The sequence below is a fragment of the Streptomyces sp. TS71-3 genome (genome assembly GCF_018327685.1).
In the GTDB taxonomy this organism is placed as follows: domain Bacteria; phylum Actinomycetota; class Actinomycetes; order Streptomycetales; family Streptomycetaceae; genus Streptomyces.
Genome location: NZ_BNEL01000001.1, coordinates 916611 through 1839356, shown reverse-complemented (window position 1 = coordinate 1839356; position 922746 = coordinate 916611). Strand labels below are relative to the sequence as shown.

At 71.7% G+C, this 922746-nt stretch carries 727 protein-coding genes, 2 tRNA genes, 23 pseudogenes and 4 CRISPR repeat arrays (1 of these 756 cut by a window edge); of the genes and pseudogenes, 345 read left to right on the top strand and 407 right to left on the bottom strand.

Going from position 1 to position 922746, the window contains the following annotated elements; translation table 11 throughout:
- Nucleotides 1–28: 28 nt before the first annotated feature.
- Complete coding sequence (locus Sm713_RS07605; protein ID WP_308293151.1) at nucleotides 29–1954, bottom strand: NAD(P)-binding protein; 1926 nt, start codon at nucleotides 1952–1954, stop codon at nucleotides 29–31.
- 334 nt (nucleotides 1955–2288) lie between these two features.
- Between Sm713_RS07605 and Sm713_RS07600 the strand changes: the two genes are divergently transcribed.
- The 3 genes from Sm713_RS07600 to Sm713_RS07590 all read left to right on the top strand — a co-directional run bounded on the left by Sm713_RS07600 (nucleotide 2289) and on the right by Sm713_RS07590 (nucleotide 5149).
- Nucleotides 2289–3788: an NAD(P)/FAD-dependent oxidoreductase gene (locus tag Sm713_RS07600; protein ID WP_212908881.1), complete on the top strand. Its 1500-nt coding sequence runs from the start codon at nucleotides 2289–2291 to the stop codon at nucleotides 3786–3788.
- Between the two features lie 210 nt (nucleotides 3789–3998).
- Nucleotides 3999–4883: a hypothetical protein gene (locus Sm713_RS07595; RefSeq protein ID WP_212908880.1), complete on the top strand. Its 885-nt coding sequence runs from the start codon at nucleotides 3999–4001 to the stop codon at nucleotides 4881–4883.
- Nucleotides 4880–5149: a hypothetical protein gene (locus Sm713_RS07590; RefSeq protein ID WP_212908879.1), complete on the top strand. Its 270-nt coding sequence runs from the start codon at nucleotides 4880–4882 to the stop codon at nucleotides 5147–5149. Before Sm713_RS07595 ends, Sm713_RS07590 begins: the two co-directional genes overlap by 4 nt.
- A 64-nt stretch (nucleotides 5150–5213) precedes the next feature.
- On the opposite strand, the gene Sm713_RS07585 is transcribed toward Sm713_RS07590, so the two are convergent.
- The 3 genes from Sm713_RS07585 to Sm713_RS07575 all read right to left on the bottom strand — a co-directional run bounded on the left by Sm713_RS07585 (nucleotide 5214) and on the right by Sm713_RS07575 (nucleotide 8171).
- Nucleotides 5214–6131 (bottom strand): metal ABC transporter permease, encoded by a 918-nt coding sequence (locus tag Sm713_RS07585; protein ID WP_212911855.1) that lies wholly within the window; start codon nucleotides 6129–6131, stop codon nucleotides 5214–5216.
- A gap of 43 nt (nucleotides 6132–6174) precedes the next feature.
- Entirely contained in the window at nucleotides 6175–6978 is an 804-nt protein-coding gene (locus tag Sm713_RS07580) for a metal ABC transporter ATP-binding protein (RefSeq protein ID WP_249416534.1), read from the bottom strand.
- 272 nt (nucleotides 6979–7250) lie between these two features.
- Nucleotides 7251–8171 carry a metal ABC transporter solute-binding protein, Zn/Mn family gene (locus tag Sm713_RS07575; protein WP_212908878.1) on the bottom strand — a complete coding sequence of 307 codons (921 nt, stop codon included), beginning with the start codon at nucleotides 8169–8171 and terminating at the stop codon, nucleotides 7251–7253.
- 490 nt (nucleotides 8172–8661) lie between these two features.
- Between Sm713_RS07575 and Sm713_RS07570 the strand changes: the two genes are divergently transcribed.
- The 4 genes from Sm713_RS07570 to Sm713_RS07555 all read left to right on the top strand — a co-directional run bounded on the left by Sm713_RS07570 (nucleotide 8662) and on the right by Sm713_RS07555 (nucleotide 13744).
- Nucleotides 8662–10200, top strand: a complete 1539-nt coding sequence (locus Sm713_RS07570; protein WP_212908877.1) for an alanine racemase — start codon at nucleotides 8662–8664, stop codon at nucleotides 10198–10200.
- A gap of 10 nt (nucleotides 10201–10210) precedes the next feature.
- A complete protein-coding gene (locus tag Sm713_RS07565; protein WP_212908876.1) occupies nucleotides 10211–11530 on the top strand; it encodes a pyridoxal-phosphate dependent enzyme in 1320 nt (439 codons plus the stop codon).
- 5 nt (nucleotides 11531–11535) lie between these two features.
- On the top strand, nucleotides 11536–12762 hold the full coding sequence (locus Sm713_RS07560) for an aminotransferase class V-fold PLP-dependent enzyme (protein ID WP_374196034.1): 1227 nt from the start codon (nucleotides 11536–11538) through the stop codon (nucleotides 12760–12762).
- Nucleotides 12763–12985: 223 nt separating this feature from the next.
- The gene (locus Sm713_RS07555; RefSeq protein ID WP_212908874.1) at nucleotides 12986–13744 is read left to right on the top strand and encodes a trans-aconitate 2-methyltransferase; all 759 of its coding nucleotides are present in this window, start codon (nucleotides 12986–12988) and stop codon (nucleotides 13742–13744) included.
- A gap of 100 nt (nucleotides 13745–13844) precedes the next feature.
- Here Sm713_RS07555 and Sm713_RS07550 read toward each other — a convergent pair whose 3' ends face one another.
- The 11 genes from Sm713_RS07550 to Sm713_RS07500 form a co-directional block, all read right to left on the bottom strand.
- Nucleotides 13845–14423, bottom strand: coding sequence for a 4Fe-4S single cluster domain-containing protein (locus Sm713_RS07550; protein WP_212908873.1), 579 nt, complete (start codon nucleotides 14421–14423; stop codon nucleotides 13845–13847).
- A 154-nt stretch (nucleotides 14424–14577) separates the two neighbouring features.
- A complete protein-coding gene (locus tag Sm713_RS07545; RefSeq protein ID WP_212908872.1) occupies nucleotides 14578–15006 on the bottom strand; it encodes a nitroreductase/quinone reductase family protein in 429 nt (142 codons plus the stop codon).
- 43 nt (nucleotides 15007–15049) lie between these two features.
- Complete coding sequence (locus Sm713_RS07540) at nucleotides 15050–15244, bottom strand: hypothetical protein (RefSeq protein WP_212908871.1); 195 nt, start codon at nucleotides 15242–15244, stop codon at nucleotides 15050–15052.
- Complete coding sequence (locus Sm713_RS07535) at nucleotides 15231–15611, bottom strand: DUF742 domain-containing protein (protein ID WP_249416154.1); 381 nt, start codon at nucleotides 15609–15611, stop codon at nucleotides 15231–15233. Before Sm713_RS07535 ends, Sm713_RS07540 begins: the two co-directional genes overlap by 14 nt.
- The gene (locus Sm713_RS07530) at nucleotides 15608–16042 is read right to left on the bottom strand and encodes a roadblock/LC7 domain-containing protein (protein ID WP_212908870.1); all 435 of its coding nucleotides are present in this window, start codon (nucleotides 16040–16042) and stop codon (nucleotides 15608–15610) included. The genes Sm713_RS07535 and Sm713_RS07530 overlap by 4 nt, the downstream gene beginning before the upstream one ends.
- Entirely contained in the window at nucleotides 16039–18993 is a 2955-nt protein-coding gene (locus tag Sm713_RS07525) for a nitrate- and nitrite sensing domain-containing protein (protein ID WP_212908869.1), read from the bottom strand. Before Sm713_RS07525 ends, Sm713_RS07530 begins: the two co-directional genes overlap by 4 nt.
- A 434-nt stretch (nucleotides 18994–19427) precedes the next feature.
- The gene (locus Sm713_RS07520; RefSeq protein WP_212908868.1) at nucleotides 19428–20528 is read right to left on the bottom strand and encodes a Gfo/Idh/MocA family protein; all 1101 of its coding nucleotides are present in this window, start codon (nucleotides 20526–20528) and stop codon (nucleotides 19428–19430) included.
- Between the two features lie 383 nt (nucleotides 20529–20911).
- Entirely contained in the window at nucleotides 20912–21676 is a 765-nt protein-coding gene (locus Sm713_RS07515) for a cupin domain-containing protein (RefSeq protein WP_212908867.1), read from the bottom strand.
- A 237-nt stretch (nucleotides 21677–21913) separates the two neighbouring features.
- Nucleotides 21914–23419 (bottom strand): MFS transporter, encoded by a 1506-nt coding sequence (locus tag Sm713_RS07510; protein ID WP_212908866.1) that lies wholly within the window; start codon nucleotides 23417–23419, stop codon nucleotides 21914–21916.
- Between the two features lie 318 nt (nucleotides 23420–23737).
- Nucleotides 23738–24211 carry a hypothetical protein gene (locus Sm713_RS07505; protein WP_212908865.1) on the bottom strand — a complete coding sequence of 158 codons (474 nt, stop codon included), beginning with the start codon at nucleotides 24209–24211 and terminating at the stop codon, nucleotides 23738–23740.
- 2 nt (nucleotides 24212–24213) lie between these two features.
- Nucleotides 24214–25533: an AAA family ATPase gene (locus Sm713_RS07500; RefSeq protein ID WP_212908864.1), complete on the bottom strand. Its 1320-nt coding sequence runs from the start codon at nucleotides 25531–25533 to the stop codon at nucleotides 24214–24216.
- Nucleotides 25534–25711: 178 nt separating this feature from the next.
- Between Sm713_RS07500 and Sm713_RS07495 the strand changes: the two genes are divergently transcribed.
- From Sm713_RS07495 to Sm713_RS07480, 4 genes are all read left to right on the top strand, one after another.
- Nucleotides 25712–25906 (top strand): hypothetical protein, encoded by a 195-nt coding sequence (locus Sm713_RS07495; RefSeq protein ID WP_212912238.1) that lies wholly within the window; start codon nucleotides 25712–25714, stop codon nucleotides 25904–25906.
- A gap of 397 nt (nucleotides 25907–26303) precedes the next feature.
- Nucleotides 26304–26786 (top strand): phospholipase, encoded by a 483-nt coding sequence (locus Sm713_RS07490; RefSeq protein WP_212908863.1) that lies wholly within the window; start codon nucleotides 26304–26306, stop codon nucleotides 26784–26786.
- Nucleotides 26787–26979: 193 nt separating this feature from the next.
- Nucleotides 26980–27597, top strand: coding sequence for an RNA polymerase sigma factor (locus Sm713_RS07485; protein ID WP_249416153.1), 618 nt, complete (start codon nucleotides 26980–26982; stop codon nucleotides 27595–27597).
- Nucleotides 27594–28463, top strand: a complete 870-nt coding sequence (locus Sm713_RS07480; protein WP_212908862.1) for a hypothetical protein — start codon at nucleotides 27594–27596, stop codon at nucleotides 28461–28463. The genes Sm713_RS07485 and Sm713_RS07480 overlap by 4 nt, the downstream gene beginning before the upstream one ends.
- A gap of 187 nt (nucleotides 28464–28650) precedes the next feature.
- Here Sm713_RS07480 and Sm713_RS07475 read toward each other — a convergent pair whose 3' ends face one another.
- Complete coding sequence (locus Sm713_RS07475; RefSeq protein WP_212908861.1) at nucleotides 28651–29640, bottom strand: Ku protein; 990 nt, start codon at nucleotides 29638–29640, stop codon at nucleotides 28651–28653.
- Nucleotides 29641–29818: 178 nt separating this feature from the next.
- Between Sm713_RS07475 and ligD the strand changes: the two genes are divergently transcribed.
- Nucleotides 29819–30700 carry a non-homologous end-joining DNA ligase gene (gene ligD, locus Sm713_RS07470; RefSeq protein ID WP_212908860.1) on the top strand — a complete coding sequence of 294 codons (882 nt, stop codon included), beginning with the start codon at nucleotides 29819–29821 and terminating at the stop codon, nucleotides 30698–30700.
- 28 nt (nucleotides 30701–30728) lie between these two features.
- Here ligD and Sm713_RS07465 read toward each other — a convergent pair whose 3' ends face one another.
- Complete coding sequence (locus Sm713_RS07465) at nucleotides 30729–31532, bottom strand: nuclease-related domain-containing protein (protein ID WP_212908859.1); 804 nt, start codon at nucleotides 31530–31532, stop codon at nucleotides 30729–30731.
- A 554-nt stretch (nucleotides 31533–32086) separates the two neighbouring features.
- Here Sm713_RS07465 and Sm713_RS07460 point away from each other — a divergent pair.
- The 7 genes from Sm713_RS07460 to Sm713_RS07430 all read left to right on the top strand — a co-directional run bounded on the left by Sm713_RS07460 (nucleotide 32087) and on the right by Sm713_RS07430 (nucleotide 39108).
- Nucleotides 32087–32443, top strand: coding sequence for an SH3 domain-containing protein (locus Sm713_RS07460; protein WP_212908858.1), 357 nt, complete (start codon nucleotides 32087–32089; stop codon nucleotides 32441–32443).
- 135 nt (nucleotides 32444–32578) lie between these two features.
- Nucleotides 32579–34042 carry an FtsW/RodA/SpoVE family cell cycle protein gene (locus tag Sm713_RS07455; protein ID WP_212908857.1) on the top strand — a complete coding sequence of 488 codons (1464 nt, stop codon included), beginning with the start codon at nucleotides 32579–32581 and terminating at the stop codon, nucleotides 34040–34042.
- On the top strand, nucleotides 34039–35553 hold the full coding sequence (locus Sm713_RS07450; protein WP_212908856.1) for a penicillin-binding transpeptidase domain-containing protein: 1515 nt from the start codon (nucleotides 34039–34041) through the stop codon (nucleotides 35551–35553). Before Sm713_RS07455 ends, Sm713_RS07450 begins: the two co-directional genes overlap by 4 nt.
- A gap of 44 nt (nucleotides 35554–35597) precedes the next feature.
- Nucleotides 35598–35990: a DUF3291 domain-containing protein gene (locus Sm713_RS41165; RefSeq protein WP_212908855.1), complete on the top strand. Its 393-nt coding sequence runs from the start codon at nucleotides 35598–35600 to the stop codon at nucleotides 35988–35990.
- A 94-nt stretch (nucleotides 35991–36084) separates the two neighbouring features.
- Complete coding sequence (locus Sm713_RS07440) at nucleotides 36085–37014, top strand: diiron oxygenase (protein WP_212908854.1); 930 nt, start codon at nucleotides 36085–36087, stop codon at nucleotides 37012–37014.
- Nucleotides 37015–37077: 63 nt separating this feature from the next.
- Complete coding sequence (locus Sm713_RS07435) at nucleotides 37078–37347, top strand: hypothetical protein (RefSeq protein WP_212908853.1); 270 nt, start codon at nucleotides 37078–37080, stop codon at nucleotides 37345–37347.
- A 621-nt stretch (nucleotides 37348–37968) separates the two neighbouring features.
- Nucleotides 37969–39108 (top strand): NlpC/P60 family protein, encoded by a 1140-nt coding sequence (locus Sm713_RS07430; RefSeq protein ID WP_212908852.1) that lies wholly within the window; start codon nucleotides 37969–37971, stop codon nucleotides 39106–39108.
- Nucleotides 39109–39140: 32 nt separating this feature from the next.
- Here Sm713_RS07430 and Sm713_RS07425 read toward each other — a convergent pair whose 3' ends face one another.
- From Sm713_RS07425 to Sm713_RS07405, 5 genes are all read right to left on the bottom strand, one after another.
- Nucleotides 39141–40379: a styrene monooxygenase/indole monooxygenase family protein gene (locus tag Sm713_RS07425; protein WP_212908851.1), complete on the bottom strand. Its 1239-nt coding sequence runs from the start codon at nucleotides 40377–40379 to the stop codon at nucleotides 39141–39143.
- 217 nt (nucleotides 40380–40596) lie between these two features.
- Nucleotides 40597–41295 (bottom strand): ATP/GTP-binding protein, encoded by a 699-nt coding sequence (locus tag Sm713_RS07420; protein WP_374195969.1) that lies wholly within the window; start codon nucleotides 41293–41295, stop codon nucleotides 40597–40599.
- Nucleotides 41276–41671 carry a DUF742 domain-containing protein gene (locus tag Sm713_RS07415; protein ID WP_249416152.1) on the bottom strand — a complete coding sequence of 132 codons (396 nt, stop codon included), beginning with the start codon at nucleotides 41669–41671 and terminating at the stop codon, nucleotides 41276–41278. The genes Sm713_RS07420 and Sm713_RS07415 overlap by 20 nt, the downstream gene beginning before the upstream one ends.
- Nucleotides 41668–42255, bottom strand: coding sequence for a roadblock/LC7 domain-containing protein (locus Sm713_RS07410; RefSeq protein ID WP_212908850.1), 588 nt, complete (start codon nucleotides 42253–42255; stop codon nucleotides 41668–41670). Before Sm713_RS07410 ends, Sm713_RS07415 begins: the two co-directional genes overlap by 4 nt.
- On the bottom strand, nucleotides 42252–45872 hold the full coding sequence (locus Sm713_RS07405; RefSeq protein WP_249416532.1) for a nitrate- and nitrite sensing domain-containing protein: 3621 nt from the start codon (nucleotides 45870–45872) through the stop codon (nucleotides 42252–42254). Before Sm713_RS07405 ends, Sm713_RS07410 begins: the two co-directional genes overlap by 4 nt.
- A gap of 374 nt (nucleotides 45873–46246) precedes the next feature.
- On the opposite strand from Sm713_RS07405, the gene Sm713_RS07400 reads away from it, so the two are divergent.
- A complete protein-coding gene (locus Sm713_RS07400; RefSeq protein ID WP_212908849.1) occupies nucleotides 46247–47032 on the top strand; it encodes a protein phosphatase 2C domain-containing protein in 786 nt (261 codons plus the stop codon).
- A gap of 331 nt (nucleotides 47033–47363) precedes the next feature.
- On the opposite strand, the gene Sm713_RS07395 is transcribed toward Sm713_RS07400, so the two are convergent.
- Complete coding sequence (locus Sm713_RS07395) at nucleotides 47364–47798, bottom strand: MarR family winged helix-turn-helix transcriptional regulator (RefSeq protein WP_212911848.1); 435 nt, start codon at nucleotides 47796–47798, stop codon at nucleotides 47364–47366.
- 653 nt (nucleotides 47799–48451) lie between these two features.
- On the opposite strand from Sm713_RS07395, the gene Sm713_RS07390 reads away from it, so the two are divergent.
- Nucleotides 48452–49288 (top strand): lysozyme, encoded by an 837-nt coding sequence (locus Sm713_RS07390; protein ID WP_212908848.1) that lies wholly within the window; start codon nucleotides 48452–48454, stop codon nucleotides 49286–49288.
- A 118-nt stretch (nucleotides 49289–49406) separates the two neighbouring features.
- On the opposite strand, the gene lon is transcribed toward Sm713_RS07390, so the two are convergent.
- The gene (lon, locus tag Sm713_RS07385) at nucleotides 49407–51833 is read right to left on the bottom strand and encodes an endopeptidase La (protein ID WP_212908847.1); all 2427 of its coding nucleotides are present in this window, start codon (nucleotides 51831–51833) and stop codon (nucleotides 49407–49409) included.
- Nucleotides 51834–52332: 499 nt separating this feature from the next.
- Between lon and Sm713_RS07380 the strand changes: the two genes are divergently transcribed.
- The 5 genes from Sm713_RS07380 to Sm713_RS07360 all read left to right on the top strand — a co-directional run bounded on the left by Sm713_RS07380 (nucleotide 52333) and on the right by Sm713_RS07360 (nucleotide 60390).
- A complete protein-coding gene (locus Sm713_RS07380; RefSeq protein WP_212908846.1) occupies nucleotides 52333–53124 on the top strand; it encodes a GNAT family N-acetyltransferase in 792 nt (263 codons plus the stop codon).
- Between the two features lie 148 nt (nucleotides 53125–53272).
- Entirely contained in the window at nucleotides 53273–54070 is a 798-nt protein-coding gene (locus Sm713_RS07375; RefSeq protein ID WP_249416151.1) for a spermidine synthase, read from the top strand.
- 114 nt (nucleotides 54071–54184) lie between these two features.
- Complete coding sequence (locus Sm713_RS07370; RefSeq protein ID WP_212908845.1) at nucleotides 54185–54922, top strand: response regulator transcription factor; 738 nt, start codon at nucleotides 54185–54187, stop codon at nucleotides 54920–54922.
- Nucleotides 54923–55253: 331 nt separating this feature from the next.
- Entirely contained in the window at nucleotides 55254–56321 is a 1068-nt protein-coding gene (locus Sm713_RS07365; protein ID WP_212911846.1) for a HAMP domain-containing sensor histidine kinase, read from the top strand.
- Nucleotides 56322–56568: 247 nt separating this feature from the next.
- Nucleotides 56569–60390: a multifunctional oxoglutarate decarboxylase/oxoglutarate dehydrogenase thiamine pyrophosphate-binding subunit/dihydrolipoyllysine-residue succinyltransferase subunit gene (locus Sm713_RS07360; protein WP_212908844.1), complete on the top strand. Its 3822-nt coding sequence runs from the start codon at nucleotides 56569–56571 to the stop codon at nucleotides 60388–60390.
- A gap of 506 nt (nucleotides 60391–60896) precedes the next feature.
- Here Sm713_RS07360 and Sm713_RS07355 read toward each other — a convergent pair.
- From Sm713_RS07355 to Sm713_RS07340, 4 genes are all read right to left on the bottom strand, one after another.
- Nucleotides 60897–64520 (bottom strand): tetratricopeptide repeat protein, encoded by a 3624-nt coding sequence (locus Sm713_RS07355; RefSeq protein WP_212908843.1) that lies wholly within the window; start codon nucleotides 64518–64520, stop codon nucleotides 60897–60899.
- Between the two features lie 4 nt (nucleotides 64521–64524).
- Complete coding sequence (locus Sm713_RS07350; RefSeq protein WP_212908842.1) at nucleotides 64525–65583, bottom strand: MoxR family ATPase; 1059 nt, start codon at nucleotides 65581–65583, stop codon at nucleotides 64525–64527.
- A gap of 223 nt (nucleotides 65584–65806) precedes the next feature.
- Complete coding sequence (locus Sm713_RS07345) at nucleotides 65807–67798, bottom strand: trypsin-like peptidase domain-containing protein (protein WP_212908841.1); 1992 nt, start codon at nucleotides 67796–67798, stop codon at nucleotides 65807–65809.
- Nucleotides 67791–68264, bottom strand: a complete 474-nt coding sequence (locus tag Sm713_RS07340) for a CU044_2847 family protein (RefSeq protein ID WP_212908840.1) — start codon at nucleotides 68262–68264, stop codon at nucleotides 67791–67793. Before Sm713_RS07340 ends, Sm713_RS07345 begins: the two co-directional genes overlap by 8 nt.
- Before the next feature lie 193 nt (nucleotides 68265–68457).
- Between Sm713_RS07340 and Sm713_RS07335 the strand changes: the two genes are divergently transcribed.
- The gene (locus tag Sm713_RS07335) at nucleotides 68458–68646 is read left to right on the top strand and encodes a DUF6104 family protein (RefSeq protein WP_212908839.1); all 189 of its coding nucleotides are present in this window, start codon (nucleotides 68458–68460) and stop codon (nucleotides 68644–68646) included.
- 442 nt (nucleotides 68647–69088) lie between these two features.
- On the opposite strand, the gene Sm713_RS07330 is transcribed toward Sm713_RS07335, so the two are convergent.
- The gene (locus Sm713_RS07330; protein WP_212908838.1) at nucleotides 69089–70312 is read right to left on the bottom strand and encodes a serine hydrolase; all 1224 of its coding nucleotides are present in this window, start codon (nucleotides 70310–70312) and stop codon (nucleotides 69089–69091) included.
- 389 nt (nucleotides 70313–70701) lie between these two features.
- Here Sm713_RS07330 and Sm713_RS07325 point away from each other — a divergent pair, with 389 nt between their 5' ends.
- Both Sm713_RS07325 and Sm713_RS07320 read left to right on the top strand, forming a co-directional pair.
- Nucleotides 70702–71865 carry a DUF4097 family beta strand repeat-containing protein gene (locus Sm713_RS07325; protein WP_212908837.1) on the top strand — a complete coding sequence of 388 codons (1164 nt, stop codon included), beginning with the start codon at nucleotides 70702–70704 and terminating at the stop codon, nucleotides 71863–71865.
- Between the two features lies 1 nt (nucleotide 71866).
- Nucleotides 71867–72997, top strand: coding sequence for a helix-turn-helix transcriptional regulator (locus Sm713_RS07320; protein ID WP_212908836.1), 1131 nt, complete (start codon nucleotides 71867–71869; stop codon nucleotides 72995–72997).
- Nucleotides 72998–73012: 15 nt separating this feature from the next.
- Here the strand turns inward: Sm713_RS07320 and Sm713_RS07315 are convergent, their stop codons facing one another.
- Both Sm713_RS07315 and Sm713_RS07310 read right to left on the bottom strand, forming a co-directional pair.
- Nucleotides 73013–73582: a Clp protease N-terminal domain-containing protein gene (locus Sm713_RS07315; RefSeq protein WP_212908835.1), complete on the bottom strand. Its 570-nt coding sequence runs from the start codon at nucleotides 73580–73582 to the stop codon at nucleotides 73013–73015.
- The gene (locus Sm713_RS07310; protein WP_212908834.1) at nucleotides 73582–73791 is read right to left on the bottom strand and encodes a helix-turn-helix domain-containing protein; all 210 of its coding nucleotides are present in this window, start codon (nucleotides 73789–73791) and stop codon (nucleotides 73582–73584) included. Before Sm713_RS07310 ends, Sm713_RS07315 begins: the two co-directional genes overlap by 1 nt.
- Before the next feature lie 338 nt (nucleotides 73792–74129).
- On the opposite strand from Sm713_RS07310, the gene Sm713_RS07305 reads away from it, so the two are divergent.
- Nucleotides 74130–76085, top strand: coding sequence for a LamG-like jellyroll fold domain-containing protein (locus Sm713_RS07305; RefSeq protein WP_212908833.1), 1956 nt, complete (start codon nucleotides 74130–74132; stop codon nucleotides 76083–76085).
- Nucleotides 76086–76252: 167 nt separating this feature from the next.
- On the opposite strand, the gene Sm713_RS07300 is transcribed toward Sm713_RS07305, so the two are convergent.
- Nucleotides 76253–77215, bottom strand: coding sequence for a zinc-binding dehydrogenase (locus Sm713_RS07300; RefSeq protein ID WP_212908832.1), 963 nt, complete (start codon nucleotides 77213–77215; stop codon nucleotides 76253–76255).
- A gap of 290 nt (nucleotides 77216–77505) precedes the next feature.
- Nucleotides 77506–78735, bottom strand: a complete 1230-nt coding sequence (locus Sm713_RS07295) for an NADP-dependent malic enzyme (RefSeq protein ID WP_212908831.1) — start codon at nucleotides 78733–78735, stop codon at nucleotides 77506–77508.
- Nucleotides 78736–79245: 510 nt separating this feature from the next.
- Between Sm713_RS07295 and Sm713_RS07290 the strand changes: the two genes are divergently transcribed.
- The 3 genes from Sm713_RS07290 to Sm713_RS07280 all read left to right on the top strand — a co-directional run bounded on the left by Sm713_RS07290 (nucleotide 79246) and on the right by Sm713_RS07280 (nucleotide 82201).
- Entirely contained in the window at nucleotides 79246–80253 is a 1008-nt protein-coding gene (locus Sm713_RS07290) for an ABC transporter substrate-binding protein (protein ID WP_212908830.1), read from the top strand.
- Nucleotides 80254–80459: 206 nt separating this feature from the next.
- Nucleotides 80460–81404: an amino acid ABC transporter permease gene (locus Sm713_RS07285; RefSeq protein WP_212911845.1), complete on the top strand. Its 945-nt coding sequence runs from the start codon at nucleotides 80460–80462 to the stop codon at nucleotides 81402–81404.
- A 44-nt stretch (nucleotides 81405–81448) separates the two neighbouring features.
- Nucleotides 81449–82201: an amino acid ABC transporter ATP-binding protein gene (locus Sm713_RS07280; protein WP_212911844.1), complete on the top strand. Its 753-nt coding sequence runs from the start codon at nucleotides 81449–81451 to the stop codon at nucleotides 82199–82201.
- 177 nt (nucleotides 82202–82378) lie between these two features.
- Here Sm713_RS07280 and Sm713_RS07275 read toward each other — a convergent pair whose 3' ends face one another.
- Nucleotides 82379–83140 (bottom strand): class I SAM-dependent methyltransferase, encoded by a 762-nt coding sequence (locus Sm713_RS07275; protein ID WP_212908829.1) that lies wholly within the window; start codon nucleotides 83138–83140, stop codon nucleotides 82379–82381.
- Nucleotides 83141–83235: 95 nt separating this feature from the next.
- On the opposite strand from Sm713_RS07275, the gene Sm713_RS07270 reads away from it, so the two are divergent.
- Nucleotides 83236–83874, top strand: coding sequence for an ABATE domain-containing protein (locus tag Sm713_RS07270; protein ID WP_212908828.1), 639 nt, complete (start codon nucleotides 83236–83238; stop codon nucleotides 83872–83874).
- Here Sm713_RS07270 and sodX read toward each other — a convergent pair.
- Nucleotides 83769–84209 (bottom strand): nickel-type superoxide dismutase maturation protease, encoded by a 441-nt coding sequence (gene sodX, locus Sm713_RS07265; protein ID WP_212908827.1) that lies wholly within the window; start codon nucleotides 84207–84209, stop codon nucleotides 83769–83771. The two genes, Sm713_RS07270 and sodX, sit on opposite strands and share 106 nt — an antisense overlap.
- A gap of 154 nt (nucleotides 84210–84363) precedes the next feature.
- On the opposite strand from sodX, the gene sodN reads away from it, so the two are divergent.
- Nucleotides 84364–84759 carry a superoxide dismutase, Ni gene (sodN, locus tag Sm713_RS07260; protein ID WP_212908826.1) on the top strand — a complete coding sequence of 132 codons (396 nt, stop codon included), beginning with the start codon at nucleotides 84364–84366 and terminating at the stop codon, nucleotides 84757–84759.
- Between the two features lie 107 nt (nucleotides 84760–84866).
- On the opposite strand, the gene Sm713_RS07255 is transcribed toward sodN, so the two are convergent.
- The 4 genes from Sm713_RS07255 to Sm713_RS07240 form a co-directional block, all read right to left on the bottom strand.
- Nucleotides 84867–85202, bottom strand: coding sequence for a DUF952 domain-containing protein (locus tag Sm713_RS07255; RefSeq protein ID WP_212908825.1), 336 nt, complete (start codon nucleotides 85200–85202; stop codon nucleotides 84867–84869).
- A gap of 216 nt (nucleotides 85203–85418) precedes the next feature.
- The gene (locus Sm713_RS07250) at nucleotides 85419–86747 is read right to left on the bottom strand and encodes a polyprenyl synthetase family protein (protein WP_374195968.1); all 1329 of its coding nucleotides are present in this window, start codon (nucleotides 86745–86747) and stop codon (nucleotides 85419–85421) included.
- Nucleotides 86744–88150, bottom strand: coding sequence for a family 2B encapsulin nanocompartment shell protein (locus tag Sm713_RS07245; RefSeq protein ID WP_212908824.1), 1407 nt, complete (start codon nucleotides 88148–88150; stop codon nucleotides 86744–86746). The genes Sm713_RS07250 and Sm713_RS07245 overlap by 4 nt, the downstream gene beginning before the upstream one ends.
- Before the next feature lie 130 nt (nucleotides 88151–88280).
- The gene (locus tag Sm713_RS07240) at nucleotides 88281–89090 is read right to left on the bottom strand and encodes a transposase family protein (protein ID WP_212907842.1); all 810 of its coding nucleotides are present in this window, start codon (nucleotides 89088–89090) and stop codon (nucleotides 88281–88283) included.
- A gap of 526 nt (nucleotides 89091–89616) precedes the next feature.
- Here Sm713_RS07240 and Sm713_RS40185 point away from each other — a divergent pair.
- The gene (locus Sm713_RS40185; protein WP_249416150.1) at nucleotides 89617–89850 is read left to right on the top strand and encodes a hypothetical protein; all 234 of its coding nucleotides are present in this window, start codon (nucleotides 89617–89619) and stop codon (nucleotides 89848–89850) included.
- Entirely contained in the window at nucleotides 89847–90764 is a 918-nt protein-coding gene (locus Sm713_RS07235) for a 1-aminocyclopropane-1-carboxylate deaminase/D-cysteine desulfhydrase (RefSeq protein ID WP_249416149.1), read from the top strand. The genes Sm713_RS40185 and Sm713_RS07235 overlap by 4 nt, the downstream gene beginning before the upstream one ends.
- A 484-nt stretch (nucleotides 90765–91248) precedes the next feature.
- Here Sm713_RS07235 and Sm713_RS07230 read toward each other — a convergent pair whose 3' ends face one another.
- Complete coding sequence (locus Sm713_RS07230) at nucleotides 91249–92844, bottom strand: Na+/H+ antiporter (RefSeq protein ID WP_212908822.1); 1596 nt, start codon at nucleotides 92842–92844, stop codon at nucleotides 91249–91251.
- 181 nt (nucleotides 92845–93025) lie between these two features.
- Here Sm713_RS07230 and Sm713_RS07225 point away from each other — a divergent pair, with 181 nt between their 5' ends.
- From Sm713_RS07225 to Sm713_RS07215, 3 genes are all read left to right on the top strand, one after another.
- Nucleotides 93026–93286, top strand: a complete 261-nt coding sequence (locus tag Sm713_RS07225) for a UBP-type zinc finger domain-containing protein (RefSeq protein ID WP_212908821.1) — start codon at nucleotides 93026–93028, stop codon at nucleotides 93284–93286.
- Between the two features lie 262 nt (nucleotides 93287–93548).
- Entirely contained in the window at nucleotides 93549–93962 is a 414-nt protein-coding gene (locus tag Sm713_RS07220) for an anti-sigma regulatory factor (RefSeq protein ID WP_212908820.1), read from the top strand.
- A 179-nt stretch (nucleotides 93963–94141) separates the two neighbouring features.
- Complete coding sequence (locus tag Sm713_RS07215; protein ID WP_374196033.1) at nucleotides 94142–95293, top strand: SigB/SigF/SigG family RNA polymerase sigma factor; 1152 nt, start codon at nucleotides 94142–94144, stop codon at nucleotides 95291–95293.
- Between the two features lie 497 nt (nucleotides 95294–95790).
- On the opposite strand, the gene Sm713_RS07210 is transcribed toward Sm713_RS07215, so the two are convergent.
- Nucleotides 95791–96246 carry a hypothetical protein gene (locus Sm713_RS07210; protein WP_212908818.1) on the bottom strand — a complete coding sequence of 152 codons (456 nt, stop codon included), beginning with the start codon at nucleotides 96244–96246 and terminating at the stop codon, nucleotides 95791–95793.
- Between the two features lie 125 nt (nucleotides 96247–96371).
- Between Sm713_RS07210 and Sm713_RS07205 the strand changes: the two genes are divergently transcribed.
- Complete coding sequence (locus Sm713_RS07205) at nucleotides 96372–97340, top strand: diacylglycerol kinase family protein (protein WP_212908817.1); 969 nt, start codon at nucleotides 96372–96374, stop codon at nucleotides 97338–97340.
- Nucleotides 97341–97660: 320 nt separating this feature from the next.
- Nucleotides 97661–97918, top strand: a complete 258-nt coding sequence (locus Sm713_RS07200) for a WhiB family transcriptional regulator (RefSeq protein WP_040248489.1) — start codon at nucleotides 97661–97663, stop codon at nucleotides 97916–97918.
- 239 nt (nucleotides 97919–98157) lie between these two features.
- Here the strand turns inward: Sm713_RS07200 and Sm713_RS07195 are convergent, their stop codons facing one another.
- A complete protein-coding gene (locus Sm713_RS07195) occupies nucleotides 98158–99642 on the bottom strand; it encodes a sensor histidine kinase (RefSeq protein ID WP_212908816.1) in 1485 nt (494 codons plus the stop codon).
- Between the two features lie 743 nt (nucleotides 99643–100385).
- On the bottom strand, nucleotides 100386–101456 hold the full coding sequence (locus Sm713_RS07190; protein WP_212908815.1) for an SIS domain-containing protein: 1071 nt from the start codon (nucleotides 101454–101456) through the stop codon (nucleotides 100386–100388).
- Nucleotides 101457–101961: 505 nt separating this feature from the next.
- Between Sm713_RS07190 and nagB the strand changes: the two genes are divergently transcribed.
- The gene (gene nagB, locus Sm713_RS07185) at nucleotides 101962–102747 is read left to right on the top strand and encodes a glucosamine-6-phosphate deaminase (protein WP_212908814.1); all 786 of its coding nucleotides are present in this window, start codon (nucleotides 101962–101964) and stop codon (nucleotides 102745–102747) included.
- Between the two features lie 65 nt (nucleotides 102748–102812).
- Here the strand turns inward: nagB and Sm713_RS07180 are convergent, their stop codons facing one another.
- A complete protein-coding gene (locus tag Sm713_RS07180; RefSeq protein WP_212908813.1) occupies nucleotides 102813–104378 on the bottom strand; it encodes an FAD-dependent monooxygenase in 1566 nt (521 codons plus the stop codon).
- A 122-nt stretch (nucleotides 104379–104500) separates the two neighbouring features.
- Here Sm713_RS07180 and Sm713_RS07175 point away from each other — a divergent pair, with 122 nt between their 5' ends.
- A complete protein-coding gene (locus tag Sm713_RS07175; protein WP_212908812.1) occupies nucleotides 104501–105148 on the top strand; it encodes a TetR/AcrR family transcriptional regulator in 648 nt (215 codons plus the stop codon).
- Nucleotides 105149–105561: 413 nt separating this feature from the next.
- Here Sm713_RS07175 and Sm713_RS07170 read toward each other — a convergent pair whose 3' ends face one another.
- The 4 genes from Sm713_RS07170 to Sm713_RS07155 all read right to left on the bottom strand — a co-directional run bounded on the left by Sm713_RS07170 (nucleotide 105562) and on the right by Sm713_RS07155 (nucleotide 110664).
- Nucleotides 105562–107067 carry a glycoside hydrolase family 3 protein gene (locus Sm713_RS07170; protein ID WP_212908811.1) on the bottom strand — a complete coding sequence of 502 codons (1506 nt, stop codon included), beginning with the start codon at nucleotides 107065–107067 and terminating at the stop codon, nucleotides 105562–105564.
- A 154-nt stretch (nucleotides 107068–107221) separates the two neighbouring features.
- Complete coding sequence (locus tag Sm713_RS07165) at nucleotides 107222–108109, bottom strand: carbohydrate ABC transporter permease (RefSeq protein ID WP_212908810.1); 888 nt, start codon at nucleotides 108107–108109, stop codon at nucleotides 107222–107224.
- Nucleotides 108106–109137 carry a carbohydrate ABC transporter permease gene (locus Sm713_RS07160; protein WP_212908809.1) on the bottom strand — a complete coding sequence of 344 codons (1032 nt, stop codon included), beginning with the start codon at nucleotides 109135–109137 and terminating at the stop codon, nucleotides 108106–108108. The genes Sm713_RS07165 and Sm713_RS07160 overlap by 4 nt, the downstream gene beginning before the upstream one ends.
- Before the next feature lie 252 nt (nucleotides 109138–109389).
- Complete coding sequence (locus Sm713_RS07155) at nucleotides 109390–110664, bottom strand: extracellular solute-binding protein (RefSeq protein ID WP_212908808.1); 1275 nt, start codon at nucleotides 110662–110664, stop codon at nucleotides 109390–109392.
- 420 nt (nucleotides 110665–111084) lie between these two features.
- Between Sm713_RS07155 and Sm713_RS07150 the strand changes: the two genes are divergently transcribed.
- From Sm713_RS07150 to mctP, 3 genes are all read left to right on the top strand, one after another.
- Nucleotides 111085–111849 carry a GntR family transcriptional regulator gene (locus tag Sm713_RS07150; protein ID WP_212908807.1) on the top strand — a complete coding sequence of 255 codons (765 nt, stop codon included), beginning with the start codon at nucleotides 111085–111087 and terminating at the stop codon, nucleotides 111847–111849.
- 187 nt (nucleotides 111850–112036) lie between these two features.
- Nucleotides 112037–112351 carry a DUF3311 domain-containing protein gene (locus Sm713_RS07145; protein ID WP_212908806.1) on the top strand — a complete coding sequence of 105 codons (315 nt, stop codon included), beginning with the start codon at nucleotides 112037–112039 and terminating at the stop codon, nucleotides 112349–112351.
- Nucleotides 112348–113979, top strand: a complete 1632-nt coding sequence (gene mctP, locus Sm713_RS07140) for a monocarboxylate uptake permease MctP (protein ID WP_212908805.1) — start codon at nucleotides 112348–112350, stop codon at nucleotides 113977–113979. Before Sm713_RS07145 ends, mctP begins: the two co-directional genes overlap by 4 nt.
- A 414-nt stretch (nucleotides 113980–114393) precedes the next feature.
- On the opposite strand, the gene Sm713_RS07135 is transcribed toward mctP, so the two are convergent.
- The 8 genes from Sm713_RS07135 to Sm713_RS07100 all read right to left on the bottom strand — a co-directional run bounded on the left by Sm713_RS07135 (nucleotide 114394) and on the right by Sm713_RS07100 (nucleotide 122575).
- Complete coding sequence (locus Sm713_RS07135) at nucleotides 114394–115833, bottom strand: cytochrome P450 (RefSeq protein ID WP_212908804.1); 1440 nt, start codon at nucleotides 115831–115833, stop codon at nucleotides 114394–114396.
- A complete protein-coding gene (locus Sm713_RS07130; protein WP_212908803.1) occupies nucleotides 115830–116933 on the bottom strand; it encodes a multidrug MFS transporter in 1104 nt (367 codons plus the stop codon). Before Sm713_RS07130 ends, Sm713_RS07135 begins: the two co-directional genes overlap by 4 nt.
- 473 nt (nucleotides 116934–117406) lie before the next feature.
- Entirely contained in the window at nucleotides 117407–118069 is a 663-nt protein-coding gene (def, locus tag Sm713_RS07125) for a peptide deformylase (RefSeq protein ID WP_212908802.1), read from the bottom strand.
- 165 nt (nucleotides 118070–118234) lie between these two features.
- Nucleotides 118235–119215: a hypothetical protein gene (locus tag Sm713_RS07120; protein WP_212908801.1), complete on the bottom strand. Its 981-nt coding sequence runs from the start codon at nucleotides 119213–119215 to the stop codon at nucleotides 118235–118237.
- 546 nt (nucleotides 119216–119761) lie between these two features.
- Nucleotides 119762–120064, bottom strand: a complete 303-nt coding sequence (gene rsrA, locus Sm713_RS07115; RefSeq protein ID WP_212908800.1) for a mycothiol system anti-sigma-R factor — start codon at nucleotides 120062–120064, stop codon at nucleotides 119762–119764.
- Nucleotides 120061–120726 carry a sigma-70 family RNA polymerase sigma factor gene (locus Sm713_RS07110; protein ID WP_212908799.1) on the bottom strand — a complete coding sequence of 222 codons (666 nt, stop codon included), beginning with the start codon at nucleotides 120724–120726 and terminating at the stop codon, nucleotides 120061–120063. Before Sm713_RS07110 ends, rsrA begins: the two co-directional genes overlap by 4 nt.
- A 310-nt stretch (nucleotides 120727–121036) precedes the next feature.
- Entirely contained in the window at nucleotides 121037–121672 is a 636-nt protein-coding gene (locus Sm713_RS07105; protein ID WP_212908798.1) for an alpha/beta family hydrolase, read from the bottom strand.
- A gap of 135 nt (nucleotides 121673–121807) precedes the next feature.
- Entirely contained in the window at nucleotides 121808–122575 is a 768-nt protein-coding gene (locus Sm713_RS07100; protein ID WP_212908797.1) for a M50 family metallopeptidase, read from the bottom strand.
- Between the two features lie 66 nt (nucleotides 122576–122641).
- On the opposite strand from Sm713_RS07100, the gene Sm713_RS07095 reads away from it, so the two are divergent.
- From Sm713_RS07095 to Sm713_RS07080, 4 genes are all read left to right on the top strand, one after another.
- Nucleotides 122642–123457 (top strand): SOS response-associated peptidase, encoded by an 816-nt coding sequence (locus Sm713_RS07095; protein WP_212908796.1) that lies wholly within the window; start codon nucleotides 122642–122644, stop codon nucleotides 123455–123457.
- Nucleotides 123458–123686: 229 nt separating this feature from the next.
- Nucleotides 123687–125075, top strand: a complete 1389-nt coding sequence (gene aroA / locus Sm713_RS07090) for a 3-phosphoshikimate 1-carboxyvinyltransferase (RefSeq protein WP_212908795.1) — start codon at nucleotides 123687–123689, stop codon at nucleotides 125073–125075.
- Between the two features lie 15 nt (nucleotides 125076–125090).
- Entirely contained in the window at nucleotides 125091–126119 is a 1029-nt protein-coding gene (rsgA, locus tag Sm713_RS07085; RefSeq protein WP_212908794.1) for a ribosome small subunit-dependent GTPase A, read from the top strand.
- Between the two features lie 914 nt (nucleotides 126120–127033).
- Nucleotides 127034–127357: a multidrug efflux SMR transporter gene (locus Sm713_RS07080; RefSeq protein ID WP_212908793.1), complete on the top strand. Its 324-nt coding sequence runs from the start codon at nucleotides 127034–127036 to the stop codon at nucleotides 127355–127357.
- An 83-nt stretch (nucleotides 127358–127440) separates the two neighbouring features.
- Here Sm713_RS07080 and Sm713_RS07075 read toward each other — a convergent pair whose 3' ends face one another.
- Complete coding sequence (locus Sm713_RS07075) at nucleotides 127441–128067, bottom strand: TetR/AcrR family transcriptional regulator (RefSeq protein ID WP_212908792.1); 627 nt, start codon at nucleotides 128065–128067, stop codon at nucleotides 127441–127443.
- A 170-nt stretch (nucleotides 128068–128237) separates the two neighbouring features.
- Between Sm713_RS07075 and hisN the strand changes: the two genes are divergently transcribed.
- A complete protein-coding gene (gene hisN / locus Sm713_RS07070; protein ID WP_212908791.1) occupies nucleotides 128238–129038 on the top strand; it encodes a histidinol-phosphatase in 801 nt (266 codons plus the stop codon).
- A gap of 154 nt (nucleotides 129039–129192) precedes the next feature.
- Entirely contained in the window at nucleotides 129193–129594 is a 402-nt protein-coding gene (locus tag Sm713_RS07065) for a cyclic nucleotide-binding/CBS domain-containing protein (RefSeq protein WP_212908790.1), read from the top strand.
- Nucleotides 129595–129750: 156 nt separating this feature from the next.
- On the opposite strand, the gene Sm713_RS07060 is transcribed toward Sm713_RS07065, so the two are convergent.
- Entirely contained in the window at nucleotides 129751–131277 is a 1527-nt protein-coding gene (locus Sm713_RS07060) for a catalase (protein ID WP_249416148.1), read from the bottom strand.
- Nucleotides 131278–131350: 73 nt separating this feature from the next.
- On the opposite strand from Sm713_RS07060, the gene Sm713_RS07055 reads away from it, so the two are divergent.
- Nucleotides 131351–131761, top strand: coding sequence for a Fur family transcriptional regulator (locus tag Sm713_RS07055; protein WP_212908788.1), 411 nt, complete (start codon nucleotides 131351–131353; stop codon nucleotides 131759–131761).
- 152 nt (nucleotides 131762–131913) lie between these two features.
- On the opposite strand, the gene Sm713_RS07050 is transcribed toward Sm713_RS07055, so the two are convergent.
- The 4 genes from Sm713_RS07050 to Sm713_RS07035 form a co-directional block, all read right to left on the bottom strand.
- Nucleotides 131914–131990 (bottom strand) — tRNA-Met (locus tag Sm713_RS07050).
- Nucleotides 131991–132254: 264 nt separating this feature from the next.
- On the bottom strand, nucleotides 132255–134207 hold the full coding sequence (locus Sm713_RS07045; protein ID WP_212908787.1) for a tetratricopeptide repeat protein: 1953 nt from the start codon (nucleotides 134205–134207) through the stop codon (nucleotides 132255–132257).
- Nucleotides 134208–134793: 586 nt separating this feature from the next.
- Nucleotides 134794–134867: transfer RNA gene (locus tag Sm713_RS07040), tRNA-Met, on the bottom strand.
- 46 nt (nucleotides 134868–134913) lie between these two features.
- Nucleotides 134914–137820, bottom strand: coding sequence for a UPF0182 family protein (locus Sm713_RS07035; RefSeq protein ID WP_212911842.1), 2907 nt, complete (start codon nucleotides 137818–137820; stop codon nucleotides 134914–134916).
- Between the two features lie 278 nt (nucleotides 137821–138098).
- Here Sm713_RS07035 and Sm713_RS07030 point away from each other — a divergent pair, with 278 nt between their 5' ends.
- Nucleotides 138099–138656, top strand: coding sequence for a PPA1309 family protein (locus Sm713_RS07030; protein WP_249416147.1), 558 nt, complete (start codon nucleotides 138099–138101; stop codon nucleotides 138654–138656).
- A 97-nt stretch (nucleotides 138657–138753) separates the two neighbouring features.
- Here Sm713_RS07030 and Sm713_RS07025 read toward each other — a convergent pair whose 3' ends face one another.
- The 4 genes from Sm713_RS07025 to Sm713_RS07010 all read right to left on the bottom strand — a co-directional run bounded on the left by Sm713_RS07025 (nucleotide 138754) and on the right by Sm713_RS07010 (nucleotide 142206).
- Nucleotides 138754–139842, bottom strand: a complete 1089-nt coding sequence (locus Sm713_RS07025) for a PDZ domain-containing protein (RefSeq protein WP_212908786.1) — start codon at nucleotides 139840–139842, stop codon at nucleotides 138754–138756.
- A gap of 250 nt (nucleotides 139843–140092) precedes the next feature.
- The gene (locus Sm713_RS07020; protein ID WP_249416146.1) at nucleotides 140093–140335 is read right to left on the bottom strand and encodes a hypothetical protein; all 243 of its coding nucleotides are present in this window, start codon (nucleotides 140333–140335) and stop codon (nucleotides 140093–140095) included.
- 95 nt (nucleotides 140336–140430) lie between these two features.
- Nucleotides 140431–140865 carry a molybdenum cofactor biosynthesis protein MoaE gene (locus Sm713_RS07015; protein ID WP_212908785.1) on the bottom strand — a complete coding sequence of 145 codons (435 nt, stop codon included), beginning with the start codon at nucleotides 140863–140865 and terminating at the stop codon, nucleotides 140431–140433.
- Between the two features lie 231 nt (nucleotides 140866–141096).
- Entirely contained in the window at nucleotides 141097–142206 is a 1110-nt protein-coding gene (locus Sm713_RS07010) for an SDR family oxidoreductase (protein ID WP_212908784.1), read from the bottom strand.
- A 191-nt stretch (nucleotides 142207–142397) separates the two neighbouring features.
- Here Sm713_RS07010 and Sm713_RS07005 point away from each other — a divergent pair, with 191 nt between their 5' ends.
- Together Sm713_RS07005 and Sm713_RS07000 are read left to right on the top strand one after the other, a co-directional pair.
- Nucleotides 142398–143981: a zinc-dependent metalloprotease gene (locus Sm713_RS07005; RefSeq protein WP_212908783.1), complete on the top strand. Its 1584-nt coding sequence runs from the start codon at nucleotides 142398–142400 to the stop codon at nucleotides 143979–143981.
- Nucleotides 143978–144496, top strand: coding sequence for an NUDIX hydrolase (locus tag Sm713_RS07000; protein WP_212908782.1), 519 nt, complete (start codon nucleotides 143978–143980; stop codon nucleotides 144494–144496). The genes Sm713_RS07005 and Sm713_RS07000 overlap by 4 nt, the downstream gene beginning before the upstream one ends.
- A gap of 96 nt (nucleotides 144497–144592) precedes the next feature.
- Here Sm713_RS07000 and Sm713_RS06995 read toward each other — a convergent pair whose 3' ends face one another.
- From Sm713_RS06995 to Sm713_RS06980, 4 genes are all read right to left on the bottom strand, one after another.
- The gene (locus Sm713_RS06995; protein ID WP_212908781.1) at nucleotides 144593–145372 is read right to left on the bottom strand and encodes an AIM24 family protein; all 780 of its coding nucleotides are present in this window, start codon (nucleotides 145370–145372) and stop codon (nucleotides 144593–144595) included.
- A gap of 16 nt (nucleotides 145373–145388) precedes the next feature.
- Nucleotides 145389–146078, bottom strand: coding sequence for an AIM24 family protein (locus tag Sm713_RS06990; protein ID WP_212908780.1), 690 nt, complete (start codon nucleotides 146076–146078; stop codon nucleotides 145389–145391).
- Nucleotides 146075–148489, bottom strand: a complete 2415-nt coding sequence (locus Sm713_RS06985) for a TerD family protein (RefSeq protein WP_212908779.1) — start codon at nucleotides 148487–148489, stop codon at nucleotides 146075–146077. Before Sm713_RS06985 ends, Sm713_RS06990 begins: the two co-directional genes overlap by 4 nt.
- Before the next feature lie 125 nt (nucleotides 148490–148614).
- Nucleotides 148615–149205 carry a M48 family metallopeptidase gene (locus tag Sm713_RS06980; protein ID WP_212908778.1) on the bottom strand — a complete coding sequence of 197 codons (591 nt, stop codon included), beginning with the start codon at nucleotides 149203–149205 and terminating at the stop codon, nucleotides 148615–148617.
- Between the two features lie 289 nt (nucleotides 149206–149494).
- Between Sm713_RS06980 and Sm713_RS06975 the strand changes: the two genes are divergently transcribed.
- The 3 genes from Sm713_RS06975 (at nucleotide 149495) to Sm713_RS06965 (ending at nucleotide 153943) form a co-directional block, all read left to right on the top strand.
- The gene (locus Sm713_RS06975) at nucleotides 149495–150682 is read left to right on the top strand and encodes a TOMM precursor leader peptide-binding protein (protein WP_212908777.1); all 1188 of its coding nucleotides are present in this window, start codon (nucleotides 149495–149497) and stop codon (nucleotides 150680–150682) included.
- 77 nt (nucleotides 150683–150759) lie between these two features.
- Nucleotides 150760–152205 carry an AarF/ABC1/UbiB kinase family protein gene (locus Sm713_RS06970; protein WP_212908776.1) on the top strand — a complete coding sequence of 482 codons (1446 nt, stop codon included), beginning with the start codon at nucleotides 150760–150762 and terminating at the stop codon, nucleotides 152203–152205.
- A 652-nt stretch (nucleotides 152206–152857) separates the two neighbouring features.
- On the top strand, nucleotides 152858–153943 hold the full coding sequence (locus Sm713_RS06965) for an IS110 family transposase (RefSeq protein WP_212908775.1): 1086 nt from the start codon (nucleotides 152858–152860) through the stop codon (nucleotides 153941–153943).
- A 139-nt stretch (nucleotides 153944–154082) separates the two neighbouring features.
- Here the strand turns inward: Sm713_RS06965 and Sm713_RS06960 are convergent, their stop codons facing one another.
- The 4 genes from Sm713_RS06960 to Sm713_RS06945 all read right to left on the bottom strand — a co-directional run bounded on the left by Sm713_RS06960 (nucleotide 154083) and on the right by Sm713_RS06945 (nucleotide 157625).
- Nucleotides 154083–154406, bottom strand: a complete 324-nt coding sequence (locus tag Sm713_RS06960) for a hypothetical protein (RefSeq protein WP_212908774.1) — start codon at nucleotides 154404–154406, stop codon at nucleotides 154083–154085.
- Nucleotides 154403–154771, bottom strand: a complete 369-nt coding sequence (locus tag Sm713_RS06955) for a WhiB family transcriptional regulator (RefSeq protein ID WP_212908773.1) — start codon at nucleotides 154769–154771, stop codon at nucleotides 154403–154405. Before Sm713_RS06955 ends, Sm713_RS06960 begins: the two co-directional genes overlap by 4 nt.
- A 162-nt stretch (nucleotides 154772–154933) precedes the next feature.
- Nucleotides 154934–155242, bottom strand: coding sequence for a hypothetical protein (locus Sm713_RS06950; protein ID WP_374196032.1), 309 nt, complete (start codon nucleotides 155240–155242; stop codon nucleotides 154934–154936).
- A gap of 172 nt (nucleotides 155243–155414) precedes the next feature.
- Entirely contained in the window at nucleotides 155415–157625 is a 2211-nt protein-coding gene (locus Sm713_RS06945; RefSeq protein ID WP_374195967.1) for an ATP-dependent DNA helicase UvrD2, read from the bottom strand.
- A 474-nt stretch (nucleotides 157626–158099) separates the two neighbouring features.
- Here Sm713_RS06945 and Sm713_RS06940 point away from each other — a divergent pair, with 474 nt between their 5' ends.
- On the top strand, nucleotides 158100–159320 hold the full coding sequence (locus tag Sm713_RS06940; protein WP_212908770.1) for a hypothetical protein: 1221 nt from the start codon (nucleotides 158100–158102) through the stop codon (nucleotides 159318–159320).
- A gap of 151 nt (nucleotides 159321–159471) precedes the next feature.
- Nucleotides 159472–159714 carry a mycoredoxin gene (locus Sm713_RS06935; protein ID WP_212908769.1) on the top strand — a complete coding sequence of 81 codons (243 nt, stop codon included), beginning with the start codon at nucleotides 159472–159474 and terminating at the stop codon, nucleotides 159712–159714.
- 137 nt (nucleotides 159715–159851) lie between these two features.
- Here the strand turns inward: Sm713_RS06935 and nudC are convergent, their stop codons facing one another.
- The 4 genes from nudC to Sm713_RS06915 all read right to left on the bottom strand — a co-directional run bounded on the left by nudC (nucleotide 159852) and on the right by Sm713_RS06915 (nucleotide 169044).
- On the bottom strand, nucleotides 159852–160814 hold the full coding sequence (nudC, locus tag Sm713_RS06930; protein WP_212908768.1) for an NAD(+) diphosphatase: 963 nt from the start codon (nucleotides 160812–160814) through the stop codon (nucleotides 159852–159854).
- A 537-nt stretch (nucleotides 160815–161351) separates the two neighbouring features.
- Nucleotides 161352–164903 carry an ATP-dependent DNA helicase gene (locus Sm713_RS06925; protein WP_212908767.1) on the bottom strand — a complete coding sequence of 1184 codons (3552 nt, stop codon included), beginning with the start codon at nucleotides 164901–164903 and terminating at the stop codon, nucleotides 161352–161354.
- Between the two features lie 109 nt (nucleotides 164904–165012).
- Nucleotides 165013–168480 carry an ATP-dependent DNA helicase gene (locus tag Sm713_RS06920; protein ID WP_212908766.1) on the bottom strand — a complete coding sequence of 1156 codons (3468 nt, stop codon included), beginning with the start codon at nucleotides 168478–168480 and terminating at the stop codon, nucleotides 165013–165015.
- A gap of 177 nt (nucleotides 168481–168657) precedes the next feature.
- Nucleotides 168658–169044, bottom strand: coding sequence for an MGMT family protein (locus Sm713_RS06915; protein WP_212908765.1), 387 nt, complete (start codon nucleotides 169042–169044; stop codon nucleotides 168658–168660).
- Nucleotides 169045–169604: 560 nt separating this feature from the next.
- Between Sm713_RS06915 and Sm713_RS06910 the strand changes: the two genes are divergently transcribed.
- The 4 genes from Sm713_RS06910 to Sm713_RS06895 all read left to right on the top strand — a co-directional run bounded on the left by Sm713_RS06910 (nucleotide 169605) and on the right by Sm713_RS06895 (nucleotide 177281).
- A complete protein-coding gene (locus tag Sm713_RS06910) occupies nucleotides 169605–172409 on the top strand; it encodes a lysylphosphatidylglycerol synthase transmembrane domain-containing protein (protein WP_212911839.1) in 2805 nt (934 codons plus the stop codon).
- A gap of 165 nt (nucleotides 172410–172574) precedes the next feature.
- On the top strand, nucleotides 172575–174161 hold the full coding sequence (locus tag Sm713_RS06905; protein WP_212908764.1) for an alpha/beta hydrolase: 1587 nt from the start codon (nucleotides 172575–172577) through the stop codon (nucleotides 174159–174161).
- Nucleotides 174162–174349: 188 nt separating this feature from the next.
- Nucleotides 174350–175927 (top strand): alpha/beta hydrolase, encoded by a 1578-nt coding sequence (locus Sm713_RS06900; RefSeq protein ID WP_212911838.1) that lies wholly within the window; start codon nucleotides 174350–174352, stop codon nucleotides 175925–175927.
- Nucleotides 175928–176219: 292 nt separating this feature from the next.
- Nucleotides 176220–177281 (top strand): IS30 family transposase, encoded by a 1062-nt coding sequence (locus tag Sm713_RS06895; RefSeq protein ID WP_374195966.1) that lies wholly within the window; start codon nucleotides 176220–176222, stop codon nucleotides 177279–177281.
- Between the two features lie 126 nt (nucleotides 177282–177407).
- On the opposite strand, the gene moeZ is transcribed toward Sm713_RS06895, so the two are convergent.
- The 7 genes from moeZ to Sm713_RS06860 all read right to left on the bottom strand — a co-directional run bounded on the left by moeZ (nucleotide 177408) and on the right by Sm713_RS06860 (nucleotide 187094).
- Nucleotides 177408–178586: an adenylyltransferase/sulfurtransferase MoeZ gene (gene moeZ / locus Sm713_RS06890; protein WP_212908763.1), complete on the bottom strand. Its 1179-nt coding sequence runs from the start codon at nucleotides 178584–178586 to the stop codon at nucleotides 177408–177410.
- Between the two features lie 161 nt (nucleotides 178587–178747).
- Nucleotides 178748–179494, bottom strand: a complete 747-nt coding sequence (locus tag Sm713_RS06885) for a spherulation-specific family 4 protein (protein ID WP_212908762.1) — start codon at nucleotides 179492–179494, stop codon at nucleotides 178748–178750.
- Complete coding sequence (locus Sm713_RS06880; RefSeq protein ID WP_212908761.1) at nucleotides 179482–180459, bottom strand: NAD(P)-dependent oxidoreductase; 978 nt, start codon at nucleotides 180457–180459, stop codon at nucleotides 179482–179484. Before Sm713_RS06880 ends, Sm713_RS06885 begins: the two co-directional genes overlap by 13 nt.
- Before the next feature lie 101 nt (nucleotides 180460–180560).
- Nucleotides 180561–181865 (bottom strand): hypothetical protein, encoded by a 1305-nt coding sequence (locus Sm713_RS06875; RefSeq protein ID WP_249416143.1) that lies wholly within the window; start codon nucleotides 181863–181865, stop codon nucleotides 180561–180563.
- 145 nt (nucleotides 181866–182010) lie between these two features.
- Nucleotides 182011–184218 carry a DUF3492 domain-containing protein gene (locus Sm713_RS06870; RefSeq protein WP_249416142.1) on the bottom strand — a complete coding sequence of 736 codons (2208 nt, stop codon included), beginning with the start codon at nucleotides 184216–184218 and terminating at the stop codon, nucleotides 182011–182013.
- Nucleotides 184219–184533: 315 nt separating this feature from the next.
- Nucleotides 184534–186108 carry a DUF3152 domain-containing protein gene (locus Sm713_RS06865; RefSeq protein ID WP_249416141.1) on the bottom strand — a complete coding sequence of 525 codons (1575 nt, stop codon included), beginning with the start codon at nucleotides 186106–186108 and terminating at the stop codon, nucleotides 184534–184536.
- A gap of 8 nt (nucleotides 186109–186116) precedes the next feature.
- Nucleotides 186117–187094: an alpha/beta fold hydrolase gene (locus Sm713_RS06860; protein ID WP_212908760.1), complete on the bottom strand. Its 978-nt coding sequence runs from the start codon at nucleotides 187092–187094 to the stop codon at nucleotides 186117–186119.
- Between the two features lie 328 nt (nucleotides 187095–187422).
- Between Sm713_RS06860 and Sm713_RS06855 the strand changes: the two genes are divergently transcribed.
- From Sm713_RS06855 to Sm713_RS06840, 4 genes are all read left to right on the top strand, one after another.
- Entirely contained in the window at nucleotides 187423–187683 is a 261-nt protein-coding gene (locus tag Sm713_RS06855) for a hypothetical protein (protein ID WP_212908759.1), read from the top strand.
- Between the two features lie 356 nt (nucleotides 187684–188039).
- Nucleotides 188040–188678: a TetR/AcrR family transcriptional regulator gene (locus tag Sm713_RS06850; RefSeq protein WP_212908758.1), complete on the top strand. Its 639-nt coding sequence runs from the start codon at nucleotides 188040–188042 to the stop codon at nucleotides 188676–188678.
- A 233-nt stretch (nucleotides 188679–188911) separates the two neighbouring features.
- Entirely contained in the window at nucleotides 188912–189139 is a 228-nt protein-coding gene (locus tag Sm713_RS06845) for a DUF3107 domain-containing protein (RefSeq protein WP_212908757.1), read from the top strand.
- A 342-nt stretch (nucleotides 189140–189481) separates the two neighbouring features.
- Nucleotides 189482–189745, top strand: coding sequence for a hypothetical protein (locus tag Sm713_RS06840; protein WP_212908756.1), 264 nt, complete (start codon nucleotides 189482–189484; stop codon nucleotides 189743–189745).
- 199 nt (nucleotides 189746–189944) lie between these two features.
- Here Sm713_RS06840 and Sm713_RS06835 read toward each other — a convergent pair whose 3' ends face one another.
- Nucleotides 189945–190718 carry a ferritin-like fold-containing protein gene (locus Sm713_RS06835; RefSeq protein ID WP_212908755.1) on the bottom strand — a complete coding sequence of 258 codons (774 nt, stop codon included), beginning with the start codon at nucleotides 190716–190718 and terminating at the stop codon, nucleotides 189945–189947.
- A 491-nt stretch (nucleotides 190719–191209) separates the two neighbouring features.
- Between Sm713_RS06835 and Sm713_RS06830 the strand changes: the two genes are divergently transcribed.
- Nucleotides 191210–192820: a DEAD/DEAH box helicase gene (locus Sm713_RS06830; RefSeq protein ID WP_249416140.1), complete on the top strand. Its 1611-nt coding sequence runs from the start codon at nucleotides 191210–191212 to the stop codon at nucleotides 192818–192820.
- 330 nt (nucleotides 192821–193150) lie between these two features.
- Nucleotides 193151–194008 carry an alpha/beta fold hydrolase gene (locus Sm713_RS06825; RefSeq protein ID WP_212908754.1) on the top strand — a complete coding sequence of 286 codons (858 nt, stop codon included), beginning with the start codon at nucleotides 193151–193153 and terminating at the stop codon, nucleotides 194006–194008.
- A gap of 56 nt (nucleotides 194009–194064) precedes the next feature.
- Here Sm713_RS06825 and Sm713_RS06820 read toward each other — a convergent pair whose 3' ends face one another.
- Nucleotides 194065–195000 (bottom strand): NYN domain-containing protein, encoded by a 936-nt coding sequence (locus Sm713_RS06820; protein WP_212911834.1) that lies wholly within the window; start codon nucleotides 194998–195000, stop codon nucleotides 194065–194067.
- A gap of 320 nt (nucleotides 195001–195320) precedes the next feature.
- Between Sm713_RS06820 and Sm713_RS06815 the strand changes: the two genes are divergently transcribed.
- Complete coding sequence (locus tag Sm713_RS06815) at nucleotides 195321–195479, top strand: hypothetical protein (protein WP_212908753.1); 159 nt, start codon at nucleotides 195321–195323, stop codon at nucleotides 195477–195479.
- 180 nt (nucleotides 195480–195659) lie between these two features.
- Here the strand turns inward: Sm713_RS06815 and Sm713_RS06810 are convergent, their stop codons facing one another.
- From Sm713_RS06810 to Sm713_RS06800, 3 genes are all read right to left on the bottom strand, one after another.
- Nucleotides 195660–196520: a PHP domain-containing protein gene (locus Sm713_RS06810; protein WP_212908752.1), complete on the bottom strand. Its 861-nt coding sequence runs from the start codon at nucleotides 196518–196520 to the stop codon at nucleotides 195660–195662.
- A 299-nt stretch (nucleotides 196521–196819) separates the two neighbouring features.
- Entirely contained in the window at nucleotides 196820–197470 is a 651-nt protein-coding gene (locus Sm713_RS06805) for a DUF6758 family protein (protein ID WP_212908751.1), read from the bottom strand.
- A 218-nt stretch (nucleotides 197471–197688) separates the two neighbouring features.
- Entirely contained in the window at nucleotides 197689–198366 is a 678-nt protein-coding gene (locus Sm713_RS06800) for a suppressor of fused domain protein (protein WP_212908750.1), read from the bottom strand.
- A 634-nt stretch (nucleotides 198367–199000) separates the two neighbouring features.
- On the opposite strand from Sm713_RS06800, the gene Sm713_RS06795 reads away from it, so the two are divergent.
- Both Sm713_RS06795 and Sm713_RS06790 read left to right on the top strand, forming a co-directional pair.
- Complete coding sequence (locus Sm713_RS06795) at nucleotides 199001–200122, top strand: magnesium and cobalt transport protein CorA (protein WP_212908749.1); 1122 nt, start codon at nucleotides 199001–199003, stop codon at nucleotides 200120–200122.
- Between the two features lie 185 nt (nucleotides 200123–200307).
- Nucleotides 200308–200823 (top strand): hypothetical protein, encoded by a 516-nt coding sequence (locus tag Sm713_RS06790; RefSeq protein ID WP_212908748.1) that lies wholly within the window; start codon nucleotides 200308–200310, stop codon nucleotides 200821–200823.
- 102 nt (nucleotides 200824–200925) lie between these two features.
- Here the strand turns inward: Sm713_RS06790 and Sm713_RS06785 are convergent, their stop codons facing one another.
- The gene (locus Sm713_RS06785) at nucleotides 200926–201675 is read right to left on the bottom strand and encodes a hypothetical protein (protein WP_374195965.1); all 750 of its coding nucleotides are present in this window, start codon (nucleotides 201673–201675) and stop codon (nucleotides 200926–200928) included.
- Nucleotides 201676–202158: 483 nt separating this feature from the next.
- Between Sm713_RS06785 and Sm713_RS06780 the strand changes: the two genes are divergently transcribed.
- From Sm713_RS06780 to Sm713_RS06770, 3 genes are all read left to right on the top strand, one after another.
- Nucleotides 202159–203493: a magnesium transporter MgtE N-terminal domain-containing protein gene (locus Sm713_RS06780; protein ID WP_212908746.1), complete on the top strand. Its 1335-nt coding sequence runs from the start codon at nucleotides 202159–202161 to the stop codon at nucleotides 203491–203493.
- A complete protein-coding gene (locus tag Sm713_RS06775; protein WP_212908745.1) occupies nucleotides 203477–204127 on the top strand; it encodes a DUF1003 domain-containing protein in 651 nt (216 codons plus the stop codon). Before Sm713_RS06780 ends, Sm713_RS06775 begins: the two co-directional genes overlap by 17 nt.
- 240 nt (nucleotides 204128–204367) lie before the next feature.
- A complete protein-coding gene (locus Sm713_RS06770) occupies nucleotides 204368–205501 on the top strand; it encodes an Mrp/NBP35 family ATP-binding protein (RefSeq protein ID WP_212908744.1) in 1134 nt (377 codons plus the stop codon).
- A 41-nt stretch (nucleotides 205502–205542) separates the two neighbouring features.
- Here Sm713_RS06770 and Sm713_RS06765 read toward each other — a convergent pair whose 3' ends face one another.
- From Sm713_RS06765 to sigE, 5 genes are all read right to left on the bottom strand, one after another.
- On the bottom strand, nucleotides 205543–206208 hold the full coding sequence (locus tag Sm713_RS06765; RefSeq protein ID WP_212908743.1) for a hypothetical protein: 666 nt from the start codon (nucleotides 206206–206208) through the stop codon (nucleotides 205543–205545).
- A 388-nt stretch (nucleotides 206209–206596) separates the two neighbouring features.
- Nucleotides 206597–207055 (bottom strand): sec-independent translocase, encoded by a 459-nt coding sequence (locus Sm713_RS06760; protein ID WP_212908742.1) that lies wholly within the window; start codon nucleotides 207053–207055, stop codon nucleotides 206597–206599.
- Between the two features lie 171 nt (nucleotides 207056–207226).
- On the bottom strand, nucleotides 207227–209095 hold the full coding sequence (locus Sm713_RS06755) for a S1C family serine protease (protein WP_374195964.1): 1869 nt from the start codon (nucleotides 209093–209095) through the stop codon (nucleotides 207227–207229).
- A 782-nt stretch (nucleotides 209096–209877) separates the two neighbouring features.
- Entirely contained in the window at nucleotides 209878–210804 is a 927-nt protein-coding gene (locus Sm713_RS06750; protein ID WP_212908740.1) for an anti-sigma factor, read from the bottom strand.
- A complete protein-coding gene (gene sigE, locus Sm713_RS06745) occupies nucleotides 210801–211583 on the bottom strand; it encodes an RNA polymerase sigma factor SigE (protein ID WP_212908739.1) in 783 nt (260 codons plus the stop codon). Before sigE ends, Sm713_RS06750 begins: the two co-directional genes overlap by 4 nt.
- Before the next feature lie 170 nt (nucleotides 211584–211753).
- On the opposite strand from sigE, the gene Sm713_RS06740 reads away from it, so the two are divergent.
- The gene (locus tag Sm713_RS06740) at nucleotides 211754–212470 is read left to right on the top strand and encodes an O-methyltransferase (RefSeq protein WP_212908738.1); all 717 of its coding nucleotides are present in this window, start codon (nucleotides 211754–211756) and stop codon (nucleotides 212468–212470) included.
- A 364-nt stretch (nucleotides 212471–212834) separates the two neighbouring features.
- Here the strand turns inward: Sm713_RS06740 and Sm713_RS06735 are convergent, their stop codons facing one another.
- The gene (locus Sm713_RS06735; RefSeq protein ID WP_003966491.1) at nucleotides 212835–213002 is read right to left on the bottom strand and encodes a DUF3117 domain-containing protein; all 168 of its coding nucleotides are present in this window, start codon (nucleotides 213000–213002) and stop codon (nucleotides 212835–212837) included.
- 361 nt (nucleotides 213003–213363) lie between these two features.
- Here Sm713_RS06735 and Sm713_RS06730 point away from each other — a divergent pair, with 361 nt between their 5' ends.
- The gene (locus tag Sm713_RS06730) at nucleotides 213364–214188 is read left to right on the top strand and encodes an enoyl-CoA hydratase-related protein (protein WP_212908737.1); all 825 of its coding nucleotides are present in this window, start codon (nucleotides 213364–213366) and stop codon (nucleotides 214186–214188) included.
- A 272-nt stretch (nucleotides 214189–214460) separates the two neighbouring features.
- Here Sm713_RS06730 and Sm713_RS06725 read toward each other — a convergent pair whose 3' ends face one another.
- A complete protein-coding gene (locus tag Sm713_RS06725) occupies nucleotides 214461–215114 on the bottom strand; it encodes a DNA-3-methyladenine glycosylase I (RefSeq protein WP_212908736.1) in 654 nt (217 codons plus the stop codon).
- Nucleotides 215111–215485, bottom strand: a complete 375-nt coding sequence (locus Sm713_RS06720) for a DivIVA domain-containing protein (RefSeq protein WP_212908735.1) — start codon at nucleotides 215483–215485, stop codon at nucleotides 215111–215113. The genes Sm713_RS06725 and Sm713_RS06720 overlap by 4 nt, the downstream gene beginning before the upstream one ends.
- Before the next feature lie 276 nt (nucleotides 215486–215761).
- On the opposite strand from Sm713_RS06720, the gene folP reads away from it, so the two are divergent.
- Nucleotides 215762–216634: a dihydropteroate synthase gene (gene folP / locus Sm713_RS06715; RefSeq protein ID WP_212908734.1), complete on the top strand. Its 873-nt coding sequence runs from the start codon at nucleotides 215762–215764 to the stop codon at nucleotides 216632–216634.
- Nucleotides 216635–216754: 120 nt separating this feature from the next.
- Here folP and Sm713_RS06710 read toward each other — a convergent pair whose 3' ends face one another.
- Nucleotides 216755–217504, bottom strand: coding sequence for a TIGR00730 family Rossman fold protein (locus tag Sm713_RS06710; protein WP_212908733.1), 750 nt, complete (start codon nucleotides 217502–217504; stop codon nucleotides 216755–216757).
- Between the two features lie 213 nt (nucleotides 217505–217717).
- Nucleotides 217718–218797: a succinyl-diaminopimelate desuccinylase gene (gene dapE / locus Sm713_RS06705; RefSeq protein WP_212908732.1), complete on the bottom strand. Its 1080-nt coding sequence runs from the start codon at nucleotides 218795–218797 to the stop codon at nucleotides 217718–217720.
- A gap of 100 nt (nucleotides 218798–218897) precedes the next feature.
- Here dapE and Sm713_RS06700 point away from each other — a divergent pair, with 100 nt between their 5' ends.
- A complete protein-coding gene (locus Sm713_RS06700; protein ID WP_249416528.1) occupies nucleotides 218898–219851 on the top strand; it encodes a heavy metal transporter in 954 nt (317 codons plus the stop codon).
- 351 nt (nucleotides 219852–220202) lie between these two features.
- Nucleotides 220203–220550 (top strand): ATP-binding protein, encoded by a 348-nt coding sequence (locus Sm713_RS06695; protein WP_212908731.1) that lies wholly within the window; start codon nucleotides 220203–220205, stop codon nucleotides 220548–220550.
- A gap of 162 nt (nucleotides 220551–220712) precedes the next feature.
- Here the strand turns inward: Sm713_RS06695 and dapC are convergent, their stop codons facing one another.
- On the bottom strand, nucleotides 220713–221831 hold the full coding sequence (dapC, locus tag Sm713_RS06690; protein ID WP_283249766.1) for a succinyldiaminopimelate transaminase: 1119 nt from the start codon (nucleotides 221829–221831) through the stop codon (nucleotides 220713–220715).
- A 158-nt stretch (nucleotides 221832–221989) separates the two neighbouring features.
- The gene (fdxA, locus tag Sm713_RS06685) at nucleotides 221990–222310 is read right to left on the bottom strand and encodes a ferredoxin (RefSeq protein ID WP_212908730.1); all 321 of its coding nucleotides are present in this window, start codon (nucleotides 222308–222310) and stop codon (nucleotides 221990–221992) included.
- A gap of 176 nt (nucleotides 222311–222486) precedes the next feature.
- Here fdxA and Sm713_RS06680 point away from each other — a divergent pair, with 176 nt between their 5' ends.
- Together Sm713_RS06680 and Sm713_RS06675 are read left to right on the top strand one after the other, a co-directional pair.
- Nucleotides 222487–223710 (top strand): GNAT family N-acetyltransferase, encoded by a 1224-nt coding sequence (locus tag Sm713_RS06680; RefSeq protein WP_374195963.1) that lies wholly within the window; start codon nucleotides 222487–222489, stop codon nucleotides 223708–223710.
- 5 nt (nucleotides 223711–223715) lie between these two features.
- Nucleotides 223716–224654, top strand: coding sequence for a transglutaminase-like domain-containing protein (locus Sm713_RS06675; protein ID WP_212908729.1), 939 nt, complete (start codon nucleotides 223716–223718; stop codon nucleotides 224652–224654).
- A gap of 190 nt (nucleotides 224655–224844) precedes the next feature.
- On the opposite strand, the gene Sm713_RS06670 is transcribed toward Sm713_RS06675, so the two are convergent.
- The 9 genes from Sm713_RS06670 to Sm713_RS06630 form a co-directional block, all read right to left on the bottom strand.
- A complete protein-coding gene (locus Sm713_RS06670) occupies nucleotides 224845–225459 on the bottom strand; it encodes a response regulator transcription factor (protein WP_212908728.1) in 615 nt (204 codons plus the stop codon).
- On the bottom strand, nucleotides 225456–226631 hold the full coding sequence (locus tag Sm713_RS06665) for a sensor histidine kinase (RefSeq protein WP_212911830.1): 1176 nt from the start codon (nucleotides 226629–226631) through the stop codon (nucleotides 225456–225458). The genes Sm713_RS06670 and Sm713_RS06665 overlap by 4 nt, the downstream gene beginning before the upstream one ends.
- Nucleotides 226632–227005: 374 nt before the next feature.
- Nucleotides 227006–227746: an ABC transporter permease gene (locus tag Sm713_RS06660; protein ID WP_212908727.1), complete on the bottom strand. Its 741-nt coding sequence runs from the start codon at nucleotides 227744–227746 to the stop codon at nucleotides 227006–227008.
- Nucleotides 227743–228678, bottom strand: a complete 936-nt coding sequence (locus Sm713_RS06655) for an ABC transporter ATP-binding protein (protein ID WP_374195962.1) — start codon at nucleotides 228676–228678, stop codon at nucleotides 227743–227745. The genes Sm713_RS06660 and Sm713_RS06655 overlap by 4 nt, the downstream gene beginning before the upstream one ends.
- A gap of 139 nt (nucleotides 228679–228817) precedes the next feature.
- Entirely contained in the window at nucleotides 228818–229708 is an 891-nt protein-coding gene (locus Sm713_RS06650) for an ABC transporter substrate-binding protein (RefSeq protein ID WP_212908726.1), read from the bottom strand.
- 184 nt (nucleotides 229709–229892) lie between these two features.
- Complete coding sequence (locus Sm713_RS06645) at nucleotides 229893–232583, bottom strand: hypothetical protein (protein WP_212908725.1); 2691 nt, start codon at nucleotides 232581–232583, stop codon at nucleotides 229893–229895.
- Nucleotides 232584–232788: 205 nt separating this feature from the next.
- Entirely contained in the window at nucleotides 232789–233256 is a 468-nt protein-coding gene (locus Sm713_RS06640) for a DUF6113 family protein (RefSeq protein ID WP_249416138.1), read from the bottom strand.
- 120 nt (nucleotides 233257–233376) lie between these two features.
- The gene (mshB, locus tag Sm713_RS06635; RefSeq protein WP_212908724.1) at nucleotides 233377–234261 is read right to left on the bottom strand and encodes an N-acetyl-1-D-myo-inositol-2-amino-2-deoxy-alpha-D-glucopyranoside deacetylase; all 885 of its coding nucleotides are present in this window, start codon (nucleotides 234259–234261) and stop codon (nucleotides 233377–233379) included.
- Between the two features lie 150 nt (nucleotides 234262–234411).
- Nucleotides 234412–234606, bottom strand: coding sequence for a hypothetical protein (locus Sm713_RS06630; protein ID WP_212908723.1), 195 nt, complete (start codon nucleotides 234604–234606; stop codon nucleotides 234412–234414).
- Nucleotides 234607–235301: 695 nt separating this feature from the next.
- Between Sm713_RS06630 and Sm713_RS40180 the strand changes: the two genes are divergently transcribed.
- The 10 genes and pseudogenes from Sm713_RS40180 to Sm713_RS06575 all read left to right on the top strand — a co-directional run bounded on the left by Sm713_RS40180 (nucleotide 235302) and on the right by Sm713_RS06575 (nucleotide 250156).
- Nucleotides 235302–237674, top strand: coding sequence for a S9 family peptidase (locus Sm713_RS40180; protein WP_249416137.1), 2373 nt, complete (start codon nucleotides 235302–235304; stop codon nucleotides 237672–237674).
- A gap of 857 nt (nucleotides 237675–238531) precedes the next feature.
- Nucleotides 238532–239560, top strand: coding sequence for an ABC transporter permease (locus Sm713_RS06615; protein ID WP_212908722.1), 1029 nt, complete (start codon nucleotides 238532–238534; stop codon nucleotides 239558–239560).
- A 74-nt stretch (nucleotides 239561–239634) separates the two neighbouring features.
- Nucleotides 239635–241419, top strand: a complete 1785-nt coding sequence (locus Sm713_RS06610; protein ID WP_212908721.1) for an ABC transporter substrate-binding protein — start codon at nucleotides 239635–239637, stop codon at nucleotides 241417–241419.
- Between the two features lie 78 nt (nucleotides 241420–241497).
- The gene (locus Sm713_RS06605; RefSeq protein ID WP_212908720.1) at nucleotides 241498–242478 is read left to right on the top strand and encodes an ABC transporter permease; all 981 of its coding nucleotides are present in this window, start codon (nucleotides 241498–241500) and stop codon (nucleotides 242476–242478) included.
- A gap of 12 nt (nucleotides 242479–242490) precedes the next feature.
- Nucleotides 242491–243519 carry an ABC transporter ATP-binding protein gene (locus Sm713_RS06600; protein WP_212908719.1) on the top strand — a complete coding sequence of 343 codons (1029 nt, stop codon included), beginning with the start codon at nucleotides 242491–242493 and terminating at the stop codon, nucleotides 243517–243519.
- Nucleotides 243520–243545: 26 nt separating this feature from the next.
- Nucleotides 243546–244622, top strand: a complete 1077-nt coding sequence (locus Sm713_RS06595) for an ABC transporter ATP-binding protein (protein ID WP_212908718.1) — start codon at nucleotides 243546–243548, stop codon at nucleotides 244620–244622.
- 357 nt (nucleotides 244623–244979) lie between these two features.
- The gene (locus Sm713_RS06590) at nucleotides 244980–245750 is read left to right on the top strand and encodes a polysaccharide lyase family 7 protein (protein WP_212908717.1); all 771 of its coding nucleotides are present in this window, start codon (nucleotides 244980–244982) and stop codon (nucleotides 245748–245750) included.
- A 469-nt stretch (nucleotides 245751–246219) separates the two neighbouring features.
- Nucleotides 246220–246755 (top strand): annotated as a pseudogene (locus Sm713_RS06585) (GNAT family N-acetyltransferase).
- Between the two features lie 114 nt (nucleotides 246756–246869).
- The gene (locus tag Sm713_RS06580) at nucleotides 246870–248291 is read left to right on the top strand and encodes a DUF234 domain-containing protein (RefSeq protein ID WP_212908716.1); all 1422 of its coding nucleotides are present in this window, start codon (nucleotides 246870–246872) and stop codon (nucleotides 248289–248291) included.
- A 164-nt stretch (nucleotides 248292–248455) separates the two neighbouring features.
- On the top strand, nucleotides 248456–250156 hold the full coding sequence (locus Sm713_RS06575; RefSeq protein ID WP_212908715.1) for an amidohydrolase: 1701 nt from the start codon (nucleotides 248456–248458) through the stop codon (nucleotides 250154–250156).
- 518 nt (nucleotides 250157–250674) lie between these two features.
- Here Sm713_RS06575 and typA read toward each other — a convergent pair.
- Nucleotides 250675–252591 (bottom strand): translational GTPase TypA, encoded by a 1917-nt coding sequence (gene typA, locus Sm713_RS06570; RefSeq protein ID WP_212908714.1) that lies wholly within the window; start codon nucleotides 252589–252591, stop codon nucleotides 250675–250677.
- A 365-nt stretch (nucleotides 252592–252956) separates the two neighbouring features.
- Between typA and Sm713_RS06565 the strand changes: the two genes are divergently transcribed.
- From Sm713_RS06565 to Sm713_RS41615, 5 genes and pseudogenes are all read left to right on the top strand, one after another.
- On the top strand, nucleotides 252957–253442 hold the full coding sequence (locus Sm713_RS06565; RefSeq protein ID WP_212911828.1) for a GntR family transcriptional regulator: 486 nt from the start codon (nucleotides 252957–252959) through the stop codon (nucleotides 253440–253442).
- Nucleotides 253439–253948, top strand: a pseudogene (locus tag Sm713_RS41620) (ATP-binding cassette domain-containing protein); the annotation flags it as partial. The gene Sm713_RS06565 and the pseudogene Sm713_RS41620, both read left to right, overlap by 4 nt.
- Nucleotides 253949–254343: 395 nt before the next feature.
- A complete protein-coding gene (locus Sm713_RS06555; RefSeq protein ID WP_212908712.1) occupies nucleotides 254344–255300 on the top strand; it encodes a transporter in 957 nt (318 codons plus the stop codon).
- A 108-nt stretch (nucleotides 255301–255408) separates the two neighbouring features.
- Entirely contained in the window at nucleotides 255409–256212 is an 804-nt protein-coding gene (locus Sm713_RS06550; RefSeq protein ID WP_212908711.1) for a class I SAM-dependent methyltransferase, read from the top strand.
- A 319-nt stretch (nucleotides 256213–256531) separates the two neighbouring features.
- Nucleotides 256532–256945: pseudogene (locus Sm713_RS41615) on the top strand (glycosyltransferase family 39 protein); the annotation flags it as partial.
- A gap of 967 nt (nucleotides 256946–257912) precedes the next feature.
- Here Sm713_RS41615 and Sm713_RS06540 read toward each other — a convergent pair.
- On the bottom strand, nucleotides 257913–260060 hold the full coding sequence (locus Sm713_RS06540; protein WP_212908710.1) for an ABC transporter family substrate-binding protein: 2148 nt from the start codon (nucleotides 260058–260060) through the stop codon (nucleotides 257913–257915).
- A 694-nt stretch (nucleotides 260061–260754) separates the two neighbouring features.
- Between Sm713_RS06540 and Sm713_RS06535 the strand changes: the two genes are divergently transcribed.
- From Sm713_RS06535 to Sm713_RS06520, 4 genes are all read left to right on the top strand, one after another.
- Entirely contained in the window at nucleotides 260755–261069 is a 315-nt protein-coding gene (locus tag Sm713_RS06535) for a hypothetical protein (RefSeq protein ID WP_212908709.1), read from the top strand.
- Nucleotides 261070–261084: 15 nt separating this feature from the next.
- Nucleotides 261085–261909: a hypothetical protein gene (locus Sm713_RS06530; protein WP_212908708.1), complete on the top strand. Its 825-nt coding sequence runs from the start codon at nucleotides 261085–261087 to the stop codon at nucleotides 261907–261909.
- Between the two features lie 71 nt (nucleotides 261910–261980).
- The gene (locus Sm713_RS06525; RefSeq protein WP_212908707.1) at nucleotides 261981–263945 is read left to right on the top strand and encodes a fumarate reductase/succinate dehydrogenase flavoprotein subunit; all 1965 of its coding nucleotides are present in this window, start codon (nucleotides 261981–261983) and stop codon (nucleotides 263943–263945) included.
- Complete coding sequence (locus Sm713_RS06520) at nucleotides 263942–264811, top strand: succinate dehydrogenase/fumarate reductase iron-sulfur subunit (protein ID WP_283249765.1); 870 nt, start codon at nucleotides 263942–263944, stop codon at nucleotides 264809–264811. The genes Sm713_RS06525 and Sm713_RS06520 overlap by 4 nt, the downstream gene beginning before the upstream one ends.
- A gap of 85 nt (nucleotides 264812–264896) precedes the next feature.
- Here the strand turns inward: Sm713_RS06520 and Sm713_RS06515 are convergent, their stop codons facing one another.
- The 7 genes from Sm713_RS06515 to Sm713_RS06485 all read right to left on the bottom strand — a co-directional run bounded on the left by Sm713_RS06515 (nucleotide 264897) and on the right by Sm713_RS06485 (nucleotide 273766).
- Nucleotides 264897–265556 (bottom strand): hemerythrin domain-containing protein, encoded by a 660-nt coding sequence (locus Sm713_RS06515; RefSeq protein ID WP_212908706.1) that lies wholly within the window; start codon nucleotides 265554–265556, stop codon nucleotides 264897–264899.
- 219 nt (nucleotides 265557–265775) lie between these two features.
- Entirely contained in the window at nucleotides 265776–266885 is a 1110-nt protein-coding gene (locus Sm713_RS06510; protein WP_249416136.1) for a hypothetical protein, read from the bottom strand.
- Nucleotides 266886–267170: 285 nt separating this feature from the next.
- Entirely contained in the window at nucleotides 267171–270104 is a 2934-nt protein-coding gene (locus tag Sm713_RS06505) for a SpoIIE family protein phosphatase (protein ID WP_374195961.1), read from the bottom strand.
- Nucleotides 270105–270779: 675 nt separating this feature from the next.
- The gene (locus tag Sm713_RS06500; protein ID WP_212908705.1) at nucleotides 270780–271190 is read right to left on the bottom strand and encodes a (deoxy)nucleoside triphosphate pyrophosphohydrolase; all 411 of its coding nucleotides are present in this window, start codon (nucleotides 271188–271190) and stop codon (nucleotides 270780–270782) included.
- Nucleotides 271191–271245: 55 nt separating this feature from the next.
- Nucleotides 271246–271428, bottom strand: coding sequence for an SPOR domain-containing protein (locus Sm713_RS06495; RefSeq protein ID WP_212908704.1), 183 nt, complete (start codon nucleotides 271426–271428; stop codon nucleotides 271246–271248).
- 486 nt (nucleotides 271429–271914) lie between these two features.
- Nucleotides 271915–272805 carry an RNA polymerase sigma factor SigF gene (locus tag Sm713_RS06490; RefSeq protein WP_212908703.1) on the bottom strand — a complete coding sequence of 297 codons (891 nt, stop codon included), beginning with the start codon at nucleotides 272803–272805 and terminating at the stop codon, nucleotides 271915–271917.
- 208 nt (nucleotides 272806–273013) lie between these two features.
- On the bottom strand, nucleotides 273014–273766 hold the full coding sequence (locus Sm713_RS06485) for a GntR family transcriptional regulator (RefSeq protein WP_212908702.1): 753 nt from the start codon (nucleotides 273764–273766) through the stop codon (nucleotides 273014–273016).
- Nucleotides 273767–274016: 250 nt separating this feature from the next.
- Here Sm713_RS06485 and Sm713_RS06480 point away from each other — a divergent pair, with 250 nt between their 5' ends.
- Nucleotides 274017–275147 (top strand): threonine synthase, encoded by a 1131-nt coding sequence (locus Sm713_RS06480; protein ID WP_212908701.1) that lies wholly within the window; start codon nucleotides 274017–274019, stop codon nucleotides 275145–275147.
- 140 nt (nucleotides 275148–275287) lie between these two features.
- Here Sm713_RS06480 and Sm713_RS06475 read toward each other — a convergent pair whose 3' ends face one another.
- Nucleotides 275288–276115, bottom strand: a complete 828-nt coding sequence (locus Sm713_RS06475) for an oxidoreductase (RefSeq protein ID WP_212908700.1) — start codon at nucleotides 276113–276115, stop codon at nucleotides 275288–275290.
- 138 nt (nucleotides 276116–276253) lie between these two features.
- On the opposite strand from Sm713_RS06475, the gene Sm713_RS06470 reads away from it, so the two are divergent.
- The 3 genes from Sm713_RS06470 to Sm713_RS06460 all read left to right on the top strand — a co-directional run bounded on the left by Sm713_RS06470 (nucleotide 276254) and on the right by Sm713_RS06460 (nucleotide 279778).
- A complete protein-coding gene (locus tag Sm713_RS06470; protein ID WP_212908699.1) occupies nucleotides 276254–277171 on the top strand; it encodes a LysR family transcriptional regulator in 918 nt (305 codons plus the stop codon).
- A gap of 466 nt (nucleotides 277172–277637) precedes the next feature.
- Nucleotides 277638–278324 carry a response regulator transcription factor gene (locus tag Sm713_RS06465; protein WP_283249764.1) on the top strand — a complete coding sequence of 229 codons (687 nt, stop codon included), beginning with the start codon at nucleotides 277638–277640 and terminating at the stop codon, nucleotides 278322–278324.
- 86 nt (nucleotides 278325–278410) lie between these two features.
- On the top strand, nucleotides 278411–279778 hold the full coding sequence (locus tag Sm713_RS06460) for a HAMP domain-containing sensor histidine kinase (protein ID WP_212908698.1): 1368 nt from the start codon (nucleotides 278411–278413) through the stop codon (nucleotides 279776–279778).
- A gap of 228 nt (nucleotides 279779–280006) precedes the next feature.
- Here Sm713_RS06460 and Sm713_RS06455 read toward each other — a convergent pair whose 3' ends face one another.
- From Sm713_RS06455 to Sm713_RS06445, 3 genes are all read right to left on the bottom strand, one after another.
- On the bottom strand, nucleotides 280007–281014 hold the full coding sequence (locus tag Sm713_RS06455; RefSeq protein WP_212908697.1) for a chitinase: 1008 nt from the start codon (nucleotides 281012–281014) through the stop codon (nucleotides 280007–280009).
- Nucleotides 281015–281407: 393 nt separating this feature from the next.
- Nucleotides 281408–282364, bottom strand: coding sequence for a PHB depolymerase family esterase (locus tag Sm713_RS06450; protein WP_249416134.1), 957 nt, complete (start codon nucleotides 282362–282364; stop codon nucleotides 281408–281410).
- A gap of 932 nt (nucleotides 282365–283296) precedes the next feature.
- On the bottom strand, nucleotides 283297–285231 hold the full coding sequence (locus Sm713_RS06445; protein WP_212908696.1) for an alpha-L-fucosidase: 1935 nt from the start codon (nucleotides 285229–285231) through the stop codon (nucleotides 283297–283299).
- A gap of 141 nt (nucleotides 285232–285372) precedes the next feature.
- On the opposite strand from Sm713_RS06445, the gene Sm713_RS06440 reads away from it, so the two are divergent.
- From Sm713_RS06440 to Sm713_RS06425, 4 genes are all read left to right on the top strand, one after another.
- Nucleotides 285373–286488 (top strand): MurR/RpiR family transcriptional regulator, encoded by a 1116-nt coding sequence (locus tag Sm713_RS06440; protein WP_212908695.1) that lies wholly within the window; start codon nucleotides 285373–285375, stop codon nucleotides 286486–286488.
- A gap of 1 nt (nucleotide 286489) precedes the next feature.
- Complete coding sequence (locus tag Sm713_RS06435; RefSeq protein ID WP_212908694.1) at nucleotides 286490–287251, top strand: sugar isomerase domain-containing protein; 762 nt, start codon at nucleotides 286490–286492, stop codon at nucleotides 287249–287251.
- Between the two features lie 91 nt (nucleotides 287252–287342).
- Nucleotides 287343–289322 (top strand): family 20 glycosylhydrolase, encoded by a 1980-nt coding sequence (locus tag Sm713_RS06430; protein WP_212908693.1) that lies wholly within the window; start codon nucleotides 287343–287345, stop codon nucleotides 289320–289322.
- A 355-nt stretch (nucleotides 289323–289677) separates the two neighbouring features.
- Nucleotides 289678–290880, top strand: coding sequence for an IS110 family transposase (locus Sm713_RS06425; protein ID WP_212911822.1), 1203 nt, complete (start codon nucleotides 289678–289680; stop codon nucleotides 290878–290880).
- Nucleotides 290881–291000: 120 nt separating this feature from the next.
- On the opposite strand, the gene Sm713_RS06420 is transcribed toward Sm713_RS06425, so the two are convergent.
- The 4 genes and pseudogenes from Sm713_RS06420 to Sm713_RS06405 form a co-directional block, all read right to left on the bottom strand.
- Nucleotides 291001–291894: a geranyl diphosphate 2-C-methyltransferase gene (locus Sm713_RS06420; RefSeq protein ID WP_212908692.1), complete on the bottom strand. Its 894-nt coding sequence runs from the start codon at nucleotides 291892–291894 to the stop codon at nucleotides 291001–291003.
- A 17-nt stretch (nucleotides 291895–291911) separates the two neighbouring features.
- Nucleotides 291912–293003 (bottom strand): annotated as a pseudogene (locus Sm713_RS06415) (family 2 encapsulin nanocompartment cargo protein terpene cyclase); the annotation flags it as partial.
- Nucleotides 293004–293729: 726 nt separating this feature from the next.
- On the bottom strand, nucleotides 293730–295142 hold the full coding sequence (locus Sm713_RS06410) for a family 2B encapsulin nanocompartment shell protein (protein WP_212908690.1): 1413 nt from the start codon (nucleotides 295140–295142) through the stop codon (nucleotides 293730–293732).
- A 250-nt stretch (nucleotides 295143–295392) separates the two neighbouring features.
- Nucleotides 295393–296469, bottom strand: a complete 1077-nt coding sequence (locus tag Sm713_RS06405; protein WP_212908689.1) for an N-acetylglucosamine kinase — start codon at nucleotides 296467–296469, stop codon at nucleotides 295393–295395.
- Nucleotides 296470–296711: 242 nt separating this feature from the next.
- Here Sm713_RS06405 and Sm713_RS06400 point away from each other — a divergent pair, with 242 nt between their 5' ends.
- Together Sm713_RS06400 and Sm713_RS06395 are read left to right on the top strand one after the other, a co-directional pair.
- Entirely contained in the window at nucleotides 296712–297134 is a 423-nt protein-coding gene (locus Sm713_RS06400; protein WP_212908688.1) for a PPOX class F420-dependent oxidoreductase, read from the top strand.
- 212 nt (nucleotides 297135–297346) lie between these two features.
- Nucleotides 297347–298639: an aromatic ring-hydroxylating dioxygenase subunit alpha gene (locus tag Sm713_RS06395; protein WP_212908687.1), complete on the top strand. Its 1293-nt coding sequence runs from the start codon at nucleotides 297347–297349 to the stop codon at nucleotides 298637–298639.
- 93 nt (nucleotides 298640–298732) lie between these two features.
- On the opposite strand, the gene Sm713_RS06390 is transcribed toward Sm713_RS06395, so the two are convergent.
- From Sm713_RS06390 to Sm713_RS06375, 4 genes are all read right to left on the bottom strand, one after another.
- Entirely contained in the window at nucleotides 298733–299551 is an 819-nt protein-coding gene (locus tag Sm713_RS06390; RefSeq protein ID WP_212908686.1) for a class II aldolase/adducin family protein, read from the bottom strand.
- 214 nt (nucleotides 299552–299765) lie between these two features.
- The gene (locus Sm713_RS06385; RefSeq protein ID WP_212908685.1) at nucleotides 299766–301070 is read right to left on the bottom strand and encodes an MFS transporter; all 1305 of its coding nucleotides are present in this window, start codon (nucleotides 301068–301070) and stop codon (nucleotides 299766–299768) included.
- A gap of 160 nt (nucleotides 301071–301230) precedes the next feature.
- Nucleotides 301231–302199, bottom strand: a complete 969-nt coding sequence (locus Sm713_RS06380) for an NAD(P)-dependent oxidoreductase (RefSeq protein ID WP_212908684.1) — start codon at nucleotides 302197–302199, stop codon at nucleotides 301231–301233.
- A gap of 673 nt (nucleotides 302200–302872) precedes the next feature.
- Nucleotides 302873–303553 carry a FadR/GntR family transcriptional regulator gene (locus Sm713_RS06375; protein ID WP_212908683.1) on the bottom strand — a complete coding sequence of 227 codons (681 nt, stop codon included), beginning with the start codon at nucleotides 303551–303553 and terminating at the stop codon, nucleotides 302873–302875.
- A gap of 403 nt (nucleotides 303554–303956) precedes the next feature.
- Here Sm713_RS06375 and Sm713_RS06370 point away from each other — a divergent pair, with 403 nt between their 5' ends.
- The 6 genes from Sm713_RS06370 to Sm713_RS41610 all read left to right on the top strand — a co-directional run bounded on the left by Sm713_RS06370 (nucleotide 303957) and on the right by Sm713_RS41610 (nucleotide 309432).
- Nucleotides 303957–304157, top strand: a complete 201-nt coding sequence (locus tag Sm713_RS06370; protein WP_212908682.1) for a ferredoxin — start codon at nucleotides 303957–303959, stop codon at nucleotides 304155–304157.
- Nucleotides 304147–305508 carry an NAD(P)/FAD-dependent oxidoreductase gene (locus tag Sm713_RS06365; RefSeq protein WP_212908681.1) on the top strand — a complete coding sequence of 454 codons (1362 nt, stop codon included), beginning with the start codon at nucleotides 304147–304149 and terminating at the stop codon, nucleotides 305506–305508. The genes Sm713_RS06370 and Sm713_RS06365 overlap by 11 nt, the downstream gene beginning before the upstream one ends.
- Complete coding sequence (locus tag Sm713_RS06360) at nucleotides 305505–307106, top strand: aromatic ring-hydroxylating dioxygenase subunit alpha (RefSeq protein WP_212908680.1); 1602 nt, start codon at nucleotides 305505–305507, stop codon at nucleotides 307104–307106. Before Sm713_RS06365 ends, Sm713_RS06360 begins: the two co-directional genes overlap by 4 nt.
- 182 nt (nucleotides 307107–307288) lie before the next feature.
- Complete coding sequence (locus Sm713_RS06355) at nucleotides 307289–307819, top strand: 3-phenylpropionate/cinnamic acid dioxygenase subunit beta (RefSeq protein ID WP_212908679.1); 531 nt, start codon at nucleotides 307289–307291, stop codon at nucleotides 307817–307819.
- A gap of 486 nt (nucleotides 307820–308305) precedes the next feature.
- Nucleotides 308306–309112, top strand: coding sequence for an IclR family transcriptional regulator (locus tag Sm713_RS06350; protein ID WP_212908678.1), 807 nt, complete (start codon nucleotides 308306–308308; stop codon nucleotides 309110–309112).
- Nucleotides 309109–309432, top strand: a complete 324-nt coding sequence (locus Sm713_RS41610; protein ID WP_374196031.1) for a hypothetical protein — start codon at nucleotides 309109–309111, stop codon at nucleotides 309430–309432. The genes Sm713_RS06350 and Sm713_RS41610 overlap by 4 nt, the downstream gene beginning before the upstream one ends.
- Nucleotides 309433–309480: 48 nt before the next feature.
- Here the strand turns inward: Sm713_RS41610 and Sm713_RS06345 are convergent, their stop codons facing one another.
- Both Sm713_RS06345 and Sm713_RS06340 read right to left on the bottom strand, forming a co-directional pair.
- The gene (locus Sm713_RS06345) at nucleotides 309481–310314 is read right to left on the bottom strand and encodes an IclR family transcriptional regulator C-terminal domain-containing protein (protein WP_249416133.1); all 834 of its coding nucleotides are present in this window, start codon (nucleotides 310312–310314) and stop codon (nucleotides 309481–309483) included.
- 76 nt (nucleotides 310315–310390) lie between these two features.
- Nucleotides 310391–311227, bottom strand: coding sequence for a citryl-CoA lyase (locus Sm713_RS06340; protein WP_212908677.1), 837 nt, complete (start codon nucleotides 311225–311227; stop codon nucleotides 310391–310393).
- A gap of 537 nt (nucleotides 311228–311764) precedes the next feature.
- Between Sm713_RS06340 and Sm713_RS06335 the strand changes: the two genes are divergently transcribed.
- From Sm713_RS06335 to Sm713_RS06320, 4 genes are all read left to right on the top strand, one after another.
- Complete coding sequence (locus tag Sm713_RS06335; RefSeq protein WP_212908676.1) at nucleotides 311765–312625, top strand: extradiol ring-cleavage dioxygenase; 861 nt, start codon at nucleotides 311765–311767, stop codon at nucleotides 312623–312625.
- A gap of 22 nt (nucleotides 312626–312647) precedes the next feature.
- Nucleotides 312648–313007: a hypothetical protein gene (locus Sm713_RS06330; protein WP_212908675.1), complete on the top strand. Its 360-nt coding sequence runs from the start codon at nucleotides 312648–312650 to the stop codon at nucleotides 313005–313007.
- 158 nt (nucleotides 313008–313165) lie between these two features.
- Nucleotides 313166–314353 (top strand): CaiB/BaiF CoA-transferase family protein, encoded by a 1188-nt coding sequence (locus tag Sm713_RS06325; protein ID WP_212908674.1) that lies wholly within the window; start codon nucleotides 313166–313168, stop codon nucleotides 314351–314353.
- Nucleotides 314354–314546: 193 nt separating this feature from the next.
- Nucleotides 314547–316034: an amidohydrolase family protein gene (locus Sm713_RS06320; protein ID WP_212908673.1), complete on the top strand. Its 1488-nt coding sequence runs from the start codon at nucleotides 314547–314549 to the stop codon at nucleotides 316032–316034.
- Nucleotides 316035–316290: 256 nt separating this feature from the next.
- Here the strand turns inward: Sm713_RS06320 and Sm713_RS06315 are convergent, their stop codons facing one another.
- On the bottom strand, nucleotides 316291–316857 hold the full coding sequence (locus Sm713_RS06315) for a GNAT family N-acetyltransferase (RefSeq protein ID WP_212908672.1): 567 nt from the start codon (nucleotides 316855–316857) through the stop codon (nucleotides 316291–316293).
- A 207-nt stretch (nucleotides 316858–317064) separates the two neighbouring features.
- Between Sm713_RS06315 and Sm713_RS06310 the strand changes: the two genes are divergently transcribed.
- Nucleotides 317065–318462 (top strand): FAD-binding oxidoreductase, encoded by a 1398-nt coding sequence (locus Sm713_RS06310; RefSeq protein WP_212908671.1) that lies wholly within the window; start codon nucleotides 317065–317067, stop codon nucleotides 318460–318462.
- Between the two features lie 149 nt (nucleotides 318463–318611).
- On the opposite strand, the pseudogene Sm713_RS06305 reads toward Sm713_RS06310, so the two are convergent.
- Nucleotides 318612–318953: pseudogene (locus tag Sm713_RS06305) on the bottom strand (MerR family transcriptional regulator); the annotation flags it as partial.
- A 22-nt stretch (nucleotides 318954–318975) separates the two neighbouring features.
- Complete coding sequence (locus Sm713_RS06300) at nucleotides 318976–319914, bottom strand: aldo/keto reductase (protein ID WP_212908669.1); 939 nt, start codon at nucleotides 319912–319914, stop codon at nucleotides 318976–318978.
- 346 nt (nucleotides 319915–320260) lie between these two features.
- On the opposite strand from Sm713_RS06300, the gene Sm713_RS06295 reads away from it, so the two are divergent.
- The 3 genes from Sm713_RS06295 to Sm713_RS06285 all read left to right on the top strand — a co-directional run bounded on the left by Sm713_RS06295 (nucleotide 320261) and on the right by Sm713_RS06285 (nucleotide 324791).
- Complete coding sequence (locus Sm713_RS06295; RefSeq protein ID WP_212908668.1) at nucleotides 320261–321748, top strand: alkaline phosphatase family protein; 1488 nt, start codon at nucleotides 320261–320263, stop codon at nucleotides 321746–321748.
- A 134-nt stretch (nucleotides 321749–321882) separates the two neighbouring features.
- Entirely contained in the window at nucleotides 321883–323610 is a 1728-nt protein-coding gene (polX, locus tag Sm713_RS06290) for a DNA polymerase/3'-5' exonuclease PolX (RefSeq protein WP_212908667.1), read from the top strand.
- Between the two features lie 293 nt (nucleotides 323611–323903).
- The gene (locus tag Sm713_RS06285) at nucleotides 323904–324791 is read left to right on the top strand and encodes a phosphotransferase enzyme family protein (RefSeq protein ID WP_212908666.1); all 888 of its coding nucleotides are present in this window, start codon (nucleotides 323904–323906) and stop codon (nucleotides 324789–324791) included.
- Between the two features lie 431 nt (nucleotides 324792–325222).
- Here Sm713_RS06285 and Sm713_RS06280 read toward each other — a convergent pair whose 3' ends face one another.
- The 3 genes from Sm713_RS06280 to Sm713_RS06270 all read right to left on the bottom strand — a co-directional run bounded on the left by Sm713_RS06280 (nucleotide 325223) and on the right by Sm713_RS06270 (nucleotide 327304).
- Nucleotides 325223–325582, bottom strand: coding sequence for an ASCH domain-containing protein (locus Sm713_RS06280; RefSeq protein WP_212908665.1), 360 nt, complete (start codon nucleotides 325580–325582; stop codon nucleotides 325223–325225).
- Nucleotides 325546–326694 (bottom strand): hypothetical protein, encoded by a 1149-nt coding sequence (locus tag Sm713_RS06275; protein WP_212908664.1) that lies wholly within the window; start codon nucleotides 326692–326694, stop codon nucleotides 325546–325548. Before Sm713_RS06275 ends, Sm713_RS06280 begins: the two co-directional genes overlap by 37 nt.
- A 205-nt stretch (nucleotides 326695–326899) precedes the next feature.
- Entirely contained in the window at nucleotides 326900–327304 is a 405-nt protein-coding gene (locus Sm713_RS06270) for an ATP-binding protein (RefSeq protein WP_212908663.1), read from the bottom strand.
- 339 nt (nucleotides 327305–327643) lie between these two features.
- On the opposite strand from Sm713_RS06270, the gene Sm713_RS06265 reads away from it, so the two are divergent.
- Nucleotides 327644–328996, top strand: a complete 1353-nt coding sequence (locus Sm713_RS06265) for a transcriptional regulator (protein ID WP_212908662.1) — start codon at nucleotides 327644–327646, stop codon at nucleotides 328994–328996.
- A gap of 68 nt (nucleotides 328997–329064) precedes the next feature.
- Here Sm713_RS06265 and Sm713_RS06260 read toward each other — a convergent pair whose 3' ends face one another.
- Nucleotides 329065–330186: a CapA family protein gene (locus Sm713_RS06260; RefSeq protein ID WP_212908661.1), complete on the bottom strand. Its 1122-nt coding sequence runs from the start codon at nucleotides 330184–330186 to the stop codon at nucleotides 329065–329067.
- A gap of 63 nt (nucleotides 330187–330249) precedes the next feature.
- A pseudogene (locus Sm713_RS06255) lies at nucleotides 330250–330870 on the bottom strand (phosphoribosyltransferase); the annotation flags it as partial.
- A gap of 378 nt (nucleotides 330871–331248) precedes the next feature.
- Between Sm713_RS06255 and Sm713_RS06250 the strand changes: the two are divergent.
- The 5 genes from Sm713_RS06250 (at nucleotide 331249) to Sm713_RS06230 (ending at nucleotide 336754) form a co-directional block, all read left to right on the top strand.
- A complete protein-coding gene (locus Sm713_RS06250) occupies nucleotides 331249–331941 on the top strand; it encodes a hypothetical protein (RefSeq protein WP_212908659.1) in 693 nt (230 codons plus the stop codon).
- A 283-nt stretch (nucleotides 331942–332224) separates the two neighbouring features.
- Nucleotides 332225–332914, top strand: coding sequence for a FadR/GntR family transcriptional regulator (locus Sm713_RS06245; protein WP_212908658.1), 690 nt, complete (start codon nucleotides 332225–332227; stop codon nucleotides 332912–332914).
- Nucleotides 332911–333708 carry a creatininase family protein gene (locus Sm713_RS06240; protein ID WP_212908657.1) on the top strand — a complete coding sequence of 266 codons (798 nt, stop codon included), beginning with the start codon at nucleotides 332911–332913 and terminating at the stop codon, nucleotides 333706–333708. The genes Sm713_RS06245 and Sm713_RS06240 overlap by 4 nt, the downstream gene beginning before the upstream one ends.
- Nucleotides 333709–334020: 312 nt before the next feature.
- Nucleotides 334021–335004, top strand: a complete 984-nt coding sequence (locus Sm713_RS06235; RefSeq protein ID WP_212908656.1) for a PHB depolymerase family esterase — start codon at nucleotides 334021–334023, stop codon at nucleotides 335002–335004.
- Nucleotides 335005–335227: 223 nt separating this feature from the next.
- Nucleotides 335228–336754 (top strand): AbgT family transporter, encoded by a 1527-nt coding sequence (locus Sm713_RS06230; protein ID WP_249416132.1) that lies wholly within the window; start codon nucleotides 335228–335230, stop codon nucleotides 336752–336754.
- A gap of 69 nt (nucleotides 336755–336823) precedes the next feature.
- On the opposite strand, the gene Sm713_RS06225 is transcribed toward Sm713_RS06230, so the two are convergent.
- The 8 genes from Sm713_RS06225 to Sm713_RS06190 all read right to left on the bottom strand — a co-directional run bounded on the left by Sm713_RS06225 (nucleotide 336824) and on the right by Sm713_RS06190 (nucleotide 346718).
- The gene (locus tag Sm713_RS06225; RefSeq protein WP_212911821.1) at nucleotides 336824–337621 is read right to left on the bottom strand and encodes a hypothetical protein; all 798 of its coding nucleotides are present in this window, start codon (nucleotides 337619–337621) and stop codon (nucleotides 336824–336826) included.
- A gap of 374 nt (nucleotides 337622–337995) precedes the next feature.
- A complete protein-coding gene (locus Sm713_RS06220) occupies nucleotides 337996–338847 on the bottom strand; it encodes an aldo/keto reductase (protein ID WP_212908654.1) in 852 nt (283 codons plus the stop codon).
- A gap of 277 nt (nucleotides 338848–339124) precedes the next feature.
- Nucleotides 339125–340099, bottom strand: a complete 975-nt coding sequence (locus tag Sm713_RS06215; protein ID WP_212908653.1) for a slipin family protein — start codon at nucleotides 340097–340099, stop codon at nucleotides 339125–339127.
- Between the two features lie 507 nt (nucleotides 340100–340606).
- The gene (locus Sm713_RS06210; RefSeq protein WP_212908652.1) at nucleotides 340607–341875 is read right to left on the bottom strand and encodes an amidohydrolase; all 1269 of its coding nucleotides are present in this window, start codon (nucleotides 341873–341875) and stop codon (nucleotides 340607–340609) included.
- A gap of 34 nt (nucleotides 341876–341909) precedes the next feature.
- A complete protein-coding gene (locus Sm713_RS06205) occupies nucleotides 341910–343694 on the bottom strand; it encodes an AbgT family transporter (RefSeq protein WP_212908651.1) in 1785 nt (594 codons plus the stop codon).
- Nucleotides 343691–344941, bottom strand: a complete 1251-nt coding sequence (locus Sm713_RS06200) for a threonine synthase (RefSeq protein ID WP_212908650.1) — start codon at nucleotides 344939–344941, stop codon at nucleotides 343691–343693. The genes Sm713_RS06205 and Sm713_RS06200 overlap by 4 nt, the downstream gene beginning before the upstream one ends.
- A 214-nt stretch (nucleotides 344942–345155) precedes the next feature.
- Nucleotides 345156–345872, bottom strand: coding sequence for a DUF4232 domain-containing protein (locus Sm713_RS06195; protein ID WP_212908649.1), 717 nt, complete (start codon nucleotides 345870–345872; stop codon nucleotides 345156–345158).
- A 267-nt stretch (nucleotides 345873–346139) separates the two neighbouring features.
- Nucleotides 346140–346718 carry a cysteine hydrolase family protein gene (locus tag Sm713_RS06190; protein ID WP_212908648.1) on the bottom strand — a complete coding sequence of 193 codons (579 nt, stop codon included), beginning with the start codon at nucleotides 346716–346718 and terminating at the stop codon, nucleotides 346140–346142.
- 235 nt (nucleotides 346719–346953) lie between these two features.
- Here Sm713_RS06190 and Sm713_RS06185 point away from each other — a divergent pair, with 235 nt between their 5' ends.
- From Sm713_RS06185 to Sm713_RS06175, 3 genes are read left to right on the top strand one after another with little or no spacing between them, the layout of a single operon-like run.
- On the top strand, nucleotides 346954–347898 hold the full coding sequence (locus Sm713_RS06185) for a hypothetical protein (protein WP_212908647.1): 945 nt from the start codon (nucleotides 346954–346956) through the stop codon (nucleotides 347896–347898).
- Nucleotides 347898–350078 (top strand): bifunctional serine/threonine-protein kinase/ABC transporter substrate-binding protein, encoded by a 2181-nt coding sequence (locus Sm713_RS06180; RefSeq protein ID WP_212908646.1) that lies wholly within the window; start codon nucleotides 347898–347900, stop codon nucleotides 350076–350078. Before Sm713_RS06185 ends, Sm713_RS06180 begins: the two co-directional genes overlap by 1 nt.
- A gap of 12 nt (nucleotides 350079–350090) precedes the next feature.
- Nucleotides 350091–352724, top strand: coding sequence for a bifunctional serine/threonine-protein kinase/ABC transporter substrate-binding protein (locus Sm713_RS06175; RefSeq protein WP_212908645.1), 2634 nt, complete (start codon nucleotides 350091–350093; stop codon nucleotides 352722–352724).
- Nucleotides 352725–353113: 389 nt separating this feature from the next.
- Here the strand turns inward: Sm713_RS06175 and Sm713_RS06170 are convergent, their stop codons facing one another.
- The 3 genes from Sm713_RS06170 to amcB are packed head-to-tail and all read right to left on the bottom strand — an operon-like array spanning nucleotide 353114 to nucleotide 354991.
- Nucleotides 353114–353455 carry a tail fiber domain-containing protein gene (locus Sm713_RS06170; RefSeq protein WP_249416131.1) on the bottom strand — a complete coding sequence of 114 codons (342 nt, stop codon included), beginning with the start codon at nucleotides 353453–353455 and terminating at the stop codon, nucleotides 353114–353116.
- Nucleotides 353452–353805: a hypothetical protein gene (locus Sm713_RS06165; protein WP_212908643.1), complete on the bottom strand. Its 354-nt coding sequence runs from the start codon at nucleotides 353803–353805 to the stop codon at nucleotides 353452–353454. Before Sm713_RS06165 ends, Sm713_RS06170 begins: the two co-directional genes overlap by 4 nt.
- Nucleotides 353780–354991, bottom strand: coding sequence for a cyclophane-forming radical SAM peptide maturase AmcB (amcB, locus tag Sm713_RS06160; RefSeq protein WP_212908642.1), 1212 nt, complete (start codon nucleotides 354989–354991; stop codon nucleotides 353780–353782). The genes Sm713_RS06165 and amcB overlap by 26 nt, the downstream gene beginning before the upstream one ends.
- A gap of 533 nt (nucleotides 354992–355524) precedes the next feature.
- Here amcB and Sm713_RS06155 point away from each other — a divergent pair.
- The 6 genes from Sm713_RS06155 to Sm713_RS06130 all read left to right on the top strand — a co-directional run bounded on the left by Sm713_RS06155 (nucleotide 355525) and on the right by Sm713_RS06130 (nucleotide 362732).
- Nucleotides 355525–356358 (top strand): class I SAM-dependent methyltransferase, encoded by an 834-nt coding sequence (locus Sm713_RS06155; RefSeq protein ID WP_212908641.1) that lies wholly within the window; start codon nucleotides 355525–355527, stop codon nucleotides 356356–356358.
- The gene (locus Sm713_RS06150) at nucleotides 356355–357536 is read left to right on the top strand and encodes a cytochrome P450 (RefSeq protein ID WP_212908640.1); all 1182 of its coding nucleotides are present in this window, start codon (nucleotides 356355–356357) and stop codon (nucleotides 357534–357536) included. Before Sm713_RS06155 ends, Sm713_RS06150 begins: the two co-directional genes overlap by 4 nt.
- 34 nt (nucleotides 357537–357570) lie before the next feature.
- The gene (locus tag Sm713_RS06145) at nucleotides 357571–358524 is read left to right on the top strand and encodes an aromatic prenyltransferase (protein WP_212908639.1); all 954 of its coding nucleotides are present in this window, start codon (nucleotides 357571–357573) and stop codon (nucleotides 358522–358524) included.
- A 262-nt stretch (nucleotides 358525–358786) separates the two neighbouring features.
- On the top strand, nucleotides 358787–360343 hold the full coding sequence (locus Sm713_RS06140; protein ID WP_308293150.1) for an aromatic amino acid ammonia-lyase: 1557 nt from the start codon (nucleotides 358787–358789) through the stop codon (nucleotides 360341–360343).
- Entirely contained in the window at nucleotides 360340–362130 is a 1791-nt protein-coding gene (locus Sm713_RS06135) for a class I adenylate-forming enzyme family protein (RefSeq protein WP_212908638.1), read from the top strand. Before Sm713_RS06140 ends, Sm713_RS06135 begins: the two co-directional genes overlap by 4 nt.
- Nucleotides 362131–362189: 59 nt before the next feature.
- Nucleotides 362190–362732 carry an EF-hand domain-containing protein gene (locus tag Sm713_RS06130; RefSeq protein WP_212908637.1) on the top strand — a complete coding sequence of 181 codons (543 nt, stop codon included), beginning with the start codon at nucleotides 362190–362192 and terminating at the stop codon, nucleotides 362730–362732.
- Between the two features lie 179 nt (nucleotides 362733–362911).
- Here the strand turns inward: Sm713_RS06130 and Sm713_RS06125 are convergent, their stop codons facing one another.
- Nucleotides 362912–364426, bottom strand: a complete 1515-nt coding sequence (locus tag Sm713_RS06125) for an NAD(P)/FAD-dependent oxidoreductase (protein WP_212908636.1) — start codon at nucleotides 364424–364426, stop codon at nucleotides 362912–362914.
- 283 nt (nucleotides 364427–364709) lie between these two features.
- Between Sm713_RS06125 and Sm713_RS06120 the strand changes: the two genes are divergently transcribed.
- Nucleotides 364710–365081: a hypothetical protein gene (locus Sm713_RS06120; RefSeq protein ID WP_212908635.1), complete on the top strand. Its 372-nt coding sequence runs from the start codon at nucleotides 364710–364712 to the stop codon at nucleotides 365079–365081.
- Between the two features lie 140 nt (nucleotides 365082–365221).
- On the opposite strand, the gene Sm713_RS06115 is transcribed toward Sm713_RS06120, so the two are convergent.
- The 4 genes from Sm713_RS06115 to Sm713_RS06100 all read right to left on the bottom strand — a co-directional run bounded on the left by Sm713_RS06115 (nucleotide 365222) and on the right by Sm713_RS06100 (nucleotide 370246).
- Complete coding sequence (locus Sm713_RS06115; protein ID WP_212908634.1) at nucleotides 365222–366292, bottom strand: hypothetical protein; 1071 nt, start codon at nucleotides 366290–366292, stop codon at nucleotides 365222–365224.
- 211 nt (nucleotides 366293–366503) lie between these two features.
- Nucleotides 366504–367442, bottom strand: coding sequence for an SDR family oxidoreductase (locus tag Sm713_RS06110; protein ID WP_212908633.1), 939 nt, complete (start codon nucleotides 367440–367442; stop codon nucleotides 366504–366506).
- A gap of 162 nt (nucleotides 367443–367604) precedes the next feature.
- Nucleotides 367605–368615, bottom strand: coding sequence for an alcohol dehydrogenase catalytic domain-containing protein (locus Sm713_RS06105; RefSeq protein WP_212908632.1), 1011 nt, complete (start codon nucleotides 368613–368615; stop codon nucleotides 367605–367607).
- Nucleotides 368616–368944: 329 nt separating this feature from the next.
- Nucleotides 368945–370246: an aromatic acid exporter family protein gene (locus tag Sm713_RS06100; protein WP_212908631.1), complete on the bottom strand. Its 1302-nt coding sequence runs from the start codon at nucleotides 370244–370246 to the stop codon at nucleotides 368945–368947.
- 274 nt (nucleotides 370247–370520) lie between these two features.
- On the opposite strand from Sm713_RS06100, the gene Sm713_RS06095 reads away from it, so the two are divergent.
- Entirely contained in the window at nucleotides 370521–371216 is a 696-nt protein-coding gene (locus tag Sm713_RS06095; protein ID WP_212908630.1) for a hypothetical protein, read from the top strand.
- Nucleotides 371217–371451: 235 nt separating this feature from the next.
- The gene (locus tag Sm713_RS06090) at nucleotides 371452–373017 is read left to right on the top strand and encodes an FMN-binding glutamate synthase family protein (RefSeq protein ID WP_212908629.1); all 1566 of its coding nucleotides are present in this window, start codon (nucleotides 371452–371454) and stop codon (nucleotides 373015–373017) included.
- A 6-nt stretch (nucleotides 373018–373023) separates the two neighbouring features.
- Here the strand turns inward: Sm713_RS06090 and Sm713_RS06085 are convergent, their stop codons facing one another.
- Entirely contained in the window at nucleotides 373024–373191 is a 168-nt protein-coding gene (locus tag Sm713_RS06085) for a hydrophobic protein (protein ID WP_212908628.1), read from the bottom strand.
- Between the two features lie 331 nt (nucleotides 373192–373522).
- Entirely contained in the window at nucleotides 373523–374767 is a 1245-nt protein-coding gene (locus Sm713_RS06080; protein WP_212908627.1) for a cytochrome P450, read from the bottom strand.
- 313 nt (nucleotides 374768–375080) lie between these two features.
- On the opposite strand from Sm713_RS06080, the gene Sm713_RS06075 reads away from it, so the two are divergent.
- Nucleotides 375081–375305, top strand: a complete 225-nt coding sequence (locus Sm713_RS06075; RefSeq protein ID WP_212908626.1) for an EF-hand domain-containing protein — start codon at nucleotides 375081–375083, stop codon at nucleotides 375303–375305.
- Between the two features lie 357 nt (nucleotides 375306–375662).
- Entirely contained in the window at nucleotides 375663–376778 is a 1116-nt protein-coding gene (locus tag Sm713_RS06070; RefSeq protein ID WP_212908625.1) for a hypothetical protein, read from the top strand.
- A gap of 135 nt (nucleotides 376779–376913) precedes the next feature.
- On the opposite strand, the gene Sm713_RS06065 is transcribed toward Sm713_RS06070, so the two are convergent.
- From Sm713_RS06065 to Sm713_RS06055, 3 genes are all read right to left on the bottom strand, one after another.
- Nucleotides 376914–377651, bottom strand: a complete 738-nt coding sequence (locus tag Sm713_RS06065; RefSeq protein WP_249416130.1) for an SDR family NAD(P)-dependent oxidoreductase — start codon at nucleotides 377649–377651, stop codon at nucleotides 376914–376916.
- Nucleotides 377652–377659: 8 nt separating this feature from the next.
- Entirely contained in the window at nucleotides 377660–378859 is a 1200-nt protein-coding gene (locus Sm713_RS06060; protein ID WP_212908624.1) for a cysteine desulfurase-like protein, read from the bottom strand.
- A 136-nt stretch (nucleotides 378860–378995) separates the two neighbouring features.
- Nucleotides 378996–379637: a TetR/AcrR family transcriptional regulator gene (locus tag Sm713_RS06055; protein WP_212908623.1), complete on the bottom strand. Its 642-nt coding sequence runs from the start codon at nucleotides 379635–379637 to the stop codon at nucleotides 378996–378998.
- Between the two features lie 75 nt (nucleotides 379638–379712).
- On the opposite strand from Sm713_RS06055, the gene Sm713_RS06050 reads away from it, so the two are divergent.
- From Sm713_RS06050 to Sm713_RS06040, 3 genes are all read left to right on the top strand, one after another.
- Nucleotides 379713–380366, top strand: a complete 654-nt coding sequence (locus Sm713_RS06050) for a DUF998 domain-containing protein (RefSeq protein WP_212908622.1) — start codon at nucleotides 379713–379715, stop codon at nucleotides 380364–380366.
- Nucleotides 380363–380806, top strand: a complete 444-nt coding sequence (locus Sm713_RS06045) for a YdeI/OmpD-associated family protein (protein ID WP_212908621.1) — start codon at nucleotides 380363–380365, stop codon at nucleotides 380804–380806. Before Sm713_RS06050 ends, Sm713_RS06045 begins: the two co-directional genes overlap by 4 nt.
- 99 nt (nucleotides 380807–380905) lie before the next feature.
- Entirely contained in the window at nucleotides 380906–381643 is a 738-nt protein-coding gene (locus Sm713_RS06040; RefSeq protein ID WP_212908620.1) for a B3/4 domain-containing protein, read from the top strand.
- A 69-nt stretch (nucleotides 381644–381712) separates the two neighbouring features.
- Here the strand turns inward: Sm713_RS06040 and Sm713_RS06035 are convergent, their stop codons facing one another.
- Together Sm713_RS06035 and Sm713_RS06030 are read right to left on the bottom strand one after the other, a co-directional pair.
- A complete protein-coding gene (locus Sm713_RS06035) occupies nucleotides 381713–382423 on the bottom strand; it encodes a GntR family transcriptional regulator (RefSeq protein ID WP_249416129.1) in 711 nt (236 codons plus the stop codon).
- Between the two features lie 27 nt (nucleotides 382424–382450).
- Entirely contained in the window at nucleotides 382451–383188 is a 738-nt protein-coding gene (locus Sm713_RS06030; protein WP_212908619.1) for an aspartate/glutamate racemase family protein, read from the bottom strand.
- A gap of 425 nt (nucleotides 383189–383613) precedes the next feature.
- On the opposite strand from Sm713_RS06030, the gene Sm713_RS06025 reads away from it, so the two are divergent.
- Together Sm713_RS06025 and Sm713_RS06020 are read left to right on the top strand one after the other, a co-directional pair.
- Nucleotides 383614–384627, top strand: a complete 1014-nt coding sequence (locus Sm713_RS06025) for a D-2-hydroxyacid dehydrogenase (RefSeq protein ID WP_212908618.1) — start codon at nucleotides 383614–383616, stop codon at nucleotides 384625–384627.
- A complete protein-coding gene (locus Sm713_RS06020; protein ID WP_212908617.1) occupies nucleotides 384624–386129 on the top strand; it encodes an amidase in 1506 nt (501 codons plus the stop codon). The genes Sm713_RS06025 and Sm713_RS06020 overlap by 4 nt, the downstream gene beginning before the upstream one ends.
- Nucleotides 386130–386459: 330 nt before the next feature.
- On the opposite strand, the gene Sm713_RS06015 is transcribed toward Sm713_RS06020, so the two are convergent.
- On the bottom strand, nucleotides 386460–387932 hold the full coding sequence (locus Sm713_RS06015) for an NAD-dependent succinate-semialdehyde dehydrogenase (RefSeq protein ID WP_374195960.1): 1473 nt from the start codon (nucleotides 387930–387932) through the stop codon (nucleotides 386460–386462).
- A gap of 283 nt (nucleotides 387933–388215) precedes the next feature.
- Between Sm713_RS06015 and Sm713_RS06010 the strand changes: the two genes are divergently transcribed.
- On the top strand, nucleotides 388216–389484 hold the full coding sequence (locus Sm713_RS06010) for an aspartate aminotransferase family protein (RefSeq protein WP_212908615.1): 1269 nt from the start codon (nucleotides 388216–388218) through the stop codon (nucleotides 389482–389484).
- Nucleotides 389485–389757: 273 nt separating this feature from the next.
- On the opposite strand, the gene Sm713_RS06005 is transcribed toward Sm713_RS06010, so the two are convergent.
- Entirely contained in the window at nucleotides 389758–390663 is a 906-nt protein-coding gene (locus Sm713_RS06005; RefSeq protein ID WP_212908614.1) for a LysR family transcriptional regulator, read from the bottom strand.
- A 726-nt stretch (nucleotides 390664–391389) separates the two neighbouring features.
- Between Sm713_RS06005 and Sm713_RS06000 the strand changes: the two genes are divergently transcribed.
- From Sm713_RS06000 to Sm713_RS05985, 4 genes are all read left to right on the top strand, one after another.
- Nucleotides 391390–392241 carry an aspartate/glutamate racemase family protein gene (locus Sm713_RS06000; protein WP_212908613.1) on the top strand — a complete coding sequence of 284 codons (852 nt, stop codon included), beginning with the start codon at nucleotides 391390–391392 and terminating at the stop codon, nucleotides 392239–392241.
- Between the two features lie 503 nt (nucleotides 392242–392744).
- Entirely contained in the window at nucleotides 392745–392951 is a 207-nt protein-coding gene (locus Sm713_RS05995; RefSeq protein WP_212908612.1) for a type A2 lantipeptide, read from the top strand.
- Nucleotides 392952–393151: 200 nt separating this feature from the next.
- Nucleotides 393152–394063, top strand: a complete 912-nt coding sequence (locus Sm713_RS05990) for a hypothetical protein (RefSeq protein WP_212908611.1) — start codon at nucleotides 393152–393154, stop codon at nucleotides 394061–394063.
- Between the two features lie 146 nt (nucleotides 394064–394209).
- A complete protein-coding gene (locus Sm713_RS05985) occupies nucleotides 394210–394914 on the top strand; it encodes a hypothetical protein (RefSeq protein ID WP_212908610.1) in 705 nt (234 codons plus the stop codon).
- A 105-nt stretch (nucleotides 394915–395019) separates the two neighbouring features.
- Here Sm713_RS05985 and fabD read toward each other — a convergent pair whose 3' ends face one another.
- The 20 genes from fabD to Sm713_RS05865 form a co-directional block, all read right to left on the bottom strand.
- Entirely contained in the window at nucleotides 395020–396543 is a 1524-nt protein-coding gene (gene fabD / locus Sm713_RS05980; RefSeq protein WP_249416128.1) for an ACP S-malonyltransferase, read from the bottom strand.
- Nucleotides 396543–397649, bottom strand: coding sequence for a ketoacyl-ACP synthase III family protein (locus Sm713_RS05975; RefSeq protein WP_249416127.1), 1107 nt, complete (start codon nucleotides 397647–397649; stop codon nucleotides 396543–396545). Before Sm713_RS05975 ends, fabD begins: the two co-directional genes overlap by 1 nt.
- 114 nt (nucleotides 397650–397763) lie before the next feature.
- Nucleotides 397764–407720, bottom strand: a complete 9957-nt coding sequence (locus tag Sm713_RS40165) for a type I polyketide synthase (protein WP_249416126.1) — start codon at nucleotides 407718–407720, stop codon at nucleotides 397764–397766.
- Nucleotides 407721–407770: 50 nt separating this feature from the next.
- On the bottom strand, nucleotides 407771–412723 hold the full coding sequence (locus Sm713_RS05950) for a beta-ketoacyl synthase N-terminal-like domain-containing protein (protein ID WP_212908609.1): 4953 nt from the start codon (nucleotides 412721–412723) through the stop codon (nucleotides 407771–407773).
- 35 nt (nucleotides 412724–412758) lie between these two features.
- Nucleotides 412759–424608 carry a non-ribosomal peptide synthetase gene (locus Sm713_RS40160; protein WP_249416125.1) on the bottom strand — a complete coding sequence of 3950 codons (11850 nt, stop codon included), beginning with the start codon at nucleotides 424606–424608 and terminating at the stop codon, nucleotides 412759–412761.
- A 459-nt stretch (nucleotides 424609–425067) separates the two neighbouring features.
- Nucleotides 425068–425466 (bottom strand): hypothetical protein, encoded by a 399-nt coding sequence (locus Sm713_RS05935; RefSeq protein WP_212908608.1) that lies wholly within the window; start codon nucleotides 425464–425466, stop codon nucleotides 425068–425070.
- 139 nt (nucleotides 425467–425605) lie between these two features.
- Nucleotides 425606–427276, bottom strand: coding sequence for an APC family permease (locus Sm713_RS05930; RefSeq protein WP_249416124.1), 1671 nt, complete (start codon nucleotides 427274–427276; stop codon nucleotides 425606–425608).
- Nucleotides 427277–427511: 235 nt separating this feature from the next.
- Nucleotides 427512–428735, bottom strand: a complete 1224-nt coding sequence (locus Sm713_RS05925) for an alpha-D-ribose 1-methylphosphonate 5-triphosphate diphosphatase (RefSeq protein ID WP_212908607.1) — start codon at nucleotides 428733–428735, stop codon at nucleotides 427512–427514.
- Nucleotides 428732–429556, bottom strand: coding sequence for an ATP-binding cassette domain-containing protein (locus Sm713_RS05920; protein ID WP_212908606.1), 825 nt, complete (start codon nucleotides 429554–429556; stop codon nucleotides 428732–428734). The genes Sm713_RS05925 and Sm713_RS05920 overlap by 4 nt, the downstream gene beginning before the upstream one ends.
- A gap of 31 nt (nucleotides 429557–429587) precedes the next feature.
- Complete coding sequence (locus Sm713_RS05915; protein ID WP_212908605.1) at nucleotides 429588–430478, bottom strand: ATP-binding cassette domain-containing protein; 891 nt, start codon at nucleotides 430476–430478, stop codon at nucleotides 429588–429590.
- On the bottom strand, nucleotides 430475–431416 hold the full coding sequence (locus Sm713_RS05910; protein ID WP_212908604.1) for an alpha-D-ribose 1-methylphosphonate 5-phosphate C-P-lyase PhnJ: 942 nt from the start codon (nucleotides 431414–431416) through the stop codon (nucleotides 430475–430477). Before Sm713_RS05910 ends, Sm713_RS05915 begins: the two co-directional genes overlap by 4 nt.
- Nucleotides 431413–432744, bottom strand: a complete 1332-nt coding sequence (locus tag Sm713_RS05905) for a carbon-phosphorus lyase complex subunit PhnI (protein ID WP_212908603.1) — start codon at nucleotides 432742–432744, stop codon at nucleotides 431413–431415. The genes Sm713_RS05910 and Sm713_RS05905 overlap by 4 nt, the downstream gene beginning before the upstream one ends.
- Nucleotides 432741–433826: a carbon-phosphorus lyase complex subunit PhnI gene (locus Sm713_RS05900; RefSeq protein ID WP_212908602.1), complete on the bottom strand. Its 1086-nt coding sequence runs from the start codon at nucleotides 433824–433826 to the stop codon at nucleotides 432741–432743. The genes Sm713_RS05905 and Sm713_RS05900 overlap by 4 nt, the downstream gene beginning before the upstream one ends.
- Nucleotides 433827–433828: 2 nt before the next feature.
- Nucleotides 433829–434641, bottom strand: coding sequence for a phosphonate C-P lyase system protein PhnH (phnH, locus tag Sm713_RS05895; protein ID WP_212908601.1), 813 nt, complete (start codon nucleotides 434639–434641; stop codon nucleotides 433829–433831).
- On the bottom strand, nucleotides 434638–435075 hold the full coding sequence (gene phnG, locus Sm713_RS05890; RefSeq protein WP_212908600.1) for a phosphonate C-P lyase system protein PhnG: 438 nt from the start codon (nucleotides 435073–435075) through the stop codon (nucleotides 434638–434640). Before phnG ends, phnH begins: the two co-directional genes overlap by 4 nt.
- Before the next feature lie 57 nt (nucleotides 435076–435132).
- Complete coding sequence (locus Sm713_RS05885; protein WP_212908599.1) at nucleotides 435133–435849, bottom strand: GntR family transcriptional regulator; 717 nt, start codon at nucleotides 435847–435849, stop codon at nucleotides 435133–435135.
- 196 nt (nucleotides 435850–436045) lie between these two features.
- Nucleotides 436046–437887 carry a phosphonate ABC transporter, permease protein PhnE gene (phnE, locus tag Sm713_RS05880; protein ID WP_249416123.1) on the bottom strand — a complete coding sequence of 614 codons (1842 nt, stop codon included), beginning with the start codon at nucleotides 437885–437887 and terminating at the stop codon, nucleotides 436046–436048.
- A complete protein-coding gene (locus Sm713_RS05875) occupies nucleotides 437884–438861 on the bottom strand; it encodes a phosphonate ABC transporter ATP-binding protein (RefSeq protein WP_249416122.1) in 978 nt (325 codons plus the stop codon). Before Sm713_RS05875 ends, phnE begins: the two co-directional genes overlap by 4 nt.
- Nucleotides 438843–439811, bottom strand: coding sequence for a phosphate/phosphite/phosphonate ABC transporter substrate-binding protein (locus tag Sm713_RS05870; protein WP_212908598.1), 969 nt, complete (start codon nucleotides 439809–439811; stop codon nucleotides 438843–438845). The genes Sm713_RS05875 and Sm713_RS05870 overlap by 19 nt, the downstream gene beginning before the upstream one ends.
- A gap of 328 nt (nucleotides 439812–440139) precedes the next feature.
- Nucleotides 440140–440667 (bottom strand): flavoprotein, encoded by a 528-nt coding sequence (locus Sm713_RS05865; RefSeq protein WP_212908597.1) that lies wholly within the window; start codon nucleotides 440665–440667, stop codon nucleotides 440140–440142.
- A 225-nt stretch (nucleotides 440668–440892) separates the two neighbouring features.
- On the opposite strand from Sm713_RS05865, the gene Sm713_RS05860 reads away from it, so the two are divergent.
- From Sm713_RS05860 to Sm713_RS05840, 5 genes are all read left to right on the top strand, one after another.
- Complete coding sequence (locus tag Sm713_RS05860) at nucleotides 440893–442143, top strand: helix-turn-helix transcriptional regulator (protein WP_283249761.1); 1251 nt, start codon at nucleotides 440893–440895, stop codon at nucleotides 442141–442143.
- 115 nt (nucleotides 442144–442258) lie between these two features.
- Entirely contained in the window at nucleotides 442259–442645 is a 387-nt protein-coding gene (locus tag Sm713_RS05855) for a DUF6415 family natural product biosynthesis protein (RefSeq protein WP_212908596.1), read from the top strand.
- Nucleotides 442642–442866, top strand: a complete 225-nt coding sequence (locus Sm713_RS05850) for a hypothetical protein (protein ID WP_249416121.1) — start codon at nucleotides 442642–442644, stop codon at nucleotides 442864–442866. The genes Sm713_RS05855 and Sm713_RS05850 overlap by 4 nt, the downstream gene beginning before the upstream one ends.
- Nucleotides 442867–443003: 137 nt before the next feature.
- Entirely contained in the window at nucleotides 443004–443282 is a 279-nt protein-coding gene (locus tag Sm713_RS05845) for a hypothetical protein (RefSeq protein WP_212908595.1), read from the top strand.
- A 252-nt stretch (nucleotides 443283–443534) separates the two neighbouring features.
- Nucleotides 443535–444053, top strand: coding sequence for a GNAT family N-acetyltransferase (locus Sm713_RS05840; RefSeq protein ID WP_212908594.1), 519 nt, complete (start codon nucleotides 443535–443537; stop codon nucleotides 444051–444053).
- Between the two features lie 65 nt (nucleotides 444054–444118).
- Here the strand turns inward: Sm713_RS05840 and Sm713_RS05835 are convergent, their stop codons facing one another.
- Nucleotides 444119–444838 (bottom strand): hypothetical protein, encoded by a 720-nt coding sequence (locus Sm713_RS05835; protein WP_212908593.1) that lies wholly within the window; start codon nucleotides 444836–444838, stop codon nucleotides 444119–444121.
- A gap of 445 nt (nucleotides 444839–445283) precedes the next feature.
- Here Sm713_RS05835 and Sm713_RS05830 point away from each other — a divergent pair, with 445 nt between their 5' ends.
- The 3 genes from Sm713_RS05830 (at nucleotide 445284) to Sm713_RS05820 (ending at nucleotide 448273) form a co-directional block, all read left to right on the top strand.
- The gene (locus Sm713_RS05830) at nucleotides 445284–445910 is read left to right on the top strand and encodes a TetR/AcrR family transcriptional regulator (protein ID WP_212908592.1); all 627 of its coding nucleotides are present in this window, start codon (nucleotides 445284–445286) and stop codon (nucleotides 445908–445910) included.
- Nucleotides 445911–446202: 292 nt separating this feature from the next.
- The gene (locus Sm713_RS05825) at nucleotides 446203–446874 is read left to right on the top strand and encodes a VOC family protein (RefSeq protein ID WP_212908591.1); all 672 of its coding nucleotides are present in this window, start codon (nucleotides 446203–446205) and stop codon (nucleotides 446872–446874) included.
- A gap of 292 nt (nucleotides 446875–447166) precedes the next feature.
- Nucleotides 447167–448273, top strand: a complete 1107-nt coding sequence (locus Sm713_RS05820; protein ID WP_212908590.1) for a GDSL-type esterase/lipase family protein — start codon at nucleotides 447167–447169, stop codon at nucleotides 448271–448273.
- 120 nt (nucleotides 448274–448393) lie between these two features.
- On the opposite strand, the gene Sm713_RS05815 is transcribed toward Sm713_RS05820, so the two are convergent.
- The 7 genes from Sm713_RS05815 to Sm713_RS05785 all read right to left on the bottom strand — a co-directional run bounded on the left by Sm713_RS05815 (nucleotide 448394) and on the right by Sm713_RS05785 (nucleotide 457964).
- Nucleotides 448394–449437, bottom strand: coding sequence for a LuxR C-terminal-related transcriptional regulator (locus Sm713_RS05815; protein WP_212908589.1), 1044 nt, complete (start codon nucleotides 449435–449437; stop codon nucleotides 448394–448396).
- Nucleotides 449438–449613: 176 nt separating this feature from the next.
- Nucleotides 449614–451587: an acetoacetate--CoA ligase gene (locus tag Sm713_RS05810; RefSeq protein ID WP_249416120.1), complete on the bottom strand. Its 1974-nt coding sequence runs from the start codon at nucleotides 451585–451587 to the stop codon at nucleotides 449614–449616.
- Complete coding sequence (locus Sm713_RS05805) at nucleotides 451584–453194, bottom strand: bifunctional 3-(3-hydroxy-phenyl)propionate/3-hydroxycinnamic acid hydroxylase (protein ID WP_212908588.1); 1611 nt, start codon at nucleotides 453192–453194, stop codon at nucleotides 451584–451586. Before Sm713_RS05805 ends, Sm713_RS05810 begins: the two co-directional genes overlap by 4 nt.
- Nucleotides 453195–453201: 7 nt before the next feature.
- Nucleotides 453202–454152: a fumarylacetoacetate hydrolase family protein gene (locus tag Sm713_RS05800; protein ID WP_212908587.1), complete on the bottom strand. Its 951-nt coding sequence runs from the start codon at nucleotides 454150–454152 to the stop codon at nucleotides 453202–453204.
- 28 nt (nucleotides 454153–454180) lie between these two features.
- Nucleotides 454181–455326, bottom strand: coding sequence for a VOC family protein (locus Sm713_RS05795; protein WP_212908586.1), 1146 nt, complete (start codon nucleotides 455324–455326; stop codon nucleotides 454181–454183).
- Nucleotides 455327–455434: 108 nt separating this feature from the next.
- A complete protein-coding gene (locus Sm713_RS05790) occupies nucleotides 455435–457036 on the bottom strand; it encodes an MFS transporter (protein ID WP_212908585.1) in 1602 nt (533 codons plus the stop codon).
- A 295-nt stretch (nucleotides 457037–457331) separates the two neighbouring features.
- Entirely contained in the window at nucleotides 457332–457964 is a 633-nt protein-coding gene (locus tag Sm713_RS05785) for a TetR/AcrR family transcriptional regulator (RefSeq protein WP_212908584.1), read from the bottom strand.
- A 192-nt stretch (nucleotides 457965–458156) separates the two neighbouring features.
- On the opposite strand from Sm713_RS05785, the gene Sm713_RS05780 reads away from it, so the two are divergent.
- Together Sm713_RS05780 and Sm713_RS05775 are read left to right on the top strand one after the other, a co-directional pair.
- Nucleotides 458157–458669, top strand: a complete 513-nt coding sequence (locus Sm713_RS05780; protein ID WP_212908583.1) for a cupin domain-containing protein — start codon at nucleotides 458157–458159, stop codon at nucleotides 458667–458669.
- Nucleotides 458670–458779: 110 nt separating this feature from the next.
- Complete coding sequence (locus Sm713_RS05775) at nucleotides 458780–459838, top strand: hypothetical protein (protein ID WP_212908582.1); 1059 nt, start codon at nucleotides 458780–458782, stop codon at nucleotides 459836–459838.
- A 116-nt stretch (nucleotides 459839–459954) separates the two neighbouring features.
- Here Sm713_RS05775 and Sm713_RS05770 read toward each other — a convergent pair whose 3' ends face one another.
- The 6 genes from Sm713_RS05770 to Sm713_RS05745 all read right to left on the bottom strand — a co-directional run bounded on the left by Sm713_RS05770 (nucleotide 459955) and on the right by Sm713_RS05745 (nucleotide 468839).
- Nucleotides 459955–460827, bottom strand: coding sequence for an alpha/beta fold hydrolase (locus Sm713_RS05770; protein ID WP_212908581.1), 873 nt, complete (start codon nucleotides 460825–460827; stop codon nucleotides 459955–459957).
- Between the two features lie 461 nt (nucleotides 460828–461288).
- The gene (locus tag Sm713_RS05765; protein WP_212908580.1) at nucleotides 461289–464021 is read right to left on the bottom strand and encodes a glycoside hydrolase family 38 C-terminal domain-containing protein; all 2733 of its coding nucleotides are present in this window, start codon (nucleotides 464019–464021) and stop codon (nucleotides 461289–461291) included.
- A 114-nt stretch (nucleotides 464022–464135) separates the two neighbouring features.
- Nucleotides 464136–464933: a carbohydrate ABC transporter permease gene (locus Sm713_RS05760; RefSeq protein WP_212911808.1), complete on the bottom strand. Its 798-nt coding sequence runs from the start codon at nucleotides 464931–464933 to the stop codon at nucleotides 464136–464138.
- 128 nt (nucleotides 464934–465061) lie between these two features.
- A complete protein-coding gene (locus tag Sm713_RS05755; RefSeq protein WP_212908579.1) occupies nucleotides 465062–466012 on the bottom strand; it encodes a carbohydrate ABC transporter permease in 951 nt (316 codons plus the stop codon).
- 7 nt (nucleotides 466013–466019) lie between these two features.
- Nucleotides 466020–467354, bottom strand: a complete 1335-nt coding sequence (locus Sm713_RS05750; RefSeq protein ID WP_212908578.1) for an ABC transporter substrate-binding protein — start codon at nucleotides 467352–467354, stop codon at nucleotides 466020–466022.
- A 243-nt stretch (nucleotides 467355–467597) separates the two neighbouring features.
- Complete coding sequence (locus tag Sm713_RS05745; protein WP_212908577.1) at nucleotides 467598–468839, bottom strand: ROK family transcriptional regulator; 1242 nt, start codon at nucleotides 468837–468839, stop codon at nucleotides 467598–467600.
- A gap of 369 nt (nucleotides 468840–469208) precedes the next feature.
- Between Sm713_RS05745 and Sm713_RS05740 the strand changes: the two genes are divergently transcribed.
- Nucleotides 469209–471476, top strand: coding sequence for an alpha-galactosidase (locus Sm713_RS05740; protein ID WP_249416119.1), 2268 nt, complete (start codon nucleotides 469209–469211; stop codon nucleotides 471474–471476).
- 156 nt (nucleotides 471477–471632) lie between these two features.
- On the opposite strand, the gene ltaE is transcribed toward Sm713_RS05740, so the two are convergent.
- On the bottom strand, nucleotides 471633–472679 hold the full coding sequence (gene ltaE / locus Sm713_RS05735) for a low-specificity L-threonine aldolase (RefSeq protein ID WP_212908575.1): 1047 nt from the start codon (nucleotides 472677–472679) through the stop codon (nucleotides 471633–471635).
- 210 nt (nucleotides 472680–472889) lie between these two features.
- Between ltaE and Sm713_RS05730 the strand changes: the two are divergent.
- Nucleotides 472890–473081, top strand: a pseudogene (locus Sm713_RS05730) (class I SAM-dependent methyltransferase); the annotation flags it as partial.
- Here the strand turns inward: Sm713_RS05730 and Sm713_RS05725 are convergent.
- Nucleotides 473040–474239, bottom strand: coding sequence for an RNA-guided endonuclease TnpB family protein (locus Sm713_RS05725; protein WP_212908574.1), 1200 nt, complete (start codon nucleotides 474237–474239; stop codon nucleotides 473040–473042). The pseudogene Sm713_RS05730 and the gene Sm713_RS05725 sit on opposite strands and share 42 nt — an antisense overlap.
- Before the next feature lie 50 nt (nucleotides 474240–474289).
- Between Sm713_RS05725 and tnpA the strand changes: the two are divergent.
- From tnpA to Sm713_RS05705, 4 genes and pseudogenes are all read left to right on the top strand, one after another.
- Nucleotides 474290–474718 (top strand): annotated as a pseudogene (gene tnpA, locus Sm713_RS05720) (IS200/IS605 family transposase).
- Between the two features lie 105 nt (nucleotides 474719–474823).
- Nucleotides 474824–475297 carry an SAM-dependent methyltransferase gene (locus tag Sm713_RS05715; RefSeq protein WP_212908573.1) on the top strand — a complete coding sequence of 158 codons (474 nt, stop codon included), beginning with the start codon at nucleotides 474824–474826 and terminating at the stop codon, nucleotides 475295–475297.
- Between the two features lie 158 nt (nucleotides 475298–475455).
- Nucleotides 475456–476259 (top strand): RNA polymerase subunit sigma, encoded by an 804-nt coding sequence (locus Sm713_RS05710; RefSeq protein WP_212908572.1) that lies wholly within the window; start codon nucleotides 475456–475458, stop codon nucleotides 476257–476259.
- Nucleotides 476260–476297: 38 nt separating this feature from the next.
- Nucleotides 476298–477233 (top strand): RNA polymerase sigma-70 factor, encoded by a 936-nt coding sequence (locus tag Sm713_RS05705; protein ID WP_212908571.1) that lies wholly within the window; start codon nucleotides 476298–476300, stop codon nucleotides 477231–477233.
- Between the two features lie 108 nt (nucleotides 477234–477341).
- Here Sm713_RS05705 and Sm713_RS05700 read toward each other — a convergent pair whose 3' ends face one another.
- A complete protein-coding gene (locus tag Sm713_RS05700) occupies nucleotides 477342–478589 on the bottom strand; it encodes a cytochrome P450 (protein ID WP_212908570.1) in 1248 nt (415 codons plus the stop codon).
- A gap of 587 nt (nucleotides 478590–479176) precedes the next feature.
- On the opposite strand from Sm713_RS05700, the gene Sm713_RS05695 reads away from it, so the two are divergent.
- From Sm713_RS05695 to Sm713_RS40155, 4 genes and pseudogenes are all read left to right on the top strand, one after another.
- On the top strand, nucleotides 479177–480382 hold the full coding sequence (locus Sm713_RS05695; protein ID WP_212908569.1) for an NAD(P)/FAD-dependent oxidoreductase: 1206 nt from the start codon (nucleotides 479177–479179) through the stop codon (nucleotides 480380–480382).
- A gap of 619 nt (nucleotides 480383–481001) precedes the next feature.
- On the top strand, nucleotides 481002–481577 hold the full coding sequence (locus tag Sm713_RS05690; protein WP_212908568.1) for a hypothetical protein: 576 nt from the start codon (nucleotides 481002–481004) through the stop codon (nucleotides 481575–481577).
- A gap of 27 nt (nucleotides 481578–481604) precedes the next feature.
- Nucleotides 481605–481928: a hypothetical protein gene (locus Sm713_RS05685; protein ID WP_212908567.1), complete on the top strand. Its 324-nt coding sequence runs from the start codon at nucleotides 481605–481607 to the stop codon at nucleotides 481926–481928.
- Nucleotides 481928–482653 (top strand): annotated as a pseudogene (locus Sm713_RS40155) (serine/threonine-protein kinase); the annotation flags it as partial. The gene Sm713_RS05685 and the pseudogene Sm713_RS40155, both read left to right, overlap by 1 nt.
- 86 nt (nucleotides 482654–482739) lie before the next feature.
- Here Sm713_RS40155 and Sm713_RS40150 read toward each other — a convergent pair.
- Nucleotides 482740–483135 (bottom strand): hypothetical protein, encoded by a 396-nt coding sequence (locus Sm713_RS40150; RefSeq protein ID WP_249416117.1) that lies wholly within the window; start codon nucleotides 483133–483135, stop codon nucleotides 482740–482742.
- On the opposite strand from Sm713_RS40150, the pseudogene Sm713_RS40145 reads away from it, so the two are divergent.
- From Sm713_RS40145 to Sm713_RS05670, 3 genes and pseudogenes are all read left to right on the top strand, one after another.
- Nucleotides 483023–483919 (top strand): annotated as a pseudogene (locus tag Sm713_RS40145) (ABC transporter substrate-binding protein); the annotation flags it as partial. The gene Sm713_RS40150 and the pseudogene Sm713_RS40145 overlap by 113 nt on opposite strands.
- Before the next feature lie 232 nt (nucleotides 483920–484151).
- A pseudogene (locus tag Sm713_RS41605) lies at nucleotides 484152–484838 on the top strand (ABC transporter substrate-binding protein); the annotation flags it as partial.
- 172 nt (nucleotides 484839–485010) lie between these two features.
- Nucleotides 485011–485211, top strand: a complete 201-nt coding sequence (locus tag Sm713_RS05670; protein ID WP_212908566.1) for a hypothetical protein — start codon at nucleotides 485011–485013, stop codon at nucleotides 485209–485211.
- Nucleotides 485212–485257: 46 nt separating this feature from the next.
- Here Sm713_RS05670 and Sm713_RS05665 read toward each other — a convergent pair whose 3' ends face one another.
- The 3 genes from Sm713_RS05665 to Sm713_RS05655 all read right to left on the bottom strand — a co-directional run bounded on the left by Sm713_RS05665 (nucleotide 485258) and on the right by Sm713_RS05655 (nucleotide 488057).
- Nucleotides 485258–486073 (bottom strand): alpha/beta fold hydrolase, encoded by an 816-nt coding sequence (locus tag Sm713_RS05665; protein WP_212908565.1) that lies wholly within the window; start codon nucleotides 486071–486073, stop codon nucleotides 485258–485260.
- A 140-nt stretch (nucleotides 486074–486213) separates the two neighbouring features.
- Nucleotides 486214–486864 (bottom strand): response regulator transcription factor, encoded by a 651-nt coding sequence (locus Sm713_RS05660; RefSeq protein ID WP_212908564.1) that lies wholly within the window; start codon nucleotides 486862–486864, stop codon nucleotides 486214–486216.
- A gap of 2 nt (nucleotides 486865–486866) precedes the next feature.
- Nucleotides 486867–488057 (bottom strand): histidine kinase, encoded by a 1191-nt coding sequence (locus tag Sm713_RS05655; protein ID WP_212908563.1) that lies wholly within the window; start codon nucleotides 488055–488057, stop codon nucleotides 486867–486869.
- 178 nt (nucleotides 488058–488235) lie between these two features.
- Here Sm713_RS05655 and Sm713_RS05650 point away from each other — a divergent pair, with 178 nt between their 5' ends.
- The 4 genes from Sm713_RS05650 to Sm713_RS05635 are packed head-to-tail and all read left to right on the top strand — an operon-like array spanning nucleotide 488236 to nucleotide 491750.
- Complete coding sequence (locus Sm713_RS05650; RefSeq protein WP_212908562.1) at nucleotides 488236–488751, top strand: YceI family protein; 516 nt, start codon at nucleotides 488236–488238, stop codon at nucleotides 488749–488751.
- Nucleotides 488752–488789: 38 nt separating this feature from the next.
- Nucleotides 488790–489731 (top strand): ABC transporter ATP-binding protein, encoded by a 942-nt coding sequence (locus Sm713_RS05645; RefSeq protein ID WP_212908561.1) that lies wholly within the window; start codon nucleotides 488790–488792, stop codon nucleotides 489729–489731.
- Nucleotides 489728–490534: an ABC transporter permease gene (locus tag Sm713_RS05640; RefSeq protein ID WP_249416116.1), complete on the top strand. Its 807-nt coding sequence runs from the start codon at nucleotides 489728–489730 to the stop codon at nucleotides 490532–490534. Before Sm713_RS05645 ends, Sm713_RS05640 begins: the two co-directional genes overlap by 4 nt.
- Nucleotides 490535–490565: 31 nt before the next feature.
- Nucleotides 490566–491750, top strand: coding sequence for a 4-hydroxybenzoate 3-monooxygenase (locus Sm713_RS05635; protein WP_212908560.1), 1185 nt, complete (start codon nucleotides 490566–490568; stop codon nucleotides 491748–491750).
- Between the two features lie 65 nt (nucleotides 491751–491815).
- On the opposite strand, the gene Sm713_RS05630 is transcribed toward Sm713_RS05635, so the two are convergent.
- Nucleotides 491816–492619 (bottom strand): VOC family protein, encoded by an 804-nt coding sequence (locus tag Sm713_RS05630; RefSeq protein ID WP_212908559.1) that lies wholly within the window; start codon nucleotides 492617–492619, stop codon nucleotides 491816–491818.
- Nucleotides 492620–492993: 374 nt separating this feature from the next.
- Between Sm713_RS05630 and Sm713_RS05625 the strand changes: the two genes are divergently transcribed.
- On the top strand, nucleotides 492994–493872 hold the full coding sequence (locus Sm713_RS05625) for a PspA/IM30 family protein (RefSeq protein ID WP_212908558.1): 879 nt from the start codon (nucleotides 492994–492996) through the stop codon (nucleotides 493870–493872).
- Nucleotides 493873–493889: 17 nt separating this feature from the next.
- Here the strand turns inward: Sm713_RS05625 and Sm713_RS05620 are convergent, their stop codons facing one another.
- Nucleotides 493890–494513, bottom strand: a complete 624-nt coding sequence (locus Sm713_RS05620; RefSeq protein ID WP_212908557.1) for an NADPH-dependent F420 reductase — start codon at nucleotides 494511–494513, stop codon at nucleotides 493890–493892.
- Between the two features lie 71 nt (nucleotides 494514–494584).
- Nucleotides 494585–495319 (bottom strand): SDR family NAD(P)-dependent oxidoreductase, encoded by a 735-nt coding sequence (locus Sm713_RS05615; RefSeq protein ID WP_212908556.1) that lies wholly within the window; start codon nucleotides 495317–495319, stop codon nucleotides 494585–494587.
- 140 nt (nucleotides 495320–495459) lie between these two features.
- On the opposite strand from Sm713_RS05615, the gene Sm713_RS05610 reads away from it, so the two are divergent.
- Both Sm713_RS05610 and Sm713_RS05605 read left to right on the top strand, forming a co-directional pair.
- Entirely contained in the window at nucleotides 495460–496059 is a 600-nt protein-coding gene (locus Sm713_RS05610) for a TetR/AcrR family transcriptional regulator (RefSeq protein ID WP_212908555.1), read from the top strand.
- Nucleotides 496060–496238: 179 nt separating this feature from the next.
- Nucleotides 496239–497465, top strand: coding sequence for a cytochrome P450 (locus Sm713_RS05605; RefSeq protein ID WP_212908554.1), 1227 nt, complete (start codon nucleotides 496239–496241; stop codon nucleotides 497463–497465).
- A 48-nt stretch (nucleotides 497466–497513) separates the two neighbouring features.
- Here the strand turns inward: Sm713_RS05605 and Sm713_RS05600 are convergent, their stop codons facing one another.
- The 9 genes from Sm713_RS05600 to Sm713_RS05560 all read right to left on the bottom strand — a co-directional run bounded on the left by Sm713_RS05600 (nucleotide 497514) and on the right by Sm713_RS05560 (nucleotide 507809).
- Complete coding sequence (locus tag Sm713_RS05600) at nucleotides 497514–498776, bottom strand: cytochrome P450 (protein WP_212908553.1); 1263 nt, start codon at nucleotides 498774–498776, stop codon at nucleotides 497514–497516.
- Nucleotides 498773–499390 (bottom strand): ATP/GTP-binding protein, encoded by a 618-nt coding sequence (locus Sm713_RS05595; RefSeq protein ID WP_212908552.1) that lies wholly within the window; start codon nucleotides 499388–499390, stop codon nucleotides 498773–498775. The genes Sm713_RS05600 and Sm713_RS05595 overlap by 4 nt, the downstream gene beginning before the upstream one ends.
- On the bottom strand, nucleotides 499371–499727 hold the full coding sequence (locus Sm713_RS05590) for a DUF742 domain-containing protein (RefSeq protein WP_212908551.1): 357 nt from the start codon (nucleotides 499725–499727) through the stop codon (nucleotides 499371–499373). The genes Sm713_RS05595 and Sm713_RS05590 overlap by 20 nt, the downstream gene beginning before the upstream one ends.
- Nucleotides 499724–500143 (bottom strand): roadblock/LC7 domain-containing protein, encoded by a 420-nt coding sequence (locus tag Sm713_RS05585; RefSeq protein ID WP_212908550.1) that lies wholly within the window; start codon nucleotides 500141–500143, stop codon nucleotides 499724–499726. Before Sm713_RS05585 ends, Sm713_RS05590 begins: the two co-directional genes overlap by 4 nt.
- A 199-nt stretch (nucleotides 500144–500342) precedes the next feature.
- Nucleotides 500343–502250, bottom strand: a complete 1908-nt coding sequence (locus Sm713_RS05580) for an ATP-binding protein (RefSeq protein ID WP_212908549.1) — start codon at nucleotides 502248–502250, stop codon at nucleotides 500343–500345.
- A 323-nt stretch (nucleotides 502251–502573) separates the two neighbouring features.
- Nucleotides 502574–503485, bottom strand: a complete 912-nt coding sequence (locus Sm713_RS05575) for an AraC family transcriptional regulator (protein ID WP_249416115.1) — start codon at nucleotides 503483–503485, stop codon at nucleotides 502574–502576.
- A gap of 9 nt (nucleotides 503486–503494) precedes the next feature.
- Entirely contained in the window at nucleotides 503495–504304 is an 810-nt protein-coding gene (locus Sm713_RS05570; protein ID WP_249416114.1) for an alpha/beta fold hydrolase, read from the bottom strand.
- 207 nt (nucleotides 504305–504511) lie between these two features.
- Entirely contained in the window at nucleotides 504512–506218 is a 1707-nt protein-coding gene (locus tag Sm713_RS05565; protein ID WP_212908548.1) for an MFS transporter, read from the bottom strand.
- 679 nt (nucleotides 506219–506897) lie between these two features.
- Nucleotides 506898–507809: a squalene/phytoene synthase family protein gene (locus Sm713_RS05560; RefSeq protein WP_212908547.1), complete on the bottom strand. Its 912-nt coding sequence runs from the start codon at nucleotides 507807–507809 to the stop codon at nucleotides 506898–506900.
- A gap of 272 nt (nucleotides 507810–508081) precedes the next feature.
- Between Sm713_RS05560 and Sm713_RS05555 the strand changes: the two genes are divergently transcribed.
- Nucleotides 508082–509134 carry a hypothetical protein gene (locus Sm713_RS05555; protein ID WP_212908546.1) on the top strand — a complete coding sequence of 351 codons (1053 nt, stop codon included), beginning with the start codon at nucleotides 508082–508084 and terminating at the stop codon, nucleotides 509132–509134.
- Nucleotides 509135–509246: 112 nt separating this feature from the next.
- Here Sm713_RS05555 and Sm713_RS05550 read toward each other — a convergent pair.
- Both Sm713_RS05550 and Sm713_RS05545 read right to left on the bottom strand, forming a co-directional pair.
- Nucleotides 509247–509453 (bottom strand): annotated as a pseudogene (locus tag Sm713_RS05550) (MMPL family transporter); the annotation flags it as partial.
- On the bottom strand, nucleotides 509440–510597 hold the full coding sequence (locus tag Sm713_RS05545; RefSeq protein WP_374196030.1) for a multicopper oxidase family protein: 1158 nt from the start codon (nucleotides 510595–510597) through the stop codon (nucleotides 509440–509442). The pseudogene Sm713_RS05550 and the gene Sm713_RS05545, both read right to left, overlap by 14 nt.
- Before the next feature lie 1351 nt (nucleotides 510598–511948).
- Between Sm713_RS05545 and Sm713_RS05540 the strand changes: the two genes are divergently transcribed.
- Nucleotides 511949–514372, top strand: coding sequence for a SpoIIE family protein phosphatase (locus tag Sm713_RS05540; RefSeq protein ID WP_212908544.1), 2424 nt, complete (start codon nucleotides 511949–511951; stop codon nucleotides 514370–514372).
- Between the two features lie 62 nt (nucleotides 514373–514434).
- On the opposite strand, the gene Sm713_RS05535 is transcribed toward Sm713_RS05540, so the two are convergent.
- Nucleotides 514435–515247, bottom strand: a complete 813-nt coding sequence (locus tag Sm713_RS05535) for a MerR family transcriptional regulator (RefSeq protein ID WP_212908543.1) — start codon at nucleotides 515245–515247, stop codon at nucleotides 514435–514437.
- Between the two features lie 127 nt (nucleotides 515248–515374).
- Here Sm713_RS05535 and Sm713_RS05530 point away from each other — a divergent pair, with 127 nt between their 5' ends.
- Nucleotides 515375–516160, top strand: a complete 786-nt coding sequence (locus Sm713_RS05530; RefSeq protein WP_212908542.1) for an SDR family oxidoreductase — start codon at nucleotides 515375–515377, stop codon at nucleotides 516158–516160.
- Between the two features lie 65 nt (nucleotides 516161–516225).
- Nucleotides 516226–516588 (top strand): nuclear transport factor 2 family protein, encoded by a 363-nt coding sequence (locus tag Sm713_RS05525; RefSeq protein WP_212908541.1) that lies wholly within the window; start codon nucleotides 516226–516228, stop codon nucleotides 516586–516588.
- Between the two features lie 158 nt (nucleotides 516589–516746).
- Here the strand turns inward: Sm713_RS05525 and Sm713_RS05520 are convergent, their stop codons facing one another.
- Nucleotides 516747–517517 (bottom strand): FadR/GntR family transcriptional regulator, encoded by a 771-nt coding sequence (locus tag Sm713_RS05520; RefSeq protein ID WP_212908540.1) that lies wholly within the window; start codon nucleotides 517515–517517, stop codon nucleotides 516747–516749.
- 174 nt (nucleotides 517518–517691) lie between these two features.
- On the opposite strand from Sm713_RS05520, the gene Sm713_RS05515 reads away from it, so the two are divergent.
- From Sm713_RS05515 to Sm713_RS05505, 3 genes and pseudogenes are all read left to right on the top strand, one after another.
- Complete coding sequence (locus tag Sm713_RS05515; protein ID WP_212908539.1) at nucleotides 517692–518609, top strand: carbon-nitrogen hydrolase family protein; 918 nt, start codon at nucleotides 517692–517694, stop codon at nucleotides 518607–518609.
- 117 nt (nucleotides 518610–518726) lie between these two features.
- Nucleotides 518727–520085, top strand: a complete 1359-nt coding sequence (locus tag Sm713_RS05510) for an APC family permease (protein WP_212908538.1) — start codon at nucleotides 518727–518729, stop codon at nucleotides 520083–520085.
- Nucleotides 520086–521569: 1484 nt separating this feature from the next.
- Nucleotides 521570–521809 (top strand): annotated as a pseudogene (locus Sm713_RS05505) (IS5/IS1182 family transposase); the annotation flags it as partial.
- A 146-nt stretch (nucleotides 521810–521955) separates the two neighbouring features.
- On the opposite strand, the gene Sm713_RS05500 reads toward Sm713_RS05505, so the two are convergent.
- Nucleotides 521956–522897, bottom strand: a complete 942-nt coding sequence (locus tag Sm713_RS05500) for an NADP-dependent oxidoreductase (protein ID WP_212908537.1) — start codon at nucleotides 522895–522897, stop codon at nucleotides 521956–521958.
- Between the two features lie 274 nt (nucleotides 522898–523171).
- Complete coding sequence (locus Sm713_RS05495) at nucleotides 523172–523810, bottom strand: HD domain-containing protein (RefSeq protein ID WP_212908536.1); 639 nt, start codon at nucleotides 523808–523810, stop codon at nucleotides 523172–523174.
- Nucleotides 523811–523944: 134 nt separating this feature from the next.
- Here Sm713_RS05495 and Sm713_RS05490 point away from each other — a divergent pair, with 134 nt between their 5' ends.
- The 7 genes from Sm713_RS05490 to Sm713_RS05460 all read left to right on the top strand — a co-directional run bounded on the left by Sm713_RS05490 (nucleotide 523945) and on the right by Sm713_RS05460 (nucleotide 530012).
- Complete coding sequence (locus Sm713_RS05490) at nucleotides 523945–524904, top strand: GlxA family transcriptional regulator (protein WP_212908535.1); 960 nt, start codon at nucleotides 523945–523947, stop codon at nucleotides 524902–524904.
- 245 nt (nucleotides 524905–525149) lie between these two features.
- Complete coding sequence (locus Sm713_RS05485) at nucleotides 525150–526088, top strand: MBL fold metallo-hydrolase (protein WP_212908534.1); 939 nt, start codon at nucleotides 525150–525152, stop codon at nucleotides 526086–526088.
- Nucleotides 526085–526249 (top strand): hypothetical protein, encoded by a 165-nt coding sequence (locus tag Sm713_RS05480; RefSeq protein ID WP_212908533.1) that lies wholly within the window; start codon nucleotides 526085–526087, stop codon nucleotides 526247–526249. The genes Sm713_RS05485 and Sm713_RS05480 overlap by 4 nt, the downstream gene beginning before the upstream one ends.
- A 62-nt stretch (nucleotides 526250–526311) precedes the next feature.
- Nucleotides 526312–527148: an SDR family oxidoreductase gene (locus Sm713_RS05475; RefSeq protein ID WP_212908532.1), complete on the top strand. Its 837-nt coding sequence runs from the start codon at nucleotides 526312–526314 to the stop codon at nucleotides 527146–527148.
- Between the two features lie 76 nt (nucleotides 527149–527224).
- Nucleotides 527225–528247 carry a galactitol-1-phosphate 5-dehydrogenase gene (locus tag Sm713_RS05470; RefSeq protein WP_212908531.1) on the top strand — a complete coding sequence of 341 codons (1023 nt, stop codon included), beginning with the start codon at nucleotides 527225–527227 and terminating at the stop codon, nucleotides 528245–528247.
- Nucleotides 528248–528278: 31 nt separating this feature from the next.
- Nucleotides 528279–529076, top strand: coding sequence for an NAD(P)-dependent oxidoreductase (locus tag Sm713_RS05465; protein WP_212908530.1), 798 nt, complete (start codon nucleotides 528279–528281; stop codon nucleotides 529074–529076).
- An 18-nt stretch (nucleotides 529077–529094) separates the two neighbouring features.
- Nucleotides 529095–530012, top strand: coding sequence for a MurR/RpiR family transcriptional regulator (locus Sm713_RS05460; RefSeq protein ID WP_212908529.1), 918 nt, complete (start codon nucleotides 529095–529097; stop codon nucleotides 530010–530012).
- A gap of 503 nt (nucleotides 530013–530515) precedes the next feature.
- On the opposite strand, the gene Sm713_RS05455 is transcribed toward Sm713_RS05460, so the two are convergent.
- The 3 genes from Sm713_RS05455 to Sm713_RS05445 form a co-directional block, all read right to left on the bottom strand.
- Nucleotides 530516–532198, bottom strand: coding sequence for an AMP-binding protein (locus Sm713_RS05455; protein WP_212908528.1), 1683 nt, complete (start codon nucleotides 532196–532198; stop codon nucleotides 530516–530518).
- Between the two features lie 243 nt (nucleotides 532199–532441).
- Nucleotides 532442–534037: a cation acetate symporter gene (locus Sm713_RS05450; protein WP_212908527.1), complete on the bottom strand. Its 1596-nt coding sequence runs from the start codon at nucleotides 534035–534037 to the stop codon at nucleotides 532442–532444.
- Nucleotides 534034–534480: a DUF485 domain-containing protein gene (locus Sm713_RS05445; protein ID WP_249416113.1), complete on the bottom strand. Its 447-nt coding sequence runs from the start codon at nucleotides 534478–534480 to the stop codon at nucleotides 534034–534036. Before Sm713_RS05445 ends, Sm713_RS05450 begins: the two co-directional genes overlap by 4 nt.
- Before the next feature lie 799 nt (nucleotides 534481–535279).
- Between Sm713_RS05445 and Sm713_RS05440 the strand changes: the two genes are divergently transcribed.
- The 5 genes from Sm713_RS05440 (at nucleotide 535280) to Sm713_RS05420 (ending at nucleotide 539806) form a co-directional block, all read left to right on the top strand.
- Entirely contained in the window at nucleotides 535280–537709 is a 2430-nt protein-coding gene (locus tag Sm713_RS05440; protein ID WP_212908526.1) for a nitrate- and nitrite sensing domain-containing protein, read from the top strand.
- Nucleotides 537706–538137: a roadblock/LC7 domain-containing protein gene (locus Sm713_RS05435; protein WP_212908525.1), complete on the top strand. Its 432-nt coding sequence runs from the start codon at nucleotides 537706–537708 to the stop codon at nucleotides 538135–538137. The genes Sm713_RS05440 and Sm713_RS05435 overlap by 4 nt, the downstream gene beginning before the upstream one ends.
- A gap of 19 nt (nucleotides 538138–538156) precedes the next feature.
- A complete protein-coding gene (locus Sm713_RS05430; RefSeq protein ID WP_212908524.1) occupies nucleotides 538157–538753 on the top strand; it encodes a DUF742 domain-containing protein in 597 nt (198 codons plus the stop codon).
- Between the two features lie 189 nt (nucleotides 538754–538942).
- Nucleotides 538943–539170: a hypothetical protein gene (locus Sm713_RS05425; protein WP_212908523.1), complete on the top strand. Its 228-nt coding sequence runs from the start codon at nucleotides 538943–538945 to the stop codon at nucleotides 539168–539170.
- A gap of 222 nt (nucleotides 539171–539392) precedes the next feature.
- Complete coding sequence (locus Sm713_RS05420) at nucleotides 539393–539806, top strand: hypothetical protein (RefSeq protein WP_212908522.1); 414 nt, start codon at nucleotides 539393–539395, stop codon at nucleotides 539804–539806.
- Here the strand turns inward: Sm713_RS05420 and Sm713_RS05415 are convergent.
- The 6 genes from Sm713_RS05415 to Sm713_RS05390 all read right to left on the bottom strand — a co-directional run bounded on the left by Sm713_RS05415 (nucleotide 539803) and on the right by Sm713_RS05390 (nucleotide 544950).
- Complete coding sequence (locus Sm713_RS05415; RefSeq protein WP_212908521.1) at nucleotides 539803–540198, bottom strand: Ada metal-binding domain-containing protein; 396 nt, start codon at nucleotides 540196–540198, stop codon at nucleotides 539803–539805. The genes Sm713_RS05420 and Sm713_RS05415 overlap by 4 nt on opposite strands.
- A complete protein-coding gene (locus Sm713_RS05410; protein WP_212908520.1) occupies nucleotides 540195–540926 on the bottom strand; it encodes a 2OG-Fe(II) oxygenase in 732 nt (243 codons plus the stop codon). Before Sm713_RS05410 ends, Sm713_RS05415 begins: the two co-directional genes overlap by 4 nt.
- A gap of 100 nt (nucleotides 540927–541026) precedes the next feature.
- Nucleotides 541027–541530: a methylated-DNA--[protein]-cysteine S-methyltransferase gene (locus Sm713_RS05405; protein WP_212908519.1), complete on the bottom strand. Its 504-nt coding sequence runs from the start codon at nucleotides 541528–541530 to the stop codon at nucleotides 541027–541029.
- A 344-nt stretch (nucleotides 541531–541874) separates the two neighbouring features.
- On the bottom strand, nucleotides 541875–542045 hold the full coding sequence (locus Sm713_RS05400; RefSeq protein ID WP_212908518.1) for a hypothetical protein: 171 nt from the start codon (nucleotides 542043–542045) through the stop codon (nucleotides 541875–541877).
- A complete protein-coding gene (locus Sm713_RS05395) occupies nucleotides 542042–543979 on the bottom strand; it encodes an amidase (protein ID WP_212908517.1) in 1938 nt (645 codons plus the stop codon). Before Sm713_RS05395 ends, Sm713_RS05400 begins: the two co-directional genes overlap by 4 nt.
- Before the next feature lie 326 nt (nucleotides 543980–544305).
- Nucleotides 544306–544950: a TetR/AcrR family transcriptional regulator gene (locus Sm713_RS05390; RefSeq protein ID WP_212908516.1), complete on the bottom strand. Its 645-nt coding sequence runs from the start codon at nucleotides 544948–544950 to the stop codon at nucleotides 544306–544308.
- A 101-nt stretch (nucleotides 544951–545051) separates the two neighbouring features.
- Here Sm713_RS05390 and Sm713_RS05385 point away from each other — a divergent pair, with 101 nt between their 5' ends.
- The 3 genes from Sm713_RS05385 to Sm713_RS05375 all read left to right on the top strand — a co-directional run bounded on the left by Sm713_RS05385 (nucleotide 545052) and on the right by Sm713_RS05375 (nucleotide 549254).
- Nucleotides 545052–546044, top strand: a complete 993-nt coding sequence (locus Sm713_RS05385) for a 4,5-dihydroxyphthalate decarboxylase (protein ID WP_249416112.1) — start codon at nucleotides 545052–545054, stop codon at nucleotides 546042–546044.
- A gap of 256 nt (nucleotides 546045–546300) precedes the next feature.
- Nucleotides 546301–547530: a nitroreductase family protein gene (locus tag Sm713_RS05380; RefSeq protein WP_212908515.1), complete on the top strand. Its 1230-nt coding sequence runs from the start codon at nucleotides 546301–546303 to the stop codon at nucleotides 547528–547530.
- Between the two features lie 722 nt (nucleotides 547531–548252).
- Entirely contained in the window at nucleotides 548253–549254 is a 1002-nt protein-coding gene (locus tag Sm713_RS05375) for a bacteriocin fulvocin C-related protein (protein WP_212908514.1), read from the top strand.
- A 282-nt stretch (nucleotides 549255–549536) separates the two neighbouring features.
- Here the strand turns inward: Sm713_RS05375 and Sm713_RS05370 are convergent, their stop codons facing one another.
- The 6 genes from Sm713_RS05370 to Sm713_RS05345 form a co-directional block, all read right to left on the bottom strand.
- Complete coding sequence (locus Sm713_RS05370; protein WP_249416111.1) at nucleotides 549537–550232, bottom strand: formyltransferase family protein; 696 nt, start codon at nucleotides 550230–550232, stop codon at nucleotides 549537–549539.
- A gap of 153 nt (nucleotides 550233–550385) precedes the next feature.
- On the bottom strand, nucleotides 550386–550583 hold the full coding sequence (locus Sm713_RS05365; protein WP_212908513.1) for an MbtH family NRPS accessory protein: 198 nt from the start codon (nucleotides 550581–550583) through the stop codon (nucleotides 550386–550388).
- Nucleotides 550580–551830, bottom strand: a complete 1251-nt coding sequence (locus tag Sm713_RS05360; RefSeq protein ID WP_212908512.1) for a cytochrome P450 — start codon at nucleotides 551828–551830, stop codon at nucleotides 550580–550582. Before Sm713_RS05360 ends, Sm713_RS05365 begins: the two co-directional genes overlap by 4 nt.
- Nucleotides 551827–553611 carry a type I polyketide synthase gene (locus tag Sm713_RS05355; protein WP_212908511.1) on the bottom strand — a complete coding sequence of 595 codons (1785 nt, stop codon included), beginning with the start codon at nucleotides 553609–553611 and terminating at the stop codon, nucleotides 551827–551829. Before Sm713_RS05355 ends, Sm713_RS05360 begins: the two co-directional genes overlap by 4 nt.
- 84 nt (nucleotides 553612–553695) lie before the next feature.
- Nucleotides 553696–555513, bottom strand: a complete 1818-nt coding sequence (locus Sm713_RS05350; protein WP_212908510.1) for an amino acid adenylation domain-containing protein — start codon at nucleotides 555511–555513, stop codon at nucleotides 553696–553698.
- Entirely contained in the window at nucleotides 555510–561656 is a 6147-nt protein-coding gene (locus tag Sm713_RS05345; protein ID WP_212908509.1) for a type I polyketide synthase, read from the bottom strand. Before Sm713_RS05345 ends, Sm713_RS05350 begins: the two co-directional genes overlap by 4 nt.
- Nucleotides 561657–563383: 1727 nt before the next feature.
- On the opposite strand from Sm713_RS05345, the gene Sm713_RS05340 reads away from it, so the two are divergent.
- Nucleotides 563384–564745 carry an MFS transporter gene (locus Sm713_RS05340; protein ID WP_212908508.1) on the top strand — a complete coding sequence of 454 codons (1362 nt, stop codon included), beginning with the start codon at nucleotides 563384–563386 and terminating at the stop codon, nucleotides 564743–564745.
- A 196-nt stretch (nucleotides 564746–564941) separates the two neighbouring features.
- Here Sm713_RS05340 and Sm713_RS05335 read toward each other — a convergent pair whose 3' ends face one another.
- A complete protein-coding gene (locus Sm713_RS05335; RefSeq protein WP_374195959.1) occupies nucleotides 564942–565775 on the bottom strand; it encodes a D-alanyl-D-alanine carboxypeptidase family protein in 834 nt (277 codons plus the stop codon).
- Between the two features lie 539 nt (nucleotides 565776–566314).
- Here Sm713_RS05335 and Sm713_RS05330 point away from each other — a divergent pair.
- Nucleotides 566315–567424, top strand: coding sequence for a cytochrome P450 (locus Sm713_RS05330; RefSeq protein ID WP_249416110.1), 1110 nt, complete (start codon nucleotides 566315–566317; stop codon nucleotides 567422–567424).
- A 112-nt stretch (nucleotides 567425–567536) separates the two neighbouring features.
- On the opposite strand, the pseudogene Sm713_RS40140 reads toward Sm713_RS05330, so the two are convergent.
- Together Sm713_RS40140 and Sm713_RS05325 are read right to left on the bottom strand one after the other, a co-directional pair.
- Nucleotides 567537–567865 (bottom strand): annotated as a pseudogene (locus Sm713_RS40140) (hypothetical protein); the annotation flags it as partial.
- Nucleotides 567866–568645: 780 nt separating this feature from the next.
- Complete coding sequence (locus Sm713_RS05325) at nucleotides 568646–569869, bottom strand: ROK family transcriptional regulator (RefSeq protein ID WP_212908506.1); 1224 nt, start codon at nucleotides 569867–569869, stop codon at nucleotides 568646–568648.
- A 104-nt stretch (nucleotides 569870–569973) separates the two neighbouring features.
- Here Sm713_RS05325 and Sm713_RS05320 point away from each other — a divergent pair, with 104 nt between their 5' ends.
- From Sm713_RS05320 to Sm713_RS05310, 3 genes are all read left to right on the top strand, one after another.
- On the top strand, nucleotides 569974–571143 hold the full coding sequence (locus tag Sm713_RS05320; RefSeq protein ID WP_212908505.1) for a Gfo/Idh/MocA family protein: 1170 nt from the start codon (nucleotides 569974–569976) through the stop codon (nucleotides 571141–571143).
- Nucleotides 571140–572060: a sugar phosphate isomerase/epimerase gene (locus tag Sm713_RS05315; protein ID WP_212908504.1), complete on the top strand. Its 921-nt coding sequence runs from the start codon at nucleotides 571140–571142 to the stop codon at nucleotides 572058–572060. The genes Sm713_RS05320 and Sm713_RS05315 overlap by 4 nt, the downstream gene beginning before the upstream one ends.
- A 609-nt stretch (nucleotides 572061–572669) precedes the next feature.
- Nucleotides 572670–574157, top strand: coding sequence for an MFS transporter (locus Sm713_RS05310; RefSeq protein ID WP_212908503.1), 1488 nt, complete (start codon nucleotides 572670–572672; stop codon nucleotides 574155–574157).
- On the opposite strand, the gene Sm713_RS05305 is transcribed toward Sm713_RS05310, so the two are convergent.
- A complete protein-coding gene (locus tag Sm713_RS05305; RefSeq protein WP_249416109.1) occupies nucleotides 574148–575629 on the bottom strand; it encodes a cell wall metabolism sensor histidine kinase WalK in 1482 nt (493 codons plus the stop codon). The genes Sm713_RS05310 and Sm713_RS05305 overlap by 10 nt on opposite strands.
- Nucleotides 575607–576290, bottom strand: coding sequence for a response regulator transcription factor (locus Sm713_RS05300; protein ID WP_212908502.1), 684 nt, complete (start codon nucleotides 576288–576290; stop codon nucleotides 575607–575609). The genes Sm713_RS05305 and Sm713_RS05300 overlap by 23 nt, the downstream gene beginning before the upstream one ends.
- Before the next feature lie 251 nt (nucleotides 576291–576541).
- Between Sm713_RS05300 and Sm713_RS05295 the strand changes: the two genes are divergently transcribed.
- Nucleotides 576542–577870: a DUF2079 domain-containing protein gene (locus Sm713_RS05295; RefSeq protein ID WP_249416108.1), complete on the top strand. Its 1329-nt coding sequence runs from the start codon at nucleotides 576542–576544 to the stop codon at nucleotides 577868–577870.
- A 272-nt stretch (nucleotides 577871–578142) separates the two neighbouring features.
- On the opposite strand, the gene Sm713_RS05290 is transcribed toward Sm713_RS05295, so the two are convergent.
- Together Sm713_RS05290 and Sm713_RS41600 are read right to left on the bottom strand one after the other, a co-directional pair.
- Nucleotides 578143–578649, bottom strand: coding sequence for an ATP-binding protein (locus tag Sm713_RS05290; protein ID WP_212908500.1), 507 nt, complete (start codon nucleotides 578647–578649; stop codon nucleotides 578143–578145).
- 385 nt (nucleotides 578650–579034) lie between these two features.
- A pseudogene (locus tag Sm713_RS41600) lies at nucleotides 579035–579283 on the bottom strand (AAA family ATPase); the annotation flags it as partial.
- Between Sm713_RS41600 and Sm713_RS40135 the strand changes: the two are divergent.
- On the top strand, nucleotides 579176–579448 hold the full coding sequence (locus tag Sm713_RS40135; protein ID WP_249416107.1) for a hypothetical protein: 273 nt from the start codon (nucleotides 579176–579178) through the stop codon (nucleotides 579446–579448). The pseudogene Sm713_RS41600 and the gene Sm713_RS40135 overlap by 108 nt on opposite strands.
- An 860-nt stretch (nucleotides 579449–580308) precedes the next feature.
- Here the strand turns inward: Sm713_RS40135 and Sm713_RS05280 are convergent.
- From Sm713_RS05280 to Sm713_RS05195, 19 genes and pseudogenes are all read right to left on the bottom strand, one after another.
- A complete protein-coding gene (locus Sm713_RS05280; RefSeq protein WP_212908499.1) occupies nucleotides 580309–581043 on the bottom strand; it encodes a hypothetical protein in 735 nt (244 codons plus the stop codon).
- The gene (locus Sm713_RS05275; RefSeq protein WP_249416106.1) at nucleotides 581040–586838 is read right to left on the bottom strand and encodes an RHS repeat-associated core domain-containing protein; all 5799 of its coding nucleotides are present in this window, start codon (nucleotides 586836–586838) and stop codon (nucleotides 581040–581042) included. Before Sm713_RS05275 ends, Sm713_RS05280 begins: the two co-directional genes overlap by 4 nt.
- 977 nt (nucleotides 586839–587815) lie before the next feature.
- On the bottom strand, nucleotides 587816–589525 hold the full coding sequence (locus Sm713_RS05270; protein ID WP_249416105.1) for a LamG domain-containing protein: 1710 nt from the start codon (nucleotides 589523–589525) through the stop codon (nucleotides 587816–587818).
- A gap of 40 nt (nucleotides 589526–589565) precedes the next feature.
- Nucleotides 589566–590375: a transposase family protein gene (locus Sm713_RS05265; RefSeq protein ID WP_212907842.1), complete on the bottom strand. Its 810-nt coding sequence runs from the start codon at nucleotides 590373–590375 to the stop codon at nucleotides 589566–589568.
- Nucleotides 590376–590508: 133 nt separating this feature from the next.
- Nucleotides 590509–592302 carry a hypothetical protein gene (locus tag Sm713_RS05260; protein WP_249416104.1) on the bottom strand — a complete coding sequence of 598 codons (1794 nt, stop codon included), beginning with the start codon at nucleotides 592300–592302 and terminating at the stop codon, nucleotides 590509–590511.
- Nucleotides 592303–593333: 1031 nt separating this feature from the next.
- Nucleotides 593334–594245, bottom strand: a complete 912-nt coding sequence (locus tag Sm713_RS05255) for a Dyp-type peroxidase (protein ID WP_212908497.1) — start codon at nucleotides 594243–594245, stop codon at nucleotides 593334–593336.
- Nucleotides 594246–594457: 212 nt separating this feature from the next.
- Nucleotides 594458–594790 carry a hypothetical protein gene (locus tag Sm713_RS05250; protein ID WP_212908496.1) on the bottom strand — a complete coding sequence of 111 codons (333 nt, stop codon included), beginning with the start codon at nucleotides 594788–594790 and terminating at the stop codon, nucleotides 594458–594460.
- Nucleotides 594791–594826: 36 nt separating this feature from the next.
- Complete coding sequence (locus Sm713_RS05245; RefSeq protein ID WP_212908495.1) at nucleotides 594827–602224, bottom strand: RHS repeat-associated core domain-containing protein; 7398 nt, start codon at nucleotides 602222–602224, stop codon at nucleotides 594827–594829.
- Between the two features lie 1003 nt (nucleotides 602225–603227).
- Nucleotides 603228–604538: direct repeats of the CRISPR family, unit length 29 nt; unit sequence GGGACCATCCCCGCGCGTGCGGGGAGCAG.
- 431 nt (nucleotides 604539–604969) lie between these two features.
- Nucleotides 604970–605869: an S-4TM family putative pore-forming effector gene (locus tag Sm713_RS05240; protein WP_212908494.1), complete on the bottom strand. Its 900-nt coding sequence runs from the start codon at nucleotides 605867–605869 to the stop codon at nucleotides 604970–604972.
- Complete coding sequence (locus tag Sm713_RS05235; RefSeq protein ID WP_212908493.1) at nucleotides 605866–608352, bottom strand: TIGR03986 family CRISPR-associated RAMP protein; 2487 nt, start codon at nucleotides 608350–608352, stop codon at nucleotides 605866–605868. Before Sm713_RS05235 ends, Sm713_RS05240 begins: the two co-directional genes overlap by 4 nt.
- Before the next feature lie 41 nt (nucleotides 608353–608393).
- On the bottom strand, nucleotides 608394–608990 hold the full coding sequence (gene csx19 / locus Sm713_RS05230) for a CRISPR-associated protein Csx19 (protein WP_212908492.1): 597 nt from the start codon (nucleotides 608988–608990) through the stop codon (nucleotides 608394–608396).
- Nucleotides 608987–610630, bottom strand: a complete 1644-nt coding sequence (locus Sm713_RS05225; protein ID WP_212908491.1) for an RAMP superfamily CRISPR-associated protein — start codon at nucleotides 610628–610630, stop codon at nucleotides 608987–608989. The genes csx19 and Sm713_RS05225 overlap by 4 nt, the downstream gene beginning before the upstream one ends.
- A 1-nt stretch (nucleotide 610631) precedes the next feature.
- On the bottom strand, nucleotides 610632–612989 hold the full coding sequence (locus Sm713_RS05220) for an RAMP superfamily CRISPR-associated protein (RefSeq protein ID WP_212908490.1): 2358 nt from the start codon (nucleotides 612987–612989) through the stop codon (nucleotides 610632–610634).
- Between the two features lie 14 nt (nucleotides 612990–613003).
- The gene (locus tag Sm713_RS05215; RefSeq protein ID WP_212908489.1) at nucleotides 613004–614686 is read right to left on the bottom strand and encodes a hypothetical protein; all 1683 of its coding nucleotides are present in this window, start codon (nucleotides 614684–614686) and stop codon (nucleotides 613004–613006) included.
- A 615-nt stretch (nucleotides 614687–615301) separates the two neighbouring features.
- A CRISPR array of direct repeats spans nucleotides 615302–616733; the repeat unit is 29 nt; unit sequence GGGACCATCCCCGCGCGTGCGGGGAGCAG.
- A gap of 231 nt (nucleotides 616734–616964) precedes the next feature.
- Nucleotides 616965–618146 (bottom strand): site-specific integrase, encoded by a 1182-nt coding sequence (locus Sm713_RS05210; protein ID WP_212908488.1) that lies wholly within the window; start codon nucleotides 618144–618146, stop codon nucleotides 616965–616967.
- A gap of 36 nt (nucleotides 618147–618182) precedes the next feature.
- On the bottom strand, nucleotides 618183–618365 hold the full coding sequence (locus tag Sm713_RS05205) for a helix-turn-helix domain-containing protein (RefSeq protein ID WP_212908487.1): 183 nt from the start codon (nucleotides 618363–618365) through the stop codon (nucleotides 618183–618185).
- A 408-nt stretch (nucleotides 618366–618773) separates the two neighbouring features.
- Entirely contained in the window at nucleotides 618774–619202 is a 429-nt protein-coding gene (locus tag Sm713_RS41410) for a hypothetical protein (protein WP_308293188.1), read from the bottom strand.
- Nucleotides 619203–619386: 184 nt separating this feature from the next.
- Nucleotides 619387–619731, bottom strand: a pseudogene (locus Sm713_RS41405) (TRM11 family methyltransferase); the annotation flags it as partial.
- Nucleotides 619732–619772: 41 nt separating this feature from the next.
- On the bottom strand, nucleotides 619773–620444 hold the full coding sequence (locus Sm713_RS05195) for a hypothetical protein (RefSeq protein ID WP_212908486.1): 672 nt from the start codon (nucleotides 620442–620444) through the stop codon (nucleotides 619773–619775).
- A gap of 471 nt (nucleotides 620445–620915) precedes the next feature.
- Here Sm713_RS05195 and Sm713_RS05190 point away from each other — a divergent pair, with 471 nt between their 5' ends.
- From Sm713_RS05190 to Sm713_RS05130, 13 genes are all read left to right on the top strand, one after another.
- Nucleotides 620916–621707 carry a hypothetical protein gene (locus tag Sm713_RS05190; protein ID WP_212908485.1) on the top strand — a complete coding sequence of 264 codons (792 nt, stop codon included), beginning with the start codon at nucleotides 620916–620918 and terminating at the stop codon, nucleotides 621705–621707.
- Between the two features lie 334 nt (nucleotides 621708–622041).
- Nucleotides 622042–622425 (top strand): pilin, encoded by a 384-nt coding sequence (locus Sm713_RS05185; protein WP_212908484.1) that lies wholly within the window; start codon nucleotides 622042–622044, stop codon nucleotides 622423–622425.
- A gap of 425 nt (nucleotides 622426–622850) precedes the next feature.
- Nucleotides 622851–624383, top strand: a complete 1533-nt coding sequence (locus Sm713_RS05180; RefSeq protein ID WP_249416520.1) for a hypothetical protein — start codon at nucleotides 622851–622853, stop codon at nucleotides 624381–624383.
- On the top strand, nucleotides 624380–625324 hold the full coding sequence (locus Sm713_RS05175; protein ID WP_212908483.1) for a PrgI family protein: 945 nt from the start codon (nucleotides 624380–624382) through the stop codon (nucleotides 625322–625324). Before Sm713_RS05180 ends, Sm713_RS05175 begins: the two co-directional genes overlap by 4 nt.
- Before the next feature lie 6 nt (nucleotides 625325–625330).
- A complete protein-coding gene (locus Sm713_RS05170) occupies nucleotides 625331–627211 on the top strand; it encodes a VirB4 family type IV secretion system protein (protein WP_212908482.1) in 1881 nt (626 codons plus the stop codon).
- Complete coding sequence (locus tag Sm713_RS05165; RefSeq protein ID WP_212908481.1) at nucleotides 627208–629619, top strand: type IV secretory system conjugative DNA transfer family protein; 2412 nt, start codon at nucleotides 627208–627210, stop codon at nucleotides 629617–629619. The genes Sm713_RS05170 and Sm713_RS05165 overlap by 4 nt, the downstream gene beginning before the upstream one ends.
- A 46-nt stretch (nucleotides 629620–629665) precedes the next feature.
- Nucleotides 629666–630655, top strand: a complete 990-nt coding sequence (locus tag Sm713_RS05160; RefSeq protein WP_212908480.1) for a replication-relaxation family protein — start codon at nucleotides 629666–629668, stop codon at nucleotides 630653–630655.
- Between the two features lie 5 nt (nucleotides 630656–630660).
- Nucleotides 630661–631584: a bifunctional lytic transglycosylase/C40 family peptidase gene (locus Sm713_RS05155; RefSeq protein WP_283249760.1), complete on the top strand. Its 924-nt coding sequence runs from the start codon at nucleotides 630661–630663 to the stop codon at nucleotides 631582–631584.
- Nucleotides 631581–632396 carry an extensin gene (locus tag Sm713_RS05150; protein ID WP_249416103.1) on the top strand — a complete coding sequence of 272 codons (816 nt, stop codon included), beginning with the start codon at nucleotides 631581–631583 and terminating at the stop codon, nucleotides 632394–632396. The genes Sm713_RS05155 and Sm713_RS05150 overlap by 4 nt, the downstream gene beginning before the upstream one ends.
- Nucleotides 632397–632798: 402 nt before the next feature.
- Nucleotides 632799–633584, top strand: a complete 786-nt coding sequence (locus Sm713_RS05145) for a hypothetical protein (RefSeq protein ID WP_212908479.1) — start codon at nucleotides 632799–632801, stop codon at nucleotides 633582–633584.
- A 335-nt stretch (nucleotides 633585–633919) separates the two neighbouring features.
- A complete protein-coding gene (locus Sm713_RS05140; protein WP_249416102.1) occupies nucleotides 633920–635563 on the top strand; it encodes a restriction endonuclease fold toxin-2 domain-containing protein in 1644 nt (547 codons plus the stop codon).
- Between the two features lie 14 nt (nucleotides 635564–635577).
- Nucleotides 635578–636030, top strand: coding sequence for a hypothetical protein (locus Sm713_RS05135; protein ID WP_212908478.1), 453 nt, complete (start codon nucleotides 635578–635580; stop codon nucleotides 636028–636030).
- 24 nt (nucleotides 636031–636054) lie between these two features.
- Complete coding sequence (locus Sm713_RS05130) at nucleotides 636055–636714, top strand: HAD family phosphatase (protein ID WP_212908477.1); 660 nt, start codon at nucleotides 636055–636057, stop codon at nucleotides 636712–636714.
- Between the two features lie 160 nt (nucleotides 636715–636874).
- Here Sm713_RS05130 and Sm713_RS05125 read toward each other — a convergent pair whose 3' ends face one another.
- The 3 genes from Sm713_RS05125 to Sm713_RS05115 form a co-directional block, all read right to left on the bottom strand.
- Nucleotides 636875–637441 (bottom strand): hypothetical protein, encoded by a 567-nt coding sequence (locus Sm713_RS05125; RefSeq protein ID WP_212908476.1) that lies wholly within the window; start codon nucleotides 637439–637441, stop codon nucleotides 636875–636877.
- 352 nt (nucleotides 637442–637793) lie between these two features.
- Nucleotides 637794–638522: a DUF317 domain-containing protein gene (locus Sm713_RS05120; protein WP_212908475.1), complete on the bottom strand. Its 729-nt coding sequence runs from the start codon at nucleotides 638520–638522 to the stop codon at nucleotides 637794–637796.
- Between the two features lie 217 nt (nucleotides 638523–638739).
- Nucleotides 638740–638949 (bottom strand): hypothetical protein, encoded by a 210-nt coding sequence (locus Sm713_RS05115; RefSeq protein WP_212908474.1) that lies wholly within the window; start codon nucleotides 638947–638949, stop codon nucleotides 638740–638742.
- A gap of 158 nt (nucleotides 638950–639107) precedes the next feature.
- Between Sm713_RS05115 and Sm713_RS05110 the strand changes: the two genes are divergently transcribed.
- On the top strand, nucleotides 639108–639272 hold the full coding sequence (locus Sm713_RS05110; protein WP_212908473.1) for a hypothetical protein: 165 nt from the start codon (nucleotides 639108–639110) through the stop codon (nucleotides 639270–639272).
- A 270-nt stretch (nucleotides 639273–639542) separates the two neighbouring features.
- Here Sm713_RS05110 and Sm713_RS05105 read toward each other — a convergent pair whose 3' ends face one another.
- The 20 genes from Sm713_RS05105 to Sm713_RS05010 all read right to left on the bottom strand — a co-directional run bounded on the left by Sm713_RS05105 (nucleotide 639543) and on the right by Sm713_RS05010 (nucleotide 657852).
- Nucleotides 639543–640253: a DUF317 domain-containing protein gene (locus Sm713_RS05105; RefSeq protein ID WP_212908472.1), complete on the bottom strand. Its 711-nt coding sequence runs from the start codon at nucleotides 640251–640253 to the stop codon at nucleotides 639543–639545.
- Nucleotides 640254–640330: 77 nt separating this feature from the next.
- A complete protein-coding gene (locus Sm713_RS05100) occupies nucleotides 640331–642157 on the bottom strand; it encodes a VWA domain-containing protein (RefSeq protein WP_212908471.1) in 1827 nt (608 codons plus the stop codon).
- 82 nt (nucleotides 642158–642239) lie between these two features.
- Nucleotides 642240–643286 carry an AAA family ATPase gene (locus Sm713_RS05095; protein WP_249416101.1) on the bottom strand — a complete coding sequence of 349 codons (1047 nt, stop codon included), beginning with the start codon at nucleotides 643284–643286 and terminating at the stop codon, nucleotides 642240–642242.
- Between the two features lie 244 nt (nucleotides 643287–643530).
- Entirely contained in the window at nucleotides 643531–643914 is a 384-nt protein-coding gene (locus tag Sm713_RS05090) for a hypothetical protein (protein ID WP_212908470.1), read from the bottom strand.
- Between the two features lie 27 nt (nucleotides 643915–643941).
- Nucleotides 643942–644202 (bottom strand): hypothetical protein, encoded by a 261-nt coding sequence (locus Sm713_RS05085; protein ID WP_212908469.1) that lies wholly within the window; start codon nucleotides 644200–644202, stop codon nucleotides 643942–643944.
- A gap of 203 nt (nucleotides 644203–644405) precedes the next feature.
- Complete coding sequence (locus tag Sm713_RS05080; RefSeq protein ID WP_212908468.1) at nucleotides 644406–644705, bottom strand: hypothetical protein; 300 nt, start codon at nucleotides 644703–644705, stop codon at nucleotides 644406–644408.
- A gap of 998 nt (nucleotides 644706–645703) precedes the next feature.
- Nucleotides 645704–648514, bottom strand: coding sequence for a BTAD domain-containing putative transcriptional regulator (locus Sm713_RS05075; RefSeq protein ID WP_249416100.1), 2811 nt, complete (start codon nucleotides 648512–648514; stop codon nucleotides 645704–645706).
- Nucleotides 648511–648960 (bottom strand): pilus assembly protein TadG-related protein, encoded by a 450-nt coding sequence (locus Sm713_RS05070; protein WP_212908467.1) that lies wholly within the window; start codon nucleotides 648958–648960, stop codon nucleotides 648511–648513. Before Sm713_RS05070 ends, Sm713_RS05075 begins: the two co-directional genes overlap by 4 nt.
- Complete coding sequence (locus Sm713_RS05065) at nucleotides 648957–649400, bottom strand: TadE/TadG family type IV pilus assembly protein (RefSeq protein ID WP_212908466.1); 444 nt, start codon at nucleotides 649398–649400, stop codon at nucleotides 648957–648959. The genes Sm713_RS05070 and Sm713_RS05065 overlap by 4 nt, the downstream gene beginning before the upstream one ends.
- On the bottom strand, nucleotides 649397–649810 hold the full coding sequence (locus tag Sm713_RS05060) for a TadE family protein (RefSeq protein ID WP_212908465.1): 414 nt from the start codon (nucleotides 649808–649810) through the stop codon (nucleotides 649397–649399). The genes Sm713_RS05065 and Sm713_RS05060 overlap by 4 nt, the downstream gene beginning before the upstream one ends.
- A 3-nt stretch (nucleotides 649811–649813) precedes the next feature.
- Nucleotides 649814–650005: a hypothetical protein gene (locus Sm713_RS05055; protein WP_212908464.1), complete on the bottom strand. Its 192-nt coding sequence runs from the start codon at nucleotides 650003–650005 to the stop codon at nucleotides 649814–649816.
- A gap of 46 nt (nucleotides 650006–650051) precedes the next feature.
- The gene (locus Sm713_RS05050; RefSeq protein WP_212908463.1) at nucleotides 650052–650954 is read right to left on the bottom strand and encodes a type II secretion system F family protein; all 903 of its coding nucleotides are present in this window, start codon (nucleotides 650952–650954) and stop codon (nucleotides 650052–650054) included.
- Complete coding sequence (locus Sm713_RS05045) at nucleotides 650951–651865, bottom strand: type II secretion system F family protein (RefSeq protein WP_212908462.1); 915 nt, start codon at nucleotides 651863–651865, stop codon at nucleotides 650951–650953. Before Sm713_RS05045 ends, Sm713_RS05050 begins: the two co-directional genes overlap by 4 nt.
- Nucleotides 651862–653211 carry a CpaF family protein gene (locus tag Sm713_RS05040; RefSeq protein ID WP_212908461.1) on the bottom strand — a complete coding sequence of 450 codons (1350 nt, stop codon included), beginning with the start codon at nucleotides 653209–653211 and terminating at the stop codon, nucleotides 651862–651864. Before Sm713_RS05040 ends, Sm713_RS05045 begins: the two co-directional genes overlap by 4 nt.
- Nucleotides 653212–654073: 862 nt before the next feature.
- Nucleotides 654074–654634, bottom strand: a complete 561-nt coding sequence (locus Sm713_RS05035) for an SAF domain-containing protein (protein ID WP_249416099.1) — start codon at nucleotides 654632–654634, stop codon at nucleotides 654074–654076.
- A 215-nt stretch (nucleotides 654635–654849) separates the two neighbouring features.
- Nucleotides 654850–655254: a hypothetical protein gene (locus tag Sm713_RS05030; RefSeq protein WP_249416098.1), complete on the bottom strand. Its 405-nt coding sequence runs from the start codon at nucleotides 655252–655254 to the stop codon at nucleotides 654850–654852.
- 425 nt (nucleotides 655255–655679) lie between these two features.
- On the bottom strand, nucleotides 655680–656225 hold the full coding sequence (locus tag Sm713_RS05025) for a hypothetical protein (RefSeq protein ID WP_249416097.1): 546 nt from the start codon (nucleotides 656223–656225) through the stop codon (nucleotides 655680–655682).
- On the bottom strand, nucleotides 656222–656437 hold the full coding sequence (locus tag Sm713_RS05020) for a hypothetical protein (RefSeq protein ID WP_212908459.1): 216 nt from the start codon (nucleotides 656435–656437) through the stop codon (nucleotides 656222–656224). The genes Sm713_RS05025 and Sm713_RS05020 overlap by 4 nt, the downstream gene beginning before the upstream one ends.
- A 10-nt stretch (nucleotides 656438–656447) precedes the next feature.
- The gene (locus Sm713_RS05015) at nucleotides 656448–656945 is read right to left on the bottom strand and encodes an ATP-binding protein (RefSeq protein WP_249416096.1); all 498 of its coding nucleotides are present in this window, start codon (nucleotides 656943–656945) and stop codon (nucleotides 656448–656450) included.
- A 337-nt stretch (nucleotides 656946–657282) separates the two neighbouring features.
- Nucleotides 657283–657852, bottom strand: a complete 570-nt coding sequence (locus Sm713_RS05010; RefSeq protein WP_283249797.1) for a DUF317 domain-containing protein — start codon at nucleotides 657850–657852, stop codon at nucleotides 657283–657285.
- Between the two features lie 632 nt (nucleotides 657853–658484).
- Here Sm713_RS05010 and Sm713_RS05005 point away from each other — a divergent pair.
- From Sm713_RS05005 to Sm713_RS04990, 4 genes are all read left to right on the top strand, one after another.
- Nucleotides 658485–658925 (top strand): hypothetical protein, encoded by a 441-nt coding sequence (locus tag Sm713_RS05005; RefSeq protein ID WP_212908457.1) that lies wholly within the window; start codon nucleotides 658485–658487, stop codon nucleotides 658923–658925.
- A 184-nt stretch (nucleotides 658926–659109) separates the two neighbouring features.
- Nucleotides 659110–659631, top strand: a complete 522-nt coding sequence (locus tag Sm713_RS05000; protein WP_212908456.1) for a regulator component — start codon at nucleotides 659110–659112, stop codon at nucleotides 659629–659631.
- A complete protein-coding gene (locus Sm713_RS04995) occupies nucleotides 659618–660772 on the top strand; it encodes an MAB_1171c family putative transporter (protein WP_212908455.1) in 1155 nt (384 codons plus the stop codon). Before Sm713_RS05000 ends, Sm713_RS04995 begins: the two co-directional genes overlap by 14 nt.
- 55 nt (nucleotides 660773–660827) lie before the next feature.
- Nucleotides 660828–661571 (top strand): SDR family oxidoreductase, encoded by a 744-nt coding sequence (locus Sm713_RS04990; protein ID WP_212908454.1) that lies wholly within the window; start codon nucleotides 660828–660830, stop codon nucleotides 661569–661571.
- A gap of 101 nt (nucleotides 661572–661672) precedes the next feature.
- Here Sm713_RS04990 and Sm713_RS04985 read toward each other — a convergent pair whose 3' ends face one another.
- The 10 genes from Sm713_RS04985 to Sm713_RS04940 all read right to left on the bottom strand — a co-directional run bounded on the left by Sm713_RS04985 (nucleotide 661673) and on the right by Sm713_RS04940 (nucleotide 671973).
- Nucleotides 661673–662047, bottom strand: coding sequence for a hypothetical protein (locus Sm713_RS04985; protein WP_212908453.1), 375 nt, complete (start codon nucleotides 662045–662047; stop codon nucleotides 661673–661675).
- A 163-nt stretch (nucleotides 662048–662210) separates the two neighbouring features.
- Complete coding sequence (locus Sm713_RS04980) at nucleotides 662211–663209, bottom strand: NAD(P)-dependent oxidoreductase (RefSeq protein WP_212908452.1); 999 nt, start codon at nucleotides 663207–663209, stop codon at nucleotides 662211–662213.
- Between the two features lie 103 nt (nucleotides 663210–663312).
- On the bottom strand, nucleotides 663313–664098 hold the full coding sequence (locus tag Sm713_RS04975; RefSeq protein ID WP_212908451.1) for a phosphotransferase: 786 nt from the start codon (nucleotides 664096–664098) through the stop codon (nucleotides 663313–663315).
- Entirely contained in the window at nucleotides 664095–664937 is an 843-nt protein-coding gene (locus Sm713_RS04970) for a class I SAM-dependent methyltransferase (protein ID WP_249416094.1), read from the bottom strand. The genes Sm713_RS04975 and Sm713_RS04970 overlap by 4 nt, the downstream gene beginning before the upstream one ends.
- A 31-nt stretch (nucleotides 664938–664968) precedes the next feature.
- A complete protein-coding gene (locus Sm713_RS04965; RefSeq protein WP_212908449.1) occupies nucleotides 664969–665487 on the bottom strand; it encodes a topology modulation protein in 519 nt (172 codons plus the stop codon).
- Nucleotides 665488–665586: 99 nt separating this feature from the next.
- Nucleotides 665587–666654: a hypothetical protein gene (locus tag Sm713_RS04960; RefSeq protein WP_249416093.1), complete on the bottom strand. Its 1068-nt coding sequence runs from the start codon at nucleotides 666652–666654 to the stop codon at nucleotides 665587–665589.
- The gene (locus tag Sm713_RS04955; protein ID WP_212908448.1) at nucleotides 666639–668357 is read right to left on the bottom strand and encodes a carbamoyltransferase C-terminal domain-containing protein; all 1719 of its coding nucleotides are present in this window, start codon (nucleotides 668355–668357) and stop codon (nucleotides 666639–666641) included. Before Sm713_RS04955 ends, Sm713_RS04960 begins: the two co-directional genes overlap by 16 nt.
- A gap of 8 nt (nucleotides 668358–668365) precedes the next feature.
- Nucleotides 668366–669316, bottom strand: coding sequence for a thymidylate synthase (locus Sm713_RS04950; RefSeq protein ID WP_212908447.1), 951 nt, complete (start codon nucleotides 669314–669316; stop codon nucleotides 668366–668368).
- On the bottom strand, nucleotides 669313–671157 hold the full coding sequence (locus Sm713_RS04945; RefSeq protein WP_212908446.1) for a hypothetical protein: 1845 nt from the start codon (nucleotides 671155–671157) through the stop codon (nucleotides 669313–669315). Before Sm713_RS04945 ends, Sm713_RS04950 begins: the two co-directional genes overlap by 4 nt.
- A 312-nt stretch (nucleotides 671158–671469) precedes the next feature.
- Complete coding sequence (locus Sm713_RS04940; protein ID WP_212908445.1) at nucleotides 671470–671973, bottom strand: ATP-binding protein; 504 nt, start codon at nucleotides 671971–671973, stop codon at nucleotides 671470–671472.
- A gap of 252 nt (nucleotides 671974–672225) precedes the next feature.
- Between Sm713_RS04940 and Sm713_RS04935 the strand changes: the two genes are divergently transcribed.
- The 6 genes from Sm713_RS04935 (at nucleotide 672226) to Sm713_RS04910 (ending at nucleotide 678044) form a co-directional block, all read left to right on the top strand.
- A complete protein-coding gene (locus Sm713_RS04935) occupies nucleotides 672226–673125 on the top strand; it encodes a helix-turn-helix transcriptional regulator (RefSeq protein ID WP_212908444.1) in 900 nt (299 codons plus the stop codon).
- 10 nt (nucleotides 673126–673135) lie between these two features.
- On the top strand, nucleotides 673136–673345 hold the full coding sequence (locus Sm713_RS04930; RefSeq protein ID WP_212908443.1) for a DUF397 domain-containing protein: 210 nt from the start codon (nucleotides 673136–673138) through the stop codon (nucleotides 673343–673345).
- A gap of 229 nt (nucleotides 673346–673574) precedes the next feature.
- A complete protein-coding gene (locus Sm713_RS41155; RefSeq protein ID WP_212908442.1) occupies nucleotides 673575–674972 on the top strand; it encodes a helix-turn-helix transcriptional regulator in 1398 nt (465 codons plus the stop codon).
- Entirely contained in the window at nucleotides 674969–675859 is an 891-nt protein-coding gene (locus tag Sm713_RS04920; RefSeq protein ID WP_212908441.1) for a phosphotransferase family protein, read from the top strand. The genes Sm713_RS41155 and Sm713_RS04920 overlap by 4 nt, the downstream gene beginning before the upstream one ends.
- 163 nt (nucleotides 675860–676022) lie before the next feature.
- Nucleotides 676023–677561, top strand: coding sequence for a restriction endonuclease fold toxin-2 domain-containing protein (locus Sm713_RS04915; RefSeq protein WP_249416091.1), 1539 nt, complete (start codon nucleotides 676023–676025; stop codon nucleotides 677559–677561).
- Nucleotides 677562–677591: 30 nt separating this feature from the next.
- Complete coding sequence (locus Sm713_RS04910) at nucleotides 677592–678044, top strand: hypothetical protein (RefSeq protein ID WP_212908440.1); 453 nt, start codon at nucleotides 677592–677594, stop codon at nucleotides 678042–678044.
- Between the two features lie 51 nt (nucleotides 678045–678095).
- Here Sm713_RS04910 and Sm713_RS04905 read toward each other — a convergent pair whose 3' ends face one another.
- Genes Sm713_RS04905 through Sm713_RS04890 form a run of 4 tightly spaced genes read right to left on the bottom strand, consistent with a single transcriptional unit; the run spans nucleotide 678096 to nucleotide 683099 of the window.
- Nucleotides 678096–679412, bottom strand: a complete 1317-nt coding sequence (locus tag Sm713_RS04905; protein WP_212908439.1) for a hypothetical protein — start codon at nucleotides 679410–679412, stop codon at nucleotides 678096–678098.
- On the bottom strand, nucleotides 679409–679675 hold the full coding sequence (locus Sm713_RS04900) for a hypothetical protein (protein ID WP_212908438.1): 267 nt from the start codon (nucleotides 679673–679675) through the stop codon (nucleotides 679409–679411). Before Sm713_RS04900 ends, Sm713_RS04905 begins: the two co-directional genes overlap by 4 nt.
- Complete coding sequence (locus tag Sm713_RS04895; protein WP_249416518.1) at nucleotides 679672–682317, bottom strand: SUMF1/EgtB/PvdO family nonheme iron enzyme; 2646 nt, start codon at nucleotides 682315–682317, stop codon at nucleotides 679672–679674. The genes Sm713_RS04900 and Sm713_RS04895 overlap by 4 nt, the downstream gene beginning before the upstream one ends.
- Before the next feature lie 5 nt (nucleotides 682318–682322).
- The gene (locus Sm713_RS04890; RefSeq protein WP_212908436.1) at nucleotides 682323–683099 is read right to left on the bottom strand and encodes a class I SAM-dependent methyltransferase; all 777 of its coding nucleotides are present in this window, start codon (nucleotides 683097–683099) and stop codon (nucleotides 682323–682325) included.
- Nucleotides 683100–683287: 188 nt separating this feature from the next.
- A CRISPR array of direct repeats spans nucleotides 683288–685084; the repeat unit is 29 nt; unit sequence GGGACCATCCCCGCGGGTGCGGGGAGCAG.
- A 370-nt stretch (nucleotides 685085–685454) separates the two neighbouring features.
- Between Sm713_RS04890 and cas3 the strand changes: the two genes are divergently transcribed.
- Genes cas3 through cas2e form a run of 8 tightly spaced genes read left to right on the top strand, consistent with a single transcriptional unit; the run spans nucleotide 685455 to nucleotide 694800 of the window.
- Nucleotides 685455–688289: a CRISPR-associated helicase Cas3' gene (cas3, locus tag Sm713_RS04885; protein WP_249416517.1), complete on the top strand. Its 2835-nt coding sequence runs from the start codon at nucleotides 685455–685457 to the stop codon at nucleotides 688287–688289.
- Nucleotides 688282–690054: a type I-E CRISPR-associated protein Cse1/CasA gene (casA, locus tag Sm713_RS04880; RefSeq protein ID WP_212908434.1), complete on the top strand. Its 1773-nt coding sequence runs from the start codon at nucleotides 688282–688284 to the stop codon at nucleotides 690052–690054. Before cas3 ends, casA begins: the two co-directional genes overlap by 8 nt.
- A gap of 8 nt (nucleotides 690055–690062) precedes the next feature.
- On the top strand, nucleotides 690063–690743 hold the full coding sequence (casB, locus tag Sm713_RS04875; RefSeq protein ID WP_212908433.1) for a type I-E CRISPR-associated protein Cse2/CasB: 681 nt from the start codon (nucleotides 690063–690065) through the stop codon (nucleotides 690741–690743).
- The gene (gene cas7e, locus Sm713_RS04870; RefSeq protein ID WP_212908432.1) at nucleotides 690740–691933 is read left to right on the top strand and encodes a type I-E CRISPR-associated protein Cas7/Cse4/CasC; all 1194 of its coding nucleotides are present in this window, start codon (nucleotides 690740–690742) and stop codon (nucleotides 691931–691933) included. The genes casB and cas7e overlap by 4 nt, the downstream gene beginning before the upstream one ends.
- The gene (cas5e, locus tag Sm713_RS04865; RefSeq protein WP_212908431.1) at nucleotides 691930–692673 is read left to right on the top strand and encodes a type I-E CRISPR-associated protein Cas5/CasD; all 744 of its coding nucleotides are present in this window, start codon (nucleotides 691930–691932) and stop codon (nucleotides 692671–692673) included. Before cas7e ends, cas5e begins: the two co-directional genes overlap by 4 nt.
- The gene (cas6e, locus tag Sm713_RS04860) at nucleotides 692673–693464 is read left to right on the top strand and encodes a type I-E CRISPR-associated protein Cas6/Cse3/CasE (RefSeq protein ID WP_212908430.1); all 792 of its coding nucleotides are present in this window, start codon (nucleotides 692673–692675) and stop codon (nucleotides 693462–693464) included. The genes cas5e and cas6e overlap by 1 nt, the downstream gene beginning before the upstream one ends.
- Nucleotides 693461–694435, top strand: a complete 975-nt coding sequence (gene cas1e, locus Sm713_RS04855; protein WP_212908429.1) for a type I-E CRISPR-associated endonuclease Cas1e — start codon at nucleotides 693461–693463, stop codon at nucleotides 694433–694435. Before cas6e ends, cas1e begins: the two co-directional genes overlap by 4 nt.
- Complete coding sequence (gene cas2e, locus Sm713_RS04850; protein WP_212908428.1) at nucleotides 694432–694800, top strand: type I-E CRISPR-associated endoribonuclease Cas2e; 369 nt, start codon at nucleotides 694432–694434, stop codon at nucleotides 694798–694800. The genes cas1e and cas2e overlap by 4 nt, the downstream gene beginning before the upstream one ends.
- Nucleotides 694801–694891: 91 nt before the next feature.
- Nucleotides 694892–697113: a CRISPR direct-repeat array (repeat unit 25 nt; unit sequence CTGCTCCCCGCACCCGCGGGGATGG).
- 424 nt (nucleotides 697114–697537) lie between these two features.
- Here cas2e and ychF read toward each other — a convergent pair.
- Nucleotides 697538–698626 (bottom strand): redox-regulated ATPase YchF, encoded by a 1089-nt coding sequence (gene ychF / locus Sm713_RS04845; RefSeq protein ID WP_212908427.1) that lies wholly within the window; start codon nucleotides 698624–698626, stop codon nucleotides 697538–697540.
- 401 nt (nucleotides 698627–699027) lie between these two features.
- Here ychF and Sm713_RS41400 point away from each other — a divergent pair, with 401 nt between their 5' ends.
- Nucleotides 699028–699879 carry a DUF6542 domain-containing protein gene (locus Sm713_RS41400; RefSeq protein ID WP_308293149.1) on the top strand — a complete coding sequence of 284 codons (852 nt, stop codon included), beginning with the start codon at nucleotides 699028–699030 and terminating at the stop codon, nucleotides 699877–699879.
- A 251-nt stretch (nucleotides 699880–700130) separates the two neighbouring features.
- Here Sm713_RS41400 and ppgK read toward each other — a convergent pair whose 3' ends face one another.
- Complete coding sequence (gene ppgK / locus Sm713_RS04835) at nucleotides 700131–700877, bottom strand: polyphosphate--glucose phosphotransferase (RefSeq protein WP_212908426.1); 747 nt, start codon at nucleotides 700875–700877, stop codon at nucleotides 700131–700133.
- A gap of 396 nt (nucleotides 700878–701273) precedes the next feature.
- Nucleotides 701274–702323, bottom strand: coding sequence for a 4-hydroxy-3-methylbut-2-enyl diphosphate reductase (locus Sm713_RS04830; protein ID WP_212908425.1), 1050 nt, complete (start codon nucleotides 702321–702323; stop codon nucleotides 701274–701276).
- Between the two features lie 531 nt (nucleotides 702324–702854).
- Between Sm713_RS04830 and xseA the strand changes: the two genes are divergently transcribed.
- The 3 genes from xseA (at nucleotide 702855) to Sm713_RS04815 (ending at nucleotide 706053) form a co-directional block, all read left to right on the top strand.
- Complete coding sequence (xseA, locus tag Sm713_RS04825) at nucleotides 702855–704159, top strand: exodeoxyribonuclease VII large subunit (protein WP_212908424.1); 1305 nt, start codon at nucleotides 702855–702857, stop codon at nucleotides 704157–704159.
- Nucleotides 704160–704169: 10 nt separating this feature from the next.
- Nucleotides 704170–704487: an exodeoxyribonuclease VII small subunit gene (locus Sm713_RS04820; RefSeq protein ID WP_212908423.1), complete on the top strand. Its 318-nt coding sequence runs from the start codon at nucleotides 704170–704172 to the stop codon at nucleotides 704485–704487.
- A 363-nt stretch (nucleotides 704488–704850) separates the two neighbouring features.
- Nucleotides 704851–706053, top strand: coding sequence for an IS110 family transposase (locus Sm713_RS04815; RefSeq protein ID WP_212911734.1), 1203 nt, complete (start codon nucleotides 704851–704853; stop codon nucleotides 706051–706053).
- Nucleotides 706054–706207: 154 nt separating this feature from the next.
- Here the strand turns inward: Sm713_RS04815 and Sm713_RS04810 are convergent, their stop codons facing one another.
- On the bottom strand, nucleotides 706208–706726 hold the full coding sequence (locus tag Sm713_RS04810) for a DUF4245 domain-containing protein (protein ID WP_212908422.1): 519 nt from the start codon (nucleotides 706724–706726) through the stop codon (nucleotides 706208–706210).
- A gap of 272 nt (nucleotides 706727–706998) precedes the next feature.
- Here Sm713_RS04810 and glpX point away from each other — a divergent pair, with 272 nt between their 5' ends.
- Nucleotides 706999–708030 carry a class II fructose-bisphosphatase gene (glpX, locus tag Sm713_RS04805; protein ID WP_212908421.1) on the top strand — a complete coding sequence of 344 codons (1032 nt, stop codon included), beginning with the start codon at nucleotides 706999–707001 and terminating at the stop codon, nucleotides 708028–708030.
- A 185-nt stretch (nucleotides 708031–708215) separates the two neighbouring features.
- Here glpX and Sm713_RS04800 read toward each other — a convergent pair whose 3' ends face one another.
- Nucleotides 708216–708590 (bottom strand): WhiB family transcriptional regulator, encoded by a 375-nt coding sequence (locus Sm713_RS04800; protein WP_212908420.1) that lies wholly within the window; start codon nucleotides 708588–708590, stop codon nucleotides 708216–708218.
- A 439-nt stretch (nucleotides 708591–709029) separates the two neighbouring features.
- Entirely contained in the window at nucleotides 709030–709734 is a 705-nt protein-coding gene (locus Sm713_RS04795) for a DUF1707 domain-containing protein (RefSeq protein ID WP_212908419.1), read from the bottom strand.
- A gap of 204 nt (nucleotides 709735–709938) precedes the next feature.
- Here Sm713_RS04795 and Sm713_RS04790 point away from each other — a divergent pair, with 204 nt between their 5' ends.
- From Sm713_RS04790 to Sm713_RS04770, 5 genes are all read left to right on the top strand, one after another.
- Complete coding sequence (locus Sm713_RS04790; RefSeq protein WP_212908418.1) at nucleotides 709939–711639, top strand: fumarate hydratase; 1701 nt, start codon at nucleotides 709939–709941, stop codon at nucleotides 711637–711639.
- 344 nt (nucleotides 711640–711983) lie between these two features.
- Nucleotides 711984–713405, top strand: coding sequence for an aspartate ammonia-lyase (locus Sm713_RS04785; protein WP_212908417.1), 1422 nt, complete (start codon nucleotides 711984–711986; stop codon nucleotides 713403–713405).
- Between the two features lie 218 nt (nucleotides 713406–713623).
- Nucleotides 713624–714442 carry a DUF402 domain-containing protein gene (locus Sm713_RS04780; protein WP_212908416.1) on the top strand — a complete coding sequence of 273 codons (819 nt, stop codon included), beginning with the start codon at nucleotides 713624–713626 and terminating at the stop codon, nucleotides 714440–714442.
- A gap of 116 nt (nucleotides 714443–714558) precedes the next feature.
- Entirely contained in the window at nucleotides 714559–715251 is a 693-nt protein-coding gene (locus Sm713_RS04775) for an SAM-dependent methyltransferase (protein WP_212908415.1), read from the top strand.
- A 65-nt stretch (nucleotides 715252–715316) separates the two neighbouring features.
- The gene (locus tag Sm713_RS04770) at nucleotides 715317–717563 is read left to right on the top strand and encodes a SpoIIE family protein phosphatase (protein ID WP_212908414.1); all 2247 of its coding nucleotides are present in this window, start codon (nucleotides 715317–715319) and stop codon (nucleotides 717561–717563) included.
- Nucleotides 717564–717967: 404 nt separating this feature from the next.
- Here the strand turns inward: Sm713_RS04770 and Sm713_RS04765 are convergent, their stop codons facing one another.
- The gene (locus Sm713_RS04765) at nucleotides 717968–718549 is read right to left on the bottom strand and encodes a TetR/AcrR family transcriptional regulator (RefSeq protein ID WP_212908413.1); all 582 of its coding nucleotides are present in this window, start codon (nucleotides 718547–718549) and stop codon (nucleotides 717968–717970) included.
- Nucleotides 718550–718682: 133 nt separating this feature from the next.
- Here Sm713_RS04765 and Sm713_RS04760 point away from each other — a divergent pair, with 133 nt between their 5' ends.
- A complete protein-coding gene (locus Sm713_RS04760; protein WP_212908412.1) occupies nucleotides 718683–719654 on the top strand; it encodes a chlorophyllase in 972 nt (323 codons plus the stop codon).
- 73 nt (nucleotides 719655–719727) lie between these two features.
- On the opposite strand, the gene Sm713_RS04755 is transcribed toward Sm713_RS04760, so the two are convergent.
- Complete coding sequence (locus tag Sm713_RS04755; protein ID WP_212908411.1) at nucleotides 719728–721983, bottom strand: transglycosylase domain-containing protein; 2256 nt, start codon at nucleotides 721981–721983, stop codon at nucleotides 719728–719730.
- 479 nt (nucleotides 721984–722462) lie between these two features.
- On the opposite strand from Sm713_RS04755, the gene Sm713_RS04750 reads away from it, so the two are divergent.
- The 5 genes from Sm713_RS04750 to Sm713_RS04730 all read left to right on the top strand — a co-directional run bounded on the left by Sm713_RS04750 (nucleotide 722463) and on the right by Sm713_RS04730 (nucleotide 727592).
- Nucleotides 722463–723356, top strand: coding sequence for an SPFH domain-containing protein (locus tag Sm713_RS04750; protein ID WP_212911788.1), 894 nt, complete (start codon nucleotides 722463–722465; stop codon nucleotides 723354–723356).
- Nucleotides 723357–723514: 158 nt separating this feature from the next.
- Entirely contained in the window at nucleotides 723515–723814 is a 300-nt protein-coding gene (locus Sm713_RS40125; RefSeq protein WP_249416516.1) for a hypothetical protein, read from the top strand.
- Between the two features lie 159 nt (nucleotides 723815–723973).
- The gene (locus Sm713_RS04740) at nucleotides 723974–724498 is read left to right on the top strand and encodes a PadR family transcriptional regulator (protein ID WP_212908409.1); all 525 of its coding nucleotides are present in this window, start codon (nucleotides 723974–723976) and stop codon (nucleotides 724496–724498) included.
- Nucleotides 724495–725184 carry an ABC transporter ATP-binding protein gene (locus tag Sm713_RS04735; protein WP_212908408.1) on the top strand — a complete coding sequence of 230 codons (690 nt, stop codon included), beginning with the start codon at nucleotides 724495–724497 and terminating at the stop codon, nucleotides 725182–725184. Before Sm713_RS04740 ends, Sm713_RS04735 begins: the two co-directional genes overlap by 4 nt.
- 110 nt (nucleotides 725185–725294) lie before the next feature.
- The gene (locus Sm713_RS04730; RefSeq protein ID WP_212911787.1) at nucleotides 725295–727592 is read left to right on the top strand and encodes an ABC transporter permease; all 2298 of its coding nucleotides are present in this window, start codon (nucleotides 725295–725297) and stop codon (nucleotides 727590–727592) included.
- A 203-nt stretch (nucleotides 727593–727795) separates the two neighbouring features.
- On the opposite strand, the gene Sm713_RS04725 is transcribed toward Sm713_RS04730, so the two are convergent.
- From Sm713_RS04725 to Sm713_RS04710, 4 genes are all read right to left on the bottom strand, one after another.
- Nucleotides 727796–729301 carry an AI-2E family transporter gene (locus tag Sm713_RS04725; protein WP_249416090.1) on the bottom strand — a complete coding sequence of 502 codons (1506 nt, stop codon included), beginning with the start codon at nucleotides 729299–729301 and terminating at the stop codon, nucleotides 727796–727798.
- Between the two features lie 197 nt (nucleotides 729302–729498).
- Nucleotides 729499–730188, bottom strand: coding sequence for a lytic transglycosylase domain-containing protein (locus Sm713_RS04720; RefSeq protein WP_212908407.1), 690 nt, complete (start codon nucleotides 730186–730188; stop codon nucleotides 729499–729501).
- 560 nt (nucleotides 730189–730748) lie between these two features.
- Nucleotides 730749–732071, bottom strand: a complete 1323-nt coding sequence (locus tag Sm713_RS04715; protein ID WP_212908406.1) for a PhoH family protein — start codon at nucleotides 732069–732071, stop codon at nucleotides 730749–730751.
- Nucleotides 732072–732490: 419 nt separating this feature from the next.
- Nucleotides 732491–733252 carry an isoprenyl transferase gene (locus Sm713_RS04710; RefSeq protein WP_212908405.1) on the bottom strand — a complete coding sequence of 254 codons (762 nt, stop codon included), beginning with the start codon at nucleotides 733250–733252 and terminating at the stop codon, nucleotides 732491–732493.
- Between the two features lie 306 nt (nucleotides 733253–733558).
- Here Sm713_RS04710 and mgrA point away from each other — a divergent pair, with 306 nt between their 5' ends.
- Complete coding sequence (mgrA, locus tag Sm713_RS04705) at nucleotides 733559–734596, top strand: L-glyceraldehyde 3-phosphate reductase (RefSeq protein WP_212908404.1); 1038 nt, start codon at nucleotides 733559–733561, stop codon at nucleotides 734594–734596.
- Between the two features lie 573 nt (nucleotides 734597–735169).
- Here mgrA and Sm713_RS04700 read toward each other — a convergent pair.
- On the bottom strand, nucleotides 735170–736267 hold the full coding sequence (locus Sm713_RS04700) for a prepilin peptidase (protein ID WP_249416089.1): 1098 nt from the start codon (nucleotides 736265–736267) through the stop codon (nucleotides 735170–735172).
- 185 nt (nucleotides 736268–736452) lie between these two features.
- Between Sm713_RS04700 and Sm713_RS04695 the strand changes: the two genes are divergently transcribed.
- Complete coding sequence (locus Sm713_RS04695; RefSeq protein WP_212908403.1) at nucleotides 736453–736902, top strand: DUF192 domain-containing protein; 450 nt, start codon at nucleotides 736453–736455, stop codon at nucleotides 736900–736902.
- A 141-nt stretch (nucleotides 736903–737043) separates the two neighbouring features.
- On the opposite strand, the gene Sm713_RS04690 is transcribed toward Sm713_RS04695, so the two are convergent.
- The 3 genes from Sm713_RS04690 to Sm713_RS04680 all read right to left on the bottom strand — a co-directional run bounded on the left by Sm713_RS04690 (nucleotide 737044) and on the right by Sm713_RS04680 (nucleotide 739578).
- On the bottom strand, nucleotides 737044–737430 hold the full coding sequence (locus tag Sm713_RS04690) for a hypothetical protein (protein WP_212908402.1): 387 nt from the start codon (nucleotides 737428–737430) through the stop codon (nucleotides 737044–737046).
- Nucleotides 737431–737572: 142 nt separating this feature from the next.
- Nucleotides 737573–739114, bottom strand: coding sequence for an MFS transporter (locus tag Sm713_RS04685; RefSeq protein ID WP_212908401.1), 1542 nt, complete (start codon nucleotides 739112–739114; stop codon nucleotides 737573–737575).
- Nucleotides 739006–739578, bottom strand: a complete 573-nt coding sequence (locus Sm713_RS04680) for an ATP-binding protein (protein ID WP_249416088.1) — start codon at nucleotides 739576–739578, stop codon at nucleotides 739006–739008. Before Sm713_RS04680 ends, Sm713_RS04685 begins: the two co-directional genes overlap by 109 nt.
- Nucleotides 739579–739849: 271 nt before the next feature.
- Between Sm713_RS04680 and Sm713_RS04675 the strand changes: the two genes are divergently transcribed.
- Nucleotides 739850–740701, top strand: a complete 852-nt coding sequence (locus Sm713_RS04675; protein ID WP_212908400.1) for a helix-turn-helix transcriptional regulator — start codon at nucleotides 739850–739852, stop codon at nucleotides 740699–740701.
- 12 nt (nucleotides 740702–740713) lie between these two features.
- The gene (locus tag Sm713_RS04670) at nucleotides 740714–740908 is read left to right on the top strand and encodes a hypothetical protein (protein WP_212908399.1); all 195 of its coding nucleotides are present in this window, start codon (nucleotides 740714–740716) and stop codon (nucleotides 740906–740908) included.
- A 73-nt stretch (nucleotides 740909–740981) separates the two neighbouring features.
- On the opposite strand, the gene Sm713_RS04665 is transcribed toward Sm713_RS04670, so the two are convergent.
- The 14 genes and pseudogenes from Sm713_RS04665 to Sm713_RS04600 form a co-directional block, all read right to left on the bottom strand.
- Nucleotides 740982–741623, bottom strand: a complete 642-nt coding sequence (locus Sm713_RS04665; RefSeq protein WP_212908398.1) for an OmpA family protein — start codon at nucleotides 741621–741623, stop codon at nucleotides 740982–740984.
- Nucleotides 741623–742210 carry a hypothetical protein gene (locus Sm713_RS04660; protein WP_212908397.1) on the bottom strand — a complete coding sequence of 196 codons (588 nt, stop codon included), beginning with the start codon at nucleotides 742208–742210 and terminating at the stop codon, nucleotides 741623–741625. The genes Sm713_RS04665 and Sm713_RS04660 overlap by 1 nt, the downstream gene beginning before the upstream one ends.
- A gap of 30 nt (nucleotides 742211–742240) precedes the next feature.
- Nucleotides 742241–742909, bottom strand: coding sequence for a pilus assembly protein TadG-related protein (locus Sm713_RS04655; protein ID WP_212911784.1), 669 nt, complete (start codon nucleotides 742907–742909; stop codon nucleotides 742241–742243).
- A complete protein-coding gene (locus Sm713_RS04650) occupies nucleotides 742909–743148 on the bottom strand; it encodes a hypothetical protein (protein ID WP_212908396.1) in 240 nt (79 codons plus the stop codon). Before Sm713_RS04650 ends, Sm713_RS04655 begins: the two co-directional genes overlap by 1 nt.
- Before the next feature lie 260 nt (nucleotides 743149–743408).
- Nucleotides 743409–744488, bottom strand: a complete 1080-nt coding sequence (locus Sm713_RS04645; protein WP_212911783.1) for a response regulator transcription factor — start codon at nucleotides 744486–744488, stop codon at nucleotides 743409–743411.
- A gap of 769 nt (nucleotides 744489–745257) precedes the next feature.
- Nucleotides 745258–746499, bottom strand: a pseudogene (locus Sm713_RS04640) (sensor histidine kinase); the annotation flags it as partial.
- A 534-nt stretch (nucleotides 746500–747033) separates the two neighbouring features.
- The gene (locus Sm713_RS04635) at nucleotides 747034–747924 is read right to left on the bottom strand and encodes a DUF5936 domain-containing protein (RefSeq protein ID WP_212908395.1); all 891 of its coding nucleotides are present in this window, start codon (nucleotides 747922–747924) and stop codon (nucleotides 747034–747036) included.
- A 257-nt stretch (nucleotides 747925–748181) separates the two neighbouring features.
- Nucleotides 748182–749120 (bottom strand): type II secretion system F family protein, encoded by a 939-nt coding sequence (locus Sm713_RS04630; protein WP_212908394.1) that lies wholly within the window; start codon nucleotides 749118–749120, stop codon nucleotides 748182–748184.
- 118 nt (nucleotides 749121–749238) lie between these two features.
- Complete coding sequence (locus Sm713_RS04625) at nucleotides 749239–750579, bottom strand: CpaF family protein (protein ID WP_212908393.1); 1341 nt, start codon at nucleotides 750577–750579, stop codon at nucleotides 749239–749241.
- 53 nt (nucleotides 750580–750632) lie between these two features.
- A complete protein-coding gene (locus tag Sm713_RS04620) occupies nucleotides 750633–751058 on the bottom strand; it encodes a TadE/TadG family type IV pilus assembly protein (protein ID WP_212908392.1) in 426 nt (141 codons plus the stop codon).
- 2 nt (nucleotides 751059–751060) lie between these two features.
- A complete protein-coding gene (locus Sm713_RS04615; protein WP_249416086.1) occupies nucleotides 751061–751546 on the bottom strand; it encodes a TadE/TadG family type IV pilus assembly protein in 486 nt (161 codons plus the stop codon).
- A 15-nt stretch (nucleotides 751547–751561) separates the two neighbouring features.
- Complete coding sequence (locus Sm713_RS04610) at nucleotides 751562–752857, bottom strand: AAA family ATPase (protein WP_212908391.1); 1296 nt, start codon at nucleotides 752855–752857, stop codon at nucleotides 751562–751564.
- A gap of 7 nt (nucleotides 752858–752864) precedes the next feature.
- Nucleotides 752865–753572, bottom strand: coding sequence for a Flp pilus assembly protein CpaB (gene cpaB / locus Sm713_RS04605; RefSeq protein WP_212908390.1), 708 nt, complete (start codon nucleotides 753570–753572; stop codon nucleotides 752865–752867).
- A 195-nt stretch (nucleotides 753573–753767) separates the two neighbouring features.
- The gene (locus Sm713_RS04600) at nucleotides 753768–754628 is read right to left on the bottom strand and encodes a hypothetical protein (protein ID WP_212908389.1); all 861 of its coding nucleotides are present in this window, start codon (nucleotides 754626–754628) and stop codon (nucleotides 753768–753770) included.
- Between the two features lie 414 nt (nucleotides 754629–755042).
- Between Sm713_RS04600 and Sm713_RS04595 the strand changes: the two genes are divergently transcribed.
- The 5 genes from Sm713_RS04595 to Sm713_RS04575 all read left to right on the top strand — a co-directional run bounded on the left by Sm713_RS04595 (nucleotide 755043) and on the right by Sm713_RS04575 (nucleotide 759495).
- Nucleotides 755043–756623: a Flp family type IVb pilin gene (locus Sm713_RS04595; RefSeq protein ID WP_212908388.1), complete on the top strand. Its 1581-nt coding sequence runs from the start codon at nucleotides 755043–755045 to the stop codon at nucleotides 756621–756623.
- Between the two features lie 16 nt (nucleotides 756624–756639).
- The gene (locus Sm713_RS04590) at nucleotides 756640–757278 is read left to right on the top strand and encodes a hypothetical protein (RefSeq protein WP_212908387.1); all 639 of its coding nucleotides are present in this window, start codon (nucleotides 756640–756642) and stop codon (nucleotides 757276–757278) included.
- 2 nt (nucleotides 757279–757280) lie between these two features.
- Nucleotides 757281–757712 (top strand): DUF3592 domain-containing protein, encoded by a 432-nt coding sequence (locus Sm713_RS04585; protein WP_212908386.1) that lies wholly within the window; start codon nucleotides 757281–757283, stop codon nucleotides 757710–757712.
- On the top strand, nucleotides 757712–758230 hold the full coding sequence (locus tag Sm713_RS04580; RefSeq protein ID WP_249416085.1) for a hypothetical protein: 519 nt from the start codon (nucleotides 757712–757714) through the stop codon (nucleotides 758228–758230). Before Sm713_RS04585 ends, Sm713_RS04580 begins: the two co-directional genes overlap by 1 nt.
- Nucleotides 758231–758424: 194 nt before the next feature.
- Complete coding sequence (locus Sm713_RS04575; protein ID WP_374195958.1) at nucleotides 758425–759495, top strand: chitinase; 1071 nt, start codon at nucleotides 758425–758427, stop codon at nucleotides 759493–759495.
- 110 nt (nucleotides 759496–759605) lie between these two features.
- Here the strand turns inward: Sm713_RS04575 and Sm713_RS04570 are convergent, their stop codons facing one another.
- The 6 genes from Sm713_RS04570 to Sm713_RS04545 all read right to left on the bottom strand — a co-directional run bounded on the left by Sm713_RS04570 (nucleotide 759606) and on the right by Sm713_RS04545 (nucleotide 766974).
- Nucleotides 759606–760955, bottom strand: a complete 1350-nt coding sequence (locus Sm713_RS04570) for an Nramp family divalent metal transporter (RefSeq protein WP_212908385.1) — start codon at nucleotides 760953–760955, stop codon at nucleotides 759606–759608.
- A 578-nt stretch (nucleotides 760956–761533) separates the two neighbouring features.
- Nucleotides 761534–762421, bottom strand: a complete 888-nt coding sequence (locus Sm713_RS04565; protein ID WP_212908384.1) for a hypothetical protein — start codon at nucleotides 762419–762421, stop codon at nucleotides 761534–761536.
- A 115-nt stretch (nucleotides 762422–762536) separates the two neighbouring features.
- Nucleotides 762537–764057: a GntP family permease gene (locus tag Sm713_RS04560; RefSeq protein ID WP_212908383.1), complete on the bottom strand. Its 1521-nt coding sequence runs from the start codon at nucleotides 764055–764057 to the stop codon at nucleotides 762537–762539.
- A gap of 180 nt (nucleotides 764058–764237) precedes the next feature.
- Nucleotides 764238–764648: a RidA family protein gene (locus Sm713_RS04555; RefSeq protein ID WP_212908382.1), complete on the bottom strand. Its 411-nt coding sequence runs from the start codon at nucleotides 764646–764648 to the stop codon at nucleotides 764238–764240.
- Nucleotides 764645–765538: an IclR family transcriptional regulator gene (locus Sm713_RS04550; RefSeq protein WP_249416084.1), complete on the bottom strand. Its 894-nt coding sequence runs from the start codon at nucleotides 765536–765538 to the stop codon at nucleotides 764645–764647. Before Sm713_RS04550 ends, Sm713_RS04555 begins: the two co-directional genes overlap by 4 nt.
- Nucleotides 765535–766974 carry a sugar kinase gene (locus Sm713_RS04545; RefSeq protein ID WP_212911779.1) on the bottom strand — a complete coding sequence of 480 codons (1440 nt, stop codon included), beginning with the start codon at nucleotides 766972–766974 and terminating at the stop codon, nucleotides 765535–765537. The genes Sm713_RS04550 and Sm713_RS04545 overlap by 4 nt, the downstream gene beginning before the upstream one ends.
- A 311-nt stretch (nucleotides 766975–767285) precedes the next feature.
- Here Sm713_RS04545 and Sm713_RS04540 point away from each other — a divergent pair, with 311 nt between their 5' ends.
- The 3 genes from Sm713_RS04540 (at nucleotide 767286) to Sm713_RS04530 (ending at nucleotide 771205) form a co-directional block, all read left to right on the top strand.
- On the top strand, nucleotides 767286–768713 hold the full coding sequence (locus tag Sm713_RS04540) for an amino acid deaminase (protein ID WP_212908381.1): 1428 nt from the start codon (nucleotides 767286–767288) through the stop codon (nucleotides 768711–768713).
- Between the two features lie 82 nt (nucleotides 768714–768795).
- On the top strand, nucleotides 768796–770532 hold the full coding sequence (locus Sm713_RS04535; RefSeq protein ID WP_308293177.1) for a D-aminoacylase: 1737 nt from the start codon (nucleotides 768796–768798) through the stop codon (nucleotides 770530–770532).
- 88 nt (nucleotides 770533–770620) lie between these two features.
- On the top strand, nucleotides 770621–771205 hold the full coding sequence (locus Sm713_RS04530) for a hypothetical protein (protein ID WP_212908379.1): 585 nt from the start codon (nucleotides 770621–770623) through the stop codon (nucleotides 771203–771205).
- A gap of 321 nt (nucleotides 771206–771526) precedes the next feature.
- Here Sm713_RS04530 and Sm713_RS04525 read toward each other — a convergent pair whose 3' ends face one another.
- From Sm713_RS04525 to Sm713_RS04515, 3 genes are all read right to left on the bottom strand, one after another.
- Entirely contained in the window at nucleotides 771527–772756 is a 1230-nt protein-coding gene (locus Sm713_RS04525; protein ID WP_212912237.1) for a HAMP domain-containing sensor histidine kinase, read from the bottom strand.
- Entirely contained in the window at nucleotides 772753–773409 is a 657-nt protein-coding gene (locus tag Sm713_RS04520) for a response regulator transcription factor (RefSeq protein ID WP_212908378.1), read from the bottom strand. The genes Sm713_RS04525 and Sm713_RS04520 overlap by 4 nt, the downstream gene beginning before the upstream one ends.
- Nucleotides 773410–773673: 264 nt before the next feature.
- Nucleotides 773674–774414 carry an alpha-ketoglutarate-dependent dioxygenase AlkB gene (locus tag Sm713_RS04515; RefSeq protein WP_212908377.1) on the bottom strand — a complete coding sequence of 247 codons (741 nt, stop codon included), beginning with the start codon at nucleotides 774412–774414 and terminating at the stop codon, nucleotides 773674–773676.
- Nucleotides 774415–774565: 151 nt separating this feature from the next.
- Between Sm713_RS04515 and Sm713_RS04510 the strand changes: the two genes are divergently transcribed.
- Nucleotides 774566–775777, top strand: coding sequence for a pyridoxal phosphate-dependent aminotransferase (locus Sm713_RS04510; RefSeq protein WP_212908376.1), 1212 nt, complete (start codon nucleotides 774566–774568; stop codon nucleotides 775775–775777).
- 77 nt (nucleotides 775778–775854) lie between these two features.
- On the opposite strand, the gene Sm713_RS04505 is transcribed toward Sm713_RS04510, so the two are convergent.
- Together Sm713_RS04505 and Sm713_RS04500 are read right to left on the bottom strand one after the other, a co-directional pair.
- The gene (locus Sm713_RS04505; protein WP_212908375.1) at nucleotides 775855–776289 is read right to left on the bottom strand and encodes a hypothetical protein; all 435 of its coding nucleotides are present in this window, start codon (nucleotides 776287–776289) and stop codon (nucleotides 775855–775857) included.
- Between the two features lie 162 nt (nucleotides 776290–776451).
- Nucleotides 776452–778272 (bottom strand): phosphoenolpyruvate carboxykinase (GTP), encoded by a 1821-nt coding sequence (locus Sm713_RS04500; protein ID WP_249416514.1) that lies wholly within the window; start codon nucleotides 778270–778272, stop codon nucleotides 776452–776454.
- Between the two features lie 373 nt (nucleotides 778273–778645).
- Between Sm713_RS04500 and Sm713_RS04495 the strand changes: the two genes are divergently transcribed.
- From Sm713_RS04495 to Sm713_RS04485, 3 genes are all read left to right on the top strand, one after another.
- On the top strand, nucleotides 778646–779413 hold the full coding sequence (locus Sm713_RS04495) for a hemolysin III family protein (protein WP_212908373.1): 768 nt from the start codon (nucleotides 778646–778648) through the stop codon (nucleotides 779411–779413).
- 183 nt (nucleotides 779414–779596) lie between these two features.
- Complete coding sequence (locus Sm713_RS04490) at nucleotides 779597–781225, top strand: MFS transporter (protein ID WP_249416083.1); 1629 nt, start codon at nucleotides 779597–779599, stop codon at nucleotides 781223–781225.
- A gap of 4 nt (nucleotides 781226–781229) precedes the next feature.
- A complete protein-coding gene (locus tag Sm713_RS04485) occupies nucleotides 781230–781931 on the top strand; it encodes a TetR/AcrR family transcriptional regulator (RefSeq protein ID WP_212908372.1) in 702 nt (233 codons plus the stop codon).
- Nucleotides 781932–781964: 33 nt separating this feature from the next.
- Here the strand turns inward: Sm713_RS04485 and Sm713_RS04480 are convergent, their stop codons facing one another.
- The gene (locus Sm713_RS04480; RefSeq protein ID WP_212908371.1) at nucleotides 781965–782777 is read right to left on the bottom strand and encodes a LysE family translocator; all 813 of its coding nucleotides are present in this window, start codon (nucleotides 782775–782777) and stop codon (nucleotides 781965–781967) included.
- 131 nt (nucleotides 782778–782908) lie between these two features.
- Between Sm713_RS04480 and Sm713_RS04475 the strand changes: the two genes are divergently transcribed.
- A complete protein-coding gene (locus Sm713_RS04475; RefSeq protein WP_212908370.1) occupies nucleotides 782909–783637 on the top strand; it encodes a Mut7-C ubiquitin/RNAse domain-containing protein in 729 nt (242 codons plus the stop codon).
- A 99-nt stretch (nucleotides 783638–783736) separates the two neighbouring features.
- Here Sm713_RS04475 and Sm713_RS04470 read toward each other — a convergent pair whose 3' ends face one another.
- Nucleotides 783737–785803, bottom strand: a complete 2067-nt coding sequence (locus Sm713_RS04470; protein ID WP_212908369.1) for a thioredoxin domain-containing protein — start codon at nucleotides 785801–785803, stop codon at nucleotides 783737–783739.
- A gap of 753 nt (nucleotides 785804–786556) precedes the next feature.
- Here Sm713_RS04470 and Sm713_RS04465 point away from each other — a divergent pair.
- Entirely contained in the window at nucleotides 786557–789778 is a 3222-nt protein-coding gene (locus Sm713_RS04465; protein WP_212908368.1) for a tetratricopeptide repeat protein, read from the top strand.
- Nucleotides 789779–790211: 433 nt separating this feature from the next.
- On the opposite strand, the gene Sm713_RS04460 is transcribed toward Sm713_RS04465, so the two are convergent.
- Together Sm713_RS04460 and mca are read right to left on the bottom strand one after the other, a co-directional pair.
- Entirely contained in the window at nucleotides 790212–790439 is a 228-nt protein-coding gene (locus Sm713_RS04460; RefSeq protein WP_212908367.1) for a hypothetical protein, read from the bottom strand.
- Nucleotides 790432–791313 carry a mycothiol conjugate amidase Mca gene (mca, locus tag Sm713_RS04455; RefSeq protein ID WP_212908366.1) on the bottom strand — a complete coding sequence of 294 codons (882 nt, stop codon included), beginning with the start codon at nucleotides 791311–791313 and terminating at the stop codon, nucleotides 790432–790434. Before mca ends, Sm713_RS04460 begins: the two co-directional genes overlap by 8 nt.
- Nucleotides 791314–791521: 208 nt before the next feature.
- Between mca and Sm713_RS04450 the strand changes: the two genes are divergently transcribed.
- Nucleotides 791522–791974: a DUF4307 domain-containing protein gene (locus Sm713_RS04450; protein ID WP_212908365.1), complete on the top strand. Its 453-nt coding sequence runs from the start codon at nucleotides 791522–791524 to the stop codon at nucleotides 791972–791974.
- A 355-nt stretch (nucleotides 791975–792329) separates the two neighbouring features.
- Nucleotides 792330–792827 (top strand): transcription elongation factor GreA, encoded by a 498-nt coding sequence (gene greA / locus Sm713_RS04445; protein WP_212908364.1) that lies wholly within the window; start codon nucleotides 792330–792332, stop codon nucleotides 792825–792827.
- Between the two features lie 72 nt (nucleotides 792828–792899).
- Here the strand turns inward: greA and Sm713_RS04440 are convergent.
- The 6 genes and pseudogenes from Sm713_RS04440 to ilvA all read right to left on the bottom strand — a co-directional run.
- Nucleotides 792900–793630 (bottom strand): annotated as a pseudogene (locus Sm713_RS04440) (ABC transporter permease); the annotation flags it as partial.
- A gap of 188 nt (nucleotides 793631–793818) precedes the next feature.
- Nucleotides 793819–795144: pseudogene (locus Sm713_RS41595) on the bottom strand (transposase); the annotation flags it as partial.
- Nucleotides 795145–795280: 136 nt separating this feature from the next.
- A pseudogene (locus tag Sm713_RS40115) lies at nucleotides 795281–795415 on the bottom strand (aminoglycoside phosphotransferase family protein); the annotation flags it as partial.
- Nucleotides 795416–795586: 171 nt separating this feature from the next.
- Nucleotides 795587–796444: an ABC transporter permease gene (locus tag Sm713_RS04430; protein WP_212908363.1), complete on the bottom strand. Its 858-nt coding sequence runs from the start codon at nucleotides 796442–796444 to the stop codon at nucleotides 795587–795589.
- Nucleotides 796441–797490, bottom strand: a complete 1050-nt coding sequence (locus Sm713_RS04425) for an ATP-binding cassette domain-containing protein (RefSeq protein ID WP_212908362.1) — start codon at nucleotides 797488–797490, stop codon at nucleotides 796441–796443. The genes Sm713_RS04430 and Sm713_RS04425 overlap by 4 nt, the downstream gene beginning before the upstream one ends.
- Nucleotides 797491–797700: 210 nt before the next feature.
- A complete protein-coding gene (gene ilvA, locus Sm713_RS04420; protein WP_212908361.1) occupies nucleotides 797701–798930 on the bottom strand; it encodes a threonine ammonia-lyase in 1230 nt (409 codons plus the stop codon).
- Nucleotides 798931–799113: 183 nt separating this feature from the next.
- Here ilvA and Sm713_RS04415 point away from each other — a divergent pair, with 183 nt between their 5' ends.
- The 3 genes from Sm713_RS04415 (at nucleotide 799114) to Sm713_RS04405 (ending at nucleotide 800923) form a co-directional block, all read left to right on the top strand.
- Nucleotides 799114–799641 (top strand): MarR family winged helix-turn-helix transcriptional regulator, encoded by a 528-nt coding sequence (locus Sm713_RS04415; protein WP_249416081.1) that lies wholly within the window; start codon nucleotides 799114–799116, stop codon nucleotides 799639–799641.
- Between the two features lie 363 nt (nucleotides 799642–800004).
- On the top strand, nucleotides 800005–800583 hold the full coding sequence (locus Sm713_RS04410; RefSeq protein ID WP_249416080.1) for a sigma factor-like helix-turn-helix DNA-binding protein: 579 nt from the start codon (nucleotides 800005–800007) through the stop codon (nucleotides 800581–800583).
- Nucleotides 800584–800671: 88 nt separating this feature from the next.
- Entirely contained in the window at nucleotides 800672–800923 is a 252-nt protein-coding gene (locus Sm713_RS04405; protein WP_212908359.1) for a hypothetical protein, read from the top strand.
- A gap of 266 nt (nucleotides 800924–801189) precedes the next feature.
- Here Sm713_RS04405 and Sm713_RS04400 read toward each other — a convergent pair whose 3' ends face one another.
- Complete coding sequence (locus Sm713_RS04400; RefSeq protein WP_212908358.1) at nucleotides 801190–802383, bottom strand: cystathionine gamma-synthase; 1194 nt, start codon at nucleotides 802381–802383, stop codon at nucleotides 801190–801192.
- A 127-nt stretch (nucleotides 802384–802510) separates the two neighbouring features.
- Here Sm713_RS04400 and Sm713_RS04395 point away from each other — a divergent pair, with 127 nt between their 5' ends.
- The 5 genes from Sm713_RS04395 (at nucleotide 802511) to tcmP (ending at nucleotide 807441) form a co-directional block, all read left to right on the top strand.
- Nucleotides 802511–803632, top strand: a complete 1122-nt coding sequence (locus tag Sm713_RS04395) for a hypothetical protein (protein WP_212908357.1) — start codon at nucleotides 802511–802513, stop codon at nucleotides 803630–803632.
- Nucleotides 803633–803767: 135 nt separating this feature from the next.
- Nucleotides 803768–804478, top strand: coding sequence for a peptide-methionine (S)-S-oxide reductase MsrA (gene msrA, locus Sm713_RS04390; protein ID WP_212908356.1), 711 nt, complete (start codon nucleotides 803768–803770; stop codon nucleotides 804476–804478).
- Between the two features lie 125 nt (nucleotides 804479–804603).
- Nucleotides 804604–805026, top strand: a complete 423-nt coding sequence (locus tag Sm713_RS04385) for a hypothetical protein (protein WP_212908355.1) — start codon at nucleotides 804604–804606, stop codon at nucleotides 805024–805026.
- Nucleotides 805027–805248: 222 nt separating this feature from the next.
- Nucleotides 805249–806106 carry a DUF5131 family protein gene (locus Sm713_RS04380; protein ID WP_374195957.1) on the top strand — a complete coding sequence of 286 codons (858 nt, stop codon included), beginning with the start codon at nucleotides 805249–805251 and terminating at the stop codon, nucleotides 806104–806106.
- A gap of 117 nt (nucleotides 806107–806223) precedes the next feature.
- A complete protein-coding gene (gene tcmP / locus Sm713_RS04375) occupies nucleotides 806224–807441 on the top strand; it encodes a three-Cys-motif partner protein TcmP (protein ID WP_212908353.1) in 1218 nt (405 codons plus the stop codon).
- Nucleotides 807442–807567: 126 nt separating this feature from the next.
- Here tcmP and Sm713_RS04370 read toward each other — a convergent pair whose 3' ends face one another.
- Nucleotides 807568–809475, bottom strand: coding sequence for a hypothetical protein (locus tag Sm713_RS04370; RefSeq protein WP_212908352.1), 1908 nt, complete (start codon nucleotides 809473–809475; stop codon nucleotides 807568–807570).
- A gap of 188 nt (nucleotides 809476–809663) precedes the next feature.
- Here Sm713_RS04370 and Sm713_RS04365 point away from each other — a divergent pair, with 188 nt between their 5' ends.
- Nucleotides 809664–810581 carry an aminoglycoside phosphotransferase family protein gene (locus tag Sm713_RS04365; protein ID WP_212908351.1) on the top strand — a complete coding sequence of 306 codons (918 nt, stop codon included), beginning with the start codon at nucleotides 809664–809666 and terminating at the stop codon, nucleotides 810579–810581.
- Nucleotides 810582–810594: 13 nt separating this feature from the next.
- Here the strand turns inward: Sm713_RS04365 and Sm713_RS04360 are convergent, their stop codons facing one another.
- Complete coding sequence (locus Sm713_RS04360; protein ID WP_249416079.1) at nucleotides 810595–811923, bottom strand: sporulation protein; 1329 nt, start codon at nucleotides 811921–811923, stop codon at nucleotides 810595–810597.
- Nucleotides 811924–812165: 242 nt separating this feature from the next.
- Between Sm713_RS04360 and Sm713_RS04355 the strand changes: the two genes are divergently transcribed.
- Together Sm713_RS04355 and Sm713_RS04350 are read left to right on the top strand one after the other, a co-directional pair.
- Nucleotides 812166–812708 carry an anti-sigma regulatory factor gene (locus tag Sm713_RS04355; protein WP_249416078.1) on the top strand — a complete coding sequence of 181 codons (543 nt, stop codon included), beginning with the start codon at nucleotides 812166–812168 and terminating at the stop codon, nucleotides 812706–812708.
- A gap of 331 nt (nucleotides 812709–813039) precedes the next feature.
- Entirely contained in the window at nucleotides 813040–813336 is a 297-nt protein-coding gene (locus tag Sm713_RS04350; RefSeq protein ID WP_212911776.1) for a hypothetical protein, read from the top strand.
- A gap of 419 nt (nucleotides 813337–813755) precedes the next feature.
- On the opposite strand, the gene Sm713_RS04345 is transcribed toward Sm713_RS04350, so the two are convergent.
- A complete protein-coding gene (locus Sm713_RS04345; protein WP_212908348.1) occupies nucleotides 813756–814535 on the bottom strand; it encodes a GntR family transcriptional regulator in 780 nt (259 codons plus the stop codon).
- A gap of 183 nt (nucleotides 814536–814718) precedes the next feature.
- Here Sm713_RS04345 and Sm713_RS04340 point away from each other — a divergent pair, with 183 nt between their 5' ends.
- The 4 genes from Sm713_RS04340 to Sm713_RS04325 all read left to right on the top strand — a co-directional run bounded on the left by Sm713_RS04340 (nucleotide 814719) and on the right by Sm713_RS04325 (nucleotide 818222).
- Nucleotides 814719–815063, top strand: coding sequence for a hypothetical protein (locus Sm713_RS04340; RefSeq protein ID WP_212908347.1), 345 nt, complete (start codon nucleotides 814719–814721; stop codon nucleotides 815061–815063).
- A complete protein-coding gene (locus tag Sm713_RS04335) occupies nucleotides 815063–816364 on the top strand; it encodes an FtsK/SpoIIIE domain-containing protein (protein WP_212908346.1) in 1302 nt (433 codons plus the stop codon). Before Sm713_RS04340 ends, Sm713_RS04335 begins: the two co-directional genes overlap by 1 nt.
- The gene (locus Sm713_RS04330) at nucleotides 816361–816558 is read left to right on the top strand and encodes a hypothetical protein (protein WP_189931341.1); all 198 of its coding nucleotides are present in this window, start codon (nucleotides 816361–816363) and stop codon (nucleotides 816556–816558) included. The genes Sm713_RS04335 and Sm713_RS04330 overlap by 4 nt, the downstream gene beginning before the upstream one ends.
- 296 nt (nucleotides 816559–816854) lie before the next feature.
- Nucleotides 816855–818222 carry a replication initiator gene (locus Sm713_RS04325; RefSeq protein ID WP_212911775.1) on the top strand — a complete coding sequence of 456 codons (1368 nt, stop codon included), beginning with the start codon at nucleotides 816855–816857 and terminating at the stop codon, nucleotides 818220–818222.
- Between the two features lie 131 nt (nucleotides 818223–818353).
- Here the strand turns inward: Sm713_RS04325 and Sm713_RS04320 are convergent, their stop codons facing one another.
- A complete protein-coding gene (locus Sm713_RS04320) occupies nucleotides 818354–819814 on the bottom strand; it encodes a recombinase family protein (protein ID WP_212908345.1) in 1461 nt (486 codons plus the stop codon).
- 327 nt (nucleotides 819815–820141) lie between these two features.
- Between Sm713_RS04320 and Sm713_RS04315 the strand changes: the two genes are divergently transcribed.
- From Sm713_RS04315 to Sm713_RS04300, 5 genes and pseudogenes are all read left to right on the top strand, one after another.
- The gene (locus tag Sm713_RS04315) at nucleotides 820142–820777 is read left to right on the top strand and encodes a Type 1 glutamine amidotransferase-like domain-containing protein (RefSeq protein ID WP_212908344.1); all 636 of its coding nucleotides are present in this window, start codon (nucleotides 820142–820144) and stop codon (nucleotides 820775–820777) included.
- Between the two features lie 68 nt (nucleotides 820778–820845).
- Nucleotides 820846–820938, top strand: a pseudogene (locus tag Sm713_RS41590) (peptide-methionine (S)-S-oxide reductase); the annotation flags it as partial.
- Nucleotides 820939–821189: 251 nt separating this feature from the next.
- A complete protein-coding gene (locus Sm713_RS04310) occupies nucleotides 821190–822122 on the top strand; it encodes a bacteriocin fulvocin C-related protein (protein ID WP_212908343.1) in 933 nt (310 codons plus the stop codon).
- A gap of 203 nt (nucleotides 822123–822325) precedes the next feature.
- Entirely contained in the window at nucleotides 822326–822832 is a 507-nt protein-coding gene (locus Sm713_RS04305; protein WP_212908342.1) for a GNAT family N-acetyltransferase, read from the top strand.
- 671 nt (nucleotides 822833–823503) lie between these two features.
- A complete protein-coding gene (locus tag Sm713_RS04300) occupies nucleotides 823504–825882 on the top strand; it encodes an ABC transporter permease (protein ID WP_212908341.1) in 2379 nt (792 codons plus the stop codon).
- 207 nt (nucleotides 825883–826089) lie between these two features.
- Here Sm713_RS04300 and Sm713_RS04295 read toward each other — a convergent pair whose 3' ends face one another.
- The 3 genes from Sm713_RS04295 to Sm713_RS04285 form a co-directional block, all read right to left on the bottom strand.
- Nucleotides 826090–826305 carry a tautomerase family protein gene (locus Sm713_RS04295; RefSeq protein ID WP_212908340.1) on the bottom strand — a complete coding sequence of 72 codons (216 nt, stop codon included), beginning with the start codon at nucleotides 826303–826305 and terminating at the stop codon, nucleotides 826090–826092.
- Nucleotides 826306–826475: 170 nt separating this feature from the next.
- Nucleotides 826476–827456: an alpha/beta fold hydrolase gene (locus tag Sm713_RS04290; RefSeq protein WP_212908339.1), complete on the bottom strand. Its 981-nt coding sequence runs from the start codon at nucleotides 827454–827456 to the stop codon at nucleotides 826476–826478.
- Nucleotides 827457–827811: 355 nt separating this feature from the next.
- Nucleotides 827812–828459, bottom strand: a complete 648-nt coding sequence (locus Sm713_RS04285; RefSeq protein WP_212908338.1) for a TetR/AcrR family transcriptional regulator — start codon at nucleotides 828457–828459, stop codon at nucleotides 827812–827814.
- 301 nt (nucleotides 828460–828760) lie between these two features.
- Here Sm713_RS04285 and Sm713_RS04280 point away from each other — a divergent pair, with 301 nt between their 5' ends.
- A complete protein-coding gene (locus Sm713_RS04280) occupies nucleotides 828761–829513 on the top strand; it encodes an oxidoreductase (protein WP_212908337.1) in 753 nt (250 codons plus the stop codon).
- A 287-nt stretch (nucleotides 829514–829800) separates the two neighbouring features.
- Here Sm713_RS04280 and Sm713_RS04275 read toward each other — a convergent pair whose 3' ends face one another.
- On the bottom strand, nucleotides 829801–830478 hold the full coding sequence (locus tag Sm713_RS04275) for a lytic polysaccharide monooxygenase (RefSeq protein WP_249416077.1): 678 nt from the start codon (nucleotides 830476–830478) through the stop codon (nucleotides 829801–829803).
- A gap of 167 nt (nucleotides 830479–830645) precedes the next feature.
- Between Sm713_RS04275 and Sm713_RS41150 the strand changes: the two genes are divergently transcribed.
- Nucleotides 830646–830777, top strand: a complete 132-nt coding sequence (locus Sm713_RS41150) for a hypothetical protein (RefSeq protein ID WP_283249758.1) — start codon at nucleotides 830646–830648, stop codon at nucleotides 830775–830777.
- A gap of 21 nt (nucleotides 830778–830798) precedes the next feature.
- Here the strand turns inward: Sm713_RS41150 and Sm713_RS04270 are convergent, their stop codons facing one another.
- Nucleotides 830799–831419 carry a DUF2165 domain-containing protein gene (locus Sm713_RS04270; protein WP_212908336.1) on the bottom strand — a complete coding sequence of 207 codons (621 nt, stop codon included), beginning with the start codon at nucleotides 831417–831419 and terminating at the stop codon, nucleotides 830799–830801.
- A gap of 205 nt (nucleotides 831420–831624) precedes the next feature.
- On the bottom strand, nucleotides 831625–833052 hold the full coding sequence (locus Sm713_RS04265) for a cytochrome P450 (RefSeq protein ID WP_212908335.1): 1428 nt from the start codon (nucleotides 833050–833052) through the stop codon (nucleotides 831625–831627).
- 903 nt (nucleotides 833053–833955) lie between these two features.
- Between Sm713_RS04265 and Sm713_RS04260 the strand changes: the two genes are divergently transcribed.
- Together Sm713_RS04260 and Sm713_RS04255 are read left to right on the top strand one after the other, a co-directional pair.
- A complete protein-coding gene (locus tag Sm713_RS04260) occupies nucleotides 833956–835185 on the top strand; it encodes a serine hydrolase (protein ID WP_249416076.1) in 1230 nt (409 codons plus the stop codon).
- A 325-nt stretch (nucleotides 835186–835510) separates the two neighbouring features.
- Nucleotides 835511–835873, top strand: coding sequence for a DUF6247 family protein (locus tag Sm713_RS04255; RefSeq protein WP_212908334.1), 363 nt, complete (start codon nucleotides 835511–835513; stop codon nucleotides 835871–835873).
- 136 nt (nucleotides 835874–836009) lie between these two features.
- Here the strand turns inward: Sm713_RS04255 and Sm713_RS04250 are convergent, their stop codons facing one another.
- Together Sm713_RS04250 and Sm713_RS04245 are read right to left on the bottom strand one after the other, a co-directional pair.
- A complete protein-coding gene (locus tag Sm713_RS04250; protein WP_212908333.1) occupies nucleotides 836010–836549 on the bottom strand; it encodes an SRPBCC family protein in 540 nt (179 codons plus the stop codon).
- A 122-nt stretch (nucleotides 836550–836671) separates the two neighbouring features.
- A pseudogene (locus Sm713_RS04245) lies at nucleotides 836672–836977 on the bottom strand (ArsR/SmtB family transcription factor); the annotation flags it as partial.
- Between the two features lie 244 nt (nucleotides 836978–837221).
- Between Sm713_RS04245 and Sm713_RS04240 the strand changes: the two are divergent.
- Complete coding sequence (locus tag Sm713_RS04240) at nucleotides 837222–837908, top strand: ClpP family protease (RefSeq protein WP_212908331.1); 687 nt, start codon at nucleotides 837222–837224, stop codon at nucleotides 837906–837908.
- Nucleotide 837909: 1 nt separating this feature from the next.
- Nucleotides 837910–838515, top strand: a complete 606-nt coding sequence (locus Sm713_RS04235; protein WP_212908330.1) for a ClpP family protease — start codon at nucleotides 837910–837912, stop codon at nucleotides 838513–838515.
- 272 nt (nucleotides 838516–838787) lie between these two features.
- On the opposite strand, the gene Sm713_RS04230 is transcribed toward Sm713_RS04235, so the two are convergent.
- Both Sm713_RS04230 and Sm713_RS04225 read right to left on the bottom strand, forming a co-directional pair.
- On the bottom strand, nucleotides 838788–839372 hold the full coding sequence (locus Sm713_RS04230; RefSeq protein ID WP_249416075.1) for a helix-turn-helix domain-containing protein: 585 nt from the start codon (nucleotides 839370–839372) through the stop codon (nucleotides 838788–838790).
- A gap of 135 nt (nucleotides 839373–839507) precedes the next feature.
- Nucleotides 839508–839849: a DUF1330 domain-containing protein gene (locus Sm713_RS04225; protein ID WP_212908329.1), complete on the bottom strand. Its 342-nt coding sequence runs from the start codon at nucleotides 839847–839849 to the stop codon at nucleotides 839508–839510.
- A gap of 374 nt (nucleotides 839850–840223) precedes the next feature.
- On the opposite strand from Sm713_RS04225, the gene Sm713_RS04220 reads away from it, so the two are divergent.
- Both Sm713_RS04220 and Sm713_RS04215 read left to right on the top strand, forming a co-directional pair.
- Nucleotides 840224–841054 (top strand): TetR/AcrR family transcriptional regulator, encoded by an 831-nt coding sequence (locus tag Sm713_RS04220; RefSeq protein ID WP_308293147.1) that lies wholly within the window; start codon nucleotides 840224–840226, stop codon nucleotides 841052–841054.
- On the top strand, nucleotides 841051–841425 hold the full coding sequence (locus Sm713_RS04215) for a VOC family protein (protein ID WP_212908328.1): 375 nt from the start codon (nucleotides 841051–841053) through the stop codon (nucleotides 841423–841425). The genes Sm713_RS04220 and Sm713_RS04215 overlap by 4 nt, the downstream gene beginning before the upstream one ends.
- A 177-nt stretch (nucleotides 841426–841602) precedes the next feature.
- On the opposite strand, the gene Sm713_RS04210 is transcribed toward Sm713_RS04215, so the two are convergent.
- Complete coding sequence (locus Sm713_RS04210; protein WP_212908327.1) at nucleotides 841603–842874, bottom strand: Ig-like domain-containing protein; 1272 nt, start codon at nucleotides 842872–842874, stop codon at nucleotides 841603–841605.
- Nucleotides 842875–843170: 296 nt separating this feature from the next.
- A complete protein-coding gene (locus Sm713_RS04205) occupies nucleotides 843171–843554 on the bottom strand; it encodes a hypothetical protein (protein ID WP_212908326.1) in 384 nt (127 codons plus the stop codon).
- A 110-nt stretch (nucleotides 843555–843664) separates the two neighbouring features.
- On the opposite strand from Sm713_RS04205, the gene Sm713_RS04200 reads away from it, so the two are divergent.
- On the top strand, nucleotides 843665–844036 hold the full coding sequence (locus Sm713_RS04200) for a hypothetical protein (RefSeq protein ID WP_212908325.1): 372 nt from the start codon (nucleotides 843665–843667) through the stop codon (nucleotides 844034–844036).
- Nucleotides 844037–844220: 184 nt separating this feature from the next.
- On the opposite strand, the gene hutH is transcribed toward Sm713_RS04200, so the two are convergent.
- Nucleotides 844221–845759: a histidine ammonia-lyase gene (gene hutH / locus Sm713_RS04195; protein ID WP_212911771.1), complete on the bottom strand. Its 1539-nt coding sequence runs from the start codon at nucleotides 845757–845759 to the stop codon at nucleotides 844221–844223.
- A 213-nt stretch (nucleotides 845760–845972) separates the two neighbouring features.
- Nucleotides 845973–846629 carry a TetR/AcrR family transcriptional regulator gene (locus Sm713_RS04190; protein WP_212908324.1) on the bottom strand — a complete coding sequence of 219 codons (657 nt, stop codon included), beginning with the start codon at nucleotides 846627–846629 and terminating at the stop codon, nucleotides 845973–845975.
- Between the two features lie 150 nt (nucleotides 846630–846779).
- Here Sm713_RS04190 and Sm713_RS04185 point away from each other — a divergent pair, with 150 nt between their 5' ends.
- Nucleotides 846780–847112 (top strand): EthD domain-containing protein, encoded by a 333-nt coding sequence (locus tag Sm713_RS04185; protein WP_212908323.1) that lies wholly within the window; start codon nucleotides 846780–846782, stop codon nucleotides 847110–847112.
- Nucleotides 847113–847142: 30 nt separating this feature from the next.
- Here Sm713_RS04185 and Sm713_RS04180 read toward each other — a convergent pair whose 3' ends face one another.
- The 4 genes from Sm713_RS04180 to Sm713_RS04165 form a co-directional block, all read right to left on the bottom strand.
- Nucleotides 847143–848438, bottom strand: coding sequence for a diguanylate cyclase domain-containing protein (locus Sm713_RS04180; protein ID WP_212908322.1), 1296 nt, complete (start codon nucleotides 848436–848438; stop codon nucleotides 847143–847145).
- A gap of 103 nt (nucleotides 848439–848541) precedes the next feature.
- Nucleotides 848542–849339: an enoyl-CoA hydratase/isomerase family protein gene (locus tag Sm713_RS04175; RefSeq protein ID WP_212908321.1), complete on the bottom strand. Its 798-nt coding sequence runs from the start codon at nucleotides 849337–849339 to the stop codon at nucleotides 848542–848544.
- Nucleotides 849340–849909: 570 nt separating this feature from the next.
- Nucleotides 849910–851007 carry an adenylate/guanylate cyclase domain-containing protein gene (locus Sm713_RS04170; protein ID WP_249416512.1) on the bottom strand — a complete coding sequence of 366 codons (1098 nt, stop codon included), beginning with the start codon at nucleotides 851005–851007 and terminating at the stop codon, nucleotides 849910–849912.
- A gap of 722 nt (nucleotides 851008–851729) precedes the next feature.
- Complete coding sequence (locus tag Sm713_RS04165; RefSeq protein WP_212908320.1) at nucleotides 851730–852674, bottom strand: biotin--[acetyl-CoA-carboxylase] ligase; 945 nt, start codon at nucleotides 852672–852674, stop codon at nucleotides 851730–851732.
- Nucleotides 852675–853002: 328 nt separating this feature from the next.
- On the opposite strand from Sm713_RS04165, the gene Sm713_RS04160 reads away from it, so the two are divergent.
- Nucleotides 853003–854664, top strand: a complete 1662-nt coding sequence (locus Sm713_RS04160; RefSeq protein ID WP_249416074.1) for an acyl-CoA carboxylase subunit beta — start codon at nucleotides 853003–853005, stop codon at nucleotides 854662–854664.
- A 97-nt stretch (nucleotides 854665–854761) separates the two neighbouring features.
- Nucleotides 854762–855001 (top strand): acyl-CoA carboxylase epsilon subunit, encoded by a 240-nt coding sequence (locus tag Sm713_RS04155; RefSeq protein ID WP_212908319.1) that lies wholly within the window; start codon nucleotides 854762–854764, stop codon nucleotides 854999–855001.
- A 137-nt stretch (nucleotides 855002–855138) separates the two neighbouring features.
- Here the strand turns inward: Sm713_RS04155 and mmpB are convergent, their stop codons facing one another.
- Nucleotides 855139–855261 carry a morphogenic membrane protein MmpB gene (gene mmpB, locus Sm713_RS41145; protein ID WP_283249757.1) on the bottom strand — a complete coding sequence of 41 codons (123 nt, stop codon included), beginning with the start codon at nucleotides 855259–855261 and terminating at the stop codon, nucleotides 855139–855141.
- Nucleotides 855262–855803: 542 nt separating this feature from the next.
- Between mmpB and Sm713_RS04150 the strand changes: the two genes are divergently transcribed.
- Nucleotides 855804–856415, top strand: coding sequence for a nucleoside triphosphate pyrophosphatase (locus Sm713_RS04150; protein ID WP_212908318.1), 612 nt, complete (start codon nucleotides 855804–855806; stop codon nucleotides 856413–856415).
- Here the strand turns inward: Sm713_RS04150 and Sm713_RS04145 are convergent.
- The gene (locus tag Sm713_RS04145) at nucleotides 856396–856881 is read right to left on the bottom strand and encodes a hypothetical protein (RefSeq protein ID WP_249416073.1); all 486 of its coding nucleotides are present in this window, start codon (nucleotides 856879–856881) and stop codon (nucleotides 856396–856398) included. The genes Sm713_RS04150 and Sm713_RS04145 overlap by 20 nt on opposite strands.
- Nucleotides 856882–857576: 695 nt before the next feature.
- Here Sm713_RS04145 and Sm713_RS04140 point away from each other — a divergent pair.
- Both Sm713_RS04140 and Sm713_RS04135 read left to right on the top strand, forming a co-directional pair.
- Nucleotides 857577–859358 (top strand): biotin carboxylase N-terminal domain-containing protein, encoded by a 1782-nt coding sequence (locus tag Sm713_RS04140; RefSeq protein ID WP_212908317.1) that lies wholly within the window; start codon nucleotides 857577–857579, stop codon nucleotides 859356–859358.
- A 441-nt stretch (nucleotides 859359–859799) separates the two neighbouring features.
- Entirely contained in the window at nucleotides 859800–860321 is a 522-nt protein-coding gene (locus tag Sm713_RS04135) for a TetR/AcrR family transcriptional regulator (protein WP_249416511.1), read from the top strand.
- Nucleotides 860322–860920: 599 nt separating this feature from the next.
- On the opposite strand, the gene Sm713_RS04130 is transcribed toward Sm713_RS04135, so the two are convergent.
- Together Sm713_RS04130 and Sm713_RS04125 are read right to left on the bottom strand one after the other, a co-directional pair.
- On the bottom strand, nucleotides 860921–861892 hold the full coding sequence (locus Sm713_RS04130; RefSeq protein ID WP_212908316.1) for a DeoR/GlpR family DNA-binding transcription regulator: 972 nt from the start codon (nucleotides 861890–861892) through the stop codon (nucleotides 860921–860923).
- Between the two features lie 245 nt (nucleotides 861893–862137).
- A complete protein-coding gene (locus tag Sm713_RS04125; protein WP_212908315.1) occupies nucleotides 862138–863586 on the bottom strand; it encodes an NAD(P)H-quinone dehydrogenase in 1449 nt (482 codons plus the stop codon).
- 433 nt (nucleotides 863587–864019) lie between these two features.
- On the opposite strand from Sm713_RS04125, the gene Sm713_RS04120 reads away from it, so the two are divergent.
- The 3 genes from Sm713_RS04120 (at nucleotide 864020) to Sm713_RS04110 (ending at nucleotide 867767) form a co-directional block, all read left to right on the top strand.
- Nucleotides 864020–864457 (top strand): gamma-glutamylcyclotransferase, encoded by a 438-nt coding sequence (locus Sm713_RS04120; RefSeq protein ID WP_212908314.1) that lies wholly within the window; start codon nucleotides 864020–864022, stop codon nucleotides 864455–864457.
- Nucleotides 864458–864850: 393 nt separating this feature from the next.
- Nucleotides 864851–865675: a purine-nucleoside phosphorylase gene (locus tag Sm713_RS04115; RefSeq protein WP_212908313.1), complete on the top strand. Its 825-nt coding sequence runs from the start codon at nucleotides 864851–864853 to the stop codon at nucleotides 865673–865675.
- A gap of 358 nt (nucleotides 865676–866033) precedes the next feature.
- Nucleotides 866034–867767 (top strand): phospho-sugar mutase, encoded by a 1734-nt coding sequence (locus tag Sm713_RS04110; RefSeq protein ID WP_212908312.1) that lies wholly within the window; start codon nucleotides 866034–866036, stop codon nucleotides 867765–867767.
- A 152-nt stretch (nucleotides 867768–867919) separates the two neighbouring features.
- On the opposite strand, the gene Sm713_RS04105 is transcribed toward Sm713_RS04110, so the two are convergent.
- A complete protein-coding gene (locus Sm713_RS04105) occupies nucleotides 867920–868066 on the bottom strand; it encodes a hypothetical protein (RefSeq protein ID WP_212908311.1) in 147 nt (48 codons plus the stop codon).
- 74 nt (nucleotides 868067–868140) lie between these two features.
- Nucleotides 868141–868668 carry a GNAT family N-acetyltransferase gene (locus Sm713_RS04100; protein ID WP_212908310.1) on the bottom strand — a complete coding sequence of 176 codons (528 nt, stop codon included), beginning with the start codon at nucleotides 868666–868668 and terminating at the stop codon, nucleotides 868141–868143.
- 156 nt (nucleotides 868669–868824) lie between these two features.
- Between Sm713_RS04100 and Sm713_RS04095 the strand changes: the two genes are divergently transcribed.
- Nucleotides 868825–869346 (top strand): hypothetical protein, encoded by a 522-nt coding sequence (locus tag Sm713_RS04095; RefSeq protein WP_212908309.1) that lies wholly within the window; start codon nucleotides 868825–868827, stop codon nucleotides 869344–869346.
- A 102-nt stretch (nucleotides 869347–869448) separates the two neighbouring features.
- On the opposite strand, the gene Sm713_RS04090 is transcribed toward Sm713_RS04095, so the two are convergent.
- Together Sm713_RS04090 and Sm713_RS40110 are read right to left on the bottom strand one after the other, a co-directional pair.
- Nucleotides 869449–870195, bottom strand: coding sequence for a hypothetical protein (locus Sm713_RS04090; RefSeq protein ID WP_212908308.1), 747 nt, complete (start codon nucleotides 870193–870195; stop codon nucleotides 869449–869451).
- Between the two features lie 236 nt (nucleotides 870196–870431).
- On the bottom strand, nucleotides 870432–871343 hold the full coding sequence (locus Sm713_RS40110; RefSeq protein WP_308293146.1) for a PH domain-containing protein: 912 nt from the start codon (nucleotides 871341–871343) through the stop codon (nucleotides 870432–870434).
- Nucleotides 871344–871789: 446 nt separating this feature from the next.
- Between Sm713_RS40110 and deoC the strand changes: the two genes are divergently transcribed.
- The 4 genes from deoC to Sm713_RS04065 all read left to right on the top strand — a co-directional run bounded on the left by deoC (nucleotide 871790) and on the right by Sm713_RS04065 (nucleotide 876216).
- Entirely contained in the window at nucleotides 871790–872788 is a 999-nt protein-coding gene (deoC, locus tag Sm713_RS04080; RefSeq protein ID WP_212908306.1) for a deoxyribose-phosphate aldolase, read from the top strand.
- 254 nt (nucleotides 872789–873042) lie between these two features.
- Nucleotides 873043–874470 carry an aldehyde dehydrogenase family protein gene (locus Sm713_RS04075; protein WP_212911767.1) on the top strand — a complete coding sequence of 476 codons (1428 nt, stop codon included), beginning with the start codon at nucleotides 873043–873045 and terminating at the stop codon, nucleotides 874468–874470.
- Entirely contained in the window at nucleotides 874463–875434 is a 972-nt protein-coding gene (locus tag Sm713_RS04070) for an aldehyde dehydrogenase family protein (RefSeq protein WP_212908305.1), read from the top strand. Before Sm713_RS04075 ends, Sm713_RS04070 begins: the two co-directional genes overlap by 8 nt.
- 149 nt (nucleotides 875435–875583) lie before the next feature.
- Nucleotides 875584–876216: a uridine kinase gene (locus Sm713_RS04065; protein ID WP_212908304.1), complete on the top strand. Its 633-nt coding sequence runs from the start codon at nucleotides 875584–875586 to the stop codon at nucleotides 876214–876216.
- A 155-nt stretch (nucleotides 876217–876371) separates the two neighbouring features.
- On the opposite strand, the gene Sm713_RS04060 is transcribed toward Sm713_RS04065, so the two are convergent.
- Nucleotides 876372–877163: a SigE family RNA polymerase sigma factor gene (locus Sm713_RS04060; protein ID WP_212908303.1), complete on the bottom strand. Its 792-nt coding sequence runs from the start codon at nucleotides 877161–877163 to the stop codon at nucleotides 876372–876374.
- Nucleotides 877164–877551: 388 nt separating this feature from the next.
- On the opposite strand from Sm713_RS04060, the gene afsQ1 reads away from it, so the two are divergent.
- The 5 genes from afsQ1 (at nucleotide 877552) to Sm713_RS04035 (ending at nucleotide 881936) form a co-directional block, all read left to right on the top strand.
- Complete coding sequence (gene afsQ1, locus Sm713_RS04055) at nucleotides 877552–878229, top strand: two-component system response regulator AfsQ1 (RefSeq protein ID WP_212908302.1); 678 nt, start codon at nucleotides 877552–877554, stop codon at nucleotides 878227–878229.
- The gene (locus tag Sm713_RS04050) at nucleotides 878226–880064 is read left to right on the top strand and encodes a sensor histidine kinase (protein WP_374195956.1); all 1839 of its coding nucleotides are present in this window, start codon (nucleotides 878226–878228) and stop codon (nucleotides 880062–880064) included. Before afsQ1 ends, Sm713_RS04050 begins: the two co-directional genes overlap by 4 nt.
- On the top strand, nucleotides 880061–880708 hold the full coding sequence (locus Sm713_RS04045) for a hypothetical protein (RefSeq protein WP_249416071.1): 648 nt from the start codon (nucleotides 880061–880063) through the stop codon (nucleotides 880706–880708). The genes Sm713_RS04050 and Sm713_RS04045 overlap by 4 nt, the downstream gene beginning before the upstream one ends.
- A gap of 238 nt (nucleotides 880709–880946) precedes the next feature.
- A complete protein-coding gene (locus Sm713_RS04040; RefSeq protein ID WP_212908301.1) occupies nucleotides 880947–881612 on the top strand; it encodes a VanZ family protein in 666 nt (221 codons plus the stop codon).
- 99 nt (nucleotides 881613–881711) lie between these two features.
- Entirely contained in the window at nucleotides 881712–881936 is a 225-nt protein-coding gene (locus Sm713_RS04035; RefSeq protein ID WP_212908300.1) for a PspC domain-containing protein, read from the top strand.
- 88 nt (nucleotides 881937–882024) lie between these two features.
- Here the strand turns inward: Sm713_RS04035 and Sm713_RS40105 are convergent, their stop codons facing one another.
- Together Sm713_RS40105 and Sm713_RS04025 are read right to left on the bottom strand one after the other, a co-directional pair.
- A complete protein-coding gene (locus Sm713_RS40105) occupies nucleotides 882025–882399 on the bottom strand; it encodes an ATP-binding protein (RefSeq protein WP_249416070.1) in 375 nt (124 codons plus the stop codon).
- Nucleotides 882400–882543: 144 nt separating this feature from the next.
- Nucleotides 882544–883707 carry an adenosine deaminase gene (locus Sm713_RS04025; protein ID WP_212908299.1) on the bottom strand — a complete coding sequence of 388 codons (1164 nt, stop codon included), beginning with the start codon at nucleotides 883705–883707 and terminating at the stop codon, nucleotides 882544–882546.
- Between the two features lie 112 nt (nucleotides 883708–883819).
- On the opposite strand from Sm713_RS04025, the gene Sm713_RS04020 reads away from it, so the two are divergent.
- Complete coding sequence (locus tag Sm713_RS04020; RefSeq protein WP_212908298.1) at nucleotides 883820–884587, top strand: prolyl oligopeptidase family serine peptidase; 768 nt, start codon at nucleotides 883820–883822, stop codon at nucleotides 884585–884587.
- A gap of 42 nt (nucleotides 884588–884629) precedes the next feature.
- Here the strand turns inward: Sm713_RS04020 and Sm713_RS04015 are convergent, their stop codons facing one another.
- Nucleotides 884630–885583: a LysR family transcriptional regulator gene (locus Sm713_RS04015; protein WP_212908297.1), complete on the bottom strand. Its 954-nt coding sequence runs from the start codon at nucleotides 885581–885583 to the stop codon at nucleotides 884630–884632.
- Nucleotides 885584–885645: 62 nt separating this feature from the next.
- Here Sm713_RS04015 and Sm713_RS04010 point away from each other — a divergent pair, with 62 nt between their 5' ends.
- Both Sm713_RS04010 and Sm713_RS04005 read left to right on the top strand, forming a co-directional pair.
- Entirely contained in the window at nucleotides 885646–887172 is a 1527-nt protein-coding gene (locus Sm713_RS04010) for an MFS transporter (RefSeq protein ID WP_212908296.1), read from the top strand.
- A 176-nt stretch (nucleotides 887173–887348) separates the two neighbouring features.
- On the top strand, nucleotides 887349–888356 hold the full coding sequence (locus tag Sm713_RS04005) for a sigma-70 family RNA polymerase sigma factor (RefSeq protein WP_212908295.1): 1008 nt from the start codon (nucleotides 887349–887351) through the stop codon (nucleotides 888354–888356).
- Here Sm713_RS04005 and Sm713_RS04000 read toward each other — a convergent pair.
- On the bottom strand, nucleotides 888252–888638 hold the full coding sequence (locus Sm713_RS04000; RefSeq protein ID WP_212908294.1) for an STAS domain-containing protein: 387 nt from the start codon (nucleotides 888636–888638) through the stop codon (nucleotides 888252–888254). The genes Sm713_RS04005 and Sm713_RS04000 overlap by 105 nt on opposite strands.
- A gap of 143 nt (nucleotides 888639–888781) precedes the next feature.
- Here Sm713_RS04000 and Sm713_RS03995 point away from each other — a divergent pair, with 143 nt between their 5' ends.
- On the top strand, nucleotides 888782–889057 hold the full coding sequence (locus Sm713_RS03995; protein WP_212908293.1) for a hypothetical protein: 276 nt from the start codon (nucleotides 888782–888784) through the stop codon (nucleotides 889055–889057).
- 18 nt (nucleotides 889058–889075) lie between these two features.
- On the opposite strand, the gene Sm713_RS03990 is transcribed toward Sm713_RS03995, so the two are convergent.
- Both Sm713_RS03990 and ltrA read right to left on the bottom strand, forming a co-directional pair.
- On the bottom strand, nucleotides 889076–889672 hold the full coding sequence (locus Sm713_RS03990) for a Uma2 family endonuclease (RefSeq protein WP_212911764.1): 597 nt from the start codon (nucleotides 889670–889672) through the stop codon (nucleotides 889076–889078).
- Between the two features lie 91 nt (nucleotides 889673–889763).
- Nucleotides 889764–891472: pseudogene (gene ltrA, locus Sm713_RS41585) on the bottom strand (group II intron reverse transcriptase/maturase).
- Nucleotides 891473–891604: 132 nt separating this feature from the next.
- Here ltrA and Sm713_RS03975 point away from each other — a divergent pair.
- Nucleotides 891605–892414 carry a transposase family protein gene (locus tag Sm713_RS03975; RefSeq protein ID WP_212907842.1) on the top strand — a complete coding sequence of 270 codons (810 nt, stop codon included), beginning with the start codon at nucleotides 891605–891607 and terminating at the stop codon, nucleotides 892412–892414.
- A gap of 873 nt (nucleotides 892415–893287) precedes the next feature.
- Here the strand turns inward: Sm713_RS03975 and Sm713_RS03970 are convergent.
- The 7 genes from Sm713_RS03970 to Sm713_RS03945 form a co-directional block, all read right to left on the bottom strand.
- Nucleotides 893288–894646 (bottom strand): thymidine phosphorylase, encoded by a 1359-nt coding sequence (locus Sm713_RS03970; protein WP_212908292.1) that lies wholly within the window; start codon nucleotides 894644–894646, stop codon nucleotides 893288–893290.
- A gap of 369 nt (nucleotides 894647–895015) precedes the next feature.
- Nucleotides 895016–895444: a cytidine deaminase gene (locus Sm713_RS40100; protein WP_283249794.1), complete on the bottom strand. Its 429-nt coding sequence runs from the start codon at nucleotides 895442–895444 to the stop codon at nucleotides 895016–895018.
- A gap of 56 nt (nucleotides 895445–895500) precedes the next feature.
- On the bottom strand, nucleotides 895501–896793 hold the full coding sequence (locus tag Sm713_RS40095) for an ABC transporter permease (protein WP_249416069.1): 1293 nt from the start codon (nucleotides 896791–896793) through the stop codon (nucleotides 895501–895503).
- A complete protein-coding gene (locus Sm713_RS03960) occupies nucleotides 896790–897944 on the bottom strand; it encodes an ABC transporter permease (RefSeq protein ID WP_212908290.1) in 1155 nt (384 codons plus the stop codon). Before Sm713_RS03960 ends, Sm713_RS40095 begins: the two co-directional genes overlap by 4 nt.
- A complete protein-coding gene (locus Sm713_RS03955) occupies nucleotides 897941–899632 on the bottom strand; it encodes an ABC transporter ATP-binding protein (protein WP_212908289.1) in 1692 nt (563 codons plus the stop codon). Before Sm713_RS03955 ends, Sm713_RS03960 begins: the two co-directional genes overlap by 4 nt.
- Nucleotides 899633–900064: 432 nt before the next feature.
- Nucleotides 900065–901123 (bottom strand): BMP family protein, encoded by a 1059-nt coding sequence (locus Sm713_RS03950; RefSeq protein ID WP_212908288.1) that lies wholly within the window; start codon nucleotides 901121–901123, stop codon nucleotides 900065–900067.
- 376 nt (nucleotides 901124–901499) lie between these two features.
- Nucleotides 901500–902771, bottom strand: a complete 1272-nt coding sequence (locus Sm713_RS03945; RefSeq protein WP_212908287.1) for an amidohydrolase — start codon at nucleotides 902769–902771, stop codon at nucleotides 901500–901502.
- A gap of 1098 nt (nucleotides 902772–903869) precedes the next feature.
- Between Sm713_RS03945 and Sm713_RS03940 the strand changes: the two genes are divergently transcribed.
- Nucleotides 903870–905726, top strand: a complete 1857-nt coding sequence (locus Sm713_RS03940) for a hypothetical protein (protein ID WP_249416068.1) — start codon at nucleotides 903870–903872, stop codon at nucleotides 905724–905726.
- Between the two features lie 167 nt (nucleotides 905727–905893).
- Here the strand turns inward: Sm713_RS03940 and Sm713_RS03935 are convergent, their stop codons facing one another.
- From Sm713_RS03935 to Sm713_RS03920, 4 genes are all read right to left on the bottom strand, one after another.
- Entirely contained in the window at nucleotides 905894–907270 is a 1377-nt protein-coding gene (locus Sm713_RS03935) for a hypothetical protein (RefSeq protein ID WP_249416067.1), read from the bottom strand.
- A 25-nt stretch (nucleotides 907271–907295) separates the two neighbouring features.
- Nucleotides 907296–908225 carry an N-acetylneuraminate synthase family protein gene (locus tag Sm713_RS03930; protein WP_212908286.1) on the bottom strand — a complete coding sequence of 310 codons (930 nt, stop codon included), beginning with the start codon at nucleotides 908223–908225 and terminating at the stop codon, nucleotides 907296–907298.
- Between the two features lie 14 nt (nucleotides 908226–908239).
- Nucleotides 908240–909634 (bottom strand): N-acylneuraminate cytidylyltransferase, encoded by a 1395-nt coding sequence (locus tag Sm713_RS03925; RefSeq protein WP_212908285.1) that lies wholly within the window; start codon nucleotides 909632–909634, stop codon nucleotides 908240–908242.
- Nucleotides 909635–909957: 323 nt separating this feature from the next.
- Nucleotides 909958–911349, bottom strand: coding sequence for a DUF6716 putative glycosyltransferase (locus Sm713_RS03920; RefSeq protein ID WP_212908284.1), 1392 nt, complete (start codon nucleotides 911347–911349; stop codon nucleotides 909958–909960).
- Between the two features lie 199 nt (nucleotides 911350–911548).
- Here Sm713_RS03920 and Sm713_RS03915 point away from each other — a divergent pair, with 199 nt between their 5' ends.
- The 4 genes from Sm713_RS03915 (at nucleotide 911549) to Sm713_RS03900 (ending at nucleotide 917001) form a co-directional block, all read left to right on the top strand.
- Complete coding sequence (locus Sm713_RS03915) at nucleotides 911549–912529, top strand: glycosyltransferase family 2 protein (RefSeq protein WP_212908283.1); 981 nt, start codon at nucleotides 911549–911551, stop codon at nucleotides 912527–912529.
- Nucleotides 912526–913911, top strand: coding sequence for an alpha-2,8-polysialyltransferase family protein (locus Sm713_RS03910; RefSeq protein WP_249416066.1), 1386 nt, complete (start codon nucleotides 912526–912528; stop codon nucleotides 913909–913911). The genes Sm713_RS03915 and Sm713_RS03910 overlap by 4 nt, the downstream gene beginning before the upstream one ends.
- Nucleotides 913912–914516: 605 nt before the next feature.
- Nucleotides 914517–915608, top strand: a complete 1092-nt coding sequence (locus tag Sm713_RS03905) for an acyltransferase (protein WP_249416507.1) — start codon at nucleotides 914517–914519, stop codon at nucleotides 915606–915608.
- Between the two features lie 445 nt (nucleotides 915609–916053).
- A complete protein-coding gene (locus tag Sm713_RS03900; protein ID WP_212908281.1) occupies nucleotides 916054–917001 on the top strand; it encodes a class I SAM-dependent methyltransferase in 948 nt (315 codons plus the stop codon).
- 144 nt (nucleotides 917002–917145) lie between these two features.
- Here the strand turns inward: Sm713_RS03900 and Sm713_RS03895 are convergent, their stop codons facing one another.
- Nucleotides 917146–917856, bottom strand: coding sequence for a TetR/AcrR family transcriptional regulator C-terminal domain-containing protein (locus tag Sm713_RS03895; RefSeq protein ID WP_249416065.1), 711 nt, complete (start codon nucleotides 917854–917856; stop codon nucleotides 917146–917148).
- A 79-nt stretch (nucleotides 917857–917935) separates the two neighbouring features.
- On the opposite strand from Sm713_RS03895, the gene Sm713_RS03890 reads away from it, so the two are divergent.
- Nucleotides 917936–919459, top strand: a complete 1524-nt coding sequence (locus tag Sm713_RS03890; RefSeq protein WP_212908279.1) for an FAD-dependent monooxygenase — start codon at nucleotides 917936–917938, stop codon at nucleotides 919457–919459.
- A gap of 357 nt (nucleotides 919460–919816) precedes the next feature.
- On the opposite strand, the gene Sm713_RS03885 is transcribed toward Sm713_RS03890, so the two are convergent.
- A complete protein-coding gene (locus Sm713_RS03885; protein ID WP_212908278.1) occupies nucleotides 919817–921400 on the bottom strand; it encodes a methylmalonyl-CoA mutase in 1584 nt (527 codons plus the stop codon).
- Nucleotides 921401–921874: 474 nt separating this feature from the next.
- Here Sm713_RS03885 and Sm713_RS03880 point away from each other — a divergent pair, with 474 nt between their 5' ends.
- A protein-coding gene (locus tag Sm713_RS03880) for a L,D-transpeptidase family protein (protein ID WP_249416064.1) crosses the window boundary here: on the top strand, nucleotides 921875–922746 show its 5' portion. The gene runs 13 nt beyond the window's last position; only the first 872 of its 885 coding nucleotides appear in the window; its start codon is at nucleotides 921875–921877; its stop codon lies beyond the right edge, outside the window.

Sequence of the window (922746 nt, the reverse complement as noted above, 5' to 3'; positions counted from 1 at the left end):
GTCCCGCCGCCGCAGCGGCTCCCGGGCGCTATCCCGCGGTGTGCACCTCGGGGCCCGGCACCGCGTGCATCAGGTTTCCCAGCCCGCGGCGGGTGGCGGCGACGACCACGCGATCGCCGGGTTTCAGCACCCGGTCGGGGTCGGGGCGCCAGGAGAGGGTGCCCGAGCCGCCGGAGAGGATCGCCATCAGGTCGGATCGCCGCTCGCGCATCCGGGCCGTGTCGAGTGCCAGCACCCGCCAGGCGCCCGGCACGCACGCCTTGGCGATGCGCCGGCCCTCCAGCAGCGGATTGCCGGCGACCTCCACCGAGGAGAAGATCAGCACGCGCCTGCCGACCGGGATGGCGCCCAGCACCTCACGCCCCATCATCGCGCCGCCGAAGGCGGGCGCGGCCAGCGCGGAGACGGACCTGCTCCGGGTCCGCGCGGTGGGGTAGGCGTCGCGCAGGGTGCCGTAGACGGTCGCCGCGAAGTCGTCGTCGAACAGCCGCATCACCACGCGGACGTCGGGCCTGATGTGCCGGGCGTTCAGCACGGCCTCCAGGTTCGTCGCGTCGTCGCTGGTGAGCGCCATCAGGGCACGGGCACGCTCGATGCGGGAGCTCTCCATGACGCCCGGCTCCGAGACGTCGCCGACCACCGTCGGCACGCGGTGCGCGCGGGCCAGCGGGACGCCCCGGGCCCGCGGGTCGCGTTCGACGCACACGACGGGGATCTCCAGCTCCAGCAGCCGGGCCAGCACCCGCGTGCCGACCTTGCCCAGGCCTATCAGCACGACGTGGCCGGACATGTTCCTGGGCGGCCCGGTGAGGCCCGAACTCGCCCTGATCTTCCCGTACGCCTCCAGCACCGCGGCGAGCAGCAGGGGCAGGAACATCATTCCCGCGAGGCCGCAGAGCAGTTGGAGGATCTGCTCGACGGCGGGCTGCCCCACGGCCGGGTCGTTGATGGCGAAGACGTCCAGCAGCGTCGTGTAGACGGCGTGCAGGGGGCTGCCCTGCCGGCTCACGTACCAGTTCACGGCGGCGAGCACCACCACGACCGTTCCCACGGACGCGAAGGCGACGCCCAGGCGGCGGGAGAGGAACAGCCTCAGCGGCAGGCGCGGCAGCCGTGTCACCGCGGTGAGGGGCCCCGGGCTGGGGGTCACGGCCTCCAGGACGACCGCGCCGCGCTCCGGCGCGGCAGCCGCCACGGTGTCCTCGTCGGGCAGGATCTGCGGGCCGTCGATCATCTCGCCCATGGCCCGCTCGTCGGACTCGCCGGCCGAGTCGGGCAGCAGCGCGAGGGTGGCGAGCGGATCGCGCCGCCCGGCGGTCGCGAGGGTGCGCTCCTTCGCCCGCAGCAGCATCCCGTCGGCGTGGATGATCTTCTCGTCGCCGACGACCGCCGCGGCGACGAGCGAGGGCGCCGCGGTCTCCGCGTCGGACAGCACGGTGGTGGACACGTCGACCGCCGACGAGGCCAGGGTCGGGTTGCGCGTCTTCACCGCGCGGTCGAGCAGGCCCTCGACATGGTGGCCCAGCGCGCGGTTGAACAGCCGGATGACCAGCCGCACCTCGGGGTTGATCCGGCGGGCACGGAGGGCGACGTGGATGTTGGCCTGGTCGTCCCCGGAGGTGAGCGCGAGCGCGGTCGCCGTCTCGATGCCCGCCTCCCGCAGCGCCCTCTCGTCGGGCTCCAGGGCCTCCACCGCTCTCACCGACACGCGGGGATCCCGCACCAGTTGAGCGATCCGCGGCCCGTGGCCGCTCGTGAGGGACGGCAGGACGACGGTCACGTCCTGCCCGTACACGGCGGCCAGCTCGCGGATGAGCCGCTGGGCGAGCGCGTTGTCGCCCCAGACCACCATGTGTCCTCTGGCTTCGCCGCCGTCGCGTTCGCCGAAGGTTCGGCCCACCGCGGTGGCGAACGAGAGCGTGTCGTCGTCCGCGGGGGCCTGGGGCGTGCTCATATGCGTCCTCGTCGTCGTGCGGCCGGTCCGGTCCCCGCCCCGGGAATCCGTCACGGTGATCTTCGCTGTGATCCTCTGGATCATGTGCGTCGGGAGCGGGCCAAGTCTTACCGGATTCCGTCCATGTCTTACCGCAACCTGATCGACCATCTGCTAGCGGGGGGTGGACGGCCGCTCCCGCGGCGGGGTGGCAGCCCCCTGGCACGGGAGCGCTGCGCGGCGCACCGCCCGGGCCGGGTAGCGTCAGCAGGCGGCCCGGGAAGCCCGGGCCGCCCCGGCCGGCCCGGAATCCCGAGGCGACCCGAGCAACGCGAACACAGCAAGGAGCAGGGACATGGCAGCGTCAGTCGATCCGGAACGTACCGAGTGGGATGTCATCGTGCTGGGTGGCGGGGCTGCCGGCGAGAACGCGGCGCAGTACGCCTCGCAGTACTCAGGTCTCGACGCGGTCCTGGTGGAGGGCGAGTTGCTCGGCGGCGAGTGCTCGTACTGGGCCTGCATGCCCAGCAAGGGCCTGCTGCGCCCCGGCGAGGTCCTCGACACCGCCCGCCACATGCCGGGAGTGGCCTCCGTCGTCGGGAACGCGCGGCTCGACGTGCCCGCCGTCCTCGCCCGCAGGGACGCCATCGTGAACGGCCTGTCGGACGACTCGCAGGTGAAGTGGGCGGTGGGCGCGGGCATCGACGTGATACGCGGGCACGGGCGGCTGGCCGGGGACCGGACGGTGGTGGTCAGCACGGCGGCCGGGGGCACCCGGACGCTGACGGCGCGGCACGCGGTCGTCGTGGCGACGGGCTCGGTGGCGTCGGTGCCGCCGGTTCCGGGTCTGCGCGAGGCGCTGCCGTGGACGTCGCGCGACGTGACCAACCTGCACGAGGTGCCGCGGCGCGTGGTCGTCCTGGGCGGTGGCGTGGTGGGCTGCGAGGCGGCGACGTGGCTGAGCGCGCTCGGCGTCGAGGAGCTGACCCTCGTCCACCGGGGAGCGGCGCTGCTCGCGCGCCAGGAGCCCTTCGCGGGGGAGTTCGTCGCCGAGGGGCTGCGGTCCGCGGGCGTCCGGCTGCTGCTGGAGCGCGGCGTGAGCGAGGTGCGGCGCGAGGGTGCCCGCGCGACCGGTACGGGACTGCCGCACGGCGGGGAGGTCACCGTGGTGCTCGACGACGGCACCACGCTCGTCGCCGACGAGATCGTCGTCGCCACGGGCCGCACCCCGGCCACCGGCGACCTGGGCCTTTCCTCCGTGGGCCTGCCGGATGGCGGTTACCTGGACGTGGACGACCAGCAGACGGTGCGCGGGGTGGACGGCGCGTGGCTGTACGCCGTCGGCGACGCCTGCGGGCGCTCCCTCCTGACCCACATGGGCAAGTACCAGGCGCGGGCGGCCGGTGAGGTGATCGCGGCACGGGCCGCGGGAGAGAAGCCGGACGGCGACGAGCTGAGCCGCCTCGGCACCGCGGCCGGCCACCGGGCGGTCCCCCAGGTCACCTTCACCGCACCCGAGGTCGGCTCCGTCGGCCCGACGGAGGAGGAGGCCCGCCGCGCGGGCATCGACGTCGAGACGGTCGAGTACGACCTGGCGGCCCTCGCCGGCACGTACCTGCTCCGCGAGGACTACGCGGGCCGCGCCAAGCTGGTCGTCGACCGCGCCACGGACACCCTGGTCGGGGCGACGTTCGTGGGCACGGGCGTCTCGGACCTCGTCCACGCGGCGACCACCGCCGTCGTCGGCCGCATGACGGTGGCCGCACTCTGGCACGCGGTGCCCAGCTATCCGACGGTCAGCGAGATCTGGCTGCGACTGCTGGAGACGCTGGAGGGCCAGCGGCGCAAGGGCTGAGCGCTACGCCACGGCGCCCCGTTCCCGGTAACGCCGGGGGCGGGGCGCCTTGTTGTCGGCGGTCAGCCCGCGAGCAGGCCCCGGACAGCCCGGACAAAGGTCCGACAGCCCCCGTACAGAACGGACTTGACGAACCGTTTCGGTAATCACACACATACACAGCGTGACAGGAATACATATACGGAAATCACCGCACAACAGAGGAACACCATGGTCAGCCCGCCTCACGAGGCGATGCACCGCATCTTCCAGCACGACCCGGGGCTCTTCAGCCGCGTGTCCCGTCTGCTCGGGATCGCCGTCCCCAGTCCCGCCAAGGTGACCGTGATGCCCACGGACCTCACCGAGACCAGCCCCGTCGAACGCAGAGTGGACACCCTCTTACGCCTGGAGAGCGCCGAGCTTGACGCCTTCCTGCCGGCCATCGAGGCCCAGGGCAAGCAGGATCCAGCGAAGCCCGCGAGCTGGGCGTACTACGTCTCGTACGTGTGGACGAAGTACCGGCTGCCGACCGCTCTGCTGGTTGTCTGCCAGGACCATGCCACGGCTCGGTGGGCCGAGCAGTCAGTGTCCAGCGGGCCTCGCGCCCTACCCACTCTGACCTTGCGCCCCGTTGTGATCGGCCCGCACAACGTGCCGATGATCACCGACCCGGTCGAGGCCCGAGCCGACCTGGTGCTGGCCACTCTGTCGGCCATCACCCACGCGGCGAACCCGGACATCGGTGCCATACTGAAAGCGTTGTCCAGCGCGCTGCAGGACGTTCCCGAAAACCTGGCAGACCCTGTCGTCGAACTCACCGCTCAAGGGCTGGGCAACCGCCCGGCCAAGGACCTCTGGAGGAATCTGGTGGCCGTGGACCTCTCGTTCTACAAGTCGTGGCTCTCGGAGGAGATCCGGGAGGAGGGACGCGAGAAAGGACGTGCGGAAGGCCTTGCAGGCGCCGTCCTCCGCATCCTGGAGCAGCGAGGCCTGCACGTGTCCGACGAGGCCCGAACACGGATCATGAGCTCCGACGACCCCGAGCTCCTCGACCACTGGCTCACCCGCGCCGTCACCACGCCCTCAGTCGAAGAGATCTTCGAATCCCAGTGACGCAGACGCAAGAGAACTGCAGAGCCGTGGACCTCTCCTTCTACAAGTCGTGGCTCTCGGAGGAGATCCGCGACGAAGGACGCGAGAAAGGACGCGCGGAAGGACGCGCACAGGACATCCTGCTCGTCCTGGAGCAACGGGGCCTGAACGTGTCCGACGAGATCCGCACACGGATCACCGACTGCCGCGACCCCGAGCTCCTCGACCACTGGCTCACCCGCGCCATCATCGCGCCCTCGGCCGAGAAGATCTTCGAGGAGGAGTGACGCACCGGGGCCCTGGTCCGGTCCGCGGTGGACCGGCCAGGGCCCGGGGGACATGCCGTACGGGTCAGGCCGTCCCGGCCCCCGCCACCCCCGCCGCCACCGGCTCTCCGCGGCCCTCGGCCGCCCTCGCTCCCCACCTGCGGACCCGCCTGCTCCCCGCCACCCGGCAGCCCAGGTAGATCAGGAACGAGATGGTCGTGACGTAGGGGCTGATGGGGATGCTGCTGCCGAGGGCGAGGAGGATGCCGCCCTCCATCGACGCCACCGCGAACACCACGCTGAGCAGCGGCAGCAGCACCGGTGAGGCGGTCACCCGGGCCGCCGCCGCGGCCGGGGTGACGACGAGGGTGAGGACCAGCAGGGCGCCGACGACCTGTACGGACAGGGCGACCGAGAGGCCCAGCACCAGCATGAAGGCCAGGGACAGGCCCCGCACCGGAAGGCCCCGGGCCTCGGCGACGTCGGGGTCGGCGCTGATGAAGGACAGCGGCCGCCAGATGACCGCGAGCGCGACGAGCACCAGGGCCGAGGTGCCGAGCAGCCAGGCCATCTGCGGGGTGTCGACGGCGACGATCTGGCCCGTGAGCAGCCCGAACTTGTTCGCGGCCCGGCCCTTGTAGAGGGCGAGGAAGAGGACCCCGAGGCCCAGGCCGAACGGCATGAGGATGCCGATGGCCGAGTTGCGGTCCCGGGCGCGCGTGCCGAGCACGCCGATCGTGCAGGCCGCGATCAGCGAGCCGACGATGGAGCCGGCCACGACGTTCACGCCCAGCAGCAGTGCCGCCGACGCGCCCGCGAAGGACAGCTCGCTGATGCCGTGCACCGCGAACGGCAGGTCCCGCATGATGACGAACACCCCGGTCAGGCCGCCGATCAGGCCGAGCGCGGCGCCCGCGATGAGCGAGTTGCGGACCAGGGCGAGGAGCGCGGAGTAGTCCGTGAAGTCGAAGATCTGGTGCCAGACGCCGTCGGCGATCATCATGGGCGCGGTCATGGCCGTGCTTCCTCCTGGCGCTGCGTGCCGGTCATGCCGCTGCTCCCTCGTGGCCGTCCGGGTGGTGCGGGGGCGCGGCCACCTCGTCGGGGGCTCCGACCACCGCGATGTGGTCCCGCACCCGGATGACGTCCACCTGGGTCCCGTAGAGCTGCGAGAGGGACTCCGAGGTGAGCACCTCGTCCGTGGTGCCGAGCCGGTGGCCGCCGCGGGCCAGGTAGAGCACCCGGTCGGCCATCCCCAGCACGGGGTTGATCTCGTGCGTCACGAACACCACGGCGGTGCCGTGCGAGCGGCGCCGGGCGTCCACCAGCTCCGTCACGGCCCGCTGGTGGCGCAGGTCGAGGGAGAGCAGCGGCTCGTCGCAGAGCAGGATCTCGGGGTCGCACGCCAGCGCCTGGCCGATCCGCACGCGCTGCCGCTCGCCGCCGGAGAGCAGGGAGAGGGGGACGTCCGCGTAGCCGGCGGCGCCGACCGAGCGGAGGATCTCGTCGACCCGTTCCCGGACGGGGCCACTGCGCAGCCGGGGCCCGAAGCGGTGCCCGTCGATGCCGAACCGCACCAGGTCCCGGGCGCGCAGCGCGCCCTGGGGCGGCAGCGTCGCCTGCTGGGGCACGTAGCCGATGTGCCGGCTGCCGTGCCGGGGCGATCGGCCGAGCACGGTCACGGTTCCCGCGGACAGCTGCCGCTGGCCCAGCAGGGCCCGGACGAAGCTGGTCTTCCCGGAGCCGTTCGGGCCGAGCACGGCCAGGAACTCGCCGGGGCGCACGTCGAGGTCGAGCCCCTGCCACAGGACGCGGTCGCCGTACGACAGGGCCGCGCCGCGCAGGCTGATGAGTGCGGGGCCGGAGGGGCCGGAGGAGCCGGAGGAGACTGGGGCGGGGGCGGCGCGACCGGCTGCCCTGGTGCCCTCGGCGGCTCCCTCCGCCTCGTCCGGAATCCCCGTCCCTTCCGGAACCCCTGTCCCGTGCGGAGTACCTGTCCCGTGCGGAGCCCCCGCCCCGTCCGGAGCCCCGATCCCGTCCGGAGTCTCCACCCCGACGGAAGCGGTCGCCTTCTCGGCCGCCGCGAGCCTGTTGCGGTGCAGGAGAGACATCGCCGGCCGCCTCATTTCGCCAGCGCGCGGGCGAGCGCGTCGACGTTGCCGTTCATCCAGCCGAGGTAGTCCTTGCCGGCCGGCAGGGTCTCCGTGACGGGGACGACGGGGATGCCCGCGCTCCTGGCCGCGTCCTCGACCTTCTTGGTCTGGGGGCCCGAGGTCTGCTCGTTGTAGACCAGTGCCTGGACCTTCTTGCCGCTGAACAGGCCGAGCGTGGTCCGGAGGGTCTTCGGCGAGACGTCGTCGCCCTCCTCGATCGCCTCGCTGTAGTCGGCCGGCGTCCGGTTCACCAGGCCGCTCGCGCCGGTCATGTACAGCGGCACCGGCTCGGTGATGGCGATGCCCTGGCCGGCGTGGGCCGCCTTGATCGCGGCCTCCTTCGCCTCCAGCGGTGCGAGCTTGGCCTTGAAGGCGGTGGCGTTCTTCGTGAACGTGGCGGCGTCGTCCGGGTCGGCCTTGCCGAGGGCCGCGGCGATCCGGTCGGCGATCTTCGCGACGGAGGGGAAGTCGTACCAGATGTGCTCGTTGAGCTCCCCGCCCTTGGGCGCGGTGCGGCCGGAGACCCTGACGGCGTTGATCACCTGCGCCGAGCCCCCGCTCTTCAGCATGCGGTCGACGAAGTCGTCGTAGCCGCCGCCGTTCTCGATGACGACCTTCGCTCTGGACAGCGCCAACTGGGTGTGCGTGTCGGCCTCGTAGGAGTGCGGGTCCTGGTCGGGGTCGTGGATGACCGAGGTCACCGCGATCTTCTTGCCGCCTATCTTCTCGGCTATGTCCCCGTACACGTTCGTGCTGGCCACCACGGGCACGGCGGACGACGAGCCGCTCGCGACGGAACCGGAGGAACTGCCGCAGCCGGTCACGAAGGCCAGGCAGGCCAGGCTGACGCCGGCGGCCGGTGCGAGACGGCGGGGCGAGGACGCAGACATGGAAACCCTCCACAAACTGATTGGAACTGAGCGATCGGTTAGGAAATCTGATCATCCGAGTCCGCCCGCGCGCCCACGCTAGACGGAAATGAATGTCAGGAGCACGTTTGGATCATGATGATATGAAAATCGTTGCCAAGAATTGACCGAAGGGCGCACCCCGCCGGCCGGAGTCCACCCGACCACCTCCCTCGGGTGCGCCGAGGGCGGGCGCCGGCCCGAGACGCCTCCCCCTTCGGTACGGCCACGGCTGCGAGCCCTTCCATGAGCAGGCATGACGAAGCTACATGAAAATGGATTCCATTTCCATTCGAGTCGCCGCCTGCCGCCGCCGCGCCCGTGAGCGGCCCGCGCGCACCTCGCCACACCGCTGTACCCCCGGGGCGTAAACGGATGGCAGGAGGGAAGGGCTTATACGGCGAACAGAGGGGAAGTGACCGGCTGTGCCCGGGATGCCGGTTGCGGTGCCCTGGGCGGGGAGGGACCTGGCGTGGGCGGGCAGCCCTTGTATCTGGAACCGCGGCTCGGACCCCGGTTGCGCTCGTTGCTCACGGCCGCCGACGTGCTGCATGGACTCACCGGTGCGCTGGGCTCCCCGTTGAACGTGGTCGTCCCCGACCAGATCGCCGAGAACCTCGGTGAGTTCCGCGCGGTGTACGCGGCGCACCACCTCGCGGGGCAGGTCTTCCTCGCCCACAAGGCCAACCGTTCCCACGCGCTCCTGCGCCGTCTCGCCGGCACGGACGCCGGCGTGGACGTCGCCTCGCTCGGCGAGTTGCAGCACGCGCTGGGCGCCGGGTTCACGCCTGACCGGATCGTGGCGACGGGGCCGAAGAACCCCGAGTTCCTCTGGCTCGCCGCCCGCACCGGCGTCACCGTCGGCGTGGACTCGCGCGCCGAGCTGGACCAGCTGGCCGCCCTGGTGCGCCCCCACGCGCTGCCCCCGGCCACCGTCCTGCTGCGGTTGTCCGGATTCGAGGCGTCCGGGGTGCGGGTGCTGAGCCGGCCCAGCCGCTTCGGCACGCCCGTGCGGGAGCTGGCCGCGCTGCTCGACGCGGTGGAAGGGCACGCCGGTGCCGTCGAGCTGGCGGGCGTGGCCTACCACCTCGACACCACCAGCGTCGCCGAGAAGGCCACGGCCCTGGAAGGCTGCCTGGCGGCCCTGGAGGAGTGCCGGCGGCGCGGGCTGCGGCCCCGGGCCGTGGACATCGGCGGCGGGTACGGCGTCGACTACCTCGCCGACGGCGGCCAGTGGGACCGGTACACCAGCGAGCTGACCGCCGCCGCCCTGGGCACCCGCCCACCGCTGGCCTGGGGCGGGCACGGCTACGGGCTGCGCAACGACTCGGGCACGCTCCGCGGCGCCCTCGGCCTCTACCCCGGGCACCGGCCGGTCGCCGGCGCCCGCTACCTCGGCGAACTCCTCGCCCGGCCCGCCGCGACGGCGGGCGGCAGGTCGCTGGCCACGCTGCTCCTGGAGCATCTGTACGACCTGTACACGGAGCCGGGCCGGGCCCTGCTGGACCAGTGCGGGCTGACCCTGGCGAAGGTGCTGGAGGTGCGCGAGCCGGGCGGCGAGGCGCCCCTCATGGTCCGGCTGGCGCTGACGGCCGGTGACATGGCCCTGGAGCAGCACGGGGTGCTCATGGATCCGGTGCTGGTGCCCGGGGACGGCGGGGATGCGGCCCTCGGCGGCGCCGCCCCGCGCACGACGGACGCCGCGGGCACGACCGGCGCCGCCAGCGCGCCCCCGGCCACCGGCGACCCCGTAGCCGTCCACCTCTTCGGCAGCCTCTGCCTGGAATCGGACATGGTCACCCGCCGGACCGTCTTCCTGCCGCGCCGCCCGGCGCCGGGCGACCTGCTGGCGTTCGCCAACACCGCCGGGTACGCCATGGACTTCCACGCCACCGGCGCCCAGCTCCAGCCCCTGGCCAGGACCGCGGCCGTCTGGCAGGAGGCGGGCGGGTGGCGCTGGTGCCTGGACGATCAGTACTGGCCGACCACGCCCTCGAAGGGACTGAAGTGAAGGGACTCCAGTGAGGTACGACAGCATCACCGAGGCCATCGGCAACACCCCGCTCGTGCGGATCGATCCGGCCGTGCACGGCCTCGCGCACATCGACCTGTACGCCAAGCTGGAGATGATGAACCCGTTCGGCTCGGTGAAGGACCGGGCCGCGTGGAACATGGCAGGACCGCACCTGGCCGCCGCCGCCCGGGACGGCAGCCAGGTGGTCGAGCTGTCCAGCGGCAACACCGCCAAGGCCCTCGCGGTCATCGCGGGCATGCACGGCCTGGGCTTCAAGAGCGTCACCAACCGGATGCGCGTCCCGGAGATCAAGGACCTCCTGCTGCTGCTCGGCGCGGAGATCGAGGAGCTGCCCGGCCAGAGCGAGTGCCTCGACCCGACCGCGACGGACGACCCGCTCACCCTCTTCCACCGGAAGCTCTCGGAGCCCGGCAGCGCCTACCTCCACACCGACCAGTACTTCAACCAGCGGAACGTGGAGGCCCATCGCACCGGCACCGGGCCGGAGATCGTCAAGGACCTCGGCGGCCGGGCGCCGGACTGGTTCGTCGCGTGCGTGGGCACCGCGGGGTCCTCCACCGGCGTCGCCCAGGCGCTGCGCGGCCACGATCCTCAGGTGCGGGTCGTCGGCCTGGTCGCGGAGAAGTCGGACTTCATCCCCGGCATCCGCAGCATCGACGAGGCGCACGAGGTCGGCCTGTTCGACCCGGGCACCTACGACACGGTCGAGGCCGTTGCGGCGGACGACGCCATCGAGGGGATGCTGACGCTGAACCGCCGCTGCGGCATCCTCGCGGGGCCCACCTCGGGGGCCGCCTACTTCGGCGCGGTCCGCCGGCTGCGGGAGGCCGACGCCGCTCTGACGGAGCGCCAGTCCGCCGTGTTCATCGTCTGCGACCGCGTGGAGAGCTACCTCAGCTACGTCCGCCGGCGCCGCCCCGACCTGTTCGGCGCCCCCCAGCGGTCCGCCGGGCCCGCCGACCTGTCCGAGGCGGAGATACGAAAGGCCCCGGCGGTCGGCGTCGCGGACGCGCAGGCGTGGCTCGCGACCGGGCGGCCGCTGGTGGTGGACCTGCGCAGCCCGTACGCGTTCGCCGCGCTGCACATCGACGGCTCGGTCAACATCGTCGACGAGGTCTTCGGCGAACTGCTCCGCGGCGGCCTGCCGTTCAGCCGCAGCAGACCGGTGCTGCTCGCGTGTCCGGTCGGGGAGAAGTCCGCCCGCTACGCCGCGCTGCTCGGCCGCATGGGGCATCCGGACGTACGGAGCCTCGCGGGCGGGATCATCGCGTGGCGCGACGCCGGCGCACCCCTGGTGCGGGACTGATCCGGGTGGCCGCACCGGCGACCCTCGGCCCCGGCCCGGCGGACCCCGAGGGCCCGCGGGACCTCCGCGACTGGCAGCGGCAGTTGCGCGCGCAGTTCCCGATCATCACCGGGCATCCCGAGCTGGCCTACCTGGACAGCGCTGCCACCGCGCAGAAGCCCGCCGCGGTGCTCGACGCCGTGCAGACGTACCTGACCAGCTCCAACGCGAACGCCGGGCGCGGCACCTACCCCTGGGCCAACCGCACCACGGCCCTCGTCGAGGAGACCCGCGACCGGCTCAAGCGCTTCCTTTCCGACCCGGCGCCGGAGTCCTCGGCCGTGCACTTCACCAGCGGCACGACGGAGGGCCTGGCCACCGTCGCCCGCGACTGGCTGCCCGCGTTCCTCTCGGACGGCGACGAGATCGTCGTGCCGGTCGCCGACCACCGGGCGAACATCGTGCCCTGGCTGGACACCCAGCGGCTGCTGGCCGCCCGCGGGGTGCACGTGGGCGTCGTGGAGATGCCCTACCAGCGCGGCTCCTGGGACTACGACCACACCGCGCTGGCCCGACTGGCGGGGCCCCGGACCCGGTTCGTGGCCGCGACGCATGTCCACCACGTCTACGGCGGGAACATGAACGTGCACCGCATCCGCGAGGCGGTCGGCCCGGACGCGGTGATCTGCCTGGACGCCGCCCAGAGCGTCGGTCACCTGCCGTTGTCCGTGGCCGGACTCGACGTCGACTTCGTCGCCTTCTCCGGGCACAAGGCGCTGGCGCTGCCCGGTTCCGGCGCGGTGTGGGCACGCCAGGCGCGCGGTCCCGCGTTCGCGCCGGGCGGCTGGAGCGGCACGCCGAACACCGCGGGCATCGTCTCGCTGGCCGCCGCGCTGGACTGGCTGGACGCCGCCGGGTGCGACCGCATCGAGCGCTGGACCCTCGCCCTGGCCGCCCGGCTCACCGACGGCCTGCGGCACCTGGACGCCTACGAGGTGCTGGGCTGCCCGCTCAGCCTGGCCGCGGACTCGGCCGTGCAGCAGCGGCAGGGCATCGTCACCTTCCGGCACCGTGACATCGACTCCGGCGACCTCGGCTTCATCCTGTTCAGCCACGGGTTCATGGTCCGCTCCGACAACCACTGCCAGGGTGCCGGGGGCGAGCGGTCCGGGTCGGTGCGGGTGAGCCTGCACGTCTACAACTCGGCTTCGGAGATCGACCGGCTGCTGGCGGTGCTGGGCGAGTTGGGGTGAGGTCCCTTTCCGATCGGGGCGAACAGGACGAGCGGCCCGGACGGGCACGCGGGGTGAGCACCCCGAAGGGTGGAATCCGGCGCCGGAATGCAATTGGAAACTGTTTCCATCTGTAGGGTTCGCGGAGGAGTCCGAAGAAGCGGAGCCCGAGCAGGCGAAGAAGTACAGCAAGAAGAAGTACTGCAAGAAGAAGTGCAGCAAGACGGCAAGGTGGCAGGACCGGATGGGGCTGAGCCTGGCGGCGGCCGAGCGGTGGGTGGAGCGCTGGGAGCGGCAGCAACGGCGTTACGCGGTCGGCCGCGAGGAGCGCTTCGGCGTGATCGCCGACGTCGTGGAACACGCCACCGCAGGCCGCGCGGACCGGCCGCTGATCGTCGATCTGGGCTGCGGCCCGGGCTCGCTCTCGGCCCGGCTGGCACGGCGGCTGGCCGACGCCGACATCGTGGCGGCGGACCGCGACCCGCTGCTGCTGGAACTGGTCCGCACCCACCACCCGGACGACGCCCGCTACATCGACGCGGCCATCGGCGCCCCCGGCTGGACCGAGGCCCTCGGCCTGGAACGCCCGCTGGACGCGGCCGTCTCCACCACGGCCCTGCACTACCTCGGCCCGGACGCGCTGCGCCACGCCTACCGGCAACTCGCCGCCCTGCTGCGGCCGGGCGGCGTCCTCGTCAACGGCGATCACCTCCCGCAGGGCGGCCCCCAACTCGCCGCGGTCACCGGGTGGGTCGGCCGCCGGGCGGCCGAGCGGCAGGGGGCGTTCGGCGACGAGGACTGGGAGGCGTGGTGGACGGCCGTCGCCGCCGACCCCGAGCTGGCCGACCTGCTGGCCGAACGCGAGCGCCGCGAGACCGAGCCCTGCCCCGCCGCCGGCCTGCCCGCCACCGCCCACCTGCGCCTGCTCCGGGGGGCCGGCTTCACCCGGGCCGGGACGGTGTGGCAGTGGGGGGACAGCCACGTGGTCGTGGCCGTCCGGTAGACCGCGGCGCACCGCCCCCCGCAACCCGCCCCCGGCGCCCTCGTCGCGGGCGCGCCCACCCGGCGCGCCGTCCCGGGCGCCGTGCACGGGACATGGGACCTCAGGCCCCAGGCGTGAGCGGGTCGATGCCGGTGAAGGTGACGTGGCCGTCGGGGTGGATGACCACCTCCGCGTCCGGGACGGCGTCGAGGTCGGCGGGCGAGTAGCGGTCGGTCAGGAAGTGCACGGTCTTGTTGGCGGAGCCGCGCAGGCCCCGGGCCAGGTGCCGTTCACGCTCGTAGCGGCCGGCGAGCAGCACGTCCACGCACGCGTACAGCGCCCGGGCCTCGGCCATCCGGTCCACCTCGGTGCGGCGGTAGCCGGTGAACAGCAGGGTGGAGAGGGTGGTCTCGGCGCGGAGGCGCTCCAGGAGGCGGAGTACGGGAGCGCGCTGCTGGAGCGGTTCGCCGCCGCTGATCGTCACGCCCTCGATGCGGTCGCCGAGGCCGCGGATGCGCTCGAAGAGGGCGTCGGCGCTGACGTCCTCCACCGCATCGCGCGGGTGCGTCCCGGAGTTGAAGCAGCCGGGGCAGCCGAGGGTGCAGCCCTGTACCCACACCACCGCCCGGGTGCCGGGGCCGTTGGCCGCGCTGTACGGCTCGAAACCGTGGAGGCGCAGGCGCCCCTCCTGCCGTGTCATCCGTCCGCCCCCGTCGCTCCGCTCGAAGGATCGCCGTCGGCCGGGGAATCCCTCCGGTCGCGGCTGGAGGATCCCCCTGGTCGCGGCCCAAGGATCCCTCCGGTCCTGGCCCGAGGCCCCCGGTCGTGGCCGTGAATCTCCCCCGGAGCCGTCCTCAGTCGCCCGACGCGCTCTCCGCGTGGCCCGTGTCGCCGTCCAGATCGACCCGGATCGTCAGCAGGTTCGTGCCGAAGGCGCGCACCGCGGCGCTGTTCATACGGGGCAGGGTCCGCAGGCGGGAGACGGCATCGTCGTCGGGGAGGAGGTGGGCCGTGCCGGTGTGCCAGCGGCCGCGCAGGCGGACGCGGACGTGCGGGTCGGCCTGGATGTTGCGCACGTAGTGGGACTTCTCGCCGTACTCCGAGACCAGCCAGAACGCATCGCCGGTGCGGCGGCCGCCGATGGGGGTACGGCGCGGCAGGCCGGAGGTGCGGCCGGTGGTCTCCAGGAGGATCTGGGTCGGCATCCTTCTCGACATGGGGTTGGCGACGTGGCGCTGGAACGTCGTCACGGCCCGGTGCTTGAACTCGTCGAACTGCGACATGCGTGGTGCTCCCCTGGGTCGGTGGCCGGGTGTCCCCCAGCGATTATCGGCCGCCCGCGGGCGGCGCGACACCTCCGGCACGCGAGGCCGCGGCCGGCCCCACCCCGGCACGGTCCGCGGTGCCGTCCGTCCGGTCCGTCCCGTCCGTCCAGTCCATTCCGCCCATCCCGCCCATCGCGTCCATGCCGTCCATGCCGTCCCTGCCGTCCCTGCCGTCCGCGGCGTCAGAGCCGTTCAAGGCCCTCCCGCACCGCCTCCAGCAGGCCGAGGTCGAACACGCCCGTCCTGCCGACCGGGGCCCGCGCCACCACCAGGCCGAGCTGGAGCAGGTCGCCGATGAGGATCTTGGTGACGGAGACCGGCAGGCCCAGGTCCGCGCTGACCTCCGCCAGCACCGCCGGTGTACGGCACTGCCTGACGATGCTGCGGTGCTCCGGCTCCAGGCCCGGACCGGGCTCCGGCTCGCCCTCAGGGGCGACAGTGGTGACGACCGTGATCAGTTCGAGGTCGGAGCGCCCCGGGGCGGTGCGGCCCCGGGTGATCGTGAACGGCCGGACGAGGGAGTCGTCGTCGTCCGGTTCCAGGCCGTCCGTCCAGTGGCTCACACACGCCCACCGCCGTCGCTGCCGCCGCCGTCCGTCCGGTGCTCCGTGCCGAGCTTCCTGCCGACCTGCTGGATCAGGGTGTGCATGGCCACGGACATCAGTTCGGCGTCGACGTCCTGCGAGGCCACCACGGCGAGGTGGGTGCCGCGGCCCGCGGTGGTGATGAACACCCACAGGTCCGTCAGCTCGACGATGACCTGCCGCACGGCGCCGCCGTCGAACAGCTCGTCGATGCCCTTGGCCAGGCTCTGCTGCCCGGTGGCGATGGCCGCGAGCCGTTCGGCCTCGTCGCGCTCCAGGGTGTCCGACCGGCTGACCACGAGGCCGTCGTCGGAGAGGACGACGGCGTGCCGGGCGCCCGCGACCTGGTTCACCAGGCCGTCCAGCAGCCAGTCGAGGTCCTGGTCGGTGGTGGTGGTTCGCTGTGTCATGGCGCATCTTCCGTGAAGGTCGGACGGGAATCGGGTGCGGGGGCGCCGGCGGCGGGCGGATCCTGCCGCGCCTGCCGGCCGCTGCTCGGGGGCGGTACGGCGGCGTCCTGCGGGGGACGGTCCTGCCGCGGGGGCCCGCCTTCCCGCGGGATCCGGCCCCGGGAGAGCCGGGACTGCCTCTGGAAGGCACCGATGGCGGCACCGGACCGCTCGGGGTGCGGGTTCACGCGGGGCTCGCGGCCGGCCTGGCCACCGGGCTGCCGGATGCCGCGGCCGGGCTCCTTGAGTTCGGGCGCGATGCTGGCCTGCCGCACCCGTTGGGGAAGCGAGGCCAGGGAGTCCGGGTCGGGTGTCGCCGCCGGGTCGGGGGCGGGAGTCGCCAGCGAGTCGGAGGGGTGTGTCGTGGCTGGGCCGGAGGCGGGAGACGCCGCCGGGTCCGCGGCCGCTCCCCCGGCCGCGGGAGCCGCATCTGAACCGGTATCAGGGGCGGGGCTGGCCCACGACGGAGCGGCCCGACCGGGGGCGCCGCCCCGGTCCTCCGGCGAGTCGCCGCCCGCCGAGCCGGGGATGCCACGCCCGGGCGCCGCCTCCCTGGCGGCCCTGCGCGAGGGCAGACCGGCCCGGCCGCCCGCCGGCGGGCGGGGTGACCCGCCCTGCTCCGGCACCTGGGGCGCCCTCCGGGCCTCGCCCCCTGGGGACACGGGTAACGCGCCCGGTGCGGCGGACGGCGGCACGGACGGCGAACCGGGTGCCGGGGCCGGGCCGGGGGCCGGCGTAGGAGCCGGAGCCGAGGTCGAGGGCGACACGGGCGCCGGCATCAACTCGGCCCGGGGGCGCCCCGCTGACCGGTGCCGTGCCGAGGTGGTGAGCGCACCCGAAACGGGATCCGGAACCGGCCCCCGACCGGACCCCGGTGCCGGGGCAGGAGCGGGGCCCCGGGGCGGCCCCTGGGGGGAGGCCGGTGCGGGCTCGTCGGCCCGGCGGACGGCGCGGTGGCGGCCCGTGCCGTCGGGGGTGTTGGCCGCCCGCAGGCGGGCGCGCGAGCCGAGCGGCGTCTCGACGTCCGCGGCACCCGGTGCGGGCGGCTGGGCGACCAGGTCGGCGGGGACCATCACGATGACGCGCGTGCCGCCGTACACGGACGGCCGGAACTCCACCTGGAGTCCCAGGTCCGCGGCGAGCCGTGCCACCACGTAGAGGCCGAGCCGCGCGTCCTCCGCGCGCGCGACCACGTCCAGCTCGGGAGGGCTCGCCATCAGCATGTTGACGGCGTCGTAGCCCTCGGTGTCCAGGCCGATGCCGCGGTCCTCGATCTCGACGGCGAGGCCCCGGCCGACCAGGCCCGCGCGTGCCTCCACGGGGCTCGGAGGCTTGGAGAAGGCCGCGGCGTTCTCCATCAGCTCGGCCAGGATGTGCACGAGGGGGCCGACGGTGCGGCCGGCGACCCAGGCGTCCTGGCCGACGTCGATCTGGATCCTGCGGTAGTCCTGCACCTCGCCGAGCGCGGCGCGCAGCACGTCGACGATCCGCACGGGCTTGCGCCAGCGGCGCTGCGGCTGCCCGCCGCCGAGGACCACCAGGTTCTCCTCGTAGCGGCGCAGGCGGGAGGTGAGGTGGTCGAGGTCGAAGAGGCCCTCCAGGATCTCCGGGTCCTCCTGGCCGCGTTCCATCTCGTCGAGCTTCTTGAGCTGGAGGCCGATCAGGAGCTGGGTGCGGCGGGCGATGCGCTGGAGCATCTGCTGGAAGCCGCGGTGCTGCTCCGTCTCGCGCACGGCGGTCTCGACCGCGGCGCGCCGGGCGAGGTTGAGCGCCCTGCCGAGCCGGCCCAGCTCGTCGCGCCGGTAGGGGATCTCGCGGACCTCGGCGTCCACGTCCACCCCCTCGCCGGCCCGGAGCCGCTCCATCACCTCGGGCAGTTCCGTCTCCAGCCGGGCCGCCTCGTCGCGCAGGGCGAGGATGCGGCGCCGCAGGGAGCCGGTGAGCAGCACGCTGAGGACGATCACCACGAGGACCGTGCCGAGGCAGAGCGCGCCGTAGGTGCGCATGCGGGACTTCAGCTCGTCCACGGCGGTGCCGGCGATGTCGTCGGCGACGGCGGCGCGCTGGCCGATGACGGCGACCAGCTGCGGCTTGACCGTCCGCATCGCCTGGCGCCACTGGCCGCTGGTGCGCGGCAGCATCCTGGTGTCCGTGGGGTGGTGGTCGACGAGGTCGGCCTCCACCACGGACTTGGTCTCCCACGCGTCGTTGCCGGTGAGGTTCTGGAGGCCGTCCCGCTCGGCCTCGGTGACGCGGGGGGTGATCTCGCTGTCCAGGAGGAAGGTCTGGGTGCCGATCCACTGGCTGAAGCTGGAGCGGTCCTCCTGGCGGAGGGTGTCCGTGGCCCAGCTGTAGCTGAGTACCGCGTCCTCGCGGGAGAGCATCTCGTCGGCCCACATCAGGTCGGTGAGCGGCTTGAACGCGGTGACCAGCTCGCCGTTGTCGGCGTTGCCGAGCGCCTCGAAGAAGCCGAGGCCGGACTCGATGATGCCGGTGAACGACTGGAAGGCGATCTCGTCGGTGATGGTGCCCTGGTCGACGGATCTGCGGATGTCGGCGAGCTCTTCGAACGCCTCGCGGTCCTTGCCGAGCGCGTCGCGCAGCTGGGTCCGCAGCAGGGACGACGGCTTGCCGGCGGTGGCGTCGAGGAAGGCCCGGACGCCGTCGTCGGTGCGTCTGCGCTGGGCCAGCATGGCGTCCTTGGAGGCGCTGCCGTCGGCGATCACCAGGCCGGTGAGCCGGCGTTCCTCCTGGAGCTGGACCGTGACGTCGCGGGCGAGTGCCGCGCTGCGGTCGGTGAGGGTCTCCTGCGCCGCGAGCCGCTGCCAGTCGAGGCCGAGCTGCGCGGTGCTCAGGCCCCACATCGCGAGCAGCGCGAGGCTCGGCACGAGCGCCAGGAACACGAGAACCATTCGGAGCGAACCGAGGCGGGGCACCTGGCCGTCCCGTAACCGCCCCGACTCGCTTTTCAGCGATGTCATTTTCCCCCGCAACGGCGCCCGGTCGAAGGCGCCGCAGTCTGAATGAGTGGCGCGATGCCAGTGCGGCCCCCGGGGAGAAGGAACACGCGAACCGAAACCCCTGGGGCGTTCCCCACAACCGCCACGCCCGTCGCCGCATGCCCCACCCGGCGCGGGCGGGGCAAGACGGCGCACCGATGTTATGACGGGGCGTCAGCGCCTGTACATGGTGTCTCCGATTGCTCCGGCCGGTGTTTCGCCATCCGCCTCCGCCCGTTCACGCGAAACGGTCCCGTGTCTGAATTGCCGGGCCACAAAGGGTGTTTCACCCGTTCTCCGGTGCCGAGAGACAGAAAGCGCTTGCCACCAGCGGCCTCGGGCGGTGGTCACCAGACGGGCCCGTCCCCCTGCATCAGCGCGTAGTGGGGAGAGCCGGGACCGAGGTCGGCGGGCGCGATCGGGGTGCGGCCGAACGCGGACGCGTAGACGCCGGCGACGAGCTGGAGGGTGCGTCGGGCGTCGGTGGTGGTCACGGGCGGGGCCTCGCCCTCGTGCAGCGCCGCGGCGATGGCCCGGAACTGCGCCAGGTGCTCGCTGCGGACGTCCGCGGGACCGGCCGTCCAGGCGGCCTTGACCTGCTCCTCGTACCCGGGCGCGGCGGTGACGGTCCAGTCGGTGTCGGTGTAGCCGTACAGGTGGCGCACCTCGACGGTGGCGTACTCGAAGTCGAAGCGGAGGTAGCTCTCCTCGCGCGGCGAGACGACGCTGTTGACGACGGAGGCGACCGCCCCGTTCTCGAAGGCGACATGGGCGAGCGAGACGTCCTCGGTGTCCGTCACGCGGGCCTGCCGGCGCGCCACCGCGCTGACGGACGTCCAGGGGCCGAGCACCGAGAGCACGGTGTCCATCTGGTGGATGCCGTGCCCCATGGTGGGGCCGCCGCCCTCGGTGTCCCAGCGGCCCCGCCACTCGACGTCGAAGTACGCCTGGTCGCGGTACCAGGTGGTGTCGCACAGGGCGAGCAGCGGCCGTCCCGCGGCGCCCGACTCCAGCAGGCCGCGCAGCCGCTGCACGCCGGAGCCGAACCGGTGCTGGGAGACGGTGGCCACGTACCGGCCCGTGGCGCCCTCCGCCTCGGCCAGGCGGTCGAACTCGGCCAGGGTCAGCGTCGCGGGCTTCTCCAGGACCACGTGCCCGCCCGCCTCCAGCACGGCGAGCGCCACGGACGTGTGGGCGCCGGGCGGGGTGCAGATGTGCACCAGGTCGACGTGCTCCGCGGCGAGCAGCGCGTGCGTGTCGGCATACCCGGCGATGGAGAACTCCGAGGTGAACCCGGCGAGCCGGTCCGGGTCGGTGTCGGCGGCCGCGACCAGCTCGACCCCGCCCGTCTCCTCGGTGAGCCGCTGCAACGACTCGGCGTGCTGGCGCGCGATGTTCCCGGTTCCGACGATGGCGGTGCGCAGCGGCTTGGCTGATGTGAGGGACAACGCTCACTCCCGGTTCCATGGAAAACGCTTTCCATGGCAGCGTAGGGTCGGCGCCGAGGGCGGGCAAGACCCGCGGGGCGCGGCATACGCGGGCGGGCACCCCGGTGCCGAGACAGGGGCGCGGGGAACTGCGCGACCGGCCACGACGGACCCGTCAGATCGCCACCGCCCGACGGGGGCGGCTTCTGCCGCGGCGCAGCCCTACCGGGGCGCAACCCCGCCCTCAAGGGGCGCGGGGAACTGCGCGAACAACCACGACGAACCCGTCAGATCGCCACCGCCCCAAAGAGGCTGGTTCTGTCGCATCCGGACCACCGGCCCGCGGTGAGTGGCTCGCTCCCCACGGCCTTGAAAGCGTGGGAGGCACCCCCATCCACGCACCCCTAAGCGGACCGGGGCGAAGCCCCGCCTTCCCCGCGCCCGTCCAGGGCACGCTCCCTCGGATACACGGCCAGAAACCCACACATCCCGAGCGTGTCCTGCTCGGGCGCCCCGATCCGGGCCACCCGGGCCCGCCCGAGGTGACTGACATCGCCGCGGCGCAGCGCAGCGATCTGCTCGCCGGTAGCCTCCGCCGCCGCCAGCGCCTTGGCACGCCAGGACGCCTCCCAGGTGTCGAGGCGCCCGGCGACCAGCGCGGCGGCGGTCCGGTAGAACTCCTGGAGCAGCTCGCCGGAGCCGTGCTCCACGTCCGCCACCAGCCGTTCGAAGCCCTGGACGGCGAGGTCGCGGCGGGCGCGGGCGCGGTCCTGCCGCTCGGCGGGCAGGCCGTCGCCGAGCGAGGCCGCCGCGGCGTAGGCCTCCGGGTCCGCCAGATGCTCCGGCGGGAACGTCATCACGGCGTCGCCGGCCTCGGGCAGGCCGTCGTTCTCCATGATGACCTGGACGTTGAGGTCCTCGACGTTGACCGCGCGGTGGATGGTGCCGGGGGTGAACCACACGGCGTCGCCCGCGGCCAGCGGCACCCGGCTCAGGCCGTCCGCGGTGAGGGTGTGCAGCTCGCCCCGGCCGCCGAGCACCGCGTAGCACTCGGTGCAGGTCAGGTGCATATGGGGGGATCCGCCGTGCAGGTGGTCCCGGGTCTGCCAGGGATAGACGCGCAGCCGGGACATCCCCACGCCTGCGGGCAGCAGTGGTGTGTCTGACATGAACTCTGCTCTGCCTCCTCGGACCGGCGGCCCCGCCTGGAACGTGCGGGCGCGAACACGACAGGAGACGTACCCAGGGAGCGGCCCGCCATAGCCGTGGCACAGCGGCGCCACAACCGCCGGAGCCACAGCCGGCGCCATCGCGAGCGCCACAGCCGGCGCCACAGCAGCCGCCAAGCCGCTCCGATCCCGGCCACACGAAGACGGCACACCGGCCACGGGGCGCGGCAGCGCCCTTTAACGGCGGTCGTCCAGGCTGGACCTGCCGCCGCCGACGGGGAGTTCGCGCCGCCGCTCCCGCCGGTGCGCCGTGGTGTCGGCGAGGCCGATGAGCAGGGCCGCGACGACGAACACCACGGACATCAGCAGGCCCCGGTCGTAGGCGGCGGCCCAGCCCGCCCTGCGCAGTTCGCCGAAGAAGGCGGCACCCACGGCGGCGATGCCGATGGCCGAGCCGACCCGCTGCCCGGTCTGGAGCGTGCCGCCGGCGCTTCCGGCGTCGGCCACCGGGACCTGGGAGAGCGTCAGGGTCTGGTTCGGCGCGATGACCAGGCCGCTGCCGAGCCCGGCGACCAGCAGGGGCGGCGCCATCGCCAGGCCGGCCCCGCCGTCCGGCACCATGTGCACGGCGAGCGCGGTGCCGCCGAGGCCCACCGCGACGACCGTGAGGCCGACGACCACCAGCGACCGCCCGAACCGCGCCACCAGCCGTCCGCCGATGCTCGCCGCGACACCGGAGCCCAGCGCGAAGGGCGTGATGGAGAGGCCGGCCGCGAGGGCCGAGTAGTGCAGGCCGCTCTGGAGGAAGAGCGTGGTGATGAAGAAGATGGAGGTGAATCCCGCGAAGTAGAGAAGGATCAGCACCGAGCCGGCCGAGAAGCTGCGGACCCGGAACAGCGACAGGTGCAGCACCGGGTCCCCGCCCCGGTTGCTCCAGCGGTGCTCCCACCCGGCGAACGCCGCGATCAGCGCCGCGGCGGCCACCACCAGCAGCCACTTGGCGTCGCTGTGCCACTGCTGGTTCTGCACGAAGGGCAGCAGCAACAGGACCACCCCGAGGCCGAGCAGCAGGACGCCCACGGGGTCGAGCCGCCGCACCGTGAGCCGGCCCGCCGTCGGGGTGTCCGGGATGAGCCGGCGGGCGAGCACCAGGCAGACGGCGCCCAGCGGCAGGTTCACGTAGAAGACCCACCGCCACCCCTCGTGCGCCCCCGCGGCGTGGATGATCAGGCCGCCGAGGACGGGGCCCACGGCGGTCGAGATGCCGACCACCGTGCCGAACATCCCGAAGGCGCGGCCCCGCTCGGCCCCCGAGAACATCTGCTGGATCAGCGCCGAGATCTGCGGCGAGATCAGCCCGCCGGCGAGGCCCTGCGCCACCCGCGCCACCACCAGCCACGAACTGGACTGTGCCGCGCCGCACGCCGCGGAGGCGAGGGTGAAGCAGACCAGGCCGGTCATCAGGACCGCACGCCGGCCGCGCGCGTCCCCCATCCGCCCCGACGGGATCAGCAGCAGGCCGAAGGCCAGGGCGTAACCCGACACCACCCACTGCAGCTCCGCCACTCCGGCATGCAGACCCTCGCGGATCGACGGCAGGGCGACGTTGACGATGGAGATGTCCAGCAGCGTCATGAAGCCGGCGACGAGGCAGACGGCGAGCGCCTTCCAGCGGCGCGGGTCCGGCTCGGTGCCGGCCGCGGCGGTCCCGGGTCGTGACGGGTTCTCGGACGACGGTGCCACCCTGCCTCCTCGTACTCGGGGCCGCGCCGGGGCGGCGGGTACCCGGCGGCCACGGGCGCATGCGTCAAGGCCATGCTCGCCCAATCCCACGGGGGCCACGCGCAACGGCACACCATCGGCGCCCCGCGCCTTGGCGCTCACCCGACCGGCCTCCGCGCCGTCACCCCCGAACCTGCAGCCAACTCGGCCGGGCGCGGGGCGGGTTGCGGGGCGGCGCCGGGGCTGATTCGCGTGGCCCCGGTGACGCCCCTCCCCGGGCACCGGCGCCGACGGGCAGTACGGAACGCCTCCAGCTCCTGTGAGGAACCGCCAGAGTCCTCAGGCATATGCCGCCAACAGCTCGTCGAGTGTCCATATGGTCGCCGTCAGGCCGGAGGTCCGGGCAAGATAGCGATCCCGTTCGATGAGGATGTTCAAATCGCCACAACCAAGCCAGTTGCAGGCATGTTCCACCAGGCTGCTGCCCGTGTTCCCACCCTCGATCAGGGCGCTGAGGTGGGCTGCGTCCCATTCCACCTCGTTCAGCGCCCAGGGGGCTTTGCCCTCCACCACGGTGCGCAACACGGCCGCGAACCTCTCCGCGCAGGTACGCCTGCTGTGGCCATCCTCCAACTGAGCGATGTGATTCCCGGTCTCGATCACCGCTGTGACCGGAAGGAGCAGGTCGCAATCCCGCGCCTCGCGTTTACTCCGCAATTCACCGATCACCTTTTCACGGTCCTGGCATTTACCAGGGACCGCCAATAAATTGCACAGAATGGACGTGTCGACGAATTCGACCCTGCGAGCCATGTTCAGCCGATCCCCAGCATCCTGTCGAATTCTGAGTAGTCTCGGTCGCGCCGTCCCCGTTCCTGGAGCCGACCTTGCGTGACGACGTCGCCCAGTGAGCCGGCCGCCATGGCCGCCGGATATCCGTCCAGCTCCGTCAGCCTCGTCAGCCGACTCAAGCCCGTGGCCCGATCGCGCCAGCAGACCACGACCCCGTCGTGGTCCTTGCTGTCCAGCGCGGACAGCAAGGCCGGACTATGCGTGGTGATCAGCACCTGGGTCCAGTTCTCCGCGCTTGCCTGCCGGACGAGCCTGAGCACTTCGGACGCCTGCGAGGGGTGCAGCCCGTTCTCGAGTTCCTCGATCACCAAAGTGAGTGGCCGATCGGCGGGTCCTGCCCCCGGTGCTCCCTGGGGCCCCAGATCGAGGCCGCCGCCGCCGGTGAGCAGAGAAGCGGTCACTGCCAGGAAGCGCAGCATGCCGTCGCTCATTTCCCGGGCCGGAGTGAGCCCGAGGGGCCCCTCGTCCAGCGCGAGCATCACATCGCCCAGTTCGGACCTGGTTACGGAGAGCGTGTCGATGTCGTGATCGGCGAGGCCTCGGAGCAGCGCCACCAGCCGCCCGAACAGGGCGGGGTGGGAACGCTGGATACCGCCGACGGCTGCGGAGAGGTTCTCGGCCGTTCGCCGCAGGCTGGTATCCCGCGCGGGCACATACTGCCGCATCAGGTGAGGTACGGGGTCGAGATGGAACGACCCAGCCAGGGCGGACAGCACGGTCTGGGCACTGCGGACCGTGTCCGCCTCTCCCTCGGTCTCCCCTACGATGCGCAGCGGCAGCTGCGAGGTGAGCAGCCGGCTGCTGCGGAACGGGCCGCTCGGGTTGGGACCCCGCTTGCCGTTGTGCCACGAGGCCTGGAGGTCGCCAAGGTGCGGACTGGGCTCCCCGCTGACAAGCAGGTCACGAGGTCCTCGTGCAGTCGGCCCCCACAGGTGCTCCTCGACAATCTGGACCTCGGGCTCCACCTGTACGGTCACGTCGAGGTGGACAGGCCCGGCCGGCGATGCCACGGTGCAGCCGAGCGAGAACCCGTCCGAGCCGTGCGGAACACATCCGGCCAGGCCGCCACGCACCGGTCCCGCGGGACCACTGCGGCTCTCCAGCGCCTCGGTGACGTCCTCGCCCCGCGCCAGCCTTGACAGGACTTCGAGACCATCAAGCGCATTCGACTTGCCGCTGCTGTTACGGCCGATGAGCACGCTCAGCGGAGCCAGCGGCAGAGCCTCGCCACGGAAGCTCTTGAAGGCCGTTAGGCGGACCTCTTGGATTGCTTGGACAGTCACACCAGCCAAGTTACCGCAGGTGGAAATCCGGCATCCCGATATTGCGAGCACCGGCTCGCAGCTTGCCGCACACCTCGTAAATTCCCGGCTCACGCACACTCCTCCGATACGATCTTGACTCCACGACGCGCACTCGCCGGGCGAGGCGCCCGTGCGCCTGGAGGCCCCAGCGGCCGGCGTGCATCTGTTCGGGGAACCCGGGCTGCACGGACTCCAGCAGTTGCTGCCGACGCTGACCCGCGGCGAGGGAGTCCTGGAGTACGCGTTCGACCACTACCGGCCGGTCCGCGACGAGGCACCGACCCGCTCGCGCACGGACCACAACCCGCTCAACCGCAAGGAGTACCTGCTGCACGTCGTGCGCAGGGTCTGAGCCGGGGCAGGAGGGGTGGCCCCAGGGGCCCGCGGGCCGCCGGGGCCACCCGGGCACGGAGTCACCCCGGGCCGCCGGGGTCACCTGCACCACCTGCACCACTGCGGCCGCCAGGTTCCTCCCCCCGGCGGAGGCGAGTACCGGTAAGGCGGGAGCCCGGGACGCTACGCGCGTAAATTCCTCGGCCGCGACGCGAGTTACGCGCGTCACATCGGGGTAAGTCCAGGTCGCTCCAACGGATTTGGCCACTCGATCGGTCGTCACCTGTGCGCCGGTGACGCGTCGCTGTTCGTCCATGCCCCGTACCGGCCGGCGACAGCGTGGCGCCGAACGCTATGACCGCCCGTGCGGACCCCCGCCGGGCAACCAGCGTCCCCCCACAAAGGAGTCAGCCACCATGCGTCGCAGATTCGCTCTCCCGCTGGCCACCACCGTGGTCGCCCTGACCGCCGCCCTGCTGCCCGCCGCCACCGCCTCCGCCGCCGCCCCCGCCGACAAGCTCCAGGTGCTCAGCAGCTGGACGCAGACGAGCGCGGCCAGCTACAACTCCTTCATCGCCGCCCGGAACAACCAGGGCGCCTGGACCGCGTACGGCTTCGACTGGTCCACCGACTACTGCAGCGACTCCCCCGACAACCCCTTCGGCTTCCCGTTCAAGGACGCCTGCTCGCGGCACGACTTCGGGTACCGCAACTACAAGGCCGCCGGCGCCTTCCCGGCCAACAAGGACCGGATCGACAGCGCCCTCTACGAGGACCTCAAGCGCGTCTGCGCCACGTACAGCGGCGCCACCAAGACCTCCTGCGACGGGACGGCCTGGGTCTACTACCAGGCAGTGCACAACTTCGGCTCCGTGGCGCCCCAGAAGGCCGCCGCCTGACCTGCCGGTTCACGGCCCGGGCCGGCCGGCCTCGGGGAGCAGCGGCTCTCCGGGACGGCCGGCCCCGGCGCAGAGTTGTCCAATACGGCGACAAGGGCCCCGGGTTCATGTGATATTTGGCACCTCCCACGCTGAGCGGTGTGCGGTCCCGCGCGATGGTGAACCGTGCCGTACCCGTGAGAAAAGGGGCCTTGTGAACCAGCCTGGCCACGTCCGCCGCGAACGACCACAGGACCGGGCACTGGAAGACGCCCTCGCCCGCGCTCAGGAAGGGGACGAGGCGGCGTTCGCGACGGTCTACCGCATGGTGCACCCCGGGGTGCTCGGCTACGTGCGCGGCCTGGTCGGCGACGACGCCGAGGACGTGGCGGCGGAGGCATGGTTGGAGATCACCCGCGATCTGTGGCGGTTCCGCGGGGACGCGGGCGGCTTCCGCGGCTGGACGGCGACCATCGCCCGGCACCGCGCGCTGGACCACCTGCGCCGCCAGAGAGTCCGTCCGCGCTCGTCGTTCCTCGACCCCGCCGTCCTCGAACTGCCCGGCGGGCAGAACACCCAGGAGCAGGCGATCGAGTCCATCACCACCAGGCAGGCGCTGAACCTGATCGCGGGGCTGCCGCAGGACCAGGCGGAGGCGGTACTGCTGCGCGTGGTGGTCGGGCTGACCGGGCCCGCGGCGGCTCGGGTACTGGGCAAACGGCCCGGCGCCGTCCGCTCGGCCGCCCACCGGGGCCTCAAGCGCCTGGCCCGGCAACTGACGGGTACTGGAGTGCCGGAAAGCGGACCCCATACGCTGGGGAAGCCGATATGAACGCTTTCAGGCCCCCCTCGTCCGGCGACCCCCGTGAACAGCGGATCATCGAAGCGCTGCTCGCGGCGGTGCAGCGCCCCCAAGAGATCGACCCGGAGGCCGAGCAGCGCGCGGTCGCCGCCTTCCGCCTCGCCAAGCTCGACGCCGGGAAGCCGGACCGCTCCCGGCACCTGGACGACTGGCGCCCGGCACGTCTGTTGGGGTTCGGCGGCGCGTGGCGTGCCGCGCTCGCGGCGTTAGTCGCCACCTGCGCGCTGGGCGGCGCGGCCTACGCCACGTTCTTCGCGCTGCCGGCGCGCCACGTGGACGGGCCGGGGCCGGCCTCGCGCCCCTCGTCCTCCACGTCGGCGGGCCTCAGCCATCCGTCGGCCAGCCCCGACGAGCAGGACCCCGACGGCCCGGACGGGACACCCGGAGGCCCGCCGTCCGCCCAGGTCCCCGCCCACGAGCGGGCCCGCTGCCGCGCCTACCTGAAGGACCCCGCCAGGGCCGCGGCCAAGCACCCGGACGACTACCGGGAGCTCGTCAGGGCCGCGGGCGGCGAACGGAACCTCCGCGCCTACTGCACGGCGGCGGCGGGCGGTTCGGCGAAGGACGGGAAGGCGGGCAAGGAGAAGCCCGAGAAGAACGGCAAGAACAAGAAGGAGAAGGGCGACAAGGGCAAGAGGAGGAAGGACGGAAAGGGCAGGAACGCCAAGCCCGAGAAGCCCGGCACCCCCTCCCCCACCGGCACGTCGGACCCCGAGCCCATCCCCGAGACCCCCGCGCCGTCCAAGACCCCGAAAACCCCCCACAAACCAGAGAAACCCCACGGCCCGGACAAGCCCCACACCGCCCCCGGCCGCAACAAGGACCAGACCGCGTAAGGGACACGAGGACGGAGCCGATCCCACACCACCGCCCCGTCAGGGGCGCGGGGAACGGCGCAATCACCCCCACCAACCGATGCAACCCCTGAGACCGCAAGGGGCACCCCCCGACAGCCCGCCGCAGGCGAACCGTGGCCGCGCCACGCCCACACGCACACCCGCATCCGCACCCGGTACCGCCCGCTCAGGCGGACTTCCGCCCCCGGGGCGGGGCCTTCTTGGCCGGAGCCGCCTTCTTGCCCCCGGCCTTCTTCGCCGAAGCCTTCTTGGCGGGAGCCCTCTTGGCAGGAGCCTCCTTGGCGGAAGCCGCCTTGGCCGGAGCCTTCTTCCCCCCGGCCTTCGCGGCCCCGGACTTCGCCGCCCCGGACCTCGTCGCACCCCCCTTCGCAGTACCGGCCTTACCCGCCGCCTCGGCGGCCCGCACCGAACTCTCCAGCGCGGCCATCAGATCGATGACCTTGCCCCCGCCGGGCTCCCCCTTGGGCCGTTCCAGCTGTCGCCCCTCCGCCTTGGAGACGATCAGCTCCTCCAGGGCCTGGCGGTAGTCGTCGTGCAGCGAGTCGAGTTCGACCTCGCCGAGCGTGTCCATGAGGGTGTCCGCGAGGTCGAGCTCCGCGTCCCGGACCCTCACGTCCGTCTCGGGCGCGGCCAGCTCCGGCGCCCTGATCTCGTCCGGCCACAGCAGGCCGTGCATGGCGATGACGTCCTCGACGACCCGCAGCATGCCGAGCCGCTCCCGCCCGCGCAGCGAGAACTTGGCGATCGCCACCCGGCCGCTGCGCTTCAGCGCCTCCCTGAGCAGCGTGTACGGCTTGGCCGCCTGCGCCCCGTTGGCCTGGAGGTAGTAGGCGGTGCCGAGCTGGAGCGGGTCGATGCGCTCGCCCGGCACGAAGGCGACGATGTCGATCGTCTTCGCGGTCGGCACGGGCAGCGCCGCCAGCTCGTCGTCGGTGATCGGGATGATCGTGCCGTCCGGGGCCTGGTACCCGCGGCTGATCTCGTCCTGCGGCACCTCCTGGCCCTCCAGGTCGCACACCTTGCGGTAGCGGACCCGGCCGCCGTCCTCCGTGTGGATCTGCCGGAAGGACACCGAGTGGCTCTCGGTGGCGTTCACCAGCTTGATGGGGATGCTGACCAGCCCGAAGGAGATGGCGCCGTTCCAGATGGATCGCATGCCGCACCTTTGCTGTGGTTCCGGGAGGCGGGGTGGGAGGCGGGGTGGACCCGGGCGGCGGCGAGCGCCCGTGGCGCCCGGAGCCGGACAGGGCCCGTGGCGCCCAGAGCCACCGAACCCTTACGGGCGTATTATTGGCTTTCATGGTATTTCAGGTGCTCCCGGGGGCGCTCGTCGTATGACGCCGATCACCGAGGTGGAGGGGCGGCGCATCGCGCTGTCCAACCTGGAGAAGGTGCTCTATCCCCGCGGCGGTTTCACCAAGGCCGAGATGCTGCACTACTACGCCACGGTCTCCGGCCCGCTGCTGGCGCAGCTCAGGGACCGCCCGGTGTCGTTCCTGCGCTTCCCCGACGGCCCCGAGGGCCAGCGCTTCTTCAGCAAGAACCTGCCGCCGGGCACGCCCGAGTGGGTGAGCACCGCCGAGGTCCCCCATGCGGAGGGCCCCACCCGCCAGGTGCTCGTGCAGGATCTGGCGACGCTGATGTGGGCGGCGAACCTCGTCACGGAGTTCCACACGCCCCAGTGGCGCGCGGACGCGCCCGGCGTCGCCGACCGGCTCGTCTTCGACCTGGACCCGGGCGCGCCCGCCACCGTTGTCGACTGCTGCGAGATGGCCCTGTGGCTGCGCGAGCGGATGGGCGAGGACGGCCTTGAGGCGTTCGCGAAGACCTCGGGGTCGAAGGGCCTGCACCTGCTCGTGCCGCTGGAGCCCGCCCCCTCCAAGCAGGTCACGGCCTACGCGCGGGGCCTCGCGGTGCAGGCGGGGCGTGCGCTCGCCGGGCGCGCCACCCATCTGATGAAGCGCAGCCTGCGGCCGGGGAAGGTCTTCGTCGACTTCAGCCAGAACGCGGCGGCCAAGACCACCGCGACCCCCTACACGCTGCGCGCCGTCGCCGAGCCCGCCGTGTCCGCGCCGGTGACCTGGGACGAGGTGGCGGCCTGCCGGGACCCGTCCGAACTGGTGGTGACGGCCCAGGAGGTGCCGGCCCGGTTGGAGGCGCACGGGGACCTGCTGGCCCCGCTGATGGATCCACAGCGAGCCCGTCCGCTGCCCTGAGCGGTCCGGCGACCGCGGCCGGCCGGCGTCAGAGCCCCAGCCACGTGTGCCGGTCGCGCGCCGTCGCGTAGAGGGACTCCACGTCCGCCGGTTTCAGCACGACCCCGTGCCCGCCGAGCGCCGGCAGCTCGCTGTCCCGTACCACCCGGACGTCGTCCGCGGCCCCCGTGATCTGCACGGTCTGCGGATCGAACAGGACGAGGACGGGCCGCACCTCGACCTGGAGGACGTGGGCGGCTCGGTCGGCGCACCCGCGGATCCGGTCCAGCAGGGGCACGGGCCTGCCCCGTCCGGTGTCCACCGTGGACGCGGCGACGCGCACCCGGCGCCGGTGCGCGGGCAGGGTGTGCAGGGCGAAGAGTCCGGCGGGACCAATCAGCAGGTGGTGGATGCGGTCGCCGCCGGGCAGCGGGATGGAGTGCAGGGCATGGTGCCCGGCGCCCTCCATCCGCTCCAGCGCCTCGCCCACCGCCTCCTCCGCGGCCAGCGCCCGGCGCCGCGGGTCGGGGCGCAGCCGCCTGGCCGGTGCCGGCTCGCGGTCGAGGGCGACGCGCAGCGTCTCCCCCGGGCGGTTGGGGGCGAGGTCGTCGTCGGGGTGCAGGGCGAGCCGGGCCAGCTCCGAGGCGGTGGGCGCCGGCGGCGGGCCGACCGTCACATCGCCGCTCAGGAAAGGGCGCAGGGCTTGCAGCACCTCCTCGGTGAGGCCCTGGCGCACGATGCTGACCCGGGCCGCCTCGCGGTCGTACCAGGCGACGTGCGCACCGTCGGGCCGGCACACGTACACCCACTCCCGGCCGCCCCGGCGGGTCGGCACGACCCGCAGTCCGCTCATGCCCCACCACCCGGGGCCGCCGCATCCGGGACCACCGCGCCCGGGGCCGCCCTGCGCCACCGCCAAGACCGCACTGCTCGCCTCCTTGGAAGACCGCCGCCACAGCACCGTAACCCGCGGGCGCCCGCCTCTCAGCCGCACCACCCGTCCAGACGGACCCCGGATGACCATGGGACCAGCCATGGCACCCGGCGGACAACAGCACGCGGACACGGGACCCCGCCCGGCGCGGAGTTCGGACGTCCCGCCGGGGCCCAGGGCAGCACCGTCGCCGTCCCGCCGGAGCCCTGGGCAGCACCATCGCCGTCCCGCCAGGGCCCAGGGCAGCACCATCACCGTCCCCCCGAGGCCCAGGGCAACACCGTCTACGCCCCTCCGCGGGCGGCGGCAGTGAGCCGTGGGGCTCTCGGCCGCGCACCGTGCACCACCCGGCCCGCACCCCGATGGCTCAGCGCGACCTGCGGCCCCGCGGGACGCGAACCTACGGTGAGGAGAGGCAGTTGAGCCTTCCCTCCGCCCCACCCCACCCCGCCCCGTTCCTCCGAGGAGGTTCCATGTTCCTGCGGTTCCCCGCCCTCCGGCTCGCCACGGCCCTGGCCGGCGGCGCCCTCGCCGCCCTCACGGCCACCGGCCCCGCCACCGCGACGACCGGCAGCTCCGAAACCACCGGCCAGCAGACCTACTGGGGCCGGGTCACGGCCCGCACCGGACTGCTGCTGCGCGACGCCCCCAACCGCAGCGGCGCGGTCGTGCGCACGGAGCCCTACAACGCGGTCGTCCCCATCTACTGCAAGACGCGGGGCGAGAACGTCGACGGGAACGACCTCTGGTACGTCCTGACCGACGGCACCTGGGCCTGGGGCTCCGCGCGGTACATCGCCAACATCGGTGCCCCGCCGCGCTGGTGCTGAGGCCCTCTCCGGCAGCGCCCCGCGAGCGTGCCGCCCGACCCGCACGCGCGGCGCGCCGGACCGCCCACCTCCACACCCTTAGCGGATAACCGATCAAAACGGGAAATAAACGGCAGAGCTTGCTAGGTTCCCCGCATGACGGGAACGACCCGACCAGCGCACTCGCCCGAACCGGCGGCGCCCCGCGGCCCGGCCGGACCCGCGGAGAGCGCCGCTGCCCCCGCGGAGACGGCGGTCCTCCCCACCGGAGCGGCCACGGCCCCCTTCCCCGGCCCCTCCCGCGGCACCGAGCTGGCCCTCGTCCTGCTCGCCCTGCTCCTGTGCGGCTGCGGCTACTGCGCCGTGGAGCTGGCCACCAGCGGTGCGGTGCCCGACGGGATCGCCTGGTACGGCGGGGGCATGGCGGCACTCGCGCTGCTGGCGCACCTCGCCGTCCGGCTGCGCGCCCCGGGCGCCGACCCGCTCCTGCTGCCGACCGCGGTGCTGCTCAACGGCATCGGCCTCGTCCTGATCCACCGGCTGGACCTGGCGACCCCTGGCCGTCCGGCGGCGCCCGCCCAGCTCGTGTGGTCGGCGCTCGGTGTCGCGCTGTTCATCGCCGTCGTGGCCGGGCTGCGCGACCACCGGACGCTGCGGCGGTACACCTACCTGTCCGCGGTGACCGCGCTGCTGCTGATGACCGTCCCGGTGTTCTTCCCCGCCGTCAACGGCGCCCGGATCTGGGTGCGGCTCGGCGGGCTCTCGCTCCAGCCGGCGGAGTTCGCCAAGGTCCTGCTCGCCGTCTTCTTCGCCGGGCACCTCGCCGCGCACGGCACGGCGCTCGCGCACTCCGGCCGGCGGATCTGGCGCTGCCGGCTGCCGACCGGGCGCGCCCTCGGGCCGGTGCTGGCGGCCTGGCTGCTGAGCGTGGCGGTCCTGGTGTTCGAACGGGACCTCGGCACCTCGCTGCTGTTCTTCCTGCTCTTCGTGATCCTGCTGTACGTGGCCACCGGCCGCACCGGGTGGATCGCGGTCGGGCTGCTCCTCGCGGCACTCGGGGCGTGGGCGGTGGGCCGCCTCGAACCGCACGTGCACGCGCGCATCGAGGTGTGGCTGCACCCGTTCGCCACGGTCGACGCGGGACGGGGGCCCGGCCAGCTCGCGCAGTCGCTGTTCGCCTTCGACGCGGGCGGCTTGACGGGCACCGGCCTCGGACTCGGCCACTCGGCGCTCGTCGGCTTCGCCGCGAAGTCCGACTTCATCCTGGCCACCGCGGGCGAGGAACTGGGCCTCGTGGGCCTCACCGCGCTCTTCCTGCTCTACGGGCTGCTGGTGGAGCGCGGTTTCCGCACGGCGCTCGCGCTGCGCGACCGGTTCGGGCGGCTGCTGTCGGTCGGCCTCGCCTCGATCGTGGCGCTCCAGGTCTTCGTGATCGCGGGCGGGGTCACCGGGCTGATCCCGCTGACCGGCATGGCGATGCCGTTCCTCGCCCAGGGCGGCTCGTCGGTCGTCACCAACTGGGTGATCGTGGCGCTGCTGGTGCGCGCGGGCGACGCGGCGCGCCGCCAGGCCGGCGGCGCGGGGCGGTGGCGCCGGGTGGAGGCGGTGGGGGCGCCATGACCCCGCACATCCGGCGGTCCGCGGCGCTGTGCGCGGTGCTCCTGATCGCCCTGCTGGTGAACGCGGCCCGGGTCCAGCTCGTCGGCGCGGGGGCCGACGAGCACCGGGCGGCCGACCGCCGCCCCGCCATCGCCCGGTACGCGCAGCCGCGCGGCGCCATCATCGTCGACGGCCGCCCGGTGACCGGTTCGCGGGACACCCACCAGCAGCTCCGCCACGAACGCACCTACCTGGACGGGCCGTTGTACGCGCCGGTGACCGGCTTCGCGTCGCAGCTGTACGGCACCAGCCTGCTGGAGGGCGCCGAGGACGCCGTGCTGTCCGGGACCGAACCGCGGCTCGCGCCGCTGCCCCTGTGGCACGAACTGACCCTCTCGCGCAGCCCCGGCGGCCGGGTCGTCACCACGCTGGACCCGGCGGCGCAGCGGGCGGCGTTCCGGCAACTCGCGGGGCGCAGGGGCGCGGTGGCCGCCGTGGACCCGAGGAGCGGCGCGATCCTGGCCCTGGTGTCGTCACCGTCGTACGACCCGGGAGAGCTGTCCGGCAACGGCCCTGGCGCCGAGCGCGCCTGGCGGCGGCTGAGCCACGACCCGGACCAGCCGATGCTGAGCCGCGCGACCGGCCGTACGTACCCGCCGGGTTCGACGTTCAAGGTGGTGACGGCGGCCGCGGCGCTCGACGCGGGCACGGTCCTCGACGTCGACGCCGCCACCCGCTCCCCCGACCCGTACCGCCTGCCGGGCACGGCGAGCACGCTCACGAACGAGGTGCCCGGGTGCGCGAACGCCTCGCTGCGGTACGCGTTCACCTGGTCCTGCAACACCGTCTTCGCCCGGCTCGGCACCCGGGTGGGGACGTCCGGGATGGCCGCGGCCGCCCGCCGCTTCGGCTTCGGCGTGCCGGGGCCCCGGATCCCGTTCGGGACCGCCGCGAGCGCGTTCGGCAGACCGGGGGACGGCGCGCAGCTCGCGCTCTCGTCGATCGGGCAGCTCGACACCCGGGCGACCCCGCTGGAGATGGCGATGGTCGCCGCGGCGGTCGCCGACGACGGCGTGCTCCGCGCGCCGTACCTGGTGGACCGCGCGACCACCGCGGGCGGCGGCCTGCTCCGGCTGGGCTGGGGCAGCCGGCCGCCGCAGCGCGCGATGAGGCCGCTGACCGCGCTCAGGCTGCGCGAGCTCATGACCGGCGTGGTGACGAACGGCACCGGCACCCGCGCCGCGATCCCCGGCGCGACGGTCGGCGGCAAGACCGGCACCGCCGAGCACGGCTCCGGCCCGCCGTACGCCTGGTTCGTCGCGTGGGCGCAGCCGGCGGGGGCGGTGCGTCCGACGGTGGCGGTGGCGGTGCTCCTAGAAGGGGGAGCAGGAGGGGCAGGGCGAGCAGGAGGGGCGGCAGGCAGCCACCGGGTTCGCGACACGACCTCCGCGGCCGGCGCCGAGGTCAGCGGGGGCGAGCTGGCCGCGCCGATCGCGAAGCGGGTGATGGAGGCGGTGCTGCCCGCGAGGTGAGACGGCCCTCGGCGGCGCGCACCGACCGATGTGTCGTCCGGTTCATGTCTTCATTCGACTCGAACGCCACCGAACCCACGCCCACAGCTGGGGAGTTCGAGCTCGCACAGGTCAACATCGCCCGGCTCCGCGCCCCGCTGGACTCCCCCGTGCCGGAGGACTTCGCGGCCGCGGTGGGCCCCGTGAACGAGGTCGCCGACGGCTCGGACGGCTTCGTCCGGCGGTTGCGGAGCGACTCGGGCGACGCGACCGACGTGCCCGTCTTCGACGACTCCTGGCTGATCCACGCCTTCACGCTCCGATCAGCCTTCCCGCCCTCGGCGGCGCCCGGCACGTCCGCTCCGGCGCCGTCCGCGCCCGCTCCTGCCGTGTCCGCGCCGTCCGCGGCGGAACCGTCCGCTCCGGCCGCGTCCGCGGACCTTGGCCAAGGGGATTGACGGCTTCCGCGAGGAGCGATGTCATGGGGTGTGACCGACGGTAACACCCCTCTTCGGGTGGCGCCGGCAGTCGGACCAGGAAGTGGGGAAGGCAATGACGGTCGTGACCGACGGTGCGGTGCTGCGCGACGCGCTCGGGCTGCTCAAGGACCGGGAGGAGGTGGCCGAACGGTTGCTGGAGGCCTCCGTGAAGCACTCCTTCGACCCGGACACCGAACTCGACTGGGACGCCCCGCCGGCCCCGGACAAGTGGTTCTGGCCGCCGGAGCTGGTCTCGCTCTACGACACCCCGCTGTGGCGCCGGATGCCCGAGGAACAGCGGATGGACCTCGCCCGGCACGAGGCCGCCTCGCTCGCCTCGCTCGGCATCTGGTTCGAGATCATCCTGATGCAGCTCCTGGTGCGCCACATCTACGACATGCCCGTGACCAGCGCCCATGTGCAGTACGCCCTCACGGAGATCGGCGACGAGACCCGGCACTCGAAGATGTTCGCCCGGCTGATACGGACGAGCGGCACGCCCACGTACGCGGTCACCCGGCTGCACCACAACATGGCCCGGGTGATGAAGACGATCTCGACGACCCCGGGTTCCTTCGCCAGCACCCTGCTGGGCGAGGAGATCCTTGACTGGATGCAGCGCCTGACATTCCCCGACGAGCGGGTGCAGCCGCTGGTGCGGGGCGTGACGCGGATCCACGTGGTCGAGGAGGCACGGCACGTGCGGTACGCGCGCGAGGAGCTGCGCCGCCAGATGGTGACCGCGCCCGCGTGGCAGCGGCGGCTGGTCGGGGTCACCTCCGGCCAGTCCGCGCAGGTCTTCGCGCTGTCCTTCGTCAACCCGAAGGTCTACACGGACGTCGGCCTCGACCGCGCGGAGGCCGTGGCACAGGTGCGGGCCAGCGGACACCGCCGGGAGGTCATGCAGACGGGCGCCAAGCGGCTGACGGACTTCCTCGACGACGTGGGCGTGCTGCGCGGTGCCGGGCGGCGGATGTGGCGGTCGTCGGGGCTGCTCGCCTGAGCCGCGCCCGAACGCGTCGGGGCCCCCGGGGTGGCGCGCCCGGTCCCGGGTGACACTGGAGCCGTGAGGAGCGAAGACACCCCCTTCGTGGGCGGGCCCCTGGACGGCCGGGTGCTGCCCGTGCTGCTCGGGCCGACCGGGCATCCGCCGAAGACGTACCGCGTCCCCGTTCCGGACGAGGCGGGCGGCCCGCCGACCGTGCTCGTGTACCGGCGCGTGAGTGCGGGGAGCCGCGGGCGGCTCGGGGTTCGCGTGAGGTGGCGGTACGAGTTCGACGAGGAGGGGCCCCGCGGGGGCGGGGGCCTCAAATGGCCGTGGTCGAGGCCCACCTGACGTCCCCTCTCCTGACGGAGCGCCATGCCACTTGCTCTGTCGCGGCCGACCACCCGCCGGAGCGGGTTGCTCGCCCAGTTCCCCGCGCCCCCGACGAGGCGCCATTGCCACTTGCTGTCTCGCGGCCGACCACCCGCCGGGGCGGTTGCTCGCCCAGTTCCCCGCGCCCCTGACGGAGCGCCATACCACCTGCTCTCTCGTAGCCGACCTCCCTCCGGCACGGGGTACTCGCGCAGTTCCCCGCACCCCCGACGGAGCGCCATACCACTGCTCTCTCGTAGCCGACCACCCTCCGGCACGGGGCGTCGCGCAGTTCCCCGCGCCCCCGACGAGGCGCCATTGCCACTTGCTGTCTCGCGGCCGACCACCCGCCGGAGCGGGTTGCTCGCCCAGTTCCCCGCGCCCCTGACGGAGCGCCAAGACCCTCCGTCTCGTGCCGACCAACCCCGCGCCTGGTCCTGACGGGGTACCAGGCCCCCGTCTCGCACCGTCGCAGCCCCCTGTACGAGTGGAATCCTTGGGCCGAATCGACCAGCACAGGTGAGCGTCCTGCCCGTGGCTCGGGACATGTACGTGCGGTGCGGGCGGAATCGCCGTCCGCCGCAGCGGAGGTGACCCAAGATGACGGGCAGGCTGGTGCGGGGGTTCTGTACGGCCGCGGTCGCGGCCGGCACACTCGTCGCGACCGGGACCGCGGACGCGCTGCCCGCGCGGCCGCCCATGTCGCCCGGCCCCGCTGCCGGCGGCCAGGAGGCCGCCGCCGTCGAGCGCCGCCCGGGCGGCGCGCCGGACGCCCCGGGGCCGGGCGAGCAGTCCGTGGACGTACTGCTGACCGACCTTCAGCGGCTCTACCGGCAGGCCGAGCAGACCACCGGCTCCTACCGCGCCGCCCAGCGCAGCCTGGACCGGCAGCGGGCCACGGTCAGAGGGCTCGACAGGCGGCTGGCGCACGCCCAGCACGCCCTGCACCGCAGCAGGGTCGCCCTGGGCCGCCTGGCCAGGCTCCAGTACCAGGGCAGCTCCGACATCTCCCCTTACGTTCGCCTGCTGCTCGCACCGGACCCCCAGCACGCCCTGGACCAGGGCCACATGCTCCAGCGGATGTCCGCCGCCCGCGCCTCCGCGCTGCACCGGATCACCGGCGACGAGCGGCGCAGCCGGGCGCTCGCGCTCACCGCGCGCCGCGCCCTCGACCAGCAGGAGCGGCTCGCCAGGCAGCAGCGCAGGGAGCACGACACCGTGCAGGGCCGGCTCCGCGAGGTGGAACGCCGGCTCGCCGCACTGGGTGCCGGCCGGCACGGCGCCGGCCGCCGCACCGACCGGCCGGGCCGCAGGAACGACGTGGACTCGCTGCTCTCCTCGGTGCTGCACGGCAGCCGGCTGCCGTCGCGCGGCGGCAGCGCGGCCGTCCGCTACGCCATGAAGCAGGTCGGCAAGCCCTACGTGTGGGGGGCGACGGGCCCGAGCGGGTTCGACTGCTCGGGGCTCACCTCCGCGGCGTGGGCGCACGCGGGCCGCCGCATCCCGCGCACCAGCCAGGGGCAGTGGCGCGGGCTCCACCGGGTGCCGATGGACCGGCTGCGCCCCGGAGACCTGGTGGTGTACTACCCGAGCGCGTCACACGTCGGCCTCTACCTCGGCGACGACATGGTGGTGCAGGCACCACGGCCCGGCGACCACGTCAAGGTCTCACCGGTCGACGTCGACCCGGTGCTCGGAGCCGTGCGCCCGGACCCGGAGGAGCCCCCGCTGGGCGGCTGAGCACGCCGTCCGGGGTGACCCTCCGGGCGCCATCAGCCAGCAGCCTCCGCCAGGTACGCCTCCGCCTTCTCCGGCTCGTAGAAGAACTGCTCGAAGTCGGCCGGGTCGTTGAAGCCGTTGGCGATGCGGTCCGCGACCGCGGGGATCTGGCCGGCCGCCCCTATCAGGTTGAGGACGTGCTCCGGCGGCGGCGCCAGCATCGCGTTGGTCCACTTGGTGACGTGCCGCGCGGTGTCCCAGTAGCGGTCGAAGGTCGCCTGCATCCACGCCTCGTCGAACGCGCCCTCGCCCCGGGCCAGGATCGCGTCCAGGTAGGCCGCCGCGCACTTGGCCGCGGAGTTGGAGCCCTGGCCGGTGATCGGGTCGTTGGCCACCACGACGTCGGCCGCGCCGAGCACCGCGCCCCCGCCGGGCAGGTGCCCGACGGCGTGGCGGACCGTGGGCGCGTACCGGCCCGCGAGGGTGCCTCCCGCGTCCGTGAGCTCCACCTTGGTGGCCCGCGCGTACTCCCAGGGCACGTACCTCTCCATCAGCTCAAGGGTGAGCGAGAGGTGCTCCGAGGGGTCCCTGACGTCCCGGAAGACGTCCAGCGGGCCGCCGGGGATGCCCTCCCAGAAGAGGATGTCGGCGCGCCCGGAGGTGGTCAGCGTCGGCATGACGAACAGCTCGCCCACGCCCGGCACCAGGTTGCAGCGCACCGCCTCCGTCTCCGGGTGCTCCGGGCGGGGCCCTAGACCGTGCACGTAGGCGACCGCGAGGGCGCGCTGCGGCTCTCTGTACGGGGACCGCGCCGCGTCCCGGGCGAACATGGAGACCAGCTCGCCCTTGCCCGCGGAGACCAGCACCAGGTCGTACGCGCGGGTGAAGTAGTCCAGGTCGGAGACGGAGGCGCCGTGGATGACGAGCTGACCGCCGCGCTCGGCGAAGGTCTCCATCCAGCCGGCCATCTTCACCCGCTGGTCCACGGACTGCGCGTAGCCGTCGAGGCGGCCCAGCCAGTCGATGACGCGCGTCGGCCCGTCCGGCGGGCCCGCGACCGAGACGCCGAGGCCCTCCATCCGCGGCGCCTGGTCCTCCCAGAAGCCGAGCCCGAGGTCCCGCTCGTGCTGGAGCGCCGTGTGGAACATGCACTGGGTGGACATCACCCGCCCGACGCGGACCTCGTCCGCGGTGCGGTTGGACATCACGGTGACCTCGTAGCCGTGCGCCTGGAGTCCCAGGGCGAGTTGGAGCCCGGACTGCCCGGCTCCCACGACGAGTACCTTCCGCATACGGCTCTTCTCCTGACGGCAGTTCGGGGGACGGATGCTGGAGGACGGTGCGGATGTTGAAGGGTTCGGGGGGTTTGGAGGGTGCGGACGGTGGGGGCGTGCGACGGCGGAGGGGTGAAGGTGTCAGGCGGGTACGGGTGTTGGGGACCCGCGGGTGTCATGGGACGGGTGGGGCGCCGACCCGCGGGGTCACCGTACGGCCGGGCTCCACAAGGCCCTAGGCGGGGGTGACGTCCAAGGCGTGGCCGACGAGGGCCAGCAGGGTGTCGACCACGGGGATCCGCAGCCGGGCGTCCATGACGAGCACGGGGATGTCGGCGGGCACCGTCAGGGCCTCGCGGACGTCCTCGGGGGCGAACTTCTCCGTACCGTCGAAGTGGTTCACGGCGACCACGTACGGCAGGCCGCAGCCGTCGAAGTAGTCGAGCACGGGGAAGCAGTCGGGCAGCCTGCGCGTGTCCGCCAGGACAACGGCGCCGATCGCGCCCCTGATCAGGTCGTCCCACATGAACCAGAAGCGCTGCTGGCCCGGCGTGCCGAAGAGGTACAGCACCAGGTCGTCGTCGAGCGTGATGCGGCCGAAGTCCATGGCGACCGTCGTGGTGGACTTGCCCGGCGTGGCGGAGAGGTCGTCGGTCTCCTCGCTGGCCTCGGTCATCAGCGCCTCGGTGAGCAGCGGCTCGATCTCCGAGACCGTGTTGACCAGCGTCGTCTTGCCGACGCCGAAGCCGCCGGCCACCACGATCTTGGTGGCGATCGGCGCCCGGCTGCGGTCCATCTGCCAGGGTTGCAGCGCCTCTTCCCGCCCGGCGCCGCCGGCGCCCGCGCCGGGCGCCGCGCCCCCGAAGAAGCCGCCGGTGCCCGGGGCGCCGTCGCCGCCGGGCCGTTCAGTGTCGTCAGAGACGGCGGAGTCCACTCAGCACCCTTTCCAGCAGTGCCCGGTCCGGCTGTCCGGGGCCGTGACCGGTTCCGTACACGCGGATCTTTCCCTGGTCCGCGAGGTCGCTCAGCAGCACGCGGACCACGCCGAGCGGCATCCTCAGCAGCGCGGCGATCTCGGCCACCGTCCGCATGCGGCGGCACAGTTCGACGATGGCCCGCATCTCGGGCATGACCCGGGCCGCGGCACGGTTCGTCAGTTCGAGGCGCTCCTCCGGGGCCTCGATGGCGGCCACGAACGTCTCGACGAGCAGCACGTGCCCGAAGCGGGTGCGGCCGCCGGTGAGGGAGTACGGGCGCACGCGCGCGGGCTTGGCCTCGGCGTCGCGCCGGGGCAGCTTCGGGTGGTTCACTGGCCGCCTCCCGTCGTCCTGCCCGCGGGCGCCGCGCCGCCCCGGCCCTCGCGCACGGCGAGCCGCGGCCGGTCGCCGCCGCCCGCCGCCTGGGCCCGCTCCTCCATGGACTGCCGCAGCTCGCTGCGGAGTTCGGGGGTGAGGACGTGCCCGGCGCGGCCGACGAAGAACGCCATGTGGTAGGCGACGATGCTCATGTCGGTGTCCGGGGTGGCGTGCACCCCGAGCAGCGAGCCGTCGCTGATCGACATCACGCAGAGGCTGCCCTCGTGCATGGTGACCACGGTCTGCTTCACCTTGCCGCCGTCCATGAGGCGGGAGGCACCCACGGTGAGACTGCCGAGGCCGGAGACGATGGCGGCCAGGTCGGCCGAGGATCCCTTGGGTCCGTCGCCGGCGCCGCCGTCGCCGTCACCCGTGTCGGGCTCGGCCTCTCCCGCCGGATCGGAGGAGAGGAGCAGCAGGCCGTCGGAGGAGACCACGGCCACGGAGAGCAGTCCGGGCACCTCCTCCACGAGATTGGCCAGCAGCCACTGCAGATTGCGTGCCTCGGTACTCAGTCCATAGGTGCTGGGCGCAGTCAACTGCTTGCCTCCTCGACCGTGTCCCCCTTGACTTCCGCGGGTGGTTGGGCCGCGCGTGCCGATGTGTGGTGCTGGTGCTGTCCGGTGCCGCGGGCGGTGCCGCGCTGCTGTCCTTGCTGGCCGTGCTGTCCCTGCTGGTCGTGCTGTCCTTGCCGGTCGTGCTGTCCGTCATGGCCGGCGGCGAGTTCCGCCTCGGCGTCCCGCAGGCCGTTTCTGGCGCCCTGCTGGAAGGCGCCCAGTCTGCGGCGCAGTTCCCCGGCGTCGACCGCGCCGGTACGCGGGGCGGGCACCCCGCGCGCCGAGGAGACCCTGGGGGTCCGCTTCGGCAGGCCCTTGTCCGTCACCCGCTCCCAGGCGCCGGAGTCCCGCGTGGGGCCGCCGGGCAGGGTCGCCGGACGGTCCTGCCCCGCGTCACGGGTGCGTTCGTGCGTGTCGGGCCCGATGGCGTACGGGTTCGGGGCGGGCTCCTGGGCCGGGGCCGGCCTGCTCGCCGGGGTGGGCGGCCCTGCCGGGAAGTGGACGCCGGCCGGGGCGTGGGCCTCGGCCGGTGCGGGTGCCTGCGCGTGGCCGCCGGAATCGGGAGCGGCGCGCAGGGCCGCCTCGGCGGCGGCGATCAGCGGGTCCGCGCCGGGGTCGCCCCCGCTGCCCCTGCCGGGCAGCACGTTGGAGTTGACCTCGGCCGACGCGCCGGGCAGCCGGACAGCGGGACCGCCGCCCAGCAGGCGGACCTCCCGCGGGGGCCCGGCCACGCTCGTGCCGGCCTCCGCGAGCATCTGTGCGGGCAGCACGACGACGGCCGCGATGCCGCCGCGCTTCTGGTCCCGCAGCCGTACCCGCACGCCGTGCCGGGCCGCGAGCCGGGCCACCACGTAGAGGCCGAGTCCCGACCCGGACGCCTCGTCCGCGGCGGTTCCGTCCGCGGCGGTGCCGTTCGCGGAAAGGCCGTGCGCAGAAGTGCCGTTCACGGACGGGCCGTTCGCGGAGGGTCCGTTCGCGGAGGGTCCGTTCGTGCCGGCGGAAGCGGGGGCGCCGAACGCGTCGGGGCCGGCCCCGTCGTCCGCCTCCGGCCGGGCCAGCCGGGCGTTGGTCTCGTCGAGCCGCTCGGGTGACATGCCGATGCCCTCGTCGACGACGGAGAGCATCATGTCCCCGCTCTCCAGCAGCCACCCCGAGAGCTCGACGGGGGCGTCCGGAGGGGAGCACGCCGTGGCGTTCTCCATCAGCTCGGCGAGCAGATGGCTGAGGTCGTCCGCGGCGAACCCGACGACGTGCGCGTGCGCCGGGAGCGAGGCGATGCGTATGCGCTCGTAGCGCTCGGTCTCGCTGACCGCGGCGCGTACGACGTCGACCAGCGGCACGGGCTCGTGGTGCTGGTGGCCGTGGTCGGCACCGGCGAGTACCAGGAGGTTCTCGCTGTGCCGCCGCATCAGGGTGGCGAAGTGGTCGAGCCGGAAGAGCGTGGCGAGCCGGTCGGGGTCGTCCTCCTGCTCCTCCAGCTTCTCGATGACGGCGAGTTGCCGCTCGACGAGGCCGAGGGTGCGCAGGGCGAGGTGGACGAAGGTGCTCTGGCCGGCACCCGGGGCCCGGCGGGCCTGGTCGAGACCGGCAGCGGCGGCGTCCAGGGCGCTGCGTACGGCGGCGCGGCCCGCGGCGGTGCCGTCCGCCCGGATGCCGTCCGCCCGGATGCCGCCTGCCCGGATGCCGTCTGCCGTGGGGTCCCCGGAACCGGATATGAGCCGCGCCTCGGGCGCCGTACCCGCGGCGGCCGGCGCGCCGTTCGCGCCGGCGCCGCCGCGCACCCGCCGGTGCAGGTCGAGGGCGTGCGCGTGCAGGGCGTTGACGGACCGTACGACCTGCGCGAACTCGTCGTTGCGGCCGGTGAAGCGGATCGGCTCCTCGGCCTCCGGAGCCGTGGCGAGCCGGGCCGAGCCGATGCGCAGCACGGCGAGCGGCCGGGTCAGGCCCCTGGCCATGGCCATGGTGACGCCGACGGCGGCCAGCAGGCAGGCACCTGCCAGCGCCGCCCGGATCTCCAGCGCGGTGACGTCGTCGTCGCGGAGCGCGGCGAGTTCCTTGGCGCGGGTCGTGTTCAGCGACGCCTCGGCGCCGCGCATCATGTCGATGCGCGAGGTGAGGGCGTTCCCCAGCTTCCCGGAGTCGGTGTCGAGGTCGTCCGCGGACAGCGTGGGCTGGTCGGTGAGCCGGGCGAGGTCGCTCTCCGCGGTGCTCACGTCGGGGCCCGAGACGGTGGAGTCGTACGCGGTCCGGTAGGCGGCGGGCGCGCCGTCGCGGAAGTCGGCGAACGCGGACTGCTCCCGCAGCCGTGCCTGCTGTGCGGCGGCGCTGAGCTCGGCGCGGTGCGCGGACGCGGAGGACGACTCGTCGGGCACCGTCTGGGGCAGCCCGGTGATCGGGTCGATGACGGTGGTGGTCCCGCCGGGCACGGCGAGCGCGGCGAGCAGCAGGCCGCGGGTGGCCTCGGCCTGCTCGACCGCGCGGTCCAGGTCGGCGAGGGCGTGCGCGCCGGTGCCGGCACGGGGCGGGGTGCGGTCCGCCAGGTCCTCGGCGAGCCGGTGCAGGCTCAGGATGACGGCGGCGTACGCCTCGTGGGTGTGCAGGGCGCTGCTCTTGCCGGTGAGCGCCGCCTTGCGGGCGTCCGCGATCCGGCCGAGGTCGTGGCGGAGGCCGGCCGTCGCGTCGGTGCGGAGTTCGGCGATACCGCGGTCGACGGCTGCGCGGTCCTCGGCGGAGGGCGCCCCGTCCTCGGGCCGGCCTGCGGCGACGTAGGCGGTGGCCTCGTCGCGCTCGTCGGCGAGGGAGTGGGCCAGGCTGAGCGCCTGCCGGGTCCGCTCCGCGTCGCTCACGAGGGCCTGCGAGTCGCTCACGTTCGCGCAGGCGGCCACGAGCGCGGGGGCGCTCGCCGCGGCGGTCGTGGCGGCCACCACGGCGACGGCGACGATGAGCCGGCTGCGCACCCGGCTGCGGCGGCCCTTGCCGGCAGGGGGGGTCGGCTTGCCGGCGGCGGTGCCGGTGGCCGGCGGGGTCGGCGCGCCGGGAGCGGGTTCGGCGGTGGCGGGGGGCGCGGTGGCGGAAGTCGTGTCCGGCTCGACGGTCGCGGGGGCCGGGGCCGCGCCGGCGGGGGACGCCGTGCCGGGGGCGGAGACCGGGGACGCCGTGCCGGGGGCGGAAGGCGGGACCGTGGCGGTGGCCTGCGCGGCGCCCTGGGCACGTACCGCCTGGCGCGCGCCGCGCACGGCGGGGTTCGGCGTGCGGTTCGGTGAGCCGTGGGCCTGCTCGGCCAGGCTCGTACCTCCGGCGACCGCCGCACCCGTGGCTTCCGCGGACGGACCGGTGGTGGCATCGGCATGGGTGGTGGCGTCCGCATGGGTGGTGCCATCCGCATAGGGGACGTACCCGCCCTGCGGCCGCGGGATCATCCCGGCGGGAGCACCCGCACCGCCCGCGTGGTCCACGGCACCCGTGCCCTCCACGACACCCGTGCCGCCCCTGACGTCCCCGCCCCCGCCGGCTGTTCCGGAGGGGCCGCTCGGTGCCAGGCCGCGCGTGGTCTCCTCCGAGACCGTCTGCTGCCTGCCCTCGCGCCGCGGCCGATTCATCTGCACCGGTGCTCGCAATCTTGATCCGTCTGCCCATGGACCCGGGTGACGATCCGTCAACACGAGCGTCTCCGGGTTCGGCTCCCGACCATCCCAGTGCCCGTGAGACGCGGACGCACATCGCCCTACCCGCCACTCAAAGGAGTGAACATCGGTGCAGGGCCAGCGGCAAGTTCCAAAGTCATTGAACAGGGGGCGTGTTCAGTGTGTCGGTTGGACGTGGGCCACACGCTTTGGCAAGATGCCCCGCCACGCCTCGCCGACCTTGATCAATCCACCCCAAACCCGGCGGCTGACCTGCAGGTACAGACCACGTTACGGCGTCCCGCGGCGCCCGCGCGGCCCATTGCGGGCACCTCGTGCAGACTGGCCGAATGCGCATCGAACTCGCCACCGTCCCGGGCGACCCCGCACGACCCAACGAGGACTATGCATCGGTTGCACTTCCGGCCTCCGGAAGGGGCGGAGTGCTGGTGCTGCTGGACGGTGTCACCCCGCCGCAGGGCGACGACGGTTGTCTGCATTCCGTCCATTGGTTCACCGCCAGGCTCGGCGGAGCGCTGGGTGAACTGTCCGTTTCACACCGTGACATGGCCCTGCGCGAGGTGCTCTCCGCGGCAATCCTGCGCACCGCGGATGCCCACCGCACCACCTGTGACCTTTCTCACCCGCGCACCCCTCAGGCAACCGTCGTCCTGGCCCGCTGGGACGACGACCAGGTCGAGCATCTCGTGCTGTCCGACTCGGTGTTGCTGGTCGTGGAGGCGGACGGCGGGGTGGTCCCGGTGCTGGACGACCGCCTGCACCGCCTCCCGCGCCGCGCGCTCGCCACGGAGACCGTCACCGATGCCACGTTGCGCAACAAGGAGGGCGGCTTCTTCACCGCGGCCGCCGACCCGGAGGTCGCCTCACGCGCGGTGGCCGGCGTCCGGCCGCGCTCGGAGGTCCAGGCGGTGGCCGCACTCACGGACGGCGCGACCCGCTGGGTGGAGAAGTTCCACGAGGGCGACTGGGCGGACTCCCTGGCCCTGCTCCGCAAGGAGGGCCCGCAGGCCCTGGTCGACCGGGTACGCGCCCTGGAACGAGCCGACACCGACCGCGTCTTCCTGCGCCGCAGCAAGACCCACGACGACGCGTCGGTGATCTACGCGGAGCTGTAAGGGGTCCGCCCCGGCCCCTTTCCGGTGCGGCCGCGCCCCGAAAGGGGCGCGAGGAACTGCGCGAGCAACCACGGCGAACCCGCAGCAGACCACGAGTCGAACCCACGCAACCCCGGCCCCGCCCACCACCCGGCAGGGCTGCACCCCGCAAGGGGCGCGGGGATGGGGGTACCTCCCACGCCTTCAAGGCAGTGGGGGAGCGAGCAACCACAACACACCCGCAGCCCGCCCACCGCCCAAGGCGGCACCCTCAACCGGCCCGGCCCACCGCCGGGTGAAACCCCACCGCCCGGCGAACCGCGACCCCGCAAACCCCGCACCCCGGGGCGCGCTACTCCTCGGCCCCGGCCGCCTCGTTGAGCTGGTGCAACAACCTCGCCAGCTCAGCCACCTCGCTGCGGTTCCAGTCCGCGAGCCGGTCCACGTAGAGCGCTCGGCGGGCATTGCGGACGGTGCGCAGGCGGTCACGGCCCCGTTCGGTGAGGTGGATCTGCCACGCGCGCCCGTCGTCCGGATCGGGCTCGCGGGCGACGAAGCCGAGCGCCTCCAGGGCGCGGAGCTGGCGGCTCATGGTGGCCTTGCCGACGCCGATGTAGCCGGCGAGGTCCGTGGCCCGCTGCCCGCCCTCCTCAAGGCAGACCAGCAGCCCGTACGCAGCGGGCTCCAGGTCCGGGTGGACGGCACGGGCCATCTCGCCCGAGGAGGCGCGGGCCCGGCGCAGGAATACCGTCAGCTCCCTTTCGAGAGCGAGGAATTCCGCGTCCATCTCGCCTTCCGACACCCCGGCCTCGGCGGCACGCCGCTCGTCGTTCCGGTTCCTGTGCACGTCAGCACCCATGCCCTGCATTCCGCGTTTCTCGCTGTTCACGGCGTTCTCGGTGATCTCGGCGTTCTCGGTGATCTCGGTGATCTCGGTGATCTCGGCGTTCTCAGTGATCTCGGTGATCTCGGTGGTTCTCGGGGCTCCCGGCGCCTCGGCCTCGCCTGCTGCTCAGCTCCCCGGCTTCTCGGCTTCTCGCTGTTCCCAACGCTCTCGGCGCTCTCGGTGATCTCAGTATCTTTCGGCGTTCTCAGTGTCTTTAACGGTTATCGGCGTTCCAGCCGTTCAAAGTTCCCACGAGGCACGATCTTCGCCGCAGCTCGGCCAGTATCGCCCAGGCGTGGGCCGACGATGGTCTCCCACCCCCCTTCCCCCCTGGGGTCTACGTGCATAGAGTCACTAACGTGGCATGTAACCGACAAGCCAGGTAACCGACAAGCGTCGGCGCGGCCCGTCCACCGTTGCCCTCCCTCCGCGGATCCCCCCACCCCCGATCCCGCCCCCTGACGGTCACCGGAAGAAGCCCTCAGACTCCCCCACCCCGGGTTCTCGTCGACCCTTCCCGGCCAGCGGGTTCCCCAGGCACTCGGAGGCACGTGATGTCCGTGCGCAGTTCAAGAACGCCCCGCCGCTCGCCCCTCGCCGTGTCCGGCACCCTCCTCGCCGCGCTCACCCTGCTGCTCGCCCTGCCCACGACGGCCCAGGCCGCGCCCCGCACCGCCGAGGCCCCCGAGCGCGGCACCGCCTACCTCGGCATGGGCGTCGTCGCCCACGACGGCCGGCAGCCGTCGTCGCCGCTGCCGCGTGCCGGGCAGACCGAGGGCGTGGACGTCAGCGGTCACCAGAACAGCGTCAACTGGGGGACCCTCTGGAACAGCGGTGTGAAGTGGGCCTACGTGAAGGCCACCGAGAGCACCAGCTACCAGAACGAGGACTTCGCGCAGCAGTACAACGGCTCGTACAACATCGGCATGATCCGCGGCGCGTACCACTTCGCCACGCCCGACACCTCCAGCGGCGCCTCGCAGGCGAAGTACTTCGCCGCGCACGGAGGCGGCTGGTCGAAGGACGGCAGGACGCTGCCGGGCATGCTGGACATCGAGTGGAACCCCTACGGGGCCTCCTGCTACGGCCTGAGCGACGCCGGGATGGTCAGCTGGATCCGCGACTTCGTCAACACCTACCGCTCGCTCACCGGCCGGTACGCCGTGATCTACACCGCGACGAGCTGGTGGAGCGACTGCACCGGCAACTCCAAGGCGTTCGGCTCCAGCGACCCGTTGGCGATCGCCCGCTACGCGAGCAGCGTGGGCACGCTCCCCGCGGGCTGGGGCACCTACACCGTCTGGCAGTACACGTCGACGGGGCCCACGGTCGGCGACCACGACCACTTCAACGGCACGCTGGACCGCGTCAAGGCGCTCGCCAACGGCTGAGCGGCCATCACGCTCCGGAGCGGCCCGGTGGCCGGCTCCCAAGGGGAACCGGCCACCGGGTGTGCCACGGGCACCACCCGTGCCGTAGGGCCGTCGGGCCGTCAGGCGGCCGAGGCCGTCACGCGGCCAGTGGCAGCTGCTCCGCCGCGTCGCTCATCGCGGGCGACAGCGCGAGCTCCAGCACCTGGCGGACGTCCGTGACGGTGTGCACGTCGAGCTTCTCCAGCACCTCGGCGGGGACGTCGTCCAGGTCGGGCTCGTTCCGCTTCGGGATCACGACCGTCGTGATGCCCGCCCGGTGCGCCGCGAGCAGCTTCTGCTTCACGCCGCCGATGGGCAGCACCCGTCCGGTCAGCGACACCTCACCGGTCATCGCCACATCCGTACGGACCAGGCGGCCGCTGAGCAGCGACGCGAGGGCGGTCGTCATGGTGACGCCCGCGCTCGGGCCGTCCTTCGGCACCGCGCCGGCGGGGAAGTGGATGTGCACACCCCGCTCCTTCAGGTCGGCCACGGGCAACTCCAGCTCCGCGCCGCGCGAGCGCAGGAACGAGAGCGCGATCTGCGCGGACTCCTTCATGACGTCGCCGAGCTGTCCGGTCAGGGTCAGCCCCGCCGCGCCCGTCTCCGGGTCGGCGAGCGACGCCTCCACGTAGAGCACGTCGCCACCCGCGCCGGTGACGGCGAGGCCGGTGGCCACGCCCGGCACCGCGGTGCGGCGCTCGGCCGGGTCCTGGGCGGACTCGGGCACGTGGTGCGGGCGGCCGATCAGGTCGCGCAGGTCGGCGTCCGTCACGGTCAGCGGCAGCTTCTGCTCGTCGAGCTCGTGCCGGGCCGCGACCTTGCGCAGCAGCCGGCCGATGCCGCGCTCCAGGTTCCGCACGCCGGCCTCACGGGTGTACTCGCCGGCGAGCTTGCGCAGCGCGCTCTCCTCCAGCACCACCTCGTCCGTCTTCAGGCCGGCCCGCTCCAGCTGGCGCGGGAGCAGGTGGTCACGGGCGATGACGACCTTCTCGTCCTCCGTGTAGCCGTCGAGCGTCACCAGCTCCATGCGGTCGAGCAGTGCCTCGGGGATGGCCTCCAGGACGTTCGCCGTGGCGAGGAACACCACGTCGCTGAGGTCCAGCTCGACCTCCAGGTAGTGGTCCCGGAACGTGTGGTTCTGCGCCGGGTCCAGGACCTCCAGGAGGGCGGCCGCGGGGTCGCCCCGGAAGTCGGATCCGACCTTGTCGACCTCGTCCAGCAGGACCACCGGGTTCATCGACCCGGCCTCCTTGATGGCGCGGACGATACGGCCCGGCAGCGCGCCCACGTAGGTGCGCCGGTGGCCGCGGATCTCCGCCTCGTCCCGGACTCCGCCGAGCGCGACGCGGACGAACTTGCGGCCCATGGCGTGCGCCACGGACTCGCCCAGCGAGGTCTTGCCGACGCCGGGCGGGCCGACCAGCGCGAGCACGGCACCTCCGCGGCGCCCGCCGACCACGCCGAGGCCCCGGTCGGAACGCCGCTTGCGGACCGCCAGGTACTCGGTGATGCGCTCCTTCACGTCCTGAAGGCCGGCGTGCTCGGCGTCGAGCACCTCCTGGGCGCCCCTGATGTCGTAGGCGTCCTCGGTGCGCTCGTTCCACGGCAGTTCAAGGACGGTGTCGAGCCAGGTGCGGATCCAGGAGCCCTCCGGGCTCTGGTCGCTGGACCGCTCCAGCTTCTCGACCTCCTTGAGCGCGGCCTCGCGGACCTTCTCCGGGAGGTCGGCAGCCTCGACGCGCGTGCGGTAGTCGTCGGACTCGTCCTCGCTGCCGTCGCCGTTCAGCTCGCGCAGTTCCTTGCGGACGGCTTCGAGCTGGCGGCGCAGCAGGAACTCCCGCTGCTGCTTGTCGACGCCTTCCTGGACGTCCTTGGCGATCGACTCGGCGACGTCCTGCTCGGCGAGGTGCTCGCGGAGCTGCTCCGTGGCGAGCTTCAGCCGGGCGACCGGGTCGCCGGTCTCCAGGAGCTCCACCTTCTGCTGCGTGGACAGGAACGGCGAGTAACCGGAGTTGTCGGCGAGCTGGGACACATCCTCTATCTGCTGGACGCGGTCCACGATCTGCCACGCACCGCGCTTGCGCAGCCACGCGGTGGCGAGGGCCTTGTACTCCTTCATCAGTTCGGTGACGCCGCCGGGCAACGGATCCGGAGCGGCGTCGTCGACCCGCGTGCCCTCCACCCAGAGGGCGGCGCCGGGGCCTGTCGTGCCCGCACCGATCTTCACGCGCGCCCGGCCGCGGATCAGCGCCCCGGGGTCGCCGTCGGCCAGCCGGCCGACCTGCTCGACGGTGCCGAGCACACCCGTCCCCGCGTACTCGCCGTCCACTCTGGGCACCAGCAGTACCTTGGGCTTGCCCGGCTCGGACCGGGCGGCGGCTTGAGCGGCTTCCACCGCGGCGCGCACTTCGTTGTCGTTGAGGTCCAGCGGGACCACCATCCCGGGCAGCACGACCTCGTCGTCGAGCGGCAGCACGGGTAGGGCCAGCAGTGTGGCAGCGCCGGCGGACTCAGCAGCCATGATCTCCCCTTCGGCAGTCAAGTTGAGCTATGTGGGCTCAATGCATGTGAGCCCGGAGATGTTCCCGGCGCCGGGGGCGTTCGCTGTGGGCGATCACGCGTGTCCGGCGTGTGGGCATTTCGCCTGGCGGCGGGCCGGGCCGTCTTCGGGGGCCTGCGGGTCCGCTTCGGCTGGGCGCACCCGCCCAACGGCGCCCCGCGGGGGCGCGGGGACCCGCGCGAGCAACCACCACCCACCACTGGTCCGGCTGCGACAGAACCAGCCCCTTCGGGCGGTGGCGACCTGACGGTGTCGTCGTGGCGGTCGCGCAGTTCTCCGCGTCCCTTGAGCAGCACGGGGCGCAGCCCCACGGACAAGGGGCGCGGGGAACTGCGCGAACGACCACCCAGCCGGCGGTGGGCCGGACGCGACCCGGACAGCCCCCTCAGGACGGCCACGAGCCGGCGCGCGGCTCCAAATGCAGTTGCGTCCCGGCCCTCCGTGGACTTCCGTACCGCCTGTGACCGATACCGATGTGCTTCTTGCCGCCTACGACGAGCAGATGCGCGGCGCGGGGCCGAACCTCCCCGCGGGCGTGCACACCGAGAGCGACGGGCCGCTCACCCGCGTCGTCGGGCAGTACCGCGGCCTCGTGACAGGTCCCGCCGACCTGGGCGTCGAGGGCGTCGACCTGGACCGCCTGATCGCCCGGCAGCGGGACCGCTTCGCCGCGCGGGGCGAGGCGGTCGAGTGGAAGACCCGCGGCCACGACCGGCCCGCCGACCTCACCGACCGGCTGCGTGCGGCGGGGTTCGCGCCCGAGGACCGCGAGACGGTGCTCGTCGGGAGCACGGAGGAGATGGCCGCCGAGCCGGTGCCACCGGACGGCGTCACCCTGCGGGAGGTCGCGTCCGACGCCGACCTGCGCCGCATCGCGGCCATGGAGAGCGCCGTCTGGGACCAGGACATGGCCTGGCTCGGGGAGGACCTGATCGGGCGGGTCGCCGCGGCGCCGGACGGTATCGCCGTCCTGGTGGCCGAGGCCGGCGGCGAAGTGGTCTCGGCAGCCTGGCTGGTGTTCCGGCCGGGCACCGAGTTCGCCTGCCTGTGGGGTGGTTCGACGCTCGCCGAGTGGCGGGGCCGCGGCATCTACCGCGCCCTGGTGGCCGCGCGTGCACGGCTCGCGGCGGAGCGCGGCGTGCGCTACCTCCAGGTGGACGCCTCCGACGACAGCGCGCCCATTCTGCGGCGGTTGGGCTTCCATGCCGTGACGACGACCACACCCTGGGTGTGGTCGCCTCCCGCCACCTGACCGACCGCCGCAACCGACCGCCCGCCGTCACCGGCACGGTGTGGCACGCGCGCGATCGGCGTTACGGGAGGCCGTGTTGCGAGGGGTCGCCGCCCTGAGAAGCCGCGCATGCGGCAGGCCGGTCCTGCGGCAATGGCAGGATGGATCCATGCACGCCCCGTACGACATCGGCGACAGGCCCTCGCAGGGACAACGGTTCGACGGTGACGGCAGCCCCGTGGTGCTGGACCGGCGCGACGGGCCGTACGGCGAGGTGGTGTTGCGGCGGCAGGGCGAGCTGTTGCAGATCATCGCCAACGGCTGCTTCCTGATGGACACCTCGGACGGCCGCTCGGAGCGGCTGCTCGTCGACGCGGCCATGGACGCACTCGACGGACGCCGCGCACCCGCCGTACTCATCGGCGGGCTCGGCGTCGGCTTCTCGCTCGCACACGCCGCGGCCGATCCGCGCTGGGGCCGCATCACGGTGGTGGAGCGCGAGGAGGCCGTCATCAACTGGCACGGCCTGGGCGTCGCGACCGCCGAGGCGACCGCGACGGGCGAACCCGCCCGGCCCGTCGGGGCCACCGCGCAGACCGCGGGCGCCCCGCTCGCCGCGCTCACGTCCGCTGCCCTGGCCGACCCCCGCGCCGAGGTGCTGCACGCCGATCTCCTCGCACACGTACGGGAGTCGGACGCCCGCTACGACGCGCTGTGCCTGGACATCGACAACGGCCCGGGCTGGACCGTCACTGAGGACAATGACAGCCTCTACACACCCGCCGGCCTTGCCGCATGCCAGGCCCGGCTGACGCGCGGCGGCGTGCTTGCTGTATGGTCCGCGCAACCGTCGCCCGAATTCGAAGCGGCCCTGCGAAATGCCGGTTTCCAGCGGGTGCACACCAGAGAGATCCCCGTTGTCCGGGGCGTTCCCGACGTCGTGCACCTCGCAGTCGGGCGTGGATAGCCGCAGCTCGGTTCATTCCGTACGCTGCGTACCGACGCGCAGATCATTCAAGCGTCAACCGCACAGGTGGAATCACCCCCACGATTCCGAGAAGCAATAGTCAGGGGCGGGGCGATGGAGCAGACACACACCTCCCACAACGGCAGCACGGCGGCCACGGGCGCACAGCGCCGGGTCCTTGTCGTTGAGGACGACCCGACGATCGTCGAGGCCATCTCCGCCCGGCTGCGCGCCGAGGGTTTCCTGGTGCAGACGGCGGCCGACGGACCGGCGGGCGTCGACACCGCGGAGGCCTGGCAGCCCGACCTGCTGATCCTGGACATCATGCTCCCCGGGTTCGACGGCCTGGAGGTGTGCCGCCGGGTGCAGGCCCAGCGGCCGGTGCCGGTACTGATGCTCACCGCCCGCGACGACGAGACGGACATGCTCGTCGGGCTCGGCGTCGGCGCCGACGACTACATGACGAAGCCGTTCTCGATGCGCGAGCTGGCCGCCCGCGTGCACGTGCTGCTCCGGCGCGTCGAGCGCGCCGCGCTGGCCGCCACCACGCCCCGCAGCGGCATCCTCCGGCTCGGCGAGCTGGAGATCGACCACGCCCAGCGGCGGGTGCGGGTGCGCAGCGAGGACGTCCACCTCACGCCGACGGAGTTCGACCTCCTGGTGTGCCTGGCCAACACCCCGCGCGCGGTGCTCTCCCGCGAGCAGCTCCTCGCCGAGGTGTGGGACTGGGCGGACGCCTCCGGCACCCGTACGGTCGACAGCCACATCAAGGCACTGCGCCGGAAGATCGGTGCCGAGCGGATCCGCACCGTGCACGGCGTGGGCTACGCCCTGGAGACACCCACCCCATGAGAGGTCCCGGCGGTACGGCGTGATGAGCGGGCTCAGCAGGACGAGCGGCCAGGACGACGCCCCCGGCACCGATCGGAGCAGCCTGGGGAGCAGGGCACGCGCGCGTATGCGGACGCTCAGCCGGGCACGCGCGCACCTGCGGACCCGCCGGCAGGAGCGCGCGGCCGCCGGCACCACCCGCGCCGGGCGGAGCGAGCCGCCGCCCGCCGCGCTCGAGCGGCGGGCCGCCCAGTGGGCGCGCGAGGCCGACAAGGCCCGGGCACGGGCGATGCGCGCCGCCGGCCTCGACATGGCCCGCGAGACCCGCAGGGTGCTCCGCTGGATCTCCGCGATGCGCCCGTTCTCCGTGAAGACCAAGCTCGGCATGCTGGTGGTCGTCTCGGTGTTCATCACCACCGGCCTGCTGATGATCGCCGTGCGCACCCAGACGGAGCTGCGCTTCATCACGGTCTTCTCGGTGATAGCCACCTTGCTGATCACCCAGTTCGTGGCGCACTCGCTGACCGCGCCGCTCGACGAGATGAACACCGTCGCACGCGCGATCTCGCACGGCGACTACACCCGCAGGGTGCGCGGCGACGGCCGGCGCGACGAGCTGGGCGACCTGGCGTTCACGATCAACCGGATGGCCGACGACCTGGAGGCGCAGGACCAGCAGCGCAAGGAGCTGGTGGCGAACGTCTCCCACGAGCTGCGCACCCCGATCGCCGCGCTCAGGGCCGTCCTGGAGAACGTCGTGGACGGCGTCTCCGAGGCCGACCCGGAGACCATGCGCACCGCACTGAAGCAGACCGAGCGCCTGGGCCGCCTGGTCGAGACGCTGCTCGACCTGTCCCGTCTCGACAACGGGGTCGTACCCCTCAAGGCGCGCCGCTTCGAGGTGTGGCCCTACCTGTCCGGGGTGCTGAAGGAGGCGAACATGATCGCTACCTCCCGCGCCGGGATCGCCTCCGGATCCGGCAGCCACACCCGTACGGACGTCCATCTGCACCTGGACGTCTCCCCGCCCGAGCTGACCGCGCACGCGGACCCCGAGCGGATCCACCAGGTGGTGGCCAACCTGATCGACAACGCCGTCAAGCACAGCCCGCCGCACGGCCGGGTGACCGTCAGGGCGCGGCGCGGCGAGGGACCCCAGTCGCTGACCCTTGAGGTGCTGGACGAGGGGCCGGGCATTCCGCGCTCCGAGTGGCACCGGGTCTTCGAGCGTTTCAACCGCGGCAGCCACGGCGGCCCCGGCTCCTCGCACGGCCCGGGCAGCGACGGCGGAACGGGCCTCGGGCTCGCCATCGCGCGCTGGGCGGTGGGCCTGCACGGCGGCCAGATCGGGGTGGCCGAATCATCCCGCGGCTGCCGCATCCGAGTCACCCTTCCGGGTGAGTCGCCTACGCAAAGTTGACGTAAGGGCCGGGCAAAATCGGCGTAAGGTACGAGTAGGTGCACGCCCGGCGGAGAGCGGGGCACGAGCCGGGTGTCGCGGCGGAGCGGAACCTCCGGTTTTTCCCGCCGGCATCGGCGCCGAAACACCCGCCTCGATGTGACTTACACGACGATGACCGGCCCGGACTGCGTGCGGCCCTCCGACAGGCGTAGCCTTTATTCCCGCTGTCCATCACCTTGTGAAGCGGAAGAGGGCGGTTGCCGCCGTGTCGCCACAGTCCAGTAATTCGAGTCCCAGCCTTCGGCCGGGCGGTGCCACCAGGACCGACCAAGAGGGGCAGGGCAAGGACCCTGCGGCCGCCTTCGGTCCCAATGAGTGGCTGGTCGACGAGATCTACCAGCAGTACCTCCAGGATCCGAACTCGGTCGACCGCGCCTGGTGGGACTTCTTCGCCGACTACAAGCCGGGTGGTGCGGCAGCCACCTCGCCGGACGGCACCACGGCAGCGCCCGCCGCCGCCCCGGCCCCGGCAGCCCCGAGCAGCCCCACGACGGCGGCGGCCAAGACCTCCGCCGCCCCCGCGGCACCCGCCGCGGCCCCCGCGCCCAAGAAGACCCCCACCGAGCCCAAGGCTCCGTCCGCCCCCGCCGCGCGGCCCGCCGCCAAGGCCCCGGCCACGGCCCCCGCGCCCGCCGCGGACGTCTCCGCCGCCCCCGAGGGCGGTCCCGAGTTCGTGACGCTCCGCGGCCCGGCCGCCGCCGTCGCGAAGAACATGAGCGCCTCCCTGGAGCTGCCGACGGCCACCTCGGTCCGCGCGGTCCCGGTGAAGCTGCTCTTCGACAACCGCATCGTCATCAACAACCACCTCAAGCGCGCCCGCGGCGGGAAGATCTCCTTCACGCACCTGATCGGGTACGCGATGGTGCAGGCCATCAAGGCCATGCCGTCGATGAACCACTCCTTCGCCCAGAAGGACGGCAAGCCGACGCTGGTCAAGCCGGAGCACACCAACCTCGGCCTGGCCATCGACCTCACCAAGCCGAACGGCGACCGCCAGCTCGTCGTCGCCGGCATCAAGCGGGCCGAGACGCTGAACTTCTTCGAGTTCTGGCAGGCCTACGAGGACATCGTCCGCCGCGCCCGGGACAACAAGCTGACGATGGAGGACTTCTCCGGCGTCACCGTCTCGCTGACCAACCCCGGCGGCATCGGCACCGTCCACTCGGTGCCGCGGCTGATGCCCGGACAGTCCGTGATCCTCGGCGTCGGCGCGATGGAGTACCCGGCCGAGTTCCAGGGCACCTCCCAGGACACCCTGAACCGCCTGGGCATCTCCAAGGTCATGACGCTGACGTCGACCTACGACCACCGCGTCATCCAGGGCGCCGCCTCCGGCGAGTTCCTGCGCATCATCTCCAACCTGCTGCTGGGGCAGGAGGGCTTCTACGACGAGATCTTCGAGGCCCTGCGGATCCCCTACGAGCCGGTGCGCTGGCTCAAGGACATCGACGCCTCCCACGACGACGACGTCACCAAGGCCGCCCGCGTCTTCGAGCTGATCCACTCCTACCGGGTGCGCGGCCACGTCATGGCCGACACCGACCCGCTGGAGTACCGCCAGCGCAAGCACCCCGACCTGGACATCACCGAGCACGGGCTCACGCTGTGGGACCTGGAGCGGGAGTTCGCGGTCGGCGGCTTCGCCGGCAAGTCGATGATGAAGCTGCGCGACATCCTCGGCGTGCTGCGCGACTCGTACTGCCGCACCACCGGCATCGAGTTCATGCACATCCAGGACCCCAAGCAGCGCAAGTGGATCCAGGACCGCGTGGAGCGGCCGCACAGCAAGCCCGAGCGCGAGGAACAGCTGCGCATCCTGCGCCGGCTGAACGCGGCGGAAGCGTTCGAAACGTTCCTCCAGACCAAGTACGTCGGCCAGAAGCGCTTCTCCCTGGAGGGCGGGGAGTCCGTCATCCCGCTGCTGGACGCGGTCCTCGACTCGGCGGCCGAGTCCCGGCTCGACGAGGTCGTCATCGGCATGGCCCACCGCGGCCGGCTCAACGTCCTGGCGAACATCGTCGGCAAGTCGTACGCGCAGATCTTCCGGGAGTTCGAGGGCAACCTCGACCCGAAGTCGATGCACGGCTCCGGTGACGTGAAGTACCACCTGGGCGCCGGTGGCACCTTCACCGGCCTGGACGGCGAGCAGATCTCGGTCTCGCTGGCCGCCAACCCGTCCCACCTGGAGACGGTCGACCCGATCATCGAGGGCATCACCCGCGCCAAGCAGGACATCATCAACAAGGGCGGCACGGACTTCACCGTGCTCCCCGTCGCCCTGCACGGCGACGCGGCCTTCGCGGGCCAGGGCGTGGTGGCCGAGACCCTCAACATGTCCCAGCTGAGGGGCTACCGCACCGGCGGCACGGTGCACATCGTGATCAACAACCAGGTGGGCTTCACCGCCGCCCCGGAGTCGGCACGCTCGTCGATGTACGCCACCGACGTCGCGCGGATGATCGAGGCACCGATCTTCCACGTGAACGGCGACGACCCGGAGGCCGTGGTCCGCGTGGCGCGGCTCGCCTTCGAGTTCCGCCAGGCGTTCAACAAGGACGTCGTCATCGACCTCATCTGCTACCGCCGCCGCGGCCACAACGAGTCCGACAACCCGGGCTTCACCCAGCCGCTGATGTACGACCTGATCGACAAGAAGCGCTCGGTGCGCAAGCTCTACACCGAGTCGCTGATCGGCCGGGGCGACATCACCCTGGAGGAGGCCGAGCAGGCGCTCCAGGACTACCAGGGCCAGCTGGAGAAGGTCTTCACCGAGGTCCGCGAGGCCACCCAGCAGCCGTCCGGCGCGCAGGTGCCGGACGCGCAGCCGGAGTTCCCGGTGGGCGTGCAGACGGCGATCTCCCAGGAGGTCGTCAAGCGCATCGCCGAGTCCCAGGTGAACATCCCCGACCGCGTCACCGTCCACCCCCGCCTGCTGCCGCAGCTCCAGCGCCGCGCGGCCATGGTCGAGGAGGACGCCATCGACTGGGGCATGGGCGAGACCCTGGCCATCGGCTCGCTGCTGCTTGAGGGCACGCCGGTCCGGCTCTCCGGCCAGGACTCGCGGCGCGGCACCTTCGGCCAGCGGCACGCCGTCCTGGTGGACCGCGAGACCGGCCAGGACTACACCCCGCTGCTGTACCTCGCCGAGGACCAGGCCCGCTACAACGTCTACGACTCGCTGCTCTCCGAGTACGCGGCCATGGGCTTCGAGTACGGCTACTCGCTGGCCCGCCCGAACGCCCTCGTGATGTGGGAGGCGCAGTTCGGCGACTTCGCCAACGGCGCGCAGACGGTCATCGACGAGTACATCACCGCCGCTGAGCAGAAGTGGGGCCAGACCTCCGGCGTCACGCTGCTGCTGCCGCACGGCTACGAGGGCCAGGGCCCGGACCACTCCTCGGCCCGCCCGGAGCGGTTCCTCCAGCTCTGCGCGCAGAACAACATGACCGTCGCGATGCCGACGCTGCCGTCGAACTACTTCCACCTGCTGCGGTGGCAGGTGCACAACCCGCACCACAAGCCGCTGGTGGTCTTCACCCCGAAGTCGATGCTCCGCCTCAAGACGGCGGCCTCGAAGACGGACGAGTTCCTCACGGGTGGCTTCCGGCCGGTCATCGGCGATGACACGGTCGAGGCGAGCGCGGTCCGCAAGGTCGTCTTCTGCGCGGGCAAGGTCTACTACGACCTGGCCGCCGAGCGGCAGAAGCGCGGCGTGACGGACGTGGCGATCGTCCGCCTGGAGCGGCTGTACCCGCTGCCGGGTGCCGAGCTCCAGGCCGAGATCTCCAAGTACCCGAACGCGGAGAAGTACCTCTGGGCGCAGGAGGAGCCGGCGAACCAGGGCGCATGGCCGTTCATCGCCCTCAACCTGATCGACCACCTGGACCTGGCGGTCGGCGCGGACGTCCCGCACGGCGAGCGCCTGCTCCGGGTCTCCCGCCCGCACAGCTCGTCCCCCGCGGTGGGTTCGGCGAAGCGGCACCAGGCCGAGCAGGAGCAGCTGGCTCGGGAGGTCTTCGAGGCGTAGCCCTTGGGCGGGCGGCTGTGCCGGTTCGCCTATTCCGTTGATTGCTTGGGCCCGGCCCTGGGGTGTTTTCCGGGGGCCGGGCCCTCGTCGTTCGCCGTGGGTTTGTGATGGGGCTGCGCAAGCAGGCTGCCACCTCGGGACGGTGACGACCTGACGGTTTCGTGGTGGCTGGTCGCGCAGTTCCCCGCGCCCCTGAGTAGGCCGGGGCGCAGCCCCACATACAGGAGCGCCCCGAAGGGGCGCGGGGAACTGCGCGAGCAACCAGCCACCCGCCGCAGGTCCGGCGACGACAGAACCAGCCCCCTCGGGACGGAGACGACCTGACGGTTTCGTGGTGGCTGGTCGCGCAGTTCCCCGCGCCCCTGAGTAGGCCGGGGCGCAGCCCCACATACAGGAGCGCCCCGAAGGGGCGCGGGGAACTGCGCGAGCAACCAGCCACCCGCCGCAGGTCCGGCGACGACAGAACCAGCCCCCTCGGGACGGAGACGACCCGGCGGTCTCGCCCGTCAGAGCTCCAACCGAGCCACGGCATCGCGGAGTTCCGCCGTAAGGCGGACGTCGCGGACATCGCCGGTGTCAGCCACGGTCAGCGCCTCCCGGTACTGCCGCAGCGCCAGGTCAGGCGCGCCCTGCCGTTCCAGGAGCATCCCCCTGAGCTGCTGAGCGCGAGCGACCCACGTCCCGTTCCCGGCCTCCCTCGCGATCTCCACCGCGTGCCGCACATGGTCGTCGGCGCGTTGCAGCAGCCCGATGTTGCCCAGCCGGTCGGCGAGTTCCATGACGACGGCGCCCCGTTGCAGCCAGCAGTCGTGGGCGAGTTCCGGGCTGTCCTTGGCGCCGCGCGCGGCCTCGCCCAGTATCCAGTCGGCCTCGAAGAGGTCGGCGATCACCTCCTGCGACCGGAACCGCAGGTAGTGCGCGATCCCCAGGGTCCGCCTGCGGTCGGGCAGCTCGGGATTGTCGTCGGACGTCCAGTCGACGGCGGCGCGCAGCAGGCGGACGGCCTGGTCGATGTCGTCCGCGGAGTCCCGCAGCTCGCCGCGGCGCACCAGGGTGGCGCCGTACTCGCCGAGGACGCCGGGCCGCCTCGGGTCGTCCGTGGCGAGCAGCGCGACGGCCTCCTGCCAGGACGCCACCGAGTGGTCCAGGTCGGCGCCGCGCCCGGTGGTGTCGTAGCGGTCGCGGTGCAGCCGGGCCGCCATGACGTGGCAGTCGAAGCGGAGGTCCTCGTCGTCGCCGGCCGCGGCCAGCGCCTGCGCCACGGCGTCCATGATCCGCGGTGGCTCCCCGTCCCGCTCGGCGGCGCCCTCGCCGGTGGTGCGGAACGTCTCGATCGCCGAGGCCATGTCCAGCCAGGCACGGCAGCGTTCGGGCGCCGGCAGCGCGTCGGGCGTGCTCAGCGCCGCCATCAGGTGCTCGCCTGCGCCGCGTCCCGCGTCGGCGGCGGCCGCCTCGTCGGGGCCGGCCTCCCGCTCGACGGGGCCGCGCCCCAGGTACTGGGTGGCCAGCTCCAGCAGGATGCGGCCGCGGACCAGGTGGCCGCGTTCCGGGTCGGGGTACTCCAGCCGCACCACGGAGGCCTCGGCGGCACGCTGCAAGTGCGTGAGGTACCAGTCCTCTGGGCCCGCGGCGCGCAGCGGTCCGTCGGGGCGGGCGAGCGGGGCCCCGGCGGTCGCCAGGGCGCTGCGCACGGTGGGCAGGGTGTCGGCGGCCGTCCGGCGCCGGTCGGCGTCCTCGCCGGCCAGCACGGCGGACAGGGCTCGGCGCGGTCCGGAGGAGAGCGGCGGCAGGTTCAGGGACGGGGCGCTCCCCGGCGCGCTCGGGCCGCCGCTCTGCGCCGGCATCGCGATGCCCTGCCCCTCGGTCTCGGCCATGCCCTGGGCGGGCGGGGACGGCGTCCCCTGGCGCGGTGCACCCGCGCGCGTGCCGGGCGACGTGTACGACCCCGTGCCGGTGGCGGACGGCGGGTCGTCGCCGAACACCACGCGGGTGAGCTCCTCGTCCGCCATGCGCAGCAGCTCGCAGAACGCCCAGGCGGTGGCCGGCTCCCCCGCCGCGGCGTGCTCCCGCGCCCAGCGGCGCACGCCGTCCGGCAGGTCGTCGACGCCGAGCCACGAGCTGTGCAGCTCCCCCGCGAGCAGCCAGTGGATGGTGCCCCTCAGCAGGCCCCCGCGCAGCGAGGTGACGTGCTCGGCCGCCAGCACGTCGAGCGCCTCGCGGAGGTCGTCGCCGACCCGGCGGACCCGCCAGCGGGCCAGGAGGGCGTTCGCCAGTTCCTCGGCGGCCGCGCCGCGTTCGGCGGCCGGCCCGGCCACGGCTGCCGCCTGCTTGAAGAGGGCCACCGCCTCGTCCAGCTCGCGGACCAGGCCCTCGGCCTCGTAGTGGCGCAGTGCGGCACGGCCGCGGGCCAGCAGCTCGTCGGCGCCGAGCCGGGGGTCGGGCGGCCGGGGCAGCGGCCAGGGGGTGCGCCGGCCCAGGTCGCGCAGGAGGTCGGAGGAGACCTCGGCGAAGGCGCGCAGCCCCGCGTGCTCCTCGTCGGGCGCCGGCTGCTCGGTGGGGTCGGGGTGTACCGCCTGCGGGTCGACGGCGCCGCGCAGGAAGGCGGCCGCCAGCGCGGGGAAGTTCCGCGCGGTGCGCCCGAAGCTCCGCTCGATGTACTCCGAGCAGTGCTTGAGCAGCAGCTTCGCCTCGTCCGCCGTGAGCCTCTTGCGCAGCTCGGCGGCGACGCCGGGCAGGAAGTCGTAGCGCACGGCACGCGGGTCGGCCGCGTCCTCGCGGCGCTTGAGCAGCCCGCCGAGCAGCACCTCGGACAGCACGTCGGGCCCGGTGCCGGCGAGCATGGCGCGCTGCACGAGCTGCATCACCGGCAGGAACAGCGGCACCGCGGACAGGTAGCAGGCGAGGCGGCGGGCGTCCGGCGAGGCGTGCCGCACGAAGGCCCGCACGCGGTCCTCGCCGGACAGCTCCTCCTCGGCCCGCACGGGCGAGGTGGCCGGGGGGTGCGCCGCGTGCACCCACCCGGCCGCGGCCATCAGGCTCTGCCCCGTGGCGCCCGCCACGAGCCGCGCCCATCCCTCGACGGAGGACCGGCGCAGCGCGAGCACCGGCACCGGCAGCGCGCCCGGCTCCAGGCGCCCGCGCTCGGGCGTGAACACCAGGCGCCCGGCGGGCCCTTCGCGACGGTGGAGCTGGCCCCGCCGGGCCGGCAGGTGGGTGCGCAGCCACATGCGCTGCGGCAGGGGCTGGACGACGGCGACGGGCGCGGTGGTGGCCCACCGGTACAGCAGGCGGTGGATCTGGCCGCTGCGCCACATGGGCCCCGCGCAGTCGCTGAGGACGAGCGTGAGCCGGCGCCCGGTGGGGTCGCTGAGCTGCTCGGGGGCGTGCAGCGGGCCGGTGCGCTCGGGGGTCGGCGCGTAGCCCGGCAGGCCCTCGTCGGTGGCGTGCAGGTACTGGACCTGCACCTCGCGGAACGCGCCGGCCCGCTCGCAGACCTGACGCAGCTCGTCGAGCGCCTGCTGCCACACCACGGTGGACGTGGAGGCGTCCATGACCAGCAGCAGCCGGGCCTCGCGGCGCCGTTCGGGGCGCAGCACGGGCTGGACGAGACCGGACTCGGCGGCCCGGTCGGCGGTGCGGTCCTCGTCGAGGGTGGTGCTGGAGACGGGGCGCACGGGAGCGCGGTAGCGCTGGAGGATGCGCAGGCCGTGCTGGAGCGCGAGCGGCTCCGGCAGGGCGGGCGCGGCGGGAACCTGCACCTGCCGCAGCTCGGTCGCGGCCTCGGGGCCCGGACCGCGGACGAAGAGCTCGGTCCGCTCGGCGAGCGTGTGCTCCTCCTGGGAGGCGGCCGGGGGCATCTGCGGGGGGCGGTACCCGCGGCCGTTGCTGTCGGTGGGCTTCACCGGCGGGGTGCGGTCGTCGGTCCCCTGGTCGGCGGGCCCGTCCTGGCCCGGGTCCGGCAGCCAGCGGGCGAGCCAGAGCGCGTCCGCCATCTCCTCGACGCTCGGCGGGATCTCCGCCTCGCGCATCCGCGCGATCAGCGCCGCGAGCGCCTGGCCCGCGGCGTCGCCGCGCGCTCCGTCCGGACTCCCGGGCACGGCCGGACGGGGGGTGGGCTCGACGCTGCTCATGGGGTCACCTGGGCCTGGGCCCGGGGTCCAGGGGCTGCATCAGCAGCTGGGCGATACCGGCGCGCTGTGCCGTGACGTCGCGCGAGGCGTCCCGCGCGGCGTGCTGGGCGAGGAAGATCGCGTTCAGCAACTGGTCGGTGGGGCGCAGCGCGCCGTCGGACTCAGCCTGCCTGAACTGGTCGACGATGTCGTGGTTGTCGTCGTACGAGCCCGTGCCGAAGTGCGCCTGCACGAGTGCGGCGAGCCGCTGGTCGCGGGGCGCTTCCAGGGTCAGCGGGATGCAGCGGCGCATCAGCGGCGCCGGGAACTCCCGCTCGCGGTTGCTGGTCATCACCACGAACGGGAACGCGCGGCAGCGCACCTGGCCGTTGGTGACGGGCACCCGCAGGCCGTCGTCCGTGAGGATCTCGACCGTCTCCATGCCGGGCCGGTCGGCGATCCGCTCCAGCTCGGGGATGCCGAACCTGCCCTCCTCCAGGACGTTCAGGAGGTCGTTGGGCAGGTCTATGTCGCTCTTGTCGAGCTCGTCGATGAGCAGCACGCGGGGCCGCTCGGCGGCCACCAGGGCGGTGCCGAGCGGGCCGAGCTTCAGGTAGCGGCCGATGTCGGACGAGCGGCTCGCCCCGTGCGGTCCCTCGCTCTCCCACGCGACGTGGGCGCGGTCCAGCTGCGCGTCTTGGAGCCGTCCTATGGCGTCGTACGTGTAGAGGCCGTCCTTGAGCTCGCTGCGGCTGACGATCGGCCATTCCAGGACGCGGCCGAGGCCGAGTTCGTACGCGATGGAGTGCGCGAGCGTCGACTTCCCGGCGCCGGGCGGTCCGGTGACGAGCAGGGGGCGCCGCAAGTAGAGGGCGGCGTTGATCAGTTCGAGGGTGTCGTCGTCCTGAACGGGCAGGGGGACGCTGCGCGCGCCGAGCCTGCGTGCCGTCGACGAGTCGAGCGGCGGCACCGAGTAGGGCACGACAGGGGCGTCGAACCGCCGCCAGGGCGGGGCCTCGGGCAGCTCCCTGATCTTGTCCGGATCCGGCCCCCCGGTGCCCCGGTAGATGAACCAGTCGGTCATGGGATGCTCCTCGTCAACGGTCGGTTGCAGACGACGTCCTGGCCGACCGGGGCGACGGGCGCCCGCAACGGGCCCCTGAAAACGTACCCGGGCCAGGTGTTCCATACGGGCGTTCTCGGCCAATCCACCGCAGGGCAGGCGTCCCGTCCGCGGCGGTCGCCGAGCGGCCCGCGGTGCGCGGCACGGCGGGCGGGGCCGAGGGTCCCCGAGGTCAGGACACCGTTCACAGCGGCGCGTCCAGGGGTGTGGTGTCCTCGGCGGGCAGCGGGCGCCTGGGGTCGTCGTAGAGCAGTGCCAGGGGCTCGGCCCAGCGGCGGTCGACGTGCCTCTCGCTGATCTCCTGCCTCAGCTGGCGCAGCCGGTCCGGCAGTTCGGTGACGGACTCCAGGGGCTCGAAGAGCCACTTGGTCTTGGCGTGCAGGTCCTCGCAGGAGTCCGAGCAGCCCCCCGAGCCGTGGCCGTCGACGCGCCACAGGGCCACGCCGTGGCCGCTCTCCAGGGCGAGCCTGAGGGCCGTGCGCCCGAGGCCCTGCCCCACCGAGCGGCAGATGACGGGGACGGCGTTGTTCGAGGCGTCACGGAACTGGCCCGCACTGGGGCTCACACCGGGCTCCGGAACGCGCCACCCGGTCAGCTGCCGCTGCTCGCCGATGGCGCCCCAGCGGGAGAGCCACTTTTTGTCCGGTTCTCCCCGGCGCTCAAGGGCGCGCAGCACGACGCGGCGTTGCGCGCCCAGGTGGTACGTGTCGTCCAGGGCCGCGATGTCGTTGAGGCGCCAGCGGTGCACGGCGATGTCGAAGTACTCGGCGGGCAGCGCGATTTCGAGGGGAACCGGCCGGCCCGCGCGGTCCCGGCGCTGGAAGACGTCCATCAGCGGCCGGCGCAGGGCCTGCACCAGGTCGCCGGGCCGGTGGCCGTGCGTGGAGCGGTCCTCGGCCTGCAACTCCGGCTCGCCCTCGCCGTCGTCGACCCACACCTGCCAGAAGAAGTGCGCCGGTTCGGAGCCGATCACCGGGTCGAGCAGGACCGCCACGGTGGGGCCCTCGCCCGGGCCCGGGTACGGGATGACGATCCGGCCGGAGTCCTCCTTGCCCGGTTCCAGGGACGCGGGCAGCCGGGCGTCGGTCACGAAGGCGGCCATGTGCGGCCAGGTGTGCCGGTGCAGGCGCTCCTGGACCCAGTCGGTGAGGGAGTCCACGTCACCGCCGCGGCGGTGCACGTAGAGCGAGACGAGCTGGAGGTAGCGCAGCATGATCATGGAGTCCATCGGCCGGCCGCCCTCGTAGAGGAGGCCGTGGCCGTCCCGCCAGGTGTGCAGCTCGGGCCCCTCCTGTGGCCAGCGGTTCCCGCTGATGGCCTGGCGGGCGAGGATCGCCACGGTGGGCCCGTCGGGCGGCGCGGGGAGCGCGGCGAGCCGGCGCAGCGCGGCCCGGCGGTCGTGCGGCGTCCACTCCTCGCCGCCGGTGGGGCGGTTCCCCGTCACGACGGCCTGCTGGGCGTCGACCCAGGTGGAGCCGGCGGACCCGGACGTGCGGCCGTGCCAGGCGTCGTGCGCCCGCATCACCTCGCCGTAGAGCGGGCCGAAGCGGCGCAGCGCGGCGATCGAGACGGCGAGGCCGCCGTCGCGCTGCCTGCGGCGCGACTTGATCAGGGCGACCACGGCGCCGGTGTCCGGGTCGAGCAGCGGCCCGCCGGAGACACCGGCCGGGAAGTCGACGTCGGGTTTGAAACGCAGTCCGTACGACCCGTCGCGGACGTTGATCTCGGCGTCGCCGCTCCAGGACACCGCCTCCGGGTGGCCGCCCTCACCGGGCCGGTAGCCGTAGGCCACCACGCCGCCGACGTGCTGCACGGCGCGGTCGACCAGCCAGACGCACTCGTGCTCGGCGTCGTCGTCGAGCAGCCGCACCAGGGCGAGGTCCTCGCCGGGCGGCACCTCGGTGGCCCCCGGGTCGGTGATCAGCCACTGGGCGAGCCGGGCCCGGACCGGGATCGCGTCGTTGGCCTGCGTCTCGCCGCATACCGCGAACGTGAGGTTCCGGTCGCCTGCCAGATGGGGGCGGAGCACATGGGCGGCGGTCACCACCCAGCCGGGCGCCACGAAGAAGCCGCTTCCCCACATGGGAACGGCGGGATCCCCTGCGTCCGAGGCCGGCAGCAGGCGGACGGTGGCGGCGCGGGCATGCGCATCGAGCCAGAGGTTCAGCTCAGGCATGGGCGCTCGCGCTCCCTGGAGTGCGGTCGTCGGGCGTTGCGGGCGACGCGCCGTCGGCCGGGACGCGCGGTGTGGGGGTCACCGGTGGGGCGTCGTCGGCCGGGGCACCAGAAGCATTGTCGGCACGTTCGCGGCTGGTTCGCGACCGCTCGTCCATGTGCCAGGTGAGGGTCACCTGGACGGCGGCCTTGGCCTCCCCCTCGGCGAGCACCGCAAGGGCCCTGCCCGACCTGGCGGTCAACTCCACGCCGAAGGTGACCGCGGCCTCGTCGGGCCCCGCGGCGCGGGCCGCGGCCAGCACGCTGGAGCCGACCGCGGTGATCAGCTCACCGAGCTGCTCGACCTTGGCGGTGGCCGTGTCGAACACACCGACGTCCTGGTCGTCTGAACCGTAGACATCGGGCGTGGTGAGCCTGGCCAGGACGACGGTGCCGTCCGGCAGCTCGATCTCCTGAATGTGACTCATCCCGATCACCAACTCCCCCGTCCGGCGCCCTGGACCGACACTTCCGTTCCGGAGCCCACATGAATCGCGACGAGGCTGGTGTCCCCGCCGGTTGCGGACGAGACGGCATCGTCGGGAAACCGGTACATCCGCAGGTCGCCTACCCTGAAGCCATAGGCAGCGGGGCACGCCCCATCCGCATCAGGAGCAACTGTTGTACTTCACCGACCGCGGCATCGAGGAACTGGAGAAACGGCGCGGCGAGGAGGAGATCACTTTCGAGTGGCTCGCCGAACAACTGCGTACGTTCGTCGACCTCAACCCGGACTTCGAGATCCCCGTCGAACGCCTGGCCACGTGGCTGGCACGGCTGGACGACGAGGAGGACGAGGACGGGGAGTAGGCGGGGCCGGGGGCGGGGGCGGCGTCCGCCGGGCCGGGGCCCGGGGCCGTGTCCGGCGGGGGCGGGGCTTGGGCCGCGTCCGGCGCGGGCGGGGCCCTGGGTCCCGGCTGAGGTGCGGAGGGGTTGCGGCTTGCGGCTTGCGGCTTGCGCTGAACGGTCCCGGGCGCTCTGAAGGGGCGCGGGGAACTGCGCGACCAGCCACCATTCACCCGACAGCCGCACACGAAACAGCAAGGGCCGAACGGTTCGCGCCCCAAAGACGCGCGGGGCTGTACTCGATGTGCGGCTCCGCCGCGCGTGGGCGCGACAAGGGGCGCGGGGATGGGGGTACCTCCCACGCCTTCAGGGCAGTGGGGGAGCAACCAGGACGCACCGCCCGGTAGTCGCACCGAGCCCGCAAGACGCACCCTCCGGAGGCCCGCCGCAGGCGAGTGGTGGCCGATCACTCAGTCCCCCGAGCCCCCGGACCACGGAGCCCCGGCCCCGGCACCTCCAGGCCCCCGGGCCTGCCCGCGGCATACCGCCAGAAGTCCCGCATCACCGCGGGCGAGGTGGGCCCCCTCATCTCCACCTGGGTGAGCAGGACGGCGACCGTCCCGGTGGCCGGAATGATGTGTGCGGAGGTCCCGGTGCCACCCACCCAGCCGTAGCGCCCGGGCACGCTCCAGGGATGCACGCGCGCCACGTCGACCGCGCCGCCGTACCCCCACCCCTGGCCCTCCAGGAAGAGCGCGCTCACCTCACGCTGCTCCGACGGAAGCCGGTTGGTGATCATCTCGCGCACCGACTCGGCCGACAGCAGCCTGCGGTCACCGGCCGATCCCCCGGAGAGCAGCATCCGGCCGAAGGCCAGCAGGTCGTCCGCCGTGGACACCAGGCCACCCGCACCGGAGGGGAACGGGGGCAGGCTGCTCCACTGCCCGTCGGGCGCGTCGACGCGTTCGAGGCCGCCTCCCTCGGGCGCCCGGTACAGGCTGGTGAACCTGTCGAGCTTGCCGGTCGGCACCGCGAAGCCGGTGTCCACCATGCCGAGCGGCTCGAAGATCCGCTCCTGGAGGAACTCGGGCAGCCCCTGGCCCGAGGCCCTGGCGATCAGCACGCCCTGGATGTCCGAGCAGGTGTTGTAGAGCCAGGCCTCGCCGGGCTGGTGGATCATCGGCACCCGCGCCAGCTCCCGGATCCAGGTGTCCGTTTCGGGCGCGAGCTGCGGCCGCGGCGCCCCTTGCTGGAGCACGCCGAACAGCGGCGCGAGCACGGGCAGCGTGAAGTCGGTCGGGAAGCCCCAGCCGGCGCGGAACTCCAGCAGGTCCCGCACGGTGATCGACCGCTCGGCGGGAACGGTGTCGTCGATCGGGCTGCCGGGGGTCCGGACGACGGAGGGCGCGGCGAGTTCCGGCAGCCAGGTGCCGATGGGGTCGTCCAGCGCGATCCGCCCGTCCTCGACGAGCATCATGACCGCGGCGGCGGCGACGGGCTTGGTGACCGACGCGATGCGGAAGATCGAGTCTCTGGCGACGGGCGGGCCGCCCGCGGTGTCGGCACGGCCGGCCGCCCGGGCGTCGACCTGGTCGCCGCGCGCGACCAGGACGACCGCGCCCGGCACCGTTCCGCCGTCCCCGCTCCCGTCCCCGACGTGCGCGGCAAGGATGTCGTCCAGGTCAGCCATCGGTCCGCCTCCATGAGTGGTGGGTTGCCGCCGGCACCGTCCGCCTGCCGCCGGGCTCGGGGCCCTGACCCCGGAACGCAGTCTCCCGTGAGGCACTGACAGGGGATTCCGGGGCAGCCGGGATCGGGGCGTGAGAGGAGAAGCCCGGTCGCGGGAGACGAGAGCCCCCGATGGAGACGAGAACCCCCCGATCAGGGGGCGCATATCGCGTATGGGGCGCACAAGCGCGTCGTATACGCCGGGCGCGGATGCCACCTCCCACGCCCGCTCCCCCGCACCCGCTCCCCCGCACACCCGAAAGGGTGTCTTGACTTTCCGCCTCCGCGATATATCGTGTTTCACGAGAGACGCGATATGGCGCGTCATCCCGGCCGAGGGAGGCCAGCACCATGCCCGTGTGGTCCGTCACAGAGCCCGAGAAGCTCACCTTCGACACCCCGGTGGCGTCGCTGCACGTGCGCACCGCCAACGGCACGGTCAACGTCGTGGGGACAGACGATGGTTCCCCCCGCCTCCAGGTCTCCGAGATAGAGGGCGCCCCCCTGATCGTCACCCAGCAGGGCGGCGCCCTCACCGTCGCGTACGAGGACCTCCCCTGGAAGGGCCTGCTCAAGTGGCTCGACCACAAGACCTGGCGGCGTTCCGCCGTGGTCTCCCTCGCCGTGCCGACCGGCACCCGCGTCGAGGTGGGCGTCGTCGGCGCCGGCGCCGTGATCTCGGGCATCGAGGGGCGCACGGAGGTCAAGAGCGTCTCCGGCGACACCACGCTGGTGGGCCTGTCGGGACCGGTGCGCACCAGCACGGTCTCCGGCAACGTGGAGGCGCAGGACGTCACCGGCGACCTCCTGTTCAACTCCGTCTCGGGCGACCTGACGGTCGTGGACGGCGCGGGGGCGTCCGTGCGGGCCGAGTCGGTCAGCGGCTCCGTGATCGTGGACCTCGCCTCGGCCAGCGTCAGCCCGGACGGACGCGCCACCCATGTGAGCGTCTCAAACGTCTCGGGCGAGATCGCCATCCGCCTCCCCCACCCGGCCGACGCGCGCGTGGAGGCCAACACGGCGAGCGGCACCGTCTCCAACGCCTTCGAGGACCTGCGCGTGAGCGGCCAGTGGGGCTCGAAGAAGATCACCGGCCGGCTCGGCGCGGGCAACGGCACCCTGAAGGCCAGCACGGTCTCCGGCTCGATCGCCCTGCTCCGCCGCCCGCACACCGAGGATCCGCCGCTCACGCCGCCGCCGTTCGAGGGGCCCGCGCCGGCACCGCAGGCCCCGGCCGCCGGTCCGCGCCGGCCCGGCCCGGAGGATTCCGGACCCGGCGGTTCCGATTCGCGGGACAATGGATCACGGAGTTCCACCCCCCAGGACTCCTCCCCGGGGGGCACGAGCCTGCGCAAGGCCCCGCCGGACGACATCCCGCCGGAGGCCGTCCCGCCCACCCCGGACGGGCCCCCCGAGGGCACCCGGGCGGCGGAGGCCCCCGACGCCGGCCGCCCGGCCGCCGCGGAGGCCGCCGACGCCCCGGGTGACGCCCCGACCGACAAGAAGGTGCTCTGAGATGCCTCCCGTCTTCGCCCACGGCCGGCTGCGGCTCTACCTGCTCAAGCTCCTGGACGAGGCGCCGCGCCACGGCTACGAGGTGATCCGCCTCCTGGAGGAGCGCTTCCAGGGCCTCTACGCCCCCTCGGCCGGCACGGTCTACCCCCGGCTGGCCAAGCTGGAGGCCGAGGGCCTGGTCACCCACACCACCGAGGGCGGGCGCAAGGTCTACTCGATCACGGACGCCGGCCGCGCGGAGCTGGCCGACCGCAGCGGTGAACTGGCGGATCTGGAGCTGGAGATCCGCGAGTCCGTGGCCGAGCTGGCCGCCGAGATCCGCGACGACGTGCGGGGCGCGGCGGGCGACCTGCGCCGTGAGATGCGTGCGGCCGCAACCGAGGCGCGCAGCTCCGACCGCCACAAGACCGGGGCCGAGGGCTCCTTCTGGGAGTACGGCGACACGGGCACCCTGCTCGACAAGGACGCGTGGCGCGCCGCGAAGGAGGAGATGCGGCGGGCCAAGCAGGAGTGGAAGGAGCAGGCACGCCGCGCGAAGGACGAGAGCAGGCGCGCGCGTGACGAGGCCCAGCGAGCGCGCCGCCAGGCCAAGGAGGCGCAGGAGCGGGCCCGCAACCAGGCACAGGAGGAGCTTCAGCGCATCGCCCGCCAGGTCCAGGACCAGGTACAGGACCACTTCGCCCGCGGCGACTGGCCCACGGGCGTACGCGAAGGCCTCACCGAACTCGCCAAGGGCTTCGGGGAGTTCGACTTCGGTGACCTCGGCCTGGGGTTCGGCAAGGAGGGCGGCGGCAAGGACGGCCGCAAGGACGGCCGCAAGGACGCGGGCCGCACTCCGGCCTCCGGCCGGGCGGGGGGCAAGCCGGTGCCCGAGCCGGACATCCTCCCGGAGGACGAGTCCTTCCCCGGCGTCTTCTCGCCGGACTGGGCCCACGAGGACTCCACGGGCAACCCCGCCCGTGACCTGGACCGCCTGCTGGACCGCTTCCGCGACGACATCCGTGACGCCGCCCGCGACCACGGCGTCACGGAGGACCAGCTCCGCGAGGCGCGCCGCCACCTGTCGACGGCGGCGGCCCACATAGCGGTGACGCTCCAGGGCCCCCGCCCCGAGCGATCCTCCGGTTCCTGACCGGCCGCGCCTCGGCTAGCGAGTGCCGCTCGCGTCCTCGCCGTACAGCACGCGGTCCACCTGGGCGTAGGTGACGTCGTGCTCGGCGAGGACCTCCGCGGGGATGCCGGGGCGGGCGAGGAGCGCCAGGAGGAGGTGCTCGTCGCCGATATGGCGGTCGCGGTGGCCGGTGGCGATGCGCAGGGAGCGTTCCAGGGTCCGCTTGGCGCCGTCGGTCAGGGGACGGTGGCGCAGCCGGCCGCGGTTCCTGCCTCCACCGGCGGCGGGGGCCAGGGCGCCCACCCCGTGGGCCTCCTCGACACGGGAGACGATCGCGGAGAGGTCGATGCCCAGCCCGGCGAGTGCATCCGCGTCGGCGGCCGAGAGGCCGCCCCTCCTGCGAGCCGCCGCGAGGCTCTGCTCGATCGACTTGCGCCGGTCGCGCGCGCCGAGTGCACCGAGGGCGAACGACGCGCGGCTGCCCTCCCGGTCCAGCAGGGCGAGCAGGAGGTGGTCGGTGTCGACCACCGGGGCCCCGGCCCGTTCCGCGAGCCCGACGGCATCGCTCACCACCGCACGGGCGTCCTTGGTGAACCGCTCGAACATCACTGCCCCCTGTATTTCTTGTGGACGGCCTGCCTGCTGACCCCGAGTTCCTCCGCGATCTCCTGCCACGACCAGCCCTGCTCGCGCGCGCCGCGTACTTGAACCGACTCCAGTTGCTCCGCCAGCCGCCGTAGCGCGACGACGGCCCTCAGCCCGATGCGCGGGTCGCGGTCTCCGGCCCGCTCGACGAGATCCGTTGCGTTGGTCATGTTTGTCAATGTACGTTGACTAGAGAAAGGCGTCAACAGAAGTTGACATAATTTCTCAAGTCCCTTCCCCGGTACGGACAAAGGCATCTCCGCAAGGAGCGCGCGGTGGATTCCCGGGATCGTCGCGACACCCCGCACCCTCCGACGGCGCCCTGGGCCGGACCTGGCCGCCTTGCGGTGGCTGTGCGCTCACCGGAGATGAGCTTCTGGTCATCATTCGCCTTGAGCTTCAGCCTTGGACAGACACTAGATCTTCGTTTGTCACCTCACGTCTGCCCGGCTTCGGTCGCTTCTGAGTAGCTTCGTTGCGTTTGAAGTGCCAACCCGGGAAGGTCCTTATGTGCGTTCATGGTGACAACCCATCACAGGAGTCGGCCGCGCAGAGCCGGCGAGGCTTTCTGCGCAACGCCGCGCTGGCGGGTGCGGGAGCGGCAGCGGTGGGAACCGGCGCGGCGGCGCTCGGGGGAACGCCCGCGTTCGCCGCGTCGGCCACGGAAAGCGGCAAGATCGGGCCGTGGAGACCGGATCCGACCGCCCTCCAGTTCACCCTCGCGGTGATGCCGGACACCCAGTTCCTGTACTGGGGCAGCCAGGACAGCGTCAACCGGACGCCGCAGGAGGAGTCGTTCCGCTACATCGTCGACCACAGCGGCGACACGACCGGCGACAACATCGTGTTCATGACGCACCTCGGCGACATGACGCAGGACGCCGACCCGTTGTCGTTCCAGCAGGTCGACAAGGCGTTCGCCCTGCTGGATTCGCACGGTGCCGCGTACAGCGTGCTGGCCGGCAACCACGACGTGTCAGGCGACGACAGCCGCGGTGACACGCCGTACCTGCAGACCATGGGCCCGCAGCGGTTCAAGCGCTCGAAGACGTTCGCCGGGGCGGACGCGACCGGCTACAACACCGCGCACATCTTCCAGGCCGCCGGCCGCTCGTGGCTGGTGCTGGCCCTGGACTGGCGGACCACCGACCAGGGCTTCGCGTGGGCCGACAACGTCATCAAGGCCCACCCGAAGATGCCGGTGATCCTCACGACGCACGACCTCGTCTACTCGAACTACGACGACAACGTTTTCCCGTACGAGTCCGGCGACCCGGAGAACAACGCGGTGCTCTCCGACTACGGCCAGACGGTCTGGGACAAACTGATCAACGACAACGACCAGATATTCCTGACCCTCAACGGGCACTACTGGCCGCCGGCGCGCACGGCGAAGAAGAACGCCGCCGGCAACGACGTGTTCATGCACATCACGAACTACCAGAACCGCTACTTCGGCGGCGGCGCCATGATCCGGCTGTACCACTTCGACCTGACCCGCAACACGATCGACGTCGAGACGATCAACCCGTGGATCCTGGCCCAGGACCCCGAGTCCCGCACCGAGCTGGCGGCCGAGCACGCCCGGATCACCGGCCCGGTCGACGACTTCTCGATGCCGATCGACTTCGAGAAGCGGTTCTCCGGCTTCGCGCCGGTTCCGGTGCGCCCCGCACGGCCCGCCGCCAAGGAGCTGGTCAAGGGCACGCTGGCGTACTGGCGCTTCGACGGCCAGGGCGCGCCCGGCACGCCGCTCACCACCGGCCAGACGATCCGCGACCTGTCCGGCAAGGGCAACGACCTGTCGGTGGTGACCCTGCCGGGCACCGCCTCCGACGCGCTGACCTGGTCCGCCGACCACCACCCCGACCAGCCGGCGCACGCCAGCCTGAAGTTCGTCGGCGGCAGGAACCCGCTCCACGGCACGTACCTGACGACCGGGGAGAAGGCTCCGCTGAACGCCGAGACGTTCAGGTCCGGCTACACGATCGAGACGTTCGTGATGATGCCGCTGGACTGGGACGCGGGGAACAACGGCTGGGCGTCGATCCTCAGCCGCCGCGGTTCGGCCGGGGACGCCGGCAAGCACGGCAAGAACACCGACCCGGGCGAGCCCGTGGTCCAGCTCTCCATCTCGAACAACGGCCGCGAGCCGCAGTTCAACCACTACCCGCTGAACGACGCCTACCCGACGACCAACTGGGGTCACGGCCTGGTGGAGCTCAAGTGGTGGCACCTGGCGGTGGTCAACGACGGCCGGCTCACGAAGCTGTACGTCGACGGCGCCCCGGTCGTCGACAACCCGAACCGGGTGTCGACCGGCCTCACCTCGCTCGGCCTGCCGTGGCTGGTGGGCGGCCACGAGTACGCGGGCGCCATCGACATCGTCTTCCACGGCAACGTCGGTGACATCCGCGTCGTTAACCGCCCCCTGTCCATGGACGAATTCCTGACCGCCCAGTAATACCGCTCAGGAATACCGCCCAGTAATACCGCTCAGGAACGAAGTGTCTCCCGTCTCCGGCCGGACCGCCGCCGGAGACGGGAGACGCTGCCGGCGAGGCTCGTCCGGGCCTCTTCCGGGCCTCTTCCGGGCCTCTTCCGGACGTCGGAGCGCTCCGGTGGACCGCCTCAGACGGTCAGGACGATCTTTCCGAACTGCCCGCCCGACTCCATCCGCTCGAACCCCTCGCGGGCCCGGTCGAGGGGCAGGGTGGTGTCGAGGACGGGGCGTACGCCGGTGGTGGCGCAGAAGGAGAGCAGGTCCTCCAACTCGTCCTTGGTGCCCATCGTGGTGCCGGCGACCTTCAGTTCCAGGAAGAAGATGCGGGCCAGTTCGGCGTGCGAGGGACGGTCGCCGCTCGTCGCGCCGGAGATCACGAGGGTGCCGCCGGGGCGCAGCGACTTCACCGAGTGCGACCAGGTCGCGGCGCCGACGGTCTCGATGACCGCGTCCACGCGGTGCGGCAGGCGGGCCCCGGTCTCCAGGGCCTCCACCGCGCCGAGCTCCAGCGCGCGCTTCCGCTTGGCCTCGTCGCGGCTGGTCGCGAAGACCTTGAGCCCGGCCGCCTTGGCCAGGACGATCGCGGCGGTGGCGACGCCGCCCCCGGCGCCCTGCACCAGGACGGAGTCCCCGGGGCGCACTCCGGAGTTGGTGAAGAGCATCCGGTACGCGGTGAGCCAGGCCGTCGGCAGGCAGGCGGCCTCCTCGAAGGAGAGCTCCTTCGGCTTCGGCAGCAGGTTCCAGGTGGGCACGGTGACCTGCTCGGCGAAGGTCCCCTGGTACCGCTCGGTCAGGATGGAACGGGACTCGTCGGGGCCGACCCCGTGCCCGGACAGGCCGATGACGGAGTACAGGACGACCTCGTTGCCGTCCTCGTCGATTCCGGCGGCGTCGCAGCCGAGGATCATGGGCAACTTGTCCTCGGTCAGGCCGACGCCCCGCAGCGACCACAGGTCGTGGTGGTTGAGCGAGGCGGCCTTGACGGTGACGGTGGACCAGCCGGGCCGCACCTCCGGCGCGGGCCGCTCCCCCAACTCAAGGCCCGAGAGCGGCTGGTCACGGTCGATACGTGCAGCGTAGGCAGCGAACATGACCTTGACGATAGGGCCGCCCGCCCCCGCACGGAACCACCCGCACCTGTGAGGCGTGCCGCGCGAGCGGAACCAACCATTCGGTCATGCGCAACGGCAGAGGGGTGGCCGGGTGCCCTCACACGGGCACGGCGGGAGAGTGCCAGGGGCCTCCACGCGGCCACGCCAGGAGACGGCCCGCGGCCTCCACGCGGCCACGGCAGAGGGGCCGCGCCCGGAGACGGATCCCCCGGCGCGGCCCCGCCACGCTGCTCCCGGCCTGCTGCCGGGCCCCGCTCCGGCCTACCGGCCTACCGCCGGGCGACCCCTTCCGCGCGGGCCGCCGCGGCCACCGCGTCGGTGACCGCCGGGGCCACCCGCTCGTCGAACGGAGACGGAATCACATAGTCGGCCGTGAGGTCGTCCCCGACGACGCCGGCCAGCGCCTCGGCCGCCGCGATCTTCATCGTCTCGGTGATCCGGGACGCGCGGACCTTGAGGGCGCCCGCGAAGATGCCGGGGAAGGCCAGCACGTTGTTGATCTGGTTGGGGAAGTCGGAGCGGCCGGTGGCGACCACGGCCGCGTACCGGTGCGCGATGTCCGGGTGGATCTCCGGGTTGGGGTTGGCCATCGCGAAGACGAAGGAGTCCTTCGCCATCGAGGCCACCGCCGGCTCCGGCACCGTCCCGCCCGAGACGCCGATGAACACGTCCGCGCCGTCCAGCGCCGTCTCCAGGGAGCCGGAGAGCCCGGCCTTGTTGGTGATCTTGGCAAGCTCCTGCTTGACCGGGGTGAGGCCGTCCCGGTCCTGGCTCACGACGCCCTTGCGGTCGGTGACGGTGACATCCCCGATGCCCGCCTCCAGCAGCATCTTGGCGATGGCGACGCCGGCGGCGCCCGCACCCGAGATGACCGCACGCAGCTCGCCCAGCGTCCGCCCGGTCAGCCGGGTGGCGTTGCGCAGGGCCGCGAGGGTCACGACGGCGGTGCCGTGCTGGTCGTCGTGGAAGACCGGGATGTCCAGACGCTCCTGGAGCTTCCGCTCGATCTCGAAGCACCGCGGTGCCGAGATGTCCTCCAGGTTCACGCCGCCGAAGGACGGCGAGAGCCGCACCACGGTGTCCACGATCTCGTCGGCGTCCGTGGTCGCGAGCGCCAGCGGCACCGCGTCCACCCCACCGAACTGCTTGAAGAGGATCGCCTTGCCCTCCATCACGGGGAGCGAGGCCTCCGGGCCGATGTCGCCGAGTCCCAGCACCGCCGTCCCGTCCGTGACCACGGCCACGACCTGGGACTTCCAGGTGTAGTCGTGGACCAGCTCGGGCCGCTCCGCGATGGCGCTGCAGACGGTCGCGACACCGGGCGTGTAGGCGAGGGACAGGTCGTCCTTGTCACGGACGGGGACGGTGGACTGCACCGCCAGCTTCCCTCCGCGGTGCAGGGCGAACGCGGGATGGAAGGCCTCCGGAGAACCTTCTTCCGATCCGGCCTGCACGTCCGCCCCGGCGTCGTTGCGAGGATTGACGATCTCCGCTGCCACTTGTTGTACCCCTTAGTTCTTCATGGTTGAGGGTTTTCCACTCCTGGTTGAGGGGTGGGCGGGCACCGCGTATGCCCCTGATGGGTCCGGTACATACGGCACATACGCGACGGGCGCGCCGCACGCGCGCCCTGAGCCCCGGATGAGGGGTGTGAGTCACCTTCTTACCGGACGGGGCCCGGCCGAGACGACTCCGGCCGGAAGCGGGTGAGATGGCTCATAGCCGTTTATACAGACTGCCTCGCCCCGCGCCCCGGAGCATCTGCCCGCGGCCGTGGTGGGGCGGAGATTCTCCGGCTCGAAGGTCCCGGACCGGGAAATGGTCAGGCCTTGGTGGGCCGCCCGCCGGGGGTTCTGGGGATCACCCGTTATGCGATTTTGACATGGGAGGCCGGCAGAACACGGCCGTCCGAATGGCAAGATGCGGTAATCACACGTGGTCGCGACACCCGATGGTGTGTGCAGAACGACAACCATCGGCCAGACCGATTGACGCCGGAGGACATCACCATGACCGCCAGCCCCATGCCCCGTACGTCCGCCACAGACGGCAGGACGTCCGTCATGCCCCTGGTTCGCAGGAGGTCCCGGACAGCCGCGGTCGGTGCGCTCGTGGTCGCCGGCGCCCTGCTGGTCGCCGGCTGCGGTGACCAGACCAAGGACAAGGACACGGGCGCATCCTCCACCGGCGGGGGCAAGAGCGCGTCGAGCGCACCGCTGGCGTCCAAGCTGCCTCAGGACATTCGCGACAAAGGCATCATCAAGGTGGGTTCCGACATCGCCTACGCGCCCGTCGAGTTCAAGGACGACAAGGGCAACACGGCCGGTATCGACCCTGACATCGCGGCCGCGCTCGGTGACGTCCTCGGCGTGAAGTTCGAGTTCGAGAACGGCACGTTCGACACCCTGATCACCGGCCTGCGGTCCAAGCGGTACGACATCGCCATGTCGGCGATGACGGACACCAAGGACCGCCAGAACGGCATCGACGCCGACACGGGCAAGAAGGTCGGCGAGGGCGTCGACTTCGTCGACTACTTCAACGCCGGCGTCTCGATCTACACCCCCAAGGGCAAGACCGAGGGCATCAAGACCTGGGACGACCTGTGCGGCAAGAAGATCACCGTGGAGCGCGGCACGATCTCCGACGACCTCGCCAAGGCGCAGTCGAAGGAGTGCCCGGCCGGCAAGAAGATCACCATCGAGGCCTTCGACAACGACCAGCAGGCCCAGACCCGGCTGCGCTCCGGAGGCGCGGACGCCGGCTCCTCCGACTACCCGGTGGCGGCCTACACGGTCCAGACCTCCGGTGGCGGCAAGGACTTCGAAATGGTCGGCGACCAGGTGCAGGCGGCCCCCTACGGTATCGCCGTGGGCAAGTCGAACCCCCAGCTCAGGGACGCCATCAAGGCCGCGATGGACCAGATCATCAAGGACGGCACCTACGGCAAGATCATCGCCCGGTGGAAGGTGACGGACGGCGCCGTCAAGCAGGCCACCGTCAACGGCGGCAAGTGACCATCCGGCGCCCAGCGTCACGCAGACTCCGGCAGGAGTGAAAGGCAACCCCCGTGTCAGACGACATCGACAGCGCGGGCGGCGTCCCCGAGGAAGTGCCGCCCGCCAAGGAGCCCGCGGCCGAGCGTTCGGCGGCCGAGCAGTCCACAGCAGAGCGGTCCGCCCCCGGGGAACCGGCGGCCGAGGAGTCCCCGGCCGGTGAACCCGTGGCCGGGCGGCCCCCGGCCGGAGAGCCGGAGCCGGCGGCGCCCGCGTCGGCGGTGGGCCCGCAGGTCATCAGGGCCATCCCGGTTCGCCACTACGGACGCTACGTCGCGGCGGTCGTCGCCATCGCGGTCCTCGTGGCGATCGTCTACGCGTTCGCCCAGGGGAAGATCAACTGGGGTGCGGTGCCCGACTACTTCTTCGACCACCGCATCCTCAAGGGCGCCGGGCAGACGCTTCTGCTGACCCTGCTGTCCATGCTGATCGGTGTCGTCGGCGGCATCGTCCTCGCGATCATGCGGCTGTCGCGCAACCCGGTGACGTCGTCCATAGCGTGGTTCTACATCTGGTTCTTCCGCGGCACACCGGTCCTGGTCCAGCTCTTCGTCTGGTTCAACCTCGGCCTGGTCTTCGAGTACATCAACCTGATGCCGCTCTACAAGGACTACTGGTCGAACTTCATGACGCCGTTCCTGACGGCGCTGCTGGGCCTCGGCCTCAACGAGGCCGCGTACATGGCCGAGATCTGCCGCGCGGGCCTGCTCTCCGTGGACGAGGGCCAGACGGAGGCCTCGCACGCCCTGGGCATGAGCCACGGCAAGACCCTGCGCCGCATCGTGATCCCGCAGGCCATGCGGGTGATCGTGCCGCCCACGGGCAACGAGGTCATCAACATGCTCAAGACGACCTCGCTGGTCTCCGCCGTGCAGTACTACGAACTGCTGAGGTACGCGCAGGACATCGGCCAGACCTCCGGCGCCCCGGTGGAGATGCTCTTCCTCGCCGCCGCCTGGTACCTGGTGATGACCTCGATCCTCAGCATCGGCCAGTACTACATCGAGCGCTACTACGCCCGCGGCTCCAGCCGCAGCCTGCCGGACACCCCCTGGCAGCGGATCCGCGCCAACATGCTGTCACTCGGCCGGCCGAAGGGGGCCCTGGGATGAAGACCTCCATGGAGAAGGACGGGGCGAAGGCCGCGGCCACCGCGATGGTCAAGGCCGAGGGCGTGCACAAGTCGTTCGGCAGCCTCCAGGTGCTCAAGGGCATCGACCTGGAGGTCGCGGCCGGCGAGGTGTTCTGCCTGATCGGCCCCTCGGGCTCGGGCAAGTCGACGTTCCTGCGCTGCATCAACCACCTGGAGAAGATCAACGCCGGGCGGCTGTACGTCGACGGGGACCTGGTCGGCTACCGGCAGCAGGGCGACCGGCTCCACGAGCTGCGGGACCACGAGGTGGCCCGCAAGCGCCGGGACATCGGCATGGTCTTCCAGCGCTTCAACCTGTTCCCGCACATGACCGCCGTCGAGAACGTCATGGAGGCGCCGGTCCAGGTCAAGGGCATGAACAAGGCGGCGGCACGGGAGCGTGCCGGGCAGCTGCTGGAGCGGGTGGGGCTCGCCGACAAGGCGGCCAGCTACCCCTCCCAGCTCTCCGGCGGCCAGCAGCAGCGGGTGGCGATCGCCCGGGCGCTGGCCATGGACCCCAAGCTGATGCTGTTCGACGAGCCGACCTCGGCACTCGACCCGGAGCTGGTCGGCGACGTGCTCGACGTGATGCGGGACCTCGCCGAGAGCGGCATGACGATGATCGTCGTCACCCACGAGATGGGCTTCGCACGCGAGGTCGGCGACTCGCTGGTGTTCATGGACGGCGGCGTGGTCGTCGAGTCGGGCCACCCCCGCGACGTCCTGACCAATCCCCGACACGAGCGGACCCAGTCGTTCCTGTCAAAGGTCCTCTAGCCAACGGCCGAGCGCCCCGCAGGGGGCGCCCGGCCGGGGGGCGCCCCGAAAGGGGCGCGGGGAACTGCGCGACCAGCCACGACGAAACCGACACGTCGCCACCGCCCTCAGGGGGACCCCTACCGCTGTCGACCCGCGGCGCGTCAGCCGCATAAGACAGGAAGCGTGACCCGGGGCTCACCGCAACGCGAGAACCACCGCATCGGAGGGCGACCTCCAAACCCCCCGCGCCTCAGCAAACCCACTCTCCCGCAGAACACGCACATGCCACTCCAGAGGCATGGTCTCCCCCTCCGCATGCTCACCGAATATCTCGAACCGCCGCGCGGTCGGCCCGGCCAGCACGGGATCCTCGGAAGCCAGCCCCCACCAGTCGGCCCAGTCGAGCGCCCCGCGCTCCTTCGCACGGTCCATGACGGCGTGCCTGCGGGCCCGCTCGGCGGCGTTGATCCTGGGCGTCGCGGGATCGGGCATGTGGTCCGCGTTCATGAAGACGCCACCCTCCCGGACCAGGCCGGCCAGCCGGCCGTAGAGCTCGGCGAGCGGACCGCTGTGCATCCAGTGCAGGGCGGTGGCGGTGAGCACGGCGTCGTAAGAGGTGTCCGGGAGCCGGTCGGGCCAGCCGGGGTCGGTGAGGTCGGCGGTGACGAAACGGACCCGCTCGTCACCCGCGAACGTACCCTCGGCGATGGCGAGCAGCGCGGGGTCGAGGTCGACGCCGACGCTGGTCGCCGCGGGGAACCTGCTCAGCAGCCGGGCGGTGATGCTGCCCGTGCCGCACGCCAGGTCGAGCACCCGGGGCGCCGGTCCGACGAGCGCCTCCACCATGTCGAGCATCACCCGGAACCGCTCCTCGCGGTCCGGCATGTACCACTCCTGCTGCCTGTCCCAGCTCTCCTGCCAGGCATGCCAGTCGGGCTGGGTCGACGTGTCCGTCATGGGATGTCCTCCACCTACTGCGTAATACCCTCTAACCATCGGCAGCCGTTACGCGTACGGCGTCGACCATAGACGGCACTCGGTAAGGATTACAAGTGGAGCTGGCCTATTACTCGGACTACGCCGTGCGCCTGGTCAACAGCGAGGAGCCGGGTCGCGGCAAGGACACGCTGACCTCGGTCAACGCCGTGCGGGCGCTGTTCGGCGAGAACCAGTCGGCGGCGCGCCGGGCCACCGATGCCGACGTGACGCGTTTCCGCTCGGTGCGCGCCCGGCTGCGCGCGGTCTTCGAGGCGGCGGACGGCGGGGACGCCACGCTCGCCGTCGACCTGCTCAACTCGCTGCTGATGGAGTTCCCGGTCAGCCCGCAGATCTCCGGGCACGACTTCCTCGACGAGGAGGGTCACCCGCGCTGGCACATGCACCTGGCCGACCATCCGTCCAACGCGACCGCCGGCTATGCCGCCATCGCCGCGATGGGGCTCGCCTTCCACCTCACCGAGCACGGCGCGGACCGCCTCGGCATCTGCGAGGCCGCGCCCTGCCGCAACGCGTATCTCGACACCTCCACCAACCGGTCGAGGCGGTACTGCTCCGACCGTTGCGCGACCCGCGCGAACGTCGCGGCCTACCGCGCACGCAAGCGCCAGGAGGCGAGCCGCGCCGGCCGCGCGGAGAGCACCGGGCGTACCGCGGAGAGCAGCCAGCCGACGGTCCCCGCCAGGGGCCGCTGACCCCGGTCCCTGGCACGCGGCCGGTAACGCCCGAGCACCCGGCCCATGATCAGCTCGTCGGGGACCACGCCGTAGACGGTGCTGTCGGCGCCCGCCCCCGGATTGTCCGCGAGCACCCACCAGCCGCCCCGGCGGCGCTGCACCGCGCGCTTGACGATCAGCAGGTTCTGCTGAAGAGGGTGGCGCAGTATCACGACGTGGCCGGGTCTCACCCGAGCGCCGTACCGGATGAGCACCTGGTCCCCCTGGTACAGGGTCGGCACCATGGAAGGCCCCTCCACCTCGGCGAGCCCGAACAGCGCCCGGACCTCCCGTCCCTCCGCTGCCTCCGGCATCAGCAAAACCTCCTGGTCCGATCCACGGCCATCCTCCACGTGCCCCAGTTTCACCCTGGACTTTTGTCCTAAGCCCCTGGGGGCACTCGAGAAAACATGTCTCCTACGGAGTAATGTCCCACCTGAGAAGACGATCACGAGGAAGGACAGCTATATGCTCTCCCGCCTGTTTGCGCCCAAGGTCAGGGTCAGCGCCCACTGTGACCTGCCCTGCGGCGTCTACGACCCGGCCCAGGCCCGCATCGAGGCGGAGTCGGTGAAGGCCATCCAGGAGAAGATGGCCGCCAACGACGACCCGCACTTCCAGGCTCGTGCCACGGTCATCAAGGAGCAGCGCGCCGAACTGGCCAAGCACCACGTCTCGGTGCTCTGGAGCGACTACTTCAAGCCGCCGCACTTCGAGAAGTACCCGGAGCTCCACCAGCTCGTCAACGACACCCTGAAGTCCCTCTCCACCGCCAAGGGCTCCAAGGACCCGGCGACGGGTCAGAAGGCGCTGGACTACATCGCCCAGATCGACAAGATCTTCTGGGAGACCAAGAAGGCCTGACACCGGCGGGTATCCACCGGGTCACGCTCGTCTGACGCGAATGCCGGGGCGAGGCGCACACGCGCCTAGCCCCGGCATTCTGCTGTCCTGAGGCCCCTGCGAACCCTTCAGCTCGTTCCCGACGGCCAGTCCTCCACCCCCACCACGGCGTCCACCGGCAGCGGCCCGTAGATGTGCGGGAACTCCTCGCCGCCCGGCTCCACGGCCTCATGGCGCACGGGGGCGGTGAGGCGGTCGGCGTCGATGACGAGGACGACCAGGTCGTCGCGGTCCGGCGGGTCGCCGTACAGGGCCCTGGCCACGGGCGGCAGTTGGTGCCGCAGCGAACAGTGGATGAATCCCTGCTCGCTCAGGGTCCGGCCCCGCGTGGACATTTCGTAGGTGCCATGCTCGCGGGCGGCCTCCCACAGCGACCGCTCGGTGATGTGCAGCAACTCGGTCATGCGAGCACGCTAGACGAGCGGCTCCGGGATGGAACGCGTTAGGCGTCTTCCGCCCGTTTTCGGGAACGGGATCCAGGCGCGGGGAGCCAGCCGAGACAGGCCCTGCCCTGGTGACCCCTGGGGCACGGCACGGGTCACCAGGGCACGGTATGCGTCACCGAGGCTCGGCACGGGTCATCGAGCGTCCACCCGGGCGGACCACCGGGCCCGGCCCGTTCAGGCGCTGCGGCGGGTGACGAACTCGGCGAGGGCCAGCAGTTCGCCCGCCGCCGCAGGGTCGGGGACCGCCCGGGAGAGGTGCTGCACGGCACGTGCCATCCGGTCGGCGGCGTGCGTCTGGGCCCAGTCCCGTCCGCCGGCCCGCTCCACCGCCTGGACGGTGCGCTCCAGGTCCACGGTGGCGTGGGTGGCGGGGGCGGCGTACAGATCGGCGAGTTCGACGGCGGCCGGTGTGCCCGAGGTGAGGGCCGCGACCACGGGGAGGGACTTCTTACGGGCTATCAGGTCCGCACCGGCGGGCTTGCCGGTGCGCCGGGGGTCGCCCCAGATGCCGATCACGTCGTCGATCAGCTGGAAGGCGAGCCCGGCCTGCCGCCCGAACGCGTCCAGCGCCGAGACCTCCTGCGGGCCCGCCCCGGCGTAGAGCGCGCCCAGGGCGCAGGCGCAGCCGATGAGGGCGCCCGTCTTGGCCTCGGCCATGCTCAGGCTCTCGTCGAGAGTGATCCCTTCGGGGCCGCGCCGCTCCAGGGCCGTGTCCGCCTGCTGGCCCTCGCAGAGCTCGATGACGCAGGCGGCGAGCCGCGCGGCCGCGGTCGGTGCCGCGGGGTGGGGGTCCTCCGCGAGCAGCCGGTACGCCAGGGCCTGGATGGCGTCGCCCGCGAGGATGGCGTCCGGGACGCCGAAGACCGTCCACGCGGTGGGGCGGTGCCTGCGGGTGGTGTCGCGGTCCATGACGTCGTCGTGCAGCAGCGTGAAGTTGTGCACCAGCTCCACGGCCGCGGCGGCGCGCGCGGCCACCTCGGTGGGCCCGTCGAGAGCACGCACCGCGGCGAACACCAGTGCGGGCCTGATGGCCTTGCCTGCGGGGCTGCTCGCCGCCGGGGCGCCTGCCACCCGGCCCGGCGCGCCCGCGGGCGGCGCCATCCCCAGCGGGCTCACCCTGGGCATGTGCCGGGGCCCGCCGGGCGGAGCCGCCTCGCCCGCGGGGCCGGGGCGCCTCGGAGGCCGGCCGGCCCGGGACCCGTCCGGCGCGGCGAGCGGCACGCTCTCCCAGCCGAAGTGGTGGAGCGCGATCCGGCGCATGGCCGGGGGAAGGGAACCGATGGCCCGGTGCAGTTCGGGGTCGACGGCCTCGCGGGCCGCCGCCAGCAGCTCCTCGGCGTCCTGGCCGTCGTGCGCGTCCTGAAGGCCGTCGTGTACCGCCTCCCGGCCGTCGTGGCCGTCCCGGGCGCGGTGGTCCTTCCCGGTAGCCGGGGTGTCCTGGGTGCCGGCCGGGGCCCCCGCCCGCAGCGGCGGGGGCACGGCGCCGGGCGTGCGGGCCTTCACTGCCAGCGGCCGATCTCGACGTTCTCCAGGACACCGAGGGCGTCCGGGACGAGGACGGCGGCCGAGTAGTACGTCGTCACCAGGTAGGAGATGATCGCCTGCTCGTCGATGCCCATGAAGCGCACGGACAGGCTCGGCTCGACCTCGTCCGCCAGACCCGTCGCGTGCAGGCCGACGACGCCCTGCTCGCACTCGCCGGTGCGCATGCAGATGATGGAGGTGGTCTGCGCGTCGCTGATCGGGATCTTGTCGCAGGGGAAGAGCGGGACGCCGCGCCAGGCGGGGATGCGGGTGCCGCCCACGTCGATCGTCTCGGGCACGAGGCCGCGCCTGCTGCACTCGCGGCCGAAGGCGGCGATGGCGCGGGGATGGGCCAGGAAGAGCTTCGAGTCGCGCCGGCGGCTGAGGAGCTCGTCGAGGTCGTCGGGGCCCGGGGCGCCGTCGTGCGGCTGGACGCGCTGGTCGTACTCGCAGTTGTTGAGCAGGCCGAACTCCCTGTTGTTGATGAGTTCGTGCTCCTGGCGCTCCTTGAGTGCCTCGACGGTCAGCCGCAGCTGCTGCTCGGTCTGGTTCATCGGCTGGTTGTAGAGGTCGGCCACGCGCGTGTGGACGCGCAGCACGGTCTGGGCGACACTCAGCTCGTACTCGCGGGGGGCCGCCTCATAGTCGACGAAGGTGGTGGGCAGGGCCGGCTCTCCGGCGTGGCCCGCCGAGAGCTCGATCTCGCGCTCGCCGTAGGCGTTGGCCGCGTGCGGGGGCGTGGTGCGGGCCTGCTCCAGGTGGGCCGCGAGGGAGGGCGAGCGCTCGGCCAGTTGTTCCAGGTCGGTGCGGGGCAGCTCCAGGACCGTGCAGGCCGTGACCGCGCGGGCCGTGTACTCCCAGATGGCGTCCGGGTCGGTCAGGGCGTGCTCGCCGAGGTAGGCGCCGTCGGCGAGGACACCGAGGACGGCGTCCGATCCGTAGGGCCCGGGGCCGACCTTCTCGATCTTGCCGTGCGCGAGCAGCAGGACCGTGTCGGCGGGGTTGCCGAAGGAGGCCAGCACCCCGCCCGCGGGCACCTCGCGCTGCCGGCAGCGGCGGGCCAGCTCGCCGAGCACCTCCTCGTCCGCGAAGCTCCGCAGCGCGGGCAGTTCGCCGAGCTCGGCCGGGACGACCTGGACCTGGTCACCCGTCTTCACGAAGGTGATCCGGCCGTCGCCCACCGCATAGGTGAGCCGGCGGTTCACGCGGTACGCCCCGCCCTGCACGTTCACCCACGGCAGCGTGCGCAGCAGCCAGCGTGAGCTGATCTCCTGCATCTGGGGTGCCGTCTTGGTGGTGGTGGCCAGATTCCGCGCAGCAGAGGTGCCGAGGCTCTGTTGCGGCGCGGGCTCCTGCGTGCGGGTTTCCTCGCCTACCGACATAAAAATGCCCTCCCGATCATGCACTGATCTACACGGGCCAGCCTTGCAGCGCGAGGTACGCGGGAGCCATTACACAAACGAGCGGGATTGGATCACCGAGAACCGGGCATTGAGGTTTTCTCAACGAAGATCATTTCAAGATTCCGTTGAGGACGAGTGCGGCACGGGCGATGTCGCCGATCCGGCTGGGACTGAGCGAGACCTTCTTGAGCGCGCGCCAGCGTTCCTTGAGTTCGGCGGCTGCGCGTTCGCCGAGGGCGCGCAGATCTCTGATCAGGGTGTTCGTGGTTCGGGTATCGGTGTGGAGGGCTTGCTCAGATCTACCCTGGGGGCGGCGCACCGGGATGTGGATGCCGATTCCGGCGCCGATGTAACCCTTGTCGGCAAGAGTCGGCAAACCGTCGGCGGCGGCCTTGTACAGAACGGGCAGGACGTGGATACGGGCCGCTGTGATGTCGGGGGTGGAGCCGGGCTCGACATCGGAGACCCACAGCGGGGTGCCGTTCGGGGAGGACAGGAACTGCACGTTGCCGCCGAACGCCTTGTGCTTCTGGCTGAACCACAGGTCGTTGCCGTTGTCGCGGACGCCGGCGAGACGGTCGGACTCGATGAGTGTGCCGTCCAAAATCACGTGCGTCATTCCTTCCCGCCGGCAGCGGTTCAGGACGTCGTGCAAGTCGGGGGCTTGGGCGGCCAGCGCGTCGATGCCTTCGTGGAGGTAGCGGTAGCCGGTGGCCTGGGAGACCCCGGCGTCGCGGGCCAGACAGTGCACGCACGCCTGCTCGCGGAACCAGCGCAGCACCAGCACGGCCTGACGGAACGGACCCAGCGCCCGCGACCCCCGCGGAGTGCCCAACCGTCGCCGGTGGGCGGCCAGCAGTCGTGAAAGGTGATCCACGACATGGCGCGGAACATCGAGCGTGGCAACATAGGTGACCAACGTGAAGCCTCTGGTGGGTCGGACGAGTTCTTGTGGTGAGACCTGTCCTACCAGGGGCTTTACGTCTGCTCACGACCAGGATGAGTTCGTCCGATCCACCCCGAGGCGAGCGGTTCACAACGCTTCGCGAAGATCATTTCTCTGAGAAAACCTCATTGGACGTCGGTTTCCGCGGGTTACCCGGCGCGTAAACGCATCCCGCGCGCCACACAGGGCACCCGTACCCCCGGTTCACACCATTGGCCCGCACAACTTGAGCAGTGATGATCCGCCGCCTGACCGCACGGGAAACCGGGAGGTCACCCGGTCGAGTGACGGCGAGGGAACCCAGTAACACGTTCGATCGTTCCCCTTACGGAAAGTCGTACGATCCTTCGATAGGAAATTCCAGGAATTCGGGTCGGCTCCCGCACCCCGCGGAGCTCGACGCCCCCATCCGGTCCTCGCACCGGGAGTTCCGCAGCGCTCAAGTCTCCGCAGGCTTCTTGAATTATCTGCATGCTCCGCACCACGACAGGAGAATCCGATGGCAGGCTTCCTGGACCGCGCGAAGGAACAGGCGCAGCGCGGCATCAATCAGGGCAAGCAGCGACTCGACGAGGTGCAGGCCCAGCGCGCCGGCAACGACCTCCTGAGGAAGCTCGGCGCGGCCTACTACGCGGAACACCGCGGCGGCGGCTCGCACGAGGCCACGCAGGACGCCCTCCAGACCCTGGAGAGCCACATCGCGGAGAACGGCGACTCCTTCCTGCGCCGGTGACACCACCCGGTCCACGGCTGCCCTCGCCGCTCGACTCCGTCGACGACGAGCGCTTCGCGCGCCACGGCGTCCGGCTCCTGCTCAAGCGGGACGACCTGATCCACCCCGACCTGGTCGGCAACAAGTGGCGGAAGCTGGCGCCGAACCTGGCGGCGGCCGAGGGCCGGACCCTCGTCACGTTCGGCGGCGCGTACTCGAACCATCTGCGCGCCACCGCGGCGGCCGGCCGGCTCCTGGGCGTGGCCACACTCGGGTTCGTCCGCGGCCAGGAGCTGGCCGCCAGGCCGCTCAACCCGTCCCTGCGGCAGTGCGCGGACGACGGCATGCGGCTGCATTTCATTGACAGGTCGACATACCGCCGCAAGAGACAGCCCGAGGTGCTGGCCGCCCTCCTTGAGGAGGCCGGCGCCGGGGACGGCTACGTCCTCCCCGAGGGCGGCAGCAACGCCCGCGCCGTACGGGGCTGCGCGGCGCTGGGCGAGGAGCTGCGGGGCCGCGCCGACGTGGCGGCGGTCGCCTGCGGCACCGGCGGCACCCTGGCCGGGCTGGCGGCGGGCCTCGACGCGGGGCAGCGGGCGCTGGGAGTGCCGATACTCAAGGGCGGCTTCCTCGGCGACGAGATACGCGCCCTGCAACGGCAGGCCTTCGGCGAGCCCCGCGGCACGTGGTGGCTCGACGAGCGCTTCCACTTCGGGGGCTACGGTCGCACCGATCCGGAACTCGACGCGTTCGCCGAGGACTTCGAGTCCCGGCACGCGGGGTGCCTCCCGCACGGGCTGCACATAGAGCGTCTCTATGTCGCCAAGATGCTCTATGGGCTTCTCGCCCTCACCGAGGAGGGGGCCTTCGCACCCGGCACCACCGTCGCCGCGGTGATCACCGGCACGCCGTTTCCCGGCCCGGCCCTGCGGTAGGCGGTCGCCGCGTCACGGGGCAGACGGCCGCCTTCATCGCGCCGCCGCCGGGGCTTTCGCGCAGTTCCCCGCGCCCCTTGGCCCGTGGTGCGCCCGCCTCGTTTCTCGGCTCTCCGCCGCGTGGCGTCGTGCGCAGTTCCCCGCGCCCCTTGATCCGTCGGTTTGCCAGTTTGCTTCGACGTCTCGGGTTCGTGGTTGCTCGCGCAGTTCCCCGCGCCCCTTTCAAGACGGTGCTGTGCCCCGGTCCCGCGCCCCTTCAAGACGGGGCCGCGCCCCTGATCGGGGCGCAGCCCTGCATTCAAGGGGGTGCGGGGTGGGGGTACCTCCCACGCCCTCAAGGCAGTGGGGGAGCGACAAGCCACGCCGAGGCCCGCGGACAGTCACCGGCCTGGCGGGGCAGGGGCATGCGGCCGGCAGGCCGAAGAGGCAGGGACACGTGGCCCACCGGCACGAAAGCGTCGGGACACGCGGCCGGCAGGCCGGCTCAGTCCGCCTCGCGGTACGCCGCCGCCTCCTCCAGGTCGAGCCTGCGCAGCAGGGTCCGCAGCATCTCGTCGTCGATGTAGCGGGCGTCCCGCAGCCGTACGAAGACCTGCCGCTCGGTCTCGATCATCTTCCTGGCGAGCCGCCGGTAGGTGTCGTCGGCGGTCTCGCCGGTGACGGGGTTGACGGCGCCGAGCCGCTCCCAGACGGCGTTGCGGCGGCGCTCCAGCACCGTGCGCAGCCGGTCGGCGAGCGGTCCCGGCAGGGCGTTGCGCTCGTCCGCGAGGAGGTCGGCCAGCCGCCGCTCGGCCGCTTGGGAAGCCTGCGCCTGGGCCTGCGCCTCCGCGAGGGTCTGCTCGTGCTCGTCCCGGCCGGGCAGCCTGAGCACTCGGATGAGCTTGGGCAGCGACAGCCCCTGCACGACGAGGGTGCCGATGACCGCGATGAAGGTCAGGAAGAGCACCAGGTTGCGGGCCGGGAAGGGCCCGCCGTCGTGCACGTGCTCGGGAACGGAGAAGGCGATCGCCATGGACACCACCCCGCGCATCCCCGCCCAGCCGATCACCAGGGGCCCCTGCCAGGTGGGGTTCGGCTCGCGCTCCCTGATGCGCCGCGAGAGCAGCCGCGGCACGAAGGTCGCCGGATACACCCAGACGAAGCGGGCCGCGACCACCACGGCGAACACCCCGACCGCGTACAGCGCGGCGGTCCAGCCTGAGTACGGGCCCAGCCCGCGCAGCACCACGGGGAGCTGCAGTCCGATGAGCGCGAAGACGGCCGTCTCCAGGATGAAGGCGACCATCCGCCAGACGGCCTCCTCCTGGAGCCTTGTCGCGAAGTCGACCTGCCAGGACCGGTGGCCCAGGTAGAGCGCGACGACCACTACGGCGAGCACTCCGGAGCCGCCCGCCTGCTCGGCGATGCCGTAGGCGACGAACGGGATCAGCAGCGACAGGGTGTTCTGGAGCAGGGCCTCGTGCAGGTGGGTGCGGAGCCAGTGCAGCGGCACCATCAGCAGCAGGCCGATGCCGATGCCGCCCACCGTGGCCAGCGCGAACTCGCGCAGCCCGCTCGCCCAGCTCGCCCCCTCGCCGACGGCCACGGCGACGGCCACCTTGTAGGCGGTGATCGCGGTCGCGTCGTTCACCAGGGACTCGCCCTGGAGGATGGTGACGATCCTGGACGGCAGTCCGACGCGCCGGGCGATCGCCGTCGCGGCCACCGCGTCCGGCGGCGCCACGACGGCGCCCAGCACCAGGGCGGAGGTCAGCGGCAGGTCGGGCACCATCAAGTAGGCGATCCAGCCGACCGCGAGCGTCGCGAAGAGCACGTACCCGACCGACAGCAGCAGGATCGGTCTGACGTGTGCACGCAGGTCCAGATACGAGCTGTCGCTGGCCGCCGTGTACAACAGCGGCGGCAGCAGCAGCGGGAGCACGATGTGCGGATCGAGCGTGTAGCTGGGCACGCCCGGCACGTACGAGATCGCGAGTCCCGCCGCGACCAGCAGCAGCGGCGGGGGAACGGGCAGCCGCCGGGCCGCGCCCGCGACGGCGGCACCGCCCGCGACCAGCAACAGCAGAGGCAGCGCGTTCATACGCTCCGCCCGCCTCCTTCCGCAACGCGGCGTCGATGGTCCCGGTCGCCCCTACGAACCGTAACGACCGAGCGCCACGCGGTACGCGTTCGGCGCGGGTTTCCGATCTACGCGGCAGGCCCAGGTCAGGCATCGTAACCTGGCTATTCTGAGGACCATTGGGCAAGCGGAGAGATAACCGATGAAAGAGTGCTCGCACCTCGCGGCGCTGCCGGAGTCCGAGCCGGCGCCGCAGAGCGAAACCTGTATGGAGTGCCTGGCCGCCGGCACCCACCCGGTGCAATTGCGGCTCTGCCTGGAGTGCGGTCACATCGGCTGCTGCGACTCGTCACCCCTGCAACACGGCACGGAGCACTTCAAGCAGACCGGACACCCGTTGATGCGCAGCTACGAGCCGGGGGAAGCCTGGCGGTGGTGCTTCGTGGACAACGTCCTTGTATGACCACGTGTCTCAGGGGGCGCGCGGCCACGGTTCGACCGCCCGGCGCGTGGGTACGTCAACCCGGCGCGCGCTCTTCCCAATTGGGACCCGCACACCCCTAGCCACGGAGTGTACCCGTAGGTTTACTATGAGTGACAGAAAGGGGCTGGGGTCCCGGGAGGGGCCATCCTGGCGCGCGATAGCGTCACGGTTGAACCACGTTTCGCGATGCCCGGGGGTCGCCTCCCGGGCCGAAAGAGCTTGTACCACCTTGGAGGTGAGGGTGTCCGAGATCGCAGGCGAGCCCGGGACCCAGGACTTCGTGGAAGTCCGGCTGCCCGCTGCGGGTGCCTACCTGTCGGTGCTGCGGACGGCCACGGCCGGACTCGCGGCGCGTTTGGACTTCACCCTCGACGAGATCGAGGATCTGCGCATCGCCGTGGACGAGGCCTGCGCGATCCTGTTGCAGCAGGCCGTGTCCGGCTCCGTGCTGAGCTGCGTCTTCCGGCTCATCGACGACTCCCTGGAGGTGACGGTGTCGGCCCCCACCACCGACGGCCGCGCCCCGGAGCGCGACACCTTCGCATGGACGGTGCTCTCAGCCCTGGCCGGCAAGGTGGACTCCTCGGTCGAGACGGACAACACCGTCTCGATCAGCCTCTACAAGCAGCGCGGCGCGGGACCCGGGCCGGCGTGAGGAACGGGGAAGGGCCGGTGCGGGACGAAGGGCGCGGCAAGAACGTCACACGGCCCTCGGCCGGGAGTGCGGACGGCACCGGGGCCGCCGAGCGCAACGCGCCCGCCGGCCGCCACAGCCGCGCCGGCGCGACCGGCGGCGGACGGACCGGCGGACCCGGAGCGACCGGAGCGAGGGGCGTGCCGAGCGGCATCCCGGAGCAGCAGGCACGGCCACACCCCCAGGACGTCCCTCCGCCGGCCCCCGGGCAGGACGGGCGGACGGAGCCGACCAGCAAGGACCAGCGCGATGCACCGGCCGGACAAGGCGGCGACCTCGGTGCACCTCCGGGGGCATCCCCAGAGGTGGCCGGGGGAGGCAGCCGGGGGAGGGCGGGACAGATGAGCGAGCACGGGCGCGGCGCCCGGCAGGGCGCGGACACCGCGCGGGACACGGAGCGGACCCACCAGGTGCGGGAAGCAGAAGAGCAGCAGAGCGTCCGGCAGCCGGCACAGGCGGCCGGCGCGGCCGAGCCGCGCCCGGCGCAGGGGGCAGCGGAGGCGCCCCCCGCGCACACTCGGCCCGCGCCGCACGACCCGCAGGACCGGAGCGGTGCCCGAGCGCTCTTCGTCGAGTTGCGCTCGCTGCCCGCCGGCACGCCCGAGTACGCGGAGCTGCGCAACCGGCTCGTGCGGATGCACCTCCCGCTGGTCGAGCACCTGGCCCGCCGTTTCCGCAACCGCGGTGAGCCGCTGGACGACCTCACCCAGGTCGCCACGATCGGCCTGATCAAGTCCGTGGACCGCTTCGACCCGGACCGCGGCGTGGAGTTCTCCACCTACGCCACGCCGACGGTCGTCGGCGAGATCAAGCGGCACTTCCGCGACAAGGGCTGGGCGGTGCGGGTGCCGCGCCGGCTCCAGGAGCTGCGGCTCGCGCTGACCACGGCCACCGCCGAGCTCTCCCAGCTGCACGGCCGCTCCCCCACGGTGCACGAGCTCGCCGAGAAGCTGAGCATCTCGGAGGAGGAGGTCCTGGAGGGCCTCGAATCGGCGAACGCCTACTCCACGCTGTCGCTGGACGTGCCCGACACGGACGACGAGTCGCCGGCCGTCGCCGACACGCTGGGCGCGGAGGACGAGGCGCTGGAGGGCGTCGAGTACCGGGAGTCGCTGAAGCCGCTGCTGGAGGATCTGCCGCCGCGGGAGAAGCGGATCCTTCTGCTGAGGTTCTTCGGGAACATGACGCAGTCGCAGATCGCGCAGGAGGTCGGCATCTCGCAGATGCATGTGTCGCGGCTGCTGGCTCGGACGTTGGCGCAGTTGCGCGAGAAGCTGCTGGTGGAGGAGTGACGTAGGGGGTGCCCCTACGTGCCGGGTCCCCCGGTTGCGCCCGGGCGCCGTGTGGCTTGCCGTGCGGCGCCTTCCGTGGGGCCGGCCCCTTCCGGGCTCGTTTCCGGGCACCTGCCGGTGGGGGTTCTTGCGCAGTTCCGCGCGCCCCCACCCTCCTGCGGAGAGCATCCAGCCTCCCGCCGGTCCCATCCCGGCTCACCACCGGTGGTGGATTCTGCGCAGTTCCCCGCGCCCCTATCCGCGGAGCACGTCCAGACCCCCGCGGTCCATGCCGGCCAGCCGCCCGGCGGGTCTTCTCGCGCAGTTCCCCGCGCCCCCTCCTGCGGAGAGCATCCAGCCTCCCGCCGGTCCCATCCCGGCTCACCGCCAGTGGTGGATTCTGCGCAGTTCCCCGCGCCCCTATCCGCATCCGCGGACGCCGTGGAGCCCCCCGCGGCTTCGTCCCGGCTCATCGCCGGTCGAAGTCCTCGCTCAGTTGCCGCTGGCCCCCGTCGAGATCAAGTGCGGGGTGCGTCGCCCGGGTCGGCGGGGCCCCGGATGCCGAGGGCCTTGGTGGTCGTCGGGTTGACCAGGAGGACCAGGGTCGCGATCGCCACCACCGCGAGTGCGATGCCGCCGGGGATCAGGAGGCTGTCGGCCTGGAGGAGGTTCCAGGCGACCGGGAGGGCCAGTATCTGGGTGATCACGGCCGGGCCGCGGCTCCAGCGGCGGCGCAGGAGCAGGCCGCGGGCGGCGAGCAGGGGCAGGAGTGCGAGCACGAGGAGCGTGATGCCGGCGGTGACCGCCTGCTGGCGGTCGTCCGGGCTCCCCGCGAGGCCCATCACCAGCAGATACGCGCCTATCACCACCAGCGCGAGGCCCTCCAGGCCCGCCAGCGCGGCGGCCAGCGTCAGCCGCCCGGGGCGGGGCTCGTCCTCGGGTGCCTGCGGTGCGGGGGTCTGCTCAGAGGTCACCTCAGCAGAGTAGCCCCGGCGGGTACCGGCGCACCGCCCGCGGGCAGCGCCCTCACCCCCGAGGAGCCGGGGGCACGGTCCCCTCAGCGTGAACCGGGCGCGCCGCGGTAGGTACCCTGCAGGGCATGCGTGCTCTTCTCGTGGTCAATCCGGCGGCGACCACCACGAGTGCCCGCACACGGGACGTACTCACCCATGCGCTGGCGAGCGAGATGAAGCTCGACGCCATCACCACCGAGTACCGCGGGCACGCCCGGGACGTCGGCCGGCGGGCCGCGGAGGCCGACGACATCGACCTGGTCGTCGCGCTCGGCGGCGACGGCACCGTCAACGAGGTCGTCAACGGTCTGCTGCACCACGGCCCCGATCCGGACCGGTTGCCCCGCCTCGCCGTGGTGCCCGGCGGTTCCACCAATGTGTTCGCCCGCGCGCTCGGCCTCCCCAACGACGCGGTCGAGGCGACCGGTGCCCTGCTGGACGCGCTGCGCCGGGGCAGCGAGCGGACCGTGGGCCTCGGCCTCACGGCGGGCACCCCGGGCACCGATGACGAGGCCGCGCCACCCCGATGGTTCACGTTCTGCGCGGGCCTCGGCTTCGACGCGGGAGTGGTCGGCCGAGTCGAACAGCAGCGGGACCGCGGCAAGCGCTCGACCCACGCGCTCTACATCCGCCAGCTCCTGCGGCACTTCCTGGAGGAGCCCAACCGCAGGCACGGCACGATCACCCTCGAACGGCCCGGCGCGGAGCCCGCGCACGACCTCGTGGCCTCCATAGTCTGCAACACCGCACCCTGGACCTACCTGGGCAATCGCCCGGTGTACGCCTCCCCGCGGGCCTCTTTCGACACGGGTCTCGACGTGCTCGGGCTGAGCCGCCTGACGCCCGCCGCGGTGACCCGATACGGCGCTCAGCTGCTGACTTCCTCGCCCGAACGAGGGCCGCACGGCAAGCACGCCCTGACGCTGCACGACCTGACGGACTTCACCTTGCATTCGAAGGTGCCGCTCCCCCTCCAGATGGACGGAGACCACCTGGGAGTGCGCAAAAGCGTGACGTTCACAGGCGTACGCCGTGCACTGCGTGTGATTGTGTGAGTCGAAGGGCTCAAAGTCCTTGCACTCGAACGTTTAGCCCATCTTCCACCCCATGGAAGTACGGCTGTGACCGAGTCGACACCGAGGAATCAAAAAAAACTTTCCGGAAGGGGTTGTATCCGAAGCCGAGGTTTGCGAATCTCTACATGGCGCTCGGGAGGCCCGCACCAGTGGCCCCGGAGAGCGCCGGATCCCCTCCTCACATCTCAGGACCAAGTACCGGGGAACCGGTAGCTGGCCCTTCCCTTGACGGGGGATTCGTGAAAGCGTTCACATTCACAAGCCCCGCACGTTATGAAGACGCAAGAGAGGTAGCAGCCATGGACTGGCGTCACAACGCCGTTTGCCGCGAGGAAGACCCCGAGCTGTTCTTCCCCATCGGCAACACCGGTCCTGCGCTGCTGCAGATCGAGGAAGCCAAGGCCGTCTGCCGTCGCTGCCCCGTTGTCGAGCAGTGTCTGCAGTGGGCGCTTGAGTCCGGCCAGGACTCGGGCGTCTGGGGTGGCCTCAGCGAGGACGAGCGCCGCGCGATGAAGCGCCGTGCCGCTCGCAACCGGGCACGTCAGGCCAGCGCCTGACGCCCACACACCCGCACGAGCCTGAGCCCGGCGGCGCATGTGCCCCCCATGGCACAACTTGCCACCAGCGAGTATGCATCCCCCGCCCCCGAGCCGCAGCGCGCAGTACCACCGAAGACATGATCAGGAAGGCCCCGGACCACCGGTCCGGGGCCCTTCTGTTGTTTCCCCGCCTGTTCCCTCGCCTGTTCCCTCGCCCCGGCCGGGCACACGGCTACCCGGCTACTCCCCCGGCCCGCCTACGGCCCTGTCTTCTCCGCGCGTACGGGGATGTCCAGCAGTACCTGGGTGCCGCGGTCGGGGGCCGGGAGCATGTCGAACGTGCCGTTCAACTCGCCCTCGACCAGGGTGCGGACGATCTGGAGGCCGAGGTTGCCGGCGTGCTTGGGGTCGAAGCCCTCCGGGAGCCCGACGCCGTCGTCCTGCACGGTGACCAGCAGGCGGGCCTGCTTGGGTGAGCCGCCGCGGACCGCGGAGACCTCGACCGTGCCGTGCTCGGCGGTGCGGAAGCCGTGCTCCAGGGCGTTCTGCAGCAGCTCGGTGAGGACCATGGAGAGCGGGGTGGCGACCTCCGCCTCCAGGATGCCGAAGCGCCCGGCGCGCCGTCCGGTGACCTTGCCCGGTGCGATCTCGGCGACCATGGCCAGCACGCGGTCGGCGATCTCGTCGAACTCCACGCGCTCGTCCAGGGTCTGAGAGAGCGTCTCGTGCACTATGGCGATCGAGCCGACCCGCCGCACGGCCTCCTCCAGGGCCTCCCGGCCGGAGACCGAATCGATCCTGCGGGCCTGGAGCCGCAGGAGCGCCGCCACGGTCTGGAGGTTGTTCTTCACCCGGTGGTGGATCTCCCGGATGGTGGCGTCCTTGGTGATCAGCTCCCGCTCCCTGCGGCGCAGCTCCGTCACGTCGCGCAGCAGGACGAGTGAGCCGATCCGGGGCCCCTTGGGCTTCAGCGGGATGGAGCGGCCCTGGATCACGCACTCCTCGCCCTCCACCTCGAACTCACGCGGCGCCCAGCCGCTGGCGACCTTGGCCAGCGCCTCGTCGACGGGGCCGAGCGAGGGGGCGAGTTCCGCGGTGGTCCTGCCGAGGTGGAGGCCGACCAGGTCGGCGGCGAGGCCGAGGCGGTGGTACGCGGAGAGGGCGTTGGGCGAGGCGTACTGGACGAAGCCGTCCGCGTCCACCCGGATGAGGCCGTCGCCGACCCGCGGCGAGGCGTCCATGTCGACGTGCTGGTCGGGGAACGGGAACGCGCCGGCGGCGATCATCTGGGCGAGGTCGGACGCGCTCTGGAGGTAGGTGAGTTCCAGGCGGGAGGGGGTGCGGACGGTGAGCAGGTTGGTGTTGCGGGCGATCACGCCCAGCACCCGGCCGTCGTGGCTGACCGGGATCGACTCGACCCTGACGGGTACCTCCTCGCGCCACTCGGGGTCGCCCTCGCGCACGATCCTGGCCTCGTCGTGGGCGACGTCCAGCATGGGGCGCCGGCCGCGCGGCACGAGGTGGCCCACCATGTCGTCCTGGTACGAGGTGGGGCCGGTGTTGGGACGCATCTGCGCGACGGAGACGTAGCGCGTGCCGTCCCGGGTGGGGACCCACAGGACGAGGTCGGCGAAGGACAGGTCCGAGAGGAGCTGCCACTCCGACACCAGCAGGTGCAGCCACTCCAGGTCCTTCTCGGACAGGGCGGTGTGCTGGCGTACGAGGTCGTTCATGGAGGGCACTCTGCGAGCGTACCCGGCGGGCGGCGGCCTTCTGACCGCCGCGGTGCGGCCCCCTCGGGGGGCGGGCCACCCGCGGGCCGCGGCGCCTGGGAGGGACCCTCAACCCTTCCCCGGGCTCCGCACGAGCCGGGGGTACCCAAGGCACCGCAGCCCCGAGCCGTATCGGCCGCCGGGTGTGCGGTTCCCGGCCGCCGAAGGGAGGAGCCGGCGCGGTCAGGGCAGAGAGCGCCGGTTCCTCGGTCCGTCCTTCTGTGCGGGAAGGACGGAGGCCTCATGCAGCATTGTGGACTAGACCATTCTCCCGTGTCTATGCGTTCGGAGATGTTTGTTGTTGTTGGGTATCCAAGAGGGGTGGGGGGCGCCGGTTTTTGCGCAGTTCCCCACGCCCCTTTCAACGGGTGCCAGGTCTGTCCTTGCGGACTCGCGGCCGGCTGCCCCTCGGTGGGGGGCTTTGCGCAGTTCCCCGCGCCCCTGTCGCGGAAGCTGTCCAGGGCCTTGCGGCTCGTGCCCGGCCGTCCCCCGGTGGGGGGTCTTGCGCAGTTCCCCGCGCCCCTGTCGCGGAAGCCGGCCTGCCCCTTGCGGTCTCGCGGCCGGCCGTCCGCCGGTGGGGGGTTCTCGCGCAGTTCCCCGCGCCCCCTGATCGCGGAAGCTGCCCAGGGCCTTGCGGCTCGTGCCCGGACATCCGCCCGTGAGGGTTCTCGCGCGGTTCCCCGCGCCCCTGGTGATGGCCGGGGCGGGCTCGTTCAGCGGGTTTCTGTGATTTTCGCCAGGGCCCTTGGTGCGTCCGGGTCCTGGCCTCGGGCCAGGGTGACCTCGTGGGCGAGGCGTTGGAGTGGGATGATCTCCAGGATCGGCTGGACCTCTTCCGCCACCCCCTCCGTGGGGAGCACGAAGCCGGCGGAGGCCTGCTTGACCTGCGCCACCGGGCCGATGACGACGAGGTCGGCTCCGCGGCCGCGGAGCCGGTCGAGGACCGGTTGGAGCGCCTCGCCGCCCGCGCCGTCCGTGACGACCGCGATGACGGGCGAGATGTTGTCGACCATCGCCAGCGGGCCGTGCATCAGGTCGGCGCCCGAGTACGAGAGCGCCGGGATGTAGCTCGTCTCCATGAGCTTCAGGGCGGCCTCCTTCGCGGTCGGGTAGCCGTACCCGCGCGAAGTGATCACCATCCGCTCGGCGAACCGGTACCGCGCGGCCAGCGACCTCACCTCGCTCTGCCGGGCGAGGAGCTGTGTGGCGAGGTCGGGCAGCTTGCGTGCGGCGGCGCCGTCGGAGTCCCGCAGCCCCTCGACGAGGAGGTACAGCGCGAGCAGCGCCGCGGTGTACGTCTTGGTGGCCGGCAGCGCGCGCTCCGGGCCCGCCATGATGTCGATGTGCTGCTCGCAGACGCCTGCCAGCGCCGAATCCGGATTGTTGGTCACCGCCAGCGTGAGCGCCCCGGCGGAGCGCGCCGCCCTCGTGGAGGCCACCAGGTCCGGGGAGCTGCCGGACTGGCTGACGGTGATCAGCAGGACGTCCCGCAGGTCAGGCCGTGAACCGTACGCCGTGATGCTCGACATGGAGACCAGGCCGCACGGCAGGCCGAGCCTGATCTCCATCAGGTACTTGGCGTACAGCGCGGCGTTGTCGGAGCTGCCGCGGGCGTTGAGCAGGACGAAGCGGGGGCGTTTCGCCGCGATCCCACGGGCGGTCTCCCGGATCCGCCCGGCGCCCGTGTCCAGCATCCTGCGCAGGACCGCGGGCTGCTCGCCCATCTCACGGGCCATGATGCGGCCCGGCAGTTCCCGGTACCCGGCCGATGTGCTGGAGCTCATCCGTATGCCTCCCGGTGTGCCCGCATCGCCGTGCGGGCCGTACGGGCCGTGCGGGTCGCGCGTCGTGCAGGCCGTGCGGGCCTGCGGGGCATGTGGCCCTGTACCCCGTGTGCCCCTGTGCCCGGTGCGCCCTGCGCCGCGTACCCATCCTGCGGCGCGTATCCCCCTACCCCCGCATACCCGTCCCGTCTCTCCACCCTCCCCTCTCTCCACCCTCCCGTCTCTCCCCCCTTCCCCGCCTCTCCCCGCGCCCCCGTCACTCCCGCGCCACCGGAGCCGCCCCCCGTCTCTTCACCTCCCGGCCGCCTCCCCGACGCCGGGGCGCCGCCTCGTTCTCCGGCTCCCGTTTCGCTCCCCGGCTTCCGTTTCACTCCGGGGGTGTCATTCCACTCCCTGGGACAGGGCGGCGCGGGGCAGGTACGCTCTGCTAGATTGGTCTAGTCCACTATGCGTATCCGTACGTGTTCGCCCTGAGTCGAGACCTCTTCAGATCGGCAGGACCAGCGTGGAAGTTGTCATCGTCCCGGACGCCGAGGCGGGCGGCGAGCTCATCGCCGAGGCCATGGCACAGTTGCTGCGACGCAAGTCCGACGCCGTGCTCGGCGTCGCCACCGGTTCGACCCCGCTGCCCGTCTACGAGGCGCTGGCCGCCAAGGCCGGTTCCGGTGCCGTGGACGTCTCCCGGGCGCGGATAGCCCAGCTCGACGAGTACGTCGGGCTGCCCGCGGACCATCCCGAGTCCTACCGGTCGGTGCTCGGCCGCCAGGTGCTGGAACCGCTGGGGCTCGGACCCGAGGCGTTCATGGGCCCCGACGGAGGGGCCGCCGACATCCCCGCGGCCTGCCTGGCGTACGAGGAGGCGCTGGAGAAGGCCGGCGGGGTCGACCTCCAGCTCCTCGGCATCGGCACGGACGGCCACATCGGCTTCAACGAGCCGTGCTCGTCGCTCGCCTCCCGCACCCGCATCAAGACGCTGACCGAGCAGACCCGGATCGACAACGCACGCTTCTTCGACGGCGAGATCGACCAGGTTCCGCGCCACGTGATCACCCAGGGCATCGGCACGATCCTCCAGGCCCGGCACGTGGTGCTGCTGGCCACCGGCGCCGGGAAGGCCTCGGCCGTGGCGGCGAGCGTGGAGGGGCCGGTGGCCGCGATCTGCCCGGCCTCGGCACTCCAGCTCCATCCGCACGCCACGGTGGTGGTGGACGAGGCCGCCGCGGCCAAGCTGCGGCTCGCGGACTACTTCCGCCAGACCTTCGCCGCGAAGCCGGAGTGGCAGGGGATCTGACGTCCCCCTCTCCCCGGTGGCCCTCTCCGCGGTGGCCCTCCCCCCGGCGGCGTCCCCGCCGGGGCTCATGCCGCGGCCGTCACGTGCTCGTGCAGTGCCGGGAGCAGGGTGCGGGTGCAGGCGGCTGCGTCGTCCGATGCCCAGCAGACGTACCCGTCGGGCCTGAGCAGCACCGCCGCGGCACCCGGATCGTCCGGGCTGCCGGCGCGGACCAGGTCGACCCCGGCGGGGAGGCTGAGGCCCGCCGGGACGACGCCGGCGAGGTCGAGCAGGACCGCGTGCCCGGCGTGGAGGAGCGCCGACAGCCGGGTGGGCCCGGCCGCCGTGTCGAGGTCGAGGTCGGGCAGCCGGTGGCCGGTGAGCGGGTGCTCGCCGGCCAGGTCGTAGCGGAGTGACAGGCCGGACATCAGGCCCGCGATGTGGCGGTTGGCGTCCGGCAGCCGCAGCAGGTCGGTGACGATGTCCCGGAGCGCCGTGACGTCCTCGGACGCGGCCGGGCCGGCGAGGACGCGCTGCGCCGAGGTGTGGTGCAGGACCCTGGCCGCGGCCGGGTGGCGCTCGGCGTGGTAGCTGTCCAGCAGGCCGTCCGGAGCCCGGCCCCGCACGGCGGCCGCCAGCTTCCAGCCGAGGTTGAACGCGTCCTGCACGCCGAGGTTGAGGCCCTGGCCGCCGAGCGGCGGGTGGATGTGCGCGGCGTCCCCGGCGAACAGCACGCGCCCCTCGCGGTAGCGGACGAGCTGGCGGGTGGCATCGGTGAACCGTCCCGCGTTGACCACGCCGCCGAGCACGGTCTCGTCGCCGTAGACCGCCCGCAGCGCCGAGGCGATCTCGTCCCGCGTGACCGGGACGTCCCGGGCGGCGCTCGCCCCCTCCGTACGCCCGAAGGTGAACCGGTACCGGTCGTCTCCCACCGGCACCAGCATCGCCCAGTGCCCGCCCGCCTCGCGCGTGAGGGAACTGATGTGCCCGCTGCGCCGCGGCACCAGCGACGAGACCGCGGACAACCGGACGTCGGCCAGCACCGCGACATAGGTGCCGTCCCGGCCGGGGAACGGCAGGCCGAGCAGCTTGCGCACCGTGCTCCGGCCGCCGTCGCAGGCCACCAGGTAACGCGCGCGTACCCGCAGACCGCCCGCGGTGACCGTCACGCCGCCCTCGCCGGAGCCGTCCGTGCCGCCGGCGCCGTCCGCACCGGGCGCGCCGTCGATCCCGTCCCCGTCGACCGTGGTGACCGCGGTGACCTCCGTGCCCCGCAGGATGCGCGCCCCGCGGGCGACGGCCCGCTCCGCCAGCACCGCCTCCAGCTGCCACTGGGGTATCGGCACCGGGTACGGGTGCCGGGTCCGCCAGGGCGTGCAGTCCAGCGGCACCGGGAGCATCGCGAAGTGGCCGGTTCCCGGATCCCGCGGCATTGCCCTGCTCAGCACGGGCGCCAGCAGGCCCCGGGACTCCAGCAGCTCGGTGGTGCGGGGCTGGATCCCGCCGCCCTTCACCTGCTCGACGGGGCGTTCGAGGCGCTCCAGGACCAGGGTCTCGACCCCGGCCAGGGCCAGTTCGTGGGCGAGCGTGAGCCCGGTCGGCCCCGCGCCCACCACGACCACCTCGGCCTGCTTCTCGTTCTCGATCCTCATGGTCAGCTCCCGCTCCCATGCATGCGTGAGGCATGCATGCGCTCCCGGCGTTAGTTCGCCTCAGTGCGAATGTACACCAGGTGCAGAATTGCTCCGGGAGTACTTCCTGATATCGTGCGGGTGTGGACGGCGAGCCGGGGCTGCGGGAGCGGAAGAAGCGGCGGACGCATGCCGCGATCTCGGAGGCGGCGATCGCGCTGTTCCTCGAACACGGCTTCACGCAGGTGTCCGTGGCCCAGGTCGCCGAGGCGGCCGAGGTCTCCAAGCGCACGCTCTTCGCCTACTTCGCCACCAAGGAGGACCTGGTGGTGCACCGGCTGGCGGACCACGAGAGCGAGGCGGCCCGGGTGGTGCGCGGGCGTCCGGCGGACAGCGGGCCACTCGAAGCGCTGCGCGCGCACTTCCTCGCGGGGCTGCGCGAGCGCGACCCGATCACCGGGCTCAACGACCATCCCCAGGTGCGCGCGCTGTACCGGATGATCCTCGGCACTCCGTCGCTGGTGGCCCGCATGGAGGGCTTCAAGGCGGGCGCGGAGGACGCCCTCGCCGAGGCGCTGCGCGAGACCGCGGGAACGCCGCCGCTGACGGCACGCCTGGCGGCGGTGCAGATCGTCGCGGTGCAGTGGGCGCTGGCGAACGACAACGCCCAGCGCCTGGCGCACGGGGAGCCAGCGGACGACCGCCTCCCCGGGGCCCTAGGGGACGCCGAACACGCCTTCACGCTGCTGGAGAGCGGGTTGGGCGACCTTCGGGCCGCCCACGCGACGTGACCGTCGGCTCGTCACCGTCCGGGAGGGGCTGTTTCGGTCGTGTCCGGACCACCGGTTGGTGGGTGGTCGCTCGCGCAGTTCCCCGCGCCCCTTGAAGGACGGGGCTGCGCCCCGAGAGGGGCGCTGGCCTGTGTCGACATGAGGCTCCACCGCGTCGGCGCGACCGGCGACGACGAGCCGACCGACGACCGCAAGCGGCAGCCCCCTCAGGGGCGCGGGGAACTGCGCGAGCAACCGCGACGGGCCGGCAGCCGGAACAAGACCGCAAGGGGCAGGACCCCAAAAGGGGCGCGGGGGCCTGCGCAAGCACCCCACACACCGACAGCCGACCGACAACCCCAAGGTGCAGGCCCCTGACAAGGGACGCGAGGCTGTGTCGACAGGCCGCTCCGCCGCGTGGCCGCAAAACCCGGCTACCCCCCGACGATCACCTCCGCCGCCGCCACCCCGCACACCCGTGCCGCGCCGTGCGTGGCGATGTGCAGGGCACCCCGGGCCGCGGCCTGGGGAACGCCCATCTCGACGACGACGGTGTCGGGCCGTGCGGCCAGCAGCGTGTCCAGGGCCGACGACATCCACGCATGCCGGTGGACGTCGCGGACGACGGCGACGATGCGCTCGCCGCCCGCCGCGGCGAGCGCCCGCTCCCCCGCGCCGGCGCCGCTGAAGCTGTCCGTCCTGGTGCCGGGCAGCAGCCGCTGGAGCTCGGCGGCGACGCCCCACGGGGTCTCGTCGCCGACGGCGATGTTCGCGACCGGGGTGAAGGCCGCGACGAACGGCGGCTCGGTGACGGGCCGGCCCGCGCCCGGCGCCGACGCGTCCCGGGTCACCCGCAGCGCCCGCCGCGCCGCCTCAAGGCCCACCTCGACCGCCCGACCGTCGTCGTAGGCGGCGCTGCGGGGCATGGTCGCCGCCGTCCAGCCGGCGAGGTCGCGGACCCGCGCCGCGGCCTGAGCGAGGCGTTCCTCCGGCAGGTCGCCGGAGCGCACCGCGGAGACCAGGGCGTCGCACAGCCGGCGGACCGTGTCGTCGTCCGCGAGCCCGCCGCCCACGCAGATCGCGTCGGCGCCGGCGGCGACGGCGAGCACGCTGCCGCGTTCGATGCCGTAGGCGGAGGTGATCGCCTGCATCTCCATGCCGTCGGTGACGATCAGCCCGTCGTGGCCCAGCTCCTCGCGGAGCAGGCCGGTAAGGATGAGCCGGGAGAGGGTGGCGGGGCGCTGCGGGTCGAGCGCGGGGACGAGGATGTGCGCGGTCATCACCGCGCGCGTGCCGGCCGCGATGGCCGCGCGGAACGGCTCCAGCTCGCGGGCGTGGAGCGTCTGGAGGTCCGCGTCGATGCGGGGCAGCGCGTGGTGCGAGTCGACGGCGGTGTCGCCGTGCCCCGGGAAGTGCTTGGTGCAGGCGGCGACGCCCGCGGCTTGCAGGCCCTCCACGTAGGCGGCGGTGTGCCGGGCCGCGAGCGCGGTGTCGGCGCCGAAGGAGCGCACGCCGATCACGGGGTTGTCGGGGTTGGAGTTGATGTCGGCGGACGGCGCCCAGTTGAGGTTGACCCCGCAGGAAGCGAGGCGGCGGCCGAGTTCGAAGGCGACCTCGCGGGTGAGCGCGGTGTCGTCGACGGCGCCGAGGGCGTGGTTGCCGGGGAAGGTGGACCCGGTGCCCGCCTCCAGGCGGGTGACGTCGCCGCCCTCCTCGTCGATGGTGACGAGCACGTCGCCGCGCTCGGCCCGCAGCTGCGCGGTGAGCGCGGCCACCTGTTCGTGCGAGGCGATGTTGCGGCCGAAGAGAGCGACGGAGGCCAGCCCCTCGCCGAGCCTGCGCAGCAGCCAGTCGGGGGCGCTGGTGCCGGTGAAGCCGGGCTGCAGGACCGTGAGGGCGTCGCGGGTCAGGGTGTCCGTGTGGCCGGCGAGTGTGGTCATCGAGAGCTCCTTGGACGGGTGACCGCGGCGGACGGCGAGGGCCCGCGGGTGACCGGTGCGGTGGCGGCGATGCGAGGGGCGCGGGCGGTCGCGGGCAGCGGCGGCGGTGCCGGCGGCACGGGCGGCGGGGGCGCCAGGGGCGCGGGTACGGACATCAGCCCTTCACCGCGCCCGCGGTCAGGCCCGCCGCCATCTTGCGCTGGACGAGCAGGAAGAGGGCCACCATCGGCACCGCCATCATCGTGGAGCCGGCCATCATCGGCGCGTACTCGGTGCCGTGCTTGGTGGTGAAGTTGCCGAGCCAGACCGTGGCCGTCTGGTGCTGCTGGCTCATCAGCATCAGCGCGTACAGGTACTCGTTCCAGGCCTGGATGAAGCCGTAGACGGAGGTGGCCACCATGCCGGGCGCGAGCAGCGGGAAGACCACCCGCAGGAAGGCGCCGGTGCGGGTGCAGCCGTCGACCATGGCCGCCTCCTCCAGCTCCTTGGGGATGTTGACGATGAAGCCCCGCAGCGTCCAGACGGTGAACGGCAGCACGAAGGTCAGGTAGGTGACGATCAGGCCGCTCAGCTTGTCGTACTGCCCGAGGTCGTTGAGGAGCAGGAAGATGGGGATGATCATGGCGACCAGCGGGACCATCTGCACCGCGAGGATGCCGACGATCACGATCTTGCGGCCCCGGAAGGCGAACCGCGAGATGGCGAGCGCCGCCAGCACGCCGATCACCATGCCGATGACGACGACCGTCAGCGACACGGTCAGGCTGCGCCCGACGGGACCCCAGAAGTCGGCGATCTGCAGGGCGCGGCGGAAGTTGTCCAGGGTGAGGCTGGCGGGCAGCAGGCCGGGGGTGGGGTCGATGGCGTCGCGGGCCGGCTTGAACGCCGTGGCGAGCATCCAGTAGACGGGGAAGCCCGCGCCGACGAACACGCAGAGCCCGAGCAGGTTCCAGCCGGCGCGGGTGCGCCCCCGGCGGGGGGTGGGCGAGGGGCGGACCCGGGTGGCGGAGCCGGCCGCGCCGGCGGTGCTCACGGTGCTCATGCGCTCTCCTCCACGTCGCCGATCCTCAGCATCTGACGCATGTACACCGCCACCACGCCCAGCAGCAGGACGACGGTGAGCAGGGCGATGGCGGAGCCGCCGCCGTAGTCGTTGACCTGGAAGGCCCTGTCGTAGGAGTAGGTGGTCAGCAGCTGGAACTCGGCCTCGGGGTGGCCGCCGCGCATCACGAAGACCTGCGGGAAGACGCCCATGTCCCAGATGACGGAGAGGGTGGTGAGCATCACCAGGATGGGCTTGAGGACGGGCACGGTGACGTTCCGGAAGACGCCCCAGGAGCCGGCGCCGTCCAGCCGGGCGGCCTCTTCGAGCTCCTTGGGCACCTGGGTGAGTCCGGCGGTGAGCGTGATCACCACGAACGGCACCGCGCCCCACACCACCAGCAGCATGATCACGGCAAGCCCCTGGGGGCCGCTCGCGAACCAGTTGTGGCCGATCAGGTCGACGCCCGGCAGCTTGCTGAGCAGGTAGTTGAGGATGCCGTAGTCGGAGTCGAACATCCACTTGTAGATGGTGGTGGCGACGATGACGGGCATCCCCCAGCTCGCCACCAGCGCGATGTTGACCAGCGTCTTCACCCAGGGCGAGACCCGCTGGAGCACCAGCGCGACGAGCATGCCCAGCACCATGGTGACGATGACGGAACCCGCCGCGAAGATGACGGTGCGCAGCACCACGGCCCAGAACTCACCGTCGCCGAGCACCTTGGAGAAGTTGTCGAAGCCGGCCGGCTCGGCGGGCTTGAAGCCCCAGAGCTGGGACTGCCCGAACTCCTGGAACGAGAGCGTGACCAGCCGCACCAGCGGATAGCCCAGCACCAGGACCAGTACCAGCAGGCAGGGCGCGAGCAGCGCCCAGGGCACGGCGGAGGCGCCGCGGGCCGCGCCCGGTCTGGCGCCGGCGGACACCCGGCGCGGGCCCTCGGGCCGGCCGCTGGATGCCCCGGAGTCGGGAGGTGGCGAGGGCCGCGCCGGCGGCACCTCGGCGGTGGTGGTCTCTGCGGCACTCATGGTGCGCTCCTCAACGGTCCCTCTCCTGGCGGCCCGGGCGTGCGGGCTCCCTGCGGTTCCGGGCCCCGGCCCGGCGGCTCCCCGTGGCCTCCCGTTTCCGCGGGCCGAGGGCCGGCACCGGTCCGGCTGCTCCCCGGCACCCGCGTGCGGGCGGCGTCCCCGCCGGTCCCGTGCGGCGGCACGGAACCGGCCCGCGCCGGTGCCGGGGCCCCACCCCTCGTACGGGGCCCCGCCACCCGGCACGGGTCCGGGTCACTTGTTGTTGATGACCTTGTCGATCGCGGCGTCGGCCGTCTTCGCGGCGGCCTCGACGGACTGCTTGCCGGTGCCGATGTTCTGGAGCATCGTCTGGAGGACCTGGGCCTTCTCGACCTGGCCCCAGCCGGGCGCCATGGGCACGAACCAGTTGCTCTCGGCGGCGATGGCGGGCACCGCGGTGGCCGGGTCCTTCTTCTGGGTCTCCAGGTCGGCCTTGTCGTTGGGCAGGTTGCCCTTGGCCATCAGGCCCTTCTGGCCCTTGGCGCCCGCGAAGTCGTTGATCCACTCGGCTGCCAGGTCCTGGGCGCCGGACTTCACCGGGATGGCGAGGTCGCTGCCGCCGAGGAAGACCGGCATGTTCTTGCCGGACGGGCCGGGCATCACGAAGTTGACGGCGTTGTCCTTGAGCTTGCCGGTCTTGTCGTTCTTCGGGTCGGCCGAGGTGGCGCCCTCCCAGGCGGCCGCGAAGATCATGGCCGACTTGCCCTGGCCGTAGACGATGTAGCGGTCCGACTCGTCCTTGGTCTTGTCACCGTGCATGTACGCGTCGATGACCTTCTTGAACTCCCCCAGCCCCTTGAGGGACTCGGGCGAGGAGAGCGTGCCCTTCCAGGTACCGCCCTGCTCCTTGGCGATGGCGCCGCCCGCGTCGTAGACGAAGGACATGCCCGCGTACCAGTCGCGGGTGGGCTGGTACCAGGCGTTGAAGCCGGAGCCCTGCTTCTTCTGGATCTTGTCCAGGTCGGAGAGGAGCTCGCTGTAGCTCTTCGGGGTGTCCTTGATGCCGGAGGCCGCGGCGATGTCCTTGCGCCAGTTGGCGACCCGGCCGCCCGCGTAGTACGGCACGCCGTAGGTCTTGCCGTCGTAGGTGACGGAGGCCTTGAGGCCGTCGAGCCAGCCGTCCGAGTGGTCGAACTTCGACGGGTCCACCTCGGCGAAGGCGCCCTTGACCATGTAGCCGAGCATCTCGGTGTTGCCCATCTCGACCACGTCCGGCACCTTGTCGGTGGCGAGCACGGCGTCCAGCTTGGTGTTCTTGTCCGGCCAGCCGTAGTACTCGTGGGTGATCTTCACGCCCGGGTGCTTCTTCTTGAGGGCGGCGTCCGCGTCCTTGACCAGCTGGGGCCAGTTGTTCTGGGCGTCGACCGTGAGCCAGACCGTGAGCTTGTTCTCCCCGGAGCCCCCGGCCTTCTCACTGCTGCCCCCGCAGGCCGCAATGGAGACCATCAGGCCCGCTATGCCGATCGCCGCTGTCAGCTTGCGCTTCACGTCACCCTCCTCAGGGATGCCGCACCCCCCATCCACGGTGAGGAGTCAGGCATGGCTGACCGCGCGGCTGGGTCCTGGGCATTGGTGTAGACCAGTACGTGGGGAGCTTGGCCTAGACCTATACGAGTGTCAAGCATGGAGGGAACGCCCGTCTCGTCCTTTACCGGACCGACACTTGTGAGGACGCCCGCGGACGTGCACGGACGCACGCGGATGGCGCTCTTGCGCGCCTGAGGCGGTCCGGAGGCGGCGTCAGGCCCGGCGCCGCGACCGCCACATGCGGGGTGGACTAGACCAGGCGGGGTGCCGACGGTGTATAAGAAAGGACACGGCTCCCGCGGGACGCGGATTTTGCCGTGCCACGATGTGAGCCGCGGCCGGCACAGCGCCGGACCTGTGCAGCAAGCCGGAAGGCGGAGCATGAGCACCGACGCCACCAGCGCGGAGACCGAGGGAGGGGCCGCCGTCCGCACTGCGCGCGTGCCCAAGTACTACCGGCTCAAGAGGCACTTGCTCGACATGACCGAGACGCTCGCGCCGGGCTCCGCGGTGCCGCCCGAGCGGACGCTGGCCGCCGAGTTCGACACCTCCCGCACCACGGTCCGCCAGGCCCTCCAGGAGCTGGTGGTGGAGGGCAGGCTCGAACGGATCCAGGGCAAGGGCACGTTCGTGGCCAAGCCCAAGGTCTCCCAGGCGCTGCAACTCACCTCGTACACCGAGGACATGCGCGCCCAGGGCCTCGAACCCACCTCGCAGCTCCTCGACATCGGCTACGTCACCGCCGACGACACCCTCGCCGAGCTGCTCGACATCGTTCCCGGCGGGCGGGTGCTGCGCATCGAGCGGCTGCGGCTGGCCAGCGGCGAGCCGATGGCCATCGAGACCACGCACCTGTCCGCGAAGCGCTTCCCCGCGCTCCGCCGGGGCCTCGTCAAGTACACGTCCCTGTACACCGCGCTGGACGAGGTCTACGGCGTCCAGCTGGCCGAGGCCGAGGAGACCATCGAAACGTCGCTGGCCACGCCGCGCGAGGCGGGGCTGCTCGGCACGGACGTGGGCCTGCCGATGCTGATGCTCTCCCGGCACTCACTGGACGGCGAGGGGCGCCCGGTGGAGTGGGTGCGCTCGGTCTACCGGGGCGACCGCTACAAGTTCGTCGCCCGTCTGAAGCGGCCGGCCGACTGACTGCGCACCACGGCGGGCGGCCGGGAACAGCGGGGGCGGCGCCGGCGCAGGGGGCATGACGTGCGCGGACTGCAATACGCCCGTTATCGGGCCGGGGTTCCCTCATGCTGACGTAGCGCCTAGATTTCCAGCGCATCACGATCCGATCAGTGGTGCAACGGTGATCGACGAGCCGACGGAGCCGCCCATGTCTGAGTCCGAGGTACCCCAAGTGAGCAGACCGGTGGTGACGCCGGTCCGTGTGGTCATCGCGCTGTGCCTGCTCGCACCGTTCGTGGCCATGCTCTGGGTCAGCTCCTACGCGAAGGTCGACCCGGCGTTCATCGGCATTCCGTTCTTCTACTGGTACCAGATGCTGTGGGTGCTCATCTCGACCGCGCTCACCATGACCGCGTACAAGCTGTGGCAGTACGACCAGCGCAGCCGGGGGGCCGCCTCGGCGGGCCGCGGCGCGGCGGCGGACGGCGACGGTGCGAGGCGCGAAGGAGGTGAGGGGCGATGAAGGACGGTGTGAACGGCGTCGCGCTCGGCGTCTTCATCTTCTTCTTCCTGGCCGTGACGGTGATGGGCTTCTGGGCGGCGCGCTGGCGGCGCGCCGACAACGCCCACTCCCTCGACGAGTGGGGCCTGGGCGGCCGGTCGTTCGGCACCTGGATCACGTGGTTCCTGCTCGGCGGCGACCTGTACACCGCGTACACGTTCGTGGCCGTGCCGGCCGCGATCTACGCGTCGGGCGCGGCGGGCTTCTTCGCGGTGCCGTACACGATCATCGTCTATCCGATGATCTTCACCTTCCTGCCCCGGCTCTGGTCGGTCTCGCACAAGCACGGCTACGTGACCACGTCCGACTTCGTGCGCGGGCGGTTCGGCTCGAAGGGGCTCTCGCTGGCGGTGGCGCTCACCGGCATCCTGGCCACGATGCCGTACATCGCCCTGCAACTGGTGGGCATCCAGGCCGTGCTGGACGTGCTCGGCATCGGCGGCGGCGACAGCACCAACTGGTTCGTCAAGGACCTGCCGCTGTTCCTCGCGTTCGCCGTGCTGGCGGCCTACACCTACTCGTCCGGGCTGCGCGCTCCCGCGCTGATCGCCTTCGTCAAGGACACGCTGATCTACCTGGTCATCGCCGTGGCGATCATCTACATCCCGATCAAGCTGGGCGGCTTCGACGACATCTTCCACAAGTCGGCGGAGGCGTTCGCGCAGAAGAACCCGGCGACGGGCGCGCCACGCGGGGCGCTGGCGCCGAACGCCGCGGGGACGTGGGGCTACGCCACGCTGGCCCTCGGCTCCGCGATGGCGCTCTTCATGTACCCGCACTCGATCACGGCGACGCTCTCCTCGCGCAGCCGCAACGTGATCCGCCGCAACACCGCGATCCTGCCGCTGTACTCGCTGATGCTGGGCCTGCTGGCGCTGCTCGGCTTCATGGCGATCGCGGACGGCATCAAGGTCGAGAACGGCCAGCTCGCCATCCCGCAGCTCTTCGAGAACATGTTCCCGGACTGGTTCGCGGGTGTCGCCTTCGCCGCGATCGGCATCGGTGCGCTGGTGCCGGCGGCGATCATGTCGATCGCCGCGGCGAACCTGTTCACGCGCAACATCTACCGGGACTTCCTCAAGCCCAACGCCACCCCCGCCCAGGAGGCGACCGTCTCCAAGATCGTCTCGCTGGTGGTGAAGGTGGGCGCGCTGGTCTTCGTGCTGACCATGGACAGGACCGTCGCCATCAACTTCCAGCTGCTCGGCGGTATCTGGATCCTCCAGACCTTCCCGGCGCTGGTCGGCGGCCTGTTCACCCGGTGGTTCCACCGCTGGGCGCTGCTCGCCGGCTGGGCGGTCGGCATGGTCTACGGCACGGTGGCGGCGTACGGCGTCGCGAGCCCCACGCAGGCGCACTTCGGTGGCAGCAGCGACAAGATCCCCGGGCTCGGCGAGATCGGCTACATCGGCCTGACGGCCTTCGTGCTCAACCTCGTGGTGACGGTGGTCCTCACGTTCGTCCTGAACGCCGTGAAGGCGCCCAGGGGCACGGACGAGACGTCGCCCTCGGATTACACCGCTGACGCGGGTGAGCCGGGGGTCCAGACGGAGCTCCCGCCGGCTACGGCGGCTCCCTCCGGAAGCTGACACAGGCGGCCACCTGCCGGTGGGGCCACCTGCCGGTGGGGGGGGCACCTGCCGGTGGGGAGCACCTGCCGGTGGGGAGCACCTGCCGGTGGCCAGGAACGAGACCGCAACGGGCTCGGCCCGGTGGCCTGCCACAGGCGCGTCGTGGTTACTCGCGCAGTTCCCCGCGCCCCTGTCGGGGCGCACCCTGCCGGGCCGCTAACGCCGGCCCATCCAGGGGCGCGGGGCTGTGCTCGACTTGCGGCTCCGCCGCGCGGGCGCGACCAGCCCCCACCGGCCGGTGGATGGAAACGAGACCGCAAGGGGCTGGGCCCGGTGGCCCTCCCCCCACTGCCCGAAGGGCGTGGGAGGTACCCCCGCCGGGGCGGAGCCCCACCGCCGGTCGGCCGGTGGGGTCGGCCACCCGGGGGCGGATCAGCGCGGCTCCGGCCGCAAAAGCAACCGTTTGGGATGCAACGTGATCCCGATCCGGGACGACGTGTCCGTACCCTCCACCGCGCTGAACCGCCACCGCGGAACCACCGTCGCGAGGACGATGGCAAATTCGGCCATACTGAAATGATCACCCGGGCATTTCCGATTGCCGGTGCCGAACGGAATCATCGCCGCCGCCTCCATCTCCCCGGCACGTTCCGGAAGCCACCGATCCGGGTCGAACTCCAGATGGCGCGGGAAGGAACGCGGATCGCGCTGCATCGCATACGTGGAGTACACGATGTCCGCGTGGGCCGGAATGGCGTATCCACCGAGTTCGGTCTCGGCCACGGTGCGCCGCGTGAGAATCCACGGGGCAGGCCGAATCCGCATCGCCTCCGTGATGACATTGCGCGTGAACGAGAGCGCGCCGACGTCCGCGAAGGAGACCGGTCGCCCACCGGTCACGGCGTTCACCTCCTCGGCCAGCCGGTCCGCGCGGCCGGGGTGCTCGGTGAGCAGGCAGAGGGTCCAGGCCAGCGTCGACGAGACGTTCTCGGCGCCCGCGACCACCAGCGAGACCAGGTGGTCGTGGATCTCCCGGTCGCCGAGCGGCGCCCCTGACTCGTCGGTGGCCTCCAGCAGGACCGTGATCAGGTCCCGGGGCCGGGCACCGGAGGCGTGCCGTTCCGCGAGGATCTCGTCGACGAGGCCGTGCAGATCGGCCAGGGCGCGCGAAAAGCGGCGGTTGGCAGGGGTCGGCAGCCGGTGCAGAGGGCCCGCCGAGAGCACCATGCGGCGGTACAGGCCCTCGAAGACGGTGCCCAGTGCCGCGCTGATGTGCTCGGCCTTCTGCGCGATCGAGTCGACCTCCAGCAGGGACCGGGACACGATGCGCACGGACGCGCGGAACATCTCGGCGCCCACGTCGATCGTGCCGCCGGGTTCCCAGCGCGCCACCATGGCGCGGGCCTCCTCCTCCATCACGGCCGCGTAGTCGGCGATCCGCTCGGGCCGGAAGGCGGGCTGCATCATCCGCCGCTGCCTGCGGTGCAGGGCGCCGTTGCTGGTCGCCACGCCCTTGCCGAGCAGCACCTCCATGGTGTCCCACAGCGGGCCGCCGACCTCGTACTCGGGGCTGCGCAGGAGCTGGCCGACCAGTTCCGGGGCGCACACCGCGTAGGCCGTCCTGGGGCCCAGCTTGAGCCGGACCAGGTCGCCGTGGTCGCGCAGGCCGGCGAGGAACGCGAGCGGGTCGCGCACCAGTCGCCAGGCGTGGCCGAGCAGCGGTACGGCGCCCCCGGCCAGCGGCGGCTGGGGCTGTTTGCGAGGCTGAGGGCTTCTCTGGGGCTCGGGACGGCTCTCCTGCCGGCTCCCCGGCTGCGCCTGGGCCCGGCCCCGGTGCTCGTGCTGGTGCTGGTGCTGGGACTCGATGCTCATGCCTCACCTGCCGGGTCGCTGACGTACGGAGGGGTCGACCTGTCGTCCCAGGTGTCCACGCGGTAGCGGCCCGACTCGTGATGGAACCAGTAGACCGAGGAGAACCAGTTGCGCATATTGAACAGGCACATACGTAATCCGGCTGCGAGCGCGGCTCCCTCTCTCGTCCCGTCTTCCGATTCCTCGGCCATACGCAGCAACTCGCTCTCCGCCTCCAGGAATTCGGTGATGCGTGAGGCGGCCCGGCCGCGTACTTCCACCACCGCTTCTTCCAGGGATATCCCTTCGTGCTGAATGAGGCAGATACCCAGATTGTGGACCTCGTCGCCCGCGATTTCCTTGGGAAGGGAGCAGAGGTCGTTGTACCAGGCCGAGAAGTCCTGTGAGGCGAGGCCGGCCCGCCGGTATTCCGGGTGGGTCCGCAGGCTTTCCGGGAGTTCGCGGTCCGCCGCGAGTTCCAGGAGGTCCAGCCAGACGTGGTGGCCGAAGGTGTGGCGACGCAGCGCTATGTATTCCTCGACCGTGGGCACCGTGCCCGTGCGGCGGTTGGCGAACTCCTGGTCGTAGGCCTCGATCACCGCGTGGAAGTGCCGGGCGAACCGCGCGTTCCAGGCGGGACCGAGGTACGAGCACATCCGTACCACGCACTCGGCGAACGCCGCGACCAGCGGTTCCCGGTGCGCCTGATGCGGCTCGGGGTCGTCGAGCGCGGTGTGCAGGCGGTCCGCCAGCGCCCGCCAGGAGGCCGTCCTGCCGTGCACGGCGTCACGGTCGTGCCTGTCGTCCCAGACGAAGAACCAGGTACTGAAATCCGCTATCGCCGCGACGACGTCATCCGGTGCGCCGACGTAGTAACCCGCCACGAGATCGGTGTAACGGAGCGTGTCCGCATACGCATCGATCTTGTCCGCGGGCATCAGCCGCTTTTCCAGCAGCCAGATCCTCGCCCTGCGTTGAAGCTTTGGCCAATACGTGTGGCGATGTCGCGCGAATAGCGCCTCCACCCTCGGCATGCGGAGCGCCTCCGGCACGGAAACCTCCACCACCGGGGCCGGCGGCGTCTGTGTCGTCCGTGAAGTGCTGTATGAGGAAGCAGGCATGAATACCCCTCTCGACCGTTTTTGGGCGCGCACCCGCCCTGCCGCCGGGCGTGCGCCGGTGCGTCCCCCCACGCGGATTCCATTCAGCACCAAGAGAGACGGAGAGGGAATAGCTTCACAGCACCTGCCGGAAAAGGATGCCGCGAACATACGTCCGGTGGCCTTGTCACGGCGACCGTGACCTCTGGCATATGCCAAAAACCCGGCCGGCGATGGCCGACCGGGCTGATGCACGGGGAAAGGTGCACGCGGGCGCGCTGAGCAGGTGCACGGCGTACGAAGGTGGCCGTTCACGCCCGCGCGGCGGACCCACCCCCTGCCTCACGTGCTCCCCGACTGCCTCAAAAGGCGTGGGAGGCGCCCCCAGCCCATAGGAAGCAGCCTCGCGCCCCCCAGGGGGGCGACCGGGACGGTCAGGGCGAGGTGACCGGGACTGTCAGGGCGCCCCGCAAAGGGCGCCGGCCCGCGGTGGGTTACTCGTTGGGCACGGTCTCGTACCGCGGCGTGCCCTCGGCCATCTGCCGCAGCGCGTCCTTGCGTTCGCGCTTGGAGAGCCGGTCGATGTAGAGGCGGCCGTAGAGGTGGTCCGTCTCGTGCTGGAGGCAGCGGGCGAAGTAGCCGGTGCCGCGCACGCTGATGGGGTTGCCGCGCTCGTCCTGGCCGGTCACCACCGCGTAGTCGGGCCGGGCCAGCGGCGCGTAGGCGGTCGGCACGGACAGGCAGCCCTCGTTCGAGTCGTCGAGGCGGCGCAGTTCGGCGGGCAGCTCCTGCACGACGGGGTTGCAGACGACGCCGACGTGCCGGGCGTTCTCGTCGTCGGGGCAGTCGTAGACGAAGACCTTGAGGTCGACGCCGATCTGGTTGGCGGCCAGGCCGACGCCCTCCGCGGCGCGCTGGCTGGCGAACATGTCGTCGACGAGCCGGGCCAGGTCCTCGCCGAACTCGGTGACGTCCCTGCACTCGCGGTGCAGCACGGGGTTGCCTACGACGGTGATGGGACGGGAGGTGCCACGCGCGCGGTAGGCCGCTTCGCGCTCCTCGCAGTCCTCGGTGTCGATGACGAAGCCCTCGTCGTCGACGGGGAGCACCGCCGGGCCCGCCGAGGTCCGCTGCTGCTCAGTGTCCTGCTGCACCATCTCTTCGCCGTACGCCTTCCTGGAAAACCCTCATGGTCTACTGCCGGTACAGCCTACGGTGCCGGCCGGCGCGACCAGAGGGGTATGCGCCTGACTCGGCCACCGCGAGCGGGGCGACGGTGGCGCGGGGCACTGGCGCGGGGGCCGCGTGCGAACGCCCCTGGTTCAGCAGACCTCTTCGAGGTCCCGCCAGGCGCGGGCGTCCGGCCGGTCCGCGACCCATCCGTCCAGGAGGCCGCTGACCAGGGCCGCGGGCGCGGCGATCCCGCACTCGCGCTCCGGCACCCAGAGCTGCCCGTCGGTGCGGTGGCCGAGGGGTCCCGGGTGGCCGGGCTCGCTGTGGTCGTGCGGGTCGAGGTGGTCGCCGTCGCCCTCGTCGCTCGGCATCCGGCTCTCGGAGCACATCCGGCACAGCAGCCGCACCGACGACGACCAGTCCTCCGCGGCGAAGCCGGCGTCGGCGGCGAGCTGCTCCAGGGCGTCCCGGTCCTCCTCGGTGGCCGCTTCCAGCAGGACCACCCAGGTGGGCACCGGCGAGGGCGCCCACAGCTCGATCTCGTCGAACACCGGGTACGCGTGCCCTGCGGTGGTCGTCCGCTCCCCGTGCGGGACGCCGTCGTGCAGGACGACCTCGCCCCAGCGGCGGCCCGACGACGGCAGCGGAATGGACAGCACCTCCATGCGGGCCGGATCCAGCCTGCGGCCCCAGACGACCTCCGCCTCGCCCTCCGGGGAGAGCCGGACGGCCGCGCTGCCCAGCTCCATGCCGAGCGGCTCGCTCGCCGCCGCGGGGCCGCCGGGCACCTTCAGCCCGTACGCCTGCCAGGCCCTGCGCGCGAGCGGCCAGTCCTGCAGGGCCGTGGCCGCGATCCCGACGTTCCACCAGTCCGGGGCGCCTCCGTCGCGCTCCACCAGGGCGACGGCGCGCAGCCCGGCGGCGCGCGCCTGCTCCCAGTCGTGCCGGAACTTGTGCAGCAGGGCGAGGTTGAACCAAGACTCCGAGAGCCACGGCTCCAGGTCCGCCGCACGCGTCAGGAGAGCGCCCGCGTCCTCGTAACGACCGTCACCGATCAGTGTGAACGCGCGGTCGGTGGCCTGCCGCCACGAGGCGGAGGGCCGATGCCGTCCCTTACCGAAGATCCTCACGATTCCCGCCTGCCGTCTGGACCGGAGCCCGGGGGCCCGCCCCCCGGAGAGGACACCCCACGGCGGACCGCGCCCCCGGAAACGCCCTCTCCTTCGCATCCAACCACGTGGGGTCGGACACCCGCTCATTACCCATGGGTTACCCACCTCCGGCCAGGTCAGACCGCTCTTTCACTGACAACAGCGCTCAACACAGGCCACGTGTGCCACCCGCTTCACCCTGGGCCCATGCCCACCGCGGACGCCCCGGACACTCGTCCGGTGCGGGAGGCCGTCCCGTACCGCGAGCAGCCGCTCGCCACGGCGCGCAATGGCGGATTGCGGACGTGGGGAGGGAGTGGATTAGTGCATTCGAGTGAGGGCCGGCCTGCGGCCGGGGGGATCCGACGGACTCCAGTGGGCGTGGGCCGGGGCCTGTGGCGGCAGCGCCTGCCCGCTTCGCCCGGTGGCGATCCAACCGTCTCGTCGTGGCTGTCCCCCACTGCCTGAAGGGCGTGGGAGGTGCCCCCAGCAGTTCCCCGCGCCCCTCACGGGCCCGGGTACGTCTCAGGTGCCGTCCGCCGTTGCCGTCACGTCGCTGTCGGGGACCGACTGGCCGGAGCGGATCAGGTCGATCCGCCCCATGACCTTCGACCGGAGGTCGGTGGGTACGTCGTCATGCCCGCAGCAGCGCTTGACCAGCTTCTTCACGGCCTGCTCAAGGCCGTACTTCTCCAGGCACGGGGAGCACTCCTCGAAGTGCTGCTCGAACTTGGTGCAGTCGGTGTCGGGCATCTCGTGGTCCAGGAACTCATAGAGATGATCCAGTACTTCACTGCAGTCCGTCTCGTGCGGCTCTCCGCAGCTCATGAGCCCGAACCTTTCGTTCCGTTCGACTCTCCGGCGCCTGCCGGGACCAGACCGCGGTCCCTGGCGTAGTCCTCCAGCATGCCGCGCAGCTGACGCCGGCCGCGGTGCAGCCTGGACATCACCGTACCGATGGGTGTTCCCATGATGTCCGCGATCTCCTTGTACGCAAAGCCCTCTACGTCTGCGAGATAGACGGCGATGCGGAACTCTTCGGGGATCGCCTGGAGCGCGGACTTCACATCGGAGTCCGGGAGGTGGTCCAGCGCCTGGGACTCGGCGGAGCGCAGCCCCGTCGACATGTGCGACTCGGCGCGCGCGAGCTGCCAGTCCTCGATGTCCTCGGCGGCACTGCGCTGCGGCTCGCGCTGCTTCTTGCGGTACGAGTTGATGAACGTGTTCGTCAGGATGCGGTACAGCCAGGCCTTGAGGTTGGTCCCCTCACGGAACTGGTGGAACGAGCCGTACGCCTTGGCATACGTCTCCTGAACCAGGTCCTCGGCGTCGGCCGGGTTGCGCGTCATCCGCAGCGCTGCCGAGTACATCTGGTCGAGGAACGCGAGCGCGTCCCGCTCGAAACGGGCGCTGCGCTCGGCGGCCGACTCCTCGGGCCCTTCGGCCCGGCCATGATCGGCCCCCGCGTCGGTCCCAGTGACCGGACCCACCTCCTCCAGTGCTGTGGCGGAGCCGAAAGCGGCACCACTCGCATCGGAGAATAGTCGACCCTCAACCTTCGAGGTCGGCCCAGTGGCCGCACCCGGTGCCCGAACGGCGGAGTCCTTGGCCGCGTGCAGGACCGACCACTCCAGCTGGGCGGTGTCCCGGCGGCTCGGGCAGGCGATGGAACCCATGCAGCGGACTTCCTCTCGTACGTCCAGGTACCGGACCCCGGTACCTTCTGTCCGCCACAACAGCGCCGGGCGTGCCGGCATTCCCGTGCGCCGTGCGGCCTCCACCGGCCGCGGTCACTCCCGGTCAGGCGATCGTGACGGCCCAGCCGGCGACGGCGTCGGTGATGATCCGCATGGCGTCGTGCTGCTCGACCGGGGCCGTCTTGGGCACCCCGAAGCTGTGGTCGGCGAAGGGCACCACGACCTTCAGGTAGTGGCCGGAGGGGAACTCCGTCGGCTTGCCGAAGGGGTCGCGGCCACCCTGGATGACCAGGGTCGGAAGGCCCGCCTCCAGCAGTTCCGCGCTCCGGGAGCGCTCGGGCTTGCCGGGCGGGTGGAGCGGGAAGGCGAGCGCGAGCACGCCCGCGGCGCCCAGCTCGCGGCCCGTGCGGCAGGCCACCCGGGCGCCGGCGCTGCGGCCGCCCGCGATCACCGGGAGGCCGGGGCCCGTGAGCGCGGGCCACACCCCCCGCCACCCCGTGTCCAGGGTCTTCGGGGCGGGCGCCAGCTTCTTGCCGGCCACCCGCCACGGCTGCTCGACGAGGGCGACGGTCAGCCCTCGCGCGGGGAGCCTGGTGGCCAGCGCCTGGAGGTCGCGGGCCTCGATGCCGCCGCCGGCGCCGTGCCCGAGGGCGAGGACGCCGATCTGCTCTCCCGTGCCCCGGTGCCAGGTGATCCTGGCCACACCCGCGTCGGTCTCGATGCTCTGGATGTCGGTCACGCCCTCATCCTGCCGTGCGGCTCCCGCACCCGCCGCGCAGGGGCGGGCCCGGCGAGCCGGACCGCGGCCTGGCGGATCCGCGTGCCTCGGGCGGCTTCGGGCGCGGGGCCCCGGGACGCCCGTGGCAGGCCTCCCTCACAGGCCCAGCAGCCACCGTCCGCCGCCGAGCAGCGAGCAGAGCGAGACCGCGTGGAAGAGGAAGAGCCACAGCCCCGCCGGGACGTTCGTCAGCCGGGCGAGCTGGTCGGCGTCGGAGTCGCCCGCCTGCCCGCGCCGCCGCTTGGTCTGGAGCTCGAAGGCGGGGCGCACCCCGCCGAGCAGCAGGAACCACACCACCGCGTAGGCGAACGCGGCCTGCACCTCGGGGTCGGCGAGCCAGGACACCACGAGGAAGCCGCCGCCGGTGACCAGCACCGTGAGCACCCCGTAGGCGTTCCGGATCATGAGGAGCATGGCGATGAGCAGCGCGGTCGCCAGCCAGAGGAACGCGGTGATGTGCTGCGCGGCGAGCAGCGCGGCGCCGCCGAGGCCGAGCAGCGGGGGCGCGGTGTAGCCGGCCGCGGCGGTGAGGATCATGCCGGGTCCCGACGGCCTGCCCCGGCTCACGGTGAGGCCGGAGGTGTCGGAGTGCAGGCGTATGCCCTGCAGGCGGCGGCCGGTCACCAGGGCTATCAGGCCGTGGCCGCCCTCGTGGGCGATGGTGATGGTGTTGCGCGCCAGCCGCCAGGGGCGGTGCGGAACGACGACGGCCAGCGCGAGGACGCCGGTCGCGACCACCATCCAGGCCGCCGGGTGCGGCTGGCTGCCGAGGACGCGGTCCCAGAGGGAGGCGGCGGACGCGCTCGCCGTGGCCGCCCAGGAGGTACTGCCGTCGAAGGCGGCGAGGCCGGCCTGGCTGATCATGTACGGGCTCCTCATCGGAAGGCACGGGTGGCCCGGAGGGCCCCGGGTCGTGGCAGGGTTGCTGTCATGTGCGGACGGTACTCAGCGAGTCGTAGGCCAGAGGATCTCGCAGGCATCTTCGAGATCGAGAAGTGGGACCCCGAGGAGACCCTCGCGCCCGACTGGAACGTGGCCCCCACCAAGGAGGTCTACGCCGTGCTGGACCGTCCCCTGAAAGACGCCGACGACCCGCGACCGGTTCGCCAGCTGCGCAGGCTGAGGTGGGGACTCGTCCCGTCGTGGTCGAAGACCCCGGAGGGCGCGGCCCGGATGATCAACGCCCGGGGCGAGACGGTGCACGAGAAGCCGTCGTACCGCCGCGCCTTCGCCACCCGGCGCTGCATCCTGCCCGCGGACGGCTACTTCGAGTGGGTCACCGGCAGCACGGAGCGCGATCTGGAGGTGAAGGGGAAGAAGAAGCGGCCGCGGAAGCAGCCGTACTTCGTCACGCCCGCCGACGGTTCGGTGTTCGCGATGGCGGGGCTGTACGAGTTCTGGCGGGACGGCACGCTGCCCGACGAGCACCCCTCCGCCTGGTGGGTGACGTGCTCGGTGATCACCACGGAGGCCGAGACCGCGCCGCTCGCGGTGGCCCCGGAGGAGGGGCCGAGGGCGCTCGCCGACATCCACCCGCGGATGCCGCTGATGCTCACCCCGGACCGCTGGGACGCCTGGCTGGACCCCTCCCGCACGGAGCCCGAGGAACTGCGCACGCTGCTCGCGCCGCCGCCCGAGGGCCTGATGCGGGCCTACCCCGTGACGACGTCGGTCAGCAACGTGCGCAACAACGGTCCCGAACTACTCAAGGAACTGCCGGCCCCGGAGGAGGGCACCCTCTTCTGAGGACCTGTTGACGACCTGCCCGGGACCCGGCTGAGGGCCTACAGAGGCCCGGGGGCCTACAGAGGGGCCCGAGGGGGGCCTACAGGGGCCCGAGGGGGCCTGCGAGGGAGCCGACGGCGAGTGCGCCACTTTTTGGCCGGGCGGCGCCCTTATCAAACATAGGTTTCACCCACATTTCGCCATATTTGATCAAGTTTGATGATCCGCCGCAGCCACTAAAGTAAGAGCCATGACCGCTACCCCAGCGCCTACCGTTCTCTGGCCCGCCCCGCACGCGAGCGGAGCCGTCGACGCGACGGTCCACGTGCCCGGATCCAAATCGGTCACCAACCGTGCCCTGGTGCTGGCCGCGCTCGCCGCGGAGCCGGGTTGGCTGCGCCGCCCGCTGCGCTCCCGCGACACCCTTCTGATGGCGTCCGCGCTGCGCGCGATGGGCGTCGGCATCGAGGAGACGGTGTCGTCGGCGTCCGTGATGTCGTCGGTCTCGTCGCTGTCCCCGCAGGCGACGGGCGCGGGCGGCGGTCCGGTGGGACGCGAGGAGTCCGGCGAGGCGTGGCGGGTCATCCCGTCGGGACTGCACGGCCCGGCCGCCGTCGACGTCGGCAACGCCGGCACGGTGATGCGCTTCCTGCCGCCGGTCGCGACCCTCGTCGACGGCCCCGTGCGGTTCGACGGCGACCCGCGCTCGTACGAGCGTCCCCTCGGCGGGGTGATCGGGGCGCTGCGTGCGCTGGGCGCGCGTGTCGACGACAACGGCCGCGGCGCGCTGCCGATGACCGTGCACGGCAACGGTGCGCTGCTGGGCGGCCCGGTGGAGATCGACGCCTCGTCCTCGTCCCAGTTCGTCTCCGCGCTGCTGCTGTCCGCTCCGCGCTTCAACCACGGCGTGCAGGTCAGGCACACCGGCCGCACGCTGCCGTCCATGCCCCACATCCGGATGACCGTCGACATGCTGCGGCAGGCCGGCGCCAAGGTGGACACCCCGGAGTCGGGCGGCGAGCCGAACGTCTGGCGGGTCACCCCGGGCGCGCTGCTCGGCACCGACCTGACGATCGAGCCCGACCTCTCCAACGCCCAGCCGTTCCTGGCCGCCGCCCTGGTCACCGGCGGCCGCGTGGTGATCCCCGACTGGCCCGCGCACACCACCCAGCCCGGCGACCGGCTCCGGGAGATCTTCACCGAGATGGGCGGCTCCTGCGAACTGACCGACCAGGGCCTGGTGTTCACGGGCTCGGGGCGGATCCGCGGCATCGACGTGGACCTGGGCGAGGTCGGCGAGCTGACCCCGGGCGTCGCCGCGGTGGCCGCCCTCGCCGACTCCCCCTCCACGCTGCGCGGCGTGGCGCACCTGCGGCTGCACGAGACGGACCGGCTCGCGGCCCTCACGAAGGAGATCAACGAGCTGGGCGGCGACGTCGCGGAGACCGCCGACGGCCTGCGCGTCAACCCCCGGCCGCTGCACGGCGGCACCTTCCACACCTACGACGACCACCGGATGGCCACCGCGGGCGCGGTGCTCGGCCTCGCCGTGCCGGACGTGGGCATCGAGAACGTCGCGACCACCGCGAAGACCCTCCCCGACTTCCCCGACCTGTGGACCGGGATGCTCGGGTTGTGACGGGCGAATCCGATCATGCGCCGCTACGGCAAGCACACCGACGAGGACGACGTCAGGATCCGCCCCCAGCGCCGGGGCACGCGCCCGCGTACGAGCATCAGGCCCAAGCACGAGGACGCCGCCGAGGGCATGGTGCTCACCGTCGACCGGGGCCGGCTCACGTGCCTCGTCGAGGACCGGATCGTGCTGGCGATGAAGGCGCGGGAGCTGGGCCGCAAGGCGGCCGTGGTGGGCGACCGGGTCGCGCTCGTCGGTGACCTCTCCGGCGCGAAGGACACCCTGGCGCGCATCGTGCGGATCGCGCCGCGGACGTCCGTGCTGCGCCGCACCGCCGACGACGACGATCCCTACGAGCGGGTCGTGGTCGCCAACGCCGACCAGCTCGCCGTCGTCACCGCCCTCGCCGACCCCGAGCCGCGCCCGCGCCTGATCGACCGGTGCCTCGTCGCCGCCTACGACGGCGGGCTCGACCCGCTCCTGGTGCTCACCAAGTCCGACCTGGCCCCGCCCGAGAAGCTCCTGGAGACCTACGAGCCGCTGGGCGTGCCGTACGTCGTCACCTCCCGCGAGGAACTGGAGAACGGCGACGCCGCCGACCGCGTGCACGCGCTGCTCGACGGCAAGATCACCGCGTTCGTGGGGCACTCCGGCGTCGGCAAGACCACCCTCGTCAACTCCCTGGTCCCCGAGGAGCGGCGGCGCAGCACCGGGCACGTCAACGCGGTCACCGGGCGCGGCAGGCACACCACCACGTCGGCACTGGCCCTGCCCCTGACCGGCCCCGGGGACGACGGCGGGCAGCGCGGCTGGGTCATCGACACCCCGGGCGTGCGGTCCTTCGGGCTCGCGCACGTCGACCCCTCCCGGGTCATCCACGCCTTCCCCGACCTGGAGCCCGGCACCGCCGGCTGCCCGCGCGCGTGCAGCCACGACGAGCCGGACTGCGCCCTCGACGCATGGGTGGCCGAAGGCCACGCCGATCCGACCCGCCTCTACTCGCTCCGGCGCCTGCTGGCTACGCGGGAGCGGCACGAGGGCGACTGAGCGCCCCTTTCCGGGGCGCGCGAAACCGCTCAGCCGTGGTGCCGGGGGCCGTCCGGTGGGGGGCGCTCCGGCTGGGGTCCTGCCCCGGCTGGGGTCCTGCCCCGGCTGGGCGCGGCTGGGGCGGGTCTGTCCCGTGCGGCGGTTCTTGGGCGTTGCCCTGGCGGGGGCGCGGGGCCGTGTTCTGGGGGTACTGGGGCTGGGCCCGGTGGCCTACAGCAGGCGCATCGTGGTTGCTCGCGCAGTTCCCCGCGCCCCTTTCGGGGCGCAGCTCCACGCCGCGTCCAGGCAGGGACACGCGGCTGTGCTCGAATTGCGGCTCCGCCTCGGGCGCGACCAGCCCCCACCGGCCGGTGGCCAAGCACACGACCGCAAGAGGCCCGGCCCGGTGGCCCGCCGCGGGCACGTCGTGGTTGCTCGCGCAGTTCCCCGCGCCCCTTTCGGGGCGCAGCTCCACGCCGTTTCCAGGCAGGAACGCGCGACTTCCAGGCAGGAACGCGCGACCCGGACCATGTGCGCCCCGTCAGGGGCGCGGGACCGTGCTCGATTTGCGGCTCCGCCGCGTGGGCGCGACCAGCCCCCACCGATCAGCGGCCAAACAGACAACCCCAAGAGACTCGGCCCGGTGGCCCTCCCCCACTGCCCGAAGGGCGTGGGAGGTACCCCCAAGGCGCATCGCGTTCCTTCGAGGTTTGCGTGAACGACATGTAGGTAAAGGCATAATCGCACCGAGCGGGAACGCGCGATCGACCCGGTCGAAACGACCATAATCCGGGTGTCCCATACGATCGAACCTGGTCGAACGGCTCCCGGGCGCGCCACACGCCGGCGGGACGGCGGCCCGCGTGCCGCCGGGACGGGCGGGACGGCGGGGCGGGCAAGGCGGCCACGGCAGGCGGAGAGTCGGGAGGCAGGACATGGCGTGGCTGCTGGTCATCGTGGCCGGGCTGCTGGAGACCGGCTTCGCGGTCTGCCTGAAGCTGTCGCACGGCTTCACCCGGCTGTGGCCCACGGTCGCCTTCTGCTCCTTCGCGCTCGGCAGCTTCGGCCTCCTCACGCTCTCGCTGCGGCGCCTGGACGTGGGCCCCGCGTACGCGGTGTGGACGGGCATCGGCGCCGCGGGCACCGCGATCTACGGCATGATCTTCCTGGACGACCTGGTCTCCGTGCTGAAGATCGTCTCGATCAGCCTGGTGATCGTGGGCGTGATCGGCCTCCAGCTCTCGGGCTCCTCCCACTGACCCGGGGAAGCCGCTCACCGGGCCACGCCCCGCCCCACGTTCCCGTGAACCGGCCGCGCACCGGCCGGCCGTGCGCCCGCCGTTCAGGACACGTTCTGCCGGACCAGCCGGGGCAGCGCGGCGCGCACCAGATGGGCGGTGCCGTCCGCCCCCGTGGTGTTCGGCGGCACCAGCAGGCACGACAGCGCGAGCCGGAGCGCCAGCTCGCAGAGCCTGGCCTGCTCCACGGCCTCGGATCTGGCCGTGCCCGGACCGCAGATCGCGCTCAGCGTCCGGTCGCGGACCAGCACGAAGAGCTCGCCGGGGGCGGGCAGCGGCCCGTCGGCGCGGCGCTGCGCGGGCACCACGGAAGTGGACGGCACCGCGGACAGCGTCGGCGCGGGCAGCCGCCGGTTCCACAGGCCGGTGAGCACCGCTCGTACCAGCGCGTTGGAACCGGCCGAGGCCACCGTCCACTCGGCGACCGCCGCCAGCCGCTCCCGCGGGTCCCGGGGACCGGCGAGCGCGCGGTCCACCCCCGCGAGATAGGAGTCGGTCTCGCGGCGCACCAGGGCGCGGGCGAGACCTTCCTTGCTGCCGAACTCGTTGTAGAGCGTCTGGCGCGAGACTCCGGCTTCGGCCGCCACGTCGACCATCCGGACTCTGGACCACGACTTGCGGGTGAGTGCTGTGCGGGCCGCGTCCAATAAGGACTCCCGCGCTGCGGGCATCAGCGCCTCCCAGACCGAGGGGCGAGGCCGGATGGCTTCGACCTCGCCGGTTGGAGCGGGCTCCAGCTCAGAGTTTGACGCCCCTCATGACCCTGTCAAGAGTGCCCCTGGAAGACCACACCACACGCGCATGGTGGCCCCCACCTGACCGAGATCGATACTGTTCGCCCATGCCCGACTATCACGATGATCTGCGTCTCGGTCACGTCCTCGCGGACGCCGCTGACGCCGCGACCATGGACCGGTTCAAGGCGCTCAACCTGAAGGTGGAGACCAAGCCGGACATGACGCCGGTGAGCGACGCCGACAAGGCCGCGGAGGAGCTGATCCGGGGTCACCTGAAGCGGGCACGGCCGAGAGACGCGGTCCTCGGCGAGGAGTACGGCATCGAGGGCACGGGCCCGCGCCGCTGGGTGATCGACCCGATCGACGGCACCAAGAACTACGTACGGGGCGTCCCGGTCTGGGCGACGCTGATCTCCCTGATGGAGGCCGGCGAGGGCGGTTTCCAGCCGCGGGTCGGCGTGGTGTCGGCACCGGCGCTGGGCCGCCGCTGGTGGGCCGCCCAGGGGCATGGCGCGTTCACCGGCCGCAGCCTGTCGTCGGCGACTCGCTTGCGGGTCTCCGGCGTCTCCCGGCTCGCCGACGCCTCGTTCGCCTACTCCAGCCTGACGGGCTGGGAGGAGCAGGGCAGGCTCGACGGCTTCCTCGACCTCAGCCGCTCGGTGTGGCGCACCCGCGGCTACGGCGACTTCTGGCCGTACATGATGGTGGCCGAGGGCTCCGTGGACATGTGCGCCGAGCCCGAGCTGTCCCTGTGGGACATGGCGGCGACGGCGATCGTGGTGACCGAGGCGGGCGGCGAGTTCACCGGCCTGGACGGCAGGCCGGGCCCGCACAGCGGCAACGCCGCCGCTTCGAACGGCCTGCTCCACGACGAACTGCTGGGCTACCTGAACCAGCGGTACTGACCGGTACGCGCCCTCCGGACGGGTGATGGCCGAAGGGATGCCGGGTACCCCCTTGTTGCCGGCCCGAACGGATGCGACTCTGAGAGTCCCCCCCACTTGTGAACTTGTGAATCGCTTCTCTAACGGCGATTCCCCAGGAGGTGGCTCAAAGATCATGCTCGTCCGTGACGCCATGACCACCGTCGTCCTCACCGTCGGCCCCGATCACAGCCTCCGGCAGGCGGCCCGGCTGATGTCCGCACGCCGGGTCGGTGCGGCCGTGGTCCTCGATCCCGACACGTCCGGCCTCGGCATCCTGACCGAGCGCGACATCCTCAACTCGATCGGCGCCGGCGAGGACCCCGACCGGGAGACCGCCGGCACCCACACCACGTCCGACGTCGTCTTCGCCGCACCGGGCTGGACGCTGGCCGATGCGGCGGACGCGATGACCCGCGGCGGCTTCCGCCACCTGATCGTGCTGGACGCCCAGGAACCCGTGGGCATCGTCTCGGTCCGCGACATCATCCGCTGCTGGCTGCCGAGCCGCGCGGAGGAACGGACCCTGGTGAGCTGACCGGGGGCCCGCCAACACCCCCGTCCAGCGCCCCCGCGGGCGGACCGCTCGATGCGCCGGGCTCGCGGCCCGCACCGCGGGGCGCGTGGAGGCATGGATGAGGGCCGGACTTCCGGGGGATGGAAGTCCGGCCCTCGTGGTTCGGCAAGGGGCCGGTCAGCCGCGGAGGGCCTGGACCGCGGCCTCCAGCCGCTTGCCGAAGTCGCCGTCCGCCTGGCGGAAGTTGGCGATGGCGCGCTCGGCGATGTCGTCGCGTGAGACACCCGAGATGGCGCCCGCGAGGTTGTCGACGAGGCGCTGCTTCTCGTCCTCGGACATCAGGCGGTAGAGGTTGCCCGCCTGGACGAAGTCGTTGTCCTCGGCGTGGCTCGGCGCTTCGTGCTCGCCGGTGGCGCCGGAGACGTCCAGGGGCTGCCACAGCGGACGCCCCGTCTCGAACGGGCCGCCGAAGCTGTTCGGCTCGTAGTTCTTGGCGCCCTTGTGCCGACCGTCGTAGAGGAAGCCGTCCCGGGAGTTGGTGCGGGCCTCGGTGGCGTGCGGACGGTTCACCGGGAGGTGGTCGGCGTTGACGCCGACGCGGTAGCGGTGGGCGTCGCCGTACGCGAAGAGGCGGCCCTGGAGCATCTTGTCCGGGGAGGGGCCGATGCCGGGCACGAAGTGCGCCGGGCTGAAGATGGACTGCTCGACCTCGGCGAAGATGTTCTCCGGGTTGCGGTTGAGCTCCAGCTTGCCGATCTCGATCGGCGGGTAGTCCTCGTGCGGCCAGATCTTGGTGAGGTCGAACGGGTTGAAGCGGTAGGTCGCCGCCTCGCTCGCCGGCATGACCTGGATCTGCACGGTCCACGTCGGGTACTCGCCCCGCTCGATGGCCTCGCGGAGGTCACGCTGGTGGGAGTCGGGGTCCTTGCCCGCCAGGACCTCGGCCTCCTGGTTGGTGAGGGTCTTGATGCCCTGGTCCGTCTTGAAGTGGTACTTGACCCAGAAGACCTCGCCCGCAGCGTTGTTCCACTGGTAGGTGTGCGAGCTGTAGCCGTTCATGTGGCGGTAGGACGCGGGGATGCCGCGGTCGCCGAAGAGCCAGGTCACCTGGTGGGTGGACTCGGGGCTCAGGCCCCAGAAGTCCCAGACGTTGTCCGCCTCCTGGGACCCGGTGTACGGGTCGCGCTTCTGGGTGTGGATGAAGTCCGGGAACTTGATGGCGTCCTTGATGAAGAACACCGGCGTGTTGTTCCCGACGAGGTCGTAGTTGCCGTCCTCGGTGTAGAACTTCAGGGCGAAACCGCGCGGGTCGCGCACCGCGTCAGGCGCCCCGAGGTTGCCGGCCACCGTGGAGAACCTCAGGAAGGTCTCCGTCTGCTTGCCGACCTCGGACAGGAACTTCGCCCGGGTCCACTGGGAGACGTCCCGAGTCAGCGTGAACGTCCCGTAGGCGCCCGCACCGCGCGCGTGCACGATCCGCTCCGGGATCCGCTCGCGGTTGAAGTGGGCCAGCTTCTCCAGCAGGACCTGGTCCTGGACCAGAACAGGACCGCCGACACCCGCAGCCTCGCTGTTCTGATTGTCTGCGACCGGAGCACCGGCCTCCGTCGTAAGCGGTCCCTGCGACGTCACGTCTGCCTCCTGCGTCCTTGCTGCCGATCCCTTGCCGTGGCTGATGTGCCGACTCGATCCTACGATAGACATTGTCTAAGTCAAGCTGTCTTCCAGACTCACACTCGTTACGGAACTGGTCACCACCCAATGCTAGGATGGTGCTATGAGTGACCTTCTGGAGCGACTGCGCGGCCGCGGATGGCGGATGACCGCACAACGGCGCGTCGTCGCCGAGGTGCTCGACGGCGAACACGTGCACATGACCGCGGACGAGGTGCACGCGCACGCCGTGGCCAAGCTTCCCGAGATCTCCCGGGCGACGGTGTACAACACACTGGGTGAGCTGGTCTCGCTCGGCGAGGTGCTGGAGGTCTCCACCGACCAGCGCGCCAAGCGGTACGACCCGAACGCGCACCGCCCGCACCACCACCTGGTCTGCTCCGGCTGCGGCGCGATCCGCGACGTCCACCCGAGCGGCGATCCGCTGGCCGATCTGCCGGCCACGGAACGGTTCGGCTTCGCGGTCGCCGAGGCCGAGGTCACGTACCGTGGACTGTGCCCCGACTGCGCGTAGCGCGGTTCCCGCGCGGCCGCCGGGGTCCGGGGTCGCTCCTGTTGCCAGCTGCACGGGGCCGGTGGCCGGCTCCCCGGAAAGCCCACTCCCTGGAAGGCTCTGCAAACACGCCGAAGGCCCGGTCCTGATCTTCCAGAACCGGGCCTTCGCCTTGGTAGCGGGGACAGGATTTGAACCTGCGACCTCTGGGTTATGAGCCCAGCGAGCTACCGAGCTGCTCCACCCCGCGTCGTTGTCCATGACCCTACGCGACCAACGGTGTCCGTCGCAAATCCGTTTCTTTCCCTGTCGCCCTCCCGCGGTTTCCCTGACGTCAGCCTCCAACCGCACCCCGGAAGGGGCGCGGGGAACTGCGTGAGCGACCACACTGAGACCGTCAGGTCGCCACCGGCCGAGAGAACCCCCAGGAGCCGCCCCCGGCGACCGGCCTCCCCCGCCGGAAGGGCGACCCGCGCAAGGGGTGCCCCGGGGCTCAGCCCCCAAGCAGCGCGCCCTACGCCGTCAGCTCCTGGCGTACGGCGTCCCGCAGCCGCGTCGCCCGCGCAGCGACCTCCTCCGGCCCCAGCTCGGCGGCCCGCGTGCTCCACCGCTGCGCCTCGGCCAGCTCCCCGCGCCGCGCGAAGAGCAGCGCGAGACGCAGTGCGGCACGCCCGTGGCCCGCGTCGGCGGCCCGCCGCCACCACAGCGCCGCCTCCGGCTCGCTGCCCTCCCTGGCGAGCAGCAGGCCGAGGTTGAACGCGCCGTTGCGGCTGCCCGCCTCCGCGGCCCTGCGGTACCAGTTCGCCGCCTCGACGACGTCGCCCCGCGCAGCGGCCAGCATGCCGACCCGCACCTGGGCACGCCGGTGCCCCTGCCCGGCCGCGCGCTCGTACCACTCCTCGCACTCGGTCTTCTCGACCACGGGCTCGCCGAGCTCGTGCGCGGGCGGCACGGGACGGCGTGCGTCCAGCAGGGTCGCCAGGCGGTACGCCGCCTCGGGGCTGCCGCCGCCCGCCGCGCACCGCAGATGCCGCTCGGCGCCCGCCTCGTCGCCCTCCTTGAGGCGCGCGATGCCGACCTGGAGCGCCGCCTCGGTGTGCCCGTCCGCCGCCGCACGGCCGTACCACGCGAGCGCGCCCCGCTCGTCGCCGCGGCCCGCGCAGAGGATGCCGAGGTTGAACGCGGCGTCGACGCTGCCCGACTCGGCGGCCTTGGAGAACCACGGCTCGGCGCCCTCCGCGTCACCGCTCTGGAGCAGCTGCACGGCGAGCGCGTTGGCGGCCTCGCGGTGCCCCGCGTAGGCGGCCCTGCGGTACCACTGCTCCGCCTGCTGGCCGCGGTTGCGCGCAGCGCAGAGCAGGCCGAGGTTGTAGGCGCCGTTGATGTCGCCCGCCTCCAGCGCGGCGCGGTACCAGCGCTCCGCCGTCTGCGGCTCGCCGCGCTCCGCGTGGAGCGCGCCGAGGGCGTTGGCGGCGTTCCCGTCGCCCTCCTTGGCGGCCTTCAGCCACCACGTCTCGGCGCTCTTCAGGTCCCCGGCGTCGCGCAGCAGGAAGCCGAGAGCGCACGCGGCGCGTGCCTCGCCGTCCTTGGCGGACGTCAGGTACCAGCGCCCGGCCTCCTTCAGGGCACCGCGCTTCTCCAGGATGGCCCCGAGGTGCAGGGCGGCACACCGGTGCCCGCGGGCGGCGGCCTGCCGGTACCACTGCTCGGCCTCGTCGGCCGGTGCGAGCTGCCGGCTCCCGGACTCCGGGCCGGCAGGCGGCTCGGAGGCGTCGGAGCGCGCCATGGCGGCACCACGGTGCTCGTCCGCTCCGCGCTTGCTCCGATGCGCCCCGGAACGGTTGCTTCCGTCGCGCTGCGCGCCGCCCTTGGGCCCCGCGCGTACTCCCCCGGGGCCCTGGACCCCCTTCTCCTCTGCCTTGAGGTCGAGGATCCTGGCCAGCCGGTAGGCGGCCTCCCTGTGCCCGTGCTCGGCGGCGGCGCGCATCCAGTACTCGACGCCGTCCTCGCTCCGGTGCTCCAGGAGATCGGCGAGTGCGTACGCGCCGAGGACGTGGCCCTGCTCGGCGGACTGCCGCAGCCAGTAGGCCGCGGCGGGCTCGTCGCCGCGCTCGCGGTGGTGCCGTCCCAGGGCGTGCGCCGCCGCGGCCGAACCGGCGACGGCTGCCACCCGCCACCAGCCGGCGGCCTCGTCCGGGTAGCCGCGCTGGTGCAGCAGGACGCCCAGGTTGTTGGCGGCGGCCCGGTCGCCGGCCGTGGTGGCGGCGCGCAGCAGGGGCTCGGCTCCGTCGAGGTCGCCACGGCGCAGCATGGTGGCGCCGAGGACACTCATGGCCTCGACGTCACCGGCCTCGGCGGCGAGCCGCCGGCGGGCCTCCTCTGCGGCCACCCCGGACTTGTCCCGGTCGGCCTGCTGCACAAAACGGGCTGTCTCCAACAGAGTTGCCTTATCCCCCATACCATCCATCGTCGCACCACCTGCAACCTTGGTACACCTGGTATACCGCAGCCAGTGAGGTCACTTCAGCGTTTTGTCGACATGCCCACAGAGAGATAAGTCAAACGCGTGATTCTCAACTCCGCGAGGGTGCCGCATCGTCGCACTAGTCCGACCGGACCGGTCCCCGTGCGGACGCGCCCCGGTGCCGGAGCCGTGCGCGGCGCGTAGCGCCGACGCGCGGGCGCCGCCCACCGGGACGGCGCCCGCCGGAGAGGCCTGGTCGCCGGGTACGCGGAGGAGTTGGGTCCGCGGACCCGTTCCGGGCGCCTGGAAGGCCCGCACGGGCACACAGTAGGCCCGAACGGGCACGGGGACGCCATGGATCGGACCGGACACGCGGATGGCCCGGCGCGGGACCCGGGCCCGGGCCCGGACCCGGCCCCGGACACGCCGAAGGCCGGGATCCGGAGCGGACATGCGAAGCGGACATGCGAAGCGGACATGCGAAGCGGACATGCGAAGCGGACATGCGAAGCGGACATGCGAAGCGGACATGCGAAGCGGACATGCGGAAGGCCCGGATCCAGAGTCTGGATCCGGGCCTTCTCCCGAGTAGCGGGGACAGGATTTGAACCTGCGACCTCTGGGTTATGAGCCCAGCGAGCTACCGAGCTGCTCCACCCCGCGTCGTGTTCCAGAACCGTATCACGACGCGGGTGAGCATTTGATCAGGTCAGCCCTGCCCGCCCGAGCCCTTGCCGGTGCTCGTGCCGCCGCCCTTGCCGTTCTTGCTGTCGGCGGCGTCCTGCGCGTCCGCGGCGCGCTTGAGGGCGTCCTTGAGCCTGTCCTGCGCCTTGGCGTAGGCGGCCAGGTCGCGGTTCTCCAGGGCCTTCTGGCCGTCGTCGAAGGCCTTCTGGGCATCGCTCAGGGCCTGCTTCACCGTGGGACTCGCGGGTGGCGCCTGTTGCCCGCCGGGTTTCTGTGGCTGGGCGGGCTGGGATCCGGCCACGCCGAAGGCCTGGTTGAGGGAGTCGGCGAGGGTGTCCGCGAATCCGGTCTTGTTCCCGTAGGAGACGGCGACCTTGCGCAGCAGCGGATACTCGGAGTTCCGCCCTTGTGCGTAGATCGGCTCCACATAGAGGAAGCCGTCGTCCAGCGGCACCGTGAGCAGATTGCCGTAGAGGACGGTCGAGTCGGCGCCCTTCATGTCGCGGATGAAGTCCGCGACGGGCGTCACGGAGTTGAGCTTGTTCTGCACCTGTTCGGGGCCGTCGACCTTGTCCTCGGTGACCCTGAGGAGTCTGATCTTGCCGTAGTCCTTGCTGGTGGCGTCCGCGTCGACGGCCATGAACGCTCTCAGGTTGGGCCGCCCGCTGGGGGTGAAGGTGGACGTCAGCGAGAACTGCCGGCCGCTCTGGTCCGGCATCGCCAGGGACAGGTAGTAGGGCGGAACGGGGCTGTTGTCCCTCTTGGTGGGGTCGTTGGGGACCTGCCAGGCGTCACTCGCGTTGTAGAACTGGTCGGGCGTCGTGACGTGGTAGAGGGACAGCAGCTCGCGCTGCACCTTGAACATGTCCTGCGGGTAGCGCAGATGCTCCATGAGGTCCGGGGGGATGTCCTTCTTCGGCAGCACGGTGCCGGGGAATGCCTTCTTCCAGGTCTTCAGGACCGGGTCCTTGTCGTCCCAGGTATAGAGCTTGACCGTGCCGTCGTAGGCGTCGACGGTGGCCTTCACGGAGTTGCGGATGTAGTTGACCTGGTTCTGCTGGGCCACCACCGCGCGCTGGTTGTCGGCCTCGTTGAGCGAGTCGGCCGTCGTGTCGCCGAGGGTCGTACGCGAGGCGTAGGGATAGCCGTTGGAGGTCGTGTACGCGTCGACGACCCACTGGATGCGGCCGTCGACGACGGACGGGTAGGCGTCGCCGTCGATCGTCAGCCAGGGGGCGACCGCCTCGACGCGCTCCTTGGGCGTGCGGTTGTAGAGGATCTTCGAGCCCTTGCCGATGGCGCCCGAGTAGAAGATCTGCGGTTCGTTGAAGGCCACCGCGTACGCGGCGCGGTTGAGCGGGCTGGAGATGTCGACGCCGCCCTTGCCCCGGAAGCTGGTGGTCTTCTGGTTGCCGCCGTCCTGCTCGTAGTCGAGCTCCTTCTGCGGGCCGCCCACGATCGAGTACTGGTTCGTCTTCTCACCGTAGTAGACGCGCTGCTGGTAGCTGCCGAGGTCGCCCCCGGCCGGCAGGCCCGACTCGGTGAACCGCGGCGCGCCCTTGGAGCTGGCGTCCGTCTCCGTGCCCTTGGCCGCGACGATGCCGTAGCCGTGGGTGTAGGTGAAGTGGTCGTTGATCCAGTTGCGCTTGTCGACGCCCGAGAGGTTCAGCTCACGCAGGCCGATGACCGTGTCCTGGCCGTTGTAGCGGTCGACGTCGAGCGTCTTCGGGAACTGGTAGTACGTCCGCTCCTGCTCCAGCTGCTGGAAGGTCGGCGAGACGATGTTGGGGTCGTTCAGCCGGTAGCTGGCGGCGGAGTCGGCGGCGGCGCGCTGCTTCGAGGCGTTGCTGACCGCGCCCTTGCCCGAGTAGTCCACGGGCGTCACGCCGTCGATGCCGTAGGCCTTGCGGGTCGCCTGGATGTTCTTCTCGATGTACGGCGCTTCCTTGGCCTGCTCGTTCGGCTGGACCTGGAACTTCTGGACGATCGCCGGGTACAGGCCGCCGATGAGGATCGCCGAGAGCACCATCAGGCCCAGGCCGATGACCGGAAGCTGCCAGGTGCGGCGCCACAGCGTCGCGAAGAACAGCAGGGCGCAGATGACGGCGATGCAGAACAGGATCGTCTTGGCGGGCAGGTAGGCGTTGGCGTCGACGTACCGCAGGCCCGTCCAGTTTCCCGTCGCCTTGAAGTCGCTGGTCTTGACCGCGAGGCCGTACCGGTCGAGCCAGTAGGCGACGGCCTTCAGGGCGACGAAGATGCCGACCAGCACCGAGAGGTGGCTGGTGGCCGCGCCGGTGGCCCGGGCGCCCGGGCTGGTGATCCTGAGCCCCCCGTACAGGTAGTGCGTCAGGGCCGCGGCGATCAGGGAGATCACCGCGGCGGCGAACCCGAAGCCCAGCAGGAAGCGGTACCAGGGCAGCTCGAACGCGTAGAAGGAGACGTCCATGTGGAACTGCGGGTCCTTCTGGCCGAAGGGCACGCCGTTGACCCACATCAGCCAGGTGCGCCACTGGCTGGCCGCCGAGGCGCCCGCGATCAGGCCCACCAGTGCCGTGATCGCCAGCAGGATCCACTTCTTGTACGGGGCGATCCCCATCCGGTAGCGGTCGAGGTTCTGCTGCTCCATCGACATGGCGCTGAGCGGCGGGCGCAGCCGGTGCGCCAGCCAGACGTTCAGCGCGACCGCCACCGCCATCAGCAGCCCGAAGACGCAGAACAGCCCGATCTTGGTCCACAGCGTGGTGGTGAAGACGGAGGCGTACTTGACGGACCGGTACCAGAGCAGCTCCGTCCAGAACCCCGAGAACATCACGAACGCCATGGCCAGCACGGCCAGCACGCCCAGCGTCAAGAGCAGCGTGCGGGCGCGCCGGGAGGGCCGGCCCACTCTGATCCGTGACCCCGTGGGGCCTGAGCCGCGGTCCGGCATCTGGAAAGCCAAGGTGCGCACCTCGAAGTTCGCGAATAGCTGTCGGTTGCTGTGGACGGGTGTTCGGTCCGTTGAGGACGGTTCTGCCGTATGAGGTTATGTGCGGTATGGATTCTTACGTGGTGTGCGGTTTGTGTGCGTTGGGGTGCCTCTGCGAGGGTTCCGCACGGGTCCTTCGGGGCCGGGGCGCCGTCGGCGATCGTAGGGCCCACTGATGCAACTTACTGAGGCTTTACACAGTTCCCGCTCGGGCCCCCGAACCAGGCAGGATATTGCCCATGTCCAACGATTCCCCCGCGGGCCCTCCGATGGCCGCGAGCCCCCTCACCCGTGCCGTGCTGGAGATCGACGAGTACGTCTCCGGTCTCGGCTGGGACCAGTCTCCCCGTCTGTTCGCCCTCGTCGACACCGCCCGGCTGCGGTCCGAGGAGCCCTCTCTGGCCGAGCGCCTCGGTCTGGCCGAGGACGGCCCGGCGGGCTCGCTGACCCCGATCGAGCAGGAGGAGGTCCCAACGGGCGAGCCGCTCGACACGTTCCTCGGCACCATCGCGTGGCCGGATGCGATCACCGGCTGCGCCCTGACCGTGGAGCGCCTGATGCTGCCGCCGTCGGCCGAGGCGTCGGTGCCGGACGACCTGGACGGCGCCCGGCTCGCGGAGTGGGTGGCCGAGCACCCGGACCGCCAGGAGGTCCGGATGACGGTGGCGGTGCTGCGCGACGGCGCCCGCGAGTCGGCCCTGCGGCTGCGCGAGAAGGACTCGCCGTCCGAGGTGCTGACCGGTTCCGGGCTGGTGCCGGGCCTCGCGGACGCGCTGGTGGCCACGTTCGAGGAGTAGCGGCGTAGGGGCGCGGCAGCCTGCCTGGCGCCGGGGCGGGGCCGCACCGCCCCGCCGTCAGCCGGCCCGCGTCCCTTCCCGGGCGCCTCCCGCGGGGTCACTTCTTGGCGCAGGTCGGCAGGGCGCCCGTCTTGCCGCTGCGGATGTCCTTCAGGGCGGCGAGGGCGTCGTGGATGGTGTTCACCTTGACGAGCGTGAGGCCCGCGGGGACGTTCTTCTCGGCGGTCGCGCAGTTGCCCTGGGGGGTCAGGAAGTACTTGGCGCCCTTGTCCCGCGCGCCGATGGTCTTCATCTCGATGCCGCCGATCCGGCCGACCTTGCCGGAGTCGTCGATGGTGCCGGTGCCGGCCACGAACGACCCGCCGGTGAGGTCCCCGGGCGTCAGCTTGTCGACCAGGCCGAGGGAGAACATCAGCCCCGCGCTCGGGCCGCCCACGTCGGCGAGCTTGATGTCGATGGAGAACGGATAGGTGTGGTCGGTGCCGGCCTGGATGCCGACGATCGCGCGGGCGTCGTCGGGGGCCTTGCGAGTGGTGACCCGCACATCCCGGGTCCCGCTCGGCGCCTTCCCGGACTTCTCGGCGGCGGCCTGCTCCTTGGCGGGGACCACGGTGAAGACCACGTCCTGACCCGGCTTGTGCTCGGTGACCAGCTTCGCCACGTCGTCGGGCTTCTTCACGGCCTTGCCGTCCACGCTCTTGATGACGTCGCCCGCGTGCAGCCTGCCCTGGGCTGCGCCGCCCTTGAGCACGGAGGCGACGACGACCCACGACCTGACCGGGATGTGCAGCTCGCGCAGGGCGGCGACCTTGGCGCTCTCCTGGGACTGGCTGAACTCCTCGGCGTTCTCCTGGTTGGACTGCTGCTCGGTCTGCCCGTCCGGGTAGATGGCCTGGTGCGGCACGACGAGCCGGTCGTCCGCGAGCCAGCCGTAGACCGCCTCGACGAGGTTCATGTTGTACTCGGCGCTGGTGACGCGGACGGTGGTCATGTTGAGGTGGCCGCTCGCGGGATAGCTCTTGCGCCCGGAGATCTGCAGCACCGGCTCGCCGTTGTGATCGGAGAGCGTGTTCACCGTCGGACCCGGGGACATCTCCGAGTACGGCACGCGGATGAACACACCCGCACACAGCAATGCGATCAGGATCAGCGTCGAGGCGAGCATCGTCGCGGTGCGGCGTGGCATGGGACGACAGTACGTGACAAGCCTGTGGGAGCGCGGACGGGGCGGCGGCCCCGGGCCCCCGGCCCGGCGGTGCCGGTAAGGGCGCCCTACGCGCGCGTGGCGGCCGTGGAGCCGGTCCGCGGCCCAGGGCGCCGGACGACCGCTGACGCGCGCGTGGAGAGCCTCCGACGGCGCTCTCCACGGCTCGGCGTCCGGGCCGACGCCCTGCCCGTGTCCGAGCCGCAGGCGCCTGCCGTGTGGATCGCGCCGCCTACGCGCGCGTGGAGACCGGTTCGGGATCCTCGGTGCCGGCGGTGACGGAGCCGGCCCCCTCCAGGGCCGTCTTCTCCATCGCCGCGCGGAAGCGGGCGTAGCCGGCCAGCTCGGGGCCGTCGCCGACCTTGCGCTGGCGTGCGGCCCACTTCCCCCACAGGCTGGCGCCGACCGCAGCCACAAGCGGAATCAGCAGCCAGGCGAGCACCGCCATGCCGACCTCCCAACCCCAAAGAGCCACCGACACTGACTGATCAGCAGATTAATCGTCTGCTCCGTCAACGCTCACGGCAGGGGTCCGGTTACGCAACCGGAATGCTCCGGGCCGGTTTGTGGTCAGCAGGCGCCGACCCATTCCTCCGTACCGTCCGAGAAGTGCTGCTGCTTCCAGATGGGCACCTCGTGCTTGAGGTCGTCGATGAGCTTGCGGCAGGCGGCGAAGGCCTCCGCGCGGTGCGGGCAGGAGACGGCGACGATCACGGCGAGGTCGCCCACCACCAGATCGCCCACCCGGTGGACGGCCGCGAGGGCGCTCACCGGGAACTCCGCGACGACCTTCTCCGCCACCTTTCGGATCTCGGCCTCGGCGGTGGGGTGCGAGCTGTACCCGAGGCGGTCGACCGCGGCGCCGCCGTCGTGGTTGCGCACCGTGCCGACGAAGAGGGCGGTGCCGCCCGCCGCGGGATCCCCCACCGCCCCGAAGACCTCGTCGAGGGAGAGCGCGACATCACGCACGGCAATCAGCCGGATGACCTCAGAAGTCGTTGACATGCCACCATCCTAGGAATCACGCCCTGCCGCCCAGCCGCGAGGAACCGTTCCCGCGACCGCCCACCGCCACTCTCCCACGCCGTTCCTGAGGGCGGTCCCGTCCCACGGGTGCCCGGCGGCCCCCGGGGCCCGGCGGCCGGGCCCGGGGGCCGGACCCGGGAGCCCGCTCTCCCGGTCCGCCGCGGCTCTCACGGCGTGCGTGCCCCGGCCTCTGCCCGCGCCTGCCCGGCCCTACCGCCGCCGGGCCTTGCGCGCCCTGCGGACCAGGGCCGCCGTGCCCAGCAGTGCCACCGTCGCCCCCGCGGCGCCCGCGGCCGTGGCGTCCTTGCGCCCGAGCCGCCGCCCGGCGACCGTGTGCCGCCCGGCCGCCTCCGCCAGGAGCTCGGCGAGCACCTCCTCGTTGGACCACTGCGGGCGCCAGCCCGCGTCGTGCAGCCTGCTGACGCTGACCACCCACGGGTACATCGTGTACGCGAGGTCGCCGGCGGGCGAGGGGGTGAGCCCGATGCGGTGCAGCCGGGCCGCGGCGCCCAGGGCCACCGCGGAGGGCAGCTCCATGCGGCGGATCCCGCTGAGCTCCTCGACCTCCTCCTGCTCCAGCCAGCCGTCGCAGCCGACCGCGAGCTCGCCCTCCACCTTCTCCAGCGCCGCGTACTCCAGGGCGCTGCACAGGTCCTCGACGTGGCAGAACTGCCAGGCCGGCCGGGACCCCGCGACCACGAGAAGCCGAGGTGACTCGAAGTAGCGGGTGAGCGCCGTGTCGGTACCGCCCACCAGGACGGCGGGCCTGACGACGGTGACGTTGAGGCCGGGGTGCGCTCTGGGAGCCCGGCGCCCGAGGCGCTCGATCTCCAGGAGGTCGCCGACGCCGGTGGCCTCGGCGGTCGCGCGCAGCTCCGCGTCCTCCGAGAGCGGCAGCTCGTTGTCGGGCAGCGCCCCGTAGACCATGGCGGACGTGCACAGCACGACACGGCGGACCCCGGCCGCGGCGGCCGCGGTCAGCACCGTCTGGGTACCGCGGACGTTGTAGGCGCTGCGGGCGGCCGGATCCGTCTCCAGGTCCAGGTCGACGGCGAGGTGGACGACGACGTCCACGCCGCGCAGCCGCTCGGCGATCGCCGGGTCGCGGACGTCCAGGGTGTGCCATTCGGCCGCCTCGCACTGCCCGCGCCGCTCGTCGACGGCGACCACCTGCCCCACCTCGTCGCTCGCGGCGAGGCGCTCGGTCAGCAGCGCGCCGACGCCCGAGGCGGCGCCGGTGACGGCGACGACGGGCCCGTTCTGTACAGGCCCTGGCCCGGGGTTTCGCGCTGCGCGAACCTGTGGATCAGGGGAACTCACCAGGTGTCTCCAGCGGTTGTCTTCAGTACGTACGCCAAGGAAATCGCACGTGGCCGGTGGCATCCATCCTGCCGCAGGCACCGACTCGGCGGAGCACCGAGGCTCGCAGGGCCTCGGGTGTCTACGCTGGAATGTGACGCAGGGCAGTCGCCGCCGGCTCCATCCGGCGGCCCAACGAGCCGAGGAATCCCGTGAGTGACACCCCATTCGGATTCGGCCTTCCGCCGGAGGAGCCGGACGACGGCGACGAGGGCAAGGAGAAGGACCAGCAGGGCGGTGGTGGTCAGGGACAGGGACCTGCCAATCCGTTCGGTTTCGGACTGCCCGGAGGAGGCGGTGGGGACAACCCGCTGGCCGCGATGTTCGGGTCCATGAACCCGAACGACCTGGGCGCCGCGTTCCAGCAGCTCGGCCAGATGCTCTCCTACGAGGGCGGCCCGGTGAACTGGGACATGGCCAAGCAGATCGCCCGCCAGACCGTCTCCCAGGGCACGCCGGACGGCACCAAGGACAGCAGCGTGGGCCCCGCTGAGCGCTCCGCTGTCGAGGAGGCGATCCGGCTCGCCGACCTCTGGCTGGACGACGCCACATCCCTGCCGTCGGGCTCGGGCTCGGCCGTGGCCTGGAGCCGCGCCGAGTGGGTGGAAGCCACCCTTCCGATCTGGCAGGAACTGGTCGATCCCGTCGCCGAGCGGGTCGGGGCGGCCATGGGTGATGTGCTCCCCGAGGAGATGCAGGCCATGGCGGGCCCGCTGATCGGGATGATGCGCTCCATGGGCGGCGCCATGTTCGGCACCCAGATCGGCCAGGCCGTGGGCGTGCTCGCGGGCGAGGTGGTGGGCTCCTCCGACATCGGCCTGCCGCTCGGCCCGGCGGGCAAGGCCGCGCTGCTGCCGCTGAACGTCGCTGCGTTCGGCAAGGACCTGGGGGTGCCCCAGGAGGAGGTGCGGCTGTACCTGGCGCTGCGCGAGGCGGCCCATCAGCGCCTCTTCGCCCACGTGCCGTGGCTGCGGTCGCATCTGTTCGGCGCGGTCGACGGCTATGCGCGGGGCATCAAGGTCGACACGCAGAAGCTGGAGGACGTGGTCGGCCAGCTCGACCCGCAGAACCCCGAGCAGCTCCAGGAGGCGCTGCAACAGGGCATGTTCCAGCCGGAGGACACCCCCGAGCAGAAGAACGCCCTGGCCCGCCTGGAGACGGCTCTGGCGCTCGTCGAGGGCTGGGTCGACGCCGTCGTCCACGCGGCCGCCAGCCCCCGCCTGTCGTCGGCCTCGGCGCTCCGTGAGACGCTGCGCCGCCGCCGTGCCACCGGCGGCCCCGCGGAGCAGACGTTCGCGACGCTGATCGGTCTGGAGCTCCGCCCGCGCCGCCTGCGCGACGCCGCCCGGCTGTGGGCGTCGCTCACGGACGCCCGCGGTGTCGACGGCCGCGACGCCCTGTGGTCCCACCCGGACATGCTGCCCACCGCCTCCGACCTGGACGATCCGGACGGCTTCGTGCACCGCGAGCAGCTGGACTTCTCCGAGCTGGACAAGATGCTCGGCGAAGCACTCGGCGGCGAGCGGGATCGGACGGAGGACGAGGACGGCGGCGAGGGTTCCGAGGCCCCCAGGGCCTCCGGCGGCAAGGCCGCCGAGGGCGGAGACAAGGCCGCGGGCGGCGAGGATTCCGCTTCCGACGAGGACTCTGCGCCCGGCAAGGACTCGGGCAAGGGCCCCGACACCGGCAAGGACTCCGGCGAGGACTCGGGCAGCGAGGGCGACGACAAGCGGTGAGCCTGCACGACGACGCCGTTCTCGTCCTCAAGGAGTACCCGGCGCAGGACGCGCTGCGCCAGTCGTACCTGGACCATCTGACCGCGCACCCGGACGGCATGTGGAAGGCCTGCGCGGCCGGGCACATCACGGCCAGCGCGCTGGTGATCGACCCCGACCGCGGCCGGGTGCTGCTGACGCTGCACCGCAAGCTCCGCATGTGGTTGCAGATGGGCGGCCACTGCGAGCCCCAGGACGGGACGCTCGCGGACGCCGCGCTGCGCGAGGCCACCGAGGAGTCCGGTATCACCGGCCTGACGCTGCTGCCCGGCCCGGTACGGCTCGACCGCCACCAGACGCCCTGCGCGTGGCACCTCGACGTCCAGTACGCGGCCCTGGCCCCGGCCGGGGCGGTGGAGGCGATCAGCGACGAGTCCCTCGACCTCCGCTGGTTCCGCTACGCGGAGGTGCCGGACGCCGCGGACGACTCGGTGGTCCGGCTCCTGGGGGCGGCACGGGAGAGGGTCGGAGCGTAGGGGCGTCGCGGCGTAAGGACGTCGCGGCGTAGGGACGTCCGGAGGACAGGGATGTCCGGCAGCGTAAGGGCCGGGACGGCGGCGCGGCCCCGGGCGTCAGTTCCAGACGGTGCCCTGGTTCTGGCTCTCCGGCCCGTACGGGCCCATACCGTACTGCGTGCCCGGCCCCTGGCCCTGGGCACCCGATCCCTGGCCGGCCGTGGCTGCCACCGGCGGCAGTGGCTCGCCGGGCTGGACGAGCGCGTAGCCCTGCCCCATGAAGCTCAGCTCCCACGCCCCGCCGGTGTTCCCGCCCCGGCGCCGTGCACCCGGGGAGTGGTTCTGCGCCTGCATCTGCACCCGCAGGCCGTTGGACCACGCCACGACGGCGTCCGCGTCGGCGTTGACGTAACGGTCCGGGGTGACCTGGACCATCAGCGGGTGCCCCGAGGTCATGAGGGCCACCTGACCGCGGCCGCTGACGACGATCAGGTGCCTGCCCGAGCCGGAGACCCCGTACCGGCTGTCCACGGCCACGATCTCGTGGTGCAGCGCGGCGTCCATCGCGAGCACGGAGCCGCTGTCGACGGTCAGGCCGTCCTGATCGACGTCGACGACATGGACGTACTGGGCGAGGCCGGCGAAGTAGGCCGTGCCCTGCCCCTGGCAGCGCATGAGGTCCGCGCCCCCGCCGGTCCCCGCGGGGGCGTGCTGCTGCCCCATCGTCGTCTGGATCTCGCCGTCGAACTCGACCAGCCCCTGGTGGGCGACCACGGAGCCCTGACGCGCCAGCACGTCGTCGTTCCCCCGCAGAGTGATCCGCAGGAGCTGCGGGTTCTGTAGGGCGTAGCGCTCCTGGGTCTGCCGTTCGGCGAAGCTGAAAAGCGGGCTCTGCATCTGTCTGGTCTCCCCCTCAGCCCCGGATCCGGAGCCGGTCGGCGCTGTCGGTGCTGTTCTCGCTCGGCTGCACGACGACGATGCCCTGTCCCACGAAGCCCATCTGGTAGGCCTCGCCGCTGCCCCGCCCGATGAGGGTGCCGGCCTTGAATATGCGCTTCGCCTTCACCTTGAGGTTCGGCGACCAGGCGACGAGTGCGGCGGGGTCCACGTAGGTCTCGTCCTCGCCCCGGCCGCAGTCGAGGACGATGGGGGTGCCCCTGGACGTCAGCGCCACGGAGCCCCGCCCGGAGACATGGACGTTCCAGAGGCCCTGCCCGGTGAACTTCGCCATGCCCTTCACCCGCTCGACGCCCCACTCCAGATGCGCGTCGAAGGCCAGCAGGCTGGTGCCGTTGACGGAGAGCCCGTCGCCGTTGAGGTTGACGACGACGACGTCCGCACCGTGGTCCGCCAGGTAGAGGATGCCGTCGCCGCTGCACTTCATCAGGGGCGCGCCCTCGTCCGTGGTCCAGTCCCGGGCCGTCTGCCGGACCGCGGGAGGGTCGGGCTCGTACTGCACGAGGCCCTCGTGGGCGGACATCGAGCCCACGCGCGCGTAGAGGTCCTGACCGCTCTGGAGGGCGACCTTGACCATGTGCGGGCCGTGGTTCTCCATGCGGGCGGCCACCGGTGCCGGCGCGAAGCCCGCGAGCTGCTGGTTCATGACGGACCTCGGACCTCGAACGGCTGGACGACGATGAAGTGGCCGGGCGCTCCCCGGAACTGGAGGTTCACGCTCTGCCCGCCGGCGCCCGGATGGGCGTTCGACCGCGTCCGCACCTGGCCGGCGACGACAACCTGGGACGCCGCCGACCAGGCGACGACCGCATGGCAGTCGGCGAAGGTCGTGGGCGTCACGGGGAGCACGACGGGCAGGCCGTGCGTCTTCACCAGGACCGTTCCGGTGCCCTGGAACTGGAGGGTGGCGAGGGCACCGCCGGGGATGCCCTGCCCCTCGATGCGACGCGCCTCGTACTGGAGGGCCTCGTCGAACGCGAGGACGTGCTCCGCGGAGACGCAGATGGCGTCGCCCTGGAGCTCGACGGGGAACAGATGGGCGGCGTCCTCCGCGAGGAACACCTGGCCGTGGCCCGTGCAGCGCACCAGCTGGTCCTCCTGGCCGGTGGCGTCACCGGCGACCCGGCCGGCGATCCCCGCGCCCTTCTGGGCGAAGTCGACCTTGCCCTGGTGGAGCACCACTGTGCCCTGGCGGGCGAGCAACGCCTGGGCGCCGATGGCCAGGTCCACCCGGACCAGCTTCTCGTTCTGCAGGGTCCAGCGCTGCCCGGTCGCGGTCTCCCGGTAGGGCTGGAGTGCGGCCATGACGCCCTGCACCCCTGCTCCCTGCCCGGCCGCGCCGGGGAACTGCGGCTGTCCGGCCTGCGAGTACGCGGACGGGGGCGGGCCCGCGTACGTGCCGGACGGGGGCTGGGAGAGCCCGGGGCGCGGTGCGCCCGGGGGCCGACCGTAGCCGGGCGGCAGGGTCGGGGCGGGCGGTGTGGTCGGCAGGGCGAGCGGCCGGCCCCAGTCGAGGGGTGCGGTCGGGGTGGGCGTCTGGAGGCCGTAGCCGTCGCCTTCGGTCGGCGCCAGCAGCTCGGGCTCGTCGTAGCTGGGAGGCGGGGCCGCGGGGTGGCCGGCGGGCACGGACGCCGTCTGGCCGGGAGGCGCGTAGCCGGGCGGCAGCGGCGCCGGCCGGCCCTGGGGGTGGCCGGGCGGGATGGGGGCGGGGTGGCCGGGCGGCGGGGGTGCCGGATGAACGGGATGGCCGTAGCCCGGCGGTAGCGCGGCTGATGTGCCCTGTGGAGCGTAGCCGGGTGGCACGGAACCCGTCTGGCCAGGCGGCTGAGGCTCGGGGTGACCGGTCTGACCGTAGGCAGGCGCCGTCGGGCCGTGGTGGGCGTACCCGGGCGGCAGGGCCGCGGACGCGGACGTGCCCTGCTGGGCGTACCCGGGCGGCAGGGCACCCGTCTGGCCAGGCGGGTGAGGCAGGGGTTGATCGGACGGCCGAGGTGACGGCTGCCCGGGCCGGCCGTAGCCGGGTGGCAGGGACGCCGGCTGGCCGGACGCGTGACCGGGCTGCTGCGGCTGGCCGGGATCGGGGTTCCCGAAATGGCCGGACTGGCCCGGAAGCAGTGGCTGGTCCAGCGGGCCGTACGGGGACGCCGGTGCGGTCGTGCTCTCGGGAGCGGTGGGGCCGGCGAAGGTCGCGGCGCCGTGCACGATCGGCCGGCCGGCGACCGTGGGGGCGTCCGAGAGCGCGGGCTCGCCGCCGGGCGGCGTGGCGTCGTCGGCCGCCGGCGGAAAGCTCTGCGGCGCGGGAGCGGGGGCGGGCGCCGGCGCGGGGCCGGGGGCGGGCGGCACCGCCCGGCGCTCCGGGGCCGCGGGCTCAGGTGCGGCCGGGGCCGGAGCGGGGGCCGGAGCCGGGACGGCGAACGCGGGCGGCTCGACCGGCTCCGAAGGCGGGGCGAACGCCGGCACGGGAAAGGCCTCGGTCGGCAGCGCGAAGGCTGGAATCTCCGTCTCCGCTTCCCGCGCGGCCTTCTGCTCCTCGGCGATCTCACCGCCGAAGTACTTGATCAGCGTGTCCAGCGTGCCGTCGAATCCCTGGCCGACGGCGGCGAACCGCCAGGCGTCCTTCATGTAGAAGTCGCCGAGCACCAGCGCGCGTTCGGTGGTGAACTCGGGACCGCTGAACGAGTACCGGGCCACCTCCAGGCCGCCCGCCACGATCCGCAGGTAACCGGAGCCGATCTCCGACATCTGCCCCTCGCCGTCGACGCTGGCGGTGAACGACAGCCTCTGGATCTCCGCCGGGATCCTGTCCAGCGTGACCCGGAACGACTCCGTGTCGCCGGCCTGGGCCCCGAGCAGTTGGAGGGCCTCCTCCGGGGACTTCGGCTGGTTGAAGAAGACGAGGTAGCGGTCGTCGGCGAGCCGTTCGTCCGCGTCGAGCCCGAAGCAGCTGATGTCGAAGGCCAGCCCCGGGGCGTCGATGCGGACGCCCACGTACAGATCCGTTCCGGCGGTGAGGTCACTGATCCTGGCCTTGTGGCCGCGCTGGAATTCACGAGCCATGCGAGACGACCGTCCCCCATCACGATGTGTGTGTACGTCGCGTCAGGCTAACCGCAATCTCTGACAGCGCACGAAGCCGCTACACACCCGGTACACAATCACCGGGCGGGACGGGACGTGACGGATCAGTCCGGGGCGGGCACATGGGGCAGCCGGTCCGCGGCGACCACCCCTTCGAGATAGCCGCGCGCCCGCTCCGTGCGCGGGTAGGCCTCCAGCAGCCGCCAGAAGCCGGGGCCGTGTCCGGGCACCAGCAGGTGGGCCAGTTCGTGGGCGAGGACGTAGTCGATGACGTAGTCGGGCATGCCCTGCAGGCGGTGCGAGAGGCGGATGCTGCCCTCGGCCGGGGTGCACGAGCCCCAGCGGGTGTTCTGGTTGGTGACCCAGCGGACCGAGGTGGGTCTGGCCCGGCCGTCGAAGTACTGGGCGGACAGCTGCCCGGCCCGCTCGGCGAGGTCCGCGTCGTCCAGGGTGCGCTTGCTCTCCTGGGCGGCCAGCTTGTCGAGCATGACTGTCACCCAGCGCTGCTCCTCCGCCTTGGACATCCGGGCGGGGATCAGTACGACGGTGCGATCGCCCTCGCGGTACGCGGACACCGTTCTGCGGCGACGGCTGCTTCTGCGCACCTCGACCGCGCTCGCCCCGGAGCCGCCGGATGGCTGGCTCGTCGTACTGCGCTGAGAGGTTCCGGCGCGGTGCAGTGGGTCGGCGGGCACGCCACGACGTTACCTGCTGCACGCGGCGGAAGTCCCGTTCCCCCGGGCCCTTGGCGACGGATCCGGCGCCGGGCGAGGCATTCCCCATATTTGTATGACTATTTTCCACACCTGTGGATAACTTTCGGCGGGCCACGGCCGGGATCGGGATGCTGGAACCCGGCCGGTGGAGCGACGGGGGACTCCACCGGCCGGCCGGGGCGTCATCGGCGCCCCGGCCGCGCGCGGCATGCCTGGCAGGACATGTCGAACGCGCGGCACGGCACCGGCGATCTCACGGGGGAGAACCATGCATCCGCTCCTGAAGCCCGCGCTGCGGCGCGGCTGGCGCAACCTCAACACCGTCCAGTTCGGCGTGGCGCCCGCCCACGCCGTGGTGCTCGGCCCTGTCGACGTGGCCTCGGGCAGCTTCCTCGCCCTCCTCGACGGCACCCGCGGGCTGCCACTGCTGCGCGAGGAGGGCCACCGGATGGGCCTGGCCGAGGGCCAGGTGGACAGGCTCCTCGACCGGCTGACCAGGGCCGGCCTGCTGGACGACGCCAAGGGAGGCGGCCCCGCGGCGGACGCGCTGCGCGCCAGGGGCGCCGTGCTCGACCGGCTCCGACCCGACCTGGCCGGCCTCGCGGTCACCGATCCGGCGCCCGGTGGTGCCATGAGAGCGCTGGCCGCGCGCGGGGAGATGCGGGTGCAGGTCCGGGGCGCCGGGCGGGTGGGGGCGGTCGCGGCGGCTCTCCTGGCGGCCTCGGGTGTGGGCCAGGTCGACGTGTGCGACGGCGGCCGCGTCGAGCCGTGGGACGTCGCTCCGGGCGGCCTGCCGCCGGAGTCCGTCGGCGAGCGGAGGGCGGACGCCGCGCGGAGGGTGGTCCGCCAGGCCGCCCCGGGCCGCCCGCCGCGCAGGTCGCCGGGCGGGGAGCCGGAGGCGCCCGGAGGCGGGAGCCAGGTGTCGCTGGTCGTGCTGGCGCCCAGGGACGGTCTCGACGCGCATGCCCCCGACCCGGCGGTCTCGGCGGACTTCGTGGCGGGCGGGGTGCCGCATCTGTACGCGGGTGTGATGGAGGCGACGGGCGTGGTCGGTCCCCTCATCCTGCCGGGGATGACCGGCTGCGCCGGCTGCCTCACCCGGAACCGCACGGACCGGGATGCTGACTGGCCCCGTCTTGTCGCGCAGTGGCGTTCGGGCCGCCAGCGGCAGGTGATCGCGGGCGAGCTGTCCCTCACCTCGGCTATCGCCTCGCTGACCGCGGCCCATGCCCTCGCCTTCCTGGACGGCGGGCTTCCCGCGAGCGTCGCCGCCCGGTGCGAGGTGTCGGCCCCCGGCCTCGACTGGCGGCGCAAGCCGCTCGTGCCGCACCCGCACTGCCCCTGCGGCGCCGGCCGCAGAACCTCCGACCTGCAGGAATCCGTCGCGGAGCCGGAGGAGGGCCCCAGCGCGGACGGCCACGGGACGAGCCGGGAAGGTCAAACGGCATGCACCTGAGCCGACGACCGGCGGCACGAGACAATGACGCGGTAACCGCCGCACGTGGCGCAGCTGTCTGGGTTTTGGAGGGGCGCATGTCTGATCTTCCCCGGAAGGCGGTCACCCGTACCGCGAAGCTGGCCGCGCTGCCGCTCGGCTTCGCCGGGCGCGCGACCTGGGGGCTCGGGAAACGCATCGGCGGCATGTCGGCGGAGCTGGTGGGCAGGGAGCTGCAGCAGCGCACGGCCGAGCAGTTGTTCCGGGTGCTGGGCGAGCTGAAGGGCGGGGCCATGAAGTTCGGACAGGCCCTGTCCGTCTTCGAGTCCGCGCTTCCGGAGGAGATCGCCGGGCCCTACCGCGCCGCGCTCACCAAACTCCAGGAGGCCGCTCCGCCGATGCCGACCAGCACGGTGCACTCCGTGCTGGCGGAGCGGATGGGCGAGGACTGGCGCGAGCTGTTCCTGGGGTTCGAGGACAAGCCCGCGGCCGCCGCCTCGATAGGCCAGGTGCACCGGGCGGTGTGGCACGACGGCCGCGCGGTGGCGGTGAAGGTGCAGTACCCGGGCGCCGGCGAGGCGCTCCTCTCCGACCTCGGCCAGCTGAGCCGCTTCGCGCGGCTGCTCGGCCCGCTCATCCCCGGTATGGACATCAAGCCGCTGATCACGGAGCTGCGCGACCGGATCTCCGAGGAGCTGGACTACGACCTGGAAGCCGAGGCCCAGCGGATACACGCGGAGGAGTTCGCCGACGACCCGGACGTGGCGGTGCCCGACGTCGTGTACCAGTGCGCGCAGGTGCTCGTCACCGAGTGGATAGACGGTGTACCGCTCTCGGAGGTCATCGCGGACGGCACCCAGCAGCAGCGGGACCGTGCCGGGCAGTTGCTGGCCCGGTTCCTGTTCTCGGGGCCCGCCCGTACGGGACTGCTGCACGCCGACCCCCACCCGGGCAACTTCCGGCTGCTCTCCGACGGTGAGGACCACTGGCGCCTGGGCGTCCTGGACTTCGGCACGGTGGACCGCCTGCCCGGCGGGCTGCCCCCGACCATCGGCCCCTGCCTGCGCATGACCCTCGACGGCGAGGCCGACGCCGTCTACGAACTCCTCCGCGAGGAGAACTTCGTCAAGGAGGACATCGAGCTCGACCCGGCCGCGGTGCTGGACTACCTCCTGCCCATCATCGAGCCGGCCCGGGTCGACGCGTTCGAGTTCACCCGCGGCTGGATGCGCAGCCAGGCCGCCCGGATCGCCGACCCCCGCTCCCCCGCCCACCAGCTCGGCCGGCAGCTCAACCTCCCGCCGTCCTACCTCCTGATCCACCGGGTGACGCTGAGCACCATCGGCGTCCTGTGCCAGCTCGGCGCCACGGTACGGCTCCGGGACGAACTCGAGGACTGGGTGCCGGGGTTCCTGGAGCCTGAGGAGGAGGCGGAGGACGAGTACGGGGAGGACCTTCCGGACGCGGAGGGCGAGGAAGACGCGGAGAGCGAGGAGGACGCCGAGGGCGAGGAAGGGGAGAAGGAGCCGCTGGCGGAGGCCTGACGCGGCGGGGTGGCCGCCCACCATCGCGTGACGGCCGGGGGCGGGCCCCGGCTCCGAGCACGAGCCGGGCTCCGGCTTCGGCTCCGGCTCCGGCTCCGGCTCCGGCTCCGGCTACTGACTGTCCCTGGGACGGGCGACGGCTCTCCCGGGCCACGTCACACGCTGAGGCACGAGTCCGACTCGGGCTACGGGGCCCACCCGTAAGGCCACATACCCATGCCCAGCCCGCGGCCGGGCGCCAACGAGAAACCCCCCGCACCAGTGGCCTTGTGGGGCCGGTTGCGCGGGGCTGCATGGTTTCCGTCTCGGGCCGGGGCCCTCTCCGGCCGGTCCACCTCTGACAGTGATCATGTGACTGGTGGTTCTGCTGATGAGCCTGACTCGCCCTCTGACTGACGTCGCTGACTGTCCTGTTTGGGATTTGTCGGCTCGTCGGCGGGACCATCAAGCACGCGGCCGGACGGGTGGTTGTGACTTCATAGGAGCACTGCGGGCCCGTGCCGACCGACACCCTGGACGCTACGGCTGCAGACCGAGCATCTGGGGTCGATTCAACAAGTCAGGAGCTTGGTCCAGAAGCCCCGTCACTGTCTTGTCCACCCGCCCGACCGGCGCGTGCCGCCCTCGGCTCGGACAAGCGGCAAGGACGGACATGACCAGCATGACGCACGGCGGCCCGGAGATCACCGGCGGAGTCGACACCCACGGCCTGACCCACCACGCCGCTGTGATCGACCCGCTCGGCCGGCACCTGGCCGATCGGGAGTTCCCCGCCACCATCCCCGGATACCGCGACCTGCTGAACTGGATAGGCTCGCACGGCACGCTCACCGCGGTCGGTGTGGAGGGAACCGGCGCCTACAGAGCCGAACTCGCCCGGGTCCTGACCGCGGCGGGGGTCACGGTCATCGACGTCGACCGGCCGGACCGCAAGATGCGCCGGATGAAGGGCAAGTCCGACCCCATCGACGCTTACGCGGCCGCGACGGCAGCGGCCTCCGGACGGGCCACCGGCATTCCCAAGAGCCGCGACGGCGTGGTCGAGGCCGTACGTGTCCTGCGGGTCGCGCGCCGCAGCGCGGTCAAGGCCCGCACCCAGGCCATGAACCAGATCCGCAACCTGCTGGTCTCTGCCCCGGCGATGCTGCGTGAGCAGGTCGCGGGCCTGGACCGGACCGCTCTGATACGCACCCTGGCCCGGCTGCGGCCCGGCGACGACCTGTTCCGCCCGCTGGCGGCCACCCGGGCCTCACCGCGCCGCCTGGCCCGTCGCCACCAGGCCATGGACGCCGAGATCGGCGAACTCGACCCCGAGATCGGGCCACCGGTCAAGCAGGCGGCTCCAGCTTTGCTGGAACTCTTCGGCGTCGGACCCGAGACCGCCCGCCAGCTGCTCGCCTCGGCCGGCGACAACCCCGAGCGCACGCGCTCGGAGGGTGCGTTCGCGCACCTCGCCGGTGTCGCCCCGATCCCGGCATCCTCCGGCCGCACCAACCGCCACCGCCTCAACCGGGGCGGCGACCGGGCCGCGAACAACGCTCTGCACACCATCGTGCTGGTGCGCATGCGCTACGACGAACGCACCCGCGCCTACGTCGAGCGCCGCACCAAGGAAGGGCTGAACAAGAAGGACATCATGCGCTGCCTCAAACGATTCGTCGCCCGCGAGATCTACCGCGCTCTGACCAGCACACCAGCCGACCACATCACGCAAACCGACCTCGCTCCTGCGGCTTGACATCCATGGGAGCATCCGGGCCGGCCGTTTCTGTCTCCGGCCGGGTCACTGTCCGATCCGCTGCGCCCCCGCCCCCAGGTGCGCTGTCGCACCGGGAGCGTGGGAGCCGTCGGGTCGTCGGGCCGGTCTCAGACGTCGATTACTGCATGACTGCCCTGGCCAGGGCGCGGCGGGCGCGCAGCGAGGCGCGCTCCGCGCGGCGCTGCATGCGGCGGGCGGTGGCCAGGTGGGCCCCGCGGCGCTGCAGTTGCGCCTCACGCAGCTGGTCGTGCATATGCGCACGAGCCAGGGCTTCTGGGATGAGTTGCATCTCTCGGGTCCTGTTCTGGCGCGAGGCGTTCGCGCCGGAGGTTCGCGTGTCTGGTGTCGCGGAGCCCAGGGGCTCCTTGGAGGACGGCTGCATCGGGGCCTGCTTCGTGGGGTCGTGCGTGACGGGGCGATCGATCGTTCCGGTGGTGTTCATGCCGCGACCGGGTTCTTGCGCGGGCGGCCACGCGGCCGCTTGCGGGCCACGACCACACCCTGGACGAACAGTTCGCCGCCCCAGACGCCCCAGGGCTCACGCCGCTCCTTGGCGCCGGCGAGGCAGGCCTCGATCAGCGGGCAGGTGCGGCAGAGGGACTTGGCGTACTCGACGTCTGCCGGGGACTCGGCGAAGAAGACCTCCGGGTCGTAGGAGCGGCAGGGGACGGGTACGCCGAGGTTCTCGATGGCGTCGTCGAGCGCGGTGAGCGCGGTGAGCGGAGTCACGGTGGAGTCCTCAGTCAGGCCGGGCGGGGTGATCGTCTCTGAAGGCGGTACGGACGGGGCGTGCGCTTCGAGTTGCACGGTGTCGTCTTCCTCGTCTGGTCGTTCCGGCCGATGGGCCGGATGGCTGGTACCGGATCTGTTGTTGTCCCGAGGCCCCTTCGCTCCGTCACCCCGTGGGGAAAACAGAAGGGCCGCGGATCCCTGGTGGGGTTCCGCGGCCCTGAAGGCGCCGGCCTGGTGTCAGGCTGGATCACTCCAGGGTTCGAGCCCACGGAAGGCCCACATGTGCTGAGCTGCCAGCTTCCGGAATCCGGCACCGGTCGCCGCGAAGGCATAGGCCTTGGCCTGTGCCGTCGCTACTGCTTCCGGTGCCTGGGTCGGTCGCTCATCGCGCTCGCGGACGGAAAGGCCCGCGAGGGACACGGAGGACGCCGGCCGGACGGCAGGAATGCCGGACAGACCGGTGCCCAGGTTCGAGAAGCCGAGCAGGCAGGAATTGGCGACCAGGCGATCGCTCATTTTGGCCGTGCTGCTGAAGCCGTTGTTCATCGTGATCACTTCAATCGCCTCCTCTCGGCGTCTCGGGGACCGGCTGGGGCCGGTCCGACGGCTATCAAGTACAACACGGAACCCCGGCTTCGGAGAAGCACTCGTTTCCGTTGGCCACGAACCTATGGGGATTCCCCGCGGATGCGCAAACCATTTTCTTGACGAGTTTTCCTCAGTCCTCGCCGTCGCTCTCCGGGCCCTCGTCACCTGCGCAGATGGCGAGGACCTGGGCTCCGAAGCGGCGCGTCTTGCGGATCCCCACGCCGGGGATCCGGGCCAGCTCGCTCTCCTGCTCCGGCACGGTCTCGGCGATGGCGACGAGGGTCTTGTCGGTGAAGACGCAGTACGCGGGCTGGCCCATCCGGTCGGCCTGTCCGGCGCGCCAGGCGTGCAACCGCTCGTAGAGGGCCTCGTCCATGTCGGAGGGGCAGTCCTCGCAGCGCATCAGTTTCAGGGCGCCCGCGTCGGTGAGGGTGCGCCCGCAGACCCTGCAGCGCGCGGGGGTGCGCTTCCTGGGGCCGGGGGTGTTGCCGCTGCCCCGTTCGACCCCGCCCAGGCCGCCTGGCGCGGCGGAGGCGGTGGACCTGGAACGCGTCCTGAGGCCGTCCAGGAAGGGGCTCGGTATCCGGCTGGGCCGGCCGCCGGGCGCGCGGGAGAGCGACCAGGAGACGGTGAGACGCTCGCGTGCCCGGGTCACGCCGACGTAGAGCAGGCGGCGCTCCTCCTCGATCTGCGCCTCGGTCCTGGCGTAGGAGATGGGCATCATGCCGTCGAAGACCCCGACGACGAAGACGGCGTCCCACTCCAGCCCCTTGGCGGCGTGCAGGGAGGCGAGGGTGACGCCCTCGACGGTGGGGGCGTGCTGGACTCCGGCGCGCTCGTCCAGCTCGGTCATCAGGTCGGCGAGGGTGGCGCCGGGCCTCGCGCGCGCGAAGTCGTCGGCCAGGCGTGCCAGGGCTGCCAGAGACTCCCACTTCTCGCGCACGGCGCCGGATCCGGCCGGCGGCTGCGGCGTCCAGCCCTTGGTCCTGAAGACGGCTCTGACCTGCTCCGGCAGGGTCTCGGCAGCACTCAGCACGGAGTCGTTCCGGCCGAAGCGGGCGGCCGCGCGCAGGGCGGCGCCGGCCTCGCGCACCTCGGGGCGGTCGAAGAAGCGCTCGGCGCCGCGGAGCTGGTAGGGCACGCCGGCGTCGGCGAGGGCCTGCTCGTAGCTCTCGGACTGGGAGTTGGTGCGGAACAGCACGGCGATCTGGCTGGCGGGCACGCCGGAGGAGATCAGGTCGCGGATGCGGCGCGCGGTGCCCTCGGCCTCGGCGGGCTCGTCGGGGTACTCCGTGTAGCCGGGCTCGGGGCCCGGCTCCCGCTGGGAGACCAGGGCGAGGCGGTGGTCGGCGGCGCGGCCCCGGGCCTGCGAGAGCAGGCCGTTGGCGAGGTGGACGACCTGGGGCGTGGAGCGGTAGTCCCGCACGAGCTTGATGATGGTGGCGCCCGGGTGGCGGGCCCGGAAGTCCAGCAGGTGGTCGGGGGTGGCGCCGGTGAAGGAGTAGATCGTCTGGCTGGCGTCGCCGACGACGCACAGGCTCTCCCGGTCGCCCAGCCACAGGTCCAGCAGGCGCTGCTGGAGGGGGCTGACGTCCTGGTACTCGTCCACGACGAAGTGCTGGTACTGGTCGCGGACCAGGTGGGCGATGTCGTCCCGGTCCTGGAGGATGCCGACCGTGAGCAGCAGGACGTCCTCGAAGTCGATGAGGGAGCGCTCGCGCTTGACGTCCTCGTAGGCCGCGTAGAGCTGGGCGATCTCCGGCGCGCTGCGCGGTAGCAGCCGGCGGGCCGCGGTGGCGGCGGACGGGTAGTCCGCGGGGGCGGTCTGGGTGACCTTGGACCACTCGATCTCGCCGGTGACATCCCGCAGCTCGGTGCGGTCGAGGCGGATGCGGCAGGCCGCGGCCGCCTCGCCGACGAGCTTGCTCTTGCGCTCGACGATCCGGGGCATCTCCCCTCCGACCGCCTTCGGCCAGAAGTACTGGAGCTGGCGGAGCGCGGCCGAGTGGAACGTGCGCGCCTGCACGCCCGGGACGCCGAGCTGGCGCAGCCGGCCGCGCATCTCCCCCGCGGCGCGGTTGGTGAAGGTGACCGCGAGCACCGTCTGCGGCTGGAGGATGCCGGCGTGCACGCCGTAGGCGATGCGGTGCGTGATGGCGCGGGTCTTGCCGGTGCCCGCGCCGGCCAGGACGCAGACCGGACCGTGCAGTGCCGTCGCCACCTCGCGCTGCTCGGGGTCGAGCCCTTCGAGCACCGCGTCGGCGCCCCGCGGCGGCGCCGTGACCTGGCCGGCGGCGCCGGCGTCCGGCTGGAAGAGGGTGGAGTGCGCTGCTGATGTCACCCGGCCATGCTGCCAGGTCGCTGTGGCGCGGGAGCCAGTTGTCCACAGGGAGGCACCGTTAGTCATATGAATCGCGCTGTGCGCCTGGGGCGGAGGCGACAAGCGGTCTTCCCTGCCGGTCCGCGACCACCGCCTGCGGCTGCGGCTGCGGCTGCGGCTGCGGCTGCGGCTGCGGCTGCGGCTGCGGCCATCGTCAGCGCCCTGCGCCCTGCGCCCGCACCCGGTTCGCCCCCGACGGCCGCCGCCCCGGCTCCACCGGCCACCCCGGCCGCTTCAGTCACTCCGACCTCTCCAGCCCCTCCAGCCCCTCCAGCCAGTTCCCGCTCGGAGAATCCCCCGTCCCGCACTACAACCTCCCGCCCACCCCGGTGGTCTAGGCAGCGCCGGAACCGTTCGTACACGCAAAGTTCGTTCTGGCGTTCCTTTTCGTTCGCGCACCGAGCCGTGCGCGCCCCCACACCGAGGAGAGCTCTCGTGCGCCAGCGCCGGAACACATCCCACCGACCGTCGCGTGCCCCGTGGCTGCGAGCCGCCGCAGCCGTGGCCGCCGCCGCGCCCGTGCTCGCGCTGGCCCCGGCCGCGCAGGCCGAACCGGGGGACACGGGACGGCCCGACCTGGTGGTGTCCGAGTTGCCGGCCACGGCATGGCAGCCCGGTACCGTCCGGCACGACACCGTGGCCCTCACCAACAGGGGCACCGCGGCCACCCACGGCGTCATGCTCCGGGTGCGCCTGACCCGCGGACTGGACTTCCCCGAGGCCGCCGACGGGTGCGCCTACACCACCGACCACGACCAGGTGCGCCAGGCCCTCTGCCGGCTCGACCTCACCCTGGAGCCGGGCGCCACGGCCACCGTGCCCCTGCCGATCGAGGTGCTGCCGAAAGCGCTGATGGAGTCGGTGGAGTACGGCACCGGCAGCACCGGCGGCGTGCCCGGTGAAGGGTTCAGCGAGAGCTACCGCCAGACGAACCTCACCGCCGACAACACCGCCGACCTCGCCGCCGTGGGCGACCGGGCCCAGGGCAGGCGGGGGCAGACGGTCACGGTCCGGCCCGCGCTGCGCAACGAGGGCCCCGGCTGGGTGCGGAACAACCAGAGCGACGATCAGCCCGCCCTGATGGTGAAGATCCCCGAAGGCACCACGGCGGTCCGGGCGCCCTCGGACTGCGTGCCCTTCGCGATCGACGGGCCGAGCGGGCCGTCGGCGCCCGGCAAGCCGCAGTACGTCTGCTTCCCGTCCGACAGCACCCTGGAGGTCGGATCCACCCACGCCTACGCGTTCCGGCTGCGCATCGACGACGTGACGCGAAGCTCGTCCGGCGAGGTCAAGGCCACCTCTGTCTACGACATCCACCCGGAGTTCGACCACAACGCGGTGAACGACACGGCGTCCATCAGCGTCCGGGTCCGCCACAGCGCCGCCACGGGTGCCGGGACCGCGTCCGGCTCGGGGCCCCGCACCGATGCCGCCCCCGCCGCTGCGGCCGGCCACCCGGCGAGCCGGACGGAAACCGGTACCCGTTCCACCCTGGCGTCGTCGGCCACTCTGGCGTCCTCGGCCACCGGGAGCGGCCCTCTCGCCGGGACCGGCGCCGGTGCGGCGCCCCTGGTGGCCGGTACCGCGGTGGCCTCCGCGGGCCTGGGCTCAGTGCTGATCGCCGTGGCCCGCCGGGGCACCCGGAACGGCTCCTGAGCGCCGCGCACGCTCCGTACCGGAACGTGCGCCCTGTGAGCTGCCTCCCGGGCCGGAAGGGAACGCGGGTCCGGGAGGGAATGGCCGGGGGCTCCCGGACGTTCCGGTCCATTGCCGGAACGCACCCCGAGCCACGAAGGAGCACACCGAGATGCCGGGCACGCTGACGATGTACAGCACCACATGGTGCGGCTACTGCCGCCGCCTCAAGGGCCAGCTGGACCGCGAGGGCATCGGGTACGACGAGATCAACATCGAGCAGGACCCGGATTCGGCGGCGTTCGTGGAGAAGGCGAACGGCGGGAACCAGACGGTACCCACCGTGCTCTTCCCCGACGGCTCCACCCTCACCAACCCCTCGCTTGCCCAGGTCAAGGAGAAGCTCGGCGCCTGAGCGCGGTGAGGTGCCCGCCGGCAGGGTGACGTGCCCGCGCGGACACGTCACCGCCGGGCGTCCGTCCCGGGCAGGCACGGGCCCCGCGCCCCCCGGACCCTTCGACGGGTCCGTGGACGGCTCGGGGCCCGGTGCCGTCAGGCGGGGGTGTTCCTCGGCCGCGGAACGGGCTCCCCGTACCAGAGCTCGATGAGGCGGGCCGCGATCGAGATCCCGGAGGGCGGCAGCACCTCCCCGGTCTCGAACGCGGCCCGCAGCTCGTCCCGCGAGAACCAGCGGGCCTCGGAGATCTCCTCGCCGTCGACCGTGATGTCGGAGGAGTCCGCCTGCGCCATGAAGCCGAGCATCAGGCTGGACGGGAACGGCCACGGCTGGCTGGCGACGTAGTCGACCTCGCCGACCTCGACGCCGACCTCCTCGAACACCTCGCGGCGCACGGACTGCTCGATGGACTCGCCCGGCTCCACGAAGCCGGCGAGGGTCGAGAAGCGGCCCTCCGGCCAGTGCACCTGCCGGCCCAGCAGCGCGCGGTCCTTGTCGTCCCTGACGAGCATGATCACGGCCGGGTCGGTGCGCGGGTAGTGCTCCGCGCCGCAGGCCGGGCACCGGCGGATGTGGCCCGCCGCGGCGATCACGGTCCGCTCGCCGCACCGTGAGCAGAAGCGGTGCAGCCGCTGCCAGTTCTCCAGGGCCACGGCGTGCGCCATCAGGGCGGCGTCCCGGGACGACAGCAGCAGGCCCGCCTCACGCAGGCCCGCGGGGCGCGCGGACTGGTCCATCCGCCCGGGAAGGCTGTCCTTCTGGAGCGCGAAGTAGCGCACGCCGCCGGCGTCGATGCCGAGGAAGTAGCGGTGCGCCTCGGTGGGCGGAGCCTCGAAGGACGGCGTCATGACCAGCTCCGTGGCGCCGTCCTCCGTCTCGTCGATGAGCACCTGGCCGCCGGAGACCACGAAGACCCTGGTCGTCGGGTGGCTCCACGCTGCGGCCAGCCAGGCCTCGTCCAGGCGGTGGTGTGCGGCGCGGTCGATGCCGCCGGCGGCGGCGAGCGAGAGCGGGCGGCCGCCGACGCGGTCGTCGGCGCGGTCGGTCCAGGTGGTCACTATGACTTCCAACTCCCCCGGAGGAAAAAGTGTTTCGGCAGGTCGGTGCGGTGGCGCGTCCAGCGGGACTCGGCGGGACGGCAGGCGCCGCGGGCGGATGAGGGGGCCCGTCCAGTGTGCCTCGCGGGCCGGGGTGATCGGCCGGGGTCGGGCGGGGGACCGGGCCGCGGAGGGGGCGGCGGCATGGACGACGTGAGCGGCGTGCCGCTCGGTGGGCGTGCGAACGACACGGACGGCGCCGTCCAGGACTTGCTCATGCAACGAGCCTAACGGCCCGCGGAAGGGTCTCCCCGCCACGGGCTCGGCGCCTTCGGGCCCGTCAGGGGCGCACTGTGACCGGTGTCACCTGCCGGTCGCCCAGGTCCGGGGTGCCAGCGCCGTGCGCGCCCGGGGCCCGTTCGCGAACGCTCTCCCTCGGCTAAGGGGCCGCTAAGGGGCCCCTCCTCCCGCGGGAGAGTGCCTCTCCGCAGCCCCGGGGCCCTGGGTGACACTCCAGCCCTCTCACCGTCGTCCGCCCCCGCTGGCGGTCCGGCTCTCTCACCGCTCCGGCTGCTCCGGCTGCTCCGCCTCCTCCGGCTGCTCAGGCAGCGGTTCCAGAGCAGATCCGTCCGGCCGCGGCGTCCCCTCCAGGAGGATGCGCTCCAGTTCCGCGCGGCCCGGCAGGTGCCGGGGGCGGACGGTCCGCCCGGAGCGTACGTGCACGAAGACGGCCCGTACGGACTCCACCGGTATGCCGTGCTGCTCCGCCCAGGCGAGCCGGTAGATCGCGAGCTGGAGCGGATCGGCGTACGGGATGCCGTCCATGGGACCGGAGCCGCCCACGGCGCCTCCACCGGCTCGGGCTCCGGCGCCGTCGCCGCGCGCGCCGCCGCGGGACCGGCCGGTCTTCCAGTCGACGATCTCGTACGCGGCCTCCGGGGCGTCGCCGTCCCGGTAGACGGCGTCGATGCGGCCGCGGACGACACGGCCGGCGAGGACGATCTGGAAGGGCGCCTCCACGCGGTGGGGTGTGCGGTGGGCGTACGGGGTGCGTTCGAACGCCTCCTTGAGCGCCTCCAGGTCGCGCTCGTCGTCGATCTCGGCATCGTGGCCGGGCGGCTCGTCGTCGCCGGGCAGTTCGCCCGTGTCCGGCAGGGGCAGCCGCAGTGCCTCGAAGCGGGCCTCCACCCAGGCGTGGAAACGGGTGCCCCGGCGGGCGGCGGGACGCGGCGGGCGCGGCATGGGGCGGGCCAGATCGCGGGCGAAGCCGTCCGGGTCGGCGGCGAGCCGCACCAGCTCCGTGGCCGTCAGCGAGGGCGGCAGGGCGATCTCCGTGACGGCCTCCCGGGAACGCAGCAGCTCTCCGGTGAGGGCACCGAGATCACGGTCCCAGGAGGCGACGGCGCGAGCCTCCTCAGGGGTGAGCCCGGCCGGAGCGTCCTGGGTGCCGGGGACGCCCGGGGCGCCCGGGACGCCCGCGGGATCCGGCTCCGGGGACTCCCCCGCCGTGGGGTCCGCGGCCCGGGACTCCGATACCTGCACGTCCGCAGCCTCACGGACGTCCATCGCGACGTGGGCGGCCGGCGCCTCCGGCGGCTCCTGCGGCCCCTGCGGCCCCTCAAGGTGGGCCAGGACGCGTGCCGCGGCGGCGCGGCGGAGCCGCAGGGCGGCCGGGTCGAGCGGCAGCGGCCATGCCTCGCCGGCCGCCTCGCGGGCCAGGACCGGGTTCTGAGCGCCTTCCTCGGGCTCGTCGGCCCATGCCTCGATCTCGCCGTGCCCCTCGGCGCAGTGCTCGTAGAGGGCCGCAAGGAACTCCGAGGGACCGCGGGGCTTCTTCTGCGTGGGCCCCCACCAGTGCCCGGAGCCGAGCAGCAGATTCCGGGGGCGGGTGAAGGTGACGTAGCCGAGGCGCAGTTCCTCGGTGTGCTGGTGGTCCTTCATCGCCTCCTGGAAGGCCTTGAGGCCCTTGGAGTCGAACGCGGCGACGTCGGGCAGGGTCGCGGCGTCGCCGCGCAGCGCGTGCGGGATGACCTTGCCCTGGGCGGTCCACTTCTCGCGTCCCTGGGTGCTCGGGAAGGTGCCGGTGACCAGTCCGGGAACGGCGACGACGTCCCATTCGAGGCCCTTGGACTTGTGGGCGGTGAGCACCTTGACGGTGTTCTCGCCGCCGGGCAGGGCGGCGTCGAGGCCCTTCTCGTACTGCGCCGCGGTGCGCAGGAAGCCGAGGAACGCGAGCAGGGTGGCCTCGCTGTCGTGGGCGGCGAAGGACGCGGCGACGTCCAGGAAGTTCGACAGGGTCTCGCGGCGGCGGGCCGCAAGAGCGTGCGGTGAGGCGGACAGCTCCACCTCCAGACCGGTGTACGTGAGCACCCGGTGCAGCACGTCCATGAGCGGGTCGGACAGCGAACGGCGCAGCTCGCGCAGTTCGGCGGCGAGGTGGGCGAACCGCACGCGCGCGTCCGGCGAGAACGGCAGCCCGTCGTCCTCGGGCTCCGCCTCGAACGGGCTCTCCAGGAAGGTGTCCAGCGCGTCCGCGAGGGACGTCACCTCGGCGGGGTCGACGCCCTCGACGGCCTCGGCGAGCCGCCGGTCGGCGTCGCCGGACCCCGCCGGGTCCTCGCGGCGGACGAGCACGCGCGCACGGCGGCCCAGCAGGGCCAGGTCGCGGGGGCCGATGCGCCAGCGCGGGCCGATGAGCAGCCGCACCAGGGAGGCGTTGGCACCCGGGTCCTGGAGGACCTCGCAGACGGCGACGAGGTCGGCCACCTCGGGGAGGTGCAGCAGCCCGGAGAGGCCCACGACCTCCACCGGCACGTCGCGCGCCACCAGGGCCTTCTGGATCCCGGGGAAGTCGGCCGCGGTGCGGCACAGGACGGCGATCTCGCCGGGCGGTGTGCCGGTGGCCACCAGGTGCGCGAGGGAGTCCGCGAGCCAGTCGATCTCCTCGGCGTGGGTGGTCAGCAGGGCGCACCGGACCGTGCCGTCCCGCTCGGCCCCGGGGGCCGGCCGCAGGGCCTGCACGCCCGTGTGGAGCGCGCGCAGGGGGGTGGCGAGGGTGTTGGCCAGGTCGAGCAGCCGGCCGCCGCTGCGGCGGTTCTCGCTGAGCGCGTGGCGCCGCGCCGGCCGGCCGTCGGGGTGGGCGAAGTGCTCGGGGAAGTCGTCGAGGTTGGCGACGGAGGCGCCTCGCCAGCCGTAGATGGCCTGGCAGGGGTCGCCGACGGCGGTGACGGGGTGTCCGGTGCCGCCGCCGAACAGCGCGGCGAGCAGGACGCGCTGGGCGACGGACGTGTCCTGGTACTCGTCCAGCAGGACGACGCGGAACTCGTCCCTGAGGATCGCGCCCACCTCGGGTCGGGTTCGGGCGAGCGCGGCCGACAGGGCGATCTGGTCGCCGAAGTCGACGAGGTCGCGCTCGCGCTTGGCGGCGCGGTAGCGGCCCACCAGTTCGGTGAGTTCACGGCGGGCGCCGGCCGCCTCGGGGACCTTGCGCAGGTCGGCGTTGGTGAGCTTGGCGCCGCCCAGGGTGCGCAGCAGGTCGGTGTCGTGGGCGCGCAGGCGCGCGGGCTCCACGAGGTGCTCGGCGAGTTCGGCGTCCAGGGCCAGCAGGTCGCTGACGAGGTCGGGGAAGGAGCGGGTGAGGGCCGGGTAGGGGCCCGGGGCCTCGCGCAGGACGCGGGCGGCGAGCTGGAAACGGGTGGCGTCGGCCAGCAGGCGGGTGGTCGGCTCCAGGCCGATGCGCAGGCCGTGGTCGGCGAGGAGCCGGCCGGCGAAGGCGTGGTACGTGGAGATGACGGGCTCGCCCGCCTCGCCGGGCACCGCGGGGTCCGGGTCGGTGACGCCCGCCCTGGCGAGGGCGGCGCGCACCCGCTCGGTCAGCTCGCCGGCGGCCTTGTTGGTGAACGTCAGCCCGAGGACCTGTTCGGCCGTCACCTGCCCGGTGCCGACGAGCCAGACGACGCGGGCCGCCATCACGGTCGTCTTGCCCGATCCGGCGCCGGCCACGATCACCTGCGGGGCGGGCGGCGCGGTGATGCAGGCCGTCTGCTCCGGGGTGAAGGGGATGCCGAGCAGCTCCTTGAGTTGCTCGGGGTCCGTGATGCGGGCATTCACGTCGAACGAGGCTAACGGGACCCGCCGACAGACCGGAGCGCGCGGGCGGCAGTCCACGCGTCCCACGACCGCCGGGCGCCCGCTCGCGCGCCCCGCCCCCGGCTCGTCCTCACTCCACGACCTGGTCGCCCTCCGGCCGGGCGCTGCACGCGGCGTGGAACGCGCAATGGGCGCACTGCTGGCCGGTGGTGGGGGTGAAGCGCTCGTCGAGGACCTTGCCCGCGGCGGTCGCGAGCAGGTCGCCGATCCACTCGCCGGACAGCGCCTCCTGGGACTGCACCTTGGGGAACGCGTCGCCGCCGCTGCGCCGGGCGGCGCCCTGGCGGAGCTGGACGAGCTCGGCGCCGCCCGGCTCGGGCGTCGCGCCGAAGAGGTCGTCGACGGCGCCCTCGCGCACGGCGAGCTGGTAGACGGCCAGTTGCGGGTGGCGGGCGACGTCGGCGGCGCTGGGTGCCTGCTTGCCGGTCTTGAAGTCGACGACGTAGGCGCGGCCCTGGGCGTCCCGCTCCACCCGGTCCATGGCGCCGCGGATGCGCACCTCGAAGGGCCCCGCCCCGAGGGTGACGTCGAAGTCGTGCTCGCCGGCCACGGGGGTGCGGCCCGCGCGGTCGGTGACGTGCCATCTCACGAAGCGTTCGAGTGCCGCGCGCGCGTTCTCCTTCTCCTGGGCGGACTTCCAGGGCGCGTCGAAGGCGAGCGCGTTCCAGACGGAGTCCAGCCGCTCCATGAGGGCGCCGAGGTCGGCGGGGGTATGCCCTGAGGCGACCTCGTCGGCGAGGACGTGCACGACGTTTCCGAAGCCCTGGGCGGCGGTCGCGGGCCGGTCGACCTTGACCTCGCGGGACAGGAACCACTGCAGGGCGCAGGTGTTGGCGAGCTGGTCGAGCGCGCTCCCCGAGAGCACCACGGGGCGGTCGCGGTCCCGCAGCGGCACCTTGCCGTCGGTCGGATCGACCATCCCCCACCACCGGTAGGGGTGCGCCGACGGCACCAGGGGGCGGCCCTCGCCGTCGTCGAGCGCCGCCAGCCGCGCCAGGCGCTCCGCGGCGGCCTCCCTGAGGGTGGCCGAGACCCGCGGGTCGACGGTGGTCGCCCGCAGTTCGGCGACGAGTGCCGACACCGAGAGCGGACGGCGCGGGCGGCCAGTGACGTCCCTGGGCGTGACGCCCAGCTCGGTGAGGAAGCGGGACGGCTGGTCGCCGTCGTCGGCGGGACTCTTGACGGCCGTGACGACGAGACGGTCGCACGCGCGCGTGGCGGCCACGTAGAACAGGCGCCGCTCCTCGGCGAGGAGCGCACCGGGCGTCAGCGGCTCGGCGAGCCCGTCGCGTCCGATGCGGTCGGCCTCCAGCAGGGAGCCGCGCCGGCGCAGGTCGGGCCAGAGCCCTTCTTGCACGCCGGCCACCACGACCAGCCGCCACTGCCGCCCCTTGGCGCGGTGCGCGGTCATCAGGCGGACGGCTTCGGGGCGCGGGGCGCGGCCGGTGAGGGTGTCCGCGGCGATGTCCTGGGCGTCCACCTCCATGAGGAAGTTGAGCGCGCCGCGACCGCCGGAGCGCTCCTCCGCGCGCGCCGCGGTCGCGAACAGGGCGCACACGGCGTCGAGGTCCCGGTCGGCGTTGCGCCCGCCGGGGCCGCCGCGGCGTGCCGTGCGCTCCAGGCGCTGCGGCCACGGCGTGCCGTTCCACAGCTCCCAGAGCGCCTCCTCTGCGGTACCGCCGCCTGCCAGGAGCTCACGGGCCTTGCGCAGCAGGGCACCGAGCCGCTGGGCGCCGCGCGCGTAGGCCGGGTCGTGCGCGACGAGGCGTTCCGGCTCGGCCAGGGCGCGCGTCAGCAACTCGTCGGAGGGCGGCGGCAGGGCATTGCCGGCCGCACGCTCCTCGTCGCGCAGCGCCCGGCCCAGGCGCCTGAGATCGGTGGCGTCCATGCCCGCGAGGGGGGACGCGAGCAGGGCGAGCGCGGTCTCGGTGTCGAGCCAGCCGCCCTGGGGCGCGCCCGGCTCATCCCCGTCCTGCCGCGCGCCTCGCTCGTCCCCGTCCCGCGGCGCGCCCGGCTCGTCCCTGTCCTGGGGCACGCCCAGCTCGTCCCTGTCCTGGCGCGCGCCCAACTCATCCCCGTCCTGGGCTCGGCCCGCCCCGTCCACTCCCCCGGCCGGCCCCCTCCCCTCGTCCTCCCGCGCCGCCGTGGCCACCGCGCGCAGCGCCGCCAGCAGGGGGGCGACCGCGGGCTCGTGGCGCAGGGGGAGGTCGTCGCCGTCGATGTCCAGGGGCACACCCGCCGCGGTGAGCGCCCGGCGCACGCCGGGGATGGTGCGGGCCCCCGCGCGCACCAGGACCGCCATCTCGCCCCAGGGGACCCCGTCCTCCAGGTGCGCGCGGCGCAGCAGGTCCGCGATGTTGTCGAGCTCCGCCCCCGGCGTCGGGTAGGTGTACACCTCGACCCGGCCGCCGTCGCGCGAGGCCGCCGGCTCCCGGTGCGCGCGCACCGCCTGGGAGGACAGCCGGGTCAGGGGCATGCGCCGGGTGATCTCGCGGGTGGCGGCGAGCACCCGGGACGCCATGCGCCGGGAGGTGCCCAGCACCCGCACGGGCGAGGGACGCCCGTCCGCGCGCGGGAACGCCTCCGCGAAGTCCAGGATGCCGTTCACGTCGGCACCGCGGAACGCGTACACGGACTGGTCGGGGTCCCCGAACGCGACCAGCGTCCGGCCGCCGCCCGCGAGCGCCCGCAGCAGGCGCACCTGCGCCGGGTCGGTGTCCTGGTACTCGTCGACGAACACGGCGTCGTACTGCGCCGCGAGCCGGGCGGCCGTCTCGGGGGTCCCCGCGTCCTCGGCGAGCAGCACGGCGCGGTGCACCAGTTCGGCGTAGTCGAGCACGCCCTGCATGTCGAGCACGTCCAGGTACTGGGCGAGGAAGGCCGCCGCGGCACGCCAGTCGGGCCTGCCGATGCGGGCCGCGAACGCGCCCAGGGCGTCGGGGCCGAGGCCGAGCTCGCGGCTTCGGGCCAGGACCGCGCGGACCTCGTCGGCGAAGCCGCGGGTCGTCAGGCAGGCGCGCAGCTCGTCGGGCCAGCGCACCCTGCCGAGGCCGTCGCGCTCCAGGTCGATCTGGCCCGCGAGGAGCTCGCGGACGGCGACGTCCTGCTCGGGTCCCGACAGCAGGCGCAGCGGCTCGCCGAAGAGATCGGCGTCCTGGTGGGCGCGGACCAGGGCGTAGCAGAACGAGTGGAAGGTGGTCGCCCTGGGCGCACGGGCGGCGCCGACCCGCAGCGCCATACGGTCGCGCAGGTCCACCGCGGCCGTGCGGCTGAACGTGAGCACCAGGATGCGCTCCGGCGCGGTGCCCTTCTCGACGCGGGCCGCCACGGCCTCCACCAGGGTGGAAGTCTTGCCGGTGCCGGGCCCCGCCAGGACGAGCAGCGGCCCGCCCGGGTGATGAACCACAGCACGCTGGCCTGCGTCCGCACTAGGGCGAGGGGACGGCGCCGGCGGAGTGCGCACAAGCCGGTAGGCACCTCGGGAGCCCTGTCGTACCCCCTGGTGCGACAGGTGCCGGAACGATGAAGGGGAGCTCACGTGAATCGCCGGTTCTGGTGGAGTGTGCTGATGGTCACGCGGCTCGGGGCGCCGGGAGCGGGCCGCGGGGTGAACGGGACGGGTGACGACGACGCTACGCCCGGGGCACGGCTCGTGACACCGCTTCCCCCGTACGGGTCATCGGCGGCTGTGCGAGGGCCGCGATGGCGGAAGCTTTCAGGTGTGAGCCTCTGCGTGTCCCCCGCCGTCCCAGCGCGCCCGTCGCATGTCGAGGCGCGGCATGTGCCCTTCGGACGCCTGGCCGGCCTGGCGCAGCGGGGTGCCCTCCGCGCGGTAGTGGCCGAGCGCGGACAGTTCGTGGCCGGCCAGCAGCACGCCGTCCGCGCGCACCACCCGCCACCAGGGCACCGCGCCGCCGTACAGCGACATCACCCGGCCGACCTGGCGGGGCCCGCCCTCGTCCAGCCATTCCGCGACGTCCCCGTAGGTCATCACCCGGCCCGCGGGGATCAGCTCCGCGACCTCCAGCACCCGTTCCGCGTATGCGGGCAGGGCGTCCGGGCCCGTGTCCGGTCCGTGCCGCCCGTGGCTCTCCTCGCTCATCCGTCCCATCCTGCCCCACCGCCACGACAGCGAGACTCGACCGTGACCCGGTCGGCCGCGTGCCCCCGAGCAGGTCATGAGGCACACTGTGGGACCCCGCACGGGCCCCTGGCGCGTTCGGCCGTCAGAGGGGCATGCCACCATCAAGCGGGCGGTGACAGGTGATACGAGATCGAGAACACGCGTCTGAGCAGCAGGGTGCGCGCGCCGGTGAGCCGGTGGGCACCTCTGCCGCCCCCGCACGCCCAGATGCCGGCACCGCCTCCCGCCCGCGGCGCGACGTTCCCGGGGACACCGGCCCGACCGGCGTGGACGGCACCCCCGAGGTGGCCGCCGTGTCCGGCACGTCCGACGCGCCGGACGGCCTGGGGACGCCGGGCGCCAACGGCGAGGCACGCCCCGGTGGCGCCGCAGGCGACCCCACGCCGACGGGCCCGGAGGGCGCGTACCAGGCGGACGACGGCGCCGGCCGGCCCGACCGCTCCGGCGAGCGCCACGCCGACCGTGGGGAACGTCACGCCCACCGTCCCGGCGGCGCCCACGAGGCCCCGCGCGGCGGCCTGCCCGAGACCTCCGGCGACGCGACGCGCCGCCCCGGTGGGGCGCATGACGCGTTCCTCGGAAGACCTGGCGGGACGCCCCACGGCGCTCACGACGCCGAGGGCCGCGACGGCGGGGACAACGGCCCCCGGCCCGCCTCCGGCGGCGCGCACATCGACCAGGTGGAGGGCGACGAACCGCTCCTGCCCGCGCGCGTGCACCGCCCCTCCGACCTGGTGCGGTTCCTGATCGGTGCGCTCGCGATCGCCGTTCTCCTGGCGATCGCCGCGTTCGCGCACGGCACCACCTCGGGGCTCGAACAGGACATCAACAAAGGCACCGGCCAGGCCCCTGACCTGTTGATCAGGTTCGCCGGGCTGGCGTCGAGCATCGCCGTGCTCCTCGTGCCCGTCGCGTTCGCCATCGAACGCCTGATCAAACGCGACGGACTGCGGATCGCCGACGGCGTGCTCGCCGCGGTGCTCGCCCACGGCGTGACGCTCGCCACCGACCTGTGGGTGGCCAGACAGGCCCCGTCCTCCATCAAGGAAGCGCTCACCCAGCCGTCCCCGAGCGACCTCCACGCCCTCACCGACCCCGTGCACGGCTATCTGGCGCCCGTCATCGCCTATATGACGGCGGTCGGCATGGCCCGCAGACCGCGCTGGCGCGTGGTGCTCTGGGTGGTGCTGCTGCTCGACGCGTTCGCGATGCTCGTCACCGGTTACACGACCGCGTTCTCGATCATCCTCACCGTGCTGATCGGCCTGACCGTGGCCTACGGCACGGTCTACGCGGTCGGTTCGCCGAACGTGCGCCCCACCGGCCAGACCCTGCTCGCGGGGCTGCGGCGGGTGGGCTTCCATCCCGTGAGCGCCGCGCGCGACGAGCCGCTGACGGACACCGGCGAGTTCGTGGACACCGGTGACACGGGCGACCGCGGCAGGCGGTACTTCGTCACCTTGGAGGACGGCCCACCGCTCGACGTGACGGTCGTCGACCGCGAGCAGCAGGCCCAGGGCTTCTACTACCGCGTCTGGCGCCGCCTGACGCTGCGCGGCATCACCACACGCAGCAGCCTCCAGTCCCTGCGCCAGGCGCTGGAGCAGGAGGCGCTGCTCGCCTACGCGGCCGGTTCGGCCGGGGCCCGGGCGCCGAAGCTGATCGCCACCTCGGAGCTCGGCCCGGACGCCGTGATGCTCGTCTACGAGCACTCCCCCGGCCGCACCCTCGACGCGGTGCCCGACGACGAGATCACGGACCCCGTGCTGCACGACGCGTGGCGGCAGGTCAAGGCGCTCCAGTCCCGCCGGATCGCCCACCGGCGCCTGGCCGGCGACGCGATCCTGGTGAACGACACCGGAGAGGTCACCCTCACCGATCTGCGCGGCGGGGAGATCGCGGCCGGCGATCTGGTGCTGCGCATGGACATCGCACAGCTCCTGACCACCCTGGGGCTGCGGGTCGGGGCCGAGCGCGCCGTGGCCTCCGCGGTGCGGATCCTGGGGCCCGACACGGTCGCCAACTGCCTTCCGATGCTCCAGCCCATCGCCCTGACCCGGACCACCCGCAGCACGCTCCGCAGGCTCGGGCGCGCGCGCTCGCAGCGGGAGCGCGAGGCGGTGCTCGACGCCTCCCACAAGGCGAAGTCGGCGCGCCTGGAGGAGGCGGAACACACGGCTGCCGGGCGGGCGGTGGCCGCGGAGGACACCGGGCGGCGCGCCGTCGTCGACAAGAAGGCCCTGCGCGCCCAGAAGCAGGAGGAGAAGCAGGCCGAGAAGCGCGTCGTGGAAGAGGCCCTGGAAAGCGCCCGCGAAGAGGACCTGCTGACCCAGATCCGCCACCAGGTGCTGCGGATCCGCCCGCAGGCGCCGGTGGAGCCGGCCCGGCTGGAGCGGATCAAGCCGCGCACCCTGGTGAGCTTCATGGCCGGGGCCATCGGCGCGTACTTCCTGCTGTCGCAGCTCACCCACATCGAGTTCGGCCGCATCTTCGCCGAGGCGCACTGGGGCTGGGTCGCCATGGCGGTGCTGTTCTCCGCACTGAGCTACTTCACGGCGGCCATGAGCCTGCTCGGCTACGTGCCGGAGAAGGTGCCCTTCATGAGGGCGGTCGCCGCCCAGGTGGCGGGCTCCTTCGTGAAGATCGTGGCACCCGCGGCGGTCGGCGGCGTCGCCCTGAACACCCGGTTCCTCCAGCGCGCGGGCGTGCGCCCCGGGCTCGCGGTCGCCAGCGTGGGTGCGTCGCAGCTGTCCGCGCTCGGCTGCCACCTCGTGCTGCTGCTGGTCTTCGGCTATGTCACCGGAACCGAGAAGACGCCCTCCCTGTCGCCGTCCCGCACGGTCATCGGGGGCCTGCTCACGGTCGCGGTGCTCGGCCTCGTGGTGACGTCCATCCCGTTCCTGAGGAAGTTCGTGGTCACCCGCGTGCGGTCGCTGTTCGCGGGCGTGGTGCCCCGGATGCTGGACGTGCTCCAGCGGCCGCAGAAGCTGCTCCTGGGCATCGGCGGCACGCTGCTGCTGACGGCCGCGTTCGTGATGTGCCTGGACGCGTCGATCCGGGCGTTCGGCAACGACCAGGTCTCCCTGAGCCTCGCCAGCGTCGCCGTCGTCTTCCTCGCGGGCAACGCCCTCGGGTCCGCGGCGCCCACCCCGGGCGGCGTGGGCGCGGTCGAGGCGACCCTCACGGTCGGCCTCATCGCCGTCGGCCTCCCCAAGGAGGTCGCCGCGCCCGCGGTGCTGCTGTACCGGCTGCTGACGCTCTGGCTGCCCGTGCTCCCCGGATGGCTGTTCTTCAACCACCTGACCAGAAAGGGAGCCCTCTAGAGCGGGCGCCGCTGCCCCGGACGGTGGTGCGGGACGGCGCAGGGCGCGCGGCGAGGGATGCGCAAGAGACGGGACGCCCAAGAGACGCGACGGCTTCGCCACGCGCGTCACCCGCACGGCCCGCGGCCCCGCGCGCCGACCACGGGCCAACCGCAGGATGAAGGCATGCCGAAGCCCTCGTCCCCGCGCACCGCGACCCTGGCTACCGCCGCCGTCCTGCTGTCTGCCTCCCTGACGGCCTGCGGCAACTCGGAGGGAGCGGGGGGCGAGTCCGGCGGGCGTCATGTCCCGGGCCGCCAGCAGGACAATCCCTGGAAGCAGAAGCTGCACTGGCGTGACTGCCCGGCACCGTCCGAGTCGGAGGGCGGCGGCCCCTCCCCCTCGCCGCTGCCGCACGGCGGCACGTGGCAGTGCACCGCCATGAAGGCCCCCCTCGCCTGGAGCGATCCCGAGGGCGACACGATCGACCTGGCCCTGATCCGCGCGAAGGCGAGCGGTCCCAAGGACCGGCGCCTCGGCTCGCTGGCGTTCAACTTCGGCGGCCCCGGCGGCTCCGGAGTGACCACCCTGCCCGCCTTCGGCAGCGACTACGAGAAGCTGCGCACCCGCTACGACCTGGTGAGCTTCGACCCGCGCGGGGTCGGCCGCAGCGCGGGCGTGCGGTGCGAGAACGACCGCCAGCTCGACGCCTACTTCCAGCAGGACTTCACCCCGGAGAACGGCACCGAGGAGAGCCGGCTGCTGCGGAACACCAGGGCGTTCAACACGGCCTGCGAGCGCAACTCCCGACGGCTGCTCCCCCACGTGGGCACCACGAACGCCGCGCGCGACATGGACCTGATGCGCCACGTGCTCGGCGACCGGAAGCTGAACTACTTCGGCATCTCCTACGGCACCGAACTCGGCGGCGTCTACGCCCACCTCTTCCCCAAACGCCTGGGACGCACCGTCTTCGACGGCGTCGTGGACCCGACGCAGACCCCCGCGCAGAGCGCCCTCGGCCAGGCCAGGGGCTTCCAGCTGGCCCTGAACAACTACGCCAGGAACTGCGTCGCCAAGCCCGGCGGCTGCCCCGTCGGCGACAGCGAGCAGGAGGTCGAGCAGCGCATGGCCGGCCTGCTGCGGAGCCTGGACACGAAGCCGCTGCCGGGCATCGGCGGGCGCCGGCTCACCCAGACCGCGGCCACCAACGGCATCGCCCAGGCGCTCTACTCGAAGGACTTCTGGGACTACCTCACCGAGGGCCTGGAAGAGGCGTACGACGGGAACGGCACCGTCCTGATGATGCTGTCCGACTCGATGAACGGCCGGAACCAGGACGGCCGCTACAGCAACGTCCAGGCGGCCAACGTCGCGATCAACTGCGCCGACGACAGGCAGCGCTACACCCCGGCCCAGGTGCAGCAGCAGCTGCCGGCGTTCCGGCAGGCCTCGCCGCTGTTCGGCGACTACCTGGCCTGGTCCATGCTCAGCTGCACCGGCTGGCCCGTACGGGGCGCCGCCGACCGCCCCGACGTGCACGCCCCCGGCGCCCCGCCGATCCTCGTCATCGGCAACACGGGCGACCCGGCCACCCCCTACCGGGGCGCGCAGCGGATGGTGCAGGGCCTCGGCGACCACGTCGGCGTGGAGCTGACGTACAAGGGCCAGGGGCACGGCGCGTACGACAGCGGGAGCAAGTGCGTGCGGAACGCGGTGAACGGCTACCTGCTGGACGGGAAGATGCCGCCCGCGGGGACGGTGTGTTCATAGCCCGGCGGCGCGCCACGCCCGCACCCCCCGTCGCCGCACCGGTCGCCCCGGAGCGCGCTGTGCCGGAGCCCGCTGCCCCGGAGCCGGCTGTCCCGGCCCCCGCTGTCAGTGGCCCTGCCTACTATGACCTGACAGTCCTCCCGGAGGAGGACGAGCGCGAGGGGGGCGGGGTCATGGGCGCTGGATTCATGATGCGTTTCGGGAGACCGGCGGCGGCCGTCGTCGCCGCGGCTTCGCTGCTGGCCGGCTGCGGTTCCGGCAAGGACTCGGGCGGTGGCGGCAGCACGAAGGCCGGCCGCGCGGCGCCCTCCACCTCCAGCGGCGCTCCGGCGCCCCGCTCCTCGCCCGACGCCGTGCCCACGTCCGCGCTGCCGGCGTCCCTGACCGGCCAGACCCTGCACTGGAGCCGGTGCCCCTCGGACGGCGGCCTGCCCCCGGGCTCCCAGTGGCAGTGCAGCACGATGAAGGCCCCGCTGGACTACGCGAAGCCGGACGGCCGGACGATCGGCATCGCCCTGATCCGGGCCAGAAGCACCGGCGGCGGCTCCCGCATCGGCTCCCTGGTCTTCAACTTCGGCGGCCCCGGCGGCCCGGGCGTCTCCATGCTGCCCTCGTTCGCCGACCTGTACGGCACCCTGCGCACGCGCTACGACCTGGTCAGCTTCGACCCGCGGGGCGTCGGGGCCAGCGAGGGCGTGCGCTGCCGCACCGACCAGCAGCTCCAGGCCGCCGAGTCGGTCGACCTCACGCCGGACACCCCCGCCGAGGAGAAGGCGTACTTCAAGGACGCGGCTGCCTTCGGCACCGGCTGCGCACGCACCGCCGGCGCCCTCCTGCCGCACCTGTCCACGGCCGAGACGGCCCGCGACATGGACCTGATGCGCCAGGTCCTCGGTGACCGCAAGCTGCACTACTTCGGCATCTCCTACGGCACCGAACTCGGCGGCGTCTACGCCCACCTCTTCCCCGGGAACGTCGGCCGCGCCGTCCTGGACGCCGTCGTGGACCCCACGGCCGACTCCACGGCCCAGGAGAAGAACCAGACCCGCGGCTTCCAGCGCGCCCTGGACAACTACCTGAAGTCCACCGGCCAGAACCCCCGGCGGGGCAGCGCGAAGATCGCGGCCCTGCTGAAGCGCCTGGACGCCAAGCCGCTGCGCGCCTCCGGGGGCCGCAAGCTGAACCAGTCCCTGGCGCTCACCGGCATCACCGTCACCCTGTACAGCAGGCAGACCTGGCCCGAGCTGACCGCGGCCCTCCAGGCGGCCCAGCGGGGCGACGGCACTCCGCTGCTGAAGCTCGCCGACGCCTACAACGAGCGGGGCGCGTCCGGGCACTACGGCACGGAGAGCCACTCCCAGCGCGCCATCTCCTGCCGGGACAGCAGGCAGCGCCCGACGCCTGAGCAGGCCAAGCAGGGACTCGGGGCGTTCCGCGCGATATCCCCCGTCTTCGGGGACATGCTCGGCTGGGACTCGGCGGGCTGGTGCTACCACTGGCCGGTGCCCGGGCTCCAGGACACCCCGGACGTCAGCGCCGCCGGCGCCCCCGCCATCCTCGTCGTCGGCAACACCGGAGACCCGGCCACGCCGTACGAGGGTGCCCGGAGGATGGCCGACGAGCTGGGCAGGGGTGTCGGGATCGAGCTCACCTGGAAGGGCCAGGGCCACGGCGCGTACGGCAGCGGCAGCACCTGCGTGGACGGCACGGTCGACGACTACCTGCTGGACGGAAGCGCGCCCAAGGACGGCAAGGTCTGCTCCTGACCGGCGCCCGGGTCTGACCGGCGCCCGGGTCTGACCGGCGCCCGGGTCGCGTCCGGGCGGGAACGGAAGCCCCGCCCCACGCCTTCGGTTCTAGTGGTCGTTGCAACACCCCAGTTCAAGGGGTGCGATGGGCTTCGAGATCCGTAGGGTTCGTACGGCTCAGGGGCCGGTGAAGCTTTGGGCCGAGCGGGAGGAATACTTCCGGCTCGTGCAGATGGGGCTGACCAACCGAGAGGCGAGCCGGCGTGTCGGTGTCCATGATCGGACCGGTCGTGAATGGCGTAACGGCCGGATGGATCCGAAGCGGCGGCGGGCTCCTGCTCTGGCAGAGCAGGAGCCCGAGCCTTCGTCGAGCAGGTACCTGCGGGAAGACGAGCGCATCCACATAGCCGACCGGCTGCGGGAGAAGGCCACGGTCCGCGCGATCGCCGCCGAGCTGGGCCGCAGCCCGTCCACGATCAGCCGGGAGATACGCCGCAACGGCACACCTGTGCGCGGTGACCTCACCCGGTGGGCCTACCGTCCCCACGCCGCTCAGCGCCGGGCCATCGCTCGCCGGCCCCGGCCCAAGCCCGGCAAGATCGGCCAGAACCCCGAGCTACGGGACTTCATCCAGGCCCACCTAGCCATGCGGTGGAGTCCTGAGCAGATCTGTCACGCTCTTCGCAGACGGTTTTCCGACCGGCCGGAGATGCACGTGGTCCACGAAACGATCTACCAGGCCCTCTACGTCCAGGGCCGCGGGGAACTGCGCCGTGAGCTGGCCCGAGCTCTGCGCACGGGACGGGCCCGGCGCAAGCCGCACCGCCAGGCCGCCGCCCGGCAACCGCGCTTCACCCACCCCATGGTCATGATCAGCGAGCGGCCCGCCGAAGCGGACGACCGCGCCGTACCCGGCCACTGGGAAGGCGACCTGATCATCGGCAAGGACGGTGCCTCCGCCATCGGCACCCTGGTCGAACGGGCCACCCGCTACGTCATGCTCGTCCACCTGCCGACCGGCCGCAGCGCCGAGCACGTCAACACCGCCCTGCAGACCACCGTCCAGACCCTGCCCCGACACCTGATCAAGTCCCTGACCTGGGACCAAGGCTCCGAGATGGCCGCCCACCACGCCTTCACCCTGGCCACCGACATCCCCGTCTACTTCTGCGACCCCGCCAGCCCCTGGCAGCGCGGCTCCAACGAGAACACCAACGGCCTGCTGCGGCAGTACTTCCCCAAAGGCACCAACCTGGCCGCCCACAGCCGCGAGCACCTGGACACCGTCGCCGCCGAACTCAACAGCCGCCCACGCAAAACACTCGACTGGCAAACCCCAGCCGAACGCCTGCATAAACTGCTCACGACCTGAACAACCAACCACGTGTTGCAACGACCCCTGGAATCCGCCCGCACGGAAGGGGACGCCCCCTGAACGCAGAACGGCGCGCCCCGCGGGAGACCACCCGCGAGACGCGCCGGGGCGCTGCGAAGCCGCTCAGTACACGGGCTTCTCCGGCTCGATCTGGTTGACCCAGCCGATCACTCCGCCGCCGACGTGCACGGCGTCGGCGAAGCCCGCGGACTTCAGCACCGCGAGGACTTCCGCACTGCGGACACCCGTCTTGCAATGCAAGACGATCTTCTTGTCCTGCGGCAGCGAACCCAGGGCGCTGCCCATCAGGAACTCGTTCTTCGGGATCAGCTTGGCGCCCGGGATCGAGACGATCTCGTACTCGTTCGGCTCGCGGACGTCGATGATCTCGATGTTCTCGCCGTCGTCGATCCACTCCTTGAGCTGCTTGGGAGTGATCGTCGAGCCGGCGGCCGCCTCCTGGGCCTCCTCGGACACGACGCCGCAGAAGGCCTCGTAGTCGATGAGCTCGGTGACGGTCGGGTTCTTGCCGCAGACGGCGCAGTCGGGGTCCTTGCGGACCTTGACCTGGCGGTACTGCATCTCCAGGGCGTCGTAGATCATCAGACGGCCGACGAGGGGCTCGCCGATGCCCGTGAGGACCTTGATGGCCTCGTTGACCTGGATGGAGCCGATGGACGCGCAGAGCACGCCCAGCACCCCGCCCTCGGCGCAGGACGGCACCATGCCGGGGGGCGGCGGCTCCGGGTAGAGGCAGCGGTAGCACGGCCCGTGCTCGGACCAGAAGACCGAGGCCTGGCCGTCGAAGCGGTAGATCGAACCCCAGACGTACGGCTTGTTCAGCAGCACGCAGGCGTCGTTGACCAGATAGCGGGTGGCGAAGTTGTCCGTGCCGTCCACGATCAGGTCGTACTGCTCGAAGATCTCCATCACGTTGGAGGAGTCGAGGCGCTCCTCGTGCAGGACGACCTTCGTGTAGGGGTTGATGCCCTCGACGGAGTCCCGGGCGGACGCCGCCTTGGACCGGCCGATGTCGGCCTGGCTGTGGATGATCTGCCGCTGGAGGTTGGACTCGTCGACCTCGTCGAACTCGACGATGCCGAGCGTGCCCACGCCCGCCGCGGCGAGGTACATCAGGGCCGGCGAGCCGAGGCCGCCGGCGCCGACACAGAGCACCTTCGCGTTCTTCAGCCGTTTCTGCCCGTCCATGCCCACATCGGGGATGATCAGGTGACGGGAGTACCTGCGGACCTCGTCTACGGTGAGCTCATCTGCTGGCTCTACCAAGGGTGGCAACGACACGGAGACCTCGTTCGGGGCTGGTCGGGCGTATCGGTCGTCGATACTTCGGCTTCAGTGCTTCATCGCTTCACTGCTGCCGTGCCGCAATGAAGTCCCCTGCCCCGCCGCTGCGGCCGGAGCCGGGGAAATTGTCATATCCGACAACAGTGCCACGCCCCGGTTCATTCCGAGACACCCCGTCCGATCAACGAGACGAGATCGTCCCAGTACCCGGGCATCGCCTCCCAGGGCGACGCACCGCCCCTGAGCTGGGTGCGATCGGTGAAGAACACCGTGGCCGCGCCCTGCCAGCGCGCGATGCGCAGCGCCTCCTCCAGGTGCCCGCGCGGGATGCCGTGCACGAAGTGGCAGAACTTGCCCGCCGGATAGGCGGCGGTCCACTCCGCGGCCTGCGACCACCGGTAGTCCCCCCAGGAACCCGCGAACGTCACCAGCTGGTCGGCGATCCCCGCATAGCCGGGATCGGGGTGCCTGCCGTGCAGGAGGACGAGGTGCGCACCGGGCACCAGGGCCCGCAGCGCGCCCGCGAGGCGCCGCACGGCGGGCAGCGCGCCGGGCTCCGCGGGGCAGCGGTCCAGCAGGAAGCCCCCGACGCGGTACCAGTCGGCGTAGCGGTGCACGTCGCGGATGAGCTCCGCGAAGGGCCGGGTACCCCGGGCCAGGTCGAGGTGGCCCAGCACCGTGGCACCGGTGTTCCTGAGCCGGCCCGCGGCGGCCAGGCAGTGCGGGTCGGGCTGGATGCCGGGCCCGTTCGACACGTTGAGGGCGGCCCAGTGCAGCGGGATCCCGGGACGGGTCAGCTCCGCCCACTCCACGGGGGCCACCAGGGGGTGCGCGTAGCCGGGGACGCCGACGCCGACCGCGACGGCGCTCGTGGTGGCGCCCGCGGGCCGGGTCAGATACGGCATGCCGCCTCCATCCAGATGTCGGCGAGGGACTCCTCCAGACTGATCCGGGGCCGCCAGCCGAGCCGGTCGCGGGCGGTACGCACGTCCGCCTGCTGCCAGCTGCCGCAGCCGTCGGGGTACGGGAAGGTGGGCGGCAGGGGGTGGTCGTGCTCGGTGCGGGGATGGCCGATGATGGGCCGCACGGGGCCGGCTCCCGGGTGGCCGTGCCCGTGGCCGTCCAGTTCGTGGAGGGCACCGCCGTAGCCGGCGACGCGGGCGAGCACGGCGGCGGCGTCGCGCAGCCGTACCGCGCGGCCGGAGCCGATGTTGATGACGCCCTGCGCCGCGGAGAGGGAGGCGGCGTGGACGGCTCGGGCGATGTCGCGGACGTCGACGAAGTCCCGCTGCACGCCGAGGCCGCCGAGTTTCAGCTCGCCGTCCCCGGACTGCATGGCACGGCGCATGGCCTCGGCGAGCCGGCCGAGCGGGGAGCCCGCGGGGGTGCCGGGGCCGGTGGGCGAGAAGACCCGCAGCACGACCGCGTCCAGGCCCGATCCGAGCACCAGCTCCGTCGCGGCGAGTTTGCTCACGCCGTAGGGGCCGCCGGGGCGGGGCACGGCGTCCTCGGCCGTCGAGGAGCCCTGCTGGCTGGGGCCGTACTCGGCGCCGCAGCCGAGCTGGACGAGACGCGCTCCGCAGCCGCTGCGGCGCAGGGCCTCGCAGACGGTGGCCACGGACACGGTGTTGTGCCGGATGAGGTCGCGCGCGCCGCCGCGGGTGGCGCCGGCGCAGTTGACGACGACGCCGGGGTGGACGGCGTCGAGGAAGCGGGTGAGCGCGCCGGGGCTGCCGCTGGCGAGGTCGAACCGTACGTCCGCGTCGTCGCCGCGGCCGAGTGCGGTGAGCTGGACGGCGGGGTCGGCGAGCAGCCGGTCCGCGACGAACCGGCCGAGGTATCCGCCCGCTCCGATCAACAGCACCCTCATAGGGCGACCCTCCGGTGCGGCTCTCGGGTGAGGGTGGTGGTCATCTGCTGTTCTCCTTCAGGGGTGGTGCGGTGATCGTGGGGGGAAGCCCGCGGTGTCGGTCACGCGGGGTCCGTCGGGGTGTGGGCCGAGGCCCGGGTGAGGGTGCTGCCGGCGTGCGCGAGCAGCACCAGGGCCGCGGTGCCGCAGGCCACGGCTGGCACCGCGCCGGGCCCGGCCACGGCGACCGCCCGGGCGACGGGGACGGCCAGCGGGGCGCAGCCGGGCAGCCGGGCCGCGAGGACGGCGGCGAGCGCGAGGGCTTCCGCGGCCCCGGCGGCGGCGAGCAGCAGTGCGGGGGCGCGGGTGAAGCCGTGCACCATGAGCAGCCGGGCCAGCATCAGCAGCACGCCCAGGGCGCCCGCGCCGGCAAGGCCGGGGTGCTGGTGGAGGACCGTGGCGGTCGCGGTGAGGAGCAGAGCGAGGGCGCACGCGTACAGGGCGAGTACCGCCAGCAGCAGGGGCCGCGCGCGGGCCGTGAACTCCGCCAGGTCACGGCTGCGGCCCACCCGCCGGGTGGCTCCGGCGGCGAAGAGGCGCGCGCAGCAGGCCGCCGGCAGGACGGCGAGCGCCAGGGCGAGGACGGCCGCGGTGGCAGCCGGCTCGCCGACGGGCGGCAGCCGCCATGCTTCGGGCACGGGTGCGCCGCTCGCGAGCGCGGCGAGTGCGCCGGGCAGCGTCCGCGCTGCCGCGTCCACGTCGGGCGCGCCCGCCAGGAGGGTGCGGAGCAGGGCGTCGCCCAGGAGGGCGTAGGCGAGAAGGAGGCAGGTCCACGCGCGCGTGGACCACCGGACACGGTGCCCGGTGCGCAGCGGCCCGCGGCGGAGCGCGACCCGCAGGGCGAACGCCATGGCGAGGGCGCCGGCGGCCGCCACGGCGAGCTCCGGCCGGCCGCCGGTCCGCCGGAGCGCGGCGAGGGTGAGCGCGCAAGCCGCCGCGGGGAGCAGCGCCGCGGTCAGCCAGGCCGCGTAGGTGGCGGTGGTGCGGAGCCACGCGGGGGGTACCCAGGGGGGCCGGCGCTCGGATCGCGTGCCGAGCGCGGACGGGTCCCGGAGCGCCGGGTCCGTCTCGGTGTCGCGTGCCACGCGCGCGTACATCTCCTCCGCGAGCGAGAAGACGTCCCGGTGCCGGTAGCGCGCGGCCATGCGGTCGGTGATCCCGGCCGCCTCCAGCCCGGCGGCGAGCTCCAGGGGGTCGACGGCACGCTCGCAGAGCTCCCGGTGCCGTTGCAGCAGTGCCTTCACCGGGTCGCCCGTGCCCCGCCGCGCCCACGTGCCCCGCACCTGAGCGGGCGCCGGCGCGAGCGCCGGCGCGAGCGCGGAACCGGGTGTCGGAGCGGCACCACGGACACGGGACTCGGGGCTCATCGTGCGGCCTCCCCCGGTGCGGTGCAGCACGCGCGCATGGGCGCACGGGCCACCGGCGGCAGCGCTCCGGCCGGGTGCACCGGCACCGTGGCGACCACCACCACCGCCGCCGGCCGGCGCCTTGCACGTGTCCCAAGCCCCCTGGTCACCGGGCTGCCCTCCGCGCCGCGCCGGCTTCCGCACGCGGGCGCCCGGGCAGGGCCGGCTCCGCCCGGGGCGCGGTCCGGCGGCGCGCGGCCTCGGCGCGCACCGTCCCCTCCTCCAGCGCCTCCGCGCGCGCGGCGCCTACCCGGGCCGCCTGCACGCGGGCGGCCGCGGCCCTGCCGGCCTCCGCCGGGACCGGTGCCTCCGGGGCCGATGCCTCCGGAGGCGAGCCGGCGGGCGGAGCCGGAGTCAGGGATGAGGCCGGGGCCGTGGACGAGTCGTGGGACGGAGCAGGGACGGGGGACGAAGCCGTCGACGCGCGGCGCTCAGGCTCTCCGCCCTCCTCCGGCTCACCGCCTTCCAACGGCTCGATGGAGTCGGCCGGTCCACGCGCCCAGCTCGGCCGGTGCGGGGTGGGCCCCTGTGGCGTCCTCGTGAGCGCTCTCCTCGGCCAGTCGGCCGGGATGTGGGCCTCGGCAGGGACGGCGAACGGGCGGGAGCGGGCCGGGACGCCGGCGGCGCTGAGCCGCGGTGCCGGGCACTGGGCGGCGATGTCGAGGTAGATGCCGTCGAATGCGAGAACGTTCTGTTCGGCGCTGAAGAGTTCGAGCGCCCGCGCACGCGCCGCGGCGCCCAGCAGGGCGCGCCGGGAGGGGTTGCGCAGCAGCGAGACGCACGCCTCGGCGAACGCCCGGGGGTTGCGCGGGGGCACGACCAGGCCCGTTCCGCCGATGGCTTCGACGACCGCGCCGACGTCCGTGGAGACCGTGGCGCTCCCCGCGAACATCGCCTCCACCAGGCCGACCGGGAAGCCCTCCACCACGCTGGGCAGGACCACGACGCTGCCCGCGGCGTAGACCTGGGCGCGGTGCGCCGGGCCCGGTCCCGCGGGCTCCTCGAAGGACACCGGGTTCTCGCCGGCCGTGTGCCGGTCCTCGGCCTCGTCGGGGAAGAGCTGGGCGGCGAGCGCCTTGCAGTGGGCGGCGTACTCCGCGGCGCCCGGCTCCGGGGCGGGCCCGCCGATGATCCTCAGCCGCGCGCCCGGTTCGGCCCTGCGGATGTCGGAGAAGGCGTGCAGCAGGGAGACCAGGTCCTTGCCGGGCTCGATGTGCCCGACCCAGACCAGCGTGCCGGGCTCCCCCGCGTCACCACTCTCCCCCACCTCGGCGAACGGCGAGGCGTCGATGCCCGGGTGCACGGTGCGCAGCTTGGCCCGCTGCGCACCGCACCGCTCCTGCCAGCGGCGTACATGGGCGTTGCCCGGGGTGATGCAGGCGGCCTGCCGGTAGGCCTCGACGGCCAGCCGGCCGTGGAACGCGGCTCCCAGGGCGCGCACCGGGGCGCTGGCGCCGGGCGCGGCGAGGTACTGGTCGCGCAGCGCCACCTCGTACTCGGTCAGCAGCAGGGGGACGCCCGCGAGGTACCGGGCCAGCAGGCCGGGCAGCACGGCGGCTCCCCCCGAGGCGGCATGGCAGATGTCGACACCACCCAGGTCGCGGTCTCCGTACCAGTCGAACGAGAGGGGTCTCAGCACCCGCTCGATGTCGCCGACGACAGCAAGGAGGTCGGTCACGCGCGCCGTGCGAGCCGGGCGCAGTGCGCCGGGTGTGCGGCAGGCGCGCTCCAGGGCGCGGACGGCGAGGTCGGAGCGGAGCAGCTCGGCAGGGGCTCCCTCGTCACGGGCGAATGCGGCGAGGCCGTAGAGGGCACCGGCGAAACGGTCCGCCTCGGCTCCCGCGGCATCGCCCCCGGCACCGCACCCCGCCTCGGGCGGCCCCGCCGCCCCGGCTGCGCGCCACGGGGCCGCGCCCGGAGCGGAGCCGTCACCCCGGGCCGCCGCCCGGTCGGCGCCGGCACGCGCGGCGGAGCCTTGTGCGCCGCTCTCCCCTGGGACGGCGGCTCCGGACGGACCGGCCGCGCACACGGCAGCGGCCAGCTCCGCGTAGTACTCGGCGAACCTGCGCCGCGCCCGGCGGCCGTGCCGGGGAGTGGGGAGCGCTTCCGGCGGGGACCACGCAGGGGCGGTGCGCACCCGGTCGACGTTGCCGGGCAGGCGGAACCGGCCGGCGTCCTCCTGCCGGGCCGTACGGCTGAGCGCGTAGACGTCGAACTCGTGCTGACCGAGCCCGCGCACCAGCCGGTCGCACCAGAGCCCGGTGGTACCGCGCACATACGGATAGCCGCCCTCCGTAACCATTCCGATACGCACGGATACACCCCCGATCTTCCTCCTGCTGAGCCGCCATCGGTTCTACGGCTCACGGCGCGACGAACGGTATGCGGACAAGCCGGTGGCGCGATGGACGGTTGTCCATCGCGCCATCAGAAGGGGTGAATGCGCGTAACCTTCCGGCGCGAACGGCGTTCCGCCGTAATAACCGGCACTGCGGGAGCGCGGCGGGCCATGCGGGCAACGCCTGATCAGCGAGGCGGAGCCGCCCTCCCCGGGCCCGCGGCCCGCCGCCGTGTACGGCCGTCACACCCGCGGGCCGTCACTCGCGCGAGCCATCACACGCCCGACCCGTCACGCGTCAGGGAACGGCCACGCGTTCGGCTTGCAGGTGATCCCGTCGTAGGTGAGGAACTTCGTCTGCTGCTGCATCACCGGCGCCAGCGAGCCGTTCTTCGTGCAGACCACGTGGTTGAAGCCCAGCCGGTGGCCGACCTCGTGGTTGATCAGCATCTGGCGGTAGGGGTGGATGGCGTTGCCGTACGTCTTGGCGCCCTGGGCCCACCGGTAGGCGTTGATCATCACCCGATCGGTGGACGCGCTGTCGCAGGAGACGTTGTCCTCCGTGGTGTCCAGGCCCGACTTGGCGCACCAGGCCGCGGTCGTCCCCGGGCTGGCGAGGGTGATGACGAAGTCCGGCTCCCCGGAGGAGACGCGCTCGAAGGTGCGGCCGCCGTCATGTGCCCAGCTGCGGTTGTCGTTCAGGGTCTTCTGGACGGCCTGCGCGAAGAGCTCCCCGTCCAGGCCGAGGCCCTTCTCGACGTCGACCCGGTAGCGGAAGAGCTCGCCCTTGCCGGAGGCCTTGGCGAAGCCCATCACGGCGTCGAACTTCCCCGAGGCCGTCGTCTTCGGGCCCAACGGGTACTTCTTGCCCATCTTCTGGTCGTACGTCAGCGGGGCGGGCGCCGGGGCGGGGCGGGCCGTGCTGTGGCGCTGCCTGGAGCGGGACGGGGCGCCGCCCCCGGCACGCTGCTCGCCGGCCGACTGCGCGGTCGCGGAGCCGTCGTGCCGCCCCTCGGTGACCTGTCCCGCCACGACCATGGCGAGGACGGTGGTGACCGCGGCCGCCGCGACACCGGCGAGCGTCCGCCCCTTGCCCGCCTTGGCCTTGGGCGGCTCGTCCTCGCCGTCCGCGCCGCCGGCCCGGCCGGGGCCGGCGGACGGGGACGCGGTGGGTACCGGGTCGTCGCCCGACCGGCTTCCCGGGTGGGCGACCAGGGTCTTGGAAGCGGCGGTCTCGGTACCGGACGTCCCGCGGGGGGTGGCGGCATTCACATCGTCATCATTGCCATGGTCCGGAGCGTGTTCATCGTCGAACGCGTCGATGTACTCCTGACGGGGGCCCGGCGCCGGAGGCCCCGGAATGTCGGTGCCGACGATCCGCGAGGCCGGTCCCCGGCGGCGGCTCTCCGCTGGTCCGGGCGGTATGCCGCCCGCCCTGGACGCCCTTGCGGCCGCCCCCGTCAGGCCCGGGAAGGAGCCCGTGCCGTACGTCGGACTACTGGCCGTCCGGGCGTCGCCCGGACGGCCCCCGAAGAGGTCCCCCGGTCGCTGCGGCGATTCGAGAGGGGCCGCGTCGGACGCACCCCAGCCGCCGCCCGGCTCCCTGTGCTCCGGATGCCCGCCCCTGACCTGTCCCGGACCTCGCCGCGCGGCGCCGGGGACCTCGGGACGAGGCGTCCCGCGCGCGGGAGTGCCGTCCGAGGGCACCTGGGGGATGCCGTGCTGGGGGGTGTCCCGGGGATCGGGGTCGAACCGCTCGGGGCCGTCGGAACGCCCGCGCCGACCGGACGTGGGCTCGCCCGGGACCACCGGCATGCCGCCGGTGTCGCCGCTGTCTGCCGGTCCTCGGCGGCTGTGCCGTCCCACGCCTCGCTTCAGCTCCCCAATCCGCCACGCTCATCGGTGTCCGCGAGGAATTCTCTTACGGCCCGCGCGACCGTGTGCGGGTACTCCATCATTGCGACATGCCCGGCATCGGGCAGCGTCAACAGCCGTGAATCACGGAACGCCCGCGCCGCCTTGCCCGCCATACGGTACGCCACCAGCTGATCTCTGCCCCCATAGATCAGCAAGGTCGGAGCGAGCACCCGCTCGGCCTGTCGCCACAGGCCGTGCTGGCCTCCCAGGGTGTAGGCGTCGACGATGCCGCGGGCCGAACGCGTCATCGCGTCCCAGAAGTAGGGCAGCTCCAGTCTGCGCTCCAGCTCCTGCACCGCGGCGTCGAACGCCTCCGGCTTCACTCGTGAGGGGTCTCCGTAGCAGAGCTCCATGACGCCGCGGACCCGCTGCTCGGGGGACCAGTCCCGGCTGAGCCAGCGGAACATGCGGCTCACGCCGGGCAGGGCGATCAGGGCGGTCGGCACGGCGCCGCGCTGCACGCGCACCTCGGGCAGCGCGGGCGAGACCAGCGTCAGCGTGCGGACGAGGTCCGGGCGGAGGGCGGCGACGCGGGTGGTGACCGAGCCGCCCATGGAGTTGCCGAAGAGGTGCACGGGGCCGCGGCCCTGGGACTCCAGGTAGCGGATCACGGCGCGGGCGTGGCCGGTGACCGAGTAGTTCCCGTCGTCCGGCGGGGGTGAGTCGCCGAAGCCGGGCAGGTCGATGGCCTCGGCGTCCAGCACCCCGGCCATGACGGACATGAGGGCGGACCAGTTCTGCGAGGAGCCGCCGAGGCCGTGTACGAAGAGGGCGGGCGGCAGGCCGTCGGTCGCGGGCGGCCGGGAGCGCACCGCGAGGGTGATCCCGGCCAGGCCGACCGAGCGCATCCGTTCGCCCTCGGCGGCCGGGCCCACGACGGGAGCGGCGGTGGCGGCGGCGGTAGCGGTCGCGGAAGGCAGCTCGGTCGAAGACATACCGCAATGTTACGAGACGATCACACGCAGGCTCGTGTGTTCGCCGTCACAGACAGGCATGGCATTGCGGAAGGGCTTCTCCTACGCTCGTAGGGAAGCACCGTACGACCCGGAGGAACGGGCCGTACGCCACCGTGCGGAGGCGGATCCGGTTGCCACGAGGCGCCGCGACGGGCGGCCCCGGGCGAGCCCGTGGAACACACTCGGCCTCTGCTCCGCATCATCGGCGAGTTGTGCGGGCACCCGCTCACAACAGGACACCGACAACGACACGCAGTACTGCACGCGCGCACAAGCGAGCGCGTTCGCCCGCCGGGGAAGAGGAGAGATGACACTCAATCCAACCGACCCCGAGATCTTCGACGACGACATCCACGACATCGGCGACACCGACATCGGCGAGCGCGAGGACGCCGAGCCCGGCGAGGTCTCCCCGGAGGCCCCCGAGGCGGATACCGCGGAGCAGTACGCCGGCCTCGTACCGTCGGAGGACTTCCCGCCACCGGAGGGCGTCCCGCCCGACGTCAACGAGGCCGACCTGGCGGAGCAGGCCCGGGTCGTCGATCTCGACGAGGACGACTACCGCTGACGCGCGCGCGGAAGCCGCACGGTTCCCCGAGACGGACAGCAGGTGCCGGCCCGGGACCCGCCACGACCCGGCGACACGGAGCGTGCGAAACTGGTTTGCGGAGCGTCACGGGCAGCGCGGGCCCGGGGGCCGGCAACCAGGGGCGATCTTCGCCACAGAGCGGCCACAGGTCCTCCACAGAAACCGACTGAGAGCGCTTACGGGCGGTTTGACCTGCCCGTGTTTGACGGTCTCTATAGGGATTTCACAGCTGTCCGGTCCATGAAATTCTGCGCTCGCACCGCGCACACCACAGTTACCGAAAAGTACGATGGCAACGTGGCGCACACGGCGCTTGGACGAATTTGGGAGGCGGCGTGACAGCCATCGAGCAGACAGAGGCGGCTCGCCCGCGGGGCACCCGCCTACCGCGCCGCGCGCGGCGCAACCAGCTGCTGGGCGCCGCGCAGGAGGTCTTCGTCGCCCAGGGATACCACGCGGCCGCGATGGACGACATCGCCGAGCGCGCGGGCGTCAGCAAGCCGGTGCTCTACCAGCACTTCCCGGGCAAGCTCGACCTCTACCTTGCGCTCCTCGACCAGCACTGCGACGCCCTGCTGGAGTCGGTGCGGGCGGCTCTGGGATCGACGAACGACAACAAGCAGCGGGTGGCGGCCACCATGGACGCCTACTTCGCGTACGTGGAGGACGAGGGCGGCGCGTTCCGCCTGGTCTTCGAGTCCGACCTGACGAACGAGCCCGCCGTGCGCGAGCGCGTGGACCGGGTCAGCCTCCAGTGCGCCGAGGCGATCTCCGAGGTGATCGCGGAGGACACCGGCCTGTCCACCGACGAGTCCATGCTGCTCGCCGTGGGCCTGGGCGGGGTCTCGCAGGTGGTCGCGCGCTACTGGCTGTCGAGCGAGAGCAGCATGCCCCGCGACAAGGCGGTGCAGTTGCTGACGTCCCTGGCGTGGCGCGGCATCGCGGGCTTCCCCCTGCACAACGAACACCACTGAGGGTCGTCCGACGCCCGCCGCGGGCGTCCTCCCCCGAGCCGCACGCCCGTTCCACTCCGGCGTACGTCCGTCCCCGCCGGCCGTACGGGACCGTCATGCCCCGCTGATTTGTTCCCGTTCGCTGTTCGCTACCGGCGTGCCAGGCCGGGGGCTACCGCCTCCCGCGCCGGGCTAGTGTGTGCTGGTACGGCGCGGACGGCCGCGCACATCATCGACCGTCGGAAGGACAAGCGGTGGAGGTCAAGATCGGCGTGCAGTACGCGCCCCGCGAGATCGTTCTGGAGAGCGGCCAGACCGCCGAGGAGGTCGAGAACGCGGTGGCCGAGGCGCTGGCCGGCAAGGCGCAGCTCCTGAGCCTCAAGGACGAACACGGCCGCAAGATCCTGGTCCCGGCCGACCGCCTCGCCTACGTGGAGATCGGCGAGCCGACCACGCGCAAGGTGGGCTTCAGCGCGCTGTGAGCCGAGGGCGCGGTCGGCGTGCCCTCCGCGCCCAGCGCGTGCTCTCTCCGCGTCCGCCTCCCGACTCGCGACCGGCTCGCGCCCACCGCGCTGCGGTCCCACGCCCCGGGGGCCCGGCGGAGCCTCACACGCGCGGCGCGCCTCGGCTACGACGGCGTCCCACGCCCCTTACAGACCAACAGGAACGGCCCGGCGGTCCCAACCGCCGGGCCGTTCCGCCGTGTTGACATCCGTTGACAGCGGTACCACGCGTTCCGCACAGGAGGGTTGCGTTTCACGGCCCTGGGGTAGATCGGCTAGGACGAAATGCACCTGGCCGCAACCAAGGTGAAAGGACGACGGATGCTCTTGGAAGCACTCGCCTCCGGACTTCTCGGCCTCGCCCTGGCCTGGGCAGCCGCCCAGCGTCTGCCGCACCGCCTGCCGTCCCGCCATCTCGTGCTGTCGACCGGCACGGCAGGCGGACTCTTCGGAGCGTTCGTGACGCACTCGGCGCTCGGGTCGGGACACGTGGTGGTCACCCTCATCGGTGCCATCGCCGTCGCCTCCGCCTCGCTCTCGCTCCTGCTGCGCACCGGCCGGCTGCGCCCCTCCGCCTCGGCGTAGGGAGCCAGGCGGCCCGAGGCCAGGGGCCCGACCGGGCACCAGCACCACCGACCCGAACCGACGCACCGGCCCGATCGACGCGACCGATCCGGCCGCCACCACGATCCGGCCGCAGCCACGATCCCCACGATCCGGCCACCACGACGACACGCACGATCCGGCCGGTACCCGCGAAACCGGCCGGGTCGGCGGATCCGTCCTACGCCGCGAGTCCCAGCGCCGCCATCCGCTTGGTGTGCGCCTCGGTGATACGCGAGAACATCCGGCCGACCTCCGCGAGGTCGAACCCGTCCGAGATACCGCCGACCAGCATCGTCGAGAGCGCGTCGCGGTCCGCGACCACCCGCTGCGACTGCGACAGGGCCTCGCCCATCAGCCGCCGGCCCCACAGCGCCAGCCGCCCGCCGACACGGGGCTCCGACTCGATCGCCGCACGCACCTTCTCCACGGCGAAGCTGGCGTGCCCGGTGTCGTCGAGCACCGCGAGGACCAGCGAGCGGGTGTCCGTGTCGAGCCGGGCCGCGACCTCGCGGTAGAAGTCGCTGGCGATCGAGTCGCCGACATACGCCTTGACCAGGCCCTCCAGCCAGTCCGACGGCGCGGTCTGGCGGTGGAAGCCGTCCAGCGCCGCGACGAACGGCTCCATGGCCTCGGTGGGCTCCGCGCCGATCGCCGACAGACGGTCCCTGAGCTGCTCGAAGTGCTGGAACTCCGCCGACGCCATCTTCGCCAGCGCGGCCTTGTCGGCGAGGGTCGGCGCGAGCTTCGCGTCCTCGGCCAGGCGCTCGAACGCCGCCAGCTCCCCGTAGGCGAGCGCACCGAGCAGGTCCACGACGGCGGCGCGGTACTGCGGGTCGGCCGAGGCGCTGTCCCAGGTCTGGGCGGCGACCGGGGTGGATTCTTCGGTGGCACCCGCGGGCTCGGGCGCGTCAGAGGGGGTCTCGGGGTGCTCGGACGTCGTCATAGGCCGCACAATAGCCCGCTCGCCGGAAGGCGGAAGGTCCTGCTCAAGCACTGTGATAACGGCGACGTGCCGCATTCGGCCATGGCGCATGCGGCATTCCGGGGTATGGTGTATGCAGCCCGCGGTGGAATCCGCGGGCGAAACAGTATCCGCAGCATGGGGATGCGCACAGAACGAGGATGCCCGGTCGGTGGCCCGATCGGCTCCGACCAGACAGCCCTCCGGGCCGGCCGCCACGCGGTGGACGGCAGAGGAGGGGCCCTCAGCGGTACGAGCGCTAGAGCGTCGGCAGTGGTCCCGTGTCACCCGGCCAGCCTCGTAGGCGGCCGACGGTTGTACGGCACGGTCACGACCCCCAGCGTTCGCCTCGCACCGCTTCTCACAGAAGAGGCAGCACCCTGATTACCAAGCACAATACTTTCCGAGAGCTCGGGATCCTCCCCGAGACCGCCGAGGCCCTCGAAGCCGTCGGCATCATCAATCCCTTTCCGATCCAGGAGATGACGCTCCCGGTCGCCCTCTCCGGCACCGACGTCATCGGCCAGGCCAAGACCGGCACCGGCAAGACGCTCGGCTTCGGCCTTCCGCTGCTGGAGAGCGTCACCGTCCCCGTCGACGTGGAGGCGGGCCGGGCGCAGCCCGAGCAGCTCACCGACGCCCCGCAGGCCCTCGTCGTCGTCCCCACCCGCGAGCTGTGCACCCAGGTCACCAACGACCTCCTGACCGCGGGCAAGGTGCGCAACGTCCGCGTCCTCGCGATCTACGGCGGCCGCGCCTACGAGCCGCAGGTCGAGGCCCTCAAGAAGGGCGTCGACGTGGTCGTCGGCACCCCCGGCCGGCTGCTCGACCTGGCCGGCCAGAAGAAGCTGAACCTCAAGCACATCAAGTGCCTGGTGCTCGACGAGGCCGACGAGATGCTCGACCTGGGCTTCCTGCCCGACGTCGAGAAGATCATCGACATGCTGCCGGCGCGCCGCCAGACCATGCTCTTCTCGGCGACCATGCCCGGCGCGGTGATCGGCCTCGCCCGCCGCTACATGTCCCAGCCCACGCACATCCGCGCATCCGAGCCCGACGACGTCGGTGCCACCGTCGCCAGCACCGAGCAGCACGTCTACCGGGCGCACTCCATGGACAAGCCGGAGATGGTGGCCCGGATCCTGCAGGCCGAGGGCCGCGGGCTCGCCATGATCTTCTGTCGCACCAAGCGGACGGCCGCGGACATCGCCGAGCAGCTCCAGCGCCGCGGCTTCGCGGCCGGGGCGGTCCACGGCGACCTCGGGCAGGGCGCCCGCGAGCAGGCGCTGCGCGCGTTCCGCAACGGCAAGGTGGACGTCCTCGTCTGCACCGACGTCGCCGCCCGCGGCATCGACGTCGAAGGCGTCACGCATGTGATCAACTACCAGTGCCCCGAGGAAGAGAAGACCTACCTGCACCGGATCGGCCGCACCGGCCGTGCGGGCGCCTCCGGGACGGCGATCACGCTCGTCGACTGGGACGACATCCCTCGCTGGCAGCTGATCAACAAGGCTCTCGACCTCTCGCTCAGCGATCCGGTCGAGACGTACTCCACGTCCCCGCACCTCTACGAGGAGCTCGGCATCGCCGAGGGCACCAAGGGAGTACTGCCCCGCGCCGAGCGCACCCGCGCCGGGCTCGAAGCCGAAGAGGTCGAGGACCTCGGCGAGACCGGTGGGCGTGGGGCGCGCGGCAAGGCGCGGGGGCAGCGCAATGAGCGTGAGCAGGAACGCGAGCGGCCGGCGCGGGCGCCGCGTCGGCGCCGTCGTACTCGGGCGGGTACGCCCCTGGAGGCGGACGGCTCCGGCGCGGAAGTCTCTGGCGCGGGCGCCGGCTCCGATGCGTCCATCGCCGACGCGGGTGCGACTCCGATCGCCGAGCGGGCGCGTACGCCGCGGCGCAGGCGCCGGACGCGTGCGGGTGCGCCCGCCGCGGCGCCGCTCGCGTCCGCCGAGGGCGCTTCCGGTGAGGTCGTCGCCGCGGCTGCGCCGGCTGAGAGTGCCGCGCCCGCGGAGGAGGGCAAGCCGCGGCGGCGGCGTACTCGCAGCAGGGTTCAGGTTGCCGAGCGGGCTCCGGAGCCTACCGAGGGCTGAGCCCTTCGGCCGCCCGCTTAGGGTTTCCCCCGCCTCCTCAGGGGCGGGGGCGGCCCGTTGTCGAGGCGCTGTGCGCGGCCTGGCGGGTGCCCCTTCCGGTTCGTGATGGGGTGACCGCGCCGTCGTGGCTCCTCGCGCAGTTCCCCGCGCCCCTGATCAGCGCGCTTCGCGCCCCCAACCTCCTACCGCGCCGTCGTCACTTCCCGCGCAGTTCCCCGCGCCCCTGATAGGGCACTGCCTGAACGGCGCGGGAGGTGAGCCCTGTGCCTGCGCCTCCGCACCCCGTACGCGCCCTGCGCGCCCTGGGCTCGCGGGGATACGCTCATGGCCATGAGCAGGCCCTCCACTTTCACGCCCCCGCCCGGGGCCCGCGCGTACCCGCTGCGTACCGGGCGTGGTGACTTCGCGGTGATCGACGCGCCCGCGCCGACCGCGTCCGCCAAGGGGACCGTGTTGCTGCTGCCCGGGTTCACCGGCAGCAAGGAGGACTTCATCGCGCTGCACGAGCCGCTAGCCGCCGCCGGCTACCGCAGCATTGCCGTCGACGGCAGGGGCCAGTACGAGTCGAAGGGGCCCGAGGAAGACGAGGCCCCGTACGCGCAGGACGAGCTCGCGCGTGACGTGCTGGCTCAGGTCGACGCCATCGGCGAGCCGGTCCACCTGCTGGGACACTCCCTGGGCGGCCTGATCTCCCGCGCCGCGGTGCTGCGGGACCCGGAGCCGTTCCGCTCGCTCACCCTCGTCGCCTGCGGGGCCGGCGCGATATCCGAGCCCCAGCAGCACCGCGTCAAGCTGTTGCGGGACCTCCTCGCGGTGCAGTCCATGGCCGAAGCATGGGAGACCATCCAGCGCCTGGAACCCCCCGAGGAGCTGGACGTCGACGGCGTCGCCGGGACCCCCGGAGTGCTGCGCCGCCGCTGGCTCCAGAACAGTCCCGCCCAGCTCATCGCCACCGGCCGCCAGCTCTGCGGCGAACCGGACCGCACGGACCAGCTGGCCGCCGTCGACCTTCCCAAGCACGTGCTCTCGGGCGAGCGCGACCACGCCTGGCCGGTGCCCGACCTGGACCGCATGGCCCACCGCCTCGGCGCCCACCGCAGCATCGTCCCCGGCACCGAGCACTCCCCCAACACGGAGCGCCCCGAGGAGATGGCCGCGGCCCTGGTGGCGTTCTGGGACGGCTGCTGACCGGAAGCCCGCCGCCCGCAGGCAGCGCCGAGGGCGTACTGCCCGCTCGCGCACGCTCAGAACTGCGCGCGCAGGTGCTCCCAGAAGCCGTCCCGCAGCGCACGGCGCAGGTCCGACTGGCCGCGCAACGAGTACTGGAGCAGCCCTTCGGCCTCCACCAGCAGGTCCTGGTCGACCGAGCCGGGCAGGTAGGGGTGGCCGGGCAGCAGGTCGGCGAGCGCCTCGTGGCCGCGCGAGCTCAGCCAGGTCGCCGCGATCCGGGCACCCACGAACCAGACGTCCTCCCGGCTCGGCCGCGGCCCGCCCGAGCCGTCCGCGGGCACGACCGCCCGCCGGGTCACGTACGGCTTGAAGAAGTCGAGGTCGAAGGTGCGCTGGCTGTCGACCTCCCAGAGCAGGGGCTCCGCCTGGTTGCGGCCCTCCGGCGCCTCGATGCCCCACAGGTGCACCCGGGCCCCGTAGCCCTGCGCGGCCTCCACGGCGGAGACCAGGTCCTCGTCACCGCCGATCAGCGCGGCGTCGCTGATGGCGCGGTGCCTGGCCAGCGACTCCAGGTCGGACCTGATCAGGGAGTCGACGCCCTTCTGCTGGTTGTTGGCGTTCAGGTTGCCCAGCCTGACCTTGACGTCCGGCAGCTCCGCGATGGACTGCTGCTCGGCGGTGTGGATACGCCGCCGGGCGCCGTCGTACCAGTAGACCCGCAGCAGCCGGCTGTCCGCGAAGATCGTGCGGGCCCTGTCGATCAGCGCGTCGATCAGGCCCTCCGCGTCGAGGTCGAAGTGGCGGCGGTCCTCCGTCCCGGCGACGAGCCGCCCCGCGGCGGCGTAGAGGTACCCGGCGTCGACGAAGATCGCGTGGGTGGACGGCGTCTTCGCCACCTCGGCGAGCACGCGTTCGAGCAGCGCGTTGGTCCGGTCCAGCCGCGCCTCCAGCGCCGCCGTCGCCGCGGAGTCCGGCGCCGTCGCGGCACCCCTCGCCGTCTCGGGTCCCATCGGTTCGTCGTTCATACCCAACCCATTGTCCGGGCCCCTGCACAGGGCGCACAAGCCAGGGTGGTCGGCCCGGGGGACCTCGTTACCCCAGGGAACCCATGGCCCGCGTTAGTAATTAGATACTCGAATAATTTCTTTAGTGTAGGGAATGAGTGCATGGGACAAAGCGTTGTACACCTACGGATGGCAGGGCACGCTAGTCACGCAATCCAGACTTAACGGACGGGAAACCGCCCAGCTCCACCCGTGGGCAACACTTTGCCCTATCTCGTACCAGAAGTTCTCCATCAGGAGGATCACCCAGACGAAGGGAGAAGCCCGTGCGCTTCGAGATCATGCGCCTGGACGACGTCGACGGCACCGCCGTGGACAGCACCGTGGTCGAGGCCGACTCTGTCGACCGGATAGTTCAGCAGGCGGCTGCCACCGGGCAGCGCCTCTACATCCGGCCCGCCGAATCTCCCGCCGCAACCTCGTAACGCTCACCGCGCCACTCGATCAGACCCCCGCACGCACACGGCGTGCGGGGGTCCGCGCGTTACGGGGCGGCGGGTTCCGAGCGGCGCGCGCACCCTCAGGCGTCTCAAGGCGCCCTGAGACGCGCGTGCGCCCTGAAACCGGGCTGAGGGGGCTGAGGCACGTCGTGCGCGCCGCACGCCCTACGGGCGCGACGCAGCCGGCCGCGCCCCCGTGGCCCTGCGGACGATCTCCTCGTAGACCTCGGGCGCCGTCCGGTGCTCGCCGAGGACGCAGGTCTTCCGGCTGCCGTGGTAGTCGCTGGAGCCGGTGGCCAGCAGCCCCAGATCGCCGGCGAGGCCGCGCAGCCGTTCGCGGTCGGCCTCGTCGTGGTCCATGTGATCGACCTCCAGGCCGTCGAGACCGGCCTCCGCCAGCTTCGCGATCGACTCGTCCGGCACCGTCAGCCCCCGTTTGGCGGCGCGCGGGTGCGCGAAGACGGTGACGCCTCCGGCGGCCTTGACCAGCCGGATCGCCTCGAACGGGTCGGTCTCGTGCTTCGCGACGTGGGCGCGGCCGCCGTCGGCCAGCCAGTCCTGCGTGAAGGCGTCCGAGACCGTGGCCACGACACCGTGCTCGACCAGCGCCTCGGCGATGTGCGGCCGTCCCACCGAGCCCTCGCCGGCGATGCGCGCCACCTGCTCCCAGGTGACCGGTACCCCGAGCCCCTGGAGCTTCTCGATGATCGCGTGCGCGCGGGGGGTGCGGTCGTCGCGCACCAGCTCCCGCTCGGCCAGCAGCTCCGGCTCCTGCGGGTCGAACAGGTACGCCAGCATGTGCATGCTCACGCCGTCCAGGCGGCAGGAGAGCTCGGCACCCGTGACGAGCGCCAGCCGCCGGTCCAGGCCGGTGAGCGCCGCCACGGCCTCGGCGTGGCCCCGTGTGGTGTCGTGGTCGGTGAGCGCGACGACGTCGAGCCCGCAGGACGCGGCCTTGCGCACCAGCTCGGCCGGGCTGTCCGTGCCGTCGGAGGCGGTGGAGTGGGTGTGCAGGTCGATGAGCACGACGGCGCTCCGGCTCTGACGGGGTCACGGGCCCCTGAAGGATAACGACCGGGCGCGGCGGCGCCGACCGGCGTCCAGGTGAGGCGGCGTTCAGGAGGCGTTCAGGAGGACCGGCCGCCCGTCTCGGGAGGCTCCGCCAGGGCCAGGGAGGCCCCGCCCGGGTCTGGCGAGGCTCCGCCCCCGTCGGGGGAGGCTCCGCCAGGATCTGGAGATGCCCCCTGCCAGGGGCGTCAGAGATGGCCCGCCAGGGGCGTCGGGATAGCCCACCCAGGGTCGTCGGGGATAGGCCGCCAGGGTCGTCAGAGCCTGTCGGGCGCCAGTATTCGGGGGCTGAGGGCCCCGCACGGCAGGAGGTCGACCTCGGCGCCCGCGTCCCGCAGGTCGGTCAGCACCATCTCGTCGTACATCAGCAGGCTCGACTGCTCCGGCCAGACGACCGCCCACAGCCAGAGCCCGCAGGCCTCGCCCGCGAAGACGGCGCGGTCCTGCGGGGAGCCGGAGACGAGCCAGAGCGGAGTGGGCCTGCCCGCCGCCAGGACCTTCGCCTGCGGCGGCTTGTCGACCTCCAGGTAGCTGCCCGGGTCCGGGCCGCGAATCCCCGCGTACCGTGCGCCGAGCCCCACGCCCAGCTCCTCGGCGACGATCACCATCTCACCGACGCCTCCGAGCGGTCCGGGTCCCGAGCAGGCCACAGCGGTGGCCCGGCCGCCGCTCCTGTCGTCGCCCGCGCAGGCCACACCCGTGAAGAGCCAGCCGACCGGGAGGGGCCAGGGCATCCACACGGGCACCTGGGCGCGGTGCACCACCACGCTCAGGGCCTCGACGCTCGGCGGGATCACGGGCTGCAGCGGATGGACCGTGCCGTGCACATCGCACTGCCAGGCATCGGCGAAGAGTCCGGGAGCCCGTACCCTGCCACCGCACTTCGGGCAACTGGGTTCGCCCCTCATACCCGTCAACGGTCCTCTCCGGCCGTCGCCGCGTCAAGGACGATCAACCGAATGACCACTCGTCCGGTGGTGCGATGACCAGGCAATGTACATGTCGTACGCATCTATCGCGCCTGCCGACGCGCCGGCCGGCCTGTTGGGTGCGTAGGGCAATCACTCCGGACGTGGTAGACCACCCGGGCCCCACCCGCCACGTACCCCTCACCCCCTCAGCCCGGTCAGTCCAGCCGCACGGCCCCGCGCAGCGGATCGCGCAGGTCCGTTCCGTTGCCGAGCCAGCGCTCCTGGAGGGCCCCCGCGCCGTGTACCCGCTTCCAGGCGGCCTCGGTCCCCGTCATGGGCAGCAGCGGCAAGAACCGCACGGGGTCCAGCGGAGGGGCCAGTTCCAGGTCCTCGACCAGGCCGCCCGGCTCGGCCACCAGCACCGAGCTGAACCGGGCCCCGGGCCACAGGGGCTCCCCCACGTCCAGCGAGCCGCCGGGCGCCACGACCACGCCCTCCACCTGCGGCGAGGCCGCCAGCACGGCGAGCGGCCTGAGCACCTTGTCGGTGTCCGCGACGCCTGCCCGCACCGACAGCACCAGCTCCGCGCGCGGCCCCCGCACCGGGTCGGCGACCGCTGCCGTGGGATCCGTCATCGGCTGGGCGGACATGCCCAGTGTGGCGTAGCGCACGATGCCCGGGCCCGCCGTCGCCGTCCGGCCTCCCGCCGGCGCACCGCCGCCCGTTGACCCCGTGTGAGGTTCGGCACCCTCACCAGGGTCGCCCTCGGCATGGAATCGCAGCACCTCGATGCGGTCGGTGCCCACGAACGTCACCGCCGCGCGCGCGTCGGGCTCCCCCAGGGCCGCCACCAGGCGGGCCTCCACCAGCGCCAGAAGATCAGCCGTTGCCATGGCGCGAGCATAGGCAGGCGCCCGACCCACCGGCCCGACCGGGCGGCGCCCAGGTCGAAGTCCCCCGGACCGGAACCGGAACCGGGACGGCCGCCACCGGCGTCGCACGTATGCAGAACGTACGAAAGGCAGCATCGGATGTATGCAAAACGCCAAAGCGGGTCTTGACACCTCCACCGGCTGATAAACTCAGTCGGTGGTCGGGGCAGCACGCAGAAGCGTCGCTTCCAGCCCCGACGCTGTGGACATCCCTCACGGGGGACCGGCCGGAGGAGGTGGGACTGCAATGGACCGAAGTCGACCGTGCAGTATCACCCGCTCTTCCGACCGCTGAGTTGTGTGGCTGCCCAGTACGGCAGCCCGCCCCCCTGCGCAAGCGTCATGATCATCTGGCGCGCCACGGAAGAGCGCTTCGTGCCCGATCGATCCCTGTGATCACCCGATCCTTGTGATCGCCTCCGTCTGCATCAGCAGCAAAGCTGCCTACACGACGGTGCGGTGCTCCCCGCTTTGTGGACGTGCCAAACTCTCTCCGGTGCAAAAACCTCCGGCGGGAGGCTGACATCACTCCGGACGTCCTCATTCCGGGTAGTTCCGGCCCTCGTAGGCAGCCCGCCCACGAAGGAGCCTGCCCATGTCGATGATCCGCGACCTGCGTGCCGCCGTCCGTCCCTCGATCCGCAAGGACGGCAGCCCCTACAGCGCGTTCGACACCGCCCCTGAGTCCCGAGTCCCGTCGTGCGTCGTGGACTGCGCCGTCTACCACGAGGGCCACCGCGTGGAGTCCTCCGAGACCCTGACGCCGCACCAGGCCATGCTGCACGTGCGCAGCCGCGGCGGATTCGCCTGGATCGGCCTGCACGAGCCGACCGAGGAGGAGTTCGCCGGCATCGCCCGCGAGTTCGGACTGCACCCGCTCGCCGTGGAGGACGCCGTCCACGCCCACCAGCGCCCGAAGCTGGAGCGCTACGACGACACCCTGTTCACCGTCTTCAAGACGATCCACTACGTGGAGCACGCCGAACTCACCGCCACCAGCGAGGTCGTGGAGACCGGCGAGGTGATGTGCTTCACCGGCCAGGACTTCTTCATCACCGTCCGGCACGGCGGCCAGGGCTCCCTGCGCGCGCTGCGGCACCGGTTGCAGGAGGAGCCCGAGCTGCTGGCCAAGGGCCCCTCGGCGGTGCTGCACACCATCGCCGACCACGTCGTCGACGGGTACCTGGCCGTCGCCGACGCCATGCAGGACGACATCGACCTGGTGGAGACCGAGGTGTTCTCCGCGCCCAGGAAGGGCCGGGGCACCTCGCGCGGTGTCGACGCCGGCCGGATCTACCAGCTCAAGCGGGAGGTGCTGGAGTTCAAGCGCGCGGTGGCACCGCTGGCGCGTCCCATGCAGCTGCTGAGCGAGCGGCCGATGCGGCTGGTCGACCCGGACATCCAGAAGTACTTCCGCGACGTCGCCGACCACCTCGCGCGCGTCCAGGAGCAGGTCGTCGGCTTCGACGAGCTGCTGAACTCCATCCTCCAGGCCAACCTGGCCCAGGCCTCGGTCGCGCAGAACGAGGACATGCGCAAGATCACGTCCTGGGCGGCGATCATCGCGGTGCCGACGATGGTCTGCGGTGTGTACGGCATGAACTTCGACCACATGCCGGAGCTGCACTGGCGGTTCGGCTACCCGGTGATCATGGGCATCACGGTCGCCATCTGCTACGGCATCCACCGGACGCTGAAGCGGAACGGCTGGCTCTGAGCCGTTGGCGGCTCTCCCTCCCCATCGGGCACCGTGCTTCCGGCGGGGACACCCCACTACCGGCGGGAAGGGTGCAGGACACCCCAGTCGGGGACACCGCAGGATCCCTGGGCACCGCAGGACACCGCACTGCTCGGTGGCCCTGCGGTGTCCCCGCCTGAGCGCGTCTCACTAGGCTGGAGCGCATGACAAGCGAGCTGCTCGGCCGGGCCCTCGTCGAGGAGGCCACGAAGAAGTCGGGGCTGATCTGGGTGCGGGGCACCGCGGGCACCCAGGCGCTGTGGCACGTCTGGCACGACGGCGCCGTGCACCTCGTCGGCGACGGCCCCGGTGAGCAGCCGCTTCCCGGGCTCGCCGACGGCGGCGAGGCACGGGTGACGGTGCGCAGCAAGGACAAGGGCGGCCGGCTGGTCGCCTGGAGCGCCCGGGTCACCGAGCTGGCGCCCGGGTCCGACGCCTGGCGGGTCGCGGCCGGCGACCTCAAGACCAAGCGGCTCAACGCACCCGACGGGGAGGCGGTGACCGAGCGGTGGGCCCGCGAGTGCCGCCTCCTGCGGCTGGACCCGGTCTCGGTGACCACGGAGTTCCCGGCGGAGTCCCAGGCCGCGCCGCCCCCGCCCACGCCCGCGGTCACCCGCGACGCGGTGCCCGCGGGGCTGCCGAAGTTGCTGCTGCGGCGGCTCGGGCGCCGCAAGAAGTGATGTCCGCGCGGCGGCGGCCGATGCCGTAGGACCCGTCCCGGGCCCTCGCATGCCGTACCGCGCCGGATCCGCCCCCGCGCGCCCGATGAGAGGCCCTGGCCGTCAGGACGTGGGGAGCTTGCCGTAGTCCACGGTGTCGTTCTTCGCCGGCTCCCGAACGGTGAACTCCTTGTCCCAGTCCGTGAACTTCAGGGAGCCCGCGCCGCCGGCGCGCTCCAGGCGGACCGGGCACGGGTGGCCGTCCAGGGAGACCTTGAGCGTGCCGCCGTCGCCGCCGTCCCCGGAGATCGCCACCGTGCGTATGCCGTCCGTCGTGCCGTGGTCGCCCTTGCCCAGCTTGCCGTGCAGCGCGAGCACCCCGTCCAGCAGGACACGCTTGTCCGTGAACCCGCTGAGCTGCTGGTAGGCGGGGTCCCCCTTGGGCACCCGCACGTACTTGCCGCTGAGCTTCGTGGCGACCCCGGAGGCCGAGTCCCCCTTGCCGCCCTTTCCCTGCCAGAAGGACGACCCCGCCTTGAGGTAGAGGTGGTCCCCGACCCGCAGGAGCTGGAGCACGCCGTCCTTGGTGGTGACCGAGCCCATGCCGCCGTTCGCCGTCAGCCGCATGTCCAGCTTGTACGTGCCGCCCTTGCTGAGCAGCGTGCCCGACAGCCGCACCGTCTTGGCGGCCTCCGCGGCCTTGCGGGTGTCGTTCTGGATCTTCTGCGGGGACAGCTTCCCCTCCCCGTTGGTACCGGCGTCCGGGTCCCCGCCGCACCCCGCGAGCCCCACCCCCGCCAGGGCCACTGCCGCCCCCACCGCGACCGCCCTCACCGATACGGATCGACGTGCACGGCGCAGGGAAATGGGCATCACGGCGAGGGCTGCCTCTCGTCCGAAGTGGTCAGGGGCGCCGCCGTCGGCCATCGACGCGGCTCACGCGTCCGGCGGCAGTACCGCAGCGTACCCGTGCCCGATGTGCGCGACGGCCGGAGTCCCACGCCGCCGCCCGCCCGTCCCGGTGCACCGCCCACCGAGGCATACCCGACCGGGACGGACTAGCCTGAACCGCATATTGCCGGATTGAAACGACGCGACGGACCCACTCGTACCCCGGCCCCGCCACGAACACCGGATCGCCACTCCCACCACGAGCACAGGACCTCCGGCCCCCTCACGAGTACGGGATCGCCGACCCCACCGCGAGCACGGGACCGCCGGCCGCACCACGAGCACGGACCGCCGTGCCCGTCCCCAGGAAGCACCAACCGGCCGCCGCCACCGAGGAGCACCGGAACCAGCCGACGCCACGCACGACCCACGCTCGACCCACGCACGACCAAGGAGGCGCGGACCATGGCCGCAGCCGCCCCCCGGATCTTCGTCTCCCACCTCTCCGGCGTCGCCGTCTTCGACCCGAACGGCGACCAGGTCGGCCGGGTCCGGGACCTGGTCGTCATGCTGCGCAACCAGGAGCCCCGCACCGAGCGGACCGCGGAGGGCATGCGCCTTGAGACCTCGGCCCGCCGACCGCCCCGGGTCCTCGGCCTGGTCGTCGAACTCTCCACCCGGCGCCGCATCTTCCTGCCCATGACCAGGGTCACCGGCATCGAGTCCGGCCAGGTGATCATCACGGGCGTGCTGAACATGCAGCGCTTCGAGCAGCGCCCCGCCGAGCGGCTCGTCTTCGGCGAACTGCTGGACCGGCGCGTGGTCCTGGTGGAGACGGACGAGGAGGTGACCGTCCTCGACCTCTCCATCCAGCAGTTGCCCGCCCGCCGCGACTGGGAGATCGACCGCGCCTTCGTGCGCAAGGGCCGGAGCCGCACCTTCAGGCGGCACAGGGGCGAGACGCTCACCGTGGAGTGGTCGGCCGTCACCGGCTTCACCCTGGAGGAGCAGGGCCAGGGCGCCGAGAACCTCCTCGCCACGTTCGAACAGCTGCGCCCCGCCGACCTGGCGAACGTCCTGCACCACCTCTCCCCCAAGCGGCGTGCCGAGGTCGCCGCGGCCCTAGACGACGACCGCCTCGCCGACGTCCTCGAAGAGCTCCCCGAGGACGACCAGATCGAGATCCTCGGCAAGCTCAAGGACGAGCGGGCCGCGGACGTCCTGGAGGCGATGGACCCCGACGACGCCGCCGACCTCCTCGGCGAGCTGCCCCAGGGCGACGTGGAGCGCCTGCTCGACCTGATGGAGCCCTCCGACGCGGCCGGCATGCGGCGGCTGATGTCCTACGAGGAGCGCACGGCCGGCGGCCTGATGACCACGGAGCCCATCGTGCTGCGCCCGGACGCCACCGTCGCCGACGCGCTGGCCCGGGTCCGCAACCGCGACCTGTCCCCCGCGCTCGCCGCCCAGGTGTACGTCTGCCGGCCCCCCGACGAGACGCCGACCGGCAAGTACCTGGGCACCGTGCACTTCCAGCAGTTGCTGCGCGACCCGCCGTTCTCGCTGGTCGGCTCGCTGCTCGCCACGGACCTCCAGGCGCTCGCCCCCGAGACCGCGCTGCCCGCCGTGGCCGGCTTCTTCGCGACCTACGACATGGTGGCCGCGCCCGTCGTGGACGAGAGCGGGTCCCTGCTCGGCGCCGTCACCGTGGACGACGTCCTGGACCACCTGCTGCCGGAGGACTGGCGGGAGACGGAGTTCCAGACGTCGGGGGAGGTGGCCGATGGCGGCCGAGCGTGACCGCAGGGAGCGGGAGCCGCGCGAGTACCGGGAGGTCCGGGACCGTCGGGAGTACCGGGACCTCCGGGACCGCGAGCGCGAGCCGCGCACCGAAACCCCGCGGTCCACGCGCCCCCGCCTCGACCAGCCGCTCACGCCGCGCCGCCGGCTGCTGCCCGACTACGATCCCGACGCGTTCGGCCGGCTCTCGGAGCGGATCGCGCGGTTCCTGGGCACCGGGCGGTTCATCGTCTGGATGACGGTCACCGTCGTCATCTGGATCGGCTGGAACATCCTCGCCCCGAAGCCCGCCCGCTTCGACGAGTACCCCTTCATCTTCCTCACCCTGGCGCTGTCCCTCCAGGCCTCGTACGCGGCGCCGCTGATCCTGCTGGCGCAGAACCGGCAGGCCGACCGCGACCGGGTGAACCTGGAGCAGGACCGCAAGCGGAACGAGCGGTCGATCGCGGACACCGAGTACCTCAGCCGCGAGGTGGCGGCCCTGCGCACCGGCCTCGGCGAGGTCGCCACGCGCGACTGGATACGGTCCGAACTGGAGGACCTCGCCAGGACGCTGGAGGAGGCCTGCGCCCCGCCCCGGCACGGCGACGGCGCGGGACCGTCCGCGGACACCGCCGGCGACCGGCGCCAGTGACTGAGAGCCATCTCACAGCCCTGGGTGGGGCGTGGCGGCCCCTCAAGAAACCCCACCACGGCGCCGTACCCCCCACCCGTCACCCACCACCACCCTCAAAGGAATGCGCCTCCGGCGCCGTACCCCCCACCCGTCACCCACCACCACCCTCAAAGGAATGCGCCTCCGGCGCCGTACCCCCCACCCGTCACCCACCACCACCCTCAAAGGAATGCGCCTCCGGCGCCGTACCATTTCTTTATGCTTACGGAAGACGCGGTACGCCAGGCGCTCGCGACGGTGAACGATCCCGAGATCCACCGGCCCATCACCGACCTGGGGATGGTCAAATCGGTGGAGGTCGGCGCGGACGGCGCCGTCGCGGTCACCGTCTACCTCACGATCTCCGGCTGCCCCATGCGCGAGACGATCACGCAGAGCGTGACGGACGCGGTCTCGGCCGTCGAGGGTGTCACCGGTGTCGACGTCTCCCTGGACGTGATGAGCGACGAGCAGCGCCGCGAGCTCCAGACCACGCTCCGCGGCGGCCAGGCCGAGCGCGAGATCCCCTTCGCCCAGCCGGGCTCCCTCACCCGGGTGTACGCGGTCGCGTCCGGCAAGGGCGGCGTCGGCAAGTCCTCGGTGACGGTCAACCTCGCGGCGGCGCTGGCGGCCGACGGCCTCAAGGTCGGTGTGGTCGACGCGGACATCTACGGGCACAGCGTCCCGCGCATGCTGGGCACCGACGGGCGGCCCACCCAGGTCGAGAACATGATCATGCCGCCGTCCGCGAACGGCGTGAAAGTCATCTCGATCGGCATGTTCACGCCCGGCAACGCCCCCGTGGTCTGGCGCGGCCCGATGCTGCACCGCGCCCTCCAGCAGTTCCTGGCGGACGTGTTCTGGGGCGACCTGGACGTGCTGCTGCTCGACCTGCCGCCCGGCACCGGCGACATCGCGATCTCCGTGGCCCAGCTGGTCCCGAACGCCGAGATCCTGGTCGTCACCACCCCGCAGCAGGCGGCGGCCGAGGTCGCCGAGCGGGCCGGCTCGATCGCCGTGCAGACGCACCAGAAGATCGTGGGCGTTGTCGAGAACATGTCGGGCCTGCCCTGCCCGCACTGCGGCGAGATGGTCGACGTCTTCGGCACCGGCGGCGGCAAGACGGTCGCCGAGGGGCTGACCAGGGCGACGGGTGCCACCGTGCCCGTGCTCGGCGCCATCCCGATCGACGTACGGCTGCGCGAGGGCGGCGACGAGGGCAAGCCGGTCGTGATCACCGACCCGGACTCCCCCGCCGGTGCCGCCCTGCGCGACATCGCCGGCAAGCTGAGCGGCAGGCAGCGGGGCCTGGCGGGCATGTCGCTGGGGATCACGCCGGCCAACAGGTTCTGACCCGGCTGCGGGCGGCCGGCGCGCCGCCCGCCCGCGCCCCGTCAGGCGTACGCGGCGATGTCCTTGACGCCGGAGAAGCCGACGCCGTACGCGCTCATGCCCCGCCCGTACGCCCCCAGGTGCACGCCCTGGGAGGTGGAACCGGCCAGCACCCAGCCGAACTCGGACTCGCGGTAGTGGAACGGCGTCGCGACCCCGTCGACCGGCAGCGAGAGGACGGCCCAGTCGGGCCCGTCCAGGTCGTCCGCGAGCACCCAGGCCGTCTCGGTCTGCTGCTCCAGCCAGTCGTCCCGCAGGGTGTGGTCCATCTGCCCCGGCCAGGTGACCGAGAGCAGGCCCACCCCGGCAAGCCAGGCCGCGGAGGAGACGGACGTGGCCTCCAGTACTCCGGAGCCGTCCGCGCTGCGCCGGTGGGGGCTGGCCCCGACGGTGACGACCACCGCGAACCGCTCCCTGCTGTCGCCCTCGGCGCCCTCGCTGCGGACCGACGGCTCGTCACCGTGGCCGATCGAGCCGTGCTCGACCGAACCGTCCGCCGAGGTGCCCACCTGCATCAGCCAGCGCGGCCCCGTGAACGCCTCGTCCAGGCTGTACCAGCGGAAAGGCGCCATGAGGAACCCGTCGACCAGGCGGGGTGCAGCCGTGGACGTGCCCGGCTCGCCCGGTGCCCCGGGCGGCTGATCACCCATACGGCTCGTCGTTTCCATCTGTGCGCGCGCCTCCTCGCTCCAGTGGGAACCGGTCGGTCCGCCCCTCGGGCGTTCCTTCTCGCGTTTCGTCCGGCTCCGCACACCAACAAGGCAGAATAGCCACACAGCCCCCGTGATCAAGGAAAACCAGCCGGTGGGCGGAGGCGCACCACAGGGATGGCGTAGCCGCGAGCGTCAGAGGGGCACGGGAAACAGCGCCCCGCAAGCGGCGCGGGACCTGCGCACCGGAAGGGGCGCGGGGAACTGCGCGACGAGCCACGACGAAAGGGAGGGCCCGCCACTGCCCAAGGGGGGCACCCCCTGCCGCACGGGCCACGCCCGAAGGGCACGCGACGTACCGCACGCAACACAGTCGGCGAAAGCCTGGAACCGGGTCCCGCGACCGTCAGGTCGCGTCCGCGTCGAACGGCGGGTGGTCGCCCGGCGCGGGCTTCTCCGGCTTCTTCGTCATGTCGACCCGGCCACCCGACGACGAACCGCCCGAGGAGGAGCCGCCGGACGAGGAGCCCGAGGAGTCGCTGTCACGGCCGTGCACGGCGTCCGTGACGTCCGCCATCTCCTTCTTCAGGTCGAAGCCGTTGCGGAGCTCCTTGAGGCCCAGGTCGTCGTTGTCGAGCTGCTTGCGGATGAACGTCTTCGGATTGAGATCCTCGAACTCGAAGTCCTTGAACTCCGGGCCGAGCTCGCTGCGGATGTCCTCCTTGGCGCTCTCGGAGAACTCGCGGATCTTCCGGATGGTGCGCGTGACGTCCTGAATGACTTTCGGCAGCTTGTCCGGGCCGAAGACGAGTACGGCGAGGACGACGAGCGTCACCAGCTCAAGTGGGCCTATGTCATTGAACACCTTGCAGCTCCTCGCGATGTCCTCGGCCCGCGGCAGGTCTTCAGCGGCGCTCTTCCGTGGCAGGACGTCCGTGGTCGGACCTGGTCCACGGTACCCGGCCACCCGGTCTGTCCGGTACTCTCCCGGGCCGCGGCCTTGATGACGGCTCCGGCTTTCGCGGGGTGTTCGCCGTCAGTTTCCCTTCGCCGCGCCCAGCACCAGCGTCACTTTCCGCTCCTGGCCCTCGCCCTCGGGGTCCCGCCCGTCGCCGTGCACGGGCAGACCGCGCTCCAGCGTGAGGGCGAGCCGGTCGCCGGGACGGTGCGCGCGGATCTTCACGATGAGCTCCTCACCTGAGTGGATGCGCTGGCCGTCGACCCGGGTGATGACGTCGCCGGCGCGGATGCCGGCCTTGTCGGCGGCGCCACCGCCGGTCACCGACGGACCGCCGTCATTGCCCTGGTCCGAGACCCGGGCACCGTCCCCCGTGTACTGCATGTCGAGTGTGACGCCTATCACGGGATGCGTGGCCGTGCCGGTGTTGATGAGCTCCTCGGCCACCCGCTTGGCCTGGTTGACCGGTATGGCGAAGCCGAGGCCTATGGAGCCCGACTGGCCGCCCTCCGGGCTCTGTCCGTCGTCGGCGGAGCGTATGGCGCTGTTGATGCCGATGACGCGCGCCTCGCCGTCGACCAGCGGCCCGCCCGAATTGCCGGGGTTTATCGGGGCGTCGGTCTGGAGGGCGTCGACGTAGCTGACGTCGCTCGCGTCGCCCTTGCCCTCGCCCGCGGTGGTGATGGGCCGCTCCTTGGCGCTGATGATCCCGGAGGTCACGGTGTTCGCCAGGTCGAACGGCGCGCCGATGGCCACCACCGGGTCGCCGACCTGGACGTTGTCGGAGTTGCCGAGCGCCAGCGGGGTGAGGCCCGAGACATGGGAGACCTTGACGACGGCCAGGTCGTAGCCGGTGTCGTGGCCGACGACCGTGCCCTTGGCCGTCTGGCCCCCGCTGAACGTCACCGAGACGTCGCCGGTGGTCCCGGCCGGCTCTATGACGTGATTGTTTGTCAGGATATGACCCCGCTTGTCCAGGATGAAGCCGGTGCCGGTGCCCTGTTCCGAGGCGCCCCGGACGTGCAGGGTCACGACACCCGGCAGCGCCCTGGCGGCGATGCCGGCGACGCTGTGCGGGTCGCGGTTCTTGGACTCGACGCCGGCCTGCGGGAGTTCGATGTCGGTGCCGCCGTCGTCGCGCTCCAGATACGAGCCGAGCGCTCCGCCCAGCAGCCCCGCGAGCAGGGCGACCACCAGCACGCCGGCCACCGGGCGGCGCCGCCCTCCGCGCGCCGGCGCGGCCCCCGTCTGGTGCAGCGGCGCGGCCCACGGGTCATAGGGCTGCCAGTGGCCGGCACCGCCCGCCGCGCCATCACCGCCTCCCATGCCACCGCCGGCCGGGTACGCCGCGGGCCCCGGCACCGGGGCACCGGGGACGGGTCCGGCGGCCGCCTGGAAGCCGGTGTCGTCGGCGTACGGGTGCGCGGGGCCGTGGGCATACAGGTGCGCGGACGCCTGGTACGGGGTGCCCGCCGGGGGCTGGGGAGCGCCCGGCGGAGTCGCGGCGTGGAAGCCGGCGGGTGCGGCGGTGCCGTGCGCGGGGGCGCCGTACGCGGAGGTACCGGGGGTGGGTGTGCCGTGCGCCGGGGTGCCGCCCGACGCATAGGCGCCCTGGGGGTGGCTCTGTGCGTAGTCCGGGGCGGGACCCCGGTCATGAGGCCCGACGGCCTGCTGCGGGCCTCCCAGGGGCGGCACGGGGGTGCCCGGAACGGGGGTGCCGTGCGCCGGTGTGGCAGCGGGGTGCTGTACGGGCGGCGCGGGCGCCCAGGGGCCTGGCTCGCCGTAGGGCGGGGTCCCGTAGGGGTCGGGGTCGTGGAGGGGGCGCGGACGCCCCTCGGAGGCGTCGAGGCCGGGAGCGGGGGCGGGGGCGGGCGTGGGCGCTGCGAGGGCCCCACCGGGTGCGGTTCCTGGGGCCCTCGGAGGTATGGAGTCTTCCGCTTTCTCCATGGAGACCGTGGAGGCCTCTGTGGGCGGCGGAACGGCGGAGTCCGGGCTTCCGGGCGCGTGGCCACTGTCCGGCCCGTCCTGCGGCTCACGAGCGTGCTCTCGGGCCTCCGTGGCGCCGGGGCCGCCGTGACCGGAGGAGCCGGAGGCGTCGGGGACATCAGGCGCACCCGAGGCATCGGAGGTGTCGGGCGCGCCGGAGAGGTCAGGCGTGCTGGAGGCATCAGGCGTGCCGGAGGCGTCGGGTGTGCCCGCTGTCGGGGCGGTGGCCGCTGCCTCAGGCCGGGGACGGCTCCACCACTTCGGCTTTGCGGGCTTCCCCTCGTCCATGCTCTCCCCAGACCTGGCCCTGGCACGGCCGCCGGCCGACCACGTGGCGTGCGTGCGACCGCACGATGAATGTCAGCGCCCCGGGAGATATCCAGGGGGCGCGTGCACCGAGGATTCAATCAGGTTCACGCCCCATCCCGCAGAGGGATGCTTCCAGTTCGTCCGGGATTCGGCCTGCCGTTGGACGGTCGCGCTCAGCCCCGGACCTGGCACGCCGTCAACGGGCAGGCGCCGCTGTCCCTGAGCGCGCAAGTGTGCCCGGACCCTGAGGGGGTTGCGGGGAGTTGCACGGCAGGCGACGGCAAGGCCCGGCGACGGGCTCGCCCGCCCGGTCATGGACACCCCCAGGTCGTGGTCACCCCTGCGACCGGGCTCGCCCGGCCGCGGTCGCGCCTGCGGTCGCAGCCGACCACGCCGGGGCGCGTCAGGACAGGCTCATGGGCATGGGCCGGCGCTCACCGGACCATGCGTATGGGGCCCGCCTTCGGTGCCTGGCCCAGAAGCTCAGTCGGCGGGTTCGGTGCCCCGGCCGGCGATGTGGTCTCGGAGGCGCCCGGAGCCGTGGGAAGCGTCTGCATCAGCGGGGAGACCGTGCTGAGCTGGGAGAGGGGGGACTTGGGCTCCGGGTGGGGCGGCGAGGGCACTCCGGGCAGCAGGGGCGCGGAGGCGACGATGGGGGCCGAGAGCGGCAAGTCCCCGACGGGGCGTTCGGATGAGCGCGCCGCGGGCTGTGTGGTGCTCCTGCGGCGACCGGCCTCGGCGGAATTGACGGGGCCGGCGGAGCTCAGCGGGGTGGCGTTGCTGGGGGTGCCTCCGCCGCCCTGGCCGCCGCTGCCGGCGGCGGTGGGCACGCCCGCCGTGACGCCGCCGAGCGCGATGGCGGCCAGCGACACCGCACCGGCCGCGGCGAACGCGAACCGGCGGCCACGGGACGCCGCACGCTCCGCGTCCTGCCGGCCCACCTCATGGATGCGGAAGCCGTGCTCACCGTCGGGGAGCCCGGGCGCCGGGGTCTCGGGTGCGTCCATGGAGAACGGATTGCGGGGCCTGCCCCGCAGCGGGTTCGGCGTGAGCCGCCCGGTCAGGCTGAAGACTCCGCCGCCGGAGAGTCCTCCCCCGCCGAACGGATCTCCTTCGTCGTCATCGCCCCCGGGCAACCCCTGGAGGCGCGCGAGGAAGCTCTCGGACGGCGGCGGCGGGGCGGCTTCCGCGAAGACGTTCTTCAGCCGGCGCTGGGCGTCGGCCTCGGCCTTGCACCTGGCACAGGTCGCCAGGTGCGCCAGGACACGCTCGCGGGCGTCATGGCCCAGCTCGCCGTCCACCAGGGCGGCGAGCCGGTCGCCGAGGTGGTGCTCGGCGGGCGTCGAATGGGGTCCGCTCACGCGCCTGCGCCTCCTCCGCCCAGCGCGGGCGCGACCACGCCCACGCCCTTGAAGCCGCGGTTGCCGGCGCGCCGCTCGGCGCGGGCCTCCGGTGACCGGTGCTGGAGTGCCTTGCGGAGCTGGGAGCGGCCGCGGTGGATACGGCTGCGGACGGTGCCGAGCTTGACGCCGAGGGTCGCGGCGATCTCCTCGTACGACAGGCCCTCGATGTCGCAGAGCACGACGGCGGCGCGGAACTCGGGCGCGAGGGTGTCGAGCGCCTGCTGGACGTCCGCGTCGAAGTGGGTGTCCTGGAAGACCTGCTGGGGGGAGGGCTCACGGCTGGGCAGCCGCTCCGCGGCGTCCTCACCGAGCGTGTCGAAGCGGATGCGCTGCTTGCGGCGGACCATGTCCAGGAAGAGGTTGGTCGTGATGCGGTGCAGCCAGCCCTCGAAGGTGCCCGGCGTGTACGTCGACAGGGAGCGGAAGACGCGCACGAAGACCTCCTGGGTGAGGTCCTCGGCGTCGTGCTGGTTGCCGGTGAGGCGGTAGGCCAGCCGGTACACCCGGCCGCTGTGCATGCTGACGATCTCCTCCCATGAAGGAGGAGTCCACGCCTGCGAATCCGCATCGGCGGCAAAGGTCGCGGTCTGTGCGGATTCGGCGGTGTCAGCGTTCTTGGTCACGGATTTCGGCTCGCCCGAGGGCCTGAGAAGACGTCGCAGTACCCCTGCGCGGTCCCCGGTGTCAGCCGCACCTCCCCTGTCGGCTCTGGTGGTGTCCACTAGAGCCCCTACCATAACCACCTCGCCCGTTAGCTCCGGATAAGCGTTTTTACGTGAATTTGATACGTGCTTCGGGTCCTGCGTCTCGTCCTGCTCGCCGCTTCCGTCCATCCCTGCCCCCCGCCGGCCCCCTCGTTTCTCCTCATCCCCTACAACGTCGGGTCCCATCTGCGAGTTCCCGGCGGGTGGAGGCACCTGGCGTCCGAGCGCGGCCGAGGGCGGGGGAGGATACAGTCACGGCCAGGCAACCACGGGGACGGGAGAGGGCCATTACCGGCAAGCGGCAGACGAGCTGGGCGTTCTCCGACGCCTTTGTCGCCGAGGACGACGCGCTGCTCTGGGCCCGCGACCGGGCCCGGGAGGCAGGGCTGCGCCCGGTGTCGCCCGGCACGGGCGCCGCGCTGCGGATGCTCGCCGCCACCGTGGCCGCGAAGGCGGTGGCCGAGATCGGCACCGGCACCGGCGTCTCCGGCATTCATCTGCTGCACGGGATGCGCGCGGACGGCGTGCTGACGACGGTGGACCCCGAGCCGGAGCGCCAGTCGTTCGCCCGGCACGCTTTCCGCGCCGCGGGATTTGCAAGCAATCGCGCCCGCTTCATTCCCGGCCGCGCCCTGGATGTGCTGCCGCGCCTCGCGGACAGCGGCTACGACCTGGTGTTCTGCGACGGTGACCGTTCGGAGTGCCTCGATTACCTAGACGAATCGTTGCGCCTGCTACGGCCCGGTGGGCTGGTCTGCTTCGAGGGCGTCTTCGCCGACGGGCGCACCATCGGCTCGGGGCCGCAGCCCGCGGAGGTCGTGCGGCTGCGGGAGCTGGTGCGGGCCGTGCGGGAGAATCCCGACCTCGTTCCCTCGCTGCTGCCGGTGGGCGACGGGCTGCTCTGCGCGGTCAAACGCTAGCCGCGGCCGAACGCCTCCCGCGGACCGGCCCCGGGGCCCCGCTTCTCGTTCCGGGCCCCGCTCTCCGTCCCGACCCGCGCTCCCCTTCCGGCCCCGCTCTCGTTCGGGAGCCGGTCGCGATGACGGACCCGGGCCCGGATCCGGGCCCGGAAAGCCGGTCGCCGTCAGGAACCGATTCCGGCCTGGAGCCGGGGCGCGGACAGGAACCGGTTTCGGCCAGGAGCCGGGCGTTCGGACCGGCCTCGTGGAACAGACGCCGGGAAGGCGCCGGGAAGCCGCCGGGAAGCAGGGTCCCACGCAGACACCAGTGCCCCAGCACGCAGCGGGCACCGGGGCACTGGGCGGGTATTGGGCTGCTTCCGCGTCAGCCGACGACCTTCTTGAGGGCGTCACCAAGGGCGTCCGCCTCGTCCGGGGTCAGCTCGACCACGAGCCGACCGCCGCCTTCGAGCGGAACGCGCATGACGATGCCCCGCCCCTCCTTGGTCACCTCGAGCGGGCCGTCACCCGTCCGCGGCTTCATGGCCGCCATGCTCGTTCCCCTTCCTGAAACCAGCTCATCTCAGCCGACGGCCCCCATCAGGGCGCGCACCGCCCGTCACGGGCAGGCGTCACCGGCATCGAACACATTGCTTCCTGGCCATTATCCCGCATCGCACGACCCAATGGACAACATCGTTCTGCATCGCTTAGGCAACGCGCTTCCGCAAAACCACTCAATTCGGCGATGTGCCCGCGAAGGCCGCGAGGCACCTCTGTCCTTGGGCCTTCTGCCAGTGGATTTTCTTTGACGCAGGTCACATCTTGCGCACTCTTCCGGCATCGCGATCTCCGCCATGCTGTGCGGGGAAATGCGAAGAAGAAGGCCGAGCCGCCGACCGAAGGGACCCGCCATGGCCGATACCGTGCTGTACGAGGTGAACGACGGACTCGCCACGATCACGTTGAATCGCCCCGAGGCGATGAACGCGGTGAACAACGAGGCCAAGGCCGCGCTGCGCGACGCCGTCCAGGCCGCCGCGGCGGACGCGCAGGTGCGGGCGGTGCTGCTGACGGCGGCCGGCGACCGCGCCTTCTGCGTGGGCCAGGACCTCAAGGAGCACGTCGGCCTGCTGGCCGCCGGACGGGAGCGGCGCGACGGGGACGACGGGGCCGCCCGGACGAACGTCATGAGCACCGTGCGCGAGCATTACAACCCGATCGTGCGGGCGCTGGCGGGGATGCAGAAGCCGGTGGTGGCGGGGGTGAACGGCGTCGCCGCGGGCGCGGGCTTCGGTTTCGCCCTCGCCGCGGACTACCGCGTGGTCGCCGAGACGGCGTCCTTCACGACCGCCTTCGCCGGGGTGGCCCTGACCGCGGACTCGGGGCTCTCCTGGACGCTGCCGCGCGTGGTGGGGCCCGGCCGGGCCGCCGACCTGCTGCTCTTCCCGCGCAGCATCACGGCACAGGAGGCGTACGAGCTGGGGATCGCGAGCCGCCTGGTGCCCACGGGGGAGCTGGCCGCGGAGGCGCTGAAGGTGGCCCGAGCGCTCGCCGAGGGGCCGACGCTCGCCTATGCCGCGATCAAGGAGTCGCTTGCCTTCGCCGCCGGGCACAGGCTGGACGAGACCCTGGAGAAGGAGGACGAGCTCCAGAGCCGCGCCGGTGCGTCCGAGGACCACGCCATCGCCGTGGAGGCCTTCCTGTCCAGGAAGAAGCCGACGTTCCTTGGCCGCTGAGCGGGGTCCGCGCTGTCCGCGGCATCGGCCCCGTGGGCGCGGGTCCGGCCCTACTTCCGCCTGGACGGGCCGGTGCGTTTGCGCAGTTCCCCGCGCCCGTTATCGGGTCTCTTGTGTATCGGGTCTCTTGTGTATCGGGTCTCTTGTGCCCCCTTCGGATGCGCCCCGGCCGCGCGCCGCTGGGACCTGAGCGCGCAGTTCCCCGCGCCCCTCATCGGGGCCGCCCCGCCTCCCTTCGGATGCGCCCCGGCTCACCGCAGGCCGGGGGGACGTCAGCGGGCGCCCGCGCCGCGGGACGCGCAGTCCTTCAGGTGGTCGTCGACCAGGCCGCACGCCTGCATCATCGCGTAGGCCGTGGTGGGGCCTACGAAGCGGAGGCCGCGGGCCTTGAGGGCCTTCGAGAGCGCCTTGGACTCGTCGGTGGTCGCGGGCACGTCGGACAGCGTGCGCGGGACCGGACGGGCCGCGGGGTCCGGGGCATGGGACCAGATCAGTTCGTCCAGCTCTCCGGGGGCCCAGGTGGCGAGCGCTCGGGCGTTCGCCATGGTGGCGTCGACCTTGGCGCGGTTGCGGATGATCCCCGGGTCGGCGAGCAGCCGCTCGCGGTCGGCGTCCGTGAAGGCCGCGACCGACGCGATCTTGAAGTCCGCGAAGGCGGCGCGGAAGCCCTCGCGCCTGCGGAGGATCGTGATCCAGGACAGGCCCGACTGGAACGCCTCCAGCGACATGCGCTCGAAGAGCGCCTGGTCGCCGTGGACCGGGCGGCCCCACTCCTCGTCGTGGTAGACGGCGTAGTCCTCGGTGGACAGCGCCCAGGGGCAGCGCAGCACGCCGTCGGGTCCCGGCACCGCGGCGCCGGTGGGCCCGCCCGCCTCGGCCGGGCCGCCCTCGGTGGCAGGGCCGCCGCTCGCCGCTTCGCTGCTCATCGGGTGTCCTCCGGGAAGTCGTAGGGCTGGTAGGACTCGTAGGGCAGGCCGTGGCCGCCGGGCTGGTGGGCGTGGCTGCCCGCGAGGGCCGATTCGAGCTGGGCGATCCGGGCGTCACGCTCGGCGAGCTCCGCGCCGAGCCTGCCCAGGGCGTCGTCCACGTCCGCCATCCGGTAGCCGCGGAGGGCCACCGGGAAGCGCAGGGCGTCCACGTCGTCCCGGTGGACGGGACGGTCCTGGGGCAGCGGGTCCTGGAGCCGCTCGGGGCCCGCCTCGGGCAGCACGCCCCGCTCGCCGCCGCCCACCACGGCGAGTGTCACCGCCGCGACCACGATGACCAGGGCGACGACCAGGAACAAGAACACGACCATCTTCGGGAGGTCCCCACGTTCGGTTGCCGACTTCTGTTGCCAATGCCATGCGCTACCGCCGCGCACCCCGGCGCGCGGCGCCGACGGCGGACCACCGGGCGGCCACGGGCGCCGCTGCCGCGGTGCGCGGCGAACGGCGGCCCGCACCGGCCGCTCGGGCGGTCACGGAACCGTCGGACTCCGATCGTGCCATGCCCCTGTGACAATGAGGGTCACGGACGAAGGGCGAGCGCCGGGCCCTTGACAGCGAGGGAACATTGAGGAAGGCAGAACGGGATGCCGCAGGGGACGCTCAGGCTGGGTCGACGTGAGTTCGGCCCGCACGAGCCGGTGATCATGGCGATCGTCAACAGGACCCCGGACTCGTTCTACGACCAGGGCGCCACCTTCCGCGACGAGCCCGCCCTGAACCGTGTCGAGCAGGCGGTCTCCGAGGGGGCCGCCATCATCGACGTCGGCGGCGTCAAGGCGGGCCCCGGGGACGAGGTGACGGCCGAGGAGGAGGCGCGCCGCACGGTCGGTTTCGTGGCGGAGGTGCGCCGCAGGTTCCCGGACGTCGTGATCAGCGTCGACACCTGGCGGCACGAGGTCGGCGAGGCGGTCTGCGCGGCGGGCGCGGACCTGCTGAACGACGCCTGGGGCGGGGTCGACCCCGCCCTGGCGGAGGTCGCCGCCCGGTACGGCGCGGGCCTGGTGTGCACCCACGCGGGCGGTGCGGAACCGCGCACCCGCCCGCACCGGATCGCCTACGAGGACGTGATGGCCGACATCCTGCGCGTGACCGTGGACCTCGCGGAGCGCGCGGTGGCCCTCGGCGTGCCGCGCGAGTCGGTGCTGATCGACCCGGGGCACGACTTCGGCAAGAGCACCCGGCACAGCCTGGAGGCCACCCGCCGGCTCGGCGAGATGGCGGACACCGGCTGGCCGGTGCTCGTCTCGCTGTCGAACAAGGACTTCGTCGGCGAGACCCTCGACCGGCCGGTCAAGGAGCGCCTGATCGGGACGCTGGCGACGACGGCCGTCTCCGCGTGGCTGGGAGCGCGGGTCTACCGCGTGCACGAGGTGGCGGAGACCCGGCAGGTGCTGGACATGGTGGCGTCGATCGCCGGCCACCGGGCCCCGGCAGTGGCCCGCCGGGGACTGGCGTGACGCCTGTGCCACGACTGTGATGCCTGCCGCGGCCGTGACGCCTGCCGCGGCGCGCGCGGCAGGACGCGTTCCGGACGGCCGCCCGCGGCTTGCCGAGCCGGGTGCCGGGCCCGCGTGTGGTCAGCGGGCGACTTCCTTGGAGACCAGCGCGACCGCCTCGTCCACGTCGTCCGTGACGTGGAAGAGCAGCAGGTCCTTCTCCGAGGCCTTGCCCTGGGCGACCACCGTGCCGCGCAGCCAGTCGACGAGGCCGCCCCAGTAGGCGGAGCCGAACAGCACGATCGGGAAGCGGGTCACCTTGCGGGTCTGCACGAGGGTGAGCGCCTCGAAGAGCTCGTCCAGGGTGCCGAGCCCGCCGGGCAGCACCACGAAGCCCTGGGCGTACTTCACGAACATGGTCTTGCGGACGAAGAAGTACCGGAAGTTCACGCCGAAGTCGACGTGGGGGTTGAGGCCCTGCTCGAACGGCAGCTCGATGCCGAGGCCGACGGAGACGCCCTTGGCCTCCCGGGCGCCCTTGTTGGCCGCCTCCATGGCACCGGGGCCGCCGCCGGTGATCACCGCGAAGCCGGCCTCGACGAGCGCCTTGCCGAGCCGCACCCCGGCCTCGTACTCCTCGGAGCCCGGAGGCGTGCGGGCCGAGCCGAAGACGCTGATCGCGCTCGGAAGCTCCGCGAGGGCCCCGAAGCCCTCCACGAACTCGGACTGGATGCGCATCACCCGCCAGGGGTCGGTGTGCACCCACTCGGAGTCGCCCTCGGTGTCCAGCAGCCGCTGGTCGGTCGTGCCCGGCTGGATCTGCTCGCGCCGGCGCACCACGGGCCCCAGGTACTGCTCCTCGGGTGGGCCCCCTGCTTCCGGAATCTCCACGTATGTCCCCTTCCGCTCATGCTCTGAACAGTTCAGCGTAGGTCCACGGGGGTAGCCGGGGCCGTAACTCCCGATGACCGCCCTGCACCCCTGGCCTGAAGGCGCGGAAGGCACTCCCGCGCGTACGGCCCGCACCCCCGGCCCGCGCCCGGGAAGGCGTACGCGGGGCCGGAGCCCTCAGGCGTACGCCCTCGGCCGCGCGCGGGGGCCGCGTCAGGCCGTCAGCCAGGCCCGCAACCGCTCCTCGGCCGCGAGGATCAGAGCCGTGTCGACGTGCTCGTCGCGCTTGTGGGCCAGGTGCGGGTTGCCGGGACCGTAGTTCACGGCCGGTACGCCGAGGGCGCTGAACCGCGAGACGTCCGTCCAGCCGTACTTGGGCCGCGGGGTGCCGCCGACGGCCTCGACGAAGGCCGCGGCGGCCGGGTGGCCGAGCCCGGGCAGCGCGCCGCCGCTCTGGTCGGTGACCACGAACTCCTGGACGCCGCAGTCCGCGAACACCTTCCTGACGTGCGCCAGCGCATCGTCCTCGGTGCGGTCCGGGGCGTACCGGAAGTTGACGGTGACCGTACAGGCGTCCGGGATGACGTTGCCGGCGACGCCGCCCTCGATACCGACGGCGTTCAGGCCCTCGCGGTACTCCAGGCCGTCGATGACCGGCCGGCGCGGCTCGTAGCCGGCGAGGCGCGCCAGGATCGGGGCGGCGGCGTGGATGGCGTTCGCGCCCAGCCAGCTGCGGGCGGAGTGCGCGCGCTCCCCCGCCGTGCGGAGCTGGACGCGCAGGGTGCCCTGGCAGCCGCCCTCCACCTGCCCCTCGGAGGGTTCGAGCAGCACCGCGAAGTCGCCGGCGAGCCAGTCGGGGTGGGCGGCGGCGAGCAGGCCGAGGCCGTTGCGGCCCGCCTCGACCTCCTCGTTGTCGTAGAAGACGAAGGTCAGGTCGCGGTTGGGCGCGGGTACGGTCGCGGCCAGGCGGAGCTGGACGGCGACGCCCGACTTCATGTCGCTGGTGCCGCAGCCCCACAGGATGCCGTCCGCGTCCAGACGGGAGGGCACGTTGTCCGCGATGGGCACGGTGTCCAGGTGCCCGGCGAGGACCACCCGCTCCGGGCGGCCGAGCGCGGTACGGGCCACGACGGTGTTGCCGTGCCGGTCGACCGCGAGGTGCGGCAGGGCGCGCAGGGCAGCCTCCACGGCGTCCGCGAGCGGCTTCTCCGTGCCGCTCTCGGAGGGGAAGTCGACGAGCTGCGCGGTGAGCCGCGCCGCGTCCGAGCTGAGGTCAAGGGGGCTGCGGTCCATGCCGACGACCCTAACGCGACCCGCTGCGCTCCAGTAACGTAGACGGGTGGCACCGCAGTCCAAATCCCCCTCCCGCACCCGCTCCGGCCGCCCGCTCCGCATGGCCGCGGCGTTCCTGGTGCTGCTGGCGCTCGCCGGCTACCTGGCGATGCGCTACACAACCGGCGGCAGGACGGCGCCGCGGTGCACGGTGGTGTCGGGCAGGGGCGGCGACGCGTCCTACCACTTCTCGCCCGAGCAGGCGGGCAACGCCGCGACGATCTCCGCGGTGGGCACCTCGCGCGGCATGCCGGAGCGCGCGGTGGTCATCGCTCTCGCGACCGCGCTCCAGGAGTCCGACCTGCACAACCTGGACCACGGCGACCGGGATTCGGTGGGCCTGTTCCAGCAGCGGCCCTCGCAGGGCTGGGGCACCACCGAGAAGATCATGGACCCGGCGTATGCGGCGGGCGCGTTCTACACCCGGCTGAACAGGGTGCCCGGCTACGCGCGCCTACCGGTCACGGTCGCCGCCCAGCACGTCCAGCGCAGCGGTTTCCCGGAGGCGTACGCCCGGCACGAGCCGGAGGCGGCACTGCTCGCCGCGGCCCTCACCGGCCGCGCCCCGGCCACTCTGACCTGCGAGGGCGGTGGCGGCCGGATGCCGGGCGACCCGGACCGGGTGCGCAGGGCGCTGGTGCACGACTTCGGCAGCGACGTGCTGGCCCCGGCCGCGTCGTCGGCCCCGCGGCACGGCACGTCCGCGACGGGGAGCCGGACGACCGGGGAGCGGGCGGGCGGCGCCCGGGCGGGCTCGGCGGGCAGCGACCGGCACATGGTGACCGTGCCGGTGCGGGCCGCCGCGGGCAAGGCCGCCACCGGTGCCAGGCAGCGCGGCTGGGCGCTGGCCCACTGGGCGGTGGCGAACTCCGTGGCGCTGCACATCACGCAGGTCGGCTACGGCGGCCGGCAGTGGAGCGGCGACACGGGCACGTGGGGCACGGCGGGCGGCGACGGCAAGTCCGGCGCTTCGGCGGGCGGCACCGACCGGGTCCTCATCGACACGGCCGGCTGAGGCGACCCCCGACCGGGGCGGCGACACCCCCGGAGAAGCCCCTTCGCTCACCCGTGCCCCCGTTCCCCCGCGGGAAGGACGGAGATGCCGTGGCGCATGCCGGGAGGCCTCATGTGAAGACCTCACGCCCATTGATGAAATCCCGGGATAAACCGGGATGTAAGGATTCCGCAATCGCCGGTCGGACATCACTTTTGGCCGTTTTTATCCGGAACGGATAATGCGTCACATTACCGACTCTTTACCCGCGGATCCCGCAACCTTCACGGCCTTCGAGCGGTAGTCACTGCGTCCCGAGCGTGCCTCGATGACACGGATCCCAACTCTGTCTTTCCGTCCTGAAGGAGCATCATGTCCCTCCCCCTGCCCCGCCGGATCGCCCGTGCCGCGCTGCTCCTCGCAGCGGGAGCGGCTCCCGTGGTGGGTGCGGCCGGTGCCGCCAGCGCCGCGGCCCTCCCCGCCGCGGCCGGTCCGGCCGGGCTCAGCACCCTGGACACCGCGCACCTCGGCAGCACGGTCGAGAGCGCCTCGCAGAAGGTCGGCAAGACCGCGGGCGTGACCGACGCGTCGCCCGTGCGGACCGTCAAGAAGGCCCTCCCGGACGTCACCGGCACCCTGGGCAAGGGCACGGGCTCCATCGCCCCCACCGCCGACTCGGTCGTCGGCGGAGTGGCGAAGGGCGGGCTGCCGGTGCGGTGACGCCGCGGCGGCGCCGCACGGCCCCGTGAGGTGAGAGGGCCCGGGAAGCAACCGCTTCCCGGGCCCTTTGCGCTGGTCGTGGGGCGTGCCGCGCAGGCGCGGGCAGAGTGCCCCGCGCCCCTCGGGTGCACGGGGAACCACCGCCGTGACCGCCCGGACGGGTCACCCCAGCCGGGCCACCGCCGCCTCGATGCGCTCGTCCGTGGCGGTCAGCGCCACGCGGACGAACCGCTCGCCCGCCGGGCCGTAGAAGTCGCCCGGCGCCACCAGGATGCCCAGCTCGGCCAGGCCGGCGACGGTCTCCCAGCAGGTTTCGTCGCGAGTCGCCCACAGATAGAGGCCGGCCTCGCTGTGCTCGATCCGGAAGCCCTGCTTCAGCAGCGCGTCCCGCATCGCCTCGCGCCGCGCGACATAGCGCTCGCGCTGCACGCGGACGTGCTCGTCGTCGCCGAGCGCCGCGATGACGGCCGCCTGGGTCGGCGCCGGCGTCATCATCCCGCCGTGCTTGCGCACCTCCAGCAGCTCCCCGAGGACCGCCTCGTCACCGGCGAGGAACGCGGCGCGGTAGCCCGCCAGGTTGGACCGCTTGGACAGGGAGTGCACGGCGACCAGGCCCTCGTGGGACCCGCCGCACACGTCGGGGTGCAGCACCGAGACGGGGTCGGCCTCCCAGCCCAGCTCCAGGTAGCACTCGTCGCTGAAGACCAGGACGCCGTGCTCGCGCGCCCAGGCCACGATGCGGGCCAGCTCGTCCTTGGCCAGCACCTGCCCGGTCGGGTTGGACGGGGAGTTGAGCCAGAGCAGCCTGAGGCCCGCCGGGTCGAGCGTGGTCGGGTCGGCGTACCCGACGGGCTCGGCACGCGCCAGCCTGGCGCCCACCTCGTACGTCGGGTAGGCGAGCCGCGGGTGGGCGACCCGGTCGCCCGGCCCGAGGCCGAGCTGGGTGGGCAGCCAGGCGACCAGCTCCTTGGAGCCGACGACCGGCAGGACCCCCCGGTGCCCGACGTTCTCCGCGCCAAGACGCCGACCGCACCAGCCGCTGATCGCGTCCCTGAGCCCCGGGGTGCCCCAGACCGTCGGATAGCCCGGCGAGTCGGCGGCCCCGGCGAGGGCCTTCTGGATGACGTCCGGCACGGGGTCGACCGGGGTTCCGATGGACAGGTCGACGATGCCGCCCGGATGGGCCGCCGCCGCCTTCTTGTGCGGCTCCAGCCTGTCCCACGGGAAGTCGGGGAGCCTGCTGGAGACTGCGGACGCGTGGCTGGACACGGTGCTGCTCACTCTCTTCTGCGTACGGCCGCGGGCGCGGCGTGGGCCCGCCCCACCGATGCGGCGTCCCGGCGGGGCACCGCGGCAAACACCGCGGTCCCGTGCGGCGCGAGGCCGTACGGGACCGGGGCGGCACACCGGGCGCCGCGCACTGATGGGGCGGTCCGGCCTCAGTGCTCCTGGGGCGGCAGCGCGGCGATGAACGGGTGGTCACGCTCGATCAGGCCGAGCTTGCTGGCGCCGCCGGGCGAGCCGAGCTCGTCGAAGAACTCGACGTTCGCCTTGTAGTAGTCCTTCCACTCCTCCGGAGTGTCGTCCTCGTAGAAGATCGCCTCGACCGGGCAGACCGGCTCGCAGGCACCGCAGTCGACGCATTCATCCGGGTGGATGTAGAGGGACCGCTGGCCCTCGTAGATGCAGTCGACCGGGCACTCCTCGATGCACGCCTTGTCCTTCAGGTCAACACAAGGCTGCGCGATGACGTAGGTCACGCTGTCGTTCCTCCTCGGTAGGGCGCTGGCGGGCCTCCTCAGGCCCTGCCGCCTGGCGCGCTGGAGCGCGGCGTCGTCGATGCCCGCACCTAGTATCTCCGTTCCAGGACCGGATCCGAACACGAGGGGTGGGCAGCGCCGTGGAATTTGCCGCGATGGGCCGTCTCGAAGTCCGTGTGAGCCCTGATGACGTGGGCAAACGTGTCTCCATCCGCCGACTCGCCGAAGCCGGTGAGTCAGGTGGCAGGTTCACGGACACGGTCGGGATTCTCACATCGTGGGACGACGGGGTGGTGGTCGTCACCCGCAGGTCGGGCGAGCAGGTCCGGATGGCGGAATCCTCGCTCGTCGCGGGCAAAGTGGTGCCCGCCGCGCCGGCCCGGCGCCGGGGACCTTCCGCATCGTACGGCGAACTCGCCCACGTCACGGCCCGTGCCTGGCAGCCCCTGGAGAGCGAGCGGCTCGGCGAATGGCTGCTGCGGGCGGCCGTCCAGGACGCACCGGACGCCACGCCCGGTGTGCCGGAGCAGCGAAGCACGCACGGAGCGCTCGCCGGTGTGACGGGCGCCGGCGCATCAGGCGCGGGTCGAGAGGGCGCCGGCACGGGAAGCACAGGTGCGGCGGACGAGGGCCTGGAGGGCACCGGCACGGGAGACGCAGGGACGGCAGGCGGGAGCCCGGAGGGCACCGGCTCGGTGCCGGGCGCCCCGCGCCGGACCGGCTTCACGCGCCGGGCGAACTCGGCCCTGCCGCTGGGCGATCCGGGCGTACCGCTGCCCGAGGCCCTGGCCCGCGTGCACGCCTGGTACGCGCGCCGCGGCCTGCCCGCGTACATCCAGACGGCCACGGGCGCCGAGGGCACCCAGGAGCTGCTCTGCGCGGAGCTGGAGGCGCACGGCTGGCGGCGGGAGGTCACCGCGGAGCTGCAGACCGCCCCGCTCGTCCCGGTGGCCGATCCGCCCGCCGGGCGGGGGGCCGGTGCCGACCGGGTCCACCTGTCCAGGGAGATCGACGACGGCTGGCTGCGCCGCTACCACCGCACGGGCGGCGCCGCGGGTCCGGACGCGGACGTCGTGCGTGCGGTGCTGGCGGCCGGGCCCTCGGTGTGGTTCGCGTCCGTACGTGACGAGGGGCCGGACGGGGAGCCGGGGGCGCCCGCGGCGATCGGGCGCTGCGTGGTGGACGGCCGGTGGGCGGGCTTCATGGCGGTCGAGGTGGCCCCGCAGGCCCGCCGCAGGGGCCTTGCGACCGCCGTGATGGCGGCGCTGGCCAGGCGCGCCCTGGACGAGGGCGCCTCGGCCGCCTGGCTCCAGGTCGAGGCGGAGAACACGGCCGCCCAGACGCTCTACAGGTCAATGGGATTCGACGTGCACCACTCCTACCACCACTACCGGAGGTGAGTCCGATGCCTCCGCCCCCGCCTCAGTCCCCTCCCCCGCCGGAGCCCCCGGGCCCGGAGCGCGCCGCCGAGGTCCTGCGCGCCTTCGCCGAGGAGGCCCGCTCCGAACGGCCCGACCTCGCCCTGCTCTGCCTGCTGGTGGGCGCCCGTGCGGACGGTTCCCTGGACGCCGCCGCGATGGACGCGGCACAGGTGGAGCTGGACCGGCTCGCTGGCGAGCTGCCGTTCCGGCCGGGCGGCCCCGAGGCCTGGGGCACCGCGCTGGCGGAGCTCCTCGGCGGGCGGTACGGCTTCCACGGCACGCCCCCGGAGTACCGCCGGCTTGAGGCCTCGCTCCTCCACACCGTCCTGCACCGCCGCCGCGGCCTGCCGATCCTGCTCTCCGTCGTCTGGATCGAGGTGGCACGGCGGGCCGGCGCACCGGTGTACGGGCTGGCGCTGCCCGGGCACTTCGTGGTGGGCCTCGGCTCGTTCGGACAGCGCCCGGCGGGTGAGCCCGGGCAGGCGGGACTCGGCGAGGACGCCGGGGAGGAAGTCCCCGGGCAGGTGCTGCTCGACCCGTTCGACGGCGGCCGGGTGCTGGCGGGCGAGGACGCCCAGCAGCTGGTCAGCGAGGTGACGGGCGGGCCGCTGCACCCGTCGATGCTGGTCCCCGCGGAGCCGTTGGACGTCATCATGCGCATCCTGAACAACATCCGCGCCTGGGCCGCCGGCCGCCCCGAGCACTCGGACGTCGCCCTGTGGGCGGTCGACCTCCAGCTCCTGCTGCCCTCGCACCCGGCACGGCTGCGCCACGAGCGCGCGGAACTGCTGGTCCAGCGCGGCGAGTACCTGACGGGGGCGGCCGAGCTGGAGGAGTACGCGGAGGTGGTGGCGCCGGTGGACGAGCAGGCCGCGGACCTGGTCCGCCGCCAGGCCCGCGCGGCCCGGGCCATGCTGAACTGACGCCGGCGGGGTGCCGGTGCCCACGTCAGTGCGGTGCCGGTGCCTGATGCTGGTGGGCGGCAAGTGCCTGGGGCCATGCGGTGCCGGTGTCCGGCCTGGCGGAGCCCTGGCCTGGTCTGACGGAAACCTCGCCCGGCCTGACGGAGCCGTGGCCCGATCCACCGGAGCCGTGGCCGGCGTTCGGGACGGCTCAGAGCCAGCCCTTCTCGCGGGCGATCCGCACGGCCTCCGCCCTGTTCCGCGCGGCCAGCTTCTGGATGGCCGTGGAGAGGTAGTTGCGCACGGTGCCGCGGGAGAGGTTGAGGGCGCCGGCCAGCTCCACGTTGGTGGAGCCGTCGGCCGCGGCGCGCAGCACGTCGCGCTCGCGGTCGGTCAGCGGGTTCGCGCCGTCCGCGAGGGCCGCGGCGGCCAGGGTGGGGTCGATGACGCGCTCCCCCACCAGCACCTTGCGTACCGCCGCGGCGAGCTGCGCCGCGGGCGCGTCCTTGACGAGGAACGCGTCGGCGCCGGACTCCATGGCGCTGCGGAGGTAGCCGGGGCGGCCGAAGGTGGTGAGGACGACCAGCTTCACGCCGGGCAGCGCGCCGCGCACCTCCGCGGCGGCCTCGATGCCGGTCATGCCGGGCATCTCGATGTCGAGCAGCGCCACGTCGACGGCGTGCTCCCGCGCCGCGGCCAGCACCTCGTCCCCGCGTGCGACCTGGGCGACCACCTCGATGTCCGGCTCCAGGCCGAGCAGCGCGGCCAGCGCCTCGCGGACCATGGACTGGTCCTCGGCCAGCAGGACCCTGATGGTGTCGCTCATGCGCCGGATCCTACGGGCTCGCCCCCTACGGAGGGCGCGCCGAGCGGTACCCGCGCCCGCAGCCGGAACCCGCTCCTGCGCCCGGAGGTCGTCTCCAGGGAGCCGCCGACCGCGACCAGGCGCTCGGTGAGGCCGGTGAGCCCGTTGCCGGGCAGGGCCGTGCCCCCTACGCCGTCGTCCTCCACGACCAGGTCGAGGAACGAGCCGTCCAGGGTCTGGCGCGTCACCAGCTCGATGGCGCAGCGCCGGGCGCCACCGTGCCGCACCACGTTGGTGACCGCCTCCCGCAGCGACCAGGCGAGCGCGGACTCCCGCTCCTCCGGCAGGCCGTCGGGCAGAAGGGGCTCGCCCTCGGCGGGCACCACCGGGGTGATGCCCGCGGCGGTCAGCGCGACCTGGGCGCCGGCCAGCTCGCCGAGCAGCCGCGGCCTGCGGTAGCCGGAGACCGCCTCGCGGACGTCGACGAGGGCCTGCCTGCTGACGTCCTCGATGTCCTTCACCTGCTGCGCGGCCTGCTCGGGCTCCGCGGGCAGCATCCGGCCGGCCAGCTCGCTCTTCAGCGTGATCAGCGAGAGGGAGTGCCCGAGCAGGTCATGCAGGTCGCGGGCGAGCCGCAGGCGCTCCTCGTTGGCGGCGAGGTGGGCGACCGTGGCGCGTGCCCTGCGCAGTTCCACGGTCGTCAGCACGAGCTGCCGCACGCCCGTCATGGCGAAGCCCCCGATCAGGGCCGGGATGAGCAGGCCCGGGGCGAAGCCGGCGTCGGCGCCGCCGGTGGCCAGCCCCACGGCCACCAGCACGCACGTGAGGCCCAGGACGGCCCAGGCGGCCAGGGGCAGCCGCAGCGCGGCGCCGCAGGCCACCGCCACGTACACGTAGAGCACCAGCCACTCGGTGTCGAGGGCGAGCGACAGGGTGGTCGCGATGACGAACAGGGCCGCGAGGATCGTCCACACCGTGCGGCCCTCGTTGCCCCTGCTGATCTGTCGGAAGACCAGCCTGAGGTAGAGGGCCACGAAGGCGGCCAGGCCCGTCCAGCCCCAGAAGCGGAAGCCGATGGTATGGCCTCCGCTGAGCAGGTCCTCCACGGGGGCGCCCAGGAACGCCAGCCAGATTCCGATCCACAGCATCTTGCTGTAGGCCTGCCGGCGGTTGCGGGGTGGGCGGCCCATCATGAAGATCCGGTGGCCCTGCGGGTCCCGGCCGGGAGCCGGGAGCGCGGCGGCCAGGGCTCTTTCGGCGGAGCTCCGGCCGGCCGGGCGGTCCCGGGCGGTGTCCTCACGGTCGCTGTCCATGAGACTCATGGCGCCTTCGTTTCCTCACGGTCCCTGGCGATGGTGGCACTCATGCCGCCTCCGACTCCTCACGGCCCCTGGCGACGGTACTCATGCCGCCTCCGACTCCTCACGGCCCCTGGCGACGGTACTCATGCCGCCTCCGACTCCTCACGGCTCCGACGACGGCACTCACCGCCCCGACTCCTCATGGTCCCTGTCCCCGGCACCCATGCCGCCCCCACCCCGCCCCCGTCGCCGGCGAACGGCGGGTCTCATGCCGCCCTGGTGTCCTTGCGGTACAGCCAGGCGGCGCCGCCCGTGAAGGCCAGCAGGTAGACGACCAGGATCGCGAAGTCCCCGGCATGCGGGGTGCGGCCCAGCTCGATCGCCTGCCCGACGCCGGTGTACGCGTGCGTGGGCAGCCACCGCGCGATGTCCTGGAGCCAGGACGGGAAGGTGGTCGTGGGCATCCACAGGCCGCCCAGCAGCGACAGCACAAAGTACGTGATCATGGTGATGGGGCGGACCGCGTCGCCGGTCGCCAGGTAGCCGATGGCCACGCCGAGCGCGGCGAAGACCAGGCTGCCCGCCCAGATCGCGCCTGTCAGCTCCAGCCACTGCGCGGCGCCGAGGCGGACGCCCTTGAGGACGGCGGCGATGACGAACACGATCACGATGGAGGGCAGGCTCACCACGGCGGCGCTGGATATCTTCGCGAGCACGTAGCCCCGGCCGGGCAGCGAGGTCAGGCGCAGCTGCCGCACCCAGCCGTGCTCCCGCTCCTTGGCGATCCGCTCGCTGTTGCCCATCAGCACGGCGGTCAGCGCGCCGAAGGAGGCCATGCTGACCATGAAGTAGGTGGGCAGGGTGAGCCCGGTGCCGTCCACCTTGCTGTCCTCGGCGGCGCCGCCGGCGATGATCATGTAGAGGACGGCCGGGTAGACCACCGAGAAGAACAGGAACTTCCTGTTGCGCAGGGCCCGGACGAGTTCGAGCCGGATCAGGCTGGTCATGCGTTCCTCGTCTCCTCGGCGGTGGTGATGGCGACGAACGCCTGCTCCAGGCCGAGGCCGGCCACTTCGAGGTTGCGGGGGTACAGACCGTGCCCGTACACGGCGTGCACGGTCGCGTCGGCGTCGGTGGAGCGGATCCGGACGGTCTCCGCGGAGATGTCGATGCCGGCGAGGAACGGCAGGTCCCGCAAGGTCTGCCGGACCCCGTCGTCGACGGTGTCCAGGTCGAAGGAGATCCTCCGCTGGCCGGCGCGGGCCTTGATCTCGCCGGAACTGCCGTCCGCGAGCAGCCGGCCGCGGTGCATCACGAGGACGCGGTCCGCGATCTCGTCCGCCTCCTCCAGGTAGTGCGTGGCGAACAGGACGGCCCGCCCCTGTCCTGCCTGCTCGCGCATGGTGGCCCAGAAGGCACGGCGTGCGGAGACGTCCATGCCGGTCGTCGGCTCGTCCAGCACGATCAGGTCGTTGGCGCCGGCCGTGGCCAGCGCGAAGCGGACGCGCTGCCCCTGGCCGCCGGAGAGCTTGTTCACCTTGCGGTCGGCGATGGGGGCGATGCCGGCGCGGGCGAGCACGTCGTCCACCGGGTACGCCTTCGGGTGCAGGTCGCAGGCGAGCCTGACGAGTTCCCGGACGGTGATCTCGTCCATCAGGCCGCCGCTCTGGAGCATGGCGCCGACGCGGCCGGAGACGATGGCGTCCCTGGGGCTCGTTCCGAAGACCCGCACGGAGCCCCGGTCGGGGTTGCGCAGGCCGAGGAGCAGGTCAAGGGTGGTGGACTTGCCCGCGCCGTTCGGGCCGAGCAGGGCCACGGTCTCGCCGGGGCGCAGTTCCAGTGAGAGGGCGTCCACGGCGGTCACGTCCCCGTAGGCCTTGCTCACCTGCTCGAAACGGACCATCGCCGTGGCGGTGCCGGCTTCAACAGTCGTCGTCATGCCCACCATCGTCGGTGGCGGCATGGGGTTTCCGGCAGTGTCATGGGTCGTGACTGCCGGATGACAGATGTCATGTCTACCGCCATGACAGTGCTGCGGCCGGCCGCGGCGGGTGGACCATGGCCCTTCCGGGGTGCGCCTACGGGGCCTTGCGGCCCCCGGCCTCCGTGAGGGACTCCGCCACCGCGTGCAGGAACTCCGCGCAGGCCCGGGGGCTGCACGGGAGCTCGGGGTTCCAGGCGGTCACCGTCGCGTCCGCGGTGAGGGCCCGCCAGGCGGGGACGCCGTCGAGGTCGCCGGGCCGGGCAGCGTTGCCGCGGATGTCGGTGAGGAGGACGTCCGCGCCCAGGCCGGCGGCCGTTTCCCAGGTGGTGGTGGTCCAGTTGAGGCCGCCGGGGCCCGGGTCGACGAGACGGGCGCCGAGGTCCGCGAGGTGCCACAGTTCGGGCCAGGCGTGCGGGCGGGCCAGGTACACCTTGTCCCGGTCCGCCGCCGAGAGCGCCAGCACGCGCAGCTCCGGCCCGCCGTGCGCCGCGGTGCGCACGGCGTCCTCCGCGGCGGCGAGCCCGTCCGCCGGGGTGCCGTCCGCGTCCCCGGCGAGGTCCGCGCCCGGGCCGCCGAGCGCCCGGCCCAGCTCGGCGAACCGGCCCAGGATGCCGCGGAGCGAGACGTCCCCGGTGACGGCGAGCGCCAGCACCGGTATGCCCGCCCGTGCGGCGACCGCGTCGTCCACGGCGTACGCGTGCTCCTTGTCGTACGTCACGTCCACGATCAGGTCGGGGCGCACGGAGCGGAGCGCGGCCGCGTCCAGGGCCCGGCCCGGGCCGAGGTACGGCACGTCCTGCCCGTGCAGGCCGCCCGACTTGGCGGGGTCGGGGCGCTCGCCGTCGTGCCCGGAGCCGTACACGCCGGCGGGGCGTATTCCGAGGTCCCAGAGCCCTGCTCCGGCCCGCAGGTACGCCACTATGCGCTCCGGCCGCTCGGCCGCGCGCACGGTGACCGCACGGTCGTCGGTGAACTCCCACGTCATCTCGGCCCCACCCGCCCTGTCGCAGCCACCCCGGCATCCGATGTGTGGACACGATGTAACGAATCCGTGTGCCCCGCAAGCCCCGTGCCCGGCCATGCGCGGACAACAGAGGCGCCCCGCCCGGACGGTGCCGGACGGGGCGCCCCACGAAGGTCCGGAGCCGGACGGCCCCGACCCGACTGCGCTAGTTGGGGTTCGTGTCGATGACCCCGACCCGCTCGGCGGGCGTCTTTCCGAGCAGCGCCTTGCGCATCACCCCGATGACGTCCTCCGGTGTGATCGGCGTCTTCTTGCCGTTGGCCCGGGTGATGAGGACCCCGTCGAAGGTGGTGCCGTAGAGCTTCTTGAGGGCGGCGCGGTCGTAGGTGTCGATGAGCTTGCCGTCGACGGCCTGCACACCCAGGATCTGCGGCAGCGACTTCTCGGGGCCGAACGGGATGGAGGCGCTGCCCGCCTTGATGGTGACGATCCCGGACATGGCGGGCTGGGCGAACTCCCGCATCATCCGGTCCACTTCGGCGTTGCTGACGGTCGGGTGGCGCTCGGTGAGCGGCACCTGCACCGGGCTGCCGTGGCCGGTCTCGATCTCCGTGCGGTACGCCGCCTCCACGGCCTTGGACGACTTGGCGACGTCGATCGCCTTGCCGGCCTTGCCGTACACGGCCACGGCCTTGCCCTGGTCGAAGCGGATCGTGCCGTCGGCCGCCGAGCCCGCGCCGCCCGCCGCGCCCTGAAGGGCGGCGTTCAGCTTCTCCTGGTCCACGGGCATCACCGGCTCGACGACGCGCTTGCCGCCGAACAGCGAGCCGACCACCGTCACCGGGTTGTAGTCGCTGCCCGCGGCGGCCTGCACGGTCGCGTCGGTGTCCAGCGCGAGACCGGACTGGTCGGGCCGGAACGCGATGCTCTTGCCGTTCACGGAGAGGGTCAGGGGCTTGTTGACGCGGTCGGAGAAGGCCGCGTCGAGCTTCTTGCCGGCCTCGTCGCGGGTGCCGCCGCCGATGTCGACGCCCAGGACGGTGGTGCCCTTGGGCACGTCGGCGTGGTTCACCAGCAGGCCGGCGCCGTAGACGCCGCCGGCCGCCACGACCACCAGCACCGACAGCAGCACCAGCTTGCTGCGGCCCTTCTTCCTGGCCGCCGGGGCGGCGGAGGTGCTGCGCGGTTCGGGGTCGGGCAGCTTCGGGGGGGTGTGCGGGACGCCGGCGCCCTCGGCCTCCTGCGCGGTCCCGCCGAACGGCGAGTTCTGCGGGGAGGGCACGACGCGGATGCCGCTGGTGACGGTGTGGCCCGAGACGTTGTCGTCGGGGCCGCTCGGGTCCGGCGCCGGCCGCTGCGGGGTGAGGACGGCGGTGTCGTCGCTCATCCGCGGGCGCGGGCCGCCGGGGCCCTGCTCGTCGCCGAGCAGGCCGGTGGGGATCTCGGCGGTGCGCTCCCCGGAGCCGAGCCGGCTGTCACCGGTGACGGGGCCGCCGGTCGGTCCGGTGGGCCGCCGCGGCAGCGTGGACCTGCCACCGGTGGCGTCGGGGGCCGCGCCGCCGGGGCCGGACGCGGGGTCGTCGGGGAAGTACGACAGGTCGGAGGCGCGGGGCCCGCCGCTCGCGCCGAGCGGTCCGGACGCGACCGCGCCCGTGACGTCGAACGTGCCGCTGCTGCGGTCGGAGCCGGACGGGCCGCCGGGCCCGCCCGAGCCGCCGGGGCCGTCGGCCTGGACGTCGAAGGTGCTGCTGCTGCGCTCGCCGCCCGGGCCCTCCGGCTCGGACTCGCCGAACAGGTCGTACAGGCCGCTGCGGCTGTCCGGGCCGGCGAGGGACTTGGGGTCGATGCCGCCCGGGGAGCGCGGTCCCGCCTCCGGGGAGCCGCCGCCCTGGCCGTCCCCGCCGGTGCCGCCGGCGCCGTTCGCGTCGGGGTGCTCGGCGAAGCCGCTGAACTCGGAGCGGTCCGTGAAGGGGCCGCCGCCGAAGGGGTCCCCGGGGCCGCTCTGCCCGTGTTCCGAGGGTTCGGTGCCCAGGGTGCCGGAGCTCGCTCCGGTGCCCAGTCCGAGGCCGAGGCCGGAGCCTTCGGTGCCGAAGGGGTCGGGGCCGAAGGGGTCCGTGCCCAGGGTGCCGGAGCTCGTTCCCGTGCCGAAGGAGCCCGTGTCGAACGAGCCCGTGCCGAACGAGCCGGTCTCGAACGAGCCCGAGTCGAAGGCCGAGCCGGAGCCCGTGTCGAACGCCGAACGGCTGCCGGTGTCGAAGCCCGAACCGGTGCCGGTGCCGGTGTCGCCGTCGAACCCGGACCCGCCGTCCGATCCGAACCCCGAGCCGGGGCGCCGCACGGATCCGGTGCTGTCGTCGCCCAACGGGTCACCGGCACCGAAGGGGTCGCCGGAGCCCGAGGACGCGCCCGGGGTGCGTCCGCCGGGCGGGGTGCCGCCCCGGGGCGAGGCTGCCTTGCGGGGCGCGAACCAGTCGCTGGTGGGCTCCTGCGCGGGCACGTCGGCCGCGTCGGAGCCGCTGTCCCCGGAGTGGCCCTGGCCGGACCCGCCGGCCGGCCCGTCCGCGGGGTGGCCGGCGCCCTCGCCGGCCGGCTCGGCGCTCGCGGTGGCCCCGCCCGCGCCCTTGGCCGCCTCGGTCAGGTCGGACATCGGGGTCCGCATGACCAGGGGCGGAATCGGCCGGGAACCGGGGATGTTGATGCGGACCCTGGTGGTCAGCGTGGTCTCGGTTCTGCGCTCTTCCGCAGGGGCGTCGGGGGCCTGCCGCCCTGCGTCCGTGCCCGCTTCGGAAGCGGCGCCCGGTGCCGGGGTGCCGTACGGAGGCGTCCCCGAGGGATACGCGGCTCCGCCGCCGTGGCCCTGGGACCCGGGGGACGAATTGTCAGTTTCACGACTCAAGGCAGGTTCTCCTGTTTGGCTCCACCGCCCGTACCTTCCCCTATGCCCCTAGGAGTAGGAGGCGCCCCGTACGCCGGGGCCCCGCCGCGGGCAGGAGCAGTCTCGGCGGCGCGCACCACCATACTGGCCGCCCCCGCCGTGGTACCGGAGACGGTGACGGAATCCCAGCGGTGCAAGGTCGGACATCGCGCGGCGTTGTGGTGCATCACTTACCAAGACGGGCGCCGCCCTCGCCCGGTCGCCCGGGGCCCCGGGGTTCTCCCTGCCCCTTTGAAGCTGGGGGGAGGGTGGCACAGATCACCGCGACTGCCAAACCCCCGAGGAGGAAGAGGTACGAACCGACCCCCGCGCCGAAGAGGAAGTCACCCTCGGGACGGGTGGCCGTGAGCAGCACGACCACGATCAGCCAGCCCGCGGCGGGCGCGAGGGTGCCGGGCCGGGTGCCGGTGGCCATGCCGCCGCCCCGGAACAGGCACGCCGCGGCGGCCAGGGCAAGGAACAGGCCACCGGGGAACCAGGCGGCCTGGAGCAGCGCGCCGGCCGCGCCGATCACCCCGCCGAGCACGAAAAGGCCGAAACAGGCGGCGATACGGCCCGGGTCCGGGGGCCGGGTGAGGTAGCCGCCGGGGCCCGGCGGGAGGCCGGCCGCGGCGGCTCTTTTCGTTGCGCTCATAAGACTCTCACCCATTCCGTCCGTACGTGTGCGCCGTGGGGTCGGGCACGGCGCCGGTCCTTCTCGAAGTCGTGGCGGTCCCCCGAGCCGGGCCGCGCTCGCTCGCCGAGGCCTCGGCGCTCACGCGGTCACCCCCTCGAAGAGGTCGCTCTCGCGTCCTGCGCGGCGGTTCACGGCACCCTGGGCCAGCTCGTAGTACTCGACCGGGAACAGCGGCTGGGCACGGTCGTTGGAGAGCGCGAACCAGGGCGGGGCGACCTGCACCTGGGTGGCGTGGGCGCGCATGGCCAGGGCCTTGGCGGTGGCGTGCGCGGTGCCGTCGATCTCGGTGGTGACGGCGTCGTCGTCTACCACGCCGGGCAGCTCGTCGACCGTGCCCGCGGCCGGGAACGGCAGCCGGGCAAGCTCCGCGGCGAGCGGGGCGAAGCCGGCCTCGGCCACCGAGCGGGGCACGCGGTTGAAGTAGATCTTCTGGATGGTGTGCGGCGCTCCGGGGCGGCCGCCGGGCCGGGCGGCGAGCTCCGCGGCGCGCATGGCGACGCGGTGCGCCTGGATGTGGTCGGGGTGGCCGTAGCCGCCCTGCGGGTCGTAGGTCACGAGGACCTGCGGACGGATCTCCCTGATGACGTCCACGAGCAGGGCCGCGGCCTCGTCGACGTCGGCGGACCAGAACGCGCCCGGCCGGGTGTTCTGCTCGGTGCCCATCATGCCGGAGTCGCGGAAGCGGCCGGGGCCGCCGAGCATGCGATGGTCGGTGACGCCCAGTTCCCGCATGGCCGCGGCCAGCTCGGTGGCGCGGTACGGGCCGAGCCGGTCCTCGCGGTCCGACGCGAGGTGGGCGAGTCCGGGCGGGATCACCTCGCCCTCCTCGCCGAGGGTGCAGGTGACCAGGGCGACATGGGCGCCCCCGGCCGCGTACCTGGCCATGGTCGCGCCGTTGTTGATCGACTCGTCGTCCGGGTGCGCATGGACCAGCAGCAGACGCCGGGCGGGTGGTTCCGTCATGGGCCCAGCCTACGAGGGCAGGGCGACGGGACGGTCCAGGATCCCCGCGGGCCCCGGGGTGTGCCGGGCGACCGCCGGCGCCCGGGCGGCGCCGGCCGGTGAGGGTGCGGACCCTGACAGGGCAGGGCCCGGTGGTTCATGACTTCGGGGTCAGAACTTCAGGTTGCCGATCATGCCTGCGACGTTGCTGGTGAGTTCGGTGATCGTGGGCGCGATGGAGGAACTGGCCAGGTAGAAACCGAGCAATATGCACACGATGGCGTGTACTGCGTTCAGTCCCGACTTCTTGATCAGGATGAAGACGATGACCAGCAGCAGCACCACCGCCGAAATCGAGAGTGCCACGGCGGCCCACCTCCAGGGGATCGATCGGTCGTAACGCAGGCAACAGGACGGGCCGGGCGGGGACTTGCCGAAGGGATGTGCCCCTGGGGCTTACCCACCCAGCGCGACTGATCATAACTTTCCGTTGGCTGTGCTTGGATCGCACATACTTGGTGCACGGCAGCACGAGGGGCGCATGCACGCGCCCGCGCCGGCGACCCGCCATCCGCGGCGTCCGACGTGGACTTCACGGTCACGAGACGACCGCCCGCTGCCCGGGGAGGCCCCTCCCGGACGGCCCCAGAACGTAAGCGCCCACCCACGAGGGGCGCGGGGATGGGGGTACCTCCCGCGCCCTCAAGGCAGTGGGGGAGCGCCCAGCCCACACCCACAGACGATCCGGACACGACAGAACCCACCCGGAACGAACGGGAACGATGCGCGCAGCCCACCTGATGGGGGCGCGGGGAACTACGCAAGGAAACCACCACCCACCGAGGATCCGGACACGACAGGCACCACCCCGAACGAACCGGAACGATGCGCGCAGCGCAGCCGAAAGGGGCGCGGGGAACTGCGCAAAAACCACCACGTCACCGAGGATCCGGACACAACGGAAAGCATCCCTCCGGGCCGGACCCCCCTCTCCGGGACGGAGACAACCCGGCCGACGCACGATCCCGGCCACCGGCCCGACAGGGCCCTACCCTCGGGGGATGAGCAGCCACCCCGACTCCTTCCCGCGCCGGCAAGCCCGCACCCAGCGCTTCACGCTCGGAGCGCCCCGAGCCTTCTCCATCTCCCCGGACGGCGAGCGCGTCGCGTTCCTGCGGTCCAGGTCCGGCACCGAGCGCTCGCACCTGCTGTGGGTCCTCGACCTGGACGGTGGCCCCGAGGGCCGCGAGCGCGTCGCGGCCGACCCCGACGCGCTGCTGGCCGGCGGCGAGGAGCACCTCTCGGCCGCGGAGCGCGCACGGCGCGAGCGCAGCCGCGAGGGCGGTGCGGGCGTCGTGGGCTATGCGACCGACGATGCGGTGGAGTTGGCGGCGTTCACCCTCTCGGGCCGGCTGTTCACGGCCGAGCTGAGGGCCGGCACGGCGCGGGAACTGCCCGTTCCCGGGCCGGTGCTCGACCCGCGCCCGTCGCCGGACGGACGGCACGTGGCGTACGCGGCACAGGGCGCGCTCCGCGTGGTGACGGTGTCGCGGGACCCGGCGGAGGCCGGGTCGGAGCCGCTGGACCGCGCGCTGGCGGAGCCGGAGGCGGACGGGGTGACCTACGGCCTCGCGGAGTTCATCGCGGCCGAGGAGATGGACCGGCTGCGCGGCTTCTGGTGGTCCCCGGCGTCCGACAGGCTGCTGGTGGCGCGGGCAGACGACAGCCCCGTGCGGCAGTGGTGGATCGCGGACCCGGCGCGGCCCGAGCAGGAGCCGGCGCAGGTGCGGTATCCGGCCGCGGGCACGCCCAACGCGGACGTGCGGCTCTTCGTGCTGGGCCTCGACGGTTCGCGCACCGAGGTGGTGTGGGACCGCGAGCGGTACCCGTACCTGGCGCGGGTTCACTGGTCGGCCGCCGGTCCCCCGCTGCTCCTGGTGCAGGCGCGTGACCAGCGCAGCCAGCTCTTCCTCGCGGTGGACCCGGAGGACGGCGGCACCCGGCTGGTGCACGCCGACGAGGACCCGCAGTGGCTGGAACTGTTCGGCGGCGTGCCGTGCTGGTCGCCGAACGGCCGGCTGGTGCGGATCGCCGACGAGGGCGGGGCGCGCGTCCTGTCGGTGGGCGACCGGCCGCTGACCGGCCCGCAGCTGCACGTGCGCGCGGTGCTCGACGTCTCGGACGACGACGTGCTGGTCTCGGCGTCCGCGGGTGCCGCGGCCGAGGACCGGCAGACGGGCGAGGTCCATGTGTTCCGCGTCAACGAGCTGGGCGTGGAGCGCGTCTCGCAGGAGCCGGGCGTGCACGCGGCCGCCCGGTCCGGCGCGGTGACGGTGCTGTCGTCGGCGACCCTGGAGCGGCCGGGCCGCGTGGTGCAGGTGCTGCGCGACGGCAAACGCCTCGCGACCGTCGCCTCGGCGGCCGAACACCCCGGCTTCTCGCCCCGGGTGACGCTCACCGAGGTGCTCGCGGGCCCGGACGCGGGCGCCGCCTCCTCCGCCGCCTCCGGCCCGCACAGCGGATCGTCCGGCGCCCGGCAGGGTCAGCAGGCCCGGAGCGCCGAGGATGCAGCCGAGGCCGCCCACGCCCCCTCCGGCGGCCCGGCCACCCCCTCCGGCCAGGGTGGACCCGGCGTGACGGGTTCCAATCGCGGTGGGGACGGCGCACGCGATCACGAGGGCGCACGCCGGATCCCCTGTGCCGTCGTGCTGCCGCGGAACCACCGCGAGACGGACGGCCCGCTGCCCGTCCTGCTCGATCCGTACGGCGGTCCGCACGACCAGCGGGCGGTGTCGGCGCACAACGCGTACCTCACGTCGCAGTGGTTCGCGGACCAGGGATTCGCTGTTGTGATCGCCGACAACCGCGGTACGCCCGGCCACTCACCGGCGTGGGAGAAGTCGGTGAGGAACGACTTCACGGTGTCCCTGGACGACCAGGTGGCCGCGGTGCGGGAGCTCGCCGAGCGGTTCCCGCTGGACCTGGGCAGGGTCGCGATCCGGGGCTGGTCGTTCGGCGGGTACCTGGCGGCGCTCGCGGTGCTGCGCAGGCCGGACGTCTTCCACGCGGGCGTCGCGGGGGCGCCGGTGACCGACTGGCGGCTGTACGACACCCACTACACCGAGCGCTACCTCGGCGATCCGGAGCGCTCGCCCGAGGTGTACGCGCACAGCTCGCTCGTCGGCGACGCGGGCCTCTCGTCGGCCGCCGAACCGCACCGGCCGCTGATGGTCATCCACGGTCTCGCCGACGACAACGTGGTCGTCGCGCACTCCCTGCGGCTGTCGTCCGCGCTGCTCGCCGCGGGGCGGCCGCACGAGGTGCTGCCGCTGTCCGGGGTGACGCACATGACGCCGCAGGAGCAGGTGGCGGAGAACCTGCTCCTGCTTCAGGTGGACTTCCTGAAGCGGTCGCTGGGGCTCCGCGGCGCGTAGCGCGCCGGTCAGCCGGCCGCTGCGGCTCGGCCGTCGCGGTCCGCGGGCCGTCGCGGTCCGCGGGCCGTCGCGGTCCGCGGGCCGTCGCGGTCCGCCAACCCTTCCGGCCCGCCGCGCGTGCCGATCGGCCGGGACATGCCGCGCCTTGGCATGAGCGTCCCGGCCGACCCACGGCACCCGCACGGCCGTACGTTCTCCATGATGGGGGCGGGGTATATCGGTGTTACGTCGGCTTCGTTGCCTGCGTGTTAAAGCGGGCCGGTGCCGGGGTGGGCGGTGACGACTGTGCGGGTTCGTCGTGGCCCTCTTGCGCAGTTCCCCGCGCCCCTCATCAGGCACTTCGCGCCCCCAGCCCCTCACGCCGGTGAGCATCCGACCGCATCTTCGTGGATCTCGCGCCGTTCCCCGCGTCCCTTATCAGGCGCTCCGCGCCCCCAGCCCCTCACGCCGGTGAGCATCCGACCGCATCGTCGTGGTTCTCGCGCCGTTCCCCGCGCCCCTTATCGGGCGCTTCGCGCCGCCCTGCTGGCTTGTTCTCTGCGGTCCTCGGCTTTCCGAAATGCTCGGCACCGCCCGCCCCTTGTGGGCGCCCCGTTCGCTGTACGGAATCCGAGACTTGGCCGCCCGGTTATCGAACCCCATGCCAGAACATCCCGGTGAGTCCAGAAGGTCCAAATAATCTACTCCCGTAGATGTAATCTCTAGACCTAGATTTGGTCATGTAATCGCCAAGACGTTAAAGAGAAATTCAAGGCCGCCAGCGATTCATTGACCCTGGACGAACAGGGTTGAAAAGGTCCGCGTAGCCCGTGGGTGTGTCCTGCGGAGTGTTACGACCCCTTCGGGCCAGGAGTGCCATGACCTCCCCAACTCCATCTGCCGCCGCCCCACTAGAGGTGGTGGCCGAGAAGAACATGCTGACGCCGGACCCCTCGGGGTCGAAGGGCGGCGAGGGCCGCTCCCCGGGACGACTGGCCTGGCGGCGCTTCAAGCGGGACCGCACGGGCGTCATCTCCGCCTACGTGGTCATCCTGTTCTTCGTCGTGGGCCTGTGCGCGCCGCTGATCGCCAAGGTCTACGGCAAAAACCCGTACACCACGTACGGCCAGAACCAGGACGGCCTGCTGAACGACTTCGGCTCGCCGATCAAGCCCAACGGCGGCATCAGCAGCGACTTCTGGTTCGGCGTCGAGCCGGGCCTCGGCCGGGACGTCTTCACGTTCCTGCTCTACGCGATCCGCAACAGCCTCCTCATCGCGGCGGCCACCACCGTACTGGTCACGGTGCTCGGCATCGTTGTCGGAACCACCGCCGGCTACCTCGGCGGCAAGACCGACTACCTGATCAGCCGGATCATGGACATCCTGCTGGCCTTCCCGCAGACGCTGTTCTTCATCGCCTTCTGGCCGGTGATGATCTCCGTGCTGGTCTCACCGGAGGACCAGACCCCGGTCTGGCTGACCGTCGTCAGCCTCATCAGCGTGATGACCGCGTTCGGCTGGGCACCCATCGCCCGTCTGCTGCGCGGCGAGGTGCTCGCCCTGCGCGAACGGGAGTTCGTGGAGGCGGCCAAGGTGACCGGCGCCTCCCCGGCGCGGATCATCTTCAAGGAGCTGCTGCCCAACCTGTGGACGCCGATCCTCATCCAAGCGACGCTCGCGCTGCCCCTCTACGTCACCGCGGAGGCGGGCCTCGCCTTCCTCGGCGTCGGGCTCACCTCGCCGACACCGGACTGGGGCGTGATGATCCAGCGCGGTTCGGAGGTCTACCAGAGCGACATCACCTTCATGCTCTTCCCGGGCCTGACGATGGTGATCTTCGTGATCGCCTTCAACCTGCTCGGCGACTCCGTACGCGACGCGCTGGATCCGAAGACCCGGCGCTGACCACCAGGCATTCCATCCGGACGGGGCGACGGGGCCCTTCCGGTGCATCCGACCATCGACTCAAGCAGGTAGACATGTCCATATCGCGTAGAAACTTCGTCATCGCCACCTCGGTGGCGGCCGGCGGCTCCATGGTGCTCTCGGCATGCAGCAGCGGGAACTCCGGCGGCGACGACGGTGGCAGCGGCGGGCACGCGGGCACCGACAAGTACACGGGCCACGTCACGGTCGGCACCGCGGAGGACTCCAAGGGCCCTGCGCCCGAGGTCAAGGGCGCGCGCAAGGGCGGCACGATCCACGGCCTCGCCCCGGACGACTTCTCGCACCTTGACCCGCAGCAGATCTGGTTCACCTGGAACGCCGCCCTGGGCAACCTGTACATCCGCACGCTGACCAACTACCAGATCGGCCCTGACGGCACGATGAAGCTCGTCGGCGACCTCGCCACCGACACGGGCACCATGTCCGAGGGAGGCAAGGTCTGGACCTTCACGCTGAAGGACGGGATCAAGTGGGAGGACGGCAGCGACATCACCGTCGAGGACGTCCGGCACGGCTTCGAGCGCGGTTTCTCCAGCTACACCACCAACGGCGCGAGCTACCTCCAGAACGCCCTCACCGGCACCGGTGACTTCCGCAAGGTCTACAAGGGCCCCGACAAGGGCGAGCACTTCGACGGCATCAAGATCGATCCCGCCAAGAAGACCATCACGCTGCACCTGAAGGAGGCCCGCCCGGACCTCAACTTCACCCTGGCGATGGCCTCCTACGGCGCCGTGCCGGTCAAGCACGACTCCAAGGAGAAGTACGACAAGGACCCCGTCTCGGCGGGCCCGTACAAGATCAGCAAGCACGCCATCGACAAGTCGATGACGCTGGTCCGCAACGAGCACTGGGACCCGGCCACGGACCCGATCCGCACGGCCTACCCGGACCAGTTCACCTTCGAGTTCGGCCCCGAGGGGCTGGCCGCCGCCGACCGCCTCATCGCCGACGACGGCGACGACCAGTACGCCTTCATGGCCTACAACGGCATCCCCGCCGAGCGCATGCAGAAGGTCCTCTCGGACCCCGAGCTGAAGGGCCGCTCCTGGAACGGCCTGCTGACCGGCACGTACTACTACGCGATCAACTGCAAGCGGATCACGGACGTCAAGGTCCGCCAGGCGCTCAACTACGCCTGGCCGCTGGAGCAGATCCGGAAGATCTACGGTGGTCCGTCCGCGGGTGACTACGACACCACCATCCTCAGCCCCGACCTCATCGGCTACAAGAAGTACGACGCCTACGGGAAGCTGAAGAAGCCGAAGGGCGACCCGGCCGCCGCGAAGAAGCTGCTGCAGGAGGCCGGCAAGGTCGGCCAGAAGATCGTCTACGCCTTCAACCAGACCCCGGTCTACGACAAGACCAAGGTCGTCATCGAGCAGGCGCTGAAGGAGGCCGGCTTCGACCCGGTCCTCAAGCCGCTGGACTCCACCAGCTACTACGACCAGGTCCAGCAGATCGACAACCAGTTCGACGTGATGTGGTTTGGCTGGGCGCCGGACTGGCCGACCGGTTACACCATGTTCCAGCCGCTGTTCGACGGCAGCACGATCGCCGACGGCTCCAACAACGTCTCGCAGCTCGACGTCGGCTGGGTGAACGACGCCATCAAGAAGAACGGCCTGATCATCGACCAGACGGAGGCGGGCAAGGCCTGGGAGGCCCTGGACGAGCGGATCATGAAGGAGCTCGCCCCGATCATCCCCGAGACCTACCAGCGCCGCTTCTACCTGCACGGCTCCAAGGTGGGCGGTGCGCTCTTCGACCCGCTGTTCTCCTCGGCCATCTTCTACAAGCTGTACGTCAAGGCCTGACGCCACCCGGCGGGGCACCCCGGTGGTGCCCCGCCTGTCCCACTCCTCTCGCCGGCGTCTGCCAGGGAAACCACTGCCATGTTCCGCTTCCTCGTCCGCCGAGTCATCGGCGCACTGGTCATCCTGCTGATCATCAGTGCCATCACCTTCGTCCTCTTCTACATCGCGCCCCGCGACCCCGCGCGCGTGGCGTGCGGCAAGGTCTGCACGGCCGACACGCTGAAGCTGGTACGGCACAACCTGGGCATCGACGACCCGCTGCCCGTGCAGTACTGGCACTGGCTGAAGGCCGTGTTCGTCGGGCGCGACTACACGGGCTTCGGCAACTGCCCGGCGCCCTGCCTCGGGTACTCGTTCACCAACCGGGAACCCGTCCTCGGCACCATCCTGGACCGCTTCCCCACCACGCTCTCGCTCTCCGTGGGCAGCGCGGTGGTCTTCGTCCTCTTCGGCGTGGGCACCGGCATGATCGCGGCCGTCAAGCAGGGCAAGGCGCTCGACAAGGTGGCGTCCTCGGCGTCCCTGATCGGTTCCTCCCTCCAGATCTACATCGTCGGCGTGGTCGCCATGTACTACCTCTCCGACCAGTGGCACATCCTGAGCCGTCCCAAGGACGTCCCGTTCACCCAGGACCCCGCGGGCTGGTTCCAGGGGCTGCTGCTGCCGTGGTTCGTCCTCGCGCTGATCTTCACCGCCAACTACACGCGCATGACGCGCTCGCAGATGGTCGAGTCGATGAACGAGGACTACGTGCGCACCGCGCGGGCCAAGGGCCTCTCCCGGCGGACGGTTTTCTTCCGGTTCGCCTGGCGCGGCGCCATGGGCCCCATCGTGACGATCTTCGGCCTCGACCTGGGCTACCTGATCGGCGGCGCCATCATCACCGAGAAGACCTTCGGCCTGCACGGCATCGGCGCCCTGTCGGTCAAGGCGGTCTCGGACAACGACCTGCCGATGTTGCTGGCGGTGGTCCTCCTGGCGGCCGGCGCCATCGTCTTCTTCAACATCATCGTCGACGCCGTGTACGCCCTCATCGACCCGCGCGTCCGCCTCGCCTAGGAGAAAGCCACCATGAGCAGCGCCCCCTTTCTCTCCGTGCGTGACCTGCGCGTGCACTTCTCCACCGAGGACGGCATGGTGAAGGCCGTCGACGGGCTCTCCTTCGACGTGGCGCACGGCAGGACGCTCGGCATCGTCGGCGAGTCGGGCTCCGGCAAGTCGGTGACCAACCTGGCCATCCTCGGGCTGCACCACCCCGACCACACCGAGGTGTCCGGCGAGATCCTGCTCGACGGCCAGGACCTGCTGACCGCGACGGAACGCGAGCTGGAGCGGCTGCGCGGCAACAAGATGTCGATGATCTTCCAGGACGCGCTGGCCTCCCTGTCGCCGTACCACACCGTCGGCGTGCAGATCGGCGAGACGTACCGCAAGCACACCGGCGCCTCCAAGCGGGAGGCCCGGGCGCGGGCCGTCGAGATGCTGAAGAAGGTCGGCATCCCGCAGCCCGATCTGCGGGTCGACGACTACCCGCACCAGTTCTCCGGCGGCATGCGGCAGCGCGCCATGATCGCGATGGCGCTGGTCTGCAACCCGGAGCTGCTGATCGCCGACGAGCCGACCACCGCGCTTGACGTCACCGTGCAGGCCCAGATCATGGACCTGCTCAAGGAGCTCCAGCAGGAGACCGGCACCTCGATCATCTTCATCACCCACGACCTGGGCGTGATCGCGGACATCGCGGACGACATCCTCGTGATGTACGGCGGCACGTGCGTGGAGCGCGGCAGCAAGCAGGAAGTGCTGCGCTCGCCCCAGCACCCGTACACCTGGGGGCTCCTGGGGTCCATGCCGACCCTGGAGGGCGACGTGGACGTGCCGCTGACCCCCATCAAGGGCACCCCGCCGAGCCTGCTCAACCCGCCGACCGGCTGCCGCTTCCATCCGCGGTGCGCCTTCACCGGCGAGGTCGGCGGCGACCGCTGCGTCGCCGAGGAGCCGCTGCTCACCCTCACCGAGGGGCGCGGCGCGGCCTGTCACCTCACCGGCGAGCAGCGCGCCAGGTTCTCCGCCGACCGCGCCGCGGCGCGGGCCCACTGACGTACACGAGACGGGACTTCACGACCATGAGCAGCACCACTCCCCTCCTGGACGTAGCCGGGCTCACCAAGCACTTCCCGATCATGGGCGGCTTTCCCATCCGGCGGAAGGTCGGCGCGGTGCAGGCCGTGGACGGCCTCGACTTCAGCGTGTTCGAGGGCGAGAGCCTCGGCCTGGTCGGCGAGTCCGGCTGCGGGAAGTCGACCACCGGCCGGCTGATCACCCGGCTGCTGGAGCCCACCGACGGCAGGATCACCTACCGGGGCCAGGACATCACCCACGCCTCGCGGCGCGATCTGGCCCCGGTCCGCTCCGAGATCCAGATGATCTTCCAGGACCCGTACGCGTCGCTGAACCCGCGGCAGACGGTCGGCAAGATCATCGCGGGTCCGATGGAGATCAACGGCGTCAACCCGCCCGGCGGCCGGGAGAAGCGGGTCCGCGAGCTGCTGGAGACGGTGGGCCTCAACCCGGAGCACTACAACCGCTTCCCGCACGAGTTCTCCGGCGGCCAGCGGCAGCGCATCGGCGTGGCGCGTGCGCTCGCCCTCCAGCCCAAGCTGATCGTGGCCGACGAGCCGGTCTCCGCGCTGGACGTCTCCATCCAGGCGCAGGTGGTCAACCTCCTCCAGGAGCTCCAGCGGGAGCTGGACATCGCGTTCGTCTTCATCGCCCACGACCTCGCGGTGGTCCGGCACTTCTCCCACCGGGTGGCCGTGATGTACCTCGGCCGCATCGTGGAGATCGCCGACCGCGACGAGCTCTACGGCAACCCGCGCCACCCCTACACCCGGGCCCTGCTGTCCGCGGTGCCGGAGGTCACCGCGGACGCCGCCCCGATCCGCGAGCGCATCCGCCTCGCCGGCGACGTCCCCTCCCCCGTCAACCCGCCCTCCGGCTGCCGCTTCCGCACCCGCTGCTGGAAGGCGACGGAGAAGTGCGCGACCGAGACCCCGGCACTGGCCCACGTGGACGGCAGCCGCGAGGGCCACCTGACGGCCTGCCACTACCCGGAGGCGGCCGGGCAGCCCGGCGAGGAGATCATCCTGGACCCGGGCATCGCGGGGTCAGCGGGGGCGGATGCGGTCGTGGCGAAGGACTGAGCCGGCCGAACCCGGCCTTCCAGGCCTTCCAGGGCCGGACAGGGGCCCTTCCGTGCCGGCGCGGGTCCCCGGCGTGCCGGGTCGCCCGCCATGGCGGTACGGACGATCCTGGCGCCGTGGGGGCGCTCCCTTGTGGGGGCGCCCCCTTTTTCGTCCTTCTCGTCGGGTGGCGCCGTCCCGGGACGCCTTCCCTTTCCATGACGTCTCGCCGCATAAGACCCCACCCGCCGGCCCGCCCCACCCCTCGCCCCCGCACGACCGTTGACCCCCGGCGCGGAGCCGTGTTACTCAAAGTTCACGCACCTTTGGACTAGACCTGGCTCATCCCCCACCACTTCGAGCGCCGAAGGACCCCCCATGCAACTCCGTTCCAAGCTCCTCACGCTGGCCGCCGCCGCGGGCGTCGCCGCCTCGCTCAGCCTCATGAGCAGCACCGCCAACGCCGCAGACCCGGGGAAGTCGCCGGGCGGCAACTTCGACCTGGGCGTGTGGCAGCTCCAGGAGCCGGTGGGCAGCCCCGGCTCGCCGACCACCATCTCGTCGTCCCGGCTGGAGGGCGGGTTCCAGGACTCGTACTTCTACACCGACACCCGCGACGGCGCGATGACCTTCTGGGCGCCGGAGAAGGGCGTCACGACGCCGAACTCCAACTACGCGCGCTCCGAGCTGCGGGAGATGAACCGCAGCGGCAGCGCGGCCGACTGGTCGCTCAGCGGCAGCCACAAGCTGAGCGCGACGCTGCGGGTGGTGTCGGTGACGAAGAACGTGTGCGTGGGCCAGATCCACCTCGGCTCGGGCGGCTCGTCCACCAAGCCGCTCGTCGAGCTCTACTACCACGCAGGCGGCGACATCGTGCTCGGCACGGAGAACTCGCCCGACGGCGGCCAGACGCCGCACACCGTCGGCCACGTGTCGATCGGCAAGACCTGGACGTACACGATCGCCGTCTCCGGCGGGAACACCGTCGACCTGACGGTCAACGGCAGCACGACGCACTACGGCATCCCGTCGTCGTTCAACCAGTACAAGCAGTACTTCAAGGCGGGCTCGTACAACCAGTCGTCCTCGGACAGCACGACCAACGGTGCGCGGGTGGCGTTCTACGGCCTGACCGTGTCGCACGGCTGAGCAAGCCCCGCGGGGCGGTGCGGCACGGCGGTTCAGCAGGCCCGGCTTCGGCGCCGGGCCTGCTGGCGATGAACCGGAAATTTGCATATGAGGGAAATTTGCGGCACGTGAGCATGTGGCTACGCTGAGGCCGTGGAGGGGAACGAAGAACTCGCGCGGCACATGGCTGAGGTCGGCTTCACACAGAACGAGTTGGCCGAAGCCGTCAACGCCCACTTACGGGAACATCACCACGAACGTATCGTCAGCGACCGGACAGTGCGGAACTGGCTGACTGGAAAGACACGCTGGCCCCACACGCGGCAACGGGATGCGCGTGCGGGACTGCCTCCGGTCTCTTTGACCTGATGGCCGGTCATCCTCTGCCGGGGAGGCTGCGGTCTCGGCTCGGGGACTTCACCCGGGATCTCATTACTCTCGCTCCGGGCAGCGACGTCGCTCGCGGCTGGCGCGAGCGCTACCGCGCCGGATGGAGCCGGACTTGACCACCACCGTGCGGGTATGCCACTACGCTCGCGAAGACCTGTCGACGATCCGTCAGACCCTGCTGGACGTCCATGCTGAAGTCCACGCCCCCGACATGACCGAGTTCCGGAGTCGCTTCCCATGGTTTGTGGGCCATTGGGGCAACAATCCCGGTTTCTCCTGCACGATCGCATACGACGGCGACGAGCCCGCGGGGTTTGCCTACGGCGCCCCCGCCGCCCCGGGCGCGAATGGTGGCGAGAGTTCGTCGACCCCGCACCGGAACATTCGCGAACCTTCTCGCTCTCGGAACTGATGGTCCGCCCGGCATGGCGCAAGACCGGAACCTCCCGGCGGCTACACCACGGCCTGCTGGCGGGCAGGGACGAGGACCTTGCCGTGCTCTCCGTGGACGTCGCCCGCCCAAGGGTCCAAGCACTCTACGAATCCTGGGGCTACCGCAAAGTCGGCGAAGAGCAGCCGTTCTGGGACTCCCCGCGGTACGCGGTCATGCTCACGGAGCTGCCCTTGAGCGGCTGACCCGCGGGGGCACGCCGCACCGAGCCACTGAAGACCATCCTTCGTGATACTGTCATCGAAGAAAGTATCACTGATGGTAGTGGCGGCCCGGCAACGATCCCCGAGGTGCAGTGCGTGAGCGGATTCATCGGACGCCGAAGCGAGCTCGGCATCCTCGACGACCTGCTGAAGGACGTCGCCTCGGGCAGCCGCAACGGCCGCCCGGGCAAGGCCGTCCTGGTTCGCGGCCGGCGCCGGGTGGGGAAGTCCCGGCTGGTCGAGGAGTTCGTCGAGCGGGCCGGCGTGCCACACGTCTTCTTCAGCGCGGTCGGCGGCTCACGGGACGGGGACCTGGCGGGTTTCGTCACCGAGGTGGCCGCGTCCAGCCTTCCCGACGCGGAGCGCTTCGCCGACTTCGCCACGCCGCAGACGTGGGATGCGGCCCTGAGCCTGCTCGCCTCCGCGCTGCCCACCGACGCGCCCAGCGTCGTCGTGCTCGACGAGATGCCCTACCTCGTCGGTGAGGACCCCGGCTTCGAGGGGTCCCTCCAGAAGGTCTTCGACCGGAGCCTGTCGCGGCTGCCCGTGCTGCTCGTCCTCATCGGCTCCGACCTCGCGATGATGGAGAAGCTGAACACCTATGGGCGGCCCTTCTACCAGCGCGGCACGGAGATGGTGGTGCCGGCGCTCACCCCGGGCGACGTCGCCGACGTGCTGCGACTCCCCGCGGCCGACGCCTTCGACGCCTACCTCGTGTCCGGCGGGCTTCCGCTCATCCTGGAGGAGTGGCCACGCGGTGCCGGCCTCTGGGAGTACCTGGAGCAGGCGCTGCGCCGGCCCACCTCCGCGCTCCTGGTCAGCGGCGAGCGGGCCCTGGCCGCGGAGTTCCCCACCGAGGCGCAGGCCCGTACCGTGCTCGGCGCCATCGGGCACGGCGAGCGGACGTTCAGCGCCATCGGACGGGCCGCGGGCGGGCTCCACGCCACGTCGCTCAAGCGGTCCCTGGAGCTGCTCATCGACCGCCGGGTCGTCGCCGCGGACCTGCCGGTGTCAGCCAGGCCGAGCCGCGAGACCCGCTACCGGGTCGAGGACCCGTACCTGCGTTTCTGGCTCTCCTTCATCGGGCGGGGCATCGCCGCCGTCGAGCGGGGCCGCGGCGACCGCGTCCTGGACTCCATCCGCACGAGCTGGACCTCCTGGCGGGGGCGGGCCATCGAGCCCGTCATCCGCGAGGCCCTCTGGCGGCTCGCCGACGACCTGCTGCCGGCCGGCACGGACGTCGTCGGCGGGTACTGGACCCGCACGAACGACCCCGAGATCGACCTGGTCGGCGCCGACCGGGGGCCGGTCGCCAAGCGGATCACCTTCGCGGGTTCCATCAAGTGGCTGGAGAGAAAGCCCTTCGACCACCGTGACCTTGCAGAGCTCATCGCCCACCGCAACCGCCTGCCCGGAGCCGACGAGGGCACCTCCCTGCTGGCGGTCGCCCGCAGCGGCTGCACGGCACAGGGCGCGCAGGCCCTCGCTCCGGAGGATCTGCTGCGAGCCTGGTCCTGACCGTAACCGGGCCCAGCGCTCGGATGGGCACCGGACCCACGGGCCACGGCGCCGCCGAACCCCACACGTGTGACGTTCGCGACAACCGGGGCCGCCGGAGAGCCGTCCCCAACGCCCCTGTGGATACAAGTACGTTGATCTCCCCCCGAAGAGGAGATCAACGAATGACTGACAGGTCCTCAGTCGGACGGCGGCAGATACTCAAGTCGGCCGGTGTCGCGGCCGCGGCCGGTGCGGCGCCCTGGACGGTCGCCGATCCCGCCCTTGCGGCCACCCGCGAGTACGACCAGCGGCTGGCGGCGCAGAGCACCTCGTACCAGGCCCCCCGCGGGCTCGCCGAGGACAGCGATGCCAAGGCCACCGCCCTGGGCTGGATCGGCGACCACAGCGCGGAGCTCATCGACCTCAACGACACCGTGTGGCGGCACGCGGAGCTCTCCCTGCGGGAGTGGAACTCGTCGCTCGCGGTGGCGGCCCTGCTGGAGAAGTACGGATTCGACATCCAGTGGGGCCCGGCCGGCTTCCCCTCCGCCTTCGTGGCGAGCTACGGATCCGGCGGCCCGACCATCGGGTTCAACGCCGAGTACGACGCCCTGCCCGGGCTGTCGCAGAAGGCCGGCGGGACCGTGCACGACCCGCTCGTCTACCACACCGACCCCTACGCCCCCACCTACGGTGCGGGCCACGGCGACGCCCACAACGCACTCGGCGCGGGCGCCACCGGCGCGGCCATCGCGGTGAGCCAGGCGATCAGGGACCGCGGGCTCAAGGCCACCGTGAAGCTCTTCGGAACCACGGCCGAGGAACACCTCGTGGGCAAGCCCTACATGGTGAGGGCCGGGGTGTACGACGGCCTCGACGCCTTCGTGGACTGGCACCCCTTCAACGCCAACCTGGCGTTCTGGAACACCACGAGCGCGCTCATATCGGCGACGTTCGACTTCCTCGGCGCGACGGGCCACGGAGCCAACCCGCTGGGCAACAAGAGCGGCCTCGACGGCGCGGTCCTGATGGCGACCATGTCGGAGTTCCTGCGCGAGAAGAACGTGGCCCCCTCGGGCCGGTTCCACTACGCCATCGTCAACGGCGGCGGGGCACCGAACGTCACTCCCGACTTCTGCTCCATCTGGTTCTTCGTGCGGGAGGGCAGCCCGGAGCGGGTCAAGGTCCTGTACGACAAGATCGTGGACGCCGCGAAGGCCGCCGCGCAGGCGAGCCGGACGACGCTCGTGCACCGGTTCAACTCGGGCACCTGGAACCTGCTCCCCAACAAGGCCGGGGCGGAGCTGATGAACGACAACATGCGGGCGATCGGCCCGCCGGCCTTCACCGACGCGGACCAGGCGCTGGCCAGGTCCCTCCAGCGCTCGCTGGGCAAGCCGGAGACGGGCATGCCCACCTCGCTCGTGCCGCTGGCCCCGCCCCCGCCCGCCTTCGCCGGCGGCATCTCCATCGACACGGCGGACGTCAGCTGGCAGGCGCCGACCCTGGTCGCCCTGGCCGCGACCATCCCGGCCGGACTGCCCAACCACAGCTGGGCGGTGACGTCGGCGGCGGCCACGAACATCGGCCACCAGGGCATGCTGTCCGCCGCCCGCTACATGGCGGCGACCGCCGTCGACCTCATCACCCAGCCCGACCAGCTCTCCCGGATCCGGGCGGAGTTCGAGGACCGCAGGAAGGCGGTCGACTGGGCGACCATGATCCCGGAGGGCACGCAGCAGCCGCTGGTCGAGCCGCCCGCCGGGTTCCTCAAGCAGACCGGCCAGACGTGGCCGCCCAAGGGGGTCTCCTGGCCGGAGAAGGAGATCATCTCCACGGAGCCGCTGGGCACCACCGGCCCCGACCTCCCGCCGGTCACCTGAGGCGTCCGGTCACCTGCCGGCGGGGCCCGCCCGGTGCCCCTCCGGTGGGGCTCCGCCCCGGTGCCCTTCCAGGGGCGCGGGGAACTGCGTGAGCAACCACCCCGCGCCGTGGGGGCACCTCCCACGCCCTTCGGGCGGTGAGGGAGGGCCACCGGGCCGAGCCACTTCCGGTCTCGTCTCCCCCCACCGGCCGGTGGGGGCTGGTCGCGCAGTTCCCCGCGCCCCTTCAGGAGCGCAGCCCCACCGCCAAGCGGACGCCTGCCGGGGTCCCGCGCCCCTACGGGCGCTAGGCCGTGTCCGGCGGATCCTCGTGGGCCCGCGGCTCCCCCACTGCCTGAAGGGCGTGGGTGGGGGTACCTCCCACGCCCGTTCAGGGCAGTGGGGGAGTGCCCCCAGCACCGCACCTCGCCCCGTTGTCGGAGTCATCCGAGTACGCCCCGTACGAGGACGATCCTCCGCCTTGCGATGCACGGCACCAGACACCGCAGGCTGATCCACGAAGATCCGCCGGACACGACCTAGCCGTGCTTCGCGCGCGACGCCGCCCGAGCCCGCTCCCGCGCGTCCAGGTTGACCTTGCGGATCCGGACCGCCTCCGGAGTCACCTCGACGCACTCGTCGTCGCGGCAGAACTCCAGCGACTGCTCAAGCGACAGCTTCCGCGGCGGCACGATCGACTCGGCCACGTCGGCCGTCGACGAGCGCATGTTGGTGAGCTTCTTCTCCTTGGTGATGTTCACGTCCATGTCGTCGGAGCGCGAGTTCTCACCGACGATCATGCCCTCGTACACCTCGGTGCCCGGCTCCGTGAAGAGCACGCCGCGCTCCTGGAGGTTGGTCATCGCGAACGCGGTGACGGCGCCGGAGCGGTCGGCGACGAGGGAGCCGTTGTTGCGCGTGGTCAGGGTGCCGAACCACGGCTCGTGGCCCTCGTGGATGGAGTGCGCGATGCCGGTGCCGCGGGTGCTCGTGAGGAACTCGGTGCGGAAGCCGATCAGGCCGCGCGACGGCACCACGAACTCCAGGCGCACCCAGCCGGAGCCGTGGTTGGACATGTTGTCCATCCGGCCCTTGCGGACGCCCATCAGCTGCGTGACCGCGCCCATGTGCTCCTCGGGCACGTCGATCGTCATCCGCTCGACGGGCTCGTGGACCTTGCCGTCGATCTCCTTGGTGACGACCTGCGGCTTGCCGACGGTCAGCTCGTAGCCCTCCCGGCGCATGGTCTCGACGAGGATCGCGAGGGCCAGCTCGCCGCGGCCCTGCACCTCCCAGGCGTCGGGGCGCCCGGTGTCGAGCACGCGCAGCGAGACGTTGCCGATGAGCTCGCGGTCCAGCCGGTCCTTGACCTGGCGCGCGGTGACCTTGCGGTCCTTGACGGCGGCCTTGTTGTCGGCACCCTTGCCGGTGCCGCCGCGGCCGACCAGCGGCGAGGTGTTGGTGCCGATGGTCATGGAGATCGCCGGCTCGTCGACGGTGATCAGCGGCAGGGCCACCGGGTTCTCGGGGTCCGCGAGCGTCTCGCCGATCATGATGTCGGGGATGCCGGCGACGGCGCAGATGTCACCGGGGCCAGCCTTCTCGGCAGGCTTGCGGGTGAGCGCCTCGGTCATCATCAGCTCGCTGATGCGGACGTTGGCCACCGTGCCGTCGCGCTTGATCCAGGCCACCGTCTGGCCCTTGCGCAGCTCGCCCTGCTCGACGCGGAGCAGCGCGATACGGCCGAGGAAGTTGTCGGCGTCCAGGTTGGTGACGTGCGCCTGGAGCGAGGCCTCGGCGTCGTAGGACGGGGCGGGGACGTGCTGGAGGAGCGTGGTGAAGAACGGCTCCAGATTGGTGCTGTCCGCCGGCACCGTGCCGTCCTCGGGCTTGGTGAGCGAGGCGACGCCGTCCCGCGCGCAGGCGTAGACGATGGGGAACTCGATCTGCTGCTCGTCGGCGTCGAGGTCGAGGAAGAGCTCGTAGGTCTCGTTGACGACCTCGTCGATGCGGGCGTCGGGCCGGTCGGTCTTGTTGATGCAGAGGATCACCGGCATCCGGGCCTGGAGGGCCTTGCGGAGCACGAAGCGGGTCTGCGGCAGCGGGCCCTCGGAGGCGTCCACGAGCAGCACCACCGCGTCGACCATGGACAGGCCCCGCTCCACCTCACCGCCGAAGTCGGCGTGGCCGGGGGTGTCGATGATGTTGATGGTGACGTGGTCGTCACCGTCCTTGGGGTGGTACTTCACGGCGGTGTTCTTCGCCAGGATCGTGATGCCCTTCTCACGTTCCAGGTCGTTCGAGTCCATGACCCGGTCGTCGACCTGGTCCAGCTGGTGCGCGGCGAACGCACCAGCCTGCTTGAGCATGGCGTCGACGAGGGTGGTCTTGCCGTGGTCTACGTGGGCGACGATGGCGACATTGCGGATGTCGTGACGCTCGACGGTACGAGCCATGGTGCGGCGCTTCTCCCGGATTGAGTGATCGGCTGCGCGTACGGCTACGTAGGCGCCCCCTGCCGGGCTGGACACGCCACGGCCACCCCCATGGTACGGGCGCGCGCCGGCGCGGTCCGCCTGGCGGCGGCGGGTAGCCGAGCCGTCACAACAGGTTGCCGGCTGCCCCCTGCCGCGGCAGGGGGCGGGGTACCGGCCGGGGGACGGCTCCGGGACCGCGAGGGACCCGACCCGGTGGCCTGCCGCGGCGGCCCGGCACCACCAGGGGCGTGCGCAACGTCCCGACCGGTGGATCTCGCTTGACATCCCTGCACCACCACCACGATCATCATTCCACTAATTCATTAACACAACCGTGGAATGTGATGTGCCCCGTCGAGTACCGGATTGACCGCGGCAGCGGCGTACCTGCCTACGTGCAGATCGTGGAGCAGACCGAACGCGCCCTCCGGATGGGCACGTTGCAGGTCGGAGACAGGTTGCCCACCGCCAAGGAGGTGGTGGCGGCCACCGCCATCAACCCGAACACCGTGCTCAGGGCCTATCGCGACATGGAGCAGGCCGGCCTTGTCGAACTGCGTCGCGGCCTCGGGACCTTTGTGACCCGGTCGCTCGCGCGGCCGGGCGCGGCGGACGACTCGCCGCTGCGCGCGGAACTCGCCGACTGGACGGCACGCGCCCGAGCGGCCGGTCTTGAGCGGGCCGACATCCTCGCCCTGGTCACCACCGTCCTTGACGGCAACGGCAACGGCAACGGCAACGGCAACGGCAACGAGAGGCGATACCGCCACGCCCCGGGGGGCGGGGAGCGTAAAGAGAAAGAGCGCAAGGGGAAAGAGGAGGACGCATGAGCGGGCCTGACGCGCCGGCCGCGCTGCGCGCCACGGGACTCGGATTCCGTTATCGGGCGCGGGACGCCTGGGAGCTGCGGGACTGCGAGTTCACCGTGCCCAGCGGCCGCATCACCGCCCTCGTCGGACGCAACGGCGCCGGCAAGAGCACGCTGCTGCACCTGGCCGGTGGCCTGCTGCGGGCCCGTGCCGGGGAGATACGTGTGCTGGGCGCCGCCTCGGGCACGCCCGAGGCACGGGCCCGGCTCGCCCTGCTCACGCAGGACAAGCCGCTCTACCCGCACTTCACCGTGGCGGACACGCTGCGCATGGGCGAGAAGCTGAACTCCTCATGGGACCGGGGGGCCGCCGAGCGAACCGTCCGGGAGGCCGGCATCCGCTCCACCTCCCGGGTCGGCACCCTGTCCCCGGGGCAGCGCACCCGCGTCGCGCTCGCCCTGGCGCTGGGCAAGCGGCCTGAACTGCTCCTGCTCGACGAGCCGATGGCCGACCTCGATCCGGTGGCCCGGGGCGAGATCATGGCGATTCTGATGACCGAGGCCGCAGAGCACGGCACGAGCATCGTGCTGTCCTCGCATGTCCTGCCGGAGCTGGAGCAGACCTGCGACTGGGTCGTGCTGCTGCGGGGCGGCCGCGTCGAACTGTGCGAGGACGCCGGCGCGCTGTGCGACGACCACGCCCAACTGACCGGGCACGCCGACCAGGCCGACGCCCTGCCCCGGCAGCACACCGTCGTGCGGTCCCGGGTCACCGGCAGGCAGCTGACCGCGCTGGTACGGCAGCGCGGACCGCTGCACGGCGACTGGCACGTCGAGCGGCCCAAGCTGGAGGACGTCCTGATCGGTCACCTCCAGGCCGATGACATGGGGCGTCCCGTCCCCGCAGGACAGGAGGCCACGATATGAAGGGCTCCTTCTGGCTCGCCTGGCGCCAGCAACGAGGGCTGATCGGCATCGCCCTGGCCGCCCTGGCCGCCGTCGCGTTGCTGGCCGCCTGCTTCCGCTCCGGCATGGTGGATGACGTACGCAGCGGGCTGTTCGCCCACTGCGCCCGCGGACCGCTGCACTGCACACGACCCGGCTCCGGTCTGCCCCTTCTGCTGAACATCACCCCGCTGAAGTACCTCGGGGCCCTGAACATCGCCCTCCCTGCGCTGGTCGGCGTCTTCTGGGGCGCCCCGCTGCTGGGCCGCGACCGGGAACTGGGCACGCACCGCCTGGTCCTCACCCAGGGCGTGAGCCGCGGTCAGTGGTTCGTCTCCCGGATCACCCTGGCCGCCGCCACCACGGTGATCCTCTCGGGCCTGCTCGCGGGAGCGTTCGCGTGGTGGTGGCGGCCGGCCGCCGACCGAAGTTACGGCCTGTTCTGGTACGAGACCGCCGCCATGAGCGGTTCGGGTCCGCGCGTCGTCGCGGCCTCGCTGTTCGGCCTGGCGGCCGGCACGCTGCTGGGTCTGCTGGCCCGCCGGGTCCTGGCCGCAATGGGGCTGACCCTCCTGGTGACCGGAGCGACGGCGCTGGCGCTGGAGTGGACGCACAAGACCCGCCTGCTGGTCCCGCCCCGCGTGTACACCAGCGCCGGCAGCAGCCCCAAACCGCCCATGGACGAGAAGTGGTCGACCGGCAACTACGGTCTGATCACCGCCTCCGGCCGCCATGACTCCGTGATGAACTGCGCCTTTCCCTCAAGCCCGCAGCTCAGGCAGTGCATGGCCGAGCACGGGTACGTCGCCCGCTTCTACGAGGCCAACCCGGCCGGCGACTACTGGACCTTCCAGTGGACCGACACCGCCGTCCTCGGCGGCCTCGCCGTCCTGCTCGTGGCCGTCACGGCGCTCCTGGTGCGCCGCCGCATCTGACCGCGTCTGACCGAGCCTGGCCTCATCTGACCGAGCCTGGCCGCGCCACAGCACACCATCCCGTCACCCCCCACTCGGGGCCGCACCCTGCACGGAGGTCTTCTCCCCATGCCCGCCGACGCGAAGTCACCGAAGAAACTGCGCAACAACCGTTCCTCCCTCACCCACAAGGTCGGCTACGCCCTGCGCCACCCCGGCCGCGTCACCCCCTACCTCCGGCGCGCCGGCCGGGACGCCTGGCTGCGTATGAAGCACCCCGACCACGTCGGCTACTACCGGGCGGTGATGGCCTCGGACACCCGCCGCAACCCGGAGGCCGCGGTCGGCAGCCAGACCCACGAACGCTGGCTGGCGCTCGGGCAGATGCAGTTCGACTACCTCGTCGAACACGGAATGCGCCCCGAACACCGCATGCTCGACATCGGCTGCGGCAACCTGCGTGGCGGCTGGCGCTTCATCGAGCACCTCGACGCCGGCCATTACTACGGCATCGACATTTCGCCCGACATCCTGATGGCCGCCAAGAAGACCCTTTCCGAGCGCCGCCTCCAGGACAAGCTTCCGCACCTGACCATCACCGGCGACCTCACGCTGGACTTCCTGCCCAGCGACCACTTCGACGTCGTCCACGCGCACAGCGTCTTCTCCCACTCTCCGCAGGCGGTCATCGAGGAGTGCCTCGCCCACGTCGGCCGCGTGCTGACCGGCACCGGCTTCTTCGACTTCACCTTCGACCGCACGGAGGGCACGGAACACCAGGTGCTGGGCGAGGACTTCTACTACCGCACCGAGACCCTGCTCGCCCTGGCACGCAAGCACGGCCTCCACGCGCGCTTCATGGAGGACTGGGAGACGCGCCCCCACGGCCAGTCCAAGATCCGCGTCAGCCGCTCGCCCGTACCCGCTCCCTGACGGCGCTCGGGCACGCGACGTGACGTCGATCCCCGTAGCGCCCCGGGACACACCGCTCGGGCCGGCCGCCCCGGGCCGGCCCCGTCCCGTCCCGCGGCCGGCCGCACGCCCGCGCAGCACACGGCCCCTCCTGGCCAGAGCGCTCACGGCAGCCGTCCCCGGCGGCACCGCGCTCGCCCTGGACTCATGGGGGATCACCCGCCAGGACAGCCTGTGGCGTGATGAGGCCGCCACCTGGCAGGTGGCCCACCGCGGTCTCCCCGGGATCTGGCGTCTCCTGGGCCACGCGGACGTCGTCCACGGCCTGTACTACGCGGTCATGCACGTGGTGTTCGAGGTGTTCGGCGACAGTCTCCTGACGCTGCGGGTTCCTTCCGTCCTCGCCATGTCCGTGGCGGTGTCCCTCGCCACGGACCTCGCGGCACGGCTTGCGGGACCCTGGAGCGGACTGGGCGCGGGGTTCGCGTGCGCGCTGCTGCCCGCCCTCCAGAGGTATGCGCAGGAGGGCCGCTCGTACGCGATGGTGACCGCCGCCGTCACGCTCTCCTGCTGGCTGCTGGTGGCCGCGGCGCACCGCCCACGGGCCCGCACCTGGGGGGCGTACGCACTCGTCGTCCTGCTCGGCGCACTGCTCAACTGGTTCTCACTGTTCGCGCTGCCCGCCCACGCTGCCACGCTCTGCCTCGCCAGGGCAGGCAGGGCCCTCTGGAGACGGTGGCTCCTCGCCGCGAGCGCCGCAGCCCTCGGCACCCTGCCCCTGATCGTGGCCAGCAAGGGCCAGTCCGGGCAGCTCTCCTGGATCCAGCCCACCGCTCCCGGCACGATGTGCGCCGTCGGGGCCACCATCCTCGCGGCCTTCGGCTGCGGCCTCCTGCGCCACGCGCACGCAACCGCGCCCGCGACTCCGGCCGTGGCGGGGAAGCTGAGCCTGGCCGCTGTGGCCGGTCCGCTGTGCGCCGTCCCGCAGGTACTCCTCCTCGCCGTCTCCCTGGCCTGGCAGCCTCTCTACGTCGACCGCTACGTCCTGTACGCCGACGTCGGCCTCGGCCTTCTCCTCGGGGCACTGATCCCAGCGCTCGCCACCGTGCTGCCGGCCGCCCATCCCAGGGTCCTCGTCGCCGCCGCCACGGCCATGGCCTTCCTCGCCCTGCTTCCCGTGGAAGTACACCTGCGCAGCCCGAGCAGCCGTATCGACGACGTACGGGCCCCGGCCGCCCTGGTGGGCACGCTCCACGCACAGGGCGGCGCGGTCGTCTTCATCCCCTCTGCCCGACGCGACACCGCCCTGGTCGCACCAGGTGCGTTCCGAGGGCTGCGCGACATCGCACTCAGCCAGGGTCCCGTCGAGTCCCGGACCCTGAACGGCCTGGAGAAGGACCCGGACGCCATAGCCCGCGCGATGCTGCGCGAACCGCTGATCATCCTCGTCGGCGACGCCGACCGCCCTTCCCCACGCAACGCCCGCGACCGCGCCAAGCGGCGCATCCTGGCCGAGCACTTCGCAGAGCGCTCCACCACCATCCGGCACGGGCGCAGCGTCACCCTCTACGAACGGACCGGCCTCCCGCGTCACACCGGGCCAGGTCGTGTCCGGCGGAGCTTCGTGGATCAGCCTGCGGCGTCTGGTGCTGGGGGCACTCCCCCCACCGCCCTGAACGGGCATGAAAGGCACCCCAGCAGGCGCGTGCGGGAAACGTCGCCTACTTCGTGCCCCTGGCCGGGGAACCCTCCGGCTCCTCGGGGCGCCCAGGCGCCCCCTCCGCCCCGGACTTGCGGAATCCGATGTCCTGGTAGTGCGGGTCCTCGAAGCCGAAGGCGCCCACATTCGCGAGGTTGCCGCGCACCGCGACCAGCTGGGGCCGCTGGTACAGCGGGATGGAGCCGGCCTCCGCCCAGATCCGCTGGTCGGCCTTCCTGACGAGGTCCATCTCCTTGCCGGTGTCCAGCTCCGTCATCGCCTGGTCGAAGAGCTGGTCGATGAGGTCCGTGCCGACCCGGGTGTAGTTCTGCTCGACGTTCAGCGACCCGTCCGCCCCCGGCACCGGCTTGGCGAAGATCGGACGGGCGTCGGTGGCCGGGAACGCGGAGCCGGGCCACGAGTACAGCGCCATGTCGTACTGGCCGGAGGCGATGTGGTCGTTGAAGTAGCTGTCGTCGGCGACCCTGGTCATCTCGGTGCGGATGCCGATGCGGTCCAGCATCCGCGCGATGCGGTCGCCCACCGCGCGCACGGCCTCGGAGCCGGGCCCTGAGGGCAGGACGAAGCGCAGCATCAGCGGCTTGCCGTTCTTGGCGAGCGGGCCCGCGGGGGCCCCGGCGGGCGCCGCGGAGCCCTGCGGGGCGTACGCGCCGGGCGCACCGCCCCCGGCGCCCTGCCGGGCGCTCTGCGCCGCCTCGGAGCCGGCGGCGTGCTTGTCGTCGCCGGCCGGCGCGCTCGCGGTCCCGCTGCCGCTGCCGCCCGCGGCGGGCTCGCCGGTGCCGGCCCCGCCGGCACCCCGCGGGGCTCCCTTCTGTGCGCCGCCGCTGCGCACCCAGCCCGCGTCCGCGAGCAGCGCCTGCGCCTCGGCCGCGTCGTGCTTGCCGAGCGCGCCGCTGCCGTCCGCGTAGCCGTCCTGGCCGGCGAGCGCGAGGTGGCTGCCGACGGTCCGCGCCGGCAGGCCGAGCGGCTTGAGCACCAGCCGGGCCAGCTCGTCGCGGTCGATGGCGCGGGCCACGGCGCGGCGCACCCGGTCGTCGGCGAGCGGCCCCGCGGAGCCGTTGAGGGCGAGCTGGGTGTAGGCGGGCTCCAGGGACTTGCGGATCACGTAGCGGCGCAGGCCCGCCTGCTGGGCGGCGTAGGCCGCGACGGCCTTGCGGTTCCGCGCGTGGGCGTCGGCCTCCTCGTTCGAACCGCGCGCGCCCGCGTTCTCGCGCTGCGCGCTCCCGGCGCTCGCGGAGGCACCGTGCGCCTGCGAGCCCTTGCCGCGGTCCCTGGCGGCCCGTGCGATGCGCTGGGCGTCGGCCGTGTCGACCTCGGCGATGTCGAGGCGGCCGGCGGCGAGCGCCGCGGTGCGCTTGGCGCGCGGCACGGCCTTGAAGACGATCCCGGACAGCCTGGCGCGCTCGCCCCACCAGCGGGGATTGCGCTGGACGGTGATCTCGTCGCGCTCGCCGTCGAACCGGCCGAGCCTGAAGGGGCCCGCGGTGACCCGGAGCCTGCGCCGCGCGCCGTCGTTGAAGGCGCCCGGGGAGCCCATGGTCTCCTTCGGGTACAGCGGCGAGAACAGCGAGCGCCAGTCCGCGTAGGCCCTGTTGAAGGTGACCCGCACCTCCCCGCCGCCGGCCTGCTCGATCTTCTCGATGCGGTCGTAGCCGGCGTTGCGGGCGGTCCAGTACGCGGCCTCCTTGCCGGACAGGGCGTGCCACTGGGCGGTGAAGTCCGCCGCGGAGAGCGGCCGGCCGTTGCTCCACTTCGCCTTCGGGCTGAGCTTGTAGAGCACGACCTGCTTGGGCTTGGTGGCGGTGACCTCCGCGGACCGGAGGTAGTCGGGGTCGGCGCCCGGCCTGCCGCGTTCGTCGAGGCGGAACATCGACGGCAGGACGGTGCCGGCGATCCGGGAGGTGGCGGCGTCGGCGTCGGCCTGGAAGGTGTTGAGGGTCGCCGGCATCGCGTCGATGGCCCACCGCACCGTGCCGCCGTCGGCGAGGCTCGCGCGGCCCGCCGGGGCGATGTCCTGGGCGGCGGCCGGATCGTCGGAGTCCTCGTTCGAGTCGCCGCAGCCGGCCAGTCCGGGCACGACCAGCACACCGGCCGTCAGGAACGCGGCTGACCGCATGACCGACCGCAGCCGGACACCGTCGTGGGACATCTCTGCATACCTCCGAGGCCGGGCCGCCCACCGCCCGTCGGACGCCGGGCACTGGCCGGTGCGATCGCCTCGGGGCGGCGATGGAAGCGCGTAGGGCGGTGATGGAGCTGATCACATCTGCTGATCACATCTATGGCCCCACTGAAGGCGATCCGGCGGGCCCGTGGCCGCAGACACGCATCGGCCGGCCGCGAACCCCACCCGGGCGGCCCAACGCCGTCCCGACGAGTGATTCCGGCGGCCCGCACCACACCGGACACGAGTTCGAAGCGCACCTCATACCGGTGGTGTCCGAGCGCGGCGGGACCCGGTGGGCGGCCGAGGACGGCCCACAGTCCGCCCGAGCTGCGCACACCGCCCCGGCCCGACGAAGGGGCGCACGGGGCGCGAACGGGGCGTATGCGACGGCTGGGGGTGACGGAACTCGGGGAATCCGCGCAGATCCCTTCCCAATACATGAAGTGACGCGCAACACTCGCAGGCGCATGCTGGACGATGCGAGGCCTGTGCCCCGCATACGCCACCGCCGTACAGCGACCGGAGACCGCAGCCGACCACCGGGACGGCAAGCGGAGAGAAGGCGTCGAAGCAAGCATCAGAAGGCAAGACGGACACACGGCAACAAAGGAGCAGAGAGCGGCAACCGGGTCGGTATGGCGGATATGGGCGGGAATAGCCGGAGAGAGGGTACGTCATGGTTGTACATGATGACTTGGCTATAGTTCAGCGCTGCATCGACGACCTGTGCCGGACCGTGGGCCGACTGGAGCAGGAGGTCGGGGGCGGCCTGGACGTACGGCGCGTCCGCACCGACGCCGACCACCTGCGCGAGAGCGTCGCTCTGCTGCGCGAGTCGGCGGCCGCGCCCGGGGCCGCGCACAGGCCGGAACCGGTCGTCGTACCCGACGACCCGTACGACCGCTCGCTGTGGATGAACGCAGACGAGGCAGACGAACACGACGGCCTGGACGACGAAGGACTCGGCGCCCGGGACCGGCACGCACCCTGACCCGAGGAAACCCTGTTGGCCACTGGTACCGAACCCCGACCTAGCACCACCGGCGGCGTACGCGGAGCAACGCGTGCCGCCATCGACGCCCCGCACCTGCGCACCGACCGGTGGTGGCTGGCACCCGCCGTGACCGCGGCCGGGCTGCTGGCCTTCATCGTCTATTCGACGTGGCGGGCCTTCGCGAACGCGGACTACTACGCGGCGCCGTACGTCTCACCGTTCTACTCGCCCTGCCTCGCGGACAACTGCCGCGAGATGGCGGGCGGCCCCAACTGGGACCTGTTCGGCAGCTGGTGGGGCATCTCCCCCGCCATCATCGTGCTGATCTTCCCGCTCAGCTTCCGGCTGACCTGCTACTACTACCGCAAGGCCTACTACCGGGGCTTCTGGGCGTCGCCGCCGGCCTGCGCGGTGGCCGAGCCGCACAAGACGTACTCGGGCGAGACCCGCTTCCCGCTGATCCTCCAGAACATCCACCGCTACGCGTTCTACCTGGCGCTGCTGGTGGCGGCGGTGCTCACCTACGACACCGTGCTGTCGTTCCGCGACGAGCACCACAACTGGGGCCACATGGGCCTCGGCACGATCATCTTCGTCATCAACATCGTGCTGATCTGGGCGTACACGCTGTCGTGCCACTCCTGCCGGCACATCGTCGGCGGACGCCTGCGGCACTTCTCGAAGCACCCGGTGCGGTACCGGTTGTGGGGCTGGGTCGGCAAGCTGAACGAGCGCCACATGCAGCTCGCCTGGTCGTCCCTGATCAGCGTGGCGGCCGCCGACTTCTACGTCTATCTGCTCGCGAGCGGCGCCTTCAGCGACCCGCGGCTCTTCTAGCCCCGCGACTGCCTGGGGGTCCACGATGACAGTGGACCCGTGACTGCTCTGGATGGGATGCGACACAAGCGATGGCTCAAGTGGAACGGCAGCAGTGGGACGTGGTCGTGGTCGGCGCCGGTGGCGCCGGGCTGCGGGCCGCGATCGAGGCGCGCGAGCAGGGCGCACGGACGGCGGTGATCTGCAAGTCCCTGTTCGGCAAGGCCCACACGGTGATGGCCGAGGGAGGCATCGCCGCCTCCATGGGCAATGTGAACTCCGGGGACAACTGGCAGGTGCACTTCCGCGACACGATGCGCGGAGGCAAGTTCCTGAACCAGTGGCGGATGGCGGAGCTGCACGCCAAGGAGGCCCCGGACCGGGTCTGGGAGCTGGAGACCTGGGGCGCCCTCTTCGACCGCACCAAGGACGGCAGGATCTCCCAGCGGAACTTCGGCGGGCACGAGTACCCGCGCCTCGCCCACGTCGGCGACCGCACCGGGCTCGAACTGATCCGCACGCTCCAGCAGAAGGTCGTCTCGCTCCAGCAGGAGGACTTCAGGGAGCACGGCGACTACGAGGCCCGGATCAAGGTCTTCCAGGAGTGCACGGTCACGCGCATCCTGAAAGACGACGAGGGCCGCGTCGCCGGCGTCTTCTGCTACGAGCGCGAGACCGGCCGCTTCTTCGTGATCGAGGCGCCCTCCGTGGTGCTCGCCACCGGCGGTATCGGCAAGTCGTTCAAGGTGACCTCCAACTCCTGGGAGTACACCGGTGACGGCCACGCGCTGGCGCTGCTCGCCGGGGCGCCGCTGCTCAACATGGAGTTCGTGCAGTTCCACCCGACGGGCATGGTCTGGCCGCCGTCGGTGAAGGGCATCCTCGTCACGGAGTCGGTCCGCGGTGACGGCGGCGTGCTGCGCAACTCCGAGGGCAAGCGGTTCATGTTCGACTACGTCCCCGACGTCTTCAAGGAGCAGTACGCGCAGACGGAGGACGAGGGCGACCGCTGGTACGAGGACCCGGACAACAACCGTCGCCCTCCCGAGCTGCTGCCCCGCGACGAGGTCGCGCGCGCCATCAACTCCGAGGTGAAGGCCGGCCGCGGCTCCCCGCACGGCGGCGTCTTCCTGGACGTCTCGACGCGGATGCCGGCGGAGGTGGTGCGCCGCCGGCTGCCGTCCATGTACCACCAGTTCAAGGAGCTGGCGGACGTCGACATCACGGCCGAGCCCATGGAGGTCGGCCCGACCTGCCACTACGTGATGGGCGGCGTCGCGGTCGACTCGGACACCGCTGCGGCACGCGGGGTGCCCGGTCTGTTCGCCGCCGGCGAGGTCGCGGGCGGCATGCACGGCTCCAACCGGCTCGGCGGCAACTCCCTGTCCGACCTCCTGGTGTTCGGGCGCCGGGCGGGACTGCACGCGGCCGAGTACGCCTCGGGCGCGGACGCCTCCGAGGGCGGCCGGCCGGCGGTCGCCGACTCCCTCGTGGACACGGCGGCGGCCGAGGCGCTGCGGCCGTTCTCCGCGGAGAGTCCGGAAGGCCCCGAGGACGAGGCGGCGGCCGGCCGGCCGCCGGAGAACCCGTACACGGTCCACCAGGAGCTCCAGCAGACCATGAACGACCTCGTGGGCATCATCCGCCGCGAGGGCGAGATGGAGAAGGCGCTGGAGAAGCTGGGCGAGCTGCGGGTGCGGGCCCGGCGCGCGGGCGTCGAGGGGCACCGGCAGTTCAACCCCGGCTGGCACCTCGCCCTCGACCTGCGGAACATGCTGCTGGTCAGCGAGTGCATCGCCCGCGCCGCGCTGGAGCGCACCGAGAGCCGCGGCGGCCACACCCGCGAGGACCACGCCGGGATGAACCGCGCGTGGCGCCGGGTGAACCTGATCTGCCGGCTCTCCGACCCCACCGGCGGCCTGGCCGCCACCGACGCGAAGCGCGGGCAGATCGACCTGTCCCGCGAGGAGACCGAGCCCATCCGTTCCGACCTGCTGGCCCTCTTCGACAAGGAGGAGCTGGTCAAGTACCTCGCCGAAGAGGAGCTGTTCGAGTGACCACGGCAACATCCCAGAGCGCGCAGGGTTCCCCCTCCGAGGGGTCCCCTTCGAGCGGCCCCGCCGAGCCCGGCACCCAGCCGAGCGGCGCGGCGGCCCAGTCCTACGAGGCGCACTTCCGGGTCTGGCGGGGTGACATCGACGGGGGCTCCCTGGAGGACTACCGCGTCGAGGTGAACGAGGGCGAGGTGGTGCTCGACATCATCCACCGGCTCCAGGCCACCCAGGCGCCGGACCTCGCGGTCCGCTGGAACTGCAAGGCGGGCAAGTGCGGCTCGTGCAGTGCGGAGATCAACGGCCGGCCCCGGCTGATGTGCATGACCCGGATGTCCGTCTTCGACCGCGACCAGACGATCACGGTGACGCCGATGCGGACGTTCCCCGTGGTGCGGGACCTGGTCACGGACGTCGGGTTCAACTACACCAAGGCCCGCGAGGTGCCCGCGTTCGTGCCGCCGAAGGACCTCGGTCCCGGCGAGTACCGGATGCAGCAGGAGGACGTGGACCGGTCGCAGGAGTTCCGCAAGTGCATCGAGTGCTTCCTGTGCCAGGACACCTGCCACGTGGTGCGTGACCACGAGGAGAACAAGACCTCGTTCGCCGGGCCTCGCTTCCTCATGCGGGTGGCCGAGCTCGACATGCACCCGCTGGACGCGGCCGAGGAGCGGGGCCTGGACCGCAAGCGCACCGCGCAGGAGGAGCACGGCCTCGGCTACTGCAACATCACCAAGTGCTGCACCGAGGTCTGCCCCGAGGGCATCCACATCACCGACAACGCGCTCATCCCGCTGAAGGAGCGCGCGGTCGACCGGAAGTACGACCCGCTGGTGTGGCTGGGCAACAAGATCCGCCGCCGCGGTCAGTGAGGCGGCCGGCGACGCCCTGAACACGACCCGTGCGGGGCGCTCGGCCGGGGTACGGGCCCGGGCCGAGCGCCCCGCCGGGAGCGCTTCAGGCGCCGACGCGCGGCGGTGTGGGGGTTCCGTGGACCCGCTTGGCGTGCGCCGCGTAACGGCGGCGCGCGACGACCGGGACGAGCAGGCGCACGGGCAGCGGGGCCGTCGCCAGCACGGCCTTGATGACCTCCGGATCGCCCTCGTACATCGCCATTCCGAACGCGAGCGGCAGGTCCTTCTTGCTGGAGGAGGCCATCCCGTGTTCGCCGATCTTGTGCCACTCCGCCGCGGTGACGTGCTTCTCGGCCAGCGGCAGGATCTCCTTCTCCTCCAGCGCCATGTGCTCCAGGAGCACGGCCGCCAGCCGCTCGAAGGCCTCGGCGAGTTCGTCGGCGCCCTGGCCGGTGGAGCGCCAGCCGCCGAGCAGTCCGGTCACCTCCGCGTGGCCCTTCTCGATGGCCTGGTGCTGCTCCTCCATCGCCGGCACGATGGCGGCCGCCTCCTCGCCGCCGCGCTCGACGAGCTTCGGCCACAGCAGCAGGTCCTCACCCTCGTGGTGGGTGTGCAGGATGGCGCACACCAGCACCGCATGGGCGGCGACGACCTCCGCACGCCGGGTGTCGCCCGGTGCGACGGCCCTGACGAGGGCGGGGAGCAGCCTGAATTCCCGACGCAGCGCCGTGTGGGCCATGTACATGTCGCGAACATCGGCCATGGGTTCATTGACGTGTGGAGCCATTGTCTACTTTCCTCGTACTGCGGCTGGATATCTGCCAGGGGAGCTCGGCGGGCGTCGGAGGACCCGGCATGTGCCGAGTCTGCCGGGAGTACGAGAGAGCATGACCGATGCGCCGCGATCCGGGCGTGACGGTCATGTGAATGTGGGCCTAACGCGTGGTTGCCCGAGCATCGTGGCGGAAGGCGGCCTCCTGCGCTACGGCAGCCAGCCCGTCCGGTACGCGGCCCAGTCCTCCTCGCGGGCCGTGAAGTCCACGTAGAGGGCCACCCCGAAGTGGTCGCGGCCCTGGTCCGTGCGCGAGAGGCCGAGCCTGGTGCCGCGGACCGCGGCGGCGACCGTCTCGGCGAAGCCCCAGTGGCTGGGATCGTTCTCCTGGTAGAAGGGCAGGCCCATCAGCAGGTCCGTGGTGGGCGGGGTGACCTGGAGCGCGAGCGAGGTCTGCTCGGCGACGTAGCCGCCGTACATGCTCTTCAGCGGCATCGCGGTGTCGTACGACATCAGCGCGATCTGGTCGACGCGGCGCGCCACCTGCCCGAAGAACGCCTGCGACCACCACTTGGGGTGGCCGGTGAAGGCGCCGTAGAGGGAGTGCATGCCGGGCAGCGGGTCGATCTGGTGGGCGGCGACGGACAGGACGGCGCCCCGCGCGTGCAGCAGCGTCCGCAGCCTCTCCAGCAGCCCGAGGTAGGCGCCGTCGCCCGAGTGCAGCGGCTCCAGGTCGAAGTGCACCCCGTCGAAGCCGGCGGCGAGGATCCGCCGGGTGGAGGTCACCATGCGGTCGCGGGTGGCGGCGTCCTCCAGGTGCAGCCCCTCGGGCCCCTCGGTGGCCAGCTCGTCGCCCAGCCAGGCCTGCACCCGCACCCCCGGCAGCAACCGGTGCACCGTCGCGACCAGCCATGCCGCCTTCGGGTGGACGGAGTCCGGCAGCGAGCCGTCGTGCTCCAGGGGGCCCGCGTGCACGTAGAGGTCGCGGATGCCGGTGCCCTCCAGCCGCTTGCCGAGGGCCCGCACGTCGGCGTCGTCCTTGCGGCCGTCCACCCAGGCGTGCCCCAGCCAGAGGGCGTCGCGGCCCCGGGTGGTGGTGCCGGGCGCCGGGTCGCCCGCGTAGCCGATCCGCAGCTCCACGCCGGCGACGACCGCGGGGACGAGCAGGAGTACCACCACGGCGAGCGCGACGCGTCTGGGCCACTTCAGCCGGGGGCTGCGCCATCTCCGTCTCAGCCGCTGCCCCGGGCCGCCACCGGCCGGCGCCGCGGCGTCCTCCTGCGCGCGCTCACGTGTCGTACCACTGCGCTCGTCCCGCATCGGGCCCCCCATGGCCGTCCCCGTCCGCCGTGTCCGTACCGCCCGGGTCTGTCCCGCGCGGGAGCGGTCAGGCTATCCGGCGGCCGGAACGCGCCCGATGCCGCGGGCGGCACACGGGCCCGGGAACGGGGTCACGGGCCGGATCGGGTCACGGGCCTGGAACAGGATCACGGGCCCGGGAAAGGGCACAGGCCCGGGAACGGCTCACGGGCCCGGGAACGGCTCACGGGCCCGCAGCGGCCGCATGGGCCCGGACGAGTAGGTCGGACGGCTGCCGAAGGGCCGTCAGAAGAGGCTCAGCAGGGCCTCTGCCGGGTCCGCGGGGGTGGTGTCGCCGTTCGGCAGCGGCATCTCGAACCAGACGGTCTTGCCACGCGGCGTGCGGCGCGAGCCCCAGGAGGCGCTGAGGAGCTGGACGAGCTGGAGGCCGCGGCCGCCCTCGTCGGTGTCCCGGGCGCGCCGCCTGCGCGGCTGGACGAGCCCGGCGTCCCAGACCTCGCACACCAGAGTGCGGTCCAGCAGGAGCCGTAGCCTGATCTCGCCCTCGCCGTACCGCAGGGCGTTGGTGACCAGCTCGCTGACCAGCAACTCGGCGGTGTCGGCGAGCGCTTCGAGGTCCCAGCCGACGAGCTGTGCACGGGCGTGCTCGCGGGCGCGGCTGACGCTCAGCGCCTCGCGCGGCAGGGTCCAGTCCCCCACGGCCTCCTCGGGCAGGCCCTGGATGCGGGCCATGAGCAGCGCGACGTCGTCCTCGCCGTGGTGGGTGTTGAGGGTGTTGAGGACGTGGTCGCAGACGTCCTCCAGGGGCCGGTTCGGCTCGGTGAGGGTGTTCACGAACGCCTGCAGGCCCTCGTCGAGCGGGTTCTCGCGCGACTCGACGAGGCCGTCGGTGTAGAGCGCGAGGAGCGTGCCCTCGGCGAGCTTCACCTCGACCTCCTCGAACGGCTCGCCGCCCACGCCCAGCGGCATGCCGGGCGGCACGTCCAGCATCAGCGCGGACTCACCGGGCTCGGCGATCACCGGCGGCAGGTGGCCGGCGTTGGCGAAGGTGATGCGCCGGGTGACGGAGTCGTAGACGGCGTAGATGCAGGTGGCGAGGTAGACCTCGGAGAGGTCGGCGTCGCGGGACTGGCGGGCGGTGCGGGTGGCCTGCTGGACGCCGCCGGGCGTGCCGAGGCCGCGGGCGATCTCGTCCAGCGCGGAGAGCACCTCGGCGGGCTCCAGGTCGAGCAGCGCGAGCGTGCGCACCGCGGTGCGCAGTTCCCCCATGGCGACGGCGGCGCGCAGCCCGCGGCCCATCACGTCGCCGACGACGAGGGCGGTGCGGTGCCCGGGCAGCTCGATGACGTCGAACCAGTCGCCCCCGACCTCGGTGGCGGCGTTCCCGGGCAGGTAGCGGCAGGCGATGTCGAGGCCGGACGCCTCGGGGTCGCCGGGCGGCAGCAGGGACCGCTGGAGTATCAGCGCCCGTTCGTGCTCGCGCCGGTACAGGCGGGCGTTGTCGATGCAGACGGCGGCCCGTGCGGCGAGTTCGACGGCCAGCGCGCGGTCCCGCTCGCCGAACGGCTCGCTGCCCTTGGTGCGCGAGAACTGGGCGAGGCCCACCACGGTGTCGTGGGCGACCATCGGCACGGCCAGGGTGGACTGGATGAGGCCCCGGTCGCCGGGGATGTGCCGGGGGCGGCCGATCCGCAGCGCCTCGGCGCAGGGCGAGGCGAACGGGTAGTGGTGGACGGCGCCCACCGCGACGGGCGCGGGCCCGCCAGCGAACGGCGCGTCGGACACGGCGCTCGCGAAGGCGACCCGGCGCAACTCCGCGCTGCCGGAGCCCGACTTGGCGCCGGTCGCCGCCCACTGCCCGGACGGGGACTCGTCCCCCTGCAGCAGGCCCTGGAAGAGGTCGACGGAGGCGAGGTCGCAGAAGCCGGGGACGGTGACGTCGAGCAGTTCCCTGGCGGTGGTCTCCAGGTCCAGGGAGTTGCCGATCCGGGCGCCCGCCTCGTTCAGCAGGGCGAGGTTGCGGCGGGCGAGCGCGGCCTCGCGGGCGGCGGCCTGCCTGCGGGTGACGTCGATGCCGAGGCCCGCGACGCCGATCGGGGTGCCGGAGGCGCTGTGCACGCGGTAGAGGCTGACGGACCAGTGGCGGCGGTCGGGTGAGCCGGGGGTGGGGCCGACGAGCTGCATGTCGTTGACGGCCTCGCCGGTGTCGAGCACCCGGCGCAGCGCGACCGCCAGCCGGTCCGCCTCGCCCTTCGGGAGGTAGTCGCGGGCGGTGCGGCCGCGGTGGTCGTCGGACGTGCCGCCGAAGACCTCGGCGAAACGGCGGTTGGTGCGCCGGACGCGCAGGTCGCGGTCGAAGAGCAGGAAGCCGAACGGAGATTGACCGAAAATCGCCTGCGAGGCGGCGAGGTCGGTCTCGATGTACCGGAGCAACTGGACGTCGACGACGAGGCAGAGGGCGGCGTGTTCGCCGTCGGCGGTCTCGGTCGGCATCACGTATATCTCGGCGATGCCGTCGGCTTCGGCGGTCCCTGAGGGCCCCCGGGCCGCCCCGGGGCCGGCCGCGACGGTCCGTCCTCCGCCGCCCGCCGGGACGGCCGGGGGTCCGCCCTGCGGGCCCGCAGGGCCACCGTCCGGCTCGTCGCCGGACCGGGGCAGGCGGAAGGGGACGGAGCCGGTCCACTCGCGGCCGTCCAGTATCTCCGTCATCTTGCGGCGGCCGTGCGGGCGGAGTTCGGCGGGGACGAACGCCTCGATGGGGTCCTTGCCGAGGGCGGCCGCTGCGGAGACGCCGAAGAGCTGCTCGGCGCGGTCGCTCCACTGGTCGATCAGGCCGTCGGGGCCGATCGAGAACGAGGCGACCTTGAGGTGGTCGTAGAGCGAGCCCGGCGGGGTGCTCTGCCACATGCCGTCGCCCGCCGGCTCATCGCCGCCGGTGAGCGGGTCGTGGGCTCCTGCGACATGGGCCGCGAGGTGGGACGTGACGTCGCGGGCCACGCCTTCGCGGGCGTCGTCGCCCGGCCCGCCCGGCGCGTCACCCCGGGCGGCGCTTGCGGCCGCCTCGCGCGCTGCCGGGCGCTCGCCGGGAGCGCTCACGGCGGGGGCCGAGGCACCCCGCGCTCCACCCGCGGCGTCGTCGGGTCCATTGCCGGGCCCGTCGCCCGAGGAACCGCCTGACGGCGGCTCGGACTCCCTGGCCCTCGCTGGTATCTCGCTCACGCGAACCGTCCCCTCCAGCTCACCGCATCCCGTACCAGTCTCAAGGTGCGGCTGTCGGAAGTATCCAGCACTCCGAGCCCATCCGACACGGTGTTCACGATCACAGCACGGTCCCAACTCTCTCCGGCCGTGGGACCGGCATCATCCTGTCTTCTAACCGGGCGGGGACGGCTCGAACCACACGGTTTTGTCCATACCGCTGTGCCGGACGACCCGGCGGCGGGTGGCGCCCGCCACGAGCCGCGATCCTCGCCCTTTCCCGTCGCCGGGGGCGGGCGTCCGGAGGCAGGGGCGGGGTGCGGGGAGTGCCGGAGACCTCCGCCGGCAGCGGCGCCGGGGCACGCCGAGGGGCACACGCGCAGGGCGCCGACGGGCCCGCCCGTATGCCGCAGCGAGCGGGACACCAGTGCGCTGACCAGCAGTTCGGCGAGATCGGCGAGGGGTTCGGCGCGGCGGTTCCCGAGCCGTCCGCGGATCCGGGCGCGGGCGCTCCGCACGTCGCCCGCGTTCGCGGGGAAGGTCCACTGGACGCGGTCACCGGCCATGCCGATCACGCCGATCACCTCGCGAGGCGTGCTGGGGAGCGATAAGGGCCGAAGTGTGAGATACCCCACTCATGACTCTCTGTATCCTCAGTGGCCCTCTGTATCCCCATCCCCCTGCGGCCCCGTGCCCTCACTGCCCGGAGGACTCCAGGAGTCCGGCGTGCCGCGCGGTCGCGTGGACCGCCGGGACGTCCTGGTCGAGCCAGGGCACGTCCCACAGTTCGGCGGCGGTGAGCCAGCGCAGGGCGTCGTGGTCCTGGAGGGGGCGGGGTTCGCCCTCGACCAGCCCGGCCGTCCACACCTGGAGCACCCAGCCGGGCTTCAGGGGCCACTGTCCGGGGACGCGGTCCAGCGGCCGGGCCTCGATGCCCAGTTCCTCCTGGAGTTCGCGTATTAGCGCCTGCTCGGGCGACTCTCCCGCCTCCACCTTGCCGCCGGGCAACTCCCAGCGGCCGGCCAGCTCCGGGGGTGCGCTACGACGCGCCGCCAGCAGACGTCCCCGGTGGAGCAGGGCTGCCGCCACCACGATCCGCTCCGTCATCGGCCCATGATCCGTACCGTCATGGGCGGAGCCTACGGGAGGGGTGCGGGGGCGCTCACGAGGAGCCGTTCCAACCTACGCGCTCCACCGTGTAGAGCTGCTTGCTGCCTTGGCCGTCCAGCCGGTCCACCATCCGCTGAGCCTCCGCCTTGGTGGGGAAACTGCCGATCCGGTAGCGGTTGCCGTTGTCATCCCTGCGTATGACGTGCCAGACCAGCGGGGTCGTGCTGTCGCCCATCGCGCTCCTTCACCCCTCTTCGCTCTCCGTCCCCGGCCGGCGTCCGGTCCCGATCGCCAAGGAAACCGCACCACGCATATGCCCGAGCCTACGCCCGACCTTTACGCAGCGGATACGGAATTACACAAAGAGGTCGCCCAACCAGCCACGCCCGCGGCGCGAGCAGGCCGGCACGGGGCCGGGGAGGCCTGGCGCCGCAAGGCATGGGGAACCTCCTGGCGCATTCGGGCATGTGAGGGGCGCGTCGGGCCAACACGCACAACCTCCGCGCTCCGGCGGCCGGAGACAACCGTGAAGACCGAGGAGGCCGGGAGCCGCGGCGCTCGTCGCCGCAGGCCCGGCCCCTCGGTCAGCAGGTTCGGTGTTCGGTGTGCTGTGTTCGGTGCTCTGTGTTCGGTGCTCTGTTCGCCGGTTCGGCGGCCCTGTCGGCTCCCGGCCCGTTCCCGGGCTGTTCCGGTCCGCTCCCGGTCCGACGTCAGGATCGGGTCAGTCCGACGTCAGGATCCCGTCGCGCAGGCGGGCGGTGATCCGGGTCAGCAACCGGGAGACGTGCATCTGGGAGACGCCCAGTTCGGCACCGATCTCGGCCTGCGTCATCTCCTCGCCGAAGCGCAGCCTGAGGATCTTCCGGTCCCGCTCGCCCAGCTTCTCGACCAGCGGCTTGAGCGCCTGGACGTTCTCGACGATCTCCATCTCGTCGTCGGGGCCGCCGATCACGTCGCCGAGGCTCTCGCCGCCCTCGTCGCTGCCGCTGTCCAGCGGGGCGTCCAGCGAGGAGGCGGTGTAGGCGTTGGCCGCCACGATGCCCTCGACGATCTCCTCCTCGTCGCGGCCGAGGTGGGCGGCGAGTTCGGCGGGGGTGGGCGAGCGGTCGAGGCGCTGGAAGAGCGTCTCGGTGGCCTTCGCCAGGTCGATCCGCAGCTCCTGGAGCCGGCGCGGGACGTGCACGTCCCAGCTGGTGTCGCGGAAGAAGCGCTTGATCTCACCGATGATGCAGGGCATCGCGAACGACGCGAACTCGACCTCGCGGCTGAGCTCGAAGCGGTCGATGGCCTTGATGAGGCCGATCGTGCCGACCTGGACGATGTCCTCCATCTGGTCGGACCGGGTGCGGAACCTGGTGGCCGCGAACTTCACCAGGGCGAGGTTCAGTTCGATGAGCGTGTTGCGGACGTCCTGGTACTCGTGCGTGCCTTCTTCCAGCTCCGCCATGCGTGCGAAGTAGAGCTTCGAGAGCTCCCGGGCGTCCTTGGGGGCCACCGTCAGAGCGTTCTCCACGTGGGGAAGCTCCACGGCACTCTCCCGAGGACCGGCCTGTGCACCATCCGCCTGCTCAGCATCCGCCTGCGCGAGTTCAGTCGGGACTCCAGTCACCATGGACACTGCGTCCTCCCCTTGTCGTCAGTGGCTGTGCGCCGAACTGCTCTGCGCGACACCCTTTCTCGTCGGTGAAGTGCGTCTACCCAGCGGTTCGCATGCCATACCCGCGAGTTCGAAACGTCGTCGCGGGCGTGCCTCCGCGCCGCGGCCGCGGCGCGGATGGCGGTGAAAAGGCCCTGGTGAGCGGCTTCATGGCGGTACGGGATCAGCGCACCGGAAGGTGGTACGCGAGGCGGTAGCGGTCGGCGGGGACGACCAGGTCGGCCGTCTCGACCGCGCGGCCGGAGGCGAAGTAGGTGCGGCGGATGTCGATGACCACATGCCCGGGGACGCCGCCGAGGGCCACCAGTTCCTCGGCGAGGCCGGGGCGCGCGCCCACCTCCTCCGTGACGTTGTCGACGACGAGGTCGATGGCGGCCATGCGCTCGACGACGCCCATGCCGCCGAGCGGGCCCTCCTCGGGCAGCATCACGGGGGTGCGGCCGGTGAGGGCCAGGGGCTCCCAGGAGATGGAGAGCATCAGGACGTCGGCAGCGTCGCGGTAGACGTAGCGCGTGCACATCACCGGGTCGCCCTCGTCGATGCCGAGGCGCTCGGCGATCCCCACGCAGGCCTCCGCCTGCTCGCTGCGCGACTCCCAGGTGCCGCGCACCGCGGAATCCGCCTGCTCCTGCCGGAAGGGGGTGGCGCCGCCCGGCGGGCGGTAGCCGGAGCGCGCGATCCTGCGCGGCACGGGCCGCTCGCGCACATAGGTGCCCGACCCCGACCGGCCCTCCACCAGACCCTCGGCCATCAGCACCTTGCGGGCCTCCAGGGCGACGGTGTCCGAGACGCCGTACTGCTCGCGGATCCTGGCCTGCGACGGGAGCCGGGTGTGAGGCGGCAGCGAACCGTCGACGATCTTCTTGCGGAGATCACCTGCCACACGCAGGTACGCCGGCTGTTCACCGAATGTCACTGGCCACTCCCATCAGATTGACAGACAGCAACAGACTGGCAACCCTGGGTTGTTACCGCAAGTAAAGGCCAGAGAATCACTCGAAGTGATTACAAGCGCCGGTACCTGGGGCTTTGCCCTCCGGTTCGTCGTTCTCCCGAGGGCGCCCTTTCGCCCGTCCGGACCGTTCGCTCTGACTCCCTGTCACCCGGCGACAGCACGGACCGGTTCACTCTGCCCGGTTGTCGGTGCGGGTGATTACGCTGCGCATATGACAGCGTTGCCTGATCGCTACTGCCCCGACGACGGCACCCGGGTGCCGAGCCGGTCGCTCGCCTGGCGCTGCCCGGCCTGTCTGGGGCCCCTGGACCTCGACTTCATGCCCACGCCCGCGCCGCTCGCGTCCCTGGCCGGCCGGGCGGACTCGCTCTGGCGGTACGCCGAGTCGCTGCCCCTGCACGACCCGTCCGTCTCGCTGGGCGAGGGGCGTACGCCCCTGGTGCCGCTGCGCGAGGGGATCACGGCCAAGCTCGACTTCCTGATGCCCACGCTCTCGTTCAAGGACCGCGGCGCGGTGCTCCTCGCCGAGCTGGCACGGCGCCTGGAGCCCCGGAGGGTGATCGCCGACAGCAGCGGGAACGCCGGCACCTCGGTCGCCGCCTACTGCGCGCGTGCCCGGCTGTCCTGCACCATCTACGTCCCCCGGGGCACCTCCGGCAAGAAACTGGAGCAGATAGCGGCGCACGGGGCGCGCGTGGAGGTGGTGCCGGGCGACCGGGAGGCCGCGGCACAGGCGGCGCGCCAGGCCGCCGACGAGCCCGGCACGTTCTACGCCAGCCACGTCTTCAACCCGTACTTCCTGCACGGCACCAAGACGTACGTGCACGAGCTGTGGGAGGACATGGGCGGCCGGCTGCCCGACGTCCTTGCGGTGCCGGTTGGCAACGGCACGCTGCTGCTGGGCGCGTCGCTCGCGGTGGAGGAGCTGTTCACGGCGGGGCTGATCGGCCGGCGGCCGGCGCTGTACGCGGTGCAGGCCGCCGCCGTCGCGCCGCTCGCCGACGCCTGGCGCGACGGCCTTGAGGAACTGCCGGAGGCGCCCACCCCCGCGACGCCGACCCTCGCGGAGGGCATCGCCATCCCGCGCCCCCCGCGCGCCCGCCAGATCCTGCGGGCGGTGCGCTCCTCGGGCGGCACCTTCCTCACCGTGACGGAGGGCCAGATCCGCGCCGCCCAGCGGGACCTCGCCTCCCAGGGCCTGTTCGTGGAGTCGACGGGCGTGGCCTGCTGGGCCGCCGTCCGCGACCACGACGCCTTCCGCGGCGACGGCGCCCGCACCGCCGCGGTCCCGCTGTGCGGGGCGGGCCTGAAGACGGGGCTGGCGCCGGAGGCCGGGGACTGAGGGAGCGCGGAGACCGAACGGGCGCGGAGCGGGGGTCCGGGCACAGCCCGTCCGTGGCGCACGGCCGGGCGCGCACCCCTGGGCCGCACACCCAGCCACGCGCCCCAGGCAGCGCACCCCGGGCCACGCACCCCCGCCGCTCAGCCTGCGAAGGCGGTGTCCCGCGCGGCCTCCGCCCAGCTCTCCACCTCGCTCCGGACCTCGGCGAGGTGGCCGAGCACAGCGTCGACGGCGTCGTTCCCGAGCGGCAGGTGCAGCGGAGTCTTCTCGGCCTCAAGGGCGGCGAGGATCACGGCGGCGGCCCTGGCGGGGTCGCCGGGCTGGGCGCCGTCGGCCTCCGCGAGCATGGTGCGGGTGGCGCCGACGGTGTCCGCGTAGTCCCGGATGGCGCCGCTGGCGGAACCGCTGCCGACGAAGGCGGTGCGGAACGCGCCTGGCTCGGCGACGAGCACCTTGACGCCGAGCGGCGCGACCTCGTCCGCCAGCGCCTCGGACATGCCCTCCAGGGCGAACTTCGTGCCGCTGTACGCGCCCACTCCGGCGAACGACATCTGCCCGCCCATGCTGCTCATCTGCACGATCGCCCCCGACCGCCGGGCGCGCATGTGCGGCAGCACGGCCCGCACCAGGGCTGCGGGCCCGAAGACGTGCACGTCGAACAGCGACCGCAGTTCGGCGTCCGTGGTCTCCTCGAAGGCACCGACATGGGCACGCCCGGCGTTGTTGACCAGGACGTCGATACGGCCGTACCGGGCGGCCACGTCGTCCACCAGGGCGGCCGCGGCGGCAGTGTCGGTGACGTCCAGGCGGACCGCCTCCACCTGGTCGGGGTGGGCGGCCACCAGGTCGTCCAGCGTCCCGGGGCGCCGGGCGGCGCCGACCACCACGTCACCGGCGGCGACGGCCGCCTCCGTGATGGCCCGCCCGAAGCCGCTGCCCGCACCCGTGACCAGCCAGACCCGGTTCATATCCGTCTCCTTGAGAAGAGGTGAAGAGGCAATGCAGGGGAACGCCGCGTTTCACCTGCGGCCGCCCGGACCGTTCCCGGGCATGAACAAGGCTGCCGGGAGCCGGGGTTGGCCGTCCAAGACCTGTCGTGATAGCCGATGGTTATGACCGACGTGCACTGCCGTGAACTCCGATACTTCCTCGCGGTCGCCGAGGAACTGCACTTCACCCGCGCCGCCGAGCGCCTGTTCGTGTCACAGCCGGCGCTGAGCAAGCAGATCCGCGCGCTGGAGCGGCAGATCGGCGCCCCGCTCTTCGTCCGTGACCGGCAGGGCGTCTCGCTCACCGCGGTCGGCGAGGCGCTGCTGCCGCACGCCCGGCGGACCCTGGACGCCTGGGACGCGGGCTGGCAGGCCGTGGAGCGGGCCAGGGCCGCCGAGCGGAGCACCCTGGTGGTGGGCATGAGCACCAGCCCGGGCCGCGGGCTGCTGCCCGCCGTCCGGTCCCGCTTCACCGCCGCGCACCCCGAGGCCACGGTGCGGCTGCGGCAGGTCAGCTGGGACGACGCCACGGCCGGGCTCGCCGACGGCGCGAGCGACGTGGCCTTCGTCTGGCTGCCGCTGCCCGGCGAGGAGCGCTACACGTGGACGGTGGTCGCCGAGGAGTACTGCCTCGTCGCCCTCCCGGAGCGGCACCCGCTGGCGTCGCGGGCGGCCGTCCCGTTCGAGGAGCTGCTCGACGAGCCGTTCCTCGCGCTGCCCGCCGACGCGGGCCGGCTGCGCGACCACTGGCTCGCCGTGGACGCGCGCGGGGGCCGGCCGCCGGTCATCGGCGCGGAGGTCGCGAGCACGGAGGAGACCTACGAGGCGCTGGTCGCCGGGCTCGGCGTGGTGCTGCTCGCCGAGGGCAACGCCCCGCTGGTCAGCCTGGGCGGGGTGGTGACCCGCCCGGTGACGGGCCTCGCGCCCCGCCGGTTCGCGCTGGCCTGGCGCACGTCCGACACGCGCCCCCTCGTCAGGGACTACGCACGGGCCTGCGAGGCGGCGGCAGGCAGCCTCCCGGCCTCCGTGGAGTGACCTCCCACGGCTCGGACTCCCACGGCTTGGACTCCGACGGCTCGGACATCTACGTCTCGGACGTCAACGACCTGGGCTTCCACGGCTCGGACGTCCACAGCCTGGGCTTCCACGGCTCGGGCCGGTCGGGGACGGCGGGTGGGACGCGGGGCCGTGGGAAGCGGGACACGAGGCCGTGGGAGGCGGGACGCGGGAAGCGGGACACGGGGGCCTGGAGATGCTCGGGAACACCTTTGTGCGCCCGTGAGTTCACGCTGAGGGCGGATCCCTGGGGACGGGACGGGGACCGGGCCGCACGGGCGGGGCCACCGGGCCGCACGGGCGGGGCCACCGGCCCGCCGCCCGCGGCCATCGGATCCCGGGGGCACTCCCCCACTGCCCTGAACGGGCGTGGGAGGCACCCCCACCCAGGCCCTTCAGGCTCTGGGGGAGGACGGCACAGGAGACGCACCTGGAGGCACGGACGGTGTCAGAGAGACCATCCCGAGCGGCGGACGACCGCCGCATGCTCCTCGTGGAGGACGATCCGGAGCAGGCCCGGATGCTGGCCGAACTGTTCACGCAGGAGGGCTACCGGGTCGACGTGGCGCTCGACGCCCAGCAGGGCCTGCACCTCGCGCTGGACCGGGTGCACCGGATCCTGGTGGTGGACCGCGGGCTGCCGGCCGCCGACGGGCTCGAACTCGTCGGGCGCCTGCGCCGGGTGGGCGTCACGGCCCGCATCCTGGTGCTGACCGCGCTCGGCGGGGCCCCCGACCGGGTGGCGGGCCTGGACGCGGGCGCCGACGACTACCTGGCCAAGCCGTTCGACCTGGACGAGTTACTGGCCCGCGTCCGTGCGCTGGTGCGGCGTCATCTCGACGAGGCGGAGGTGCTGGCGGTAGGCGCCGGCGAGCTGGACGTGGCCCGGCGCGAGGTGCGGCTGCCGGGCGGCCGCCAGGTGCCGCTGTCGGGCCGCGAGTGCGAGCTGCTGCGGCTGCTCGCCAGCCATCCGCGCACCGTCCACAGCCGCCGTGACCTGCGCGGCAGGCTCTTCGCGGGCACCTCTGCGGACTCCCTGGTCGACACCTACGTCTACCACCTGCGGCGCAAGCTCGGCCGGGAGGTCGTCCGCACGGTGCACGGCCTCGGCTACCGGCTGGGCGCGCTGTGAAGCGCGCCGGCGGGCCTCTCGCGCGCGCCGCGGCGCGCGGGGCGCGGCCGGGCGAGCGCGGGGCGGCGTCCGGCGCGGAGGCCAGGATGCTGGCGCGCGCCCGGCGGGTGATCACCGCCTGGGTCACGGCGGTCGCGGCGGTGCTGCTGCTCGCGGTGGGCGGCGTGATCTACGGGGTGGCCGGCGCCGGGCAGGCCTCCGACATCCGCCGCGACCTGCACTACGCGGCCCGGCACGCCGACGTCGACGCACCGCCGCCGTGCGTCTGGCTGGTCGTCGTCCACGGCGCCACGACCCACAGCTCCCCCACCACCCCGAGGGGCTTCCCGGTCTCCGGCGCGCTGCGCGCCGTGGCCGCCGGGCGGCCGGACGTCGAGCGGGACATGACCGTGGGCGGCGCGCGCTACCACGTGCTGACGACGCACCGCGGCCCGGACACCGTGCAGGCCGTGCGCGACCTGCGCTACGCCCAGCGGGACCGGCACCGCCTGCTGGTCGCCATCGCGGTGGCCGAGGCGGCGGGGCTCGCGGGGGCGGCCCTGCTCGGGGCGGTGCTGGCGCGCCGGGCCACCGCCCCGCTGGGCGAGGCGCTCTCCCGCCAGCACCGGTTCGTCGCCGACGCCAGCCACGAGCTGCGCACCCCGCTGACCCGCCTGCACACCCGCGCCCAGCTGCTGGTGCGGCTGGCCGCCACCCTGCCGCTGCCGGACAAGGTCAACGCCGATCTCCGGCAACTGGTCGCCAGCAGCCGGCAGATGGGCGACGTCATCGACGACCTGCTGCTGTCCGCGCAGCTCGCCTCGGTGCCCGGGGAGCGGACCGCGGTGGACCTCGGGGCACTGGCCGAGGAGGTCTGCCGGGACGACCAGGTGCGCGCCGGGCCCGCGGGGCTGGCGCTGGGAGCCCGCGTGGAGGGCGGTCCGCACCTGGTCGCGGGCGTGCCGTCGGCGCTGCGCCGCGCCGTCTCCGCCCTCGTCGACAACGCCCTCGCCCACACCCCGCCGGGCGGCACCGTCACCCTCACCGTGGGCGCGGAATCGGACCCGGACGCGGACGGCGCGGTCGTGCTGACCGTGCGGGACACCGGGCCGGGCCTCGACCCCCGCGCGGCGGACCGGCTCTTCGAGCGGTTCGTGCACGGCGAGACGGGCAGGGGGCGGCGGTTCGGCATCGGGCTCGCGCTGGTGCGTGAGGTGGTGCACGGGCACGGCGGCACGATCGGCGTGGAGGGCGCGCCGGGCACGGGCGCGTGCTTCACCGTTCGGCTTCCCGCGCTGGACCCGCCGCCCCGCCCGCCGCGCACCCGACCGTGCCGTACCGCGCTGGCCCGGCGCGCCCCGGACCGGACACCCCGGGCCGCGGCCACGGACACCGGCACCGGCACCGCGGGGACCGAGACGGCCGGCACCGGCACCGCGGACCCGCAAGCGGCCCGCCGGCCGGCCCCGCACTGACCCGCGGCGGCGCCACCCCGACGTCGGCGCCCCTCTGTCGGACCTCTTCCCGGGCAAACGAAAACGGCCCGGCAGGGGCGTCCCATCCCAACGCCAAACCCCTGCCGGACCGTTGCTTCGGACCGCCGGATCGACCCACCGGTTGAATCCACCGGATGAACCCACCCGGTCAACTCACGGAATCAACTCACCGGGTCAACCCGTCGGATCAACGGTCGATGATGCCGATCAACCGTTGAACGCGTCGGCGAACGCGAGCTGGCCCTGCTCGACGCCACTGCACGTCGGGGACGCGGTGGGCTTGTCGATGCCCTTCTTGGCCACGGAGCCGCACGCCGTGTCCCTGTTCACCGACCAGAACGACAGCCGCCCGACGCCCTTGCCCGCGGCCCAGCTCGCCACCGACGAGGCGTTGTCCAGGGAGAACGTGGAGTTGTCGTCGTTGACGCCGATCATCGGGGTGATGCCGAGGTTGCCGTAGCCGTAGCTGGAGTCGACCGACTGCATCTGGCCGAGGGTGGCGTCGGCCGCGGCGGTCGCCGCCTTCCCCATGTCCTGGTCGCCCTGGTAGTAGTCCATCGTCATGATGTTGACGATGTCGATCTTTACCCCGGCGTCCTTGGCGGCCTTGATGATGTTGACGCCGTCGGCGGTGAGCCCGTCGGGCAGCACGGGCAGGGTGACGGAGAACGTCAGGTCGGGGTTGGCGGCCTTGAGGCTCTTCATCGCCTGCATGTTGCGGGTCGCCGCGGCGGTGTCCGCGATGGCCCCGCCCTCGATGTCGAAGTCGAGCGACTTCACGCCGTAGGAGTCGATGATCTTCTGGTAGCCCGACTCGATCGCGCTCTGGTCCGTGCAGGTCCAGGCGAGCGGCAGGCCGGCGGCGCCGCCGGAGGAGACGATCACGGAAGCACCCGCGTCCTGTGCCTTCTTGATCAGCGGATCGGTGTTCGGGTCGTCGCCGACCGGGAGCGTGTCGCCCCAGATCTGGTTGCAGCCGGAGCCCAGCACGAAGGCGGCGGTGAACGACTTGACGCCGTGTCCGCTGATGGCGGTGTCCAGCAGGTTCTCGTTGGAGTTGGACATGTCCGCGTACGGCGCGAAGGTGCCGGCCGCCAGCTTGGGCGCGGGCTCCGCGGAGGCGGACGGCACCACCACGACCGCCGTGCCGACCGCGAGGGCGGCCACCGCCGCACCCACCGCGACGCGAGAGGTGGCCTTTCCGGATGTGGGCATGCCAAGAACGCGGCGCATAGTCGTGAAGTCCTTCCGTGACAGCGTGGGGGGAGGCCCTCCGCTCCGGCGGATGTCGGGCTTCGCGCGAAGCCGTGTGGGGCACCGGACCGGCGGACGTGACGTACATATTTGGACTAGACCAAAGGTGGCGTCAACCCTGCCGACGAACCTTTCCTGAAACCCCACACACCCCGGCACCGCTCACCCGGCGCAGGCGTGGCACACGAGGGCCACGGCTCGTCAGGGAATTTCCGGCCGCCTGCCCTGGTGCCGACCGCGGACATGCGAAGGGCGCGGGTACGGCCGGGTGGCCGTACCCGCGCCCTCGGGATGGATCGAAGCCCGCGCCCTCACGTGGGACCGGAAGGCGGAACCGAAGGGTGAACCGGAAGGTCAGGGAGCCAGGCCGAAGAAGGTCAGGGCTCGGGCCGCCATGCCGCTGGTGGGCAGGGAGTGGCCGACGCCCGCGATGCTGATGCCCTCGACGGGCGCCTGGGCGGAGCTGCTGCCGTAGCGGGTGCGGGTCCAGCCGGACTGCGGCTGGTCAGTGGCGGCCGGGGTCTGGCTCACGCCGAGGACGTTGGTCCACTGCTTGATCTCCTCCCCGAAGTTGGGGTAGCGCAGCGTGGTGTCGCTGGTCCCGTGCCACAACTGCACCCGCGGCCGGGCGCCGCTGTAACCGGGGTAGGCGCCGCGCGCCAGGTCTCCCCACTGCTGGGGGGTCTTGGTGATCTGGCCGTTGGCGCAGGCGGAGTTCCAGCCGGAGCCGTCATTGGTGGCGAAGCAGCCGAACGGCACGCCCATGAAGGCGGAGCCGGCCTTGAACAGGTCGGGGTAGTCGCCGAGCAGGACGTCCGTCATCATCGCGCCCGAGGAGGCCCCGGTGACGAAGACCCGGCTCGCGTCCGCCCTGTGCTGCTGGATCGCGTACCTGACCATGGACGCGATGCTGCTCGGGTCGCTGCCCCCCTCGTGCCGCAGCGCCTGGGACGTGGAGACGTCGAAGCACTGGCCGCTGACGTTGGCGTCGGGGTAGACGACGATGAAGCCGTACTGGTCGGCCAGCCTCGCGAACTCGGTGCCGGAGAAGAAGGCCTGGGCGGTTCCGGTGCAGTAGTGCACGGCCACCAGGACCGCCGGGTTGGACTTCACCGAGTTCGGCACGTACTCGTACATCTTCAGGTTGCCCGGGTTGTTCCCGAAGTTGGACACCTGCGTCAGCGTCGCCGCGGGCTGCCGCACCTCCGTCGGGGCGGCGGACTCGGCGGAGGCGGACGTCAGCGCGCCCGCGGCGAGCAGGACCGACGCGGCCACGGCGGCCAGCGCGGTCATGCGGAGTCTGGTGAACATCTGGGACCCTTTCAGCTGCGGGTGTGTGGGGTGCGGCCGTGCGCGCACAGGCGCGTGCACGTGCGCACGTGACCTGTGCCGGCGCGTGTGCGTGTACGTGTGACCTGCGCGTGCGACCTGTGCGTGTGCATGTGCCGGAGCACCCTGTGCCGTCCGCCCGCCCTGCGCGCCCTGCCCGATCGGCCGGCCCCGCGCGACGCAGGTGCGAGCCACGGGCACCCTGACACCGGAGCTTTCGAAATTCGAGCGAAACTATCGCACTACGACCGGAGGCCGTCAAGAAGTCAGGCATGGAACGCCCCGCTCGCGGATCACGCGTGGATGACCATGCGGCCAGACGAGTAAAGGGATTTCGGCCAGAACCTGGGTGCCGGAGGACGGCTTCAGTAGCTCCGCCCACCACCTAAAACTTTCGAGACCACGTCACCAGACCCGGGCTCACCGGTGGCCGGCCCACCCACTGCCCACCTCCCACCGTCTTTCAGGCTCGGTGCACCGCAGTGTTGACGCCGGGGCAACGCGGCCGTAGCTTCCACGCATTCGATGTGCCGGATGTGGCCGGAGGCGCTGCGCGAGTGCGGTGTCGCTACCGGCCCGGCCGCGGGTGCCTCCCCTGCCGTGGGCAGAGCCTGACCGGTGGGCACCTCGCGATGGCGAGCGGCAGCCTTACCGGATCCAGGCGGGCATCGCCCCGCTCGGTCGGGGGGATGGGCCCCCGGCCGGCGTGCGCGGCGCCCCCCGTGCGCCGGCCGGGTCTGCCGTCCGTGCGCCATGCCCTCGTTGCGGAAGGCCGCGACACCCGTGGTCAGGACCCTCACACCACGACGAGACCCCGTACCCGCCCCGGACGCCGGTCTCGCTGGAGTGCGAGGGCGTCCGGTTCGGGCCGGGGTCCGTTGGGCCGGTGGGCGACTACGGCTTCGGGGCTCGGGCTACGGCTGCACGGATGCCGTCCGGTAGAGGCCGACGGTGGCCAGGTGCGGGGTGGCGCGGGCGGTGTCGACGGTGATGCGGATCCGGGCGGTGGTCACCGGGGCGTCCAGGAGCAGCAGGCGCTCGTGGCCGATGGTGGTGCCGGTGCCCGTCCGGGTCCACTGGCCGTTCTGCCAGGTGTCGACGGTGAAGTGCTCGACGTGCTGGCCCCGGGTGATGTCCTCGCCGAGGGCGATCTGGTCGAAGGCGGCCGGGTGCGGCAGGGACAGGGTGAGGGCGCCGGTGGTGGCCCCGGCCTTCGGCGACCAGCCCGTGTGCAGGTCGTCGTCGGTGAGCGAGCGGGGCGCGGTCAGCAGGTTGGTGCGGTAGGTGTCGCGGATCGCCGTGCCGAACGACGTCAGCGAGGCCACGTCCGCGCCGGCGATCCGGCCGTCCGTGCCGGGCGGCGTGTTCAGCAGCATCACCGCGTTGCGGCCCACCGACTGCTGGTACTTGGTGACGAGCTTCGACGGTGGCTGCGGCGACTCGTCGGGGTGGTAGAACCAGCCGGGCCTGATCGAGGAGTCCGCCTCGGCCGGGAACCACTGGAGGTAGCGCACGTCGGGCCCGGTGAGCACGGCCCGCGATCCGATGTCCTCGGCCTGGGCGCCGCCCGGGATCAGGCCCTCGTTGTGCGCGGTGGACGGGTCGGCGGTGGCCGGGACCACGCTCCACTCGGTGTCGCGGGCCACGCCCGCCTCGTTGCCGACCCACCGGGTGCCCTGCGGTCCGGCGAAGACCACGGTGTCCGGCGAGAGGGTGTTGATCAGCTTGAACCAGGCGGTGAAGTCGTAGGGCTCGCTGACGCCGGAGCCGGCCCACGGGTTGGCGCCGTCCAGCCACAGCTCGTCGATGGGGCCGTACTGCGTGAACAGCTCGTACAGCTGGTTCATGTAGTAGGTGTTGTAGTCGTCCTCGGTGACGTGGAACGTCGGCAGGGTGCCGTGCGCGACGCGCGCGGCCCGGTCGTCGCCCGGGACGAGGGTGGGGATGGTGCGCGGCACGGCCGCGCTGTCGTTGCCGTACCTGCCGTGGCCCGCGGGCGGCGCGGGCGCGTCCTGAAGGGTGGCCACCTCCGCGGTGGAGCGCTGGGACGGCGGCTTGGCCTCGATGGACGGGATGTAGGTGTCCTCGTGCCAGGCGTGCGGCAGTTCGGCGCCGTCCGTGGGCGAGAGGTAGATCCCGACGCGCAGCCCGGCGGCGCGCGCCGCCCGCACGTAGGAGCCGAGGATGTCCCCCTGCGGGTTCCGGCAGCCGGCGTCGCGGACCTGCCAGAACGCCGACGGATCGGTGTCCCGCCGCTGTTCGGCGCCGGCCCGTGCCGTGCCGGCCGCATCCGCCTGCGCGCAGCCGGAGGTCCGTACCCACCAGGGGCTCGCCACCACCGAGTGGTCGCTGTACCGCGTCGGGTACAGCACGAATCCGTCGTGGTGCTTGGCGGTGAAGATGACCTCCTTGGCACCGCTCGCCTTGTAGGCCCGCATCCACTGCGTCACGTCGGCGGCGGGCGGGTCGAAGCGCGACTCGTCCTCCATGCCCGAGCCCCACTCGCGGTCGGTGAAGGTGTTCATCCCGAAGTGGGTGAAGGCGATCACCTTCCGCTGCTGCCAGGCCACTTGGGAGTCCCGCGGCACGATGTTCGCCGCCTTGTCCAGGATCCGGTCCGGGGTGTCGCAGGGCTCGACGGGCATCACGGGCGCGGGGTGGACGGGGCCCGAACACGGCTTCTGAGCGGTGGCCGCCGCGGACACGGCGGTTGTGGCCGCCGCGGACACGGGTGCGCCGGCCGCGGCCGGCAGGATGCCGCCGACCACGAGCGCGGCCACCAGGAGTAGGCCCGGCGCGCGGTGCCGGCCGCCTCCCCGGCGCCGTCCGGAGAGCTGACGAGGTCTCATCGGGTGCGTTCGCTCCCTTCCCACTGGCCGGAGCAGGCCCGGCGTCCGGTCGCCACGACCGCGTTCTCACCGCCTTGACAGGCCTCCCGGCGGCCTGAGAATAGTTACCGCATCGGCCGATAGGAAGAGGTAATTATTTTCATGGCCACGGGAGGGCTGATTCCCCGGCTGCGCGCTCTGCGGCCGGAGTTGAGCGGGGCGTCGGGCCGGGTGGCCGACCGGCTGCTCGCCGATCCGGCCGCCGCGGCGGCGATGACCATCCAGGAGCTGGCCGCGGCCGCGGGCACCTCGCCCGCGACCGTCACCCGGGTGTGCCGCAGGGCCGGCCTGGACGGCTACGCGGAACTGCGCATCGCGCTGGCCACGGAGTCCGGCCGGGCGGCAGGCGGCGCGTGGCAGGCGGACCTCGGCGAGGACATCGACGTGTCCGACCCGCCGGAGCGGGTCCTCGCCGTGCTCGCCGCGCGGGACGCCGCCGCCATCCACGACACCGTGGACGCCCTGGACACCGCCGCACTTGAGGCCGCGTGCGACGCGCTCGCCGGGGCCCGCCGCGTGGATCTGTACGGCGTCGGGGGCAGCGCGATCGTCGCCACCGAGCTCCAGTTGCGGCTGCACCGCATCGGGTGCGCCGTGTGGGCGTGGGCCGAGGTGCACTCGGCGCTCACCAGCGCGAGCCAGCTCGGTCCCGGGGACGTGGCCGTCGGCATCTCGCACACCGGCGAGACGGCCGAGACCTGCCGGCCGCTCGCGGTGGCCGCCGACCGCGGCGCCACCACCATCGCCCTGACCAACGCCCCCGGCGCCACGCTCGCGAGGACGGCAGCGACGGTGCTCACCACGTCCGTGCGCTCCCTCAGCCTGCGGCCGGACTTCCTGGCCGCGCGCCACTCCCAGCTCATCGTGCTCGACGCGCTCTACATGGGCGTGGCCCAGCGCACCTACGGCCGTACGGCCCAGGCACTGGAGGCCACCGCCGCGACCATCGCCGAGCACCGCAGGGCCTACCCCGCGAGGCGGGCCGTCCAGCGCGGCGGGGCGGGACGCGGCGGCGAGCCGGAGGCCGCCGGCGGCACCGGCGACGGGAGCGGCGACGGCGGCCCTACGGCCCAGGGCCCCGGCGCGGCTCCCGGGGACGGCGGGGCTCCGGGCCCCGGCCCGGGTTCCGCCGGCACCCGTACCCCCGAAGGCGGCCCCCCGGCCGCCCATCCCCCGACCACCCATGGTCCGACCACCCACGGAGAGGGACACCTCTGAGATGACTTCCGACACCATTTCCGGCACCGCCTACTGGGAGACCGTCCAGCAGGAGCTGCCGGGCACGGTCGAGCGGGCGCGGGACAGCGTCGGCGAGGCCGCGGACCTGATCGCCGCCGCGCTGCGGGACAAGGGCGTGATCCAGGTCTTCGGCACCGGGCACTCCCAGGCGCTCGCCATGGAGGTCGCCGGCCGGGCGGGCGGTCTGGTGCCCACCAACCAGCTCTCCATCCGCGACCGGGTGCTCTTCGGCCACGAGGACCCCGAGGAGGCGCTCGACCCGTTCGCCGAGCGGGACCCCGCGGTCGCCGCGAAGGTGCTCGACCTCGCGGAGATCCACCCCGCAGACATCTTCATCATCGCCAGCCAGTCGGGCGGCAACGGCGCCATCGTGGAGATGGCCCGGCTCGTCAAGGAGCGCGGCCACAAGGTGATCGCGCTGACGTCGGTCGCCCACTCCTCCCGGATCACCGCCCGGCACCCCAGCGGGCAGCGGCTGTTCGAGGTGGCGGACGTGGTGCTGGACAACGGCGCCCCGTTCGGCGACGCCGCCCTCCAGCTCCCGGACGGCACCGGAGTCTGCGCGCTCAGCACCATCAGCGGCGCCGTGCTCGTCCAGATGACCGTCGCCGAGACGGTGGCCCGGCTGCTCGCGGCCGGTGTCACCCCGCCGCTCTACCAGTCGGCGAACGTGCCCGGCTCCGACGAGCGCAACGCCCGTCTCGAAGCGGAGTACGCCGGACGCATCCGGCGCACCGCCTGAGCCCGGTGCGCGGCGGCCCGGCAGGTCCGCCGCGCACCGAACCCCCCACTGGAACCGAGGACCCGAGGCCCAACAGTGTGAGGAGCACGTCGTGACACGTCATTTCCGACCGCGACCGGGACCGGGATGGGCAGCGCCCCTGCTGTCCGCCCTGGCCCTGCTCGTTCCGGCGGCCCTGCCCGCGGCCGCCGCGGTGCCCGGCGCCCCCGCGGCCGCCGCACGAGCCGAAACCACGGCGGGCGCCCCCAGGGTGCTGCCCGCACTCACCCGATGGACCCCGGGCGAGGGCAGCCTGCAACTCGGCCGCCGCTCCGCCGTGGTCGCCGGCGACCGGGCGCTGCGCGCCGACGCGACCGCGCTCGCCGGCGACGTGGCCACCGCCACCGGCCTGCGGCTGCCCGTCACCACCGGTGCGCGGCAGCACCCGGGCGACGTGGTGCTGCGCCTCGACCCGTCCCGGGGGGACCTCGGCACGGAGGGCTACGCGCTGGACGTCTCCGGCACGGTCCGGATCACCGCGGCCACCGAGACCGGCGTGTACCACGGCACCCGTACGGTCCTCCAGATGCTCGGCAGCGGGCGGAGCCTGCCGAAGGGCACCGCCGTCGACGTGCCGAAGTACGCCGAACGGGGCGTGGACGTGTGCGCGTGCTACATCCACATCTCGATGGACTGGTTCGAGCGGCTGATGCGCGACATGTCCTATCTGAAGCTGAACCAGCTCCAGATCGAGGCGAAGGTCGCCAGCGACGTGGACCCGAAGACGAAGTTCTGGGGCTACTACACCAAGGACGAGGTGCGGCGGCTGTCCGCCATGGCCCGCACGTACCACATCACGCTGGTGCCGGAGATCAACTCCCCCGGGCACATAGACCCCTACCTGGAGAACCACCCCGAACTCCAGCTCACCGACGCCTCCGGCACGAAGTCCCCCACCCGGCTGGACATCACGCAGCCGGAGGCCTTCGACTTCTACACCAGGCTGGTGGACGAGGCGCTCACGGTGTGGGACACGCCGTACTGGCACATGGGCGCCGACGAGTACATGCTCGGCTCCGACTTCGCGAACTATCCGCAGATCGCGGCCTACGCGAAGGCGAAGTACGGGGAGAAGGCGACCCCGCAGGACGCCTTCGTCGACTTCGTCAACCGCGTCGACGCGCACGTCCGCGCCGGCGGCCGCACCCTGCGGATCTGGAACGACGGCCTGAACGGGCAGAACACCGTCCCGGTGAACAAGGACGTGGTGATCGAGCACTGGCTCACCGAGACCGGAGCACAGCCCTCCGCCCTGCTCGCCGCCGGCAACCCCGTGATGAACTCCGCCTACTCGCTCTACCTGGTGCGCGGCGGCTTCCACATGGACACCCGGAAGCTCTACGAGAGCGACTGGACGCCGCTGTCGTTCGAGGGCGAGACGCTGGCGGGGCCCCAGCCCGGCGTCACCGGCGCGCAGATCTCGCTGTGGCCGGACTCGGCGGCGGCCGAGACGGAGAACGAGGTCGAGAACGACGCGTTCATGCCGCTGCGCTTCGTCGCGCAGGCCACCTGGGGCAGCCCGAAGCCGGCGGCCGACTACGCCGGGTTCAGCGTGCTCGCGCAGGGGATCGGCCATGCCCCGGGCTGGCTGAACGTCACCCGGCTCCCGCTCGCTCACGGCACGTACGCGCTCGCACTGCGCGGCTCGGACAAGCGGCTCACCACGGCGTCGGCGGAGGACGGGGCGCAAGCGCGGTTCGCCTCCGACCCGGCGGCGGCCTGGGCGCTGACGGCCACCGCGGACGGCTACTACGAGGTGCGGGCGGTGCGCGACGGTGCCGTGACGCAGGAGTGCCTGGACGTCGTGGACGGTAAGCACTACCTCGGCGCGCCGCTTGAGGTGGGTGCGGCGGTCACGCAGCAGCCGTGCAAGGACGGTACCCGTACGCAGCGGTGGCAGGTGGTCGGGCACGGCGGGTCCTTCCACCTGCTCAACGCGATCTCGCAGTTGGGGGTGGCCGCGGGGGCGGGGGGTGCGGCGGTGCAGGTGGTCCCGGATGCGGGGGGCGCGCTTCGCGCGGATCCGCGGTAGGCCGGGCCGGGGTTCTGCGGTGACCCGGCTGGCCCCTCGGGCGGGTGGCCGGGTCGTTCCCCTCTGGGCCGGTGGCCCGGATCGGACCAGACTGCCCCCGTTATCTTTTTCGCGGTCCTGCAAGAGGGCCGCTGGCCTCCGGGCCCGGCATGACTGTGTCCCCCTGTCCGAGATGACGTGGGGGGTGGTGTTCACCGGGCCCGAGAGGTGCCGTCGGAGCCGCTGATGAGAGGTCCGGCCACCGTCCGGTCCGGCGCAACGCCGGACAGTTCACGGGCGGCAGGTCTGCATAACGTGGATGCGCGCGTACGACACCGAAGCCCAGGCCAGCCGCACCAAAGGAGCTGACAGCACGATGTTCGACACCGGCGACGTGGGCGTCTTCCTCGGCCTGGACGTCGGCAAGACCGCCCACCACGGCCACGGACTCACCCCAGCCGGCAAGAAGGTCTTCGACAAGCCCCTGCCCAACAGCGAACCGAAACTGCGAGCCGTCTTCGACAAGCTGGCCGCCAAATTCGGCACCGTCCTGCTGATCGTGGACCAGCCCGCCTCGATCGGCGCTCTGCCACTGACCGTGGCCCGGGACGCAGGCTGCAAGGTCGCCTACCTGCCCGGACTTGCGATGCGCAGGATCGCCGACCTCTACCCGGGCGAGGCCAAGACCGACGCCAAGGACGCCGCGGTCATCGCGGACGCCGCCCGCACCATGCCCCACACCCTGCGGTCCCTGGAACTGACCGATGAGATCACCGCCGAACTCACCGTGCTGGTCGGCTTCGACCAGGATCTTGCCACCGAGGCCACACGCACCAGCAACCGCATACGCGGCCTGCTCACACAGTTCCACCCCAGCCTCGAACGCGTCCTGGGCCCGCGGCTGGATCACCAAGCAGTCACCTGGCTGCTGGAGCGCTACGGATCCCCATCCGCCCTCAGGAAAGCCGGCCGCCGCAAACTCGTCGAAACCATCCGACCCAAAGCCCCGCGCATGGCCCAGCGGCTGATCGACGACGTCTTCGACGCACTCGACGAACAGACCGTCGTGGTCCCGGGGACCGGCACGCTCGACATCGTGATCCCCTCGCTGGCCCGCTCGCTCGCGGCTGTCCACGAACAGCGCCGCGCTCTTCAAGCGCAGATCGAGGCCCTGCTGGAGGAGCACCCTCTTTCCCAGGTCCTGATCTCGATGCCGGGGATCGCGGTCAGGACCGCTGCCACCCTGCTGGTCACCGTCGGCGACGGCACCAGCTTCCCCACCGCCGCCCATCTCGCCTCCTACGCCGGCCTGGCCCCGACCACCAAGTCGTCGGGCACATCGATCCACGGCGAACACGCGCCACGAGGCGGAAACCGCCAGCTCAAACGGGCGATGTTCCTGTCCGCTTTCGCCGCCTTGCACGATCCCGTCTCCCGCACCTACTACGACCGCTGCCGAGCCAGAGGAAAGACTCATACCCAGGCTCTCCTCCGCCTGGCCCGCCAGCGCATCAGCGTGCTCTACGCGATGCTCCGCGACGGCACCTTCTACGAACACCGAACCCCACGCCCCGCTTGACCAAGGACATAGAGGCACCCCCCAGGGACAGTGGCGATCCGCGCGTATCGCCGTGGCTGGTCGCGCAGTTCCCCGCGCCCCTTCGGGGGCGCCCCCCGTCGTCGTGCCCCGACCTTCTGGTCAGACTCGGTCTGCTGCGATCAGGAGGTACTGGAAAGAGCCGTCCTTGTAGGAGTTGATGAAGGCCTCCTCGATGCCGGTGACCAGGGAAGACGTTGCCCTCAGCTCCCAGTAGGGCAGGGTTGCGGGGGTCAGGTCGATGACCGCTTGCGGTACCAGGCGGTTGTCGGCCATGGCGCGGAGGTACTCCCGGCGGGAGTGGATGTTGCACTCGAAGTGTGCGTTGATCTGGGAGACCCACTTCGAGGGCTGGCCGTAGCGCGGGTTCCAGCAGCCCGTGATGGTCACGTAGCGGCCGCCCACCGCGAGGATCCGGGAGTGTTCGGCGAAGAGGTCGTGCAGGTCGACGTACATGCTCGACTCGTTGTTCCACGACGCCGCGGCCTGCCCCGTCTCGAAGGGCATGCCGAGCATGTTGCAGACGCGGGCCCGGACGTGCTCCTGGATGCCGAGCTCGCGAGCGCGCCGGTTGGCGAAGTCCGCCTGCTTGGCCGACAGGGTGACGCCCTCGACCTTGCACCCGAAGCGCTGGTGGGCCATGACCATCGAGCCGCCGCGCCCGCAGCCGGCGTCCACGAGGGTGTCGTCGCGCTCGACGGGGCCGAGGTGGTCCAGAAGGAGTTCCGCCTGTGCCGATTCCAGGCGGTGGAGCTCCGCGATCAGTTTGCTCTCGGACTCGGCGTCGTCGGCGTGGCCGAGGGCCGCGCGGTCGACGGCGCCGATGCCGTAGTGGTGGTGGTAGAGGCCGTCGACGTCGCCCAGACGCAGGTTCACGGGCCTGGCCTCGGTGTCCCAGTAGCGCGCGATGTCCCCCTGGTAGGGCGTCACGGGGGCGGGGATGAACAGGGAGGTCCCGGTGGAACCGGCGGTGCTGGTGAGCTGGGTGTCGGTCATGGACAGGTCCATTCTTCTTACCAGAAGTCGGGCAGGCTGTAGCGGTAGGTGTTGGTCTGGTGCCAGTAGTGGTTGCCGTCGACCCAGGTGGCCACCCCCTTCAGGAAGCGCTGCACGGTCGGGAGGGGGAAGGCGGCGGCGAGGGCCGCGGCTTCGGTCTCGAAGGCGTGCATCAGGTCGTTGTGGACGTCGACCGTCTTCAGGTAGGCCTCGCGGTCGGAGACGCCCTCACGTTCGGCGATCACCACGGGCAGGTTGAGGTGCCGGCCGGGGCTGGCGAGTTCCTTGGTGTACGAGTACAGGTCGTTCACGATCGTCGTGGCGTTCCCCGCCAGCGCGATGACCCGCTGCATGGCGGGCCGCGCGTGCAGGTCCGCCGGCAGTTCGTAGCCGCCGACGGTGTCGGTGATGGTGGGACAGGGGCGGAAGTTGTTGAACTGGCGCATCGCCAGGTACTCCCACACCTCGGGCACCTCGTCCGTCTGCGCCCAGGCCGCCTCGGCGAGATAGCCCATGTGCAGGCGGGCCATGTCGTGCCGGAACCGGTCGGTCTGCGAGGGGCTGGCCGCCTTGACGAAGTACTCCATGGCGGACCGGTAGGCGCGCCGGGGCGCGTCCGAGTGGAGCGACTCCGCCCACCGCGGCTCGTACTCCTGCGTCGTGTGCAGCGGGTCGAGTGCGGTGTGCGCCAGCAGCAGGCGTGCGCCGAGGCCGACGGGCGAGCCTCCGTGGTCCTCGCAGTAGCAGTCGTCCACGGCGTTCTCGGCGACCATCAGGCGCGTCGCGAGCATCACGTGGTCGACCGTCGGGGCGTCGGGATGGCAGGCGACCATGTACCGCCCCACGGAGAAGCCGTCGAACTGGTCCTCCCACTCGTCGGGGTACAGGTCGACCTCGTCCAGCGCCCAGGCCTTGATCCTGCGGCTGACCTCCTCCACGCGCACCGGGTCGGGCTCCTGCACCGGGTGGTGGTAGAGGCCCGGGATCGCGATGCCCTCCGCCGGTTCCGCCGCCGGCTCCGGCTGCTCCGGCTGCTCCCGCGGCACCGGTGGCTCCGTTCGCCGGACGAGGCTCAGGCCCGCGGTGCCGAGCCCGCTGGGGCCGGGCAACGCTCCCGCCGGCCGGGCACCCGGCACCCGCACTCCGGTGGCCGGCACCTCGGCGGTGGACACCCCGGCCGAGGGCACCTCGGCGGTGGGCACGTCGGCAGGGACCGGGGCGGCGGGCGAGGCCGGCTCCGGGCGCCGGCCCACGTGCAGGCTCGCGGTGCCCAGGCCGCTGGGGCCGCGCAGCACCCGGTCCAGCCCCGCGCCCCGCACCCCGGCGGCCGGGACATCGGCGGGGGCGGGCGGGGACGGCACGGGCGGGCGGGGGCCGGCGGCCTCGGTGGCGCGGGCGGCGGCGTCGGCGAGAACGTGCGCCCCCGCCCGGAGAGCATCCGCGGTCGGGCTCGACGGCTGAGGTGAACGCTCAGGGGCGGGCATCCATGGCTCCTTGGTCGGATGGGTGGCTGTCCCGGATCCCGGGCGTGCCCGTGCGGCCCGGAGGGTCCGGGCCGCCGTGGCCGCCGGGCAGGGCCGGTCGTCCTCCAGGGCGAGGGGTACTAGGCCGTGTCCGGCGGATCTTCGTGGGCCCGCGACTCCCCCACTGCCTGAAGGGCGTGGGTGGGGGTACCTCCCACGCCCGTTCAGGGCAGTGGGGGAGTGCCCCCAGCACCGCACCTCGCCGCGTTGTCGGAGTCATCCGAGTACGCCCCGTACGAGGACGACCCTCCGCCTTGCGATGCACGGCACCAGACGCCGCAGGCTGATCCACGAAGATCCGCCGGACACGACCTAGTCGCGCCTGCGGGCGATCTGCACGTTCTCCAGCACGCCGAGTGCGTCCGGTACGAGGACGGCGGCCGAGTAGTACGTGGTGACGAGGTAGGAGATGATCGCCTTGTCGTCGATGCCCATGAAGCGCACCGAGAGGCCCGGCTCGTACTCGTCCGGCAGGCCGGTCTGGCGCAGTCCGATGACGCCCTGGTTCTCCTCGCCGGTGCGCATCACGATGACGGAGCTGGTGTTCTCCTTGGTGATGGGGATCTTGTTGCACGGCAGGATCGGGACCCCGCGCCAGGCCGGGACCTGCTGGCCGCCGAGGTCGACGTGGTTCGGGTAGAGCCCGCGGGCGTTGAACTCGCGGCCGATCGCGGCGATGGTCCGGGGGTGGGCGAGGAAGACCCTGGAACCGCGGCGGCGGCAGAGCAGCTCGTCGAGGTCGTCCGGGGTGGGCGGGCCCGAGTGCGTCTGGATGCGCTGCTTGAAGTCGGCGTTGTGGAGCAGGCCGAACTCGCGGTTGTTGATCAGCTCGTGCTCCTGGCGCTCGCGCAGCGCCTCGATGGTGAGCCTGAGCTGCTCCTCGGTCTGGTTCATCGGACCGTTGTAGAGATCGGCGACCCTGCTGTGGACCCGCAGGACGGTCTGTGCGACGGAGAGTTCGTACTCACGCGGCTTCAGCTCGTAGTCGACGAAGGCGCCGGGCAGCGACGACTCGCCGGTGTGGCCGGCCGACATGGCGATCTCGGCCTCGCCGTGGCGGTTCTGCCGCTGGCGGGGCAGCGAGCTGAACTGCTCGACGTGGGCCTGGAGGCCCGGCGCCTGGGAGAGCACGGCGGCGAAGTCCGCGCGGGAGAGCGTGAGCAGGGTGCCGGCGGTCTCGGCGGTGGCGGTGTGGTCCCAGCGGGCGTCCTCGTCCAGCAGGGCGTTCTCGCCGAACTGGTCGCCGTCGGCGAGCACGGCCACGGCGACCTCGTCGCCGTACTTGCCGGTGGAGGTCTGGCTGACGCGGCCGTGGGCGATGAGGTGAAGGTGCTCGGCGGGCGCGCCGCGCTCGACGAGCACCTCGCCGGGGCCGAAGTCCCGCTGGGTGCACCGGCCGGCGAGGGCGGCCAGCACCTCCTCGTCCTCGAAGCCCCGGAGCACGGCGAGTTCGCACAGCTCGCGGGGGATCACCCGGACCTCCGCACCGTCCTGGACGAACTCCACGCGCCCGTCGCCGACGGTGTAGCTCAGCCGGCGGTTCACGCGGTAGGCGCCGCCCTTGGTCTCCACCCAGGGGAGCGTCCGCAGCAGCCAGCGGGAGGTGATCTCCTGCATCTGCGGGGCGGACTTGGTGGTGGTGGCGAGGTTGCGGGCGGCCGCCGTGCCGAGGCTGGACTGCCGAGGCGACTCCGGCTGTGCTTCCGGGCTGGTGTCAACAGTCATCGGGCGAGCTCTCCTTCGTAGGGGCGGTGGCAGGCATGGGTGCGCCACCGGGAAAGAGGAAAGGGGGCAAACATCCGGGAATCCGTCCAGATCCCGAGAGACAGTAACGGCCGATCCACTCGATCAGCCCTGAAAATCCGCCGACATTAACTCGATACGATGATCGTGACCGTGCGAGGTTTGCCCCACCGTGCGGCGGTAATCGCGCGTGACCGGCGGGGCGCGTGACGCGCGCGGGGGCCCCGCTCGCCTACGGAGTGGTCGTGGAGACGGCCCCGGGACCCGTGCCCGAACCCGTTCGGGGGCCCGTGCCCGTTCGGGGTCCGGTCCAGCGGGCCCGCGCGGGCAGGGCGCGGGCGAGTGCCGCCGCGCCCGCGGTGCCGTCGGGTACCGGCAGGGGGCTCAGGCCGAGGCCGGCCAGGACGGGGGTCAGGCGGGGCAGCAGCGGGCCTTCGGGGCCGAGCAGGCCGCCGGTGGTCACCACCGTCTCGCCGGGCGCCGGGCGCAGCGCGCGGACCGACTCGGCGAGCGCGTCGACCGCGCCGTCCAGGAGGCCGGTCGCCACCTCGTCCCCGGCACCGGCGGCAGCCACCGCGAGGGGGCAGAGCCGGGCCAGCGCGGGCGAGCCGGCCGCGATCAGGGCCTCCAGCAGGCGGGCACGGGCCCGTTCGCGCTCGCGCCGCTCGGCGGGCGGCGTGCTGACCGGCTCGCCGAAGCGCCCGGTGAGGGCGGGCACCAGTGCCGTCCACGGGCCCCGCCCGTCCAGGGCGCGCAGCGCGGCGCGGCCGGCGTGCCGGCCGATCCAGTGACCGCTGCCGGCGTCGTCCAGCATCCCGCCGTGCCCGTCCACGGTGGCCGCCACCTGCCCGGCGGCGAACCGGATGACCGCGCTGCCCGTGCCCGACAGCACCAGCAGCCCGTCCGCGGGCGTCCCGGGCCCGGACGCGAACGCGACCTCCACGTCGGCGCGCACGTCGACGGGTACGCCGGCGGGCGCGCCGTGCCGGGCCAGCGCCGTGCGCAGCGCCGTCAGCGCCCTGTTCCGACCGGGGTCGTCCGCGAGGAGCCAGGACGCCCCGGCGAATCCGGCGGCCACCCCGCGCAGCCGGGCCGCGGCTCCGGCGGGCAGTGCCTCGGCGAGGGCGGCGGTGAGGTGGTCGGCGAGTTCGGGGCCGGCGACGGAGAGCGCGTTGCCCGGTCCGCCGGTGCCGCGGCCCAGCACGCGCGTGCCGTCCGTGACGAGTGCGCGGGTGCGGGTTCCGCCCGCGTCGATCCCGATGAGGATCCCCTCGCCGTCCCCGGCCGTCCCGCCCGGCACCCCGGCCATCCGCACCCCTCCGCCCGGGGCCGCCCGGTCCACCCGGGCCGCCCGCCACCTGCGCAGACCAGCACGCTCACGCGATCACCAGCACAGTCCACGCCGTCCCGCACGTCAAGCCGCGACCGGTCACGATCGTGTGCCGCCACCGGGCGGGGGACGGCGCGAGGTGCCGGGCGGAGCCGGATACCGGGCGGCGGCGGGCCGTTGCGCCGCTGGGTAGCATGCGCACGCGGCGAAAGGGCGAAACCATGAAGCTTCCGCAGGAACTGCGTGATCTGGTGGCCTCCGGGCCCATGGCCCACCTGAGCACCATCAAGCCCGACGGCAGCCCGCACGTGACGGTCATCTGGATCGGACTGGACGGCGACGAACTCGTCAGCGGCCACCTCGCCCGGCAGGTGAAGCTGCGCAACATGGAGCGGGACCCGCGGGTCGTGCTGACCTTCGACGCGCCGCGGGTGCCCGGCGTCGTCCTGAACGAGTACGCCATGCTGCGGGCGCGGGCCACCGTCGAGCCCAGCGACGCCACCTGGGACCTGCTCAACCGCCTGGCGAAGGTCTACATCGCCCCGGACGCCGAGTTCCCGGCACCCAGGAGCCCCGGCTACACCGTCCACTACGCCATCGAGCGCATCGGCGGCGTCGGGCCCTGGGCGCCTTCCCCGGACTGACGCACCGCACGCGCCGCGCACGCGCCGCGGGGCCGCTTGGGCCGCGGGCCGCTCACCCGATCGGCCCAGTACCGCGGCGCAGATCGCGCGCGTGCGGGTGCCGAACTCCGCGGCCGCCCGGAAATCTGCCGAGTCCTCCTCCGCGTATTACGCTGACGGTTATCTCGTGTTGCCACGCTTTGCAGCAGTGCCCTACGCGCAAGGAGAGGCCCATGACCGAGACGCAGCCCGTACGGGGTGGAAAGAGAAAAGCGCGGCCCGCGCGCGGTGCCGCCAACGTGTCGCAGGGCCCTTCGAGAACGGTGGCCGATCTGCGGCGCACGGGCATCAATCCGAATTTCTGGTACCCCGTCGCCGTTTCCCGAAGCGTGCCGCGGAACAAGGCGTTCGCCGCGTCCTTCGCGGGTGAGCGCATCGCGCTGTACCGCACGGCCGGTGGCGACGTCCACGCACTTGAGGACCGCTGCGCGCACCGGCAGGTGCCGCTGAGCATGGGGGTCGTGGAGGGCGACGCGCTGCGCTGCTGCTACCACGCCTGGGCCTACCGCGGAAACGGCCGTATTTCGCAGATACCCTATCTGCCCAAGGGTGTCACCAGGCCGCCGAGCGGCGTGCGGGCCTATCCCGTCCGGGAACGCTACGGGTTGGTCTTCGTCTTTCCGGGCGACCCCGAGAAGGCGCCCTCCACTCCCCTGCCGGTGCTTCCGGAATTCGATTCCAGGCGCCACCGGACGATGGCGTTCTCGCGCACCGTGCACTGCCATTACTCGTTCCTGCACGAGAACCTGCTCGACATGAACCACCAGTTCCTGCACCGCGGCGTGCTCGGCAGGATCCAGCCCGAACTCCTCGGGTACGACACGGGGCCGGGGTCCGTCGAGGCCAGGTACCTGTTCATCCCGGGCGGCGGGAGGAAGGACCGCGGCGCCGGGCTGCTCTCCGGCGAGGGCCTGCGGCGCGGAGGCTCGCGCGACGCCATCACCGTCCGGACCCAGTACCCGTACCAGACGCTCCAGTCGGTCCCCGAGCACGCCGACCTGCCGGCGTTCTCCCTGTGGGCGGCGTACGTTCCCGAGGACGCGGAGCAGCGCAGGACGCACGCCTTCGGACTGCTCATGATCGCCAAACCGCCGGTGCCGGGTGCGCTCCACCTGGCCTGGCCGTTCATCCGGCGGTTCACCGAGCGGGTGTTCGCCGAGGACCGGATGGCCGTGGAGGCGGAGCAGCGGGCCTGGGACGAGCAGGGCGAGGACTGGAACCAGGAGGTCTTCCCGCTGATCCTCGACGTCCGCGAGGTGCTGCGCACCAACGGCGTTCCGATCCGCCCGGAGTCGGCGCTGTGCGGGGCCGCCGCGCTCTGCGACTCGGCGGCCCCGGCGGCACCGGCTTCCGGAACGGCCGCGTCCGGCAGGGCGGCGTCCGGCACGGCGGCCTCCGGTATGGCGTCCTCCGGTACGGCTTCCTCCAGTACGGCTTCCTCGTCCCGGGCCCGCACGAAGTCCTGACGGCGGCGGGCGCGGGCGCTCCGGGTCCTCAGAATCAGAAGGTTCGACGGGGCGCCCGCGGCCGGTTGCCGGATCGCCCGGCGCCGGCGCGGTTCAGTCCAGGCCGAGCCCCGCGTGCTCCAGCCGGGCCAGGTGGCTGCGCCAGACCGTCTCGTCGTTGAACGCCGAGCCGAGGTCGGGGAGTTCGGCGATGTCGGCCTCGGGCAGCACGGGCGGGGTGCGGTGCCCGGAGGCGGCGAGCGTCATCTTGGCCAGCGACTCGACGGTGAGCGCCCGCACCACGGCCTGCTGCACGGTCTCGCCGATGGCGACGATGCCGTGCCCGCGCAGGATGCAGACGGGCCGCTCCGCGAGCGCGGTCGCGACCTCTCGGCCCAGGTCGGGGCGGGTGATGAGGACACCCCGCGGGTAGACGGGGATGCCGTCGAGCGCCATCCGCATGGCGGGGATGTTGTAGGCGCCGACGATGGGGCGGAGGGTGAGGCCGGCCAGGTCGGCGGCGACCACGTTCGGGGGGTGGATGTGCACCACGGCCTGTGCGTCCGGGCGGGCGCGCAGCACCTCCCTGTGGATGGGCAGTTCGTTCGGTACCCGGTAGCCGTCGGGCAGGTCGGTGTCGCCGTCCAGGCCGACCCGCCACACGTCGCCGGGGTCGGTGAACAGCAGGCCCCGCTCGCGCGGGCCCCGGCAGCGGATGTGCAGGGTGCCGTCGTCGTCGCGCAGGCTGATGTGGCCGAGGATGTCCTCCGCGAGGCCGCGGTGGGCGAGGATCCGGCAGCCGAGGGCGATCAGCCGCCGGACCTCGTCGGCGGAGGGCTTCGCGGGGGCGCTCGCCCCGGCCGCGGGTGTGCCGGGGGTGGGCGTGCCGGCGGAGGGTGTGCCGGGGGCGGGGGCGTCGTGCGGGGTGGTCATCGTGGCGTTCCCTGGGTTGTGCGGTGGGACGGGTGCGGTGGGGCTGTGGGGGGTGGAGCTGTGCGCGGTGGGGCTGTGGGGGGCCGGCTGGGTCAGGAGGTGTCCGGTGGGGGGTGGCGGCTCGGTAGGAATGGCGGTGGGCGGTAGGCGGCGGGCGGTAGGCAGTAGGGGGTGGATGGAGTGGCGGGCGACGGGCTCCGGTGGGGGTCCGCCGTCAGTATGTGGCGCGGTGCAGGACGTAGCTGGCACCACCGCCGACGAGGAAGACGGCGATGAGGAAGGCGAAGGCCGCGTCGAATCCGCCCGAGTCCACCAGGTAGCCCATCACGGTGGCGCCGAAGGCGCCGACGAAGTTGCCGATGCCGATCATGATCCCGGCGGCCCGGCCCATCCGGTGGGCGGGCGCGAAGCTGTGCAGGACGCCCTGGGCGGCGAGCGTGGTGAAGCCCTCGATGCCGATGATCGCCACGATCACGGCGGCCAGCTGGACGTCGAGCGTGGTGACGGTGGACGCGAGCAGCAGGCAGACCGCGGCCAGCAGGAAGCCGCCGCAGGTGAAGATGGCCTTGCGCCCGGTGCGGTCCATGCCGAACCCGACCAGCGGTCCCACCGCCACGCACAGCAGGAACGCGAGCGCGATGTAGCCGTCCGCGCTCGCGCCGCTGATGTGCTGCTCGTCCTCCAGGTAGGTGGGGAACCAGCTCGCCAGGCCGTACACGCCGATGTTGTTGGTGATCCACACGCCGGCGCACACCCACAGCGGCCAGGTCAGCAGCGCGTTGCCGGCCTTGCCTGCCCGGCCGCCGCCGCCCGGCTCCCCGTCCACGTCGCCGGGGGTCTTGTCGCCGCGGATGACGTCGAGTTCCGCGCTGCTCAGCCCGGGTGCCTGCTCCGGGGAGTCATGGAGCAGGAACCAGGCGGTGGGCACGCAGACGACCAGCGAGAGGATGGTCAGCAGGCCGAAGGCGCCCCGCCAGTCGGTGACGCCGATGGCACCGGTGATCACGAAGCCGGAGATGGCGAAGCCGACGTTGATCGCGCCTATCCAGACGGACTTGGCGCGGCTCCGCTCGGCCCCCGGGAACCAGCGGGCGGTCAGCGCGTTCGACATCGGCCACAGGAAGCCCTCCGCGACGCCGAGCGCGCCCCGCGCCACCAGCAGCATCGGCACGTCGACGGCGAGTGCGGCGGCCAACGTGCTCAGCCCCCAGAAGCACATGCCGACGATGGCGCACCGGCGCGGCCCGAAGCGGTCGATCAGGATGCCCCACACCGGCATGGAGGCGCCGTAGAAGACCAGCGTGACGGTGGTGAGCAGGCCGAGGAGGCCGTGCTTGCCCTCCAGGTGCATGTCGGACAGGAAGTGGTCGTCCGCGATGATCACGCCGACGCCGGTCTTGTCGAGCATGCCGACGATCCAGATGACCACGACCGCGGGCGAGAACAGCCACCAGCGCTTCGCGCGGTACCCGGGCTCCGCGCCACCCGATCTGTGGTCGGTGCTCTGCAGGGAAGTCATACGGGCCTCATCTTCATCGAATAGGCACTCTTCGGTCGGGGTGACCGTGCGGGCAGGCGGGGGGCTGGTGGTGCGGGTGGTGCGACTGCTGGCACCGGTGCTGGTGCCGGCAGGGGAACGGTGAGGTCGGCGCGGCGGGGGTGACGGCGCGGCGGTGGGGTCAGCCGGCGGGGGTGGCGGGGGCGTCGGCGGGCGGCGGGGGTGACGGGGTGTCGGAGGCGGGCGGTGCCGTGTACGAGGGGAGCAGGGCGCTGCTCTCCGGGTAGGGACGGTGCCGGTAGGGCGTGTCCATGACGTGCCGGAAGAACGCCGCGGTGACGTCGAGCGTGGGGCTGTGGATCGCCGCCGACTCGGCGAGTCGCTCGGCGAGCGCCATGTCCTTGGCGATGGTGGTGGCCGGTGCGCGGGTGCGCACGGCCGCGGTGTCGCCGCGGAAGTAGCTCGCCGCGGTGCTCAGCCCGGACTCCGCGCCGCTGCACTCCTGCACGGCCTCGGCCGCCAGCGCGGGGTCGAGGCCGACGGCTTCGGCGATCAGCAGGGCCTCGGCGGAGGCCAGGTACCAGGCGTACTTGATGTGCTGGTTGAGCAGCTTGACGGTGTAGCCGGCGCCGAGCCTGCCGCAGTGGACGAGCGTCCTGGAGACCGCGCGCAGGGCGGGTTCGAGCTCGCCCAGCACGCCTTCCGCGCCGCCCACCAGCAGGGTGGAGTCGGGGGCCTTGCGGCTGACGGGGCAGTCCAGGAACCGCCGCCCGGCCGCCGCGAAGCGGGCACCGAGCAGTTCGGCGGTGTCGGGGCCGCAGGTGGACAGGTCGAGCAGCAGGCCACCGGGGGCGAGCCCGGCGAGCACTCCGCGCTCGGGGTCGAGCGCGGCCTCGTGCACCTGGTCGGGGCCGGGCAGGAAGGTCAGCACCCAGCGGCAGCGGGTGGCGAGTTCACGCGGCGAGCCGGCGGTCGTCGCACCGGCGGCGACCGCTTCGGCCACCGCCTCGGGGCGGGCGTCGTGGCAGCGCACGGGCCAGCCGGCCCGGAGCAGCCCGACGGCCAGCGCGGTGCCCATCGGGCCGAGCCCGATCAGCCCGATCTCGGGCGCCCCCGACGGCCCTTGCGCCGTACCGGGCAGGCCGGTCACGAGCGGGCCCCGGCGCACCGGCGCGCGATTCCGGCGGCACGGCTCCTTGCTGCTGGCACTGCGGATTTCCCTTCTGCGTCACGTGTCCGGCCCCATGCCGACGGGGCCGTCGACCGGCTCCGGGATGCCCGGCAGCACTCGGGTCCGAGCTGCGAGAACGGGGCGTGTCCCGAGCGGAGTCGCCGGCGGTCCCGTGGTCCACCGCGGGGCGATCTTCCGCATCAAAGAAGTTCCTTCTTCAACGCGGAGGCTGCCACCGCCCTCGCCGACCAGTCAAGAACCAGAACCGGGATTCAATCCCCGGACCACACGGAAGCCCGGCCGGGGCCGGCCACCCCAGGGCCGCGAGGACGGAGCAACCCCCCACGGACGGAACCCGAACAAGCCCACAAGGCCCAGCCCCTCCAGGGGCGCGGGGAACCGCGCAAACAGGGGCGCGGGGATGGGGGTACCTCCCACGCCCTCAAGGCAGTGGGGAAGCAAAACCCCCCGCCGCCGGGGGCCGACACGCCCCCCGCAAGAGGCAACCACCCCAGGGGCGCGGGGAACCGCGCAAAAAACCCCGACCCACGGACAGCCGAGACAACCACACAAGACACAGCCACCCCCAGGGGCGCGGGGAACCGCGCAAAAAAGCCCGGCCCACGGAGAGCCGACCGAGAGGAAGAACCCCTCAGCACCCCCGCCACAAGGGCGCCGAGGCCGGGGCCGAAGGCGCCACCGCATCGGCGGTCCGCTGAAGATGATCCCCCATCACCTTGCGAGCCACCCCGGGCTCGCCCCGCTCGATCGCGTCCACGAACGCCCGATGCTCGGCAACCCCCTGCTTCCCCTCGTGATGCGCCTGCCGCATCGACATCAGGATGGCCTCCCGGAAGGAGTCCAGCAGCAGCACGACGGCGGGGTTGTGCGAGGCGGCCGCGGCCCGCAGATGGAAGCCGAACGACATCGCCACGGTGTAGCTGCCCTCCTCGCGGGCGGCCTCCGCCTCGTCGCACAGCGCACGCAGCTCCGCGAGGTCCTGCGCGGTGGCCCGCTCGGCGATCAGCGGGACGATGCCCAGCTCGAAGGCGATCCGCGCCTCGGTGACATCGGCCGCGGACAGGCCCGAGATGCTCAGCAGGTCGGTGATGCCGGCCGCCGCGCTGCCCGCCGTGGGCGCGGTCACGAAGGCGCCGCCGTGCGCTCCGGCACGGATCTCGATCAGGCCGTTGACCTCCAGCGCGCGCAGGGCCTCGCGCAACGTCAGCCGGCTCACGCCCATCCGGTCGCACAGCACGCGTTCCGCGGGCAGCCGGGTGCCGACCGGAAGCTCCCCGGTGCGGATCAGGGTCCGGATCTGACGGACGATCATGGCGGACGTCCGCCCGGCCGACGGCACCGGACTGAAGACGTTCTCCGGAGAGACCGGCCCACCCGCACTGGAGGCCACTGGCCCCTCCTCTCCTCAAGCCCTCGCCGGCGCCCCAGCGTATGCCACCGCCAGCCGCCGGCCCGGTGCACTCCGCGCCGGTCACGAGCACCTCCCTGGGCGTCTTGACAGCGTTCTGGGCCACTTCTATGGTGCCTATGGTTCAATTACTAAACCATTAAACGTATGGTTCGGGAAGCCCGCGGAGAGCACCGCAGAGGAGCACCCCGCACAGGCCCCGCACCCCACTCCGCCCCCGGTCGCCAGGCCTGGCCACCGCCCGCCTTCGAGGCCCCGGCCGCCGCCCGACCGGGCGCCACGCGCACCAGCCGAGGAGTAACGCCCCGTGCGAATCCATGTGGACCTGGGCAGATGCCAGGGATACGGCAACTGCGTCACCGCCGACGAGAAACACTTCGACCTCGACGACAACGGCCTCGTGGTGCTGCTGGACGAGCAGGTCGACAGCGCGGACCGCGAGCGGGTCGCCGCGGCCGTCCGCAGCTGCCCGGCCGACGCGCTCCGGCTCGCCGACGATGACTCCTGACCCCGCCGGGACGACGGCGCCCGCCGCGACGGCGGCCGGGCCCGCCGGCACACCGCGGTCCGTGCTCATCGTCGGCGCGTCCGTCGGCGGCGTGCGCACCGCGCAGGCCCTTCGCGAGGAGGGGTTCGACGGGGAGATCACGATCGTCGGCGCCGAGCCCACCGCCCCGTACGACAAGCCGCCGCTCTCCAAGGAACTGCTCACCGGGCGGCGCGGCCAGGACGCCCTGGCGCTGCTCGGGGAGGGCGAGCAGGAACGCCTCGGGCTCACCCTGCGGCTCGGCACCAGGGCCCTCGGCCTCGACCCGGAACGCCGCGAGGTGCACCTGTCCGACGCCACCCGGATCGGGTACGGCGCCCTGGTCGTCGCCACCGGCGCCCGCCCCCGCACCCTGCCCCCGCCGGCGGACCGCCTGGTGCACACCGTGCGCGAACTGGCCGACGGCGTCGAGCTGGCCAAGCGGCTGGCCACCGGGGAGCCGGTGGCCGTCGTCGGCGGCGGCTTCGTCGGCGCCGAGGTCGCCGCCTCGGCCGCGGCGCTCGGCTGCCGGACCACCCTGATCGAGCGGAGCACGGCAGCGTTCTCCCGGATCCTCGGCGAGCGGGTCGGCTCCCTGGTCACCGACCTGCACCGGGCCCACGGCGTGGAGGTGATCGCCGGTACCGGGGTCCGCGCGGTCGTGGAGCGCACCGACGGCACGCGGGTGCTCACCCTGGACGACGGGCGCAGGATCGCCGCCGGCACCGTCGTGGCCGGCATCGGCTGCGTACCGGACACGTCCTGGCTGGAGGGCTCCGGGGTCTGCCTGGAGGACGGCGTGGTCACCGACGAGTTCTGCGCGGTCCCCGGGCACCGGGACCTCTACGCCGTCGGGGACGTCGCCCGCTGGTACGACCGGCGCACCGGCCGGCACCGCAGGGTCGAGCACTGGACCAACGCGGCGGAGCAGGCCGCCCTCGTCGCCCGCAACCTCACCCGTCCCGGACGGCGGACCCCCTACGCGCACGTTCCGTACTTCTGGTCCGACCAGCACGGCGTCAAGATCCAGTCGGCCGGGGACCCGGCCGCCGCGGACACCGTCGAACTGCTCCGCTGCACCACGCCGAAGGGCGACAAGGACGTGGCGCTCTACTCCCGTAACGGCCGGCTGACCGCCGCCGTGACGTTCGGCTGGCCGCGCGCCTGCGCCACCGCCCGCCGGCTGCTGGCCGAGGGCGGCACCGTGGCCGGCCTGCGCGCGAAGCTCGCCGAACTGGCCGGCGGGATCACCACCCTGGAGCCGGGCACCCCGGCCGCGCCCCACACCTCCGTCGAAAGACCCACCAGCAAGAAGGACGGTCCGAAGCGATGAGCACCACCACGGACTCCACTACTGACACGGCCGGCACAGCCGACACGACCGACGCAGCCGACACCGCCGCAGGCTCCGCAACCGACACCGCGAACGCCGGGACCGAAGCCACGCCCACGGGCACGGGCACGGGCACCGCCACGAAAGCCGGCCCGAGCACCGTCCCGCACAGCGGAGTCGGCCCGGTCCGCGACCTGGTCGACGTGGCCCGCGGCGAGATCAGCCGGGAGATCTTCGTCAACGAGGAGATCCACCGGCGCGAGCTGGAACACCTCTTCCCCCGCGCCTGGCTGTTCGTCGGGCACGCCACCCAGGTGCCGCGGCCGGGTGACTTCTTCTCCTCGTGGATGGGCTCCGACCCGGTCCTGCTGACCCGTGACGACAAGGGCGAACTGCACGTCCTGCTCAACTCGTGCCGGCACCGCGGCATGCGGGTGTGCCGCTACGACGAGGGCAACACCATGCAGTTCACGTGCCCGTACCACGCCTGGTCGTACTCGGTCGACGGCTCGCTGGTGCACACCCCCGGCGACCTGCACGGGGTGCCGCAGATGAAGGCCGCCTACGACAACAAGCTCAAGAGGGAGCAGTGGGGCCTGGTGCGCTGCCCGCACGTGCGCTCCTACAAGGGCCTGGTCTTCGCCAACTGGGACCCCGACGCACCGCCGTTCGAGGAGTACGTAGGCGACTTCCACTGGTGGCTGGACAACCTCGCGGACGCCTTCGACGGCACCGAGGGCGGCACGGAGGTCTTCCGGGGCGTGCTGAAGTGGCGGATCAAGTCGAACTGGAAGTTCGTCTCCGAGAACTTCCTCGGCGACACCTACCACGGCGCCTCCACCCACGCCTCCGTGGAGGCCGTCGGCATCGGACCGGGCGGCCGCGGCAAGCGGCGGCACGGCGAGCGGCAGGACCAGGGCGGCTTCTCGCGGGGCCGGATGAAGACGTCGTTCCGGCTCGGTCACGGCGCCTCCGACAACCTCGCGTACGAGGTGCCGTACCCGGAGTTCGCCGAGGCCGACATGGACGAGTACTTCAAGTCCGTCTGGCAGAAGCGGACCGAACGGCTCCGGGCGCAGGGCCGGCTGCTCGGCGGCCGGGGCCCCGCCACCCTCTTCCCGAACATGTCGTTCGCGGCCGGCTTCCCGCGCAGCATCCTCGTCGCGCACCCGATCAGCCCCACCGAGACCGAGGTGTGGCGGTGGTTCCTCGTCGATCGCGACGCTCCCGGGTTCGTCCGCGAGTGGCTGCGCCGCTACTACATGCGCTACGCGGGCCCGGCCGGCATGACCGAGCAGGACGACATGGAGAACTGGGACTACGCGACCCAGGCCAGCCGGGGCGTGGTCGCCCGCCGCTACCCGTACAACTACCAGCAGGGCCTCGGCCAGGAGCTGCCCAGCGACCTGGACCGTGCCGTGCACTCGCACCACGCCATCGCCGGGGAGGTCAACGCCCGTGCGTTCTACCGCCGTTGGGCGGAGTTCACCGACGCCCTCCCCTGGCCGGAGCTGACCCGCCTCGCCGCGACCGACGACCGTGCGGTGGCCGGGGCGGGCGGGGGCATCGAGATCGGGCGCCGCGAGGGGGACGACTGAGCGCGGAAGCGCCGCGGGCCGCGCCCCCGGGGCTCGCCCCCTCTCGCCTCTCCCCTCCCTCTCTCGCCTCCCTGACTTCATGTCGTCTCCCTCACTTCATGTCGTCTCCCTCACTTCATGTCGTCTCCCTCACTTCATGTCGTCCCGTCCCGTCTCAGCATCCGAAGGAGTCATCACAGGTCATGGCCATCGAACAGAAGGCGATCGAGCGCCTGCTGCTGGAGCGGGAGGTGGCGGACTTCCTCTACCGGGAGGCCGACCTGCTCGACGAGCGCCGCTACGAGGACTGGCTCGGCATGCTCGCCGAGGACTACCGCTACAGCGTCCCGCTGCGTATGAACGTCCGCTACGAGGATGTCGCCGACCGGGAGAACACCCGGGACGGTGAGGTGCAGTGGTTCGACGAAGGCAAGGAGACGGTGGAGCTGCGGGTGGCCCAGCTGGCGACCGGGCAGCACTGGGCCGAGGAGCCGGTCTCGCGGGTCTCGCACCTGGTCACCAATGTGCGGCTGGAGTCGGCGGAGCTTCCGGAGGCCGAGGTGAGCTGCCGGTTCCTGGTGTACCGGAACCGGGTCGCGGACGAGACGGACTTTCTGGTGGGGCGCCGCAGGGATCGCCTGCGGCGGGCCGGCGGCGATTGGCAGGTGGTGCGGCGAACGCTGTACCTCGACCAGTCGGTCCTGATGGCGAAGAACCTGTCGGTCTTCGTCTGACCGCCCCCGCGACTCCTTCTTCGGCCTACGGCCCGCTCGGTAGAGGGTGCGGACGGCCTGCGGCCGGCCCAACCGACCCGGTAGGGGGTGCCCCTTGCGGCCGGTAGCGGTCTGCAGGTCTCGCACTGGTCGCTCGCGCAGTTCCCCGCGCCCCTTTCAGGGCACTCTGAACGCAAGGCGCACCCACAAAGGGGCGCGGGGAACTGCGCCACAAGCCACACCCCACCCGCAGACACCCACCACCCCAAAGCACCCACCCGCCCCAAGGGGCGCGGGGAACCGCGCAAAAAACCACGACCCACCCGCACACGCCCCCACCGGAACACCCAAAGCACCCCCAAGGGGCGCGGGGAACCGCGCAAAGAACCGCGGCGCACCCGCACACGCCCCACCGGAGACCCGCCGCCCCCAAGAGCGCCAGGTCACAGCCAGCCCCACACAAGCCCGCACCCCCGGCCCAAGCCAGCGCAGCGATATGCTCGGCCGATGGTTCAGGGCAGAGCGGCCGGCGAGACGGCCCGCGCGGGCGGGGCGAAGCCGTCCTACCCGATCACCTCCGTGGGCAACGCGCTACGGCTGCTGCTGATGTTCCGCGACCACAAGCGCCTGCGCCTCACCGACGTCGCCCACGCCCTGGACGTCGCCGACTCCACGGCGCACCGGCTGCTCGCGATGCTGATCCAGCACGACTTCGTACGCCGCGAGGAGGACCTGCGCGTCTACGTCGCCGGCCCCGCGCTGCTGGAGATCGGGCTCGCCGCCGTCCGCAATCTGGACATCCGCAATCTGGCCCGGCCGATCCTCGCCGACCTGGCCCTGCGCGTGAACGAGACCGTGCACCTGGCCCAGTTGGAGGGCGGCCGGATCCGCTACCTGGCCGGCGCGGAGAGCAACCGCGCCCTGCGCGTCGCCGACCGCACCGGCCAGCTGATGCCCGCGCACCGCACCGCCACCGGCAAGGCGCTGCTGGCCGAGCTGACCGCGGGGCAGCTCGACGAGCTGTTCGCCTCGGAGTCCCCCGGAGTGCTGCGGCCCGAGGAGCGCGCCCTGCTCGACACCGAGCTGGCCCGGGTCCGCGACCAGGGGTACGCCACCAACCACCGCGAGGCCGACGAGGACGAGATCGTGTCCGTGGCGACCGTCGTCCGGGACCGCCGCGACCTGGCCGTGGCCGCCCTCAACGCCTCCGCGCCCGCCACCCGGATGCCCCGCAAGCGCCAGCTGACCGTCGTCCGCCACCTGCACGCCGCGGCCTCCCAGCTGGAGACGCTGCTCAACAACGCGGTCGGCTGACCCGCCCCCGTCCAGCAGCTCCCCCGCCCCCTCGCGCCCCCCGCCCCGCCGACCAGCCCGCGCGCCCGCGCTCACGCCCGCCGTCATCCCCGGACGGCGGGCGGCTCCACGTCTGCGATCACCGGCCCACCCGGCTCGGGAAAAGGAGCCGACCGGCCGGAGCCGTGCGCGCCGACGTCGACGCGGACGACGTCATGCGTCTCATCTTCGCCGCCACCGCCGGCGCCTACGTCGACGACGCACAACGTGAACGGGCCGTCCGGATCATTCTCGACGGCATCCACCCCCAAGCCGCCGGCCAGGCCCACGAGCACGGGTAGACGACACGCGGCCCGCGGCGGCCGACCGGCCCCGGCGCCCCGGGACGTTCAGGCGCCCCCGCCCGTGCCTCCCGCGCCCGGCCGCGGCTCCACCGTCGCGACCGGCATGCTCCGCCACGCCGCCCAGTCCGCGCTGACCGCGCTCGCCGTGCGCAGCAGCCGCGGCAGATGCCGCTCCAGCAGCGTCTCCACGGAGGTCTCCGCGGCGTGCACGGTGACGTTCATGGCCGCGATGACCTGCCCGTCGCCGTCCCGCACCGGCACCGCGACGGAACGGATGCCGACGGCCAGGTCCTCGTCGGCGAGCGCCCAGCCCCGGGCCCTGACCTCCCGCAGCACCGGTTCCAGGTCCCTCGCGCCGTACGTGCGCCGGGGCGTGACACCGGACCTGCCCGCCTGGGCCAGCACCGCGGCGAGCCGGTCCACCTCCAGCGCCGCGAGAAGCACCCTGCCCTGGGAGGTGGCGGCGGCCGGGAAGCGGGTCCCGATGGTCACGGCCAGCGCGATGATCTTCGGCACGGCGACCCGGGCGACGTAGACGATGTCCGAACCGTCGAGCTGCGCCATGGACGACGACTCGCCGGTCTCGTGCACCAGCCGCTCCATGTGCGGGCGCGCGATCTCCCACAGCCCCTGTGAGCCGATGTAGGCCATGCCCAGGTCGAGCACCCTGGGGGTGAGGGTGAAGCCGCGGTCGGTGGCGTCGACGTAGCCCAGTTCCTGGAGGGTGAGCAGCATCCGGCGGGCCGTGGGGCGGGCGAGGCCGGTGGCGGTCGCGACGTCGCTCAGCGTCATCTCGGGCCGCCCCGGGCGGAAGCAGCGCAGCACGTCGAGGCCCCGCGCGAGGGCCTCGACGAAGTCGGGGCCGGCGTCCCTGCGCACGTCATCCCCGCCTCTCGCCCCGTCTCCAGCCTGCCGTGTGCCGCGTCCGCCGCGTCGGCCCGAGGATACCGGCACGTCAGCCGCGGGAGGGCGGAACGTAGACGGCGGCGCGGTCCACCGCGTTGTAGATGCGGCCCGCGACCGGCCGCTCGCGCTCCTCCGCCAGGTGGCCGAGCAGGCCCGCGGTGCGTGCGAGCAGGGCGAAGCCGCGCAGGATCTCGGGGTGGAACCCGAGGTCGGCGAGGGCGGCGCCGCACACTCCGGCGCCGTTCAGCGGCAGGCTCCGGCCCAGGATCTCGGGGTGCACGCGGCCGACGGCCTCGAAGAGCCGCAGGTGCGGGCCGCGCCGGCCCTCCTCCTCGGCGATGCGGAGGATCACGGGCGTGCGGGGGTCGCCCTGCTTGTGGACGGGGTGCCCGAGGCCCGGCACCAGCTGCCCGGCCGCCCGCTGCCGGCCGACCGCCTCCCGCGCGACGGCGTCCCAGCGGGCGTCCTCGTCCGCGCCGCCCGCGCTCGTTCCGGGCAGCGCGCCGTGCTCCCGTTCGGCCTCGGCCAGCGCGCCGGCGAGGAACCGGCCGGTGTCCTCGGTGACGCCGAGGAACCGGGAGCCGCCGCCGAGCAGCCCCGCGGCGAGGGCGCCTTGGAGCGCGTCGGGTGCGCTGAGGTAGGTGAGCCGGGCGGCTATGGCGGTGGGCGTGAAGCCGTGGTCGGCGAGCGCCACGAGCACGGCCTCGAAGACCCGGGTCTCGCCCGGCTCCGGCCGCCGGCCGGCCACCAGCCAGAACGCCAGCTCGCCGAACGACACCCGGCCCAGCAGGTCGGCTGCCAGGTCCTTGCCCAGCAGCCGGATCGAGTCGGCGTCCGAGGTGCCGAGACCCGTCGGGTACCCGTCGCCCTGCTGTTCCTCCGCCATGACTCTCACTCCCTACCGCTGTGCGGACGCTCGTCCGGTGAACGGCCACGGTACGGCTGCGGGGCCGCGTCGGCAAGGAGCGCCCCCGAAGGGGCGCGGCGAACCGCGCGCTCAGCCACCCACCCACCGGTGGTCCGGAGACGACAGATCCAGCCCCCTCGGGACAGCGGCGACCTCACGGTCACGTCGTGGCTGGCCGCGCCCACGCGGCGGAGCCGCATATCGACACAGCCCCGTGCCCCTTTTCAGGCTGGGCTGCGCCCCGGCCCACCCAGGGGCGCGGGGAACTGCGCGAGCAACCACCCACCCGCCGGTGGTCCGGATGCGACCGCATCTGCCCCCTTCGGACGGTGACGACCCGAGGGTCACGTCGTGGCTGAGCGCGCAGTTCCCCGCGCCCCTAAAGGGGCGCTAAGCGCCCCTGGGTGGCCGGGGCGCGAGCCCACGCAGTCGTACCCCTTGACAAGCGACCTGGAGGGCGAAGAACGTGAGGCGCGAGAGTGTGACCGGCATACGGATGACTGTCCGGAGGGGTTCGTGGCACAACTGGTAGCGGTCCTCGCGACCACCCACCACCCGTTCTACTACCGGACGAGCATGCTGCCGCCCGAGGACCGGCCGGACTTCGCCGGCGAGTGGGTGCGCAAGGTCGAGGCGTACCGCGAGACGCTGACCCGGGCGCGGCCCGACCTGCTGGTGATGGTCGGCTCCGACCACTTCCACCAGCTCTGGCTGGACAACATGCCGCAGTTCCTGGTCGGCAAGGCGCCGTTCTACGACGCCAACTTCCACAACGAGGAGCGGGAGTTCGGCCTGCCGCGGATGCTGCTGAAGGGCCATGAGGAGCTGTCCTCCTTCATGCTCAGGGAAGGCCTCGACAAGGGGTTCGACCTGGCCTTCAGCAACGAGCTGCGGGTGGACCACAGCATCACCTGCCCGATCATCACGCTGCGCCCCGAGAACGACCTGCCCGTGGTGCCGCTGTACACCAACATCTTCGCGCCGCCGCTGCCGCAGCCGAAGCGGTTCGTGCAGCTCGGCCGGACGGTGCGGGAGATCGTGGAGTCCTGGCCGAGCGAGCTGCGGGTGGCGGTGATCGGCAGCGGCCACCTCTCGTTGGAGCTGGGCGGCCCGCGGCAGTTCGGCCCGCACGGGCCGGACCCGGAGTTCGACAGGAAGGCCGTGAACTGGATCGCGAGCGGCGACATCGAGGGCGCGCTCTCCGAGGTCAGCCTGGACAGCCTCTGGGAGCCGGGCAACGCCACCCACGGCTTCATGGACTTCCTGCTGATGATGGGCGTCGCGGGCGAGGCGAAGGCCGACCACGCGGACACCCTGGACCTCTTCCACACGATGGAGGCCTACTTCACCTGGTATCCGAACGGGGCGGACGCATGAGCGACCGGGACGGGGCGCACGCATGAGCAAGTACCTGCTGGACAAGTTCCTCTTCGACGTGGACCGCGACCCGGAGCTCACCGAGGCCTACCGCGCCGACCCGGCGGCCCTGGTGGACCGCTGGGAGCGGACGGGGATGCGGCAGCTCACCGGAGTGGCCGCCGAGGAGACCACCTGGACCCGGCTGACCGGCGAGGAGCGCGCGGCCCTGGTCGCGCAGGACTACGTGGCGATCCAGGAGCTGGGCGGGCACCCGTTCCTCACCCTGACGCTGTTCATCGCCCTCTTCGAGCGCGACTACCCCGAGCCCCTGGGCTTCCAGCGCGAGTACGCGCGGCGGCTCGCGCACTGGACGCTGCCGTACCCGGACATCGCGACCTGACCGGCGTCCCCGGCGGCGCGCGGCCCGGGGACCACCCGGCCCGCGGTCGGCACGACACACGGCGCACGGCACCCGCACCAGGCACCTGGCACCTGGCACCTGGCACCTGGCACAGCGCCCCCGAAGGATCCGCGCAGAGCACACCCCGAAGGAACCGCATGACCACCGACGACTCCCCGCCGAACCCCTCGCCCGCACGGCCCGGGCCGCTGGCCGGCCTGGTGGTCGCCGACTTCTCGCGGGTCCTCGCGGGTCCGTACTGCACCATGCTGCTCGCCGACCTCGGCGCCGAGGTGATCAAGGTGGAGGGCCCCGGCGGTGACGACACCCGCACGTGGATGCCTCCGGTGCGCGACGGCGTCTCGACGTACTACCTGGCCATCAACCGCAACAAGCGCTCGGTCGTCCTCGACCTCAAGGACGACGGCGACCGTGCCCTCGCGCACGAGCTGTCGGCCCGCGCGGACGTCCTGATCGAGAACTTCCGGCCGGGCGGCCTGGCCCGCTTCGGCCTCGACTACGAGGCGACCCGGGCCCGCAACGACGCCGTGATCTACGCGTCCATCAGCGGCTTCGGCAGCGGCGAGGGCGCCTCGCTGCCCGGCTACGACCTGCTGGTGCAGGCCATGTCGGGGCTGATGAGCCTGACGGGCGACCCGGACGGCGAGCCGTTCCGGGCGGGCATCTCCGTCTTCGACGTGATGACCGGCATGCACGCGGCGATCGGCATCCTCTCGGCGCTGAACCACCGCACCCGGACCGGCGAGGGCCAGCACGTCGAGGTCAACCTGATGTCGTCGGCGCTGTCCGCGCTGGTCAACCACACCTCCGCGTACGTGGCAAGCGGCACGGTCCCGCTCCGCATGGGCAACGCGCACCCCAGCCTCTTCCCGTACGAGCCGCTGCCGACCGCCGACAAGGACCTCATCGTCATCGCCGGCAACGACGGGCAGTTCCGCAAGCTCTGCGAGGTGCTCGGCCTGGGCTCGCTCGCCGACGACGAGCGCTTCCGGCGCACCGAGGACCGCACCCGCAACCGCGAGGCGCTGCGGCCCCTGCTGGTGGAGCGGCTCCGGGAGCGCGCCGCGGACGAGTGGTTCGCGCTGCTCACGGCCGCGGGGCTGCCCTGCGGCCCCATCAACACCGTGCAGGGGGGCGTGGAGTTCGCCGAGCGGATCGGGCTCGCGCCGGTCGTCCACGTGGGCGAGGGCGACGCGGCGGTGCCGGGCATCCGCAACCCGATCTCGTTCTCGGCGACCCCCAGCCGCCACGTGCTCCCGCCGCCCGGGCTCGGGCAGCACGGCGACGAGATCCGCGCCTGGCTGAGCGGTCCCCGGGACTCGTGACCCGCCCCGCCCCGCGGTGCCGCGGCCACCGCCGCGCACGCCCCTTAGTCGCGCGGGCGCGCGCCGCCGCGTCCGTCCCGGCACGCAGCGCGCGTCGTCCCCGCGCACCGCGCCGTTCCCGCGCACCCGCCCCCGTCCGCGCGGCCGTCCCGCGCTCCCCGACAACAGCGTGACCACAACGAGGTGATGACACATGAGCGTTGACAACACGAGCGGCGATCCCCGGCCCGAGGACTTCCGGTCCGGCCGCCCGATCCTCTTCCGCAATGCCACGGTCCTGACGATGGACCCGGCGCTCGGCGAGCTGTCCGGCGGCGACGTGCTCGTCCGGGACACCCGGATCGAGCAGGTCGGGCGGGAACTCGCCGCGCCGGACGACGCGGTCGTGGTGGACGCGACCGGCGGCATCCTCATGCCGGGCATGGTCGACACCCACCGGCACATGTGGCAGACGGCCCTGCGGGGCCTCGGCGCCGACTGGACCCTCTCGCAGTACTTCGTCTTCTACTACCTCAACTGGGGCAAGATCTTCCGCCCGGAGGACATCCACGCCGGCAACGTGCTCTCCGCGATCGAAGCACTCGACGCCGGGGTGACCACCACCGTGGACTGGTCGCACGGGCTGCGCACCCCGGAGCACGGGGACGCCGCCGTTCAGGCGCTGCGCTCGGTGCCGGGCCGCTACGTCCTGGCGTACGGGAACCTGCTGGGCGCCCCCTGGGAGTGGGCGAACTCGCCGGAGTTCCGGGCCTTCGTCTCCCGGCACTTCACCGTCCGCGACGACATGCTGGGCCTCCAGCTCGCGTTCGACGTCACCGGTGACGAGGCGTTCCCGGAGAAGGCGGCCTTCGAGGCGGCCCGCGACCTGGGGCTGCCGGTCACCACGCACGCCGGCGTCTGGGGCGCGACCGACGACAAGGGCATCCGGCTGATGTGGGAGAACGGCTTCATGACGCCGTCCACCACCTACGTGCACTCGGCCACCCTCAGCGAGGACTCCTACCAGCGCATCGCGGCGTCGGGCGGCACGGTGTCGGTCTCCACGGAGAGCGAGCAGAGCGCCGGGCAGGGCTACCCTCCCACCTGGCGGCTGCGCCGGCACGGCATACCGGTGTCGCTGTCGATGGACACGTCCGTGTGGTGGAGCGGCGACCTGTTCTCGGCGATGCGCGCGACCCTCTCCGCGGACCGCTCCCGCGAGCACCTGGAGGCCCAGGCCTCCGGCGAGACCGTGGTGCACAACGCCCTGCGCGCCCGGCAGGTCGTGGAGTGGGCGACGATCGGCGGCGCCCGCGCGCTCGGCCTGGACGCCTCGATCGGCTCGCTGACGCCGGGCAAGAAGGCGGACCTGGTGCTGATCAAGAACGACCGCTCCCCCGTCATGTTCCCGCTGCTGCACCCCTACGGGCACGTGGTCTTCCAGGCGGGCCGCGGCGACGTGCACACCGTCCTGGTGAACGGCACCGTCGTGAAGCACCGCCACGAGCTGACCGGCATCGACCTCGACCGGGCCCGCACGGAGGTGACCGCGACGGTCGAGTACGCCCGGCGGGAGATGGGCGAGGAGGCCTGGCAGCAGGCCCTGGAACCGGAGATCCCCGAGACGGAGCGGATCCACAATCCGTACGGCTACGCCGACTACCGCGGCGAGGGCGTGGCGGTACGGGGCCGGCAGGACTGAGCGTGGCGGTGGGGGCCGCCAGGACTGACTGCGGCGGTGCGGGGCCGGCCGGACTGACTGCGGGAGTGCCGAGTCGTCTGGACTGACCCGTGACGGTGCGGTGGGCCTCGGGCTTGACCCGTACGGACCAGGCCGGGCGGCACCGGCGGCCGGGCGCCCATAGCGTCGGGCCATGGAGAGGGAGTGGGAGCGGCGGCGGCTGCTCACGGTCGGCGAGGCCGTGGGCAGCCGCCGCTGTCGTCGGTGAGCGGCGCGGTCAGCGCTCCGTGCGCCCGCGCGCCGCACGCCACTCGGGTGCCAGCACCGACCAGACCTCCGTGTCGAGCCGCCTGCCCCGGTGGACGTAGCTCTCCCTGAGCACGCCGTCCCGGGTCATGCCGAGGCGGCGGGCCACCGCGATGCTGGCCCGGTTCTCCGACGAGGCCAGCCACTCCACGCGGTGCACGCCCCGCTCCTCGACGGCCCAGTCGATGATCACCCGGCTGGCCCTGGTCACCAGGCCCCGGCCCACCGCCGACGGCTCCAGCCAGCAGCCCGCCTCCGCGGTGCCCGCCTGGAGGTCCATGGTGCGGAAGAGGACGCCGCCGACCAGCAGGCCGTCCGTGCGGATGCCGAGGATCCGGCCGGTGTCGGACGCGGCGTGCTCGGCGTAGGACTGCAGGTAGGCGCGGCTCGACGCCAGGTCGGTGACGCGGTCCGGCAGCGCGATGTACCGGCCGACGAACTCCCGGCCCCGGTCCATGTGGGCCAGGAACTCCGGGGCCTGCCACGGCTCCAGCGGGCCCAGCTCGGCACCGTCGTCGCCCAGGGGTGTCGCGAACATCGTCGTCCTTCCGCATCGCCGTCCACGGCCGGCCGCCACCGGCCACCGCTCCCCGGCAGCAGGCACGGCCCACGGTGTTATAACCCGGGGCACCCCCGCCACGCACGGTGATTTCCCGCGCGGACGCGGCGCCGTCCGCCTCTGGCCCGTTCAGCGCGCCCGGCCGGGATGTGCACGGCCGGCGCCCGTGGTCGTACCGTCGAATACATGGGCACGGTACAGCTCGACACCCTCGCCCTCGCCGCTCTGCGGGACGCCTTCGCGGGTAGCGTGATCACCCCTCACGATCCGTCCTACGACGAGGAGCGGGCGGTCTTCAACGGCATGATCGACCGCCGCCCCGCCGCCATCGCCGGATGCCGCACCCAGCAGGACGTCGCCAGGGCCATCCGCTTCGGCCGCACCATGGGCCTGGAGATCGCGGTGCGCGGCCGCGGGCACAGCGTCGCCGGCACCTCCACGGTGGACGGCGGCCTCGTGGTGGACCTGAGCCGGATGGACGCGGTGGTCGTGGACCCCGACGCGCGTACCGCCCACGTCGAGGGCGGCGCCACCATGGCCGACCTGGACCGGGCCGGCGAGCCGTACGGCCTCGCCACCACCGGCGGCCGGGTCTCCAGCACCGGGGTGGCCGGGCTCGCCCTCGGCGGCGGCACCGGCTGGCTGGACCGCAAGCACGGGCTCGCCTGCGACAACCTCCTCTCCGTCGACGTGATGACCGCGGACGGTGAGCTGGTGCGGGCGAGCGAGGACGAGAACCCGGAGCTGTTCTGGGCGCTGCACGGCGGCGGGGGCAACTTCGGCGTCGCGACGTCGCTGGCCTTCCGGCTCCACCCGTTGCCGTCGATCACGGCGGCCGTGCTGCTGTGGGAGCCCGAGGACGGCCCGCGGGTGATGCGCGCGTACCGCGACTACATGGCCCAGGCGCCGGACGAGGCCGGTGGCGCGATGCTCTTCCTCACCGCGCCGCCGGAGGAGTTCGTACCGGAGCACATGGCCGGCCGGCTGGTGTGCGCGATGGTGGCGACGTACACGGGCCCCGAGGAGGAGGGCCGGCGGGTGCTCGCCCCGCTGCTCGGCCTCGGGCACGCGGGCGGGATGGTCACCGAGCTGCCCTACGCCGACCTCCAGAGCATGCTGGACGACCCGCCCGGCTTCCGGAACTACTGGTCGGCCGAGTACCTGGACGCCCTCCCCGACGAGGCCGTGGACCGCTTCTGCGCCCGCGCCGCCGACATGATCGTCCCCTCGCCGTCCCAGCACGTGCTGTTCCCCGGGGGCGGGGCGGCGGCACGGACCGGCACGGACTTCCCGGTGCCGTGGCGCACGGCGCCGTGGGTGGCGCACCCGTTCGGGCTGTGGAGCAGCCCGGCGGACGACGACCGGGGCAGGCAGTGGGCGCGGCAGACCAGGGCCGACGTCCGGGAGTGGTCGACGGGCGCCGTCTACCTCAACTTCATCGGCGACGAGGGCACCGAGCGGGTCAGGTCCGGTTTCGGCCCCGACCACTACGCGCGGCTGTCCGCCGTGAAGGCCGCCTACGACCCGGAGAACGTCTTCCACCGCAACCACAACATCGAGCCGGCCGACGCGGAGGGGGCGTAGGGTCCGCGGGCAGGGAGGGAGCCCAGGCCCTCTTGTCCGGATCAGGCCGTATCGTCGAGCCGAACCGCACCCGGCTGCGGCACCGGCACCGGCACCGGCTCCGCCTCCGGCTCGGACTCGGGCTCGGGCTCGGGCTCCGGCGCCGAGCCGTAGTAGGCGATCTTCTCGTCGAGGACCCCGATGGCCCGGGAGAGCGCCGCCACCCGCTGCTCCAGGGCGGCACGCCGGTCGCGCAGGAACGCGACCCGGTCCTGCGCGGAGTGCTCGGCGCGCAGGATGGCGACGAACCCCCGCACGTCCGCGATGCCGAGACCCGCCTCGCGGAAGCACGTGACCAGGCCGATCCAGAAGACGTCCTCATCGGTGTAGGCCCTGCGCCCGCCGGTGGTGCGCCGGATCGGGCCGATGAGCCCTTCGCGCTCGTAGTAGCGGAGCGTGTCGATGGAGACGCCGGTGCGGCCGGCGGCCGCTGCCGGGGTGAGGGTGGTCATGGGGCTCCTCCTGGGACCGCCGCTACCGCGCTTCGGCGAAGCGCGCCAGGTGCTCGTCGCCGAGCCGCAGGCGCCGCCCGGCGAGTGCCTCCTCGATCTGCTCCACCCGGCTCGCGCCGACGATGGGATCGATGCCCTGCCGCATCAGCCACGCGAGGACGACCTGGTTCCTGGTGGCCGAGAGCTCGCCGGCGATGTCGTCCAGGACCGCGAGCACCCGGGCGGTCCCGGGGTGATCGTAGGTTTCCGGCAGCGGCTTGTCAGGGCGTACGTAGGAACCCCACATCAGCGAGCTGTACGACCACACGGCGAGCCCCTCGGAGCGAGCGTGGTCCAGGTCCTCGGCGGCGAGCATGCGGTGGCCGGCCTCCGCGACGGGGGTGAGCGGGCGCGGCTGGACGAGGGAGTGGCGCAGTTGCAGCGCCGTCCACGCCTCCACGCCCTGCTCCCGCGCGAGCGACCGGGCGCGCTCGACGCGCCAGGCGGCGTGGTTCGCGGCCCCGATCCGCAGGGCCACCCCCTTCGCCGCCAACTCGCCGAAGGCGCCGACCGTCTCCTCCAGCGGCACCGTGCGGTCCTCGGCGTGGGCCCAGAGCAGGTCGACGTGATCGACTCCCAGGCGCTCCAGGCTCTCCTGAACGCCGGCGTGGACGGCGCGCGCGGAGAGTCCTTCGGCGCTCTTTGGCCAGGAGTGCGGGACGAGCGGGTTCTGCCGGACCTTCGTCGCGATCCGCACCGTCTCGCGCGCACCCGGGCGGGCCCGGAGCCACGCGCCGATGACGCGCTCGCTGGCGCCGCCGACGCCGCTGGGGTCGGCCCAGAAGGAGTAGCAGTTCGCGGTGTCGATCCAGACACCGCCGCCGGCGACGAAGGAGTCGAGGACCGCGAAGGCCTGGTCGGAGGTGACGCGGGTGCCGAATTCCATCGCCCCGAGGACGATCTGGGGGTTGTCGGTGTCCATGGCGACCATGCTCGGATCTGGAGCGCGCTCCAGGTCAAGCGCCGCTGTGAAGGCCGGCGCGGGAGCATCGGAGTGGCGCGCCCGGAGTCCGTAGCGACCGCACCCCCGTGGACCTTCGCGACCGCACCCCGCGGACGGTCCCGCAACCCGCCCGTTCATCCGGCGACCCCTGGCCGAACTCCGGGCGAAGCACAGGAGTATGACGATATGCCGGGCAACAACCTGTGCGCGGTTTCAGCCACATTTAAGCCGTTGGCCACCCGGTCACCCGAGTGATCACCACACGGCGGCGCGAGGGTGTCGAGGCCCCCCTCATCGGCTCCTGGCCGGTCTCGAAAGGACCTCGATGAACGACAACTCCCCCGCACGCTCCGAGAGGACGGGCCTGACCCGGCGCAGACTTCTGGGCTCCGCGGCCACGGTCGGCGCGCTCGCCGCGACCGACACGGTCCTGCCCCCCAACATCCGCAAGGCCGTCGCGGAGCCGGCCAGGCACGGGCAGCTCAACGACATCGAGCACGTGGTGCTCCTCATGCAGGAGAACCGCAGCTTCGACCACTACTACGGCACCCTGTCGGGGGTGCGCGGCTTCGGTGACCCCAAGGCGGTGCGGCTCCCGAACGGCGACTCCGTCTTCGAGCAGCCCGACCCGGCCTCCCCGGCGGGCAAGCTGCTGCCCTACCGGCTCGACACCCGCACCACCGCGGCCCAGGTGATCCCCTCCACCAGCCACGAGTGGGCCGTCCAGCACCAGGCGCTGAACGGCGGCAAGATGGACCAGTGGCTGCCCGCGCACCGCGCCGCGGACGGCAAGAACGGCCCGTACGTCATGGGCTACTTCACCCGCGAGGACATCCCCTTCCAGTTCGCGCTGGCCGAGGCCTTCACGATCCTGGACCACTACCACTGCTCGGTGCTCGGCCCCACCGGGCCGAACCGCCACATGTGGCTGGCGGGCACCGTCGACCCCGACGGCGTGGCCGGCGGCCCGTCCCTCACCACCGGCGCGCCCAACGCCCAGTACTCCTTCAAGACCTACCCCGAGCGGCTGACCGAAGCCGGTGTGAGCTGGAAGTTCTACCACCCGGACGGTGCCACGGGGCTGCCGACGCTCCAGCACATCGCGCAGTACTTCAACGCCCAGCCGGGCGACCCGCTGCATGACCAGGCGATGGCCTCCTCGCCGCTGGGGCAGTTCGAGTACGACGCCCTCAACGACAAGCTGCCGACGGTGAGCTGGATCCTCCCGCCGTCCGGCTACGACGAGCACCCGTCCGGCTCACCGGCCGCCGGTGCCACGTTCGTGTCCAGCATCATCGACGCCATCGCGTCCAACCCGGACGTCTGGGCGAAGACCGCCTTCATCCTGTCCTACGACGAGAACGACGGCATGTTCGACCACGTCGTCCCGCCGACGCCGCCGGCCGGCACCCCCGGCGAGTTCGTCACCAAGACGTCCGCGACCGGCGTGGACGGCGGCGGGCTGCCCGTCGGCCTCGGCTTCCGGGTGCCCTGCGTCATCGTCTCGCCGTGGACGGTGGGCGGCTGGGTGTGCTCCGAGGTCTCCGACCACACCTCGCAGCTGAAGTTCCTGGAGCACGTCACCGGGGTGCGGGAGACCAACATCAGCGCCTGGCGCCGCGGCGCGGTCGGCGACCTGACCTCCGCCTTCCGGTTCCACGACACCAGCAGGAAGATCCCGTCGCTGCCGGACACCAACGGCCAGTTCAACCTGTCCAAGTACCAGAGCAGCCAGTTCCCCCTGCCGACCGCTCCCACCAGCGGCCAGCACCTGCCGAAGCAGGAGCCGGGTTCCCGCCCGCGTACCTCCTGAAACCGGCTCCCCCGGGCCGGGCGGCCGGCCCGGGGGTCCCAGCGCCACGGTGCCACGGCGCCACGGTGCCACGGCGCCGCGGCGCCACGGCACCGTGTGGCATACCGGACATACCCGCTCCTAGACTGGGAGCCATGGCCCGGTCCAATGACGAGGTCGAGGCCCTCCTCCAGGAGTACGCGGACCTCATCGCGATCACGGGAGGCGACGCCTTCAAGGCGCGCGCCTACGAGAAGGCGGCCCGCGCGATAGGCGGCCACCCCGCGGACGTCTCCCGTCTCGAACCCAAGGAGCTGCGGAAGATCCCCGGGGTCGGCAGGTCGATCGCCGACAAGGTGGAGGAATACCTGCGCACCGGCTCCATGGAGGTGGTGGAGGAGCGCCGCCAGAAGATCCCTGCCGGGGTCCGGGAGCTGATCACCATCCCCACGCTGGGCCCCAAGAAGGCCCTGACGCTCTACGAGGAACTGCACGTCTCCTCGGTGGCCGAGCTGTCCGAGGCGATCCGTGCGGACCGGCTCGGCGACCTCAAGGGCTTCGGCAGGAAGACCGCCGAGAACATCCAGCACGGCATCGAGCTGATGGAGCAGGCCGGCACCCGTATCCCGCTGGGCGTCGCGATGGACCCCGCGGAGGAGATCGTCACGGAGATGTCCCGGCTGACCGGCTGCGCGCAGTGCACCTTCGCCGGTTCGCTGCGCCGGGTGAAGGAGACCATCGGCGACATCGACATCCTCGTCGCCGCGGACGACTCGGCGCCCTTCATGGCCGCGCTCGGCGAGCTGCCGTCCACCGCCGAGGTCATCGCGCGGGGCACCAAGAAGACGTCGATCCGCACCGTCCAGGGCGTGCAGGTGGACTTGCGGGTACTGCCGCCCGAGTCGTGGGGCGCCGGGCTCCAGTACTTCACCGGTTCCAAGGCCCACAACATCCGCACCCGCACGATCGCCGTACGCAAGGGCCTGAAGCTGTCCGAGTACGGGCTGTTCGAGATCGAGAGCGACCGGCAGGTCGCGTCCCGTACCGAGGAGGAGGTCTACGCGCGGCTCGGCCTGCCGTGGATCCCGCCGACGCTCCGCGAGGACCGCGGCGAGATCGAGGCGGCCCTCGCGGGCGAGCTGCCCGAGGTGGTGACCGAGCGGGACATCCGCGGCGACCTGCACACCCACACCTCCCTCACCGACGGCATCGCGTCCCTGGAGGAGATGGTCGAGGCCGCCGCACGGCGCGGCTACCGCTACTACGCCGTCACCGACCACGCCCCCGACCTGTACATGCAGCGGATGACGGACGAGAAGGCGCTGGCGCAGCGCGCCCGGGTGCGGGAGCTGGACGGCGCGCACCGCGGCATGCGGCTGCTGCACGGCACGGAGCTGAACATCGGCCCGGACGGCGAGGTGGACTGGCCCGAGGAGTTCCTCGCCGGCTTCGACATCCGCGTGGCCTCGCTGCACTCGCACTTCGGCCTCGGCAAGCGGGCCATGACGCGGCGTCTGGTGCGCGCCTGCGAGCACCCGTACGTGAACGTCATCGGCCATCCGACGGCCCGGATGATCGGCAGGCGGCAGCCCGTGGACGCGGACTGGGACGAGGTGTTCGCGGCCTGCGCCCGCACCGGGACGGCGCTGGAGGTCAACGCGCAGCCGGAACGGCTCGATCTGCGCGACGAGGACATCCTGCGGGCGAAGGAGTTCGGTGCGAAGTTCGCGGTGTCCACCGATGCGCACTCCGTGCTGCATCTCGACCACATGCGTCTAGGGGTGGGCACGGCCCAGCGCGGGTGGCTCACCACGGCGGACGTCATCAACACGTGGCCGCTGGCGCGGTTGCGGCGGTTCCTCCGGAAGGGGCGCCGGGGGTAGGCGGTTTCTGTGGAGTCTGGTCAGGCAGATCATGGCGGCTATCCCATGGCGGAGTGGCCGGACCAGTGTCGCCCGTGTGGCGTCACGGCAGGCGACTACTGAACTCGATTGAGTGTTATCGGGGTAGTTTGTCTGAGGGCGGCTGTGCGCCGCCGCCAGGTCTTCGAGGGTGAGGGACGCGCGGCGCGGCGGGCCGGCCCCGTCCACTGGTGTTGCGGGCGATCTCGTCGGGAGTGGAGGCGCACATGGACGCCGAGCGGTTGAGGGCCGTACTCGCTCACTGGGACGCCTCCGTGACATCGATCGAAGACCTTCCCGGCGGCTGGAACTCGACCACTTGGCTGGTCCACCTCGCCGGGCCCGTCCACAACCCCGGCCGGTACGTGGCCAAGCTCGCCGACTCCGGCGACGCCGACGCCTTCCGGGGCGGACTCAGGGCGGCTGTAGCGGCCTCCTCCCGCGGCTTTCCCAGCGGCCCACCCGTTTCGGCACGGGACGGGAGCCTGGCCGTGGACCTCCCCGAAGGGGTACTCGCGCTACTCGAATACGTGCCGGGCCGACCACCCGACACCGCGTCACCCGCAGACGCTCGGCGCGTGGGAGAGACCCTGGCTCGCGCACACCGGGCGCTCGGAGACGAGGACGCGGGACTGTGCGAACAGTTCGCCTGGCCGTGGACGTGGGCCGATGCCTGTCTGCGGGACATTCCCATGACGGCGAAGATCCGCGACGCGGCGGCGCGAGCCCTGGACGACGCCCGCGGTATCTCTATGCGCAGGCAGCTACGCATCGGTGTGGTCCACGGCGATCCGGGACTGGGCGGCTTCCGGCTGGAAGACGGCCGCATCCCTCTGGACGGACTCATCGACTGGTCAGCTGCGATGCAGGCTCCGCGGCTCTACGACCTGGGCAGCCTGGCGGTGATCACGCGCCACCATCCACGCGTGCTGGACTGGGCGTTGGACGGCTACAAGCGAGTATCCCCTGAGGCCTGCGAGGAACTCGCTCACCTCGACGCTTTCGTCAAGCTGCGGTGGATGTGCAACGCCATCTACTTCGCCGCCCGCCTGGACAGGGGAATTGTTCGGGGTGCTCGATCCGCAGCAGATAATGAAGAGGGCCTCGCCGAGGCCTACGCGGGCCTGACCGCAGAAGCGCCCCGGCCCCAAGCAACTCGATGACCGCCGCGGCCCACAGCAATCACCGCGGTGCCACCGTCGAACGACTCCTCGCCTGAACTTACCCACACTGCTGACGCCTGACTGACAAGTCCTGTCCGGGCGATCAGTGTGCGGAGCCAGATGATGAGGCTGGCGGCGGTAATGGTGCCGAGGAAAACAGAGCCGCGCTTGTCGTAGCCAGTGACGACGGCCCGTGCGTGCCCTTGAGTCTTTACGGGCCTATACTGTCGGGCATTTGGCGCTTTCCCTGGATCACGCGGTCATTAGTGCGCGTGCCGTTGGCGATGCGTAGTAGGAGCGGATCGGGCCGATTACTTCCTTAGCGGACGCCGATTGCTATCCGCGCACAAGGGACGGGCATGGTGGCGCCCGGGCGAACCCACCTGGGCGCCACTCGTCTGTGTGTGGGGGGGCGCCGAGTGACCCGAGGCTCACCCCTCGATCAGCTCTATTCCAATCGCGAGGGCACCCAGTGCTTCCTTCTCCGGGCCGTAGATGCTCCGAATGTTCGCGAGCTGTTCCTCACGGCTGGACATGGGATTGACGTTCGCCGGTCCCTCGCTGTCGAGCAGAGCCTCGAAGGTCTTGTACTCGTTGACGCGGGTCACCCGCACGTCGCACGTCTCGTGCGTGGCCTTGATCCGGAACCGGATCACGTCACCCGCTGCGAGGTCGGCGAGGCGCGGGTACTTGACCCGGACCTCAATCGACTTCCTACCGGCCGCGACGAGATCGAAGTACCGGCGGTAGAGGTTCAGTTCGCGGACGCGAGGGGCGGCGGTTCCGGACATGGGGCGGGGATGCTCCTTGTTGCTGGCGCGGTCATCATGCGGCCGATCTCTCCGGCCGAGTACGAGCGGAAGAAGTGCCGAGGATCCGAGAGAGTGACCTCGGCCACGCCGAGGAGTCGCTCGACGAAATCGGGCAGCGTGCCAGGCCACTCCCGAGTATCGAGCATCCAGGGGGCCGCTCCATCGGGCAAGTCCGCACGCCCCTCGCGGATGAGCGACTTGGACAGCTTGGCGCCGGTGTCGGTGACGATCTGCGGGCAGAACAGCCGCGCCGGAATCTGCCTCGGGTTGAGGCCGACCGCTTGCAGGGCGCCATCCACCAGTTGGGAGCCGAACACCCAGTCGCCGCCCTTGACCATCGCATACAGGGTGTCGCGACTCCCCGAGAGGTCGAGTTCCTTCACCAAGTTCCGGTACAGGGTGGCGAGGTCGAGGTATCCGTTCCCAGAGCGATCGAGGGTGACTTCGTACGTGCCGTGTTCGATACAGACGGCCGTGACCTTCGCATGGTCGGCGCCGCTCTCCCGGATTGTCGTGCGCTCCGCGTGCTTCTCGGCCCAGCCGCAACCCGCGTGCGGGCAGGTCACCCGCAGGTGCGCGACGCCCGCTGATGGGGCCAGCCACCACCGGGCCGCCGCCATCCGGGGCAGCACCCGTAGCCAGGTCTGGCGGAAGTGCTCGCCGGCCTGCTGCTGCGAGTAGGTGTGAATGGAGTAGGGCACGCGTAAGCGTGAGGAGAGGGTGGCGAACAGCGGCAGGTACAGGGCGTCGATCTGTTCACCGATGGCGTGCGAGCCAAGCGCGTGCGCGTAGGTGCGCTGGTAGCGGTGGCCGGTCTCGTTGTCCCTGACGATCTCGTACGGGGCGTTGTCGAGGGCGCTGAACCAGGCTTCTGCCGGTAGACCGAATTTGTCGCGGACACGGACCGCAGTTGCGAAGGTGAGGGACTGCACCAGCGAGGTTCCGATGTGGGGTGAGCCGTTGATCTGTGTTCCGATGATGAACACGACGCGCTCAGGGGCAGAGTCGACTACCCGAGGCGTGAGCACATCGATGGCGTGCGACAGCGCATTGGCCAGGACGGTGTTCGGTGATACCGGATAACTGTTCATGGATTCCCCTTGAGGTGGCGGATAAGGCGATGTCGTGCCGGATCACGGCTTGGCGTCCACGCTGCGGCGGTGTGAGGACGCCCCCATGTGGACAAGGAAGGTCACCGCGTCGGCTGCCGTCCCAGGAGCAAGCCATGCCAGTGATGCAACCTGAGATGAGGCCGTGGCCGGGCACATCTCTGATCACGGCTGGCCCGGCCCGGTCTCAGCACACGACCGCCGATGGTGCTGCGCTGAACTTGAACTCAACCCACACGCTTTTCCCGGGCCCGTTGCGGGGGCCGTAGCCCCAATCGTCGGCCAAGCTGTCGATCAGGAAGAGCCCGCGGCCGCGGATCTCGTCCTCCTCGGCCTTCCGCAACTGCGGTCGTCCGTCGCCGGTGTCGTGAACCTCGACACGCAGCGCTTCAGTCATGGAGGTGACTCGTACGAGGAAGTTCCGGCCGGCGGGCGTCGCGCGCAGGGCGTTCGTCGCGAGTTCGGAGACGCACACGAGTACGTCATCGATGCGCTCGGCCGGCACCTGGTCTCCGACGGTATCGACGACGTACCTGCGCGCACTGGCGACCGAGATCGGATGCCGCCGGAATTGTCTCTGATCGGTGGACACTAGATCGCCCCCACTCGTCCGCGTGCGTCGGGGACGACGGGTCGCGGCTCCGACACACTCGGCTTGTTCCGGAACCAGGCCAAGGTCTTTGTGTGGCGGCTGAGGGTGGGGCCACGAGCGCGGCGCGGAAACGGAGCAGCCAGGATGTTGCCCGCCATCGGGGCAGGACTTTGGCGCGAGTCGGGCGGGGTTGCGCGGTCCGCGTTCGTCATGTATTCCACTCCCACAACCGGATCGGCGTGTACGACTAGGCAACACTCATGACGGAATTCGGGATACCGTCGTGGGGGGTGTCGAAGGGTGTCGGTTCCGCTCCTCTCCACACAGAAGGTCGTGACGATGAAGACACCGAACGCCAAGCTCAGGCACTGGTTAGAGCGCTCCGGCATGAGCCGTGGCGAGTTGGCCCGGCGCGTGAAAACCAAGGCACAGCAGCAGAACGAGCCGCACATTTCCCCAGACACAACGCGTGTCCGATGCTGGATTGCTGGTGAGACACCGCGGGCGCCGGTACCCGACATCCTCGCTGACGTATTCAGCGATCACTTCGGGTTCCGGGTCACGACTTACGATCTTGGGCTCGGCGAGGGTGCCCGTTCGGATGTGGCACTGGTGTACAACGCCTCATGGACCGCTACCGTGAAAGTGCTGGCCGATTTGGGGAGAGCCGACGTGGACCGACGCAAGTTGCTTTCAGCCGCGCCATTTGCGGCCGTTGCCGGAGTAGGGCCGTCACGAGACTGGCTCATGAACACCCTCGACCAAGATCCGGAACCCGGCCGACGCGTGCGCCTGGAAGACGTGACGGCCGTGCGGAACATGTTCTCGACCTTCCAGCACATGGACATCTTCCAGGGTGGCGGCTCGGGGCGGCTGGTCCTGGCCGAGTACGTGACGCATCACGTGTACCCCCTGCTGCGCCGTACCCACAGTGAAGACGTGCGGCGGGCGCTTTGCGAGGCAGCGGCCGAACAGACGTACCTGTTGGGCTGGATGGCCTACGACAACGGCGAGCAGGGAACCGCGCAGAGGTACCTGATCCAATCCCTGCGCCTTGCCGAGGAGTCCAAGGACGTGCCCCTCGGTGCGCACGTACTCGCAGGCATGGCCGATCAGGCAACACTGCTCGGCAAACCCGCGGAGGGACGCCGGCTGGCACAGGCCGGCCGGCTCGGGCTGTCGAAGGCGAATTCACCGGCGTGCCTGGCCGACCTGTGGTGCCTGGAGGCACGAGCCCTCGCTCTGCTCGGCGAGAAGTCGGCGGCAGCACATGCCGTTTCACAGTCGGAACAGGCCTATGAACACGTCGACCTCGACAACGAACCCGACTGGGCGGCGTTCATCGACCCGGCGTACCTGCACGGGGAACATGCGAACACCTTCCGCGATCTGGACGACGCGCCCGCTGCGGAAGAGCACGCCCGACGGTCCATCGCTCACGCCAAGATGCAGAAGAGGGCGCGACGCGGTGCCATGTCGCAAGCCGCGTTGGCGGTGTCTCATCTGCAACGACGTGACCTCGACTCTGCTTACGCCGCAGGTGTCCGCACGCTCTCCCTGACGAAGCAAGTCACGTCCTCACGCGCGGTCGAGGCAGTACAGGATCTACAGCGCAGAATGCGGCCCTTCGGTCGGCACCGTCTCGTGGCCGACTTCAACGAGAGGGCAAGGGAGCTCGTCCGCGCGGCTTAAGAGAGCCCTCGCCCCTTGTCGAGGAGAGGCCGAGGCCCGGTTGAGCAGCCGCCCACGCGGCTGCTCCCCTACCCGGCGCGCCGGAGCGCGAGGGCGCCGCCCGGTGCGGGATCGATCCGGGTGCCGTAGGGGCGGCTGGCGTCGTCCAGGGCGTCCCGGAGCCACGCGGTGTCCTCCGGTGAGGGGTGGCGCAGTCGCATCCGGTGGGCCTGTAGCGGGACCATGCGGACGTCGGCCAGCCGGCCGGTGTTCCGTTCCACGGTCGCCAGGTACAGCAGCCTGAGGTCGTCGCGGTACTCCTCGTGGCCGGCTATGCCCTCGTAGTCGTCGACGAGGTCGCCGCAGCCGTACAGCACCAGCCTGCCGTGGTACACCTCCAGCGGGCGGGGGTGGTGCGAGGAGTGGCCGTGCACGATGTCCACGCCCGCGTCGACCAGCGCGTGCGCGAGGCGCGCCTCTGCGGGGGCGACGTCGTAGCCCCAGTTGCCGCCCCAGTGGACCGAGGCGACGACGATGTCGCCCGGCCGCCGCGCCGCGCGCACCCGCTCGGCGAGCGACGCACCGAAGGCGGCCGGGGCCACCGCCAGGTCCACGCCGGAGCGGCGCTCTCCGGCAGCCCAGCCGTAGGGGATCCCGCTGCTCGGCAGGCCGAAGGAGAACACCAGCAGCCGGCCGCCTGCGCCGTCCGCGGGCAGCGGGACGACGGCGGGGTCGCGCGACCCGGCCGCGTCCCGGCCCGCGCCGGCGGTCCTGAGCCCGGCGGCGTCCAGCGTGTCGAGGGTCTCGGCGAGACCGCGGCGGCCGAAGTCGAGCACGTGGTTGTTGGCCAGCACCGTGACGTCCGGGCGGACGGCGGCCAGGCAGGGCAGGTTGGCCGGGCTCATCCGGTAGTGGACGCCCTTGTCCGGGGCGAAGTCACGGGACCCGGTCACGCTCGTCTCCAGGTTCACCACTCGTGCCGCGGGCGCCGCCTCGTCGAGCACCGCCAGTGCCTCGCCCCACGGCCAGGAGTAGCCGGCCGGGCGGGGCACCGGGCCGTTCTCGGACTCGGCGAGCGCCACGTAGTCGCGCGCGTCGCGGACGTACCCTTCCCGCAGCTCCGGGTCCGAGGGGTGCGGCAGGATCTGGTCCACGCCCCGGCCGAGCATCACGTCTCCGCAGAGGAACAGGGTGACCGTGCCGGCGTCCACCGGTCCACCGTCCAGACGGTCCCGGTCAGGGCCGCGTCAGTGCCGCGAGCGCGGGGTCGTGGCGCTCAGGCAGGCGATCACCTCGTCGTCGTCGACCTGCGCGAAGTCGGCGTAGAACTGGCCGATGGCCCAGAAGTCCCGGGGCGTCTCGGGGCTGACCAGCTCGTCGGCCTCGTCGCGCAGCCGCTCGGTCCAACCGTACGGTGCCACGGGCACGGCGAGCACGGTGCGCCCCGCGCCGCGGGCCCGCACGATCCGGCACGCGGCCCGCGCGGTCGACCCGGTGGCCACGCCGTCGTCGACCACCACGACGGTGCGCCCGGCCAGCTCCACCGGCTGCCGTTCGCCCCGGTACTGCCGTGCCCGGCGCTCCAGCACCGCGCGCTCGCGCTCCTCGACCTCGGCAACGTCCTCGGGCATCACGTGGGCGCCGCGCATCACCTCGTTGTTGATGACCCGCACGCCGCCCTCACCGATCGCGCCCATCGCCAGCTCCGGCTGGAACGGCACGCCGAGCTTGCGCACCAGGCAGACGTCCAGGGGAGCGCCGAGCGCGTCGGCGACCTGCCGGGCGACCGGCACGCCTCCCCTGGGCAGGCCCAGCACGGCGGCGTCCTCATCCGCCAGGTGCGACAGGGCCCCGGCCAGCCGGCGGCCCGCCTCGACACGGTCCTGATAGATCACGATGCGTCCCTCTCCTCCGTGGCGGCCCCGCACCGGGCTCCGCTACGGCGGCCCGGGGGCCTCCCTTCCAGGGTGACTCGGAGCGGGGCGCGGTGCACACCGCCGTGACCTGCGCTTTCCCGCGGCGCCCGGTGCCGTGGGGCCTCAGCGGCGTCCGGCCCCCGCACGGGGGGTGGTGCCAGGTACACCGCCGGTCCACCGCCTGGGGCCAGGGACTCCACGGCGCGCCCCGGCGAGGATTCTGGGCGTCGGCACGGAGTCCACGCCGGCGGACGACGCGCCCAGGACGGCCCCAGGACGAGCCCCGGACGCGTGCACGACGCACCTGGCAGACCACCCGGAACGCATCCGGACCGCACCCGAGGAGACGGGAACCCCATGAACGAGACCCTCGCAAGGCGCCTCACCGGCGCCGCCGGCATCGCCACCGCGGCCGCCCTCATCCTTGAGGTGCCGCTCTACTTCGTGTACTCGGGACCGCCGACCGACGCCAACGTCCTGGCCCGGCTCCTCATCGGGATCTTCGCGCTCGCCTTCCTGCTCGTCTTCGTGACCGGCCTGCGGGAGCTCGTCAGGCGGGTCAACCCCGAGTACGAGTGGGCCGGCACCCTCGCCTTCGCGGCGGGGCTGGCGTACTGCACGGTCACCCTGGTCTCCAGCGGCCTGGAGGCCGGCGCGGTCATCGCCGCGGACCGGCGGATCGATCCGACCATCACCGTCAACGGCACGTACATCCTCTACGGGACCATCGGCCGCGTGCTCCTCGCGCTCTTCCTGACCGCCCTCGGCTACGCGATCTCCCGCACCGGCATGCTCCCGCGCTGGACGGCGAGGTCCGCCTACGTGCTCGCGGCGGCCAACCTGGCGTTCGCGCCGTCCCTGTTCTTCGGCAACGCCCCTTCCCACTTCTACGCGGCGAACGGCTGGGGGACCACCGCGATGATGGGTGCCATCCTCAGCTACTGGCTGCTGGCGCTGGGGATCAGCACGGTGCGCAGTGCGCGCGGGGCGCGCGGGGCGACCGGGACCGCGTTGCCGGCGGGACGGCGGGTGCCGCAGCCCCAGCGGTGAGGTGCCGCGCCGCGCCCACACGGCTTCGTGCGGGAACCCCGGCTTCGTGCCCGGTCCACCTGGCGGTGGGGCGGGCACGACCGCGTTTGCCCCCTGGGGTGGTGGCGATCTGCGGCTTTCGTCGTGGCTGGTCGCGCAGTTCCCCGCGCCCCTTTTCGGGGCGCTTCGCGCCCAACGGTGCGGGGAACTGCCTGCGCAACCCACAACCCACCACAGCCCCCTGGGCGACGGAGGGCGTGCCGCCGACATTGACCCTCCACTGATCTACTGATCTAATCACTTTATGAGTCGTCGTGAGCTGTCGTTGTCCGAGCGCCTGGCGGACGACATCGTCGAGATCATCCACACCCAGGGGCTGGCCCCCGGTGACGCCCTCGCCTCGTCGCGTGAGCTCGCCCGCCGGTTCGACGTCACCACGCCCACCGTGCGGGAGGCGCTCCGGCGGCTGGAGGCCACCGGGGTGGTGGAGTTCCGGCACGGCTCGGGGACCTACGTGGGACCGGGCGTCGAGCGGCGGCTGCTGGCCAACCCCCATCAGCCGCGCGGCACTCGCAGGTCGGTCCTCGAACTCGTGGAGACCCGCCTCGTCATCGAGCCCGCCGTCGCGGCCATGGCCGCCCGTGTCCGCGTTCCAGAAGGGCTCGCCCTGCTGGAGAGCGCCGCCTCCAACGCCCTGTATCCACCGGAGGAGTCGCTGCGGCAGTCCGTGCACTTCCATGTGGCGCTCGCCGCGACCAGCGGCAACGCCCTGCTGCGGGAGACCGTGGAAGCGCTGCTCGACGTCAGGGCGCGCGAGCAGGTCGAGATCCGCCACCGGTACAACGACCGGGCGCGCGACCACAACGAGCACATCCGCATCCTCCGCGCCGTCCACGAAGGGGACGCGGCACAGGCGGAACGGCTCACCCGCGAACACCTGGAAGCGATCCGGGCGTCCGTGGCCACCGCCGACTTCGGCGGGGACGAGCGGTGAGCGTGCCGTCCGGCCACCCGCCGAAGCCCGAACGCACCTACCGGCTGGCCGAGATGACCACGCAGGAGGCCGCCGCGGCGGTGACCTCGGCACCGATCGTGCTGCTCCCCGCCGGGGCCTTCGAGCAGCACGGCCCGGGCCTCCCGCTCGCGACGGACACGATCCGTGCCGAGCGGGTGGCCGACCTGGTGGCCGCCGGGCTCGCGGGGCGCGCGGTGATCGGGCCCATCCTGCCGGTGGGGGTCTCCCCGCACCACCTCGCCTTCGCCGGCACGATCACCCTGACCACCGGCACGCTGGCGACGGTGGTCCGCGAGTACGTCGCCGGGCTGTACCGGCACGGCTGGCGCAAGGTCCTGGTGGTGACCGGCCACGGCGGGAACAACGCCACCCTCACGACGGTCGCCCAGGACCTCCTGGCCACCCATCCCGACCTCCAGTTCGCCTGGACGCCGCTGACCGCGCTGGCCGCCGACGTGGTGGCCGGCATGCGGGTCAGCGAGGTGCACGGGCACAGCGGCGAGGCCGAGACCGCCCAGATGCTCCACCTGGCACCCCACCTCGTGCACCGCGACCGGCTGACCGCCGGCACCACCTCCACCAGCGAGCTCACCCCGCTCGCCCGGCTGGCCCGCCGCGCCGGCCACCCCACCCTCACCGTCCGCTACGACCAGCTCAGCGCCAACGGCGTGCTCGGCGACCCGGGCGCCGCGACGGCGGAGGACGGCCGTGCGGTCGTCGACGCCGTCGTGTCCCGCATTGTCGGCTTCGCCGAGGAGTGGCTGGACTCCTGAGGCGGGAGCCGTCCGCTCGCGTTCCCCGGGTCGGTGGCCGGAACCGAGTCAACCGGCCGGGGGCCGGCCCCACCGCCTCAAGGGGGCCTTCATCGCTCACCCCGGACCATCCCCCGGCGGGTGGTTGCTCGCGCAGTTCCCCGCGCCCCCTCGGGGCGCCGGGGTCACCTTGCACCAACCGCACCCACGAAGGGGCACGGGGATGGGGGCACCTCCCACGCCTTCAAGGCAGTGGGGGAGCAAAGACACGCCCGCCCCCGTACCCGCGCCCAGCCGGCCGGCCGCATGCCCGGCCGGCGGAAGGAGCCTGCCGTGAAGAGAAACTCCACCCGCCTGCGCACCCTCAGCGCGATGGCCACCGCGGTCCTCACCGCACTCGCCGGACTGGCCGCGGCACCAGCCCCCGCCGGTGCCGTTCCCGCAGCAGCCGCCGACGTTCCCGCGCCCACCGCCGGATGCCAGACCACCGCACCCCAACAACCCGGCACCAGCGTGCTGCACACCCTCGCCAGCGGGGGCCGGGAGCGCACCTACCAGCTCCACCTGCCCGCCGGGTACCGGGCCGACCGCCCCTGGCCCGTGATCCTCGCCTTCCACGGGCGCGGCAACACCGGCGCCGGCACGGAGGAGTTCTCGAAGCTCTCCACGCTCCCCGCCGTCGTCGCCTACCCCGACGGAGTCGTCGGCACCGGCGAGGGCGACCGCCAGGCCTGGCAGGGCGCGCCCTACGAGGCGCCCGGGGTGGACGACGTGGCGTTCACCGGCGACCTGCTGACGGCCCTGGAGGACCAGCTCTGCCTCGACAGCCGGCGCGTGTACGCGACCGGGAAGTCCAACGGCGCCGGGTTCACCGGCCTGCTCGCCTGCCGCATGGCGGACCGGATCACGGCGATAGCCCCGGTGTCCGGCGCCTTCTACCCGGGCACCGGCACCAGCGCCGACTGCCACCCGTCCCGCCCGGTGCCGGTCATCGACTTCCACGGCACGGGCGACACCACCATCCCGTACGCGGGCGACGAGGACCGGGGCCTGCCGGCCATCCCTGACTGGGTGGCGGGCTGGGCGGAGCGCGACGGCTGCACCGAGCAGCTGCCCGACCGGGTGATCGAACCCGACATCACCGAGTCCACCTGGGCCGGCGCGGACGGCCGAACGCGGGTCGAGCACGTCGCCGTCGCCGGGGGCGGGCACACCTGGCCGGGCGCCGACAGCTACAGCGGCGGAGGCAAGACCACGCAGACCATCGAGGCCCACGAGGTCCTGTGGCGGTTCCTGAAGCACTACCGCCTGCCGTAGGCGCATCGCCTGCCACAGGCAGAGCGCGCCTGACGCACCCGCAGGCGCCGCCCCTCACCGCCCCCGCCCACCCGGTGTACCGCCTCCCGCCGGGTGGGCCCCGGTCCCTCTCCCCCGCGGGCCCCGTCCCGCACCCACTCCCCCGTACGGAGCCGCCATGTCCCCCTCGGATCCCGCGCCCGCCGCACGCCCCGCCCCACCAGACGCTCCCGAAGCTCCCGAGGTGTCCGCCGAGTCCCGGCTGCCCCGTGTCGTACGGGCCATGGCGGTGGTGGAACGCGCCGGAAACGCGCTGCCGCACCCCTTCTGGCTGTTCTGGATCCTCTCCGCGGTGCTGGCCGCCGCCAGCGCCCTGCTGGCCGGCCTCGACGTGTCCGTGGTCTCGCCCGACGACGGCCGGACGGTCGCCGTCCGCAACCTGCTGAGCGGGGACGGCCTCGCCATGGCCGTCTCCACCATGGTCGACAACTTCGCCGTGTTCCCGCCGATGGCGACCATCGTCGTCGTCATCATGGGCGTCGCCGTCGCCGAACGCACCGGGTTCCTCGCCACGTTGATGAAGGCGGGCGTCTCCCGGGTGCCGGCCTCCTGGGTGGTGTTCGCCGTCGCGTTCACCGGCACCGTGGCCCATGTCGCCTCGGCCGCCGCCTACATCATCCTGGTGCCGCTCGGCGGGCTGGCCTTCCGTGCGGTGGGGCGCTCGCCGGTGCTCGGCATCGTCGTCGCCTACACGGCCATCGCCTCCGGCTACGACGCGAGCCCCGTGCCCACGCCCAACGACGCCATCTTCGCCGGGATCACCACCACCGCCGCCAGGATCGTGGGAGGAGACGGCGCCTACGTCTCCCCGTTGAGCAACTGGTTCTTCAACATCGCCTCGTCCCTCGTGCTGGCGGCCGTCATCACCCTGGTCACCCGCGCCGTGCTCAGCAGGCGCCCCGACCTCGCCCCGGACCAGGACGCCGACGTGCCCGACATCGGCGGGCTCGCCCTGGGCGAGCGCGAACGCGCGGCGCTGCGCAGGGCCGTGCTCGCCCTGGCGGTGCTCGTGCTCGCGGTCGTCGCGGTGGTGCTGCCGGAGTCGTCACCGCTGCGCGGCAAGGGCGGCAGCATCGTCGACTCGCCGCTGCTGGACGGCATCGCCGCGCTGGTGGCGCTGCTGTTCGCCGTGGCCGGCACGGTCTACGGGGTCCGCGCGGGCACCGTCGCCTCGGCGCGCGACGTGCCGAAGCTGATGGGCGAGGGCGTGGTGCAGATGGCGCCGGTGCTCGTGCTGTTCTTCGCCGTGGCGCAGTTCCTGGCCTACTTCGACTGGACCGGCATCGGCGACGTGCTGGCGGTCCGGGCGGCCGAGGCGCTGCGGCACAGCGGGCTGCCGATCGTGGTGGTGTTCCTGCTGGTGCTGCTCCTGCTGACGCTGGTCAACGTGATGGTGACCAGCGGGTCGGCGATGTGGGCGCTGGCGGCCCCGGTGCTGGTGCCGATGCTGATGCTGGTGCACGTGCCCGCCGCGACCACGCAGGCGCTGTTCCGGATCGCGGACTCCGGTTCCACCGCCATCACGCCCATGAGCCCGTACTTCGTGATGGCGCTCGGCTTCCTCCAGCGGTACCGCAAGAACGCGGGGATCGGCACCCTCGCCTCCTACACGCTGCCGCTCGCCGTCGCCATGACGGTCGTGTGGACGCTGCTGTTCCTGGCGTGGTGGGCGGCGGGGATCCCGCTGGGGCCCGGGGCCGCGGTCCGTTGACCACGCCGCTCGCCGCGGAAGGCGGGGCCTGCGGCCCGGGGCGGACCCGGACCGCCGGCCCCGCGGGCGTCAGCTTCCCGCGCGCCGGTACTCGTACACCGTCGTGGCGACCTTGCACACGCTGGGCGGGACCACCTGGGCGCGCAGCGTTCCGCTGCGGGTGTCGTAGTCGACGCCCTCCGTCTCGAACGTGCCCGTGCAGGCGCTCTTCTGCGGCAGCGGGCCGAGGTCGGTGACGTGGGCGGTGACCGGCGTCCCGTCGGGGGCGTGGGGCAGGTCGACCTGGAGCAGGGGGCGCTGGTCGGGCCAGAGGTCGGTGCCGGCGTCGTCGGAGGAACAGATCAGCTGGGTGTCCGTGACGAAGTCGCAGCCCTGGATGTCACGGACCGGGTGGTCCAGGGTGATCCGGCCGGCCTGCGGGAGGGTGCCGCCGGTGGCGGGGGTGGCCGGGTTGAGCAGCGGGGCGGGGAAGAGCTGGAGGCTGTCCTGGTCGCCCCACTCGCCGGACACCATCCACTGGGAGTCGGCGGAGACCGTGGCGAAGGAGTTGTTGAGCTTCTCGCCGGTGTCGAGCGGGTGCACGTACGTGTAGCGGGTGCCGGCCGGCGTGGTGACCGCGAACATCTTGGACGTGGCGTCGTCGGGGCCCTGGTAGGCGTCGAAGACGTAGCCGCGGGAGATGTCCGGGTCGCCGACGTGGTTCCAGCCCTGGACCCGCAGGTCCAGGGGGATGGTGCCGAGGCCGCGGTAGAGCAGCGAGCCGTCGTCGCGGGTGGCGAGCCCCTCGCCGCCGGACAGGGAGTCGACGCTCGACGACCCGGTCTGCACCCATCCCTGGGTGTCGGCGGAGGCGGCGGCGGTGCACAGCGCGGTGAGCGCGGCGGCGCCGAGGAGTGCGGTGGCGGCGCGGGAACGGGCGCCGGGGCGGGGGCGGAACGGGGCACGGGGACGGAAGGGTCTCACGCTGTCACCTCGTCAGGTCCACGGTGGGGGCCCTGAGCCTAGCCGCGTGAGGTGACCCCGACCACACCGCCCCGTGCGTCACACATGCACCGTGTCGGGCGTGCAGCGTGTCGGGCGTGCATGGTGGCGGACGTGCACGGTGCCGCGCGTGGCACGATGTCTTAGGCGGCACGGTGTCACGCGCGGCAAGGTGTCATGTATGGCCCGGCGTCATGGACCGCACGGTGTCACGGACCGACACGGCGTCACGGACCGCACGGTGTCATGCGCGCCCCGGATCAGCCGAGTTCCGCCAGTTCCTCGGCGGTGAGCGTGAGGTCGGCCGCGGCCGCCGAGTCGCGGATCGACTCGGGGCGGCTGGCCCCGGGTATGGGGACGACGACCGGGGCGAGCGCCAGCATCCAGGCCAGGACGACCCGGTAGGCGCTGACGCCGTGCGCCTCGGCGACCCGGGCGAACGCCGTGTGCGTGGCGCCGAGCTGGTCGGAGCGCCTGATGCCGCCGAACGGGCTCCACGGCAGGAAGGCGATCCCGAGCTCCGCGCAGAGGTCCAGCTCGGGGCGGCTGGAGAGGTACGCCGGCGAGAACTGGTTCTGCACGGAGACCAGCCGGCCGCCGAGGATCTCGTTGGCCGTACGGATCATCGCGGGGTCGGCGTTGGAGATGCCCGCCATCCGTATCTTGCCCTCGTCCAGCAGATCGGCGATGGCGCCGACGGACTCGGCGTACGGCACCTTCGGGTCGGGGCGGTGGAACTGGTAGAGCCCGATCGCCTCGACCCCGAGCCGCTTGAGGGATGCCTCGCAGGCCTGCTTGATGTACTCCGGGCGGCCGTCGAGCGTCCAGGTGCCGTCGCCGGGCCGCAGGTGGCCGCCCTTGGTGGCGACCAGCACGTCCGCGCTGCCGGAGTACGAGGCGAGCGCCTCGGCGATGAGCGACTCGTTGTGGCCCACGTCATCGGCGTGCAGGTGGTAGGCGTCCGCGGTGTCGATGAACGTCACCCCCTCGTCGAGGGCCGCGTGGACGGTGGCGATCGAACGGGACTCGTCCGGACGCCCCTCGATGGACATGGGCATACCGCCCAGCCCGATCGCGCTGACCTGGACGTCACCGATACGACGGGTCTGCATGAATGGCTGCCTTTCGACGGCGCGTTGTGCGGGGGGCCGCGGCCGGCCGGCCCGGAGCCGGCCGGGGGATGCCGGCTCCGGGCGAGCGTGCGGCGCTCGGAGACCGGCCGCGGCGCACGGATCACAGCGTCACTCCGGTAGCGGCGTGCTGTCCAACAAGGGAATGTGAACGCATTGAGCGACCCCGCTGCTGAATCCGGTGCCGGGTGGCGAGAGCGGGGGCGATACAGGCAGCTTTGCCCCCACTCTCTCCGTTTTCCTCTGGTTTCCCCCGAGTTCAGCTCTCCGGCTCGGGGGCGGGGGCCGGCTTCTGGTCGAGTCCGGACTGGTTCGGGATCAGGGGGGCGCTGCCCGGCTCCGGTCCGGTCCGGTTCGGGGCCAGCTCGGCGGGGCGGGACGCCTGAGCCGGATCGACCGCTTCGGGCTTCGCGAGGTCCGCCACCTCGGGCGGGGAGGCGGGTGCGGGCTCGGCACCGGACTTCTTCTCGGCGGGGCTCAGGTTCTGGGCGGCGCGCTCGAAGTAGCGGAGAAGTTCGACGGGGAACGGCATGACGAGCGTGGAGTTCTTCTCGGCCGCGACCTCCACCACGGTCTGCAACAGCCGCAGCTGCATGGCCTCGGGGGTGTCGGACATGATCCGCGAGGCGTTGGCGAGCTGCTGCGCCGCCTGGAACTCGCCGTCGGCCGTGATGACCCGGGCCCGCCGCTCCCGCTCCGCCTCGGCCTGGCGGGACATGGACCGCTTGAGGGACTCCGGGAGCTGGACGTCCTTGATCTCCACGCGGTCGATGTGCACGCCCCACCCGGCGGCCGGGCTGTCGATCATCAGGGCGAGGCCCTCGTGCAGCCGCTCCCGGTCGGAGAGCAGGTCATCGAGGTCGCTCTTGCCGATGATCGACCGCAGCGAGGACTGCGCGACCTGGCCCACCGCGAAGTTGTAGTCCTGCACCTCGATGGAGGCGCGCACCGGGTCGGTCACCCGGAAGTAGACGACGGCGTCGACCTTGACCGAGACGTTGTCCTTGGTGATGCCCTCCTGCGTCGGGATCGGCATCGTGACCACCTGGACGTTGACCTTGCGCATCCGGTCGACCATCGGGATGAGGAACGTCATCCCGGGCTGGCGGTACCCCGGCAGGGCCCTGCCGAAGCGGAACACCACGCCCCGGTCGACCTGGTTGACGACCCGCAGGGCCGACTTCAGAAATCCCAGCACGATGACGATCGCCACGACGGCGATGACGGCTTCCATACGACGCTCCCCAAGTGGGCACCTGAACATACTCCGGTGGCCAGAATGACGCGGAACCGCCTGCGGCGGAGCCACCCGGGATGTTAGGGCCGCGTAATTTCGCGTGGCGACGGCCGGCGTGTCGTCTGCGGCCCGGTGGCTGGTTGCTCGCGCCCGCGCGGCGGAGCCGCACGATGACACAGCCCCGCGCCCCTCTTTGGCGGCGCTTCGCGCCGAACCGCGAGATCTTGCCCCTCCGGGCTGAGTCGCGGCTTCCTCTGAGTGGGGCTTCTCGCGCAGTTCCCCGCGCCCCTTCAGGGCACACGGCCACTCCTTACGGCCAAGGGCGCCCACGAAGGGGGCGTGGGGAACTGCGCGAGAGGCCCCGACGATCGGAAAGTTGCCACTCAACCGAAAGGGGCAAAATCCAGTGAACTGGCGCGAAGCGCCACCAAAAAGGGGCGCGGGGAACTGCGCAAACAACCCCGGCCCACCGGGAGCCGAGACTGAACGGCAAGAACCCGGCTCTCACGGCCGCAAGGCCGCCCGCACGACCTCCTCCAGCAGATCCACGCCGTACCCCAACGCCGCCTCGTCGAAGTCGAAACGAGGCGTGTGGTGCGGCGACGCAAGATCCGCCCCGACCGCCAGATACCCGGCGATCCCCCCGCGCTCCTGGACCCGCCGCATCAACGCGGTCGCGTCGTCGCTGGCCACCCCGCTCTCCCCGGTCGGGACGACCAGCCGCTGCCCGCGGGCGGCCGCCGCGTCCTCCACCAGCTCCACCGCCCCGCGGTCCGCCCGCGCGGTGGTGACCGTCCCGATCAGCTCGATGTCGACGTCGAGCCCGTACATCCCCGCCGCGCCGGCGAGCGCCTGGCGGGCCCGCTGCTCCAGGTCGGCGTTGACGTCCCCGTCGTCGGCCCTGGTCTCCAGCAGCAGTTCGGCGGTGTCCGGCACGATGTTGCTGCTGGTGCCGCCGTGCAGGGCACCCACCGAGACCCGGGTGACGTGGCCGGGCACCCGGGGCAGCCCCTGCACCGCGAGGGTGGCGGCCGCGGCGCCGAGCAGGGCGTTGCGGCCCTCGTGCGGGGCGAGCGAGGCGTGCGCGGCCGTGCCGCGGAACGTCGCCCGTATCTTCGCGTTGGCCAGCAGCCCGTCCAGCGAGCTGACCACCGTGCCGGTCGGCTGGTTCAGGCCGAGGTGGGCGGCGAGGAAGACGTCCGCGGAGTCGACGACCCCGCACGGCACCATGGCCCGTGCGCCGCGCCCGCCCTCCTCGGCCGGCTGGAAGAGCAGCGTGAGGGAGCCGGCGGGCGGCGGATCGGCCGTGATCCGTTCGGCCAGCTCCATCGCCATGCCGATGTGGCCGTCGTGCCCGCAGGCGTGCATCACGCCCTCGTGCGCGGAACGGAACCCCTCCCGCGCGGGCAGGTGGCCGTCCGCGCCGGACTCGGTGATCGGCAGCGCGTCGATGTCCGCGCGCAGCGTGAGCGCGGGGCCGGGGCGCGCCCCGTGCCAGGTCGCCAGCACCGCGGTGTTCCCGCCCCGCAGCGCCGGCAGGTACCGCTGGTCGGCGCCCTCGTCGGCGGCCCTCAGGTAGGCGGCGTCCAGGACGTCGGCGGAGGGCACGCCCAGCCGCTCGCCGGGGCTGATCACCTCCTCGCCGGCCCGCACCTGCCAGCCGAGGTCGGCCAGCCGGCCGGCGATCAGGCTTGCGGTGCGGAACTCCGTGAAGCCGACCTCCGGGTGGCGGTGGATGTCCCGCCGCCAGCGGACCGCCGTGGACTCGCCCATCTTCCGTCCTTCCTGCCTTCCTGGTGTGCCGTGGTCAGTGCCCCAGCCTGGTGGGCACGCCGGGGCCGAACGGGATCCCGGCGAAGTAGAACACCGCGAAGACGGCCACCCAGAGCACCGCCACCGGGACCACGAACAGGCTCAGCCGGGCGAAGACCATGCCCAGAGTGAACCGCTTGTCGTACGTGCGGGCGGACAGCTCCAGCATGTAGACGTACGGGTTCAGGGGCGAGATCGGGTGGCTCACCGAGTCGCCGACCCGGTACGCCGCCTGCACCACCGCCGGGTGGTAGCCGAGCCCGGCGAAGACGGGGACGAGCACCGGTGCCAGCACCGTCCACAGCGACGCTCCGGAGAACACCACCAGCGACAGCAGCGCGCTGAACACCAGCGCCACCAGCAGCGCGGGGAACCCTGTCAGGTGCGCGCTGCGCAGCACGCCGGCACCCTGCACCGCCAGGTACTCGCCGACGTGGCTCCAGGTGAACATGGCGATGAACTGGCCCGCGGTGAAGGCGATCACGATGTAGCCGAGCATGCCCTGAAGCGCCTCGGCCATCAGCCGCGGCACGTCCCTCGCCTTGCGGATGGTGCCGGCGGGGATGCCGTAGGCGATGCCGCTGATCAGGAAGGACAGCATCACCAGGGTCACGATGCCGTCGAAGAACGGCGACTTGACCAGTCCGCCGCCCGGCCCGCGCAGCGGGCCGCCGGGCACCAGCCAGCAGGTGAAGACCAGCACGAGGAACGCGGCGAGGGCGAGCGCGCCGCACCGCAGGCCGCGGCGCTGCTCGGGCGTGACCTCCCCGGCCGGCGCCGGCGCGTCCTGCGCGCCGCCGTCCTCGGGCCGGTACGGCGGCAGCGTGGGCTCCACCCAGCGCACCAGCAGGAAGCCGGTGAGCAGCGGCAGGACGAGGCCGGAGACGGCCTGGAAGAAGTAGTTCATGACCACGGAGGTGGTGATGCCGAACCCGTGCGGCGTGACGGAGGCCGTGATGGCCGACAGGTTGGCGTCCAGGGAGCCGATCAGCACGCCGGAGGCGTAGCCGACGGTGGTGGAGGCGAAGCTGCCCAGCATCCCCGCGATCGGGTGCCGCCCCACCGCGCGGAACGCGAGGGCGGCCAGCGGCGGCAGGATCACCATGGAGGCGTCGCCCATCACATGGCCCTGCGCGGCGATGTACGTCACCGCGTACGGCATCAGGCCGCGCGGCACCCGGGCGAGCACCGCGGAGACCACCGCCGTCAGGAAGCCGCTCCGCTCGGCGACGCCCACGCCCAGCAGCACCGCGAGCACCACGCCGAGCGGCGGGTAGCCGATGAAGTTGGTCACGAAGGTCGCCAGCAGGTGCTGCACGCCGGCGAGCGAGAGCACCGACTCCACCGGCAGCGGCCGGGCCTCGCCCGGGATGCGGGCGGTGGCGCCCAGCGCGGCGAGCACCGCGGAGACCACCGCCAGCAGGATCAGCAGGTAGAGGAAGAGCAGGAACGGGTGGGGTATCCGGCCGCCGGCCCGCTCCACCACGGCGAAGAAGCGGCCGAGCCGGCCGAGGTCGAACGCTTCCGTGCCCGTGCCCGTGTCCGAGCCCATGCTCGTGTCCGTGCTCGTACCGGTGCCCGTGCCCGCGCCCGCGCCCACGGCGGCAGGCGTCCCGGAACCGCCGGACGCCCTGGAGCCCGGACCGGGATCGGAGCCGGACGCCCCGGAGCCCGGACCGGAACCGGAGCCGCCAGGCGTCCGGGCGTCTGGGTCCGGGTCGCGGTCGCGGTCCGGGTCGGGGTCGGCGGGGTCGGGGGCGGAGACCCCCGGGCCCGTCACCGTGCCCCCGGGGCGCCCGGGATCCGGCCGTCCACGGGCAGGGTGGGAACGTCCACCGGCACCGTCTCCGGGTACTTGATCCCGGCACCGGTGTTGAGCACCACGACCTCCTCGTCGCCGCGCAGCCAGCCGCTGCCGCGCAGCTGCTCGACCGCGGCGAAGCAGGCCGCACCCTCCGGGCAGATGAAGGCGCCCTCGGACCGGGCCAGCGCGGCCTCGGCGGCGAGGAGTTCCTTGTCGGTGACGGCAATGGCGGTCCCGCCGGTCTCCCGGACCGCATCGAGGACCAGGAAGTCGCCGAGCGCCTTGGGCACGGTGATGCCGAACGCCACCGTGTGCGCGTCCGGGAAGGGGACGCTCTCCGTGTCGCCGCGCCGGAACGCCTCCACGATCGGGGCGCAGCCCTCCGCTTGGACGGCCACCAGGCGCGGCAGATCGCCGCTGATCCAGCCCAGCTCCCGCATCTCCAGCAGCGCCTTGTGGATGCCGATGATGCCGACGCCGCCGCCGGTCGGGTAGAGGATGACGTCGGGCATCCGCCAGCCGAGCTGCTCGACGATCTCGTAGCCCATCGTCTTCTTGCCCTCGATGCGGTACGGCTCCTTGAGGGTGGACACCTCCTGGTAGCCGGTGCGCTCGGCCACCGCCGCGGCCACCAGCTTGCCGGCGTCCCCGATCAGGCCGTCCACCAGGTACAGCTCGGCGCCGGAGACCACGCACTCGGCACGGGTGATCTCGGGAGCGTCCACCGGCATCGCGATCAGGCTGCCCATGCCGGCGCGGGCGGCGTACACGGACCAGGCGGCGCCCGCGTTGCCGTTCGTGGGCATGGCGATGCCCGTGACGCCCAGCTCGTGCGCGCGCGAGACGCCGACCGCCGCACCCCTGGCCTTGAAGCTGCCGGTGGGGATCAGGCTCTCGTCCTTCATCTTCAGGTTCGGCACGCCCAGGGCGGCGCCGTAGCGGGGCAGGTCCAGCATCGGCGTCATACCCTCCCCGAGCGTCACCACGTGCTCGGGCGAGCGCACCGGAAGGACCTCGTGGTACCGCCACAGCGACGGGGGCCTGGCCGCGATCTCCTCCTTGGTCACCGTGGCTCTGACCTGCTCCAGGTCGTAACGGGCGAGCAGCGGCGCGCCGGCGGGCGAGGTGCCCTGGACCACGTCCGCGTCGTGCCGGGTGCCGGTCCGGGAGCATTCGAGGTGGGACAGGGCCGAGTACGCGGAGGGGGCGGATTGCGCGGGCATGGGTTCCTTCTCGGGGATCTGGCCGGGGTACGTCGGGCCTGGGGTGGGGCCGGGTGCCGGGGCGGGCTTCGGGGCTGGTGGTGCTCCCGAGCAGAACCCACGAGGGGATCACCAGTCAAGTGTTCGAGTGCACTCCAAGGCGGGGTGGCGGGAACGGGCGAAGGGCCCCGGACGGCGATGCGTCCGGGGCCCTCCTGTGGGGGGTGGGGAGTGGCTACTTGTTGCCGTGCACCGGGCCGACCCGGAGGTTCTGGATGCCGGAGCCGACACACTCCTGCTTGTTCCAGTGGATGATCAGCTCCTTCCGCTGGTTCGGCGGGAAGACCCGGAGGCTGGGCACGGTGGTGAGGTCGCACTGCTTGTCGGTGTATCCACCGGGGCCGTTGACGGCGCTGACGTCGGCGTAGGCGTGCGCGTTCGGGATGAGCGTGACGGCCTTGGCCGAGCCGCCCTCGCGGGCGGCCGCCTTGCCCATCTGGGTGTAGCCGTCCGCCTTGACGAAGGAGACGCCCGGGTAACCGGTCAGGGCGCAGGGCGCCGAGGCGGCGTTCCGGAAGACGATCTGGAACGTGGTGTGGCCGGCCCCGGCCGAGAAGTTCTCGGCGGTGGCCTCCAGCTCGTTGGTCGCGCAGGCCTGGACCGATCCGCTCTGGGAGGTGTTCCTGGTGCCGGTCGAGGAGCCGCCGGAGGAGGACGGGCCACCGGAGGAGGAGCCATTGGACGAGCCGGTCGTCGTGGCGGAGGAACCACCGGACGAACCGCCGGAGGAACCGTCCGAGGAGCCGCCGGACGTGGAAGCCGACGCGCTCGACGAGTCACCGGAGGACGAGGAGGAGGACGAGGAGTCGTCGGGCCCGCAGGCCGTCAGCGCGAGTCCGGCGGCGACGAGCACGAGGGCGGGGAGGCCACGGCGCGCGGTCCTGGTGAGCATGGTGTCTCTCTTCCACTGTGGGGGACGGTGGTGCAGTCACCAGGGAAGACGCCGTCTGAAGGTGCGGGTTGGCACGTGTTACAGGTCAGGTACAGAAGAAGGATGGGGCCGGGACAATCGTTGCGGCCCGGCGCCGGGTGCGGAGCCCGGTGAAGGAGCCCGGGTGGAGGAGCCAGGCCCCGGGTGGAGGAGCCCAGGAGAGGGCATGTCCCGCGCCCCGGGGCAGGCGGCCGTGGGGCGCCCGGGCCCGGGACGCGGTGCCCGTCATCAGCCGTTGCCCCCGGCGGTGGCGGCCGAGGCGAACGTCACGTCCGCCGTGCCGACCGTGCCGGCGCTGCGGCCGGGGGCGGTCTGGAACCCCCAGTAGAGGTTGGTGTGCGCGATGACCTCGGCGGGTCCCGGGGCGCCGTACGCCGTGAGGTCCTCCGTGGTGTGGGCGTCGCCGACCAGCGTGACGTCGTAGCCGCGCACGAGGGCGCCGTGCAGGGTGGAGCGTATGCACGCGTCGGTCTGGGCGCCGGTGACGACGAGCCGGCCCACCGCGCGCTGGGCGAGCACGGCCTCCAGCTCGGTGTCCTCGAAGGAGTCGCCGTACCGCTTGTGGACGAGCGGCTCGTGGTCGCGCCGGGACAGCTCCGGCACGTATCTCCAGCTCTCGCTGTCCGGCACGAGCTCGTCACTGGCGTGCTGCACCCAGATCAAGGGCACGCCTTCGGCGCGGGCCTTGTCGACGAGCGCGTTGATGTTCGCGATGACGGCGTCGCGGTCGTGGGCGCCGGCCATCACTCCGTTCTGCACGTCGATGACGAGCAGGGCGGTGCTCGGCCGGTCGGGCAGGGTCGTCAAGGGGCCACCTCCTGTGCCTCGGCACTCGGGTTGTCGGCATTCTGCGGTGCAGACGTCACCGTAGAGCCGGCCACTGACAATGCGGGTATGAATGGCTGGACGCCGTCGCGGGCGCCGGGTGCCCGCGGGCGGAACCGGGCGGCCGGGCACGGCGTCGGGTTCCGTGGGGTGCGGAGCCGGCGCAGGGCCGGGGCGGGCGTCCCGGTCCGCAGGGGGACGGGTGGGTGGGGTGGGGTTGAGGAGATCGTGGCGCGCCGCGGGCGCGCTGGCGGCGTGCGGCCTGCTGCTGGGGGCCTGTACGGGGGCGGGGCACGGCACGGGCGGCACCCCGTCACCGGACCCGGGTACGCCGGACACGCCCGGCACGCGCGGGACGTCGCGGGACGCCACCGCGCCGCGGTCGGCCTCAGCGGGGCGGATCGACGCGGCCCGGCTGCCGAGGACGGCCGCGCAGGCACGTGCGCTGGTGCGCGGGGTGATCGCCGACCCGGAGCTGTTCGGCTCGGGCGCGGTGCGCGCGACGCCCTATGAGAGCGACCCGGACACCTGGCCCGTGCTGGGCGACGACTGCGCCTGGCAGCCGCGGGGCCTGCCGGGCGATGTGCTCGCCACCCTCACCCGGTACATGGAGATGCCCGACGGCCGCGGCCGGACGGCCGGGGTGACCGTCACCGTCACCGTGCACCGGACGGCGCTCGACGCCGCCTGGCAGCAGGCGGGCGTGCTCGACGAGACGATGCGGTGCCCCGACCAGACCCCGGCATCCGGCGAGAGGCTGACGGGGATGGCGGGACTGACGAGGCTGACGGGCCTGTCGTCGTCGGCCAGCGCGTACGGCGAGGGCGCCAACCTCTACAGCGACGACGTGCTGCGGGAGTCCGGCGACTGCCGCGGCGGGGAGTCCGGCGGCACGTTCGCGTACTACCTCAGGCAGGCCGCGTACGGCCCGGTCGTGGTGAGCGCGGCGGCGTGCGGCGGGCAGGCGGGCAAGAACGCCGACGGGCCCACGGTGGAGCCGGTCCAGGCGTGCGTGGTCGCGATGGTGGGACGGGTGAAACTGCGGATCGGGCGGCCGGCCCCGGGCGGCTCCGGCACGCCGGCGCCCTCCGGCCCGGGGACGCCCGGGACGCCGGCCGGGAAGCCTTCCGGGAAGCCGTCCGTCATGGAGGGAGGCGCGTGATGGAACCGCTGCTCCCCTCGGATCCGGCGTGGCTCGGCGAGCACCGGCCGCTGCGGCAGCTCGGCGCGGGCGGCATGGGCGTGGTGTACCTGGCGCGCGCGGCGTCCGGGGAGCTCGCCGCCGTGAAGGTGATCCAGCCCGAGTACGCGGGTGAGCCGGAGTTCCGTGCCCGGTTCCGGCGCGAGGCCGCCGCGGCCCGGCGGGTGGACAGCCCCTGGGTGGTGCGGGTGACCGGCGCGGACCCCGAGGCGAGCGCGCCGTGGCTCGCCACCGCGTTCGTGCCGGGGCCCTCGCTCGCCGAGGCCGTCGCCTCCTGCGGCGCGCTGCCGGTGCCCGCGGTGCGGGTGCTGGGCGGGGTGCTGGGCCGGGCACTGGCCGCCGTGCACGCCGTCGACCTGGTGCACCGCGACGTCAAGCCCGGGAACGTCCTGCTGGCCCTGGAGGGGCCGCGGCTGATCGACTTCGGCATCGCGCGCTCCACGTCCGCCGACCAGACGCCCCTCACCTCCCCGGACGTGGTCGTGGGCACCCCGGGCTTCCTCTCCCCGGAGCAGGCGCGGGCCGGGCGGGCCGGTCCCGCGAGCGACGTGTTCGCGCTGGGCTGCGTGCTGGCGTTCGCGGCCACCGGCCGCCCGCCGTTCGGCACCGGGACGGCGAACGCCGTGATGTACCGCACCGTGCACGGCCGCCCCGACCTCGACGGCATCACCGACGCCCCGCTGCGGGCCCTGCTGCTGCGGTGCCTCGACAAGGACGCCGCCGCCCGCCCGCCCGCCGCCGAGGCCGCCGGGGCGCTGGCGGCGGACGAGCCCGCCGGGTCCGTCGACTGGCTGCCCGATCCGGTGGTCCGGATGGTCGCCGACCGGTCCGCGGAGCTGCTGGAACTGCCGCCCGTCGCCCCCACCGAGGTCTCGGAACCGCAAGAGGGCGAGCCGCCACCGGATCCGGCCCGCACCCCGGGGCCACCGGATCCGGCCGCCGTCCCGGGGCGGCGGCGGTTCCTCGCCCTGGCCGCCGGGGGCACCGCGGTGCTCGCGGCCGGCGGCGGAACGGCAGCGTGGTGGGCGTTGCGGCGGAACGGCTCCGGGGCGGCGGGCTCCGGCGACGGGCCGGTGCTCGGCGTCCAGGCGGACCTGAGCGGCCCCCAGCGGACCGCCGGCCGCGCGCAGGAGCAGGCGGCACGGCTGGCGGTCGAGCAGTTCAACTCCCGTACGGACAGGCCCTTCACGCTCGGCCTGCGGGTCGAGGACGACGGGGGCACGTCCGCCGGGGCGCGGACGGCCGCGGAACGGCTGACCGGTGACGCGAACGTGCTCGCCGTCCTCGGGCCCACCGGCTGGACGACCGCCCAGGGCGCCGTGGAGACGTACGAGCGGGCGGGGACACCCCTGCTGACCGTCTCGGAGGGGTCCGTGTCCGCGGCCGACGGCGCCCTGGTGACGGTCCCGCGCATGTACTTCCACGCCGCGCCGCTCGGCTCGGTCGCCGGCTACCTCACGGACGCCGCGCTGGCCGCCGAGGGCGCCCGGCGGCCGGGCCTGCTGGTCGACCGCGCGAGCGGCCTCGCCGGATGGGAGACCTCCCAGATGGCGTACGGCATGGCGCCCGGCCGGAAACTGCACGTGTACGCGCGCCATGTGCCCGCGACCGCCCCGGACCCGTCCACCGTCCTCGCCGACATGCTCGGCCGCGGCGTCGACGGGATCTACTACCTCGGCACCCCGGAGCGTGCCGCGCTGGTCGCGCGGGCGCTGGCCCTGCGGGGCTTCGACGGCCCGCGGTTCCTCGACCATCCCGCGGCCACGGACGCGTTCACCGCCGCCGCGGGCCGGGCCGCCGAGGGGTGGCGGGCCGTGACGCCGTACATCGGCCCGGACGCGGCGCCCGTGCGCGCCTTCGCGACCGCCTACCGGAAGCGCTACGGCACCGCGCCGGGCATCTGGGCCGCCGAGGCCTACGACGTGGCCCGCCTGGTCGCCGACCGGCTCACCGCGCTGCGGCGCGGCGGCGGGCGGCCGGGCCGGGCGGGGCTCGCCGCGGCGCTGCTCAAGGCGGACTTCAAGGGGCTGACGGCGACGTACGCGTTCGAGCAGGACCGGACGCTGCGCCTCGGGCACTTGTACCAGTGGCGGGTCACCGGCGGCCGGTTCCGGTACGCCGGTGAGGTGCCGGTGGCCTGAGGCGGGCGGCGGATGCGGGCACTGCGGGCGGAGGACCCCGCGGAGCTGGGCGGCCACCGGCTGGTGGCCCGGCTCGGCGCGGGCGGCATGGGCGTGGTGTACCTGGCGCGCACCGGGGCGGGCGAGCTGGTCGCGCTCAAGGTGATCAGGGCCGAGCACGCCGCCGACCCGCACTTCCGGGCCAGGTTCCGGCGCGAGGCGCGGCTCGCGGCCGGGGTGCGCGGCCGCTGGGTGGTGCGGGTGACGGACGCGGACGCCGAGGCCCGCGCGCCCTGGCTGGCCACCGCCTTCGTGCCCGGCCCCTCGCTGGCCGAGGCGGTCGTCGCCCTGGGACCGCTGCCCGCGCGGACCGTCCTCACCCTCGGGCAGCGCGTCGCCGACGCCCTCGCCGGCCTGCACGCCACCGGCCTCGTCCACAGGGATGTGAAACCGGCCAACATCCTGCTCGCCCGCGACGGCCCCCGGCTGATCGACTTCGGCATCGCACGCGGCGCAGGGGCCACCGCCCTGACGGCGCCGGACGCGGTGCTGGGCACGCCGGGGTACCTCGCGCCCGAGCAGATGGAGGGAGCAAGGGAAGGGGAGGACGCCGGCGCCGGCCCCGCGAGTGACGTGTTCTCGCTGGGCTGCGCCCTGGCGTTCGCGACGACGGGCCGGCCGCCGTTCGGCACCGGGGCCCCGGCGGTGGTGATGTACCGCACCGTCCACGAGGAGCCGGACCTGACCGGCCTCGCCCGGCTGCCCGCGGCGGCCCGCGCGTCCGTCACCCGCTGCCTGTCGGTGGACCCGGCGGCACGCCCGTCCGCCGCGGAGCTCCGCGAGGAGCTGGAACGTGCGGCGGTCCTGACCGATCCGCGGCACGGGGATTCGAGGCGCGGGGACTCCCGGCTCGCGGATCCCCGGCTCGCGGATCCGCGGGCGGCCGATCCGGGTGCGGCCGATGTGAGTGCGGCCGATCCCCGTGCCGCCGATCCGCGTGGGGCCGATCCCCGTGCGCCCGAATCTCGTGCGGCCGGATCCAATGCGGCCGAATCCCGCGCCGCCGATCCCCGTGCCGCCGATCCCCGGCAGGTCCGGCGGGACCGGCAGGCCCGGCCCCGGTGGCGGGACACCGCCCGGAACGCCGGAGTCCGCGACGGCGCCCGGGGCGAGGACGACGGGGACTGGCTGCCGCCCGGGGTGCTGCGGCTGGTCGCCGTCCACGCCTCCCGCGCCCTGGACCCGCCGCCGCGCGAGGCGGCGCCCGCGCAGGGAAGCGTGGTGCCGACGGCACACGGGGACCTCGCAGCGCCCGCGCCCGCGCACGGGAACGGGAACGGGAACGGGAATGGTGCGGCGGCCGGCGAACCGGAGCCGGCAGCGGAGGCGCGGGAAGCCCCGAGGACGCACCCCGCAACGGAGCCGGATCCGGATCCGAATCCGGATCCGGAGGGAGCCGCGGCCGCCCGGCCGGGGATCCGCTCCCGCCGGCGGATGCTCGCGGTGGGCGGCGCGGCAACGGCCGTGCTCGCCGCGGGCGTCGGCGCGGCCGTCGTGGCCGGGCGCCGGGCCCCGGCCGCCGCGCCGACCCTCACGATCGGCCTCCAGAGCGCCGGCACCGAGCAGGAGCGCGGCGCCCGGCTCGCGGTGGACGCCCGCAACGCCCGCTCAGGCGCCCGGTACCGGCTCGCCCTGACCACCGTCGACGACCACGGGCGGGCCGCCGACGCCGAGTCCGCCGCCCGCCGCCTGATCGCCGACCCCGGTGTCCGGGCCGTGCTCGGGCCCACCGCGGAGGCCGCCGTGAACGCGGCGAACCGCCTGTACGCGGCGGCGGGGATGCCCATGGTGCTGGTCGCCTCTGCGGGCCTCGCGCCCTCCCACTCCGACCCCGACCGGAACCTGCGCACCCAGTACGTCACCCGGGTCCCGGACGACGGTCTCGGCATCGCGCTGGCCCGCTACCTCACCGTGGTCCACCCCACGCGCCGTACCGCGGTCGTCGAGGACCTGGCGGGGAACGCCGCGGGCAGCGATCTCGCGCGGAGCTTCCGCGCGGAGCCGCCCGGCGGCGGCACGGCCGCCGTCCAGACGGTGGCGGAGGACGACGATCCCGGGCCGGCCGTCGCGCAGGCGCTGTCCGCCCGGCCGGACGCCTTCGTCTACGCGGGCACCTCGCCGGACCGGGCCGCCACGTGCGCGCGTGCGCTCACCGCGGCGGGCTTCACCGGGGCCCGGGTCACCCTGGAGCCGGTGATGCGGAGCGACTTCCTCCGGGCGGCGGGCCGCGCGGCCGAGGGCTGGGTGTTCGCCGCCCCGTACACCGACGCGGCGGCCATGACCACCGCGGCGGCACGCGAGTTCACCGCCGCCTACCGCACGAGATACCACGCCTCCCCCGGCCCGTGGGCCGCCGAGGGCTACGACGCCGTGGCCCTCCTCGCCCATGCCCTGGACTCGCTCGGCGACACCACGCTCTCCCGGAGCCGGCTCACCGACCGGCTGGCACGCACCACCCTGGACGGCGTGGCCAAGCCGATCCGTTTCACCGACTCAGCCACACACGACCTGGACTCCGGGGCGAGCTTCCTCTACCAGGTCAGGGACGCCCGGTTCCACTTCCTCGGCCGATACGACCAGATGACGAAAGCAACCGCCACCAGGTGAAGGCCGCGCACGGCGGGGGACCGTCGCTCGAACGGCGCACGGCAACGAGGGGCGCCCCGGAAGGGGCGCGGGGACGGGGGCACCTCCCACGCCCTCAAGGCGGTGGGGGAGCGACCAGCCACAGCGACACCCGCAGACCGCCACCGGCCGAAGGAGGCACCCCAGACCGCACCCAGGTCACCCACAGGTAACCGCGCCACACACCACGCCAGAGGGGCACAGCCCCAAAAGGGGCGCGGGGAACTGCGCGAGCAGCCACAGCGCTACCCGCAGACCGCCACCGGCCGAAAGGGGCACCCCAGACCGCATCCGGCCCACCGGCAAGCGGTGGAGCCACTGAGCGGCCCCGCTCATCACGCCGCACGCCGCACGCCATGCGCCGACAGCCGTCAGCCACCCGGCCCTGGCGGCCCCGGCACCCCCGTAAGCCGCCCAAGCCGCCCCTCCAGTTCCCGCACGCGCCGTTCAAGGGCCTGGACTGACGTGAGCAGCACCCCGATGGCGTCAACGGTGGGAATCGTGCGCCCGTCCGCGCCGAGCCCGATGACGCTCTGCCAGTCCTGCGCCATGGGACCGAGATGGCGAACCCCTTCGGGCTCCCACTGGTAGCGCCAGGTGCTGATGGGCAGGGCGGCCACGGCGTCGAGGACCCGGTGGCCGTCGACAGGCTCGCCCTCCGCGCCGCCGGAGACCGGTGGCGGCGCGGAGGGCGAGGCGGGAGCCGGGGTCACCGGCTCCACGCGACGGGCAGGACGTCGCACTTGAGCGTCCGGTCGCTGAGCAGGCGGCCGACGATCGGGAGCGCCGGAAGGCTGATGAGGCTGGCGGTGTCCTGGCACTCGCAGGCCCCCGCGGCGGGGGCGGCCAGCTCCTCCGCACTCTCCTGGATCCGCTCGGCCAGCGGCGCGGCGGCCCCGGCGCCCTCCGCGGGCACAGCCGACTCCGCGGGCACGACGGACTCGGCAGCGGGCATGGGCACGGCCGCGACCTCGGCCGGAACGGACTCGGCCGCGACGGACTCGCCCGGCACGGCCTCGGTGGGCGCGACGGTCTGGTCAGGGGCGGTGGTGTTGCTGTGCATGAGCAAGGATCCCTTCCATGAGATCGATCTTGGTGGTGCGGCAGTGGGCCGTCTCCGTGGTGTCCATACGGCCGGTCTCGAAGTACTTGTTGGCCGCCTGCCCGCCGCGGCAGTACGCGAAGTACTGGCAGCCGGCCCGGCAGGCGCGCACGCCGTCCAGGGCCTCGGCCACCCAGGGCACGTCCGGCGCCTCGGCGACCAGGCGGGTGAGCGGGGTGCTGAGCACGTTCCCGGTGGCGAACGAGCCGTAGGCGGGATGCGTGAAGCCGGCCAGCTCGGGGCTGACGGGGACCACCGCACCGTCGTGGCACACCATCGGCAGCGGCGGCAGCGGGCGCGCCGCTCGCCGGGCCGCGTGGCCGGCCAGCTCGGCGCGGATGTAGCTGTACGCCTGCTCGAACTCCCGTACCCGCACCCGGGGGTCGGCCCGCCGGCAGGCGGCCAGCTCGGCCCAGAACGCCACGACGGGACCGCCGGCGCGCGGGCCGGGGAGGGTGTGCACGCCCTTGCGCTCGGCCAGGTTCACTCCCAGGGCCCGGCAGCCCAGCTCGACCGCGAAGGCGTACAGCTCACGCGCCGCCCGCGGGCCGGGGTCGTTCACGACGGCGATCAGGCCGAAGTCGATGCCGGCCGAGCGCAGCAGCGCCGCCCCGCGCAGCGCCTTCGCGGTGCTGTCCCGCCCGCCGCGGTCGACCCGGGCGGCGTTGGCCGTGCCGGGGCCGTCGATGCTGATGTCGACGGCGACGGGCCAGGAGGCGAACAGCTCGCACCAGCCCTCGTCGATCAGGGTGGCGTTGGTCTGCACGCCGTGCCGCACCGGGTACGGGCCGCCCTCGGCGGGAGCGTGCTCACCGCCGTCCCGTCCCTCACCGGGCGCCGCGAACCTCTCCAGCAGCCGCCGGAAGTACGGCAGCCCGACGGCGAGCGGCTCGCCGCCGTGCCACAGCACCCGCACCGGGTGCTCCCGGGCCCACTCGCGCACCCCCGCGGCGACCGCGTCCGCCACGGCGAGCGGCATCCGCTTCGCGGCCGCACGGTCGGGCAGGTAGCAGTAGGCGCAGTCCAGATTGCACAGCGTCGTGGGCTGCACCAGCACCGTCGCCGCGGACGCGGCCAGCCGCACCGGCGGCAGTGCTGCCGTATCGGCCACCACGTGGGTGGGTGCTCCCGCATTGACGGACGACATGCGGCAAATCATGACAATCGAAACGCATCTGACGAAGAGTGACACGCCCGCCGCAGCAGAAGTGCACGAAGAGCGCATCCCCCGCACAGTCACGCCGCCCCCCATATCGGCACACCGCACACCCAATGGCGGCACTTCGGGGCATTCCGGCCGCGACGACCGTAAACACGGATCGTATTGACGTAAACACGTTGTGTATCCAAGCGCTGGCTGGGCAGGTACTCCACGACTCCACCGCGCCCCGAAATGCGCGCCCCGAGCCTCCGCACCACGCCCGCAGGTGCGCGACACGCCGCACGGGCGCTTTGACTTCGCCGCACAACCGCTGTGCGCAACGGCAGCCCGAATATGCCCCTCCGCACCCCTTTCGCACACGATCGAGCGATCCCCGTAACCCCGTTCCCTGGGCATGCTCTTGGCTGCCCTTGTCGGCCCCGCGGCCGGTACGACGGCAGCGTGCGCCATGCGCACGCTCGCGAAGCTGGAGCAGCGAACGGTCTCCGGTTCCCCCTTCGATCGCAGGAGGCCTCGACGTGTCGAGCCGACACATCTCGTCCCCACCCCTCGGTCCCGCGCTCGGCCAGGTCCCCAAGAGCGCCCTGTGGACGCTTCACCACCGCTGCGCCCGGCTCCACGACCCCATGGCGGAACGTCTCCTCGCACAGTGCGAACCGCTCGACGCCGGCCTCGGCCGCCGCACCGCACTGATGGCCGACTACTTCCTCGAACGGGTCATGCTCTTCGACGGCGAGGTGAGACGGTTCCTCGCCCGGCACCCGGGCGGCACGGTGGTCTCGCTCGGGGAGGGCCTGGAGACCCAGTTCTGGCGGGTGGACAACGGCCGGGTGCGCTGGCTGACGGTGGACCTGCCGCAGATGGTGGCGCTGCGCCGGCAGCTCCTGCCGCACGGCGAGCGGCAGCGCACGCATCCGGGTTCCGCGCTGGACGACCGGTGGATGCACGGCGTCGACACGTCGTCCGGGGTACTGATCCTCGCCCAGGGCCTCTTCATGTACCTGCGCCCGCGCGAGGCGTTCGGGCTGATCCGCGCGTGCTCCCGCCGCTTTCCCGGCGGCGCCCTCGTCTTCGACACGCCGCCGCCGTGGTTCGCTCTGATGACCCGTCTCCGCCTCGCGCGCTGCGGCTCGTTCCGGATCCCCCGGATGCGGTTCAGCATGTCCAGCGCGGGGCTGCGCAGGCTGCGCCCGGTGCGCCGCCATGTGACGGACGTGCGGGCCCTGGTCTCGGCGACGCCGCCGGGGGCCTGGCGGCGGGCCGTGCGGCGCTGGCCGATGCTCCCGCTGGGCCGCACCATCGGCGTCACCGTCCGGGTGGACTTCCCCACGGCGCCCCGGGAGACGGTATGACCTGTCCGGCGGTGACCGACCTGGGCGTCCTCGGCCCCGCCTTCGACCGCGACCCGTACCCGGTGTACGCGGCGCTGCGGGCCGCGGGACCGGTGCACCGGGTGCGGCTGCCGGGCGGCGCGCCCGGCTGGCTCGTCGTCGGCTACGAGGCGGTCCGCGCCGCGCTGGTGGACCCGCGGCTGTCGAAGGAGTGGGCGAACGCCTCGCCGGCGCTGGGCCTTGGCACCGTCGCGTCCGGGCGCCACATGCTGAGCTCCGACCCGCCGCACCACACGAGGCTGCGGGGGCTGGTCGGCCGGGCGTTCACCCCGCGGCACGCCAAGGCGCTCGGGCCGCGCGTCCAGGAGGTCACCGACGAGCTGCTCGACGCCCTGCTCGCCGGCCCCGGCGACACCGCGGACCTGGTGGAGGCTTTGGCGTTCCCGCTCCCGATCGCCGTCATCTGCGAGCTGCTCGGGGTGCCGGCGGCCGACCGCGAGGCGATCCGGGAGTGGTCCCGGAAGGCGACCCGGTTCGAGGACGCGAGGCTCAGCACGACGCGCTACCTCACCGCGCTCGTCGAGGAGAAGCGCGGACATCCCGGGGACGACCTGCTGAGCGAACTCATAGGCATCACCGAACGGGACGGCGACCGGCTCGACGACGGCGAGCTGCTGGGCATGGCCTGGCTGCTGCTCGTCGCGGGCCACGAGACGACGGTCAACCTCATAGCCAACGCCGTGCTCACCCTGCTCGTCCACCCGGAGCAGCTGGCGGCGCTGCGCGCCGCGCCCGATCTGGTGGACCACGCGATCGAGGAGGTCCTGCGCTACCAGAGCCCCGTCGAGACCACCACCTACCGCTTCACGACCGAGCCGGTGACGATCGGCGGAACCCGCGTCCCCGGCGGCGGAGAGCTCGTCCTTCTCGCCCTGGGGGACGCGGGCCGCGATCCCGAGCGGTTCGCCTGCCCCGGCGAGTTCGACATCCGCCGCGACACCCGCGGCCACCTCGCCTTCGGCCACGGCATCCACAACTGCCTGGGTGCGTCCCTCGCCCGCCTGGAGGCCCGCACCGCCCTGCGGACGCTGCTGGAGCGCTGCCCCGACCTGCGGCTCGACGGCCGCCCCGAGGACGTCGTCTGGCGCTCGGGCCTGCTGATACGGGGTCCCGAGCAGCTGCCCGTCAGATTCCGCTGAACCCCCGTCACGGCAGAGCAGGAACACCGACCGCATGCAGAGCAAGCCGAACGCCTTCTCCCCCGCGCGCTTCCTGGCCGACGCCCGCCGGACCGCCGCCCGGATCGACGCGCCCTTCTGCGCGGCGACGACCCGCAGGGCGGTGGAGGCCTTCGCGGAGGGCTTCCACACCGGCGCCGTGCTGTGGAAGACCACGAGCCGGCCCGGTGACGCGCTCAGTTACCGCTTCTACTCGCGCATCCGCTCCGACACCACCCAGACCGCCGCGCGGGCGGGCCTGATCCCGCCGGACTCGCCGGTGACCGGCCTCATCAGGTCCTGGAGCGCCCTGAACGAGGACGCCACCCAGTCCTGCGACTTCGACGCCCACCGGGGCCTGGCCAAGTGCTGGGTGTACCTGGGCGGCACGCTTCCGCTGGAGGCGGTGCTCGGCGCCGACCGGGTGCCCCAGGCGCTGCGGCGGCAGGAACAGGTGCTCCGGGAGCGGGGGCTCGACCACGTACGGTTCCTGGCGGTCGACTACCTCGGCGGCACCGTCAACCTGTACTTCCGCGTGCGCGGCCCCTACTCCGGCGCGCAGCACCGGGGCATAGCCGGGCTCGCGGGGAGCCCGGCGCCGCCGGAGCGTACCGTGCGCGAGATCCGCGGCAGCCTGCCCAGGCAGCACTACCTGGCGGCCGTCACCCTGTCCCTCACGACGGGCCTGGCCGAACGGGTCTGCTTCTACGCCACGCGCATCCCCGACGAGCTCTTCCCGGACACCGGTGCCCGGCTCGGCCGGTTCTTCGCCGCGGCACCGTCCCACGACCCCACGGACGTGAACGTCCTCGCCTGGTCGTTCGGCCCCGCCGGCACCGCCTACCTGAAGGGGGAGCGCAGCTACTGCGGCGACCTCGCCGGCCTCTTCACCGACGACTGGCGGGTGCTGGTGAGCGGGACCGACCAGACCGATCCCGCGCTGATGTCGGAGCCGGCGGCCCGCCGCTGACACGGCGCGCGCGACGGCCGGCCCGCTCCGGCGCACCGCCGGCGGCCCGGTCGCACGCCGGCTCCTCCCACGCACCACGAGCCGTGCCCGCCCGCCATGCCCAACCCCTGCCGCGGTCACCGATCTTCGGCGACCGCTGCCGGTCGCTTCCGACCACTGCCACCACTGCCATCACAGCCACCGCTGCCACCGTCCCGTTCGTCCCCCGCCCCCGACCCCGCTGTCCTACTCCCTCCCACCGCCGTCCCAGAAGGACCGTTCGATGACCGTAATGCCCGTCGAGAGGGCCACGCCCACGCTGATGTACCCGGCCCGCCTGACGCCCCGGGAGCTGGCCCGGGCCGCGGCACCCCTGCACGTCGGCCTCACCGACGAGGCGCGCAAGCGGGTGGCCGGCTGCCAGGAGTACCTGATGTCGTGCCTGCGCAGCGGGCGGGAGGTCTACGGTTCGACGACCGGCTTCGGGCCGCTGGTGTCCTACGGCGGCTGCGCCGACCCGGGCGACCAGTGCGAGAACCTGATCGGCCATCTGGAGGTCGGCCAGGGCCCCGACCTGCCGCCCGACGTGGCCCGCGCGGTGATGCTGGCCCGCTACTGGTCGCTGGCACAGGGCAGGTCCGGGGTGGCGCCCGCGGTGCTCGACGCGCTGGCCGCGGCGCTCGCCACCGGCATCTCCCCGGCCGTTCCTGAGCTGGGCTCGCTCGGCGCGAGCGGTGACCTGGCCCCGCTCGCGCACCTGGCCCGCTGCCTCCAGGGCCGCGGGCACGCCTACCTGGACGGCCGCAGGCTGCCCGCCCAGGAGGCCCTGGAGGCGGCCGGGCTGCGGCCGCTGGTCCTCAGCGGGCGCGACGCCCTCGGGCTGCTCAACGGCACCTCGGTCACCGCCGCGATCGCCGGTCTCGCGCTGGCCCGGCTGGCGTCGTCGCTCTCCGCGGCCGTGGCGCTCACGGCACTGTTGGCCGACATGCTGGGCTGCGCCGACGCCTTCACCGCGCCGGACCTCGCCGACGCGCTCGGGCACCGCGGCACCGTCCGCGCCGCCGCCATGCTGCGCGGCCGTCTCGCGGGCCTGCGGCCCACCGGCACGCGGCCCCTCCAGGAGCCGTACTCGATCCGCTGCTCCCCGCAGCTCCTCGGCGCCGTCTGCACCACCCTCGGCCACGCCGAGGCGGTCATCCAGGACGACCTCAACGGCGTCAGCGACAACCCGCTGTTCTTCCCGGAGCACGATGTCGTCGCGCACGGGGGGAACTTCTTCGGGCAGCAGGTCGCGTTCGTCAGCGACGCGCTCACGCTCGCCGCCGTGCAGATGGCCAACCTGGCCGAGCGGCAGCTCGACCTGATGGTCGACCCGGCGCGCAACGGCGGCCTCAACCCGGTGCTCGCCGAGGCGCCGGGGCGGGACCACGGGGTGCAGGGCGTGCAGCTCGCCGCCACCGCGATCGTCGCCGACATGCGCCGCCTCGCGGTCCCCGCGAGCGTCCAGTCGCTGCCCACCAACCACCACAACCAGGACATCGTGCCGTTCGGCACCCAGGCGGCGCTGGGCGCGCTGCGGCAGGCCGCGTCGCTGCGGCTGGTGCTCGGGTCCCTCGCGGTGGCGCTGCGGCAGGCGGCGCACGTCGGCGCCCGCACGCCCACGGCCCGGCACGGCCGGGCCCTGCTGGAGACGCTGCGGGCCGTGATCGGGCCCGCGGGCAGCGGGACGCCGCTGCACGTCATGGTCAGGGTCGCGGCCGACGTGCTGCACGACGAGCGCGCCCAGGACCCCTCCCCCGGCAGCCGCGTGCCGGGGCCCGCCGGGGACGGTGCCGCATGAGCCGCTGCCTGCCCACGGGGATGCCGGCCCGGCTGGAGTACCCCGACTGCTCCGTGGCCGCGCTCCTCACCGGTGCCGCGCACCGGTGGCCGTCGCGCGCGGCGCTGCTCGACGGCGACCTGATCCTGACGTTCGCCGAGCTGCACGACCACGCGCTGCGGGTCGCCGCGGGGCTGCGGGCGCGGGGGCTGCGCGCGGGCGAGGCGGTCGCGCTCCACCAGCCCAACTCGGCGTGGTTCACGGTCACCTACTACGGCGTCCTGCTCGCCGGCGGTGTCGTCGTGCCGGTCAATCCGGCGCTGCCGCCCGCCGTGGTGCGTGCGCAGTGCGAGGACGCCGGCGTGGTCGCCGCGTTCACGCACCCGGCGGCGCTGGGCGCGCTTCAGGCCGCGGCGCCCGCGGGTGTGCGGCACACGGTCGTGGTGCCCGCCACGGCCGCGGCGCCGGCACCCGCCGGGCCTCGGACCGCCGGGCCGGAGGCCGCCGTTCCGGGAGTCGCCGCGGCGCGGGGCCCGGCGCGGGACGAGGTACGGGACGCGGTGCGCGGCGACCGCCCGGAGTCGCTGGCCGCCCTGCTGGAAGCCTCCCCCGGCGCCACCTCCGCTGGCCCCGCCGCCCCCGTGCGCGGGGACGACCTGGCCCACCTGTGCTTCACCGGCGGCACCACGGGCCGCGCGAAGGCGGTGCGGGTGCTGCACCGCAACGTCGTCTCCAACGTCCTGCAGATGGCCTGCTGGGCATCGGCCGCGCTGCCCGGCAGGACCCCGGGCGGAGGCCTGACGCTGCTGCCGCACGTGCCGGCCGGGACCCCCCACACCGTGCCGCCCGGCGGCGGGACCACCATCGCCCAGGCGCCCATGCACCACGCGATGGGCCTGGTCGGGCAGAGCTTCCACACCGTGATGGGCACCAGCGCGGTCATCGGCGGCCGGTTCGAGCCGGCGCGCTTCCTGCGGACCGTCCAGGCACACCGGGCGACCTCGGTGACGGGCGCGCCGCCACTGTTCCGCGCGCTGCTCGCGCTGCCGGACGCCGGGGGCGCCGACCTCTCGTCCGTGCGGGTCGTCACCTCGGGGGCCGCTCCGATCGACCCGGGCACCCTGGACCGGCTGGGCCGGCTCTTCCCGCGGGCCTGCGTCGTCCAGGGCTACGGGCTCACCGAGTCGACCATGGGGCTGTGCGTGCACCTCATGGACCGGGGCCGGCCGGGACCGCCGGGCTCGGTCGGCGCGCCGCTGTTCGACACGGAGATCGAGATCCGGGACCTGGACACCGGCACCCCGCTGCCACCGGGCGGGGTCGGCGAGGTCTGGGCGCGCGGCCCGCAGATCGCCGACGGCTACCACGGCGCCCCGGCCCTGACCGCGGGGCAGTTCACCGGCGGCTGGCTGCGCACCGGCGACCTGGGGCACCTGGACGGCGGCGGCTGGCTGCACCTCGCGGGGCGCGCCAAGGACATGCTGATCTACAAGGGCTACAACGTCTATCCGGCGCCGCTGGAGGACCTGCTCCACCGGCATCCCGCCGTCGCCCAGGCGAGTGTCGTCGGCGCCCCCGACCCTCAGGCCGGGGAGATCCCCGTGGCCTATGTCGTGCTCCGGGAAAGGGACGGGGCGTGCGCCGGGCTCGCCCAGGAGCTCATGGGGTTCGTCAGCGCCCATGTGGCGCCCTACCAGCGCGTTCGCGATGTCCGCTTCCTGGACGCGCTGCCCGTGTCGGCCGCCGGAAAGGTACTCAAGACGGAGCTTCGCCGACTCCAGGCCGGCCTGGTAGCAGGCGCCACGTAACCGAAAGCGCCGCCACGCGGTTCAACGTGGTGGTTCATCAGCGACGACGGGAGACGCCCATGGCAGCAACCCCGCGAGAAGAGAAGCTCACGGCTGTCTTCAACGCCTTCGACCAGGACGGCAACGGCTACCTCGAACCGGAGGACTTCCAGGCGGTCGTCGACGAGTTGGCCGAGGAGTTCGGCCTGAAGGGCTCCCGGAGGCACCGGGCGCTCGCCAACTCGTTCCACGTGCTCTGGGACGAGTTGCTGCTGCACGGGGACACGGACAACGACCAGTCGCTCTCGCTCGCGGAGTTCGTGGACAGCTACGAACAGGCCATCGCCGACAGCAGCCGGGTCAACGTGGTGGACTACATCGGCTCCGCGATGTTCGACGTGGTCGACGCGGACGGCGACGGATACGTGGACGGAGAGCAGTTCGGCAGGCTGCAACGCGCCTTCAGGGTGACGGAGGAGAGCGCGTCGCAGACGTTCACCGCGGCGGACGCCGACGGGGACGGGCGGCTGACGCAGTCGGAGTTCCTCCAGGGCTTCCGGCACTACTTCACGACGTCGAACTACAACAAGCCGGGCAGCTGGTTCTTCGGGAAACCCGACTGAGGGGTCCGGGCGGGCCCGGCCGGGTCATCGCGTCGCTCCCGACCAACCTGCCGGGGTACGGCGGTTCCCGCCCGGCCCCTGCCGCGCTCATCCGTGCCGCTGGGCCGCACGACCGTTGGGCCGCAGGATTGCAGGACCGCTGGACCACTGGGCCGCTGGGCCGCCGGGCTGCCGGGCCGCTATCCGATGCCGGTGGCGTCCGGTGCGGACGCGGGGAACAGCTTGAAGTCCGCCGGGTCCGGGCGGCGGGTGCGGGCGGCGTACTCGGCCATGTAGCCCGGCCAGTTGGCGACGTTCCGGCCGTCCTCGGTGCGGTACCAGGAGGAGCAGTGGTTCCATGCGGTGCCCTCGAACCGGGCCTGGATCTCCCGCTGGTAGGCGGCCTGGGCCTCGGGGAGCACGTCGAGCGCGGCGGCGCCGCTCTCGCGCATCAGCTCGACCGCCCGGCGCAGGAACGCGGCCTGGGCCTCCAGGAAGAAGATGATGGAGCCGCCGGAGGTGTTGGTGTTGGGCCCGTACATCAGGAACAGCGACGGGAACCCGGACACCATGATGCCGAGATGCGCCTGGGCGCCGTCGGCCCACGCCTCGCGGAGCACGCTGCCCCCCGCGCCGGTGACCTCCATGGGGGCCATGAAGGTGTTGGTGTGGAAGCCGGTGCCGTAGATGACGCAGTCCACCTCGTGCACGCGGCCGTCGGCCGTACGGAGCCCGCCGGCCGTCACCCGCTCGATGGACCCGGTCACCAGCTCCACGTTGTCGCGCGCCAGCGCCGGGAGGAACGCGGAGCTGAGCAGCACGCGTTTGCATCCGAAGGGGTAGTCGGGCCACACCTTGCGGCGCAGCTCCCGGTCCCTCACCTGTATCCGCATGAACGTGGACGAGAGCAGCGTACCGATGCGGCCGAACGTCCGGGGATGGCGGATGCAGCGGGTGATCAACTCGATGTAGTGGTACGCGAGCCACCGCCAGGCGCGCCGGGCGCCGGGCACGTGCCGCAGCAGCCAGGTCATCGGCGCCGGGGTGGGTTTGACGCGGCGCGGCAGGAACCAGTTGCCGGTGCGCTGGAAGACGGTCAGCTTGGCGGCCAGCGGTGCGATCTCCGGGACGAACTGGGCCGCGCTGGCTCCCGTTCCGATCACGGCGACGCGCTTGCCGCGCAGGTCGTAGGCGTGGTCCCAGCGGGCCGAGTGGAAGCTGTGGCCGGCGAAGTCGGCCAGGCCCTCGATCGCGGGCAGGGCGGGGCGGCTGAGCTGACCGGTCGCCAGCACCAGGACGTCCGCCGTCCGCTGCTCGGCTTCTCCGGCGGGTCCCGTGCTGTGCACCGTCCACCGCCGGGTGCTCTCGTCCCAGGTGCAGGACGTCACCCTGGTGCCCGTGGTGATGCGGTCGTCGATGCCGAGGCCGGCCGCCGTCGTCCGGAGGTAGTCGAGGATCTCGGACTGAGGCGAGAAGACGTGGGGCCAGTCGGCGCGTTGGGCGAACGAGAACGAGTACAGGTGGCTGGGGACGTCGCACGCGGCGCCCGGATAGCGGTTGAAGAGCCAGGTGCCGCCCGGCTCGGGGCCCGCCTCCAGCAGTTCCACGTCCTCGTACCCGTGCCGGATCAGCTCGGCCGCCACGGCGATTCCGCCGAATCCGGCCCCGACGACGATCACTGACGGCACAGGAGCGGTGCGCTGCCTCACATCCACGCCTGTCAACGTACGGCGCCGGGCGGTGTTCGTCACCCTGCCCGTACCGAACCACTCTTTCGTGGACGGCCACACGGCTGGACTCGCCGTGTGGTAGAGGCGACTTGGCGGGCGATGGGCCGGCGAAGGGGCCCGCGCGGTGGCTCATTCGGGCCCTTCTGACTCGTTATTGAAGGTGCAAGTATTCGGTGACGCCGCCGGGTCGGCGGCACGGCGCGCTCGCCGGGCCCGGTGGGCCGGCCACGCCCCGCTCCCCCTGTTGCCCCTCGCGAAGGAGACCCCCGTGAGCATCCGCACCAGACAGCTCGCCGCCACCGCCGCGGCCGTCGCCGCCGTCGCGCTGTCCGCCGTCGCCGGCGGGGCGGGCGCCGCCTCGGCCGCGGACGCCGGCGACATCGCCTTCTACACGGGTGCGGGCCAGTCGGGCACCGCGATCCCCGTCGACGCGGACTCCGCCGGCACCTGCCGTAACCTGCCGGAGCCCGCCCTGTCCGGCCTGAACTACGCGGTGAACGACGTCGAGGTGTACTTCAACGCCGACTGCGCGACCGGTGCGCCCGGCTCCCACAGCGATCTGTACTACGTCCTCGGCAGCCTGCACACGGGCACCTTCCCCTACGCGGCCGTGAGCTACCGGGTGCTGCCGGCGAGCTGAGGCCCCGGCCCCCGAAGACCCCTCAAGTCCTGGTGCGGGCCCGCCCGGCCGCGGATCGGGCGGGCCCTTTCGCCGTGCGGTGACCGAGGGTGGCGGCCGCGGGTGCGGGCGCGTGGGCCCGGGTCGCCGCGGAGACGGCGTCAGCCGACGCAGTTGGGGACGCTTCCCGGCGGGGCGCAGTTGGTCGGGAAGTTCTTGACGACGGAGCTACGGATCAGGTCCACCCTGAAGGGCGTCAGCCGGGTCGCGGTCTTCTCGCCGCGCGGCGCGCTCTCGGAGGCACCGACGAACAGGCCCAGGCTGACGCCGGAGTCCTCGATGCCGCCGCCGGTGGCGGGACCGCCGTTCGACGTGTTGCCCTTGACGGTGCTGCGCTCGATCGTCGTCGTCTCGTCCGCACCCATCATGAAGCCGCCGCCGTCGTTGCGGGCGATGTTCCCCGTGACCTTGGACGAGTTCAGGCGCAGCGGCCCTGTCTCCTCGCCGTTGATCGCCAGGGTGACGATGCCGCCTCCGAGGTCACCGGAGTCGTTGTCCGCGACCGACACCTTGGTGAGCCTGGTGTCCCCTCCGTTGACGAGACCGCCGCCCCAGAACGCGCTCGCGTTGTGCCGCAGGGCGCCGCCCTGCATCGTCATCGTGCCGCTGGTGCCCACCCCGCCGCCCCAGTCCGCCCGGTTGTTGCTGACCGTGGTGTTCTTCAGAACGAGCGTTCCCAGCTGGTTCCAGATTCCGCCACCGGCGGAGGCCGTGTTGTTCCGGACCGAGGAGTCGGTCAGCGTGACGGTGCCGCCGACGTTCAGGATCCCGCCGCCGGCCGGGTCCGTGACACCCAGTTCGCCGAAGCGCACGGTGACCGACTTCAGGCTGAGGCTGCCTCCCGCCCGCACGTGGAAGATGCGGAAGAGCTGGCCGGAACTGCGCTCGATGGTGGTGCCGTCCCCGGTGATCCGCACGTTGCCGGTGATCTCGGGCAGGCCGTCGGCAGGGTTGTCGGCGGCCGTCAGGGAGTAGACGCACCGGGGGGCGAGGACGATGCTGCCGCTGCCGCTGGTGTTCGCGTCGGTGATGGCCGCCGTCAGGGCGGTGACGTCGTTGCACGGGACGCTGGTCGCCGCCCGTGCCTGTGCCGGCCCGGCGGGCAGGAGGGCCAGGCACAGGCCGAGGCCGGTGGCGGCGGTGACGGTGGTGCGTCTGAGCGTGTCGGTCATGCGGCTTCCCTTGGCTGGGGGAGGGAGGGACGGGGCGATCCGGGCGGCGCTCGGCCGGTGCGGGCCCCCGCCCCCGGGCGCCGATGATGATCACGACTCAGACATATACGGGCTCCGTGTGCGGCGCACTCCGGGCATGCCCGTTCGGACGTACCGCCCCGGGCGGCCCCGCGCCGGGGGGCCGCCCGGGGTGCCGGTGGGCCGGGGTCGCTCAGTGGCTCACCGGTGTGGACGGGTGCAGCAGGTCCGCGATGCCGATGCGGTCCATGAAGTTCGTCCGCTCCCGCTCCGCGATCTCCAGCACGCGGCCCGCGCCGTCGTCGGCCGGGTCCACGACCGTGCGGAACGGCCGGGTGCCGTACTCCATGCCCACCACGCGGGCGATGGCGTCGGCCACCTGGCTGACGTCGCCCTCGGCCGGCATCAGTGCCGAAAGACGCTCGTTCACCTGCTCGGTCAGGCCCTGGTAGCGGGTGTCGTACTCGTTCTCCAGTGCCGTGTCCGCGGGGCCGCCGGCGTGCTCGAAGTGCTCGGTGCCCCGGGTGAACGAGCCGGGCACGATGGTCGCCGACTCGATGCCGAACCGGGCCACCTCCAGGGCCACCGTCATCGCCAGCGAGTCCATGGCGGCCTTGGCCGCGGCGTACGGGCCGAGGAACGGCGGGAAGCCGCCCCACGCCGTGGAGCTGGACACCCACACCAGCAGCCCGCGGCCGGTCTTCCTCATGTGCGGCAGGGCTGCCTTGTTGACGCGCTGGGTGCCGAGCACGTTGGTGTCGAAGACGGCGGTCATCTCCTCCGGAGTGAAGGATTCCGTCGCCCCCAGCGTCATGTGCCCGGCGTTGTGCACCACCGTGTCCAGTCGCCCGCTCTCGGCGATGACCGTCCCGATGGCCCGGTCCGCCGAGTCCTGGGAGAGGACGTCGAGCTCGACGGGCTTCAGGTCGATGTCGTGCTCCGTGGCGTACTGCGTCACCTGGGCGGCGCGCTCCGCGTTCTTGCCGCGGATGTCACGCATGGTGGAGTACACGGTGTGCCCCGCGTGCGCCAGCAGCCGTGCCGCCAGCGCCCCGAAACCGCTGCTCGCCCCGGTGATCAGGACCACCTGGCGGTCGGCGGGCGGGGGCTGCTCGGAGAATGGGGTCGTCATGGGGGATCACTTCCTTGTCCGGCTCCTGCGGTCGTTCCGTTCCTGTCGCCGCCGGCGTGCTGTCACCGGCGGCGCCCTGTCGTCCGCGGCGTCCTGCCGTCCGCGGCGTCCTGCCGTCCGCGGCGTCCTGCCGTCGGCGACGTCCTGCCGTCGGCGGCCGGGTCAGAAGGTGATCACGGCGCGACCGCCGGACCACGTGCCCTCGACCATCCGGGAGAGGGTGGCCGGTGCGTCGTCGAGGGGGATCGGGACGATGTCCGGCAGGATCTGGTGCTGGGTGGCGAAGTCGACGGTGGCCCGGGTGTCCTGCGGGGAGCCGGACGGCGAGGCCATGACATGCAGCCGGTTGAGGATCATCGGCTGGGTCGGCAGCTCCAGCTGGTCGGGACCGTAGCCGAGCAGCACGAGCATGCCGTCGGGCGCCAGACCGCCCAGGGTCGCCGCGGCCGCGGCGGTGGACGGCGTGCCGTTGATCACGAAGTCGGCCCCGTAGCCCCAGGCCTTGAGCGCTTCGGCCGGGTTCTGGTCCGCGGTGGCGATGAAACGCTCCGCGCCCAGCTCCTTCGCCCGCTCCTCGCTGCGGTGCGAGCGGCCCAGCACGGCCACGCGGGCGCCCATGGCGACGGCGAACTTCACCACCAGGCTCCCGATGGCGCCGGCACCGAGCACCGCCACCCTGGAGTTCTCACTGACCCCGGCCCTGCGCAGGCCGTTGTAGGCGGTCAGGCCCGCGCACATCAGCGGGGCCCCTGCGACGGGGTCGAAGCCGGCGGGCAGCGGCGTCACGAAGCCCTCGCGGAACAGCGCGTACTCCGCGTAGCCGCCGTTGGTGACGATGCCGGTGATGCGCTTGTTCGGGCAGAGGATCTGCTCGCCGCGGGCGCAGTAGTCACAGCGCATGTCCGAGTCGTAGAGGAACTGCGCCCCCACCGCAGTCCCCTTCTCCGGCCAGGTGACGCCCTCGCCCAGCTCGTCGACGATCCCGCTCACCTCGTGCCCGGGGATGGTCGGGAACTTCGCGAACGGGTATTCGCCCTTGACCAGGGTGACCTCGGAGGCACACATCCCGCAGGCGACCATCTTGACCAGGATCTCCCCCGGCCCGGGGTGTGGTACGTCGCGTTCCGTGAGTTCCAGTTCGGTACCGGGACCGGGCAGTACGGCTGCACGCATGAGAACTCCTCACAGCTGCGACGGCCTGACCGGACCCGGCCTCACCTGCTCGATCGGGTCGCCCGCCCGGCCCTGGACCCGGGACCGGGCCAGGGATCCAGCGCCTCCATCAGGCCGTGGGACGGTTTTCGCAGGTCATACGGTTTTCGGCGTCCGCGGACGCCCCATGTAGTCCAGAGTGAGCCCGTCCGAAATATCCGGTCCAATACCTTTTATGCATCGATCGGGCCGGGGCGCCTCACGGACCCCGGGCACCCTGCCCCACGGACCGGGCACCCTGCCGCACGGACCGGGTCACCCTCACTCGTCGCCTCACCGGACGGGGCGCCTCAGGAGGGCGGTGATCCCTCGGTGCCGGCCGCGGCGGGAACGGCGGCGGCCTCCGGGTCGTCCGCCGCGGTGGGGTCGTCGTCGGGCCGGGCGGCGTCCCGCGGGGCCAGCACGGACAGCAACTGGGTGCTCTCCACGAGGAGTTCCCCAGGGACCGCGGCGGCCGGCCCCGGCCGCTCGGCGAAGTCCGCGGCCAGCCGGTCGTGGATCCGCCAGGCCTCGTCACGGGCCCGGCCGAGCCGGTCGGAGGCCATGGGGTGGCCCGGCACCGGCTCCGTGCGGGAGCCCTCGCCGGGGTCCGGGCCGTGCGGCGGTCCGGGGTCCGCACCGGCCCGGAGCAGCCGCGCCTCCGCCTCGCAGAGGACCGCCGCCCGCTCGACCAGCTCCGCGTACCGGGCGAGGAACGCCGGCCTCGGTACGGTCAGCCGGGCGCGCTCGCCCGTCGTGCAGTCCAGGGTGCGGGTGACGGTGCCCAGGTGGACGGCGATCTTCTCCCAGCGGGCGTCGTGCTCCACCGCCGGGGGCGCCGTCCCGGTCCGGCGCATCCGGGCGCCGGGGTTGGCCCGGGAGCTCTCCGCCGTCCACCGCCGGGCCGCGGCGACCGCGTCCGGGATCCGCGCGAGGCGGCGGGCCCGGTCGTGCCAGGCCGCGGCGTCCGAGGCGGACCACTCCCCGGCCAGCGCACCGGCCATCGCGTGCAGCAGTTCCGCACTGTCGAAGGGCATGCGGTGCAGTTGCGCGCGCACGTCGCGCAACCGCACCGGAGGAAGGACGAAGGCGTTGACGGCGATGCCGAGGGCAGCCCCGATCAGCGTCTCCAGCAGCCGGTGGCCCACCTCGAAGGGCGAGTACGCGCCATCCGTGATCACGAAGAGCGCGGTGGTCGCCCCGTAGAGGCCCTGCGTCCCGAACTGGTGGTGGCTGCCGAACAGCACCATCACCGGCAGGGCGATCAGCATCGCCCCGAGGGTGCTGCCGCCGGTCGCCGCCATCGCCGCGGTGGCCCAGAGCGTGCCGGCCATGATGACGGCGAGCTGCTGGAGCCCGGAGCGGAACGAGCGGTAGACGGTGGCCTCGACGAGGGTGAGGGCGGTCCAGGGGGCGAGCATGGCCAGCGGCGCCCTGAGCCACCAGCCGGTCAGCGCCCACGCGGCCACCGCCGCGCCGGCCGCCTTGCACGACTGCACCGCGGTGTCCCGCTCGGGACCCGGGCCGCTCATCGCGCGGCGCGCACCGCGGTGCAGGTGCGCCAGCTCGGCGCGGAGCCTTCTGCCCGCGGCCAGCGGCCGCCTGGCCGTCATCGATGCGGTCAGCTTCCCCTCCTCCTCTCATCGAAGCCGCACGGGCCGCGCGACGGACGGCGCGCGGTGGGGGTGTTCGGAGCGTGCCGGGTGCCCCCGGGCGGGACGCGGAAACGGCACGCCGCCTGTGACGGCCACCACCGGACGGCGCCACCTCCCGTGCGCCGGGCCCGAGTTGGCGGGTCCGGCGGGCACGGGATGGAGCGTGCGGGCACGGGAAGGGGCGTCGGGGAACGGAGGAGTGGCGCCGCGTCCCGCTGGATAGGGTGACGGGATGCAGAGCAGGGGGACGACACTCAGGTTCGCGGCGGTGCTGGCCGCTTCGGCGCTGGCACTCACCGGCTTCACGACCCGCAGCGGCCATGGCGGACACGGCGGGCACGTCGGCCACGCCGGACATGGCGGGTACGGACACAGCAGCAGCTCGGGCGGGGGCGGGTGCAGCAGCTCGCACCAGGACCACGACAGCTCCTCGTCGGCGTCCGGCGGCTCCTCGTCGTCCTCGGGCGGCGTCTTGGACGACGGCACGTACGGCAGCGGCACGACCACCGGGACGACCACCGGGACGTCCGGCTCCGGCACCGGCGACGACACCTCCGGCGGCACCGGCGGCCGCACGGGCACCACGAGCGGCGGCACCTACCGGCACCCGACCCACCGCTCCACCTCGTCCGCGTCGCCCGGCGACGGCGCGCTGAAGGACGCGAAGGCCCGGCTCGTCCGGTGCGCCGACCGGAAGACCCCGTACGCGACCGCCGAGGTGGCCAACGGTAACTCCAGGTCGGCCAGCTTCTACGTCTCGGTGACCTTCGTGGACGCCGACGGCATCACCCTCACCGACCAGAGCGAGCAGGTCAGGGTGCCCGCCAGGGGCAAGGCGACGGTCAAGCTGGCGATCGGCGGCGAGGGCCTCGCGGAACTCGTCGACCACTGCGAGCTCGACCCGGCCGCCATCCCGGTGACCCGCTGACCCGCTGGGGCTCCTGCTCCCACCCGCGGCCGGCGCCGGGAGCGGGGCGCGCGCACGGCGGGGCCCGGCGGCGGGTAGCCCGTTGCGCGGGTGTGTCTTGTCACACCGGGGATGGCTGCGACGGCTCGGGAAGACGCAGCACTATGCAGGGGAATGTTCCGTCGGCGGCGCGGGCCGGCGGCGGTGGGAGTGCAGGGCGCGAGGAAGGGCCTCCGTGGTGGCCAGATTCATATGCATGGCAGGGGTGGCGTGTGCCACGGTCGCCGCGGTGGCACTGGCGCTGATCGCCACACCGTGGTGGTGGGTGCCGGCCGGCGTCCTGCTGGCGCTGACCGCCGTGGGCGCGTGGGACCTGCTCCAGCGGCGGCACTCCGTGCTGCGCAACTACCCGGTCCTCGGCCACCTGCGCTTCCTGATGGAGGCCCTGCGGCCCGAGCTCCAGCAGTACTTCATCGAGCGCAACTACGACGGGCGCCCCTTCGACCGCGATGTGCGGTCCCTGGTGTACCAGCGGGCGAAGGGCACGGACGCCGAGGAGCCGTTCGGCACCGAACGCGACGTCTACGCCGACGGGTACGAGTTCCTGGTCCCCTCGATGGCGCCGAAGCCCGTGCCGGACAAGGCACCGACCGTGCGCGTCGGCGGCCCGGACTGCACGCGGCCCTACGACATGGCGCTGCTGAACGTCTCGGCCATGAGCTTCGGGTCGCTCTCCGCCAACGCGATCCTCGCCCTCAACAACGGCGCCGCGCGGGGCGGCTTCGCACACGACACCGGTGAGGGCGGCCTGTCCGAGTACCACCTGCGGCACGGCGGCGACCTGATCTGGGAGATAGGCACCGGCTACTTCGGCTGCCGCACCCAGGGCGGCCGCTTCGACGAGAAGGAGTTCGCGGCCAAGGCCGCGCACGAGCAGGTCAGGTGCGTGTCCCTGAAGCTTTCCCAGGGGGCCAAGCCCGGCATCGGCGGCGTGCTGCCCGGCGGCAAGGTGAACGCCGAGATCGCGCGCGTCCGCGAGGTGCCGCAGGGCCGGACGGTGATCTCACCCCCGTACCACGAGGTCTTCTCCACGCCCCGCGAGCTGGTCCGCTTCGTGGCCCGGATGCGGGAGCTGGCCGGCGGCAAGCCGACCGGGTTCAAGCTCTGCCTCACCTCGCGCCGGCAGTTCCTCGCCGTGTGCAAGGCGATGCTGGACGAGGACGTCACACCGGACTTCATCGTGGTGGACGGCGCCGAGGGCGGCACCGGCGCGGCGCCGCTGGAGTTCGCCGACCACCTGGGCACCCCGCTCACCGAGGGCCTGACCACGGTGCACAGCGCGCTGGTCGGCACCGGCCTGCGGGAGCGGATCAGGATCGGCGCGAGCGGGAAGGTCGCCACCGGCGCGGACATCGTCAAGCGACTCATCCAGGGCGCGGACTACACCAACGCCGCCCGGGCCATGATGTTCGCGGTCGGCTGCATCCAGGCCCAGCGCTGCCACACCAACGCCTGCCCCGTGGGGGTGGCCACCCAGGACCCGAGGCGGGCGCGGGCGCTGGACGTCACCGAGAAGTCGGAACGCGTGCACCGCTTCCAGGCGGCCACCGTGCACGGGGCCATGCAGATCATGGCGTCGATGGGGATCACGGACCCGGCGGACCTGCGTCCGCACATGCTGCGCCGGCGGGTGGACGTCACCACCGTGCTCTCGGGTACGGAGCTGTACGACCTGCTGGAGCCGGGTCAGTTGCTCGCCGAGCCGCCCCGCGGCTGGGCCGACGACTGGGCGGCGGCGGACCCGGACGAGTTCACGGTCTGATCGGCGTCACCACCGGTACCAGCGCCGGCGACTGCCGCCCTCCACCGAGCGGAAGACGAAGCCGAGCAGCCATATCACCAGCACGGCCAGCGCGACCCACCAGAGCAGCTTCACCGCGAAGCCGACTCCGAAGAGAAGCAGCGCGAGCACCAGCACCAACAGCAGTGGACCCATTGTTCGTTCACCTCCGGTCATGTCGTACGCCTACGGCCGCTTCATGCATATTCGGGTGTAACTCCCTTTACCGGCCGTATCGTACGCCTATGGTCGTGTCTTTCTTGTTCGGTTCTTGCGGGTGCCCGCTCGTGGGGAGTCCATGCACCGTTCGTGAGCGTGACGTGAACGCCCGTGTCCCTGCCGCCTGTTGCGACTCCCGTACCAGCGGGTTCGGCCGTCGGCGGGTCGGACGGGTCCGCGGCGGGATCCACGGTGACGTTCACGCGGGGTCCACGGTGACGTTCACGCGGGGTCCACGGTGACGTTCAGGCGAGGTCCGCGGTGACGTTCAGGCTGAGTCGAGGGTGACGGTGAAGTCCCGGAGCTCGTAGCTGCGAATGGCCGGCCTGAACGCGACGCGCGGCTCGGAGCGCATCCGCAGGCCGGGCTCGGCGAAGAGGCGGGAAAGGAAGACGTCGGTCTCCAGCACGGCGATGTCGGCGCCCGGGCAGCGGTGGGGGCCGTCGCCGAACGACAGCACGGGCGGTGCGGCGGCGGCTCCGGACGCCCGGCCGGGACAGAGGCGTTCCGGATCCGGGCCGACGGCGCCCGGGTCGGCGTTGGCGCTGTCCAGGTGGACCTCCACCAGCACACCGGCCGGCAGGGTCACGGGCCGGGGGCCGGTGCCGTCGCCCGGCTCGGGGGCGGGCAGGTCGACGGGGGCGGTGGTGCGGCGGCGGAGCATCGCGATGACGGGTTCGAGGCGCAGGATCTCGTGCAGCAGGGCCAACCGCTCGGGCTCGTCCGCCGCCCGGTAGCGCGCGAGCAGGTCCGCGTCCGTGAAGAGGTGCCAGGCCGCGACGCCCACGAACTCCCTGGTGGTGACCATGCCCGCGGCGGCGAACGTCAGGCACTCGCCGAGGATCTCGCCGGCCGAGCAGCCCTCGTCCAGCAGGTGCGAGATGAGGTCGTCGCGCCGCCGGGCGCGCCGGGCCCGGATCGCGGGGCGGACGTCCGCGTAGTACATCCGCAGCCAGTTGGCGTTCTGGCGCACCATCCAGCGCAGCCCGCTCAGGCTGGTGAAGCCCGGGGTGCCGAACTCCTCGGGGAAGAAGGCCTCCAGCCGGCGCTGGATTCCGGGCCTGCTCCCGGTCAGGCCGATGACCGCGGAGGCCACCTCGATGGCGAGCCGGAAGCCGAGGTGGGACAGGTCGGCCTCGCCCGCGGCGCGCAACGCGGCGAGCTGCGCGCCGGCGACCCGCTCCATGATCGGGCGGTAGTACTCCAGGACCCGCCGCGGGGTGAAGAAGCGGGCCGTCTGGCGGCGGTGCTCGCGGTGCTCGGGCCCGTCCCGGTAGAGCACGGGGCGCCGGAAGGCCGCCGGCATCCGCTCCATCGTCTCGATGCCGAGACCCGCCTGCACCGTGTCGGTACTGCGCAGCACGGCCCGCGCCGCCGCGTACCCGCGCACCTGCCAGACGCCGTCCGGGCCCTGGCGCACCGGACACCGCCCGGCGTCCCTGCCCTCGGCGGGCGCTCCGGGCGCCGCGCTCCACCGGATCTTGCGCCGCCCGCCCAGCTCCCCCTCGGCCATCCGTGGCACCTCCCCCACCCAGGTCGAGCCCGGCCGCCGCCCCCGCGGGGCCCGACCTCCGTACCGTACGGCGCGCACGACGGTCCGTCAGGGGCGCGCGTCGGCCACCCTGAGCGAAGGGATCTGGCCGATCGGGGCGGCAGGATCCGGTCAATCGGGGCAGCGGGTCCCGGAGCGGCCGGTGGGACGGGAGTGACGGGAGTGACGGGCGGGACGGGAGTATTGGAGCGAGGCCCAGGCGCCCGGCCGAGCGGGAGCCGTCTAAGCTGTGCGGCCGTTGATCCAGTGATCCGCGTACCCGGGAGTGGTGACAGTGGCCGGTATCGAAACGGCACGCACGGTGTTCGACAGCTTCGACGTCAACAAGGACGGCTTCCTCACGTCGGCCGAGTTCCAGCAGGTCATGAAGGAACTCGGCGCCGCGGACCTCACCCTTGAGCAGGCGCAGGCGCTTCTCGACCGGCAGGACGCCGACGGCGACGGCACGGTCTCGTTCGAGGAGTTCTGGGCGGCGTACCAGCGCAGCGGGCGCGCCTAGGGTCTTTCGCGTGCCGCTTGCCGCCGGCTCCCCGCTCCGCCCGTGCGCGTGGCCGGCGGCCGAACACCGTGCACGCCCTGGCCCCGCCGAGCGCCACGGTTGAGAGGGATGGGCGCAGGAAAGTGTTCTGGGGGCTGACGGGCGGCGGTGGCACTCGGCCTCCACCCGTCAGAACTCGGAACGCCCGCACCTCGGCACCTCGCACCTCGGCACCTCGGCACCTCGCACCTCGGCACCTCGCGCCTCCGCACCTCGCGCCTCCGCACCTCCGCACCTCCGCACCTCCGCACCTCCGCAGCGCATGCGTAATCCGTTCCGTACCGGTAAGCACCTCACCTCCGCGTGAAAGGCTCTCCGTTGCCCAGACCCACCACGCACCGCAGCGCACGTTCCCTCTCCGCCGGTGTCGCGGCCTGTGCCGTGGCCCTCGCCCTGGCCTCTTCGGCGGCGCCCGCCCTGGCCGGCCCCGGCGCGCCGCCGGCCGGCTCCGGCGCGGCGCTCCTTCCCCCGGCGGCTCCGGGCACCGCCGGCCCGGCAGGGCCCCAGGACCACCACCTGCCGGGCGTGCCTGGCACCAGACCGGCCGCCCAGCAGGCCGCGGTCACGGCCACCTGGGCCACCATCCCCGCGTACCCGACCCGTATAGAGGACAACGTTGTCGGCAACGACGGCGGCACCCTCTACTCGGTGGCCGGCTACGCGGGCACGTCCAGGACGAGCGCGATGTACTCGTACACCCCCGGCGGCGCCTGGAAGCCGCGCGCGAGCATCCCGGTGTCGACGGTGAACGGCTCCGGCGCGTTCATGGGCGGCCGGTTCTACGTCACCGACGGCTGGGGCCCGGACGGCTCGCCGTCCGCCGCGCTGAACGTCTACGACCCCGGCACCGACACCTGGACCGCCGGCGCGTCCACCCCGGCACCGGTCGCCGCGGCCGGGACGGCGGTCCTGGACGGGGCGCTGTACACCGTCGGCGGCTGCACGGGCACCGGCTGCACCACGACCAATGCCGTGAGCGCCTACGACTCGGCGACCGGCACCTGGTCCAGGAAGGCGAGCTACCCGGTGAAGGCCGCCTACGTGGCCTGCGCGGGCCTGGCCGGCAGGGTCTACTGTGCGGGCGGCAACACCGGCACGTCCCAGCTGACCAGCACCTACGCCTACGAACCGGGACGCGACAAGTGGTCGTCCGTCGCCGCCCTCCCGGAGGACCTGTCGGCCTCCGGCTACGCCGCGGTCGGCGGCCGCCTCTACGTGCAGGGCGGGTTCGCCGGCAACGGCCTGACGGTGACCGACCGCGGCTACGCCTACGACCCGGCGACCGACACGTGGAGCACGCTGCCCGCAGCGGTCGCCCCGGCGGCGCGGGGCGGCTCGGCGTCCGGCGGATCGGCCTTCTACGTGATCGGCGGCCGTCCGACGCTCGACCCGGCCACGATCGGCAACACGTCCCAGGTGCTCACCACGGGCTGACGCGCCCCCGCGCCAGATCCCGCACCAACATCCCGCACCACGCCCTGCCCGCAGCACGCCCTGCCCGGACCGCTCTCGTGGGCGGCCCGGGCAGGTCCGGTGGGCGGCGGCAGGTCCGGCCCCGGGGTGCGGCACTCAACTCCGCAGGTAGGAAGCCCCGTTGACATCCACGATGGTCCCGCTCGCGAAGACCGCCCCGGGGGACGCCAGCCAGAGCACCGCGGACGCGACCTCCTCCGGGCGGGCCACCCTGCCGAACGGCGACTGCCGGCGCACCGCCTCGCCGTCCGGTCCTTCGAGGACCGAGCGGGCCATGTCGGTGTCCACGAAACCGGGGGCCACCGTGGCCACGCTGATGTTCCGGGGGGCGAGCGCCACCGCCATCGACTGGCCGAAGGAGTTCATGGCCGCCTTGGACGCGCCGTAGGCCGGGTGCTCGGGCTCGCCGCGGAACGCGCCGCGGCTGGAGACGTTGACGATCGCTCCGCCGCCCGCGGCCACCAGGTGCGGCACCGCGCAGTACGTGGCGTTGGCCGCGCCGGTGAGGTTGGTGGCGAGCGTGCTCGACCACACCGCCTGCCACTGCTCGTAGGAGGTGTCCAGCGGGGGGTGCGGCAGGAAGACGCCGGCGTTGTTGACCAGCACGTCGAGGCGGCCCAGCCCTTCGGCGGCGGCGTCCACGGCGCGGTGCACCGCGTCCGCGTCCGCCAGGTCCGCGCCGACGGCGAGGTGGCCCTCGCCGGGCAGCGACGCCGCCAGCTCCTCGGCCTCCCGCGCGGAGCGGTGGTAGTGCACCGCGACCCGTTCACCGCCCTGTGCGAACGCCTCGGCCACGGCCCGGCCGATGCCGCGGGAGGCGCCCGTGACCAGCACTCCCCGGTTTATCGGGCCACCTCCTCGACCCCGGCGAGCAGCCGCCGCACGTCCTCGCCGTCCGTGTACGGGGCGAGCCCGGCCCGCACGGCGCCCGTGTCGCCGAGCCCCATCCGGCGCGAGGCCTCCAGCGCGTAGAAGGTGCCGGCCGGCGCGTTCACGCCGAGCCGCGCGAGCCCCTCGTAGACCTCGCCGCCGGGTACGCCGGCCACGGAGAACAGCGCCGTGGGCGTGCGGCGGGCGGGGGTGCCGTGCAGCCGTACCCCGGCGATGTCCGACAGGCCCGCCATCAGCTCCGCGAAGAGCTTCTCCTCGTGCGCCTCCACGGCGCGCAGCGACTCCACGACCCGGCCCCGGCGGTCCGGCGCCGACGACGCGAGGGCGGCGAGGTAGTCCACCGCCGCGGTGGTGCCCGCGAGGATCTCGTACGGCAGGGTGCCCAGCTCGAAGCGCTCGGGCACGCTGTCGCTGGAGGGCAGCAGCTTGTCCGGGCGGAGTCCCTCCCAGAGCTCCGGGTCCGCGACGACCACACCGTGGTGCGGGCCGAAGAACTTGTACGGCGAGCAGGAGTAGAAGTCGGCACGCAGCGCGGCGACGTCCACCGGCGTGTGCGCCGTCAGGTGCACCCCGTCGGCGTACAGCAGGGCCCCGGTCTCGTGGACGGCGTCGGCGATGGCGGGTATGTCCGGGCGCGTTCCGACGAGGTTCGACGCCGCGGTGACCGCGACCAGCCTGGTCCGCCCTGAGAGCTCCGCCCGGACCGCGTCGGCGCTCAGCTCGCCGCTCTCGGGGTCGAACTCGGCCCACCGCACCGTCGCGCCGGATGCCTCGGCCGCCTGGATCCACGGCCTGATGTTCGCGTCGTGGTCGAGCCGGGTGACGACGATCTCGTCACCGGCCTCCCAGGTCCGCGCCAGCGCCCGGGAGACGTCGTACGCGGCCTGGGTGGCCGACCTGGTGAAGACCACGCCGCGCGGGTCGCAGCCGAGCAGATCCGCCATGGCCTGCCGGGCGTCCACGACGATCCGCTCGGCACGGCGCTCGGCGGCCGTCACCGCGCCGCGGTTGGAGACACCCGAGCACATCGCCGCGGCCATCGCCTCCGCGACCTGCCGCGGCACCTGGGTGCCGCCCGGCCCGTCGAAGTAGGCCACGCCCTGCTGGAGGGCGGGGAAGTCGGTACGGATCCTGGAGACGTCGTAGCTCATGGGCCCCATCCTGCCCGCCCGCCTCCCACCCTGCCCATGCCCCGCATCACGGCCTGGCCGTGTGCCCCATCCCGGGCAGCGCATCCAGGGTTCAGCGGGTCGCGGTTCGCCTCACGTGCCCATGGGCTCCCGAAACTCACGAGGCCCGTGCGCCGTACGCCGCCAGGAACACCCGGACGCCGGCGTCGGCCAGGCGGTTCGACTCGGCGTTCGTGAGGCGTTCGGTGTCGGCGCCGAACATGGCGCGGTCCAGGGGCGTTCCGAAGATCAGGAAGGCGAAATGCCCGGCCGCCACCATCGGATCCGCCACCCGTAGCAGCCCGCGCTCGTCCAGTTCGCGGAAGTGCGAGGCCAGGATCTCCAGCGTCCGCTGGACGGTCCGCTCGTAGTAGCTCCGCGCCAGTTCGGGGAACCTGTTCGCCTCGGCGAGCACGAGCCGGCGCAGTTGCAGCACCTCAGGCCGGACCACGGTCGCGATGTACCGCCGCCCGAGCTCGCCCAGGTCCCTCTCCAGGTCCTCGGTGCCGCCGAGCGCACGGGCGGCCTGCTCGGCGAACCCTTCGACGCGGTCGGTGATGCCGAGGACGATGTCGCCGAAGAGCCGTTCCTTGTCGGCGAAGTTCTTGTACACGGTCTGCTTGGACACGGCTGCCACGGCCGCGATCTCGTCCATGCTCGTGCCCTGGTAGCCGCTGCGCAGGAACAGGGTCGTGGCGGCTTCCATGATCGACCTGCGTTTGCGGGCCGACCGTCCTTCCTCAGACGCGACGGTGTCCATGGGCATCAGAGTACTGGACTGCCCAGTACCCGAGTGGGTACTGTGCCGTCCAGTACCGAACGGGGAGGGGTACCGATGAGCAGCACGGCCGTCGCCGGCCCGGCGAGATCCGCAGCGAGATCCGCTCTGCTGGCCTGCGGCATCGCCGCCGGACCGCTCTATGTCGGGGCGGCCCTGGTCCAGGGACTCACCCGCGAGGGCTTCGACCTGGCCCGGCACGACGTCAGCCAGCTCGCCATCGGCGATCTCGGCTGGATCCAGATCGCGAACTTCCTGGTGAGCGGGCTGCTGGTGATCGCCTGCGCCATCGGCCTACGGAGCATGGAGCGGCCGGAGAGCGGCGGGACCTGGGGCCCGCGCCTGCTCGCCGGCTACGGCGCCGGGGTGATGATCGCCGGGGTCTTCCCCGCCGATCCCGCCGACGGCTTCCCGCCGGGCACGCCGGAGGGCGCGGCCCCGGACATCAGCTGGCACGGCTTGGCGCACCTCGGCTTCGCCGCGCTCGGATTCCTCTCGCTGGTCGCCGCCTGCTTCGCGTTCGCCCACCACTTCGGCAGGGGCGGACACCGTGGTTGGGCGGTCTACTCGCGGCTCACGGGAGTGCTGTTCCTCGCCGGTCTCGCCGGGACGGCCAGTCCCGTCGGAGTGCTCGCCCTGTGGATCGGGGTGCTCCTCGCCTGGACCTGGATCGCCCTTGTCGCCCGCCTGAACAGAGAGGCAGCGTCGTGAGATTCCGAGCCACCGTCCAGCTCTCCGGCAAGACGGCGACCGGCATTCCCGTGCCGCCGGAGGTCGTCGCCGGCCTCGGCGGCGGCAGGAGGCCGCCGGTCCGGGTCACCGTGGGCGGCCACACCTACCGCAGCAGTGTCGCCATGATGGGCGGGCGGTACCTGGTCAGCCTCAGCGCGGACAACCGCGCGAAGGCCGGTGTGGCGGCCGGAGACGAGGTCGAGGTGGACCTCCAGCTCGACACCGCGCCCCGCGAGGTCGCCGTGCCCGCCGATCTCACGGCGGCGCTGGACGCGGACGCCAGAGCGTTCTTCGACGGACTGTCCTACAGCGGCAAGCGCCGGGTCGTCGAGCCCGTGGAGGCCGCCAGGACGGCCGAGACCAGGCAGCGGCGCATCGCCAAGGCCGTCACCGCTCTGCGCGCGGGCAAGGTGCCCTGATGCCGCGACCGGACGGGTTCATCGACCTCACCACCAGGTGGAGCGGAGCGCTGATTGCCTAGGGTTGGCGGTGCACGACACCTGCCCATGGGAGTACCGATGCCGCCCACCACCGCCCCTCTCGAAACCTGGCTCGCCGAGGCCTCCGTGGCGCACGGCGTCGTCGCGCTGCGTCCCGACTACCGGGCGCTGCTCGTGGCCGTCGACGGGCTGCGACCCGGTCCCAGTGACGAGGTCAGCGACCGCCTGCTGGCCGGGGCCGAGAGGATCGCGCGGGAGCGGGCCGCCGGGCGGCCCCTCGCGGAGGAGCCGCGGATCGTGGCGTGGCACGAGGCGTTCCGGGCCGCGGGGATGAAGCCCAAGCGGACGCGTCCCAGCGTCGAGGCGCTGCTGCGCCGGATCGACGCGGGGCTGCCGCGGATCGACCGGATCACCGACGTCTACAACGCCGTCTCCGTCGCCCACGTCCTCCCGCTGGGCGGCGAGGACATCGACTGCTACTCCGGCGCGCCCCGGCTCCTGCGGGCGACCGGCGAGGAGCGCTTCGAGACCACGGCGTCCGGCGAACCGGTCGTCGAGTCGCCCGAACCGGGCGAGGTGGTGTGGGCCGACGACCTCGGTGTGACCTGCCGGCGCTGGAACTGGCGGCAGTGCACGCGCACCCGGATCACCGGTGAGACCACCCGCGCGCTGTTCATCCTGGACGCGCTCGAACCGGTGGACGCAGCCGAGCTGGCCCTGGCCGGCGAGGAACTGGTGAGCGGGCTGCTCGAACTCGCCCCCGGCGCACGGGCGGTGACACGGCTGGTCACCGGAGAGCCGGCCGGGTCCGCCTGACACCGAGGACCGCGGTGGCCTCAAGAGCCACGGGTTCGGGGAGCGTTCAGGTCCGCCGCGGACCGGTCGTCACGCCCCGGTGGCCACCGCGGCGCCGGCGCCGTCCTCCGGTGCCGTCCCCGGCTCCTCGGTCAGCCTCTGGACGGCGTCCTGCATGTGCTCGTCCATCAGCCGCAGCAGCCGCTCCTCGTGGCCGTCGCGCATGGCGCGGATGATCTCCGCGTGCTCGTCGACCATGACGTCGGGCGCCTGGTACTTGTCCTGCAGCGCCGAGATGCACATGCGCGTCTCCACGAAGAGCGTCTGCGCCATGCGCGTCAGGCGGGGACTGCCGGACTCGTTGACGAGCATCTGGTGCAGCTCGGTGTCCGCGGCGCTGAGGGCGGCGTGGTCACCGCGCTTCGCGGCGTCCGCCATGGCCTTGTGCACGACCGAGAGCCGCTCCGCCGTGCCCTGGGGGTCACGGCGGAGGATGAGCCGGCAGGCGGCGGACTCGACGGACGTCCTCGCGACGTAGATGTCCCGTACGTCGTCCACCGTGAGGGTGGTCACGAAGACGCCGCGGTGCGGCTCGCTGTAGGCGATGCCCTGCTGCACGAGGCGCTGCATGGCCTCGCGCAGCGGGCCCCGGCTGACCCCCAGCTCCGCGGCCAGCTCCGCCTCTCCCAGCTGGGAGCCGGGCGCCAGCGTGCCGTCCATGATCGCCTCGGTGAGCTGCTGGGCGATCGAGATGGCGGCAGGCTCACGCCTGACAGGCTGCAACCGTCTGGCTCCCGGCATGTTCTCTCTCCTTCTCCTGCGCCCCCGTCACCGCTCCGGTGAAAGGAGCGTGGCCTGGCGGAACAGCCGCCCGAGACCCTCGCGCGGTGCGGTGTCCCCCGCGAGCCGCAGCCCTTCCCAGACGGTGACCTGGTTGGCCGTCAGCACGGGCTTGCCCACGGCCTCTTCCAGCTCATCCAGCCAGCCGGCCGTGTGCAGGGCGGTGTCCGGGAGCAGGACGGCTTCGGCGTCCTCGTGGTCGTTGGCCTTCGCCAGGTGGAGCACCTGCTCGCGGGAGAGCGTACCGACTTCAGCCGCCGTGATGATGCCTCGCCCCGAGACCTGCGCCACCCGCACCCCGGAGTCCTCCAGGAAGCGCACGAAGTATCCGGCGACGTCCTCCGGGTAGGTGGCGCCGATGGAGACGCTGCGCACGCCCAGCGCTTCGAGCGCGTGCGCGAAGGCGAAGGACGTGCTGGACGCCGGGACTCCGGCGGCCTGGGCGAGCTCCTCGGCCTGCTGGCTCGCGCCCCGCCGTCCGTAGATGAAGCTGGCACTGGTGCAGGCCCACACCACGGCGTCGACGTCGTACCGCTTGAGCTCTTCCAGGCCCTGGGTCAGGCGGTGGATGGCGCCCATCTCCAGGAGGGCGTCCACGCGGTGCGCGTCCTCGCCCATGTCCGTGTGCACCAGGGGGAGTCGCACCCCTGCGCCGATCAGACTCTCCAGCAGCGGGTAGTCGTCCTCGGCGGAGTAGCCGGGATAGAGGAAACCCACCGTCGTCATGCGGTCAGCCAACTGCGATCGCCCTCTCCAGACCGGACGGGCCGCGCTGACCGCGGCCCGTCGAACTCCACCTTCGTGCGCTGCCGGGGCGCCGTGCCGGACGGCACATCGACAACATGTAGATTGTTGACAATCCTACAGAGCCGACCCTACGGTGTCAATCGATACGGAGGCCTGGCCAGGCGGGAGACGCGGCGTTCCGGAGCGCCGCACGCCCCTTGCACGCGCCGGTCCGCGCCCACGTGCTACCGGCCCGCGCCCCCATGCGGAGGGGACGCGGCCGGCGCTCGTGCGGACGGCTCGTGCGGACGGCGCTCCGTGCGGACGTGCCACCCCACCCCGCCGCACCACGCGCACCCCCACCACGCACAGCGCACCACCCGCACCGCACCACCCCCCACCTCGCAGGGACCCGAAGGGCTGCCATGACAACGACCGAACTCCCCCTCGTCGTCGTACTCGGCGAGGAGGAGCCGCCGCTCCTCGGCCGCATCGAGGACCGTGCACGGCTGCGGCGGGTGGGCGAGGCGGACCTCGCCGGCGCGCTGCGCGAGGCCGACGCCCTGCTCGTGTGGGACTTCCTCACGGGTGCCCTGCCGGCCGCCTGGCCCGCGAGCGGGGGCCCGCGCTGGGTGCACACCGCGAGCGCCGGCGTGGACAGGCTGCTCTTCCCGGCGCTGCTGCACTCCGGCGCCGTGATCACCAACTCGCGCGGCGTCTTCGAGGAGCCGATCGCCGAGTACGTGGCGGGTCTCGTCCTCGCCATGGCCAAGGACCTGCCCGGCACCCTCGACCGCCAGCGCGCCCGCGTCTGGCAGCACCGGGAGACCGAGCGCGTGGCGGGCACCCGCGCGGTCGTGGTCGGCGGAGGGCCGATCGGCCGGGCCGTCGCCCGGGTGCTGCGGGCCCTCGGCCTGCGGGTCGCGCTGGTCTCCCGTTCCGCGCGCGAGGGTGACGCGGAGTTCGGCCGCGTGCACGGCTTCGGCGAGCTGGCCGGGCTGCTGCCGGAGGCGGACTGGGTGGTGAGCGCCGCGCCGTTGACGGCCGGGACCGCGGACATGTTCGACGCGGCGGCGTTCGCGCGGATGAAGCGCGGCGCCCGGTTCGTCAACGTCGGCCGCGGCCCGCTGGTCGTGGAGGACGACCTGGTGGCGGCCCTGCGGAGCGGCCGGCTCGGCGGCGCCGCGCTCGACGTCTTCCGCCAGGAGCCGCTGCCCGGGGACAGCCCCCTGTGGACCGTGCCGGGGCTGCTCGTCTCCCCGCACATGTCGGCCGACACGCACGGCTGGCTGGAGGACCTGGCGGAGCTCTTCCTCGCCAACTTCGCGCGCTGGGCCGCCGGCCGGCCGCTGCACAACGTCGTCGACAACACCTTGGGGTACGTGCCCGTGGGCGGCGCGCCGGACGACACCCCGCACACCGAGGAGGTCTCGCCATGACCGCACCCACCGACCAGGCCGCCGGCGCACGCCGGACGGAGGGGACCGGCGCGCAGGACGACCTGTGCGCGCGTACGGCAACGGAACTCCTCGCGGGCTACCGGGACGGAAGCCTCTCGCCCGTGGACGCCGTCGACGCCGTGCTCGCCCGCATCGACCGGCTCGACCCGCTGCTGAACTCCTACTGCCTCGTCGACCCCGAGGCGGCCCGCCGCGAGGCCGCCGCCTCCGCGGAGCGCTGGCGCCGGGGCGAGCCGTGCGGGCTGCTCGACGGGGTGCCGGTGTCCATCAAGGACCTGCTGCTGACGAAGGGGTGGCCCACGCTCCGCGGCTCCCTGAGCACGGACCCGGACGCGGCCTCCGATCAGGACGCGCCGGCGGTGGCGCGGCTGCGCGAGCACGGGGCGGTGCTCGTCGGGAAGACGACGACTCCGGAGTTCGGCTGGAAGGGCGTCACCGACGGGCCCCGGACCGGCATCACGCGCAACCCGTGGGACGTCACGCGGACGTCCGGCGGGTCGAGCGGCGGCAGCGCGGCCGCGGTCGCGGCCGGTCTCGCGCCGCTCTCCGTCGGCACCGACGGCGGCGGCTCGGTCCGCATTCCGGCCGCCTTCTGCGGGATCTTCGGTCTCAAACCCACGTACGGGCGCATCCCGCTCTACCCGGCGAGCCCCTTCGGCACGCTGGCGCACGCCGGGCCCATGACCCGTACGGTCGAGGACGCGGCGCTCATGATGGACGTGCTGTGCGGGGCCGACGACCGCGACTGGTCGGCGCTGGCGCCGTACGCGGGCGGCTTCCGCGCGGCCCTGGAGGGCGGGAACGGGGACGCGGCGGGCGTGCGCGGGCTGCGCGTCGCGTACAGCCCGGCGCTCACGAACGACCCCGCCGTGCCCGTCGACCCCGCTGTCGCCGCGCGCGTGCGGCACGCGGCCGACGTCCTGGCGGACCTCGGGGCCGAGGTCGAGGAGGCGGACCCCGGTTTCGCCGACCCGGTCGGGGCGTACCACACGCTGTGGTTCTCGGGCGCCGCCAAGGTCGTGGAGCACCTGACGCCGGAGCAGTTCGGGCGCCTCGACCCGGGGCTCCAGGAGGTGTGCCGGCTGGGCGGGTCGATGAGCGCGCTGGACTACCTGGGCGCCGTCGACGAGCGGATGGCGCTGGGCGTGCTGATGGGGCGCTTCCACCGGAGGTACGACCTGCTCCTCACGCCGGCGCTGCCCGGCACCGCGTTCGAGGCGGGCCACGAGGTCCCGCCCGGCAGCGGCCTGGCCAGGTGGACCGGCTGGACGCCCTTCAGCTACCCGTTCAACCTGACCCAGCAGCCGGCGGCCAGCGTGCCGTGCGGGACGGCCGCGGACGGGCTGCCGGTGGGCGCCCAGCTGGTCGCTGCCAGGCACCGGGACGACCTGGTGCTGCGCGCCTCGCACGCGCTGCTGACGGCGCTGGCGGCCGAGGGCACCGTCTCTCTCGCCCCGGTGACCCCTCGCCCACTGGCGTAAGGACTCACCCACCCTCTTGAGGGCTCCCCCACTGCCTTGAGGGTGGGGGGTAGCCCCAGAGGCACCCCCAGGCTGAGCGCCACGACCGGGGCCCGCACCGCCCGGCGCGGGGGGACGGGCGGTGCGACGGACGAGGGGCGGTGGTCCGGGATCTCCCCGGGCCACCGCCCCTCGTCATGTCACCGGCAGGCGGGACTCCCGGCTCCACCGGGACCGGTCAGGAGCGGGACTGTTCCTCCACCGATACCGATACCGATCCCGATCAGAACCGGTACCGATCAACAGCGATAGATACCGGTCCGGAGCGGCACCGATCAGAAGCAGGACCGCTCAGGAGAACGGCATCGCCAGGTACCGGGTCTCGAGGAACTCCTCGATGCCCGCACGGCCGCCCTCGCGGCCGAGCCCCGACTGCTTGACGCCGCCGAACGGGGCCGCCGGGTTGGAGACGACGCCCTTGTTGAGGCCGATCATGCCGGTGTCCAGCGCCTCGGCGATCCTGAAGGCCCGCCTCAGGTTCTCCGTGAAGAGGTACGACACCAGCCCGTACGGCGTGGCGTTGGCGGCCGCGATGACCTCGTTCTCGTCGCTGAAGGGGATGACGGGCGCCACGGGCCCGAAGATCTCCTCGTGCAGCAGGTCGGCGCCGGTGGGGACGTCGACGAGCACGGTGGGGGCGTAGAAGTAGCCGTCGCCCGCGCCGGGCTCCGCGCCGGTCAGCGCCTTGGCGCCGCCGTCCAGTGCCTGGCCGACGAGCTGGCGCACCTTGCCGCGGCCGTCCTCGTCGATCAGCGGGCCGACGTCGACGCCCGGCTCGGTGCCGCGGCCGACGGTCAGGCCGCCCATGCGCTGCGCGAGCCGCCTGGCGAACTCGCCGGACACGCTCTCGTGCACGTAGAGGCGGTTGGCGGCGGTGCAGGCCTCGCCGATGTTGCGCATCTTGGCCTGCATGGCGCCCTCGACGGCGGCGTCGAGGTCGGCGTCCTCGCAGACGATGAACGGGGCGTTGCCGCCGAGCTCCATCGACACCCGCAGCACTTCCTGCGCGCTCTGGGCGATCAGCAGCCGGCCGACCGCCGTGGAGCCGGTGAAGGAGACCTTGCGCACCCGGCCGTCCCGCATCAGCGGCTCGACCACGTCGCCGGGGCGGCTGCTCGTGATGACGTTGAGCACGCCGTCGGGCAGGCCGGCCTCGGCCATGATCCCCGCGAGCGCCAGCATCGACAGCGGCGTCTGCTCGGCCGGCTTGACGATCATGGTGCATCCGGCGGCGACCGCGGGGCCGATCTTCCGGGTGCCCATGGCGAGCGGGAAGTTCCACGGCGTGATCAGCAGGGCGGGGCCGACCGGACGGCGCATGACCAGCAGCCGGTCCTTGCCGTCCGGGGAGACCGCGTAGCCGCCGTCGATGCGCACGGCCTCCTCCGCGAACCAGCGGAAGAACTCGGCGGCGTACGCCACCTCGCCGCGCGCCTCCGCCAGCGGCTTGCCCATCTCCAGGGTCATCAGCAGGGCGAGGTCGTCGAGCCGCTCGTGGATCAGCTCGTACGCCCGGCGCAGGATCTCGCCGCGCTCCCGCGGCGGGTGGGCGGCCCAGGACTCCTGGGCGGCGTGGGCGGCGGCCAGCGCGTCGAGGGCGTCCTCGGCCCCGGCGTCGGCCACCGTGCGCAGCGGCTTGGCGACGGAGGGGTCCTCGACCTCGAAGACGGCTCCGGACGCCGCGGGGCGCCAGCCGCCCGCGATGAAGAGACCGGTGGGGACGGCGTCCACCACCGCCCGCTCGTGTTCGGCCTGTGTGGTCACTGCGTACCCCCAAGTGCTTCCCGGATGGACCCCTGCCCCGTCCGCGCGCACCGGCGCCCCGGGAAATCCGGGCACGCGGGTCTCTTGGCGTTCAGGTCGGTGGGGGTCATGGACAACGAGCCTCGTCCATGCTTGCATGAATGTAGGTTGTTGACAATCCTACGATTAACAATCTCCCCGCACGTGCCGTGACCGGGTGACACCCGCCACGGTCACCAGCATGCCCGCCCGTGCCCGCAGTCCCCCACGGTGCCGACCGTGGCCCACCGAGAAGGAGCCGACCATGAGCCAGCTCTCCCCCGCCCTCAAGCAGGCCACCCCCGTGCTCGCCGCCCGGGCCGAGGGCGTCTACGTGTACGACGAGGACGGCCGCACCCACCTGGACTTCACCGCCGGCATCGGCGTCACCAGCACGGGCCACTGCCACCCCCGGGTGGTGGAGGCCGCCCAGCGCCAGGTGGCGACGCTGGTGCACGGCCAGTACACGACCGTCATGCACCGCCCGCTGCTCACGCTCACCGAGCGGCTCGGCGACGTGCTGCCCGAGGGCCTGGACTCGCTGTTCTACGTGAACTCCGGCAGCGAGGCCGTGGAGGCCGCCATGCGCCTGGCCAAGCAGGCCACCGCCCGGCCGAACATCGTCGTCTTCCAGGGCTCGTTCCACGGTCGCACCATCGGCGCGGCGTCGCTGACCACCTCGGCGACGAAGTTCCGCTCGGGGTACGGCCCGCTGATGCCCGGGGTCGCCATCGCGCCGTTCCCCAACGCCTTCCACTACGGCTGGGACGAGGCGACGGCCACCGAGTTCGCGCTCCGCGAGCTGGACCAGCTCCTGGCCACCGTCACCGCCCCGGCCGACACCGCCGCGTTCATCGTCGAGCCGGTGCTCGGCGAGGGCGGCTACGTGCCCGCCAACACGGCGTTCCTGCGCGGCCTGCGGGAGCGCGCGGACCGGCACGGCATCCTGCTGATCATCGACGAGGTGCAGACCGGCTTCGGCCGCACCGGCCGGTTCTGGGGCCACGACCACTTCGACGGCCGCCCCGACATCGTGGTGACCGCGAAGGGCCTGGCCAGCGGCTTCCCGCTGTCCGCCATCGCCGCGCCCACCCACCTCATGGAGAAGGCGTGGCCGGGCTCGCAGGGCGGCACGTACGGCGGCAACGCGGTCGCGTGCGCGGCGGCGATCGCCACCCTCGACGTGATCCAGGACGAGAAGCTGGTGGAGAACTCCGCCGAGCGGGGCACCGAGCTCTTCGCCGGGCTGCGCGAGGTCGCGTCCCGGTACGCGCCGGACGGCGCCAAGGGCATCGGCGACGTGCGCGGCCTCGGGCTGATGGCGGGCACCGAGTTCGTGACGGCGGACGGCCGTCCGGACGGCGAGACCGCCGCCCAGGTCCAGGCGGCCGCGGGCCGGCGCGGCCTGCTGCTGCTCACCTGCGGCGCCCAGGGCCAGGTCGTCCGCATGATCCCGCCGCTGGTGGTCACCGCGGACCAGGTCCGCGGGGGCCTCGGGATCTGGACCGAGGCGGTGGCCGACGTCCTCGGCTGACAGAACGGCACGGTCCCCCGCGCCTCGGAAGGGGCGCGGGGAACTGCGCGACCGGCCACGACGAATCGGCAGCCGAAGGCGCACCCCAAGGGGCACAACCCACTAGCCCACCGCAGGTGAACAGGGCGCGAAGCGCACCAAAAAAGGGGCGCGGGGCTGTGTTCTGGGGGTACCTCCCACGCCCTTGAGGCAGTGGGGGAGGCTCCGCCGCGTGGGCGCAACGGGCCGCAACCCACGGCACCCGAACCGGCCACCCGCGCCCCCACCGGGGCGCTACCCCTGACGCGCCGCCCTCCGCAGCGCCAGGACGAGCGCGTTGACGACCGGGTCCGCCCCGCCACCCGCCCGCGTGGCTATGGAGACCGTGCGGGTCAGGCTCAGGTTCTCCACCGGACGCAGCGTCACGTCCGCGGCCAGTTGCTCCACGACGAGCCGCGGCACGAGCGAGACGCCGAGCCCCGACTGCACGAGCGCGAGCACCACCGAGTAGTCGTCGCTGATGTAGTCGAGCCGCGGCCGGAATCCCGCGCTCTCGCAGGCCCGTTCCAGCACCGTGCGCAGCGAGTCGTCGCGGCGCGGGGCGATCCAGCGCTCGTCGCGCAACGCCTCCAGGCTGTACGGCCCTTCGGCCCCGGCCCGCGGATGGGTGCGCGGCAGGGCGAGCATGACGGGCTCCTGGAGCATGGGCTCCAGTTCGACGCCGGAGTGCGGCAGCCGGGGCAGCAGGTTGTACTCGTACACCAGGGCGATGTCGAGGCGGCGCATCCGCAGGTCCACCAGGCTCGGGCCCGGCTCCTGCTCGCTGAGTACCACGTTGAGGTCGGGATGGTAGGCCTGGCAGGCGGCGATGGCCGGCGCCGCCAACGCGCTCGCGGCACTGGGGAACGCGGCGAGCCGCAGCGTGCCCTGCACCTTGTGGGCGAGCGCGGAGACCTCCGCGCGGGCCCGCTCCAGCTGGGTCAGGATGATCTCGGCGTGGGTCACCAGCACCTGCGCCGCGTCCGTCAGCAGCAGCCGGCGTCCGTCGCGGATGAACAGGGGGGTGCGGGCCTCCCGTTCGAGCAGCGCCAGTTGCTGCGAGACCGCCGACGGAGTGAGTGCGCAGGCCTGCGCGGCGGCGGCGACGGTGCCGTGCGCGGCAAGCTCTCTGAGGAGCCTGAGCCGTCGTACTTCAAACATGTAGGAACACTAACGGCGGCTGCAAATAAATCTTGCTGGTCATCGAGCGGTCACGGACCGCACACTGACGCTCGTGACGACCGAAACAGTGGCGGCCTTCCCTGCCACGACGGCCACGGGGCGCCCTGGCGTCCCCGAGTACGAGAGCACAGTCGGGGCCCCGCCGGCAGCGGCACGGCACACCGCCGGCCCGCTTCCGGCGGCACCCGCGACGCCCCGCACAGCCGCCGCCACCGACGAGGGACGCCGGATGCCGAACCGGACGTCACGAGAGCTCCGTCTGACCCGCTCCCGAACCTGAGCCGCGGGCGGCGGGCCCGGATCCGGAACCCGCGCCACGCCCGCGGCGGTCCCGTACCGCACCCGGCACGCCGGTGAGCACCCCACGATCCTCGTGAGCGCACAGGTCCGGCCGGAAAACTGACGTGCCGTCAGGTACCAGCGGCCCGCCAGTCGCACACCCCTGAATGTCTCCCGCACGTCCCCGCACGTCCCCGCACTCCGCGTGTGTCACCTCGCACGCCCCTGCACGTCCCTACGCACGTCCCGCACGCCATCGCGTACGCCATCGGCATGCCTCCGCATGTCTCCGCGCACGTCCTGCACGCCACTCCGCGCGCCCCCACGCACGCCCTACACGCCACCCCGCACGCCCACGCACGGCGCCGCGCACGCCCTCGCACAACACCACACACGTCAGATCCACTGTCCCGATGAGGAGTTCCCTTGGACATCACCTTTCTCGGCGGTCCCGCTCCGCAGCGCGGCGTGGGGGTCATCGCGCCGTTCGACTTCGCGCTGGACCGTGAGCTGTGGCGCTGGGTGCCGGACGACGTCTCGCTGCACGTGGCGCGCACGCCGTACGTGCCCGTCGAGGTCTCGCCCGGCATGGCCAGGCTCGTCAGCGAGCACGAGACCCTGCGCAACGCGACGCTCGCGCTGAGCGCGGTGGGACCCGAGGCGCTCACCTACGCGTGCACCTCAGGGAGCTTCATCGACGGCATCGCCGGCGAGCGGGCCATGTGCCAGGCGATGCGGGAGGTCGTACCGGTTCCCGCGACCACCACCTCGGGCGCGCTGCTCGAAGCGCTGGCGGAGTTCGACATCCGCAGGGTCGCGGTCATCACGCCCTACACGAAGTCGCTGACGGACGCGTTGGAGCTGTACCTGGCCGAGGGCGGCGTCACGGTGACCGGGCGCGAGTACCTGGGCCTGACCGGGGAGATCTGGCGCGTGCGGTACCAGGAGGTGCTGGACATGGCGCGCGGCGGCGTCGCCGACGGGGCGGACGCGCTCTTCATCAGCTGCACCAACCTGCCCACGTACGACGTGATCCCGCAGCTGGAGGCGGAGTTGCGGATGCCGGTGCTCTCCGCGAACCAGGTGACGGTGTGGGCAGCGCTGCGCAGCATCGGCGCCCCCGCCGTCGGCCCGTACCAGGCCCTGCTCGACCCGGCGGCCCGCTCGACGCTGGGCGTCCACCCCGCCGCACCGTCCGCCCAGCAGCCGGCGACCTTCGCAAACGCGGCGGAAGAGGTCTTCCGCGAGGGCGAGGGATCCGACACCCCCATCGTGTGAAGGCCCCCCGTCCCGCGCCCGAACACCCCGCCCACCTCGCGGAACGGCCCCGCGTTACCACGGCCGCCGGCTGCCCGGCGGCCATCCGGCGGTCATGCATTTCCCCATGGAATCTTCACATAGACCGATGAGAGCCGGGCGCGACCCGTATTTTGTTCGATACGCAGGGTGTTCGGCCCGAAACTCGAATGCGAGATCGACCGCACGTGACGGTTTCGATCAATGTTGTGAACATATGAAGACCAGCGCTCCTCACCCCGTCCGCTTCCTTTTTGCAAAGCAACCTTCGCATGGTGTTTGAACTCCCGTTCGGATGCCGAGCAGAGATGCCTCGTGCTTAGATCCTCTGCGTACCCGCAAGACCGGATCACGGCCACCCACCGTCCCGGGTACTCCGCTGCGGCGCCCCGCCTGGTCAGGCGTCGCCGCAGTTAACGAGCAAACCGTCCCCATTCCGGCAGCGGCCGCGTCCCGGGAACCTCAGCGAAGGGAAGTTCCATCCCATGGCCTCCAACATCGCCACCCAGCAGATCTCCGACGCCGACCTGGACTCCGTCTCCGGCGGTCTCGGCGACAGCCTGACCAACGTGGCCGCCGACGTGACCGGCCTCGCCTCCCTCAACGGCCCGGTCGCGAAGGTCGTGAACAACGTGGCCCCGAGCATCGACGTCAACGCCTCCGGTGTCTCCGGCCTCATCGGCAACGCCTGACAAGGCTGCGCCACCCCTTGCGTGCCCCGGTCTCGCCAGCGAGGCCGGGGCATCCGCGTTCCCGGCGCAGTCGGTGACGGCGTCCGGGGCCCCGGTCCGCGGCATCCGCGCTCCGGACGGCGATCGCCGCGAAAGACCAGCTCACATGGGGTGCGAGCGGATCCCATGCGGGTGGCTTCGTCCTGTGTTGTACTGATCGGGTGAAGCGCAAGCACACGCTGACGTCGTTCCCGGGCGCTGCGCGGTCTGGCGACGCGGCTTCCGATGCCGAGCGGGCCGAGCGGGCCGGCGCGGAGCGCAGCAGGGTCCGTCTCATGATCGAGATCACCGCCCGGGCCGGTGCGTACCGCAAGGGCCTCGTGGCGGCGGTCAACCGCCTCAGCCCCGAGGAAGCGGTGATCCTCGCCGACCTGGAGCGCAACGGCCTCCAGGTCCCCCAGCTGCACGACGTGCTGTGCGGCGGCCACGTGCTGGTGGACGATCCGCAGCTGTACGAGGACTGGCGGTTCGCCAAGGGCAGCCGGCCGCGCCTGTCCAGCCACCACCGCGACATCGACAAGGCGGTCTATCCCGACATCGGGATGCACGGCCACGTGGTGCGGGAGAAGCTGCACGGGCGCACGGCGCAGGGCACCTGGGTGCAGCTGGAGAAGACGCCCGCCGCGTTCGGCGCGCGCAAGCTGCCGACCCTGAACGACCTCCGGCATCTCAAGGACTACGTGGTGTACCGGGTCACCCACAGCAACGTCGGCCCCTGGGGGCTGTCGCGGATGACGGAGCGCCACCCGATGTACCTGTCGCCGGTCCTGGCCATGCCCACGTCCCTGACGCCTCCGGTCGCGCGGTCGCTGACCCGGGCGCTGCGCCGGATCGAGGAGGACGACGACGTCACGTCCGTCTCCCAGGACCTGGCGTCCCGCTTCCCTCCCCCGGACCGTACGGACATGGCCGGCGAGCTGGGCCACTCGCTGACCGGCAGGTCCGGGCGGGGACTCTTCGGCAACTCCGAGGTGTGGGTCACCCAGGCGCCGTCGCCCAGCGCCGCCGAGGTGCTGCGGGAGCGGCCGGAACCGCATGCGATGGGCATCGGGCCGGAAGGAGGGTCGGCATGAGCGACGAGCGACGCGACGAAGGAGGAGGCGAGGGACGCGACGGAGGACGAGGCGAAGGAGGCGCTGGGGGACGAGGCGAGGGAGGCGCTGGGGGACGCGCTGAGGAGCGCAACCCGCGTCCGCCGATGCCGCCGGAGGCGGGCGACGTGTCCGTCCCCGAGGGGCTGGTCTCCGCCGTTCTCCACCTGGTGGACACCGGACCGGTCCTGCTCGGTGCGTACACCATCGCCGAACTGACCGCCGTGGACGCGGTCGTGGACTTCCTGGAGGCCCGGCCCTCCGACGAGGTGCTCGCCGAGGCCGTCCGCTCCCTCGCCGCACGCCAGCTCCTCCTGGCGGGCTCCACGGCCGAGCAGGTCCAGGTGCGGGGGGACCTGGGCATCGCCGTGGCGTTCCAGCGGCGGGCCCGGATGGTGCTGGACGCCCGCACGACCGGGACGGAACCGGGCGAGCCATGGCGGATGCTCCTGCTCCCCCAGCCCGAGCGGATCTGCCTGATGGTCCGCATCGACGCCCTCGGCGTCCACCAGCTGGGCCTGTACACGTTCGACGAGTCCCTGCGAATGCTCACCGACTGGCTGCCCCGGGGCCCGTCGGCCGACGGCGACGCGGCCACGGACGTCAACGCGATGCTCGCCGAGTCGGAGCGCTCCGCGCTGATCACCGTCACCCGCTACACCGCGGAGGGTTCGGCCGAGATCGTCGACACCAGCACCGACCTGGTCCTCGCCCGCCGCGACGGGCGGCTGCACTTCCTCTCCCGCGACCCGCGGGACCGGGAGAGGCTGGTACCGAGCAGCGAGGAGCCCAAGGACGGCGTGCGCGAACGGCTCGTCGAGCTGCTGGCGTAGGGGCCCGCCCTCCGCGCGCACAGGGGCCCTTCATGCGTGCGTGCAGGAGCCCATCATGCGTGCGTGGAGGGGCGCCTCCGCTCACCGGGAGGGGGCGGCGCCCGCTCACCGGCGGGCGGCTCCCCCGGCGCGGATGGTCGCGATGGCCCTCTCGACGCTGAGCGTGCCGTTCGCGCAGTCGCGCAGGACGGCCAGCACGCGCTCATCACGGTACTCGCGCCACGGCGGGGCCTCGTCCGGTTCGGTGGGCTTCCGCTCGGTGTGCTCCTGTTCCCGTTCCCGCGGCTCGGTGTGCTCCGGTTCGGTGTGCTCCGGTTCGGTTTCCCGCGGCCCGGTTCGCGGCGGCTCGGCGCCCTTCCGCTCGGTCCCCTGCCGCGCGGTCTCCGTCGGCCGGATCTCCCTCGGCGCCGCCGCATCGGCCTCGGTCCCCGCCCCGCCCCGCTCGGCCAGCAAGTAGTCGGCGAGGGCGGAGCACGTCCGGTGCGCGTAGATCCTGTCCGGCTTGAAGGGGATGCCGAACACCTCCTGGACCTTGCGGGCCAGCCGCACGTACACGATGGAGTCCAGGCCGAGCCGCCGGAACGACTCGTCGTCGGCGAAGCCGAGTGCCGCGTCGCCGATCTCGGGGTGGAGGATCTCGCGCTTGATGCGGGCGATCAGTTCCCGGCGTGCTGCGTCCCCGGCGTCCAGCTCGTCGGCCCCCGCGCCCCGCGCGACGTTCACCGTCGTGGCCGGAGCCTCGCCCCGTGCCTCCTGTTCGTCGCCGGCGTGCTGCTCCTCCGCCGTGATCTTCTCGATGAGGGAGGTCAGGACCCTGCCCGAGCCGATCTCCACGAAATCCGAGACGCCGGCCTCCCGCATGTACCGCACACAAGCCGCCCATCGGACGGGCCGTGTGATCTGGTCGGCGAGCGCTTCCCGGACGGCCCCCGCGCCTGACCCGAAGGGCCTGCCCGTCACGTTGGAGACGACGGGCGTGCCGAGTTCGCCGAAGTCGACCGAGTCCAGGAACCCGCGGAACTCATCGGCGGCGCTCTCCATGCGCGGCGAGTGGAAGGCCCCGCTGACCCGGAGCGGGACGAACCCCCGTACTCCCTCCATGCGCTCGAAGACGGGTCTGATCCGCTCCAGTTCGTCCTTGCCGCCGGACAGCACGAACTGCCGGGGCGCGTTGTGGTTGGCGATGACGACCCCGGTGGCGCCGTGCGCGCGCAGGGCCTCCTCGATGGCGGTCTCGGACAGGCCGACCACCGCGGCCATGCCGCCGCCGTCCGCCTTCCCCATCAGCTCCGCACGGCGCTTCACCACCGCGAGGCCGGTCGCGAAGTCGAAGGCGCCCGCGGTGAGGAGGGCGCTGTACTCGCCGAGGCTGTGACCGGCCAGGTAGTCCGCGGGCGGCAGGCCCTGACGGCGTGCGGTCAGGTAGTGGAGGGCGTTGACGACGTATATCGCGGGCTGGGCGTACTCGGTCCGGTTCAGCAGCCGCTCGGGGTTCTCCAGGCACAGGGTCGTGACCGCGTACCCGAGCACGTCGTCGGCCTCGCGGCACAAATCCGGGAACTCCTCGAACAGGCCCTTGCCCATGCCCCTCTTCTGCGACCCCTGGCCGGGAAAGACGTAGGCGCGCATCAGCTGTCCTCGGGCCGCGGCCGGGACCGCTCCGGCGGGCAGCCCGCCGCCCACGAGGGACGTTCGAGGATCCGCACCACGGCGCAGGTCCAGGTGAAGCCGGCGCCGACGCCCATCATCAGGCAGTGGTCCCCGGGGTTCAGCGCGCCGGTCTCCATCAGGTGGCCGAGCCCGGATATCTGGTCGCCGGCGCCGAGGTGGCCGACGGTGCGCCCCCAGGACCAGGTGGTGCGGGCCTCGTCGATGTCGAGCCCGCGGAGGTACTCCCGCTGGAGCACGACGCGCCCGGAGTGCGGCAGGGCGAAACGGGTGACGTCGAGGAGCCCGATGCCGGCGTCGGCGAGCGCCGTGTCGACGCAGTTCTTCAGGCCGGCCCTGAACCGGCGCGTGAACTCGTCGAGTTCGACGTCGCCGAGGTACTGGAGCTTGCGCGAGCGCAGGTCGACCGGCGTGCTGGGATCGCTGTACGGGGCGAAGGGCTGGTCTCCGCGGTGCAGGCGTTCGAGGGTCGGGTCCGAGACCGTGGAGGTGCTGAGCACCCGCGCGAATCCGGACGTCCCGCTGAGGACCATCGCCGTCGCGCCGTCGCCGGGCACGATGCCGATGTCGCAGTTCCACCGGTCGATCACGGGCAGGCAGCACTTGTCCGCGGTGGTCACCAGCGCGGCCGAGTGCCCGCTCTCCCCCGCGAGGTAGCGGGCGGCGACGTCCAGCGAGGTCATGCCGCCGTTGGAGGCGTGCTTGACCTCGAAGGCGAGCGCCGAGTGGGCGCCCAGCGCGGCCCGGTGGATGTAGGAGGCCGTCGAGTAGAGTTCGAGTCCCTGGAAGTAGACGCTGGCGTGCAGGATCAGCGAGATGTCCGCGGGGCGGTGGCCGGAGCGCTCCAGCGCGCTGCGGGCCGCGCTGACGGCCATGTCGGGCGGTGTCTCGTCCGTGGCCTCGCAGACGGACTCCAGCTGGGTGTCCTCGGCCTCCTCGGGGTCGTACCGGCCGTCGGCGACGGCCTGCTCGACCTTGGTCGCCTGCGGCAGGTAGGTCCCGATGCCCGCGATGTACAGTCCCCCGGTCTTCACTGCGTACTCCTTCTCGTCGTGTGACGCGTTCATCGTGCGGCTCCACCGCGGAGCCATCGTGTGATCCGCCTTGGAGCCATCTCGCGACTTCTCTGCGTAGTCATGGTGCGGCTCCCCTCGGAGTCATGGTGTGACGCCGCCGCGGAGTCATGGTGTGACGCCGCCGCGGAGCAGCAGTTCGGCGATGGCGTGGGCGGTCGGATGGTCGAACACCAAGGTGGCCGGCAGGGTGGTCCCCGCACGCTTGGAGAGCCGGTTGCGCAATTCGATCATGGTGAGCGAGTCGATCCCGAGGGAGCGCAGGGCCTTGTCCGGCGGCACGGCGCCGGGCCCGGGGAGGCCGAGTACGGCCGCCGCCTCGCCGCGGACGACGTCCACCAGCGCGGCGAGCCGGTCGGCTTCTGACAGCTCGGCGGCGCCTTCGTTCAGCGCGGCCTGGCCCTCGGCGGCACCGGTCCGGTGCGTGGTCCCGGGTGGCGGCACCAGCGCGCGCAGCAGGGCGGGCGGTTCGGCGTCGCCGAGCGCGTGTCGCAGCGCCGCGAGTTCGAGGTGGACGGGCACGAGGCAGGGCTCGGGCCGCGCCAGCGCCGCGTCGAGGGCGCGCAACCCTTCGTCGGCGGTCAGCGTGCCGATGCCCTGGCGCCGCAGCCGGCCCAGTTCGGCCCTGCCCAGGTGCGCGGTCATGCCCACGCCGGCCTGCTCCCAGAGGCCGAAGGCGAGGCTGGTGCCGGGGAGGCCGCGCTTGCGCCTGCGGGCGGCCAGCGCGTCCAGGGCGGCGTTCGCGGCGGCGTAACCGCTCTGGCCCGCCGTGCCCAGCGTGCCCGCCACCGAGGAGAAGAGCACGAACGCGGCCAGGTCGAGCCGCTCGGTCAGCTCGTCGAGATGGAGCGCGCCGCGCACCTTGGGCGCCATCACCCGGCGCAGGCGCTCCCCGGTGAAGCCCTGCACGAGGCCGTCGTCCAGCACGCCGGCGAGGTGGAACACGGCCGTCAGCGGGTGCGCGGGGTCCACCTCGTGCTCCAGCAGCGCGGCGGCCTCGGCCCGCTCCGCCACGTCGCACGCCACCACGCGCACCTGCTCGGCGCCCGCGGCTTCCAGCTCCCGTACGAGTTCTCCGGCGGCGGGGGTGCCGGGGCCGCGCCGTGACGACAGGAGGAGCCGCCGGGCGCCGTGTGCGCGGACGAGGTGCGCGGCGAGGGCCCGGCCGAGTTCGCCCGTTCCGCCGGTGATCAGCACGGTGCCGTCCGGGTCGAGGGCCCGCGGCATGGTGACCACCAGCTTGCCCACGTGCCGCGCCTGCTGCATGTGGCGCAGGGCGTGCGGTGCGTGGCGCACGTCGTAGGCCGCGAGGGGCAGCGGGGCGAGCGCACCGCGGGCGAGCAGGTCGGCCAGTTCGGACAGCAGGGCCGTGATGCGCGCGGGCGCGATGTCGGTCGTCACGTCGAACGCGCGGTAGTCCACGCCGGGGTGGTCCGCGGCCACCTTGGCGGGCGTTCGGAGGTCTGTCTTGCCCATCTCCAGGTAGCGCCCGCCGCGGGGCAGCAGCCGCAGCGACGCGTCGGTGAACTCGCCGGCCACGGCGCCCAGCACCACGTCCATGCCCTGACCGCCGGTCGCGCGGAGCCACGTGGCCTCGAAGCCGGTGTCGCGCGAGGAGCGGATGTGGTCGTCGTCGAGGCCGAGCGCGCGCAGCGCCGGCCACTTGCCCGGGCCGGCGGTGGCGAACACCTCCGCGCCGCGCAGCCGCGCGAGCCGCACCGCCGCCATGCCGACGCCGCCGGCCGCCGCGTGCACGAGCACCCGTTCGCCCGGCGCCAGGGCCGCGAGGTCGTCGAGGGCGTGGAGCGCGGTGACGAAGGCCACGGGGATGGTCGCGGCCTCCGCGAACGTGAGGGTGTCGGGGATGCGCACCAGCCTGGCCGCGCCGGTCCGCGCCTCGTCCCCGAACGTGCCCATGGCCAGGCCCATGACCCGGTCGCCCGGGCGCACGTGCGCGACGCCGGCTCCGGTCTCGCGGACGATCCCGGCGCATTCGAGGCCCAGCCGGGGCGCGGGCACCACGTCGAGGGCGTTGAGCACGTCACGGAAGTTCACACCGGCCGCGCGCACCTCGACGCGCACCTCGCCGGGCCCCAACGGGTCGTCCTCGCCGTCGGAGGGCAGGACGGCGAAGGAGTCGAGCTGCCCGCGCTTCTCGACGTCCAGGTGCCAGCCGCCGCGGCCCGGCAGGGTCAGCGCCTCGTCCCGGGCGCCCAGCGGCCTGACCCGTGGCACGAACGCCGCGTCGCCGCGCAGGACCCACTCGGTCTCGCCGGGTGTCCCGAGCACCCGGGCGAGCAGCGCGGGGGCGGGCGTGCCGGAGTCCAGGTCCACCAGCCGCAGGACACGCTCCGGTTGCTCGGTGCGGGCGGAGCGCACCAGGCCCCAGAGGGCGGCGTGGTGCCAGTCGGACACCTCGTCGTCGGGGTTCGAGGCCACGGCGTGGCGGGTGAGCCAGGTCAGCTCCGTGTCGCGGAGCCGGGGGTCGGCGAGCCAGCGTTGCAGCGATCGGAGGGCGTCGGTAGCGGTCTGCTCGGCGGTGGTCGGCTCGGGAGTGGCCCGGTCGGGAGCGGTCCGGTCGGTGGTGGTCCGGTCGGTGGTGGTCCGGTCGGGAGCGGTCCGGTCGGTCTTGGTGTGCTCGGTCGTGGTGTGCTCGGCGGTGGTGTGCTCGGTGGCGGGCTGCTCGGCGTCTTGCGCATGTGCCGGTGCGGACGCGGGGGGCGCGATCACTATTCGCTCGGGCGTGTCCGCGCCGGTGTCGAGCGCGGCGAGGAGAGCGTCCATGTCGGCCACGACGTCGGCGCCGAGGGCATGTCCCAGCGCGGCGTCACCGAGCACCACGGTGCCGTTGAGCGCGACGGGATCGCCGGGCACCGGCGGTTCGCCGAGCCCAGAGGCGTCCTCGGCGGAGGCGTCCTCGGCGGAGGCGTCCTCGGTGAGGGGTGCGGCTTCGAAGTCGACGCGGTAGAGGTGTTCGAGGTGCGTGTGCGGGCCGGGACCGCCGCCGTGCTGCAACTGGAGCCCGCCCACCCGGGCGACCGGTGTGCCCGCCGGGTCGGCCAGCCACAGCGTGGCGCGCGTGCCGCCGGTGTCGTCGCCGCGTCGGACCTCGGCGCGCACCCTGAGTTCGGTGCGGCCGGTGCGGTACAGCTCGACGTCGGACCAGATGAACGGCAGGGGCGGCCCGGGGTCCGGGCTCGCTTCCGGCAGGCCGGCCACGATGACGTGCAACGCCGCGTCGAGCAGGGCCGGGTGCAGGCCGTAGTCCGCCGGACCGAGCGGTTCCGGCAGTCGCACGTGCCCGTAGAGGACGTCGTCCCGGCGTCGCAGTTCCCGAAGGCCCTGGAACGCGGGGCCGTAGGCGAGCCCGTCAGCCCGCGAGGGCGAGTAGAGGTCGCCGAGCCCGGCGGCCTCCGTACCCGGGACCGGCCAGTTCCGGAGGTCCTCGAAGGGTGCGTCAGCGGCCGCACCAGTGTCGTTCGTGAGCTCGCCGGTGACGTGGTGTCGCCAGGCCGACGGCTCTGTGGTGTCTTCCGGCTGGCTGTAGAGGGCGAACGGGCGCCGTCCGTTCGCGTCGGGGTCTCCGACGGTGGCTTGCAGCCGGAGCGCTGAGTCCTCGGCCAGCACGAGCGGTTCGAGGAGCGTCAGTTCGCCGACACCGCCGGCGCCCACCGCGCGCGCCGCCGACAGGGCCACGTCGAGCAGGCCCGCGCCCGGCACCAGGATGTCGCCCGAGACGACGTGGTCGGCCAGCCACGGATGCTCGTCCAGCGATATCCGGCCGGCGAACAGGTACCCGGGCTGCCCCGCGAGCGTCGTCATCGCACCGAGCCACGGGTGCCCGGCGGGCAGCTGGCCCGCCGCCGCCGTGGCGATGCGGGGTTTCGGTTCGTCGATCCAGTGGCGCCGGCGACGGAAGGCGTACGTGGGCACGTCCACCCGGTGGGCGCCCCGGCCGGCCAGCACCTGGTCCCACGCCACGGGATATCCCCGCACGTGCAGTTCGCCGAGCGACCGCCACAGCTCGTCGACCCCGCCGCGATCACGCCGCAGGCTGCCGACCACGACCCCCGGGATGCCGCCGTCCCCCGCCCGGGGGCCCTCATCACCCGGTTCGGCGCAGGCGTCCGCGAGGGCCACTCCGAGCACCGGATGCGGACCCACCTCGACGAACACGCCATACCCGTCGGCACGCAACCGAGCCAACGCACGGTCGAACCGCACCGGCTCCCGCAGATTCCGGCACCAGTAATCAGCACCCAGCTCCGAGCCCGCCAGCACCTCCCCCGTCACACTCGAATAGAACGCGATGTCCCCCGCACGAGGAGCAACCCCCGCCAACTCCTCGCGCAGTCCCGGCAACAGCGCATCCATGTGCGCGCTGTGCGAGGCGTAATCCACGGACACCCTCTGGCAGAACGCACCCGTCCCCTGCATCTCCGCCAGGAAACGGTCCACCGCCTCCTCGTCCCCCGACACCACCGTCGACCGCCGCGTGTTCACCACCGCAACCGACAACGAACCCCCAACCGACGCCCCAGACGAACCCCCAACCGAAGCCCCGGACAAAGCCCCGGACGAAGCCCCAAACGAGGCAATCCGCTCCCGCACCTCCTCAACCGGACGCTCCACCAACCCCATCGCCCCACGCACCGCACGCTCCCGCACCGCACGAGAACGCAACGCCACCACCCGCGCCCCGTCCCCCACGCTCAACGCACCACACACCACCGCCGCAGCCACCTCACCCTGCGAGTGACCCACCACCCCCGACGGCACCACACCCCACCCACGCCACACCGCGGCCAACCCCACATACACCGCGAACAACGCCGGCTGCACCACATCGACCCGAGTCAGCAACGCCGCGTCGTCGTCCAACCCGCCCCGCAGCAGCGCCAGCACCGACCACCCCGTATGCGGGACCAGCGCCGCGTCGCACTCCTCGACCGCCCGCCGGAACACCTCACTCTGCTCCAGCAGCACCCGCCCCATCCCCAGCCACTGACCACCCTGACCAGGAAAGACGAACACCACACGCCCACACCCACCCACCGAACCCGCAACCACCCCACCCCGGCCACGCCCCTCGGCAAGCGCACCCAACCCCTCAACCGCCTCACCCACCGAACCCGCCACCACCACACCCCGGACACCGAAATGCGTACGGCTTCCGGCGGCGGTGTAAGCGATGTCGCGCAGGGACGCGGGGGACCGTCCGGCGAGCCAGCCGGCCCACCGCCTGGCCTGCGCGCGCAGTGCGGGTTCGTCGTCGCCCGAGATCAGCAGCGGATAGGCGAGCGGTTCCGGGGCCGTCGCCGGCGGTTCGCCGGGCTTGCCGGTCGCCTCGGCCGCGGCACGGGCGGCGGGGGCTTCTTCGAGGACGACGTGGGCGTTGGTTCCGCTCATGCCGAACGAGCTGACGCCGGCGCGCCGCACGCGTCGCGTCCGGGGCCACGGCCTGGAGTGCCGGAGGAGTTCGAGTGCGCTGTCCTCCCACGGGACGTGGCTGCTCGGCGTCCCCGCGTGCAGGGTCTCCGGCAGCCGTTCGTGCGCGAGGGCCAGCACCATCTTCATCACGCCGATGACGCCGGCGGCGGCCTGCGCGTGGCCGAGGTTGGACTTGGAGGAGCCGAGGTAGAGGGGCTGCTCGCGTCCGGAGAACACCTCGCTCAGGGCGCCCGCCTCGATGGGGTCGCCGAGCACCGTGCCGGTACCGTGCGCCTCCACCGCGTCGATGTCGGCCGGGGCCAGCCGCGCGTCGGCGAGGGCGTCCCGCACCACGCGCTGCTGGGCGAGGCCGTTCGGTGCGGTGAGGCCCTGGCTGAGCCCGTCCTGGTTGATCGCCGTGCCCCGCACCACGGCCAGTACCCGGTCCCCGTCGCGCTCGGCCGCGGAGAGGCGCTTGAGCACCAGGACGCCGGCGCCCTCGGACCAGCTCGTGCCGTCGGCGTCGTCGGAGAAGCTCTTGCAGCGCCCGTCGGGCGCGAGCCCCTTCAGCCGGGCGAACTCGACGAACATCTGCGGGGTGCTCATCACCGTCACCCCGCCCGCGAGCGCGAGGTCGCACTCGCCGCGGCGGATCGCCGCACACGCCAGGTGGAGTGCCACCAGGGAGGAGCTGCACGCGGTGTCGACCGTGAGTGCCGGGCCTTCGAGTCCCAGGGTGTAGGCCACGCGGCCCGAGATGACGCTGGAGGCGTTGCCGGTGAGCTGGTGGCCGTCGATGGCGTCGACGTCCCAGCGGCGTGCGACGTCGTAGTCCGAGGACATGGCACCGAGGTAGACGCCCGTGGTGCTCCCGGCGAGGCTCTCGGGCCGGATGTGGGCGCGTTCGAGCGCTTCCCAGACGACTTCGAGAACGAGCCGTTGCTGCGGATCCATCGAGCGCGCCTGACGCGGGCTGAGGCCGAAGAAGGACGCGTCGAAGAGCTCGGCGTCGCGCAGGAATCCGCCCTGGCGTCTGAAGGGCTTGCCCTCCGCTTCGAGTTCCGTGTCGCGCAGGGAGCCGAGGTCCCAGCGGTCCCAGCGCGCCGGGAACGGGCCGATGGCCTCGCGGCCTTCGGCGAGCAGGTCCCAGAAGGCCTCCGGCGTGTCGATCCCGTCCGGGAGCCGGCACCCCATGGCGACGATGGCGATGGGAACGTCGCCATGGGGCTTCGGTGGGGCGGCGGCCGGGACGGCCGGGAGCGGAACGGCGGCGTCGGGCCCTGCGGCCGCCCGTTCCAGCAGCAGGCCCGCGATGGCCCGCGGTGTCGGGCGGTCGAAGGCGAGCGCCGCGGGCAACGCCACCCGGGTCCGCGCGACCAGCCGGTTGCGCAACTCGACCAGGGTCAGGGAGTCGAAGCCCTGGTCGCGCAGCACCTTGTCGGGACGCACGGTCCCCGCCGGCAGCCCCAGGGCTGCCGCGGCCTCCCGCTCGACGAGTCCGACCAGCCACGGCAGGCGTTCGGGCTCGGTGAGCGCCGTCATCTCGTCGCGCCACGAACGGCCATCGGACTCGGACGCGGACACGGACATGGGCGCGGGCTCGTCGTGCTGGTCGATCCAGTGGCGCCGGCGTTGGAAGGCGTAGGTGGGCAGGTCGACCTTGCGGGCGCCGCGCCCGGCCGGCACCCGGTCCCACGGCACCGGGTACCCCTGCACGTGCAGCTCGCCCAGCGACCGCAGCAGCTGGTCGATCCCACCGCGGTCACGCCGCAGGCTGCCCACGACGACGCCGCGCGCCTCGGGGTCCGGTGCGCGGTCACCCGTCTCCGAGCCGCCGGATTCTCCCGGGGACTCAGCCGGTTCGGCGCAGGCGTCCGCGAGGGCCACTCCGAGTACCGGGTGCGGACCCACCTCGACGAACACGCCGTACCCGTCGGCACGCAACCGCGCCAACGCACGGTCGAACCGCACCGGCTCCCGCAGATTCCGGCACCAGTAATCAGCACCCAGCTCCGAGCCCGCCAGCACCTCCCCCGTCACACTCGAATAGAACGCGATGTCCCCCGCACGAGGAGCAACCCCCGCCAACTCCTCGCGCAGTCCCGGCAACAGCGCATCCATATGCGCACTGTGCGAGGCGTAATCCACGGACACCCTCTGGCAGAACGCACCCGTCCCCTGCATCTCCGCCAGGAAACGGTCCACCGCCTCCTCGTCCCCCGACACCACCGTCGACCGCCGCGTGTTCACCACCGCAACCGACAACGAACCCCCAACCGACGCCCCAGACGAACCCCCAACCGAAGCCCCGGACAAAGCCCCGGACGAAGCCCCAAACGAGGCAATCCGCTCCCGCACCTCCTCAACCGGACGCTCCACCAACCCCATCGCCCCACGCACCGCACGCTCCCGCACCGCACGAGAACGCAACGCCACCACCCGCGCGCCATCCGCCACGCTCAACGCACCACACACCACCGCCGCAGCCACCTCACCCTGCGAGTGACCCACCACCCCCGACGGCACCACACCCCACCCACGCCACACCGCGGCCAACCCCACATACACCGCGAACAACGCCGGCTGCACCACATCGACCCGGTCCAACGGCAACCCGCCGTCCGCGGGCAGGTCACCGGCCGCGACGCCGCCCGTCGTCAGGCCGTCGATCTCCGTGTCGCCCCGCAGCAGCGCCACGACGGACCACCCTGTGTGGGGCGCCAGCGCCGCGTCGCACTCCTCGACCGCCCGCCGGAACACCTCACTCTGCTCCAGCAACGCCCGCCCCATCCCCAGCCACTGACCACCCTGACCAGGAAAGACGAACACCACACGCCCACACCCACCCACCGAACCCGCAACCACCCCACCCCGGCCACGCCCCTCGGCAAGCGCACCCAACCCCTCAACCGCCTCACCCACCGAACCCGCCACCACCACACCCCGGACACCGAAATGGGTACGGGTGGTCGCGAGCGAGTACGCGATGTCGGCCAGGTCGCCGTCCTGCGCGCCCCGGAGGTGGTCGGCCAGCCGGGTGGCGTTCCCCGCCAGCGCTCGTTCGGTCGTGCCGGACACCACGAGGCAGGCGGGCTCCTCGGGTGCCTTCCGGGGATCGGGTACGGCCCTCGTCGTGGTGGGCGCTTGGAGCGGTGGCGCCTGGCCGAGGGCGACGTGGGCGTTGGTTCCGCCGAAGCCGAAGCTGCTCACGCCCGCGAACCGGGGCCCGCTCGGCCAGGGCTCCGGTGCGGTGACGACCTCCAGCCCGTTGGCGGCGAAGTCGATGCGCGGGTTGGGCGCCCGGAAGTGGAGGCTGGGCGGGATCATCCCGTGGTGCACGCAGAGCGCGGCCTTGATGAGGCCGAGGATGCCGGCGGCGGACTCCAGGTGGCCGAAGTTCGTCTTGGCCGAGCCGATGCGGAGCGGTGCGGAGCGCCCGTGCCCGAAGACGGTGCCGAGCGCGCCGGCCTCGGTCACGTCGCCCAGGGGCGTACCCGTGCCGTGCGCCTCGGCGTAGGCCGCGCGGCCCGGCGGGATGCCGGCGTCCCGCCAGGCCGCCCGCACCACCTCCACCTGCGCGTCCGGGCTGGGTGCGGTCAGGCCCTCCGACGCGCCGTCGTTGTTGACGGCGCTGCCGTGGATCACCGCGTAGACGCGGTCCCCGTCGGCCAGGGCGTCGGAGAGCCGGCGCAGCACGACGACGCCGCAGCCCTCGCCGCGCACGTAACCGTTGCCGCCGGCGTCGAAGGCCCGGCACCGGCCGTCCGGGCTCTGCGTGCCGAGCTGGGTCATCGCCACCGAGGTGTGCGGGTGGAGCATCAGGTTGACGCCCCCGGCGAGCGCGACGTCCGACTCCCCCGACCGCAGGCTCTGCACCGCCAGGTGCACCGCCACCAGCGACGAGCTCGACGCCGTCGCCACGGTCATCGCGGGACCGCGCAGCCCGAGCGCGTAGGCGATGCGCGCGGAGATCACCGAGTTGTCCCACCCGGTGGCCGAATGCGTCCGGATCGCCTCGGCGTCGCCGCCGGTGAGCAGCGGGTACTCCTGCCACATCGCGCCGAGGAACACGCCGGTACGGGAACCGGCGAGGCTCGCCGGCGCCCTTCGCGCGTCCTCGACGGCCGAGCAGGCGACCTCCAGCGCGAACCGCTGCTGGGGGTCCATCTGCCGGGCCTCGGCCGGCGAGATGCCGAAGAACTCCGCGTCGAAACCGGCCACGTCGTCGAGGAAGCCGCCCCAGCGGCTCGCCATCCTGCCGGGTCCGGGTGCCTGCGGGTCGGCGGCGACCCACTCCGCGGCGTTCCACCGGTCGGCCGGCACCTCGCGGACGGCGTCCACCCCGTCGATGAGGGCCCGCCACAGCTCACCCGGCGTCTCCAGCCGTGCGGGCAGCCGGCAGCCGATGCCGACGACGGCGATGGGACGGCGGTTCGTGTGGTCGGGGGCGTGGGCCGGGTCGGGGGTGCCCGCCGGAACGGGAGCGCTGGCCGGATCAGGGCTGCCCGCCGGATCGGGCGCGCTGGCCGGGTCGGAACCGCCCGCCCGACCGGAACCGCCCGCCCGACCGGAACCGTTCGCCGGGCCGGAACCGTTCGCCGGGCCGCCGCCGTGCGTCGAGATGCCGTGGATCATGGAACCCCTGTCCGGTCCGTCGCCTGTGTTCGCTGCCTGCGGGCCTGCGTTCATTCCCGGGACACCGCGGGAGCGGTGGCGGCCGCGTGGTCGCCGTCCTCGTCGCGGGCGTAGGTCTCCACGGCCGCCTGGGTGATCCTGGCGAGTGGCCCGTCGTCCTGGAGGATGGTCATGTGGTTGGCCGAGTCGATGTCGACCACGCGCAGGCCCGGGAGTTCGCGCTCCCAGTCCTGCCAGTAATTGACGTGGTCCAGCGAGAAGTCCTCGCCGGCGACCGTGAAATACGGGTCCAGCTCGCCCAGGAACAGCCCGCGGCGGTTTCTGAAGTACAGGGAGCGCACGGCGTCCGGACGCACCAGCGGCCGGATCCCGTACTCGCCGATCCGGTAGGCCAGCTGCACCCTGATATTGCGCCGGACGAAGTCCGCGATCTGCTCGCGGCCCATGGACAGGCCCCGCTCGACGGCGAGATCGGCGAGTCGCGGCACGAGATCCGCCTCGTCCGGTGGGCCGGCGACCTCGTCCTGATGGATCAGCCGGGGCCGCACCTCGGCGAGGGTCCTGGCACCGGCCGGCCAGAGCAGCGAGTTCACGACCTGGAGGGCCGCGCTCAGCGCGGAGGCGTTCCCGCTCTCGTTCGACTTCGCCCAGCCGGTGTTGTCCGGCGAGTCGACCATCAGCAGCGAGCGCACGTCCTGCCCGCCGTTCTGGAGCAGGCGGGTCATCTCGTACGAGACGATCCCGCCCAGGCAGAACCCGCCGATGTCGTAGGGCCCTTCGGGCTGCACCGCGCGCACGATGTCCCTGTAGTACGCGGCCATCGCCGGAATCCCCTCGATGGGCGCGTGCTCCGTCATGAAGCCGCGGGCCTGGATTCCGTAGAAGGGGCGGTCGATGCGCGCGGCGATCGACCGGAAGGTCTCGACGCCCGCCAGGGCCCCGTGGATCCAGAACACCGGGCGGCCTCGTGTCACGCCGTTCAGGTGCACGAGTTCCGGAAACCGGGGTCCCGTGGCCGGGGCCGCCGGGACCCCGCCCTCGGCGTCCGTGGCCGTGGCCGCGGCCACGGCCGACAGGCGCGCCACGACGTCGTCGAGGGTGTCGTCCACCTGGAGCCAGTCCGGCTGGAACGCCGGGAACACTTCGCGAAGCCGGCTCAGCAGCGCCACCATGAGCAGCGAGTTGAGGCCGTAGTCGGCCAGCGACTTCGTGCCGTCGATCTCCTGCCTGCCGAGGCCGAGCACCGAGGCCACGAGACCGGCGACGAAGTCCTCCGGTCCGCTCGCACGGCCGCTCCCGCCCTCGGATGCCGGCGCCGGACCGGACGTGGACATGGGCGCCGCCTCGGGCGCGGGCCCGCCGGTGAGCGGCGTCCGGGCCGGAGCCTGCGCGCTGAAGCACGTGCGCTGCTCGAACGGGTAGCCCGGCAGCGGAACCCTCCGGCGCCGCTCGCCCCGGTGCAGCAGGCTCCAGTCGACGGGCGCGCCCGCGGCCCAGCGCTCGGCGAGGAGGTCCATGCGGCCCTGCGCCACGAGGGAACGGACGACCTCCTCCGGATCCTCTCGCGCGTGTCCCGCTTGCCGTTCTCCTGCCTGTCCCGCGTCGTTTCCTGCGCCACCCGCAGAGGATGTATCGCCGGTACCGCGGTCGCCCCGCGCATCCCCGGCGACGGAGACCCGCGCACGCGTTTCCGGCTCGCCGCGCAGCCATCCGCCGAGTGCCGCCGCCGCCTCCGCGCCGGTGGCGGCCGTCAGCGCCAGCCTGCACTCCATCGCCTCCCGGCCGGTCTGGAGGGTGTAGGCGATGTCCGCCAGGCTCTCGGGGCCGGCGGCCGCCAGCCGTTCGGCGAGCCGCCTCGCCCGCTCGCGAAGGGCCGTCCCGGTCCTGGCCGAGAGGACGAGGACATGCGGCGCACGCACGTTCTCCGCGTCCCGCGCCGACGCGCCTTCCGCGTCCCGCGCCGGCGTGCCCTCCACGTCCCGGACGGTCCCGGCCGGCACGTACTCCTCGAGCACCACGTGCGCGTTCACACCGCCGATCCCGAAGCTGTTGACGCCCGCGCGGCGAGGGAGTCTCCGGCCGCCGTCGCCGGTGCGCACGGGCCACGGCGTGCTCCGCGTGGCCAGCCGGAGCCGGGTCCCCTCAAGGGAGATGTCCGGGTGCGGGCGCCCGAAGCCGGGGATCGCGGGGATCACGCCGTGCCGCATGGCCTGCACCGTCTTCATCAGGGCGGCGAGGCCGGAGACCACCTCGGTGTGCCCGATGCAGGGCTTCACGCTGCCGAGGTAGACGGCGGAGCCGTCCTCGCCTGCCGGTTCCGGCGCCGAAGCCGGCGCCGCCGCGTCGCCGCGCAGGCCCGCGCCGAGCGCCGCGATCTCCGCGCCGTCCGCCAGCAGCGAGCTCATGCCGTGCGCCTCGACGTAGGAGACGGTGCCGGGGTCGATTCCCGCGTCCGCGTAGGCGCGCGCGATGGCGGACTTCATCCCGCGGATGTTCGGCGCCGTGAACGACACGCCCTTGCCGCCGTGCGCGACGCCGGTACCGCGTACGACGCCGTAGACGAAGTCCCCGTCCTCGATCGCCCGCGCGAGCGGCTTGACCAGTACGGCACCGACTCCCTCGCCGCGCACGGTGCCGTCGGCGTCCTCCTGGAACGGGCGCACGTTCCCGCTGGAGCTGAGCATGCCCGCGGCCCGCATCCCCGCGAAGCCGTCCGGCGACATCACCAGGTTCACGCCGCCGACGAGGGCCTGGTCGCACTCGCCGTCGCGAATGGACCGGACGGCCCGGTGCAGGGCCACGAGCGACGACGAGCAGGTCGTGTCGCACTGCTCGCTCGGCCCGTGCAGGTCGAGCAGGTAGGAGATGCGGTTGGGAATCATCGCCGGCGACGGCATGCCCGTCAGGCTCGGGCCGTCGCCCCCGTCCGGCGGGCCCGGCCGGTACTCGCTGGGGCCCGCGGCGATGAAGACGCCCGTGGGCCGGGTGCGCAGGTCCGCGGGCCGGTAGCCCGCGTCCTCGATGGCGTTCCACGCCGTCATCAGCATCAGGCGCAGCTCGGGCGCCACCTGCCGCGCCTCCGTCATCGACATGCTGAAGAAGAGCGGGTCGAATGCGTGGACCCCGTCCAGGAAGCCGCCCCATATCGCGGACGCGTCCCTGCCGTCGCCACCGTCCCCTCCGTTCCCGTCGTCGTCCCCGCCGTCGCCGTGGAGCGCCCAGTCCTCCCGCCCCATCGGCGGGGTGGTGATGCACCGCCTGCCGTCCTCGACGATGCGCCAGAACTCGTCCACGTCGCCGGCCCCGGGGAAGCGCCCTGACATCCCGACGATGGCCATCCCCTCGGGCACGGCCTCCGCCCCGGGATCCGCCTCCGCCCCTGAATCCGCCTCCGGCTCAGAGCCTGCCGCGGCCACCGTGCCCGCGCCTCCCCCGCCGGCTGCCGGAGCCGCCCCCGGATCCGCCGCCCGGCCGCCTCGGCCGGGGGCGCCGGGGCCGGGAGTGGTGTCCGGCGGGAGGGCGGCGCGGAGTTCGGAGGCGAACTCGGCGGTGACGAATCCGACGAGTTCCGCCAGCGTGCCGTGCTCGAAGAGGACCGTGATGTCGAGGTCGACGTCGAGCTTCTCCCCCACGGCGCGGGCCACGTTCACGGCGAAGATCGAGTCGAGGCCGTAGCTCGAAAAGGGCTCGTCACGGTCGATCCGGGAGCGGTCGATGCGCAGCGACTCCGCCAGCACGTCGAGCACGGTCGCTTCGACGTGGGCGGCCAGCCGGTCCCCGGGCGCGCGCTCGCCGCCCGCCTCGGCAGGTGCCCGCCCGGCCGCCGGGTCCGCGGGCACCGGCGCGCCGCCCTCCGGCCGTTCCGCCGCTTCGGGCACGGGATGCCGCAGGGAGTCGGGCACGGGATGCCGCAGGGAGTCGCCGGACGGGGCCCGGCCCTGCCGCACGACACCGTTGCTCTCCGCGACGATGATCTGCCGGCCGAGGTCGGCGGCCTGGCGCGCCGGCAGCGTGATGCGGCCGAATCCCTCCTCGGCGAGGACCCGCCGCCACCCCCCGACCGACAGCAGAGGGCTGCCCGGAATGCGCGTCTCGGGGTCCTCGTAGCGCCACCACCCGTCGAGCAGGCCGAACGTGAACTGGTTGACCAGGTTGTTCACGGTCAGCTCGTCGACCAGCAGCAGACCGCCCCTCGCCAGGGCCGCCTTGGTGTTCCGCAGGGTGGTCCTGATGTTCCGGGTGGCGTGCAGCACGTTGGCGGCGAGGACGACGTCGTAGCCGCCCGCGGGGAAGCCCTGCCCGGCCGGGGCCCGCTCGATGTCCAGGATTCCGTACGTCAGGAACGGGTTGGCGGGCCCGTAGGAGCGCTCGGCGTGGTCCAGGAAGGCGCGCGAGAGGTCGGTGTAGGCGTACTCCCGCAGGGCGAGGCCCTTGGAGCGGAGGGCGTCCAGGACGGCGGCGCTCGTGGCGCCCGTGCCCGCGCCGATCTCCAGGATTTTCGGCGCGAAGCCGGGCTGGGCACGGGTGCGGTGCCCCAGGTGGGTCACCAGGGTCGCTGCCAGCACCCGGTTGAAGTACTCCGCGGCCGGGTTGGACTTGTACGCCTTCTCGACCAGTTCCATCGACGCGCCCGGGAACATGACCTCGGTCGCCGGCCGCTCGCCGGTGAGGATGTCGGGGAACGCCCGGAGCACCGTCTCCACCAGCAGGTGGGTGGCGGCCAGGTCGGGGTTCCCGCGCCAGCGCGGAGCGGCCGCCTCCCACTGGCGCCACAGCTCGGCGAGCGGACGGGGCCGGGGGCTCCGGTACGTCAGGACGGTGTCGCCGTGCCGCTCGACGTAGCCCTCGGCGTCGAGGACGCGGACGGACTCGGCGAACCACGCGCCGTACCCCGGCGGCAGGCCCGCGGCCTCCCGCGCCGCGCCCACCGTCGGCTCCGGACGGCCGAACGCGCCGAGGGAGTGCAGGTGGGACCAGAGGAAGTCGAGCAGCAGCCGTTTCATGATGGGTTCCCCATGGGTTCCTCCGAGGTCGCGCGTCAGATCGCGAGCGCCGTCAGTTCTCTGGTCCGCGCGCGCAGCCGCGCCAGGTCGTCGAACGCCTCCTCCGGCTCCGGATCGCCGGTGCGGGCCGCGGTCGCGGGCGGCGGTGGCTCCTCCGCGGGGAGCAGGACCTCGTCGTCGCCCACGGTGATGCCGCGGGTGCCGAGCGCCGGACCGAACTTCATCAGGGTCATCTGGCCCACCGGCGCCGCGCACAGCAGCTCGATCGCGGCGGTGAGCTCATCCGCCTCGATGAGCGGGGCGCCGGCGTCCACCACGGCCTCGCGGTCGCCGGCTTCCACCGCGTTGTTGAAGCAGTAGCCGAGGTTGATCACCTTGCCGGCGCACCCGTGGCGGCGCCCCGCCGTGAGCGCGAAGGAGTCCATGAACGTGCAGGCGGCGGCGTAGTTCGCCTGCTTGATGGCCTTCAGGTAGGCGTTGATGGACGAGAGGAAGAGCGCCACGTCCAGCGACTCGCCGCCGAACGCGTCCAGCAGCCGGACGCTCACGTCGACCTTGCCCCTGAGCACGTCGTGGAACTGGTCCTCGGTCATCCGGGCGAGGCTCGCGCCCGAGAACACCAGGCCCGAGTGGATGACGCCGTTCACCCGCCCGAAGCGCCGCTCGATCTCGCCGCGCGCCCGCCTCAGCTCCTCCGCGCTCGTGGCGTCGGCGCGTATGTAGTGCGGTGCGGGGCCGCCGGTGCCCGCCGCCGCGGCGAGGGCGGCCTCGACGCGCGCGTCCAGGGGCCTGCGACCGAGCCACACCACCTGCGCGCGGTAGCGGCGGATCAGGTAGGCGCTGATGGCGCCGCCCAGCCCGCCTGCCCCGCCGACGATGACGTAGATGCCGCCCTCCCGCAGCCGGGACGGCGCCGGCGGACCGGCCTGTGCCCGCACGGGCAGCAGGTGCTGCCGGAACCACGTGCCGCCCCGGCGTACCAGCAAGGTGCCGTCGGGATCGGCGGGCAGGCGCAGGACGGCCGAGAGGGACGGGGTGTCGTACGCGTCCACGTCGGCCACCCGGACCTGCCAGTTCGGGTACTCCTTCGCGACGGAGCCGGCGAGGCCCGCGACGCCCGAGTGGGTCGGGTCGATCGGCTCGGACCCGTGGACGGCGTGCGCGCGCTCGGTGACCAGGGTCAGCCCCAGGGGGCGGTTGCCGTAGCCGGCGCCGAGCAGTGCCTTCACCGTCCGGAAGACCTGGAGGGTGCCGGCGGACTGGTCGCCGATGACGGCCTCCCCTGATGCCGCTTCCTCGTACGGGGGCGCCACCCAGACGAGGTGGTCGAGCACCGGAGCGGACCGGAGGGCGTTCTCGACGTCCTGCTGCGACGCGTGCGCCGGGAGCGCGAGCACCTGCGCCGACGGATACCTCGCGGCCAGGGCGTCGCGCGCGCCGGTCGTCGCCGCGATGACGCCGACCGTCTCGGACGGGTGCGGCCAGGCTCCGGCCTCCACCGCGCGGTCCGGGTCCCACACCGGGAGCAGGGCGACAGCGGGCGGTTCGTCGGGGGCGGCCGACTCGTCGGGGGCGGCCGGCTCGTCGGGAGCGACCTGCTCGCCGGGGGCGTCCTCGTGGGAGGGGCGCTCGGCCCCGGCCCCGTGGAGGGTGCGCTTGCCGGCCCGGGAGGCGGGCCTGCCGTCCCATGAGGCGGGCCTGCCGTCCCCGGGGGCGGTGGCGGGCCCACCGCCTCGGCCCATGATTCCCCGGAGGGCCAGGCACACCCGGCCGCTGCCGTCGGCCAGGTCGATGTCGATGCGCTCGGGGCCCCGGGTCCCGCCGCCCGGGGTGTCGTCGCGCCGGGCGTGGTCGCCGCGGCGGATCCAGGCCCACATCCTCGTCGAGCACGGGGCCAGGATCTCGGCCCGCTTGATGGAGAAGACCAGCCCCACGCCGTTCTCCCCGGTTCCGCCGCCACCGGTCCTGTCGTTCCCGGTCGCGTCGCCCCCGGTCCTGCCGTCCCCGGTCTCGCCGCTTCCCTCTCCGGCCAGCAGGCGCATGCACTGCATCGCCGAGTCCACCAGGGACGGATGCAGGGCGAAGGCGTGCGCGGTGTCCGCCACCGCGTCCGGCAGCCGCAGCTCCGCGAGCACCGCCCCTTCGGCCTCGTGGACCGCGACGACGCCCTGGAGCGAGGGGCCGTAGTCGATGCCGCGCTCGCGGTACTCGCCGTAGAAGCGCTCGGGGTCCATGGTGGTGCGGCGGAAGTCCCGGAGCATCGACGGCAGGTCGAGCACCCGCCGTGCCGGAGGCTCGATGTCCGAGATCGCGCCCTGGCAGTGGACCATCTGCTCGCCGCCGGCCTGGGTCGCGTCGCCGCGCGCGCCCGGTTCGGCGGACGTCACCTCGAAGCGGGTCCCGTTCCCGTGCGAGCGGAGCGCCACGCGGACCGTCCGCGGGCCGTCGACCATGCCCAGGGGCCGCAGGAAGGCGATGTCGTGCAGGCGGACGGCGGCGGCATCGCGCGGGGCACCGCCGGCGTGCCGTGCGGCGGCGTGGGCCCATTGCAGGTACATCGCCCCGGGCACGATGGCCGTTCCCCGCACGCGGTGTTCGCGCAGGTAGAACTCGTCGCCGGTGAGTGTCGTTGCGTCGGCCGCGCTGTCCGTCGTGACGTCAGTCGTGACGGCGGGGACGGGGGCCTTGGCCGGGGGCGCCTCGCACGGCAGCACGTGGCGTGCCCGCTCGAACGGGTAGCCGGGCAGCGGCACGCGCCGGGGGCGGTCCTCGCGGAACAGCTCCCCGAAGTCGGGCGCCCCGCCGTCGAGGTACTCGGCGGCGAGGGCGGCGAGCGGTGCCGCCGCCCCGCCCGCACCGGCCCCGCCCGCAACAGCCGTGGCCACCGCGGAACCGTTCTCGTCGGAGAGCCACGCGGTGAGCGTCCTCTCCAGTCCGGCGACGTCGTGCGCCACGCAGGCCCAGCGGTGCCGGAAGTGCGTCCGCCCGAGGAGGAGCGTGCAGCTCACCTCGCCGAGATCGAGCTCCGGGTGCTCCCGGCAGTGCCGCGCGAGGCGGGCCGCCTGCTCCCGCAGGGCCTCCGCCGTCCGCGCCGACAGCGCGATCAGCCGGGGGCCGCCCGGCAGCCCGCGGCGGTCCGGTGCCGGTGTCGATACCGGTACCGGTGCCTCCTCGATGACGGCGTGGGCGTTCGTGCCGCTCGCCCCGAGCGAGGTGATCGCCGCGCGGCGCCGCCCGGCGCGAGGCGCGGCCCACGCCCTCGCCTCCGTGTGCACGAAGAAGGGGCTGCCCTCCAGCGCGATGCCGGCGTTGGCCGTCCGGTGGTGCAGGAGCCCCGGCATCGTGGCGTGCTTGAGGGCCAGCAGGGTCTTGATGATCCCGATGACGCCGGCGGCGGCCTGGGCGTGGCCGATGTCGGCCTTGCTCGACCCGAGCGAGCAGAAGTGCTCCCTGTCCGTGTGGGCGCGGAAGGCACGCTCGACGGCCCTGAACTCCACCGGATCGCCGAGCCTGGTCCCCGTACCGTGGGCCTCAAGGAGCTGGATCCCCTCGGGGTCGATCCCGAAGTCCCGGTAGACCTGCCGGATCAGCTTCTCCTGGGAGTTCCCGTTCGGAGCCGTGATCCCGTTGGTGGTGCCGTCCTGGTTGATGCCGATGCCGCGGATCACGCCGTGGATGTGGTCGCCGTCGCGCTCGGCCTCCGAGAGCCGCTTCAGGACCAGCGCGCCGACCCCCTCGGCGGGGACGAACCCGTCGGCGGCCTGGTCGAACGAGCGGCACCGTCCCGTTGGCGAGAGCATCCCGGCGCGCGATCCCGCGACGTAGAGCCGGGGCGAGTTCTGCACGTAGACGCCGCCCGCGATCGCCGTGTCGGCGTCGTGCGCCCACAGCCCCTGGCATGCCAGGTAGACGGAGACGAGCGAGCTGGAGCACGCGGTGTCCACGGCCATCGCCGGACCGTGCAGGTCCAGGTAGTAGGCGATCCTCGACGGCACCAGGGAGTTCATGTTGCCCCAGAACGCCTGGGCCGGGTAGTCGCTCCCGTCCCTCAGGTCGAAGTAGTCGCCGGCCGTGCACCCGACGTAGACGCCGCACCGGTCGCGGTCGAGGGAAGCGCCCGCGTGGCCCGCGTCCTGAAGCGCGTTCCACGCCTCCTGGAGGAACAGCCGCTGCTGCGGCTCCATGTAGGCGGCTTCCGCTCCGGAGATGCCGAAGAACAGCGGATCGAACTCGTCGATGCCGTCCATGAACCCGCCCTCGGTGCACCGGCTCCGCAGGGACGGCAGATCCCACCGGGACACCCTGGTCACCGGATCACGGCCCTCGACCAGGTGCCGCCAGAACTCGTCCACGTCCCGCGCGCCCGGGAAACGGCCGCTCATGCCGATGACGGCGATGGGCTCCCTGGTCTGGGGGGCTTCCGCCGTGCCGGCGGCCGGGGAGTGGGCGAACGGGGCCTGGGCGAGCGGGGCTTGGTCACGCGGGTGGTCGAGTGGAACGGGGCCCGGGTCCGGGCTCGTGTCCCGGGCCGCGCTCGTGTCCGGGGCCGCGCTCGTGTCCGGGGCCGGGTCCGGGCTCGTGTCCGGAGCCGGGAAGGGAGTGGCGCCCGCTCCGGGGGCGGCCGGTTCTCCGCGCTCGCCCCCGTGCCCGCCTCCGCCCTCGCCCCCGTGCCCGCCTCCGCGCTCACCCCCGCGCTCCCGGTGCGCGGCGATCGTCTCTCCGTGTTCCTCCAGCACGTACGCCGTCAGCCGCCGTATGGAGGGGTTGTCGAACAGGACGCTGGGGTCCAGGTCGGTGCCGAGCGATTCGTTGAGGGTCCGCACCAGATGGACGCCCGTGAGCGAGTCGAGGCCGTAATCCGCGAACGGCAGGTCGGCCGCGAGCTCGTCCCTGCCGAGCTTCAGAGCGGCCATCAGGCTCTGCGCGAGGGTCTCCGCGATGTGCGCTTCGAGCGGGCTTTCGTGGGTGCCGGGCGCGCTTACCCGCGGTCCTGGCGAGCTGCCCTGCACGCCGAGCGAACTCCTCCGGGCGTCGGACGAGCTGTCCTGCGCGCCGAACGGGCGGCCCTGGGCGCCGAGCCCGCCTCCCCGTTCGGACGTTCCCGGGCCGGGGCGCCGCACCCGGGCACCGGCCCGTGCCACCACGATCTGCTGGCCCAGCGATCGGGCCCGCTCGGCGGGGAAGTCGACCGCGTCGAACCCTGCCTCCGTGAGGACGTCGCGCCACGAGGCCGGCGACAGGGCGGGGCCGCCCTCGATGCGCCGTCCGTCCGTGTGGCGCCACCAGCCGTCCAGGAGCCCGAAGGTCAGATGCGACCACAGCTCGTTCCGGCCGAGTTCGTTGAGCAGGAGGACGCCGCCGGGGCGCAGCAGCGCGCGGGCGTGCTCGACGGACCGCACGATGTCCCTGGTGGCGTGCAGGACGTTGTTGGCGACGACGATGTCGTACCGCCCGGCCGTGAGGCCCTGCCCGCCGGGAGCGCGTTCCACGTCGAACGTCCTGCACCGCAGGTAGGGAACGCGGTGGGAGAACCGCTTCTCCGCCTCGATCAGGAACGCCTTGGAGATGTCGGTGTAGCAGTACTCGGCGATGTCGCCTTCGATGCCCGCCAGCCGCTCGAAGACGCGCTCGCTCGTGCTGCCGGTCCCCGCGCCGATCTCCAGGATCCGGATCCCGGACCGCCCGGCGCGCAGGTACGCCTCCGCCTCGGAGCGCACGGCGCCGGCCGTGACCCCGTTGAAGTAGCCGACGGTCGCGTTCCGCTTGTAGACCGCCTCGACCAGGTCGAGGGACCCGCCGGGGAACATGACGGCCGTGGCCGCCGTCTCTCCCGTCAGGATCGCCGGCAGGGCCTCGATCATGCGCTCCGCCAGGGCGGCCTTGGCGACGAGCTCAGGATCGCCGGCGTGCGCGTCCTTCCACTCATGCCACGCTTCCCACGCCCGCTCGGCGTTCGGTGCGCCGGCGCCGTCCGGCGCCCGCAGGACGCCGGCTTCCCGGACGAGTTCGCCGCCGTCCAGCAGCACCGTGACGCTGTGGTCGAGCCACCTCGCGTAGCCGGAGGCGGTCCGCGCGCTCCACGCGGACTCGCTCACGGGCTCCCGGTAGAGCCCGAGCAACGAGAGCTGCGCGAGCGTCAGCCGGCGCAGGACGCGGTCCATGGCCGCCGTGCTCCGCTCGTGCCGCGCCAGGAACGGTCCGACCCCGCCGGCGCCGGCCGCCGCCTCGGCGAGCAACGCCTCTGCCTCCGCCGGCCCGCCGTCACGTCCCGCGCCCGCCCGGGGCGCCCCCTCGGCCGCGTGCCCCGCCGGCCGGTCCTCGCTCCCCGCCGCGGCGTCCGGCCAGAACGTCCTGGTGTCGAACGGGTACGTCGGCAGGCTCACCCGCCGCGGAGCGGCCACACCGTCGGCGCCGTCCGGGCCGTACGCGCCGTCCTCGCGGAACGCGCCGTCCGGACCGTACGCGCCGTTCTCGCGGAACGCGCCGTCCGGGCCGTACAGCCGCTTCCAGTCGACGTCGACGCCGCTGACCCACAGCGGCGCGATCTTCTCCCAGTCGCCGCGGGCGAGCCATTCGGCGGTCAGCTCCCTGAGCTGCTCGGTGCGGGCGAAGAGCGCGACCAGCTCGTCGTCCGCCCGCCGGACGGTGCCCTCGAACGCCGCTTCGGGGACGCCCCCGTCGACGTAGGCCCTGAGCTGCCCGGCCAGCCCGTCGACGCCGTCCGCGACGAAGGCCACGCGCCGGGCCATCGCCCGCCGCCCGGTCTGGAGCGTGTAGGCGAGTGACGCCAGATCGCCACCGCTCTCGCCGCCGCTGTCGCCGCCACTCTCGCCGCCGCCGCTCGCGTACTCGGGGAGGAACGCGAGGAGTTCGCGCGCGAGGGCGGTGAGCCGTTCGCCGTCCCGGGCCGAGAGGACCACCAGGTGCGGTCCCGGACGGCCCCCGGCGGCAGGCACCGCCCGCCGGCGCGGGCCCACCTCTTCGAGGACCGCGTGCACGTTGGTGCCGCCGATGCCGAACGAGCTGAGGCCCGCCCTCGCCGGCTCGGGGCCGCTGCCGTCCAGGAGGACGTTCCGATCGGCCACGTGGAACGGGGAGCTCTCCCAGTCGATCTCCCTGTTGGGCACCTCGCAGTGCAGGGTCCTGGGGATCTCGCCGTGGTGGAGGCCCAGGGCCAGTTTGATCAGGCCCGCGATGCCGGCGGCCGCGTCCAGGTGGCCGATGTTGCTCTTGACCGATCCGATTCCGCAGTACCCGCTGCGGCTCGTGTGGTCCCGGTACGCCTCGGTCAGCGCGGCGACCTCGATGGGATCGCCCAGCCTGGTGCCCGTGCCGTGCGCTTCGACGTAGCGGATGGAATCGGGGTCGACCCCGGACCTGTCCAGCGCCGCGCGGATGACGTCGGCCTGGCCCCGGACGCTCGGTGCGTAGTAACCGGCCTTGTCACCCCCGTCGTTGTTGACCGCGGTCCCGCGGATCAGGCAGTAGACGTGGTCGCCGTCGGCGAACGCGTCGCGGGCGCGCTTGAGGACGACCGCGCCCACGCCCTCGCCGCCGGCCATGCCGTCGGCGGCGTCGTCGAACGCCTTGCACCGTCCGTCGCCGGCGAAGTTCAGGCCGGGCTGGTGCACGTAGCCCAGGTCCATCGTGGAGAAGAGGCTGGCCGCGCCGACCAGCGCCTGGTCGGCCTCGCGGGACAGCAGGCTCCGGCACGCGAGATGGAGTCCGCTCAGCGCCGACGAGCAGTTGGTGCTCACCGCCATGCTGGGCCCTCTCAGCCCCAGCTTGCTGGAGATCATCGTGGGCACGCTGCCGCCCTGCGCCAGCAGCCAGGCCGCGTATCCCTCGGTGCCGGCCAGGATCCGGGGACCCGAGGCGTTCTCCATCAGGCTCGGCAGCAGGGCCTGGTAGAAGTTGTTGCTCGTCGCGGTGAACACGCTCGTGCCGGGGACGTCCTCGGGGCGGTAGCCGGCGTCCTCCAGCGCCTTCCACGCGTGCAGCAGCAGGAGCCGTCCCTGCGGGTCCATCAGCTCGGCGTCGCGCGGCGAGATTCCGAAGAACGCGGGATCGAACTCCGCCCTGCCGTCGATGACCGCCCGACGCGGGACGTAGTCGGCCCTGCCGATCAGCTCCTCCGGGACCCCGAGCGCGCGCAGCTCGTCGGGCGACCATGTGGCGCCGCCGCTCCTGCCCTCGCGGAGGTTGCGCCAGAACTCCCGGTGGTCCCGGGCTCCGGGGAACCGGCACGAGATGCCGACGACGGCGATCGAGCCGTCCAGGTAGGCGTCATCGGGGGCGGGCCGTGCCGGGGTGGCGGCGGGCCGAGCCGCCCTCTCCGCGCCGGGTTGGGTGGGCCGGAGCCCCCTCGGCGCCTGCGCGGCCGGCCGGGTGGACCGGAGCCCGCCGGACGCCTGCGCGGTCGCCTCGGACACCGCGGGCGCCGTGGTCACCGTGCCCGCCGTGCCCGCCGCGGACTCCGCTTCCGCGGACAGCAGTTCGTCCAAATGCCGGGCCATGGCGGCGATCGAGGAGTGCGCGAAGAGCGCCATCGGGCGCAGGCGGCATCCGAAGGCCCGGTTGATGTTCTCCACCACGTCGATGGCCGTGAACGAGTCGCCGCCCGTGTCGAAGAAGCCCTCGTCGCGATCGACGTCCTCGCGGCCGAGCACCTCGGCGAAGATCCCCCGGACCCTCCGCTCGATGCGGAACGCCCGGTCGGCCGGCGCGGCGGAGGCCCGCGTCCGGGCGCCCGGCGCCGCCTCGCGGTGGTCGCTCAGCCTCGCGCGGTCGATCTTGCCGTTGGCCGTGAGCGGGAACGCCTCCAGGTGCACGAACGCGCTCGGCACCATGTAGGCAGGGAGGGTGCGCGCGAGGTGCCCGCGGAGCGCCTTGGCGTCGGGGGCGTGCTCGGTGTCGCCGTGCACGGTGACGTACGCGGTGAGCCGTTCCGAGCGGTCGCCGCGCTCCAGCGCCACGACGCTGCGCGCGATGTCCGGGTGGCCGTCGAGCGCGGCCTCGATCTCGCCGAGCTCGATGCGGTGGCCCCGCAGCTTGACCTGGTGGTCCATGCGTCCGAGCACGGCGATGTCGCCGCCCGGCAGCCGGCGCGCGACGTCCCCGGTCCGGTACATGCGCCGGCCGCGCAGGAACGGGTTCTCGACGAACCGCTCCGCCGTGAGGTCCGGCTTCCCGTGGTATCCGAGGGCGACGCCGTCGCCGGAGATGCACAGCTCGCCCGGCACGCCGACCGGTACCGGCTGCATGTGCTCGTCGAGCACGTACGCCTGCGTGTTCGCGATGGGCGTTCCGACGGTCACCGGCTCGCCCGGGACCAGGCGCTTCGCCGTCGACCAGATCGTGGTCTCGGTCGGCCCGTACAGGTTCCAGACCTCGCCGCGCGACAGGAGCCGGTCCTTGAGGCGGTCAGGCAGCGCCTCCCCACCGCAGAGGACCTTGACGCCTTCGGCGTTGCGCCATCCCACCCGGAGCAGCATCGCCCAGGTGGCGGGGGTGGCCTGCATGACGGTGGGCCGCCACGCGGCCATCTCCTCAGCGAGCAGCGTGGCGTCGGTGGCCGTCGTCGCGTCGCAGACGCGGCAGTGCCCGCCGGTGATCAGCGGCAGGTAGAGCTCCAGGCCGGCGATGTCGAAGCTGTACGTGGTGACGGCCAGCAACCGGTCGCCGGAGGTGACCTCCAGGGTCCGCGCCATGGCCAGCAGGAAGTTGGTCAGCGCCCGATGGGGCACCACCACGCCCTTGGGCTGCCCGGTGCTGCCGGACGTGTAGATGACGTACGCGACGTCAGGCGCCGGCCCCGCCTCGTCACCGCGATCGTCCGGGCGGTCCGAGCGGTCCGAGCGGCCCGAGCGGTCCGAGCGGTCGGGACCGTCCGGCCGGTCCGGGTGATCCGAGCGGTCCGGCCGGTCGGGGCGGTCCGGATGATCCGGCCGGTCGAGGCGGTCCGGACGATCCGGCCGGTCGAGGCGGTCCGGATGATCCGCGCGATCCGTCGCGTGGATCCGCACCCCGCCCGTCCGCACACCGGCCAGCCTGTCCATCACCGCCTCGTGGCAGATGACGAGCGCGGCCCCGCTGTCCTGGATCATGTACGAGAGGCGCTCGGCCGGAAGGCCCGGGTCCAGCGGCACGTAGGCCGCCCCGGACTTCATCGTCGCGAGGAGCCCCACGACGAGATCGAGCGACCGCTCGAAGCAGACGCCCACCGTGTCCCCGGCGCCGACGCCCCGGCGCAGCAGCGCGTCGGCCAGCGCCGAGCTGCGGTCGGCGAGTTCGCGGTAGGTCAGGGTCCGCTCCCCGCAGGTCACCGCGGGCTCCTCGGGGTTCGCCGCCGCCTGCTCGGCGAAGAGGTCCCAGCAGGTCCGGTTCTCGGGGATGTCGGCGTGGTGGGCGTCCGTGCGGTTCCACTCGTCGAGGAGGAGCCGGCGCTCGATGTCGTCGAGCAGGGGCAGCCGGCCGAGCGGCGCCTGGCCGTCCGTGGCCAGAACGGCGTCGACGAGGTTGACGAAATGGTCCGCCATGCGCGCGACGGTGTCGGCGGAGAATTCTGCGGGGTGGTACTTCCAGTTGAGTACGGTTCCTTCGTCGGGAACGACATCCAGCGTCAGGTCGTATTCGCCCAGCTGGTGCAGGCCGTCCACCATCTGGAAAGGCCAGGTGTCGCGGAGTTCTGCCGCCAGGTCGTTCAGGCGGCCGGAGAGCGAGAAGTTCTGGTAGTTGTAGACGACGTGGAACACCGGGGAGCGGAGGTCCGCGCCGCGGTCGCCGATATCGCGCACGATACGGGGGAACGGATAGGCGCCGTGCTCGATGGCCTTGAACACCGTGGATTGCAGGCCCTGGGCGAAGCGTGAGAAATCCTCGGACCCCACCGGTTTACTGCGGATGGGCAGCGTGTTGATGAAATAGCCGACCACCGGGTCGAATTGCTCCAGCGGGCGCCCTGCCACCGGCATTCCGATGACGATGTCCTCCTGCCCGGTGTAGCGGTGGAGGAGGGTTTTGAAGACGGCCAGAAAGAGGATTCCGGGACTGATCTCGTGGGACGCGGCGAACAACGCGACGGCGTCGGTCTGCGCCTTCGTCAGCGCTCGGGTGCACACCTCGCCTTCGTGGGGCGCGTCCGGGGGCAGCGCCGCCTCGGTGGGCAGACCGGTGAGGGGAGTCCTTCCGGTGAGCTCCCGCGTCCAGAATTCCCGGTCGCGCTCGGCGCGCGCGCCGGCGAGGAACTCCCGCTCCCATGCCACGAACTCGCCGTACGACGCGGGGCCCGGCGGGAAGGAGGGCGCGCGGCCGGCGGCCCGCGCCTGGTAGGCGTGGAGCAGGGTGTCGAGCACGAGGCACAGCGACGGCCCGTCGATGACGAGGTGGTGCACCACCAGGAGGACGTACGTCTCGGACTCGGCGCGGGACAGCACGGAGAGCCGGATCAGGGGCTCGCGCGCCAGGTCGAACGGCTGTTGCGCTCTGCTCTTCAGATGCGCCGGCACCTCGCCGGAGGGAATATCGCAGATGTCGGCGTACTCGACGGACGCGGCCGGGGAACCGTCCGCGCCACCCTGCACCAGGCAGGGCCCGTCGTCCCCTTCGCGCACCCTGGCCGAGAGAATCGGATACCGCGCGAGCGTGTCGCGCAAGGCGTCGGCGAGAGCGGCGCGGTCGACCTGGCGGCAGGAGAGGCACACCGGAACGTTGTAGGCGTACGTGTCCGGCTCCAGCCTGTGCAGCGCCCACAGGCCGCGCTGCCCCTCCGACAGGGGAATGCGCGCGTGCCGTTCCAACTCCAAAAGGGCGTCGCTCGTCGAGAGCGCCCCGGCGCCGTACCGCTCGACGATGTCGTGAAGGGACAGCCGGCCGTCCCGGCTCACGAGGGGTCCTCGACCAGATCCTCCGCCCGTGCGGCCACACCGAGGAAAGGCCACTTGCCAGAATGCATTGCTCCCCCGAGTTTCCATGCAGAAACGGACGACGACTCGCTGAGTTCTTTCGGCGTACAGGTGGCGGCACGGGCGCGGCAAGGCACATCGAGTGGAACGGGCGGGTCACGGGGGCGCTCATCGACACGTACGGAGAGCCTCCGATTCACGTGCCCGTGCGGAGGTTTTGCGATAGGGCTGTGAGGGGCCCGGCGCACGACAGTGGCATGACGGTCGGCGCCGGTCCGGAGGGTCTCAGGAGTCGGTCATCGATATAGGCGTTATTGCCCGCGATAGTACACGTGGCCCCTCGGCCAAACAAGCGTTCACTGTGGTCATTGTGGCGCCTGTTACGGACACTTGGCGCATTCCTTAACCGGACGCACCACATCCATTTGTGACTTCACCTACTCAGTGACCGCCATTGAAAAGCCGGAGCTTCTCGGGGTTGCGCACGGCCCAGATGTGCTTGATCACGTCGTCCACGATGTGGAATGCGTACACCCTCACCGTCGCACCGCCCAGTTGGGCCACCAGCCCCGGCCGGCCGTTCACCGTGCGCTCCAGGAGCCTCAGATCGTCCACCAGGGAGGCGATGCGGACGCAGGCGTCCACGACCTGCTCGCGGCCCTCGATCGGCCGCAGCGCGGCGCTCACGATGCCGCCGCCGTCGGCGATCACCGTGGCGTCCGGGTCGAGCAGGCCTGTTGTCCACGAGGTCTCGTCCCGCAGCGACAGGTTCACCTGGGCCCCGATGTCCGCCATCCGCAACCGCCCCGCCTGCGCCCGCAGCTCCTGCACCGCGGTCACGGCGCCGAAAGACGCCGGCCGGGGCCTCCCGGCGCCTTTCGGCGACCGAACCGAGCGGGCCCCGGCCCCCCCCCTTGGGGGGGCCGGGGCCCGCTCGTGAGGCCGGGACCCGATCCGGGCCGGCGGTGGTGAGGACCTGTCAGGGAGCCTCGCCCAGGGCCGCCTCCTCCTGGCGGGCCTCCGCCTTCGCCTCCTCGATGTTCTCCAGCACCCGCTCGCGCGACAGCGGCACCCGGAGCGCCAGGAAGTAGACGATCGCGGTCAGCACCAGGTTGGCCACGAAGCCCCAGCCGAAGCCGATCACGCCGGTGCCGCCGTCGTAGTCGCCGAGCCAGCTGATCGCGACCAGGCCGGCCAGCCACGGCAGGACCCAGGTCGCGCCCGCCTTCCAGTCCATCTTCGGGGCCTGGCCCTTGTCCAGGACCTGGAAGACCGCGAGCAGGACGAAGCCGATGCCGATGGTGGCGAACAGCTTGTAGTTGGTGTTCCAGCCGGCCCAGTACACGATCAGGTTCGACGAGTAGAGCGCGAGGAACGGGATGATGTCGCCGCCCGGGATCCGGTACGGGCGGTCGTGCTCGGGGATCTGGCGGCGCATGACGGCCAGCACCAGCGGCCCCGAGCCGAACGACAGCACGGTCGCCGAGGTGATGAACCCGACCAGTTCCTGCCAGCTCGGGAAGGGCAGGAAGACGATCAGGCCGAGGACGAAGGTCACGATCAGGCTGACCAGCGGGGCGCCCTTGGACGTGGTCTTCGCGAGGGCCGCGGGGGCGTTGCGGTTGCGCGCCATCGCGTAGGAGATGCGGGCCGTGACCGTGGTGTAGATCAGGCCGGTGTCGGCCGGCGAGATCACCGCGTCCACGTAGAGGATGTAGGCCAGCCAGCCGAGGCCGATGGCGCTGGAGATCGCGGCCAGCGGGCCGAAGTCGTTCGCGAACGTCAGGTTGAGCCAGCCGTGGGAATGCGCGAGGTCGCCCGTCGGGACGGCGCCGAGGAAGGCCACCTCCAGCAGGATGTAGATCACGCCGGTGAGCAGCACGGAGCCGATGACCGCGAACGGTACGTTGCGCCGCGGGTTGTCGGTCTCCCCCGCCAGCTCCACGCCCTGGCGGAAGCCGAGGAACGAGAAGGTGATGCCGGCGGTGGATATCGCCGTGAAGATGCCCTTGGCGCCGCCCGGGGTGAAGCCTCCGAACTCCTTGGCGCCGATGTTGTGGCCGTGGAACGCGGTCACGAAGAAGGCCACGATGACCAGGACGATGGCGAGCAGCTTCCACCAGACCAGGACGTTGTTGACGCGGGCGAACCAGCGGATGCCGTAGTAGTTCAGCAGCACGAAGAAGGCCATCGCGATCACCGCGACCACGTAGCCCACCGCGGTCAGCGTGTACGCGCCGTTCGCCTCATGAAAATCAGTGAAATGCGCCCATTTAGTGGCGTACTGGAGAGCACCCTCGACCTCGATCGGCGCCACGGTCGCGGCGGCGATCCAGGTGATCCATCCCATGGTGTAGCTGGCGAAGGAACCAAAAGAGAGGTGTGGAAAACGCACCACACCTCCCGAAAGCGGAAACATCGTACCCAACTCGGCGAAACACAGTCCGATGAGGAGAATCATCACCGCGGCTATCGCCCACGAGAAGATCGACGCGGGTCCGGCTATCTTCGCCGCGTTCAGCGCACCGAAGAGCCAGCCGGACCCGATGATCGATCCCACGCCCGCGAAGAGCAGGCTGATACGGCCCATGTCTCTGCGTAGCGCCGGTTGCTCCGGGGTCCCCTCCGAAGTGTTCGTGATCGTGGCCATCGCACCATCCCTGATCTGACACCCACCGTTGTGAGGTCGTAGGCCTTTGTTTGCTACTGGGACTGCCGCTGCCCTGCCCTACACGATCCATACATTGCGAATGCCTAACGGCCGACCAGCGCGATCGACGATAGCCGGTTGTCATGGCCGCGACGTCCAGGAGGCCGCCCGGCCCACCGGCCCACGTCGGCCCGGGAGCGGGTGACGGGCCAGGTGAGCGGGTGGGTCCGGTCGCTCACCCGGCGTCGGCGGCGGCCGTCAGGTAACCGGTCACCGGCGGCCGCTCGGCCGCGCGTGACTCCTCCGCGAGGAGGGTGAAGCGGACGGTCTGCTGGTGCACGTCGCCCGTCACCGCGATCAGGTCGGCGCGCTGCCCGGGCACCAGCGCGCCCCGGTCGCCGAGACCCGCGGTACGGGCCGCACCGGATGTGACGAGCCCCACGGCCGCGGGCAGCGGCAGCACGCCGTGGTGGGCCAGGTGGTAGGCGGCGGCCAGCAGCGTCGTCGGCATGTAGTCGCTGGAGAGGTTGTCGACGAGGCCGGCACAGACCAGGTCGACCGCGCTGACGTTGCCGCTGTGCGAGCCGCCGCGCAGGACGTTCGGCGCGCCGGCGACGACGGGCATGCCGGCCGCCTTCGCCGCCCGGGCCGCCTCCAGGGTGGTCGGGAACTCCGCCACGGCCGCGCCCGACTCCCGCACCTCGGCAAGCTCGGCGGCGCTCACCACGTCGTGGGCCAGCAGCCGTATCCGGCCCGCCTTCGCCTCCCGGCCCAGGAAGGCGAGGGTCCGCTCGCGCTGGGCGATGGTCCTGTCACGGTCGGCGATGCGCTGCTCGATGCGGGCCCCCGCGGCCTCCTCGCTGATCTTCTCCTGCTCCGCGACCACCTTGCGGAACACCGACAGGTCGCTGAACTGTCCCTGCCCGGGGGTGTGGTCCTCGTACGACACCAGCGGCGGCACGTCGCCGGCCTCCGCGGGCTCGGCGAGGGTGTCCATCAGCACGTCCAGCGCCGCGGCGTCGCGGGCGTCCAGGCGGTGCAGCTTGCGGTGGTCGATCAGGGCCGTCCCCGAGGCGGCGCGTTCCCGCACGGCGGTGCCGAGGCCCAGGGAGCGCTCGATGGTGCGGTCCTTGGCCTCGTTGGTCTGGTAGCTGATCGCGTGGAACATCGTGGTCACGCCGGCGGCGCGCACCCTGCCCTCGTAGCTGGCGACGGCGAAGGCGGCGGGGAAGCGCACGGTGGGGCGGGGCCGCTGCTCCTTCTCCAGGGCGTCGCTGTGGGTGTCGACGATGCCGGGCAGCAGCAGCGCGCCGCGCAGGTCGACGGCCTCGGCGGGCACCTGGCCGGGGGTGGCCGGTCCCACCTCGGTGATCAGGCCGTCCTCGGCCACGAGCAGCGCGTCGTCGAGCACGCGGTCGGGCAGCACGGCCCTCGCGTGGGAGAACACGTACCGGCTCATCGAGCCACCTCCAGGGGCAGGTTCGGATCGTGCAGGATCGATTGCGGGGGGCCGCTCGCGAGGACCCGGCCCCCGCCGAGGACCACCACGCGGGTGGCGAAGCGCTCGATGGCGTCCAGGTCGTGGAAGACGGAGAGCACGGCGGTGCCGCGCTCGCCCAGGCGGGCGATGGTGGCGAGGACGGCGGCCCGGTTGACCGGGTCGAGGGCCGAGACGGGCTCGTCGAGCAACAGCAGCCGGGGCGGCGAGACGGTGCCCGCGGCGACGTTGACCCGCTGCTTCTGCCCGCCGGAGAGCACGGTGGCGTGGGTGTCCCACAGCCGCTCGGCGATGCCGACCCCGCGCAGCGCGCCGGCCGCCGCGTCCCGCGCCGCCGGGCGGTCCATGCCCCGGGCGATGCCCGAGGCGGTGACGACGTCGATCACCGAGCGGCGCGGCCCCGGCCGCAGGAACTGCGAGACGTACCCGATCTCCCTGCCGCGCAGATCGGCCACCTCGGCGTCGGGCAGCGTCGCGAGGTCCACGGTGGTGCCCCGCGAGGTGCGGAAGAGGATGCCGCCGCCGCCGGAGAGGTACGTGCGGTAGACGCACCGCAGCAGCGTCGACTTGCCGGCGCCCGAGGTGCCCGCGAGCGCGACGTGCTCGCCGGCCGCCACGTCCACGTCCACACCGTGCAGCGCCTCGACGACGCGGCCGTCGACGGTGTGCAGCGTGAAGTCCTTGCGGAGCCCGCGCACCGACAGGACGGTGTCCTCGGGCAGCCCGCCCGGGTCGCTCGCCGCCGGGCCTGATCCGGTGGCCATCGCCGGCGTCGCGTTCATCGTGGCCTCATCCCCTCGCGCCATCGTGCGTTCATCCCCTCGCGGCACTGACGAGCCGCTGGCTGTACGGGTGTTGCGGGTCCTCCAGGAGCTGGTCCGTCAGTCCGGCCTCGACGACCCGGCCGTGCTGCATCACCAGGACGCGGCGGGTGAGCATCTCGATCACGCCGAAGTCGTGCGAGACGACGACCGCCGCCACCCCGGTCTGAGCGAGCAGCGTCCGCAGCAGGTCGAGCACTCCGGCCGCGACGGAGGCGTCGAGCCCCGTGGTCGGCTCGTCCAGGAGCAGCACGGACGGGTCGTTGGCCAGCGCCTTGGCGATCTGCACACGCTGCCGCATGCCGCCCGAGAAGGTCCGCACCCGGTCGTCCATGCGCGACAGCGGAACCTCGACCCGGCTCAGCAGTTCGGCGGCGCGGTCCCGGATGCGGGCGTAGTTGCGCCAGCCGGCCGCCGTCAGCGGGTCGGCGATGTTGCCGCCCGCCGTGATGTCCAGGTTGAGGCCGGCGGCGGGGTCCTGGTAGACGGCGGCGAGCGGCTTGAGGCGCAGCCCTCGGCGCTCGGCGGGCGTCAGATCGCGGAGGTTGACGGTGCCGTCCGCCACGCCGCGCAGCGCGATGTGCCCCGCGGTGGCCTGCTCGTCGCCCGCGACGCAGCGCATCACGGTGGACTTGCCGGAGCCCGACTCGCCGATGATGCCGAGCGCCTCACCGGGCGCGACCTCGAAGTCGACGTCCCAGGCGGCGACGATGGCGCCGGTGGCCGGGGAGAGCGCGGTGCCGTACTCGGGTCCGGTGCCCTCCAACGAGCGGGGGCCGGGATCGCCGTAGATCCTGCCGAGGCCGGAGACCTTCAGCGCCCACCCGGGGCGGATCGCGGCCGGGGCGGGGGCGGTCGTGGTGTCCGTCGCGGACGCGTTCATCGGGCGGACGTCTCCTTCGGAGCCGGGGCGGCCGGGGTGCTGCCCGCCGCCGGTGTGTTGAGGACCGGGCCCAGCTCGCCGGCGTGGCAGCGCTGCCGGAAGTCGGCGTCGGAGCAGACCCAGCTGGGGGGCGCACCGCCCTCGCCGGGCTCCTCGACGATGTAGCCGCGCGCGGTGCCGCACATCCGGCACGCGGCACCGGGGGTGAACTCGACCTCGAAGGGCCGGTCCTCGAAGGTCAGCGGCTCCACGCGGGTGTGCGGCGGCACGGCGAAGATGCGCTTCTCGCGGCCCGCGGCGAGGATCGTCAGGCCCTCGCTGTCGTGGAGCTTCGGGACGTCCCAGCGCGGGATGGGGCTCGGCGTCATCACGTAACGCCCCTCGACCAGCACCGGATAGCCGGCGGAGGCGGTGATCACGCCGTTGTGGACGATGTCCTCGTAGAGGCGGACCCACATCTTGGCGTAGTCGGCCTCGGCGTGCATGCGGCGCTGCTCGTCCATCTCCTTGACGATCCCGGCCAGCGGTTCGGGGCCGGGGACCTGGAGGACGAGCACCTGGCCCTGGGCGAGCGGCTGCTCGGGGATGCGGTGCCGGGACTGGATGACGTCGGCCGCGCGGGTGTCCGTCTCCGGCACGCAGCCCACGTGGTCGACGACGAGCCGGCGCAGGTTCGAGGCGTTGACCCCGGCGTCCTCGCCTTGGTCGATCACCTTCAGCCTGGTGCCCTCGCCGACCAGCGCCAGCGTGGCCTGGAGCCCTCCGGAGCCCCAGCCGCGGGCCACCGGCATCTCACGCGAGCCGAACGGGACCTGGTAGCCCGGGATGGCGACGCCGCTGAGGATGGCGCGGCGTATCTCGCGCTTGGACAACTCGTCGAAGATCCCCGCTCGTTGCTCCGGCCCGGCGAGCCGGTCGAGGTTCCGCGTCGTGCTCATTGCTTGTCTCCGTGGTCGGCGCGGTCGGCGGGAACGGCCAGGTCCCCGTGATCCACGCGTGCGGTGGCCGCGGCCCTGCCCGCCGCCACGGCCCGTCCGCGCTCCACGAGGGAGCGGAACTCGACGTGGTGCGGCAGCTTCAGGTGCTGCGCGTAGCCGATGGAATCGAGGCCGTCGAGGGTGAACAGCACCTCGTCGAGCGGTCCCTCGCTCCCCCGGTGGTGGGTCAGCATGAGGTCGAGCCCCGCCATCGAGATGGCCTTGCGGTCGTTGCGCCCGAAGCAGAGGCCGTAGCCGACGTCGAGGGTGCGGCCCAGTTCCCCGGCGCGGGTGAGACTGTGGAAGGTCTGCACCTCGCTCACCAGGACCCGGGTGACCGTCACCGCGCGCCCGGTCGAGGGGTGCGTGACCCGCACGGGCAGCATGCCGTGCCGTACCTCGCCGGGGATCTCGTGGCCGCTCGGGCGCCAGTTGGACCCGTACCACGTGTGCATCAGCGAGCCGGTGTCCGCGCGTGCCATCGCCTGGAGCCAGGCGGAACGGGGCGCGTCGCCGCGCGGGGCCGCCCGCGTGACGTCGAACGGCTCGGGGTCGGCGCCCTCCGTGGGTGGTGCCACGACGTCCATGGAACGCAGGACGGCGAGGAGGTTTCTCGGGGAGCGGTCGACGGGGGCGGGGGCGTCGGTCTCGTTCACCTCGTGCGGGTGCGCGTGGGAGCCGTCCGCCTCGTGTACGTGCGCGTGGGAGCCGTCGGGTTCGGACACGTGCGCGTGGAAGCCGTCGGCTCCGTGTACGTGCGCGTGGGAGCCGTCCGCCCCGTGTACGTGCGCGTGGGAGCCGTTGCCCTCGTGCGCGACGGCGGCCGTGGTGCCCGTGTCCCCCGCCGCGCGCATCCGGCCCTCGTCCTCGGGCAGCAGGTCGAGCAGGCGGCCGACGTAGTCGAGCGTGCGGCCGAGGAGCTGGCCGCCGGGCGGGTTGCGGAACGCCGAGCTGATGCGCCGCGTGACGCTCAGATCCTCGCTGGTCACCGGCGTGCTCACGGCGAGGCGGGGCAGCGTCGTGCGGTGCGCGCGCAGCAGTTGGGCGGCGCCCAGCGGGTCGCCCTGGGCCTGCCGCAGCGCCCGCGCGGCGAGCGCGGGGGCCCAGAGCCCGGCCTCGCCCATGGCGCGGTCGACGGCGAGCGGCAGCCGTTCCATGATCTGGTCCAGTTCGAGCCGCCGGCCGCTGCCCCCGTGCCGGGGGCGGCCCGCGAGCCGCGCCGCCGCCTCGGCGGCCGGCTGCCGCTCCTGTCCCCCGGATCCCTCGCGGGATCCCTCGGGCGGGGTCATCGGGCGCCTCCGGCGGTCGTGTGCACGGCCCTCAGGCGCTCCAGCGCGGAGCGGAAGTCGACGTAGTGCGGGAGCTTGAGGTGTTCGAGGAAGCCGGAGGCCTCAGGCCCGTCGAGGTGGGTGAGGACCTTCTGCTCCAGGCGGTCGGCCTCGGGGGCCCGGTGGACCAGCAGGTCGAGTCCCGCCATCGCGAGCGCCTTGGCCTCGACCGCGCCGAAGCAGAGCCCGTACCCGACGTCGAAACGCGTGGGGTCCTCACCGGGCACCCCCGCGCCGCGGACCGTCCGCGCCTCGGTCACCTCGGCGCGGGCCACGGTGACCGGGCGCCCGGTGTACGGGTGGGCGACCCGGACGGGCAGGGTGCGGCGCCGCAGTTCGACGGGGATCTCGGGCGCGACGTGCTCGGGGCGCCGGATGACGGAGTACCAGAGGTGGACCAGGGATCCCGTCTCCGCGCGCGCCATCGCCGACAGGCGACCGGAGCGGGGGGCGCCGGGGCGTGCGGGCGTCCTGGTGATGTCGAAGGGTTCCGCGTCGGCGCGGGAGGGCCGCTCGGCGAGGAGCCCGGCCTCGCGCAGTTCGGCCAGCAGGCCGGGGGGCGCCCCAGCGGCTCCGGTCGTGCCCGCCGGATCGGGCGCGGCGGGCGCGGCGCCGGGGTCCCCGGCGAGGTCTGCCCCGTCCCCGTCCCCGAGGTCGAGGATCTGCGGAACGTAGTCCGCCGTGGCCCCCAGGAACTGTCCGCCCGGCGGGTTGCGGTAGGCCGCGCTGACGCGGCGGGTGGTCCCGGCCTCGTCCATGGGGACGGGCAGGCTGTAGCCCAGGCGCGGCATGGTCGAGCGGTGCGCGCGCAGCAGTTGCGCGGCTTCGAGGAGGTCGCCCTGCGACTGCCGGATGGCGCGGGCGGTGATCTCGGGCGCCCACAGGCCGCCCTCGCCCATCACCCGGTCGACGGCGAGCGGCAGCCCTCCGGTGATCTGGTCCAGTTCCAGCCAGGCGCTGCGGCCACCGTACCGGGCCGCGCGCACCAGCCGTTCCGCGGCGGCGATGGCCTCCTGCCCGCCGCGTACCCCTGCGTATCCCACGGCTAGACCCCCGTCCCCGTGCCGGCCCCGGCGACCGGGGCGTCCTCGACGGTGATCCGGGTGGTGCGCGGCAGCCCCGCGACGGCCCCGCCGGGCGCGACGAGGAAGGTGTCGATGCCGAGCGGGAACCCGGCGTTGGCGGCGGCGATGGCCTCGATGACCGGGACGCTCAGGCCGCGGACACCGAGGCGCCGCTGCCCCGGCACGCCGGGTCCCTCCAGACGAAGAACCGTTCCTTCCCCATCGGCGAGCGGCACGTCGGCCGCGAAGCCGGATCCGGGGGCGGGTGCAGGCGCGGGTGCGGGTGCGGGTGCGGGTGCGGGTGCGGGTGCGGGCGTAAGCGTGGGCGCGGGTGCAGGCGTGGGTGCGGGTACGAGCGCCGTGGCATCGAAGAGCCCTGCCACGGTCAGGAACAGCCGGGCACCCAGCTCCGGGTTGAGCGCGTCGCCCCGCGGCAGCGCGGCGATCTCGGCCGCGGTGACCGGGCGCAGTGCCAGCACCGTGCGCGCGAGCGCCGGTTCCGCACGCGGTGCCTTGGTGGCCTCGTGCACGGCGTTCCGCCATGCCTCGCCGTCCTGGCCGCCGTCGGCGAGCACGTGCAGCGGCACCTCGACGTCGACGAGGCCGCAGGCCGCGAGCGCCGCGGCGGGGACGCCGTCGGCGACGTCCAGGCGCCCGATCCTGCCGGGCCGCGACAGCACGTCGAGCAGGGTGGTGAAGTCGCGCTGCGTGTCGTGCGTGCCGCGGCGCAGCGCGCCCACCCGGGCGCCGGCGCCGGGCGCCGTGGGGATGGTGGCCGGCCGTGTGTCGCTCACGTGAGCTCCTCGAAGGTGACGGTGGTGGTGCGGATCGCGTCCCACTCCGCGGCGTCGCGTTCGGCCGCGCGCCGTTCGACACGGGCGCACAGCTCGTCGATCTCGGCCGTCCCCGGCAGTCCCGCCGCCGCGACCGCGTCGAGCAGCGCGCCGGCGAGCGCCGCCACCCGGTCGTCGCCCTCGCGCATGCTCCAGCCGGAGACCCCGGCGACCTCCACGGCGCACTCGGTGACCAGCACCTCGCCCAGGTGGAACCGCGACTCCTCCACGGGTTCGCGCACCTGGAGCACGACCATTCCCGTCTCGGGCGGCCTCACCACCGTGGGGCCCGGTACGGCCCCTTCCGCGACGAGCCGTTCGGCGAGCGGGACGATCTCCTCGTGCTCCGCGGCGGCGAGCAGCTCGCACCGGCGCTCACGCGTCAGCGTCACCACGCCGTTCTCCTTCCTTTTCCTTTGCGTCGGGCCGGAACGAGCCGGTCGTCGCCGTTGTCATGGCCCGTCCATCTCGACGATGATCCGAGTGCTGTCGGGGCGGCTCCACGTGCTGCTGCACATCACCGCCCGGCCGGTGCCCTGGTCCCGGCTGAGGCTCTCGATGAGCCAGACCGGGCGGCCCGGCTCGATCTCCAGGTGCCCGGCGATCTCCGGTCCCGGCTGCGCGTAGCTGACCCGGCACCAGGCGCGGGTCGGTTCCACCGCGCTCATCTGGCGCAGGATCGCGTGCAGCGACTCCACCGCGTGGACCGCCGCGCTCATCTCGGGCAGGACGTCCACCGGGACCCAGATGTGCGCCCAGCCGCTGAGCAGCCCGTCGATGAAGGACTGCCGCACCAGCAGGTGCGCGGGCGCGCCCTCGGGGCGTTCCAGCAGCCCGGCCTCCACCGCCGGCAGGGGCAGCAGCTGGATGTCCCGGACGACGGTGCGGGCCGTGCTGCCCGCCTCGCGGACCGTCTCGTGCAGCGACGGCGCCTTGTACTGGGACAGCACGTAGTCGATGCGGCGGTTGACGAAGGTGCCCGCACCGCGCACCCGCCGCACCAGCAGCCTGTTCTCCAGTTCCTGCAACGACGCCCGGGCCGCGGCCCGGCTGACACCGAAGCGCCCGGCGATCTCGTGCTCGCTGGACACCTTGCTGCCCGCCGGGAGGTCCGCGATCTCCGCCGCGATGACGTTGGCTATCTCGACGTACCGGCTCTTGTTGCGCACGACAGGAAGCCTGCGCGGGCCACCTGTCCGGGCCAGCGCGGCTCTGTCAACAGCGCGACTGTGCTCGGTGAACAGTAGGAACAGTTGTCGCGTACTGCGCACGTCCCGCAGCGGACCGGGGACGGTGGGCGACGGACGGGGGCCCGGCTGGGAGTGGGCGACCGTCCCGGGCCCCCGACGGAGACACGTCAGTGCCTCAGGCGAACACCTTGCGCAGCCACAGGGCGAGCCCCTCCACCAGGAAGACGGCCGCCAGCATCATCAGCACGATGGTGGTGACCACTGGGAACTGGAGCACCCGTTCAGCGTTCAGCATGTCGTAGCCGATGCCGCCCGCGCCGACGATGCCGAGCAGGGTGGCCGAGCGGATGTTGACGTCGAGCTGGTAGAGCAGGTGCCCGATGAGCGTCGGCCACGCCCGCGGCAGGATCGCCGCGAAGAAGAGCTGCCACCGCGACGCCCCGCTCGCCCGCACCGCCTGGACGGGGCCCGGGTCGATCTCCTCCAGGGAGTCGGCCACGAGCTTGCTGAGCAGCCCGACGGAGCCGACCCCGAGCGCGAGCGAGCCCGCGACCGCGCCGAGCCCCGTGACCACCACGAAGACGATCGCGAGGATCAGTTCCGGAATGGCCCTGATGAACAGGACGACGGTCCGGAAGACCCGTGCCACCGCGGGCGACGGCGCCACGTTGCGTGCCGCCAGCGCGCCGAGCGGCAGGGCCAGCACGACCCCGATGAGCGTGCCGGCGAGGGAGATCTCCAGCGTCACCCACAGGTCGTCCAGCAGGGTGTCCCAGATGCCGCCGCCCGAGGGCGGCAGGAAGTCCCCGACGGTCTCGGGCAGCTGCCGCACACCGTCGACGATCTGGCCCCAGGAGATGCCCGCGCCCGGCACGGAGCCGAGGACGAGCGCCGCGGTGAGCGCCGCCCACACCGTCCGGCGGATGCGCCGGGTGCCCCAGCGGGGGCTGATCCTGCGCCGGCCGGCGCTCTTGGCGGGCGCCGGGGCACGGGCGGCGGTCGCGGTGTCCGGTACGAGGGCCGGTGCGGCGCCGGGCCGGTCGCCGGAGCGGGCCGGTCCGGAACGCCCCGGTCCGGAACGCCCCGGTGCGGAACGCCCCAGGACGGCGCGGCCCAGCCGGACGGCGAGCGGTGTCCGCACGCGTCCGCCCGCATCGCGCAGCAGCGTCCGGCGGATGGCGCCGGAGAGGGACTCGACGGCGAAGCAGAGCAGGAGCAGCACGAGGGCCAGTGCCATCGCCCGCCGGTAGTCGAGCTGGCCGATGGAGATGGAGAGCGCGTAGCCGAGGCCGTTCACGCCGACGAAGCCGAGGACGACCGAGACGCGCAGGTTGATGTCCAGGCGGTGCAGCGCGGTCGCCACGAGCGAGGGCAGGACCTGCGGGAGCACCCCGGAGACGATCTCCTGGAGGCGGGAGGCGCCGGTCGCCCGGATCGCCCGCCGCGGCCCCTCGTCGATGTCCTCGACGGCGTCCGCGTACAGCTTGCCGACCATGCCCACCGAGTGCAGGCCCATCGCGACGACACCGGTGAGCCCGCCGAGGCCGAACAGCCGGAAGCCGGCCACCGCGAAGACCACGTCCGGAATCGCGCGGGTGAGCACGATCAGCGCCCGCGAGCCGATCCGGGCCCCGCCGAAGGGGGTGGTGTTGTGGGCGGCCAGCAGGGCCAGCGGAAGGCTGATGACGACCGACAGGACGGTCGCGCAGATCACGATCGCCAGGGTCTGCCAGCACAGCTCGAACAGCTCGCCGGGCGCCGGGAAGTCCAGCGGCACCATGCGGGAGACGAAGTTCGCGGCGTTGCCCGCGCTGTCCACCATCGTGGCGACGTTGATCTTCACCGCGACGAAGGCCCAGACGCCGCAGACGAGCGTGAGCAGCAGGACGGCACCGGCGGCGATGCCCGTCGGCCGGGGCCTGGCCAGGGTGCGGCCCCAGATGCGAGGGCCACCGGCCCCGGACATCACCGTGGTGTCGGTCTCCGGCACGCCGGACGCCGTCGTCCCCGTACTCACCCGGCCTCCATCAGCGCGGGGGCCGGCTCCTGGCCCACGGCCGAGTACAGCCGCATCACCTCGTCGCGGCTGATGCCCTCCGTGGGGAGGTCGAGCACCACGCGCCCGGCCCGCAGGCCGATGACGCGGTCCGCCCAGCCCAGTGCCAGGTCCACCTGGTGCAGGCTGCACAGCACGGTCAGGCGCCGTGCGGTGCCGACCTGCCGCAGCAGCCGCATGATCTGCCCGGCCGACTCGGGGTCGAGCGACGCGACCGGCTCGTCGGCCAGCAGCATGCTCGGCTCCTGCATCAGCGCCCGCGCCACCGCCACGCGCTGCTGCTGGCCGCCGGAGAGGGTGTCGGCACGCTGGAACGCCAGGTCGCCGAGGCCGACCCCGTCCAGCAGGTCGAGGGCCTGCTCCCGGACCCGGCGCGGGTACGTCACGAGCCCCACGCGCGGCCCGCGCAGCCGGCCCAGCGCGCCGGTGCACACGTTCTCCAGCACGCTCAGCCGGCCCACCAGGTGGAACTGCTGGAACACGAAGCCGATACGGCGGCGCAGCGCGCGCAGCTGGGTGCCCGAGGCGGAGTCGATCCGCGTGCCGAGCACGGTGCCCCCGCCGGAGGTGGGCGCCTGGAGGCCGTCGATGTGCTGGAGGAGGGTGGACTTGCCGGACCCGGAGAGGCCGAGGAGCGCCACGACCTCACCCGCACGGACCTCGAAGCCCACGCCGTCGAGCGCGGTGACGGTCCCGTCGCCGGAGGGGAAGCGCTTGGTCAGGCCCTCCAGGCGGACGACGACGTCGTCCTCGGGAACCCCGGAGGGCTCACCGGGGGTCCCTCCGGACTCACCGAGGGCACCTCCGGCCCCACCGGGGGTTCCTGCGGACTCACCGGGAACTCCTGCGGACTCACCGGGGACCCCCGTGCCCGTCGAAAGCTCCCGGGACGGCCTGCGTACGGTCGGCGAGGCCATCAGTGGGCGCTCGTGCACTTCTTGGTGATGTCACAGACCTTGCGCACGCTCGCGTACAGGGCGTCGGTGACCTTCTTGTAGCCCCAGGAGCCGCCGTTGAGGCAGTCCGACGCCTTGGCGCAGAAGCCGTGGGCGACCATGTAGTCGGTGTTGGCCTTGGTGTCGAAGGTGTCGACGATCTTCTGCTTCAGCGCGGGGTCGAGGTCGCCCGCGACCGCTGCGGGAGAGTCGGGGATCTCCTTCGACTTCCACACGATCCGGTAGTCGCTCTTCTTCAGCTTGCCCGCCTGGGGCAGCGTCTCGTTGATCATGGAGTCGTCGGCGAAGCCCGCGTCGCACTGCCCGTTCATGACCGCGAGCACGGAGGCGTCGTGGCCGCCGGCCATCACGGTCTTGATGTCCTTGCCGGTGTCGATCCCGGCGTCCGCGAGGCCCGCCTGCGGGTAGAGGTAGCCGGAGGTCGAGTTCGGGTCGACGAAGCAGACCTTCTTGCCGCGGTAGTCCTTCAGGCTCTTGACGGGCGAGTCCGCCTTGACGATGGCGTACGACTGGTAGGTGGCGCTGCCGTTCTTGGTGTCGACGGACGCCGCCATGACGTCGAGGTTGACGCCGGTGTCCTTGGCGGTGACGTACGAGTCGGGCCCGAAGAAGCCGATGTCCGCCTTCTTGGCGCGCATGGCCTCGATGACGGCGGCGTAGCTCGTCGCGTTCTGGAAGGCGATCTTCTTGCCGGTCTGCTTCTCCAGCAGCTTGGTCAGCGGCTCGCGGGCTTCCTTCAGAGTCGTGGAGTTCTCCGAGGGGATCTGGGCCACGGTCAGCACGTCGGGGTTCCGCCCCGAGGACTGGCCGCCCGATCCGCTCCCGCTGCCGTCCGTGGCGGCGCTGCTCCCACACGCGGCAAGGGCCAGCGGGAGGAGGGCGACGGAGAACATGACGGGTATCCGTCGCATACGTCGTATACCGTTCATGGATGGTCCTTCTGTGCTACCCGGTTGCAACCCGGCCGTGTTCCTGCCTGCGTGCACCCCAGGCTTGGGAGGACAGGTGTGGTGCCGGGCCCCGCCGGGTAACGAGCGCGCGAACTCGCGAAGAGACGCGTGCTGGGTTGACCTGACAACAGGCCGCGGGGGCGGGGGCGGGGTGGGTGAGTGGGCCGGGGTGGAGTATTGGGGGCGGGTGCCCCCGGGGTGGCGGGTGCGCTTGGGGGCGGGTGTGCCCGGGAGCTGCCGGCGGGCGGCGAGGGCAGCCGCCTCGGCCCGGGACAGGTCCCGGCACCCTGACGGCGTCCCCCGCGCTTCAGGCGACGTCGACGGCGTCGAGCGCCCGTGCCCACGGGAACGCGGACGGGTCTCCGTGCTTCGGCGGGTGCGGCTCGTAGCCGTCGGCGCCATCGAGGTAGCGCACCCCCTGGGACCGCAGGTCGGCGACGCTCCGGGCGATCGACGGTTGGGCGCCCTGCGCACGGTTGAAGTAGGGCATGGCGATCACCGGCACGCCCATGTGCACGCCTTCGGTCACGAGACCCAGCGCAAGGGTGTCCGCGATGCCGGCGCCCCACTTGTTCAGACTCGTCGCCGACAGCGGCGCGACAAGCATCACGTCCGCCTTCGGCAGCACGTCGCTCTCCCACGGCAACTTGTACTGCGACCGCACCGGATGCCCGGTCAACTCCTCCAGCTCCCCCATCCGCGGCTGCCACCAGCGCGCCGCGGACGGCGTGAGGACGAGACAGACGTCCCAGCCCCGGTCCTGCGCGTGGCGGACGCCTTCGTCGACATGCTGCGCCGGGCCGGCCGCGCAGGCGATCAGATACAAGGTGCTCATGCGGTGAGTCCACAGTCCCCGGCCAGACGGCGCAAGGCTGCGCTGGGCATGGGGGTCAGCCATAGGCTGCGCCACCTGGAACCGCAATGCAGGCAGCGCCCACGGCCCTGTGGACCCGTTCCGTCTTCGGGCGCGAGGGGGACTTTCGCGTTTCCCGACCGGGCCTCACCAAAAACGGCCTTGCCCCATACTGGCAGTGACGAGGCTGCAAGAAGGGGCAAGGCCGTGACGTCTCAAACTGGAACTCCCGACCCCTACTCGAACCCGCTTGTCTTCGGTCAGCGGTTGCAGATCCTCCGGCAGCGGAAGGGCATGACGCGCGCTCAGCTCGGCGGCCTGCTGGGACTCACCGGTTCCTGGGTCAAGAGCGTGGAAACCGGGCGGCTCCAGACCCCGCGGTTGGACGTGATCCTTCAGATCGCCCAGGTCCTACGGGTAGGTAACCTCAATGAGTTGACCGGTCACGACATTTCCGTCGACCTCTTCGCCGGTCCAGGGCACCCCCGCCTGGCCGCCGTGAAGACAGCCGTTGATTCGTTCCCCTTCAGAGATCAGCAAGGAGCGCCGCCTGCCGCGCACCTGCGCGCTCGTCTTGATACGGCCTGGAGCGCCCGGCACAAAGCACCCAACCACCGAGAGGTCATCGGTGCCCTGCTCCCGGATCTCATCCGCGACGCCCAGGCAGCGGTCCATCAGGCGGAGCGAGCCGAGGAGCGCAGGAAGGCTCAGGCGATCCTCAGCGAGACGTACTCCCTGTGCCAGTTCTTCGTCGCCTACCAGCCCGATGCCCCTCTGCTGTGGCGCGTCGTCGAGCGGGGCCTGATCGCAGCGCAGGAGAGCGAGGACCCGCGGGCCATCGGCCTCGCCGCGTGGCTCGCCGCACAGGCGCACCGGGACTCGGGGCCCGCCCACTTCGAAGCCGCCGACAGCGTCACCCATGACGCACTGGCCTACCTGACGCCTCTCCTGCCGGACGCGTCCGACGAGGTGCTCGCGATCGCGGGGGCGCTGACGTTCGAAGCCGGTTACACAGCGGCACGCCGCAAGGAGACCGGCGTCGCATGGCGATTCTGGGACCAGGCGCGTGACATGGCGGATCACCTGCCGGAGAGCTACTACGACCCCGTCACGTCCTTCTCACAGGCCATCATGGGCGCTCACGCCGTTACCGTCGCGGTGGAACTTCATGCCGGTGGGGAGTCCGTCCGGCAGGCGGCGGCAGCCGACGCCGTCACCATCCCGTCCCGTCCGCGCAGGGCCCGGCACCGGATCGAAGAGGCTCGGGGATACCAACTCGACGGGCAGCCGGACGCTGCCCTTGCCACGCTGGCCAAGGCGTATGAAGCCGCCCCGGAAACGATCAGGTACAACGGATACGCCAAGGCGATCATCCTGGAGGAGGCCGAGTCCAAGACGCCGGCCAGGCGTCGCCGGGCCTCGGAACTCGCCGTCAGGATCGGCGTTCTCGCTGCGTGAGCGAGGGGGCACAGACTGTGCCCCCTGTTCCGCTCGTCAACTCCTACCGTCGTAGCCCTGGCTCCGGCGGCCGCCTACGCGGCCCCGGCGCACGGCCCGACTGGACGGAGTCAACATGAGCGAAAGTGATGCCCCCTCAGCGGGGCTGAGAAGCGAGTCCCCGGAGATCGAGTCGATGCGCGCCGCCGCGGCCGAACTGCTCGACGAAGGCGCGCCGCTGCCCCGCTTCGATGACCTGGGTGAGATGACGGCCCGGTTGCGGGGCCATCTCCAGGTGCTGATCCGTCCGGTGGAGAACGCCGCCCGGGCGCTCCCAGAGCACGACGGTGGACGGATCCGCACACTTTTGTCCGTCGAGAGCGCCCGCGTGCGCCTGGCGGCATCGCCGGGTGCGGGGCTGGTGTCCGCAACCCGCCACGCGCGCAATCTCGCTCACGAGCTGACATGGCTCTGCGACCACTACGAGACGCTTGCCGGTACCCCCACCGTGGAGCCGTCATGAGCACGCCGCGCGAGCCGGTGTCCGGCGGCCGGCCCTTGAATCCGGGAGACGGGGACCAGTCCGCGCACTCCGCTGCCGCGGTCACGACCTGGTGCCATTGGCACAAGGGCGAGACGACCACCGGCCTGCTCATCACCGTGATCGAGCAGGCGTCAGGGCCGGGCGCTGCCGTCTACGCCTGTGAGGGGTGCCGCCAGATCTACAGGCTGGAGCCTGCCTGAGGCTGCCCTGCCGGCTGATGAGGCGCGACCTGGCGCCGGTGACGCAGCAGGTCAGGACTGGCCCGCCCCCGAGGTAGGGACCTCTCGGAGCGGGCCACCAGCCCCCGCAGTGGCATTCTGGGGCGACGCAACCTGGGATGCCTGCCGCCGAAGACGGTCTGCGGCATCTGCTCAATGAGTGGGACCCCATCGGAGTCGCCGACCTCGTACAGGACGAGTACGACTGCATGCTGCGCCCGTTGCGCGACTTGCTCCGTGACGGCGCCGACCAGAGACGGATCGGCAACTTCCTGCGGCAGGAGCTGGAGGATCACTTCGGACTTACTCCTCTGCCCTCGGAGCCAGCAGCGATGGCAGCCCGCGTGATGTCCTGGTGGACATCAGCCTGCCGGACCGATCTCCCAGGCAGCGTGTAGCCGCTCCCTTCAGCTCGCTCCGGTTGTTGGTTGGGAGTGACGTTGACTGATCCGCAATGGGCGCGGATCGCGCCGTTACTTCCGGAGCGGACGCCGAACTTGGTGGCCGGTGGCGAGACCATCGCGTCGACGCGACCGCGTGGAAGTTCCAGACCGGCACCCCGGCGGTTCACCTCGCCACTTCGGCGGCCTCACACACCGGCGTCCTGCCCGTGGGAGCCCGCCCGGCCCCTTGAAGATACGGAACCCCAGATGTTCACGATGCGTCCGGCCACCGCAGCGGACACCCCCGCCGTCGCCGCCATGATCCGCGCCCGCTCCACCTGGCTGGAGGAGCGCGGCATGCCGACCTGGCGCGACAGCGCGGACGACCTCGCAGCCCAGGCCGAGAACCCCCACGGCGCGATGTGGGTGCTCGAAGCCGACGGTGCCCACGTCGTGGGCTGCACCACCGTGATGCGGGAAACCCTGCCGTGGGGCTGGACCGACGAGGAGCTCGACGAGCCCGCCGACTACCTCTTCACGACGGTGACGGACCCGGCCTACCGCCACCACAAGCCCGCAACCCTGATCGCCCTGTGGGCCGTGGATCGCGCCGCCCGCGAGGGGAAGCAGTGGGTACGGCGAGGCTGCATGTTCCCTGGCCTGGTCCGCTATTACGAGACGCAGAGCTTCACCCTGCTCCACGAGGTCCAGCGCACGCACAACCGCATCTACCTCATGGCACGGCGAGCGGAACGACTCCCTGCCATCAGGACCGTAGAAGACTGACGAGGGCCGTCACATGCCGGCCGCCGTCCGCTCCACCTCCGCGAACTCAGGCAACCGGCCTTCGCTCACACCGCCGAGCACTCCGCCGGAAGCGTGACCGTTCCGGCTTGGTGCTCGAACGTGTCCATCACGAGCCACTCGTCCAGCTCCGGGTCGTAGAGGTTCTGGACACCGAACTGAAGAACCTGCCAGAACGTACCCCGGTTCCCCTGGTCGACGTAGATGTCACCGAGCGCGAGCGGGAACCGCAGGAAATTTCCCGGCGGGAGTTTCGGCAGCACGACGCCGACCCTCCAGTGGTTCACATGCCGCTGCGGGTTCCGCTCCAGAGTCTCGGGGCCGACGAACCGGGCGGTCTGGAACGCCTGGTTTAGCTGGTCCAGATCGAATCCCGGAATCCGTGAACACGGATGTTCGGTCAGGCCGGGCCATTTATACGTCAGCGTGTAGAGCGAGCCGCGGTAGATCAGGTTCGTGAACCAGATCGGGTACTGCGGGCCTCCCGCGACCATCTGGCTGTCACCGCTTCTCCCCTGCCAGCTGAACGGCACCGTGACGCCCAGATCCCGGACGATGTACGTGCCCTTTCCCCGGAAGCCGCGGGGGAGCTGCGGGGGTGGTGGCTGTGTGTCCGGGTCCGACTTCGCGGCAACGGTTCCAAATGACGGTGCGGTCCGGATCGGCATTCCGGCGCCGGTCTTCGGCAGCACCGCCGCGACGAGTGCGACGACTCCGACGAGAGCCGCCGACGTCGCCGCCGCCCGGCGTGTGAGTTTCCAACCCATGGTCTTCCCTCGGCTCTCGCGTCGCGCCGACGCGGCGCGGAGTTCGGCTGAAGCGGCGCGATGCTCCCGGGCATACACAGCGTGGAAGCCACGGCGCTTCGGATGGGAGATTCCCTATCAAACAGGTGGAACGCCGACGGCAAGGCACGCCGCCTGTCGCGGCACGGCTCCGGGTTCTCTCCCCCGTACAGGCGATCGGTCACGTTACGCGGAATGCCGAATGGACCGCTCAGAATCCCCCGGATCCCAGGACCCCCGGGCTCCGGACTCTCGATTCCCCGGCGGCAGCCCCGCGGAACCCCGCGACGGCTACGGTGAACGCCTCCGGCGCCGTCCATGCCTGGTCGGACAGCGGACAGTTGCTTATGCCGTCAGGCTTCAACGCTCCAAGGGCAGAAGCCCCGACCGGGCCTCGACCGGGCGCCCGGGTGGTAAGAATAGGGACGTGTCGGAAGAGGCCCAGGTCAGCGCCCGGCGCAGGCGCAACCGTTGGGGGGAGGGCGAGCGGCTGCGCGGGGAGATCCTCGCCGCGGCCAGCCGGTTGCTGTCCGAGCTCGACGGGGAGGACGGGCTGACCATCCGCGGCGTCGCCCGCGCCGCCGGTATCGCGCCGGCCAGCATCTACCAGCACTTCACCGATCGTGCGGCGCTCGTAGCGGGCCTCACCGACCACGAGTTCGCCCGGCTCCACGCCGCGATGGAGGCGGCCGAGGTTCGCGTGGACTCCGGCGATGTGGTGGGCCGCGTGCGGGCGATGCTCCACGCCTCGTGCCGGTTCGCGATGGACAACCCGGGGCACTACCGGCTGATGACGGCCAACGGGCCTCCCCCGACCGCGCCCGGCGCCCGCCAGGCCGGGCCGCTGGCCGACGTGATCGACCTGCTCGTCGCCGGCTTCGCGCGCTGCGCGGCAGCGGGGGTCGCGCTCCGGGTGCCCGCCGAGCGAGCTGCCGTGATCGCGTTCGTCGGCGCGCACGGTCGCGTCGCCCTCTTCCAGAACTCCCCCAAGCACGCCGATGCGGACTCCGTGATGTCGTTCGTCGACGAGTTCGTGTCGCTCGTTTTTGCCTGAAACGCGGCGTCTCCTCCCCATATCTCATCCCGGCCGTTCTTCTCTGCGGCGGCGATCTCGACCAGGAGGGTGGACGAGTGCCCTCAAGATTCCTAACATCTGTTCAGTAAGTATCTGAACGATCGTTTGGTAACTTGACGGCTCCGCAGGAGGACCGCGGTGCCGCAGGTCGCGTCCGGCGCGTCCCGGCCGACGTGCCCCGTCCGGCGTGCCCCGGTACTCGACGGCGCGGAGCCGTTGCCCGTTCAGGCGCACGAACTCCCCGTGACGTGGTGAACCCGGAAGGATCGACATGTTTCACCTTGACCACCTCTGCCTGGGCGTCCGCGAGTTGGGCGACGGCGTCCGCCGGGTGCGGGAGGAGACAGGACTCGCCCACTACGACGGTGGCGTCTTCGCCGCCGGCATCGCGAACACGGTCTTCCCGCTCGGCGAGGACGTCTACCTGGAGGTCGAGGCGGTGACGGCACCCGCAGCCGAGCGGGATGCGGCGGCTGCCTGGTTCGACCGGGCCCTCGCGGACGGCGACCGGTGGATGTTCTGGAGCCTGCGCGCCGACACCCTTGAGGAGCTGGCCGCGGTCGCGCGGCGGCTCGGCGGCGAAGTGGCGCGGCTTCCGGGGCGCGTCCAGCCCGACGGCACCCAGCGCGTCATCACCACCGCGCCCGGCCCCGGCCGCGCACTCGACACGTGCTGGCGCCGGGGGCTGCCGAACTGGTTCTACCGGGAGGACCCCGCCACCAACCCGGATCGCGGGGCGACGGAGCGCGGTGATCGGGGGGCGGCGGTGACCCGCCTGGAGATCGGCGCTGACGCCGCGGAACTGCGGGAGCACATCGGTGCCGAGACCTTCGAGCGGCTGCCGCTGGCGGTCGTGCCCGGCCGGCCCGGCGTGCGCGCGGTCACGGTGCGCACCGCGTCCGGGCGCGAGGTCACGCTGCGCAGGGACCCGGCCGACCTGTAGAGCCTCCGGGAACCACCTCACCGAGGGGATCCGGCGCTCCGGCAACCCCAGCGGCGCCCGTGCCCACGGCACTTTGTCCGTTACCGGGCGGCGTGACACCGCGGGGCCAGGCGACGTAACCCCGCGGTCGCTCGCGCCCGTGCGCGGGTATGAAGAAGTCGTCGTCGCCTCCGTCCGGCCCCCTGGTGCCGGATATCCCCAGCACCCGTCCGCACATGGTGGACATCCCCCGGCCGCCGACACCTCCTCTCCCGCTCACCGGAAGGTCATGACCGTGCGCTACAGACGCCTTGTGAAGCCAGCCGCCTCGACCGCGCTCCTGCTGATCTGCGCCGTGGGCATCTCCATGCCGGCACAGGCCCGTCCCGTGCCGGACCAGCCCCGTCCGGCGCCGGCCTGGGTCGCCGAGGTCCCGGCGACCGACCCGCACCTGAGCTTCGACGGCCACTGGGGCCGCGTCGGCTCCAGCATGATCACTCCCAACTCCGGCTCCGCGCTGCGGTTCCGCTTCACCGGCCACACCCTCGCGGGCCGCTTCGACACCTCCGCGGTGACGCTGCCCGCCCAGGTCTACGTGTCCATCGACGGGGGGCCGCCCGCCCTGTACCAGGTGGACCAGGACCGGATCGACTTCACCGCGGTACCGCTTCAGGGCCGCCGGCACACCGCCGAGATCACCGTCAAGGACGTCAACGAGCACGCGAACCGGTGGGTCGTCCCGATGCAGTCCGGCCTGGTCCTCACGGGCCTGGAGCTGGACCGCGGCGCCCGCGTCCAGCGGGCGGCGCCGCGCGGGCCGCTCCGGATGGAGTTCCTGGGCGACTCCATCACCCAGGGCGTCAAGGCCCTGTGCGGGCAGGTCGGCACGGACTGCGACGACGGCACCAAGGACTTCGCCTACCTGACGGGACGGGCCTTCCACGCCCGCACCAGCCAGGTGGGCTTCGGCCGGCAGGGCATCCTGGTGCCGGGCAACGGCGGCGTTCCGACCGCCGGCCAGTCCTTCGGCTGGAACTTCCAGGACTCCCCGGCCGACCCGCGCTTTGGCCCCGACGCCGTGGTCGTCAACCAGGGCACGAACGACGGCGTCCTCGGCAAGGAGCCCTTCCTCCCCGGCTACCTGAGCTACCTGAAGCAGATCCGTGCCGCCTACCCGCACGCGTGGATCTTCGCGATGCGCCCCTTCGGCGGCTACAAGGCCGCCGACATCGCCACGGCCGTCACCCAGGCGGACGACCCCAGGATCGTCTACGTCGACACCACGGGCTGGCTGTCGGTGGACGCGGGCGACTACACCGACGGCGTCCACCCGGGCGTCGCGGCCCACGAGAGGGCAGCCCGGCTGCTGACCGGCGTCATCACGGCCACGACCGGCTGGAAGGCCGACCCGATCGGCTAGGCCGGGCCCGATGGCCGGGCCGACCCGATGGCCGGGGTCCGTCGAACCCGATGGCCGGGCCGACCCGATGGCCAGGGCCTTCCGTTCGGATCAGGCGGGATCAGGTGGGATCAGGCCGGATCAGGGAGCGGACTCCGGAGTGTGCGCGGCTGCCGGCGACCCCGACGGGAGGTCAAGGGCACGGGCCACCAGCTGCCCCCGGCTGCTCACGCCGAACTTGGTGAAGATGGATTTCAGATGGTCCTGCACGGTGTACCGGGACATGGCCAGGACGGAGGCGATTCCCGTCGAGGACCGGCCGGAGACCACCTGTTCCAGGATCTCCCGCTCCCGCACCGTCAGCTCGTAGACACGGGCCAGTGTCCGGGTGATGTCGGAGGCCGGTGTCGGCTGGATGACGACCGAGGCGCCGCTGTCCGGCTCCCCGTTCAGCGTCGAACCCCACAACGACAGCCAGCGTCCGGTGCGCGCCCGCACCCGTAGGTACGCCTCCTCGCCTCGCCCGGCTCGGGCCGCCGCCGCCACTTCGTGGAGGGGCAGCGTGCCGAGCTCGTGCAGCCACCGCCGCGCCGTCTCGTTGGCGACCAGGGTGCGGCCGAGCCGGTCGAGCACGAGGACACCCGGGCCGGGCACGCCCTGCGCCGCGGGCGGCGGCGTGCCGGCGCAGGCGCGGCGCAGGGCCACCGCGACCGGCCGCGACAGCGCGCGTACCAGCGCCGCGTCCCGCGCGGTGAAGTCCGTCCGCTCACCGCGCCGGAACAAGGACACCGCGCCCCAGCACTCCCCGTCCGCCAGGAAGACGGCACGCAGTTCGTGCTCGGCGCCGATGACCGGCAGGACCGTGCGGAAGCGGCGGCTCCTGCGCGGATCACCGCCCGTGCTGTCGCTGAGAATGCCGACCGTGCGGCCGCTCCGCGCCAGGTCGGCGAACTTGTCGACGTCGGACTCCAGGTACTCGTTGTGCGACGCGAGCGCGGCGTTGCCGGGCGGGATCCCCTCGGAGACGTCGTCGGTGACGAGCAGCGTCCAGGGGTCGACGGTGCCGAAGCAGAACGCGTCGTAGCGGACGTCCCTGCGCAGCCGGGCCATGACCCGGGAACGCAGCGTCCGCGAGTCCAGGCCGAGCCGGCATATCCGCTCGATGTCGTCCTGCAGCTTCGGCACGGGGACAGTGTAAGGACGCTCCCCAGGGACGATGTTCCAGCTCACCCCGGCCGTGCCGGCCGTCCGGCCCCGGTCGCGGGGTCCCAATCGGCCAGGGTCGGTACGGCGGCGGGCAGGGCCCGCACGGGGCAGGAGGACCAGGCAGAGCGCGACGGCGAGGGTGGCCTGTGCGGTGGTCATGCCGACCGGTCCCGGCGTTCGGCGCCCAGACGGGCGTAGTGGTCGAGGAGGTGGGGCGCGTCCACTGCCGCGGTGTCGACGACCTGCTCGGCCGGGGCGCCCTGGAGCATGCGTTTCACCGGGACCTCCAGCTTCTTGCCGGTGCGGGTGTGCGGGATGCCCGGTACTTCGAGGATCTCGTCGGGAACGTGGCGGGGTGAGGCACCGGTCCGGACGGCGTCGCGGATCTTCTCGCGAAGGGTGCCGTCCAGGACCGCGCCGGGCGTGAGGACCACGAACAGCGGCATCCAGTAGCCCCCGTCCGGCTCCTCCGCGCCGATGACCAGGGCCTCGGTGATCTCGGGCAGGCGTTCGACGACGTCGTGGATGTCGGCGCTGCCGAGCCGGACGCCGTTGCGGTTCAACGTGCTGTCGGAGCGGCCGTGGACGATCACCGAACCATGGGCGGTGTGGGTGATCCAGTCGCCGTGCCGCCAGACGCCGGGGTAGGAGGAGAAGTAGGCGTCCCGGTAGCGGCTGCCGTCGGGGTCGTTCCACAGGGACAGCGGCATCGACGGCATCGGGCGGGTGACGACGAGCTCGCCGACCTGGTCGGTGACCGCCGCGCCGTCGGCGTCGAACGCGGCCAGTGCCACGCCGAGATGGGGCGCCGACAGCTCCCCCGCCCAGACCGGCGTGGTGGGCGCGCTGCCCGCGAAGCCGGACACCACGTCGGTGCCGCCGCTGATCGAGGCCAGCAGCACACCGTGGCCCACGTGGTCGCGGACCCAGGGGTAGGCGGAGGCCGGCAGGGCGGAGCCGGTGCAGCCGATCACGCGGATGGACGACAGGTCGTGCACGGCTGGGTCGATACCGAACTTGGCCATGCCCAGGAGGTATTGGGGGCTGGTGCCGAAGACCGTGACGTGGTGCCGGGCGGCCAGTTCCCACAGAACGTCGGGCCTGGCGAGGGGCGCCGGGCTGCCCTCGTAGGTGCACGTCGTGGCACCGGTCAGAAGCGTTGAGGCGACCAGGTTCCACATCATCCAGTGGGTGGTGGTGTACCACAGGAGGCGGTCTCCTGGGCCGAGGTCGGAGTGCAGGCCCAGGGTCTTCAGATGCTCCAGCAGGACGCCGCCGTGGCCATGGACGATGCCCTTGGGCAGGCCGGTGGTGCCGGAGGAGAACACCACCCACAGCGGGTGGTCGAACGGCACCGGTGTACACGTGAGTTCCTCGGTGCGGGTGGACGTGTCCTCCCACGGGACGACCGGCGACGGGTGCGCCCGCGACGGCCACGGCAGCCCCATGTGGTCCACCAGGACGGTCGCCTTCAGCGTGGGCAGCGCGCCGGCGAGTTCGAGGGCGGCGTCGCGGCGATCGTGGACCTCGCCGTTGAAGAGGTAGCCGTCGGCAGCGATCAGCACGGTGGGTTCGAGCTGGGCGAACCGGTCGGCGGCCGCCGTGGGGGCGTAGTCCTGCCCGCACACCGACCACACGGCGCCCAGGCTCGCCGCGGCGAGGAACGCGGCGATCGCGTGCGGGGTGTTGGGCAGGTAGCCCACCACCCGGTCGCCCCTCCCCACGCCCAGGTCGCGCAGGGTCGCCGCGACGGAGGCGACCTGGGCCCGCAGCCGTTCGCCCGTCACCTGGTAGCCGGCGCCGGCTTCGTCAAGGGCGATGACCGCCGGGGCGCCGGAGGGCAGGTTGCGCAGCGCGTGGTGCGTGTAGTTGAGGGTGGCGCCGGGGAACCAGCGTGCGCCGGGCATGGTCTCCTCGGCCAGCACCTCCTCGTAGGGGGTCTCCGCGTCGATGTCGAAGTACTCCCACACCGCGCCCCAGAAACCCGCCAGGTCGGTGACCGACCAGCGGTGCAGGGCGGTGTAGTCGGTTCCGTCCACTCCGGCGTGGCGGGCGAAGTCCATGATGCGGCTGCCCGCGGCGGTCCGCGGATCGGGTGTCATGAAGGGGTCCGGGTACGGCATGGTCATCGTGTGGCGCTCCTCGGCAGGCGATTGTCGCCGGTCCGCGGGGATGGGTGGGGGCCGCGCGTGGTGTGCAGGAGGGGGGCCCAGGCGGCGGCGCCGGTGAAGTCCCGGCCCCCGGCCGGGACGACGTCCAGGACGACGCGGTCCGGTCGCAGCAGTACGGCGTCCGCTCTTCCCGCGCGCAGCCAGTCGGCAAGACGGCCGTCGTCGCCGAGCTGGGCCACGGAGAGGACCGGGGCGCTCAGGCCGGCGGCGAGGGCCTGTAGCGAGGGGGCGAGCGGCACGGCGCTCAGCACGGCGAAGGAGGCTCCGAGCAACTCGTCGAGCCGGGTTGACGCCCCGTCGGCGCGCACCCGCGGCTGCGGGCACAGACTGCCCCCGAGCCCTCGCCTGCTCAGCCGGGTGCGGCGCCGTACCAGCGGCCCCGCGGTCAGCGCCGGGCTCAGGTCGCGGGCAGCGGCCCTGGTGAGACCGGGGATGCGGACCGCCGCTCTCAGGGCGCCGCGGCGCAGTGCGGCGGCGCGGTCCTGGCCGCCGGTCATGGCCCAGCCGGTGGCTACGGCGAGACGTATCACATGGCGGGCGTGTGGCTTGCGTTCGCTCTCGTAGGTGTCCAGCAGCCGCTCGTCGGAGCCCTGCTGGAGGACGCGGGCGAGTTTCCAGGCGAGGTTGTAGGCATCCCGCAGGCCACCGCAGAGCCCTTGCCCGATGAACGGCGGGGTGAGGTGGGCGGCATCACCCAGGAGGAGGACCCGTCCGCTCCGCCACCGGTCGGCGACGCGTGCCCGGAAGGTGTACCGCGCCTCGCGGACGACCTCGAAGTCCCCCTCGTACGAGCGTGGAAGCCAGGGAGCGACCAGCTCGCGGACCGGCCGCTCCTGCCCGTCGTGCAGCCGGAACTCCCAGCGGTAGGTGTCCTCGCCGACGCGCATGAAGGTGGCCGGTCGGTCCGGGTCGCAGACCTGGTCGACGCCCTCCCAGCAGCGCACACCGGCGCTCGTGCGCACGTCGATGACGGTCCAGCTCTCCTCGAAGCCCAGGTCCTCCCAGACGGCACCGATGGCGTCGCGCGTGAGGCTGTTCGCACCGTCGCAGCCCAGGACCGCGTCGGCCCACAGCTGCCGCTCGCCGTCGTCGTCGCGGTACGTCACACGGACCGGGCCTTCGGTCTCCGGGCCGATGCCGGTGACCTCCACCCCGCCCCGCAGTTCGCATGCGGGGCGCCGGGCCAGGGCCTCGCGCAGCAGCCGCTCGAGTACGGGCTGTTCGAACATGCTGGTCTGCGGGTAGCCGTGCGGACCGTGTCCGGTGCGGCGGAACTCGGCCATCACCCGGTGCCGGGCGTCGAGCAGCCGCAGCCCGTTGCCCGGGCGGGCGATCTCGGAGAATTGCTCACCTATGCCCGCGGCCTGGATGATCCGGCGTACCTCGTCGTCGACGACCAGGGCGCGCGGGAGGGGATAGACGCCGGTGTGGCGTTCCAGCAGGACGCTGGGTACTCCGCGCCGGGCGAGCAGGAGGGCGGCGGTCACGCCCACGGGCCCGGCTCCGATGATCACCACTGGCACGTGCTCGGCGGGGTGGGGCGGCGCGGCTCGGTCGGCGGTCATGTGCGGCTCACTCCGGGTCTCGGTGCGCGTCGGTCACGGGGGTGCGCTGCTCGCCCAGGTCGATCCGCCCGTCGGGGGTGGCGATGTTGGCGGTGACGGTGTCGCCCGCGTGCAGGTAGCGCGGGTTCCTCGCCTGGCTTCTGAAGAACGTCTTCCACTTCAGGGCCGGCGGCAGCAGTGCACCGATCTTCTCGACCGGCTTGGGCGGGGCCTTCAGTGCCGTGCCGCCGGGAGTGCCGGTCAGCAGCAGGTCACCGGGGTCGAGGGTCTGGAAGCGGGCGAGCAGGGTGAGGGCTCGTGCGGGGCGGACGATCATGTCGGCGAGGGTGCGGTCCTGGCGCAGGTCGCCGTTGACGCCCAACTTCAGCCGCAGGTCGAGGAGATGGGCGAAGTCCTCGGGCTCCAGGAGTGTCAGGTAGGGGCCGCACGGTGTGAAGGTCGGGTACGACTTGCTCTCGTAGAACTGCGTCTTGGCCAGCTGCACGTCACGGGCGCTGACGTCGTCGGTGATGACGAGCCCGGCGACGTACGCGGGAAGGTCCCGTTCCTCGACCACGGTGCCGATGGGCAGGCAGGCGCCCATGACCAGGCCGAGTTCGACCTCGTAGTCGAGGAGCTTCACGTGTGGGGGCCGCACGACGGGGTCCCTCGGGCCGCTGACCGAGCCTGATGCCTTGCGGAAGAAGGTCGGCGGGATGTCACCCGTGAAGCCCGAATCGCGAGCGTGGCTGTGGTAGTTGACCATCTGCGCGACCACGCGGCAGGGCGTGGTGACCGGGGAGAGCACCCTGAGATCCATGACGGGCGTGCCCGGCCCGCCGGAATGGGCCGCCTCTTCGACGGCGGCGCGGTCGGCGATCAGTTCGGCTGTCGTGGTGGCCTTGGTGTCGGCGAGGACGGCTCGGTCGTCGCGGACGACCCACCAGCCTTCGGCGGTGCGCAGGACGTTCGTAGTCATGTCGTTGCTCTCGTCAGACGGGTGGAGGTCAGGAGTTGACGGCCTTGAGCAGGCCCAGCAGACGCGCCGGGTCCAGCTCGTTGTCGCCGCGCAGGGCCTCGACGACGTCGCGGACCCGCCTCGGCGAGGGGCTCGCGCCGAGGAAGTCGCGGGTGGCAGGCGGCCCCCACTGGGCCAGCCCGCTCGTCGACATGGGGGCCCAGCCGGGCTCGACGTCGCGGGAGAAGAGGTCGCCGTCCGCGAAGTGCTCCAGCATGAGGTGGCCGGGGTCGCGCCAGTAGTCGAAGAGCTGGCTTCCCAGGATGTGCCGGCCGATGCCCCAACTGCGCCGGTAGCCGCGCTCGCTGAGGTACTCGCCGCCGGCCGCGAGCGAGTCGAGATCGGTGACCTGGTAGGCGGAGTGGACGTACCCGTTGCCCGGCCCCAGGTGCAGGGCGAGGGTGTGGTGGTCGACGGCGAGGCTGCCCTGGTCGCAGCGGATGAACGCCATGGTCGGGCCGCGGTCGCGCTGGCCGTCCAGGAAGAGGAAGTCGGACACGATCATGCCGAGGGTGTCCAGGTACCAGTCCAGGCACCGGGCGAACACCCTCGTTTCCAGCACCACGTGGCCAAGCCTCTGGATCCGGGACGGCTCTCGCGGCGGGCGCTGGGGGGCGTTCGTGCGACCGCGATCCGTGCCGAAGTTGAGCGGCAGCGGGTGCTGTCCCGGCAGCTCGGGCAGGGTTTGTGAACAGTGCGCCACTCGCACCGGCAGGCCCGAGGGGTCGAGCAGGTCGACCACCCGGCCGCCGCCGGGGACGTCCGCGTCGCGCACGTCGGTGCCGGTGGCGCGGGCCAGCCGGTCCAGGTCGGTGCGTTCGGCGGCTCGGAACGCCGGGCCGATGAAGCGGGACGTACGACCGCGCCGGATCACCATGCAGGGCGAGCCCGCGAAGGTGCCCCGCAGCCACAGCTCCCGCTCGGTGCACGCTGCGATCTGGAAGCCGAAGTCACGGGCGAAGACCGCGGCCCGCTCCAGGTCCGGCTTCTCGAACTCCAGCCAGGCCAGGTCCGCCACCTTGATCACGGGATTCCCGGAGCTGCCCGGATGCTCGCCGCGCAGAGCGCCCCGCTCGCTGTGGAGGTCCTGGTGGGCCGTTGCGACACCAGCCCGGTCGAGGCGGGTTTCAGACATGGCGCCCTCCAAGACATCGCGTAATGATGAAAGGCATAATGATGAAACTATCAGTTATGACAACTCCATCGTCAAGGTCTTCGCGGCGAGAGATGGCGATGCGCGCGCTCACGGGACCCGCACGCTCGGGGTGCGCGCATCGGCCGCTTCTGCGGCCGGGCCGTCGTCCGCCTGGCGACCGGCCGCGGGCCTGATGCGGCGGGGGGCGGAGGCCAGGCAGGCGAGCGCGGCGAGAACGATGATCACGGAGATGACGGCCATGGCATCGGTGAAGCCGGCCATGAAGGCGTCGCGGACGTCGTCGGCGAGCCGGAGTCCTCGTGCACCCAGGTGGGAGGCGACTTCCAGCCCTCCGGCGGCGGAATGACGAACGGTTTCGGCGGCGCCGGAGGGCAGCTGACCGAGGGTGCTCGGCAGGGCGGAGCGGTACCGGCTGGAGAAGACCGAGCCCATGATGGCGATGCCGACGGCGGAGCCGACCTCGCGGGTGGCGTCGTTCATGGCGGAGGCCACGCCCTGGCGGTCGGGACCGAGGGAGTCGACGATCGCACTGGTGCCCGAGGAACCGACCAGGCCGATCCCGGCACCGGCGAGGATCAGGGCCACGAGGAACGCGGGATAGCCGCTGCCGGCATCCAGGCGGGTCAGCCGGAGCATGCCCGCAGCCAGGCACAGCAGGCCGGCGGGCATCACGGCCTTGTGACCGAGACGGTGGACGAGCCGGGGGGCGAGCTGCGAGGCGGGCAGCACCACGGCGGCGACGGGGATGAGGGCGACGGCGCTCCTGAGGGGCCCGTAGCCGAGGATGAGCTGGAGGAACTGCAGGCCGACGAAGAAGAACCCGAAGACGGCCATGAACTGGGTCAGGACCGCGATGGTGCCGGCGCGGAAGCCGCGGAGGCCGAACAGGCGGGGGTCCAGGAGCGGGTGGCGGCTGCGCAGCCCGAGCAGCGCGTAGCCGACCAGGCCCAGCACGGAGACGGCGAAGGCGGCCAGGACCTCAGGTCGCGTCCAGCCCCGGTCGCTGCCCTCGATGATCCCGTAGACGAGGGTGCCGACCATGAGAGCGGTGGTCACGGCGCCGCCCCGGTCGAAGGGCTCGGGCTCGGAACTCCTCGTCTCCGGCGCCAGGAGCAGGGCGGCCAGGGCGCACGCCAGGGAGGTGATGGCGCTGACGACGAAGATCGACCTCCAGGTCCACTGCTCCAGGAGCCCTCCGGCGATCAGCATGCCGATGATGGCGCCGGCTGCGGCGAACCCGGACCAGGTGGCCACCCCGCGGTCCTTCCTGCCGGCGGGGAAGACGGAGGTGATCGTGGACAGGGTGCCCGGCATGATCATGGCCGCGCCGACACCCATCACCACACGCCAGACGATCAGGTGGGCGGTGGAGTCGGAGAAGGCGGCGAGCAGGGCTGCCGCGCCGAAGACCAGGTTGCCGAGGATGAGGACCTTGCGGCGGCCGAAGAGGTCACCGAGTGCGCCCATGGGCAGGACCAGGGCGGCCAGCGCGACGGTGTAGCCGTCGGCTATCCAGGTCAAGGACGAGTTGGTGGCGTCGAGGTCCACGGCGAGGTCCGGCAGGGCCAGGTTGAGCGCGGAGACCGACGCGACGACCAGGACCAGGGACAGGCACATGGCGGAGAGGACGCCGCGGGTACCGGCGCGACCCGCATGGATCGGGCTGTCACCGCTTGCAGGCATGTTCATGGAATCGATCGTAACTGAGGATTTCATCAGTTACGATCGCAGCATTCACTCAGTGCTGTGATGTGCCTTCGCATCAGCGGGGTGGATCCGGCGGAGGGCGCAAGGGGCGTCCCGCCGGCCAGGGCGGGGGTGCGAGACTCGCGCATGGCGGGCGGCCGTTGGATTGCGGGCGCCCGCTGGACGGTGATCGGCAACCGCCGCCGGGGAGGCCCCGGGCTCAGCCCTGAATGACCGCGAGCGGGCGGAGACCGCGCCACTCGCCCGCGGGTTCCTGTTGCTACCGGGCCACCCGGCCCTAACTCACGGCCGGCAGAGGCCGGGTGGCCACCTCGTGGGCTTCGTCCGCGGGCAGGCCGAGCATGCGCAGTACCATCTCGGCCGTCTGCTCGCCCGCCGCCTCGGGGAGGTCGCTGGTGGCGCCGAGCTGGACCAGCCCGAGGACGGCTCCCCCGACCACGCTCAGCGCGACCTGGGCGTCGGCGATACGGAACCGGCCGGATGCCTTGCCGACCTCGATGTCGCGCAGGGCCCGCGGGCCCAGCCCCGTCCCGCTGTGCACGTGCTGCAGTCCGCGGAAGCGGAGGATTGCCGTGATCTCGGGGTGGCTCGCGGCCAGTTGGAGGGTGAGGCGCACGCTGGCAGCGAACGTCTCCGCCGGATCGTCGATCCCGGAGGTGACCGAGTCCAGCAGCTGCCCGTACTCCTCCAGCGCGTCGGCGACGGCCGCGTCGAAGAGCGCGTCCTTCGTCTCGAAGTGGTTGTAGAAGGTGCCGAAACCGACATCCGCACGGTCGGCGATGGCTTGGATGCTCACCTCCGTACCGGCCTGCTCGGCCAGCATCTGGCGGGCGGCACCGATGAGCGCCTGACGGGTCTTGGCCCGACGGCGCTCGAAGCGGTTGGCAGGCTGAGTGGCCGAGGACTGCATGACTCGATTCTAGTCGATAACAGAACTGATGGAATTGTCAGGACTTGCGGGCGCCGCTCGTGCGACGAGCGGCGAGCACCCGCACCGGTGGAACAGCCGCACCCGCGGTCTCCCAGATTTCTGGGATTCCGGGAGCCGCAGCCTCCGCATAGCGTCGATCGAAACCACCAGCCGGAGAGCGAAAGGAACGAAGTGAGTTCTCCCTATGTGGCCCTGGCCGGCGAGCACGAGCGACTGGAGTGGCTCGGCGGCGGGATCATGGAGGTTCTGCTGGACGCCGAGCACACGGGCGGCCATCTGAGCCTGTTCCGCTCGACCGTGCCGACCGCCACGGCCGCACCCGTGCACGTGCACCCCGACGAGGACGAGATCTTCGTGATGCTGCGCGGCAGCGGCCTGATCTGGGCGGGTGACCGCCGCTTCGAACTCCACGCGGGCGGGGTCGCCTTCCTGCCGCGCGCCGTCCCCCACGCGTACCGGTTCACCTCGGACGACGTCGACATGCTGGCGATCGCCACACCCTCGGGCATGGAGGGTTTCCTCCGCGACGCGGGCTGGGACCTCTCCCGGCCGAAGCCGGCGGGCTGGGCCGTGACCCCGGAGGCCCTGCGCAGGTCGGCCGCCGCGAACGGGCAGGTCGTGCTCGGGCCTCCGCTGGCCGCCGACGAGATGATTCCGGCCGCTCTCCTCGACACGCAGCGGTGACCCGGAACGCCATCAGGGAGATATCGGACCGGATGGCCGGTCCCCGTGCCGTCCCACCGCCGGACCGGCCTCGTCACACGCGACGGCCGGCGCAGCACCTTCGGAGATCGATGAACACCAGGAAGTCCTCCCTCAAGAACCGGACGGCACTCGCCAAGAACCGGATGGCACTCGCCGCGGCGATCGCCGCCGCGGTGGGTGCCCTCGCCCCGGCGCCCTACGCCTCCGCGTCGGACCGAGCCCCGCTCCACGACGCCCAGGTCGTCACCCACGTGAGGACGGCGGCGGCCTTCGACTTCGCGGCCGGCGAGTCGCCGGAGAACATCACCGTCGGCCCGGACGGTTCGGTCACCCTGTCCATGCTCGGCATCCCGGTCGGCAAGGCGCCGGAGCTGGTGCGCGTCGCCCCGTCCGGGGAGCGCACGGTGCTGGTCACCGGGCACGCGGGGGACGCCTTCGCCGGCAATGCGCTCGACGACCGGGGCAACGTCTACTACAACGTCTTCTCCACCGACGCCTCGCGGTCGGGCGTGTGGAAGCTCGCGCCCGGCGGCTCCCCGGTGCGCCTCGCGGGCCTGCCCGAGGGCGCGTTGCCGAACGGTCTGGCCATCGACCCGTCCGGCCGGGCGCTGTACGTGGCGGACAGCGTCAAGGCCACCGTCTGGTCGGTTCCCGCCTCCGGCGGCACGGCCACGGCCTGGCTGGCCGGTGACGCCCTGGCGATGGACGGCTCCTCGCCCACGTCGTACGGCGCGAACGGGCTCCGCTTCCACGACGGCGCCGTGTGGATCTCCAACCAGAGCAGGGGCACGCTGCTGCGGGCGCCGGTGGCCGCCGACGGCAGCGCCGGACCGATCCGCACCGTCACCACCAAAGTGCCGGGGATCGACGACTTCACCTTCCTGAACGGGCGCTCCGACGTGGTCTTCGCCGCGCTGCACGCGACGAACGAGATCGCCCTGGTCCGCCCGGACGGGACGGCGGAGACGGTCCTGACGGCGGCGGACGGCATCGCCTCGCCCACCGCCACCGCGGTGCGCGGCGACCGGCTGTACATCACGGACAGCAGCCTCGACCAGACGCCGCACGTGCCGAAGCTGCAGGAAGGCAGGATCGATCTCTCCGCCCTCTCCGCCCTCTCTGCCCTCTTCGGTCGCGGCGCTTCCTGATCGGGGCCTACGCCATATCCCGCGGCCATAACGGCCGTAACGGCCGTCCACTGCGGCCGGGCCCCCTGTGGCCGAGTGGACGGCCGACGACCCGCGGCCGGTCGGGTCGGCCGGCTTCAGCCCGCGTCGAGCACCTCCCGCAGCCTGCGCGCGAACGCCTCCGGCTGCCCGGCGGGGCCGAACCGCCCGTCGAGGAAGCCGCCGTGGTGGCTCGGGAACACCGCCGGCTGCCGGCCGAGGAGCGCGGCCATGGCCACCGAGGTGCGCGCGGTGAGGGCGTCGCGGGTCTCCTCCCCGACCGCGATCACGACCCGCGTCGGCGCCGCGGTGAGCGCGCCGGTGTCGGGCCGGTGGCCGCTGACCGCCCGGGACCGGTCGGAGAGCAGCGGATCCTGGCGGGTGCCGTCGTCCTCGGCCGGCATCCCGAAGGCGGCGGGGTCCGGCGCGGGCTGCGCGAAGTAGTCGTCGGTGAACTCGCCCTGCCACGACGTCATCGCGATGAAGGCCGCCATGCCGGCGCCCCAGCCCCGTGCCTCGTACGCGTCCCGGACGCCGGCGAACGCGCGCTCGGCGGCCTCGGCGTCGGGGAGCACCGTGAAGAGCGGGGGCTCATGCGCCACCAGGGTGGTCACGTCACCGGGGTACGCCGCCACGAGGGCGAGCGCGGTCACCGCGCCGCCACTGCTCGCGAACATCTCGACCGGCCCCGCGCCGAGCGCCTCGATGACGGCGTGCACGTCGGCGGCCTGGGTCTCCGGGACGTGGTCGACGCGGCCGTCCTTGCGGGCGCTGCGGCCGAGGCCGCGCGGGTCGTAGGTGATCACGGTGCGATCGGGGAAGTACGAGGCCAGGGCGCCGAAGCCGCTGGCGTCCATGGGCTGGCCGATCATGACCAGCGGCGGGCGGCCGCCGGCGGTGGGCAGCGGGCCGCGGACGTCGTAGACGAGATCGGCCTCGGAGGTTTCGAGCTTCTGGGTAGTCGTCGTCATGTGCCTGTAGACCCTCTCGGTGGCGGAAACTCATCGGCCCCTGTACCGGTATACCGGCCTTGTACCAGGAGCCGCCGCACCCGACCGGCCGCACGCCAGGAGCCGCCTCGCCCCATCAGCCCCACGCCAGGCCGGGAACCGTCGCGCCCGACCAGCCCACCGCCAGGCCAGGAGCCGCCGCACCCGACCGGCCGCACGCCAGGAGCCGCCTCGCCCCATCAGCCCCACGCCAGGCCGGGAACCGTCGCGCCCGACCAGCCCACCGCCAGGCCAGGAGCCGCCGCACCCGACCGGCCGCACGCCAGGAGCCGCCTCGCCCCATCAGCCCCACGCCAGGCCGGGAACCGTCGCGCCCGACCAGCCCACCGCCAGGCCAGGAGCCGCCCCGCCCGACCGGCCTCACGCCCGGCCGGGAGCCGCCCCCCGCCCGACCGGCCTCCCCGCGGGCACGCGCCCGGCGTCTACCGGACCACGATCGTCCGGATCTCCCAGGGGCCGAGGACGAGTTCCAGCCCGTCCGCCGCCGGCACCACCGCGGAGAGCGGGCGGCCGAGCAGGTCGACCGTCGTGGCCTCGGTGAACGCGCCGGTCACGCGCGCACTCGCCCCCGTGTCGCTCATCGCGACGAGCCGCACCTCGATGCCGCTGCGGCGTGCGTCGCCGGCGAGGCGTCGGATGCTGGAGACGGCGATGTCCGCACCGTCGACCCGCAGGCCGGCCGCGGTCGGGGGCAGGTCGCCTCCGGTGGGCCCGGTGCCGCGGACGAGAAGCACGTCGTTGCGGAAGTCGTCCGCGAGGGCGACCGCGCCCGCGGCCCTCCAGCCGTTCGCCGAGGGCAGGACGGCGAAGCGGTGCTCGATGCGCTCGCCGAGTTCCTGGGCGCCGGGTGCGGGGATCTCGGAAGCCGCGGGCTCGTCGCGCAGCGGATGGATGTTGACGCTGATGGAGCCGATGGCGCGGAGCAGGGTGAGGGCGAGTTCGCAGCCGCCGCCGACGAGTTCGTACTCGGTGGTGTGGTCGAGCAGGACGTTGGCGGCGCCGGCCGACACGAACGCGCTCGCGGGGAACGTCGGGATGGGGTACTCGCCCCAGCCGCCCTCGGCGGTGAGCCCGCGCTCGGTGACGGCGAACTGCCCTGCGGACGCGGACACCTCGGCCGGCTCGGGCAGCGGCACGTGCAGGCGCAGCCGGTGGTCGGCGGACCCGTTCAGCAGCGAGGTGGAGACGCGTACGAAGGGCTCCCCCGCCCGCACCTCCACGACCGTCTCGACGGGAGTCGGCAGGGTCCGCCCGCTTCGCCGGTCGCGGTCGGTGGAGAGCGCGGCGGGCCACTCGTAGACGCGGGTGACGCGGGTCCTCGACCGCAGCGGGCCGCTCTCCAGGAGTTCGACGGCGACCTCGACCGGCTCCGAGACGAGCACGTCCGCGGCCGGAGGAGCGTAGTTGTAGCTGTCGCCGCGGTCGCCGCCGTCGACGAGGCGGCCGACGCCGCGCAGCACCGTGCCGTCGGCCCCGGTGACGTCGAGGGTGCCGTCGGCGGCGACGGCGACCTCGACCAGGCCGTTCGACAGTGCCCGGTCCGTCGCCGTCGCCGGTGCGTCCACCTGCGGCTGCGCGACCGTACCTGAGGCCGGCTCGACGCGGAATCCGGCCAGCCCGGAGGCCGGGACGTCCACGGGCACGAGCACCGTCGCGCGTGCCTCCTCCAGCGTCAGCACCCGCCACTCGCCCGGGTGCGCGGCGGCCGCCTCGGCGATCTTGCGGCGCAGGATGAGCAGGTCGAACGGTCCGCTGGTGGGCACCTCCGCGAGGTGGAAGACGAGCGAGCCGGGGGTCAGCTCGTAGTGGTCGATCAGGCGGCCGAAGAGCTCGCGGCGGTGGATGCGCCGCAGCACCCGTTCGAGGTCCGAGGCGTCCACGCGCTCGTCGCTGAGGACGGTCGGGGCCTTGGAGACGAGCTGGACGGGGTGCTTCGAGCCGTCGGCGGCGGTCGCGACCAGTGCCGTTCCCTCGGGGGCGGCCAGCGCGTCCACCTCGACCAGCGCCGTGCGCGGGACCGGCAGCGGGTTGGCGGCGAGGTAGCCGTCGCCCGGCACCAGCGCGGCGGGCTCGGCGAGGGCCGCGTCCCGCACGGCCCGTGCGGTCTGCGCGGCCTCGGCGAGGCGCGCGTCGACCTGCTCGCAGGTCTCGTCGGTGCCGGAGCCGACGACGGAGTCGTGCGCGGTCGACTCGATGATCTTGTGCCAGGCGAGCGAGAGGAACGGCGCGTCGTCGCGGGTGGACCACTGGGCGTTCATGCGCTCCGCGTGGTCGACGGTGCGCTCGGCGACGGCCATCCGCTGCTTGAGTCCGAGCCGTACCGAGATCACGCCCGGGAGGATGTTGCCGCGCACGTGGCTGCGGAGTTCGCCGGTGACGGCGGCGGTGACCTCGTCGCGGGCATGGCCGCGGATGTACTCGTCGAGCGTGGCGATGGTGATGCCGTGCTCGTCGCTCGACGCCCGCCGCAGCCAGGCCGCGAGCTGCGGGTCGGGCGCGTTGTGGTCGGTGCCGGCCATCGCGAGGAGCGGGTCGCCGCCCCACCGTTCGGCCGTCATCTGCGCGTACTCGCCGAGGGCGCGCCCGATCTGGTCGGGCACGAGCAGGAGGTCGAGCCCGTTGTCGTAGCCGTCGAAGAGGAACTCGGTGCGCACCTCGGAGCCGTCGGGCGCGCGCCAGCGGAAGGCGTGGCCGGGGACGGAGCCGGGGACGCCGCGCCACAGCGCCGCGTGCTCGATGCCGGCGCGGGCCAGGATCTGCGGCATCTGCGCGATGTGGCCGAACATGTCCGGCAGGTAGCCGATGGGCATGGAGCCGCCGAGGTCCGCCGCGGCGGCCCAGCCCATCTGGAGGTTGCGCACGATGGTCTCGCCCGAGCAGAGGAATTCGTCGAGGAGGATCAGCCAGGGCCCGATGGCGAGCCGGCCGCCGGCGACCAGGGCCGTGACGCGGTCGCGGTTCTCCGGCCGCATCTGGAGGTAGTCCTCGACCGCGGCCATCTGCCCGTCGACGGTGAACCGGAAGTCCGGGTTCGCCTCGGCCGTCTCCAGCACGGTGTCCAGGGCGGCGACCAGCCGGTGCCGGAAGACCTGGAACGGCTCGTACCACTCGCGGTCCCAGTGGAAATGAGGCACGAACACGGCGGATTTCTGCATGAGGAAAGGGACCTTCTGCGTGGGCGGGGGGTGGGACACCTCAGGGCCGGACAGGGCGGACCGGACGGGCCCGGGTGGGACGGAGGACCCGGGGGCGGCGGGAGCGCCGGGGGGTCATCTGAGGGAGCCGGAGGCGAGGCCGGTGCGCCAGAACCTCTGGAGGAGCGCGAACACTATGATCACGGGCACGATCGAGACCAGCGAACCGGTGATCACGGACTCCTGGAGGAGCGGGGCGCGGGCGGTCTGGCCGTTCCACTCGTAGAGGCCGAGCGTGATCGGGAAGAGCGATTCCTTCTGGAGCATGACCATCGGCAGGAAGAAGTTGTTCCAGATGGCGACGAACTGAAACAGGAAGATGGTCACGAGCGACGGCGTCATCAGCCGGAACGCCACCGAGAAGAACGTGCGGAACTCTCCGGCGCCGTCCAGGCGCGCCGACTCGATGATCTCCTGGGGGACGGCGGCCGAGGCGAAGATGCGGGCGAGGTAGACGCCGAACGGGCTGACGATGCTGGGCAGGAACACCGCGAGGTAGGTGTTGACGATCCCGGTGGCCGAGAACAGCAGGAAGAGAGGGAGCGCGAGCGCGGTGGTGGGCACGAGCACGCCGCCGAGGATGACGGAGAACAGGAACTCGCGGCCCCGGAAGGTGAACTTGGCCAGCGCGTACCCGCACAGCGCGGAGACGAGCGTGCCGACGGCGGCGCCGAGCACCGCGTAGATCACGCTGTTCAGGGCCCACCGCCCGAAGATGCCGTCGCTGCGGCTGAACAGCGTGCGCAGGTTGTCGAGCAGGTCGAAGTGCGAGAACGCAAGACCGTTGGTGGAGGCGAGGTCGCCCTGCGGCTTCGTCGCCGCGACGATCAGGAAGTAGATCGGCAGCAGGAAGTAGATCGCCAGGAGGAACATCAGGGCGATGGCCGCCGTCCGGCTGACGTGGCTCTCGCGGTTGAGGCTGCTCTCGCGGTTGAGGCTGCTCTCGCGGTTGAGGCTGCTCTCCCGGTTCCGGCTGCCTTCCCGGTTCAGGCTCTGGTTGCTCACAGTCCGGCCTTCTTCGAGGTCAGTCGCATGAACCCGAAGCTCAAGACGAAGGTGATGAGGGCGATGACGACGGAGATCGCCGCGGCCTGCTGGTAGTTGTTCCCCGAGGCGACCGCGTAGGCGAGCATGTTGGGCGTGAACGTGCTGGAGATGTTCGACGAGATCTGGCGCAGCACGGCCGGCTCGGCGTAGAGCTGGAGCGTGCCGATGATCGAGAAGACCGTGGTGAGGACGATCGACGGGGCGATGATCGGCACCTTGATCCCCCAGGCGATGGCCCAGTTGCTGGCGCCGTCCAGCTTGGCGGCCTCGTAGAGCTCCTGCGGGATGGCCTGGAGCGCCGAGAACATGATCAGCATGTTGTAGCCGGTCCACAGCCAGGTGGAGACGTTCGCCGCCGACCACAGCACGGCGCCGGGGCCGAGGAAGTCCGGCGTGAGGCCGATGGCCTTCAGCGTGTCGACGATGGGGCTGAGCTGCGGCGAGTACAGGTACGACCACATGATCGCGGCGATCACGCCGGGCACGGCGTACGGCATGAACGCCGTGATGCGGAAGAACCCCTTGGCCTTCAGCAGCGGGGTGTCGAGCAGCAGCGCCATGACCAGCGCGACGAACAGCATGACCGGCACCTGCACGATGCCGAAGAGCCCGATGCGCCCGATGCTCGACCAGAACTCGGTGTTCTGGAGCACCTGGCCGTACTGCTCGAAGCCGCCGAAGGTCGTGTACGACGTGCCGTACTGGCCCCCGGTGCGGCGCACGACGAGGAAGCTCTGCCACAGCGCGTAGCCGACCGGCACCAGGTAGAACAGCACGAACGGGAGGAAGAACGGGATGAGGAAGGCGGCGATGGTGCCCGGACGGGGGCCGCCGCCGCGGTGACGGCGGCGACCGGGGGCCGCCGCCGTCACCGCGGGGTTCGCGCGGGTCGCGAGGTCGGTCATGCGGCGGTCACTTGCCTGCCACGGCCGGGATCGCCTGGGCCTTCATCGTCTTCAGCGCGCTCGCCTGGGCGGCCGCCAGCGCGTCGGTGAGCGTGCCCTTGCCGGCCGTCGCCTTGGCCATCGCGTCCTGGAGCGCCAGGTTCACCGTCTTCTGGGTGGGGCCCCAGGCGAAGCTGGTGTCGATGTGCTGGGAGGAGTCGGCGAAGACGTCGAAGATCTTCTGGTTGTCGTAGTACGGCACGCCCTGCGAGAGCGCGGGAAGCGACGTGCCGGCGTTGGCCGCCGGGTAGAGGCCGCCCAGCTTGTTCTCCATCGCGAGGGCTTCCGGGTCGGTGTTCAGCCAGGTGTTGAACTTGGCCGACTCGTAGAGGTGCTTGCCGCCCTTCATGAACGCGACGGTCGAGCCGCCCCAGTCGCCGGAGGCGCTGTTGGAACCCCAGGTGGGCAGCGGCACGATCGACCACTTGCCCGCCTGCTTGGGAAGGTTGTCCCGGAACATGCTGTAGCCCCAGGCGGCGCCGACGTAGGTGGCGATCTGGTTCTTCTGGTAGGCGGCGTACATCTGGGTCGACCCGTGGGCCAGGTCGGTGCGCACCAGCTTGCCGGAGATCAGCTTCTGCCAGTACTCGGCGACCTGCTTGCTCTGCTCGGACACCACGCTGACGTGCCACTTGTCGCCGGAGTACTGGTACATGTCGGCGGCGTTCTGCCAGAGGAGGCCGTTGAAGAACTCCGCGTTGTTCGGGTCGAAGAACGTGATGCTGAGGTTCGGGTCCGCCTTGTGCAGCTTCTGCGCGTCCGCGGCGTACTCGTCCCAGGTCTTCGGGATCGCCAGGTGGTGCTGCTTGAAGATGTCGCTGCGCACGAAGAGGGCCATCGGGCCGGTGTCCTGCGGCAGGGCGAAGACGCCCGTGTCACCGAAGCTGGTCTGCGCCCAGGTCCAGGGGACGAACTTCGATTTGGCGGCCTTGGCGTCCTTGCAGGACGAGGCGTCCTCGAAGGCGTTCTGGGTGCGCAGGTCCGGCAGCTCGTCGTAGCCGACCTGCGCGAGGTCGGGTGCCTTGCCCGCCTTGAGGGCGTTGCCGAGGATGCCGTACTGGTCGGTGGATATGTTCTTCGTCTGCACCTGGATGTTCGGGTTCTTCTTGTTCCACAGGGCGACGACCTTGTCCATGCCCGGAACGGTGTTCCAGTACTGGAGGGTGACTTTGCCCTTCGCGGGAGCACAGGAAGCCGCGGATGCATGGTCCGCAGGCGCGGGCGAGGAGCATCCGGCGAGAACAGCGAGACCGGCTGCCGCGGTGACGGCCACGAGGCGCGTGCGCATGACTGTGTTGCTCATATTCGTCCTTGAGAGAGCGACCGGCACTGACGCTGGTCGGGTCGACGTTGACACCTCAGGCAAGGGGGGTTGTCTTCCGGGTGGAAGCGACACGACGCAACGGTGTCGGGTCAGGCGGGAAGCGCCCTGGCGGGGTTAGGAAATCATGTATTCAAATTGCCCGCAATGCTTCGCGGGGACAAAGTTGTGGTCACGTGACCGCGAGCGCGGGCCGGGGCCACCGTGCCGCGAGGGGCAGGTGGTTCACTCGGCCGCGAGGAGCAGGGCGGACGGCCGCGGCGAGAAGGTGTTGTCGAGCACGAGGGTCGCGGCTCCGACCGCCGCGACATCGACGGGGACCGCGGACTGCGCGAACCGGACGGGATGCGGCGGGATCAGGGCGGAATCCCCGCTCACGGCCTCGGGCAGCGCGGCGAGGATCGCCGGGGAGATGGGCGCCCAGAACGGCCCGCCGAAGATGACCTCGTCGATGTCGAGGAGGTTCACGATCACCACGATCGCGCGCCCCAGCGACCGCGCGGCGTCGTCCAGGATCGCGGCCGCCCCGGGCTTGCCGGCCGCCGCGAGGTCCGCGAGCCTGCTGAACGCCGCGTCCACGTCGCCGGTGTCGTCGAGGTCTCCGGCCTCGGCCGCCGTGAGCACGCCGGCGCCCAGGGCGCGCTTGACGAGCGTCCGGGGGACGACGAGGTAGCCGACGCAGCCGCGCCTGCCGCACGTGCACACGTCCCCGCCGGGGTCGACGGTGATGTGCCCCGCGTCGCCCGCGTTGGAGCTGGTGCCGCGCACCACCTCGCCCGACACCGCGAGGCCGGTGCCGAGGCCGGTGCCGTAGTACATGAACGCGAAGTCGCGGCTGCTGGCGGGGCCCGCGAACCACAGCTCGGCGACCACCGCGGCCGTCGCGTCCTTCTCCAGCAGCACGGGCAGGCCCGTCGCCTCGGCGAGGGCACTGCGCAGGGCGACCCGGTGCCAGTTGGGCATCATCGGCGGGTTGAGGATCACGCCGTCGTCGACGTTCACCGGTCCCGGCGAGGCGATGCCGATGCCGAGGATGCGGGACCGGTCGACGGCGGAGCCCGCGATGAGGGCCTCGATCGCGTTGGCCATCTCGTCGATGACCGCGCTCGGGTCCCCCGCGGTCGGCGTGCCGCTGCGGGCGTGGTCGCGCACCGTGCCGGACAGGTCGACGAGCACGTAGGTCACCGCCGCGGGGTCGATGTGCACCCCGACAGCGAAACCGCCGCCCGGGTTCAGCCTGACGATCGCCGCCGGCTTGCCGGGGCCGTTCGCGCGGGTTCCGTGCTCGTCGACGAGGCCGGCGTCGATGAGGCGCCGGCAGACCTTGGTCACCGTCATCCCGCTCAGGGCGGTGAGGGCCGCGAGTTCGGACCGGGTTATCCCCTCGGGGCGTCGGCGGATGGCGTCGAGAACGACCGTCTGGTTGTACTCGCCGACAGCGGGAAGGTTGCTTCCCGTGCGATTCATGGCAGACCCTCCGCACGCGCTGTGACCCCCGGGCAGCCTAACGGTGCCGCGCCCGGACCGAGACCCCGTTCTCCGGGCGGAGGTGCTCGCACTCTCCGAGCGGAGGCGTCCCCGTCCTCCGGGCGGAGGCGTCCGCGGCCCCCGTCGGAGCCGTTCACTCCTGGCCGGGCGGGTGTGATCAGAGTTGGTGCGCAGTCTTGACTTTGAACACGGCCGCTGGTGCCATCTGGTGGTTGGCGTTTGATTGTGTTCGGTTAGCGACGGAGTGCATACGGCCAGCGGCTCCGGGAAGAGCCGCCTGCTGCCTTCCTGTTCCAATCAGGCGAACGTCCGCCGCGCTGTCAGGGCGCTGCGATGGAGGAGAACCCCATGAGGAAACCCATCCGCCGTGCGCTGGCCGCGTTCACGGGAGCGCTGCTGCTCGCCACCGGCCTCACCGTCACCGGCGGGCAGCCGGCGGCGGCGCAGGACAACGGCGTCGGCCTCAGACCCGCGCTGGGATGGAGCAGTTGGAGCTTCGTCCGCAAGAACCCGACGGCGAGGACCATCGAGGCGCAGGCGAAGGCGCTCAAGGACAGCGGGCTCGCGAAGAACGGGTTCGCCTACGCCAACGTCGACGACTTCTGGTACGAGTGCCCGGGGAGCCAGGGGGCGAATGTCGACCAGTACGGGCGCTGGGTCACCGACCCGGAGAAGTTCCCGCCCAGCGGGGACGAGAACGGCATCCAGGTCGTCGCCGACTACGTCCACTCGCTCGGCCTCAAGTTCGGCCTCTACGTCACGCCCGGCATCTCCAAGCAGGCCGTCGCGCGGAACACCGCCATCGAGGGCACGGACTACCACGCGAAGGACATCGCCACCGGCGCCGACGAGCAGAACTACAACTGCGGCGGCATGGTGGGCATCGACTACTCCAAGCCCGGCGCGCAGCAGTTCGTCGACTCCTGGGCGAGCCAGTTCGCCGGCTGGGGCATCGACTACCTGAAGATCGACGGCGTGGGCACGCCCGACGTGGGCGACGTCGAGGCCTGGTCGCAGGCGCTGAAGCAGACCGGCCGGCCCATCCACCTGGCGCTCTCCAACAACCTGGACATCAAGAACGCCGCCACCTGGAAGCGGCTGTCCAACGGCTGGCGCACCGGCGGGGACATCGAGTGCTACTGCGGTCCCGACGGCAGCAGCTACCCGCTGACCACCTGGTCCTCCCTGACCTCCCGCTTCGACCAGGTGGCGGCCTGGGCGCCCTACGGCGGCCCCGGCGGCTACAACGACTACGACTCGCTGGAGATCGGCAACGGCAAGGACGACGGCCTGACGCCCGACGAGCGCAGGACGCAGATGAGCCTGTGGTCGCTGGCCGCCTCGCCCCTGATGCTGGGCACCGACCTGACCCACCTCGACCCGGCCGACCTCGGGATGCTGAAGAACGCCGACGTGCTCGCGGTCGACCAGGACGGTATCGACGCGAAGCGGATATCCGCCGACGCCGACTCCCAGGTGTTCGCGAAGACCGAGCCGAACGGCGACGCCGTCGTGGGCCTGTTCAACACCGGCTCGGCGCCCCGCGAGGTGGCCACCACGGCGGCGGCGCTCGGCCTGCCGTCGGCCCGCGACTACGCCCTGGACGACCTGTGGAACCACCGGGAGACGGAGTCGGCGGGCCGGATCGCCGCCGACGTCCCCCCGCACGGCGTGGCCCTGTACCGCGTCCGCGCCGCCGACCACGTGGTGAAGGACGCCGCCCCGAGCGTCTCGCTGGCGCTCGACTGGGCCCCGGCGTCGAGCGACGCCACCACGCGCACGGTCACCGAGACCCTCTCCGACAACGGCTCGCGGCCGATCGGCGACGCCGCGCTCACCCTCACCGGGCCCGCCGGCGCGAAGATCACCACCCACTCCACGACGCGGGCGCGGACGGTCAGGGGCGGCAGCGCGCTGCGAGCCACCTTCACCGTCACCCTCAAGCCGTCGGACGAGCTCTTCGCGTCCAGCGCGTTCGAGGGATCCGGGACCTACCGCTACCGGTCGAACACCCCCACCCGGCTGGCCGCCGGTGACACGATCACCGTCAACCACCCGGTGAACGCGCCGTACCGGACGTTCGCCTCCACCACGGCGAGCTTCAGCCAGTCCGGCAGCAAGCTGGGCATCCGGGCGCAGGGCGCCGACCTCTACAACGCCATCAACGAGTACGGCTCGATCTACCTGCCCGGCGCCGAGCACGACGGTTCCACGACCACCGTGAAGATCGACTCCCAGTCGGACACGGACGTCTGGGCGAAGGCCGGGATCATGGTCCGCAACGACATCACGGACTCCGACACCTCGCCCGGCTACCTCGCCCTCGTCGAGACCCCCGGCAACGGCTACCTGCTCGACTGGGACGCCGACGGCGACGGCAAGCTCGACTCCCAGGACTCGACCGGCACCGCCACCTACCCGTCGTGGCTGAAGCTCGTCCGCGACGGCTCCACGTACAGCGGCTACTACTCCACCGACGGCTCCACCTGGAACCTCGTCGGAACCGAGACCGTGCCGACCGCCGCCGCCACGCAGGACGTCGGCCTGACGGCCACCTCCCACGCCGCGGCGACCACCGGAGAGGTCGACTTCGACGGGTTCAGCACCACCGACTAGTCCGGCACCACCGACTGGTCCGGCTCCTCCGGCCGGTCCCGCTCCCCCGGCTGGTCCCGCTCTCCGGCTGGGCGGGCTCCCCCGGCTGGTCGCTCCCCCGGCGCCTCGTGCCCCCGCCACCACGGTGGGGTCACGAGGCGCCCTGCCGAGGTCGCCTCACGCGGCTCCGGTGCCGCCGGCCAGGACCTCCCGCACCACGGCCGCCGCGCGCTCCGCGTCCTGCCGCGAGACGTCGAGGTGGAACACGAAGCGGAACGACGGGCGCTCGCCGCTGCACAGCACGCCGCGGGCCGCCAGCCGCTCGGCCAGGTCCTCGGGCGTGACGCCCGCGATGGCGCGGGCGAACACCATGTTGGTGCGCGCCGGGCCGACCTGAAGCCCCTGCACGCCCTCAAGGGCCTTTGCGAACACCGCGGCGTTCGCGTGGTCCTCGGCCAGCCGCTCGACGTGGTGGTCCAGCGCGTACGACGCGGCCGCCGCCAGCACGCCGGCCTGCCGCATGCCGCCGCCCAGCGCCTTGCGCCAGCGCCGCGCCGCGCCGATGAACTCCCGGGAGCCCAGCAGCACCGAGCCCACCGGCGCCCCCAGGCCCTTGCTGAAGCACACCGACACGCTGTCGAAGTGCTGCGCGATCTCGCGCGCGCCGAGGTAGGGGTCACCGCCGCCGGCCACCGCGGCGTTGAACAGCCTCGCCCCGTCCAGGTGCGTCGACAGCCCGTGCTTCCGGGCCACGCCCGTGGCGGCCTCCAGCCGCTCCGGGGCGATCACCGTGCCGCTGAACGTGTTCTCCAGGCAGAGCAGCCGGGTCCGCGCGTAGTGCGGATCGTCCGGCTTGACCGCGGCCTCGATGTCGGCCAGGTCGATCTCGCCGTCCCCGCGGTCCGGCAGGGGCTGCGGCTGGATCCCGCCCAGCGCCGCCGCCCCGCCCCCCTCGTGGAGGTAGAGATGCGCGTTCCACATCGCGAGATACTCGTCGCCACGCCCGCAGTGACCGAGCAGTGCGCACAGGTTGCTCTGCGTGCCCGACGAGACGAAGAGCGCGGCCGGGAAGCCCAGCAGCTCCGCCGCCCGCTCCTGGAGCGCGTTCACCGCGGGATCGTCGCCGAACACGTCGTCCCCCACGTCGGCACGCGCCATGGCGGCGCGCATCGGATCGGTGGGGCGGGTGACGGTGTCGCTGCGCAGGTCTATGACGTTGTCCATGCGGTATTCCTATCGGGTCGCCCTTGCCGGGGCTGAGGCGGTTCGCGGTGCCGCTGTTCCGTGGCTGGTCTTTTCGGCGGAGTGCGGGTCTACCGGGGTCCTTCGCGCAGTTCCCCGCGCCCCTGGTTCCCTGGCTGATCCCTCCCGACGGGTGCGGCACCACCAGGGTCCTTTGCGCAGTTCCCCGCGCCCCTTAGCTGCTGCGGCCAGGCCGTCCTCGTGGCGTCCGGCATGGACAGCCGGGCCTGGCGGCTGCCCTGGCCCGCGGGAACGGACGTGTTCGAGATCGACCAGGAGCCCGTCCTGCGGTTCAAGGACGCGGTGGTGACTCCGCCTCCGGCGGGCGCCGGGGGCTTCTCGCTAGCCCTGGTGGGCGTCGCGGCGGGCCAGCCCGGCCCGTAGTACGTTCAGGGCGCCCACGGTGTCGGCGTGCGCGTTGTGGCCGCACGCCTGGCAGTGGAACTTCTCCTGGGTGGGCCGGTTCTCCTTGGCGGTGTGCCCGCATTCGGGGCACCGCCGGGAGGTGTTGCGGGGGTCCACGGCCATCACTACCCGTCCGGCGCATTCTGCCTTGGCGGTGAGTACCTGGAGGAACACTCCCCATCCGGCATCGGCGATCGAGCGGTTGAGCCCGGCCTTCGCGGCGGCCCCGTTCGGCAGGAAGATGCCCGACTGTTCCCGATCCGCCTTCGGCGTGGGGGCCTTGCTCATGTTGCGGATCTCGAGGTCTTCGTGCGCGATGAAGTCGTTGCCGCGTACGTAGGCCAGGGCGGTCTTGTGGGCGTGGTCCAGACGCTGACGGCGCACCTTGCCGTGCAGCCGAGCCACCACCTCCACGGCCTTGCGGCGGCGCTTGGATCCCCGCTTGCACCGGCTGAGCGCCTGCTGCGCCGTCTCCAGTGCGGTGGCGGCCTTCTGGCCGTGACGCGGGTTGGGCACGAACTCACCATGGGAGTCGGCGAGGAAGTGGGCTATGCCCATGTCGATGCCGATCACGGAGCCGGTCGGCTCCAGGGGCTCGGGGCGGGCCTGGTCGGCGGTGAGGATGACGTACCAGCGTCGGCCCTCACGCTTCACCGAGATCGTCTTGACCTTGCCGACCACAGGCCGGTGCTGGTGCACCCTGACGTGTCCGACACCTTGGAGGCGCACACGGGTGACGGGGTCGTGCGGCGTGGCATCCCAGCGGCATCCGTCGCCGTCCCTGGGGAAGTCCACGGTGTCGAACCGCTTGCCTGAGCGAAAACGCGGATATCCCGGCTTGTCGCCGGCCTTCACCCGCCGGAAGAACGCGGCGAACGCCTTGTCCAGGCGGCGCAAGGTGGCCTGCTGGCTGGAGAACGACCAGCGTCCCTGACGCTCCGGGTCGAAGGCCCGGATGTCCTTGAGCTGGGCGGACTGCTGCCCGTAGCGGACGGTGGTCTTCGAGGCGTGCCGGTAGGCGTCGCGGCGCTCCTGCAACGCCCCGCTGTAGAGCGAGCAGTGATCACGCAACATCTCGGCGAGCGCGCCCTGCTGGCCCACGGTGGGCCGCATCAGGAACTTGTACGCACGAATCACCCGACCCACCTCCTTGTGGCCAGCTTGCGAGATCTTACTATGCGCCGCATATATCAGCATGTTGGAACTCAAATCCTGACGCACCCAGGGGCCGACACGTCGCTTACAACCTTCATGCTCATCTGGTGTCCGTCACGAAGTACCGGCGTGATGTCTTCGATAACGCCATGCCCGTGCGGTGCGAAGTGATCATGAAGGAGGTATGCGGCAGGTTCGGGGCGGAACTACGGGAGTTCAACGGTGAAGCGGATCACGTACATCTGCTCGTGCACTACCCGCCGAAGGTCGCCCTGTCGAAGCTGATCAACAGCCTCAAGGGCGTCAGCTCCCGGTACCTGCGGGCTGAGTACACCGGCCGGAGCAACCGCATCGGTAGGGGGTCAGTGTTCTGATCCCGCTGCTACTTCGCAGGGTCCTGCGGCGGTGCACCACTAACGGTGATCCGTCAGTACATCGAGGGCCAGAAGCATCACCCCTGACCACCACCCGGCAGGCGAAGCGACCTCCGGCGCTGCGCACCTCCGGAACGAGGATGCGTTCCCCTCCCCGGCCGAAGCCCGGGGATACCCACGCAAGATCAACGGATGGAGCAGCACGCGGGCGACGCCCCGGCCACCCGGCACGCGGTGGCGGTGGACCTGCGCGACGACTGGGCCGCGGCTCTGAGCGCGGCGGGCTTCAGCGCGGACCGTCCGACGGCATGGCTCGCGGAGGGCATCCTGTACTCGCTCGACGAGCCGGCCGCCGACCGCCTCCTGGCCACGGTGACCCGGCTCAGCGCGCCGGGCAGCACCCTGGCCTTCGACCACTTCGAGGTCGGGCCGTCCCTGCGCACCGCCGCGAGCGCGGTCGACCCGACCTTCACCGGGCTGTGGCAGCCGGGTCCGGCCGACCCGGGCGCCTGGCTCGAACGCCACGGCTGGCGGCCTGACGTGCGCGAACTGGCCGAGGTCGCCGCCCGGTTCGGCCGGGCCGTCCACCCCGCCTACGCCTCCAGGCCGGGGGCCGAGGGCCGCTCCTGGCTCGCCACCGCCGCCCTCCCCGGCACGGCCGGCTGACCATGGCGGCCACGTCCTCCCCGCCGCGAGCCGCCGGCCACCGGCGAAGGCGCCGCCCGGCGGCGGGAGAAGTCTCCCCTCACGTCACACCGCTCACGGGTTCCCGGTCTAGTTGTCGAGCCCGGCAGGAGGGGGTGCGCGGGAGAGGAAGGGTGCCGATGGATCGTGGTGGCGAGGACCGGGGTCGCGAGTGGCGTGGCGGCGAGGGTCGTGGCGGCGGTGACCATCGCGGCGAGGACCGGGACGGCGCGGTGTCGATCGGGGAACTGCTGGACGAGCGCCGGTTCCTGCTGGATGTCGCGTACTGGATGCTGGGCTGCGGCAGTGCGGCGGAACGCGTCGTCGACGAGGCGTACCGGCGGTGGTTCGGGCTGTCCGACACGGCACGCGGGCAGATCGCGGAGCCACGTTCCTGGCTGGTGTGGACCGTGGGCGGCACCGGTCCGGACCTGCTGCCCGTGCCGGACCGGACGGATCTGACGGACCGGACGGACCTGAAGGACCTGAAGGAGCCGAACTGCACGGAGCTCGCCGACCGGGCCCGCCGGAGCCTTCGGGTGCGGCGTTCCCGTCCCACCACGCCGCAGCAGCACGACGGTCTCGCCCGTGCGGTCCGCCACGCCTGCGCGGAGCAGGACGTCGAGCTGCTGGTGTCCCTGCTCTCCCCGGACGCCGCCGCCTTCTTCGACGGCGGCGGAAAGGTCCGGGCGCTGACGAGGCCGGTGCACGGCGGCCGGCAGGTCGCGCGGAGCCTGCTGGCGCTCGTGGGCCGCCCCCCGGGCACCACGCTGACCGCCCAGCCCGTCAACGGCCGCACCGGGCTTGTCGCCCGCTACGACCACAAGGTGGCCGCCGTCATCAGCTTCGACGTCGCCGACGGCCACGTTGCACTGGTCTGGGTCGTACTCAACCCGGACAAACTTCAGTCCTGGAACCTGCCCACTGCCGCCCCGAATCCGTGATCGCGGAGCCCATTCACCGGAACGGAGACCACACGTCCATGCATGTCGAGTCGTCCCCTGGAACGGGCTCCCTTGACGAGGCCGTCGCCGTCTTCGTGGAGCACAGGCAGCGCCTCTTCGGAATCGCCTACCGCGTGCTGGGGAGCGCGGTCGAGGCCGAGGACGTCGTCCAGGAAGTCTGGCTGCGCTGGCAGAACACCGACCGTTCCAAGGTGCTGAGCCCGGTGGCCTTCCTGTCGAGTGTCACGACCCGCGCCGCCATCAACGTCGCGCAGTCCGCGCGCGTGCGCCGGGAGACCTACATCGGGCCGTGGCTGCCCGAGCCGATCGACACCAGCTCCGATCCGGAGGTGGGCGCCGAGCGCGCGGAGGCCCTGGAACTGGCCCTGCTGCTGGTGCTGGAGAAGCTGAATCCCAACGAGCGCGCCGCGTACGTGCTGCGCGAGGCGTTCGACTACGACTATCCCGAGATCGCGGAGATCCTCGGGCTGAGTGTCGTGAACGTGCGCAAGATCGTGAGCCGCGCCCGGGGGCACCTCGCGGCCGAGCAGCGGGAGAGCGTGGACACGGCGGAACACCGGCGCCTGCTGGAGACCTTCGTCTCCGCGGCCCGGACGGGCGACGTGGCCTCGCTCGAAGCCCTCCTCACCCCGGACGCCGTCAGCCTGTCGGACGGCAACGGGATCCGCGGCGCTGCCCGCGTCCCCGTTCTGGGCCGCGCGCGCGTGGCCAACCTGTCCACCGCCTACCCGCGGTTCTGGCGTGACGCCGACGTCAGGCCCGTGGAGGCCAACGGCCGTCGGGGAGTGATGCTCTACCGGGACGGCGAGCCCGCCACGTTCATGACGATCGCGGCCTCGCGGGACGGCATCCACACGGTGTTGTGGGTGCTGAGCCCGGACAAGATCGCCGCGTTCCTGAACTCGCCCTCACGCAACACAGGGGTCCCGGGGGCTCCGCCGCGAGTGCCCTGACACACCGTCCAACTCAGTCCCCCCGTGAGCCGGGCCGGCGGCGGGCAGCCCGAGCCGCCCCACCGCCGCCCCGGCGCCGCCCCCTGCTCAGGGGCCGCGAACAGGTGATCAGGAATCAGCCGCGGCCTCACCGGTCCCGTGCAGGTACACGGGGAGTTCCTGGTGACCGTTGCTGATCAGGGTGGGTACCGGCCGCAGGCCGTCGGCCGGGACGGCGAGCGACATGGCGGGGAAGCGCTCGAAGAGCTGCCGCAGCGCCTCCGCGACTTCGAGGCGGGCCAGCGGCGCGCCGAGGCAGAAGTGCACGCCGTGGCCGAACGCCAGGTGGTCCTTGACGGTGCGGGTGACGTCGAAGGTGTCGGCGGTCGGCCCGTGCCACTCCGGGTGCCGGTTGGCGGCCGCGTACGCGGCGAGGATGGGCTCCCCCGCGGAGATGGTCCGCCCGTCGGGCAGCTCGACGTCGGTGACGGCGAAGCGCATCGGCAGGTACTTGATGGCGGGTTCGAGGCGGAGCGTCTCCTCCACCACGTCCTCCCAGTTCGCGCGGCCACTCCGCACGAGGCGGAGCTGGTCGGGGGACGACAGCATGGCGAAGACGGCCTGGTCGATGACGTTGACGGTCGTCTCGTACCCGGCGTTGATCATCAGGATCAGCGTGTCGCGCAGCTCCTCGTCGGTGAACCCGGTGCCGTCCGTCTCGTCGTCGCGGGCCGCGATGAGGAGGGAGGTCATGTCGTCACCGGGGTCCTTGCGCTTGGTGGCGATCAGCTGGTCGGTCCGCTCGAAGAGGAGCGCGGTGTTGGCCTGGGCCCGCTCGGGCGTGAGGGTGCTGTCGAAGACGTTGTCGACGAGCTGCCGGAAATCCTTCCGCTGGTCGTCCGGTACGCCCATGAGCTGGCAGATCACGGCGATGGGCAGCGGGTAGGCCAGCCGCTCGCGCAGGTCCACCACCTGTCCGGCCGGCACCGCGGCGAGGTCGTCGACCAGGTCGGCGACCAAGCTCTCGATCACCGGCTTCAGCCTGGCGATGCGCCGCGCGCCGAACGCGGGGGCGACCAGCCTCCGTAATCTGCGGTGGTCGGCGCCGTAAGCGGTGAACATGCTCTGCACCGCGATCCAGAGCGCGAGCGGCCAGGTGCGGGTCGTCTGCGGGAAGTCGGGGTAGTGGGCGCGGCCGTCCTTGGAGATGTCGGGGCTGGTGAGCAGCGACTTGAGCAGGGTGGGGTCGCTGACGGCCCAGGCGCGCAGGCCGAGGATGTCCACGCGGGTGGCCGGACCGCGGGCCCGCAGGGCCTGGTGCTCGGCGTGCCGGTCGGCGCCGGCGGGGTCGATGACGAAGGGGTGGGGCTGGGACATGTGTCTGCTCCTTTGGCCGCGCCGGCGGAGCGGAGCGCGAGGGGCCCGCGGGCGGGCCGGCATGGGGGCGCGGGCCCCCGGGCACGCTGAAGCGCTCCGCCACGCGGCGTCGGCGGGGTGTGGAACGGGTGGCTGAACTGGTGCCGGATCGGCGGGGGTCCGGCCGGGTGCCGCAGTGGCTGGGGCCCCGATGCGCGACCGGCGTGAGGTCTGTCCTGAACCGTGACCCGCTGAGGCATCCCCTGGCTGCGGGTACACCCCGCTGACCGGGCAGCCCCGCTCCGTGTGACAGGAAGCCGGATATGACATGGCTCTCACCCGGATGTGCGCAAGCGGCCTCCGGGGGGTGTCACAGATGCGGGGGCGGCCCGGTCAATTGCTGCGGAGCGTCGTGGAACCCGGCGGACCCCGACGCGGTTCCCGCCGGGCGGTGTGCCGGTTCCATGACACGACGGGCCCATGCGGTGCCCCCGACGGCGTGTGACACGAGGTCCTCTCACGCGGTGTGGCCCCCGCACGTGCCGTGCCGGTCGATTTGTTCTGTGTATTGCGCTTCAGTCATATATGACTGTCGAAGGGGAGAGACGATGAAGAATGTCCTGGTGGTAGGCGGAGGCTTCGCGGGCGTGTGGACCGCCGCCGGAGCCGTACGGGCCGCGCGCGAGATCGGCGGCGACGGCGAGGAACTGCGGGTGACCCTGGTCAGCGGAGGGGACGACCTGGTGGTGCGGCCCCGCCTCTACGAGGACCAGCCGGAGAGCATGAGGGTGCCTCTGGACCGCGTCCTGGGCCCGATCGGCGTCCGCCGCGTCACCGCGACGGTGACGGGCATCGACACCCGGGCCCGCACCGTCCGTGCGATCGAGCGGGCGGGCGGGGAGCTGACGATGCCGTACGACAAGCTCGTCCTGGCGACCGGCAGCCAGCTGGTGCGTCCGCACTTCCCCGGCGCGGAGAACCTGTTCGACGTCGACACCATGCCCGCCGCGGCGGCGCTCGACCAGCATCTGCGGCGGCTGCCCGGGAGCGCCGTGTCCGAGGGCCGGTACACGGCGGTCGTCGTGGGCGCCGGCTTCACCGGCGTGGAGGTGGCCACCGGCCTCGGCGAGCGGCTGCGCGCGGTCGCCGGCGCGGGCGGTGCGGGCGAGGAGGTGCGGGTCGTCCTCGTCGACCGCTCCGACGTCATCGGCCCGGAGCTCGGCGCCGGCCCCCGCCAGACCATCGGCGGCGCGGTCGAGGAGCTGAAGATCGAGTGCCGGCTCGGGCGCACCGTGGCCTCGGCCAGCCCCGAAGCGGTCACCCTCTCCGACGGCGAGGTGATCCCGGCGGCGACCGTCGTGTGGACCGCCGGCATGTCCGCCAGCCCCCTGACCGCGCAGATCCCGGGCGAGCGGGACCGGCTGGGGCGGCTCACCGTGGACGCCTACCTGCGGGTGACCGGAGTCCCCGACGTGTACGCGGCCGGCGACACCGCCCTCGCGCCGGCGGAGGACGGGCACCACACGTTGCAGAGCTGCCAGCACGCCCTGCCGATGGGCAAGTTCGCCGGGCACAACGTGGCGGCCGACCTCCTGGGTGCCGACCCGCTGCCCTTCACCCCCGACCCGTACACCACCACCCTGGACCTCGGCCCGGCCGGCGCCGTCTCCACGGCCGGCTGGGAGCGGGTGGTGAAGATCGTCGGCGACGACGCCAAGCGCCTCAAGCAGGACATCAACACCGTGTGGATCTACCCCCCGGTCGACGACGCCGAGCAGCTCCTCGCCCAGGCCGGCCGCTTCTCGAACCTCTGAGAGGACGGGCCGCGGGGAGTGCCGCCCCGCGCGCCGTGAACCAGGAGCCGGGCCGCCGGGAGGCGCCGCGTGACCGCAGCCGTGCGATCCGGGCGTCTCCCGTGCGGCGGGGGCACCTACCTGCCCGCCAGGACCAGGACGGTGCGGGAAGCCGCCGGACGATGGCGACGCGGAAGGCGCCCCTTCGGGTCCGGCCGGTGACCGCCGGGCGAACACCTTCCCCGACCCCCGGAGCCCACCCGCCCCCAACCGTCCCCAGGGCCCCCTGAACAACGCCAACGCCCAGGTCAGGCAACGATTCCAACGCGGGTGCCGCGTGCTCTGCCCGAACGGTGTTCGGGCAGATAGCATGCGCAGGCTCCGATCTTGTGCGGGTGCCCGGCCGTCGAGCGCGATCCGGCCGGCTCCCGCCTCCCCGGCACGGGAAATGCGTGCAGGGGTCCAGGACTCGAACGGGAACCGCCGGACGCGGCAGGGGCATCGGTAAGTGCGGTGGCGATGCCGGTGGCACCACGGCGGCGGCCGCGTCCGCGACGGACGCGCCGACCGGCGGTGTCACCAGGGGCGTGGAGTCGGCCCACGGCATCGACAGGTGGGCGCTTCGGGGGGTAAAGGAAACGTGGCGTATGCGAGAGCACTGCGCACCTGGGGGGTTCCGGCGCTGATGTGCACGGCGCTGCTGGCCGGGTGCACGAGCGCGGAAGACGACGGGGGCGGTGGGTCAGGCGGCGCGGCGGGCGGCGCGAGTGCGAGCCCGAGCGCGTCCGGCGCCGGCGCGGCGGCACCGGACGCGGACGCTTCGGCGATCGGCATGCCCGCGGCGTCGCCCACCATCGAGACGGACCCGGCGAAGCAGCCGAGGAACCCGGCCGGGGCGAGGGCGCTGGTGCGCCGCGTCATCGCGGAACCGGAGCTGTTCGGTGGCGGCGTCGACCGGGCCGCCCCGTACGAGAGCGACCCGACCATGTGGGCGGTGCTGCGCGACCAGTGCGCGAGGCAGCGCGAGAAGCTGCCCGCCGACGTGCTGGCCACGCTCACCCGCCACTTCGAGGTCCCCGCGTCCGGCGGCAAGGGATCGATGCGGCTGACGGCCACGGTCACCGTGCACCGCACGAAAGTGGACGCGGCCTGGGAGGAGGCCGGGATGCTCCAGGAGGCGCTGGGCTGCCAGGAGGAGACGCTCAGCCCCGGCTAGCGGCTCACCGGCCTCGTCTCCACCGCCTTGGCATGGGGCGAGGGCGCCAACTCCTACGCCGACGACTCGCTGCTGGAATCGGGCGCGTGCGTCAGCGACACCCGCGGCGGCCCGTACCCGTACTTCTTCGAACAGGCCACGCTCGGACCGGTCGTGGTCGGCGTCTCGGCATGCGGCGGCCGGGGCCGCGAGGAGCAGAAGCTCGACGACCCCGCGTCGGAGGCGCTGGCCGGGATGGTGCAGCGGGTGCAGCAGGCGATCGGCCGTGACACCGGACCAGGCTCCGCGGCACCGAGCCAGGACACCCCGGCCGGCGGCACCAAGGCCCCCGGCACGAAGGAGCGCTCGTGATGGAGAGGCTGCTGCCCTCGGACCCGTCGCACCTGGGTGAGCACCGGCTGCTGGGGCGCCTGGGCTCCGGCGGGATGGGCGTCGTCTACCTGGCCCGTACCCCGGGCGGGGAACTCGCCGCGGTGAAGGTGATCCAGCCCGAGTTCGCCGAGGAGCCCGAGTTCCGGGCCCGGTTCCGCCGCGAGGTGGCCTCCGCGCAGCGGGTGGAGGACCCCTTCGTGGTGCGGGCGCTGGCCGCCGACGCGGAGGCCCCCGCCCCGTGGCTCGCCACGGCGTTCGTGCCCGGTCCCTCCCGCGCCGAGGCGGTCGCGGCCTGCGGGCCCCTCCCGGCGGATGCGGTACGCGTGCTGGGCGCGGCGCTGGCCCGCGCGCTGGAGGCCGTGCACCGTGCGGGCCTCGTGCACCGCGACGTCAAGCCGGCCAATGTGCTGCTGGCGCTGGACGGCCCCCGGCTGATCGACTTCGGCATCGCCCGGCCCACCGCCGCCGGGGAGACCACGCTGACCTCGGCCGCCGTCGTCGTCGGCACGCCCGGCCTCCTCTCCCTGGAGCAGGCGCGGGCGGGGCAGGTGAGCGCGGCCAGCGACGTGTTCGCCCTGGGCTGCGTTCTCGCCTACGCCGCCACCGGCCGCCCCCCGTTCGGCACCGGGGCGCTGGACGCGCTGCTCTACCGCACCGTCCACGACGAGCCCGACCTGGCCGGCATCGACGACCCGGAGCTGCGCGCCCTGCTGCCGCGCTGCCTGGCCAAGGACCCCCAGGAGCGGCCCGGCACAGCGGAGGTGGGCGCCGCCCTGCGGCAGGAGGCCCCTCAGGGCGGCATCGACTGGCTGCCCGGCCCGGTGGTGCGGCTGGTCGCGGAGCGGTCGGCCGAGACGCTCGCGCTGCCGGGCATCGAGCCCACCGAGGTCGTCGAGACCGCCGAGGGCGCCACGGCGGCGGCCCGGCCGGGCCGCCGCCGGATCCTGGCCCTGGCGGCGGGCGGGGCGGCGGTGCTCGCGGCGGGCGGCGGAGCGGGCGCCTGGTGGGCGCTGCACGGCGGCGGTACGGGGACCCGCGAGGACGGGTCGGGCGGGCCCCACTGGACCATCGGCGTGCAGGCCGACCTGAGCGGGCCGCAGCGGGCGGCCGGCACGGCGCAGGAGCGGGCCGCGAAGCTGGCCGTGGAGCAGTTCAACGCCCGGGGGGACAAGCCGTTCTCGCTCACCGTCGAGACGGTGGACGACCGGGGCGAGGCTGCCCGTGCGCAGGCCGCGGCACGCCGCCTGACGGGCGACGACACCGTGCTCGCCGTGCTCGGCCCCACCGGCTGCACCTCGGCGCGGGCCGCGGCGCCGGTCTACGAGGGCGCCGGCCTGCCCGTGCTGACGGTGTCGGAACTGTCCATATCCGCCACGCAGTCGAGCCTGGTGGCCCCGCCGAAGGTGTACTTCCGGGCCGCGCCGATGGCCGCGTACAGCCCGTTCACCACGGTCGTCGCGCTCGGCGCGCGCGGCGCCCGCCGCGTGGGGCTGCTGGCCGACCGCGCCGGCGGGATCACCGGCTGGGAGGCGGTCGACATCGCCCACAGTTCGGCCGGCAGCCACCGGATCGACCTGTACGCACGGGTCGTGCCCGGCGCCGAGAGCGATCTCGCGCCCGTCGTCGGCGACATGCTGGACCACGGCGTGGACGGCTTCTACTACAACGGCACCGCCGAGCGGGCCGCCCAGGTCGCCAAGGCGCTCGCCGCGCGGCACTTCACCGGGCCCCGCTATCTCGACGCCTCCTCCGCCACCGCGGCCTTCACCTCCGCGGCGGGTCCCGCCGCGGCCGGCTGGGAGACGCTGACCTCGTACATCAGCCCTCAGGCCGCACCGGTCCGCTCGTTCGCCACCGCGTATCGCCGGCGGTACGGGGGCACGCCGGGCATCTGGGCGCCCGAGGCCTACGACGCGGCGCGCCTGGTCATCGACCGGATCACCTCCCTGGTCGGGGCGGGCCGGCGCCCCGACCGGAGACAGCTGGCAACAGCGCTCGCCAAGTCGCGGTTCAAGGGGCTGGTCACGCGGCGCCGCGCGCTGGCGATCGGCGGGGCCGCCGCCGCGGTCGTCGCCTCCTCGGCGACCGCCGCCGTCCTGCTGAACTCCCGGAACGGCCCGACGCCCGGCGGCACCGCGGCGCAGAAGCTCCCGGTGCGCACCATCGGCCTGCAAGCCGACCTCACCGGCCCCCCAGAAGGAGGTCGGGACGGCGCACGAGCACGGCGTCCGGCTCGCGGTCGCCGCCCACAACGCCCGGCAGGACGCCCGCTTCCGGCTCGCCCTGACCACCTGCGACGACCGGGGCGACGCCATCCGGGCGAAGGACGCGGCACGCCGCCTGCTCGCCACGCCCGGCATGTGCGCCGTGATCGGCCCCACGACCGTGGCGGCCACGCAGGCCGCGGCTCCGGGGTACGCGGCGGCGGCCATGCCGTTCCTGCTGGTCTCCGTCGACGACGGCGAAGCCGGGCTGTCCAAGTCCGCCACGCCCGCCCTCGTGCGCTCCCTCTGCGTGACCCGGGCGTCGGACAGCTACCGGAGCCTGCCGCTGATCTCCTACCTCACCGTCGCGAGCCGGTCCCACCGCGTCGCCGTCATCGAGGACGACGCCGGGGGCGGGCCCGCGTCGCGCCTGACGCGGGACCTGCGCGAGCCCCTGTCCGGGGTGGACACGGTCACCGTCCACCACCTGCCGGCCGGCACGGACGACTTCCGCACGGCCGTGGAGGAGGCGCTCGCCACCGGCCCGCAGGCGGTCGTCCTCGCCGGCACCTCACCCGAGAGGGCCGCCGCCCTCGCCCGGACGCTGACGGCGAAGGGCTTCGCCCGGCCCCGTCTCGGCCCCGAGCCGATCATGCGCCCCGCCTTCCTGGACCGGGCGGGCGCGGCGGCCGAGGGCTGGGTGCTCGAAGCCCGTACACCGAGGCCCAGTCGGACCGCACCGCGGCGGCCCGGACGTTCACACCGCGGCCTACCGCCGGCGCTACGGCACGGCCCCGGCGCGCTGGTCCGCCGAGGCGTACGACGCCGTCGGCCTTCTCGCACAGGCACTGGGTACGTTGGGCGGGGCCGGCGTCGAGCCCGGCCAGGTCGCCGAGCAGCTCTTCCACCAGTCCTACGACGGCGTGGCCAAGCCCGTCCGGTTCACCCAGGACGCTTCCCGCATGCTCCAACCGGAGCGCACCGGCTTCCTGTACCAGGTGCGGGACGGTGCCTTCCGGTTCCTGGGGCGGTACGACCGGGTGCACGGCGGGGGGTGACCGGCGGCGCGCCGGGGTGGCACGCCCGGGAGCCCGGGGGCCGGCCTCACGCCCCGCCGGCCACCCGCGTGCGGAGGAACTCCAGCAGGGCCGCGTTGAACCGCTCGGGCTGCTCGACGCCCGGCAGGTGGCCGGCCCGGTCGATGACGGTCAGCGTGGCGCCCGGGACGAGGCGGTGGATCTCCTCGGCGGTGGCGACCGGGGTGTAGACGTCGTCCGCGCCGACCACGATCAGCACCGGCGTCCGGACGGCGGCGAGGGTGGGGCGGTAGTCGGGGCGTTCGGCCCGTCCCCGCAGGGCCGCGGCGGCGCCCCGCGGATCGGTGGCGCGCATCATGCCCAGGACGTGTGCCGCCGCGTCCGGCAGGGCGGTGACGTTGTACGGGGCGAGCATCTTGCCGATGACCTCGCCCGCGTACCCGTCCATGCCCTCGGCCAGCAGCCGGTCGGCGAGCCGGTTGCGCAGCTCCTTGCCCTCCTCGGTCTCGGCGGGCGCGGAGGTGTCGGACAGCACGAGGGCCCGCACCCGTTCGGGGTGGCGGCGCTGGAACTCCATGATGATCTGGCCGCCCATGGACACCCCGCCGACGACCGCGCGCACCACGCCCAGGTGATCGAGGAGGGCGGCGATGTCGTCCGCGAAGTCGGAGAGGAAGACCGTGCCCGGGGTGACGCTGCTGTCGCCGTAGCCGCGCAGGTCCGGGGCGATCACCCGGTGGCCGGCCGCCACCAGGGCCCCCGCCGTCGGCGCCCAGAGGGTGCGGTTGAACGGATGGCCGTGGACGAGCACGACCGGCAACCCGTCCGACGGACCCTGGTCGTCGTAGTGGATCGTCGCGTCGTCCAGCGTCATCCGGCTCATGACGGGAATTCTAGGAGCCGGGCCGGTGGGCGGCCGGCGCCCTGACGCGCCGCGGGCCCGCCCGCAACGCGCCTCGATGCCTGCCTGTTGCCCGTACCCGCGCCACCGCTATGAAGAAGGCACCCGGACGGAACCGGCACCTACGACTCGACGATCCCCGCGTCATGCGCGAGCAGCCCGGCCTGGGTGCGGTTGACGCAGCCCAGCTTGTCCAGGGTGCGGGACACGTAGCCCTTGATGGTGGCCTCGGAGAGGAACAGCCGCGCCGCGATCTGCGCGTTCGACAGGCCCTCGCCGAGGCCGGCCAGCACCTGGGCCTCCCGCTCGGTCAGCGAGGCGACCAGCTCCCGCGCGCGCTCCCGGGCCGACAGGCTGTCCGTCGACGCCGCGACGAGCCGGCGTGCGGCGGCGGGGGACAGGACGGTGTGGCCCTGGGCCGCCGTGCGCACGAGGCCGATCAGCTCCTCCGGCGGCGTGGACTTGACGAGGAAGCCGGTCGCCCCGGCGCGCAGGGCGCGCAGCACGTACGGGTCGGCGTCGAAGGTCGTCAGCACGACGACGTTCGGCGGGTGAGGCAGCTCGTTGATGCGCTCGATCGCGGTCAGCCCGTCCATGCCCGGCATGCGCAGGTCCATCAGGACGACGTCCGGCCGATGCCGCCGGACGGCTTCGAGGCCGGCCGCCCCGTCCTGTGCGTCGGCGACGACGTCGATATCCTCGGCCGAGCCGAGGATGGTGCGCAGGAACACCCGCACCATGGGCTCGTCGTCCACCACCAGCACTCGGGGCATGCTCACACCGTCGATTCCGCGGTAGGTACCGAGGCGGGCAGGGTCGCCTCGACGTTGAACCCGCCGTCGGGACCGGGTCCGGCACGCAGCTTGCCATGGACCAGCTCGACGCGCTGCCGCAGGTGGACGATGCCGAGGCCGGAGCCGGAGCCCGCGAGGGCGATGCTGGGCCTGCTGGCCGGCGCCGTGTTGTGGACCGTGAGCCGCAGCTGGGCCTCTTCGTACCCGACGCGCACGGTCACGCGCGCGCCGGGCGCGTGTTTGCGGACGTTGGTCAGGGCCTCGCGCAGCACGCGGTAGGCGATGCGGCCCACCACCGGTGAGGCGAGCGCCGGATCGCCCTCCTGGATCAGCTCGGTGGGTATCCCCACGGCGACCGACTCGGCGACCAGGTCGTCGAAGCCCCCCACCGAGGGCGTGTGGTCACCGTCCGAGGGGGCCCGCAGGATGCCGACCACGTCGCGGAGTTCGTCCAGGGCCTGGCAGCCCGCCGCCCGCAGGTCCTCGGCGGCCTGCCGGACCGCCTCGTCCTTCGCGGTCACGCGCAGCGCCCCGGCCTGCAGCACCATCAGGCTCACCCGGTGGGTGACGACGTCGTGCATCTCACCGGCCAGCCGCGCACGTTCCTCCGCGCGGGCCCGCTCGGCCAGCAGGTGCTGCTCCCGCTCGGCCCGTTCCACCAGGGCGAGGACCATCTTGCGGCGGGCGTCGAAGTACAGCGCGAGCAGCGGGCCGACGCCGGTGCGCAGCAGTCCGATCGTCATGATCGTCGCCGTCGAGTCCCAGGGCCGCATGACGACGACGGTGAAGGCGGCGAGCGTGGCGAACGCTACTTTTCGGCCCGGGTGGTAGAACAGCGGACCGTACGCGGCCATCATCGTGGACAGCGGGGCCCAGGAGTTCGCGTGGTGAGCCGGCGTCAGCGCGCCCGCCGGTGAGATCAGCAGCGTCACCGCCAGCGTGAAGGCGCCGAGCAGGCCGACGACGGTGAGCGGGGCGATGCGGCGGACGGCCAGCGAACCGCAGGCCAGCGCCTGCATGCCCAGCATGACCCAGGCCAGGGCGCCCGGGTGGTGTGGCCACCAGGTGGCGCCGAGCAGCGTCAGGCCGGTGTCGAGCAGCGTGAAGGCGACCGCGATCGCCACGTCCAGGGCGACCCAGTGCCTCCGGTGCCACGGTGCCTGCGTCGTCATGGCTTCTACCGTATGGTGTGGGCGCCGCCCCCCCGGCCGCCGCTGCGATCACCTGGTACGTCCGCCACAGGCGGACCCTACGAAAGTCGTATGCCACCCCCGTCAAGTAGCCGTTCGTCGCCCGCGGACCCGACCGCCGGCCCTTCCGGACGGGGCCCGCCTGCCCTGGAATAGAGCCATGGCCACGACAAACAATCCGGTCACGCCGACCCCCTGGCTGGGGCGCTACACGATCGACGCGAACCGCTCCTCCATCACCTTCAGAACCCGCCACTTCTTCCAGTTGCTGCCGGCGAAGGGCGCCTTCGCGATCCGCGGCGGAACGGTCGAGGTGGCCGAGCCGCTCGCCGAGTCGAGCCTCGCGGTGGAGGTCGACGCCGCCGGCTTCCGCACGGGCAACGCCCAACGCGACCAGCACGTGAGGTCCGAGGCGTTCCTCGACGTCACGCGCCACCCCCTGATCACGTTCGCCTCCGGCAGCGTCGACGCCACCGCGGTCTCCGGCACGCTCACCGTCCGCGACGTCTCCAGGCCCGTGAGCCTGGCGATCGAGCACGCCGAGGTGTCCGCCGAGACCTTCACCGTGCGCGCCACGGCCCGGATCGACCGCCACGACTTCGGCGTGAGTGCGTCGCGCCTGATGGCGGGGCGGTTCCTCGACATGACCTTCGAGGTCACCTGCGTGCGGCGCTGACCAGGCGAGCGCACACCATCGGACCACGGGAGGGGACCATGACCGACGCAGTCGTGGTGGAAGGCCTGCACAAGAGATACGGCAGCATCCATGCCGTGAACGGCGTGAGCTTCACCGTCGAGCACGGTGAGATCTTCGCGCTGCTCGGCCGCAACGGGGCGGGCAAGTCGACCGCCATGGAGATACTTGAGGGCTTCCGCACCCGGGACAGCGGGCGTGCCGACGTGCTCGGCTACGACCCGGGGAACCGGGCCACCAAGCGGGAGCTGAGCGAGCGCATCGGCCTCGTGCTGCAGGACATCGCGGTCGAGCCGTACCTGACGGTCCGCGAGACCATCGCCCGCAACGCCGGCTACTACGCGGCGCCGCGCGACATCGACGAGGTGATCGGCCTCGTCGACCTCGTCGGGCAGGAGAGGAAGAAGGTCCGGACGCTCTCCGGTGGCCAGAAGCGCCGCCTGGACCTGGCGCTGGGGATCATCGGCAACCCGACCCTGCTCTTCCTCGACGAGCCGACGACCGGCTTCGACCCGAACGCCCGCCGGGACGCCTGGGAGCTGGTGCGGAACATGCGCGACGCGGGGATGACGATCCTGCTCACCACGCACTACATGGAAGAGGCCCAGGTGCTGGCCGACCGGGTGGCCGTGATCTCCGCCGGGAGGATCGTGGCCGAGGGCACTCCCGACACCCTCGGCGGGCGCGACACCGCCCGGACCCGCATCCGTTTCGAACTGCCCGAGGGGTGCCCGATCACCGATCTGCCGGTGGCCGCGAGGACGGGCGAGGGCCATCTGGTCACCGTGGAGTCCGAGGAACCGACCCGCACGCTGCACCAGCTCACCGAATGGGCGCTGGCCCGGGGCTCGGTGCTGGCCCGGCTGACCGTCGACCGGCCCAGCCTGGAGGACGTCTACCTGCATCTGACCGGCGACGACCAGAGCGCGCCGGAACCCACGCTGGAAGGGAGCGCGCAGTGAGTGCCACCGTTTCCGGCGCGGCGGACCGGCAGGCCGCCCCCCGCCGCGGGGCCGGCCTCGTGTGGCATCAGATCCGCTACGAGCAGCTGACCTTCTGGCGCAACCCGCAGAGCGCCTTCTTCACCTTCGTCTTCCCGATCCTGATCATCGTGATCTTCGGCGGGCTGTTCGGCGGCGCCGAGGACTCCTCGTTCTACTACGGCGGGAACGCGCTCCAGTACTACGTGTCCACGATCGCCGGCATGTCCGTGCTGAGCGCCTGCTACAGCCAGCTGGCCATCGTGCTCGCGACGCGGCGCCAGAACGGGATCCTCAAGCGGGTCCGTGCGACGCCCCTGCCGGCCTCGGTGTACTTCGTCGGCCTGCTGGCGCACTGCGTCCTGGTGAGCTTCGTCGACGTCCTGCTCATCCTGGTGGTCGGCCGGTTCTACGGCCTCGAACTGCCGGCGGCCTCGCAGTGGCTGCCGCTCGTCGTGTCGCTGGCGCTCGGCGCTGCCGCCTTCTGCGCGCTGGGCATCGCGATCGCCTCGCTGATCAGGAACGCGGACGCGGCGCCCGCGGTGGTGCAGTTCATCCTCTTCCCGCTGCTGATCATCTCGGGTACCTACGTGCCGATCCACGGCGTCATCGACACGATCTCCGGGATGCTGCCGGTGAAGCCGCTGAACGACGCGCTCCTCACGGCGTTCACCAGCCACACCGCCGGTTTCCGCTGGCACGACTGCCTGACGCTGCTCGTGTGGGGCGTGATCGCCTCGGCGGTGGGCATCCGGCGGTTCCGCTGGGACCCGCGGCCCGAGTAGACCGATCGATGCGACGACGCGCGAGGTGGACATGCCCAGCACATGTGTGGTGATCGTCGGAGCCGGGCCGGCCGGGCTGGCGACGGCCCGTGGCCTGGCGGACGCCGGGGTCCCGTGTCTCGTGCTCGAAAAGGAGAGCAGAGCCGCCATCGAGAACCAGCCGCGGGCCGGCTACCTGGAGGAGTGGGCGGCGCGTGCGCTGTCCGAGCGCGGTATCGCGGACCCGCTGGGCGCCGGCGCGGGCGTTCAGGGGAACTGTGAGTTCCGCTTCGAGGGCGCCTGCCACGTCTTCGACTACGAGGAGCTGACGGGCGACAGGCACGTCGTGTACCCGCAGCAGCAGCTGGTCCGGGACCTGCTCCACGCGTACGTCGACGAGGCCGGGGGTGCGATCGAGTTCGAGGTGGCGGACGTCGGGTTCGAGGGGGTGACCACCGGGAAGCCCGCTGTCTCCTACACCGACCGGTCGGGGGCGCGGCGCCTGGTCGGGTGCGAGGTCATCGTGGGAGCCGATGGTGCGCGGGGCGTGTCCCGACGGGCGATCACGGATCTTGGCGCCCGCGTTCTCCGCAGCGACCTGGGGGTCCGCTGGCTCACGGTCCTCGCGCAGGCGCCTCCGTCGTGTGATCGTGTCGCCTTCGGGATGCACCGGAGCGGGTTCGCGATGTTCGCGGCACGTGGACCGCGGACCACGCGCTACTACCTGGAGCTGCCCGCCGGCGACGAGGCGGAGGACTGGCCGGACGAGCGGATCTGGCAGGAGCTCACCAGGCGCCTTGAGGCGGCCGACCGGCCGCCCGTCTCGCCGGGCCCGATCACCGAGAAGCGGGTCCTGGACATGCACAACTACGTGGTCGAGCCGATGAGTCTCGGCCGCCTCCACCTGGTCGGCGACTCGGCCCACCTGCTGGCCCCCATCGCGGCGAAGGGCATGAACCTCGCCCTGAGCGACGCGTTCATCCTCACCGACGCGCTGGCGGACCACTTGGTCCGCGGGTCGGGCGGGGGCCTCGCGGAGTACACGGAGCGGGCGCTCCAACGCGTGTGGCAGTACCAGGAGTTCACGCAGTGGCTCTCCGAGATCATGCACGGCCCGTCGTCCGGTGATCCGTTCCGCGCGCGGACGGCGGGCGTCAGGCTGCGCCGTCTGACGGGATCGAGGCGCTTCGCCCGCGCCGTCGCGGACCTCTACCTGGGCATCGACGCCGAGTTCTAGCCGCGCACCGCCGCCTGCCCAAGCCTCGGCCCGCGCCTCGGCCGCCCCCGGCCCCGGTCCCGGGCTCAGGGGGTGGCCGGGGTGAGCACCACGAAGTCCGCGTTCGACGGGTCGAGGCAGACGGCCAGGCGGCCGACGCCCTCCGCGTCCTCGGGCCCCATCTGGAGGCCCCCGCCCTTCTCGGTGACCTTGGCGGTGGCGGCGTCGCAGTCGGCGACGTCGAAGACCGGGTGCCAGTACGGCCGGCCGTCCGCCAGGGCGAGGTGCTCCTTGGGGAGTTCCATGACGCCGCCCTGCATGCGCTCCTCGGGGAGCCCGGCCGGGGTGATGAGGGAGTACGTGCCCCCGCCGCCGGGCAGCTCCATGTCGCCGAACCGCCAGCCGAAGACGGTCCCGTAGAACTCCTTGGCGGACGCGGCGTCGCTCGTGTACAGCTCCGTCCAGGCCAGCGAGCCGGGCTGGTCCACCAGCTCGACGCCCCCGCCCTTGCCCGGCTGCCACACGGCGAACTGGCCTCCCAGCGGGTCGCTGTACTGCGCCATCCGCCCCCAGCCGTCGAGGTCCGTCGGCGGGACCCGCACGGTGCCGCCCGCGCCTTGAACCGCCTGCGTCGCGGCGTCGGCGTCGGGGACGCTGTAGTAGATCATCCAGGCCGGGCGCGCGCCCTTCTCGGTGAGCTTGCCGAGCCCCGCGACGGTCTTCCCGTCCTTGCGGAACATGCCGCCCTCCACGTCCTGACCCTCCCCCGCCTCCATCGGCTGGTACTCCCACCCGAGCACGGCGCCGTAGAAGGCCGCGGCGGCGGGGATGTCCCGGACGCCGAGGTCGAGCCAGCAGGGGGTGCCGGGAGCGAAATCGGTGGTGATCATGGCGATGGCCCTTTCCGGTGACGGCCTTGTCCGCGGGATCCTGTCCGGGCACCAGCGTGACACCGGGGACTGACAACCGCCTCTCGGCGGCTCGTGCGGTCGGGGCGACGGGCCGCCGGGCCCCTACCGGGCCGTTGCCGGACGGCTCCCGGATCGCTCCCCTCGGTGCCGCCGGTCTCACCCACCGTGAACGTGAGGCGCGCTCACCGCCGCCACGGCACCGTTCCGCCACGCCCGCTGTTTGCGATGCCCGCGGAGGGACACTGGAGGGGAGCGGGTGAAGACCGTGGGCCGCGAGGCGCCCCCGACGAGGGCGCCGCGCAGGCGTTCACCGGCCGCCCCCGACGGGCCACGGAGAGGAGCACACGGCCACCATGACCAGCATCTTTCGCCGAATCGCCGACCTCTTCCGGATGAAGGCGAACAAGGCACTGGACCGTGCCGAGGACCCGCGCGAGGTCCTCGACTACTCGTACCAGCGGCAGCTGGAGATGTTGCAGCGGGTGCGGCGCGGCCTGGCCGACGTCGCCACCAGCCGCAAGCGGATCGAGAACCAGTCGGCACAGCTGCGGCAGTCCGGCGAGAAGCTGGAGGGCCAGGCGCAGCAGGCGCTCGCCACCGGCCGCGAGGATCTGGCCCGCGAGGCGCTGAGCCGGCGGACGTCGGTCGTCGCCCAGATCCAGGACCTCGACGGCCAGCAGGCGACCTTGCAGGAGCAGGAGGAGAAGCTCACCCTCTCCGCGCAGCGCCTCCAGACGCAGGTCGACACGTTCCGTACCCGCAAGGAGACCATCAAGGCCGGCTACACCGCGGCCGAGGCCCGGACCCGCGTCACCGAGGCGGTCTCCGGCATCGGCGACGAGATGGGCGACGTCGGCATGGCCGTGCAGCGCGCCCAGGACAAGACCGAGCAGCTACAGGCCCGGGCCGGCGCCCTGGACGAGCTGATCGACACGGGCGCCCTGGACGACGCCTCCCTCACCACGAGCCGTGACGACATCCAGCGGGAGCTGGACGCGGCAGGCGGCGACCAGGACGTGGAGGCCCAGCTGACCAGGATGAAGGCGGAACTCCCGGGCTCGGCTCCCCGGGCGGCCGTGGAGGCGGGCGACGGCGACACGGGCGAGTCGTCGGAGCCCTCGGCGTCTTCACAGTCCTCCGAGTCGTCGGGGTCTTCACGCCCCGAGCCCCGCGAGGCGGAGGCCGCACCGGAAGCTCCTTCCGGCCAGGAGAGGCCCGACGAGGGTCGTTGACGGCTGGGCGGTGCGGCTCAGCCCTGGAATTCGCTGGCGCCGAGTGCGAAGTCCCAGTGCCCCACTCCGTGGCCGGCGAGGGCCACCGTCACCACACCAGCTCCTTCCAGCCAGTGCGCCATCTTCAGGCCGCCGACGTCCAGCGGGCGCAGCCCGAGACTCTTGATGAACGCCTCCATGCCCGCCTTGGCCTGCGCGCTGTCGCCGGCGATGAAGACGTCGGGCCGACCCTTATCCAGGACACCGCGGAAGACGGTGTTGAACGCCTTCACCACGCTGGCGCCGGCCGGGGCCACTTTGGCGACTTCCTGCGCGATCGAGGTTTCCTCGTCGTGGGCCAGCCCGTCGAACGCGGAATTGAACGGGTTGCTGATGTCGACGATGATCTTGCCCGCGAGGGCGTCTCCGAACCGGGTGACGGCAGGGACGACAGCGTCGAACAACAGGGCCACGATGACGATGTCCCCGGCCGGGGCGGCACCCCACTCCCCTGTCGTGGCCCCGCCGCCGAGAGCCTTGGCGAGGTCGACGGCCTTGGACCGGTCGCGGCCGATGACCTCGACGGTGTTGCCGCCCGCCATCGCCCGCGCGCCGATGGTGCGGGCCATGTTCCCGGTGCCGATGATGCTGATGCTGCTCATGAGGTGTGTCCTCTTCCTTCTCGAGCTTTCGCCTGGCCGCTTCAGGCCGACCACGGGTCGGTGCGCGGCGGTCAGATGACGGTGGCGCCGCCGTCGGTGACCAGTTCCAGGCCGTTGACGTAGCTGGAGTCGTCGGAGGCGAGGAAGAGCGCGACCTGCGCGATCTCTTCGGGGCGGCCCATCTTTCCGCGGGGGATCAGGGACTCGAAGGCCTTCATGGTCGCCTCGTCGAACACCTCTTCCTGCTTCGCCGTGGCGACCTGGCCGGGGGTGAGGACGTTGACGCGGATGCGCCGGTCCTTGAGCTCGTTGAGCCATACGCGGGCCCAGGCCTGCTGTACGGCCTTGCTGCCGGCGTACACGCTCCATCCGGGAAAGCCCCGGAGGGAGGCGTTCGAGCCGGTCATGAAGATCGAGGCGCCGTCGTTGAGGAGCGGCAGCGCCTTTTGCACGGTGAACAGGGTGCCGCGCGCGTTGAGCCAGAAGGCGGTGTGGAACTGGGCCTCGGTGATCTCGCCGAGCTTGCCCTGCTCACCCGTCCCGGCGCTGGCCCACAGTATGTCGATCGAGCCCTTCTCCTCCTTGACCGCGGAGTACAAGCGGTCCAGGTCGTCCAGGTCGGACGCATCGCCCTGCACGCCGGTGACGTTCCGGCCGATCAGCTTGACGGCATCGTCCAGCGCTTCCTGCCGCCGGCCCATGACGAAGACGTGGGCTCCTTCTTCAACGAACAGGTGAGCGCCGGCCAGCGCCATACCGGTCGTGCCGCCGGTGATCACCGCCACCTTGCCGTCGAGCTTTCCCATGATCACTCCAATGAACTGCCGGGTATTCGGAACAGCCCGGACGCATTACGTATACCGACCTGTGTGCTTAACGTACCGAGGGGCCGGCCGGAGCGCAAGCTATGTACACCGATCGGTACCCCTTGGGTTACGCTGGAGCCATGACGGACTTGGAGAAGGGCCCCCAGGGCCGGCGCCGCGGCAGGGGCGCGCTTGAGCGCATGATCGGCGCGTCCCGGCAACTCTTCCGCGACCAGGGCATCAACCGCACCGGGATGGACCAGCTCTGCGCCGTGGCCCAGGTCTCGAAGCGCACGGCCTACCAGCACTTCACCAGCAAGGACGAACTCGTTGCCGAATACCTGCGCCGGTTCGATCCCGACCTGATGTCAGCGGTGTTCGACCGCGCCGACCTCACCCCTCGTGAACGACTGCTCGCCGCCTTCGAGCTGCCCACGTCCGGGACGGACGACCTCACGCCCATGTGCCCCTACATCTCGGCGGCCGTCGAACTCCACGACCCCCAACACCCCGCGTCCCAGTACGCACGCGACTACAAGAAGGCGATCGCCGCGCGCCTGGCCGCAACCGCCCGCGAAGCCGGCGCCACCGACCCCGAGCAGCTAGGCGAACAGCTCGCCCTGCTCCTCGACGGCGCCGCGGCCCGCACCCGGGTCCTCAACGCCGAATCCTTCCCCACCGCCGCCGCCATCGCCGCCGTCCTCATCGACACCGCCATCCCCAGCGCACCCCGGCGGTGACCGCGGAAGGGTTCACCACCATTCAGGTGCGATTCGGCTGTTCGGCCTGGGCCGCGGTCGCTTCGGTCACGTACCGGCACGACGTCCGGGCCCCCGCCCGGCTCCCGCAGGGTCTGTCCCCCCGGCCGGCCGCCCCATAGCCTTGGTTCAGTAGTCAACTACTGATTCGAGGGAGCTCCATGTCCACCGCGCAGCAGGTCCCCGACATCCTCTCAGCCGAGTTCGCAGCGGATCCCTACCCGGCCTACCGGATGATGCGTGACAGCGCGCCCCTCATCTGGCACGAGGGCATGAAGAGCTACATCGTCTCGCGCTACGAGGACGTGGAGCGCGTCTTCAAGGACAGGGACGGCGAGTTCACCACCGACAACTACGACTGGCAGCTCGAACCCGTGCACGGCAAGACGATCCTTCAGCTCAGCGGCCGGGAGCACTCCGTGCGCCGGGCCCTCGTCGCGCCCGCCTTCCGCGGCAGCGAGCTCCAGGAGAAGTTCCTGCCCGTCATCGAGCGCAACTCCCGCGAACTGATCGACGGCTTCCGGCACACGGGCTCCGCCGACCTCGTCTCCGACTACGCCACCCGCTTCCCGGTCAACGTGATCGCCGACATGCTGGGCCTCGACAAGGCCGACCACGAGCGCTTCCACGGGTGGTACACGGCCGTCATCGCCTTCCTCGGCAACCTCTCGGCCGACCCCGAGGTGGCCGCGGCGGGAGAGCGGACCCGCGTCGAGTTCGCCGAGTACATGCTGCCGATCATCCGCGAGCGCCGCGACAACCTCGGCGAGGACCTGCTGTCCACGCTGTGCGCCGCCGAGGTCGACGGCGTGCGGATGAGCGACGAGGACATCAAGGCGTTCTGCAGCCTGCTGCTCGCCGCCGGCGGCGAGACCACCGACAAGGCGATCGCCAGCATCTTCGCGAACCTGCTGCTCCACCCCGACCAGCTCGAAGCCGTCCGCGCGGACCGGAGCCTGATACCGCGGGCCTTCGCCGAGACGCTGCGCTACACCCCGCCCGTCCACATGATCATGCGGCAGTCCGCGTCCGAGGTGGCGCTCAGCGGCGGCACCGTGCCCGGCGGCTCCACCGTCACCTGCCTGATCGGCTCCGCCAACCGCGACGAGAGCCGCTACGGCGACCCCGACCGCTTCGACATCTTCCGCGACGACCTCACCACCACGACCGCGTTCTCGGCCGCCGCCGACCACCTCGCCTTCGCGCTCGGCCGGCACTTCTGCGTCGGCGCGCTGCTGGCCAAGTCCGAGGTGGAGACCGGCGTCGACCAGCTCCTCGACGCCATGCCCGACCTGCGCCTCGCGGACGGCTTCGACCCCGCCGAGCAGGGCGTCTTCACCCGCGGACCGGCGTCCCTGCCGGTCCGGTTCACGCCCCGGACCGCCTGACCGGCGCCGCGGCCGATGTGGTGGGCCCCGCCCGGGGCCCACCCCGCTCTACTGCACCACCGGCGTGAACTGCACCGGGAGCGCCGAAAGCCCCCGCATCCAGATCGACGGGCGCCAGGTCAGCTCCTCCGGCTCCACCGCGAGCACCAGGTCCGGCAGCCGCTCCAGCAGCGTCTCGACCGCGGTGCGCGCCATGACGTCCGCCAGCAGCGGGGACGGATAGGGGCAGCGGTGCTCGCCGTTGCTGAACGACAGGTGCGCGGCGTTCTCGGCGCCCACGTGCGCGTCCGGCCAGATGCCCGGATCGGTGTTGGCCGCGGCCAGCCCGAGCACCAGGCAGTCGCCCGCCCTGATCTGACGCCCGCCCAGCTGGGTGTCCCGCACGGCCCAGCGCCCGATGAAGTTCTGCGTCGGGGTGTCCAGCCACAGCACCTCGTTGAGCGCCTCGCCCACGCTGAGCCGGCCGCCGGACACGTTCACGGCGAACCGCTCGTCCGTGAGCAGCAGCCGCAGCGTGTTGCAGATCCAGTTCGCCGTCGGCTGCTGCGCCGCGGCGATCACCGAGATCAGGTCCTGGACGATCTCCTCGTCCGTGAGGTCCGCGGAGTCCAGCAGCATGCGCGAGGTGACGTCCGGGCCAGGGCTGACCCTCTTGTCCTTGACCAGCTGCCGCAGCCGCTCGCCCACGCGCCCGTACGCCGCCACCGGGTCGTCGCCCTCGGCCGCGTCCAGCGAGATCCGCAGGTCGTCGACGAGCTGCGCGGTGTCCTCGCCCGAGGTCGGCATCCCGCACATCTGCACCACGGCCCGCATCGGCAGGGCGTGCGCGTAGCTGCCCATCAGCTCGGCCCGGCCGCTGCCCGCGAACTCGGCGATCAGCTCGCCGGCGATCAGCCGGCAGTCACGGGCCAGTTCGAACTGGTCGACGCCCTCCAGCGCCTGAGTGATCACCCCGGCCCGCCGCCGGTGCTCCTCGCCCTCGGTGAACAGCACCGACGGCTGGTATCCGACGAACGGCAGCAGCGGCCAGTCCTCCGGGATGTTCTCCCACTGGTTCCAGCGCCGGGAGTCCCGCGCGAACAGCTCGTCGTGCCCGGTCACGTACGTGACCTCGGAGTAGCCCAGCACCAGCCAGGCGGGGACGTCCCCGTCGAGCAGCACCGGGGCGACCGCGCCGTGCTCGCGGCGCAGCGCGCGGTAGAGCTCCGCCGGGGTCTGCTGGTACTCCAGACCGCCCAGGCGCACCGCGCCGTCGTGGGCGGGGCAGCCCGGGGGTGCCGGGTGCGCGGAAGAGGGTCCGATGTCGGTCACGGTGTCGCCTCCTGGGCCAGGGCCAGTTCGTACAGGTGGTCCACGAGGGTGATCAGCACGTCCTTGCCGGACTGCCTGACCCGCGCGTCGCAGTCGATCAGCGGCACGTGTTCGGGCAGCGCGAGCGCCTTGCGTATCTCGTCCAGGGAGTACCGGGTGGTGTCGTCGTCGAAGCGGTTGACGGCCACCACGAACGGGGTGCGGTGGTGCTCCAGACGGTCGATCGCGTACCAGGACTCGTCCATCCGGCGCGTGTCCAGGAGCACGACGGCGCCCAGCGTGCCGGAGAACAGGCTGTCCCAGAGGAACCAGAAGCGCTCCTGGCCCGGCGCCCCGAACAGGTACAGCACCGTGCGCTCGTTGAGGCTGATCCGCCCGAAGTCGAAGGCGACCGTCGTGGTCGACTTCGCCGTCACCGCTCTGTTCTCGTCGACGCCGACGCCGGCCTGCGTCATCACCTCCTCGGTGTTCAGCGGCCTGATCTCGCTCACCGACCGGACCAGGGTCGTCTTGCCGACGCCGAATCCGCCCACGATGACGATCTTCAGGCCGGTCTCCGCCGCGGCGGTCAGTGGCGTGCGGTGGGAGGGCAGCTCAGAGGTTGCGGAGTCCATGGAGCACCTCCTTGAGAAGGGCGGAGTCGGGGAGCGAGGCGACGGACCGCGCCGCGCGCGGGTGGCGGGCGGTGATGCGGCCCGTGTCGAGCAGGTCGCCGAGGAGGATCCGCACCACCGTGATCGGCAGCCTCAGCTCCGCGGCGATCTCGACCACGGCCGTGGGGTGCCGGCAGATCTCCAGGATCCTGGCGTGCTCGGACTGCATCCCGGCCGTGGGCTGGCATTCGCTGACGATGAGGGTGACCAGGTCGAAGAACTCGTCGGCGCGGCTCCGCCCGCCCGTGACCGTGTAGAGCCGGTCCGGGTCGCCGATGTCGACGGGCTTACGTGTCACGAGGAGACACTTCCCGGGACGGGCGCCCGCGGGTCGGCCCGCAGGTGCTCGCCGATCTGCTCGACCAGCTCCGACATCTGGTGGCCCACCACGCCGGGGTCGGCGTCCTCCTCGGCGATGACCGCGAGATGCGCTCCGTCACCGGCCTCCACGATGAACAGCAGGCCCCCGTGGAACTCGGTCATGGAGTGCCGGACGCCACCGGTGCCGTCTCCGAACTCCACGGACGCGCCCTGGGCGAGGGCCTGGATGCCGGAACAGATCGCCGCGAGCTGGTCCGCCTGGTCCCCGGTCAGGTTCTCGGTCCAGCACAGCTTCAGGCCGTCCCGGGAGAGCGTGAGGGCGTGCCGGGTGCCGGGGGTGCGCTCCAGAAGGCTCTCAAGGAGCCAGGTGAGGCTGTTGTCGGTGGTCTGCATGGTGGGTGATGGGACGGTGGCGCGCGGCTGACCGGTCACCGGCCCGTTCCTCCAATCTCACGTTTCGAGCGGGGAAGTGGGCGCCGGGGCCCCGGGCGCCGAACGGGAAGGACTTGGGGGGATGTGCGGGACGTGGGGGACGTGGGGGGCGTGGGGGATGCGGGGGCCAGGGAGACGTGGGGGTCTGGGAGACGTGGGGCTACGGGGTGGTCGGCGGCTCGGACTCGGACTCCGTCCGGGCGTCGGGTTCGGACACGGTGCCGGGTGCGGGCACGGCCTCTGCTCCGGACCGGGCGCCGGTCGCGGGCGCGTCCTCCGCCCCGCCGTCGGACGCGGACCCGCCGTCGGATACGGACCCGGCACCGGATGCGGACCGGTCATCCGGTACGGCCGCCGTGCCGCCGCCGGACTGCCGCCCCCGGTGGAAGGCACCGAACCGGGCCCCCGCGTCGCGTGCCGGGCGCTGCTCAGGTGTGGTGCTCTCCGCCGCCTCCTGTGGCGCGGACCGGCGCTGCTCGCGGTCCCGTTCCGCCTCGGCCATGGTGCGGCCGGGGGTGCGCAGGGGCAGGCCGTTCAGCGTGGGGTCATCGGGGTGCCGGAACCGTCCGTGCTCCGTTGGCTCCGGCCGGGCGGCGGGCCGCTCCGCGGCGGCGGGGCGGTCGGCGGCCCGGGGCTCCGGGTCGGGCGGCGCGGCGGGGCCCGGCGTGTGCGCGGCCACGGCGGCGGCCCTGCGGCGGGGCACCTCGCGCGGCGCCGGGTCGCGCTGCTGGGCGAGCAGTTGCTGGGGCAGCAGGACGACGACACCGGTGCCGCCGCGTGACGAGGGGCGGTAGTTGACGCTGATGCCGTACTTCACCGCGAGCCGCCCGACCACGGCGAGGCCGAGCCGGGTGCTCTGCAACGAGGCGAGGTCGGTCATGCGGCCGGCCACCGCCTCCTCCGCGTGGCGCATCGCCGCGTCGGCCATCTTCAGGCCGCTGTCCTCGATGGTGACGACGACGCCGGCGCTGCGCTCCTCGACGTAGGCGTGCACCTCGTCGATGGGCGGCGAGAAGTTCGCGGCGTTGTCCATCAGCTCGGCGAGCAGGTGCATGACGTCCTCGGCGGCGAAGCCGGAGATCGCGGCCGTGGTGGAGCAGTGCAGGCGCACCCTCTGGTACGCGGCGATGCGGCCGACGGCGCCGCGCAGGATGCTCTCCATCACGATCGGCTTGTTCCAGGCGCGGCTGGAGCGGCCGCCCATGAGCAGCGCCAGCCGGTCGGTCATCAGGCCGAGCTGGGACGTGCTGTGGTCCAGCCTCAGCAGGTCGCCGAAGACCTCCTCGCCGTGCCGGTCCTGCATCCCCCGCAGGTCGGCGAGCATGCTGACGGCCTTGGCCTGGACGCGGCTCAGCGCCTTGGCGGAGGCGGCCTGGGCCGCGGCGGCACGGCGCTCGCTGCGGGCGAGTTCGCGGACGAAGGACTCGAACGGGACCCGGGCCACGCCCAGTTCGGGCAGGTCGAGTCCGGCGAGCACCCGGTCGGCGGACTGGCCCTCGCGCAGCAGGGCGACCGCGGCGGGCAGTGTCTCCCGCGTGAGCCGCTCCAGCTCGGTCACGGCCTGCTTCAGCTCCTGCTGGGCCTGCCGGCGCTCGCTGTCCAGGGCGGCCTCGTGCTGGGCGCCCTCCTCGACGGCGGCGGCGAAGGCGCCCGCGAGCTGCCGCAGTTGCGGGTCGGACGGCATCTGCGCGCTGCCCAGCGCGTCGGCGGCGCTCGTGCCGTCCCGCAACCGCTTGGTCAGGGAGGGCAGCGTCACGTTGAGCAGGTGCGCGGTCTGAGCCGACCACCTCGACGCCTGCGCCCTGAGGCCGTCGGCGGCCGAATCCTGGGCGGCTGCCGTGCGACGGGTCCGGCGGAGGGACCGGTGGACGGCGACGACGGCGACAGCCACGCACACCCAGGAGACCACCGCCACGGTCAGCGTCCAGGCGAGGGCGCCGGAGGGCGCCCAGACGATCGCCGCACCGGCGGCCGCGGCGCTCACCACCAGCAGGGTCAGGGGCGCGGCCTGCGAGGTATGCGGCACCCTCGCCGATCGGGGCTGGCTGGGCGGTGCAGGCACTGGCATTCCGCAGTTCCTCGGTCCGTGAGAGCAGGAGGACGGGGCGACCACACACGACGGCCGCGGGTCAGGAAGAGCCGCCAATCGGACGATCATCCTCCGACCGGTAGAGGGCACATGCTAGCCACTCTGCCGCGGTGTGGAGAATCGGATCGGCGGCATATTCCACCGGCGCGTCGCGAACCTACCACTCGCACCACACAGCTCCGTACAGAGAATTGACGGCGCATCAGAAACGGCATCGCAGACGCCATCGGAAACGGGACTCGGGAACGGGCTTCGGGAACGGGCTTCGGAAACGGGCTTCGGAAACGCAGGAACCGGGGGCGTCAGAGGAGCCCGGGGAAACCCCCGCCGCCCGCCCCCGGCCTCCGCGCCGGGGAGGAGTCCGGCCACGCCACGTCGTCGATCGCGAGCCACGGCGCTGCGGCCACGGCCGCGGGGGTGAGTCCGGTGAACGCCCGGACCTCGCGGTGGAGGTGGGACTGGTCGGCGTAGCCGCTCGCGGCGGCGACGCCCGCCGCGGCGTGACCCGCCACCAGAAGGCGCGCGGCGTGGTCGAACCGCACCAGCCGGGCGGCGCGCTTGGGCGTGATGCCGAGCTGGGACCGGAACCGGGACCACAGGCGCCCCCGGCTCCATCCGACCTCGTCCGCAAGGCGCTCGACCCGCACCCGCCCCCGGCCGGCGCCCATCCGCCGCCAGGCGTGCGCGACCTCCGGATCGACGGGCGGGCGGGCGGCCAGCCGCCGGCCGAGGAGGTCCACCGCGATGGCGAACCGCGCGTCCCACGACGCGGCGCGACGCAGCTCGTCCTCGACCCGCCCCGCGTCGCGGCCCCACACCTCCGCGAAGGGCACCACCGCGCCGCTGAGCTCCCACGAAGCGCCGAACACCGCGCCCGCCACCACCGGTTCCAGCCGGATCTGGAGGCAGTCGCCGGCTCCCCAGCCGGACGCCCGGAGATCGCCGGGGACGAGCCCGGCGACGACGCTGCCGCGCTCGCACCGGCCGTGGACGTCGTAGAGGATGCCCTCTGTCCCGCTCAGGTCCACGAGGAGGGTGACGGAGGGGTGCGCGACCATGGCGATGTCCACGGGTGCGGGGGTGCGCTGGCGGAACCCGGCCATGGTGATGCCCGGCAGCCGGCATGACGGGCCCGGGACGGCGATGTCCACCAGCGCCCAGTCGGGTGGTGCCCCGCTCGACAGCACCTGGCCAGTGTAGGTCGAGGGGACCATGGCGGCCCCTCAGCGGCCCGTCGCCGTGAAGCCCAGCAGCAGTTCGGCGGTCCTCTCGGGCGCTTCCAGCATCGGCAGGTGCCCCACGCCCGGCAGGAACTCGACCCGCGCGCCAGGCACCGCCTCGTACCGGTGCGCCGACTGCGGATCCCATCGGGGGTCGGCGGCGCCGAAGACCACCAGCAGCGGGACGCCGAGGGCGGCCAGGCGCTCGGGCAGGCTCCGTTCGGCGAGGTACGCGGAGTTCCGGCTCAGCACGGTCCTGAGCGACCGGTACGTGATGTCCCGCATGTCGGCGACCATGTCGTCCGGGATGTCCACCGGGCGGGCGGCCGTCGCCCTGATCCCGCCGCGGACCATCGCGTCCGAACGCGCCGGCCAGACGAGCGGGCCGAAGGGCGGGGCCAGCAGTACGCGGTGGATGAGCGGCTGCGGCAGCAGCGCGCCGGGACTCGGCCCGCTGCTGACCAGCGCGAGCGACGCCACCAGGCCGGGGCGCCGTTCGGCGAGCGCGGTGGCGACGTAGCCGCCGCTGGAGTGCCCGGCCACGGCGACGTGGCGCAGCCCGAGGTGGTCGAGGAGCGCCGCCGTCCGGTCCGCCTGCGCGGGCACGTCGTAGGACCGGGCGGGCGGGGACTGCCCGCACCCCGGCAGGTCGACCCGGATGACGTGGTGGCGGGCGGCGAGTGCGGGGACCACCGGGCCCCAGGTGCTGCCCGAGGCCCCCGACCCGTGGATGAGCAGAAGCGGCGGTGCCTGCCGCGGACCGTCGTGCACCACGTGCATCCCCTGCGCGTGCGGGGCGTCGTTTTCCGTCATGCCTGAATGGTGCGGGGGCCCTCGGCCGCGGGTCTTGGACAAATGTCGGGCGTGGAGCCGGCAGCCCCCGGGACGACCCACGGCCGAAGCAGGCGCCGCCCAAGCGGGCGCCGCCCTCACCGGCTCGTCGCCGCAGCGGGCGCCATCCTCACCGGCTGGCGGCCGAAACCGGACGCCACCCTCACCAGCCGGCGGCCGAAGCGGACGTCACCCCTCCTCGGCCGCGAGGGCCAGCACCTCGTCGTCGACCGTGCGGCGGTGCCGCAACTCGTCCTCCTTGGCCTTGCCGGGGCTCCACCGCCCGACCATCACGAAGATGAACGGGACGAACACCACCTGGCCCGCCGCGGTGACCCACCACCAGGTCTGCCACTGCCCCGGCCCGTCCTCGCCGGCCTTCAGCACCTCGGGGCCGTACTCCTGGAGGATCTTCAGCTGTGGCTGGGCCTTCCGCACGAGGGCGAGGCGGTCCGGCCCCACCTCGCGCGCGGCGCGTGCGGCCAGGTCGGACGGCACCGCGTTCGGCGGGTACTTGCCCAGCTGGTCGAAGAGATCCTGGTGGGCCTGGACGACCGCCAGCGCGGGTCCCGCCTCCTTCTGGGCCTCGGCGACCTGGGTCCCGTGCTCCACCAGCGGGGACGCGGAGGTGACGACCAGCGGGACGCAGGCGCTGGAGACGGCCACGACGATCCGGATGATCCAGCCCCAGACGGCGAGTCCGGTGGCGGTGGCCGCCGGGTTCCGCTTCTCGACGGTCTCCGTGAAACTCGCCATCCACGGCGCGTAGGTGACGCCCGAGAGCGCCCCGATGGCCACGAAGAGCCAGGCGAAGGTGTAGTAGCCGGTACCGTGGTGGGTCGCGAGGACGGCGAACGTCGACGTGGCCGCGATCGATCCGATGGCGCCGACCAGCATGAACGGTTTGCGCACGCGCAGGCGGTCGGAGATCAGCCCCGCGACGACGAGGGCGATGGCGTTGGATCCCCAGTACCAGTTGGCGAGCGCGTTGGTGCGCTGCTGGCTGTAGCCGAAGTTGGCGGAGAAGTAGACGACGAAGTTCCCCACCGCGGAGAAGTAGAGGAGCAGGAACACGCTGATGGCGATGGCCGATCCGACCACGTCCAGCCGCATCATCTGCCGCCACAGCCCGCCCGTCGGGCGCTCGGCGCCGGCGGCCTGCCGGGCGCGCGCCTCCACGAGCCGCCGGTCGTCCAGGCTGACCATGATCTGGTCGCGGAGGCCGGGCGTCAGCTCGCGCAGCCCGAACAGCGCGACGACGAACACGATCAGCCCGGCGATCCCGGAGTAGCGCAGCTCGTCCTGCCAGGTCGAGGACGAGAGGGTGCTGCTGGTCACGAGCGTGACCACGAGGCTGCCGAGCACCGGCCCCATGGTCCAGTACCCCATGGCCGTCGCCCGCCCGAGCTGCGGCGAGAAGTCGCGGATGAGCGCGGGCGTGGCGACCAGCACGACGCCCTCGACGAACCCGACCGCGGTGAACAGCAGGAGATAGGCCGTCTTGTCGGGCGCGTCCGGCATCCCCACGAGCAGCAGCAGGCCGGCGATCAGCAGACCCCAGACGACCAGGTTGGCCCGCCCCCACCGGTCGGCGAGCCCGGCGGCGAGCGAGGTGAAGGCGCCCACCGCGTTGCCGATCACGGACACCCACACGAAGTAGGTGTAGCTCATGTGGAAGTGGGTGATCACGGACGTGGCCACCGCGTACTGGACGTAGAGCTCGTAGTACAGGACGACCGTGGTCACCACCACGATCGCGAGGTACGCGTACCGGCGGCCCGCGCCGGGGTAGTGCTGCAGGTCCCTGCGCCAGAGCCAGGAGACGGCTCCCCGCGCGTCGGCCGCGGGGACGGAGCGCGGGTCTGTGCCGGCGGCCGGGGGCGGATGAGCGGGCATGCTGCCTCCTCAAGGAACCCGAGAACAGGCCGAACGGGGGCGCATGCGCGCCGTGGCCGTGTCGGGGTTACCAGAGGCTAGTACCGACTAGTCGGTATGGCCTAGATGCGTGCGCGGTCTCTTCGGGGCGGCAGGTGGCCTTCCAGCGCACCCGCTTGGACATGGACGCGCCCATCATGGCCCGGTGCGCCGCCGAGACTGCGGGCAGCCGGCGTCCGGGCGGGGCGGTGGCCCTCGACGCCGAGATGCTGCGGACGACGATCCGCGTGGCGTGCCGCACCCTCGTCACCGTCGACCCGCACGGTACGTCGGTCGCCGCGATGGCCGGGGCGATCCCCGAGCTGGTGCGGGGGCTCTTCAAGCGCACCGTCGTACCGCTGCCCTGGGTGCACCGGCTGCCGTTCCCCGGAAACCTCCGTTACCGGCGCTCCGAGCGAGCCCTTGCCGGGGCCATGGACGAGATCGTCGGGTACTACCGCGGTCTCGACACCCCACCGGACGACCTGCTCTCCCACATCATGGCTGCCGGCGACCCCGCCACGGGACGGGGCATGACGGAGGCGACGATCGTGCTCGCGGTGATCGCCTCACGCTGGCGCCTGCGGCCTGTGGGCAAACCCGCACCGGTCCGGCCGGCGGGCCCCCGCCCGCCGGCGGGACCGGTCGGCACAGCGCCCGGTCAGCCGCGGAGCGGGCGAGAGCGGACGTACTCGCCGCCCAGGGCCCGTAGAGCCGCGAACTTCGAGGGGCTCGCGGAACGGTGGAGCAGTGCGGGCATGTCGGCGCGGGCGGCCGCGCTGGTGAGCTCGTCCACGCGGATCATGAACCGGACCATGGGCCGGTTCGCGGCCGGCACCAGGTCGACCAGCGCCCGCGCGTCGGCGAGGGCGCGGTCGGTCCGGTCGAGCAGGCCGGCGATCAGCGCCCGGACTCCTGGGAGGTCGCGGGCCTGCTCCAGGTCGGCGCGGGTGACGTCGTGCTGCTTCAGGACCTGCTCGGGAATCGTCAGCCGGCCGCCCGCCAGGTCCTCGGCGAGGTCGTTGACGAAGTCGAGCCGCTGGCCGGCCTCGATGTACGTGCGGCAGGCGGCGCGGTAGGCGCTCTGGTCGCCGTCGGGACCGAGCAGGGTGGTCACGACCATGAAGGCGGGCAGCGAGTAGCCGTCCACGTAGCTCTGGTAGTCGGCCTCGGCCTGGAACCCGGTGAAGTCGAGGTCCGCGCCGGCCGCGGCAAGGTAGTCCACCACCCGGTCGCGCAGGACGGGGTGCGCGGAGACGGTGGCGAGAAGCGCGCGCAGTTCGGGGTGGTCGGACTCCCCGGCGCCCAGACCCCGCGCGACCTCCTCGCCCCACTGCTCGTAGGCGGCCGCGCGCCCCTCGACCGGGCCGCTGTCGAGCAGCGTGTCCGTGCGGTGCATGAAGGCGACGGCGGCGATCACGTGCGGGACCAGCCGCTCCGGCAGCAGCAGCCCGGCGGCCAGCACGACCTCCCGCTTGTACCGCACGACCTGCTCCCGCTGCCGGCCGTAGTCACCGCGCAGCCCGGGGTCGTGGATCCCCGCCGCGTCCAGCGCCCTGTCCCACCCGCGCACGCTTTCCCGCCTTTCCGCCAGGCCGACGGCCACCGCTCGTCCGAGCCTAGACGGGCGGGACGACGGTGAGATCGCCGAGGCGGACGAGGCACCGGGCGCGCCAACGCACGGCAACCACCTGCACATGGGCGACCCCGGCGGACACCGGCACCCGCTACCCCCGCACCCCCGGACCCCCGCACCCGCTCCTTTGACGCATAACGCCCTTGGACCGGCCCTGCGCTTCTGCGAACCTGCGCGATGTCGTCGCACCACGTCCGAGGAGGGCGAAGATGCCGGAAGCGGACCCTTCCGAGAACCCACCGCCGACGAGCCCACCGCCGACGCCCGCCGCGGAGTCGGGGAGCAGCGCGGCGCCGTCCACTCCCCCGTCCGGGCCGGGCCCCGGATCCACGCCCGCCTCCCTCGGGGACCTCGTGACGAGCGAGATCGCACCGGGTGCGGAAGGGTTGCCCCGCAGGGAGAGATGGAAGCGCGTCGGAGTCCGCTTCGGATGGATCGCGGTGGCCGCGGTGTGCGCGACGGTGTACGGAATCGCGACGGACTACATCAGCCTTCCCTGGACCGCCCGGCACGAGGCGTCCGTTCAGCACTCCATCGACCAGAAGGAACCGCCGTTCACGGCGAGGGTCCGGTACGAGCAGGACATGCCCATCGACAGCATCTACCTCTACGACCACACCCTGAGTGAGGCCCAGAAGAAGACCATCACCACCGGCTTCACCCACAGGCAGGACCCGCGGGCCTGGCAGCGGGCAGACGCTCTCCTCCACGGACCGGACGTCCATATCGTGGACGAGTCCTGGCGAGGAAGGGCGAAGGTGTACAGCGGGGCGGAGAACACGGTGTACGTCGACATCTACAGCGACCGGGAGAGCCAGCTCTCCATCGTCGACATGCACGCGAGGAAGGTCCACTGCCGGCCCGCCGCGGCGAAAGCCGTCGTGTACGCCGTGTCGGAGGGTGGAGGCCCCCGCGACGGCGTCTTCTTCGACCTCAACAAGGACAGTGCCTCCCCTCTCGTGATCGACGGCGACCGCCCCTACTTCAAGGACCACACGATCAATCTGGGCAAGAACACGACCCCTGGTGCGCTGCGGATAGAGGCCGCCATCAGGGACCAGGACTGCCAATGGGTGATAGACGCGACGTACAGCGATTCCAAGGGGACGTACAAAAGCGTCATCAAAGACGGCAAGAAGCCGTTCTTCACCCCCGCGGTCCCGGACCATCCCCAACAGGAACTGGTCGCCAACGCGGACGGCACCGTGCACGACTGCGAGACCGAGGAGAACGTCTACTGCCCGCGGTTGTCGGCGCCCTGACATCCTCGACCGCGCGGCCATACGGCTGTGCTGCCGTGCGGCCGTGTCGCGGCGCAGCACCGCGTCACCACGGGAACGCGTCCGAGTTCCGGAAAGAGATCACGCTGCCGCACCCGCCGGTGGTCCGCGGCGCCCTGAGCGCCGCCCGCCGCGGCTCGGCGCCCGTCAGGGACTCCACGCGCATGCGGTGCATCGGGAAGATGCCGTAGTCGACGCCGAGGGCGACCAGGAAGACGAGGGAGAGCAGGCCGAGACCGGGATCCGTCCCCTCGAAGCCGAGCAGGTGCCCGAACGCCAGCCCGCCGTCAGCGGCTGCCGCCGCCGGCGCCCTCGGCACCGTTGCCGACGATCGTCCACGGCCTCATCAGGTCGTTGTCCTCGTGTTCGAGGATGTGGCAGTGGTGGACGTACGTCGCCGGCAGCTCGGTGCCGCTGCCCGGGATGGACGCGATGGTGCCCGGCACGTCGAACGTCATGATGATCCTGGTCACCGTCGCCGGGTAGATCTTGACCGTGTCCTTGTAGGCCAAGTCCTCGTCCGGGTCCGGTGACGTGGGCGCACCGCTGAGGTACTTCTCCAGCACGGGCCTGTCCGCCGGCTTCCGGCCGCCCGCGAGCCATGTCTCGTAGTCCGCCTGGTAGGCGGTCGCGTCGAGCGACTGCCTGTTCACCACCTGGAAGTTGATCAGGTGGACGTGCATCGGGTGGCCCTCGTGCTGGAGGTCGATGTACTCCCAGATCTCGGTGGAGCCGTTCTCGATGACATCCTCGTTCGGAGCCATGAAGAGCAGCCCGTTGAGGGTGATGGTCTCGTTGACCACCTTCTGGTGGACGACGAACTCCCGCCGGCGCGTCCGCGGCGTCGGCACGATCGGTACGACCGCCGGCAGCCGGAGTGCCGCGGGCGGCGTCGACCTGTCCGCTCCCGACAGCCGCTCGGTCACCTGGAACCGCATGATCTCCGGGATCTCCGGACCGGTGCCGTCGGGGTAGTGGACCGGGGCGTCGAAGTTCTGGAGGGTGACGTTCGTGCCCAGGGGGACCTGGCCGAAGTCGACGATCACGTCGAACCGCTCGGCCGGCGAGGTCAGGATGCTCTCCAACCGCACCGGAGTGCGGTAGCCGCCGTCCGTGCCGATCACCCAGAACGGCAGGGTCGTGGCCCCGGCCTTGAACCGCAGCCGCCAGAACCGCTCGTTGGAGCCGTTGAGGATACGCAGCCGGTAGCGCCGCGGCTGGACGGCGAGGAGGGGGTACGCCTTTCCGTTGACGACGGCGGTGTCCGCGCCGTCGACCTCGGTCATGGTGTAGGCGAGCGACCCGTCCGCGTTGAACGTCCGGTCCTGGAGGACGAGCGGAACCTCGAACTCGCCCTCCGGCAGCCCGAGCCGCCTGTCGGCGGGGTCGCGGATGAGGCAGGCACCGGCCAGCCCCGCGTAGACGTTGAGGCTGGTGATCGCCATGGCGTGGTCGTGGTACCACAGCATGGCGGAGTTCTCGTGGTTGGTGTAGGCGTAGATCGCCTCGTTCGGCCTGACGCGCCCCGGGTCCAGCGTGGCGTAGTCCGGGCCGTGGACGCCCTAAGGGGTCCTTGCACTATGCCCGCCCGGCTCGCGCGGCCCGGCACCGCACCTCGCCGCGTTGCCGAAAAGCCCTGGTAGCTCCTCCCCCACTCTCGGCTTCGCGCGAGCGGGGGGACCCCCATCAAGGACTCTCCGGCGCCTTGCGATGCACGGCACCAGACCACGCGACCTGATCGGACGCTCATAGTGCAAGGACCCCTAAGGGCTGAACCAGTGCATGGGCAGACCGTCGGACTGCGGCGGTGTGAAGCCGCCGTGCTGTGCACGACGTTGAACACGTCCACACCCTCGGGAAGCTCCGTCATGCCGTTGTAGGGCGGCGGGGTGAGCTGGGGGTCCCCCGCGCGGATCAGGTCGACCACGGGCTGGAACAGATGGGTGGTCGGCAGCTCGGTGCGGTATTTGACGACGGAGGGATGGTCCTTCGTCGCGACGATGGTCGGCCCGAGATACCCCATGCCGGTCGGCTCGCGGGGGTCGTGGGGGTTCCTCGTCCAGTAACCCCACACGGTGGCCGGCCCGAGATCCCGGTGGAACCGCCACGTCCGCTGGAGCATCGTCATCTCGTAGTAGTCGGCACCCGGATACACGGACGGATCCGGGATGGCCGTCTTCAGCCTGGGCAGCGGATCGACGTACTTCCTCAGGGCCGGGGTCGTCGGCACCGCGGCGTCCGCGGACCGCGTACGGACCCGCGGCGGCGCGAAGGCCCGTGCCTGCTCGGCGCCCTGGGGAAGCAGCACGGCCGCGCCTGAAGCGGCGCCGGCCATGAGAAACCGCCTTCGTCCGAGATCCATCTTCTCCGGCTCTTTCCGCGCCCCCGGGCGACGCCCCCATGATGAGGAGCCGATTTGCGGTGTGCCGTCGCGCGCCGGTCCGCTCCGCCGTGATTCCACCCGTTGAGCCGATCGCGGAGTGGATTTCCAGCGCCCCGGGGAACGGGGTGCCGACAGGCCGGGGCAGCCCAGCGCGCGGGGCGGTACCCGTACCCGGTGATCGGCAGGGGCACCGCCGCGGAAGCGGCCCGGGCCGAGGCGGCCGGCAGGCCGAGCGGGGCGAGCCCGGCTGCCCACGCCACCGTGGTGGCCCCGCAGTACCCCCGGTCGGGGCGCGGTTACGGTGCGGTGCCGGCTGAACGCTCGCGTCCGATGTCGCTTTATCGGCAAATGTTGATTTTGCGCGATATAGAATTGTTCAGAAGTATGCCGTATGTCCACCACAGGAGTGGGTGATGAACGCGCCCGCGGGACGGCCGGACGACCAGGGGTTCTGCCTCCCCGCGCTCGCCACGGTCCTCGTGGACGGCACGGGGACGGTCGTGGGCTGCTCCCGCGAGGCCGCGCGGCTGCTCGGACGGCCGCCCGGCGAGGTGACCGGCCGTCCGGTGAGCGAGTTGCTCGCGGACGGCGCGCGATGGGGCCCGGATGACGGGGCGCCGGTGCCCCGGCCGGGCCACGGGCGGGCCGCGCTGCGGCACGCGGACGGCACGGGCGTGGACGTCGCCTTCCGGGTGGCGGCCACCGAGGGCACGGCGGGCGCCCAGGTGATCACCTTCGTTCCGGCCGAGACGGCCGTCGAGTGGGGACGGGGGGTGGCGCTGCTGCGCGCGCTGCTCGGCCAGCACCAGATCGGCGTCTTCCTGCGCAGGCCGGACCTCACCCTCGGACGCTCCAACATCACCTCGGGGATGTTCGGTGTCCCGGACATGCGGCCGGGCGACCGGGTCGCCGACGTCGGGTGGGTCCGGGACGTGGCCGAGGTGGAGGCGACCCTGAGGAACGTGCTCACGACCGGGGTGCCCAAGATCTCGCGGCAGCACCGGTGGCGCTCCGGGGAGACCCCGCCGCGGGATCGCACGGTCTCGGTGTCCTCGTTCCGCATGGAGGACGCACGGGGTGAGCCGTCCGGGGTCGTCGTCATCGTGGAGGACGTCACCGAGCAGGAGCGGATCCGCCAGCAGCGGGAGCTGCTGCACAGCGCGGCGACCCGGATCGGCTTCTCGCTGGACGTCCGCCGCACCGCCCAGGCGCTCGCCGACGTCGTCAACGAGATCGCCGACATGGCGAGCGTCGACATCACCCGGCCGGTGCTCGCCGGGGACGAGCTCGCCTCCCCCTTCCCCGGCGAGGACGCCCCCCTGGTACGCGCCGCCATCGCCACGCACGGCCCATGGCCCGAGGCGATGCTGGGCGTCGGGGAGACGTTCCCCGCCCTGCCGGACACCCCTCAGGTCCGGGACATCTTCCGGGACCGTCCCGTCCTGCTGAGCAGGCAGGAGATCATCGGCAACCTGCTGGGGGACGAAGAGCTGGTGCGGCTGCTGGTGCCCGAGGACGCGCAACAGGTGCTGGTGTCGCCGCTGTTCGCGCGGGGGCTGATGCTCGGCGCCGTCACCGCCTGGCGGACCGCGGACTCGCCCGCGTTCGGCGACAAGGAGTCACGGCTCCTCGGCGAGATCGCCTCCCGTGCGGCCCTCGGCATCGACAACGCCCGCCGGTACGCCTACGAGCACCGGGCCGCGGTCGGCCTCCAGGAGCGGCTGCTGCCGCGGGCGGTCACCGATGTGACGGCGGCGCACACGGTGGGGGCCTACGCACCGGCAGGTGGCGGCACGGGTGTCGGCGGGGACTGGTTCGACGTCATCGAACTGCCCTCGCTGCGCGTCGCCTTCGTCGTCGGCGACGTCGTCGGCCACGGCCTGCCCGCCGCCGCCGGCATGGGCCGCCTGCGCACCTCCGTACAGAACTTCGCCATCCTCGAACTCGACCCCGCCGAAGTCCTCGGCCACATGGAAGACCTCGTCCAACGACTCGCCGCCGAAACACCCACCAACCGCAGCGACACCAGCGGCGCCACCTGCCTCTACGCCGTCTACGACCCCACCACCCGCCAATGCACCTTCGCCAGCGCAGGACAACCCGCACCCCTGTTCGTACGACCCGACGGCACCACCGAACAACTCGACGTCCCACCAGGACCACCCCTCGGCGTCGGCGGCATGCCCTACGAATCCACCACCCTCACCCTCGAACCCGGCGGCATCCTCGCCCTCTTCACCGACGGACTCCTCGAACTCGACCCCTACGCCAACGGAGACGGGCAGCGGAGCGTGGAACGGCGCCTCGCGGAGCTGTACCGGGAGGGGCGCTCGCTGGAGGCGATGGGCGACGACCTGCTCGCCGGCGCCGTCCGCTCCGAGCCCCGTGACGACATCGCCGTCCTGCTGGCCAGGGTCAACGCCGTCGACCCCGGCTCCGTCGCCGTCTGGGAGTTCCCCGCCGAGGCCGGCTCGGTCGCCGAGGCCCGGACCGCCGTCATCGGGCAGCTGGAGGCCTGGGACCTCACCCACCTGGTCTTCACCACCGAACTGGTCGTCAGCGAGCTCGTCACCAACGCCGTCCGCTACGCCTGGGCCCCCATCCGCGTCCGCCTCCTGCGCGACCAGGTCCTCATCTGCGAGGTCAGCGACCCCAGCAACACCCAACCACGGCTGATCCGGGCCGAGGCCACGGACGAGGGCGGCCGGGGACTCTTCATCGTCGCCCAGTGCACCACCCGCTGGGGCGCCCGCTACACCAGCCAGGGCAAGACCATCTGGACCGAACAGCCCCTGGACGCCGCCGAGAGCCCGCTCATCTCGCTCCCCGAGCTCTAGGTCATCTCCAGCCCCTCGTCCGGATCATGCGGGCTCGCGGGGCCCGGGGCGCCGCGCGAACGTCACCCCGGGGCGAGGCGGAAGACGGGCCAGCCGATCTCGGTGCGCCACGCGGCCGGGTCCGGGTCGTCGCGGGGGGCCACGAGGTAGGTCTCGTGAACGGGGCCGTCCACGGCGAGCGCCTGCTCCACGACCCAGGCGCCGAGCCGGCCGTAGGTGACGTCGATGTCGTCGTGCGGCCCGCGGTGGACGGTGACCGCGAGTTCGACGGCCGGCAGGTCCACGGGCCCGACCCGTCCGCGGGCCGGAGGGTCGGCGACGGGCCGGTGGACCAGCACGGCTCCCCGCCCGCCCGTGAACAGCTCGTTGGCGTAGCGCCCGCCCGGCGGGCCGAGCCGCCGGTGCCCGGCGACCGCGGCGTCCAGCTCGGCCATGGCGTCGGTGTACCAGTCGAGCACGTCGTCGTGGTCGACGACGCCCTCGACCGCGGCGACCGTCCTGGCGGGTACCGCGCGCAGTCGCACGTCGAGTTCCCCGGTGTCGGGGCGCAGCAGTTGCCGCAGGGAGGCGACGGTGGCCCGGGTGCGCTCCAGCTCGGCCTCCAGCCGCGCCACGTGCCCGCCGATCAGGCCGGCCCTCTCGCCGGCGTCCTCGGTGGCGAGGATCTTGCGGACGTCGATCAGCGGCACGTCGAGCAGGCGCAGGCGGTGGATGACCTGGGCGGTGGGGATCTGCTCGCCGGTGTAGTAGCGGTACCCGGTGGCGGGATCGACGGAGGCGGGCTCCAGCAGTCCGGACTCGTGGTAGCGCCGCAGGGTGCGCACGCTCAGCTTCGTCAGCTGCGCGAACTCGCCGATCGTCAGGCCACGGACCACGCCTCCACTCTGCACCCCGCCCTCCGGAGGGTCCAGCGGGGCCCGTGCTGGTGGGCGCTTGACCCTCTCCCCGCGGGAGACTCCACGGTGGACACATGGACACGATCTCTACGCCGGGTCAGGCGTCATGACCCTCAGCGAGCGGCTGGACGGCCGCCGGGCCCTGGTCACCGGTGCCAGCAAGGGCACCGGAGCCGCCATCGGGGCCCGCCTGCGCGAAGCCGGTGCGACGGTGCTCGGGGTGGCCCGGGCGATACCCGCCGGCCACCCCGATCCGGACCTGTTCGTCACCGCCGACCTGTCCGCCCCGGACGGCGCCGCGGCCGTCGCGGACCGGGTCCGCAGCCGGGTCGGAGGTGTGGACATCGTGGTGCACACCCTCGGCGGCTCGGACTCCTCCCCGGGCGGCTTCGCCGCGCTCAGCGAGGACCGCTGGGACGCCGAGCTCCAGCTCAACCTGCTGGCCGCGGTGCGCCTCGACCGGCTGCTGCTTCCCGGCATGATCGAGGCCGGCGGCGGCGCCGTGGTGCACGTCTCCTCCATCCAGCGCCGCCTGCCGCTGTACGAGGCGACGCTCGGCTACGCGGCGGCCAAGGCGGCGCTCACGACGTACAGCAAGGGCCTGGCCAACGAGCTCGGCCCGCACGGCGTCCGCGTCAACACCGTCTCCCCCGGGTTCATCCGCACCGCGGGCGCCGAGGGCCTGGTCAGCCGCATCGCCACCACCGGCCGGGTCTCCCGCGAGGAGGCCCTGGCGCAGCTCATGGACTCCCTCGGCGGCATCCCGCTCGGCCGCCCCGCCGAACCCGAGGAGGTCGCCGAGCTGGTCGCGTTCCTCGTCTCGGACCGCGCCGCGTCCATCACCGGCGCCGAGCACACCATCGACGGCGGCACCGTGCCGACCGTCGGCTGACCGGCCACACACCCGGCCACACACCCGGCCGCACAGCCGAACCCGCAACGGAAAGGACCCACACCATGAACGCGCCGAACCGACCCGAGGCGATCGACACCGCCACGCTGCCCGAGGCGGTCACCGCCTACCTGGCCGCCCACGCGACCCGCGACCCGGACGCGACCGCCGCCTGCTGCACCGAGGACGCCGTGGTCGTCGACGAGGGCCACACCTACCGGGGGAAGGACGAGATCCGAGCGTGGCGGGCCCGCACCGCGTCCGCGTACACCTACACGAGCGAACTCGTCGCGGCCGAGCGGGTCGACGACGAGCACTACGTGACCGTGCACCACCTCGAAGGCGACTTCCCCGGCGGCACCGTCGACCTCCGCTTCCGGTTCACCCTGCGCGACGGCCGGGTGGCCGGGCTCGTCATCGAACCCTGACCGGTGGGGAGCGAGCCTGCCCGGCCGCCCCCACCGGCTCGGTCAGCCCCCACCGGCTCGGTCAGGTGCCGTCCACCAGGCCACGATCCCGGTCAGGCGCAGTCCACCACCAGACCCACGAACCCGGCCGGACGCCACCCGCCAGGCCGCGAGCCCCGTCAGGTGCCCTCCATCAGACCCACGAACATCGTCCGGCGCAGCACCTCGACATGGCGCCGCGCGATGTCGCCCGCGGCCGCCGGGTCACCGCGGCGGATGGCGGCGACCAGGGCCCGGTGCTCGTCGTTGGACTCGCGGAGCGTGTCCAACGGGTAGGGCAGGTAGTAGCGGTAGAGGTCGCGCAGGACGGCGCCGTAGGGTTCGGCGGCCGAGGGGACGCCGACCGCGCCGGCCACGGCGAGGTGGAACCGCTCGTCGCAGCCGTGGAAATCGGCCCAGCTCGGCGCCCGGTCCATCTCCTCGACGAGCCGGTCGAGGCGATCGACGGCGTCCGGGTCCCCGTGCGTGGCCGCCAGGTGCGCGATGCCGCATTCGAGGACGAGCCGGTGGTCGATCAGGCGGTGCACGTCGGCGCTCGCCGAGCGGTAGACCTGCGCCGCACCCACCGTCCCCCTCGTGGGCCGCTCGGCGACCAGAGTGCCGCCGGTGCGGCCCCGCCTGCGTTCCAGCAGGCCTTCCCCGTGCAGCGAGGCGAGCGCGCGGCGGACGGTGATCTCCCCGACGCCGAGTGCCGCGGCGATCCGGTCCGTCGCGGGGAGCCGTTCCCCGGGGGCCAGCAAACCCAGATCGATGGCGAGCGCGATGCGGGCGCGGACCGTGTCCAGCGCCGAGAGCCGCCGGATACCGGTGAGGGGAGCGGCGGTCAGGCCGGGGAGAGCCGCCTCGGATGCGCCGGCCTCGACCGGCTGCGTCTCGCGGTGTCCAGGCATGGACCCACTGTAGCCCGGAAAAGATCTCACAATGAGCACTATTGAATAAGGTCTCATATTGCTCTAATTTGAGGCCACCGCGGCGGCTCCCCGGCCACCGGCCCGTTCCGCCGGCTTCGGCAGCTCCCCCAGCTCCGGCCGTCGCGGGTTCAGGAAGAACAGGTGGTCCCCGTCGTGTCCCGCCCCTTGCCCGTCGCGCTCGCCCAGGCGCCCCCTCGCCCGGCCGCGGCGCCGCTGTCCGGCTTCGCCGAGGAGGTCGAGGACCTGGTCGGGCGGTTCCCGGGCACCCGCATGGTGGTCTATCCCGAGCTCCACCTGTGCGGCGTCGAGGGCCCTCGCGGCGAGAGCGAGAAGCAGCTCCAGGACGCGGCCGAACCGCTCGACGGGCGCCGGTCCGGGCAGCTCGGCGAGCTCGCCGGAGACCTGGGCATCTGGCTGGTGCCGGGCAGCGTGTGCGAGCGCGGCGAGGGCGGCGAGCTGTTCAACACCGCCCTGGCCTTCTCCCCCGAGGGCCGGCTCGCGGCCTCGTACCGCAAGGTCTTCCCGTGGCGTCCCTACGAGCCGTACGACCCCGGCGACCGGTTCGTCGTCGCCGACCTGCCCGGCACCGGCCGGGTCGGCTTCGCGATCTGCTACGACGCCTGGTTCCCGGAGGTCGCCCGCCACCTGGCGTGGATGGGTGCCGAGGTGATCGTCAACCCGGTCATGACCACCACCGCGGACCGCGCCCAGGAACTGGTCCTGGCCCGCGCCAACGCCATCGTCAACCAGGTCTTCGTGGCCAGCGTGAACACCGCGGGCCCCCTCGGCACCGGCCGCAGCCTGGTCGTGGACCCGGAGGGACGGATCCGCGTCGAGGCCGCCGGCGGCGAGCCCACCGTCCTCACCGACGTCCTGGACCTGGACGACGTCACGCGCGTACGGACCTTCGGCACCGCCGGCCTGAACCGCATGTGGGACCAGTTCACCGAGGCCGACGCCCCCGTGGAACTCCCCATGTACGGCGGGCGCATCGACCCCCGCCGCTGGAACCCCGCCCGCCGCACGGGGCCTCCGGGCGACCCGGCGCCCGCGGGCGACCCGGCCGGCTGACCCCGCCACCACTGCCCCGCCGCTCCCCTCCCCCACCCACCGTCCCCCATCCCGAGTCCCCGTCACCGATCCCCGTCCCCGTCCTCCCCGTCCCGCAACGGCAATGGAGCCCCCGCCATGGATCCCACCGCACAGACGCTCACCCGGGCGCTCACCTTGAGATCAGTCGTCCTGTTCGGCCTCGCGTACATGACCCCGCTGATCGTCCTGGGGACCTTCGGCGTCGTGGCCGGCACCACGGGGGGCGCGGTTCCCACCGCCTACCTGCTCGCGCTCGGGGCCATGCTCTTCACCGCGCACAGCTACGGGAAGATGGCCGCCGCCCACCCCGTGGCCGGCTCCGCGTACACCTATGTCCGCAAGGCCATCGACTCGCGCGTCGGCTTCCTCGTCGGCTGGGCCACCCTGCTGGACTACTTCTTCCTGCCCATGGTCATCTGGCTGATCGGCGGCGCGTATCTCCAGGCCCAGTTCCCGGGCGTCCCGTTCTGGGTGTGGATCATCGGCTTCATCGCCCTGACCACCGCCCTGAACGTGCGGGGCATCAAGACCGCGGAGCGCACGAACGACCTGCTCATGGTCTTCCAGGTGCTGGTGATCGGCATCTTCGTCGTACTCTCGCTGCGGCACGTCGTCCACGTCGGCGGAGCCGGGGCCCTGGCCAGCGCCACGCCGTTCGCCAACCACGCCACGAACCTGGCCGGTGTCTCGGCCGGTGCCGCCATCGCCGCCTACTCGTTCCTCGGCTTCGACGCGGTCACCACCCTCACCGAGGAGACCATCGAGCCGAAGCGGACCATCCCGCGCGCCATCCTCCTCACCGCCCTCTTCGGCGGCGGCATCTTCATCGCGGTCGCCTACACCACGCAGCTGGTCCACCCCGGCAGCACCTTCGACGACCCCAGCTCGGCGGCCTTCGAGATCGCCAAGACCATCGGCGGCGACCTGTTCTCGTCGATCTTCCTCGCCGGCCTGGTCGTCGCGCAGTCCGCGTCCGGGATATCCGCCCAGGCCAGCACGTCCAGGCTGCTGTACGCCATGGGCCGCGACTCGGTGCTCCCCCGCCGGGTCTTCGGCTGGGTGCACCCGCGGTTCCGCACACCCACCCTCAACATCCTGCTCACCGGCGCGGTCGGCCTGGTCGCCCTGCGGCTCGACGTCGCGACCTCCACCTCCTTCATCAACTTCGGCGCCTTCACCGCCTTCACGTTCGTCAACCTCAGCGTCATCGCCACCTTCATCCGCGAGCGCAGGGCCGGAGGCAGCCCCCGCGTCCTGTCGTTCGTGATCGCCCCCGCGATCGGCACCGTGGTCGACCTGTGGCTGCTGATCCACCTCGACACCAAGGCCCAGACGCTGGGACTGATCTGGCTCGCCCTCGGCATCGCCTACCTGGCCTATCTGACGAAGGGGTTCCGGGCCCCGCCGCCGCAGATGGAGTTCACGGAGGACGTCCCCGTGCACGAAGCGGCCTGAGGACCTGAGGGGAGCACCTGAGGGGTCCCGCCGGGCCCGGCGCGGCGGCGCCGGGCCCCAAGGGGCGGCTCTCACCCCCCGGTTCGGCCACCGCCAGAAAAAGATGAGCGCCCTACCTCTTCCACCCATTCTCTTCACATTCCCTCCATGGCCGGCCTTCCATCGGACGGGTTGCCGAATGGATCCTGGGCAGCGTGCCGGTCCCTTCGAGCCGGGACACACCCGGTGCCTGAGACGTCGACGCACTGCGGTGCCCTCACACCGCCCTCCGGACGAGCCGTCCACGGGAGCCGTCGCGCGCGCATGCGGGACGCTGTCGCGAAGGATGGGGAACAGTGATCGACATAACATGCATGAGGCATGCATTACTCCTTGGATGGACGAGCATGAGTCGAGACGACTCGTGAACCTCACAGGCGCCCTCCTCTCAGCCCTGTCCGATGCACTGGCAGGCGCGACGGAATCCGCAGCGGGACACACCGGCGCGACAGCTGCTGCGTTGACCTACTTGGCCCAGCAGCCCGGCTCGGGCATTGATCGACTCAAGGATCCTCTGGGGCGCACTCAATCAGCGACTGTGCGTGTCGTCGACCGGCTGGTGTCTGACGGCTTTGCCGAGCGTCGGCCCGGTCGTAACGGACGATCCGTCTCGGTTTACCTCACGCCCCGAGGCACGGCCGCCCGCACAGTCGATCCTCGACCAACGCCACGGTGTCCTGCACACATCTTTGGCAGTGCTTGACAATCACGAGCGCGAGACCCTGACACTGCTGGTGGAAAAGATCCTGGCCTCGGCGACTCGGAATGCTGCTCATGCTGAGCGGATATGCAGGATGTGCGATCTCGATGCCTGTCCCCGGGAGAGGTGCCCCGCGGACGTCGCGGTGAGATCAGATGAGAACACCCTGCGTTCACCTCCCTCCACGAATTACGCAACGTCAGAGGCGTCGTCGCGATGACCATCGTTCTCTCCCTCATCGCCAGCCTCTTCTGGGGGATGGCTGACTTCCTCGGTGGAATCCCATCGCGCACCCGTTCAGCAATGACCGTTCTTGCCATTGCGCAACCGGCAGGGTTGGCGCTCATCCTGGCGGTGGTCGTGATCCAAGATCGGAAACCGACCTTTGACGGCTCTGCCCTGTGGGCTGTGGGGGCAGGCTTCGCGTCTCTCGATTTTTACGCCTCGTCGCTGCCGCTGCTCCGATGCCATCCCACCCGTACGAGGCCGCCGTGGCAGGCAGCGCCACTAGGTCGTGTCCGGCGGATCTTCGTGGATCAGCCTGCGGCGTCTGGTGCCGTGCATCGCAAGGCGGAGGGTCGTCCTCGTACGGGGCGTACTCGGCTGACTCCGACAACGCGGCGAGGTGCGGTGCTGGGGGCACTCCCCCACTGCCCTGAAAACGGGCGTGGGAGGTACCCCCACCCACGCCCTTCAGGCAGTGGGGGAGTCGCGGGCCCACGAAGATCCGCCGGACACGACCTAGCCGCGGTCCGTCTTCGCTGACCGCGGCTACGACCATGTCACCTGCCGGGACCAGGTTCGTGCCCGCGGAATCCCGCCCGTGATCGATCGCCGGGCCACACCTCACGGCAGCGGACCGGGCGTCTACAGGCGAGTGGTGGAACGTAGTTTTGCCTGGCTGCACGGCTTCCGGCGCCTTCTAGTGCGCTGGAAACGGCGAGCCGACATCCACGAAGCCTTCCTCAAACTCGCCTGCCGCCTGGCCGCCCTGCGCGCCACAGGCGCACCCACCCGGAAGCGAAAGGGCACTCGCCCCAGCCTCGGGAGGGCACCTGCCTGGGCCGAGGTCTCACCTCGCCATGGCGCCCCGCGTACAGATGCCGCCCTCAGTCCTGTCCGACCTGGATGTCAGTCCTGTCGGACGTGGATGTGAGCCAGTCCGACCTGGATGATCGTCCTGCCCAGGACGCGCACGCGCCGGGCGAAGGCTTCCGGCGTCTCCGCGAGGGGCCGCACGGAGCCGATGATCGGCCGGAGCCGTCCGTCCCGCACGCGTTGGGCGAGTTCGGCGAGCCGGGCACGGTCGGGTTCGACGACGAAGAAGACCGCGCGCCCGTCTTTCGGCCGGGCCGTGGGCGGTCCGGCGACGGTGACGAGGGTGCCGCCGGCGCGCACCAGCGCGGCCGAGCGGTCGCCGATCTCGCCGCCGATCACGTCGAGCACGACGTCGACCTCGCCGGCGTCCTCCAGGCGATCGGATCCCAGGTCCCAGAACGCCTCGGCGCCGAGACCGAGTACCGCGTCCCTGTCGTCGGCCCGCCCGGTTCCGATCACGCGGGCGCCGGCCTCGCGGCCGAGCTGGACGGCGAGCGACCCGACGCCGCCCGCGGCACCGTGGACCAGAAGGGTCTGTCCCGCCGCGAGACGGGCGTGGTCGAACAGCGCCTGCCACGCCGTCAGCCCCGAGATGGGCAGGGCGGCGGCCGTCGTGTGGTCGATGTCGGCCGGAAGCGGTGCGAGATTCCGGGCCTCCACCGCGGTGTACTCGGCCAGCGAGCCGTTGCGGGTCCAGTCGGTGAGTCCGAAGACCCGCTGGCCGACGCTGAGGCCGGTGGTTCCGAAGCCCAGCTCGGCGACCACGCCGGACACTTCGTGCCCGGGGACGCTGGGCGTCCGGTCGCGGCCGGCGCGATCCGACCACGTTCCGGGCCAGTCGAGCTCCCCGCGGGTGAAGCCGGCGGCGTGCACGCGCACGATGACGTCGTTCTCGGCGGCGTGGGGATGGGGAATGTCCGTCAGGAAAAGTCCCTCGACCCCGGCTTCTCGGTCTCGAACGGCTACGGCCTGCATGACGATAGGTCCTTGATTCGTGAGGTGAATTGTCCGTGAGGCGAATGAGTCTGCCCCCGGTTCCCGCGCGCCGCGAGAATGGTTCACTGTGGCATGATCCGGCCTGCACTCCGCACCGCCGTGCCGCCGCACCGCAGTTCCCGGGAGCCGGAAGCGGACGGAGATCGGATCGCGCGCATTCGATGCGATGAACACGAACGCGCCGCCGGTACTCGGTATCCGCGGGTTCTCGCCGCCAGCAGGCGCCGCCAGCCCGCGCCGCCGACTCTCGCCGTCAGCTCGGCCAGGGTGCGTTGGTGATGCGCTCCACCGTCGTCACGCGCCGGAATCCGGGGACGAAGTGCTCCAGCACGTCCGCGTTCACGGTGCCGTTCGCGGTCTCCGGGCGGTGCTTGAGGCCCTGGACGAAGGCCTGCAGGAACTCGTTCTTGAAGTCGCCCCGGGGATGGACGGCGGTGACCTCGTCGACGCGGTCGCGGTCCAGCTCGTCGAGGGCGAACCCGAGCACGTCGGTCAGCACGCCGAAATGCGTCGCGGCCGTCTCCGGACCCATGCGGCCGGGAATCCCCGGTGTGGTGTGGAGCGCGATCGCCGTCCAGACCACGTCGGCGGCCGAAGCCGGGAAGCCGCGGTCGAGCAGGAACGAGCGCGCGTGGTCGGCGCCGTCGACCTCGAAACGCTGTGCCGCTTCCGAAAAGGGCCTCAGAAGGCCCGTGTCGTGGAACATGGCGGACAGGTAGAGCAGCTCGGGGTCCGGCTCAAGGCCGAGCCGGCGAGCGTGCATCACGGAGAAAAGGAAAACCCGTCGGGAGTGGTGGAATATGAGAGGACCGGTCGTCTCCCGGACAAGGCGGGTGGAATCGGCGACCGCCGCTGTTTCGGGAATCTCCACTCCCGCAATGATCTCAGTCATGGTCTGCGCACTTCTTACTTTCGGTATGTTACGAATAACGGTGTCCGCGCATTCCAGACTCGCACCGCACGGCATTTCGCGCCGCCCCGGTCCGGCCATGAACCACTCGAATCCGGACAGGAGGGGAAGGGACCATGACCCCAGCCACGCACCAGGTCGCCGTGCTCGTCTACGACGGGGTCACCCTCCTGGACGTCGCGGGCCCCGTCGAGGTGTTCGCCGAGGCGAACAAGCTCGGCGCCGGCTACCGCGTGGTGCTGCTGTCGCCGACGGGTGAGGACGTCACCTCCTCGCTCGGCATCCGGATCGGCGTCGACGACGCGGTGGCCTCGGCGTCCGCGATCCGGACCCTTCTGGTGGCCGGCGCGGACCTGTATCCGCGCGACCCCGTCGCGCGGGACGTGCTCGACGCCGCACGAACGCTGGCACTCCGCGCCGACCGGACCGTGTCCATCTGCACCGGAGCGTTCGTCCTCGCCGCCGCCGGCCTGCTCGACGGCAAGCGTGCCACCACGCACTGGAAGGTCGCCCACGAGTTGGCCGCCCGGTCCCGCGGCAGCCACGTGGACCCCGACGCGATCTACGTCCGCGACGGCGCCACGTACACCTCGGCGGGGGTGACCGCCGGCATCGACCTGGCGCTGGCACTCGTCGAGGAGGACCACGGCCCCGCCCTGGCCCGCGACGTCGCCCGCTCCCTGGTCGTCTACCTGCAGCGCGCGGGCGGCCAGTCGCAGTTCTCCGCCCCGCTTCAGGGACCGCCGCCCCGCTCCCCCGCACTCCGCAGGATCACCGACCTCGTGACGTCGGACCCCAAGGGCGACTACTCACTCGCCGGGCTCGCCGGCCACCTGAACGTGAGCCCTCGCCACGTCACACGCCTCTTCCGCGAGGAACTCTCCACCACCCCCGCTCGCTACGTCGAGATGATCCGCTTCGACATGGCGAAGGCACTCCTCGACCAGGGACACGCCACGGCCCGGGCGGCAGACCTGGCCGGCTTCCCGAGCTACGAGAGCATGCGGCGGGTCTTCGCACGAGAGCTGTCCATGAGCCCGGCGGCGTTCCAGCGGCGCTTCAGCACGACCCGGTGAACGGGGACGCGGTCCGGGGACCGCATCCGCGGTAAAGGGCCTCCCCGAATTCCCGCGGCGTCCGCGCGGGCGCCCCCGATCTGGAAGATGGAAATTTCTTCGAGAAGATTGACACTCGCTCGAAACTTCCGCGACCTTGAAGTCGTCGCCGAACACGGGCGACGCGGGCCGTGGTTGGAGAGCGCGGCCCCCGCATCAGCCACGACTCCCCCACCATGCCCGCACGCCACGGGAGCGATCTCCCCATGAACGACGCCGACAGCCCCCTGACACACCCTCACCGAACCGGCCTCCGGCCGGACCCGCGGCCTCGCCGGGCGCCCGGCGAGGCCGTCTCCGGCGGCTTCCCGGCATCAGGGGCGGCCGGAGCCGACGGGTTGACCCTGTGGTGGCTGGGTCAGGCCGGCTTCGCCCTCCGCCACCGCGAGCGGCTGGTCCTCGTCGACCCCTACCTGTCCGACACCCTCGCCCGGAAGTACCGCGGCACCCTCTTCCCCCCCACACGGATGCACCCAGCGCCGGTGAGACCCGAGGACATCCGCGGTGTCGGCACCGTCCTGTGCACCCACGGACACACCGACCACATGGATCCGGGAACCATCCGCGAACTGCTCCCGCACAACGACCCCCGCTTCGTGGTGCCACGTGCCGAGCGCGCACGTGCCCTGGAGCGCGGGGTTCCCCCCGGCCGGCTGACCGGCACCACCGCGGGCGAGCGCATCACGCTGGACGGCATCACGGTCGAGCCGGTCCCCGCCGCGCACGAGGACCTCGAACAGGACGGGAACGGCGACCACCGCTTCCTCGGCTACGTCCTCGGCATCGGCGGAGCGCGCATCTACCACTCCGGTGACTGCGTGCCCTACCAGGGGCAGGCGGAACTCCTGCGCGACCTGCGCGTCGACCTCGCACTGCTGCCGGTCAACGGGCGTGACGCCCACCGCACCGGCAACGGCGTCCCCGGCAACTTCACCGTGCGCGAGGCGGCCGAGCTGTGCGAGCGGGCCTCGATCCCCCACCTCCTCTGCCACCACTTCGGGTTGTTCGACTTCAACACGGTCGATCCGGCCCGCATTCGAGAGGAACTGCGCGGCAGCGCCACGTCGGTGTCCTGGACCGTGCCGAGCGTCGGCCAGGCCTACGTCCTCACCCCTGGCGAAGCCGCCACCCAGGAGATCCGGTGAACCCCACAGAACTCCCCGAGCAGTTGCGCCGTGTCCGGGTCGTCCCGGTCGTCGCCCCCCGCACGTCCAGCGCTTCGCTCCTCTGGGCGATACAGGGTGCCCGCGGGGCCAGCGGCCGCAACGAGCGCCATGGCCCGGACATCGCCGCGGCGGTCCCCTGACCGCCGCGCGCACCGGGCACGCCAACCGACCACGTACGTCTCACGTATCCGCGAGGGAGAGCATGACCAGCATCGACGAACCCGCCACCGGCAGCGCGCTGGCGGGCAAGGTCGCCATCGTCACCGGCGGCGCCTCCGGCATCGGCGAGGCCGTCGCCCGGATCTTCGCCGCCCACCAGGCCAGGGTCCTCCTCGTGGACCTCGACGGCGAACGGCTCCGGGGCGTCGTCGACTCCATCCGGTCCACGGGCGGCACCTGTGAAGGCGTCGAGGCCGATGTCACCGAGGAGGAGCAGGTGCGGAGTTTCTTCCGGACCGCCGTGGAGGACTGGGGCCGCGTGGACCTCCTCGTCAACAGCGCGGGCCGGGACTCCCTCTCGCCCCCGGTGACCGAGGTGACGCTCGACGAGTGGAACAAGACCATCGGCCCCAACCTGACAGCCGTGTTCCTCTGCTGCCGTGAAGCCTTCCGCGTCATGGAGAAGCAGCCCGCCGGCGGACGCATCCTCAACATGGGATCGTCCTCGGCCCGGCTGGCCTCGGGCCCCGGCCACAGCCCCTACCGGGCCTCCAAGCACGGAATGATGGGGTTCAGCAAGAACATCCTCCTTGAGGGCAGGGACAAGAACATCGGCGTGACGGTGATCAATCCGTCACACGTCAAGACCCCGATGACCGAGATCATCGACAGGGGTCTCTACGACGGCGACATCCCCGCCTACCTGGACGGCTGGCTGGACGACAGGGAAATCGCCGAGGGCATCCACGCCAGTTGCATCGACGTCGACAACGTCGCCGAGGCCTCCCTCTACGTGGCCACGCGCACCCCCGACGTCACCATCCCCCAGATCGCGCTCTACCCGACCCACAAGGCCCACCGCTACGGCATGGAAGTCTGAGGACACGAGCGATGAAGGCAGCAGTACTGCAGTCCGAAGGGGTCCTCCCCCTCACGGACGTTCCCGCCCCCGCCCCGTGGGTGACCGCTCCGTCCTCGTCCGCATCGGAGGCGTGGGCGTCTGCGGCTCCGACGTGCTGAGATTCGGCCGCGGCAAGGCTTACCACTACCCCCTCGTCCTGGGCCACGAGTTCTCCGCCGTGGTCGAGGACGTGCCGCAGGGATGCCGTTTCTCGCCCGGGGACCGCGCGGCGGTCTTCCCCCTCCTGCCGGATCCGGCGGACCCGATGGCACGGATCGGCGAGTACTCCGTCAGCTCCGGCTACGACTGCTACGGATCGCGGCGCGACGGCGCGATGGCCGAGTTCCTGCACGTCCCCGAGGCCAATCTGGTGCCGGTGGCCCGGGACGTACCGCTGGTCCACGCCGCCATGGTGGAGCCGGCGGCGGTCGCCCTGCACGCCATGCTGAAGTTCGAGCTGCCCGCCCACGCGACGGCACTGGTGATCGGAGCGGGGCCCATCGGCGCGCTGGCCGCACAGTGGCTGCGCATCCTCGGCGCCAGCGAGGTGTACGTGGCCGACATCGACGAGCGCAAGCGGGCCGTCATGGCCGGACTCGGATTCCCCGTCGTCGACGCCTCCGCCGCCGACACGGCCGAGCAGCTCCGGGAGCTGACCGGCGGCCGCGGTGCGGACTGCACGGTGGAGGCCAGCGGCCTGCCCGCCACCGCCGTCCAGGCCGTCACCGCGGCGGCCGCGTTCGGACAGGTCATGCTCCTGGGCGACCTGTCCGGGGACCTGACCCTCCCGCGCTCCCTGGTCTCCTCCGTACTCCGCCGGGAGCTGCGCCTGTACGGCACCTGGAACTCGAAGATCACGCCGGCGGGGCGCAGCGAATGGGACATGGTGGTCCACCACCTCGGCCGTGACCTGAAGGTGGCACCGCTGATCAGCCACACCCCGGGCCTGGACGAGGCGCCCCGGATGTTCGCGGACATGCTCGGGCGCCGCACCTGGTACAACAAGGTCGTCTTCGCCCTGGCCGAGGAGGCCCGGGGGGAACTGGCCCGGCCCGGTGTCGTCGGGGGCGCCGTATGAAGGTGGGCGCCAGCCCACCCATGAGGAGCAGGTGCGCTTCCTGCCCGCCTGCGTCGGCTACCTGGCGGGGGCCGAACCGATCACCCGCGAGGTGCTGGCCGCGGCGCGGAGCCTCAAGGTCATCAGCCGCAACGGCGCCGGTGTCGACGCCATCGACCTGGCCGCCGCCGCGGAGCGGGGGATAGCCGTGGAGACCGCCGCGGGGGCCAACGCGCAGGGCGTCGCCGAACTCGCCATCACCCTGATACTCGCCGGACTGCGCCACGTCCCGGCCCAGGACGCGGCTCTCAAGGCCGAGCGCTGGGAGCGGATCGAGGGGCGTGAGCTGGCCGGGCGCACCCTCGGAGTCGTGGGGTGCGGGCAGATCGGCCGGCGGGTGGTCCGGCTCGGGCTCGGGCTCGGCATGTCCGTACGCGCCTTCGACGCGCTGCCCGACCCCGGGTTCGCCCCGGCCGGGAACTTCGCCTACACCACGATGCGGGACCTGCTCGCCCGGTCGGATGCGGTGACGCTCCATTGCCCGCCCGCCGAACGCCCCCTGATCGACCGGGACGCGGTCGCCGCCATGCGGCCGGGTGCGTACCTGGTGAACACCGCCCGATCGGCCCTCGTCGAGGACGGCGCGGTCCTCGAAGCACTGGGCGAGGCCAGGCTGGGCGGATACGCCACGGACGTGTACCACCGGGAACCGCCGGCGCCCGACGAGTTGATCCGCCACCCCCGGGTGATCACGACACCCCACGTCGGGGGATACACCACGGAGAGCGTGGAACGCGCGACCTGGGCGGCCGTGGAGAATCTGCTACGGATCCTCACCACACCTTCCTGAACCACCGCGGAGCGAGTCATGGTCGTCCCGGCAGAAGACGCCGGCAACGTGCTGCACCTCATCAACAGCAAGCTGCCCTACCTACCGACCGCCTTGCGCACCATCGGCGAACACCTCCAGGCCCACCCGCAGCAGGCCCAGGCGATGACCATCTCGCAGCTCGCCTCGGCCTGCCGCGTGGCCGAGTCCACGGTTTCCCGGTTCGTGCGCGAGCTGGGTATGGACAGCTACCACGCGCTCCGTGTCAGCCTCGCCGAGGCCACCTTCGCCACGCGGACGTCCGGGGCCCGGGTCGGCGAGGGGTTCGTCTACGAGGGCATCCTCCGGGGCGACGAGCCCGCCTCCATCGTCGGCAAGATCGAGCGCAGCAGCCGCCAGGCGCTGGCCCAGACCGCCCAGCAGGTCAGCCGCGAGGCCCTCGGCCGGGCCGTGGACCTGTTGCAGGACGCGGCCACGGTGGTCTTCTGCTGCATGGGCGCCTCCAGCATCGCCGCCGAGGAAGGGGTCCTGCGGTTCACCCGGGCCGGCAAGAAGTGCCTGCTCTATCGCGATCAGAGTGTCCAGGTCATGCTGGCCACGATCCTGACCCCGCAGGACGTCCTGATCGGGATCAGCGACTCCGGCAAGTCCAGCTCGATCGTCGAGGCGATGCGCCTGGCCCGGCGGACCGGCGCCCCCTCCATCGGCATCACCTCTGCCGAGGACAGTCCTGTCGCCCAGCTCAGCGACGTCCCGCTGTACACCTCGAACCTCCCCGGAGAGGGGTTGTACGGGGAGTCCGTCACCTCCAAATGGGGACAGCTCCTGCTGATCGACATCCTCTATGCCAGCTACGCGGCACGTCACTTCGACGGGACTCTGCACCATCTGAAGGAGACGTACGAGGCAGGCATCCGCCACTCCCGATCCCCGCGCCCCGGACGGACTGAGGGCTGACGGGCCGAGCGGCGCCGGTGTGCCGCGCCTGCGGGGAAGCCGGGCCCGAGCCGGCGCCGCACCTCGCCGGAGCGTGGCCCGGATCCGTCCTTAGGGGTCCTTGCACTATGAGCGTCCGATCAGGTCGCGCGGTCTGGTGCTGGGGGCACTCCCCACTGCCCTGAACGGGCGTGGGAGGTACCCCCACCCACGCCCTTCAGGCTGTGGGGGAGCATCGCAAGGCGCCGGAGAGTCCTCGATGGGGGTCCCCCCGCGCGAGCGAAGCCGAGAGTGGGGGAGGAGCTACCAGGGCTTTTTCGGCAACGCGGCGAGGTGCGGTGCCAGGCCGCGCGAGCCGGGCGGGCACAGTGCAAGGACCCCTTAGCCGAGGTGAGAACGACGGGCTTCCGGCTCGGCGCCGAGCACTCCGCTCAGCTCTACGCCCACGCCCGGCGCAGCCCCCACGCCTCGCGGACCGCGCCACCCGGCCCGCGCGACCCCGCGCCTCGCCGCCCGCCCGGACCTCACGCGTTGCGGATCGCCGCTACCGCCTGGAGCCCGAGTTCCTCGACGGACACCTGGCGCATCTCGACCTTGCGGATCTTGCCGGTGACGGTCATCGGGAAGTCGTCGACGACCTTCACGTACCGCGGGATCTTGTAGTGCGCCAGCTTGCCGCGGCAGAACTCGCTCAGCGAGGCGGCCGTCAGCGGCTCGGCGCCCGGTCGCAGCCGCACCCAGGCCATCAGCTCCTCGCCGTACCGCTCGTCCGGCACCCCGATCACCTGGGCGTCGACGATGTCGGGGTGCGTGTGGAGGAACTCCTCGATCTCCCGGGGATAGACGTTCTCCCCGCCCCGGATGACCATGTCCTTGATCCGGCCGACGATGTTGACGTAGCCCTCGTCGTCCATCACCGCGAGGTCGCCGGTGTGCATCCAGCGCGCGGCGTCGATGACCTCGGCGGTCCTGTCCGGCTCGTTCCAGTAGCCGCGCATCACCGAGTAGCCGCGGGTGCAGAGTTCGCCCGGCGTCCCGCGCGGGGCGGTCAGCCCGGTCGCCGGGTCGACGACCTTGACCTCCAGGTGCGGGTGCACCCGGCCGACGGTGGAGGTGCGCCGGGCGAGGGAGTCGTCCGCACCGGTCTGCGTCGAGACCGGCGAGGTCTCGGTCATGCCGTAGCAGATGGCCACCTCGGTCATGCCCATCTCCCGCACGACCCGGTTCATCACCTCCACGGGGCAGGGCGATCCGGCCATGATCCCCGTGCGCAGGGAGGAGAGGTCGTAGTCGGAGAAGTCCGGCAGGCCCAGCTCGGCGATGAACATCGTGGGCACCCCGTACAGCGAGGTGCAGCGCTCCTCCTGCACCGCCCGGAGGGTGGCGGCCGGGTCGAAGCCGGGGGCCGGGATGACCGCCGTCGCGCCGTGCGAGGTGCAGGCCAGGTTGCCCATGCCCATGCCGAAGCAGTGGTAGTAGGGCACCGGTATGCACACCCGGTCGGCCTCGGTGTAGGAGCAGCCCTCGCCGACGAAGAAGCCGTTGTTGAGGAGGTTGTGATGGGTGAGCGTGGCGCCCTTCGGGAAGCCGGTGGTCCCGGACGTGTACTGGATGTTGATCGGGTCGTCGGCTGACAGCTCCTGCTCGCGCCGGGCCAGCAGGCCGCGGTCGCCGGCGCGGCCGGTCTCCATCAGCCGCTCCCACTCGGGGTCGCCGACGAACACGACCTCGCGCAGCTCGGGGCAGTCGCCGCGCACCTCGGCGACCATCGCGCGGTAGTCGCCGGTCTTGAACGACGGCGCGCTGACCAGCACCGAGATGCCCGCCTGCCCCAGCACGTACGCCAGCTCGTGCGTGCGGTAGGCCGGGTTGATGTTGACCATGATCGCGCCGAGCTTGGCCGTCCCGTACTGGACGAAGGCCCACTCGGCGCAGTTCGGCGCCCAGATGCCGACCCGGTCCCCCTTGCCCACGCCGAGCGCGTCCAGGCCGAGCGCGCACGCGTCGACGTCGGCGACCAGCCGCGGATAGCTCCAGCGCCGGCCGGTGGCGCACTCGACCAGCGCCTCGTGGTCGCCCACCCGCGCGGCCGTCCTGTCCAGGTTCGCCCCGATCGTGTCCCCGAGCAGGGGGACCGTGGAGGTTCCGCTCGCGTACGACAGCAACGCGGGCGCGCTCGACGCCTCGGCCGGGCCAGACACACTCATCGCGCTCAACCTCTCGCTCTCCGTCCGGGGCCGCCCCCGAGCCGGGCGCCGTCCAGCGGCCGGCCCGTCGCCCACCACCTACCCCGTACCCCACGGATCACCATCCGTCAGGCCTTCAGGAAGGACGCGGGGGGCACCGCCCGTCAAGCCCTCGGACGGGACGAGAGGCCGAAGCGCCCCACCGCGACGGCCATGACCGGCAGCGGTCGGCCCCGAGCCGGCGGCCCCGAGCGGGCAGCCCGGCTAGGACCCGGCGCCGATCCCGGTCAGCGCACGCACTTCCATCTCCGCGTGCTTGTCCGGGTCCCCGGGGTGCCTGCTGAACACGGTGCCGAGGAATCCGCACACGAAGGAGAGCGGAATCGACACGAGGCCCGGGTTGGTGAGCGGGAACCAGTGGAAGTCGACGCCCGTGACGATCGACGTGGAGGTGCCCGAGACCGCCGGCGAGAAGAGGATGAGCACGAGGCAGGACCCCAGGCCGCCGTAGATGCTCCACAGCGTTCCCGAGGTGTTGAAGCGCTTCCAGTACAGCGTGTAGAGCATCGTCGGCAGGTTGGCGGACGCGGCGAGCGCCAGGGCCAGCGACACGAGGAAGGCGACGTTCTGGCCGTCGGCCACGATGCCTCCGACGATGGCCAGGAAGCCGACCGCGATCGCGGTCAGGCGGGCGACCCGTACCTCGGAGCGGGGATCGGCCTTCCCGCGCCGGATCACGTTGGCGTAGACGTCGTGGGCGAACGAGGCCGAGGCCGCCAGGGTCAGCCCGGCCACCACCGCGAGGATCGTCGCGAAGGCCACCGCCGAGACGATCCCCAGGAGCACCACTCCACCGATGTGGAAGGCGAGCAGGGGCGCCGCGGAGTTCTCCCCGCCCGGTGCGTGGACGATGGCGTCGGAGCCGACCAGGGCCGTGGCGCTGTACCCGACGATCAGGATCGCCAGGTAGAACGTGACCATCGACCAGGAGCACCACACCACCGAGCTGCGTGCCTCCTTGGCGGTGGGCACGGTGTAGAAGCGCATCAGCACGTGCGGCAGGCTGGAGGTGCCGAGGACCAGCGACAGGGCCAGCGAGACGAAGTCGAGCCGGCTGATCGAGGTCGCGCCGTAGGAGCTGCCCGGCTGGAGCAGCTTCTCGCCCAACGGGCTGTGCTGGGTGGCCTGTTCCAGGAGCGAGGAGAGGTTGAATCCGAACTTGCCGATGAGGAAGACCGTCATGAAGGTCACGCTCACCAGCAGCAGGCTGGCCTTGATGATCTGCACCCAGGTGGTGCCCTTCATCCCGCCCACCAGGACGTAGAAGACCATGACGATTCCCACGCCCGTGATGAGAAGCGCCTGCCCGGCCCTGGTGTGCACGTCCAGCAGCAGGGCGATCAGCCCGCCGGCGCCGGCCATCTGGGCGAGCATGTAGAAGAACGTGATCACCAGGGTGGCGTTGGCCGCCGCGGCCCGCACCGGGCGCTGCCTCATGCGGAAGGCCATCACGTCGCCCATGGTGAAGCGCCCGGTGTTGCGCAGCCTCTCGCCGATGAGCAGGAGGGCGACCAGCCAGGCGACGACCCATCCGACGGAGTAGAGGAACCCGTCGTAGCCATGGACCGCGATGGCCCCGGAAATACCGAGGAAGGAAGCGGCGGAGAGGAAGTCGCCGGACATCGCGACGCCGTTCTGCAGACCGGTGAAGGCGCTGCCCGCGGCGTAGTAGTCGGACGTCGTCTGGTTTCTGGTGGTGGCCTTGTAGACGATGAACAGGGTGATGAAGACGAACACCAGGAACACGCTCAGATTGAGCGTGGGGCTACCGGCGGCCGGAGCCGCGAGCTGCGATGTCATTTACTGCCGGCTCCCGCCAGTTCGTTGATCCTGTCCACCTGCGGATCGATCCTCTTCCGGGCGAATCGCTGGTACGCCATGACGATCGCGAGGGTGGTCACGAACTGCATCAGGCCCAGGACCGTGCCGGTGTTGATTTCGCCCACCAGCTTGTGGCTCATGAACGTGTGGGCGTAGGCGGACAGCAGAGCGAACGTCATGTACCAGAAGAAGAAGAGCAGGCTCATCGGAAAGACGAACAGCCGCAGCCTTCTGCGCAGCCGCACGAAATCCGGGCTGTTCCGAATCGCCTCGTAGTCGGGCCCGGCCTCGTCGCGGGGGTCCGTGAACCGCCCCTCACCACGCAGGTCCGTGAACTGCCGTTCACCGCGCGGGTCCATGAACTCCCGGCCGGCAGACCGCTCGGAAGTTTCGACGGTGGGCGACCACGCCGGTTTGGTCACTTTCCCCTCCTGGGGTATTCGGGTTCCCCTCCCGGATGTTCGGGCAGGAAGGCCGACCGGTGCTCCGGTGGCGAGAGCCGGGAAGGGTGAGCCGTGGCCCGTTGAGCCGTGGAAAGTGTAGTGAGGCGGCCCACGCCGTCAAACAACACCCCCTCCCCCACCGGATACACACAGAACCTACACGATTCCCTCGAGGCGCCTCCGGGCACTGCGCCGCACACCCCTCGGCCGCCATGCGGTCAGGAGTTTAAAGAGGCTTGATCCGCCGCTGGTTGGGTGTTTACACATATCGAACATGTGGGCGTGCGGTGCCGCTCCTCGGCCCGCCGGTAAAAGCGAACTCGCGACTGCGGGATTGCCCGCCACCGCTCAGGTGGAGCCGGGGATCGGCTTGTTACCGTCCCGTTAGCTGCCCTAAACTCATCCGCGCAACCCAGAGCTTGACGGGCAGGCACATAACCAGCCGGATCGGGTCGAGCCCGAGAGGGGGAGGTGGAGCAATCAATGGATTTTCCGGCACGTACTCCCCGCGTTGCCTGGTCCCCCCCGCCCCCTTGCCTGGGCCTTCCCTTAGCATTCCTGAGATGCTCCCCCACCGGCCGGCCCAGGGGGACGAGGGCGCGGGCATATGCCCGCTCCTAGGTTCGCCCACGTGGCGTGACCGCGGGTAGTTCGCTCCACCTCGCCGGCATCGCCCTTTGCCGCCGGACATTCCACGTCCTGTTCAGGGGAAACCCAGGAGAAACGCCACCGTGATAGGTCCCTGTGAGCAAACCGTTCCGACTGCGGAGCTCAGCTCGTGACCGCGGCGAGGCACGCGGCCATGCGGCCGGTCCGGCCATCGCGGTGGGCCCCGCTCGTGCAGTGGCGGAACTGGCGGCTGCTGGTGAAGCTCGGGGCGGTGCTGATGGTGCCGGCCGTGCTCGCCGTCGGCCTGGGCGTCGTCCAGATCCGGGGAGACGTCAAGCAGGCCAACTCCTTCTCGGACATGCAGCATCTGGTCAAGATGCGTAGCGAGCTGCGGACCCTGCTGGACACCCTCCAGATGGAACGCACCATGTCCGTCGAGCGGCTGGGCGACAGCGTTCACCTTGAACCATCCGATCTGCGGATGCAGACGAGCCGCGTCGACAGCGCCCGAAAGGCCGTCACGAGCACCAGGAACCGGGAGGTCTCCCTCCACGGTGTCGCGGCGAACCGCTATCGGGACGCCGCCCACCTCCTGACCCGCCTGCCCGCTCTGCGCGCGCAGGTGGCGTCCGGGCACATCGCCTCCTGGACCGCGCTCAGCGACTACAGCACGATCATCACGGGCGTGCTCAACCTGGACCAGGCGCTCTTCAGCCCCTTCAGCGTTCCCCAGCTCTCCAGGTCGGCAACGACGTTGTACGACCTGGAGGCGATCGTGGAGCAGGTCCACCTCCAGCACGTGATCGTGCTGCAGGCGGCCAGCCCGGGCCACTCGATGACCCCGGCGCTCCTGAGGGATCTCCAGGAGTCCGACATCCGCATGCGGGACGGCCTCGGCGACTTCCGGACCGTGGCCGCCCCCGAGGAGCTGAAAGACTACCAGCGGACGGTCACTGGGCCGTCCGTCGACTGGCGCGAGCGGACGGTGAACAAGGCGCTGGCCATGACCCCCGGGGCGGCCGCACAGCAGGTCGGCACCACCTCGCTGCCGCTCCAGGTCGAGAAGTGGAACCACGCCTCGGAAGACACCGGAATGCTCCTCGACAAGGTGGGGGACGACCTCACCCGCTCGTTGCGCACCACCTCGGCCCAGTTGCAGGACCAGGCCAGCGACCGCGCGGGCATGGCGTCCGTGCTCGTCTTCGCGGTGCTGCTGCTCGCCTTCGCCATCGGCCTCGCGATCGGCCGGCACCTGCTGCGGTCGCTGACCGTCCTGCGGACGACGGCACTCGACGTGGCGGAGCACCGGCTGCCCGCCGCGGTCATGAGCATGCGCGAGGGGCAGACGACGAACGCCGAGGTGGACGTCGTGCCGGTGCACACCACGGAGGAGTTCGGCCAGCTCGCCAGGGCCTTCGACACGGTGCACTCCCAGGCCGTGCGCCTGGCGGCGGAGCAGGCCGGCCTGCGCGGTGACCTCAGGAACACCCTCGTCAACCTCTCCCGGCGCAGCCAGAGCCTGGTGGACCGCCTGCTGCTGCTGATGGAGCAGCTCGAACGGCGCGAGGAGGACCCGGACCAGCTGGCCAGCCTCTTCACACTCGACCACCTGGCAACCCGTATGCGGCGCAACAACGAGAACATGATGGTGCTGTGCGGCAGCACGCTGCTGCGCTCGTCCCGCCAGCGTGTGTCGCTGGACACGGTGCTGCGGAGCTCCGTCTCCGAGATCGAGCGCTACCAGCGCGTGCTCGTCCACCCGACGCCTCCCGTCGACGTGACCGGGTACGCGGCCGGCGACCTGGGGCGGCTCGTCGCCGAGTTGCTGGACAACGCCACCGCGTTCTCGCCGCCGCACACCCAGGTGGTCATCGGCGGCGGATGGGAGCACGACGGCTCGGTGCTGCTGGAGATCCAGGACGAGGGAATCGGGATGAGCGAGAGCGACCTCGCCATGGCCAACCAGCGCGTGGCGACGCCCGGCTCCGCTGACGCCCCCGCGTCCCGGCAGCTGGGACTGCTCGTGGTCGGTCGGCTGGCCACCCGGCACGGCATCACCGTCAGGTTCAGCTCTCCACCGGGCCGCAGCGGGGTACGGGCCGAGGTGCGCATATCGGCCACACTCGTCAAGACGCAGGCGCAGTCCCCTACCGACCGGCAGGGGCCCATGGCGGAACGGCCCCTCACCGGCAGGATTCCGGGGCAGGCGAACGGCGACCGGTTGAAGCGCCCGCATGGCTCGTCGGCCTCGCGCACACTTCCCGGCGACCGGGGACCGGCGGCGGACCGCCCGGCGGCCGGACCCGCTGCCCGCCGCCCGGCCGGGCGAGCCGCGCAGCAGTCCGGCGGGGAGAACGACCTCACGCAGGCCGGGTTGCCCAGAAGGCCCTCGTCCGCGCAGTCCGGTCCACAAGTCCGCGCTGAGCGGCCCGCAGCCTCGCAAGGGCGGGCCGAGCGGCCCCCCACCAGGGAAGGCACGGCTCCGGGCCTGGCCGCCGGCCGCGCCCACAGCTTCCTCAGCAGCTACCAGGCGGGCCTTCGTCGGGCACGGCCCGACCAGACGCAGAACCCATCGGCGACGGGCAGGGAGAAGCCATGACATCACCCCAATCCGGGGAGGTGAGCCAGTTCGGATGGCTGGTCACCGACTTCATCGAGCGCGTTCCCACCGTGGCGCACGTCGTGGTGATATCCGCCGACGGCCTGCTGCTCACCGCATCGGAGGGCCTGGCGGACGAACGTGCCGACCAGCTCTCCACCATCGCGGCCGGCGCCGTCAGCCTGATCCACGGCGCTGCCGAGTGCATGGACACCGGGGAGGTGCGGAGCACGGTGATCCAGATGGAGGGCGGCAACATGCTGATGATGTCGATCCGCGACGGCTCGTGCCTGGTCGCCCTGGCGGCCCCCGACTGCGAGATAGGCCAGATCGCCTACGAGATGTCGGTGCTCGTGGACCAGGTCGGCGAGATGCTGACCCCGGAACTCCGCACCGAGCTCCACCAGTCCCGGCAGACTGCGGCCTGAAGGCGCGGACGGGGAGAACATGAGCACCGGTGGAGGCCCGTCCGGGCCACGGAGGGATCAGGATGCGGGCGACGAGCAGACGTTCGCCGACGTGCTCAACTCGTTCAGCCTCGGCAACTCGCGGCGCAGGCGGAAGGGCTCCGGCAGCCGGGGCACGCCGCAGGACACGGGGCGCCACGAGCAGGAGGAAGCGTCGCCGGCACCTGCCGACGAGTCGTTCGGGCACTCACCCGCGGGGGACGAGCAGCCCCCCGCCTGGGGGCCGGGGAACGCCGAGCGGGCAGGAGCACCCGCATCCGTCCGCGCCTACGTGTGGACGGGCGGCCGGACCAGGTCGCGCTACGACTTCGAGGTCGAGACCCTGGTCACCGCCGCCGAACCGATCAGCAGCACCGTCACCCAGCCGTACAGCACGGTGCTCGGGCTCTGCCGGGAGCCGAGGTCGGTGGCCGAGGTGGCGGCGCTCCTCGCGATGCCGCTCGGGGTGGCCGTCGTCCTCCTCGGTGACATGGCGGACGAGGGCCTGATCATCGTCCACGGAGCGTCGACCGGCGACGACGGCGCCCCGAGCCCCGCGCTGATGGAGAGGGTGCTGATCGGGCTGCGCCAGGTCTGACGGGGCCGTTCGCCGGCTTCGGCTCGGTGCCGGTGCCGGTGCCGGCGGCGGGGAGGGAGTACGGGCTCGCGTGGTGGCCGCAGCGGCCACCACGCTCGGCGCGAGAGCGGTTCCCCTCCCCTCCCCCGCCGAGGACTTCCTCGCATCCCGAGGATTGCCAGGGCATCCGAAGGTGGCCAACCTGAGGGCATGGAAGATCCCGAAGAGCCGCAGGGCACGCACTTCTGGCACATGTGCTTCCTGGTGCACAACTCCAGGGGGTTCGTGGCGGAGGAGCGGGCCGGCCACTGGACGCCCCCGCAGGGCATGACCCGCTTCGACGCGATGCAGGTGATACGCGGCCGGGTCGTCGAGGCCAGCCCCGACCTCGAGAACAGCGCGCTGCTCAGCTTCGACATCCAGCTCAACCAGATCTAGCGCCGCGCCGGTGGACGTTCGCCCTGTCCCGCCAGGAGTGGCGGTGGCGGTGGCGGTGGCCCATTCGGGGGTTGTTCGACAGCGGGGCTTTCTCCTTCGGCGGCCGGACCCGTGCGGCGGGCTAGCGTGACTGCGCCGCCCGGCACGTCACGGGTGGCGGAACCGCCGGCCGAGCGCTCCGGCGGTTCTTCCGCGAGCGAGCGAGCAGAGGAAGTGCCCCACATGTCCAACCACTTCACCGGCCTCAGCCTCGGGGCGCCGCTCGACGACCTGCTCTTCACCCTGGAACTGCAACGACGCCTGACGGCGGCAGGCTCCGGCGTCCGAGCGCTCGCCGCCCACCCCGGAGCGGCCGCCACCGGCCTCAACCGGCATCTGGGCCCGGCCATGAAGGTCGTCGCGGCGACCGTGGGCCGCCTCATCTCGCAGAGTGAGACCGACGGGGCGCAGCCGACCCTGTTCGCGGCCACCCGGGACCTGCCGGGGGCGAGCTACGCCGGTCCGGACGGACGGGGCGAGCAGCGCGGCCGACCGACCCTGGTACGACGCAGCGCCACCGCCCAGGACACCCCTCTGGCCGCCGAGCTGTGGAACCTGTCGGAACGGCTCACGGGCACGTCCTTCCCGCTCGACTAGGGCGGGAAGGCGGGCTGTGGCAGCAGTGCCGCGGCGAGGCCCCCGGCCGCGCGCCGAGCCGCGGCCGGCGGGAACGTCTCGGACCGCGCAGAGTCGGCCGCATGCGGGCCGGCGCTCTCCTGCCGGGCCTTCCACCGCGCGTACGCGGTGGGCAGGCAGACCGCGCAGGGCCGGTATCCGGCGGCGACGGCGGTGGCCTCGTCGGCGAAGAACACCCGGTGGGTGCGGTAGTGGCCGCGGGCCAGGGCGCGCAGCGCGCTGGGACAGTCCAGCCGGCCGTACAGACGGCCACGCCGGTACCCGCCGCGGGTGCCCGGCACGCTGCTCCGGTACGGCCGGCCGTCCGGGCCCAGCAGCGTGTACGTGCGTCCGGGGCCCGTGCCGGCGCTCATGCGGCGTCGTGGAAGACGAGGCCGAGCGTGTGCCGGCGGCCGGAGCGCACCGTACTGACGCCGTGCCGCATCGGGGCGACGGACCAGCCGCGCTTGGAGGCGACCGGCCGGTCACGGGTGGTGAAGATCAGGCCGTGTCCCTGGGGCAGCGTGGTCGCAGACCCGCGGGACTGCGCACGGGGCCGCTGCTCGGTCATGAGGAACTCGCCGCCGGTGAAGTCGGCTCCGGGCGCGTCCAGGCCGACGACGACCTGGAGGGGGAACAGCATGTCGCCGAAGACGTCCCGATGCAGGGCGTTCCAGTCCCCGGCGCCGTAGCGCAGCAGGATCTGCGCGGACTTCGCCTGCCCGGCCCCGTGGCACATGGCGATCCACTCTTCAAGGCCGTCGGGCCAGGGCGCCGCCAGACGCAGCTTCGCGGCCCAGTCACGGGCGATGGGCAGCAGGCGCGGATAGAACGCCGCCCTCAACTCCGCGACGATGCCGGGCAGATCGTGGGTGAAGTAGCGGTACTGGCCGGCGCCGAACCGGTGGCGCTCCATGTCGACGGTCGTACGGAAGAGGCCCGGCTCGTCGTACAGGGCGCTGATCCGGTGGCATTCGTCGGGGGTGAGGATCGGGCCGGCGAGGGCATGGCCGAACGCGTCGATCTCGCCGGTCAGCGCGTCCCAGTCCTGCCCGGCCACGCACTGGGCGACATGACCGGCCGGGTGGATCGTGTCAGGCATGTCAGGTTCCTCGCTTGGTGGAGGGCGTCTGCTGCCGCCCGCTGCCTCCAGCCTGTTCCGGGGGGGGGAGGAGGTCGAGCGTGGTTCGGGGTGGACGGACTCAGATGAGGGACGGCTGCAGGATGCCCTCGTGCGTGAGGAGCCGCACCTTGCGCTCCACACCGCCGGCGTAGCCGCGCAGGCTGCCATCCGCGCCGATCACGCGGTGGCAGGGCCGCACCAGCATCAGCGGGTTGGCGCCGACCGCGGCACCGAGTGCCTGGACCCGTTCCCGCGGAAGGCCGAGCTTCTCGGCGAGGCGGCCGTACGTCGTCGACGTGCCGTAGGGGATCTCCTCCAGCGCGCGCCACACCCGCTGCTGGAAGTCCGTGCCGCCGGGGGTGAACTCGATGTCGAACTCGGTGAGCTCACCGGCGAAGTAGGCCCGCAGCTGCCCGGCGACGTCTGCGAAGAGCTGCGGCGCGCGGTCCCAGTCCTCCTGGACGGCGGGGGCGTTCTTCTGGCCGGGCATGGACAGCGACGTCAGCGTCAGCCTCCCGTGGGCGTTCTCACCCACCAGTAGCAGATCACCCAGCGGGCTGGTGACGGTCGTGCAGGCGGACATCGTGGGCTCCTCGTGCATGTGCGGTGTTCTCCGATGTCCACCTTGCGGCACACGACCGCACGGTGCTGGCGGGAATCGGACACTGCGCTTCGCCGAGGACGGGCGCTGCCGAAGGCTGGGAGCCGGCAGCTCCCGGCAGTGCGGCAACGGTCCGCTGCTTCAGTCGGTACCCGTTGAGGTACGAGGGAGCGACCCGCCTCGAACACCGGAGCCGGCCCTGGTTCGGGGAGGTCTGGACCACCGGGTCCGGCACGGGGCGGACGCCCGGGCAGCGCGGCTTTCCGGCCGCTCCGGGAATCGTCCGCTCCCGCACCGGCACCGGCCGCGGGAGTCGCGGGCCTCGGCTACTCGACGTCCCCGGCGCCCCCGGTGTCCTCGTCGAGGTACGGATAGAACTCCGTCCCCAGCTTCGGCAACCACCCCACCGTCGAGATCGGCGCGTCCCCGTCACCGGGGTGCTGCGGCGGCAGCCCGGCGTTGACCACCGGCCCCCAACCCACCGTGAGGAAGCTCATCGCAGGGCCTCCTCAGCGACCAGCGGGTCGTTGGAGTAGTGGGCCGGCGTGTCCCCGTCGGCGCGCAGGTCCTTCCGCATCGGCACCCGCTGCGCGGACGGCACCGGCCGGGGATCCGGGGGCGCCGCGTTGTGGTACTCGGGGTGGTGCGCCTGGTAGTCGATCGCCGCCTGCACGATCTCCGGCTCGCTGAACCGCGGCCCCCAGAACTGCGCCGTGATCGGCAGTCCCGCGTCCGTCGAGTCGTATCCGATCGGGAACGAGACCATCGGCCAGGTCAGCGCGTTGGGAAGCTGGTAGTAGGCACGGTAGACGGGGAAGCCGCCACCGTCCCGCCTGCCGATCTGCGCGCCCAGGCTCATCACGAGCATGAAGTCGACGCCCGCCTTGTCCAGCGCCGACTGGTAGTTGGCCTGGAGGGTGCGCCTGCGCTGCTCGCCCTCGGCGCGGGTCGCCGCCGTCACACCGCCGCCGAAGCGGATCGCTGACTCGAAGGAGGTGGCCGCGTCGTTCGGGCCCTTGCGGCCGTACTGGGCAAGGAGCGCGGCGGCCTGGTCGGCGGGGCGTGTCGCGGCGAAGTCCCGGACGGCCCCCCAGTAGTGGATCTCGTAGCGGTTGGGGCTGAGCACCGCGGACGACGGCGAGACCGGTGAGCCGTCGACCGTCGCCAGCACGTCCGTGCTGCTGAAGTACGGGTCGTTCTCGGGCACCGTCACGTCGAGACCGTCGAACTCCTTCACCTTCGCGCCCAGAGCGGTGAGCTGGACCCGCAGCCGCTCGAAGGCCGCACGGTGGTCGCTGTCGTAGAGCTGCTGCGGCGGCGTGCCGACCTGCACACCGGCCGACGTGCGCATCCAGTCCGTCTGCGGGATCCCGATGGTGATCCCGGTCAGTGGCCGCTTCCCCTCGCGCGGTGTCAGCGGCAGCGCGGGGAACGGGTCCGGTGCCGACAGCGTCAGCGGGTCGTTCACCGGGTCGGGGCCGTGGATCACGGAGAGCAGCAGCGACGCGTCCCGCATCGAGCGGCAGATCGGGCCGAGCACGTCGTACCCGGGCGACAGCGGCATGAGACCGGCGACGGAGGACGTGCCGAGCGAGGGCTTGATGCCGCTCGCGCCGTTGGCCGCCGACGGCATCATGATCGAACCGCCGGTCTCCTCGCCGATGCAGGCCGCGGCGAGCCGGGCGACGGCCGCGACACCGCTGCCCTGGCTGGAGCCGCCGGGCACGTACGGCAGGCCCCAGGCGTTGCCCGCGAAGGTGCCGGTGATGCTGCCGGAGAACGCGGAGCACACGGTGTGCCCGAGGATGACGGCTCCCGCCTCGCGCAGCCGGGCCACGACGGTGGCGTCCTGATGCGCGGCGTTGCCGTCGAAGGCGTGGCTGCCGTCCTTGGCCTCCAGCCCCTTCACGGCGACGGAGTCCTTGACGCCGATCGGGATGCCGAGGAGCGGCGGAAGCGCGTCGAGCGCCGCCCGGGAGTGGCGGGCCTTCGCGAACCGCTCGTCGGCGGCCGCCGCGGCGGCGAGCGCGCCGTCCCGGTCGAGCCGCACGAACGCGTTGTACAAGCCGTTGTCCCCGTACGTCTCGAACGGGCCGTTGAACCGGTCGATGCGGTCGAGGTAGGCCCGGGTGACCTTCATCGAGGTGGTGGCTCCCGCGCGGAGCAGCGCGGCGAGTTCCACCACCTCGTAGTCGACGAGTCTGGATCTCTTCTTGACGGCGCTCGCGGCGGGTAGCGCGGCGACGAACGAGGCGGTCGCACCGCCGTCCGCCGTGGCAGGAGTGGCGGCTGCGGCGCGGGCGGGGGCGATCATGGCGGCGGAGACGGCGACGGTGCCGGTCACGGCTGTGGCGCCGAGGACGGCTCGACGGCTCACGCCGTGGTGGGACGCGACGGGTCCGGATATGCCGGAACGGCTCTTGGCTGGCATCGGGAAATGCTCCCTCGGGGGCGTGTACTGGCCGGTGCGAGCGCGCTGGGGGACGCGGAGCGGTTCACCCGCACCCGGGGTTCCCGGGTGAGCGGATGGTGTGCGCGCACGGGATGGAACGGCGTGCGCAACGTCATGGGGCGTCGTGCAGAGGCACAGCAGGAGGAACTGATCGTTCCGGCAGAAAGGATATGGCCACACGTATTTCCGCCAGGTTCCGTTGATGTCACGGTAATTGGCTCGACGTCGCACACGGGGTACGGGTGAACGCGGGGAACGCGGGGAACGCGGGGAACGCGGAGTGGGTCACGGCCAGTGCGGGCCGGTCACCTCGGAGTCGCTTCCTGCTGCCCCGGGCCCGTGAGCAGTGCCCGGATGTCGTCGTTGAATCCCGCCGTGTCGGTCAGGTCGAAGGCCACGCGCTGGAGCAGGAAACCATGCAGCAGCCCCATCACCACGCGTGCGCCACGTTCGGGATCCACGTCGGGCGCGACGGTCCCCGCCGCCTGGCCGCGGCGCAGCGCGCCGGCGATGCTGCCGCGAACGGACTCGAAGCCTTCGACGGCGTGGGCGCGCGCGGCGTCGTTGCGCAGCAGCTCCGACCATGTCTGCACGGCGCAGCGCAGCAGTTCCTCGACCGGCACCGCGTGGCCCGCGGCATCGGTGACGGTCTCGGCGCTCAGCGCCTCCAGCGATGCCGCCAGGAGGGCGGCGACGGAGGCGGCGGAGGTGCCGGTGGCCAGCTGCTCGATCGGCGTGAAGATCAGCCGGAACGCGTCCCCTGCGATGGCGAGGATGATCTCGTCCTTGCTCGCGAAGTAGCGGTAGGGCGCCCCGGCCGAGACGCCGGCCTCGGTGGCGATGTCAGGCATCGAGGTCTGGTGGAAACCGTCGCGTGAGAAGCAGCGGCGCGCAGCCGCCACGATCTCCGCGCGCTTGGCCTCGCGGCGCTCGGGTGTGAGGCGCGGCATGACCGGTCCCCCTTCAACGTGAATGACCATTTACCTTGATGGACGTCGCCCGGGGCCCTACTCTAAAAGTGAATGGTCATTCACGGAAGTGGGGATCCACGATGGACAGGAAACTGCGTGTCGCCGCCTACGCATACGAGCACACCGAGGCGCTGCTCGACGGCCGCGTCCCGATCGACGGGGCGGACGCCACCTTCGAGACGGCCTCGCTGGTGTCGGACATCTTCCAGCGCACCGTCGAGAGGCGCTACGACGTCGCCGAGTACGGCCTGACCTACTTCCTGCGTACCTTCGACCTTGAGGACTCGCCGTTCCTGGCGTTGCCGATCTTCCCGAACCGCAACTTCCGGCACTCGTCCGTCTTCGTGAACACCGCAGCGGGGATCCAGAAGCCGCAGGACCTCGCCGGCAAGACCATCGGAGAGTTCGCGATGTTCGGGCACGACGCCGGCGTGTGGATCAAGGGCATCCTCTCCGACGAGTACGGGCTGACCCCCGATCGGTCCCGCTGGGTCATCGGGGGCACCGACCATCCCGTCCCCGCGTTCGACTGGGTCCCGCAACCGGTACCGAACGGGGTGGACGTGCGGCACGCGGCCGAGGGCGAGACCCTGGGCGCGATGCTCGAATCGGGCGCGATCGACGCGCTCATCTCGGTCGACGTTCCCCAGGCCCTGCTCGACGGCTCGACGAGGATCGCCCGGCTTTTCCCGGACTACGAGACCGTGGAACGCGACTACTACCGGCGCACCGGGATCTTCCCCGCCATGCACATCATCGCGGTCCCCCGGGAACTTGCTACCCGGACCGACCTGATGACCTCGATCTACCGCGCCTTCCGCGAGGCCAAGGAAATCGCCCAGCAGAAGTACCGCCACGGCGCGCTGAAGCAGCACATGGGCGTCGTCACTCCCTGGTTCAGCAGCCACTTCGAGGAGAACCGGGCGCTCCTGGGCGAGGACTGGTGGCCCTACGGACTCGGCGCAAACCGCAAGGTCGTCGACACGTTCCTGCGCTACCACCACGAGCAGGGCCTCTCGAAGCGTCTGCTGACCAGCGAGGACATCATCGTCCCCGCACTGCTCGACACCTGAGGCGCCCGGCGAGCCGTGTCCCGCTCACCGGGCCGAGGACTCTGCCGTGTCCACTCCACGTCGCCGAGTTCGGCCTCACCTACTGCGGGCACCGCGACCGTCACAGATCCGACGGCCGCTTGGTCATCGTTCTGGGACGTTCCCGGAAACCGGGGCCCCGAGCCGGAGTCCGCCTCACATCGGACACCCCGGCCCCGGGTGATCGTCAAGTAGCGCAGTCGTCGCGGAAACCCCGGACGCGGGTGAGAGGTGGATCATGACTCAGGTGCAGCCGCTGGACCGAGGCCGCGGCTCAGGCTCTGCCGGCACATCCCCGCGCACGGTCATCAGGTGGCCGCTCGCGGCATTACGGCGGCTGAAGTGGCGGCTGCAGTTCACAGGCTGGCTCCAGTATCTGCCGACCATGATCGCCGGGATCGCCTTCCTGGCCGTCTCGGCCGTCGGGAAGCTGATCGGCACCTGGCAGATGGCCCTGTTCTGGCCACCGTTCGCCCTCGGCGTCCTGTCGCTCGCGGCAGCCGCATTCGACGTGATCACCGTGAAGCTGGGGTTGCGGCCCAGCGAGTCCGTTCCGCCTCGGCGCGACCGTCTCGACACGTTCGATCTCATTCGCTCCAGGCGCTCCTGCCGCTCCTTCCAGAGCCGTGACCTGACCGAGGCACACCGGGAGGAACTCCTGCGGGCCGTCCGCGAGCACATCCGGCCCGATCACCTCCTCGGCACCAACCCGATCCGGCTGGAGTACCTCGCCGCCCCCCTGACCGTGTGGCCGACGGTGGGCGCTCACGAGTTCCTCGTGGCGATCACGCCCCGCGACTACGACCGCCTGGCCATCGTCGATGTCGGCCGGTGCCTGCAGAAAGTGGTCCTGCACGCCGGCCGGATGGGAGTGGCCACCTGCTGGATCGGTCCGGGCGCCGACCAGACCAGCATCGTGACGCACCTGGGCGACCGCTTCGACCCCGACCGCGACCACGTGATCTGCGTCTGCGCCGTGGGGTACCGATCGCACTTCAAGCCGCTGACGGTACGCGCCATCGAACTGTCGCAGAATCGCCGGCTGCCCCTGGACTCGCTGTTCTTCGCCGACCCCCGCTCCCAGCAGCCGCTGCCCGTGGACACCCCGCCGTTCTCCTCGTTCGGGCGCTGCTACGAGGTCTGCCGGTGGTCGCCCTCGTCCTTCAACAGCCAGACCACCCGCTGCATCGCGGTGCCCGACGACACCGGACAGACCGTGACGCGATTCGACTTCTACGCCAGCACCAGTTCGCGCTACTACGCCCCCGTGGCGCTGGGGATCTGGTGCGCGAACTGGGAGACGGGCTGCGACGCCCTCGGCATCCCGGGAGGCTTCCACGTCCTGACACCCGACGAGCGGGGCACCGCGGACGCCCCCGAACTGCCGCACTACGACGTCAGCTGGGTCGCTCACCCCGGCGACGCCGGCGTGGCCCGAACGAGCACCCTGACCAGCAGGAACAGCTAGCCTGCCGGTTCCTCGCGGGTGGGTCGGTCAACAGCGCGGGCACGGGGGCAGGGCCTCGACCTCGGCTTCGACCTCGACTTCGACCTCGGCCTCAGCGCCACGGGCCCGGTAGGTCTCCGCGGCGAACGCCGGGAAGGTCGCTACGGCACGAAAGCTGGACGGTCGGCCGGCTCGCCCGTCCCCGCAGCGGTGGCAGCAGGACCACCGGTAGAACCGCCGGCTCGGACTCGGGTCGAAGACCCGGTCCCTCGGTGAGGTCGGCGACGAGGCGCTCACGGCCGAAGAAGCTGCCGGCGTCGGCACGTTGGAAGGCGGCGAATGCGGGCAAGCACCCCTCCTCGGCATCCAACGGATGCTCACCCCGTGGCACACCGGCCGCCTCCCCCGAGTTGGCTCGATTGTCCACCATCTGTTTGTTCAGTACCCGAGGCCCGATTCCGAACAACGCGCGGCGGCTAAACAAGTCCGAGGACGACTCGCACGTCGTCACGCTGTACGGCGGCTACGTCATCGCGGGCTCGGCCCTCGACGACCTGCACATGTCAGTGAACCGGTGGAAGACCGAGGGGGCGGTCCGTGCCACGTTACGCAGTCCCGTGTACGGAGCTTCGGCGGCCGAGCCACAGCCGCCCGGTCCGTCCCTGGCGCCGGATCGGCGCCGGGACCGGCCGAAACCCGATCACCGCGACCGAAGCCGCAAGGATCACATGGATGGGAGAACCATGATGACAAGCTGGACCCTCGCGTTCGACGCAGGCTGCCGATCGTGCACCGACGTGGTGTCCCGGGTGCGCGCCGCCTGCACGACCGACAAGTTGACGATGGCGGCCCTGACCGAGCCGCAGATCCGCGAATGGCGCCAACGAGCCCTCGGTGAGAACGCCCCCTGGGCACCGACGCTCATCGCGGTGGACGGCGACGACGTCCGGGCGTGGACCGGGTCGGCGCTCTCCGTCCGCCTCGTACGACTGCTCGGAGTGGGCGACTCCGTGCGAGTGATCCGCGCCCTCAACCACGCCGACATCGTGCGCCATCCCGGCCGGCGCAAGCTGCTCAAGGCCGTGCCGCTGCTGGGGCTCGGGGCGTTCGTGGTCTCCGGCGGGCTCGCCGCTCCCGCGATGGCGGCCCCCCGTTCCGGTCCGGGCGCGGCGGCGAAATGGGTACGGGCCAACATGGACCGGCTGCCCGCTTCCTACTCCGACTTCGGGTCCTACCCGATGGCCTACCGAAGGGCGATCTTCAACGCACTGTCCCCGACCGCGCGCGCCCACCTGTGGACGGCGCACTTCGAGCACTACCGGAAGACGCATCCGGGGCTCTCACCCGCGCAGGCCGCCTTCATCGACGATGCCTCACGGCTGGCACCGCGGTTGATCACGACAGGTGGGGACCGGGAGGCCCTGCGGGCTCTGGCGACCAGGGCGGTCACCACGTTCGGCGCGGACGAGGCGGGGGCGCTGCTGGCCACGCTGGGCCCGCGGGAGTCCACGCAGGCGTCCCCTCAGGCGGGCGGGCAGGCGGCCCTGCAGACGGTCCCGAAGGTGGCCCCGCGATCGGCCGACGGGACCCAGGCCGCCGCATGGTGGTGCGAGGACGTCGGTCCCGAGTGCAACACGAACTGCGAAGCCATCACAGGCTGCAACGACCAGTGCTGGGGCCCCTGCGTGTGCAGTTCGAGCGGCTGCGGCGACTTGTGGCTCATGGAGTGCAACGGCCTGTGCTGATCCCGGACCAGCGGTTTCCCGGTGGGCAGGGACGGCGCTGACCGGCGGAGGCATCGGCCGGCGGCTCCCCGTCCACCGGCCCGCCACCACCCGAGCCGGACGGGAGCCGGGGCTCGACGAGGGGCGGGCCCCGGCTCCCGCTGCCGGCGCGGGAGCGGGCATGCCGTAGCCGTCGAAGCCGGTGGTCCGGCTCCGGGTGGGCCAGGGGGAGGCAGTCAGGCAGGCCGAGGCCTCGGCCTCGTGGCCCCGCGGGGATCACCGGCCCCCTGACCTGACGGCCCCTCACTGCGCGTGCAGCGCCCACTTGCTGCCGTCGACCGGCACCGTGCCGGGCAGCGCGATCAGTTCGGGCTTGAACAGCGGTGGCGCGCCCATGGCGGGTTCCCAGGTCGCCATCTTCTCGTCCTGGTCGACCTCGATCCGCCGGCCCTCGGCGAGGTCGGCGACCACCCGCAGCAGCAACCGCACGCCGAGCGGCGCCAGGTGCTCGCGCCACAGTGTCTGCGCGGTCGAGCCCGGGGGCACGAACAGGTGCTCCTGCGCGGCGATCGGGCCGGCGTCGGTGCGTTCGGTGAGGTGGTAGACGGTGCCGCCGGTCACCTTGTCACCGTCGCGGATCGTCCAGCGGATCGCGTCCCGGCCGCGGTGCAGCGGCAGCAGGCTCGGGTGGTAGCCGATGGCGGCGACGGCGGCCCTGGCGCGCGTCCTGCGGCCGATGAAGGCGTGTGAATGCGCGGCGACGAGGATGTCCACACCGTCCGGGACGTGCATCGCGCGCAGCTCGGCCGAGTCCGTCCATCCGATCCCCCTGGGGTACGCCCAGGCGCGCAACCGGTCCCAGGACAGCGCGTTGTCCTCGTCGGAGTGCCCGTGGCGCAGCCGGGGTGCGGCGACCCCGGCGATCCGGTGCCCTTCGTCCAGCAGGGCGTCCGCGACCTGTACCGCGAATGCCCCTCGCCCTGAGATGTAGATGTTCACTCGCGCTCCCGTCCGTCGCTGGTCAGGGGGTCTGCTCGTCCCGGTGCGCGCCGCGGCGCACCGGGCTGTCCGTGGGCCGTCCCGGAGGGGCCGCGGACAGCCCGGTGCGCTGCGGCGCGCACCGCCGTGTCCGGGACGGCAGCCCCGTCGAAGTCAGGTGGTCGGTGTGAGCGGTGTCGCGGTGGCGTGCTGCTCGACGTGGTCGAGCGCACCGTCGCGGTCGGGCCCGGAGTACACGATCCGCCATCCTTCCGGCAGGTCCAGGTGCGGGCGCCACAGCGCGTGCTGTCCGGCCGCGTTCACCACGACCAGCCAGTCGCCGTCACCGCCGTCGAAGGGATTTCCGCTCATCGGTCGACCTCTTTCAGTCCGGAGTGGTCGGGCTCGAACCGCACCGGAAGCGTGGAGAACCCGGTCAGGAAGTTGGACCGGATGCTCAGGGCCTCACCGGTCTGCTCGAACCCGGTCGTGAAGTCCCTGAGCGCCATGAGCAGTTCGGAGATCTCCACCTTGGCCAGGTGCGAGCCGACGCAGAAGTGCGGGCCGTAGCCGAAGGCCATGTGCTTGTTGGGGGTGCGGCCGAGGTCGAACACCCCGGGGTTGTCGAAGATCCGCTCGTCGCGGTTGCCGGAGGCGTGCCACAGCGTGACGATCTCGCCCGGCCGCAGCCGGACGCCGTGCAGTTCGGTCTCGCTGACGACGCTGCGCCCGAAGTGCATCGTGGGTGACGCCCAGCGCAGCACCTCGTCCACGGCGGTGTCGATGGCGACCTCGCCGTGCTTGAGCCGCCGCCACTGCTCCGGCTGGGCCGCGAGCGTGCGCACGCTGTCGATCATCGTCAGCCGGCTGGTCTCGTCGCCACCGATGATCAGGCTGTAGCAGTTGAGCACGATGTCCTCGTCGGACAGCGGCACGCCGTCGATGGAGCTGGCGACCAGCATGCTGATCACGTCGTCGCCCGGCGACTCGCGCCGCTCGTCGACCATGTCCATGAAGTACAGCAGGATCTCGTTGCGGGCCATCTCGGACTCGACCTCGTCGACGCCGGCGTCCTCGGAGGCATCGGTCGACAGGGCGGTCCTGGTCTGGGCGAGCAGGTAGTCCCGGTCCTGCTCGGGCACGCCGAGCAGGTTCGAGATCGTGGTCATCGGTATGCGGCTCGCGATCCGCTCGGCGAAGTCGCAGCCGCCCGTGTCGACCGCCTCGCGGATCAGCTGCCGGGTGTTGACCCGCACCGCCGCCGCGACGTCGCTGAGCACCCTCGGCGAGAGCACCCGCTGGAGGATCTTGCGCAACTCGTGGTGCCGGTGCCCGTCGGTGACCGCCAGCATCCGGCCGGCCCCGGCGTCACCGCCGCCCAGCAGCGTGACGAGCACGTTGCCGCGCTCGGACGTGAAGCTGACGTCGTCACGGTAGACGGCCATGATGTCGTCGTGGCGGGAGAGCGCCCAGAACCCCGGGCGGCCGGAGGCCGGAGGGTTCCAGTGCACGGGAGCGGTGTCCCGCAGCGTCCGCCAGAACCCGCCGAGGTCGCGGTCCGCGAACGTTGCCGGGTCGCCCAGGTCCACGGTGTCCAGTGCCGGCGTGCTCAAGGTCACCAGTCCCTCCGCCAGAACCTGCGCGGCTGGAAGGGGTAGCCGGGCAGGGGCACGCGGTGGCTGGCCTGACCCTGGTGCAGGGAGCCGAAGTCCGCTCGCTGCCCGTCCACCCAGGCGGCGGCCAGGTCGAACAGCGCCTGTGCGCCCTGTCCCGACGGCACGATCCCCTCGCCGGTGCGGGCGAAGGAGTCCGCGTCCGCCCGCGGCGCCGAACCGGTCGCGGCGATCATGCCGCGGGGGGATGCGGCGGACAGCGCCTCGACCAGCTCCGCACGGCTGCGGACCACGGCCGCCCACCGGCGCGGCAGCACCTTGCGGCCCAGGTTGAGGCTGAAGCAGATGTCGTCGAGGCGCAGGTCGGGGTCGGCCGCCAGCCAGTCCTTCAGCCTCGTGCGCTGGCGGGCCAGGGCCTCGTCGTCCAGGGCGGACAGGGTGGCCAGGCGCGGGATGCCGGCGGCCTCGGGGGCACGCTCGGCGGCGGCCGGCGGCTCCTCCAGCACCAGGTGGGCGTTGAAGCCGCCGCCGCCGATCGAGGTGATGCCCGCACGGCGGATGCCGCTCTCCGGCTCCCAGTCCGCCGCCTCCCGCTGGGGCACGAACGGGGTGCTGGGGAAATCGATCTCCTCGTTGACGTCCGTCAGGTTGATCGTCGGTGCCAGCGTCCTGTGGTACAGGGCCATCGCGGCCTTCACCGCGCCGAAGCCGCCCGACACCACCCCGCCGTGGCCGACGTTGCCCTTGACCGCGCCGATCGAGCAGGGCGCGGTCTGCTTGCCGAACGCCATGCCCACCGCGTGCACTTCGAGCTCGTCGGTGATCGGCAGGCCGAACCCGTTGGCCTCGTACATGGACACGGTGTCCGCGTCGACGCCGCCGACCTGCATGGCGCCGGCGATGCACGCGCCGAGCCGTTCGGGCTGTGCCATGCCGTAGGCCACCGCGCTGACACCGTTGTTGTTGATGGCCGTGCCCTTGACCACCGCGTAGATGTGGTCGCGGTCGGCGACGGCCTGCGCCACCGGCTTCAGCACCACCGTGGCGACACCGCTGGACAGGAAGGTGCCGGTGCCGTTCGCGTCGAACGGGCGGCAGTGACCGTCCCTGGACAGGATGCGGCCCTCCTCCCACAGATGGCCGCGGGGATGCGGTAGGCGGACCATCACGCCGCCGGCGATCGCCATGTCGGCCTGGCCGAGCAGCAGCGACTGGCACGCCAGATGCACCGCGTAGTGGAAGCCGGCGCAGGCGGTGGAGACGGTGACGGCCTCGCCGGTCAGCCCCAGGTAGTACAGCGCGTTGGACGTCATGGTGTCCGGCGACCAGGCCAGGCTGTGCTCCATCGCCTCGGGGCCGACGGACACCCGGTCCGGCGGGGAGCTGTAGAGCGCGGCGGTCTGCGGGTTGTTGGCGCCGTAGACGCCCACCTCGGCGTCGAGCCGCTCCGGGTCGTAGCCGGCGTCCTCCAGCGACTCCCACGCGCTCTCCAGGAACAGCCGGTTCTCCGGGGTCGTCGCGGCCGCCGTCCGGTCGCTGATGCCGAACAGCGACGGATCGAACTCGTCGTAGCCGTCGAGGACGCCGCAGGCGCGCACGTAGAACGGGTTGTGGATCAGGGTGTCGTCGACGTGGAGCTCGTCCTGGGTCAGGAACGACACGGACTCCCTGCCGTGTACGAGGTTGTCCCAGAACCGTTCCTTGCTGCGGGCGCCTGGCGCCCTCGTGGACATGCCGATGACGGCCACGTCGCCCGGGTCGTAGTCCTGCTCAGGGCTGTCGGACATGGAAGGCTCCTGCCTCGGTCGGGTGGGGGCGGCGGCTCACGCGCCGGTGGGGGCGGCGGCCTACGCGCCGGTGGGGGCGGTGGCTCACTTGCCGGTGGGGGTGGCGCGGCCGCGCAGCACGGCGCGGCGGGCGGTGGCACGGCGCCGGGCCGACGTGACCACCTCGGAGGCCTCGCCGCTGTCGTCGTCGAGCCAGCGGCCGAGGGAGTGGATGTCGCGGAAGCTGAACAGGTCCGGCACGCGGACGCGGCGGCCGAACCGCCGCGTCATCAGCCTGGCCAGCCGGACGAGCAGCAGCGAGTCGCCGCCGAGGTCGTAGAAGGCGGCCCTGACGTCGATGCCCGCCGGATCGAGTTCGAGCAGGTCGCCCCAGATCTCCGACAGCGCCGCCTCCGTCGGCGTGCCCGCGGCCGTGACGGGCCCGCCGGTGGCGGCCGGCGGCTCGGGAAGCGCGGCGCGGTCGAGCTTCCCGCCCGGCGTCAGCGGGAGCTCCGTCAGGAACACGATCGTCCCGGGGACCATGTAGTCGGGCAGCTCGGCGGCCAGCCTGCCGTTGATGGCGGCCTGGAGCGCGGCGTCCAGCCGGACGCCGCCCTGGGACTCGCCCTCGGGCACGACGTAGCCGACGAGCCTGTTGCCCCGCACCACGACCGCCGCCTGCCAGACCTCGGGGCAGCCGGTCAGCCAGGCCTCGACCTCCTCCAGCTCGATGCGGTAGCCGCGCAGCTTGACCTGGTGGTCGGTGCGGCCGACGAATTCGAGCTCGCCGCCGGCCGTCCACCTGACGACGTCACCGGTGCGGTACATGCGCTCGCCGTCCAGGAACGGGTCGGGCACGAACCGCTCCGCCGTGGTGCGCGGCCGGCCCACGTAGCCGTGGGCGAGGCCGGCACCGCCGAGGTACAGCTCGCCGGGCACGCCGGCCGGCAGCCGCTTCAGGTCCTCGTCCAGCACGTAGACGCGGGCGCTTGCCGACGGCGCGCCGATCGAGGGCTCGCCGGTCTCGTCCCGCGGCACCATCTTGAACGAGCAGAAGACGGTTCCCTCGGTGGGGCCGTAGGCGTTGAAGACGCGCTCGGCGGTGGTCTCCCGGTACGCCCGGTCCACCAGCTTGCGCCGCAGCGGCTCGCCGCCGAACACGATCGAGCTCAGGTTCGGCGGCAGTCCGCCGGCGTCGAGCAGGCTGTTCATCACCGACGGGATGGCGTTGAGGTGGGTGATCCTGTCGAGGTACGGGCTCTCCGGCAGGTGGACGGCGCTCTCCACGAGCACGACGGCGCCGCCGCGGCACAGCGCCGCGAAGATCTCCATCACGGACATGTCGAAGCAGATCGAGCTGGCCGCGGAGACGCCGCTCAGGTCGCAGCCGGCGAAGATCCGGTCCATCTCGGCCAGCATGGCGACGCAGCCGCCGTGCCGGACGGCGACCCCCTTGGGCCGGCCGGTGGACCCCGACGTGTAGATCACGTATGCGGTGTCGCCGGGCACGACGGGGACGGGCTTCTCGCCGGGCTCGGTCGTCACGGTCTCGCCCAGCACGACCGCGGTGGGCCCGGCCGGGCAGCCGGCCCGGGACGCGGGCGTGGTGAGCAGCAGGCGGGTCCCGCTGTCCCGGACCATGAGGTTCAGCCGCTCGGCCGGATACCTCGGGTCCAGCGGCACGTAGCAGGAGCCGGCCCGCAGGATGGCCAGGATGCCGACGAGCAGGTCGGGCGTGCGCTCGACGCAGATGCCGACGGGGACACCGGGGCCCGCGCCGTCGGCGGCGAGCCGTTCGGCCAGCGCGCGCGACCGCTCGTCCACCTCGCGGTAGGTCAGGACGCCGGCGTCGGAGAGGACCGCGGGCGCGTCGGGGTTCTTGGCCGCCTGTTCGAGGAACTCCGCGTGCAGGGTCTCGGTCACTGGTCGCTCTCCTTGGGAAGGCCGCTCGGCGTGATCTGCTCGATCGGCAGGTCGGGGTGGGCGATCGCACCGAGGAGCACGGTGCGATAGAGCGTGAGCAGCGCCGTCACGGTCTCCCTCGCCAGGTAGCCGGGCTTGTACTGGACGTGGCCGACCACCTCACCGGAGATGTCCGCCATCGAGATCTCCAGGTCGAACTTGGCGATGTGCCTGCGCACCGGCAGCGGTTCGAGCGGCAGCGCGCTCTCGGGCGCGATGGTGTCGCCGATGCCGTGGAAGAGCCGCACGGAGCGGGGGAACGCGTCGGAGGAGAGCCAGTTCACCACCGAGTCGAACCACGGCGAGCGGCCCTCGGCCCTGGGCGGCTTCAAGGTGGAGGCCAGCAGGTCGAGGGGGTAGTTCATGTGCTCCAGCAGGCCGAGCGAGAACGCGTGGACCTCGGACAGCAGGTCCCGGAAGCTGCGCTCGCCGGCGGGGTTCGCACGCACCAGCACCGTGTTCAGGTAGTAGCCGACGGCACTCTCCCAGCCAGGCTCGGCACGCTGCGCGATGGCGGTGGCCAGCACGGAGTCCGTGACGCCGGCCGCGCGGTTGAGGGTGGCGAAGAACCCGGCCAGCACGACGGTGCTGATCGACACGCCTTCGTGCACCGCAAACTCCCTGAGCCGGCGGGTCTCCCCGGCGCTCCAGCGGAACGTGAGGTCGCGGCCCTCGTAGGTGACGCCCTCGGGACGCTCGGCGCCGGACAGGTCGACGTGGGCGGGCGCGTCGGCCAGCCGCCGCGACCACCAGTCCAGTGCGGCGTCGGCGGCCGGTCCTGCCAGCCACTGGCGCTCCCACTCGACGAAGTCGGTGTACGGGGGGACGGGGCCGCTGCCGGCGGGGTCGGCTCCCCCGTAGAACTCCTGGAGTTCGCGGATCATCACGTCGGCCGATGCCGCGTCCGAGGCGATGTGGTGGACGAGCACCAGCAGGTAGTGGTCCGCGGGTTCGCGCCTCATCAGCACCACGCGCACCAGCGGGCCGTTGTCGAGGTCCAGCGGCATGTGCCCGTACCCGGCGAGTGCCTCGCGGGCCTCCTCGTCGTCCAGCTCCGTGCTGTCCACGAGGAGGAGTTCGTACACCGGCTCGTCCAGGATGACCTGGTGCGGGATGCCGCCCGCCTCCACGAAGAGCGTGCGCAGCGCGGGATGCCGTTCCACCACGGCCGACACCGCGCGGTCGAGTCTGTCCTCGTCGACCTCGGTGCGGATCCGGGCGGCCACCATGAAGTTGTAGGGCACGGCGTCCGGATCGATCTGCTGCATGAACCACAGCGAGGCCTGGCCGTGCGACGCCGGTGCCAGTGCGAAGCCGAGGCCGCCGGCACGGAGCCGGTCGAGCGCCGGCGCCTCGGTGGGCTCCATGAGCCCGCGCGCGGCCAGCTCGTCCACCAGCTCCTCGGCGTCCAGTTCGGACAGGGCGTCGAGGAGCGAGCGTGCCGGTGCGGCGCCGGGCGCGGGCGCTGGTGCTGGTGCTGGTGCTTGCGCCGGCTCGACCCGCGCGACCGGCCCCGGCTGCTGTGCCGGTGCCGGCCGCGGCTCGGCGGCCGGAGCGGGCTTCGCCGCCGCGGCCGCTGCCGGGGCGGCCGCTTCGGTCGGTGCCGGGGCGGCCGCCGCCGGGGTCGCGGCCGGGCCCCCGATGGTCTCGACGATGTGGTCGACGAGCTCGGGTATGGTCCGGCCGTCGAGGAACACCACCGGCGACACCCGCTGCCCGAACAGCGACTGCAACCTGTTCACCAGGCGGATCGCCAGCATCGAGTCGAGGCCGAAGTCGCGCAGGGTGGCGCCTTCGACGAACCTGCCGGCCGGCACCCCCACCGCGTCGGAGATCTCGTCGAGGACGACCTGCTCCACCGGCCTGTCCCGCACGGTCGTGGCCTCGGCCGCGACGGCCGGTGCCGGCTCGGCGACCGGCGAGGGCGCGGCGACCGGCGCCGGCGCGGCGGACGGTGCGGGCACGGCTTCGACGCGCGCCGCCGCCTCCAGCCAGTAGCGGTCCTTCTGCCACTGCACGAGCGGGGTCTCAACGACCTCGACGTCGTCGGCGAACAGCGAGTCGAACGTCAGCGGGATGCCCCTGACGTACAGCGACGCGGCGGCCCCCAGCAGGCAGCGGACGTCGTTCTCCTCGCGCCGCAGGGAGTTGACCGCGTGCACGCGGGCGCCCCTGGTCAGCGCGATCTCCTCGACGGCGCCGCGCAGCGTCTCGTGCGGGCCGATCTCGACGAAGGTGCCGACGCCGGCGTCGGCCAGCGCACCGATCGTCTCCGCGAACCGGACCTGGTCGCGCAGGTTGTGCACCCAGTAGTCGACGCCGGCGACCGGGTTCACCGTGCCGGCCAGTGCCGTGGAATGGAAGTCGGTGGTGCCGGTCAGGGGGGTGATGCCGGCGATGCGTGCGCGCAGCGGCTCGATCAGCGGGTCCATGCCGGGGCTGTGCACCGGCCGTTCGACCCGGATGTTCCTGGTCGAGATGCCGGCCCGCCGGAGGTCGGCCTCCAGGGCGCGGACGGCGTCGGGCGAGCCGGAGACCGCCGCGCTGGTGGGACTGTTCACCACGGCGACGGCCGCGTGCTCGGCGTACGGAGCGAGCCACGGCAGCAGCTCCGCTTCCGGCAGGTCGACCGAGATCATGGCGCCCGGGGCCGCTTCCCGTTCGAGCAGGTGCGACCGGGCGACGACCACGCGGGCGGCGTCGTCCAGGGACAGCATGCCGGCGACACAGGCGGCGGCGACCTCGCCCAGGCTGTGCCCGACGACGGCGGCCGGCTGGACGCCGAGTTCGAGCCAGACGTTGGCCAGCGAGACCTGTAGGGCGAACAGGACGGGTTGCTGGAAGTCCATCTCCTCGAACCTGGCCCGGTCGGCCGGCGCGGCGAGCTGGTCGAGCACCGAGCATCCGCCGGCCGCGCGCACGGCCGCGTCGCAGGCGTGCATCCATCTGCGGAAGCCGGCGTGGACGCGCATCAGCTCCCGGCCCATGCCGACCCAGTGCGTTCCGCCGCCGGAGAACACCAGCGCCACCCGCCGGTCGCCGTTGCCGGCGGCCGTGCCCGTCACGACGTCGGGGTGCGGCCGGCCGGCTGCGACCCGTGCGAGTCCGTCCAGGACCTGCTGCCGGTTGCTGGCGAGCAGCGCCACCCGGTGGCCCAGATGCGTACGCCTGGTCGCGAGGGTGTAGGCGAGGTCGGGGACCCGCAGGCTCGCGTCGCGCTCGACGTGGTTGGACAGCTCGCGGCAGGTGTCGGCGAGCGCCTGTGCCGAGTGCGCCGTGACCGGTACGAGATGCAGCGGTCCGTCCGCCGCGACGCCGTCCGGGCTCGGCGCGACGTGGCGTCCCCGGTCGCCCGCGAGGAGCGGTGCGGGCGTCACGGGATGGCCGGCCGCGTACAGCGCGCCGAGCGAGCTGAGCAGGGTCCGGGCCTCGTCGGTGCCGCGCCGGATCGACGGCAGGGTGGCAGCGGTCAGGATCTCCGCCACGGACCTGAGCAGGACGGGATGCGGGCTGAGCTCGACCACCGCGTCGATGTCGTGGTCGCCCAGGGCCGTCAGGGCGTCGGCCATCCGGATCTCCCGGCGCAGGTTGTCCGCCCAGTAGTCCGGTCCCAGCTCCGCACCGTCGACGAGCGCGCCGGTGACCGTCGAGATCATCGGGATGCGGGTGGTCCGGGGCCCGATGCCGGCGAGTTCGGCCCGCAGCGGGGCGAGGACGTGGTCGACCAGCGGCGAGTGCGGTGCGTGGCCCATCCGCACCCGATGGCTCGTGATGCCCTCTGCGGTCAGCCGCTGGACCAGCCCGTCGATCTCCTCGGGCGTGCCGGTGACCAGCGTGGAGTTCGGGCCGTTGCGGCCGGAGACCGTCAGCCGGCCGGTCAGGTACGGCTCGACGGCGTCCGCACCGGTCGTGACCACGATGCCGTCGCCGCGTCCGACGGCCAGTTGCTGGAGGAGCCGGCCGTGGCCGGCGGCCAGCAGGGAGGCGTCGTCGAAGTCGAGCGCGCCGGCGATGTGGGAGGCGGCGAACTCGCCGACGCTCTGTCCCACGACGACGTCCGGCTCCACCCCGAGCGAGCGCCAGGCGTCGGCCAGGGCGACCTGGAGGGAGAACAGCAGCGGCTGGAAGACGTCCATGTCGTCGATGCGGCCGTCGGATGCCAGCATCTGGTCGACGAGCGAGAAGCCCAGCAGCTCCCGCATCCGCCTGTCCGAGCGCATCATGGACCGCCGGAACACGGGCATTCCGGCGAGGAGCTGCCTGCCCATGCCGACCCACTGCGACCCGTTGCCCGAGAACAGGAACGCCACCCGCGGCCTGCGTCCGGTCCTCTCTCCGACGCTCAGCCCGTCGGCCGCCGTGCCGGCGGCGAAGGCGTCCAGCTGTGCCCTCAGCTCGGCCATGTCACGGGCGGTGGCCGCCAGCCGGAACGTGCCGTCGCCGGCTGTCCGGCGGCAGACCACCCGGAGGTCGTCCTCGTCGCGCAGCGCCGCGGCCTGCTCGGCCAGCGCCTCGCGGGAGTCCGCGGCCAGCAGCAGCAGCGAGCTCTCGGGGCGCGGCAGTTCCTCGACGGCGACGTGGCAGATCGCACCGCCGAAGCCGAACGAGCTGACGCCCGCCCGGCGCGCGTCGGACCGCCGCGGCCACGCCGCCAACCGGTCCTGGACGGTGAGGTTGTACTCGTCGAACAGGATCTGCGGGTTGGGGCTGGCGTAGTGCAGGCTCGGCGGGAGCACGCCGTTGCGGATCGACAGGGCGAGTTTGACCAGGCCGACGATGCCGGCCGCCGCCTCCAGGTGCCCCACGTTGGACTTGACCGAGCCGAGGCGCAGCGGTTCCTCGCGGTCCCCGCCCAGGACCGCGCCGATGGCGTTGGCCTCGATGGGGTCGCCGAGGGGCGTCGCGGAGCCGTGGCACTCGATGTAGTCCACCTGGGACGGTGCGATGCCGGCCCGCCGGTACGCGTTGCGCAGCATCAGTTCCTGCGCCTGCGGATTCGGTGCCGTCATGCCGTTGCTGAGGCCGTCGTTGTTGGCCGAGCTGCCCTTGATCAGGCAGTACACCGGCAGCTCGCGCTCCAGCGCCACGCTCAGCGGGGCGAGCACGACGACCCCGGCGCCCTCGCCGCGCACGTAGCCGTCGGCGCGGGCGTCGAAGGTCTTGCAGCGGCCGTCGGGAGCGAGTGCGCCCATGGCGTCCATCGCGGTGTAGTAGTCGGAGACGAAGCTCAGGTTCACACCGCCGGCCAGCACCAGCTCGCTCTCGCCCATCCAGATCGACTGGCAGCCCAGGTGCACCGAGACCAGCGATCCGGCACAGGCGGCGTCGATGGCCATGCTCGGGCCCTGGAGGCCGAGGACGTAGGAGACGCGGTTGGCGATGATGCCGTCGTGCATGCCGGTCGCGGTGTGCGGGGTGATCCGGCTGTCGGGGCCCCGGTAGTGCGCCAGTGCGGCGTAGTCGCCCCAGCAGGAGGCCATGAACACGCCGGTGTCGCTGCCGACGAGGCTGAGGGGCGCGAGACCCGCGTCCTCCAGCGCCTCCCAGGCCAGCTCCAGCGTCAGGCGCTGCTGCGGGTCCATCTGGACGGCTTCGCGGGGTGAGATGCCGAAGAACAGCGGGTCGAACCGGTCGATGTCGTCGATGAATCCGCCCCAGCGCACCGTGTCGCGCAGGAGCTCGCGCCGAGCGGCCGGTACCGGTCCGACGGCGTCGCCGCCCTCGACCAGCAGCTGCCAGAACGACGCCGGGTCGGGTCCGCCGGGAAACCGGCAGCCGATCCCCACGATCGCGATGGGCTCGTGCGATGCGGGGCGCCGGTCCCGGCTCGGGGCGCTCTCCGCGGCGCGCGGCCCGTCGACGAGCGCACGAGCCAGGTCGTCGACGGTCGGGTACTGCCACATCCAGGTGACCGGAACTCTCCAGCCGAGAAAGTCCGACAACGCTTCGACAAGAGCCGCGGACTTCAGCGAGTCGAGACCGTACCGGTGCAGCGGTGCCGAGCGGTCGACCGTTTCCTTGGGTAAGTCGAGGAGCTCGACAACGCGAGAGATCAGGAACTCCGTCAGAGCATGGATATCTCGCGCGACGCGCTCTTGGGGCATTTCGGCTCCTCAGCGGGGCGGATGAAAGGGAATGGCACAGCCTGCGGCCGGCTGGCTGACGGCCCGGAGAATACGTCGACTACGCGATGGGGGCGGGACCGAGGCGGGCAGGGCGAGCATGCGGCCGTGCCGGCATTCACGGCCGGAGTCGCGGGTTCTTACCCGGGGAAATGGTTGTCCCGCGTTCAGGAGGGAGGCCGGCCATGGAATGGCCCATGACACGGAGGATTCGCCTCCGCCGTGTCGCGTGCCACGGAAGTGCCGCGGAAGTCCCACGGAAGTGATGGACAGGGTGAGTAGGGGATCGACGTGTCCGACGTTTACGCGCGACGGGGGGTGTAAACGCAGGGCGAGTATCTACGGCAAGGCAAGCATCTGGGCGCAGGGCGGGTGGAGGATCTCGTTGCGCGCAAGGCTGTGCGCTATCAGGGCGCACTTCACCCTCGTACGTGTCTCAGCCCGGGGCAGGGTTCACCGGCTGCCGGCCCGGCAGTGCGGGATGTGACACCCGGGGTGTCGAGGCGGCACGAGGACTGGTTGGACTGGAGCGACTGAGGTGACTGGGGCGACTGGGGCGACTGGGAGCACTGGTCAGGGCCGGTGACGGGGGGTGTCGCGGGCCACCGGCACACGGCACCGCACCCCCGCATGAGGGCCGTTACGGCAGGCCGGACGGCCAGTGCCGCGGTCTTCGGCGTCAGGGGAGCCGGCGTCAGGGCGGGTCCAGCGAAGACGGCGATCCGGTCCGCGCGTGGACGCCGGGGCCGAGGAAGGTCGCTGGGACGCCGCTGTACCCGACGGCGATCTCGGGCACTCGCCCGTGTGGCGCCGGGCAGACCGTCCCGCCCCGGAGATGATGGCACGGCTGCCGAAAACCGACTAAGTGCATCGCGACCCTACCCTTGTGAAGTAAGCGTGGCCGAATCATTTCGGATTCACCGCCCGACGGTCAGCCCGTCAGGCGATCTCGCCTTCTCCCCCATCAAGTCGGTGCAACGCTGCATCGGCTCAGGGAAAGGACGAGCACAAAATTCACCTGCTCGACCACTGCCGACGAGCCCAAGGGTCCGGTTCGCTCAAGGCGGCAATTACGCGGGCGAATGTGAACCGGATTACCAGGCTACCGCCCGACCGGTTCACGTCAAACTGCCACTCTGCGGACGCTGAGACACGTGCGATCTGTTGGCGGGAAGGTGAGGTGGCGCGATATGCCCGCACGGCGTCCGGTCTACTTCATACGCCGGCCGTAAGTCAGTTCGGACCCCGTGGACGGTAGCGAGTATGCTTGTTCATCAAGAGTCAGTCAACCCTCACACGTCCCACCTGCATCAGCGCTCCCGTTGAAGTCGTTGCGGCGCAAATCGGAATGCACCTCTCCCCTTTTACCGGGGCGCTCCCGCGTGGCTTCATACGCTCCGGCGGCATACGGGAGGGGCGGGCTGGACAGCAGGTGAGCGGCACTGCAAGCTGCACGATATGACAATCATGAACTCCGTACCGGCGTTGGCTGACGCCCGCGTCCCGGCAGTGAGCGCCGGGAAGTCAGGGCTCGCCACCGCGCGGCGGGCGCTTGCGACCGGAGCGGACGCCGCCTTATCCGGCTTATCCGGACGCTCTCCTCACCGTCTTGTGGCCGCGCCTTCCCGCGTACGGACCGAGGCCGCCGCTTCCGCGGCCGCCCCCACGGCGGCCGGCGTCGACGGCGGCGAGTTCCCCGGCAGGCCCGCATGACCGACACGACGGCGATGCCACGGCACAGGTCGGTCCTGGCACTCGGGGCGCTGGCCGGTGCGCTCGCACTGGACGTGAGCGGTCTCGGGGTGCTGAACGCCGCCCTGCCGTCCATCAGAGAACGTTTCGGCCTGGACGAGGCCACGCTCCAGTGGACGATGACCGCCTACGCGGTGACGTTCGCCGGCTTCCTGCTGGTGGGCGGACGCCTGGCCGACGTGTGGGGCAGGCGGCGGGTGTTCGCCTACGGTGTCGCCCTGTTCACGGTGTCCGCGGCGGTCGGGGCCCTGGCGCCGGACACCGCGGTGCTGCTCGCCGCACGGGCGGCCCAGGGCATCGGCGCGGCCCTGTCGGGCCCGGCCGCCCTGGCCCTGCTGACCGAGGTGTTCCCGGCCGGTCCGGCGCGCGACCGGGCGCTGAGCGTGTACGCGGCGATCGGCGGCGTGAGCTTCAGCGGCGGGGTGCTGCTGGGCGGCGTACTGACCCAGTTCCTCGGCTGGCGGTCGGTGCTCTGGTTCTCGGTGCTGCTGGGAGCGGCCGTGCTGGCCGTGACGCGCGCCGGGCTGCCCCGCGGTACCGGGCGCGGCGGCCGGCTGGATCTGCCCGGTGCCGTATCGGGCACGCTGGGCCTCACCCTGCTCATCGTCGGCGTGAGCACAGGCGGCGCGTGGGCATGGGGCGCGCTGTGCATGGCAGCCGTCTTCCTGCTGCTCTTCGTCGTGCGCGAACACCGCACCGCCGACCCCGTACTCCCCCTCGGCCTCTTCCGGATCCCGTCGGTACGGATGGCGAGCCTCGCGGCGTGCCTCCAGTTCACGGGCTCGGTCGGGCTGCTGTTCTTCGCGCCGCTGTATCTGCAGGGCATGCTGGGCTACTCCCCGGCCGAGTCCGGCATCGCGCTGGTACCGATGTCGTTGGCCGTGTTCCTCACCGCCAACTTCGCCACCGGACGCCTGCTGACCAGGTACCCGCCGAGAACGCTGATGGCCGCCGGGCTCGTCCTGATCGGCGCGGGAACAGCGCTGTGGCTGAGCACGCCGCACCACGGCAGCTACGTGCAGCACGTGCTCCCCGGCCTGGTGCTCAGCGGCATCGGCCAGGGGCTGAACTTCCCCTCGATGACGTCCTCCGGGCTCACGGACGTCGCGCCGGAGCAGCACGCGGTCGCCGGGGCGGTGAACGTCGTGGCACAGCAGATCGGCTCCAGCGCCGGAGTGGCGGCCATGGTCCTCGTCGCGTCGACCAGCGACGACCAGCTCGGCGGCTACCACCTCGCCTACCTCGCGGCCGCCGTCGCGTGCGTGCTGGGCGCGGCAGTCGTCTTCAGGAGGCAGCGAGTGGTGCAGGCGGCGCTGTAGCCGCGGGGCGCGGGCGCTGGGGTGGGAATCGCGGGCGCGGGCGCGGGTCGCGGGTCGCGGGTCGCCATGACGGTGCCTCCCCGGGCGGCCCGGGGAGGCGGTCGGTGGCCTGGGCTGTGCCGTGCCTGGGTCGTGCCGTACCTGGCCGGGCCCGTTTCTGCAAGAAAGCGTCGCAGGTGCCCGCAAGCGGGGGGCCTCATCGCGTTTCGGGTTCGGTTGCCGACAGCCACCGGCGCACGCCCTGGATCAGTGCCCGGCTGTTCTCAAGGACGGCCTCAAGGCCCTCCTGAGGGCTGGTGCCGGGGCGCTGGTAGAGGACGACGCCGAGGACCAGCCGCTGCCGTCCGCTGCCGTCGGGCGCGGTGGCCGCCCACATCAGGGCGCCTCCGGCAGGGGTGCTGGAGCCGGTCTTGATGCCGATCACGCCGTCCGTGCCCAGCAGCGTGTCGGTGTTGGGCAGTGAGCCGGACCTGTCAGGTTTCTCGACATGGGTCCTGGCGACGACGGACCGGAACACGCCGTCCCGCATGACCTGCTCGGCCAGCTTGAGCTGGTCGGCCGAGGTACTGGTGGTCGTGGGCTCGAAGCCGCTGGCCCCGGTGTAGGTGGTGTGGTCCATGCCCAGGGTGTGAGCGGCCCGGTTCATCTTCCTGACGAACGCCTGCTCGGAGCCGGCGTCCCAACGGGCCAGCATCCGGGCGATGTTGTTGCCGGAGGGGATCAGCATCAGCTCCAGCACCTGCCGTTCGCCCAGCCGCTGTCCTTCGATGACGGGCACGGCCGATTCCACGCCCGACAGGGGCTCGCCGGCGGCCTCCTGGTCGACAGGGATGCCGGGGCCTGCCTCACCCTCTTCCAGCGGGTGGTCGCGGAGGACCACGTAGGCGGTCATCACCTTGGTGACGCTGGCGATCGGCACGGGTTTCCGCGTGCCCTTCGGACCGAGCTCACCGTGTTCACCGAGGCCCTCGACCAGGATGCTCGACTGGCCCTCGCGCGGCCAGGGCAGCGACGCCGCCGGGGAGCTCACGGTCGGCGTCCTGCCCGCGCCGGTGCCCGAGCGGCCACTGCCGGAGGTGAGCCCGCTGACGGCACCGAGGCCGGCCAGGACGACCAGGGCCAGGCCACCGGCGACAAGGGGAGCGGTGCGCCGCGCCCGTGGGCGGCCCGGTCGGTGGACGGGGAGCCACGGATGGTCCCCGGGCGGTGGCCCCGGCGCCGGGTCCGGCCGAGCTGCGTCAGGTACGCCGGGAACACGATCAGGGCACATGGGCAAGGCACCTCCGTGAGGGACGCGCGAGGTGTCGCGCGCCGACCACTCTGGCCGGAGTGCATGTCCGCCCGGCCCCGGTCGTGGGTCGGGTACCGCTCGGCCGGTCATCCGTCGTGTACCAGCCGTGTCGCGCCGCTGCGCGCGTCCGCCGGTGGCCCGTCCGCTGGCGGCCCGTCGGCGGGCGGCCGCGGGCCCACCCCTCCGGTCCAACGGGCCCTCTGTGCTGCAATAGGCAGCGGGTTCGGGGCTCGAGTCTGCCCGGCCGCTCCGCTCAACGAAGAACAGGACAGCCGGTTATGACGGACAGGAACCATCCTCATGGGGCCGAAGGAGGTGTTCGGGCGGGCGACACGTCCGTGCGGCTCGATCCTGCCTTCAAGGCGGACGCGCCCAGGCGGTACGAGGCATTGCGGAGGATCGGGCCCATACACCGGGCCAAGCTGTCGTCGGGCATCGACGGCTGGCTGGTCGTCGATTACGACCTGGCGCGCGAGGCTCTGACCCATCCGGCGCTGCTCAAGGATCCCTCCCCGGCCGCCGAGACACTCGAATCCGCCGGATACGTTCTGAACCAGCCCGGAGTGGGGCTCGGCGGCCAGATGCTGGAGGCCGACGGGAAGGAGCACACCCGACTGCGGCGGCTCGTCTCCGGGGCCTTCACCCCACGCCGCACGGCCGACCTGGCTCCGCGCATCCAGCAGATCGCCGACGGCCTGATCGATGCCATGGCCTCGCGCACCACCGGGGACCTCGTCGAATCCTTCACGGCGCCTCTCCCGGTGACCGTCATCGCCGAGTTGCTGGGCATCCCCGAGGAACACCGCGACAACTTCCGGCTGTGGACCAGCGACGCGCTCAACCTCATCGCCGACAGCCACCGCAGCTCGCTGGCCAGCCTGCACGGCCTGCTGTCGCAGCTCATCGAGGAGAAGCGGACACATCCGGGGGACGACCTCATCTCGGCGCTGGTCGCCGCTCGCGACGACGAGGACGGGTCCCTGACCGAGGCGGAACTCGTCGGCACCTGCCTGCTCCTGGTCGTCGCCGGGCACGAGACCACGGTCAACCTCCTGGGCAACGCCGTCCTGGCGCTGCTGCACGATCCGGCACAGATGCGGCTGCTGCGCCGGACGCCGGACCTCATGCCCAAAGCGGTGGAGGAGTTCCTGCGCTACGACACCTCCGTCGAGACCACGACACACCGCTTCGCCTCGCAGGACCTCGAACTGGGCGGCCGGCTCCTTCCCCGTGGGAGCGTGGTGGTGGTCGCGCTGTCGTCAGCGAGCCGCGACGCCCCCATGGCCGCGGGTGAGGACCCGACCGTGCTCGACGTGTCACGGCCGACCGCCCGGCACCTGTCGTTCGGCCACGGCATCCACCACTGCCTGGGAGCCCCGCTGGCCTGACTCGAAGCGACCATCGCCCTCGGGGCGCTACTGCGCCGCGTACCGGACCTCCAGGCGGCGGTCCCGCTGGACGAGATCGCCTGGATCCCTTCCGGCATGATGCGCGGCCCGGTCAGCCTGCCGGTGCGGTATGGGGACGTACTTGGGTGAAGTCGGCGACAGGGTCGCCGCAGTGGACCGCGATGGGTGGCGGACACGGGCGGCGATGGAGAGCTGCCAGATCGTGCCGGTCGAAGGGCGACTGCTCCAGCCACTTGATGGAGCCGAGGAAGCGCAGCTCCTTGGCAATGGGGGCGCGGTCCGGTCCTTCGACGGACGCAGCGACACGGGCAGCTCCGCGGCGACGATCCGGTTGTCCGTGAGCAGCTCCAGCGCTCGCTGCAGCGGCGTGGCACCGATCCCGCCAGCCGCGCGGGCGATGTCGGTGAAGGCCCGAAGCCCATCATGCCTACCGAAGCCCATCCATGTTGGTAACGTCAACGTTAGCAACATTGACGCTAGTACGACGCTCCGCCGAGCGTCGCTCACGGTCACGGGTCGTGGACCGACGTCCCTCCGGCCTGCGGTACCGGACCGGTCGAGCCACGCAGCGAAGACCCCGGCGTAAACCGTGTGCTGCCATGCGAGGCTCGGCCGGGACCGAGTCCGGCTGATCACGGAGTCGGGCTCCCAGGACAATGGGCGATTCGGCCCCACAGCGAGGAAGCTCTTACGCGGATTTGCGGATTTACGGGGTCGACCTTCGGCGGGCTGAAGTACTCCACGACGAGATGACGAGGGTCAGCTATCGCGGCACCGTCCCGGCACGGGGAGAGACCGAGGGCCCGACCCCGAAGAGTCGATCCCTCTCTGACCTGTACGTTTGCCAGATCAGCAACGTAGTGACGAGTCAGCCACTACACATTGAACCGGAACGTCCAAGGCAGCGCTGTCATCTGCGTAAACGGGCCAATGGTGGACGTCATCCAGCACGGATCCAGCGAGGGCGCGGACCCACGCACCGCTGGGGGCCACCACCGGGTGACACAACCCCCTCAGGCTGGGAACAACGCGTCAAGCCAGGAATCTCCCGGCGGCGGCACGAAGAAGTGACCGCTGCCTCCGGCTCGTCCGCACGGGCGAGAGACTGGCTCGTCCGCGAATCCCGGCAGGGTCACGCAAAGCCGTAACCGGTCAGGCATTTGTCTTCGCTGCCGACCCGCATACATGACCGGACACTGGTCAGGCATCGATCAGCAGGTTGGCAAGCCGTTGCTCGCTGAAGGCCATTCTGGCGGCGAGTGCGATCGCTCCCGTTGTCCCGGCGTCAGCGCCGAGCCGTGAGGTGGTGATGACCAGTTTCCGGGTAGCCAGGGGAAGGGCGTGTTCGTAGACGATGGCTCGCACTCCGGCGAGGACCTCGTCACGCAGTTCGCTGAGCGGGCCGCCGAGGATGAGCGTCCGGGGATTGTAGATGTGCACGAGCAAGGCGACCGCCTCTCCGATCTCCGTCGCCGCCTGCCGGATGCGCCGCAGCGCCTGTGGGTCCCCACTGGACACACGCCGGGCGAGGGCCTGGGCGGCCTCGCGCGGATCCCCGCCCGACGAGCCGAGGATGTTCAGGTCTTCCAGTACGGCGCGATGGGAGGCCACGGCTTCGAGACAGCCCGTCTTTCCGCACCGGCACAGCGTGTCACCGCCGTTGAAGGCGCGGATGTGTCCGATGTCGCCGGCCCCGCCGTCCGCTCCGTGGTGCACGGTGCCGTCGGCGGTCACCAGGCCGGCGCCGATTCCATCTGCGATCTTGATGAACACCAACGGTGCCTCGGCATGGTCCAGGCTGGCTTCCCCCAGGGCCATGAGGTTGACGTCATTGTCGACGATGACATCGGCTCCGAGCACGTCACGCATGTGAGCGGCGACCGGATACTCGTCCCAGCCGGGCAGGAGGGGCGGGCGGACGGCGTATCCGTGCGCGAAATCGACCGGTGCCGGGAGACTGAAGACGACCTGGCAGAGCTTGCTGCGATCGACCTGCTGTGCGGCCAGCAGCCTCTGAAGCCCTTCGTCGACGGCAGCGAGAACGCTCTCCGGGCCCGCCTCCACCTCCAGGTCCAGCACCTCTTCGGCGAGGACGCGGCGGGTGAGGTCGGCGAGGGCCAGACGGGTGGTGTGGGTGTCGATGTCGGCCACCGCGATGATGCCCGCGCCAGGGCTGATGCCCAGGATCGTCGGGGGGCGTCCGCGGAAGGATTCCCTGGCCTCGGTCTCCTCGACCAGTCCGCGTTCGAGCAGGTAGTCGACTTGCTGGCTGACCGTGGAGCGGGCCTGTCCCGTGCGCCGGGCGATCTCGGCCCGGCTGGTTGCCCCTCCACTCGCCACCAGGTCCAGGATCTTGCCCAGCCGTTCCAGTGGAGGAGCCGGGCGCTGAGCCCGGCGAGCCTGGGAACCACCATCTTTATGCATACTAGAAAACTAAATCCGACAGCTTGCGTCAGTCAACGTCCTTAATCATGCTGACCCGTGCTGTAAGTAGCATGGAAATCTTCTTTGAACGTACAGGTGTGTTCATGAGTAGCCAACACTGTGCCGCGGTGGTGGGTGTCGGAATGATCGGTGCCGTGCACGCAGCGGCCATCCGTTCGTCCGGTGGAACCGTCCGCGGAGTCCTCGCTTCGAGCGCGCAGCGGTCTGTCCAGGTCGCCGAGGAGTGGGACGCTCCAATCGGCTACCCGGACTTCGAGGCGGTGCTGGGCGACGACCGGATCGATGTCGTCCATATCTGCACGCCCAACGCTCTGCACGCCCACCAGACCGAAGCCGCGCTGCGGGCCGGGAAGCACGTGGTGTGCGAGAAACCCATGGCGACCTCGGTGGCGGACGCCGAACGTGTCACTCGCCTCGCGCAGGCGAAGGGCCTCGTACTCGCCGTGCCCTTCGCATACCGCTACCACCCCCTCGTACACGAGATCCGCGCTCGCCGGCTCGCCGGCGAGTTCGGCGGTTGGCAGGTCCTGCACGGCAGTTATCTCCAGGACTGGATGCTCGACCAGGCGGCCACCTCCTGGCGGGTGGACCCGGTGGCCGGTGGTGCCTCGCGTGCGTTCGCCGACATCGGTTCCCACTGGTGCGACCTGGTCGAGTGGGTCGCCGGGGTCCGCTTCACCGAGGTCGTCGCCCGGTTCGGCACCACGATCGGCATGCGGCCACGGGGCACCGCGGCGAGCTTCAGCGGCGTCGGCGCCGGCGAGTCACCCGATGAGCCGACCGTCCTCGCTCCGGTGGAGACAGAGGATGTGGCCGCCCTGCTCCTGCGCACCGCGGAGGGTGTGCTGGCCACGCTGACCGTCTCCCAGGTCTCGGCAGGGCGTAAGAACCGGCTGTGGTTCGAACTCGACGGCTCCCGTGCCAGCGCCGTCTTCGACCAGGAGCGGCCGGAGGAAGTCTGGCTGGGCGGAGTCGAGGAGTCCCGCGTCATCGTGCGCGATCCCGACCACGGCTCGGGCGCGCAACGGCGCCTTTCCCGCCTGCCGGCCGGCCACGGCCTCGGCTACGTCGACTGCTTCAGGGCGTTCGTCGCCGACGCCTATGCCGCCATCGACGCAGCGCCGCCCGACGGACTCCCCACGGGGGTCGACGGACTGCGCTCGGCGCGTCTCGTCGACGCCGTGCTCAGATCGCACGCCGTCTCCGCCTGGACCCGCATCGACACCGCAAGCCACCTGGAGAGCACCACATGAACCTCGGCCTGTTCACCGCCTGCCTGCCCGACCTCTCACTGGAGGAGATCGCCGCCTGGGCGGGCAGCGCCGGGTTCGACGCACTTGAGGTCGCCGTATGGCCGGACACCGAGGGCCGCGGCCACCAGGCCGCCCATCTCCCTGTGGCCCGGTTCGACACCCAGGTCGCCGACAGGACACACGCCCTTCTCGACGCCCACGGTCTGGAGCTCTCGTCCCTGGCCTACTACGAGAACAACCTGCACCCGGACCCGATCCGCCGAGCGGAGATCCACGATCACCTCAAGGCTGCCGTCGACGCCGCCGCCCTGCTGGGTGTGCCCTACGTCGGCACCTTCATCGGCCGCGACTGGACCCGTCCGGTCGACGCCAATCTCGCCGATGCCGAGACGGTGTTCGCCGGCATCGTCGACTACGCCGGCGAACGCGATGTGCGGATCATCATCGAGAACTGCGTGATGGAGGGCTGGCACCCGGACGGCTACCCCGGCAACCTCGCCTACTCTCCCGAGCTGTGGGAGTGGATGTTCTCGCTGGGCCTCTACCTCAACTGGGACCCCTCGCACCTGACCTGGCTCGGCATCGATCCCGTCAGGACCATCGCACCGTACGCGGACCGCATCGTGCACGCCCAGGCCAAGGACCTGGAGATCCTGCCGGGCGCGATCGACCGGTACGGCTTCTTCGGCAAGAGCGTGCACCGTCCCGAACCCTGGGACACCGGTTGGTGGCGCTATCGCGTGCCAGGCCGCGGGCAGGTCGACTGGCGTACGGTCGTCGACGCCCTCTATGAACACGGCTTCACCGGAACGCTCTCCGTCGAGCACGAGGACCCGGTGTGGTCAGGGTCCGAGGCCAAGATCAAACAAGGGCTCGAAATCGCCCGCCGAACGCTTCGGCCGCTCATCGTCGCCTGACACGGCACATCGTTTCCGTCGAAGCCCTGGCTGGCAGGGCCGTCGTCGAGGACGACCGCTCTCTCCGCTCTTCCCGCGACAGCGGGCTGCACCACCCGGTAAGGAGGTGTCCGACATGACTGATACCGCCTGGACAGGCGTTGTCCCGCTTTCCTTACGGGACTCCGCGCGAACGGCGAGAACCGGCGCACCCCACTCCCTCGTGGTGACACCTCTCCATCGGGTTGCAGGTGCCTGACCCAGGCGCCGAGCAACTCCACCCAAGCCGTAGCAGGGGCGATGACCTCGCCGTCCCTCCGGCTTCTTCTGATGCCGTCCCGGGCCCTACCAGACCGTGACCGGCTTCCTGGCACCACACCACAGGTCCGCACACTGCAGGCGGTGTGTGCGGACGAACACCGTCGGCTCATCTCACCGGGCCCGTCGACGGCATCCCTTGCGCGGCCCCACCACCGCGGCCTGATCCTCCTGTCCCGACAGGCGCCTGCCGGGCCCGTGCCGCCTCACACACACGGCGGTGCTCACTCTCCCCCGTCCTGCCTTCCCGAGGGCGTGTGAACCACCGGCCGGACCGCACACATTCCGTCGCAACGAAGCGAGGTACGGCTCATGCCCGTCTCAGCAGAACCCGACCACCCTGCCGTACGCAGTCTGATACCGGCCCGACTCGACCGTCTGCCGTGGTCACGCATCCACACCAAGATGATGGTGGCGCTCGGGGTTGCATGGATCCTCGACGGCCTGGAGATCACCATCGCCAGCGTCGTCGGTGGCGCCCTCACCGATCACGACACGCTGAACCTGTCGGCCGCCGCGGTCGGGGCCATGGCCAGTGCCTATCTGCTCGGCCAGGTCGTCGGCGCGCTGGTGTTCGGCTCCTTCGCCGACAAATGGGGGCGCCGGAACCTGTTCATGATCACTCTTGTGGTCTATCTCGTCGGCACCTGCCTGACCGCGGCCACGGCCGGCGCGACCATCGGATGGGTGATCTACCTGTACGCCACCCGATTCATCGCCGGTCTGGGCGTCGGCGGCGAGTACGCAGCCATAAACTCCGCGGTCGACGAGCTCGTACCGCCCCGTCACCGCGGGCGGGCGGACATCGGGATGATGGGTTCCTACTGGGCGGGAGCGGCCTTCGCGACCCTGATGGAAGTGGTCATCTACGACAGGTTCTCGGCGGACAACCCCAATCTGGCCTGGCGGCTGGGATTCCTGCTCGGCCCGCTGCTCGGACTGGTCATCCTGTTCGTCAGGCGCAACCTCCCCGAAAGCCCTCGCTGGCTCATCATGCACGGGCGGGCTGCCGAAGCCGAAGCGAATCTCGACCTCATCGAACGCGAGGTGGTCAAGTCCGGCCACCGACTGCCGGAGGTGGATCCCGAGCGAGCGCTGGAGATCCGGCCCGTCAAGCGTTACAACTACCTCACCCTGGCACGCCTGCTGTTCCGGGAGTACCCCGGCCGGTTCATCCTCTGCGCGTCCATGATGATCACATCATCGTTCCTCTACAACGCGATCTACTTCACCTACACGGCCGTCCTCAAGATCTTCTTCGACGTCCCCAACACCAGTCTTCCCTGGTACGGCCTGGCCTTCGCTCTCGGAAACCTCATCGGGCCCCTGGTGCTGGGACGCTACTTCGACACCGTCGGACGCCGTCCGATGATCATCGGCACCTATCTCATCGCCGGCGTGGGGCTCGCGATCAGTGCGTACATCTTCAAGATCGGCCTCATGAACGCGGAGACGCAGACCGCCGCTTGGGTCGTCATCTTCTTCTTCGCCTCCGCCGGCACGTCGGCCGGCTGGGTCACCGTCGGCGAGAGCTTCCCGCTTGAGGTACGCGCCCAGGCGATCGCGGTCTTCGTCGCCCTCTCCCAACTCGTCGGTGCAGCCGCTCCGCTCTTCTACGGTCTGCTCATCGACAAGGACCATCCGGAACCCGGCAAGCTGTTCATCGGCTATGCCATCGGTGCGGCACTCATGATCATCGGAGCGGTCACAGCCATGCGGCTCGCCATCGCCGCGGAAGGCAAACCGCTTGAGGACATCACACCGCCGCTCTCGGCCATCGGTGGGGCGTCTCAAACGTGATCCCCGCTCGTCGCCTCACCCGCATATGGCAGTCGCACGAGGAAGCACGTGCCACATGTCCTGTCGGCGACGGTGAGCGTGCCGTGGTGGGCGTGAGCGATGTCGCGCGCGATGGCGAGACCCAGGCCGGTGCCGCCGGATACCCGGGAGCGGTCGTCCTCAAGGCGGGCAAAAGGTTCGAAGATGTGCTCACGTGCTGCTGAGGGGATGCCGGGGCCATCATCGCCAACGGCCACGACAACGCCTTCGTCCTCCGCGCGCACGCTGAGAAGGACACGGTCAAACGCATGGTGAACGGCGTTGTCCAGGAGGTTGCGCAGCAGGCGTTCCAACTCGTCGGGACGTCCGCGAACCAGGGCGGTCTCACGGGCGTCGCACTCGATGGCGAGGTGGCGCTCGGCCGGGAGGACCTGACCGGCGAGAGTGGTGGCCAGCTCTCTCAGGTCGACGATGGTGTCCGGCCCAGCAGGTACACGGGCGTCGAGGCGGGCGAGCAGCAGGAGGTCTTCGGTGAGCGACCGCAACCGGCGGGTCTGCCTGGCGGCGGTGCCGACGGCACTGGGCCAGTCCGTCTGATCAGGGTAGGTGAGAGCGACCTCCAGGCTGGCCAGGAGCGTGGTGAGTGGGCTGCGCAGTTCGTGCGCGGCGTCCGCGATGAACCGCCGCTGCTGAGCCGCCGCCTGCCCGAGACGATCCAGCGTGGCATTGATGGTGACGGCGAGCGCCGCGATCTCGTCCTGGGTGGGAGGGACCTCCACGCGCTCGCGAGGATCGCTGGCGGTGACAGAGGCCGTGCGGGCACGAATGGCCTCCACCGGACGCAACGCGTGCTTGGCGGCCGCGTAGGCGACGGCGGCGACGAACACCACCCCTGCGGAACCCACAAGCAGCAGAATGCGGGTGGCTGAGGCAACGGCGGCCTCGGCATCGAAAGGTGTGATCACGACGTAGATGCGAAGCAGTGCGTTGTCACGGATTCCGATGGCAGCAGCTTTGGCGTGGCCGAGGTCGTGAGCCTGGACATCGGCTGTGAGAGCTTGGAACGTGTGGCCTTCGAGGGGACCCTGTCCACCCGCGGCCGACCCGGGGAAATGGACGGTACGCAGGGACCAGACATCCCACCGGCCTGCGACAGGGGCTGGTAGCACGTGCCTGACGTCCGAGCCGAGGGCAGCCAGGTCCCCGCTGCACCCGGCGGACGCCGGCCGGCCGGAGACCACGATCTCGTAGGGCAGCTTGCCGAACCCACTCGGTGCGGCGCCTTGGTACAGCTGGTTCGTAAGAGTGTCGGCCTGATCTTCGGCAAGGCTGATGGTCGCCTTGATCCTCTGGTCGTAGAGCTGTCGACTCGCCCACCAACCCGTGCCGGCCAGGATGAAGGACGCCGCGACGGCGGCAGCCAAGGCGGTGCGAGCGCCGACCGAACGCGGCAGGAAGCGCCCCACGATCTCACCGACCACGCGCATCGTCATCCACCAGCCGGTAACCGGTCCCTCGCACGGTCTCGACGGATCTCCGCCGGAAAGGCATGTCGATCTTTCTCCGGAGGGAACTGATCCGGGCCTCGACGAGATTGGGATCCCAGGCCTCGTCGGGCCACGCGTGGTGGAGCAGGTCCGCCTTGCTCACGGCCTGCCCGGCGTTCCGGACCAGTACTTCCAGAACGGCGAACTCGCGGGGGGTGAGGGCGATCCTTGCCCCGGCCCGCTGGCAGGTGCGGGCTGTCACGTCCAACGAGAGATCTCCGACCGCCAGGACCAGCGGTCCCGCGGCGGATGGACGTCGCAGCAGGGCCCGCAGGCGTGCGACCAGCACCACATAGGAGAAGGGCTTGCTCAGGTAGTCATCCGCACCCGTGTCCAGCGCTTCGGCCTGGTCGTAGTCACCGTCCTTGGCGGTGAGTACCAGAATCGGTGTGTTGATCTGCTGACGACGCAACTGCGCACACACCCGGTAGCCATTCAGCCCGGGGAGCATCAGATCCAGGATGATCAGGGCGTAGTCACCGGTGCGAGCCATCCACAGTCCCTGACGACCGTCACAGGCGAGGTCGACGGAGTAGCCCTCGGCAGACAGCCCCGTCCGCAGGGTCTGTGCGAGTTCTATCTCATCCTCGATTACCAGGATGCGCATGACGAACAGCCTTACACAGGTGCACACGAGGGTTCCTGATCGCGAAGTCAGGTTCGATCAGGCAACGATCAGGACGCGACAGGCACGGTATCGGCATTCCCGCCGACCGAAAGGCCTGCTCATCCATGTCCGTCCCGAGGACCTCCGCGTCCGCCCCGAGTACGTCTGCATGGTGGCCCGGGCAAACGGTTCATGACTCCGCACCCCGCGAACCGGAGCGATCAGGAACGGGCTGGGTCTGGATTGCGGCCGTGCTCCTGTTCGCTCTCTACGGTTCACTGTCCCTACGTTTGCACCTGCGGATGCTCACCACTGGTTACGATCTGGGGATTTTCGAACAAGCGGTGCGCTCCTACGCTCACGGTCACCTACCGGTCGCCGAATTGAAGGGGCCCGACTTCCCGCTCCTGGGCGACCACTTCTCCCCCGTCGTGGCACTTCTGGCACCGGTCTACCGGTTGTGGCCCACCCCCGTGACCCTGCTCCTCGCCCAGGCCGGGCTGCTGGCCCTGGCCGTCGTGCCGCTCGGCCGATTCGCCCAGCACTCCCTGGGCCGGCGCGCCGCCGTAGTCCTGGCCTTCGGCTACGGCACCTCCTGGGGCATTGCCCAGACCGTCGGCTTCGACTTCCACGAAGTGGCCTTTGCCGTACCCCTGCTGGCGTTCAGCCTCGCCGCTCTGGGCGAGGGCCGGTGGCGTGCAGCCGCCGCGTGGGCTCTTCCCCTTCTGACGGTGAAGGAGGACCTGGGGCTCAGCGTGGCGGCCATCGGCGCGGTCATCGCGTGGCGCGGCCCTCGGCGTCTCGGTCTGGGGCTCGCGGCATCCGGTCTCCTGGGCAGCGCACTTGAGATCCTTGTCGTCATACCCGCTTTCAACCAGACGGGCAGTTATACCTATTGGGGGAAAATGGAAACTCCCCCGGGTGGCACCGGCCTGGGAGACCTGCTGGACAGAGTCACACTGGGTCTGATCACGCCGGAGCCGAAAGCCACCATGCTGGTGATGCTTCTCGCGCCCACCGCATTCTTTGCACTGCGCTCCGCCCTGATGCCGGTCGGTGTTCCGACCCTGGCGTGGCGGCTGCTCTCCGACAACCCGGCCTTCTGGGGCACGGGGTACCACTACAGCGCGGTGCTGATGCCCATCGTGTTCTTCGCATTCGCTGATGCTCTACGGCGCTCTGAGCCCCGCACGCGGTACCACGCACTGATGACGTGCAGTGTCGTCAGCGTCCTGCTGGTCCCTCAGTACCCTCTCGGCCAGCTGCTGCACGGCGACACCTGGAGGACCGGCCCTCGCGTCACCGAAGCCCGCCGAATCCTGGCCGGCATTCCCGACGGTGCCTCCGTCGCGGCTTCCAACCGCCTCGCTCCTCAACTCACAAGCCATGACCAGGTGACCGTGTTCGGTTATCCGAACAACCGCCCCTTCCCCCAGTGGGTGGTCGTCGACACCGCGACACCGCAGGGGTGGCCGATCACTCCGGTACAGGAGAGAAACTTGATCAACCAGACCCGCGAGGAGGGATACCGGACAGTGATCGACCGGGAGGGCTACCTGCTGCTCCGGAGGACACGGTGAACGGGTGCCATGCGTGTTCCGCGACGGCGACGGACCGCGGGCACGCCACAGGGCCTACGTTGCCCAACGTAACCGCAGAAAGGCCTGGTTGCCCATGGGGCCGATCCGGAGTTCTCACCGACAGTCGAAGGACGGGGACGCGTCCAGGAACCGTTGACGTGCAGTGCCGGTCGTGTACTGAGCGAACTCCGCAGCCGGACGATCCAGCGCCGATCCAGCAACTGACTCAACGGCACGACACCACTGGATCACCGCACCAGCCCTCTCATGCGTCAGGGGCTCAGTTGCCATAGCGCATCCATCGGCAGGGCCCGGATCCGATCCCCGAACGGCAGCGTCTGCTGGCCTGTGTAGAGGACGTATCCGGCGACGAACCGGTCACCGAGCAGATGGGCGAGATTGCGCAGTCCGGCAAGATCCTCGGTGCGTACGGTGGCACCGGCCTTGACCTCGACGCCGATCACGTCGCCGCGCGGAGTCTCGATGACCGCGTCCACCTTGACCTTGTCCTTGGTGCGGTAGTGGAAGAGGCGGCCTTGCTGTTCGGACCAGGTCAGCTGACGGGCGAGTTCCATGACGACGAAGTTCTCCAGCATCGCACCGGCGGCACCCTCGGGCTCGGCAAGCCGGGCGGCGTCCTGACCCGTCAGGTGGCAGGCGATCCCCGTGTCCACGAAGGCAAGCTTGCCCGTACCCACCGCCCTCCTTGTCAGCCCGGAGGTCCAAGCCGGAATGGTCTTGATCAGGAAAACCGAGGCAAGCAGTTCCAGGTAGCGCACCAGGGTGGTGTGGGGGGATACCGGATGCAGTGGCGAGCGCCGCGGGGACCAGCAAGCCTCCGGTGCGCCCGGCAAGCAACCCGAGGAGTTTCAGGATCTCACCGTGCCGCTCAATGCTGGCCAGCTCCAGGACATCACGTTCCACAAGGGTCGAAAGATAAGCGTTGAAGAACGCGGCCCTGCGGCGGGGCGCGCGCTTGACGGCCTCAGGAAAACCTCCGACCACCGCGCGGTCCAGATAGTCGCGCTTACGCAGCGTGGAGGTGCGACTCAGCCCGGCACCGTGGGTGAAGGCAGCATCGACGAATAGGTCGGGACCGCCGCTGATCTCCCCCTGCGAGAACGGCCACAGTTCGATGACCTCCATACGTCCGGGCAACGCGTCCGGCAGCGTCCGCATGGCAAGGATGCGCGAAGAACCGGTCAGCAAGAAGCGCCCCGGTGCCGGATCGAGGTCGACGGCCACCTTGATCGCACGGAGGAGTTCCGGCGCGAGCTGGATCTCGTCGATGAGCATCATCGACTCGTGCTCGACGAATCCCGTGGGGTCGTCCGCCGCGGCCCGCAGGGTGGCCGCGTCGTCGAGCAGGCGCAGGACGGCATCATGCCGGCGCCCGGCGGTCAGGCGGGTCAACGTCGACTTCCCCGCCTGGCGGGCGCCGTTGACCAGGACCACGCGAGTGTCGTCGAGCGCTTCGCTCACGAGGCTCTCGGCGTGGCGTCGAACCAGATCATTGCGAATTGCCATGCACCACAGGATGCCACCACCATCAAGATCAATGGTCAGATGGACGCATAACTTGTGGTCATATAGCCGCAAGCGTGATGGACATTCGGACGGTCGATGGCACGTCTATCAGGCGATCGATTAGCGGAACACAATCCGACGCTCGCCCGCGCACGGCCCGGCCACGCGCAAGAAGATGCGGGCCGACCGAGCATACGCGCCAGCCATCGGTCGACTACGAAGCGGCAGTCCGACGCCGCACCCACTTCAAGATCACTTACATCCGGCAGATATCCAACGTCCGCATTCCGAACAAGCTACGGCAAGGCCGACTCCGATGCCCTGACCAGCGCACACCGTACTGACGCCGCATCAGATCATCCCGCAAAATCCAGCAAAACGTTCTGCGGAACGCGGCGAAGACCCCTCACGACGCCACTGCCAATACCCTTTGACCTGCGGTTTCTCTCTACCGAAGGGCACCGGGCACGTACTAGACGTTGAACCGGAACGTTGGACGCAAGGCTGCCACCTGCGAAAACGCCGATTTGCGGCGCAGGATCCAGCGCATATCCAGCGCCGTCGCGGACCGTGCGCCCAGTCCGCGCGAGCGCCACTTCCGCTAGCCAAAGCCCTCTCCAGAGAGCCCGACCACAGAGCGCTATGCATGATCCGTCACTGGCGGCCCCAGCCTGCGCGATTCGAGCCGTCAGCAACGAGATAAACGTTGGAAACGTGATCGGGAAGCTGTCAATGCCAGCGGCAGCGGGAGGCGCGCGGAACTCGCCTTCACGGTGAGCACCTCGCACCGCGGCCTATCCCTGCAACTCGCTGACCATAGTCGTTCTGGCCGCAGCTATGTGCTGCCAACAACCGCCTAAATGCGGATTCACGGAACGATTGATGAGCAGATATTCATGCTCACCCACGCCTCATCGCCGCAAGACGAAGACCGCTATGACAGCCCCGCCGAGTACCGCCCAGCATGCGGTGGCCCCCACTACTCTTCGCGCGGTCATGACAGATCCATGGTCGACCCTGTCTTTGCGCAACTGGATAAGAGGCCGGGGCTCCGACCAATAATAGGCCGGAAACCCAAAACCGAAAACCAAGGAAAGGAGCAACCAATAACCCGCACTCTCCGAGCGCAAGCCAGACCGAGAAATAATCCCTACGAGTGCCACCACGCAGAAGAATGCCACAGGCCAGGCAAAGTATGGCATGACCCGCCAGTGCAGGACAGGAAGGAAGAAATCAATGAAGCCAATTTCATCAAATCGATCGTCATTTTTGAATGATATGAACTTACCCTCTCCCCCCATCCTGTTCCTCACGTCCGCCACAAATACCTCTTGAGTCACAGGAGCCACAGGATGCTCATACTTGTAGGTTGCTTCATAGTCCCTCAGGTACCCACTTGACCAGAACACCCGAAATTCAGCGTAGCCTTCATGCCGCACATAGACCTCCGACACTTCACCACCATGCGCAGCCTTCACAAGGTCCGACATATCCGCCATGGCGGGGACTTCGAACGAGCAGAGACCAAGAAATCCGATCGCCAACACAACAAGCGCAACGACCCGAAAAGCCCAACCCGCAAACGGAACACCGCGAAATCTGGAAATCCGCTCTCGCATTTTCCCTTCATACACATTCGAGATCATCCGCCCACCTCCATCGTCCAGTAGTAGACCTGACGGAGAGGAGCCTGCTGATAACCGTCCGCCCTGTCAGGGAAAAGCGGAATGCCCGTATGCGGAATATGACCTAGATGCAGAAGCGACTCATGGCCTGTCGCATTGTACGCCGCAAAGGCAACAGTAAAAGTTCGCTTCTCGCGGTTCACATTTATCACCTGGTAGATTTCATTATACGACCCCATATATGCTTCCGGAATATGGGATCCACGCTTCCCGCCAGTCACCATTCCCGTAACATCCTTGAGGAAATTAACTTTAGGATCGCTATACGAATTCTCGCCGCCTTGCGCGTCGGGAGAAGCAGAGTAACCGCTGCTGGATATCGAGTCGGCGAGATCCCTCAGAAGCTTTACGTTACCTTCGCCCCCAGCCAACTGTCGCGTGATTTTACTCCCCGCACCGAAAACGTAGGTGTTTCCCTTTCCATAAAGCCAATCCTTGACCACGTCCAGCATATCCATGTCCGAACCGACTCCCCTTAGGTCTGCGCAGGCGGCAGCCGCTCCCGAAGCCACAGACGCACCCTCGCTGCATGGACTGGTGTTTCCAGCGAGGGCCAGCACATACTGGACAAGCTGATCAGCGAGGGACTTGTAGAGACCGCCCTTGTACCGCTCGCTCAGCGCCTTGAGCGCATTCAGGCAAGCAGTGTTACAGCCACTGCTCTGTGAAGTTCCGCTCCCGTGGTTGCCTTCCACGGGCGAATCTCCGGACCCGGTGGCCGAGCTGGATCCCTTGCTGCCCTGGCCGCTCGACCCCCCGCACAGGCCGGTGTCAGGCGGGCACATAACACTCTTGCCATCGGGGTCGCTGGCGCTGACCGGGTTGTTGTTCGCGTAGGTGTAGCCGTTGAGGGACTGGGGCTGGTCCAGCGTGAGTAGTGGGTCGACGCTGATGAAGCGGCCGGTGGTCGGGTCGTATTCGCGTGCGCCGAGGTGGGTCAGGCCGGTGTCGGGGTTGGCTGGGGCGCCGAGGAAGGATTTGTCGTCGGGCCAGGTGCCGGTGCCGCCGGAGCGCGGAGTCCCGAAGGGGGTGGCGTAGCGCTTGGTGATCGCCTGGGTGGAGTCCCCGGTGATGGCGAGCGTGCTGGTGCCATGCTGGTCGGCGGCGAGCCACGTCAGTGCCGGCACGCCGGGTTTGTTGGTGCGCAGGGCGATGGTGGTGCCGGCGGCGGTGTAGTAGCGCTGTGCCCAGTACTTGGGGGCCGCGGTGGAGGTGTCCAGGTGGACCTCGGCGCCGCCATCAAGATAGAGGACCGTCTCACCGCTGGTGTTGCGGCGGATAAGCAGACTGCCGTCGGCGTCGTAGACATGGCTGGTGGTGCTCCTGGTGGTGCCGGAGCCGGTCTTCTCGGTGAGGGTGTCGAGTTGGCCCTGCGGGTTCCAGGTAAGGGTCTGGGTGTCGGTGCCGTTGGGCCGGCCAGTGGTATTGCCGGTGTCGTCGTAGGCGTAGGCGGGGGTGACTCCGGTGCACGAGGACGCGGTGGTGGTCGCGGTCAGTGCGTGGGGCCGGTCGGGGTCGTAGCAGTACGTCCTGGTGGAGTCCCCGGCTGACGCGTGGGTGGTCTCGGTGGTGCGCAGACCGCTGTCGGTGTAGGCGTACGACGTCCAGTACGGGGCGGCGCCGCCGAGATTGGCGGTAGTGCGGCCGGAAGGGGAGCAGTCGGCGGTGGCGGGGGTCCAGGCGTCGGTCACGCGCCGGTGGCCGTCGTAGGTGAAGCACTGGTCGTCGCCCTTGCCGCTGCCTGCCAGGGTGGTGGGATCCGTGATGGCGGTGACGTTGCCCGCATCGTCATAGCCGTAGTTCAGCTCTTGCAGCTCGTAGCCGTGGGTCTGGTCGGTGACGGCCGACTGCTTGAGCCGGTCGGTTCCTGCCTCCCAGGTGTTGGTGACGTAGGCCTTCTTGATGCCCTCGGCCTCGGAGGTACCCAGGGTGAACTGCTGAGGCTGACCGGTCTCGGAGTAGGCGGCACCCAGCAGGTAGCCGCTGGCGCCGGAGACGGTGGTGGGAAGGCCAGCGGTGTTGTAGCGGGTGTTGACGATTTCCGCCGGGAGGCCGCCGGCGGCCGGTTCGGAGATGTACTGCTGGGTGCCGCTGAGGTTGTAGTAGGTCGAGAACGTCACTGTGTCCGCGACGGCGTCTGAGGTGACCAGGGGGTCGCCGGAGGGCAGGACGAGCTGGGTGGTGGTCGGCCGATACAGGCTGTCGTATGCGGTGACCTTCCTGGTGTAGGACGTGCCCGCCACACCGCCGACATAGCTGGTCGACGCATCCAACTGCCCCTTGAGCAGGGTGTCGTAGGCCCAGTTGGCAAGCTTGTTCTCATCGGCCTTGGACGTGTGCCACGCGTCGGTCTTGCGCCCGAGTTCGTCGTAGCCGTACAGGAGGGTGGTGTCTCGGGCGTCCGTGGTGGTGGCGACCTGGTCCAGATCCGTGTACGACGTGCTCGTCGCGCCCTTGTCCGGGTCCGACGCCGAGACCTGGCGGCCGAACAGGTCATAGCCGTAGGACCACTTCGTGCCGTCCGGACCGGTGATCGCGTCCGGCTTGCCATCGCGCGTGTAGGTGTACTTCGTCGAGGTGTACTCGGCGCCGCCGACACCCGCGCCGTAGTCGGAATCGGCCGGGTCGACACCCGAGTACTCACGCTGCTCGCTGGTGCGTCCCCACGCGTCAGTGATGGTGCGGACCGCCGAGCCGCCCTTGACAGCAGTGGTGGCGCTGGAGTCACCCGTGTACGTCGTCGCCGTGGACCACTTCTTGACACCGTAGATATAGAAGGTGCTGGTGGTCGGGCGCTCCGCACCATCGAAGACGATGTCGCTCTGCTTGGGTGCACCGCCATACACGGCCCTCGCATAGCTGCCGGACGGTGTCGTGGTGGAGTCGAAGACGTTGGCGTAGGTCTCGTAGGCCAGGCCACGGCTGTCGTAGCGGGTGTCGCTCAGCAACCGGCCCCCGTTGGGGGTCGGGGACTGGGTCTGCAGCGGTCGCAGCAGCGCGTCGTAGATCGCGTAGGTGGTGTCGTAGACGCCCTCGGCACGGATGCTGGAGGTGGACACCCAGGACGGGGCGTCGTTGGTGACGGAGTAGGCGTAGGTGTAGTTGGCGCCGTACAGGGCGGCACGCAGGTGGTTGGGCAGCCAGACCGCGGTCACCCGGCCCAGCGCGTCATACGTCGACTCCGTCAGCTTGTTGTTGACGTCGTACGCCTTCACCGTCGTGCCGCGCGCGTAGTCCAGGTACGTGTTGGACTTCTGGCTCTTGGCGTTGGTGACCGTGGTCTTGGTCAGCGGCCCGCCGCTGGTCGGGGTGTAGGCCGTGGTGGTCGTGTGTCCTGCCGCATCGCTCACGCTCCCCGGCCGGCCCAGGGTGTCGTACCCCGTGGTCCTGGTGAGGGTCTGCCACGAGGTCGGGTTCCGCTCGCCGCCGGTGGCCGTGGCCGGGTAGGCGGAGGCACGGCCGGTCCAGTCGACCTCCCCCTTGGTCGGGGTCTGTGAGGCCGTCCAGGCGGTGGCGTCGGTGTCGTCGTAGACGGTCGCCGTGTCCGAGAGCACGTCGCCGCGGGTGCTGGAGGAGGCCGGCAGGTCCAGGGCGGTCTCGGCCGTGGAACACGCACGCCCGACGACACGGGTGCGCGAAGTCAGGGAGTTGATGCCGAGACTGTCGTTGCGTGCGTACCAGGTGCGCGTGCAGGTCTCGTCACCGGTGACAGCACTGTCGCCCGCGTCGTGGACCGTGCTGGGCATGCCGTAGCCGTCGAAGCTCGTGGTCTGGCTCCGGGTGCGCCAGGAGGAGGACGCCGTCAGGTAGGTCGAGGTCTCGGTCTTGTACGTGCGGATGAAGTAGGCCTCGATGTTGGCGTACGACTTCTGCTGGCTCGCGGTGAGCTGTGACCACGGAGAGTTGACCGTCACGGAGACCGGGGCGGTCCCGTTGTACGTGACCTGTTCACGCGTGAAGCCCGAGAAGCGGTCACTGTCGGTCTGCTCCGGCACGGACAAGCCCGTGAAACCCGTGCCCGGAACCGAGACAGACCGGGTCGTGCCGTCCTTCTGCTTGTCGCCGTCCATGCCCTGCAGATACACGGACACGGCCTTGGACTGGGTCTCGCTGGAAGCGCCCTTGAGGGTGGTGACGGTGCGGTAGCCCCGCCACTGGGACCAGGTACGTTCCTTGGCCGGGGTGATCGGGTCGTTGTTGTAGTGCCAGGCCGGACCGGAGTAGCTGTAGTGGCTCTCCTCCGTCTCGCCAAGCCCGGTGGGATCGGAGGTGAGGACGTCGGTGACCCGATACTTGTGGAACCAGTCCAGGGAAGCCTCACTGGCTCCGTTGATGTGCCAGTAGACCGGGTAGCAGCTCTTGGTGTCGTTGTCCTCCGACGACGGCATGTTCGAGCCGCGCACACACTCCGGGTCCGACAGTGTCACACTGGCGATGGCACCGGTCTCGGAGGTGATGCTCTGAATCCGGGGCCGCCTCAGCGGCAGGATGTCGTCGTTGGAGCCATCGACCCGGTTGTCCCGCATCTGGTAGGTGAACGTCACCGGGTCCAGGGAGATCGTCCCCCCGTTCTTGCCGGTATGCCGGATGCTCTTCAGGACCAGGCTCTGGTCCGTGCTGTTACCGATGTCACCCGGGTCCATGAACTCCTGAGTAAGCGCCCAGGAGTCGACGTCCGTGTAGGCGCCGGCGGTAGCCGACCAAGCGTGAGTATCGATGCTGGTCAGACGCTTGCGGGTGAAGAACGTCGGGCCAGTGGCATCACAGTCTGCTCCGGAGGCGCAGATGGCATCGAAGGGGACGTCGGGCCAGTGTGAGGCGGTGGCAGAGGTCAGCGAGGAACAGTCGGAGATGCACCGCTCCTCGTAGTGGAAGGTGATCTCGTCCGAGGCGGTACCGGTGAACAAGCTGTCCTTGCTCTGACCGTAGAGGAGTTTGGTCAGGTAACCACCTCGCGTGTACTGGGCTGTGCCGGTCGTGGCACCGTTCTTGGCGTAGTGGTTGGTCTCGGGGGTGTACCAGTACGACATCGCGTTGCCATGCAGGTCCACCACGTAGTCCAGGTTCCACCGCCACGCCTGGGTGACGGCCCGGTTAGCGAAGCTGGAACCCTGGTCGTAGCCCGGATCTCCGGAGTCGTCTCCAAACGCGGGCACGGTCCAGACGGAGTTCGTGCGCTCGCTGCCCGCACCGGGCAGCCTGTTCAGCCCGAACACGTACTTCGTACCGTCACCAGTGGTGACGATCCAGTACTCGTCGTCGTTGTCGTCGTTGTCGGTGCCGGAGCAGGGGGTGACCTGAGAGGCGTCGGAGCAGTGGGTAACCGTCGAGGCGTCGTCGTTCTTCAGATGCCACACGCCTTTGGTGTCGTCCTTGACCAGCTCGGTGGACTTGCCGTTCAGCACCAGCGAGGCGTTGTCGTACTTCCAGCACAGGTCGTACTTACCGTCCTGCCCGTCGTCATCACACGAGCCATAGGACCGCTCGACGTAGGACGACGCCACGTCGGTGAAACCCTCACCGACCAACGTGCCCTGGTTGTTCGTCGACGCCGTCCTACCGTCCACGCTTCCCGAGTCGTACGACAGCGACAGCTGGGGGGCCGGGCCGGCAGCGGCCGGCGGTGTGGGCAGCGGGTACGACCAGGTGAAAGCGCCTGAAGAGCCGCCCGCCTCCCAACTGGAGGAGGACGACAGTGGACTGGCCGCGTAGTTGCCCGCGCCGGAGGCGGATTCCCCCGTTGACGTGTCCGTCACGGCCAACACCGTGGCCGAGGAAGTTGTGCCGGCAGCCCTGAGGGGAGTGCGCGGCGCCGAGCGGGAAGCACGCCCCCTGCCGGTGCTGCTGCTTGCTTCTCCCAGACCGACCTTGGCCGACAGTGTCTGCCTGTCGATATCGTTGTGCGAGCCGAGCGGGGTCTGCGTACGGCAGGTAGCCTTCTGCGGCGTGGTCAGCGCACAGGCGGGCAGTCGAACCAGTTGCAGTCGACCGGACCAGTCGCCGCCGTAGGCGGAGGCGAACGCCGAGTAGTCGACACTCACTTTTGCGGAGCCCGGTTCAGTTGCCGACGCCGTCAGCAGCACACCCTTGATGCCGGCCGCATGAGCCTGCTGTTGGTCGAGAACCCGCACCTGAACCTGGCCGGTAACCGCGTTCGTCTCCGGACCAGAAGCGACGGAGACAGGCACTCCTCCAGCAGTCAGTTTTGCCGCGCCCTGTCCTGGTATCCGTGCGGTGGCCGCTGCGGCAGTGGGCCAGACAGAGCGCTGTTGGTCCCGTGCGCGCCGGGCTTGGGCGGCGTTGACGGCCATGGTTCTCGCCACCTGTTCACGGACCTTCTCAGCCCCTAAGCCAGCATATGGGTGAACCTTGTCACCCCGTTGCTTGGGCAGGGGCGGCTTGCCCAGGCCGCCAACGGCAGCGTAAGCCGACGGCGCCCCCAGACCCGCCGGGATGACGAGGGCCATACACAGTACCGCGACAACCGACGCTCGCCGGCGACGTCGTACAACCCGCTTCTGTGCAGGTGCACGCCACGGCAACCAAGCGCCGTGGGTCAGAGCGCTGCCGATCCAACGAGCCTTCATGCCGGAACTCATGACTAGCCTCCCGCGACCGCCGCCGGCCGCCTGCGCGTGCCAAGGAATCAAAGAAGGGACAAAGGGAAAGGTGGGGTTCTGACCGGATGAGGTTGTCCAACTCCGCCTCACCCGGAGACCTCACGCGGGTCAGGTCAGTCGCCGATGATGTCGATGATCTGCTTCTGGTCGACCATGGCTCCGGCCCAGAGTCGGATATCGGAGACAGCGCCGGGCAGATAGTGACCCCACGCGCCACCGACGTAACCCTTACCGGCCGCGAACTCGCCGGACCCACCCACCGCTGCGTACGGGTGGGTGCCGTCAGCACCGTTCTCGTCAGGCCCGAGGTAGAAGTGGATCGTGCCGGACGGGGCGTCGTACGTGCCCGTCATCCGCACCGGACTACCCAGCACCGCGGCCTCGTCGGAGACCACACCGTCGAAACTGCCATCGGTGTTCAACCGGCCGAAATACCAGTTGCCGACGGGGACGGTGGTATCCGTGCCAGGGTCGATGTCCGTACCCGTCAGCTGGTACCAGAAGCCCCAGGCGGAACCGTCCGCACCACGCTGGCCGACGACTTGCGCCGTATAGCCGACCGGCTTCGTCAGCAGGGCGTTGCTGTCCACGTCCACCAGAGTGGTAGCGGTGAACGAGGCCGTGTCGTCCACCACCGGACCCGACGTGGTGGCCGCGCCGTCGGTCCCATTCAAGACGATCGCCGAGCCGTCCAGCGAGGCCCCGCCGGCCAGAGAGAGCGCCCGGCCGTACCCGGACGTGGAGTCCGCCAGCAACGTGCCACTGGCACCGTCCGGATTCCAGGCACCCATCAGCTCGACACCCGCTTCGTGGTCGGCGTCCGGCAGCCCGTCCTCACTGGCGATCTCCTCATCCGGCAACGCCCGCTGCCACACAGCCGCCTCATCGACCCGGCCCCGCCAGTAGTCCTCGTAGGTACCCGGAGTGAAGCTGGCCCGCCCGAACTGCAAAGTTCCGTTGGACGTCGTTGCTTTCGCAGTATCGGGCAGCGCGACGGGCGATCCCTGAAGACGCCCGTTGACGTACAGGGAGATCGTCCGGGCCTGGGCGTCATACACGCCGGTCAGATGTGTCCACACCTTCAACGGCACACCGGCCGCATCAGCGTTCGCACCCAGATACTTACGGACACCGTTCTCGGACCAGCTCCACAAGAACACCCACCGCTGCACACTCGGCGAGTAGTACAGAGCGAATCCGGAGCCGTCACTTCCTGTCTCCGACACGACCGTACGGAAGTCCGACCCATCCGCCAGATACGCCCACGCCGAAACCGTGAACGACGACTGCGTGTTGACGACAGGAGCTGCCGTAGCCGCATAGCCGGACTGACTCGCCGTATCAGAGGTGTCGTTCAGCCACAGCGAACGGTCCCCCTCACCCCGGCGCGCCAGCGACGACCAACCCGCCCCCGTGGTATGCAGCGTCGCGGGGTAGCGGGTGCCGCCCTCTGTCGCCGTGTCGGCAGCCGTGGTCACCCCCGAGGCCGGCGCCCCGTCGTCGAAGTGCCAGCGGCCGATCGCCGCCTGCCCCTCGGCGACATTGAACTGCTTGACCTCCGCCTCGCCCCAGCGTCCCGCACTGTCCTGAGCGCGGACCTGAACCTGCTGCGTACCCGCGAGCCGTGGCGTGATCGACACAGACACCGTCGAACCGGAGATGGGTGCGGACCAGGACGTGGAGGTCGCCAGCTTGTACTCGTAGGCGGTGTTGTTGCTGTCCCCCGTATGCGGGGCGAAGGTGAAGTGCCCCACCGTGCCCGGACCACCGGCGGCGTCACACACGTCAGGCAAGCACTCGGAGTACGGAGCGCCGAAGGTCACCGTGGGCTTCTTCGGGGCAGTGAGGTTTTCTCAACGAAGATCATTTCAAGATTCCGTTGAGGACGAGTGCGGCACGGGCGATGTCGCCGATCCGGCTGGGACTGAGCGAGACCTTCTTGAGCGCGCGCCAGCGTTCCTTGAGTTCGGCGGCTGCGCGTTCGCCGAGGGCGCGCAGATCTCTGATCAGGGTGTTCGTGGTTCGGGTATCGGTGTGGAGGGCTTGCTCAGATCTACCCTGGGGGCGGCGCACCGGGATGTGGATGCCGATTCCGGCGCCGATGTAACCCTTGTCGGCAAGAGTCGGCAAACCGTCGGCGGCGGCCTTGTACAGAACGGGCAGGACGTGGATACGGGCCGCTGTGATGTCGGGGGTGGAGCCGGGCTCGACATCGGAGACCCACAGCGGGGTGCCGTTCGGGGAGGACAGGAACTGCACGTTGCCGCCGAACGCCTTGTGCTTCTGGCTGAACCACAGGTCGTTGCCGTTGTCGCGGACGCCGGCGAGACGGTCGGACTCGATGAGTGTGCCGTCCAAAATCACGTGCGTCATTCCTTCCCGCCGGCAGCGGTTCAGGACGTCGTGCAAGTCGGGGGCTTGGGCGGCCAGCGCGTCGATGCCTTCGTGGAGGTAGCGGTAGCCGGTGGCCTGGGAGACCCCGGCGTCGCGGGCCAGACAGTGCACGCACGCCTGCTCGCGGAACCAGCGCAGCACCAGCACGGCCTGACGGAACGGACCCAGCGCCCGCGACCCCCGCGGAGTGCCCAACCGTCGCCGGTGGGCGGCCAGCAGTCGTGAAAGGTGATCCACGACATGGCGCGGAACATCGAGCGTGGCAACATAGGTGACCAACGTGAAGCCTCTGGTGGGTCGGACGAGTTCTTGTGGTGAGACCTGTCCTACCAGGGGCTTTACGTCTGCTCACGACCAGGATGAGTTCGTCCGATCCACCCCGAGGCGAGCGGTTCACAACGCTTCGCGAAGATCATTTCTCTGAGAAAACCTCAGTGGTGTCCACCTTGAAATAGCACCAGCCCTTGGTCGTCACCGTGCTGTGCGACTCCAGATAGCTGCCGCCACTGTCGTAGTACGAACGACTGAACACCGCCAGCCGGTACAAAGGCCCCTCGGACAGCGTGATCGGGGACGGATAGGTAAGCACGACACCGTTGCCGACGTACCCGCTGGTGGGCCGCACCGGCTCGGTCGCCACTGACCAACTGCCGTCGCTATTCTTCTGCTGCACATAGAAGTGGGCGCGCAGGCTCGCGCCGCTGCCGCCGCCCGTGGCCGTCCACACCGTCGCGGTCAGGCTCGGAGTCGGATCGCCGATCACATCCGGATCACCGGAATTCGTCGCGCAGCTGATCCCGCTGCCCTGGACAATGCCCGCCTTCGTCGGCACACCCGGCAGACCCACATAGGTCGTCGACAACACAGCGTCGTCACGGAACCGCTTCCATGCGCTGGTGTCCGTCTCGTCCCGGGCGATCAGCATCAGCGTCAGCCGGGAGAACTTCCCCGCCGCCAGGTTCCCGACCGCGGACGTCAGACTCGAACCGGTGAACTCGATCGGCGCCGCCGGCTGCGACGGATTGCACCGCGAGCCCCGCCCGGCCGAGACGGAGCGGCTGGCCACCGTCCCCAGATACGAGGGACGCCTTGACCATGTCGTGGACGACGAGATGTTGCTGGTGCGATCCAGGTCCACCCATCGCGCATCACATGTGAACGACCAGCTCTCGGTGGCCCGGAACGTCGCGGACAGCACCTTCTTACCGGCCAGGCCGCTGGGCGAGAACTGGAAATACAGCCGCTCCGTGTACCCGGGACCGCAGTAGTAGCCGTTCCACGAGGAGCAGTGGCCCATGCCCTTGCCCTCGTTGTCACTACCGTTACCCCAGTTGAAATCGGACACTCCGTCCGATCGCAGATACGTGTGGGCCGTCTGATCCAGGCCGACGGTCGGGTCGATGTAGACGGGGAACGCACTGCTGTCGCTGTTTCCGAGCAGGTCCGCATCCGGTATCAGCGCCAGCGAATCCGAGGTGACCTGCACAGGCAGCATCGCCGACGCATCACCCTCGCCGGGTCCCGCTGTCGGATCGTCCGGCGTGCCGCTCGAAGGATCGGTGGTGGACGCCGGGGACGGCGATGGCTCGGAACCCTGGACGGACCCAGTCGTCCGCGCCGACGTGCTGCCCGTACCGGTCGTGGACGCGTCGCCCTGCGAATCCCACATCATGGCGGCCGGAGCCGTGAAGACCGAGCGCGCGTTGTCGTCGACGGCCGTCATTCCGCCACCGCTGGTCGGCGCGACCGTCAGCGCCTCCGTCCGCAGAGAGAAAGCGACCTTCTGTAACGCCGGGTTGGTCGCCGCGGCGGGAGTCTTGACGACGAGCAGGTCACGGAAGCCTTCGGTCGTCGCCGCCATCCGCAAGTCCACGCCCGGAAGCACATCGACGTACGTCGCGCTCGCTCCGTCCAGCGTCGGCTTCGGCAAGGTTCCGGGCCAGCCCAGCCAAAGCGACGTGCCGTTCCTGGCGATCTCCACCAGTCCCGAGCCATCACCACCAGGGGAGAATGCAAGATCCACCACGGAAGCCGTCGGACCCACCGAACCGTCCGCACGGACCTTCAGCGTCGGGTCCGGGGTTACCCACGAGCCATCACCCGCGCGCACCCGTACCGGCACGGCCGACTGATCCAGCGTGAACGTCGTGCCGTCCGCGTTGGCATACGTCGTCGCATACTCCGTACGGTCGCCGACAACCTCCACGGGCGACCCGGTCTCCACAGCCTTCTGCGAAGCGGCCGCCTCCGGTGACAGCGAGGGGGTGGCGGTGGAGCCCCCGTCCCGCACCTCAGCGCCGGCCGTACCTGTGGCAGCTGCCACCGAGACGGGTTGGATCAGCAGTACGACCGCGGCAAGCCAGGCCACACATAACGGGCGCACACGTCTTCCACCCGAATCCCCCACGACTCTCCCCAAGTCTTTGACGAACTCATCACAATCGCTTGGCGATTGAGGATTTTGGCATGGCCACATCGATCGAGGCTCACCCAACACCTCAAGATCGGGTCATCAGATAACCATAACCAAGCAAAGGAGCGATTCGTTCATCTGCATGCAAGACATTGAACGCCACAGATTCACCTGACGTCCGGTGAGGCGACGATCCAAGCAAGCCAGTGACCTACTCCAGACAAGAAGTGACTCAGCCCTCAACCCAGATCGACGAACCACCGCCACCAAGACCGAGGCGGGATCGCACGGACGACCCCAACCCCACACCTCTCGCTGCGGTCCGTCCCGACACGACATCGACAAGGCATCGCCGGCCTCACGACCACAACACGGAGAAAGCTGACCAACCGGCAAGCCCCAACCCGGGCCATGTGCCGCCGTTACGGGGCCTACGCCAGGCAAGAAGAGGCGCCGGCATCGTGGCAGAGCACGAGCGGAAACACCTGACGTTCCGTCAGTTCATCCAGCACGGATCCAGCAGTCGCACCCCGGAAACCCACCCCCTGGCAGCCTGCCTACTCCCCTGACCTGCGAGAACGAGTCCATCACACGTTGCGGCGCAACGTGTGACAACCACCGTCCAGCCGCCACGAAAACACCCCCTGACCTGCGCATTAGCACGCCAGGGGGTGAACCGGATCAGAGCTAAACGTTGAACCGGAACGTCCAAGGCAGCGCTGTCACCTGCGAGAACGGACGAATGACGGACGTCATCCAGCGTTGATCCAGCGAGGGAACGGGCCCGCGCACCGCCGGGGCCACCACCCGATGACGCAGCCCCCTCAGGCTGGGAACAACACGTCCAGCCAAGCGTCTCCCGGCGGCGGCACGAAGAAGTAACCGCCGCCCACGGTAAGGGTGTACTTCGCCATGGCCTCGCCCGCCAGCCTCTTCTGCACGGCTTCGAACCCGGTGGCCAGGTCCCTCTGGAAGCAGGAGAAGATCAGCCCGCGATCGCTGTCACCACGATCGTAGTTGTAACTGCGCCGCACGAGCGGCGGCGGATGACGACGATCGGGCGCCGCACGCCGCACATGCGAGTCCAGCGGCGTGATCTTCCCCCGAGGGTCAGCGGCGAAGTCCGGCCGCTTCGCGCGGGGCGTCCCGTCCAGCCACCGCCCGTCCCTGCCCCGGCCGACAATCCGCGCCTGCTCGCTCGGCGAGTCCTGGTGCCAGAGTTCGTCCGCGAGCCTGATGATCCGCACGACCTGGTAACTACCACCCACGGCCCAGTCCGGCTCGCCCTGATCGGCACGGACGAGTGCTCGCTCAGCCAGTGCGGAATCGCCCGCCGGATTCCCGTAGCCCTCGGTGAAGCCAAAAGAATTGCGCGCCAGGCCTCGCCCGTCTTCCACCCGGTTTTCGGGGCGGGTTCCCGTTATCCGCCAGCGCACATGCCGCTGCGGCAGTGCACTCATGATCCGCCGAGTCGCGTCAACCGTCTTGTCTTTGGAGGTACCGGTCACCTGAACCAGCAAGTCGCCATGCGACCGAGCCGGGTCGAGCAGATCCCCCGGGAACGCCGGCATCGCTCTGAGTCGACGGGGCGCCTGATGGGAGCCGTGGATCGCCCCGACGCCCAGGCCCAACCAGGCCACCACACGAAGGTCGTCGTTTGCCCGGTCAACGGCCCGTTCCACCGCCCGTACGGCCGCCGGGCGACCGGCCTCGGCAACGGTCAGGTCGAGAGCCATGACCTCCGCGTGTGGCAGCGGCGCGGCACCGCGCAGCGGGGCAGACGGTCCTGCTTCCTGGGCAGAGCCCCGCGCCAGCGCTCCGGACTCCCGCACCGCGAACGCCACACCGCCGACCCCAACAGCGGCAGCCGCCGCCAGCATGCTCCTCCTACTTCTCACGGCACCCCCCGCAGACGATCAGGTATGCGGCCATGCATAAAGGCGCTGAATCAGTCTCCCTCAAGGTGAAGTTCCAACGACACGTCTTCCGCGCACCGCTCTGCCAGCCGCCGAATGGCATCCAAAAGGTCACGTTCCGGAGCTCCTTGGGTCCAGGTTCGCCGTACCGTATCGACCTCAAAAATGAATTGCGGCATGTCCTGCCCAGTCAGAATGAGAGTGCCATAGGGATCTACTCGATTCAGCTCAGGCAGGTCGCTGTTCTCACAGATGCGCGCGAACAGATCGGAGCCGTCGAGCACAGCATCGACTTGAGTCAGGCGACGCCGCTTCGGACTCGTTCCCGGCTGGTTCACCTGCTTCAGTACTACATCTACACCCATCGCGACAGCTCCTCGAACAGAACCACAACTCTCACCTCACGGAGCATCAGATGGGAACGCTGTAATAAGTTTTCGATCCCGAACAACAACTCTGATGTAGTACTGCGGGTCACCAGCGGCCGTCGCACCAATCGATGACGGGAATCGATAGAAGTAGACGCCATCATCGGATTCGCCACCAAGAGCGCGATTTATCATCTTCTCGATCTTTGACTTGCTCGTGGTGGTGAACTTGCTCTTGTTCGGGTACCGCGTCCGATTCACATGACGGTCCCAAACATGATCCCATCTTCCCTTCGAAATTGGGACCGGACAACTGCTGTTGTGAACGAGTACCGGAGCCTTACCCGCAAGCACATAGTACGTGTGGAGCCCGTCGACGGTGAGGTTGTAGACGGTGGCCTGTTGGGTCCGGTGGCCGACTGCGGTGATCTGGATCCAGGTGCCAGCGCTGGTCTGGAGCCATTGGCCCGCTTTGAGATCGGATGCCTGGACCCATTGGTGCAAGGCGGGAACCCAGAAGGGGTGGCCGTCGGTAGCGGTGAGGGTACTGGACTTCCCATCGCCGAAACCGCCTGGGGTGCCGGGGCCGTAGGTGGCGACGGTGATTTCGGTCAGGTGTTTGGAGCCCGTGCCCTTGATGAGCGTGGTGACCGTGCGGGGGCCGCTCTCACCTGTTTCCGGGTCGGTAGCGGCGACCTTGTCGCCCACCCGTACGTCCTTGATGGGCTTGCGGGTGCCGTCGGCCATCAATACCGGTGTGTCGCCGGTGAAGCTGTTGGGCAGGCAGACATCGTCGGCGACCCGGCTGACGGCCTTGCCCTCGCCGAGAGCCCCGAGGCCTTCGCCGAGCATGCCGCTCAGGCAACCCGTCAGCGCTGACGTGCCGACCTGCCCCCAGTCGACCTTGCGGCCGGACAGGCGCTGGGTGAGCCAGTCAATGCCGCCGTCGATCAGGCCACCGATCACACAGCCTGCGATCAGCGGGTTGTCGCCGGAAGGGTCCGTGTAGGTCGTCGGGGACGACAGAGCGTACTGGTAGAGGTTCGCGCCACCGGCCTGTCCAGCAGGGTCCTGAGAGATGAAACGGCCGGTCTCGGGGTCGTAGTAGCGGTCGCGGTAGTAGAGGAGGCCGGTGCCGTCGGCCTGGCGTCCGGTGAACGTGTACGGGTTGGACGCCGTGTCCCCGCTGGTCGTGGTGCGGCCGCCCGGATCGTAGGTGTACCGGGTGGCCACCGTGCCGTCGGTGTTGGCCAGGCCGAGGACGCTGCCGAGGGCGTCGGTCAGGTAGACCTGGGCCTTGCCGTCCTCGCTGCGGGTGAGGAAGTCGTCCAGACCGCCCATCGCTGTCGTGGCGGTGGTGTCGCCCGTGGCGTTCTGCTCGGCCAGCGGGTTGCCGCCGTCGGTGAGGTACTTGCCCGTCGTATCACCGGTGGTTTTCGAGGCGCGGCGACCCAGGGGGTCGTAGGAGAAGCTGCCGGACGGGCCTGTGCTGCTGCCGGCGGCGCCGGTCAGCCCGGTGAGTTGGCCGCGGGCGTTCCAGGTGTAGGAGCGCTGGCCGTCGTCCTTCAGCTCGCCGTTCGCGTCGTAGGTGAAGGAGCGGCCGTTGTAGGTGCTGATGCGGTTGTCGTTGTCGAAGACCGTGCCCGACTCGGCCGGCGGAAGGGCTATGTCGGCGAGCGAGCCACTCAGTTCGGTCTGAAGCCCGCGGGCGTCGCGGGTGTAGGTCAGATCGCCGATCGCGGTGCCCGTGCCGCCCGCGTAACTGATCGACTTGATGACGCCGGTCTTGTCGTAGCCGGTGGTGCGGGTGATGCCGCCCGGCAGGGTCGCCGTCTTCTCCCGGCCGACCGCGTCCAGGCCGAACGTGATCTCCTGCGTGCCGGCGGTGAGGGTCTTGAGGATGCCGGAGTCGTCGTAGTCGTAGCTGGTGGTGGTGCCGGCGGCGGTCATGGTCTTGCGCTGGTCGAGCGCGTCGTAGTCGTAGGTGACCGTGCCGGTCGGTCCTGTCGTGATGTGCAGGCGGTCGTAGGCGTCGTAGGTGAAGGACTGCGCGCCGTCCTGGCTGTCGGTGATCGTCTTCGGCAGGTCGACGTCGTCGTAGTCGTAGGCGACCGTGGACTCCGCGGTTCCGTCGTCCTTCACGCCGTAAGAGGTGGTCTTCGGCCGGCCGAGCAGGTCGTAGTCGACGGTTCCGACCTGGTGGGAGCGGTTGGTCACCTGCTTCAGACGGCCCGCCGCGTCGTAGGCGAAGGAGGCCTGGGCGCCGAGCGGGTCGGTGACCGTCTTCGGCCGGTCCGAGTCGTCGTAGTCCCACGTGGTGGTGTGCTGGCGGGCGTCGGTAAGGATGTGCAGGTTGCCGTTGTCGTCGTAGGTGTACCCGGTGGTGTGGCCCAGCGGGTCGGTGACCTCGCGCGGCTGGTTGAGCGCGTCGTACGTGATGCGTGTGACCGAACCCGCCTCGTCGCTCACCGCGCTCGGGCGCCCGGCGGCGTCCGTGAACTGGCCCGACACGCGGCCCTCGGCGTCCTTGACCGAGACCAGGTCGCCGTAGCGGTAGGTGTACTGGGTGACCGCGTCGGAGGCGTCCTTGACCGTCTCGACCTGGCCGTCCGGCTCGTAGGTGTAGGAGGTGACGCGGTTCTCGGGGTCCGTGACCGTCTTCAGATCACCGTTCGCGTCGTAGGCGAAGACGGTCTTGTGCTGCTCAGCGTCCGTGACCGTGGTCGGCTGGTCGTAGGGGCCGTCGAAGGCGACCGTGCCGGCGGAGCGCTCGTCGGCCGTGCCGGCCAGCTCGATCGACTCCGTGACGTGGCCGTTGGCGTCGTAGTACAGCTCGGTGCGGCGCCCGTACGGGTCCGTCACGGCGTCCACGCGGTGGTAGGGGCCCCGCTCGTACACCGTTTTACGTGCCAGTTCGCTGCCGTAGGCGGCGGTTTCCGAGGTGCCGAAGCCATCGCTGTCGAACGTCACCCGCCGCACAGCACCGCCCGGCTCGGTGACCTCCGCCGCGGTAACTTTGCCCGCCGAGTCCTTGGTGTAGGCGAAGGAGTACTCGGCGTCGTCGGTGAGCGTCTGCTTCTTGACTCTCCCGTCCGTATCGAACGAGTTGGTCATGTACGTGATGTCACGGGCGTCCTTCGCCGTGGCGATCCTGTTGGACGTGCCGTCGTACGTGTACGAGCTCGTCTTGTGCGCGGTGTCCGTGACCGTCTTCAGCCGGCCCGCGGTGTCGTACGTGTACGAGGTGCTGCGGCCCGCGTTGTCCTGCGCCTGTGTGATGCGCTTGTCCGAATCGTAGGTGAAGGTCACCCACCGGCCACCCGGTGTGGTGATCCGGGTGATCGGACCTGCCGAGCCGCCCTCCCGGGTCAGCCGGATGGCGTTGCCGTGCCGGTCGCGGATCTCCGCGAGCGGTGAGTACTGCGGGAACACCCACACCGTGCCGTCGCGGAACTTGAGGTTCCATTCCCCGCCGCCGTCCTGGTTCCACACGATCTTGGTGCCGTGCAGTTGGGAGGGAGTGTCGGTGGGCTCGAAGACGGCGTCGCTGAAGCCGGTGCCGGACGAGGTGCGCACGTAGTGGACCTTCTGCCCGCCCGGCAAGTACAGGTCGACCTGCTCGTACTGCTTCTCCGAGTGCAGGAAGACGTTGTAGGACAGGTCCCGTCCGATACCGAAGGCGCGGGGCTTGTCGTCGCCCTGCCAGTAGGTGCGGGTGACCTCCGCCGAGCCCAGCGGGTCGGCCACGCCGAGGTCGGTGTGGGAGTCGGTGAGCAACCCGGTCCCCAGGTCGACCGGGTCACCGGACAACCAGTCGATGACGTCCTTGACCGCGGACAGGTCCCACGGCAGCCAGTCGCTGATGTTGAACATCGCGCCGGTGAACGCCCACACACGCGTCTTCGCGTCGGGCACCACCTGCTTGCCGTCCGCCGTCACCTGCCCGTGGCCGTAGACGTGCCAGCCCTCGCCCTCTGGGTCGTACGCCATGAACTCCACCCGCGTGCCGGGCGCGGCATGCGTGTAGTTCGGGTAGACGACCTGCGCACCCTTGGGGAAGACGTACGTACCGCCGGGCTGCACGGTGAAGTACACCGGCACCACGCTGTTCTTCGGCAGCGGGAACGGCGGCCGGTCGATCGGGATCGCCGTGATCCCGAGCTCCGTGACCGGCTTGCCGTGCTCGTCACGGACGACGCTGCCCTTGGGGATGCGGAGTTCAAGGCCGGGGATCGAAGGTGTCGTCAGGACGACGTTGTGCTTCGCCGGGGCGTCGAAGTGGACGGTGTGCCGGGTGTCCAGCGGGGTCATCCACACCGGGAAGCCCAGGTCGGTGGTGTGGTGGGCCCTGGGGTGTATGCGGATGTCGAAGCGGCCGTACTGGCGGTTCTTCGTGTTCGCGGTCGAGCCGTCGACGACGAGCGTGGTGGCGTCGGTGCTGATACCCGTGAGGAGGAAGCGGCCCCGGGTGTCCGTGCGCGCAGACTTCCTGCCGACGCGGACGGTGACCTTCGCCAGCGGCTTTCCGTCGAGCTTGAGGACGTGGCCGGTCAGTGCGGTGGCACCGGGCGGGGCGCGCAGCCGCGACGGGGACTTCGGTGCTGCGCCGCGCCGGGTCACCCAGTCGTCGCCCGCCAGGTTGGCCTTGTCGGGGCGCCACGCATCCGGGCCGACGGGCACGGTGCCTGCGGGGTGCTTGCCGGTGGATTGCTTGCCGGCAGTCGGTTGGTGCGCGGCGGCGCCAGAATGCCTGGCACCCGTATCCCCGTGGGCTATCGCGCCCGCACGGTCGGCGATCAGGCTCGCATGGTCGGCAACCGCACGCGCGGGCACGGCCTTCTGGGTCGCTTGGAGGGCCGTGGCGGTGAGGCCCAGGGAGTATGTACCCGTCTTGAGTGAAGTCGGGTCCACCGTCAGCGTGTAGGTGCCGTCCGCTGGCAGAGCGGGCAGCGCCTTCGTAGTGGTGGTCGCACCCATCGACGCCTTGTCCACCAGCCACTTTCCGTCTGGCCCGAAGACCGACAGGGACCAGGCCGCGGGCGGAGTGGCCAGCCCGAGCGTGAGCTTCTGACCCTTGGTGCCGGTGAACGTGTAGTGCGCGTTCTGCCCTGCCGACGCGATCGTCACGGATTTCTTCGCGCCACCCACACTGAGTGCGCCGCCGTTCGCGTCCAGCAGGAGTGTGGCCTTGGTGCTTCCGGTGTCCGGCGTGTCCGGCTGGATCACGAGTCGATGGGTGCCTGCCGCCAGCGGCGCCCGCAGCGGGACGTCCAGCGTGGAGCTCGACAGAGTGCTCACGTAGCTGCCCGACGTCGCGCCCGGCTCCCAGTACCTCAGGATGGGGCCGTGCGCGAACGTTGTGCCGCTGAAGACCACGGACGCACCCACACTGGAGGCGGCAGCGTAGGTGAACTCCAGTTGCTGGCCCACATGGGCGATCGTGCCTGTGGAGGACGGGGTGCCGGACGACAGCGCGATGGGAGCGACCGGCTTCGACAGCGACAGCTTCATCGAACCGGTAGCCGCCGTGTTGGAGGTCATCACCAGCGCGTACGAGGCACCCGGCGTCAGGTCTGACAGGTAGAACACGAACGTGGACGTGCCGGAGAGGTATCCTACGTAGCTCCCCGCGCCGCCGGAGGCGGACACCAGCCGCACATCGGTACCGCTCTGGACGGTGTTGGCCGTGACCGCGAAGCCAGCCGGCGATGCGTCAGGAGCGGTGAACGAAGCCCTGATCTGCTGACCCGCGCGGGCCATCGTCGCCGTTACCGGCGCACCGTCCACCGCCAACGCAGCCGCCACGTCCAGGGACAGCGTCAGCTTCAGGCTGCCGGTCCCACCGTTCTGCGGGTTCACCACTACCCGGTACGTGCCCGTCTCCGGCAGATCTGGAAGACCGACCGTGACGGCCGAACCCGACGACAGGTAGTAGCCGTCGACCACCTTCGCACCGGACGGCGCAAGCACGCTGACAGCCACGGAGGAGGAGAAGGTGTCGCCGGTCAGACCGAGAGACAGATCGTCGCCCGCCGAGGCCGTGAAGGTCGACACCGCGTTCTGGCCGAACCGGGTGACCTGTGCGGTGACCGCCGTGCCCGTACTGGAAAGAGCGCCCGCGCCCGCGTAGTGGGAACCGGTCACCCGCACCGTGCCCGTGCCACCGCTCGACGGATCGAGCAGCACCGTGTAACGGCCTGTCGTCGGCAAAGCGTCCACGTCCACTTCGCCCGTGGAGTGCTCGGATACGTACCGGTAGGAGATCTCACGGCCGTCGGGGCCTAACAGCCGAGCGTCGACGGACGAGCTCATGTTCGCGGTGTCCAGGCCAAGGCTCAGCGAGTCACCGCTGTCCGCGTCGAAGCTCCAGCGGCCGTCCTGCCCCGCCCGCACCATCTCCGTGTCCTCCGCCGGACCCGCCAGATCCAGCTCACCACCGGCTGGATACGACACGGTCACATTCGCCGCCCCGGTATTGCCCGAGCCGGGATCGAGGACGAGGGAGTAGGTCCCGGACAGTGGAAGGTCGCGCACCTCCCAGTCGCCACCGCCGGAGAACGTCACATACGTGCTGTCGCCGACTCGCCGGCCCTGCGGGTCCACCAGCGTCAACTGCACCGACGAGGAGAACGACGACTCCGTGAACCCGAAGCCGACGTCGTCACCGCGCTCGGCGTCGAACAGCACCTGGGCCCTGCCCCCGGAGCGTGTCACCGCCACCGACGGAGACTCAGCGTCCGTCACCGAGGTACGCACCGACGTCTCGAAGTCGTCGCCGGCCAGCGGGACCGTGAAATCCCCGGAGGAGACCCCGCGGCCATCCGGCGTCTCGACCTCGACCCGCCCCGTCGTCGCACCCTGAGGAACCTTCACCGTGACGGATGTCGACGTCGCGGAGACGAGTTGGGCGCTGGTGCCGCCGTTGAATCGAACCACGTTGTCGGTCGCGTTCGCCGCGAACCCGGAACCGGACAGCACCACCTGCGTGCCCGGCACACCCGACGACGGCGTGAGCTTGGAGACCACCGGCGCTCCGGCGGCCACGGTGAACGCCTCGGTGGACTCCGCCGTAACACCTCCCACGGCAACGGAGACCTTGCCGTCGGCCGCGCCGGATGGCACCGTCACCACGAGACGCGTCGCCGATGCCGACGTCACGCTCGCCTTGGCACCGCCGAAGGACACCGCGTCCCCGGACGCCGTGGCGGAGAAGCCCGTACCCGACAGCGTCACGGTCGCACCGACCGGAGCCCGCGCCGGGACAACAGAGAGCACGGACAACTTGCTCGACGGATAACGGTCGACGCCGAGCCGGTTGCCCACCTCGTCATAGCGGTACCGGGCCGTCTCCCCCGCCGGGTCGGTGACCCCGACCAGCCGGTCCGCTGCGTCGTAGGCGTAGATCGCGTGATCGGTGCCCGTTTGCGCCACGACCTTCTTCGTGGCGGAGTCTTTCGCCGCCTCCGACCGAGACCCGCCCTCGGCCTGGGTGTCGTTCTGCACCGCCGAGGGGCCCTGGCCGACGGGTCGTGAGGTTCCGTTGCCCGACGGCCGAGAATCGGATCCACTGCCGGCACCCGCCTGGGATGACGCCGAAGGCGTCGGTACCGGGGGCGCTGCCTGCGCCGACAGTGCACCGCACGCCAGGGCCAGCACCAATGCCCCAACTGTGACCACTCGTCGACGAGCCCCCATACGCCCGACGAACCGCTCTCTCCGCCCGCGCACGCGCCCTCCCCAGAGCACACATACAGCTCACGCTACATACATGAACACCACACCTCATGCGCAACGCGTGACAGCGTAGGCACAGTCGATCACGCGTGCGAGGGATCCCCTAGGGAATGGCCGGAACTGCCACCTGCCTGTCCGGTCAGCTATGCGGCACACACAGTCAGGCCAGCAGCGCCTTGAAGGGCATCCAGTAAGGCGGGCAGAACTGACGGGGCATCAGTCCATCCAGCACGGATCCAGCAGTCACGCTCCGACTCCCCGAGCCCGGCAGCCACTACCGCTCCCCTGACCTGCGAGAACGGTTCATTCAGACGTTGCGCCACAACGTTTGAAAACCAGGGTCCAGCCGCCACGAAAACACCCCCTGACCTGCGCATTTACAGGCCAGGGGTGAATCGCACCAGAGCTACACGTTGAACCGGAACGTCGGGAGCGGCGCTGTCACCTGCGGAAACGGGCGGACTGCGGACGTTATCCAGCGTGGATCCAGCAGGGGTCCGTAGGGTGCCGTTGCGGCACCGAATCACCCCTGCGATCACCCCACGGCTGCGGGACCATCGGGCCGTGTCCAGGGCGCGCTGATGCCTAGGCGTGGGGAGACATCTCCGCAGGAGCGGCGTCGACCCGGCCGAGCCGTCTGGCAGATCGCGCGAGCGCGTGGGGCAGCCTGACCTCAGGCGGCAGCATGCGGTTCCCCTGGGACCACATCCCCGCGATTGCGGGGAGCAGACAGTCTCGGCGAGTTTATTGACGCGTATGTCGGGACCATCCCCGCGCGTGCAGGGAGCAGCTCTGCCCAGCCTCGCAACATGAAGAGGTGTTGAGACCATCCCCGCGCGTGCGGGGAGCAGGGGCCCATGCCCAAGAACTTCATGCGCTTCATGGGGCCATCCCCGCGCGTGCGGGGAGCAGAGGGGGCCGCGGTACGAGGTGGGCCACGCCCTGGGACCATCCCCGCGCGTGCGGGGAGCAGGCACATGCGCGCCAGTGAACTACAGCTGGGGAGGGACCATCCCTGCGCGTGCGGGGAGCAGATCAGCACCTCGGGCAGGGACAGGCCCGTGTTGGGACCATCCCCGCGCGTGCGGGGAGCAGTGCACGTCGTACAGCAGCTCGGGCATCGTCAGGGGACCATCCCCGCGCGTGCGGGGAGCAGGGACTGAGCCAGGAACGGGCGCAGCCCGGCATGGGACCATCCCCGCGCGTGCGGGGAGCAGGGCCGCGCCAGCTCTGGCGCGAGCTGGACCGCGGGACCATCCCCGCGCGTGCGGGGAGCAGACCAGGCGAGCATCCTTCAAGGCCGCGATGTCGGGACCATCCCCGCGCGTGCGGGGAGCAGAAGTGCCGCGACTGCCGCGACTTCGAGAGTGTCGGGACCATCCCCGCGCGTGCGGGGAGCAGGGCCGCGCCAGCTCTGGCGCGAGCTGGACCGCGGGACCATCCCCGCGCGTGCGGGGAGCAGACCAGGCGAGCATCCTTCAAGGCCGCGATGTCGGGACCATCCCCGCGCGTGCGGGGAGCAGTATGACTGGACAGGTCCTTCGACTCTCCAGTAGGGACCATCCCCGCGCGTGCGGGGAGCAGGGCGACGCCGACCCCGCCACGGTGCGCGACGCGGGACCATCCCCGCGCGTGCGGGGAGCAGGGAAAGCGTCGGTACTGGACGAACGTTCAGAAGGGACCATCCCCGCGCGTGCGGGGAGCAGAGATGTACCCCCGGTGGGGGTCACGCATGACGGGGACCATCCCCGCGCGTGCGGGGAGCAGGTCGCAGGGGTGGGCCGATTTGGATGATCCGAGGGACCATCCCCGCGCGTGCGGGGAGCAGCCGCGGTCCTGGGTCATGGCACGGCCCGGGGTGGGACCATCCCCGCGCGTGCGGGGAGCAGAGCTGACCACGGAGTCATTCGAACCCGAAGGCGGGACCATCCCCGCGCGTGCGGGGAGCAGTTCCTCACACCTTTTCCCTGAATGCGGGCGTTGGGACCATCCCCGCGCGTGCGGGGAGCAGTGTCGGTGACCTGCGACTTTAGCAGCGCAAGAGTTGATTTCCGAGCACTTTGATTGATACCGACAAATAGAACATTATTTACATAACTTCCCAAAATGAAATCCGATCCAAGCACGGCTACTCAGCTTATGCGTTGCGAGGAAGGCTCAGGTGTCCACGCTGCGGGGGAAGTCGGGGAAGCCCCCACTCTCGCATTACATGCCGGAACAGTACGTTCGGACGCAGCGGTTATCCGGGTACGGCGAGGCCGTCGAAGTCGTCGGCCTGGTCCCGGGTCATGACGATCGTGCGCATCGGGTGACACCGCCGCGCAGAAGGAACATGCAAGCCTCGCTCCCAAGCTGACGAAGCGTGTCGGCGACCGCCGCCCCGGTGAACCTATGCGGGCGCAGCACTGGCGAACTGAAGCTCCAGTTGCGGGCAGGCTTCGCTCAGGTCCCGGCGATCTGCTCGCGGATCTCGTTCATGCGGGCCGCGTTGGCGCTGTTGGTGCTGGCGTGCAGGCGCTTGTGGAGCCAGCCCGGGATCGGCGGGGCTGACTTCCGGGTCGCGTAGAGACCGTCCTGGACGGTTCGGCAGTCGGCGTCCGTCACGGTTCGGCCGCCCGTGTGCTTGTCCCACAGTGCTTCTATCGTGATCTCCACCTCCTCCCGCATACGTGCCGCCGTGTCGTGCTGGCGAGGCATTTCGACAAGGTCCAGTAGCGCCGGCATGAGGGGGACGAAGAGCCTGACCATGAACTCGCTGACGGACATGTCCTGAACCCAGGCGAGGGCCAAGGCGGCCACGGCCACGACTCCGCCGAGGATCCGCAGGAGCAGAGCGTAGGCGCGGTGGTTGCGGCGCGCCCACAACAGGTTCTGCACCTGGCAGGCCAGGACGTCCAGGGGCCAGGGGACGGTGGGGACGTCCTCGTACCAGTCTTCGTCCTTGGGGGCCGGTGTGGCTCGTAGCGCCGCCACGTCCTCGACCGTGGCACTGCGCGGCCCCGCCAGTGTTTCGTTCCATGGCAGACGGAAGAGAACGGTGTCGAGGAGTTCCTGTGCCCTGAGACCGCGCAGGTGCTGTTGCTGGTGCCATGAGGTAAGGAAGGTGCGTCCGGCCAGAAGCCACAGAGCGGCGATCACGGAGAGTGCGGAAGAGCCGCCGGGCCAGACGGCTGCGAGGACGGGTGCGGCAACGGCGAGAGCCACGGTCGCGAAGGTACGGACCGCGCGGATGCGGTCCCGCAGGTCGTACGCCTGGCGGGCGGCCGCGCGGTAGACGAGCATCTCGTGCTGGTTCTGCCGCTCGCTTATGGAGTGTCCGTCGGAGTGTGAGGGCGTCGTCACCGAGGCCTCCGAGAGCCCTTGGTTTCCTGGTCGGACTTCTCCGGATGGTAAGGCAGGCCGGGTTCTTCACTCCAGACGGCCGGTAGGCTGCGACCCCGGTCGTTCCGCACCCGCCGGTCTCTGATCTGCTCGTTCTTGGTGAACCAGACGTAGTTCCTACCTTCCGGGTCGGGCGCGACCGGCTCACCTTCCGCCGTGTCCTCGGGGCGGGCGCGAGGGTAGTGGACGGCGACCTGGTCCAGGCCCCGGGCGGCTTTCAGGAAGGTGTTCAGTGGCGATGTCTCGGCTGGGGGGTTGGTGGTCGCGACGGCCTCCTGGAAGAGCTGTCGTACGCGGTCCAGTCGTTCGTGGACGTTGGGCGCCGGATTGTCGGCGTTCGGGGAGAGGGAACGGTAGGTCTCGGCCCATTCGCCGCCCGCGCGAAGGTCGGTGGAAGCGTCGGTGTCGAGTTCGAGGCGGACGCTGCCGAAGCCGAGGGGCTTGCCGAGGCCGAGCCGGTGGTAGTGCTCGTCTGGCAGTTGGAGCAGCCAGACGAGGGCGCCGAGTTCGACGTCGGAGAGGTTGGTGACGTCGACGGCGAAGGTGAAGGAGGAGCCGGGGCGTACCCATCCGCGTACGGAGCGGTTCTGGTTGTCCAGGTGCTTGTCGTTCGGCAGGTCCGGACGGCGGTACTCCTGGAAACGGCCACTCTCGTCCGGCGTCTGGGTTCTGTTGGCGGTGGGTTCGGTCCAGTAGGACTGCGGCAGGCCCCGGTGGTGCCAGTAGGTCTTACGGCCGCGGAGTGACTGGCCACTGCTGAACCAGTCGGCCTTGGGCACCCCGGCAGGCAGCGGATTGCCATGGTCGGATCTGCCGGTCGGGTGACCGGGCCCGTTGGCCAGGTAGAAGCGGCCTTGCTGGGGCTTCGGCTGGCCGAGGATCGCCAGGGGGAACCCTTCCTCGCCGAAGTCCTCGAATCCCGCATCGTCGCCAGGTGTGACGGGTCCGATGCGTAGCTGTCCGCGGTGGGCGCCCTGCCCGGCGGGGGCACCATCGGGGGCCACCCAGCCGAAGACCCGGTCGGCCGGTGAGAGTTCGTCCAGGCGGGACGCGGGACGCAGCCCCGGGGAGAGGAGGCCGGCGGGTGCCTTGTCGAAGAGGCTGCGGCCGATCGTCACGGGCTGTAGGGAGCGGATGCGGCCGCGTTTGTCGACGTGGGCGTAGCACAGGGTGCCGGCCGTGAGTTCGGTGGCGCCTGCCTCGTACAGGTGGCGGCTCCATGCGGTGCTGCCCGGCTCTCGGCCGAGGTACTCGTCGGGGGCGGCGTACTCGCCCCGCCTGGTTGGGTGGGGACGTTGTTGGATGTCGGCGGGGCGATGGACGGTGCGGTAGTTGGTGATGGTGTCGCGCCACTGCTGCCGAAGGTCCTCGGTGAGATCGTGTTCGTCGGGGTCGATGTCCCCCGCGAAGAAGACACGCTCGTCGTGCTTGTTGCCGATGTTCCGGTTGGTGGAGCAGACCCAGCCGTGGATCTGCTTCACCTCGCCGGTGTCGTGGCTCCTGCCCGGGCCTGCGATGAGTGGCTCCTGCGGAAGTCCGGCCTCGTCCGCCAGGGTGATGTTCTCCACCTGCCAGTAGGAGAAGCCCTTCCGGTGTTCGCGGCGCCGGACCATGGCCACGACCCGGTCGCCATGCTGCGGGATCTTGCCCGGCGTTCCGGTGTAGGTGACGTTGTCGCGGCCGGACGGGTAGTAGCGCGGGAGCCAGGCGGCGTGCAGGAGAGGGTTCCGTTCCGACTGCTGCCCGACCGGTGTGTCGCCAGAGAGGAGGATGATGTGCCGGCCGCCGTCGCTGACGCGGGCGGGGACCATGTGCTGGCTGTCAGCGGAGGCCATGCGGTGGGCGAGCCGCTGGTCGTGGCCGTTGAAGACACCGAGACGGGAGTTGGTGACGGCCTCGTACGCGGCGCGGAGCATGCCCTTGACGCTGGTAGCCGGCAGGTGTGGTCGGCCGTCGTGGGAGAGGACCGGGTAAACGAGATGGTCCTTGTTCGTGCCTTCAGGCGGCTTGGCACGGGCCGGGTCGAGGAGCAGCAGTGGGGTGGCGACGGTGAGCCGGACCCGGAGAGTGCCGGTCCACAGGTCCTCGTGAAGGCGGTCGTGCCCGGTGGGGACGGCGTCGGCGAGCGGGCCCTGCCCGGGGCGTGCGAGGGTCGGAAGGAATGTGTAGGGGTTGACGAAGCGGTCCGGGTCAACGCGGAGGCCGTCAGGCTGCTTGGTCGGGGCGGCGCGCGGCGTGGCGGGTGCGTTGCGGGGGCGTACGTCCGTGGGGCTGCCCTTGCGCCAACTGAAGTCGACCGTGAGTCGGTCGAGTTCCGCTGCGGGTCGGTCGTTGAGGTCGGGGGCCAGGTCGTGCTGGGGGTTGATCTTCTTCGATCGGAACTTCCCGGTCTTCGGGTCCTCGTAGACCACGCTCAACTTCGCGGTCTCCGGGTTCCACCTCAAGGTTCCCTGGCGGGGTTGTTCGGGGGATTCGGCCACGGTGGTCACTTCCTTCCCCCGTGGGATGCGGCTTCGATGCGCAGAAGTCGTTCCTCGCCGACGTACGCGTTGCCGTGCCGGGAGTCCACACAGACGTATTCGCGCGTGGCAAGGCTGAGTCGCTGCTGGTCGGCGCTGTCGTCGCCCTCTGCACCCGTGGGATACGGGAAGGGGACGTCGAGGGTGCCGATCTGCGGGGTGTGCAGGGTCGTCCAGGTGCTGGTGCCGCGCAGGGGGCGGCCCCAGAGGAGGTAGTGGGCTTTCATCGTGGTGTGGGCGGTGAGTGGGGTGAGCTGTTCGGGGAAGGCGGCGGCGTCGGGAAGCTCCGCGGGGTCTTCCGTGAGCAGGACGGCCCGTCCCGTGGTTCCGGTCTGGCACAGCCAGCGCAGTTCCTTGTCCTCGTCGAAGGCTCTGGCTTCGAAGACGGCGTCGAGCGTGTGGACTTCGCCGTCCGCCGCATGGCAGCGGCCCCCGTGGACGTGGACGACCTTGTGTTGGTGGGGTGCGGAGAGGAACGCGACGGCTTCGGTGAATCCGGAGGCGACGAGTGCGTCGGGCAGGGTGACGGCATCGGCGGCCCGGCCGTGCAGGACGGTGGTCATACCGGGCTCCCGTCGCCGAGATAGGTCCGCCAGGCCGCGGTGAGTTCGCCAGCCCGGTCGGTGGCGAGCAGCTCGTCCAACGTCATTGCCTCGCCGAGCTCGTCGGAGCGTCTGAGGGTGATGGAAGTGACCTGGATGTCGCCCATTCCTCTGTTGGAGGCGAAGCCGAGGCGAATACGGCCTGCCTGGAGGTCCCGCAGGGTGAGCAGGAGCAGCGCCTCGGCGGCGTCGCGGAGATGGCGGCCGTCGTGCCGTCGCGATCCGAGCCGGACCAAGTCCACGGTGAGAGAGAGGGGCTCCCAATGCAGGCCATGGGGTTCCAGGGCACTGAAAAGGCGTCCGTCCGCAGCGCCTCCGGTCCAGCGGTCGATGGCGACGTGGTCGGCGCGCCGCATGCCGTAGTCCTCGCGCAGAGTGTCCAGCAGAGGTTCCCCGGCGCCGGGCGTCTCTTCCGGTTCGTAGAGGCGGGCCCACAGGTCGGCGGGGATCTCGGCGTCGGCGAAGCAGTCGTCGATCGTGAGGCAGCCGGCACCCGAGCACGCCTGCTCCTCGCCGCTGTCTTGTTGGCGCCCGCCCTCCGGCGCGGATCCGAACAGTGCATTTACAGCGGACAGTTGGGCGAGCTGCCGACGGAACGCAGCACTGAGCTCAGGTGCCGGGGCGTTCGGCTCCGCGGCGTCGGCGTCGAGTCCACGAGCCGTGCGCTCGATGCGCTCGGCATGGCTGCGCAGCACGCCCTTGAGTGCCGAGCCCGGCAGGACGGGAGAGACCATGTCCGAGGAGACGGCCGACGTCAGCGGGAGGGCATCGACGTCGGAGCCGGAAGCGGACGCCCGGACCATCACCGGGGCGAGAGGCCGCCAGGCGACCTCGATGTCGAGGAACGGCGGCGAGTCGTCCCGCCGCTGCTTCCCCTCCTCCGTTTTCCTGACGGAGTCTGCTGTCCCAACGGAGTCAGCCTTGACGCCACCGTCCCGCAGGACGGTGAACAGCCCGTCGGAGCTGGTGAGGTCCTGTTCGCACACATCGGTGAGCTCCGGAACGAGAACCATCCGGCCCAGGCCACGTGTCTTGGCCGCGCCCAGACGCAGACGGCGGTCGGTGAGCACGGCCAGGAGCCGCCGGATCTCACATCGGTCGTCCTCCCAGTGATCGCGGGTGCCGCTGTTCAGGTCGAGTTCGAAGCGGAGGAAGGAACTCCTGGGCACCACCGCCCGTGCGTGGAGGAACCCGTGGGCGGCGACGCCCCGGACCCGGTCGATGCCGACCGAGAAACGCGTCTCCACCCGAGCCGGGTCCAGCAGCGCAGCGGGTTCTCCGTTGTCGTCCAGGGACGGCGCGGCGCAGATGAGGGCGTCGCGAACCACGAACCTGCTGACTGCCGCGTGCCGTGTCCTCGGTTCGGCGTACCCCCACAGCGAGTTCGATTCCGCAGCGGCGCGGCCAGCACTCAGCAGTGTGCGGAGTGCGCCAGTCAGGCCACTGCCTGGAACGTACAGGCGTCCCTGTCCGTCGACGGCGACGGGCAGCGGGGCGTTCGGGTCATGCCCGGCACCGCCGACGTGCAGGGGGCTCAGGGCGCGCAGCCAGCCCCGGACGCGCAGGCGCCGGACGACGGCACGTTCCACGTGGACGGACATGTCAGACACCCTCTCCCGTCTCGGCCGCCCGTGTGTGCGCGGTGAGACAGTCGTCGAGCAGGGTGCGCACGGCGTGCGCCCACAGCCGCTTCTTCATGCCGTCGGCCCGGTCAGGGTGCGTGAGGAGCCGGCTCTGTTCCTTGGGAAGACCAAGGCATGCCCATACCTCGTCGCTGTCGGTGAGCATGCGGCGGAGGTGGTCCACGGTTTTCTTCGGCCAAGGGCCGCGGCGTTCGCTGCTGACGCCCTGGAGCCGGTCCAGGCCACGCAGCCAGGCCATCGTCCTCGGCTCTTCCGGGGCCCGTACCTGGCCGGCAAGCATCCGCAGGGTGCCCAACTGAGCCTGCGGAACCTCTTCGTAGCCGGAGCCAATGGCCTGAGCACGGCCGGCGGCCGAGCTTGCGAGAGTCTCGCAGGCATGCTGGATCCAGGTGCGCCAAGCGGCATCCTCCAGCACAAGCAGCGTCCCGTCGCAGTCGCCGGACTCTTCGGTCCCGGTCTCCCCCGCTCCGATCGGAGCGGGCGCCGTGTCGTCGAGGTCATCCTTGCTGCCGCGGTCGGTTCCGCAGCCTGCGCCGCCGCGCTCACCGAACGCAGCCTCCAGCAGCGCATCGGCGATCCTCACCTGTCCGTACCCCTCGGCCCGACGCAGCCCGATGCCGGAGAGCTCCACACGACTGACGGCTTCCGCTGTCACCACGCCGTCCACGACGTCGCAGGTCAGGCAACTGCCGCCCCGCATGCCCAGCATGCTGGCGCGGGGCAGACCCCACTTGCTGTGCCAGGAGTCCGAGCGGCGGCGTTCCGAGACACGCACGGGCCTTTCCGCTACCTCCTCGTCCGCAGGACGAAGCGTCACACCCAGCGCACGGCCAAGCTCGGCAGCCAGGTGTGCCGGGCTGGTGCTGGGCCGCAGCCGCTCGTCGTTCACCAGGACGTCCGACAGGAGACGCACCCGCAGCTGCCCGCGTGCGCTCGGCAGGGGGCGGGGAGCGGGGACGGGAAGCTCGCCGGCAGTCACCTCCGTCAGGCCGTAGCCGCCTCTTCGGGCCATCCCCAACCGCCACCGGCCGGTGAGGCGCTTCTGCCAGCCCGGTTCGAGTATTCCGCTGCGGACCCGGACCTGGGCCCTCAGGACCGTGCCCGCCGCGATGGCCTGGTAGGTGAACAGGCCGCCGATGTCGCGCACCGGCCGTTGCTCCAAGTCGGATATGACGTTGTGCGTGTACTCGGCCGTCTCACAGGTGACAGCGGACAGCGGTGCCCCGGGCCGATACGGACCCAAGAACTCGTTGTCGAACGGCACCGTCTGCACACCTTCGGGAACTGCCTCGGTCATCAGGTTGAACTGCCGGACCACAGGATCGTTCTTCTCACGTACCAGAGCCAGCGGAGCTGGCTCTCCCGCTCCTCCGTCCACCTCGACCGTGGCGTCGGTGATGACGAGATCGCCCGCTCGGGCGGCCATGGCCGCCCCCGGTGAGGACAACGACCGAAGGACGGCGGGCAGCATCAGCCTGCCCGGCACGTAGTCCAGGCTCCGGACCTCGTTGCCGACCTTTCTCTGATGGGCGATCACCGGACGGCGCAGCAGCATGCGCAGGTCTGCCACCTCCCACCGGGCCTGATCCCGGTCGGCGGCAGGAGTCGGGAGCCCGCGAGGAGCCGTGCCCTCGGTCACGGACGGGACCGCGGGGGGAACCCTGTGCTGACGGAGCCACTGCCAGTTCGCCGGCAGGGAGCCGACCATGAGCCGGCAGCGACCCGCGCCGCGCCTTCGCCGGTGTCCCACGCCTTCCAGCAGTCGGGCGCTCGCGTCCAGCAGAGCAGCGGCACAGTACAACTGCTCCTCATCAAGGTCGGCCTCGGTGGACACCTGCACCTGTCCGGTCAGCGCCGTGCCGCCACGGGCCATCTCCTCGTAGCGGAGGGTTCCGTCCTCGGCGCGGCCGCTGCCGGCGTCGACCTTGACACCGGGTTTGAGGAACACCGCGGCGGCCACCAGAGACGGCTTGTCGCGAAGCGCGCGCCGTACAGACGACGGGAAGTGGAGCGAGTCCACCACGAGTGCCGCCGGTCGTGGCGCGCCGATACGCATAAGGGGCACGCCCCTTCGGGTCTCCTGCGACGGCTGGCTACCGAACAGGAACTCAAGCCATGCGTGCCAGTCCTCCTGGCACCCGCCGTCCAGAGCGAACACCACGCTCTCACAAGCATCACGCCACACACCGGCGAACGTCGAGGCGGGCACGTAGGGCAGTCCGTCCATGTCGCGCTGCACGCCCGCCTGCACCCGCCCAGGCGTACCGGCGCCGGAACCGATGTGCCAGTCGCTGAGCATCGTCAGCGTGACCGGCAACTCCAGCCTCGTACTCATCGCCCCTCCAGCACGGCTGTGCCGCCGATCAAGGATTCGGGGAGAAAACCCTCAGCGTTCATCGCATCCAGAAGGCCGGTCACCAGCCGCCCCTGGCCTTCACCGTCCACGGCGGGCTCGTGCCAGAACAGACTCTCCGACTCGACCGTCAGCTCCTCCAGTCCCCGCCCGGCGAAGCGGCCCAGCAGGTTCATGAACCGGGCGTCGGCCACGCGCGGACCGGCGAACAGAGAGGATCGAAGATCATGCATCTGCGAGGTCGGAAGCCGCCGCTCGCCTTCCTCGTCCCTCGCCGTGAGGGCGGCCACACGACGCCCCAAGTCCTGCCAGCGCCGCCCGCGCACCCAGCCCAACCCCTCGTCGGGGACATCACTCACCACATACGGCTGCGCCACCAGCCGCCCGCACTCGAACTCCTGCTGCCCGCGGATCCGCGGCAGGGTTGCCTGCGTACTGTCGTAGAGCACATGGAACGACAGCGACGAGCACGGAACGCCATGAACGGCCCGCTTCACCTCTTTCGCCTCGCGCATCAGCTGGTAGGCCAAGGTCTGCGCCGTGGCGAACGGGAAGTTCGCCTTGACGATCGCCACCCCCGCCGACATGGCGAGCCCCGGGCCCAGCCCCCGGCGCGCCAACGGCCCGCTGATCTCCGGGGCCGCTGCGGTGAGCCGCTCGAACGCGCGCAGATAGAGTTCCGTGAAGGTGAGCGCCCATTCACCGGCGCACAGGGCGACGAGGTCGTCTCCGCCGAGGATCAGCGGCAGTACCGGAGCCGAGCCGCCGTCCGGGAGCAGGGCGCCCGCGTCCAGCAGTTGCGCGACCGATTCGCGGAAGGCCTGTTGGGCACAGCGTTGCAGGCCGGAAGCGAAGCCTTTGAGGGTGTCCGCGTAGGCGCGGTTGGTATCGCCTTCCACACACTCCTCGAAGTGCCCGAACACCGATCCCAGGCCGTTTCCGTCCGCGTAGACGACGCCCATCCATTCCGGCCCGTTGGAAAGGTACTCGACCACTTGCTTGAGGACCCTCGGCTCCTCGCCGACCAGCGAGGCCAGCCGGTCGAGCCCTACCCTCTCGTCCTCCTTACCGAAGGCGACCCACTTGGCCTGGCTCTCAGCCGAGCGAGGCTCCCACCGGGGCACTTCCTCACCATCGTCCAGGGGCTGCGGCACCAGGCCCGCCGCCGGAAGTCCGGTCGTGGCGCAGTCCTCCACCACCGGGAGCCTCAGGAAGCGGGCGTCCGGCCCAGGCAGCGAGGTACGGGCGGGCGTCATCCGCCGCCCGGCATCCTGCAGGGCCGCATGCAGCGCACCAGGCTCCGACCAGTCGAAAGCCTCCGTGACCACCCCGCACACCTCAAGCCCCGGCGCGTCCTCAAGCGCCGCCAGGGTCACCTCGGTCACCAGGCGACGGGCCTCGTCGCGATCACGCACCAATACGTCGGCGGTTCCGGCCCCGGTCTGCAACAACTCGACCGGACGCTTCTCAATCTGCCACGAGGCATCGAAGCCGGGGTGCAGACCTCGGAGCGCGCTACCGACCCACTGGAAGTCCACGTAAGTGATCAGTTCCGAAGCCCCGGCGATCTCGCGCCGCTTGTTCGTGACGAACATGAAACGCTCAATGTTCCACGCCTCGAATCGCACCAGATGAACGACTACGACCTCGCCCTCCCCCATCCACCCTCCCCGTGAACCTGGCCGTGAACCTGGCGCCTTCTCACTTGAGTGGCGCAACGGCGGACGGACACAGATGATCCCGCTCCGCAAGGCCCACATTCATAGCAAGCGCGAAGGGCGTCACACACGTCCGACACACGAGAACCCGCCAACCCAAGTGCCATGAAGCAGAGGGACATTGGCTGAGCGGCCACTACTCAACGTCGCCAGACGATGTGGGAGGAGCCCCGCTCTGACACTACGGGTACGGGTCATCCAGACAGGTGCGGGGGCGACTGGACTACGGCGCGGAAGCCGTCCCGGCGAGCGGGACCATCCCCGCGGGGACCGTCTCCGTCTTGATCCGGCTTGCCAGCCCACAAAGATCGTGAACGGCTCGATCCCACACCTTCCCCATGCACTAACTGGGTAAAAGTGGCATTTAACATCCCATAAAGCACCTTAAGTCCCTACCGTGGCGCGGACATCCCGCACAAGACAGCGACAAGCTCATCGCGACTGCTTACGCAGTAGCAGTCCGCAATTCCCGTCGCCGGAGGCCCGTACGGTGGGCGAAGCTCGGCATATGGCATTACGGCAGCGACCCAGTTCCACGCCCTGAGCCGTTCTCACCACGGGGCCACCCCCTGCGGGGCAGAGAGCAGTGCCAGCCCCAGCGCCTCAGACGTTCGGCGCCAGAGCCATCCCTGCGGGTGCGGGGAGCAGAAGTCTCGCCTCGATCTCGCTCAAATCTCCACGGGACCATCCCCGCGCGTGCGGGGAGCAGTCCAACCCCGCCGACGACCGTGGCCATGTCGTGGGACCATCCCCGCGCGTGCGGGGAGCAGATCACGCCCCAGGGCGGCGCATCGGAGTCCGCGGGACCATCCCCGCGCGTGCGGGGAGCAGCGGGCCAGCGAGGCGGCCAGGCCTGGGCCGTCGGGACCATCCCCGCGCGTGCGGGGAGCAGCGACACCCCGATTTCCAGCGTGAGTGCCTGGAGGGACCATCCCCGCGCGTGCGGGGAGCAGACGCTGAGCAAGAGCAACGCTTCCGTTCGGTGGGGACCATCCCCGCGCGTGCGGGGAGCAGATCACCCGCGGCGGCCTCACCTTCCCCCTCATGGGACCATCCCCGCGCGTGCGGGGAGCAGCCCGACCCCGGAGCGCGCGGCGGGCCTCGACTGGGACCATCCCCGCGCGTGCGGGGAGCAGCTGATCGAGATCTCGAAGGGGCGCGGCACCGCGGGACCATCCCCGCGCGTGCGGGGAGCAGCCGTGCGGCGCCGACTTCAAGGCGCCGCCGCCGGGACCATCCCCGCGCGTGCGGGGAGCAGGCCTGCATGCCGTCCCGCGCCCCGCTGCTGCCGGGACCATCCCCGCGCGTGCGGGGAGCAGAGCGACATCACTGTCCGCAAGGCCTACGGGATGGGACCATCCCCGCGCGTGCGGGGAGCAGGCGCACGCCCGAGGGCTGCTGTCCGCCACCAAGGGACCATCCCCGCGCGTGCGGGGAGCAGCACCCAAATTTGGGTGACTCCCCCTCCGCATGAGGACCATCCCCGCGCGTGCGGGGAGCAGGAGGTGCGCGCCTTCGGGGACGTGGCCGCGACGGGACCATCCCCGCGCGTGCGGGGAGCAGATAGTAGGCGCTGATCTGGGACGTCAGGAACAGGGACCATCCCCGCGCGTGCGGGGAGCAGGAGGCCCCCGCCGAGGAGGCGACGCAGTGCGCGGGACCATCCCCGCGCGTGCGGGGAGCAGTGTTACCAGGCAGAAGTGGGCGTCCGTGATGTGGGACCATCCCCGCGCGTGCGGCGAGCAGTCGGGGACTCATCTCCCGCATTCCACAGCAGCGGGACCATCCCCGCGCGCGCGGGGAGCAGCCAGCCAGTCGGTGCGGCCGGTGAGCTCCATGGGGACCATCCCCGCGCGTGCGGGGAGCAGCTCGCGGCGCGGGCCGCACTCCAGTCCTCGCCGGGACCATCCCCGCGCGTGCGGGGAGCAGGATCTGGGCGACCGGACGCGGGCGCTGAAGCAGGGACCATCCCCGCGCGTGCGGGGAGCAGACTCGACGACCTGCGACTTTACTGGCAGAGGAGTTGGATTTCGAGTACTTCATTTGATTCAGACGAATGGAATATTTGCCAAATAACAACTTTCATGGGGTGTCCGGTCAGAAAGCATCGGCCCCATGCACACGGGGATGGTCAAGTACGCGCACCTGCGGGTGGTTCGTGCGAAGTCGGCCCCGCGCCAGCGGGTTGGCTCCAACAGACTCCCCACGGTATTTGGCTCGGCTATGAGTCGACCGTTTCAGGACGCAGAGCGGTCTGCATGACGGTGCGGCACCGGTCCCAGGAGGCTGGGACGAGGTGCCCGTAGATGTCGACCGTGGTTTTGATCGACTTGTGTCCGAGCCAGCGGGAGACCTCGTGGATGGGGATGCTGGCGGCGAGGGCGGTGGAGGCGAAGAAGTGGCGCAGGCAGTGCGGTGTGTACTTCGGGCTCCCGTCCGGTTTCACCACCCCTACATCCTTGAGTGCCTTTCGGAAGTGGTACGTGTACGTGTTCGCCGTGGGCATGGTGCCCTTGCCACGGTCGCGTGGCGGGAACAGGACCTCCAGCCCGGACGCCATCGCCGTGCCCCACTCTCGGAGATGCGCGTCGATTTCATCGGCGAGGAACGGCGGGAGGGGAACGTCTCTGTACTCCCCTGCCGCACGGTGCTTCAGCGGGACGAAGCGGGTCGTACAGTCGTCGCGATGAGCCTTGGTACTGACCTGGCGGCGTACGCGAAGGAAATCAGTGCGCAAGCAGTCGGCGGTGACAGCCAGTGTCTCACTGATGCGCAGACCTGCTCCGGCCTGTAGGTAGATGGTCAACCGGTACTGGGGGGAGATCTGTTTGGCGATGAGATCCACCTCGTGGAGGGTGGGGATCTCGTCCCCGTCGACTGCGTTCGCTGCGCGTCGGGGAAGTTTGACCCCATCGGTGGGGTCGTCCGACCGCCGCTTCTCTTCTACTGCGGTTTGGAAGACGTGCGAGACCAGTTTCATCCGGTCACACACCGTGCTGGCGGCGAGCTTCTTGCCGAGGGCGGAGACAAAAGCCTCGATGTCCTTGCGCTGCACCCCGGCGATCGTCTTGCCGCCAAGGTGCGGAACCAGGTGGATGCGGATAAAACTTTCGTAGTTGGGGTACGTGGAGTCGCCGATGACCTGCCGCTCAAGCCACTCGGCGCAGTAGGCAGCAACCGTGATCTCGCCCCGTTTGGGGTCGAGGTACAGGCCTTCGTATTTGTCGTGCTCCAGTTTGGCGACGAAGGCTTCCGCCTGGGGCTTCTTCTCGAAGCTCTTCTGGCGTTCCGCCCCGCCCGGTTCGCGGTAGCGGACCGTCCATGTGTGTCCGCACCGCGAAATGGTGCAGGGGTAGTGCACACTCCGTTTGTCACTCTTGCATCTCTGGTAGACAGTGGCCAACGGACCACACTCCTTGCTCGCTGCGCCTCTCCGGTCTCACCCGTGGTGCTGGTCCAGGTAGGTGAGGATGTCGCGTTCGCGGAACCGCAAGAGGCGCCCGACCTTCTGAGGCTTGATGCCCCATGTGCGGTATTTGTTCCTGACGGTGACCTCACTGACTCTGAGCCAGTCCGCGACCTCCTGCACGGTCAGCAGCCGGTTACTTCCGCCTCGTGTCACTGATGCACCACCCCAGGCGGGTGCATGGTGGTTCCCTCTCTTGCTCGGTCTTTCAGATGCTGACGCATGGCGGGATGCGGCCACGGCAGCTGTGCCGGGCGTGGACCATGGACGCTCCATCTCGGGCCCGTCGTCAAGCCACGAGCGAGGCGTGTCGATGCCCGACAAGAGTGCTGGCGCAGACCTTCTCCGGATGCTTCGCCGGGGGCGCAGGCACTCGCGCCATACGTTCGCCGAGCGAGTGCTTGCGAAGAGCGGGCTGCAGCAAGGGGAATTCGTGCCCGCCAGAGAGGAATCTGGGCGGAACGGAGTTGATCCCGGTCCGCGACGACCGGCGCGGTCGAGATCACGTGGCAGGCGCGCGGGTGAGGCCGGGTGTGTTCCGAGCGTTGACTGTCGGCGGCCTCTTCAGCGCACGCCACGCCCGCCCCGTGGCGTGTTGGAACCGGAGGGCCACGCTTGCGTTACATGGGAGGTCCGTTTCGCGAACTTTGGCCACTTCGCGGAAGACGGCGTGCCACAGCCTGAGCCGGGCGGGGCAAGGCCGGGCCTTGTGAAGACCAGGACATCCTCGTGCTGAATAACGGTGAGCGGAATGCCCTGACGGCGAGCGTCGTGAACGTTCTTCATCTGGAAGAAGGACGGGCGGCTGATCAGGCGGCTGTCGCGAATGCCGGCGAGGAGGGCGACGCAGCGTTCGGAAGGCGTGAGGCCGGCGGCCCGCCCAGCCGCGAGGACGGCGGACGGCAAGTCGACGAGTTCGCCGCGTTCGCGCCAGGGGCGGGGTCGTGACGACCACGACGCCACCAGGACGGAGGAGTCGTCGGCACTGATCAAGGATCTCAGTGAAGGCTTTCAGGAGCCGATCGGTGGAGATGTGGGCGAGGTTGGAGAGATCCTGGCTGTAGCGGTAATCCTTCTTGAGCACCCCGCGTTCCCCGGTCTCCCGGGTGGAGCGGACTTGTCCATGCACGGAGTTTCCGTAGGGGGGTGAGGTGATGACTAGATCGACGTTGCCTCGGTGGCGTTCGTCGAGGAGATCTGTGAGTCGGCGAGCGTCGCCGCACGCGACATGCCCGCTGCCGCCAGTGGTCGACTGCATGGTGTAGGCGACGTTGGCGCTGGCCAGATGGGCCCAGCGCGGCTCGTATTCGGTGCCCACGGCATGGCGGCCGAGGCGGAGGGCTTCGACGAGGGTGGTGCCGATGCCGCACATGGGGTCGAGGACCAGGTCGCCGGGACGGGTGTAGGTGGTGATGGCGTGGGCGGCGATGGCCGGGAGCATCTTGGCGGGGTGGGCGGCGGAGCCGGGGACGTAGCGGCCCTTGCGCTGGGCCGGGGCAGAGGTGGGGGCGGTGTTCCACACCGAGAGAGGGGAGGGCACGGCGATGTCTCCTCTGCTGTGGGCTATGCGTGGTGGATCGCGGAGAGGGCGATGAGGTCGCAGTGCGCGACACCGGGGGAAGCGTCCGTGGGCAGGGCTGGGACGAGTCGGTCGCCGATGGGGTGGGCGTAGGCGACGACGATGTGCTGGAGGTAGCGGAAGCCGGCCGTGCGTGCGGTGGCGATCAGGAGGCCGAGCGGGTCGGTGAGCCGTCCGGCGTCTCGGCGCTGGCGGGTGGCCAGCATCAGCAGACCGTCAGCGGGCAGGAGGCGGTGGGCTCGGTGGAAGAAGCCGGACCAGCCGTCCTCCAGCACGCCAGGCTCGCAGGCACCGGTCGGCAGGGCGTCGGTGGACGCGGGCAGGGTGTCGGGGTGGAGTTCGGCGAGGAGGATGGAGAGCTTCTCTGAAGGGTCCTCTCCGTTGACATCGTCGGCATCGTCGGTTGGGGCGGCGAAGGGGGTGGTCGGGATGCGTGCGTCCATGCCCGGTGCGGTGTCACTGATCGCGATCTTGAGCAGGGGTGCGGGCCGGTGCGCGGGGTGGCCGACGAAGTCGGTTCGGATCGTGTCGATGGCCCAGGCGGGCAGTACCGCGCCGGGGATGGGTGCGGCGTTGGGTTCGTCCGGGTCGGGGAGCCAGATGGTCGTCGGCAGCGGGTGGGCCGTGCCGCGAGGGGAAACGGTGCGGTTGGGCATGGGCTGATCGGCGCCCGGGACCCAGGGGTTCGGCCGTGCTCGTGCTGACGTGAGAAATAGAGATTCGCCAGCCGATCCTTGCCACCGCCCGGTGCGCGTTCGACCTCTCGCGTCACCTGGCTCCAGGTACCCGACTGCACCGGGGACTGGCGCTCGCTGATTCCGTTCGTCGCAGGTCACCATGGGTGCGAGCCAGTCGCGCGCCACCTGCGAGCCACGAGCGAGCCGGCAAGACCTGCCACGGCACGGGGCCCCGATCGAAGCCGGGAATTTTCTTGTGTTCGATTCTTGGTGCTCCCTCTGACACGTCACAGCAGGCTGTTGCGGGTGGTCGAGGGCCAGGCCATCGCACATGCCGAGCCATTCGGCTACGGGTGGCGCGGCACTGGCGTGCGGGTGGATCGGTGGTGGCACGGGGGGCTGCGAGGGATGGCGGCGGAAGTTGTCCACGCCGTCTCCTGGAGATGCACCATGCACCACCGCCACCAGACTCTCCGCTCCTCCGCCCGCTGCCAGAGCCCGCTTCGTTCCCCGCTGACGGAGTTGGAGCAGGCGTTCCTCTCCCTCGCCCGGCGGGTGGAGCCGCTTACCTTGCCCGCGCACCTGGTGTGCGACGAGCCCGACCGTGCGGCATGGCCGGTCGATCGGATCCGCACCCACCTGGCCCATCCGTCCACCCGCGCGGAACTACGCGAGCGGACCTGGCGGGAAGTGATCCGGCGCGCCCGCGATCTGGGCGAGCCGTGGGACCTAGTCGCGGTCGCCATGACGGTTCCGGTCCTGCGCCGGATGCTCGCCCGCCTCGCCCGTCCCGCTCATCTGGAGCGCGCCGAGATCGAGCAGGAGGCCCTGGCCGCCATCGCCACCGCCCTGCACACCGTGAACCCCGGCACCGAACGGCCGGACCGCGAACTGTTCAGCGCCGCGGACCGGGCCGTGCACCGCCTGGTGTACGCCGAACGCCGTCGTGCCGCCCGCGAGACCGACCAAGGCGCAGCCCACATCGAGGCGCCCTCCACCGCGTCATGGCTGCACGTTCATGATGAGACGGTGGACGAGCTGTCGGTACTCGCTCTCGCCGTACAGGCCGGCGTGGTCAACGTGACCGAGGCACGGTTGATCGCCCGTACCCGGCTCGATGGCGAGTCCATGAGTCGCCTCGCCGCCGAGCGCGGGGTGAGCACGCGTCAGCTCTACCGGTACCGCACCGCTGCCGAACACCACCTGACCACGCATCTCCAGCGTCGGCTCAAGGCCCAGTAGGTCACCCGGCTCAGCGATCCTCGACGGCGGAATGACAATTCCCGCCGCTGGGATCTCTATTCAGGGTGACAGCGACCGAGCCGGCTCACCGGCTTGGCCGCCGGTTCTGGACCCGGGCGGCGGCCGATGCCCGGACCCGGGCCTCGCAGCGCGCGGGGGTGAGCACGACCGTCTCGTGCTGACACCCGAGAAACCCCTCCCACCGAGCCACCGCTAGGAGGCCGGCCCCGGGGACAGGGGTCCGCTCACCTCCGCGCCTGCCTGCCGTGCGCCCGGTAGTCCACTGCCCGCTCCTCTGCCCCGTCCCCGCTCTGACCGATGGAGGTGTACCGCCATGTCCACACGGCTCCGTCATCCGTACCGACCCACGGTGCGACGACTCTGCCGCTGGTTGCTCCGGCTGGCCTTCGTCGCCGCTCTCACGACGGTGGCGCTGCTTGTGGACCCGCCGCGCGGGTGGGCGGTCGCGGACATCCCGACGGTCATCACGAACCTGCGTAAGTGGATCATCGGTCTTCTCGCAGGACTGGCCACCCTGTTCCTCACCTTCGGCGGGCTGCGGTACCTGACGGCCGGCGGTGACCCTGGCGAAGTAGAAGCTGCCAAACGGGCCTTGAAAGCGGCTGCCATCGGCTATGGGCTGGCCGTCCTGGCTCCGGTGATCGTGTCCGTGTTGCAGGGCATCGTCGGGGTCGGCGACGGTGGGGGCGGGCAGTGAACCGCGCCAAGCTCTTCAGCCTCTTCCTGCCCCTGCTGTCTCTGGTTTCCCTCGTACTGCTGCCGCTCGCCCATCCGGCCTTGGCGCACACCACGGCTACGGCTGCTGTGGTTCCGACGCTTCCCGAGCCGCCCCCGCCCGAGCCACAACCCGAACCCAGCCCCAAAGCTTCTCCACCAACACCCGAGCGTGGGCCACGACCGAGCCCCGCCCCGGGCCCGACACCTGCCCCGCAGCGCCCCACACCGGAGTCCGAACGGCCATCGGCTCCCGAGCCGACGCCCGGCCCCACCCCCGCAGCATGCGAGGCGGACGGCGATCCAAGCGACTGCGACACCACAGGCAGCGGTCCCGGACTCTTCGACATCCCCGGCCTGCTCGTAGACGCGATCACGTCGTTCCTGGGCACGCTCATCGAACAGGTCATGCGGCCGGTACGCGAGTTCCTCGCCGACACGCTTCTGGCCACGCCCGATGTCACCCGGCACGCCGACATCAAGAGGCTGTGGGCGGCCGTGCTGGGGATCACGACCGGGATCTACGTGGTGTTCGTGACCGCGGGCGGTATCACGGTCATGGGCTACGAAACGGTCCAGACCCGCTATGCCCTGCGGCAGATCGCCCCGCGTCTGCTCCTGGGGATGGCTGCCGCGGCCAGCTCGCTGACGGTGATGCGACAAGCGATCGGCCTGTCCAATGCTCTGGCCCACGCGATCATGGCAACCGGTATGTCGGATGCCGGGCAGGGCATGGTCGAGCGGGTTCTGCCCTTCGCTCTCTTCGGCGTCCCGGGCCTGAAGCTGTACGTGCTTCTCTTGGCGATCTTGATGATCGCGTTGGTGCTCGCGGTGCTGATCGGCTTTCTGGTGCGCATCGCGGTGATGGCGCTGCTTGCTGTGGGTGCGCCCCTGATGCTGGCGTGTCATGCCCATCCTCTGACCGATCCGGTCGCGAGGTTGTGGTGGCGTGGCCTGGCTGGATGCCTGGTCATCCAGGTTGCCCAGTCGATGACGTTCGTCCTGGCTCTGAAGCTGTTCTTCGCCCCCGGCGCCACGACACTAGGTATCCCCAAGTCAGACCAGCTCGGCACGGTACTCGCCGGTGTGGCCCTGTTCTGGGTGCTGTTCAAGATCCCCGGGTGGACCCTTCAGGTCATCCTGCGGGGTACGCCCGTGCACAACCCGCACGCGCCCACCGGGGTGCGCATCCTCAAACACCTGGCGCTGTACCGGCTCATGGATCACTACCTGCCCGGCATGCGCCTGCTGCGAGGACGCGGGGGACCGGCAGGCGGTGCTGGGTTCGGCTCCTCGTTGCGCGGCGGGCTCGGGGGTGGCGGAGGCGCTCCCCGCGGACCGACTGGTGGTCGACCCGGCAGTGGTGGAGGCAACCGTCCAAGACCGGGCGGATCCGGTGGGGGAGGAGGCCGACCAGGACCAGGACCAGGACCAGGACACGGCTGGCCCGGTGGTGCTGGTGGCCGCCGACCAGAATCGAGCGGCGGCGGACCCCGCCGTGGCCGACCGCTGGCCGGCGGGCCCGGACCCGGTGGTGGGCGAGGCCGGGGAGCAGCCGGTCAGCGCACCAGCGGCGCCGCTGCCGGGTCAGGCACCCACCGGAGCGCCACCGCACGCACCCAGGCGGTTCCCGCCTCGTCCGCAACGCCCGGCGCCGCTTCTCGGCCGGGCCACACCTCTCAGTCTCGCTCGCCCGGCTCGGCCCACGTCGTCGGTACGTCGATCGGTCCCTCCGCTGGTCCCCCCGCCGCCCAGCCCCGCGGCGCCCGACGACCGACCTTGTCCTCCGCCGCCCAGCCCGTCCCCACGCGGGCGGCCTCGGCCCCGCGTGCGCGTCAGCTGGCGCTCCCCGTACCCGCCGCGCGCGTCCGCGTGCGCCCGCCGCGGCCTGTGCAGCTACGGCTGCCCCTCGAACCCCCACGAAAGGGAAATCGCTCGTGAACAAAGCTGACGACGCAGCCGACCCTCCCTACGCCACCCGCATCCCGGCGGACATCTCCCGCCCCGACCGCGTCCTGGGCCCCTTCACGGCCCGGCAAACAGTGCTCCTCGCCGGCGCCGTGCTTGTGCTCTATGGCGGCTGGTGGGCCACACGTTCCTTCATGGCGCCGCTTGCCTACGCCGCCCTGGTGATCCCGATCGCCGGGGCGGTGGCCGCGGTCACGCTCGGCCGCCGGGAGGGCATCAGCCTCGACCGCTTCCTGCTCGCCGCCCTCGCCCACATCCGCACCCGCGGGCGCCGGGTCCACGCTCCCGAAGGCGTACCGCCACTACCCGCCGTCGTGCCCCGCCGCTGGGCCGAGTCCGCAGGTACTCGTCCGATCGCCATGCGCATGCCCTACCACGGCATCACCCCGGGCGGAGTGCTCGAACTCGGCGCTGCGGGAAAGGCGGCCCTCGCGACGTGTTCCACGATCAACTTCGAGCTCCGCTCGATGGCCGAGCAGCAGAGCCTGACCGCGGGGTTCGCCCGGTGGCTCAACTCCCTGACGGGCCCGACCCAGCTGCTGGTGCGCTGCCACCGCATCGACCTGGCACCGCTCGCCGATGCCCTCCAGCAGGATGCCGCCGCACTGCCGCTCCCCGCGCTGGAGCGGGCGGCTCTGGCGCACGCTGACTTCCTCGCCGATCTGGCCACCACCGGCAACCTCCTCGGCCGGCAGATCGTCCTCGTCGCACGCGAAGAGGCCCCCGTGTCAGGCGCGCATCGGCACGCGGGAGAAGAGGGAGTGCTCCAGCGCGTGGCTGAGGCCGCCCGAGCGCTCACCGCCGCGGAGGTCACTGTCACTCCGCTGGATGTCGAGCACAGCGCCGAGCTGGTCCGCGCGGCCTGCAACCCCGACACTCCCGTCCCGCCCGTCTCGGCGCCCACCGGAAGGTGACCTGGTATGACCGCGCTCCGCTTCAAACGCCGCCACGTCGTGAGCCAGCCGTCAGCCGTTGATGGCGCTGAACTGCTGGAGGTTGCCGGGCCCGAGTCCGTCGAGGTGCACGCCCGCGCCCTGGCTATCGGCGCGGAGCTGGCCACCACGCTCGTGGTCACCGGCTATCCGGCCGAGGTCACCCCCGGCTGGCTCGCGCCCCTGCTGAACTTCCCCGGCCATCTCGACATCGCCTTGCACATCGAGCCCGTTCCCAACCCGGTCGCCGCGGCCGGATTGAAGAGGCAACGTGCCCGGCTGGAGGCCGGCCGCCGTACCACCTTCGACAAGGGGCACCTGGACGAGCCGGAGGTCGAGGCCGCCGCGGCGGACGCCGCCGACCTCGCCTACCGCATCGCCCGCGGCGAGGGAAAACTCTTCCACCTCGCCCTCTACCTGACCGTGCACGCCCCCGACGAGAACATTCTCGCCGAGCAGGCCGCAGCCGTCCGCGCGATCGCCGAGTCACTGCTGATGACGGTTGCGCCGACGACCTACCGGGCCCTGCCCGGCTGGCTGGCCACCCTCCCTCTGGGCATCGACACCCTCAAGATCCGCCGCACCTTCGACACCGCAGCCCTCGCCGCCTGCTTCCCCTTCACCAGCCCCGACCTCCCCCTCACCACCGATCAGGACGGCACGGCATCGGGAGTCTTGTATGGGCTGAACACGGTCTCCGGCGCCCCCGTCGTGTGGGACCGCTTCGCGCAGGACAACTACAACTCCATCACCCTGGCCCGCTCCGGCGCGGGCAAGTCCTACCTGACCAAACTCGAACTGCTCCGGCTGCTGTTCACCGGCGTCACCGCTTCCGTCATCGACCCCGAGGACGAATACGTCCGCCTGGCCGACACCGTCGGCGGACACGTCATCGCGCTCGGCGCCGACGGCGTACGCCTCAACCCCTTCGACGTCCCGACGGCCACCGGGAGCCGTGACGATGTCCTGACACGGCGTGTGCTCTTCCTGCACACCTTCCTCGCCGTCCTCCTGGGCACCGATCCGGCCCCAGGCGAGAAGGCTGTGCTGGACAAGGCGCTCCTGGCCACGTATGCGCGCGCCGGGATCACCACGGACCCGCGTACCTGGCAGCGGACCCCGCCCACCCTCGCCGACCTCACCACCGTCCTCACAAGCGACGGCAGCGAGGCGGCCGTCGCTCTCGCCCACCAGCTGGCCCCCTTCACCACCGGTTCGCACGCGGCCCTGTTCAACGGTCACAGCACCGCCTCCGCCTCCGGGCACCTCGTCGTGTTCGCCCTGCGTCAGCTACCCGAGGAGGTCAAGGCACCGGCCATGCTGCTGGCGCTGGATGTGATCTGGCGCCAGGTCACCTACCGCACACAGGCTGGCCGACATCTGGTCGTGGTGGACGAGGCGTGGCGGTTGATGCGCGACGGCGCCGGTGCCGCCTTCCTCTTCCGCCTGGCCAAAGCCGCCCGCAAATACTGGACCGGCCTCGCGGTGATCACCCAGGACGCCGACGACATCCTCGCCTCCCCACTCGGACGGGCCATCGTCTCCAACGCCGCCACCCAGATCCTGCTCCGCCAAGCCCCCCAGGCCATCGAAACGATCAGCGAGAACTTCCACCTCTGCCACGGCGAGCGCGCCTTCCTCCTTGCCGCGACCCGGGGCGAGGCCCTGCTCCTGACGGGCGACCGCCGCCACAAGGTGGCCCTCATCAGCGTCGCCGCACCCGGCGAGCACGAAGTCATCACCACCGACCCGGGCGAACTCGCCACCGCCCGCCACCACGCCGACGAGGATGCCGACGCCGCTGGGCTCTGCGTGGACAGCACCTCCGTCGACGAGCCCTTCGGCTACGACGCGGGGCTCGGATCATGACAGCCCTGGGGCACGACATCTCCGAGCCGGACGGACCGCTGGTCGACTTCTTCACCGACCCGGGTGGCTTGTGGGCCGCGATCGGCAAGCAGGCCATCGTGTGGCTCGCCGACCAGGCACCCGTCCTCATCCCCGGCGTGGCCGTCGCGGTGACCGGCGGTTGGGTGCTGTGGAGCCGTGTGCGTGTGTGGCGTGAGCGGCGTCTGCTCCAGGGTGCGCGCTGCGTGGAGATCCTCGCACCACCCGCCGTCGCCCCCAAGGGCGGCGAGGTCCTGTGGGCCCAGCTCACCGGACTGCTGCGCCCCTGGTGGCGCCGGATCACCACCGGCCAACCCCACCTCGCCTTCGAGTACACCTTCACCCACACCGGACTGGCAATCCGCCTGTGGCTGCCGGGCACTGTGCCGCTGGGTCTCGTGCGCCGCGCCGTGGAAGCCGCCTGGCCGGGCGCCCATACCCGGCCCACCCACCCGGCCCCGCTCATCCCACCCGGACGCGTCGTGAGCGCCGGACGTCTGCGCTCGGCCCGCCCCGACATCCTGCCGCTGCGCACCGACCACCCCACCGACCCGCTCCGCGCGCTGCTCCAGGCCGCCACCGGCATGAGCGAGGACGAGTCCGCATGCGTGCAGATCCTGGCCCGCCCCGCCACCGGCAGCGCCCTGCGCCGAGCCCGCCGCCAGGCCCGCATGCTCAAATCCGGACAGCCCACCACCCGAGCGCTGGCCCTGACCCTGCTCCTCCTGCACCGCGCCCAGCCCTCCACCACCGGCAAACAGGACCCCGACCACAGCACCGCTATCCGGCAGTCCGCCACCAAACTGGCGGGCCCACAGTGGCAGTGCACCCTCACCTACGCCGCCACCTGCTCCACCAGCACAGAACGCGCCCGCGGTGCCGAGGACGTGGCACGCGGCCGTGCCCATGCACTCGCCTCCGCCTTCGGCCTGTACGCCGAACGCAACTACCTCGCCCGCACCCGCCTGCGCCGCCCCGAGCCACACCTGAGCGCCCGCCACTTCCCGCGCTCCCGCCCCGCCCTGCTCTCGGTACCCGAGCTCGCCGCCCTCGCCCACCTACCCGTCGATCCGGACGCACCCGGCCTCCAGCGCGCCGGCGCCCGATCCGTCCTGCCGCCCCCGCCCATCCCCGAACCGGCACCCGGCAACGCCGTCAAACCGCTGGGCCGCGCCGAGGCCGGATCCCGCCGCCCAGTCGGCCTGCACGTGGCCGACGCCCGCCACCACCTGCACGTCATGGGCGCCACCGGCTCCGGCAAGTCCACCCTCATCGCCAACCTCGCCCTGGACGACGTCCGGCAGCGACGCGGCGTCATCGTCATCGACCCCAAAGGCGACCTCGTCACCGACCTCCTTCGGCGCCTCCCGGACACCTGCGCGGACCGGCTCGTTCTCATCGACCCGGACGACCCGCACACTCCGCCCTGCCTCAACGTCCTGGATGGCACCGACATCGACGTCGTCGTCGACAACATCACCGGCATCTTCCGCCGCATCTTCACCGCCTTCTGGGGCCCACGCACCGACGACCTCATGCGCGCCGCCTGCCTGACCCTCCTCAAACACCGCCAGCGCACCCACCAACTCGTCACCCTCGCCGACGTCCCCCGCCTCCTCGGCGAAAGCTCCTACCGCCTGCGCATCGTCCCCGCCCTCAAGGACCCAGTCCTGCGCGGCTTCTGGGACTGGTACGAGTCCATGTCCGAGCCCTCCCGCGCGGCCGTCGTCGGCCCGGTGATGAACAAGCTGCGGGCCTTCCTGCTACGCGACTTCGCTCGCCGCACCATCGCTGCAGGCCCTTCCACGTTCGACCTCAGTCACATCCTCAACGGCGGCATCCTCCTGGCACGCCTACCCAAAGGCGCCCTCGGCGAGGAGACGGCCCGCCTGCTGGGCTCGTTCATCGTCGCCGGCACCTGGCAAGCCGCCGCAGCCCGCGCCCGCACACCTGAACGCTCCCGCATCGACGCGACGCTCAGCATCGACGAGGCGCACAACTTCCTCACCCTCCCCTACCCACTGGAGGACATGCTCGCCGAGGCCCGCGGCTACCGCCTGTCCATGCTGCTGGCCCACCAGCACCTCGCACAGCTCCCCCGCGACCTACGCGAGGGCATCTCCGCCAACGCCCGCAACAAGATCTTCTTCAACACCTCACCCGAGGACGCCGCCGCCCTGGAACGGCACACCCTGCCCACCCTGAGCGCGCACGATCTGGCACACCTCGGGCCCTACCAGGCCGCCGCCCACCTGCTGGCCAACGGAGCGGACACCACCGCCTTCACCCTCACCACCCAGCCCCTGCCAGCACCCGTGCCCGGCCGGGCCAAGGACCTGCGCGCGGCTGCCGGCGGCCGTGCCGGCCCACGCCCAGCCATCCGCCCCTGAACACCCGCGCCCCGGGTTCCCCGACTCTTTCTGATGGTGATGCGTCATGCCCGCACTTCCCCGTCCATCCCAGGGCCCCGGCTCGCGCTACACCGCCCGGGCCGCCGCCACCCGCCACCGTTCCGCCTCACCCACGGACATCAGCGCCCTCACCCGCCGCCTCACCGGCAGAGATATCTGGCTGGCACGGATGCTCCACGAGCACCGCGTCCTCACCACCCACCAGATCGCCCGGCTCGCCTACCCCTCACCCCGCACAGCCCAGCGCCGCCTGCGCACCCTGCACCTATACGCCCTCGTGGACTCCTTCCGACCCCTCACCGCCACCGGCTCAGCCCCCGAGCACTACACACTCGGCCGCACCGGCGCGACCCTGCTGGCCGCCCACGCCAACCTCGACCCCGCGGCGCTCGGCTGGCGCCCCAGCGCGACGGGCCGCATCGCCTACTCCCCCTGGCTCGGCCACGACCTCGGCGTCAACGAACTCCTCACTCACCTCGCCGCCCACACCCGGACAGCCCGCGACACCGAACTGGCCCTCTGGCTCTCCGAACGCTCCTGCGCCCGCCGCTGGGGCGACATCATCCGACCCGACGCCTACGCCCACTACCGCGAAGGCCCCGTCGTGCTGCCGTTCTTCCTGGAGTACGACACCGGCAGCCAGCCCCTGGCACGTGTCGAGGCGAAACTCGCCGGCTACGCCGCCTTCACCACCGCCGACGGCGCCCGGCCAGCTCTGCTCATCCACACCCGTACCGCCTCCCGCGACCAGGCCATCCGGCGCCGCCTGGCGAATCCCGCACGCGATCTCGGCCTGAGCATCGCCACCTCCTCGGCGGACTTCACCACCACCACGCCCTGGGGCCCCTGGTGGAGCCCCCTCTCAGCAGCGGACAGCCAACGCACCACGCTCACCCGCCTCGCCACCCACTTCACCCACCTCAGGCCAGCCAACGCTGTGGAGCCCTCCGACGCCGACACGCCCCTCACTCTGCCCGTACCCCCGCTCCCGCCCTCACCAGAGGCCAGCTCCTGAGCTCGATGTTGGGCAAAACGGTCGCCGGCATCGGCAGCGCCATCCTGGTCCTTCCGCTACTGGCCGTCCTGTCCATCGCCGCGCTGCTGAACGGACCGCCCTTCGACGGCGCGACGGCTCCCGCGAGCAGGTGCGCGCTGCCAGACATCCCTGCTTACATGTGCACCCTCTACCAGCGAGCCGCCTCCGAATGCCCCGGCCTGTCCTGGACGATCCTTGCCGCGATCGGCAAAGTCGAGACCGACCACGCACGCCACCCCACCATGATCTCCTCGGCGGGCGCCCTGGGCCCGATGCAGTTCCTCCCGTCCACCTTCAAGGCCTACGCCTATCCCGTACCGCCCGGCGGGAAGAAGCCGCCCACCCCTTGGGACCCGGTCGACGCCGTCCACGCCGCAGCCCGTCTCCTCTGCGCCAACGGCGCCGAACACGGCCTCGACCTACGGCGCGCCATCTGGCACTACAACCACAGCGACGCCTACGTGAACCAGGTCCTGCAGATCGCCACCCGGTACGCAGTGGCCACACCCGCTCCAACCAGGAGCGCCACCAGCACAGTCGCCTACGCTCGCGCCCAGATCGGCGCCCCCTACGCCTGGGGCGGCAACGGCCCACGCGAGGCCGGCTTCGACTGCTCCGGCCTCACCCAAGCCGCCTACCACGCCGCCCGCATCGCCATCCCCCGCACCGCCCAAGCCCAGTACGACCACGGCCCCCGCCTCGCCCAGGGAGCACCTCTAGCGCCAGGGGACCTGCTGTTCTTCGGCATCAGCCCCCGCTCCATCGCCCACGTCGCCCTCTACACCGGTCACGGCCAGGCCATCGACGCCCCCCACCCGGGAGCGGGCGTCCGCCAGGGCCCCGCCCATACGAACTCGCCGTCCTTCCAAGGCGCAACCAGGCCCTCTGAAGCAGGGAAGACCAGGTGAACAGACAGATCCCGATCCGCGAGGCAGTCGCACTGCTGCGAACCATGACCCGGGTACTGTGCGCGGTCGGGTTCCTCGCTCTGATCTTCACCACGGTCAACGTCACCCGCTTCGCCACCAGCCGAGACGTACCGCTCCCGATCGCGATCCTCCTCGACCCGATGATCGGCACCACCCTGGCCGGCGTCCTCTACATGGACGCACACCTCGCCGCCTGGGGAATCACCCCGCCAGCCTGGTCGACCACACTGCGCTGGGGCGCCGGATGCACAGCCGCCCTCATGAACACCTGGGAAAGCCTCTGGCCTGATCGGCACATCGGCTGGCCCGATCGAGCCGATCCAGCAGCCGTACTACTGCACCTGACCCCCGCACTGCTCCTGATCGCCCTCACAGAAACGATCGCCGCATACCGTCGATGCCTCACCGACCTGGTGGACCGGACCAGTTGGCCTGTCCCCGCGGAACAACCCGAGCGCCGCACCGCCGATCCGGCCGGATCGGCCCAGGAGCGGGGCGACCAGCCCTGCCCCGCCACCGATCACCACCACAGCGCTCTCCCGCAGAACTGCCTTGACGACGAGCTGCCGTGCGCTCGGCACACACCGGGTCCTGGGGCCCCCATGGACGAGGGCGGGGTGACAGACACCGACTTGTGGTCCCGCGCCGTGTCGATGAACAACACCGCCCGCACCGCCTCTGGAAAGCCGGTGAGCGTCTGGAAGCTACGCACCGAACTACGCATCGGCCCCCGACGCGCTCGCCAGATCCACGAGCGGCTCCTTACCCACACCACCGATCCGCAGCTCTGACCACCAAGAGCGGCCGACCGATCGCCTGCTCGGCTCCGATCCAATCGCTATCCCACCACCGCTCGGCCCGAGAAATTCGGAACACAGCTCCTCATCGCGACGCTCATCACCGACGGCCGACGCCCCGCCCAACGACGGTTGCACCTTCGCCGCCCGCTCTGATCTGGTCAGACCCGCACGGGTGACGTCGCTTGACTTCGTCGCGGAGCGGAGCGTCCATGGTCGTGGCCGACGCAGCGGACAGACCACGGGCAACCGTGGATTCGCCCTACACGGCCATATTCACCCGGGAGACACGCGATGCGCACGCGCCCGGATGAACCCCGCGGCCCGCCGCACGCGGCACCGCACCCCGGCCGGGGACCTCACCCCCTTCACTCACGAAGCGAAACGAGGTACCCCATGTCCACAACGACCCATGACGACACCGCCACACCCGACGCCCACGCAAGCCCGAAACCGCACAACGAGCTCACCGACACCCAGTCCGCAGTCCACGCTCACCTACTCGCCCTCACCGAGGAAGCCACGGCCGCTGAACTCACCGTCTCCGCTGGCCTCGGCCGCTCCACGATCAGCAAGGCCCTGGCCGCACTGGAGAACAAACGACTGGCGATCCGCATCCACGGCGGACACGACGGCCCGCGCCGGGTCCCCGACCTGTGGCGTGCGGCGACCACAAACCCGCCAGGCCATGGCGACAACGACCACACCGAGGACCCCGGCGGCAACCGGTCCGAATACGCAGCCGAGACGAGCGAGGAAGTCCGCAACGCCGAACCCGGCGAGGGCGCAGCCCCCATCACACCCGATAACGGAACTGCTGACGCCGGTACGGCCTCAGCGGGTGACGAACGACACGACGGACCGCAGCAGGCGCACACGAGCCAGGAGTCATCTGGCAGCAGCGAACAGCAAAACCCCACCTCTGATGTACAGACACGGGTCAGCCGCACGTCTGGCACGCGCAAGCGGCTCGCCCCCGGCGGACTTCGCCAGATGGTCGTCGAACATCTGCGAGCACACCCCGAGAAGGCCTTCACCGCCACGGGTATCAGCCGCGCTATCGACAAGTCCTCCGGCGCCATCGCCAACGCCCTGGTCACGCTCACCAAACAGGGCATCGCTGAGCAGGTGGACGAACGTCCCCGCACCTACCGACTAAAAAAATCGGAAAGCAAGTCGTAGACCAATTTCCAGGTGGCGGGGTGCTCCATCAAGGGGCACCCCGCTATTCCCTCTCGCGCCATTACCACGTGCCCCGCTCTCGAAAAATCCGGACGTTGCCGCGTCTCTCGGCACCTGAAACGGGAATCAAGAGGCACACATAACTCACTAGCTCCCGTTGACCTCGCGACCGTAGTCGATTGCTGCATCCAGTGCCGTCATCTAGTCCCTCACAGTCCGGATCCAGCCAAGTGGTCAACGGACGGAGCGTTGGGCATGCGCCATAGCGCACATTGCTCATAGGCTGTTGGGAGGCCCGGTGGCTGTTGCCGGGCGTGGGCATGGAGGGGCACGGGGTGGGGCTGGCGCCGGATCTCAGGGTTGTGGCCGAAGGCATGATCAAGGCGGCCATGGGCATGATCGACACGGTGATGCCAGGGGCCCGGGATACCGCGATTGCGCTCTTCCATGAACTGGACCGGCAACGTGGCATGGCGGGTGATGACGATGCCGGGCATGCTTTCGCGAAGGTGTACAAATCGGCGGCGTCTACAACCCTCGACAAGATGGGTTTCAGCGCCTACGTCATGAGCGAAACAGGCAGGGGGCTGATGCGTAATGTCCGTGAGTTCATGGCACACGAGAGCCACATCGCCTCGTCCATTCTAAAGAAACAGGTGGATCTGACCCAGGGCATGGGCGACCCAGCCCAGGACTGCACGGAGAATTTCATCGACCTCGGCCAAGATCTCCCCGAGGTCATCGGAGACACCGCCTGGTACGACCAGTACGCCCCCGGTGGCAGAAGCAGTCGTTTTCGTGGTTCACCGGAGAAGCTCCGTGATGTCGCCGCATCCTGGCGTGCCGGCGGGAAGCTGATGCTGCGTTTCCTTGAGGACGCCCAGGCCTACGCGCACACCGCCGACCACGCGCACTCCGGCGAGGCCGCCGAAGCGTTCCGCCGCTACTTCGCCGGTTTCGTAGGCTTCGGCACTCCACCCGAGCAGGCGCAGCAGGACGAGACCTTGGTGGCCAACCTGGTGGCGACATGCCACCAGCTCGCGAAAGCCTGCGACCAGTACGCTGACCATGTCCAGGCGTCCAAGGAGAAGATCCAGCAGCATGAGATGGATCCCTTCCACATGGACGCGCCCTGGGACTCGCCCATCTTCGGAGGCAACGGCTACGACGGCGGACTCAACGACGCCGTCACCAGCGATCCGTGGATCAGCCGTCTCGGTAACGTCGCACACGCCCTCGACGCCTCACAACGGCGCGTCAAGATCCCAGGCGGATCGGACCGCCCTGGTCTTCCCGGGCTGCCGCTGCTTCCCCCGCTCCCGCTTCCCGTGCCGGTCCCGATGGCCCTGGCCTCGTACACGACACAGCCGCCCGGGATCATGTCCCGCGGGAGTGGCTTCGATCCAACGCTGAACCGCGATCCCCTGCCGCCGGACCCAGGCACCACACAGATCCTCAGCGCAGCCGAACAGGCACAGTTCCGTGCCTGGGCAAACTCCCTACCCCCGGGTGGATTCGCCGGCGGGGGCGGGCCCACCGACCCCGACAACGCCTACCAGCTCCGCGTGGCCGGATACCCCGAGCGCGAGGTGCCGCTGCCCTCCTCGGCCACCGGAGCCAGCGGGCGGGGCTTGATGGCCGACGGGATGCGTCCCGTGGACGGATACGCCGTCGAAGCCAAACACGTCCGCGATCCCGGCTGCCGGAACACCTTCCGCAACCTCGACAAGGTCGACCGGACGCTGGGGACACCCCCAAAGGTGGACGCGCAGGGGCGGGTGAAGTTCGATCCCCACCGCGACGGCATGTACGTCAAGGACGCAAAAGAACTCGCCCGCTACAAGGCCGCCTTCGCCGATCCCCGCAACGACGAGATTCGGGGCTTCGAGGTCATCACCAACGATCCGGACTCCGCACCGTACTGGCAGAGCATGATGGCCATGAGCGGTGTGACCGGCACCGCACGTTACGTCCCGTAGGAGCACCACGCCCCATGACGCACTCCGACGCCCGCCGGACCACCTTCAGCTTCGCCCCGCCCGTCGACGACGCCGGCGCCTGGAGCCTGAACCTGGAGGACTTCGCCAACCGCCTCCTGCAATCCTTCCCCGGCGGCTCGGCAACTCCCGAAGGAGGAATGGGGCCACGCGACGCCGACACCCTGTCCTTCGAGATTCCGCTGGGCGGCGGCACCTGGCTGGAGGGGCTGGCCACTACTCCCTACCCCGGGGTCGGATCCGTCACGGCGATCACCGCCTCCGCGCAGGAGGCCGCGGTTCTCGCCCGCTGGCTGCGCGACACCCTCGCGCCCGCACCAGACCTGATCTTCTTCACGACTGAACCGGCCCTGGAGAGCGGCGACACCGACTACCAGCAGATCCCAGCCCACAGCGACGTACCCGAGATCGCCCACATGCTCCAGGAACACATCGACGCCCACGCATGACGTCACCGGTGAAGGAGCCCAGCCATGTCCCGCCATCGTCTGCCTTACCAGGCTCTCATCCTCGACTTCGGCGGCGTGCTCACTGTCGGTATCCGCGAGGCTCATGAGGCGTGGTGCATGGCCGAGGGGCTTCCCGTAGGCGCGTGGGAGTGGGCTCTGGGACAACATCCGGAAGGCCGACGCCTCTACCGCGCCCTCGAAACCGGGGCCATGGCACAGCACGAGTGGAACCGGCGCACCGCACGCATCCTCGGGCTGGAGGACCACCACGACCTCATGGGCCGCGCCTGGCGCGCCGTCCGCCCAGCCACCCAAATGATCGACCTCGCACGTACGGCCTGTGCGGCAGGAATGAAGCTCGCCCTGCTCTCGAACAGCTTCGGCACGGACCCCTTCAACCCGTACACCCACTGCGGAGTGTGGGAGCTGTTCGACGTGCACGTCATCAGCGAACGTGAACAGGTGGCCAAACCCGACCCCTTGATCTACCAGCGGGCTCTCGAACACCTCGGCGTGCCTGGACAGCAGTGCCTCTTCGTCGACGACAACGAGGCCAACCTGCCTCCGGCCCAAGCCCTGGGAATCACCACCGTGTGCGCTGCCACCGAAGCCGAGACCGTAGCCATGCGCTCTGTTGACCGGCACTCAGGATGCCGACGAGAGGGGCGTTCACGGTGCCGATGAAGATTCCGGCGAATCGGGCGTCGTCGGCGAGGGATCACTCTCATCGACAAGGTGCCGGACGGATGTGTGAGACCGCCACCTCCACGATAACAATGGGACTTCGGGTCGCGCCGGTCTTCGGGGAGGCTGCTGCCGGGAACGGCGCCGGCGATTCACCCGGTCAGGGAGGGCGCGAGCAGGCGGCCACGGGCAGCAGTGCGATCCGCGGCCAGATCTCGCGCGGCCCGTGGCCGAAGCGGCGGTGCACGGTCACGGCGGCGGCCCCCAGCGCCTCGATGGCGTGAGCGAGCGGGTCTCCGCGGCCCGTGGTGAGCAGTGCGTCGGGATCGAGGGCGACGACGGCCTGGACGCCGATCCACAGCAGCCGCTCGGCGGTTGGCGCGGCCTCGGCGCAGCCAGCCGCGCACGGTGCCCTCCGGGCGCCGAGTTCGGCGGCGATCTGCCGGTGTCCGTGGCCGCGTACGGCGCTGGCCAGGGCCTGGCCCAGGAAGCGCACCGTGTATGCGCGGCGGGGCAGCAGGTCGCCATACAGGAGCACGTGCGTGCGGTGGCGGGCGGTGCACCGGACCCGGTCCGGCCGCATCGTGACCGGTTCGCCGTCGAGGTCGCTGACCGTGCGCGGTATGGCCCGGCCCCACGGCTTGAGCAGGGCGGCGCAGTCCGGGCAGCGCAGCATGCGGCGGGCCAGCGCCCGGCGGGCGGCAGCCACGTCTGCGACCTCGATCAACGTTCACCCTCCAGGCTCCGACCCGGCAGCCCGACAGGCCAAGAGGCGGCCCGTGTTGCACCTTGGGGCTCGACCGCCGACGAGCGCGAGAGCCCCGGCGTCTCCCGGCGGACCGGCACCTTGCCGACAAGCGCGACCGCCTCGTCCCGCCCGCACCACTGGCCCCGCTCGACGACTCGTGTCATCGGCAAGGAGCCACCGCCTACGAACAGCGCACCCGGAAGGAACCATCGGCGCGTTCAACGCCCGATTCCCGCCCGCGATATCGGCATGGTGAATACCGCCCAGCAACCGCTCTCGATCCCCTACGGCCTCGCTGTGCCTCACCAAACCGGTGGCAGCTCAGTTCCAGTCACTTCTGTGGAGTGACGGTCAGGTCCTCGTCGTCGAAAGGCGGGTGCGTCTGACGAGGCACAGGCGTCGGATCGGTCATGGCCTCGCACAGGGCACGGACGAGGTGGGTCGGCGTGTGGGGATGCGCAGTCCCGTGCCACAGGGCCACGTTTTCAGTGGCGCGGCGTGCGGCAAAGAGCCAGTGCGCGCCTTCGCGATCGGGCGCCTCGGGCTGGAGGGGGGTGACGACGACGGCGCGCTCGCCGGGCGCGTACCAGGCGCATTCGTGCATGGCCAGATCGCGGATCCATTTCGCAGCCTCCAGAGGACGGGTGGCCTCTGCTACCGGCAGCAGTGCCGGCTGATTGCGCCGTCTGTCGGCCGAAGCAGGGGTGGTGCGGGGGCGAGTGGCTTCTGCGAGGAGTGCGGCGATCAGTTCGGGCGGGGTGTCCCTGGTGAAGCGTGCGGCCCAGGTGCGTTCTTGTCCGGGTCCGGGGCGGGCGGTGAGCTCCCACCCGATGGCGGGGCACTTGCCGTCCGGCGCTGTCGCGCGCTGGGGGATGTGGAGGACTTCGAGTAGTTCATCTTGGTGGTCGAGGCGCAGCACGAGGGCGCCGCGCGTGCGCGTAGCGTGCCAACGGTTGGCCAGCATCTCTTCGATCACGTTGGCGGTCGCGGCCTTGTCGGGTCCTGCCAGGTATCGGGGCGTGACCAGGTACGAGAGGTTGCGGGGTGGGTACTTGGACATGCGTCTTCTCTCATTCCGGGGAGAGTGCCCAGGCCTGCGGCCTTGAGGGCGTGCGGTGGCTAGCGCGTGGGCGGTGGCTTTGGCGACTTCGGTGACGGCCTGAGCGGGTCAGACGGTGGGGACAGCGGGCCCGTGGGTACGGCACGGCCACGGCGATCAGGAGCAGTGCCGAGGCCAAGCCATCGGATGCCCGCTGCGGGCTGATTCGGTTCAGCGGTCAGGGCGGGGTGATATGCCGGAGCGTGCCCAGGACGCGGGCGAGGCTGCGGCCCTGGTCGGGGCCGTCGGCGTAGCCTCGACAGATCGCCAGGGCGTCGGCGACGTCGGCGTACGGATCGCCGTAGTCCGCTGTGGACTCGACGCCGTCATCGCGGAAGGGGTTTCCTCCGGGCCTGTCAGCGTCGTCGCGCGTGGTGTGCTGGTTCATCGCTGTCATCGGGGGCCTGCGTGTCCGCAAGCGACGGAGATGCTCGAGCCGCTGCAGGCGCATGGCCCGCTGCGGTGTCGCGCTGGTGGCTGCTGTGCGGCGGAGGTGGTGTGACGGGTGGCGGCCTCTAGCAGGCGAAGGCGCTTGGGCAGCGGGAGGTGATCGAGTTCCTCCAGCCGTGCAGGCAGATCGTCATCGAAGGTACTGGTCGTCCGCTGGGGGAAGGCCAGGTTCAGCAGGCATGCGGCGGCCTGGTCTACGACGCGGCCCAGCGAGGGCGGGTGGCTACCGAGTTCGTCGTCGTCATAGAGCTCGACGACTAGCCGGGCAAGCAGGTCATGCAGGGGCGGGGCAGCCTGGTCGGGACAGGCAGCGAGTCGGATATGGGCCTCGGTGAGCAGGCGGTCGGTGGTGGAGCGGTGGTACGGGTTCACGGCCGGTTGCCCTTCCGTGCGGTGTGTACGGCAGTCGGGATCTGCTGCGTTGAGGTGTCGTGGCTCGGCGATACCAGGTTGTAAGCCGGGCCGTCGTCTTGGCTGGTGCGGGAACGGATCCGGTCGCCACGCGGTGCGACGCCGATCGGGCCTTGGTCATCAGGGGCGGGAGATGGTGAGGGCGCCCACCTCGGGGCCCGGGCGCTGTTGGCGGGGTACAGGGGCGGGATCGGCAAGTGCCGTGCACAGGGCGTGGATGAGGTAGGTGGGGGTGTCGGGGTGGGCGGTGGCGTACCACAGGGCGATGTTGTCGATGGCACGGCGGGCGGCGAACAACCAGCTCGCTGCGCCGTTTCCGTACTCGTCCGGGGCCAGCGGGGTGACGACGACGGCCTGCTGGCCAGGCCCGTACCAGGCACATTCGTACTGCGCGAGATCACGGATCCAGCCCGCCGCCTCCAGAGGTCCGGTCGCCTCTTCGGGCGGTCCTGGCGTAGCCAGACAGCGCGGTCCATCACCGTTGGCGCAGTCCTCGTCCGCGGCGGTGAGAGCACCGGTGAACGCGGCGATCAGTTCGGGCGGGGTGGCCTGGTCGAAGTGCACCAACCAGGCGTACGCCGCACCCGGGGCGGGTCGGGCGGTGAACTCCCAGCCGTCGGCCGGACATGGCCGATCCCCGGTCGTGGGGATGTGGACGGCTTCGAGGAGGCAGCTCGGGGCGTGGTGCGAGTACACGGTGCCTTGCCCGTACGGGCCGCTTGACCAGCTGCTGTGCAGCAGCTGGGCGGCTACGGCCGTGGTGGCGTTCTCGTCCGGGCCTGCCAGGTATCGGGGGCTGATCAGATACGGGGGGTTGTGGGGTGCGTGCATGGTCACGCTTCCTTTCGTCACAGCGTGGGTTGTGCCAGGTGGGCCGCCCCGGGGCCGGGGTGTCCCAGCTCGGGGGTTCAGGGGTGGGTGGTGGTGAGGGCGGTGGTGGCGGTCTTGCCGATCGCGGTGGCGGCCTGGGCGGGGTCGGCGAGTTCCAGGAGGGTGGTGCCGGGCAGTGGGCGTGGGTCGGGCTCGAAGGCGAGCCACAGCACCGCGCATCCCGCCGCGCGCAGGGCGGCGATGCGTTCGGCGGCGGCCTGGGCCTCTTCTCGCCGGTAGTGGCCGTCGGAGGCGATCACCAGCAGGCGGCCTGCGCCGGGTGTCTTGAGGTCCAGGCCTGCGGTCAGGGCGTCGGTGGCCTCGGCGAGGCTGTGGCCGCCTCCGTCGGCGCTGAACTCGGTTACCTGTGCCGGGACGCGGCCCGGTGCGGTGATCGCGGTCAGGGCGCGGCGGTAGGCGATGGTGGCGGTGCGGGAGTCGGGGTCGGTGAGAGCGGCAGCCTTGGCCACGATCCATGCGGCCGAGGCGATCGGTGCGGCGGCGGCACTCATAGAACCGGAGACGTCGACGGCGATGGCGACGCGCAGCGGCGGGGTAGGGCCCTGGCGGCGCTGGGTGCGGATCCAGGGCTGGGCGGTGGGGGTGGCGCCTGCCGCTTTCTGGGCGTCCCGGGCGAGGGCGCCGCGCATGTTGAGGCGTCCAGGCGGTGCGGCCGATGCGGTGACGGTAATCGTGCGTTCGCGGTAGGCCGCAGCCCGCAGTGCACGGGCCAGCCGTCCCGCCGCCGCCTTCTCGGCCGATGTGGGAGGCCGAGTGCCGGTCACCGGTGACAGGGCACGGCGACCTCTCGCCCGCTCACGCTGGCTGTCAGGGGTAAAGGGCCGGGCCCCGGGGACGAAGACCTTCTCGGCGATGTCGACCGCCTGCCGCTCGTGTGCGGCCTGGGCGGCTTTCGCGTTGGTGCGGGCCGTGCGGGCGGCATCATTGCGGGCCTGGGCGGCCCGCTGCGCGGCTTCGTTCGCGCTCACCGAAGCGGCGACCTTACTGATCACCTCGGCCAGTTCGCCCACGCGCCCGCTCTGGGGGTCTGGGGCCGGTTCGGGCTGATCAGGTGCGGCACCGAGTGCCTGGCACCAGGCACGGGCGTGCTCCACCATGACCTGCCCGTCATCGTCAGCGGTGGCATGAGCGACCGTCCAGATCGCTGCAAGGGTGTCCAGGAGGTCGGTGCCCAGGATGCTAGTGACAGTGTGTTCGACCGGCTCGGTCTCGTCAGGGTCGAGGATCCCGGCGTCGCGCCGTGCAAGGATCAGCCCTGCGGCCGTCGCTGCCTGCCACCGGTCGGTGGGGGTCTGGCTGGTGAAATCGTCCAGGACCAGGGTGTGCAGGGCGCTGCGCAGAAACGTGCGGTCGGCGGGGCGCCGGGACAGGTGGGCGCGCTCGGCGCGGGATTCCTCCAAGATCTGGGCTGCCATGTCCAGGGCGGTGCCACGTAGCGAGGGTGGGGTGGTCCACCGGGTGTGGGCGGCGTGCGCCGCTTCGTGCGTGAACGCGCCCCAGGCGATCGGGTAGTTCGCCTCGTCGCCCACCCGGGTGGGGTTGATGGTGGCCGGGTTCAGGGGGGCGAACATGGCCCTGTCGAGCTCCAGCTGCGCCGTGACCGGGTAGAAGGCTGCGGGGGCGCCACAACGAGTGCCTCTCTCGCAGGAGACGATCACGTCTTCGCGTTCGGCGAGTTCGGGTAGCCGCTCGGTCAGGGCGGCGGCAATCCGCAGCCAGTGCCCGGCCTGGGGGTGCGGTCGTGCGTCGTAGATGGGGCCGCCGTCGTCCTCCCAGCGGGCCAGGTCTCGTTCGGTCGCGCTCGGAGCGGGCGGGGCGGGCAGGATGTGCATGGGTGCGGGCATGGCAGATGCGGTTCCGTCCAGGAGTGAGTCGTGGGGGGGGCGGCCCCGGGGCCTGGCGAGGGCCCGGGACCGGGGCGGTGTGTCAGAGCTGGCGGCCCAGGGCCAGGGCGTTGACCGGGCGGCCGATGGCCTTGGTGACGATCTCGGCGACCGCATCCCGGTCTTCCAACGGGGCGACGCCGACCAGGTTGGCAAACGCCGCCTCGGTGCCCAGGACGTCGGCGATCTTCTGGAAGGCGATCAACTCCCGCAGCTGCGGCGCCCAGCCGACATCGCCCGCCTGCTGGAGGGTGGCGAGGTTGCGGGCGATCCGTACCGCCGTCCGGTTGATCTTCAAGGAGGCGGCCAGGTCGTAGTCGGAGCCGACCTGGATCTGGACCGAGAAGCGGCTGGCGAGTGCTTCGGTGAGGACTGCGCCGTGTACGCCGGGGTTGTGTCCGGCGATCACGTAGAAGCCGTCGGCGGCGATGATCGTCTCGCCTTTGTGCGCCTTGACCTGGATCTGTCTGCGGCCGTCCATCGCCGGATACAGGGCAGCCAGCACCTTGGGGGAGATCAGGGTGGCGTCGTCCAGGAGCAGGGGGCGGCCCTCCTGCATCGCATTCACGAGCGGGCCGTAGACGAACTCGTAGCCACCGCCCGCGTCCTGGGTGTATTCGCCGATCAGGTCGCCGACCGTCGTGTCCCCGTCTCCGGCCACCGTGATCAAATCGGGGAACGCGGCCTCGATCAAAGAGGTCTTCCCGGTACCCGGCGGTCCGTACAGGAGTACCGCGACCCCTGCCTCGCGTAGTTTCCGCAAAGCGTCCACGTCCGGCATGTCAGCCAGGACACGCGGGTGATAGGTCTGCCCGTTCGGGCGCGCGATGGGCAGGGGCCGCCCTTCTACTCTTCGGGCCCGAGGCGGCGGTGGCGTGCTGGGACTCGGCGCAGGTGGGGGTGGGCCGGGCGGTGTCGCCGTGAACCTGGCACGGTGCGCAGCTGCAGAGGTCAGGCTCGTCGCCCGGTACATCCGGGGTTTGCCGCCTACTCGCTCAGCCTCACCCCGACCCACCAGGGTCTCGCATGCGTTGCCGATCGCTCCGCCTGAGTGCCCAAGTAGGTTGGACAGTTCGGTAACGCTGAACATTGCCGGTTCGCGATCAGCCAGGACATTCGCAACCCGAGCCCGCAACTCCCCCGGACGGGCCTTCCACGCCTGGCCTGGAACAGCGCCAAGAGTGTTCACCGGGGTCGGCGAGGCTGCCGGAGCATACGGGGGTGCGCAGGAGGATGACGCGGCGGTAGACGAAAAAGCTTTGGGCTGGGTCACAGCAGGGGCCTTTCGGGGGTGGGGCTGCGGGGGCGCCGCTCCAGGCGGCGCCCCCGACCGGTCAGGAGGTCTCGGGCGCGGTGGCGTCCCGGTAGGAGGCCAGCAGTCGGCGCAGGAACTTGGCTGAGTGGTCCCGGTAGGCGCAGAGGGCTTCCAAACGCAGGGCTGCCATTCGCGCACTGGGTGCCTCGTCGTACGGGCGTCCGGTCCGCCGATCGCTGCTGGTGACGATGCTGGCGAGATCCCGGCGCTGCATCTCGGCCTCTTCGTCGAGCCAGTCGACTTCGAAGACCATCTGGGCCACCAGTCCGGATAGTCGGCGTAGACGTTCTTCACCTTCGCGGCTGGCGTAGTCCAAATCCGTGTAGGGATTCCCGGTGTTCAAAGCTCCTGCGGCCAACCGGGTACCAAGCCAGAATCTTGGTCTGTGGGAGTCGCTGGTCACGGCATCTCACCTTTCGTGAAACGGGGGTTATTCCTGCGGCTTCTGACGGGGCCTGGGCACCTTCGGGAGCAGTTGAGGACGTTGCTCGCGACGCGGCTGCGGCGGGCGGTGGTGGACTGCCCAGAGTTCGGGCAGGGGCTTTCCCTGACTGATCCAGGCGTCCAAGGCGGCGAAGGCCTTGAGGACCTGCACATACTCGGCGCTCCAGCGAGCCCGCCGGTTGCGTTTCACCGACTCGATGTCCGCAGTTGCTTCCTGCAAAATTCGCAGGATCACATTGATGTCCATTTCTCTCCTCTCTCAAATTTCGCGTGCCTTCACGAGGCACACTTCACCTGTCGCTCGATTTCTCGTTTTTTGGCAAGCAGAGCTTCAGGCCATAAGTTCCGAACTGCTCGCCCGTCGTGCTCACCCAGGGCGTGACTGACGCCAAGCGGGTCCTAGCAGCAGTCTTGACCGCCCTGGGTGGCACATTCGATTCGGGGCCGGGTTCAGTCTTCGAGTTCGGTAATGGTGACCGTACAGTGACCGCCAAGCACGCTCGTGATATCGATACTCTTCCCGGTGGCAGGGGCCCACTGGGAAACCCATACTCGTGACCAACTTCGGCTCAGAGTCTGCCCGTTCTCAACCGCCATCAGCACTCCGGAAAATGTCACCGGCTGTCCGAACTCGCCGAAGCCGAACTCAACCCACTCGTCCCGACAGATCACGGTCTGGAACGTGATCCAGTTCAGCGCGTCTGATTGCCGGAGTTGTACCGCATTCACTGTTCGTGTGCGATCATCCATGGCGACACCTCTCTTGTGCACGCGGAAACACATTCAAGCTTGAACTCGCCTGATGTTTCCCCGATTCCCTTTTCCCTTTCCGGGAACAACTTAAATATAGCTCGATCCAGGAATTCTCGAAGCGGAATTCCGGCTTGATAATGCTGGAGTTCCCACCAATTCACGACGGGAAATCAGGAAGAATTCCGAGAGCACGACCCAAGGCGTCGTCGCGGGCCGTGGACACGACCGATTCCAAGGAACCAACCGCACCGACATTCGGCGCGCCGCCACCCGGTCCCGGCACGGCGGTCCCGGCACGGCGGTCCCGGCACGGCGGTCCCGGCACGGCGGTCCCGGCACGGCGGTCCCGGCACGGCGGTCCCGGCACGGCGGTCCCGGCACGGCGGTCCCGGCACGGCGGTCCCGGCACGGCGGTCCCGGCACGGCGGTCCCGGCACGGCGGTCCCGGCACGGCGGTCCCGGCACGGCGGTCCCGGCACGGCGGTCCCGGCACGGCGGTCCCGGCACGGCGGTCCCGGCACGGCGGTCCCGGCACGGCGGTCCCGGCACGGCGGTCCCGGCACGGCGGTCCCGGCACGGCGGTCCCGGCACGGCGGTCCCGGCACGGCGGTCCCGGCACGGCGGTCCCGGCACGGCGGTCCCGGCACGGCGGCACCTGCGGCTACGCCTCGGTGCCGCCTTTCACCTATGAGTAGGAGGTGGGAAACGAACTGGAAGATGCAGGAAACAGCCGAGGTGACGCAGCGTCGGTAAGTGCCTGGGGCCGGGCGGGACGTGATCAGTAGATCGGGAAGCTCCTCTGCACAGAAATACAGTCGCCCCCGCGCGCCGGTGGCTCGTTGCGGCCGTGACCTGCGCTTCAGCCCCGAGCAGGGGCGTCGCATCCAAGGGCGCACATAGACACGACGGCTGACTCGACGGCTGGTTCGACGGGGGAAGCGCCAACGAGCCACTGGTGCGCGAGCTGACGGCGTTACGGCCACAAGTCGTCCCCCCTATGGGGTCAGGCGTGGGCCGGGGCCGGGCTTGATGAGGCTCCTGGTGGCCGGCTCGGGTTCGAGGTCAAGGCTGGCCAGGTGTCGTTCGAGTCGGGCGTAAGCGTGCCGGGCGGCATCGTGGCGGCCGGCGTCCTGGTAGAGGCGGATGGTGTGCTGGACGAGTCGTTCGTGGTCCGGGTGGATGGCGCCCAGGTGCTCCAGCAGAGCCAGAATGGCTGCCTGCTCGTCTGAGACCTTTTCGGTGTGCTCGGCCTGGCGGGCCAGGCGAAGGGCGCAGTCGATGGCCTGGGTGGCGAGGTGTTCGCGGATTGTCTCGGCCCACAGGTAGTCGCTGCCCTGGGCGAAGGGCCCCCGGTAGAGAGCCACAGCTTCTCGTGCCGCGACCAGCGCACTGCTCTGGTCGTCTTTCGCGTCGAGTGCTGATGTCGCCTTTTTCAAGTATTCACTGAAATCGGTTACGTCGGTTTCTACAAGCTTCGGGTGGAGTTTATGGAGCTCTCCTTGAAGGAGGACGAATTCTTGCGTCGTGACGCCTGTAGCGGCCCGTAGGGCGCGCCGTACAGCTCTACGCAGGTTCTTCAAGCCATTCGACTCACTGGTCAGGTCGAGGTCAAGTTTGTCAGCGATGTCGTGGGCGAGGAGCCCGGCAGGGTGGGCAGCGAGCAGAGCCAGAAACTCATGAACTTCGCTCCGTAGATTGGTCCCGACGGGTTCCTGGTGACCGCGAACGTGGATCGTGATGGGCCCGAGAACCTGAAGGCGGACCGGCTTGGTCTGCGCGGAGCGAGGCGCCTCGTCGTCGCGGGTGCGGATCGTCGCGGCGCCGGCTGGTGCCTTGCCGGAGCTTCCCTCACCGTCATGCTCCGGAGTCGAGTCCGCAGCGGGCGGTGCGAAGGAGCTCGGCGGTGGAGACGCGGACGGGCTTGGCTCGTGTGCCGCGAGGAGGACCGTGGTCATTTCCACGCCTGCATCAAGGGTGATCTGAAAAAGCCGCAGGTCGTCCCGGTCCCTCTCGTTTCCGCCAGTGCGAGTGGTCATGCCGTCCTCGGTGACCTGCCAACCGGCGGCACCGGGCAACGGGACGTTGAGAGCGAGGACGATCAGTTCTCCGGGGCGGCTGCGGGCAGCGAGTGCCTGGAGTTGTCCGTTGTGGACCGCGGCCGGCTCGGCGAGCAGCAGCAGGGTGCCTGGTGTGTGTGCGGGAGCCGAGTGCGAGGTCGGCACGGCACCAGCAACGGCAGGGGTGCCGCTTTCGATGTGGCGGCGAGCATGGGCGATCAGATGCTGCTCTACCGTCCGGATGGCCTCAGCAATGTCCCCGCTCTGGGTAAGGGCCGTGAAGGAGCTGGGCAGACCGGGAAGCAGGCGGTCGCCGAGAGCCCGGGTCACGACCGTCGTGATGCTCGGCAGGCCGGGCCGCTGCCGCTCGGCGGCGGCGAGGATGCCGACGAGAAGGGCACGGGCTGCGCTCATGGCCCCGGGGCCAGTCCAGGCGCAGCCTCCGGCCACGGCCAGTTCGTCGAGTGGCACTTCAACGCCGTGGCGGACGCCGATGGTGACCGTGTCCGGGTCGCGGGGCCTCTGCGGCGCCGGCCTGTGGGTCACCAGGGCGTCGGTGTCGGCAGCGGGCCGAGGTCGGTCGGCTGCCAGGGCAGCTTGTGCGGCCTTGTCGACCAGGGGACTCAATGCGGGTGCTCGGTCGTGGGTGTCGGGCTGGTGCCGTCTGCGGTGCGCGTACCAGTAGCGGCGCGCGGCCAGGAGGCCCGCTGCGGTCGTGATGCCGATCAGGCCTGCCTGACCAAGGTCTAGAGACGCGGGCGGGGGTGTGTCCGGCGTCCGGGCCGCGGATCTGTCCGGGTGCTCAGGCTGGTCGGACGGCTGGGAACTGCTGGTGTGGTGGCCCTCCTCGGTGCCCGAGGGAGGGTGCGTGGCCTCCCGGCTCGGGGCCGGCGGCTGGATCGAGGCCTGGTCGACGGGGATGGTCAGACGCCAGCCGGGCTTGATGAGGTCCGGATCGTCGAGCCGGCCTCCGTCATCCTGGATCCGGTTCGTGTTCAGCGCGTAGATGCGAGGCCATTTCAAGGCATCGCCCATCTCCCTGTCGGCGATGCCCCAGAGGGTGTCATCGTCGACAACGGTGTAGTCCACGTGCCGCACGGCATCGCTCCGGTCAGGCGTCCCGAGAGTCCAGGCGGCAAGATCACTGCCCGGGTTCTGGGCAGTGGGCCTCGCAGAGACGGCGAGGGAAACAGCATGCCCGCTCGGGTCAGGGACAAGGGGTGCGGTCCCGACGGTGCGTGTGCCTGCGTCACCGAGCGAATCGGACGACTCGACGCGAGCCGTTTCGGGGCGGCACATGCTGATCAGGGCGACGACGAGGGTGCCGATGCACAACGCCGCCAGCGTCGCCCTCGCGGACAGCAGGGCGACGTGGTCGTGGTGGGTACGGCGATCACGCAGAAGCTGCGGGAGGTGGAGCGTGTACCAGCAGATCTCACGGATCACCGTCACGGCGAAGGCGGCCCAGCTCACCCACCCCACCACGGCAAGCAGGTCGATCATCAAAGGATCGCTGACCGGCTCGGCCAGCCGCCGGACGAATTCCTCCAGGGACGTCACATGTTCCGGCCACGGAAAACCGGTGGCTCGCCCCAGCAGGTAGGGCACACCGCCCAGGAGCGTCAGGGTGACGGCCAAGGTGCCGAGCGCCGTGAGCGCCGCGCTCAGACGCAGGCGTAGCTGAGGAACAGATTGCATCGTCGCTTTCGCCTTCTGATCTTCGTGCTGGTCAGCGGAGCGGTTTCTCACGGAGTGACGTGTTCGGCATGGGCAGTCGCACCGGCGTGCACAGTGAGGGTGCGCAGGCCGATGAGTCGCAGCACCTGGGTGCGCTGGGCGTGAGCGACCCGCACGGTCAGCGCCTCCCCCTTCACGGAGACAGACCCGCTGTCCCCGGTGGAAGCGACGTAGTCCTCGGCCGCCGTCGCAGCCTGTTCGGGCACGAGCCGGATACGGCCCTCGCGTCGTAGTTGGCCCAGGTCTACTTGCTGTGCGCCCACCCGGGCCGCTTCCTGCGCCACGTCCAGGGCCCGCGCCTTGCCGGCCAGGGCAAGCCCGCCGTCGACGACGATCCCTGCGAACAGCCACAACGCGGCGAAGACGCCGATCGCGAACGCAGTGGTCTGCCCCCGGTCTTCCCCTGCCCTGAGTACTCCTCGGATCCTCGATCGAGCCGCTGGTGCGCGCTGCTTCATGGACTGCCCCGGAAGGTGTCGACGACGGAGATAGCCGTCTCCTCGAGGGTGATCCGGCCCGGGATCCCGGTGCGTGTGAGATCCCCCAGGTCGGCTGTGCACGAGACCCGGGCGGTCACGGAGGCGCCCGGGGCAAGCCCAGCGGTGACGACCTGAAGGCGAAGACGCGCGCAGGATGCTCCCGCCTGGTCCAAGGCAGTGCTCACTACGAGCTGCGCCTGTACCCGAGCCTCCCCCTCGGTGCGGGCCAAGGAGGCTGCTCGGGCGGCCTGGTGGGCTGCATCCCCCACGATCAGGCGGGCATCGGCGAGCCGCCCGAGTGCGACCACCACCAGGAGGAGCAGGACGAGTAGCGGTGTGACGAGCACCAGCTCGACCGACGCCGAGCCCTTCTCCGCATGGACGAGCGAACGGCGTCGTCGTACCGTCCCGGCGGTCACGGCCGGCCTCCGCCAGGATCCGTCGTCCGCTCGGTACTTCCGGAGGCAGTGCCGGCCACGTGCAGTGCCAGTCCCGGGACCGGGAGCACACGCACCACAGTGCCTTCCACACGCACGGTGGTGCGCGTGGCGGTGCGCTCCGTAGAGACGAAAGAGGAGGTCATCACGTCGCTGCCGAGCGCTGCCAGGCTGCGCTGGGCCTGCGCCCGGCCCTCCGCCGCCGTGCCTCCTTCCACACGGACTGCCGACAGGGCCCGACGAGCGGAGTACTCGGCGATGTGCCGGGCGTGCCAGAGCAGGGCGAACTGCACGACCAGGAGTGCGAACATCAGCAGTACCGGGACGATGAGCACGAGTTGGAAGCTCGCCGCTCCGCGATCGGTACCCAGCAAGCGAAGGTGTGCGGTCATCGGCTATCCCAGGTCGATGCCGTGGGCCTTGGAGACGACCTTGGCGGTGATGATGCCGACCACGGTCAAGCCGAGGATGGCGAGCAGGGCGGTGATCAGGACGGTCTCGGTGGTGTAGCCGGCATCGCCGCGTACGTGCCTGCGGACTTCCGCCAGGTGCTCGCGCACGCGGGCCAGGGAGCGGTTCAGGAACATGACAGGGGACCTCTTTCTCAGATCTTTGGGCATGAAGTGCCGTATGTCAGGTGATGTAGGTGACGTGAGCGAGGGCCGGATAGCCGATCAGCAGCAGGAAGGCGGCGAACAGCCCGACGACGGGCAGCGACATCTGCTCGGTGGCCGCTTGAGCGGCGCCGTCCGCTTCCGAGATCCTGCGTCGCCGCATCGCCCTGGCCTTCGCCGCGAGCGAGCCGCGGATCTTCGCTCCCTCGCTGCCCGCGAGGTTCACGGCAAGGGCGAGCTCGGCAAGGTCACCAACGGCGAGTTCCCGCCCGAGGTCCCCTAGCTGGGCCCAGGGACTCGAGCGGGTGAGCTGTGCGACGTGCAAGGCATGCCTCAATCTCGCCCCGGCCCAGCCGTGCGGTGCGGCGACAGCTTGGACCACGGCCTGATGAAGGCCAGCGCCACCGGCCAGCGCGATCACCATCAGATCGAGAACGAGACTCAACGTGTGGCGCATCTCGCTTCGCCGCCGTGCGGCCCTCCTGCGCAGCGTCAGGTCGGGAACGAAGAACAGCGAGACGGCAAGGGCCAGCGAGACGGCCACCGGAAGCTCCCAGCCCGCGATGCCCGCCGCTACCCACAGGAGCAATGCCGCCGCCCAGGGAGTGCACAGGCCGATCGTGCCGTAGACCACCTTGCTGGCAAGATGCTGCTCCTGGCCCGTTTCGCACACCCGCAGATCGGCGCGCAGAGCGCTGGTCGGGAAGCCCAGTAGGCGTCCCAGTGGGGCAACGCGGCTGCCCAGCCTGGTGATCCACGCGCTGTGGTCACCCTCAAGCGCGGACAGGTGCATGGCAGGAACGGACGTGCTCTCGCCGAGGTTGGCCAGGATGGCGGCGAGCGCGGGGCCCGGAGGGCGAAGGCCGTACACGACGGCGACCCCGCCGGCACCGAACAGGGCGCCCAGCAGCATGACGATCACCGAGCACTCCTCGACTTGCGAGGCCCTGCCGCCGATCCAGCAGCGGGCCCAATCAGACGTACCGGATCCTCGATGCGCCCGATCGTCGCCATCGAGGCGAAGCTCACAGCGAACAGGACACCCACAACGGCGAGGACGACCTGCCCGGCCAACGTGTCGAACGGATACATGTAGGCACGGTTGAAGATCACCAGTCCCGCCGCCATGCCCACGGTGACGATCACCGTCACGCGCACGCCTGTACGCACGCTGGCCCGTCCGGCGTCGATGCGCTGCCGCATGGCCACCTGCTCGCGCACCGCCTCGGCCAACTCTCCCAGCAGCGGGGCAAGATGCCGGGCCTGCTGCTCAGCGGCCATCACCAGCGCCGCGACCACCACATCTCCCAGTGGATCAGCCACGTCCTCGGCGAACATGCGCAGTGCACCCAAGAGAGGTGCTCCCGATCGCACACGCGCGGCAAGCCGGCGCATCTCCGACGCCAACGCTGGCGGTCCGATGTCGGCGGTCGCCAGCAGAGCCTGCTCCAGCCCGGCAGCTGCGGACAGCGTGTCGCGCAGCATCTCCGTCCACAGGGCCAGCGCCTCCATGCGCTCCGTGCGCTGTGCGGCATTCCGATCGGGGCCGAGCAGTCCCGGGAGGGTGAGCACAGCCGCCAAGGTCAGCGGGATCGCCACAGGCCAACCGGTCAACGCGCCCGTGACGACTGCGGCCGTCACCGCGATCGCCACGCGCCGTACCGTCCAGTCCCTGGGCATCTGGGCCAGCAGACGGCCCCACCAGTGGGGGCCCTCCTCCGGTACCCCGCGGCGCACGACTCCGTAGCCGACGGCCACCAGGCCCAGTCCGAAGACAGTCCCGAAGGCCAGAGCGCTCCCCGTCCAGTCGCCCGGCCCCAAGAGGTCACTCATGGCCTCCCCCAGGGCTGAGCGGTTGCGGGGAACTGGATGTCGAAGCCCACCGCGACGAGATCCTCCAGAGTGTTGCCGCGGAGCGGCGCTCCGGGGACGGCCCGACCGGTCGGGCCCGGCACGTAGACCTCGTTGGAGACGATCTGAGCCCCGTCGGCGTCGATCACCTCGCGCACCGAGCTGACGACCCGGCGACCGGCTCTGTCCCAGCCGAGGTGCACGACGAAGTGGACCGCGGAGGCCACCATCAGGTTCGTCGCCTCCAGCGTGAGCCGCTCCGGCGACTGCGCTGCATACGAGGCGATCTTGGTGAACACGCCCCGGGAGCTGGAGGCATGGATGGTCGACAGGGAGCCGTCGTTGCCCTGGCTCATCGCGTTGCACATCGGGATGACCTCGGCACCGCGGATCTCCCCCACGATCACCCTGTCCGGGGACATACGCAGGCCCCAGCGCACCAGCTCGGCCTGGTCGATGCCGCCCTGTCCCTCGATGTTCGGCTCGCGCGCCTGCATGGCCACCACGTTCGGGTGCGCCGCAGCATCGGCGTTCAGGCCCAGCTCGAAGGTGTCCTCGATCGTCACGAGCCGCTCTTCCGGCGGGATCTCGTGCGCGAAGGCCCGCAGCACGGTGGTCTTGCCGACGTTGGTGCCGCCGCCGATGACGATGTTCTTGCGAGCCCGTACCAGGGCGGTCAGGAACGCGGCGAGTTGCCCGTCGCACACTCCCAGCCGGACCAGTTCGCTCATCGAAGCTGCCGGGAAACGGTGGCGGCGGATGGTCAGCGACACCCGGCCGGTCACCGCCATCACCGCGAACAACCGGGAGCCGTCAGCCAGGCGCAGATTCAGCCGGGGCACACCACGATCGAAACGCCGCTCCTCCCCCTCCGCCCGGCCTCCCAGCGCACGGACCAGCTCCACCAGCTCGACATCCGAGGCGGCCACGGGATTCTCGCGCCGCCACCTACCGTCCGCGTCCTTGACCCAGACGACGTCGCAGCCGTTGACGCAGATGTTCTCGATCGACCGGTCGGCCAGGAGCCGTTCCAGGCTGCCACTGCCGAAGAGCGCGTCCCTGACCGTCTGCGAGATCCGCTCCTCGGCCCGAGGATCGAGGATCGGCTTGCCCTCAGCCAGGGAGAGCCGCCGCTGCCTCCCGAGTTCCTCGGCCAGCAGGCGCCCCACGGTGACGCGCCGCGCCGTCTCGTCCTCGGTCGGCAGCCCGGCACGTTCGCGCTCGCCCGCATACGCTGCGAGACGCGCGGCCACCCTCTGCCGAACCTGGACCGCCACCTCCTGCTCGTGGTTCTCAGGAAGATCCGGCGCCGTCATCTGCCCCCTCATGATCCACCGTCCTCGGGTGCCGGCACCGCAGCCGAATCGGCCGAGCTCCACGATTCCGACCCGGCGTCGCGGACCCCGGCTCGGCCACGGGTCGCGCGCTGGCGGCGAGGAGCCCGGTCCGCGTCCCCCCTCTCCCGCGGCTGTGCAAGCAGACGAGCCAGAGCCTGTGCGGCCCTCATCAAAGGTGGCCGGCGAAAGGTGCCGCCTCGGAGACCTCGCGCCTTCGGGCTGGTCAGTGCGGCCACGCCCCTGGGATCCCAGGGCAGCAGATACACGGCATCCACGCCCAACGTCTGCGTGATCTCCGCTGCGCTGTAGGAGCACGGCCCGACGACGGCGAGCGTCAGTCGCCCGGCGCTGGTGTTCTTCCCCGGGAGGTTCACGGAGACCTGCGTCAGCGGCTCCGCTCCTCCTCGCGTCACGAGCACCAGATCGCCAGCCGTTCCGAGCACCGGCCCGACATCGTCGGTGAGTCGACCGACATCCAGCAGCACTGTGCCTCGGTCGCGGTCGTCGCCCAGGAGCACGCGCCGTCCGCCTTCGCTCGCCAGCAGCCGTAGGGCCTCCCGGCATGGAGCGCGCCCGGGAACGGCGGGCACTGCGCGAACACCACAGGGCAGTTCGCTCGCCGCTCCCAGCAGCGACCCCGGATGCGGCGCCCTGGCCTCGGCGGCGACATCCAGCAGAGAAGGCGCCACAGGCAGACCGAAGCGCAACATGAGGTCGCCACCGGAGGGGTCCGCCTCCACCACCACCGGCCGCACCCCGTCCCCCACACCTTGGGGCCACGCGGCCGACACCGCCAAAGCAGTTGTCGTCACTCCGGGCGCCCCCGTGACAGATCCGGCCACGATCAGCCGCCTCACGGCGCCTCACGTCCTTCGGCCGGAAGGACGGCAAGACGGGGATGCTCCAACCGCGCGGTCCGCCGCGCCGCCGCGGTCTCGACGAGGACGCTGATCACTCGCGGGCCACCTGCCGCCTCGGGAGCGCGCACCCCGGTCACCGTCCCCGTCACCGCCGGGTCCGACTCCCCGCCCGACACGGCCGTTCCCGCGCTCGTGCCCGTCGGGCCAGCGAGGAAGGCCACGCGTTCACCACGGCCAAGGTCCGGTGGCGCATCACCAGGCTCCACCGCGAGCGCCACCTGCGAGAACCCCTTCGGTGGGAAGGAGATGTTCGTACCGAGCTGCCCCAGGGCCAGCAACGACCCTGCAACCAACGGCACCCTCGCACGCCGCTGCAGCACAGCACCTCGGTCGACGACCGGCACCACTCCCCCGTTCGCCGCGACCTCCGCCACGCGCAGATCACCCGGTCTCAGCGCTTGGCCGATGGGCACGTCGCGGGCGAGTACCAAGACCTGTTCTCGCGCACCGACCGTCTGCGCGGCCACGGTGAATCCGATCGCCGAGACGATCACAGCCGCGGTCCCGGCCCAGACCCACCCCAGCCTGCGGCGGCGCCCCTGGGGTGCCGCTGGCCGCCGCACAGGGCCGGGCCGACGAGTCTCTGTCCGCGGGGTCTCCCCGCTGTTCGAGGCCGAAGAAGACATGGGAGTACCCACAATGCTCCTCACAATTTGACTGAATTCACGAAAATGTGGTGTGCCGCTGCCCGAGTGGGCCGGGCATCACCTCAGCCGCCGTCAGCCGTGGCGACGGCCTGCACCTCACCCACCGCCAGCTGCCGATGGGCCGCCGTCACCAGCCCCGGCATCGTCCCGGACCGTCCGGCGCCGTGCCACTGCACGATCCACACCACCCGCACCGACAGCGTGTACGCCCCACCGGGCGAAGACACCGACGCATGCCGGTAGGTGTAGCCGCAGTCCGGCGACCCGGCCTTGGGGCTGTACCTATCCGAATAGGGCGTTCCCGGTCCGTGGCAGAACACCTCGGCGCCGTCGCCCATCGACCACACCGCAACCTGTGGCCGCGCGACCGCCGTTACCGTCACATCGCCCGCGGGAACCGACACCGCCACCGGCTCCCAGGTGGAGTGCTTCACCCACATCCAGATGGGCACCTGCACTGTCTGCACGAGATCCTCCTCCGGACTCGTACGGATGACCGGTTGCGGTGGTTTCAGTCGCTGCACGGCCCGCTGCACGATCAGCCGGAGAGGGATCTGCCGGCCTCTACGCGGCTCCGGCTTGCTGCCGTCGAACCTCGGCAGGATTTCCAGGCCACCACCGAGGTCGTACTCCCACCCGTTCGAGACGATCGTCGGTGACCTTTTCGCTTTTGCGCTGCCCCGGTGTGCGGTCTGCGGGGGCGGGAGTGCGCTCCGCCTCTCGGCTGGGCTGCTCCCCCGTCTTCCTGTACTCGTCGCCTCAACTGTGCAGGCTCCCGGTACGCACATGACGCCGGCGTAGTGGCCGCTGTAGCCGTCGGCACGAGCTGGGACTGCGAAGCCAAGCACTACCAGGGCCACCGCGGTGGCGCATCCGGTCCTCAGGCAGCGGATCAACACGATCCGGCCTGTTGCATGTAGAGGTCCGTGACCTGCCATCCAGCACTGCTGCGGCGGACCGTGGCATCGGCCCGGAAGTGCCCGCCCGGAACGTCGTTCCGGAGTTCGCCGTCCAGCCTGTACTGGAGCCAGTGCCGCTCGTCGACGCAATCCACCAGCACCACCTTCCGGCTGGTCGCTGCCACCACCTCTGGGTGCGCCACAGGGCGTCCCCTACCGACTACCTGCTCCTTCTTCGACTTCCTCAGCCCGTACCTCATCAGCTCCAACGCCCCACCCGTAGCGTGGTCGTCCAGGAGAGGAGACCCCGCGTCGGACGTCTCGGAAGCGCGAGCCAGGTCCCGCCACATGGCCTCATAGGCCCGCAGTGCCGCCTCTGTTTTCGTCTCCGGGGTACGCAGTGGTGTCGTCCCCACTGCCCCCGAGAATGGCCGCTCGGTGTGCGGTGATGCGCCCGAGCAGCCCGCCAACAGCAGTCCACCGATCACCATGCAGGTCGGCCGCGTAAGCGCCTTGTACCATTCGTACGTTTTCATCATGCCGACTTTCCTTGGCGGTTTTCCACGCGGTGCCACGTGAGCCCTGGGGTTCCCGGACCCAGATATTTCTTCGACTCGAAAGGCGAACGAGAGAGCAACAGGGAGAAGATCCAGTTCCGGCCCATGGGAGAGGAGAAGGGTTTATCGCTCGATCGTGCGATAAACCCTCTTCCCACGAAACCGAACTGCGTCCAGAAGCGAAGTTCGATCATCAGGACCAAGCTACAAAGGATGGAATTTGCCGTCAGGAGTGGCTGTCAGCGCCAACCAGGCCGTCTTCCTTCCTCTATGGCTCCGAAATCCCCACACACCCTCGGTCAACTCCTCGACGATGTGCAACCCGCGCCCACGCTCGGACAAGAGCTCGCACAATGCCTCAAGACCACCACCGCGGCCCTCGTTCGCCGGCTGGAACAACATCTCCGGCGAGAGCAACGGGGCTTGCGGAATGCGAGGATCGCCGTCCTCCACCTCGCAGATGATCCCTGACGCTGTACTGCGCAGCCGCAGCTCGTACGGGCCGACGGCATGCTCATCGGCATTGGCCACGAACTCGGAGACGGCTTGCACTGCCGTAGTGATGACGGAGCAGTCGTAGCCGAGTTGTTCGAGAGCGCAGCGCAGGGCCACGCGGGCCAGCTTTGCCGGATTGGGTGTACTGCTCGTCCACCTCCAGATGACGGTCGCCGCGGAGAGCATTGACGTCGCGTTCTGAGTCACCGCCGCCCCCTTCGGACCGCATGCCTACCCCTGACGACGCGTCGATGTCGTCCTCGCCCCGGACTCACGTACTCGCATGCCGCCACAAGCGGACCGGCGACATTCGCGAATGGCAGCAGCAACGCAGATGTGAAGAGAAGTGGAAATGCCACGGGTAGCTCCCGGAGATCACAGTTTTTCGGGCACGACCACCACACCGCGAATCCATGAAGAGCGGAAGGCACTCTTGACGAGAATTTCAAAAATTCTCACCCCCAGGCGCAGGGCCGCGCAGCTACGACCGAGAGAGGACCACAGGGAAGGTGTCACTACGCTTTCGACAACTCATCCGGCCCGGTCACATCACCGCGGGAACCGTGCATAACTCGCCGCTCAGTGGCAGTGGATCAACCAAGGCGGTGGTGAAAGCCGCGATGAGGTGTAGAGGGGTGCTCTCATGAAACATGGCGCACCACAAGGGATCCCCCTCTGGGTCCGGGACGACTTCCAGCAGCCACGCTTCTGGATGCATCAGGTCGTGAAGGCCCTTGTAGGCCGGCGCGTAGGTGAGAGTGGTTACGCCGTCGGACGAGGTCGCGAGATAGCAGGCCTCATCAAAGATGATCGTCCATCCGGCGTCGGCCAGCGGCTGCCAAACAGCACCCATGTCGTCGAGGTTGTTGCCGCGAAGGTACGGACGGGGCTCCACGGGAACGGTGGCGTCTGAGGCCAGAACAGCCGTGACTGCTGCAATCAGCTCCGGTGGTGTGTGGATGTCGAAATCCATGTGCCAGACCGGCGACTGACCCGCAGCGGATCGAGCCAAGATGCGCCAACACCCCCCGACTTTGCAGGTATCGCGGAGAAGACCGACGCTCAGGCGGTCGTCGTCCCCGTATGCGCAGTAGTCATCTGCCCCTTCCCGCACGATTCGCCACGTCGGCCCGGCCAGGGGACTGAAAACCGCACAACGACAGAGCCCCACACGTTCCAGATAGCGCGGAACGACTGGGACCGAACCAGGGATTCGACCTTGACGGCGTGACGCAGAAGACGCGAGTTGCGAGGTCACAGCTGTACTCCTTCGGTTGCATGGTGGATGCCCAACGTCGGCTGATTCCAATTCCTTTGGCTTTACATGGGTGGGCCGACAAAGGATTTAGGAGATGCCTTGCCATATGCGCTGATGGAAATCACCAGGGCTATGGCCGCATGGAGTGCAAGGGCAAGCAGCAGCAAAAGATCCAGGGCCGACGCGAACAGCGACCCACAATGACGTGATGGATCGGACACGAACCGTAATCGAGCGATGAGTCCGGACCGTATCCAGCGGACAAGATAATGTCAATCCATCCGCTGGCGAGATGGCATCACACCTCGGTCACCTGAGCGATTATGAACCTCTATCACCGGCCGTGAAGTGCGAGGATGCCGGCTCGAATGCCGATTTCGAACTGACGCCCCGTTGCTCCACCTCACGGACCTACGTATAAGTGGAGCAGTACTTCTCGTCCGTCCCGACTCCGGGCGGCACGGTCACACCCGCGGAAAGGTCAAGACATGGTCGGCAACAACGGCGACGGCGCCGGAACAGACCTGCCGCCACTCGCCGAGCGCCTGGAGACCATCATCTCTGTGTACTACCGCAACAAGAAGCGACCCGGATACAAGGAGATAGCGAAAGCGATCGAACAGAAGACCGGGCGTCCGTTCTCCGGAACGTACCTATGGGAGTTGGCGACCGGCCGCAAGCAGAACGTGACCCCGGACCACCTCCACATGCTCGCCGAGTTCTTCGGCGTCACGCGGGACTACTTCACGGATCCGGAGGTCTCGGAGCGTGTGCGGCGCCAGATGGAGTTCGCAGTGGCCCTCGGAAACGGCAAGGTACGCGCCTTGGCTGCCCGAGCTGACGGCTTGTCGGACTCACACCTCGACGCCATCCTCGCAGTCGTCAACGCCATGTCGAACACACCTGCCGCCGAAGCCGGATCCGGCTGACCTCAACGAGAGAGCCGCCCTATCCGGCACCGAGAACGTTCGCTGCGCCGTGGCAGTGGCCCATCGACCCTGGCGTGATTCTTCGCTACTCGGCCAGTGACACCGGGTAGGCAGGGAGAGGTCCGGCATGAGGGGTTACGTATTCCATCGGTGCCGTCTGCGAGAGGAACGGGGGGACCGGCACATGACCACGACAAGTGAGTACGGCCGCTTGCAAGCTCAATGCCACCAGATCCTCAATGACCTACACGTTCCGCGGCCGTACTCCTTGGACGGGATTCTCCACTGGGTCGAGGACCTGCGCCAACGACCACTGGTCCTCAAAGAACTACCTCGGGACGCCGCAGGCACCGGAGCCTGTGGGCTGTGGCTGAGCACGGACGAAACCGACTTCGTCTTTTACGAGGCCCGGACAGCCCCCTTGCACCAGGAGCACATCATCCTGCACGAGGTCGGACACATGTTGTCCGACCACCACGACGGCGCGGACAGCGGCCTCGACGAGACGCTGCACAGTCTGCTCAGCGGCCTGCAGCCGCATCTGATCAGGCGGCTGATGGCACGGACCCGCTACAGCACGGATGAGGAGCGGAGGGCGGAGATGCTCGCCAGCCTCATGCACAGCTGGGGGGAGCCGCCGCGCCCCGTTGGTGCACCCGGTCGGCTCGGAGCGTTCCTGGGAGTGAGGGCGGATGACGGTCGCTGACGTCGCCGATCAAGTGGGCCGGTACAGCATCCTGCTGCTCTGGGCCGCCCTGCTCGTCCGAGCCCGCTCGGCCTGGAAAGGGCACCACCAGCGCGGCCTGTGGCTGGCGGTTCTCACCGCGGCGACCGCCACCACTCTCTTCCTGCCCGAAGTCATCGACTGGGCCACCGGCGTCACTGGCGACGCTCATGACGTGACGCTCCTGCGGAACCTGGTCGGCGTCCTCTCCGCCGGACTCACCCTCTGGTTCATCGTCGACTCCGCCCGAGGACGCCGCCTACACGCCCTTTTCGTGGTGGGACTTGCGGCAGCGGTAGCGACGCTGATCGGCATGGACCTGGCCGCGGGAGCCTCTTCCGGGCCCAGCATCCCGCCAGCTGGCGCTGCTACCCCGTCGACCGCATACTGGCTGATCGTCTGTGTCGCCCACCTGGTCACCGACGTGATCGCAGTCCTCGTATGCGGCCGATACAGTCGCCGCACCGACGACCGCGACCTCGCCTGGTCGTTGCGCCTGTTCGCGACCGGCAGCGTTCTGGCCGTCGGCTACTGGGCTGCATACCTCGTGCATGTCTGCCTTCGCATTCCAGCCGCCCTGCCGTACATGTCGCTGGTCATCGAGCTTCACGGCGTCTCACGGGCTCTCACACTTCTGGTGCCGACCGCCACCTACGTCACCCGGTTCGCCCGCGACGCGCGCACGGTCTGGGTGTTGTGGCCAATGTGGCGCGACCTCTTTGTGGCCGTCCCCACTGTCGCCCTCATCGAACCGCAGTCGTCCCGCTTTCACGCCATCCTGAAACCCCGGGCTTCCATGGCTCTTCAGGCCCACCGGCAGATCATCGAGCTGTACGACGCGATCCTCGACCTACAGAGATTCGTCCACGCCCAGGCCTACGAACTTGCCCGCCAGCACGCCGAACGCATCCGGGTTCCTGCAATCCAGACCCCCGCCGCGGCGCTGGCCGGCGCTCTGGGACAGGCCCGGCGGGCCAAACTCGCGGGCGTGCCCGCGGCCGGCCCCGGTCCCTTGCCAGGCCTGGACAACGGCGACGCAGCCCTGCTCCTCGCCATCGCCAGAAGCTGGCCGTCCATGTCAGAGGCTCTGCCGGGCATGGAGCCAACGCCCTCCACGGCATAGAGCAGCAGCCGCCCCGCAGCCCGTCCACCGACCCACCCTGAGCAGGGAGACCCGCATGACCACCGCGCTGATCACCGGAGGCACCTCTGGCATCGGCCTCGGCTTCGCCCGCCGCCTCGCATCCGAAGGACACGATCTCGTTCTCGTCGCCCGGGATAAGGAGCGTCTGGACCAGACCGCCGCCGAGCTTCACAAGCAATATGGCGTCCGGACGCAGGCAATCGCCGCGGACCTCGCCACCTCCGATGGATGCGCCGTCGTCGAACGGCACCTGAGCACGTCGCCGATCGACATCCTCGTCAACAACGCCGGCCATGCTCTTCCCCAGCCTTACCCCCGCAGCCCGCTGGAGGCCGAGGAGCACATGCTGGATCTCCTCGTCCGTGCACCGCTGCGTCTCACGCACGCCGCGATTCCCGGCATGACCGAGCGCGGCCGCGGCGCCATCCTCAACATCGCCTCCGTCGCCGGCCTCCTGCCCACCGGCACCTACGGAGCCGCCAAGGCCTGGCTCATCCGCTTCAGCGAATCCCTCCGATTCGACCTCGCCCCGCACGGCGTACGCGTCCTCGCCGTATGCCCGGGCTTCACACGCACCGCGGCACCGGACATCCCCACAGTCCCCAAGTGGATCTGGCTCACCGTCGACCAGGTCGTCGACCAGGCCATGAAGGATCTACGCCGGGGGCGGCCGGTGAGCGTGGCCGGATGGCACTTCAAGATCTATGCGGCCGCGGTCCACCACGCACCGCGGCGCATCGCCGCCCGTATGGCCCGGTCCCGTGCGCCCAGAGACTGAGACAGCGCAGCCGCACCGTTCCCAGGCACTACGTGCGGCGGTTCGTCGGCATCCACCGGCGAACCGCCGCGCACGTCAGACCTTCGGCATCAGTCGGTGCCTCAACGGTGAATCTTCGCGCAGGGCGTGTCATCACCCTTGTTGAACTGGATACACAACCAGGTGCCGTTCGTGAACTTACGGTTGCCAAGATTCCAGTCGACCGCGCTGATTTTCGTCATCCCCGAACCTTCCCGCTTCGCCTTCTTCCAGTTAGTGACTTCGGTTCGACTTCCCATGTAGACGGCGTACAGCTTTGCCTTGGCACCCTTTGGATGGCCGTCGATCCACCCTCCGGCCTTCTTCACAACCAGGCCTTTCCCCCTGACGTCCAGAGTGACCTTCCCCTCCACGACGGTGGCATCGGCGCGGGCCAATCCAGCCGAGCCGACAAGAACGAGGAGCGCCGCTGCGGCTGTGCACGTGAATTTCTTCATGCCCATTCAACTCGTTACCCGAAAGCCCGGTCACGCCTTTCGAAGCGTTTCCTTCCCACGAGTGGGTCTCGATCGAAATTACGGAATACGGCAAATATCTCACCTAATTTCGGTGGTCGATGCCGAGTTGGGCCACAACAACAGCAGCCAAAATAGGGCGGCTTCAGGCCGCCCCGTTATATGCGGGCTGCTGAGCGAGGGCCTGGAGCTGAGCCCGCATCCCGGTCAGCAGGTCAACTGCGGGACGCCAGCTCAGCACTGACTCGGCACGGCGGGTGTCTGCGCGCGTGGTGGGGGCGTCGCCGTGCCGCGCGAGGTCGGCGTGGAGCTGGATCTCGCGACCGGTCAGAGCCTTGACCATGTTGATGACGTCGATGAGGGAGACGTCGGTGCCGCCGCCGATGTTGACGGCGATCGCATTGGCGGGCGCCACGCCGGCGGCGATGGTCGCCTCGGTCACGTCGTCGATGTAGGTGAAGTCCCGGCGTTGGTGGCCCTGGCCGAAAAGGCGGAGGGGCTGGCCGGTGAGCGCGGCAGTCAGGACTCGGTGGATGAACATGTCGGGGCGCTGGCGAGGACCGTAGACGGTGAAGTACCGCAGGGCGACGACGCTCGTGGGGCAGTCGGTGCGAGTGGCGTGGGCGAGGCAGAGCTGTTCCTGCGCGAGTTTGGACACTCCGTACGGTGAGATCGGTTGCGGCAGGTCGGTCTCCGCACTCGCGCCGCCGGCCGTTGCGCCGTAGACGCTGGACGACGAGGCGACGACGACCCGGGGGACGCGGACGCGGATGGCTGCTTCCATGAGGCGCTGAGTGGCGACGATGTTGGTGTGTACGTACTCGGCGAATTGCGGTCCCCAGGAAGGGTGTACTCCGGGAAGGCCCGCGAGGTGGAACACGGCGTCGGCGTCCAGGAGGAGCGGCTCGATGGCGCAGGTGCGCAGGTCCGCCGTGACGTGCAGGTAGCCGTCGAGTTCTCCATGAGTTCCGAGGTTCGCCGCGGCGAGGGGATCGCAGGAGACGTCTCGGTGGTCGACGCCGATCACGGTGGCGCCGCGGCGTAGAAGCGCCTGGGCGATATGGGAACCGATGAATCCCGCCGCGCCCGTGACCACGGCGCGGCGGGGATACGGGCGGGGCACGCCCGAAGGAATGTCCGTCATACGGTGCTCCAGTCGATGGGGTGAGGTGCTCTGTCCGGGGGGCTGCCACGGTCGAGGGGCATGCCGCTCCCGGCGGAAGCGCAGGTTGAGGGGGGCCTGCCGGTCACGTGGAATTTGAGGTCCGCGGTTCCCGGGCTTGGTGTGCGCGTGGATGGTCAGATGAGCCGTTGGCGTAGCCGTTGCGGCCTGCGTACGGGGCGTTCAGCACGGCGTGGAGGGCCAGGAAGTCGCCCAGACGCGCCCGATCTGTGGTGCCGAGTCGGGCGTCGTGGCGAGCCGCGGCTCGGTTGTAGGTCTCCAGCGCCTCGTCGATGGCCGTCGGGTGCAGTGCCCCGTAGGTCATCGCCAGGGTCGTGATCAGCTTGGCCAGGTCGTATCCGAACGGTGCCAGGGTGAGGTCGTCGGTGTCGACGCTGAAGACAATTCCGCGGGAGACGATCACGAAGTTCCGTGGGTTGCAGTCCTTGTAGAAGGCAGCGGGGCCCTCCGCCGAGCGGTCCAGCAGGGTGAGCATCGAGTGCAGGGCTGTCCTGTCGGCGAGGAAGCCGTCCAGGAAGCGCTGGGTCAGGGCTGTGACTCGCGGGGCTCGGTAGCTGGTGAAGGATGTGCCGTCGGAGAAGGTGTGGGGTCGGTCGAGATGGGCGCGATGCAGGTCGCTGGCCCACGCGGCCCCGTGTGCGTCGCCCAAGAGGGCCGCGAGTCGCCGTAGGTCGCTCACCTTCGCCGGGCGGCCGACGAGTTGTTCGAAGGTGAGGCTCGTGGGTTCCACGGCGATGAGGGCCGGCTGACGCAGGGGGGCGGCGTGCTGGAGCAGCCAGGTGTAGTGCCGGGCGGCGGCGTGCGCCTTGTCCCGTGTGGGGTAGTGCTTGGTGAATCGCAAGGGGTTCATGTCCGGCTTCGCTTCGACTGGGCTACGACGTACGTGACGGTTGAGGAGGTGGTGACGGGCTGGTCGTGGAGCCACTCATGGAGGACCGCAGCCAACGCCTGGGGGCTGCCGTACAGGCCGGCCGGAAGCTCGTACTTGGGGCTGGTGGCGAGGTACTCGGCCGCGTGGTTGAGCCCCGAGAACACGAAGCGGTGCTCGTCGTGGACGACCGTCTGCACCTCCAGCCAGGGCCGTGTCAGGTCAGCGAGGTTTCCGCTGTGGGCCGCGGTGTAGAGGCTTTCGCGTTGTACGGCGCCCGGGTCGAGGCCAGGCAGGGCGATGAGCGCGTCCAGCTCCCGGTAGCTGTCGACTCCCTTGGTGACGAGGACGGCGAGGCCACCTGGAGCCAGTACGCGGGCGATCTCGCGGACCACGTCGTCGGGTGTGCGCGAGTGGTAGAGGCAGAAAGCGGCGACAACAAGGTCACAGCCAGCATCGGGCAAGGGGAGGTAGTTGAAGTCGCCCTGGATGAAGGCCGTGCGCGTGCCTGGCCACCGTCCCGTTCTGCTCCGGGCTTCGGCCACCATCGCCGGGGAGGCGTCGATCCCGATCAGCGTCCGCGGTCTTAGGTGCTCCGCCAGAAAGCGGCTGCTGGTGCCTCGGCCGCACCCGATGTCCGCGACAACACCGACGCGCTGCTCGGGTTCCGCGGCGTACTGCCTGACGAGTTGGACGATGACCCGGGGGACGTACAGCCCAGCGGTCTTCGCCCTGCTCAACGCGCCTGTTCGGCTGGCCAGCCGGGTGGTGCTCCCGTAGAGGATGGCCTGCTGCCCCGGGGCGACGAACGGGTTGCTCACGTGCCGCACCCCCGCGAGGTACGGCTCCGGCTCAGACTCCTTCGTGCCGGGCGGCGATCTCCTCCAGCCACCGGCGCGTCTGGCGCCGGCTGCGCAGGAGTACGACCTCGGCGTGCCCGCGGGCATGCTCCTCGAGCTTGGCCATGACGCGTGGGCGCATGCGGCGCCGGTACGTGGCCACGTACCTGAGCACACCCCAGGTGATCCGGTTGTGCACACCGTTGCCCTTGTGTCCTGCACCGTGCCGGATCTGGCGCGAGACGATCCCCCACAGCGCCGCGGGCGTAGGCATGTCCATGAGGACGACGGTGTCGCAGGCGTCGAGCCGGATCTTCAGGGTGGAGTTGTAGTTGCCGTCGATCACCCAGGCCGGCCGGGCGACCAGCTCCCGTTGCAGCGCGGCGAACTTCTCCGTGGGAAGGGAGTTCCACTCGTCGTCGTAGAAGACGGCGTCCAGGTGTGTCACCGGCGCTCCGAGGATGCTGCCGAGCCGTCGTGCGAGGTGGGACTTGCCGCTGCCTCCGCAGCCGACGATGGCGACCTTCTTCATGGCGCTCCAGCTTAAGGTGCTCGCCCGGCGCGGCGACGGGCGTGCTCGGGTGCATGTGGATGGGCGTGTGCAAGTGCATGTTCCCGCAGGTAGAGGTGTTCACCAGCCGGTCCTCCGTCCCGGCTGCTCGCCTGTGACCAGGGCGGTGAGGAGGGTGTCGAGGGTGTCGGCCTGTCGGCTGAGTCGAAAGAGTTCGAGACGGTCCAAGCAGAGTCGGATCAGGTCGGCGTGCCGCTGTGTGCCGGCGATCTCCTGCAGATGGGCGATCTTCCGGATGGCGTCGTTCCCGTCCTTAATCATCAGCGCCTTGGGGACGAATGTCTCGGCGCACTGGATGGTCACCGGTGCCAGGGGCAGGCATCCGGCGAGCACTGCCTCGGTGATGCGCTGCGTCATCTGGCCGACGGCTGCGTACCGGGCGGGCAGCAGCAGTACCGTCGCCAGAGCACTCCCGTGGATGCGGGCGACCTCCTGGAACGGCACGCGCCCAGAGAAGGTCACCTGGGGCCAGCGGGAGGTCTCGTTCCACTTGCCTGCGATCACGTGGTCGAACTGGGCGGCGGCCGGGGCGAGGTAGCGGTCAAATTCCTCGTCGCGGTCGTACTGGTTGCCCACGTAGGCGAGGGGGGTCGGCCTCGGGCGCTTGGCCAGCGCGTGGGGATCGGCGCTGTCGAGCAGTTCGTCGGCGGCCGGGAACAGCAGGCGGTGCGCGTCGGGCGAGGGAGTAAGAGCGGCTTCGCACACGACGACGTGGGACCGCCGGCGCCAGGGGCCGTTCGCGGGGAGCCGGCGGTCTTTGTCCCAGATCACGGTCGGCGTGCTCGTCCGGTGGGTGTAGTGGTGCAGCAGCTCGGCCTGCCTGTGCAGATCGCAGGTGTGCCCGGGGGCCCCGCAGGTCGTGGTGTTGCGTCGCCGGATGGGCCAGCGCCATTCGAGGAAGAGCACATCGAGGTCGGGGAAGCCGTCGTCGAAGGTGTACGCGCCGCCGAGGTCGTCGCCGGCCTCTTTCAGGTCACGGTTCTCCTGGAGGAAGACGATCTTGTGTCCTCGGTTTTGGAGCTCGTCGATCAGGGGGCGGCGGTGGCTTCGGCCGCCGTCGGGGGTGTCGGTGACGCCGTTGCCCAGGAATCCCCAGAAGCTGTAGCCGATCTTCATTTGGTGATCCACCGGCCTTCCAGCAGCAGTGCGTCCAGCCCGGAGTGGGCCAGGCAGTCCAGGGCCATGTCCGGTGTGCCGCAGATCGGCTTGCCCTTCACGTTCAAGGAGGTGTTGATCAGGACGGGGACACCGGTGCGCCTACCGAAGGCCATCAGGACCTCGTGGAGGAAGGGGTTCTGGGCGGCCGTGACGGTCTGCACGCGCGCGGTGCCATTGGCGTGGACGATCGAGGGAATACGCTTCCGTGTGATGTCGGTTACCTGAGCGGCGACGGACATGTAAGGGGTGGACTGGTCCAAGTCGAAGTAGGTCCGAGCCTCCGAGAGAGGCGTCACGGGCGCGAAGGGCCGGAACGGCTCTCGGAACTTCACGGTGGAGTTCAGCCGATCGACCACCCCGGGGCTGAGAGGCGAGGCGAGGATCGACCGGTTTCCCAGGGCGCGGGGGCCTGCCTCGATACGCCCCCGGAAGACGCCGACGATCGCGCCGTCGGCGAGCTGGCTCGCGAGGAACTCCGTCACGGCGTGTTCCGGCCTTCTCTGCTTGAGACCCGGCCACTGGCTCAGGTCCGGTGCCGCGTTCGGGTACGAAGGGCCGAGGTAGCAGGCGTCTGCGATCCCGCTCAGCGGTTTGCGGCCGTCGCGATCGATGTACGCGGCGACGGCTGCGCCGATGGCGGTGCCGGCGTCGCCCGGGGCCGGCGGTACGCGGACCTCGTCGAAGGCGCCGTCCTCGATGATCTTTCCGATGCTCACGCAGTTGGTTGCCACGCCGCCGCCCACGCACAGTCGGCGCGAGACGGTCAGAAGGCGTGCTTGGCGTGCGAGGTGCACCATGACCTGCTCCGTCCGTTCCTGAAGAGCGGCCGCCAGGTCCTGGTGGACCTGCTGAACGGGCTCAGCCGCGGATCGAGCGGGACAGGTTTCGGCGACGAAACGGGGGGTGACCCGCTGAGCCCCGGAGATGAGCGTGCGGGGTGGAAAGTGGGCGGGGTCCACAACGAAGCCGGATACGGTCATGCGGATTGCACGGGCGAAGAGGCGTCGGAAGCGAGACGGATCGCCGAGCGCGGCGAGCGCCATCACCGTGCCCTCCTCGTCTCCGCGCCGCCAGCCGAGATGCTGGGTGACCGCGCCGTAGACGTAGCCCAGAGAGGCCGGGTCCTTGAGGGCCTGGAGCTCGACCAACTGCGGGTACTGCCTCCCCAGCGCGTGGGCGATGGTGGTGGTCTGACGCTCGCCGAGACTGTCCACGACGAGCACAGCGGAACCTGCCCACCCCGAGGCGGTGAAGGCCGCGAGTTGGTGAGCGCGGTGGTGTCGCACCGCCACGACCTCGGCCGCCGGGAATCGGCCCGCGAGAGCATGAACGCGCCGGCACGTGCGCACGGCCACCCGGGTGAAGCCCGCAGCCCGGGCCATGACACGCCCACGAGCCTCCGGTGAAAACGCCAGTCGCATGGCGGCAGGCGCCTCGGCCAGGTAGCGGGCCGACTGGAAGTTGTACGCGACAACATCCACGTCGCTCGGTCGGAGGCCGGCTTTCGCGAGCACCCAGGCGACGGCCCGGTCCGGATATGCGCTGGTGTGCTTCTGCTCCGAGAGGCGTTCTTCCTCGACGAAGCCGATCAGCTCGCCGTCGACGAGCAGGGCCGCGGCGGAGTCATGAGTGAAGGAGCAGAGGCCGAGGACCACGGACGGAGGCATACTCATGATCCGCCTCACCTCGTCCCCGCCGGCACGGCCCGACAAGCCTTCCGGCGGTCGAGCTCGGTGTACCAGGCGGTCAGGGCATCGCCGAGGGGCCCTTCCAGGGCCCCGGCGATCGCCCGCGCTCGGCGGTGGTCTCCGCGCTTCCAGGTCTGGTAGCTGGAGAGGGTGGCTGCCATGGCGTCCCAGCCCGGATGCCCGGTGGTTCTGCCTGCCCGGACGTGATCGAGAAGGATGCCGAAGCCGTCCCATGGGGCCGTTAGTTTCGGCATCTCCGGGCTGGCCGCCGGTTCGGTGAGCTCCTCGGCTCTCTCGATGTCGCTCTCGTAGATGTGGAAGGAGTCGACGTGGTGCCGGTACATGCCCGGCCGTACGTCCAGCCACCCGGCGACCAGTTCGTGGATGGTGGTGAAGCAGAACAGGTCGTAGGGCATCCCGACCCACACGTCCTGACTGCGCATGGTCGTCGACATGTGCAGGCGCCCGTGGCGGAGGTGGAAGCGGAAGCCGAGGGTGCAGGGCACGTCGCTGTGGCCCGCGGCATCCCTCGCCGGGTCGAAGACCTGGACGATCGCTCGACGCGAGTCAGGATCCGCCCTCAAAATGTCGACGACACGACGCAGTTGATCGATCCCACCAGCCCACGCACGGAGCCGCGGCCCGTACGCGCCGCGCAGAACGCCGTCGTCCGTGTACTGCTTCAGCTGGCTGTTGTAGTCGAAGATCCAGGGGTCGTCGGTTCCGGACAGGATCCACACCGTTTCCGCCACGGCGAATGCCGGGTTCAGGATCCGGGCCGGCGGCGCGTACAGAAGCCGGGCACGGGGCCGCGTCAGGGTCACGCTGACGTTCATGACCTCGCGAGTGGCCATCCCGCGGGGGCTGACCCGTTCACCGTTCTTGGCCAGGGTGACCGCTGCGCTGAAGAGTTCAGCGACGCTGTCGGCGGTCAGGTTGATCATCGGCTGGAAGCTCCTTCTCGATGAGATGTGCTCGGTTCGGTGCGGTCGATGGACGTGGCGGCGGGCTCGCCGTCCTGCCGAGAGACCAGCTCGGCGATGTCGGCGGCGGTTCGCCCGCGCCAGCGGCATACGGCGTCGCGAGCGGCGGGCGATACGTGCGCGCGGCCCTCTGTCACGGCATCGAGTGCCGTGACGATGCTCGAAGCAGCCGGGCAGTCCAGAGCGGCACCGTGCTCGGCAAGCCGGAGCGTGGGATCGCCCGGCAGGCTCAGTTCGAGGACGGGGACGTCGAGGAGTACGGCTTCGATTCCGCAGGTGGACGAGACGCTCACCAGGGCGTCCGCCCCTGCCAGGCTGCCGCGGGCGCCCACCTGGGCATCTGCGACGGCGACCGTCACGTGTTCGTGGGATCGGACGATCTCGCTGAGGGCGTCCGGGGCCTGGGCCGGGTGCGGTGCGATGACCAGGCTCCAAGGCTCTTTGGCCGCGGCCAGGCCCTCGAGAAGCTCACGCGCCTGCTTCCGGAGCCGATCAGGGCCGAAGGGCTGGCAGGCCCACACGGCGATCCGGCAGCGCCTGTCCGCACCGGCCGCGGCCAGCAACTCCCGTAGGTGGCGGCGTTGTTCTTCCCGACCGGACTGAGGCAGCGGGTCGAAGCGCGGCTGGCCCAGCACATGCACCTCGGCCTTCGGGTGCCGGGCCCACGTTCGCGCCAGGGCGGCGTCCCGCTCCCCCATCACGACCAGCTCGCGGCTGTGCAGCGCCGGCCAAGCCACCGCCTCCGGTACCCAAGCACCGTGCTGGACGTGGACCGTCGCGGCGCCATGCCGCTCCGCGGCGTGCACGGCCAACATGCCGAGCGGGCTCGTGTCGTTGCTCACCACGACGGCACGGGGCCGGACGACCGCCAGTGCTTCGTCGAGCCACCCTTCCAGCTCAAGTGCGCTCCGCCAAGACGGCTGTGTGCATCCACCGGCCGTCTCCACCAGGATCGCGGCCAAGCGCTCCAGCCGGTCCAGCCACACCGTGTGGCTCCCCACCCGCAGGGTGGCGCCAGAATGCGTACCCTGCCCCGCGAGCCCCGGCGTCTTACCAGCGAGGGCGAACAACGTCGCGGGCACTCGGACCACCGTCATGGCGCTGTTCAAGGGATCCGGACAACGATCAGCGGGATCGGTGGCCATGTCCAGGAGCACGCTGGATCGTCCCGAACGGGCCAGTTCCTTGAGCACCGGCAGGAGCGTCTCGACGTGCCGGGAGGACCAGGACACCGCCAACGTGTTGGCTTGCGGAGGCAGAGCTTCCTCCCGGTCCTCGGTGACCTTGGCGCAACGGGATCGGGTCAGCGCATGTCGGAGCCTGCCGGCGCGAGCCGGGTTGAGCTCGATGTCAGCCCCCAGCGCGCCGGCGACGCCCGACCAGGTGGCCGTGTAGGCCCGGTACTCCCGAGAACTCGCCTCCCGAAGACCGATCAGACCCTCGTAGGGAGCCGCGCGAAGGGGCCCGGGAGAGGCAGCGAACGGCGCCCACTCGTCTAGCGCCAGCAGCTTCCGCAGAAGCTGAGCCATCAGACGTCGCACCGGAACCTGCTGGACGTGCAGCCAGGAGGCACCGCCGGGCGTCAAGGCCCGATGGCCGCTGTGCTGCTCCAGAGCGGACATCACCCGCTCGACCTGCTCGTTCAGGACTCCCGCGTCGACAGTGGTCTGATCCAGCTTCTGCACGGCCACGCCGACGTACTGGTGCTTCTGCAGCAGGGCTTCTCCGACGAGCGCCCAGTCGGACGCGCCGCCCAGCGGATCGCGGACGACGGCGAGGGAGCTCGTGCCGAGACCGCTCACCACTCCTCCCCCACGACAGGCCTCTTCTCGTGCGCGGCTTCCGTCCGTGTGGCTCTGTTCGAAGCCCCGCCGCTCTTTCTGAGTCGGAGGACGGGACCCCATGGCAACTGGAAGTGCATGAAGGACTCCAAAGAAGCTTGTCTTCTGGTCGTGGCAACCCGTCCCAACCGGGATTCCGCTCGGAACGACGAGGGAGTCGGAGTGCGGTGGCATCCGGAGGAGACGGGCGTTCGGAGGACACACAGGCGTGGGCGACTGGCTCACCTCGGTGAACGGAGCAGCCCAAGAGTCGAAACCCCTTACGCAGACGGTTCAGGCCGGAGGGTTCGAGGAGCAGTCGGTTCTGCCCTGGTCAGCGGGGAGTCCTGATGACCAGGGGATGCTGATGACACACCAGGTCGTCGCCCCGTCCTCGCTGACGCCCCATGACTCGGCCAGGGCTTCCACAAGGAGGAGACCTCGGCCGCTCTCCTCCTCCAGGCCGCGGCGCCGCAGCACCGGTAGCCCCTTGCCGCCGTCCGTCACCTCGATGAGGAGCCGCCAGCCACCCAGGCGCACCCGGACGCGGACCTCTCCGCCGCCGTGCTGAATGGCATTGGCCACCAGCTCGCTGAGAAGCAGCGGCACCGTGTCCATCGCCGGGCTGCCGGCCAGGCCGCAGAGTTCGAGGTGGACCTTCGCTATCCGGCGGAGAAGGGCGGGGTGCGCAGTCGTGCGGTCGGCCGCGACTTCCCAACTGCCGGGAAGTGGCCGGCTCGGCGGGTCGTTGGGTGGTGCTCCGGCGGGCCGGGGCAGGGGGGAGAGCGTGGGAACCATGGGACGTCCTCGATGTTGGGCGGGGAAAACCGCATCAAGTTCGCTGGCCGTCGCCCTCGACGAGGTCGGGAGCAACGCCATGGAGTATGGGCTTCGTATCGCTCTCCATGTAACGCTCATTGTGAAAGTGTCCGCATGGGCGTTTCGCGCATATGCTCGGTGCCATGTCCGAAGCTGTTCCGCCGTGTAACGTGCTTCCGGCTCCTGCACGCCGGAGATCACACTGAGTGCACTCGTCGAGGAAGGAGCACGATGGCCAGGCAGTCCAATGACCCTGCGCCGCCCCTGACCACCAGCGAAGGCCCAACGGCCCGGCGCCGGCAGTTGGGCTACCGACTCCGCGAGCTGAGGGCGGAACGGGGTATGACCGCCGAGGAGGCAGGCGAAAAGGCCGGCGTGTCCAAGGCGACGGTGAGCCGGTACGAGCGGGCCGTCGGCGCGGTGCGCTGGAACCAGGTAGACGCCTTGGCCAGGGCGTACGAAGCCTCTGACGAGGAGCGCGAACGCCTGGTCGCTCTCGCGAAGAACTCCAAGGACGTCGAGGGCTGGTGGCTTCCGTACGCCGAGAGGCTGTCGAGCCCGATGCGGCTCCTGCTGGCCATGGAGAACGAGGCACCCAGGATCAGCCACTACGCGCTTGGGCTGGTGCCCGGGCTGCTGCAAACCCTGGACTACGCCCGTGCGATCCGGCCCACGCCCGGCCACGCGCTTCCCGAGGCCGAGGTCGACGAGTATCTCGGCGTTCGGATGAGGCGACAACAGATCCTCGACCGGCCGGCGCCGCCCGACTACCGGGTGGTACTCGACGAGTCCGTCCTGCACCGGCAGGTCGGAGGCCCCCAGGTCATGGCCGCTCAGCTCGACTACCTGCTGGAACGTGGCCGTGCCGCATCCACGAGCATCCAAATCCTCCCGTTCTCGCAGGGCGCGTACACCGCGTCTCTCACGAGTTTCGTGATCCTCGGGGGCCCCGATCCCTCGCTCGACGTGATCTTCATCGAGAACCAGGTCGGAAGCCTGGTTCTGGAGGAGCCGGCCGCGCGGACCGAGTACACCAATGCGATCGAGTTCCTCCGCGGTGAGGCGCTCGACCCCGACTCCTCGGCAGCCCTCATCGCCGAGGCCAGAAAGACGCACCTGCAACTGACGTAGCGAGGAATCCATGGACCACTCCCAGCTCGCCTGGCGCAAGAGCAGCTACAGCGGGAATCCGAACAACGAATGTGTGGAATGCGCACGCTCCCGTAGGGGCCGCATACTCGTTCGCGACTCGAAAGACCCGGGCCGTGCCATGGTCAGCTTCGGCGCCCGGGCATGGTCGGAGTTCGCGGACGCCATCGGCGCTGGCCAACTCCACCGATCGCCTGAGTGACACCTGCTTCACCGGGCCCGGGGGCGGGTGGGCGTCCGGGCCGACGAGGTGGAACGCCCGCACCGGCGAAGCCTCGCACGGCACGGAGAGCGCCAGTCGCTGCGCTCTCTCTTCGCCGTAATTCGCCGTAACCAGAGTGCAACCCCGGGCAGAACAGAACCGAGTTGATGATGCGGACAACGCGGCAGCCGCTCTCGTTGTCCGCATGAGGGCGGCAAAGGGGGCCACCATGTCGCAGAAGCCGAAGCCCTTGGACGACACCGTGTCGCTTCACGCCTGGTTCGGCGTGGAGGTACGGAACTGGCGCAACCAGCGCGGCCTCAGCACGGCAGAACTGGGCAGGAGAATCAACGTCAGCGCGTCCCTGATCGAACGGATCGAGAAGGGCACCCGATCATGCGGGCCCGCCAGGGCCGCCGCCCTGGATGAGGCGCTGGAGGCAGGCGGAGCACTGATCAGACTGTGGCGGCGGGTCGAGGAGGATGCGGACAACGTCCACCGCGGCAGAACCACCAGCCCGCTGCCCAACCCCGTCGCTGACGGTACTCCGAAGCCGATGGACGCCGTGCCGGAAGATCCGGACACGCTCCCGGGTGAAAGCGAGACAACCGTGGAACGTCGATCCTTCCTCGCCGCCGCCAGCGGCACCGCCATGTCCGCCACACCCATGGGCTTGGTACCGACCCTGGGCCACGGCGCCCTACCGAAGGCCGTACGCCCGCAGGACATCGAGCAGGTCCGAGCCGCCTCGACCACACTCTCCGGCTGGGACAACCTGTACGGAGGCGCCGGCATGGTGCGTGAAGCCTGCACAGGACAGCTCACCTGGGCATCACGCCTACTGCACGTACGCTGCCCGGCCTCTCTGAAGGAGCCGCTGTTCACGGCCGTAGGTGACCTCGCCGTCGTCATGGGAGCCGCCGCCTTCGACGCCTATGAGCACAACGAAGCCCGCCGGCTGCTGAAGTTCGCCGTCGAGTGCGCCGAGCACGTGGGCAACTGGCACCTGCGCGCCAACGCGCAGAACTGGCGAGCCCGCCAGGCCATCTGGGTCGGCGCGCCCGACGAGGGGCTGACCCACGCCGAGCAGGGACTCGTCCGCGCCGACCGTCTCACGCCGCGCGAGCAGGCCATGCTCCACAACGCCCGCGCCCGAGCCCTGGCGAAGATGCGTGACGTCCAGAGCACCCTGGCCGCGATCGGCCGCAGCGACGAGGTGTTCTCCCACGCCCGGACCGGTGAGGACCAGCCCTGGATGGCCTACTACGACCGCGCCCAGCACCACGGAGACACCGGTCACGCCCTCTACGACGCCACACTGCTCTCCGGCTACTCCCCCCGGCCCGCCGCCGACCGCTTCCGCGTCGCCATCACCGGACACCGGGACACCTACCTCCGCTCGCGCGCCATCTCCGGCACCAAACTCGCCTCGCTCACCATGGCCACCGGAGATCCCCGGGAGGCGGTCGCCATCGCGCACAAGGCATTGAAGGAAGCAGGCCGCGTGAGTTCCAAGCGCACCCTCGACGACGTCCGCGACCTGCGCCGCCTCTCCCTCAACCGCACTCTGCCGCAAGGCGAGCTTCACCAACTCCGCGAGCACATCGACACCACGGTCCTGTCATGACAGCAGACCGGCTCAGCGCGTCCTTCGCGGTCCTCATCGAGGCCGCAGGCGCGGCAGACATATCCTGTACAGGAGCTGAGCCCATACGTTTCGCCGAGAACGACATCTGGCGCCTCCCCGGCAAGATCGTCGCTCGTATCTCCCGCGCGGGCCAGGACAAGGCCGCCGTCCGCGAGGTGGCGGTCACGCGCTGGCTCGCGGGAAGCGGACTCCGTGCGGTCCGGCCGCTGGACATCGACCAGCCGGTCGTAGTCGGCGGTCGCGCGGTGACCTTCTGGGAAGAACTCCCACCCCACCGCACCGGCACCGTCATGGACCTGGCTCCACTCCTTCGGCAGATGCACGACCTGCCGGTACCGAACATCCCGCTCGGCACCATGAACCCCTTCGTACGCGTCGCGGACCGCATCACCCAGGCATCCTGGCTCCCGGACACCGACCGCACCTGGCTCATGGGACAGCTCGCCGACCTGGAACAGCAGTGGAACGAACTCCCCGAAGGCCGACCTGCCCGCGTCATCCACGGCGACGCCTGGCAGGGCAACTGCGTGATCACGGACACCGAGGCAACCACGTACCTCCTGGACTTCGAGCGAACGTCGCTCGGCCGCCCGGAATGGGACCTGACCGCCACCGCCGGCGACATGGAAACCTTCGGCACCCTGCCGCGCGAGGACTACGAACGCTACTGCGAGGCCTACGGCCACGACGTCACCTCCTGGAGCGGCTACCGCACCATGCTCAGCATCCGGGAACTCCGCCAGGCCTCCTTCGCCGTCCAGTACGCCGACGAACAACCCGGCGCCCGGGACCAGGCCGCCTACCGCGTGTCCTGCATACGAGGGCTGGAAGGCCCACGACCGTGGAGGTGGACCGCGATCCCATGACGACGTCGAGACCTTCCTCCTTCCCCTAAAGATCTGCATCGGAGGCCACGCACAGGGGTGGTGATCTGCATGGCCGGATCCGATAGCGCGGTCCTACCGTCACGGGGAGGAGAGTTGTCATTGGTACGAGCTGTCCACGCACCGTAGATAGGAGGTGTGAGGGTTGGACCTTCGGCATCAAACAGCGAACTTCGTCAACGCGTCGTGGTCGCTGGTGGGTTTGAGAGACTTGATTTACGACATGTTGAGCCTCCTCTTCGCGGCTCTCGCCGAGAACGGTGGTATGGCGGGAGACGATGATGCCGGGCGGGCGTTCGCAGCCGTATACAAGCCTGCTGTGAAGGCTGTTTTCGACTCGGCAGGGCACGCTCACCAGGCCATGGCGGGCGGGGCGAATGCTCTCGTTGAAGGGGCGGAGATTTTCCTCAAGCACGAAAGCAAGATCGCCGCGGAAATACTCGACCGATCGCCCGGGGCGCCGGGAATCGGTTCGATGCCATCAAAACCGGACTGCTCGGCGCGAGTAAGCCATGAGGCCGAGGATCTACCCGAAGTCGTAGGTGAGACCAGCGGGGTGGATCGATACCTTCTCAATCAGCGATTCCACGGCCAGCGAGAGAAATTACGGAAGGTGGCAGGGAGTTGGCGTACTGCATCCGAGATCCTCGGTAACGCGTATTGGGACTCTGACACCGCGTGGCGAACGGCCACTCTCGACCAGGCAGGTGACGCGGCTGATTCCATTGAAGGCTGGTTCAAGAAGTTCGTTGGAAAGAATCCACCCCCCGCTCAAGTAAGCGACCAGGAAACCCTTCTCGCCAATCTTCCCGCAGCATGCAAAATGCTCGCCAACGCCTGCGAAGCGTACGCCGACCACATTGGCACTGCGCTCAAGAGGATCCCAGACGAGAATGACCCCGTCCTTGGTGACCCATTGCCGGTGTGGAGAATGCCGGTCTTCGGCGGCGAGGGCCACGACGGCGGACTTCCCGAGCTGGTGGCCAACGACGTGCACATCGCCGGACTGGGCCACATACCGCACGCCCTGGACGCGTCCAAGGCACAGGTGAAGATCCCGAAGCCGGATACAGACCACGGCCTCCTGCCCCCCCTACCACCACTGATCCCGTGGCCGGTGCGCGTGCCGGTTCTCGTCCCCGCTGGCTTCCGACCGGCCAACGGACCACGTCGACAACCGATCCCTCCACCAGTACCTCCGGACCCGCGCTTCCCGCCCCTGACAGGAAACGACCGGAAAGATTTCCAAACCTGGCTCGACTCACTACGCCAGGGTGACGTATCTGGAGGAAAGCCTGCGGAGGTCGCCTATCAGAAACGCGTAGCGGGATATCCGGAGTACGAAGTGCCGATCCCTCCGGGTTTCGGTAAGCACAACACCCTTATGGTCGACGGGTTCCGCAACAGCGACGGCATGGCGGTGGAAGCAAAATATGTCAACGACGAACGCAAGTGCTACCGAACCCTCGACCAACTCCGCGAAAGCAGCCAAACAGGAAAGAGAGACTTCCTGTACGCATCAGACCGCAAGGAGTTGGCCAAGTACTCCGCCGCCCTCAAAGACCCACGAAACAGCGAGATGCGCGGCGTGGAGACCGTCACGAACAACCCGGACTCCGTGGGATACTGGCGCCTGATGATGGCTGCTTACGGGGTGAAGGGCTACGCTCGCTATGCACCCTGACCACAAGCAGAGCCACGCAAGGACTGACCAATGAATACCAGTGAGCTCGCCGAGCTGCGCACAACCTACATCTTTACGCCCCCCGCAGGCGAGACATGGGGGCTGACCTTCACCCAGATCCGTGAGCGACTACTGGCGCGCGACCCCAACGAGTTCATCCGGACCGAGGACCCACGAGCAGAACTGCCCGGTGGTGAGGCATCGCTTTTCTTCGGTATCACACTGGACGGAGGTGAGGAAGCAGAGGGAATCGCCAAGTTGAACCCGGAAGGGTTGGCTATTGAAGAAAGCACTGCCGCGATGGCAGCGGAGTTCGTGGCGTGGGCGCGAGCGAACCTCATCCCTGACAGGCTCGGCATCACCTTCAACACGGAATGGGGCTTGGAAAGCGACATTCCTGACACCAGACTGCCCAACGCCTCCGACGACGCACTGGAGGAGTTGTTCCTCGCCCACCTCATCGACACAGGAGGTCTTGACTGACGGACGGTGCCCCGGTCAAGCGTGAAAATTGTGTCACACGCTCTGAGTCGGTCAGCCATCACGTCGGTGGGCAGTTCGGTGATCTCTACGCCTGGTCATCTCGCCCCGCAGCGACGACAGGACCAAGCGCCCGTACCGCGTGGTCAGAGCCGCGGCCGTGGCGGCGATCGACAAGGTGAGGGAGACGATCAGGTCGACCACGGAGTGGTCGTCGAGGACCTGCAGGATGCTCAGGGCTGTGCTGAGCGGTAGACCGAGGATGGTCAGGACGCCCAGGGCCCCGCTGATCTGCTGGCTTTCCTGGGTCTGCACGAGCCTGCTGTAGTCGGCCGCTTCGGCGAGGATCTCGTCGAACCGTACGGGTAACCGGTGCTGGTTCTGGAAGGCGAGCAGGAGATCATTCGCCGGCCCGTGTGCCGTGAGGTGCTGGCGCCAGTAGGTGCTGCGGAAGACGGCGATGTTCCTCTCCAGTCTGGCGACCCGGTGGGCCAGCCGCGCGGAGGTGAACACGTGGGAGAGTTCGTCCGTGAGCTCGTCGATGTGATCGCGCTGGAGCGAGCCGAGGAGCAGGGCGTCGAGGTAGACGGTGCGGGAATGCAGTGCGGCGAACTCGAAGAAGTCGCCCGCCCCGGTGTCCGCCCGATGGCCGAGGAAAGCAGCCCCTTGTCGAAGTACCAGGGCGCTCCAGTCCGCTGAGATCCTTATGGCGTCCTTGAATTGCTGGCCGGCGGTCTCGGGTGGCAGGGGGAAGTCCTCGGGTGTGGAGCGTGAGGCGAGCTGCCACAGCCAGCGGTCGGCGGTGGCGGGCAGTGTCCCTTCCAAGCCGGAGCGGAGCGCGGGGGTCTGTTGCGGCGTGGGGGTCAGGAAGGCGATCGTGTAGGGCCGAGCGATGGCGAAGGGTGCGTCGCGGTCACGAACATCGGCGACGCCCGCGAGGAGCCTGGCAGGGTCGAAGGGCCCGGTGAGCGGTTCCTCACCGTGGTTCGGCCGCCGACCGGCCAGGGCCCGCAGCACGGGCAGCAGCTCTCTTTCCACGCTGAAGTGAAGGACGGCAAGGGCGTGCTCGGTGTTGCTGGTGGTGGCCGCACGCAGCAGTTCCATCCCGAGCAGCTGCAACCCGTCGTGCTTGACGTCGAGCGGCAGATGCCATCGACATGGCCGCCCGGGTTCCCCGTACAGTGCGCGGGCGGAAGCGGGTGCGAAGTAGGTGGAGCGGGTCTGGGTGTCCGTGCGGCGGTTACCCAGATCGAAGGGGAAGGGCCCTTCGGGCCACTGGGGGGTGCGCAGCAGCCGCACCGGCAGGACGACGGTCAGCTCCTGGCGTGCCCCCGTGACCTCCTCAAGCAGTGGGTTACCGGCCGTGGTCACCGGTAGTACTCGGCCGGGTCGGGCTGGTCGAGGCGGATGACGAACTCGGCCCGATCGGGGCTCTCGGCGCTGATGTAGAAGCGGACGTGCTCGCCGGTGCGGATGGTCCGGAATCCCTCGGTGACGATCTGCCGGTAGTCGAAGGTGTAGTACCGCTCGTCCTCGTCGTCCCGGACGACGTACGAGCCGAGCGCACCGCTCGGTCCTCCACCGCTCGGGCGCCTGTCGACGATGGTTCCCTGCCGCGCCCCGGCCCCGCTCATTGCGTCGTCTCCCCTGTGCTGGACGTGTCGGCGTCTTGCACACACCGGAAGCCGACCGCGTTGCTTGTTCCGCGCTTCCGGTAGATGCCCTTGCTACTCGTCTGCACCGCACGCATCGGGTTGTCGTAGCTGCCGCCGCAGATGACGGCCTCGCCGAGGTCGTCCAGGCTGGTGGAGGTCCATTCCCAGCAGTTGCCCACCATGTCGAGGACGCCGAACGGCGAGCGGTTGCCGGGCCGTTCGCCGACGGGTGTCACCCCTGCCCGCCTGACAGCATCGCCCGCGAAGTCCCGGTACCACGCCTGGTAGGTCACGACGGGCTGATCGACCCATGTGTCGGCGCAGTTGACACGGGCGATGTCGGGGCCGTCGCCCCAGGGGAACAAGCGCCCGAAGCTTCCACGGGCCGCGGCCTCCCATTCCAGCGAGGTCGGCAGACGCTTGCCGTCGAACGCCGCGAAGGCGTAGGCGCTCCACCAGCTCACGCAGATGGCGGGGTGGTCGGCATAGCGCGGATTCTCGTAGTAGTCGGGCCGCATCAGCCGGTCGGTCCACGGGCGGTGTGTCACGTGAGCCGGCTGGTCGGGGTGGTCCCACTGCGAGGTGCCGTCCGCGTCCAAGGCGTCGAGGAAGCGGCGGTAGCGTTCGACCGTCACCGCATGGCGGTCGAAGCGTACGGGGCGTTCGACGCGGCGGATCAGCAGCCGTTCTGCCGGCCCGACCAGATACGCTCCGGCGGGCAGCACGCAGTCCTCTGTTTCGGGGCTGCCGGGCATTCCGGCAAGGAACGCGCGGACCTGCTCGGTAAGGAAGGCACCGCCTGAAAGGTCCGCTGCGGTTTCCCGGTTCTTCGGCTCGGCCAGAAACCTGGCAGCCAGTAACTCCTGGTACGCCGTGTGCGCGAAAGCAAGGTGATCTCGCCCGGCAGGCCGCAGCACAGGAGCCAGGACACAGTTGTCGAGACCGAGGCGCCCGTCCTTGAAGGCGCCGGCACCCAACTGCCGGTGGATATCGAGGAGGGAGAACACAGTGCGGTCGGTAAGGAAGGCGTGGCCGAACGCGGCGGGCAACCGCTGCTCCAACTCAGCCTGCCCGGCCTCCGCCAACGTCCGCGAAAGGTGAACGCCCAAGATGTCCGCGAGCGGCTTCCCCGCAGGAAGCTTCAGTGACGCGGTGAGGCGCCTCTCCAGAGGAGTTGCCTTCGGATCAGCCAGGCGTACGACATGGAAGTGAGGCACGCGGGACGGATCGAGGCCGTTCGCGTACATCTGCTCCACCAGTTGCTCGGAGCGGCCCGCGCCGCTGTCCAGCAGCTGGCGTACCTGGGGCGAGTCCGCGAGGAAGGAGACCCTTGAACTCATCACCACTGCCGATTCGGCGGACAGGACGGCTGCCAGATCGGTGAAGAGCCGCAGGAAGCCGGCAGGGCTTGGCTCGTCGACGCCCTCGTCCACCGCGTCGAGCACACACACCGCCGTGCCGGAACGGATGAGGTAGAGGAAGAGATCGTAAGCACGCGAACGGTCCGAGGTCATGGCCGGCGCGAGGAGGCGGGCCGCGTACTCGGAGAACGGTTCACCCTTCGGTTTTAGACTCAGATCGAAGTAGAAGCGGAAGCGGCGGACCTCCGGATTGGCAGCCAGGGAGCGCAAAAGCGTGCTCTTGCCGCTCCCCGGGCGTCCGGTGACCAGGACGTTCGCGCTGCCGCGCACCAGGCGCCTCAGGAGTTCCGCAGCGTCTTCGGACTGTTCCATCCTCAACTCGCCGGTGCGCGGATCTGTGGTCAGCGCCGCCGCGGGGACAGCAGTCCGCGGCCCCGCCAGGACATGAGCGGAGGACAGATGGGAGAGGTGAGCGTCAAGATCGACGAGGGTGTCGACGAAGCCGTCGTAGCGCACGATGCGGAAGTCGAGACCCAGCATCTGGTGGAGGGCGCCGGGCTGCGCGCCGCTGTCGTTGTCCAGGACGACGAACCGAGTGAGTTTGGGCAACCGGGTACGCAGCAGCTCCCCGCCGCTGGAGGCAAGAACGGTGCTCAGGTCGTCGGCATCCCGGGAGAGCATCAACTCCACGTACTCCAGCCGCATGCCCGACTCACGGCAGAACAGCTGGTACACGGTATCCGGGCTGAGGACGAACCGCTTGGCCTGCCGGTACCCAAGGGTGACGTACAGCCCGGCGAGAAACTCGCAGCGGCGCGCCACCTCGGGCACCATATCGGGCTCGCCACCGAGGAGCGCGGCACTCCCGGTGTCTGTGAACCAGACCAGTACGTCTACGAGCCTGCGGACCGCCAGCAGGCCGTCCTCGTCACTGATGTCGTACCCGTCGTGCGTCGAGCGGTTACGGAGCCGTCGAATGTCGTCGAGCGCATCCAGAACCGTGCTGCTGCGAATGTGCGGACGGCACCGCTTGACCAGGTCGTTCAGCGCCTTCGTCGAAGGATCCCCCTCGATGTCGTGGTGACGCCACAACTCCTTGAGCAGCTTCTCGGTCAGTTTCCCGACCAGGGCCACCGCGTTCTCGGGGTAGCCGTCGTTGAGGGACCGTAACGGCCGCTCCAGATCGAGCCCCAGTCGATCGGCGATCCGTGAATGGTCGTCGAGTTCACTGCGCAGGCGCCGCAACCGCTCGTCGACCATGGCGCTCACACGGACTCCCCGACCCGCCGACCGAGGACGAAGGCGAACCGGTCGGGAAGCACCAGAACCGGCTCCGGATGAGCGGCGCGCATCTCCTCGATGCCCTTCTCGATCTCGCTGTCGCTGAACGTGGAGAGCAGAGACATGTAGCGAGCACGCACCATGCCGAGATACTTGTCCCGGTCGATGCGCAGCTCATGCTCGACGTAAGTCAGGCTGGCCTCCAGCCCCGCCGCGCGCAGATGCCCCTCGACAACGGCGGGATCCGGCTGCAACTCCTCGAACCGCGCCAGGGCCGCCTCGAACAGCGGGTACTGGATACTGGCCGGAAGCATCACCACCAGCAACCGGCCTCCGGGCGCCAGCCGGTCGGCCAGGCCACGAAGCGTGCGAGCCGGATCGGCCACGTGGTGCACGGACTCCTTCAACCACATCGCGTCGAGCCGCTCGTAGGGCAGACGCGTACGTCCTTCGGCGATGTCCTCAGCAGACGCAACGATCGGCGTCAGAGCGGCCGGCGGCGGCGTGCCAAGCTGACTGAGCATGGCCTCGGACGGATCGACACACAGAATGGGATGACGAGGCTGGAGCTGACGCGCCACTTCTCTGGCGAACAGACCCGTCCCCGAGCCGACATCGGCGATTCGGTCCGTGGGAACGAGCCGCAACGCATCTGCGATCCGGCCCGACATCCAGGGAACGTAGTCCGGACCGTAGACCCAGTGCTCGTCGTACTCGACTGCCAGCTCCTCGTAATGCCCTCGCATATCGCGCCGCTCCACGATCCCCCTCGCGCCCCTCCTGTGTCGCCGGTCATCCCGCACAAGGCAGAGACAAGGCTATCGCGCGTGCTTACGCGGCGACAGTCCGTAATTTTCCCGTCGTCGCAGGCCTGTGCGGCGGGCGGAGCTCGGCCTACGTCATACGGCAGCAGGCCCAGCTCCTCGCTCGTGAGTCGCTCCCGTCGCGGGGGCCATCCCCCGCGGGTGGGGGGAGCAGGATGAGTCAGGCGTTCGGCGCGGACCTGGACTGGGGCCATCGCCGCGGGTGCGGGGAGCAGCCGTCCCGGCTGAGCCGGTGGAACCCTGCACGGGACCATCCCCGCGGGTGCAGGGAGCAGCAGGAAGTAATCGACATCGGACTCATCCTCGCGGGACCATCCCCGCGGGTGCAGGGAGCAGTTGACCGCGACCCGCGTGAGCGTGTCCGGGTAGGGCCCGTCCCCGCGGGTGCGGGGAGCAGGCGCCGGCCGCGGCCCTCGTTGTCCAGCAGCCGGGACCATCCCCGCGGGTGCGGGGAGCAGCACCCGGGACGGCGTCGCCGCCGCACGCGCGGAGGACCTTCCCCGCGGGTGCGGGGAGCAGGCGACCTCGCCCATGACCTCCAGGACCATGCCGGGACCATCCCCGCGGGTGCGGGGAGCAGACCGCCTTCTACCTCCAAGCCCAGACCGACGGGGGACCATCCCCGCGGGTGCGGGGAGCAGTTTGGCGATCACCCGGGCACGGTCCAGGTGCCGGGACCATCCCCGCGGGTGCGGGGAGCAGCCCATCAAGGTGGAGATTGACGACAGGACAGTGGGACCATCCCCGCGGGTGCGGGGAGCAGCCGAGCGGCCCGTCCTCGTCATGAAACGTCACGGGACCATCCCCGCGGGTGCGGGGAGCAGGCGCGATCCTGCTCGGACTCCGCGAACGTCTCGGGACCATCCCCGCGGGTGCGGGGAGCAGCAGACGATGTCCTCGCTGTCGTCCAGGTCGCCCGGACCATCCCCGCGGGTGCGGGGAGCAGGGCCGCGCGCTCGGCACGAGTCGACAGGCCGCGGGACCATCCCCGCGGGTGCGGGGAGCAGAAGAAGCGTCTCACCCCCTACACCCCGTTCGCGGGACCATCCCCGCGGGTGCGGGGAGCAGACGGGAACAGCGGCGCCGGTCATATTCTGCTCGGGACCATCCCCGCGGGTGCGGGGAGCAGTGGATGCGTCGCGACGAGGAGCTACGTCGCGCGGGACCATCCCCGCGGGTGCGGGGAGCAGACCCCTCACGCCGTGCGCTGGGCTCTCGGAAAGGGACCATCCCCGCGGGTGCGGGGAGCAGCCAACGGCAATGCCGGTACGGTCTGGCCTTGTGGGACCATCCCCGCGGGTGCGGGGAGCAGTCGGCGTCTCCGACCGCTACCCGGACGTGTACGGGACCATCCCCGGGGGTGCGGGGAGCAGCCGAGCTGCGCCAGGGTGGCCTTGAGCTCGTCGGGACCATCCCCGCGGGTGCGGGGAGCAGCCGCCAACGCGCTCGGCATCACCAGCATGCAGGGGACCATCCCCGCGGGTGCGGGGAGCAGCCGCGTGCGTGGTCACGGCGGGCACTCTCCTCGGGACCATCCCCGCGGGTGCGGGGAGCAGATTCGGTTCTCCCTTGATCGTGGACTCTGGCTGGGACCATCCCCGCGGGTGCGGGGAGCAGCTTCCGATGCCCCGACACCTCCTGGACCCCGAGGGACCATCCCCGCGGGTGCGGGGAGCAGGGATGCGGACAACCGGCCCGCACAGCAGACCTGGGACCATCCCCGCGGGTGCGGGGAGCAGACCGTGCTGCGGCTCTGCTCGATGTCGGTGGTGGGACCATCCCCGCGGGTGCGGGGAGCAGGCCTTGTACATGGCGCCGTAGCGGGTCTCGACGGGACCATCCCCGCGGGTGCGGGGAGCAGTGCCTACAGACATTGGGCATTGTCTGGTTCTGGGGACCATCCCCGCGGGTGCGGGGAGCAGACTCGATGACCTGCGACTTTAGCCGGCGGAGGAGCTGGATTTCGAGCACTTCATTCGATTCGGATGAATAGGACATTTGTTAATTAGCTGCCTTGAGCGAGGCCACCCACACCCCAACTCTCCAGCATATGCACTGCGATACGACTCGGCAGTCCGTCTTCTCCAACCACCCCCCAGTTGCTCTTATCTTCTAAATCCAGCCCACACAACACCGTTTCGCATGTATTCCTCTGTCATGAGCGGTGAGCGACGTGCCGAGGAACGTGCATCTGGTGCTGACGGTCTGCTGGGTCGGCTTGGGGCGGCGGCACGATCCGTGTGGGCCAAGCATGATCGTGACACCGAGGGCTGGCTTCCCCTGTGGCGGCACATGGAGGACAGTGCGGCTGTGGCTGGCCTGTTATGGGACCACTGGCTGCCCGTGCGAGTGCGCAGGGTGGTAGCCGAGGCGCTGCCTCAGGGGGAGTCCGACGCGCGCGCCCTCGCCGTATGGCTCGCTGGTGTACATGACATCGGCAAGGCCACTCCCGCCTTCGCCTGTCAGGTGGATCAACTTGGCGACGTCATGCGTGCGCGGGGTCTGGAGATGGGTTCGGCCAAGGCGATGGGGAGGGATCGCCGGATCGCGCCGCACGGCCTGGCCGGGCAGGTTCTGCTGGCTGAGTGGCTGGAGGAGCGGCACGGTTGGGCATCCGCCCGCACAGGTCAGTTCACCGTTGCTGTCGGAGGACATCACGGTGTCCCGCCCGAGCACGGGCAGATCAAGGCCGTCTACGAGCATAAGGAGTTGCTGCGCACCCGAGGCGAGAGTAGTCGTGTCTGGCGGCAGGTGCAGGCCGAGTTGCTCGATGCGTGCGCCGCTCATTTCGGTGTGGACGGGCGGCTCGGGCAGTGGCGGACGGTGAGGCTGCCGCAGCCGGTGCAGGTGCTGCTCACCGCGCTGGTCATTGTCTGTGACTGGATCGCCAGTAATCCTGACCTCTTTCCGTATTTCCCCGACGGGGCGTCGCGAAGCGACGAGGAGCGGCTTGCCGCGGCCTGGCGCGGGTTGGAGCTTCCGGGGCCCTGGAGGGCCGAAGAACCTGCGGAAAGCGCTCAGGAGTTGCTCGTCTCACGGTTCGGGCTACCCGCGGGAGCCACGGTGCGCCCGGTCCAGGAGGGTGCCGTGCTGCTTGCCCGGGAGATGGAGGCGCCAGGTCTGGTGATCATCGAGGCGCCGATGGGCGAGGGCAAGACGGAGGCCGCGCTCGCTGTGGCGGAGATCTTCGCTGCGCGCTCGGGGGCGGGCGGAGTGTTCTTCGCCCTGCCTACGATGGCCACGGGCAATGCCATGTTTCCTCGTCTGCTCGACTGGTTGGGCCGGCTGCCTGGAGTGAAGGAGGCACCGCGCTCGGTGCATCTGGCGCACTCCAAGGCGGCTCTCAACGAGGACTTCGCCGAGCTGATGGCCCGAGGAGGGCGGGTCATGGCCGTCGACGTGGACGAGCCGGTGGATTTGTCCTGGCAGCAGCCCGGTAAACGGCGTCGTAGTGGTGCAGAACTCGTTGCGCATGCGTGGCTGCGCGGGCGTAAGAAGGCCATGCTGGCCTCGTTCGTGGCGGGGACCATCGATCAGTTGCTGTTCATGGGGCTGAAGAGCAGACACCTGGCTCTTCGCCATCTCGCGCTCGCCGGCAAGGTCGTCGTCATCGATGAGGTGCACGCCTACGACACCTATATGAACGTGTACCTGGACCGGGTGCTGTCCTGGTTGGGGGCTTACCGGGTCCCGGTGATCGTGCTGTCCGCGACACTACCCGCCGCACGTCGGCAGGAACTTCTCTGGGCATATGCGGGGGAAGGCACCGGGCCCCGTGCCGAGGTGGGCGCGGCGGGCGCAGCGGGTGCGGCGGGCAGCGCGTATCCGCTGATCAGCGCGGTCGTTCCCGGACGGGCTCCCTTGGTGTGTCGCCCACGGGCGTCGGGACGGTCCACGGACGTGGTGGTGGAGTGGCTCGCCGACGACCTGGACGTCCTCGTCGACCGGTTGGAAGCCGAGCTCGCCGGTGGCGGATGTGTTCTGGTGGTACGCAACACGGTCAGGCGCGTGCTGGAGACCGCGCGTGTGCTGCGGGACAGGTTCGGTGTCGAGGACGTCACCGTCGCTCACTCGTGTTTCGTCGATGTCGACCGGATGGCGAAGGACAGGGATCTGCTGGAGCGCTTCGGACCTCCGGGGAAGGATGCTCGGCGGCCTGAAGGGCGGCACATTGTGGTGGCCAGCCAGGTGGTGGAGCAGTCGGTGGATGTGGACTTCGACTTGCTGGTGAGTGATCTGTGCCCGGCGGACCTGCTCCTGCAGCGCATGGGCCGGCTGCACCGCCACCGGCGCGGAGAGGGCCAGAGTGACCGGCCGCGGCAGCTACGGACCGCCCGCTGTCTGCTCACGGGAGCCGACTGGGGCGACCGGGCAGCAGCCGTGCCCGAACCGGACCGGGGCTCGGTGGCCGTGTATGGCAGGTACACGCTGCTTCGGTCGGCCGCGGTGCTGCTGCCTCACCTGGAAGGCGGTGCGGAGCGCCCTGTGCGGCTGCCGTCGGACATCAGCCTGCTGGTGCAACATGCCTACGGGCAGGGTCCGGTTGGCCCGCCGCACTGGTCTGGCGCGTTGGAGGAAGCTCGTGCACGGTTCGACGAACACCGAGCGGATCAGGCCGAGCGTGCTGCCGTGTTCCGCCTCGGCGATGTGGGCCGTGAAGGACGGTCGCTGTTCGGCTGGGTAGCGGCGGGAGTGGGTGACGCTGACGACAGCCGGAGCGGGCGGGCCCAGGTCCGGGACGGCCGGGAGAGCCTGGAGGTCGTCGTCGTGCAGCGGCGTGACGATGGAAGTCTCACGACTCTCCCATGGCTGAAGGCCGACAGGAAGGGCCGGCAGCGCGGGGGCCTGGAACTACCTCAGGACCAGACGCCGACGCCGTTCGCGGGACGCACGGCGGCAAGTTGCGGTCTCCGGCTGCCCCTTCAGTTCTCCTACGCCGAGACCATGGACCGGGCCATCGCGGAACTGGAGAAGCTGTATCTGCCCGCCTGGCAGGGCAAGGGCAGCCCATGGCTCTCCGACCAGCTGATTCTCACACTCGATGAGGATTGTCAGACCCGTCTGGCAGGCTTCTTGCTCCGCTACAGCCCCCTCGACGGTCTGGAGGTGACCCGCGACCATGACTGAACCTCCTGGGACGAGTAGCCGCACGATCCCGTCGTTCGACCTGACCAGCAGGCCGTGGATCGGTGTGCTCAGACAGGACGGCTCCGAGGACGAGTTGTCCTTACGGCAAGTGTTCGCCCACGTGGGCGGTCTACGGCGCATCGTCGGGGATCTGGCCACGCAGGAGTTCGCCTTGTTACGCCTCCTGCTGGCCGTTGCGCACGATGCTCTTCAGGGGCCTCGTGACATCGAGGACTGGGCGGACCTGTGGAGCGACCCCGAGTGCTTCGCCCCCGTCGAGACGTACCTGGACACCCACCGCAGGCGCTTCGATCTTCTCGATCCCGACGAGCCGTTCTTCCAGACCGCTGGACTTCGCACGGCGAAGGGCGAGGTCTCTCCCCTCAACCGGATCGTGGCCGACGTTCCCAACGGGGAGCCCTTCTTCACCGCCCGGATGCCCACGGTGACGCGGCTGACCTTCGCCGAGGCGGCCCGCTGGGTCGTCCACGCACACGCCTTTGACACCTCCGGCATCAAGTCCGGTGCCCTCGGCGACGCCCGTGTCAAAGGGGGCAAGGTCTACCCGCTGGGCACGGGCTGGGCCGGCGGGCTGGGAGGCGTCTTCGCCGAAGGCGAGACACTGCGTGAGACCCTGCTGCTGAATCTGATGGCGGCCGACACCGAGGAAATGGAGATCGCCGAGGACGACCGGCCGGCCTGGCGGCGCGAGCCGTGCGGTCCGGGTGGGTCCGAGCGCTCCGTGACCGGTCCGCGCGACCTCTACACCTGGCAGTCGCGCCGGCTGCGGCTGCACCACGACGCGAACGGCGTCCACGGTGTCGTCCTCGGCTACGGGGACCCGCTCGCGTCGCGGAACATGCATCGCCGGGAGCCGATGACGGCGTGGCGGCGCAGCACTGCCCAGGAGAAGAAACTCCGCCGGACACCGGTCTACCTGCCTCGTGAACATGACCCTGCCCAATCCGCGTGGCGTGGCATCGCCTCGCTCGTCGCCGATCGGGCCGAGGCCGCGCAGGGAGCGGAGGCGGCGAAGTACCTGCGTCCGGCGATCCTCGAATGGGTTTCCCGGCTGGTCACCGAGGGCCATCTACCTCGCCACTTCCTCATCCGGGCCCGTGTGATCGGCGCCGCCTACGGGACGCAGCAGTCCGTGATCGACGACATCGTCGACGATCACGTGCCGATGCCCGTCGTACTGCTCCACCGCCAGGACCGCACCTACGCCCAGCAGGCCGTCGGGGCCGCGGAGGACGCCGATCTGGCGGTGCGGGCCCTGGGAGACCTCGCCGCCGACCTGGCCCGTGCGGCTGGAAGGGACCACGAAGGACCCCGACGAACCGCCCGCGCAGTGGGCTTCGACGCTCTGGAGGAGCCCTACCGCACCTGGCTTTCCGTCCTGGCCGAAGCGGACGACCCGTTCGAGCGGCGCACCGCCTGGAAACGCTCCGTGCGCCGCCTGATCGGCCGACTCAGCGACGGTCTCATCGAAGGTGCGGGCGACGCCGCCTGGCAGGGCAGAACCGTCACCGACAAGCAGAGCACCCGATGGCTGAACACGGGCCTCGCCGACACATGGTTCCGCAGGCGCCTGGCCAGGCTGCTGACCGGCCTCAACGACATCGGCGAGGACCGCGACGACGAACGCTTCGGTGGCGACCGCCCCGCGCCGGCGCCGTCCAACGGGCCGGAGACCGCCCGATCCGCAACCACCGTGTCTGACATTGACGACCGTGTAACGCCCGATCCGGAGATCCTCGTATGACCCCCCGTATGACCATCGCTTCCGCCCCGCCCACGGTGCGTTCGCGGGTTGCTCATCTCGCGGCTGCCCGGATCACGCCGTGGCAGGAGGGGTACCTCCGTGACAGGCCCAAGGACGTTGCCGCACTCGCCCGCCTGCGCCGCGGCGCGGGCCGGGACGCGGCAGAGCTGCCCGATCTGTGGAGTCTGGTCGACACCAGCCCCCTGCATACCAACACCGACGCCCTTCGGCCGCTGAGCGAGCCGGAGCTGGTCCGGGCGGAGGATGCGCTGCACGCGGCCCTCACCCTCTGGGCGTTCCACCAGCAGTCCCGTGGCGCCCGGATGCACCGCCCACACCAGCGCGAGCGGCCAGCGGGTCTGGGTGCCGGCGTGCGGCGCCTGATGCCGCCGGACGGGATCGACGAGCCCGTCCGCAAACGACTGGTACGCGCCGGAGCCGCTCCTGACCTGCTCACCCTGGTCCAGCGGCTACGCGACATCGTCGTCCTGCTGCGCCGAGCGGACGTCCCCCTCGACTACGGCCTGCTCGCCGGTCAGTTCTATGCCTGGCAATGGCCCGACGGGCCCGGCCTCGTTCGCCGGGAATGGGGCCGCTCCTTCCACACCTGGCAGCATCCCGGACCAGTCGGTGAACACGCGGCCACCTCCCTCACCGAGACCGACACCGACGACAAGGACGCTTCGTGAACCGCATCTTTCTGGACGTGCACGCCCTGCAGACAGTCCCGCCCAGCAACCTCAACCGGGACGACACCGGCGCACCGAAAACGGCCGTGTACGGCGGTGTGCCCCGCGCCCGCGTCTCCAGCCAGGCGTGGAAGCGCGCCATCCGCACCTACTTCCGTGACGAGCATCTGCTGGAACCCAGTGAACTCGGCGTACGCACCAAAAAGGTCGTCGAACTGCTCGCCGAGCGGATCACGGGACTCGATCCGTCCCTGACGGCCGAGGAGGCGCTGCATCTCGCCGACGAGACGGTCAAGGCCAGCGGCCTGAAGACGGAGGTACCCAAACGCAAAGCCGACCAGGCCAAGGACGGCGCACCGGCGCCGGCCCCCGAGACCAAGTACCTGGTCTTCCTCAGCGCCCGCCAGCTCGACGGCCTGGCCCGCTTCGCCCTCGACGGCGCCGCCGACATCACCGGCTTCCTCAAGGACAAGAAGAACAAGGAACGCGTCCGCGAGATCGCGGACACCCGCCACTCCGTGGACATCGCCCTGTTCGGCCGCATGGTCGCGGACGCCGCCGACATCAACGTCGATGCCGCGGTGCAAGTCGCCCACGCGATCAGCGTCCACCGGGTGGACAACGAGTCCGACTACTACACCGCCGTCGATGACGAGAACACCGAGCAGGAGACCGGCGCCGGCATGATCGGCACCGTCGACTTCAACTCCGCCACTCTCTACCGCTACGCGGCCCTGGGTGTGCACCAGCTCGCCGCCAACCTCGGTCAGGGACTGCGCGAGGACGAACCGCGTACCGAACCCGTACGCCGCGCCGTCGAAGCCTTCGTGCACAGCTTCGTCGCCTCACTGCCCACCGGGAAGATCAACACCTTCGGCCACCACACGCACCCGGACGCCGTCGTCGTCAAACTCCGCACGACCCGGCCGGCCAGTTTCGTCGCCGCCTTCGAGGACCCGATCCCCAGCGACCACGGCGGCCATCTACGGGAGGCCTGCGATCGCCTCGCCACGTACATCCCGGACATCGAACGCGCCTACGGCGACGGCGAGACCACCCTCACCTGGGTCCTGCGCGTCGGCCCCCACACCCGCAGGCTCGCGGACCTCGGCACCGAGTCCCCCACCCTGCACGACCTCGTTTCCGCTGTCGGCCTGGCAGTTACGGAACGACTGGAGAAGCCGGCATGAACCGCACGGCCGTGCTCGCCCTACGCCTGGCAGGTCCTCTGCAATCCTGGGGCGCGTCCTCCCGCTTCACCCGCCGCACCACAGAATCCGCCCCCACCAAGAGCGGCGTCATCGGCCTACTCGCATCAGCAGCCGGCCTTGAACGCGGCGACGACAGGCGCCTCGCCCCTCTGGCCGCCTTACGATTCGGTGTCCGCGCCGACCAGCCCGGCACCCGCATCCGGGACTTCCACACCGCCCACCACCCCGACACCGACAAGTCGATGCCACTGTCCGAACGGTTCTACCTCGCCGACGCCGTCTTCGTCGCCGCCGTCGAAGGCGAACACACCCTGCTCAAGGCCCTGCACGAGGCTGTGCGAGCCCCGATGTACGCACCGTTCCTCGGCCGCCGCTCCTGTCCGCCCGCCGGCCCCATCGAACTGGGCGTGTACGAGGACGCCCGCCTGGAGGACGTACTGGAAAGCGTGCCCTGGCAGGCGTCCGGCTGGTACCGCAGACGCCACCGCCACCGGCCCCCTGACACGCTGACCGTCCAGCGCGAGAAGGCGGCCGACGAACCAGAGGCCACGGACACCCTGCGAGACCAGCCGCTCAGCTTCGCCGCCGCACACCGCCGCCACGCCGTGCGCGCCGTCGTCACCACCCAGGTGCCCCTGCCGCCCAACCCACCGGACACGACTCCACGACACGATCTGTTCGAAGCACTGTCCCACGTCCCCGACGATGAGAGCGCCTGATGTTCCTCTCCCGTTTCCGCGTCAACACCGCGCGACCAGGAGCCCGGCGCCTCCTGTCCTCCCCCCAGACCATGCACGCCGCCGTCATGTCCTCCTTCCCCCACCTGCTGCCCACCGACGCCCCGACCCCAGGCACCCCGCGGGTGCTATGGCGCCTGGACCAGCGGGCCCGCGCCGAGATCCTGCTCCACATCGTCAGCCCCGACTGGCCCGACCTCACCCACCTCGTCGAACAGGCCGGATGGCCCGCAGCAGCAGCCCCGGAAAGCCCCGGCTGGGAAACCCGACCCTACGGGCCCTTCCTCGACCACCTGGCCACCGGCGACCACTGGTCCTTCCGGCTGACCGCGAACCCCGTACACACCATCCGCCGCAAAGAAGGCGAACCCCGCAAGATCACCGCCCACCTCACCCCGACCCACCAGATGGCCTGGCTACTCGACCCGGAACGCCAAAAACGCGGCGGCTTCCGCATCCTCGAAAAACCCAGCGACCGACGACTCCTGCCACACGGCACCACCCAGCAGGGCCAGCCCCATCACGGCGACCAATACGAACTGTCCGTATCCGACACGCGCTCCCTGGCCTTCAACAAGTCCCGCATCCCCGACGGCACCCGCACGAAGAAGCTGGTCACCCTCGTCACGGTCACCTTCGACGGTCGGTTGGAGATCACCGACCCCGATGCCATGCGCCGCACCCTGACCCAGGGCATCGGCCGCGCCCGGGCCTACGGCTGCGGCCTCCTCACCCTGGCACCCCTCGCCCAGCCAACTCGGCAGCCATCATGAGCACGATCTCGCAGCGCACCGCCCTCACCCCCAGACACCTCACCCGCACCGCCGAACGCCTCTCCTTCGTCTACCTGGAACGCTGCACGGTGCACCGCGACGCCAACGCCATCACAGCCCAGGACGCCGAAGGCACCACCCACATCCCGTCGGCGACCATCGGCACCCTCCTCCTCGGCCCCGGAACACGGGTCACCCACCAGGCCATGAGCGTGCTGGGCGAAACCGGCGCCGCAGTCTGCTGGGTCGGCGAACAAGGCGTGCGCTACTACGCCTCCGGCCGCGCCCTGACCCGTTCCTCCGCCCTCATGGAGGCACAGGCCCAACAGTGGGCCAACCCGCGCAGCCGCCTCGCCGTGGCACGCGAGATGTACCGGCTCCGCTTCCCCGATGAAGACCCCGCCGGCCTCACCCGGCACGAGCTCCTCGGCCGCGAGGGACGCCGCGTCAAGGACTGCTACCGCGTCCAAGCCGCCCGCACAGGCGTCCCCTGGCGAGGCCGCCGCTTCACCCCCGGCGACTTCACCAGCGGCGACGCCGTCAACCAGGCCATCACCGCCGCCGCCCAGTGCATGTACGGCATCACCCACGCAGTCGTCACCTCCCTGGGATGCAGCCCAGCACTCGGCTTCATCCACTCCGGCCACGAACTGTCCTTCGTCCTGGACATCGCCGACCTCTACAAAACGGAGATCGGCATCCCACTCGCCTTCGACGTGGCCGCACAGAACGAGGAGGACATCGGCTCTCGTACTCGCCGTGCACTGCGGGACCGCATCAATGAAACCTCCCTGCTGGACAGGTGCGTCAACGACATCAAACGCCTCCTACTGCCAGCGACAGCCGACTCCAGCGACCCCGCCACCGACCGGGACGTGGTCAGCCTCCAGAGCGACGGAGGACACCATGTCGCCTCCGGCATCAACCACGACGGCCCCGACAACCACGAGTACGAGGACGCCCTCTGGTGACCGTCATCGTCCTCACCAACTGCCCTGCAGGCCTCAGAGGCTTCCTCACCCGCTGGCTTCTGGAAATCTCCGCAGGCGTATTCGTGGGCAACCCCTCCGCCCGCATACGCGACACGCTCTGGGAAGAAGTCCAGCAATACGCAGGCCAGGGCCGCGCCCTCCTCGCCCACACCACCAACAACGAACAAGGCTTCACCTTCCGCACCCACGACCACGCCTGGCACCCCACCGACCACGAGGGCATCACCCTCATCCACCGCCCCGACCCCAACGCCACCGCACCACCCAGCACAACTCCCCGCGAGAAGCGGCCCCCGTCCGGCTGGAGCAGAGCTTCCAAGCGACGACGCTTCGGGGGAAGCTGATGCACACTAGCCCCTTATGGGCAATTTGCCGGAATCAATGAAAGTGCTCGCATACCGACCCCTGCCCCACTAAAGCCGCAGGTCAGCCAGTCTGCTCCCCGCACCCGCGGGGATGGTCCCGACCGGCGCGCTCGGGCTACGCCCGCCGCCCGCTGCTCCCCGCACCCGCGGGGATGGTCCCGCTTCGGCCGCACCGCACCCGGGGCGCTCGGACTGCTCCCCGCACCCGCGGGGATGGTCCCTGTCATATGCCGTCATGACAGGAATCCTTGTCCTGCTCCCCGCACCCGCGGGGATGGTCCCCTTCTTCTGACCTGCTGAAAGCCGGTCCGCGGCTGCTCCCCGCACCCGCGGGGATGGTCCCTCGCCCGGGTTGGCGGTGCCGTCCTGCGGGGGCTGCTCCCCGCACCCGCGGGGATGGTCCCGAACCACTGAAGTTCGAGGGACAGACCGAAGACTGCTCCCCGCACCCGCGGGGATGGTCCCGTATACGCTAACCGCCTCTCGTGCAAGGTTGGCTGCTCCCCGCACCCGCGGGGATGGTCCCGGCTGCGCGACGGCGACTTGCCACCGCCCGAACTGCTCCCCGCACCCGCGGGGATGGTCCCTCACGCAGGCGCGCATGGTGATCCGGCCAGGTCTGCTCCCCGCACCCGCGGGGATGGTCCCTGCGCCGACTCCAGCGCGATCGCGAGGCCGGCCTGCTCCCCGCACCCGCGGGGATGGTCCCGGCATCCATGCGATCCCGGTCTCGTTCCGCGCCTGCTCCCCGCACCCGCGGGGATGGTCCCGCCTGCGCCTGGTCCTGACCGCGCTGACGGCCCTGCTCCCCGCACCCGCGGGGATGGTCCCACCAGCGCGTAGCTTTTCAGGAAGGACGAGTTCTGCTCCCCGCACCCGCGGGGATGGTCCCTACCCGTCGACAGAACTTGCCTTCTTCCTACTCTGCTCCCCGCACCCGCGGGGATGGTCCCGCGTAGCCGGGCCGGTGCGAACCCCAATCGGGCTGCTCCCCGCACCCGCGGGGATGGTCCCTGCGGCGGCCGAGGTAGGGCGGGAAGACGGGTCTGCTCCCCGCACCCGCGGGGATGGTCCCACGCACAGGGTTTCTCTCACTCTCTGTGTTGCCTGCTCCCCGCACCCGCGGGGATGGTCCCGGAGAGCGCGGTGCCCTGGGCCGGACTCGAACCTGCTCCCCGCACCCGCGGGGATGGTCCACTCGCTCTGAAATGGCAGGATGAAAATCCAAGCTGCTCCCCGCACCCGCGGGGATGGTCCCGGCGAATGCTTGGGTAGCTGTATCCGGTGTCTCTGCTCCCCGCACCCGCGGGGATGGTCCCTTCACCGTTTGCTGCATTGCTTTTCCTTTCGCCTGCTCCCCGCACCCGCGGGGATGGTCCCGCGTCGACGTCGATGCCCTTCACGTGGGCAAGCTGCTCCCCGCACCCGCGGGGATGGTCCCGTCCACAACCGTCCCAGCCCAGCCACCAGCCACTGCTCCCCGCACCCGCGGGGATGGTCCCGGCGAGTGGCTCGCCATCGTGGTGCAGCAACTCTGCTCCCCGCACCCGCGGGGATGGTCCCGCCGGAGCTGACCAGGACACACAAGGTGCTGACTGCTCCCCGCAGCCGCGGGGATGGTCCCTCCCGCATCGCCGGCCTCGGCGCCACCGAGGACTGCTCCCCGCACCCGCGGGGATGGTCCCCCGCCGGCGATCCCGTACCGCGCCCCCGGCTCCTGCTCCCCGCACCCGCGGGGATGGTCCCGCTATCGCCACCGGCCTGAGCACGGCTGCCCTCTGCTCCCCGCACCCGCGGGGATGGTCCCGCCCACGTCGTGTGGGGCTTCACGGGGTGGACCTGCTCCCCGCACCCGCGGGGATGGTCCCGGCCGCCGCCCTCCCTTCCGCATCCGCTGGTGCTGCTCCCCGCACTCGCGGGGATGGTCCCACCGCGTAATACGCCCGGTGCGTGGAGTACGGCTGCTCCCCGCACCCGCGGGGATGGTCCCACGCGTAAGTAGCCCTCCATTTCCCCGATTGCCTGCTTCCCCGCACCCGCAGGGATGGTCCCCATGTGGTCCACGCACTGCGGGCAGTCCTCACCTGCTCCCCGCACCCGCGGGGATGGTCCCAACGTCGGGACACGGGAAACAGCGCGGCCCCCCTGCTCCCCGCACCCGCGGGGATGGCCCCAAGCCTGCGACGTATAGGCCCGGTAAGTCGCACTGCTCCCCACACACGCGGGGATGGTCCCGCGGTCTTCGTGCGCCGGTTGAGCAGGAAGGCCTGCTCCCCGCACCCGCAGGGATGCCCCCACGCCCGCCCCGCCCTCGAAGATGGCGGACTCGAACCCGCGGCCAAGAAGACCCCACGTCTCCCCCACCACCGGTGGCCGAACATGACGGCCCCATCACCGCCCCCGCCCGCCAACCACCGGCAACGACACCACCAACACCCCACCCGGCCCCGACGCCCCCGACAACCGCCCCCAGCACCCCACCCGCAACGGAATCCACGCCCCCACCCACGCCGCCCGCTGCCTGACCCGCCACCAGCCGTATCCAGCACCGATCCAGCAGCGGTACGGACAACCAGGGATGACGACAGATGACGAGACGTCAGTCGATCCAGCACGGATCCAGCAGGGGATACAGCAACGGGGCCGACCCCGAATGGGACCGACCCCGCCTGACCTGCACGTTTGCTAGATCGCCACACCGATGCTACGGCGCCCGCTAAACGTTGAACCGGAACTCCACCACGTCCCCGTCCTGCATCACGTACTCCTTGCCCTCCATGCGGGCCTTGCCCGCCGCGCGGGAGTCGGCTACGGAGCCGGCCTCGATGAGGTCGTCGTAGGAGATGACCTCGGCCTTGATGAAGCCCTTCTGGAAGTCGGTGTGGATGACGCCGGCGGCCTCCGGGGCGGTGGCGCCCCTCTTGATGGTCCAGGCGCGGGCCTCCTTGGGGCCCGCGGTCAGGTACGTCTGGAGGCCGAGCGTGTTGAAGCCGACCCGGGCCAGGGTCGCCAGGCCCGGCTCCTCCTGGCCGACGGACTGGAGGAGTTCCAGGGCCTCGTCCGCGTCGAGCTCCGCGAGGTCCGCCTCCAGCTTGGCGTCCAGGAAGATCGCCTCGGCGGGGGCGACCAGGGTGCGCTGCTCCTCCTTGAAGGCCTCGTCGGCCAGCTCGTCCTCGTCGACGTTGAAGACGTAGAGGAACGGCTTGGTGGTGAGCAGGTGCAGGTCGTGCAGGGGCTCCGCGGACTCCGTGCCCTGGGCGATGCCCGCCGCGAAGAGGGTGCGGCCGCCGTCCAGGATGTCCTTCGCGGACTCCACCGCCTTCAGCTTCGCCTGGAGGTCCTTCTTGATCCGCGCCTCCTTCTGGAGCCGCGGCAGGACCTTCTCGATGGTCTGGAGGTCGGCGAGGATCAGCTCGGTGTTGATCGTCTCGATATCGCTCTTGGGCGAGATCTTGCCGTCCACGTGAACGACGTTCTCGTCCTTGAACGCCCGGATGACCTGGCAGATGGCGTCGGACTCGCGGATGTTCGCCAGGAACTTGTTGCCGAGCCCCTCGCCCTCGCTGGCGCCCCGGACGATGCCGGCGATGTCGACGAAGTCCACGGTGGCCGGAAGGACGCGCGCGGAGGAGAACATCTCGGCCAGCTTGTCGAGTCGCGGGTCGGGCACGCCCACCACGCCGACGTTGGGCTCGATCGTGGCGAACGGATAGTTGGCCGCGAGCACGTCGTTCTTGGTCAGGGCATTGAACAGGGTCGACTTGCCGACATTGGGCAGACCGACGATTCCGATCGTGAGCGACACGTTGCGACTTCCCGGATGTCTGGGCTGGGCTGGGTCAGCGGCCATGATGCAAGGGCCCCATAGGGGCGGCCCGGGTGTGCGGGCCGATCCACCAGTCTACGGGGTTCCGCGGCGGCTCCTCCTACGGCGGCAGCGGCACCCGGGGGCCACCCGTCCTCGCCCGTCCCCCGGCGCCTCCGGGCGGCGGAGGTGGCCGGGGCGGGCCCACCGGCCGCCCGCCGGGCCCCGCTCCGTCGAACGCTTGATGAAGGTCAGCCAAAGTGCGTGTCCAAAGACGTGTTCGGCACATGATCGGACCTAGGTTGGTGCATGTGGACCACCCCAGGACGCGTCCCCCACAGTCACGACCGCGCCGGACCACGCCCCTGCCGCCGCAAGGCGGGCCGCGCGGCTCCGCCGCCGTGTGCCCCGCGTCGAACCGCTCGCGCCGACCCGACCCGCCGCCCACCGACACCGTCGCACGGGGCCTCGCGCGCGCCGGTGCGGTGCTCCTGCACGCCGTGCCGCGTCTGGTGCGGGCCGTCCCCCGTCTCGTACGCAGGCTGCGGAACGCCCCCAACCCCCGGCTGACCGGGATCGGAAGCGGGCTGTTCTGCGCCGCGACGATGTTCCTGCTCGCCTGTCTGGACCGGGTGCTGCTGGACGGGTCACTGATGGTCTACGGGGCGTTGTTCCTGCCGGTCAGCGCGCTGACCGCGCTCTGGGTGCGGCGGGCCGACCTGCTGACCGCACCGGTCGCCGTGCCCATCGGCTTCGCCCTCGGTGCCCTGCCGATCGTGGGCGACGCGGACGGCGGCGTCACCTCCCGGCTGATGGGTCTCTTCACGGCACTGGCGATGTACGCGGGCTGGCTGTACGGCGGCACCCTGATCGCCGGTGTGATCACGACGGCCCGCAAGCTCCGGCTGATCTGGCTGATGAACCGGCGGGCCGCCGCCCAGGGGCGGAACGTGCCGGCGGCGGGGTTCCGCGGGACCGCGACGGGCCGTTCGGGCTACTCCGCTGCTCCGGGGGTTTCCGCGCCGGGGCGCGCGGGGCGGGTCGCGCCCGGTCCCCGGTCTGCCGCGGGGCCCGGGGGCGGTGCCGGTGCCGGGACGGCTTCGCGGACCGGCGGGGGGCGGTTCTCCGGTGGCAAGGGCAAGGGCACCGGTGGTTCCGGGTCCGGGGGGTCGGCAGCGGGGGCTCCCAGGCGGCGGCTGCGTCCGCCGCACCCGGGCGAGGGGCCGCCCCGCCCTCGGCGGCGTCCCGCCTGACGATCAACGGGGCACGATCATCGGGCGCGGGGCGCGATCATCGGGGCGCGGGATCATCCCGCGCCCGCGGCCGGTACGACGGGGCCTGGCATCCGGGCGGATCCGGCATCCGGGCCCCCGGGCCGCACCTGCCGCCTGGCCGAACCCGCCACCCGGGCCGAGCCGCCGCCTGGCCGGATCCGCGGGCGAGCCCGGGGGCCGAGCCTGGGGGCCGGACCTGGAGGCGAACCCGGGGGCGAACCCACGGGCCCCTACGCCTCCTTCGCCGCCTGCATGGCCGCTCCCACGATCCCCGCGTTGTTCTGCAGGCGCGCCGGGACCACCTCGGCCTCGATCCCCTCGATGAGCGGCAGGAACTTGTGCGCCTTGCGGCTGACTCCGCCGCCGATGATGAACAGGGACGGTGAGAAGAGCATCTCGACGTGCGCCAGGTACTTCTGCACCCGCTTCGCCCAGTGCTCCCAGCTCATGTCGTGGTCTTCCTTGACCTTCGTCGACGCGTGCTTCTCGGCGTCGTGCCCGTGCAGCTCCAGGTGGCCGAGTTCGGTGTTGGGCACGAGGCGGCCGTCGATGAAGAGCGCGCTGCCGATGCCGGTGCCCAGGGTGAGGACGAGGACGGTGCCGCCGCGCCCGCGGCCCGCGCCGAACTGCATCTCGGCCACTCCCGCGGCGTCCGCGTCGTTGATCACGGTGACGGGCAGGCCGCCCGTGCGCTCGTGCAGCATGGCCCGGGCGTCCACGCCGATCCAGGACTTGTCCACGTTCGCGGCCGTCCGCACGGTGGATCCGTCGGCGATCACGCCCGGGAACGTGATGCCGACCGGGCCCTGCCAGCCGAAGTGGTTCACGACCTCGGCGACCCCGTCGGCCACCTTGTCCGGCGTCGCCGGATGCGGCGTCAGGACCTTGAACCGATCGTCGGCGAGGTCGCCGCGGCCGAGGTCCACAGGGGCGCCCTTGATGCCCGTGCCGCCGATGTCCACACCGAAGATCTGCATATTCCTACGTTACGGCGATCAGGCCTCGTCACGCGCGCTCAGATCCGCCCCGGACAACGGGCCCGGGGTGGATCGTCGTCTCTTGGTCACCTGGAGGGCGAGGGCGCGCAATCTGCGGTTTCCCTGGCGCGTAGCGTGCGGTTTCGCTCGCGCGTAGCGTGCGGTTTCGCTCGCGCGTAGCGTGCGGTTTCGCTCGCGCGTAGCGTGCGGTTTCGCTCGCGCGTAGCGTGCGGTTTCGCTCGCGCGTAGCGTGCGGTTTCGCTCGCGCGTAGCGTGCGGTTTCGCTCGCGTCTGCGGTGCGGTTTCCCCCGCCTCCGGTGGGCGCGCACGCTGGGTCTCCGGTGGGCGCGCACGCCCGGTGTGCAGGGCGCGGGCCCGCGGTGTGCGCCCGGGGGCCTACGAGCGCCCGGCGCCGCCGGTCGCGTCCGCCTCCGTCGCCGTGCCGGCCGGTTCCGCACCCGCCTGGCCCCCCGCGGCGAGGGCCGAGGCCTCGGCGCGCAGGTCGCGGCGGAGCTCCTTGGGCAGCGAGAACGTGATCGACTCCTCGGCGGCCTTGACGATCTCCACGTCCTCGTAGCCGCGGGCCGCCAGCCACTCCAGCACGCCCTCGACGAGCACGTCGGGCACGGAGGCTCCGGAGGTGACGCCGACCGTGCCGGCACCCTCCAGCCAGGCCTCGTCGATCTCCTCGGCGAAGTCCACCAGGTGGGCGTCGCGCGCGCCGGCGAGCTTGGCGACCTCCACGAGCCGCTTGGAGTTCGAGGAGTTCCGCGAGCCGACCACGATCACCAGGTCGGCCTCGGCGCCCATCTGCTTGACGGCAAGCTGGCGGTTCTGGGTGGCGTAGCAGATGTCGTCGCTGGGCGGCGAGACGAGCTTCGGGAACTTCCCCTTCAGGGCGTCGACCGTCTCCATCGTCTCGTCGACGGAGAGCGTGGTCTGGGAGAGCCAGACGACCTTGGAGGGGTCGCGGACCTCCACCTTGGCGACGTCCTCGGGGCCGTCGACCAGGGTGATGTGCTCGGGGGCCTCTCCGGAGGTGCCGATGACCTCCTCGTGGCCCTCGTGGCCGATCAGGAGGATGTCGAAGTCCTCCTTGGCGTACCGCACGGCCTCCTTGTGGACCTTCGTCACCAGGGGGCAGGTCGCGTCGATGGTGGCCAGCCTGCGCTCGGCTGCCTCCTCGTGGACGACCGGGGCCACGCCGTGCGCGGAGAACATCACGATCGACCCCTCGGGCACCTCCGCCGTGCGCTCGACGAAGATCGCGCCCTTTCTCTCCAGGGTCTGCACGACGTGCTTGTTGTGGACGATCTCGTGGCGGACATAGATCGGGGCCCCGTACTGCTCCAGGGCCTTCTCGACGGCGATCACGGCACGGTCCACGCCCGCGCAGTAGCCACGGGGGGCGGCGAGCAGGACGCGGCGGGCTGACGAAGCGGTCATGGCCACCATCGTAAGGGCGGCGCGTCCGCCCTTACGGATCCCCCCGGGTGCGGCGCGGGCCGCTCTGGACGGTGACCGTGCGGGTCGGTGGGCGACGCCGGTTCGGGCCCAGGTTGCACGGGCGACGACGGGCGCGTTCCCTTTCGGCCTCCGGCGGGGGGCGGTGGGCGGCATGGGCGGCATGGCAGTGTGACGGTTTCGTCGTGGTTGCTTGCTCCCCCACTGCCTTGAAGGCGTGGGAGGTACCCCCATCCCCGCGCCCCTCAGAGGGCGCTACGCGCCCATCAACTGCGCGACCGCAGGGCCACAGCTCTGGACACAGGTGCGCACAGTGGCCCCAGGGGGCGCGGGGAACTGCGCACGCAACCGGCCACCCGCCGCAGCCCGGCCACGGCCCAAGCCACGCCTCGCCGTCCGCACCCGGACACCCCCGCACCGGGGGCAGCGGGGTACCAAGGGCACCGCGGGCACCGCGGGCACCGGAACCGTTGGCGGCCGGGACTGTCGGTCCCGGCCGATACGCTCGGGCGCATGGCTGTGAACACGTCCGCGGACGCCCCGCTGCCCGTCGGCCAGGTGTCGCGGCTCATCGGCGGGTGGATCGACCGGCTGGGCGCCGTGTGGGTGGAGGGGCAGATCACCCAGCTCTCCCGGCGGCCCGGCGCGGGCGTCGTCTTCCTGACCCTGCGCGACCCCTCGCACGACATCTCGGTGAGCGTCACCTGCTACCGCGCGGTGTTCGACGCGATCGCCGACGTCGTCTCGGAGGGCGCCCGGGTCGTCGTACACGCCAAGCCGGAGTGGTACGCGCCCCGCGGCCAGCTCTCCCTGCGGGCCACGGAGATACGGCCGGTGGGCGTGGGCGAGCTGCTGGCGCGCCTGGAGATGCTGAAGAAGGCGCTGACGCGCGAGGGCCTCTTCGCTCCCGAGCGCAAGAAGCCGCTGCCCTTCCTGCCGCAGCTCATCGGCCTCGTCTGCGGCCGCGCCTCCGCCGCTGAGCGCGACGTGCTGGAGAACGCCCGGCACCGCTGGCCCGCCGTCCGCTTCGAGGTGCGCAACGTCGCCGTGCAGGGCGTGCACGCCGTGCCTCAGGTCGTGCAGGCCGTCAAGGAGCTGGACGCGCTGGACCAGGTCGACGTGATCATCGTCGCGCGGGGCGGCGGCAGCGTGGAGGACCTGCTGCCGTTCTCCGACGAGCAGCTGGTCAGGGCGGTCGCGGCGTGCCGCACGCCGGTGGTCTCGGCGATCGGCCACGAACCCGACAACCCCCTGCTCGACCACGTCGCCGACCTGCGCGCCTCCACCCCGACGGACGCGGCGAAGAAGGTCGTGCCCGACGTCGGCGAGGAGTACGAGCGGGTGCGCTGGCTGTCCGACCGCGCCCGCCGGGGCATGGCCGCCCTGCTCGACCGCGAGGAGCGCGGCCTCGCCCACGCGCTCGCCCGGCCCTCGATACAGCACCCGCACCGGATGGTGGACGAGCGCGAGCAGCAGATCGGCACGCTGACCGACCGCGCCCGCCGCACCCTCGGCCACCTCCTGGACCGCGCGGACTCGGAGCTGATGCACACCCACGCGCGCGTGGTGGCCCTCTCCCCCGCCGCGACCCTCAGGCGCGGGTACGCGGTGCTCCAGAAGGCCGACGGCCACGTGGTGCGGGCGCCCGGCGAGATCGCGGAGGCGGAGGACCTGCGGGCGCGGGTGGCCGCCGGCGAGTTCACCGTACGGGTGGCCGCGCTGCCGCCCGGATCCGCGGACGCCGACGATCCCGGTGCCCCGGACCCGTCCTCGCCGCCCGCGCCGCCTTCTGACACCGACATCACTACGGACTCTTAGGGTGAGGCCCATGAGCAGCAGCACGGAAGCCGGTCCCCAGGAGGCGGCCCTCGGCTACGAGCAGGCACGGGACGAGCTGATCGAGGTCGTCCGCCGCCTGGAGACCGGCGGCACCACCCTGGAGGAGTCCCTCGCCCTCTGGGAGCGCGGCGAGGAGCTCGCGAAGGTGTGCCGCCAGTGGCTGGCCGGCGCTCGGGCACGCCTCGACGCGGCGCTCGCCGAGGGCGAGGACGCGGACGTCACCCGGGCGGAGATCCACGAGACGGGCGCGGACGGCGACACGGAGGCCGGAGGCGGCCCGGAGGCCGACGGCCGTCCGGAGGCCTAGAAGGGACGCCTAGGAGGGATGCCCAGGACGGGTCGGCGAGCACGCGGGGGCGCCCGCGCTGCCAGGCGCCCGGGCCGTCACGCGCCCGGGGCTCCGGGGCCGCCCCCGTTATCTTTTTCGCGGTCCTGCAAGAGGGCCGCTGGCCTCCGGGCCCGGCATGACTGTGTCCCCCTGTCCGAGATGACGTGGGGGGTGGTGTTCACCGGGCCCGAGAGGTGCCGTCGGAGCCGCTGATGAGAGGTCCGGCCACCGTCCGGTCCGGCGCAACGCCGGACAGTTCACGGGCGGCAGGTCTGCATAACGTGGATGCGCGCGTACGACACCGAAGCCCAGGCCAGCCGCACCAAAGGAGCTGACAGCACGATGTTCGACACCGGCGACGTGGGCGTCTTCCTCGGCCTTGACGTCGGCAAGACCGCCCACCACGGCCACGGACTCACCCCAGCCGGCAAGAAGGTCTTCGACAAGCCCCTGCCCAACAGCGAACCGAAACTGCGAGCCGTCTTCGACAAGCTGGCCGCCAAATTCGGCACCGTCCTGCTGATCGTGGACCAGCCCGCCTCGATCGGCGCTCTGCCACTGACCGTGGCCCGGGACGCAGGCTGCAAGGTCGCCTACCTGCCCGGACTTGCGATGCGCAGGATCGCCGACCTCTACCCGGGCGAGGCCAAGACCGACGCCAAGGACGCCGCGGTCATCGCGGACGCCGCCCGCACCATGCCCCACACCCTGCGGTCCCTGGAACTGACCGATGAGATCACCGCCGAACTCACCGTGCTGGTCGGCTTCGACCAGGATCTTGCCACCGAGGCCACACGCACCAGCAACCGCATACGCGGCCTGCTCACACAGTTCCACCCCAGCCTCGAACGCGTCCTGGGCCCGCGGCTGGATCACCAAGCAGTCACCTGGCTGCTGGAGCGCTACGGATCCCCATCCGCCCTCAGGAAAGCCGGCCGCCGCAAACTCGTCGAAACCATCCGACCCAAAGCCCCGCGCATGGCCCAGCGGCTGATCGACGACGTCTTCGACGCACTCGACGAACAGACCGTCGTGGTCCCGGGGACCGGCACGCTCGACATCGTGATCCCCTCGCTGGCCCGCTCGCTCGCGGCTGTCCACGAACAGCGCCGCGCTCTTCAAGCGCAGATCGAGGCCCTGCTGGAGGAGCACCCTCTTTCCCAGGTCCTGATCTCGATGCCGGGGATCGCGGTCAGGACCGCTGCCACCCTGCTGGTCACCGTCGGCGACGGCACCAGCTTCCCCACCGCCGCCCATCTCGCCTCCTACGCCGGCCTGGCCCCGACCACCAAGTCGTCGGGCACATCGATCCACGGCGAACACGCGCCACGAGGCGGAAACCGCCAGCTCAAACGGGCGATGTTCCTGTCCGCTTTCGCCGCCTTGCACGATCCCGTCTCCCGCACCTACTACGACCGCTGCCGAGCCAGGGGAAAGACTCATACCCAGGCTCTCCTCCGCCTGGCCCGCCAGCGCATCAGCGTGCTCTTCGCGATGCTCCGCGACGGCACCTTCTACGAACACCGAACCCCACGCCCCGCTTGACCAAGGACATAGAGGCACCCCCCTGAGCCGCGCCGCCCGCCGCGTACGCCCCGGACCACGCACCGCGCCCCGCCCACGCCGCTCAGACCGGCGATCGACGGCGACAGCGACAGCGGCGTCGACGCCGACGCCCCCCGAACCGCCATCGCACCGCTCAGGACGTCTTCAGCGCCTGCGCCATCTTCGCCAGCTCGCTGAACGGCGCGGTGCCCGTGACGACCGTCGTGGCGGACTTGTCCTGGCGGACCAGGGCGTCGTAGCGGCCGCCCTGGTAGCGCTGCCAGACGTGGTCGCCTATGCGCTGCGTGGCCGCCGTCTTCCTGGCACCCTGGCTGGCGCTCGCGATGAACGGGGCGGACTCCTGCGTGGACTGCTCGACGGCGACGTACTGCCCGCCCGGGCCCAGGAAGCCGAGGTGCCAGGAGTTGAACCTGTCGCCCTGGAAGCGCACGGACGTCGCCTTCCACGACGTGGGCAGGCCTTCGGGCGCCGCGACCGGGTAGGGCGCCGCGCGCCGTGCCGTCGTCAGCTCGACGCTGTAGTCGACGCGCTTGACGGGGCTCTTCGAGTCGTCGTGCGGGATGAAGACGTATATGACACCTGCGACGAGGGCGATGACGCCCAGCGACAGCAGCATGTCCCGCACCTTCTGCTTGCCTTGCCTGCCTGCCACGCCCCCATCGTCGCAGGCGGTCGCGCGCACGCCGCGACCACCCCGCCGCAGCGTGCCGCCGCACGACCCCCGCCGACCTGGAAACCTCCGGCGCACCGGCCGCTCGGGCGCCATACCTGCCCGGAACAGGGCAGCGACCTTCAGCAGTGACCAGACCCACACCCTCTGTATGCGCTCATGCGTGGTGGCCCCTGCTCATCGGGGTGAGACAACGGTTATTGTCGGAGACAACCCCCGGCCGGCCGTGGCCGTTTCAGGAAGGTGCGATTGCGATGACCGAGCACCATCTGCCCTCCGAACTCGAGGTCTCCCCCGAGGCCCCCGACCGCAACCTTGCTCTGGAACTCGTCCGCGTCACCGAGGCCGCCGCGATGGCCGCGGGCCGCTGGGTGGGCCGGGGCGAGAAGAACGGCGCCGACGGCGCCGCCGTACGCGCCATGCGCACCCTCGTCTCCACCGTCTCGATGAACGGCGTGGTCGTCATCGGCGAGGGCGAGAAGGACGAGGCGCCGATGCTCTTCAACGGGGAGCGGGTGGGCGACGGCACCGGCGCGGAGTGCGACATCGCCGTCGACCCGATCGACGGCACCACCCTCACGGCGAAGGGCATGCCCAACGCGGTGGCGGTGCTGGCGGCCGCGGACCGGGGCGCCATGTTCGACCCGTCCGCCGTCTTCTACATGGACAAGCTGGCCACGGGCCCCGAGGCCGCGGACTACGTGGACATCGACGCCCCGGTGGCGGTGAACATCCGGCGGGTCGCCAAGGCGAAACGGTCCTCCCCCGAGGACGTCACCGTCGTCATCCTGGACCGTCCGCGGCACGAGGGGCTGATCAAGGAGGTCCGGGAGACCGGGGCGCGCATCAAGCTGATCTCCGACGGCGACGTCGCGGGCTCGATCCTGGCCGTGCGCGAGGAGAGCAGCGTGGACCTGCTGCTGGGCATCGGCGGCACGCCGGAGGGCATCATCTCGGCCTGCGCCATCAAGTGCCTGGGCGGCACCCTCCAGGGGAAGCTCTGGCCCAAGGACGACGAGGAACGGCAGCGCGCGATCGACGCGGGGCACGATCTGGACCGCGTCCTGGACACCGATGACCTGGTCGCCGGCGACAACGTCTTCTTCGTCGCCACCGGCATCACCGACGGCGAGTTGCTGCGCGGTGTCCGCTACCGCGCCGAGACCGCGATGACGTCGTCGCTGGTGATGCGGTCGAAGTCCGGCACCATCCGGCAGATCGACTCCACCCACCGGCTGGCGAAGCTGCGGGCGTACAGCACCGTCGACTTCGACCGCGCGAAGTAGGCCGCGGGTGGCGGACCGCGCGAAGTGAGCCGCGCGAAGCAGGACCGCGCGGGGCCGCCCGAGGCGGCCCCCGACGGGCTCCGGCGCCCCTGCGGCTGCCGGGGCCCCGGCCCTGGGGTCCCGACCCCGACCCTGACCCCGACTCCGGTGGACCGGGGCCGCGTTCGGGGCGCTGAACGCCGCCGCTATCCGGCCGCCGCTATGGGCCCGGCCGCGTGCGCCTTCTTGAGTTCGAGGTCGCGCCGGCGGCGCCGGGCGAGCACCACGCGCCGCTCCGCCGCGGTCAGCCCGCCCCACACTCCGTACGGCTCCGGCTGGACGAGGGCGTGCTCGCGGCACTCCACCATCACCGGACACCGGGCGCAGACCCGCTTCGCGGCCTCCTCGCGGGAGAGCCGGGCCGCGGTGGGCTCCTTCGACGGGGCGAAGAAGAGGCCGGCCTCGTCGCGCCGGCATACCGCCTCCGTGTGCCACGGGGCGTCCTGATCCCGTTGTCCCGTGGGCACCCGCCGGGTGGGGACGGCAGCGATCTGCAGGGACTGACGCGGCGGCTGCAGCACGGTCTACTCCTGACGACGGCTTCGCTGGGGGCCCCTCCCACGTCCTTGAGGCTGTGGGGGAGAGCGACGATGCAGCAAGGCCTACCCGCTGTGCGCGCGCCTAAGCACTGAGTTCCTATGCACGCGTGTTCTCAGCCAGGCGAAAACCGGCCTTGAACAGGGCGGTAGCCGTCGATCAGGGACCGGTGCACTCCGTTGGCCGGTCCATGTAACTCGTGTACTCCTCAGGCCGGCCGGGGAACCTCAGGTACTCCGGCGGCCGGTCCATGCACCTGGTGTACTTCGCCGGCCAGTCCGGGCCCCAGGTACCGCCATGGCCTCAGGCACCCCCATGGCCTGCATGGCCTGCATGGCCTCAGGCTCGCCCATGGCCTGCATGGCCTCACGCTCCCCCATGGCCTCAGGCACTCCCGTCACCAGTCCCGCTGCTAGTCCAGTGCTAGTCCAGGTACTTGCGGAGCTTGTGCTGGAGGTCGCGTACCAGGCGGCCCCGCTTGGGCTTCGCCTCGATGTTGCCGAGCACCGCTATGCCGTCCACGAAGACCACCGGGGCGTCGGGGTCCGTGGAGTCGAGGGTGTCGACCTCGAAATTGCCGAGGACGCCGCCGCCGCTGCCGCGCAGCGAGATGTTCTCCGGGACGCGGATCTCGACGTTGCCGAAGACCGAGATGGCCTTGATCACCACCTGCCGGTACTCGAAGAGCGCCTCGCTGAGGTCGATCTCGACGTTGCCGAAGATCGCGTACGCGTGCGTCCTGCGGCCCACGCGCCAACGGCCCCTGCGCATCGAGCTGCTGAGCACGGCCACGAGGTTGTCGTCGGCGACGGAGGGTATCGCGCCGGCCGTGGGGCGGGACGGGGCCGGGCCGGACGCCTCGGGGGCGCTCGGCTCGTACCCCCCGGCGCCGTCCTGCGGGAGGTCGGCCACGAGGGGTTCGAGGTCACCGACCGTCTTGGCCCGGTAGACGCCGTCGACGCGCTCCGCGTGCTCGTCGGCCGTGAGCCGGCCCTGGGCGAGCGCCTCGCGCAGGATGTCGGCCACGCGGTCGCGGTCGGCGTCGGACGCGCGGAGCCCCGCGGGGGGCTGGGCCGGCGCCGTCGGTGCGGCGGGCTTCGTTTGCTGAGGGCGCTTTTCGAGGTCCACGGAGAGCAGCGTACCGAAACGCGATAGATCGCGACTACCCCCTGTGGACAACTCCCCTGTGGACAACCCCACCGACCACCCCGCCGCCCTCGCCGCAGCCCGCACCGCGGCTGCGGCAGGCGCCATGCGCGTAGGGCGCGCGAGCCGGGACTACGCTAGTCGCGCGCTGCCGGCGGGGCGGTGTCGCTGTCTGTCGAGTGAGGAATGGGCGCAATGCCAGAGTTTCAGTACTCCGATCTGCTTCCTACCGGGGAGGACCCCACCCCGTACCGGCTCGTGTCCGCCGAGGGCGTCAGCACCTTCGAGGCCGGGGGGCGAACCTTCCTGAAGGTCGAACCGGAGGCGCTGCGGGCCCTTGCGGAAGAGGCCGTTCACGACATCCAGCACTACCTGCGCCCGGCCCACCTCGCCCAGCTGCGCCGCATCGTCGACGACCCGGAGGCGTCCGCGAACGACAAGTTCGTGGCGCTCGACCTGCTGAAGAACGCGAACATCGCCGCGGCCGGCGTGCTGCCGATGTGTCAGGACACCGGCACCGCGATCGTCATGGGCAAGCGCGGGCAGAACGTGCTCACCGAGGGTGGCGACGAGGAGGCCCTCTCCAGGGGCATCTACGACGCGTACACCCGGCTCAACCTGCGGTACTCCCAGATGGCCCCGGTGACCATGTGGGAGGAGAAGAACACCGGCTCCAACCTCCCGGCCCAGATCGAGCTGTACGCCACCGACGGCGGCGCCTACAAGTTCCTCTTCATGGCCAAGGGCGGCGGCAGCGCCAACAAGTCGTTCCTGTACCAGGAGACGAAGGCGGTCCTGAACGAGACCGCCATGATGGGGTTCCTGGAAGAGAAGATCCGCTCCCTCGGCACCGCCGCCTGCCCGCCCTACCACCTGGCGATCGTCGTCGGCGGCACCTCCGCGGAGTTCGCGCTGAAGACGGCGAAGTACGCCTCCGCGCACTACCTCGACGAGCTGCCCTCGGAGGGCTCCGAGCTGGGCCACGGCTTCCGGGACAAGGACCTGGAGGAGAAGGTCTTCGAGCTGACGCAGAAGATCGGCATCGGGGCGCAGTTCGGCGGCAAGTACTTCTGCCACGACGTGCGCGTCGTGCGCCTCCCGCGGCACGGCGCGTCCTGCCCGGTCGCCATCGCCGTCTCCTGCTCGGCCGACCGCCAGGCCCTGGCGAAGATCACCGCCGAGGGCGTCTTCCTGGAGCAGCTGGAGACCGACCCGGCGCGCTTCCTTCCGGAGACCACGGAAGCCGAGCTCGACAGCGGTTCCGCCGCGGGCCTGGACGGGGCCGGCGACGTCGTGAAGGTCGACCTGAACCGCCCCATGGACGAGATCCTCGCCGAGCTCACCAGGTTCCCCGTCAAGACCCGCCTGTCCCTGACCGGTCCCCTGGTGGTCGCCCGCGACATCGCCCACGCCAAGATCAAGGAGCGCCTGGACGCCGGCGAGGACATGCCGCAGTACCTCAAGGACCACCCCGTGTACTACGCAGGCCCCGCGAAGACCCCCGAGGGGTACGCGTCGGGCTCCTTCGGGCCGACCACCGCGGGGCGCATGGACTCCTACGTGGCGCAGTTCCAGGCGGCCGGCGGCTCCAAGGTGATGCTCGCCAAGGGCAACCGCTCGGGACAGGTCACCGGCGCCTGCAAGGAGCACGGCGGCTTCTACCTCGGCTCCATCGGCGGCCCCGCCGCGCGCCTCGCCCAGGACTGCATCAAGAAGGTCGAGGTCGTCGAGTACGAGGAGCTCGGCATGGAGGCCGTCTGGAAGATCGAGGTCGAGGACTTCCCCGCCTTCATCGTCGTCGACGACAAGGGCAACGACTTCTTCGCGGACCCCGCCCCCAGCCCGACCTTCACCAGCATCCCGGTCCGCGGCCCCGGCCAGGGCTGAGTGCCGCAGACCCCCAGACGCGCCCTCCCCGGACCTCCACCGGGGAGGGCGTTTCCTCGTCCGGCCGGACGACCGGCCGCCCAGCTTTCCAACGGGCGGCCTATCCGACCTTGAGAACGTCCGACCCATCGGCCCCATCCAGCCCTTCCAGCCGTCCAGCCGTCCAGCCGTCCAGCCCGTCCGGCCTACATCCGCGGCCCAGGGGTACCTCGCCGTCGAGCGGAGCCGGGCGCTGAGACGGAAGCCAGGCCCTGAGACGGAAGCCGAGCCCTGAGAGGGAAACGAGGGCCAGGAGGGAACACGGGAAGCGGCCTCGGTGCTGTACCGGCGGGAGGTACCACGAGATGACAAGCGAGAAGGCCGCCAGCGGCGGGCAGGACCCGGCGGAGTACCGCACGGAGCACGACTCCATGGGCGAGGTGCGGGTCCCCGCCCACGCGAAGTGGCGTGCCCAGACCCAGCGGGCGGTGCAGAACTTCCCGGTCTCCGGGCAGCGCATCGAGCGCGCCCACATCGAGGCCCTGGCCCGCGTCAAGAGCGCCGCGGCCAAGGTGAACGCCGATCTCGGCGTGATCGACGAGGACATGGCCCGCGCCATCCAGGAAGCCGCCGCCGAGGTCGCCGAGGGCCGCTGGGACGACCACTTCCCGATCGACGTCTTCCAGACCGGCTCCGGCACCTCCAGCAACATGAACACCAACGAGGTCCTGGCCACCCTCGCCACCGAGCGCCTCGGCCGCGACGTCCACCCGAACGACCACGTCAACGCCTCGCAGAGCTCCAACGACGTCTTCCCCTCCAGCATCCACATCGCCGCCACGGCCGCCGTCACCCACGACCTCCTCCCCTCCCTGGAGCACCTGGCCACGGCCCTGGAGCGCAAGGCGAACGAGTTCAAGGACGTCGTGAAGTCCGGCCGCACCCACCTCATGGACGCCACCCCGGTCACCCTCGGCCAGGAGTTCGGCGGCTACGCCGCGCAGATCCGGCACGGCATCGAGCGGCTGGGCGCCTCCCTCCCCCGCCTCGCCGAACTCCCCCTGGGCGGCACCGCCGTCGGCACGGGCATCAACACCCCGCCCGGCTTCGCCGCCGCCGTCATCGGCGAGATCGCCGAGCGGACCGGGCTGCCGCTGACGGAGGCCCGCGACCACTTCGAGGCGCAGGGCGCCCGGGACGGGCTCGTGGAGACCTCCGGCCAGCTCAGGACCCTCGCCGTCTCCCTCACCAAGATCTCCAACGACCTGCGGTGGATGGCCTCGGGCCCCCGCACCGGCCTCGCCGAGATCAGCCTCCCCGACCTCCAGCCCGGTTCCTCGATCATGCCCGGCAAGGTCAACCCGGTGATCCCGGAGGCGGTCCTCCAGGTCGCCGCCCAGGTCACCGGGAACGACGCCACCATCGCCACCGCCGGTGCCTCGGGGAACTTCGAGCTGAACGTCATGCTCCCCGTGATCGCCAAGAACCTGCTGGAGTCCATCCGGCTGCTCGCCAACGTCACCCGCCTCCTCGCCGACCGCACCGTCGACGGCATCACGGCCAACGTCGAGCGGGCGCGCGAGTACGCGGAGTCCTCACCGTCCGTCGTGACACCGTTGAACAAGTTCATCGGTTACGAGGAAGCCGCGAAGGTCGCCAAGAAGGCCCTGGCCGAGCGGAAGACCATCCGCGAGACGGTCCTCGAACTGGGCTACGTCGAACGCGGCCTGCTGACCGGGGAACAGCTCGACGAGGCGCTGGACGTCCTGCGCATGACACACCCTTGACGCACCCTTAGGCGGCCGGCGGGGGCAGCGCGCGACGGCGGTACGGGGCGGAGCGCACCGGAGGGCGCCTGGGCAGGTGCGCGCGCCGGGAGCCGCCGGGGCGTGCGGCCGCCACCCCGCCCACCGGCCGCCCCTCCGCCTCCTCGGGCGACCCGCTCCCGCCCCCACGAGTGACCCACCCCGCAGCGACTCCGGCACGTCCCACCTAATATCTGTACATGGCAGAGGAAACAGCGCACGCCCCGGTCAACGGCTCAGCACTCGGGCCGCCGGCCGGCACCGGCGCCAAGCCCCCTGCCACGGCTTCCGCCACCCCCGCCCACGCTCCCGCTCCCGCGAGGACCGGTGCGTCCGCTCCCGCGAGGACAGGAGCGCCCACCGCCCGCTGGCCCCGCGGCAGCCACATCCTGTGGCGCTACCGGGAGAACGGCGGCCCCCGCGTGCACATCTGCCGCCCCGTCACCGTCGTGCAGGACACCGAGGACCTGCTCGCCGTCTGGGTCGCCCCGGGCACACCCTGCGTCAAACCCGTTCTGGCCGACGGCACCCCCATCCACGCGGAGCCGCTGGCGTCCCGCTACACCAGGCCCCGCACCGTCGCCCTCGGCCACTGGAGGGGCACCGGCCTGCTGAAGCTCGCCAGGCCCGGCCGGCCCTGGTCGGTCTGGCTGTTCTGGGAACCCGGCTGGCGCTTCAAGAACTGGTACGTCAATCTCGAGGAACCCCTCGCGCGCTGGTCGGGCGGCGTAGACTCCGAAGACCACTTCCTCGACATCAGCGTCCGCCCCGACCGGAGCTGGCGGTGGCTCGACGAGGACGAGTTCGCGCAGGCCCAGCGCGAAGGGCTGATGGATCCGGCCAAGGCGAGATCCGTACGGCAGGCAGGCTGGGCGGCCGTCGAGGCGATCACGGCCTGGGAACCACCGTTCTCGGAGAGCTGGCCCGACTGGCGACCCGACCCCCGCTGGACGGTCCCGCCACTTCCGGACGATTGGGACCGGGGCCCCACACCCGAGTCCTCACATCAGTCGTCATGAGACTCTTGCTGTGCCCCCATGGTTCAAACGTAGGATCGTCCCCCGCAAGGGTGCACCGGCAACTTCGATGGTCTGCACCACCCCTGACACAACGTCATCGAGGAGCGGCAGTAATCGTGAACGGTAGCGAGGCTGACCTGGACTGCGGGGTCGCGACGGCGGACCGTACCGGCCGGGTGCACGCCTTCGACGCCATCGGGGCGCGCTACGAGCAAACCTTCCCGAACCGGGAAGGCCGTGTCACGGCGGGCGCCCGGCAGGCGTCCGGGCCCCACTGCGGCTCCCGCGCACTCGATGGCGCACGGCCCACCGGGCGCCGGTCCACCGGCGCGGGCCGCCATGCCGATGTCGATTTATCGACGGTGACCCCGAGGCCGGCCGGAAACAGCACACGGGCAAGCGGGCTGACCCACCGTGACCTGGGCATCCCGACCCCCGGGGAGCAGCGCGGCCTCGCGCTCCGAGGCGGTGCCACCCCGCTCCGAGGCGGTGCCACCCGCACCCCCGCGGCGCTGAAGCCGTCCCGCGGCGGGACCCGCCGGGCGCTGCACAGACTCCGCAGAACGCCCCGGCCCCATGGCTTGTTTACCCTCGCCAAGGCCGAGGCCGCCCTGGCCGACACCGAGATTTCGTTCCTGGGCCACATAATCCGGGTATCGGGATTCCTGCGGGACGAATTGCGCCAGGTCGTACACGATGCGGGTTTCGAGATCGCCGGGGAGGGCGCGCGCGTACAGCCCGGCGAGTACCGACGCTCTACCCGAGCACCAGCTGTTCCCCAACTGCCGACGCACCAGATCCACGCGTGACGCACCCAGGTGACGCATGGACGGCGCGCACGGCGCGCAGCCCCGGACGGACGGATTCGACACGCGTGACGGAGCACACCACCTCCCACGAGGACCGACAGCCCAGCGCTGTCCGGCCACCCGACCCCGCGGACCCGCGCGGGGCGCTGCTGCGTACCCCGGAGGCCCCCGAGCCGGCGACCGCGGCCCTGACGGCGCACGGCCGGTCCGGCGACCCCGCGCACACCGGCGCCATATCCTCCTGCGGAGCCCAGGACAGGGCCCCCGGCGGCCGGCAGGACCAGGCCACCGGCCAGCATGACAGAGCAGGCGCGTCCGCCACACCCGGCGCCGGTGACAGCGATGAGCATGCCCAGCCGGTCACGCACCAGTCGTCCCCGGACCAGCCGGACTCCCACCGGCCGCGCCCTGCTCATCCCGGAGCCATGACCCCTACGCCCACGCAGCACCCCGTACCCCCGGGGCCCCTCCCCACCGGACCCGGCATCACGGGCGCCCCCACCGGTGGTGCGCCCGGTGTGCCCGTGCCCGGCCTGCCCGCGCAGGGCCTCGCGCACGCCGTGGGCCAGGCCGCGCTGCAACGCGACGGCGACCGCCTCAGGTTCGTCGGCGCCGCGACGCGCCGCATCGCGCGCGGCATGGACCTCGACGAGATCGTGATGGGCCTGTGCCGGGCCACCGTGCCCACGTTCGCCGACGCGATCCTGGTCTACCTCCGCGACCCGCTGCCCGTCGGCGACGAGCGGCCCACGGGACCCGTGGTGCTGCGGCTGCGCCGCACCGACCGCCTGCGGCTGATCGAGGACGGCACCGAGGAGCAGGAGAGCGAGGGCAGCCCGCTGTCGCCCGCCCTGCAGCCCCAGCTGGTGCCCGCCCAGCCCGATCTGGCGGCCACGACCGAGCTGTGCGAGGTGGAGCCGGGCGGTGCGCTCGCCGAAGTGCTCCGCGGCGTGCGCCCGGTCTTCGCCGACTCCCCCGCGGCCCTGGCGGCGCTGCCGGAACTCCTCGGCTCCCGCTCGGTGCCGGGCGGGCGGCGCGCGATACTCGCCCCGCTCCGCGGCCGGCGCCGGGTGATCGGCGCGGCCATCTTCCTGCGGGGGCCCGACCGTCCGGCCTTCGAGAGCGAGGACCTGCTGGTCGCCGCGCAGCTCGCCACGCACAGCGCGCTCGGCATCGACAAGGCCGTGCTGTACGGCCGCGAGGCCTACATCGCCGACGAGTTGCAGCGCACCATGCTCCCCGAGACGCTGCCGCGGCCCACCGGCGTCAGGCTCGCGTCCCGCTACCTGCCCGCCGCCGAGACGGCGCGCGTCGGTGGCGACTGGTACGACGCCATCCCGCTGCCCGGCAGCCGGGTCGCCCTCGTCGTCGGTGACGTCATGGGGCACTCCATGACCTCCGCGGCGATCATGGGCCAGCTCCGCACCACCGCCCAGACCCTGGCCGGCCTCGACCTGCCGCCCCAGGAGGTCCTGCACCACCTGGACGAGCAGGCCCAGCGGCTCGGCTCGGACCGCATGGCCACCTGCCTGTACGCGGTCTACGACCCGGTCTCGCACCGCATCACCATCGCCAACGCCGGCCACCCGCCGCCGGTGCTGCTGCACCTCGGCGGGCGTGCCGAGGTGCTGAGGGTGCCGCCGGGCGCGCCGATCGGCGTGGGCGGCGTCGACTTCGAGGCCGTCGAGCTGGACGCGCCCGCGGGTGCCACGCTCCTGCTGTACACCGACGGCCTGGTGGAGTCCCGGCTGCGTGACGTGTGGACGGGCATCGAGCAGCTGCGCGAACGGCTCGCCGCCACCGCCCGGCTGACCGGCCCTGACCACCCGCCGCCGCTGGAGGCCCTCTGCGAGGAGATCCTCGACATGCTCGGCCCGGGCGACCGGGACGACGACATCGCCCTCCTCGCCGCCCGGTTCGACGGGATCGCGCCCAGCGACGTGGCCTACTGGTTCCTGGAGCCGGAGGACGCGACGCCGGGCCGGGCCCGCCGGCTGGTGCGCAGCGCGCTGTCCCGCTGGGACCTGGACGACCTGAGCGACGCCGTGGAGCTGCTGGTCAGCGAGGTCGTCACGAACGCCGTCCGGTACGCCTCCCGGCCGGTGACCCTGCGGCTGCTCCGCACCGACGTGCTGCGCTGCGAGGTCGGCGACGACGTGCCGCAGCTCCCGCGGCTCCGGCAGGCGCGCGCCACCGACGAGGGCGGGCGCGGGCTCTACCTCGTCAACAAGCTGGCGCGGCGCTGGGGAGCGACCCGGCTGAGCACCGGCAAGGTCGTGTGGTTCGAGGTGCACCGGCCGGGACTGGGCTGATCCCCCGGGCGGCCGGGCGGGCCGGCCCGGCCACCGGCGGCGCCCTACGGGCCCCGGCCCGCGAACGGGCCGTGCGGGTCCAGGTGGCCTGAACCGGCGCGGGCGGCCCGCCCGCGCCCCTGACGGGGCGCCCCCGCCGCCGTGAGCAGGCTCCTCGCGCCGCGGCGCGGGTGCACCGGCGCGGTGGCCGCTCGCCCCGGCCCGCACGCCCCGTCAGGGGCGCGGAGAGGCACGGGAGAGCACGGCTGAGCGGGTCCCTCCGGTCAGTACCCCGACGCGCCTCCAGCGGCCTCCAGCTGCCTCGACGCCGTCCGGGCCCTCACATAGTCCTGGCGCCAAGACACGGCCGGCCGCCGACGACGGTCAGTTCCCGCTGCTGGAGGCGGCCGAGGCCGGGTGGCTGGTCATGTGCCGGAGGGGTGGCGCAGACCGTTCACGATCAGGCGGATCATCCGGCGGGTGTAGGCGGGGTCCTCGGGGGCGGTGACGGAGCCCATGGCGCGGAGCAGGTCGTATGCGCTGATGGCGGGGTCGAGGGGTTCGGCCAGGGCCGCGCCGGCCATCAGGGTGTCGAGGGCGGGCAGGAACCGTTCCCGGAAGTAGTCGGGCAGGCTCTCGTAGGCAGGGTCGCCGGAGTGGAGGGCGGCCTTGAGGCCGCGCTTGGTCGCCACGAAGTCGGCCAGGCGTTCCAGCCACAGGCGCAGGGCCTCGACGGGTTCGTGTACGGCTGCGAGCTCGGCGGCGGCGGCCGTGCAGGTGTCCACCTCCCGGCGGAAGACCGCGACGATGAGGTCCGAGCGCTCGGGGAAGTGCCGGTACAGGGTGCCCGTACCCACGCCCGCCTCGGCGGTGATCCGCCGGACGGGCGCGTCGACCCCCTCCGCCGCGAACACCACGGCCGCCGCGCTCAGCAGCGCATCGAGGTTGCGCTGGACGTCACGGCGGGCCGGGCGGGCCGTCTCGCCGACGGCGGGCTGGTTCGTCATGGCGATCCCCTTTTGCGAAACGGAACAACGTTCAGTAGCGTAATCGACTGAACGTTGTTCCGTTTTCGTGTCGAGCCCGGACTCCCGCCCCCGCCGCCCAGGCACATGGCGTACCACTCCTGGAGAATGCCCGATGAACAAGCTCATCCATGACGCCCTGAACATCCCGGTTCCGGACGCCGAGCCCAGCCTCACCGTCACGACCGTCGTCCTGGCCGCCCCCGAGCGCGGACTGCCTCTGGAAGTACGCGTGACCGCCCCCGCGGCCGGCGAGAGGCTCCCGGTCGTCCTGTTCTCCCATGGCGGGGGCGACTCCCTGTACCTGGCGTCCAAGGACGGCTACGACCCGCTCGTGCAGTTCTGGGCGGCACGCGGCTTCGCGGTCGTGCAGCCGACGCATCTCAGCTCCAAGATCGGCGGCTTCGGCCTCGACCCCGGGAAACCGGGCCACTCCATGTTCAGCGCCGCCCGCCTGGCCGACATGCGGCAGATCCTCGACGGCCTCACCGAGATAGAGCAGCGGGTCCCCGGGCTCGCCGGGCGCCTCGACCACGACCACGTCGTCGGCGCGGGCCACTCCGCGGGCGCGCAGACCATCGCCGTCCTGCTCGGAGCCCGCTTGAAGGGCGTCGACGGCAAGACGAGCGACGAGGACCTCCGCGAGCCGCGCATCGGGGCCGGCCTGCTCCTGGCCCCGACCGGCAGCGGCGAGGGGCTCGTCCCCGCGGTGCGCCAGGCGTACCCGGAGCTGGACGTCGACTTCTCCCACATGACCGCCCCCGCCCTGGTGGTCTACGGAGACACCGACGTCAACCCGGCGATGATGCTCTACGGCGCCGAATGGCACGCCGAGCCCTACCGCCAGAGCCCCGGCGACGGCGACCTGATCACGTTCTTCGGCGCCAGGCACTTCCTCGGCGGCATCATGGGCTACAACCTCGCGGAGACCGATGACGAGAGCCCCGAACTCCTCGCTCTCACACAGCGCATGACCTGGGCATACCTGCGCAGCGCCACCGACTCCGGCAGCGACGCCTGGGAAGAAGCCCGCGCGGCCTTCGAGCGGCACACCGCCGCCTACGGCCGTATCGAGTCCAAGGCCTGAAGGCCGCCAGGAGGCATGCGCGCGGGCTCGTCAACCTGCCACAAGCCGTGACGGCCGGCCTCCCGGCTGCCGTTCAGCCCGTCAGCCCCAGGCCCTGGCGGAAGGGGCTGTTGCTCGGCGGAGGCGGCGTGGACGGCTCCGACGGGGGCGGGCTGCTCGGCGGCTGGGACGGCGTGGTGGGCGGGGAGCTCTCCGTCGGCGGGGGCGGCGGGGGCGGGGCGCTCTCCGTCGGCGGAGTGGACGGCGGAGCCTCGGTCGGGGTCTGCTCGGGTGCGCTGGTGGTCGGGTCCGCAGGCGGCGCGATGCCGTCGCCCTTGTCGGTGTCGAGGTCGAACGTGCTGGGCGAGCCCATCGCCTTGAAGGTGTAGGCGGCCCAGATACGGGCCGGGAAGCTGGCGCCGTCGACGCGCGGCAGCCCGCCCGCGCCTGCCATGGAGACGTGCTCACCCTGCTTGATGAGCTTCCCCTTGCTGTCCTTGTGGGTCTTGGCGGCCTCGCCGAACAGGCCCACGGACGTCACCAGCTTCGGCGTGTAGCCGGAGAACCAGGCGGACCTGTTCTCGTCGGACGTGCCCGTCTTGCCGGCCACGGCCTGCTCGGGGTTGCGCACCGCGGAGCCCGTGCCGTCGTTGACCACTCCGGTCAGCACGGAGGTGACGGCGTCCGCCGCCTGACGGCTGATCGCCTGGTCGCCGATCGCCTCGGGGATGTCGATCGGGGTGCCCTGGTGGCTGGCGGCCCGCACGATCTGCGGGGTGACCTTGCGGCCGTGGTGGTCCAGGCTCGCGTAGACGCCGGCCATCTCCATGGGGCTGGCCCCCATCGAGCCGAGGGTCTGCGCGGGCACCACCGGCAGGTCCTTGACGTCCATGCCGAGTCTGCCGGCGGTGTCCAGCATCCTGGATATGCCGACGTCCACGCCCATCTGCGCGAAGACCGCGTTGACGGACTTGTTCATGGCCTTCTGGACGGTGATCTGCCCGTAGGAGACCTCGTCCTCGTTCGGCGGGGCGAACCCGTGGCCGCCCACGACACGGCGGCGGTTGGTGCCGTCGTACAGCGTGTCCGCGGTGATGGGGCGGCCGTCCTGGGTCTCGGCGTCGTCGTTGAAGGCCGCGGCGAGTATCACGGGCTTGAACGTGGACGCGGGCTGGTAGTCCGTCCTGGTGGCGTTCGACGTCCAGTGGTCGGTGAGGCCCCGGCCGCCGTAGAGGGCCACCACATGGCCGTTGCCGGGGTCGACCGAGACGGCGCCGGCCTGCACGTCGCCGTCGACCCTGCGGGTCTTGCGGTTGAGGTGGTCGTTCAGCTGGGCCTGGACGGCGTTCTCCAGGGCCTGCTCCTTCTTCCGGTCGATGGTGAGCGTGATCGTCCAGCCGCCGGCCTCGAACTCGGCGTCGCTGATGTCCTGGTCGCGCATCACCTGGTCCTTGGCGGCCTGGATGATGTAGCCCTCCTGGCCCTTCAGCCCGGCCGCCGCCGTCGGCGTCCGCGGCACCGGGAACTTCAGGCCCTGCCGGGCGCCGGCGTCGAGCCAGTGCTCCTCGACCATGTTGTCGAGGACGTAGTTCCAGCGGTCCTGGGCCAGCCGCTTGCCGGTGGGCGTGGCGAGCGCCCAGTCGTACTGGTTGGGGGCCTGGAGCAGCGCGGCGAGGTAGGCGCCCTGGGCGACGTTCAGGTCCCGGGCGTCCGTTCCGTAGTACGCCTGCGCGGCGGCCTGGATGCCGTAGGCGCCGCGCCCGTAGTAGCTGGTGTTGATGTAGCCCGCGAGGATGTCGTCCTTGGTCTTCTGGCGGTCGACCTTGAGCGAGATGACCAGTTCCTTGAGCTTGCGGGTGACGGTCTGGTCCTGGTTCAGGTAGTAGTTCTTGACGTACTGCTGGGTGATCGTCGAACCGCCCTGGGTGCCCTTGCCGGTCAGGGTGTTGATCAGGCCGCGCGCGGTGCCCTTGAGGTCGACGCCCTGGTCCTTGTAGAACGTCTTGTTCTCGGCGGCGACGAACGTCCGCTGCACGTCCTTGGGCACCTCGGAGAGGTCGACGATCTCGCGGTTGACCTTGCCGGTGCGGGCCATGACCGTGCCGTCGCTGTACTTGTAGACGTTGCTCTGGAGCTTGGCCTGGGCGTTGCCCTCGGGGACGGGGACCGTCAGGTAGAGCACGATGAAGGCTCCCATGCCGAGCAGGCAGAGGCCGAAGAGGCAGCCCAGGATCTTCTTCCAGGTGAACATGCGGCGTATCCCCCCTCTCGCGTGTCCCGCCGAGCGCTGGTGCGCTGCCCGGCGTGCGCCACCGCGCTGCCGCGCTCGTCTCGCTTCGGCTCGTCCCATGGGTGCCCTGGCTCCGCTTCGTTCTCGTTCGTCCGTCGACCGGGCGCCGGGGACGGCTCTGCAAACTAGCACCGCGCGCCAGGACAAACGCTGGCCGATCCGGCCTTTCCGGACGTGACAATCAGCACCGGCCCCGACGGAACCCGCAACGGTTCCAACGGTCTCCAACGGAATCGACGAGTGAGAAGTGCCGAAGGTTGCCAGCATGGAATTTGTGCTATCATATTGATAGTGTGTGGTGAGCACACACCAGCATCGACGTAGAACCGGGGGTCCTCATGAGTTCATCAGGCAGCGAATCCGGAATCGGCGGCGGCATCGGGGCGGGCAGCGCCTCGCCCGCGGGAGATCCGGCCGGGGAAGGCCAGGGCGACGGCGGGGCGCCCACAACCGGAGCCCCGATCGGAGCTCCCGCCGGAACCCCTGGAGGCGGCCGCGCCCCGCGCTCCGGCGATCCCGCCGCCGAGGGCGTGCCGGAGATGCCCCGGCCGCGGGTGCGGGAGTTCGCCGCGCACAGCGTCGGCGGCGGCCTCGCCCTGCTGCTCACCCTGGTGGGGGTGCTGGCGGGCGTGGCGATGATCCCGCTCGGCGCCGCGGTCGCCACGGGCGGCGGGCAGCCGGCGCTGATCATCCTGGGCGTCGTCGTGATCCTGGGCTCCATATTCGCCATGAGCGGCCTGAACACGGTGGCGCCGGGCGAGGCCAGGGTCGTCCAGCTCTTCGGGCGCTACCGCGGCACCATCCGCAAGGACGGCCTGCGCTGGGTGAACCCGCTGACGTCCCGCACCAGGATCTCCACCCGCGTCCGCAACCACGAGACGCCCGTCCTCAAGGTCAACGACGCCTACGGCAACCCGATAGAGCTCGCCGCGGTGGTCGTCTGGCGGGTGGAGGACACCGCGCAGGCCACGTTCGAGGTGGACGACTTCAAGGAGTTCGTCTCCACCCAGACCGAGGCCGCCGTGCGGCACATCGCCATCGAGTACCCCTACGACGCCCACGACGAGGAGGGCCTGTCGCTGCGCGGCAACGCCGAGGAGATCACGCAGAAGCTGGCCGTCGAGCTGCACGCGCGCATCGAGACCGCCGGCGTGCAGATCATCGAGTCCCGCTTCACGCACCTCGCCTACGCGCCCGAGATCGCCTCGGCCATGCTCCAGCGCCAGCAGGCCGGCGCGGTCGTCGCGGCGAGGCGGCAGATCGTGGACGGGGCGGTCGGCATGGTGGAGGCCGCGATCAGCCGGATCACGGAGCAGGACATCGTCGAACTCGACCAGGAGCGGAAGGCGGCCATGGTCTCGAACCTGATGGTGGTGCTCTGCGGCGACCGCGCGGCCCAGCCGGTGCTGAACACGGGCACGCTGTACCAGTGAGCCCGGCGGACGGCGGCGGGGACGCGCCCCGGCGGGCGGACGGGACCGGCGCGAGCCCGGACACGGGCGCCGGCTCGGGCGCCGCCCCGGACGCGGGCTCAGGCCCGGATGCCGGTTCGGGCGCCGGGGCGCGTGCCGGCCGCCAGGCGCGCAAGCAGGTGCTGCTGCGCCTGGACCCGCACATCTACGAGGCGCTGGCCCGCTGGGCCGGCGAGGAACTGCGCAGCGCCAACGCCCAGATCGAGTTCCTGCTGCGCCGCGCGCTGGCGGAGGCCGGGCGCCTGCCCCGCGGCGCCCGCCCGATCCCGCGGCGGGGGCGGCCACGGCGGGCGGACCCGGGCGAGGGTCCGGCTCCGGGTCCGGCCACGGGCACGGGCACGGGTCCGGACCAGGGTTCAGCCGCGGGTCCAGCCCCGGACCCGACCGCGGACCCGGACCAGGGTCCACCGGAGGCGTGACCCGGGGCGGCACGCGCGGCACTGGCGGCACGGACCGCCACCCCGGGCCCGGCCCTCTCCGAGGTCCCCGGACCGCAAGACCCCAGGCCCGGCACCCGCCCCAGCCCGTTACCGGACAGCTATACACGCGGCGTATACGTCATGTGTATAGTGACTGCCATGTCAATTGGTCACACCCTTCTCGGGTTGTTGGAGTCCGGTCCCCGGCACGGCTACGACCTCAAGCGCACCTTCGACGAGAAGTTCGGGCACGACCGCCCGCTGCACTACGGGCAGGTCTACTCGACCATGTCCCGGCTGCTGAAGAACGGTCTCGTCGAGGTCGACGGGATCGAGGCGGGCGGCGGTCCCGAACGGAAGCGCTACGCGATCACCGAGGCCGGCATCACCGACGTCGAACGCTGGCTCGCGACCCCCGAGAAGCCCGAGCCCTACCTCCAGTCCACCCTCTACACCAAGGTCGTCCTCGCCCTGCTCACCAGGCGCGAGGCCGGCGACATCCTCGACACGCAGCGCTCCGAGCACCTGCGCATGATGCGTGCCCTCACCGAACGCAAGCGCAAGGGCGACCTCGCGGACCAGCTCATCTGCGACCACGCGCTGTTCCACCTGGAGGCGGACCTGCGCTGGCTGGAGCTGACCGCCGCCCGCCTGGACAAGCTCGCGCAGGAGGTACACGCATGAGCGCCCCCGAGGGATCCCTGCTCGCGGCCACCGACCTCCACAAGGCGTACGGCCCCACCACCGCCCTGGACGGCGCCGCGTTCTCCATCCACCCCGGCGAGGTCGTCGCCGTGATGGGCCCGTCGGGCTCCGGCAAGTCGACCCTGCTGCACTGCCTGGCCGGGATCGTCACGCCCGACTCCGGCAGCATCCTCTACAACGGCCGCGAGCTGTCCGCGATGAGCGACGCGGACCGCAGCGCCCTGCGCCGCAGCGACTTCGGCTTCGTCTTCCAGTTCGGCCAGCTCGTGCCCGAGCTCACCTGCGTGGAGAACGTCGCCCTCCCCCTCCGGTTGAACGGCACCGGCCGCAAGGAGGCCGAGAACACGGCCCGGACGTGGATGCGGCGCCTGGAGGTCGACGACGTGGCGGGCCAGCGGCCCGGCGAGGTCTCCGGCGGGCAGGGGCAGCGGGTGGCCGTCGCCCGCGCGCTGGTCTCCGGACCGCGGGTGCTCTTCGCCGACGAGCCCACCGGAGCGCTCGACTCGCTCAACGGCGAGCGCGTGATGGAGCTGCTGACCGACGCGGCCAGATCCTCCGGCACCGCCGTGGTGCTCGTCACCCACGAGGCCCGGGTGGCCGCCTACTCGGACCGCGAGGTCGTGGTGCGCGACGGCAGGTCACGGGACATGGAGCGGGTCTCATGAGCACGCCCCCACCCGCTTCCGCCACCGCGGGGACCGCCCCGCCCGGGCCGCCCGCCGGCACCGCCGCGGCCGGACGGCGCCGTGGCTCGGGCTGGGGACGGGACCTCGCCATGGGGCTGCGGTTCGCGCTCGCCGGAGGTCGGGAGAGCTGGGCGCGCACCCTGCTCACCGCCGTCGGCGTGGGCCTCGGCGTGGCCCTGCTGCTGATCACCACGGCGTTCCCCAGCGCCTGGGGGCACCGGCAGGAACGCGAGCGCGACCGCACCGACATCACGTACAGCGCGAAGGTGCCGCCGAAGGCCGACGACACGCTGCTGATCGCCGACACCGGGACCACCTACCGCAGCGACGGCGTCCGCGGCCGGCTGGTCCAGCCCGAGGGGCCGAAGGCGCCGCTGCCGCCCGGTGTCGCCGCCTTCCCGCGGCCGGGCGAGATGGCGGTCTCGCCGGCGCTGAAGAAGCTGCTGGCGTCCGACGACGGCGCGCTGCTCCGCCAGCGGCTGCCGTACCGGATCACCGGCACCATCGCCGACCAGGGCCTCGTCGGGCCCAGCGAGCTGGCCTACTACGCCGGCACGCGCGATCTGCACGTCGGCGGCCCCGAACGGATCTGGAACGTCCAGCGGATCAGCACCTTCGGAAAGGCCGGCCCCACCGAGGGCCTGGACCCGGTGCTCACCCTCCTGGTGCTCATGGTCTTCATCGTGCTGCTGATGCCGGTCGCCGTCTTCATCGCCACGGCCGTGCGCTTCGGAGGCGAGCGGCGCGACCGCAGGCTGGCCGCGCTGCGCCTGGTCGGCGCCGACGGCCTGATGGCCCGCCGGATAGCCGGGGGCGAGGCGCTGGCCGGGGCCGTGGTGGGGCTGGTCCTCGGCGCGGTGTTCTTCGTGATCCTGCGCCAGCTCGCCGGCCGGATCACCCTCTTCGACACCAGCGTCTTCCCGTCGGACCTGAACCCGTCCCCCGGCCTCGCCGTCCTGGTCGCCCTCGCGGTGCCCGCCGCCGCGGTCGCGGTGACCCTCCTCGCGCTGCGCAACGTCGTGATCGAGCCGCTCGGCGTGGTCCGCAAGGGCAAGCCCCCGCGGCGGCGCCTGTGGTGGCGCCTCCTGCTGCCGCTCGGCGGTCTCGTCCTGCTCTACCCGATGATCGGCCAGGGCAGGGAGCAGTCGTTCAACGAGTGGATGGTCATCGGCGGCACCGTCCTGCTGCTCATCGGCGTCACGGCCCTGTTGCCCTGGGTCGTGGAGGCCGTGGTGAACAGGCTCGGCGGGGGCGCCGTCTCCTGGCAGCTCGCGGTGCGCAGGCTCCAGTTGAGCAGCGGCACCGCGGCCCGGATGGTCAACGGCATCGGGGTGGCCGTGGCCGGTGCGATCGCGCTCCAGATGCTCTTCGCGGGCGTGTCGGGCGACTACACCCGCCAGACGAAGAACGATCTGAACCGCGCGCAGATGACGGTCCACGTGCCCGCCACCGTGCCGCTGGCGGACGCCGACCGCGCCCTGCGGGCGACGAGAGGCGTGCGGCACACCACGGCGTTCGGCACGTCGGACATGGCCGCGAAGGCGAAGGACCCCGAGAACTTCGTCTCCCTGAGCGTCGGGGACTGCTCGGCGCTGCGCGAGCTGGCCCGCCTGTCCACCTGCCACGACGGCGACGTCTTCGTCGTCACCGGAGCCGAGTACGACACCACCACCGCCCAGGAGGCGAAGCCGGGGCGCACACTGTACGTGGACCCGTCGGAGCCCGGTTCCCCGGGGCGGGAGGCGCCCTGGCGGCTTCCGGCGGCCATGAAGGCGGTCCCGAGCAAGGAGGACCCGACGGGCGTCGAGCGCGGCGGCGTCCTGGCCACCCCGTCGGCGCTGCCGCACAGCGCGGCGGCCACCGCCGACAGCACCGTCTACGTACGGGTCGACCCGTCCGACCCCGACGCCCGGGACCGGGTCCGCAACACCGCGGCGAAGGCGGATCCGCTGGCCGACGTCTTCGTGCTCGCCGCCAGCGAGCAGTCCAACCGCTTCGCGTCGGTGCGCACCGGGCTGTTCGTCGGCGCCACCTGCGTGCTGATCCTGATCGGCGCCAGCCTGCTGGTGTCCCAGCTGGAGCAGTTGCGGGAGCGCAGGAAGCTGCTGTCGGTCCTGGTGGCCTTCGGCACCAGGCGCCGTACGCTCAGCCTGTCGGTGTTCTGGCAGACGGCCGTCCCGATCGCCCTGGGGCTGGTGCTGGCCTCGCTGGTGGGCCTGACGCTCGGGGCGGTCCTGTTGAAGATGGTGGACGCCACGGTCACCGTGGACTGGGCGAGCGTGGGCTCCATGACGGGCATAGGCGCGGGCGTGGTGCTCGCCGTGACGGCCCTGAGCCTGCCTCCGCTGCTGCGGATGATGCGGCCGGACGGGCTCCGCACGGAGTAGCCGGGCCGCGCCGCCCGCCCGTCCCACCGCCACCGTCCGGCGGCCCGACCCCCCACCGGGCCGCCGGACGGTGGCGTCTTCCACGGCTGCGGCCCAGGCTGCGGGGCGTCTGCCGGTGGCTCCTCGTAGCGCGGAGCGTCTACTTCGGCGGTCCTGGAGGCCGGCCGGTCCCGGCAGGGACGGGCGACCCCGGAGGCGGGCGTCTACTTCGGCGGTGCCGAAGGCCGCGGGGGCATGGGTGGGATGCTGCCGGCGGCAGGCGGGGGCGTCGCCGGAGCGGGCGGCGCCGCGGGTGCGGCGGGTGCGGCGGCCGGGGCCGTCACGTGGTCGGTCCCGTGGTCGGTCCGGTCGTCGCCCCCGTCATCGCTCCCGTGGCCGGTCCCGCGTTCCTCGGTCGGCGGGGCCCCCGGGGCCGGCACGGTGCCGGACAGGTCCTGTGCCGCGGCCGCGTGCCGGACCGCGATCTCCCGGGAGTACGCCCGCAGATAGCCGACCACGCTGTTGGTCACGGCGACCAGCGGCACCGCCACCACCGCGCCCCCGATCCCGGCGACCAGCCCGCCCGCGGCGACCGACAGCACCACGGCCAGCGGATGCACCCGCACCGCGCGGCCGAGGATGAAGGGCTGCAGGATGTGCCCCTCGATCTGCTGCACGGCCAGCACCACGACGAGCGTCATCACGCCCGTGAACACGCCCTGCGTCACCAGCGCCACGACGACCGCCAGCGCACCGGAGATCACGGCGCCGACCAGCGGGATGAAGGCGAACAGGAAGATGAACACGGCGAGCGGCACCGCCATCGGCACGCCGAGGAAGAAGATGCCGAGGCCGATGAAGATGGCGTCGATGAGGGCCACGATCACCGTGCCGCGCACGTACCCGGTCAGGGTCCGCCAGGCCCGCGGCCCCGCGCCCGCGATGCCGCCGCGCGCCTGCGACGGGACGAGCTTGAGCGTCCACTCCCAGATGCGCCGCCCGTCGTAGAGCAGGAACAGCGTCGAGAACATCGTCAGGAGGATGCCCGTGAGCGCCTCCACGATCACGGTGACGCCTTCGAGGCCCGCGGAGGTGATCGCGTCGGTGTTGGCGCCGACGGCGTCCCGCAGGCTCCCCGCGATGTCGTTGATCTGGTCCTCGGTGACGTGGAACGGGCTGTGCAGCAGCCAGCGGCGCAGCTCGTCGATGCCGTCCTGGATCTGCGCCGACAGGTTGTCCAGGTTCTCCATGACCTGCCAGACGACGAACCAGCCGACCAGGCCCATGATGACGAAGCCGGAGATGGCGGTCAGCGCGGTGGCGGGCCCGCGGGGCAGCCCCGCCCGCCGCAGCCGGGCGACGGTGGGCTGCAGCAGCGCGGTGATCAGCAGCGCCGCGACGAACGCGAGCACCACGAGCTGGATGGCGCTGATGACCTGGAACAGCACCCAGAGGGTACCCGCCAGGACGAGCAGCCGCCAGCCGGCCTCGGCGGCCACCCGCATGCCCCACGGCACGGCCGCCTTGGGCTCGGGGCGCGAGGGGACCGCGGGGGCGTAGGAGGGGGGCGGCGGGATGTTGGCGACGGGGGGCGGCGCATCGCCGCCCGACGGCGGCAGCCCGTTGGCGGAGGACTTCTCGGCCGCCGCGGCGCGCGCCTCGCTCAACCGCTCGCCCATGCCGGTGAGTCCCTTGCCGAGCCTGTCGGCCCACTCGCGCATTCGCGACATCTCCCGTCCCTTCCCCCTGTGCTCTTCCCCAAGTTCCCCCTGCACCGCGTCTCATCCTCGCCAAGTCGCCGGCCGCGGAAGCCCGCTGGAAGAGACCGTACAGGGCCGGAGCCCCTCACCGTAGGACGGCGAGGGGCTCCGGGGGGTTGAGCGGTCCGGGACGCGGCGGAAGGGACGGTCCGGCGTCCGGCGGGGGCTCAGTACCAGCTGTTGGCCTGCCAGAAGGACCATGCCTCGCACGGGCTGTGGTAGCGGCCGTTCATGTAGCTCAGGCCCCACTTGATCTGCGTGGCGGGGTTGGTCTGCCAGTCGGCGCCGGCGGACGACATCTTGGATCCGGGCAGGGCCTGGAAGAGGCCGTAGGCACCGGAGCCCGCGTTGACCGCGTGGTAGTTCCAGCCGGACTCGTGGCTCACGATGTTGCTGAAGCACTGGAACTGGTCGGAGGGGACCATCTGGCGTGCGATGGCCTGCACCTGCGCGATGGTGTACGAGCTCTGCGTGGCGAAGCTGGAGGCGTCGCGGGTTGCGGACCTGCTGGCGGCCTCTTTCTTCTCCTTCTCGGCCCGCTCCTTCTCCTCCGCGGCCTTCTGCTTGGCCACGGCGGTCTGTGCGGCTGCCTTGCGAGCGGCTTCTTCCGCCGACTTCTTGGCCGCGAAGTCTGCCGCGTCGGCCTGTGCGGACGCTTGCTGGGCCAGGGAGGACACCTGGACCTGGGCCTGCTGGCCCGCGGGAATGTCGGCGAGGAGTGTCGCGTCGCCTGCCATCGCCTCGGGTTCGTTCGAGGGGTGCTGGGTGCTGCCCGAGGCAACGCCCACGACGGCGCCGACGGTGGTGACCGCGGTGGCGGACGCCACTGCGAATCCCCGGACCGAAATCCGGCTCACGCGGTTTTCCTTCCAGCACCGTCCGCTCGGGTGACCTCTCACGGACGCAATCGTGCCCCTGGCACTGGCCTCCGACTGCTGGTCACGGGAGGCGCGGGCCCGGTGGGCAACTTCCAGGGGGCGGAAGCGCCGCGTGGTGCTCGGGCGGCATACGACGGTCTCTATGTAGTTCTGTGATCCACTACGGTCGGCGGGACGCGAGTCCCCCCATGGTGCTCAAGTGTCGTATGCGGGGCCTGACAGGACCCAGACTCTGCCGTAGCCGGACGCCGCAAGGCAATTCTCCGTTGCGTGTGAAAGCTCACACCTTGTTTGCCCCCTAAGAGTTCCGGAAATCCGCACACACCCAAGCGCCGCCCGGCTAAGCTCTTCGGCTTCACCGGGCGGCGTCCACTTGGACGTTACCGCCGGACACTCGCTTCTGACCGGCGGGATTCCCTCTTCGGGAGCAACGGGACAACCCCTTCGGGTGGACCGGGAATCCCCGTCTCGTAACGTGGATCCCCGCACCGGCGCCGTCCGGGGATTCCGGTAGGACCTGTCGGTCTTCTCCGGACCCGTCAGATGTGCCCCTCTTCCAGCATCTCCGTCACCAGTGCGGCAATTTGCGACCGCTCCGAACGGGTGAGCGTGACATGGGCGAAGAGCGGGTGGCCCTTGAGCTTCTCCACCACGGCGACGACGCCGTCGTACCGGCCGACGCGCAGGTTGTCGCGCTGGGCGACGTCATGGGTGAGGACGACCCGGGAGTTGGCCCCGATCCTGGACAGGACGGTCAGCAGGACGTTCCGTTCCAGGGACTGGGCCTCGTCGACGATGACGAACGCGTCGTGGAGGGAGCGGCCGCGGATGTGGGTGAGCGGCAGCACCTCCAGCATGCCCCGGGCGGTGACCTCCTCGATGACCTCGCGGCTGGTGACCGCGGAGAGGGTGTCGAAGACGGCCTGGGCCCAGGGGTTCATCTTCTCGGCCTCGGTGCCGGGCAGGTAGCCCAGCTCCTGCCCGCCCACCGCGTACAGGGGCCGGAAGACCATCACCTTCTCGTGCTGCCTGCGCTCCAGGACGGCCTCCAGACCGGCGCAGAGCGCGAGGGCTGACTTGCCGGTGCCGGCCCTGCCGCCCATGGACACGATGCCGACGTCCGGGTCGAGCAGCAGGTCGAGCGCGATGCGCTGCTCGGCGCTGCGCCCCTTGATGCCGAACGCCTCGCGGTCCCCGCGCACCAGCCTGACCTGACCCTCGGGGGTGACGCGGCCGAGCGCCTTGCCGCGCTCCGACTGGATGGTCAGGCCGGTGTGCACGGGCAGGTCCGCCGCGTCCGGCACGTACAGCGTCTCCTCCTCGAAGAGGAGGTCCACCTGCTCCGCGGAGAGGGTGAGTTCGGACATGCCGGTCCAGCCGGAGTCCGTGATGGCCAGTTCCGCCCGGTACTCCTCCGCGAGCAGGCCGACGGACGAGGCCTTGATGCGCAGCGGGAGGTCCTTCGAGACGACCGTGACGTCGTATCCCTCGGCCTGGAGGTTGCGGGCGACCGCGAGGATCCGGGAGTCGTTGTCCCCCAGCCGGTAGCCGGCCGGCAGGACGCCAGGGTCGGAGTGGTTGAGCTCGACGCGCACCGTCCCACCCAGGTCCCCCACCGGCAGCGGGGCATCCAGGCGGCCGTACCGGATCCGGTAGTCGTCGAGCAGGCGCAGGGCCTGGCGGGCGAAGTAACCGAGTTCCGGATGGTGCCTCTTGGCCTCCAGCTCTGTCACCACGACGATCGGGAGCACCACCTCGTGCTCGTCGAAGCGGGACAGCGCATTGGGATCGGCCAGCAGCACGCTGGTGTCGAGAACGTAGGTGCGCCGGTCGGGCATGCGGCGCTTTGTACTGGTCACCACGGAAGGACGTACCCCCTCGGAAGAGGTCGGGGAGCGACGGCGTCGCGGAGCTTCCCCCGGGGCACAGGATTTCCCCGAGGGACGGGAGAGAACCGGCTCAGGCCGCGGGACACGGGCCTGGCGCGGCCCTCGGTGTCATCCGCGCAGTCCGTACGGTGGGTACGGTCCTTCTGGTGCAACGGGCCTCCCGGACGGGCGGCCCCACGCCGCCCGCTGAGGTGCGCCACCTCAGGTGGGCACCGGCCGGTGCCGCTGGGGTGTCGACCTGGAAGACATATTCCCTCGAACAGGCGCAGGCATGCCATGGCATATGACGACACCCAGGTGAAATGGGTGTTGCCGAACTGTGCCCACCGGGCCCCGGGACAGGTCCGCCGCGGTGTCCGGGCCGCCCTCAACTCCCCCCGGACCGAGGGGTGTCAGCCGCCGAAGCGGCGGTGGCGGGCCACGTAGTCGCGGAGCGCACGCAAGAAGTCGATCTTGCGGAAGGCGGGCCAGAAGACCTCGCAGAAGTAGTACTCCGAATGGGCCGACTGCCACAGCATGAAACCGGACAGCCGCTGCTCGCCGCTGGTCCTGATGACGAGATCGGGGTCGGGCTGCCCGCGGGTGTAGAGGTGTTCGGCGATGACGTCGATGTCGACGAGTTCGGCCAGCTCCTCGAAGCTGGTGCCCTTCTGGGCGTGGTCGAGCAGGAGGGAGCGCACGGCGTCGGCGATCTCCTGGCGGCCGCCGTACCCGACGGCGACATTGACGAGTATGCCGTCATTGCCCACTGTGGCCTGTTCTGCCTCTTTCAGTACCCTTTGGGTCTGGCCGGGCAGGAGGTCCATGGTGCCGACGTGGTGGACGCGCCAGCGGCCGTCCGCGGCGAGGCCGCGCACCGCGTCCTCGATGATGCCGAGCAGGGGGATGAGCTCCTCCTCCGGCCGGTCGAGGTTGTCGGTGGAGAGCATCCAGAGGGTGACCACCTCGACGTCCGTCTCGGCACACCAGCCGAGGAACTCGGTGATCTTGTCGGCGCCCGCGCGGTGGCCCTGGGCGGTGGTGCCACCGGCGGCCTTGGCCCAGCGGCGGTTCCCGTCGAGGATCACGCCGATGTGCCCCGGCATCTGCTCGTGGTCCAAGCGGCCTTCCACCCGGCGTGCGTAGAGTCGGTACACCAGGTCGCGCAGGTTCACTGTCGTCAGCCCCTCCATGCGGATAACAGCCCCGAGGTCGAAAGCCTACCGCTGCGGAACGTACGTACGGCCCGGGGTGGCGCCCCGCCCCGCGGGGCGCCCGCGGGAAGGGGTGCGTGCGCCGGGGCGCCCGCGGGAGCCCGCCGCCGGACGGGCGGGCGGGGCGGCCGGGGCACCGGCGCCGCGCCCGGTCCCGCGGCGCACCGCCGCAGGTGCGGGGGCCCGGAAACACCGGGACGTGTGCCTGGTCACGGGGACGCCCACACCTCTGCCGGGCCGCCGGGGCCCTGACGTACTTTCGTACCCATGAGCGACTCTTCCCTCTACGACGCCTCCGCCCAGCGCTACGACTCGATGGAGTACCGGCGGTCCGGCCGCAGCGGCCTCAGGCTCCCCGCCGTCTCGCTGGGGCTGTGGCACAACTTCGGCGACGACCGCGCCCTGCATACCCAGCGGGCCATCCTGCGCCGCGCCTTCGACCTGGGCGTCACCCACTTCGACCTGGCCAACAACTACGGGCCGCCGCCCGGCTCCGCCGAGCTGAACTTCGGCAAGCTCTTCCGGCAGGACTTCAGGCGGTACCGCGACGAGCTGGTGCTGTCGACCAAGGCGGGCTATCTGATGCACCCGGGCCCGTACGGGGAGTGGGGTTCGCGCAAGTACCTGCTGTCGTCCCTGGACGCCTCGCTGGGACGGATGGGCGTGGAGTACGTCGACATCTTCTACTCGCACCGCTTCGACCCGGACACCCCGCTCGAGGAGACCATGGGGGCGCTCGCCTCGGCCGTGCAGCAGGGCAAGGCGCTGTACGTGGGCATCTCCTCGTACACCAGCGAGCAGACCCGCGAGGCGGCACGGCTGCTGAACGAGATGGGCGTGCGCCCCCTGATCCACCAGCCGTCGTACTCGATGATCAACCGCTGGACGGAGGACGAGCTGCTCCTGGACACGCTCCAGGAGGCCGGCATGGGGTGCATATCCTTCGCGCCGCTCGCGCAGGGCCTGCTCACGGGCAAGTACCTGAAGGGCATACCCGAGGGCTCGCGTGCCACCCAGGGCAAGTCGCTCGACCCGAACCTGCTCTCCGACGAGGTCGTGACCCGGCTGCGCGGCCTCAACGGCATCGCGGAGCGCCGCGGCCAGTCGCTGGCGCAGCTCGCGCTGACGTGGGTGCTGCGGGACGAGCGGATGACGTCGGCGCTGATCGGCGCGTCGAGCGTGCGGCAACTGGAGGAGAACGTGGCGGCGCTCGGGGCCGCCCCGCTCACCGCGGAGGAGATCGCCGAGATCGACAAGTTCGCCGTGTCCACGCCGGGCACCAACATCTGGGCCGGCCGGCGCTGAGGCCCGCTCCGGCCGGCGGCCCGGGCGGCAGGCGCCTCGTGGGGCTACCGCGCGGGTCCCGGCCGGTGTTCGTGCGGGTGCGGGCCGGGTGCTCGGCTCGGGTCCGGGCCGGTGCTCGCTGGGGTCCCCGCCGGTGCTCGGCTCGCGCGAACCGGGGGCGGCTCGGGTGCGAGTGCGCGGGAGCGGCTTGCCTGGGAACGCGGGGGCGGCTCGGGCGGGAGCGTGCGGGGGTGGCTTGCGTGGGAGCGCGGGGGCGCTTCGGGTGAGAGCGTGCGGGGCTGCTCGCGCGCGGGGGCGGAGAACGGGGCCGGTGAATTGGCCGGGAGCGGGGCCGGAGCGCGTGAAGAGAAAACGGGCCGGTCCGTGGGGGGGGGATACGGACCGGCCCGAGGGGGGGTTTCCACCATAACCCTTCGTAAGTCATCGCGGGTGCACCGGCATGCAACAATTACTCTCCGGAGTTCTTTCGCGACGCCGTAGGCGTGGTGACGCGGCCGGGGAGCGGTTCCGGCGGGGGCGCGCCGGCGGCCCGGCAGGGGCTGACGGTGGCGGGCGGAGAGGCCCGGCGGCTCCTCAGATCGCGCCGAGCAGCAGGCCCAGGAACGCGCCCCCCAGCATGTAGGGGCCGAACGGTATGCCGGCTTTCCGGTCCGCCCTGCGCAGGACCATCAGGCCGACGCCGTAGCAGAACCCCAGGATCAGGCCGGCCATGAAGCCGACGAACAGCACGGTCCAGCCGTACCAGCCGAGCGCCGCACCGAGGGCGAGCGCGAGCTTGGCGTCGCCGAGGCCCATGCCCCGGGGATAGACGACGCACAGCACGAAGTACCCGGCGCCCAGCACGAGGGCCCCGAGCAGGGCGTCGGGCCAGGAGCCCCGGTGGCCGGGCAGCAGCGCCGCCACCCCCAGCAGGGCCGCGCACCCCGCGGCGAGCGGCAACGTCAGGACGTCGGGCAGCCGGTGCACGGCATGGTCGACGAGGGCCAGCAGGACGCCTACGGGCACGGCGAGCAGCCACACCACGAGTTCGGGCCGCGCCCCGGTGCCCGCGGCCAGCGCGAGGCAGAGGAGAGCTGTCGCGGCGGCGACGGGGGTGGTGCTCGGGCCGTAGTGGGGGTGAGGGCGGGGGGCGGCGGTCGGCGCGGGGCCGTGGCTGGGGGTGGGCGCGGGGTCGTGGCTGGTGGTCGCGGCAGGGGCGATGCCGGCGCTGGGCGCCGGTTCGATTCCGGCTGGGCCGGCGGGGTTGGTGATGTCGGTCACAGCGGGCCCGGTGCCGGTGGCGTCGGGAGCCGTGGTGGCGGCCATATCGGGTGCCGTGGCGTCGGGCGCGTCGGGCGCCGTGGCGGAGACCGTGCCGGGCGCCGTGGCGGAGACCGTGCCGGGGGGCATGCCGTCGGATGCGGCGGACACGGCGCCGTCCGCGTCGGTCGCGTCCCTCTGCCCCTCCTCTTCTCCGTCTGCGTGCGACGTCTCCGGTCCCGGTCCGCTCGGCTCCGTGCAGCGGGCACGGCCCAGCCAGCCGCCGAGGGGACCCGCGATCGGGTGGCCGCCGGGGCAGGCGGTGCGCCAGGGCTCGTCCGGCTGCACGGAGAGCCGGTAGGCGGCGCGGGGTATCAGCAGTCCGGTTCCGGCACCCCAGACCGCGGCGAGGACGAGGAGAAGTGCGTGCACGGTCGGACTCTACGGGCGCCACGCCCCCGACGGCATGGGCCCGTGGGCCCATGCGGGACCCAGCGGGGTGCGGATACGGTCCTCGACGGCACCCGCCCGCGGGGGCGAACAGGACGGCCACGCGCGGGGAGAGTGGCCGGGTGCCGCGAGAGTGGTCACATGGCGAGAGGGAAGGGGGTGCCGGGATGGGGCGCTGGCGCAACGGTCGGGGGACGCTGATCGTCGAAGCCGGGGAGCGGGGTTCCGGGGAAGCGGCGGGAGCCGACGCCGTGGCGGGCCCCGACGCCGGATCAGGGCTGGCCGTCCCTCTGGAGATCGCCGCGTCCTACCGCGCCCGCACCCGGGGGCTGCTCGGGCGGGACGGCATCAAGGGGGCGATCCTTCTCTCCCCCGCCAACAACGTGCACACCTTCCGGATGCGGTTCCCCATCGACGTCGCCTACCTGGACCGCAAGCTGCGCGTCATCGCCGTCCACACCATGCGGCCGGGCCGCCTCGGCACCATCCGCCTGCGCGCCCGGCACGTCCTGGAGGCGGAGGCGGGCGCCATGGCCGGCTGGGGCATCAGGCGCGGCGTCCGGGTGGCGGTGCAGAAGCCGGACGGGCAGGGCACGGGTCCGGAGGCGAGTGGGTAGGGGAACGCGGCCGGGCGAGGGCGAGGGCGAGGTATAGGGATGGAGCGGGGCGGGGACCAGGGGCGGTGACGTGCACGGGGCCGAGCGCGGGCTGACGCCTCGTCGCCCGGCGTCTGCCGGGGTCCGCCGCGTCGCGGCGGCTCAGGCCCGGCCGGGCGACAGGGACTCGGGCGACAAGGACTCAGACGACAGGGACCCGGCCATCACGGACCCGGACGTCACGGACCCGGACGTCACGGACTCGGGCGCCGGCGGCATGTCGTCGAGCCGGAACAGCATCCTCGTGGGGTCCTCCGCCTCGACCCGCACGAGGCGGCCCCAGCGTGCGCTGAGGGCACGCCCGATGTCGTACAGGCGCCTGCGCTCCTCGGTGGTGTACGCGGGCCACCTCGCCCATCCCCGGTCGGCGACGGCGTTGCCGATCTCGACGAGGAAGGCGGCCCGGCAGCGCTGCTCCTCCTCCGCGGTCAGCGGGGTGGGGCCGTCCTGGGCGGGCAGCTCGCGGACGTTGTAGAGGTCGCGCACCATGGCGTGCCTTCCGCTCGGATCGGAGTGCGGGTGTCGGGCGTGCGCGGGGAGCCGGCGGGCGGGCAACTCCTGACGGGCGGCCACGGTCCGGGCCCGTCACGGCGCGGTCCACAGAGTACCGGCGGGCGCGGCGAGTTGGGGGTCACCGAGGCCGTACTCCGGCGCCCCCGGCGGCGTCCTCCCGGGCGGTGCGGTCGGTGCGGTGCATGTCCGGTACGGAGAGGTTGAGCACGGTCGCCGCGAGGACCACGCCGGCGCAGGCCAGCAGGACCGTGGAGGTACCCCATGTCTGCGCGGCCAGGGCGGCGATGAGATAGCCGAGCGGGACGGCGAGGCGCTCGCCGATGGCATTGAAGGAGCTCATGCGGCCCAGCTCGCCCCGGGGAACGTGCCATTGGAGCGCGGTGGTCCAGGCGACGACGGCCACGTCGAGCCCGACGCCGGCCACCACGGCCCCTGACAGCACCCACGCCAGCGGCAGCCCGAGGCCCATGGCGGCCGGCGGCAGCGCCAGCCCCGCGCTGCCGAGCACCGCCACGGCAATCTGGCGGCGCGGGCGGTAGCGGAGGCAGACGAGCGTGCCGGTGAGCAGCCCCAGTGCGAACGCTCCCTGCACCAGGCCCCATGCCCGCGCCCCGCCGTACCGCTGCGCCGCCACGACGGGGCCCAGCAGCTGGTACCCGGCGAGCCAGGCCGCGACCACCACGGTCCCTGCCACGGTGTACGTCCACAGCCAGGTACGCGACCGGAAAGCGGCCCAGCCGGTACGGAGGTCGGAGAGCGGGGTGGAGCGCGCGGGCGGGGTCTTGGAGGACGGGTCCGGTACCGCCGGCGCGGAGGGCTCGGTGGCCGCGGAGGGCGTTGTGGCGGAGGGCGCGTCCAGCCGCAGGCCCAGGAGCAGCAGCGCGGCGACGAGGAAGCTGACCGCGTCCCAGCCGAGCGCCCAGGCGGGGCCGGCCGCGGCGACGAGCACCCCGCCGAGGACGGGCCCCAGCACCCGTACACCGTTGCCCGGCAGCCGGACCAGCGCGTTGGCCTCCTGGAGGCGGCCCGGCGCGACGAGTTGGGGGACGGCTCCCTGCGCGGCCGGGGCGATGAAGGCGGCGGCGACCCCGGAGGCGAACCCGCATGCCGCGATGGCGCCCGTGCCGGCGTGCCGCGTGGCGACCAGGCCGGTCAGCACGGCCTGGGCGACCCCGGCCAGCACGTTGCCGACGAACAGCAGCCGGCTCCGGGACAGCCGATCCGCGAGGACGCCCCCGGCGAGCGCGAAAACGATGGCCGGAACGGTGCTCGTGGTCAGCACCACCCCCAGAGAGACGGCCCCTCCCCCGGCGTCGAGCACGGCGTACGCGAGCGCCAGCGGGGCCATGGCGCTGCCGGTGGCGGAGACCACGTTCGCGAGCAGGTACCTGCGGAAGGCCGGCAGCCGCAGTGGCGCGACGTCAACCGCCGCGGCCGGAGCCGTCTGTCCCGCCGCCCCGTCCGCCAGGGTGCCCACGTGCTCCGACCTCCTGCTCGCGGCGGACCGCCCGCCACCCGCAGGGACTGCCCACCGCCCGTGGGCCGGAACCCTCACGTCCCGGGGTCGTCCGAGACCGGCGCCCTGGCGGCGCGGGCGGCCGGGCTGCTCCGGTCGGACTGGCCGAAGGCCGCCGCGGACCCCCTGGGCAGCACGGCCCATGTCCGGGTGCCACCACCCGGTTCGCGCGCCTCCGCGAAGCCCCACTCCCCCGCGCACGCCCGCACGACGCACCCCATCAACCTCAGCGCCGCCCTCCGCCGCGCCTCGCAGGCGGCGGCGACCCGGGGGTGGGTGTGCCGGGGGTGACCGTCGTACGCGGTCACCCGCAGCGCCCCGTCACGGTAACGCAGGGATACGTACACCTCCGTGGAGGGCGTGAACTGCCATACGTACGCGACAAGTTCGCCGACCACGTGAACCGTCGCGTCCCGCATGTCGTGCAACCCGTGCACCCTGAGCGCCGACTGCGCGGCCCGGCGGGCGATCCCGGCGCTCGCGGGGCCGGCGGGCAGGGTGAGGCTGTACGAGAGCAGGTCCGCATCGGGGGGTGCCGATGCGGCGTCCTTGCGGACCGGGCAGGCCCCGGCTTCCCGTACGCCGAGCGGCTCGGCACTTCCAGGCATGACGGACTCCTTTGCTGTGCGGTGGACTTCGACGGTGCCGGTGTCGCCCGGTGGCCTGTCTCCCTGAGCACGGGCCCACCCCTCCCAGGGCAGGAGGACATGGGCAGGCTCGCGCGATGCGCTTCCGGTACGACACCGTAGGTGAGCAATTCAGTACTCACTGTAGACCATGTTGGGAGTACGCGTACTACGACTTGGGGAGACGTCCTGGTGGACCCGGCATCACGACGGGCGGCAGACTGGCTCCGGAACAGCCTTACTGGAGGGGCGAATGCCGCCGAGAAGCACACCGACGGAGCGACAGCGAAGGCTGGGCGCTGAACTCCGCAAGATGCGCACATCCGCGGGGATGACAACGGAGCACGCCGCTGGCCTGCTGGGGGTCCCAAGGACGAACGTCCCCAACATGGAGTCAGGCCGATCAGGCATCAGCGCCGAACGGGTACGCGCCCTCGCCAGCAACTACGGCTGCACGGACGAGGCGCTGATCGACGCACTGGCGGCCATGGCATCCGAGCGGACGAAAGGCTGGTGGGAGACGTACCGGGGCCAGCTTCCGACCGTGTTTCTGGACATCGCAGAAATGGAGTGGCACGCCCGGCGGCTGCGCATTGCGCTCACCGTTCACATGCCCGGGCTCCTCCAAACCGAGGAACATGCGCGGGCGGTGTTCGCTGCGGTCATTCCCAGGCTGCCCGACGCGGACGTCGACGTCCGGGTCGCCCAGCGTATCGATCGCAAGCAGGTGCTGGAGAAGCCGGAAGCACCGGCTGTGGACTTGACCATCCACGAAGCCGCGCTGCGCATCCAGTTCGGTGGCGCCGCAGCCATCAAGCGCCAGCTGGAGTACCTGCTCAGCGTATCCGAGCGCGACACCGTGACCATCCGGGTCATCCCTTTCACAGCGGGAGGTTTCCCGGGCGCCGGGCAGTCGGTCATCTACGCCGAGGGACCCGTACCCGGGCTCGACACCGTGGAACTGGACATCACCCACGGGCCGGAATTCGTCGATGCCGAAGTTCAGTTGCAGAAATACCGCGCCCAGCTGGACGCAATGGAAGCCGTGGCCCTCGCCCCTGAGGAGTCCCGCGACTTCATCAAATCCCTTGCCCGTGATCTCTAGGAGACGCCAGCCGTGCCCACAATCACCTGGGAAGCCCCCTTCTGCGGCGAAGGAGCGAACTGCTTCCGCATAGGCACCGACACACAGGGCAACGCATACATCGCGATAGCCGGGCAGGAGGAGAACCCCCTCACCGACGACCGCGCCGCCCTGACCGCGCTCATCAGGGACATCAAAGCCGGCAAGGCCGACCACCTGCTCCGGTAACCGCCGGGCAGCGGAAGGACCGATCCCCGCCGAGGGGACCGGCCCTTTCCTTGCCGCCTCGGGCGGTAGCCCCCTATTGCTCCGTGTCCCCGGAGCGCGGGAACGAGATCTCCACGCGGCGGTTCTTCTTGCGGCCCGCTTCGTTGTCGTTCGTCGCGATCGGGTACTTCTCTCCGTAGCCGCGGACCTCGAAGGTGATGTCGGGGTTGTTGAGGTCCTTCGACAGGACGTCCTGGACGGCGTTGGCGCGCTGCTTGGACAGGATTTCGCCGTGTTCGGCGGAACCGAGGTTGTCGGTGAAGCCGAAGATGCGGATCTGGGTCGCGTTCTGCTTGCGGATCTCCTCCGCGACGTCGTCGATGCGTGCGTTCGCCTCGCCGCTCAGCTTCGCGCTGTCCTTGGGGAAGAGCACCTCGGCCTGGAGCGCGAACTTGATGCTGGTGTTGGTGTCCTCGCGGCGCTCCTCACCGCCCATGTCCTCCACGACCGACTTGATGTCGAGCACCTTGGGGTCGGCCAGCGTGGCGCCCCCCGGCAGCTTGAGGTCGGGGTCGTTGCCGTCGACCTTGACGGGCGGTGGCGCGGACTCGGACGGGTAGGGACTGTCGGCCCACGAGTCCTGCGCGGCGGCGAGCCCGAGCGCGAGCACACCGGCCACGACCGTGACGGCCGTACGGACACCTGCGCGGTGCGTACGGGTGGGTGCGGCGCTCATCAGCTGATCTCAATCGTCGCGTTCGGGAAACCGGGGAACTGGAGGTCGACGGAGGTCGTCGACTCCGGCGGCGCCGGGAACTGCGCGAAGAACACCAGGCTCTTGCCCGCCTCGATGCTGGATGCGTAGTCGCTCGTGGTGAGCGGGCGGTTGTCGGTGTCCCGCAGCACGTAGTAGCGCTTCTTGCCCTTGGAGTCCACGAGCGTCATGCCGGCCAGCGACGGTCCGGTCGCCTTGACGTCGGTCTCCTGGCCACTCCACTGCACCGGGGTGGTGAACGACGTTCCACTGGTGTTCTTGAACTCGCCGTTCACCGTCAGGAAGCCGCCGCTGTCCCGCTTGGCGTCCTGGATCACCATGTCGATGCCGCCGTCGCCGTGCACGGTCGCGAGCGGCTCGCTCGCACCGGCGTCGGAGTTCCCGCCGCCGTTGTCCTGGTCCTGCCCGCCACCCTGACTGCTCGCCGAAGCGGACGGCTGGTCCTTGGCGTCATCGCCACCGCAGGCCGTCGCGGTGAGGGCCAGGGCGGCCGCCATCAGGGTGGCCGCCCCTGCCCGGCGCAGGTGCCTCACGTGCCGCATGCTCATTGATGGTTTTCCTTTACGTCGGGGTCGCATTCAGTCCTCGGCCAGTCGGACGGTGAAAAGGTCCGCCATGTCCGGAAGAAGGTCCAGGTGGTCCGGGTCGATCTGAAAGTCTCTGTCGTCGCACGTGATTTTCCCCGGCGACGGCTTCTTGTCGCCCTTGTCATCGCCGGACGTGCCGCCGTTATTCTGCGGCAGCGGCGAGGGGGATTCGGTGGCGTCCGGATCGGGCTCGAACCCGCACCTCGGTTCCACCACCGCGGTAGCACTCGATTCCGCGTGCTTGTCCTCCGTGCCGGGGATGATGCTCTTTCCCATCGGCTTGTTCGACGTCACCTGAACGTGGAATCCCCAGCGCCCGTCTGACAGCTGGGAGCACTGGACCTGGCCCGCGTCGTTCAGGCTCGCGAACCGGTCCGCCTCGGTGCATCCGTTGTACGTCCCGATGCGGTCGCCGTTCAGGAGGTCCCGTAGCCACCCGCCGTTCAGGACGTTCTCCAGGAAGAGGGTCTTGAACTGGTCGCGGGAGTCCTGGGCTGCGGCGAGTGCCGCGGCGTCGGCGGCCGACTGCGTGCCGCTGCGGCTGGTGTCGGCCTTGCCGAACGCGAAGACGAGGAGCGCAAGAAAGAGCAGGCCGACCACCGCTGTGACGTACAGCGGTGCGGCCTGCCCTGAGTCCTTCTTGACGGTGTCCCGGCGGATCAGCCGCCGCCGTTGAGGACCTTGTTGACGGTGTCCTTGAACTTGTTGGCGATCGTGTCGCCCATCTTCGTGTTCAGCAGCGCGATGACGATCGCCGCCACGAGGATGATGATGCCGACGTACTCGATCGCGCCCTGGCCCTTGTCGGCGCGGCGCCGCAGCCGGTCGGCCGTGGTGTTCGCCCAGTGGCCGACGTGGACCTGGGTCGCCGTGGCGGCCTTCAGCATCGTCTTCGTCATGCGGATCCCCTCCGATCTCGGCCGGCCCCCAACCGGCCGACACCCCGTACGTCTTCGGTTCGCCGACCGCGTTTCCGGCTTCCTCCCGGCCGGAAACGCCGGCGACGGTGGAAACGTACGCCGGGGAGGGTTGCTCCAGCATAGGCCTGGGGGCCCAACTTCGGGCCCAAAGCGGCAGCTTGCCCAGCCGAAGGGGGCTCTCGTCCCGCCGCGGCTCGCCGGGCCGGGCGCCGCCGTCGCGCCCCACGCGGGGCTCGCGCTCAGCCATGGTGCGCCCCGTTTCCCGGCGCGGTGCCCAGCCAGCGCGCTATGGCCTCGCTGCGGCTGCCTGCGTGCAGTTTGGCGAATATCCGGTTGATGTGGTTCTTGACGGTCTTCTCGCTGATGAAGCAGGCGGCGGCGATCTGCTGGTTCGTCATGCCCGACGCGATCAGGTCCATGACCTCCACCTCCCGCTGGCTCAGCCCCGCCCCGACGCCCCGGGATGACGCTCCCCCCGCGCCGGCCGATACTGACGACTGTGCCACGTTCGCTTGCGATAGCGAAGATTGCGAGGGGTACTGTTGCGAAGCTGTCACATAGCCAGGGCCAGTGATACCGGGGTCGATTGGGCGCGACCGGGGCACCTGCGCCTCAGGGATGTGTGCAGATGCAGACGGTTGGGGGTTTGCCTGGTTCTGGTGGCCCGCGGCGGGGAACGCCGTGCCGAGGCCGTCCGGCAGCGGTACCGGGCCGCCCGCGCCGGGGCCGCCGCCGCGCATGGAGGCGAGCAGCGCCCTCGACGCCGTGGCCGACAGCGGGGCCCTGCCCTCCCTCATGTCCCGGACGGCCGCGACGAGCTGGTCCGCGGTGAACTCGCCGTGCACCAGGTAGCCGCCCGCGCCGAGCCGCAGCGACTCGTGCACGATCTCGGATTCGCGGCTGTACGTCATCATCAGCACCGGCGCGATGCGCACCAGGTGCGGCAGGGCGGAGAGGCCGTCCACGCCGGGCATGCGGACGTCGAGCAGGATGACGTCGGGGCGGTGCCGCCGGGCCTGCTCGTACGCCTCCCGGCCGTCGGAGGCCTCGGCGACGACCTCGATGTCGTCACGTCCGGAGAGCAGCACGGTGAGCCCGGCCCGCACCACCGGATTGTCGTCCGCCACCACCACCCGCAGCGGTGTCGGTGCGGACGGCTCGGGGAGGGCGGGAAATCCGCCCGAGGACGGGGACGGGGACGGGGATGTTCCGGGCGGTCCTGCGGGTCCGCCGGGTCCCGCAGGTCCCATGTGCGGCGCGGGTGTCGCGGGTCCCGGCACGGCCCTGACGTGAGTGGGCGTGTGCTCCGAGCGGGCCATCGAATGTCCGGAGGTGTGCTGCGACGCCTCGTGGCTCCGGGAGTGCCCGGGATCCGTGGCACCGTGCCGGGTGGGCGGGGGCCCTGCGTTCCGGTGCCCCGGCGGCGGCGTGGTGTCGTCCGGCATCGTTCGCGGCCTCCTCTCAGGGGGTGGGGGGTGGTGTCGGCTGGGACGTGTACGGGGGCGCGGCGGCGGGCGGCTCCTGAAGCGGTGGCAGCTCCCGTGAGACGGACGGCTCCCGCAGCGCGGGCAGTTCCTGCGAGGCGGGGGGTTGCCACAGCGCGGGCAGTTCCCGTGGCGCGGGCCCCTCCGGGGCAACCGGCCCGGTTACCGCGGCCGGCCGGGCGCCGGGCCGGCCCGGACGCGGCACCGCGAGCGGCAGCGTGGACGGGTCGGGGTCCCGGGCGGGCCCCGGGGGCTCGGCGAGCGGGAACCCGGGCACGCCGGGAAGCGGGAGCGGCGCCGCGGGGAACGGCCGCCCGGCCGGGGGCGGAACGGCAACCGGGACCAGAGCCGGCCCGGTACCCGGAACCGAGGCCGCCCCGGTTGCAGGGAACGAGGTAGCAGCCGGAACAGGGGAAGGGACCGGAGCCGAAGCCGCAACCCCGCCGGGACCCGGAACCCCGGCGGGGCCCTGAACCCCGGCGGGTGTAGAACCCCCGGCCGGAGCCGCAAACCCGCTGGGAGCCGAAACCCCCCGCCCCTCCACGCCCACCCCCACGCCCAGACCCAGTCCCCCCGGCCCCGCCGCCTCCGCGCCCTCCCCCGCCGCGGCCGGCAACGCCGCGAGGGGCAGGTCGACGCGGACCTCCGTGCCCGACGTCCGGTGCCCCTTGCCGATCCTGATCCGCGCGCCGATGCCCGCGGCGCGCTCGACCATGCCGACCAGGCCGAAGTGGCCGGCGCGCTTGAGCCCGGCGAGGGTGGTGTCGGGCGGCAGTCCGCGGCCGTCGTCCTGGACGCTCATGCAGAGCTGGTCGCCGACGATGCCGGCCCGCACGTCGACGTGGCCGGCGGCGGCGTGCCGGTGGGCGTTCTCCATGGCCTCGGAGGCGATGGTCAGCAGGTGCCGGGCGACCGCGGGCGGCAGTGGCGGCAGCGGGGCGCCCGCGAGCGGCAGGAACCCGGTGCGTATGCCGGAGCGCCGCGAGAAGTCGGCGGCACGCTCGGCGAGTTCGGCGGCGAGGTCCACGCGCGCGTCGGCGCCGGAGGCGCGGCGCAGGTCGGAGAGGAGCTCGCGGGCCTCGGAGGCGGCGCGGCGCGCCGAGCGGGCCACCAGCTCGGCCTGGTGCTTGACGGTCGCCGGGTCCATCCGGTCGGCGGAGGAGGCGAGGCCGTCGGCGGCGAGCGCGAGGCCGTGCAGGGTCTTGGCGACGGAGTCGTGCATCTCGCGGGCGAGCCGGGCGCGTTCGCCCTCCACGGCCTCGTTCACGGCGAGCCGCGCGCGGGTCTCCGTCAGGGCCTGGGAGGCGGCACCGAAACGCAGCAGCAGCCCGCGCAGGGTGCCGCCGACGGCGCCCGCGAGGACGCACAGGCCCACCAGCAGCAGCCCGGACGTGTGGGAGTTCAGGTCGGTGACCGCGTACGCCGCGGCGAGCAGCACGATCTGGAGGGCGGCGAAGATGCCCGCGCCGCGCCAGCTGTAGACGAGGCCGGCGAGCAGGGGGGTGCAGATGGTGACGATGCCGAGGGGCGAGTTCGGCGAGGCGGTGAAGAGCAGCAGCGCGCCGAAGAGCATGTCGGCGGCGAGCAGCGACGGGTGCCGCAGCAGGACCGGGCCGAACCGCTCCCAGTCGCGCATCAGCACGTACGACAGCATGAACGTGACCAGCACGGCGGAGCCCACCAGCCACGCCCCGAGGCCGGTCTCCGCGGAGGTCAGCGCGAAGGGCGCGGCGAGGGCGGTCATGGCGAGACGGAAGCCGAAGAGCTGGCGGCAGAGCGCCTGGAGGGCGTTGACCTGGATGGGCAGGGACGGGACGTGGCCCTTGGTGCCCACCACACCCACCATGCCCCCGCCGGAGGGCCCGCCGGGCTCCCCGCTCCCCTGGGGCGCCCCGGGGGCGCCGGGACCGGCCGGTCCCATGGGGTCCCCGCCTCCGGTCAGGGCTGCCGGGGCGCGCAGGCGTCGCAGCATCCTCCCGTCACCTTCCCTCCCGTTGCTCCCTGGTCCGTCTCCGCGTGCCACGCGGCCCGTGCGTACCGCGCGCCGTGCCCGTACCCGTGCTCGTTTTGGTGCTCGTTCTCGTGCTCGTGCTCGTCCCGGAGGGTCTGCGCGTGCCCCACCGTCTCTGAGTGCACGCGCCGCCGGGTGCCGACGGTTCCTTCTGGTGTACGCAGTGTGCGTGCCGCCTTGACATCCCGTCACCCACTCAGCGGATCGTTGACCCTCTCGTCACCGCACCGAACCCCCACGGCCCCCCACCGACCCCCTCAGGACCCCACCGAACCCGTAGGACTCCACCGAACCGGACCGAGCCCACGGCCCGCGCACCCGAACGCCGTCGCCCCCAGTGCAGATCGCCGAACTGGCACCGGAACGCCCTCACCCCCCGAGCAGATCGTTGAAGTCGACGCCGGACCCGTAGTAGAAGCCGACCGCGATCAGCAGCAGGGTCGCCGGGAGCATCACGCTCGTCACTATCAGCGTGGACTTCGGAACGGCCTTGGCCGCCTTGCGGCGGGCGTTCTGCGCGTCGGTGCGGCGCATGTCGTTGGCTATCTGGATGAGCGTGTCCACGATCGGTGCACCGAGCTCCTCGCCCTGCTGGAGCGCGGAGACGAACATGGAGACCTGCTCGGAGTCGTTGCGCCGGCGCAGCTGCTCGAAGGCGTTCCGGCGGCTGACGCCCATGTCCATCTGGCGCAGGGTGATGCGCAGCTCGTCCGACCAGGGTCCCTGGTACTTCTCGGAGACCCGCTCCAGGGCCTGCCGGAAGCCGAGGCCGGCGGAGACCACGACGGCGAGCACGTCCAGGAAGTCGGGCAGGGTGCGCTCGATGTCGTCGCGGCGGCGGCTGATGGCGATGCGGATCAGGGCCTCGGTCCAGAGGAACCCGTAGACGGCGAAGATCAGCGCCAGGAAGACCTGGCCGTTCATCAGCATCACCACGCCCGCGACGAAGCCGAGCGTGGTGTAGACGGCGCGCCGGGCGGCGTACCGGTCGACGGTCATGCCGCCGGGGTTGCCCGCCATGTCCAGCCTGCGGCGGACCGCGTCGACGCGCTTGGGGCCCATCATGCGCAGCACGGCGGGGGCGTACCGCATGCCCATGCGGTCCACGAGGGAGCCGGTGACGCTGGTGCGCGAGCCGCCGACCTCCAGGGCCACGGCGAGGTCGTCCGGGAGCTTGGCGTCGGCGCGGTAGCGCCGTATGCCGGCGAAGACGCCGTACACCGACAGCCCCATCACGAGTGCGAGCGCTAGTTCATCCATGGCGTGTCCCTGACTCTCCTGCTCTCTTCCGTCTCTTGCGGTCTCTCCGGTCGCTTCCGGCCTCTTCCGCTCCGGTTTCCTCCGGCCTCTCCCGGCCTCTTCCGCTCCGGTTTCCTCCGGCCTCTCCCGGCCTCTTCCGCTCCGGTTCCCTCCGGCCTTTCTCCGTTCGCTCTCTCCCGGTCCCTTCCCCGGAACGCTCGCGGACCGCTCGCGGACCGCTCGCGGAACCACCCGTGTCCGCCCCGCCGGGCGGCCCGTCAGATCCGGATCCTCGTCAGCCGGTTGATCATGAAGAAGCCGAGGCCGTAGAGGACGGCGGCGATGACCACGACGATCTTGCCGACCGTGGAGCCCGTCATGGCGTCCAGGGCGCCCGACCGCATGCTGTTGATGATCAGCAGGAAGCCGAGACCCAGCACGGGCACGGCGACCGCGGTGACCTTGACCTGGGAGAGCAGGGTGGTGACCTCGCGGCGGGTCTCCTTGCGCTCCTCCAGCGTGTCGGTGAGGTTGCGCAGGCTGGAGACGATGGTGCCGCCGGCGCGGTTGGACAGGATGAGCGTGGTCACCAGCACGGTCAGCTCGCGGGACGGCAGCCGCTCGGACAGCTCGTTCATGGCGTCGTCGAGCGAGTGGCCCACGGAGAGCTGGTCGGCGACCATGCGCAGCTCCTCGCCCGCCGGGTCGTCCAGTTCCTCCGCGGCCATCGAGATCGCGGTGCGCAGGGCGAGGCCGGCCTGGGTGGCGTTGGCGAGGATGCGGGTGAGCTCGGGGAGCTGGCCGATGAACGCCTGGGTGCGCTTGGTGCGCTGCCAGTTGAGGAAGGCGTTGGCGCACCAGAGGCCGACGAGAACGGCGATCAGGCCGAAGAACGAGGTGAAGACCGTCTCCACCGCGAAGTAGACCACCAGCAGGCTCGCCACGGTGTAGACGGCGTACTCGCCGGGGGTGAGGTCGAGGCCGGTCACGGCGATCTTGCGCTCGATGGTCCGGCCGAGGCGGGTGCCGCGCAGCCGGCGGTCGACCCCGGGGAAGCGCCGCCTGCGGCCGCTGATCATCGGTCCCCGGCCCGTGGCGGCGAGCCGCTCGACGAGATCGTCCCGCTGGGCCTTGCCGACCGCGTAACTGTGCAGGCCGACGACGGCGAACACGCAGGCGAGCAGCGTGACGACGACCGTCAGGAGTGTGAGATGCATGGGGACGGGCTCTCTGTGTGGGCTCGGGCGGTCCGGGTGGGGCCAGGCGGGCGGTGGGGGCGCACCGCCGGCGGGGCCGGGCGCGGGCGGGCGGCCGGCGGGACGGCGTGGCGGGCGGTCATACGGGCGAGTACCGGATGGCGAGGTCGTCGTCGGTGTCGGCCACCCCATAGGCCGGGGGGATCGCCTCGTTCTTCATGTAGAGGCGCTCGGCGACCCGCCGGGGCAGCGGGAAGTACTCGAACTTGCCGTGGATCCGGCCGTCCGCGCCCATCGGCTGGGCGGCGAACCGGCAGACGGTGGCGATCCGGTACTCCTCCCGGCCGTGCGAGTGGACGAGCGCGATCTCGGTGAGCCGGCGGGCGCCGTCCGCGAACCGGGTGAGCTGGACGATCACCTCGACGGCGCTGTTGATCTGGTCCTTGATCGCGACGAACGGGATCTCCACCTCGGACATCGAAGCGAGCGTCTGCAGGCGCATGAGGGCGTCCTCGGCGCTGTTGGCGTGCACGGTGGCGAGCGAGCCGTCGTGGCCGGTGGACATCGCCTGGAGCATGTCCAGGGTCTCGCCGCCGCGGACCTCGCCGACGATGATGCGGTCGGGCCGCATGCGCAGGGAGTTGCGGACCAGGTCGCGGATGGTGATGCGGCCCTTGCCCTCCACGTTCGCGGGCCGGGCCTCCAGGGTGATCACGTGGGCCTGCTGGAGCTGGAGCTCGGCGGAGTCCTCGATGGTGACGATCCGCTCGCCCTCGGGGATCACCGCGGACAGGGCGTTGAGCAGGGTGGTCTTGCCGGTGCCGGTGGCGCCGGAGACGATCACGTTGAACTTGGCCCGGATCAGCGCGGCCAGCAGCACCGTCATCTGCTCGTCGAGCGAGCCGAGCGCGATCATCTCCTGGAGGGTGAAGGCGCGCGGGAAGCGCCGGATCGTCAGGACCGGGCCGGTCAGCGAGAGCGGCGGGATGATCACGTTGACGCGCTCGCCGGACGGCAGGCGGGCGTCCACCATCGGGTTGGCCTCGTCCACCCGGCGGTTGACGGTGGAGACGATGCGCTCGATGGTCTGCATCAGCTGCTCGGTGGAGCTGAACCGCATCGGGAGCTGTTCGAGCCGGCCGCCGCGCTCCACGAAGATCTGGTCGGGGCCGTTGACCATGATCTCGCTGATGGAGGCGTCCTCCAGCAGCGGTTCGAGGATGCCGAGGCCGAGCGCCTCGTCGACGACCCGGCGGATCAGGACGGCGCGCTCGTGGGTGGAGAGGACGGGCCCCTCGCGGCTGATGATGTGCCCGAGGACGCGTTCCAGGCGGATGCGGCGGTCGGCGGCGGCCAGCGCGGACATCTCGGCGAGGTCGATCTCTTCGAGGAGCTTGGCGCGGTAGACCCCGACGAGGTGGTTCTCCTCTAGGTGGGTCGCCCCCGACTCCGGGCTGTTCAGCCGGGCCCTGAGACTCATCTGCGGTGCTCCTTGGAGAAGCGTCGGAACGTGGGTGGCGCGTGCCGGCGGCGTCAGTCGCGCGGCATGGTGACGGAACGCTGGGCGGTGCCGAAGCCGACACCGGGGATGATGGACGGGACGTCGACGCGGGCGGTGTAGGTGACGCTGTCGAAGCCGCCGCCTGACTGGCTGACGCTCGCGCTCAGCCAGTCGCTTATGGCCGCCCGGCCCGCCGTCTGCGGGTCGGCCGGGGTGTGCGCCTGGGAGGCGACGCGGGCGGCGGCCCGCGCGGCGGTGCCGGCCTGCTGGGCGGCGTAGACGGCGAGGCCGAGCTGGATGCAGGCGACGCCGACCAGCAGCAGGATCGGCAGCAGGCCGACGTACTCGATGGCGACCTGGCCGCGGTCGCCGCCCTCGCGCCGGCGCACGGCGGGCGTGCGGATGCGGCTGCGGCTGCCGCGACGGAGGCTCGCGGTGGGAAGGGTCAGCAGGGACATCGTCAGCTCTCCCTCGCCGCGGCGGCGTTGCCCGGGACCGTGATCGGCATGTCCACGAAGCCCGGGAAGAGCAGCGGCACCTTCAGGTCGGCGTGCGCCCTGACCAGGCCGCCGTCGACGGTGCAGCCGATGCCGGCGCCGGACCGCCAGGCGGGCGACAGGTCCTGCTCGCCGGCCGAGGCGCAGGCGGCGTCCCGGTCCTTCCAGGGGTCGGCCTCGGCGCCCGCGTGCACGGCACGGTCGGCGGCGTCGCCGGCCAGCACGAAGGTGTAGCCGATCAGCACCGCCTGCCACAGCACGATGAGCGTGGCCAGGATGATCGGGGCCATCGCGGTGAACTCCACCGCGACCTGGCCGCGGTCGTCCCGCAGCGAGCGGGCACCCCGCAGCGACCGGCCGTCCCACGGCGAGCGGCCGCCCCGCGGCGACCGGCCGTCCCGCAGTAAGCGGCGCGGCCGCGCCGGTATCCCGGGCCCGGGTCCTCTCATCGCCGCTCTCCCCCCTCAGCCGTTCGTATTTCTCGGTGCTCTCGCCGGGTTCGTTCCCCCGGGGGCGTTCTCGCTACCTCCCTGGCCCTTGCGGCGCAGGCCGAACGAGCCCCGGCCGCCCTTGGGCGCACCACCCTGGGGAGCCTGTATCAGACCGAGCTGGCCCGCCAGTGCCCACAGGGCCTGTTTGACGGTGGACTTGGCCTCCAGGTCCTGGAGCCGGCCGGCGTCCACGACGCCCTGGAGCTCCTTGAACGCCGCGGGAACGGCGATCGGCGCGACCTGGGTGCCGGTGATCTTGTGGACGAGTGCCGGCTGGATCTCGGTGTTGCGGATGTAGCGGTTGATGACGGTGATGGTCTCCTCGGCCTTGCGGACCTGGAGCCGGTTCCACATCCGCACCATCCGCTTGGCGGCCCGTACCGAGATCACGTCGGGGGTGGTCACCAGCAGCGCCATGTCGGCCATCTCGATCGCGGCGGCGTTGGCCCCGCCGAGCTGGGTGCCGCAGTCGACGACCACCACCTCGTAACGGGACCTCAGCGCGCTGACGATCTGCCGCACGGTGCGGTCCGGGACCTCCTCGCCGCGCTCGCCGTCGGCGGGCGCCAGCAGCAGCACGATGCCGGTCTCGTGGACGAAGACGGCGTCCTGGAGCACCCGTGGCGAGATGTCCGTGACGGCCGCGAGGTCCACGATCGACCTGCGGAACTGCACGTCGAGGAAGGAGCCGACGTCGCCCGCCTGGAGGTCCATGTCGGCGAGCGCGACGGTGTGCCCGGAGGCGCGCGCCGCGAGCGCGAGCTGGATGGCGGTCGTGGTGGTGCCGACGCCGCCCTTGGCGCCCGAGACGGTGACGACGGTGCCGCCGGGCCCCGAGAACACGTCGGCGCCGCTGCCGAGGTGGCGCCGTACGCCCACGGACCACTGGGCGGCGGTCTGCACCCGGCTGGCCAGTTCCTCGTAGCTGATGGGCGTGGCGACCAGGCCCCGGGCGCCGGAGTCCATGGCCGCCGAGAGCAGTCCCGCGGAGGCGTCCGAGGTGATCAGGATGACGCCGACGGCGGGGAACCGCAGCGCCACCTCGCGGATCAGCTCCAGCGCGGGCACCGGGCCGATCCGCTCGTGCACGAGCACCACGTCGGGCAGCTCCTCCAGCGACTCCGCGGCGAGCCGGGCGAGGGTGTCCAGCAGGGACGTGGAGTCGCCGACGGGTGCCGCGGGATCGGCGTCCGGGAGCTGGCTGAGCAGCGTCGTGACCGAGCGGCCCACGTCCGGATCGCCGACCGCGGGGAGGATCCTTGTGGTCATCCGAACCTCACCGGTCCTCGTCGAGGGTGTAGGAGCGGTCGCCCGGCGGGATCGTCGTGTCGCTGCCCGGTGCCACCAGGGCGAGCCGCACGTGCTCGGCGAAGGACTCCGCGTACGCCACGCGCTGCGCGTTGAGGGTGTTCAGGGCGAAGGTGATCGGGACGACCTGGGTGGGCTCGCTCTGGTTGTCGTTGGTCTTGGGCTCCAGCGCCGTGATCTTGCCGACGTCGAGCACCCGGGCGCCGGGCACGATCACGCGGGACTGCGACTTCTGGTTCTCGTTCTGCGCGGCGAAGGTGGCGTAGATGTTGACCGTGGAGCCGGGGGTGATCTTGCCGGCGACGCCGGTCTCGGCGTCGATCATGATGGCGATCTCCTGCTCGCCGGCCTTCAGCTCCGGCTGCTGGACCAGCATGTCGGACTGGAGCAGCGAGCCCTTGCGCAGGTTGGTCACCGCGATCTTCCCGTCGATCTGGGCGAGATTGGTGACGGCGGTCTCGGGCAGCCAGCGCTTCGGCATGGTGACCTTCTTGAAGGCGCCGCTGTCCAGCTTGGTGTAGGGGGCGATGTCGGAGGTGAGCTCATAGGCGCCGACCTCGGGGCCGACCTTCGAATTCACGTCGCTGATCACGGACACCACTCCGGCGAACGCGCCGAATGCGCACAGGACGGAGACGAGCAGAAGTATGACGCCACGGCGCTGACGTGAATTCATGAGCGAGACGACCTCGTTCGGTTTCCGGGGACTTGTGTCGGGATCTGGGGGATGTCATCGGCGGCCGCGGGGCCGGCGCGCGGCGCCCCGTGGTGCGGGGGACGCGGTGCTCGGCCGCGGACGGCGGCCCGGCCCACGCGCCCGGCCGGCGGATCCCGGGGTGCGGGCGGCGGCGGGCCATGGCCCGGGGGTTCCTTACGGAGGGGAGGCGTTCGGCGTCCTTCCGGTAGGGACACCCGCCGCGCGGTTCTGGTTCTCCCTGGCGAGCGGCGCGGCGCAGAAGCAGCAGCGGTCGCCGATCAGTTCCATGCCGCACCAGTGGCACCGCTCGCGCCGTACGGACGAGACGAGCTGGTGGATGACGGAGATGTCGGAGAGGTGGGCGGCGAACTCGATCAGCTTCTGCGTGCCCCACCAGCGGCCCGAGTCCTCGGGCAGCGCGGTCTCGTGCACCCCGCGCACGCCCCAGGCCGGGGCGAGTGTGCCGGTGACCCAGTCGGACTGCAACTGTCCCCTGGCGACGGTGAGGTGCGTGGCGTAGTCGGGGCCGGCGAGCCGGTCCTCCCCGCCGATCTTGACCAGCTGCGGATGCGACCCCGCGACCACGCCGAACTGGCTGCCCGGCACCCAGGACTTGGCGTGCGACTTCAGGCTGACGGGCACGTGGTCGAGGCGGGCAACGGAGTTCAGCAGGGCGCCGGCGTGGATGTAGTGCGCCAGCAGCCGGGCCGAGGCGGCCACCACGCCCGCGCTGAAGTCGCACACCGACAGCTGCCGCAGCTGGCGGACCAGGACCGCAAGGCCCAGCGGCGGCAGCTCGGACTCGATCAGCGCGATCCGGTCGCTCTCCAGGATCGCGCGCACGGTGTGCAGCCGGCGGACGAACGCGGTGTCGAGGGTGGCCGGGTAGACCACGACGACGTACCCGAACTGCTCCTGGAGCACCTGCGTCTCGGCGAGCGCGTCCTCCAGCGGCTGCTCGTCCGGCGCCTTGAGGGCCACCGCCGTCGGCGTCTGCTGATCGGTCGGCGGCAGGACGAGATCGGCTCTCGTCACGGCAATTGCGGTCGGCACCTTGCGTTCCCCCGTCCACTCCGGTCAGCACGCAGCACCTTATCCGCGTCGTCTGAAGCAGAGAACACCGAACTTTTCCCGGAGTCGAGCCCTGAGGGGGAGTCAGGCATGGCCCGGCAGGCAGGACTCCAGCGTAACCCCGCCCTCGTGGCCGGCGGCCAAAACGAGCCGGAACACTCCGGTAATTGAATAGGTAAATGCGACCGGCCGGGCGGTCCGTGCGAACGGTGCCCGTCCGCCGAGGCAATTCTCCGGAATGGGGCCCGGAACGGGCTCCCTTTGGGCCTGCCCGTGGGCCCCCGGACCTATGTGTGCCCACGCCCCGCGGAGCTACTGTCCGGGGCGTCAGCCGGGGTACGCGGGGTTTTCGCGGGATGTCTCAAGGGGGGCGGACCCATGGGCAGGGGGGACGGCGGCGGGCTGCCGCCGGGCATCGGCGGACGCGGATGGCGCCCCGGTCGCGCAGGGGACGATCGGGGCGCCTCGGCCACCGAGTACCTGGGCGCGGTCATCGTGATGGTGGCCGTCGTCTCCGCCCTGCTGGCCACGGGCGTCGGGCAGAGCGTCGCGAGCACGTTCCGCACCAAGGTGTGCCGGGTCCTGGACCTCGGGAGCTGCGGTGGCGGCGGGCCCGTCCAGGGCAGGCCGGTCACCGACTCGGACTTCGAGCCGCCGCTGTGCCAGGTGTCGTCCATCTCGGACAAGGCCGGCGACAAGATCAAGATCCTGTTCTTCGAGATCGGCAACGACTTCGGCATCCAGGAGCAGCACTTCAAGGCGAAGACCGACGTCAACGGCGACGGGAAGGTCGACGGCAAGGACCAGCTGGTCTACCTGACGTTCACGGACGCCGCCTCGGTGGGCGCGAAGAAGGACTTCAAACCGGGGCTGAAACTCGGCGAGATGGGGGGCGGCGAGATCGAGCTGGGCGCCGGCATCAAGGTCACGGACGGCGACACGTACGTCTTCACCAGCGAGGACGAGGCCAGGAAGTTCCGCGACGACATCAACACCATCGAGTCGTACCAGCAGCGGCAGATGATGCCCGGCGGCGGCGACGCCAGCATGGGTGACGCCATCCTCAACCTCTTCGGCACCGGCCCGCTGCACGACTACGAGGAGGCCGAGAAGCGCGTCAAGGACGGTCTCGGCGACAACCGGAAGATCACCTACGGCAAGGTCGGCCTGGACCTGTCCGGCAACTTCGGCCTGAAGGTCGACTCCCCGGACGACGAGGAGATGACCTCCAAGCTCGGCGGCCACGTCTCCTTCACCCCGGACGTGACGTGGACCAACGACGCTTACCACCACACCAAGTCCTACACGTACTCAGCGCAGTTGCAGTACGGCGCCGATGCCACCGTCGCCTTCGGCCCCGCCGAGTACGGCGTCTCCTCGAACACGGTGCGGACCGGCACCATCACCGTCACCCGCGACGAGAGGACCGGCAAGCTGCTGTCCGTCACGATGACGCAGACCATCGAGGGCACGAGCCTGAAGGACAAGGGCAAGGGCAGCGGCGACAACGGCAAGCAGGGCAAGGACAAGCGCGGCGGCTCAGGCTCGGCCGGGGGCAACGACAGCGAGACCGGCATCAAGGTCGTGACGAACCAGATCTCCTTCGACCCGGGCCAGGCGGGCGACGCGGACCGCGCCGTCGCCCAGCGGTGGCTGGACGGCACCGGGAACAACGCCGCCCCGTTCGCGTACCTCTTCGGTGACCACGCCCCTGACGAGCGGCCCGGCCAGGACGACCCGTTCGGGCGGCTGCTGTTCGACAGGGGCCAGTCCAGCCTGACCACGTACACCGGCGAGACGAACGCCGCCGAGTACGGCTTCGAGCTGAACCTGGGCCTGAGCCTCGGCTTCTCGGTGAGCACCGAGCACAAGGAGGAGACGCTGGACGACGCGCGGTTCCTCGGCGCCCCTCGCGGTGACCGGCGCTCCTACCTCCCCTACAGCTACTGTGCGAACTGACGACAGGAGCCAGCTCATGACCACCAGACTCCGCCGTACCGCGGGCGCCGGGCGCCGCCCGGCCCTCCGCCTCCCCGTCGCCGCCACCGGCCTGTGCGCCCTCGCCGCGCTCGCCCTCACCGGGTGCGGCGAGGGGCACTCCGGCGCGTCGGGGAACGGCTCCGGCGCCCAGGGCTCGGCCCCCGACGGGTGGGGCACGCTGGCGACGAAGAGCGTCGACGTGTCGTACCCGAAGTCCGGGGCGGCCGGATACACCGAGGAGAGCGCGGCCGAGCGCGGCAAGGCCGCCGCCGCCGCGGTCCGCACCGACAAGGGCGTGAAGGTCTCCACCATCACCGTGCAGCTCGACTTCACCCGCGCCCGCTCGGCCGACGAGGCCGCCATCGGCGCGGAGGCCCAGGTGCAGCTGGGTGCCACGCTCCAGGGCACGAGGAAGGTCTCCCTGAGCGGCGCCGCTGACGCACGCCGTGTCGACTTCACGTTCACCTCGTCGGGCCGCGCGCACACCCCGCCCAAGGGTTCGCGCGTGCACGGGGTGATCCTGACCGGACTCGACTCCGCGAAGAAGACGTTCGCCGTCCGGGTCGACGCCCAGCAGGGGGTCCTGCCGGACGCCGACCTGAAGGACATCATCGACTCGATCGAGGTGCACTGACGGTGGGGACGCCGGCCGTCGAAGTGCTCGTCTTCGCGCTGGCGGCGGTCGTCTGCGCGGCCGTCACGGTGTCGTCGGCGCGGCGGCTGGCGAGGGTGGTGCGGACGCTGCGGCACGGCGCGCGGGCCGAGGGCCGGTGCGTCCGGGTGAGGTCCGAGCCGTACAACCGCTCCGACGCGGCCCGGTACTTCTTCGCGTTCCAGACCGCCGACGGCAGCACCGTCGAGTTCGAGGACATGGCGAAGTGGTCCATGGGTGTCGGCGACCGGGTCACGGTCACCTACGACCCCCGCGACCCGCGGAGGACGGCGACCACAGCCGGCCGCGGCTCCTTCTCGCCCGTGGTGCAGCACCTCGCCCTGGTGGCGGGCTGCGGCGCCGGCACGGCCGTGTTCACGGCGCTCGTTCTCGTCCGGCTCCTCGGAGGCTCCTGATGACACGCCCCCCGCGGCACGAGTGGTCCCGCCCCGGGGCGGGGCCCAGTACCGGCGCCGAAGGCCGGTTCCCCGGCGGGGGAGGGGGACCGGCGGCGGGGGGCCGGGGCCGCGGCGGGGGCTTCCTCGCACTCGCGCGGGCGTGGGCGGCCGGCATCGTTGTCCTGGTCGTCACCGAGTACCTCCAGGTGACGCTGCTCTACGAGAACCTGGCCGGCCCGTCAGGGCCCCGGACCTGGGGAGCCACGCTGGCCCTGGTGCACCTGCCGAACCTGGCCTGCATCGCCCTCGCGACCTGGGCCGCGGCCCGGACGCACCCCGAACCGGGGTGCGAGGAGCCGGCGCGGCACGCGGTCGCTGCCTGCGCGGTGCCGGCGGTCGCGCAGGTGCTCACGCTCGCCGTGGAGCGGCACCGGCCGGGCTTCGACGGGCTGGCGGTGGGGATGTCCACGGGGGTGCTGATCACCGGGTGCGCCGTCGGCTGGGCGGCCGACCGGTGGCAGCGCTCGGAGCCGTGACGCCGCGCGCCGCGGCGTCCGGGCGGCCGGAGGAACCCGAGAGGGTGGTCCTCTTCCACAGGTCTTGACAACTCCATTGGTCTGAACCAGCGTGGTACGCCAACGGTGGCCACCGTTCCCTACCCGCAAGCCCTCTGACGGGCGTTCAGCGGCTCCTGCCGCCCTCGCCCGCCGACCCCCCACCGGAGGCTGCAGTGGACCGCGTACCGGACCCCATCGAGACGAGCACCCCACCCACAAGACGCGGCAGGACCTGGGCGGCCCTGGCCGCCGCGGCGGTGGCTGCCGCCTCGCTCAGCCTGGCCGGGCTCACCACCGACCGCGCGGACGCCGCCGGCACGGACACCGTCCGCCCGGCCGGCCGGGCAGCGGCGGCCGATGTGCCGAAGCACGCCGTGACGGGCTACTGGCAGAACTTCAACAACGGCGCCACCGTGCAGAAGCTCTCGGACGTGTCCGACCAGTACGACATCATCGCCGTGGCCTTCGCCGACGCCACCTCGACCCCGGGCGCGGTGTCGTTCTCGCTGGACTCGTCCGGCCTGGGCGGCTACACCGAGGACCAGTTCAAGGCCGACATCAAGGCCAAGCAGGCGGACGGCAAGAAGGTCATCGTCTCGGTGGGCGGCGCGAACGGCACGGTCTCCGTGAACGACGACACCTCGGCCCAGGCCTTCGCCGACTCCGTGCACGCGCTGATGGAGACGTACGGGTTCGACGGCGTCGACATCGACCTGGAGAACGGGCTCAACTCCACCTACATGTCGAAGGCCCTTCAGACGCTCGGTCAGGAGGCCGGCAGCGGCCTGGTCGTGACGATGGCCCCGCAGACCGTCGACATGCAGTCGCCCGCCAACGAGTACTTCAAGACGGCGCTGAACATCAAGGACATCCTCACCGTCGTCAACATGCAGTACTACAACAGCGGCTCGATGCTGGGCTGCGACGGCCAGGTCTACAGCCAGGGCACGGTGGACTTCCTGACCTCGCTCGCCTGCATCCAGCTGGAGAACGGCCTCGCGCCGTCCCAGGTGGGCCTCGGCCTGCCCGCCTCCGGCAGCGCGGCCGGCGGCGGCTACGTCGACCCGGGTGTCGTCAACAACGCGCTGGACTGCCTGACCAAGGGCACCGGCTGCGGCTCCTTCAAGCCGGACAGGACCTACCCGGACCTGCGCGGTGCCATGACCTGGTCGACCAACTGGGACGCGACCGCAGGCAGCGCCTGGTCCGACAGCGTCGGCGCGCACGTGCACGCCCTTCCGTAACCCCCCACGAACCACTCTCCAACCCCCCACGGTCCGCAGCGCCGCCGCTCTCCCGGCGGCGCTGCGGGCTGTTCGGGGTCGTTCCGCTGCCCGAAGACGCTCTGGGCCGGCTACCAGGGGATCTCGCGCACCTGCTCGACGCAGAGCACGAGGAACAGCAGGCCCGCGATGCCGAGCATGGCGTTGCTGAGCATGCCGTTGCGCCACTGCCTCGGGGTGCGGGAGGAGTTGAGCATCCAGATCAGCGTCAGCGCCAGGAACGGCATGAAGAACGCGCCCAGCACGCCGTAGGCGATGACGAGTCCGAACGGCTGGTTCAGCCAGAGCAGCGCGATCGGAGGGAACGTCAGCCAGAGCAGGTAGGCCCTGAACGGCAGGGTGCGCTCGCGGGCGCCGGCGGCGATCTCCTCCGCGCGGGACTCCCGTCGGCTGCGCAGGCGCTCGACGAAGTCGGCGAAGAGCAGCGAGACGCCGTGCCAGACGCCGACGAGCGCGGAGAAGGAGGTGGCGCAGAAGCCGACCAGGAACAGCTTGGCGGTGAACACGCCGAAGCGGTCCTCAAGGATGCCGGAGAGGTCCACGAGGCCCTTGTCGCCGGAGGCCAGCGCGATGCCCGAGGAGTGCAGCAGCTCGGCGCCGACGATCAGCATCGCCACCACGAAGACGCCGGTGGTGAGGTAGGCGACGCGGTTGTCGAGCCGCATCACCTTCATCCACACGGGGCCCGTCCAGCCCTTGGCGTTGACCCAGTAGCCGTAGGCGGCCATCGTGATCGTGCCGCCGACGCCGCCGATCAGGCCGAGCGTGTAGAGGACCGAGCCGTGCGGCAGGACCGGCAGCAGGCCCGCGAACGCGGCCGGCAGGTCCGGCGCGACCCGGATCGCCACGTACACCACGATGAGGAACTTGACGCCGATGAGCACCGTCATCAGTTTCTCGAAGCGGTGGTATCGGTTGAACCAGACCAGCACAAGACCGATCAGCCCTGCCGCGATGGCGAACGTCTTCAGCCCGCCCGGGGTGTCCGGGAAGAGCGCGGCGAGCGGCAGCGCGGTGGACGACATCGCCGTGGCCCCGTAGACGAAGCCCCAGATGACGATGTAGATGCCGAAGTAGACCGAGGTCCAGTTGCCGAGCGAGCGCCAGCCGTCGAACATCGTGCGCCCGGTCGCCAGGTGCCAGCGCCCGGTCGCCTCGGCGAGCGAGATCTTCACCAGGCAGCCGACGACCGCCGCCCACATCAGCGTGTAGCCGAACTTCGAGCCGGCGATCAGGGTGGCGACCAGGTCGCCCGCGCCGACGCCGGTCGCGGCGACGACGATGCCGGGGCCGATGTACTTCCAGCGGGCCTTGTGGGGACCCCCCGGGGCGGTGCCCGCGGCCGCGCTGGGCGCGGCGCCTGCTACGGGTGCGGTGCCCCCTGCGGGGGCCGGGCCTGCGTTGTCCGGTGTCTCGGCCATGCGCATCAAGAAAGCGAAAGATCGGCGGGCGCACAAGGGGGCATGCAGCGGCGATCCCCCTGTACGGGCGCCCCCCTCTCGGTACGTCGAGCGAGCACGCCTCGCGCCGCGGGTCCGGGCGCCCCCTCACCGCGCGCTGCGCGCGGCCAGGTGCCGGCCGGTGGCCCGAAGGCGACAGAACCTGCCCCCTCGGGACGGTGACGACCTGACGCACCTCGTCGTGGCTGGTCGCGCCCACGCGGCGGAGCCGCATATCGACACAGCCCCGCGCCCCTGACGGGGCGCTACGCGCCCTCCAACGGCGCCCCTACGGGGCGATGCTCACGGGCGCGCGGCGCCCGCTCAGGGGCGCGGGGAACTGCGCGAGCAACCACCATCCACCGGTGGCCCGGAGACGGCAAGAACCGCCCCCTTCGGCCGGTGGCCGACCACAGGTCTCGCCGCAGCCGACCGCACAAGCCCCCACCGCGGCGCAGCCCCGCCGAAAAGGAGCGCGAGGAACTCCGCGAGCAACCACCATCCACCGGTGGCCCGGAGACGGCAGGAACCGCCCCCTTCGGCCGGTGGCCGACCGCAGGTCAGTTCTTGGCCGGGGCCTCCGCCGCCGCGGACTCCGCAGCGGACTCCGCAGAAGGCTCCTCCGCGGAAGCGGACTCCTCACCGGACGCCGGCTCGTCAACATCCTCCGGCTCAACGGAATCCGGCTCCTCGTCGGTCCCATGGACCGACTCCTCCTCGAAGTAGGCGTCCAGCACCTCATCCAGGCGCGCCGTCCACTCCTTGAGTGCCGACTTGTCCGGGGCCTGCACCTCGGCGGGGTACCACCGGCGGTCGGGAGTGTGGGCCGTGACCGTGAGGCGCCGGGTGAACCGGGTCGTCTCGTACTCGACGGCCGCGATCTCCTCCCAGGTCCACTCCGCCGCCTGGTCGTCCAGCGTGAACCGGACGCCGTCGGCGTCGATGGCGATGGAACCCCGGCGGTCCTTGGCCTCGAAGGCGGGCTTGCCGCCGTCCTCGGCATCGGAGGTGTCGGTGGCATCCGAGTCCTCGGAGCCGCCGGACGCGTCCGAGGCATCGGACACCTCGGAGTCACCCGAACCGCCGGAAGCCTCCGTGGCGGTGTCCTCGGTAGCCTCAGCGACCGCGGACTCCTCGTCCGCCTCCCCCGTGGTGCCCTCGGCCTCGTCGTCGTCCTCCGCCAGAGGGGCCTCCCCCTCCGCGGCACCCGGTTCCTGGTCGGCTTCGGCGTCACCCGAATCCTCTGGAGCGTCCTCCTTCCCCGCGGCCCGGGAGCCGTCGGCGTCCGCGGTCGCCGCCGCGTCGTCCTGCTCCGCCTGGTCCGTTGCGGCGCCGTCCCGCTGGTCCTCGGGCTCGTCGCGGCCGGAGGGCATGAGGCCGGAGATGAACGCAGGATCAGTCGAGGCGACCTGCACTGGCTGGATCTTCAGATCTTTGCGCTGCTCCACGGCGGGCAGTATGGACGACGAACCTGTGTTCGCGACAGTCGGGCCGGTCAGGCGGACAGCGCCCGCGGCGGGTGGCCGCGGGCGCCGCGCGCCGAGCGGGGAGGAGGCCCGGCGCCTAGACGAAGAGGCTCACCACCGCGGCCATCACGAAGCCCGCGACGGACAGCACGGACTCCAGGACGGTCCACGTCTTCAGGGTGTCCCGCTCGCTGATCCCGAAGTACTTGGCGACCATCCAGAACCCGCCGTCGTTGACGTGCGAGGCGAAGATCGAGCCCGCCGAGATGGCCATGATCACCAGCGCCGTGAAGGCCTGCGAGTACCCGCCGTGCTCCAGCAGCGGCCAGACGATGCCGGCGGTGGTGACGATGGCCACGGTCGCGGAGCCCTGCGCGACCCGCAGCACCAGGGAGATCAGGTACGCCAGCACGATCACCGGCAGGCCCACGTCGTGGAAGGTGTCCGAGAGGGCCTGCGCGACCCCGCTGCCCTTGAGGACGGCACCGAAGATCCCGCCCGCGCCGACCACCAGCAGGATGTTGCCGACCGGCTTGAGGGAGGCCGTCGAGACGGTCTCCAGCGACTTGCGCGACCAGCCGCGGCGCAGGCCGAGCAGCCAGTAGGCGAGGCCCAGCGCGATGGTGAGCGCGACGAACGGGTGGCCCAGGAACTCGACCACGGAGCGGCCCGTGGAGGGGTCGAAGACGATGGAGGAGAACGTCGCCAGCAGGATCAGCACCAGCGGGGTGCCGATGATGGCGAGCACGGTGCCGAGCGGCACGGGCTTCTCCGGCGGGGTGACGCCCGCGGCGCGCTGCTCGGCCCGCAGCGCCTGCCGGGACTCCTCGGCGGCCTCGGCCATGTCCTGCGGCACGGGCACGAAGAGCCGGCGACCGATCCAGGCCGACCACACCCACGCGGCGAGCACGGCGGGCAGGCCGCAGATGACGCCCATCAGGATGATCCAGCCGAGGTCGACGTGGAGCAGCGCGGCGGCGGCGACGGGGCCGGGGTGCGGCGGCAGGAAGGCGTGCGTCATGGACAGGCCCGCCAGCATCGGCATGGCGTAGAGGACGATCGACTTGCCGGACCGCTTGGCGGCCGCGTAGACGAGCGGCGCGAGGACGAAGATGCCGACGTCGAAGAAGACGGGGATGCCGAATATGAGGCCGGTCAGGCCCATGGCGAGCGGGCCGCGCTTCTCGCCGAAGAGGCGCATCAGCCGGGCCGCGAGCACCTCGGCGCCGCCGGAGACCTCCAGGACCGCCCCGAGCATGGTGCCGAGGCCGATGATGATGGCGATATGGCCGAGGGTGCCGCCCATGCCGGACTCGATCAGGGAGACCGCGTCCGACTTCTGCACGGTGCCGAAGAGCTCCGTGACGGACAGGCCGGCCCCGAGGCCGACGGCTATGGAGACCGCGAGCAGGGCGACGAACGGTTGCAGCCGCACCTTGATGATCAGGAAGAGCAGCAGCAGGATGCCGAGCACGGCGAGGGTCAGCAGGCCCGGGGTGCCGTCGATCAGGAGCAGCAGGCCGCCGGTGTGGGGTGGCGTCTCGGGCGCCGCCGCGGCGGCCAGGGTGTGAGGCGATGCCCCGGCGGCCGGCGCCAGGACATGCGTGGATGGGGACATGGGGGACCTCGTAATTCCATCAGGACTTTCGCGAATGGGGCAGGGTGAAGCGCGGCGCGGCGCCATGGGGCGCCGCGCCGTGTTCCGGGGGTGGTGTCGCGGCCCCGTACGTGCTGTCAGGGCCGCGTCAAACTGACGGCAGGGAGGGCCGGCCCAGGCGGGCCGGCCGGCCCGCCTCGCTCAGCCCAGCACGGCGAGCGCGTCGATCTCGACGAGCAGCCCCTTGGGCAGACCGACGTAGACGGTGGTGCGCGCGGCGGGGGGCTGCTTGAGGTCCTGCTCCTCGAAGTAGCCGTTGTAGAGGGTGTTGAACTCCGCGAAGTGGGCCACGTCCGTCAGGTACACGCGGATCATCATCACGTCGTCCCAGCTCGCGCCGCCCTCTTCGAGGATCGCCTTCACGTTGGCGAGGGTCTGGAGGGTCTGCTCGCCCAGGCTGGGACCGGCCGGGGTGGGCGGCTGGCCCTCGACGGCGGGCAGGAAGCCGACCTGGCCGGCGACCTGGAGGATGTTGCCCTTCCTGACGCCGTGGGAGAACTTCGCGGGCGGGGTGGTGTGGGTCGCGGGGGTGAGGGCGGTCTTCTCGGTCATGGGCGGTCCTTGGTGGGGTGTGCGTGAGGTGCGGGGTGTGCGTGAGGCGGTGCGGCGGGGGCCGCCGCGCCGGACGCGGCGGGTGGCTCGGGAACGTCCACCGCGGCGGACGCGGCGGCGAGCCCCCGGGCCGGGGCCGTCCCCGAGCCGGGGTGCCCCGAGTACTCCCGGCTGATGGCGTCCGCGGTACGGCGCACCAGCGGCAGCAGGGTGAGGAGTTCCTCGGCCGTCACGACCACGTTCGGCGCGGACACCGACATGGCGGCCACGGCCCTGCCGCCGGCGCCGGTGATGGGGGCGCCGACGCAGTTGATGGACTCCTCGTGGCCGCCGAGGTCGGTGGCCCAGCCCTGTTCGCGCACGGTGGCCAGCTCCTTGAGGAAGGCGGTGGCGTTCGGCGTCGAACGGGACGTGTACATGGGGTAGTCGAGGCGGTGCGCCAGCGTCCGGCGCTCGGCCTCGGGCAGGTCGGCCAGCAGCAGCTTGGCGACCGCGGCGACGGTGATGGCGACCGGCTTGCCGATCCGCGAGTACATCCGGACCGGGTAGCGGCTCTCCACCTTGTCGATGTACAGCACCTCGTCCTCCTCGTGGACGGCGAGGTGCACGGTGTGGCCGCACCGCTCGTTGAGGTCGACGAGGTGGGGGTGGGCGATCTCGCGCACGTCCAGGCTCTCCACGGCCTGCTGCGCCAGCGCGAAGAGCCGCGCCCCGAGCCGGTAGCGCTGGTCGGACTGGCGGTAGACCAGGCCGTGCTCGTGCAGGGTGCGCAGCAGCCGCAGGGCCGTGGACTTGTGCACGCCGAGGCTCTCGGCGACCCGGCCGAGGTCGGCGGGGCCCTCCGCGAGCAGCGGCAGGATGCTCAGCGCGCGGTCGACGGTCTGGCTCATGGCGTACGCCCCTCCTCGTCGGCCCCGCTCCCCTGCGCGCGGGGACCGGCCCCGTGCGCGTCCCTCGCGCCCGCCCGGCCGGCGCCGGCCATGTCCCTCGTCCAGCCGGGGCCGAGTCGAAGTGTCCCCCATGCCTCCTCGTCCAGAGCGGCCAGCCGGTCGGCGCGCGCCTGCCAGGCCCCGGCCGCTCCTCCACCGGCCGCGGTGCCCGGGTCTCCCAGGTCGCCGGGGACGGTGAGGGCGGCGGCGGCCATCAGGTGGCCGTGCCTGACCCGGTCGCGTACGGGCAGGCCGCGCAGGGTGCCGGAGAGGAACCCGGCGGCGAAGGCGTCGCCCGCGCCGACCGGGGCGACCACGTCCACGTGCAGGGCGGGCACGAAGGTGACGGTGTCGGGCGCGCCGGCCGCGTCCGCCGCCCTCGGCGCGCGCTCCTCCCCTTGCTCCCGGTGGAAGACGGTGACGCCGGTGGCGCCCTGCTTGACGACGAGCAGCCGGGGCTCGGGCAGCAGGGCGCGGACGGCGGCGGGCCCACCGGTGACGTGCCACGCCGCCTCGGCCTCGTCCTCGCCGACGAAGACCAGGTCGCAGCGGCGCGCGAGGGCGAGCAGGGTCTCGCCGGGGCGGTCGGCGGGACCCCAGAGGCTGACGCGGTAGTTGACGTCGAAGGAGAGCAGCGGGCGGTGCGCGGCGGCGGTGCGGTCGGCGGGGCGCGAGCCGGCCGGGCCGCCGTCGCCAGCGGCGCGCGAGTCGGCGGGTCCACGCTCGTCGGCGTCGCGCGAGTCGGCGGGTCCACGCTCGTCGGCGTCGCGCGAGCCGGCCGGTCCGCCCTCGTCCGGCGCCCGGAGCGCGGGGCGGGTGGTGAGGTCGTCCAGGAGGGCGCGGCAGTCGGCGGAGAGCGCGGCGGTGATGCCGGTGAGGTGCAGGACGCGGCCCGAGCGCAGCACGTCGGCGGGCATGTTCGCCGGGGACATGGCCGAGGCGGCGGAGCCGGCGCGGTAGTAGACGACTTCGGCGAGGCCCGCCGAGGGCCGCTCAGAGGATGGCTGAGCGGATGGCCCGACGGACGGTGAGGCGGGGGCAGCGGGAACGCCGGGGTCCTCCGAAGCACCGGGGTCCCCCGAAGCGCCCGTTCCTCCTGCCGTGCCGGAGGCGCCCGGGGCGCCGCGGGACACCGCGCGCTCCCCCGCCGTGCGGAAGTAGATCCCCGTGGGCCGCCGCGGATCGCGCTGGACGTCGCAGGTGTCGACGCCGTAGGAGGCGATCCGCTCCACGAGGTGGTCCCCGAAGCCGTCCGTGCCGACCCGGCTCACCCACTTCGCGGTGTGCCCGGCGCCGGCCAGACCGACCGCCACGTTCGACTCGGCGCCGCCGATGGCCCGTTCGAACGCGGGCACGTCGGCGAGCCGGCCGGGCCTGCTGGGCAGGAAGGTGACCATGGACTCGCCGAGGGCCACCACGTCGAAGCGGGCCGCACCCGCCGCGCCGCCCCGCTCCGGGCGCGCCGCGCCGGCGGGAGGGGCGCTGGTGCGCGCGTCCCCTGGGGGCTGGTCCCCGGCTCCGGAGGCGGTCACGGTGGTCGGCTCCTCGCTCGTCTCGCTCGTCCGGGCCGCGGGGGTCCTGCGGCTGCTCGCCCGGTGGGTCGGGTGGGGTCGGGTGGCTGCGTTGACCGGGCGTGGCTGGGATGTTAGACAGCACTGAGCGGCATACGCAATGACAGTTGCACTATATGCAACGAGCAGGAGGCTCCATGGCGTCCGACCACGTGACCGGTGAGTCCGTTTCCCCCTCCGGAAACCCCGTAGCCACCGATCCCGAGGGCTCCCGCGATCCCGCCGGGCGCCGGGCCTCGGATCCGGCCGTCCGCACGGTCGTCGAGGCCGCCGCCCGGCTGGCGGACGAGCGCGTCGACCACCGCTTCAAGGGCCTGCCGCCGGACGCCGAGGGACTGACCGTCGGCGAGCTCGCGGCGCAGCGCAGGAACCTCTTCACGGACGGCTTCACCACCCCCGTCCTCACGCTCTCCGCCGAACGCCTCGCCCACAACCTCACCCTGATGGAGAGCTACGCGGAGCGGCACGCCCTGTCGTTCGCGCCGCACGGCAAGACGTCCATGGCGCCGCAGCTCTTCGCGCGCCAGCTCCAGTACGGCGCCTGGGGCATCACGCTCGCGGTGCCGCACCAGGTGCGGGTGGCGCGCGCCTTCGGCGTCCCGCGCGTCTTCCTCGCCAACGAGCTGGTGGACGCGCCCGCCCTGACCTGGCTCGCCGGGCAGCTCGCCGCCGACCCGGACTTCCGCTTCATCTGCTACGTCGACTCGGTGCGCGGCGTCGAGCTGATGGACGGCATCCTGCGGCAGGCCGGCGCGCAGGCGGGCGGCACCGCGCGCCCGGTGGACGTCGTGGTCGAGCTGGCCGGGGGCGAGGGCGCCCGCACCGGTGCCCGCACGGACGCCGAGTGCCGGGCCGTCGCCGACGCGGTGGCCGCGACGGGCACGCTGCGGCTGGTGGGCGTCGCCGGCTACGAGGGCGAGGTGCCGGACGCCACGCCGGAGCGCGTGGGCGCCTATCTGCGCCGGCTGACCGCACTGCTCGCCGAGTTCGACAAGGCGGGCCGGTTCGGCGGCGCGGGGCTCGACGAGATCGTGGTGAGCGCGGGCGGCAGCGCGTGGTTCGACGCGGTCGCGGACGTCTTCGCCGAGATCCCGGGACTCTCGCTGCCGGTGCGCAAGCTGCTGCGCTCGGGGGCGTACGTGTCGCACGACGACGGCCACTACCGGCACGTCACGCCCTTCAACAGGGTGCCCGAGGAGGGCGCGCTGCACCCCGCGTTCCGGCTGTGGGCGCAGGTCGTCTCGCGGCCCGCGCCGGACCAGGCGTTCCTGAACGCCGGGAAGCGGGACGCGGCGTACGACCTCGACCTGCCGGAGGCACAGGTGGTACGGGACGCCGCCGCGGGTGCCGGTGGCGGGGCGGAGCGCGCCGCTGAGGGCATCGAGGTCGAGAAGCTCTCGGACCAGCACGCGTGGCTGCGGACCGGGCCCGCGGCCCGGCTGCGGGTCGGGGACTGGGTCGGGCTCGGCCTCTCGCATCCGTGCACGTCGTTCGACAAGTGGTCCCTGATCCCGGTGACCGAGCCGGACGGCACGGTGACGGACTACGTCCGGACGTTCTTCTAGGGGTGCGCCCCGAGACGGCGGTGGCTGCCCCTTGCGGCCGGTGGCGACCTGACGATGTCGTAGTGGCTTGTCGCTCCGCCGCGTGGGCGCGACCAGCCACCCACCCCGGCCGGTGGTCCGGACACGACCGAAACACCCGCACCGGGACGGTGACGACCTGGCCGCCCCGTCGGAGAAAGGTACTGGTATGGATCTGGTCATCCAGGACACCCTGGTCATCGACGGCACCGGAGGGCCCGCCTACCGTGCCGACGTAGGGCTGGACGGCGGCCGGATCGCCGGAATCCGCAGATCCGGCGAGCCCCGGCTCTCCGCCCGCCGGACGCTGGACGCCCACGGCCTCGCCCTCTCCCCCGGCTTCATCGACATGCACGCCCACAGCGACCTCGCCCTGCTCCGCGACCCGGACCACAGCGCGAAGGCGGCGCAGGGCGTCACCCTCGAAGTCATCGGCCAGGACGGCCTGTCGTACGCGCCCGTCGACGACCGCACCCTCGCGGAGGTGAGCCAGGCCATCACCGGCTGGAACGGCGACGTCCTGAGCGACCCGGTCATCACCCCCACATGGCGCTCCGTCGGCGAGTACCTGGACCGCCTCGACCACGGCTTCGACGGCGCCGGCATCGCCGTCAACGCCGCCTACCTCATCCCCCAGGGCTCCGTGCGGATGCTCGCCGCCGGCTGGGACGACCGGGAGGCCACCGCCGCCGAGCTCGACCACATGCGGCACCTGGTCGCCACGGGCATGCGCGAGGGCGCGGTCGGCATGTCCTCGGGCCTCACCTACACGCCGGGCATGTACGCGAACGACGACGAGCTCGTCGCGCTCTGCCGCGTCGTGGCCGAGCACGGCGGCTACTACAGCCCGCACCACCGCTCCTACGGGGCGGGCGCCCTGGAGGCGTACGAGGAGATGGTGGCCGTCGCCCGCGCCTCGGGCTGCCCGCTGCACCTGGCGCACGCCACCATGAACTTCGACGTGAACGAGGGCCGGGCCCCCGAGCTGCTGGCCCTGCTCGACCGCGCCCTGGCCGACGGCGCCGACATCACCCTGGACACGTATCCGTACACGCCGGGCTCCACCACGCTGGTCTCGATGCTGCCGAGCTGGGCCGCGGTCGGCGGGCCCGACTCGATCCTCGCCCGCCTGCGGGACGACGCGACGTCCGAACGCATCCGCCACGACGTGGAGGTGACGGGCTCCGACGGCTGCCACGGGGTGCCGATCGACTGGGACGCCATCGAGATCTCGGGCGTCCGCGACCCCGCGCTCACGGGCTTCGTGGGCCGCACCGTCCACGCCTGTGCGGCCGAGCGCGGCGAGCGGCCCTGGGCGACGGCGCGCCGGCTGCTGCTGGAGGACCGGCTCGGCGCGACGATCCTCCAGCACGTCGGGCACGAGGAGAACGTCCGGCAGATCATGCGGCACCGGGTGCACACCGGCGGCTCGGACGGCATCCTCCAGGGCGACAAGCCGCACCCGCGCGCGTACGGCACCTTCCCCCGCTACCTCGGCCACTACGTGCGCGAGCTGGGCCTGCTCTCGCTGGAGGAGTGCGTCGCCCACCTCACCGGCCGCCCCGCCGGGCGCCTGCGGCTGGCCGACCGCGGCCTGGTGCGCGAGGGCCACCGCGCCGACCTGGTGCTCTTCGACCCGGACACGGTCGCCGCGGGCTCGACCTTCGCGGCTCCCCGGACGCTGCCGGAGGGCATCCCGTACGTGCTGATCGACGGCCGCTTCGTCATCGAGGACGGACGGCGCACGGACGTCCTGGCGGGGCGCACGGTGCGCGGCACGGCGACGGCGACGGCGACGTAACACGCGTGTTAGGCGGCGCCGGGCATGCTGCGCGTATCCGGATCGCAGAGCAGGGATCGCGGATCACAGATCGCAGAGAGGATGCGCCATGAACAAGCGGACTCTGGCCATAGCCGGAGCCACCGTGCTGTGTGCGGGCGGCGTGGCGTTCGCCGCGACGGCGAGCGCCTCGACCGACGGCACGAGCCCGGCCGCCCCGTCGTCGTCCCACGGCTCCGGCAAGGCCGCCGACACCCCCAAGGTGCCGCGCGTCCTGCACAGCGAGGCGGTGGCGAAGGACCCGAAGACCGGGAAACTGACGACACGTGACGTGCAGAGCGGCACGGTGACGTCCTCCTCGGGCACCGCCCTCACGGTGAAGAGCTCGGACGGCACGCAGTGGACGTGGACGCTGTCGAAGGACACCAGGTTCGCCACGGAGAAGTCGGACGACGCCTCGGCGTCGGACGTCAAGACCGGCGACTCGGTCGTGGTCAGGGGCACCCGAGCCGGCGACGTGCGCACCGCGCGCATGGTCAGCGACCCGCCGGGGGCGTTCGCGAAGGACGTCCGCCAGAAGCTGAAGGACCAGCTCGACCCGGAGGAACGCAGGGAGCTGCGCAAGATGCTGCGCGGGCACGGCCGGGGGGTGGTGGGCGGTTCCCGGCAGGGCGCCCAGTCATCCGGGGCCTGAACCCCCGGGCGGTGCGCTGATCGTGCCGGTGCACCACTTGAGGGGCGCGGGGTGCGGGCACCTCCCACGCCCCTCAAGGCAGTGGGGGAGCGATCGGCCACGACGCGACCGTCGGGTCGCCACCGCCCCAAGGGGGCAGTCTCTGCCGCCTCCGGACCACCGGCCGATTGGTGGTTGCTCGCGCAGTTCCCCGCGCCCCTGAAGGACTTGGCTGCGCCCCGATAAGGGGCGCGGGGATGGGGGTACCCCACAACACAGCCCCGCGCCCCTACGGGAGCCGGGGCGCAGCCCCACGTCAAAGTCCGGGGCCGCGGCCCCACGTCAAAGTGGCGCCACGGGGAAGCTCACCGAAACCTCCAGCCCACCCCCCGCGCGAGCGCGGGCCGTGCACGTGCCGCCGTGGGCCGCGGCGATCGCCGCCACGATGGACAGCCCCAGCCCGGCCCCGGGCCGCCCGGGTACCCCGCCGGGGACGACGCGGTCCGGGGCAAGCCGGCGGAACGGCTGGAAGAGTTCCGCGACCTTCTCCTGGGGAAGGTCGCGGCCCGTGTTGGCCACCTGGAGCGTGACGTGCCGCCCGTCGGCGCGGGTCGCCACGTACAGCCAGCCGCCGTCGACGTTGTGCCGGGTCGCGTTCTGCACGAGGTTGACGGCGAGCCGTTCGATCAGGACGGGATCGCCGAGCAGGGGGGCGGGAGCGAGGCGGCGCTCGACCCGCAGCCCCCGCGCCCCGGCGTCAGCCTCCGCACTCGTGAGCGCCGCCTCGGCCGCCGCCGCCATGTCGACGCCCTCCCGGCGGTCCACGCCGGTCTGGCTGCGCGCCAGCGTCAGCAGGCTCTCGATGACGTGCTCGTGCCGTTCGGTGGCGGCCCGCAGGCGCAGCGCCATGGTCCGCAGCGACTCCTCGGTGGGGTTGGCGAGTGCGACGTCGATGGCGGCCCGCTGCACCGTCAGCGGCGTGCGCAGCTCGTGCGAGGCGTTGGCGGCGAACCGCCGTTGCGCCTCGAAGGCCGCGGAGAGCCGCGCCAGCATCCCGTCGAAGGTGTCCGCGAGGTCCTTGAGCTCGCCGCCCGGGCCGGGCAGGTTGATCCGCTCGTCGAGGTTGTGGGTGGAGAGCCTGCGGGCGGTGGCCGTGATCTCCCGGAGCGGGCGCAGCGCCCGGCCGGCCAGCACCCAGCCCAGGACGACGGCGATCAGCGTCATGAAGGCCAGGGCGACGGCGGACTGCGTCAGGAGCTCGTGCAGCGCGTTGGCCCGCTCGTTCGCCTGCGCCTCCCGGATGGCGCGGAGGGTCGCCCCGCGGCCGTCGCCGAGCGAGCGCGCCAGCACGCGGAGTTCCCGGGCGCGGGGCAGGCCGGCGGCACGGGTGCCGATCTGCCGGGCCACCAGGCCGTAGGTGGCGGCGAGCAGGGCCGAGCCCGCGATGAGGAACAGCCCGCCGTAGACCGCGGTCAGCCGGAGCCTGAGCGAGCCGGGCAGCCGGGTGCGGTCGAGCCAGGCGGCCAGGGAGGAGCGGCCCCTCTGGCCACCCGTCCCGGGCGGTGGCGTCACCGCAGCCGGTACCCCGCTCCGGTGATCGTCTCGATCAGCTCCGGGGTACCCAGCTTGCGGCGCAGCCGCGACAGGGTGGTGCGGACCGTGTTCGTGAACGGGTCGGCGTGCGCGTCCCATACCTTCTCCAGCAGCTCCTCACTGGTGACGACCGCGCCGCGCGCCCCGAGCAGCACCTGGAGCATCCCGAACTCCTTGCCGGTGAGCGCGAGGGGGCGGCCTCCGCGGGTGACGGTACGGCGTGCGGTGTCCAGGGCGACGTCGGCGTGGGTGAGCACCGGGGGCAGCGCCGGGTGCGCCCGGCGGCCCAGCGCCTGGATGCGCGCCACCAGTTCGGCGAACGCGAAGGGCTTGGGCAGGTAGTCGTCGGCGCCCAGGTTCAGCCCCGAGACGCGGTCGTCGATGGTGCCCGCGGCGGTGAGCATCAGCACCTTGGTCTGCCCGTCGCCGGCGACGACCGCGCGGCAGACGTCGTCACCGTGCACCTGAGGGAGGTCGCGGTCGAGGACGACGACGTCGTAGCGGTTGACCGCGGTCTGCTCCAGTGCGTTCGCGCCGTCCGGCGCGATGTCCACCGCGAAGCCATGGTCGCGCAGGCCCTGCGCGACGATCTCCAGCAGTTCGATGCTGTCCTCGACCACCAGTACGCGCACGTGCGCCGCCCCTCCTCTGTCCGGGGGGCCAGCGTGCCACCCCTCCCATAACGCGGACGTAACACCGTCCCGCACCGTCTCGTATGCGGGTGCACGACACGACCCCGAGGGTCTCCACCGCCTGAAAGGGGCGGTATCCGTCACCTCCGGACCACCCGTGGGTGGGTGGTTGCTCGCGCAGTTCCCCGCGCCCCTGGTGGTGCACCCGCACATCCAGGTCGCCGAAGGCGGCGTCCGTGGTGGACCCGCACGCAGGGATGACCGTCACCGCACCCCGTGCGGCCGGAACTGGATGCTGATCCGGGGCCCCGAGGCCCGCGCGCTCTTGGGGATCGCGTGCTCCCACGTGCGCTGGCAGGAGCCGCCCATGACGATCAGGTCGCCGTGGCCGAGTGGACGGCGGAGGGAGGTTCCGCCGCCGCGCGGGCGCAGCAGCAGGTCGCGCGGGGTGCCCACGGAGAGGATCGCCACCATGGTGTCCTCGCGGGAGCCGCGGCCGATCCGGTCCCCGTGCCACGCCACGCTGTCCCGCCCGTCGCGGTACAGGCACAGCCCCGCCGTGGCGAACCCCTCGCCGAGTTCGGCGGCGTAGCGCCCGGTCAGCGCGGCCCGTGCCTCGTCGAGGACCGGATGCGGCAGCGGGTCGGTCTCGGCGTAGAACGCGAGCAGCCGCGGCACGGCGACGGTGTTGTCGTACATCCGCCTGCGCTCCGCACGCCACGGCACCTGCTCCGCGAGCTGTTCGAAGAGGGCGTCGGCGCCGGTCAGCCAGCCCGGCAGCAGGTCGATCCAGGCGCCGTCGCCGAGCACGGTCCTGCGCACGCCGTCGAGTGGACCGAGCGCGATGTCGTCGGCCTGGTCGAAGAGCGAACCCTGGAGGCCGAGCCGGTCGGCGGGGTCCCCGGCCCGCGCGGGCGGATCGGCGGAGTCCCCGGCCCGGGTGGGCGGTGCGGCGGGGTTTCCTGCCCCGGTGGGCGATTCGTGCCCTGGATGGACTGCGGACATGCAAACAAGCGTACGACGCTGCCCGAACACCTGATCTAATACTGGCCCTCACACGCCGCACGCCACCCGCGAGCCACCGGCCCGCCACCCATATGACCCACGTGGCCCAAAACACGGAGCGCTCCTCGTTACGCGCCCGTAAAGTTGGCCTATGCAGGTGATCCAGTCGACGAAGCTCGCCAACGTCTGTTACGAGATCCGGGGCCCGGTGCTCGAAGAGGCGATGCGTCTCGAAGCAGCAGGTCATCGCATCCTCAAGCTGAACACCGGGAACCCCGCGGCGTTCGGCTTCGAGTGCCCCCCGGAGATCCTGGAGGACATCCTCCGCAACCTGGGCGACGCACACGGGTACGGCGACGCGAAGGGCCTGCTCGCCGCCCGCCGCGCGGTCGTCATGCACCAGCAGACGCTGGGCGTGGAGACGGACGTGGAGCACGTCTTCATCGGCAACGGCGTCTCCGAGCTGATCGTGATGGCCATGCAGGGCCTGCTCGACGACGGTGACGAGGTACTGGTCCCGGCCCCGGACTACCCGCTCTGGACGGCCGCGGTCTCCCTCTCCGGCGGCACCGCCGTGCACTACCGCTGCGACGAGCAGGCGGACTGGATGCCGGACCTCGCGGACATCGAGCGCAAGGTCACCGACCGCACCAAGGCCCTGGTGATCATCAACCCGAACAACCCGACGGGCGCCGTCTACAGCCCGGAGATGCTCCGCGGCCTCACGGACATCGCCCGCCGCCACAACCTGCTCATCTGCTCCGACGAGATCTACGACAAGATCCTCTACGACGACGCGGTCCACACCCCCACCGCCGCCGTCGCCCCCGACCTGCTCACCCTCACCTTCAACGGCATGTCGAAGGCCTACCGCGTGGCGGGCTACCGGGTGGGCTGGCTCGCGCTCTCCGGCCCGCGGGCGCACGCGGATTCGTACATCGAGGGCCTCACGATCCTGGCCAACATGCGGCTGTGCGCCAACATGCCCGGCCAGCACGGGGTGGTCGCGGCGCTCAGCGGCCGGCAGACGATCAAGGACCTGGTACTGCCCGGCGGGCGCCTGCGGGAGCAGCGCGACACGGCCTACGAACTGCTCACTCAGATCCCGGGCGTGAGCTGCGTGAAGCCGAAGGGCGCGCTCTACCTCTTCCCGCGCCTCGACCCCAAGGTCTTCAAGATCAAGGACGACCGGCAGATGGTGCTCGACCTGCTGCGCAAGGAGAAGATCATGGTGGTGCAGGGCACGGGCTTCAACTGGCCCGAGCCCGACCACTTCCGCGTGGTCACCCTGCCGACGTCCGCGGACCTCACGGACGCGGTGACCCGGATCGGATCCTTCCTCGACGGTTACAGCCAGCCGTAGGCGGCGATCCCCAGGGGGCTCCGGGGCTCCGGAGCCCCGCGGGACCCCAGCCCCCCGGCCCTCTCCAGGGAAGCGGACTACAGGGAAGCAGCGAGTTCGGACTCCTCCGCGGCGCCCGCCGCGTGGACGTCCATGCACTCCGCGGAGAGGATCGCCGCGGCCGTGTCGGCGCGGGACGCCGCCACCACCAGCGCGCGGCCGGCCAGCGCATGGGCCTTCCGGTGCAGGGCCGCCGCCCGTCCCGCGCCCGACGGAGCGGGCACCGCGGACAGGGTGGCCCGCACGGGTACCGCACCGCCCCGCAACCGCGCGACCTGCACGGCCAGCCGCTCGGCGACGGCGTCGAGTTCGGGGCCGGGCGTGAGCGAGCGGAGTTCGTCGGTGACGGCGAGCAGTGCCGCCAGGTGCCCCGCGAGCTGGATGTCCAGCTCCTCCTCGCGAGTGCGGTGGGGGAAGTCGGCAGGGACGGCAGAGAGCGAGTGGACCGACTTCCGGCGGATCGGTTCGTACATGAGTGCCTCCTGTGCCGCTGACAGGAAGCCATCCTACATTAGATTTGATCTAAAGTTGCATCCGGTCCCGGACGCTTCGACGGGGACCCGTGAGGTCGCCGGCCGGGTTCCGGGGACGGCCCCGGGACCCGGTCACGGGCCTGGCGCCCGGGACCGCCTGCCTCAGCCGAGCCGCCGGACCAGCGCCTCGTACTCCTCCCACAGCTCGCGCGGCGTGTGGTCGCCGAAGGTCTCCAGGTGGCCCGGGACGAGGGCGGCCTCACGGCGCCAGGCCTCCGGGTCGACGCCGAGGAGCAGTTCCAGGTCCTGCTCCGAGAGGTCGAGTCCCTCGGTGTCCAGCGCTTCGCGGGCCGGGACGGTGCCGATGGGCGTGCGCACGCCGTCGCCGCGGCCGTCGAGCCGGTCCACGATCCACTTCAGCACCCGGCTGTTCTCGCCGAAGCCCGGCCAGACGAAGCGCCCGCCGGCGTCCTTGCGGAACCAGTTGACGTAGTAGATCCGCGGCAGCTTGGACTCGTCGCCCTCCCGCTCGACCGAGGTGTTGCCGACGCGGATCCAGTGGGCCATGTAGTCGCCCATGTTGTAGCCGCAGAACGGCAGCATCGCGAACGGGTCCCGGCGCAGCTCGCCGACCGTGCCCTCGGCGGCGGCCGTCTTCTCCGAGGCGACGTTCGCGCCGAGGAACACGCCGTGGTTCCAGCCGAACGACTCGGTGACCAGCGGCACCGTGCTCGCCCTCCGCCCGCCGAAGAGGATCGCCGAGATCGGCACGCCCTTCGGGTCCTCCCACTCCGGCGCCATGGTCGGGCACTGCGCGGCGGGCACGGTGAAGCGGGCGTTCGGGTGGGCGGCCGGCGTCCCGGACTCGGGCGTCCAGTCGTTGCCCTTCCAGTCCACCAGGTGCGCCGGAAGCTCCTCGGTCATGCCCTCCCACCAGACGTCGCCGTCGTCGGTGAGGGCCACGTTCGTGAAGACGGAGTTGCCCCAGAGGGTCTTCATCGCGTTGGCGTTGGTGTGCTCGCCGGTGCCGGGCGCCACGCCGAAGAAGCCCGCCTCCGGGTTGATCGCGTACAGCCGCCCGTCCTCGCCGAAGCGCATCCAGGCGATGTCGTCGCCGATGGTCTCCACCGTCCAGCCCGGGACGGTCGGCTCCAGCATGGCCAGGTTGGTCTTGCCGCAGGCGGACGGGAACGCCGCCGCGACGTATTTCGCCGCACCGCGCGGCGGGGTCAGCTTCAGGATCAGCATGTGCTCCGCGAGCCAGCCCTCGTCGCGGGCCATCACGGAGGCGATGCGCAGGGCGTAGCACTTCTTGCCGAGCAGGGCGTTGCCGCCGTAGCCGGAGCCGTACGACCAGATCTCACGGTCCTCGGGGAAGTGCGAGATGTACTTCGTGGAGTTGCACGGCCAGGGGACGTCCTCCTGGCCCGGCGCGAGGGGCGCGCCCAGGGTGTGCACGGCCTTCACGAAGGCGCCGTCGGTGCCCAGCTCGTCCAGGACGGGGCGGCCCATCCGGGTCATGGTGCGCATGGACACGGCGACGTAGGCGGAGTCGGTGATCTCCACGCCCATCGCGGAGAGCGGGGAGCCGAGGGGGCCCATGCAGAACGGGACGACGTACATCGTCCGGCCCCGCATCGACCCGCGGAAGATGCCGCCGCGGTCGCCCTCGCCCTGGAAGATCGCCCGCATCTCGGCGGGGTCCATCCAGTGGTTGGTGGGACCGGCGTCCTCCTCGCGGGCGGAGCAGATGAACGTGCGGTCCTCGACACGGGCGACGTCACTCGGGTCGGACGCCGCGTGGTACGAGTGCGGGCGCCTGACCGGGTCGAGCCGGGTGAAGGTGCCCCTGGCCACCAGCTCCTCGCCGAGCCGCTCGTACTCGGCCTCGGAGCCGTCGCACCAGACCACCCGGTCCGGCTGGGTGAGCCCGGCGATCTCGTCCACCCAGGCGATCAGCTCGCGGTGGGACGTCGGGGGCACCGCCGGGGACGCGGTGCCGCCGGGGGTGTCGGAGGTACCGGTACTCGGCTCGGAGAGGACAGCGTCGTGCGCCACAGATTGCTCCTAAGTGAGGGTTTCGGGTTGTGGCCCATGGGAGGCCGGCGGCCCGGATGCCTGCGTGCGCCGCGTCGGGGAGGACACATGTCGAGCATGCACCCGCGCAGCCTTTCGCTCATCCGGACGTATTCGCACTCATATGATCATCCGCTCGACATGCCCATCTGTCCAGAGGCCCGCTCATGTGCGCAGTGCCCCACGGAAGGCGCCCCGTAAACACCTCGGGCCCCACCGGACGCAAGCGGAGCCCGCCCGTCCGGGCAACTGATGGGTAACTTACGGCCGCCTCGCTACCATGCCGCCCATGAGCGCGCCCGTCCCCGACGCACCCCGCGAGCCCTCGGCCGAAGACGCCTCGACGGCATCCGCCCCGCCGACCCGGGAGCCCTCGGCGGCCTCACCACCCTCACTGGAGCAGGTGGTCGAGCAGGTCAAGCCCCGGCTACGCGGCTGGCTGCACGCCGGCATGTTCCCGGCCGTGCTGGTCTCCGGCCTGACCCTCACCGCCCTGGCCGACTCCGCCCGCGGCCGCCTCGCCTGCGGCATCTACACCCTCACGGCCTGCCTGCTGTTCGGCGTGAGCGCGCTCTACCACCGCGGCAACTGGGGCCCGCGCGCCGGCGGCGTGCTGCGCAGACTCGACCACGCCAACATCTTCCTGATCATCGCCGGCACCTACACGCCCCTGACGATCCTTCTGCTGCCCGAGGCCAAGGGGCAGTGGCTGCTGTGGGGCATATGGGCGGCCGCCGCCGCGGGCATCGTCTTCCGGGTCTTCTGGGTCGGCGCCCCCCGCTGGCTCTACACCCCCTGCTACATCGCCATGGGGTGGGCGGCCGTCTTCTTCCTGCCGGACTTCATGCGGACCGGCGGGATCGCCGTGCTCGTCTGCGTGATCGTCGGCGGCGTGCTCTACAGCGCGGGCGGGGTGATCTACGGCATCAAGCGCCCGAACCCGTCACCGCGCTGGTTCGGGTTCCACGAGGTCTTCCACTCGTTCACGCTGGCCGCCTTCGCCGTCCACTACGTCGGCATCTCCATCGTGGCGTACCAGCACGCCTGAGGCTCCTCCCCACTCCCCCAGGGCCGCGGTCGACGACCGCGGCCCTTTCCTTGCGCGTACACCCGAGCGCGTACACCCGAACGGACCAGCGCCTGTGCGCCACTTCACAGCGTGGTGACACGTGAACCCAATCGACATGAACCCAATTGACACTATCCATCTTTTGATAGCTACTCTCATTTCATGCCTGCTGTCATGAATGCCGGGAAAGAGCGAGGCGCGGGGCCCGACCCGCGCCGCTGGTGGGCGCTGAGCGCCCTGGTCGCGAGCATGCTGGTGCTCGGCTTCGACATGACGATCCTCAACGTGGCGCTGCCGACCATGGCTGCGCAGCTGGGCGCGAGCACCGGCGAGCAGCAGTGGATGGCCGACTCCTACGTCATCGTGTTCGCGGCGCTGATGCTCCCCGGCGGGCTGCTCGGCGACCGCTTCGGGCGGCGCTCGATGCTCGTCGCCGGGCTCGGCCTCTTCATGGCCGGCTCGGCCGTCGGGGTGCTGGTGCACAGCGTCCCGCCGGTGATCGCCGCCCGTGCCGTGATGGGCCTGGGCGGGGCGCTGATGATGCCGCTGGCGATGGCCGTGATCCCGACGCTGTTCGGGCCCGAGGAGCGCCCGAAGGCGGTAGGTGCGATCGCCGCGGCCTCGGCCCTGGGGCTGCCGCTCGGGCCGATCGTCGGCGGCTGGCTGCTCGACCACTTCTGGTGGGGCTCGGTCTTCCTGATCAACATCCCGATGGCCGGCATCGGCATCCTCGCCTGCCTCTTCCTCCTGCCGGAGAGCCGTGACCCCGCCGCGCCCCGGGTCGACGCGATCTCGGCGGCGCTCACCGGCACGGGCCTCGGCGCCCTGGTCTACGGGATCACCGAGGCACCGTCCCGGGGCGTGGCCGACCCGCTGGTGCTGGGCGCCGTCGCGGCCGCCGTGGCGCTGGTCGCGGCGCTGGTGCGGCGGGACCGCCGGGCGCGGCGGCCGATGCTGGACGTGGCACTGCTGGCCGACCGGGGCTTCCTGCTCAACACGCTCGCCGCGACCCTGGTGATGTTCGTCCTGTCCGGGCTGATGTTCGTCCTCACGCCCTACCTCCAGGCGGTGCTGCGCTACGACGCCTTCGGCACCGGGCTGCGGATGCTGCCCCTGATGGGCGGCATGATCGTCGCGGCGAAGGGCGCGCAGCCGCTGGTGGCGCGGTTCGGGGCGCGCGGGGTGATGAGCGCGGGGCTGACGGTGCTGGCGTTCGCCGCGTTCCTGGGCAGCCGTACCGGGGCGGTCCCCCACCACCTTCAGGGCGTGGGTGCCACCCCCACCGGCTACGGCTTCACCGCGCTGTGGCTCTCCGTGGCGGGCCTCGGAGCCGGGTTCACGGTGGTGCCCGCGATGGACGCGGCGCTCGGGGCGCTGCCCGCCGACCGGGCGGGCAGCGGCTCCGGGCTGATGCTGACGCTGCGCCAGATGGGCTCGGCGCTCGGCATCGCGCTGCTGGGCAGCCTGCTGGCGGGCGCGTTCCGTGACCGGCTCGACGTCACCGGGCTGCCCGCGCCCGCCGCCGGGCAGGCCGGCGAGTCGGTGGTCGCCGCGCACCTGGTCGCGGCGCGGGCGGGCGCCGAGCGGCTGGCCGCGTCGGCCGACGCGGCCTACGTGCACGGCATGAACCTGGTCCTGCTCGTCTGCGGCGGGGTCGCGCTGGTCACGGCGCTGCTCGCGGCGGCCCTCCTCACCGGTCCGGCCGGGGTCCGCCCCGGCCCCGGCGGGCCCCGCGGCGGACCCCGCCCGGCCGGAGACATGGCCGCGGCCCAGGTGGATGGCCGAGAATGACCGCATGACGGCCGCACGCACCCCCACCTCGACACCGCCCCCGGCCTCCGGAGACACCGCCCCCCGCAGGCCGCCGGGGACCGCCCCCGGCCAGGGTGGGGCCGGGGACCGGGGCCCCGGGCTGCGCGAGCGGAAGAAGATCAAGACCCGGATGGCGATCCGCGAGGCGACCTACCGGCTCATCGAGGAGCAGGGGTACGAGGCGACCACCGTCGAGCAGATCGCGGAGGCGGCCGAGGTCTCGCCCAGCACCGTCTTCCGGTACTTCCCCACCAAGGAGGACATCGTCCTCACCGACGAGTTCGACCCGCTCCTGGAGCGCGAGCTGCGGGCGCGGCCCGCCGACGAGCCGCTGATGGAATCCCTGCGGACCGTGATGCGCTCCTCCTGGGCGACCGGGGCGCAGGAGGAGCCCGACATCGTCCGGATGCGCACCCGGCTGATGGTCGAGGTGCCCGCGGTGCGCGCCCGGATGATGGAGAGCATGTCGGTGACGGGCCGCATGCTCTGCCGCCTCCTCGCCGACCGCACCGGCCGCGACGCGGACGACCTGGAGGTCCGCGTCTTCGCCATGGGCCTGGTCGGCGCCCTCCTGGAGACCGCCCTCCACTGGGCCGAGCACGACTACCGCGACTCCCTGCCCGACCTCGTCGACCGCGCCTTGGTCGTCTTCGAGAACGGCCTCGGACGGACGATCGACGGCTGAGCCGCGCACGCCGGGCCGCGCCGGCCGGTCGCGTCAGGCCTTCTCCGTGAGCAGGTTCGCGGCGAAGCCGAGGAAGGCGATGCCGGTGAACTGCTCCGTGCGCCGGCGGAAGGCAGGCCGGCGGATCCGTTCGGCGAAGGCGGCGGCGCCGCAGACGATCCAGTACCAGAGCGCCAGCTCGGCGACGTCGATGCCGGTCAGCAGCATGGTGCCGCCGAACACCGAGGTGGCGCCCGGGATGAACTGCGGGACCAGGCTCATGTAGAAGACGCCGGCCTTCGGGTTGAGCAGGTTGGTGCCGAGCCCGGCACGGAGGGCGGCGACGCGGCCGGGTGGGACGGCGGGGGTGGGGGTGGCGTCCGCGGGAGCGGGTGCGGCGCGCGTGCCTCCGGGCTCGGGCGGGGCGCCCCGGGTGGACGTGACGTCCCCTGGGGCCGTCGTGGCTTCTGGGGCGGGCGGCGAGGTGTGCGGGCCGTGCGCGTCGTCCGGGCCGTGCGGGACGCGCTCGGCGGACGGGGCGGCGGGGTCCTCCGGGGGCGCCGGAGCGGTCGCGCCGTCCTTCCTCCGGGCCCGGAGCAGGGTCGTCACGCCCAGCCACGCGAGATAGGCGGCGCCCGCGACGCGCAGGATGTCGTAGGCCAGGTGCGAGGCGGTGAGGACCGCCGTCAGGCCGACGGCCGCGGCCACCCCCCAGGCCAGGCAGCCGAGCAGGATGCCGAGCGCGGCAGCGAGGCCCGCGGTCCTGCCGTGCGCGACGGCCGTCCGCAGGACGAGCAGGGTGTCCAGACCGGGCGTGACGTTGATCAGCGCGGCCACACCGGCGAAGGCGAGGGCGGCGGTGAGCATGCGCCGAATCTAGTGGGGCGGCTCTCGCGGGCGCACCGGGGTTTTCCGCCCCGGCCCCGCCCCCCGGCCCGGGGTGCCGGTCGCCCGCGCACACGGCGGCCACGGCGCCGCGCCGTGCCATCCTTGGCCCCGTGAACGGTCCCGAGATCTCTGTCGAGTTCGCCTCCGAGCTGGGCATCTTCGTGCCGCAGGCGCGCAGGCGGGGGCCCACGAAGGCGGTGACCGACGGTGTCTCGACGCTGGGGCATGTCGTCGAGTCGCTGGGGGTGCCGCTGACGGAGGTCGGCGAGCTGCTGGTGGACGGCCGTCCGGTGCCCGTCTCGCACGTCCCGGCCGCGGGCGAGTCCGTCCGGGTCAGGGCGGTCGAGCGGCCGCAGCGCGTGCCCGGCGCCCCGCTCCGCTTCCTGCTCGACGTCCACCTGGGCACCCTGGCCCGCAGGCTGCGGCTGCTCGGCGTCGACGCGGCCTACGAGTCGACGGACATCGGTGACCCCGCGCTGGCCGGCCGCTCCGCCGCCGAGCGGCGGGTGCTGCTCAGCCGGGACCGGGGCCTGCTGCGCCGCCGCGAGCTGTGGGCGGGCGCCTTCGTCTACAGCGACCGGCCCGACGAGCAGCTCCGGGACGTCCTCACCCGCTTCGCCCCCGTCCTGCGCCCCTGGACCCGCTGCACCGCCTGCAACGGCGTGCTCACCGAGACCCGCAAGGCGGACGTCGCCGCGCTGCTGGAGGGCGGCACCCGCCGGACGTACGAGGTGTTCGCGCAGTGCACGGCCTGCGGCCGCGTCTACTGGCGCGGCGCCCACCACGACCGCCTGGAACGCATCGTGGACGACGCGGTGGCGGAGTTCGGGACGGCGTGAGGGGCGCCGGGGGCGTCACCCGGGCCGGGGGCCTGACGGGTGCCGGGGCCTGACAGGTGCCCAGGGCCCGACAAGTCCCCGGGGCGTGGCGGGAAGCCCTCAGTCCAGCACCCTCACCCCCACGGCCTCCCGCAGCACGTCGACCTCGGTCGTCGGCGCGTCGCAGGTGAAGTTGTGGCAGACGAACGCGGTGGGGCGGCCCTGGACGAGGGGACGGTCGGCCAGGAGCGGGAAGCCCGCGGCGTCCGGGGAACCGGCCGCGACCACCGCACCCGGCGCCGTGCCCAGCAGAGCGGCCCGCCGCAGCACCTCGGTGGCCGGGTCGCCGTCCGGGCCCACCACGACGATCTCCCGCGGCCCGTCGAGGGCGGCCTCCGCCACCGCGAGCCCCCAGCCGACGAACCGCGGCACCCGCGGACCGATCGCCCGCACCACGCTCAACGCGCGCTCCGCCGCCGTACGGTGCCGCTCCGAGCCGGTGTGCGCGGCGTAGCCGAGCAGCGAGCCGGCGGCGGCGGTCCAGCCCGACGGCACGGCGTTGTCGGTGGGGTCCTGCGGGCGGCGGATCAGCCGCTCGGCGTCGTCCGCCGTGTCGTACAGCTCCCCCTGCGCGCCGGGGAACCGGGTCAGCACCTGGTCGAGCAGCAGCCCGGCGCGGCGCAGCCAGACGCCCTCGCCGGTCACCGACGCCAGCGCGAGGAAGCCCTCGGCGACGTCCGCGTAGTCCTCCAGCACGCCCGTGCTCGGCCCCGGCCGGCCGTCCTTGGAGGTGCGCACCAGCCGCCCCTCGTCGTCCCCCTCGCCCATGTGCACGGAGACCAGGAGGTCGGCGGCGGCCACCGCGGCGCCGACGAGGTCGGGGCGGTCGAAGTACGCGCCGGTCTCGGCGAGCGCCGCGATCGCGAGGCCGTTCCAGGCCGCGACCACCTTGTCGTCCCGGCCCGGCGCGGGCCGCGTGCCCCGGGCGGCCAGCATCCGCCCCCGGATCGACTCGATCCGGCCGGCGTCGAACACGCCCTCCTTCTCGGCGAGTCGCAGCACGGACGTGCCGGGCGGGCCCTCCGTGAAGGTGCCCTGCTCGGTCACCCCGAAGTAGCCGGCGGCGACCTGCGCGTCGTCCTCGCCCAGCACCTCGATGAGCTGCTCCGTGGTCCAGATGTAGTAGGCGCCCTCCACGTGCCGGCCGGTGCCGTCGTCGCTGTCCGCGTCGAGCGCCGAGGCGAGGCCGCCCTGCTCGGTGGAGAGTTCGCGGACCATGAAGTCCGCCGTCCCGAGCGCCGTGCGGCGTGCGAGGTCGGATCCGGTGGCCCGCCACAGGTGCGCGTAGACGCGGCAGAGCAGGGCGTTGTCGTAGAGCATCTTCTCGAAGTGCGGCACCCCCCACCGGGCGTCCACCGAGTACCGGGCGAAGCCGCCGCCGAGCTGGTCGTGGATGCCGCCGCGGGCCATGTGCGCGCAGGTGTCCGCGACCATCTGGAGCGCGCCCTCGGAGCCGGTGCGGGCGTGGTGCCGCAGCAGGAACTCCAGCACCATCGACGGCGGGAACTTGGGCGCCGCGCCGAATCCGCCGTTCTGCGGGTCGTAGTCGCGGGTCAGGCCGAGCAGCGCCTGGGCAAGCTCCTCCTCGCCGGGCGGCGCCCCCTCGCCCGTCGCGCCGAAGGCCGCCTCGCGTCCGGCCAGGTCCTGCACGATCCGCGCGGCGACGTCGGTCACCTCGTCGCGCCGTTCGGCCCACGCCTGCGCCACGCCGTCCAGCACCTGGCGGAACGCGGGCATGCCGTGCCGCGGTGCGGGCGGGAAGTACGTGCCGAAGTAGAAGGGCTCGCCGCCCCCGGTGAGGAAGACGGTCATCGGCCAGCCGCCCTGCCCGGTCGCCGCCTGCACGGCCTCCATGTAGACGGCGTCCACGTCGGGGCGCTCCTCGCGGTCCACCTTGACGTTGACGAAGTGCTCGTTCATCAACGCGGCGGTCTCCTCGTCCTCGAAGGACTCCACGGCCATCACGTGGCACCAGTGACAGCTGGAGTACCCCACGCTCAACAGCACCGGCACGCCTCTGCGCCGCGCCTCCTCGAACGCCTCCGGCGACCAGGGCCACCAGTCGACGGGGTTCTCGGCGTGCTGGAGGAGGTAGGGGGAGGTCTCGTGGGCGAGTCGGTTAGGCATACGTCAATCCTCCCGCATCGGCCGCGGGGGCGCCCGGGTCGGCCGGGGCCGCCTGCGGCGGGCCGTCGCCCCAGGTCATGCGCCCCTGCGGGGGCGCCACCGGCCTGGAGGGGGTGTTGCTCGCTCCTGTGGACCACCACCTGCCGGTGGGGGCGCGCCCCGATAGGGGCGCGGGGCTGTGTCGATGTGCGGCTCCGCCGCGTGGGCGCGACCAGCCACGACGAAACCGCCAGACCGCCACCGACCCGAAGAGGCAGTCTCGGCCGTATCCGGACCACCGGTGGATGGGTGGTTGCTCGCGCAGTTCCCCGCGCCCCTATCGGGGTCACGCGAGACGTACGGACACCCCCCGCCCCTGGAAGGGCACCTCCTGTCGTCTCGCGACCACCTGCCGGTGGTGGGCTGGTCGCGCAGTTCCCCGCGCCCCTGCCGGGGTGCGCCCGGAACATACGGACCCGAAGGGGCGCGGGGCTGCATCGATGTGCGGCTCCGCCGCGGCGGGCGCGACCAGCCACGACGAGGCCGCCAGACCGCCGCCAACCCGAAGGGGGCACCCCCTGCCGCCCGTGCCACCGGCAGGTGATCGCTGACGATCGCCGCAGCCGCCCGCGGGGCCCCCGGGACCGGGCCGGGGCCAGGACCACGTGAGCCCCGACAACGGCGTGCCCCCGGCAGGAACCGGCGGGGTCTCGCGCCGCGCGCCCTCACCCCCCACACTTGTCCGGTAGCTGAGACGGCCAAGGGGGGCACGACATGCGTGAGGGCCATCGGGCCGATGCTGAACGGTTGTTGGTACAAGCCGTGGACGAGGAGGCGCGCCGTTCGGGGGACCGCGTCGACCGGACCGTGCTGCTGAACCGGGCGCGCGCGGCGCTGGAGACGCTGGCCGCGCCGGCCGCCGAGGAGTACGCGGCCTACACCCGCGCACTCGATTCGGCGGAGGCGGGCCGGCTGACGTTCGGGCGCCGCTTCGCCCGGGAGAAGCCCGCGGCACCGCTCGCGGCCACCGCCGCGGCAGCGCTCGCCGCCTGCGTCGCCGACCTGGCCGCGGGCACGGGCACCGGCACCGCCCTCGGCGCCGGCGCCGCCGCCCTGGTGGTGGGCGCCGCGGCCACCGTCGTCAAGGTGACCGCGGCCCATCTGCCGGAGTCGAGCAAGCACGCGGCGGCCCGCAACCAGCCGGGCGGCGTGGAGCAACTGCGGTTGCAGTGGCTGACCGCCCTGGAGGTACGCGGCATCCGCCCGTTCCTCGACCAGCAGCGGATGCTGTCCGCCGCCTCCGGCACCGCGGGGCAGCCGGCGCCCCAGCGGCGCCGTACCGACAAGAGCGCGGCGGCCCGCCGGCGCACCGTGCTCCAGCAGTCGTTCGCGCAGCTCCCCGAGGCCCAGGGACCCTTCACGGGCCGCCGGCAGGAGATGACGCGGATCGCGCAGTGGGTGCACGCGGCGCGGGCCGCGCCCCAGACCCGTCCCGTGGTGGTGCTGCTGCACGGTGAGCCGGGCGCCGGGCGCACCACGCTGGCGGTGCGGGCGGCGGCCGCGTTGAAGGAGCAGTTCCGGGGCGCGTGCGTGGTGGACCTGCGCGGGGCCGGGCCCGACGAGCCGCCGCTGGCCACCCGGGACGCCCTGCTGCACCTGCTGAACCGGCTCGGTGCGCCCCGCGAGCAGCTGCTCTTCCGCGAGCGCGCCTCCGAGGAGCAGCGCCGGCAGCACGTACGGCGGCTGGCCGAGCTGTACCAGAAGCACCTGGCGGGCCTGCCGGTGGTGATCCTGCTCGACGACGCGAGCGACGCGGAGCAGGTGCGCACCCTGGTCCCCGAGCGCTCGGAGAGCCTGGTCCTGGTGACCTCCCGCGAGCCGCTCGCCCTCCCCGAGGACCTCCATGCCTGGGTGCACAGGATGCCCGTCACGCCGCTGGACGCGGCCGGCGCCGAGGAGCTGCTGAGGGCGTGGGCGGCCGACGAGCCGGGACCGTACGACGCCGACGCGGCCGAGCGCGTGCGCGAGCTGTGCGGCGGCCTGCCGCTGGCGCTGCGCGTCGTCGCCTCGTCGCTCGGCACCCGTTCCGCCCGCGATCTGGCGGTCTCGCTGGCGGACTACGGCCCGGTGGGGCCCGTCGAGCGTGCGCTGTGGCTACGGTACGCGGAGCAGCCGGAGAACGCCCGGCGGCTGCTGCGGCGGCTCGCGCTGGCGGGCCGCGCGTCGCTGGGCGCCGCGGCCGCCGCGGCGCTGCTGGCCACCGATGAGGCGGGCGCGGAGAAGGAGCTGACGGCGCTGGCCGCGGCGGGCCTGCTCGACCACGTCCGCGGCAGCCGCTACCGCCTGCACTCGACCGTGCGCGCGTTCGCCCGGGCCCGGCTCGCGGACGAGGAGGCCCCGGCCGACCGCACGGCCGCGCAGGAACGGCTGATCGTGAACTACGCCGAGCTGGCGGACTCGGTCATCCGGCTGGTGGAGGGCAAGACGTCCACCCGCGCGGACGCCGCGTTCCACGCGGAGGCGGTGGGCCCGCACGGCTTCACCTCGCTGGAGGCGGCGCTGCGCTGGCTGGACGACGAGACCAGCTTCATCACGGCGGCGCTGCGGCACGCGGAGGGCGTGAACGAGGCCGCGGTGCTGCACCTGCTGGGCGCGCTGTGCGACTACTGCCTGCTCCGCGGCGACCTGTACCGGCTCGGCGAGATCAGCGAGCTGACGCAGTCCGTGGACCAGGGCCTGCTGGGCCGCAGCGTGCAGTGGCGCACCGGCATCGCGGCCCGCCAGGTCGGCGAGCTGGACACCTCGCGCACCACGCTGTCGTCGGTGGTCGACCTGTACTTCGAGGCCCACCACGAGGCGGGCGCCGCCCGCGCGCTGGGCTCCCTCGGCATCACCCTGCACCACCAGGGCAACCTGGCCGGCGCCGAGGAGAAGCTGCGGGAGGCCCTGGCGCTCCAGGGGTCCGAGGCGCTGGCGGGTGACCGGGGCTGGACCCTGCACGCGCTGGGCGCCGTGCTGCGCGACCTCGCCCGGCCCCGCGAGGCGCTGGAGCTGCTCGACGAGGCGCTGGGGCTGCACCGGGCCAACGAGTCCGTGCAGGGCGAGGCGTGGGCGCACTTCCAGCTCGGGCAGACCTGCCTGCGGCTCGGTGAGGTACCGCGCGCCGAGGCGGAGCTGCGCACGGCCCTGGAGCTGTACGGGCGCACCCACGACCCGCGCGGGGAGGCGTGGGCGCTGACGCAGCTCGCCCGGGCCCGGCTCGTCGACGGCGACGGGCAGGCCGCGGCCGAGCAACTGCGCGGCGCGGCGTCCCGGCACCGGGACAACGAGGACGCGCGCGGTGCGGCCTGGAGCGCGTACTACCTGGGCCTGGCCCTGGAGGACACCGGCAGTCTGGATCAGGCGGTGCGCGAGCTGGAACGCGCCAGGACGGTGTTCTCGCGGATGCGCGATGTCTACGGGCTCGCCTGCGCCCGGCACCACTCGGCACGGGCCACGCGCGACCAGCGGGCGGCCCAGACCGGTTCGCTGCGCAACAGCGGCTTCGCCCGCCAGCTGCTCGTGGACGCGCGTGCCGACTTCAAGCGCATCGGGGTCGCGCACGGCGAGGCGTGGACCTGCCTGGAGCTGGCGGTGGTGGAGGCCGGCAACGCCCGCGCCCCGCAGGCGCTCGCACTCTGCGACCAGGCCACGGAGCTCTTCGCCTCGTACGGCGACCGGCGCGGCGGTGACTGGGCGCGCTTCCTGCGCTGCACGCTGTTGCCGTACGCCTCGCCGGGCGGGGTGGAGATCGGCACGGCCGTCGCTGAGGAGGAACTCGCCCAACTCGACCGCGCCGGACACGCCGCCCGCGACCCCCAGCTGGAGGACTGCATTCCGGCCTACGCACTGTTCCTCGAACGGGGCGTCGACCTGACGGCGGGCTGGCAGGCCTGGCGCCTGCGCATGGTCCCGGGCCGCAGCGCCCGGGACGTCATGGGCGTGACGGGCACCTGAACGCACGGGCCACCACGAAAGGGGCGCGGGGCTGTGTCCCGGGGGTACCTCCCACGCCCTTCAGGCAGTGCGGGAGGCTCCGCCGCGTGGGCGCGAGCAACCACCCGCGGCCCGGCCCGAACACGAGAGAAGCCACCCCCCGGGGAGGGGTGGGCGACCGCCAGGCCGCCCCGCTGAAGGGGCGCGGGGAACCGCGCGACCAACCACGATGGCGCGATGGCTGGAACTCAACGTAAACCGCACCTCGCGAAGGATGGCGACCGCCAGGTCGCCTCCCCGAAGGGGCGCGGGGAACTGCGCGACCAGCCACGCACCACCGGATGGCCCGAAGGCCACAGAAGCCACCCGACCCGGGGGGCAGGGGGCGACCGCCAGGTCGCCCCCAAAGGGGCTCACCCGAGCCGCAAGGCTCCCCGCCGGCGAACCCGCAGGGTCAGTCCCGCCCGGGGCGCGAGCCCCGGGGATCCTCTTCGGGGGCCTCCTTGAAGTCCACCTTCCCCATGTGCCGGCTCATGGACTTCATCAGACCCCACACGGCCAGGGCCATCACCGCGAACACGATGAAGCCGAGGACCCCGGGGGTCACCTTGTTCTCGTCGACCTCGGCAAGGGTCACGAGATGTGTTACGGCCACGCCTGCGCTTGCGCTCATATCAGGCATTGTCGCGGATGCCGGCGAACAGGTCGTCCTCGGGGAGGGAGGTATCGACGAGGGACTTCACGAGCTCGAACCCCTCGGTCGGCCACACCTCCTCCTGCACCTCCAGCGGAACCCGGAACCACCCGCCGTCGGGGTCGATCTGCGTCGCATGCGCGATGAGCGCCTTGTCGCGGATCTCGAAGAACTCCCCGCACGGAACGTTCGTGGTCACCGTCCGCTCGAGGCGGTCGTACTTGTCCCGCCGCTCCAGCCACTCCGTGTACGGCGACTCCAGCCCGCGCGCCAGCATCGCGTCGTGCAGGGCCTGCGTCCGGGCCCGGTTGAAACCCTGGTTGTAGTAGAGCTTCTGCGGCCGGTGGACGGGACCGAACTCCTCCTCCGGGTACTTCTCGGGGTCCGCGGCGCCGTCGAAGGCGACCACCGAGATCTTGTGGGTCATGATGTGGTCGGGGTGCGGGTAGCCGCCGTTCTCGTCGTACGTGGTGATCACCTGCGGGCGGAACGCGCGGATGTGTCCGACCAGCCGCCCCGCGGCCTTGTCGACGTCCTCCAGCGCGAAGCAGCCCTCGGGCAGCGGGGGCAGCGGGTCGCCCTCGGGCAGGCCGGAGTCCACGAAGCCCAGCCACTCCTGGCGGACGCCGAGGATCTCCCTGGCCTCGTCCATCTCCTTCTTGCGGACCTCGTGGATGTGCTCCTCGACGTATGCGTCGCCCTGGAGCTTCGGATTGAGGATGGAGCCGCGCTCGCCGCCCGTGCAGGTCACGACCAGCACGTCCACCCCCTCGGACACGTACTTGGCCATCGTGGCCGCGCCCTTGCTCGACTCGTCGTCGGGGTGGGCGTGCACGGCCATCAGTCGAAGCTGCTCAGTCAAGACTCGATCCTCGTTGATTAGTCGATTCGTCGTGATGCATGGGTTTCCCGGAGGATGTCCTGCGGGCGGCAGTGCGGAGAACTGTGCGCGGCACCCCGAGGGTCGTCGCCTCGGGGCGGTGGTCCGGTGACGGACACGCGCTTCTATAGTGACGGAATCGGGGGATGGATAATTCCGGAATCCCGTCTCTGGCCCTGGAGGACGATCAATGAGCACGGTCGGTGAGCAGCCGAAGAACGGCCGTCCGGCCCTCGGCTCCACCGGTGCGCGGGCCGTCGGGGTGCCCCCGGGCAGGTACAGCGCGGCCGGCGACCGGCGTGCGGACCGCCGGCTGCGGACCGTTGGCGCGGTGCTGGGTGTGGTCCTGCTGGGCGTGGTCGGCTGGGCCGGCTACGACTACATCGCCGGGCAGAAGATCAGCGCCCAGCTCGTCACGTTCCAGGTCGTCTCGGACAGTGCCGTGCAGGTGCACCTGGAGGTGCACAAGGACGCGGGCGCCAAGGGCTACTGCACGCTGCGTTCGCGCTCCGCGGACGGCGCCGAGGTCGGCCGCGCCGATTTCCGCTTCGACGAGCACACGGGCCGCCTCGACAAGGTCGTCACGCTGCGTACCACGGCCCGCGGCACCGACGCGGAACTGCTCGGCTGCCACACCGGCTGACCGGCCCGCCCCTCCCGTATCCTGCACCACACGCACCCCGCACGCGGGGCGCATGCCCGGAGAACCGGGCTCGGTTTCACCCGGCGTTCACGCCCGCTTACAGCATCGGACCCGCCCGCTGGTTTACGCGGGCCCCCGACATGGGCAGCACTGGTACACCTCCGTTCACCCGAGGGCCACGACCGGGCCAACTGCTCCCGAACCGCATGTGAGCTGGGTTAACGGTATTCTGATGTGTTATGTCCTCCCTCTTCGCCGAGGGAATTGTTACGCTCGTGGTTTCGCCCACCCGCCGAGGAACAAGCTTCATGGGTAGGGCGATGCTTTGTATTCCCAGTACCTACGAGGAGCACCTGTGACCCAGACCAGCGAGAACGTCACCTGGCTTACCCAGGAGGCGTACAACCAGCTCAAGGCGGAGCTGGAGTACCTGTCTGGTCCCGCGCGCACCGAGATCGCGAAGAAGATCGAGGCGGCGCGCGAGGAGGGCGATCTGCGCGAGAACGGCGGGTACCACGCAGCCAAGGAGGAGCAGGGCAAGCAGGAACTCCGCGTCCGCCAGCTGACTCAGCTTCTGGAGAATGCCCAGGTCGGCGAGGCCCCTGCTGACAACGGCGTGGTAAAGCCCGGCATGGTCGTCACCATCGCCTTCGACGGCGACGAGGACGACACCCTGACCTTCCTGATGGCGTCACGCGAGTACGCGAGCGCCGACATCGAGACCTACTCGCCCCAGTCCCCGCTGGGCACGGGCGTGAACGGCAAGAAGGTCGGCGAGGACGCCGAGTACGAGCTGCCGAACGGCAAGATGGCCTCCGTAAAGATCATTTCCGCCAAGCCGTACCAGGGCTGAGCACCGCCCCGGACCCGACGAAGCCCCCGGCGACCTCACACGGGGGCTTCGTCATGGTCAGGGCGCCCGACCTCACGCCGTGGCGTTGCGGTACTTGCGCACCGCCAGAGTGCGGAAGACGGCGATGATCAGTACCGACCAGATCAGCGACGCCCACACGGGGTGCTGCATCGGCCAAGCCGAGGAGTCGACCACTCCGAGATTGCCGAAGAGCTTCCTCGCGGCCTGCACGATGGCGCTGAAGGGGTTCCACTCCGCGATGTGCCGCAGCCAGGGCGTCATGTTGTCGGTGGGCACGAACGCGTTGGAGACGAAGGTCACCGGGAAGAGCCAGACCAGGCCGCCCGAGGTCGCCGCCTCCGGGGTGCGCACCGACAGGCCGATCAGCGCACCGATCCAGGTGAATGCATAGCCCAGGAGGAGCAGCAGGCCGAAGGCGCCCAGCACCTCGCCGATGTTCGTGTGCGTGCGCCAGCCCACCAGCAGGGCCACTATCGCCAGCACCAGCAGCGTCAGCGCGGTCTGCACGAGGTCCGCGAGGGTACGGCCGGTGAGCACCGCACCCCTTGACATGGGCAGCGAACGGAAGCGGTCGATGAGGCCCTTGTGCATGTCGTCCGCTATGCCGGCGCCGGCTCCGGCGGTGGCGAACGTCACGGTCTGCGCGAAGATCCCGGACATCAGGAACTCCCGGTAGACCCCGGCGTTGGTCGTCCCGCCGATGCTCATCGAGCCGCCGAAGACGTAGCTGAACAGCACACGAACATGATCGGCTGGATGAGGCCGAAGATGACCACTTCGGGGAAGGGTGTACGTGGATGTGGTTCTGGTTACAGCAGCCCACGTCACCCTCACAGGCCAGCGTCTCCATCTCCAGTGCGGCAAATTTCGGATCAATGCTGCCCGTGACCTCCATGGGCGGGAGGACCATGAGCGGAGGCACAGGGACCCCGCCAGCGCCCTTCAGCGCCTCCATGGCAGCCTGCCAAGCCCCAGAGGTACGCCATGCCTCCGCGCGCCGCCTCACAGCGCTCCACGAGCTCCCAGAAACCTCCACATCGCTCCACCGTGCAGCAGTCCGGAGCTTCCACAAGATCGCGTCGAAGATCTCCCGCTTCGGCGTCCAGCTCTGGCGAGAGTCGGGAAGGACGGCATCAACCGCCCTCCACCCCTCTTCGCTGATCTTGAGAGGCACCAGCGTGCCTGTCTCCCTGTGCCACTCCGTGAGGGGGTCGGCGATCCCCTTTCGGCGCGGCTGTCCCTTGCCGGTCACCTGTACACGTACATCCAGCAGGTCGAGCAGGTCCCGACGCTGCGCGACGGTGAAGGAGTCCATCGTGGTTGCCTGTCCCGCCACCAGGGCAACGATCTCGTCCGCCCGCTGTTGCTGCTCTTCGGCCTCCCGAAGCCAGCGAGCCAGACGCTCATGCTCAGTGATCAGTTCGTCCTCCTTCGCTTGGAGGGCCTGCTTCACCTCTCGAATCGTGTCCTCGTCGATCTCGTCTCCTGCACCCTCACCCAGCTCGTCTTCGAAGAGCTGGGTGAGCTTTGCGAGGAGTCGTCCCTTGCGGCTGGCCCTCTTCTTCTCAATCTGGGCATCCAACTCAGCGAGGCGTTTCCGGTACGTCTCAGCTCGCTCCGGAATCGCCCCCAACCACTTTTCCGCAAGCGTCCTGAACTTGCCCACGTGGGAGAGCAGGGCCTCAATCGCAGCCCAGACGGCCTTTTCGACGTCGGGTGCGGGGAGTTCCGCACAGTCACAGTTCAGGCCCAGCCGCTTTCCCATGCACCGGTAGTAGCCGATGGGGGATTCGGCGGACTTTCCACCTGTGTAGTAACCGCCGCACAGTGCGTGCAGGCGACCCGTGAACAGGTAGTGGTTGAGGTTATTCTTCTGGAATGACCGCCTGTTGAGGGATTTTCGAAGAGCTTCCACCAGCTTCGGATCACTGATCGGCCGAGGAACCTCGATCCGGAAGACCTCAAAGGTCTCCTGTTCGTCATCCTCGGTGGTGCGCTCAATGCGGAACTCCACGTATCCGTCAAGTGCGGTGGAGTCGAGGCGCTTGGCAAGGTTCGCACCAGTCCAGGTCAGACCCTTACGAGTGCGGGAGCCGAGGTTGTTCAGGTGCTCAGCGGCTTCATCTCGCGAGTAGCCGAGGTCCACAATCAAACCTGCCACGGTATTGATCACGTGTACTTCGTCCTCACAGAGGACCGGAACAGCCTCGCTTCCCTTACCGCTGAGTGTCACACCGTACGGAGGGTGCCCAAGAGGCCAACCGCCAGCAGCCAGCTTCTGGTCCCGGCCGCCCATGGTGCGCTCAAGGATCAACGTATGTTCGAGTTCTGCCATGTAGGAAATCAGGCTCAACATGATTCCGAACAGTTCGTCATCACTGTCAGAGGGCGAGTCAGACTCATCAGCAGAACCACCAGTCACATGATCACTGCCAGTCGTACAGATCGCGCCCGTACGCGGCTACAAAGTCGGCGTACTGCTCATCGGTCTGCCAGCCAAGGCTGTGATGCTCCACAGCCGTAACCATGAGATCCCACTCAGGGTGGTCGAAGCAGAAGGCAACGTAGAAATGGACTAGCCTCGAACTTTCGTGACGGTCCACCGACGGAGTCGGTGGACCGTCACGAAAGTTCGAGGCTAACGACTGGCCGCCAACCCCATTACGGGCATCATCGATGCTGTTCGACGATGGAGTCGGCAGTCGAAGGCACGCAGGATGCGCAGCAAAGAAGCGTGATCAACCAGCCGCCCGGCGATACTTGCGGACTGCCAGCGTTCGGAACACCACGAGTATCAGCACGGACCACAGCACCGACGCCCAGACCGGGTGTTGCATGGGCCAGGCATCCGGGGTCTTGAAGCCGGGGGGCAGGTTGCCGAACAGCTCACGGCTGGCCTGGACCGTGGTGCTGAACGGGTTCCACTCGGCGATGTGCCGGAAGAACGTCGGCAGGTTGTTGGAGTCCACGAAGGCGTTCGAGATGAACGTCAGCGGGAAGAGCCAGATCAGCCCGCCGGAGGTCGCGGCCTCCGGGGTCCGCACGGACAGCCCGATCAGGGCCCCGATCCACGAGAAGGCATAGCCGAGCAGGAGCAGCAGGCCGAAGCCCGCGAGCACCTTGCCGAAGTTGTCGTGCGTGCGCCAGCCGATGAGGAGTGCGACGAGGGCGAGCACAACCAGGGTGAGCGCGGTCTGCACCAGGTCGGCCAGGGTGCGGCCGGTGAGGACCGCTCCGCGTGCCATCGGCAGCGAGCGGAACCGGTCGATCAGGCCCTTGTGCATGTCGTCGGCAATCCCCGCGCCCGCGCCAGCCGTCGCGAAGGTGACGGTTTGAGCGAAGATCCCCGCCATCAGGAACTCGCGGTAGTCCTGCTGAGAGAGCGAGCCGCCGACCTGGATCGAACCGCCGAAGACGTAGGTGAAGAGCACCACGAACATGATGGGCTGGATAAGCCCAAAAAGGAGTATCTCAGGAATCCGGCGCATTCGAATCATATTCCGCCGCGCAAGAACCAAGGAGTCCCTGACGGACTGGCCGATACCGCCGGCTCCCACGGGTGCCCCGGCTGCCGGGGTCTCGGTCACGGCGGTCACTTCACGGCCTCCTTGTTGGGGTTCTTCTCGGTCTTCCTGCCGCGGGCGCCGCTTCCCTTGCCTCGGCCGGCGCCCTCGGCCCCGTCCTTCGCGCCCTCCTCGGCCTCCTCGGCGGCGTGTCCCGTCAGGGAGATGAAGACGTCGTCGAGGGTGGGCCTGCGCAGGCCGATGTCGTCGATCTCGATGCCGCGGGTGTCCAGCTCGCGGATGATCTCGGCGAGTAGCTTGGCGCCGCCGGTGACGGGGACGGTGATCTTGCGGGTGTGCTCCTCGACCGTGGTGGCGCCCTTGCCGAAGCTCTCCATCAGCTCGGCGGCGGTCGTGATGTGCTCGCGCTCGTGCACCACGACCTCGACGCGCTCGCCGCCGGTCTGGGCCTTGAGCTGGTCGGAGGTGCCGCGGGCGATGACACGGCCGTGGTCGACCACGGCGATGTCGTGCGCGAGGCGGTCGGCCTCCTCCAGGTACTGGGTGGTGAGCAGCAGGGTGGTGCCGCCGGAGACCAGCTCCTGTATGACCTCCCACAGGCCCTGGCGGTTGCGCGGGTCGAGGCCGGTGGTCGGCTCGTCCATGAACATCACCGGCGGGGAGACCACGAGCGCCGCCGCGAGGTCGAGCCGGCGGCGCATACCGCCGGAGTAGGTCTTGGCGGTGCGGTCCGCGGCGTCCACGAGATTGAACCGCTCCAGCAGCTCGACCGCGCGCGCCTTGGCCGCCTTCGAGCGCATCTGGTACAGCTCGCCCACCATCTGGAGGTTCTCGCGGCCCGTCAGGTACTCGTCGACGGCGGCGAACTGGCCGGACAGGCCGATGGAGCGCCGCACCTCGTTGGGATTCTTCAGGACGTCGATACCGGCCACGATCGCCTTGCCGCTGTCCGGCCGGAGCAGCGTCGTCAGGCAGCGCACCGCCGTGGTCTTGCCCGCACCGTTCGGCCCGAGCAGGCCCAGCACGGTGCCTTCGGGGACATCGAGATCGACGCCGTCCAGAGCCCTTACGTCGCCGAAGGTCTTGACCAGACCTTCTGCGTAGATGGCGCCTGGCATGGGTTTTCTCCAAAGTTCGGGTCGCCCGGCGGGCGACTTCCAACGGAAAGCTCGGCTTCCCGCCGGCGCCGCCACGGACGCGGAGCAGGCAGGAAAAGGGGCCAGGAGGGCCCACGGGGGGCGGGTCCACACACCATAACGCGATACATCGCGTTTCTCAACGGGTTTCGCGACTCCCGGCACCGCCGGCCTCCGCCGGTCGGCCCGCCCTCAGGCCGTGATCACGTAACCCGCGTCCCGCAGCGCGGTGCGGACCTCCGCGCAGTGCGCAGGGCCCTTCGTCTCCAGGTGCAGTTCGACCTCCACCTCCGTGAGCCCGAGCCGTGGATCGGTCCGTACATGGCTCACGTCCAACACGTTCGCATCCACCACTGACAACACCCCGAGAAGCGTCGCCAGGGCCCCGGGCCGGTCCGTCAGCCGCAGCCGCACCGCGAGGTAGCGCCCCGCCGCCGCCATGCCGTGCCGCAGGATCCGCTGCATCAGCAGCGGGTCGACGTTGCCGCCGGACAGCACCGCGACGACCGGCCCCTCGAAGGACTCCGGATCGCTCAGCAGCGCGCCCACAGGGCTCGCGCCGGCCGGCTCGACGACCATCTTGGCCCGCTCCAGGCAGTGCAGCAGGCCCCGGGACAGCTCATCCTCGGTGACGGTGCGCACCTCGTCGACCAGTTTTCTGACCAGCCGGAACGGCACGTCGCCGGGCCGCCCCACCTTGATGCCGTCCGCCATCGTCGCCTGCGGCTCTATCGCCACCGGCCGGCCCGCCGACAGCGAGGGCGGATACGCCGCCGCGCCCGCCGCCTGGACTCCGATCACCCGCACGTCGGGCCGCAGCGACTTCACGGCGACCGCGATGCCCGCCGCGAGCCCGCCGCCGCCCACGCCCACCACGATGGTGCGCACCTCCGGGCACTGCTCCAGGATCTCCAGGCCCACGGTGCCCTGGCCGGCGACGATGTCGGGGTGGTCGAAGGGGTGGATGAACACCGCGCCCGTCTCGGTGGCGTACTCCTGGGCGGCGGCCAGCGTCTCGTCGACGACCTGCCCGTGCAGCCGGACCTCCGCGCCGTACTCGCGCGTCGCGGCCACCTTCGGCAGCGGCGCGCCCACCGGCATGAAGACGGTGGAACGCACGCCGAGCAGGTACGACGCGTGGGCCACCCCCTGGGCGTGGTTGCCCGCGCTCGCCGCCACCACGCCCGCGGCACGCTGCTCCGGCAGCAGGCCGGCGATCCGCACGTAGGCACCGCGGAGCTTGAACGATCCCGTGCGCTGGAGGTTCTCGCACTTGAAGTGGACAGGGGCACCCACCAGGCGGGACAGGTGCCTGCTGCCTTCCATCGGAGTCACCCGTGCCACACCGGTGAGCATCTTCTGGGCGCCACGCACGTCGTCCAGAGTCACCGACGGCACGGAATCGGTTGTGCCATAGCTCATGACCGCCAGTCTTGCAGTTGGCCGCGCACCGGCTCGGGCGGCACGGCCGCGGGGCCGCATGGCGCACCCGGGTGCCGTCCCGACGTGCGGCGTCGCCGGGTTTGCGCGCCACCGGTACGACCCGGGCCACGGCCGCGTACCCTGTCCCCACCCACACGTTCTCCATGAAGTGAGCCCCCGGCCATGCCCACAACACCGGAAATGTCGATGGACATGACGACCGCCGGAGACACCGGCCTTCTCGACGCCCTTCAGCACCAGGTGGCCGTCTTCGCGCGCCGCGCGGAACAGACCCGGCTCGGCGGGGTCGGGCAGGTCCGCAACTCCATGGACCGCGCCGCCTACCTGCTGCTCAACCGGCTCGACAACGAGGGCCCGATGGGCGTCAAGGCGCTCGCGGCGAGCATGGGCATCGACTCCTCGACGGTCACCCGGCAGGTGGCGCCCCTCGTCGACACCGGCCTGGTCAAGCGCACGTCGCATCCGGAGGACGGTCGCGCGGTCGTCCTGGAGCTGTCACCGCGCGGGCACGCGCGCCTCGACGAGGTCCGCTCCTCGCGCCGGGAACTGATGGCGCAGCTCACCGACGGCTGGGACGCTGAGGAGCGCGAGCAGTTCTGCACGCTGCTCACCCGTTTCAACACCGCCCTTTCCGCCCGCCAGGCGGCCGCGCAGGGCACACCGCCGGCCGAGGGCGCCGCGGCTACCTGAGCGTCCCGGCTGGGGGCCGGTGCGGTTTCGCCCTTTCGGTCGGTGCGGTTCCGTCCTGGGGGCCGGTACGGTTCGGTCCTGGCGGGGCCCGTGTGCTTCCACCCTGGCGGGGCCCGGCTGCCCACGCCGCACCACGTGCGGCTCCGTGCCATGTGCCCCCACCGATCCGCGGGCCGCTGCGTGCCGCGTACGGCCTCCGCCGAGCGCACACCCTCGTCCGCATGCCGCCGGACTCTTGACCTGGACGCGCGCGTGGCCTGATATGAGACCCAGAATCCGTTTCCCCTGAGATCGCGGTTTTCCGTGCCGCACGGTCCACCCCGGACCGTGCGTCGGACGGGAGGCAGGGTGCACCAAGGGCACGTGTCGCGAGACACCCGTCGGGCCCGGGAGTTCGAGTCGTTCGTCGCGGGCGCGGCAGGGCGGCTGCTGCATGCCGCCACCCTGCTCACCGCGGAGCCCCCGGACGACAACCCACGCGCGCGTCGCCTGCTCGTCTCCGTCCTCGCGCACACCTACGCCACCTGGGACGGGCTGCGCGGCGAGGACCCCTACGAGCGCGCCAGACAGCAGCTCGCCGTGCGCTTCGCCCGCGGCGTCTGGCACCACCGCAGGACCGCTCCCCGCCCGGACGCCGACTCGCCCAGCGGGTGGTCCGGTCCGCTCCGGACCTGGGCGGCCCAGGCCTGGGCGGGGCCCTGGCGCGGCCGTCCGGAGCGCACCGGGGCCGAGCGGTCCGAGGGAGTACTGCACGGGCTCACTCCCCAGGAGCGTCTCGTGCTCGTCCTGCGGATGTACGAGGGCGTGGCGGAGGAGCAGACCGCGGCGCTGCTCGGGCTCTCCACGGAGCGCGTGTACTCGATCTGCGCGCGGGCCATGTCGAACCTGCTGCATCCGCCGTCCGAACGCCCGGCGTCACTGCCGAAGGTGGTGCCGTCATGACGGCCCGGCCGGCGGACGGGCCGGTCCGGTACGACGTGACCGACCACCTGCCCTGGTCCAACGCCGGCACCGTCCCCGGAGGCGCCCCGTGACCCGTTTCGCCCGCAGGGAGGCGGCCGTCCGGGAGATCCTGGAGAGCACGCCGCCCGTCGTACCGCCCGACCTCTACGCGGACGCCCTGGCGCGCGGCAGCCGGATGCTGCGCCGCAGGGCAGCCGCCCGCCGGGTGCTGTGGGTGCTGCTGGGCGCGGCTGTGGTGGCCTTCACCGTGTGGGCGCTGACGGTACGGCCCTGGGACCAGCCGCCCTCGGACACGACGCCGCCGGTCACCGGGTGGTGAACCCACCGGCTCGACGGGCGCTTCGGACGGCCGCCGCCCCGCGCCGCCGGCGAGGCGTCGCGGACTCCATGCCTGGTCAGAGCCTCGGAAGGGCCGGCCAGGACGGCTCGCAGGAGCCTACCGGAGCCGACCAGGACCCTGGCCCGGGGCCTTGACCGGGCCAGGGTCCTGGCGCAATTCGTACCTGCCGTCCGTGCTTGCCGTTCCTGCCTGCCGTTCCTGCCTGCCGCGGCGCGGGCCGTGGCTGGCCAGGGCCTGCTTAAGGACTAACCCAGGGCCTGCTTCAGGTCGCTGATCAGGTCGTCGGCGGACTCGATGCCCACGGAGAGGCGTACCAGGTCCGCGGGGACCTCCAGGGCCGAGCCGGCGGCGGAGGCGTGCGTCATCCGCCCGGGGTGCTCGATCAGCGACTCGACGCCGCCCAGGGACTCCCCCAGGGTGAACACCTCGGCCCTGTTGCAGACCTCGACGGCCGCCTCCTCGCCGCCGTCCACCTGGAACGACACCATGCCGCCGAAGGCCTTCATCTGCTTGGCCGCGGTCTCGTGCCCGGGGTGGTCCGCGAGCCCCGGATAGAGCACCTTGGTGACGCGCGCGTGCCTGCCGAGCATCTCCGCGATGCGGGTGGCGTTCTCGCTGTGGCGGTCCATCCGCACGGCGAGGGTCTTGATGCCGCGCAGCACCAGCCAGGAGTCGAAGGGCCCGGCGATGGCGCCCATGGAGTTCTGGTGGAAGGCGAGTTCGTCACCGAGCGCGTCGTCGTCCACGACGAGGGCGCCGCCGACGACGTCCGAGTGGCCGCCCATGTACTTGGTCGTGGAGTGCACCACGATGTCCGCCCCGAGCGCGAGCGGCTGCTGGAGGTAGGGGCTGGCGAAGGTGTTGTCGACGACGAGGCGCGCGCCCGCCGAGCGGGCCACGGCGGCGACGGCGGCGATGTCTGTGATGCCGAGCAGGGGGTTCGAGGGCGTCTCCACCCAGACGATCCTGGTCTGGGGAGTGATCGCCGCGCGGACCGCCGCCGGGTCGGAGGTGTCGGCGACGGACCAGGTCACGCCCCACCGGCTGACGACCTTGGAGAACAGCCGGAACGTCCCGCCGTAGGCGTCGGCCGGGATCACGACGTGGTCGCCGGGGCTGAGGAGCGTCCTCAGCAGGCAGTCCTCGGCGGCGAGGCCGGAGGCGAAGGCGAGCCCGCGGCGGCCGCCCTCCAGAGCGGCGAGGTTCTCCTCCAGGGCGGCCCTGGTCGGGTTGCCGCTGCGGCTGTACTCGTAGCCGCCGCGCAGGCCGCCCACGCCGTCCTGCTTGTACGTCGAGACCTGGTGGATCGGGGGCACCACCGCGCCGGTCACGGGGTCGGGGGTGTTGCCGGCGTGGATCGCCACGGTCTCGAAGCCGTGCCCGTGCCGGCGGCCGGTGGGGCTGGGGTGCGTCGTGGAACTGCTGTGCGCGTCGTTCATGGGCCCGAGCGTAATGCCGCCGGAGGCCGCTCGTCGGCGCCGACGAGCGGAGAGGTGTGACGGGTTGGCCGGAGCGGCCGGCCGCAGTGGTTGGCCAATTGTCGGACCCGTCTGGTTCGCTTGGTGCATGGAGATTCTCTGGGTCCTGGTGGCGGCGGTCATCCTCGGGGCTGTCACCAGCTCCTTTCTGCGGCGCAGGGGCGGCGGTATCCGGCTCACCCATCCCGGCGATCCGGATGCGGCCGACCCGGCGAACTACGGCTTCGTCCGCCAGGAGAACCTGGACGTCCGCGTCCCGGGACCCGACGAGGACCTGATGAACGTCCTGGACCTGGTGCAGCGCACCCAGGACTGGCGCCCGGCGGGCCAGCTGCTGGCCGGCACGGCAAAGGCGGACGAGGCCCGCTGGCAGCGGGTGCAGGCGTTCGCGGGTGCCGCGTCGCTGGAGCTCCAGCAGCGCCCGGGCGGGGTGAGCGAGACCCCCGGGGGGCAGTGGCTGCGGGTGTGGCGGGCCGAGGCGCCCAAGGACGCGGGCGGTGCGGCGGTGCACGCGGAGTTCCTGGTCCAGCAGGCCTGGCGCTCGTCGACCGCGGGGACGGACGAGCACCGCATCATCCTGGAGGAGGCCAGAGCGGCGTGCGGGGAGGCGGCGCTGCTCGCGCCGGGCGACCCCGTCCCGTACATCATCGAGCTGTCCATCGCGCGTGGACTCGCGTATCCCCGCGAGGAGTTCGAGCAGCTCTGGCTGAAGATCCTGGACCGCGCGCCCACCCACATGGGGGCGCACCTGGCGGCGCTGCACTACTGGTGCGAGAAGTGGCACGGCTCGCGCGAGCTCGCGCACGCGTTCGCGGAGGCCGCCGCCGCGCGGGCGCCCCAGGGCTCGCTGCTCGCCGCGCTGCCGCTGTTCGCGGTCTACGAGCACCTCCCCGAGGTCAACCTGGTCCGCGAGTTCTACCGGAGCGAGGTGGTCACCAAGGCGGTGGAGGGCGCCCTCTACGCGGTGCACTCCGCCCTGCCGGACGACCCGATGCTCGCCCACGTCCGCCACATGCTCCTGTTCTTCCTGGTCCGCGCCGAGCGCTGGTCGGAGGCCATGCACCAGCTCGTCCTGGTGGACGGCCACGTGGGCGCCCTCCCCTGGACCCTCTCCGGGGACCCCGCGGCGGACTACGCGATCTACCGCGCCCTGGCGGTGGCGGGATACGAGGCGAACGGCGGGAGTCCGGCGACGCTGCGGCAGGGGTGAGGCACCCCGGGGAACCGGCCGTAACGCACAGGAAACGGCACAGGAAGCGGACCGGGAAGCGGACCGGGAAGCGGACCGGGAATCCACGGCGCCGACGGGACGTTCCCTTACATGCCCACCTCTGTAGGAGACAAGATGATCTTCGGTCGAACCCCCGTCCTCCCCGCCCCCGGCGAGGCCCTGCGCGGCCGCCCGGAGCTGTCGTTCCAGGTTCCCGAGCGCCACACCGTCCTCGGCAACCCCCTCCTGGGCCCCTACCCCGAGGGTCTGGAGATCGCCGACTTCGGCCTGGGCTGCTTCTGGGGTGCGGAACGCATCTTCTGGCAGACGGAAGGCGTGTGGACCACCCTGGTCGGCTACCAGGGTGGCGAGACGCAGAACCCCACGTACGAGGAGGTCTGCTCCGGTCTGACGGGCCACACGGAAGCGGTACGCGTGGTCTACGACCCGCGGAAGGTCTCGTACGCCACCCTCCTGAAGGTGTTCTGGGAGGCACACGACCCCACCCAGGGCTTCCGCCAGGGCAACGACGTGGGTACGCAGTACCGCTCGGCGATCTACACCCACACCCCCGAGCAGGCAGCCGCGGCGGAGGCGTCCCGCGATGCCTACCAGAAGGTCCTCACGTCGGCCGGCCACGGCACCATCACCACGGAACTCCTCCCGTCGGAGGGCCGCACCTTCTACCCGGCCGAGGCGTACCACCAGCAGTACCTGGACAAGAACCCGGCGGGCTACTGCGGCATCGGCGGGACGGGCGTCAACCTAAGTGACCCTACGGCGACGAACTGGGGGGCGGCCTGCGCGATCGGGATCGCCCCGGCTCCTACGCCCGAAGCCAACTAACCCGATTCCGTACAGGGAGCGTCCAACCACAGCGTGTCATCGAAAGTGAGCCGTTCAGCACTGGGTTCCAGACACGCTGACCTCTTGGAGCATGAAGCGTCGTTCGCCTCGGGACGTATCCCGGCATGGCGACTTCGAGAACCAAGAGCAAGGCGTTGGGCGGTCTCGGTCAGTGGTGGGGGGTGCTTGTCGGCGCCCTCCTGATCGCTGCGTGGATCAACAGGGCAGCCGGACCGGCGGGGGTGATCGCCCTCTCGGCTGCTCTGCTGATCTGGTGCCTGTTCCAGGCCCCCGTCACATGTGGCGCAGAGGTACGCATCAGAGGCGGACTGGACGGGTGCCGCAACAACGCCCACGGACTCCTCCTCGGCTGCCACATCCGACAGCACCGCTTCCAGAAACTCCGGATGCTGATCCTCCGCCGCCAGGTCCGCGCCTTCTGCTCCGGCCTGTTCTCCGACGGCAAGGCCACCATCGTCACCCTCGCCGGCATAGGCAGCTTCATCTCAGCCCTGGTCGCACTGGTACCAGGTGCAGCGATCAAGTGACAGCAACGAGCGCCGCGGACTCGGCGGGACGGAGGTCAAGCCAAGTCGGCGTTGGACGGTCTCGGTCAGTGGGGCATTCTGGTGCCCTCCTACTTGCTGCCTGGATCAACAGGGCAGCCGGTCCAGCGGTGTTGATTGGCCCGGTGCCGCTTTCAGGCACCCTCCCGTGCGCCGCCAAGGTGTGACACTCCCTGACGCCTCCTAGGGGCTGAAGAGGCCTGAATGATGAAGAGGTCCGGTGGTTGGAGGGCGGTGTCTGTTCCCGCACGAGGTCGTTGTGTCGTCGCATACGGTTGCGTGCAGTCCGTGTGGTGCGAGAAGGGGAGGCAACCGGTGAGCGATCGCAGCAGCATCGAGTGGACCGAAGCCACATGGAACCCCACAACCGGATGTGACCGGGTCTCCCCTGGGTGCGACAACTGCTACGCCCTAGCACTGTCCAAGCGGCTCAAGGCAATGGGCTCGGACAAGTACCAGAAAGACGGAGACCCTCGGACATCTGGCCCGGGGTTCGGCGTCGCTCTACACCCAGACGTCCTCCAAGTCCCCTACCAGTGGCGCAGTCCTCGAACGGTCTTCGTCAACTCCATGTCTGACCTTTTCCACGCCCGTGTACCTCTTGAGTACGTGCGACGCGTGTTCCACGTCATCGCCGACACCCCTCAACACACGTACCAGGTGCTAACCAAGAGGGCCCGGCGCCTGCGCCAGGTTGCGGACAGCCTGGAGTGGCCAACCAACTTGTGGATGGGTGTATCGGTCGAGACGGTCCAAGAGCTGCCGCGAATCGATGACCTACGCCAAGTGCCAGCCGCAGTCCGCTTCTTGTCTTGTGAGCCACTACTCGGCCCGCTAGATGACTTGCGTCTGGACGGGATCCACTGGGTCATCGCTGGCGGCGAGTCCGGGCCCCGCCACCGACCGATGGATGAGGCTTGGGCAACATCAATTCGCGATGCATGCCAGGACAGCGATGTGGCGTTCTTCTTCAAGCAGTGGGGAGGACGTACTCCCAAAGCCAACGGTCGCCTCCTCCAAGGCCGCACATGGGACGAACTGCCCACGCCTGTCACGGCCTGAGGGCTACCCAGCAGCAGGACAAGTCAGCTAAGTAATCGCATCAAGGTGGATGCGCTTGCTCGCGATCCGGCCCAAAATGTCAAATGCAACTGCATCCAAGACAGAGGGGGCGGAATCTTGGTCGAGCCAGAGCACGTAGAGGACGAAGAACTCCTACTCAGTGGCGAAGAAGCCGGCGAGGAAGTCACTGACGCCACACGTCAGTTCTTCGTGAGCAAGAAGGCCGCCGCCCTCTTGAAACACGAAATCCTTCAGCGGTACGTCAAGCCGTTCGTGGCGAAGGTGGGTAGGTGGGCGCCAGGCGGCCGCGTCGTCTACCTGGACGGCTACGCTGGCCCTGGCCGCTACGAAGACGGAACGCCCGGGTCACCGGCTCTGATTCTGGACTCAGCGGCCGACGTGGCCAGCATCCGTCAGCTCGACTGCTACTTCATCGAGCGTCGTCCTGCAGACTTCAAACGCCTCGACCAGCTCGTCGCGGAAGCCCGTGAACGCGGCCTGACTGCAGAAGCGCTCAAGGGCAAGGTCGAGAAGCACTTAGGTTACGTCTTGGAGCAAGCGAAAGGATCACCACTGCTTGCGTTCATCGACCCCTTCGGCCTGGGACTCAGCTTCGATGCGTTAACCACTCAGCTGTTCGGGTCGCGTGAACCAGCCGGAGCCACCGGTCGCGATGCAACCGAGGTGCTGCTGAACTTCAACGCCAACGCAGTGCGCCGAATTGGCGGGCTACTGGTAAGCACCAAGACACCAAAGGGGAAGCAGGCGACGCTGGAGGCGATGGACGCTGCCTGTGGAGGGGACTGGTGGCGTGGCGAGTACCAGAACTCAGAAGACAACCGGGAGGCAGTCGAACGTATAGCAAACGGATTCGCGAAACGAGTCGGTGCCGCCGTGAGGGCACACTCATGGACTATCCCGGTGCGCAATCGTGAGCATCACCAACCGGCCTATCATCTGGTACTTTTCAGTCGCCACACAGATGGACTTTGGCTCTTCGGCGAGGCAATCAGCCACGCTCAAGCGCAGTGGCGCCGTGAAATTCTCCCACCGCCTGCTGACGGGATGCTCTTCAATGAGGAAGACATTTTTGAGCAAGAAGAAAACCAACGAGAACGCGGCTGGGTCGAAGAGATCAAGAAGAACATTCTCGGCTTGCTGCAGGAGCACGCTGCCGTAAGCGTGAATCGCTACCATGCCGAGATCATGGGACTTGCCCTTGGTGAAGCACGGCAGATGCACATACGGGCTGCCATCAAAGGGTTGCATCGAGAGGGCAAGACCTCATGCACCGGTAAGGGGAACATACCAAGCATGCGTATCACTCGCCCGTGAGCCCACAGGCAGGTCACATAGGCTGCAATACCCCGGGTACTGCAACCCGCAGGCGAAAGCGACTATGCTCGATCGCAGGCGCCGGGGCCCCCTCGTATTTCCCATGACATGCAATGCAGCCACCCCTCAGCTTCCACGCTTGAGCCGGCCACGGATCGCCAGAATGCCAAGTCCTAGCAGAACCGGCTCGGAGAATCGTGAGGCCATCTCGATATACGTACCAGTCGTCGTTAGATCTTGATCGCTGGAGTGGAACACCACTGAATTGAGCGTCACGTTAAGCGCTCTCTCGAATCGCTTGCTGGTAAAACGGTCACCGATGGGATTTCTCGGGTCCTCCTTGTCGATCTCGAAAGTTACCTTCCCACCGCCGGGCGGTACAGTCCCTGCAGCTTCCTGTTTCGGGGAATCTTGAGGAAGGCCGAATCCCATCATCAGTAGTATCGTAAGGATCATTGAGATAATGAGCCATCCGAAGGCGCGCGAGGCACGGATGCCATAGCCCGACAACAGCCAATAGAACTGCAGGAGCCACCGCTCGCCCTTTCCCCAGCTTTGATTATGGCGGCGCATTTCCATCTCGCCATAATAGAAATCGTTCGCCCCTGGCTCGTCCTTCGCGTCCTCGCGCCCTTTGCGAAGTTGCCGGTAGGTAGTCATCAGTGCGGCAACTCCAGGAACATCACGCGGATTGTCCGGTGGATCCCCCCATCCGCTTCTCAGCACTAGTGGATGGCTACGAAGTGCGCGCCACTGTCGTTCCTCTTCGATGATCTTACGCTTCGCCCAAGTAAATGGAGTAATACCGACGCGCCCACTTGGTGGAGTTCCGAAATTCCACTCCCCTTCGAGCCGGAGCTGATCAAGATTAAAAGCTCCGGCGAAACGACACGGCGTGAGATCGATGTCTACAAGCGTCAAGTTCCCCGCATTTACACTGCCCATATCCAGCAGTTTCACGTTTGGGTCTTCATGCGGAATCACGAACTCATCCATAGGGTCGCCAAATATATCTACGAAGTTGCGATTGAAGGCAACGAGGCTTGTGGGACCTGCAAGGATTGCACCGGTCATGCGCACCATGGCATAGCGAAGCAGCAGCGTGCCCCCTACCTCGAATCTCGCTCCCCAGAAGTCCACTCGGCGTGCGCAAGCCTGGATTATAACAGCAGATCGAAAAATAGTACGTATAAAATTTACACCCTTATAAAAAAGACATGAGCCCTGCACCAAACCCGACAGGTCTGCCTTGTCGAAAGTCACGTCATCTCGGAAGGATGCACGTTCCCATATCAAGTCGTGGGCGATTCGCAACCCCTCAAACTCCACGAACCCAGAGAACTCGGAGTCCGATACGTTAAAATACCCGGAAGTTTCTGTATAGAAAAACTGAACCCCATCAGAGAATGATGAATTACGAAAAGAAATATCTCCAACGACTTGCATATTAGATAGGTAAGCGGGCCCAGATACCTTGACTTCGTAACACTCCACATTGCCACTTACCTGACATCCCCTAAGCAGGAAAGACCCATCTATATCACATCGCGCGACCCTAACCTGTTCACCAACTTTCGAACCCTCAAGGTTTAGACTTCCCCCTATCTTAGCTCGATAGAAGTCGACCCCCTGGGGCGCCTCAATGAAGTTTGCATCGAGCCCTCCCGATACCTGGACTCCTTCAAAATCCAGATATTTAGAAACTTTCAATCCATAGAGATCTACCTCTTTAGAAAATCGCGAATAACAAAGATCAACACCGCCCTCGATTTCGGCCCTCCTGAGCGATAGATAGCCAAATTGAGGAACGTCGTCCTGTCCCGTGACAGCTCCTTTAATTTGGTCCAGGGTACCCTTGGCGAGTTGAGTGCGAGCTAGATGAATCTCCGCCTCCGGCCCAAGTCGCGACAACCATCCTCCCAACTCCCCCTCAGAAAGATGGGTTACACACTTATCCTCACCATAGCCCGCTTGGTCCGCCTCGCAATTCATCACAGTACAGGCCGGCCATCCCGCAACGATTGGCAATCTCATGGACCTGATTCTGCCTCACCTTTAGCGGATCTGGAGTGGCTTTGCCTCGGCGCGTGGTTGTGTGTCAGGCACCCTCGCCGATGGCAGCGATTGCTGGGTAGCGTCTACGTCGTGTCCGGCGTGCGTCGGGTTTGGTCACCCGTAGACGTGCGCTGGTTGGTCGCGCGACTAGGGGAGCTGGTGCGGGCATGGCGGCTGACGCTGCTCGAGCGCAAGCGGGGTTCACGTCGGCGAGGGCTGCGCGGGTGCTGGCCGCCGCGTGCCGAACTGCGGGACTCGATGCCGGAGAGGCAGAGCTGATCCGTCTGGGGGAGAACGCTCTATTCAGGTTGCGTTCGGCGCAGGTGATCGTGCGCGTCGCTCGGTCGGTCGAGTATCTGTCCTCGGTGCGTCGAGAGGTCGCCGTCTCACGGTGGCTGGCGCGGGAGGGGTTCCCGGCGGCTCGCGTCGTTGACGATCTTGAGCAGCCGTTTGTGATCGATGGTCATCCGGTGACCTTCTGGCACTTGATCGTTGAAGAGGGCCGGGGAGCTACGTACGGGGAGTTGGGTGCAGTCCTTCGTGACCTTCATGCGCTGGCGCTTCCGGAGGGTCTGGAGCTGCCTCGGTACGACGCATTCGGGCGTGCTGATCTGAGGCTTGAGCGTGCTGTGGGGATACCGAGTGACGATCTTCAGTTCTTGCGTAAGCGGAGGCAGGAGCTGAAGGAGAAGCTGGAGGAGTTGCGGTTCGAGTCGCCGCTTGGGCCGGTGCACGGCGACGCCCACACCGACAACCTGATGGTGGGGCGCGATGGAGTCGTGTATCTGATCGACTTCGAGAACTTCTGTGTTGATCACCCTGAGTGGGATCTTGAGGTGGCTGCGCACGAGTACGACCGGCTCGGGTGGGTGACGGACGAGCATTACGCCGACTTCGTGGGGGCCTACGGGCGGGACCTGAGGGACTGGTCAGGGTTCCAAACGCTGTGTGCCATTCAGGAGTTCAAGATGACGACCTGGCTCATGCAGAACGTGGCCGAGGGGGAGGACGTGGCTGCGGAGTTCGGCCGGCGGATGGTGTCGCTGCGTGATGAGCGTGCGCCGCGTCGGTGGCTTCCGTACTGACCGGATTGGTCGTCTACTCCTCCAAGCTGGACAGAGCCTCGGTGACTTGACGATTGAAGTCAGCCACGATCGGCATTCCGGCGTTACCGCCGATTTTCTGCTGGAAGTCGGTCACGTAGCGTACAAAGCGAGTCGATTGTAGTGACTCGCCTTTCTCGACTGCCTGAGTTGCCGCGCCAATCGCACTCTCCAGTTCACCGTTCAAGAGATAGCTTTCGGCGAGTACCATGCGGCAGAAGCCGAGTGTACGTGCATATTGCGGGTCGGTTCTGGCTACGGCTTCTTCGGCGAAGTGAAGTGATTCGGCGGGTCGCCTGAGGTCGCGGAAGCAGTGCGAGAACTCGCCGATGAGTTCTTCCTCATCGAAATAGGAAAGCCACTCCGGGCCATCAGGTGTGGCCTTCTCTAGGTGGCGTTCTGCCTCATTCATGGCGCGTTCCGCGCCGGAGCGATCGCCGACGCTGGACAGAGCGCGGGCTTCGTGGATCGTGTACATGGCCTTGGCACGTGGCGTGGCGCTGTCCTTGGCTCCTTCGACGGCGGACCGGGCTAGTTGCAGGGCGCGTGATGTCTGTCCCAGGTAGTTTGCCTGGTGGCTGAGATTGGCCAGGATGGACGCGCCGAACATACGGTCCCCGGTGACCTGGGTGAGGCGTAGGGCGTGAAGTAGGTAGCGGTTCGCTAGACCGTGATTTCCAATGTCGTACGCCATCCAACCCAGCACTTCGGCGGTCTCCGCGGCTACGGTGAAGAGAGCTTGGCCGACCTTCGCTGTGTAACTGGCGTTGAGTAGAGGTAGCACTTCTTCGCGGAAGTAGTGCCGTAAGGCCTTGTGGCCGTGGCCGCCGCCGTACAGGAAATCCAGTCGCATGAACATCTCGGTGGCGGTGCGAATCGCGCGTACATCGCGCATGCCGACATGCTGAGAGGCTGGGCGGTCTGCCTGAACCTCATTCGTCCGCGTCACCATCCATGACAGGACGGCGGAACTGAGATCCGCGTCCGGGATGACTAGTTTGCTGCTCGTCGTGGCCTCGGTTTGTTCCTCGGTAAGGACGCTCAGCGCGGACAACGCTTCGGGTAAGGAGGCGGCATAGGCCACTGGTTGGGGCGTGCGTGACTCCGGCTCGCCGAACAGGCCTAGATCACCTGGCGTGATACGACGTTTCAGTTTCGAGCTGAAGATCTCCGCCATGATCAAGGCTGCCTGCGGCCGGATGCCGCTCCCGTCGCGCCAGCGCTGTACGGCGACGTGGGTTGTCTTCAAGTCTTCGCCGCGTTGCTGAGCGAGATCACGCATGCGCTTGGCCAGGCCCTTGTTCGAGAACGCGGCCTCGTCCATGAGGGAGATCAACGGTTCGTTCGGCTCTCGGCTCATGCTCCCTGCCCATCCGAGAATGACGGCGAGTGTCCATGGTGTCACAGCTTTTGAACCCGGGGGTTCACTGGTGAACCCCCTTGCCCTCGCTGGTGTTCATGTGAACCCCCTTGTGAACGCTCCCGCCTTGACCTCCTGCGTCGTTCACTGGTCGCCGCAGATCAACGGACTACGGAACCCGTCAGTGCTCTGGAGGGAACGCGGTGGTGGCAAAGGAGAGCAAACATGCAGCGAACGCCTCGACGGTGGGCGCTTCCCCTCGCTCGGTGCATGATCCGGCGACCGGGCATTTCCGTTCGCTGACGGTCTACGCCGAGTCGCCGGACTGTGCGAAAGCGGCGCGGGACATGATCCGTTCCTCGCTCCAGAGCTGGAAGCTGCCGCATGCGGTTGACGCTGCTCAGCTCGTCGTCTCGGAACTGGTCGGCAACGTCGTGCATCACGCCGTGCCTGACAACCACCTGGCAGAGCCCGGTGCAGGGCGGCGCATCGACGTGACTGTGATGACGTGGCCCGAGGTGCTGATCCTCGCGGTCTCGGATGAGGATTCGACTCCCCCTGATCTTCCACCCGGTGACTTCGTCTCGCCGAATCTGGCAGGCGGCCTGCTCGAAGCGATGCTGCCGGACCGGGGGCGCGGGTTGCTGATCACTCAGCGGCTGGCCGAGTCGGTGTGGTGGTCACCAGGAATCAAGGGCGGCAAGAGCGTGTGGTGCCGCTTCGACCTCGACCGATTGAGGGCCTTCTAGGCCTGACAGACCCCGGGGCGCTGCTCTCGTCCATTGCCACCGCACGTGAGCAGCGGCCCGGTCCATGGTCGGAGGCTGACCTCTCCGGCCAGAGGCGCGGTTCCCCGGCTCCCCTGGGGGACCCTTCGTCCTCCGCGCTTGTGGAGCCGCGCCTCACCAACTCATACCGAGACCGGGCCACCCCATCTGCCCTAGGAAAGCGAAGGGTGGCCCGGCTGGGAACGCGACGGTTCCCGGTGCCTGATGGTACCGGGGCCGTCGCGCTGCGTTTTTGCCTCGGGCACATGAAGTTGATGATCCGTTACATAGCTCAGAGGCAGGGGTGAACAAGGTGATGGGCTCGGGTGAGGACTGGCTGCGGGATGGTCTTGATCTTGAGGGTTCGGACGCGGGTCTGTGGGTTGCCGGGGTCGACTACGTAGCCGGGTGGCAGGAAGCCCGGCGGGCGGCTGATCGGCTGAACCGGGCGCTTCTGGGTGCGGGGTTTGAGCTGTCGGAGGTGAGGGCGGCGGCCTCGACGGACATGGACGGGCGCGGCGTCGTGCGGCTGGCCGGTTGGCCGAGTGCGGTGATGCGGCTCGCTGAGGTCTTGGAGGCGGTCGACGGCCAGGGGGGCGGTGCCGCGTGATGCGCGTTCTGCCAGGTGGGGTGCCCTGGGAGCGGGTCAGGTGGGCACGTCGGCGGTCTCCGAGGCTTTGGACGGTAGCTGCCATGGGGCGAGTGAGCAGGGGGCCTTACGCTGGCCCGGCGAATCGGGCAGGCACCTGCCCTGCCCGCTGTAGTGCCCGATTAGCCCCCTGCTCTTCGAGGCTCGCCCCATGGGAGCTGTCTAAAGCCTCGGAGGCCGCCGACCCCCAGCCACTCGGCCCCCGGTTGGGAACCGCCGGTCGGCGCTTCTCGTTCCTCAGTGCGTGGTGCGGGGCGTCGGGCGACCGGACGGGACCGGCGGCCACGCCGCACGCCCGGCCGGGGCGGCCGGGCGCCCCGGCGCGCCGCAGGCGCGCCCTTGAGGAAGTAGAGAAAGTTTCGACAGATCGACCTCGACGCTCAGGCCGAGGTGCGGCCGGTGGTGGGGTCGTCGGGGCTGATGCGGTAGGCGAGTTCGGCACGGTCCGCACCGACGCGCAGCTCTTCGAGGATCAGGGGGCGGTCGTCGGTGCCGTGGGTGACGCGGGCCAGGTGCAGCAGCGGGGTCGCGTCCGGCAGGCGGAGGGCCGCGCGTTCGTCGGGCAGGGGCATGCGGGCTCGTACCGTCTCCGACCACCACAGTTCGTGGCCGGCCTCGGCGAGCAGTACGTAGATCGACGCGGGCGCGCGGTCCGGTGCCTCGGCAAGGCGCGGAACGGACTCGGCGACCTCGAAGGGGATCAGGGTGCGCTGCATGGTGCGGGCGCCGGTGGCCGGGTCGACCAGGAAGCGGTCACAGCCGAAGAGGGCTTCGTCCTCGTTCAGGGCGAGCAGCGGGGCCGTGTCCTTGGTGGTGTGGGTGCGGTAGACGCTGGGCTCTTCGGCCTCGTCCCAGACGGTGCCGTTGGGCATGGCAAACCTGCCCTCCGGGGTCCGGCTCACGCGGCGTTCCAGGGTGACGGTTGGCTGGCCGTCGGAGCGGACGAAGCTGCCTTTGCCGTGGCGGACCTCGATGAGTCCTTCGGCGCGCAGTGCGGCAATCGCGTTGCGGACGGTGGGGCGCGAGACCTTGTACCGGGCCATGAGCTGCGCTTCGGACGGCAACAGCGTCTCGGGGGCGAACTCGCCGGCCAGGATCGCTTCGCGAATGGCTGCGGCCACCTGCTGATACAGGGCGCCGGGGCGCTGGATCTCCGTCATCTCGGCACCTTCGTGTCGTCGTAGTCGTAGCCCGGTTGTAGGGACGTCGCACGCGCGGCGTCACTCGTCAGCATAAGTACTTGCATCCACGTCGTACAGTCCTCCATAGTTGTAACTCGTAAGGACAAGTGACGTCAGCCAGATTGTCTTGGCTGACGCAGATGGCCAAGGAGGCCGAACAGCATGCAGTCCATTCCCGTGGACACCACCCGGCTCGGCGTACTGCGATGCGCCATCCCGCCGGAAGCGAAGATCAGCAACGCCGAGACCGGGGAAGTCAAGAAGGATCGCGACGGTAAGACCGTCTACACCGTGGCGGTGACCGTGCGGCAGGACAGGCGGCGTATCTCCGTCATCGAGATCGCCGTTCCCGGCGAACCCAAGGGGCTCGAAGAGGGACAGGTCGTCAAGGTCACCGGGCTGGTGGCGTTCGCCTGGGCGATGGGCGACCGACACGGAATCAGCTTCCGCGCGGACGCCATCACGCCCGTGCACGGCAGTGCCGCGCCGAAGGGTGGTGCGGCCTGATGACCACGTTCGTGCTCGTCGCCGCGTTAGTGGTCATCGCCTGGTCGCTGTTCCTCGGTGACCTGCTGCGCTGCAAGCGTCCAGCCTGGCACTGGTACCTCAGCGGCTACCTGCCCACCGCGTGGCGGGTGCTGAGCACCTGGCGCAAGGTCGCCATCCTCAACGACCTCGCCATCTCCCGACGCCCGCCCCGCGGCCTGATCGGTGACCTCCTCGTCAAGGGCGAGCCGCTGCGGCCCATCGCGCCGCGCATCTCCTTCCCCTGGCCCAACCGGACCGGCTTGACCGTGACGGTGAGGCTGCACCCGGGCCAGGTTCCGCATACCTTCGCGGCGGCGGCCGATGCGCTCGCGCACGCCTGGAAAGTGCACGCCGTACGGGTGACCTCCCCGAACCGCGGGCTCGTGGTACTGACGGCGACGGGCAGTGACCCGCTCGAACGTCCGGGCCTGATCACCGCCCCCGTGCAACTGCTGTCCGCACTCGTCGGCGTGCTGGAGAACGGCACGGCGTGGGTGATGGATCTGCTGATGGTCCCGCACTGGCTGATAGCCGGTGCCACCCGCTCCGGGAAGTCCACCCTGCTGGCCCGACTGATCACCCAACTCGCACCACAGCCGGTCGCGCTGATCGGCATCGACTGCAAGGGCGGCATGGAACTCGGCCTCTTCGCGGACCGACTCAGCGCCCTGACGACCTGCCGGCGGGAGGCCGTGGCAGTGCTGTCCGCGCTCGTCGTCGACATGCACGACCGCATGCACGAATGCCGCGCAGCAGGCGTCCGCTCCATCTGGGAACTGCCCGAGAAGCTACGGCCCGTACCCGTCGTCGTGATCGTCGATGAACTGGCGGAGCTGTACCTGTCGGACGGCACCCGCGAGGGCAAGGCAGAAGCCGATCAGTGCTCCACGCTCCTGCTGCGCCTGGCCCAGCTCGGTGCCGCACTCGGCATGCACCTGGTCGTGGCCGGCCAACGCGTCGGCTCCGACCTCGGCCCCGGCGTCACCGCGCTACGTGCGCAACTCGGCGGCCGCATCTGCCACCGGGTCAACGACCCCGGCACCGCGGAGATGACCCTCGGCGACCTCAACAAAGACGCCGTGGCCGTCGCGCAGTCCATCACCTCGGAGGAGAAGGGCGTGGCCGTGTGCACGGGCCCGGAAGGCGGCTGGAGCCGCGCCCGCTCTCATCTCACCACCACGAAACACGCGGCGGCCATCGCCCGCCAGTACGCCGACGTCACCCCCGACATGCCCGCCGTCGACCGTGCCCTTTCAGCCCTTGCAGGAGGCGAGAAGTGATCAGCACTGGTGTTGCCGTGTCCCTCGTGGTGCTCTTCGGGATCATCACCGTCCTCCTGGTCCGCTCCCGCGACGTCCGCGTCTGGGAAGCCGTGTGCATCGCCCTCTTCGGCGTCTACCTCGGCCACACACCCGCGGTGGCCACCATCGACGGCTTCGTGACCTGGATCTTCAGCGGCTTCTCCCACTTCTGAGCAGGAAGGAAACCCCCACCACATGCCCATGAGCCGCGTGAGGTGCCCCCACTGCAAGGGAGAGGGCGCCCGCACCACCTGGACCGGACGGCGCCGCCGCTGCCGCATCTGCCGAGGCACCGGCACCATCCGCTGACCCACCCCCACCCGATCCGAGTGAAGGAGATCCCCATGACCCACCGCGCGCCAGCCCCCACTACCCGTGCCGCTTCGGCGGCTCACCCCGAAAGGGCACCTCCATCAGACTCGATGCCAATGCCGGCGACAGGCGCGCTGCCCTCAACTCCGCGGCGCGCCTGCGCCACCTCTCCGAGATCGACCGCGACGCCATACGCCTCGCCCAAGACCCGAAATTCCCCCGCTGGCTCCAACAGGTCACTGCCACAGGCGGATGCGCCCACCCGGTCCACCTCTCCGGCCACACCACGACCCTGGACCCGGACACCGGCGAGGTCCTGCACCACTACGACACCCACGGCGAACCCGGCGAACGCCTCCTCATCCGCTGCCGCAACCGCCGCGCAACCGTCTGCGCACCCTGCTCACGACTCCACGCAGGCGACACCTTCCACCTGGTCCGCGCAGGCCTCCTCGGCGGCAAAGGCGTCCCCGCAGACGTCCGCGACCATCCCCGGCTCTTCGTCACCCTGACCGCACCGTCCTTCGGCCCCGTCCACCGCACCGGAGACATCTGCCGACCCCGCCGTGACGGCGGCACCTGCGAACACGGCCGCCCGCTCGGCTGCGGCTTCACCCACGGCCCTTCTGACACCGCGGTCGGCCAACCCATCTGCCCGGACTGTTACGACTACGTGACCCACGCCCTGTGGCACGCGCACGCCGGCAAGCTCTGGGACCGTTTCACCCTCGGCGTCCGGCGGCAGCTCGCCTCCGCGGCAGGCCTCGCCCAATCCGAATTCGCCGCACACGCACGGCTCTCATTCGCCCGGGTCGCGGAGTACCAGCGGCGCGGCGCCGTACACATTCACGCCGTGGTTCGCCTCGACGGCCCGGACGGCCCCGACGATGGAGCTCCGGCTTGGGCAACAGTGGATCGGCTCACCGAAGCCGTGCGCACTGCCGTTCGCCGAGTCACGGTGCCTACGCCTTACAGTCCCGCGGTCGGCGAACCCGTCCTCTCCTGGGGCGCCCAGATTGATGTCCGCCCGATCCGTACGAGCGACGATGGGCCGGAAGATGACGCCGTAGCAGCGTACGTGGCCAAGTACGTCACCAAGGGAGCCAGCGAAACCGGGGCTGGCCTCGACCACCGGATCTCGTCTTCAGACGAGATAGACGCTGCTGCCGTGAGCCCTCATGTGCGTGCCCTCATGCGCGCCTGCTGGCGCTTGGGCGGCCTGCCCGAATACGCGCCCCTGCGCCTACGGGACTGGGCTCACACCCTCGGCTATCGAGGCCACATCCTCACGAAATCCCGGGCGTACTCGACGACGTATGCCGCGCTCCGCGCCCAGCGTGCGGAGCATGCCGGCCACACGGACACGCTCGGCACGGTCACGGATGCCTATTGGCGTTACGTCGGCTCCGGCCACTCCCCCGCCGGAGCGCTCATCGCCTTCGGCATAGCAACAGATGCGGCGGCGCATCGGGAGGCCATCAGAGAAGCACTCAGGACTTCCGGGGGCGCCATTGGTGCCCAGTGAACTGCGGCAAAGAGTCGCTGCCTCTCGGGCACGTCAAGGGCTGCCCCCGGTCATAGAGGATTTCGCCGTGATCGAGCAGATAGCCCGAGTATTCGAGTTGTTCGAACCAGCGCACTCCTCCCGGATCGGAGCTACGCGACCCAATCGAAGACGAACCGGTCAGGGTCCCACCGCTTCCGCGGATTCGCGGGACGCACCTCAACCGACCGCACGCACGCGGTGACGATTGCCCGCCGCTGCGAGTTGTTCATCTGCTTCCACCGCTCCTGCATGTCCTCGAACGTGCCGACGAACCCGCTGAGGACGGCAGCCCGTGAGACCTTCGACAGCTTGGCGCGGTTCAGATTCAGACGCTCCTCGATGGGCTGGCGGGCGACCATCCATTCTTTGCGGCTGATCCTCCGCTCCCCCATGTCCCGAGCAAGGGCTTCAAGCTCCTCTTCGTCTCCCCGGATCTCCTCATACAGCTCGTTCCCGGCGTCATCCTGCCCGCGCAGACGTTCCATGAAGGCAGGCGACTCCAGGGCAGCCAACACCATGTCGCGCACGTGCTCGTCAGTCCGCTCGGCATTGGTAGCCGTACCTGCGCACGCGTCCGTTCCGGGGACGTTGGGACAGACGTAGCGCGGTACGCCGCTTCGGGGGCGTCCGTTCATGGGCCACCTGCACGGCTCCCCGTTCTCCTTCGGCTTCCCGCACCGCAGAATGCCGGAAAGAAGGTAGCTCCGCTTCGTCGTGCCCTCGACCCTTTGGCGTCGCGCCGGGTCGCTGAGGATTCTCCGTACACGGTCCGAATCCTCGTGGCTGATGATGCCGGGCCACACGCCATCCGCAACGATCTCGCCGAGCAGCGGACGGGTGCTCTCCCACGACCCACGCGGTGTGTGCTCACGGCGACCGCTGATCCGGGCCGATGCCAGCAGACGGCGCAGTCCGCTCGGCTTCCACGGCTTGCCCGCCGGGCTCAGGATGCCTCGCGCCTGCCAGTCCCGGCAGATGCTCGCCAGACTCTCATTCGCCAGTACCCGCCGGACTCCTTCCCGGATCACCTCCGCCTCGGTACTCCGCACGGTCATGCGGTCGTCCTCGTAGCCGAACGGGCGCTTCCCTCCCCCGGCTATCCGGCCAGCCTCCGCCGCCTGGCGGCGCTGCCGCTTCTGACGCTCGGCCTTGTGCTCCGCCTCGTGGCGAGCTGCCGCCCCGAGCATGCGGGCGACCATGCGGCCGGTCGGTGTTGCAAGATCGATCTCACCGCTCACCGTGGCCAGCTCGACGCCGTGCCGGTCGGCAAGGTCAATGACGTCTTCCAGCTCGCGCGGTGAGCGGGTCATCCTGTCCACGTGCCACACCGCTATCGCGTCGATCTCACCCCGGCGCACTGCCGCGAGGAGTTCCGTCCACTCTGGACGCGGCGCCCCCGAATAGGCGCTCACGTCGTTGTCCGTGTGAACGGCTACGACCTCCCACCCCAGGCGGGTGCACAGTGCCCGGCAGTCTTCCTCCTGCCGTGCTACACCGAGTCCCGCGCCGCCCCGGTCCTGGCTGATCCGGCAGTAGATCGCTGCTCGTCGCGTTCCCGTTAAGTTCGCCATGGGTCACATGGATACACCCTCGTAGGGACGGGGCTTTCGTGCCCGATCGGCATCGCTCCCTCACAGGGCTGACGTCACCGCGGGCTAGCGGAACCAATGCCCTGAGTTCCTGTTGCCTGACGGCTCACGTGAAGGTGGGCCGTCAGGCTGCCGTTGCCCGCGGGGCTTAGGCTTCAGGCCGGGACGCCTGTCCGCGGTGCCCCATCCCGGCCCCCAAGCCAGAGATCGGTACGCCGATCCCGCCCAGGCAACACCTTGGAGAATGGGGAGGCGCCGCTCGGGTTACCGAGAGACGACTTTCGCCCAGCCGACGCCAAGGGGTGTTCGTTGGAACTGTTGCTCAGTTCCTATGTGCTCGACGGTGTAAGGCGCCCCACGGTGCTGCCACCACCTGTCACCGGTCGGGCAGGCGTCATCTTGAACGCACTCGATCAGTACGGCAGCTCGCGGAATCGTGATTTCAGCCGTGAGGACAGGACCCTGGCGTCGTGGGGGTATCAGTGCGAAGAGCTCGATCTTCGAGACTACTTTTCAGCCCCCGCCACTCTGAGCACTCGGCTGGCCACCCTCGACATGGTCTGGGCCCTCGGCGGCAACGCATTCGTACTCGCCCGCGCCATGAACGCCTGTGGCTTCGGGCCCGCTCTTCGACAACGCACGAGCACAGCGCAATTCACCTACGGCGGCTACTCGGCAGGAGCTTGTGTGGCCGGGCCCGATCTCCGGGGCATCCATCTGATGGATGACCCTGGAGTCCTCCCCGCAGGCTACCCCCCGGAGTCACAGCCTATCGGCCTCGGTCTTGTGCCTTTCCGCATCGTGCCGCACTGGCGATCCGATCACCAGGAGGCTCCGGCGGCAGAGCGGGCCGCAGCATGGCTCGCACGTACCGGCCTGGAACACCGCTGTCTTCGGGATGGCCAAGTCGTGACTGTCGACGGCACCGTCATGACCATGCTTTGAGGTGACGCGGGTCAGGAACACGTGCCGGGATGCGAATGGGAGCATGCAGTCCCTACAGTGACCGTAACCACCAGCAGTACCTGGACAAGAACCCGGCGGGCTACTGCGGCATCGGCGAAACGGGCGTCAACCCAAGTGGCCCTGCGGCAACGAACTGTCCTTGCCTCTCACCCGAAGCAGTGGAAACCGGCGTTCACTCCAGACGGCACCCGGGCCCACGGCCTGCGCGGTATCGGGTATTGGGTATCGGGTATCGGGTATCGGCGAGGAAATGGGACTCAGATTTCGTCGACGGCCCATCACGAAAGATCGAGGTCCGCAGGACTACTGAACGGCGCGCTACGATCTGCGTGAAAAAACACACTGGACGGGCACCATGGGGCGGGTTGTCACACCAACGTGGGGGAAGCTCGTGACCGAGTGGATATTGGCATTCGACACCGACTGCCGATTCTGTGAAGAAGTAGTGAATCGGGTTCGCGTGTCCGTCGACGGCACGTTGACCACCGCGGGCCTCACGGAACCCCGTATTCGAGGCCTGCGTGCGCGTGCCCTGAGGGAAGGGGCCGAGTGGGCCCCGACCCTGTTGGCGGTCGACGGCGACCAGGTGCGGGCCTGGACCGGGACCGCGCTGTCCCTCCGCCTGGCGCGGCTGTTGGGCCCATCGGACTCACTGCGGGTGGTGCGTGCGCTCGGCGACCTCGATGTGCTGCGGTCCCCGGGCCGCCGCGGAATCCTCAAGGCCGTGCCGGGGCTGGCCCTGGGAACGTTTCTGATCACCGGTGGCCTGGCAGCCTCACCCGCGCAGGCCCTGACCCGCGCCAAGGGCAGTAAGGCGTCGCGATGGGTGAAGGCCAATCTCGACCGGTTGCCCTCCGGCTACTCCGAGTTCGCCTCCTACCCCGCGGACTGTCGGCGCGCCGTTTACGGCGCGCTGTCCGCTTCGGTCCGAAGTGATCTGTGGGTGGCGCACTTCGCGAACTACCGGAAGACGCATCCCGGCCTGTCGGCCGAGCAGTCCGCCGTCCTGGACGACGCGATGCGGCTGGCACCGCAGATCATCGCGGGGCGCCAGCAGCGAACAGCCGTCGAAGGGCTGGAGACAGCGGCCGTGGCGGCGTTCGGCGAGAGCGGGGCGCGCGCGATTCTCATGACGCTGGGCCCTGCCGACACGCAGAGCGCGGCTCGGAGCGATCAGAGCATCCAGGTCCTCGACTGCAATTCCCAGTGCGGAACAGGCGCAAGCTGCGACACCGTGTGCTACGGCGAACCGTATTGCAACTGGACCGCCTACGGCTGCGGCCCACTGTGGCTGGGACCGCGCAGCGGGTATTGCATCTCCTGAAGCCGCCCCTGCTCGGAGCGCGCGCCTTCCCATGAGCGGCTGTGGGACTTGAGGTTGGTGGCGAAGGCGGCTCAGGTGACGCCGGCGATGGCGGTCCAGCGGCGCTGCGCCGGCAGGCCAAGCCCGGCCGGGACGCCTTCTTGACCGGTGGCGTCATCCGGTTGATCGGTGATGTCATCCGGAGTGTCGTGGAGAATGCGTCCATGCGCATCCGAGCCGTGCACCTGGACGAACTGCCCGTTCTCCAGGACATCGAGAGGGCCGCCGGGCAGTGCTTCCGGGACGTCAGCATGACGGAGATCGCCGAAGACGAGCCGCTCCCACTCGGTGAGCTCGCCCGCTACCACCGCGCCGGGCTGGCCTGGATCGTGGCCGACGAGGCTGACGCCCCGGTCGCCTACCTGATCGCCGACCGCGTCGACGGCAACCTCCACATCGAGCAGGTCTCAGTGCACCCGGACAGCGCGCACCGCGGTCTGGGCCGGTCGCTACTGGACCATCTGGCAGCACACGCCACGAGCGAAGGTGTGCCCGCCCTCACTCTCACCACGTTCGCCCAGGTCCCATGGAACGCGCCCTACTACGCACGGTGTGGTTTTCAGCTCATGGACGACAGCAGTCTCGCTCCCGGTCTGAGGAAGATCCGCGAGCGCGAAGCGGTGCATGGCCTGGACCGGTGGCCGCGGGTCTGCATGCGCCGGGCGCTGTGACACATGAGCCGTGGTCGACAGGGCGAACGTTGCCTGATGCGGCACTAGGCCGTGTCCGGCGGATCTTCGTGGGCCCGCGACGCCTGGCACCGCACCTCGCCGCGTTGTCGGAGTCATCCGAGTACGCCCAGTACGAGGACGATCCTCCGCCTTGCGATGCACGGCACCAGACGCCGCAGGCTGATCCACGAAGATCCGCCGGACACGGCCTAGCCGTCCTCATCCAGGCGGTCAAGTGCGGGGTGGCTCGGCCCGCTTCCGGCACGAAGTGCTTCCGATCCTCGATGCGAGTCACGATGCGACGCTGGGTACTGCGTCATACGGCACCGCCACCGAGGTCCCCGCGGCTTCTCTGATCACGTGGACGTCGTGCATGCCGACACGTGAGCATCCGGACCACGCCGATGCCGACTCATATAGCTCCGGGATTCCCCTCAGGGGCCGAGGCGGCACGTTCGCGGCCGGCGAGACCCGCCAGTGAGGCCTCAGCCTGCACTCTCTCAATATTCGCAGGACCGCCAGGACCTGCGAAAACTAGCACAAACACCCCACTATACACAGTGTGTATAGTGGGGTTCCGGAGTCCACCCACCGCGACCCACTGCCACCGATTGCCGCACGCCGCACCGCGCACGCCGCCCGCCCATACGAGGAAAGCCGGGGTTCCCCCCATGACAAGCCGACACGGCCACAGTGCCGTCCCGCGTCCCCACGCACGGTTGCGCGACCTCGCCTTCGGCGTGCGCCTTGCCTGTGCGGGTGGGCGCGAAGGGTGGACACGTACCCTGCTCACAGCCGTCGGGGTCGGGCTCGGCGTTCTCCTGATGCTGTGTGCCGCGTCGGTCCCATCCCTGCTTGACGCCCGGACGGCCCGCGAACAGGCGCGCCAGCCGGCCAACGCGTCGTCCGAAGTCAACGTGAGCCGCAGCGCCCACAGTTTTCTGCGCCTGGACACCTCGACCGTCTTCCGCGGCGACACCGTGACCGGGGAGCTGATCCAGCCCGACGGGGACAGGACACCGCCCCCGCCCGGACTGCGGAAGGCTCCGGCGCCCGGCGAGATGATCGTCTCCCCGGCCCTGCGCGACCTCCTGCACTCCGACGCCGGAGCACTCCTCAGGGACCGCATCGGATACCGGGACGCCGGCACCGTGGCCCAGGCCGGGCTGGTGCAACCCGGCGAGCTGCTCTACTACGCCGGAAGCTCGTCCCTGTCCACGGACCGCGGCGCCATACGGTCGGACGCCTACGGGCACGCCGGAGCCGAGCAGCCGCTCAACCCGATGCTCCTCGTGCTGATCGCTCTCGTGTGCGTGGTCCTGCTGGTGCCGGTGGTCATCTTCATCGCCACCGCCGTCCGCTTCGGCGGCGAACGCCAGGACCGGCGGCTGGCGACCTTGCGGCTGCTCGGCATGGACGCCCGCGCGGTACGGCGCGTCGCGTCCGGGGAGTCGCTGCTCGCCGCCGCCGGCGGGCTCGCGGTGGGCGCCGTCCTCTTCTCGGTGGTGCGGATGTACGCGGGAGGGCTCCAGCTGTGGGGCGTGAGCGCCTTCCCCTCCGACGTGGTCCCCGCGCCGGCACTGGCCGCGGCGATCGTCCTGGCCGTTCCCGCGGCCGCCGTCTTCGCCACCCAGATCGCCCTGCGTTCCGTGACGATGGAACCGCTGAGCGTCGTACGGCTGGCCAAACCCCGCACCCGCCGCCTGGGGTGGCGTCTGGTGCTGCCGGTCCTCGGAGCGGGGCTGCTGCTCGCCATGCAGCACGCCGTCAGCCCCGAGGACGCGTCCGTGAGCCCCATTCCCGTCGCGGTGGGGGCCGCGTGCATCCTGATCGGCCTCACCGGACTCCTCCCCTGGCTGGTCGAAGTCGTCGTCAACCGCCTGCACGCCGGCCCGGTCTCCTGGCAGCTCGCCATCCGCCGGCTGCAACTCGAGAGCGGCTTCGCGACACGCCCGCTCACGGGCGTCACCGTCGCGGTGGCGGGCGCCATCGCGCTTCAGATGACCCTGGGCGGGATGCAGGAGGACTTCCGCCACCTCTCGGGGTCGGCGGGATCGCCGGTCAGGCACGCCGACATGACACTGTTACTGCCCTTCGGCAGCCAGCAGACGGCACAGCGGCTCACCAGCGGCCTGGAGCACACGAAAGGCGTCACGGGCGTCCTGGGCGTCACGGAGACGTACATCGGCAAACCGGGCCCTGCCGACGGCATGCCCGCCCTGACCACCCTGACGGTGGCGGACTGCGCCACGCTGCGCAAGCTCGCGACCCTGCCCTCCTGCCGGAACGGCGATTCCTTCGTCGCCCGGGCGCCGGGCCATCGTCCGGAGGACCAGCAGGTCACCGCCACGGCCGTGCCGGGCGAACAGGTGGATCTGGATCCGGGTCACGCAGGTTCGGAGCACGGCCCGTTGTGGCGCCTTCCGGCCTCCATCCCGCAGGTGACCTCCCACCTCGATCCCATGGGCGAGTACCACCACGGCGTCCTGGCCACGCCGGGAGCCCTGAACCCGACGCGGCTGCCGCAGGCCTCGACGACGGTCTCCGTCACCACGGACAGCCGCGTCGCCGACGCCGTGGAGTACGTCCGCAACACCGCGGCGCAGGCCAGCCCCTCCGTCATGGTCAGCACCCTGATGAAGGCCACGCGGGACAAGCAGTACACCAGCGTCAAAACAGGGATTCTGGTCGGCGGCGCGGCCACTCTCGCCGTCATCGCTGCCAGCATGCTCGTGTCGCAGATCGAACAGCTCCGCGCACGCAGGCGCATGCTGTCGATGCTCGTGGCGTTCGGCACACGGCGGCGGACCCTGGCCCTGTCGGTCCTGTGGCAGACCGCGATTCCCGTCGTCCTCGGCACCGCACTGGCCACCGCCGGCGGCCTGGCCCTCGGGGCACTCATCCTCCGGGTGGTCGCGAAACCCGTACAGCAGTGGTCCGCCTTCGCCCCGTTGGCGGCCACCGGAGCCCTGGCGGTGCTCGGGATCACGCTGTGCACGATGCCGCCGCTCTTCCGGCTGATGCGTCCGGACGGCCTCCAGAGCGAGTGATACGGGCAGGTCGACGCGCTCAACCCGCTCGACGCACTCGACCCGTTCGACGCCGTGCTCCGTGATCCCTGCTCCGGCGCCGACTCCGGCTATGCCCATGGCCAGGCTCCGGAGCCGGCTCCGGCGGCGGGCTGGAGATCGCGTCGGCGCAGGGCCGACCGGTGCCCACTGGTGCCGACTGGTGCCGGCCCAGCGACGCGCGACGCCTCACCCCTTCGCCATCGACCGGACGTCCTCCGTCGTCACCGGATTTCCTGCAATTCCCCAGGCGCCGCTCGGCACCTCCTCGAAGGTGACGACGATGCCGCTCCGGAGATGCTCGCCCGCCACCCCCACAAGGACGTCGGTGAGTTTGGCGATGATTTCCCGCTTCTGGCGGTCGTCGTAAACACCTTCGATGGCCTTGACCTGGATCAGTGACACGGAAGCCTCCGACGGAAGGTGAGCCATGAGACATGAAACGTGGGCCAGGAAACGTGAGGCGATCAGCCTCAGCTTAGGGGAGCCAAATTCGGCCGCAACTGGATCACGTTCACCTGCGCAGGATCAATGCAGCCGTGCACCAGTTCCTCAGTCAGGCACCCGTGAGTGCGTCAGGCGGAGACGGTGGCGAGCCACTCGGTCAGGAGCTGGTTGATCTGGTCGGGGCGTTCCTGCTGGATCCAGTGGCCGCAGCCGTCGAGGAGGTGGGAGGAGACGAGGCCCGGCAGCGTGACCGGGTACGCCTTGATCGCGTAGGCCAGCCAGGTCGTCGAGGCATCCTGGTTCCCGCCCGCGAACAGGGACGGCTGGGTGAGCGGAGCGCCGCTGAGGTCGGCCAGGTCCTCCCAGTCGCGGTCCATGTTCCGGTAGCGGTTGAGCGCTCCGGTCATGCCGGTCCGTTCGAACTCCCCGGCGTAGGCGTCGAGGTCCCCCTCGCTGAGCCATGCGGGCCGCCGGTCCTCGGGGAACCGGTCACGCAGCGTCCCGCCCTTGCCGACGAAGTGCGGGTCGGGGGCGCCGGGCGCGGGCATGGTGTCGGCGGAGAAGGCCGCGTAGAAGCCTGCGAGCCAGCCGCGCACATCGGGTTCGATCTCGGCCTCGGCGCGGCCCGGCTCCTGGAAGTACGAGACGTAGAACTCCTCGTCCCCGCCCATCTGGGCGAAGACGTCGCTGGGTCGGGGCCCGCCGGGCGGGGTGTAGGGGACGCTGAGCAGTCCCACCGCGCTGAAGACGTCCGGCTTGAGCAGGGCGGAGTTCGCGGCGATGGTCGCGCCCCAGTCGTGGCCGATGATCACGGCCGACTCCTCGCCCAGGGCGTGCACCACCGAGACGGTGTCCTCCATCAGGTCGAGCATCCGGTACGCGTCCGCCGCCGCCGGCCTGGAGGAGCGGCCGTAGCCGCGGACGTCCATCGCGACCGCGCGGTATCCCGCCGCCGCGAGTACCGGCAACTGGCGGCGCCAGGAGTACCAGGATTCCGGAAAGCCGTGGACCAGCAGCACCAGCGGTCCGGTGCCCTGCTCCGCGAGATGGGTCCGGCCTGCCGGTGACGAGACCATCCGGTGCGTGATCTCTGATGCGGGCTGAGGCATGCGTTCTCCTCCGGGGTCCTTCGGCATCCGTTGTGGTCCTTCATGGCTCTTCGCGGGCATTCGTGGGCTTTCGTGGGCTTTCGTGCTTCTTGCAGAACCATCGGGATCCTTCATGGCCCTTGGGATCCTTCGGGGTCAACGGTCCGCTGTGCGCCCGACGGCGCCCCGCTGCTGTTCCGCCGGCTCCCTTTGTTCCGCCGGCTCCCTCCGTTGCGATCATGCGGAGGCCGCGCCGCGGGGACAAGCTCATTTGCGGATTCAGCAAGAAACCGCGTTCCGTAACCGTGTTCTGCCCGGTGGGCGTCGAGAGGGCGTGAAGGGGCCTGAAGGGGCGCGCGGAAGGCCCCCGTTGTTCTCAGTCCAGGAGCTCCCGGGCCAGAGCCCGAGCCAGCCATTCCTGGAACGCTTCGTGGGTCCAGCCCCTGGTGCCTACCAGGTGGTGGTAGATGCCGGGGTCGTTGTAGACCGTGATCACGTCCGCGGCGCGGTCGGCGTCGAGGTGCTCCGGCAGGGCGCCCGCGGCGACCAGGAGGGCGACGATCTGCTCGGCTCCGGCTCTCCGCTGCCGCTGGATGTCCTGCCAGAGGGCGGCGACGTCCGGATCGGCGTCCGACGCCATCCGCACGACGTGGTACAGAGCCGACACGCGTGCCACCGCGCCGGCCAGGATGGCGGCGTAGGCGGCGACGATCCCGGCGCCGTCGGTGAGGGACTGCATCGCCCGTGACGCGGGCCGTTCCGCGAGGCTCTCGGGGCGGTCATCGCCCACGATCGCCTCGTCGTAGGCCGTCTTGAGCAGCCACGGCTTACCGCCCGCCGCCGTGAAGACGGTGGAGCGGCTGACCCTCGCGGCCTCGGCGATGGCGTCCACCGAGGTCGCCGCGTAGCCACGCGTGGTGAACAGCTCTGCCGCCGCTTCGAGGACCGCACGGCGCGTGTTGGCCGCCTGCCGAGCTCTGATGTTCGAGCGGTACGGCGCCCTGCTCCCCGGCTTTCCCGGCACGTTGCCTCATCCTCCCGGCCACCCGGCGTGCGGAAGTCTCCGCTGCGGGCTGCTTGTCCGGACCGCCGGATCGGCCTCCGGATGCCCATTGTCCAGCCCGAGCCGGGCCCGGCTCCACGAGGGTGCGGCCCGACAAGGGGCGCCCCGCACGTCCCCGTACGCCCCGCACACCTCACACGTCGGGCTCGCCGGGCATGCCGAGCATGGCGATAGACTTTCATCAGACTGAGAGTATGGTTATTTACAGTTCAACAAGAACGGCAAGAGCGCTTGATCGTTTTCGCTTCGGAGAGGCATCTTCATGTACATCCCAACCATCCCCGTTCCCGGTGAGTTCGCCGGCCGCCGCGCGCTCGTCACCGGCGGCTCGCGAGGCGTCGGGGCTGCCGTTGCACAGCGCCTGATCAGCGGCGGTGCCACCGTGGTCACCAGCGCCAGGACCAGGGCCGACGAGACCCCCAAGGACGCCGAGTTCATCAGCGCGGACATCCGGACGGCCGACGGCGCACGCCAGTTGGTCGACGCCGCGGTCGCGGCGCTCGGCGGGCTGGACATCCTGGTGAACAACGCGGGGGCCGCCCGCGCGCACTTCGGCGAGATCCCGGACGTGGAGTGGGAGGACTCCCTCGCCATCAACTTCCTGTCCGCGGTGCGCGTGACGAACGCGGCTCTGCCTGCGTTGCAGCAGGCCGACCGGGCCGCCATCGTCAACGTCTCGTCGGGCGTGGCCGCCGATCCGCCCGCGCCGATGCTGCACTACGGGTCGGCCAAGGCCGCGCTGGCCAGCTGGTCGAAGGGCCTCGCCACCCAGCTCGCCCCGGCCGGCGTCCGGGTCAACACCGTCACCCTCGGCATGGTCGAGACGCCCGGCGGGACGGAACTGCTGCAGTCCGTGGCCCAAGCCATGGGAGGCAGTGCTCAACAGGCGTACTCGGCCGTTCCGCTGGGCCGCGGCGGCGACCCCCGGGACGCGGCCGAGGCCATAGCGTTCCTCGCCTCCGACCGGGCGCAGTGGATCGCCGGGGCCGACCTCCACACCAACGGAGGCGCCTGACCTCAGGCGCCTCCCCGGCCTCGCGGGCTCATCCCGCGGCCCCTGCCGCGACCCTCCCGCCTCCAGCCCTCGGGCCGTCCAGCGGGAAGTGCGTGCGCCCGGACGCCGCCGGCATCCGGGCGCACGCACGGCAGGGCAGGGCAGGATGGCCACAGCGCCCAGAGGGTCACGCCACCGCGGAAAGCCCGGAAACCCAGAACGCCCAGCAACTCAGGGCACCCGGAAACTCAGAACGCCCGGAAACTCAGAACGCCCAGAAACTCAGGGCGCCCAGAAACTCAGAGCGCTCAGAACGTCACGTCGCTGCAGAAGAAGTAGATCTGGTCGGCGTGCGAGGCCTTCCAGATCGTGTAGACGACGTGGTGCCCGCTGCGGCCGGGCGCGTTGACGCCGACAGCGTAGTGGCTGGCGGGCGCGTATTTGCCGGTCTTCGCCACCTGCTCCAGGTCACCCCAGTCCAGGGCGTCCGTCTCGGCGTTGTAGCCCTGCTTGGTCACGTAGACCAGGAGGTAGTCGGCGCCGTGCAGGGCCTGGTCCAGCACGTCGACCGTGAAGCTGCTGCTCTTCTTGGAGGTCTTCCACGGGCCAGGGGTGTCCATGGAGTTGTACCTGCCGTCCTGGGTGTGGCCGGCGCTGCACAGCTGGTTGTCCGGGATGTACTTCTGGAAGTCGCCGCCGGTGCCCTCGCGGTACAGACCGTTCCAGTTCCACATGCCGTTGGTGTTGTACTGCCACGCCTGCCAGCACATGGGGTCTTCCTGCTGCATGGCCGGGTTCTGGAAGTCGCTCCCCCAGCGCTGCCAGCAGCCGTAGTTGCGGGAGACCGGGTCCGCGGTCGAGCCGTGAGCCGAGGCGGTCGGGCTGAGGAAGGGCGTGGCCAGGAGAGCGGCCGCGGCCAGGACCGCCAGGAGGGCGCGGAGGGGCCATCTGCGTGCGTCAGTGCGTGCGTGATGAAGCGTTAACACTGCGACTCCTCGTCCGGAGGGGGTGGATGGTCCGAGTGGTCCGAGTGGGAGCGCTCCCATTTCCCTGCATTCCCCGGCATCTTGGGATTGAAACGCTCCAATGACCGAGGGGCGGATTGCCGCGTCGTGGGCACGCCGCTCCCCCATCGCCATCGCCATCGCCGGCGATGGCGATGGCGATGGCGATGGCGATGGCGATGGCGATGGCGATGGCGATGGCGATGGCGATGGTCGCCCGCTTCGGCTTGAGGATCCCGTGCCACGCCGGCGGCGCCGGCCGCGCACCCCACGACCGATGATCGTTCCGCCCATGCGATCCGTCACGACCGCGAACGCGGCAAGGCGCCCCGGGAAGAGGACAGGTTGACCACGACGAGCGCGAGTCCCCCGAGGACGACGTTGCGCAGGGCGGAGTCGAGGCCGTTCCAGTCCTTGGACTCCCACATGGCGAACCACTCGCCGCCGATGGCGATGAAACCGGCGCCGAACAGCAGCAGCACCATCACCAGGCCGAGGGTGCTGGCGCGCCGGGCGCGTTCGTCGGACCGGCTCCGGCTCCGGCTCCGGCTCCGAAGCGCGGGAACCCACCAGACCGTGGCGGCGATCAGGACGAGGGCGGTGAGCACCTCCCAGACGATGATGGCGACGTACGCCGTGTCCTGAAGCGTGCGGGACGTGATGGCCCGCCACATCAGGTCCTGGTCCCGGAAGGTGGTGTCCATGGCCAGGACGTGCCGGACGAACTGCTGGTTGTTGTCGAAATCCGTGATGTTGCCGAACGCGACGAGCGCCATGTAGAGCGCCACCGTCGCCGTCATGAGCGCCGCCGCCACCGGCTGGGTGCCCAGCTTCAGCACCCCGTCCAGTGCTCCGCGTTCTCCTGATGCTCCGCGTTCCCCTAACGCTCCGCGTCCCTCTGTCGCCGTCTCCACGTCGGCCATGCCGCCTCCCCAGTCGTGCCGTCGGCGCGGACCGCGCTGTGTCCCGGGTGACGCATGGTGGACCGCCGGCCGCGCACCGCCTGCTCTTCCCAGACTGACGCCCCGCGAACGGCGAACAGTTGCCCGTGTTCGGTCAGTAGCCCGCGTTCCGTCAGTTGCCCGTGCTCGGCCAATTACCCGCGTTCCGTCAGTTGCCCGCGTTCGGTCAGGGGCTCGGACGCTTCAGCAGGCGCATCGGCAGGGCCCGTGGCGCCAGCACGCTGCGCGGCGCGGTCCGCACCCGGCCGGCTACCGGAACGAGGTCCCAGCGCCCGGCGACGGACGCGAGGGCCAGCGTCGCCTCCGTGAGGCCGAAGCCCTCGCCCACGCACCTCGTCGGGCCGGAACCGAACGCCAGGAAGCTGCTGCGGGGCATGCCCGTGCCGCCGTCCGCTCCGCGCCGCCACCGGTCGGGCAGGAAGCGGTCCGGATCGGCGTGCAGGTCGGCTCGGCGGTGCACGACATACGGGCTGTAGACGACCATGCTGCCCGCGGGGATGCGCCGCCCGCCGAGTTCCGTGTCCCGCACCGCCGTGCGGGGCAGCACCCAGGCCGGCGGGAGCAGGCGCAGCGTCTCCCGGACCACCCGTGCCGTGTGCTCCAGCCGCGGCAGGTCCTCGAACGACGCCACCCGGCCGGCCAGCACCTCGTCCACCTCGGCGTCCAGCGCCGCCCGTACCTCCGGGTCCGCCGCCAGCAGGTGCAGGGACCAGGTCAGCACGGCCGAGGTGGTCTCGGCGCCGGCGAGGACGAGGACGGCGACCTGGTCGTGCAGCTCCTGCTCGGTGAGCGCCCCGCCCTGCTCGTCACGGGCGGCGAGCAGCGCGGACAGCAGGTCGTCCCCGTCATGGGTCCCGTCATGGGTCCCGTCATGGGTCCCGTCATGGGTCCCGTCATGGGTCCCGGCGCGGCGGCGCTCGGCGACGATCCGGCTCACCTCGCTCTCCCAGTGCCGCAGCGCCCGGGCGTACCTGCGGTTCGCGGGCAGGGGCAGCTTCTCCACGTACGGAAACAGGGCGCGGGTGTACGAGCCGCGCAGGAAGACGTCCAGGGACTCGCCCAGCGCCGCCGCGGACTCCGCGTCGAGCCCGCGCGAGAAGAGCGTGCGCACGGCGACGGCGGTGGTCAGCGAGAACATCTCGTCCACCACGTCGACGACCTGCCCGTCCGTCCAGCCCTCGAGTGCCCCGGCGATCTCCTGGCACATCAGGGGCGCGTACGCGCGCACCCGTTCCTGCCGGAACGCCGGTTGCAGCATCGGGCGCTGCCGGACGTGGTCGGCGTGCACGCAGGTCGCCAGGCCGTTGCCCATCGCCGCCCGGATCCGCTCGAACACCGGCCCAACGCGGTCGAACGTGCGCTCGTCCGCCAGCATCTGCCGGGCCAGGTCCGGTCGGCAGAGGATGTAGGCGCGGCGCCCGCCGATGCGGACCTCCACCAGATCGCCGTGGGCTGCGAGCCCGCCGAGGAAGGCGAGCGGCCTGGCGTAGAGGTGCGGCAGGTGTCCCAGCAACGGCCATGCGCCCGGCGCGCGTCCGAAACGAACCGCGCCCGCCGGTGCCGTGCCCGCCTGTGCCGCGCCGCATGCCGTCATACGTCCTCCCCTGGCGGTGGCTGACGACCGTCCCGGCGACGGCGGCAGTCCCGGTCCTGGCCTCGGTTTCGGGTCCGCCCAGCAGTATCGGTTCCGCCCGGCGCCCGCGCCCAGACGCCCGGCCGGCGGGAGGACGGCTTCCGGCCAGCATCGGCACGACACCCGGACCGCGGGACGACCGTGCCCCCGGACACCCGGGCACGGCGAAGGCCCAGGTCAGCGACCCGGGCCCGAAATCGGTGGGGCACCGGAGAGACGCCGGAAGGGCATCGACCGGAACGGCATCGACCGGAAGGGCATCGGTAGGGCACCCCACACACAATCGACTCCCGGATGGTCCCGATCCACACTTTCGTGCTTCTCAGAACTCCTCCGGGAGCCTTGCCAGCTCCGCGGCGGGGGCCCCGCGGGAAGTCCCCGTCACGGTCTGACTGATTACGAGGATTATACCGATTTGCTCCGTAGTCAAGTGACCGGTTGCGGCCGGACGGACACGCTCCGGAGCCGTCGATCGAGCACGGCACGCGGAGCCGGTCAGCCCGGCACGAACGGCCCCGGTCCACCGGCGAGTCGCCCGGGCTCACCGGCTATTCGTCCCGCTCACCGCCCCGCCGCGCGAAGCCCGCACCCGGGGTGGCCGGCTCGGTGACGCTCGTTCTTCCCGTCGTTCTTCCCGTCGTTCTGCCCGTCCCCCTTCCCGCCCCCGTCCCGTCGTCCTACTCGTCCTCCTTCCCGTCCTCCTACTCGTCCTCCTTCCCGTCGTCCACCCGCAGAGATACCGTCCGGACGGTATGGGCGGTCCGGCGAAGCCGGCCGGGCAGGCAAGGCCCGCGGGGCCAACCGGACCGCCCGACCTGGCCGACCCGGCCGGACCGGTGGAGCGGTGGAACGGAGGAGGAGACCGTGAGCGATTTCGGTGTGGAGGCGGAGCCCGGTGAGCTGGGCCTCGACGCGGGGCGACTGGCGCGGATGGACGGGTTCTTCCGGCGGTACGTGGACGACGGGCGGCTCCCGGGATGGCTGGTGTCGGTCAGCCGTGCGGGCCGCGTCGTCCACCTGTCCTCGTACGGGCACCGCGACGTGGCCTCGGGGCGGCCGGTCGAGACGGACACCCTGTGGCGCTGGTACTCGATGACCAAGCCCGTCACCTCGGTGGCGGCGATGATGCTGCACGAGGAGGGCGCGTTCCAGCTCACCGATCCGGTCAGCCGCTTCATACCCTCGTTCGCCGACCTCAGGGTCTTCACCGGCGGCAGCGACCTGAAGGCGGTGACGGAGCCGGCGACCGTGCCGGTCTCCCTGTGGCACCTGCTCACCCACACCTCCGGCCTGACGTACGGCTTCCTGCGCGCCCACCCGGTCGACGCGATGCTGCGGGCCCGCGGCTTCGAGTGGGGGCAGCCCCCGGAGTACGACCTCGCCGCGTCCGTGGACACGTGGGCGAAGGTGCCGCTGCTCTTCCAGCCGGGCACCGAGTGGAACTACTCGCTCGCCACGGACGTGCTGGGCCGGGTGATCGAGGTGGTCTCGGGGCAGTCCCTCGACGAGTTCTTCCGCGACCGGATATTCGAGCCGCTGGGGATGGCCGAGACCGGCTTCCACATACCCGAGGGCGCCGGGGACCGGCTGGCGACGCTCTACGTCCCGGGCCAGGACGGCATCGCACCGGCCAGGTCGATGACGACGGACCTCACCCGCGCGCCCCGCTACCTGTCCGGGGGCGGGGGCCTGCTCGGGCCGGCCCGCGACTACCACCGGTTCAGCCAGATGCTGCTGGGGCGCGGCGCCTACGACGGGGTGCGGCTGCTGGGTTCCCGCACGGTCGACTTCATGACCTGCAACCACCTGCCCGGCGGGGCCGACCTGGAGTCGTTCGGGCGGCCGCTGTTCAGCGAGACGCCCTTCGAGGGGACCGGCTTCGGGCTCGGCTTCTCCGTCGTCGAGAACCCGGTGGCCCTGCGCTCGCTCGCGTCCAGGGGCGAGTACGGCTGGGGCGGCGCGGCCAGCACGGTCTTCTGGGTCGACCCGGCCGAACAGCTCACCGTCATGTTCTTCACCCAGCTCCTGCCGTCCAGCACGTATCCGATACGCGCCCAGCTCAGGTCGCTGGTCCAGCAGGCGCTGGTGGACTGAGGTCCCGGCGAGGTCCGCACCGGACGCCCGGCGGAGACCGGTGCGGACCTCGCCAGCGCACCCGGACGCCGTCGGTCCGGGCGCTCCGGCGGGGCACCGCGCGGGCGTCGGCGGCCACCGGCCTCGGCGGGCCACCGCATCTCAGGCGGACCGCTGTATCCCAGGCGGACGGCCGTATCCCCGGCGGGTCGCTGTATCCCAGGCGGACCGCTGTATCCCCGGCGGGTCGCTGTATCGCTTCTCCTCCACTCGTTCGAGCGTTGGGACGGCGCCCGGGGCCGATACGCCGAGGCATGGGATCAGAATCACGCCCATGGGAGTAGCCATGACCACCTCCGCAGCCGGGCAACCGCTCATCCCCCAGCCCCCTGCCACGCTTGCCGCGCTGCGGCAGGCCATCAGCCGGATCGCGCCGGCGGCGCTGCCTGCTTTCACGCGGGAGTTGGACCAGGCCGCTGACCAGTCACGGCAGGGCTCCGATCTGGCGCCGCTCCGGCGGTTCATCGCCCAGTGGGCCGTCTACGTCCACATCCAGCGCCAGCCCCACCTGGCCGCGGACCTCCGCCGCTGGGAAGACACCGCCGAGTCGGGCGAGGGTCCTCAGGCGCGGCGGGCCGCATCCGAGATCGGGCGGATTCTGGACGCGGCCCACGCGGCCCACGCGGCCGTCGGCCTCGCTGCCCGGTGAACACGGACTGGCGCTGGGCACCGTCCCCCCGTTCGGCGGGTTGTAGCCGCCGCTCTTCGTTTCAGGAGCGGCTGGTGCGAGGTCCTCATATGCACCGGGGGCGCCCCCTCGCCATCCGGGCAGGCCCGGCGCCGCGCTACGCGTCCCGCCCCGGGATCGGTGCCCCCGACGGCATGCCCGCCGCCACGTACTCCTCGTAGAGCTTCTCCCACTGAGGGGTCGCGCCGGTGTGCGGAGCGTCGAACGAGCCGTCCTGCGCGCGGGCGTCAAGGGCGAGGAGGCAGACGTCCCAGCCGGCGGCGTTGCGGGCCGCGGTGTCGGCGGACTCCAGGACGTTGGTGAGGGTGAGGCGGGTGCGCCGGTCGCCGAGCGGCTCCAGGTCGAAGCGGAGTTCGTCGCCGCCCCAGGTGAACGAGAGGTGCCGGGGCGCGTCGACGGCGACGACACGGCCCGTGATCTTCATGTCGGGCATGTTCGGGTCGCCGGCGAACGTGATCTCGCCACCCGCGGTGAGGTCCACGGTGATCTCGGGGAACGGGAACCAGTGGGCCAGCTCGGCCGGGTCGCTGACCAGGGGCCAGACATCGGCGATCGGGTGGTCGTAGACGCGCTCGAAGCGGACCGCGGGCCGTCCGTCGTCGAGTTCGACGTAGCTGCCGGGGTTCGTGGTGGTCATGCGTGATCAGCGCCTTTCTTCTTCCCTACGGTGTCCGCTTCCCCACGGTGTCCGCTCTTCTTCGCGGCGGAGTCCGCCTCCGCGACGGAGTCCGCCTCCGCGCCGCCCGCCGCCTTCTTCTCCGCCGCGGCGTCCAGCCGCCGCCCCAACGCGTCGAGGCTTGCGTTCCACAGCCGGCGGTAGGGCGCCAGCCAGGCGTCCAGTTCGGCCATGGGGGCCGGGTCAATGGCGTAGAGCCTGCGCTGGGCGTCCGGATGGACGCGCACGAGACCCGCGTCCCGCAGCACCCGCAGGTGCTTGGACGCGCTGGGCTGGCTGAGCCCGCACACCTCCGCCAGCTCGCCCACGGGGCGCGGCCCCGCCAGCAGCTGGCCGAGGATCGCGCGCCGGTTCGGATCGGCGAGTGCGCTCCACAGCACGGTTTCCATGCTCGCAATATTCCCCGCGGGGAATATAACTGTCAAGGCATACGTGTACCATACGTGCGCCCGCGGGGAGGCCCGGCGGCCCAGCCACGTCTACCCCGGCCGCGCGTACGCCGGCCGCGCCCCCGCACCTCTGCCCACAGCGAATCTGCTCCCGGCCAAGATCCCTGCCCTGCTCGCCCGGCCCCGCCGACAGTGGAGACGACGGCCGCGGCCACCGAGGCCGCGCCGCATCCGAGGAGGCCCCATGCACTCGTTCCGCACACGCTTCGACCCGGTCCCGGCATCACCGTCCCGGGCGGCCCTGACGACCCCGCGCGCGGAGGAGGGCGACACGGCGCCCACCCGCTTCGACGACACCCTCGCCGAGCATCTGCTCGCACAGCGCATCGTCTTCCTGGGCACCCAGGTCGACGAGGTCTCCGCGAACCGCGTCTGCGCCCAGATGCTGCTGCTGTCCGCGGAGGACCCGCGCAACGACATCAGCCTGTTCATCAACAGCCCGGGCGGCTCCGTGCACGCGGGCCTCGCCATCTACGACACCATGCAGCTCATCCCGAACGACGTCGCGACGCTCGCCATGGGATTCGCCGCGAGCATGGGGCAGTTCCTGCTGACGGTGGGGACCCGGGGGAAGCGGTACGCGCTGCCGCACGCGCGGATCATGATGCACCAGCCGTCCGGGGGCATCGGCGGCACCACCGCGGACATCGCCATCCAGGCGGAGAACCTGGAGTTCACCAAGAAGACCATCGAGCGGCTGAGCGCCAAGCACACCGGCCAGAGCGAGGAGACGATCGCCCGCGACGGCGACCGCGACCGCTGGTTCACGGCCGAGCAGGCGAAGGAGTACGGCATGGTCGACCACGTGGTCGACAAGCTCGACGACGTGCGGCCCGGCGGATCCCGCCGGCGTCTCGGACTGGGGGTCTGACATGGGCCAGTACACGATTCCCAACGTGGTCGAGCGCACCCCGCACGGCGAGCGCTCCTACGACGTGTTCAGCCGGCTGCTGTCGGAGCGGATCATCTTCCTCGGCACGGACATCGACGACGGCGTGGCCAACGTGATCATCGCCCAGTTGCTCCACCTGGAGTCCGACAATCCCGAGCGGGAGATCTCGATCTACATCAACTCGCCCGGCGGCTCGTACACCTCGCTCATGGCCATCTACGACACGATGACGTTCGTCCACGCCCCCATCCACACGTACTGCGTGGGACAGGCGGCGTCGACCGCGGCGGTACTGCTGGCCGGTGGGGACCCGGGGCGGCGGTTCGTGCTGGAGCACGCCCGAGTGCTGCTGGGCCAGCCCGCGAGCGGCGGGCGGCAGGGCACGGCGGCCGACCTCAGCCTCCAGGCGAAGGAGATGCTCCGGATCCGTTCGCAGGTGGAGGAGGTGCTGGCACGGCACTCGGGCCACGACGTCGCGACGCTCCGCGCCGACATGGACCGCGACAAGTTCCTCACCGCGCAGGAGGCGGTGGCGTACGGGCTCGCGGACGAGGTGCTGGGCCGGCGCGTGATCGCGGCGGTGTGAGACGGCCTGGCGGTGTGGGGACACGTCACCGTCTGAGGTCACGTCACGGTCCGAGGCCGCGTGACGGTGCGGGGCCGCGTGACGGTGCGGGGCCGCGTAACGGCCATGGCCCGCGCAACGGCGTGAGGCCGCACCCCGGTGGCCCGGTCTCCGGTGCCGGGACGGCCGTGAAGGCGCTCCCCGGCGGGTCACCCGTCGGGGAGCGCCCTCACGAACCTCCAGCCGTCAGGCCGTCAGACCATCGGCCGTCAGACCACCAGGCCGTCAGACCATCAGGCCGCGACGGACATCCGGACCTCGCCCGACCGCGGACCGGGGGCCGGGCGGAGGGGCGCGGTGGTGAGGGAGTGCGCGGGCGGTACCCGCCGCGGGGCGGCGGGCGCCGTGGGGGCGGCGTCGGAGGTGATCCGGCGGGGCCCCGCCGAGCGGGCCAACTCGCCCTGGACCAGCGCGAGCAGGTCGGCCAGGCCGAGGCCGAGCGCGCGGGCGGCGGCGGCGAGGACCTCGGACGAGGCCTCCTTGCGGCCCCGCTCCACCTCGGAGAGGTACGGCATCGAGATCCGCGCCGCCTCGGCCACGTCCTTCAGGGTGCGCCGCTGCGCGAGGCGCCGGCGGCGCAGGACGTCGCCGAGCACGTCCCGCCACAACGGCTCCCTGCCGGGCTCGCCGGGCCGGCCGCCGGGCCGCCCCGGCAGAGCGGTCCCCGGCGCCGTCACCGGCCCGGTGGCCGGACCCGCGGGGCCGTCCGAACGTGCCGGCCGCGCGGGGTGCGCGGAACGGGCCGGGTGCCCGGCCTGGGCGGGGCGCACCGGGCGCAACGGGATGACACGGGCTCGGTTCGGCGCATCGTTGCTCACTCCCTCAGATTAGGAGGGTTGCGCCGGGGCGGAACCCGGCGGCGTTCCGCCACCCGCGAAATCGCCGCTCACCTCCGCCGTCCCCACGGTCCGCGGCCCGCGCCACGGCGAGGGCCCGGCCCGCACCGCCGTCCGTCACGCCGCCGCCTCCCGCAACCGGGCCGCCGTCGCGGACGGGTCGTAGTCCACCGGTACCCCGTCGACGAGGATCACGTCGCCGGGCATGTGGTCCGTGCGCATCGGCAGGATCTCCCGGTAGGCCGGGGAGTCGTACCACTCCCGGGCGGCGGTCAGGTCCGGGAAGGCGATGATGACGATCGCACCCGGCCACTGCCCCTCCTTCACCTCCACGCTCGCCCCGTGGACGAGGAAGCGGCCTCTGTACGGGTCGAGCGTCGACTGGATCAGCTCGATGTAGCGGAAGACGTCCTCATGGGGCCCGCCCGGGCGAAGGTGTCCTACGGCGTATGCGGTCATCGGCGGTTCTCCTTGTCGGCGTGATGGTTGCCGGCCTGACGGCCTGCCTGCGTGACGATGTGACGGTCTGCCGGCCTGACGGTCAGCCGGTGTGGTGCTCGTGGCCGTGCGGGGCGTGCGGGCCGTCCGCGGCGCTCGTCACCGGCCGGCGCAGCTCCCCTGCGACCGTGACCGTGCGACCGTCCTCGGCCATCCGTTCCGGACCCGCGGTCCGATGCCCCGATCCTCCGCCGCGGCGGAGCACACGTCGATTACGTCCGGGGTAATGGCCGAGCACCCCGAACGGTGGGGCGGGCGCCAGAGGTCGCCCTGACCGCGGAGTGAGTGCTCACTCCCCCTTGTCGGAGTGAGCACTCACTCCGTACAGTCCCCGTATGTCTTCCCCCACGGGTGCCGACGCAGGCACCCCCACGCCTCCGGGCCCGCGCCGCCGGGCGCCGGGCATGAGCATCGAGGAGCGGCGGGCGATGATCGTCACCGTCGCGCTGCCGCTGATCGCCGAGCACGGAGCGGCGATCACGACCAGCCGGATCGCCCGCGCCGCGGGCATCGGCGAGGCCACCATCTTCCGGGCCTTCAAGGACAAGGACGAGCTGCTGGACGCCTGCGTGGCGGAGGCGGTCAGCCCCGGGCACGTGCTGCGGGAGCTCGCCTCGGTCCCGCTGGACGACCCGCTGCACGACCGGCTCGTCCAGGCCGCCGAGGCGATGCGCGCCCATCTGGCCCGGATGGGCTCGGTGGTCGGCTCGCTGTACGCCTCGGGCCGCCGGCCCAGCCGCCCCGCCGCCGAGCCGCCCCGCGGACAGGGCCGCGAGTCGTCGCTGCGCTCGCTGCAGGAGGGCCTGGTGGAGTTGATCGAGCCGGACCGCGCGGCGCTGCGGATCACCCCGGAGACGGTGGCGGGCGTGCTGCTCGGCATGGCCTACATGCACCTGCGCGAGGCCTCCGACGAGACGGCTCTGGACGCCGCCGAACTCGTGGACGTGCTGCTGCACGGGGCGGTGCACCCGGGCAACGGCGACGACCCGCAGGCGCCGACCGCGAGGACCACCGGGGCCGCGGACGGGACGGAGTCCGCCAGGGACACCCAGGACACCCAGGACACCCAGGACACCCAGGACACCCAGGACACCCAGGACACCCAGGACACCCAGGACACAGCCAAGGACTCCGCGTCCGGGGCCGGAACCAGGGGCACCCCGTGACCGTCACCCTGAACCACACCATCGTGCCGGCCGCCGACCACCGGGCCGCGGCCGAGTTCTTCGCGTACGTGATGGGGCTTGAGGCGCTGCCCCCGGCGGGCCGGCGCGGGCATTTCGCCCCGGTGCGGGTCAATGGCGGGCTCACGCTGGACTTCATGTCCGTGGACCGGCCCGAGGGCCACCACCTGGCGTTCGACGTGGCACCAGAGGAGTTCGACGCGGTCCTTGCCCGCCTTCAGGCCCGTGGCATCGCCTACGGCAACGACCCGGCCGAGCCGGACAACGGCCGGATCGGTCATCCGCTCTGCCCGCGCGGGCTCTTCTTCGTCGACGACGCGCGCAACCTCTACGAGGTGATGTCCCCGGCGTGACGCCACGGCCCGCGGACCGACCGGGCACGCGGCCTGGGCACGCCGCCTGGGCACGAGAGAAGGGTGCCGCGTCCGGAGGATTCCGGACGCGGCACCCTTTCGCTCATACGACCGGGGGCGTCAGCCCCGGGCCCGGGATCCCGGGGCCTCGCGGCACGAGACCCCGGATTCCGTGTCTCAGACCGCGGAGCCGGCCTTCCACTGCGCCCAGTCGAGGTTCCAGCCGTTCAGGCCGTTGTCCGGCTGGACGGTCTTGTCGCCGGTGTTGGAGACGACGACCACGTCACCGATGAGCGAGTGGGCGTAGAACCAGGCCGCCGGGGTGTTCGGGTCCTTCGCCCCCTTCTTGTCCTGAAGGCCCACGCAGCCGTGGCTGGTGTTGACGCTGCCGAAGACCGACGGCGCACCCCAGTAGTTGCCGTGGATGAAGGTGCCGGAGCTGGACAGCCGCATGGCGTGCGGCACGTCCTTGATGTCGTACTCGCCCTTGCCGTCGTCGTCGGTGAAGCCGACCGTCGCGCCGTTCATCCGGGTCTGGGTGAACTTCTCGGAGATCACCATCTGGCCCTGGTACGTCTTGTGCTCGGGCGCGCCCGCGGAGATCGGGATGGTCTTGATGACCTTGCCGTCCTGGGTGACCTTCATCTCCTTCGACTTGGCGTCGACGAAGGAGACCTGGTTGCGGCCGATGTGGAACTGCACGGTCTTCTGCTGCACGCCGTAGACGCCCGAGGCGCCCTCGACGCCGTCGAGGGCCAGCTTGAACGTGACCGTGGAGCCCTCCTGCCAGTAGTTCTGCGGGCGGAAGTCGAGGCGGTTCGCACCGAACCAGTGCCCGACGACCTCCTGGCCGCTGCTGGAGGTGACGGTGATCCCCTTCTGCACGGCGGCCTTGTTGGTGATCGCCTTGTCGAAGTTGAACGTCACGGGCATGCCGACGCCGACGGTGGAACCGGCGTCCGGGGTGAAGTTGCCGATGAAGCTGTTGGCCGGGGAGACCGTGGTGAAGGAGCCGTTCTCGTGGGCGATGCGGCCCTCGGAGTCCTGGGCGGTGGCGGTGACCTTGTAGAGCGTCGCGCGCTCGAGCTGGCCGCTCGGCTTCCAGCTGGTCTTGTCGGACGATATGTCGCCGGGGACCTCGGTGCCGTTCGCGGACTTCATCGAGACGTCGGTGAGCGTGCCCTTCTGGACCGTCACCTGCGCGGCGTTGTTGATGCTCGCGTTGTTCGAGCCGTCCTTCGGGGAAATAGTGATCTCGGCCTGCGAGGCCTTCTTGGCTGCCGCCTCGTCGACCTGCGCCTGCGACTTTCCGCCGTCGTCACCCGAGGCCTTCCCGTCAGCGCCCTTCGAGTCGTTGCAGGCGGAGAGCACCAGCACCCCTCCGAGCAGCGCGGCCACCGCCGTCAGGCGCCTGCGCCGCTTGCTGTCCGTCATCACACGCATCTCCATCGTCGCCGAATGCCGAAAGAAGCAAGACGTCCCCGTGACCGTCAACAACGCCCCGTCTGCTTCATCCCGTTCCATGTCCGGCAGATTTGTGGCGCGCACCACTCATGTGGCGCGGTCGTCAAGCTCTGTGCCTGGGGAGACGTCGGAAACCGGTCAGGCGGTTGCAGTTCCAGGAAGCGGGAATCGCCCCCCGGTCCGGCCTCCGGCACGCGATCCTCGCGCCGCGTGACGACCGCCGGACACCGCGCCGGTCCCGCGCCGATCCCTCGGCCGTCCGGCACGGCTCCCGGAGTCCGCTAGTCCTCTCCGGTCCCGTTGTCTTCGCCGCCATCATCCACGCCCAAGCGCCAATCAGGCGAATCCGGATCGTAGTCGATCTCCTCACTGCTCCACGAGGCCTGTGCGAGGTCCACTCCCGGAACACCGTGGACCAGGTCGAACGGATCGACGAGATAGGCCAGCGCCTCCGCCTCGTCCTGCTGCACGGCGGTGATCGCGTGGATGCGCTCCTCGGCGGTCATGCCGTGTGCGCCCGCCCCGGACCCGCCGTCGGACCCCGACTCCCCGGCCTCCTCCTCGATGCGCTGGAGGGCGGCGCCGGTGAGGGCGACGGAATCCTCGATCTCGACCACCAGATCAACCCGCAGCCGGACAAAACGTGATGTCTCAGAAGTGCCCATAGGACGGAGGGTACGACTCGATCGACCCGTGGCTTTCCTGCGACCCGCCCCTTTCATTAGCATCGGTCAGCACGGTCAATTCGCCAGCGCCGCAAGGGGATCGATCTTCCGTGTCCGCCGCCCACCGTTCGTTGCCCATCGCCGTCGCGGCGGCGGCCCTGCTGGGTGCCCTGTGGTTCGTCCCGACCGCCCACGCGACGACGGGCACGGCGGCCCCGGCGGACGGCAGCCGCTCCGCGGCCGAGCCCGCGACCCTGACCGCCCTGGAGTCCTCCGCCACCTCCGGCACCGCCTCCGGGGCGGCGGCCGGCGCCGGGGCGGCGGCCGGCGCCGGCCGCCTGGCCGAGACGGGCGCCTTCGACACCACCCCGTACCTCATCGCCGGCACGGCCTTCCTCGGCGTCGGCGCGGCCTTCATCGCCTACTCGGTCCGCCGGGACCACGGCGAGTACGAGGCCGACCCGGAGCTGGCCGGCGCATGAGCCTCTGATCAGCCGTAGGCATGGGCTTCTGATCAGCCGCAGGCATGAGCTTCTGATCAGCCCGTAGACATGAGCTTCTGATCAGCCGCCCCGCGCCTGACACGCCGCCCGGCGGGCGAAGGGCCCCGGGTCCGGCTCCGGACCGGGCTCTCCGCTCCCGGCCGGGCCCCGCCCGGAACGGTCGCTACGCCAGCGGCCCCGTCACCGCCTCCACCGCGTCGACCAGCGCGCCGACCCGTACGAACTCCTCCGCCGCCGCGAGGTCGGGCGCGAGGAACCGGTCGGGCCCGGGGCCCTCGATACCCGCCTCCCGCACCGCGTCGATCACGGCCTGGCTGGCGGGGGCGGGCCGCAGCCCCTTGCGGAGTTCCACCGCACGGGTCGCCGCGTACATCTCGATCGCCAGCACGCGCGCGAGGTTGCCCACCGCCGTGCGCAGCTTCCGCGCGGCGGACCACCCCATGGAGACGTGGTCCTCCTGCAGCGCGGACGACGGGATGGAGTCCACGGACGCCGGCACGGCCAGCCGCTTCATCTCGCTGACCAGCGCCGCCTGCGTGTACTGGGCGATCATCAGCCCGGAGTCCACGCCGGGGTCGTCGGCGAGGAACGCGGGCAGGCCGTGGGAGCGGTTCTTGTCGAGCAGCCGGTCGGTGCGGCGCTCGGCGATGGAGGCGAGGTCGGCGGCGGCGACGGCGAGGAAGTCCAGGACGTAGCCGACCGGGGCGCCGTGGAAGTTCCCGTTGGACTCGACCCGGCCGCCGTCCAGTACCACGGGATTGTCGACGGCCGCGGCCAGCTCGCGGCCCGCCACCAGCCGGGCGTGCGCGAGGGTGTCGCGGCCCGCGCCCGCGACCTGCGGGGCGCACCGCACGGAGTACGCGTCCTGCACCCGCGGCGCGTCCCCCATGTGGTGCCCGGTGAGGCCGGACCCGGCGAGCACGGCGAGCATGTTGGCCGCGGCGGCGCCCTGCCCCGGGTGCGGGCGGATGGCGTGCAGCTCGGGCGCGAGGACCTTCTCGGTGCCGAGCAGCGCCTCCAGGCTGAGGGCGGCGGTGATGTCGGCGGACTTGTAGAGGGTCTCCAGGTCGTCGAGGGCCATGAGCAGCATGCCGAGCATGCCGTCCGTGCCGTTCAGCAGGGCCAGGCCCTCCTTCTCGCGCAGCTCGACGGGGCTGATGCCGTGCTCGGCCAGCAGCTCGGCCGCGGGACGCACCGCGCCGTCGGGTCCCTCCGCGTCGCCCTCCCCCATCAGCGTGAGGGCGCAGTGGCTGAGCGGCGCGAGGTCGCCGGAGCAGCCGAGGGAGCCGTACTCGTGGACCACGGGGGTGATGCCGGCGTTCAGCACGTCGGCCATGGCCTGCGCGACCTCGGGCCGGGCGCCGGTGTGGCCGGAGCAGAGCGTCTTCAGGCGCAGGAACATCAGCGCCCTGACCACCTCGCGCTCCACGCGCGGGCCCATGCCGGCCGCGTGCGAGCGGACGATGTTGCGCTGCAGCGCCGCGCGCAGGCTCGGGCCGATGTGGCGGGTGGCCAGGGCGCCGAAGCCCGTCGACACGCCGTACACCGGATCGGGCTTCGCGGCGAGCGCGTCGATGACCTCGCGGGCGCCGGCCAGCGCGGCGAGCGCCGCGGCCGACAGCTCTACTCCGGCGCCGCCCCGGGCGACGGCCAGGACGTCCTCGGCACGGGTCCCGGCGGGTTCCACCACCACGGTATGCATAGTCATATTCAGGAGACTACGCACTGAATCAATCAGTGTCACGGGCGGGGCCAGGTACGGGTCCTTACATCTCCGCGCCGCGGGGCGGGAGTCCGGTCGACGTCACGCAGCGGCGAGAGTCGTCGGCGGCCCCGGATCGGCGCCCGCACCGGCGCCCGTATCGGCGCGTGCATCGGCGCCTTCAGTCGCCGTCCACCGGAACCGGGCGGTCCGTCAGTCGCCGACCACCGGAACCGGACGCCCCGTCAGGGCGGAGACGAGCCGGTGGTTGGCCTGCTGCGCCGTCATCCCCCAGTCCCACTCGGTCTTGTGCAGGCGCAGGGAGACGATGCCGTGCCAGGCCGACCAGAGCAGGAGCGCCGCGCCGAAGGGCGCCTGCGGGTCGACGCGCCGGGCGAGGTCCACGATGCGCCGCTGGAGGCGCGGGCCGTGCTCGGCCCTGGTGGCCGGGAGCTCGTCACCGCTCTCGAAGAGCAGCTGATAGGCGCCGGGGTGGTCCAGCGCCCAGGCGATGTAGGCGTCGCCGGCGGCCACCAGCGGATCGGCGCCCTCCCCCGCCGCGGCGAGCGCCGCCTCGACGGACTCGATCAGCGAGGTGTACTCGGCGTCGAGCACGGCGGACCGCAGCTCCGCCTCGGACGGGAAGTGCCAGTAGACCGCCGAGGGCGCCACCCCGCAGGCCCGGGCGATCGAGCGCAGCGACGGGACGGCCACCGCCTGCGGCTGCGCCAGCATCGCCACGGCGGCCGAGACGAGCTCGGCGCGCAGGTCCCGGCCGTCCTTGCTGTGGCCGGTGCGTTTGCCGCCCCTGGCGCCGGTGGAGCCGGTGGAGCCGGTGGAGCCGGTGGAGCCGGTCGCAGGATTCGTCACCCGTCCATTGAACACCCGTTCATGGTACGGTCGAGTTGAACAGGTGTTCAGCAAAGGTGTTCAGCAAAGGTGTCCGGCTGGCTGCCCGGCGGAGGACCCGCCAGGTGTCCGGCGGGGAACCGGCAGGGTCTTCGGCAAGGATGGGACGAGATGCACACGGTGATCACAGTGGTCCGCAAGCGGCCCGAGGTCTCCACGGAGGACTTCCGCCGCTTCATGGAGACGGAGTACGGCCCGGTCAACGCCGCCCTCCCCGAGGTGCGGGAGTACGTGCAGTACTACGTGTCCGACCTCGCCCAGGACGGCGCGGAGGAGCCCGTCGACGCCATCGTCCGGATCAGCTTCGACTCCGAGGCGGCGATGCGGGACGCGCTCGACACGGACGTGTACCGCAAGGCGAGCGGGATGCGGAAGGCGTACATGCGGGACACGTCGGTCGGCGTCCACTCGGCCGTGCTGGAGCGGCAGGTGGAGTTCGTCTGATCCGTCCGGCGGTCGCCGGGCCGGCCGGGCTCAGCCCCGCCCCGTTTCCCCCGGTGACCCGCGGCCGCGGATCCTGCGGCGCTCGCCCGGCGGGGGTGCGGGGGCGTCGGCGAGGCGGACCACGGGGTCGTCGGGGCCCTCGCGCCCTGCGACGACGGGGCCCGTGGCACGGGCCGCCTTGGCGCGGTACTGGGCGGCGTCGGCCAGCCGGAACAGCCGGCGCGACGAGCGCAGCGGCCCGATCGGATCGCCCGTGGACGCCACCCCGCACGCCACGCCCTCGCCGAGCCTGAGCTGGGCGGCGCGGCGGCACAGCTCCCCCGCGACGCGCACCACGTCGTCCGAGGACGGCCCCACCGCAAGCAGGCAGAACTCGTCCCCGCCGAGCCGGGCCGCGAGCGTGCCCGGCAGCATCGCGCCGCACAGCGAGAGCACCGAGCCGAAGCGCTCCAGCAGCCGGTCGCCGACCGCGTGGCCCTGGGTGTCGTTGACCTGCTTGAGGCCGTTCAGGTCGCAGACGACGAGGCTGACCACGGCGCCGGCGGTGCGGTGGCTCTCGATGGCCTCGTCGAGGCGTATGTCGACGGCGCGGCGGTTGGCCAGGCCGGTGAGCGCGTCGGTGAAGGCGAGCCTGCGCGCCTCCTCAAGCTGCTCGGTCTGCGCGAGCCCGGCCGCGACCACGCTGGCCAGCACGGTGGCGAAGTCCGCGTCGAAACGGTCGAACGGCGGAGCCCCGGCGGGCCGGGCCACGTACAGCTCGCCCCAGGCCCGCCCGTGCAGCACGATCGGCGCGACGACGCAGCAGCCGCGGCCCCGGCGGCGGAGCGCGGCCACCCGGCCCCAGCTCCCGCCCGGCACCCCGGCGGGCCCACCGGCCCGCACGCGGCCCTCCGCGGGCCCCGGCGCCTCCGTGGAACGCTCACCGGATCCCTCCGGCCCCTTCGCCCCGGTAACGCTCTCCACGGGCCCTGGCGCCCCTACGGCGCTCTCCGCGCCGTTCGCGCCGTTCGCGACCGCCACCCAGGCGCGCGGCTCGCCGTTGCCCGCCCAGCGCTCGTGCAGCAGCTCGGTGATCTCCGGGAACTGGTGGACCGGATACGCCTCGGCCTCGGGGAACTCCTCCTCCCTCGGCGCGCGCTCGCCGGTGTTCACCAGCACCCGGAGACGGCCAAGATCGCGCTCCCAGACGGACAGCGCGGCGAAGCTGCCGCTCAGTGCCCGCCGGGCGCCCTCGGCGGCGGCGCTCCAGGTCTCCCGCGGAGTGTGGACGGCCGCCATGCCCCGGGCCAGCTCCACCACGGCCCGCAGCCGCGCTTCCTCAGCCATCGTCCCAGGCTATGAAGGTTTGCCACGTTTTGAGATATCGATACGGCGATCAGGTTCCACCGCCCGACCTCGAAGGCCGAACCTCAAGGGCCGCTCCCGCCGCCTACTCCCCCGGCCACTGCGGGGTGCGCTTCTCGTTGAAGGCGGCCACGCCCTCCGCGCGGTCCCCGGAGAACGCCACCGACCGCCAGGCCGCGTCCTCGACCTCCAGGCCGGCCCGCAGGTCGAGCCCGTGCCCGAGGCGCAGGGCACGCTTGGCGGCGCGCAGTCCCACGGGGGAGTGGCCGGCGATCCGCGCGGCGAGCTCCAGCGCCTCCTCGCGGTCCGCGCCCTGGGCGGCCAGCCGGTCCACGAGGCCCATCCGGTGGGCCTCCTCGGCCTCCACGCGGCGTGCCGAGAAGATCAGCTCGGCGGCGCGCGCCGCACCGACGCGGCGCGGCAGGAGCTGCGTGCCGCCCCCGCCCGGGATCACGCCGACGGACACCTCCGGAAGGCCCACCACCGCGGTGGGGTCGGCCACGATCAGGTCGCACGAGAGGGCCAGCTCGAAGCCGCCGCCCAGCGCGTAGCCGTGCACCGCGGCGATGGTGGGCACGGGCAGGTCCAGCACGCCGGTGTAGGCGGCGCGGGCCACCGGGCGCTGGCGGACCAGTTCGGCGTCGGTCAGGGAGTTGCGCTCCTTCAGGTCCGCGCCGACGCAGAACGCCCGCTCGTGCGTGGAGGCGAGGACGACGGCCCTGACGTCGCGGTCGGCGGCGAGGTCCGTGCAGGCCGCGGTGATCGCGCGGGCCATGTCCGTGGAGACGGCGTTCATCGCCTTCGGCCGGTCCAGCACCAGCTCGGCGACGTGCTCGTGACGCCGGACACGGACGACGTCGTGGTAACTGCTCGTGGCGCTCATACGCTCTCCTCACCGGCAACCAAGGTCCAACGCCCCCGAACCGTACGCGCACAGCGGTGCCACGGGCACGCCGCTCGGGTGCGCTGACGTTGGCGGCGAGTGCGGGTCCGCCGTCTTTCGCGCAGTTCCCCGCGCCCCTTGTCAGGGCCTGCCCCTTGCGGTGGGCTGCTTGTCTGCGGCGGAGTGGTCATTTTTCTGCGCAGTTCCCCGCGCCCCTTCAGCGCCCTGCCCCCTTGGGCCGTTCTAAGGTCTGCGTCTGCGTCGTGGCTGGTCGCGCAGTTCCCCGCGCCCCTTCGTGGCGCAGCCTCACCGGCACGCACGGCGCCCTGAATAGGGGCGCGGGGAACTGCGCGAGAAGCGACCACCGAGCTGCAGCCGGCGACGAAACCGCAAGGGGCAGGGACTGACAAGGGGCGCGGGGAACTGCGCAGAAAGCGGCCCCGGCCCGCAGCCGGCGACGAAACCGCATGGGGCAGGCTCCTGACGAGGGGCGCGGGGAACTGCGCAAAAAACGGCGAACCCGCACCGGCCGCAGACGTCAGCGAACCCGGAGCGCCGTGCCCGCGGCAGCTACCTGCGGGTGAGCAACCACGGCTCCACCACGCCCAACCCCCGCACCGGCCGCTGCCACATCGGCTGCAGGGCGAACCGATAGGCGGGCGGCTCCTCGCCCTCCTTCTCCGCCGCGGCCAGAGCCTGCGCGGCATCCGCCTCGGACGCCGGCGCCGCCCCCGTCCGGGTGAGTTCCTGCGCGAGCGCGCCGTCCACGAGGACCGAGTCCCGCGGCGCTATCGAGGTGAGCCGGCTGGCCAGGTTCACGGTGGTCCCGAAGACATCGCCCATCCGGGTGGTGACCGTGCCGAAGGCGATGCCGACGCGCAGCTCGGGCATCGTCTCGTCGTTGGCCATGGTTTCTATGAGGCGCAGCGCGATCTCCGCCGCGATCGCGGGGTCGTCCGCCGCGAACAGCACCTCGTCGCCAAGGGTCTTGATCAGCCGGCCGCCGTGGGCGGCCACCAGGTCGGCCGCGGTGGTCTCGAAGGCCTCGACCAGCTCGCCGAGTTCCTCCTCCTCCATCCGGCGGGTGAGCCTGGTGAAGCCGACGAGGTCCGCGAAGCCGACGGCGAGCCGACGGTCGACCATCTCCTCGTCGTCCGCGGCCTGCACGACCCGGCCCGTGGCGGCGGCGAGCTGCCGCCGCCAGACGTACACCAGGAACTCCTCCAGCTCCGGCAGCAACAGCTCGACCAGCGGATACGTGACCTCGGTACGGGTCATGCCCGGCTCCGGGGGCTCCGTCAGGCCCTCCAGGAACGAGTCGATCTGCCACTCGGCGAGGCGGGCGGTGGTCTGGCCGGTGGAGCGGGCCACCTGGACCGCCATGGCCTCGCTCAGCAGCCCCGCCTCGACGAGGCCTGCGAGCCGCCGCAGCGCCAGCACGTCGGCCTCCGTGAGGGCCTTGGCCTGGCCGATGTCGGCGAAGCCCATGGCACGCCAGAACCGGGAGGCCAGCTCCATGGAGACGCCCGCGCTGCGCGCCGCCTGGAAGGGCGTGTAGCGGCGCTCGGCGCCGAGGATCAGCTGCTCCAGGCGGAGGGCGAGCGGGTCGCCGGCCTGCTCCTCGTCGTCGTCCTCGGGACGGTCCACGCGGTCGGCGGCGGGCTCCACCTCCTGGCCGCCCCCCGGCCAGGAGGCGTCGGGCTCCCGGTGAGACCCGCCCGAGGACCCGTCTGAAGATCCGCCCGAGGACCCACCCGAAGACCCACCCGAAGACGCGTCCGACGCGGGCGCCGCCGGCGCCTCGGGCTCCTCAGCCGCCTCGGAGGCCCGCTGGGAGTCCTCAGCCGCCTCGGAGGCCCGCTGGGAGTCCTCAGCCGCCTCGGGGACCCGATGGGAGTCCTCGGGGTCTCGGGCATCGTCCTGCCCGTCCTGCCGGCCGGATTCTCCGCGTTCCCGGTGTTCCTCGGAGTCCTGGCCGGATCCTCCGGGCTCCCGGAGGGGTTCCTCGGGCTCGGGCTCCTGGGCGGGTTCTGCGGGCTCGTGACGGGAGGCGGTGCCCGGCTCCTCGCCGGGGCCGGACTCACCGGGGGTGCGGGGTGTGCCCGTGCCGGAGCCAGGGTCGTCGACGGTCACGCCTGTTGCCCTTCCGATCTGCCGCGGTCAGGTTTCGACCGGCCCCAACTCTACTGAGCCATCGCTCAGCGAGCTGGCCGGACCCATGGTCCGACCTGCTCTTTCCGGCCGGGGTGCCGGGGGCGGTGACACCGGCGGCGTGCGGCGCGGCAGGTGTCGCGGTCCCGGGAACACACAGTACGGCAGGTGTGGGCTGGCTCACTCCCCCGCGACGGGCCTGGTCGCCGGGAGGCGCCGCCCGGGTGGCCGCGCGCCGGTCATGCCCCGCCGTCCGCCCCTTCGCTCCCCCCGTCCTCACCGGCCGGCCGCAGGTGAACGATGTCGCCGGCCCCGACCGGCTGCTGCACACCGTCGGCCGTGGCGAGCACCAGACGCCCGTCGCCGTCCAGGGCCACCGCCTCCCCGGTCACCGAGCGGTCGCCGGGCAGCTCGGCCCTGACCCTGCGGCCCAGCGTCGCGCAGCCGGCCGCGTAGGTCTCCTGGAGGCCGGAGACGGCCGGATCGCCGTCGGCGTCCTGCCAGGCCTCGTACCAGGTCTCCAGGGAGCGCAGGACGGCGCGCAGCAGTGGATCGCGGTCGGTGGCGGTGGCGCCCGCGAGCGCGAGCGAGCCGGCGGTGGGCACCGGGAGCTCAGGGGCGCGCAGCGTCACGTTGAGACCGATGCCGAGCACCACGGCGCCCTGCGCGCCCTCGGTGCGCGCGCGGTCCGCATCGCCGGCGCCCTTCTGCTGGGCCGCGCCGCCGGCGCGCTCCGCGAGGATGCCGCCCGCCTTGCGCTCCGTGCCGCCGACGGTGACGAGGAGGTCGTTGGGCCATTTGAGTGCCGTGTCGACGCCCGCGGTGCGGGAGACGGCGGTGGCGGTCGCGACGCCGGCGAGCAGCGGCAGCCAGCCCCACCGCTGGACGGGCACGTGCGGCTTCAGCAGCACCGAGAAGAACAGTCCGGAACGCGGCGGCGCGCTCCACCGCCGGTCGAGACGGCCCCGGCCCGCCGTCTGCTCCTCCGCGACGAGCACGGCGCCCTCGTCCAGGGCGTCCGCGCGGGCGGCCAGGTCGGTGTTGGTCGACCCGATGGACGCGAGGACGTCCAGGCTGCTCCACAGGGTGCCCGGCCGGACCAGGGCGCGGCGCAGCGAGGCGGGGTTCAGGGGCGGCCGGTCCAGGTCGGACCAGCGGCTGTCACGGGCTTCCGGCGGGGTCATGCCGCCAACCCTAGGCTCCCCGGGACCCGCCGTACGCCCCGCGGCCGGGCTCTCCCGGACCTGCCGTACGCCCCGCGGCCGGGTGCCACCGGTACGGGCCGGCGGGCGGCAGGAGCGTGCAGGCCGGCCACCTCGGCGGGCCGCCGGCGCCGCTCCGGTGTGGTAAACGCCGCACTGCCGAACCGTATCCGCGCCGATACGCTACGAGTCAGTAGCAGCATGATCCACCGTGCCGTGCACGCCGTGTACGGCGGTCGGAGTAATGTCCGAAAAAACCGGAGGGTCCCGTCGCCCTCGTACCGCCAGCAGGCAGGGAGCCGCACCGCCGATGTCCGAGCCGGAAGAGCCCCGTTCGATCTCCCCCGAGCCCGCGCAGGCCGCCGGGGTCGCCGCAGCAGACCCGGCCCCGGAGCCCGGGATCGACGTCCACACCACCGCGGGCAAGCTCGCCGACCTGCAACGCCGCATCGAGGAGGCGGTGCACGCGGGCTCGGCGCGCGCCGTGGAGAAGCAGCACGCCAAGGGCAAGCTGACGGCGCGTGAGCGGGTCGTGATGCTGCTCGACGAGGGCTCGTTCGTGGAGCTGGACGAGTTCGCGCAGCACCGGTCGACCAGCTTCGGCCTGGAGAAGAACCGCCCCTACGGCGACGGCGTGGTGACCGGCTACGGCTCGGTCGACGGCCGCCCGGTCGCGGTGTTCTCGCAGGACTTCACGGTGTTCGGCGGCGCGCTCGGCGAGGTGTTCGGGCAGAAGATCATCAAGGTGATGGACTTCGCGCTGAAGACCGGCTGCCCGGTGATCGGGATCAACGACTCGGGCGGCGCACGCATCCAGGAGGGCGTCAGCGCGCTCGGCATGTACGGCGAGATCTTCCGCCGCAACACCCACGCCTCGGGCGTGATCCCGCAGATCTCCCTGGTCGTCGGCCCGTGCGCGGGCGGCGCGGTCTACTCGCCGGCGATCACCGACTTCACGGTGATGGTGGACCAGACCTCGCACATGTTCATCACGGGCCCCGACGTGATCAAGACGGTGACCGGCGAGGACGTCGGCTTCGAGGAGCTGGGCGGCGCGCGCACCCACAACACCGCCTCCGGCGTCGCGCACCACATGGCGAGCGACGAGAAGGACGCCATCGAGTACGTCAAGTCGCTGCTGTCCTACCTGCCCTCCAACAACCTCAGCGAGCCCCCCGCCTACCCGGAGGAGGCGAGCCTCGCGGTCGGCGACGAGGACCGCGAGCTGGACACGGTCGTGCCGGACAGCGCGGGCCAGCCGTACGACATGCGCACGGTCATCGAGCACGTCGTGGACGACGCGGAGTTCTTCGAGACGCAGGCGATGTTCGCGCCGAACATCATCACCGGCTTCGGCCGGGTCGAGGGGCACCCGGTGGGCGTGGTGGCCAACCAGCCGATGCAGTTCGCGGGCACCCTGGACATCGACGCCAGCGAGAAGGCCGCCCGCTTCGTGCGCACCTGCGACGCGTTCAACGTGCCGGTGCTGACCTTCGTCGACGTGCCGGGCTTCCTGCCGGGCGTGGAGCAGGAGCACAGCGGCATCATCCGTCGCGGCGCCAAGCTGATCTACGCCTACGCCGAGGCGACCGTCCCGCTGATCACGGTGATCACCCGGAAGGCGTTCGGCGGCGCGTACGACGTGATGGGCTCCAAGCACCTGGGCGCGGACCTGAACCTGGCCTGGCCTACCGCGCAGATCGCCGTCATGGGCGCGCAGGGCGCGGTGAACATCCTGCACCGGCGCAGCATCGCCGGCGCCCCCGAGGTGGAGCGGCCCGCGCTGCGCGAGAAACTGGTCCAGGAGTACGAGGACACGCTGCTCAACCCGTACACAGCGGCGGAGCGGGGCTACATCGACGCGGTGATCATGCCGGCCGACACCCGCAGCCACATCGTCCGCGGGCTGCGCCAGCTGCGCACCAAGCGGGAGAACCTGCCGCCCAAGAAGCACGGCAACATCCCGCTGTGAGCGCGGCGGCGCTCCCGGTGCCGGCGACCCGGTGCCGGCGCGCCGCGGGCCCGCCGCGTGAGGCATCGCCCAGTCGTCGTCCCGCTGCGAGGAGGCATTGGTGATCAAGGTGGTGCGGGGCAATCCGACCCCGGAGGAGCTGGCCGCCGCGGTGGCGGTCGTACGGGCCCGCGCGGTGGCGCTCGCCCAGGCCCCGGAGGGGTCCTGGCCGGGCGGCCCGGCGGCCGCGGGCGCGCAGGGCACGCGGCCCGCGTGGGCGGACCCGGCACGCGTGGCGAGGACCCGCCTGCCGGCGCCCGGGCCGCGGGCGTGGGGGCGCACGTTCTGGCCCGTGTGAGGCGGGGCGGGCAGGCCCGCCGGTAACCCGGTCACGTCCTCCGGCACCGGTGACGTCCTCCGGCACCGGTCGGGTGCCGGTCCGGTGTGCCCGCGCCGAGCGGGCGCCGATCAACGTGCGTCCGCGCCCCGGCCGGATCACCAGACCGCGATCATCACCAGCACCGCGGCGAGCGCCAGCACCAGGCCGAGCCGCCTGAGCTTGGCCTGCGCGGCACGCAGTTCCTCCGGGGGCTTGTCGTCCGGCTCTGACCACAGCATGCGACCGATCCTGCGCCGGGGGCCGGGCCGGCCGCCTGAGTACGCGTACTCAAGTAGGCGCGAAGCGACGCGACCTGCCGGTCGCCACCGGCCGAAAGGGGCAGTACGTGTCGCGTCCGGACCACCGGTGGGTGGCTGGTTGCCCGCGCCCACGCGGCGGGGCCGCAAATCGGACACAGCCCCGCGCCCCTGAGTGGGCGCTGCCCGACCTCCAGGGCACGCGGAAGGTTCCGCGCTCCCCGGTCCCTCAGGGGCGCCGGGTAGGGGTACCTCCCACGCCCTCAAGGCAGTGGGGGAGCGACCACCCACGACGACACCGTCAGGTCGTCCCCGACCCAAAGGGGCAGTCCCTGCCGTCTCCGGACCACCCGCCGGCGGATGGTTGCTCGCGCAGTTCCCCGCGCCCCTGGGAGGGAACCGGGGACACCGGAACGTTCCGGGAGCCCCGAGAGGGCAACCGGGCGGCTTCGCCGCGTAAGGGGTCGCCGTCCGCCGAAGGCGTACCCCGCACCGGACCACCCGGCGCCGATACGCTGGCCGGCATGACGAACCCGCACCGCCGCCTGGTCCTCGCCTCCCAGTCCCCGGCCCGGCTCGGCCTGCTCCGCCAGGCGGGCCTGGCCCCCGACGTGATCGTCAGCGGGGTCGACGAGGACGCGGTCTCCGCCCCCACCCCCGCCGACCTGGCCCTCGCCCTGGCCGAGGCCAAGGCGTCCGTGGTCGCCGCGCGCCCCGAGGTGACCAGGAGCGACGCCCTGGTGGTCGGCTGCGACTCGGTGCTGGACCTGGACGGGCAGGCACTCGGCAAGCCCGCGGACGCCGAGGAGGCGACGGCCCGCTGGAAGGCGATGCGCGGCCGCACCGGCACGCTCCAGACCGGCCACTGCGTCTACGACGCCGGCAGCGGCCGGCACGCCTCCGCCGTGGCCTCCACGGTGGTGCACTTCGGCGAGCCGACCGACGCGGAGGTCGCGGCCTACGTGGCCTCCGGCGAGCCGCTGAACGTCGCGGGCGCGTTCACGCTGGACGGCCGCTCGGCGCCGTTCATCGAGGGCATCGAGGGCGACCACGGCAACGTCATCGGGATCAGCCTGCCGCTGCTGCGCCGGCTGCTCGGCGAACTGGGCGTGGGAATCACGGACTTGTGGGCGTAGCCCCGCCGGACCTCTTCAGCCACCCGGGGCGCTTCAGCCAGCCCGGCCGCCACGGCCGGTCCGCGCCGTTCTCGTCGTAGGCGATGAGGGTGAGCACGAGCAGGCCCAGGACCACCATCATCAGGAGGAACGCGAGCCAGCCGACCAGGCCCACCGCGAAGGCGCCCAGCAGGCCGTGCACCACCGCGGCGCTGATCAGCAGGATCCGCCAGAAGCCGGTCGGGCCCCGGTCGCGGGCGAAGGCGCGCAGCAGGACGGCGGCGTTCAGCAGCAGGTAGAGGCCGACGACCACGCCGGCGATCCAGGTGGAGACGGTCATCGCGTGGGGGGCGAGCCCCGCCAGGGACATGTCCTGGCGGTCCACCACCAGGCCGAGGAACCAGTTCAGCAACGCGATGCCGACCGCCTCCAGAACGAGCACGATCGCCGCCACCAGCGCCACCGGTCTGCGTGCCACGGCGCCCACCCACTTTCGCTACCGTCACCACATCAGGGGGGTACCTCCCGAGGACCGAGAGCCGGCAGGGAGAGGCCCAGAACACCGCGCAGGCTACTAACGGGTACACCCACCGGCAAGGCCGGGGTCCCCCCTTTCCCGGTGATCGCAGGGTGATCGCCCGGTGATCACTCGGTGCTCGCCCCGCAGCTCCCCGCGATGCCTCCTCCGGCGCTGCGCCACGCCCGGGCGCGGGTCGCCGCACCGCAGACGGCGCGGACTTCCCTGACAGCTTCCTGCAGAGGGTGCCCCACCCCACCCCCGCACGGGTGGACACTGGGCTGGACGCCGTCGACAGAAAACCCGAGTGCCGTAGTAGGGAATCCACAAAGAAACCCGATCAGCCGCAGCACGCTTTCACAGAGACCCCGCCCCCGTCCGGCGGCTAGAGTTCCCTACTGGGAGCCTCCATACCAGGCGGGACAAGGGATTTCGTGGCTGGGAGGACGGGCGCCGCGCGCTCCGTGTGGGCAACCTCACCTACGGGGGCGGGTCGAAAGCCCGTGTCGGCAGTCCCTAAAATCAGGATGTTCCAGCGACGTCTTCGGCACGATGATCCGCCGGCCACCCGCTCGGGTGCACCGGGCCGGGGGTCTGGGGGAAGTAACCCCAGTGACGGGGGTCCGGGGGTGTACCCCGGAACACAGAGCAAGGAGGGAGCCATCGTGCGCAAGGTGCTGATCGCCAACCGTGGCGAGATCGCGGTCCGCGTGGCCCGGGCATGCCGGGACGCGGGGATCACGAGCGTGGCCGTCTACGCCGATCCGGACCGCGACGCAGTCCACGTCCGCACCGCCGACGAGGCCTTCGCCCTGGGGGGCGACACCCCCGCCACCAGCTACCTGGACATCACCAAAGTCCTCCAGGCCGCCAAGGACTCCGAAGCCGACGCCATCCACCCCGGCTACGGCTTCCTCTCCGAGAACGCCGAATTCGCCCAAGCCGTCCTCGACGCCGGACTCACCTGGATCGGCCCACCCCCCACCGCCATCCGCGACCTCGGCGACAAGGTCGCCGCCCGCCACATCGCCCAACGCGCCGGCGCACCCCTGGTCGCCGGCACCCCCGACCCCGTCACCGGCGCCGACGAAGTCGTCGCCTTCGCCAAGGAACACGGCCTGCCCATCGCCATCAAAGCCGCCTTCGGCGGCGGCGGCCGCGGCCTGAAAGTCGCCCGCACCCTCGACGAAGTCCCCCACCTGTACGAATCAGCCGTCCGCGAAGCCGTCGCCGCCTTCGGCCGCGGCGAATGCTTCGTCGAGCGCTACCTCGACCAACCCCGCCACGTCGAAACCCAATGCCTGGCCGACACCCACGGCAACGTCATCGTCGTCTCCACCCGCGACTGCTCCCTGCAACGCCGCCACCAGAAACTGGTGGAAGAGGCACCGGCACCCTTCCTCACCGAGGAGCAGACCCACCAGCTCTACACCGCCTCCAAAGCCATCCTCAAAGAAGCCGGATACGTCGGCGCCGGCACCGTCGAATTCCTCGTCGGCAACGACGGCACCATCTCCTTCCTGGAAGTCAACACCCGCCTCCAGGTCGAACACCCCGTCACCGAAGAAGTCACCGGCATCGACCTGGTCCGCGAGATGTTCCGCATCGCCGACGGCGAACCCCTCGGCTACACCGACCCGCCCATGCGCGGACACTCCATCGAATTCCGCATCAACGGCGAGGACCCCGGCCGCGGCTTTCTGCCCGCCCCCGGCACCGTCACCACCTTCACCCCGCCCTCCGGCCCCGGCGTCCGCCTGGACGCCGGCGTCGAATCCGGCAGCGTCATCGGCCCCGCCTGGGACTCCCTGCTCGCCAAACTCATCGTCACCGGCGCCACCCGCCAGCAGGCCCTGCAACGCGCCGCACGCGCCCTGGACGAGTTCCGCGTCGAAGGCATGGCCACCGCCCTGCCCTTCCACCGCGCCGTCGTCCGCGACCCCGCCTTCGGCCCCGAACTCACCGGCTCCACCGACCCCTTCACCATCCACACCCGGTGGATCGAGACCGGCTTCGTCAACGAGATCAAACCCTTCACCGCACCCGTGGACACCGCCGAGGCCGCCGACGAGGCGGATACCGGCCGCGAAACCGTCGTCGTCGAGGTCAGCGGCAAGCGCCTGGAAGTCTCGCTACCCGCCAGCCTGGGCATGACACTCGCCCGCACCGGCCTGGCCGCCGGCGCACGCCCCAAACGACGCGCCGTACGCAAATCCGGACCCGCCGCCTCCGGCGACACCCTCGCCTCCCCCATGCAAGGCACCATCGTCAAGGTCGCCGTCGAGGAAGGCCAGGAAGTCAAGGAAGGCGACCTCGTCGTCGTCCTCGAAGCCATGAAGATGGAACAACCCCTCAACGCCCACCGCTCCGGCACCATCAAGGGCCTCACCGCCGAAGTCGGCGCCTCCCTCACCTCCGGCGCCATCATCTGCGAGATCAAGGACTGAACCGGAGGGATCGGGTGTCCGCCCGGTCCGCAGGTGCTGCCGGGGCCCGGCCGAGCCACGCTCGGCCGGGCCCCGCGCCGTTGCGGGGCAGGCCATGGGCGGATCCCGCGTCCGCGCGCCGGGTTCGGCGATGGCCACGTGGCGGAGCCGGCTCGCCCGTTACCGTGGAAGCCCACATGCCCCCTGCGGGCGGGCGCTTCCGGGCCGCCTCGGGTGCCGTCGCGCGTGTCCCCTACCCCGACCACCCATGAGGACCCCAGCGTGAGCAATCAGGTCCGCGAGCAGGACGCCGGTCAAGGCGCCACCGCGCGCATCCCCCCGGCCCCCGGCACCCCCGCGGGGCGGCCGGCGGGATCCGGTAGCGGGTCCGGTCCCCGGCCCGGTTCCGGTCTCGGGCGGCACGGCCCCAAGCGGGCCGACGCCCGCCGCAACTACCAGAGGCTGCTGGCCGCGGCCCGGGTCGCGTTCGCCGAGCACGGCACGGACACGCCGCTGGAGGACGTCGCGCGGCGTGCGGGTGTCGGCATCGGCACGCTGTACCGGCATTTTCCCAACCGGCACGCGCTGATGAGCGCCGTCTTCGAGGACGCGGTCGCCGATCTGCTGGTGCGCTCGCGTGCGCTGCTGGACGCGCCTCAGCCGTGCCGGGCGCTGGTCGCCTGGCTGCGCGACATCATCACGCACGCGAGCGAGTACCGGGGGCTGTCGCACGCGCTGATGTCGGCCTCGCACGACGACAGTTCGGCGCTGCGGCGGTGCAGCAATCCGATGCGGTCGGCCGGTCAGGCGCTGCTGGTGCGGGCGCAGCAGGCTGGTGCGGTGCACCAGGACGTGTCCATAGGTGATCTCCTCCAGCTCACCAATGCGATCGCGCTGGCGGCGGAGGAGACTCCCGATGATCCGGGGCTTGCCGACCGGCTGCTGGGGCTGACGTTGCGGGGGCTGACCACGTCGGCGCCCTGAGCGGTGCCCTGACGGGCACGGCTACCCGGGGCGTGGTCCTCGCCCACCGGTGTGTGGCCCCACGGCCTTCGCCAGCCCCCTCCGGGCAGTGGCGATCTGCCGGTTCGTCGTGGCTGTTCGCGCAGTTCCCCGCGCCCCTGAGGGCGCAGCGATGCACCTTGGCCGTAAGCGGCGCTCTTCACACCGTGCGCGTGCAGCCTGCCCACCGGCCGGTGGCCGCCCGGCCCTCGCCCCCTCCGGGCAGTGGCGATCTGCCGGTTCGTCGTGGCTGTTCGCGCAGTTCCCCGCGCCCCTGAAGGCGCAGCGATGCACCTTGGCCGTAAGCGGCGCTCTTCACACCGTGCGCGTGCAGCCTGCCCACCGGCCGGTGGCCGCCCGGCCCTCGCCCCCTCCGGGCAGTGGCGATCTGCCGGTTCGTCGTGGCTGTTCGCGCAGTTCCCCGCGCCCCTGAGGGCGCAGCGATGCACCTTGGCTCCTGGATCGGGGCCTGTACCTTCTGCCCGTCATGGAGGGCACGTCTCGGGCGGGAGGGTCCGGGCTCGCGGAGGGGGGCCACGGCCCCGGGGCCGGCCGGCGCTCGCGCGGCCGGCCCCGGGCCGTCAGCGGCGCCGTAGATCCGCCACCCGTGCCCGCTCGCCGCCCGGCGGCTCCCCGCCGACGACGGGCGGAGCGCTGCGCAGCGGAGAGCCGGAGCCCGGCACCTGGCGGCGCGGGCCGGGCAGGGAGACGTCGCGCCGGGGCGGACGGGCCGCGGCGGACGGCGGAGGAGCCGGTGAGGGGTCGGACTGGGCGCCGCCCGCGACGGTGATCTGCACGCCCTGGTCGGCCAGCGCCTGGAGTTCCGTCGCGGCACGGTCGTCGTGCGGGGGCGGGTCGTCGGTGACCAGGCGGGTGATCACATCCGTCGGCACGGTCTGGAACATGGTGTCCGTGCCGAGCTTGGTGTGGTCGGCGAGGACCACGACCTCGGCCGCGGCCTGCACCAGCGCACGGTCGACGCTCGCGGAGAGCATGTTCGACGTGGACAGGCCGCGCTCGGCGGTCAGCCCGCTGCCGGACAGGAACGCCCGCGACACCCTGAGGCCCTGGAGGGACTGCTCCGCGCCGCTGCCCACCAGCGCGTAGTTGGAACCGCGAAGGGTGCCTCCGGTCATCACGACCTCGACGCGGTTGGCGTGCGCGAGGGCCTGCGCCACCAGCAGGGAGTTGGTGACGACGGTCAGGCCGGGCACCCGGGCGAGTCTGCGGGCCAGCTCCTGGGTGGTGGTGCCGGCGCCCACCACGATGGCCTCGCCCTCGTCGACCAGGCCCGCGGCGAGATCGGCGATGGCCGTCTTCTCGGCGGTGGCCAGATGCGACTTCTGGGGGAACCCGGACTCGCGGGTGAACCCGCCGGGCAGGACGGCGCCGCCGTGCCGGCGGTCGAGCAGCCCCTCGGCCTCCAGGGCGCGCACATCCCGCCGAACGGTCACTTCGGAGGTCTGGACGACACGGGCGAGCTCCCGGAGCGACACTGCTCCATTGGCCCGGACCATTTCAAGAATCAATTGGCGACGTTCTGCAGCGAACACGAAACTGACAGTAACCCGGCGACCGTCTGCTTTCAGCAGTTTCCGCCGAATAACAGAAGTTGTTCGCAACCTGCACTACGGAGTGGTATAAGCACCCGGCACATTCACATCACCGACACCCGGGCCCCAGCGCCGGCGGCTATAGGCGCCCGATGGCCCACCCGGCGATCCCGACCGGCTCCGTGCTCCGCGTGGTCCGGTCCGGGTCCACGTGGGCCAATCGGCCGAGCCGTGGACGCCTGGCGTCAGCCGCCGTCCCCCGTCTTCCGGGTGTGCAGCTGCCGGGCCACCTCGGCGATCGACCCGGACAGCGACGGGTAGACGGTGAAGGCGTTGGCTATCTGTTCGACCGTCAGATTGTTGTCCACCGCGAGCGAGATCGGGTGGATCAGCTCCGAGGCACGCGGCGCGACGACCACTCCCCCGACCACGATGCCCGTGCCCGGCCGGCAGAAGATCTTGACGAAGCCGTCCCTGATGCCCTGCATCTTCGCGCGGGGGTTGCGCAGCAGCGGGAGCTTGACGGACCGGGCGTCGATCCGGCCGGCGTCGACGTCGGCCTGCGTGTAGCCGACCGTGGCGATCTCGGGGTCGGTGAAGACGTTCGACGAGACGGTCTTCAGGTTGAGCGGCGCGACCGCGTCGCCCAGGAAGTGGTACATGGCGATCCGGCCCTGCATCGCGGCGACCGAGGCGAGCGCGAAGACGCCGGTGACGTCGCCCGCGGCGTAGACGCCGGGCGCGGAGGTGCGGGAGACCTTGTCGGTCCAGACGTGCCCGGACTCCTCCAGGCGGACCCCGGACTCCTCCAGGCCCATCCCCGAGGTGTTGGGCACGGCGCCGACGGCCATCAGGCAGTGCGTGCCGGAGATCACCCGGCCGTCCTGGAGCGTGACCTCGACCCGGTCGCCCACCCGCTTGGCGGACTGCGCGCGGGAGCGGGCCATCACGTTCATGCCGCGGCGCCGGAAGACGTCCTCCAGGACCGCGGCGGCGTCCGGGTCCTCACCGGGCAGCACGCGGTCGCGGCTGGAGACCAGCGTGACCCGGGAGCCCAGCGCCTGGTACGCGCCGGCGAACTCGGCGCCGGTGACGCCGGAGCCGACCACGATCAGCTCCTGGGGAAGCTCCTCCAGGTCGTACACCTGGGTCCAGTTCAGGATGCGCTCGCCGTCCGGACGGGCGTCCGGCAGCTCGCGGGGGTGGCCGCCGGTGGCGATCAGCACGGCGTCCGCGTGCAGGGTCTCCTCCGTGCCGTCGGCCACCCGGACGACCACCCGGCGCGAGCCGTCGGTGGCCTGCTGCCCGTCGAGCCGCGCGTGCCCGCGCTTGACGCGTGCGCCGGCGCGCGTGACCGCCGCCGCGATGTCGTGCGACTGGGCGAGCGCCAGGCGCTTCACCCGGCGGTTGACCTTGCCGAGGTCCACTCCGACGACCCGCGCCGCCTGCTCCATGGGCGGGGTGTCGTCGGCGACGATGATCCCCAGCTCCTCGTAGGAGGAGTCGAAGGTGGTCATCACCTCGGCGGTCGCGATCAGGGTCTTCGAGGGCACGCAGTCCGTGAGCACGGAGGCACCGCCGAGGCCGTCGCAGTCGACCACGGTCACCTCCGCGCCGAGCTGCGCGGCCACCAGGGCCGCCTCGTATCCGCCGGGTCCGCCACCGATGATCACGATCCGAGTCACGCTCCCCATTGTTCCGCACTCCCCCTCGCGTCTCGCCCCGGGGCCCGTTCCCGGGCCCTCCGCCGGCTCGCTCAGGGGCCGCCGGGCGGGCCGGACCACGCCTCGCCCGGCGGCCCACCGTGCCTCACCTGGGACGGCACCACGCCTCACCTCGGACGGCACCGTGACCCACCGCGGAGGCCGCGCCCGGATACCGTCGCACGCCGGCCACGGACAACGTCGGGTGCGGCCCTGGACACCGTCGGGTACCGCCCCGAGAACGGCCGGGTATTGCCTCACATACCGCCGGTACCGTCCCGGATGCACCCTGGTGCCGTCCCTGATGCAACCGGGTGCCGTCCCGCATGCGACCGGGTGCCGCCCGCCTCCGGCGGGGGCCTCGCCGGAACGGCCCATCTCCCGCGCGGCGGTCGCGTCGCCCCGCTGCCGTACTCTCATCGCTATGTCGCTCTACGCCGCGTACGCGGGCAACCTCGATGCGCGGCTGATGTCCCGCCGCGCTCCGCACTCACCGATGCGCGCCACCGGCTGGCTGAACGGCTGGCGGATGACCTTCGGGGGCGAGCACATGGGCTGGGAGGGAGCGCTGGCCACCATCGTGGAGTCCCCGGAGTGCCAGGTCTTCGTGGCGCTCTACGACATCGCGCCGCCGGACGAGGACTCGATGGACCGCTGGGAGGGCGTCGGGCTCGACATATACCGCCGCACCAGGATCCGCGTGCACACGCTGGACGGCGAGGAATCGGCCTGGACGTACGTGCTCAACGGCTACGAGGGCGGCCTGCCCTCGGCCCGCTACCTGGGCGAGATCGCGGAGGCCGCGGAGTCGGCGGGGGCGCCGTACGACTACGTGATGGAGCTGCGGAAGCGGCCCTGCTGAGGCCGCGTCCAGCCGATGTCCGGGGTGCCCCCGCCTGGACGCCCGCCCTCGGAGTGGCGCGGGGAGACTCCGCGTGCACCCCTGATCGGGGCGCAGCCCCCGTCCCCGAGGGGCGCGGGGCTGTATCGATATGCGGCTCCGCCGCGCGGGCGCGAGCAACCGGCCACGGGCCTGTGATCCGGACACGACAGAACCAGCCCCTCCCGGCCGGTGGCGACCTACAGGTCACGTCGTGGCTGGTCGCTCCCCCACTGCCTTGAGGGCGTGGGAGGTACCCCCACCCCGCGCCCCTGAGGTGGGCCGGGGTTACCCGGCGTCAACGGTGCCCCGGAACCGGAAAGCGGCCCCTGCGATGTCTACGCGCGTAGGCCCCGACCGGCTACCCTCAACCACGTGAACGCATCTCTTCTCCCAGACGACATCCAGGGCGACCCCCACGCCGCCGCCGACGCCGCCGCCACGCGCCTGCGTGGTCTGACCGGTGCCGACACCCACGACGTCGCCCTAGTGATGGGCTCTGGATGGGCTCCGGCGGTCGACGGACTCGGCACCGCCGAGCACGAGTTCGCCGTCACCGACCTGCCTGGCTTCCCGCCGCCGGCGGTCGAGGGGCACGTCGGCAAGGTCCGCTCCTACCGCATCGGTGAGAAGCGGGCCCTGGTCTTCCTGGGCAGAACTCACTACTACGAGGGCCGCGGCGTCGCGTCGGTGGCGCACGGCGTGCGGACCGCCGCGGCGTCCGGCTGCAAGACCGTCGTCCTGACGAACGGGTGCGGGGGGCTGCGCGAGGGCATGTACCCGGGCCAGCCGGTCCTGATCAGCGACCACCTCAACCTCACGGCAGCCTCGCCCATCGTCGGCGCCAACTTCGTCGACCTCACCGACCTGTACTCCCCGCGTCTGCGCGCGCTCTGCAAGGAGGTCGACCCCTCGCTGGCGGAAGGCGTGTACGCGCAGTTCCCGGGGCCGCACTACGAGACCCCCGCCGAGGTGCGGATGGCGCGCGCGATCGGCGCCGATCTGGTCGGGATGTCGACCGCACTCGAAGCGATCGCCGCGCGCGAGGCGGGCGTCGAGGTGCTGGGCATCTCGCTGGTCACCAACCTGGCCGCGGGGATGACCGGGGAGCCCCTGAACCACGAGGAGGTCCTGCAGGCCGGACAGGACGCCGCCGCGCGGATGGGGGAACTGCTGGCGCAGGTGCTGCCCCGCATCTGAGGCCCGCCCGGCGATCCGCCGGGCTGGGGCCCGTCGGACAACCCGCCAGGCTGAGGCCCGTCGGACAACCCGCCGGGCTGAGGCCCGTGGGGCGATCCGCCGAGCTGAGCAGTCCGGCAACTCCCGCCGGGCTCGCGGCTCTTCCGATGCGCAGCGGCGTGGGGCAGTGCCCGCGGTACCGCCCCACGCCGGGTCCTCGCCCGGGGCGCCCCAGGCCACCCCCCTGCGCGCTTCCCCCGGGCCCCCGGGCCCGCCCCGGCCGCGACCCGAACCGCCGCGTACGGCACCCTGCGTGTGCCGGACGGACCTCGTCGGAGACGCGAGACGCTCACCGACACGAACGAGAGGCTGAGAACTGGTGCAGGACGAACTCATCGCACGGGCCGAGGCCTGGCTTGCCGAGGACCCGGACCCGGCCACCCGTGACGAGCTGGCCGCGCTGATCCGGGCGGGGGAACGCAAGGAACTTGAGGCCCGGTTCGCGGGCACGCTCCAGTTCGGCACCGCCGGGCTCCGCGGCGAGCTGGGCGCGGGCCCGACGCGGATGAACCGCGCGGTGGTGATCCGCGCGGCGGCCGGCCTGGCCCGCTACCTGATCGCGCGGCAGCCGGACGGCACGAGCGGCCTGGTCGTGGTCGGCTACGACGCCCGGCACATGTCGGCCGAGTTCGCCCGTGACACCGCGGCCGTGCTGACCGGCGCCGGGCTGCGCGCCGCGGTGCTGCCGCGCCCGCTGCCCACGCCGGTCCTCGCGTTCGCCATCCGGCACCTGGGCGCCGTCGCCGGGGTGGAGGTCACCGCCAGCCACAACCCGCCCCGGGACAACGGCTACAAGGTCTACCTGGGCGACGGCGCCCAGATCGCGCCCCCCGTGGACGGCGAGATCGCGGCCGAGATCGCCGCGGTCGGCGCGCTGGCGGACGTGCCGCGCCCGGACGGCGGGTGGCAGGCGCTCGGCGACGACGTCCTCCAGGCGTACCTGGACCGGGCTGCCACCGTGCCGGCCGAGGGCTCCCCGCGAACCGCCCGCGTCGTCTACACGCCGATGCACGGCGTCGGCAGGGACACCCTGCTGGCCGCCTTCGAGCGGGCCGGCTTCCCCGCGCCGGTGCTGGTCGCCGAACAGGCGGACCCCGACCCCGACTTCCCCACCGTCGCGTTCCCCAACCCGGAGGAGCCCGGCGCGATGGACCTCGCCTTCGCCACCGCGCGCTCCCTGGCGTCCGGACCGGACGGTTCCGGCGCCCCCGATCTGATCATCGCCAACGACCCCGACGCGGACCGCTGTGCCGTGGCGGTGCCCGACGCCTCCGCCGCGGCCGGCTGGCGCATGCTCCGCGGCGACGAGGTGGGCGCCCTCCTCGCGGCCCACCTGGTCCGGCGGGGCGGCGGTGCGGCGTCCGGGGCCGGGGGCGCCCGGGACACCTTCGCCGCCTCCATCGTCTCGTCGTCGCTGCTCGGCCGGATCGCCGCGGCTGCCGGCCTGCGCCACGAGGAGACGCTCACCGGCTTCAAGTGGATCTCGCGGGTGTCCGGCCTGCGCTACGGCTACGAGGAGGCGCTCGGTTACTGCGTCGACCCCGGGGGCGTCCGCGACAAGGACGGCATCACCGCGGCGCTGCTGGTCGCCGAGCTGGCCTCGGGGCTGAAGGAGGAGGGCAGGACGCTGGACGACCTGCTGGACGACCTGGCCGTCGAGCACGGCCTGCACGCGACCGACCAGCTCTCGGTGCGCGTCGACGACCTCGCCGTCATCGCCGACGCCATGCGGCGGCTGCGCGAGCGGCCCCCGGCGACTCTCGCCGGGCTGCCCGTCAGCACCGCCGAGGACCTCTCGGAGGGCACGGCGGCCCTGCCGCCCACGGACGGCCTGCGCTACACCCTGGTGGCCCCCGACGGCTCCTGCCGGGCCCGCGTCGTCGTCCGCCCCAGCGGCACGGAGCCCAAGCTCAAGTGCTACCTGGAGGTGATCGTGCCGACGGGTTCCCGCACCAGGCTCGCCGCTGCACGCGCCACGGCGGACGAACGCCTCGCCGCACTCAAGCACGACCTGTCCGCGGCGGCGGGCCTGCCGTCGTCCGCAGGGAACTGACCGGAGGAGGCTGACCCGGGGCCGCCCCCCGGGTCACCGGTCAGGCAGAAAGGGTGGACGCGACCTGAACTTGTCTCCGTACATGCCGACCCGGCGCGTGCATTCCCGAGGGAGCCGGGGCCCCACGACGGTGGATCGGTTCGAAGGGAAACTCACCGAGCCGCGACCGGCAAGCTCGCCCAGCCGTGGCCGCTGGACGCCTGCTCCTCCCAGCCCAGGCCCTTTTGGAACCGGCGCAGCCGCGGTAGATCGCGGGCGCCGAGCGTCACGGCGGACAGGCGGGAGGGCACGGCGGACATGACCACGATCATGCACCCGATACTGGCCAACCACCGGCAAACAGACCGACGTCCGCTTTCGAGACACCCCCTGGTTACTCGCTCAGAACCCGCTCCCACAGCAGCGCGTCCCGCCAGCTCCCGTCGAGGTGGATCGAGGAGTGCGCGACGCCGTACGGGGTGAACGCGTTGCGTCGCAGCACCCGCTGCGACGGCAGATTCTCCAGATTCGTGGACGCCTCGGCGCGGTGCAAGCCTAGTTCGTCCGTCATGACCCGGAGTACCAGCGCGACGGCTTGCCCGGCGTGCCCTTGATTCTGGGCGACGGTGGCGATCCAGTATCCGACGGAGCCGCGGCGCAGGTGCGGCTGCGGCAGGATGCCTCCGACCGTGACCTGCCCGATCAGCTGGTCGTCGGCGAGCACCACGCCCGGCCAGACCGCGCCGGCCCGGTATCCGGCCAGCAGCCTGTCGATCCGCTCCGCCTGGCCCTCCGGGGTGAAGAAGCCGGCCGGCTGGTCCGGTTCCCACGGTCGGAAGGCCTCCACGTCCCGCACCCGATGCGCGGCGATCGGGGCGGCGTCGGCGGGCTCTATCAGACGGATCCTGGTGCTGCTGCGCATGGGCTGATCCTTGTCGCGGCGCGTCGCATGAGACGGCCAGCCTATGCAGGGGCCCCCGCGTCGCCGCACCCGACGCCCGCCGGGACTGCCCAGGCAGGCGCCGCGACGGCCTTCTCCCACACGTACCGCGCGGCGGCGGCGCTCGCATGGTCTGCGATGACCTCGAACCAGCGGACGGTCCCCTGGAATCCGGCCAGGGGACCGCCTCGCTCATCGCCTGACGAGTGGCCGCTCGGCGAGGCTCGGATGCTGCCCTACGGGCAAACCGCCCCGTCCGGGTCCGCGCTGCCGCTCGGCGTGAGCTCGGGCGTCTCGCTGGGCGTCGCGGAGGGGGACGGCGTGTCCGACGGGCAGGACGGGGACGGGGACGGAGACGACGACTCCCCCGTGCTGGGGCTCTCGCTGGGCTCGCTCGGCGTTCCGGTGCTTCCGGAACCGTTGTCTCCGGAACCCGTGTTGCCGGAGCCCGGCGCGTCGCTGGGGGTCGCACTCGGTGAGCTGTGGGTGGGCGACGCCGTCGGGCTCTGCGTCGGCCCGGACGGCGAGGCGGTGTGCGTCGGGCGGGATGACGCGCTGTGCGTCGGGTGCGGCGCGGAACTGGGGTTGGCGGCGGGCCTCGTGCCGCCGTCCTGTGACCCCGAGCCTGGCGCGGTACCGCCGGCGCCGCTCCCGCGGTGACACTTCGCTACAGCGAACGACCGTAGTGGCAAGGGCCTCGAAGGCACCCGCCCTGACCCTCTCCGCGGGGCGAAGGCCCGGTGAACACTCCCGGGAGGGCCTTCACATCCGCATCAGGTAGCTGAACCCGGTGTCCGGCCCCACGCACGACTGGAGGGTGAGGTCGCCCCAGTACAGTCCCGCGGCGGGAACGCCGCGGCCGGGGGCGATGTACGTGGAGTACACGCGGTACCTCCATGTCCCGCGGGTGGTCTCCAGCGTGACGGTGCTGCCGACGGGCATGGCCCCGAACTGCGCGAAGCCGCAGAAGTCGTGGCCGACGATCACGGTCGTGCGCATCCGGTAACCGTTCTCGGTACCGATGTCGGGTCCGGCCCACTGCACCGCGTCCTGGCAGGCGTCCACCTCCTCCTGGCCGCCCCGGATGACCGCGGCGCTCCAGCCGCCGATCCGCAGGACGGCCCGGCCGGGCGCGGGCTTCAGGGCCGGTGGCACGGGCTTGCCGGCGGTCGCCGAGCCCCTGAACGGCGTGGCGCGTACGGGCCCGGGCGGGGCGGTACGGGACAGGTCGGGGCCCCTGGTGCGCCCGGTGCCGGCCGCCCCTGCCGCCGGGCCGCCGGCCTCCGGCTCACCGGCCGCCGGGGACGCGGTGGCGGGAGACGGCGCGCCGGACGGTCCGGGTGCGGGCGATGTGGTGGCCCCCCGGCCGGGCCGGCGTACCGGTGGCGCCCCGCGGGCCGCACCCGCGCGCGGCGGCTCCGGCGCGACGTCCGAGGCGGGCCCGAGGTCCGTGGCCCGCGCCCCTGGCCCGGCCGCCGCGCCGGAGCCGCCGGGCGCGCACGCGGCCACCAGCGCGAGGACCGCGCCCGCCAGTACCGCCCCGAGCGCACGCCGGGAGCGCCTGCCGCCTTCCCTGGGCCCCTTCGCCGGGCCTCCCCCGGCCCCCCTCGTCGCCAGGCCTCCTCCAGGCCGGAAGATCCCGAAACAACCGAACACCCCGCCCGGAGGGGCAGCCCCCGGCACGGGCCCACTCCACGGACACGGGCGACCCCGGATAGGGGCTCACCGGGCGGCGCGACCACCCGTCACCCGATGCCGAGCAGCACCGCCAACAACACAAGCCCCGCGACGGCAGGCGCGATCACCTCGTACGCCCACCTGACCTCGGCCCCGCCCTGCGCAGCAGCCCCCTGCGCAGCAGCACCCCCCGGGGCACCCCCCTCCGCAAGCTCACGCAGATCATCCATGCTCCGGTCACCCCGGGCCCGCGTCGAATCTCCCTCACCGGCCCGAGGCTGCGCCACCTCCGCGGTACCCCCGCCGAACGCACCGCCGAGCCCCCGGGCGCGCCCACCTCCGAAGACGCCCCCACCACCGCGGGGCTCCCCCGCGGTGGCCCGCACCTGCGCACGCCCCGCCTTCTTGCGGGCACGCAGCGACACGGGAATGGCCCACAACTGGTACTTGACGCCGGCCTGGTCCAGCACCTCGTTCGTGTAGCCGGAGCGCAGCGCCGAGACGGCGGCCCAGGGAAGCGTGATGATCCGGAAGGGGTTGCGGACCCGCAGCCGTTCCTCGTTCGCGAACACCGCGGGACGCAGCGTGTACGCCGAGACCAGCGGCACGAGCAGCAGCATCGTGGCCAGCGCCAGCCAGGGCGTGTGGCCCTTCCCGCGGATCAGCGCGTCGACGCCCAGCCACACGACCAGCGCCAGCAGGAGGACGCCGCCGGCCATCCCGCCGCCGGAGCGGAACACGCGGTCCGGCGAGGACGGCCGCTCGGGCTCGGCCGCCGGCCGGGCGGGATCGGGCACCCCGCCCACGGATGCCTCACCCTCCACCGCCTCGCCCTCGACCTCGGGGGCCTCATCCGCCGGACCGCCGGGCTCGCCGCCGGGACCGTCACCGCCGGTCAGGGGTTCGGCCTCGCCGCGGGCCGGGGCTTCGGCCTCCCCGCCGTCCGGGCCACCGGACTCCCCGCCACGGGCCCCCGGCACGGAACCATCCCCGCCACGGGGCCCCGGCACGGAACCGTCCCCGTCGCGAGCCGCCGGCACGGAACCGCCCGCACCCCGCGCACCACCCCCCGGCACGTCACGCGCCCCCGCGCCGTGCGCCCCCGCGTCCTGCTCCTCCACCCCGCGGGCATCCGCGTCGCGCGCGTCATCCGCACGCGACGCACCGTCTTCCTGCTCTGCACGCCGCGGTCCGGGATCGGAGGTCGTCATACCGCGATTCTGCCTGACACCCGCCACCCGCCTGAATCACGCCAGGGTCACGCCCCCATCACGCCTCATGTGCACGATCGGCACCCGAACCGGGCCCGCCCCGTGACCGAGCCGCCCGATATCGCCCCCATAGCCCCGGAATCGGCTCCCCGGCGGCCCCCGAAGCCGCTCCCCTGTACCGCCGCTACGCGTGTAGATATGCTCCCCTCGTGACCATGTCGACCACCGCACACGACGCGCCGGCCGCCGCCCCGCCCGTGCCGGCCTCCGCGCTCCCGCCCGCCCCGTTCACCGACGCCACCGCGTCCAACCGCGCCCTGACCCGCTTCCTGCACGGCCTGCCCGGGGTGGACCCGGTCGGCCTGGAGGCGCGTGCCGCGGCGCTCGGCACCCGGTCGATCAAGACGACGGCCAAGGCGTACGCCATCGACCTGGCCATCTCCATGATCGATCTGACCACTCTGGAGGGTGCGGACACCCCGGGCAAGGTCCGCTCGCTGGGTGCGAAGGGCGCGAACCCGGACCCCACCGACCGCTCGACCCCGCGGGTCGCCGCCCTCTGCGTGTACCCGGACATGGTGGCCACCGCCAAGGAGGCCGTCGCCGGCACCGGCATCAACGTCGCCTCCGTCGCCACCGCCTTCCCCGCGGGCCGCGCCGCACTGGACGTCAAGCTGGCGGACGTGCGCTCCGCGGTCAGCGCGGGCGCCGACGAGGTCGACATGGTCATCGACCGCGGCGCCTTCCTGGCCGGGGACTACCTGAAGGTGTACGACGAGATCCGCGCCGTGAAGGAGGCGAGCGGCGCCGCCCGCCTGAAGGTCATCTTCGAGACCGGCGAGCTGTCCACGTACGACAACATCCGCCGCGCCTCCTGGCTCGGCATGCTCGCGGGCGCCGACTTCATCAAGACCTCCACCGGCAAGGTCGCGGTGAACGCCACCCCGTCGAACACCCTGCTGATGCTCCAGGCCGTGCGTGACTTCCGGGCGCAGACCGGGGTACAGGTCGGCGTGAAGCCGGCCGGCGGGATCCGCACGTCCAAGGACGCGATCAAGTTCCTGGTGCTGGTGAACGAGACCGCCGGCGAGGACTGGCTGCACCCCCACTGGTTCCGTTTCGGCGCGTCCTCGCTGCTGAACGACCTGCTGATGCAGCGCCAGAAGCTGAGGACCGGACGGTACTCCGGCCCCGACTACGTGACGGTGGACTGAGACTCATGACCACGAACCACGCGAAGGGCCCGCAGGACGGGACCCGCCGCCCGGACAAGGCGGGCCGTCCCGACAAGGCCGGCCGTCCAGACGCGACCGGCCGTCCCGACGAGGCGAGCCGTCCCGCTCCCACCGGGACCGAAACCGGAACCGCCACCGCAACCGCGGCGGGGCACGCCACCGAACCGGGCGTGTCCGCACCGAACGCGACCCCGGATGCCCGCGCCTCCCGCGCCGGCGCGACCCCGTCCCCGATGTTCGCCTACGCCCCCGCACCCGAGTCCCGCGGACACGTCGACATCGCGCCCTCCTACGGCCTGTTCATCGACGGCGAGTTCACGGACGCCGCGGACGGCCGGGTCTTCAAGACGGTCAGCCCGGCGACGGAGGAGGTGCTCTCCGAGGTCGCGCAGGCCGGCGCCGCGGACGTGGAGCGCGCGGTGCGGGCCGCCCGGGCGGCGTTCCCGGGCTGGTCCGGGCTGCCGGGCGCCGAGCGGGCCAAGTACCTGTTCCGGATCGCCCGGATCATCCAGGAGCGCGCGCGGGAGCTGGCCGTCCTGGAGACGCTGGACAACGGCAAGCCGATCCGGGAGACCCGCGACGCGGACCTGCCGCTGGTCGCCGCGCACTTCTTCTACTACGCCGGCTGGGCGGACAAGCTGCCGCACGCCGGCTTCGGGCAGAACCCGCGCCCGCTGGGCGTGGCGGGGCAGGTCATCCCGTGGAACTTCCCGCTGCTCATGCTGGCCTGGAAGATCGCCCCGGCGCTGGCCACCGGCAACACGGTGGTCCTGAAGCCGGCCGAGACCACCCCGCTGTCCGCGCTGTTCTTCGCGGGCGTCTGCCGCCAGGCGGGCCTGCCGAAGGGCGTGGTCAACATCCTGCCCGGCTACGGCGACGCGGGCGCGGCGCTCGTCGCGCACCCGGACGTGAACAAGGTCGCGTTCACCGGCTCGACCGCGGTCGGCAAGGAGATCGCCCGGACGGTCGCGGGCACCGGCAAGAAGCTCACGCTGGAGCTGGGCGGCAAGGGCGCCAACATCGTCTTCGACGACGCACCCGTGGACCAGGCGGTGGAGGGCATCGTCGGCGGCATCTTCTTCAACCAGGGCCAGGTCTGCTGCGCGGGCTCCCGGCTGCTGGTGCAGGAGTCGATCGCGGACGAGCTGCTCGACTCCCTCAAGCGCCGGCTGGCGACGCTGCGGCTCGGCGACCCGCTGGACAAGAACACCGACATCGGGGCGATCAACTCCGCCGAGCAGCTGGCCCGGATCACCAGGCTCGCCGAGACCGGCGAGGCCGAGGGCGCCGAGCGGTGGACGGCGCCGTGCGAACTCCCCTCGTCCGGCTACTGGTTCGCGCCCACGCTCTTCACGAACGTCAGCCAAGCGCACACCGTCGCCCGTGACGAGATCTTCGGCCCGGTGCTCTCGGTGCTGACGTTCCGCACCCCCGACGAGGCCGTCGCCAAGGCCAACAACAGCCAGTACGGCCTGTCGGCGGGCATCTGGACGGAGAAGGGTTCCCGGATCCTGGCCGTCGCGAACAAGCTGCGGGCGGGCGTCGTCTGGTCCAACACGTTCAACAAGTTCGATCCGACCTCGCCGTTCGGCGGCTACAAGGAGTCGGGTTTCGGCCGCGAGGGCGGCCGGCACGGTCTGGAGGCCTACCTCGATGTCTGAGCCGTCAGCGACGCCGACGACCCCGGAGACCCCAGCGACTCCAGCGGCCCCAGCGGCCTCAGCCGGGGCGCGCCTGGGCGTCCTCAAGACCTACAAGCTGTACGTCGGGGGGAAGTTCCCCCGCAGTGAGAGCGGCCGGGTGTACGAGGTGACCGACTCCAGGGGCGGCTGGCTGGCGAACGCGCCGCGGGCCTCGCGCAAGGACGCCAGGGACGCGGTGGTGGCGGCCCGCAAGGCGTTCGGCGGCTGGTCGGGCGCGACGGCGTACAACCGCGGCCAGATCCTGTACCGCGTCGCGGAGATGCTGGAGGGCCGCCGCGAGCAGTTCGTGCGCGAGGTGGCCGACGCCGAGGGCCTGCCGGGCGCCGAAGCGGCCGCCCAGGTGGACGCCGCGATCGACCGCTGGGTCTGGTACGCGGGCTGGACCGACAAGATCGCCCAGGTGGTCGGCGGCGGTAACCCGGTCGCGGGCCCGTACTTCAACCTCTCCACGCCGGAGCCCACGGGCGTGGTGGCCGTGCTCGCCCCGCAGCGCTCTGCGCTCCTCGGCCTGGTGTCCGTGCTGGCACCTGTGATCGCCACGGGCAACACCGCCGTGCTGGTCGCCAGCGAGCACGCCCCGCTGCCCGCCCTGTCGCTCGCCGAGGTGCTGGCCACCTCGGACCTGCCCGGCGGTGTCGTGAACGTCCTGTCCGGCCGGACGGCGGAGATCGCCGCGCCGCTCGCCGCGCACCAGGACGTCAACGCCATCGACCTGACGGGCGCGGACGCGGGCCTGGCCAAGGAGTTGGAGACGGCGGCCGCGGACAACCTCAAGCGGGTCCTGCGTCCACAGCCTGTGGACGGCCCCGACGGACACGGCTGGACCGCCGACCCCGGCACCGGCCGCCTGACGGCCTTCCTGGAGACCAAGACGGTCTGGCACCCGACGGGCGCGCTCGGAGTCTCGGGCAGCTCGTACTGACCCCCGACGCCCCGGCGCCCCCGGCCCGCCCGGGGGCGCCCCGGACGAACGCCGCGCCCGCCGTCGCCCCGGTGCACCGCGCGATGACACCACCCGGGCACGGCGCGCGGGTTCGGCCTGGCGGCCTTCATGGCGCACACTGGACTCTCGTGACCCCGAATCCCCCGATACCCGCCCGGGTCGTGCTGCTGTGCGGCCCTTCGGGCTCAGGAAAGTCATCGCTCGCCGCGCGGAGCGGCCTGCCCGTGCTCTGCCTCGACGACTTCTACAAGGAGGGGCACGACCCGACGCTGCCGCAGGTGCCGGGCTCGCCGGACGTCGACTGGGACTCGCCCGCGTCCTGGGACGCCCGGGTGGCCGTCGCCGCGGTCGAGGAGCTGTGCCGCACCGGGCGCACCCGGCTGCCGGTGTACGACATCGCGAGCAGCGCCCGGGTGGGGACGAGGACGCTCGACCTCGCGGGCGCCCCGCTGTTCGTCGCGGAGGGCGTGTTCGCGGCGGAGGTCCTGGACGCGTGCCGTGAACTCGGGGTGCTCGCCGACGCGCTCTGCCTGCGCGGCCGGCCGTCGACCACGTTCCGGCGCCGGCTGCTGCGGGACCTCAGGGAGGGCCGGAAGTCCACGGCGTTCCTGCTGCGCCGCGGCTGGCGGCTGATGCGCGCCGAGCGCTCCATCGTGACCCGCCAGACGGCCCTGGGCGCCCACCCGTGCGGCACCACGGAGGCCGTGGCCCGGCTGACGGCCGCGGCGGCGGACGGTGACGTGCGGACGGCGTCGGCGTAGGCGAGCCGGCAGCCCCCTGACAGCACGCGGGACCGGACGGCCCCCCCGGCCCTCCGGTCCCGCGCTTCCCCCTGGTGTTGCCTTCCCCCGCTGCCCCGTGGTTCCGATGAACCCCGGGGACTTCCCGTGCGGTCCCGCCGCTCCCCCGCGGGCCCTCAGGCGACCAGCTCGCCGAAGGACTCCTCCTGGTCCCGGCCGAAGCTCAGGACCTCGTCCTCGCGGAGGCGGCGCAGCGACCGCCAGATGCTGGACTTCACCGTGCCGACGCTGATGCCGAGGATGTCCGCGATCTCCGGGTCCGTACGGCCCTCGTAGTAGCGCAGGACCAGCATGGTGCGCTGGAGTTCGGGCAGCCGCGCCAGCGCCTGCCAGAGCACCGCGCGCAGTTCCGTGCCGCGCATCGCGTCCGTGTCGCCCGGGGTCTCGGGCAGCTCCTCGGTCGGGTACTCGTTGAGCTTGCGCCGCCGCCAGGCGCTGATGTGCAGGTTGGTCATGGTGCGGCGCAGGTAGCCGCCGACCGCGGCCTTGTCGCTGATCCTGTCCCAGGCCCTGTACGTCGAGAACAGCGCGCTCTGCAACAGGTCCTCGGCCTCGAAGCGGTCACCGGTCAGGTGGTAGGCGGTCGCGTACAGGGAGGCACGGCGCTCCTGGACGTAGGCGGTGAACGCCGCCTCGGCGTCCGAGGCCGTGGAGGTCCCCGCGTCGGGGCTCCGCTCCCCCGCGTCCTGCCCGTACGCGGCCGCTTCCTGGACCTGGGCCGCCATGGGGGCCCTGTTCTCGTACGCGTCAACCACCGTCATGCACCCGGTGTGCTGACGCCCGGCGCCGCGAGCGCACCCCCGCCCGCCCACGGCACCGGACTTCTCGTGCTTTCCGCCGGGCCGCGGCACTGCATCGTGCAAACGCGTCACGACCGCGCTCGTGGCGGTGCTGTGCAGCGTGTTCATCTCGCGCCCCCCGTCGGTGGAGTTCCGGTCTCTTGCGATGTCCAAAAGACTGCCTGTGCCACTTCATGGCGGTGTCCGCCGACTGTCACAGGCCTGTCACAGGCGAGGGTGGATGACACGGACTTCCGAGGACAGCCGATATGCGGGATTAAAGGGTATGAAAGGGAAATAGTTGGATGTATGACTATGTTCGCTAACTAACCTTCATTCAAGCGCCAAAAGACCGCATAACTGACCGATCCGGCTCCTCCGCGCGGATCTTGTGAACGCCCCGGGCGGTCGCGTTCCCGCAGGTGAGAGACGTGTGAGAGACGTTTCATGGGTGGGTCGTGGGTGGGAGTGGGACAACAGTCGAAACGCCGGGGCCCTATACGTCAGAATGACGCCTGTGCCTTCCCTGTTGCTGATCGAGGATGACGACGCCATCCGCACGGCCCTGGAGCTGTCGCTGACGCGCCAGGGACACCGTGTGGCCACCGCTGCCACCGGCGAGGACGGCCTGAACCTGCTGCGCGAGCAGCGGCCGGATCTCATCGTGCTGGACGTGATGCTGCCCGGGATCGACGGCTTCGAGGTGTGCCGGCGCATCCGGCGCACCGACCAGCTCCCGATCATCCTGCTGACGGCCCGCAGCGACGACATCGACGTCGTCGTGGGCCTGGAGTCGGGCGCCGACGACTACGTCGTCAAGCCGGTGCAGGGCCGGGTGCTCGACGCCCGGATCCGGGCGGTGCTGCGGCGCGGCGAGCGGGAGGCGAACGACTCGGCGACGTTCGGGAGCCTCGTCATCGACCGTGCCGCGATGACGGTCACCAAGAACGGCGAGGACCTCCAGCTCACCCCGACCGAGCTGCGCCTGCTGCTGGAGCTGAGCCGCCGGCCCGGCCAGGCGCTCTCCCGCCAGCAGTTGCTGCGGCTTGTCTGGGAGCACGACTACCTGGGCGACTCGCGCCTGGTCGACGCCTGCGTGCAGCGGCTGCGCGCCAAGGTGGAGGACGTACCGTCCTCGCCCACCCTGATCCGCACGGTCCGCGGCGTCGGCTACCGGCTGGACACGCCTCAGTGACCGATCTGCACGACCGGGCCCCGGCCGCCGGCGAGGCCGGGCAGGACTCTCCCAGGGACCGGGACGACACACGGCGGCGGAAGGGGTTCCGTGCCTTCCGTTCCCGCCGCACGCGGCGCCGCAGCACCAGCCTGCGGCTGCGGCTCGTCGTCGTCTTCGGCCTGGTGGCGCTCACCGCCGCGGTCTCGGCGTCCGGCATCGCGTACTGGCTGAACCGCGAGGCGGTGCTCACCCGCACCCAGGACGCCGCGCTCAGCGATTTCCAGCAGGAGATGCAGACCCGCGCCGCCGTCCTGCGGCCCGACGCGACGCAGGACGAGCTCCAGCACACCGCGGGCCTGATGGCCGACACGAACCAGCACTTCAGCGTGCTGCTGGTCGGCGAGGACGACCGCGGCCGGCAGCTCGTGGGCGACTCCGACCTGGACGGCTTCACGCTCCGGGACGTGCCCAAGTCGCTGCGCGACGCCGTGAACCAGCAGCAGGCGCTCGGCTCGCACAACTCGTACCCGTACCACATGTACTGGCAGCGGATCGTGCTGCACGACACCCCGTACCTGGTCGGCGGCGCCAAGGTGATCGGCGGCGGGCCCACCGGGTACGCGTTCAAGTCCCTGGAGCCGGAGGCCAAGGACCTCGACTCGCTGGCCTGGTCGCTGGGGATCGCCACCGCCCTCGCGCTGGTCGTCGCCGCGCTGCTCGCGCAGGCCGCCGCGACGACCGTGCTCAAGCCCGTGCACCGGCTCGGGGTCGCCGCCCGCCACCTCGGCGAGGGCAAGCTCGACACCCGGCTGCGGGTGTCCGGCACCGACGAGCTGGCGGAGCTGTCGCGGACGTTCAACAGCACCGCCGAGGCCCTGGAGAAGCGCGTCGCGGACATGAGCGCGCGGGACGAGGCCTCGCGCCGCTTCGTCGCCGACATGTCCCACGAGCTGCGCACCCCGCTGACCGCGATCACCGCCGTCACGGAGGTGCTGGAGGAGGAGCTGGACGCCGAGAGCGGCGGCATCGACCCGATGATCGAGCCGGCGGTCCGGCTGGTCGTCAGCGAGACCCGGCGGCTGAACAACCTCGTGGAGAACCTGATGGAGGTCACCCGCTTCGACGCGGGCACCGCCCGTCTGGTGCTGGACGACGTCGACATCGCCGACCAGATCACCGCCTGCATCGACGCCCGCGCGTGGCTGGACGCCGTCGAGCTGGACGCGGAGCGCGGCGTCGTCGCCCGGCTCGACCCGCGCCGCCTCGACGTGATCCTCGCCAACCTGATCGGCAACGCCCTCAAGCACGGCGGGTCCCCGGTGCGGGTCTCGGTGCGCACCGAGCGGTGCCCGGCCGGCGAGCGCCCCGGGGACGCCGGGCGGTACGGCGGCGAGCGGCGGGACGCCGCGATCTCCCGCGGCGGCGACGAGGACGGCACGGGGCACGCGCGCAGCGCGGAGGACGTCGTCATCGCGGTGCGCGACCACGGGCCCGGCATCCCGGAGGAGGTCCTGCCGCACGTCTTCGACCGGTTCTACAAGGCCAGCGCCTCCCGGCCGCGCTCGGACGGCAGCGGGCTCGGCCTGTCCATCGCCCTGGAGAACGCGCACATCCACGGCGGCGGGATCACGGCGCGCAACACCCCCGAGGGCGGCGCCGTCTTCACCCTGCGCCTGCCGCGCTACACGATCACGCCGGAGGCTCCGGAGGGCGCGCGGGACAGCGGCGGGGAGCACGGGCCCGGCGAGGGCACAGGCGAACGCGACGGCGGCGGTGGCGCCGGCCCCGCGGAGCAAGGCGGGTCCGGCGCGCCGGACCCGGCACGGGGGGACACCGAAGGGGGCAGCCGATGAGGGCGGGCCGCACCGGCCGGCTGCACGGCCTGACGCGCATCCACAGGCACTGCGGCCGGGTCGCGGTGGGCACGCTGGCGCTGCTCGCGCTGCTGACCGGCTGCGGCATCCGGGCCACCGAGGTGCCCACGGACTTCGGCCCCGCGCCGTCCCGGGCGCCGTGCTCGGTGTCGGGGCAGGGCATGACGGCGGAGAGCGCGCAGGGCATCCCCGTCCAGGTCTTCCTGGTGTGCAGCTCGCAGCTCGTGACGGTGGACCGCAGCGTGCGGATCCCTTCGGCGGTGGCCGACGACCGGGTACGGGTGGCGCAGGCACTCCTCGGCGAGCTGGCGAAGCGGCCGCCGACCCCGGAGCGGCAGGCCGGCTACACGACGGACGTCCGGGGCGGGACGGCCGTCACCGGCGGCCGCAAGGGCGACCCCGGCGCGGCGCTGCGGCTCGGCACGCCGCCCGACGAGCTGACGTCGTACGCGCTGGCCCAGATCGTGTGCACCCTGGCGAACTCCGCGGCGGCGGCGGACGACGGAACCGTCTTCCTCGGCGGGCCCGGCCGCGCCCCCGTCAAGCGGTACACGTGCACGCCGGAGGTCCGCTCACGCCCCGGCGCCACGACGCCGCCCTCGACACCGGCTCCGGGCCGCTGACGCGCCCTACGGGGCGCAGACTTCCGGGTCACCCCGGCCCGGCCAGGGGCGCGGGGGCGCAGCCCCACGCAAGGCCCCACCCCTGAGGTGGGCCGGGCCGCAGCGCGCGAAGCCCCACCCCGGAGGGGGCCAGGGCGCACCCCCACGCGAAGCCCACCCGGAAGGGGGCGCGGCACGCGCAGTGGGGCACCGGGGTGCACGCGGAACCATCGGCGGCCGAGAGCGCGTCTTGCGCTACGTGCAGCGTCAACCGTCCCGCGGCGGCACCATACCGATCCGCTACCGCGCGGCAGGAGCCATCCTCCTCGCCGCGCATCTCCTGTTCGTCTCCTGGATCACGCTGCGGCCGCTGGACGTGCCTTGGGTGAGCCCCGCCAACCTGCACCTGCTCGCCGGGATCAGGGCGGACCTGGCGCTCGGCCCCGGGGAGGCCGTCCGGCGCATAGGCTCCGGCATGCTGCTGCTCGCCCCGCTCGGAGTGCTGCTGCCGCTGACGGGCGGCCGGCTGACCGCCTCCCCGCTCGGCTCCCTGGTCCGCACGGTCACCGCGGCCACCCTGCTCTCCATCGCGATCGAACTGCTCCAGACCGGGGTGCCCGGCCAGGTCGTCGACGTCGACGCGCTGCTGCTCAACCCGCTCGGCGTGGCGCTGCTGCACCTCGCCGTGGTTCCCGCCGCCAGGGCGCGGCTGCGCCGCAGGGCAGGCATCCGGGGACCGCGGTCCTGCCGCCGCGGTCTTTCCGAGGACGGCGCGGACGGCCGTCCGGACGCCTTCCCGGACGGTCTCCCGGAACCCTTCTCCGGCCTCTCGGCAGGCCCCGCCGGCGGCCTCACCGGGGGTTCTCCCGAGGACGCGTCTCAGGGGACGACCCCGACGATTGCCAGGGTGCGGATAGCCCCGTAGACCGACGGTTCGGCAGGGCAAGGACCGTAGCGTGGATGTCAACGGGGGGCGGCCGACGGGGCCGCCCGAACCGCACGACCCACCGCGAAGGAGCCCCTGATGACCGCCCTGGCCCGCCCCACTCACGGACGGATGATCGGCGGGGTGTGCGCGGCGCTGGCACAGCGCTTCGGCACCTCCGCGCGCACCATGCGCATCCTCTTCCTGCTGTCCTGCCTGCTGCCGGGACCGCAGTGCCTGCTCTACCTCGCCCTGTGGATCCTGCTGCCCGACGAGGGCGCCATCCGCCGGGAGAGCCACTACCAGGCGGGCCGCGCCTGGTGAACCGCCGCGGCGGGGTGCCGGGCCGTCCTCGCAGGAGAGGCTCCCGGCACCCCGCCGTTCGCGGTCGGGCGGGTGCGCCACGCGCCCGTCAGCGGCCGAGCGGGAGCGCGCGGGTCGGTAGCGCACCGAGCGCCGCCGCCTTGTTCAGTTGGTCAGCGGGCAGACCGCCGACCAACTGACCCGCCTGACGAACCGGGCCGGTACCCTCCAGCGCGTTCGTCGCGATCTGGGTGGTCGGCCTCAGAGTGTTCCCGAGGGCGTTCTGGGCACGTGGCACCCTCTGGGTCAGCGAGCGGAGCGACAGCGCCGGGTCCGGTGGGGGCACCTCACGTGCCCCCGAGGTCGCGGGCTGAGGGACCTCCCGCGCAGCGGGTGCGGCCGCCTGCGCCGCGCCGGCTCCCGCGGCGGCGAGGAACGCGCCGAGCGCGGCGACGCCGAGAGTCTTGACGGTGGACTGCTTCATGGTCAGGTGCGTCCTTCGACGGGGGCTTGAGCGGTCCCCGAACGTATCCGGACCCACCGAAGTCCGCAATCACCGAAACGACCGGCTATTTCCCTTTTTTGTGCACACCACCGAGCGCCTGCCACCCGCCCCGGCGCCGCCGGATCAGCCGTGGGAGCCCGCGGCGGCGCCGGTGGAGGCCGCGTCGCGGAACAGCCAGTCGGACTTCAGTTCGGCGAAGCCCGGCTTGATGACGTCATTGATCATGGCCAGCCGTTCGTCGAAAGGGATGAAAGCCGACTTCATGGCGTTGACGGTGAACCACTGGATGTCGTCGAGCGTGTATCCGAACGTGCCGACCAGATGCTCGAACTCGCGGCTCACGGTGGTGCCGCTCATCAGCCTGTTGTCGGTGTTGACGGTGACGCGGAAGTGCAGCTTGCGCAGCAGCCCGATCGGATGCTCGGCATAGGAGGGGGCCGCGCCGGTCTGGAGGTTGGACGTCGGGCACATCTCCAGCGGGATCCGCTTGTCGCGGACGTAGGAGGCCAGGCGGCCGAGCCGCACCGAGCCGCCGTCGCCGGTCTCGATGTCGTCGATGATGCGCACCCCGTGCCCCAGCCGGTCGGCGCCGCACCACTGGAGCGCCTGCCAGATGGACGGCAGGCCGAAGGCCTCGCCGGCGTGGATGGTGAAGTGGTTGTTCTCGCGCTTGAGGTACTCGAAGGCGTCGAGGTGCCGGGTGGGCGGGTAGCCCGCCTCGGCGCCCGCGATGTCGAAGCCGACGACGCCGTCGTCCCGGTAGCGGTTGGCCAGTTCGGCGATCTCCAGCGCGCGGGCCGCGTGCCGCATCGCCGTCAGCAGCGCGCCGACCCGGATCCGCCGGCCCCGCTCCCGTGCCCGCCGCTCGCCCTCGCGGAAGCCCGCGTTGACCGCCTCGACGACCTCGGGGAGCGCGAGGCCCGCCTGAAGGTGCTGCTCCGGGGCGTACCGCACCTCCGCGTAGACCACCCCGTCCTCCGCCAGGTCCTCGGCGCACTCGGCGGCCACCCGGTGCAGCGCCTGCGCGGACTGCATCACGCCCACGGTGTGCGAGAACGTTTCCAGGTACCGCTCCAGCGAGCCGGAGTCCGCGGCGGCCCGGAACCACTCGCCGAGCCTTCCGGCATCCGTCTCGGGCAGGTTCCGGTACCCGGCCGCCTCGGCGAGGTCGGCGACGGTGCCCGGCCGCAGGCCGCCGTCGAGGTGGTCGTGGAGCAGTACCTTGGGCGCGCGCCCGATCTCGTCCGGACTCGGAATGGCATGGTTCTGGGTGGACTTGCTGGTCATCTTCCGCATCCTACTCCTACGCGCGTAGACCGATGAGCGGACAACGGGTCGATACGTAACAGTGATCGTGCGGACGGGTCGCGTACACCACTGCTTCTGACACTGTTCTGTCATGGCAGAGCAAGCGACGCCGGGGCCCAGGCTGGGGAGGGCGATCGGATCCGAGCCGAGAACGGTGGGGGGCGTGGTGCTGCTGCTGCCGCGCGGCGCGGAGGTCTCCGGCCGCAGGCCCCCGCCGCTCGCCTCGCTGTCCCTGGGCCTGCTCGGCCGCACGCTCGTCCACGCGGGCCGCATGGAGGGCCTGACCGCGCACGTCGTGCACTACCGCTACCGGGGCTGGAACGGCGCCCAGGCACAGCTCGCGCAGGACGCGTTCCGGGCCGCCGACGAGTGCGTGCGGCGCTACGGTGACGTGCCGATCTGCCTGGTGGGCGCCGGCATGGGCGGCCGGGCGGCGCTGCACGCGGGCGGGCACGACGCCGTCGAGGCCGTGGTGGCGCTGGCCCCCTGGCTGCCCGAGGACGACGTCGCCGCGTCCCCGGAGCCGGTCAAGCAGCTCTCGGGACGGCACGTGCTGATCGTGCACGGCACCAACGACCAGCGCACGGACCCGGAGTTGTCCTTCCGGCTGGCCGCGCGCGCGAAGAAGGCCAACCGCGACGTGTGCCGCTTCGAGGTGCACTCCGACGGGCACGGGCTGCGCCAGTACCGTTCCGAGATCACCGCGCTGACCACGGACTTCGCGCTGGGGACGATGTTCGGGCACCCGTTCTCGCGCCCGGTGCAGGACGCGCTCGCCGCGCCGCCGCCGCTCGGCCTGCGGATGCCGCTGGCCTCCGGGTTCAGCGGGGCGCCGCGGCGGGCGACGAAGGTGCGCTGAGGGGGCGGGGGTTCGGGGGCTCCGAGGGCGGGCCCCGTGCCGTCAGCGGGGCAGCAGGCGGTCCCTGCGGGACAGCAGGAAGCGTTTGAAGGCGGCCACCGGGGGCGTGTCCTCGCGGCCCTCCAGCCAGGCGACGCCGATCTCGCGGGCCGCGCGCGGGGCGCTGACGGTCAGTTCGGCCACGCCCGGGCGGGGCACCGGGGGCGGCGGCAGCAGCGCCACGCCCAGCCCCGCGGCGACCAGCCCGCGCAACGTCTCCGTCTCCTCCCCCTCGAACGCGATCCGGGGCCTGAACCCCGCCGCCCGGCACAGGTCGTCCGCGATGCGCCGCATGCCGTAGCCCGGCTCCAGCGTCACGAAGGCCTCGTCGGCGGCCTCGGCGAGCCTGACCCGCCTGCGTCCGGCGAGCCGGTGGTCGTCGGGCACGACGAGGTGCAGCCGCTGCTCGTCGAGCCGGGTGGCGACCAGGCCGGGCTCGCTCGGCACCGGTGAGGTCAGGCACAGGTCCAGCTCCCCGGCCCGCAGCCGCTCCAGCATGGCCTCGCCGTAGTTCTGCACCAGGCTGAAGCGGATCCCCGGGTGGTCGGCGCGGAACGCCCTGATCAGGCCGGGCACCGTCTCGGAGCCCATGGTGTGCAGGAACCCGAAGGCGACCTTGCCCGTGGCGGGGTCGGCGTCGGCCCGCACGGCCTCCGCGGCGCGCTCCACCTCCCCGAGCGCGCGCTCGACGGAGGCCAGGAAGGTGCGTCCCGCCGGGGTGAGCGAGAGCGCACGGCCGCGGCGGGTGAACAGGTCGACGCCCAGGTCCCGTTCGAGGCGGGCGAGGGCGCGGGAGAGCGTGGACTGCGGGATCCGCATCTCCTGCGCGGCACGGGTCACGTGCTCCCTGCGCGCGACGCCGGCGAACTGCGCGAGCCGGGGCGCCAGCAGCGTCACGATGTCTTCCGGATCACCTGTGGAGTGCACTCGCGGCCCCGACCTGCTGTCATGCGTCATGTGATCGATTGAAGCAGTTTCATGCATTGGACGCATCAAGTGGACGCCCGTACGTTCGAGGTATGCCTGCTGCTGATTCCGGTGCGCCGGTCGCCGGCGCCTCCGTTTCCCGCGTTCCCGAGCGTTCCCTCGCTCACGAACACGCCGTCGCAGCCGAGCCTTCCGCCGCCCACGAACACTCCGTCGCCGCCGAGCGTTCCGCCGCCTCTGAACGTTCCATCGCCCCTGAGCGTTCCGTCTCTCCTGAGCACTCCGCCTCCCCCGGCGACGGCGCGGCGGGCGGTGACGAGCGGCTCGCGCCGGGCACGCCCGGGTACCGCAGGGTGAGCGTGGCGCTGTTCCTGGCGGGCGTCGCGACGTTCGCGATGCTCTACTCCACGCAGGCGCTCCTGCCGCTGCTCTCGCAGGAGTTCGGGGCGGGCGAGAGCACGGCGGCCTGGACCGTCTCGGCGGCGACCGGCGCCCTGGCGCTGGCCGTGCTGCCGCTGAGCATGCTGTCCGAGCGCTGGCGGCACCGTCCCTCGGGCCGCGGAGGCGGGCGGCGGACGGTGATGACCGCGTCCCTGGCCGTCGCGGTGGTGGTGGGACTGCTGGTGCCGTTCGCGCCGTCGATCGGGGTGCTGGTGGCGCTGCGGGCCGCGCAGGGTGCGGCGCTGGCGGGGCTGCCGGCGTCCGCCATGGCCTACCTCGCGGAGGAGGTCAGGCCGAAGGCGCTGGTCGCCGCGGTGGGGCTGTTCGTCGCGGGCAACAGCATCGGCGGCATGAGCGGCCGCATCATCTCGGGCTGGATCGCCCAGGAGTGGGGCTGGCGGTGGGCGGTCGGCGCGATCGGGCTGATCGCGCTGGTGTGCGCGGCGCTGTTCCGGGTGCTGCTGCCCGCGCCGCGGCGGGGGCGCGCCGCGGGGGCCGGGCGCTCCGGGGGCGCGCCGGCGCGCGGTACCTCCCCGGCCGGGGCCGAGGCCGCCGTCGACGCCCGGGCGCTGGTGCGTGCCGTCCGCGACCACCTGGCGAACCCCCTGCTGCGGCGGCTGTACGCCATCGGTGCGCTCTTCATGATGGTCTTCGGCGGCTCGTACACCGTCATCGCCTACCGCCTGAGCGACGCGCCGTTCTCCCTCCCGCAGGGCCTCATCGGATCCGTCTTCGTGATCTACCTGGTCGGCACGGGCTCCTCCGCGGCGGCCGGACGGCTCGTGAACCGGCTGGGCCGGCGTGGCGCGCTCTACCTGGCCGCGGGCACCACGGCGGCCGGGCTGCTGGTGTCGCTGGCGGACTCGCTGCCGGCGGTGCTGCTGGGCCTGGTCCTCATCACGGCCGGCTTCTTCGCGGGCCACGCGGTCGCGTCCTCCGCGGTCAGCCGGACGGCGCAGCACGGCCGCGCGCAGGCCTCCGCGCTGTACCAGTCGGGCTACTACATCGGCTCCAGCGCGGGCAGCGCGCTCGGCGCGATCGCCTTCCGCGCGGCGGGCTGGAGCGGCATGGTGGCCCTCGGGCTGCTGGCCGTCGCGGGCGTCGCCGTGATCACCCTCCTCGGCACGCGGGCGGCACGCCGCCACCAGGTGGGCGGCCCGGCTCCCTCGGCGCACTGAGGACGCGCCCCCTGCACCTCTCCGCAGGGGGATGTGTCGCGTCCGCACCGGGATGTCCCACGTCGGGGGCCGTTGTCAGTGGGCTGCTGTAGCTTCCGCGGTACGGATTCGAAGGCACCGCGGACCGCCCGCGGCGCGGCAGGGCTCGCACACGGGAGAGGCCACAGGGGTGGGCGATGAGCGACATGACGGCTACGACGACAGACGAGGCTGACCTCGACAGGCGCCTGGAGCAGTACCGCACGGAGCTGACGGGCTACTGCTACCGCATGCTCGGCTCGTCCTTCGAGGCGGAGGACGCGGTGCAGGACACCATGGTGCGCGCCTGGCGCGGGTACGACCGCTTCGAGGGCCGCTCCTCGCTGCGCTCCTGGCTCTACCGCATCGCGAACAACGTCTGCCTCGACCACCTCAGCGCAGGGAACCGAAGGGCCCGCCCCATGGACCTCACCGAGCCGGGGGCCGCCGCGACCGCGGTGCTCAAGGAGCGCCCGGAGCCGACCTGGCTCGAACCCGTGGCCGACGGCCGCGTGCTGCCCTCCTCGGCGGACCCCGCGCAGGAGGCGGTGGCCCGCGAGTCGGTGCGGCTGGCGTTCGTCGCGGCGCTCCAGCACCTGCCGCCGAAGCAGCGCTCCGTGCTGATCCTGCGGGAGGTGCTGGCCTGGCGGGCCGGCGAGGTCGCGGAGCTGCTGGAGACCTCGGTCGCCTCGGTGAACAGCGCCCTCCAGCGCGCCCGCGCCACCCTCGCCGCGGCCCGCGTCAAGGACAGCGAGCCCCTCAAGCCGATGGACGAGGAGCAGCAGAAGCTCCTGGAGCGCTATGTCCGCGCCTTCGAGGGCTACGACATGAAGGAGCTGACCGCGCTCCTCCACGAGGACGCCGTGCTGTCCATGCCGCCGTACGACCTGTGGCTGCGCGGCCCGGGCGAGATCGAGGCGTGGATGCTCGGCAAGGGTGCGGGCTGCCGCGGCTCGCGCCTGCTGCCCACCGTGGCGAACGGCACGCCGGCCTTCGGCCAGTACCGCCGCAGCACGAGCGGGCCGGGGCACGACGCATGGGCGTTGCAGGTCCTCGAAATGTCAGAGGGGCGGATCACCGGCCTCACCTCGTTCCTGGACACCGCCCGGCTCTTCCCCGCCTTCGGTCTCCCGCTCCATCTCGAAGCGGAGGCCGACCAGGGCTAACAGCGCGCGCAGCCCGGGCGCGGCGCCCCGGATCCGGATCCGGCCCCCGGCACGCCGCGCGGCAAGCTCAAGGCGGGCCAGCATCTCGACGGCCTCCAGCCCCGCGCCCCGGACCGCCCGTGCATCGCACACGACCACCCCTCCCCGCGCCACCTCCAGCCGGGCACGCACGACGGCACAGAGCCGGGCCAGTTCGTCGGGCCCGGCACGCTCGGGCAGGACCAGCGGGGCTGGGGTGAGGGCATCCACACCGGGTAGACCGGGCGGGGGCGGGTATGTCATCGGCCTGGTGGTGGTGGTCGATCCCAAGGTGAGGTCACGGGCCACGGTCACCCGAACGAGTCCCCAAGGTCCGCGGCAGCACTGCATTGCACGGATTGTGTGCACCATGGTGAGGTATCCCCCCAAGAAGGAGCCGCCCCGTCATGAGTGACCAGCCTGCCGACGTGCCGCACGGTCCGGAGGAGATCACCGCGAAGGTCACCGTCACCGGGAGCGAGGCGGCACTCTTGCGTGACCTGGCGGCGGTACTGGGGAGGACGCCGGAGAGTCTCGCCATCGAGTGGGCAGCCGGTGCCCTGCGACTGCCCTCCGGAACCATCGGGGACGATCCCCGAACACCCGACTGGGACCTCTTCGACGGCCCGGCCGACCTGGCCACCCGTACCGATGAACACCTGAACGAGGCCTTCAACCGGTGACGACGAGCACCTCACCCATCAGCCGCTCGTGGGGAAGATGCTGGTGTCGAGATCCAGGCCGAAGGGTTCGGGGAGCTTGATCGTGTCTCCGAACTTGCCGGCGGTGAGCACCCGGTAGACGTCCGCCTTGGGCTCTCCGTAGAGGGTGACGGTGGGGCCGCCCGGGGCCCAGGCGTCGATGAGGAGGTACAGGGGGATTCCTGCGGAGGCGTAGGCGGCGGCCTTGGTGATGCGGTCCGTGGAGGCGTTGGACTTCGAGGTGATCTCGACGACGAGTTCGGCGGTGGTGGCGGGGATGTAGTTGCCGCCTTCTGCTCGCAGCACGGCTCGTGGCACCGCGACCAGATCCGGCACGTAGAGCCCGTCCTTCAACGGGAACGCGGTGCCCTGCGTCGCATACACGCCCCAATCCTCGGGAACGACCTGATACAAGCGACGCTGTACGCAGTCAGCAATGTCGTTGTGCGCGTTGGACAGCGGTGGCGTCACGGTGACGATTCCCTCGATGATCTCCACCGTGCAGCCCTCGGGTGCGTCCGTCTCCTCCCAGATACGGACCAGGTCGTCCCACTCGTGACCGTGGGCCGTCGAGTGGTCGACGGTGAGTGCGCTCAGTCGGGTAGCCGGAGGGCGTCGCCGCCCCCCGGCCCCCTCAGAACCGGACGTGCGGCTGTTCACCGCATCCGGCTCAAGCGGGCCCCTGGAGTCACGCGGGTCGGTCATCTTGCTTGGCCCTTCTGTGGTCGCCAGCGTGGTGCTGGCGGTGACATTCGGCGTGTACGAGGCGAAGATTTGTCCGCCCGTCCGATCCACCGTCGCGCCTGTAGATGAAGTGGTGCTTGTGCAGCGGCTTCATCGATGCCGAGAACCAGGCGGCCCACTCTCGGGGGTTGTCTGGTGTGTACTCGGCGTCGGGGATCAGTGGCTGTTCGCACAGCGGGCAGATCCCCTTCTGGCGGGATGCGAGGGTGATGGTCCACCTGTCGGCGGTCCCGGGCATCCTTTTGCGTCGGCGGTTCGCCCAATAATCGGTCAGCGATGGATCGTCGGGGGATTTGCCTTCCTTGACGATCACGTGCCGGACAATTCTGGTCCAGTTGAACTTGTAGAGGTAGGTGCCGGAATTCCGGTCACCGAACACCCACTGGTCCTCCCGGGTCGAGTTGAAAGCACCGTAGTACCTGGCCAAGCGCCAGCTCTTCGGTTTGTTCGAGTGGGAGTGCTTGACCCATTTCTGCGTGAGCTTCCACACATAGAAGTCCAGGGATTTGAAGGTCTCCTTGGACACCACTGTCCGGTAATAAGTTGCCCAACCTTTGATGATCGGGTTGAGCTTTCTCACCACAGCACCAGCGTTCGCCCCTCGCAGGCCGATCACTTCACTGCGGAGCCGTTCCCGGACCCTCTTACAGCCGCCTTGCTCGGCTTGATCAACAGGGTGCCGTTGTATCTCCTGATGTTGAACCCGAGGAAGTCGAATCCTTCTTCAAGGTGGACAACGGACGTCTTCTCCTCGTTGAAGGCGACCCCGCGCGGGATCATCCACTCAGACAACCGCTCCTTGGTCCGGCGCGCTTCCTCTTCACTGTGACAGAACACAGCGAAGTCGTCCGCGTACCGGACCAGTACAGGCGCCTCTCTTCGGGACTTGTTGGAGCGTCCCCCTGTGAGATGCCCGGCCGCCGTCTCCATTCCGTGCAAGGCCACGTTGAGCAGCAACGGGCTGATTACACCGCCCTGAGGAGTTCCCTCCTCGGTGGACGAGAACCGTCCGCGATCCATCACTCCCGCTTTAAGCCATCCTCGGATCGCGTCCCGTGCCGGGAAATCCCCGAGGGGGTTCATCAGGTGGTCGTGTGAAATGCGGTCGAATGCCGCTGTCAGGTCCGCATCGAGCACCCATAATCGCCTGGCCCGTTTCCGTCCTGCGATGATGAATATGGCGCCGATCGCGTCATGGCAGCCCCGGCCGGGGCGGAAGCCGTAGCTTCGTTGCTCGAACCGAGCTTCCCATTCGGGTTCCAGCGCATTCTTGACGCGGGCCTGGCGTACCCGGTCGCGGATGACCGGAATACCCAAGGGGCGCTGCTTTCCGTTGGCTTTTGGAATGTACACGCGCCGAACCGGCAAGGGGCTTCCCGGACTCTGCTCCGTGGCGAGCTCGGCAGCCAGCCGCCCCCGCTCACCAGGAGTGAGGGCTCGTTCCCGGTCGATCCCAGCCGTCCGACGGCCTGTGCTCTGCTGCGTCACCCGCTTCACGCTCACGAGCGTGTTCGAGTGGGACCGCAGCATCAGCTTCTGCAAGTTCCGGACCTTCTTCAGGTCCCCTTCCTGCGCGGCTGCGAAGATGCGCTGCCTCAGTCGCCGTACTGACGCTTCCGCCTTGGCCGAGTGAGGTTTTCTCAGAGAAATGATCTTCGCGAAGCGTTGTGAACCGCTCGCCTCGGGGTGGATCGGACGAACTCATCCTGGTCGTGAGCAGACGTAAAGCCCCTGGTAGGACAGGTCTCACCACAAGAACTCGTCCGACCCACCAGAGGCTTCACGTTGGTCACCTATGTTGCCACGCTCGATGTTCCGCGCCATGTCGTGGATCACCTTTCACGACTGCTGGCCGCCCACCGGCGACGGTTGGGCACTCCGCGGGGGTCGCGGGCGCTGGGTCCGTTCCGTCAGGCCGTGCTGGTGCTGCGCTGGTTCCGCGAGCAGGCGTGCGTGCACTGTCTGGCCCGCGACGCCGGGGTCTCCCAGGCCACCGGCTACCGCTACCTCCACGAAGGCATCGACGCGCTGGCCGCCCAAGCCCCCGACTTGCACGACGTCCTGAACCGCTGCCGGCGGGAAGGAATGACGCACGTGATTTTGGACGGCACACTCATCGAGTCCGACCGTCTCGCCGGCGTCCGCGACAACGGCAACGACCTGTGGTTCAGCCAGAAGCACAAGGCGTTCGGCGGCAACGTGCAGTTCCTGTCCTCCCCGAACGGCACCCCGCTGTGGGTCTCCGATGTCGAGCCCGGCTCCACCCCCGACATCACAGCGGCCCGTATCCACGTCCTGCCCGTTCTGTACAAGGCCGCCGCCGACGGTTTGCCGACTCTTGCCGACAAGGGTTACATCGGCGCCGGAATCGGCATCCACATCCCGGTGCGCCGCCCCCAGGGTAGATCTGAGCAAGCCCTCCACACCGATACCCGAACCACGAACACCCTGATCAGAGATCTGCGCGCCCTCGGCGAACGCGCAGCCGCCGAACTCAAGGAACGCTGGCGCGCGCTCAAGAAGGTCTCGCTCAGTCCCAGCCGGATCGGCGACATCGCCCGTGCCGCACTCGTCCTCAACGGAATCTTGAAATGATCTTCGTTGAGAAAACCTCATTCGATGCTGTGCCAAGCCTGGGCGTAGTCCTCCGGTCCGTTCGCCGTCGCAGGAGGCATCGCCGCCACAGGCGTCGCTGCTTCACCTGCCTGCGGCATCCAACTTGCCCTTCGGTTCGGGGTTCTTCGCAGTTCTTCTTCACGGGCCTACCTGATCCGCGTGGGCTCCCTTTCGGGCCGGGTATCGCCCCGTATCCGACGAGTTATGTGACGCGGGTGGGGGACCCGCGGCCCTTTCCTCTGGGCTTTCGCCCCATCGGCGTTCGCTTCTCGGATCATCCTGTCCCGCTGGAGGCTTGGGCCTTCGTTACCTCCGGCTTACCGAGAATGATCACACTCTCGGACTCCAACGGGGTTTCCACGTTCCGCTCCCACAAGATGCGGCCGGGGTGGGCTCCCTCTTAATCCCGGGCCCGACGGTGCCCTCCCCCTTCGCGGCCAATCTTCAGGGGTCGTCGTGCGCTCTTCCGCGCAAGGGCCTATTGCCGCCGACTGCTCACCATCGACGCGGCACTGGAGTTACGGGACTTCTTCAAGGGTTCATTCTCATTAGCCCGTCCGGTCTTCCCCTCGCTTGTTGCGGCCCGATGGCCGGGCTGCTCTTGAGCTTCACGCTTCCGGCTTCACGCCCCGCCGTTGCCAGCGACGCATGCGGAAGTGGGGACGGACCCTGGACACTGGTCCGGGATGACCTGCTCATGACCTTCTTCCCTCCTGCGGGTCATCCACTTGGGTGGAGCGACTTCGTGTCGCACTGGCGGTTCTCCAATCAGTGCGTCACCGACTACAGCATGCCGAACGGCAGCACAGCCGGACCATTGCACGCCGTTCACCGGAAAGGGATATAGAAGGATCAGGCAATACGTTCCCGCACAATCGGTGCCACCGGCACCTCCGTGCCCAGGGGGGCGATGTCGTAGGACGTGGTGAGGGCCTCGGTGGCGTAGTCGAAGCGGTCCGGGGTGTCGGTGTGCAGGGTCATGAGGGGGGCGCCCTTGGTGACCTCGTCGCCCGGCTTCGCGTGGAGTTCGACGCCCGCCGCGGCCTGGACGGGGTCCTCCTTGCGGGCGCGGCCCGCGCCGAGGCGCCAGGCGGCCACGCCGACGTCGTAGGCGTCGAGCCGGGTCACCACGCCGGTGGCGGGGGCGGTGACGATGTGCTGGTGGCGGGAGGTGGGCAGCGGGGCGTCCGGGTCGCCGCCCTGGGCGCTGATCATCCGGCGCCAGGCGTCCATCGCGGAGCCGTCGGCGAGGGCCTTCGCCGGGTCGGCGTCCGCCAGGCCGGCCGCGTCCAGCATCTCGCGGGCCAGCGCCAGGGTGAGTTCGACGACGTCCGCGGGGCCGCCGCCGGCCAGCACCTCCAAGGACTCGCGGACCTCCAGTGCGTTGCCCGCGGTGAGCCCGAGGGGCGTGGACATCCCGGTGAGCAGGGCGACCGTCCGCACGCCGTGGTCGGTGCCGAGCCCGACCATCGTGGTGGCCAGCTCGCGGGCGTCCTCGACCGTCTTCATGAACGCTCCCGTGCCGACCTTCACGTCGAGCACCAGGGAGCCCGTGCCCTCGGCGATCTTCTTCGACATGATCGAGGAGGCGATCAGCGGGATCGACTCGACCGTGCCGGTGACGTCCCGCAGCGCGTACAGCTTGCGGTCGGCCGGGGCGAGGCCGTCGCCGGCGGCGCAGACGACGCAGCCGGCGGAGCGGAGCACGTCGAGCATCTCCGCGTTGCTGAGGCGGGCCCGCCAGCCCGGGATGGACTCCAGCTTGTCGAGGGTGCCGCCGGTGTGGCCGAGGCCGCGGCCGGAGAGTTGCGGGACGGTGGCTCCGCAGGCGGCCACGAGGGGGGCGAGGGGGAGGGTGATCTTGTCGCCCACGCCGCCGGTCGAGTGCTTGTCGGTGGTGGGGCCGGGGGTGGCGCCCCGGGCACCCGGTGTCCCCGGCGCCCCCGGTGTCGCTGTGGCGTGCGGGGTCTGCGCCGTGCCGGCCGCCAGGGCGCCCGTGATGTCCAGGCGTTCACCTGAGGCGATCATGGCTGCCGTCCAGCGGGAGATCTCCCTTCGGGTCATGCCGTTCAGGAGGATGGCCATGGCCAGGGCGGACATCTGTTCGTCCGCGACGGTGCCGTGGGTGTAGGCGTCGATGATCCAGTCGATCTGGGGGTCGGTGAGGGGTTGCGCGTCGCGCTTTGCCCGGATGATCGAGATGGCGTCCATGCGGTGTCCTTCTGTCCCTCGTGCTGTCCGTCGTGGTTTTCGCGCGGTTCCCCGCGCCCCTGATGATCACTGCCGCACCCGCCGTTGCTGCCTGACCGTGCGCCGTGGTTTTTCGCGCAGTTCCCCGCGCCCCTGATGATCGCTGCCACATCCGCCGTCGTTCCCTGACCGTGCGCCGTGGCTTCTTGCGCAGTTCCCCGCGCCCCTGGTCGATGCCCCCACCCGCCCTCGTTGCCTGACCGTGCGCCGTGGTTCTTTGCGCAGTTCCCCGCGCCCCTGATCGGTGCCCCACCCGCCCTCGTTGCCTGGCCGTGTGCCCCCGATCGCGGCCGCCCCCCGCGTGGGCCCCAGGCCCGCGGCAGATCCCCGTTATCTCAGGTGGTCCGGGCCGAAGGCCTGAGGGAGGAGTTCGCCCAGGGTGCTGAAGCCCTTGGGGGTTTCCAGGATCAGGGAAGGGCCGCCGAACTCGTAGAGGAGCTGGCGGCAGCGGCCGCAGGGCATCAGGATCTCGCCGTCGCCGTCCACGCAGGTGAAGTGCGTGAGGGTGCCGCCGCCGGTGCGCAGGAGTTCGGAGACGAGGCCGCATTCGGCGCACAGGCCGAGGCCGTACGAGGCGTTCTCGACGTTGCAGCCGGAGACCGTGCGGCCGTCGTCGACGCGGGCCGCGGCGCCGACCGGGAAGCCCGAGTAGGGCGCGTACGCCCGGGTCATCGCGTCCCGGGCCACCGCGCGCAGGGCGGGCCAGTCGGCCTCGACGTCGCAGGGGCCGTCCGGCGGCGGGCCGGCGGCGCCGGGCACGTGCGGGGCGCCGCCTGTCGCGGCCGTGCCGCCCGTCCCCCGGTCGCCGCCGTGCGTCACGTGCCCTGCCCCTTCCGGTAGCGCATCCCGTCGGCCCTGGGCATCCGCAGGCGCTGCGCGGACAGCGACAGCACCAGCAGGGTGACGACGTACGGGGTGGCCCCGACGAAGTCGCCGGGCACCGTGTCCGTCAGCAGGTACCAGACCAGCACGACGGCCGCGACCACCGCGCTGACCACGCCCTGCCACAGGGCCCTGCGATACAGCTTCCAGCCCGCGAGCAGCGCCAGCAACACGACGAGCAGGAGCAGCAGGGAGTGCACGGTCTCGCCGCCGTTGCGGAGCTGGAGGGCGTCGGCGAAGCCGAAGAGGCCCGCGCCCATGGCGAGACCACCGGGCCGCCAGTTGCCGAAGATCATCGCGGCGAGGCCGATGTAGCCGCGGCCCCCGGTCTGTCCCTCCAGGTAGATGTGCGAGGTGACCAGCGCGAGGAAGGCGCCGCCGAGCCCGGCGAGGCCGCCGGAGATCGCGACGGCCGCGTACTTGTACGAGTAGACGTGCACGCCCAGGGACTCCGCGGCGATCGGGTTCTCGCCGCAGGACCGCAGCCGCAGCCCGAAGGCGGTGCGCCACAGCAGCAGCCAGCTCCCGACGAACAGCAGCACGGCGATGACGGTGACCACGGAGAGGTCGGTGACCAGGCCGCCGAGGATGCCGGCGAGGTCGGAGACGAGGAACCAGTGGTGGTTCTGGACCGAGATCAGCCCGTCGGACAGGCCGGGCACGGTGATGTCCCCGAGCGAGCCCGCCGGGGGCGACTGCTTGGGGTTGCCGCCCTTCGCGGCGGCGTCGCCCGTCGCGAAGGAGAGCTTGGCGAGGTACTGGGTGGCGCCGAGCGCGAGGAGGTTGATCGCCACGCCGGAGACGATGTGGTCGACGCCGAACGTGATCGTGGCGACCGCGTGCACCAGGCCGCCGAGCACGCCGAAGCCGATGCCGCAGAGCAGGCCGAGCCACGGGTTGGTCTGCCAGCCGAGCCAGCCGGCGCCGAACGAGCCGAGGATCATCATGCCTTCGAGGCCGATGTTGACCACGCCGGCCCGCTCGGACCAGAGGCCGGCCAGGCCGGCGAGCCCGATCGGCACGGCGAGCCCGAGTGCGGCGCCTATCTGGCCCTCGGAGGTGAGCTGGTCGGAGCCGGTGACGATGCGCACCAGCGAGACCAGGACGAGCGCGGCACCGGCGACGAGCAGGATCCGGGTGAGCGTCCAGCGGGTGCCCCGCGTGGCGCCCGAGACCGCGGGGGCCGCGGCCGGCGCTGTCCCCGGCGTCGTGGTCTGGGTGGTCATCGCGCGACCTCCTGCTTCTCGGTGGGGCCGGCGGTGGCGGCCGAAGCGGCCCCCCGGGCCGCCGCGGCCAGCTCGGCGCCGACGCGCTGTTGCTGGCGGCGGAGCCCGTAGCGCCTGACGACTTCGTAGGCGATGACCACGCAGAGCACGATGACGCCCTGGATGACGCCCAGGATCTCCTTGTCGTAGCCCTGGAACTCCAGGTGGTTCGTGGTGCGTTCCAAAAAGCCCCAGAGCAGCGCGCCGAGCGCGATGCCGACCGGGTGGTTGCGGCCCAGCAGGGCGATGGCGATGCCCGTGAAGCCGACGCCGGCGGGGAAGTCGTTGCTGTACTGGTGGCTGTCGTTCAGCAGTGTCGGCATGCCGATCAGGCCGGCCACCGCACCCGAGATGATCATGCTGGTGGCGACCATCTTCTTCACGCTGACGCCGCTCGCGTCCGCGGCCGACTCGGAGCGTCCGACGGTGCGCAGGTCGAAGCCGAACCGGGTGCGGCCGAGCACGAACCAGTACACGACGCCCACCAGCACCGCGATCACGATGAAGCCCCACAGCTCGCCCGCGGGTCCGGCGTTGAAGCTGAAGAAGTACGACGGCTTCGGCAGCGGCTTGGTGGAGACGAGGGTGCCGGCCTGGTCGAGCTGGCCGAGCTGCCCGGGCTGGAGGAGGTAGGCGATGACGGCGGTGGCGATGGAGTTGAGCATGATCGTGGAGATCACCTCGCTGACGCCCCTGGTCACCTTGAGGATGCCCGCGATGGCGGCCCACAGCGCGCCGGTCGCCATCGCGCAGAGGATGATCAGCGGCACGGCGACGATGCCCGGCAGGGTGAGCGCGCCGCCGAGCACCGCGGCGAAGAACGCCGCGAGCCGGTACTGCCCGTCCACGCCGATGTTGAAGAGGTTCATCCGGAAGCCGACGGCCACCGCGACGCCCGCGAGGTAGTAGGTCGTCGCCTTGTTGAGGATGTAGACCTGGCTGTCGCTGGCGGTGCCGTAGCTCAGCATGTCGCTGAACGCGGCGGACGGGTCCTTGCCGGTGGCGAGGATCACCAGGGTGGTGACGAGCAGGGCGGCGACGATCGCCAGCGCGGGCGCCGCCACGGCGAGGAACAGCCGCTCCCTGTCGATGCGTGCGGTCAGGTTCTTCATCGGCGCTCGTCCTCGCTGGCGGCGGTGTCCGACGGGGTGCCGGCGGTGCCCTGCTGCGGCGGGATGGCAGCGGCCCCGGCCTCGCCCCCGGCCCCGGTGGGTGAGCCGGGCTCGGCCGCCGGTCCGCCGCGCCCGTCCGCCGGATCCTGTGCGCCGTCCGGTGGCGCCTCGGCGGGGTGTTCCAGGTGCCCGGAGGCCGCGCCCGTCATCGCGGAGCCCAGCTCCTCGGGGGTGATGGTGGCCGGGTCGGCGTCCGCGACGAGCCTGCCCCGGTACATCACGCGCAGCGTGTCGGAGAGGCCGATCAGCTCGTCGAGGTCGGCGGAGATCAGCAGCACCGCAAGGCCCTCGCGGCGCGCCCTGCGGATCTGGTCCCAGATCTGCGCCTGGGCGCCGACGTCCACCCCGCGGGTGGGGTGCGCGGCGATCAGCAGCTTGGGGCGGTGGCTCATCTCCCGGCCGACGATCAGCTTCTGCTGGTTGCCGCCGGAGAGCGAGGCCGCGGTCACCTCGATGCCGGGGGTGCGCACGTCGTAGTCGGCGACGATCCGCTCGGTGTCCGCGCGGGATGCCTTGACGTCGATCAGGCCGCCGCGGGAGTTGGGCCGCTCGGTGACGTGGCCGAGGATCCGGTTCTCCCACAGCGGCGCCTCCAGCAGCAGGCCGTGCCGGTGCCGGTCCTCGGGGATGTAGCCGACGCCGCCCTCGCGGCGCCGCCGGGTCGGGGCGTGCGAGATGTCCCGGCCGTCCAGGGTGATCGTGCCGCTGTCGGGATCACGGATGCCCATCACGGCCTCGACGAGCTCGGACTGCCCGTTGCCCTCGACGCCCGCGATGCCGAGCACTTCACCGTGGTGGATGGTGAACGAGATGTCGTCCAGGACGATCCGCTCCACGCCGTCGAGGCCGCTCTGCGTCAGCCGCAGCGAATCCAGCTGGAGCATCGGGGTGTCCGTGACCGTGGACTCCTCCGTCTGCGGCGAGGGCAGTTCGCTGCCCACCATCAGCTCGGCGAGCTGCTTGGACGTGGTGCTCCGCGGGTCGGCGGTGCCGACGGTGGTGCCGCGCCTGATGACGGTGATCTCGTCGGCGACGGAGAGCACCTCGCCCAGCTTGTGGGAGATGAAGATGACGGTCAGGCCCTCGGACTTCAGCTCGCGGAGGTTGTCGAAGAGGGCCTCCACCTCCTGTGGGACGAGCACGGCGGTCGGCTCGTCGAGGATCAGGGTGCGCGCGCCGCGGTAGAGGACCTTGAGGATCTCCACCCGCTGGCGGTCGGCGACGCCCAGCTCCTCCACCAGCGCCCCGGGTCGCACCCCGAGCCCGTAGGCGTCGGATATCTCGGTGATCCGGGCGCGCGCCCGGGTTCCGATGCCGTGCAGCTTCTCGGCGCCGAGGACGACGTTCTCCAGGACGGTGAGGTTCTCGGCGAGCATGAAGTGCTGGTGCACCATGCCGATGCCGCGCGCGATGGCGTCCGCCGGGGTCTGGAACGAGGCCTGCTCGCCGTCGACCGCGATGGTGCCCTCGTCGGGCTTCTGCATCCCGTAGAGGATCTTCATCAGGGTGGACTTGCCGGCGCCGTTCTCCCCGCAGAGGGCGTGCACGGTGCCGCGGTGGACGGTGATGTCGATGTCCCGGTTGGCGACGACGCCGGGGAAGCGCTTGGTGATCCCGCGGAGTTCCACGGCGGGAGGGCTTGAGGCGTTGATGGCGCACTCTCCATCACGAGGGGGCGGCGGGAGGGGCGGTCCGTCCGGGCGGGGGCGGAGGGCTCCCGGCGGGCGGAGGGACGGTCGCGTCCGACGCTGCCGGGACGCTAGGGCCTCTCGTTTGGGTCAGGCTGGGCTCGCGGGGCCCGGCGGCTCGCGGGGCGTTGGCACATTGTTGCGGCCGCCGCCGGGCACTGTCAGCGGCCGTGCACCCGGCGGCGAGGTGGCCGCGCGGGGCACTGCCGTGATCCGGCGCACGGGCGGTGCCGGGCGCTGTCACGGCCCGGCACGGGGGCGCCGAGCGTCTCCCCGCGCCGGGCCGGGTATGCGGCGCTCCCGGGGTCCGGGCGGGCCCGGTGCCGGCGCGGGCGCCGGGGCCGGGCCGCCACGGGCGGCCGGGAGCGTTCGTCACGGGGTGGTCTTGACCTTGATGTCGCCGTCGACGATCTTCTTCTTGGCCGCGTCCAGCTTGGGCTGGATGTCCTCGATGAAGCCGCCGCTGGTGGCGAGCGAGACGCCGTTCTTGGCGAGCGAGTAGGTGCTGGTGCCGGTCTGCGGCTTGCCGTCGTGCACCGACTTGATCAGGTCGTAGACGCCGATGTCGACGTTCTTGACGACCGAGGTGAGGATCGAGCTCTTGTACTGCGCGAGGCCCGGGATGTTGTACTGGTCGGAGTCCACGCCGATCGCCCAGGCGCCCTTGACGCCGTGCACGGCCTCGATCGCGCCGTTGCCGGAGCTGCCCGCCGCGCTGTAGACGACGTCCGCACCCTTGTCGAGCATGCCCTGCGCGGCCTCCTTGCCCTTGTCGGGGCTGCTGAAGCCGGAGGTGTCGGAGCCATGGCTGAGGTACTGCCGCTCGATCTTGATCTTCGGGTTGGTGTCCTTGACACCCTGCACGTAACCCGCCTCGAACTTCTTGATCAGCGGGACGTCCACACCGCCGATGAAGCCGACGTGGTCTTTCTTGGTCTTCAGCGCCGCGGCGACACCGGCCAGGTAGGAGCCCTGCTCCTCGGTGAAGACGATGCTGTTGACGTTCGGCGCGTTCACCACGGAGTCCACGATGCCGAAGGTGGTCTTCGGGTACTCCTTGGCGACCTTGGCCATGGACGCGGCGTAGGCGTAGCCGACGCCGACGATCGGGTTGTACCCTGCGTCCGCCATGTCCGTGAGGCGCTGCTCGCGGTCGGCCTCGGTGTCGGTGTCCTTGGCGGTCAGCTCCTTGAGCTGCACGCCGAACTCGCCCTTCGCCTTCTCGCCGCCACGGGCCGCGGAGTCGTTGAAGGAGCGGTCACCACGGCCACCGACGTCGAAGGCGATACCGACCTTCAAACCGCCCTTGCCGCCGGAGCCCTTGTCCGAACCGGACTCCTTCTCGGAGGACGTGCTGCCACACGCGGTGGCGGAAACTGCGAGGGCTGCGGATACGAGACACGCAGCGGCGATCTTGGCTACCCGGCGCAAGAAAGGCTCCTTCAACCTGACCTGAAGCGCCACTTCACGGCGCTGGTTTCCCGCCGCATCGTAACGCGCGTAGATAACGGATAAGGCGGTCTTGCGAAGCCGTTACCGGATCGACGCGAACCCTGCGGGGAACGTCCGGGAAGTGGCCGGAGACGATCGGATGAACTACCGCCGAGGAACAGCGAATTCCGGCCACCGGGGTGACGGGGACCGGAATTGAGGAGTGCCGAGGCGTGGCCGGCGGGTGGCGGCTGCCTCGCGGTGGCGGCGTCCGGGCGGCTGTCGTCCTGCCCGGCGCGTGCCGTTCGGAAGCGTTCGGAAGCGTTCGGAAGCGGAGGGCGCTCAGAAGCGCTCAGCGTCCAGTAGCGCTCGGCGTTCAGAAGCGCTCGGCGTCCAGGAGGGCGGCGGCGGTGAAGAGTTCCACGCCGGCGTCGATCGCGGACTCGTCGGCGTCGAAGTCGCCCTGGTGGAGGTCGCGCGAGACGCGCTCGCCGGGGGTGCGCACGCCGAGTCTGGCCATGGCGCCGGGCACCTGCTCCAGGTACCAGGAGAAGTCCTCGCCGCCGAGGCTCTGGAGGGTGTCCTCCACAGAGCCTGTGCCGCGCCTGGCCGCCATGGCGTCGTGCAGGAGCTCGGTGACGAGCGGGTCGTTGACGACGGGCGGCACCCCGCGGATGTAGTTGATCTCCGACTTGGCGCGGTAGAGGCCGGCGATCTCGTCGATCGCGGCGTGCACCAGGTCGGGCGCCTGCCGCCAGGCGTCGAGGTCGAGGCAGCGGACGGTGCCGGAGAGCTCCGCGTGCTGCGGCACCACGTTGCAGGCGTGGCCCGACTCGATACGGCCCCAGGTCACGGCGAGCCCCGAGCGGGCGTCGACCCGGCGGGCGACCAGCATGGGGACGTCGGTGGCGACGCGGGCGGCAGCGGTGACCAGGTCGGTGGTCAGGTGCGGGCGCGCGGTGTGGCCCCCGGGGCCGTCGAGCGCGATCTCCAGCCGGTCGCACGCGGAGGTGATCGGACCGTGCCGCAGCCCGATCCGCCCGGCGTCGACCTTGGGGTCGCAGTGCACCGCGATGATCCGCCCGACGCCCTCCAGCACACCGGCGTCCATCGCGTCGGGCGCGCCGCCGGGCAGCACCTCCTCGGCGGGCTGGAAGATCAGCCGGACGGGCCGGGGCAGAGCGCCCTGCCGGTGCAGCTCGGCGAGGACGAGGCCGGCGCCGAGCACGACGGTGGTGTGCACGTCGTGGCCGCAGGCGTGCGCGCGGTCCGGCACGGTGGAGCGGTAGACACAGCCGATCTTGGTGTCCGGGATGGGCAGCGCGTCGATGTCGGCGCGCAGGGCCAGCATGGGAAGGGCGGGGCTCAGGCCGGGCGCGACACCGATGTCGCAGATGAGGCCGGTGCCGGTGGCCAGCACCCGCGGCTCCAGTCCGGCGAGCTCCAGCCGGGCCTTGAGCGCCGCTGTGGTGCGGAACTCCTGGTTGCCGAGCTCGGGGTGCATGTGCAGATCGCGCCGAAACGCGACGAGCTCTGCGCGGAGTTCCCCGGACAGCGTCCCGGGGAGTGCGGCGCCGGGCGGCACGCCCGGCCGGTCGGCTTCCCCAGGCAGATCGGCCGGAGACGCGGAGGACGTTAGCTGGTTCACCCTTTGAAGGGTAGGCCCCTTTGGGTGTCCGCCACCTCTCGATCACCATAATTTCGGCCAGGTAGCCGGGAAGAATCGTCTCTTCCTTGCATGATCTGTCAGCGGAACGGGTATAAATCTGATTTTTGCCGGGGCCTTCACCGAGGGTATCCAGGGAGCCCCCGGGAGGAGCACCCGGGGCACCCGGGGTCCGGCCGTGCCGTGGCTTGAAGCGGCGTCACGCCGTCGCCGCGCCCGACCCGCGCGGCACCGGGCTCGCGGGTTTTCGTAACAGCCCGTGGGGGGCGTGGGCCCGCGGCTCCGAGTACGGGATGATCCTAGGACGCGCACGGGCGTCCGCGCCGGGCGGGCATGACGGGTCGGGCACCGCACTGCGCCCGGACGGTGCCCGAACGGTGCCGTGCTCCGGGTGCGTACGGGGTCATCGAGATACGTGGGGATGGAGAAGTCCGCATGGGCCAGGAAACGCAGGGGGAGCGCGACGGGTCGCAGACGCCCGGAGAGGGCTCCGGTGACTCCGGCTCCGGTGGGCCCGGCTCAGGTGGCTTCGGCTCCGGTGGCTCCGGCTCCGGTGGCTCCGGCTCCGGTGCGAAGGCGATGGACCCGTGGTCGACGCTGCCGCTGACAACGCTGCCGCCGGCTCGGGCGGGGGCGGGGCGGGGGCCTGGTGCGGGGGCGTCCGACGGCTCGGGGGAGGCGTCCGGCGGGTCGGTGGACCCGTCCGACGGGTCGGCGGCCGAGGCTGCCGGACCGGTGGTCAAGGCTGCCGCGCAGGCGCCTGGGGTCTCGCTGGGAAAGCCTGCCGCGCAGGCGCCCGCCGCTCCTGTCGCCGTCGAGGACGGCCTCCAAGGCGGGGATGTCCCGGTTGGCGACGGGGATGGGGATGTCCTCGGCGGTGGGGACGGGGGCTCGCAGGTGTACGGGGCGCCGGAGGACGCGGTGCCTCCGGTGGTGCGGCCGGAGGATGCTCCCTCGCCGGCCCGGGAGGCCGAGGCGCACCTGCCATCGGAGCGTGTGCGGTCGGCGCTGGAATCGCTGGACGGGGTGGCGCCGGTGTCCCCTGCGCCCCCTGTGGCCCCTGTGGCCCCTGTGGCCCCTGTGGCAGCAGGCGACGACGGCGTAGAGGCGCCCACCGGGACGCCGGTGGAGGCGAGCCCTGCCGCGGAGGCGCCGGCGGAATCCGGGACCGCGGCCGAGACGCCGCTGGAATCGGCCTCCGTCACCGAAGCACCCCTGGAATCCGCGCCCCTCGCCGAAGCGCCCGAGGAGCCGGCCCTCGTCGCGGATGCGCCGGTCGCACCGGCGTCCGCAGAACCGGCGGCCGCCGTGGCCGCCCCCGGATCCGCGGACGTCGAGCCCGTCCAACCGGCCCTCGAACCGGACGACATGGCCTCCGCGGAGCCCGAAGACAGCGTTCCCGCGGCCCGAACGGACGACGCTGCCGCACCGGGACTGGTGGACGCCGCGGCGGCGGCTCCCGCCCCGGCGCCGCTCCCGCCGGCCCAGCCGCTGCCTGCCGAGCAAGGGCGGCCCGTCGGGGAGGAGTTGACGGCCGCGGATCCCGAACCCCCCGTGGATGCCCACCCGCTGCCGACCGCCCAGCCCGAGCCCGCGCCGCCGACCCCGGCACCGGCGGCACCCGCCGCCCCGGCACCGGTGACGCCCGCCGCAACCGCACCACCCGCCCCCGCGCCGGCACCCCAGACCGCCCCCACGGGCGCGCACCCCATCGCCGCGCCGGCACCAGCACCAGCACCAGCACCAGCACCAGCACCAGCACCTTCGCAGGCCCCCGCCAGCCCCGCGGCCGTGTCTCCCCCGACCGCCCTCTCCGCCTCCGCCCCGGTCCACCCTGCCGCGCCCGCCGCGCCGTACCAGGCGCCACCCACCCCCACCGGCCCCTACCAGGCCGCACCCGCACCGGCACCCGGCCAAGCGTCGGCAACCGCGCCCGCACCCGCAGCGGTACCGGCACCCGCACCCGCGCCCACCACCGGTGCCGTGCAGACGCAACGTGGTGCCACGCACATCTCGTTGCCGACGCCGCACTCCGTGCCGACCGTCGACCCGCGGCTCGCCATCGCGCTGGGGCGGCCGCAGCACGGTGAGTCGGTGGCGCGGCGCACGGGGCGTTCGCTGCGCAGGCTCGCCCACACCGACGTGGGGAAGACCGAGCAGGCCATGCTGGCCGTGCAGATCCAGTCGCCGGTGAACAGCGGCCGTGTGATCGCGGTGACGTCGATCAGGGGCGGGGTCGGCAAGACCACCGTGACCGCGCTGCTGGGCCAGGCCTTCAACCGGCACCGGCAGGATCCGGTGCTGACCCTGGAGGCGGACGCGGCGCTCGGCACGCTTCCGGTGCGGATGGGTGCGGAGTCGGTGCGCTGGTCCGCCATGGAACTGGTGCAGTTGATCTATCCGGGCATGCAGCTCACCGACCTCACCGGCTACCTGGTGCCGGTCGCGGACGGCGGCTGGCTGCTGCCGGCGAGCCAGGGCCGGGTGGGCGCGCCGCTCGACGTGAAGACCTACTTCCGGGTCACGCAGGCGCTGAAGCGCTACTTCGCGGTGACGGTGGTGGACTGCGAGACGCTGCCGGGCGAGGTGGCGCGCACGGCCATGGACACCGCGCACGCCCGGATCGTGGTCGCGCCGATGACGGCGGAGGGTGTGAACAGCACGCGGATCGTGCTGGACTGGCTGGCCGCGCTGCCGCGTTCGGCCCTCAGCAGCACGGTGGTGGCGCTGACCGCGCACTCCCCCGACGCGACGCTCGACGGCAGGGCCGCGGCGGCGCACCTGCGGGAGAGCGGGGTGCCCGTGGTGTCGGTGCCGTATGACCGGCATCTGGCGCAGGGCGGTCCCATTCGCTCGCCCATGCTGGCCGAGACCACGCGGGAGGCCGCGGTGCGGCTCGGTGCGGAGGTCATGTTGCGGGCCGCGGCGGCCCGCTGAGCCCCGCCCCTCCCGGGCGTCCCGGTGTCCGGCCACCGGCCGCCGGGGTCCGTCCCGGCCCACCCAGGGGCGCGGGGAACTGCCGGGGGCACCTCCCACGCCCTTCAGGCAGTGGGGGAGTCGCGGGCCCACGAAGATCCGCCGGACACGGCCTAGTGGGGCGCCCCTCAAACCCGCGGCGGCGTAAGCCGATCCCTCCGCTTCTGGGGCGACTCCTGCCCGGGAATGACCTCCCGCTCGGGCCGCCCCTCCCGACCGGGGCCACCCTCCGAGGCGGCGGGCACGGGAGCACCCTTCCGACTCTCCTGCCCCGGCACCGACGCCCGCTGCCCGAGGCGCTGGACGCCGCGGGCCGTGCCGGTGACGCCGGCGAGGAAGCCCTCGGCGCGGGGGGAGGCGTGGGCGGTGAGCCAGGCGGGGTCGATGTCGCAGACGGCGACCTTGACGCCGGTGCCGGTCAGCGCCAGCGGGAGGGTGTGCACGACCGTGGACGGGAAGCTGACGATCGTCGATCCGATGGGGCCCCGCCGGGCGATGAGTTCGAGCGGCAGGTCGGGGCGGAGGATCTGGAGGCCGGTCTCGGTGGACAGCCGGTGCAGCTTGTCCGTGTCCTCGCGGCGGTGCGCGAAGTACCGGACGGCGCCGTGCTCGCGTGCCAGGGCGCTCACGGCCGCCAGGTAGCGTTCGAGGTCGACGACGCCCGTCTCGACGAGGGAGGTGCCGACGAGGTCGGCGCCGTCGGCGACCCGGGGCGGCCCGAAGCGGGCGCGGGTCCAGCCGAAGTCGTTGGACGTGAGGTGGACGCCGTCCGGCACGTCCTCGATGGGCATGGAGGAGAAGACCTCGACGGTGCGCCCGTGCCCGGGAGTGAGCCGGCGGCGTGCCGAGGCGGAGACCGGCGCGAAGACCATGTCGCGCGGCCCGCGGCGCCCGCCCCGGCGGTGCCAGCGCACCAGGCGTTCCCCGCGGGCGAGCTGGGTGACGAACTCCATCGTGGCCGTGCCGTCGTCGACGACGACCAGGTCACGGGCCCGGGTGATGGTCAGCAGGAGCTGCACGTACCGGGAGAAGGGGTCGCCGATGACGATCCGGCGTGCGGCCCGCAGCAGCGGCGCGAGACCCCGGACGGTGGCGAGCGGCGCCGTGCTGGCGCCGCGCGCCTCCTCCCACCGGATGTGATGGCCCTCGTCGCGGGCCAGCTCCGTCATCCGCCGGAGCTGCCCGCGGGTCATCGGGTCGGTGGGTGAGAGCACGACGACGGTGATTCCGGATCCGAGCCCCCGCGCGCGGTGCAGTGCACCGCCCACCGGCGCACCCGCCGGTGCGCGCTCGGGCCCCGCGCCCTCCCCGTCATCCCGGGCGCCGTCCCCGGCGCCGTCGTCGTGCGCACCGTCCGGAGCGTGCTGGTGGGCCCACTCCAGGACGTTGAGCAGCTGGACGGGGCTCTCGACGAAGGCGAGGGTCGGGGTCGGCAGGGGAGCGGTCGGGGTGTCGGTACGGGCCTGGGCGGGTTCGGGACCCGCCTGCCCGGTGCGGGGGCTCATGTCCGGTTACCGTCGGCGGCCGTGATCAGCCGGCCGAGGACTGGCTGTCGGCGGCCTCCTGCTCGGCGACGACACCCGAGACCCGGCGGAGCTTCTTCATCGGGCCGAGCTCCGACTCGTACACCTTCTTGACGCCGTCGCCGAGCGAGGCCTCGATGGTGCGGATGTCGCGGACCAGGCGCTGAAGGCCCTGGGGCTCCACGGAGGCGGCCTGGTCGGAGCCCCACATGGCGCGGTCCAGGGTGATGTGGCGCTCGACGAAGGTGGCACCGAGAGCGACCGCGGCCAGCGTGGTCTGCAGGCCGGTCTCGTGGCCGGAGTAGCCGATCGGGACGTTCGGGTACTCGGACTGGAGGGTGTTGATCACGCGCAGGTTCAGCTCCTCGGCCTTGGCCGGGTAGGTGGACGTGGCGTGGCAGAGCAGGATGTTGTCGGAGCCGAGCACCTCGACCGCGTGGCGGATCTGACGCGGAGTCGACATGCCGGTGGACAGGATGATCGTCCGGCCGGTGGCGCGCAGGGTGCGCAGCAGCTCGTCGTCGGTCAGGGAGGCGGACGCCACCTTGTGGGCGGGCACGTCGAACTTCTCAAGGAAGGCGACGGCCTCGGTGTCCCACGGGGAGGCGAACCAGACGATGCCCTTCTCCTTGCAGTGCTCGTCGATGGCGCGGTACTCGTCCTCGCCGAACTCGACGCGGTGCCGGTAGTCGATGTACGTCATCCGGCCCCAGGGGGTGTCGCGCTCGATGTCCCACTGGTCGCGGGGGGTGCAGATCTCCGGGGTGCGCTTCTGGAACTTGACGGCGTCGCAGCCGGCCTCGGCGGCCACGTCGATCAGCTTGAACGCGTTCTCAAGGTCGCCGTTGTGGTTGATGCCGATCTCGCCGGTGATGAACACGGGGTGGCCGGGGCCGGCGGTCCTGGAACCAAGGGGGCGCAGACGGGAGTTGCTCATGACAGGTGGGGTCCTTACTTGTCGAGGGAGTCGAGAGAAGGGCCGAGGATCCAGCTGGCGATCTCTCGGATCGCGCCGTCGCCACCGGCGTTGGTGGTGACCGCGCGTGCAGCGCCGCGCACGACGTCATGAGCGCTCGCGACCGCCACGGGCCAGCCGACGAGGCCGAAGCACGGGAGGTCGTTGACGTCGTTGCCCGCGTAGAGCACGCGCTCCGGCGCGATGCCCTGCTCCTCGCACCACTGCTTGAGTGCGAGGTCCTTTCGGTCGATGCCGTGCAGCACGGGGATCTTGAGCTTCCGTGCGCGCGCGGCGACGACCGGGTTCTCTTCCGTGGACAGGATCAGCATGTGCAGCCCGGACCTGCGCAGGGCTGCGATACCGAGTCCGTCGCCGCGGTGCACGGAGACGAACTCCCGTCCCTCGGAGTCGATCAGCACCCTGTCGTCGGTCTGGGTGCCGTCGAAATCGAGGACGACCGCGTCGATGTCGTCGCGGGTCGGAAGGTGCCGGACCGGCGTGTCCGCCGTGCCGGGGGCGGCGTCCGCACGGGAGGCCAGGGGTGCGGCATCCGGGCGGGCGGCGTCCGCGGCGGCGGGGCGGCCGGTGTCGAAGAGGGAGGCGAGGGCGCGGGCGCGGGCCAGGTCGTGCGGGTCGTCGACCTCCAGGACGCGCGCCGGGTCGGTCCTGACAAGCTCGGTGTGCCCGAAGAAGCGGTGCTTGTGCTCGCGGAACGCGGCGGCGGCCATGCCGTAGACGGCCCCGGTCTCCAGCAGGTCCTGGGGGCGGTCCTGGCGGCGCGGCCGGAACGACTTGTCGTGGTTGACGCCGTAGCCGCCGTGCACGGTGGTGGAGTCGGTGACCGCGGTGCCCTGGAACTGTGCCTTGCCGGTCACCGAGCCGCCGCGCTGGGAGCCGATGACGGGGTCGTCGTCGGCGTCGCGCCAGACGAAGCCGTGGAAGGGGGCGACGGTGAGCGCGGTGTCCGCACCGTGCTCCGCGACCGCCGCGACCACCTGGTCGATGTCCTCGTGGACGATGAAGGGGCTGGTGCACTGCACCAGCAGCACGACGTCGACCCGGGCGCCGTGCAGCGCCTCGTGGGCGTCCATGGCGTGCAGGACGGCGGCCTCGCTGGTGGCCGTGTCGCCCGCGATGGCGGCGGGGCGCAGCACGACCTCGGCGCCGGCCTCGCGGGCCGCGTCGGCGATCGCGTCGGCGTCGGTGGACACGACGACGTCGGTGACCAGCCGGGCGGCGAGGCACTCACGCACGGCGCGCACCACCAGCGGTGCACCGCCGACCGGGGCGAGGTTCTTGGCGGGGACGCCCTTGGAACCGCCGCGCGCCGGGATCACAGCAAGCACGCGCCGAACCGGCGTCGCGTTACCCGCTTCCGGGTGGGGCATGGGGAACTCCTAGAGGGAACAGTGAGGGTGGTGGCAGCGGTGGGGAATGGGCGGCGGACCGTCGTGGGCGGCTCTGCGGCGGCCGGCCCGGCGACCGCTCAGAACGAGGCGCCGGCCGGCGCGGACGGCTCCGCGAGGCTCACGGACGGGGTGCCGGGAGAGGCTTCCCCCCGGCGGACCCACAGGCGCGGACAATACCGTGCACGGCGGGAGCAAGATGCCGGAATGACCCATTCCGCACCCCTCGCCCGGGACCCGGCGGCCCTCGGAGTGATCGAGGACGGGTCCGCGCGAGGTGAGGCGCCCGGGGCCGGCCGGACCCGTCATAGCTCACCCATCCGCCGGATCACCGGCGCCACCCGCTGCACTCCGTGGCGGTACGCGCCGCGCGCGGCGCGCCGCACCACCTGGCGCACGGGGCCGGGCGCCTTGTCGGCCCCGGGGGCACCCGGCAGCGGGCTGCCGCCGGGGTCCAGGTGGTGCCGGGCGAGGATGCCGGGCAGGTATCCGGGTGCGGTGACGCTCGTGTAGTACGGCCGCAGCGGCGGGAGCCCGTCGCCGGCCAGCAGCGCGGCGATGCGCTCGCGCGCGGCGTCGAACGCCTTCTCGTAGCCGCCGTCCGCCGCGACTCCCTGGCGCCCCAGCCAGGCCGGGTCGGGGGCGGGGAGTTCCCCGGCGTCGAGCCGGTCCCAGGAGGTGAGGCAGCCGGAGCCGAGGAAGTGGTGGTTGCCGAGCTTCTCGCGCACCCCGACGTCGGTCAGGATCGCCGTGGGGATGCGGCGGTGCAGGGACTCCAGGGCGGCCGTGGAGGAGACGGTGACCAGCAGGTCGGTGCGGTCGAGCACCTCGCCCATGTGGCCGTAGACGGTCTTGAAGTTCCCGGGCAGGGTGCCGGCGCGCTGGGCGAGCCGCTGGTAGGGCAGCTCCTCGATGTGGGTGGTGTGCTCTCCGGGCTTGCTGCGCAGCTTGAGCAGCACCTCGCGGTCGGGGTGCATGCGGGCGTGCTGGACGAGGCGGTTCAGCAGGTGGGTGCGCTCGGCGCGGGTCTCGGGCACCGAGGGCTGCGCGGCGAACACGACCGTGTACGGGGTGTGGGGCGCCGTGTACGGGGCGCCGCCGAGGAAGGGCAGCGCGGTCTCGACGACCGAGGTGTCGTCGGCGCCGACGCCCGTGTAGACGCCGCGGAAGCGCTCGGCGTCCTGCCGCGAGTTGGCGAGCACCATGTCGGCGCCGTGCCGCAGCAGCAAGCCGTCGGCCAGCTTCTCGTAGACCACGCCGACGTAGCCGGTGACGACCACGGGGCGGTGGGTGCGGCCCTCCCAGGCACGCGCGAGGCCGTGCAGGAGCGCCTGTACGCCGCCGCCGACCAGCGCGAGGATGATCACATCGGGCAGCCGTGCCTCTCTTCCGCCACCGGCGGGCACGCCCTCGGAGGGCGCGCCGTCCGCGGGCGCGCCGTCGGCGGCCGCGTCCTGCGGGGCCTTGCCGCTCATCTCGCGGAGGAACTCGACCGCGGTGACCTCGCGCAGCGAGTCCGCGGCGATTCCCACCTCCGAGAGCTGGCGGGGCGTCGGCGTGGCGCGGCCACGCAGGAGGTAGCCGTCGAGGCGGGCATCCGACACGATGCGGGAAGCGGTGAGCGCCCCCCACTTCCACCGGGTGTCGGAGTCCGCGAGAACGGCCACCCGCAGGGGCTTCGAGGTACTTGCTGGCACGTCTGCGACGCTAGGAAGGCATTCGTAGCCGCGGCCCAACCCAAGGCCAACAAACGGTTAACAGAGGGTCGACGAATGGATACGCAACGCCTCGACCATAGGGAAAAAGGCTGAGTTCACCAGATCGTCACGTGTCGTTCACCTTCCATCTCACCAAGAGCCACGCCGAATGATGAGGGGGTCCCCTAACGTCACGGACGTGGTTAAGCTCTCCGTCATTGTGCCGTTCTACAACGTGCAGCAATATGCGCCCGACACATTGAGAAGCCTGCGCGCGAACGCGGGCGACGGCTACGAATTCATCTTCGTCGACGATTGTTCGAAGGACGGCACTCCGGACATCCTTGAGCAGGCAGTACGCGACCTGCCGGGCTCCAAGCTCATCAGACATGAGCAGAACGGCGGCCTCGCGACGGCGCGGAACACCGGCATCGACGCGGCCCAGGGCGAGTACCTGACGTTCCTGGACGGCGACGACTGGCTGGCACCCGGGTACTACCCCCAGCTCGTCGGCGCCATCGAGGCCCTGGGCTGCGACTTCGTGCGCACGGACCACGTGCAGTGCACCGCGCGGGCGCGCAGCGTGCACCGGGTCCCGCACGGCAGGCGAGGTGAGGTGATGCGCCCGCGGGACGCGATCCTGCCGGCACACCGCTCCACCTCCGTCGACTACGCCTACGCCTGGGCCGGGATCTACCACCGGCGGCTGATCGACAAGGGCGTGCTGCACTTCAGGGACGGGCTGCGCACGGCCGAGGACCGGCCGTGGATCTGGAAGCTGCACCGCGAGGCGGAGTCCTTCGCCGCGGTGAGCCTGCTCGGTGTCTTCTACCGCCGCGGCGTGGCATCCTCTCTCACGCAGATCGGCGACGTCCGCCAGCTCGACTTCATCCGGGCCTTCGACCAGGTGATCCAGGAGACCGCTCAGGACCCCGAGGCGGACAGCCTGCTGCCGAAGGCGGTGCGCACCTACTGCGCGATCATCTCCCACCATCTGGGCTCCATCGAAAGGTTCGAACCCCCCGTGGCGCGGAAACTGAAGGCGATGAGCACGGCGGCGCTGAAGAGGATGCCGCAGGCGATCCTGGACGACGCCCTCGACTCCATGGACATCCAGCGCGCCAGCCGGCTGCGCAGGCTGCGCCGCCGCCCGGTGTCGGCCGGGGAGGCCGCCGCGTGAGCACCACGGCCCTCCCGGGCGCGGCGCCGCTGGCCGCCCGCCGCAGGACCACCCGTATCTACTGCGCCTCCACGCTGTACGGCGCCGCCACCCTGGCCGCGGCCATCGACGCGGACTGCTTCACCGCCACGGACCGCTCGATCCTGCTCGTCCTGAACAACTCGGCGACGCCCGAGACCACGCCCCCGCTCGACGAGATGGCGGGCTTCGACCGGCTCCGGCACCGTTTCGACGACGTCCTGTCGTGGAACGAGACGATCTTCCCCTTCCACCCGGGCGGCTGGTCCCCGCGCGCGGACGACATCCCCCTGTGGGAACGGTATCTGCGGCTCGCCTGGGACCTCGGCGACGACGCGGTGGAGCTGGCCCTGGAGTCCATCCAGGTCAACCCGTCGCTGGCTATCAGCCAGATCTTCACCGGCGCCCCCATCGACGTCTACGCCGACGGGCTGATGAGCTACGGCCCCACCCGCAACAAGCTGGACCCGCTGGTGGGCACCCGCGTGCGGCGGCTGCTCCACCTGGACCTGGTACCCGGGCTCACGCCGCTGCTGCTGACCGAGTTCGACGTGCAGCCGGAGGTCGTGCCCACCGAGGTCTTCGTGAAGGTGCTCGGCGAGCTCGGCGACGCCGCCACCACGAAGCTGCCCGAGCTGCGCGGGCCCGCGCTGCTGCTCGGCCAGTACCTCTCCGCACTGGAGATCCTCACCGGCGAGGAAGAGGAGGACCTGCACGCCCGGATGGTGCGCGGCGCGGTCGCCCTCGGCCACAAGAAGATCGTGTTCAAGCCCCACCCGATGGCGCCGGCACGCTGGTCGAGGCAGGCGGAGGACGAGGCCGAGAAGCTCGGCGCCGACCTGACGGTCCTCGACACGCCCGTGCTCGCCGAGGTGCTCTACCAGCGGATGCAGCCCGCGCTGGTCGTCGGCTGCTTCTCCACGGCCCTGTTCACCGCCGCCACCTTCTACGGCCTGCCGGTCGCCCGGCTCGGCACCGAGCTGCTGCTGGAACGCCTCACCCCGTACCAGAACAGCAACCGCGTGCCCGTCACGATCGTGGACACGATGCTGCCCGAGCTGACCGACCGGGCCATGGTGGAGGCCCAGCTCATCGACCCCGAGAAGCAGGAGCTGACCGGGCTCGTCACGGCGGTCGGGTTCGCCATGCAGCCGAAGATCTACCCGGACCGGCGGCCGGACGCGGAGGCCTACCTCTCCCGGCATCTCAACGCGCACACCAGGCGGTACTTCAAGCGGCGCCGGCTCACCGCGCTCGGCCTGCCGGGCGCCGTTCCCGCGCAGCTCGCCTTCATCCCGCGCAATGCCCGGCTGCGCCGTGTGGTGCGCCAGGCGCGGGCGCTGCGGCGCTCCGTGAAGCGCTAGGACGCCGGGCCGGACACGGCCCGGCTTTCCGTACCGGGGCGGGGCCGCCCCGGCTTTCCGTACCGGGGCTCCCCCGCCCCGGAGTTCCGCTCGCTTTCCCGGGCGCCCAGGTTCACCCTCGGCGCCTGGAACGTTCAGGGCGCCCAGGCGGACCTGGGCGCCCTGAACGTTCCAGGCGCCGGGCGTGTCCTGGGCGCTCTGCCGTTCCCGGGACCTGCCGGCTCCACACCCCCGTGCCGCAGGAACCCCGGACGTTTCGCGGGTTTCCATCCGGCAACGGATCGGGAAACAGAGACGGACATCAGGTGAACTCGTGGCGTCGACCGGGCGAACCGACTATTTTCGTACCGGTTTTCGGGTTGCGCGGGTTTTAGGCTGACCGCTCCGGGCGCGCGCCTGTGCGCCCCCTGTAGTCGAGCGCATGCCGCGAAGGGACACCTGTGACGATCACCCCAGAGGGCTCGCGTGGTCCGCTGGTCCAGGACACGCAAGACGGGCCCGGAACGTCCCAGGCACCACCGGATCCGGCTCAGGCCCAGCGGACGGGCCCCCTCCCGGCCCAGGCGCCGAGCCATCTCGCACCCCCGCCGGCGCCCCGTACGACCATTCCCACGCCCCGGCGCCCCGCGCAGCGCGGCGGCGGGCGGCTGCGCGCGCTGGACGGTCTGCGGCTGGTCGCGGCGCTGATGGTGGCGGTGTACCACTACGGCGGCCGCGACGGTGTGATCGCGAGCGCCTGGGGCGACACGCCGCGGCACCAGTTCCCCACGATGCACCAGTGGTTCGCCTACGGCTGCCTTGGTGTGCAGATCTTCTTTGTGATCAGCGGTTTCGTCATCTGTATGAGCGGCTGGGGGCGGCCCCTGCGGTCCTTCTTCGCCTCCCGGGTCTCCCGGCTGATGCCCGCGTACTGGGTCGCCGTGGTGCTGATCACGCTGGTCTTCGCGCTGCCGCCGGTGGTGTACCGCACGGTGTCCCCGAGTGACGCCCTGGTGAACCTGACGCTGCTCCAGGAGCCGCTGGGCGCGGACCGGGTGCTGGGCGTGGACTGGACGCTCTGGGTGGAGATCCGCTTCTACGCGCTCTTCGCGCTCTTCCTGGTGCTGCCGGGCGTCACCCGCCGCAGGGTGGTGCTGTTCTGCGCGATGTGGACGATGGGCGCCGCCATCGCCCAGGCGGCGAACCAGCCCCTGCTCAACCTGGTGCTGATGCCCCAGTACGCCTCGTACTTCATCGGCGGCATGGGCCTGTACCTGCTGCACCGCAACCGCCGGGACGCCGTGGCCTGGGGCATCGTGGTCGTCAACTGGCTCATAGGGCAGCACTACGCCGTGGCGAGCCTGTGGCACGCGCCCAACCCTGACTTCTTCTCGTACCGGCACGCGTCGGTGATCATGCTGATCGTCACGCTCGGCTACGTGCTCGTCGGCGCCATCGCGCTGGGCGCCCTCAAGTGGGCCGACTGGCGCTGGCTGACCGTCGCCGGGGCGCTCACGTACCCCTTCTACCTGGTGCACGAGCACCTGGGCTGGGTCGCCGTCAGGATGCTCCACCGCGGCCTGGGCGTGCCCTCCTGGGCGACGTTCACGCTCTCCATCGCCGGGATGCTGCTGCTGGCCTGGCTCCTCAACCGGTACGTCGAGAAGTGGGCGACGCCGAAGCTCCGCAAGGCCCTCGCGGCCCCCACGCCCCGCTAGCTGCACCGCGGAACGCCCCTGCCACGCCCGTCCCGGAAATCGAACGGCGGCGGCCAGGGGCGTGGTTTCCCCTGCCCTGGATCTCGACCCCCTGATGCAGAAAAGGGGCTGATCCGGGGCGGTAAAGTTAATTCCACATGACGCGACAATGAAACATTTCTTCATTCGCCCGTCCTCGGGCCGCCATCGGTCAACCGGCATAGTCGAGGGCATCGCGGGCAGCCGCTGCGGGAGCGCAGCAGGACCCGGTGGAGGCCGGACCCCGGACTCGGCCGGCCGGTGGAACCCACCGCGGTCACCGCGGGCCCTTCTCCACTCGAACAGCCCATGTGGCGCCGCGCGTGTCTGATATGCCCGCTCCATACTGAAAATGTCCCCCTTGCCAAGGCCCGTCCCCCAGCGGTCCGATCGCAGGCCCCACCGTCCGCATCGTGAAGGTTCGCCCATGACGACAACGCACGAGACCGCTCCGCTGCCCCGAGAACTCAGCGACGTTCGAGGCTGGTTCCCCGCCCTCGACCAAGTCCTGTTCGAGTGGCTGCTGACCCGGCAGGAGACCCAAGGCCAGCGCGGTGACCTGTTGGAGCTCGGCGTGTTCATGGGGAAGAGCGCGATCTTCCTGGGCCGGCACCTGAGGGACGACGAGCACTTCACCGTCTGCGACCTGTTCGAGTCCGACGCGCCCGACACGGCCAACGTCGACGAGATGAAGAAGTCGTACTCGATGCTGACCCGCGAGGCCTTCGAGCGGAACTACCTCTCGTTCCACGACGAGCTGCCGAAGGTCCTCCAGGGCCCCAGCTCCCTGGCCGCCGAGCACGTCGAGGCGGGCACGTGCCGGTTCGTGCACGTCGACGCGTCGCACCTGTACGAGCACGTGTACGGCGACATCGCCACGGCGCAGAAGGTGCTGGCGCCCGGCGGCGTCGTCGTCCTCGACGACTTCCGCTCGGAGCACACGCCCGGTGTGGCCGTCGCCACCTGGGAGGCGGTCCTCAACCGCGGGCTGCGTCCGATCTGCCTGAGCACCCAGAAGCTCTACGGCACCTGGGACGACCCGGAGCCGATCCAGGACGAGCTGATCGCGATGGCCGAAGGGCGCGAGGACTGCGGGCTGAGCCTCCAGGAGGCCGCCGGGCACCGCCTCGTCCGGCTCCGCTCCCGCGGCATGAACGCCCCGGACTTCCCGTTCTCGCGGCACGGCGCGCCCGCCCCCGCCGCCGCGCCGAAGAAGGCGCCCGCGGCCGGCGCACCCGCGGCCTCGGCGCCCGCCGCGAGCCCGGCCAAGAAGACCGGCCGCTCCCCCGCCGCGCGCCTCGCCGTGGACGTCCTGCCGCCGGTCATCACCCGCGCGGTACGCCGCAGCAGGGCGCGCCGGCAGGGCCGCGCCTGACGGATCGCTCAGCAGGGTGCGGCACCGGGCATGACGTCCGGTGCCGCGCCCTTATGAGTTTCCGGGGGCGCACCCGATGAGTTTCCGCGGGTCGCACCCGAGCCTCCGGACGCACGGCAGGGGCAGCCCCCGGACAGCGGCCCCTCACCGGGGCCCGCCGGGACCAGCCCTCGGCCCGCCCGCCCGGGCCCCGCCCGGGGGTTCCCCGGGAGCCGCCGTGAGCAGCGTGGCCGCCACGCCCGCGATCACGGCCCGAAGGCCCTCCTCGAAGCCGCGGTCGTAGTCGCGGAAGTACTCGTAGCCGGCCCGGGCCGCGAGCGGGTGCCCCTCCAGGCTCTCCGCACGGGCCTCCAGGTCGGGCGAGGAAGCGCCGTCCTCCACGGCGCTCATGGCCTGCTCCTCGATCACGAAGCCGATGGTGAAGCTGTAGGCCGTGTGCCACGCGCGCGCCGCCGCGGCCGGCGTGAAGCCGGCGTTCGTGAGCGCCGCCAGGTTCGCCTCCATGGGCCCCGCGAACGACGTGTCCGTGAACCGCGTACCGCTGAACACCCGGGCGCCGTCGCGGTACCGCAGCAGGTTCTCGCGCATGCTCCCCATGGAGCGGGCCACCGCCTCCCGCCAGTCCTCGGGCGCCTGCTGGAGGCCGTCGCCCATCCGCCGGAGCATCTCGGTCGCCATCTCGTCGAGCAGCGCCTGCTTGTCCTTGAAGTGCCAGTACAGGGCGGGCGCCTTCACCTGGAGTTCCGCGGCGATGCCGCGCAGGGTCAGCCCCTCCAGGCCCACTTCGTTGAGAAGCCGCAGAGCGGTGTCCGCCACCTTGCGCCGGTCCAGCCGGCCCGTACGTGTCGCTGCCACGGTTGACAGCTTAACGCCGTTAAGGGCATGCTCCGGAAAAGGCGAACTTAACAACGTTAAGGACGGAACGGGGATGGCCATGAGCGGAACAGCGGGCGGAGAACGGCAGCCGGAGGGGACCCGGACGGTGGACGGTGCCCGGGGAACCGGGCCCATCGACGGCGCACCGAACCGCGCACCGGACGACGTACCGGACGACGTACTCATCGTCGGCGCGGGTCCGACCGGCCTCGCGCTGGCCTGCGATCTGGCGCGCCGGGGCGTGCGTGCCCGGGTGATCGAGCGGGCCGGGGCGCTCTTTCCCGGTTCGCGGGGCAAGGGGGTGCAGCCGCGCACCATGGAGGTCCTTGAGGACCTCGGGGTGATCGATGCGGTGCTGGCCGCGGGCGGCCCCGCCCCGACCGTGCTGAACTGGCGGGACGGCGCGCCCGACGGCGAGTCCCGGATGTTCGGCGAGCCGGAGGAGTCGGAGTCGGTCCCGTACCCCATGCCGTGGCTGCTGCCGCAGTGGCGCACGCAGGAGATCCTCTTCGCCCGGCTCGGGGAGCTGGGCGGGGACGTCGAGTTCGGCGCCGCGCTCGACGGTCTTGAGCAGGACGGGGACGGGGTCCGGGCCCTGCTCGCGGACGGCAGGACGCTGCGGGCGCGCTACGCGGTCGCCGCGGACGGCGGCCGGTCCACCGTCCGCCGGGCGCTCGGGGTCGCGATGACCGGCGAGACGGTCGACCCCAACCCGATCATGGTCGCGGACGTCCGGCTGCGGCCCGGGGCTCTCGACCGCGACCACTGGCACGCGTTCCCGCCGGCCGGACCCGGCGCGGGCTTCCTCAGCCTCTGCCCGCTGCCGCACCTGGCGGACTTCCAGCTCGTCGCGCAGTTCACGGACGGCGCGGAGCCGGAGGTGTCGGCAGAAGGCGTCCGGAAGGTGGTCGCCGCCCGCTCGCACCTGGACGCAGGCGACGTGACCGAGGTGCGCTGGGTCTCCGACTTCCGGCCGCGCGCGGCGATGGCCGCCCGGTTCAGGTCCGGCCGGGTCTTCCTCGCCGGGGACGCCGCCCACGTGCACTCGCCGGCCGGCGGGCAGGGCCTCAACACCAGCATCCAGGACGCCTACAACCTGGGCTGGAAGCTCGGTGCGGTGCTCCGCCTGGGTGCCCCGGCGGAGCTGCTCGACAGTTACGAGGAGGAGCGGATGCCGGTGGCCGCGGCGATGCTGGGGCTGTCCACGCGGATCCACCGGGGCGAGGCCCGGCGGGGCGCGGCCACCCGCCAGCTCGACCTCGGCTACCGCGGCGGCTCGTCGTGCACGGAGACGCGGGCGGGGCTCGCGGAGGACGCCCTGCACGCCGGCGACCGCGCACCGGACGGCAGCCCCGGCGGGGTGCGGCTCTTCGACGTCTTCCGCGGCCCGCACTGGACGCTCCTCGCGGTCGGCACGGACGCGGCGCTGCCGGATCCGGTTCCCGGGGTACTCCGGGTACACCGCGTGCCCGCGTACGCGCCGTACGGCACGGGGGTCTTCCTCGTCCGACCGGACGGGTACGTCTCCTCGGCGGCCACGACCTCGCCGCCCCTCCCGTCCTGGTTCCCCACCGGGGGGTGACCTGACGGCCGGGTCAGCCCCGGCCCACTCAGGGGCGCGGGGAACTGCGCGAGCAACCACCACCTGCCGGTGGCCGGGAGACGACAGAACCAGCCTCTTCAGGCCGCTGACGACCTGACGGCTCGTCGTGGCTGGTTGCGCAGTTCCCCGCGCCCCTAGGCGGGCCGGGGCACAGCCCCACACCCGCGCGCCACGCGGCGAAGCCGCAAATCCACACAGCCCCGCGCCCTGGGCGGGCCGGGGCGCAGCCCCGCCCTTTAGGGGCGCGGGGAACTGCGCGAGCAACCACCACCTGCCGGTGGTCCGGACACGACCGACACAACCCCACCGGGGCGGACCCGGCCGTCAGGCCGGCCCTCAGAAGACGTCGTGGGGCACATAGGCCCCCCACACCTCCCGGAGGGCGTTGCACACCTCACCCACGGTCGCCCTCGCGCGCAGCGCCTCCTTCATCGGATACAGGACGTTGTCCGCGTCCCCCTCCGCCGCCTTCCGCAACGCACCCAACGCCGCCTCCACAGCGCCGGCGTCCCGCTCGGCACGCAGCCGCGAGAGCCGCTCGGCCTGCTGCTTCTCGATCGCGGGGTCGACGCGGAGCGGCTCGTACGGCTCCTCCTCGTCGATCGTGAAGCGGTTGACGCCGACGACGACCCGCTCGCCCGCGTCCGTCTCCTGGGCGATGCGGTACGCGCTGCGCTCGATCTCGGCCTTCTGGAAGCCCTGCTCGATCGCGTTCACGGCGCCGCCGAACTCCTCGACGCGTTCCATCAGGTCGATCGTCCCGGCTTCGAGGTCGTCCGTCATCCGCTCTATGACGTAGGAGCCCGCGAACGGGTCGACGGTCGCGGTCACGTCCGTCTCGTGGGCCAGCACCTGCTGCGTGCGCAGGGCGAGCCGCGCGCTCTTGTCGGTGGGCAGCGCGATGGCCTCGTCGAACGAGTTGGTGTGCAGCGACTGCGTGCCGCCGAGCACCGCCGCCAGGCCCTGCACGGCGACCCGGACGAGGTTGACCTCGGGCTGCTGCGCTGTCAGCTGGACGCCCGCGGTCTGCGTGTGGAACCGCAGCATCAGCGACTTCGGGTTCTTCGCGCCGAACTCCTCCCGCATCACCCGCGCCCAGATCCGCCGCGCCGCCCGGAACTTGGCGACCTCCTCCAGGATCGTGGTGCGGGCCACGAAGAAGAACGACAGCCGGGGCGCGAAGTCGTCCACGTCCATCCCGGCCGCGACGGCCGTGCGGACGTACTCGATGCCGTCCGCGAGGGTGAACGCGATCTCCTGCGCGGGCGTCGCGCCCGCCTCCGCCATGTGGTAGCCGGAGATCGAGATCGTGTTCCAGCGGGGGATCTCCGCCCTGCAGTACTTGAAGATGTCCGCGACCAGCCGCAGCGACGGCTTGGGCGGGAAGATGTACGTGCCGCGGGCGATGTACTCCTTGAGGATGTCGTTCTGGATGGTGCCGGTGAGCTTGTCGGCCGGCACCCCCTGCTCCTCGGCGACGAGCTGGTACAGCAGCAGGAGCAGCGCCGCGGGGGCGTTGATCGTCATCGACGTGGAGACCTTGTCCAGCGGGATCCCGTCGAACAGCACCCGCATGTCGTCGATGGAGTCGATGGCCACGCCGACCTTGCCGACCTCGCCGTGTGCCAGGGGCGCGTCGGAGTCGTGGCCCATCTGCGTGGGCAGGTCGAACGCCACGGACAGCCCGGCGGTGCCGTGCTCGATGAGCCGGCGGTAGCGGGCGTTGGACTCCACGGCCGTGCCGAAGCCCGCGTACTGCCGCATGGTCCAGGGCCGGCCGGTGTACATGCTGGGGTACACGCCCCGGGTGAACGGGTACGCGCCCGGCTCGCCGAGCTTTTCGGCCGCGTCCCAGCCCTCCAGCGAGCCCGGTCCGTACACCGGCTCGATGGGCAGTCCGGACTCCGACTCGCGCGCCATGGTGGGGCCTCCCGCTGGAGCCGTCAGCCGGGGAACCGGTCGGGCTCCTCTAGTGATTGGGCGTTGGATGGGATGGGTTCGGGCGGTTCCGGCGTCCGGCGACGCCGCACCGCGAGGACGGTCAGCGGACACGGGCAGCCGTGACGGCCCGTGAGGGCGACGAGGCGGAACTGACCGATCTCGCGACGGACTGTATCTGCCGCTGAGCGGCCGGTGGAGGGCCACACGCTAGGAAGTTCCTCACAGCATGCGTCCGGATGGACGGGAACGCACGGATTCGCGACGGAACGGCGACGGGTTCCGGCCCGGCTCGCAGCGGGGGTCCGCGCCGGTCTGCGGGCGCTCACGGCGAGGCGGGCGCCGGGGATCGCCGAGCGGGCGTGACAGCCGTCACGCCGGGGCGGGCGTGGGTTCACGGCGCCCCGGGACCGGGAAGCATCTCTCACGGCAGTCGAGCAAGAGCCGGGGGGACTCATGCGCACACCCGTCCTGTCCATGGCACGCCTCGCCGTGGCGGTCGCCGTGGTCACCGCGCTCGCGGTGCTGAGCGGCTGCCGGCCCGTCCAGGTGACGGGCACCGCCGGCAGCCCCGCGGTCCGCCCGCCGACGGCCGCGAGCGCCCAGGGCGGCAGCGGCGGCGCCCCGGCACCGCAGCACACCACCCGGGCCCCGGCCACGCACGCTCCGGCGCCGCCGAAACCGGTGCTGGTGATGGCGAAGGGCACCACGAGCGGCCAGGTGCGCGAGCTCCAGGCCCGGCTGCACATGCTGTCCTACTTCGACCGCTCCCCGACCGGCTTCTACGGCGACGTCACGACCGCCGCCGTCAGCGCCTTCCAGGGCGCCCACGGCCTGCCCCGCACCGGCGGCACGGACCGGGCCACCTGGCAGCGGCTGCTCGCCCTGACCCACACGCCGTCCCATGACGAGCTGTTCCCGCCAACGGCCCTGCCCTGGGGGCACCTCCCACGCCCTTCAGGCAGTGGGGGAAGGCCGGACCCGCGCTGCCTGACGGGCCGGGCGCTGTGCATCAGCAAGAAGAGCCGCAGCCTGTCCTGGATCATCGACGGCAGGACGGTCTCGCAGATGGACGTCCGGTTCGGCTCGGAGTACACGCCCACCCGCGAGGGCGCGTTCAAGGTGTTCTTCAGGTCCCGCCACCACGTCTCGACGATCTACCACACGCCCATGCCGTACGCGATGTTCTTCAGCGGCGGGCAGGCGGTCCACTACTCCTCCGACTTCGCCGCCCGCGGCTACGCCGGTGCCAGCCACGGCTGCGTCAACGTCCGCGACAAGCAGAAGATCGCCGCGCTCTTCGACCAGGTCAGGACGGGCGACAAGGT

Coding starts and splice junctions, on each gene's coding strand:
- Sm713_RS06115 (WP_212908634.1), bottom strand. CDS start 366,292: ATGACCGACACGCTCAGACGCACCACCGTCACCGCCGCCACCGGCCTC.
- Sm713_RS05135 (WP_212908478.1), top strand. CDS start 635,578: ATGACGCACTCCGACGCCCGCCGGACCACCTTCAGCTTCGCCCCGCCC.
- Sm713_RS06720 (WP_212908735.1), bottom strand. CDS start 215,485: ATGGTCGTGTTCTTGTTCCTGGTCGTCGCCCTGGTCATCGTGGTCGCG.
- Sm713_RS06795 (WP_212908749.1), top strand. CDS start 199,001: ATGTCGATGATCCGCGACCTGCGTGCCGCCGTCCGTCCCTCGATCCGC.
- Sm713_RS04220 (WP_308293147.1), top strand. CDS start 840,224: ATGTCTTCCCCCACGGGTGCCGACGCAGGCACCCCCACGCCTCCGGGC.
- Sm713_RS04235 (WP_212908330.1), top strand. CDS start 837,910: ATGGGCCAGTACACGATTCCCAACGTGGTCGAGCGCACCCCGCACGGC.
- Sm713_RS05100 (WP_212908471.1), bottom strand. CDS start 642,157: ATGCCCGCACCCATGCACATCCTGCCCGCCCCGCCCGCTCCGAGCGCG.
- Sm713_RS04735 (WP_212908408.1), top strand. CDS start 724,495: ATGAGCGCCCCCGAGGGATCCCTGCTCGCGGCCACCGACCTCCACAAG.
- Sm713_RS41165 (WP_212908855.1), top strand. CDS start 35,598: ATGTCTTCATTCGACTCGAACGCCACCGAACCCACGCCCACAGCTGGG.
- Sm713_RS07060 (WP_249416148.1), bottom strand. CDS start 131,277: ATGTCTATCGTAGGATCGAGTCGGCACATCAGCCACGGCAAGGGATCG.
- Sm713_RS05825 (WP_212908591.1), top strand. CDS start 446,203: ATGTTTCACCTTGACCACCTCTGCCTGGGCGTCCGCGAGTTGGGCGAC.
- Sm713_RS06665 (WP_212911830.1), bottom strand. CDS start 226,631: ATGATGGGCCGCCCACCCCGCAACCGCCGGCAGGCCTACAGCAAGATG.
- Sm713_RS05805 (WP_212908588.1), bottom strand. CDS start 453,194: ATGACCGCCGACCGAGCCGCGCCGCCCCACCCCGCCGAGCACGTGCCA.
- Sm713_RS04250 (WP_212908333.1), bottom strand. CDS start 836,549: ATGACCACCACGAACCCCGGCAGCTACGTCGAACTCGACGACGGACGG.
- Sm713_RS05785 (WP_212908584.1), bottom strand. CDS start 457,964: ATGCAGTCCTCGGCCACTCAGCCTGCCAACCGCTTCGAGCGCCGTCGG.
- Sm713_RS05840 (WP_212908594.1), top strand. CDS start 443,535: ATGTTCACGATGCGTCCGGCCACCGCAGCGGACACCCCCGCCGTCGCC.
- Sm713_RS05435 (WP_212908525.1), top strand. CDS start 537,706: ATGACATCACCCCAATCCGGGGAGGTGAGCCAGTTCGGATGGCTGGTC.
- Sm713_RS06495 (WP_212908704.1), bottom strand. CDS start 271,428: ATGGGCGACAGCACGACCCCGCTGGTCTGGCACGTCATACGCAGGGAT.
- Sm713_RS03960 (WP_212908290.1), bottom strand. CDS start 897,944: ATGAAGAACCTGACCGCACGCATCGACAGGGAGCGGCTGTTCCTCGCC.
- Sm713_RS06025 (WP_212908618.1), top strand. CDS start 383,614: ATGACAACGACCGAACTCCCCCTCGTCGTCGTACTCGGCGAGGAGGAG.
- Sm713_RS04450 (WP_212908365.1), top strand. CDS start 791,522: ATGAGCACGGTCGGTGAGCAGCCGAAGAACGGCCGTCCGGCCCTCGGC.
- rsrA (WP_212908800.1), bottom strand. CDS start 120,064: ATGAGCTGCGGAGAGCCGCACGAGACGGACTGCAGTGAAGTACTGGAT.
- Sm713_RS04505 (WP_212908375.1), bottom strand. CDS start 776,289: ATGTACGAACCGATCCGCCGGAAGTCGGTCCACTCGCTCTCTGCCGTC.
- Sm713_RS06320 (WP_212908673.1), top strand. CDS start 314,547: ATGAGCGTTGACAACACGAGCGGCGATCCCCGGCCCGAGGACTTCCGG.
- Sm713_RS05340 (WP_212908508.1), top strand. CDS start 563,384: ATGACCGACACGACGGCGATGCCACGGCACAGGTCGGTCCTGGCACTC.
- Sm713_RS05170 (WP_212908482.1), top strand. CDS start 625,331: ATGACCGCGCTCCGCTTCAAACGCCGCCACGTCGTGAGCCAGCCGTCA.
- Sm713_RS04340 (WP_212908347.1), top strand. CDS start 814,719: ATGCAGTCCATTCCCGTGGACACCACCCGGCTCGGCGTACTGCGATGC.
- Sm713_RS04650 (WP_212908396.1), bottom strand. CDS start 743,148: ATGACGAAGACGATGCTGAAGGCCGCCACGGCGACCCAGGTCCACGTC.
- Sm713_RS05790 (WP_212908585.1), bottom strand. CDS start 457,036: ATGAACATGCCTGCAAGCGGTGACAGCCCGATCCATGCGGGTCGCGCC.
- Sm713_RS05005 (WP_212908457.1), top strand. CDS start 658,485: ATGGTCGGCAACAACGGCGACGGCGCCGGAACAGACCTGCCGCCACTC.
- Sm713_RS06355 (WP_212908679.1), top strand. CDS start 307,289: ATGGCCATCGAACAGAAGGCGATCGAGCGCCTGCTGCTGGAGCGGGAG.
- Sm713_RS06280 (WP_212908665.1), bottom strand. CDS start 325,582: ATGTCCGGAACCGCCGCCCCTCGCGTCCGCGAACTGAACCTCTACCGC.
- Sm713_RS04935 (WP_212908444.1), top strand. CDS start 672,226: ATGGCCAGGCAGTCCAATGACCCTGCGCCGCCCCTGACCACCAGCGAA.
- Sm713_RS06880 (WP_212908761.1), bottom strand. CDS start 180,459: ATGAGGGTGCTGTTGATCGGAGCGGGCGGATACCTCGGCCGGTTCGTC.
- Sm713_RS04680 (WP_249416088.1), bottom strand. CDS start 739,578: ATGCCTGGAAGTGCCGAGCCGCTCGGCGTACGGGAAGCCGGGGCCTGC.
- Sm713_RS05575 (WP_249416115.1), bottom strand. CDS start 503,485: ATGGTCCCCTCGACCTACACTGGCCAGGTGCTGTCGAGCGGGGCACCA.
- Sm713_RS04460 (WP_212908367.1), bottom strand. CDS start 790,439: ATGCCTGATATGAGCGCAAGCGCAGGCGTGGCCGTAACACATCTCGTG.
- Sm713_RS06650 (WP_212908726.1), bottom strand. CDS start 229,708: ATGACGTGGGAGTTCACCGACGACCGTGCGGTCACCGTGCGCGCGGCC.
- Sm713_RS05930 (WP_249416124.1), bottom strand. CDS start 427,276: ATGGCCACGATCACGAACACTTCGGAGGGGACCCCGGAGCAACCGGCG.
- Sm713_RS06375 (WP_212908683.1), bottom strand. CDS start 303,553: ATGATCGTCCGTCAGATCCGGACCCTGATCCGCACCGGGGAGCTTCCG.
- Sm713_RS07595 (WP_212908880.1), top strand. CDS start 3,999: ATGGTCAGCCCGCCTCACGAGGCGATGCACCGCATCTTCCAGCACGAC.
- Sm713_RS05520 (WP_212908540.1), bottom strand. CDS start 517,517: ATGCCTGGACACCGCGAGACGCAGCCGGTCGAGGCCGGCGCATCCGAG.
- Sm713_RS07045 (WP_212908787.1), bottom strand. CDS start 134,207: ATGGATGGTATGGGGGATAAGGCAACTCTGTTGGAGACAGCCCGTTTT.
- Sm713_RS05180 (WP_249416520.1), top strand. CDS start 622,851: ATGCGGCCGGTACGCGAGTTCCTCGCCGACACGCTTCTGGCCACGCCC.
- Sm713_RS05045 (WP_212908462.1), bottom strand. CDS start 651,865: ATGAGTGACCTCTTGGGGCCGGGCGACTGGACGGGGAGCGCTCTGGCC.
- Sm713_RS07145 (WP_212908806.1), top strand. CDS start 112,037: ATGTCTGAGTCCGAGGTACCCCAAGTGAGCAGACCGGTGGTGACGCCG.
- Sm713_RS06895 (WP_374195966.1), top strand. CDS start 176,220: ATGGATCCGAAGCGGCGGCGGGCTCCTGCTCTGGCAGAGCAGGAGCCC.
- Sm713_RS04675 (WP_212908400.1), top strand. CDS start 739,850: ATGCCGCCGAGAAGCACACCGACGGAGCGACAGCGAAGGCTGGGCGCT.
- Sm713_RS05975 (WP_249416127.1), bottom strand. CDS start 397,649: ATGAACGCGTCACACGACGAGAAGGAGTACGCAGTGAAGACCGGGGGA.
- Sm713_RS04370 (WP_212908352.1), bottom strand. CDS start 809,475: ATGAGATTGCCAATCGTTGCGGGATGGCCGGCCTGTACTGTGATGAAT.
- Sm713_RS06140 (WP_308293150.1), top strand. CDS start 358,787: ATGACCGTAATGCCCGTCGAGAGGGCCACGCCCACGCTGATGTACCCG.
- Sm713_RS04940 (WP_212908445.1), bottom strand. CDS start 671,973: ATGGTTCCCACGCTCTCCCCCCTGCCCCGGCCCGCCGGAGCACCACCC.
- Sm713_RS04550 (WP_249416084.1), bottom strand. CDS start 765,538: ATGAGCCAGACCGTCGACCGCGCGCTGAGCATCCTGCCGCTGCTCGCG.
- Sm713_RS05185 (WP_212908484.1), top strand. CDS start 622,042: ATGTCCACACGGCTCCGTCATCCGTACCGACCCACGGTGCGACGACTC.
- Sm713_RS07055 (WP_212908788.1), top strand. CDS start 131,351: ATGAGTGACCTTCTGGAGCGACTGCGCGGCCGCGGATGGCGGATGACC.
- Sm713_RS04830 (WP_212908425.1), bottom strand. CDS start 702,323: ATGACCGCTTCGTCAGCCCGCCGCGTCCTGCTCGCCGCCCCCCGTGGC.
- Sm713_RS07180 (WP_212908813.1), bottom strand. CDS start 104,378: ATGAGGATCGAGAACGAGAAGCAGGCCGAGGTGGTCGTGGTGGGCGCG.
- def (WP_212908802.1), bottom strand. CDS start 118,069: ATGGTGCAGCAGGACACTGAGCAGCAGCGGACCTCGGCGGGCCCGGCG.
- Sm713_RS04690 (WP_212908402.1), bottom strand. CDS start 737,430: ATGGTGCGCGACCTCTACAACGTCCGCGAGCTGCCCGCCCAGGACGGC.
- Sm713_RS06800 (WP_212908750.1), bottom strand. CDS start 198,366: ATGGCAACGGCTGATCTTCTGGCGCTGGTGGAGGCCCGCCTGGTGGCG.
- Sm713_RS06780 (WP_212908746.1), top strand. CDS start 202,159: ATGGCCGCAGCCGCCCCCCGGATCTTCGTCTCCCACCTCTCCGGCGTC.
- Sm713_RS05755 (WP_212908579.1), bottom strand. CDS start 466,012: ATGACCGACCTCGCGACCCGCGCGAACCCCGCGGTGACGGCGGCGGCC.
- Sm713_RS06410 (WP_212908690.1), bottom strand. CDS start 295,142: ATGACTGTTGACACCAGCCCGGAAGCACAGCCGGAGTCGCCTCGGCAG.
- Sm713_RS05740 (WP_249416119.1), top strand. CDS start 469,209: ATGAGGAAACCCATCCGCCGTGCGCTGGCCGCGTTCACGGGAGCGCTG.
- Sm713_RS06860 (WP_212908760.1), bottom strand. CDS start 187,094: ATGTCTTCGACCGAGCTGCCTTCCGCGACCGCTACCGCCGCCGCCACC.
- Sm713_RS05395 (WP_212908517.1), bottom strand. CDS start 543,979: ATGCCAGCCAAGAGCCGTTCCGGCATATCCGGACCCGTCGCGTCCCAC.
- folP (WP_212908734.1), top strand. CDS start 215,762: ATGCCGCAGGGGACGCTCAGGCTGGGTCGACGTGAGTTCGGCCCGCAC.
- Sm713_RS05345 (WP_212908509.1), bottom strand. CDS start 561,656: ATGCCCCAAGAGCGCGTCGCGCGAGATATCCATGCTCTGACGGAGTTC.
- Sm713_RS04395 (WP_212908357.1), top strand. CDS start 802,511: ATGGAGATTCTCTGGGTCCTGGTGGCGGCGGTCATCCTCGGGGCTGTC.
- Sm713_RS05415 (WP_212908521.1), bottom strand. CDS start 540,198: ATGAGCGCCGGCACGGGCCCCGGACGCACGTACACGCTGCTGGGCCCG.
- Sm713_RS04255 (WP_212908334.1), top strand. CDS start 835,511: ATGACCACCTCCGCAGCCGGGCAACCGCTCATCCCCCAGCCCCCTGCC.
- Sm713_RS05620 (WP_212908557.1), bottom strand. CDS start 494,513: ATGAGCAGCATCAGCATCATCGGCACCGGGAACATGGCCCGCACCATC.
- Sm713_RS05195 (WP_212908486.1), bottom strand. CDS start 620,444: ATGCCCAACCGCACCGTTTCCCCTCGCGGCACGGCCCACCCGCTGCCG.
- Sm713_RS06950 (WP_374196032.1), bottom strand. CDS start 155,242: ATGAACAACGGCTTCAGCAGCACGGCCAAAATGAGCGATCGCCTGGTC.
- Sm713_RS07370 (WP_212908845.1), top strand. CDS start 54,185: ATGGAGCAGACACACACCTCCCACAACGGCAGCACGGCGGCCACGGGC.
- Sm713_RS04385 (WP_212908355.1), top strand. CDS start 804,604: ATGGCGACTTCGAGAACCAAGAGCAAGGCGTTGGGCGGTCTCGGTCAG.
- Sm713_RS03935 (WP_249416067.1), bottom strand. CDS start 907,270: ATGAGCCCCCGCACCGGGCAGGCGGGTCCCGAACCCGCCCAGGCCCGT.
- Sm713_RS06915 (WP_212908765.1), bottom strand. CDS start 169,044: ATGAGCGAGGAGAGCCACGGGCGGCACGGACCGGACACGGGCCCGGAC.
- Sm713_RS06425 (WP_212911822.1), top strand. CDS start 289,678: ATGTTCGACACCGGCGACGTGGGCGTCTTCCTCGGCCTGGACGTCGGC.
- Sm713_RS05450 (WP_212908527.1), bottom strand. CDS start 534,037: ATGACATCGCAGCTCGCGGCTCCGGCCGCCGGTAGCCCCACGCTCAAT.
- msrA (WP_212908356.1), top strand. CDS start 803,768: ATGATCTTCGGTCGAACCCCCGTCCTCCCCGCCCCCGGCGAGGCCCTG.
- Sm713_RS05475 (WP_212908532.1), top strand. CDS start 526,312: ATGACCAGCATCGACGAACCCGCCACCGGCAGCGCGCTGGCGGGCAAG.
- Sm713_RS05255 (WP_212908497.1), bottom strand. CDS start 594,245: ATGGCTCTCGACCTGACCGTTGCCGAGGCCGGTCGCCCGGCGGCCGTA.
- polX (WP_212908667.1), top strand. CDS start 321,883: ATGGCCCGGTCCAATGACGAGGTCGAGGCCCTCCTCCAGGAGTACGCG.
- Sm713_RS05490 (WP_212908535.1), top strand. CDS start 523,945: ATGACCCCAGCCACGCACCAGGTCGCCGTGCTCGTCTACGACGGGGTC.
- Sm713_RS05315 (WP_212908504.1), top strand. CDS start 571,140: ATGAACCTCGGCCTGTTCACCGCCTGCCTGCCCGACCTCTCACTGGAG.
- Sm713_RS06035 (WP_249416129.1), bottom strand. CDS start 382,423: ATGCCGGGAGCCAGACGGTTGCAGCCTGTCAGGCGTGAGCCTGCCGCC.
- Sm713_RS03925 (WP_212908285.1), bottom strand. CDS start 909,634: ATGCCCCACCCGGAAGCGGGTAACGCGACGCCGGTTCGGCGCGTGCTT.
- Sm713_RS06525 (WP_212908707.1), top strand. CDS start 261,981: ATGGCTCAAGTGGAACGGCAGCAGTGGGACGTGGTCGTGGTCGGCGCC.
- Sm713_RS05320 (WP_212908505.1), top strand. CDS start 569,974: ATGAGTAGCCAACACTGTGCCGCGGTGGTGGGTGTCGGAATGATCGGT.
- Sm713_RS04790 (WP_212908418.1), top strand. CDS start 709,939: ATGGGCGCAATGCCAGAGTTTCAGTACTCCGATCTGCTTCCTACCGGG.
- Sm713_RS06360 (WP_212908680.1), top strand. CDS start 305,505: ATGAGCACCACCACGGACTCCACTACTGACACGGCCGGCACAGCCGAC.
- Sm713_RS06965 (WP_212908775.1), top strand. CDS start 152,858: ATGACCAGCATGACGCACGGCGGCCCGGAGATCACCGGCGGAGTCGAC.
- Sm713_RS04910 (WP_212908440.1), top strand. CDS start 677,592: ATGAATACCAGTGAGCTCGCCGAGCTGCGCACAACCTACATCTTTACG.
- Sm713_RS06275 (WP_212908664.1), bottom strand. CDS start 326,694: ATGAACAGTTATCCGGTATCACCGAACACCGTCCTGGCCAATGCGCTG.
- Sm713_RS05925 (WP_212908607.1), bottom strand. CDS start 428,735: ATGAGCCGGTACGTGTTCTCCCACGCGAGGGCCGTGCTGCCCGACCGC.
- Sm713_RS07450 (WP_212908856.1), top strand. CDS start 34,039: ATGACCCCGCACATCCGGCGGTCCGCGGCGCTGTGCGCGGTGCTCCTG.
- Sm713_RS07065 (WP_212908790.1), top strand. CDS start 129,193: ATGCTCGTCCGTGACGCCATGACCACCGTCGTCCTCACCGTCGGCCCC.
- Sm713_RS06595 (WP_212908718.1), top strand. CDS start 243,546: ATGAGCAGCACCACTCCCCTCCTGGACGTAGCCGGGCTCACCAAGCAC.
- Sm713_RS06510 (WP_249416136.1), bottom strand. CDS start 266,885: ATGCGGGACGAGCGCAGTGGTACGACACGTGAGCGCGCGCAGGAGGAC.
- Sm713_RS04665 (WP_212908398.1), bottom strand. CDS start 741,623: ATGAGCGCCGCACCCACCCGTACGCACCGCGCAGGTGTCCGTACGGCC.
- Sm713_RS04160 (WP_249416074.1), top strand. CDS start 853,003: ATGTCCGAGCCGGAAGAGCCCCGTTCGATCTCCCCCGAGCCCGCGCAG.
- Sm713_RS06445 (WP_212908696.1), bottom strand. CDS start 285,231: ATGAGACCTCGTCAGCTCTCCGGACGGCGCCGGGGAGGCGGCCGGCAC.
- Sm713_RS05025 (WP_249416097.1), bottom strand. CDS start 656,225: ATGATGAAAACGTACGAATGGTACAAGGCGCTTACGCGGCCGACCTGC.
- Sm713_RS04105 (WP_212908311.1), bottom strand. CDS start 868,066: ATGTCCGCCGTGCCCTCCCGCCTGTCCGCCGTGACGCTCGGCGCCCGC.
- Sm713_RS04725 (WP_249416090.1), bottom strand. CDS start 729,301: ATGTCGCGAATGCGCGAGTGGGCCGACAGGCTCGGCAAGGGACTCACC.
- sodX (WP_212908827.1), bottom strand. CDS start 84,209: ATGCCGGAGGCAGCGGAGGGACGGGAGGTCCGGGCGCTGTTCGGGCTC.
- typA (WP_212908714.1), bottom strand. CDS start 252,591: ATGGCTCGTACCGTCGAGCGTCACGACATCCGCAATGTCGCCATCGTC.
- Sm713_RS05420 (WP_212908522.1), top strand. CDS start 539,393: ATGTCCAACCACTTCACCGGCCTCAGCCTCGGGGCGCCGCTCGACGAC.
- Sm713_RS07320 (WP_212908836.1), top strand. CDS start 71,867: ATGCCTCCCGTCTTCGCCCACGGCCGGCTGCGGCTCTACCTGCTCAAG.
- Sm713_RS03900 (WP_212908281.1), top strand. CDS start 916,054: ATGACGACAACGCACGAGACCGCTCCGCTGCCCCGAGAACTCAGCGAC.
- Sm713_RS04635 (WP_212908395.1), bottom strand. CDS start 747,924: ATGGATGAACTAGCGCTCGCACTCGTGATGGGGCTGTCGGTGTACGGC.
- Sm713_RS06820 (WP_212911834.1), bottom strand. CDS start 195,000: ATGGGACCCGAGACGGCGAGGGGTGCCGCGACGGCGCCGGACTCCGCG.
- Sm713_RS04415 (WP_249416081.1), top strand. CDS start 799,114: ATGCCCACAACACCGGAAATGTCGATGGACATGACGACCGCCGGAGAC.
- Sm713_RS05545 (WP_374196030.1), bottom strand. CDS start 510,597: ATGGCGATCACCAGCCTCAACGTCTACGCGGGGCTGGCCGGTGCCTGC.
- Sm713_RS05530 (WP_212908542.1), top strand. CDS start 515,375: ATGACCCTCAGCGAGCGGCTGGACGGCCGCCGGGCCCTGGTCACCGGT.
- Sm713_RS06020 (WP_212908617.1), top strand. CDS start 384,624: ATGACCGCACCCACCGACCAGGCCGCCGGCGCACGCCGGACGGAGGGG.
- Sm713_RS05510 (WP_212908538.1), top strand. CDS start 518,727: ATGGATCCCACCGCACAGACGCTCACCCGGGCGCTCACCTTGAGATCA.
- Sm713_RS06085 (WP_212908628.1), bottom strand. CDS start 373,191: ATGGGTCCACTGCTGTTGGTGCTGGTGCTCGCGCTGCTTCTCTTCGGA.
- Sm713_RS05800 (WP_212908587.1), bottom strand. CDS start 454,152: ATGACTACGAACGTCCTGCGCACCGCCGAAGGCTGGTGGGTCGTCCGC.
- cas1e (WP_212908429.1), top strand. CDS start 693,461: ATGAGCACGATCTCGCAGCGCACCGCCCTCACCCCCAGACACCTCACC.
- ligD (WP_212908860.1), top strand. CDS start 29,819: ATGACGCCGATCACCGAGGTGGAGGGGCGGCGCATCGCGCTGTCCAAC.
- Sm713_RS07345 (WP_212908841.1), bottom strand. CDS start 67,798: ATGCCTGAGCTGAACCTCTGGCTCGATGCGCATGCCCGCGCCGCCACC.
- Sm713_RS04095 (WP_212908309.1), top strand. CDS start 868,825: ATGACCTCGAACCAGCGGACGGTCCCCTGGAATCCGGCCAGGGGACCG.
- Sm713_RS07015 (WP_212908785.1), bottom strand. CDS start 140,865: ATGTCAACGACTTCTGAGGTCATCCGGCTGATTGCCGTGCGTGATGTC.
- Sm713_RS07200 (WP_040248489.1), top strand. CDS start 97,661: ATGGACTGGCGTCACAACGCCGTTTGCCGCGAGGAAGACCCCGAGCTG.
- Sm713_RS05915 (WP_212908605.1), bottom strand. CDS start 430,478: ATGAACGCGTCCGCGACGGACACCACGACCGCCCCCGCCCCGGCCGCG.
- Sm713_RS06165 (WP_212908643.1), bottom strand. CDS start 353,805: ATGCACAGCAACACCACCGCCCCTGACCAGACCGTCGCGCCCACCGAG.
- Sm713_RS06405 (WP_212908689.1), bottom strand. CDS start 296,469: ATGGCCGGGGTGCCGGGCGGGACGGCCGGGGACGGCGAGGGGATCCTC.
- Sm713_RS07225 (WP_212908821.1), top strand. CDS start 93,026: ATGAAAGAGTGCTCGCACCTCGCGGCGCTGCCGGAGTCCGAGCCGGCG.
- Sm713_RS04755 (WP_212908411.1), bottom strand. CDS start 721,983: ATGGGACGAGCCGAAGCGAGACGAGCGCGGCAGCGCGGTGGCGCACGC.
- Sm713_RS05250 (WP_212908496.1), bottom strand. CDS start 594,790: ATGGGTGTAGATGTAGTACTGAAGCAGGTGAACCAGCCGGGAACGAGT.
- Sm713_RS05635 (WP_212908560.1), top strand. CDS start 490,566: ATGCCCAGCACATGTGTGGTGATCGTCGGAGCCGGGCCGGCCGGGCTG.
- Sm713_RS05835 (WP_212908593.1), bottom strand. CDS start 444,838: ATGGGTTGGAAACTCACACGCCGGGCGGCGGCGACGTCGGCGGCTCTC.
- Sm713_RS05225 (WP_212908491.1), bottom strand. CDS start 610,630: ATGTCCGTCCACGTGGAACGTGCCGTCGTCCGGCGCCTGCGCGTCCGG.
- Sm713_RS04345 (WP_212908348.1), bottom strand. CDS start 814,535: ATGACGGAGATCCAGCGCCCCGGCGCCCTGTATCAGCAGGTGGCCGCA.
- cas3 (WP_249416517.1), top strand. CDS start 685,455: ATGGAGGACAGTGCGGCTGTGGCTGGCCTGTTATGGGACCACTGGCTG.
- Sm713_RS06130 (WP_212908637.1), top strand. CDS start 362,190: ATGGCAGCAACCCCGCGAGAAGAGAAGCTCACGGCTGTCTTCAACGCC.
- Sm713_RS06325 (WP_212908674.1), top strand. CDS start 313,166: ATGACCACCGACGACTCCCCGCCGAACCCCTCGCCCGCACGGCCCGGG.
- Sm713_RS06265 (WP_212908662.1), top strand. CDS start 327,644: ATGAAGACACCGAACGCCAAGCTCAGGCACTGGTTAGAGCGCTCCGGC.
- Sm713_RS06900 (WP_212911838.1), top strand. CDS start 174,350: ATGATGCGTTTCGGGAGACCGGCGGCGGCCGTCGTCGCCGCGGCTTCG.
- Sm713_RS41150 (WP_283249758.1), top strand. CDS start 830,646: ATGGCGATGGCGATGGCGATGGCGATGGCGATGGCGATGGCGATGGCG.
- Sm713_RS06875 (WP_249416143.1), bottom strand. CDS start 181,865: ATGAGCCCCGAGTCCCGTGTCCGTGGTGCCGCTCCGACACCCGGTTCC.
- Sm713_RS05700 (WP_212908570.1), bottom strand. CDS start 478,589: ATGTCCCAGCCCCACCCCTTCGTCATCGACCCCGCCGGCGCCGACCGG.
- Sm713_RS07545 (WP_212908872.1), bottom strand. CDS start 15,006: ATGTCGCAGTTCGACGAGTTCAAGCACCGGGCCGTGACGACGTTCCAG.
- Sm713_RS06460 (WP_212908698.1), top strand. CDS start 278,411: ATGCTGGCGCGCGCCCGGCGGGTGATCACCGCCTGGGTCACGGCGGTC.
- casA (WP_212908434.1), top strand. CDS start 688,282: ATGACTGAACCTCCTGGGACGAGTAGCCGCACGATCCCGTCGTTCGAC.
- Sm713_RS07035 (WP_212911842.1), bottom strand. CDS start 137,820: ATGCCGGACCGCGGCTCAGGCCCCACGGGGTCACGGATCAGAGTGGGC.
- Sm713_RS06855 (WP_212908759.1), top strand. CDS start 187,423: ATGACACTCAATCCAACCGACCCCGAGATCTTCGACGACGACATCCAC.
- Sm713_RS05810 (WP_249416120.1), bottom strand. CDS start 451,587: ATGACCATGCCGTACCCGGACCCCTTCATGACACCCGATCCGCGGACC.
- Sm713_RS06175 (WP_212908645.1), top strand. CDS start 350,091: ATGCGGGCACTGCGGGCGGAGGACCCCGCGGAGCTGGGCGGCCACCGG.
- Sm713_RS04265 (WP_212908335.1), bottom strand. CDS start 833,052: ATGACGGCATGCGGCGCGGCACAGGCGGGCACGGCACCGGCGGGCGCG.
- Sm713_RS05705 (WP_212908571.1), top strand. CDS start 476,298: ATGCATGTCGAGTCGTCCCCTGGAACGGGCTCCCTTGACGAGGCCGTC.
- Sm713_RS06735 (WP_003966491.1), bottom strand. CDS start 213,002: ATGGCGGCCATGAAGCCGCGGACGGGTGACGGCCCGCTCGAGGTGACC.
- Sm713_RS05375 (WP_212908514.1), top strand. CDS start 548,253: ATGATGACAAGCTGGACCCTCGCGTTCGACGCAGGCTGCCGATCGTGC.
- Sm713_RS04365 (WP_212908351.1), top strand. CDS start 809,664: ATGGCGGCTGACGCTGCTCGAGCGCAAGCGGGGTTCACGTCGGCGAGG.
- Sm713_RS06605 (WP_212908720.1), top strand. CDS start 241,498: ATGTTCCGCTTCCTCGTCCGCCGAGTCATCGGCGCACTGGTCATCCTG.
- Sm713_RS04750 (WP_212911788.1), top strand. CDS start 722,463: ATGCCCCGGCCGCGGGTGCGGGAGTTCGCCGCGCACAGCGTCGGCGGC.
- Sm713_RS04020 (WP_212908298.1), top strand. CDS start 883,820: ATGGCAGAGCAAGCGACGCCGGGGCCCAGGCTGGGGAGGGCGATCGGA.
- Sm713_RS04465 (WP_212908368.1), top strand. CDS start 786,557: ATGCGTGAGGGCCATCGGGCCGATGCTGAACGGTTGTTGGTACAAGCC.
- Sm713_RS05950 (WP_212908609.1), bottom strand. CDS start 412,723: ATGAAACGGCTGCTGCTCGACTTCCTCTGGTCCCACCTGCACTCCCTC.
- Sm713_RS04360 (WP_249416079.1), bottom strand. CDS start 811,923: ATGGACGAGGCCGCGTTCTCGAACAAGGGCCTGGCCAAGCGCATGCGT.
- dapE (WP_212908732.1), bottom strand. CDS start 218,797: ATGGACCGCAGCCCCCTTGACCTCAGCTCGGACGCGGCGCGGCTCACC.
- Sm713_RS07550 (WP_212908873.1), bottom strand. CDS start 14,423: ATGACACGGCAGGAGGGGCGCCTGCGCCTCCACGGTTTCGAGCCGTAC.
- Sm713_RS05410 (WP_212908520.1), bottom strand. CDS start 540,926: ATGCCTGACACGATCCACCCGGCCGGTCATGTCGCCCAGTGCGTGGCC.
- Sm713_RS07160 (WP_212908809.1), bottom strand. CDS start 109,137: ATGAGTGCCGCAGAGACCACCACCGCCGAGGTGCCGCCGGCGCGGCCC.
- Sm713_RS06790 (WP_212908748.1), top strand. CDS start 200,308: ATGACAAGCGAGCTGCTCGGCCGGGCCCTCGTCGAGGAGGCCACGAAG.
- Sm713_RS05745 (WP_212908577.1), bottom strand. CDS start 468,839: ATGAATCGCACGGGAAGCAACCTTCCCGCTGTCGGCGAGTACAACCAG.
- Sm713_RS06490 (WP_212908703.1), bottom strand. CDS start 272,805: ATGGTGACTGGAGTCCCGACTGAACTCGCGCAGGCGGATGCTGAGCAG.
- Sm713_RS05215 (WP_212908489.1), bottom strand. CDS start 614,686: ATGGGGGAGGGCGAGGTCGTAGTCGTTCATCTGGTGCGATTCGAGGCG.
- Sm713_RS05000 (WP_212908456.1), top strand. CDS start 659,110: ATGACCACGACAAGTGAGTACGGCCGCTTGCAAGCTCAATGCCACCAG.
- Sm713_RS06990 (WP_212908780.1), bottom strand. CDS start 146,078: ATGAACCAGCAGCTCGCGGGCTTCGCGCCGGCACCGGTGGCCGCCCGC.
- Sm713_RS07375 (WP_249416151.1), top strand. CDS start 53,273: ATGCACGCCCCGTACGACATCGGCGACAGGCCCTCGCAGGGACAACGG.
- Sm713_RS04510 (WP_212908376.1), top strand. CDS start 774,566: ATGCAGGTGATCCAGTCGACGAAGCTCGCCAACGTCTGTTACGAGATC.
- Sm713_RS04760 (WP_212908412.1), top strand. CDS start 718,683: ATGAACAAGCTCATCCATGACGCCCTGAACATCCCGGTTCCGGACGCC.
- Sm713_RS05500 (WP_212908537.1), bottom strand. CDS start 522,897: ATGCAGGCCGTAGCCGTTCGAGACCGAGAAGCCGGGGTCGAGGGACTT.
- Sm713_RS07460 (WP_212908858.1), top strand. CDS start 32,087: ATGTTCCTGCGGTTCCCCGCCCTCCGGCTCGCCACGGCCCTGGCCGGC.
- Sm713_RS04120 (WP_212908314.1), top strand. CDS start 864,020: ATGTCGCTCTACGCCGCGTACGCGGGCAACCTCGATGCGCGGCTGATG.
- Sm713_RS06220 (WP_212908654.1), bottom strand. CDS start 338,847: ATGCAGACCCGTCGTATCGGTGACGTCCAGGTCAGCGCGATCGGGCTG.
- Sm713_RS04205 (WP_212908326.1), bottom strand. CDS start 843,554: ATGGGCACTTCTGAGACATCACGTTTTGTCCGGCTGCGGGTTGATCTG.
- Sm713_RS05330 (WP_249416110.1), top strand. CDS start 566,315: ATGACGGACAGGAACCATCCTCATGGGGCCGAAGGAGGTGTTCGGGCG.
- Sm713_RS05105 (WP_212908472.1), bottom strand. CDS start 640,253: ATGCACGCACCCCACAACCCCCCGTATCTGATCAGCCCCCGATACCTG.
- Sm713_RS07310 (WP_212908834.1), bottom strand. CDS start 73,791: ATGACCAACGCAACGGATCTCGTCGAGCGGGCCGGAGACCGCGACCCG.
- Sm713_RS04895 (WP_249416518.1), bottom strand. CDS start 682,317: ATGGTCGACGAGCGGTTGCGGCGCCTGCGCAGTGAACTCGACGACCAT.
- Sm713_RS04990 (WP_212908454.1), top strand. CDS start 660,828: ATGACCACCGCGCTGATCACCGGAGGCACCTCTGGCATCGGCCTCGGC.
- Sm713_RS05655 (WP_212908563.1), bottom strand. CDS start 488,057: ATGACGACGCAGGCACCGTGGCACCGGAGGCACTGGGTCGCCCTGGAC.
- Sm713_RS07585 (WP_212911855.1), bottom strand. CDS start 6,131: ATGATGATCGCCGACGGCGTCTGGCACCAGATCTTCGACTTCACGGAC.
- Sm713_RS06575 (WP_212908715.1), top strand. CDS start 248,456: ATGACTGACAGGTCCTCAGTCGGACGGCGGCAGATACTCAAGTCGGCC.
- Sm713_RS06695 (WP_212908731.1), top strand. CDS start 220,203: ATGTCCCTCCCCCTGCCCCGCCGGATCGCCCGTGCCGCGCTGCTCCTC.
- Sm713_RS07255 (WP_212908825.1), bottom strand. CDS start 85,202: ATGACCGAGTTGCTGCACATCACCGAGCGGTCGCTGTGGGAGGCCGCC.
- Sm713_RS06610 (WP_212908721.1), top strand. CDS start 239,635: ATGTCCATATCGCGTAGAAACTTCGTCATCGCCACCTCGGTGGCGGCC.
- Sm713_RS05605 (WP_212908554.1), top strand. CDS start 496,239: ATGTCCACCGCGCAGCAGGTCCCCGACATCCTCTCAGCCGAGTTCGCA.
- Sm713_RS05280 (WP_212908499.1), bottom strand. CDS start 581,043: ATGATCTCGAATGTGTATGAAGGGAAAATGCGAGAGCGGATTTCCAGA.
- Sm713_RS05080 (WP_212908468.1), bottom strand. CDS start 644,705: ATGGATGATCGCACACGAACAGTGAATGCGGTACAACTCCGGCAATCA.
- Sm713_RS06105 (WP_212908632.1), bottom strand. CDS start 368,615: ATGCGTGCAGCCGTACTGCCCGGTCCCGGTACCGAACTGGAACTCACG.
- Sm713_RS41155 (WP_212908442.1), top strand. CDS start 673,575: ATGTCGCAGAAGCCGAAGCCCTTGGACGACACCGTGTCGCTTCACGCC.
- Sm713_RS07425 (WP_212908851.1), bottom strand. CDS start 40,379: ATGCGGAAGGTACTCGTCGTGGGAGCCGGGCAGTCCGGGCTCCAACTC.
- Sm713_RS07135 (WP_212908804.1), bottom strand. CDS start 115,833: ATGAGCATCGAGTCCCAGCACCAGCACCAGCACGAGCACCGGGGCCGG.
- Sm713_RS06245 (WP_212908658.1), top strand. CDS start 332,225: ATGAGTCGTCGTGAGCTGTCGTTGTCCGAGCGCCTGGCGGACGACATC.
- Sm713_RS06830 (WP_249416140.1), top strand. CDS start 191,210: ATGACGCTCCCGGTCGCCCTCTCCGGCACCGACGTCATCGGCCAGGCC.
- Sm713_RS40095 (WP_249416069.1), bottom strand. CDS start 896,793: ATGACCACCCAGACCACGACGCCGGGGACAGCGCCGGCCGCGGCCCCC.
- Sm713_RS04225 (WP_212908329.1), bottom strand. CDS start 839,849: ATGACCGCATACGCCGTAGGACACCTTCGCCCGGGCGGGCCCCATGAG.
- fabD (WP_249416128.1), bottom strand. CDS start 396,543: ATGCGCGCCTACGTCTTTCCCGGCCAGGGGTCGCAGAAGAGGGGCATG.
- Sm713_RS04645 (WP_212911783.1), bottom strand. CDS start 744,488: ATGGCCCGCTCGGAGCACACGCCCACTCACGTCAGGGCCGTGCCGGGA.
- Sm713_RS06470 (WP_212908699.1), top strand. CDS start 276,254: ATGGTTATGACCGACGTGCACTGCCGTGAACTCCGATACTTCCTCGCG.
- Sm713_RS07025 (WP_212908786.1), bottom strand. CDS start 139,842: ATGCCACGCCGCACCGCGACGATGCTCGCCTCGACGCTGATCCTGATC.
- Sm713_RS04920 (WP_212908441.1), top strand. CDS start 674,969: ATGACAGCAGACCGGCTCAGCGCGTCCTTCGCGGTCCTCATCGAGGCC.
- Sm713_RS05795 (WP_212908586.1), bottom strand. CDS start 455,326: ATGTCTGAAACCCGCCTCGACCGGGCTGGTGTCGCAACGGCCCACCAG.
- Sm713_RS05085 (WP_212908469.1), bottom strand. CDS start 644,202: ATGGACATCAATGTGATCCTGCGAATTTTGCAGGAAGCAACTGCGGAC.
- Sm713_RS05645 (WP_212908561.1), top strand. CDS start 488,790: ATGACCGACGCAGTCGTGGTGGAAGGCCTGCACAAGAGATACGGCAGC.
- Sm713_RS05585 (WP_212908550.1), bottom strand. CDS start 500,143: ATGCAGACCACCGACAACAGCCTCACCTGGCTCCTTGAGAGCCTTCTG.
- Sm713_RS04425 (WP_212908362.1), bottom strand. CDS start 797,490: ATGCCAGGCGCCATCTACGCAGAAGGTCTGGTCAAGACCTTCGGCGAC.
- Sm713_RS06050 (WP_212908622.1), top strand. CDS start 379,713: ATGAGCAGCACGGCCGTCGCCGGCCCGGCGAGATCCGCAGCGAGATCC.
- Sm713_RS05325 (WP_212908506.1), bottom strand. CDS start 569,869: ATGCATAAAGATGGTGGTTCCCAGGCTCGCCGGGCTCAGCGCCCGGCT.
- hutH (WP_212911771.1), bottom strand. CDS start 845,759: ATGCATACCGTGGTGGTGGAACCCGCCGGGACCCGTGCCGAGGACGTC.
- Sm713_RS05905 (WP_212908603.1), bottom strand. CDS start 432,744: ATGACCCCGCCCGAGGGATCCCGCGAGGGATCCGGGGGACAGGAGCGG.
- Sm713_RS04060 (WP_212908303.1), bottom strand. CDS start 877,163: ATGAACACGCTGCACAGCACCGCCACGAGCGCGGTCGTGACGCGTTTG.
- Sm713_RS04000 (WP_212908294.1), bottom strand. CDS start 888,638: ATGACATACCCGCCCCCGCCCGGTCTACCCGGTGTGGATGCCCTCACC.
- cas6e (WP_212908430.1), top strand. CDS start 692,673: ATGTTCCTCTCCCGTTTCCGCGTCAACACCGCGCGACCAGGAGCCCGG.
- Sm713_RS04180 (WP_212908322.1), bottom strand. CDS start 848,438: ATGGCTGAGGAAGCGCGGCTGCGGGCCGTGGTGGAGCTGGCCCGGGGC.
- Sm713_RS06475 (WP_212908700.1), bottom strand. CDS start 276,115: ATGAACCGGGTCTGGCTGGTCACGGGTGCGGGCAGCGGCTTCGGGCGG.
- Sm713_RS04100 (WP_212908310.1), bottom strand. CDS start 868,668: ATGCGCAGCAGCACCAGGATCCGTCTGATAGAGCCCGCCGACGCCGCC.
- Sm713_RS05460 (WP_212908529.1), top strand. CDS start 529,095: ATGGTCGTCCCGGCAGAAGACGCCGGCAACGTGCTGCACCTCATCAAC.
- Sm713_RS04625 (WP_212908393.1), bottom strand. CDS start 750,579: ATGAGTCTCAGGGCCCGGCTGAACAGCCCGGAGTCGGGGGCGACCCAC.
- Sm713_RS07275 (WP_212908829.1), bottom strand. CDS start 83,140: ATGACGGACACGTCGACCCAGCCCGACTGGCATGCCTGGCAGGAGAGC.
- Sm713_RS04950 (WP_212908447.1), bottom strand. CDS start 669,316: ATGATCAACCTGACCGCCGACAGCGTCGCTGAACTCTTCAGCGCAGCG.
- Sm713_RS04580 (WP_249416085.1), top strand. CDS start 757,712: ATGACACGCCCCCCGCGGCACGAGTGGTCCCGCCCCGGGGCGGGGCCC.
- Sm713_RS06730 (WP_212908737.1), top strand. CDS start 213,364: ATGGCCGATACCGTGCTGTACGAGGTGAACGACGGACTCGCCACGATC.
- Sm713_RS06975 (WP_212908777.1), top strand. CDS start 149,495: ATGCATCCGCTCCTGAAGCCCGCGCTGCGGCGCGGCTGGCGCAACCTC.
- Sm713_RS07455 (WP_212908857.1), top strand. CDS start 32,579: ATGACGGGAACGACCCGACCAGCGCACTCGCCCGAACCGGCGGCGCCC.
- Sm713_RS04545 (WP_212911779.1), bottom strand. CDS start 766,974: ATGGTCACCTTCCTGCCCAGCAGGCCCGGCCGGCTCGCCGACGTGCCC.
- Sm713_RS05165 (WP_212908481.1), top strand. CDS start 627,208: ATGACAGCCCTGGGGCACGACATCTCCGAGCCGGACGGACCGCTGGTC.
- Sm713_RS04540 (WP_212908381.1), top strand. CDS start 767,286: ATGGCGTCCGACCACGTGACCGGTGAGTCCGTTTCCCCCTCCGGAAAC.
- Sm713_RS05710 (WP_212908572.1), top strand. CDS start 475,456: ATGGATCGTGGTGGCGAGGACCGGGGTCGCGAGTGGCGTGGCGGCGAG.
- sigE (WP_212908739.1), bottom strand. CDS start 211,583: ATGGTAGGGGCTCTAGTGGACACCACCAGAGCCGACAGGGGAGGTGCG.
- Sm713_RS04530 (WP_212908379.1), top strand. CDS start 770,621: ATGAACAAGCGGACTCTGGCCATAGCCGGAGCCACCGTGCTGTGTGCG.
- xseA (WP_212908424.1), top strand. CDS start 702,855: ATGGCTGTGAACACGTCCGCGGACGCCCCGCTGCCCGTCGGCCAGGTG.
- Sm713_RS07350 (WP_212908842.1), bottom strand. CDS start 65,583: ATGACCGACTGGTTCATCTACCGGGGCACCGGGGGGCCGGATCCGGAC.
- Sm713_RS04595 (WP_212908388.1), top strand. CDS start 755,043: ATGGGCAGGGGGGACGGCGGCGGGCTGCCGCCGGGCATCGGCGGACGC.
- Sm713_RS07575 (WP_212908878.1), bottom strand. CDS start 8,171: ATGTCTGCGTCCTCGCCCCGCCGTCTCGCACCGGCCGCCGGCGTCAGC.
- Sm713_RS07190 (WP_212908815.1), bottom strand. CDS start 101,456: ATGAGCTCCAGCACATCGGCCGGGTACCGGGAACTGCCGGGCCGCATC.
- mgrA (WP_212908404.1), top strand. CDS start 733,559: ATGAGCGACTCTTCCCTCTACGACGCCTCCGCCCAGCGCTACGACTCG.
- Sm713_RS05040 (WP_212908461.1), bottom strand. CDS start 653,211: ATGAGGGGGCAGATGACGGCGCCGGATCTTCCTGAGAACCACGAGCAG.
- Sm713_RS04495 (WP_212908373.1), top strand. CDS start 778,646: ATGCCGCCCATGAGCGCGCCCGTCCCCGACGCACCCCGCGAGCCCTCG.
- Sm713_RS06385 (WP_212908685.1), bottom strand. CDS start 301,070: ATGACTTCCCTGCAGAGCACCGACCACAGATCGGGTGGCGCGGAGCCC.
- Sm713_RS07515 (WP_212908867.1), bottom strand. CDS start 21,676: ATGTCAGACACACCACTGCTGCCCGCAGGCGTGGGGATGTCCCGGCTG.
- Sm713_RS05385 (WP_249416112.1), top strand. CDS start 545,052: ATGGACAGGAAACTGCGTGTCGCCGCCTACGCATACGAGCACACCGAG.
- Sm713_RS05570 (WP_249416114.1), bottom strand. CDS start 504,304: ATGACGGAAAACGACGCCCCGCACGCGCAGGGGATGCACGTGGTGCAC.
- Sm713_RS06615 (WP_212908722.1), top strand. CDS start 238,532: ATGACCTCCCCAACTCCATCTGCCGCCGCCCCACTAGAGGTGGTGGCC.
- Sm713_RS05665 (WP_212908565.1), bottom strand. CDS start 486,073: ATGAGCCGGATGACGCTGGACGACGCGACGATCCACTACGACGACCAG.
- Sm713_RS04985 (WP_212908453.1), bottom strand. CDS start 662,047: ATGAAGAAATTCACGTGCACAGCCGCAGCGGCGCTCCTCGTTCTTGTC.
- Sm713_RS06040 (WP_212908620.1), top strand. CDS start 380,906: ATGCCGCCCACCACCGCCCCTCTCGAAACCTGGCTCGCCGAGGCCTCC.
- Sm713_RS05070 (WP_212908467.1), bottom strand. CDS start 648,960: ATGAAGCAGCGCGCACCAGCGGCTCGATCGAGGATCCGAGGAGTACTC.
- Sm713_RS07230 (WP_212908822.1), bottom strand. CDS start 92,844: ATGAACGCGCTGCCTCTGCTGTTGCTGGTCGCGGGCGGTGCCGCCGTC.
- Sm713_RS07525 (WP_212908869.1), bottom strand. CDS start 18,993: ATGGTTCTCGTGTTCCTGGCGCTCGTGCCGAGCCTCGCGCTGCTCGCG.
- Sm713_RS05540 (WP_212908544.1), top strand. CDS start 511,949: ATGAACGCGCCCGCGGGACGGCCGGACGACCAGGGGTTCTGCCTCCCC.
- Sm713_RS06315 (WP_212908672.1), bottom strand. CDS start 316,857: ATGTTCGCGACACCCCTGGGCGACGACGGTGCCGAGCTGGGCCCGCTG.
- Sm713_RS06455 (WP_212908697.1), bottom strand. CDS start 281,014: ATGCCCACATCCGGAAAGGCCACCTCTCGCGTCGCGGTGGGTGCGGCG.
- Sm713_RS07390 (WP_212908848.1), top strand. CDS start 48,452: ATGTCCGTGCGCAGTTCAAGAACGCCCCGCCGCTCGCCCCTCGCCGTG.
- Sm713_RS05355 (WP_212908511.1), bottom strand. CDS start 553,611: ATGTCCGACAGCCCTGAGCAGGACTACGACCCGGGCGACGTGGCCGTC.
- Sm713_RS05190 (WP_212908485.1), top strand. CDS start 620,916: ATGCACCACCGCCACCAGACTCTCCGCTCCTCCGCCCGCTGCCAGAGC.
- hisN (WP_212908791.1), top strand. CDS start 128,238: ATGCCCGACTATCACGATGATCTGCGTCTCGGTCACGTCCTCGCGGAC.
- rsgA (WP_212908794.1), top strand. CDS start 125,091: ATGCGCCGCTACGGCAAGCACACCGACGAGGACGACGTCAGGATCCGC.
- Sm713_RS06330 (WP_212908675.1), top strand. CDS start 312,648: ATGAGCAAGTACCTGCTGGACAAGTTCCTCTTCGACGTGGACCGCGAC.
- Sm713_RS06675 (WP_212908729.1), top strand. CDS start 223,716: ATGCCTCCGCCCCCGCCTCAGTCCCCTCCCCCGCCGGAGCCCCCGGGC.
- Sm713_RS06590 (WP_212908717.1), top strand. CDS start 244,980: ATGCAACTCCGTTCCAAGCTCCTCACGCTGGCCGCCGCCGCGGGCGTC.
- Sm713_RS05865 (WP_212908597.1), bottom strand. CDS start 440,667: ATGAGCACCTTGTATCTGATCGCCTGCGCGGCCGGCCCGGCGCAGCAT.
- Sm713_RS07080 (WP_212908793.1), top strand. CDS start 127,034: ATGGCGTGGCTGCTGGTCATCGTGGCCGGGCTGCTGGAGACCGGCTTC.
- Sm713_RS06825 (WP_212908754.1), top strand. CDS start 193,151: ATGAGCAGGCCCTCCACTTTCACGCCCCCGCCCGGGGCCCGCGCGTAC.
- Sm713_RS06090 (WP_212908629.1), top strand. CDS start 371,452: ATGGCAGGGGTGGCGTGTGCCACGGTCGCCGCGGTGGCACTGGCGCTG.
- lon (WP_212908847.1), bottom strand. CDS start 51,833: ATGGCTGCTGAGTCCGCCGGCGCTGCCACACTGCTGGCCCTACCCGTG.
- Sm713_RS05310 (WP_212908503.1), top strand. CDS start 572,670: ATGCCCGTCTCAGCAGAACCCGACCACCCTGCCGTACGCAGTCTGATA.
- Sm713_RS06960 (WP_212908774.1), bottom strand. CDS start 154,406: ATGAACACCACCGGAACGATCGATCGCCCCGTCACGCACGACCCCACG.
- Sm713_RS06010 (WP_212908615.1), top strand. CDS start 388,216: ATGAGCCAGCTCTCCCCCGCCCTCAAGCAGGCCACCCCCGTGCTCGCC.
- Sm713_RS06420 (WP_212908692.1), bottom strand. CDS start 291,894: ATGACCGACACCCAGCTCACCAGCACCGCCGGTTCCACCGGGACCTCC.
- Sm713_RS03890 (WP_212908279.1), top strand. CDS start 917,936: ATGAGCGGAACAGCGGGCGGAGAACGGCAGCCGGAGGGGACCCGGACG.
- Sm713_RS04305 (WP_212908342.1), top strand. CDS start 822,326: ATGCGCATCCGAGCCGTGCACCTGGACGAACTGCCCGTTCTCCAGGAC.
- ppgK (WP_212908426.1), bottom strand. CDS start 700,877: ATGCAGATCTTCGGTGTGGACATCGGCGGCACGGGCATCAAGGGCGCC.
- Sm713_RS06515 (WP_212908706.1), bottom strand. CDS start 265,556: ATGGCCGATGTTCGCGACATGTACATGGCCCACACGGCGCTGCGTCGG.
- Sm713_RS06995 (WP_212908781.1), bottom strand. CDS start 145,372: ATGCAGAGCCCGCTTTTCAGCTTCGCCGAACGGCAGACCCAGGAGCGC.
- Sm713_RS07505 (WP_212908865.1), bottom strand. CDS start 24,211: ATGGCTCGCAGGGTCGAATTCGTCGACACGTCCATTCTGTGCAATTTA.
- Sm713_RS04980 (WP_212908452.1), bottom strand. CDS start 663,209: ATGACGGACATTCCTTCGGGCGTGCCCCGCCCGTATCCCCGCCGCGCC.
- Sm713_RS04025 (WP_212908299.1), bottom strand. CDS start 883,707: ATGACCAGCAAGTCCACCCAGAACCATGCCATTCCGAGTCCGGACGAG.
- Sm713_RS05155 (WP_283249760.1), top strand. CDS start 630,661: ATGTTGGGCAAAACGGTCGCCGGCATCGGCAGCGCCATCCTGGTCCTT.
- Sm713_RS04730 (WP_212911787.1), top strand. CDS start 725,295: ATGGGGCTGCGGTTCGCGCTCGCCGGAGGTCGGGAGAGCTGGGCGCGC.
- Sm713_RS04620 (WP_212908392.1), bottom strand. CDS start 751,058: ATGTCCCTGCTGACCCTTCCCACCGCGAGCCTCCGTCGCGGCAGCCGC.
- Sm713_RS05630 (WP_212908559.1), bottom strand. CDS start 492,619: ATGATCACCACCGATTTCGCTCCCGGCACCCCCTGCTGGCTCGACCTC.
- Sm713_RS04995 (WP_212908455.1), top strand. CDS start 659,618: ATGACGGTCGCTGACGTCGCCGATCAAGTGGGCCGGTACAGCATCCTG.
- Sm713_RS06660 (WP_212908727.1), bottom strand. CDS start 227,746: ATGACCAGCCTGATCCGGCTCGAACTCGTCCGGGCCCTGCGCAACAGG.
- Sm713_RS04490 (WP_249416083.1), top strand. CDS start 779,597: ATGCCTGCTGTCATGAATGCCGGGAAAGAGCGAGGCGCGGGGCCCGAC.
- Sm713_RS05525 (WP_212908541.1), top strand. CDS start 516,226: ATGAACGCGCCGAACCGACCCGAGGCGATCGACACCGCCACGCTGCCC.
- mmpB (WP_283249757.1), bottom strand. CDS start 855,261: ATGCTGTGGTCAGAGCCGGACGACAAGCCCCCGGAGGAACTGCGTGCC.
- Sm713_RS04150 (WP_212908318.1), top strand. CDS start 855,804: ATGACGAACCCGCACCGCCGCCTGGTCCTCGCCTCCCAGTCCCCGGCC.
- Sm713_RS05555 (WP_212908546.1), top strand. CDS start 508,082: ATGCCGGAAGCGGACCCTTCCGAGAACCCACCGCCGACGAGCCCACCG.
- Sm713_RS07280 (WP_212911844.1), top strand. CDS start 81,449: ATGGTCAAGGCCGAGGGCGTGCACAAGTCGTTCGGCAGCCTCCAGGTG.
- Sm713_RS04815 (WP_212911734.1), top strand. CDS start 704,851: ATGTTCGACACCGGCGACGTGGGCGTCTTCCTCGGCCTTGACGTCGGC.
- Sm713_RS04240 (WP_212908331.1), top strand. CDS start 837,222: ATGCACTCGTTCCGCACACGCTTCGACCCGGTCCCGGCATCACCGTCC.
- Sm713_RS06440 (WP_212908695.1), top strand. CDS start 285,373: ATGGCCACGGGAGGGCTGATTCCCCGGCTGCGCGCTCTGCGGCCGGAG.
- Sm713_RS04300 (WP_212908341.1), top strand. CDS start 823,504: ATGACAAGCCGACACGGCCACAGTGCCGTCCCGCGTCCCCACGCACGG.
- Sm713_RS05455 (WP_212908528.1), bottom strand. CDS start 532,198: ATGAGTGTGTCTGGCCCGGCCGAGGCGTCGAGCGCGCCCGCGTTGCTG.
- Sm713_RS07475 (WP_212908861.1), bottom strand. CDS start 29,640: ATGCGATCCATCTGGAACGGCGCCATCTCCTTCGGGCTGGTCAGCATC.
- Sm713_RS04015 (WP_212908297.1), bottom strand. CDS start 885,583: ATGACGCATGACAGCAGGTCGGGGCCGCGAGTGCACTCCACAGGTGAT.
- glpX (WP_212908421.1), top strand. CDS start 706,999: ATGACCGAGCACCATCTGCCCTCCGAACTCGAGGTCTCCCCCGAGGCC.
- Sm713_RS06180 (WP_212908646.1), top strand. CDS start 347,898: ATGGAACCGCTGCTCCCCTCGGATCCGGCGTGGCTCGGCGAGCACCGG.
- Sm713_RS06600 (WP_212908719.1), top strand. CDS start 242,491: ATGAGCAGCGCCCCCTTTCTCTCCGTGCGTGACCTGCGCGTGCACTTC.
- Sm713_RS06295 (WP_212908668.1), top strand. CDS start 320,261: ATGAACGACAACTCCCCCGCACGCTCCGAGAGGACGGGCCTGACCCGG.
- Sm713_RS05910 (WP_212908604.1), bottom strand. CDS start 431,416: ATGAGCACGACGCGGAACCTCGACCGGCTCGCCGGGCCGGAGCAACGA.
- Sm713_RS07490 (WP_212908863.1), top strand. CDS start 26,304: ATGCGTCGCAGATTCGCTCTCCCGCTGGCCACCACCGTGGTCGCCCTG.
- ilvA (WP_212908361.1), bottom strand. CDS start 798,930: ATGAGCTATGGCACAACCGATTCCGTGCCGTCGGTGACTCTGGACGAC.
- Sm713_RS05615 (WP_212908556.1), bottom strand. CDS start 495,319: ATGGGAAAGCTCGACGGCAAGGTGGCGGTGATCACCGGCGGCACGACC.
- Sm713_RS05995 (WP_212908612.1), top strand. CDS start 392,745: ATGGCCTCCAACATCGCCACCCAGCAGATCTCCGACGCCGACCTGGAC.
- Sm713_RS04555 (WP_212908382.1), bottom strand. CDS start 764,648: ATGACCGAGAAGACCGCCCTCACCCCCGCGACCCACACCACCCCGCCC.
- Sm713_RS04765 (WP_212908413.1), bottom strand. CDS start 718,549: ATGACGAACCAGCCCGCCGTCGGCGAGACGGCCCGCCCGGCCCGCCGT.
- Sm713_RS06395 (WP_212908687.1), top strand. CDS start 297,347: ATGACCGAGACGCAGCCCGTACGGGGTGGAAAGAGAAAAGCGCGGCCC.
- Sm713_RS05580 (WP_212908549.1), bottom strand. CDS start 502,250: ATGCCAGTGCCTGCACCGCCCAGCCAGCCCCGATCGGCGAGGGTGCCG.
- Sm713_RS06985 (WP_212908779.1), bottom strand. CDS start 148,489: ATGGCTCGTGAATTCCAGCGCGGCCACAAGGCCAGGATCAGTGACCTC.
- Sm713_RS04185 (WP_212908323.1), top strand. CDS start 846,780: ATGCACACGGTGATCACAGTGGTCCGCAAGCGGCCCGAGGTCTCCACG.
- Sm713_RS05650 (WP_212908562.1), top strand. CDS start 488,236: ATGGCCACGACAAACAATCCGGTCACGCCGACCCCCTGGCTGGGGCGC.
- Sm713_RS04400 (WP_212908358.1), bottom strand. CDS start 802,383: ATGAACGACGCGCACAGCAGTTCCACGACGCACCCCAGCCCCACCGGC.
- Sm713_RS04290 (WP_212908339.1), bottom strand. CDS start 827,456: ATGCCTCAGCCCGCATCAGAGATCACGCACCGGATGGTCTCGTCACCG.
- Sm713_RS05425 (WP_212908523.1), top strand. CDS start 538,943: ATGGAAGATCCCGAAGAGCCGCAGGGCACGCACTTCTGGCACATGTGC.
- Sm713_RS06655 (WP_374195962.1), bottom strand. CDS start 228,678: ATGACGACGACTGTTGAAGCCGGCACCGCCACGGCGATGGTCCGTTTC.
- Sm713_RS04780 (WP_212908416.1), top strand. CDS start 713,624: ATGGCAGAGGAAACAGCGCACGCCCCGGTCAACGGCTCAGCACTCGGG.
- Sm713_RS06150 (WP_212908640.1), top strand. CDS start 356,355: ATGACCTGTCCGGCGGTGACCGACCTGGGCGTCCTCGGCCCCGCCTTC.
- Sm713_RS40105 (WP_249416070.1), bottom strand. CDS start 882,399: ATGAAGCAGTCCACCGTCAAGACTCTCGGCGTCGCCGCGCTCGGCGCG.
- Sm713_RS04515 (WP_212908377.1), bottom strand. CDS start 774,414: ATGTCCGCAGTCCATCCAGGGCACGAATCGCCCACCGGGGCAGGAAAC.
- Sm713_RS05055 (WP_212908464.1), bottom strand. CDS start 650,005: ATGTTCCTGAACCGCTCCCTGGCCCGCGTGCGCGAGCACCTGGCGGAA.
- Sm713_RS04785 (WP_212908417.1), top strand. CDS start 711,984: ATGACAAGCGAGAAGGCCGCCAGCGGCGGGCAGGACCCGGCGGAGTAC.
- Sm713_RS40180 (WP_249416137.1), top strand. CDS start 235,302: ATGAGCAGCCACCCCGACTCCTTCCCGCGCCGGCAAGCCCGCACCCAG.
- Sm713_RS04075 (WP_212911767.1), top strand. CDS start 873,043: ATGTTCGCCTACGCCCCCGCACCCGAGTCCCGCGGACACGTCGACATC.
- Sm713_RS06565 (WP_212911828.1), top strand. CDS start 252,957: ATGTGCCCCGTCGAGTACCGGATTGACCGCGGCAGCGGCGTACCTGCC.
- Sm713_RS04695 (WP_212908403.1), top strand. CDS start 736,453: ATGGGGCGCTGGCGCAACGGTCGGGGGACGCTGATCGTCGAAGCCGGG.
- Sm713_RS06200 (WP_212908650.1), bottom strand. CDS start 344,941: ATGCCCGCGCAATCCGCCCCCTCCGCGTACTCGGCCCTGTCCCACCTC.
- Sm713_RS06700 (WP_249416528.1), top strand. CDS start 218,898: ATGGCCGCGGCGTTCCTGGTGCTGCTGGCGCTCGCCGGCTACCTGGCG.
- Sm713_RS06450 (WP_249416134.1), bottom strand. CDS start 282,364: ATGTTCACCAGACTCCGCATGACCGCGCTGGCCGCCGTGGCCGCGTCG.
- Sm713_RS06310 (WP_212908671.1), top strand. CDS start 317,065: ATGGGCACGGTACAGCTCGACACCCTCGCCCTCGCCGCTCTGCGGGAC.
- Sm713_RS05495 (WP_212908536.1), bottom strand. CDS start 523,810: ATGACTGAGATCATTGCGGGAGTGGAGATTCCCGAAACAGCGGCGGTC.
- Sm713_RS40165 (WP_249416126.1), bottom strand. CDS start 407,720: ATGATCCACGGCATCTCGACGCACGGCGGCGGCCCGGCGAACGGTTCC.
- Sm713_RS06905 (WP_212908764.1), top strand. CDS start 172,575: ATGCCGAAGCCCTCGTCCCCGCGCACCGCGACCCTGGCTACCGCCGCC.
- Sm713_RS04380 (WP_374195957.1), top strand. CDS start 805,249: ATGATGAAGAGGTCCGGTGGTTGGAGGGCGGTGTCTGTTCCCGCACGA.
- Sm713_RS05920 (WP_212908606.1), bottom strand. CDS start 429,556: ATGAACGCGACGCCGGCGATGGCCACCGGATCAGGCCCGGCGGCGAGC.
- Sm713_RS07325 (WP_212908837.1), top strand. CDS start 70,702: ATGCCCGTGTGGTCCGTCACAGAGCCCGAGAAGCTCACCTTCGACACC.
- Sm713_RS05300 (WP_212908502.1), bottom strand. CDS start 576,290: ATGCGCATCCTGGTAATCGAGGATGAGATAGAACTCGCACAGACCCTG.
- sodN (WP_212908826.1), top strand. CDS start 84,364: ATGCTCTCCCGCCTGTTTGCGCCCAAGGTCAGGGTCAGCGCCCACTGT.
- Sm713_RS06805 (WP_212908751.1), bottom strand. CDS start 197,470: ATGAGGGGCGAACCCAGTTGCCCGAAGTGCGGTGGCAGGGTACGGGCT.
- deoC (WP_212908306.1), top strand. CDS start 871,790: ATGTCGACCACCGCACACGACGCGCCGGCCGCCGCCCCGCCCGTGCCG.
- Sm713_RS04485 (WP_212908372.1), top strand. CDS start 781,230: ATGACGGCCGCACGCACCCCCACCTCGACACCGCCCCCGGCCTCCGGA.
- amcB (WP_212908642.1), bottom strand. CDS start 354,991: ATGTCGTCCGTCAATGCGGGAGCACCCACCCACGTGGTGGCCGATACG.
- Sm713_RS04320 (WP_212908345.1), bottom strand. CDS start 819,814: ATGGCGAACTTAACGGGAACGCGACGAGCAGCGATCTACTGCCGGATC.
- mshB (WP_212908724.1), bottom strand. CDS start 234,261: ATGACGGAACCACCCGCCCGGCGTCTGCTGCTGGTCCATGCGCACCCG.
- Sm713_RS07245 (WP_212908824.1), bottom strand. CDS start 88,150: ATGTCGGTAGGCGAGGAAACCCGCACGCAGGAGCCCGCGCCGCAACAG.
- Sm713_RS04560 (WP_212908383.1), bottom strand. CDS start 764,057: ATGTCCCCATCCACGCATGTCCTGGCGCCGGCCGCCGGGGCATCGCCT.
- Sm713_RS05430 (WP_212908524.1), top strand. CDS start 538,157: ATGAGCACCGGTGGAGGCCCGTCCGGGCCACGGAGGGATCAGGATGCG.
- Sm713_RS03970 (WP_212908292.1), bottom strand. CDS start 894,646: ATGGACGCCATCTCGATCATCCGGGCAAAGCGCGACGCGCAACCCCTC.
- Sm713_RS07095 (WP_212908796.1), top strand. CDS start 122,642: ATGTGCGGACGGTACTCAGCGAGTCGTAGGCCAGAGGATCTCGCAGGC.
- Sm713_RS04965 (WP_212908449.1), bottom strand. CDS start 665,487: ATGAAGAAGGTCGCCATCGTCGGCTGCGGAGGCAGCGGCAAGTCCCAC.
- Sm713_RS07355 (WP_212908843.1), bottom strand. CDS start 64,520: ATGAGCAGCGTCGAGCCCACCCCCCGTCCGGCCGTGCCCGGGAGTCCG.
- Sm713_RS04820 (WP_212908423.1), top strand. CDS start 704,170: ATGAGCAGCAGCACGGAAGCCGGTCCCCAGGAGGCGGCCCTCGGCTAC.
- Sm713_RS07205 (WP_212908817.1), top strand. CDS start 96,372: ATGCGTGCTCTTCTCGTGGTCAATCCGGCGGCGACCACCACGAGTGCC.
- Sm713_RS06885 (WP_212908762.1), bottom strand. CDS start 179,494: ATGCCGTATCTGACCCGGCCCGCGGGCGCCACCACGAGCGCCGTCGCG.
- Sm713_RS06350 (WP_212908678.1), top strand. CDS start 308,306: ATGGTTCAGGGCAGAGCGGCCGGCGAGACGGCCCGCGCGGGCGGGGCG.
- Sm713_RS05695 (WP_212908569.1), top strand. CDS start 479,177: ATGAAGAATGTCCTGGTGGTAGGCGGAGGCTTCGCGGGCGTGTGGACC.
- Sm713_RS05305 (WP_249416109.1), bottom strand. CDS start 575,629: ATGACGATGCGCGTGGTCGGTGAGATCGTGGGGCGCTTCCTGCCGCGT.
- Sm713_RS07440 (WP_212908854.1), top strand. CDS start 36,085: ATGACGGTCGTGACCGACGGTGCGGTGCTGCGCGACGCGCTCGGGCTG.
- Sm713_RS06935 (WP_212908769.1), top strand. CDS start 159,472: ATGCCGGGCACGCTGACGATGTACAGCACCACATGGTGCGGCTACTGC.
- Sm713_RS05595 (WP_212908552.1), bottom strand. CDS start 499,390: ATGGACTCCGCAACCTCTGAGCTGCCCTCCCACCGCACGCCACTGACC.
- Sm713_RS05160 (WP_212908480.1), top strand. CDS start 629,666: ATGCCCGCACTTCCCCGTCCATCCCAGGGCCCCGGCTCGCGCTACACC.
- Sm713_RS04210 (WP_212908327.1), bottom strand. CDS start 842,874: ATGGAGATGCGTGTGATGACGGACAGCAAGCGGCGCAGGCGCCTGACG.
- Sm713_RS05095 (WP_249416101.1), bottom strand. CDS start 643,286: ATGTTCAGCGTTACCGAACTGTCCAACCTACTTGGGCACTCAGGCGGA.
- Sm713_RS06390 (WP_212908686.1), bottom strand. CDS start 299,551: ATGACCACCCCGCACGACGCCCCCGCCCCCGGCACACCCTCCGCCGGC.
- Sm713_RS06100 (WP_212908631.1), bottom strand. CDS start 370,246: ATGACGGCCAGGCGGCCGCTGGCCGCGGGCAGAAGGCTCCGCGCCGAG.
- Sm713_RS06500 (WP_212908705.1), bottom strand. CDS start 271,190: ATGACGGAGCGGATCGTGGTGGCGGCAGCCCTGCTCCACCGGGGACGT.
- Sm713_RS05610 (WP_212908555.1), top strand. CDS start 495,460: ATGACGGACTTGGAGAAGGGCCCCCAGGGCCGGCGCCGCGGCAGGGGC.
- Sm713_RS07075 (WP_212908792.1), bottom strand. CDS start 128,067: ATGCCCGCAGCGCGGGAGTCCTTATTGGACGCGGCCCGCACAGCACTC.
- Sm713_RS06080 (WP_212908627.1), bottom strand. CDS start 374,767: ATGGCCGAGGGGGAGCTGGGCGGGCGGCGCAAGATCCGGTGGAGCGCG.
- Sm713_RS05115 (WP_212908474.1), bottom strand. CDS start 638,949: ATGAACCAGCACACCACGCGCGACGACGCTGACAGGCCCGGAGGAAAC.
- Sm713_RS04630 (WP_212908394.1), bottom strand. CDS start 749,120: ATGCATCTCACACTCCTGACGGTCGTCGTCACGCTGCTCGCCTGCGTG.
- Sm713_RS04335 (WP_212908346.1), top strand. CDS start 815,063: ATGACCACGTTCGTGCTCGTCGCCGCGTTAGTGGTCATCGCCTGGTCG.
- Sm713_RS06765 (WP_212908743.1), bottom strand. CDS start 206,208: ATGGAAACGACGAGCCGTATGGGTGATCAGCCGCCCGGGGCACCGGGC.
- Sm713_RS06210 (WP_212908652.1), bottom strand. CDS start 341,875: ATGGGCGAGTCCACGGCGGTCCGCTGGCGGCGGGACATCCACCGCCAC.
- Sm713_RS05145 (WP_212908479.1), top strand. CDS start 632,799: ATGTCCACAACGACCCATGACGACACCGCCACACCCGACGCCCACGCA.
- Sm713_RS05660 (WP_212908564.1), bottom strand. CDS start 486,864: ATGCCCCGAGTGCTGGTGGTGGACGACGAGCCCATGGTGCGGGTGTTC.
- Sm713_RS05130 (WP_212908477.1), top strand. CDS start 636,055: ATGTCCCGCCATCGTCTGCCTTACCAGGCTCTCATCCTCGACTTCGGC.
- Sm713_RS04610 (WP_212908391.1), bottom strand. CDS start 752,857: ATGACCACAAGGATCCTCCCCGCGGTCGGCGATCCGGACGTGGGCCGC.
- Sm713_RS07430 (WP_212908852.1), top strand. CDS start 37,969: ATGACGGGCAGGCTGGTGCGGGGGTTCTGTACGGCCGCGGTCGCGGCC.
- Sm713_RS07400 (WP_212908849.1), top strand. CDS start 46,247: ATGCGCATCGAACTCGCCACCGTCCCGGGCGACCCCGCACGACCCAAC.
- Sm713_RS04280 (WP_212908337.1), top strand. CDS start 828,761: ATGTACATCCCAACCATCCCCGTTCCCGGTGAGTTCGCCGGCCGCCGC.
- Sm713_RS05855 (WP_212908596.1), top strand. CDS start 442,259: ATGAGCGAAAGTGATGCCCCCTCAGCGGGGCTGAGAAGCGAGTCCCCG.
- Sm713_RS05760 (WP_212911808.1), bottom strand. CDS start 464,933: ATGTTCCTCCTGGCGATCTACTTCCTGCTGCCGATCTACTTCCTGATC.
- Sm713_RS06030 (WP_212908619.1), bottom strand. CDS start 383,188: ATGACGACGGTGGGTTTCCTCTATCCCGGCTACTCCGCCGAGGACGAC.
- Sm713_RS07480 (WP_212908862.1), top strand. CDS start 27,594: ATGAACGCTTTCAGGCCCCCCTCGTCCGGCGACCCCCGTGAACAGCGG.
- Sm713_RS04615 (WP_249416086.1), bottom strand. CDS start 751,546: ATGAGAGGACCCGGGCCCGGGATACCGGCGCGGCCGCGCCGCTTACTG.
- Sm713_RS07395 (WP_212911848.1), bottom strand. CDS start 47,798: ATGGACGCGGAATTCCTCGCTCTCGAAAGGGAGCTGACGGTATTCCTG.
- Sm713_RS07300 (WP_212908832.1), bottom strand. CDS start 77,215: ATGTTCGCTGCCTACGCTGCACGTATCGACCGTGACCAGCCGCTCTCG.
- Sm713_RS05770 (WP_212908581.1), bottom strand. CDS start 460,827: ATGACGACGACTACCCAGAAGCTCGAAACCTCCGAGGCCGATCTCGTC.
- Sm713_RS06300 (WP_212908669.1), bottom strand. CDS start 319,914: ATGGACACCGACAACCCCCAGATCGTCCTCGGGGCGATGGAATTCGGC.
- Sm713_RS07330 (WP_212908838.1), bottom strand. CDS start 70,312: ATGGCTGACCTGGACGACATCCTTGCCGCGCACGTCGGGGACGGGAGC.
- Sm713_RS06970 (WP_212908776.1), top strand. CDS start 150,760: ATGTCTGATCTTCCCCGGAAGGCGGTCACCCGTACCGCGAAGCTGGCC.
- Sm713_RS40185 (WP_249416150.1), top strand. CDS start 89,617: ATGGCAGGCTTCCTGGACCGCGCGAAGGAACAGGCGCAGCGCGGCATC.
- Sm713_RS06755 (WP_374195964.1), bottom strand. CDS start 209,095: ATGGAGAAAGCGGAAGACTCCATACCTCCGAGGGCCCCAGGAACCGCA.
- Sm713_RS04660 (WP_212908397.1), bottom strand. CDS start 742,210: ATGAGCATGCGGCACGTGAGGCACCTGCGCCGGGCAGGGGCGGCCACC.
- Sm713_RS04570 (WP_212908385.1), bottom strand. CDS start 760,955: ATGGCCGAGACACCGGACAACGCAGGCCCGGCCCCCGCAGGGGGCACC.
- Sm713_RS04125 (WP_212908315.1), bottom strand. CDS start 863,586: ATGGGGAGCGTGACTCGGATCGTGATCATCGGTGGCGGACCCGGCGGA.
- Sm713_RS04470 (WP_212908369.1), bottom strand. CDS start 785,803: ATGCCTAACCGACTCGCCCACGAGACCTCCCCCTACCTCCTCCAGCAC.
- Sm713_RS05625 (WP_212908558.1), top strand. CDS start 492,994: ATGACCAGCATCTTTCGCCGAATCGCCGACCTCTTCCGGATGAAGGCG.
- Sm713_RS04685 (WP_212908401.1), bottom strand. CDS start 739,114: ATGGGCCGTGCTGCCCAGGGGGTCCGCGGCGGCCTTCGGCCAGTCCGA.
- Sm713_RS04480 (WP_212908371.1), bottom strand. CDS start 782,777: ATGCTCACCGCCGCCCTCGCCTTCGCCGGTGTGGCCGCGCTGATCAAC.
- Sm713_RS07290 (WP_212908830.1), top strand. CDS start 79,246: ATGACCGCCAGCCCCATGCCCCGTACGTCCGCCACAGACGGCAGGACG.
- Sm713_RS04900 (WP_212908438.1), bottom strand. CDS start 679,675: ATGAGCGGGGCCGGGGCGCGGCAGGGAACCATCGTCGACAGGCGCCCG.
- Sm713_RS07465 (WP_212908859.1), bottom strand. CDS start 31,532: ATGAGCGGACTGCGGGTCGTGCCGACCCGCCGGGGCGGCCGGGAGTGG.
- Sm713_RS07150 (WP_212908807.1), top strand. CDS start 111,085: ATGAGCACCGACGCCACCAGCGCGGAGACCGAGGGAGGGGCCGCCGTC.
- Sm713_RS06060 (WP_212908624.1), bottom strand. CDS start 378,859: ATGAGCTACGACGTCTCCAGGATCCGTACCGACTTCCCCGCCCTCCAG.
- Sm713_RS06535 (WP_212908709.1), top strand. CDS start 260,755: ATGGTTGTACATGATGACTTGGCTATAGTTCAGCGCTGCATCGACGAC.
- Sm713_RS05400 (WP_212908518.1), bottom strand. CDS start 542,045: ATGAGCTTCCTCACGGTGGGTTGGGGGCCGGTGGTCAACGCCGGGCTG.
- Sm713_RS07315 (WP_212908835.1), bottom strand. CDS start 73,582: ATGTTCGAGCGGTTCACCAAGGACGCCCGTGCGGTGGTGAGCGATGCC.
- Sm713_RS05765 (WP_212908580.1), bottom strand. CDS start 464,021: ATGCAGAAATCCGCCGTGTTCGTGCCTCATTTCCACTGGGACCGCGAG.
- Sm713_RS06400 (WP_212908688.1), top strand. CDS start 296,712: ATGAAGCTTCCGCAGGAACTGCGTGATCTGGTGGCCTCCGGGCCCATG.
- Sm713_RS07600 (WP_212908881.1), top strand. CDS start 2,289: ATGGCAGCGTCAGTCGATCCGGAACGTACCGAGTGGGATGTCATCGTG.
- Sm713_RS04035 (WP_212908300.1), top strand. CDS start 881,712: ATGACCGCCCTGGCCCGCCCCACTCACGGACGGATGATCGGCGGGGTG.
- cas5e (WP_212908431.1), top strand. CDS start 691,930: ATGAACCGCACGGCCGTGCTCGCCCTACGCCTGGCAGGTCCTCTGCAA.
- Sm713_RS06725 (WP_212908736.1), bottom strand. CDS start 215,114: ATGAGCAGCGAAGCGGCGAGCGGCGGCCCTGCCACCGAGGGCGGCCCG.
- Sm713_RS05715 (WP_212908573.1), top strand. CDS start 474,824: ATGGAGCAGCACGCGGGCGACGCCCCGGCCACCCGGCACGCGGTGGCG.
- Sm713_RS07170 (WP_212908811.1), bottom strand. CDS start 107,067: ATGACCACACTCGCCGGCCACACGGACACCCTGACCCGCGACGCCCTC.
- Sm713_RS05380 (WP_212908515.1), top strand. CDS start 546,301: ATGACTCAGGTGCAGCCGCTGGACCGAGGCCGCGGCTCAGGCTCTGCC.
- cpaB (WP_212908390.1), bottom strand. CDS start 753,572: ATGAATTCACGTCAGCGCCGTGGCGTCATACTTCTGCTCGTCTCCGTC.
- Sm713_RS05020 (WP_212908459.1), bottom strand. CDS start 656,437: ATGATCGAACTTCGCTTCTGGACGCAGTTCGGTTTCGTGGGAAGAGGG.
- Sm713_RS07130 (WP_212908803.1), bottom strand. CDS start 116,933: ATGCCTGCTTCCTCATACAGCACTTCACGGACGACACAGACGCCGCCG.
- Sm713_RS04045 (WP_249416071.1), top strand. CDS start 880,061: ATGAGGGCGGGCCGCACCGGCCGGCTGCACGGCCTGACGCGCATCCAC.
- Sm713_RS05405 (WP_212908519.1), bottom strand. CDS start 541,530: ATGTCCGCCTGCACGACCGTCACCAGCCCGCTGGGTGATCTGCTACTG.
- Sm713_RS06215 (WP_212908653.1), bottom strand. CDS start 340,099: ATGGAAGCCGTCATCGCCGTCGTGGCGATCGTCATCGTGCTGGGATTT.
- Sm713_RS06055 (WP_212908623.1), bottom strand. CDS start 379,637: ATGGACACCGTCGCGTCTGAGGAAGGACGGTCGGCCCGCAAACGCAGG.
- Sm713_RS05390 (WP_212908516.1), bottom strand. CDS start 544,950: ATGCCGCGCCTCACACCCGAGCGCCGCGAGGCCAAGCGCGCGGAGATC.
- Sm713_RS06110 (WP_212908633.1), bottom strand. CDS start 367,442: ATGACGACCCCATTCTCCGAGCAGCCCCCGCCCGCCGACCGCCAGGTG.
- Sm713_RS06340 (WP_212908677.1), bottom strand. CDS start 311,227: ATGGCGGAGGAACAGCAGGGCGACGGGTACCCGACGGGTCTCGGCACC.
- Sm713_RS07165 (WP_212908810.1), bottom strand. CDS start 108,109: ATGAGCACCGTGAGCACCGCCGGCGCGGCCGGCTCCGCCACCCGGGTC.
- Sm713_RS04165 (WP_212908320.1), bottom strand. CDS start 852,674: ATGACCCCGCCGGAAGCCCGTGACAGCCGCTGGTCCGACCTGGACCGG.
- Sm713_RS06250 (WP_212908659.1), top strand. CDS start 331,249: ATGAACGAGACCCTCGCAAGGCGCCTCACCGGCGCCGCCGGCATCGCC.
- Sm713_RS04590 (WP_212908387.1), top strand. CDS start 756,640: ATGACCACCAGACTCCGCCGTACCGCGGGCGCCGGGCGCCGCCCGGCC.
- Sm713_RS06775 (WP_212908745.1), top strand. CDS start 203,477: ATGGCGGCCGAGCGTGACCGCAGGGAGCGGGAGCCGCGCGAGTACCGG.
- Sm713_RS04070 (WP_212908305.1), top strand. CDS start 874,463: ATGTCTGAGCCGTCAGCGACGCCGACGACCCCGGAGACCCCAGCGACT.
- Sm713_RS06145 (WP_212908639.1), top strand. CDS start 357,571: ATGCAGAGCAAGCCGAACGCCTTCTCCCCCGCGCGCTTCCTGGCCGAC.
- Sm713_RS07100 (WP_212908797.1), bottom strand. CDS start 122,575: ATGATCAGCCAGGCCGGCCTCGCCGCCTTCGACGGCAGTACCTCCTGG.
- Sm713_RS03930 (WP_212908286.1), bottom strand. CDS start 908,225: ATGAGCAACTCCCGTCTGCGCCCCCTTGGTTCCAGGACCGCCGGCCCC.
- Sm713_RS04740 (WP_212908409.1), top strand. CDS start 723,974: ATGTCAATTGGTCACACCCTTCTCGGGTTGTTGGAGTCCGGTCCCCGG.
- Sm713_RS03885 (WP_212908278.1), bottom strand. CDS start 921,400: ATGGCGCGCGAGTCGGAGTCCGGACTGCCCATCGAGCCGGTGTACGGA.
- Sm713_RS06480 (WP_212908701.1), top strand. CDS start 274,017: ATGACAGCGTTGCCTGATCGCTACTGCCCCGACGACGGCACCCGGGTG.
- Sm713_RS06555 (WP_212908712.1), top strand. CDS start 254,344: ATGAAGGGCTCCTTCTGGCTCGCCTGGCGCCAGCAACGAGGGCTGATC.
- Sm713_RS07555 (WP_212908874.1), top strand. CDS start 12,986: ATGGGGCTGAGCCTGGCGGCGGCCGAGCGGTGGGTGGAGCGCTGGGAG.
- aroA (WP_212908795.1), top strand. CDS start 123,687: ATGACCGCTACCCCAGCGCCTACCGTTCTCTGGCCCGCCCCGCACGCG.
- Sm713_RS05750 (WP_212908578.1), bottom strand. CDS start 467,354: ATGAGCAACACAGTCATGCGCACGCGCCTCGTGGCCGTCACCGCGGCA.
- Sm713_RS04270 (WP_212908336.1), bottom strand. CDS start 831,419: ATGGCCGACGTGGAGACGGCGACAGAGGGACGCGGAGCGTTAGGGGAA.
- Sm713_RS04975 (WP_212908451.1), bottom strand. CDS start 664,098: ATGAACCCCTTGCGATTCACCAAGCACTACCCCACACGGGACAAGGCG.
- casB (WP_212908433.1), top strand. CDS start 690,063: ATGACCATCGCTTCCGCCCCGCCCACGGTGCGTTCGCGGGTTGCTCAT.
- Sm713_RS04005 (WP_212908295.1), top strand. CDS start 887,349: ATGAGCGACATGACGGCTACGACGACAGACGAGGCTGACCTCGACAGG.
- Sm713_RS06670 (WP_212908728.1), bottom strand. CDS start 225,459: ATGAGCGACACCATCAGGGTCCTGCTGGCCGAGGACCAGTCCATGGTC.
- Sm713_RS04930 (WP_212908443.1), top strand. CDS start 673,136: ATGGACCACTCCCAGCTCGCCTGGCGCAAGAGCAGCTACAGCGGGAAT.
- Sm713_RS06365 (WP_212908681.1), top strand. CDS start 304,147: ATGACTCCTGACCCCGCCGGGACGACGGCGCCCGCCGCGACGGCGGCC.
- Sm713_RS06005 (WP_212908614.1), bottom strand. CDS start 390,663: ATGTTTGAAGTACGACGGCTCAGGCTCCTCAGAGAGCTTGCCGCGCAC.
- Sm713_RS04955 (WP_212908448.1), bottom strand. CDS start 668,357: ATGAGTATGCCTCCGTCCGTGGTCCTCGGCCTCTGCTCCTTCACTCAT.
- ltaE (WP_212908575.1), bottom strand. CDS start 472,679: ATGGACAACGTCATAGACCTGCGCAGCGACACCGTCACCCGCCCCACC.
- mctP (WP_212908805.1), top strand. CDS start 112,348: ATGAAGGACGGTGTGAACGGCGTCGCGCTCGGCGTCTTCATCTTCTTC.
- Sm713_RS06840 (WP_212908756.1), top strand. CDS start 189,482: ATGCTCTTGGAAGCACTCGCCTCCGGACTTCTCGGCCTCGCCCTGGCC.
- Sm713_RS06640 (WP_249416138.1), bottom strand. CDS start 233,256: ATGAGCGCAACGAAAAGAGCCGCCGCGGCCGGCCTCCCGCCGGGCCCC.
- Sm713_RS07530 (WP_212908870.1), bottom strand. CDS start 16,042: ATGACACAGCGAACCACCACCACCGACCAGGACCTCGACTGGCTGCTG.
- Sm713_RS05775 (WP_212908582.1), top strand. CDS start 458,780: ATGAACACCAGGAAGTCCTCCCTCAAGAACCGGACGGCACTCGCCAAG.
- Sm713_RS06785 (WP_374195965.1), bottom strand. CDS start 201,675: ATGCCCATTTCCCTGCGCCGTGCACGTCGATCCGTATCGGTGAGGGCG.
- Sm713_RS05365 (WP_212908513.1), bottom strand. CDS start 550,583: ATGAGCGGAAATCCCTTCGACGGCGGTGACGGCGACTGGCTGGTCGTG.
- Sm713_RS07605 (WP_308293151.1), bottom strand. CDS start 1,954: ATGAGCACGCCCCAGGCCCCCGCGGACGACGACACGCTCTCGTTCGCC.
- Sm713_RS06770 (WP_212908744.1), top strand. CDS start 204,368: ATGCTTACGGAAGACGCGGTACGCCAGGCGCTCGCGACGGTGAACGAT.
- Sm713_RS07340 (WP_212908840.1), bottom strand. CDS start 68,264: ATGAGTCACATTCAGGAGATCGAGCTGCCGGACGGCACCGTCGTCCTG.
- Sm713_RS06095 (WP_212908630.1), top strand. CDS start 370,521: ATGCAGAGCAGGGGGACGACACTCAGGTTCGCGGCGGTGCTGGCCGCT.
- Sm713_RS06195 (WP_212908649.1), bottom strand. CDS start 345,872: ATGCTCACCAGGACCGCGCGCCGTGGCCTCCCCGCCCTCGTGCTCGTC.
- Sm713_RS03995 (WP_212908293.1), top strand. CDS start 888,782: ATGAGTGACCAGCCTGCCGACGTGCCGCACGGTCCGGAGGAGATCACC.
- Sm713_RS05870 (WP_212908598.1), bottom strand. CDS start 439,811: ATGAACGGTATACGACGTATGCGACGGATACCCGTCATGTTCTCCGTC.
- Sm713_RS05850 (WP_249416121.1), top strand. CDS start 442,642: ATGAGCACGCCGCGCGAGCCGGTGTCCGGCGGCCGGCCCTTGAATCCG.
- Sm713_RS06135 (WP_212908638.1), top strand. CDS start 360,340: ATGAGCCGCTGCCTGCCCACGGGGATGCCGGCCCGGCTGGAGTACCCC.
- Sm713_RS05845 (WP_212908595.1), top strand. CDS start 443,004: ATGCCTGCCGCCGAAGACGGTCTGCGGCATCTGCTCAATGAGTGGGAC.
- Sm713_RS05565 (WP_212908548.1), bottom strand. CDS start 506,218: ATGCCCGCTCATCCGCCCCCGGCCGCCGGCACAGACCCGCGCTCCGTC.
- Sm713_RS07030 (WP_249416147.1), top strand. CDS start 138,099: ATGTCCAACGATTCCCCCGCGGGCCCTCCGATGGCCGCGAGCCCCCTC.
- Sm713_RS06550 (WP_212908711.1), top strand. CDS start 255,409: ATGCCCGCCGACGCGAAGTCACCGAAGAAACTGCGCAACAACCGTTCC.
- Sm713_RS07365 (WP_212911846.1), top strand. CDS start 55,254: ATGCGCCCGTTCTCCGTGAAGACCAAGCTCGGCATGCTGGTGGTCGTC.
- Sm713_RS05120 (WP_212908475.1), bottom strand. CDS start 638,522: ATGTCCAAGTACCCACCCCGCAACCTCTCGTACCTGGTCACGCCCCGA.
- Sm713_RS05485 (WP_212908534.1), top strand. CDS start 525,150: ATGAACGACGCCGACAGCCCCCTGACACACCCTCACCGAACCGGCCTC.
- csx19 (WP_212908492.1), bottom strand. CDS start 608,990: ATGACCACCGTCCTGCACGGCCGGGCCGCCGATGCCGTCACCCTGCCC.
- Sm713_RS07405 (WP_249416532.1), bottom strand. CDS start 45,872: ATGAATCGGCCGCGGCGCGAGGGCAGGCAGCAGACGGTCTCGGAGGAG.
- Sm713_RS06540 (WP_212908710.1), bottom strand. CDS start 260,060: ATGTCCCACGACGGTGTCCGGCTGCGGTCGGTCATGCGGTCAGCCGCG.
- Sm713_RS04175 (WP_212908321.1), bottom strand. CDS start 849,339: ATGAGCGCCACGAGCAGTTACCACGACGTCGTCCGTGTCCGGCGTCAC.
- Sm713_RS07305 (WP_212908833.1), top strand. CDS start 74,130: ATGTGCGTTCATGGTGACAACCCATCACAGGAGTCGGCCGCGCAGAGC.
- Sm713_RS05060 (WP_212908465.1), bottom strand. CDS start 649,810: ATGACCGCACACCTTCGCTTGCTGGGTACCGATCGCGGAGCGGCGAGC.
- Sm713_RS06435 (WP_212908694.1), top strand. CDS start 286,490: ATGACTTCCGACACCATTTCCGGCACCGCCTACTGGGAGACCGTCCAG.
- Sm713_RS04010 (WP_212908296.1), top strand. CDS start 885,646: ATGCCTGCTGCTGATTCCGGTGCGCCGGTCGCCGGCGCCTCCGTTTCC.